Genomic DNA, 922,746 nt, shown 5'->3' with positions numbered 1-922,746 from the left:
GAGCATATTTTTGACGGAAAAACACTTTTATTTATAGATGGAATGGCAAATGGTTATGTTTTGAATCTGGAAAAGGAGAAAATTCGTACACTGAGTGAACCTTCGACAGAGAGGGTTGTCCGTGGACCGAAGCTTGGGTTTATCGAAAGTCTCCAGGAAAATATCGGATTAATTAGACAATATTCAAACCATCCCAACCTAATCGTCAAACAACAGAAGTTAGGGACGCTTGAAAAACGGGAAGTTGCATTAATCTATTATGAAGGAAAAGCAAGCGATTCTTTGTTAAAAGAAGTGAATAATCGGATAAATGGAGTAAAAGCTACCGATCTCCAAGACTCGGGGATGCTTGAAGAATTAATTGAAGATACTTCGTTTAGCCCTTTCCCACAGATCCAGAATACCGAGCGTCCGGATAAAGTATTGGCGGCACTGCAGGAGGGAAGGGTGGTCATCATGGTTGACGGCTCTCCATTTGCGTTGATGGCACCTACGACGATCACGATGCTGCTGCAGTCACCTGATGATTATTATGAAAGGTGGGTCGCGGGTTCTTTTCTACGTGTCCTTCGTTACTTTTCTTTATTTATTACCGTTTTTCTTTCAGGAATTTATATCTCCTTGGTTTCGTTCAACCCTGGATTGCTGCCGACGGAACTAGCGATGACCATCGCTGGTACAAGGGAGAACGTACCATTTCCGCCTTTTGTTGAAGCGATCATCATGGAATTGACGATTGAACTGCTTCGTGAAGCAGGAATTCGGCTCCCAGCGCCCATTGGGCAAACGGTTGGATTGGTTGGTGGTGTCATTATTGGACAAGCAGCCGTTCAAGCGAATATTGTGAGTTCCCTCATGGTCATAATCGTAGCGATTACGACGATTACCTCTTTTACGGTACCACAATATAGCTTTGGACTGGCATTCAGGGCATTAAGGTTCGGGGCGATGATTTTTTCCGCCGTTCTAGGTCTATATGGAACCACTTTATTCTTTATCATCGTTATCAGCCATTTGTCGAAATTGACTAGCTTTCAAGAACCTTATTTTCAACCAACGGATTTTATCGGTAAAAAGACTTGGAAGGACGCGTTTCTCCGGTTACCGAAGCGGAAAAAAGGGGGGGAACTTTCTTGAGCCAAGCAGACGGCAAAATTCTTAGCGGGGAATTGGCCTCGATCATTTCATGCGCCATGTTAGGAGTTGGGATGCTTACGCTTCCAAGGACGATAACGGAAAAAGTTAATTCATCCGATGGATGGATCGTCTTGATTCTAAATGGGTTCATTATTGCCCTTTTAATATGCCTATTGGTTGTAATGTTAAAAAAACATAAAGTTATAAGCTATTTCACATACATGGAGGAGGCATATGGAAAGTGGCTCTCCAAAATTATTGGATTGATCGTGGTGTTTTACTTTATAGGAGTGGCCAGCTTTGAAGTGCTTGCCATGAGTGAAATGGTCCGATTTTATTTGTTGGAGGATACGCCGGTTGAAATATTGTTGCTCACATTGATTTTAGCGAGTGTCCATCTATTGACAGGCAAAATTAAAGCCATTGCAAAGGTGTGCGTCTTCTTTCTTCCTCTGACAATTGTCATCGTTTTGTTCATTTATATGTTCAGTATTAAAGTAGTCGATATAAAAAACCTGCAGCCTGTTCTTGGAAAAGGGTTTCTCCCTGTGATGAAAGGAATGGGCTCCGGGACTTTGTCTTTTTTTGGAATTGAACTTTTCATCTTTTTGTTTGGCGTCGTTAAAAATCAAAACAAGATAAAAAGTGGCGTTTTAATCGGTTTTTTCATACCGATGATATTATATGTGATTACATATGTTCTGGTAGTCGCTACACTGACTGTTCATGAAGTCAAAGCTGTTACATGGCCAACCATTTCTTTTATTCAATCGTATGAAGTAAAAGGGATATTTATAGAGCGTTTAGAGCTGTTTCTCTTAATCACCTGGATTCTTCAGTTCTTTTGTACACATGCAATTTACTATTACTTCGCAGCAGAAGGACTGACGAAAATTTTCAACAATTCATATTCAACGAACCTTATTGTTTTGGTTCCAATCATTTTTTTTCTCGCCAAAATCCCTAAAAATACAATCGAGATTTTTAAAATGAGCGATTTGCTGGGCTATGTATTTCCCTTTATATTGATTGGCTTGCCAATTATTACATTCGCAATCGTTCAAGTGAAAAGGAGTAGAAGAAGCGGATGAAAAGATTATGGTTAATCTTGCTTATTCCTTTGCTTACAGGCTGTTGGGACAGTCGAAATATTGAAGAATTATCCCTTGTGGTCGGAATGGGAATCGATAATAGTAAAAAGAAAGACGAAATTAAGTTAACACAGCAAATTCTGGTACCTCCAGGAAGTAGTATTCAGGAGAATCAAGCTCAATTAAAATATAAGAATGTTACCGTCAGTGCCAAAACGTTACATGAAGCAATAAGGGATTCTTTGCTCATAACCAATACGGTTTTAACCAATCATCAGCGTATCCTGATCATTAATGAAGATGTATTAAAGAAAGTACCTATGGAAGCTATCATTAATCAGTCCATACGAGATAACAATACAAGAAGAAGTTGTCTTGTTTATTTAACAAAGAGACCGACAAAAGAAATTTTGGGACTAGCCGACGATGGGGAGATCCCTTCGAATGTAATTTATGAATTGAAAGATAATGTGGAGCGAACGAATAAAATCCTTCCGCCTTTAACAATGGGCAAAGCTTCCTCAAGTTTGCAATCAGATGGAAGCTTTGCCATTCAGGCCGTTGATATAAGGGGTGGGAAATTAATATTGGAGGGTGCAGGGGTGATCAACAATTCAAAGTTGGTCGGGGTCATGAATGAGGAGGATATAGCTGCTTTAAATTGGTTGAACGGAAAGGTGAAAGGCGGGATAATCGAAGCGGTCCAACACGGCAAGCCTTTAAGTGTTGAAGTGATCAAAAGGACAAGGAGGAAAGTCACGACGGAATTGAACGGGGATCATTTGACGATAAATGTTAAGGTCGGTTACACAGTTAGACTTTCGGAAGATTGGTATGGTAAGGAAAATTCATTTGAAGAAGCCTATTTAAAAGAGATTGAGCGTATTGCCGAGGCTGAAGTTAAAAAGGATGTCAAGAAAATCGTATACAAATTACAGCATGAATATAAAACAGGAGTAGCAGGATTTTATCGTTATGTGGAAAATCAACATCCAAAGTTTTGGGAGAAAAATAAGCAGAAATGGGACGAAGTTTTCAGTAAAGCCGATATTAATTATGATGTGGATTTAAGGGTCATAGACTTCGGTTCAAAAGGAGGGATAAAGTGAATGGGCATAAGAAGAAAGACCTTCCGAATGGGAAGGTTTTTTTGTCAAAGCACTTTAGTTATTGATTACTTATTAGCCAAAGAAAAGGTCCATTCATTTAAAAAGGCTCACTCAATGTTCTAGGCAGATTCGTCACTTCATGTGCAACCCTGATACCGGACTGAATGGCACCTTCAATCCATGCTGGTACGGTTGATGTATGCTCACCAGCGAAGTGGACCCTTCCTTCAGGGGTTGGGATGTATGGAAACAAGTCCGTTTCCTGACCAGGTTTAAACATGGAGAAAGCGCCGAAGGCATACTGATTCAGTGTCCAGCTATAAGAAGCTCCTGATAAAAAATGGTCGTATACTTGTGTTCCATGGACCACTGCCAAGTTTTTCAATGATTGTTGTATACGATCATTTTCAGGGAGAATATCCCATAAAGTGGCGTCATCTTCCCATGTATAACTTGCTAAGATGAGACCGGATTCACTCTGGTTGCTCGTTTGGCTGGGGTAATAAGAAAATCTAATGGGTAAATCGGTCGTCAATTTACCGCCGAAGATTCCTTCCTTTTCCCAAAACCTATGTGTGAACTGAAGTCCAATTTTTGTGGACGCAGCATAATGGAGTTCCCTTATTGCCTTCCACTTATTATGGGAAAAGGAATTCCGGGGTTCAATATCTATAAATTGCAGCAATTGAAGAGGGATAGTCACGATGGCAAGGTCACCGGTGACCGTTAAGGGTCTTTTGCTTTGAGTATGTTTGGAATGGATGGTTACTTGATTATCATGTTGAACGATCTTTGTCACTTCATATCTGAAGTTTAGATTATCCTTCAATTCCGGTAGAAAAGCATAAGGAAGCCGGTCGTTTCCTCCTTCGATTGCAAAAAACTTTATGTCCGGATTAAAGAGCGGCATAAGCTCCCGAAGAATGGCCGGAAAAGAAAGTTCAGGGAATCCTTCTAAACCCATTAGGACTTTGATGCTTTCAATCGCCCCGGTGGATAGACTCACCCCTACAGGATTGTACTGCAAAAAGAAGCTCATGGAGTATTTATCAAATTCTTTAATGACTATTTCCCAATTTCTACGTGGGTTTTGAATGATGAAGTCAGTCACAGGCTTAATCGCCATGTTGAGTAATTCTTCAGCTGTTTTGCCTCTTTCATGGGGAGCAACAGGGTACCTCAGTATATCCGGGTTCCGTTGATATATAGCAGCGGTCGTCTTGATTCCATTGGCATAAATGGGATCATTAGGAGTCGCATTCACAAAAGTGTTGACTCGTAAACCATACTTCTTGATGTATTCAGCAACTAAGTAATGATAATTCGGGATGCGCATGGCACCGGCTTCAAGGTAGGAACCATTTGAAAATGGCTCCCGAATGGTAAAAACACGCCCACCGACCCTCCCGGATGCTTCCAATATCGTTACATCGTGTCCCGCTTGTTTTAAAAGGGATGCTGCAACCAACCCAGACATGCCGGCACCAATGATAATGATTTTTTTGGGGATTTGGGAAGTTCCAAGGCCATTTCTGATCACAGCGAGCATTTGATCGGGTGATAGCGGATCTTTGATAAAGGACAAAGTGTTTTTCTCCTCTCTTGTTACACTTTTTATATTGTGATTTACGCTATCTTATTCCAATTGGGTCACCATTTATGAAGGATCTTCAATTATTTGTCATGATTGATTATTGCTATCATATTCCACTAGGTTTATCCTTTATGTGGAATACTCAATTTTTAGATAATTTAATAGTGCAGGAGATGAAAAAGCTGCTGATTTGTGGTTAAAAGATGATGCTTTTTTTGGCAGTTAGCTATCTTAAGACTACTATTTATGATGGAGTCGAAATTAATTTAGAAAGTTAGAGAAGAAGTGTTCAGTCTTTTTGAACGATGGGATAAATATAGAGGCGATAGAGGCAACGGAATATAACGTAAGAACGTTAGAAGCTATGGGGAGTGTAGGAGTAAATAGTAATTTATCTGTAAAAATGACCCAACTTGGTTTGGACATTGATCGGAATTTTTGTGTTCAAAATATGTGTCGAATTCTTGAGACAACAAAAAAATACAACAATTTTGCCAGAATCGATATGGAAGATCATGCACATTGCCAAATCACTTTAGATATCTTGAGAGAATTACGCAAACATTTGATAATGTAGGATATAAGAAGCAAGATTTACGTTGTTGATAAATAAGTCGCTTTCATTGTTAATGGTGCAGTTTCAACGGAACTGGAAATCAAAGAAAGCGCTCGGTGAAGAGTATGATCTGAACCCGTCCTCCCTTGAACGGTGGATTCACCAATATGAAAAGTCTGGTTCCTTCCAAGAGAAAGACAACAGTTCACTCGAACAGGAGGAGCATTTAAAGCTACACAAAGAACTTGAGCAACAGCAGATGGTGAATGATATTTTAAATCAAGCTGCGCATTCTCGAACACTAGGCCGTGTAGGCCGATAGTGTTAAAAGGATAAAAAGCTCAAATTTGTATCATAATATTACCATATACTAAAATTTTACATAGGTGATTTCAGGTCCCATGTTTTAGGAGGACGGGTTTATGGAAGCAAAATATTGCAAAGAATCAAGGGTGATAAGAACGAGTCGTATATTTCCAAATGATGTGAACAATCATAATACATTATTTGGCGGCCGATTAATGAGTGACGTCGATCAAGTGGCATCGATTTCTGCAGCACGTCATAGTCGAAGTGAATGTGTAACTGCTTCTACAGATTCAGTTGACTTTTTACATCCCATTCGTACAACGGATTCAGTTTGTTTTATATCTTATGTGGCATGGACAGGCACATCTTCAATGGAGGTATTTGTAAAAATTATTGCTGAAGATTTAAAAAGCAGTGTACGTAGAATTGCAGCGACTGCGCTCTTAACATTTGTTGCACTTGATGAACATAAACGTCCAACACGTGTTCCAAATGTTATTCCGGAGACAGAAGAAGAAAAAAAATTACATGAAACGGCATTAGATAGAGCAAGGATGCGGAAACAGAGAAAACAAAAAAGTAAAGATGTGGCTATGTTTTTAAATGTAGATTATCCTTAACTTTCATATAGAAGATAAAACCTATAACCTACGAGGTGCAAAAAGGTAAGAGGCAATCCTTATCAAAATCGATCAAGCTGAAAAGCCGGACAATAAGCAAAGTGAAGTATTAGATTTACTAAGGTCAACCCTGTCTATTATAAAAAAGTAATTCAAAAGTTAGGATTATTACATCGAAATGTACGAGTTACTGAAAGAACCTCTTCGAATCCTTCCTGTACGAATGTTTGAATGGGTGATGGTTCAGTAAAAGTTTTCACAGGCTATCGTTCTCAACATAATGATGCAGTTGGACGTACAAAAGGGTGGAGTTCGTTTACATCTAGAAGGAACTGCTTTATTCATGTGGATGAGTTTAATGTGGGGTTTTTAATCCTTTGGGTGGAGGAAAATGCGGTGTTGTTTTTGATCCCCCCGAACATGTGGTGGAATCACGGTTCATACTTTTAATGGGTGTAAAACAATCAGGCTATTATTGGACAGAAGAAATGGCACAAAAATTACGAAATAATAGTCAATTCTTTTCAAAAGTTTTCTTCAAAAGCACAAAAAAGTACTATTTATTGAACATATGTTTAAAAAGGCTTACGACCTGGTAGAGTTTTTTTATTATAGAAGTCTATCATTATGGGGCAATATCTACTCGCTAGAAACATTGAGCGACTTTTGCAAAAAAACTGATTTTTTTGTATTGTATTGTTCTTTTTATGTCGAAGATTTTTCTATGGATTGAAAATAAATATATATAGGCTAGTACCCGTGCTTTTAATCTGATATATAGGAAAATCATTCCTGAAATTGGGCAAAAGTCAATGCCGGCCGCAATACACACATAGACTACTATATTGTAGGGTATGTGTGTATTTTTTATGTGCAGAAAATTATAAAAATAAATGTTATTTAGAGGGTTGTGAATAATTCGTGGCAATCTTTGATTCCACTCTTAGTGTTGTCAATGGTGATGGTTTATTCACAGATGGATATTTCGGAATTAGAGAAAAAGATTAATAAATTGTTGAAGACGGAAAGAAAGCCATTGCAGTTGTGGTAACGGTTGGAACAACTTTAACGGGTAGTATTGACCCAATCTTATCCATTGTAGAACAGCAAAGAATTATGGTGGTTGCATGTAGATGCTGCTAATGGAGGGTATTTCAGAGAAGTATCGTCAACTACTTTCTGGTATTGAAAGGCCGGATTCTATAACTTTTAACCCTCAAAAATGCATGGATGTTGCAAAATTATTTAGGCCCAGTACCAACAAACCACAGTGGAACAAGATTCAAGAACTCATCAACAAAGGTATTGAGGAAGATGTGAAAGTTATCGCTGGTGGTTCTGGCAAGCCAGAAGGTTTGGACGGGGGCTACTATGTGAAATCTACTCTCTTTGTTGTGATGTGACGAACGAAAGGGCGATTATTTGCACAGTTTTAATAAAATTGAGGTCCGTACATGCAATCTAAGCGAAGTTAAGAAGCGATCAACCGATATAAATATATCCCAAAAATAACCTCGATAGAATATTCGATAAACAATCAACCAAAAGCATCATTAAGTTAAAATACTGTCATTCAATACCACCTATGAAAACTTAGTTTGTGGAATATTATTAAATATTTTCCTTTACAGAGGAGATACTACCAAGAGACAAAGGTTAGAAAGGAAGACAGTATGGATCATATACAAATGGCCCGCGCGATGTTTGGGACGAATATGGCTGTACATATCATATTTGCAACGATTGGGGTCGGGTTGCCGATGATGATGTTGGCCGCGGAATTGATGTATCAAAGGACAAAGGATTTACAGTATGTTGTCATGGCTAAACGCTGGACCAAAACATTAGGGGTTTTACTTGGGGTCGGGATTCCGACTGGTACGATTGCCGGTGTGCAGCTGTCACTATTATGGCCTGGTTTCATGGAAGTGATTGGACGTGTCATGGCGCTTCCATTCCAGATAGAGATTTATGCATTCATGGTTGAAGCGCTGTTCATGTCAATCTATGTGTATGCTGCTGAAAAAATCAAGCCATGGGCCCGAATCGTGAGTTTATTCTTTGTTGCATTCGGAGCAATGGCTTCTGCTGTTTTGATTTCGAATGTCCATGCTTTTGAGGGGACACCGGCTGGGTTCCGGTTTGAAAATGGGGAAATCGTCGATGTCGATCCTTGGGCGGCATTTTTCAACCCAAGTTTCTTGGTGACGGCAGGACATACGGCCCTGACTGCTTATACTACAGGCGCTTTTGTCGTAGCGGCCGTTGCTGCCTATAAGATGCTGAAAAATAAATATGGCACAGCTGAATTTAATTTTCACCAAAAAGCACTGAGGCTCAGTATTGTATTGGGATTGGTTTTTTCTTTTTTGACGGCATTGAACGGTCATGCGACTACACAGCATTTATATAAGGAACAGCCGGAAAAATTGGCGGCGGCAGAAGGGTTGTTTGAAACAAAGGACCATGCCGGACTCACCTTGTTCGGTTATACCGATAGGGAAGCCCAGGAAGTGAAATATGGAATTGAATTCCCATGGTTATTAAGCTTTCTATCTGGAAATAGCTTCGATACGGTCGTGACCGGTTTAAACGATTTTCCGGAAGAGTATTGGCCGCCGCTTTATGTCCATATCCTATTCAACGCCATGGTCGTCATTGGTTCAGGGTTAATCGCGTTAGCACTGTTTGCATTGGTATGGAATAAATGGCTGAAAAAGGAGACTTATCCAAAATGGATTCTCTGGCTGTTTGTTGCTGCTGGACCGCTTTCGGTGATTTCGATTGAATGCGGCTGGATTTTTGCCTGTACAGGCAGACAGCCATGGACGATATACAGGATGCTGACTACGGAGGATTCAGTAACTTCTTACGAAAACCTTGGATTTTTATTCACGATGTTCATTATTGTTTATATCATTTTATGCGTTTCAGTCGTGTTTACACTTCTGTATTATTTCAAACGTCATTCCGTGATGGATGATATTTATAAGGCCGAACAGAAAGATGTAAGGCTTTTCGATTCGAATTCATAAAAGGGGGGAAGGCGTATGAGTGATGCTCTTCTTGCAATAACACTGGTCTGGGGTTTTATTTTTCTTTATGCCATCATGGCCTCTATGGATTTTGGCGCTGGCTTCTGGGCAATGACTTACATTAAAAAGGAAGAAACGAATGCTACGAAGATAGCAAATAGCTATTTATCACCAACTTGGGAAGTGACTAATACTTTTGTGGTTGGTCTTGTTATTGCGATTTACAGTTTATTTCCAGGTGCAGTTTTCCCAATTGGGGTAGCCTTGATCGTTCCCGCGAGTCTGATATTGGTCCTATTATGTATTAGGAGTGCTTTCTTGGTGTTCTCGCATAGCGTAGACAAATATGAGAATGCATTAACGTATATCTCAGGATTGACGGGATTGATCATACCCGGGCTATTAATCAGTGTATTGCCAATCACCCACCTTGGATTTGTCGAAGGCGTGAGAGGAAATGAAGAATTGAATCTATCTAAACTTTTCACGAGTCCGAATGAGTATGCATTTGTGGGGTTTGGAATTATGAGCACGCTTTTTTTATCATCTTTGCTCCTGTCTGATTACTCAAAACAGGCTGATGAAATGAAAGCATACAAAATATATCGCAGGGATGCGATGATAACGGGACCGCTTATGTTAGTCATGGCCCTGTTGGTTATGCTCACGTTAAAAAACGAAGCGAATTGGATCTACGAAGGAATGATGAAAAACTCTGCATTGTTATTCGTCTCGCTCGTTTTTTTCATCATTAGCGGGATAGCACTGTACTTACCCTATTTTTCTAAGCAGGAGGTTAAAGGGATGCCTCGCCTCGCTGTAATAGCGATTATCATACAGTATTTAATCGGCAGTTATGTTTATGGTATCGCACATTTACCTTATATCATATATCCAAATGTCACGATTCTTTCAGGATTTACCGACCCGACCTCATTCCGGGCCGTATTTGCCACATATATCGTGGGTTTTGCGATATTAGTGCCAGGGTTCTATTATTTCTGGTCCATCTTCATGAAAGATCAGCGTCGAAAGTTCAAACGGCGACAAATGTCAAATTAGTTCATCTTGGAAAAGAGAGGTTATCACTATGAAAAAGTTAGATCTGCTAAAATATGCGGTTTTAGTCATCTCACTATTTTTGAGCTACCAAGCGGTTGAAGCGCATGATAAAAATTTTCAGGTAGATGGCACATATATATCAACAAAAAGAGATGTAACGGGTGACCAGAAAATAGACATCATCCAGGTTCAGGGACTGCCATATGAGGAAGGAAGCAAGTTTCTGAAGAAAATTGAGTTGAATGTGGAAAGCAATCGCCGTACAATCAGCGTCCCGCTCGGAGCTGGGTATACTCCAGATCTCAAGGTTGCCGATTTGAATAATGATGGAGTCCAGGATGTATTGGTCACGGTTTTGATGGAAGGTAGAGAGCGGTTGATAACCAGTTACGCCTATACGTTCAAGGATGGAAAAGTGAAGGAACTGGAAGTCCCTCCATCCGTTCCAGTAATGGCGCAATTTCTTGACGGATACAAAGCGGAAATCATTATTGAAGGTCAAAAGCCTGTGGTGATAGATGTCAGTTCCAGAAAACAAGCATATGATGAATTGGGCATTTATCGAAATGGAAAACTAAATGAACCGACAGAGCTTTTGGTTGATCCATACTCTTCACTGGACCTCAAAACCGTTTTTGGTAAAGGAAAAGCGCTTATGGGAGTCCAAAATGTAAAAGGGCCCGATGAACGTGATTCGATATTGGAGATCAAATCAGTATGGAAGTATAACAATGGATGGCAGCTTGTAAAAGCCCAGGTTAAACCGGCCAAGGGAAGAAATAAATAGTGATGACAATATGGTACAGCATCGAATATATCATAGTTCAGGCATAACTTAGTTAAATAAACTAGGTTGACAGCTCTTGGTTTTGAGGGCTGTTTTTTTGTTTATAATTAAAAATTGACAATTTTTAAATATTTGGTAAAATTTAAATAAATCCAGTTAACTACATAACCACACTCTTTATGTTGTTAAATGTAAGCGGATACAAAGGGGGGTGCAGTCTTACGGAGTTAAAAGAAAAAATAATTGAAACATCGTTGACGCTCTTCGATCAGCATGGTTTTCATGGTGTCTCCGTTAACGAAATCGTTAAGGCATGCGGAACTAGTAAGGGTGGTTTTTATCACCATTTCTCTTCCAAAGATGAACTCTTATTTGTCATCCATGATTACTTTATTTCATATGTATTAATAAAAGCACAGGAAGCCATTTCAGAAAGTACCCATCCAACAGAAAAAATGCAAAAGATCATTCAATCATTCGTTAAAGTTTTTGACCTCTATAAACCACACATCTCAGTTTTCTATCAAGAAAGCATTTACTTAAAACCACCTTATGTTGAAGCAATCAAAAAAAAGCGTCAAATGTATAAAGAAATCATTTTTTCCGTCATCAAAGAAGGCGTTGACAAGGGAGTATTCCGCAGCGAATTGCCGGTGGAAATTACCGGAATGTCAATTCTGGGGATGGTGAACTGGTCCTATAAATGGTACAAAAGGGACGGTGGAAAAACAATCGATGAAATCGGCGATATTTACGTGGATTTAATTCTGAATGCCCTATTGACAGATAGACAAAAAGAAGCGGAAATCACCCAGCCATTTTTACTGAAGAACCAATTTCTTGTGGATTAAACAATAAACTTGATTTGCACAGACCAACTAGTCGGTCTCAATAGAAAGGGGAATGAACATATGGATTTTTCACTTACAAAAGAGCAGCAGATGATTAAGGAAATGGTTAGGGAATTTGCCGAAAAGGAAATTAAACCCATTGCAATAGAGTTGGATGCAAAGTCCATGTTTGCGGAGGATGTATTCAAAAAAATGGGGAAACTCGGGTTACTTGGAATTCCGTTTCCTGAAGAATATGGCGGTTCAGGCGGAGATACGATTTCGTATGCCATTGCAGTTGAAGAGGTTGGCAAGGCGTGCGGGGGAACCGGCTTAAGTTATGCAGCTGCCGTTTCGCTCGGAGCAAGTCCAATTTACTATTTTGGAACCGAAGAACAGAAGCAAAAATATCTGGTCCCTATCACGACCGGTGAAACTCTGGCAGCTTTCGGGTTAACAGAGCCTAATGCGGGTTCCGATGCTGGCGGTACGAGAACCACTGCCGTGTTGGAAGGTGATGAATATGTGATTAATGGCGAGAAAACATGGATAACAAATGCCAGCTATTCAAGAACCGTTACCGTCACTGCTGTATCGGGCAAAGATTCCAAGGGCAAGAATATCATCTCGGCATTCATCATGCCAACCGATACCCAAGGGCTTACGATCAATAGCAATTATGAAAAAATGGGAGTTCGGGCTTCCAATACTTGTGAAATCATTCTGGATAATGTTCGGGTACCAAAGAAAAATTTATTGGGAGATCCAGACAAAGGCTTCAAACAATTCTTATTCACGCTGGATGGAGGAAGGATTTCAATTGCAGCTTTGGCTGTAGGTATCGCTCAGGCTGCCTTTGATAGAGCTTTAGCTTTTTCAAAAGAGCGCATTCAATTCGGTAAATCCATATCAAATTTCCAGGCAATTCAATTCAAGCTTGCAGACATGGCGATGGAAATTGAATTGGCGAGGAATATGGTATATAAGGCTGCATGGTTAAAGGACAATAAAAAACCTTTTGCAAAAGAAGCGGCATACGCCAAGCTTTTTGCAAGTGAGACCGCGTTCCGGGCCAGCAATCAAGCGATTCAAATACACGGCGGATCTGGTTACATGCGTGAATATGAAGTGGAACGCTATTTAAGAGATGCTAAGTTATTGGAGATTGGTGAAGGCACATCCGAAATTCAAAGAATCGTTATTGCCAGACAATTAGGCTGTTAATCTTTCTGAACGTAAAATGAACAATGATGCTTGGGTTCATTTTGGTGAAAAGCAGATGTTATCTATACAGCAAAAAGCGTTCATTCTTACTTTTATTTGATAGGAGGAGTTTGATGTCTGATTTGCTAGATGTTACTATCGGAAAACTGCTTGAAAGGACAGCTGAACAATATGGTGATAATGAAGCGGTGGTGTACCATGAACTGGGCCTGCGCCATTCCTACCGCGAATTTGAAAAGATTTGCCGAAAGGCGGCCAGGGGGTTCATGTTACTAGATATTAAAAAAGGGGAGCATATCGCCATTTGGGCGTCCAATAAACCGGAATGGCTTATATCCCAATTTTCCACCGCGAAAATGGGCGGGGTGCTAGTTACGGTCAATACTAATTACCGCACAAGTGAACTGGAATACCTCCTCAAGCAATCGGATTCGACGACGATCATCCTGATGGAACAATATAAGGATCATTCATATATAGATACGCTGTACGAAATCGTACCTGAATTGAAAAATTCAGAACCAGGAAAATTACAATCTGAGAAACTGCCAAAATTGAAAAATATCATCGTTTTAGGTGAAGCGCGTTATCCCGGAACGTTTTCGTGGGATGATGTCATTAGCGGAAGCGAATCCATTTCGGAGGAGTCACTGGACATGAGGATGGAGGAATTGGCTCCCGATGATGTGATTAATATGCAATATACATCAGGGACGACAGGATTTCCAAAAGGAGTGATGTTGACGCATTCAAACTTGGTCAACAACGGATTGAATGTCGCGGAATGCATGATGCTTACCGAAGTTGACCGGCTTTGCATCCCGGTTCCGTTTTTTCATTGTTTCGGCTGTTCACTTGGGACGATGGCCTCTGTTTCTGTAGGGGCAACAATGGTGCCCATCGTGGAATTTAATCCACGCGTTGTCCTTCAGACCGTTGAAGCCGAAAAATGTACGGGACTTCATGGGGTACCGACGATGTTCATAGCTGAACTTAATCTCGATGACTTTGACCAGTATGATTTACGTTCGTTGCGGACTGGTATCATGGCAGGCTCCACATGTCCGATTGAAGTCATGAAAAGCGTGGTGAATAAGATGGGAATCTCGGAAATTACGATTACTTATGGTCAAACGGAATCTTCTCCAGGAATTACAATGACAAAAACGGACGATCCGATCGAACTTCGTGTTTCTTCAGTGGGAAGGGCTTTGCCGAAAGTGGAAGTGAAAATTGTCGATCCAGCTACCGGAGAAGAAGTCCAGCGGGGCAAACAAGGGGAACTCTGTTCAAGGGGATACCATGTAATGAAGGGATATTATAATAACCCGGAAGCCACTGAGCAGGCGATTGACCGGGAAGGCTGGCTTCATACGGGCGATTTGGCGGTCATGGATGAAAGGGGTTATTGCAAGATTACAGGCCGGCTGAAAGATATGATCATCCGCGGAGGGGAAAATATTTATCCCCGTGAGATTGAAGAATTCCTCTATCAACATCCTGCAATTGTCGATGTCCAGGTACTCGGCGTTCCAGATCAGAAGTACGGGGAAGAAGTCGTGGCATGGATCATTTTGAAAGCAGGTGAAAACCTTACGGAGAAAGAATTGATAGAGTATTGCAAAGGGGAAATATCTTTTCATAAAATTCCCCGTTACATTCAATTTACCGATGCTTATCCAATGACAGCATCCGGAAAAATCCAAAAGTATAAGCTTCGGCAACAAACTCTTGACCTACTATCGGAACGCACTAAATAAGGAGGATATCGAATGATTCGAAAAATTCTTATCGCAAACAGGGGAGAAATAGCATCACGCATTATTCGTACATGCAGGAAGTTGGGAATACTTACTGTCGCCGTCCATTCGGAAGCAGATTCGGATTCGCCATTTGTGGGGTTGGCGGATGAGGCATATTTATTGGGTGGCCCGAGAGTACAGGAAAGCTATTTAAACGTCAATAAGATTTTGGAAATAGCTAAGAAAACCGGAGTGGAGGCCATTCATCCTGGATACGGATTTCTTAGTGAAAATGCAGATTTCGCACGTTCATGCGAAGAAGCCGGCTTGATATTCATTGGTCCGAAACCAGATATCATCCAGCAGATGGGCAATAAAGTCGAGGCACGGAAAAAAATGGAGCAAGCGGGACTTCCATTGGTGCCTGGATTTTCACGTCCGTTAATTGATAGTGCAGAAGCGGCAGCGGTTGCCGAGAAGATTGGCTATCCAGTCATGTTAAAAGCAGCAGCAGGCGGCGGGGGAATAGGCATGCAGGCCGTTGCTAATGAAGATGAACTTACCAAGGCCTTCGAAGGGAATCAAAAACGTGCCCAATTGTTCTTTGGCAATGGAGATATGTTCATAGAAAAATTGATTGAAAAGCCTCGTCATATCGAAATTCAGGTATTGGCGGATTCTTTTGGGAATGCTGTTTACTTATGGGAAAGGGAATGCTCCGTTCAAAGGCGCCACCAGAAGGTCGTGGAAGAGGCTCCCTCTTCTTTCCTTGACGAAGAAACAAGAAACAGGATGGGAATGGCTGCAGTGAAAGCGGTAAAATCCATCGGTTATAGCAATGCGGGCACACTCGAATTTTTAGTTGATGCGGATAAAAACTTTTATTTCCTGGAAATGAATACACGCCTTCAGGTAGAGCACCCTGTCACCGAAGAAATTACGGGACTGGATTTAGTCGAACAGCAAATTAATATTGCATCGGGCAACAAATTGGAATTCACTCAAAGTGAGATTAAACAGGATGGACACTCCATTGAAGTGCGCATATATGCTGAAGATCCGAAAACCTTTTATCCAGCACCGGGGAGAATCACCAGCATGGAACTTCCGGAAGGTGAGGGGATCCGTCATGAATTGGCGGTTCATGGAACTTCCGTCGTATCCCACTTTTATGATCCGATGATCGCAAAATTGGTAGTGAGCGGCGATTCGAGGGATAAAGCGATCGAGAGATTAAGAGAAGCGCTGGCAAGCTATAAAATAGAAGGAATTAAAACAAACCTTCCTTTGCTGATGGAAATAATTTCTCATGAAGCTTTTTCCCAAGGAGATACGACTACGGATTTCATTGCGAAATATATTAAAAAATTGACTGTATAACGTGTATTTTAAAACATAATGATCAGGAGGAATATAAGATGGCAGAATTAAAGGCAAGCATGGCAGGAAGCGTTTGGAAAATCGTAGCGAACGAGGGGCAAAGTGTAATCGACGGACAGGATATCATTATCTTGGAATCGATGAAAATGGAAATCCCCATTGCAGCAGAGGAGGCTGGCACAATTAAAGAACTTAAAGTGAATGAGGGGGATTTCGTAAATGAGGGTGACGTTTTGGCCGTCATTGAATAAAGGGACGGAGGGGTAAGATGAATTGGCCTGAAAAAGTGACAATTAAGGAAGTGGGTCCGCGCGACGGGCTGCAAAATGAAAAGGTCATGATACCTGCACAAAGCAAAATGGATTGGATCGATCAGCTCTCTGATACAGGATTATCATATATAGAGGTGACTTCTTTCGTACATCCAAAGTGGATTCCCCAATTGAGTGATGCCGCCCTTGTGGCTAAGGGAATAAAGCGTAATCCTGGGATCACTTATGCGGCCCTTGTACCCAATCAAAGGGGACTGGAATCAGCCCTTGAAGCCAATATCGATGAAATTTCCGTGTTCATGTCATCCAGTGAAACGCATAATCTTAAAAATATCAATAAATCAATTTCCGATACCTTTCCAATAATGAAGGATGTCATCGAGACAGCAGCAAAAAGCGGGAAAACGGTTAGAGGCTATATTTCTACCGTTTTCGGCTGCCCTTATGAAGGGGAGGTTTCGTCCGAACAGGTTTTCCGTGTTTGTGATCAACTTTTTGAATATGGAATCGATGAGGTCTCATTGGGTGATACCATTGGGGTCGCATCTCCAAGACAGGTTGCCTTGTTCCTTGAACAGGCTGTAAAAAGATATGATATAAGCCGCGTTGCCCTCCATTTTCATGATACAAGGGGAATGGCGCTCGCAAATGTTCTTGAATCACTGAATTATGGTGTGGACACTTTCGACTCTTCGCTCGGAGGTTTAGGAGGATGCCCATATGCACCAGGTGCGAGCGGAAATGTGGCTACGGATGACCTGATTCATATGCTACATAAAATGGGAATTCACACGGGAATCAATCCAGAAAAACTAATGAAGGCTGCGGCCTTGATGCAAAGCTTTTTGGAAAAACCATTGCCTAGCCATCAGATGGCTGTTTATAACGCACAATAAGTGAAATCGAGGTGAATTTATGACATCATTAGTTGAAATAAGTACTGAGGAAAAGGGAATTGCCCTCGTGACTTTGAATCGGCCGGATGCTGCTAATGCTTTATCCACAGAATTGCTTCATTGTTTAGCCGAAGGGCTGGATGAATTGAAAAGAGATTCCAATTTACGAACAGTCATTATTACGGGAGCAGGTGAAAAGGCGTTTTGTGCAGGTGCGGATCTTAAGGAACGAGCAGGTATGAATGATGATAAAGTCAAGGAGACAGTCAAGTTGATTGGAGACACGATTACGGCTGTAGAAAACCTTCCAGTTCCAGTCATCGCCGCGATTAACGGTTCGGCTTTTGGCGGAGGGCTGGAGTTGGCACTCGCTTGTGACATACGAATCGCATCGGAAACGGCGAAGGTGGGACTGACAGAAACTTCATTAGGCATCATCCCAGGCGCCGGCGGTACTCAGCGCCTGCCGCGAATAGTCGGGATGCCCACAGCGAAAGAACTGATTTATACGGCAAGGAGATTGGATGCAAAAACAGCACATGCTTTGAAAATCATCAGTCATGTATATTCACCTCAACATTTACTTGAGGAAGCGAAAAAATTGGCTGGGGAAATTGCGGTCAATGCCCCATTGGCACTCAGGGCTGCAAAAGCGGCGATCAATCATGGGGCTGAGACTAACTTGAAAACAGGGTTGAAAATTGAAAAAGACTGCTATCAGACAACTTTAAAAACCCTTGACCGACTAGAGGGTCTGTCAGCATTCAAGGAAAAACGCAAACCGGTATTTAAGGGCCAATGATTTCAATTGAAGGAGGAACAGGGATGGTAACGACGGATAAACTAACCGAAACGGTTGAGACGATTAAAAAAGGCGGTTTAGAAAAATATCATCAAAAAAACGCTGAAAAAGGAAAGCTTTTCGTACGTGAACGGCTCGAACTGCTTTTCGATGAAGGGGTTGAAATAGAGGACGCTTTCTTTGCTAATTGTGCCAGTGATGGTCTACCCGCTGATGGTGTGGTTACAGGCATCGGGAAAATCAATGGTCAAAGGGTCTGTGTCATGGCCAATGATTCGACTGTAAAAGCTGGTTCCTGGGGAGCAAGAACCGTCGAAAAAATCATTCGCATTCAGGAAACAGCTGAGAAGTTACAGCTGCCCCTTCTTTATTTAGTCGATTCTGCCGGGGCACGAATTACAGATCAAGTTGAAATGTTTCCAGGACGCCGCGGAGCAGGACGCATCTTTTACAACCAAGTAAAGTTATCAGGAAAAGTCCCGCAAATTTGTCTATTGTTCGGTCCGTCTGCCGCCGGCGGGGCATATATCCCAGCTTTTTGTGATATCGTCGTAATGGTTGATGGCAATGCATCCATGTATTTAGGTTCACCGAGAATGGCAGAAATGGTCATTGGCGAAAAGGTGAGTGAAGAGGAAATGGGCGGGGCGAAAATGCATTGTTCCGTTTCAGGATGCGGGGATGTGCTTGTCAAGTCAGAAGAAGAATCGATCGCGTTCGCGCGCAGGTACTTAAGCTATTTTCCAGGAAATTATCAAGAAAGGCCTAAAAGCGTAAAACCTGAACTGCCTGCGGATTTTGAAAAAACGTTGGAAGAACTGATTCCTAAAAATCAGAATGCAGCCTTCAATATGTATGACCTGATCGATAGGATTATAGACAGGCAATCGTTTTGTGAAATCAAGAAGCTATTTGCCCCTGAATTAATCACTGGGCTTGCAAGGCTAAATGGACAAACGATAGGGATCATAGCCAATCAGCCGCGTGTCAAGGGCGGCGTCCTGTTCCATGATTCAGCTGATAAGGCAGCCAAGTTCATCAATTTATGTGATGCTTTCCATATACCGTTGTTGTTCCTTGTGGATATTCCAGGATTCATGATTGGGACGAAGGTCGAACGGGCAGGGATCATTCGCCATGGTGCGAAAATGATTTCAGCCATGAGTGAAGCCACGGTTCCCAAGATTTCTGTCATTGTCCGTAAGGCTTATGGTGCTGGACTATACGCGATGGCTGGTCCAGCTTTTGAACCGGACTGCGTTCTAGCTTTACCGACGGCATTGATAGCGGTCATGGGGGCAGAAGCTGCGGTCAATGCAGTCTATGCCAATAAAATCAATGCAATGGAACCGGAAGAGCGCCCTGCATTCATCGAACAGAAGCGCAATGAGTACAATGAAGACATCGATATCTACCGCTTAGCCTCCGAGATGATTGTTGATGGCATCATCCAGCCAAATGACCTGCGTGATGAATTGAGTGCCCGGTTTGAAGCATATAGCAGTAAGAAATTGACATTTACCGATCGTAAACATGGGGTCTATCCCGTTTAATGAATTCAATAAACAAGCCCGGTCATCATGACCGGGCTATTTATCATGTATTAAAATAAATGATTTTTAAATAATTAGAAAATTTTTCTGATTTAGAGTTGCTAAATCACACAAGGAAGAGTACTATAATTAGTAATTAATGATTTACTAATTACTTAATTCCATACTTAGTGAAAGAAAGTGAGAGTTGCCATGGCTCAGCAGGAAAAAAAGAAATATATTACTCCAGATGGATACACAGCAGATATTGCTATTTTTACTATTACTACAAAGAAAACGGCAGAGAAAGCCCCGCCTGAAATGTTTTTGAAGCTATTATTAATCAAACGTGCCACAAAAGATAAGGAAGGAAGCCCGAATGTTGAAGGAGATAAATGGGCTTTACCTGGAGGATTCGTCAATGCTGGCGAGACTGCTTATGAAGCTGCCAAAAGAGAATTGAAAGAAGAAACGGGCGTAGCTGGATTCCATGTCAAGCATTTCGGGGTTTATGACCGGCCAGGGCGCGATCCCAGGGGATGGATCATATCCAATGCTTTTTATGCAATTGTTCAGGAAGAGTTTCTTCATCAAAGAAAAGCGAATGACGATGCAGCCGAGGTTGAATTGTTCACGATCCAGGAAGCCTTACAATTAGATCTTGCATTTGATCATTATACTATTATTTCCGATGCGATGAATTTAATGAAAAAAGAAATGGTGCAAACGACGATAGCCCAAAAATTCCTGCCGGATGAATTTACACTTTCTGAATTGCAACGGGTTTTGCTGACAGCCAGAGATGATGCAAAAATCAGCGCAGACTCACTTTTTTATGCAAAAGCCCCGAAACTCCCTTTTTTGGAGAAAGTCTTGGATGAAAAGGGTATGCAGAAGAAAACGAAACGTAATTCGTATCGGCCTTCTCAGCTTTACCGATTTAATGCAGAGGTGGTCATGGACTCTATTTACTATTGAGGGGGAATTGGTGATATGGGGAAAAAGGCATTGATCAATATAGATTATACGTATGACTTTGTGGCAGACGGGGGTTCATTGACCTGCGGGAAGCCAGGTCAGGATATCGAGAAGGAATTAGTCAATATAACCAGGGATTTTATCAAACACGGCGAATATACGGTATTCGCGATTGATTTACATGAAGAAGGAGACCGCTTACATCCTGAATCGAATTTGTTTCCACCGCATAATATTAGCGGTACAATGGGTAGAGACCTATACGGGGCGTTAAAAGAGGAATATGAAACTAATAAAAATCAAAAGAATGTTCATTATATAGATAAAACACGTTATTCGGCCTTTGCAGGAACGGACCTTGATATACGTCTAAGGGAACGTCACATTACCGATATATATTTAGTCGGGGTTTGTACAGATATCTGTATTTTGCATACGGCAATCGACGCTTATAATCTAGGCTATAAAATCTTTGTATATGAAAATGCAGTGGCCTCGTTCAATGATGCCGGTCACCATTGGGCGCTTGGACATTTTAAAGGATCTCTTGGAGCAACCATTCTATAATATCCATTTAAGCAACAGAATAGAAGGGAAGCGAATGCTTCTCTTTTGGGAGGAACTATCCATGGAAAAAAAGTACAACGACGACAGTTACGCATTACACACTGATCTTTACCAAATCAATATGGCCCAAACTTATTGGCAGGACAAAACACATAACCGAAAGGCAGTTTTTGAGATATTTTTTAGAAAACTTCCATTTAACAGCGGATATGCGATTTTTGCGGGACTTGAAAAAATTGTCCATTACCTTCAAAACTTTTCATTCTCGGAAAGTGATATCGACTATTTAAAAAATGATCTGCACTATGATGAAGAATTTTTGAAATATTTGCAGAACATCCGTTTTACGGGAGCGATCCGCTGCATGAAAGAGGGGGAGCTCGTCTTCGGCAATGAACCGATATTACGCGTGGAGGCACCGCTTGGTGAGGCTCAACTCATAGAAACTGCTTTGCTTAACATTGTGAACTATCACACACTCGTAGCAACAAAAGCTTCGCGCATCAAACAGGTCATCGGTGAAGAATCTGCCCTTGAATTCGGTTCAAGAAGGGCGCAAGAAATGGATGCTGCAATTTGGGGAGCGAGAGCGGCCTATATTGCTGGGTTTGATTCCACTAGTAATGTACGTGCTGGAAAGCTGTTCGGCATTCCGGTTTCAGGGACGCATGCACATTCCATGATCCAAGCTTATAAAGATGAATATACGGCTTTTCATAAATACGCTGTTTCCCATAAAGACTGTGTATTCTTGGTTGATACTTATGATACATTGCGTTCTGGCATCCCGAATGCAATCCGTGTTGCCAAGGAACTGGGCGATAAAATCAATTTCATTGGCGTCCGTCTTGACAGCGGTGATTTAGCTTACTTATCAAAAGAAGCACGGCGTATGCTTGATGCTGCAGGGTTCCATGATGCGAAGATTGTCGCTTCCAATGACTTGGATGAATATACGATCATCAACCTGAAACAACAAGGAGCAAGAATTGACATTTGGGGCATCGGAACCAAATTAATTACGGCTTATGACCAGCCAGCGCTCGGTGCCGTTTATAAAATGGTTTCAATAGAGGGCGAAGATGGGAATATGAGAGATACCATCAAAATTTCTTCTAACCCTGAAAAGGTTACGACACCTGGCTTAAAACGAGTATATCGAATCATCAATAAAGTGAACCATCATGCTGAAGGTGATTATTTGGCGATGGAATATGAGAAGCCGCAGGAACAGGAAAAATTAAAAATGTTTCATCCTGTCCATACCTTCCTAAGTAAATTCGTCACGGATTTCGATGCGGTTGATCTGCATGTGGATATTTTCAAGGATGGAAGTTTGATTTATGAATTGCCGACCATAGATGAAATCAAGGCCTTCACGCAAAAAAATCTCCAAGTATTATGGCCGGAGTACCTTCGTGCACTCAATCCTGAAGAATACCCGGTAGATCTAAGCCAAGATTGTTGGGATAATAAAATGAGGAATATAGATGAAGTTAAAGCCAATGTAGAAAGAATGCTAACGAAATGACCAATCTATTTTATTAGAAAGCGGGGCTATGCCAATGCGTCCATTACAAAAAGAAATCGTAAAAAAATTACTTGTCCAACCAACGATCAATCCTGAAGCCGAATTCAGGAAAAGTGTTGATCTTTTAAAAGGGTATATGAAGAAAAATACGTTTCTGAAAAGTTTTGTACTTGGGATATCCGGAGGTCAAGATTCAACACTGGCGGGGTATATTGCTCAAACCGCTGTTAATGAATTGAATGAAGAAAAAAATGGCAGCGACTATAAGTTTGTTGCTGTAAGCTTGCCATATGGAGTACAGGCTGATGAAGATGACAGGCAGCTGGCTTTAAAATTCATCAAGCCAAGCCAAACGGTTACTGTTAACATCAAGGAAGCGGTGGATGCTTCAGTAAAAGCTGTGGAAGTAGCGGTTTCTGAAAAGCTATCGAATTTCTTAAGGGGAAATGTCAAAGCACGTGAGCGAATGAAGGTACAATATGATTTAGCCGGACTGTATAAAGGCGTTGTGCTTGGTACGGACCATGCAGCTGAAGCGATCACAGGTTTCTTTACGAAACATGGTGATGGTGCAGCGGATATCCTTCCTTTATATCGCTTAAATAAAAGGCAAGGAAAAGAAATCCTGAAATTCGTCGGTGCTCCTGAGCGTCTTTATACGAAAATACCAACTGCCGATTTAGAAGATGACAAACCGTTACTTCCTGATGAAGTGGCTTTAGGCGTTAGCTACGATGAAATCGATGATTATCTTGAAGGCAAGGAAATCAGAACGGAAGCTGCCGAAATCATCGAAGGATGGTATACTAAAACCGAACATAAACGCAATGAAGCCATTAATGTTTATGATACTTGGTGGAAATAAAAGAACGAGTGAAATCTGAAATAAGTTATCCCGCATCACATAAGATGCGGGTTTTTTGGCAAGACCTAATGAGCACCTTGGCCAACACATCGGTTATGAAAATTTTACCGGCAAGGGGGAAAACGAAATGTCGACTCTACATATGGATATATCCAGGATTATTGAGGAAACATGCAAAGAAATTGAATTCTCGGGTGTTATAGGTGTGAAAGCGGGAGATGACCTGATCCATAGCTCAGCACATGGCTATTCCAATCGAGCGGATGAAATCATGAATACGACCGAAACAAGGTTCGGAATTGCTTCCGGTTGTAAACTGTTTACGGCGATAGCCATTTGCCAGTTAATACAAAAAGGAAAAATTAGGCTTGATTCTAAGCTTAAAGACTGTCTTCCTATCGTGTTTCCTGATTTCCATCAAAATGTAACCATTCATCACCTCTTAACACACACTTCGGGCATTCCTGATTACTTTGATGAGAAAGTGATGGATGATTTTGAAGAGCTATGGCAGAAAAATCCGATGTACCATATCAAAAGATTAAAAGATTTCCTCCCAATGTTTCAAGATGATGTGATGATGTTTGAACCCGGGGAAAGATTTCATTACAATAATGCAGGCTATATTTTATTAGGATTGATTGTTGAGGAACTAACCGGACTCCAATTTTCTGAATATATCGACAAGAACATTTTTCTTCCTTGTGAAATGATAAATTCCGGTTATTTTTCCCTGGATCAGCTTCCTAAAAATACTGCAATAGGGTACATTGACGAAGAAAATGGAGCATGGAGAACCAACGTTTATTCCCTTCCCATCAAAGGCGGTGCGGATGGAGGGGCGTATATTACCGCATCAGATATGTTCAGGTTTTGGAATGGGTTATTTTCCAATCAGTTACTGAATCAAGAATATACCAATCTCTTATTGGAAGCCCATATTGCTACTGGAGATGAAGGGGAATACTATGGCTATGGTATATGGATCCGTAAAAAAAATGACGTGATTTTCAAATATCATCTTATGGGGTATGATCCGGGTGTAAGTTTCAATTCTGTGGTATATCCGGCAAATCGATTGAGAACCGTGATTACTTCAAATAAAAGCATGGGTCCATACCATATTACTTGCGCGATCGAGAAAGAATTATAAACAAATGGAACCTTTCCGATAGTGAAGGGTTCCAATTTTGATTGTTTCCAGGACTTCTTGATTTTAAAAGGGAAGAAACATCACCTTTACCTTCATTCAAGAACGCAGCTTTAATGACACGGCGGATCACTTTTCCATTTCTTGTCTTGGGAATCTAGTTAAGGAGGTAGATTTCTTTAGGTTTCAAGGCTTTTCCAAACAAAGAATTTGTATATTTAGATATCTTGAAGTAGAGTATATTTAATATACATTATTTTAACCGGTATTTTCCGATGGAGGTTCTTTTTACTTTATGAAGGCAAGATATGAACTCGCGAACATGAACTTAACAATAAACAATGTGACTTTACGTAATGCTGCGGATAGTTATGTCCTCTTAAAAGCTGCGGATGATCAAAATAATGAAATCACGATAAAGCTTTCCCACGAACAAGCGGAATTTCTGGAAGCGGAATTAAGGGAAGTAAATCGCCGTCGCAGGGAAAATAGTCCTGTTATACCCGGAAATGACCAGGAACGTATTAATGACGACGATTCTTTTAATCTGTTTAGCATTGATTTATTCAATGAAAGTGAACCAAAGTAATTGATAGGATATGCTTATTTACCCCGAATCAAATTTGCTTCTCTGTAACCTTCCTTCCGATTTAAGATGATGCTACAGAGAGTTTATCATTCCCGCCAATACAAAACCCGAATTTCAAGATATTGAAAGGCCATTAGGAATGTTTTAAGCAAGGTGACCTATCGTTACCTTTATTTTGATTGCTTGAAAAAATTCTTCACCAAAAGGAATATGGATGACAGTGCAGCAAAAACCATGAAAAATACGATGAACCCCCAAAGGCCTACCGCCGCATCTTGAAACTCCATATTCCCCCTGCTGGTAAGGGCTTGCTGTATTTCAATAGCAAATACTAAAACAACCATGACTGTAAAGGTATAAAGGAAAGATAGTATCGTTATTCCAAAACGCATCCGGGAAATTAAATTAGATAAAAATAACACGATCAAAAATATGATAATACCGATGATTCCCATTATCCAAAAATGCAGATCTTTGTCCGTTGCATTTGAATTTAATGTGTCACTTACAAAGAATAAGATGAAATCGTGAAGATTATTGACGATTTCAGCTAATATCTGGATGATTTCTTTCATTTCTCACACCTCCAATCCTTAGATTATAGCAGGTTATAAATCTATATAGAAGAGGGAAGGTCCTAGATGTTGCCAACAGACTACCTTCGGTGGAAGTAATGTGAAATCATAAACATGCTGGGAAACGAAAAAAAAACATAAGTCATTGAAGAAGTGAGTACATGCAACGTCAGCTAAATAAGGGTAGATTGAACAAAATAAATAAAGTATAAACATCTTAGCGATCTTAGCCATTATTGTTTTAATCGGTTCCTTTATTATATGCTAGTATAAAATATCTTTACTTAATGATTTCATGGTTGGAGGGAAAAAGAATGAATGATATACATAATCATGTGTTAACAGTAATTGATTTTATGAAAACCGGACACAAAACTTGCTTTGTGAAGGTCATCGGTTTTGATGATGAATCCGGACAGGATTTTGAAGGTGAAGTTAAATTTGTCGGTGATTTGCCTTTTGGCGATTTGATACATCCCGAGCGGTCACATTTATCTTCCTCTTGCAGGGAATTTGTTCGGGATGACTTACTGCGCAGATACAGTCAAGGGCAGTTTGAATGAAGTGTCGGAAATTTTTATAGAGAATCTAATAAGATGACATTCTGCTAACTTGTTTAAAATTGGTAAAATGCCGGGTATAAAGAATATGGTATGTAGGAACTTTTTTATGCCAATCTTCTCTTTTAACTGACAAAATAGCATATTTCTCCCTATTTAACTCTCGGACTATAATCCTTATAATATTAAATAGGAAAATATGACATTTAGTGTAGGATTATACTGTTTCTGAGGTGAGTTTCATGGTATATGCAGACATTTTGAGTAATATACACTCTGCTATCTCCAGTAAAAAAGCTGATTTAAATGTGAAAATTGATCGATTAGAAAATGCGAAAAACGATATTATAAAAGAGCAGAGCATGTGTCTTAACGAGATTAGGAAAATAAAAGACCCTGAGCTTGGTGGCAGCTGGACAGGGAACCGTTCGGATCACTTTCAGGATGCCCGTCATGATGCCTATAATGTGATGTTCAGTATCATTCATGACGATTATGATGATTACCAATGGAAAATCGAGGCGATGATTACAAAGCTGAATGCCGAGAATACACTTCTGAGCATAGCGGGGAATATAGCCCAAGAAGCCGACTCCCTTTTGAACAAAGGCGAAGAGGCATTTGAGCAGCTGGAAAGTAAAATATCCGATTTAAAAAGGCGGTTGTTTTAATGACGACAATCAAACTGAATCATCCTGCCGTAATGAAGCAAGTCGATCAGGTGAAGACGGCACTTGGTACAGTCACGCTTGGAAATTTGCCGGCAGGCGAGCTTGGCAACAATAAATTGGAATTCACTTCGAAATGGATCGACCGGGAAACGAACCTGGAGAAGGTCTTTGAACAATATATCAAAATCGTCCAGAAAAATGTGGAAGATACCCGTGCCAACATTGACTTATTAAAAGAACAGGATGAAGCCATCGCCCATACGTCTTCACATGGGTATCCTACGCGATGAAAATATATGAAGCCGAGACATTGACGGCCGCAACCAAGTCGCGCGCCAAGCAATATGAAGAACTAAAAAAGGAAGTCGCAGCCCTGAAAAAGGAATTTCAGGGCATCGTCGGCTTGGATAACGAGTTTCAGGGAGCCGGTGCTACCGCCATCAAAAGCTTCTATGAAGCGCAAATCGAGGTGGCGGACGCCTGGATGGAACTATTCACGACCCAAATAAGTTTTTTGGAAGGCATTCCAGCCAGTCTTGAAGAGGCTGACCTCTCCGGAAATACGGTTGTCGAGGTTCCCTTTTTAGATGGCGAAGTGTCGAACGGCATCAACCAAGCGCAGTCGCTTGTCGATCAACAAGCGAACGATCTTCAAAGGATCCTGAACAGCATTGACGATATCCTGCCTCTTGATATATTCGACCAAAAGGACTTTAATGAAAAAATCACGCTGGCCGGGCACAGGCTGGATGACACCGTGACAAAGGTCGAGAATGTCGACCGGCAATTGATCGAGGAATATGATGTGTCCGTCGGGCAGGAAAACGTGGCCGTTGGCCTCTTTCGTGCCTTGCTTGATGCCACCAAACAGGACGGCAACGTTTCGCCGATGACATTCAATCAATCGGCATTCAAGAGCAGTGATGTCTATCAAGTGAAGGATGAAGTCGCCGGTCAGATGAAAGACTATCAAACCTTCAAAAAGCAGCAAGCAGAAGCCCGGAAAATCGAACAGGAAATGGAAGAACTCGAAAACCGGCCATGGTACGAAAAAGCCTGGGATACGACAAAAACCTTTACAGGGGAATTCACGGGATATTATGATTCAATCAGGGCCTCAACCGGAGTAGATCCAGTAACGGGCCGCAAGCTGTCCGATGCCGAAAGAATCGCCGCAGGCGCCATGGCAGCCGCTGGGTTCATCCCCGTCGTCGGCTGGGCCGGACGGGCCATCAAAGGTGGCAGCGCCCTATACAAAACGGCCAAAGGACTCAACGCAGCGGACCACGCGCTCGATGCCTATAAAACGACAAAAGGCTTTAGCCTCCTCCAGAAAACCGAATACGGAATATACGGACTCCTCGCAGCCAACGGCCTCGGTGAAGCAGTCAGCGGCAAAGACATGTTCGGCAACCAGTTGACCGAGGAACAGCGCCAGAATGGGCTGTTGATGGCGCTAGGGATCGGCGGTGTGGCTGGTGCGGCCAAAGTCGCTGATAAAGTGGCAAGTGGTACAAAGTTCGTCCCTTACAGCAAGGAATTTGCGCAAAAACAGGTTCAGAAGGTTCAAGCTACAATAACAGATATAGCGAGATCCGGAAAAACCACATTAAAAAATATAGGTGAAGAACTAGGTAAAAAAGAAATTCCTAAACGTATAAGTGTGGAACAAGTTTCCCTCGCAGGAGGGCCAAACCTTCCCCACGTTGTAATGGAAAAGCAGACAATTAAGGAAGCCTATCAGAAATTCACGGTGAAGGATAGCAAAGTAGAGGCTGCTTCAGGGGAGAGTATTCCTAAGGGTACGGGTGAAACAAAGAACCTTAGTAGTACTGGAAATAAGATAGAGGTTGGCAAAGTTGATTTGGATGAATTAAGGAAAAATTGGAATGTTCCTGAGACTAATACAATAGCTGTGGGTAGAACAGATATCAAAGGACTTGAAGATTTAACTTTTAAAGGAGGATCTCCAGAAGTAAGAAAAGAAGCAGGGTTACCTTCATTAGACGAAATCTTACCTAATAGGGATATTAGGGCCCCGTATGATCATTTAAAAAACCCTAAATTAGCACAGTTCACAAGGCATGCTGAAGAAGGAGTTTTAAATGAATTTGATTCTGTAGTCAAAAAAGCAGGAATCGAACCAAGCGATATTACAGGAACTTTAAGAATTCACCAATCTAATCCGAGAGGTGTTTGTAATAAGTGCAGTAAAGGATTGCTGAAACCCTATCCAATTGAAAAAAGTGGTATATTTTATCAAGCTAGCAAGAAGTATCCCAACCTAACAATAGTCGTAACATCGGAGATTAATGACAGTGTTAAAACCAATGGTTTGCTCTCTTTTGTTTTAAAAGATGGGAAAATCGAATAAATATAAGGAGGAACTTATGGAAAATAAATTATTTGATAATATACAAAGTGAAGTAAAAGTGGGCTTTGTTTTAACTGTGGCTGAAAGAGTATTTTCTGTTATCAGTAAAGACGATGAAAGATATCCAGAAGGGAGAGAAGCATTGGATAAATGTTGGTTATGGGTAGAATCCCATGCTGTAACTGGGGATGAACTGTATGAGCTTATTGATAATGCAGACTATACAGGAATCTCAGAATTTGCTGAGGAAGAAGAAGAAATGAATATTGCTAGACTATGGTCACTACTAGTTGATGCTGTTGCTTATACATCTTGGGAAGCTTTTAATTTAGAAAAAGTAAAATATTTACCACAATCACTGGAAGGTATTCATGCAGATAGTATCACAATCTTTTTAAATAGTGCAGTTGAAACCAGTTTTCTCACAGTAGATGAAATTGAGAGAATGGAATCAGTTCTTCATGATTATCTGTGTACAGATAATAAAATCCTAATAAATAGAGAAGAATTTATAAAATTATTTTAAACATGCAATAAACCTATGGATTTGTCTGTGTTACGTACTTCAAGATTTACAATAGAACTTTTAGCATATTAATAATTTCGTTTGTTTATGAAGGTGATAACTGGTAAAACCAGTTATCACCTTCTTTATTCCTACGTATACAGATTATAACTTTTGGTACGGGCTGTTGTTAAAAACTACTAAGAACATTTGAAAATAGAGCAGGGGGATAAAAAATTGAATGAATCAAAACTAAATGATTATTATCAGAATATAGCTCAAACTGTAAATGAGATGATTCCAGAAGAATGGAGTAAAGTAATTTTGTATGGAGAAATTACTGAGGGGACAGGGACTGCGTTCTTTTTCTATCGCTCTAATATTAATGATACACTCATATATAGCCATGATATCCCTGAATTACATAGTATTAGTAGAAGGGAGTATAGAGATACATGGCGGAGGTTAATAAAGGTTTTAAAAGATTTATCAGATGAATTTAAAAATAATAATCAAGAACAATGGACTAATTTAACTTTTACTTTAGAAAGTACAGGGAAATTTAAGGTTGACTATGATTATGATGATCTATCGGATGCAGATGATCACGAAAGAAGGGTTATTTGGGAATATACTCGTTTGGGTATTTTACCTGAATCTGAATATGATAAGAGCATTTTAGAAGAATACCTCAAGAAAGAATAATGGAGGATAAGAAAAGCTGTTTTTTGTATGACCTTAACGGTAAAGTTAAGGTCTTTTCATTGTAGAAATAGAATATGTATCGTTTTAAGTTATATCGGGCTCCTCAGATAAAAGGCCGTTAGGTCTAAAAAAATATATAGATAAGAATATGGATTTACTGACCTCAGACAGGATCGTGATCAAATACAAGTGGTACAAAGTTCGTCCCTTACAGCAAGGAATTTGCGCAAAAGCAGGTTCAGAAGGTTCAAGCTACAATAACAGACATCCCGAGATCAGGAAAAACCACTTTAAAAAATATAGGTGACGAACTAGGTAAAAAAGAAATACCTAAACGAATAAGTGTGGAACTAGTTTCCCGCGCAGGAGGACCAAACCTTCCAAATTGTAATGGAAAAACAGACAATTAAGGAAGCCTATCACAAATTCACGGTGAAGGATAGCAAAGTAGAGGCTGCTTCAGGGAAGAGTATTTCTAAGGGTACGGGTAAAGTATATCCAACAAGACAAATAGATCCGGTAGCAGAAGCACATATAATTGATAGAGTGAAAGAGATAAGAGGTAATTTAACAAGTAAATATAAGAAATCTGGTAATTTTGCAATTGCAGAAGTGAAAATTGCTGAACTTAGTAAAAAAGAATTCTATGCACAAAGTAAAATTGACTCATTAAGTGGAAATTTAGTAGATAAAGTTCCATAAATTTCCTTGCAACCTGATACGCCTATTTTTAAAGCATCTGAAGCTGCTGGTCAAGATGGTAAGGCTTATATGAGAGATTCTGATACAGAATATAAAATTCTAAACGATATTGCTTTTAGATTAGGTGATAATACTCAGGTTTCTGGGGATATAAAATTATTTACTAAATTAGATACTTGTGCTAGTTGCAATAGAGTTATTGCGGAATTTTCAGCTAAATACCCTAATATAAGTTTAAAAGTTATACACAACAATGGGGAAAGAATTAAACCATAAAAATCAATTTTTATAGGAGGGATTTCAGTGGAAGATTGGGAGTACAATGAAATATTCGAGGTAATTAATGAGGACTATAATGACTTTTTATCCCTAAATAGAGGACATGAATATGCAATTGCAAGGACGAAAAATGAGTATGTAAACCTTGGGAAAACAGAAGATTTTATCGTTGATACTGCTGTAGGTGAAATATTGCTATCACAAAACAAGGTTTATATTGGATATATTGAAGGTATTACTAAAAGATTAAGTATGTTTAACCCACAAGAAGCAAAAGCTGACTTAACATTAGAAGAGATACAAGACTTATCGAAACGAATTAATAAAGTAATAGAGGGACTAAGAAATGCAGAGGTTGATTATAATTCCTCAGCAGAATAGCATTTGTGAAAGAAAAATAAATATTAAATAATGTAGTGTTAACATTGAGTTGCTAAAACCATTCAAGGTTTTTTAATAAAATCGTCTATGAACATTTATTTCACCTATTAGCTCAATTTTAATAATGTTAGCTTGAACTCCGGAACCTTATTAAACCTCCAATAGAAAAAAGAAGCTTAGCTTTCTGTCTACAGAACTATAATTCTGAAATCTCCTTATATCGAATAAAATGTTTGTTTTTAAGGATGTAATTATGTTAGATGGATAATTTTGGGGTGCAATTAAATTTCAAAATAGTGTTTCTCGTATTATCTTACGCCATATCTGGCTCCTCAGATAAAAGGCCGTGAGGACTGTCATATAGATTTACTTAAGGCACAGTGACTTAGAAAAAAGTAGCGAGTGGTACAAAGTTCGTCCCTTACAGCAAGGAATTTGCGCAAAAGCAGGTTCAGAAGGTTCAAGCTACAATAACAGACATAGCGAGATCTGGAAAAACCACGTTAAAAATATAGGTGAAGAAATCGGTAATAAAGAAATCCCTAAACGGATAAGTATGGAACAAGTATCCCTCGCAGGAGGACCAACCCTTCCCCAAGTTATGATGGAAAAGGAAGCCTATCAGAAATTCACGGTGAAGGATAGCAAAGAAGAGGGTGTTTCACGGGGAGAGTGTTCCTAAGGGTACGGGTAAAGGTAGGGCTGAAGTAAGTGAAGTTAAAACATTAGTGGACAACAGACTACAGTTTACAAACGGAAGAAAAAATAGGTTAAAGCCTGATATTAGATATAAAACAGGAGAGTATGATTACTTTTATGAAACAGATAATGTAGGTAGGATTGTAAAATTTGAAACAGAAAATTTACAATTAACAACGAGAACAGATAGATTGTCACAAAGCAAAAACACACCTGGTAAAATAAAAGGTCAAGACCATGCAGGGCATTTGGCAGGTGATAGGTTTGGAGGCTCACCTAAAATTGATAATTTGGTTTCGCAATTATCTGATGTTAATTTGAAGCAATATAAGAAACTTGAAGAACTATGGGCTTCAGCTCTAAAAGAAACACCTCCCAAAAAAGTAACAGTTGATGTTGAAATAATTTATTCTGAAAATGATATGCGCCCAAAGGAATTTATAGTTAATTACTCAATTGATGGTAAGTCAGGTTTTAGAATTATTGAAAATTAATCTAAGGAGTGAAAAAGTAGTATGAAAGAATTTGAAGATAGATTTAGTGAATTGCAAGCAGATATGGTCTCTATATGTGTGGAATATGTTGAGGATAGAGCGGATAAAGTGTATGTTTATGCTTCATGTGAAGAAGGAATTATTTCGAGCGGTTTCTTTTATTTGATTAATAATAAGTATGTAGAATGTCATAAGGTGAACGATGCATTGGAGAATGGGGACGAAAGATATGATGTGTCTACAAAACGACAGTCTATGGTATTGCGCATAATATGTGAAGATATCCAAAAAGTAAAATTATTGTGCAAAGAATATGATAGAGACATGCCCACTGAGATGAAATTAATATATGATGTTAAGAGTGGTAACTTCAAAGCGGAATACAAGTATGATTTAGTATATACGAATGATGATATTAAAACGGCGGACCATATTGCTGATGAGTGGTTTGAGGAGGTAAAAAATAATAATCTTTAAATTGTTTACAGTTAAAGATATGCTGGAATTTGAATTAATGGCGCATGAAGGTTATTCCTTCAAGGAGTGTCAATGTTATTTTAATATTTAGGCAATAAGAAAGAGAATAGGGCGAAATGACATTTTTCTAGATAGGACCACTCCAAGATGTCATTGGAACCAAACAAGCGAGAGTGCACAAGCTCATAGGTTTAAGCGTGACACTTGTCAAGATACAAAAAAGATGTCATACAGTCAACATAAAAATATGAAACTTACAAACTTATGAAAACTCAAAGAAATTACTAAACTTAGAACATGTATGAACTTAAAGCACTTGATTGTCTACTATAGGCAACGAGTGCTTTTTAGCGTAAAAATTTAATAGAGCACTATAATTTTATAAGTACTCTAAGTGTTAAATTCTTATTGTCGTGATTATAGACTGTAATGACTGTGAACAGTGTATTACGAGAGTAGAGGAAAAAAGAAACTATCTTTAAAAATGTTTTTAGGGTAAAGTGAAATGGAAGATTAATCCAATAATTGATCTACCATAAGACCAAGTGCGATCTGTACGGCTTAAACGCAACGGTCTAGGCGAAGCAGTTACAGGCAAGGACATAGCTAATTGAGAACAGCGCCAGAACGGACTGTTGATGGCACTCGGAATCGGCGGAGTGGCAGGTGCGGCGAAGGTCGCAGATAAAGTAGCAAGTAGTACAAAGTTCATCCCATACAGCAAGGAATTTGCGCAAAAGCAGGTTCAAAAGGTTCAAAGCCTTCGGCAGGGAAATCGGTAAAGTGAAAGTGCCTCTCCGTATAAGGGTCGAAGAATTAGCGACGGCCTATGGAAATAACTACAAGCATGTTACTTTTGATAATACGACGGTTAAGGATATTGTACAGAAGTTTGCGGTGAAGAGTGATGGTGGTAAGGGTGTAAATGGAACTGGAAGTAAATCGGGTATTAACATTGGAAAAGAGGATTTGGAAACTCTTAGAAAAAAACTAGGTGTTCCTAAAACTCAAACAATTGCTATTGGAAAAACAGATGTAAAAGGTTTAGAAGGTAAAATATTTGAGGGTGGCTCACCTAAAGTTAGAAAAGAAGCAGGTTTACCAAGTTTGGATGAACTTTATCCTGGTCGTGAAATTAAAGCTCCTTATAATAGAGCAATAAGAGGCCATGCACAGTTCATGGATCATGCAGAAGAAGGTATAATAGCTGAATTTGAGGATGCTGTTAAAAAAGCACGTCTTAAACCAGAAGAAATGAAGGGAACACTATATATTCATCAGTCTAATCCAAACGGAATTTGTAATAAATGTACAAAAGGTTTGTTTGATCCTGTTCCAGATGATGAAAGAGGAATATTTAAGCAAATGACTGATATGTATCCTAATTTAAAAATTAAGGTATCGACTGAAATAAATCCTAATTTACCAAATCCAAGAGATACATTGTCCTTTGAGGTAATAAATGGTTTGCCAGAAAATGTGGTTAAAATAAGAAAATAAGTAGGGAATGATAGTTATGGATTTTATCGATAATCTAAACGCAGTGGCTAAGGTTGCAATAGGATTGGTAATAGCTGAAAATATGTATAACATAATTAGTACGGATGAACCCGGATATAAAACTGGTAGAGAAGCTCTAGATTCTTGTTGGAAATGGCTTGAAGGTGAAAAAATCGATGCGGATGATTTGTGTAACTACATAGATAGCGAAGATTATGTAGATGTAGCTGAGTTTGCAAATAAAGAAAAGGATGTACAAAAACAATATGCATGGTATTCAGTTTTAGATGCTGTTTCTTATACAACTTATCAAGCATATAAAAAGGAAAAAAGAGAATTTGTTCCTCAAGTGGTTGAAGTGATTGATGACGAAACGTTAAGAATATTAGGTGAAAATGCGATTGAATCTGGTTATTTTAAGATTGAAAGTCTAATTAATGTAAAAAAATACTTATTGGAAAACTATTCATTAAACGATAATATTGAAACCTATAATTATATAAAAAGGGATAGTTTACCACTGGCCTAAAAACAAAAAAATAGACCTTCTTCCTAAAGGGAGAAGGTTTTTTTATCTGAAAAATTTTATTAGTCTACTAATCACAAAGTAATCTTACTGAGGTTAATCAAAATCAATAACTCATGAAGGTTGTACCATCAAGCGGTTGTATAATGATACTTGGTTTATGAAAATAATAACGATAACTAGGCGAGGTGACACTTTAAACTTCCAAATATGGGTTACAGGGAACAAGCCAAAAACTAAGCTTTTTAGTTTAAAGATAATATTTGTAATAAGTTACTTTATATAGCTAATAATAAATCACCAGTTTGCCTTATAGGCAACAGGTGCTTTTTGTTTTTCTGAGAAGAAATTCAATTATAAAACATATTAAAGAAGGAATTCTTATTTAAAGAATTCCTTCTTTGTATACTATTTGTTAAGAAATGATTTTTCGAAAAATTCCAGTAGATGCTCTAGAGTGATAGGATCACTATAGGTGGATGCTTTACTATTTATTTCAAATATACGATCGTTTTTAACTGCAGGTATATTTTTCCACGTTTCGGTCTCCAAAAATGAATTAACAACATCTGGGTTTTTACTAAAGATAATATAATCTCCAGTATACTCAGGCAGCACTTCAGATGAGAGTACATAAATGCCGGATTTAAGTGCCTTTTCTTTTACTTTTTCAGGCATTTTCAAATCCATTGCTTGATACAATATTTCAGTTCCGCGTGCATAGTTATTTCCAAATACATAAAACTCCTTAGCATCATTTTCAATCACAGAAACGGTTGCATCTTCACCAATTTTTGCACGTATCGCTTTTCCAGCGGATTCTGCACGCGTTTCGAAATCTTTAACCCATTCTTTTGCTTCCTTTTCTTTGTTTAAGAGTTTTCCGATTTCTATTTGCTGTGATAAATAATCTAATTTTCCCCAAGTGAATACTACAGTTGGAGCAATTTCATTTAGTTTATCAATATTTTTCATCTCGGATCCAGCTATAATTAGGTCCGGCTCCAGTTCAATGATTTTCTCCAGGTTATCTTCTGATACGACTTCCACTCCCTTTAGTCTTTCTTTAAAAAGGGGATTCATATTAGTCCATTGATCTATCCCAACGACATTACCTTCTAAAGCCAATACATTAGGTCCATTAGAGAGAGCAATTATTCTTTTAGGGTTTTTAGGAATCTCAATAGGGCCAGTTTCTGATTGATACGTAACAGTTTCTTTTTTAGTCTTGGATGCATTATTTTCGTTCGCTGTCTCTTTGTTCCCACAAGCACTAAGAATAAGTACAAACAAGAGTAGGAATGGTATGAATAGCTTTTTCATTCGGATTTTCTCCTTATTAATTATAGAGTAGGTTAAAAACATATCAAAAAAGTGTCTAATTAATAATGATATTCATTTTCAATAACTACATCAATATTTTAATAGGAATGATAATCATTGTCAATAACATTCGCCAGATTGCTAAACTCCTTGAACTAAACTGTCGGCCCCTGCTTGTAGAAACATGTTTGAGGCTGGTTGGAGCGAAGCTATGACACAACATGGAGGACTAGGGGTACTGGTAAATAAGTAAAGAAGGAAAAAAACGATGAATCGGTAGTTGGTCTAAATGTGGCGAAGGAGGAGAGCCAAGGTAAAGTCAGAGATTTTTAGATAGATCAGAACCATGTTCAATAAAGCATACTAGAGAGGAATTAGGATCAATTTATAGGATTTTGAAAAAGAAGTCGTTGAGAGTTTTAAGTGTTCAGCCTTGAACTACCCGCCACTTATCGACCTTACGGTCTGATTGAAGTGGGGGATTCCTAAGAACATTAGCCTATCGGCCAATTTTTAATTAGGCTACTCCCGTCGTTCCTACGGTTAGAAGCCTTATGGCTTCATTCATTAGATTGATTCCTGCGTTAATATCTCGATCGTGGTGAGAAGAACAAGAAGGACAATCACATACACGAAGATTCAGATGTTTAACGTCTTTATTTTGGTACCCGCAGCCAGAACACAATTGGCTAGAAGCAAACGTTTTAGATACGGTCACGATTTGTTTACCATACCATTTTGCTTTGTATTCCAACATTTTTTTGAATTGGGACCAAGATACTTCACTAATCGCTTTAGCTAGTTTGTGATCTTTCATCATATTGGACACTTGCAAGTCTTCCATTCCAATAACATCGTGGTTTTTGATGATTTCGGTAGAGACTTTATGTAAGTAATCCATTCGGGCATTTGAAATTTTCTCGTGTAGGATGGCCACTTTTCGTTTTTGTTTTTGATAGTTTTTGGCTTCAGCCAATGGGTTATTTCGATTCAAGGCTATTTCTTGTCGCCTTGAAAGAATCCGTTGTGCTTTGGCCAATTTTTTTTCGACCGTCCGGAAGAATTTTGGGTTTTGATAGACCGTACCATCTGAAAGAATCGCAAAGTTCTTCAAACCAACATCTACCCCGCACGAACGATTCGTTTTAGGATGTACTTGTACATGGGTTTCGGCTAAAACCGAAATGAAATATTTACCCGAAGGGTTCCGCCTGATTGTGGCATTGATGATTCGCCCTTCGACTTCGCGGCTTTTAGCAAAACGTACTAGACCGAGTTTGGGCAATTTGATTTGGTTTCCTATTATTCCGATATTTCCATTCGTATGTTTAGTCGTGTAGGACTGGACCGGATTCTTTTTCGATTTGAAGCGTGGTGACTTGTTTTGCTTTTTATAATATCGACTATAGGCATCTGCTAGATTTTCCACCGATTTCTGTAAGGCTATACTGTCTACTTCTTTCAGGAAATAATACTCTTTCTTTAAAGCTGGAAGTTCTTTGATTGTTGCGTATTTATTCAGAAAAGAACCTTTCCATTCATTAGAGGGTAATTGGCCGTTTTGCTTCATTTCTTCACAGATATACCAGTAGGCATCTTTCTCCTTCTGTTTGCCTAAAAAGAAGTTATAGACAAAACGGGAGCAGCCGATCGTTTTATTGATGAGAACTAGTTGTTCCTTCGTTGGATAGATTCGAAATTTATAAGTTTTGTTTACAACCATTGGTTTCACCCCCTTATAGTTATTATCAACTAGGGAACGTATGTTTGTCAAAAGATTACTTTGGCTTATGCCAACCGCCATTCATCTCCCCCTTACCTTTGGGCTCTCGCCCTTCACACGCTTGAAGAGGGAGTCATTTGGCAGGAAATGATAAAAAATGTCTTTAAAGTATAAAAATCAGTCCTCATAAAACAAATACGGTTTCTAAATATTGTCTTATAATTACAAATGTAGGTAAGTAACTATTAGTTAAATTTCCGGCTAATATAAAGCGTTTTCATGTTGTGAGATTCAATCATTAAGTGACAACTTTTATAGTAGTGAAGTTACCGAGTAATTTGAAAACATAATTTTAATGTATTAAAAAGAGTTTTCTAAAAAAACATTGATTAAAATGTATGTCTTGTAATTAAAAATGTAAAAAAGTATTTTCAAAGGAATTTTTAACTAGAAACACAATTTAGTATAATCCAATGCTATTGCTTTATCTCACCCTGGAAGGGGGTTGGTTTCCACCACTTAATGTAAGAAGTGATTTGCTATTCCAAAAAATAAAAAATGATTTGAATTGTATAAAAGTACATTAATTAAATCCTTAGGAGGATACTAGAATGAGATTATCTTATGTAACAGATAGTTTGGGACACTTACCATTTGAGGAAATGCTTGATGTTATTAGTGAAATGGGGGTCGATACGGTTGAAATGACAACTGGTGGATGGTCTCCGGCACCTCATTTGAGATTAGATGAACTATTAGAAAGTCAAAATAAAAGAAATGAATTTTTAACCGCATTAGAAAAACGCAATATTAAACTGTGTGCTTTAAATTGTTCTGGAAATCCCTTAGATCCGGGTGAACTTGGCAAAGAACATCGGGAAGTTACAAATAAAACATTTCAATTAGCGAAATTATTAGGCATAAACAAGATAATTATGATGAGTGGACTGCCGGCTGGAAGCCCAGAAGATAAAATTCCTAACTGGATTACTTACACTGTAAGTTGGCCCCCGGTTCTAAAAGATATTTTAGATTATCAATGGAATGAGGTAGGGATTCCATATTGGAAAGAACTAGTTGTTAAAGCTGAAGAATGTGGTATTGAAAAGATTGCACTTGAAAACTTTAGTTCCCAATTGGTATATAACCCTGAAACATTATTTAGATTACGTGATGCAGTTGGCCCCATTGTAGGCTTAAATTTAGATCCAAGTCATCTAATATGGATGGGAGCGGATCCCATTTTGGCAGCTAGAGAATTAGGAGAAGCTATTCATCATGTTCATGGTAAAGATGTTCGCCTTGAGAGACATTTATCAGGTATTAACGGTGTGCTGGAAACAAAAGAAGTTACGGATGTAGCGAATAGAGCCTGGAATTATGTAGCGGTAGGTTGTGGACAAGATTTGCAATGGTGGAAAGAGTTTTTCTCCGTGGTTAAGATGATGGGATATGATGGGGAAGTTTCTTTGGAAATGGAAGATCTGACTATGTCAGTAGAAGCAGGGGTAAGAACGTCAATTGATGCTTTAAAACAAACACTTAGCTTTTAGTTTAAATAAATGGTTTCAGATTCTATAGTTATAATTTTCGGAATATTGAGAGAAAAATATTTACTTCCGGCTATTTAAAAGCATGAACATTCAAAATAAAAATATTTGAAAGTGAGGAATTTTACTATGTTAAATGGAGAGAAGAAAATTGCAAGACCGTTGCGCTGGGGTATGGTTGGCGGAGGACGACTTGGACAGGTTGGTTATAAACATCGAATCGGTGCACTTAGGGATAACACAGCTTTTCAATTGGTAGCTGGGGCATTTGATATAGATCCTGCTAGAGGAAAAGACTTTGGTGTGAACATTGGTGTTGCTGAAGAACGCTGCTATCCAGATTATAAAACGATGTTTGCAGAGGAAGCAAAGCGTGAAGATTATCTTGAGGTTGTTTCAATTGCAACTCCTAATGGTACACATTACGAAATTTGTAAGGCTGCATTACTAGCTGGTTTACATGTCATTTGTGAAAAACCATTGTTTTTTACCACTGAAGAGGTTCTGGAAATTAAGGCACTAGCTGAGGAAAAAGGCAAAATCGTAGGTGTAACATATGGATTCTCAGGTAACCAGCTGTTACTTCAAATGCGGGCTATGGTTGAAAAGGGAGAAATCGGTGATGTTCGATTAGTCGATTTACAGTATACGCATGGGTTTAATGCCACTGATGATGGAGACAAAATGAATGCTGCACAAAAGTGGCGCGTGGATCCTAAAGTTGCAGGACCAAGCTATGTGTTAGGTGATTTATCTACACACACATACTATATGTCACAGTTAATTCTGCCGAATATGAAAATTAAAAAGTTATTATGTGATCGCCAGAGCTTTATCAGCAGTCGTGCACCGTTAGAGGACAATGCTTACGTATTAATGCACTTTGAAAATGGCGCTGTAGGAAGACTTTGGACATCTTCTGTCGATGCAGGTTGCATGGATGGACATCGCATTCGCATCGTTGGTTCAAAAGCAAGCTTAGAATGGTGGGACAGCAAGCCAAATGAATTACGATATGAAGTGCAAGGGCAACCGATCCAAACGTTGATTCGAGCGATGCCTTACTTAGATGAAAGTTGTAACGAGGATGAGCGTTTAGGTGCTTTACACCAGGAAGGGCTTTCAGAGTCATGGGCAAATATTTATCTGAAATTTGCGATTGCGATTGATGCGAAAATACGTGGGGATCAAGAAACTTTAGATACTCTTGTTTATCCAGATATTAATGCGGGACTTGAAGGCGTTCGCTGGATTGAAAATTGTGTCCGTTCTGCAGATCAGGGAGCAGTTTGGGTTGATTTTGAGAGTAACAAAGAAACTTTGTTAGTGGGAAAAAGTATTTAAAATTAGGCAGCATCAAAATAGATTGAAAAGTATCAGAGTCCTTACCAAACTCGTGGAATTGGCTGTGGAAGTCAATTCCATGGAATCTGAAAAAATATATAAAACTCGTTCGTTGTAAGTAGTAACTCTTTATCAGAATAACAAACATGGTTAAGCTTTATAAGCACCGCTTATGATTTCATGGATCTTTGGATGAATTATTAGAGAGTGTCATTCAAAGAGAAAATAATGTAAGCGCTTCAAAAAACAGAATTTGAAATAGCGGCATTGAATTTACAAAAAGCTTATGGGTGATGTGAGAATTTATTCTATTTATCTTTGTTAATAGGTGATGTTTCCTTTACCAAGGAACTAAACGGTTAAGCACTTTTTTTTAATGCATTCAATTAGCAAAGGGGGAAATTAACGTGGAAAACATCAAGTTGTCTGATGATCATTCAGTTAACACGGAACCTGACCAGAAGAAGGACCCGAAAAAGTTTTTAAAATTAGTCACCATAGTATCAACTTTTGGGGGGCTATTATTCGGATATGATACAGGGGTTATTAATGGTGCACTTCCATTTATGGCTAGATCGGACCAATTAAACTTAAATCCTTTCACTGAAGGGTTAGTAGCAAGTTCTTTAATATTAGGTGCGGCTTTTGGTTCAATATTTAGTGGACGCTTATCGGATAATAAAGGGCGTAGGAAGGTTATTTTGTATCTTGCAATGTTATTTTTCTTTTCTACAGTTGGTTGTGTTGTAGCACCAACTACAACTATGATGATTGTTTTCCGTTTTCTATTGGGGCTTGCTGTCGGAGGTGCTTCTGTAGTAATCCCATCATACCTTGCTGAAATAGCTCCTTCGGACAGGCGTGGAGTTTTGGTTACCCAAAATGAATTGATGATTGTTACTGGACAATTTTTGGCTTATATATGTAATGCAGTAATTGGAAATGTTTTTGGGGATGCAGGACATGCATGGCGTTATATGTTGGTGATTGCTACATTACCAGCTATAGCACTTTGGATTGGAGTACTTATTTTACCTGAAAGTCCTCGATGGTTAGCGTCAAAAGGAAAAATGGCTGAAGCATTTAAAATACTTAAACAGATTCGTAGAGAAAGTATCGCTCAACAAGAGTTGAAGGAAATTAAATCCTATATTTCAAAAGAGAAAAAAATAGAATTAATGAGCTTCAAAGATTTAAGGACACCTTGGATTCGACGTATTGTGATTCTTGGTATTTTTATTGGATCTATATCACAATTAGTAGGTATAAACTCTATTATGTACTATGGAACACAAATTCTTGAAAACTCTGGTTTTGGAACAAAAACAGCTTTAATTGCAAACGTAGCAAATGGATTAATTGCAGTAGTTGCAGTTATTGTTGGTATGTCTCTGCTGAATAAAGTGAACAGAAGGCCAATGATACTAACAGGCTTAACAGGGGTGACGGTTGCACTTATTACGATTGGTATTTCTACTCTAATGCTTAATGGATCTCCAACGTTGCCATATGTGGTATTATCCATGACGGTAGTATATTTAGCCTTTTTCCAAGGAGCTATCGGCCCAATGGTATGGTTAATACTTGCTGAAATATTCCCTGTTCGATTACGTGGTATTGGTATGGGAATGGCTGTGTTTTTTTTATGGATTTCCAATTTTATAGTAGGAGTATTCTTCCCTGTTCTTATGAACGGCATCGGACTTTCAGGAACATTTTTCCTATTCGCAATGTTTGGTGTTGTGGGAATAATATTTGTAGCGAAATTCTTGCCAGAGACTAGAGGACTATCATTAGAACAAATAGAGGCTAACTTTAAAAGAGCAAGCTGATGGATCAGAATTAACTGTTGTTATGATTAATCCGAAATTCAATAATTTGTTTTAATAACTATAGAAAATTCGGAATAAATATGCTTATTTTAACTTATTCCATAGTCTTATCCGTAATGATAAGACTATTTCTTTATGTTCCTTTCTTGAAAGTTTCGAGGGTATATTTGAAAAAATGTCTTTAAAGTATAAAAATAAGTCTTCATAAAACAAATACGCGTACTATATCTTGGCTTACAATTATAAGTGTAAGCAAATAATTATTGGTTAAGTTTCTAACTAATATAAAGCGTTTACATTTAGATTTCATTAATAAGCAACGCCTTTAATAGTAACTAATGGTGAAGATGCTGAGTGAATACATATATTTTAAAAATATAAAAAGGTGACTTGTAAAATAACATTGGTTAAAATCTATTGTCCTGTAATTGTAAATGAGTATTTTCAATAATAACTTTATATAAGAAATAAGAAAACTGTACATGATCCATATATGACTCGCCAGCTGCAAATTCCCTAAAATGGGGAATTTGTTGCAGAACTAGGCTGACAAAATGTATCGAATTAACACCGCGAGAAGACTTCCTCCCGTTTTAATCTTAGAGGAATATTATATTTGGAGTAGAGGACTTTTAAAAGTTCTTTATCTGAATTATTATAAGGGTATTAGCTATTTTTAAAAGCCCAGATTTTCTCATATGAGAATAGAAAGTAAGTTTAGCATATCCTATCACTTATAAAGTGAACTAATGTAAACCAATTGTATATCTTTTGATTTCTGAATTTTAAAACAATTAAAATAATCAGCTTTGCCATTACGAATATAAAGAAAAAATGAAGTAAACGGATGAAAGAAGCCATTTTAGATAGTTATCAATCAATCCAGTAGAAATCTTTTAATTGTAGCCTGGTATATGGTATTCAGAGGAATCCCTACATGTATTACGTTAGTTAGGCAAGGGAAAGAATCTATTAAGGTATTAATCAGGCAGCAAACAATCTTATACATAATAAATCCTTTTTCAACTTAAAACAGGGGGACTTTTTTTGAATCTAAATGAATATACAGCGGGAAAAATGGCTTTGAATCAAATTGTTCATCGTTTAGCGCACAATGGAGCTTCTTTTTATGTTCACTATTGGGGGGTCATGCCAACTCATTATGATAACCTTCTTCATAAACATTCCTTTTTTGAAGTGTGTTTTGTAGTGGATGGAGAAGGGGAGTATATAGATGATGATTGTACCTATCCGTTACAAAAAAACACCATTTTTTTTTCAAAACCAGATGTATTGCACCAAATAAAAAGTGAAAGCGGACTATCGCTCCTCTATGTTGCGTTTGAATTGATCGAATCGGAATCAAGTGACGAATGGATAAAAATCATGGAGGAGACTAAGCAATGTCCTGAAGTGATTATGAATTTAAAAGAAGATAAGGATATGATGGCTGCATTAATTTGGAAATCCCTGCTTATCCAAGCGACAAAAACCGAACAAGCTTTTTTCGAAGAAATGCTAAAAAATTTGGCTTATTCCCTCATTCTTTCGTTAGTGCAAACTTTTGTTTCTCATTCACATAATGATAATCAACATACCTTTCCTAAAACGGCTTCTTCACTCTTTAATATAGCGAAATTGTATATTAAGGATAATCTGGCACAGCCTTTAAAACTTACTGATGCAGCAAGTCATTTGCATATATCCGGTCGACACTTGTCTCGAATATTTGTCTTGGAATCAGGTGTAAGTTACTCGGAGTTTGTTCAAAATGAGAGAATACAGAGAGCTGCGACCTTACTCAAAACAACAGATTTATCCATTAAAGATATTTCGGAAGAAACCGGCTTTAAAAATATTCACTATTTTACTCGTGTTTTTACTTCTGCAATGGGTTCTTCTCCTGGGCGTTTTCGCTCTCTCTATATAGACTTAAAGGCAACTACCTATACAGAAGGGCAGGTGCAAAAGCAATTACTATAATATAGAACCATAATTCTAAAAAAGGAAAATGAACAGGAATGTTTCACCTTGTTAATGGCCAAGAGACAACAGATGATGAAATTGTCTGTGCAATGGGGCCAAAAGATGTAATAAGAGGGTTCCTTTTAAAGGATATACGGGGTCAACACATTAAATAGTAATGCGAAATCCAGTATAGTTCGATTTATCGAGTGGAAATCTAGTTGTGAAAAATTCCTGACTTGGGATTAAAAAGTAACGTATAGAGTAGATGAAAGGTTCTAACTCTAAAGTAATTCTATTTATGCTAGCACCAGCGTAACGTAATCAAATATTAACTTTGGGGGGGATTTATAATGCCATTAATCAGATTTGATTTAATCGAAGGGCGAGATAAGAATTCTTTAAGAAATCTATTGGATGCTGCTCACCGGGCAGTTGTTAAAGCTTTCGATGTACCCGAAAAAGATCGATATCAAATAGTTCATCAGCATCCTGCTCATGAATTAATAATAGAAGATACCGGGTTAGGTTTTGAGAGAAGTAAGAACTTAGTAGTAATAAGTGTAACTAGTAAGCAAAGAAGGGAAGATCAGAAGCAATATTTTTATAAACTTTTGGTTCAAGAGTTGGGAGAAAATTGTGGAATAGAACCAAATGATATTATGGTTTCAATTGTTACCAATGGGGATGCTGATTGGAGCTTTGGACTAGGGGAAGCCCAATTTTTAAATGGTGAATTATAAATGAAATTCTCTTAAATCCTTTGCCTCGGACGAAGAGCATTTAAATATTCCCTAATGAACGGTACAAATAACTGAAGAGAAAGGCACCTTTCAATGTGATAGGTGCCTTCACCATTTTGTACAAGCTGATCTTCGCACTGGAACAAAAGAATTCCGGGGTCATTGATGAAGCTAACATGGAAGCTTGGCCAAATACGATGAAGAATTTAATGTATGTTTATAAAGATGCGAAATCGTTATTCCTGGCCATAAAACTTGGGGAGATTTCAGTTTGCTTCCACATACATTGTAAATTCTAAACTTTTTGCAACTTGTCCACACCATCCATAAGTCCATGCATATACAATAGTAAGGAGGGTGTTAGGATGGAGCAAAATTGTTGTTATGAAGAAAAATGTTTTGAGAACAATGACCCTAGTACAGTATGGTTTCCTGGAAAGCGTTGTAAATGTAAATGCAAATGCAAAAAAAACAAGCGCCGTTTTTGTTAATCACAAAAGAATGAAGCAACTGTAAAAAAGTTGTTCAAAAAAGGCAGTCCTAGTGGCTGCCTTTTTTATTTGGACATTCAGTTGTAGATTAGAGTGGGATATATTAGTGGAAAGTGCGCTGTAAATATATAAAGATGAAAAAACACTCAACCGTGATGGCTGAGTGTTTTTAAGCTAGTCTTTCTTAAGGATCAGCCTGCTTTGCTGAATGATTTCATTATTTTTATTAATCGCTTCGACATTGTTTAACTTAACATTGGCATTGATCAATTCATTGTCTTCCATATACTCAAGTAGCAATTCGATAGATTTATCGAACAATCTTTCCAGTGGGATATCCCTTTCTTCTGCCAAACGAGTAAGCCGCATGTTTAAATGAGAAGCGAGTGAAGAAACGAATGGATCTCTACCTTCGTTCATTTGCATCCCCCTTCCTTTTTAATAATTTTATAATAATATGGAAATGATTGGAAGGTGAATGGAGCAAAGCGAATGAAAATTAATCGAAAGCTGGTTATGGATTGGCGAAGTTTGCTGGGAGCTGGATGATTTTTGGATCGGACGCTGTCAATTTATTATTTATATTACATAATTTTTAATAATTATTTTGCGTAAAAAATTGAAGCTTCCAATAATAAGATAGCTCCTCATTTGTTTTATTTTATTCCAATTACTAAACTGTCTAGTGCTGGAATCCATTAAGGCCCTCTAAAGAGATTTAAAATTTATGATGTAAAGCAAGGGATATAGAATATTAAAATTTTATTGAACTAAAGTTAATCCCTAAATAAAGGGGCTATCTAACATAGTATCTGCTACACGAACTCCCAAGAAATTGAACAGCAACCTGTATCAGTTTATGTAACGGATAGCACAACCCCAAAGTCTTATTTTAGTTTAACTAAAATAAGACTTTGATCATCTTTACGTTGGTCAGTGTCCTCTTCATTTCTAAGCGATTGTATAATTTCCTCTTTAAGTGTAGATAAAGGGGCAGCCGAATAGGTCTTTAACAATGAGCATAAACGGTCTGAACCTAGTGGTTCTTCAACTCCATCCGTATAAAGGCACAGCTTACTGTCCTTATTGTATGTAAGGGTATTTGTTTTAAAGATAATTTCTTCAAACATCCCGAGTGGAGGCCGATTAGAACGCAAGTGATATTGTTTTCCGTTTATATCCTGTAAAAGAACAGAAGGATGGCCTGCATTGATATAATTAATTTCTCTCTTATCAGTATCGATTAAAAGGTAGACGGCTGTGCAGTAATGCGAAGTTTCACTTGTGTTTTTGAATAAAGAATGAAGATGATCATCTAATTCCTTCATCACAGTGTTCACTTCAGAACCTTTTAAAATTAATCTCTGAAATATGGAATGAAGTGACATGGTTATTAGAGCTGAAGAAAGCCCGTGCCCCATCACATCTAGTAGGATAAGGCCATACCGTTGGGCGTCAATTTGGTAAAATCCATATAGATCACCTGATAATTGATTGGAGCCTTTATAATATGCTTGAATTTCAAGATGTTCATTAATAATAGGAACAGTTAAAAGTGTCTCTTGGATTTTTTTAGCAAGATCCATTTCTCTTTCTGTATCTACTTTGTATTTTACGTTTTTTTCGTTTAATTCAATAAGTTTATCCTTTTGCATTTTCATCGTTTCATGAGCATTCTCTAAATCAGAATAAGCCTTATTCCTAGCATTTAGAGCTGTCACAGCCTCATTTTTCGCTATAAGAAGCTCATTTTCTAATTCGTTTCTTTTTCGCATTAGAATTACCACACACTCAATAATAGTTCTTCCATCTCGCACTCTTCGAACAGCGTTTAGTAACACAGGTATTTCTTCATCATCTTCAGACTTTAAGGATATATATATTTCCTCAACGTGATTTTCTAACTTGATCAGAGGAACCAGATAAAGCTGATGAAAGAGTATAGCAGAAGCCGAAAGGATAAAATTAATATGCTGCCCTTTCAATTCATCGAGATTATACCCCAATATTTTAAGTAAGGTTTGGTTAACGGATAAAATAGTATCTTCTTCTGATAAAGTCAAATATCCGCAGGGTGCCTCATTTAATTGTTCATTCACAAAAATTCACACCCATCTCTTTCTGTAAATCGTTTGTCGGAAATTCATCCAAATACTGACGAATTAGGTATATCGTCTCTTCAGGATGACTAATATGTGGACAGTGTCCTGTTGCTTTCATCAATTTCAATGTACTATCAGGAAGATGCTTATGAATATAATCACCTACTGCTGACGGAGCAATAACATCTTTAGAACATTGCAAAATGAGTGATGGTACTTTTACTTTTGGTAAGTCTTTACGGTTGTCTGCAAAAAAGGTAGCCTCCGCAAATTGTCGAGCGATAATAGGATCAGTAGAACAAAAACGATTCTCTAGCTCCCGTTTAAGATCTGGTCGATCTGGATTATTCATTACCGTTCCAGCAAAGGCGGTTGCCCAGCCTATATAATTTTTGTCCATCATATCAATCAATCCTAAAAGTTGTTCTTTCTCGAATCCTCCGTAATAATCATTAGGGAGATTCAGGTAGCAAGGGGAAGGACCAACCAGAACAAGTTTAGAAAAATATTCAGGATGTTTAATTGATGCCAGCATGCCAATCACACATCCAACAGAGTGTCCAACAAATATAGCATCTTTTAGGTCTAATGCGGAACAAACATCAAGTACGTCTTGTGCATACCCTTCAAGAGTACTGTATCTTTCCACGTTATATGCCTGTATATCTGAATTACCTGACCCAACATAGTCAAATAGGATAATTTGGTATTCATCTTCGAAGTCTTTTGCAACTGATTGCCAGACATTTTGATCACAACCAAAACCTGGGGCAAATATCATTGGTCGTGTACCACTTCCTTTAAACTTTACATTATTACGTAATAAAATATTGGGATTCATAATTAGCTCCTTCATTAGAAGATATACTTACTATATGTTAACACTAACCTTATTCGAATTAAAGAATTCCAATTTAGTACTAAATCGGAGGAACTATCTTTAACTTCACATTATACTCGCTTTTAAATGGATTGGATTATACTAAGAATCATTGAATTTTGAAAAGAATCTATTATGGTTAACTTGTGTTGAATTAAGGGTTTATTTTTCAACATTTTGGGTATAAAATCGAATCGAAGGGATGTTTCCTTCGAATAATCAAAGTGAAATTTCACGTGTGATGGAAGCCATGAAGGGATCCAGTGACCGTCGGACGTTTGAACGTTATCAAACTAATTACCTTTATATAAAGAGCTACAAGCAAAAAGAAATCAGTGACATCACCCTGCGCAGTCTTAAAACCATCTCCTCTTACATCAATGCTTATAAAAAAGGCGGAATTGATGGTTTGAAAATGGGACACTCTCCTGGTTCACCACACAAGCTAACAGACAAACAGAAGCAAGAACTTGTTCAAGTAGTCACTTATCAAACCCACAATGATCTTGGAATTTCTACAACATACGATTGGACCCTTTCCTTAGTGTCGAAGTATATTGAACTGGAATGGGGGGAGAGTATACACTTCGTGGAGTTTCAAGACTTTTGAAAACTCTTAGTCTTACGTATATACGAACCTCTTATACCCGGAAAAGGTCGACAACGTTCCTTGATAATTAGCCTTTGGAAAGCCTAATTATAAAAAGGGATTATGTAAAGGAGATCTACGAGGGATTTTTTGATAGATCGCTAAGAAATATGGCCCATGCTGTTATTCATTCCACTACTCTAGAGTGTAAATTCTTTTTAGAAAACATATTGTAGAGAGCAGAGATAAGTGGGATTTAGAAGAGTATTGACTGATTATGTGTAGTTCTTTAATTCAATTTATCTATTTTATAATCATGTTAGAAACGCAACAAAAAATATATAACCCCTATTTTATGTCTATATTTGAATAGATAAAGTAGGGGTTTTTATAATGGGTAACTTAAACTTCTCCCTGATTCTGACTCAAATCCTTCAATATTGTTTTACCTTATCTTTAAGAAATTTTCTGATGACTAATTGGATCTATTAAAATGTTACTAGCTTTGGGTTTTTTGCGCAAAATAATTAAATAAATAATAAATTGATATGGGACGCCTTCTTTGTTTTTCCTGTATAATAATACTATATTTTACATTTAGGGGGATTATTTATGGACCAAGCCAGCAGTTTAATAGGGCTTTTTGCAATCATACCGATTTTGTTTTATCTGGGACTTATTGTTTTAAGTGTTTATTTCATAATTAAGATAATAAAATTCATCAATGCAAAGACAAGATTAGATCAAGAAAGAAATGAAAAGCTCGATGAATTGATAAGAGTTATTGGTAAAGATAAAGAAAATCAAAATAAGACTTTATAAAATAACAAAAGCACAATCCTATTAAGGGTTGTGCTTTTGTTATTTTACCAGAATTATATGAATGATGAACCCATACTAGGTCAACTTAAAAGGGCGTTTTCTTTGTAACGTCAAGGTAGGTGTACAAGCATTTCCTAATAAGTACCATAACATATTAGGAGGTGATAAAATTGACAGTTAAATTAAAAACTTTATTGGATCGTTCGGAAAAGAATATGGGCAGCGGAATTCATCCAGTCGTAAAAGAATCAGCATTGGAAATGGTTAAACGGGCATACCAAGAAGGCATTTTTGTCCAAATCAGCGCAGGTTATCGGTCTATGGAAGAGCAAGCAAAGTTATATGGTCAAGGTCGCCTAGGTTATATCTACGATGGTAAAAACTATAGTGATTTATCGAAACCGAGAGTGACCAACGCGATGCCAGGTCAATCTTACCATAACTATGGACTAGCCATTGATTATTTCATAGTCAGCGATGATGGAAAGAATGCCGTATGGACAGTTGATGCAAAATGGAAACGGGTAGCGGCTATTGGTAAATCCTTGGGCTTTGCATGGGGAGGGGATTGGTCAAGCTTAAAAGATTATCCGCACTTGGATATGACGGGCGGACTAACTTATTCTCAGTTAAAAGCGGGAACAAAGCCTAGACTGATATCAAAAGTGAATGGAACCACCCCACCAGCAACACAAGTCGAATCGGATGTGATTATAAAAGATACGCCTGCAAAGGACAGCGGCAATCAGACTATCAAGTCCATTCAAAGGACATTAAATAGCCGGTATAATGCAAAAATAGATGTTGATGGTTATTATATTATGTTCCTAATACAAAAAAAGCTTTGATAAAGGGTTTTCAAACCGAACTGAATAAACAATATGGTGCAAAGAATAATGTTGATGGAATATGGGGAACCAAACAAAAGCGGCTTCACCTAATGTTAGGGAAGGGGCGAAAGTGAATATCACCTATATCCTTCAAGCTGCACTTTATTTGGAAGGGCAAAATCCACATGGCATAGATGGCATCTTTGGAAGCGGAACGGAAATAGCGGTGAAGGCCTTTCAAAGGACCAAGTGAATACCTGCAGATGGTATTGCAGGTGAAAATACTTTTGCAAAATTATTTGGATGATATATATATTGGAATAGAACTATAATGCTTAAATGCAATTAGTTTAGCAAAAAAGCCTTAAAAATGAGGGCTTTTTTTTATGAATAAAAATGTTTTTTAAAATAGCATTTTTTTAAAAGTAAATATCCCAATCGTTTAAGAATCGAAGTATAAGAAAAGTAAGAATACATATCGGGACAAGAAATGTAACCGCATTTACGAAATGTAAGTACTTTAATGCTGAATGTTTTATTCCTTTGACTTTTATCACTAAATAGAGGAATGATAAGATTGCGATCAATGGGCATAGCAAGCCAAGATCAGTTAAAACCCTCGAAATTGGGTAATTCATAATACTAAATCCAATGAGGAATGAAGCAAGGCAGATCACATTGATAACCGACAAAATGGTTGGTATTAACAACAAGTTCTTTTTTACTGTCGCCATAAATTTCAACTCCAAAGTGATAATCCCGCCTGATATCTTATAATATCCACTGATTAAGTAGCAAAGCAAGGTAAGGCTTTGTTAAAAGTAAATGTTGATTTACAAAGTACTAAGAGAAAATATCCAAAAATCAGGCCTTTCACAAATGTGAATTGTAATATTTATCGAGTATTTATGCTCATTTTTGTTCACTTAAAATTGACTGAAATATAATAGTATTTTTAATTTTCCAACACATTGAAACAATAAAGTTAAAGTAGGACATAACTTTATTGGAGGAAAAAAATGAAAAAAATATGGAAAATGCCAATTTTGCCTATCGCCTCTATTAGTCTAGCATCTGTGATGATTGTAAATGCCATTCCAGAAACTCCAGTTCAAGCAGAATTGAATGTTCATTCACAAGTACAGATGAAAAATCATGTGCTTCCGCTGGGAACGCCTAATTTGCATGAGAAAAGAACTTCTATGAATCCAGCACCAGGAGTGACGTATACCAAAATCAATCGTGGTGAAATATCTTCTAAAGACTTTTACACAGTGGATGTGGCATTTGTAGAAACACAGAAGCAGGCAAAGAAATTGTTGGGAAATTTAAAGAAGGATGGTTTCAAAAATGCTCGTATCATAAAAGAACCGGATCGGGCCTTGGATGACAGGCAAAAAAGTCCACTTGGATACATTGTTCGCATCGGCCAATATCAGGTGGAAGCGGATGCAACCGAAATGAGAAACAAGTTATCGGAAAAGGGATATTCGGGTCTGCGAACTGTGTACACGGGTGAAGACGGAGAGAAAACAACAGGACCATGGGTAGTAAACGTCCTTGAAGTGGACCAAGATCGATTTCAAGGGCATGTGGTGCCTGAATTAGCAAATGATGCAGTGACAGGGAAAGAAACGTTGACCCAAATGGCAGACAGAAATGATGCCATTGCTGGAGTTAATGCTGGATACTTTGTTGTAGGAGAGAAGGATGGAACACCAGGCGATCTTGCCGGTATATTCGCCAGCAATGGTCACCTTGTCAGTGAAGCGATTAATAGCCGTTCAGCTCTGATTTTATCTTCTGTTGAAGAGAAGGCAAACATTGCTTCTGTTTCCACTTCAATTCAGGCTACTTCAACTGATGGTGCGGTTAGGGAAGTGGATGGATTAAATCGGAAGCCTGGATTAATCCGCAATTGTGGCGGTGTTGGAGGAGATACGACAACAGAACGGCCGAAACATGATTTTACTTGTAAGGATGAAAGTGAGCTTATCCAATATACGTCCGTATTTGGAGAAGAGACAGAATCGGGCGACGGTGTGGAAGTGGTAGTAAATCATGCCGGAAAAGTGGTGGAAATTCGTAACCATCGTGGAGGAGTCATTCCAAGCAGTGGTTTTGTTCTTGCGGGAACTGGGGAAGCAGCAGAGTGGCTTCGTGACCATGCCCAACAAGGGATGAAGATTCAGGTGAAGAGTGAAATCACTGGGGATGGAAAGCTAATAAAATTAGATCAAACCACCAGCATGATTAATGGTGGTCCACGATTATTGGAAAACGGAGAAATTTCCATTAATGCCGTAGAGGAAGGTTTTCACTGGGAAGAAGATCCTGGGTTCTATTATCGTTTTGGGGAACGTCGTAATCCTAGAACGCTTGCAGGAATCAAGGAGAATGGCAATCTATTATTCGTCACGATCGATGGACGCTCACCCGGATGGAGTGTGGGGGCTAATTTTGAAGAAAGTGCGAAAGTCATGAAGTCATTAGGAGCTGTCGATGCCATCAATCTTGACGGCGGAGGATCGACGACCATGACAGTTGGGGATGATCGAGTCACAAGACCATCTGATGCAGCAGGTGAACGCCCGATTGCCGATGGAATATTGTTAGTAGAATAATAGATGGGCGTTAAGGAGGTTAAGGAGTTAGAGTTTAACTTCTTCAGTTATTTTAGAAAATAACTTTAAGAAGGCTGCCCTAAAATTACTGGTACATGATTTGGGGCAGCCTCTTTATTGATTTTTGAAGAAAATGGTCTTTCCTCCGTGTGAACCTCCAGATTTTCATTTGCCATCCGAATGGAGTGGAGAACATGGATTGATCCACGCATTCATTATTGAATACTTCCAATCAAAAACCGAGAGAGGTCATAACAAAGAAATAAAAAAGGTTTCAACATAATGTGATTACCGGGTTCATGCCCTCAAGGTTGCCATATTAAATAAAGTGTCAAACTTCTTGGGTTCACTTCAATGACGAACTCTTTAACTCCATTTTAGCGTCCGATATTGGAAGGTCCATATAAAAATTTATTCAAGATATGCCCTATTAAAAGGTAGACTAGTTACAAAACTCCCTTATAATCTGGTTCCTTATTGCTTCTACCGAAAACCCCTGTTGATAGGTAGAAATCATTAACATGATACCTTGTAGCACAGACGAAAAATATAACGATCGTTTCCTTGGTTCTTTTTCCCCCATGCTTTCAAACAGTTTACATTGAAACTCAAATTGTCTAGCATTTTCTTCAATTATGAGATGACTGTATTTTATCAACTCGTCATCAGCCTCTGGGTGAGTTTGCAGGTGTAGATAGAACCGATGGACTTCCGGTTTTTTGAGGATATTATCAATGGCACCATTGACTATATGTTCAAGCTGTTCACGAGGTGTATTTAAGGTGAACGCTTCTTCCATGACTTCAACCACTTCCTTGATTCTAGCCTCGACCATTTCAGCAAGCAGCTCTTCTTTTCCTTTGTAATAGTTATAGAGTAACCCTTTCGAAATACCCGCCTTCTTGGCTATATCGCTTATAGAAGTAGCGTAATATCCTTGTTTCATAAATAACTCCATAGCTGCAGCGCGAATTTTTTCTTTGGATGCTTGGCGAATACGGTCATTCTCTTCGGGTGTACGTGGCATTTTATTTTCAATCCTCCATAAAAGCAGTGAATTCTTGATATAAATCTTCAGAATGGGTGAGGGGCAGCATATGATCGGCATTCTCTATTTCGATGAAACTGATGTTTGGAACCTTACGAAAACAATCGGCAACTCGAAAATTATCTGCCAAGTCCTTTTTACCGATAAAAAATAAAGTTTCGGGGTTCAATTCTCCTAATCGTTCGATTGCTGGCGGCTGAGGCCATGTCATGCAGAAATCAGCAGGCCACTTAAGCATGCGCACGAAATGATGCCTGAGCATTTGAACAGTGAGATCTTTGTGCGGACTATTAATAACAACTTGATATGTTGGTGAATGAAGGGCACGCTCTAACATCTTATCTATATTGGGGGCGATTTCCAATATTTTATTATGATATTGTTCAAACTCTTTTGAATAGGGAAAACCAGTCAAAGAAGGAGCAATTAATACAAGTTTCGATACTCTTTCAGGGTAATTAAGAGCGAAATCAGTTGCAATCTGCCCGCCCATGGAATGGCCTATAATCGTTGCCTGATTAAGTTCTAGGTAATCCATTAATGCCAGTACATCGTCAACATAGTTTGCATGTTTTATAGGGGATGGTGATTTACCGGCACCACGGCCATCAAAAGCAATAACTTTGTAATTCTTGGATAAAAGAGATGCTAAAAAAGTCCATTGCCTCAAATCAGCCCCACCACCATGAATAAGAACAACAGGATGACCCGTGCCATTAATCTCGAAATGTAAATCCAATGCAACCCCTCCATTTATTTACTGAATTTTCAGTATTATTTTATTGTTGAATGAATGTTTAGTCAATGGAAAACGCAATTTAATTTTAATTACTTTAGATATTTTTTCTATTACGCATATATTCTATTGGACTAATAAACATAGAGAGTATAATTTAAAGGTGTAGCTGAATAAGGGGAGTGGTGGATTAAATGGTAAAAATTCGAAAGGCTTTATTATATGAAGTAGAAATGATTCGTGAACAGAGAGTGAAGGCCTACGAAGAACATGCTCAAAGCATTCCTGAAGGGCATTGGGATGCTCTGAAGAAAGCTATATCTTCAGATGCCGATGAACAGCGAGATGTTGAACTTCTAGTTGCTGAATTAGATGGAGAAGTGGTAGGTAGTGTTGCTTTGTTTCCTGCGAAATCAGATGCCTACAAAGGGCTGGTTGACATGTTAGATTATCCTGAGATAAGAATGCTTGCAGTCACACCACAGGCACGACACAAAGGTGTTGCTGAGGCATTAATCCAAGAATGTATTCGGCGAACAAAAGTAAACGGTTCACAGTACATCGGCTTACATACCGCAGATTTTATGAAAACTGCTATGCGATTGTATGAACGTATGGGCTTTGTACGATTGCCGCAATTCGACTTCCAACCTGCTGATGATGGTATCATCGTGAAGGCGTATCGACTATCTATCGAATGAATAATATCAAAACGAAAAACAAAATAATGACATGCAAAGAGCTAATCATTTAAGATGTGTTTCATAACTTAATGTTTAGTCATAACCGAAAGACAGTAAGCAAAAAATAATCTCAGGTCTTTTTTCCTTTAATATTTTAAGAGTACTTAATTATAAGTGCATAAAATGATGACAATTTTGATTACCCAAACGATATATCCCTTAAATGGCACTGATTTGATGATCACAACTCTGATCACAAATCATCACCATTCCCTCAAACCTTCCTACTAATCTTCTCCACAATCTCCATCAAATCATCCGGCCTGTGAAATTCAATCGGCGAAACGCCTTTATCGAACTCTATCGTATCCGATTCTATCATCAATACATACTTCCCATTAATCTTTCCTAAATGGATGCTGTCGCCGAAATCGGCTAACAGTCCTTTGATTGATGTACTGCCAAGCTTCATTCGCAGCTCGGCTTCAGGTGTATGCTCGACAATCTGGGCTGTGGCTTCGACGACCTGATGGGTTTCAAGACGTTCTTGGATTTCACGCTTTTCACTCGTTTCCCAGATTTCCAGGTCCTGTTCAAATTTGTGCAGTTCGTCACTGTTTTCTTCGAATTGTGCGGATACATGTTCATGGACCATGTGGATGACCTGGTTTTTCATGATTTCCGGCATTGATTCACCATATTCGACGAATTTCAAGAAGTCCTCGAAGTAGCGGGCATGTGAAGCCTGATGGATTTTCAGTTCGCCTTCTTCGACCATACCTTCTTCGGGCATGTATGGATATTGAATGGATTTCATATTTTTAGTGGTGATTGCCATTTCAACGTGCCTGATCAAGGTCCGTTCATCCGAAATGGAAGCAACTTTCGGCTCGAAATCACATTTTAATAAGAAAACGAATGGTTCATCAAGATATTTCGATAATTTAGCCGATGCGATTATGAAGACACCGCCACGGACGGCACTTGTATCAATATAGGACCGCGTGAATTGTTCATTTTCCTCTTGGAATTCTTCTTTCGTTTTAGCATATCGAACACGGTTAAATACATTGTAATTAGGGTTGGAATCAAGTGCATGTCCTTCTTCGACAATAAAAGAACCGATTTTCGTCGGTATTTGTTCAGTTTTTGGATGACGGTCCACTTTTCGTTTGGAAATCTTCATCAATTCCCCATCCAAAAAGTCCTTTAGAGGACTCTCCTCGTATTCTTGGGTATCGAGAGTTTGGAAATGTTTAAAACGCTTATCAGCCTGATCGCCTTTTCCTTCGACTTGGATTAGATAAAAAGACAGATAGGTAATCGTAAAATCCATGAATGTCACCTTCTTCAATTATTAAGCATAATTCCCGTACTTTTTTTAAGACTTAATAAGTATAGTGATGTACATTGATTCCGTCAAACAATTGGTGCATGAATGATCAGAATAATTTTGGTGTATTATTTCATAATAATACATAGAGAAAAATAATAATGAGTTCCTATAGAATTAAAAATATTAGAACTTTACAAGAACAATTTAACGGAACATCACTTTATAATAATAGAATAATGAATTATTAATCATTCATTGTTAATGATGGAGGATTCTGTTGATTAATAAGACTTTTTTTTAAAGAAGATTCAAAAAACAGAATTTTACAATAATAAATCGTTGACGATGAAAAGGTTAATACATATAATTTAAAAGTCAGATAATTCGGGAATTATAGAAATTTGTCGAAATTTCTCCGATATAAATGGTAAGTGAATTTATTTGTCTATAGTTTTCAGAATAGTTTATAAAATTTATGGAGGAGAGGACATGAGTATTTTTAGAAAGAAGTCCATTGAGGACTTGTTGAAAAACGCAGGTTCCGGCGGTAAGGGATTGAAACGGGAACTAGGTGCTTGGGATTTAACGATGTTAGGAATTGGAGCGATTATTGGGACAGGCATTTTTGTATTAACAGGTACTGGTGCAGTGAATGCTGGTCCTGCACTTTCATTATCGTTCGTCATTGCTGGTCTTGCCTGTTTATTCGCTGCACTTTCTTATGCAGAATTTGCAGCTTCCGTGCCGGTATCCGGTTCGACTTATACGTATGCTTATGCTACTCTAGGTGAATTCGCCGCTTGGATAATCGGTTGGGATCTAATCCTTGAGTACTTATTGGCTGTTAGTGCCGTATCGGCCGGGTGGTCGGGCTATTTCCAATCATTTTTAAGTGGATTCGGGATTAACTTTCCGGAGAAATTAACGGCAGCACCGGGTTCGGTCGAAGGTGTCACGACTTATATGAACTTGCCAGCCTTTTTGATAGTCATGGCGATTACCTTTTTGATTTCCATAGGTACGAAACAAACGACTAGAATCAATAATATAATGGTCGTTATTAAAGTGTTGGTTGTCCTGCTGTTCATTGTTTCTTCTATTTATTATGTAAAACCGGAAAACTGGCAGCCATTCATGCCATTTGGAATCGATGGGGTATTTTCAACTGCCGCATTAATGTTCTTTGCCTTCATCGGCTTTGATGCAGTTGCATCTGCTGCTGAAGAAACAAAAAATCCAGGAAAAAATTTACCACGTGGAATCCTCGGTTCACTGGTCGTTTGTGTTGTGCTTTATATGATCGTAAGTTTAATCATGACAGGTGTGGTACCGTATGCACAATTCAGCAAGGCTCTTGACCACCCGATTTCTTTGGTCTTGCAAAGCGCAGGACAAAATTGGGTTGCAGGGATCATCGATCTAGGTGCCTTCCTTGGGATGACAACGGTAATCTTGGTTATGTTGTATGGACAAACCCGAATCATGTTTGCGATGTCACGTGATGGGCTGATGCCAAAATCCTTATCAAAACTTCATAAAAAATATAAAACACCTTATGCGGCTTCATGGATATTTGGTGTGATAGCGGCTTTATTGGGAGCATTCATACCTCTTGGTGAATTGGCTGAGTTGGTCAACATTGGAACATTGACTGCGTTTACGATGATTTCTGTAGCGGTCATTGTTTTACGGAAAACAAGACCGGATATGAAACGTGCTTTTTATTGTCCGGCTGTACCGCTCGTTCCAGGCCTAGCAATCGTTTTCTGTGTATTCTTGATGATTCAGCTAGGGAGTCATACATGGATAAGGTTTTTGATCTGGATGGCTATCGGAGTCGTCATTTACTTCACTTATTCCCGTAAGCATTCCAATCTTAACCAGCAGGAAAAATAATCATTGAAAAAGACGCTCTATTGAAAGTGTTAGTTTGACGACAAAAAGGAGGTTAGGGATGCTCCCACCCAAAGGCATGATTTTAAAAGAAAACTTGGTTATCCTTCATGTTATAAACTTTTAGTGCTGAAAACCTTGCTAGAAGTGCAACACTACTGCCGAATACCTGGATAGCCGAGACCCCACAGGCGCTTGCGGCGAGGAGGCTTGGCAGACAGTCAGAGGCAAAGGGAGCGGATTTCTGAAATCAACTGGGACTTTTTTGAAGAAAAAATTGTAGGCAAACTGGCTCTTCTCCAAATTGTTTACAGTCTGAGACACTCTTCTGGAGTGTCTTTTTTGTTTGGACATAAATAGTTCATAAGTCTTGTGTGAAAGAAGAAAATTTATCAAAGTGAATTAAGATTAACAGACTTTATGTCGAAATAGTATATATGGGTAGAAAAAATTGGAGGGCAATTCAATCATGAAAAGTATATGGAGAAATAAACAAAAGATAGATTCAATAGACTATATGCAATATAAAGAACAAGTCGGTATCAATATAACGGAATATCCGAGCGTATTGAATCAAGTAGACATGATTCATTTGACGATCGAGGATTTGTGCATAATTCGTTCTTTACAGGAACAAGTGAAAGAACATTTGACCCAAATTGTAGGAAATTTCTATAAAAATCTAGAAAATGAACCCTCTTTAATGAAAATCATTTCGGACAATAGTTCTGTTGATAGGTTGAAAAAGACACTGCATCGTCATATGTTCGAAATGTTTAGCGGAACCATTGATGATGCGTATATTAATCAGCGTTATATTATAGCACAAGTACATGTGCGAATTGGACTGCAGCCAAAATGGTATATGAGTGCTTTTCAGGATTTATTGCAATCATTAATCATTCATGTGATTTCCAATATAAAAAATATTGAGCAATATCAAGAAAACATTCTGGCTGTCACTAAAATTTTTAATTTAGAGCAGCAAATAGTTTTAGAGGCATATGAACTTGAAAATGAGAAGATTCGTCAAAAAAACCTAGATGAAAAAGAAACGATTAAACTACAGGTCAATCATAATGCCGAGGAATTGGCAGCAATCAGTCAAGAAACTAGTTCAGCAACTCAATTAATGGCAAATAAGGTAGGCGAAATTCATGATTTCACTCAAAAGGGGTCAGAGATTGCAATAAATGCAGAGGGAAAATCAAATGAGGGAGTGGAGCTGTTACAGGGATTAGAGAAAAGATTGGTAAAAACGCAGGAGCAAATGACGATCATCTCAAAAGATATGGAACAGCTATCCAATACTTCAAAGGAAATTGAACGAATTGTCACGATAATCACTTCAATTGCAGAGCAAACGAATTTGTTGGCGTTGAACGCAGCGATTGAAGCGGCAAGAACTGGTGAAAATGGTAAAGGATTTGCGGTTGTGGCTGGTGAGGTAAGGAAGCTTTCAGAAAATACCAAGGAATCAGTTTCTGAAGTAGTGAAACTGGTTAATGGAATTGCTCATTTTACCAATGTCATGAACACATCAATTTCCATGGTTAGCGGTGAAATTACTAAAGGCACGAAACAAGGAAAAGAAACTGGCATGTTTTTTACTGATATAGCAAAATCCATGCTTTCTGTTAAAGAGCAGAATATTAAGATCACCAAGGAAATGACAGAGCTGAATGATATATTCGATGAAATTAATGAAGCGTTCAATCAAGTGGCCGTTTCCTCGGATCAATTGACTCAATTGACAATGAACTTGTAATGGACTTAATAGGGATCATTCGTATTTTAATAAGCAACTCGATAGAATATTTCTAAAAAGCCCAAAAGCGGTTTATAGAATAAGAACAAACTATAAAAAATAAGGATTAAAATCAATTCCAAGGAATGTCGTTAACAGGCTGCTCAATAAATCACTTGATATAATATAAGTTTAATGTTATATTAATAAAGCGATGAGCTAATTTGTGTAAGTCGAGGAACATGCTTTTAGCTAAACGTCGGGATGTGGCCTGACGGTTCTGCGCCACAAACGCATCAAAGACGCCTGCTGCGTGCAGGCGTCTTTTTCATTTTATTGATTCTTTTCTTGCAGCTTGTACGTCATCTTTGAATTCCTCTTGTATTTCTTCTGTTATTCCCTTCGTTGCATCCTTAAACTCCCTAAGCGAGGTCCCGACTGCCCGTCCGATTTGAGGTAGCTTGTTCGGTCCAAAAACAATTAAAGCTAAAATAAGGATTAAAATTAAACCTGGAAAACCAATGTTTGAAAGCATAACTAGTCACTCCAATCAAATCTGTTAGTTAATATTATAGACTCCTTCCATGTATTTGCAAATGATATTATATTATAGAGTTCAACATCCGATGATCCATGCAAGACAAACACTTTCTATTCCGTCCCACAAATTTATCTTGCACATTCTATCTAAAAATATTTACTTATCCAAGCATGCTATTCCTTAATAAGATATTAATGAAAGTGGGGGAAGGTAAGAGAAATCAGAGTGTCGTCATTAGTTTTGCCGTTTGGGCATGTAACTAATTTGGCTACACCTGCCTAATTTTTAGCATGAAATTTTTTGTTGCTTGGGAATGATTAAACTTGCAAGATTGAAGATATTTCGGTATTATAACTATACAAGCTGCGTTGTTCGTAATGATAATTAAGTTTTAACCTTTAAGCTGTAATAGGGAGTTTTACATCGAGACAGGAATGTTATGCCTCGTCACTGACTTGGACAACAGGAATGTTTCTGCAAACACCCACTTTGAGGAGTGGTGGTTTAAAACTTTCTTACTTGAATACGGCAATTGCGGCTTACTTCTTTAATAATTAGAAACCAGTTCCGACAGGGACTGGTTTTTTGTTGTTTTTACGCATGTTCGGAACGTTATATATAACGATAGCATCAGAAAACATATTAAGATATTTATGAAAATTATATGAAAGTTTTTATTGAAATATCAGATAATTAGCATTTATAATAATAATTAGATAACTAGGTTCACTATTTGTATAAAATTATGGTGAGTCGATGTTTTTTAAAGAATTTCGTAAGCGCTATCATTTTGATGGAAGTACTGCAGTCACCTAGAGAGGAGAAAATTTTATGGCTAAAATTAATACAACTGAGGTAATTAGCAACAGTAAGTTTAATCGCTTTCATTTTGGATTGCTGGCATGGTGTTTTATCATTATCCTTTTTGATGGATATGACCTCGTCGTTTACGGAACGGTAGTCCCGGTATTGACGGAGGAGTGGAACCTTACTTCCGTGGAAGCGGGGGCTATGGGCAGCTATGGACTATTTGGAATGATGTTCGGGGCCATCTTCTTTGGTACTTTAGCAGATCGGATTGGCAGGAAAAATGTAATTGCGATTTCACTGATTTTATTTAGTTTATTTACGCTATTATGTGGATTTGCGAACACACCTACCATGTTTTCGACTTTCCGATTTCTAGCGGGATTAGGGCTAGGGGGAATCATGCCGAACGTTATTGCCTTATTGACGGATTATGCACCGAAAACGATGCGGAGCATGGTCGTTTCAATCGTTTTGTGCGGTTACTCATTCGGAGGGATGCTTGCCCCGATACTGGGTATCTTGCTTATGCCTTCACTAGGCTGGGAATCAATATTTTGGTTTGCAGGAATACCACTGTTATTTTTACCCTTCATGATGAAGCGTTTACCAGAGGCTTCGACGCATTTGATCAGAATTGGCCGAAAAGAAGAATTGATCAGGATATTATCCAAGGTAAGTCCGGAGAGTAAATTTGACATCAAGGATGAAATTGTTGAATTGAAAAAAACAGATACGAATATGCCGATTCTTGGATTGTTTAAGGATTCCCGTGCTCTAAGCACACTGATGTTCTGGATCGCCTTTTTCATGTGCCTTTTGATGGTATATGGATTGAATACATGGCTACCAAAGTTAATGATCGAGGCAGGTTATGCGCTGAATTCAAGCTTAGGTTTCTTGATCGTTCTTCAAGGGGGCGCTATCGTAGGCACGCTTATAATCGCTAAACTTTGTGATCGTTACGGATCCAAGAAAATGCTTGTGCCTATGTATGCGCTTGGGGCAGTAAGTTTGACCCTATTGGGAATGGGAGGAAGCTCTTTTGTGATATACACATTGGTAGCGATTGCTGGAGCCTGCACCATTGGTGCCCAAAACCTTGTACAAGCCTATGTCTCCCAGTACTACCCACCAAATATGAGATCGACGGCATTAGGGGTCGCATCTGGAATCGGAAGGATAGGAGGTATGCTAGGACCCATACTCGGCGGATTCTTATTATCAATCTCGCTTCCAATCCAAATGAATTTCCTTGCCTTCGCCATTCCGGGTCTCATTGCCGCGGTTGCCTTATCATTCGTTCCAGCGAAAATAGCTTATTATAAACATGATCATTCAGAACCAACTGAAGAAATGGTGGTAGAATCTAATAAATTGAACGTCTTGTGAAACTAAATGCATGAAATGCAATGCTTGGATGCCCTCGCTGCCATTTCATGCATCTTTTTTTATTGGCCTTTTTTTTCGTAATTATGGGTCTATATGAAAACTGCAAATTGACAAGAATTAGCGTAAAGCTTCTCCGGGAATTGCTTGACTTGACCTATTCTTGTGAAAAGTTGCTTAAATGTTCATATTTTCGCAATACGAGTCACTATTAATATAAAGAATAAATGTTAAAATGATGGTACGGATAATTAATTCTCCCTTGAAGTGGAGCGAACTAGAAATTAATCACATCTTTTGTGAGGAGTCATTACTTTGAAAATTTTAAAACATGTAATTTTTTGGTTAAGCATTATAGGGACATTATTCTCTATGATTTATTTCTTTGTAGCGGACATTCCGTTATATGTTAAATTGTTAGGCGGAGCCATCATCCTTTATCTTGGTTATGATCTAATAACAGAATCAAGGAAAAGAAAGCGTAAAGAAGCCTTGGACGCTTAATCCTTATACTTATTTAAAGCCCTCTTTGATAAGAGGGTTTTTTTGTTGATTAATTTGGCTAATCGCCTTTGATTATTGACAATATTCTAAAAATTAGGTTAATATATAGTGAACTTAGTTCTATATATATATAATCTATCTATGTGACTACATTATTAGTTGTCATTTTCTAAATGTTAGTTCGGCCCAAAAAATAGAGATATCCTTAAGGTTACGTCAAAAGGAAAAGCAGAAAGAGGGGAAGGAAATGCACACAATCCAAGTGTCTGAAATGATGGACGAACAAAAATTTAACCGCTTTCATTTGCAGATTTTATTATGTTGTATCTTTATCATCATCTGTGACGGGTATGATATGTTCATGCTTGGGGCAATCCTGCCATCTTTGATGGCGGAGTGGAGGATATCTGCTGTAGAGGCAGGGTTATTCAGCAGCTATGCTTTGTTTGGAATGATGATAGGAGCGTTGGTCTTTGGACCGCTGGCCGATAAATTCGGCAGAAAGAAAGTCATTTTGATTTGTACGGTCATTTTTTCCGTATTTACATTTACATCAGGTTTTGCCGATGATCCAACTACTTTTGGAATACAACGTTTTCTTGCAGGACTAGGCTTGGGAGGAGTCATGCCGAATCTAATTGCAATCATTACTGAATATGCCCCTAAAAAACTTAGAAGTACCCTGGTCGCTATCATGTTCAGCGGGCACGCTCTTGGGGGAGTTGTTGCTTCAATGGGAGCGATGTATCTGATTCCGAACTTTGGTTGGCGGGCAGTGGTTTGGCTTGGTGCACTCCCTTTAATCTTCATGCCCATATTATATAAATTGTTGCCCGAGTCAATAAATTATTTCATGACAAAAAACAAGAAAAGCAAATTGGTGAACGTTCTGAATCAAGTGAATGTAGGCGGGCAATTCACCATGAATGATTCTTATGTCCTTCAGGAGCAACTCAAAAGTGAAATGAAAGGGTTTCCAGTTAAACAGTTATTCAAAAATGGGAGGACTCTAAGCGCCCTTATGTTCTGGATTGCATTTTTCATGTGTTTGTTCGTAATGTATGGCCTGAGTACATGGCTTCCAAAAATCATGGGAGGGGCAGGATATGAATTAGGTTCAAGCCTGACATTCTTAGTCGTATTGAACCTTGGAGCAGTTTTTGGAGCGATCGTTGGAGGGAAGCTTGCAGACAGATATGGTTCCAAGAGGATTCTGGTTACTTTCTTGGTCTTTGGATTCATAACCCTTACAATGCTGAGCTTCAAGCCAAGCATGATCATGCTTTATATACTGATTGCCATAGCAGGGGGTACGACAACAGGTACACAAATCGTAACGAATGCATATGTATCCCAGTATTATCCGAATGAAATCCGTTCTACAGGTGTCGGCTGGGCATTAGGTATCGGCAGAATTGGCGGAATACTCGCTCCTGCTTTCTGTGGGGCCCTGCTTGATATGAAGTTATCATTGCAAGTCAATTTTTTAGCTTTTGCCATACCATGCATCATTGCAGCAGCGGCGATTTGGTTCATTCAGGATAATTTCAGCAATATGACCGCAAACAGACAGGAAAAGAAATTGATATAATGTACACCCTACCTGAATCACTGGATGAAAATGTTCAAATGAAGAACGGCCAAACGACAAGTGGCGATTTTTTTACTGTCTAGGACCCCATATAATGACTGAAACCCCGACCAAACAGATTACAGCTCCTATCCAATCATATAAATCAGGGGCTTTCTTATCGATGCCCCATCCCCATAAAACCGATAAAACAATGAAAACCCCGCCATATGCAGCATATACACGTCCAAAGGTAGGGAACGTTTGGAAAGTTGCAATGATGCCGTATAACACCAGCCCAAAACCTCCGGCTAAACCTAGATAAATGGATTTACCTTCTCTTAACCAAAGCCAAATAAGGTAGCCGCCACCAATTTCCGCTAGGCCAGCCATAAGGAATATTACGGTAGTAATTAACATATATGTATACATCACTTCCTCGTTGAAATTTTATCATATTTGAAACTGTAAATGATCATACTTTACAGAGTTGTTACTAACTAAAGTTAACTACAGCATCACCGTTAAGGCATGAAAATGATCCTTCACTAAAAGGATATTGTTATGAGGTTGTTTGTGCGTGATTGTTGAAAAGTTTAGCTTTTTTAAAAAAATATCCCAACGTTATCTTTTAACTCTAACTTGGATTGCAATACAGATGCAAAGGGTACTATACCTAAATAGGAATATAGTAATCTAGTTGAGGAGTTGCAGCCATGAAAACCCGAACATTTGCATACACGTTAGCCATATTTCATTCAAGTATTGTCGGCCTATCTTTCTTATTTACGAAAATGGCGATTGCAGAATCGAATCCGCTTGATACTTTGGCTTTCCGATTCACGGTCTCCTTCGTCATCATTTTATTCCTGGTCGCCGTTAAAGTCATTAAGGTGAACTATTCCTGGGAGTCGGTTAAAAATCTGGTCCCGCTATCCTTGTTGTTCCCAACTCTTTTCTTTGCCTTTCAAACTTTCGGACTTAAGTACTCGCAATCCACCGATGCTGGAATTCTGACTGCTGTCACCCCAATTCTAACATTGATGATAGCTGAATATTTCCTGAAGGAGAAAACATCTTTATATCAAAAGCTTTCGATTGTTTTGTCGGTAGTTGGAGTCATTTTCATTTTTGTGGTGAAAGGGAGCACAATCAATTTTTCCGACATGCTTGGGATGGTGTTGATCTTGCTATCCTGTATTGCAACTGCCTGTTATACAACGATGACACGTTCACTTGCCAAGGACTATACACCAGGTGAAATGTCTTTTTTCATGATGGGAACAGGCTTTGTCATTTTTAACGTGGCCGCGCTCGTTACCCATTTAAAACAAGGAACGATGACGGAATTCTTTACACCATGGTCGAGTATGGAATTCATCAGTTCCATTTTGTATTTGGGAATATTGGCTTCATTGGTCACTTCGTTATTATCCAATACGATTTTATCAAAAATCAAAGCGTCCCAAATGAGTGTGTTTGCAAATCTTTCCACTGTTGTAACGATTGCAGCAGGAGCTCTCATTCTAAATGAAAAGATTACAATCTACGATATACTGGGGTCGATACTAATCATTTTAGGTGTAATAGGCACGAATTATTTTGGAGTGAAGAAAGAGCATTCAATAAAGGTGAATCTTGAATATAATGAAGGGAAAATGTGAAATAAAAATGGTCCATCCCATTAGGAATGGACCATTTTTATTTCCACCATATTGTTTGAGGGAAATCTGTTGAACCAATCACTACTGGTTCGCCTATTTGAGGTGTGCAGACCTGGACGGCAAGATCATTGGCCGCTTTGGTTACCCGTTCTATAGGATCTGTCCAGTCATGAAAAGACAATGTGAAACCAGCCCAATGAATGGGGATCATCAGTTTACCTTGTACGTCGATGTGTGCTTGAACAGTTTCTTCTGGAATCATATGGATGGTTGACCAGCGCTCATCATATTGGCCGCATTCCATTAAAGTTATATCAAAAGGTCCGTATTTTTCGCCGATTTTTTTAAAATGGCTGCCATAGCCGCTATCGCCGCTGAAAAATACCTTTTCTTGTTTGCCTTTAATTACCCAAGAACACCATAGTGTCTTATTGCCATCACGTAAACTTCTTCCAGAAAAATGCCTTGCAGGCGTACAGACAAATTGGAATTCCTTGAATGAAAATTCATCCCACCAATTATGTTCCTGAATCAGTTCTTGTTTTACACCCCATCTTTCAAGATGTCCACCGACTCCGAGTGGGACTATGAACTGACTGACTTTATCCTTTAATTTCTTTATTGAAAAATAATCCAAATGATCGTAGTGATCATGTGAGAGTAGGACGGCATCGATAGGAGGCAGCATATCCAAATCGATAGGCAACTCCCCGCTGAAGCGCTTGTTCCCAAACCAAGGAAAGGGAGTGGGTGCTTTGCCAAACATGGGATCGACTAAAATGGTTTTCCCGTCTAACTCCAACATGAATGCAGAATGACCAAACCAGGTGATTTTATTGGAATTCACAGATACAGGTTCTTTTGTTCCAATTACGATTGGACGGTCGGGCCTCCGTTTTGGATTAGCTTTTATGTAATCACGTAAAATGGAACCAGTATGTTTAAGGCTCATCGCTTGACTGGCAGGAATCTGATTTTGGAATTTTCCCTTGGCAAAATTCTCTTTAGTAGTGAAACTTCTCAGTTTTTCTTTATTTACCCTTCTACCAAATGGAGGATAGAGGTTTAGGAAAAGTAACAATACTATAAAAGAAGAGATGGTGATCTTAATAATTTTCAGCATGATAGGTTCCTCCCATATTAATCAGACCTTTTCTTAAAACATAGCATATCACAGAATATATAAGGTTATTTACTATAATGCCCCACAAGAAAAATGATAAAGATATACCCTTCTGAGAAAAGGGCAATGAAGGGTGAGACATAAGATTCATTAACTGCAAACTCCCTTTAGGAGGAGTGTTTTTTTCATTTGGTGAAAACTTAGGACAAGTGTTTAAGTTTCACCCATCTTAGGCAGGGAATAGATGTATATATAATGAATAATATAGAGAGCGGAATAAGGAATGTAGCAGCCGAAGGGTAGGGTGATAAATCGATTGTTAATGTTTTTCAGAGTCTTTGTATGGGTAGTATTTATTGCTTTATTAGCTTATGTCATTCTTTCTTGGAAATATAAAGACAAGGTAAGTAAAAGGATTGAAGCTATTCGAAAAACCTGGTATATCATTTTTATACTGGGAGCATTGATTTATTGGAATTTCTATCCGATGAGCATTTTTAATGAGTGGAAGAATTTCTTGATTATGGCTATCGTATTCATCCTGATTGATATGTTTGTGTTCTTGAGCATGTATATATCCAAGATTGGCGATAACGAGCTGTCCTATGCAACAAAAGCCGTTGCAGAAAGTGACAAACTTTTAACCGATAATAGGGAAAAGGTCAAGAATATGTTTCATCTCCTAAAAAAAGAAGGAATACCTGAGTATTATCAAACGAATAAGGAATATTTGGCTTATTTGAGCATTCTCCTACAAGCGTATGCAGCAAAGGAAGGGATGAACGTGGAAATCCTTCCTTTCAAAACGGAACAGGACAAGCAATTGGTGATAAATGGGCATCCGAACTTGAATGGCAGTACCATTCGTGCTACATTGGAAAGAGAAGATACGTATTATAATGATGAAGAAAAAATGGCTTTGCAGCCTGTAAGCATTTTGATGGAACCCTATATCCTTGATGTTAAATCAGAAAGCTTCGTTTCAGAAGTCGATTGTTTATTAATAGCATTATTAATCATGATGTTCGATATGGTCATAAAACAAAAACCAGGTGGTGAAGGATAAATGAGCATTTATGATAAAGCCGGCAATGACGTGTCAGTTGCCGTAATCAAACCACAGGTAAACATACCCGATGTAGGTTTAAGTCCCCACACTAAAAAAGTAATGAAACAGAACGAACGCATTATCCTGAAACAAAAAGAAAAAGCTGCACGCTTCAGCCGGTTAAAAAACGTTTTATAAGGAAGGGCAGAGGTTTTTCCTTTCCTTATGATATTTAATGGAAACCCGCATATACTATTCAAAATCAAAGAATAGGAAGGGTCTTTCAGAATATGAACAAAAAACCCGAGAGAGTTAACATCCCGGTCCCCTCCGCTTCACCATCCGAGAAACGGATACATAAGGGAAACGCTGATTTGCTCAAGCTTTTGCAAAAGCTGAAAGCTAAACGTTGGATTTTTTTTAGGTGAAAGAAAGCCAGTCTCTAAGGAGAACTGGTTTTTTTATTATTCATGATAATCACAGTTTGTGGAAGTATTGAATATTCCTACGTCCAGACTCTTTAGCCTTATACATGGAACGGTCCGCTTTTTTCAAAAGTGACTCCATTTCCGTACCATTATGAGGATAAAAGCTTATTCCTATGCTAGCTGATATAAAATGATCATTTCCATTAATGTGAATGGGCATGGTGGATAAATGGTTCAATAATAATTCAGCGTTTAGCTGAGTGCTTTTCATTAAATCCTCACAATGAGATGGATGTAATAATACAATGAATTCATCACCGCCGATTCTAGCCACATGACTACCTTCGGGGACGGATTGCAAAAAACATTCCGCTGCCTTTTTAATAACATCGTCACCACAATTATGACCAAAGGAATCATTGAAAAATTTAAAATAATCAAGATCGATGTAAAGAAGGGCCATTTCATCGTTCGTTTTATCTTTATGATAATCAAAATAATTATAAATGAAGTGCCGATTATAAAGACCTGACAAAGGATCCCTGATAATCCCCTTTTCAAGAACGATTGTATGACTAATCAAAGCTGCCAAAGACTTAATGAGTATCAGATCATAATCTTTAAAAACATGAGGTTTAATGTCGAATGCACATAATGTCCCAATGATTTCACCCTCATTTATTAGCGGAGCTCCCATAAAACACCCATTCCCTATAAACTTCGTTGCGGGGTGGCCACTAGTCAATTCATGTTCCCTCAAATTCGTGATAACGAGTGGTTCCAAGCCATTCTCAACAACTAATTTGCAATAAACCATATTATAAGGAATGATGTCACTTTCACAAATTAACTTTGCATTTCTATTGAAGGATTTGATCATAAAACTCTGTATGGGATTCACTATAGAAAGGAAGAATGTATTGACCTCAATGGTTTGAGCTAAAAGTGCTAATACTTCTTTAGCGATAGAATCGAAATTTTTATAATAGTTGATATCTTGCTGAATCATTCTCAGGCTCCTCTTTTATCTATAGTCTTTTTAGATTTCCGGATGTTATTTCTCATATTGAACAACAAAGACACAAAAGTGGAATCTGAAAACCGTGACAGTTGTGCGGATTTCCACTAAACTCAATTAAGGGGTTGGATTCGTTTTATCGATGAATAATCGAGTAAGTTGAAAAATTGACCTCTACTTTATTTTCGGCTTTTTTTAATATCATTAAATTTTTATTTGCCTGATTACCAAATAGCTAAATCTGAGTATCCATTTCTCGATTTACGGGATGGGCATCACTTCTTAATCCCATAAAGTCTACGTCAATCAGTATTTAACATGCATTATACTGTAAATGAAATGGTAAGAGTACCCTGGATGTACATAGTTGGTATTTTTTTTCATATTTTCCTTGGAGTGTACATAGGTAAAGCAACTTGGCATTTCTGCACCTTCTCATGATAACGGAGCATATGAATTTAAATAGATTAAACGAATGTATCTGGCTCATTTATAAAAAAAATTTGGGGAGGATAAAAGGAAGTAATAAAGTACATATTGGATAATTCAAAAGGGGATCATTATGGGAAAATTAGAAAGTATATATCCTATTGCTATAGAGAATACAAAGGAAAAAATAATCCAGGATATGGATTTTTATTTAGAGAATCAAGAGACAATGCCTTCTTATTCAGCATATATATCAGACAGGACGTCTTTTATTGAGCAAATTTGGATAAATGTTTGGTTAAATAAAGCATCAAACGATGTGCCCAGAAAGGAAAAAAAGGCGTTTTTAAGCGAAAGGGGATTTGTAACGGAAGGTTCAGATCATAAGCTGATCAATAGCATGTTCCGGAATGAATTAAAGAAGTATCGCCCTTTTGATGGCTTAACGTGGATTAAAAAAACCTTTGCTGATAATCAAGAAGATTGGGAGAAGAGATATAAAAATGCAAGGGAAAAATTCTTTAGGCGACAAGAAGAACAGCGGCTTGCCAAGCAGCGTTGGAAGATACGCGTAAGGCTGCAAGAAGAGGCCAATACATTTTTTGAAAAAAACTCACTTCTTTTATATTTACATGTCAGGTATTATATTGTTGGAATTTTGACAAAAGATCTTAAGAATAAGCCTAAATTCCAATACGCCGATCCATACTTGCTTGAAGAACAATTGGTTGAAGAGGGGGGCTTTCAAGCTGCCGAATACCTAATGGTCACTGATTTTTTTGAAGAGCTGACAGGCGATATTCACTCGTTAATCGGTTGGGGAAGGAACCGTTATGAATATGAAAATTACTTCTATAGGTATGAAAGATTAGTTTCGGATTTCATAAGGAAATTAGCCCCTGACAAATACTTGAACCATTTACCTGCTGCACTCCATCATGATTTTTTGGAGTCATATGGGGAAAGGCTGACGGGTGAGGCCCTTCAAGGTATACTAAGCGATGAATTGGCCGATTTGTCTCAGTCCTGTTTTGATGAACTTCAGGAAGAATACCTTTCTGATTTAGTGAACCTTGAAGGAATTCCTTTTAATGAAACATTGCACGAAGAAATATTTGAAAAAGACGTGGAGAACAGAGAAAGAAGAAAAGCTGAAGTATTGGCAGAGCAAGCGAAGAAGCGGGCAGAAGAGCAAAGGATGATCGATGACATTATCGGTAAGGCCTATACTCCATCATTAGGGAAAAAAGTTAGATATGTTTTGCATATCGGAGAAACCAATACTGGGAAGACGCATAAGGCCCTGGAAAAAATGAAAGAAGCGGAAAGCGGTTTGTATCTAGCTCCCCTTAGACTGCTGGCCCTTGAAGTGTTTGATAAATTAAATGCAGACGGTGTACCTTGTTCATTAAAAACAGGTGAAGAAGAAAAGGCAGTTGAGGGTGCTAAACATGTCTCCAGCACCGTTGAAATGTTTCACGAAAAAGACTACCATGAAGTAATCGTCATTGATGAAGCCCAAATGATTGCCGATAAAGATCGAGGCTTTTCATGGTTTAGGGCAATCACGCAAGCTAATGCGAAAGAAGTACACATAATCGGAAGCAAGAATATCAAAATGATGCTTCTGAATCTTTTGAATGAAGCTGATTTAGAACTCCACGAATACAGACGGGAAATTCCGCTCGAGGTTGAACAAAGGGAGTTTGGACTGAAGTATACAAAAAAAGGGGATGCCCTCATTTGTTTTTCGAGAAGGCAGGTACTGGAAACCGCGTCCCGGCTAAAAGAGAGTGGACATAATGTCAGCATGATATACGGCAGTATGCCTCCTGAAAATAGAAAACGGCAAATAGAGCTATTCAATCGCGGTGAAACATCAGTTGTCGTTGCCACCGATGCGATTGGAATGGGATTGAACTTGCCAATACGGCGCATCGTCTTTCTTGAAAATGAAAAATTCGACGGGACACGAAGAAGAAGATTGACTTCTCAAGAAGTCAAACAAATCGCTGGTCGAGCCGGTAGAAAAGGGATTTACGACACTGGCAAGGTAGCATTTACAGCAGACATCAAAATCATGAATAAGTTGCTGGAACAGGTAGATGAGCCAGTTCAAACCTTCACTATCGCCCCAACCTCTGCTGTATTTGAACGTTTTCAAAAATATTACCGGAACCTAGGGACATTTTTCGAAATGTGGGAGAAGTTTGAGCCTCCTAAAGGAACGAAAAAGGCATCGTTATCGGAAGAAAGGGAGCTTTACGAACTGATACGGGATACCGAAATCGAAGCGCGTTTTTCTTTAATGGATTTATATGGTTTCCTGCATATTCCTTTTTCAGCAAAAGAACCAAGTCTGATCAGACAGTGGCTAGAAACGGTCGAGGCGATTGCCGAGAGCAGTGACCTTCCTGAACCGATCATTAAGACTAGAAATCTGGAAGAATTGGAGCTATCTTATAAAGCGATAGGTCTTCATCTATTATTTTTATATCGGATAGGTAAGCGGACGGAAGCTGTTTATTGGGAGCGTATCCGTGAAGAAATCAGTGATGGCGTTCATGATCAGTTAAAAGACGAAATGTTGAATTATCAAAAAAAATGCAAGCGCTGTGGAAAAAGGCTGCCGGATGACTCACGTTTTCATATATGTGATGCTTGTTATCAGAGGGCTTAGGAAGACGCACAGATTCAATTAAATGCATTCTTTTGATAGTAATAACCCGAATAAAGTGCACCTTGGTGTCGTTATTCGGGTTATGAGCGGTTGTATAAATCACTTAGTCGTTTGTTTCGTTTTAGCAATAAGTGCTGCTTGCTGTTTCATTCGTTTATCAGCTTTCTTATCATGCACCACTAAGATTGCATGAATTAAACCAGGGACATAAAAAAATAGTGTGAGGACCAAATTAAGCAAAGCCTGAATGGGTTTACCGGCTAATAATACGGCTAATGGAGGGATAAGAATCGCAATTAAATAAAGAATGGTGAACACTCTCCAATATTATGATTTTTATCTGACTATTTCGGTTTGATTCTCTCTTTTTGTTAATCTTTTTATTCTAATCCAAATGATTGCTTTACTTGAATTGAGAAGCAATTCGGATACTGAAGTTCCATTTTCCTGATGATACCTCTTGCTATCGCCTTGATAAATATATGCTCAAGAGCCGGATTCATACCAACAGAGCATTCTGGGGCCAGGAAGCAGTTTTTTTAGTGGGCTATGGCTAATAATCGTTTTTGCCGGTTGCGGTCAATGTAACGCCGCTTTTTGTGTTAGAATAATCAGAATACTAACTGATGAAAGCGGGAGATTTATGAAAAAAAAGATAGGCTGTTTGCATGCGCACTATACAAATATAGAATACATAGAAACCGCATTCTCGAAATTCGATATTGAATGGCTTCATTTTGTAGATCCGGGATTGATGCATCGGGTGTCAACAGATGAAAATTTTAAGAATTCGGATGCTCAAAAAAGGGTTAAAGAACAAGTCGAATGGATTGCCGAATGTAAAGTGGATGCCATTCTGATAACCTGTACAAACTACATCGCCTTTTTAAATGAAGAACAACTATCCTTACCCATGCCTATCATTAAAATCGATGAACCATACTTTAAGCAAATTTGCCAATTGCAGCAACCGCAAATGATATTATTCACGAACCCTGCCACCGTTGAAGGAACAGTCAAACGTTTAAATGCCCATGCTGAAAAATATGGGGCTGTGGATTTTGAAGTGATCATCATCGACAATGCCTTTGAATTCATTATGCAGGGATTGGGAGTGAGATATAACCAGGAAATCATGAACTTCCTTTACCAGTTTAAAAACGAAATTAGACCGCTGTCTGTAGCTCAACTATCAATGGTCGAAGCAGCAAAGAGATATGAACTTGAGACAGGAAAGACAGTTATAAACCCATTGGATGCATTAGTTGATTCCATGATCGTTCAACTAGAACTAAGTTCATTGAGTGGTCTTTGAATCAAAGGATTTCTGGTGCCGCATGAACGGAATGATTTTTAAAGTCTTTGTATATAAAAGGAAAGAAAAAATCCCTGCATTCAGGTTAAATCCCAATGCAGGGATTTTTTTATTATTCCTTTGTGCGAATTTGTTCACGAATGTTTTCAAGTTCTTCAAGGGATAGATCAGTCAGGGAATTTTTAATTTCTTCTTCGACCCGTTTTCGATCAAGCTCCCTATATTCGCTCCACCAATCCCGCAGCCCTTCAGTGTTTTCAAGAAGATACTCTATATCAATTTCTTCTTGCTCATCATCTGACAAATAACGCATGACCGCACCTAATAATCGATTGAGTTTGGCTATTTCGCTTTCCTTATCAGGTGAAGCGGAGGTATCTTTCACTTCTAAATCATCTTTTGCCGGAATATTCCGAGGTGTCATAACATCCTCCTGTTTTTAATACTAGTGTGCCTAAAAAGGGCAGTTTTCAATATATGTTAATGGTATTTTTAAAAAATTTCATTATTAAAATATTAAATAATTTCAACATATACCTCGCTAGAATATATCTACTATATCATCATCCTTTAATAGATTTAATAGAAAAATGGGTAGGTAAGGGGGAAGTTTAATCAAAGGAATAGCTTAGTGCTACTCCTTACATCAAGCGGCTAAATTACTGCATACTTCTGCGCATCTCAGGTATGCCTCAGAACATTTTTGACAATGTTCATGATGGTGTTTTTTACATTCGCTTCCTCAGCTTTCATAAATCTTGGCACAAACTTCAGCCAACTTTGAAATAATCGGCGTACCTCTTTCTATCGCCTGTTCTAAATCAGAGCAAATATCCGCACATTTCCGATCCAAGCGAATGCATTCTACCATCATGTTTAAAGGATCTTCTTTTAAGCATGCGTCGTAACAATGATTACACGCGGTCATACAATCATTTAAAGTTTGGATAACAGATGAACAATTCTCCTCCTTAATATGGTCTCTCCCTTCTATTATCCTTTAAACGTCTTTTATGATAAGGTGAATCGTTCTTTAAAAGTGACCGGACAAGGGATGTACTTTAGGGAATGAAGGGAAGGGACAGTGCATAAATTTAAATGAAGGGAGTGGATATATGAAAATGTTTATTAAATTAAGTGTGGCCAGTGTCTCCGGAGCTGTCGTGTATTTGATATATAATGTTAATCAGACGCTGCGTAAAGGAATGGGAACACTTGAAGAAACAAATAAGACACTGGAAGAGGTAAGAAATGCAGTACATGGATTGACGCATGAGTCCAAACAATTGATCCACTCTGCCAATCAAATTACAGCGGATGTGAAAGGGAAGATGGAAAATGTCGATCCTTTGCTAGAATCCGCTCAAGATGTTGGGGAAATGATTCATAATGTAACCAATTCCATGAAAGAAGCCAGTTTGGAAAGCCGCCCTAAAGATTTATCCACTCCGACAGCTCCTTCAACTCGAACTGAAGCTGAGGGGGTTCAAATCAAGTTCAAATAGTATCATTTATCAATAAAAAACAGGCACCCCGGGATCCACTAACATATTTGAAGTAATCGTTTCTACTTTTAAATTTAGAGGGGGAGCTTTATTTTGATTATTGAATATAGTGTGGCTGCAATAGCTTTAGCCTTCATTTGGTTGGTCATATTTTTAATCAGTACACTTCAAAAGGGAATGGCCACGATAGGAGAAGCCAATCAAACATTGGCTGAAGTGAGAAATGCCATCCATGATCTGTCCGGCGAATCGAAACAACTATTGCAAACTGCAAATGAAATCACCGACGATGTAAAATCTAAAATGAAAACGGTTGAACCATTATTGGATTCAGCTCAGGATGTAGGGGAAGCGATACATTCAGTTACAGACTCTGTTAAAAAAGCGACTAACGGCTTCCGGACAGAGTTTTCCCCGAAAAAAATAAATGCTATCAAACCCAAAAGCCAATTTAGATAAAAAGAAAATATTAAAAAAATAAAAGACACTACCGGGATTCGGAGTGTCTTTTTTGATGATATGTAATAAAGCCGTGCTTTTCTTGTTCATATGGATATCGCCCGTGGTTTATTATCTATAAGACCCATTTCTCTCATACAGATCTCTTAACACCCTGTATGAGAATATGGAACAAACATTAATTTTGTAAGGGTTTTAAAACAAGCATTTATTTTTCTGTCTTGTCACCTGCAGCATGACCGGATGTTTTTGAGTCATTGGAATGTTTGACGCCTTTACTTACATATGGTTTGGCGTTTTTTTTCTTATTGGCACTTGTTTTCCAACGATTCCAGCCCTTCTTGCCCGTTCCTGTGCCTGTACCTTTACCCGTTCCGCTCTTAGCCTTAGCTTTACTCATGAAATCACTCCATTACTATTGTATGGTTAGTATAAACCATTTTACTTGATTATTACCCAAGTATGTTGAAATATACAGTAACGAAGGTGATATGTACAGGGAAAGGCTCAATATTTTTAATCTAAATCATTATATACCAATAACAGCAAGGGGTTTTGCTGGATGGAACCTGATTTTTGCCTCACTTTATCGATATCGATCTTGACTTCGTCAGTAAGATGCTTATGCCGATTTTTTTGCAAATGGTCAAGTAGTGCATGAAAGTTAATAATACAGCACCAGTATTCATTCCTAAAATGATTCCTCCCATATTAAGTGAAGCCTGAGACCCTAGGATATACATCATTAAAAAGGCAACAATATGGGACCATACGGTATGGATGAAAGCATCTTTCACTAAACCCAGGCCGATGAGATAGGCTTGCATAGGAATGACAAAAAAATGAAAAAGGAAGTAAGGGCATAATAATTTTAAATAGTATGCGGCAGATGTTGAAGAAAAAAAGAGGGAGGTCAAAGGTTCCGCAAAGAAATAAATGAAAATCACAGCCGGAACTCCATACAATACGGTGAAAGACATCGATTTTTGCAATAATACCCTCAATTTTTCCTTATCCTGCTTTTTGTAAGCATTCGAAACATTCGGAATGAGCATGATCATTAAGGAATGCGCGATAAAGGCTGGAAAGAAGCCGATCGTCATCGCAACTCCAGTAAGCATCCCAAAATGCTCTGTAGCCACTACCGCACCGAATCCTGCCGAGAGAAGGGCAGTATGGATCAAAAAAGGTTGGATGGCATTTGTTATCGCATGAAAGATCCTTAACCCCATGGTAGGCAGCGAAACCGCCAATAACTTTTGCCGTGCATGTTTACCGGTTGTCCGCGAGTTCGTACCGCGCCTCATGATTCGCATTTGAAGAATCAAAAGGTTGATCAAGTATAAAAAAACGAGAAATTCACTGCCAATCAAAACAAAAAAGGCCATCAATAATGACTTTTCCTGGTTAAAATGAAATAAATTAAAGATGAGGAAAAGCAAACCGAATTGAATGATATCTTTTAAAAAGTTGGATAAGGCAATCTTCCCCATTTGCTGGACACCCATGAAATAGCCTCTTGCAATAGATGAAAAGGCAACTATTGGTATCAATGTTATGAGCAGCCATTTAATATAGGGATGATATCTGTCCATTATGGATGAGAAGGAAAGTATGAAAGGCATGACTACACACATAATCAATACGACGACTGCAGCCATTTTAAGTGCATGAATGATAAGATTATAATGCATTGCCTGTTTATTTTCCGCAACGAATTTTGAAATGGAAATATGTAATTCAAGGCTGGCAATCACATATATCAAAAAGAAAATTGGCAATATGGACATATAAAGGCCCATGCCCTCTTCCTGTAATTCCCTGGCTAGGAGCATGTTCACTAAAAATTCGATACATTCACCAAAAAACGCTGCGACAATCAAAATGAGCGTTCCTTTATAAAAAGACTTCATGTTGGCCCACTCCTAACAAGGTGTTTGTATAAAGATATGAGACATGCCATGGAATATTCATGAGGAACTGCATATCCCGGCGATACATAATGCGGTTATGCCTAGGGAAATCCTTATTAATCGTTGTTAAAAGATAAAAAATTAAATCAGGGTAAGGGTGGGAAATTGAATGAAATCGATCGGTTACATTCATTTCTTATGTGGAAATCCATACCCATGCCATCATCATCGAAAGGCTTCAAAGGGTGATATTCCAAACAAGGTAAGTTTTTTTGTCATGTTCCCGTTAGTTGAAAGTGTCAGATGAATCATGAACATAAGAATGGAACTTTAATTTCATTTTGAAATTCATGCTTTATTTTGCTATCCTTTAGGGGAGGGGATGATCAATATGAAATTCACATCTATTAGTCAATCAAATATAGATGAATTGTGCATTGCGTTTGAAAGTTGTCTTACGAAACATGACATTACATTTAAATATGTAGATATGACGGAAGAGAATGGAATTATATCGTTTATTTTTTGTAATGACCCGACAAATGCGAGATCGGTCGACTTGGAAAGTGAACGTTTCATTGGATTAGATACTGATTACATAGCCAAGGAAATTTTAGAGCCAATCCTGCCTAGATTAAAGGAATATGCACAAAATAAAATCATCGATTAAGATGATTTTTTTGTTTTAATACTTGTTTTTATTGCCTAAGTGGAGGGGCTGAAAATTTAACTTCCTATTATATGTTTATTATCATAGACAGGGAGATAATATTTCTTTGATCAGAAAGTGTATAGTTAGGAGATCTAAAAAAGCTGGAAGGGGAAAGGAAGAATTTATAAAGCGGTTTACCATTGGATAGCTATGCAGGAAATGGTGATTAAATAGAAGAAAAACCCTGGGTGTGAAAACATCCAGGGTTTTTCTTCTTTGAAAAGCAATCTTTATGGATTGTAAAGATCGCTTTTCACCACTTACTCTATTCCGCAGCGTTCAGGATCAAATGACCATTTTTTTACCGGCAGTTAATTCAACTTCCTGCATTGGAGATTCCACTTTCTTGTTTTTCTTCACTCTAAAGTGATAAACCGCATAACATCCAAGGAAGAATGTCCCCCCGCAATAAAGGGCCATTCGCTGCTCAGGAACAAACGCTAGACTGATCATGACGATGCAGTTTGCTATCAAGGCAAGAATGGGGATGAATGGATATAGCGGTACTTTGAATTTCAAGTTTTCCACCTGTCCACCTTTGCGGATATATGATCTTCTGAAAGCAAGAAGACAAGCCGCGATGGCAATCCAGCCAATTTGTGCTCCTAATCCTGCAAGGGAGAGAAGAAAGACAAATACTGTTTTGGCGGCTACTACACTTGAAAGTAAAGACAAACCAGCTATTGCAAGGGTGATAAGCAAGGCATTAAGCGGAATTCCTCGCTTATTTACCATACCGAGCTTTGGACTTGCCATGCCTTCCTTAGAAAGCGAGTAGAGCATACGTGTTGCCGCATAAAGGCCGGAGTTTGCAACGGACAAAAGCGCTATAAGAATGATGAAGTTCATAATGTCAGCCGCATAAGGAACTCCGATACTATCCAGTACAACAACGAATGGACTTTCAACGATTCCTGCCTGTTCTCTTGGAATCATCGCTGAAAGAACAGAGACAGAAAGAACGAAGAAGAAAAGGGTACGCCAAACGGTTTGTTTGATCGATTTAGGTATGACCTTTTCTGGATTTTCACTTTCTCCCGCGGCAATTCCGATTAGCTCTGTGCCCTGGAAGGAAAAGTTCACTGTAATCATTGTGATAAGCAGGGCCGATATTCCATTCGGGAAGAGGCCTTCACTGAAAAAGTTGGAGAAAAATGGTGCTTCTTGTCCACCTTTCATATCAATAAGACCAAACATGGCAGCACCGCCAACTCCGATAAACAGGATTATGGCCAATACTTTTATACTTGAAAAAACAAACTCAGATTCGCCAAATGCCTTTGCTGATAATGCGTTCAATAAAAATATGAGTAAAGCAAAGATTGCACACCACATCCAAACGGGAGATTCAGGGAACCATCTTTGCATAAGTTGTCCAGCTGCCAAAAACTCCAAGGCAACCGTAACAGCCCAACCTAACCAGTAAAGCCATCCTATGGCAAAGCCGGTTCCAGGACCGATGAATTTAGTCGCATATGTCTGAAACGAACCGGAAACAGGCATGGCAACCGATAGCTCCCCGAGACAAAGCATCGTTAAATACATGATAAAACCGCCGACTATGTAAGAGAGGATAGCCCCGATGGCCCCAGCTTCATGAATGGTGTAGCCTGAACCAATGAAAAAGCCAGTACCAATACATCCCCCTATTGAAATCATAAATAAATGTCTTGCTTTCATGCTCCGTTTTAATTCATTTGGTTGATTTTCTATTGTCTTCATTGAAAAACTCCTTTACCTGATGGGTGCAAACGGTTTCATTTATGTCTGGACGTTATTAGGGAATTTGTGTATTTTACTCACAAATGTAAAAGATTTGATATGAATCTTAGATGTTGTTGAATTCCCTAGAATAAGAGATTATTTCTGCATTTAGAGATATATAGGTTCCAATGCAGAATTAATTTCAGGTAGCGCCGCTTATAAAGAAAAGGAAGCCAAGCGTCAGGAAACTAGGGATGAATGGATTCATGTGGACCATCCTTCAATGGGTAACAAGCACCCTGTTGAAGTAGGGGCTATTTCCACTGGGCCATCTATTTAACGAAATCTCTCATAATTTCTTACAATACCAGTTACTAAAAAGATGTTCAACTATTTAACATCAACCAGTAAATCAGTAGTATTAAATTGGTCTTCCGTTCCATAAAGTAATTTTTCACCAAGCAATGAGCCCATTAATGCGACAGCAACTTCAGCAGTTTTATTATGCTCGTCCAATATTGGGTTTATCTCTACAAACTCAGCAGATGTAATGATATTAGCTTCGGCTAGCATTTCCATGGCAAGATGGCTTTCACGGTAACTAATACCTCCCATTACAGGTGTTCCAACACCAGGTGCGTCATCTGGATCAAGACCATCAAGATCAAGGGATAAATGTACAAGATCCGTACGTTCTTTCAGATAAGCAATTGATTCTTCCATCACTTTTGTCATACCTAATCTATCAATCTCATGCATTGTAAAAACTTTAATCCCTTTTTCCCTGATTAACTCTTTTTCCCCTTGGTCTAAGGAACGGGCACCAATAATGACAATATTCTCTGGTTTGACTTTTGGAGAATATCCGCCAATGTTAATCAATGCAGGGTGGCCAAGGCCCAAACTAACAGCTAAGGACATACCATGAATATTACCAGATGGAGAAGTCTCTGCTGTGTTCAAATCGCCATGTGCATCATACCAAATTACCCCTAAGTTCTTAGAATGCTTCGCTAAACCGGCCAATGTACCGATAGCGATACTGTGATCTCCGCCCAGTACTAAAGGAAAACGATTTGATTGGATGACTTCATCCACTTTTTGACTCAATTTTTCATTGCCTTCTGCTACATCCTGTAGATTCTTTAAATTTGTGTCTAAATCACTTTGAGCTCTCTCTTGTATTTCTACTTTAATATCACCTTCATCACGAACAGTGTATCCTATGCTTTCAAGTCTTTCACTCAATCCTGCATATCTGATTGCGCTAGGACCCATATCGACTCCTCTTCTAGTTTGACCAAGATCCATTGGAACACCAATGATTGAAATTTCCTTCTTCATGTATAATTCTCCCCTTTCAATTTTTCTTCCCTAGTATAAGGGTAAAAGTATAGATGACTCAACTCGACATTTTTTTGAATATTTATACGATTGAGAAAAGGGTAAAAGTCTTGGGTTAATATTCCTATTTTCAATTTTGTGAAAATGCCGAAAGTTTTACCGGATAGGGTATATTGTATGATTGAAAAGTGCGTTAAATACAATAAAAACCCCACTCCTATTGAATTTTCAAATTCAATAGGAGTGGGGGGGGATTCTTCCATCCAACGTTTATCGTTAACGGTATTAAAGAGTTGGTGAATATATTTTACTAGGTACAATTAATCATAAAATGAGGCTGTAACTCGGATGTAAAGATTAATAATTTTCATAATGAATAATAAGGAAGACTAAAAATAGGTGGTTTTACACTTCATTTCACTTTGTTAGCATAATATATTTTCCCGAAATATATATATTATCTGAAATATAATGTACTTTTTACAAAAAGTAAGGATAAAAACAGTGGGAAAAAGGCCTGGAGTCAAAGGATTGAAAGTATTCAATATTTATAGAATCGCTGGTTTAGAAAAAAATGATAAAAATTTTTGCTGTGTATTTTATTTAAAAAAATCTCAAACGTTTAAAAAGATTTGCTCCATTCCTCATCGTCCAAAGGCACACCATTGGTACTGATATATTCTACAATCATATTTCCATGTTTAAGAACGCCATCTTTTTTTAGGGCATTGATAATTTCTGTAAAGCGGTCTTCATCTGCGTCCTGTTTCTTACGTGAAAGGGTAATCCGAATGGTTGGGGAAACTTCGTAATCTTTATAGCTGGCTGGTTTATTCGGATTAATCTTCAATGCTTTACCGATCCCCTCATCAAAGATCAAGAGTAATTGATTATAATCTCCTATTTCTTCTTGAATCTCATCCCAATCTTCACTCTCTGCAAAATTCCCCATTTTCTTGGAAATCAATACGTCACCCAGTTCTTTTTCAACATAAGGCCTGATTTCTTTTTCTGCATCATCTTGCCATTTATCAGATAGGAATGTATCCTCCATTTCCCCTGTTTCAACATTAAAGAAAACTAGAAATTGTGTACCATATTTTTCATGTTTCACTTTAGCTGCATAATCAAAATAGCCCCAGTTACCCATATTATCGTATAGGACATCATATATTTCGGTTGTTTCATCAAAAGTTTTCTCTAAATATCGTTCAGCTTGATCCCGGACCTTCTTTTCTTCATCAGGATCTGCTTTCATACTCTGTGTGAATGAAAACACAAGTATCACCACTCCGGTGAAGATGATTAAAAAAACACCTAGTAAAGTCAGTAATAACTTTTTTGTTTTGCTCAAGGAACACCCTCCTGTTATCTCTGCTACTTCTCAATAATTCCCATATTATTCTAACATTTTTATAGCTCATTTTACTAAGGAAATTGAGCCGATTTTTTCCTGGTGCGAAATCTAAATGACCTCCCTTCCAAAATATCGGGATACTTTGTTACAATAAATAAATGGTTAGTACCCTAAAGGGAGAGATTGACTTGGAAACCTATCAAAGAAAAATGAATCATAATCGGGATGAATACAGAAAGTTGCGGTGGAAACAGCATCGTATACAAGTTACAAGGTTATTCGAGGCTGTTTTTTCGAAAAATGCATTCGTAGATAAAGTGGCTATCTTTGGTGCAGGCAATTGCGATGATTTGGATATAGAGTATCTGGCAACTAAATGCAACTCCATATATTTATTTGATATTGATATAGAAAGTATGGAAAAGGGTACGGCGAATTTGCCTGAAAGGACCCGGAAGAAAATTCAACTTGTTGAAATCGATGTAACAGGCCTCGATAAAGTGGATTTTGATCATCACCTATCTTCCATGCTGAATAGTGGTGAAACGGCAAAGGGAATTATTCAATATTTAAAAGATACCGAGAGTCGGTTAGGTCAGCTTTCTGAAAGTGTTTTTGCTAATTATTATAATGATTTTGATATCGTTGCAACTTCCGCCATTTATACCCAACTATTTTATAATTGGGCCAAGGAACTGCTTTCTGATCATGCAAACCACTATCAAAAAAATGACGCGGATGAGATGAAGAATGGAATTTTAGATCTAAGGGATGAGATCGTACGTACAGTGAATCACTCTATATCTAAATGTACCAAGCAAAATGGATTTTGTATTACATGGACTGATATCTTAAAAATCGAACCTGAGTATATGGATACCATTAATGAAGGGATGAATGCCATCTTTGCATTGGCCTCGAACGTGGGATATGGAGCAGCATTGATAGGGGTAAGAACCTTTATTGAAAAAGTGGATAAAAGAGAATTAACTCTTCGATACTGGACATGGGATTTTAATGCAAACAAACAGTATTTGACCATTGGCATTATCGGAAGAATGAATGGGTTGTAAAAAAATGAAAAGGCGGGATAGGTAAGCATATCAGCAGCTATACCTATCCTTTTTTTATTGGTTATAGACCCCTTAGAAATATTATTAATCTCTTTTGACGTGATAAAAAGGGAACTGGATCAAAAAATCCTAGGAAATAAGACATAATTATATAAAAGGTATAAAAAAACGATGTAATTTTTGACTATTTGTCTAATGATTTCACAATCTGGTGCGGATATAATGAATCTGTTGAAAACAGAATATTCCGATAAGTGAAGATGAGAGAAAGCAAAAGAAGAGGACGTAGTAATGAGGGTGAAACAATAAGGAAGGGGTGTGTTGTTTGACAGCTGATATCGTATTCATAAACGGCGAGGTCATTACCGTAAATCAAAAAAATGAAGTCGCAGAAGCCCTGGCAATTAAAGGTAATCGTATCTCGGCAGTCGGAACAAATCAGGAAATCAAGGTATTTATCGGAGAAGAAACAAATGTGATTGATTTGCAGGGAAAGTCATTACTTCCTGGGTTTATAGATTCTCATATTCATCTTATATTGTACGGTGTCAATCAATTGGCAGTAAGTTGTAAAGCTGAACATATCAAATCTGTAGAAGATTTGTTAATCGATCTGAAGAAGAAAGCTTTGACGGTCCCTAAAGGTGAGTGGATCCGCGCCTGGGGCTTTAATGAGACCGCTGTTAAAGAAAAACGTTATCCAACAATAGCGGAATTGGATGCCATTTCAACAGATCATCCCATTATCGTGACCCGAACATGCAGCCATATAAGCGTGGTGAATAGCAGGGCGTTAGCGATTGCCCGAATTGATGAAAACTCAGATAATCCAACTGGAGGGATCATTGAAAAGGATAGGGCGGGGAGGATTACAGGCAAACTCATTGAAACAGCAAATATGATAATGGCAGACAGAGCAAGTTATTCAGAAAGTGAACTGTTGAAAGCGGTGAAAATAGCGTCGGAGCATTTCATCGCAGCAGGCATAACAAGCATTCATGAAGCTGGTGCTCATGGTCCTGAAAGTTTCCGTTTAATGCAACAGGCCATAAAAAATAAGGATATTCGTGTCCGTATCTATGCGATGGTCGGTTCATTGAATAATTCTCATGAATTTGTAAATAAAATGGTAGATTCGGGAGTCATAACCGGAACTGGGGATGAAAGATTCAAAATCGGACCAGCTAAATTGTTTACGGATGGCAGCAGTACCGGTCCGACAATTGCTACCCGCGAGCCTTATTCGAGTGATCCTGGGAATTTTGGCATTCTTTATTATAAAGAAGAGGAAATCTATCAAGTATTAGGTCAGGCACATAAAAAAGGCTATCAGATCACAGTCCATGCCCAAGGTGACAAAGCGATAGAGATGTATTTAAATTGCGTGGAAAAGGCTTTGAATGAATCGCCAAGGAAAGATCATAGACATAGAATTGAGCATGCTGGAATATCTTCGCCAGATTTACAAATTAGGATGAAAGAACTTGGAATCATCCCGATCCCCAACCCCCCATTTCCTTTTGAATTCGGTGATATATATATTGAACATTACGGCAATAGGGTCAACCACATGTACGCTGCCCGTGATTTTATTGATAATGACATCTTGGCCGCAGGTGGTTCAGATGCTCCCGTAACTGATCACGACCCTTTATTAGGCATACACGTTGCTGTTAATAGAACAAGCAGGTCTGGTACGAAAATAGGTCCGGTTCAATCTATTAGCGTATTGGAAGCCATAAAACTATACACATGGAATGGCGCATTTGCGAGTTTCGATGAAGATGTCAAAGGCAGCCTGGAGGCAGGCAAGCTGGCCGATCTAGTAGTATTGAATAATAGTATATTGAAAGTGGATTCCCAAAATATCAAGGATTTGAAAGTTGAGTCAACGATTTTGAATGGGGAGATTCTTTATCATCGGGGAACATTAGTAGAAATATAAATCTAGCGTAAAATTCTAAAACAACAATACCTTCACTTTCATTTTTGGCTTAAGCGAACGCAAGTAGAATTTAGCAGGTTATCTAAAAGGGGGATATTCGCTATGAAAAAGCAAAAATTATTAATTAATGGTGAGAGGATGAGTCGTACACTCGAGAAATTTGCTGATTTTGGAAGGACAGAAAACAATGGAGTCACACGGCTTTCCCTTTCCGAAGAAGACCGATTAGTCCGGGATTACTTTTGCGCTTGCTGTAAAGAATTGGGTATGACCATTAAGGTTGATGATATGGGGAATATTTACGCTACATTAGCGGGACTTGAAAACAAACCGCCTATTGTGATGGGATCACATATGGATACCGTAAAAAAGGGAGGGCGATTTGATGGTATCTTGGGTGTAGCTGCAGGCTTGGAAGTCGTGCGGACTCTGGTGGAAAATAATATCCAACCTAAAATTCCGGTAATGATCGTCAATTTTACAAACGAAGAGGGAGCCAGATTCGAACCTTCCATGATGTCTTCGGGAGTTCTTTCAGGTAAATTCGAAAAATCCATCATGCTGCAAAAGACGGATAGTGACGGAACGACTTTCGAAAGTGCTTTGAATGCCATTGGATATGCAGGGGATAAAGAGAATCGTTTAAAAGAAGCGACTGCATTTCTAGAATTGCATATTGAACAAGGGCCCATTCTTGAACGTGAATCACTCACGATCGGTGTCGTTGAATGTGTCCTTGGTATGGTGTGCTATGAGATAGAAGTTACAGGCGAATCCGATCATGCAGGAACCACCCCGATGAATATGAGAAAAGATGCTTTCTTCACTGCGAATAGCTTGATTATGGAGGCTCGTCAGAAGCTAGGCATGCTTGATGACGATTTGGTTTTTACGATGGGAAGGGTAAATGTGTTTCCTAATATCCATACGGTGATCCCTAATAAAGTGGTTTTTTCGCTAGAAGCGAGACATAAGGATTCCAAAGTCATCGAAAAGGTGGAGGAAGTCATTAAAAGCCTTATAACTACAGGTTCAGAAGGCGGCTGTGACATCCAAGCGAAAAAATTATGGGACAGGGATACCGTTTGGTTCGACAAATCCATTTGCAATTTGCTTGAGCAATCAACCAATTATCTAGGCCTACCCTATAAAAGAATGGTAAGCGGTGCAGGGCATGATGCACAGTTTATAGCTAGTTATATACCTACTGCCATGGTTTTCGTCCCAAGTATCAACGGTAAAAGTCATTGTGAAGAGGAACTTACTAGTTGGGAAGATTGTGAAAAAGGCGTCAATGTAATACTGGAAACGGTCCTTGCCATCCAGTCCGCTTAAGACGAATATATGGTTGGTTGAAAGCAGGTAATGACAGTAAACAAAGGGTGCTATCAAACCATCAGTACAGTATGAAAGTCAGCTTGACTGATGGTGATGCATCCGTGTAAGGAACCTAATTAGGGGAGGGTATAATTTGGATGCTATTAAGCTATTGCTTTTTGTTCCATTTATAGGGTTTTTAGGTTTATTGCCCTATGCAAATAAAATAGAACCGTACATATTGGGGATGCCTTTTTTGTTATTTTGGGTTGCATTTTGGATGGTGATGGCATCGATTATCTTAATTATTGTCTATAAGTTCGATCCTGATAATAAAGGGAGTGATTCTGAATGAATATCTCATTACTCATCATTGCCATCTTCTTGGTTCTAGCACTTTATTTAGGGATAAAAGCAAGAAAAGGGAAGGATATGGACATGGAGCAATTTGCCGTAGGGGGCAGGGGCTTCGGTACATTTTTCATTTTTCTGCTGATAGCAGGTGAAATTTATACAACTTTTACTTTTCTGGGCGGAAGTGGGTGGGCTTACTCAAAAGGTGCGGCTGCTTATTATGTTCCCGCCTATATTTTCTTAGCCTATGTCCTATCATATTGGCTCGTTCCTAAAATATGGAGATATTCAAAACGCCATTCTATTATCTCTCAGCCAGAGTATTTTGCATCTAAATATAAAAGCAAGTCAATGGGGATGATCGTTGCTGTTCTGGGAAGCTTAGCCCTCGTGCCTTACATAGTCATACAGCTCAAAGGATTAGGTATCATTGTTTCAGAAGCATCTTACGGAGCAATTTCACCAGTTGCTGCAAGTGTGATCGGTGCTGTGGTCGTAACTACCTATGTAATGATTTCAGGCATTCATGGATCAGCGTGGACAGCCATACTAAAAGATTTCATGATTTTGGTGGTCGTTATCTTTTTAGGGATTTACATTCCATTTCATTACTTCGGAGGCATACAGTCAATGTTTGAGACCGTCCAAGCTGCTAAACCGGAAATGTTGGTTTTGGCAGATCAGGGATTGAGTCAGTCCTGGTTTGTGTCCACCGTTTTGCTAAATGCACTAGGATTTTATTTGCTGCCACAAACATTCATGGTCGTTTTATCGTCGAATGGGGAAAGAACCCTCCGGAAAAATGCGATTGCGTTACCCTTATACACATTGTTACTTCTTTTCGTTTTTTTTATTGGATTTACAGCCATCATGGAAATCCCGGGTTTGCAAGGAGCTGATGGAGATCTCTCGCTTTTAAGGCTGGCGATTCAAACATTCGATCCTTGGGTGATAGGGGTTATCGGAGCTGCAGGTTTATTGACGGCACTAGTACCGGCTTCAGTCATGCTAATGGCTGCATCGGTAGGTCTGACAAATAGCTTTTTCAAAGTTCTGGTCCCGGCTGCGACTGAAACACATCAATTGATTGTCTCTAGGATAATTATTATTGGTATCTCAATCATTGCTTTAATTGTAACGGTAACAGGCGGCGAGGCTTTGGCCATCTTGAATATTATGTCATACAGTTTAATTACGCAACTGGCACCCTCCTTGTTTTGCAGTTTACCAAAAACCAATATAATCAATAAGTATGGTGCAATGGCAGGAATATTGGCAGGCGTCCTAATTGTTTTATATGCGACAATTGGAGATGTGAAGGTTGCTACATTCCTGCCGGATATCCCACATGTAATTAATGATATCAGTACAGGCGTCATAGCTTTGTTAATTAATATACTAGTAACATTCATTGTAAGTGCACTTACTAAACATATCTCTATTCAACAGACCGAAATGAATGATCTGGACAAGATATCCTGATTTCTTTTAATTAAGGCTAATGGAATTACCGACTGGAAGAAGTGATAAAACATGATTTGGGAGGGCTTTTGTGAAAATTAAAATAACGGCTTGTCAATTTCGTGTAGAAAAAGTGTCAACTTTCAATGAATTTCAGGAACAAGTAGAAAACTTGATCACCCAAGTTCCAGAAAACTCGGATTATATCATTTTTCCTGAACTGTTAACTATCGGGTTATCAGCGGCCTTTGGAGAACAGGATGCTTCGTCCGTTATCAGGATTGATGAATATACCAATCAATACAAAGATCTTTTCAGGTCACTTTCAAGAAAAAGAAAACAGGTCATCATTGCGGGCACGCATCTGGAACGCCGCGAAAATGAATACTTCAATATTGCATACATTTTTGATAAAGACGGATCAGTCGTTGAGCATAAAAAAACTCATATCTTTCCTGCTGAAGCGAATTGGCATACTTCTGAAGGTGATGATCTGGAAGTTTATTCCGTGGGTCCGGTTAAGATAGGAATAGCGGTATGTTATGAAGCGGAGATACCTGAAATATCAAGGATATTATCAGTGAAAGGGGCCGACATCATTTTTTGCCCATCATACACATTTACAGAGGCTGGTTTTTGGCGCGTTCGCCATTGCGCACATGCACGTGCAATCGAGAATCAGGTATATTTTGTTCATTGCCCCACTGTTGGTGAACCAGGGGCACCCCTGCAGAACGGATACGGCCGTGCCAGTATACTTAGCCCATGTGACAGCGCTTGGCCAGCAAATGGAATAGTAGCCGAGGCGGTAATGAATGAACATACAATCATTACCGGAACGGTTGATATGGACGAACTTTATGAGAATCGAAAAAATGGTGCGGCAACCACTTTCAAGGATCGTAATCGCCGAAAAGATATGTATGCAAAATATGAGCCATACGAAGGGCTGAAATAATCAGTTGTAAAAGGCACTATTAATACAATAGTGTCTTTTACTCAATAACAATAATTTCGAAAGGGTGATTAATTTGAAAAGGTTAACCGTTTTTGTGCTATCTTTATTTGCTCTCGGTATTTTAGTATTCAGTCCCCATGAAGCTAGTTCAAGAGAGAAGCAGAGAGTTGCCTATGTAGATGTAAACGTGGCAACTCTTTGGACTGAGCCAGGATTATTAAGAGAAATCGATGCTCCTTCAGCATCGAACCCTGTTGATTTGAATGCCTGGATCGGCTCGATGAATTATGAAGACAAACTGTGGCTTGTGGGTAACTTGGAAACACAAGCGTTATATGGTTCAAAAGTGACGATTCTAGAAGATCGGGGTGAATGGGTGAAAGTAGCCGTTGCCAATCAACCGACGCCCCGCAATGATATTGGTTATCCAGGATGGATGCCAAAGGCACAATTAAAAGACGGAAATTCTTTTGAGAAGCATTTTAAACGAGGATTTGCCCTTGTAAATGCCCCAAAGACTTGGCTTTATTCGGATTCGAAACTTCGGTCCAAATTTATGGAGGTCAGCTTCGATACCCGCCTCCCGCTATTGCAGGTGAAAAAAGATAAAGTGAAGGTGATGACACCGAGTAATGGAGCAAAATGGATAGAGAAGCAGGACGTGTCAGTCTATCAAAATGAAAATCAAATACCTGCTCCAACCGGAATGGATATCGTTGAATCAGGAAAAGGATTTTTAGGGCTTCCTTACTTATGGGCTGGGATTTCCGGTTTTGGATTTGACTGTTCTGGATTTACCTATACAATGTACCATGCAAATGGAATAACGATCCCAAGAGACTCTTCCATTCAGGCGCAACATGGAAAAAAGGTGGAACAAGAAAATCTTCAACCAGGTGATTTACTATTTTTTGCCTATGATAAAGGGAAAGGAAAGGTCCATCATGTCGGAATATATATTGGTGACGGCAAAATGATCCATTCGCCTAACAGCTCTACACATGTAAGGATAGATGAAATAAAAACATCGGGATACGGAGAGGAATATGCGGGAGCAAGAAGATATATCGATTGATACTTAGTGATATACAAACTCCAGTAAAAATGGTCTCTGGTAGGTTATGAAAATGATGGGAGAATAAAATCGGAAAATTCACTATTGAAGTCTATGAACAAGTGAATGGTTGGTTTAAACACGATGCATCACTAGTGGTCCAAGTGACGGATTAATGACTAAAGGCTCGTGAGCAGCTCAACTGAGATGCAGTAATAATTAAAAAAATTCTAAAAAAATATGTGAATACCGAGAAAAGTCCGAAGCATGAATACTATTTTTATTCTCCACTTAAAAAGCATGAATGTCGTTAAAACGTCATTCGTGCTTTTTTATGGCGATTTTACCTTTGGTAGGGACATGACCCTGTTTCCTGTTAAATTTTAAATGTAAATTAACCGCTTATTCTATTAGGACTTTTTATTGGTATTATAATCTCTGAAATTTTATTTGAAAACCCAGATTATTCTACTGCTGTTATATGTTTTCTAGCAGGTGGTTTAATTGGAGAATGTATGATGATAAAGAAGTGGTTAAAAGAAAAGTAAACTATAAAAAACATCAGTGGGGGAAAATAATGATTCTCCCCCACTGATGTTTTTAAATATAAAGTTTTTCATTAAAATTATTTTACTATAATATTCGAGTGGGAGAATTGTAACTTTATCGCCTTCCTATTTGATGGTTTCAAAAAGACGTTCCAAATCCTTATCCATAATGAAAACTTCAATTCTTTCACCTGTTTTAGTGCTTATATCACTGTGAGATGAAAGAACCTTACAACCTGTATGATCTTCAACTATTTTTTCATATTCCTTAGTATACATTTCACGTAGTAGTGAGCGCATTTTTTTCACAAGTTTTTTGCCGGAATTGTGACTCACAAGGTGCTTTTCCTCTACAGTAAGGACACCCTTAAAACGGGTTATCAACATATCATTGATTATATAAGTTTTAGTTTCCTGAGGTCCTCTTCCTATCAATTCACGCTGGAATTTAATGAATGCTTCGCTTATTTCAGCCTCGATCCTTTTTTTTGTATTTATCATAATGCCTCCAGTTCATCTGACGAATTTATGGGATTTATCATAATGCGACGTCAAGTTCCTGTCAATGAAAGTTTGTAAAACTTTAGAAAAAAGTGAAAAAGTTAGTAAACTTAAGAAATATAGCATTTTTGCTGATTAATTGGGTAAATATCGTCTTAAATAATCAGATATGGAGGTTTTTAAAGGTTTAGATGAGTTTACAAACCTTTAATTAGGAGCGTACAATAATCCTCATGAAAAACAATTAGATACCGGCCAAATCTCAAGTGATTGAGAACGGAGGACCCACTATTTATGGGGTTAATTCTGCATTTGCAGAAGGGATGAGACACTCTTTCGCCATCCTACCCGTCAGCTAACTTCGTCGGCTAAAGCGAAGGAGGTCATAAGACCACCTTGATTCAGGAGGCTTTTTTGTTATGCTATAGCAAAATTGCAACCTGACATTTCCGTAGGTCTTTTTATTATGCCTATAATTGAAAAGGTTTCTTGGAAGACGGATCGTGGAGTAAGCGCTATCGCTTGCTGGGCGTTAAGTAGACCAATGATTACTTTTTCTCCAACAAAATGTTTGTTTTCTGTATATCTTTCTTTTTCTGCTGCGTCGTGGTTCATGACGCTGTAGGACGGAGATTGTATTTGTGCAGCGCTGCAAACTGGGGGAAAAGTAACATTGGTCTATTTTTTTATGCCTTAACGGACGTCTGTCTGAGCAAAAGAAAAGTATTAACAAACGTATCTTTAAGGAGGTGAAGGAGAATATAGGCATTTATTAATGCGGGAGGAGAGAGAAAAATGGATAGTATAGTAATTTCATTAATGGTTACACCGTTTATCCTCTTTTTAGGATTCATTCATTTTTGTAATAAAGTCATTTCAAAGGGAGAGTAGGGAAATGTTCTTAATGATAATCGTCGGAGCGGTAACGTTGTATTTAATACATGCCCTCATATATCCGGAAAAATACTAGGGGTGACTAACGGAGGAGAAGTAAATGGATCTATTGCAAATCGTTGTGGTATTGGCAATTGCGGTTATATTGGCCATACCAATGGCTAAATATTTAACGGATGTTTATTCCCTTGAATTAACGAAACAAGATCGCGTGTTTGGGAGGATGGAAAATTTTATCTTTAAGCTATCCGGGATTAAAACGGAGGATATGAAATGGCAGCAGTACGCCAAGGCACTGCTGATGAGTAATTTAGTGATGTTCATTGTCTCTTATTTAATCATTCGCTTCCAATGGGAGTTACCTGGCAACCCCAGTAAGATAGACAATATGGAGCCATTGTTGGCATTGAATACCGCTGCAAGCTTTCTTACGAATACCAATTTACAGCATTATAGTGGAGAATCGGGACTTTCTTATTTATCTCAAATGGCAGTAATCATATTCTTGATGTTCACGACCCCAGCTACCGGCATTGCTTTATGTATCGCTTTTTTTAGGGGCTTAACAAGCCAGCGGAGTCTAGGAAACTTCTATGTGGATGTAATCCGAACGATTACTCGAGTTTTGCTTCCATTATCGATATTGATTGGTTTAGTCCTAGTATCCCAAGGCGTACCGCAAACATTTAGCCCAACGGCAGTTGCGACAACATTAGAAGGAGCAACCCAAAATATAGCAAGGGGACCTGTAGCGGCACTGGAATCCATTAAGCACATAGGGACAAACGGAGGAGGGTTCTTTGGGGTCAACTCAGCCCATCCATTTGAAAATCCTAATGGTTTCACGAATGTCCTGGAAATATTATCCATGATTCTTATACCTGCTGCCCTCCCGTTGACGTTTGGATATATGGCGAAGAATAAGAAGCAAGGCTGGATCCTATTTTCAGCGAGGGCATTCATGCTATTTCTCTTCTTAAGCATTACTTATTTTAATGAGAAAAATGGCAATCCAGCACTGGAACAAATAGGCCTTTCACAAAAGGATGGAAGTATGGAGGGGAAAGAGGTTCGTTTCGGGGTGGCTCAGAGTGCTTTATTCACTAGCATAACTACAGCTGCAACTACAGGGTCGGTAAATAATATGCATGATACCCTAACACCGCTAGGAAGTATAGCTCCACTTGCAATGATGATGGTGAATTGTGTATTTGGCGGAGATGGTGTGGGGACGGTCAATATTCTCATGTATTCCATATTGGCTGTATTTCTTGCAGGACTTATGGTAGGACGTACACCTGAGTTTTTGGGTAAGAAAATTGAAGGCCGTGAGATGAAGTTAATAGCTATAGCGATTCTTCTCCACCCATTGATCATCTTAGTTCCATCGTCCATTGCTTTAGCGACACAAATGGGTTCAGCAGCTATATCAAACCCGGGATTTCATGGTATTACTCAAGTAATTTATGAGTTTACCTCTTCTGCAGCCAATAATGGTTCCGGTTTTGAAGGTTTAGGCGACAATACACCTTTTTGGAATGTTTCCACTACTTTAGTCATGTTATTCGGACGTTATTTTTCCATGATCGCCATGATCGCCGTCGCAGGATCATTAATGGTAAAGAAACGTGTTCCAGAGACTATCGGAACCTTCAAAACGGATAATAGTACGTTCCTTGTTATTCTTTTAGCTTCAGTTTTAATTATTGGAGCTTTGACTTTCTTTCCAATAATTGCACTTGGACCGGTTGCGGAGTGGCTTACGATTAGATAAATGTTGAAAAGGGGCATTTCAAATGAGCATAGAGCGAATAGCAAATTTAAATAAGAACATTGTTTATGAGGCAGTTAAAGAAGCACTCAAAAAATTGAATCCAAAAGTTATGGCTCGCAATCCAGTAATGTTTGTAGTTGAAGTGGGGTTTGCCATTACGCTTCTTCTGTCTATATTTCCTGCGCTTTTTGGCGGAGTGGCTGATAGGGGGTATAACATTGCAGTATCCATCATTTTATTCGTAACGATCATTTTTTCTAATTTTGCCGAAGCTCTTGCAGAGGGACGCGGAAAGGCACAAGCCAATAGCCTCAAAAAGACAAAGCAGGATACTAAAGCAAGGTTAATCCAGAAAGATGGGTCCGTAATGATAGTCGATGCCTTGCAATTACTTAAAGGCGATATGGTTCTAGTGAAGGCAAACGAATTAATACCGACGGATGGAGAAATCATTGAAGGAGTGGCCGCTATAGATGAATCGGCGATCACGGGTGAATCAGCTTCCGTTATAAAAGAACCTGGTGGGGATTTCAGTTCTGTAACAGGAGGTACAAAAGTCATCAGTGATTTTATCAAAGTTAAAGTCAGTGCAGACCCTGGTGAATCCTTCCTTGATCGGATGATCAATTTGGTCGAAGGAGCTAAAAGGCAAAAAACACCGAATGAAATCGCACTAGGTACACTCCTAGTTAGCTTGACCATCATCTTTTTACTTGTATGTACCACGCTGGTTCCGATTGCGTCATATATTCATGTTACCCTTCCGATTGCTACCCTGGTAGCTTTGCTGGTTTGCCTGATCCCCACAACAATCGGGGGCTTACTCTCAGCGATAGGAATAGCAGGTATTGATAGGGTAACCCAATTTAATGTAATTGCGAAGTCAGGAAAATCTGTGGAAGCCGCAGGTGATATCAATACGATCATCCTAGATAAAACAGGAACCATAACACATGGTAACCGCATGGCCTTTGCCTTAATACCAGTAAGCGGTATAAGTCAGGAAGAGCTTAACCAATATGCCGTATACGCATCTTTACATGATGAAACCCCTGAGGGCCGATCTGTTTTGGAATTCGTAAAAAAAAATGGATTACCTGAAAAATTGCTGAATAAAAACGGTACGGAAGGAATTGAATTTACCGCAGAAACCAGAATGAGCGGAACGGACTTTCCTGATGGGAAAAGGGTCAGAAAGGGTGCGGTTGATACGATAATGAAATATATAGTGCATCAGGGAGGGAATGTGCCTATCGGTTTAAAAGACACTTGTGATGAAGTGGCCAAAAAAGGCGGTACTCCATTGGTTGTCACAGAGGGAAGCCGTATACTTGGCACTATATATTTGAAAGATACAGTGAAACCAGGCATGAAGGAACGTTTTAATGAATTAAGGAAAATGGGTATTAAAACCATAATGTGCACCGGGGATAATCCCCTAACAGCAGAAACAATCGCGAAAGAAGCAGGGGTCGATGATTTTATCGCCGAGGCTAAGCCAGAAGATAAAATCTCAGTCATCAAGAGGGAACAAGCGGATGGCAAGCTTGTTGCCATGACTGGAGATGGTACAAACGATGCGCCAGCATTGGCACAGGCAGATGTCGGATTGGCGATGAATACAGGGACAAATGCGGCGAAGGAAGCCGCCAATATGGTGGATTTAGATTCAGATCCAACAAAAATCATTGAAGTGGTAGCCATTGGCAAACAGTTGCTCATGACCCGGGGGGCATTGACAACCTTTAGCATCGCTAATGATGTAGCTAAATATTTTGCGATAATCCCAGCCATGTTCATGTTGGCGATACCTCAAATGAAAGCCCTGAACATTATGGGATTAGCGACACCCCAAAGCGCCATATTATCAGCTTTAATATTTAACGCCATCATCATTCCATTGCTTATACCCTTGGCAATGAAAGGGGTTAAATATGTTCCTATGAGCGCTACAAGATTATTGTCCAGGAATTTGTTCTTGTATGGATTAGGAGGAGTGTTAGTTCCCTTCTTGGGAATTAAATTAATTGATTTGCTTCTTGTTGCCTTAAAAGTAGCTTGAAAATATAAAGTAAGGGTGGGGGAATCCATGTTAAAAAATATACGTTTGGTTTTGGTGCTTCTAATCATTTGTGGAATGGCATATCCGTTACTTATGACAGGATTAGCACAGTTGATGATGCCCGAAAAAGCAGGGGGCAGTTTAATTAAGAATGATTCGGGTGAAATTATAGGATCCGAAATGATCGGTCAATCCTTTAAAGAACCAAGGTACTTTCAAGGCCGTGTTTCATCTATTGAATATGATGCAGCTGGTTCAGGTACGCCGAACTTTTCTTCCTCAAATGAGGAGTTCATAAATCGCACAAAAAAAGATATTTCTAAATTTTTAAAAGAAAACCCTACTGTCGATAAGGCAGATATACCATCTGACTTAATGACGAATTCGGGTTCAGGGCTTGATCCCAATATTTCACCTAATGGCGCGAAGGTACAGGTTTCCCGTATTGCTCATGAAAGGGGATTATCTGAAAAAAAGTATATCTTCTTGTGGAAAAACATACGAGCAGCCGATCACTTGGAATTTTTGGTGAACCCCGAATTAATGTTTTGGAGTTGAATATGGCATTGGACGAATTAAAATAATGATGTTGTGGAGATATTAGTCAACTCTCCTTTTGATATAGAACAAAAATTGGAGGTGGTAATATGTCGGAACAATTTCGAAGGAAAACAACAAACGAAATTATAGAGTCGATTTCCAATATCAAAAGGGGAAGGATGAAAATCATACTTGGAGCTGTAAGTGGTTCAGGAAAGACTTACCAATTGCTTCTTGAAGGAAATGAAATGAAGAAACGTGGGATTGATGTAGTTGTCGGGGTAGTCAACAAGTCCTGCAGTCCTGGGACACTTAAGCAATTAGGCAGTCTTGAACTTATCCCGACTATAGAATGGGAGCGAAATGGACACGTAGAACAGGATCTTGATTTAGATAAGATTTACAAACGGAATCCGGAGGTTGTTTTAGTTGATCGATTGGCTCATGAAAATCATATAAATTCAAAAAACGCCACCCGAATGGACGACGTTATGGAATTAATTGAGAATGAAATAAGTGTCATTACGACGGTAAATATTTATGAGTTGAAAGGAGTGAAGAAAGTCGCAGAGCAATTACTGAGTCTGCCACTTCACGTAGACGTTACACTTCCAGAAGATACTTTGACAAAGGCTGATGAAGTACGTTTATTGGACGTCACACCAGAAGCCATTTTAAAACGTCTGCAAAAAGGGGAAATCGATAAAAAAGACCAAGGTCCGTTACAGTTTTACAGCAACGGAAATCTAGCCACCCTTAGGGAATTGTCACTTAGGTTTTTAGCGGAAGAAGTGGAAGAAGATCTGAATGAACACAGGGAACTAGAAGGGTTAATGGGGCCTTCAGGGGCCACGGAACGAATATTGGTCTGTGTACCATATCATTGGAATGGCTCCATATTAATAAGAAGAGGAGATCAAATTGCCAAGCGGTTGGGAGGAGAGATTATAATCGCCAGCTTTATCCCACTATCAAAAAAACTATCAAATGAGGAAGAAATCTTTAAAAGCTCCATCCAAAAACTGATCAATAAATTAAATGGGAGTTTTATTGAAATTACAATGAAGGGAAACGAAATAGCCGAAGAAATAGTTGGATTCTCCATGAGGCATCATATAACTCGAATTATCCTGGGCCAATCCAAAAAGCCAGTGTGGGAAGAAATGGTCAACGGTTCCATAGTCAATAAAATATTGAGAAAATCCAAAGGCATTGATGTATATATTGTGGCAGACCGTGAAAAAGCATTTGGTGAAAGGATCATCCCCGCTAACAAGACGGAAAAAAAGAAGGAAAATCCTTATCGCAGACTCTCGGCTGATGAAATGCACGATAAAGTGGAACGGGTGAAAAAAGGGACATTTAAGATTTATCTCGGAGCTGCTCCTGGGGTTGGTAAAACCTACACAATGCTAAGGGAAGCAAATCAATTGAAGGAAAACGAAATTGATGTAGTGATTGGACTATTAGAGACACACGGGCGAAAAGAGACAATTGACCAAGTGGGAAATTTAGAAATCCTGCCTAAAAAAATAATTCCATATAAAAACGTATTATTGAAGGAAATGGATCTAGATACCATTATCATTCGGAATCCTGAAGTGGTCTTAATAGATGAATTAGCACATACGAACGTTCCAGGTAACAAAAATCAAAAAAGATATCAAGATGTTATGACCATTTTGGACGCTGGAATTTCGGTTATTTCCACGATGAATATTCAACATATAGAAAGCTTGAAAGATAGTGTAAAGCAAATTACAGGTGTTTCCGTAAGAGAAACGGTACCTGACAGCATTCTCCAATTGTCGGATGAGCTTGAGTTGATCGATATCTCACCAATTGCACTCAGAAAAAGGATGGAGGAAGGTAATATATATGCCATGGATAAAGTGGAACAGTCCCTTAGCCATTTCTTCAAGACACAGAACCTTATAGCGTTGAGAGAACTTGCGCTCCGTGAACTGGCGGATAATGTGGATGACAGATTAGAATCAATTAAACGGAAGGAAGGAGTAAGGGGTCCATGGAGAAAAGATGAAGTGATTTTTGTCTGTGTCAATCTTAGAGCCGATTCTGAGCGTTTAATTAGAAGGGGGTTCCGCATAGCCTATCGACTTAAAGCGGTTTGGTATGTTATTTTCGTCAAAAATCAAATTGAAATGCAAACTGATGAAAAGTTGATACTTGATAAACTGGTAAGCCTTACACAACGCTTAGGAGGCATTTTTGAATTATATACAACGAGGGATAGGCGATCTGTGGTCAAGGAGATCAAGAAACAATTACAGTCCAAAAAAGCAACACAAGTCATTTTAGGACAATCAGCAAGAACTAGATGGCAAGAAATTATGGGTGCATCTATTGTAGCTCATCTTCTAAGAGAAGTTAGACATCTTGATGTTTTGATCGTAGCTGATTAATTCTTATATCAGGGCAGTCATTTTTTTAGAAATGGCGATTGTGAATTTCTAGAGTTCATTTTATCTGCAGTTACAAGGAAAAATATGGTATAATTAATTACGGATTTTTCTTTATATTAAAAATGTAAGGGGTTGCCAATGATGATCACTTTTCCAAAACCTGATGTTGAGCAATTTTTACGAACTTTTTCCATTGCTGATTTTGCCGTAAGTCCAGATGAAAAACAACTGGTTTTCAGTACCAATTTGAGCGGCAAGTATAATTTATGGGGAATGGATTTGCCAAACTCCTTTCCTTATCCGCTTACATCCATTGATCAAAGCTGCCAAGAGCTGATATATGATAAGAATAGCCGGTTTATAATTGCTGGTTTCGATCAAGACGGTAATGAAAATACCCAGTTTTACGGGGTTCCCTTGAATGGCGGGACAATGAAGGAAATCGTCCATCATGAACATACACGTAATTTCATGCCAAAATTATCGAATGACAGTAAAAAGCTCTATTACACGTCATCCAGAGGAAATCCTTCCTTTCTAAATTCCTATTGTTTAGATTTAGAATCAGGACAGGAAACGCTGGTACTAGAGGGGAAAGATGCAGCGACCTATTTATTTGGTTTCAGCCCTGATGAAGAAACCTTACTTTACTATAAACACTTTGCCAATACATATACCCTTCTCTATGCAAAAAAAGGTAACGAAGATATCCTGCTCACTCCGCCCTCTGAGAAACAATACACAGTGAATGATGGTGTTTTTGTTTCAGATTCGATGATATATTTATTGACTGATTATGATGCGGACTTTACCTATTTGGCTTCATATAACCTTGAAACAAACAAGTTCTGTAAAGTTAAAGAATTGGAGAATGAGAGTTTTACTGCCATTAAATTTAGTAAAGAAAATCAACTATTATATATAACCAGTCAAAAGGGTGTAGAAGATCAATTATATGAATTCAATCTGCAAAATGAAGATTGGAGAAATATCCCCGTTCCATGCAGCGTCATTAATAAACTTGAAGTAGCTACATCAGGAACACTTTACTTATTTGGCATGAGCGCAACCAAGCCTCATAATATCTATAAAAAGTCAGGTGATGAGTGGGTATCATTAACTAAAAATACTGTTCCTGGCGTCGATTCTAATGATCTGGTTGAACCGGATATCATTACATTTCCTTCCTTTGATGGACAGGAGATCGAATCGTTATTTTTTAGGGCAAAAAAGGAAAATGATAATGGTGAAGTCATTTTTTGGCCTCATGGAGGACCTCAAGCGGCAGAACGGAAGTCCTTTAGAGCTTCATTTCAATTTTTCCTGAATCACGGCTACAGTATTTTTGCGCCAAACTTCCGCGGTTCTACTGGTTATGGTTTGGAATTCATGAAAATGGTAGAGGGAGATTGGGGAAATGGACCACGACTTGATAATGTAGCGGGCCTTGATTGGCTGATTGACCAAGGGCATGCACAAAAAGGTAACATTCTATTGATGGGCGGAAGCTTCGGAGGGTATATGGCACTTCTGCTGCACGGACGACACGCGGATTATTTCAAGGCAGTTGTCGATATTTTCGGCCCATCCAATCTATTCTCATTTATCAATTCCGTTCCAGAAGACTGGAAGCCAGTCATGGATCAGTGGGTAGGAAATCCCGAAAAAGATAAAGAAAAACTAATCGAGTATTCGCCTATCACCTATTTGGAATCCATGATAAAGCCAATGCTTGTCATTCAAGGAGCGAATGATCCCCGTGTAGTCAAAGAGGAATCAGATCAAATCGTTCAAGCGTTGAAGGATAAAGGAAGAGATGTCGATTATATGCTTTTAGATGATGAAGGACATGGATTTTCCAAAAAAGAAAATGAAATTGCCGTTTATCGAAAAATACTCTCATTCTTAAATCGATTCACAGCAGTAACGGAGAAGGTATAACCCGCATCAAAATATTTCATTTATTTACAATTGAATTGGAAAACCTGCCACTCACTTTCAAAGTGATGAGCAGGTTTTTTCATGTTAGAAAGCTGGATGTTATTTTGGTATGGACGGTTTGGGGAGTTAGTAAACATGACTTCCTGATATATCGTTTTTATAAACCCTGACATTTCAAATTCAGAATTCCCAGAATAAACTCTAGTCACCTAGTCATAAAGTGCTATATAATATACGGAAAAAGTATTTTTTTGTTAAACGGAGTTGATTCGCATTGCCACGGGAATTATTGTTATACATACTCGTTGTTATAATGGCAGGTGCTTTAAGCTTGTTCCTGTGTTTATTTGCTCAGTTAAAGTTCAAAGATGCACCTGGAGCAAAACCCTATATACTCGTGACATTATTGTCTTCCATTTTTACTTTTTCCTATGCTTTCGAACTTTCCAGTACATCTTTAGAACAAATCATATTCTGGTTAAGGGTCGAGTACTTGGCCTTACCATTCATCCCAGTATTCCTTTTGTTGATGTGTATTGAATATGTAGGGCATAGAATTAAGAAGGTGTGGAAATATGCACTCTTCATCATACCGTTCATCACCATTTTTATGCATTATACTAATGACCTTCATCACTTTTATTACAAATCAATGGGATTGAGAGGCGAGAGTCCTTTTCCAATTATTAAACTGGTGGGCGGCCCTTGGTTTTACGTTCACTCCCTGTTTCTTTTTTTATGTGTCATGATAAGTATAATAATATTGCTAAAGCAGGTGAAAAAATCTTCATTCAGATTCAGGATGCAAATATCAATGATGGTGGCAGGTCTGCTGATTCCTATAATAGCAAATTATTATTATATAAATGGATTAAGTTCATATGGTATCGATCTTGGGCCTGTATCCATGAGTATCACGTTTATCTTTCATGGTGCGGCACTTTTGACTTTTCAAATGTTCAATGTAGCCCCGATCGCTCGGGAGACCGTCTTTGAAAGTATGAAAGAGGGAGTCATCGTTTTAAATCAACAGGGTTTGATTGTCGACTATAACCATGGAATGCGTAAAGTCATACCCATGTTGGATGAACATTCCATAGGTAAATCGATTACAAGTGTGCTAAATGGGAATCATCATCTTAGGGGAATAATCGACCTTAAGCAAGACAGTGATTTTAATTGCAGCATAAATGGTGATATGGTCCATTACCATATTGGGTTTTCACCCGTGTTCAACAAAAGTAACTTGCCTATCGGACAGATCATTACCTTCGCCGACGTAACTGAAAGAGTGCTCATGCTGGAAAAGCTGAAACAACTTGCCAGCTTGGACGGATTAACCCAAATATTGAATAGAACATTTTTCATCAAAAAATCAGAAATGTTTTTTGATGTTCTAAGCATGGAAGGTGGCAGTGTTTCAGTCATCATGTTTGATATCGATCATTTCAAAAATGTAAATGATACTTTTGGACATGAAGCAGGGGATGCGGTCATAACGCTTGTTGCAAATACTGCAAAGGAACACATTCGGGAAGGAGATCTATTGGGGCGTTATGGCGGTGAAGAATTCATCATATGTTTGCCGGATACACCTTTACCCACTGCCTATGAGTTGGCCGATAATATAAGGAAAGAGGTTTCGGAAAGCATTGCAGTGGTTAATGAAGAGAAGATTTCCGTTACCTGCAGTTTCGGGGTGACTCATGCCTTAATTAAAGCTGGTGACCGAAGCCAATCCATCAAAACATTGATGCCACGGGCCGACCAAGCCTTATATGCCGCAAAGAAGAATGGCCGAAATTGTGTAAAGATCATCGCCTAAGATAATAGAACCATCCCTTTAAACCTTGAACTTGTTCTAGGTTTTTTTTATTGTGTTCATAATTAATTCCAGAAATCTCTATACAATTAAAAACGGAAAATCAACGTGCTTTTTAAAGCTAGAGCCAAAGGTTCCATAAAACATAATAAATGCCCTATTTTTTACTATTAATGCAGGCATGGTGTTGAAAGACCAAGTAGAGGAACCGCTCATTAAGGAATCATACACCGGGCTACTCCGAACCGTGTATACATTCGTCCATTTAATGGTGGCGGAAAACATTATACTCAGATCCGAATTCCAAAAAACATTTTAGGTTGCATCAATAAAAAAGCCGATTTTCCTTCATGGGGTAGCGTCAGGAAAATGTAGATTTACAATGTTAAGAAAATCCAAATAAAAAAAGTCCAATATCTCGATGTTGTAAGCGAGATATTGGACTTTAGTTACATCGTAAAAGCACCCGTTATTGGTTACCATTATTAAAAAGAGTTGCCACCAACATTTTTTGAAGTATTGTACGATAAGTTAATTTTGACATTGCATTTTCATTAGTTATGCTGCCTTTTGTTGAACTGAAGGGAGCCTATACAATAATAAGAAATGTCCAGAAATCAAGAGAGCAATTAAAATGAAATTTAAGCTATAACTGTTAGTTAGTTCCATGATTTTACTTGAAGCCGCTGGACCCAATGCCATACCTACAAAATTTAATAAGTTATATAAGCCGAGACCTACTCCAATCTTAGCTGGATTTAAAGTTTGTGGAACTAGTGTATTTAATGACACTTGGATGGAAGAATAACTCATCAATGTTAAAATTAATGCGATTGACAGAATGATTACATTCGGATTTGGAATTAAAGCCAGCATGAAAAAGCCAATAATCATTACGATAGTCGATATATAAATCATTTTAATATTCCCAATTGTCGGAAGTGTTTTTCCTGTTACAAAACTAGATAAAATGCTAAATAAAGATGCAATAAACACTATGATACCGATTGAAAATGGTGATAATCCATTTCTTTTCGCTAACAACACAGGAAGAAGAAATAAATTTGCCATCAATCCCACATTAATTATAAAACCAATCGTAATAACGCGTATAAATGTTGTATTTTTAAATAGCTCGATATCAATGAGAGGATGTTTTGATTTTGTCATCCGAACCTTAAATAAGATCAAGAGCACGATTGAAAGAATAAACAGCATTTTATTTATATTTACTCCTAATAAAGTAGAAGCGATTAATGCAAATAACAATCCAGCACCAATAAAATCAAAATGAAATGAAGACGGATTAATCTCTTCCTTCGGCATAAACTTTAGAAGCAATCCTATCCCGATAATACTAACCACCATAGTTAAGAATAGAAAAGGCCAGCCGATTAAATTGGTAATCGCTCCGCCTACTAATGGACCAATTCCAACAGCCAACGCGATAGACGCACTAATCATGGCTAAAGCTGTCGGGCGTTTAGTTAATTCTACCATTTTTGCGACTGTAACCATGGAAAGTGCAATAAAAGCAGCCCCACCACTTGCTTGTACTAGCCTTGCAAGAATAATAATTGAATAAGTTTGATTACTAAAACCTATGATTGATCCTAAACTTAATAATAAAATGGCTATTATAAACAGCTTTTTAATACTAACATAATCAGCCAATTTCCCATATACCATGGAGCCAATTGCAACAACCATCGAATATCCCACTACAATCCAGCTGACCTGGGACGTACTTATGGATAAATCCATTGAAATGTTTACTAAGGCTACATTGAATAGAATAGCGTTCATAACACCCAATATAACTAAAAAACATAATGTTAAAACTAACACTTTTGTTTGATTACTTTTCTCTGTATTCAAAATTCACACCTCTTTATTTGATAGTTCTAAAACTTTCAAACAACCAATCGAAAATAATGGTTTTTTAGCCCTCTCTTAAAGAGTTGCCAAAAAACCCGGTAGTAATTCGTGAAAAATATCCTCATTTATTGTAATGAATTTATATTGACCATGTCGTTTTACATCAATTAAGCCAGCTTCCCCCAGTATCTTAAGATGGTATGAACGGTTGGACTTATTCATTCCGAGTGATTCTTCAATATCTCCGCAAGTATGTTTATTTTTATCATGATAAAGATAACGAAGGATTTCAATTCGCTTAACTTCCGCCAAGGCTTTAAAAATTTTTACACGTTGTTCATCTGAATTAAATTGTTTGATAGTCATAGAACTATCATAATGGTGGATTATCATTAAGTCAAGCATCAAAAAATTAAAATAATATATGAAGTATTACAACCACTCTAGATACCAGATGGACTTAAAAAAGATGACACCTGTTCAATGCAGAGATCACCTTCTTAAGTCAGCCTAGCCTCTTTTTATTTTCCATTACAAAGGGTACAGTTGTGGAATGAACCCACTTTTTATTTATCCCATAAACAAAGACATGCAGCTTAGTCTCTGTGTTTTCACTCCGGTTATCCGTTAGTAAAACTGTAAAACCTTAAATTAGGTTGGCTTGATTGCTGAAGTTAAAAAGACCGGGCAAGACGGAATCCTAGGTCGTCTATGCAAAAAGTCGGATGGCTGCGCCGACGACATGAAGCTCCACAACCCCTGGCATCCTCAGCCCAGCTACCTCCTCGAAAAATACGGTAGGAGCCGTACACTTGTTCATCATATAAATCCCAGCACCACTCCCAAACATTTCCTAACATATCATGCAGCCCCCATGGATTCGGTTCCTTCTTTCCTACTTCATGGATTATGCCCCCTGAATTTTCGCTATACCAGGCAATCTTATTCAGCTCTCCGTATCTATAACCAGCAGTCCCGGCTTTACATGCATATTGCCATTCTGCTTCTGAAGGAAGTCGAAAACCGTTTGAATCCCAATCACAAACAATGTTTTCACCATTAATAGAATAAGACTCTCCCAGTCCAGCTTTCTGTGAAAGTAGATTACAAAAAGAAATTGCATCATTCCAAGAAATATTCACAACAGGTTTTAGATCTCGATCAAAAGAATTAGTTGATTTATTTGTAATAGCATAGTAGAAATCCGTAGTAACAGGATAACGGGCAAGAAGGAATGGCTTTATTTCAGCTTTCCATTTGCTTTTAATTCTATCGTCCCTTAATTCTATTTCTCCCCCTGGAATTTTCACCATTGGACAGTCAATGTAACTCAATATGTCCTTTGACAATCTACCCCCTCCAAATGATTGTAATTTTACAAATTTTACCACAATAAAAAGCGTTAAATCAATATAAATATAGATTCAAATAAGTACAAAAAACACCGTTTTTGAAGAAGGTATGCGGAGTAGATGTGATTATGTAATGCAATTAAGATTGGAACACATTAATTTTTCTTGGTGCATGAACTATCGTGCGGGGAAGGGAGTAAGCTTAAGCTTCATGACCCCATTTAATTAATATTAATAAGTTTGCAGGTTTTGGAATACAAATCATAAGTATTTTCGATACTTTAAATCATGGGGGGAGAGCGAATGAACGAGCTTTTGGAAAAAACAGCAAGATACGAGCATCGGTTTTGGCTGCAAATCTTAGGAGACCATGGCAGGTTCATTCATGAGTCTTTAGCTCCGGTTGAAGTGGAAAACATTGAAATTGCCTCAGAATTCATTCAAATTTTTGATACTCTCCTTGGTAAAGCCAATTCGGAAGAGATTTCGCAACTTACTGCCATGGCGGAAGAAGAGGCATTAAGATTTCGAGAGTTTAAGCTAAGCCTAATTAAAGAACATCTCGTTGGTAAAATAAAAATACATCTTTCACCCTCATTCATTAATCATATGGTAAACGAATTAGAAGAATATTTAAGATTATTGAAGTACTTCAATTCAGATCAAATGCCGCCTGTTTTTCATGAACTTCATCATCATTTGATTTGGCTGTTAGATGCAGCCGGGCATGCAGGTACAATATCAGTCAATTTGGATGATATCGAAAAAAGGTTAAAAGAGAGATGTGACCAATATAAAAAACATTTTAATGATTTTTATTTAAAAGCTGTTGAAATGGCTGGATTTTCACGAACCAATCTGTCAACATTCCCAGCATTGGAAAAAATGAATCAGGACGTTACATTGGAAATTAAATTATTTCAGCACATTCTGCTTGAAGTGGAGGAGCTTGACCTCAGTGCACAGGCACTTGGAACGCTTTCGCCATTAATGGCCGATCATATGTGGAGGGAAGAATGTTATTATTTAACGAAACTCGCTGAATCGACAGACTCAGAAAAGCCAAACTGCGATCCAGCGAAACCTAGGCTAGTGGATTAAAAATTACACCATAGAGCCCTTTCTATAAAAGGGGCTCTTTATATGTTGAATTTAACTCCAAAATCAATCAGTAGGATATGTATAACTCCTCGAAGAAGCGTTTGGTCATCAAGCCTTTTTAAGCCTTTTCCATATCGGTTAATACGCTTTTCTTAGTTGGTTAGGAATGTGGGTTGAAATTTTTTAAGGAAGTTAATTCCTATCTGTATGTTATACTATTAGAACTAAAATTAATTATAGAAGTATAGGAGTGCTGAAAGATGTTTGGAAATACTTCCAATTTGACAGATGGCATTTATTTTGGAGAATCGTTACCACAACAAATAGCTAAACACATTTTAAAAAAAATCATTGAAGGGGAAATAGAAGCTGGAGAGAAAATCGTCGAAGAAGACATTTCCAAAGAATTGAATACGAGCCGTGCACCAGTACGAGAAGCCCTTTACCTATTGCAGGTTGACGGTATTGTTGAGAGAATACCTAGGCGGGGAACGATCGTCAAACCATTTTCACAAAAGGAAATCATTGAATATAATGATGTTGCGATCGGGCTGATTCAGATGGGCATTGAATTTTCCCAAGGGAAATGGCACGCAGAAAATAAGCAATCATTACGAAAGCATTTGGAAATTGCAACAGATGAGTGTGAAAAAAGTAATGTAATGGAGTATCAAAAAAAAGCTGAACAGATATTTCGATATATTTTTTCAATCGCTAATAACAAAGCATTATCAAGGTTTTTTGAGGAAGCCAGTCATATCCTCATGGTTTTTGCCCAAAGTCAATGGAATACAGAAACGATGGAAAATTTCCATTTCAGATTAAAAATGTCTGTTGAGGCCATTCTCGAAGACGATTTCGTTAAAGCAAAAAATGAAATTCATGAAGCTTTGAATCGTGGAGTGATGTAGAGTCTTTGACTCTAAAACCAATTGTCGACAATCGACAGTTAGAATGATATAATGTAATCGTATTCAAACAAGAATTTCATCACCAAGATCAAAGGGAGAAAGGGAGAATATAATGCAAGCATTTGATTTTACAGAAAAAGTAGCAATTGTTACCGGTGGCGGCGGGGGGATCGGCCGGGCAGCGTCTATAACACTTTCAGAAAATGGAGCCAAAGTGGTTGTTGTAGACCTTTCCGAAGAGGCTGGCATGTTAACGGTAAATGAAATCAAAGAAAAAGGCGGCGAAGCGAAATTCGTTAAAGCCGATGTTACAAAGGAAGACGACATAAAAACTTATGTTCAAAAAACGATAGATTCTTATGGCAAAATCGATATTTTCTTGAATAATGCAGGGTGGGAAGGCAAAATAATGCCGCTTGTCGATTATCCTACTGAGGTTTTCGATCAATTAATGTCAATAAATGTACGCGGCATTTTCTTGGGTTTGAAACATGTATTGCCCCATATGATTGAACAAAAAAGCGGGGCGGTCGTGAATACTGCTTCTGGAGCTGGTTTACTGGCAACGCCAAATATGGTGGCGTATGGCGCAAGTAAACATGCGGTTCTTGGAATCACGAAAACAGCTGGTGTCGAAGTTGCTCCCCATGGTGTCCGGGTGAATGCCGTCTGCCCAGGTGTTGTCAACACGGCTATGATGCGGTCGATTGAAAGCGGATTTGGTCAAGGTGATGCCGCGGCAGCTGAAACGGCTAGAAAACAGTTGGAAGCAACGACTCCGGATGGCCGGTATGCAGAGCCGCAGGAAATTGCAAATCTAATGATGTACTTAGTATCCGATCTTTCCAGCCATATTACGGGTCAAGAACTTGTAATCGACGGGGGAGCCATTTTAATCTGATTAGTAAAAAAATTAAAGGGGGACGAATACATGAGTTTGAAAGGAAAAGTCATAATAATTACAGGTGCAGGCAGCGGAATTGGAAAGGAAACAGCCTATAAATTAGCTGAACAGGGAGCTATTGTCGTAGCGGCTGATTACAATGATATTGCCGCTAAAGAAACGGCTGATTCTATTCAACAAAAGGGAGGCACGGCTTCTTTTGTGAAAGTGGATGTAGCTAAAGCGGAAGAAGTGAAAGCGATGGTTGAAGCTGCAATTGCCAATCATGGCACGATCAATGGCATTTTCAACAACGCTGGAATTGGACTAGTAAAACCATTTTTAGAGATGGATCCTGAGTCTTACCACAGAGTTGTTGATGTTGACCAACACGGCGTTTATTATGGCATGTATTATGCAGCACGGAAGATGGTGGAGCTTGGTGTAACTGGCGCAACGATCGTTAATACAGCCTCAATATATGGGACGATGGTTTCAATTGGCAGCTTTAATTACCATGCTGCAAAAGCTGCAGTCATAGCCATGACTAAATCTGGAGCAATTGAACTTGCGCAATATGGAATTCGTGTTGTCGGTGTGGCACCAGGTTTTATCGAAACACCGATCATTGGTGATGATCAAGAGTTCCTGGACAGTTTGGCACAACTTCATATGAGGAAAAAATTGATTCAGCCAGAAAAAGTTGCTGAAGTTGTAACGTTCTTGTTCTCTGAAAAAGCGGATGCCATTAATGGACAAGTCATTCCTGTTGATGATGGATTCTTAAGCTTTAAGGGGTAATCACTTTAATCAAATAGATTTTCGAGATAACTTAAAAAGGGAGTTTTGACATATGAGCAAACGATTCGATGGCAAAGTTGTAATCATTACTGGGGCAGGATCAGGTTTAGGACAAGCAGCCGCATTGGAATTGGCTAAAGAAGGAGCTAAACTTTCATTAGTTGATTTAAACGATGAATCTTTGGAAGTGACAAAAAAATTGATCTTAGAGATTGCACCAAAATCGGACGTGCTTCTGATCACTGCAGATGTATCGGATGAAGAAGCAGTAAAGAGCTATGTAGACCAAACAGTCAACAAATATGGTAGAGTCGATGGATTCTATAATAATGCGGGTATCGAAGGTAAACAGGCCCCTATGGCTGAATATGATAGCAAAGTTTTCAACAAAGTAACGGACATCAATATCAATGGTGTTTTCTATGGTATGAAATACATTCTGCCAATCATGAAAGAACAAGGATCAGGGGCAGTGGTGAACGTGGCTTCTGTAGGTGGAATTCGTGCTGTTCTTAACCAAAGTGCGTACGTTGCAAGTAAACATGCTGTAGCAGGTTTAACAAAAACAGCTGCCATAGAATATGGTCAATATGGAATCAGCATAAATGCCATTGCACCAGGAGTAATCTTAACAGCAATGGTAGAAGGATCATTCAGGCAAATAGGCGGAGAGAATTGGGAAGAAGCAATGGCGGATTTCGTCAGTGTGAATCCTAAGAAACGCTTCGGTAAACCTGAAGAAGTCGGCCGTTTAGTCGCCTTCCTATTATCTGGGGAATCAGAGTTCATCAATGGTGTAGTCATTCCGATTGATGGCGGACAATCTTCACAATACTAATTAAGCATAGGGAGTGACAGAATTAGGTCACTCCCTTTTTAATGGTATCCTTATTAGTTAGTGACCAAACGTAATCAAATTTGGAAAAAACGACGACTTTCTGGTTTTCGTTTTTTTTTGTTTCATATTCAAAAACCAGTTCATATGAAACAAAATACGAACCTTTAGAGTAGAATCAATAAGCTCATAACAGATGAACTCATAAAAAAAACGCCATATAAGGCGCTTAACAAATAATAAAGAAACCAATGGTTACTTTTCTTTATCGTGAAGCTTATCTTCATATTCAGTTTCCAACATACCATACAGACCATTCATTTCTTGTTCATCAAGATCTGCCCCAAACTCGTTTGTATATTTTTTCTTTTTATCATCAAGGATTTCTTCTTTATCAATCTTCTTATCCATACATATCACCTCCAACCAATAGGGTGTCTCATTGTCCGAATAAATATACACTGAATGACTCTGGTCCTCTTGAAATTTTTGCGGCTAAGATTAGAGTTGAAGATAAAATACTAATTTCAATTACTGGTAATCTCATTTTCTGAACATTTAATTGGGTATTCTAAATAGTTATTACTCTTACTATTTGTTAAGATATAGATATATAACTTAGAGATAACGGAGAGAGAATGTGAAGAAGAAACGTAAGAAATCAAAGAATGTTTTTGTCATTTTTATCCTGATTTTTGCATTTTTGCTGATAAAGGAGATCATGCGAACCCCCTATTCCGAAAATGTTTCCACATCAGTAAATACGCTTGATTCTTTTGCGAACGTGAAAAAGTATAGTTCACTTCTCCGAGACGAGTTGGCTAAATACGGACTTGAGGAGCATACTTCGACATTGATTGCATTGATGCAGCAGGAAAGCCGAGGACGGGGCGGTGACCCAATGCAGGCATCTGAGTCAGCGGGTCTTGATCCAAATACAATCACAGATCCAACGGAAAGCATTAAGTATGGAGTGAAACATTTTAAGAGGATTAATGAATATGGCAATGAAAAGGGCGTGGATTTTGCCACGATCATTCAAGCATATAACATGGGAATTGGTTATATTGATTTCGTTGCGAATGAAGGGGGCAAGCATAATGAAGAGCTTGCGAAGAAGTTCTCCATGCTTCAGGTCGAAAAAAACCCCACGCTCTATGATTGTGGCGGAGACAAAGATAATTTTCGATACCCATATTGCTACGGTGACTACTCATACAGTGCGAAGGTATCTAAGAACATTGAGGAGCTTGCCATATCGGCTCAAGCTGATGGTGAGTGAAGGAGAACTACTAGCCTACTGAATGAAGTAGGCTTTTTGTCCATGGTAATAGTTTCAAAGAATCAATTGTTGTTCAACCATGGAAGGAGGTCTTTATGTTTATAAAGTTTCTCGGATTCTGAAATGATTTGGGATAGAAGAATATCAAAGGAATCAAGTAAGGAGTTTAGGGCTTGTTTAACAGAACCACTCTCAAATTGCTCTAATGGCACAGGTAACTCTTCCTCGTCTAAAATAAAGTAGTCCCCGTCCGGAAGTAACAAAATATCAATAATCAAATCCTCAAAGGATACCAACGTATCCGCCATATATGTATTTCTTACAATATTAAAATAGGACCCTAAATATTTCCCTTCGTTATCTCTCCAAATGTATAAATTATAAGGACGGTCTTTCCAATAATAAGCAATCGTATAACTGCCTATAGGAATGGTTAATTTTATAGAACCTGCTTTCATCGTGAACGAATCCATGATTTCATGAAAAAGCACGACATTTTGATGTTGTGCTTTTAACAGCAAACAGTTATGTTCTACAACTAAGGAGTCATAGCGGATTTTTCTTTCTATTATTTTATCGCCACGTTGAAGTGCTTGCTTAAATATATTTTCCATCGTTTCTATTTCTCCCTTAAAAACTATATAGATCATTTATGCCATTTTACTTAACAGGAAAATGCGGTTTAACAATTTTAAGGAAATTCAAATATCGAAACCTAATTTCACACCTACAATACCGAGAAACTAGGCTTTAGTTACTTCAAATTACCTTTTTCTTGGATCCTATCCTTTATACGCCTGTTCTAAAGTTTTTATGTCAATTTTTTTCATTTGGAGCAGCGCTTTCATAACTCTTTCCGATTTTTCAGGATTGGAGTCGTTTACCATCTCGGATAGGCTCGCAGGGACAATTTGCCATGACACACCAAATCGATCTTTCAGCCAACCGCACACTTGCGCCTTTTCGTCTCCGCCTTCGGAGAGTTTTTCCCAATAATAGTCCACATCTTCTTGCTCCTCGCAATGGATGATAAATGATATTGCCTCTGTGAATTTGTATTGAGGACCGCCATTTAATGCTACGAATGCTTGTCCTTCCAATTCAAACTCAACGGTCATCACTGATCCCTCTGGCATCCCGTGGATATGATTTCCTTCATTTCCATAGCGAGTAATTCTTCCGATCTTAGAATTTTCAAAGATTGAAGTGTAGAACTTCGCCGCCTCTTCAGCTTGTGTATCAAACCACAAGTTAGTTGTGATTTTTTGAATTTTGTTTTTCATAATTTCTCCTTTTCGGTTTACATATTTAGCAAGTTTTTGATAACAAAATCCTTTTGTTATTGGGGGTATCAGGAAAATGTGGATTTTTCGATAAGATTAAATATCTTGAAGGTACCCTATTACTATACACCATTTATCAGGAACCAAGAAAATTATGTAAGGGTTAGGGTGAAGTCATAAACCGTTTTGTGTATTGATTTTTTACTAACCCATCATTTAACTAATTCCCTTAATTTAAATGGCCTTTATATAGCAGCCCCATCTCTAAGGGTTAACGAAAAATTATTACCTTATGCTAGTTACAGTATCTTTACTCCCTGGTGATGGAAATACAAAAAGGATATAGAAACTTTTCACCAGTGAAAAGTCCTATATCCAAATTGAAGGTGAATCAATAATGGGTCATGTTCATTTCTCAGCTCTCGAAGTTAAATTGCCATTGGATTCCGAATTTATCGGTTAACTGACCGTAAATTTTACTCCAGAATGTTTCTTGGAGCTCTAGACCAACCGTGCCGCCTTCACTTAGTTTGTTAAAGGTCGATTTAATTTCATCCAAATCATTACTGACATATGCCAGGCTGATATTGTTTCCTTCAACAAAAGGCATACCAGGAAAAGTATCTGAAAACATGATATTGCTTCCATTAATATTTAGCCTTGAATGCATGACTAAATTTTTCGCTTCTTCTGGAAGGGTAAATTCCGGATTAGGCGGTGTTTCTCCAAAAGTCATGATATTAGGTTGTTCCGTTCCAAAAACCTCTGCGTAGAACTCTACTGCTTCTCGACAATTCCCATTAAAATTAAGATATGCATCAACTGACATTTATCTCACTCCTATTTTTTTATTTCGTTGCTACAAGTTTAATGGCATAATGTTTCATAATTACCTGACGAAAAATTCCGGTGGTTCAATTCCGAGCGTTCTAAGATAGATATAACCCTGTCCCCTATGATGGATCTCATTTTCCAAGGCATATTGAAGTCTATCAAAGTGGCTTTGTGAGGGACCGAAAAAGGGATCCTTTTCCACCACTCCAAGTGTTTCCTCTTTCATTTCCTCCCACAGTTTCCTAGTATCATCCCTTACTGCTTCGCATGCTGAAACTAGTTCCTCTTTGGTAGAAATTCCAGCAAACGAATCTGGATACTCCCAAACACTAAGTGCAATCCCACGCATATATCCAGTCTCAATGTTCATGATTTCTTTAACCATCTCTGCGAAAGGGCGAAGCTTCCCGGCCGGTGTATAGTGAAATAATTCCTCTTCAGGAAAGGCTTCAACCACCAGTATCGTCAATCTCCTGTTGCCTTCTAATATATTTAATAAACCTTCTTTCGATAGAACCATCATTTCACTCTCCTTTGAGAAATACTCTGTATAGAAGTTCTGGGAAAAATCGAAAAGTCCTGCAAATTTCTGTATATAAAGATTGCACAGCTTTTTTAAATCTAAACACTGCCATTAGATAATTTATATTGGGGAATTGTCATATGTTCGGTCCCTTAAATGGAACAAAATTAATAAAAAATGATTTAAATGGCGGCTTTGCTTACACAATTGCTTAAGAAAAGTAGATAACTTGATTATGCTCCAATTTTCCAATCTGTTACTAATGTATCAAGATGGGTCAAAAGGTTTAAAAACCCTCCCTAAAGCGGAGAAAGGGAACTTTGGTAAATATTGATTAAATCTTGCATTTATTATACGATTCAATTAGTTATATATTTCCAACCAACAATATGCTTATACGTAAAGGATAATCATTAATAACGGAACCAACAGAAAGGGAGAGAAGCAAATGATAAATAAAGTCGGTCAAATTATGTTATATGTAAATAACCAAGACGAGTCATTGAAATTTTGGACGGAAAAATTCGGTTTTAGCGTAATTTCTGAAGAAGATAACGGCCAAGGGCTAAGATGGATTGAAATAGCCCCAACAAAGGAAGCACAAACGAGTATCATCCTGCATAATAAGGAATTCATTGCTAAAATGCAGCCTGAATTAAATCTTAATACACCTTCGTTAATGTTTTACTCTGATAATCTTGATGAATTATATAAAGACTTTTCAGAGAAGAATATCAAAGTAGGAGAACTTGTAAATATGCCATCTGGAAGAGTCTTCAATTTTGCTGATAATGAAGATAATTACTTTGCGGTCATGGAAAAGAAGTAACTCTTTTAGCTAAAGATTAAAACATCAAAACGACTAGAAAAACTATTTTTAGTCGTTTTGATGTTTTTTGTTTAAACTACGACACTTATGAAACTATTTAGTCAGCAGGTCTTGGCCCAGCAGGAATTCCAGAGTTTTCTACAGTCTTGATCGGCCGAATGGTTATGTCTCCATTCACGTAAATTTGACAAGATAAACGCAAATGATCTTCCATTCCTTTTTCCTCATACATCTTTTTTTCTTTATGTGTGACCTCCAAAAAATCACCTGCCAATATTTCGACTCTGCAAGTTGTACATTTAGCCTTCCCGCCGCATCGGTGGAGAATATTTATACCGTTATCTTCCAATGCTAATACTAACTTTTTTCCCATTTCAACTTCAAACGTTCCTTGGTCAAATACTGTTACATAAGGCATCTAATACCACCTCTTATTATAGGATATCTTTCAACAGGTCATTAACATATCTATTCTCTTACCTTGTCCATATGACATAAAAAAATGTGAAGTCATTACTGATTGATAGTAAAGATGAATAATTAATTATCGTGAAGACAAACTTTAAGTACATTCATAATTATAAATTTAACAAGGCTTAAATAGAGCTAGGGACAATAAGCATGGCCAATTAAGATTTATTTTAAAAAAGAGAGTGTAATAATATAAGGGAGGTGCATGCCTGTGAATAATGGCAATTGTGATTTTTCACCAATGAAACAAATGTTAAAAGAGGATATACGCCAAGTAATATCGGCATTACAGGATAACTTAGAAGCAATGGGTGATGAAAATTATTGTCTCCTTGGAAATTTCGAAAAAATAAAGGATAAATTCGTATACATCGATATGAAAGCAGCAACATTTTATTTAAACTGTTATTTGTCACCGTTTACGGACAAATATCCCGAATTATCAATTTGCGTACAAAATTTATCGAATTTGAGACATGGCGGGTTGATTGTGATTCAAAGGGGAGATCCTCTTGATTCATTGATTCAACCCGGTATTTCAATAGGAGCGGAGTTAACTCATTCTTTATTGGAATCAATTTTTTTCCCTGGAAATCCACTACATGATGGCGCCGTTTTGGTTAGTCAAAATCAGATTGTTTCCGCAGCAAATGTCCTTCCGCTTTCAGACAGATCAACAGGGGGAAAAAAACTTGGAACACGCCACCGCTCTGCATTAGGTTTATCTGAACGAAGTGATGCCCTTGTATTGGTAGTATCAGAGGAAACAGGAAGAGTTTCATTTGCATTTAATGGGAATCTGTACCCAATTAATGCTCATGGGCCTATATAGAATTTTTGAGACAATTAAGTCCCATGGTGATTATAATTTTCTAGGTAATTCACAACCGGAAATTCAATTGTGTAAAAAACGAAAACGTTGGCTTCCATTTTTATCACTTTTGTAATTCAAAATCTTTTTTTCTTAGAATTACAGGTACATAAAAGGTCATGAATTACTTAACCCGGTGATTTTTACCGGGTTTTTGGTTGCTTTTTATATAAAAAAAGGCATATGATAAATAAGGAGTCTCAATCAGAAAAGTTATAAAACGAAAGAGGATTTTAAATGATAACCATTAAAAGTGAACGAGAAATAAATTTGATGCATGAAGCGGGCAAACTTCTTGCTGCGACGCATAGAGAAATCGCAAAAATGATAAAACCGGGCATCACGACTTGGGAAATTGAAGAATTTGTCGATAAGTACTTGGCAGAGCATGGTGCTACACCTGAACAAAAGGGCTATAACGGCTATAAATATGCAACGTGTGCATCAGTAAATGATGTTATTTGTCACGGCTTTCCGCAAAAGAAAGCCCTAATAGAGGGTGACATCGTTACGATTGATATGGTGGTGAACCTTAACGGCGGTTTGGCGGATTCAGCTTGGACATATGCAGTCGGTGAAGTTTCCGATGAAGCTCAGCGTTTAATGGATGTAACCAAGAATGCTTTATATAGAGGCATCGAAGTTGCACGGGCAGGAAATCGTCTCGGGGACATCGGGCATGCAATCCAGTCATATGCAGAAGGTGAAAAGTTTTCTGTTGTTCGCGATTTTACAGGACACGGAATCGGTAAAACCATGCACGAGGACCCAACCGTCCTACATTATGGTAAGCCAGGTAAAGGTGCCCGTCTAAAAGAAGGTATGGTCATCACGATCGAGCCAATGTTGAATGCAGGAACATGGCATATGAAAATGGACCAAGACGGCTGGACGGCGAGAACGGCAGATGGAAAGCTTTCCGCCCAATATGAACATACCCTCGTTATTACAAAAGAAGATCCGATCATTTTAACAGAACAGTAAACAAAAAGAAGAAACGGCCTTATCATGGGCTGTTTCTTCTTTTGTTTTAAGCTATTTCACAATAAACCTCGACAGAATATTCTAAATTAATCCATCCCACAATAGATCGAATTCGAAAAATTAGTACTAGGTAGTTAGGCATTAAAAACTTTACTATTATGTGGCAGCACAGGATAATAAGGGGAAGGAAGAAAAATTTAATTATGTGTTTTATAAACAGTATATAAAGGGGGTTTTGACAGTGAAGAAAGGGGAGAAACTGTCTGCAACGGTTGAAACGGTTGGCTTGAGCCAGCGGGAATTTTTAACGATTTTTTTACTTCACTCTTTGAGAATAAAAGCGAATTATCCAAGGGCGATTCATCAAGACCTAAAAAATACGTTCACTGGAAAAGTGCATAGCTATGACTATTTATGTAAAATATCCAATACGCTAGTCGAATCCAACCATCTATCATTATATACGAATAAGGGAAGAAATTATTATCAAATTACTGAAAAAGGCAAAGAGCTTTACATATGGTACCAAGAAAATTTCCTGGAACGGTTTTCCGAAGTGAAAAAGGTCATTGATCGCTTCATGTTCGATTTAAGGGGTTCTGGTGAAAACCCACCGGTTCTTAATGAGCTTCCTGAAGAATACAGGTCGTATTTCTCGAAAATAATATCGGTGAAGGACCTTGTCCGTTATATAACTTTAAAAGCCGCTTTCACTAAGAAGCCCATTTACATGGGGGAAATTGGCGATCTGCTTAAAAATCAGTTCGGTTGGATCGCTTCAAACGGCTATTTATACGATTTATCTCATGAAATGGAAGAGAACGGCCTTCTTGTCGGCAGGTGGGAAAGTGAAAAACGAACTAAACGGTATTTACGTATCACCGATGAAGGAACGCATCATTACAAACAGATTGCGGATTCTGCCGCCTTTCAAGTCCAGGAAATCCAAAAATACATGGCCAGTGTCGTTATGTTCTTAAAAGAAAAGAGTTAAATGAATATAAGAAATGAAGCCCCTTAATTTTGCAAGGAGAATGAAGTTACATGCTTAAATTAAATTGTTCAAGGGTAAATGTTACTTAAAACACTTCTTAACAAGGGGGAATGAGTGATGGTGGAAAAACACGATGAAATGGGAAGTATATTCAGTTTCATTAAAGGCCAGGTAGATAAGCTGCCCATTTCACAAGCGAAAAAGAACAAAATGCTCGACCAGCTCTTAAAGCTTAAAACGATGACAGTTGATGCAAGGGAACCGCGAATTGCTCTTGTCGGAAGGCGAGGGTCCGGAAAATCCTCACTGATCAATGCGATGTTTGGTCAGGAACGGCAATATGTCAGTTCCGTTAAATCTGGCACGGGTAAGGGGAAATGGCTCTGGTACCCGAGTGATGCCGAGCCCAAAATTCGTTTGCTGGATTCACGCGGGCTGGGTGAGAGTGAAGCTCCTACTGAAGAATTCGAAGCAGAAACACCAATGGATGAATTGAAAAAAGCGGTAACCGAAGAACAGCCTGATGTGTTTCTTTTCTTGATTAAAGCAAAAGAAACAGATTCAAGGATTGAAGAAGATTTACAGGAATTGAATAAACTGCGCAAAATCGTTAAAGAGAATCACCATTATGATGTACCCGTTATCTGTGTGGTCACCCAAGTGGATGAATTAGATCCACCACATTATAAACAAGCACCTTTTGATGCCAATCCTAAGAAAAAGCAGAATATTGATGAAGCCATCGCTTTGATGTCAAAACGATTTAAAGAGAGTGAAATACCACTTTTGAACATCATTCCTATTTGTTCGTATATTGATTTTGATGAAAGCGGAAAGATTGAATATGATATGCGTTGGAACATTGATTTGCTTTCTGATTACTTAATCGAGGCCTTACCCAGTGAAGCAAAGCTGAAGACTGCTAAAGCGATCCAGAGCCAATTCGTTAAGAAGAAATTCGCGCGGACGATAGTGGGAACGTTTACGGCAATCGCCGGTTTAATCGGTGCAGAACCAATACCTTTTGCCGATTTTCCCATTTTGACCGGCATTCAAGGTTTGATGATTGTGGTGATTGGTTTTATCGCGGATAAAGAAATAAATACAAAAACGGCAAGTGAATTTATTGCGGCATTAGGGATCAATGTTGGAATCGGTCTCCTTGTCAGGGAAGGTGTCAGGGCTGCAGTCCGTTTCATCCCAGGAGCTGGTCTAGTCGTTTCCGGTGCAGTAGCGGGCGCAGTCACATATGGAATCGGGCAAGCAGCGATAGCTTACTTTCTCGAAAACAAAGATATCGATCAGGCAAAGGAAGCTTACAAGAACGCGAACAAAGAATATAAAAATGAAGACATTGACTCTTAATGGGCAGATTCAAACCATAAACTACACTAAGGTGATATGATAAAGTGGAGTTCGCAGTTCTGTTTCTGCTGCTGGATGGTTCAGCATTTTGTTTACTACAGGAGGGATGATCTTCATGTCGTTTTTTCAATCACAGAAGCAAAAAGAATATATACAAAAATTGGAGGAATCGATTCAGTCCTTTTCCGGCCGATCTGAAGCACTTGATGATTCAAGGGGTTTTCCTTTTGAAAACATTCAGGAGTTAAAGGAATTCGGCTATCCCCAATTAACGTTAGCAAAAGAAGATGGCGGATATGGCGGTTCCTTATATGATTTTCTCCTATGCCAAGAAAAAATAGCTCAATATTGTGGCCCAACAGCCTTAGGGATAGGCTGGCATGTCGGAACGGTCCTATCCTTAACGGAGAAGAGACCATGGGAAAAAGGAGTCATGAATGAATTGTTTGATGAAGTGTCGAAAGGCGCCCTCATCAACACGGCAGCTTCTGAAGCTGGAACAGGTAGCCCGACGCGCGGAGGCCGTCCGGAAACGATCGCTATCAAAAAGGGTCAACAATGGATTTTGAATGGCAGAAAGACTTTTACTACACTCTCTCCCGTCCTTGATATTTTTCTTGTAACGGCATGGGTAACCGAGGATGAGCAGCTAGGCACATTTTTAGTTCATCGTGATGTAATGGGGGTAAGTATAGAAGAAACTTGGGATATGATTTCCATGCAGGGGACAGGAAGTCATGATTTGGTGTTAAATGATGTCATCCTGCCTGAAAAGTATTATGTCATGAAAAGCAATCCTGGTAAAAAAAGAAAACCCGAAGCGTGGCTATTACATATACCTGCTTGCTACTTGGGGATTGCAGTGGCTGCCAGAAATTACGCAGTCGAATTTGCAAAAACCTATTCTCCCAATAGCTTACCAGGACCAATCAGGGACCTTCCGAATGTTCAACGGACAATTGGGGAGATGGAACTGGAATTGGGCGAAGCACACCATTTCCTCTACTCTGTCGCAGAAAAATGGGTGCGGCACCCTGAAGATCATGATGAATTATCGAAGCAATTGGGTGCGGTTAAGTTATCAGTCGTCAACAAATCGATTTCCATCGTCGATAAAGCGATGAGAGTCGTCGGAGCCAAAAGTTTACAACGAAATAATCCCCTGCAACGCTACTATAGGGATGTACGCGCAGGACTTCATAATCCTCCTATGGATGATGCGACAATTACCATGCTCGCAAAGTCAGCTCTTTATTAAGTACGTACTGGGATATTTTTTGATGGCACTGAAATGACTTCGTCATTTCAGTGTTTTTTCCTGTTCTTTTTATAGCCATGAATCTTTTGCTTTATTTGTTGGTCCCTCCATGCTTTAGCTTCCTCTTTTTTTGCCCCGCATATTAATTTTACTAGCTTATCATACTCTATCTTGTTATGATTTATATACCTGTCTAAATCTTCGAAAAATATCGAAAGTTCGGTGTAAAAATGAATCTCATGACCAAAGATTTACTGATTAACTTTTTAATTATCCTTTTTCCGATCTTTTTATTGCAAATGAGCTATCTTGTGAAATACGTATATCGTTTAGATGCATTAAAAGGTTCCTTCCTATCAATTTTCCCTATTCTTTCACTTGTTCTATGCATGCTGTTTCCTGTGGTTATAGAAGAGGATTTTGTTTGGGATCTTAGATGGATCCCTTTTCTTTTAGGCGGTTTATATGGAGGCTACCGGTTAGGAATCATATTAATAGTCATCACTCTTCTAATTCGCTATTTATCAGGGGGGGAAAATGGATTTTACATTTCATGCATCACCTTTCCACTAATTGGAGTTTCCCTGTTTTTTATATCTAAATACTACCTGAAAATGTCTGTCATTAAAAAAATTCTCATCGGTATATCATTAATCTTCATTGTACAAATTCTCACACAGTTTATTTCAATAGAAGTATTTGAACTTACTATCGGAATAAGTCTATGGAAACAATACTTCACGATCCAAGTCATAGGAATTGTTGTTGTAATCTTACTATGGGAGGTCATCCTCACTAATTTTCAGGTTCTCGAAAAATTAGTGAAAGCGGAAAAATTGCAAATCGTTAGTCATCTGGCTGCAAGCATATCCCATGAAGTCAGAAATCCCCTTACTGTTACCAGGGGCTATATTCAAATGTTAAGCGAAGACGTGTCTCCCCATACAAAGGTCGAATATGCAAATATTGCACTGAAGGAATTAGATCGGGCCACGGAAGTCATTAATGATTATTTGACGTTTGCTGCCATAAGCCCTGAAAACACAGAGCGATTAAGGGTATCCGAGGAAATTCAGCATGTCGTGAACAGCATAAAACCCTTGGCAAACAATAATGGAACAGAATTGAAGTTATCCCTATTCGAAGATGGAGCTTATTATATCATGGGGGAAAGGAAGAAATTCCAGCAGTGCTTGTTCAATATCTTAAAGAATGGGATAGAATCGATGCACCATGATGGAGAAATATACATACATTTAATTCGTGCTGCCTCCACCATCCAAATTAAGATCCAAGATCAAGGAATTGGAATGACACAGGAACAAATATACCGTTTAGGTGAGCCTTACTTCACTACAAAAAATAAAGGGACGGGATTAGGCATGATGGTTTCATATAGCGTTATCAAAAGCATGGATGGAACGGTACATGTTTCAAGTGTACAAGGGAAAGGGACATGTTTCTCTATTAACCTGCCCATACATGGAAACGATCATATTTGAGTTTAGTGTAAATTGACGGTTTTAAACTCATAGATTACAATTTAAGTAAACTACCAATTATTATGAAATGATTCAATGACGCACTTGATACCTAAGGGAGATGATTGAATGAAACCGCTTACAGATGGACAAATCATTTGGGAACCGACAAAGGAACAAATCGAGCAAACGGTATTGACTCAATATGTTAAATGGTTAAAAGAAAAGAAAGGTTTAACATTTCATGATTATCATGAATTATGGAAATGGTCGGTAGATGAACTGGAGGAATTTTGGGCTTCAATTTGGGATTATTGTGATGTAAAAGCCGGCAGGAAATATGACAGGGTTTTAGCGGAGCAATCAATGCCAGGTGCGAAATGGTTCGAGGGGGCGAGGCTAAATTATGCTGAAAATGCATTATTGAATGATCAAGAAGAGAAAACGGCGATTTTTTTTCGTTCCGAACATATCAGGCAGCAAGAGGTTAGCTGGAAAGAGCTGAAAGAAAAAGTAGCTTCTGTCGCCCATTCATTAAGGGAACTTGGTGTTAAATCCGGTGACCGTGTTGTTGCCTATATGCCAAATATACCTGAAGCGGTGATAGCTTTCTTGGCAACAGTAAGCATAGGTGCCATCTGGTCCAGTTGTTCACCTGACTTTGGCGCAAGAAGTGTCATAGATCGTTTCAAACAGATTGAACCGGTTGTATTACTAGCGGTTGATGGGTATCAGTACAATGGAAATGTATATGATAAGACACCAGTCGTCTCACAACTTAAACAGGAATTGGTCACTGTCAAGCATACCGTGTTGATTCCTTACATAGAAAAAAAGATTTTGGAAGAGAATCTGGAAGATACGATTCCTTGGGATGACCTTTTAAAAGAAAAGGCAGAATTATCTTTTGAAAGTGTTCCGTTCGATCATCCGCTTTGGATTCTCTATTCATCAGGTACAACCGGGATGCCAAAACCAATTGTACAAGGGCATGGCGGTATATTATTGGAGCATTTTAAATCAACAAGAATCCATCAAGGCATGACTTCCGAGGATACGGTATTCTGGTTTACAACGACAGGCTGGATGATGTGGAATCTCCTTATGGGTGGTTTGCTTAATGAAGGGACCATCATCCTTTATGACGGCAGTCCTTCTTTTCCCAATATGGATGCCCTTTGGGAATTGGCTGAGGATACAGGCATGACTTTCTTTGGAACAAGTGCACCATTCCTTACGAATTCCATGAAGTTAGGAAACAAGCCCATGGGAAAATATGATTTATCGAAATTGAAGGCTCTTTTTTCCACTGGAGCGCCATTGTCTGGCGACGGTTATAAATGGGTGTATGAGAATGTCAAGAAGGATATCTGGCTCAGTTCATCCAGTGGCGGTACCGATGTATGTGCCGGATTTGTAGGTGGAGTTCCAACATTGCCCGTGAGAATCGGAGAGATACAAGGAAGGGCATTGGGTGTTTGTGCGGAAGCCTTTGATGAGCATGGTCAAACATTGATTAATGAAGTCGGTGAATTGGTCATTACCAAACCGATGCCGTCCATGCCGCTATACTTCTGGAATGATCAAGACGGGACAAGATACTACGAGAGTTATTTCGATAAGTATCCGGGCATATGGAAACATGGTGATTGGATAAAGATCGACGACAAGGGCAGCTGTATCATTTATGGACGTTCCGACTCGACCATCAACCGTTCTGGTGTACGGATGGGAACCAGCGATATCTACCGGGTCGTCGAAGCGATAGACGAGGTGATGGAAAGCCTTGTCATTGATAGGGAAGTGCTTGGCCGCGGTTCCTCACTGCTGCTGTTCGTTGTTCTTAAGCCCGGTAAAATACTGGATGAAGCATTGACGGCAAAAATCAAGGAACAAATCAGAGGGCATGTGTCCCCTCGCTTTATCCCTGACCAAATCCATGTCGTTGAACAAATTCCTAAAACGTTGAACGGAAAGAAAATGGAAGTCCCGATACGTAAAGTGTTATTAGGTTTCGAGTTTGATAAAGTAGTGAATGCAGACTCCATGGGAAATCCAGAATCGCTACAGTTTTTTAAAGAATTAGCTCTCGAGTTGAATGAGAAAAAAGTATTCTAGAATTCAGGCGGAGCAAAAAAGCTCCGTCTTTTTTATTATTCTCTTGAATGAACTTGGTAATAATTCTCCAACGAGCAACTTCTCCATTTCTGGATACTGGTCTGGATTTTCGAAGGATGAGACAATTAGTTTCCCGTTATAATTGGCCATCTATGACATGAAAGGGAACTCTTATGTTTGTGTAGGTAACTTTCGTATAAAAGCTAGAAAATTGCTAACTGACAAAGCGATAAATGGTTGCACCTTTTCCCGTTATGTCATCTTAGGGGAATTACTAGTTGTAGACGTTCGGGTAAATCCAACATTATCACTATTTACAGACTTTGAAAACTTCAAGACATTTAAACCAGCTGATTTACACCTTGGTAATATCCATGCAATGTTAGATCAAACGATTGCATGGAGCGATGCATTATAAAAATTACGATAAGTTGGAGTAAGTACTACCTGGGCATTCCACCCTAATTATTTAACAAAAATTCATGTTAGTAAGTACTGACACCTAAAATGGTGCATTAAGAGCTTATTCCTTAAACAGGCTGCTTCCACATTCGAACCATCTTTTCACTTCAGTGATACGTGAATTGGGTAGTATATTTTTAAAAAACGAGACAAAACGAGACAACAATCTCATTTTGTCTCGTTTTGTTTCGACTGAAAATAGATAAAGTCTCAATTTTACCGTCCCACATTTTGGCACGGCAATTGCAATATATTAAATTGACTCATTATTAATGATTGGGGGCTGAAAAATGGAAACGGTTCAATTGAATGAAATAAAGTTATCACAGGACAAGGCTTATTGGATGTACAAAAAAATGCTGGAGATCAGAAAATTCGAAGACCAAGTTCATGAATCTTTTGCTAAGGGGATTTTACCAGGGTTTGTCCATTTGTATGCTGGGGAAGAAGCGGTAGCTGTAGGAGTTTGTGCTCACTTATCCGAAAAGGACAGCATTACAAGCACTCACAGGGGTCATGGCCACTGTATTGCCAAAGAATGCGACCTAAACGGAATGATGGCTGAAATCTATGGGAAAGTGACTGGGCTTTGCAAAGGAAAAGGCGGTTCCATGCATATTGCCGATTTGGATAAAGGGATGTTAGGCGCGAACGGGATAGTCGGTGGTGGCTTTCCGCTCGCATGCGGTGCAGCATTAACTGCCAAATATAAAAAGACCGATCATGTTAGTGTTTGTTTTTTTGGTGATGGTGCCAACAATCATGGAACGTTCCATGAAGGGATAAATCTGGCGGCAATCTGGAAGCTGCCCGTTATATTCATCGCTGAAAATAATGGGTATGGGGAAGCCACGCCTTTCAACTATGCTTCAAGCTGTAAAACGATAGCCGATCGGGCGATAAGCTACAATATCCCGGGTGTCCGGGTGGATGGGAAAGATGTATTGGCTGTGTATAAGGCTGCTGAAGAAGCCGTTCAGAGAGCTCGCAGGGGAGAAGGCCCATCATTGATCGAATGCGTTACTTATCGTAATTATGGACACTTCGAGGGAGATGCACAGAAATATAAAAAAGAACAAGACAAAAAGGAGCATAAACAAGAGAAAGATGCGATTGCCCTATTTAGGAATTACTTACTGAATCAAAATCTGCTGGCGGAAAAAGAACTGATTTCTCTTGAGAGTGCCGTTGAGGAATCTATTAAACAGGCAGTTAAATTCAGTGAAGATAGCCCGTATCCAGAGGCATCCGATTTATTAAACGATGTTTATGTATCCTATTAAACTATAAAAGGAGGAATTGAGATGAGTAGAAAAATCAGTATGTCACAAGCAATAAATGAAGCAATGGCCATGGCAATGAGAAAAGATGAAAATGTCATCCTTATGGGAGAAGATGTAGCCGGAGGTGCAGAAGTCGATCATTTACAGGATGACGAAGCCTGGGGTGGTGTATTAGGTGTCACAAAAGGATTGGTTCAAGAGTTTGGCCGGGATAGAATTCTTGATACACCCATTGCGGAGGCAGGATATATGGGAGCGGCCATGGCAGCCGCTTCGACAGGCTTACGACCGATTGCCGAGCTAATGTTCAACGATTTCATTGGCAGCTGTTTGGATGAAGTATTGAATCAAGGTGCGAAGTTCCGCTATATGTTTGGGGGAAAAGCACAGGTTCCCGTGACGATCCGTACGATGCATGGTGCAGGGTTCAGGGCTGCAGCACAGCATTCACAAAGCCTTTATGCCTTGTTCACTAGCATTCCTGGATTGAAGGTCGTCGTTCCTTCATCCCCCTATGATGCAAAAGGGCTCTTACTTTCAGCCATTGAAGATAATGATCCTGTCATCTTTTTTGAAGATAAAACACTATACAACATGGTAGGAGAGGTTCCGGAAGGCTACTATACAATCCCAATCGGCAAAGCTGAAATTAAAAGGAAAGGCTCGGATTTGACGATCGTTGCCATCGGTAAACAAGTTCACACCGCGATGGAGGCTGCTGAAAAACTTACATCTAAAGGCATTGAAGTTGAGATTGTCGACCCGCGGAGTTTGTCACCACTGGATGAAGAATCGATTCTCTCCTCTGTAGCAAAAACAAATCGTTTAATCGTGATCGATGAAGCGAACCCAAGATGCAGCGTCGCAACGGATATTGCAGCATTGGTGGCGGATAAGGGATTTGACACGCTCGATGCGCCAATTAAGAGGATCACGGCACCACATACACCTGTACCTTTTTCTCCACCGTTAGAAGATATTTATCTTCCAACATCAGAAAAAGTGATACAAGTCGTTTCAGAATTATTAGGGGAGCCTTCCATTCTTGGGGTGTAATTAAATCAATATGATGCATGCTCCAGCTTTTTCGCATAGAACTGCAAAAGTTGGAGCAACAAAACCAATAATGGACACAGAAACCAATCTGAAGGGAGAAAAAAGATATGGCGGTCGAAGTGGTAATGCCGAAATTGGGCATGGCAATGAAAGAAGGCACTGTTTCGTTATGGAGTAAGGCTGTTGGGGATCCAGTCGAAAAAGGTGAAGCAATAGCCAGCATCAATTCAGAGAAAATAGAAATGGATATTGAATCTCCAGCTGAAGGTACCATTCTGAATATAGCTGTTCAAGAAGGACAAGGAGTACCTCCAGGAACCGTTATCTGTCATATCGGAAAGCCGAATGAAAAAATAATGATCAATGATCATGTTGCTGAAAAAACTAAGTCAAAAATTGATGAAAAAGAAAAGCCGAAAACAAAAGAGTCACCCATTTTGCCAATGGGCGATCGATTGATGATCACCCCGGTTGCGCGAAAAATGGCACAGGCAGCGAATCTTGACATTGAGAAAATTCAAGGCACAGGACCAGGCGGAAGAATCACTAAAGAAGATGTACAGAAAGTAATTGAGAAAAGGGATTTCATGTCGGTTAATACAGAAGAAAGAAAAGTGAACCCCCAACCTACTTTAGAGAGTTCGCAGCAGATTCCTGTGACTGGAATGAGGAACATCATTGCTACACGTATGAAAGAAAGCTTGCAAAGCAGTGCCCAATTAACTCTAACGATGAAAGTTGATGTCACTGATCTAGTCATTTTGCAAAAACAGGCTACTGAAACGCTACAAAAACATGAATCAACTAAATTGACTATAACGGACTTTGTTGCCAAAGCTGTCGTGCTTTCACTTAAAGAGCATCCTAAAATGAATAGTGCCTATATTGAAGATAACATCATTTTGTATGATCATATCCACCTTGGATTAGCAGTGGCCTTGGAAAATGGACTCGTTGTTCCCGTCATAAGAAATGCCGAAAGTTGTACCCTAAAGCAGTTATCGAATAAGGGCAAGGAATTGGCCCGGTGTGCACGTGATGGTCAATTGCCTATTGAAGACATGCAAGGGTCCACTTTTACAATCAGTAATCTGGGGGCATATGGCGTTGAGCATTTTACACCGATTCTCAATACACCGGAAACGGGGATACTTGGAGTTGGCTCTGCTTACGATACCCCGCGTTATATTGGCAAAGAACTGGAGAGGAGAACAATCTTGCCACTCAGTTTAACTTTTGATCATCGTGTACTCGACGGGGCACCAGCTGCTGCCTTTTTACAAACACTAAAACGGTATTTAGAAGAGCCGATCACCGTGATCTTATAGAAAAGGAGGGAAAGCCTTGAATCGTATAGCTATTATCGGCGGAGGTCCTGCAGGGTATGTAGCGGCAATCACTGCTGCCCAGCAGGATAAGGAGGTCATATTAGTAGTCGATGGCCCATTGGGTGGCACCTGTTTAAACGAAGGCTGCATGCCAACGAAATCATTATTGAAAAGTGCCGATACGTATGACTTGGTGAAAAATGCCGGGCAAATGGGAATTCGCCTGCCCATCAATTCGATTGAAGTCGATTGGGAAACCGTACAGGAACGAAAGAGAGATGTCATTTCTAAACTAGTGAACGGCATTCGATATTTAATGAGTAAGAATCAAATAAAAGTCATTCAGGGAAGAGCGTCTATCCTGACGAGCAATCGACTGCGGATCGAGAACGGAAATAAAAATGAAGAGATTGAAGCAAGTAAGATCATCATTTCAACGGGGTCCGAACCGATTCCACTACCTTTTGCGCCGTTTGATGGTGAATGGATCATCCACAGTGGCCATGCCATGTCACTTCCTGCCATTCCCGATTCGCTGCTGATTGTCGGAGGCGGCGTCATCGGATGTGAATTTGCCAGTATTTATAGCAGGATGGGCACCAAGGTTACCGTTATCGAAATGGGGGAAAAGCTGCTTCCCGGGGAAGATGATGATATTACGAGCATCTTGCATGGAGAATTGAAAAACCAAGGCGTTACGGTCCATACCTCCACATCTGTCAAAAACATCAATGCAACCAGTAAGACGGTATTTTTGGAGAAAAGCGATGGCGAATTGGAAGAACATTATGCTGATTACGTACTCGTATCAATAGGGAGAAAACCAAGAGTGAATGAAATGGGCTTAGAGGGAAACGATATTGAATTTTCCCGACTTGGCATCTCGGTGGATGATCGAATGCAAACAAGCAATCCATCGATTTATGCCTGTGGTGATGTGATAGGGGGCATACAACTTGCCCATGTTGCTTTTCATGAAGGGCGAGTGGCGGCTCTGAATGCTTGTGGTCAATTTGCACAAGTGAATTACCGGGCAATTCCTCGCTGCATTTATACCTCCCCGGAGATTGCTAGTGTAGGCTTGACTGAAAAAGAAGCGCGAAAAAAATATGGCGAGATTAAAGTTGGTGAATTTGCTTTTTCGGCAAATGGGAAAGCAATCCTTTCCAATAAACCGGTAGGAAAGGTCAAAGTTCTAGTGAACCCACAATATAATGAAATTTTAGGTTTTTCCATTGTTGGTCAACATGCAACAGAATTGATTGGTCAAGGAACGGTCATGCTGCATGCAGAAATAACGGCAGATATGATGGAAGATTTAGTAGCGGCGCATCCAACCTTGTCGGAATCCATACATGAAGCTCTTTTAAACGTTGTAGGCCAAGCAGTGCATTCATAAAAAATTATAAATAAGCAAGGGGGATTTTTGTATGGCTAGCGGTCAACGGACGGCGGTAGTCACTGGTGCAGGACGCGGTATCGGACGTGCAATTGCATTAAGATTAGCACAAGATGGATTGAATGTGGTCATTAACGACGTCGATCTGGATACAGCTGAATCGGTCGTAAATGAGGTTAGGGAGCTTGGACGTGAAAGCTTTGCCGTTATAGCGGATGTAAGCAATAGACGGGAAGTGTTCGAAATGGTGAATGAAGTTGTGGAACGTTTTGGACAACTGGATGTTATGGTTTCAAATGCAGGAATTGCTCAAATAAAGCCTCTTTTGGAAGTAACTCAAGAGGATCTTGAACAGATTTTCAATATAAATGTAAATGGTGTCCTCTTTTGCCTGCAAGCCGCTGCTGAACAAATGAAAAAGCAAGAAGGCGGGAAAATTATAAGTGCTGCCAGCATCGCCAGTTATAAAGGTTTTAGCTTACTAGGTACATACTCGGCCACAAAATTTGCCGTAAGAGGCATTACACAAGCGGCAGCACAGGAATTGGCCCAGTTTGGCATTACGGTGAATGCATACTGTCCAGGAATTGTCGGGACGCAAATGTGGGATTTAATCGATGAAAAAATGGGTCAATATATGAATCTGGCTAAAGGTGAAACATTTAAAAAGTTTACAGATTCCATAACCTTAGGACGCTCCGAAACCCCAGAAGATGTTGCGAAATTCGTATCTTACCTTGCTTCACCGGATTCGGATTATATGACAGGGCAATCCATCATGATTGATGGAGGGGTTATTTTTTCATAAACCAACGGATTATATTGTTCGATGTAGAAGCATCATGTGATAATCACATGATGCTTTTTTTGTAAACTCAATCTATATATTGTAAGCGAATACATAATCTACTATAATTAAATGGACCTCGATTAACATCCTATTTTATACTCCATGGTATTTTCCCTCTAGATTGACTGGTCAAATGAAGGTTTAAACCAAATGATTAGAGGAGGATTATATGCTATCCACTAGTTGTTATCTACGTACATGGGAACGCTTTGTCAGTGAAGGGGTTCTCGATTCAAGTCGTCTGAACAAGCGAATAATGGAATCATGGCATCGCTGCAAAAAAGATCAAGTCAACCCATACCTTAATAAAGGCAAACACATTTTGACGAATGAATTATTGGACATTCAAAGAGAAAAAAACTCCTTCCTATTAGAAGTGGCATCACCTCAATTATCTAGGATGAATCAATCGATAAAAGAATCTGGAATGATGGCTTTATTGGTCGATCCGGATGGATATGTCCTTTCACTTTCCGGAAACGAGAAAATCCTCGATGAGGCAGGCAAAATAAATTTTGTGGAGGGCGTATGCTGGACGGAGGGTGAGGTCGGAACGAACGCAATTGGAACAGCTTTGAAAACGGGTGAAGCCGTAATGATCCAAGGTACCGAGCACTATTCAATTGCCTCACACAAATGGAGTTGCTCTGCCATGCCCATTTTAAATGAAGACGGTAAGATATTGGGAGTTTTGGATATATCATGTCCAGTAGAATATTTCCATCCCTCCATGCTAGGTATGGTAGCCAATTTGGCGTATACGATCGAACAGGAAATGGGAGTGCGTTCCTATAAAAAGGAGCTGGCACTGACCCAACACTCGATAGAACTTGCAGAGACCTATCCAGATCTGCCTTTGATCGTCTGTAATCAAAAAGAAATGATAATCTCCGCCAGTAAACAGGTTCGCAAAAAAATTCCTCAATCCATTGGTATGGCCTTGGCCGATCTATTAAATCATGGATATCAAATCGTTAAGGAAAATCCGCTTATATCCAAAGAAGATAATAGGATTTCCGGCAAGTGTTTATTCTTATCAGAAAATTTTGGTCATGAAACCAATAGGCTTTTTTCTGCTTCAATACCTTCAGAAAGGTTTGCCTTCAAAGGGGAAAGAGGGATTAGTGATTCCTTTCATAACACATTACATAAAGTGAAGCTTGTTGCACCGACAGAAGCAAATGTGTATATATCAGGTGAAACAGGGGTCGGGAAAGAGCTTATTGCCAAGGCTATTCATGAAAATGGCTTTCGTAAAAAAGGACCGTTCGTCACGATAAATTGCGGAGCCATACCTAAGGATTTAATGGAGAGTGAATTATTCGGGTATGTTGATGGCGCTTTTACAGGGGCTAAACGGCAAGGGTACAAAGGGAAGTTCGAGCAGGCAAATGGAGGGACCATTTTTCTCGATGAAATCGGTGAAATCCCTTCAGCGATGCAAGTTGCCTTACTGCGTGTACTTCAGGAAAGAAAAATCGTTCCAATAGGTGGCACAAAAAGCATTTCATTGGATATTCGCATTATCACTGCAACACACCGGAATCTTGAAGAGCTTGTCAACGAAGGATCATTTCGTAAAGATTTATACTATCGGTTGAACGTTTACCCCATTCATGTACCTCCCTTAAGGGAAAGGATTGAAGACATTCCTTATCTAGTCAATTACTTGTGTTCGAATAATAATTGGAATATTCCCTTAACGGAAGAATTATTAAATCGTTTAAAGGATTACAATTGGCCAGGCAATATTAGAGAACTGCAGAATGTACTTCAGCGATTGACCATCTTACTTGCAGAAGGACCTCTGGATTATGTTAAAATATTGAATTCCATGCATTCACAGCCCGTTACCCGGCATGATGATTTCCCTTCATGGGAGGAAGCTGGTAAAAAAGGCATCAAAGGAAATGAACTAACGATCCGTGAAAAAATTCAACGGGATCTAATGATAGAGGCATTACAAAAATCAAGAGGAAACGTCACTGCTGCAGCAAAGTTGATGGATATACCAAGAAGTACATTTTACAAGCGGCTCCATAAGTATGGTATATAGACTTGGCTTGTGTACATTATGTAAGAAAAGTAGATATATAGAAATCCATGAAAATTGAAAGGGGTATGGCAAATGAAAACGAGAATTACTGAATTATTGGGGATTGAATATCCGATTATTTGCGGCGGGATGTTTCAAGTTGGCCGAGCCCCGCTCGCAGCCGCTGTTTCAGAAGCGGGAGGACTTGGCATCATCACTTCGAAAACACAGGTGACACCAGAAGGTCTTCGTGATGAAATACGTAAAGTGAAAACTTTGACCAAGAAGCCCTTTGCTGTCAACCTAAACCTGTTTCCTAGTCAAACGGCAACCCCGAATGATGAGTTCATCGATATTTTAATTGACGAAGATGTGAAAATTGTTGAAACGAGTGGCCGAAGCCCAGAGAGTTTAATGCCCAAACTTAAAGAGCACGGCTTTACCGTGATACATAAGGTAGCGAACGTCAAAAACGCAGTGTCGGCAGAGAAATTAGGAGTCGATGCCATTATCATTGTAGGGAATGAAACAGGCGGACATCCTGGCATGGGGGATGTAGGAACGCTTGTCATGCTGCCTAGAGTCGTTGACTCTGTTACTATACCAGTAATAGCAGGCGGGGGATTTTCGGATGGCAGGGGCCTTATTAGTGCCTTGTCACTCGGTGCTGAAGGTATCGTCATGGGGACTCGCTTTATGGCAACGCAAGAAGCGCCGATTCATGATAACGTGAAGCAGTGGATGGTATCGGCCAATGAAATGGATACGGTTGTCATCCAACGGAATATAGGCAGTCCATCGCGTGTAGCATTAAATGCCGTCAGTAAAGAAGTGGACAAACTTGAAAATGAAGGTGCCACTATAGAGGAATTGATTCCGCTAATTACAGGACAAAGAAGCAAGAAAGTATACTTTGAAGGAAATTTAGACGGAGGCATTTGGTCATGCGGTCAATCCGTAGGACTGATAAAAGAAATATTGAGCGTCAATGAACTAATAAAACAAATCGTCCAAGAAGCAAAAACCTCGTTCGAATTCATCCAAAGCCGTATCGAATCTATTCGAACTTAAATAACCTATCTTACAAAAAGGAACAAGAGATCAAGTGCGATTTCTTGTTCCTTTTTTATCTATTAGACAGAAGGTTCCATAAGTGGTCAAGTATGCTTTTTAAAAATATTTCTCTTAAAAAGGGAGCATTACTGTTATTTATAACAGAAGGTTGAAGGAAAGACTGGTTTACTCACTATAACGCGAAAAGCCAATTCAAGAAAAAAGGCACATTACTCCTCAATTACTTGTTAATCAACTTTCGGCAACTTCTTAATAAAGGACTGTTCCATGCAAATGAAATAAAGAAATAGGTGATCAAAATTTCGCAATTATGTTTACATAACATTATTATTCCGCTTAATCAGACAATACCCCTGAGCTTTAAATAATTCTAATGTCTTATGGCATTTCCCTTTATGCTGCTTTGATTCCTGAAACTTTTTAAATACTTTTTTATAAAATGTTAAAATCGACTTTTACGAATTACATATAAATGAATTGCACTCATGATACCGAAGAACTGATTGCTGAAAGTAGGCAGTATTACTAAACAAATTCGATTTAAAGTTTTATCTTATAACCCTTGGCAGCTTACTAGTGATTCACTGCATGTTGTTGCACTTATGGAAACAGTTCCTTAAAATCGCAACTTTCCCTTAAAAATTTAAAAACAGAGCGGGTTGTTCTTCATAAGGTTTTAATCTTTTATTATAGGTTATTCATGCTATAGGCAGTTAAGTTAAATGAAGAAGGCTTATAGGAGATTATTTGGCTAAATAGGTATCATCATTTTTAGGAAGAAAGCGGAACTTTCAAGATAAAATACCTTTGAATTGTCATTGATATAAATTATATTTATATAATTTTTCAGAAGTGTTAACCCGTGATTTTTCTCATTTTGCCATTTATTTTATATATCAGAATAACAAAAATGATAAATCATGTCAGTTTAAACAGGATTAATTGAGATTACTACAGAATTATTAGATAACGATTCTTTGAATAGGTCTTTAGGAAAGGATAAGCAAAATGAAGAAAAAGAATAGTGGGGCACTAACCATAGCTGCTTTATTAATATAGGAGGGGCAATCATTTATTACTTCATTTCTTCTTCATACACAACTACAGAAGATTTATACGAATTCCCAGTGCCTAGATATGCTGAATTGATTAAGACAAATGAGCAAGGGAAAAGATATGCATGGTCAAGGATTTCTGAAGAAAACGGTATACCATATGGATATGTATTAGCCCTTAAAACGAATGGCTGGAAAAAGGAGGAAAGGGAAGGCACTTCCGTTTTTTACACGAAGGGAAATAATAAAATAGATTTGATTACTACAACAAACCAATTAGAGATTCTTAGAGTGAATGACTAAGTATGATAAATAATAAGTGAACTAAAGTTTAATAATCGATTGAACGCGTTTTATTAATAAAATGGCCCAAAAAATATGTTAACAATTAAGATAAATTAAAATTCAGAATAAAAATCAGGTAATTAAATGACATTTGTCGTAACAGATTATGAAATCAGTTAAATCTAAGCAAAACTTACTGCCAATGTTTAATCCTAAAATAAATTAATGAGATCAATCATTTTTTAAAATAATCGTATCAATATTTACTTAAAGTTTTAAAGTATTAATTAACCAATGAGAAATTAGATAAATATAATTGTAGAGGTTAAATTTTAAAAATCGAATTTCGTCTCACTAAGTTAAGTATTCTTAAGATATGAGACAAAATTAGCTTTAAAAATACAACTTCCTATAATATATATTATGTAAACTAGAATAAAATGTAATCATCCGAGTAACAGCTTCATATTCCCCTAAGCTTCATTATTGTCCCCCTAATTTGGCTCAAGTTGACTATAATATTTATTGCCGTTCCGATAACTCTCAGGGCTCTTCCTATAAGTCGGTTAGTTCTCATAATAAATGGTTTCGAACATAATTCCTTCAGTTGGAACGAATAATTCTAATTATGAATTACGTTCAAGCTTCGGATGATTATCTCATGTACTTAGAAGTTGAGAAAAATTACTCCTTGAACACATTAACTAGTTACGCATTCGATTTATAGCTCTACGGTGAGTTTTTAACTGCTAACAACCGATCATTAAACTTAGATGAACTCACATCGTCCAGTGTCCGTCGTTTTGTGCAAGATCAGGTCATCAATCATGGTATTAAGCCAAGAACGCTACAACGCCGCATTTCGTGTTTAAAATCATTTAGTAAATATTGTTTAAAAGAAAACTATATGAAGTCTGACTTCATAGCAGGTATTCAAGCACCAAAAGCCGATAAGAATTTACCTAAATATATGACCTTACAGGAGCTTCAAAAATTATTTTCCTATTTAGAACATGATCCGCGTCCCCAAAGAATTAGAAATGAACTAATGTTTAAACTACTCGCAACACCAGGAATGAGACGTCAAGAATTAGTGGATTTAACATGGGAGCAAGTTAAATTTAGAAAATCAAACGATTTTAGTTCGAGGAAAAGGGAGAAAAGAACGCCTCCTTCCCCTTCATCCCATTGTCTTTCCGTTATTTCAAGACTATAAAGAAACTCTTTTAGAGCAGCAAAACATTATAGTGAACCAATCTTTTATAATCAAAAAATAAGCCTTTAAATCCTCGTGGATTGCACAAAATATTTAAAGAGATTTTAGAACGAGCTGGTTTACCCGCTCACCGATTCTCTCTGCACCATTTAAGGCATACGTTTGCTACCTTACTATTGCAAGAAAACAAAGATAAAGTGGATTTAAGAACGTTACAGGAATTATTAGGCCATGAAAGTCTTGCTACTACGAGTATGTACACCCATATAGATTTTGAACAGAAGAAAAAAGCCATAAACAGTTTTTTAATTAGTTAATTAAAAGTTACCGCTGAGATTAGTCAAAAAAAACGGCAAAATAGATGCCGTTTTTTTTATTATGTTTGTTAAGTAGTATTGTTTTTTTTAGGTATAAAATATGGGAACGTCCGATTTGGACGTTCCCGTTCTTATTCCATTAAAGCCCCCTATAATGGAATAACTGTAAAGCTAATGAAGCTTTTTAAAAGCTTCGTTTCCCTGGCCAAGCTCCTTGCATTTTACTAAGGAATACAATTTGCCCAATATGATATGCGTCGTGCATTGCTAAACTCTTCAGTTCAAGCACTAATGAATTATCTTCTCCTGGGATCTGTCTATACAAATCTTCATGTTCTGATTTTGCTAGTATTTTTCCAAGTTCACGATGAACATAAAAGTATTCTTGTTTTGTTTCCTTCCAATTTTCTAACGTCTCAATTGGTAATCGAAATGTAGAATCATTATTTTCTGCCTGTGGTTCATTCGCTGTTTCACCAAGAAATCGCATCAGAAATCTCTTTTCATAGAAAAGTAAATGACAAACTAATTCCCAAATGGAATTCATTGCCCCATCAGCTGGTTTCCAAATTGCCTGTTCAAAAGTAATATCCTCTAGCACTTTTTCAAGTGGTGGAAACCAGTCTTCTTCATCTAAGCAGCTTGCCCATTGTTGTAACAAAAGTGTCTTTACATCCATTTTCTATTCCCTCCAATTTAATCCCTTTAATAGATAATCCCTTTGGTCAAAATTCATTTGCGGCGTGTTGTAGATAGCTCACTAATTAAGGTGTCATGCCAATTCCTTGTTCAATTAAACTGACCCTTTAACGGAACAAGGAACGTTCCGTTATTTGGAAAATTCTGATAACCTTAGTTTATCATAAGTTGTGTTAACTGAGAAAGAACAACTGTCTAAAACCATTTTGGTTATCGTAAAGTTATCTTTTATATGTTTGATGGTGTCTAAGAATTGGAACCAGCTCAAATAATGGTCTAGATATTTAGTCGCTACACCATTAAAACGCTCCATCCAGCTCTTTAAACGGCTGTGATAACTATTTACATTCTGGATGTGATAAATCCCTTTAACACGCTCCCTACCATTTGCTTTAAAGCGATAATGCTCAATTCCTATTTCTTTGGCATAAGTCATAAACGCCCGCCAAGCATCCGTACATAGAACATTTTGTATTGATAGCTTGGAACTTAACGCTTCGTCCAAACTCTTTTTTATAATACGCCCTTTTCCTATTGTTTTGGAAAACGTTCTCTTTTGGCGGTCTCTGGCTACAAGAACGCATACTTGGTCCTTACTTATTCCTCTAAACTCCGAACTACCACCGCGTAACCTTGGTTTTCGACCTTGGATATTCCGTTTTCCTTTCTCGGAATAGAGGAAATAGGTTTCATCCATTTCTACTATGCCTTCGAAAAGTTCAAAATCCATCTGTTTCAATGCAGTTAGAATTTTATGCCTCCAATAAAAAAGCGTCACATAATGAGCACCAATGAGTTTAGCTGATTTCCGAAGGGAATACCCTTCAATCATACATTCGATGAACTGAAGCCATTTACTAGGCATATGAGTTCTGTGAAGAGGAGTATTCGTCATATCTGTGAATGTTTTACCGCACTCTTTGCAGCGGTATCTTTGACGTTCAATGGTATTGATTGTAGTTTTTACCTGATATTTACCGAAGCGAATGACATTAGTGGATTGACAATGGGTGCAGGTGTAGCCGTCTTTGTTTTTCTGTTCTGATACATCAGTGAATACAGACTCTGTTTCTCCCGCACTCCCTAATGAGTTTGTGAAGAACTCCTTCAATCGCTGCTGGTCTCTTTGGCTAAGATTTCTGATTTGATTAATTATGTCCGCTAACGCCATTAAAACTCACTCGCTCTCGGTAATTTTAGTTCATTATAGAACAACCGCCGTTCGATCAAATCAAATAACAACATTATTCTTTAACAAAGCCTATTATGTTAACAACTTTAACTTTACATCTTTCCACTTTAACAACTGTTCTATGATTTGTTGTTGAACAAGACTATCCGCGTCCGAGGAAATATAAAATGGACCAGCCTGCTACCAGAGCATATGAAAATGCTTCGGAACTACTTTCACAAGGAATATTACGACGTCCCCGATCCAGTGTTGGATGAACAGCAATTGGAAGAAATAAATAGTTAATTTGAAGAATGCATGGTATATCCTTCCCGCTTTCCTTTACGGTATACAATAATGGCTCGGTGTAAACCATCTTCTGAGTGTCATCGATGATTATAGATGCTTTCAACAAATAAAAAAGTCAAAATGACTTATTAGGAGCATTGACTCTTAATTAGGATTATGTTTTATTTGTTTTTCTTTTTTCAATTTCTTTTTTCACCAAAGGGATTACCTTTTCTTTTACTGTTTTTTGTACTTTTGGATCATTTATTAATTTTTTAAATTTGTTTAACACATTCATACCTCCGATTTATTAAATTTGGGATTTAACTGATATGGAGTTGTGTACTAAAAGGAATAAACGATTCTTCTACTTGTCAAACATTTCACAAATGTTAAAAGTGGCAGGCAATTCTTAAAGTAAATTACCCGCAAGCATATAAAAAATCTAAAGAATTCCACAATGCATAAATATATAATCCTCTTCTATGAGCTGTTTGTAATCGTTGTTTCTACCTTCGTTTAACAACCTTTTTATATACCATATATGCAATTACAATTAGAATTAGAATAAAAATTACTTTCATCGAAACCCACTCCCCATTTACTTTTTCTATCCTCTCTTATATACCCGTAATCTGTATTAAGAAACAATGAGATAAAGGAGAGATTAAAAAACCATAACTGATTTGGTAGAAAATAAAACATTGGTTTCATAATAAATGTCTTGTTTGTAATAACCCAGGTAGAAAATGTATACGACGCTGAAAAGTATTGCGTTTAGCACCTTTCTATACTCTTTGGTCTTCGAGCAGCAATAATGAGATATCAATTTGCAATTTGTAATCAGGTAGTTCCCACATTTCCTATCGTCAATAGGCAAGATTACAGGAATTTCTTCTGTAAGAGCCAATTTAAATCGAACATTGGCATACATATGACTATCCGCAAGGTGATGCACTACTCCCCCTCCCTTAAGTCTCTTACAGTATCTCGTAATTGGATTCAGAAAGAGAAAAATAAATATTGCTTTGGTGTACATAATATAAGGAGTAACCAATGACAGTAAAAGTGTTATGAAAAGGGTGAACAAATGGAAAGAAATAACGCGATTGACTTTATTAAATTTTTTGCAATATTTTCTGTTGTAGTCATTCATGTATTCCCAAGGGATAGCCAGATTGGTCTATTTATTCTCGATAACGTCTCAAGGTTTGCGGTGCCATTCTTCTTTACTGCATCTGGTTATTTGTTCGGTAAAAAGATGATACATACAAGGGATTCCATTGATTATTTTAAAAGGTATATTATAAAAATCTTAAAACTGTATTTATGCTGGCTCTTCTTTTATATGATGTATGATGTTCTTATTCTTTATAAAGTTGCTACCGATGCACCAAAGGAATTTGAGCAATACATTAATCAATTTTCATTTCTTGACCTTATTTATTATGGAACTGGGACTAGCGGATACCAATTGTGGTTTTTAACCGCATTAATTTGGAGTGTTATCATTCTATTCGTTTTTTTAAAGTTAAAAAAAGTGAAGCTCCTTTTAATTATCAGCCTAATTTTAAACTTGTTAGGTCTTTTCGGACAATCGTATTCGATGTTCTATGATTTTCCTCTAAGTACACGGGATGCTTTATTCATTGGTCTTTTTTATACAACTTTGGGCTTCTTCTTTGCGTATAATAAATTCTATGAAAAGTCAAAATCAATAACAAACAAAACCTACCTATTATTAATTTTTATCTTCTTTACTGTCCAAGTGGTAGAAGGATACTTATTAGATAAGGTGTTATCAGGAAGCTATGGAGAATATTTTATTTCTACTATCTTTTTAACTACATTTCTTTTTTTATTTGCATTAAATAATAAAGCATTGGGGAAGGGTTTGTTCATTACTAAAGTAGGAGGAAGAGCCCTAGGTATATACATTGTTCATGTAGTCTTCATCAATATTTTTGATTTGATTTTATCTGCAGTAAAAATGGAGTATATATCTGACAATTTATTCTTAAAACTCTTTGAGACACTCCTTATAATTTCTATCTCGTACATATCTTATGACCTACTTCAATATTTCAAAAGGTGTTTAAGCAAACTGATAAAAACCAGTTAGTGGAAAGTTACAACGATAAAAGAGCATGAGACCTCAAGTCCCCATGCTTCTTCTTAAAATTTACGCTTGAAAACCATAGGTTCCAAGCGTTCATAATTTGAGTATACTACCGCGTTAGCTAAAAAAGTAATCCGTCGAATATATGTAAACTACCGTGTAACAAGCTTCGGCATTACAAACTAAGAAAAGAAAACTTGGGCTTTTTGCTTAAAGTTACAGAATTCCCCCTATCTTCTACTCATTAAATTTTTATTGAATAGGCCACTGAGATCTGATAATTATAAATTACGTTCAAATTAGATGTTCTACACCATAATTCTCAAGGGTAATTAAGAAGAAGTTTCTTAATAGTCCTAGGACTATACGCTAGTTTTAACAAACCGCCACCTTGTTTCATAAGGGGGTGGTCTAGATCAGTTCCTTCATTTTGAAGTAAAGACCCGATTGTTGAGAAGCACAACGAATAGTATAAAAAATATTTATTAATAATGTTGTCATATATTAACCTTTATAGTCGATTATGCGCCCTTCTTACAATATTGTGTTAGACTTGATATATAAAACTATATTATTTTGGGATTATTTGACTTTTCTTGGCCACACTTGTATAAGGGGAGGAGTTGAAAAAATGGATAAAATTAGCCTATTTCTGGATGACTATCGGAAAGCTCCCGATGGCTATGTGTTAGTCGAGACTATTGACGAATGTATAGAGCTATTGCAAAACTTTGATATTGAACATCTTTCTTTAGACCATGATTTATTAAATAAAACCAGGAATGGCTTTATGCTTGTTCAAAAGATGGTCAAAGAAAAACTATTTGCCAATCGCATTACTATTCACTCTGCCAATTCAGTTGGCGGTAAAGTAATGTATAACTGTTTAAAACAAGCACAACTAAATTTAACAATGCCCCCTTCCATTATTGTATCCTTAAGACCACTACCCCTCAAATTCTTCCCTAAAAGGGTTCTGCAGCATTATATAGAAATACGGTAAACTCTTCTCAATTACATTACATCCTTTTAGTTGCCCTTTTTCAGATTCCGTGTCACCACATACACTTTTATCTTTTAATAGTTCAGCATAACCCAACTCCCATAGAAGTTTGTCAAGTAATGTTCGTTCGTGCCTGGCACACAAAAAGTCGAAACTTCAGTATTAATGAAGTCTCGACTTTTTGTATTTTTAGTTTACTTTCGTCCCCTCTTCCCTTTGTAATAATAAATCCCGGTGGTTTCTATATGACATTTCCGACCACCTTGTGATTTCAATTTTCTGTATGGTGTGTCTCAAACGACACAAAACACAGTGTTGTATTCTTCAAGATTGGAGAATGATTTACAGTTAAAGAATGAATGTATCAAATTAATTCAACAAAATATTAAAAAAACAGCCAGTTTAGGATGTTTCCTGATATACTATTGGAAATAAGAAAACGGAGTGATTTACTTGGAATTACAAATTGGATCACATGACATAGACTTCCACCAATTGATAGAATACTCCCTGAGTTCAATTTGGATTGTTGGAGAAGAAGGAAAAATCCTTTACTGTAATAGAGCTTGTTTGGAATTGCTTAAGTTAGCTTCTCCTGAGGACATTTTATATAAAAAATTGTACGCTTTTTTCCCATCAGAAATCCATGCTGGTTGTAAAGAACGGTTAAATAAGGTTCTTAAAAATCAAGATATAGTAGAACTTGAAGAACAAAAAATGATTTGTGGCGATGGAGAGGTCATCGATATTGAAGTAACAGCTGCCCCTTTTTATTTAAAAGACATGGTCTTGGCTCAAGTCATTATTCGAAACATTACAGATCGCAAAAGAGCAGAAAGAGCAGAGATTCTTTTGAAAGAAAGAGTGAAATTAGCATCAATCGGTCAAATAGCTGCTGGGATTGTTCATGAAGTTAAAAACCCACTTACAACAGTAAAGGGATTTTTACAGCTATTAAAAGAATCCCAGCCTCATCCTTATTTTGATACGATAGAAGCTGAATTAGAAAAAGCATTAGAAGCTCTGCAAAATCTATTACACGTTTCTAAACCTGATTTACATGAGGAACCCTTTGTTCCCATTGATTTATGTAAGGAGTTAGCTTCTATTTTGTTTTTATTCCAAGAAAAACTTTATAAGGTGGAAATAGAATGGGCTCTAAGGGATACTGAGAGAAAAGTTGTTGGAAAGAGAAATTTATTTCTAAAAGCCTTTTTTAACCTGTTGAAGAATGCAATTGAGGCAATGGATGAAATTCAAGGCAAGGGGAAAATTAAAATTGAACATTATTATAAAAATGGACAGATTCATATAAAAGTGAGTGATACAGGAGTAGGAATACCTGAAGATAAATTAAAGCTACTAGGAACACCTTTCTTTTCCACTAAAAGTGAAGGAACAGGATTAGGTCTAACTCAAGTATATACAACGATACACAAACATGGAGGAAATATCTCAGTTCAAAGTGTAGTTGGAAAAGGAACTACCTTTCATGTTCAGCTTCCTGTTAAATAAAAAAAGTTTTCTATATCCTTAATGACGTTTGTCAGTAAAAGAAAGAGCTAATAGTTATCCCGCCTATTGGCGGCAGTTTTGGCCTTTTAAAGTTTTTTCTTGGGTCTGTTTTTGTATGCCCTTTTCCACCTTTTATTTTCATGGGAATTCAATTAGGTTTATTCTCCGTTCTAATTCCCCTTTTCATATATCTCAAACTTTTTTTCCTTCCCCAAACTAAACTCCAACATATTGAGCCATTATATAGGTAAATTTTCATAATTATCTTCTACATAATTAATTCCCTTGAGTGTATTCCACTTAAAATTTATTTATCATCACTTGGGCTAACAACATGGAAATATCTAGTTGTTTACTTGTTAATCTCTATGAAAAAGAACTTCCTTATTTGCTAAGCTATCCAGGATTTAAATAATGCACTGATGCTAAGAATATTTGTTATTGATGGAATTAATAAAACGAAAAACCTATTTATTAAAATTTAGGATGTTCTCCTTACTATGATAAATAAATTTGGTTTGTAATTTTCGTATTTGCTAAATTCTTAAATATATATCACTTGACCTAGAGTTGACTCTAAGTTGTAAAGTGATATCAGTAATGACGGAGGTGATCAATCATGTACCGAATTGGAGAGCTCTCTAAGCTATTAGGTGTTAGTGAACATACGCTTCGTTATTATGAAAAGGAAGGTTTAGTAGTACCGTTGCGTAAAGGGAAGAATCGTATTTATTCGGATGAGGATAAAGAATGGCTCGAGTTTATCCTTCATATGAAAAATACAGGAATGGCACTTGTTGATATTAAGGAGTATACCTTAATGCGTAAAGACGAAAATGGTGACAAACATGCACAAGAATTGATGGAGATATTGGTAAAGCATCGAGACGAAGTTGCTGCACAACTAAAGATTTACCAAGAGAATCTTGAACTAATGAATAATAAAATTTCAAAATATCAAAAATTATTAAACGAACATCAGGATAAGGACTTATTTGATACTTTCGTTGATCAAAAGAAAAAAGGAAATTGAAATAGTAAATGAAAAAGAATTAACATCATTTCAAAAATTAATCATGTTGGCGAAAGAGTTGTTTTACAAGACTAGGAGGATGAACTAACAATGACAAAAATAACATCTATTGAAAAAGAAGCAATTTTTCCAATTGGGGAGCCGGTTGGAAATGAATACTTCGTTGGAACAGCATACTTGGAAATGCTTTTAACTGACTCTACTTTGAATGCACCAATTGGAAATGTAACATTTGAACCTGGTGCTCGCAATAACTGGCACACTCATGCAGCAGGGCAAATCCTATTAGTGACAGCCGGTGAAGGTTGGTATCAGGAAGAAGGTAAACCAGGACAACTTCTAAAAGCAGGGGATGTTGTAAATATCCCTGCAGGTGTCAAGCATTGGCATGGTGCTGTGAAAGACAGTTGGTTTGTCCATCTTGCTTTAACACCAGGCGAAACTACTTGGTTAGAACCGGTATCTGAAGAAGATTATCAACAATTATAAAAAATTATTGGGAGGAAGATAAAATGGCAAATGTTGAAGGAAAAGTTGTTGTAATTACTGGTGCATCCAGTGGCATTGGGGAAGCAACAGCAAAATTGTTAGCCGCAAATGGTGCAAAAGTTGTTTTAGGGGCACGTCGTGATAATCGATTAAAAGAACTAAAGGAAAGTATCGGCCAAAATTGTGTTTACGCAGTGACGGATGTTACTTCTTTAGAAAATGTTCAAGACCTCGGAAAACTTGCATTGGATACATTTGGACGTATCGATGCTTGGATGAATAATGCAGGCATAATGCCGCAATCCACCCTGGATAAATTACACACCGACGAATGGAATCAAATGATTGATGTGAATATTAAAGGGGTATTGAATGGAATCGCTACAGCATTACCACAAATGCGTGAACAATGTGCAGGGCACATCATTAACATTTCCTCTATTGCAGCGCATGGCATTAATGTCGGAGGAGCTGTTTATAGCGCAACAAAAGCAGCGGTAAATATGATTAGTGAAACGTTACGTCAAGAGGAAGCAGTTGCTGGAAGTAATGTTCGGGTGTCGATTGTTTCTCCAGGAGCCATTGCAACAGAATTGACGCAAACTATTACTGACACAGACTTGAAAGGCCCGTTCGAAGAATTATACGATGCTTTTGCGATTAGTCCTGAGCGTATTGCGGAAACGATTCTGTTTGCTTTAAATCAGCCTGAAGATGTTACCGTCAATGAGTTTATTGTAAGACCATCCCGACAACAGCCGTAATCTGTAAAAGTTTACTAGAGGTAGAAAAGCATTTCTAAAAAATCAATGTCTTAGAAGGAATGATTCTTCCTAGTCCTCCCTAATAAAATAAGACCTATTAATGGCAGCAACTTTATTTCTGAAGTTGTTGCTGTTCTTTTAGGGGGTTCAAGAGGGAGTTAACTCACTGCTTGCTAATAGAGATACATTGATTCCATTGCCGTTTATGCCCATGTCGCGAACAAGCTTTTTATTTATTTGGAAAAGGGAAAAAGAACGGTTGCTGCTCTATTCGTATTTCCCCTCTCCTCTCTTTATATGATCATCAAGGAATTCGTTATAACCGTTTATTGTTGAACAGTCCCTAAATGTATGCGTAATATTCGTAAAATACATAAAAAAGCAATTCACATGTAGTGTAATTGCTTTTTTTTATTTAGCATTTCGTTAATGTTTGAGCTTCATCCACTTATCGCCTGGTATTAAATAACTTCATCAGAGATTCCATTATTTTGCCTGGTTTACAACTGACATTACTTGTCTTTTACCATTGATAAAATCGTAATGGTGCTTAAAATGCAGAGTGTGCCGAGCCACTCGGCAAAACCGAATGTTACATTCAGCCAGAAAACGGATATTAAGGTTGCGGATAATGGCTCAACCGAAGCAAATAAACTTACCTCTGAAGCAGAGATGAATTTTGTACTTTCCAAATAGAAATAAAAAGCAATGATCGTACCGAAAATGATGATGAACAAAACCGCTGAAAATGAAGTTAACGTCCAATTGCCTTTAAATGCCCATGGAGGATGGATCATGCTAAAGCATATGCCTCCAATCAACATGCCCCATCCCACAACAATCATTGAACCCCACCTTGAAAGGAGTTTATAAGGCTGCAATGTATAGAAAGCCAATGCAAAGGCTGATGTTACTCCCCAAAATACTGCCCACCCTGAAATGGAAAGTGTACGAATGCTTCCTCCCGTCACAAGCAAAAAAGTGCCTAAAATCGCTATGATCACAGCTACACTCACAGTAATGCTTGGAAAACGTTTGGAACGAATGGCTAAATAACAAGTAATCAGGGCCGGTGCCAAGTATTGAAGGACAGTGGCAGTAGCTGCGTTGCCATGTTCAATTGCTGCAAAATATGTGTACTGAACAGCGAGCATTCCCAGAATTGCAAAAAGGATAATTTGAAGCGCATCTTTTTTAGTTTTCCAAATCTCAAAAACTTTCAGTCTTTCATTCTTATAAGAGAGTCCCAATAAGATGATGCCAGATAGCAACAAGCGTACAACAGTGAGCCACTCAGGACTGAAACCTTGCTGCTGAAATAGATATTGAGCTGCCGTCCCTGATACTCCCCATAACGTAGCGCCAGTCAGTACTAGTGCAATCCCTTTATTTCTTGAGGGTGATATAGCAACTAAAGTATCATTACTCATTTTTTTCTTCCCCACTTTTTACACATTCCGTATTGGCTTGAATTCTAAAGTAACTTTCTTTCCAATTCTTTTCTATCACCTTAAGCACCAAAGTGAGATTTCCACTCCTTAATGCCTGTATGATCTGATCATGCTCATCAACGGAAAGATGAACATCACTTACCTGATTGAAATAAAACAGTTCCATTCGTATAAGTTTTTGTTTGAGCCCCGATAGAATCCGCTTCAATTCATCATTTTTAGAAAGATTGATGTAAATGGAATGAAAGTCATTATCTTTCTGGACGGCCACTATTTGATTTCCCTCGTCGATTGCTTTTTTCACTTCATGATTGATGGCTTCCATCTCAATTAAGTGTCTTTCTTCAATGAAATCAAAAGCCTGTTCCATAGCCAACTTTTCCAGTGTCCAAACCATGGAATATATGTTTAATACCCCTTCGAATCGAATAGGGGAAACAATAGTTGAACGGCTAGGCTTGGTCTCTACAAATCCCTCATCCTCTAGCCTTAAAAGTGCTTCTCTAATAGGTGTTCTGCTTACTCCCAATTGTTCGGCTAATTCTTTGTCGCGTAATTGTTGGCCTGGCGTTAGGATTCCCTGGACAATCCAATCCCGCAAAATCATGTATGCTTCTTCACGTACAGAAGTACGTTTAATCTTTTGTGATGAATTTGAATGTACCAATGGCTATACCTCCTTAAAATACCAATATATAATATGCAATATATCACACATTGCAAGCTGTTGGAATAGAGGTTAGAAAATTTAAATCTGCAGTCCTTTGATAAAACATCAAGCACATTTTATATGATAAAAAGAATCCTTCTATTGTAAAAAAAATGGAAGGAATCCTTCTACCATCAGTCCTCAAGCCAAATGATTTACAACGATTCACTGAAAAATTAAGTTCTATTTTTCTAATATCCATAGTATGTTTTTCTGAAATTCTTAGAACACTAGACTGAGTCTTACAGTATTTGTAGTATATAACTCCTGAAACTCCACAAAAGTTGGATCGTTTTCCCGCATCCATTGGATACCTCTCCACTTTACTAAACATATCAAGTGAAGTTTGGTGTTTCTAAAAAAATGTCTTGAAAATGTCTTGGTGCTGACCGCACTCATTACAGGAATATTCTATTTCTAATGCATCTTCAGTTACTGTATGAACTGTCTCTTTTTTACAAGTTTCACAAAATCTCTTTTCTGATATTTCTTTCATTTATCATTCACGCTCCGTTTTCCATCTTTCTTTTGTAGCCTTGTTAATATTATTTTGCGAATATCCTTCAGAAATAATACCTTTTTCCTGAAGGACCTCAAAAAGAAGATAAGGAATTCAGAGAAAAAGGTAATGGAATAGTTAATTTCACATCGGATTCCAAGACATAAAAGCTGCATGAAACGGATATTCGTATTCGAAAACACCTTCTTTTTTCACCACATATTTATTAAGGATGGTTTTTACTTCATCATAGGAAAAATGTTCATCGAGAATTTTTGTTGTATTATCGCGAATCATTTCTTCATAGGTGGAATAGATTTTTTTACTTTTCAATTTAACGATCTTACAGTCCGCCAGTATTCCAAGTTGATACAAAACATTCAAGATGTGTATGTAATCCCTTTTTCTTAAATTGATCGTATATCCTCGTTGCTTCAATTCCATATAATGAGGTTTTTCTGGTCCGGTTGTCATACCTACTATCACTAAACGGGTTGCAGACTCATTCATTTTTAATAAAGTTTGACCGATTTCTGTCATACGGTAATAACAATTAAAACCAAATACTACATCGTATTTGTCTCTTTTCGTATCACTTTCCCACTTATCATGAATAAACTCCATGTTTTCGAAACCTTTTTCGTTCGACTGGGATTCCAAAAAATTGATAATGCTTTTGGAACTATCTATACAAGTTAGCTTCCTGACTTCTTTTGCAATATCAAATGTATAATTGCCCCATCCAGGGCCGATTTCCAATACATGATCATCCTGTTTTAATAATACCAATAATTCCTGCAGGACAAGTTTTGCATAAGGATCCGCTTTATGTTGTTTTTTCCCTGCCACCCTGGAAGACCAAAAAGCTTCTTCAGCAGCATCATCTTTTAGCCTGTTAGGAATTTTTCCTGTATGATCAACCATTGCCTGTTTCCAAAGTTCAATATAATCTGTCATCTTTTCTCCCCTGAATTCGTATGTATTTACCGGTTTTCACCGTGGTTTGGAGTTGCGCCTTATCGTTTGATTCAAATTGAAGCAAACAGCCAAATACTTCCTCTAATAAATATATTAGCATACCAAAGCTAAAACTTTTGTTTTACACATAAGAAAAAGGAGCAAAAACTTTGCTCCTGCATCAAATATTGTTTATTTTACTTTTTTATGGCTGAACTTTTATCTATTCGATAAAGCAGACCATGTATTTTCAAGCCACTTATCAAAGTCTGCTCCTTTTTCACCCTCATAGGTATCATATATATCCATTCTCATCTTCTGGAGTTTCTCTTTGAATTCAGTATATGTGTGATTTTCTGGTAAACTCTTCTTGATCCTGACTAAGATTTTGGTCAATCCTTTAACCAACTCGCCTTCTTTCCTTGCTGGCAATTGAACATCTTCGCCTAAACTTTTCAATTGACGGTAGGCGGCCTCTTGAACTTTATATACAGAATCATTATTCATGATATGTGTGAGAATGTCGATTACTTGTTTACTTTTTGACTGACCCAATTCTTCGATCGCGTCTAAACGTTCTCTCCAATTAGATTTACGATTGGCAGATTTTTTTAATTCCTCATAGTTGGCAGGTAACTCGATACCTTTTGTTTCTTTCTTATTCAAATGAATCATTTCTCCTTCTGTCTTTATGTAATCCGGATATTCAAAATGTTAATCCGATATTACAATATTCCTATTACCATGAATGGTTTATTCCATTCCTTATTATACCCTTTTCCATATTTTAATATAGTTAAATTTCTTAATCATCTGCAGTATCTTCTCAATCAGTCGGGTGCCGGGGGCGCGAAGATTTGCTTCTACAAACTTACTCGCACCTATCTTCAACATTAAAAGGCATAAATCCTGCCTGGATTCATGCCTTTTAATGTTGAAAATGAAGTATGCTTTTCTTATTATGTTGTAAAATCAGGCAATAATAGCGCAAATCTAGTCCACGTAATGTTTTTTATAATCTGGATGAATAGAAAATTTTTTACGTAAGTTGGCGAGGTTTACACCAAAACTCTCCTCTAAAAGTTCTCTATGTTTCTCCATGATTTCCATGAGATACAAATCATGAATCATGACTTCTGTAATGGGCATTACCAAACCTACATGCATGGTCCATGCTGCACGGCTATCTTTACCAAGCGAGACAATACCTGCTACTACTTCTGAATCATCTCCACTAATAACAAGCCATCGTCCACCATACTCTTCTGTAATTTCATAACCCATATAATGGAGGTAAACATTAGCAAAATCACAGACGATTTCCCCATAGGCAATAATTGTTACATTGACCCCTCTATTTGCTGCCTGTCTTAGTTCAGACTCTAATACTTCGAATTCGTCTTCCCAAATCTCTAAGAGTATTCTTTTTTTAGCAGATAATATACCAGCTTTTACCTTATCGAGTATTTCATTGCGTCCCATGATATTCCAGATATTTTCACGATCATTTGCAGAACGTTCAAACTCTGCTAATGATTTTTCTGCCAGTTCAAAATTCTCTTCTGCTTTAATCCGACGGTTTTTTATTAGCTCCTTTGCAGGAACAGGAGTATACTGTGGTGTGTTTCCAGGACTAACCAGAATATCTCCTCTTATTGCGAGACTGTCCAGAATTTCATATATTCTTGAACGTGGTACACCGGAGTTTTTTGCTACTGCATAACCTGTTAATGGCGATTCTTCCAATAAGGTAAGATATGCTTTCGCTTCATATTCGGTAAAATTTAGATTTTTTAATGTTTCTAAAATGTTTTCTTTCATAAACCCTCCAACACAACCTTAGTTGCTACCTTAGTAACTAATATTTTAGCAAAATCTGTTGACGTTTTCCATATTCATCTAATATACTTACACAGTAGTTACTTTAGTAGTCACTAAAAAAGGGGAGGGAGAAATAGTATGGATAGCTTACTTACATACATATCAATAGTTGCAATGATGGTTATTATACCAGGTGCAGATACTATGCTCTTAGTGAAAAACACGCTTAGCTATGGTCCAAAAGCGGGTCGTTATACCGTTCTCGGAATGGCAACGGGACTTTCTTTTTGGACGCTTATTGCTATTCTTGGACTATCTGTTGTCATTGCAAAGTCTGTGATTCTTTTCAGTACAATCAAATATTTGGGAGCCGCCTACTTAATTTATTTAGGGATCAAAAGTTTTTTTGCTAAAAGCGTTTTTTCTTTAAAAGAAATTCAAGCACAAGCAAATACACCTACGAATTATTCAAATCGGCATAATAAAGATTCCTTTATGCAAGCGTTACTTAATAATATTCTTAATCCAAAGACCGTTTTAGTTTATATAACAATCATGCCGCAATTTATCAATTTGAACGGAAATGTAAACCAGCAATTGATTATATTAGCCTTCATCTTAACCTTACTCGCTGTATTGTGGTTTCTATTTCTTGTTTATCTGATTGATTACGCAAAAAAATGGATGAACAACTCCAAATTCCAGAAAGCATTCCAAAAATCAACTGGCTTAATTTTAATAGGTTTTGGCATAAAAACAGGAATTTAAGTTCCTTTACTAACACATCTAATTTGATTCTACCCGTTCAGAAAATTGAACGGTTTTTTTATATGAATCTAACGTACAGCTAACATACTGTTTACTAACCTGCAACGATAGTTACATAAAGAAAAAGCTGCCTTAATCATTTTAGTCAATAATGTTAATCAATCTTTCATCCATACATATGGCACTGCATTATTGAACTACAAAGACTTTTTCCGCCTTCATCATTAATGGAGAAAGATTAAGTTCCCTAACATGGTCATTAATTAAATGAAAAATAAAAACGCCAGCATTTTCCCATAAGAGAAGAAAATACTGACGAGTAATGCCCTATGAAGTTTGGAGTATCCTTTTTTGTCAATCCAAGCCGCAAGCCTTGGCAAGTATTTCAACAAGGTGCATACTTTTCATTTGGTTTGCTGCTCCCTCCCTTTGGATGCCAATGCTCATTTGCATTTGGCATCCAGGGTTAACCGTAACTATGGTTGTTGCTTTCGTTTCTTTTAGGTTCTTCATTTTCTCATCAAGAATTTTCATGGATTCATCAAAGTGGAGAAGATTGTAAATGCCTCCAGATGCACAGCAACGGTCAAACCCTTCCATTTCCACATAGGAAACTCCTGGTATGGATTGCAATAATAAACGAGGTTCCTTTTGGACCTTTTGAACATTGCGTAAATGACATGAATCTTGATAAGAGACGATGCCTTGCCATTCTTCAGTAAAGGGAAGCGGTCCCAATTGATAAAGAATTTGACTGATATCTTTTGATTTTTCCGAGAAATCCTTTGCCGCCCCAGCCCATTCGTGATCATCTGCCAATAGATGCCCATATTCAATAAGGGAAGCGCCACAGCCTCCTGCGTTATTTACAATTACATCAGAATCAGATTGCATGAAGGCTTGGATATTCCTCTTTGCCAATGCTTTCGCTTGTTTTGTTTCGCCTTGATGGGAATGCAGTGCACCGCAGCAATTCTGATTTTCTGGGAGAATGACCTCACATCCCGCTATGTTGAGCAGCTCAATGGTAAGACGGTTTATTCGTGACATCATGGAATCCATGATACACCCAGCAAAAAATGCCACTTTTAATTTCGTTTCCCCTTTTGCCGGCATTATCGTACCTGTCCGGATTCGTTTGGAGGACGACTCGATTGCTGGAAGTGCTTGTTCTAAATGTGCAAGGGCAGGGGAAACCTTTTGCAGTACATTCGATGTCCGGATAAGTTTGGATAATCCTGTTTTTTGATAGAGATGTACCGCACTGCCAATCCTGTTCATTCGTTTTGGATATGGAAAAAGATGAACCAATGCCAGTTTTTTGATCTTGGTCATTTTATTTTTTTGGTTTGCTGAAGGGGAATTTTCAACGGCTTCCTTTGCAGCTTCCAGTATATGTCCATATGGCACACCAACAGGACATGCGGTTTCACAAGCACGACAGCCTAAGCATAGGTCGATCGGTTCAGCTAAATCTTTTTGGAAATCTATTTTCCCTTCGGCTGCCATTTTCACTAGATTGATGCGACCGCGTGGTGATGCGGATTCTACACCCATTGATTCATATGTAGGACATGCTGGTAAACAGTACCCGCATTTTACGCATTGGTTTGTCCAATCATAGGCATCTGAATATAAATTTTGGACCGCTGTATTTGTCTCGTTAGGTTTGACGGGTAGATTCATGTAACCAACACGACCTTTGTCTGGCCCTTATCAGGAAAAATCTTTCCTGGATTCAGGATATTATTGGGATCCCATGCTTCTTTAATTTTTTTCATCATATTCACCCCGGTTATTCCTAATTCCATTTCCATATATGGTGACTTTAAAGTACCGATACCATGTTCCCCGGAAAGTGTTCCGCCTAGTTCGATTGCTGCTTCAAAAATTTCACTGACTGCAAGCTCCACTTTTTTCATTTCCGTAATATTTCGTTTATCGGTAATGATGTTCGGATGTAAATTCCCATCCCCTGCATGGCCGAATACAACCAAGTTCAAACCGTATTTCTCCCGGATATTGTTTAACTTCTCCATCATTGCCGGTATTTGATTGCGTGGAACGGTCGCGTCTTCAGAAATTTTTGTAGGACCCATTTGTGTAATGGCCGGGGAAACCAATTTACGCGCACTCCAAATAGTTTGTCGTTCTTCCTCTGTCTCCGCTATCTTAACGTAGGAAGCACCCTCCGTCCTGCATATATCGGCGCATTTATTGATTTCTTCCTCAATCGCCAATGGGTGACCATCTATTTCTATGATCAGAATGGCTTCTGCCTGAAGAGGCAACCCTGAAGGCCGATAACTTTCAACTGCACGGATGCACGCATTATCCATCAATTCCAGGGCAGATGGTAAAATTCCTGACGATAAAATGCTGGTAATGGCATGGCCAGAGTCTATCAAATGATTGAAGTGGGCGACAAATGTTTGTTTAGATAGAGGTTTTGGTATCAAGCGGATGATTGCTTCTGTAACGATGCCCAAGGTACCTTCCGATCCTACGATCAATCGGGTCAAATCATACCCTGTTACATTTTTTACGGTCTTTCCGCCAGTACGAATGATTTCTCCCGTCGGGGTGACCACCTCCAGGCCTATCACATATTCTTTTGTCGTTCCGTATTTCAATCCCTTTGGCCCGCTGGAGTTTTCTAATAGATTCCCTCCTATAGTGGCAACATTGGAACTGCTTGGATCTGGCGGATAGAACAAGCCGGCTTCTTCAGCCTTTTTATGGATATTCGCCGTAATCACACCTGGAGAGACAATGGCAAGCATATTTTCTCGATCAATGATCAATTTATCTCGTAAAAGGGTCATATCAAGAACCATCCCCCCTTTAACAGGTAAAGGGCCGCCACTTAGCGAAGTTCCAGATCCTCTAGGGTAAACAGGTATTTTGTGAGTATTAGCCAATTTAACCACTTCACTGATTTCCTCCGCGTTTTTTGGCTGTACAACGATTTCAGGTAAATATTCCCCAAAAGAAGCGTCATAGCTATAACAATACCTTTCTGCCAAATCAAGGAACATTCTGTCACCTGGAATTACCTGACTAAGATCGTCCAGGGCTTCTTTCTTCATGTTTCTCACTTCCTTTCTTAAATAGTAAATAGGAAAAGAAATATCTATGTAATATAATGGTATTTTATGATCCTGCTAGATATAATGTTGAAGAAAAAAGGAGGTTTTTTTTTGAAAATCGCACTGATTCACGCTACCACAACTGCACTAAAACCAATTGAAATGGCCTTTCAGACTGTTGCTCCGAAAATTGAACTCCTTCATTTCATGGACACGAGTCTTCTCGCCTTGATGGAAAAAAGCGGAAAGTTAACTCCGGAAATCATTCGCCGCTTTTCTGCATTAGTGAATATAGCCTATGATTCTGACGTTTCATGCATACAACTTACTTGCTCTGCCTTTAATGGCATCACTGCAATTTTACAACCTCTATACCCTGTAAAGTTATTTCGTTCAGATGAGGCCATGCTTGATGAAGCACTTCGCTATAATAGCATCGGCCTGGTTTCTACCGTAAAAGAAACGCCGATTGCCCTTCAAAATTACTTATTAAATAAGAATCCGGACTGTATGATCGAGTCATTGGTGGATCCCGGGATCATCCATTTATTATCACAAGGAAAAAGAAAGGAACATGACGATCGGGTTAAAAAGATGGTGGAACAATTGGATGGAAAGACAGAAGTGATTTTGCTTTCACAATATAGTATGGAACATATTGCAAAGCAGGTTAATCCTTCTGTCCCTGTCCTAACTGCTCCACTATTGGCTGCTAAAAGGTGTTTAGATCATTTGAATGGAACGTTTAGATAAATTTAAAATCCGTGCTTAGCAGCATGATCGATTTTTACATTATTTATATCGTTTTTAACCGTTTGTATGATGGGAACCACCAAAAACTTTGCCGACACCTTGAATTTTTTCAAGTATGACAATTAGAAGGACTGATATGAATATAACCACGCTTGACACGGATGCAACGATTGGATTGTAGGCATCCTGCATTTGCGAGAAAATCTCGATCGGCAGAGTTCTCATTTCCGGTGATACCATAAAGAGAGAGACCGTTACATTATCAAATGAGGTCAAAAATGCGAATAATCCCCCTGAGATGGCCGCTGATCCAATTAGCGGCAGGGTCACTTTCATGAAAACAGTTAGTGGATTCGCTCCAAGTATGGCCGCGGCCCGTTCGAGATTATAATCAAATCCACTTAAACCGGTCAATACGAGCCGCATAACATATGGTATGCAAATGACGATATGGGCAATTAAAAATCCTGTAGACGTACCGGCAAGCATCATTGGTGTAAAGTACATTAAAAGTGCAATCCCTAAGACTAATTGCGGCACACTTAATGGTGAAGTTAAAAGGGCCGTAATATACGATTTCCCCGGTATATCATACTTTGCGATGCCAAGGGCACCCAAAGTTCCGAATATGACGGAGAAAAGGGCAGCTAATGCTGCGAACTTCGCGCTGTTCAAAAATGCTTCCAAAAATTCAGGACGCTCCAAGATCTTGGCATACCATTGCAGTGAGAAGCCTTCAGCCGGAAAACTTGGATAATTGGCACTTGTAAAAGATGCGGGAATAACGACAATTAGCGGTATCAAGATATAGATAATGGCCAACACGGCAACGGCAATCCGAAGGCCGCCAAACGTTTTCATCATCGGAATACCTCCTTGAATTTCCCTTTTTCAAACACTCTTGTAAAAACGGCTACAGATATGACAGTGGTTGCTAATAGAATATAAGAAAGAGCAGATCCGAAAGTCCAGTGCAGCAGGTTATTTATTTGATCATAGATGACAACTGGCATCACTGGTACATTGGCTCCACCCATTAGCGCAGGCGTAACATAAGCACTCATTGACAAACTGAATACTAGTATGCAGCCAGATACGATACCAGGGATGCTTAGCGGCAATGTAATGGAAAAGAACCTTCTGAATGGGCTTGCCCCAAGTATTGCTCCTGCCTTATCCAGAGAAGGATCAATATTATAAAGACTCGCAACGATGGATAAGATCATGAAAGGAAGATATGCATTGGATAGCCCAATTACAACTCCGATTTCCGAAAACAATAGTTTCAATGGTGCATCTATTATGCCGAGTGCCATCAAGGTTTGATTAATCGTTCCGTTAGGCAATAGTAATAGGTACCAGCCAAAATTACGGACAACTATACTTACCAAGAGTGGTGACACGATCAAGAGAGTGATATACCCTCTGATCCGCGCTGAACTTTTGGCCATCGTTAAAGCTACCGGATATCCAAGAAATAAAGCAACCAAGACCGAATATAAACTGATTTTCACTGTCAGCCATAAAGAAGATAAGTAATAGCTATCGGAAAATAATTGTGTATAATTTTTTAGGCTATAAACTGCATCCGCTCCCCCAAGATTATCTGTTGATATGAAGCTTAAATATAAAATGTATAACATCGGTATGACGAAGAAACCAAATATGAAAAGTAGAATCGGCGTTAAAAGGAGTAATCCCGGCACCCAGACTTTCCTTTTCTTGATTTTAGGTTCCTTTTGCGGCTCAATAGGATTCGTTTCCTGTTCTATTTCTTGACTAGCATAACTTCTGATGGGCTCCATCCTATTAACACCTCACTTCCATTTTGCCATGATGAATCAAAAGCGGAGGTCAATACTTGAATACTTTTCCCCTGTAATAGAACATTGATTTCCCATGAGGTACCAAGATAGTTAATTTGGCTAATCTTAGCACGATGGAAGTCCAATGAAGATGAAGATTTTTCATCAGCAGAAACAATTTGCAGTTTTTCTGGTCTAATATAAATCTTCACCTCATCCCCGGATTTCAAATCACTATCATTTCCCATGATGTTACTTGCGTCGACATTAGTGATATCAGAACCGATCTTGACTGAAACTTTCCGCTTATCCACAGCAGACACATTCCCTTCAAAACAATTCGATTTACCGATGAATTGAAAAACGAATTCTGTCTTGGGATGATTGTAAATCTCAGTCGGAGTACTTATTTGTTCAATTTTCCCTGCATTCATGACCACGACTCGATCAGACATGGAAAGAGCTTCTTCTTGATCATGGGTCACAAAAATGGTAGTTACGCCAATTTCCTTTTGTAAACGCTTTATCTCGGCCCTGAGTTCATGGCGCAACTTTGCATCAAGGTTTGAAAGCGGTTCGTCAAGCAAAAGAAGTTCCGGTTCCACCACAAGTGCCCTGGAAATCGCAACACGCTGACGCTGACCTCCTGATAATTCCCTTGGATAACGATTCTCCAATCCTGACATTTTAACTAATTCAAGCGCTTTACTTATCTTCTTTTTTTGCTCAGCTTTACCGACTTTGCGCAGTTTCAAACCAAAACTGAGATTTTCATAGACTGTCATATGAGGAAAAAGAGAATAAGTTTGAAAAACCATTCCTAAATCTCGCTTATAAGGCGGAACCTTCGTAACATTATTGCCTTTAATATGGACCTCGCCCCGATCTGCATCGAGGAACCCTGCAATGAGGTTCAAGGTTGTGGACTTTCCGCACCCGGAAGGCCCAAGAAGAGTGAGTAACTCTCCTTGTTTCACCTCCAGGTCGATACCATTCAGGACAACATTCGAACCAAATTGTTTATACGCGCCTTTTATTTCTACATCATTTTTATTTGACCCAAGCCCCTGAACTGCCTCCAGGTGCTGTTTATTAATTTCCACATCTTTTTTTAATACTTCCATGTGATCAACACGCTCCTTGTTATTTGAGTTTTTTCCCTAATTCAGGAGTAACCTCTTTCGCCCATCTGTCTGACACCTCGGCACGGATCTCGGCAAACTTGACGAAATCAGGTTTGAATGTTTTATCACTTGCTTTAAGTCCGATTGACTCTTCATATTTCTCTGGAATTTTCATGCCTTCTACCGTCGGATAAAATCCTTTTTCGGAAATTAATGCTTGCGCTTCTTCACTGACTACATAGTTAATGAATTCTAGGGCTTCTTTGCTATTAGGTGTATTTTTCACTAGACCAGCACTGAAGGCTTGAAGCGGCACGCCTTCTTTAGGCACAGCCATCTTAATAGGAATACCTGAAACGGCTAGTTCACCTATGGAATAACTTCCCATGACCGTTACGTCAGCAGCTCCTTGTTGGATCGCTGGCATCATTTGCGTTGAGTTTTTATAAAATGTATTGGAATACGCTGCAAGATCTTTTGCCTTTTCAAGACCTGGTTCCATGTCTTCCGTACTGCCGCCGTTTGAAATCGCCAGACCATTAAGGGTATTGAAACCCCAGTCATTCGTAATATCTGAAAATGCCGTTTTACCCTCGTAATCAGGTGAGACAAGATCATTCCATGATTCAATTGATTTTAACCCTTTCTTTTTAAAGGTTTCCGTATTATATGCTGGTGCAATGACTAAGCCGAATGCTGGCGCAGCAGCTTTTTCAACCGGAATGAAACGTGGATCAACCGATTTCATATTGGGAACATTGGACTCATCAATTGGTACGATCAATTCCTTCTCCTTAGCGCGAATTACATCAACCGGTACAAAAAGGGCAACATCTATTTGCGGAGCGTTCTTTTGTAATTCCACTTTGGATAGGATTTCACCTGATAAACCGGAAATATAATTAACAGTGATTCCCGTTTCTTCTTTGAATTTTGGTGCAATCACATCTCGGATGGCACTTTCAATGACTCCTCCATTACCGGCTATCGTTATTTTTTTCTCTCCTTTTTCACCTGCACTCGTTTGTACGGATTCCCCCGGCTTTTGCGGAGTAGGATTACCACACCCCGCAAGTGCGATCAATACTATTATTGATAAAAGACTCATCAGTTTTTTCATAGTCATTACCTCCCGTTTTTCATTGATTTTCAATAATTCCTTGTTCGGTAAAATAATTCATGGCCCCTGGATGAAAATCAAGGGGAACTTGTTTAGTTGCTTCATTAATTGAAATATCAGAAGCAGCCGGATGTGTATGCTGCAGTTCAGGCAGATGTTCATATAATGTTTTCACAAGATTGTAAGCATGAGGGTCAGACATTTCCTTGTAGGTTACCAGGACATTTTTAATTGAAATCGTTTGAACATTTTTTTTCATCCCCCTGTATGTATCTCTGGGAATTTCATTATGAGTATAAACTCCATATTGTTTTTGAAGGCGTTCAATGATGTCTCCCGGTATTGGAATGAAAGTTAGTTCCGTCTGATTGGATATGAAAGCGATTTCATTATTCGGGATTCCCGAAGAAAAGAAAGCTGCATCAATGGTACCATTTCGTAATGCTTCTGCAGATTGAGAAAAAGAAAGATAGGATAAATTCAATTGATCAGTCGGTAAATCAGATTCTAACAGTATTCGCTCTGCAATAAGCCTTGTACCGCTTCCTGCCGTTCCCACACTAATGCGTTTACCAACTAAATCTTCTAAGGAATGAATATCATTTTGTTTAGTAGTAACAATTTGAACATAATTGGAATATAGGGCCGTTAAAGCTCTTAACTTGGATTTATCCGTTTCAGGCAAATCCAGTACATCCACTGTGGTAAAACCAATTTCTGCCCGATGGCGGCTAACCAATTCAGTATTTTCGATGGACGCTTGGGTTACCTGGGTACCTGACACAGCTCCATTATATTTTTCATACATATTTGATAATCTTTGTCCTAATGAAAAATAAACACCTGTCATATCTCCGGTTCCAATGATTAGCATCCTATTATTTAAATCCTGTCCTTCAGAAGTTAGTTGCCTCTGAATCAAGGTGGTAGCAGGTTTAGATATTTCCTGCTGCTCATTCATAAAAGAACATCCTGTCATGAAACAAAATAACAAAGCGACTTTTATAAAGAGTGCTTCATTCTTCATCGTGGCCCTCCTTTCTTAATGAATTTAGATGCAAATACCATGCCAAGTCGATTTTCTGCTATAAAACGCAAATCCTGCCGATTTCTAGGATGTTATACAAGTATAAACCGGCAATTCTTTCCGGTTATCCAGAAAAAATTGCCGGTTAACACGATGAGCCATTATTCTCCTTTTGAAATGAGCTTGATTTTATCACGAAGGCTTCTTTCAGAAATTTTTAGGATTTGAGCTGTTTTTTGCCGATGGTTTTTACAATATTGAAGAGTCGCCGTTATGACTTTTTCTTCTATCTCTTTCATGGAAATGCCAATGGGAATCCTGAAGCTGTTAAAATCGTCGTCATTGCCATCCGGCTGGAGAATGAACTTCTGTTCTTGAACATATTGCGGCAAGTCGTTTTCTTCCATTCTTTTCGAGTTTGATAGGGCAACAGCATATTCTATAATGTTACCAAGCTCTCGGACATTCCCAGGGTAATGATAATCCAGTAATATCCGACGTGCGGTTGCCGAGAACATCTTTTCTTCACGATTCATATCCTTAGCGTGCTTTTTTATAAAATAATCCATAAGGATCGGTAAATCTTCTTTTCTATCTCTTAAAGGCGGCATCGAGATGGGAATTACATTTAGCCTGAAATACAAATCCTCCCTAAATTCCCCTTCCATCACCATTTGTTCCAGGTTTTTATTGGCAGCACTTATAATGCGGACATCCAATGAGATTTTTGTATTGGATCCCAGAGGCGTCACTTCCCGTTCCTGCAATACTCGTAATAATTTGGCTTGAAGAGGAAGGGGCATTTCACTAATCTCATCCAGAAAAAGGATACCTCCATTAGCAGCAACAAATTTCCCATCCTTCCTCTGTGTTGCACCGGAAAATGCTCCCTTCTCATAACCGAACAATTCAGATTCCAGCAGCATCTCAGGAATTGCTGCACAATTGACAATCTGAATTGGATTGTTTTTCCTTCTTCCTAGCGTATGGATGTTTCGGGCTACAAGCTCCTTTCCAGTACCACTTTCACCCGTGATAAGAACACTGGAATCAATATCTTTCACTCTTTCGATCATTGAGAAAATACGCTGCATCGCCTTGCTGTTACCAAGGAAGTTACCAAATCCCTTTTGAATCTCTAATTCTTCATGTAATGTCTCCAATTGATTGGACATCTGTTTGAATTCGGCTGCCCTCATCAAAAGCAAAGAAAGTTCTTCTATATTAATTGGCTTTTCAATATAGTAGTAGGCCCCCTTTTTTATGGCCTCGATGGAAGTTTCAATGGATGAATAGGCAGTCATCATGATGACTGTTATGTTAGGTGCTATTTGTTTGATTTTTTGTAGGACATCAAGTCCACTTTTATTTCCTATTCTCAAATCAAGTAACACAATATCAAAAGGCTGATTGTCGATCTTTCGAAGACCCTCATCCGGGTCAGTAGTTGTCATGACTTGATAAGAATCTTCCAATGCAAAGCTAAGAGCAGTGCAAATAGCAGGTTCATCATCAATCACCAATACATGCATTTTCATAGTACTCCTCCTCTTTCCAGGCTTCTATTCGATATATAAAGGTAGTAAAATGGTGAATTTCGTTCCTGAATTAGGATAACTTTTCACATGGATATCTCCGTTATTTTCTTTAATTAGCCTATACGATAACGTAAGTCCTAAACCGACACCCTTTTCTTTATTTGTGAAAAAAAGCTCGAAAATATGGTTCAATTCCTCCTGTTTCATCCCTTTTCCCGTATCGGATATGGTAATCCGCCCTGTCTTTTCGTTCTCTTTATCAATGGTAATTTTAATGGTCTTTTCCTTTGTTTCTTCAACGGCATGAATCGAATTCAACACCAAGTTAAGCAGTACCTGTTGAATTTGTTGTAAATCTATATAAAAAATAAGGTTTTCCTCAATCGTCTGCTCGAAATTTATTTGGTTTTTTTCCATTGTCACCTTATGAAAAGCAAGTAATGATATAAGTTCATTAGCGTGGCAATTTGTAATATTTGGCGGACGCGGACGTGCATATTCAATTAAATCGGTAACAATCGCATTCAAACGGGTAACTTCAGTAGGCAAGTGTTCCATTAGAACTTGTCGGAATTGAGGATTATCATATTTACTCGGAAGTAAATCAATGAATGCTTTAATCGATGTCAAAGGATTCCTGATTTCATGTGCGACACCTGCAACTAGTTGACCAAGAGCATGCAGTTTTTCTTGTGTGACCAATTTTTTCTCCAATGTTTTCTTTTCCGTCTCATCATTCATTGAAAGTAAGTATCCGGTTTGTATATCTTTAGAATTGAACATCTTATGCATCGAATATGAAATTACCTTTTGTTCATTTTCCTCATTTAAAACCAAGATACGAAAAGAACCCGTACGATTATTCTCATTTTGTTCTTGATGGAAAGCTTCGAAATTCTTCATTAATCTTGAATGATTCATAAGATTCAGAATCATTTCCTTGGAAATGTTGAGAATGTCCGATGCCTTTGCATTGCAGCTGGTAATCATGAAATCGAGATCGAATGTTATGATGCCAGTATTGATATTGTTTAAGATTTGATCTTTGAACGCTTCAGCATTAGCGATGTTTTGCCGTTGTTTCTCTAAATCCTTATTTAATAAATGTAATTTCAACGTCTGGTTATGAACGGATTTTTTTAGCCGTTGATTCCATATGTAAATGATTAGGAGGATAAGGGCCACGGCAGTTAAGGTTATGATCAACCATAATATGAATTGCTCCAGCCTTGCAATTTTTTGATTGGATTGTGGCATGACCCATTTATCGATTATCCCATTGATATTTCGGTTTGCTTTAAGTTCTGTGAGTGTATTGTCCATCATGATAAGAAGTGATTGATTCCCTTTTTTCACTGCAATCGTATAATCCGCAGGTTCAATGACTTCATCGAGAATGATGTAATTCTTTTCTTGGCGGAACTTTTTCAAATAGAAATCTGCAGTCCATTTGTTTCCGATGAATACATCTGCACGGTTGTTCAATAATGTTAATATACCTGAGTATTGATTCGATACGGTAGTTAAATTTGTATTCCTCATATTGAGAAATGTACTGATTACTGGAGTGTTATGGTCAAGGACAACATGTGAATCACGTAGATCCGTTAACGTATGAATATCCTGTTTCCTTTTACTAGGAATGATTATTGATTGAGACATTGTAAAATATGATTGAGTGAAATCAAGTTGGTTATCTTTTTCGGTATTATAGGTACTTCCAACAATTGCATCAATTGTTCCATTACTTAAGGCTTTTTCGGCATCTTCCATCCTCATCGGAATATATTTGAAATCTACGCCATTATATTTTGCTATTTCCTCCATTAAATCAATATTGATCCCTGTCAGCTCACCAGCTTCATTTTTAAATGAAAATGGAGGAAGAGCACTTTCTCCAGCAATAATAAATGTTTTTTTTCAGCAAAAACAGCGGGAGACCAAAACGTTTGAACAAAGATTATAAAGAAAAATATACTTAGTTTAAACAGTTGCTTTTTAATTAAGAGCCCTCCTTCTGTGTCAAAATCCTTGCAGTCAGTAATCATCGGCTAAAAACATCATGTTAATATACTTCTCCAATTAGAACTTGAACCCTTTAAAATGTAAAGAATTCTTGACACAATCAAACAATTATCTACAAAAAGGTATGTGATTCTGTCTAACTGCTGGGTTTTAGGTTAGGAATATACTTCTTATTTTAATTTAGACGAAGTGCTAGTTTACCTAAAACAGATCCAGTTGATTTAAGAAATTCGCTCCCTTTCCACCACCTGTCTGCTGAACCTCCTCGACGCAAGCGTCTGTGGGGTCTCAGCTCACCAGTTATTGAGCATGAGTGTCGCATATTTCTTCAATTTAATGAAGGTTTCATTCTAAAAACACTAAGGATAAACAAGTCTTTCTATAAAATCATGGTTATTTTTTAGACCTTCCGGAACATACAGATACATTGGCCAAATTTATGTATAAGTATTTTCAATTTCAAGGCTTTTTAACATTTTCCGTAACGCTCCAAGATGATGAGTCGAGTGGGCAATGGTCGCATTTACATTTGTCAGCCATTTTCATAAATCGAAATTCCAGAATAAAAAGCCCAATTTCTCTATATTAAAAATTGAGAAATTGGGCTTTTTTGTTAATCCATTAAAGCGACCTATAATGAAATAACACTTTATTTTTATAAAGTGGTTTTGATGAAGTACATTACTTAAACCTAATTCAAGTTTAAGCAGCTGTTAGTTCAAGAAATGCGAACTTTCAGCAAAAAGCCAAAGGGTACACTTTTGGTGTTCCATTTTAGTTGATTTGATTGAGTGGTTACTGCGATCCAAAAAGGAGGTCGAATGTACGCAAAGTGAGGTAATATCTTAAACATGATTAATTTATTTTCTCGTCGATGTACTAATCTTTTAATCCTTTTCCATTGAGAATTTTCTGCATGCATTTTTCAACTCTTGACTCTCGAGTTTTGGATTGTTTGGGTTGAGAAAAATGAAGAATGTATGCTCTTTGCCGTCCCGGGGTCAATGCTTCAAAAGCAGTTTTCAAGGCAGGGATTTCATCGAATTTATTTTGAAGTTCTTCAGGAATTATGAATTCTGTATTATCTTTATAATTCACTTCCAAACCGGCTTTTTCAACTTCTATGGCTTCATGGATATAGGCTTTCAGAATGTTTTCCGTTGCAACTATTTCTTGAACATTGGTGAACCGAATCTGGCGCGCCCCCTGTACATTCTCAGTTTGTTGGATTAGAATCCCATGGGTATCCTGTAACAAGGCACCTTTGTGAAACAGAAGTGCACAATATTCTTTAAATCCATGGATTAAAACTATGTTTTTTTTCTCAAACGTGTAACAGGGATGCATCCACTTAAATTCTTCGGTCAGGTCACAGTCAAGAACGATATTTCTTAACGTCTCATATTCTTCCTTCCACTTTTTAGCCTTACCTAAAAATTCATCAACCTTAGGATTCATTCTACTATTTGTCATCACGGAACACTCCTCTTTCCGAGCAGTTTGCTTTTTCCTATACGTTAAACTAAATACAAAAAATAGGTTCTGAAGTTTTTTCTTATTTTTCCTCTAGCAATTTTTTAAGATCTTCGCCCATTTTCGCCCAACCATATTTAGCACCATTGAACGCTTGATCTTCTTTTTCGAATCCTGTTTGTTCAAGATGTAAGAAGGTTGTTCCATCCTCGTGCTTTAATGTCCATGTGACTGTAGTGTTTATCCCACCACCTATCCAAGTGTAAGATAACTTATAAGGCTCCTCCACTTCAAGAACTTCGGAATCAATAATTAAATTCCACTGTTCATTCCGAAACTGAAATTTATGTCCTACGACAGGTTTAATATCATTAGCCATTACCCATTTCGCGAGAGTATTTGCATCCGTTAAGGCGAGCCATACCTTCTCGATCGGGCTCTTAAAATTAAACTCTTGTGATACTGTTAAACTCATTTTTTGTTCCTCCTCTAATATTTGGTTTAAAAGTAGCATTCTTTCACTCCAGAATCTCCTGTAAAACGATACCCAATCCTCAATTTCCCTCAACGGGGCAGCATTCAGCCGATAACGCGTTTCCCTGCCGACCTTTCTACTGATTACGAGACCAGCCTCTTTAAGGATTGACAAATGCTTTGAAACCGCAGTTCGACCCATTTCAAAATGTACGGTCAACTCATTGAGTGGCAATTCTTCCACGTCCGCCAACAAACGTAGCAATTTACGTCTTGTTGGGTCAGCGATGGCTGCATAAATATCACGCTCTTGATTTTTCTCGTTCAAAATCACCCCCCCCTTTTAATTGGACACCAATTGGTGTCTTTTATTATATGACACTAATTGGTGTCCTGTCAATTTTATTATTGGCATCAAGGTATTTGTTTTATTCTCCTATCATCAAGTATATAGGTTCCTTTTTTATTATTTGTTCAATAGATTAAGCTTCAAACTTATTAAATCCATATCAGGGGATGCTCTTAATCATTCGCGAATGCAATTTATTATCCCTTGATTCACTAGACAGATTGGGTAGAGATTATGAAGGTATCATTCGAGAATGTAAGTATATTACTCGAGATCTGAAGCAGATATTGTGGCACTTGAAAATGAGACACATTTTAATAGTAGGAAATCCAGAGGTATGGGTGATTTTGGAAAATTAATAGAGGACCAATTTTTAACTCTGCTTTCATATGTAGCTGAGCAAGAACGTTAAAAAAATAAGCAACGACAGGCTGAAGGAATTGAAGTGGCAAAAAAATAACGGAGTGAGATTCGGACGACGTAAGTGTGAAATTAATATGGTTTTGGGATTAGACCATTCGGAACCTCCAGACACAGACAAATTAAAAGAAACACCAGTTTGCCTACAGTCTTTTCTAAAAAAGATATTCCAGAAGATTGGAACGGAAGGTACGAGACTCCTGCGGGAAAAGTGCGTCCAAGGGAGAATCCCACAGGCGCAAAAAGCGCCGAAGAGGCGGATCGCCCGCGGAAAGCGAGTTCCCTACGCTCCAATCAACGATCAGATTTTACAAACCCTCAAAAAAAGTAAAAAACATGAATAATAAATATGTCTTCTTTTAACATCATGTTCGGGTGAGAGCATTACTAACCACATATGTCTACTAACTGACATAAATATATGTTAGATTATTTTTCTATTTCAAGCCTTTTTAACATTTGCCGTAAAGATCCAAGATGATAAGCCGAGTGGGCAATGGTCGCATTTACATTTGTCAGCCATTTTCCTAAATCGATTGTATCGATTTCTGCGAAAAGAGTTACATATTCTTTATGTAATCCCTCCCTGATTTCCGCCCATTTTACTTCATCAACATGAGTAATGGTCCAGCTTGCGTCCCAATCTTTTTCGAAGTCTGCACCGCTGATCATTGTTCGGATCACCCATAAATAATACCGTATGTGGTCAGAATGAGCAGCAATGGTTGATCCATTTATGGAACGTGAAGCGTCTTCTGCGGTTAAACCATCAAGTGTCCCAAAAACCCCTGTATTCGGTCTTGAATCAGTATAATAGCTCCCTTCATTTCCCGGTCCTTCAAACGTTTCTTTCAAAAGTGTTTTTATAGAACTTGCCAACGTCTCGCTCATCTCAATTCCCCCCAAATGATTTAATCGACTTCATTACTTTATAATACACTAAGACAAATCAATAATCGTTTATATTTTGTTAAATTAAACCAAAAAATATCACGAGTTTAAAGAATTACTCGATTAACTGGCATAAGGTAAGGTTTTCCTTTATTTTCAAGTACAGTTCAGAACCTTAAATGGTATTTGACGCTGCTCTTAACGAGATGAAAAAAATAAAAATACCTTAAAAAGGCCATTCCTTTAATAGGAACGGCCTTATATTTTTATCTGAAAATATGATTCAGTTTGAAAAGTATACAATGCTAAGCCGTAAATTTTTAATAGCTTTTCAAACGCTCTTCAAGGGAAACAATTCTAAACTTTAACTCTTGATTCGAGTCTAAGCCACCTATTACAATTTGATTATCTTCCGTAATGGTGACATATCTGAAGGTTTCATCTCCGTTGATCTTTATTTTTGTATCCAATGTCGTTTCCATTTTTGCAAAAACTTGATCTGTGAATTTAAGCGGAAGAAGATCATCTAATCCTTCTTCAGGGCTGCCGAGCCACTTAAACATGAAATCTTTCAATGAATATTGTTCAATCATCGATAAATGATTTTTAAAAATTAATTTGTCAATTGTTATCTCTTTCAACTTAACCACTCCTCAATAGTATATAAAGTTTATATCGATAAACTCCTAACATCAAGGGTATTCCAATGACAAACGATTACAATTAGATTACTTGCCAACTAAATAAACCCTTTCTTTCCAGAAAACGGAGTTCAGTTACCCGTAAAAGAAATTGGAGGTTGATTTTTTCTTAAGAATACGGCTTGATTAACATAAAGAGGGATTATTTCTGAACTTTGCACGAATAGATGATATCCTGAATCATGGATGCTCATTTCAGTCAAAAAACAGCCTCCTTTAACAAATGAAGGCTGTTTTTCATACATGGATGTATAAACAAATGGCTGATAAATGATAGCCCTTAAATTAAACGTTATAATCCCTGTTTTCCTTTAACACCATTTATCGAATAGCTGATTTTAATGTTGGCATTTAATGAGTGATATACTGAACAGTACGTATTTTTGGATAATTGTATCGCACGGACCACTTTATCTTCAGGCAGATCACCCTCCAATAAATAGTGGATATGAAAATCGGTAAACCGTTTAGGGTGATTTTCTGATCTTGACCCTTCTATCTCTATTTGAAAGGCCTTTGTTTCAAATCGCATTTTTTTTAAAATCATTACAATATCAATACCTGTGCACCCTGCAAGAGAATGCAAAAGTAACTCAGTGGGTCTTGCTCCACTATTTTTTCCTCCTACTTCTTCGGCAGCATCCATCTTTATTTCATGTCCCGACGGAGTTGTGCCAGAAAAGGCCATTTCCCCTGTCCATGTAATCATTGTCTTCATTCAATTCCTCCCTTTCTTGTTGTTTTGTCCTAAAAATAGTCCACATGTCTATTTAATGTAAGTACAGATCATTTAAGTCTTAAAATAATATATCCCCAATATTGGGGACAGTACGCAAATATACAGTGTACTTGGCTTCAGGATTGTATTATTACCCTATCTGGTGATGCACTTTCAATACCTTATATTATTTCCAAAAGCCCTACTTAGTTAGTCATACTGATTTTATCTCATGGCCTATATATCCTTTTACCATGAAGTTTTATAGTTTCCTTCTCCATTCAAAGGGGTTTTATAACTATTATTTTCCCCTTCTTGCCAAGTGATATTTCCATTTTCATCTTTCATGACGAACTTGAATTCATAGAATCGATCTGCAGTTAAGCGGAATGTTCCACTCCAACTGCCTTCTGTACTTTGACTGAGTTTATATTCGTAATCTTCAGGATTCCATCTGCCGATTTCACCTCTATCCCCAATTAAGTAAACTCCCTGTGTGGCAGGTACATTTTCAACTGTGAATGTAACTGGAATCGACTTGCCTTCCAATTTATCAGCCATCATCCTGAACTCATTTGTTGGATTTCCTTCATCGTCGAATAAATAGGACATCCTTAGCAAGGTAAATCCCTCAAAACCATGGTTAAAAACCATTTCTGCTATATTGTCAAAGCCCCCTTCATTGTTGATCAGCGGGAGTGCATTTTCCCCGTTTAAGGAAATTCCTTTTTCATTAGCTAGAGAGGCAATATGCGTCACCAACGTTTTAGGAGCACTATAGGATGGTGCAGTATGTGCGTCTTGATCTCCCATTTCCAAACAGGTGAACGTGAGGGCCATATTTGATTTCTTGAATTGATTCAATAATTGGGAGTAGTTATAGTACCCGGCACTATACTCTGCTGAATGCGGCAGTACTGGATCATTCATTTTCCAATGGACTCCTGAGATTTTAGCTCCAATTGGCACGCCAAAGACTTTATCAAAATGTTTATGGGCAAATTTAGAGATTTTTGCAAGATGCTTTTCGAGTGCCCCTTGATACCACTGCATGAAGTCGTATCCAAATTGTGTATCGATTGCTCCGCCCTTGGTGAAAAATTCATCCCCGTTTCCTGGCGGCTGTATCTCATTCCAGTTTTTATACGTTTTGCCCCAAGCAGCATTTAATTTTTTTATCGTTGAATATTTTTCTCTCATGGCAAGCCTGAAATCCCGTTTTGCTCCTTCTGTATAAACTTGAAGCTGTCCCCTTTCAGGATAATCCCAGCCATCAGCATTTTGATAAGAGGGGTATCTTAGTTCCCCAGCTGGTCCTGCACTTAGATATATTTTAGCTATTAGATCCTTCTTATCAGCAAAATTCTCTGCAAAGGATTTATACAATTCGTTGTACTGTTCGGCTGTACCTTCCCACCAAGGAGCAAGTACTTCCTTATTCCAGAAACCACTTTCACTCTTGAATGCCATGTTCTCTGCAGTGTCTTTATTCCAGAGCCAACTTGGGATGGGATAGTTACAATCATCCCCCACATTACCTCCGCATTGATGTGTAGACAAAATGGGCACCCATTTTAAACCGGAAGCTCTCACTGTTTCCCCATATTTTTTATAATAGGACCAATCAAACTGATTATCTTTTTTACTCTCGACTAATCCCCACCAGATATCTGTCGTTATTGCATATACTCCATTTTCCTTTAACTGGGTCAGCTCTGCTTCGAATGCCTCCCAATCTGTTATTTCACCCAATGGGGCCATCACATAAAGCTTGTAATCTGGTTTTACTTCTGCTAATCCAGATGAAGTACTTGATAAAGGAACAAAATACAGCATAAAGGTAAAAACGCCAACAGATAATTTGTTCATAAAAACGCCAACCTTTCCCCTATTCATTTATAAAAATTTCTAGTTGAAATCGTTTAATAAAGTCATTCCTTTACTAGAAATTATATTTGTTTTGGTAATATTTATCAATTTAATTCGTCGGGAGAATTTAGTTCATAGCTCTGCAAAGAAAAAAAGGATAGTCCTATAAGAGACTATCCAGAGTAGCGGGTTATCTGCATTTTTATAAAACGATATAAACATTACCATCTTCTATTTCAACATTGAATGTCTTTACGCAACCATTATCAGGTTTTTGGACTTCTCCATTTTTGACACTGATTTTCCAGTCATGCATCGGGCAAAAGACGTGATCACCACTCACAATGCCTTCCACCAGAACTCCACCTTTATGTGGGCAACGATTTTCAATAGCCCGGAATTCACCATTTGCTAAATGAAAAAGAGCAATTTCATAATAGCCTATGGTTACTGTTTTTCCTAGGTTTTTTGGCATCTCATTTACTGTTGAAACCTTTATCTTTTGAAGAGTTTTCCCCATTTAGGCTTACCCCCTATTCATTTATTTGATATAGCTGGAATTTTCACTTTTTGAAATAAACCGGTTTGGATCGCATTACTCTCAATGATTTCTTTCCACGGTTCTTGCAATACCGATAAGGCCTCATCTAAACGTTGATTAAGCTCAATCCTTTTTTGCTTATCACCAATAATCGTCTTTATGGTATCGAATCCTACACGCTCAACCCAGACAGAGGTTCTTTCTAAATAATTGGCCGTTTCTCGATAATGTTGGATGTATGCACCTGTAATTTCAATTACTTCATCACTTGTTTTCACTTTGCATAACAATTCAGCAGCTCTTAAATGGGTTCCGCCGTTGCCGCCGATATAAATTTCCCATGCACCGTCAACACCGACAACACCAAGATCTTTGATACCGGATTCAGCACAATTACGAGGACATGCCGACACGGCCATCTTAACCTTATGCGGTGTGCCTACACGTTCAAATTTCTTCTCCAGGGCAATGCCTAGCCCAATTGAATCTTGAGTGCCAAAGCGGCAAAAGTTTTCACCCACACATGTTTTCACAGTTCGAAGGGTTTTTCCATAAGCATATCCAGAAGGCATATCCAGGTCAGCCCATACTTTTGGAAGGTCTTCTTTATCAACGCCGAACAAATCTATTCTTTGTCCGCCTGTAACCTTAAGTAACTTAACATTATACTTATCGGCCACATTTGCTATTTTCCGTAATTGATCAGGATTAGTGACGCCCCCATACATTCTTGGCACAACAGAAAATGTACCATCCTTTTGAATATTTGCATGTAACCTTTCATTGACATAGCGGGATTCCTTTTCATCTTCATATTCAACAGGATGGATCATGCCTAAGTAATAGTTCAGTGCCGGTTTACACTTCGAACATCCATCACTTGTATTCCAGCCGAGAACATTCATGACTTCCCGAGTATGGGTCAGATTTTTTTCGCGTATTTCAGCAACAACCTCATCTCTGGATAAAGTGGTGCACGCACATATGGATTCCTTTTGATTTAATTCACTGAATTCAGCTCCCAATGTCAGCTCGAGAATATCAGCGACTAACGGCTTACATCCCCCGCATGATCTCGAAGCATTTGTGCAGCCTTTTACTTCCTCAATACTTGTTAAACCATTAGATTCGATAGCCGTCACAATATCGCCCTTCGTTACACCATTACAACCACAGACGATTTCTTCATGTGACATCGACGCGACAAGACTAACACTGGGTTCTCCACTTGTTCCTACTTTTAAATATTCAGAAACGTCGGCATTTTTATTGATCATGCTCAATAGGTTATTGCTTTCCTTTGTATCCCCGAATAATACAGCACCAGAAATTTTCCCATTTCGAATCATTACTTTTTTGTAAGTACCATTCCATTCATTAAATTCCTTGATTGATTTGGCTTTTTCATCCTCGAAAATTTCTCCAGCCGAAAATACATCTACACCAGATACTTTTAACTTAGTAGACAGTACTGAACCCTCATATGCTTTGCCGTCAAGCTCGCAAATTCTTTTGGCTAATACTTTGCCTTGTTCATAAAGGGGAGCGACCAAACCATACACCATCTCACGGTGTTCCGCACATTCACCAACCGCATAAATATTCGGGATCCTTGTCTCCATATAATCGTCCACGATAATTCCTCGATTGACAGGGATGCCGCAATTTTGGGCCATTTGAACATTTGGTTTAATCCCAACTGCCATGACCACTAAATCAGCGCTGATTTCCTCGCCATCACTAAAGCGTAATCCTTTGACACCAATTTCACCTAAAACCTCCTGAGTCTGTTTCCCAAGATGAAAATTCATTCCCTGGCTTTCAAGTTCCCTTTGCAGCATTTTTCCTGCTGTTGGATCTAACTGCCTATCCATCAAATATTCTGAAAGGTGAATAACATCTACCTGCATTCCTAGATTCAAAAGACCCCTGGCTGCTTCAAGACCCAGTAATCCACCACCAATGACTGCAGCCTTTTTATTATTTTTTGAATATTCAATCATTTTTTCGCAATCTTCAATATTTCGAAAGGCTGTCACTCCTTTTTTGTCAGCCCCCTTTATCGGTAGTATGAAAGGGATTGATCCGGTAGCTAAAATTAATTGATCATATTGGACTTCACGATTTGCGTCTGAATATATGATTTGCTTTGTGGTGTCGATGTTTGTGACCGTTTCACCTGAAAAAAGTGTAATATTGTTCTCTTTGTACCAGTTCCAATCATTTATTGTAATATCATCTATCGTCGTAGCCCCTTGCAATACATTCGATAGTTGGATTCGATCATAATTCGGATGTGACTCACTTCCGAAGACAGTCACCTCAAACCTTTCTGGTTGAATTTTCAAAATTTCTTCTATACATCTTACTCCAGCCATACCATTCCCAATTAGTGCCAATTTCTGCTTAGCCATGTTTTGTCCTCCAATAAGATATTTTTTGAAAGGATTATATGTTTGATTATAGGTGACGTCACTATTTATAACAACAAGTGTGTTATAAAATCTTACATGATTTTTGAGAATTAATAATTAATGTTAGTTTTTATTACAAATATTCAGAAAATTAGGATATAATATTCTTATTGATCTAGCATAAATCAAAAATGAGGTGATTTTCATCGTCCAGCAAAAAGAATCTTATATAGACAGAAAGGTAATTTCCATAGGAGTGGTCAGAGAATTAACCGGACTATCCGATAGACAAATTCGTTATTATGAAGAAAGAAAACTCGTTTTCCCCGAAAGGTCTAAGGGAGGTAACCGTAAATACTCTTTTTCCGACGTCAAGGCATTAGTGGAAATCGCCGATAAAATAGAGGATGGAGTACAAACCAATGAAATTAGACAAGAAAAATTAAAAGAGAACAGAAAAATTGAACAGGAAAAAATGCGAAAAAAAATGCTGCAGGGTCAATTAAATGCACATTTTGGCTTACGTAATTGATTTTCGCTTAGCAACCGGAATTATTAGCCGATTCAATGAGTACTATAACTTTCCATATTTCAGACTTCGATTAACCAGGTCACAATTTCACCTTGCATTTATAAAATAGCTATTAACATTGATACACTGGACATGATGACTTTCATGTCCAGTTTTCCATTCTCATTTCCGTAAGGTTTTTCTTCCTCTACGCGAACTCCTTATCTTTTGTCTTCTCTGAAAACCATGATAATTTCTCGGATAACTTCACCACTTCTCCTATTACAATCATGGCGGGATTGGCAACCTGTTCTCTTGTAACGATCGCCACTATTGAATCGATTGTTCCTGTAAAAGTTCGTTGGAAACCTGTCGTTCCTTGTTCAATGACAGCAACTGCAGTTTCAGGCTTCTTTCCGCAGGAGCGTAATTGTTTACAGATATAAGGAAGGTTTTTAATACCCATATAAATAGCAATGGTGTCAACACCATGTGTCAAATGATGCCAGTTGATGTTATCAGGTTTGCCGGTCACGCAGTGTCCTGTGACAATTGCGAAGGAACTCCCCCATTCCCTGTGAGTCACGGGAATTCCTGCATAAGCTGGGGCAGCGATTCCAGATGTGATTCCAGGAACTATTTCAAATTGAATTCCGTGTTTTACTAGCATTTCCGCTTCCTCACCGCCTCGTCCAAAGATGAAAGGATCTCCTCCTTTAAGACGAACGATCGTTTTTCCTTCTATTGATTTACTAATTAACAATCGATGAATGTCCTCTTGAGAGACACAATGTTTACCAGGCGCTTTACCGCAATAAATGTATTCAGCATCAGGTTTACCGTATAAAAGCAATTCACGATTTACCAATCGATCATACAAGATGACATCCGCTTCTGCGATGCATTTGGTTGCCTTGACAGTAATTAAGTCCGGATCACCAGGTCCAGCACCAACAATATAAACCTTACCTTTTTCCATCCTTTTTCCCCTTTTGTTGTTAGTCATGTAAACTTCATTTGATATGGAATGCTGTGTGGTTAGGCTCTACTATTCGATCATGATTGAACCTAAAAAAAATATGATGAAAGGGAGGAAAACCTCCCTTTAATTAGACGTTAACTCAACTATAGGATGTACTTTTACAGCACTGACTTTAAAGCCAGGCATTTTGCATGTCGGGTCTAAATCCTGTGAAACGAGGTGATTGACATTTTGTGAGTCTGCCCAATGAAAAGGAACGAATATAGTATCATGGCGAATGGTTGCTGACCATTTGCTTCTTACAACAATACTTCCCCGCCTTGATTCGATTTTCACCAAAGTATTGTCTGGAATATGATATTTCTTGGCTGTTTCCGGATGGATTTCCATAAATGATTCAAAATTTCTTGCGGCTAATGATGAGCTTTTTCTCGTTTGTACTCCTGTTAAATAATGTGACATGATTCTTCCTGTTGTTAAATAAAGTGGAAAATCCGTACATGGCTGTTCTTTTGGAACAAGAGGCACATTATTAACCACAACCATGGCCGCCTTTCCATCCGGGTGGGCAAAAGACGTTTCGAATAACCTTTTTGTCCCTTTATGGTCAATGGATGGACATGGCCACAAAATGCCTCCTTCTTTTCTTAATCTATCATACGTTATACCATAATAATCAGCGGTTCCCCCGCGGCTCGCCACTCTTAATTCTTCAAAAATCTCTTTTGCTGATTGAAAGGAAAAATGCTCCCCTTTTCCAAGAGCTTTTGCTATATCACAAATGATTTGCCAATCATGCTTCACTTCCCCAGGTAATGAAAAACTTGCTTCCCGCAACGTTACCCGTCCTTCTAAATTTGTCATCGTTCCTTCATCCTCTAAATAAGACGAAGTAGGTAAAATTAAATCAGCCAATCTAGCAGTTTCAGAAACGAACATATCTACTGCGACAAGAAACTTTAATTTTTTCAAAGCCTTTTTGACAAAGTTAGCATTGGGATTTGAAACAATTGGATTGGAACACATTAAAAACATGCCGGTAATTTCACCTTCATTTATCTTCTCTATCATTTCGTATGCCGAGACACCTTTACGTGGCAAATCAGCCTCATCGATTCCCCATATTCTTGCAATATGTAATCTGTGTTCCTCATTTTCAATCATACGATACCCCGGCAGTTGGTCTGCCTTTTGTCCATGCTCTCTTGCTCCCTGCCCATTCCCCTGTCCAGTAATAGCACCATAGCCCGAATTCACTTTTCCGATTTTCCCTGTAACAATAAGAATATTAAGAAAATTACGAACGGCAGCTGAACCATCTGTTTGCTGTTCAACGCCCCTTGCTGTAAAAATCATTCCTGATTCTTCTTTCCCGAACATTGCAGCCGCTTTTTGAATTTGGTCGCTAGGAACCCCTGTCATTTCTGCAATTTCCTCCAACTTTAAAGATGTAACATACTCTTTAACTTCGTTGTAGCCATTTGCACGTTCCCGGATAAATGCTTCATCAGTAAAATCCTCTTCAATGATCACTTTCAATAATCCGTTTGCCAAGGCGGCATCCATCCCTGGTTTTACTTTTAGATGTAAATCGGCCATTTTCGTTGTTGCTGTTTCTCGTGGATCTACAGCAATAATATATGCCCCATTTTGTTTCGCCTTCTCAAAGTACGGCATGATTGTCGGCTGGCATTCCGCAATATTCGTGCCCGCCAAGATAATGCACTTTGTGAACGGAACCTCTGATAAGCTGTTGGTTAGGCCCCTGTCCATACCAAATGTTTGGCTTGCCGCCGAAGCTGCTGCGGACATGCACAAACGGCCATTATAATCTATATACTTTGTTTTTAAAGCTATTCTTGCAAATTTACCAAGCAAATATGCTTCTTCATTTGAAATGGATGCACTCCCATAAACAGATAATGCATTTACACCATCTTCCGCTTGAATCTTAGTGAAATTCTCTTTAATGTGATTTAATGCTTCCTCCCAAGATATGCGAATAAATTCACCATTTTTTTTTAATAATGGGTATTTAATTCGGTCGTTATGCAATGCATGTTGGTGTGCATTCATTCCTTTAATGCATAAGCGACCCTCTGAGGTTGGATTATCTTTTCCGATCGTCAAATACTTTTTTCTTGTCACTATTGTTTGTTCCAACAGTTGCATCTTACATTGCATGCTGCAAAATGGACATTGGGTATCATATCGTTTTTCTGATTGGACCTCTTGTTGCTTTGTGCGGAAATACTTTAATAATAATTCAGTCAAGGCTCCTCACCCTTTACTCATGGATTTCTTTGGATTTTTCATGGTACAAACATTTATCCGTTTATCTAAGTCGTGCATCAAAAGGTATTTACCACTTAGTTCATTCTCTGACCTACGCCATTTCCAACCGTTGAGATAGTTGCTGACTAAGTTCATTATCAAACAATACTTCTCTAACATGAATTAAACCCACTCGTTCAATCCATTGCCAAGTCCGTTCTAAGTAATTGGCTGTTTCTCGATAATATTGAATAAAACCGATGATGATTTCAATTGCTTCTTCATTTGTCCCGGCTACACATAACAGTTCACCGGCACGTACATTACGCCCGCTGCTTCCGCCCACATATATTTCCCAACCCCTGTCAATGCCCATAACACCTATATCTTTCGTTGTTGATCCTGCACCGTTATGCATACAAGCAGATATGCCCATCTTTATACGGTAAGGTGTTGATACATGCTCCAATTTTTTTTCCAACTCAACAGCAAGTAAAAGGGATTGCTGTTTATCACAAGAGCAAACATGTTCACCGATGCATGTTTTGACGTTTTGAACGGTGTTACCATATTTCGAACTTAACGGCATGTCTAAATCAGCCCACACATTTGGGAGATCTTCTTTTTTCACACCCATTAAATGAATCCGTTGTTCACTTGTTACCGCCACCTGAGATATATCATATTTATCTGCAACATTTGCAATTTTTAGCAAGTCTTTCGCATTCGTCATTCCGCCGTACATTTGCGGGATAACAGAGTATCGGTTATCACTTTGAACTGTTGCATTCTTTTTTTCGTTTATGAAAAGAGTTTGCTGTCTGATCTCGTACTCTGGGTGAATCATCCCTAAATAATAGCTAAGGGCTGGCCGGCATGTTGAACAACCTTCGCTATTTCCCCATTCAAGAACATCCATCGCTTCTTGAACAGATGTTAAGTCTTGGAGCTGCATTTTATACACGACTTCATCTTCCGTTAATGTCGTACATGAACACAATGCCTTTTGTTTCTTAACCTGTTCAGAATGATTACTTTGAATATATGCCAAAAGCTCGGTCACTGCCGGCTTACATCCACCGCAAGAACCGGAAGCCTTTGTGCATTGTTTAACTTGTTCCACTGTTGTTAATCCCTTATCCTGAACCGCTTCAATGATTGCCCCTTTTGAAACAGCATTACAATTGCAAATGATTTCATGATTTGCCATAGAAGCGATTAATCCCTCATCCGTACTTGGTGATTGGAACAGTGCTCGCTTTTCCTCTGACGATACTTCTTGCCGCTTTAAAATCATATCGAGTAATCGTGAACTGACCTTTGTATCTCCATACAGAACCGCACCTATGATTTTTCTTCCTTGAAATACCACCTTTTTATAAACACCATCTAATTCATCAAAAGTTGTGATTGATTTCGTTGTTTCATTACCAAGGAAATCTCCAACAGAGAATAACTCAACTCCTGATATTTTCAACTGGGTCGAAAGGACCGAACCTTGGTATCCGTTACATTTCACCTCACAAATATGCTTTGCCAGCACTTCACCTTGTTCATAGAGGGGTTTCACCAGTCCATAAACAATCCCTTGATGTTCAGCACATTCACCAACAGCATAAATATTTGGGATGCTGGTTTCTAAATAGTCGTTTACAATAATGGCACGATTTGTATCAATTCCGCTTTCTTTGGCCAAATGAATATTCGGTCTGACGCCCGCAGCCATAACGACTAAATCTGCTTCCAGCTCCGTTCCATCCTTAAAACGGACGCGCTCTACACGCTCGTTTCCGATTATTTCTTGTGTTTCCTTTTTTAAAAGAAAGTTCATTCCCTGGTTTTCCAACTCTTTTTGCAGCAAAAGTGATGCCGTTGAATCAAGCTGCCTTTCCATTAAATGGTCAGCAATATGAACGACATTCACTTCCATACCAAGGTTTAACAGCCCTCTCGCTGCTTCTAAACCTAATAAACCGCCTCCGATGACGACTGCTTTTTTATGCTTGCGTGAAGTTTCAATCATCTTTTGGCAATCTTCAATCGTTCGAAATGCAATAACTCCTTCTTTATCAACACCGGTAACAGGAAGTATAAATGGGATAGAACCTGTGGCAATTATCAGCTTATCGTAGTAAACTTCCCGTTCTTTGTCTGTTTTTATCTTCTGAGTCTCTTTATCGATTTTTACAACCGTTTCCCCTGTAAACAATTGAATATCATTCTTCGTATACCAGTTTCGATCATTTATCGCAATATCTTCAAACGAAGTGTTGCCTTGAAGCACAGTCGACAATAAGATTCGGTTATAGTTAACGTGTGGTTCACTTCCGAAAATAGTAATCTCAAAGGCAGTCGGATCTTTACTTATAATTGACTCAACACAGCGTAATCCCGCCATTCCGTTCCCTACTAAGACCAGTTTTTGTTTATACATTTTATCCCCCCAAAACAAGTACTGTAACAAGCCAATATTACTAGTAAACAAAGTTTTAGATCTTAACTGAATTCTTTCCGAGTACCCACGTTTTTCTCCATGAAAGATGGGCTAGACCCAGGATAAGCAACGCCATGATTCCAAATGCGGAAAATACTAAAAATCCTGTAGCGTATGTCCCAGTAATCTGTTTCAACGTACCTAGTATGTTTGGAACCAAGAATCCACCAACACCTCCGGCAGCTCCTACAATCCCTGTGATAAAACCAATTTCTTTAGAAAATCGCTGTGGAACTAACTGAAAGACAGCCCCGTTGCCCATACCGAGAAATAACATTCCGATGAACAGTAGGATCGTAACGACAGTAAGAGAATAAAGAAAACTAATCCCAAACATACATAATGTGAGTCCAAAAAATAAAAACATTAGCAGTTTAACTCCACCTATTTTATCGGCAATAAACCCTCCGACGGGACGAAAGAAACTTCCGGCGATGACACATAATGTAACAAATTCCCCTGCCCTTATTCGTGATAACCCATACTCATCAACAAAAAAGATGCTTAAAAAGCTAGTAAACCCGACAAAGCCCCCAAAAGTCACACTGTAAAGAATACAGAAATACCAAGTGTCCTTTATTTTAAATACATTGAAATATTCCTTGAGTGGTTTTGCAGGCGGTTGAGATGGTGCGTCTTTTGCGATTAAAATATAAATGACAAACACGATGGTTAAAGGAATCAAAGCTAATCCCATAACATTATGCCAGCCAAGAGACTCTGCAATACGCGGTCCAAACAATGTCGCAAAAAGAGTTCCGCTGTTACCTGCTCCCGCAATGCCCATCGCAAGACCCTGCAAATGCGGGGGATACCAGCGACTAGCCATAGGAAGTGCTGCAGCAAAACTTGCACCTGCCACTCCAAGCAAAATCCCAATTAAATAAATCTCGGCTAAACTTTCTCCAAATAACCATCCCCAAAAAAGCGGAATCATCGTTACAAGCATTCCGCCAATCGCTGTTTTCCGCGGGCCGATGCGATCCGTCAAAAGACCAAGGACGATTCGAAAAAACGAGCCTCCCAAAATCGGAATAGCTACAATCAAGCCTTTTTCAGCTGGGGAAAGTCCGAAATCCTTTGTAATATAGACACCGAGTGCACCTAATAATACCCAAATCATAAAACTGATATCAAAATAAAGGAATGAAGCTAATAATGACGGAGCATGACCGCTTTTTTTCAATTCAGATATTTTCATTTTTCATCTCTCCTATACTTTATTAATTGAATATTCGTTTATTTTACTCTTATAAATGCAAGATTTCTTTGTTTATGTAAGAAAACATTACACACTTTTTTTAAAAAAAAGCTTTCATTTGAATACTTTAAAGAATTTCTTGGAAAAAAGTCACCTTTTTCTTCTATACATCTAATTCCTAATCATACCATCGGGAAGATGTGATAATTTCTACCAGGATATAATTATATGTTTGTTGAATTTTTTGGTAAAAGCTGAGTTTCTCCTATTCATAACTAACTTTAGCCCCCTATTCGCAAAAATGGCATGAAACCCTTTCACACAAAGAAAGAGACTCTAGTCACTTTTTGATGCCTTAAGATCACTACATCAAGTTTCTTTCAAAACTATATATATAAAGAGTAGTAACCTTTATATAGCTAATTCTTCTTTCTTACCACAAAAAGAGAAGCCTAGGATTATGGCTTCCCTTCCATTCATAGCATTCCCTACCTAATAAGTTCAATTATTTTCCAAATACGAGAAACATTCCTCTGAGTCTTCGTATAATTTGCCTTATCGAGAGAAATAATCCGAATTCTTCCTGTACGTATTGAAATTAGAAGTATGAACAAAAACATCTGAATAATAGAATTCAAGATTTCCAACTTTGTTGAGCTAAAAACACTTCCCATCGCAGTCAAGACCTAAAATGCGTGAATTTTATTATATACCCGACTTTATGCCCATTCAATTTAAATTAAACTAACAAAAAATCTAATTGAGTCATTGTTATTGGAGGGTGATAAGAGCAGATTATGCCACCAACCAAGAGCAGGTTGCTACGATTAAACCTCTTTTTATTCAAAGAGAGGATATGGGTAAATTTTGATTTCGCTACTTAGCTTTATATTTCCCAATTTCACTTTGTTATTTTATCCTAGCCCTTATGGCAAATAGGATACCTATTTGCTTCTTTATTGTCCTTCACTTTCTATAGATCAGACCAATTGGTTATATTTCTATTGGATCAAAAATATATTGTAATATTCTAATGGTCAAATATATTAAAATCATAAATAGATAATCTGTAAAATTCCAATTAACACGATTCTAGATGTAAGCACATAAAAACCCCTTGGTAGCCAAGGGGTTTTGCGTTTTAGCATTAAGAATTATAATGTTTCAGTACAAATATTAGGAATATAATAAACAAGTTTAACCCCTATTAAAGGGGAATTTAACCTTTTCAGTCAATCGTTATTAAAAATTTTTCTTTCCTCATTCTTATTACTTGTCTATTTTATCCAATAATGCAGGTAATTCGTAAACCGCAAATTTGTCAAATGCAGGTGTGTACTGCTTAGGTACCATAACAGTGTCAACAAAGGGTTCGGTCCCCGATGCATTACTTCCACCGTATGGATTGGATCCCCCGTTATAAGTATTATCATTGAAGAATTTAATAGCATTTTTCCCTTTTTTCAAGTCAACATCCATGGTAACCGTGGCAAATTCCTGCCATGAGATAGTATTTTTGAAATACACCGTTTTAGGTTCACTGCCATTAACGGAAACCTGCGCATATCTCTCGACGACATTGTTATTGTAAGAATGCGACCCAGAATACTCTCCGTTTGCATATTGGACCACAAGCTTGTATTTACCTGCTTTCGGTACTACGATATTAGGAACTTCGAGATACCTTTCCTTTCCATCGAAGGATGATATGCCGTTGACATATTTACCGCCTGAAGCATTCTTGGCAAATGCATCATCCCGAATCAATGATGGGTCACCGGCAGCAGGTGTTCCAATGACATTTGCATTCTCAGCTTCTTCCTTAAATAAAGGATTTTTGTTTACAAAAGTTGCATTGACGTAATCCAAACTCAATTTTGCCGTGGATTTGATATCAAGTAAGTTAATACCTGTCCGCAGGAACATTCTAACCTTGGTGCTCTGCCATTTGCCTTTTGTATTTTTTACAGGGATATTTATTACGTTCTGTCGATCATGATCAATGGAAAGTTCACCTGCATTATTGGTGGCATATCGAACGGTTACATCATACATCCCATCTTCTTGAACGCCCATCACAAAACGAGTTTTTGCACCTGAATTTTTATTCTTTGATTTACCATCTTTATTTTTTTTGATGTTCCCTTTATCACCATTGGAATCCTTATACCCGGTTACATACCCCGCTCCTTTGAATCCAGTTATCTTGCTTTCCCTTCTCAGCCCATTTTCATGATCATACTCCGCAAACTCGGCTTGAACTCGGTAATTGGGCTTTGAGCCCATTTTACCATTGTAATTCAATTCAATGAAATCGAGCGTAGCAGCACCTTGACCCATCTCTCCGGTATCCTGATTATATTTACTAATGCTAACTGAATGCTTTCCGGCTTTCAAATTGATATATTTTGTAACCATCCCAAGCTGTTCGTAGCTATAATCCGCTCTCAAATCTACTTTGAAGGAAGGCTTATCATCGATTTTTATAAAGAAATCGGAATTCTGTCTTTGTGCTGACGTTCCACCACCTGACTGAGTAGGAAGATTTGCAGTCGAGCCACTGCCTTCCCCTATGTCCAATTTATAATTCCCATCTTTCGGGACTGTAATATTCGTAAATTTAACAACGCTGTCTTTATAGTCAATGCCGCCAATGTACTGGCCATTGGATGCGGAACGCCCGCTTGAAACCCTTGGATATACACTCTTTGGTTCAAGGACATGATTTCTAACTTCTGCATGTTCTGCTTCGTACCTCTTGAACCAAGTGGAGCTTTGATCCGAATCAACAGCATCGGTTATGACCGCATAATACGATTCCATGTTATCAGTTTGAATAGGTAATGTTACACTACCATTTACGATATCATAGTTTCCATCAGCTACTTGTGATGGTTCCGCCAAGAAACCGGTAAGTCCAGTAAACCCTGCACGCCATACGGTAATATGGACCTTGTCGGATGAAGATAGAAATTTAGGACTATTCTTGTTTCCTGCAATATTTTTAAGCACTACATGGCTTTCACCTGTGGTTCCTCCAAAAACGATACTAGCTTGTTTTTTATCTTCATCAAGGGTCGATAATCCGTATAACCCAGGACCCGCATCATCCCCATCAGCATTAGCCTTCACAACATGGACCTTGGCCATATCGCCTTCCATGTCAGCATACCATTTGTACAGCCACCAAGCTCCGTTTGGCTCATTCTGACCTGCCAGTAGGGATCCATAAGAATTTGCTGTATTCCAGTAAGGAAGGGCCCCTGTAATTTTAAGTTCATCATAACGCGCCATGTACTGGATGAGTGAGCCTCCTACAGCAATTTCAGCAGTTGAAGCGTATTCATTAATATCCACAGGGATCGGAAAGGCGCTTTTTCGTTCAGGGTACTTTCTCTCATAACTCAACACATTTTTTGCTTCAACAGCCCTATAAGCAGCCAAATTGGATTTAGCATTGTTATAAGATTTGTTGGAAAGTAAATGCCAAGATATTGTGTCAGGCAAGCAATCATTTTCGATACAGAACGGGATAAAAGATTCTATAACATTGGGTTTATAATTTAAGAGATTGGGTCCTGAAATTTTGGCGCCCGGGTCGATGCCTTTAATGGCTTTATAGATAGCTAACCAATCGTTATTAAATGTAGCTCTTGATTTAGCACCAACCTCATCCATACTATCTATACTTGGATAACGAGTGGTATTTTGTTCAGGTTCGTTATAAGGAACATAGATGAATTTGTCGTCGGGATTTTCACCAGGGTTCTTTTTTACCCACGCATCCTTGTAGGCTTTAATTTCAGTGGTGATGGGAGTGATGGCCTCTTTGATATACTCCTCAGGTGTTCTTGATGGGTAATACCATCTGCCATAGTAATCTTGCATATAAATTTGAATATTTTTTCCACCAGCTTCAAAGAAGTAGTCGGCAACTCTTAAACCGTCACCAGATGGATGCTGAACCCCATTGGGTGCCTTTTGAAGGATATGTGATGGTTTGATGGGTATTAAGGTATTGATGTCTGGTACGTTTGGTTCACTTAATCCGTATAGTGCCGCACTCGCTCCATGATGTATTTTACCAAGTGATCGGTCTGCTAGATCTACAGAAATTTCAGCCCAGGTAGCCGCTGAAGCCTTTGAAGGAAAAGACGGAGCCATAGATGTAATTAATGATCCCGCAAGGATATAAGGTATTACCTTTTTCATTTTCATACATTTTTTCCCCTTTTCATTTTATTGCACTCTCAACGCAAAAACGCACCCGTGTTAGTTAGTTTGTTGAAATTTATTTATATAAATCGCCACCTCAAGTACTTTAAAATGGGGTAATAAAAACCTGAATCCCTTCCCTTCTTGTATATGATGAAGCTTACTTGTAAACAAGATCATTCCAACGTAATTCATTTTGGAATGCATATGAGTTAGTGTCCTTATTGATAATCACACTTTCAATTCCTGATAAATCTGCCCAATCTTTTAACTGATTGGCCGTCACTTTATACGAAAAACAAGTATGATGGGCCCCTCCGGCTAATATCCAATTTTCCGCTGATTTTTCTAAAGAAGGCTGCGGCTTCCAAAGCACCCTTGCTACCGGGAGATTTGGCATAGGTTGGAATGGCTGAACGGCGTCCACTTCATTTATCAATAAACGGAAGCGATTTCCCATATCAATGATAGATGCATTTAAAGCTGGCCCTCCTTTCCCATCGAAAACAAGTCTCGCAGGATCCTCCTTCCCTCCAATGGATAGGGCATGCACCTCAATTTTAGGCTTAGTAGCGGAAATTGTAGGACACACCTCGAGCATATGTGAACCAAGGACAAGTTCATTACCAGGATGAAAATGGTAGGTGTAATCCTCCATGAATGAAGTGTCTTCCCCATCTGCAAGGATTTTCATTAAACGGACCAACGCCGCTGTTTTCCAATCCCCTTCCCCACCAAAGCCATAACCAGCTGCCATCAATCTTTGAACCGCTAACCCCGGGAGCTGTTTCATGCCATGCAAGTCTTCAAAAGTGGTGGTAAAAGCAGTAAATTGACCATCTTCTAAAAAAGCTTTCAACCCAAGTTCTATTCTTGCCTGTTCCTTAATTGATTCACGGATTGAACCTTCTTTCAATCCTTTTGAAACAATCTCATAAAGCTCTGCATATTCCTCTAACAAATGGTTCACATCAGACTCTGTAACATCACCCATTCGTTGAACCAAGTCACCTATACCATAACCGTTTATGGACCATCCGAATTTTATTTGAGCTTCTATTTTGTCACCTTCCGTAACAGAAACCTCTCTCATATTATCTCCGAATCTAGCAACCTTTAGGTTTTGCCCCTCAACAAAAGCAACCGCCGTTTTCATCCATTCCCCAATTTTTGCACATACCCCAGTATGCCCCCAATGACCCACCACCACTTTTCGATTTATCTTCATTCTGCTCCCAATAAATCCATACTCACGATCTCCATGAGCGGATTGATTTAAATTCATATAGTCCATGTCAATAGTCTCCCAAGGGATATCTTGGTTAAATTGTGTGTGGAGATGCAGCAGGGGCTTTTGTAATGCAGTTAATCCTGCTATCCACATTTTTGCCGGGGAAAAAGTATGCATCCAGGTTAGGATCCCCGCACAATTATCATCCTGATTAGCCTCTAAGAACAGCCGGCGGATAGAATCTGGATTGGTCATGACAGGCTTAAAGATCACTTTATAGGAAATTTTTGAAGAAGAATCCAAACCTCTTGCTATTTTAATAGAGTGGTCCTCAACTTGATTTAAGGTTTCTTCCCCATATAAGTGCTGGCTTCCGGTAACAAACCAGAATTCATATTGTTTAACTGAAATCATTTTACATCCTCCCTTTGATGTGCAGACTCATACGTACAAGTTACCGCATGCCCTTTCAACAACATTTATTTCTGACCATAATAGGCATGGGCTCCATGCTTCCGTGAGTAATGTTTATCTAATAGATATTGATTAATAGCTTCCGTTTTCATGTTCAGTTGATACGTGTGGAACGCCATTTTTGCAACTTCCTCTAGAACTACGGCATTATGCAAGGCATCATTTGCATTCTTTCCCCAACAAAAAGGGGCATGATTGGCAAGTAAAACACCTGGCATCGCTAGAGGTTCTAACCCTCTCTTTCGAAAGGTTTCAATAATTACATTTGCTGTTTCCATTTCATAACCGTTATTGATTTCTATATTTGTTAAAGCCCTTGTACACGGGATTTCCCCATAAAAGTAATCGGCATGGGTAGTACCTAACGTTGGTATGGAACGACCTGCCTGCGCCCAACTTGTTGCCCAAGGTGAATGAGTATGGACGATACCACCAATCTCAGGAAACGCATTATAAAGTGAAACATGGGTGGGTGTATCTGAGGAAGGACGCAAGTTTCCTTCCACGATGTTACCCAAAAGATCCACAACAACAAGATCCTCAAGGCTTAATTGCTCGTAAGGTACACCGCTTGGTTTTATAACGATACAGCCCGAGTCCCGATCGATTCCACTTACATTCCCCCATGTAAAGGTGACTAATTGATGTGCTGGTAATGATAGGTTAGCTGCTAGCACTTCTTGTTTTAAAGTTTCAAGCATAATGCGCCTCCCATGTTTCTTTTTTGATCTTTTTTAATGTTTTCATCACATTATTTTCACCACGGCCAAAGTAATCATATAGCTTCGAATATTCCTGGTATAATAGATCAAAAACTTTAACATTCTCTTCTATAGGTCGATATATATGTTCCTTCACACTGCCCATTTGTTGTGCTGCATCGTTGATATTGTCATAGCCTCCACGATCCTTGCCGGCAGCAACAGCACCAAACATCGCTGAACCAAGGGCGGGAGTTTGGGAGGACGCTGATATCCGAATTTCCATGTTCAAAACATCCGCATATACTTGCATCATAAATGCATTTTTTTCTGCAATCCCTCCACATGCATATATCTCATGAATGGGAACACCTCGTTGTCGGAATTCCTCCACAATTTTTCTGGTTCCGTATGCAGTGGCTTCAATAAGTGCACGGTATATTTCTTCTGGTTTTGTCAACAACGAAGTACCTACTAGAAGGCCCGTTAAATCTGCATCGACTAATGTCGAGCGGTTCCCGTTCCACCAATCCAAAGCTAGTAAACCACTTTCTCCAACTTTTAACTGGTTTGCTTTGTTTGTTAAAAATTGATGTATTTCCATTCCATTGGATTTTGCCTCTTGGTAGTATGTTTCAGGGACACAGTTTTCAATAAACCATTCAAAGTGATCACCTACACATGATTGACCGGCTTCATATCCGAGGAAACCCGGAATGATGCCATCCTCGACGACCCCACACATGCCCGGAACCATCTCCTCTTTTTCCCCAAGCAGGACATGACAGGTTGATGTGCCCATGATCATCAGGAGTTTCCCAGGTTCTGTAATGCCCACTGCAGGCAAGGAAACATGCGCATCAACGTTAGCAATGGCAACGGCTGTTCCCGGATGGAGCCCTGTAAATCGAGCAGCCTTTTCTGTAATTTCCCCCGCTTTCGTTCCTATTGAATAGATCAGTCCATTCAATTTATCCTCTACAAGGTTTTCCAGTTTAGGATCAAGTGCCTTAAAAAACTCCTTTGAAGGGTACCCATCCAGTTTATTCCATATCGCCTTGTAACCTGCAGTGCAGCTATTCCGTTTAATCGAGCCGGTTAACTCTGAAACAACCCAGTCTGTGGCTTCAAGTATTTGATCTGCAGCATCATACACTTCAGGCGCTTCATTTAAAATTTGCCAGACCTTCGGGATGAGCCACTCTGACGATATTTTCCCCCCATATCGGTGTAAAAAAGGTTCTCTTAGTTTTTCAGCTACTTCATTTAGCCGATTCGCTTCTTCTTGAGCAGCATGATGTTTCCACAATTTCACGTATGCATGTGGATGAGCTTCAAATTGTGCCACCATACATAATGGAGTCCCATTTTGATCAATCGGTAAAATGGTACACGCCGTAAAATCTATTCCCATTCCGATCACATCATCCGGCGAAACTTTGGCTTTCTTCAATACTTCTGGAATCGTCATTCCCAACACTTCCAGATAATCTGCAGGATGTTGCAGTGCCCAGTCATCCCCCAGTCTTGTAACACCATCAGGAAGGACTTCATCCATTACACCATGAGTGTATTCTTTTACAGCAGTTGCAACTTCTCTACCTGTACTTACTTCAACGAGAAGGGCTCTACCTGATTGAGTACCAAAGTCAACACCGATAGTATATTTTGTCATTTCATCTCTCTCACTCTCATTAAGTTTTAAGTGTTTCGTTATTGTTTTACCGTGACCTCAAAAATTCTTGCTGCATTTTGTTTTGGTATGCATACAGTCAATGTTCCATTATCCTTATTCCATTTTACTTGGGCATCGCCATTAAGTGGGTAGGACAGTTTAACTTCAGTATCCAGTCCTTCTAATTGGGATAATGGGATCGAAAAACATTCGTTATCTCCCTGCAATCTCCATACTGCTAAAAAGTATTTATTGTCATGTTGTAAACCAAAACACATCCACGGTGACTCTAAATTCGGGATTCCCGTAGGCCATATTGGATTCCCATTCGCAATATACTCACGGATCTCTTTGTAATAGCTAATAGCTTCTTTCACCAAATGCAATCTCTCTGAATTAATTTCAGCCAAATGACCACTTTGATGGATGCGAAGGAGCAAACTATTAACCATGTTAAAAATGACCTCTTCGTTGTCCCCCTCTTTTAATGGGTATGACCAAACCGCACATTGTTCAGGGGTGACGAGTGAAGCAGCAGCGGCAGCTATGGCCCCATTTTTCAGATAATCCGTTTGGTCACTTACTGATTGAATGCTATGGCGGCTTAATAAAGCATAATCCATTCTCATGCCCCCACTGCCACAGTTTTCTATGACCAAATCTGGGTATTTGTCAAAAATCGAGTCAAGCCATGATAAGTATGCCCGATTATGCTCGAGTAACCCATCTCCGAATGAATCGGCTTCCCGTTCCGTCCCGATACCAGCATTAATGTTATAGTCCATCTTGATATAACCGACCCCATATTGATTTACTAGGCGGTTTATTACTCCATTTGCAAATTCTAAGACTTCCGGATTACGAAAATCCAATTGATAGCGGGAATGGTCTATTACCCTCTTTCCATGTCGCAAGAAAAACCATCCATCAGGTACCTTATCTGCTAAGGGTGAGTTAATTCCCATAACTTCGAGTTCTAACCATAAACCTGGTATCATTCCCTTGTTGCCAATATAATCGAGAACCTCTTTGATACCATTGGGAAACCTTTGTTGTGAAGGAAGCCATTCTCCCACTCCATCCCACCAATAGCCGTCAGAATACCACCCACAATCGATACAAAAATATTCGCACCCCACTTCAGAAGCGGCATCAATGATAGGCAACAGCTTTTCTGTAGTTGGATCACCGAATAAACAATTCATATAATCATTAAAAATGACAGGCAACTGCTTGTTATCTTCATTAGGTCGACGCATTCTTCTTCTATACTTTGTCAACTCACCTATTGCCTGTTCGAAACCTCCTGAAACGGCTCCGATTGAAACCGGCACAGAAGTAAATTCCTCTCCTGGTTTAAGCTCTTTCCACCAATGATTTTCCGCCTCTGTAGGCCCACTTAACTGCAAGTAGAGGTATTCGCTTATATCACTGATCTCCCAATGCCATGATCCATTATGTTCAATTTGCCAAACTAACCCACTTCCTGTTCCCAGATTTTCCAGAAATGCCATTGGGGCGTATTGAGAGGATGACCATGTGCCATTACTTGAATAAGACAAACGCTTCATCGAAAATTTATTCACCATGTATAGACCTAAATCCTGTAAAGAATATTTCTTCCATTGGGCTTCCCCGTACCATGAGTTATGGGGAATATGTAACTTTATCTTATCTTCCCTGTTTGTTAGTCCTTCCTTGTCTATACCTGTATAGGCAAAGGAAGATACATACTCCAACCCTACTGATTGATTACCTTTATGGGAGACTTCGGTCCAAGCCTTAATTACTGGAATTCCAGAGTAAAATTGGAAAATAGAAACAACTTCAACACCTGTCTGCTCATCTATCATTTCAAATAGGAGCTTACGACCTTCTGAAGTCCTTTTATCATGAAATTGCTGTAATCTTAGTCTGTTTCCTGGATATGTCCCCGTGTGTTTAGACCCATGATGGTCATTTTGGTTTTCCCCTGAAAAATGGATTTCCACTAACCGAAACTTACTTCTTGTTTTATCGTCCCATTCAGAAATCCAAACGAATGGCAAGGATGAAAAATGAAGAAAACGAACGTCTTTTTCTTCCGTTACCTCAAAAACTAGATATAACCCATTTTCTTGAATTTCAATTAACTGAGAGACACTCTCCTTTAATCTACTCATAAAATCCTCCATTCTATCCTTTTACTGATCCGGACGTCATGCCTTCAATTAGGTACTTTTGTAAATAAACAAACATTAATACAATAGGTAGTACGGCTAATACTGATGCTGACATAATGCTTCCCCAATCCGTGGAATATAACCCCTTAAACAAAGTAATACCTGGGGTTAAGGTTCGGTGTCCTTCGTCATTAATAAAAACATATCCAAACATGAATTCGTTCCATGCGTTAACGAAGGCGAACAATGCCGTAGCCACTAGACTTGGTATGGATACAGGCAAGATAATGCGAAAGATAATGCCGATCCGTGAACATCCGTCCATTTCGGCCGCTTCTTCTATTTCGTATGGAATAGAATCGAAAAATCCTTTCATCATAAAGGTACATAAAGGAACCATGAATGTTGTATAGGCTAAAATCAATGAAGGGTAAGTATTTAACAGGCTCAACTTTTGCATAAGAATATACAAGGGAATGAGGAGAAGGACGCCTGGGATCATTTGTGACAAAAGCATGGCCATACTCACAACTTTGACCCCTCGAAAGTTATGAAACCGGCTGAGGGAATAACCAGCGAATATAGAGACGAGCATGGAAAGTATTGTTGTTGTTAGGGCAACAATTAAACTGTTTACAAAGAATGTGACAAATTTTGTATTGAATAAGACATTTTCAAAATGTGAAAGTGTCGGATTTTCAATCATAAAAGTTGGAGTGCTCGTACGAATTTGATCTGTTGGCTTTAGGGAGGTAACAACCATCCAAAGAAATGGGAATAAGCAGTAAATTGAAAATAAAATTAAGATACTGTAGGTAATAATCTTGCTCCAGAATCTCCCCTTCTTACTTAATAACATGTTAGACACTCCTTATTTTCACTATTAAGCTTGTTTTTTTCTAGCATTATAGTAATAGTTCACAACAAAAATGGTAATCATGAATCCAATCATCATCGAAGCTAGAGATGATGCAGTACCAACATCAAATTCTTTCAATGCATAACGATATATCATAATCGGTAATGTTTCTGTCGAGTTGAGCGGGCCGCCCTCAGTCATCACCCATATAAAGTCAAAATTAATGGAAGTCCAGATCAGATGGATGAAAATCAAGACGAAGGAAACACCCTTTAACTGGGGTAGAACCACTTTAAAGAATCTATTCATGACGCCTGCACCATCAATCGAGGCTGCCTCAAGTAATTCTTTCGGTATAGACTGTAATGCAGCAAGTATGCAAATTGTGTAGTAGGGAAAACTCCTCCAGATATTTACGAAAGTAACTGTCAGCAAGGCTGAGTTCATTTCACCCAGCCAATAATATGGCTTATCTATAATCCCGCCCTTCGTTAATAAATAATTAAGAATCCCATAATCGGGAGTTAGCATCCATGTCCAAGTCATCCCAGCTACAACAATTGGCACGACCCACGGAATAATAATAACCCCCCTGAAAATAGCCCTCCCCTTTATTTGCTGATTTAGTGCAATGGCTGAAATTAATCCTAAAATAAATTCACCAGCCACCGAAAGTACAGTCCATATGACTGTATTGGATAAAGCATTGGAAAAATTTTCGTTCCTTATGACGGTTATATAATTATCAAAACCGGCAAATGCTGATTCTGCACTATTTAGTAAGTTCTTAAAATGAAAACTATCCCATACAACAGTGATTAACGGGTAGGCAATCATAAATAAGAAGAAAAGCATAGCTGGTAAAACAAATAAGTAAGCGTGCATTTTATTCTTTTGCTGCTTGGATAATGGATTCTTTTTCAGTTTCGGACTCATTCGAACTTCCGTTTTTTCAGGTTGTGTGCCTAAATTCAAAATTACCAACCCCAATCTCTACTACTGGACTTATATTTAACTAGATGGAATAGTCAGATCTAGTAGTATATAAGAGCAGGCATTGACATTACTGAACAACACCTGCACCTTTTAATTACTCGCTTAGTTCACCTGATTTTTTTAAACTTTCGTTAATGGCATCAGACAACCACTCAGCCACTTTCTTAGGATCCTCCTTTTTTAATAGAGTTTTACCTAAAGCATCTTCCATCGCCTTTGTAACCCCACCAAGGGAAACCTCTGGAAAAGTTACACCAGTGTCCGTTAAATCAGTGAACCCTTTTCCCCATTGGCTCTTACTTACCACATCGGAGCGTGCAGAGTTAGTTGGACGGATATTACTTTGCCACTCTTTTCCTAAAATATAGCTTGCAAATTCCCATGTTTCTTTAGGGTGCTTAGATCCTTTATATACGTAGATAGGACTTATTTCTAAAAAAGTCGCTGGGGTATCCATGTATGGTGGAGCTGCCACCTTAACATCCTTCATTTGCTCAGGGTTTTCCTTTTCCTTATCCTGGATCCATGATCCATTTACAACCATGGCAAATTGGCCTAGTGAGAAATTATTATCTTCCTCTTCCCAACCCCATGATTTAGCATCTTGAGAGATGACCCCTTTGTCTAATAATTCCTGATAAAGGGCGAAGACCTCTGTAGCACGATCTAACTCATCAGGATTTTCCTTCCATGTGTTCTTAAATTTTCCATCCTTTTGTTTTTCAGCAATTGTCACTTTATTCGTTGCAAGGTAAGCAAGCAATTCCTGTGGTGAGCGTACACCCGCTCCGGCTATACCAAATGCTTCTTTACCGGTTGCTTTCTTAATCTTTGATCCTGTCTCCAATAATTCAGCAAAGGTTTTTGGCGGTGCCTCGAATCCTGCGTCTTTTAACATGTCTTCATGGTATAAAAGAGCCCGAATACCAAGGTACTGTGGAAGTGCTGTAACTTTACCTTTATAAGTCAGTGATTCCATTACATTGGGATAAATTGCATCTTTGCCTTCCCAATTATTAAAATTAGGAGTTAAATCCTCTAGGGCCCCCATTTTGTTAAATTCCCCATACCACTCGCTAAGTCCCCAGCTTAAATCCGGTGCATCATTTGCACTGATAGAAGCAACCAACTTATCATGAAGCATATCAAAGCTAATAACTTGCGTATTAATCTTGATATTTGGATGCTCTTCTTCAAATTTTGAAATTTGGGCCTTTGTTTTACGTTCCTCTTCAGAACCCGGTGTCCAGGAAGCCCAATAATCGATTGTTATTGTATCCCCATCTTCCCCTTTGGAAGAATCACTTGATTTACTGCAACCCGTGAGAAAAGTGGATAGTGCCAACAGAATCATTAAAAACATCGCAAAAAAGTTTTTAGTGCTCAATTCAAACCCTCCTTTTGAATTTATAATATTCAGAAATTAAAGAAGAAAAAAATCAACAACTTGTTTTAAATGAAATAGAAAATACATATTCTCTGTTAGCGCTTTCAATTTACTAAATAGTGGATATATCGACATCTAAGCTATGTATATCCGGAAAGTTTGAATCAAATTTTTGTTTTTTGAAACTCCCCCTTTTATTTCTATATCCACAAAATATATTAAATTCTTGAACTGGATGTACGTACAATTATGATAAAGGTAATGAAAAGGCCTATTTTACCACCATAAATTGTCGATAACTTTGCCCTAAATCGAAACCAATCCTTAAACTTGTACGCATCACCTTAAGAATGATTGTAACACCAATTATTTATTTTTCAATAAAAAATTTTGAAAATTCACTCAATTATTTCTCCCCTTTTCTTTTTCTGCATGTCCTTAGTTGAATTTCTTATGATAAGTTCCGGCTTGTAAATTGTAGAATGTTCTAAATTCTCACTGTTTTTACCCTCAATTTTGGATATAATCCATTTAGCCGAATCTATTCCGAGTTTCATCTTCGGATGTGTTATGGTGGTTAGTTTTACCTCAGAGGCTTCCGCCAGATGAGAATCATCATAACCTACTATAGAGATATCCTCCGGTACACTTAATTGGAGTTCGCGAAAAACATTCAAAACTTTTAAGGCAATTTCATCATTATAACAAACGATTCCTGTAGGCCGGTTAGGAGAATTCAATACTGACTTAAGCTCCTCCAGAATTTTTTGCTCCCGATTTTCCGTAGTGTAAGTAATAACCATATCTGAGAAAAACGCCAGGCCGCTATTCCTAAAAGCATTGATAAACCCTTTCAGACGGCTAACGCCCTGAAGGTCATCACTTTTAAAAATACCTACTATTTTTTCATGTCCATATTCTATTAAATGATCGGTTGCTAGGAATCCTCCCAATTCATCATCAATTATAATATGTGGAGGATTTAACTCAGAATAATATTGGTTAATCATCAAATAAGGAATGCCATTCTGCTCGAGGTTCAGGTAGTAATTGATATTGGGATTGTAATTACTGCTCTTTGTTGGCTCCACGATTAACCCATCAATATCTTTATCCAACATATTTAGCAGACAATGTTTCTCTCGCTCAATATCGTTGTCTGTACTTGCCATAATTAGGGAGTATCCCTGACTGGATAAATATGATTCTATTCCGCGAATAATCGAAGGAAAGATATAATCAGAAATGTACGTAGTGATTACTCCTATGTTCTTTCTCGGTCTTCGCATTGTTGATTGCCCCGCACGATTGGTACAAAAAGTTCCTGACCCCTGTTCACGGTATAGCCACCCCTCATGAACAAGCTCCCCCACTGCCTGCCGTATAGTATGTCTGCTAAAACCAAACATCTTAACCATTTCATTTTCTGAATGTATCTTTTCGCCAGGTTTAATTTTCCCTTCCACTATCCATGCTTTTAATTTGTTCTTTACATCAATGTATTTTGCCTTCTCGCTCATTCTATTCATCCTTTTCAACTTGTCTGCTTTTTCACCAACTTGTACGGATAACTATTCATATATTACTTTAACAGACATTAGGTGTTTTTGGAACTATTACGGTAAATTTCATTCCCTCCTCTCTTGATAAACTCCGATGATAATAATTCCTTTTTAAGTGTAAAAAAGTAATACTAATTCTATGTACACCTTTTATATAGGTTTTAGACTGGTGAATCAAAAGCGTATATACAATGTTAAATAGATTTACATCCTATAAAAAAGTTGATACAAATTTGTCTTCCCTTTAAAGGGTCCTTCCACTGCACGAAAATAATACTTTTTTCATATGATGTGTTATGAGCGGCATGAGATATTTAATAATCTGATTATATCCGGGGAAAGGTTGGGTGCAATAATATGAGGCAATATCCATTTCATAACATTCCATTTCAAAATCTTCAGAAAAAAGACATGTCATTTGAAGAGGTATTCGTTCATATTGTTGAGTTCATGAAATTAAATCCTTCCGGTAACTATCGATTAATGGTCGGTACAGATTCGCAAGTACATAAAAAACATACGGTTTTCATTACAGGCATCGTGATTCGACAGGTCGGAAATGGTGTATGGGGTTGTATAAGAAAAGTGATGGTTCCTAGAAGGATGCTGCATTTACATGAACGAATTTCCCAAGAATTGTCGTTAACAGAGGAGATCGTATCCATGTTTACGGAAGAAAGAAAAAATCAGTTAATCGATATTGTCCTGCCTGCGGTATATCAAGGGGCAACGTTCACAATGGAAGGGCACATTGATATCGGGATTGGAAAGCGGAACAAAACCAGTGAGTTTGTAAAAGAAATGGTGGCCAGGATGGAATCCATGGGCGTGGAACCGAAAATTAAACCCAATGCTTTCGTTGCTTCAAGTTATGCCAACCGGTATACAAAGCAAGAGTAAATGTTCCCAAAACATTTAATTTTTTTAATCTGATGAAAATAAATATTTTAGAACAATATGGATTGGGAATTTTCAGACTACAAAGAGTTACATACAATTCCTATGGTACGGTAATCGAAAAACAGCAAAAAACCGGCCTCAGATCGAGACCGGCTTCAACATTAAAAGATATAAGCCGCCATTGCCGTATTCAGTAAGAAAGTTTTAAACCACCACTCCTCAAAGTGGGTGTTTGCAGAAAAAATCCTGTTGTCCAAGTCAGTGACGAGGCATAACATTCCTGTTTCAATATAAAACTCCCTATTACAGCTTAAAGGTTAAAACTTTATTATCATTACGAACAGTGCAGCTTGTATTGTTATAATACCTGAATTCCTCATATAAAACAATGTTAATAATCACCATATAAATCGCCAATGGCTGTGGAAGGGAATGGACGCCGTCTTAGCCCTTTATAAAAGCATTCGTTAGAATCAAATTATTGATCAAAATAACCGATAAAATCCCCTTGGTCCTTATTTTGCAGATATAATACCGTTTCTTTGTCAGAAATAGTAGGCAGACCGAAATTTTGTCCATACCTCTCAATTCCTTTACCTGTAATGATAATCCAATCCCCTTCCTTTCCTGCTTGTATCGCCTCCTGTATAGCAAGTGTCCTATCTGGAATAACCTTCCCATTTCCAGCAGAGTAATCGCTTTGCAGTTTATTTAGTGACGATTCCATCCCCTCAATTCCCTCCGAATTCAGATCATCCATCGTCAAAATCGAAACATCACTATGTTCCGAAGATACTTTAACCATTTCAGCCCTTTTGGTTGTATCTCGTCCACCTCGGAAACCAAAGATATGATAAATCTTTTTTGCCCCGCATTCTTTGGCAGTTTGAAGCATGTGATGAATGGCATCCGCAGTATGTGCATAATCGATGACTATTGTCGGTCCAAATTCTTTCTTATACATTTCAAACCTTCCTGACACACCGGAAAATTGTTTCAGTGAAGTGAGAATTTCCTCTTTTGAAATTGGAAACATCTTCGCTACGGAATACGCAGCTGTTGCGTTATATAAATTATGAAGTCCAGGTAAAGGTAACTCAATTCTCACAAAGTCATGATTCTCATTCAATAAAATAAAGGGGGATGTTGCAGTATTATAATTGGCGATGGTTAAATCGCAGCGATTGGATTTTCCAAATACAAAGGCACTGACATTCTTCTCCCGTAAGTATTCTTGAAGTTTTTCTCCCCAGAAATCATCCCCATTAATAATCGCAAGACCATTAGGTTTCAATTTTTCAAAAAGCAGTAATTTAGCCAGAAAATAATCCTCCATCGTACCGTGGAAGTCGAGATGGTCATGATACAAATTCGTGAAGACACAGAAATCAAATTCAATTCCTTCTAAACGGTATTGAGCTAATCCATGTGAAGACACTTCCATTATGACAACCATGTCCTCACTGGCTGCCAGCAAGGAATTCAACTCCACGCTACCTGGAGTCGTATTATGGGAATCGACTTTGTTTCCATTGATAATATGCTGTATCGTACCTATGACGGAACAGGTTACCCCATTCTCATCTAAAATTTGCTGAAGCATATAGCTTGTTGTGGTTTTACCATTTGTACCCGTAATTCCTATCATTATTTTTTGATTGCTGGGATCTCCATAAAACCTTTTGGCGATTAGCCCTAATGCTTTACGGCTGTTTTCCACTTGTATATAAGGAACTTCCAATCCCTTAATATCGCGATCGCCAATCACGGCCGCTGCCCCTAAACGAATTGCATCTTTAATGTAATTATGGCCGTCGGACTTATATCCGGTTACGGCAACAAAAAGGTATCCCTTTTTTATATCTTTAGAGTTATCGGTTACACCTGTGATGGCTATATGTTCAACGCCCTTCGGCAAATCCCAGTTTATTGCTTCTTTCATTATGTCTTTAAGGATCATTAACTTTTCTCCTTCTTCATTTAAGCTATTCACCTAACTCTTGAAAATGAAATGCATAAGTATCAACAAGCCATTATTAGTATTTACCAGTACACTAAAAATAATTGTTAATCCAGAATTTGTATAACAGTCAGAGGAAGAAAAAAGAAAAGCAGCCGGAAGTGGCTGCTTTTCTTTAGGTCCTATGGCTATTATTGACACACCGCAAGATACTTACGATTGAATTTCCAGGGGTTTTGTTTCGGCCTTTTGATTGTACAATGGCAAAATGAAAAACATTCCTAGAATAAAGAAGAAAGCGGCGGTTTCAAATATGGCGACGAGTGAAAATTGCTCTTTCAGCACGCCTGCCGCACTCATGGTCAACACCATCGATCCAGTGAATAATGGGCTTAAGATTCCATTGACCCTTCCGATGAACTCGCCTTCGGTCCTCTGCAATATCAATGTATTGATCCCGATTTGAATACAAGGCAGCATTAGCCCATTAAAGAACTCGGCAGTAAGTGTAATCCAAAGATTTGTTGACAGCCCCATTACCGCTAATCCAATGGCATTCACAAGCATTCCGAAAGCTAATAATCTCTGAGGTGCCACCTTTTTGGCAAAAATCATCACCCCAGCTCCACCTAAAATCATACCAAACCCATTCACCATAAATAACCATTGCAGATTTTCCTTAGGCAGTTCCAGTTGTTCTGTAACAAGGAATATAGAGAGCGGTTGAATGAAACCCAGTCCGAGCCCGGCTGCCAGAAAACATAAACCAAGCAAACTTAGTTCTTTTTTTCGCAATACATAGCTAACTCCGCTTTTCATTTCCTGCCATAACGTTGTTTTTGCGGTCTCTTCATTCAGTTTGCGATCTTTTGGAAGAAAGGCGAGTGCGCCAGCTGAAAGTAAAAACGCCAGGCCAGTAATCGCAATCGAGATGTTTATCCCAAATGATTGGAAGGCAAATGTACCAAGAATCGGACCTAAAACCATAAATACTGCAAAGACGGTCTGATAAACAGACATCCCTGTCTGAATTTGACTTTCTGGCAAATGCATCTTAAATAGCTTCATGCCTGATGGCTGAGAAAATTGAGAAAGTATCGCCGAAATCAATGTTGCGAAGAATACCATTTTCCAACTGCCGAAGATAAGCGAGATAAGCACAGCAAATACGGATATTGCACTTAATATATCACACCAAACCATCGTTTTTTTCGGACTCCAGCGGTCAGCAAACGTCCCTCCAATAAATGAAAAAATAAAAATGGGTGCGAACTCCGCTACTGATATCATGGAAATGGCAAAGGCATCCCCGTTTGTCTTTTCCATGACGAATAACAAAACTGCAAAATTCCGTACCCATATCCCTATTTGTAAAAACAAGCCTGAAAAGATAATGGCCCGGAAGACACGATTTTTAAATATGTTAGGTTCTTTATTACTTAATGTTACGGACGTGTTTTTTCCCAATATAAAAACCTCCTGTGAAATATCTGGACAGGAGGCAGTACAATACAAATTTAACAGAGCAAAATATCCCCAATGGACGGAACACAATGATCTTTGTTTGTATTTTTAATGTACAGACTAATCCTATCCAGAAAAAACTTCGTATTTAGCACGCATTTTTTCTTAAAGAATAGGATTAAATGATCATTGTTTAAAGGTCACCCTTCCATTTTATGCTAATTTTATAATAATCTATTTAATCTGATAAATCAAGGTGAAATCCATAAAAATAAAACCATTTTTTGGGGTAGTCTTGTTCGACTTATTGTGTATAAAAAGGAACTTCCTTTAATAGAAACCCTTTTAATATCCTTAAGTTTCCAAGGACTGTCGCTAGTATGTTTCTGCCCTTTGTTACCTTATCCACCATTTTTTTCATGACCTTTCCCGGATTATCTCAAGCAAACGTGTTTCTTCTTATCAGTTCTCCAATAAACGTTCTTGATTAGGATTGCCCTGTACAAGCAAATGGGAAGATGGCATTAGAATTTGATGCTCATGTAAAGCAGTCATCATTTCAAACCTCACGCTTCTCGATGTTTCAAAGTAATGTTCAGGTTTCACAAGTCCCACAATGCATAGTTCATATCCAACATATTTAAGATTCGGATTTAAATCCGTAATGCCAATGTATCTAAAATCCTCTTCAGGTGTACCATCTTCTAGCCTTAGAAGGCTTTCACCATACTTATCATTACAGATGATACATATATCCTCCAATAGCCTTTTTACCCTCTCAGGATTTTCTTGGTAACTTACTGTGATGCGTTCAATGATTCGCATTCTCCCTTTATTAAAATTTTGAATCGTCCTAATTTCACTGTGTGGGATGGTCAGCAATTTTCCTGACCATTCCCTGATCTGCATGAACCGGATACCGATTTCCTCAATCGTCCCAGAACTTGTCCCGTTGAATGTCACGAAATTCCCCACTCGGAATTCATTATCCGAAAGCCTTACAAATCCCAATAAGATATCCTTAAGCATTTGCTGAGCGGCAAATCCGATCACGACCCCTAAAATACCAGCTCCAGCTAAAATTCCTTTTAGGTCTATAAACTGTCCAATCAAATATATAAGGAAAAGCGCGGAAATACTGTACCTAAGAGAAGAACGAGTAACCCCCTGTATTGTTTTTTCGACTTCTTCGTCAAAAAAATTGGATCTTCTAAAGAACCATTCAACCATTTTATTCAAAATATAATAAACCGCCAATAACAGTAAAGCCAATATGAAAAGCCTCAATAATAAAAATTCTTCCCAATAATCCATAGCAAGCTCAGAAAATTTCAAGATATTCATGTTCCCACCTCCATTTTCATTTTTATTCAGAATCGATTAAAATCCAGTCATCATCCTTGCCTATTATCCCTTTATCAAGTATCAGCCTCGTTTTAAGTCGATAGGAAACCCCTCGCTTATAAGGTTCATTCAAAGTAGGCAGACAAAAGTTAAAAGGAATTTCATTACTTTCCCCTGAATTAATCTCTCTTGAAGATAAGATGGTGCTCGTTTTAAGGATCTCTTCCAATCCGGTAGAATGAGTATCCATAATTAAATCACATTCGATCCTCCTTATTCTTTGCGCCAAGGTACCACCTTTAATCAAGAAATACCCATTTATGCATTCACCAGATTTATACGTATTTTTCGGAAGGATTAAATCTATTTGTGCAGAACCTATCCCTAAAAGTAATAAAGATTTTCTAAGTATCAAAGAATACACTCCATTTATATTTATTTGTTTTTCTATTAAACCCACATGTTTATACATTTTCTTAAGGGCTGCAGAATCCGGACTACAAAAAAACCTTTACCATTTTGGTAAAGGTTTACTAAAAGAAAATAGACCTTTACCAATAGGTAAGGTCTGGCTAACAACAATATGCTGCCAACAACACCGAGAGCAAAGAACTCTGTAATGACGACATTGTTGTAAAAGCTACTCCCCTTTGGAGAATGTATTCAAGTATATTATTTATAATACGGTAGAATTGGAAAGTTTGTCAAACCTTTATATTTTATTATTTTCGGGCTTGCCGGAGAAATTCGTGTTCTTTGTACATAAGTTGATATTAATGAAAATATAATGAATTAACTTGTCCCGTTATTGCAAAAGAATTAACTGTTGGGTTTTAAATAGGCCAGTTGGTGGAATATGAAGTATGTAACAGCCAATGTTCTTCTATTTCCAACTCGGTGAACGCTCCTTTCAATAAGAATAAAGTGAACAAACTATGTATATTTAGTGGAAAACAAAAAATATATTTTAAAATTAACAATATTTCTCTTTTAATTACGCAAGCCTTATTGTAATATAAATGTAACAAATGTAATATTAATTAAACTTTCGTTACATAAGTATCCTATTAGGGATTGGGGAGAAAAATTATGAAAAAATTTTTAGGTATGCTATTATCCATTATCATTTTATTTTTCACATTAAGTGGTCAGGTTACCGCAAAAACGACATCACAGAATTTGTCTGACGCAAATGCATTAAAGATAGCCGATAATGCCAGCAAACATTTTTGGAATGCATTACACGGTTACACTACTCGTTCATGTTCACAAAAAACATTCAATTATAAAGGGACAGTGTATTCATACCTTTGCCAAGAGTTTAATACAAAAGATAAATTAACTAACTATTTAGCAGAGACATTTACTAATAATGCAGTTGAAAAAGGGCTGACCAAATATAGTTACATTACCCATAAAGGTAAATTAGCCCGTCCAATCGGAGACGGCGATAGCATGTTAGAGTGGAGAAAAGCAAAAATTAAATTGGTCTATCAAAAACTAAACGTTAGATCCTACAATTTAACTGTACCTACAGTCGACGGTGACACAGTAAAAAGAACGGTTACCTTTTATAAGTCTGGATCCACGTGGAAAGTCAATCAGTTCGATGCAGTTCAATAAAAAATTTGTTTAAATGTAACGCCTCATATGCCGTATAGTTAGTTAAAAACTATATTTCATATGAGGTGTTTTTCTGTTTTGCCTTGTATCTTGAAATAATCTTACAGACTTGTATCAACTCACTTTTCACTTAACGGAACTTTCAAACAAAAAAACACAGCTAGGATGCTGTGCCTTAACGTTTTTTTGCCTTACGGAAGCCTTGATAGGAATCGTAGGCGGCAAAAAAGATGGTGATTAATATGAGACCCCAGTAAATCGAGGTTTTCCATTCATCGATTGTAAACAGTGTATTTTGGTATGCAATGAATTCCGGGTTCAATAAATTAGGATTACTGATGATGATGATGAAAGTCAGAGTGGACAACAGCTGGTATATGGCATGGAATAAAGCTAGTTTCAGGGTCCATTGTCTTAAAAATAATTTATAAATAGCCAAGAGCACCCCGATGATAACGACGCAAGATACCAGCAGCCAATAGGAATTCAATACCTCTTGATTGAAAGAAGGTGTCACGAAAATGAGACTATCATTCCTTTTTTCATAGACCCCTAAGAGGTTTGCTGCATTGAAATAAAGGGCCGTGAATACAGAAAGACCTAACAAACTTGCAAAAATCTCGATCATAGGAATAGCTTTTTTCTTTGAAATGTTCGGAATATCTTTTAGGCTTTCCGGTGTCCATGGTTTCAAGTCTTTTGTTAAAGGCGACTGGTCTTTTGAAGTATCCACGCGTTCTAAAATGGCAAACGAAAGCGTTAACCAGAAAAACACTTGGATACCTGTACTGATGATACTTGCAATCCCTTTCCCTATTATGGTGAAAACCGCGTCCATAACCGTATTATCCCCCATATCCCGAAACGGATTATCCCCTACTAATCCGATCAGTGAAATGACGGCAGCGATGGGTAAAATCATTTTCAACAGACAGATATAAACATCATAATATCGCGGTCCAATCAGATGCATTGGCCGATCACGATAACCACTTGCCAGTGTAACCGGATCTCCTAATTTTAAAAGAACTGCTTTCACGTCTTGCTCCGTATGATCCTCCGGAAGCATATCTTCGATTGTAGATTGAAGCTCAAGCGCAATATCCTCCCGGTTTTTTTCTGGCAGCCTGCGGGTCACTTCCTGAATATAAAGTTCAATCAGCTCCATCTTCTCCCTCTCCTTTTAATAATATATAAAGCTCTTGAGAAGTTTTTTCCCATTCTTCCTTTAACTGAATGAAGATTTCTCCCCCATAATCACTTAAAGAATAGTACTTACGCGGTCTACTTTCAGAAGTATCCCAGCTGCTGGTCACCAATTCTTGTTTTTCCAGGCGGCGAAGCAACGGATATAAAGTACTTTGATCAATGGTAATTCCCGACTTCTCTAAACGCTGGACAAGCGAGTACCCATACTGAGGGGTTTTGAGCTGACTTAGAACAGCTAACGTCAAAGTGCCTCTGCGCAGCTCAGTGGTTAATGAATTCAATAAAGTGCTCATCCAATCACCTCTTCTCTATACTATGTGACGTACACCATACCTTATACTATGCAACATACACTATTTTAGTTCTTATAACACCATAAAAATGAAAATATATTCTATTTAAAGCATAAAAAAAGAGAAGCGTTTCTGGTATTATCCCCTACAGGTAGACAGAGAAAAAAGAGAACATGATAAAATGTTCTTAACTGTCTATCTGGAGGGGATTTTTTGTATGGCAAAAAAGGGGCAAACGTTTCAAACATATACAGAAGAATTAAAGAGAGAAGTGGTTCGTCTGAAGGTGGAGGAAGGCTGGTCATATCGTCAGATTCGTGACCGTTTGGTATTAAAAGTGATGCACAGATAGCGAGTTGGGTAAAGAAAGTGCAGAATAACGAGTCTTTTGAAGATCAACGTGGTGTATGGAACCGTAAGAATTTTTCTAGTGTAGAAGAGGAAAATGCCTATCTTAAAGCGCAGGTGGATTATTTAAAAAAGCGCAATCCAAATCTGCATGGAAAGGAATGGTCCTGAAAGCCGAAAGGTTTCAAATAATCGATGGTTTGAGGAAAACGTACCCACTTGCGTGGCTATTAAAAATCGCTGAAGTTTCAAGGGCTGGATACTACAAATGGAGGAAGACACAGTCTACTCGTTCTCTGCGACTTGAGAAAAATCTATGGATTAAAGAACATATTTTAGCCATCCATAAGCTACACCCCTACTACGGATATAAACGGATGACTCGAGCTTTGTCCAGAGAAGGAATCGTTGTAAACCATAAGCGTGTTCGTCGATTGATGAGAAATCTGGGTGTTCAATCTGTCATTCGGAAGAAACGTCCTTTCTACGGTCGAAGAGGGTCAGTTGTATTTCATAATGTCTTAAATCGTGAATTCCACGCAGAGATGAGGTTTCATAAGTTAGTAACAGATATAACCTATGTACGGATTGGAGACACGTTTGCCTACCTTTCCGCCGTTTTAGATTTGTATAATAATGAAATTGTTGCATGGGATGTTTCTACACGAAATGACCTTGAATTGGTTCATAATACGCTAAACCAGCTAAGGGACAAGCCGTTTAGCAAGGGGGCTCTCCTGCACTCAGATCAAGGATTCCAATATACGACGAAATCATATGAAAATCAGGTGAAGGAACTCGGCATTCGAGGAAGCCACTCTCGTCGTGGCAATTGTCACGACAACGCGTGTATAGAAAGCTTCTTCTCCCATTTAAAAACAGAAAAGTTAAATTTAATATGTCCAAAAACAGCAGAGCAAGCTTATCTAGCTATTCAAGAGTATATAGAGTTTTACAATACGGCACGCTTTCAAGAGAAATTCAACGGCCTTTCCCCAATTGAATATCGAGAAAAGGCCGCAGCTTAAAAAATACTCTTTTTTTATTGTCTACTTGACAGGGTTATGTGCATTCACGCTTCTCCGTTTTTCCATTATTAATATCACACTAGAATGACCCATAATATCATCGTCGTGATAATCGTGACTCCCCCTTGTATTAAGGTTGCCATCGTTTGAGCTTTATAGGCATCCGTTACTTTCATCCCGCTAAATTGGGTGACCACCCAGAAGAAGCTATCATTTACATGGCTTACAGTCATCGCACCTGCTCCAACAGCCATGACTATCAGTGCGAGTGGAACAGCTCCTTCAATCCCCAATGTTGGAAGCATGGGGGCAATCAAAGATGAAGTGATGACCAGGGATGCTGTGGAAGAACCTTGGGCTGTTTTCAATCCAGCAGCAATTAGGAACGGGACCAACAGGAACAAGGAACCGCTAAAGATGCTGCCCATATCCCAACTTTGGATGATATCTGCAATCCCCGTATTTTTAATGACTGTACCAAATGCTCCGCCTGCCCCGGTAATCAATAAAATTGGCGCAGCATCCAATAAGGCTGCTCCTATCCAGTTTGTCAATGTTTCTTCATCGTACTTAGGCAGCAATGTCAAAGCTGAAATTACTCCGACGAGCAATGCGATGACCGGCTGGCCTAAGAATACGAAAAATGAGGCGATACCCCCCTTTGTACCAAAAAGCGTTAATACAGAACTGGCTCCAATCAGGACAATCGGTAAAACTATCGGTAAAAATGATTGAAAGGCAGAAGGCATCTTGCCGTATGAACGGACAATTTCATCATAATCGTAATCCAGGTCACTACTGTCATCTTCAACCTCTATCTTGGTCGCTACTTTCATTGACCATATATAACCAGCAAGTGCAGCTGGAATGGCCGTAATAAGACCAAGTAAAATGACCGTCCCTAAGTATCCATCCGCTCCGATATTCCCGGCTGCTGCTATTGGCCCTGGAGTTGGAGGCACAAGTGTATGTGTCGCATACAAACCAGTTGCAAGCGCAACTGACATGGAAGCAACCGCTACTTTTGCGCGTCTTGCCAATGCTTTTCTTAAGCTCGATAAAATAACGAAACCTGAATCGCAAAAAACGGGTATGGATACGATAAAGCCAATCATACTCATGGCAAGTTGCGGTCTTTTAGGACCGACAATCCTCAATACGACTTCGGCCATTCGTAATGCGGCACCGGCCTTTTCCAGAATGGTTCCGATTATTGTACCGAAAACGATTACAAGGCCAATACTCGTCATCAGTCCGCCAAAACCGCCGTTAATATTCTCAACGATCTGATCCAGAGGCATCCCAGAAGCAAAACCCACAAATAAAGTGCCTAATAGAAGCGATAAGAACGGATGCAGCTTGAATTTAGTTGTCGCAAAAACAATTAAGAAAACACCAATGGCCAAAACAATAAATAACATATGATTACCCCCTATTTTTAATCGCTGCCAAAAAAGTCCGCATTACTTGTTCAGCTGAAACTTCCAACAATTCAGCTCCTCTTTCCATAGCTTCCTTTAAAGGCATAGGAGCGTTCACCAAACTATGAACACTAGTTATTCCATGGTCATATAAAACTTCAATACCTGTTCCGACCGATCCGGCCAAAACAAATACGGGAACACCATGCTTTTTGGCTTCTTGTGCAACTCCCATTGGTGTTTTGCCTGAAGCAGTCTGGTAATCGATTTGGCCCTCACCGGTAAAGACACAATCGGCATCGGACAATTTTTCACCCAGTTTCGTATACTCCATAACAATATCGATGCCCCTTTTTGTTTCTGCACGGAAAAAGGCTTGAAATGCACCTCCAATTCCTCCTGCAGCACCTGCACCTGCTTTATCATGCAAGTGTATGCCTGTTTTGATTTCCACCAAATCAGCCCATGATGATAAAGCTTTATCAAGAATTTCAACCATGGCAGGAGTCGCCCCTTTTTGAGGTCCGAATACACTTGATGCCCCATCTGGACCGACTAATGGATTTTGGACATCCGAGGCAATCAAAAACTCGGAATCTGCTATTCTGGGATCAAAATCCTCCGTATTAATTTCTGATATCCGCAATAATTCGGCACCTCCGAATCCCAGCGGTTTACCCTCTTCATCAAACACCCTCATTCCCAAAGCCTGGAGCATTCCAACACCGCCATCATTGGTAGCGCTTCCGCCAATCGCTAAAATGAACTTTCGACAGCCATCATTCAATGCTTTTTGAATAAGCTCCCCTGTCCCGTATGTAGTGGTGATCAATGGGTTCAACTCATCTGGATCGACTAGGCATAGACCGGATGCACTGGCCATTTCAATCACACATGTTTCCTGATCGCCCAAGATAGCATATGCTGCCTGAACGTTTTGAAGTAAAGGCCCTTTAACAGTCACTTCAACTTTTCGCCCATTTGTAGCTGCAACAAGGCTATCCATCGTACCTTCCCCGCCATCCGCTGCAGGAACCAATACTGTCTTCGCATCCGGCAGTGCCTTCCTGACTCCTCGCTCTATTGCTTTGGAAGCTTCTGATGCTGACAAACTTCCTTTATAGGAATCTGGTGCAATAACGATTTTCATGCTCAGGTCCCCTTTGAATATATTTTTATATTAATTTAATTATAATCTTCGGAAATATTTTAATCATCGTTCATTCTATACGAAAGTTAGTATGACATATTTGATTTTTTTGGCTATACTATATAGAAAAAATGATCTTATAGAAAATTTTCTGTTATTTTCCCAATTTCCTAAAGTATAAGATAGCTAAAGGCTTAAACTATCGACCATCCCCTTTTTCATGATAAATCATAGCTTGTTTGCAGGAATGTGATTACCATTCTGTTATCGCAAACAGGATAACCAAATAAAAAAACTCTAGAAGGATGACTTGTATGCTAACCCAAGAAATTGCAATGGAAATTGTCAAACAAACCACCAATAGACTTAACAGAAATATTAATATTATGGATGATAAAGGAACCATCATCGCTTCCGAATCGTGAACGCATCGACCAATTGCATTTTGGGGCAATGGAAGTACTGAAAACAGGAAAGCCTTTAATTATTCACGAAAAGGATCGTCATCAATGGGCGGGGGTCCTTCCAGGAATTAATTTGCCTATTAATTTTCAAAATGTAATCATTGGCGTTATCGGGATCACCGGTGATCCGACAGAACTCTTGGAATTCGGGGAATTGGTGAAAATGATTACGGAAATGATGCTTCATCAAGCTTTAATGGCGGAACAACTCGAATGGAAACAACACTTGAAATAATTGGTATTTGAAGACTTACTAAAGGAAGAGATCCATCAGTATTCGATTGATCAGAGACTTGAACTGATTGGAATGAAATTAGAACCTCCCTATCAGGTGGGGGTGATGGAAATGAAATTAAATCCTTTAAATAAGAGTGAGCTGATTCAAATGACGGAAACTGTTTTTGGCACACAACACGCCCTTGTTGGGTTCCTGAATGTGAATCGAGTTTTCATTCTCACTACGTCGCTTACTGAAAATAACATCGACCAAAGATTGGATACAGTCATCAAACAATTAAAAGCAAAAGGCTTTGTTATACGAATCGGTCTGGGCTCTCTTGTGGAAAAGGAATCATACATATGCCACTCTTTCCGGGAAGCTGAATCAGCACTTTTACTAGGTGAAGCCAATCAAGCTTTAACGATATATACTGATGTGGAAACAAAGGCACTGTTGGAAAGGATAGATGAGCGAACGAAACAGCAATTTCAGGAAAGAATACTAGGCAGCTTATCTGAAAAGTTGATCGAGACACTGCAACAATTTTTCCTCAGTAACCTAAATATCGGGAAATGTGCAAAAAGAATGTATATCCATCGTAACTCCCTTATATACCGATTAAAAAAAATCAAGGAAATTACCGGATATAATCCACAAGAGCTGCATGATGCCATTACTTTGCAGTTAGCCATTTGGGTAAGCCAATCGAAAAGGAGAAGTTGAAAAGAGCAAGAATGCCTAATTAAATTATTTCGTTCTATCCCTATAAAAGCCTTGCATTGGAATTCTGTATAATTGATCGAGGTACCGAGTAAATTAACAATACATGAATTTTTTGCATACTAGGAGGGATTGAATGAGCGGCATCGCAAACCTTTTAATTATCATTGGATTTACCGTTATCTTCATCATCATCATAGTCTTGGTTTTTCTATTACTTTATATGATTTTCTTTGACCGCACGCAGAAGCATCATGCAATTTTAAGAAACTACCCCGTACTTGGAAGAATACGTTACTTTCTGGAAAAAATCGGGCCTGAAATGAGGCAATATTGGTTTAACAGTGATAACGAAGGAAAACCTTTTTCCCGGGATGACTATGAACATATGGTTAAAAGTTCAAAATATTTACGGGATGTAATAGGTTTTGGTTCAAAACGGGATTTTGATGAAGAAGGCTTCTTTGTTAAGAATAGCATGTTCCCAAAATTGGCTGAAGAAGAAAAATACGATCGAGAAACAAAAGTGACGACTAAAAGATACATTCTATTGAAAGATCCGCTTTTCTCACAGCGAGAAGAAAAATGGGAAGATGAAGAATCCTCTGCATTTTTATTGAATGATGAAGATGCCGTGATCATCGGCCCAAACACTAAGAATCCCTTTCGTTTAAAAGGTCTTATCGGCATGTCCGCCATGAGTTATGGTTCTTTGGGGAAGAACGCAATCACTGCCCTTTCTGAGGGATTGGCTGCAGCAAAAGGAACGTGGATGAATACAGGGGAAGGCGGTCTTTCTCCTTATCATTTAACCGGCGATGTCGATATAATCATGCAAATCGGGCCAGCCATGTTTGGGGTTCGTGATAGTAAAGGCGAGATGGATTGGGATGAGTTAAAAAGAAAAAGTGAAATACCAGAAATCAAAGCATTTGAAATCAAATTGGCTCAAGGTGCCAAAACTCGCGGAGGGCATATTGATGCTGAAAAAGTGAATCCGGAAATCGCTGAAATCCGTAAGGTCGTTCCGTACAAAGCGATCGATAGTCCGAATCGGTTTCATCAATTCAATGACGTAAAATCCATGTGCGATTTTATTGAAAGAATCAGGGAACATACAGGCATCCCGGTCGGTATCAAAATGGTCATCGGCGGCAATGACAGTGTCGAAGAGCTTGCTAGTTATATGAAAGAAACCGGGAAAGGTCCGGATTTCATTTCATTGGATGGCGGTGAAGGCGGCACGGGTGCTTCGTATCAGGAATTGATCGATAGCGTAGGATTACCGCTAAAATCCGCGTTGCCGATTTTAGTATCGACCCTGGAAAAATACGGTGTCCGCAATCGCGTTAAAATCATCGCCTCCGGTAAATTGTTCACGCCTGATAGAATAGCGATAGCTCTAGCCATGGGAGCCGACCTTGTTAACATAGCAAGAGGTTTCATGATTGCCATTGGATGTATACAGACGATGAAATGTCAATCCAATGCTTGTCCAGTCGGGGTAGCAACCACTGATCCGGAATTGCAAAAGGCACTTGTCATCGATGAAAAGAAATATCGTGTGGTCAACTTTCTTGTTACCCTTAGAAAAGGATTATATCGAATCTCAGCCGCTGCTGGTTTGGATTCGCCTATCCATTTTCAACCTAAGCATATTAGCTATAAGGACGATAAAGGAATTGTCACATCCCTTGAAAATATCATGCAAGAAGTTAAGGGACAAATAGGAGCCAGGCAATGAAAAAAAAACCACCGCCCAAGTTTGATGGGCAGTGGTTTTTTTTTATCAATCAATGAAGTCATTATAGTCTACTGTAAAAGTTCCGCATGTGTCAGGCATGTAAACGAATATCCCCTGTCTCCACTTTTCCCTTACCCATCAACTTTCCATAGCGATAATAAACATAAACTGCAGCTATAAAACCAGTTACAGACAGGAGGGCATCAAAAATGAAGATGATTGATATATTTCCGCTTTTCGACATCCAACCCGTTACAAGCGGCATAACTATAGAAGCCAATCCAGCAGCTGTTGCCACGATACCGGTCACTGTTCCTTTTTTCCTCCAGAAAAATTCCGTCATTATCGTAATGGCTAACTGAAAGATCCCGGCAGTGGAAAGTCCGATGAAAAATGCTGTGATGGAAACGACAACCGGCACCTTTACCAAAAGGATCGTAAGGATTGAAATAAAAGTTATGATCGGATAAATCATGATAACCGTTATTGGCCGGACGGTCTTTTTTAATAAAACGGATAAAACCAATACGGAAATAAGTGCCCCTAAACTATAATAACTTAGCAATTTGATGGAACTGGCCATCGGCATGCCCACAGCCTGCTGACCATAAGTCGGAAGCCAAATCTGTGAAACGGTGAATAATCCTGTTGATGTGAAACCTATTATCACGAGAGCAAGTCCCTCTTTACGTAATACCGGTTCTGAAATGAATTTCTTACTCTCAGTACGATCATCTACTTGTTTTTCCTTGTTCATATTCGAACTTGGAAAAGAAACGGTGAATAAAAACAGCAAGTTCAATAGATAAATAACAGCAGGAATAAAAAAGGCATATCCATAAAACATCTCATGATTCGAGAAAAATAATATCATGAATGGGAGAAGAAATGCTCCTGCAGACATGAATGCTTTCACCAGTACACTGGCTGAACCAGCAGCTCTTGGGAAAAGCTCAGTTAAACCAGGATATGAACCTGCATCCATTGACGAATTAGCGACACCTGCAAGGATGGCAAAAACAAAAGCCAAATGATAATTAGGTGATAATGGAATACCGATCAAGAAGATGCCCATTCCCAATGATGAAGCAATAATTAATGGTTTTCTCCCGATTTTATCTGATAAATATCCCGTAAAGGCATATGTAAGTAATTTCCCCACCCCTATAGCAGCGATGATATAGCTTACTCCGGCATTATCTGTATTCCATTGCTCCGTTAAATACGGCATATTCGATGCGAGCATGATATTGACCATACCTAACAGGAAATAATTAATATACACTCCTGATGCGGTTTTCATATATGTGTTCTTCATCTCAAAACTCCCAACCTGTTTTCAGTAAATGTTCTCAATCGATTCAATATTCATAAGAATCTAAAAATAATCATAACATTTTTTCTTTTTAAGTAAACAAAACCGCTTAAACTTATTCATTAACTAGTATATAGAAGACAGTGGGACTTGTGTTTTGAATGCAAAAAAAGCTCATATGACATGAGCTAGATTCAACGTTCAATATATCAAATGGATTGATAATACCATTTGCCTTCACGTTTAAACTTTCTGCATTGGTCATTCAAAAGAAGATATTCAAGGTGAGCCAATGTTTCACCAACAGCAAACCTAGTTTCGTGAATCGGCAGAATTCCAAATAAGATTTGGCAAGCACTTTTTACAGAAATCGGCTCTTTCATGTTTTCATGAATTACATGCAACCGGTCCTGATGGTGATCCAACAATTCAACAATTCTTTTATTGGCATTTTGAAATGGTTTCCCATGTGAAGGTATGACATATTCAACGTCAAGCTTTTGTATTTTTTTCAATGAAGTAAAAAACTCTTCCAATGGGTTACTGAAACCTTTAAACCAATATGAAATATTTGGAGATACCCTGGGCAATATATGATCAGTCGAGAAAAGGACACTTTTTTCCTGATTGTATAAGGAAATCAGACCATCAGAATGCCCCGGCGTGAAAATCACTTCATAATCATATTTGCCAAAATGCAGTTTCATTCCTTCTTCAAGATGATGATTTACAGTAGGATAGGGTTTTACTTGTGGCATGAACCCGCTTTCGTCACTGGATAAGGCGACGGCCACATCGTCTTCCATACCACATGCAATATAATTTTCTTTAAGCAGCTTCAGCGAATCCGCTTCCCAATACGTAGTTCCCGAATGTTCATCCACTTGTGTCATCCAAACATCCGCACCGGTCAGTTGTTGTAATGCCCCTGCATACCCGAAATGATCTGGGTGATAATGGGTGATGATAATATCGGCAATATCATGTTTTTCAATAATTGGGTTCCATAAATCCCTTGTCGCTTTGTTATTTAATCCCGCATCAATGATTGTCCACCCTTTTTCGCCTTCTGCCAGGAAACAATGGACATGGTCCAACCTAAAAGGCATTGGAATGGTAACTTGAGTAACTTTCAATTCATTCAGCAAGTACAACTTCCCCTTCCGATGTAACTTTCATTTCATTTTCATGAACAAAAAATGGCCAAATACAATCAAAATAAACATATAAGTTTGTTAAATAAAGGTATATCATTAATCAATTCGACGAATTCTTTCAAGTTCCTTTAATCAATATCCAGAGGGGGCATCGGTTAACTCGAGAAATAAAAAAACCGCCATTAAAATTAATGACGGCACTTCGTTTTACATATTTTCCTCGATTGTTTGAACAAGGATAAAAAGAAAATGATAGACTAAATTAAAAGCTTCTTCTAATGACATGTCTTCTCGAAATCCTTTTATGTTATCCAAGGCAAAATTCACATCCCATAACCCGTCGCCCTGGTTAAACATTAAACTGAACGATCCAATTCCTTCTTGAAGTTCCTTAGTTAAATACGTTTTTAAAGCTTCTCCCATTTTTTTCTGGAATTTCAATCCAAACATCGCGTTATACGTACCGAAAACATCATCCACTTCTAACGAAAGTGCCTCAACACCGATTAATTCGAACCATTGTGATTCAAAGTAAAGGAATTCATCTTTGTTTTTTTGCAAATACTCGATCGGTTGTGATAAAAATGCAGAATTCTCTTCAGAAATTAATTCTTCGCTCTCTTTATTACTGCGCTCCATATAAGCATCTGTAAAACGGGATTCATTTTCTTTTTCCACTATAATGATATCATCGGCGATTAATTTATGCTTCACTACATAATCCTTTTCTTCTTTAAACAACTCAACCTTTTTTTCGATTACGGATTTTGATATGTAATATTCCATTTGTTTTTTTAACATGATATGTCCTCCTAGTATCTTTTCAAGCTCTCGCAATTTCAATCATAGCATATTCACTATAGATAAAATAACTTTGTGAAAAAAATTACAATATCGGTTGTGGCAATCATTTCGTGTCTTCGATATAGTAGTGGTATGCGTTTATACATACGAGAGAAATGAGATGTTGAATATGCAAAAAATCATTGTAGTTGGTGCAGGAATTTTGGGAGCTTCCACTGCCTACCAGTTGGCTAAAAATGAGGCTGAAGTGATCATTATTGACCGCCAAGATGTCGGGCAGGCAACATCTGCAGCTGCAGGAATCGTTTGCCCGTGGATATCGCAAAGGCGCAACCAAGCTTGGTATCTCCTTGCCAAAAATGGTGCAGCTTTTTATCCCGGTTTAATTAAAGAACTTGAACGGGACGGGGAAACCGAGACTGGTTATGCCCAAGTCGGGGCCATAAGTTTACATACAGATGAAGATAAACTGAATGCCATGAAGAACCGGGCGGCAAAACGGAAGGAAGAAGCACCGGAGATCGGGACGATCACATTACTTTCCGCAGAGGAAACAAGTGCTTTATTCCCCCCTCTTTCCAGTGAATACGCATCCGTTCACGTGAGTGGTGCCGCGCGGGTCGATGGACGCGCACTACGTGATTCCTTATTGCGGGCATCACAAAAAAACGGTGCAAAACTTATGTATGGTGAGGCTATACTTTCATATAACGGTGCACAAGTGACAGGTGTAACACTTGGAGATGAATTCATTCCTGCTGATAAAGTGATTGTTTGTGCTGGCGCTTGGGCACCGGAATTATTGAAACCACTGGGCGTGAATTTTCAAGTCACCTTCCAAAAGGCTCAAATCATCCATCTGGAAACGCCAAATGAAAATACGAATAACTGGCCTGTAGTCATGCCTCCCAGTGATCAATATCTTTTGGCTTTCGATAATAATAAAATCGTTGCTGGGGCGACTCATGAAAATATGGAAGTATTCGATAACCGAATGACCGCAGGAGGGCTGCAGGAGGTTTTCAACAAAGCCTTGCAAACCGCTCCCGGTTTGACAGATAGTACGTTTGTTGAAGCGAGGGTCGGATTTCGTCCATTCACCCCGGGATTCCTTCCGGTCATGGGTCCTTTACCAGACTGGGAAGGCATAATCGTAGCCAATGGTCTTGGAGCTTCAGGTTTAACAATGGGCCCCTATTTAGGCTCCCTTTTGGCAAAACTAGCACTTGATAGAAAAATTGAAATCGATATAGAAAATTATGATGTAAGAGGTGCACTTTTCACATAACATCCAAATCATTACCTAATGGCTGAATGATGAAAGTCGATTGATCTGAAAATTACCATCAGTTTTTTTCAAATGTCCTTTTCATAAAAAATCAAGGACCATTAATGGGTCCTTGATTTTTAAATTCTTTAATTTTTCGAACAGGACATTCTTGTGAAAATTTGATAAATTCACCATTTCAAAACTACCGAAAATATCTATGTACCATTGAACAATATTTACATACGCATCAAATATCGTTGTTACCGTATGTTTTTCTCTAAAGGAAATTGTTGAAGCCACAAATAACCATCATCAACAATACATACATTTTTTGTCTCATACATGACTGTTGATGGTTCAGTTACTATAATCGTATTAAATGGAAAGAAAAAAATAAGACTCTTCTATTTCAAATTTTTTTCATCTATTTATTAATATCAGGTCCACTTACTTCTTCATAAATAACTTTTAACTCTTCAATAGTAAGTGATTTTAAAAATTCCTCTAGTTCATCCATGTTAATGCCTCCTATAATAAAGAACATTTGTTCTTATTATAATCTCCAAAATATCACTAGTAAATAGTTAATTTTACTTTTAACACTAATAATGAATAATAGAATTCTTAATCAAATATTTCCCATCCTTTAATACTTATATAAGTTTCATTGAGCATACATCCCTCCTCTTTAACCCACGGTCATTTACTTTGAAAAATAGTGCTGTAACATCATTTTCATTTGTTCTTTATTTGCTGCAAATTGCTTATGTCGATGACCATTTCCTCCAGATGGATGAGGAAATCCTAGAAGTATGTTGTTAGCATCCAAATAATCTTGACCCGCTAAATAGTTTAAAACCTTGGAAACATTAACGCCTAAAGGAATAATAAGCGGGCGTTCAATGGTACCTATTTCGGTAGCAAAGCCTTCCATTATATTTTTTTTAAGCAACTCGGTGTTTAACATGTTCGGAGTTGTTCCACTGTAGTTTTTCCCGTTATAAAAGACTGGATAGGTTAAAACAGAGGTAGTATGAACGATGTGACTAGCTTCGTTAAAAAGATCCAGTGTGGACGATATGTTTAAGTATGTGTGTAATCCAAGTTCATCTAACATTTGAACCAAATTTTTTCTCATCGTTCCTTCAAAACTGGAATTCTTTTTTACTTCGTGTAGGATCTCTTCATCGCTATGTATGTGCCCTCTTGAATTAATTACGGTAGAATATGATTTTTTCATTTGATGTAAACCAGGAGTGATTCCGACAATCACCACTTTGGCCCGTTCATTTACATATTCGAAAGGTGCGTAATAGATTTCGAGTTTTTTCTTTTCATCTCTTTCAAGCAAAAATTGCTCGCTCTTTAACATTTCATCTGTATAGGCAGCAGGTAAAGCATTAATTAAGTCCTTAAATTGCGTAAACTTACAAAAATTAGCGATCCCCATAAATTACTACCCCCTCTTTTTTTCATCTATTTATTTTGGCCATATCAGTATATCAGAAAAGCAGGGTCGCCACAGAAAATAGGGGCATTATGAACCTTTTTGATTCCGTATGCTCTTTAACGGAAATTAAGAAACCACTAGTTATGGAATTGTATAATTTTGGGATATAAGTTATCCTTGAATTATCTTACAGGCCACAATTAAAGGAGAAAAAATGATTTATCTAGGAAAGTACTTGAAAATGCCACCAACTTTTAAAAAGCTTCAGAAATTAGAGGAGGTTATTGAAAAAGAAGGATACTCATTATGTGATTTAGACCTTTGTTTACAACTAGACTTCCCACATTATGAAATGACTCCCTACGATGTCATTCCGTTTGCAAATATAGGTTGTGACGGCATTCATTATGGCTTCCTAACTGATTTTGGAAGGGTATCTGACTTGGAGAATGCGTTTATTGTATGTATCAGTCCAATGGATGATTTCGATGCACACATAAAAATTGTAGCCAGGAATATAAGGGAGTTTGTTAGTTTAGTTTGTACGATGAAAAGTGCCACTGAAATATCAAACTTTAATTTAAATAAAGAAGAGGAACGGTATATTAGTTTGCTCAAAGAACTAAAAAAAGAAGAAAATATGGAGTATGTAGAGCAAGCAAACTATGTAGTAGAAAAAATAAGATCCACCATTGGATGCGAAATAATAGAGAATGTATATCAGTATGTGGAAAAAGAAGTAATGAAGGCAAGAGAGGAACAAACAATGTTATCGACTCTGGATGGTATAGGCATAGCATCTTTAGACAGTATCAATAGCAAACATTACATATACAAACTTGAAAAAGATATACAGATTAACTTGGACGACGTGAAATCTTTTTTCAATTCAGCAACTACAGAAAGTAAACTGGTTTTCATAAGAGATGCTCAATTTACTTATTTAATTTCAGACGATATAGAATTAAAAGAATTGGTCATTAATGAAATGATTAAATTAGGTTTGAATGATGAAGCAGGAAGATTAGAGAGAATATAGAATAATCTTTACTCTAGGTGCGTTAGTTCAAGATTACAAGTAGAGGCCCTCTTTTTTACTTCCATTAACAATATTAAACTTTACTGAATCTTTCAAAAAAAAAAGATAAATCGCTTTCCAACCCTTAGGTTGAAAACAATTTATCTTATAAATGGTATTTGGGGATGAATAAAACTGTTGGGTTTACAAAATGAAACTATTGATTGAAGCTTCCGCGCTGGCGAAGTAATTCACGGTTCAGGTTTGGATCTTTTTCAAATGCAGCGCGTCCGTGAAGCCAGAATATATTGTTGACGACAACTAAATCTCCAACAGGCAGTTCCAGTTCAAGTACACTATCATCGTTTTCTAAAGAATTGGATAAATCGCGTAAGTATTTAGCTTGTTCGATTGATTCAGGATAAACAAATTGATCGATATAACATACACCAGGTTTGTTATTATGATTGAAGAATGTCAATCTTTGGATTTCCTGATCAATGTTCTTGCTTTTTGGAGCCTTATACGTGAATTTGTGGCTGGATAATGGATGATTTACATACATATCAAGCTCTTTCCAATCGTCTAAGTGCAATAAGCGTGATTCGCCACCGCGGGCATTTTGTTCGACCATCTTCATCATTATTAACCAGTCCGTTGGTTCATCTACAAAGGTTCCGTCTGTATGAAGTGTAAATAAACGATAGGCCTGACGCAAATATGAATCACTGCTATCCGTGTCTTGAACACTAAAGCGGGCATAATATTTTCCTGACATGGCATCATGGTTTGGAGTTCCCAGCAAGTATGAAATGGCCGTCGCAAAAATGACATATTCATCTGTATTTTCCGTGACGCCCTCCAAGCCGAGGGTGAAGCCGCCGGATTCCCGATCGTGAACGATGTTCCGAAGCACTTCACCAAAGTCTTCCCCCACTTGATCCAATAGATATGAGGCAACGATGAGTCGTGCATATGGTGTATATTCCAGATGTTGAACAGACTGATTATCCTTCGATACGGTTTCTAAAAAAGCGGCAATTGCCTCTTTTGAAATTTCAATATGATATAAACGGCTGGTTTGAGGGTGAACTTTCACCTCGTATTTTTCTGTTTTCCTTTCAAACTTAGCTCTCTTTTTTTCTGCAATGCTCATGAATAATTCCTCCTGTTATTTGTAATATAGGTGACAAAGTTAACGGGAAATATAAAAAGCCAGTCGCACATGATCCCTAAATAAAATAGGAATCCAACTGTACAACTGGCTTATATTCACTTCACTGCTCTATGCAAATAGAGTCACAGTGAATATGCAGTTTATGTATGATTTATTTTTCCTGTTTCCAAGCATTAAGATCTTTACACGATTCTGAAAAGGTATTTTCCAAAAGGTGTTAATGTCATAATATTGGCTTAATTACATTAAAACGTTTTTTAGTAAAATTGTCAACACTTTTTACAAATTATTCTGAAAATCATATTCCTAACTTGGTAGTTTCGTTTTTTCTCCTGCTTTAATTTGCTGAAAATGGAGATCCAGGTCCTTCAAGGCAGCAATCAATGCATTAGCTGCTTTCCCCCTATAATAAGATTGAATCGATTCTATCGCATCATCAACACCATCATTTAAACTAATCCCTTTTAATAAATGCCCAATGAATTCCCGGCCATGCTCTGTTGCCAATGTACAAGAAGCTTCCAGGACAACCCCATATTTAGCATCGACTTCTGCAGTGATGGTCAATGTTTCAAAGACACTTTTCGCTGCCATTCCTTGAGGTAAACGTGCATGACCTGCAATGAAAATTGTTTTACCATTGAACATGAGACTTCTTCCTCTCTCTTTAACGAATTTTATTTTGTCAATGCAGCTTCCAATAAGTGTGATTGTTCCGGAATGCGGTTAACAACCTCTTTTCCAATTTCAATTGATGCTGTTGCTGCAGGCGACGGTGCGTTACAAACATGAATGGTCCGTTTTCCCATTATAATATGAAAATCATCCACCATATTACCATCATCCTGTAACGCCTGTGCCCGGACTCCCGCAGGTGCAGGGATTAAATCATCTTCTTGAATTTCCGGAATTAACTCCTGCAGGCTTTTCGTAAATTGCTTTTTACTAAAAGAACGGACATATTCATCCATCCCTTCCTTCATGAATTTACTAGCCAGCTTCCAAAAACCTTTATAGCTTAAAACTTCAGTTAAATCTTTCGCATTGAAATCGGTTTTCTTATAACCTTCCCGTTTGAAACTTAGTACAGCATTTGGACCGGCATCTACTTCCCCGCTAATCATCCGCGTAAAATGAACCCCCAGAAATGGAAATTTCGGGTTAGGTACCGGATAAATTAAATGATTGACTAGGAAGCGCTTTTCAGGCTTCAATTTAAAATACTCACCGCGAAACGGGACAATTTTCATATCAGTTTTATACCCCGCAGCTGCTGCGATACGGTCACTGTGCAATCCTGCGCAATTAATGACCACCCTTGCCTTTATTGTACCGTTGTTCGTGTCGATGATGACTTCATCTAAATCCTCGTTAATCTTCTCCACCTTTGTATTCAGCTTGATTTCACCGCCGTTGCCTCGGATGATATCCGCCATCTTTTCACTTACCTGACGATAATTGACGATGCCGGCTTGCGGGACACGAATCGCACCAAGTCCATTAACATGTGGTTCAATTTCCTTTAATTCATCCACACCGATTCTTTGTATAGCTAGCTCGTTTTGTAAACCGCGTGAATATAAATCATCTAGAAGCGGTAACTCTTCTGGTTTTGTTGCAACAATGACCTTACCGCAGATATCATGTTCAATTCCATGCATCCGGCAGAATTCCGTCATTGATTTGCTTCCTTGACGCGCAAACCGTGCCTTGAAACTGCCTGGTTTATAATAAATTCCTGAATGGATGACGCCGCTGTTGTGCCCCGTTTGATGATCTGCAACAACAGCCTCTTTTTCAATGACTACCACTTTAGCATTAGGAAAACGCTGATAAAGTGCCATTCCCGTCGATAATCCTACTATACCCCCACCAACAATTGCGAAATCATACACAATTAACACTCCTTTTATTGATGATTTTTAGTATTCAGCAACTCCATATACGTAATTAAATTATTCTTCGTCCGTAAAATGTGAAATTCTACTGCTGCCCTTAGTTCTGCAGGATCCCCTCTTAGTGCCGCTTCATATATCATACGGTGTTCCCGTTGCGTTTCTGGGTAATAATCAATCAGCAAATTCGGCGCAATGGGTGAGATCCCCAGCGTTTCTACCATTTTTTGAACCCTTGGCCATGGGCACCCTTTTCGGAGGGTTTCATGAAAAGCCGCATTTAAAAGGATATAATGCTCATTGGTTTCGTCAGATAACTGAATCCCTTCCATTTCAATCAAAATACCCTTTAATTTTTCTTTATCCTCCTTTGTTAAATAAGGCAGTGATTTTTCTACTGCAAGACCTTCAAGCAGAGACCTGGTATGATAAATTTCTTCAATATCATCCCGGGTAATCGGTGTGACGATTGCTCCTTTATGAGGAACCATTTCCACCAACCCCTCCATTTGAAGCTGTGTAAGTGCTTCACGAATGGGCATTCTGCTTACTTCTAGGCGATCGGCCCACTCCTCTTGGATGAGTCGCTCCCCCTTTTTCAACGTCCCATTCAAAATCGCTTTCCTGAGGCTTTTCGTTACATTTTTAACGATTGTTGATTTATCTCTTTTAGAATTTGCATTATCCAATTCAGCGTCCACCTTTCGATATTGGATACAATTTTAACTATATCAACTATATAAAGCGATTACAATACAGAAAATTAAATATATTGTATCCAATTTTAAAAATACTGGATACAATATATTAGGTAAACATCTACTTCACATCTGATCAACTTTTTATTGTTCAATTCACAAATTCCAAAGCAGGAACTATAGACAAAACCAACCTCCAAAATTACCCTTGCACCAAAAGAATCTGGTCATCCTTTTTGAATGTGATATCATTGTTACTATATCCAAATTTATACAAATAAGGAGTTGCTAGTTAATGAGTAAAGAAGTCTACATGATTGGCGAAATAAGGACTAATAATTTCTCGGATAAGGAACTTTTCGAGAAAATCGAATCCCTTTGGAGCAAAACAAATGATCTTAATATTGAAAATGATATGAAATATGGGATATACCATCATTACGAAAGTAACTATCGTGGAGATTATACTTTAACTGTAGCCACCGAAACCCCTGTATCGAATGAAAAATTTGTCATTCCAGATCAAGAATACGCGGTGTTTGAATGTTTACAAGATGAACATTCCATAGGTGAAACTTGGAAAAAGATATGGCAGCTGGAAGAAGAAAAAAAATTGAACAGAAAATATAGTCTGGATTTTGAAAAGTATTATCCTGATGGAAAAGTGGAAATACATATTGTAATTTTATAAAAAGAACCTATTATATGAAGGGAATCTATAAAGGTAGAAACTTTATTTAGCTAGCCTTAATGGCATGGTCCCGTTCATCCACTGGCCTCATGCCTTTTTATTGCCTTGTTCACTAGGAATTTGAAATAATCCTCCTTTTGCAAAATTATCTTGTCTCTGTCGATAAAGAAGTAGTTTCTTTGAGATGAACTTCTCTTTTATTAATCAAGTTTTTTTGTATCAGGTTGTATTAATATCTTATCTAAAAGCTCCAACCGTGATAAAATCAAACAAATATAGTTATGAAAGGTCATATGTAAAATATGAAATTGGCAAAAAGTCATTAGAATGAAGGAGAAAATTTAGATGACAGAAGTAATCGATTGGAAAAATAGTGCTCGCGGGCATAAATTCATCGCTTCTTTTAGCGGGGGAAAGGATAGTGTCTTAGCCTTATATAAAGCAATGAAGATTGGAGATGCGGTAGGACTGATCGTCATGCTGGAAGAAGAAGGAAAACGCTCCAGATCCCATGGACTGCCTCCGGAACTCATACATGCCCAAGCTGAATCTATAGGTTTGCCTGTTTATACTGCAGCTGCCAGTTGGACTGATTATGAAAAAGTATTTATGCGCCTTTTAGAAAATGCTAAAGATCAAGGAGCTGAAGTGTTAGTAACTGGTGACTTGGATATGCCTGCCCATGGCTGTTGGCATGATAAGGTTACGAAGAATGCTGGATTGAAGCTTGGGATGCCTTTATGGGAAATGAACCATCGTGAAGCTGTCGAAGAGTTCATGAATCTAGGATTTGTAACGATCATTGTAACCGTTAATTTATCATTGGGAATGCGAGAGGAAGATTTAGGGCGAACGTTAACCCATGAATACGTGAAGGAACTTGAAGCTCGCGGCATTGACCCCTGCGGAGAAGGTGGAGAGTTTCACACCACAGTAATAGATGGGCCTATTTTTAAACAACCGATTCCCGTTCGTAAATGTGAGATTATCAAGGACGAGGAATATGCTTTTTTACCTTTGGAGCTAGATCAGGTGGAGGATATGGGTTCCTTTTAACTGAAACTAATTATCCATTTTCCTTGCAAGCATTATACTGCACCCCAATTATTACATGTTCTCTAACAATTGGGGTCAGTTCATATGATGAGTCCTTTGACAGTAGGATAAATCTCGAAAACAAGTTAACATAACGTTATTATAGTAACCTTATTTTGAACCCCCATTCTTTCCTGTTAAATTCTGTTTCATTATATGTTAAAAAGTAGAATAACAGACTTTTAGAAGACTAAATGTTTCTAATATACTGTATTGATAAGAAAATTGAATGATTTTTTAAAAGAATAAAGACTGGATGATATTAACAAAAAAAGATTATATTCTTGTTCTTTTTTGAGAAGTCATTCGGTTGAGATAAGGTCCTGTCCTTTTACCCTCTCAAAACTGTTTTAATTTTCAAAACTCTCAGTGAAGTCGAATTTCCTAGTAAAGGCTTATCCCATTCCAACAGTCCTTGAACGGAGATGCTCTTTTTCTTTCACCTCTCCGCACCAAAAATAACAGTTTTCTCTACCCATTCATATATATTAAAATAATGTTTGCTTTGGAATAAATCCCTATTACAGGACTGTGATATCAATATAAAAATACTGAGTAATACAGGGGTTGTACTTCCTCCTGTTCAGTTAATAATAGAAATCCATTAGAGTTTCGTCCATTAAATCCTGTGTGAGTCCTATGTAAATCATCGTATCTTTTGGATTGGAATGATTAAGGATTTGTTGCAGTAAAGCTATATCCTTGAATTTTTGGTAATGCAAATAGCCGAAGGTTTTTCGAAGGGTATGTGTACCGACATCCGGAATGTCTGCCATTTCAGCTGCCTTGTTCAGGACCCGATAGGCCTGTACCCTAGTGATTGGACCATTACCTTTTCGACTTGGAAATAAATACTGTTCATTTTTCAGGTTCGATTTCCGGACATATTTCCTTACTTCCTTACGAAGTTGAGGATTGACAAGGAACCGCTTAATTTTATCTGTTTTTTGCTCCACAATGACTATATGTGTACCCTCAAGAATATCTTTCACTCTTAATTGTAAAAGATCCCCTATACGTAACCCGATGTTTATCCCGATTGAAAACATCATATAATCCCTGTAGCTGCAATATTTTAATAGTGACTTTTTCATCTTTTCTATGTGATCCAACCGGCGTATCGGCTGGACATTCTTTATTCTTTGAGAGGTTGCTTGCATGAATGGCTCATTCCCCTTTCCCCTTCTTTCATTGTACGTGAACAGGTGAAAAAAAGGCAAGTTTTATAAATCTTGATACCCTTATAAACCTTGATTTAACGCGTTTTTGAATGTATCAATACAGGTCCTTTGTTACATTCGGAATATTCTTATAATTTCAGACGATCTACTACAAAAAAATACCAACACCAAATAACACCCCTAAAGGTTTAATAGAGACGTTTTAACGCAATCTAGACCAATGACTCTAGTGATTTAAAACAACCTCATTAAAAACTAAATATGAAGCTCGTTTTTCTTGTCTTTTCTACTTTTTTTTCGAAAACATAGCATATTAAAATTCTCTATATTTTTACTCATTATTTATAATGTCTGGATGCCCCATTTATTTAGGGGGCATACGAAATGCGGAAAACATACACGAAGAGATATTTCGGTTTAAAAAAGCCGATTATCCCTGTATTAAGGAATCATCGGCCTTTAATATTATTAAATGCAGTACTAGTACCTTGATTCCAACCATTTATAATTTGACCAATCCACAAAACATTCCAGAGCCAGATCTATAAGTACGCCCATTAACAGACCATTACCGATAAGGGGACGAATATACATAGGAATCGTAGCGAACACTTCCGCAGGAATGTTCATAATACAGATACCAATAAGTGTCGGAGTAGCAATTCGGTATATCGTTTCAGAATTAAATTGAATATTATGCAGCGGTTCCGAATAATTGTATATAGGCCATAAATAAGACAGCACCCCCTTTCCTAACAGGAATTGTCGAAAATAAGGCTCCTAACGCAGGCACAAATCCAAGTAAAGTGAAAAGCGCTCCTCTGATAATTAAAGCTACTCGATCAAATATTTTTGTACTTACTGAAAAACCAATAGACGAAGTATACGGTCCATATGGGATTAAACCAAGTGCAGCACATATAATTGAAAACAATCCTGTTAAGAGAAACGTACTTTTATACATCTTGGAAGTTGTGTTTGTTTGATAGAGCTACTCTGCTGAGCTAACCGCTGCAATCGTATTGGTCATATTGATCATGCCGTCTTGAAAAGCAATGATGATAATACCTATTTCCAAGTTAGGTGTCCTCCAAGGGAACAATGAAAGAGATATGAATACGCTCTTTTTGCACAGTGAATAGGAAGCTATATGCGATCAGGTACGGGACGTTTAGTTCACGGGATCATGTCCCACGAATCCGTACGACCAATCTTGTCTACTTGACATCACAATCAATTGAGCCGTTTCAGATAGTTGCGCCAGTTATAATAACTGCAATCGCATTAAACACGGCACTTCTGAAGTTATGTAAAATATTAGGATGGAGTAGAAAAATTGCTGTTGATGGTTCGCAAAAATTAAATTATGATGTTCGTTAATTTGCTAAAGAATGAATTGTTCATTCATAAACTTTCAGGGATAGAGGTTTAATAACAATGGAGAGTATAATTTCGAATAAGTGGACAGTGAAAGGCAAGTACGTCGTGATTACCGGTGCAACTAGCGGCATTGGGCTGGCCACAGCCAAAGAACTCGCAATTCGAGGCGCAAACCTGGGACTCGTCGCACGTAATCAGACCAAAGCGACTGAAGTAGTGAATCGAATTAAGACATTAACCGGAAATAGCACCACAGTGGATGTGTTCCTAGCAGACATGGCTTCTCAGCAGTCCATACGTCAGGTTGCTGCTGAAATTCTGGCTAGGTGCCCGAAAGTGGATGTCTTAATCAACAATGCCGGCGCCTTGTTCGAAACTCGACAACTAACTGTCGACGGCTTGGAGATGACCTGGGCGGTTAATCATCTAGCACCCTACCTGCTTACGACACTGCTCCTTGATCGGTTAAAGGAAAGTGAGCAAGCCCGAGTAATCACAACCGCATCCCACGGTCACAAGATGGCCAAGAAAGGGATTGATTTTGACGAACTCAGCGCCGAGCATCTCTATAGCTTCCCCAAAAAATTCATTGGCGGCCCTACATTTCGCTATGCGGAAACAAAGCTCGCCAACATCTTATTCACCGCTGAATTGGCGGGGCGACTGGAGAGAACGGGAGTCACAGCTCATTGCTTCGATCCTGGGCTAGTTTCCACGAACTTTAACCAGAACAACGGACTATTGGCCCGGTTGACCATGTCCGTGATGAAGATATTCTCCCGAAGCCCTGAGAAAGGTGCCGAAACTTTGGTATGGTTGGCGGACTCAGACGAAATTACCAGTCACAATGGCCGCTACTACACCGACATGCAAATTACAATCCCATCTGTACCCGCTCAAAACATGGACGCTGCAAAGCGTTTATGGGAAGTAAGCAAGGAACAGATCCAGTGCTCGGACACGATTGATAAAGAGTAGCCCTAAATTACCTGAAAATTGGAGAGTGAACAAACGTTAACGCAATTAGATGAATCTCAACATAATAACATACATGATGAATGCAGAGAACTGATTAACATTGCAGCCCTTAAAGTTTGAGAACGTCCGTAATTTCACTGGCTCACCAAAAGAACATATAAGAGTATTAGTAAGTGGTGTCCAACAAAGACATATCCATCACCACGATATCTGTAAAGGGAATGAGTTAGATAACATACTTAAATATTTTTCACCCAATAGTTATAGGTACACATTAATTTCCTTGATGAATACAACTTTTAAACCAGTGTCCTCTTCTTTAGTAATTTTTATAAGGCTGATTCCTTCGCGTAGGGAAAATCGGATTCTTAACCCGGTATTTCTTTTTCCGCTTTTTGATGGTAGGACCCCATATAGTCCTTAAATTAACAATAATTATGTTATGTAAACAAATTGCATTTGATAAAGAAAATCTTATGCATACCTTCTTTACCAAATGTTTAATATTTTATCATACGGATTTTTTAATGAATATAAAAACTTGCATTATCAATGATCTCTATCTCTTTGTAACTTTTCAGCTGATCCATCAACTGGAAAAGTGCTCCATCTTTTTGTTTAGCTTCAATCATGCAATCCAATTGTGGTAAGGTCCCTTTTATCCTTTGTAAAAACTCCATGAACATACCAGTATCCACAAAGTCAGCGTGTGCTCGAAATTCTTTATCGGACCTTGGACTTGAGATATGCATTTTAGGAGGTAGTTTGGAATTCCTCCAGGTATTTAATATTCGATCCCAATGGTCTGTCCAATCTTCGCCAGGTAACTGATGTGCGAGGTAATGGTGATAATCAAAAACCATGGGAATCCCCATTTTCTCACATAAATAAAGGGTTTCCGACAAAGTATAGGTAGTATCATCATTTTCAAGAATGACCATTCTTTGAATTGATTCCGGAATCAAACCCCAATTATCAATAAATTGCTCTAATGCCTGTACATGTTCGCCATACCCCCCGCCAACATGCAGTACACAGCGATGCTCGGGATCCAACCCTATTTTTTTCAATAAAGTATAATGCATCCTTAATGTTTTTAATGATGTCTTCAGAATATCGATATTTGTACTATTCAAGATGACAAAATGATCTGGGTGAAAATCTATCCTTATTTTTGGGTGATTTGTAATGAATGTTTTTAATTTAGCTAGTTCTTCTGAAATAGGTTCTATGTAATCCCATTCTGGAATTTCCGGATGATTGGCTAAAGGGATAAGTTTAGAAGAAAGCCTAAAGAACTGAATATTATTAGCTTCGTTATGGATCAGTAAACGCCAACAATTATGAAGATTGGAAATTGAAATGCGTTCAAGCTTCCTTATCGCAGCATCTCTGTCCTTAATTTTCGAAAACTGAGCAAAAGTCATAGTTTGGGATGGTGAACAGTTCGGCACATGATTACTCATGGCTACATAACCAAGGCGGATTAATGTCAAAGTGATAGCTCCTTTATGGTTTAATGTTTATTGGAAGTATTCCCCATTCTAACTAATATTATATATGTGAAAGAATCCTTCACTCCAAGAAATTAAAAAATGGCATTTCCCGAATGAATATCGGGCAAAAGCCATTTTCCTAATTATCATTTTCACGCTAGAATTTCATTTCCTTTTTGCCCTTACACTTCAGGGGTTGGGGTTGGTTTGGCATATCCACTTTTATATTTTTCATCGACTTTATTCCGGATATCTTTGATGCTCATACCATCATTCAAGTCCAGTATGGATTGTGCAGCTATTTCTAAGCAAACTCCACATCTCGTCCCGTGGTCATCCCAAACCACTTCACCATTTTTTTTATTTTCATGGATGAAACAATCGTAATTGTTTTTATGGTTAGCTGACTCCCCGCAACCGCAGTAACAAGGTATTTTTTCTAGTAAATCTTTATTTTGAGCAACAGCTAAATAGATTGTCTTCATATCTTCTGGTTTTTCGGCTAAGAAATCCGGTGCTATTTCCTTACTGCTGGTCTCCTCCTGAAGATCTCCTGATACTGTATGTTCTGAATGTCCTTCATGACTGCTTTCATTATGAACAACACTTTCCTCTTCACTTGAACAACCTGAAAGTACTAATGAAGAACAGATACCCAAGGTGATGGTCATTAATTTGAACTTCATTTATACACTCCTTTATCATTTGTATACTCCCATTTTATGGCATGGGAGGCATTTCTACAAGCATTAGGTTCCATCATAATAAGGATTGAAAATGACAAGTATCAAGTATCCAGACACATAACCTAAATACGAATTCGTGCATATTTTTAGAGTATTAACGACACTTTAAGAAAAAAGAATGAGGTGATTTTATCGTGAGAATGCTACCATCTTTGTTAATTTTGTTAGGCACGTATTTACTTATTATTCTCCTTGATAACCTACAGGGCTTGAATATATTGCACTCTTTCTATAGCATCAAACAATATTTCACAGTAGCTCGTGGAGAAGATTACTTTCTGGTCCTTTTAGCCATAATACTCTTTTTATATTTGATCATATTCTCAGCTCTTAAAAACCGGCAGCCTCCCTCTTCATGAAACTGCTGGTTTCATTTTTTGTTTTATATATGCGGTAACCAATAATAGAATGGGGATTCCAATAAGTAAAGGTAGGTGCAAAAGGTAAGGGACGACTGTTAGCCCTTCATCTATATGAGCCTGATAGCTAGGTGCAATCATAAGCGAAGAGAAGAAAATAACACCGCCAACCAGGTAAATGAATACAGGGGAAGATTTCATTTGAAATAAGTCCGCTGCGCCAATAATGGCACAAAAGAAAAAGATCGAAATCTTAATGAAGCCTAAAATGATCATTAAAACAAGAATGAACGAATCCAGTCTTTCAATAAAATCAGCGATATTTATATAACTGACAGCCGTAAGAGCAGGGAAATTTGACCTTAATACGGCATCTGGACCTAATACGGACAAAAAAATGATCGAATTAAGAGTTAAAGTAACTCCACCTATAATTATCGCCAAGAGGCCAACTTTCACAGCAGAATTCTTTTTATTCAAATACGGAAGAATCATCGTAAACGTAATCAATTCTCCAAAAGGTACGGTGATACCAGTAGGAATCAACTCTTTCCATACCTTTCCCCATCCGTTGCCTAAAACAGGCTGAAGGTTTTCCAATTTTGTATATCCTCCTAGTACAAACATAATGTTCATAATCAAAAGGCCCACGATAATAATGGCGAAGCATATGCATGTAACTCGTGCAAATGCTTCTATACCTAAGTGAACTCCATAAATTAAAACCAGTATCATGCATATCCCCAGCGTTATAATGGAAGTACGTCTATATGTGGAGCTAATTAATAATTCTTCAAAATCCCGTAACACTCTTGCAGCAAGATAAACAAAATAGATGATATAGCAAAAACTGAATAAACCGCCAAAATATTTACCCCAAATTTTCCGGGCATAACCGGTCATCGGTAAGTCAGGGTATTTTTTAAATAATGAAATATACACGAAATACAGTAAACAACCAAAAAGAGTTGATAAGAGATTCACAATCCAGACATCCTGCTTGGCCCCCTTTCCTATATCAAGCAGTAAATTACTGCCAAACATAAAAATGACCATCATACAAAATAACTGAAATCCATCAATTTTTAATTTAGGCAATGTCTCCTCACTTCCTCATTTTTTTATTTCGACTTATAAGGTTCCATTCGCATTCCGGAATTAATAATGTCAACGTTTACCTTCATAGATATTTCCGCATCTGAAAATAGGTTATCCCAATTTTTTTTATGCAGAAGCCAATAATCCGGGTTTGTTCGAGACAAGGCATCACCAAAACCAAAAACGTCCGACTTTTCTTTTTGAGTGATGCTAATCGTCCTTTTTATTTGCTTTTTTAGTTCATTTTCCAATTTTCTTTCAAACTCACTTAACAACTTCGGATCGCTCATATCCAGGTCACATGATGTTTGCATCATTTCTCCCATTACATTCAAATTTGTATGTATGACTGGTTTTTCATGGTGGATTTTGGTTTTCATTTTGCTTTTTACTCTGATTGCCGTGATCGTGACAATTCCCTTCTCACTGCAAGGTATCACAACATCTGTCCTTTTTATATCCGATGTGACAAACTGAACACCTCTGGCCGTTTCTCCATCAAGCCATCTCACCATTTTTCCTTTTCTAAATAGGGCTAATCCTTTTGCCTCTATATAAGCTGGGGCAGTCGTCTCAAAATTACTTATTTGCTTTGCCTCTTTTGAATCATTCCTTATACTGATTCCAGGAAGTGATACATCCTTCCCTTCACTCATAAGTGCTGAAATGGTTTCATATAATAACACTTCATTAGTGGATCCATAGTCGCTTTGCTCACTTTTAGTTGTGCTAATGATATTTTTACCTGGAGTCATTTCAAGTGGTTCAATTACACCAAGCAAATACTCAGCAGACTTTCCGCGAGCAATAAAGATCGGGACACTTACCCTTTGATTTTTGCCTCTATCGACAGCATCAAATAATAAATCAAGACCATTTCGTGCTAACTCTTCCCCGATAATAATGAGCGAAAGGTGTGAAAAATTGTTTTCTCTAGGAATAATGGCTGATGCCTTTGAATAAGCCTCAACTAGTGTTTTTGCCGTTACCGTATAGTTTATGACTGCAAGTCCTTTACCTCCGGAAGTACTGGTTTGGGAAAGCCCGCTTGGATTAATGACTTGATAGGTTACTTTGTATGGGTTGTCTGGATCGTCGTTATGGTCGATTCCCATTCCTATTATGACCCCAAGCTCGTTTAATTCCCGATAATTTGAACACCCTGAAATCAATAAGCAAATGGCTATCCATAAAAATGAAATATTACTTTTCATATTTCGTTCCCCCGTATTTAGCCGAGTTTTATTTTCTTGATGTTTTTTTCAATAGTGATGGTAGTGGGAATCGAAAAAAACCATCTTTTTGCTCCTTGAAACGAAATGGAGCGAATGGTGCAAAATATGGTACACCAAAAGACCTCAGGCTGCTCATATGAAGCCAGATACATAAAGTGAAAAGCAATATGCCATATAAGCCTATGAATGCTGAAATAAAAATCAACATAAATCGAATTCCGCGAGTCACATTAACTAGACTGGTATTCGGCAGTGTAAAACTGCTGATTGCAGAAATGGCTACTATGATAACGACTGACGCTCCCACAAATCCGGCTTCAACAGCTGCCTGCCCTAAAATAAGTGCTCCTACAATTGATACGGCTGGACCGATCGCTCTTGGCATCCGAATTCCTGCCTCCCGTAAAACCTCGAAGGCCATTTCCATTACGAGTATTTCGACAATTGCTGGAAAAGGAACATTTTCCCTTTGAGCCATTAAACTGACGATTAAAGTTGTAGGGATAAGCCCCTGGTGATGAGTAATTAGGGCCAAATAGATAGCGGATGCATACATCGAAAGAAAAAAGGCACCGAATCTTAACAACCTTATAAAGGAACTAGTATATTGATTTTGATAATAGTCTTCCGGAGATTGAAAAAATTGAGAGAAAACTGCTGGGACGATTAAAACAAAAGGTGTTCCTTGTATAATGATGGCGATTCGCCCTTCCAATAAATTACCGACTACCGCATCTGGTCGTTCAGTATTCAAAAGAAGGGGGAAAATGGTCGCTGAATCATCTCGGATTAATTCTTCAATGTAATTCGATTCAAGAACCCCATCAATATCAATGCCCCTTACTCGTTCTTTGACTTCCTTCACAATACTCTCATCCGCGATTCCCTGAATGTACATGATTCCAATATCCGTTTGAGTGACGCTTCCGACTTTCAAACTCTCTAAGCGCACATCAGGGTTTTGAATCCTAGCACGTATTAGTGATGTATTGGTTCTTAAATTCTCAGTAAAACTATCTTTTGGTCCTCTAATGACCGTTTGGCTTGTTGGCTCAGTTATTGCACGGGATGGCTGACATTTCGTACTGGCGATGAATGCTTTTGTACTGCCATTCAACAATACAACCGTATCTCCTGTCAAAACCGCTGATATGAATTCCTGCCAACTTTCTTTAACGGTTAATTGAGATACCGTTAAAATATGGCTAGCTTGTTCTTCTATCTCTGTCAATATTTGATTATTTTCTTTAAACCACTGGATTAATGGGTCCACTATGTTTTCATTAATGATGTTAGCATCAGCCAATCCGTCAAGGTGGATTACAGCTGCTTGTACCGATTTTTGGTGTAGAGATTCAATCATACGAACAGACAAATCTGAACTGTGCCCGAGCTCATTCATTAATCTCACAAGATTTTCGTTCACCACGGCAGATAAGGTATTTACTTGTATATGATTTGTTGTAGATTTTTCTTTAGACCTTTTAAGAGAACGTCCTATTCGCACTTACCCGCCCCCTTTTGTTTGTGTATGATGCTTTCTCTAATTATTGATTTTATTATTTGTATCTAATTTAAATATATGTAATAAAAGGCTAGTGAGAAAAATATTGATAGTAATTTTATTACCTCACCTTCAATCGAAAAAAGCCGATGATCCCCTATTAGGGGGAATCATCGGCTTTAATATATATCATTCATAATTTAACTTCTTGTTTACACGGTTTGCGCTCAATATTCCGAATATGAACGTGCAAGTTACTTTATTTTTTACTTTTCGATAAAGTTAGCGGAATGGTTACAAGCGAAACTCCTGCTGCAATCCAAAACCAGCTTATGTTTCGTTTTTTTTCAATTCCGCTTTTACTGGGGATGCTTGATCCGTATGATTTTCTGGAGGTCGGCCGTTCTATGTCAGCTGTTTCATTCGCTTTATGCAAATACTGATTCTCTGGTAATTGGGTGGTTCTTTCTAAATCGCTTGTATCTTCTCCTATTCCTTTAAGGAAGGTCATCAGGAATGCCATTTTGTAATAGACTAGTAAAATTATATATAGAAATACAAAATATTCTTCTACTCCTGAATATACAACTCTCCTTGTCTCTGACGAAATGCAACTAAATCTTTAATAGTAATTAACTTTAAATTCAATTGTTTAGCAATTGTTATTAGGTCTGGTACAAGTGCCATTGTACCGTCTTCTTTCATGATTTCACAAATTACAGCCACAGGCTTTCCACCTGCCAATTTGGCTAAATCAACAGCTGCTTCTGTATGACCAACACGGCTAAGCACTCCGCCTTCTTTCGAAATTAATGGAAAAACATGCCCTGGACGACGAAAATCGCTCACTTGTAGATTTTAATTTTTTTATAAACCAGTTTACTTCAGGAATACGGAATCATACTGATTTAATCTTGTAAGTGGGCATTTTTCTAGGTTCTATCCCAAAAAGAGTCAGATAGAAAAATCACTATAGAAAATCAGTATCAGTCTCTTTCCTTTTATTTCGATCCAAAATACAATTAACTTTCAGAGTGACGCATCCCAAATATATTATTGCAGTATATCCATAATTATATGAAAAGAAGTTATTCTTTCTTATGTATAAAATATGTATGCATTTTAATTGGCATCTTTCTTAGAAGAAGTAACCAATTAAATTTTTTTCGTAAAGGTACACTATTAAGAAAAAAGGGTTTTTCGTATTTTATTTCCTATATAAATTGAATCAGTATCACCCATATAGAATAAAATCAAAAATATCTAAAACTTCTTTTCCTTTTTTTCTTTTAGAACATATCAGCAACCGAAAAAGAACAAAAAAAAGCTTCATTGCTCGACTTTTCGGAAAGTGAACTCGCCTTTTTTTATGTCGAAATTGGCTTAACGTATGTTTTCGCTTTTTGTTGGTTGGCCCCCTAAAAGCAGGAGTATCCGTATCTTTATCCGCATAGCTGCTGGTCAATTGGTTAATTGTCCCGTCTCCTGTATCGTTCATCGGCAAACAAACTTCTTTACCTTTTAATCAGGCATTGCACTTTTGCATTTCCATATGGTGATGAATGCCGAACGAGCGTACCATCTTCCAGTCCTCTTTCTTTATCCAATTCTCGTGGTACCTCAAGGAATATCTTTGGAGTTTCGGAAGTGATGCCTTCAGATTTATACGTCATGTTCCGTTCATGGAAATGTTCTAATAAACGTCTATTATTCACATGGATATCAAACTCTTCCCCGAAATCAATTGGTTTGGTCCACTCGATGGGGAATAATCTTGCTTTCCATCCGGGAAGGAAAATCTCCCTACATCTTGACAAGCTTCTACACAGCGCCCGCATAGAATGCATTGGTCTGGATCATACTGGTTTTTGATCGAACGGTACACTTTGATAGTTCACTTTCATTTCTTTAACGGTATTATGTATTTCACAACTGCCGTTATTGTAATCGCAAACCGTACAATACAATTCATGGTTGTACAATATCTAGTCCATGGCCATAACCTGTGCTTCTTTCACATCAGGTACAACTGTATCTATTAAGTTCTCCATTTACACTCACCAGACATGTATCACATGTTTCAATAGGACCTAGGCCAGGATGGTAACAAACATTCGGAACTTCAATCGAACATCCGTTAGCATTTAGCATTTGTAATACTGTTTGTTTACCGTCCAGTGTGGCGTCAGCACCATCAATTTTTATATGCACTTTCTGTTGCAAAATAATCGCTTCCCTTTAAAAAACGGTGAATTGCAAGTTCGTTTAATATTTCTACCCCGACATCATTTTGCTTAACGTGTGAAAGTAAATAATGGAAAATGGAAGTTCAAATCAGGTAATGAACAAAATAGAAGTGAGTGAAAGTATTCACTCACTTCTATTTTTAGATCATCCATTAAAAATTTGTTTTAAAACGAATGAACTTAAAGCGGGAACTGTTATATGCCCCCCTTTTATCCTTTCTATTTCTTCCAGACCCGCCTGCTGACCATTCACTAATACAGACCAATTCCCTTCATGTGGGAGAGTTATGCTTATCGCGTCCCGATTTGCATTATGAATCACTGCGATTTTTGAATCATCTGCTAGTAGAGTGAATGCAACGACATTCGATGGAGAATCGATGAATTGTAAATGCCTTTCGATTTCTTCGGGTGTACTTAATCTAAAAACCGAATGATTTTTTCTTAGCGAAATGAGCCCTTTCATATATTCGACTTCGTGATCAAACTCCGCTCTTCTTTTCCAATCCAAACGGTTAACCCAGTCAGATGATTGATAGCTGTTTTCATCCCCATCCTTCGTGCGCATAAATTCTTGTCCAGCATGAATCATCGGTATTCCCTGTGACAGTAAGACAATGGCGGAAGCTAATTTATGCATCTGTTTACGGTCATGTTCTGTAGCTTCCGGATTCGTGATGTTAAGTTTATCCCATAAGGTGAAATTATCATGCGCTTCAACATAATTGATGACTTGATCTGGTTTTTGATAGGATGCAATATGATCATCGTATTTCAATCCGGCAGCGATACTTTTTCTTATAATATCCTCCATACCTGGCTTACCATTAATAAATCCTTTATCATGCGCGTTCATCACGAATCCTTTTAACCCATCCCGGATAGTATCATTAAAATGTGCGATGCCAGGCATTTTACGTGCGTTTTTTTGATTCGCTTTTTGATCTTGGGCCAATGGGGTATTCATATCCCAGCCTTCGCCTAAAACAATGATGGTGGGATCAATTTCCACAAGTGCTTTTTTCACTTCATTCATCGTTTCCACATCATGAATCCCCATTAAATCAAAACGGAAGCCATCGAGGTTGAATTCTTTCGCCCAATAGGTGACGGATTCAACGATAAATTTACGCATCATTTTATGTTCAGAGGCCGTGTCATTTCCAACACCAGTGCCATTCGATAATGTACCGTCGGCGTTATAGCGAAAAAAGTAGGTGGGTACCAGTTTATTGAAGTTTGAATCAGCCACCGAATAAACGTGATTGTATACCACATCCATGATCACACGCAGTCCCTGATCATGTAAGCCTTGGATCATTTCCTTCAACTCCCGGATCCTTACTTTTGGTTGATAGGGATCAGTTGAGTATGAACCCTCTGGAGCGTTATAATTCTGAGGATCATATCCCCAATTATATTGCGGTTCATTTAATTTTTTTTCATTGACGGTAGCAAAATCGAATATGGGGATGAATTGTACATGGGTTACACCTAAATCTTTAATATGATCCAGACCCGTTTTCACCCCATTCGGGCCTTTAGTGCCACTTTCAATTACTCCTAAGAATTTTCCTTTATGTTGAATTCCACTTTCAGGATGAATCGACAAATCTCTGGTATGCAATTCGTAGATGATGATGTCCTCTGCTTTTCCGAGCGGTGGTTTATTCCGGGTCCACTTTTGTGGATTCGTGTCCGCTAAATTTATTACGACTCCCTTATCTCCATTGACAGTGACTGCACGAACATAAGGATCTACAGCTTCACTCCAGATTTCTCCGACTTTCACCTTGTATGTATAAATCAATCCATCCTGATCACCGGTTAATTCAACTGTCCAGGTTCCCTTTTCCGAACGATCCATTTCAATTTCCATTCCATTGGAATCATCCCAATGTTCATAAGTGACAAGCTTAACTTCAGATGCAACGGGGGACCATAACCTGAATGCCGTTTTATCTTTATGATAGGAATTTCCTAAGTCTTTTCCTTCAAAGAAATATAGCTGATCCAATTCTGCCGGGTTTAGTGAATGAATATTGGCAGTGGACAGGGATTCCAACTGATTTTCCGTTTCTTTATCAGTAGGTTTTCGATTATTGGTATTTTCCTCTTCAAAATAAGAAAGTGAATCATTAATAGGTCATTCCTCCATTGAAATTCCCATTCCAAAACAGGAATTTATTTAATATATTTTTTCATATGCCTTGTAAAGAATAGGCTTTATCATACACTATTTAATCCCCTATACCTATGATTCCACCGGAATGACGCTTAAAAACATTCGCACAAAAAATCTATGGAGAAAATTCTGAAATCCGTTTCCGGATTATTAGAATTGTAATGAATCAATTTGTTTCCCTTAAATTTCTAACCTATTATAGGCTCTGAAGAATAAAGATAATCAGGAAAACCTTAAAAAAGATAAAAAAATGCCTCCATAACAGTTTTACGGTCTTGGAGGCATTTCTAGTACTCTTTATGGTGTTTTAATAATTTTCATATGGTTATCTTCAACAATTGCAGTAAAGTTCTTCACTTCAGGCTGCTCAAAGATAAAGTCGGTGATGCCGTCTTCGAGTTGTTCCTGAATGACTCGACGAAGCGGTCTAGCCCCGAATGTTGGATGGTATCCTAATTCAATCAGTTTTTGTTTTGCTTCATCTGTCACGACTAATGTTAATTCTTGTGCAGAAAGTGTTTCGTCAAGTTCAGAAATCATGATATCAACGATTTGCAGAAGATCTTCCTTCTTCAATGCTGAGAATTCAATGATGCTATCAAATCTGTTCAGGAATTCCGGCTTGAAGAAACTGCCCAACGACTGCAGAATGGACGCCTCTTCCACGGCTGTACTTGTACCGAATCCCATTACTTTCTGTTTTTCTCCGACACCAGCATTACTTGTCATGATAATCACAGTGTCTTTAAAAGTAACAGTTCGGCCTTGACTATCCGTCAACCGCCCATCTTCTAGAATTTGCAGGAACATATGCATAACATCTGGATGTGCCTTTTCAATCTCATCCAATAAAATAATACTGTAAGGTTTACGACGAACTTTTTCAGTTAGCTGTCCTGCTTCCTCGTGTCCAACGTATCCAGGAGGTGAACCAATTAACTTGGAAACACTATGTTTCTCCATGAACTCACTCATGTCTAGACGAATCATCGCTTCTTTATCTCCAAACAATTCCTCTGCAAGAGTTTTTGCCAATTCTGTTTTACCTACTCCAGTTGGACCAACGAAAAGGAAAGAACCGGTAGGACGGTTTTTGGATTTTAAACCTGCACGACTTCTGCGGACGGCTTTTGCAACCTTTTTAACGGCCTCTTCCTGACCAATGACTTTTTTCATAAGTTCCGCTTGAAGATGAATCATTCTTTCTTGCTCATCCTCCTGTAACTTACCTACAGGTATACCGGTTTTTTGTTCAATGATGACTTGAATATCCTCGACGGTAACGATTGGTTTGACTGAATTTTCTCCAGATTGCAAGGACTTTTCCAATTTTTCTTCTTCATCACGCAGAACCGCCGCTTTTTCATATGCTTCTTCTTTTAGTGCCAGTTCTTTTTCTTTATAGATTTGGGCAAGACGCTCTTTCATATCTTCTTCCTGACCGTCTTCTATGGTCAAGTTCAATTTAGAACCCGCCTCATCCATCAGGTCAATCGCCTTGTCAGGGAGAAAACGATCTTGAATGTAGCGGTTTGAAAGTTCTACTGCAGCTTTTAGTGCTTCCTCACTATATGTTACACCATGATAAGATTCATAACTATCTTTTAAACCACGTAAGATGACCAATGCCTCAGCCGTTGTCGGCTCATTAACGTGTACAGGCTGGAAGCGTCTTTCAAGGGCACCATCTTTTTCAATTTTCCTATATTCGGATAAAGTGGTTGCTCCGACAAGCTGAAGTTCGCCGCGTGCAAGCGCTGGTTTTAAGATATTTCCAGCATCCATTGATCCTTCTGCTGAACCAGCCCCGACAATTTGGTGAATTTCATCGATGAATAAAATGACATTTTTTCTTTCCTGTAATTCACCGATCAACTGCTTCATCCGTTCTTCGAATTGACCCCGAATTCCAGTGTTCGTAACAAGTGACGCGATATCAAGCATATACACTAATTTATTTCGTAACTTAACAGGTACTGAACCTTCAACGATGGCCAGAGCCAACCCTTCAGCAATGGCTGTTTTACCTACCCCAGGTTCACCAATTAAAACAGGATTATTTTTATTACGTCTATTTAGAACTTCTATGACTCGTTTTATTTCTTCATTCCTGCCGATTACTGGATCAATAAGTCCTGCTTTCGCGGCATCGGTCAGATTGTGTCCATACTCCTCAAGCAATCCTTCGTCTTCGTCTTGAACAGAATCCGGTTGAGGCACTTCATTATAATTAAATGGATTGAATGAATTTGGGGATCCATTATATTGGAATTTCCCAGTATTCATCCCCCCCATTGCTGCTCCAAGTTTGTTTCGCTCTTCTTTATAACAAGTGGAGCACAGTTTCACATCATGCTCCTGACCATTCATATTTAGGTGAACATTAATATTAGCGTGGTTTACATGGCATTTTTCACAAAGCATGTAGTACTCCTCCTTTAAAATTATTACATTCACAATAAAACTTTGACCTTCTTTGACTTTCTGACTTTATTATACATTGACCTTCTTTGACTTTCAATGATTTTGAACTGGAATTTTTTCCATAAAGAAATTATGAATTTTCTAATACCAATAAGGATAGGTAAATTCATAGAAACATCCGGATTGGTTTGCTAAGCATATTAAACTATCCATTTCCAGTCAAATAAAAAGATTCTATGTATGTCCTCTTTTATTGATTACCCCTTTGAGGACGAATCATAACATACACTCCTCTACTTAATTGCATCAAGGTGTCTTAGAGCCAACAAATATGGTTAATGTTGACCGTGTCTCATCGACCCTTATTTTTTTAAAAAAAAAAGAGACTTCATGAAGTCTCATACTCGTTACTATAAAAATGCTTTCCTTCTATTAAATGCGTTTTGCTCCAATAAACTTTGGCTTCCAATAACTATTATTGGTTTTAGCGTATGACACTCCCTTTGATGAGGAAGAGTGAATGAATTGATTGTCACCTATGTATATTGCCACATGTGTGGGTTTTTTAGCTTTATTTGGTGCAAAAAACATTAAGTCACCTTTTTGTAAGGTCTTAACCTTTGTTCCTTTTTTGTATATATCAGCAGCTGTCCTTGGTAGATTCTTGCCAGCTTTTTGATATGAATATTTCACTAAGCCTGAGCAATCAAAACCTGATGAAGAAATGCCACCCATTTTATATTTTGTACCTAATTCACTTTTGGCTACTTTAATCGCTTTTGTATGATATGAAGCTGCTTCCGCTTGGTCCCCTGCAAAAGATACCAAAGCAAGCATGATAGCCAATGACAATCCGACGACAATTTTCTTAAACAAATTTTTTACCCCCTGATGTGATTTGCTAAACCTAATATACTAGAAAAGGTATATCACTCGCATCACAGGATCTTTACAAATATGTTACATTTAGTAGATTTAGGAAGAATGACCATATAAAAACTAAAAAAAAGTCGAATTTTGGCATGAATAATCAACTTTAATTCAATTTACTTTTAAGTATCATTTTCAAAACTAGCAAAGCATCATTACAATAAAAATAACAGTGGTACTGGTACCCACTGTTAAAATTCTTTTGAGAAAAATGGCAAAAATAACTTTACCCCTCGCTTATTAAAAGGTAAAAATTTCATGTCAGCGATTAAATGGCTTATGTATCCTAATAAACAAGTAGTGAAAATCCCGTCAATCCCCATAAAGGCTTCGAATTGAAAGGCAATGATGCCAAAGAAAGCGATACCTGCAATCGAATGGGTATAACTTCTATGTGCTGTAAAGGATGCCAGGATAATATAAACGCCTAACAGCCACAACCAGCTTTCCTGCAAAGATAAACCGCCGCCTAAAACCGCTAATCCAGTCAAGGTCAGCATATGCCTTTGTGTAATGAATGATGAAATAATGATGATACCGATTCCTGCCCCTACACCGATCCACTTTTCCGTACCAGAGCCTTCCAAAAGACTATAAATGATCATTAATATCCCTATAGTTTGTGCTATCGTTCGGATAAACTTATGTGAAAAAGTAATCCTATTACTTAACTTCCCATCAATATCCATATCGGGCATTAGGCCTGAAACTCCCCCAATGCCAACCAAGAATAAAGTGGTGGTTGGATCTGTTTGAAGTGTGTTTGCCGTCAAGAATCCAACTGTTGCCCCTAAAGCCATGTGTGCTGTACCGTTCACTGTCTCTCTCCTGTCCCTCTAAGAAGTAGTCACTGTTCGCAAGAAACGAATGTTTGTTCGAATCCCTACATTAACTATACAATAATTTTGGGGAAATTTCTTTATTTCTTATAAAAAAGCCTAGTAATCAATAATTAGAGTTTATAAATCCCCCGTTCTAAATTAAAATCAATTCTTCTAGAGTGTCTATAATTGCTTTGTTTAGGTAATTTTCATCCCTAAAAACCCGCAAAATATTTTCTATAAATTGAGGTTTTTCATGAAATTTTAGCCAAAATATGAATATACTAATCTATAAGGGGAGTGATTCAGATAGCCTTTTTAAATGCCTTCAATAATTTTAAAAATGGGAAAAAGTCTAAGAAAATAAAGAACATGGATTTTCGGGAACAAAACGTAAAGAAATCGTCTGAGCTCATTGGTAATAATGTAATTGTCCAAAATATAATTAACAATCATCTTTCCAAAAAAAATAACCACTTGTAGGGTGGTTTTTTTATTTACTTTGGGAAATCGCTTCATTCTTCTCCATCTTCTCGCTTACTTCATAAATATAGTTATACTGTAGATAGTAATCGTATATGACATTTTGCAGGATCTTGATTAGTGATTTATCGAACGTATCAAATTCAGTTTGATAGCTATTCAGGACGGTGACAAATTTCCCATCCATGTTTTCAAAATAATGCAGGAGGAAGTTCTTGTAATATTCACTATCACTGTTGCTTTTATTGGTGATGCAAGGATCGCCAGTTTGAATGGACTTATCAAGCATCGCTTTGATGGATTTAGGCAGCTTCGCTTTCTTGAACTGGTTCAGGGTATAGATATCATAGGTAAAGGAAAGTCCTAATTGATTGGAATAAAAGTCCACGGCACAGTCCAATGTATAGATTAAGGGTGTTTTAAAGTCTTTGCTGTTGGCAATTTCCTCTGATATCTCCAATTGATACTCCTCGGATGTCAGATACGCAGCAAATTTCATTTTCGAACTGCTCATGCTGAATACTTCATAAACGGCTGCATCTTGTTTTTCAATTTCAATTTCGATATTAAAAAATTTAAAGTGTTTTAAACGATAAAAAGCAATCGGTGCTAATAGGAAAAGCAGTATCCAAACAAGGTAAAGAAATAACGTGTTAAAGATGATTTGATAAAATTCAGACGTTACGATCGGTTCGATGATTAACGTTATCAATGTATGTTCAAAGCCCTGAGAAATAGGGGTGGCAGGTACAACGGTTTCCTCTGGCTTTTTCAAAGTTTGGATACCTAAATGTGCCATCGCAACTAGCGTATAAAAAAAAATTAAAATTGTCCCAATTACATAAAATTTTGGCATGAATCCTATAATCCTGTCGAAAACAGAAATCCGCTTATCTTTCTGCTCCTCTATAGCCAATGTGGTTGCTCCTTTTAAGATTATTAATATCAGGACAAGTCTACAGGGACTTAGAACTTCCTGGAGACTACCTATTTAATTTATATGTTTACCATTATGTGAAAATACGTAAAATTCATTTAATGATTGACATATTCCAAAATACTTTCGACGTTTTCAGTAAAATTAAAAATATTTCGTCGTTAAAAATGCCCATCCTCCTCATTGAAAATGAAAGGATGAGCAAATGTTTAGGAGTTTTATTTAGGACTGCCCTTTTATCGCAAATTCTTCGACCTTCCTTAAAAACAACTCCATGGCTTTTGATGCTTCGAAGTCTAACTTTTTCACGATTGAAAAAGGTCTTATAATGGGTTCATTTTTCAAATGAAAGGTTTTCAATTCATTGGACTTCAGTTCTTTTTGTACAGTCAATCGTGATAACAGAGCAATGCCAAGCCCAGCCATCACCGCTTCTTTCACTCCTTGGATACTGGTGAAAATAAAGGTTTTCTTTATGTTTAATTCCATACTGCTCAGAAGTTTATCGGAATATGTACGGGTTCCCGATCCTTCCTCCCTAAGTACCCATGTTTGGTTTTGGAGCAAAGTGCCCTCGATGAGATCCATCTGTGAAAGTGGATGAACCGGGGGGACGACGACGATCATCTCGTCATTCATGAATGGTCTGACATCTATATCTTTATAGTCCGTTTCACCTTCAATCAAGCCGATATCAAGCTTATTCGATCGTATCCCTTGAATGACTTCATTAGAATTTGAGATGATGATTTGTATGTCCACCATCGGATATTGAGCCGCAAATTCTGCTAAAACTTTTGGAAGGTAGTATTCCCCTATCGTGAAGCTTGCACCTATTTTCATCGTTCCGCTAACCACGTTATTAAATTCATTTATTTCTCTTATTGCTGTCTCATAATGATTAAGCATTTGCTTTGCATGTCTATACAGAATTTTTCCCGGCTCTGTTATTTGTACTTGTTTTGGAGAACGATAAATTAATTTCGTTCCTAACTCATTTTCCAGATTCCTTATGTGAAGACTGACTCCTGGCTGCGACAAGTTCAGGATATCCCCTGCTCTAGAAAAGTTTTTCTGTTCGATTACGGTGACGAATACTTTTAACGGATCCATGGTTACCTCCCTATTTACCTATGCGTTTCATTTTATCATAAGTAGAAGTAATCATTGAAATAGCAAAAATATATTTCACTTATTTTTAATTAAGCTTTAAAGTTAAGGCATCAACATAGATGGAGTGATCACACTGGAACAAACAAACGTTGAAACAAAAAAACTTGGATTTACTAAAGGAATTGCATTGACTTTGCTAATTGCCATTGCAGCAAAATACTTAGCAGAGCTTCCATTCCTTCATATAATGGGACAGTTAGTCATCGCTATACTGATTGGTGTTGTTTGGAAATCGATAATTGGCGTCCCTGCTTACGCCGTTGCAGGTACAAATTATTCAAGTAAAATCCTTTTGAGAATGGGCATTATCTTATTGGGAATGCGCTTGAACCTAAAGGATATTATTAATGCCGGTCCGAAAACATTTGCAGTTGGTGCCATTAGTCTTGTATTTGCTATATTAGTAGTTTATGGATTGACCCGGATATTTAAAGTTGAGAAAAAGCTAGGAATATTGACAGCTTGCGGAACGGGAATTTGTGGAGCTGCTGCCATCCTGGCAATTTCCTCGCAAATAAAAGCAAAAGAAAAAGATACAGCTATAGCTGTAGCGACGGTTGCTGTTTTAGGTACAACCTTCACTTTCGGATATACGATCCTATATCCATTATTGGAGTTATCCGATAATGGATATGGTATTTTCTCGGGTGCGACACTCCATGAAATTGCTCACGTCATCGCTGCAGCAGCACCAGGGGGAAATGAGGCAGTCGACTTGGCGGTGGTGGTCAAATTGACTAGGGTGGCCCTGCTCATTCCAGTTGCCATTTTAATTGGATTCATCATGAATTGGAAAGAACGATCAACAAATACCGGAAAGAAATTTTCTTGGAAGTCCAATCAGATACCGTGGTTTATTTTTGGATTTTTATTATTGAGTGCCCTTTACTCTACTGGTGCAGTTCCTGAACCAGTAGCCGATAAACTTGTTATGCTTTCCTATATCCTCATGGCTATGTCCATGGCAGGACTAGGATTGAATATTGACCTTGTAACATTTAGAAAATATGGCGGTAAACCTTTTATAGCTGGACTGATCGGCTCTATCTTATTGACTTGTCTTGGGTATGTATTGGTTCAGGTTTTCCATTTAAATTAACTTTTCAATTAAAACAAGCATCCCTTAATCGGCATGCTTGTTTTTTTCTATTGGATGTGGAACATTGGCACCATAAAAAATTTCATCCATCTCCGTTTGAAGTCTTTCTATAATTTCTTGCCTTTCCTCTTTATTCAGCTTTTCCTCTGAATAACCGAATAAGTAATTGTTAATATCGAATCTTTTCAGCTTACATTTTGTATGGAATATATTTTCTTGGTATACATTCACATCAATCATGTCATATAAACCTTTTACTTCATCAGGAATATAGTTTTGGATTGAATTAATATCGTGATCAATGAACAATTTCCGCCCATCTTTATCTCTTGTAAAGCCTCTTACACGGTAATCAATCGTGATAATGTCGGTATCGAAGGAATGAATGAGATAATTAAGGGCTTTAAGAGGAGATATTTCTCCACAAGTAGAGACATCGATATCGGCCCTGAATGTGCTAATGCCTTCATTTGGATGGTATTCAGGGTATGTATGTACGGTAATATGGCTTTTATCCAGTTGCATGACCACATTATCAGGTAAAGGCCCAGGTGATTCCTCATAAGTTCCCGTAGGTACTTCGACGACAGGTCCTTCTGAAACAAGAATGGTTACACTGGCGCCTTGAGGGACATAATCCTGTTTCGCCGTATTTAAAACATGCGCCCCTATTAAATCAGAAACATTGTGCAAGATATTCGAAAGCCTATCTGCATTATATTGTTCATCGATATAATCCAGGTATGCCTCTCTCTCTTCCCTGGTTTTTGTGTAACAAATATCATACATATTAAAGCTTAAAGATTTCGTAAGATTATTAAAGCCATGAAGTTCAATACGTTGCTCTGGTGTAAGTTTCATGATTGATTCCCCTTATATTTTTTTACGACTATCCTTATAGTTACCCTTTTTCTGAAATAAAAAACTATGTCTGCCAGTCTCAGCTTCTGACTTCTAATCGGTAATCGTTATTTTCTGCACAAGAAAGAGCCATTACATTAACAATGCAATGGCTCTTTTATTATCCTGATTTGTTTTAGGCAGTATGAATTTTTTTCTTTTTTATCGGTGAAAGGATTCGTTCCAGCCATCCGAGTAAAAGATCTGAGAGAATGGCCATCAATGCCGTCGGGATTGCTCCTGCAAGTATGATTGCCGTTCCATTTGAAGCATTCGTTCCCCTGACAATGATATCCCCCAGTCCGCCAGCCCCTACGAATGTACCGACAGCAGTTACTCCAATTGCAACGACAAGCGCTGTACGTAAGCCAGCCATGATAACAGACAGAGATAATGGCAGTTCGACCATTCTTAGTAACTGCAGCTTTGTCATCCCCATTGCCTTGCCAGATTCTAAATAAGCATGATCTATACTTGTAATTCCTACATAAGTGTTCCTCAGGATTGGCAGTAAGGAATATAAAAATAATGATAAGATTACCGTATTTGTTCCTAACCCCATTACTAGCATAAGGAGAGCTAGCATAGCCAATGCTGGTGTGGTTTGTATAACATTCGTTATCGAAAATACCCAATTACTCAATTTCTTATGTTTCGCAATGAAAATGCCTATCGGGATGGCTACAATTGCTGCAAATAAAACCCCGTAAGCGGACATTAAAAAGTGACGATAAAATTCAGTAAGTACATACATCCAATTTTGTGAATAATAAGTTCCCAGTTGTTGCAAGGTTTCCATTAGTTTGCACCTCCCATTTATTCAAAATAATTATGTGCTTTAAGGAATTCCGATGCTACGACCGATGGCTCCTTCAAGTTCCCATCAACTTCATAGTTCAGTTCCTGCATGGTTTCTGTAGTGATTTCGCCAAGTAACTTGTTAAGTTCATCTTCAATTTCAGGATATCGTTCCAATAATTCTTCGGTAACGACCGGTGAACAGTCATATGGTGGGAAATATTGTTTATCATCTTCTAAAAGCTTCAAATCATTAACCTTAATCCGTCCATCTGAGGAATATGCAAGGACAATATCCATCTGTCCATTTTTAACTGCATCGTATACCAAGCCAATCTGCATCGGATAAGTTTCCCCAAACTCCAATCCATATGTATCGACAAACCCTTTATAACCATCCCCTTTTCTTTTCAGCCAAGCACTATCTACACCTAACCTTAAATCATCTGCATCCTTTTCCAGATCAGATATTTTCTGATACCCTTTTTCCTCTGCCAATTTGTTTGAAATCGTAAATGCATAAGTATTATCGAATCCATAAGAATCAAAAAATTTGAACCCATATTGTTCTTTGAATTCCCTTTGAACAATTTCCATCGCCTTTACTGGATCCTTTTCGATTTCCTGTCCCAGGACACTCGTTAAATCAGTCCCTGTATATCGAGTTGCGGCTATATCTATATCACCGGTCTCCATCGCTTTTTGCTGAACGAAATTCGAACCTAGATTTTTGATGATTTTCGTATCAAGTTCCGTATTCCTTTCAAGGAGTTGAGCGATCATGTTCGCCAGGATTTCGGATTCGGTCATGCTTTGGGCACCGATCTTAACAGTAGTTTCAGAAGATGACCCTAAACCAGGCAAGGAACAGCCGGTGATCATTAATGAACAAACTAAAAGGGCCATTAAAATTGTACTTCTTATTTTTTTATACATGATAATCCTCCTCAAGCAACTTCCTTCATACCTTTCAATCCTTTTGGTACGACTTTTCGTTCTATGATCGAGAATACATAATCCACCAGGATAGCCATGATGATTACCGGAACTGCACCTGCGATGATATATTCTGTTTGGTATAAATTCAAACCGATAAAAATGTAATCTCCAAGTCCCCCGCCTCCAATAAAGGAAGCTAAGGTGGCCCATCCAATTAAATAGACGGAAGCCGTACGGATACCAGCCATAATGACGGAAAGTGCAAGCGGGAATTCAACCAGTCGAATTCTCTCCCAGCTTGTCATCCCGATGCCGCGGCCGGATTCCAGCAGATTTTCATTTACGCCTTTGATGCCTGTGTATGTATTCCTGAGTATGGGTAAAACGGAATAGAAAAATAACGCAATAATTGCGGGTGTTTTACCAACGCCAAGGAAAGGAATGAAAAAGGCTAGGACTGCAAGGCTCGGCAAAGTCTGCATAATGTTTGCGATTCCGATTATTAGCGAAGCGCTCCTTTTCATTCGCGTCAACATAATCCCTAGTGGTACAGCGACTATTATTCCAAGGAAAACAGCGATCATGGATATATATAAGTGCTCCCATGCTTTATAAATCAATTCTTGCCAGTTCGTTTGTAAAAAATCGAGCATTGTTTCCATCTCATACACCTCCTAAATCATTTCTGCCATTTCTGCCACTTGATTTTCTTCCTCTCCCCATATGCTGTCATATACGATGTCGACCAATGTAGCCCTAGTTACAATTCCTACCAAATGTTTATTCTGGTCAACTACTGGCACGTATTTGAAACCTCGTTTTAGAATCTTTTGAACAGAATCGCGGATTAAAGTGTCCTGTTTCACAGAATAGACTTCAGTAATGATGACTTCACTGATAAATTTAGCTTTTTTTCGATATTCACTGATCGTTTCAACATCTACGAACCCTTTCAAAACATTTTGCTCATCCACCACAAGTAAAGAATCGACCCTTTTCTTGCGCATGATCGTAATAGCATCGGTAAGGGATTTTTCCTCTGTAATGGATATTGGATTTCGACTCATGATTTGTTCAACCAACTCAACATTGGGTCTTGTTTGAAGCAAACGATCTTTACCGATGAATTCTTCCACAAACTCATTGGCTGGGTTTCTGAGGATTTCATCCGGTGTTCCCACTTGGACGATTTCACCAGCCTTTAAGATGACGATCCTGTCGGCTAGCTTAATGGCTTCATCCATATCATGGGTAACAAAAACGATTGTTTTATCAAGTGTGCGCTGCAGATTTTTAAATTCCTCCTGAAGGGCATCGCGGGTGATTGGATCTAGTGCGCCAAAAGGTTCATCCATTAAAATGAGTGGAGGATTGGAAGCAAGTGCTCTGAGAACGCCTATCCTTTGTTGTTGCCCGCCGCTCAATTCGTAGGGATACCTTTCCAAGTATTCGGGTCCCATATCGACAAGCTGAAGCAATTCCAGTGCGCGTTCCTTTTTCTTCTGTTCATTCCATTTAAGAAGTTTTGGAACGAGGGTGATATTCTCAAGAATCGTCATGTGAGGGAAAAGTCCGATTTGCTGGATAACGTACCCGATCTGTCTTCTTAGCTCGACTGGATCTTTATCCATAATATTTTCACCATCAATAAGTATCTTGCCTTCAGATGGTTCGATAAGCCGGTTAATCATTTTCATTGTCGTTGTCTTACCACATCCACTCGGACCAATGAAGCAAATGAACTCTCCTTTTTTAATATCCAATGATATATTCTTTACAGCTTTCTTTCCTCCCTTATAGATTTTCGATACATTTTCGATTTTTAACATAACAAGCACCTCCATCATTCGCATACAATTACAAATTTTACAAATATATTAATTTTTTATATGCACAGTCTCTTATACCCATAAGGTGAACTGTATAAACCTTTTTATTTAAAAAACTAGTTCTTTGTAATTATATTGAAAAAATGGTATAAAAAAACCACCTCATTTTAATTGAGGTAGTTGATAGATTTATAAGGTGAATTAAAACCCGATATTTTTAGCAATCAGGTGTTTTACGGTTTCATCTGTCCCTGTAAAGAATGTTGTCAAAGGAATGTTCCGGTGACGCCGTGCAATTTTATCGTCACCCATATTTCCATAACCATCATGTAATTGCATGCACTTATCAGATATTCGCTTAGACATCTCCGTTATCCAATATTTAGCCATAGATACTTCAGTTAAGATATTCTCCCCATTCATATGTTTACAGATTAAACCATCAACAAACGTTCTTCCCAGATGAATATCTGTCGCTATTTCAGCAATGGTAAACTGTGCATTTTTTAATTTACTTATTTTCTTATCAAATGCTTTTCGTTCTTTTATAAAATTCATCGTTAAGTGAAGCATATCTTTCGTTGCCATTAAAGACCTAATCGCACACATTAGTCTTTCCTGCTGCAGTTTTTGCGGGATATATGAAAGACCCTTCCCTTCCTCCCCAAGGAGGTTGCCAACAGGAACTGAAGCATCATCGAAAAATAGTTCGGCTGTGTCTGAGCTTCCAAGTCCTGCTTTACCAAGCTTTCTTCCTCGTGAAAACCCTGGGGTATCTTTATCAATGAGCAGCAAACTGATTCCGTCCTGGGAAGGAACAGCATTAAGATCAGTTTTGCATGCTACTATCATGAAGTCAGCTTTAAAGCCATTTGTGACAAACGTTTTGGCTCCATTCACAATATAATGCCCATCTTTCTTGATGGCTGTGGTTTGTATATCCGCTAATTCCGAACCCATTCCGGGCTCTGTCAATGCAAAGGCAGAAATCATTTCTCCTGTAATGAACTTTGGTAAATATCTTTGTTTTTGATCGATTGTTCCGAATGAGGCAATATAAGGGGCTACAACATCAGAATGAATTGATATTCCTCCTAACATTGATCCAACTATTTCCAATTCTTCTGCCAGCACAACTGAATATCCAAAATCTGCTCCTATCCCACCGAATTCCACATCAAGCCAAGGACATAAAAATCCATGATCTCCAATCTTTTCCCAAAACGAGCAAGGTATCCCCCCCTCTTTTTCCCATTGATCATAAAAAGGGACAGCCTCCTTGGCGAGAAATTCACGAATTGATTGTTTAAATAATAAGTGTTCTTCCGTTAGGAAAGAACGGGAATCATCCTTATTGATTGCCATCGTGCTAACCATGGGTTAACCTCCATTCTCTAATGATTTTGTACTTATAATCACTACCATGATCAAGTTAAATATGTTAGATGTCTTGATGTAAACGATTACAATGTTAAACAGGTAAAATGTTCCACAATATTCATGTTCAACAAAAGTATTGAATTCCCTTTTATAAATCTATTTTTTACCATTTTAAATGATTTGATTATTACTTAACTGCCTTGAATTTGGTTTTCAACTTATATTCTATCGAGGTTATTCTTGGAATATAAATTGTAATAATTAGACAAGACTTCTTTTCACACTCAAATCTCATTGTTTTTTTGCTTAATACAATGGTTATTTAACAGCCTCCGTTAGAGAAATATACCAGCTAATAGCATGTCAATATCTTTCTTTAAAAGGTTCATTTCCCTTATGGTCTACTATTTTAGGCCATGCCCAATAACCCTCCAAAACCTTTTTGGAAGGATTTTTCTCTGATTCAGTTAATTAGGCAAAATCCAAGAACGTTTCTTTTCTCTTTAATAAACGGTAATTCCTAATAATACAGGCAATGATTCCAGGTTTTTTAAACACGATTATTGACTATTAAATCTTTCTTGGTTTATATTAATTCCTTCATCACATCTTTTTTGGTAAGAACAGCTTTTGCAAACTGTTAAGGGATCCGTTTTCAAATACTTTTTGGGTTCTTGTAAAAGATTCTTGATCATGTTGAGGTATTCCAACCCACCAGAAACATCCTTCTTGGTTGGTATAAAAGTTTCTATTTTACCTTCCATAAGCGAGTATATCTCTATTCTTTCCGGTAATTGACCAAATGCCTTTTCACAAAATACCGAAATCATATTATTAAATAAAAGATTCATTTCTTCATGCGTATCAACTAAATACTTCTTTATGATGAGTGAGTTGCCTGACCATTCTGCCACTTCAAAAGTTAAGGAAAGTTCGGTCCCTAACTCATCAATATGCATGTTAAATTTTTCATATAAAAGCAAAGGTGGATATTCAATTTTTTTAGTAGTTAAAAATTGGAGTAAATGGTCTGTAATATTAGCAAGAGCCTTATAATAATGAATCTTTGACTCGAAATGACGTACATCAATGGCACTCCAATGATCATCTATGAACTCCAAAACCTTCTTAGTCGTCTGACTTATTGGAGGAAGTTTATAATATCGACTTACAACTTGATTAACCACAAATTGAACCATCTTCCTCCAATCCGATTGAGTGGTGATTTTTCCTTCTATATGAAAATAGTAAAATTGATAAGGACATCTTATAAAATCTTGTAAATGATAATCAGTTAAAGTAGCGATGGAAATCCGATGTTCCCTGCCGATCATTCCCTTCACCTCTCTCCTCATAAAATTTATATTCTATATTGAAGTGACAAAACTATTCTTTATAAATTCCCTCCCGAAATTTTGGCAGTTTTTAACATCCTCATCATCTGGGGTTAATTCTACTTTTAACCCTTCCAGGACGATAACAGCACCCTGTTCCCTTAATTTTTCTGTCAAAATATCTACGGCTGCACCATATTGTGGGTAAGATGAATCGCAGGAACCAAACACCGCAGCTTTCTTTCCTGTTAGATCAATATGTTCCATTTCCTCATAAAAATCTAAAAAATCATCGGGTAACTCTCCGTCTCCCCACGTATATGCCCCTAATATGATCCCATCGTAATCTTCAAGTATGGAAGCTTCAGGACCATCCATTATATCTATCTTTTCGATACTCACATCACTGATTTCTGTGAGTCCTTCTGCAATGGTATTCGCCATTTCTTCTGTATTTCCACTCATACTGGCAAAAATTATAATGATTTTAGACATGATAAGTTCCCCTTCCAACATCTCGAACGATTTATTGTTTTTATGTTATATGTACATGAAATTGGTTTTCTTAAAAAGCATGTACATCTCCAGAGTTCATTTTATTCTTAATTTTTTGTACGTTGCTCAGTTCATCGGAAAATGAAAGAAATGACTCCCTATCATGTGCATCGAGTGCTTCGTTTACTTTAAAACTCAAATGATTAATTTTTAGGTTCAAATCCAAAATGGAGCAAATGCTGCCCTTGGAATACAGTTCCTCGATATCTTCCACGTGCAAAAAAAACTGAAACTCGTTGTTGACAACGATTAATGTGTGCCATCCTAGGCAATCAATGTACTTCCGTTCGTTTGTAATTGTCCAAACATCTCCTTGGAGAAACTCAATTATATGGTGGTGCGTTTGACCCGGACAGCAGCAGCTTACTTCATGCTGAAATAGTTCTAATATTATAAAATTTTTATCCATAGGTGCTCCTCCTTCACTCACATTCAGTTTTTTGAATTCTTCTTCAATCTTGGCACTTTGTCAATCAGTTCGTTTTTGACAGAGGTACCGTCTATTCGGAATTCATTTTATTAACATGCAGAGAAATAATCGAAATTGATAATCATTTTCAATTAGTATTTTATGTGATAATGATTATCATTGTCAATCTGTTTTAGCTAAATTTTCATATTTTTGTTTTGTTGCCTCGGAAAAATAGGTGCCTAGCTACCGCTGCCAAGTACAAAAAAATACTCTGGAGAATAACTCATCCCAGAGTATTTTTTTACGCTATACAACTATTTTATCGCCTTTATTCCTTACCAGGTTTAAAAGCAGGAAACTGTCCAGCCGCTATATTCCTTAGCATTCTAAAAAGTGCATTCTTTATTCCTTCACTAATTTTCATCCTTGTATTTTCCCATTAATGACAACACACTTCCCATTTGTTTGCTTCTTTATCATCCTTCCATCCTTGATGTATACAGTGTAAGTATTATTGACTTTAGCATCTAATTTTGCTAGGTCTCCCGTTATTGCTATGATATTTTTGACAGCTTCCCTCTTCAGATTATCGATAAGTTTCTTTTTCTATTGTTCCCGTTTTTTTCATCAACCATCAGGATCCCATCCTTCTTGTTTGATTTATGTCTTCTCCCTGATATAGAGTAAATTTTTATTATCTTGTTACCCTTATGCTTTTCCTTATTAATCCGTTTCGAATTCTTTTTTTGTTTTCTAACATAACAGGTTACGGTAAAATTAGTGAATGATTCAGGTACAAGTTTTTTTAGCAGGAAATAATCAACGATAACTATGCAAGGGTTTTCCTCATAAAAATGTTTTATGGTATGATAGTTAGATTGTTTTTCCACCCTGTGACACTTTTACATTCATCTAGGAAAGAGGTATTTATGCACACCACAGAATTAACCAAGCGGCATTGGCTGCTCATCTTAACACTTACTTTATTAACATTTGTTCTCGGGACAAGCGAATTTGTTATCGTCGGGATCTTAACCGATATTTCCTCGAGTCTCCATATTACAAATGCAAAAGCAGGCACACTCGTTTCTGCGTTTGCCATTACGTTTGCCATTGCCACACCACTCGTGATGTCGGCAACAAGCCATTTTCCAAAACGGAAATGGATGTTGTTTTTGATAGGTTCGTTCATCATCCTGAATGCTTTGTGCGTGATTTCGACGACCTATGTCATGCTCCTTGCACTTCGGATGATGACTGCGATTGTAACAGGAGTTTTAATTTCTCTTGCCATGATTGTTGCCAGTGAAAACATGCCAATCGCAAAACGTGGACTTGCTATATCATTCGTTTTCGGTGGTTTTACACTTGCAAACGTGATCGGAGTGCCAATAGGCACTGTCATCGCTGAAAGGTACGACTGGAATGCAACCTTCCTGTTAACGACTTTTCTCGGTGGAATTGCGTTTTTGGCATCTTTCTTCATTTTGCCTACTATGCACAGTCCATTCCGCAGTTCAATGCGTGATCAATTTTCTTTGTTAACACACCCACGAATCTTAATGGCTTTTTTCATTCCATCGCTTGGATTTGGAGCGACGTATGCCGTTTATACGTATCTTGTACCGATCCTGAAAGGAATGGAAGCACCAAGCGGTTCAATCAGTTGGATCTTGTTTGGCTACGGATTTATTTCCATTTTCAGCAACATACTCGCTGGTAAGATTGCCAGCTACAATGCCATCGGACGCCTCCGGTTTGTTTTTCTCGTGCAAGCAGTTGTTCTGATCAGTTTATATTGGACGACAGATAATTTTATCTTTGGGTTGGTTAACATTAGCTTGATGTCATTAATGGCCATCCTTTTAACAACATCTACCCAGCTATATTTGATAGACCTTGCCGGTATTTATCAACCAAAAGCTACAGGACTGGCTGCTTCACTGATGCCAGTGGCAAGCAATGTCGGTATCGCCTTTGGTTCCGCATTAGGCGGAATTGTTTACCATCAGGGAAATTTGATGAGTGTGACATTGGTAGGCGGGCTGATTGCTATCTTGGCAAGTTCTTTAACTTTTCTGAGTCATCGCTTAGACCAGAAACAAAAAAAGGCAGCATAAAAGAAAAGCTACGAACGCCAATGAAAGATGCTTTCTTGCTGCATGGCTTCCCATGGGTTGAAAAAGATCCTAATAAACAGGAATATAGCCTAGGTAAATTAGAGGATGGACGACGCAGTTCATGTCTAAATTCGATATTCTATCCAAGACGAATGACATTCGGGATAAAGATATTAAAAAAACAAGCATTATGTAAAGATTTGAAAAAACCAGGAGTATTTCTCAAAGTCCAAGGAGAAGATCAGTATGTCCATTCCGTTAAACAATATAGCATAACAAATGGAAAAAAACGTGCCGTTTCATTAGATTTAGCAAGAGGTGCCATGTTACTGCTCATTGCCCTCGCACATGCCCCGCTATATTTGTACAACTCTGAACCTGGGATCATGCAAAGGGCGGAAAGTATAAATTTTTTTGATCAAGTCGTGAATCTTTTTGGCATGTTCTTTATTGATAACCGGGCAAGAGCGATGTTTGCCGTAATATTTGGGTATGGTTTAGTACTCTCATTCGAAAGTCAAATCTCTAAAGGTAAAAGGAAAAAAGTTGCCTTAAAAACGATACAACGGCGTTCCTGGTATTTGATTTTATTTGGGATCATGTTAGCGGTGTTCATCGGTGGTCAAGACATTTTAATGGCATACGGTTTAGCAGGGCTGCTCGTTAGTTGGCTATTAACACGTGAGATCAAAGCACTAATACGAACGTTAACTATTATTACATTATTATATTGTCTTTTTACCCCTATAATATGGGGCTTCAACATGCAAGAAATCGGAAGTTATGGTTTTGCTCCAGAGGTTTCAGCCACAGACACATACCTAAGCATAACCATGATATCCATGCTTTCTTTCCCTATCATTCCTATCATGATTCATTTAATGTTCCCGATTCTTCCTTCCGTTTTGGCTGGAATGTGGATTGCTAGATATCAGGTATTAACAAAACCTGAACAGCATGTAAGAACACTTTATTTCATAACTATTATTGGGTTGACTGTCTCATTCCTAGGAGCGTTACCTCTATCCTTTATAGGGAGCGTGTGGCACCCTGGGTTCTTTATTGCAGGTTTAATATCCGGACTGCACATGTTAACAGGGATCCCAGGAGGACTAGCCTATGCGGCGATTTTTGGATGGATTGGGGCAAGGTTAAAAAATCCTGGGTACATGAGCCATTCTTTAATGGCTTTAGGGAAACGTTCATTAACTTTCTATGTTTGGAATGAGGCAATGCTTGTGTTATTTCTATCACCAGTAGCACTTGATTTAGGTGGGCGTGTGAGTAACGGTATAGCTGCTATGATGGCTGTAGGAATTTGGTCCCTTTCTGTCGTTTTGGCCACTTTATTAGAAAAAAATAATCTGAATGGTCCATTGGAAATTTTATTGAGGCAATTAGTATATAAACATCAATAATCAAAAAGAAAACCGGGCGTTTGAGTACGGTTTTCTTTTATTTTTAAGAAGGCCTTTTTGAATTCTTCTACTTCTTTATATTGAAATATTAAAATTGCAGTACCTCATTTAGATGATATTTTCATATATCGCAATAGATTTTTTGGAGAAATTTCTCCACTACTCCGATTAAATTTAATAATCATCCTGTCAAAACTTCTTTTGAAATCAGAACTGAGGAAATGCATATGGCTTGGCATAATTTAAAAACCTCATGAATTATGGTACGGTTCCACCACTAAAAGGCATAGGTATAGCCTTTGTTAGGAACGGAGAAATAAAAGTTAATATAACAAATATCCACAAAACAAATTGCTTTATATAAACACCTCTTACAATTATTTTGGTTATTTTACCCTCCTTGTGATCTAATATGAATCGATCACCCTTCAATAAACCTGCCTCTCTAGTTGCATAAAAAAAGAGCTGCTGAACAGCTCCCGGTAATGAAGTAAAACATCTTTTTCAGTTTAAGTAAAACTCTTCACAATCTTCCTAGCATCATTAACATACATACCCTTTTTAAAAATTCACCTCCAAGAACTAGAGATGCGGATATGAATTCAATTAAACTTTATATAGTCCCCTTCTTTGATTTGATTCTTTTCAAACCATCCAAGATTCACTTCAATTGCATAATAATAAAAAATTCCTGGATCATACGTAGGGAATAATCCTCTATACAAGGCTCCATATCAAGTATTTTTAGAATTACCCCATATGAATCAAGAAAAGCGATAGATAAAGGAATAAATGTGTTTTTCATCCAAAATCAACCATATATTTCTTCTAAAAACACAAATAACATCCCCTCATTTTCGGGTAATTTCCCAACAAACATCAAGCCCTTTTCTCTTTTTCTTTGAGTATCTGCAAGTTGAACAGTTAATCTAGTTACCTTGTTTCCACTGATTATTTTTATCACTTTTGTTTTCATTCTTTCATGTTCACTCACCTTCGCAGGGAATAGACGTTTTTTCGAAAAAAAGAAAATTTCAATCTCATGAACTTCTTTTTAAAAGACATCAACTTTCTTTCCCTGCTTATAAAGAATAAAAAGGAAGAAAGTTGGTGGTGAAACGAATACAGATGAAAAAAATAACTAAGCAAGCTCCATTTAGCTTCTAATACTTTATTCCATGGCTTTTAAATTTAATACTCTGTTTTCAATAATCACAGCAACTGTATATAAAAGCACAGGTGTTTTTTGGAGCCTTTCATGAACTAAATGAAGAAATGGAATTTTTGGTTATTAACGCAAAACATATTGCCTCTGGAAGTATTAGTTGCCATCGGTGTTGAAGCAAAGCTTTCTCGCTGATTGAAATCAGCGAGAATTGCGTGAGCCTGTTCCATATTGCAGAAGTATTATTGAAGTACGAGCTAGAGAGCATAATCAAATTAAAAATGTACTTAAAGGTACAAAAATCAAATTAGGCAATTTCGTATATGAGATTAATGGCGTTTCATTAAAGGACATGCCTCATGTGACCACAGCACCTTGTTATACCGCATTCCTATTACGCATATAAACAAAGTCCTCTTTTCCACTGATGCAGGGTTCACTTAATTTCCAGCCGAGGTAATTATTCCAACCATATAGGACGCTAACGTTATCCATTTAATGGGCCTATGAGGTTTGAGAAATGGTTATAAAGGAATAAAGTACTACTTTTAGTTGTTTCCCCCTCTTCTTCTGTAATGAATTAAGCAAAACCTGCTTTCCGAATAGCACCTCGAAGGGTTGAGTAACGGATACTCCAGCTCTTTAAATAATTTCGGCAAGTCCCCTGGAAAGTGTTAGAGACACCGTAAGGAACCAATTCGAGGTTCCACGCTATATAAAATATATCTTTATAACATTACTATGCCATAGTTAACATAGGCTGTTTTTTTGTTTGAATGTTCGATTATGTATGATGTTAAATGTACGTGTTTTTACATTTTAAGATTTCATCTTTTAAGTCACTTTTCAAGGCTTGTCTCATTGGGAAATGCCTCAACATGAACGCCGATGAGAATCCTTAAAAAAATCCTCCCTATTTAGCACCTTTCATAAGGTCCATCCTAGGGCCTGTACAACTGTACTACGTAACCTCATACGGTATCAGCAAGGCTACTATCATAGGGGGATTTTGTGGATTGGAATAGTATATTATATGCTCTATATTCCAATTAGTGTCGAATAGTCATACATATCCGCATAAGCCCCCTATCCCCTACCCATGTTTGGATATACTCTATTCAGCCACTAAGGGCTAAAGACGACCTACTTGAAATCTTGATTTCTAAGAAGGGTATTTATGACTCCGGAAGGCTGGATGCTAGATTTAGAATTGACAGACAAAAAAAGGTCAGCATTTCTTTACATAATGAATGCTGACCCTAGTTTTTTACGAAGATCCTCAGAATGAGAGTCATTCTTTAAAGCATATTATTGATTCTTCTCATAAAGTCTTTCATAACGGCGGATAATTTCCCTTTAGCTTCCTTCATCGAGCTTCCTTGAACACCGAAATAAAATTTAATTTTAGGTTCTGTTCCCGAAGGTCGTAAACATACCCATGTCCCATCTTCAAGAAAGTATTTTAATACGTTCGACTTTGGGAGCTTGATGTCTTCTTCCCTATTTGTCCCAAACATGTATTTTTTACTGCTTAGATAATCCTCTTGAACCACTACTTGATGACCAGAGATTTGATCTGGTGGATTTTCCCGGAATTCATTGAGAATCGCTTGAATTTGCTTCGCACCTTCCATTCCTTTTAAAGTCAACGATCGTAAATCTTCCAAGTAATATCCATATTTATCGAATACATCCAGTAAACCTTCGTACATCGTTTTACCTTGCTTTTTGTAATAGGCACAGACTTCCACTGCCAGAATAGTAGCCTGTATGGCATCCTTATCACGAGCAAAATCTTTGATTAGATATCCATAGCTTTCTTCATAGCCAAACAGGAAAGAATGTTCTCCACTTGTGTGGTATTCATTGATTTTTTCAGCAATGAATTTAAATCCAGTTAAAACATCTACGGCTTTTAAACCATTTTGCTCAGAAATCGCCCGTCCTATTTCTGAAGTTACGATGGTCTTTAATACGACTCCGTTTTCAGGAAGGGTCCCTTTCTTTTGTTTTTGTGAAATTAAATAATCTAAAAAGAGAGCTCCTGTTTGGTTGCCTGTTAATACGACATAATCTCCAGCATTATTCTTCACGCTAATTCCGAGCCTATCCGCATCCGGATCGGTGGCAATCAATAAATCAGCATCGACACGGTTTCCTAGCGCGATGGCCAATTCAAAAGCAGCATGTTCCTCTGGATTAGGCACTTTAACAGTAGGAAAGTTAGCATCGGGCATTTCCTGTTCTTTAACAATATGGACATTTCGATATCCTAGATCATGCAAAGCACGTTTTACTGATTTATTAGCTGTACCATGGAGCGGTGTAAACACAAGCTTTACATCGATTTCATCTGCTAACTTTGGATCTTCCGGAATAGTGAGCAAATGCTCATTATAAGCAGTATCCAGCTCCTCCCCAATGATTTGAATGAGCCCTCTGTCCTTTAGGATTTCTTCTTCCTCCACTACAATCGAAAGCTCACTTTCAATCGCGTTCACGTAATTAATGACTTGATCCGCCGCTTCGGGAGGTAGCTGTGCCCCGTCTGATCCGTACACTTTATACCCATTATATTCAGGCGGATTATGGCTTGCTGTAATGACGATACCGGCAAAGGCACTTAGCTTACGTACGGAAAAAGAGAGCTGTGGGGTAGGCCGTAATTCATCAAATAAATAAGCTTTAATTCCCTTTGTTGCCAAAGCCTTGGCTGCTTCCAATGCAAATTCGGGAGACTTATGTCTTGAATCGTAAGCAATTACGACTCCTCTGGATTTTGCCTCGTTTCCAAACGATTGAATATACTCAGCAAGTCCTACAGTCGCTTTTCGCACGGTATAAATGTTCATCCTATTCGTACCTGGACCAATTTCCCCTCGCATACCACCCGTCCCGAATTCCAAATTTTTATAAAAGGCGTCTTCCAAAACTATCTCATCATCCTTCATTTCTTCAAGCATTAAACGCATTTCATTATCTAAATTTCTGTAACTTGTCCAAATAGTATATACAGACTTCCAGTCCAAGAAAAAACAGCTCCTTTCAGCCTCTAGTTTTGCTTCGTTTGGCACGTCTTAGCTCTTTACCCTTAGTAAACATTGTAGGCAATCAATTGAGTATGGGGTCGATCTAAAAGCCATCGTTCCTAAAGTATCCAATACGAAATCATTTTTAGTTTCCTGTGTAGTACTCCATCATGCAACGGAGTTGTAGAATCGCCTAATATCCTCCCTCCCAAAGTAGGTTGGTTCATTCATATTCCCAACCATTACTTTGGTAAGAGCGTCATTTATTCTTTGGAAGAAGATCGAAAATACGGCTGGTTTCGAAAAATTCAATTGCGAAATCTTGAATAATTATATCGGGATCCATATCTTCTGGCAGCTGATTGATTGGAAAGAATTGTACGGCACTTCCTTCTTTAACATCAGGTTTCAAGGTCCCTTCGATAATTATTCTCCTAACTCCATAAGTTCCCCTGTTAAAATGACTGGCCTTTTTCCCACAAGCTTGCGTAAATCTTCAATATAGCCCATGTCACTCCCCTTTCTGCTTAAATGATAACTATTGGGTATCCAGCTTGTTTTTTCGTAATGATAAATTTTGTTTTTTAATTTCCCTTACTTGATTTATTTTTTCTATTTCTTTTTTTCTTTTTCGTTTCCTCCGTTTCCGTTTCCGTTTCCGTTTCCGTTTCCGTTTCCTCCGTTTTCGTTTCCGTTTTCGTTTCCGTTTCCGTTTCCGTTTTCATTGTATTAACGAGAGAATATAAACTTTGTTGCTCAATAATTTGTTTATTGACATCAAATTTTTCTTCAATGACTTTCCGTGCTCTTTCCGTATAGTCGATCCAAATCTCTGGATGTTCTAAAAAGAATTGTATGCCTTTCGCTAACTCAATATCATTTTTTTCTGGAGCTAGGTATCCTGTTCTCTGGTGTTCAATTAATTCAGGGATTCCCGCATGTTGAGTGGAAACGACAGGTAAACCGCTAGCCATTGCTTCTTTTAAGGCATTAGGAATGCCTTCGATATCACCATTTTTAGCAGTCTGACTTGCAAGACAAAAGATATGAGCTTTTTTCAATTCGCTCGAAACTTGTTTTGAATCCATAGCTCCTCTAAGAATTACAACATCTTTAAGGTGAAATTCTGTAATGACCGATTTAATTTTTTTCTCATCTTCACCTGCTCCAATAATATGCAGTCTAGCATTTGGATATTGTGTATAAATCCGATTAAATGCTTTTATAAGAGTAACAAATCCTTTTTTGTCTACAAGTCTACCTACAGATAAAACTCTTATTTCGCCTTCTTTAGGAAGAATTGGGGTAGAATAGGCGAAAAGATCTAATTCGATACCACCATATAACACATTAATTTTTTCATCTGGAATTCCTAAATTTCTTAATCCTTCTGCAAGATATTGGCAAACAGAAAAAAAGTGTGCACCATGTTTAATTAATGATGAATATCGCTCAGCATTTTTTTTGAAAATTTCTGGTCTGTCAGAACCATCACGTCCTCTAATGCTAACAATCAAAGGGATATTATATTTTTCACAAACAGGTAAAATTTCTTGTCCGTGTTTTCCGTGATGAGCATGAATGGCTATGATATCTTGTTCTTTGAAGAAATTTTCTAGATCTTTAATCTTGTTTATATTATAGTAGTTTTCAAAGGGAAATTCTGTATGGTTGGTATTGTCGAATGGGCCGATTACGATTGAGCGATAGTTACTTATTTTTACGATTTGATTATATATAAAACGTTGGTGTGTTTTAATGTTTTCACTTACAAAATAAGCAATGGTTCTCATCCCACCTCAGTCCCTTTAACAAGAAATTCATATTTGCTCTTCTCGCGTTCCGCTAAAACTAATAGTTCTTGATAATTGCCTAATTTTTTTATTTTTCCTTGTTCTACAATTTGTTTCACTTGTTTGTGAAATTCATGAGGGAACATAGAATCAGCTTTATAAATGTCTTTGTATGGTAGGTTTTCAGAACAAACATTAAAGTAGTTTTCAAACAGAGGATTTAATTTGAATAGAGGATCTTTTGTAGAATTACATGTAAGGGACGTCATAAGAAAATCTGACAAATTATACTCCTTAAGAACTTCCAATGGAATTTTCATATTTTCAGGGTTCAAATTACTTTCTCCTTTCATTAACTAACAAATTTTTAATTAATCTTCTTTACTTGCATATAACCCATTTACCATCTCTTTTTTTTTGATTTTGGGTTTTTACTCATTAAATTTTTAATTATATGGAACTGTTCAGCCATGTACACTTCAAATCTACTAATATCGGTTCTGTCTCCATAAATCGTTTTCCGATAGACATTTTCTGATTTTCAGCATTTCATTAATGGCATCTGTTATTTGACCTTTCATCACCAACTCCGGGATTTATTTTTTCTAAATAAGAAAAAATAAATGATGTCAATGACAGCAAAATTTGAAGGTGGTTCGATCGATGGTTTTCAGCGTTATATGACTAATATCCCACTTAGTAAAATTCACTACTTCTTTTTCCTTATTTATTGTACTTATTGTACCAATTCACAAAATGAGTTAAACCTTCTTCTATTGTTGTTGAAGGATAGAACCCCACATCAGCATTCAAATCGGCAATATCTGCATATGTCTCCTTAACATCTCCCGGTTGCATTGGTAAGAATTCTATTTTTGCCTTTTTGCCAATTAGTTTCTCTAATGTGTTAATGAAATCCATTAATTTTATGGGCTTATTGTTACCGATATTATAAATTTTGTATGGGGCATAACTTGAACTTGAATCAGGATTAGCTCTATCCCATCCAATATTACAAACCGGTGGTTTATCAAGTAATCGGATTATTCCTTCAACAATATCATCAATATAAGTAAAGTCTCTTCTCATATCTCCATTATTAAAAACCTTTATTGTATTCTCTTCAATAATATTTTTAGTAAAAGAGTAATAAGCCATATCAGGTCTCCCCCATGGACCATACACCGTAAAGAAACGGAGTCCTGTGGTTGGAATATTATATAAATGACTATAAGTATGAGCCATTAATTCATTAGACTTTTTAGTGGCAGCATATAAACTTACTGGATGATCCACTGGGTCTTTGGTTGAGAAGGGGATATTAGTATTTGCTCCATATACAGAACTTGAGGATGCATAAATTAAGTGCTTTACATTATTATGTCGACAGACCTCTAAGATATTTACAAACCCAACTAGGTTGGAATTAACATAAGAATCCGGGTTGTCTATGCTATAACGCACTCCAGCCTGAGCTGCTAAGTTGATGACTATATCAATGGTTCTGTCTTTAAATAATTGATTTAATTTTTCTTTATTCAACAAATCCATTTTATGGAATTCGAAATCAGGGTTTTCTTCTAATATCTTGAGTCGATTGTTCTTTAAAAAAACATCATAATAATCATTAATATTGTCTACTCCTATAACATTGATATCTTGGGCTAACAAACGTTTTGTTAAATGGAAACCAATGAAACCTGCAGCCCCTGTTACTATAATGTTCATATTATTGATTTCAATCCTTTCTATACAATAGGATTTTGACACCTTTCTGGAACACTGAGTAAGCATTAGTATTTATATATATTGATACTTTCGATCAATAACAGAACAGTGTTCATTATGACGGATATAAAGAGGAAGCAAACTCAAAATCTTCATGGGGGAGAGACTTACGTTTTATTCGTAATCCACCAATAATGACATGATATCCTTTTTCGCTTTAAGCCTTATGAGTTTTCCACTCTTATACCCGCTGTGAAATAGCACCTACGAATGAAGTTTAAGCGAAAAAACGATCTTGGAAACCGTTGAATGCAAAATCACCATAGGTTTTGATATGCTCATTTTTTGTGATAACTAAAACTTCAACAATTAGGAGTAATACCTTTTTAAATTTTTTCGTTAGGATTCCAGTTACATAACTATGACTATACAAGTGTATTATCATTTTCAGTTAATGGAATTGGTGTTTTAGTCCATTCAGCATACGTACCGGGATCTAACGCCTTCACTTGTTCTAGAAAAGAATCTAAAAAATTTCTTTCTCGCAGGTCTTTAAATAACTCGAGAGGTCTTTTTTGTTCACGTGAAAACGAGTACACATGGTCGACTAATTTAAAACCATTCCTGGTTATAATAATATGCCGTAATGGGGCATCAATTTGTTTGAAACCTGATTTTTCCATTGTTTTTAATATATAGAGTAAGCGTTTTGTTATGTCCTCAGATAGTGCAGATTGTTTTTTTAGAAACGTATTTAAATCTGGTCCTAATAGATATTCCATTAAAATATAATTTGGTCCTGTTTCAAAGACTTTCGGGATAAAAGGCAAGTCTTGACTTGATAAAAGAACCATTTTTTCCTGATTTGCATGTTCAGTTTTTCCGTAAAGTTTGACGCATGTGTCTTCAGACACTCGATAAACAGCACCTTGATGCCCTTTTCCAATGAGTGTTTGTGTTATAGCGCTATCCACTTTCACTCCATTCCCTGACCCTCCTGAGAGAACGGGAATGTTTCTATAGTCCAAACTATTTTGATTGAAATAATCCTCCCACTCATTGAAGGTGTCCGGTTCGAGCTTTTTCACTTGGGTTAAGAACGAGTCCTTTAAAAGGATTATTTTTAAATCCCTTAATAATTTTAATGGTACAGGATGCATTCTTTTAAAGGAATTTACATGGTCAATCACCTTAAGTTCCTCATTACCAACGACAAAAATATGGCGTAGGGGGGCATCTATCATGGTGAATTTTGCTTGTTTTAATTCCCTTAATATATAGAGAAGTTTCTTAACTATAGATTCAGGGATATACGTACAATTTCTCAGGTATTCTTTTAAGGTTGGAGCATTAAAATATTCCATGACGATATAGTTTGGTCCTGTTTCATATACCAAAGGCATAAAGGGTAGATCTTTTCCTGCTTTAAGAGCTTCTTCCTCCATTTTTGCTTGTACTGGGTCTGAATAGATTTTTACACATTTATCTTCTGAAAGTTTAAATACTGCACCTTGAGCACCCATTCCAATCAGTGAAAAGGTAGTGGGATTGTGAATTTCCAAAGATTTTTCACCTTTGGTTACAGTAATGGTTTTAAAATTCTCCATGATCTCCTCCTAACTGCTCATCTATGGCCGTCTGTTGAAATTGTTGAAACTGTTGAATTTTATTAAGGGCTTTTTTTACTTTTTCGGCTTTTTGACTTTTTTTTTCTTTTTTACGAGTTGCCATTGTTTCATCATTACCTTTAGCCTTCTGTTGAATTTTAGCTTTTTTGTCTTTTTTATTAGATGCTACAAGTTCTTCTTTGACCTTATCTTTAGTCTGCTGTTGAAGCTGTTGAAGCTGTTGAAGCTGTTGGAGCTGTTGGAGCTGTTGAAGCTGTTGGAGCTGCTGAAGCTGTGGAAGCTGTGGAAGCTCTTGGAGCTGTTGAAGCTGTTGGAGCTGTTGGAGCTGTTGGAGCTGTTGGAGCTGTTGAAGCTGTTGAAGCTGTTGGAGCTGCTGAAGCTGTTGGAGCTGCTGGAGCTGCTGAAGCTTCTGAAGCTGTGGAAGCTCTTGAAGCTGCTGGAGCTGCTGAAGCTGTGGAAGCTCTTGAAGCTGCTGGAGCTGCTGAAGCTGTGGAAGCTCTTGAAGCTGCTGGAGTTGCTGAAGCTGTGGAAGCTCTTGAAGCTGCTGGAGCTGCTGAAGCTGTGGAAGCTCTTCAAGCTCTTCAAGCTCTTCAAACTCTTCAAGCTCTTCAAGCTCTTGAAGCTGCTGAAGCTGTTGAAGCTGTTGCATATAAAAAAGGGCTTTTCTGGCTAAATCGGATTTTTTTCTAGTCGCTAATGTTTCGCCATCATACTTACCTTGCTGTTGAGGCTGTATAGTCTCCTTAAGGGTTTCTATATCTATTTGGCGAGGTGTTACTGAAATTTGTTTACCTACTTTATAAGGGGCTACAAGTTCATCATAAAATTCAGCTTGTTGTTGAAGCTGATTGACGAGGTTAAAGTTTTGTTCTATTTTTTGACGAGCCGCCACTGTATATGTTTCCCATCTCTCTCTGTTAGTTAGCATAAATTCAAGGGCCTCTGCCAATTCATCTACATTGTTTTCTTGTACTAAAAACCCCTCTTTGTTATTTGTTATTAATTCAGGGATGCCGGCATGATTGGTCGAAATCACTGGTACCCCAATCGCCATAGCTTCTTTTAATGTATTAGGTATTCCTTCTACATCTCCATCGGCAGCTTCTAAGCTCGCGGCACAAAATATATCTGCATTGGTCATTTGTTCTCGTACTTGAGCTTTAGGGAGATGATTTAATAAACGAAAAGAGTCCCCTAAATTAAGTTGATTTGCCAAAGAAATGAGATATTCTTCAAGCTCCCCTCTTCCGATGATCGTCAGGGTTGCATTTGGAAATTCACCTCTGATTTTTTGAAAAGCTTGCATTAAGATGTGATGTCCTTTTTTTTCCACCAACCTACCTATGGATAAAATGTTTTGAGAGCCCCCTTTATGTGGAGTCCGGTATTGGAATTCGTTAAGGTCAACACCCCCATATAACACTCTAATTTTTTCTGAAGGACAACCCCAATCAATTAACCTATCAGCTAAATAATGACAAACTGGAAAAAAACGCTCACCTCGATCAAATAGCATTTTCATGTTTTCTAGATAGCCAATGGGCTGTTTAGCTAGGGTTGCATCCCTGCCTCTAATACTTGTTACCAACGGAAGGTTTGTTTCCTCTTTAAAAGGAAGTAATAACATCCCTAATTGACCATGGTGAGCATGTAATAGGGAGATATTATTTCTTTTCACATATTCTTTTGGTGAGAAAATTTCATTGAGATAATGAACCTTCTCATTTAAAAGGGTAAGATCAGTCATATACTTAGGTTGTCGTACCATATGAATATAATCATAATCAGGAACTTCTCGAATCTGTGAGATATATTGGGTCGGGTCAACTCTTAAATTCAAATGCATAACTGTTTGCAATTAAATGTTCTCCTTTCAAGCAAAGTAAGCAAACTTCCTGGACCTTTTCAAGTATATTATGCAGGACCCCATAGGTACGCATGGACTAATAACATACAGTAAAGCTAAATGGCAGTGAGTATGCGTTTGCCTAATATAAAGGGGATGGAAGAAGGTGCTATGACACAAGATTATTTGCAAACAATTTTAATAATAATACATGTTAATAGTTGACGTTTATCTATGGTTCTAATGGTCGATGAAGTCTATTCAAAGAAATATAAAAAAGCACCCAAGAACTATCAAAGGTGCTGCATTGCCAATTTGTCCGCCTATAGAATAACAACTCCCACTTTGAATGGTTAAGTTAACCTAATATATGTCTTTAAAAATCATGTTCGAGTTAATGATGTGTTAGAAAATGTTTTCGCTTTATGTCATACCAATAACAATTGCTGGTCTCCCTATTGGATAATATTCAATTTTCTTACACGCCCTGATTCGATCTTCTTCAAGACAATTTCTACCATCAAAAACGATCGGTTGTCTCATTGTGTTCATCAATGTCTCCAGATTTAAATTTCTAAATTCATTCCATTCGGTAACAATAAATACAGCATCCGCATCCACTGTCGCTTCGCTGATTGAGCTTGCAAATCTAATTGTATCCCCTAATATGTTCTTCGCATTATCTATTGCAACCGGATCATAAGCTACCACTTCTGCTCCAAGTTTGTTTAATGAACGCGCAATTTTGATTGATGGCGCTTCCCTCATATCGTCTGTCTCTGGTTTGAAAGCAAGACCAAGCATTGCGACCTTTTTCCCTTTTAAATCCCCAAAGCGATTTATTGCTTTCGTTACAAGGAGTTCCTGCTGAAAATCATTAATCGCTACTGTTTCTTTTAACATGGAAAAATGTACTCCATTTAACTTGGCAGTATGAAGCAACGCTTTAACATCCTTTGGAAAACAAGATCCTCCATAACCAATACCGGGCTGTAAAAAAGCTTCTCCAATCCTTTTATCTTTTCCCATTCCCTTTGCTACATCTTTAACATCTGCACCTACTACTCCGCATAAATTGGCAACTTCATTGATAAAGCTAATCTTAGTCGCCAAAAAGGCATTAGAAGCATACTTAATCATTTCCGCACTTCTAATACTTGTTAGTATAAATGGTACATTTAACGGACGATACATTTCTTGTACTTTCTTAGCCGCCTCATCATTTTCAGAACCGATGATGATTCGATCTGCTTGCATCGTATCCATAACGGCTGACCCTTGTCTTAAAAATTCAGGATTTGAAACCATATTAAAGGTGACCCTTTCGTTACAAAGTTCTTCCATAATTTTTTTAATAAAATCATTCGTACCAACTGGCACAGTACTTTTTATAACGACTACTGAACTCTGTATTAAGTTCGCAGCAATATCCTTCGCGGCTTGCACAATATACGATAAATCTGCTCCCCCATCCTCCATTTGCGGTGTTCCTACGGCAATGATGATAATCTCGGCACCATTTAGTGCTTCTCGATGAGATGTTGTAAAAAGCAGTCTACCCGCTGCAGCATTTTGAGCAAGCAAATTCTCCAGACCCGGTTCATATATTGGAGAAATCCCTTGACGTAGACTTTTAATTTTCTGTTCATCAGTATCGATACAAATGACACTATGCCCTATTTCTGACAAACAAACACCAGTGGACAGCCCGACATAACCTGTACCCAAAACAGCTATTTTCATATTATTCAAGCTCTCTCTTTATAATCTGAAGGTTTTCTTTCTTATTTACATCCCTTAAATAGGAAAGTACCTCGTCTCTTATATCATCCCTGCGCAAAGCAAAGTCTATTGTTGCCTTAATAAATCCAACTTTATCACCAATATCATATCGGTTTCCTTCAAAGTTATATGCTAATACGGCCTGCTGCTTATTTAGCTCATTTATGGCATCAGTAAGTTGTAATTCATTACCATGTCCAACCGGAAGCTTTGATAGTGATTCAAAAATCTCAGGTCTAAAAACATAACGCCCCATTATCGCATATCTTGAAGGAGCCTCTTCCCTTTTCGGTTTTTCCACCAAAGATTCGATATGAAAAAGGTTAGGCTCAATCATTGTCCCTTTTGGCTTAATAATTCCATATTTACTGACATCCTTTTCCGGTACATTCTGAACAGCTACGACAGAACTGTTGCAATACTCAAAAACACTGATTATTTGTTTCAGACAGGGTGTATTAGACATAACGATGTCATCCCCTAACAAAACAGCAAAAGGTTCATTTCCAATGAAGCTTTTAGCACAGAGAATTGCATGTCCTAGCCCCATCGGTTCCTTTTGGCGGACATAATAGATATTTGCCAAGCTAGATATTTTCTGAACTTCCTCTAAAATATCGAGCTGATTTTTTCTTAAAAGTGCATCTTCCAACTCATAGGATTTATCAAAATGATCCTCTATTGATCTTTTTCCCCTACCGATTATGATAATAATTTCCTCTATACCCGAAGCTACTGCTTCTTCAACAATATACTGAATCGTTGGTTTATCAACAATCGGCAGCATTTCCTTAGCCTGAGCTTTAGTTGCAGGCAAAAATCGGGTCCCGAGGCCTGCGGCCGGAATAATGGCCTTTCGGATTTTCATAAGCTGCCTCCCTTTTGTAATTCATTAATCCTTTATATGCAATAGGACCACTTCCGGTCTAGTTAGTGGCCCAATTAGTCCATTTATATTTAACAGGGACTAGTAAGGCATACATGTAACAATCCCAATCTGGCTTTGGCAGAGCGTCGCAACCTGTCGGTTAGTGCCAAATTAAATACTCCATTACACTTTTTATGCAATGGAGTTACCATGGTTTTGGTATAGATATACGTTTTGGATAAACTACTGTATGAGCTTTTTTTGCTGTTCAGTAGTCTAAACGATTTCCTGGTCAAGGAAGGCAAAACAAAAAAAACGTGATATGTATATCACAAAATGCTTTCAGGAGGTTATTGCTATGCCAAAAACGTCCAGAGTCCCTAATTATTTCCGTCCAGTACACCGCATTCCCCTAACTCAGGCCAACAGGCAGTTTAGGCCGCAGAGTTTGCAGGCGTGGAGTGTGTCAGAAATCATACCTTATAAAATACATTTGGCTATTGATTTTACAAAGCCAAGAAGGAAGGATATTATCATGCTGCAACAGATCCTGCATCATTCCCGTCCTTCTGTCACCCTACGATACATAGGTATTACCGAGTAAAGAAACTGCACCTTTTTACAGTAGTATTGGTGGCGAATATACTAGTTTTCAAATAAAGAAGAAGGGGCTTTCTCAGCCTCTTCTTCTTTATTTAGTTTCATCTTCATTTTTATTACTACTATTGCTATTTGCTATAAACATTGCAATCTGCGCCTTTTTTTCTACATCTAAATCAAGTGTATCGATTATGCTAAAAGGCGATTTTAATAGGAGGGGTTGTGGTTGTGAAATCTTCGTTATTTCGTCTAAGATTTTATTTGAAGTTTGATCTTGTTGTTTAATTAACTGATTCTGAAGTTGAATCTGAAGTTCCTTCTGTTGTTGTTCTTGGAGTTGGAGTTGGACTTGAATATTTTCTAGTGGTTGTAAACGCTTCGTTATTTCCTGTAAGACTTTATTTGAATTCTCATCTTGTAGTTTAGATAACTTATCCTGAAGTTGAACCTGAAGTTCCTTCTGTTGTTGTTCTTGGAGTTGGAGTTGGACTTGAATATTTTCCAGTGGTTGTGAAACCTTCGTTATTTCGTGTAAGATTTTATTTAAAGTCTCATTTTGTTGTTTAATTAACTGATTCTGATGTTGAACCTGAAGTTCCTTCTGTTGTTGTTCTTGGAGTTGGAGTTGGATTTGAATATTTTCTAATATATGGTTAAAGTCAGCATACTTTTTATCATCTTTCTGACCCTTATTATATTTCTTCTTTTTGTCTTCCTTGTATTTATCTGTTTGATCATTTTTACCCATAAGGTTCCCACCCTTTTACATTTATTGGTTATGGATACACACTTGAATTTCATATTGTGTAGTAGGAAAAATCGTCATCTCAATTGACATAGTATTCACCGTTTCCTAGTGTTGTTATCGACATGAATATGTTGCGGTTTCCGATTATAATTACAGCAATGTTCTTGTTATTTATTGTATCGTCCACATTGATGGTGTACGCAGGAGTAGCACCTAACATACCAGAGGTGTCGGCAGTCTTTGACTCGTTATTTTCACAGTGCTACTCGGACAACTAGGAACGGTTAAGGTAGTTGCCTTAAAAAGTTAATGCAGGGACAACAATTGATCCACCATAATCAATGAAGTTATTAGTTTGTGTGTCCTTAAAACAAATGAAGCTTTTCTCACTCAGAATTGATGCTGGGAGCGAGGTCTAATTCATCAAGAGTAATGAAAGCCAAAAGAACGGTACATTCTAAGCAGTCTTAATCGAAATGGTTGGTGTAATATTATGTATGTTTGGAAAAGACAAAATGATTCACCTATTTTTTAGTTTAGGAAACTATACATAAGTGTATGGGTTTCCCATTTTGTTATTTCCATGGACAGAGATCTTTAATGGATAAACAACTATCACCATTCTTTCTATAGTTATTCAACATGCCTTTGAATGACTGAGCGTTGGTCACGTGTAAACGTTAAACTTATATTACCTTGCAAAAAAATTCAAAAAAACCACTTTATAAAGGAAAAATCGTCATCCGTATGTAAAAATATAATTTTATAAATATTGTAATTTGTCCTTAAAACTGCCGTTTTTTACGTTCGTTAAAGTATATGAGACTAGGCTCGGATTGGGGACTTTCTTCGATTGACCACACAATAGATCCCTGACCTCAAAGGAAAAAAAATAAAATCTCCGAGACAAAGAAGGCAAAACGCAAAAAATTCGCGACATGTATATCGCGAATTGCTTCCAGGAGGTCTATGATTATACGAAAAACGTCTAGAGTCCTTACTTAGGAAGAGGCAGCCCCCCTATTACTCCTACTCAGGCCTACCGGCAGTTAAATAAGGCCGTCGAGTTCGTTGACGCGGAACATGTCGGCAACATACCTTTAAAAACGTTTGGCTATTGGTTTTACATAGACACGAAGGATATTGCCATACTGCAACAGATTCTGCATCATTCCCATCCATCTGTCACTCTACGCTACATAGGTATTACCGAAGAAGAAACAAAAAATGCACTAAAACATTTAGCGTTTTCATTTTAAAAAATAAAAATGCCGCATTCAAAACGTTCGTACAATGTAAACTATTTCGTACTTTTACGAACGTTAAAAATGGTTCATGAGAAAAAGCCTCCGTTCCCAAACGTGCACATTTACGAACGGGAGTAACAATGCTATACTGCCCATTACGCAAATTTTATGTCTAAGAGAATTCCAACCTAAAAAGTCGAACTCCTTTACGTTAAGGAGTTCGACTTTTTTAGATTTTCATGCTTGTTTAACATAATTGGTTTTGTGAGGAATTCATCATAAATTTCTTTGATGTATGCCATACTTGCACCGGTTAGAGCCTTTGCTGAAGCCACTTCCCCATTTTGTCATCCTATCGGATAGGTTTCCTATATCGCATTGAAATCGATATTTTTCTGCCAGTCTTCATATGATTCAGGATCGATTTTCTTTGCTTGTTCCAGGAATGTATCCAATAACCCCAATTTCTTTAAATCACGAAACATCTTCGGATTATATGGATCATTCATTGTGAGGCCATCTGAATGATCGATCGCTTTCAGCACATTTCCCTTTGTTACGACAAAATGTCCGATTGAGGTCTTGATTCTAATAAATCCAACTCTCTTTAGTTCCTTTCGAATCATTATGATTTGTTCTGTAACCGATTCGGGAATATCTTGCTTTCCTTTCAAATAATCTTTTAGATTGGGCCCTTTTAAATACTCCATAATTACGTAGTTTGGTCCGACTTCATATAACCTCGGAACAATATGAGTTTCCTTCGCTGCTTCAAGTGCTTTCCCCTCTTTAGTTGCTGCATTTGGATTGACATAAATTTTTACGCAAATATCTTCATCAAGCTGAAAAACTGCACCTTGACTTCCTTCCCCAATCAGTTTTAATGTGGTTGGATTATGAATAATAAGTTCCTTTTTACCGTTCTTTTCTATTCTCTCAACCTTTATTAATTTAAAATCATCCATCTAATCTTTCACCTCTTTCCTTCTTTTTAATAACGATAATCTATAATATGAAATCCTCGATTAGTTGCTTTAGGTTAATAACACTTTTTCACAAAATTAAGTCATACCCTCTTTTACTGGGTTCTAAGGACGAGAAGAAACCTATTAGCAATTGGTGCATAATTCTCTTAAGGAAAGCTTTTCCTAGCATTTCTTCAGTGTCTTATGCTCATACACATACATTTAAGAACTTTACAAAAAAAATACAAATATATGTACTTGTCCGTTTCGAATCTTTTCTATTTTGCATTTACTATAAAAGAGGAATAACCAGAAAGGAAATGATTAGAAAGGAGACTTGTGATGGGCTACATTGAAGATTTACGTGCTCTCGTTGGGACTAGAGCTTTGATACTTACTGGTGTCACCGTTTTGGTTATCGATCAGAACAGCCGTTTTCTAATGGTACAATCCGATAAATTGTGGAAATTGCCAGGCGGCTTTATTGAATTAGGAGAATCTGCGGAAGAGGCTTGCAGACGTGAAATTTTGGAGGAAACAGGGATTAACATTGGCAACCTTCAATTAATTGGCGTTTTTTCAGGGAAGGACTATTTTACGAAGCTGCCTAATGGTGATGAATACTTTCCAGTCAATATTGCTTACGTGACCGAAGAAATACTCAGCGGAGATTTAAAACCTGATGATATAGAAATACAAAAGGTACAATTTTTTAAATGGTCCTCTTTTCCGAAAGATTTAACTGAACGAGATCGACAAATATTTCAAAGTTTTATCGAAAATTTGATTTTAGAGGGAAGGAAGGGATTGAAATAGTGAAGACAATCGCTTTTTACATTAGAGAACCTATTAAAATAAATCAAGGATTTATGTACAATCAGATCATTATGTTGGATCAATATCGGCCTATTGTAATAGGCCCTTACCCAAATAGCGACAATGTTCAATATCAGTTTGAACATTATTATAATTTGAACGAAATTCAAGACCTTGGAGCCTTCTTTAAGGAGCAAAATGTAGTTGCGATTCACGCTCATCAAGGGAAACATTCCATCGATTTTTTACCAACAGCTATAGAGTATGATATTCCTTTGATTGTGCATTTTCGAGGACGTGATTCATCCACTCAAACATATAAGAGATTTCGCAAAAATGTCCTCCGATATCAAAATTTAGTAAAACATGGAGCTGGTTGTTTTGCAGTTTGCCATTTTCTTGCAGATGAATTAATGAAATTAGGATTTAAAGAAGATAAAATACATGTATTATATGGTGGTCTAGATTTAGATTTATACCCATTTTTCCAACGTTCCTTACCTAAGGAAGGAGAAATCCGAATCTTGTCTGTAGCCAGACTTGTCGAGAAAAAAGGATTCCTTACGCTTTTGAAGGCTTTTCAACGGATTCATCAGGAATTCCCAAGAACGACACTGCACATTATTGGGACAGGAGAAGATGAAGAGAAGATAAGAGTTTTCATTGATGAAAACCAATTAACCGAACACGTTTTTCTTAGAGGACCAATGGATTCCAACCAAATTTCTAAGGAATTAAGAGATTCCCATCTCTTTTGCCTAGCCAGTGAAACGGGCGAAGATGGCGATGTAGAAGGGATCCCAAATGTATTAAAAGAAGCAATGGCAAGCGGTTTACCTGTCATCTCCACCTTTCATGGAGGGATTCCGGAATTGATTGAGCATAAAAAAACAGGATACCTTGTTCCTGAGAAAGATGATTTAAAATTGGCTCAAGGTATAAAATATTTCCTGAGTCATCCAAGAGTATGGAAGAGATATACCAGAAGTGCAAGACAGGTTATTGATGAAAATTTTGATTTGAATAAACAAATCATCGAACAACAAAGGCTATACAGCTTATTAGAAAAAAATAACGGAGTTAATTGAAATGGAAACCATGGGTCAGTCCAAATATCCAGTTGAGCTCGTACAAACATTAATTGGTGGGACGGTACATGTCATTCTTTTTAGCGACGGTAAAAAGTATGTAGTGAAATGAATGGTACTAATAATAGAGTCAAGTAAGTAGTAAATGAGTAAGTGGTCGGTAAATTAGCAATGTTCCTTCCCTTTCTTTTATCCCCTTCGGGCTTGTATATACCCCAGTCGAAGTCATAAAAAATACTCCTAAATTACATTCCAGAAAATACAAATTTAGTTCAGGATGCCAATATACTTGTTTATTTATCGAAAACAGTTTTGTACGAGATGAAGTATTTAAAGCTTTTCCATCCAAGATGTAAGAGAAAAATCACGATATGCTTGCCGGAATGGTGGTATTCGACCTTAGGGTGAATAACATCGATTGGCCCTAAGCATTTTCCTTCTAGTACAGCTTAGTGAAGGTAGCTATTTTGTCCATATGATTGATCATGGAACATGTTTTTCGGATGGATATCAGTAGTCTGAAAAACGCTTTCTCAGAAACTGAATCCCTTACCAAGAAACTTACCGACGCGCCTTCTATATGCTAAATGAAGAAGATTTCACATCATTTGTATAAAAAATTTTATCCCTTCTAAACGAATTAACTATGAAGTTACCATATCCATCCCTGTAGATTGGGGAGTCTCGATGGAGGAAAGTGAAGCGCTGTACAAATTTCTTGTAGAACAGAAAAGTCATTTACCGAATCTTATAACCAATTTCATCGATCAATACAAGAGTAATATGGTTAATAAAAAAGAAAAGGTAAAAAAGAAATAGAGCTAGACAAATTTTTTAAAAGGAGACAAAGTGATATGACAAAATATCCAGTTCAATATGTACAAACATTAAGGGGCGGAACCGCACATGTCATTCTTTTCAGCGATGGTAAAGAATATGTCGTGAAGTGGTTCGATACTAAGAAAGGAAGAGAAAAAGAAGTGGTCAATGAATACATGATCGGCAAATTGGCAGAGCTCCTTTCACTTCCCGTTATCCCATTTGATCTTGTATATATACCGGAAGAATTTATCAAGAAAACCCCTGAATTAAAATCCAGTAAACACAACTATAGTTCTGGATACCAATATGGCTGTGTTTTTATTAAAAACAGTACAGTTTTCGAGAATGTTAGAGAAAATCCTCCTACTAAGACGGATGTTAAAAACCGAGATATGCTTGCCGGTATAACGGTATTCGACCAATGGGTTAATAACTCTGACCGAGGTACGATGAATGTCATTTTGGAAAATCTCAGTGATGGCGGCTATTATGTCCATATGATTGATCATGGCAGAGTTTTTCCAGGACGTTATCAATGGTCTGCTCAAACGCTAAGTGAAACACCGGTATATAACTACCATTGGCCTTTTTATAAATGGGCCTTCTCTCTTCTCGATGATCAAAAAGAGCTTACATCGTTTATAGAAAAAATAGTGAACTTGCCGAACAAATCGATCTATCAAGTGATCGAATCCATCCCTAAAGAGTGGAATGTGAGTACGAAGGATAGAGATGCTCTCTACCAGTTTCTTTTAGAACAGAAAATTAAATTGCCAGATATCGTTGATCGTATCATCCAGCATCATAGCAATCCAAAATAACGCTGGTTTTTCCACAGAAAAAAGTAACTCCTTTTTAGCTTTAAAGGAGTTACTTTTTTTATTTATAAATCTTTCCATTCCATATAGGATTCGGGATCCATTTCTTTTAACTCTTTCAAGAACAGAGGTAATAGACCCAACTTTTTTAAACCTTCGAATATCAACTCTGGCCTGTTTCGAATCCTTGTATAGGAGCTATAATGATCTATTACTTTTAATTCCTCTTCCTTAGTTACAATAATGTGGCGCAAATCGGCATCCAATCTGGAAAACTTTAAACGCTTCATTTCTTTTAGCACAAAAAGAATTTGCCTCATCAATTTTTTGGATAGGACCCCTCCAGATTCTAAATACTGGAATAAAGTTGGACCCTCAAGATATTCCATAATAATATAGTTTTGCCCCACCTCATAAAGTCGTGGAATAGCGGGAGACTCCTGTGCAATTTTCAATACATTTCCCTCTTTAACGGCATATTCTGGTATTGCACAAAATTTCACACATTTGTCCAATGAAAGTTTTAAAAACCCCCTTACTCCCCCTTACCAATCAGTGGAAACCACGTTGGAGGAAATAAATTCACGTAGATTTTGGTGAAAATACACACATGAAAGAGACTTGTGCAAATTGTGAGCTTACTATATTTTATGTAAAAGATTAGAGTTTGCTATAGTCAACCGCCAGGTCAACAAGTATGTTTAATTGTTGACCTCATAATACGAAGCACTGTTTGCTGAAATAAGAAACAGTTATATAACAACGTTCATGGTATAATTAATATAGAAAAACGCTTACAGAAATAATATAAACTAACTGTTCGGAAAATTCATTCTTTTGGGAGTCGATGAAAGTTGACAGTGGATAATAAAATAAGTAAAGAACAAACTATTTTTAATCATATTGGAAATAAAATCAAAACGGAAGACAGAGAAATTAATGTGATTGCTAAATTAGAAGAACCTCTAATTGTAGTTTTAGGAAATGTTTTGAGTGACGAAGAATGTGACGGTCTTATTGAATTGTCAAAAGACAAATTGCATCGTTCCAAAATTGGAGTTACGCACGAATTAAATGAGATAAGAACAAGCAGTAGTATGTTTTTCCAAGAAAATGAATATGACATCATTACCAAAATTGAAAAAAGGATATCAACAATCATGAATATCCCTATTGATCATGGAGATGGTATTCAAATTCTTAAATATACTCCTGGTCAAGAGTATAAAGCTCATTTTGATTTTTTTACATCTTCAAGTATAGCAGCAAAAAACAATAGAATTAGCACAATCATTATGTACTTAAATGATGTGGAGCATGGAGGGGAAACTTTTTTTCCTAAACTGAATTTTTCAGTGTCCCCGCGAAAGGGGATGGCTGTGTATTTCGAATATTTCTATAACGATAAAAACATAAACGAACTAACTTTACATGGTGGAGCGCCCGTTATCACTGGGGAAAAATGGGTTGCAACACAATGGATGAGGAGACAAAAATAGTCTGCAGCTTGATAATGTGTAAACGATAGACTTTAAACGTCTCAAATTTAGGTGCCAAATGAACAAAGGCACCTTTTCGTTCATTTGGATCTGTTTATTTAAAATGAACAAACGATGGAATCAAAAAAAGAATGATCAATAGTCTAAATTAACAATGGTTCGGCCCTATTAACTCCAAAATTCCCGAGCGCTTTTGATCCTAACAATCGATTCGCCTAAAACACGGTATTACCCTAGGATTTTCGTTAAGTTTGATTTGGAAATAATCTTCATATATTTAAACACTTTTCATTTACCTTTGTTGCTCTTTCTAAAATTATCGTAATCAGTCTTAATGTAATGAAATACCTTCGCGTTGCCATTATGGTCTGGATGAGTTATTTTTAATAACCCTTTATATTCTGCTAATACTTCTTTACTGCTCGCCATTTTAGAGAGCCCTAATTTTTTACTATAATCATTTGATTGAGTAGTGGAGTCAATATTGTAATTGTTTCTGATGTTTTCTTTTAATTTTATCAATTCATTACGTAATTCAATATTTTCTTTTAATAAATCCTTTGTTTCAATTTGTAATTCACTTTTTTCATTCTTTAGAATGGCAACTTCCTTTTTGAACATATCCCTTTGCTGAATCAATATTCTTTTTGCAGTCTCATGAAGTTCTTCGATTCCTTCTATATGCTTATCTTGAGCTTGTATTTTTAATTTTAATCGGTGTATGATTTCGTCCTTATTTTGATCTATAATATCATTTATAGCCATCTTTGAAGCTGTGTCATCGCTTATGTATCCAGTGCTCCTCTTTCCGTTTCCCGCGTATTTAATCTTACCTTCACGAAGCCAGCGCCTAACAGTTTGTACACTATTACTTTCTGTTACTCCTGCATCTTTTAACATTTCAAATGCTTGATCTGTGTCCTCCATTATGTATCCAGTTTTTCTATTTCCGTTTCCTCCCTCATATTTAATCTTACCTTCACGAAGCCAGCGTCTAACAGTTTGTATACTACTGCTTTCTGTTACTCCTGCATCCTTTAACAGGTTGAAAGCTTGATCTGTGTTCACGTTGTTCCCCCCTTTTCCCTTATTACGCAATGTAAAGTTACTCCGAATGATATTAGCCTATTAAAAGAAGGAATATATTTTACAAAGAATGCGGCTAATTTGTATGTCAATGTTTTAAATAATAGCATAGCCATTTTCTAAACAAAGAACAAATAGATGAAGAATATATGACGAATATCACAGAGAGATAACGATAAGGTTTCAAAGTTAAAAGTGTGGAACCAGAAAAAAATTATCGGTAACCACGTAAATCATGATACCAATAGTGGAGTTCGGTTATTAAGAGCAATATATATACATTCGGATTGAATCCAGGATCTAGGGACAGTGAGAATGAACGCCTACATTATTTATAAAAGTGATGTTATCTTACATGCTATCCTACCGTGCGGGATGATCTTTGGTTGCATATGAAAAGAGATAAGAATCATACCTATAATTCCATAAGAAGGACCGCAAGCAAAACGTGGATGCACAACGTTAAGGATATTCCAATATTAAAAATCCCAATCTCTCAGTGATATAAATGAGAAATTGGGATTTATTTATTCAACAAATAACAGTTGCAACTAATAGTCACCGAAACAGCTGCTATTTTTTTAACTTGAGAAAATTATTGTTGACCCTCTGTATAAATTTGAAAGGTTACACCGAATTTGTCTGATACAATCCCATAAGCAGGGCTGAAAAAAGCTTCCTGCAGCGGCATTTTCACTTCTCCACCTTGCGACAAAGTTTCAAAGATTCGTTTTGATTTTTCAATATCGTTGATTGAAATACAGATCGTGACTTGATCTCCAGATTGACTGGTTTGACCTGGAAAAGTATCGGAAAACATGAGGTCCGTTTCCCCAACCTTTAACATTGCGTGTGCCACAAGATCCTTTGCTTCTTCTGGCAGAGGAAATTCCGGGTTTTCTGGCATTTCTCCAAAGGATTGATTAAAAAGGACTTTTGCATCCAATGCTTTTTCATAAAATTGGATCGCTTCCTTCGCATTTCCGTTCATCATTAAATATGGAGATAATCGCATGGTCATAATTAAATAGCTCCTTTTGCTTTAATTTTTTTTACAAAGCTTGAAAGATTTCCAAGCTTCCTTTTGGACTGGTCAGTGGCAATAACCACTATACCATTATTACCCATGATTGTATTTTATAACAAGGAACATGTGTTCGTCAATGAAAAATTAATGAAAACTATCAATTTTTTTGTTTGTTAACGATTGAATTGAAAATTTCAAGGTTATTGGTTCAAGTATTGTCATTTCGCAAAGTATGTCACGTTACTGCAGTCATGGAAAACTTCTTTTGATAACCAAAATCTGCTTTGATTTATTTTCGGTTTTTCAAATCATGAAGCCACTTCAAATAAGAACAAGGTGAAATGAAAAAGGCATGACCCCAGTGATTGCCGGTTTCATGCCTCAAGATTGTCAAAAAAAGTGTTTAATTTTTTGTGCTATCGTTTATTAATATTAACTTGCTATCATTTCTGAATCTTGTCTTTTTTTAAGGTTAGGTAACTTAGAGTCTATAGATAGGAATCGGCTTCCATTCAATACTAGGTGAAGTGCAATAATCATAAGAACGAGATCCAGTTCGTACCCTGTACCTTCTCCATTCCCCATAAAACCTGCTGGGAATTTCACATAAACAATTGCACCAGCCATGATGAATACAAGGAGAGCAGAAATTATTCTTGTCCCAAGACCTATAATTAAAGCAATTCCTCCAACCAATTCAATAATACCGACTACATAGGCCATAAATCCCGGAATGCCTATACTTTGAAACCATCCTGAAGTGTTATCCAATCCACCCTTGAATTTTGACAAACCATGCAAGAAAAATGAAATTCCCAACATAACTCTTAATAAAAAGGTACCAATCTCTTGTTTATTCATGACATATCTCCTTTTGTTTTATTTTACACTACAAAGTGTAGTGTAAAGTGGTAAAAAAATCAAGTGAAAGTCATCAGACAATCACTATAGTCATTCCCAAAAGTATAACCAAAACATAAATAGAAACAAAAATCGTGGTTGTTTCAGCTCTCAAAGGAATTGTTTTATGGGGATGAATTAATTGCTGAAGTCTATAGTTAACCGATTCATTGGAGAAATGGACAAGAACAGGAGATGATTTATCAGTGCAACCATGTTTAATTAACTTCAACAAAGCGGTACTTATGCCTAATTCAGTCCCCATTTTATTAATTGCATTTTCGTCGGCTGATAATTCACTTATTATTTTGTAATTTTTATGACACCATTTTGTCAGTGGGACAAACCATAACGCATCTGAGATCAACTGTAAAATAAAAATTACCAGTGGATCATATTTTTTTTGGTGAAAGGCTTCATGCTCTACTACCGCTTCTAGCTCATCAATATCCAATAATTGAATTAAACCTGTACTTAACACAATGAAAGGCCGCCTGAAACCAAGCGTAAACGCAAGAGGTTGTTCAGTGTTCACAACTAAGATATCATTGTTGATCCGATTGAATGTTTCATTTATAGACCTTGTCATATCAATGTTTTTGGAAAGAAAAAGCTTTTGTTTAAACCTTCTGGATAAGAAATATTGCTCTGCAATTTTGAATAAGGCGCTCAATATACTATAGGATATTATTATACTGAGCAGGGTGACGACCACAAAGTAGTATACTGAATCTTCCTTAAATAAACTAAAACAAAATTTAAAAAAATTGGCTTTAATATTCACACCAAAAAAGATGTGTACCAAAAAAGCTCCCATTTGGCACCATACTACACAGGCAATTAAAAGACTCAGGCTTATCACAAAATAAGACTTTCTCTTCCAAATCATAATTTATCCTTTTTTAACGATTGAATTTTTTGTTCCAATTTTTCAATTAAACCTTGGTCAGCGTCTTTCATGGCATCCAGCATATGGCTTATGACCGCTCCACCAAATTCATCCAGCAAATTCTCAGTCAGTTTCTTTGACTGCTCTTCTAAAAACTCTGCTTTGGACTGAACCGGGCGAAATAATGAAAGCCTTCCTTCAGACCTCTTTTCAAGAATGCCTTTTTCTACTAAACGATTCATGACGGTCATTACTGTGTTGAAATTGATAGGTTTGTCAAGTTCCAATGATTGCTGAACCGATTTAATGCTCTGTTCATCTTTATCCCATAAATATTCCATTATATTAGCTTCCAATGGACCAAAGAAACGATTGAGTCCAACTTCATCATATTTAAAATTTTTAATATTCATCCTTTACCACCTCCCACTACAAATTGTAGTGGAAATCCTTGTTACAATCAAGTTTCATCCAGAAGATTAGTATCATGGATTTCTCTAGATTGACTTTAAATGCTTTTCAAGACCCTATTGACCTTGCTTTACCAAGTTCTTCTGGTTCTCCACCTCTATTACACCCCACTACCTTTTTTCAGAAGCAAATGTTCATCCGTTCCTTTTTCCTTTTAAGCTGGGATCAAACCTTGCTTTCAAATTAAAAAACGAGCCTATTGGAGGCTCGTTTCACTAATTAATAGTAACTCTTTGTGCAAGTTTCTCTATTTCATCAGAATTATAAAAATGATATCCTTTTGCCGTCGTTTGGGCCGCAGCGTACATTGCAGCAGCTACTTTTTTTGCTTCTATTGCACGATATGGGCGTAAAGGGCCCACAAAGACAAATTTTGCAAAAGTACTTAGCAGCCCAGAAATCTTTTCACCTGCCCTGAATTCCTTGCGTTCTCCAAGAAGTAAGGAAGGGCGGAATATATGTACAGTATTCAATTCCAGGTGTTGAAGTGTTCCTTCCACATCGCCCTTAACACGACTGTAGAAGAACTTTGATTTGGAATTGGCTCCCATGGCCGTTATGACGAGTAATTTTTCAACATTGGATGTCTTCACCATTTTAGCGGCTTCGATTAGATAGTCATAATCAACTTTACGAAATGCTTCCTTCGTTTTAGCCTTTTTGATCGTTGTACCCAAACAAATGAAAACATCTGAGACGTTGAACAAATCGGCATACTTGGATAAATTTTCGAAATTCACAACATGTACTGTGCACTTGTGCTCCGTGAATTTCATTTCCCTTCTTGTCAGCAAATGGATTTCTCTATAAATTTTGCTGTTGCTTATTTCTTTAACCAAATGGGTGCCGACCACACCTGTAGCCCCTAAAATCAATGCCGTCTTATTAGTCATGATTTCCTTCTTTCTATAATTAGCTCCTCAATATCAACCATATTTATTTTAACTCTAATCAAGTTAATAGGACTAAGATAAATGATTCACTTGATTGAAATCATCAATTATCCAAGAATCGACTTCAAATCTAATCGTACTCAAACATGCATTGAACAAGCGCATTTCGTTGGATACGATTGACTCGTTTGACATCAAGCGCAAAATAAAATGAATGACGGCTCCATGAGCAACAAGTATTACTTTCTTCTCAGGATACTCCTTCTGGATTTTCTGGAGCCCATTCATCAGCCTGTTTCGTAAAGATTCCTGATTTTCCTGACCAGGATATTCTTTATCCACAAATGCTGACTCCCTTTCAGCTGCTGTCATTCCTTCAGCGACGCCAAAATTCTTTTCAATGAATTCCATTTTTTCAATAACCGGGACTTCAATATTTTGCGAAATGATATCTGCCGTCTCCCTTGCCCTTTTTAGAGGGCTCGAAATAACCACATCCCAAGAAGCCTCTTTTGACAAAAATTCACCACATTGCCGTGCCTGTATCTTTCCTAGTTCATTTAAAGGAATATCAGTTTGCCCCTGCAGTTTCCCTAATGCATTCCAATCTGTTTGACCATGCCGCACTAAACAGATAGTAGTAATTGTCCTCAAACCCTTCTATTTAGATTGTTATTTTTTCACTTCTTCAATGATGGAGTGCCCTTCACTCTGTTCAAGGTCTGACCATTTCCATTTTTCGTGCAAGCGTATCCTTCCATCTGGCAACATTTCAGGGGTGGAAAGACAGCTGCCTCCTCTAATTTCTCCTTTTTCATTGATATGATTATACCTGAATTCTAGGGACCCATCCATATTGACAAGTCCTATTAAAGTCCCTTTAACAATGTCTCCACCATGATAACTTGCTGAAAGAATTGAGCCTTCTTGTGAATAGTGGAAAGAAGTATGTCCTGATACTTCTCCATTTTCAGAATTGACTTTAGCTTTGAATATCCGACCATCATAATTAAACATCATCATTCCCCCATATGGATTAATAAGGATAATGATACCAAATTAATTAAAAAAAGAATATTGAAAAATCTTATAGAATCTTAATTCAGTGTCAATTTAAATGCCACAAAAAATACATAATATTCCCCATTGAATTCCCCTATTATGTTGTGGTTAGATTATGGAAGATGTTACTTATGGAATGAACAGTCTCCAAGTAGAAACGTCTAATCAAACTGGAAGATGTTGGTGAGGTGCTCAATTGAAAGAAATACTTCTGATTCTACTATTACAACTTATTTATGTTCCGATTTACACGTTGCGAACCATTTTCTTAGTAAAAAATATTACCATACTTGCCTCGATACTGGGTATCGCAGAAATGTTAATATACGTTTTTGGATTATCCCTAGTATTTGGCGGTGACCAAAGCATACTCGCCATGGTTGTATATGCAGTCGGTTTTGGAATCGGAATAATTTTTGGTACGAAAATTGAGCAAAAACTTGCCATCGGTTTTATTAATGTGACCGTTAATACTCAAACCAAAAATGAACAGTTGGTAGATACATTGAGGAACAACGGATTTGGTGTAACTCTTTATACGGGCGAGGGCAGGGATAGCAACCGTTATCGGATGGAAATCTTGACAAAACGCAATCGGGAACAAGAATTGATAGCAACTGTTGAAAAGTTTGAACCTAAGGCTTTCATCATTTCATATGAACCACGTTATTTTAAAGGTGGATTTTTATTGGATCGATTGAAAAATAAAGCAAGTTGAATGAAATACAAAAGCCCATCTTTTTAAGATGGGCTTTTGCATTATTTCGTTTTTGACTTTCTAATCTTTACTACCCTCGTTACTGGTTGTTTTTTAATCCACTTTAAATATTTTTTTAATGCTTCATCATCTTTTAGCAAAAGCACGGTATATAGTCGATGGCAATCTCTCGGTTTGAATATAGTGCGTGAATCTGTTTATGACATGGTTTACAGAGATAGGCTATTGGTAAAAGGCTACCGCCTAATTCTCTAGGTGTTAAATGATGGATTGTAAGTTCTATCTCGCCCCTGTCACAAAGCTCACAAGTACCTTTCATCTCGTTACTAGTCGGTCAAGGCTTAACTGATTTTCCTTCTTCAACAATATGAAACATCAAATGGGCAAGATGGTGGATCGGTCCATACTCTTCATTGTCATCATCTTCTTCATCTTCCACTTCCACTTCATCCATGCCTTGTAAATAAAGTGCCATGAACTCATAAAAATCATTTTTAGTAAAGGAGTAACAATCACTTGGATCCTGATTATCTTCTTCATACTGTAAAACTAGATGGGATAAATCACCCTCATCATTTTCAGCATCAAAAAAAACGAAATACCCGATATTTGTATCCAGTTCAAATAATCTGCGGAAACCGCGAGATGTTGATTTTTCAAACTCAGCCGACGTCAATTTTTGCACTTGCATGCTGTCTACATTATCTTCTTGATGAAAGCCCACGATAAATGTATTCATAATCTAACCTCCTGTTGAATATGGATAACCATTAGTATCCCCATTTTACCGAATTTATTCGATTTAGAGGTTTGTTTCCAAGACAACAGGGCAATGGTCACTGCCCATGACATCGCAGTGAATGTTAGCCTCTATTAAAGAATCCGCCATACGTTTAGAAACAATGAAATAATCGATTCTCCACCCGATATTCCGCTCTCTTACTTTTGCCATATATGACCACCAAGTATAGGCACCTTCCTGGTCCGGATAAAAATGACGAAATGTATCGATAAACCCTGCATCAAGTAATTCAGTCATCTTACCGCGTTCTTCATTAGTGAAACCGGAATTACCAATATTGGGTTTCGGGTTTTTCAAGTCGATTTCCTGATGTGCGACATTGAGGTCCCCACAAAAGATAACTGGCTTCACCAAGTCCAGTTCTCTAAGATAATCTATCATCCCATCTTCCCATTCGAGACGATAATCAAGCCTTGATAAATCCCTTTTTGCATTTGGTGTATAAACATTCACCATATAGAAATTCTCGAATTCCAGTGTTATGATCCTACCTTCCGGCTCCTCGTCTAGCTCCCCTACGCCATATTTCACTGTAAGCGGTTTTTCCTTTGTGAAAATGGCCGTACCTGAATATCCTTTTTTCAATGCATAATTCCAATATTGATGGTACCCTTCCAACTCAAGTGAAATCTGCCCTTCTTGAAGCTTAGTTTCTTGAAGGCAAAAAATATCTGCATCCACATCTTTAAAGTAATCTAAAAATCCTTTTTTAACACAAGCTCTAATTCCATTCACATTCCAGGAAACCAATTTCATAATCTCTTTAATTCTCCTTATGGCCAATTAATTTATTTACATTTCAACTATACTATTTATCTGCTTTTTTTCCCATTAGAGTACATTCGAAAACAATCTGGCAAATGATTCTTTTGAACGTTCCAGTAAACCACGATTGTTATACCCGATAGGATCTAGTTTGTCACTATCAATCATATCCTCTTTGTAATGAGTGACAAGATCATCAATTGTACGGCTGCCCATAAGAAAGACATTCACTTCGAAATTCAGATGAAAACTCCTCATATCCATGTTTGCCGTTCCTATGGAAGCCATATCACCATCAACGATAATAAGTTTCTGATGTAGAAAACCTTTTTTATATGAGTATACCTCTACACCGAATTGAAGTAGCTCCCCGAAATAGGAACGACTGCCATATTGCGTTAAAAATCCATCATTTATTGCCGGAACCATAAGCCTAACTTGTATCCCCTTAATTGCGGCATGTTTAATTGCTGCTTTAATCGCTTGATTGGGTACGAAGTATGGACTTGCAATCCAGATTGATTCAGTCGCGCTAGTGATAAGTGAATAGTAAAAATCACTCATGATTCCCTGTTGTGTATCAGGACCGCTAGCCACCACCTGGACAGCTCCATCCCCTTGTTCCACTGTATTCTTGAATTCTGGACGTTCTTGCAATACATCTTCCCCACTGACATATTCCCAATCCAAAAGGAAAACAGTATGAAGCATAAATACCGCTTCACCTTTAAGGACCATGTGTGTATCTCTCCAAAATCCGATGTTTTTATTTCGTCCTAAATATTCCTCTCCTACGTTTAAACCTCCCACAAAGCCAACTTCTCCATCAATGATGATAATTTTACGGTGATTCCTAAAATTAAACTTTTGATTGAAAAAACCTTGTTTCAATGGGGAAAATGGATAAGCTTTTATCCCTGCATTTCTCATTCGTTTAACTTCATTATTTGAAAGGCTTAAACTACCGGCCGCATCAAAAATAAATAAAACTTCCACTCCATTTTTTGCTTTTTCAATAAGGATATCTATAATTTCAGTGCCAAGCCTATCGGAACGAAAAATATAATATTCAATATGGATGAATTTTTCAGCTTTTTTTAACTGTTTAATGATTTCTGTAAACGTTTCTTTACCATTTTTCAATACTTCTGTTTGCGATGATGTACTAATGGTGGTTTCAGATGCATTTTTGGCAAAAGCTGCGAATGATTGCTGATGATTATTCAAGAACGATAAATCTGGCGATGATACCTGTGTGACAAGACTCTTCCATTCTTCGCGATCTTTTTTCCTTTTACTTCGAAATAAATACCCTTTTAGATAGAGCTGACCTGAGAATAGATAAAATACATATCCAAATACCGGGAAAAACAAAAGCACATACATCCATAAAAGGGTCTCGTGGGCAAATCTATTTTCCAGCATGAGTGAAATCATGGTAATAAACATGACAAAAATATATAATCCAATAAAAAATAGCTTCACGTCGAAGCTAACATGAGTGAACAGGATCATATAAACTGCAGTAATTAAAATAAATAAAAATACAAATTCCATTCTTCTTCTTTTCATCTTTTCATTCTCCTACACAGCAATATTATATATATATCTAAACATATACCCATATTTGATGGTAAAAGAAACAAAACACTCACGAAAACAGTATTCGCAAGTGTTTTGTGTATTACCTATCCAATTATCACTTCATGACAGGAATCAAACTTTCATATAGCTCAATATACTTTAAGGAAGATGATGTCCAACTGAAGTCTAACTTCATTGCACTTTCGGCCATATTCCTCCATCTTTTCGGCTGGAATTTGTACAGACCAACAGATTGCTCAATTGTATGAAGCATATCGTGTGCATTATAATTGGTAAAACTGAAGCCATTACCTTTACCAGTAAATTGATTATAAGGTATGACCGTATCACGAAGTCCGCCAGTTTCCCTCACTAAAGGCAGAGTGCCATAACGGAGCGCTAAGAGCTGGCCGATACCACATGGTTCGAATTGTGACGGCATCAGGAATAAATCTGAACCGGCATATATCCGTCTTGCTAAACCTTCATCAAAATATGTATTGACTGATACCTGATTTGGATATTGGTCAGCTAAATGGCGAAATGCCGATTCATATTGCTCATCACCTGTACCTAATAGAATGAATTGAACACCTTGGTTCATCATTTCATGAAAAACATGGAGAATAAGATCGATTCCTTTTTGATCAACAAGCCTGGTCACCATTGATATAACTGGAACCCCATCATTGACAGGAAGATCCAGCGATTCCTGTAGCTGACGTTTATTCTCCATCTTACCCTCATAGCAATCGAATGGAACAGCAAGATGTTCATCTGTCGCAGGATTATATTCCTCATAATCGATTCCGTTGATTATCCCTTTAAGGTCACCATTTCTTTTGCGTAAAAACCCATCCAAATTTTCCCCAAAATAGGGACTCTGAATTTCTTCCGCATAGCTTGGGCTTACAGTTGTGACTTTGTTAGAGAAAGCTAAGCCGGCTTTCAAATAACTGACATTTCCATGGAATTCAAGACCATCGATATTAAAATATAACTCACTCAAATCCAGTAATTCTGCTAAAACAACTTTAGGATAAACTCCTTGATAGCGTAAATTATGTATGGTAAATATCGTTTTAATATCCTGATAGAAAGGATGGTTATGATAATGAGCTTTCAGCAAAACGCTGACAAGGCCCGTTTGCCAATCATGACAGTGTATGACATCCGGCTTTTCTTCTAAATAGGGTAAAGCCTCTAAAATTGCACGGGAAAAGAAGGCGAACCTTTCGCCATCATCAAAGAAACCATAACTCCCATGCCTTTTGAAGTAATATTCATTATCCAGGAAATAATATGTAATCCCATTAGCAACAAGTTTTTCAATGCCACAAAATTGCTGGCGCCAACCAACAGGAACTTCGATGCTCGTCAAATGTTTCAGTTCCTGTTTGTATTGGTTAGGTAGATCCCCGTATTTAGGAAGGATGACACTTACATGGACTCCCTGTTTTTTCAGCGCTTTCGGGAGCGCGCCTATAACGTCTCCGAGCCCTCCCGTTTTTATAAAAGGGGCGCATTCTGAAGCAGCAAATACAACATTCATTGCCGCACCTCCTCTATTAAATTACTTCCGCTTTTTTTATTACAGTAGGCTGTTTTAAACCAATAACTGATTTTTCACTAGTAATTCTCACTTCTTTATCAGTTATGGTATTTTCAACGATAGCTCCTTCTTCAATCACGCCTTTTTGCATGATGATGCTATTCTTTATAATCGCACCCTTTTTCACCTTTACCCCACGGAAAAGTATACTGTTTTCGACAGTTCCTTCAATATCACACCCATTGGCTATCAATGAATTGGTAACCTTCGAAGAACTTGAATATTTGGTCGGTGCCTCATGTTTGATTTTTGTATAAACATCCCAAGTATCCCCGAAGAAAGAACGGATTACCGAAGGGTTCAAGAAATTCATATTACTGGAATGAAAGCTTTCAATGGAATGGATGAATGGCATATCTCCAGTAAAATTGTAGCCTTTGACTGTAAAACGATGAAGATTGGCTTTCACAGCGTCTTTCAAAAAGTCATATTCCCCACTGGCAACACAGCTTTTGATCAAGTTCACCAATAGCGTTTTACTTATGATGAAGGTTTCTAGACAAACATGGTCACCAGGTCTAGGGATGGTATAAAAGCTAATGTCAGTAATGTCTTCATCCGAATCAACCGAGCATGTGTGATAGATAGGTTTCTCAATCAATTCGCCTACATAATCCTTATATACGACCGTGATATCCGCTTTATGTTTTTTGTGATAATCAAGCACTTCATTAAAATCCAATTTGCATACATGGCTTCCTGGGGAAATGATTACAGTATCTGCCTGTGCACGTTCGAAAAAGCTGAGATGATCATAGAATTGCTTCATATCGCCCGTTACCGTTTCATCCGGATGGATAGGGGGCAAGATATATAAGCCTCCTGAACGCCGATCCAAGTTCCATTCTTTACCCGAGCCAAGATGATCCATAACTGAAAGATACTTTTCTTTTGGAAAAACGGCTACTTTTGATACATCTGCATTAATGAGATTCGACATCGTAAAGTCAATCAAACGGTAGCGCCCGCCAAATGGCACAGATGCCACATTACGGTGAGCAGTCAGATCTTTTAAATGTTGTCTTTCATTGATTAAGTTAATAATACCCAACACATTTTCCATAGCAGCTTCCCCTTTTTCTAGTTAAGAGTGATCTTTTTTTTGTTTGGATTGATAATGGTCTGATTTTCACCAATTAAGGTAATATCGGATGTAACTGCTGAATTGCCTACTACTGCACCATCTTCTATAACACAATTGCTGGCTATGATGCTTCTTTCTATATGAACGTTTTCACCAATCGTAACATTAGGCATGATGACTGAATCTTTTATGGTTGACCCATAGCCCACCTGTACATTATAGGATAAAACTGAATGTTCAATGTTCCCGTGTATCATGCACCCTTCATTGATAAGCGACTGACTGACCTCGGCATCCGGTGATATATATTGCGGCGGATGATTTGCATTGCGGGCAAAAATTTTCCATTGCTGGTCATCCAACTGGAAATTTGGCGTATCCTCCAATAAGTCCATATGGGCCTGCCAAAGGCTTTCGACCGTTCCTACATCTTTCCAATAATCATTAAAACGATAGGCATATAGCTTTTTTCGGTCTTCAAGCATCTTTGGAATGATGTTGCTGCCGAAATCATTGGAAGAATTTTCATCTTTTTCATCGTTTATTAAATACCGTCTTAGGGTCTTCCAATTGAATAGGTAAACTCCCATGGAAGCGAGATTACTCTTTGGATACTTTGGTTTTTCATCAAATTGAGTGATTTTATCATCATCATTGGTATTCATGATTCCGAAACGACTTGCTTCCTGCCACGGCACTTGAATGACAGCTATGGTTGCCTCGGCATTTTTTTCAATGTGATAATCCAGCATTTTACTGTAATCCATCTTATAAATATGGTCACCAGAGAGAATCAGTACATGCTCCGGATCATAGTTATCAATGTATTGGATATTTTGATAAACAGCGTTTGCTGTTCCTTTATACCACTCACCGCCTTCTTTCCCTTGATAAGGGGGAAGAACGGAAACTCCGCCAACATCCAGATCAAGATCCCAAGCTTTGCCATTACCAACGTAATCATTTAGAATCAATGGCTGGTATTGGGTCAGTACCCCAACCGTATCAATACCAGAATGTGTGCAGTTACTTAATGGAAAATCGATGATTCTATATTTACCGCCAAAGGGAACAGCTGGTTTTGCCAAACCGATTGTCAATTCACCTAACCTTGAACCCTGGCCTCCTGCCAATAACATTGCTATCCATTTTTTCGCTCCCATTATTCGTTCACTCTCCCCCGTCTTTTTTTTGTTTGCTTCATAAAAATAGAAATGCCTAATGGAGGTACAGTTATTTCCATGCTGAATGGTTGATTATGGTATGGATCCTTTTTGACATTAATGGGTTCTTCATTGATCTGACCCGATCCTCCGAAAGCTGCTGAATCACTGCTGAAGACCTCTATATATTTACCTTGGGATGGTACACCTATTTGATATTGAGCATGAGCCTGCGCAGAAAAATTACAGACAACAATGCAATAATCGCCTTTGCGTTTACCTTTTCTCATAAAGGTAATGATACTCTGTTTACTATTGTTCGGATCTATCCATTCAAATCCCTCCTGGACATGATCCAGTCTCCAAAGGGAGGAAGTTTGCCTATAAAAATCCTGGAGGGTACGGAAGTAATATGCCTGCTTTTCGTGGGATTCATATTCCAAAAGCAGCCAATCCAATTGTTCCTCATCTTTCCATTCTATGAACTGGCCAAATTCACAGCCCATAAATAGAAGCTTCTTTCCAGGATGAGTCATGTAATACCCAAGGAGTAATCGTAAATTTGCGAATTTCTGCCAATAGTCACCAGGCATCTTATTCAATAATGACTTCTTGCCATGAACCACTTCATCATGTGAAAAGGGCAAGACAAAATTTTCTGAAAAAGCATAGAAAAATGAAAAGGTTAAGAGGCTATGATGATATGGCCTTTCATCCGTTTCAAGTTTCATATAACGAAGAATATCGTTAGTCCATCCCATATTCCATTTGTAATTAAAGCCTAGGCCTCCTACATCGGTAGGAGAAGTTATAAGTGGCCGATCTGTTGCTTCTTCAGCCATCATTAATGCATTGGGATATTTCTTGAAAACCACTTCGTTAAGCTTTTGCAAAAATTGTATGGCTTCCAGGTTTTCCTCACCGCCAAACTGGTTTTTCAGCTTGACTGGCAATGGATTATCATGATTTAAATAAACCATTGACGAAACAGCATCGACACGGACCCCATCAATATGGTATACATCCATCCAAAACATTACATTTGATATAAGGAAACTGACTACTTCCGGTTTGGTAAAATCAAAATTGTATGTCCCCCATAACGGGCGATCTGCTCTAGTATGATCAATTGGTTCATAGAGAGGCGTGCCATCGAAACGGGAAAGTCCATGCGCATCTTTACAAAAATGGGCGGGAACCCAGTCAAGGATTACTCCTATGCCCTTTTGGTGGCAAAGGTTAATTAGATATTTAAAATCTTCCGGTGAACCGTAACGGCTGGTTACGGAATAATAGCCCGTGACCTGGTATCCCCACGATTTATCAAATGGATGTTCCATTATGGCCATGATTTCAATATGTGTAAAACTATTATCAATCACATAATCAACTAATCTATCAGCCAATTCACGGTACGAATAAAATTCGCCATCTTCTTTCTGTTTCCATGTTCCTGGGTGCACTTCATAAATGGACATGGGCTTATGATAAATATTTTCCTTTTTCCTATCGGCTATCCACTTCGAATCTTGCCATTCAAAATTATCCAGCCTTTTAATGACCGAGGCTGTATTTGGTCTGACTTCCGAATAAAAGGCATATGGATCGGCTTTTAGGATACGTTTATTTCCAGGTGTATGTATTTCGTATTTATAGAGTTCCCCTTCTTGTAGTCCTGGTACGAACAACACCCAGATACCTGAACGCTCGATCCGTTTCATCGCATGATCTTTTCCGTCCCAATTATTAAAATTACCGACAACTGAAACTTGCTTGGCATGGGGGGCCCAAACGGTGAAGCGTACTCCTTCAATACCTAATGATGTTACAATGTGTGCCCCAAGCATTTTATAGCTTTCATAAAGGGTGCCTTCATGAAACAAATACAAATCGAAATCGCTTGGATAATTCTCTTGCAGCTGGTCAATAATTGTACTCAATAAAACCCCTCCATCAGTATTAACTCGATAGTATTTTACCCATCCTTCCCCAGTTATTATATATATTCGGTAAAAATGACATTAATCCTTCAAATGGAGGTGAATATATTGTAATAAATGCCCGTTTTTTTGAAAATTAAAACATTTTTTTGCGGAAAATAGCCATTAATTGTAAAAATATTATTATTCCAATAAAAGCTCTCCCCATTTTTTGGGAAGAGCTTTATGTTATCATGTATGAATTCTTCATGTTATTTGTTCAGTTCGAATCATCTGAGTCTTCGTCAAGAATAAATACGATAATGAGACTGACCATGCCAAAGGAGTATTCCTGTTTGGAACATTACTGCCTCCTATATATAATTCAGGAACTTCCCAATTTTCCGGAATGATCATTTTCGTTTTATCTATATATTCCTTCACTTTGTTCATCATGCCAAGTTCAAGGTAGCATAAGCCCAACCACGGAAGCCCGAAACACCATTCCGCTTCTTGACCGTCATTATAATAAAGGTCCTTTTCATATCTAATACAACCTTTTGTTCTTTCTAGGCGCTCTGTGACATACTTCAATATTTTAAGTGCTATTTCACGGTCTACCAGCCTATAAGGATAAATTAAGGATAAAAGGGCTAAATCCGTCTCTTTTGAATAACTTTCCCTTGGAAGCAGGAAACGAAGTGTTTCTTCTCCCTTTTTAATCAGTTCCTCCTTGACGTGGACCAGCATTTTGACTGAATTCAAACCAGCAACACATGCACCTATGCTTGAAGCGTGGATTTCTATATTTTCTTCCCACATCCCGTTATCTTCCGACTGCCAATATTGCAAGCATTCCAAGTAATTGACCAACTTTTGAACGATTTGTAAATCACGTTGATTTCTTATCACCTTTTTACCATGCCTATACCCTTCACCGACACCCCATAAAAAGGCACCTATCGCATCATTTTGGGCATGCCCCCACTCATCGGGCAGTTCTTTAAGTTCAGTGGAATACCGTGCATGGATATGTTCAAATAGAAACTGGGGTTTCTGTTCCGTATGAATATCTATCTTCCACTCATAGGATTGAAATAAGTCGAATAAAGCATGATATGCTTTCTCGTAACGATTGGATGAATCATTTATAAAAGGCATTACTGTATAAACGACATCCCTTATCCAAACATAATTATAATCATCGGAAACGCTTGCAGTATACGCGCCATTAGGAAGCCGCATGCGATCAAGAACCTCTAGGGCACCATTTATCTTCATTAATTAAACACCTCCATAGTAATTTGCTTATTCCCATTGTTGACAGACTCCCATTTTCTAAACGTTGGTTGTTTCATTTTCAATTAAAAGCGCTTTCAATTCAGCTAACCAAAATGACTTTTCAGAAGTACATTCACCCTAGTTTATGTAATCACTGCCCTTTTTGATAATCAAGCTTCTAATGTTCATTAAAAAGCGTCATTTGCCTAATCGAAATGAACGATCTCAAAAAGTTACCGGTTATGAAATATGTTCTTGGGAAAATAAAAACCCAGTAATGGCAATCCATTACTGGTTATATCGGCCTATCATTTAAATGTTTAGTACTTATTAAAAGAAAAATCGTAATATCATCAAGGAAAGCACGCCAATCATAACCGTCGCCAACAGACTCCTCGTAAAAATGGCAACCAGGAAAGCTGGTAAAGCTGCTGCCAAATTCAAAGCATTATCCTTAATTGAAAAGACCTGTTCCGATAATAGAAGTTCTTGAGCCAACAACGCCGCCATTACGGCCACTGGCACATGCTTTAGCCAATCTATGCCCCATTCAGGAATCTGCATTTTACTAAGCAGCATCAAAGGGAAGACTCTAGGTATGAAAGTTACAATCGAAGTCCCTAGGATGACAGCAAGGATATATCCGCTTATTTCCATCTGCCAATCACCATTCCTATCGTTGAAGCTACAACCGTTGCAACTATGACCCCAGTACTGCCTGGAAAGAAGAAACTTACTGCTACAACGATTAATATGCTGCTAAAAGCGACTGCAAGATCTATGAAAAAGTCCTTTTTACTTAATATTTGCAAAACTAAAAGTCCGATAAACATGGCTGGCAGGGCGAAGTCCATCCCATATTTTTCGGGATTTGGAATCCATTGGCCAAAGAAACCGCCGGCCATATTTGCAATGAACCAATTTAAATAGGCTGCAAGATTCAGACCAAGCATCCATTTAAAATCAAGTTGTTTTCTAGTCTGTGCAGTTGTGACGGCCACTCCAAACGTTTCATCAGTTAATAAGGCTCCAGTTATCAGGTTTTGTTTCAAACTTTGCTGCCTGAAATACGGTGCCAATGCAGCACTAAGTAATAGATGACGACTATTAACAAAAAAAATCGTAAAAATTATGGCCGATACTGGATGACTTGCAGCTATCATCCCTGCCGCTATGAATTGTCCAGACCCTGCATAGAGTAAAAGCGACATAAGTGCCACTTCAATCATACTTAATCCTGACGTTTTTTCTACGACCCCTGCAGCAAAACCGATACTTAGGTACCCCAATAAAGTGGGTATACAATCCTTTACTCCTTGCCAAAAGCCTTCCCCATCATTGACCTCGGAAAGGCCATTGCTTTTCCATTCAGCACTACCCTGACTCATATAATTCCACCCTTGTTTTAATAAGTTCCTTCATTTGTTTTCCAGCTTGCCAAGCAGAATTGGCAACTCACTATATATTTCGATGATCTCTTCTATCGGCATTCTAACTAAACCGCTGGAAGAAGGGGCAACGAATTCCAGGGTCTTATTCGATGAAGGATCTTTTTGCAACCCCCAAGAGATTTTTCGTAATTGACGATATTCCTGATAAACTCCCTTGCCTACAAAACAAACAAGTTTAGGTTTATACTTTTCAATTTTCCTTTTTAATTGCTTCCTTCCTTTTATGTACTCTTCTTTTGTGATTTCGTCCGCACCTTTTGTAGGCCTGGAGACGATATTGGTAAAACCATAACCTAAATCCAGTAATGATGAGTCTTCAGTTGGGTCATATTTCCTTGGTGTCAGTCCGGACTTGAAAAGGATTTTCCAAAAGCGATTGTTTGGATTGGCATAATGATGGCCAGTCTCGCCTGAACGAATGCTTGGATTGAAACCTACGAACAAAATATCCAAATTTCCCTTTAAATGATCAGAGATGCCTTCCATTTTAAAACTCCTTTTCATATTTGCTATTTAATCATTGTACAAAACTGAAAAATATTTAACTACCTTTCCCGCCATTTTCACAAACTTATATTCAAAAACTAAAAAACGCTTTAATTAGAATTAAGGATAATAGCTTCATAATATAGTGATAACCTGACTAATGGAATAATTGACGACCTATTACTCCTAAAACATTCCGTTCGTCTTCACTCTTCTACTTCCATAAATCGGATATAAAAGTTTGTTATAGTTTACAGATGCCGTGGTTGCAGATAGTGAACACGTAAAAAAACATATTCAGCCATTTAAGAATATTTCAATAAATACAAATGAAATTGATACAATTGATTTTTCCCCTTTATTGGAAAAAAGAAAAAAATGAATATTTCTCTGAATGCTAAAGATAATTCTTAACTGCAGCAGGATAAACCGGCATAAAGCAAAAATCTGCATGCTTTTAATCTAAGCTTGCTGGGATTTAAAATCAAAGGATATCCCCAATTCATGTAATTATCGTCGGAAACGGCAGTCAGCTAAAGGACATTTATAATGTGGATGCGAGCATCCAATTTTCATGTAAGGAAGAGTTCATTCATTTCACTGAAAAAAAAGGATGTGCAAGTGCGCTTGGAAACCATGTTGTTGGTACGAGCAGGGTTGCTTTGGAAGCAATAGCGTGCGAAAGACCCGTTATTTCTTGTGGAAATCTCGTATATTTGACGGTGAATAAGTCTCCATCAATCAAATGCCGGTGTTCAAACAGGCAGGGATTTAAATTCGATAGTAAAAAATATATATTACAAGCTTATTGAATTATATGAAAGTACAATTCAATCATTTGAACAGCAGCAGGCCATATATTAATGGTTCTGCTGCTGTTCTAATATTATTCAAATCTCTCACGATGGTTGACTTTATTATAGGGGCTACTATTGATTCTTTGTTAGGAGAATAAACTACATAGATATTGGAGGCATAAGTCTCTCGATTATTAAGAGTGCTAAAAAACGGGTCAAAAAATAAATGAATCTATTAAATAGGGTCAAGAACCTTTATTACAACCGAAACAACTTTAAAGGCGGAATCCCATTTGGCAAATGAGTTTACTCGTAGGTATTTATGTACCTACGAGTTTTTATGTTACGTATCAGAATATGCTTTTGTATAAATTCGCTTCTTTCAAACTCGCGAATCAGGAAACATTCTGCCGTTGTTCGATATGATCATGTTTTCTTGCATTGGACATCTTATTGATGGTAAGAAGAATTCCAGAAAGCCATATAATCACGATGCCTGTATAGATATATATATGGGCTTCAATTGGAATCCATGTAACTAATAATGTTCTTACATTGATTAAGATAATGAAACCACCCACTAAAACACCCATTAATTGAGCAGGAAGCATCCTGACAAGCCAGGCTGCAATTGGCGCGGCAACCACTCCACCAATTATCAACGCTACGACCCATAGCCAATTAACAGCTTCCCATCCAAGTGAAATGATAAAGCCTAGACTACCGAAGAAAGCAATGGCAAATTCACTCGTATCTACAGTCCCTACGGCTTTTCTCGCCGTCATTCCTTTTTTTGACAATAAAATAGGCGTAGCAATCGGTCCCCAACCGCCTCCGCCTGTTGCATCACAAAATCCTGCAAAAAGACCTAACGGAATGGATTGTTTTGCGGTCAATGGCTTTACGGTTTCATTTTCCTTTGACGGTTTAAAAATAAATAAAAAACGGAATAAAACGTATACACCAAGGCCAAATAAAAATATGGCAATATACGGTTTAGCTAATTCTGCTGGCAGGTTACTCAGGAAACATGCACCTACAAATGCACCAACTGAACCTGGAATGATCAAGCGATAGACCATATTTTTATCCACGTTCCCAAACTTTATATGTGAAGCTCCGGATACTGCTGTGGTCACTACTTCAGATAAATGAACGGATGCTGATGCTACTGCAGGGGCAATCCCGAATGTCAACAATAAGGACGTGGAACTCACTCCATACCCCATTCCAAGCGAACCATCGATTAATTGGGCTAAAAACCCGATAAAGGCCAAAACGATTAACTTTTTCATGACATTCCCCTTTTTTCACTAAAATAGAACCTATATAACATCGACCCTATGGTACCGTTTGCCTGTATAAATCATTTAGATTTCCATAAGACACAAAGAGGCACCTAACCAAAATGAAATGACATGTTGGTTAGGTGCCTTCAGTTTTTCTGATCAGCCCAATGATATATTTTCTTCGGCTTCTACTGGTAAAAGCCTAGCTAAAAAACGATATCTTTCTTTTAAGGAATATTTATAAATATCCTCTATTGAATCTTTCAGTAACTTAGATTTTTCCTCTTTTGAAAATGAACCATTTTTTATTATCATCCTTGCTTCAAAAAGGAATTCAAGATATTCTTCATATGATTCATCATATACTTTACCTAGGTCATTCCGAATTTTTTTTGCGAGTGTTGGGCTTGCTCCATTGGTAGAAACACTTATGGAAAGCATGCCTCTATTCAATGTGGCCGGAATATGAAAATTACCCAACTCATGATTACTAATAACGTTCACCAACTGACTTTTGGATGCATTCTCGTACACTCGTTCATTAACTTCAGTCGAATTTGTTGCAACGATGATTAAAAACGCATCTTTATAGTCAGTTTCTTCCACTTCTTTAAGTAAAACTCGAATCTTACCTTCTTTCTCCAACAGTTGAAAACCTGTGCAAATCTCGGGGCTTACGACGGTCACTTCGGCACCAGCTTCCAATAAGGGGCCAGCTTTAAAGTAACCTATTTTACCACCGCCGATAATTATACACTTTCTGTTCTCAATATTAAGCGTAATTGGATACATAAGCTCCCTCCCCACTCACTTCATGAATTCGTTCCGATATTGCTTGTTCAATCTTTGGGTGATAACCTAGATATCGGCAAAGTATGAATTTCTGCTTACCCTTTTTTTGAATCTTTTTTATACCATTTTCGATGGACTGCATTAAGAGACCGGTAAACAATAGGTAAGGAATAATAAATACTTGGTTTGGTCGAGATTCCTCTGCGAATTCCAATGCTTCTCCAAAGCTTGGTGTGGCAGCTGTCAAATAACACTCTTGCACACGGATTTTTGGAAACCTGTTCCTTAGCAAATCGGCCAGTCGAGACAAATCCCTTTTCACGTCGGGATCACTGCTGCCCCTTCCAACCAATAAAACCAAGGAATCTTCCGTAACCCTTACATTTGTTTCCTCCAACCGTTCCACTAAAATGTCAACCATTTTATCACTGACACCAATCGGCCTTCCGTATTTCAAGTCAACGGCAGGGTACCGTTCTTTCATTTTGTTCAATATGACTGGAATATCATGTTTTGCATGTACAGCTGTTAGCAAAAGAACTGGAATGGCAATGATTCTCGTCGCACCTTTTTGTACGCATCGTTCGTAGGCCTCTTCTATCGTAGGAGTTTCCAATTCTAAGAAGCAATACTCCTGAATGGAATTTTGCTGTGCTTGCATACAAACTTTAATAAAATCAATGGCTTGGGCTGAAGCTTCTTTAACACGGCTGCCATGGCAAATATATAAAATGGCTTCCATTAAAAGGCCTCATTAGCCAACAAATTTTCGGTTTGTTTTCCTTCAAACCATTTGATTTTTTCTCGTAAATTAACGACATCGCCCACGACTATCATGCAAGGATTCGAAATCTGTTCGTTATTGGCGGTTTCCACTACATTAGCCAAAGTACTGACAGCTGTTTTTTGCGTTTTTAATGTCCCCCAATGAATAAGGGCTACAGGAGTCTCTGGACTTTTTCCATGCTCCAAAAGTTTTCCTTGAATATATGGCAGATTTTTAACACCCATGTAAATGGCTAATGTATCGATTCCTTTTGCAAGGGATTCCCACTTGATATTATCCTCTTCATCCTTTTTCCGATGACCGGTAACAATTGCAAAAGAAGAAGCGTGGTCCCTATGTGTAACTGGAATTCCCGCATAAGCTGTAGCGGCGATTCCAGCCGTAATTCCTGGAACGATTTCAAAGCTCACACCACTTTTGGCAAGGGCTTCCGCTTCCTCCCCGCCTCGCCCAAAGACGAATGGATCGCCGCCTTTCAAACGGGTGACTATTTTTCCCTTTTTTGCATATTTGACCAGGAACCGATTGATGGTATCCTGCTGCAATAAATGATAATCCGGCAGTTTACCGCAATTAATCAGCTCTACACCGTCTTTTGCATGATTCAAAAGTTCTTTATTGACAAGTCGATCATATAAAATGACATCAGCTTCTTGAATGCATTTTAATCCTTTTAATGTAATTAAATCTGGATCTCCGGGACCGGCTCCTACTAGATATACTTTCCCCATTTATGCAACCTGCCTTCCCTTAGAGAATCGTTTCGAATTCCGATAAAACGAAACCTGCTCCATTTTTAATTTTCCTTTTTTCATATAATGAGATGTCATCCACTTCAGGCATTTTCAAAAAATGTTTTTCCAGCTCGATATCAACAAGTTCAAACGCCTTTTCATCCGAATCGGCAACAATGATGACATGGATTGGTTTTTCCTTGATAGTGACTTCGAAACGGTATAGATTCATGGATTGCTTACCTTCCCCTATTAAACGGCCACTTCCGTTAATATATCATCAAGCTTACTTTGTAACTGCGATATCCCTACTCTTTCCACAAAATCAAGAAAGGTTTCGGATAGAAGTTTTGTTTCTTTGAAAAATAGGATCAGTTCTTTCAGAACATGATAGAGCTGTTCAGCTTCCACTTTTCCTTTAAGTTTTTCATTGAACTTACCGCCTTCATTCAGCGTTCCTCCGACGTATATCTCAAAAGCTTCGACCATCTTTTTGTCCTGGTTTTTCATTTTTATGCCTTGAAGCCCAATTTCGGCGATGGCTCTTTGACCGCAATTATTCGGACAACCCACCATATGCATCCTTACAGGAACATCGAGATCTATTTCCTTGTCCAATGATTCAGAAATGGTCCTCATTCGTTTTTTTGTTTCAACGAGTGCCAGGTTACAATACTCGATGCCTGTACAAGAAACGGAATAACCAATGAATTTTTTTGGTTGATATGGAAATCTTTCAAAGATGGATTCCTGTTTTAATTCCTCAAGTTTTGCATCCGGCACATTTGGAATGATAAGATTTTGAGAATTACAGTTTCGGATTTCACCATTTCCATATTTCTTCGCAAGTTCGGCAAACTCGATCACTTCGTCTGGATTTAGACGACCAACTGGTATATTGACTCCAACATAGTTCAGACCATCTTGTTTTTGTTTATGGATGCCGTAGAAATAACCTGCATTCCATTCCTTTACCGCACTTTCACCCTTTTCAGGAAGTGGACCGGTGTACTCCAGCAATTTTTCCTTGAATTGTTCAGGACCCCAATCAGCTACAAGGAATTTCAATCGCGAGCGATGACGTTTTTCACGGTACCCAAAGTCACGGAATATCGTCGTGATGGCGGCCGCTACTTCGACTGTTTTTTCAGGTAAAATGAATACGTCAAGTTCTTCTGCCAGCATCGGAACGGAGGATAGCCCACCGCCTACTTTTACATGAAAACCAACTTCCGTTACTCCATCAATTACTTTAGTAGCTGGATTGAATGAAACACAGTTGATTTCAGCATTTGAAGCATTATGGATATTAGCACTTATGGCCATTTTATATTTCCTAGGAAGGTTCGAATAGTCTTCGTTAAGGCGGAAATACTCAAATACATCATAAAGTACCTCGCGTGTATCAAAAAGTTCGTCAGGATCGATGCCTGCCAATGCATTACCGATGATATTACGTGTGATATCACCACATGCACCGGCCGTAGTCAGTCCAACCTTTTCCAAACGGTTTAAGATATCGGGGACTTGTTCGATGGTCAACCAGTGGAATTGAATGGCTTGACGGGTAGTAATGTCATATACATCCCTCCCATAATCTTTAGCGATGTTAGCTAGAGTTATCTGTTGATCATAAGTCAGGATACCTCCGGGAATAACGACACGCATCATCCAGTAACCTGCTTCTTTTGGCCGTTGCAGGTATAGACCTGCCCACTTGAACATATCCCAATTCTCTTTAGGGATGGAATCAAAACCATTTGCAGCGTAATGTGGAATATCATCGAATATCTTCAATCCGTCTTTTTCCAATTTCCAGATTTCCGTTTTATTTTTAGCGATTAGTGGATTTTCCGACCAAAATTTCTCGTAAACCATTACATTTCCTCCTTGATTAGATCGCTTTCTTTGCTGTCAAATAGCCGATTACCTGTTCAACGCACTCTTCAATGCTGTATTGGTCGGATTCTAAAATGATTTCCGGTTGTTCAGGTTCTTCGTATGGAGAGTCGATTCCAGTAAAATCTTTAATGATTCCTTTACGCGCCTTGTCATAAAGACCTTTTGGATCACGCACTTCGCACTCTTCGATCGGACACTTTATGTATACTTCAATAAACTCCCCTTCATCGAGTAAATCACGTACAATCTGCCGATCTGCCCTGAAAGGTGATATGAAGGCGGTCAATACGAACTGCCCACTATCCACGAATAACTTCGATACCTCACCGATTCGCCTAATATTCTCGGTTCGATCCTCTTCAGAAAAACCTAAATCTTTATTTAATCCGTGGCGGATATTATCACCATCTAAAACATAACTTCGAATATTCCGATTATATAACTCTTTAGCGACCGCGTTCGCAATCGTTGATTTTCCGGAACCCGAGAGTCCTGTAAACCATAGAACTGTGCTTTCATGCCCGTTCTGCTTCCGACGGAGCTCCTTGTTCAATGACGTTTCATGCCAAGTGACATTCGTACTTTTACTCATATAATAATCCCCCTCTTCTTCATGTGACACTTCAATTTATATCCAATCAGTTATAAACTTCATTCTTTTTTAGACCTTCGATCAACACCTCAATGACTTCTTTACGGCTAAAGGTAGCTGGAGGAATTTCTCCATTACGAAGCATTTCCCTTACCTTCGTTCCAGAAAGGATGACATGGTCTTCCTTGCCATGCGGACAAGTTTTAGCGGAAGCCATATTGCCACATGCTTTACAGTAAAAACTATGTTCAAAGAATAATAGAGTGATTCCTAACTCATCTGCGTTAAAATTCCCAAAGATTTTTTGAGCATCATATGTGCCATAATAATCGCCCACACCCGCATGATCACGTCCGACGATAAAATGGGTGCAACCATAATTTTTACGGACCATCGCATGGAAAATGGCTTCTCTTGGTCCTGCATAACGCATGGCAGCAGGGAAAACTGCAAGGGAGACGCGATCCTTAGGATAATATTTTTCAAGCAGCACTTTATAGCTTTCCATTCTTACATCTGCCGGAATGTCATCGGATTTAGTGGCACCTACGAGAGGATTTAAGAATAAGCCGTCGACAATCTCCAATGCTGTCTTTTGAATGTATTCATGAGCACGGTGAACAGGGTTCCTCGTTTGGAATCCGACAACTGTTTCCCAGCCTTTTTCCGCAAAAGCTTTCCTTGTGTCGACCGGGTCCAAATAATGAGCTTGAAATAGCGGACGCTCTATTCTCTTGATCAACTTTATTTCCCCGCCGACATATACATCCCCACGGTTATATAAATTTTTCACTCCAGGATGCTTCTCATCATCCGTTTGATATACTAATGTCGCTTCCAATTGCTTATCTGGAGTGTAAATATCGGAAACGGATAGAACTCCGTATGTTTCACCTTCATGAGTCAACGTCACTTCTTCACCTAAAGTAAGGGTTTCTGCAGTTTCTTCGGTCAAAGGCAGCGTAATCGGGATGCTCCATACATGCCCACTGCTAAGCCTCATTTCCTTGACCACTGTCTCATAGTCACTTTTTGTAAAGAATCCTTTAATCGGACTGTAGGCACCAGTGCCTATCAATTCAAGATCACTTAATGCAATTTCATCTATTTCGATTGACTTTGTTATTTTACTAAAATCATATTTTGGTTCCCAAAGATCGATTAATGTTCCTCCGTGCGGTAAACTGATTGTCATGCTAATTTCCCCCTATGGTTTCTATTTATTTAAGATAAATGCAATCCGCATTCCGTTTTTTGAGCCCCTTGCCAACGGCCAGAGCGTAAATCATCTGCATTGAAGGCCGGTGCTGTACACGTTTTACATCCAATGCTCGGATATCCATTATCATGCAGGATATTATATGGAAGTCCGTTTTTATGGGCGTAGCGCCAAACATCTTTCCACGTCCAATGTATGAGTGGACATATTTTAACTGACTTGAACTTATTATCCTTATTGATATACTCGGTCAGAGCCCTTGTTTCGGATTGCTCCCTCCGCAATCCCGAAAGCCAGGCTGTTGCCATTGAAAGCACATCGGTAAGCGGAATGATTTTACGAATGTTACAGCACTTATTGGAATCTCTAAGCCATAATTCATCCCCATATTCCGCTGCTTGTTCCTCAAGCGTCAAGGCAGGTTTCTTCATTTCGATCGAAAGCTTTGGATATCGCTTTTTCACTTGCTCGATCAATTGGTAAGTTTCCTCAAAATGAACATCTGTATCAAGGAAAACTATTTTCGCCGAAGGATTAACCTTCGCCAATAAATCCGTAAGCACGATGCCTTCAATACCAAAACTACAAGCATAAATCAGTTTGTTTCCATAATGGTCATTCGCCCATTGCAGAACTTCCAAAGCTCCTTTTGTCTCACTGTCTTCAGGAAATACAGGTAAATCCCCTGTGTTGAAATTGTCATAGTTTATTAATGCAGCCAACTTTGTAGCCCCCTCTAAAAACTTGCTGTATCAGGTTAGAGTAACTGTTGATCAATACCCGTTGTAATCTTCTCCGGTTTATTTGATTCTAGGAAAAAGAGACGAATCTAACCAATACTCTCTTTATATCAGTTAAACCCGCCTCTAGTTTTTCTAGTCAGCAGATACCTTATTTAATTCTTAATTTTTCATTTCTTTCCATTTGAATGATTTTACCATCCTGGACAATAAGTGTAATGGATCCATATTTCATTGAATTAAGCATTTCTTGAAGTCGTTCAAATATTTCTTCAAGCTGATTCTCTTTATCCAAACCAGTTCCTCCTTTAAGAAAATCCGCGAATATTTTATTTTCAACGCTGATTAAATGAATTTCTTAGATTTATATAATTCCATACAACCTTACATTGTTATGGTTTGCCTACAATTTTTCAAAAAAAACAAAAATCTTTCCATGATGGAAAGATCCCAAGGTAAATATCTTTACCTTATCTTCCAAAATGATCAACATTTTGTTGGAGGTAGCACCTTGCATCCATCATGCAGGTTGCTGGACTTCAAAGGGCCAATTCCCTCCGTCGCTCTGGATAAGTTTTATTATTTTAAATATTAACATATATTTAATCCTTGTCAATGGAGTTTTCTTATAAAATAACTTGGTTTAATATTATGGATTAACTGTTATTTTTATACACACTATTCAATTTATGATTTTATGTTCATATAAATACGAAAATAGACTCGTCTTTTTAGATAAGGTCTCCAAAAAAATAAGTCTATTTTCATAAAAAGCCTATTATTGACGCATGTCCTTTCTTGAAAAAATAATTTCTCGAATTCCATTCCTTTTGTAGAAGGGATTACTTGAAGTCATTAATTTCTTAACTGTATCGCTTCTACAAATTCTTGAACTTGACTCTGGACGCGATCAATTAAATCCAAATCATTAATCGGTTTTTCTGAATTCTGTTTATCTATTTCCTTATCAACAAAATAAATGCCCTGCAGCGGCTCGCCTTTTAATATTGAAATTAATGGTTTAAGCGCATAGTCAATCGCCAATAGATGCCTGTTACTTCCTCCAATCATGATTGGCAGCACTGGCTTACCCTTAAAAGCACCTTCTGGCAGCAAATCAATCAAGGCTTTCAATACCCCTGTATAAGAAGCCTTATAAACAGGTGAACCAATAATGATACCTCTAGCTGCTTGAATTCTCTCTGAAAGCTTTAAGATATCTTCGCTATTATATTTCCCTTGAAATAAATCATCTGCTGAGAAATCCGTAATTGAGAAATAAGCTGTGGTAAATCCTTCGTGTTCGACTAATGATTGAATATGTTTTAGTGAAATGTCCGTTCTTGATGGTATAGCAGGACTTCCTGATAAAATTACGATATCGCTCATTTAATACCCCTCCAATGTTACATGATTTCCAGATAAAATCTTCGTAAAGCATTTCATGCAGTATGCATTTATCGTAATAGTCTGAAAAATATAAGTCAAATCTTACACTCGGGTTTCATAAATTCACCAGTTGACTTCATCGACTCTGAATGAAAATAAAACGGTCATATTTGCGGCTTGATGCTCATGCCACAAATATGACCGTTTCATTATGTATGATTTTGTTTACCATGAATACCATATACCAAAAGTTGAGCAATGCTCTTAATTCGTTCAGAAGTAAAATATGGCTCCTTTTTTTGTTGATGGATCTCATAATGTGTAGATAATGCCAATGTAAAAGAAATGATCCCTACATTAAATAGGATAATATCAGAGATATATTGTATCTCTCCGCTATCTATTCTCTTCTGTATTTCAATATGCTTGGCATTTGGCTTGAAAATCTGATCTACATATTGCTTTGAAATATCTTGATCGAATTGTGTTTCCCTAAATAATATCGAAAACTGTTCTTTATTTTCAAGAATTTTTTTTATCATGGTGCAAACATGATTCTCCACTAGATCATCCGTTGAAAGATGACTAGTCCCATCTTCAGATTCCTCTTTTTCATTAGGGGTAATTGTAGCCAAAAGCAAATCTTTTTTGCTATCAAAGTATTTGTAAATAGTAGCTTCGGAAACATTGCATGCAGAGGCAATTTCATTCGTTCTTGTCATGTCAAAACCTTTAGTGGCAAAAAGAGTCCGGGCTACATTTATGATTCGTTCTTTGGTTTGCTGCCCTTTTTTCAAAAATATCAACCTTCTTTTATAAAGATAAGACCGGTTTCACCAATTATTTTCCATGATATCTTGATGGTATCAATCGGTCAACATATTACCTTTGATCTATTAGAATTCAATATTCCCATATATCATAAATAGAAAACATCGTCTGGTTGGGACGATGTTTTCTTTTCAGAAAATCACTTAAAAGATGCATAGCCATCATCGACCATGACTACACTTCCATTAATCGCATCCGCTTCCTCTAACGATAATAGATAGACGGTATTTGCAATGGTTTCTGGCTTAATTAATTTACCGCGCATTTGACTTGCATTCAATTTTTCGATGATTCCCATATCTTTATAGCCTTGTATGATAGGAGTGTCAACCCCGCCTGGTGCAATGCCCACTACGCGAATGCCATAAAGCACCCAATTCCAAAGCTGCTGTCTGTGTCATCATTCTTACAGCGCCTTTAGTCGCCTGATAGGCAAAAGTCCCATGGGAAGCTAAGTAGCCAAACACAGAAGCGGTATTTATAATGACACCCTTGTTACCTAGCTCCTTCATTTTCCGTCCTGCTCGCATGATTCCAAAGGCAACTCCGTGCTGGTTCACTCCAATCATTTTGAAGTAACCCTCCATATCTTGATCGAGGATCATACCGCCTGCACCAATGCCGGCATTATTAAACATGATATCGATCCTTCCGTATGTTTCCACTGCCTCATTTATTAACGATTCAACATCTTCCTGCTTAGAAACATCCGTTTTAACAAAAATGGCCTCTCCACCATTCGCTGTTATCTGTTCAACAGTTTCCTATCCCATTTCTACAATCCGCAACAACGACCTTGTCCCCCTTTGCTGCGAATTTCAAGCATGTTGCTCGGCCAATTCCGCTTGCTCCTCCTGTAATAACTGCAACTCTTGCTGTCATATACATTCCCCTTTCAACACTAAAAAATAAGTAAGTAATTACTTAGTTTTCAAGTATAAAAGTAAAGAATATTAAATTCAAGCTATATGTATTTATTTTTATAGCGTTTTGAGCATCCAAAAGTGAAGCTGTCCTATTAATAGGACAGCTTCATTTGTTTAGCAGGTTTTCAATTCGACCTTACTTACGGAGGTCTTCACCATTTCAATGAAAAGTTGCAGAAAACGATCATCACCTGTTAATTCTGGATGAAACGCACTAACGAGGACATGGTCTTGTCTCGCAGCCACTACATTCTCTTCATAAACAGCCAATACTTCTACACCTTCTCCAATTCCATCAGCAAATGGCGCCCGGATGAAAACTGCCTTATAAGGGTCTTCCATTCCTTTGATTGTTAGTTCAGCCTCGAAACTATCCCGTTGACGTCCAAATCCGTTCCTTTTCACGGAAATGTCCATTAGCCCAAGATAGGCCTTCTCATCGCCGGTCAATTCATTGGCCGCCAATACCATCCCTGCACATGTACCGAAAATAGGTTTTTTACCTTCGAAGAAAGTTTTGATCGGTTCCATAAATCCATAACGATCCATTAGCTTTCTCATCGTAGTGCTTTCTCCGCCTGGAATGATCAAGCCATCGATATCCAGCAACTGTTCCGGTTTTTTCACTATAATTGCTTGTTCGCCGGAAGATTTGATTTGGTTCAAGTGTTCCTCAACTGCACCCTGTAATCCCAAAACACCGATAGTTATCATATTACCAGCCACGTTCCTGCATCCGTTCTGATGGAGCAAGCTTAGAAATATCAATACCTTTCATTGCACTGCCCAACTCTTTGGACAGCCGGCCAATCAATTCATAATCAGTATAATATGTAGTCGCTTGAACGATTGCAGTTGCAAATTTTTCAGGATTCTCTGATTTAAAAATACCTGAACCCACAAATACGCCATCTGCACCCAGTTCCATCATTAGTGCTGCATCTGCTGGAGTAGCAATTCCACCTGCTGCAAAGTTAACTACAGGCAATTTACCTGTCCGCTTAATTTCTCTTAGAATCTCATAAGGAGCACCTAAGATTTTTGCTTCTGTCATTAATTCATCGTCACTCATTACGCTCACTTTACGAATTTGGGACAAAACCTTTCTCATATGTCGAACAGCTTCCACAATATTTCCTGTTCCAGGTTCTCCTTTTGTACGAAGCATCGATGCTCCTTCGCCAATCCGGCGTGCAGCTTCACCTAAGTCACGGCATCCACATACAAAAGGTACTGTGAAATCGCTTTTTAACAAATGATATTCTTCATCAGCAGGCGTCAGCACTTCGCTTTCGTCAATATAATCAACACCCATTGATTCAAGAATCCTTGCTTCAACAATGTGACCAATCCTTGCTTTAGCCATGACCGGAATAGAAACAGCATTCAATACTTCCTCAACGATTCGAGGATCTGCCATTCTTGCTACACCACCAGCTGCACGAATATCAGAAGGTACCCTTTCTAAAGCCATGACAGCAACAGCACCCGCTGCTTCAGCGATTTTTGCTTGTTCTGCATTAATGACGTCCATGATTACGCCACCCTTTTGCATTTGTGCCATTCCTCTTTTTACTGTTTCAGTTCCTAATAATTTTTCCATTTCTCTTCCCCCTAATATTTGCATTTTTTTGATTTGTTAGATTTAGTATAAAAAAAAGTTGACCGCATTGAAAGTGTCAGTTTTAATATAATTAATGGGGTCAGTATTATATTTTTTTCTAAAAGGTGGAAACAACAAAATGAATATGCTTTCTTGTGATTTAAATCGATTTAGTGAAGTACCTTTGTACGAACAATTATATTCACATATTAAAAAAGAAATCATTGATGGCCGTCTTCTTTACGGCACAAAGCTGCCATCCAAACGTAAATTGGCAGAGTTCCTTCAGATTAGTCAAAATACTGTCGAGACTGCATATGAACAATTGACTGCTGAAGGATACGTTGAAGTCATACCAAGAAAAGGGTACTATATTCAAACATTCGAAGATTTAGAGTATACACAAACTAACCAAGTTTCCTTGAAACAAATTAATCATAAAGAAGGGGAATTGCTTTATCATTTTCATCCCAGCCAAATTGACACGGAACACTTCCCATTTGAAAAATGGAGAAAATACACGAAAAATAAAATCGATGAATCACATCAAGAGCTTCTTTTACTGGGGGATTCTCAAGGGGAATATGAATTACGATGTGAAATTGCCCATTATTTGTATCATGCACGCGGGGTACAATGTGTTCCTGAACAAATCATCATTGGTGCAGGAATGGAAATTTTATTGCAGCAGCTTGTTCTTCTTTTCGATAAAAATGCCATTTATGGTGTTGAAGATCCTGGGTACCACTTGATACACCGGATTTTACGCAGCTACCCAAATGAAGTTCATCCACTAAAAATTGATGAGGAAGGCGTAAAGGTGAACCAAATTGAAGATTCAAAGATCGACGTCGTATATGTCACTCCCTCTCATCACTTCCCCAATGGGACGATCCTATCCGTAAACAGACGGACGCGATTGTTGAACTGGGCTCAAGGGGCAGCAAACCGCTATATTATCGAAGACGATTATGATAGTGAATTTCGTTATAGTGGAAAAACAATTCCTTCCTTACAAAGTATGGATGCTGGTGATAAGGTGATTTATTTAGGGTCATTCTCCAAATCATTGATGCCATCAATTAGGATCAGTTATATGGTTCTTCCCGCTCCATTGTTACAAATGCATCAACAGGAATTATCTTTTTACCATTCAACCGTTTCACGGATCGATCAGCATGTATTGACACAGTTCATGAAGGAAGGGGATTTCGAAAAACATTTGAATCGGATGAGGAAAGTTTACCGGCGCAAGTTGGATAAAGTGATTGATCTGTTTAAACCACATCAACAAATAAAGATAATTGGTGAGCGATCAGGATTGCATGTCGTCCTGATCGTTAAGAACGGTATGGATGAACATACACTTATTCAAAAGGCAAACGAAGACCATATTAAAATATATGGATTATCGACATATTCGATCGAAAAAATGGACGAACAACCTCCAAAAATCATATTGGGCTTTGCAGGGATCCCTGAATCTGAATTGGATAAAGCCATTCACCTTTTATTAAACTCATGGGGTTTATAAAGAAAAAAATAAGTTCATTATCGTGAAAGTTCTTTAAGTTTGTCGACAAAATGGGTTTCGGAATGGTCTAATCCCGAAACCCTTTCACAATTTTTATCGAGGAAGTGATTACCCTTATTTAGAACGAAACCTCACTTGATTGAAGAAATTTGCGGCACTCTAGCCGAATAACTGGCTAGCCAAGACCCCGCTATATGCTTGCGGCGAGAAGACTTGGCGGAAAGGGAGCGGATTCTTCTATATGTGGGCCGCAAAAAGAATGCTCCGGAGTCCGAATAATGCTGTGACGGTCGAAAAACAGTGTGGGCGACGAAAAAAGTGCTCCGGCTGAAATCAACTGGAACGTTTTATTAATAAAAAAACTGCAGGCAAACTCGATTTTCTTCGAATTTGTCTACAGTCTGAAAAAAGTTCACTTTCGTGAACTTTTTTAACTTTTAGATAAATATTGTTCCATCATATCTTTTGGTACCATACTCCCGCCAGTCGCCCAGATGATATGTGTGGACTGGTTCATTTTATCCAGGAGATTTCGGTCCATAAGATATTTCCTTCCTTCTGGACCTGACAAAAGTTGTATGGGACCAAATCCACAGCAGTTCCTCCCAGAATATATTGTATTCATGATCTACGATAACCCAACAAACTGCAATAAAGATTACAATTTTCACTTTTTTACGAATAATCAGCTTAGAAAGTTAAATTCACTTTTAATTTCCCTCGCACACTATTAATAAACCAAATTTCCTCAGCGTTATTAAGGTCAGCCTTTGAAATGGGTTTTTCCTTGATTTCCTTCTTCCTGATCAAGTCTTGACGAAATGTTCCAGCAAGGAGACCTGATTCCACCGGAGGGGTATAGAGGTCACCATTTATCTTAACCATTACATTTCCGTTCGTGAATTCCGTGATGAATCCTTCTTCATTCCAAAGCAGAACATCATGGAAGTCGGGATTATTCAGTTGAAAGCCTTCATATACATCACGATTGGTGGTCTTATGAAATAGAAATGGATTTGCACTTGATATTGGAGTTTCAGCCAAGATGGCCGTAAATTCTGAATCAAGGGGCTTGATTGCTTGTCCGGAGACTTCAATTTCACCATTTTCATTAAGTAGTACCCTTACCTTTTGCAACGTCCCATGGTTTAATTCCGCAAACTTTTGGAGTCGATCTCTAAGATACAATTCAGAGAACCGATAATTGAAGTAATCAGCGGATTGTTTCATCCGGTCGATATGATCATGCAACAAATAATATTCGCCATCGCTGAGCTTAATCGATTCCAATAGTTTGTAAGCAGGACTTTCCACCGTCAATAACTTGGCTTTTAAAAATGCTTCCTCATATTCTTCCGATAACTCGGAATCCCAAGTGATTCCCCCGCCTACTCCATACTCGGCTTTCCCAGTTTCCTTATCGATCACTACCGTACGAATCGGCACATTAAAAACGGCTTCGGATTCAGGGGAGATAAACCCGATTGCACCGCAATAAACTTCACGTGGTGAATTCTCGATATCAGCGATGATCTCCATCGTTTTAATTTTAGGTGCCCCTGTTATCGATCCACATGGAAAAAGGGCCTTGAATATATCAATGATTGTTGTCCCTGGATTCGTATCGGCTGTAATCGTGGATGTCATTTGCCAAACGGTCGGATATTTTTCAATTGCCTTAAGCTGTGGAACCTTGACGCTTCCTGGTTCTGCAATCATTCCCAAATCATTTCTGAGCAGGTCCACAATCATGTAGTTTTCAGCTTGATTCTTTTCCGAGGCTGCTAACCAGTCTGCATTGATCTGATCCATTTTCAGTGTCGTTCCCCGCTTTACCGTTCCTTTCATTGGTCGAGTAATCAGCTGACCATCTTCCCAACGGAAAAACAACTCTGGTGAAGCCGATAGGATTCGATGTGTCCCCACATTCAAATATGCACTATAGTTCGACCGTTGAGCTCTCTTCAAGCGATCAAAGAAAGCGGAGTCATCTCCTTCGAACTGGGATTGCAAACGCATCGTATAATTCACTTGATACGTATTGCCTTTCTCGATTTCGGATTTTATCCTTTGAAACCCGGAATGATAGGTTTTTGAATCCGTTTCTGATTGCCATTCAGCTAAATTAAAAGCCCCGGTCATTTTTTCAGGTATTTCTTCTTCCGGTTTATCAAAAATCCCGAACCATAATAATGGCATTTTGGCTCCATCTTTTACTTTAAAAGATTTTTCAAAAGCAGGTGCCGCTTCATAGGAAACATATCCGGCTGCATAATGCCCCTGTTCGATCGCTTCCTGGACTTTTTGGAATTGTGGAATGACATCCTCAATTGAATGGGCGGTGAACACTTTTTTCGGGTTTGTAAAATATAGAGGCCGGCTGTCACCTTGTTTATCTGTGAAGTGAAATATTAAGGATAAAGGATCTTCTCGTTTCATTACTCTCTCCTAACTTTATTTATGAAGTCAATCGGTATGTATTTTATAAAAAAGCTTGCAGACACGTAATCTGCAAGCTCATTCTTTGACACTTATTTCATTCCAGTAACTTCTGCAATGATTTCATAAGAACGAAGGCGTGCATCCTGATCATAAATGGCAGAGTTTATAATCATTTCATCCGCCTGTGTTTCATTTAAAAATGCCTGCAACTGCACTTTAACCTCTTTTGGATTTCCTATAATGGAAGCGTTCAGCTGTTTCATGACAATGGCCTTTTCATATTCTGTCCAAAGTCCTTCCATCGTATCAACTGGAGGAGCAAGTTGACCAGGCGTGTTCCGTATCAAATTCAAGAACTGCTGTTGATAAGATGTAGCAATCCTTTGCGCCTCTTCCGTAGTATCAGCTGCAAATACATTGATACCAACCATGACATAAGGTTTATCGAGAACGTCGGATGGTTGGAAATTATTGCGGTAACGAGCTAAAGCTGGTTGAGTATTTTCAGGGGAAAAATGGCTTGCAAATGAAAATGGCAATCCCAGCTGTGCTGATAATGCTGCACTGAAGCCGCTTGAACCTAGCAGCCAAATCGGGATATCCTGTCCTTCGCCAGGGATGGCGCGAACACGATTATGTTTAGAATCCGCATCTAAATAGCTACGGAGCTGTGCCAATTGTTCAGGAAAATCCTGACCGTTATTACGTACATCACCCCGGAGTGCCATGGCTGTAAATTGGTCGCTTCCCGGAGCACGCCCCAGTCCTAAATCTATTCTACCAGGATACATTGCTTCCAATGTTCCAAATTGTTCTGCGATAACCAGCGGTGCATGATTCGGTAGCATTATGCCTCCAGAACCCACACGAATTCTTTCCGTCCTACCTGCAACATAGCCTATAAGCACTGACGTTGCAGAGCTTGCAACCCCAGGCATGCTATGATGTTCCGCAACCCAGAAACGGTTGTAATTCCATTGCTCCGCATGTTTAGCTAATTCTACTGTATTTTTAAAGGCTCCCGAAACTGTGCCACCCTCAACGATAGAAGCCAGGTCCAGAACGGAAAAAGAAATGTCGCTAAGTTTTTTTGCATGTTGATCAGCACTCATATCTTCATCTTCTTTCTTTCAATAATGATAAATTGGACGCAAAGTCATCATATAGAAAATGCACACAAAATGCACACAAAATGCTCGAAGGGATTAACTGTTAAGAATTTCCCTGGCAATCAAACGAAACGAATTAAGCCTATCCTCCAACTTATGAGTGATGGTTATCAGCATGATTTCATCTGCTTGATATTTTTCCTGGATCTCCAATAGGCGATACTTCACTTGTGAAGGGGTACCAAAAATCAGTTTTTTATGCATGGTTTCCATCAGTGCTTTTTCTTTTTCAGTCCAATCATGATTCCTTACCTCTTCTTTACTTGGAACCTGCTTTCTTTCCCCATATCCACTTTGTATTTTCCATAGGGTGTTGCTCAGGGCGATTTCTTTAGCATGTTCCTCCGTTTCTGCGCATATGGCCGAAACCGTAACAATCGTTTTAGGTTCTTTAAGAAAACCTTTTATTTGAAAGTGCTCACGGTACTGCTGAAAGCTCTGCACTCCATCATTTTCACTCATGAATTCACCAAACGCGTATGCAGCACCATTCTCAGCGGCAAGTTTTGCACTTTTCCCGCTTGTTCCCAATATCCATGGTTCAGGCGGTACCATTGGGACAGGAGCAGCAGAGACATTTGAAAACGGATGTTCTTTCGGAAATTCACCTCTTAGGAAATTCAACAGTTCTTGAACAAGTTCAGGCATTTTGTAAACATTCTGAAGAAAATTATCGGATAATGCCATCGTTGCTTCGGCAGATCCACCAGGAGCACGCCCCAGTCCCATATCAATCCGGCCTGGAAAAAGGGTGGCAAGCATATTGTAAGTCTCTGCTATCCGGTATGGCTTATAATGCGGAAGCAGCACTGCCCCTGATCCAATCCGGATATTTTTTGTTTGTGCACCAATATAGCTTATCAAAACTTCTGGAACGGAACAGGCCAATCCCGGCAGATCATGATGTTCAGTTAACCAGATTCTGCTATAACCCAGTCTATCTCCTTCTTGTGCTAGTTGGAGTGAAGCCTGCAAAGCTTCTTGTGCTGATTGTCCAGATGCAATTGGGGATTGATCCAATATGCTCAGTTTCATTTTGTTACCTCCTTTCTCTTGTCTTTCGTAACTTAATAGTAAATCATAACTAGTGGAAAGTCGCCTGAAACGCTTGCTTTGTTATTTTAGTTTGCAGCCTTTAGCAGAAAATATAAGGAGTTGAATCTAAATTGGGGAGTATGAGGCTATCATATATTCTAGCGAGGTGTTTTTTTAAATATATTAATCACGCAGGTGGTTCAAGATGACATCACTTATTCTATCGAGGTCTTTTTAGGGATATATGTAAATGAAGAAAAGCCCTTTTTAAGGGCCTTTCCTAAGCTATTCACTTTTTTTGAATTGAGATAGTAATTCATCTGCCATTATTTGCGAATCCAAACGAGCCGCTATAAATGGAGGCTGAACCCGATTATTGGACTCTACGGGCAAACCTAGCCAGATAACTCTTTTATCAAATATGATAAAGGAAAATGAAACAGGTGAACAAATAAAATGATCAGAGTTGATATCAGGGTTTCTTTTTGCAGAAATGATCGTCAATTTCACTGCAGGGTTTCGTTTCAATAAATATTGCTGCCATTCTTCTGACAAACTGTTCAAATCCGGTACAGCGATAACCATCTCTTGTTTTGTTGATTCAATATCTTCCTGAAAGTCCCCCAATTTACGGGCATGCATCCATTGTAATTTCGGGTGCTGGTGTTTAACCCATTTTCCAATGTCTTTCTTTGGTACAATTTGATCATTTTGAATTTGATGATCGACAAGCTGACGAAGTGTTTTGCTGCGATATACATGTTTGTTAACAAATGAAGTGTCACATACATGTACGAACTTACCCTTAGTCCTTGTTATGGCCACGTTAATGAGCCTTTCACTTTCTCTCCCTGTCAATAACATTCCAGCCCTGTTTTGCGGATAACTATCAACTGTGTCAAATATCATCATCTCACGTTCACTTCCCTGGAAACGATGTACAGTTGCAGCGATGATATCCGCCGTTTGCCGTTCTTTGTCATATAAGTCATCCAATAGTTTTTCCATCAAGTCTGCCTGAGCACGATATGGGGCGACATAACCAATTGACCTTGATCCGCCCACATAAGCTTCATGAATCAGTTGAAAAGATAAAAGTAATTGCCATAAATTCATTCTCGAGTGGGATGTCCGTTCAGTGATGCAATATTCCCCAGATAAGCTGGTATCGAGAAGAGCTGCTGCCTTATTGGCAAAAGGTTCACCCTGCATTATGCCCTCCCTGCTAGTGGCAACACTTATATGATCGCCAACAAAATTGTTATAGACGACACGATTAGTGAATGCTGAAATATCCGGATGCATGCGGCGCTGTTCCTTTAATAGGAATAAATGACGATGAAGTTCTCCTTCTTCAACAGACTGGGCAACACCGGCCCGATGAAAAATGTCTTCCTTTAGCCAAAGTTTCACGAGGGAATCACGAGCCGAAGCAATAGGTGGCAATTGTTTGAAATCACCACAAACGATAATATGCTTTGATAACGCTGCAGCAAAAGCCACCTGAGGTACGTAAGCCATACTCGCTTCGTCCAAAATAACCAGATCATACTCCTTTTGATAAACCGTTTCATCATTTGCGGCTTTAGCCAAGGTCGTCCCGATGACCTTTGCCTCTTTTACGAATTGAATCTCTTTTTGGCGGATTTTCTCCAAGACTTTGGCCAGTTTTTTCTCTATCTCGATTAATTGATCTGTATCCCTTTTACTGAAGGACCCTGCCAAGTCATGTTTTAATAGCCGTTTCTCTTCGCCAAGCTCTTCTTTTTCTTTAAATAATGTCGGTTCATGTTTACCTAGTAATTGCCCCGTAACAATATCATCGTGGATGGCTAGTGATTCACCGATTTGAGATCCATAGCGAAGCACATCGCCTTCTTTGAAACGATCTTTCTTTTTAATGAATGCCGAAATTTCAGCCATCAAAACATCAACAGCCTGATTGCTATGGGACAAAACCAGAACTTTTTTATCTTGTAAATAATGATTGGCTACTGTACGTGCCAATGTATAGGTTTTTCCTGTTCCCGGGGGTCCCCAAACAAAAGTGACAGGATTGAACTTCGAGCGGGCATATAATTCTTTTACACTGCTTTGTTTTTCATTTAAAGGATGTTTTTGAGGCATGGACGGATCCATCAGGCGCTTGATCCGAAGCCTTTTCCTTTTACTTCTTTTGATTTCATCCAAGCGGATAATCAATTGTTCAAGCAATTCCCAGGGGTCATGGTATAAAAAGGCTTCACCGATCATATCGCCTAACGAGCGATCAAATACAATGATTATACTTTTCCCTTCCGATGAGAGAATCCTTCCATCCTGTTTAATCCCTCCCCATTCCAGTCGAACGAGGGAACCGACAGGGATTTTTATCGATGAACCTGTTTCAAAATAATAGTTGAAAGAACCGTCATCTGTAAGCAGATGGCCGTTCGAAACCAGGTATTTTGTGCTGCCATATTTTTTCAAATGCAGGATTTCAAGTTGAAGTGCCTGCTGCCATTCTTTTATATAATTAACTGTCGAATTCATTTTTCACTTTCCTCACAAAATATGCCATTGAAGTACAAAGAAACTGGCCCACTGGCTAGGCTCCGATGTTGAAATAACGCTGTCACCATGACTTTTTTCGCGCATTACCTGTTTCTTCAGCATATAAAATAAGGCCCAATCTATAGATTGGGCCTCTCCTACGCCAATGTTTTAACTATAGCATTTTTTATAACAACATACCATGGGCTCTTTTGGAAGAAATGGTTTAGGTTAGCCTTCTGTCAACTCAGTGAATTGATCGACCAGATCACTGAAAATCTTCATTGCATTTTCAATCGGATCAGGTTTAGTTAAATCTACGCCTGTTTTCTTAAGCAGCTCCAATGGGAAATCCGAACTCCCGCTTTTCAAGAAAGTCAAATAACTTTCAAGTGTTTTTTTGTCCCCAGAAAGGATCTTATCAGCGATCGTAATGGCTGAAACGTAACCAGTAGCATATTTATAGACATAAAACGGACGATAAAAGTGGGGGATACGTGACCAGCCATACTTCACTTCTTCATCGAAAATAATTTCATCTCCATTATATGCACGAAATATCGATTCATAGGCTGTATTAAAAACCTCGGCATTTAGAGGTTCATCATTTTCAGCTTTTTCATGTACGGTCTTTTCAAACTCCGCAAACATCACCTGTGTGAAGAATGTCCCTTTAAAACTATCTATGAAATGGTTAAGTAAGTGTTTTTTCTTCTGCACGTCTTGTGTTGTCTTAATTAAATGGCGGATCAACAGGATTTCATTCACAGTGGAAGCAACTTCAGCGACAAAGATGGAATAACCTGCACTTATTTGCGGTTGGTATTTTGAGCTATAGTATGAATGCATGCCATGTCCAGATTCATGTGCAAGTGTAAAAACACTGTCTAAATCATCACGGTGGTTTAATAAGATGAAAGGGTGAACACCATAAAGCCCTAAATTGTAAGCACCTGAACGTTTTCCAGGTGTTTCCCTGACGTCGATATATCTTTTTTCCTTAAAGGTTTTCAGGATTGTGATATACTCTTCGCCAAGAGGTTTAAGAGCCTCCACCATCAAAGAAAAACCATCATCGTAAGAAATCTCCTCTTTAGCTCCTTCGACTAATGGTACACTTAAATCATAGGCACGCAATTCTTCTACACCCAGCAATTTTTTTCTTAAATGAATGTATTTATGCATGGGTCCGATATTTTGCTTAGTTGACATAATCAAATTATCATATACCTCTTTTGGAACTTGATCTCCAAATAAGGATTTTTCCAAGGCAGATGGATAATTTCTTAGTTTTGAAAGATTCACATTATTCTTGATTGCTGTGGAAAGTGTGGAAGCGATTGTATTCTTCAATTGTACATATGGCTGATAATAGGCGAAATAGGCCTCTTTTCTTTTATCGCGATCATCGTCTTCAATCAATTTGGAATACATTCCTCGCGTTAGCTCTACCCTCTCTCCGTCTTCATTCGTAACTTCCCCAAATTTTATATCAGTATTGTTGATCATCCCGAACGTTTTTTGAGGTGCTGAAAAGGCTTCGCCTATTTGGGAAAGCACCTCTTCTTGTTCTTTCGTTAACACATGGGCTTTATAACGGAAGGAATCCAGTAGATCCTCTTCAAAATATTTCAAACCCTCGATTTCTTTTATGTACCCTTTTAAAGTGTGTTCTTCCAGGCTCAAAAGAAACGGCATGAAAAATGCAGAAGCACTACTGATTTTCTGCCCTAACTTACCAGCTCGATCCAGTAATGCTTGTGATGAGGTTACTCTAGTATCCAAATCCGCTTGCAGCATGGCAAATACATATAGTTTGTTATAAATGTACCCAATTTCCTCACTTAATCGTAAATACTCGAACAAATCTTGAGCTGACTTAATATACCCATCATAAGTTTTTAATTTTTCTGTCATCTTCAGAACTTCTTGATAATCTTTTTCCCAGTTGGCCTGATCATCGTAAATATCCTTTAAGTTCCATGTTTCTTCTATTTTTATTTCGTCACGTGATTTAAACGTTTGCATATTTCCTGCACTTCCTTTCATGCTTATAGGCTTACCCTTTATTATAATCGACTTTCAGAAAAATCTGCATAGAAAAACCAGTATGCTAAAAATACATACTGGTTTTCACTTTTAATAATTAGAATTTTGCTGCAGTTTCAGCAACTTTCGCCAATCCTTCTGCAACGATATCCTGTGAGCGATCTGGATATTGATTATGTCCTTCGATTACGACTGTTTCTGGGTTTGTTATGCCCCATAAGTTTAAATTCATCGTTACGTATTTTTCTGCCATTTCGCCAGCATCCATTCCAGGCAAAGCATAATCCGATCCGCGTGCATTAAGTAAAGCCACTTTTTTACCTCCAGCTAAGCCGACTGGGCCTTCAGCTGTATATTTGAATGTTGTTCCCGCTTGAGCAAGATAAGAAATATAAGTTACCAATGGTGCCGGAACCGTTGCGTTCCATAGCGGGAAGGCAAATACTACTTTATCGGCAGCAAGGAATTGATTCAAGTATTGTTGCACGATATCGGCAATCTCCACTTCTTCTTCAGTCAATTCCATACCTTGGCTGCGTTTATATAGGGCAGTAATTGCTGTATTTCCGTAGTAAGGTAAGTTCAGTTTAAATAAATCCAATTCAGTTATTTCATCGTTACTATTTGCTTCCTTATATGTGTTCAAAAACGTTTCATACATTTTGACACTAATAGCTTGATCCGCTGGGCGGTCATTTGATTTAACAAATAATACTTTAGACATTTTTGTTCCCCCAATTGTTAATTTTGTATGTTTTATAAAATAGCATTTAATCCATATATCTCGAATTAACTGCAATTGCTACTTTCACATTATAAAACTGAAAATCCAATAAGGCAAGAGATATGTTTTTTATTTTCAAATGAACATTTCAGGAATTTGCGCGAATGGATTTTTTTATCCCCGGCGCCTTCCAGTAGGGAGCGAAAAAAACCGAGAGCAATTCGCCCTCGGTTAAGTTAACTCTTTATGATGGAAGGGACACTTACCTTTTATCGGTTCTATATCATCCCCAATGAAAAATTGTTTCCATTCATTATGATTTACATCTCCAAAGTGACTGATATCAGGATGTTTAGGAAGGTTATCCCATTTCTCAACTCGTTCACGAACCTTTTCACGCGACATGACTCCGCCTTTTTCCGTTCCTTCCAAGCCTTCAAAAATCATCCGGGGTTGGAATCCAAGTACAAGGCTATTTCCTAAATCGCGGGTTTTACGCTGTTTATAAGCAGGTGCATTACCAAAGACAAAGATTGGTTCCCCTGCAAAATGATAGTCCCATAAATAATGCTCGGGATCTTTCGGCTTTTCAATTGGCCAAGGTTTTTCATCCGCTTTATGCAGGTATTGCAGGATATCCCAAAATCTTTTACGGTAAAATTCTATATCACCCTCTATCGATTCAGGCTCCATAAAGACGAAAAGGCCATGCCTGATATATGGTGGTTCCTGAAATAAATCAAGAAAGCTTTCCACTGCTTTTGGGAGATTGGACCAATCTTCCTGTGTGATATAAGCATAACGAAGTTCACCTTTATTTTCAGCTTTCATACCAAAATAACAAGGAAAGGTTTTATCGGTCACTGTATCATGGAATGTTTGATATTCCTTAATTAGCCATTGCGGCACTCGATCGGGATTTGTCATATCTTCTTTTGTTAACAAACTTGAATTAGCAGTCAGCATCATTTTTCTCCTTAAATCTTTTTATTATATGTTACCCGCTTTAAATAAACTAAAACTTTTTCGAACCGCAAATCAACTCAATCATTTGGATCCTATATAATTACTTCTTTATATAAGAGTTTATGACTGCCTCCGGGTTCATCGGGATTCCAATTAAAAAACATTCGATCTGCATGTTAATCATTTTCTTTACATTAGGATAACCTAAGCAAATATAGGAGTGATGCTTAATGGCAAGGAGAAGAAAAATTCTAGTATCTGAAGCACGAGAAGGACTCGATGATTTAAAAGCCAAAGTTGCTGGTACAAAGAATCCCGAAGAGGCAAAGTTTGAAGTAGCAAAAGAAATTGGAGTACCGCTAAAAAAAGACTATAACGGTGAGCTGACATCCAAGCAGAATGGAAAAATAGGCGGAAAGTTAGGCGGGGGTATGGTCAAGGAACTTATAAAGATGGCACAGGAAAACTTAGGAAAAAAACATTAACCAGAGCCCTCTGGGTAATTATTACAAGGCCAAAAAAGCCAACCTTTATGGGCTGGCTTTTTTTTTAGTATTAATTAATTCTCACGGGTGAAACTCTTGAAACTACTGACATTATTAATTCCTCTGACATCGGGTAATTAGTGGCAGCTGGATCCGTCATTACTGCTTTAAGAATCCTTTCCATATCTGACTGGTTAGTTCCATAGGCACTGAAGTCGGTGGGCAGCCCGAGATCAGAAAGGAAAACACGGAGCTTTTCTACCACTTTCGCTAAGATCCCTTTTGAATCTTCATCATGTATTTTCACACTAAAGGCTTCGGCAATCAAATGGACCTTTGGAAGATATAAATCCGGAGTTGATTCCATGACGACCGGTAATAATACCGCATTGGCCAATCCATGCGGAATACGGAATAACGCCCCATATGCATGGGCAAAGTTATGAACCGGAATCGCATTCAATGCACTGCAAAATGCAGTGATTCCCATCATGCTTCCATGCAGCATTTCCATTCTGGCCTCAATATTCGTTCCGTCCTTTACGGCCCTCGGTAAATTTCTTTCAATAACTCGAATGGCCTGAAATGCATATGCATCGGTTATTGATGTCGCTGCAGGTGAAACGATCGCTTCAATTGCATGTGTCAATGCATCTGCACCAGTAAACGCCGTAATATCATTTGGCAGTCCGACTGTTAACTCGGGATCTAGAATGGCGACATCAGAACTTAAAAAAACATTGTATATATTCATTTTGACTTTTTTATGTTCATTATATATGACTGCGATCGGGGATACTTCAGAACCTGTTCCTGCTGTTGTGGCTACGGAAATATGCGGGATATTCATAGATTGGGCTTTTGGAAAACCCTCATACAGATAACCGCTTGGTATCGAATCATTAATATCCTCAATTCCTTTATATAATCCGAATTTCAATGCTTTTGCGGTATCAATGACACTCCCTCCACCAATGGCAAGTATGGCATCGGCATTCACTTCGCGTGCATATTTCAATGCTTCGTTTATACATTCACTCGCTGCGTCTTGTGTAACACCCAGAAACTGTCCAACTATTTCAGCTTTGGCACCTAATTTGGGCTGCTCAAAAGTTTCGGCAACTTTTTTAACAATACCTGCATTTTCCAAGCCCGCATCACTTACTAGTAGAACCCTTTTGGCCCCGAGACCATTGAATAGGTCCGGAATGAGTGAACGGGTGTTAGTGCCACTGTAAACGGAAGACCTTAACCAAAAATTCGAATGAACGTTTACCTTCATAAAATTTCACCTCAGATATATTAGTCTATATTCGTAATTAAGGATTGGTCATACCCTGCTACCAAGTTCCTGATGGCCATTCATTAACAAATCTAAACTGGATAGTAAGCTTGTCTCTTGTATCGGTTTTACAAAACCCCATATTCCATTTCGTTACTATGATAGATCTCTTCAATCCCCTTTCCTTTTGCCCTGGCTAAAATCTCCATCCGCACTGATAATTGTTTCATGGTAAAATTCAATATTGCTTGTTGGTCATTACCAAATGGATTTCCTAACCGATCATATCCCTCCGTATTTAACGCGATCGCTAGTGGTGAAAGTTCCTCCATTCTCTTTTCAACCTGTTTAAATATATGTGGATGTTCACTGATGATTCTCTGCAGCAGGAAGGTCCCATAAGCAATATGGCGTGATTCATCCTTCTTCAAAAGACCCACGCCTTTTAATAGACCAGGCATCATTTTATTAGCTTCGAGAGTCTGATAAAACCCGAAATATCCAGTTTCTGCAAGAACGCCCTCGGTAAACATATTATAAACAGTGGCTGCTTCTGCCAATGCTTCAGGGGATTGATCGGATAAAAGTTTCTCCATCGCTTCAGGCAATATTTCATAAAAAATCGATTTATAAGTGTCTGAGTGATAAACTGTCAAATCACCCGTTTCACCAATTTGATCTAAAGTATAACGAAAGAACTCCATATGCTTCGCTTCCTCGAACAGAAATGTCGTTAAGTACATTTCTTCTTCGATCCTGCCTTCTTTGGCTATCGTCATAATGAGGGGAAGCAAATCCAAAGTCACCGCTTCTTCTCCGCCCTGAAAAAGGGAAATGATCCGTAATAACACTTCCCTTTCAATATCAGTAAATGACTTCCAATCTTCTTTATCCTGGCTGAAATCAATGTCACGAGGATTCCATATACCGAATTTCTTTGCCTTTTGATAAAGTTTAAAAGGTAGGGTTTCTTCTCTAAAACTCCGGCTGGTGGTCGTTAAATTCTTTCTTTTCATGGTAATGCCTCCTTGAAATTATGAACTTTAAACTTTTGAATCTTTAAGGAATTTTTTAATTTGTAAGAGTTTTCATTATATTGTAAGATATTAGTAGTATTTATCCTAGCACTGAAAATGTAGGGAGGAATAAAGTCGAATGCTTGAGGAATCTCTGATGAATCATGTAAAAAAGATTTCCCATCAAAAAGATATGGCGAATAAATCACAAATGATCGTAAAGGGCTGTGTGGATTTTTTTTCATTTCAACGAGCATCTTTATTCAGTTACTCATGTTTAACAGGAATGGGTGAAGGAATATGTGCATGTACAAGTGAAGATACCTTTTCATTACATAATGTTAAAGAAAATATTCATGATATATACCCAATCCACCAAGCAGTCATCCATAACAAACCCATATACTTAACCATCCAACATGCGAAATCCTCCATCCCCGCAAAATACGTTAAAAGATTTTCCATTTCTTCATTGGCAATCATTCCGATAATTGTGAATGACATGGCCATCGGTTTAGTGTTGGTTGACCCCATTCACGCCAACGAGCCTGTTACCAAGAATGATTTAATGAAGCTTTCCCATTATTTGAATTTGGCTGTCGGTTCGACATTGGATTCTGCCCCTCCCACTTACCTTCTAAGCAAACGTGAAGTGGAGGTCCTTCAATATTTAGCCAATGGATTAGGATTAAAGCAAATGGCACCAAAAATGAGCGTTAGTGAATTTACCGTCAGAGATCATATTTCTTCCGCTATCAGGAAATTGGGTGTGAATCACCGGACCGAGGCCGTCGCGGTTGCCATAAGACACAAAATGATTATGTGAAAACAAAAAAAACCTTCAAAGAAGGTTTTTCAGTTTGTAGACAAAAGGGGTTCGGAATTAAAAATTCCGAACCCCTTTTGAAATTCCCTTTGAAATTTTGACCAAAGGTTAAGAGATTTGGGCTCTTCGAGCCACTATGTTAAGCCATTTTAGGACCTTGCCATGTCCAAGTGGCCATCTTCTTTAAATTAATGGCAGCGAAAGTAAGCATCGCTTGCATCGACAATTTTTTAAGTCCCCTTAAAGTAGTCCAACGCATACCATGCTTTTCTTTTGCATCTGCGAATACACGCTCAATCGTTTCTTTGCGTTTCGCATATATAGGTTTTACCTCTTGATGATGACGCAGATGATCTGCTTCTTCCACATATGCTTGCCAAATATGCCGTGTCACTACTTTTTGATGGTCTTTGCTTTCTGTACACCGTGATAAAAATGAGCATGTTGCACAAATTTGTTTTGGCGATTTGTACTCGCGATAGCCCTCTTTATTTGTTGTTGTGTACTTTAAAGTTTCGCCCGAAGGGCAAAGGTAACAATCAAAGTGTTCATCGTAAACATAGTCATGTTTGCGAAAGAACCCTTCTTTTGTACGAGGACGTGTATAAGGTAAAGCAGGTGTGATTTCTTTGTTAAATAGGTAGCTTGTAATCGCTGGTGTTTTATAAGCTGCATCTGCTGCAACTGCTTCTGGTTTTCCAACTTTCTCAATCACTTGCTCAATAAGTGGCTCCAAAATATGACTGTCATGTGTATTACCAGGTGTTACAATCGTTCCCAATACAAAACCGTTGCGGTCTGCGGCCGCGTGGAATGAATAGGCAAACTGTTTTGTTCGTTCATCTTTCACATAGTAGCCACTCTCAGGATCCGTAGTACTTTCTTTAATTGCTTTGGTTTCTTCCTTATCAAATTTATCTGGTGGAAAAGGCTTCTTACCATGGTTTTCACGATCTTGATTTATTTCATCTTGAAGACGCCCTTGATATGCTCGTGTTTCTTTGCGTACGATTTTCTTTTCAAATTTGCGCTTATTCGCATTGGCTTTCACATGTGTGGAATCGACGAATACGTGTTCAGCACTTATTAACTTTCTATCAGCAGCTGTCATTAAGATGCGATAGAAAATCTGTTCAAACAGGTCTGTATCTTTAAAGCGTCGCTCATAATTTTTCCCGAACGTTGAGAAATGAGGTACTTTATCATGGAAACCATAGCCTAAGAACCAACGGTAAGCCATATTTGTTTCAGCTTCTTCAATCGTTTTACGCATGGAACGAATACCGAAGGTATATTGAATGAATGTCAGTTTAACTAAAATAACTGGATCAATACTTGGGCGTCCTACCTCTGAATACATATCTTTCACCAAGTCATAAATGAAAGTGAAGTCAATAGAAGCCTCAATTTTACGAACCAAATGATTCGCCGGCACCAGTTGATCTAAAGTAATCATTTCAAGTTGGTCTCGCTGAATAGAATTATGTTTCGAAAGCATCCTCATCACCTCAAGTTTTAATAGTTCTATTTTAAAACAAAAAAGACTATAGACAAAAGGAGTTCCATCTAAAATTTAAAACATAGTTGATTGGAACGGAAGGTGCGAGACTCCTGCGGGAATAGCGAGTCCAAGGGAGACCCCACAGGCGCAAGTGCGCCGAGGAGGCTCCCGGACCGCCCGCGGAAAGCGAGTGCCTGAAGTGGAAATCAACGTCCAAATTTGTACAAGCCAAAAAAAAACTGTAGACAAACTCGATTTTCATCGAGTTTGTCTACAGTCTGAAAAACCTTCAAAGAAGGTTTTTTTGTTTAAGTATCATTGAGTCACTTTTTCTTCAACTTTCGTAGTCCAGTTCAACTCGTCTGCGACTTTACCTGTTTGGACACCTGTCAGTGTATCATAGAGCTTTTTAGAAAGTTCGCCAGTTTCCCCGCTTTGAACAATCATTTCTTCACCATTCCACAAAAATTCACCAATTGGTGATATGACCGCGGCTGTACCCGTTCCAAAGGCCTCTTCCAAGTGACCTAATTTATAGGCTTCATGGACTTCCTCCATCGAAATGCGTCTTTCCGACACGGGAAGACCCCAATGTTTCAGCAATTCAATAATGGAATCACGAGTAATACCCGGAAGGATACTTCCATTTAAAGCAGGAGTGATAATTTCTCCATTAATTTTGAAGAAAACATTCATGCTTCCAACTTCTTCGATATACTTTTTCTCTACTCCGTCTAACCACAGAACTTGGGCATAACCCATCTTTTCGGATACTTCCTGGGCTTTTAGGCTCGATGCATAATTACCGCCCGTTTTGGCTTCACCTGTTCCTCCATTAACTGCACGTGTGAAAGCTGACTCCACTGCAATTTTAACTGGATGAATGCCTTCTTTATAATACGATCCTACTGGTGACATGATGATGATGAACTGATATTTATCCGATGGAGAAACTCCAAGATAAGGCTCAGTAGCTATAATGAATGGCCTGATATATAATGATGTCCCTTCTGCCTGGGGAATCCAATCCTTATCAACGCTAATTAAAGTCTTTAAGGCCTTCAACGCAAAATCAACGTCGACATCCGGTATGCATAATCGGCTATTTGAACTATTTAAGCGTTGGAAATTCTTTTCCGGACGGAATAAGATAATTTCTTCCTCTGGTGTTGCATATGCCTTCAATCCTTCAAAAACGGATTGACCATAGTGAAAAATCATAGCTGACGGCTCTAATGAGAGCGGTTGATAAGGAACAATTCTTGGATCATGCCACCCTTGCCCTTGTGTGTAATCCATAATAAACATATGATCGGTAAACTGTTTACCGAACTCAAGCTGGTCCGCCTGTGGTTTTTCTTTCTTTGTTGTACTAAGCGTGATTTGCATGTCATGTTCCTTCATTACCAAAACCCCTTGTTGATTAAATTTACAAGATTTCACTTCCATAAAATCTATCTTTAATTAGTTTACTCCTATCAGGAATCATAGTTCAACCCTTTAAGACGAAATTTTCGGAATTTTTTTAAAATAAATGGAATTTTTTTGATTTCCAGACTATGATTCCTGAAAAAAGAATTAATTATTCCTGAAACCTCTCAAAAAATATCAATTCCGATTGTTCGCTAAGCTGTCTTGAAATGGTGAATATTAGATTAATTTTAACAAAATAATTACAATAAAGCCAATGAGAATAATTCTAGTTATTCCATCATGGCACCTTAAGTAAATTCAATCGTTTCCCTTTTTGTATACAGGAAAATTGATAAATAAAAAGATGTGCAGCAAGTTCGTGATTACAGGTGCTCTAAAAACACTTAGAACTGATACCTACAACTCTTATGTATATTAAAAAACCTAAGAAAATATAACATTTTTTATTCTGATTCATAAAGTTGGTTTTTTCGTGCCATTCCCACTTTTAATCCAATGGAATATAGAGGAAAATTTTTCATGAAAATCATTTTAGTAGTTTACTACTAAATAATAATCTTATATACTTATCCCACAAGATAGATAAAACGCATGCAAAACGATATATTATAGATAAAACGCATGCAACTTTCTTATTTTTGACGAAAAGGGGTAACAACATGACAAAAAACAGATGGTTAATCGCTTTATCCGCTATCGCCATTCACCTTTCCATTGGTGGTGCATACGCATATAGCGTTTACAAAAAACCATTAGTTGAGACTATGGGGTGGACAGAAACTGAAGTAACGTTAGCATTCACAATAATGATGGCGCTTGCAGGAACTTCTGCTGCCTTCTTTGGTAAATTCGTAGAAAAAAATGGCCCAAGAAAGTCAGCTTTGGTCGCGGCTGTTTTATTCGGTTTAGGACAAGCTGGTTCCGGTTTGGCAGTAATGGTCGATTCACTTCCGCTTTACCTATTGACATATGGGGTTTTAAGTGGACTTGGTATGGGGATTGGGTACATTTCACCAGTATCCACTTTAGTCAAATGGTTCCCAGATCGCAGAGGATTGGCAACAGGAATGGCAGTATTAGGTTTCGGTGCCGGAGCTCTCATTACAGCCCCAGTAGCTGCAAGCCTTATGGAATCCGTTGGCATTTATACTACATATTATATTTTAGGCGCAGGCTATTTCATACTGATGTTCTTAGGTGCATCCTATATTGCACCTCCAAAGGCCAACTGGCTACCTGAAGGAATGAAGAAAGATATTGAGTCCGGTAAGAAAGAACTGAAGAAAGACCTAAGGCAATTAACTGCAAAAGAAGCGGTTAAAACTAAACACTTCTGGATGTTATGGTCCATGAAATTGATAAATACAAGTGCAGGAATCATGATGATTTCGGTAGCTTCACCTATGGCTCAAGACGTTGTTGGTCTGTCTGTAGCAGGTGCAGCAACATTAGTCGGTATCATGGGAATCTTTAATGGCGGAGGAAGACTTGGCTGGGCAGCAGCATCCGATTATATTGGCCGTCCAAATGTTTTCGTCATTTTCTTCATCATTCAAATCGGAGCGTTCCTTTTACTTCCAACGACTACAAATACACTATTGTTCCAAGGACTCATCTTGCTGGTCGTTAGTTGTTATGGAGGTGGATTTTCAAATCTCCCTGCATTTGCCGGGGATTTATTTGGAACTAAGGAAATTGGCGCCATCCACGGTTATCTTTTAACTACATGGTCACTAGGCGGTGTTTGTGGACCAATGTTGGTTACTGCAATTAGGGAAAGTACGAACAGTTACATCCCGGTATTCTACGTTTTCGCAGCATTAATTGCCATAGCATTCGCCATCTCCATCTGGTTGCGTCTGGACATAAAAAAAATGCAAAGAGAACAGAACCCAGGAGTAACGAACACAATAAGTAAAATATCCTAATTTAAAACCTTTCAAAAAGGCATTATCAAGTAAACTTCCATAACCGGAATTTGCATTGATGATGCCTTTTTTAGTTTGTTTATGGCCGTTAACGGTGTATCTTTTGGAACAGTAGCACATTCGAATATTTTATGGATTATGTCATCCCACCCGGATTATTTGCTGATGCAGTTGTGAGCATTTCTAAAACTTAATCGCAGTAGTCTTTGGAAGTGCAGTTAGCGGTGCAATCCTTGCAGGCGGGCTTTATTAGTGACTTATGCAGATAGGTAAACGTCAAAGTGACCGATATATTTTTTAAGATGACCTTCATTGTACAATGAAAGTCTTGTTTTCGTTTCCAATGATAACAACTTCAATAAACAGGTTGTATTCCCATTTCCTTGTAGCTTGTCAGCTAGCATTCCTTTTATGTCAAAATTGAAACAGCACAATCGAAATAAAGTTGAAAGATAAACGTTCACTATAACATGTTTTGCACCAAACATTTTGAACAAGTTATATAGTTTAACATTAAGCTAAATCAGGGAATCAAGTAAGAGATGGAATTGGGGGGATTGTCTTGTGGATCAATAAACCGTTTTTCAAATATGCATCCGCGATCATTTTGATCATTTTAATTATTTTTTTACTAGGTAAGATTGAATATGTTCTGCAGCCGGTACAAAAAATCATTGCTGCCATGTTTTTCCCTATTATTGTGGCTGGACTTTTATACTATATATTACGGCCGGTCGTTAACTTTTTAACTAAATTTATCCCGAGGTCAGTTAGCATTTTCACCGTGTTTTTAATTATATTTAGTATGATTGGGATGGTAAGTTACTTTGGATGTCCTGTAATCGTGGACCAATTTCAAAAATTATCTGAAAACCTCCCCAGCAAAGTCAAGGAATTCTCTAAAGAATCTGAAGTCATGATTGAAAAAAATGATTTTGGAATGGTTAATATGGAAGATCTGAAAGAAAAAGCGGTCACGCATTTGAAAGATTACTCGGAAAAACTCATTGTGAATGTCAATACCATTTTTTCCACGATCACAAGTGTATTAACAGTATTGGTCATTACACCATTCATTTTATTCTATTTCTTGAAGGATGGAGATAAATTAAGACCATTTCTATTAAAATATATACCGACCGATGTAGAATCAGAGGGGAACACAATTTTAAAAGACGTCGATAAAGCCCTTTCAACTTATATTATCGGTCAATTCATCATATCAATCGTCATTGGGACTTTGATGTATATTGGCTACCTGATTATCGGTCTCGATTATGCACTCGTATTAGCCTTATTCGCCATGATTTTTACCGTTGTACCATTCCTTGGTCCATTAATAAGCATCATCCCTGCCCTTTTCATTGCCTTACAGCAAGACCTTGGGTTGGCAGTGAAAGTACTCATTGTCCTTACCCTTGTTCAACAGGTCGAAGGGCACTTGGTTACACCGAATATTATGGGAAAACGGCTTAACATTCACCCACTTACCATTATCTTATTGCTGCTTGCTGCAGGATCAATATATGGTTTCATTGGCATTTTAATCGCTATCCCCACTTATTCCGTAGTAAAAACGATTATAGGTAATTTCAGGAAGTTTTATAGATTACGGAAAAGAATTACATAAACAGGTATGGTTGTCTACACACTTAATTAAAGGAGCTGTATCATTAGGAATCCTATTATGAGGTCTTTTCTATCAACGTTTCAGACTGTAAACAAATTCAAGGAAAAGCGAGTTTGCCTGCAGTTTTTCTTTAAAAAAGTTCCAGTTAATTTCAGAAATCCGCTCCCTTTCCGCCGACTGTCTGCCAAGCGTCTGTTTAGGTCTTGGCTAGCCAGTTATTCGGCTGATTGTCGCCAATTTCTTCAATCTAGTAAGGGTTCATAAAGCCGTAAAAAACCATTAAGGATAACCTAGTCTTAAAATCATGGTTCGGGATAAGACCATTCCGAACCCCCTTTTGTAGACAAACTAAAAACGTTGATAATTTTATCAACGTTTTTTTAATAATTTTTTAACCCACCGTTTGATAATTGCCTTGTAGCTTTTCTTTTTAATAACTTGAATGGTATGATTTTGCTTCTCGATATAAATTTCTTCTTTGTTTATGGCATTATTTTCTGCTAATACCATACCCAAATCGGAGTTATGCTCTTTGTTTAGGACAATTTTGTAAGGAATATTATGACTTATTGCCAATTTAATATATTTCCCTAGATATTGATAGTCCATCTGACCATTTAAAAACAAATTTGAACGGGGATACTGCTTCATCATTTGCTCTATCTCCGGATATACATTGGTTTCAAAGACTTGGCTTTTTTTTAGGACGATGACGACGCGCTCCCGTAATGTGCCCAGAAATTCTCTTCGTTCACCAGGCTTGATTTCTTTTGGACCATAGATGCCTTGTTCTAGATAGTCCTCCACCTTTAGGCGTGACAATTCTTTCCCACCTCCGCTTTCACTTCAATAATGTATGTAATATGGCCAAAAATAGTGCCCATCATTCTCTAAGTATGCATAAAAGAAGAATATGGTCTAGTTTTGAAATCCCCATAGTTAATTAGTCTACCCTTATCTTAAAAAATTGTCACTTTATCCTCACTTCATGCATAGGATAGTATATGTGTAAATGTAGGTTGCTTAAATGAGGGACGGGGAAAAACATGAAAAAATTAATCGTATTTGTATTGATATTCGCCTTTAGTTTTTTGGGATTCAGTAATACTTCAGATGCGGCAGCAAGACAACTGATCATCATCAATAAATCCAATAATCAGCTTGCCTATTACGAAAATGATAAATTGGTGAGGGTATTCATCGTGGCGACAGGAAAGAAAGTCTCCTACACTCCTGAAGGAAAGTTCAAGGTAGTGACAAAAATTGTGAATCGTCCCTATTATAAAGGCAACATTAGAGGCGGAGACCCAAAAAACCCTCTAGGTAAAAGGTGGCTGGGGATCAACGCAAGGAATACACCAGGAAATACGTACGCGATACACGGCAATAATGATCCAACAACCATTGGGAAATATATAAGTGCCGGTTGTATTCGTATGTATAACGATGATGTTCAATGGCTGTACGATAGGGTAAAAATGAACACCGTAGTTTTGATTGCCAATTCGAATAAATCATTTGCCAACATAGCTTCCACGAATGGATATAAAGTGAGCGGATCTGTGAGCCTACCTGTAAATACAAACGCTACCCTGAAGAAAGGAAGCAGTGGCCCCCAAGTAATTGAACTGCAAAAAAGATTAACTAAACTTGGATACAGCACTAAAGGAGTAGATGGGTCATTTGGAAAAAACACCGAAACAGCTGTGAAGAAATTCCAAAAGTCCAAAAAACTTACTTCTGATGGGATCGTCGGACCAAAAACGAAAAAAGCGCTTGGACTTAAATAATTTTCCTCACGATATCCACTTTTAGAGGATATCTTTTTTTATGTTTTAACTGTACAACCTATACATTATTACCCATATCGTCTTTAATTTTCCACCATCAGTTATTGACTTTATGTTATAATTTATACATTAACAGCTAATCATAATTGCACTGTCATTACATACAAGGAGGTAATACGAATGTACGATGAAATTCTCGTAACATCCATTAAAGCTATTTTTGTAATTGGAACCATCGCTATGTTTGTTATTTTAGGATTCGTAAAAGGACGCCGGTTTTAACTTTATCTTAAATATCCTCACTTGCCTGATTACATGTATAATTTCATATGGGTAATCAGGTTATTTTCACTCAGAAAAAAAGCATATCCTCTCTGGGCATGCTTTTCCTTACCAATTCCAATAATCCGTTTTATCTAAAAGTTGATCGATGTCAAATGTATCAAGATGGAATGAAACTGACTCTTCTGCAATCGCTTCAGTGGCTAACAATAATTGGTCGATATCAATAATGGCCAAAACAGTCCTCTCCCTTTTTTTAATGGTGTTTCCCCTCATTTTCAATACATTAAACACTTCGTTCAAAAGAAATTTTATTAGAGGGTATCCATTAAATTTTACATTTGACATTTAATTAAGATGCAGTGAATCTTTTTCAGATCCTTCCGGTGAAAGCGTATGTATCAATTTAACTAGTTTATAAAAAGTCCCGCTGCAGATTGTTACCTCTGGCAGATTATGAAATATTGATTTTTTATTAATATGATAATTGTCTTTCTCAGGTGAATACACTATAATTTTCTTATTTAAAGATAATGCATATCCAAGCTCATATAGATTACCTTTGCCTGCAGTTAGGAAGATCAGCATGAAGTCGGCTTCCTCAATCCCTTTTTTTTCATATTCTCCAATGCCGTCCGTTATTTGGTTGTTCTCATCACTCGTAATTAAATTGAAGTCATTCACACAAGTAAATCCTTTTGAAGTCAATTTCTTGATCAATGATTTTACCTGTTTCAAATTTTTTTCGTCTGATGCTATATAATATTTCACACATACACCTCCAAAATATATAACTATTGATACTTTTTACCTATGTTACCTATACTATACATATTCGTTATAAAGAACGCAATATCCTTTCCCCAAAAATAAAAAATAATTAAAGTGAATTTTAAGCGAAACAAAAAACCATCATTCCTTTTACAGGTAATGATGGTTTGTTAAAAAATTTAAAGCCCGGGTATTTTAAGTAGTGATATCATTATCACCGTCGTTTTCACCTCACTACAAAAAATAATATACTATGTACTAATTATGGTCTGACATTCCCGGTTACAAAATGTTCATTGCATTTCAAGAAGTACAAAATAAAAACCTTGTCCTCTTACCGGCAAGGTTTTTTTATTTTTCATATGTGATATTTTCTATTTCAATCCTGAAGGGTGCAGCCTCACATATATTAATTCCCCTATCAAGATTCACCTTTTCCATTTCACTTGCATCCGGGATTGTTTTTTTATCGTGAATAAAATGTTCGACCATGGATTCCAACAGCTCTTGAGCACAAGCTAAGGCATCTACCCGATTCCTACCGCTAACGGAAGAAATGATTCCTTCTCGCCTAAAATCCGGGAAACAAACTTGAACGGAAAAAGAGTCGATAATCAACGGGTGCTTTTCATAATAGAATACGGCTGGATACTCAAAGATTTGAATGGTCAAAATATCATCCCTTCATACAATATTTAGGTTTTTATATTAATAATAACATGAATTTCCATTTTATACAGGTTTAATTTACTTTTCTATGTTTGTCAAGTTAATACTTACATTTAATAGGTTGTTATGCCCGTATCAACTACGAAATAAAAAAACACCAGGAAAATCAGAATCATAAGAACATTCAAGATTATTCCAATAATGCTGCACACTTTTCCAGCTGTAACTAACCCCTTTCCAGATTCACCAGTAAGCTTAATTTCTTGTTTACTCTTCGATGCAAATATTAAACCTAGAATACCTAATATGATGCCTATGAATGGAATAAACAGGGATAATACCCCCATGATCAATGATACAATCGCTTTGCTATTGCTTGGTTTAATTTCCGACATATATTCCACCTTCTTTCTTCCTTTATATATACGGTTATTAAAAGCAAAAGATTCATTTTTTTGTACTCATTCATCACTAATATTCCGATCTACCCTGCCGGTTAATTCATCATACACTTGGTCGGATCCCTACATGTAAAAAACCACTCATATATTGAGTCGTTTCAGACTATAGACAAATTCGAAAAATGCCAGTTTGCCTAAAGTTTTTCTGAAAAATATTCCAGTTGATTTCAGAAATCCGCTCCCTTTCCGCCGACTGTTTGCCAAGCCTCCTCGACGAATGCGTCTGTGGAGTCTCGGCTAGCCAGTTATTCGGCAGGAGTGTCGCGAATTTCTTCAACTAGTGAGGTTTCATTCGTTTAATCAAGAAAAAAACATGAAGGATAATAAAATTTTCTTTTAATCATGGTTCGGGGTGAGATCACTCCGAACCTCCTTTTGTAGACAAGTAGAAAACGACTCATTTCTGAGTCGTTTTTTTAGGTTCGTTTCAATTCAAGTCTCTGGGCTACCAAAGAAAGACTATAGTTCACAATGAAGTACATGAGAGCCACTAGGATCAAAATCGGTATTAAATACTTTTGACTTTGTCCATATATGATTTGACCATGATGAGTCAGCTCCGGCAAAGAGATGACAACAGCTAAAGAGGTATCCTTTAATAAAGAAATGAATTGGCTGACAATAGGAGGAACCATGCGGCGCAGCGCTTGGGGCAGAATAATATGTATCAATGCCTGTGTATAGCTCAAGCCTGATGAACGGGCAGCTTCCATTTGCCCTTTATCAATGGATTTAAGTCCACTACGAATGACTTCAGAAAGCATGGCTGACTCGAAAATTGTCAAGGCAACAATGGCTGCTGGAATGATTTCCAGTTTAATCCGTACCTCCGGCAAAGCAAAATACGTAAAAAATATTATTAATAACAGCGGTAAATTACGTACCGTTTCCACAATCAAAGCTAATATTTGTGATAACACCGGCACTTTTGCGTAACGGATTATACCTACAAGCCCGCCAATAATGAAACTTAGAATAATGGATATAAAAGCTACCTGGAGCGTTACCCAAAATCCTTCTAATAAAAACTTAAGATTATCTGGTGTATAGGCACCTGCAAAATCCATATCATATACCTCCCTCAATTACTCTTAGCCAGACGTTTTTCCAAATAACCAACGCCAAAACTTAAAGGAATGGTAAGTATTAAGTAAAACGCTGCAACGAAAATGTACACATCAAACACGACAAATGTCCTTGAAGAAATCAAATCCCCATGGTACATAAGATCGAGGCCTGCAACGACGGCTAAAATGGAAGAATTCTTAACTAGATTGATAAATTGGTTCCCTAAAGGAGGAATGACTATTTTAACGGCCTGTGGCAATATGACGAGCCTCATTGCCTGCCCATATGTCAGTCCTGAAGAACGGGCAGCTTCCATTTGACCCTTTGGCACGGAAAGTATGCCGGCTCTAATTGCTTCAGCTATGAAAGATGAAGTGTAAATGGTCAAGGCTAATGTCCCTGCGTATAGACCGCTGAGTTTAAGACCGAGAAAGAAGAAAAAGGTAATGATCAATAACGGTATATTCCGAATGAACTCGACATAGGCGGTCCCCAGCCAGTTTAGTGGCTTTATCGGCGCAATCCGCATGATAGCAATAAGAACACCAAGAATCAAACTCGCTACCAACGCGATCAAACTCGACATGATCGTATTTTTAAAGCCTATTAAATACATATCCAGATTCTCTGTTAAAATGGAGAAATCAAGCACGGCATACACTCCTTTAACTAGTAAGGATGAGCAAAACGCTCATCCTCACAGACAAATGTTCAAATGTTATATAAGGTCAGCTTCCCTTATACATTTGCTAAAATGTTTAATGTTTAATCCATTTATCATGGATTTCATCGTACTTGCCTGAATCTTTCAGTGATTTAAGGGCTTTATTCAACTCGTCAACAAAGTCTGCATTTCCTTTTTTCACAGCAATTCCGTAAGGCTCTTCCGTAAATGTACCGCCAACAAGCTCATAACTTGGATCTTCATCTGCCATTCCATAAAGGATGGAATCATCCGTGGTCAATGCATCCCCTTGTCCGGATTTAAGTGCAGCGAACGCTTCGGAATAGTTTTCAAATTCAAGCACTTGTGCTTCAGGAGCTTTTTCACGAATATTTATGGAAGAAGTAGAGCCCTTGACGGCCAATACCTTTTTCCCTTTTAAGCTATCAATACCCTTGATATCGCTGCCCTTTTTGACTAACAAAGATTGTCCGGCATCAAAGTAAACATCAGTGAAGTCAACTTCTTTTTTACGATCTTCCGTGATTGTCATGGTTGCTACTATCGCATCGATATCACCATTATTCAATAATGCCATCCTTGTCTTAGAAGTCACTTCTTTAAATTCAACTTTATTCTCATCACCAAGGATTTCTGCTGCAAGAGCTTTGGCTATATCAATATCAAAGCCTTCTACATCTCCAGTACTTGGATTTTTCAATCCGAATAGCCTTGTATCATTTTTCACACCAAAAACGATCTTATCCTTTTCCTTCACTTGTGCGAGAACATCTTTTTCTTTGTCTTTACCTCCACCCTCTTCAGCTTTGTCTGAATCATTTCCCCCGCCGCATCCAGCTAATAAAATGACAGCCAGTAATGATAGCAAAGATAATTTTAACCATTTCTTTTTCTTCAACATGAAATTCACCCCTGTTTTTTATTTAATGATTTAATATACGGCTAAGGAATAAACGAGCCCTCTCTTCACGAGGATTTGCGTAGAACTCAGCCGGTGATGCCTCTTCTAAAACCCTGCCTTCGTCCATGAATACGATTCGATCCGCTACTTCACGGGCAAATCCCATTTCGTGCGTAACCACCACCATCGTCATTCCTTCATGGGCAAGTGCTTTCATTACATCCAGTACCTCGCCAATCATTTCTGGATCCAAGGCTGAGGTAGGTTCATCAAATAACATGATTTCAGGGCCCATTGCCAAACCTCTGGCAATCGCTACCCGTTGCTGCTGTCCACCTGAAAGCTGAGAAGGAAATGAATTCGCTTTATCACCAATCCCTACTTTCTCCAGATACTTTAGTGCGATTTTTTTCGCTTCCTCTTCGGATTGTCCTAAAACCTTCCTGGGAGCAAGCATGATATTCTCAAGCACGGTTTTATGAGGATACAAGTGAAAATGCTGGAAAACCATACCGATATTCCGACGGAGTTTGTTTATATCCGTTTTTTTATCCGCTACATTTAAACCATTAATGGACAGGGAACCTTCCGAAATGGTCTCAAGACGATTAATGCATCGAAGCAATGTACTTTTCCCTGATCCGGACGGTCCGATGACCACTACCACTTCCCCCTTCTTAATTGTAAGATTAATTTCTTTCAATACATGAAAATCGCCAAAATACTTATTTACGCGGTCAAAAACTATCATAATTAGCCTCCCTGCCATAATCAATCTTTCAAATCCGAAAATTTAAAATAATCAGAATTACAAAATCCTAGCATTCTCTTAACTCGACCCAGTTCTTATGTATAATCCTCTCTTCATTTATTATTTCCCAATGTAACATTAGTGGTAGTGAAAAGACTTTTTTTATTGTTATTTTAAACTAGTAATTTAAATAATATATTAAATATTCACATTATTCATTATATATAATATTACTTAAAATTACCATATAATCTTTAAATTGTTAAAAACGATACCGTATTTTATGATATTATTGCTATATTTCATAAAACATTTATATTTAAACAGATGTCTCCCAAACCTCCCCCCTTTTTTTGTAAAAATTCCTTTATTTCCCGTATGCATAATGCCGGATATAAATTAGCTTTAAAAGTACGCACGAAAAAAGACAGCAATTGCTGTCTTTTCCATCATTCCTTTAATGCATCTTCAAATGGTGATGAATATAAACCTCTTGGCGCCAGCATATCCGTATCCGATTCGCGGTTTTCCCCACTGAGAGTATATGGACCTGCTGGAAAAAAATCAAACATTTCACTTTCCTTATGTATGATCAAGAAATAATCGTATAAATCATCCATAAGTTCCTGATGTTCATCTATTTTCATGATTTGGCCAAATTCATCAATTTCAAAGTTTTCATTAATCGCATCTTGAAGTTCCTCATTATTTGAATACGCGATATAAAAATCGACATCTCCGCACTCCATGCATAGCAAGAGTTTTTCTTCTAGTGCTTCTTCATAGGTTTTCAGAACGATGTCCTTTAAAATGGCATCAATCTTTCCAGTATTGTTCAGTTTAACTTTAGTCTGTAACACAAAACCCCTCCAATCAAATACAGGCATTAAAAAAAGTAAACGCACCCTTTAATATTAAATGAAATTGTTGAAAATCATTTTCCAATTAACACCTAAATCCAAGTCCCTAAGTTCGTTCACTAACCGCGATGGGAAACTAGCCCAAGACTTGGTCATCAAGGGCAATACATAAGATCTGTCCGGATCCCTTATTTTAATTAGATAGCCCGCTTCGTGTATATAATAAGTTTGCCCACATAATTAGAATGATAATCTCCTATAATACAAAGAAAAAGATGATTGGAAGCGTAATCAGACTCAATGATGTACTAATGAACGTAGCACTTGATACGAATTCAGGCTCCGTATTGAATTGGAGCGCATACATCGTAGTGTTGGCCGCCGTTGGCATGGCAGCTACGATGATCATGATATGCCTGACCATTTCACCCACTGGTAAGGCAAGTGATAACAGGAAGGCAATGGCTGGTGAAACGGCAAGTTTAAGAAGCAGCGAAACTGATAGCTTTCGATAGGCAATTTTTTTCAGGGAAATGTTGGCCAGCTGCATTCCCAGTGTAATCATGATTGTTGGGATCGCTGCATTTGCAACAAGGTTAATAGCTTCCATAACCGAATTGCTTAAAGGTATGTTCACGAACTGAAATACTGTACCTGCAATAGCTCCATAAACAATTGGCATCCGACATACAGCTTTAATCGCTGTTTGAACTCCGTTACCTTCCGGGCTGCCCTTTGCTGCAAAATAAATGCCTATCGTGCACATCACTAACTGCTGTCCCACCATAAGGATGATTGCATAATCGAGTCCTGCAGCTCCGAATAACAGGAAAATGACGGGTGTTCCGTAATTCCCGTTATTCATGAAGGCCGACGCCAATATCATGCCGCTTGTCTCAGTGACTGTATATTTTTTAAAAAAAGATATGATGTAGACTACCAGTATAAGAGAAAGACAAAGCACTATCGTGAATAAGAACAGGTAAAAATAATTAATCGTAAATTCTGCGGAATAAAAAGTTCGGAATACAAGAAAAGGTGACATTAAATATAATGCCATCGTGGAAATCGATTTTGTATCAAGTTTAAACTTTTTCTGACCGATGAAACCTAAAACAAATATACCGAATATCGGTAAAAGAACTCCCAAAAACCCCATGCATATCACCTTCATAATTCTAATGATTTTCTTCTAACAATATCAGTTTTATAATTATTTGTAAAAATTCTTTTAAACCACTTTTGATTGCCGTCATATATTCTAACACAAAATGATTTTTCTTTATTTTCAGAAAATAATATTCTATTTCCGCGCGTCCATATGGTATATTGTTTATTATATTTACGTTAAAAAACGTAACATTAACACTTTTTGGTTATTAATCTATGAAGGGGTGTTTTTTAGTGGATGTAAAATTCATGGAGATGGCTGTTCAGCTTGCATATGAAAATGTTTTGGCAAAGAACGGAGGACCTTTTGGTGCTATAATCGTAAAAGATGGCAAAGTCGTAGGAAGAGGATGTAACAATGTGACAACAGCCAACGATCCTACAGCTCACGCCGAAGTACAGGCGATTCGTGATGCATGCAGGAATCTCGACAGCTTCCAGCTTACAGATTGTGAAATATACACTAGCTGCGAACCTTGCCCCATGTGCATCGGTGCTATTTATTGGGCACGTCCAAAAGCCATTTATTACGCATGTACTAAAGAAGACGCTGCACTTATTGGCTTTGATGATCACTTTATATACCAAGAACTTGCCCTGCCAATGGAAAATCGCACGATTAAAATGGAAAAAATGTCATTTAATGACCACGATTTACCATTCCGAACATGGGAAACCATTACTGAAAAAGTGAAATATTAACCGGTTATTTTTTTGCCAAAGGGGTTACGAATATGAAAAAAAACTTGTTTAAAAGGAGAATAGACGTTGCGGCGGGCAGAACACCTGCAGATTGCGTCATTAAAAACGGGCAAATCATAGATGTTTTCAATGGTGATACCTATACAGGCGACATTGCTATCGTCGATGGTTTTTTTGCTGGAATTGGGCGTTATGAGGGTATCTCAGAAATCGATGCAGCAGGAAAATTCGTATGCCCTACATTCATTGATGGCCATGTCCATATTGAATCTTCAATGGTCAGGCCTTCTGAACTCGCAAAAATCCTCCTTTTACATGGTGTGACCAGCATCGTTGCAGATCCTCATGAAATTGCCAATGTTTCTGGCAAAAAGGGCATGGAATATATGATTGAACAATCCGATCAACTTCCTTTTGACTTTTACTTCATGATGCCATCTTGTGTACCTGCTACGGAGTTTGAACATTCTGGTGCCGTCTTAAGAAGTGAAGATTTAATTTCATTTTATCAAAACCCGAGAGTGCTCGGTTTAGCCGAAGTCATGAATTTCCCGGCCGTTTCAGATACGGATGAGGATATGCTGCAAAAATTATACGATGCAAATAGACTAGGCAAAAGCATTGATGGCCATGCAGCAGGATTATCCGAACAACAGCTCGATGTTTATATGAGTGCAGGCATTAAAACGGATCATGAATGCACTACAGCGGAAGAGGCAAAAGAAAGACTGCGTAAAGGAATGTATCTTATGATCAGGGAAGGCACCGTTGCCAAAGATTTAATAAACCTGATTCCAGTTATTAATGAGAAGAACTCCCGCCGTTGTTTATTCGTCACCGATGACCGGCACCTAGATGATATTGTATCTGAGGGGAGTATCGATCACAACGTTCGACTTTCCATAGAAACAGGTGTCTCGCCAATTACCGCCATTCAAATGGCGACCATTAATGCAGCTGAATGTTTTGGTTTAAAGGAACATGGTGCAATTGCACCTGGATACAAGGCAGACTTTCTTCTATTGGATGATCTTGATTCTATCATCATCCACTCGGTCTATAAAGAGGGAAGGCTTATGGTGCAAAATAATCGTTTACTTAACTTTCCAGATGTAAAGGAACAGGTTATTGACGACGGATTGAAACACTCTGTTCAATTTCATGAAATAACGGAGAATGATTTGGCGATACCTTTTAAAAATGAGTTCGCTAATATTATTGAGATAACTCCAAACAGCTTGATTACAAAGCATTCGATTGAACCGGTCACACTTAACCATGATGGTCTATTCCAGTTCTCCGAACATGTTGATCATATAAAACTTGCTGTTATTGAACGGCATCATATGACGAAACAATTAGGTCTTGGAATCGTCAAAGGGCTCGGTTTGAAATCAGGTGCAATTGCCACGACAGTAGCCCATGATTCACATAATTTGATCATTGCCGGGACGAATAACCAGGATATGCTAATGGCAGCTAAGGAAATCAAAAAAATGCAGGGTGGATTGACCGTAATCCAAAATGGGGAAATACTCGCTTCCCTTCCCCTTCCAATAGCTGGATTGATGAGTGAATGCAATTATATGGATGTGGTTCACTCATTGAAAAAAATCGATGGAGCCCTATTGAAACTCGGTGCAAACAGGCATTTCAACCCTTTTCTTACACTTGCATTCTTGGCTTTACCTGTCATCCCTGAAATTAAACTGACGGATCAGGGTTTATTTTCCGTTTCTGAGTTTAGGCATATTCCTATCGAAGCCTCAAAGCCAGTCGATAAAATTTGACCCCCTAGTCGGGGTTTTTTTCTTCTCACCCAAAAATTTTTAAATAAAAAAGGTTCCAACTCAACTTAAACCGGGAAAAGGATATAATGGGTATCATCTATGTTAAAATAAAAATAAACACAAATCTTTCTTGGAGGAGATAAATATGGAAAAACATGATCAACAGAACATCATTGGATACATAGGTACTTACACAAAAGGAAACAGCGAAGGTATTTACCGCTTTACTTTAGATACAGAAGAAGGAAAACTCAGTACACCGGTTCTTGCAGCAGAATTAACCGATCCGACTTATGTCGCCATCAGCCAGGACAAGAAGAATCTCTACGCCATTTTAAAAGAAGCGGGCAGCGGTGGAGTTTCAGCCTATTCGATCAATGAAGAATCAGGTGAGCTTACCTTCTTGGGCAAACAACTGACACCAAATGGCTCTTCCTGCCATATAAGTGTCGACAGCAAGAAACAGGTCTTGGTCACTTCCAGTTATGGAGAAGGCGTGATTGAATCATATCCGCTTCAGGACGATGCGACCCCTATGCCCGTATCATCCACTGTTCAACATGAGGGTCAAGGACCGAATGAAGAACGTCAGGAAAAAGCGCACACTCACTTCGCCGGGTTCACACCGGATGAAAGGTTCGTTGCTGTAGTCGACCTCGGAATAGATAAAGTAATAACCTATAAAATAGATAATGGGGTTTTGGAAGAAGTAAACAGCTTATCTGTTGCTCCCGGCAGCGGACCACGGCATTTGACCTTCCACCCAAACGGAAAATTTGCGTATGTTATGGCAGAACTTGTACCAGAAGTCATTGTTTTGAGCTTCGATAGTCAAACCGGAAGCTTTTCTGAAGTACAAACGGTTCGGTCCGTTCCGGAAGATTTCAAGGAAAATAACCAAGGAAGCGCCATTCATATTTCTGATGACGGGCAATTCATATATGCCGCAAACCGCGGACATGATAGTATTGCCGTTTACCAAATCAATCAAGAAACTGGCAAACTTGCATTCGTGCAACTGGTTTCTACAGAAGGACATTGGCCACGTGATTTTTCATTGGACCCTAGCGGAAAATTCCTGATCGCTTCTAATGAACAATCCGGAAACCTGACGCTATATTCCCGGAATGAACAGGACGGAAAGTTAACATTATTGCAAAAAGATGTTCAAGTTCCCTTCCCTGTTTGCGTAAAATTCTTATAATCGATAATAAAAAAGGATTGAAGCTTGTACCCAAGCTTCAATCCTTTTTTATTATCCTTCTTTAATTCCATTTCTCCGCCATTTCGGGAAAATCTATATATGGGTTACGATTACCCTGCATTTCATGTATAGCCTGGTTTCTATGTTTTTCATAAGTGCTGACCGGAAAAAGCCGATGCCATTCCCTAAGCAGCTCCAAGTCAATATTGCCGCTATCTATTATGCCCTCATATCTGAGTAAAAAGTATAAAGTAGCCCTCGCCACGATGCCTTTTCCGTATTCAGGCTCGAATTTACCCTCCTCTGATTTCCCGCAACCCGCTTTTATACCGGCAGCCGATTTCTCAGGGATATAATCCTTAAAATCATGGTATGGATAGTTACTCCGGCTACTGTTACAAGTTGGTTCACAGGCGAATAGATGATGCAAATCCCCCCTCATCGGTTCTTTTTTATCGAACCATGATTGAGGTACGACATGTTCACAATTAACGAGAATGTTCTCCGTATTTGTTGATTCAATGCCACTTGACACCAATTCTAGTATACGGATATCTTCCTCAATTACTCGTACAGGGTCCATCCCTTTACCGGAATACAGACTTTTCAACTGGCCATTTTCCTGTAAGTCCACCCAAGGGTAAACATGACGATGTGGTGAGTAGTTCAGCTGGTTTTTATGGGTTGCCACAAGTAAGTCCTTCAGTCCTTCCCGGTCTAAGGAACCATCTTTATAGTATGCTAGCTTAAGTTCCTGATCTTTGGTTTCATCATAGTATTCTCGGTTTTCATTGAAGTTCACAAGTGCAGCCATTGCCATTTCCCGTTCTTTTTCAAGTACTTCAAAACTATACTTCATCCACTCATCCCCCCGCTTCTATTAAATCCTAACTTTTACCATAATTTCAGTTTAATAGAAATCCATCGAAAAAAAAAGGTCCTTTAGAAGGGTCTAACGAAGAATTTCAATAAAATGGGTAAGGATTTTCGCCGTCATTCCCCAGATTACCCGATCATTAAATAAGTAAAAATATTCTTCCATCTGTTTTGGCTGCCATTTATAATTCTCCCCGCCAACGACTAAATCATGGGGGAAGTTGTCATGCGGTTCCACTTTATATTTCACATGATAAATTTCTGGCGGTTTTTCCATGAAGAAGGATAGCGGGACCGTAAAAATGGTTTCTACCTCAGCTGGATTAGGTATTATCCGTTGATGGTTACGAACAAATCCTGCATATGGATAGACAATCATCCCAAATGGAGATACCAAATAATCGATTGGAAAAACATTATCGATATCTTCTTTTCTCAAATTAAGTTCCTCATATGTTTCCCTTAGCGCAGCCGCCTGTTCATCATGGTCCAGTTTGTCTATTTTCCCGCCCGGAAAACATATATCCCCCGGCTGCCTTCTCAGTTTGTGTGAACGCTCTTCGAAAAGAACATGAATTCCATCTTCTTTCTCTATAAGCGGTACCAATACAGCATACTTTGAAAAATTCCCACTCCCTAAAATTTCAGGGATATGTAATGTTAGTTTTTTTGTTATATCTTCATTATTCATGCCCCTCACCTCTTCTACCGGATAATATTGATTTTCTACCACACCTTATCATTCCATTTTCGAACATCCGCTATAACTAAGCAAGGAAAACGATTCCAAAATATCCCCTTTAATTCATAATAGATTTCTTTTCCTCTTATTCTTCCTTTATCATAGACAAAAGCACCGTTCAAAGTTCTGAACGGTGCAAAACTAAACATAGCAGTCTCATTTAAAAAGAAAAAAATGGATGTAATCTTTCTTAAATAAATAGTGTGTATCAAGACGTACATACAGAAACTTAACTGAATGCTGAATTTTCAGTTTTTTCCATCACCTTATTTTCATAGTTCAGCTAGAGCTCGCTTTACCGTCGTTGTGATGAATGAAAAATCCTCTTCAGTTATACTAAGTGGGGGAGCAAGAGTCAGGACGTTATTGAAACCTGCTACTGTATCACCATTTTTACCTATGATCAGCCCCTTTTCTTTGCATGATGCAATCACTTTATTGATTTTGGAAAGTTCGATCGGTTGTTTTGTCAGTTTATCTTCCACTAGTTCAATGCCTACCAACAAACCTTTCCCACGTACATCCCCAACATTGGGATGAGATTTGATTTCTTCAAACTCTTGCAGAAAGCGTAGCCCTAACTCCTTAGACCGTTCTATAAGTTTTTCATTTTCATATATTTCAATATTCTTCAAAGCAAGGGCACAGGCAGCCGGATTGCCGCCAAATGTATTTACATGTCGAAAGCGGTCATATACGTCTGAGCCAATATACGCTTCATAAATTTCACGTTTGACGGCTGTAGCGGATAATGGCAGATAAGCGCTCGTGATTCCTTTAGCCATTGTTACGATGTCTGGTTTTACATCATAGTTCATAAATCCGAATTTCTTACCAGTACGGCCAAACCCGCAAATGACCTCATCCGAAATGAGAAGGACTCCATTTTTCTCACAAATTTCTTTTACACGTTTCATATAACCATCAGGAGGCATCAAAATTCCGCCCCCAGTGATGATTGGTTCCATGATGACCGCAGCCACCGTTTCGCTCAACTCCCATGTAATGGTACGTTCAATTTCCGCTGCACTTTTTTCACCGCTTTCATCCTCTGGATTTCGGTAAGAATCTGGCGGTGATACATGAAGAAATCCTGGAGCGAGTGGTTCATATTTATATTTTCGCTGCGCCTGCCCGGTAGCTGACAGGGCTCCCATTGAATTGCCATGATAGCCGCGATAACGGGAAATGAATTTATAACGTCCATGTTCACCTTTTTGCTGATGATACTGCCGCGCAATTTTAAAAGCAGTCTCATTTGCTTCTGAACCGCTATTAGAGAAGAAAATCACATAATCCCCACCAAGCCATTCATTTAATTTCTCTGCTAGCTTAATAGCCGGAATGTGGCTATTCGTTAAAGGGGCATAAGGAAGTTCCTTCAGCTGCTCGTAAGCTGCTTCAGCTAGTTCCGTGCGGCCATAACCAACGTTGACACACCATAAACCTGACATCCCATCCAGGAAGCGATTCCCATCAACATCCGTAATCCATGCTCCTTGCCCGTTTTTAATCACCATTGCCCCAGGGATGGGTTCAGCCCCTTTCATATGATGCCACACATATTTACCATCCAAAGCTTTAAGATCCTGACCCTGTTTTTCAACCTGCATAAGCTACACTCCTCCTAAAATAATGTATAAAGGAAGGCCGACCACAATTCGCGTCGACCCCCACTTTCCTATCAGTATCTTGCCGTTAACATTTTCTTTCTAGTGTAAAATTCTACGCCGTCTTTCCCATTGGCATGAAGGTCTCCATAAAATGAACTTTTATAGCCGGAAAATGGAAAGAATGCCATTGGCGCGGGTACCCCAAGGTTAATACCAAGCATCCCTGCATCAATTTCTTCGCGAAATTCCCGGATGGCTTTTGCGCTATCCGTATAGAGGCAGGCACCATTGGCAAATTCGGATTGATTGGTCAATTCGATTGCCTCTTCCAGGGTATTAACCCGTACTATGGATAAGACAGGAGCAAAAATTTCATCCTTCCATATTTTCATGTTTGTTTTTACATGATCAAATAATGTCGGTCCAACGTAATAGCCATTTTCCTGATCGCCTTCATTCCTGCCATCACGAAGGAGGACAGCTCCTTCTTTTTCCCCGATTTCAATATATTGTTCTGTTCTCTTTTTATGAGTATCACGAATCACAGGTCCCAGGAAAACGTCCTTATCCATTCCATTCCCAATCTTGATATCATCCGCTGCAGCCTTTAATCTCTCAACAAGCGAATCTCCCACTTCCCCCACCGCAACAACCACTGACGCAGCCATGCAGCGCTCGCCTGCAGATCCGAAAGCGGCATTCGTTATGTTCGTTACCGCATTATTCAAATCCGCATCAGGCATGACGATTGAATGATTTTTCGCTCCTGATAAAGCCTGGACACGTTTTTTATTGGCAGCTGCCGTTTTGTATACATACTCTGCGACAGGTTGGGATCCAACAAATGATACCGCTTTAATGTCTTCATGTTCCAAAATCCCATTCACGACATCATGGGCACCATGGACAATATTGACAACCCCATCCGGAACTCCTGCTTCTGTCAATAATTCCACAAGACGGTTGGCTAAGAGCGGTGTCCGTTCTGAAGGTTTTAAGATAAACGTATTTCCACAAGCTATCGCCAGCGGGAACATCCAACATGGCACCATCATCGGGAAATTAAACGGCGTAATCCCGGCAACGACACCCATTGGATAACGATACATGCCAGATTCAATACCTGGAGAAATATCAGGAAGCTGACTGCCCATCATCAAGGTAGGCGCACCTGCTGCAAACTCCACGCACTCAATCCCACGCTGAACCTCACCATATGCTTCTGTATAGCTTTTTCCATTTTCGATCGTGACCAGCTTTGCAAGCTCATCCCAGTGTTCTATCAATAATTGCTGGTAACGGAATAAGAAGCGAGCTCTTTTTGGAACGGCCACCTTTTTCCATTCTTTATACGCCTTTTTAGCAACCTGCACCGCTTGGTTTACATCTTCCTTTGTTGAAAGGGGTACGATTGCCAAAGCTTCTCCTGTTGCCGGATTAGGCACTTGTTCATGTTTCGAAGTTGTGGAATCCACCCATTTGCCACCGATATAATTTTTCAACGTTTCTACATCATTGATAACTGCCATTAAAGAAACCCTCCATTTCAACACGATTTCATAGTTTCATTATATTTTTCAAACGGACTTTTTTCATTAGACGTTATGTATAGTTTTTGATTTAATATTTGAACACATTGTTTGTTTTTGATTTTCCCATATTCATTATAATCATGAACGGAAATTCACGCTTCCAAAACCGATGTATATTTCCTTATTGCTTTCTCTTTAATCAGCAGAGTTCACAGCCATCATTTAATAATGGAGTATAGCTTTAAGTCTTGATGCTTTCCCTTAACAAACATTCCTTTTCTTATGATTCCCTCAAAAGACATACCAGTCTTTTGCATGACTCGCTCTGAACCCAAATTTTCAACGAAGCAGCGTGCTTGTATTCGAACTAGGTTCATATTTTCGAAGCCAAAGGCGATTATCTTTTGCGCTGCCTCCGTCATCAAGCCACTCCCCCAATATTCGGGTGCAAGCACATATCCGATTTCTGCACTATGATGATCAACCTGCCATGAAACAAAATCAATAGTACCAATCAACTTACCACTTTCCTTGTGTTCTATGCCCCACGGAGCGATTTTCTTATCCTCATAATTTTGTAGGATAAATCGGATAAAATCCCTTGTATCACTTAGAGAACGATGTGCTTCCCATGTGACGTAACGGGAAACTTCACCGTTGGATGCATAAGCGAACATGTCCTCGGCATCATTCATGGTGACTTTCCTCATAACCAAACGTTTTGATTCTATAGTAGGCAGCTGCCCATATATGTCTTTCACGTTCATGTATACACCCCATTCCATTGATTATTAGTATTATAGCAAGATTGTTAAGCAATCGCTTTCCCAATTGAAATATTATGGAAATTTACGTATAATTCAGAAAAAATGATACAGGAGGATAATTATGCCAAAAAGGAAACTAATAATAAGCCAAAATTTGAATGAGTTCTTATTACAGAAGATCAAAGAATTGGTTCCAGAGTGGACTGTTATCACTGGAAGATCTCCGGAACTATGGAAGGATCATATAGCCGATGCTGAAGTGATCGCAGGATGGAAAGCGGAAATGTCTGAATCGATTATCTCAAGCGAAGTAAAATGGATTCAGACATGGAGTGCAGGAGTGAATGCTTTACCCCTGAAAAATTTAGAACAAAAGGATGTACAAATTACAACTGCAAATGGCGTCCATGCGTATCCCATTTCAGAAACGATTTTTGCGTTAATGCTTGCCTTAACAAGAAAAGTAGATACATATATTAAGCAACAGCAGGCAAAGACTTGGCATCACGCACATATGAAGCAGGAAATTCATGAAAAGACCATAGGGATCATCGGTGTCGGAAAAATCGGAAAGGAAACCGCTAAAATTGCCAAGGCTTTTGGCATGACCGTATTAGGAATGCGCCATTCAGGTAAATCAGAAGAATTTGTCGATAAGATGTTCACACAAAAACAATTGAATGATCTTCTTCCTAGGTGCGATTATATTGTCGTGACATTACCATTGACCCCAGAAACACTGAATATGTTCGGAAAAAAAGAATTCGAGTTAATGAAACCCTCCGCTTTTTTCATTAATATAGGAAGGGGAAATATCGTCATTCAGAACGAATTGGTTCAAGCGCTTAAAGACAAAGATATTGCGGGTGCTGGACTTGATGTGTTTGAAACGGAGCCACTTCCTGAGAATAGCCCATTATGGGAGTTGAACAATGTAATCATCACACCGCATACATCCGGAAATACGGAATTTTACGACCAAAGGCTTATTCAGGAAATTTTCATTCCGAATTTAAAGAACTATCTAAATGGTAAAACACCTTCAACAAATTTACTTGATTACAAAAAAGGGTATTAATAATTGTTCATTGTCTGTGTACATAAATAATCTTCCCTTGTTAGCTTGCAGATTCCGACATTATCTGTTATATTTAAAAAGAATTATTTTTGTTCGGGAAGATTGATAAGTGAAAAACTTTTCGTCTAATGATTGAGCAAGGGTAGTAACACAATGTGTGGATTCACACTAGGAGGCAACAACAATGGAACAAGGTAAAGTAAAATGGTTTAACGCAGAAAAAGGATTTGGCTTCATCGAACGCGAAAACGGAGACGATGTATTCGTACATTTCTCAGCTATCCAAAGCGAAGGATTCAAATCATTAGACGAAGGTCAAGAAGTTACTTTTGAAGTTGAGCAAGGTCAACGTGGACCCCAAGCTACTAACGTTCAAAAAGCGTAATTTTAAATACAATATATAACAGACCCTACTTGTAGGGTCTGTTTTTTTTGATTGAAAAAGCAAACATAAAAAAAACCCTATTCACAGGGAATAGGGAACATGAAACAAGTTTAGTAAATGGTAAACCCAGTATAACACACTAAGAAAAGAAACCCTAATTTATCCGAAAAGTAAAAATTATCACAAACTTCCGAAGCCCTGGATTCCCTTACCTTACCTTCATTTCTTATCCACTTCATACGTTCGATCCGTTCCCCATGGATAAAACGGAGGCATATCAGTGCTGCTTTTCATTTTGAAATCGGCTTTCCTTTTTTCGAGGAAAGCTTCGATACCTTCTAGTGCATCCGCTTGTTTTCCGGTCCAATGAATCATTTTCGATTCTATTTTGTGTGATTCAACAGGATGGTTTGCACCGAGCATGGTCCACATTAATTGTCGGGATAGCGTCACAGAGACGGAAGATGTATTTTCCGCAATGTCTGTTGCAATTTCCATTGCAGCAGACATCAATTCGTTTGGCTCTACGATCTTGTTTACCAACCTTCCCTCATATGCTTCACTTGCCGAAATCATCCTTCCGGTAAAAATCCATTCGGAAGCTTTACCCATTCCGACAAGCCTTGGTAAGAACCAGCCGCTGCATGCCTCCATAGTTATCCCCCGCCTCGCAAATACAAAACCCATTTTTGCATCTGTTGAAGCAATTCTAATGTCCATGGGCAAAGTCATTGTTATCCCAATCCCGACTGCCGCACCATTTATGGCTGCTATCATAGGTTTCTTCATCTCAAAAATCCGTAATGACAACATCCCGCCTGCATCGCGATATTCAACCAAAGGAGTGTGATCCATAAAGGTTTCTGCACCTTTTTCCAAATCCATTCCAGCACAGTAAGCATCCCCAGCGCCAGTTAAAATGACGGCTCGTACGTCATCATTTTCATCCGCTTCATCAAAAGCGTGAATCATCTCCTCACACATCTTTTCATTGAAAGCATTCATTCTCTCAGGACGATTAAGAGTAACAATCATGACACGATCGACGATTTCACTAGTTATCGTGGAATACAATAACAGTCCCTCCTTCTCTCACAAATTGAAACATTCAACAGTATTTAATTTTACATATAATTACATATTATATGTTTTATTTTCAGATTCCTAGTTATTTATTTTGATATACTGATAAAAAAATTTAAGTCGGCAGGATAATCGCTTCTATTCTAAAAATATTTTACATAAATGTGTAAAAAAAGACCAGTCGCAAATGCGACTGGTTTTTTTGTTTACCAATATAAATGACAAGCAACGAAATGCCCCGGTTTTTGTTCTTTCCATTCAGGTACAGCACTCGAGCATATCTCCATCGCTTTAGGGCAGCGAGTCCGGAATACACATCCGCTCGGCGGATTGATTGGACTTGGTACATCGCCCTTAAGTACGATTCTTTCCCGTTTAATAGTGGGGTCTGGAATTGGCACTGCAGAAAGCAAGGCCTGTGTGTAAGGGTGAAGCGGATCTTTCGTTAACGAATCACTATCCGAAAGTTCCATCATTCTTCCAAGATACATGACTAAAATGCGATCTGAAATATACTTGACCATCGATAAATCATGCGCGATGAATAAATAAGTCAATCCCATTTCTTTTTGAAGCTCTTTTAATAAGTTGACCACTTGTGCCTGTATCGAAACATCCAAGGCAGAAATAGGTTCATCACAAACGATGAATTTAGGGTTTAAAGCCAAAGCCCTTGCAATTCCAATACGCTGGCGTTGTCCACCACTGAATTCATGCGGAAAACGAGTGATATGTTCCGGACTTAAACCAACCAGCTTTAACAGGTCTTCCACCCGTTTTCTTCGCTCTTTACCTTTTGATATCCCATGAATGGCAAGTGGTTCCCCAATCAATTCCTCCACCTTCATCCTTGGGTTCAAGGATGCGTAGGGATCTTGGAAAATCATTTGTATTTCACGGCGGATATGTGACATTTCTCCGGGTTTGTAATCGAAAATATTTTTCCCTTGAAAAAGAACTTCTCCATCTGTCGGTTCATAAAGTCGAGTGATTGTACGACCTGCAGTCGACTTACCGCAACCGCTTTCCCCAACAAGACCAACAGTTTCCCCTGGATAGATTTTGAGATCCAAACCATCTACCGCTTTCAGCGATTGAGAACCAATAGGAAAATACTTCTTCAGATTCTTTATTTCAACAAGAGGAGAATTTTCGTTGTCTGTCTTTTCTTTTACGGCCTTATTTTTCAGTGAAACCATTGTTTCTCCTCCTTTATACATTAGTCGATGCTTGTACCTGTGCTGCCTTTGCCATTGGGTGGTGCAGCCAGCATGCGGCTGTCTGACCTTCTTCCACTACTTCAAGCTCCGGATCATGGTCTTTGCACACTTTCATTGCTGATTCACACCTTGGATAAAATGGGCATCCTTTTGGCGGATCCAATAAATCCGGTGGTGAACCGATTATGGGAACCAACGGAGCCGTTTTTTCCATATCCAGCCTTGGCACCGTTTTAAGCAGTCCTCTTGTATATGGATGCTGCGGGTTTGAAAATATAGCTTCTACTGTACCCGTCTCAACAACCTTGCCTGCATACATGACGACTACCCGTTCACAAGTTTCCGCAACCACACCTAAATCATGAGTGATTAAAATGATGGAAGTATCCATTCTACGTTGGATATCTTTCATCAGTTCCAAAATTTGCGCTTGTATCGTTACATCCAAAGCAGTTGTAGGTTCATCGGCAATCAGCAATTTCGGTTCACATGCAAGGGCCATCGCTATCATCGCCCTTTGGCGCATACCACCTGAAAACTCATGCGGATATTGCTGCATCCTTTTTTCCGGCTGAGGAATACCTACCAGTTTAAGCGTTTCCAACGCCCGTTCGTATGCATCATTTCGGGACATGTTTTTATTATGCTTTAAAATGCCTTCCATGATCTGGCTGCCGATTTTTGTCGTTGGATTGAGCGAAGTCATCGGATCCTGGAAAATCATACTGATTTCATTTCCACGAATCTTCTGCATTTCCTTCTCACTCATTTTAAGAAGGTCTTTACCGCCAAAGTTTATCGACCCTTTTCCATACTCTGCTGGAGGAGTTTCCAGTAATCTCATGATAGATTTCGCTGTAACACTTTTGCCGCATCCGGACTCCCCAACAATGGCAACGGCTTCCCCTTTTTTCACTTCAAAGTTCACGCCGCGAACCGCTTGCACTTTTCCTGCATAAGTATGGAAGGTGATTTGTAAATCGTTGACTTCTAATAGGTTCTCCATCATCGTCCCTCCTATTCTAGTAATATCAAATCTTTATGTTAGGACTCATTTATTTCCGTAGTTTTGGATCTAGGGCATCCTGCAATCCGTCACCAGCCACATTGAACGCGAACATGGTTAAGGAAATCAATATTGCAGGGATTAAAAGTTGATAGAAATTCCCTACCAGAATGCTTCCCAGGGCATCACTTGTCAATGTTCCCCAGCTTGCCTGAGGAGCCGGCACTCCCAGTCCCAAAAAGCTAAGTGTAGCTTCGGCAAAAATAGCAGTAGGTACAGTCAACGTTAAATTGACAAGGATCGGTCCCATTGTATTTGGAATCATGTGCTTTCTTAATGTCCAGCTCGTATTGGCACCAGAGATGGTTGCAGCATGGATATATTCATTCTCTTTTAGTTGTAAAACCTGTCCCCGTACCAGTCGCGCCATCGGAATCCACCCTGTAATCGACATCGCAATTATGATCGGCAGAATACCAGGTTTTAATACGACCATCATTAAGATAACCATCAATAGGTATGGGATCGCATAGATTACCTCAGCAAACCGCATCATGATATTATCTGTGCGTCCACCGCGAATGGCTGAAATCCCGCCATAAAGGACACCAATTAAAAAGTCGATCAGCGCTGCCATCAATCCAATGAACAAGGATATCCTCGCACCATACCAAGCTCTCGTAAATAGATCCCTTCCTGATGAATCCGTTCCAAACCAATGTTCGCTATTTGGGCTAAGATTCTTTTTCTCGAAATCTTGTCCATAATAAGTATATCCGTTAATATATGGACCAAAAATCGCCATCAAGACCAAGAGGATTATAAGAACAAATCCCGTCATCGCCAGTTTATTTTCTTTAAACCGACGCCAGACGTCAGACCAATATGAAACTGTAGGTCTGGCTATTTTTTCAGCTTCCTTAAAGTTGTCTTCTGCGGGTTGGAACATATCTTCGGTTAAATGCACTTTATCTGCCATTATTTCTTCTCCCCCGTCACTTTAATTCTAGGATCAATCAACGTATAGGCTATATCAACAATGAATATCAATAGGATAAGCACCGCACTATACACAATTGTGGAACCAAGAATGACCGGGTAGTCTCTGTTTGATATTCCCTTTACGAACATATCTCCCATGCCTGGAATACCAAAAATACGTTCAATGATAAAGCTTCCTGTAACGATATTAGCCGTAAGGATGCCCAGAATCGTGATAATCGGCAATAACGCATTCCGAATCGCATGTTTGATTATGACACCGCTCCGTTTCAATCCTTTGGCCTTTGCTGTCAAAATGTAATCCTGCCCCATTACTTCAAGCATGCTTGTCCGCATCAATCTCGCGATGAAAGCAAGCGGCATCATCGAAAGGGCAATGGATGGTAAAATGGTATGCTGCCATGTCGCCCACGTAGCGACAGGGAATATATTCCATTTTATCGCAAAATAATTGATTAAAATAGTCGCCAAGATAAAGTTAGGAACGGAAATCCCTACGATGGCAATAATCATTGATAAATAGTCGGGCCATTTATTTCTTTTCAGTGAAGCCACTACACCCAAAATTAGCCCAAAGAAGATGGCAATCACCAATGCTTGTGCCCCTAAGTGCAAGGACACTGGAAATCCCTTCAAAATGTAATCATTCACAGAAATGGATGAGGATTTCAATGAAGGACCAAAATCAAATTGAACGACTTCCAATAAATAATTCCCATATTGGGTCAACAACGGCTTGTCCAATCCATAGTGGACTTGAAGGTTTTCATAAACAGCAGGAGGCATAGCTCCTTCTTTCGCAAATGGATTTCCCGGAATCGTATGCATTATGATGAACGTTAATGTAATAACAGCCCATAAAGTAATAATCGCCCATTTAAAACGGTTTAATGTATATCTCAACATGGTAATCACCCCAATCATCGATTTTCTAAGGAGTTGAAAACGGAAATGAATTCATGAAATATTCAAATTCGCAATTGAAAAATGGGGTATGTCCTTAATCGGACATACCTCCCATTTCACTTTTATCCTTCTCTTACTTTTTATCCGCGTAAATAAAGTTCGGATAAGCGTTAATCGGAGCATAGACTCCAGTAACATTCGATTTAACCATATATGGTTTTGTGTAGAAGTAAACCGGAAGGATCGGCATTTCTTCAATCATAACTTCCTCTGCTTTATGTAAAGCAGTCATGCGTTCTTTTGGTTCCATTGTAGATTTTGCCTCTTTTAATAAACTATCATATTCTTTGTTGGACCAACCTGCATCATTATAAGCCCCGTCAGTTTCCCAAAGCATGAAGGTCATCGGGTCAACATAGTCACCAACCCATCCTGCACGGGAAATTTCGAAGTCGCCAGCTTTTTCACGATCAAGCTTAACTTGGAATTCTGCATTTTCAAGTGTCACTTCAACACCTAGGTTATCACGCCACATCCCTTGAACGGCTTCAGCAATTTTCTTATGGGAATCTAAAGTGTTATACAAAATTGAAAACTCAGGTAATTCTTTCATGCCTTCTTCAGCAAGACCTTCTTTTAACAATTTCTTAGCTTCAGCTGCGTTTTCCTCAAACAGGTCACCTGTATTTTCTTGGAAATCACCTGTTGCATCAGGAATTCCCGGAGGGACTACACCAAATGCAGGCTTTTGACCGCCTTGAGCAACATTTTCGGTAATTTCTTTACGATTGATAGCCATTGAAAGCGCTTTCCTAACCTTTGCATTGTTGAAAGGTTTTACTTCCGTATTAAAGTTGTAATAGTAAACAGCAAGTTCTGCGCCGTTTTTAAATTCTTTGTCTCCAGAATTAACCAATTGGCCTTGCACGTCCACTGGCAGTGGATAAGCGATATCCAATTCGCCACTCTGATACATTTGCCATGCTGTATTTTCATCTTCAATTAGAGCAAAGTTAACCGCATCCAATTTGATTTTATCTTTATCGTAGTAATTTTCATTCTTTTCGATTTTCAGGCTTTCTTTATGTTTCCACTCCGTTAATTTGAACGGACCGTTTGAAACGTGAGTTTTTGCATCCAAAGCCCATTTTGGATTTTCTTCCTGTACCTTTTTATTGATTGGATAGAAAGTATAGAAAGAAGTCAAGTCAAGGAAATATGGTGTAGGCTGTTCCAAAGTAACGACTAATGTATGTTCGTCTGTCGCTTTAACGCCTACGTCCTCTTCCTTCCCTTTCTTACTGTTGTAAGCTTCCCCGCCTTTAAGATAATAAAGTTGATAAGCATAATCAGCAGCTGTTTCCGGTTTCAAAGCATATTTCCAAGCATATTCGAAGTCATTGGCTGTAAGCGGATCTCCATTTGACCATTTCAAACCATCTTTCAATTTGAATGTCCAAGTTAATCCATCTTCACTGATTTCCCATGATTCTGCAGAACCAGGTACGATTTTGCCTTCTTCTGTTTTCTTTGTTAGTCCCTCAAACGTGTGTTCAAGGATCCATGATTCATGAGTACCTTGCGCATTGGCAGGGTGAAGCGAACCAGGTTCACTTGAGTTGTTTACGTTTAATACTTTTGAGCCGGATGAGTCACCCGAGCCGCCTTCTTTTTCATTCGAAGTTTCCTTCGAACCGCCGTTGCATGCCGCAAGCATAAGCATGATGGCCATAAGAAGAGCAAGCACTGAAAATTTAGACTTTTTCAAAAAATATTCCCCCTCATCTTTAATCTTTCTTAGAATAATCCCATTTAAGAGATTATCCTTCTAACACCTATTAATCTTTCGTATAGTACAAATAATGTCAGCGAGGAAAGTTAGAAGCATCCATTGCAGGAATTCACCAAAAAACAACTAGCGAACCGTTTGCATAAATCTGTATTTCTACCTATAAAAGCAATTAATGCAGTTTACTAGTTAAAAATCACCCTCTTTTCAACCTCGCTTAGGATACTATACCTCGAATTAAAGATGTTGAATTTTAAGTATATTACGAATAAATCAAAAAATCAATAAACCAGTGAGTACTTTTTCACAATATAGTAATTAATTGCTAATCAATTCGATCTAGATACTAGGTAAATAGAAATGATCACCTAAAAGGACTTCCGGCTTCCAGGTATTTTTCCAAACACCTCTAAATCAGTATTCATATAGGTTCTCTTGTCTATTTATTTCTAAATATTCTAATAATTTATGTTAGGTTGGTTACTAAGACCACTTTCCTAGCAAACCATCCCCTCTCAAATAATATATTTTAGTAGGATAATGCATTACTTCATTAAAATATTGAGTTCTTTTTAATTAATATCCAAATAATAGGTAATAACTATAGGAGAATAGAAATATCCCCTCATTCTCCCCTATATGTACCCGTCGTTTCAATGAAAAATGACCCTTCTTCATTTATGATTAAATAAATATAATGACACGAAAAGTAAACATATGCCTGCCACCTTTTTCGCATCCAATGGGATGCGTACGCCTCCAAATAAACCGAAATGGTCAATGATTGCCCCAATCAATATCTGGCCTGCGATAACCCCGACTAATGCAGGTGCCACCCCAATCTGAGGGACAACCAATATTATAACAATGACATAAATAGCCCCTAATAGTCCACCTATCAATTGCCATTTTGGTACAGACGCGACCGCCGAAATATTTCCATTTCCTGCAAACAAAACAATAAATAATAAAGCGAGTGTCCCGATTCCAAACGAAATGAAAGAAGCTTCAATGACCCCCACTTTTTTCCCTAATCCACCATTGATTTGTCCTTGTATGGCAATCGTGATGCCGCCTAGGACCGCAAGCAACGGAAATAGTATCTTCACAATGATTTTGCTCCTTTTTATGTCCATCCGGACTGATTAATGAATCCGCATTCCATTTTAACATGAAAAATATGTATATTGTCCTTTACTGATATAAAATCATCTGCAAATAAAAAAAACTGGCACATGGGCCAGCTGTAATATTCTTTTTCTAAACTAAAATCTATTTGATCCCTAAACACTTTGTTGCCGTAACTGGCAATACTCTGTACATAACAAGGAAAATACCAGGGCATCATGAGATTGTTCACGAAGGAATAGATAACTTCGGAGGCTGCCTTCCTCTTTAAATCCAAATTTCTTCAATAGGTTTCTGGATGCAATATTATCCTTGAAAGTTAAAGCGGCGATTCTGTTTAGTCTTAATTCTTCAAAGCAATAGCGTAATACTTCGTTGACAGCTTCAGACGTAAAGTGTTTTCTCCAATATTCAGGATGGATTTCATACCCTATTTCGGCGCGTTTGTTGGCAAGACTCAATTGATTCAGGCCAACGGTACCGATGAATTTGCCTGAATCCTTTAAAATGACTCCCCACCGCATCCCACGTTTGTTTATATAAGCACTTTTAAACGAGTCGATTAAGCGGCGAGCATCTTCAACTCGAGTTAAACTTTCTATCCCATCATATTTGGTCACTTCATCTTTAGAGAGAATTTCAAACAGACTCTCAGCATGATGGTGACCTATTTCGATTAAACGCAGTCTTTCTGTTTCCAATTCCTTAAACCACATCGAAGAATCCCTCCGTATATTCAGCTGTCTACTTTATTCTATTCACGAAGAAGAGATACCTGTCTTAATGGATAATACTTTTTGAAAAATTCCTTTCCTTAACATACAATGCCGAGTCCTCATGTCCTCCCTTTGTAATCAAATCCCTGATGATTTGGGAAAGGATAACACTGTAAACCGTCCCATTCCCGCCATAACCTAATAAGAAATAGCAATTTGGATGGTTAGGATACATTCCTATTGTTGGTAAACCATCATGGGTCTCACCAAAAAAAGCTCCCCAATAATAATCAGCCGTAATCCGATTCTCTAATTCTGGAAACAAATTGATAAGCTGCTTTAATAATTTATCTCTTTTGTTCAAAATCATTGAATCCCTCTTCTCCAGGTAACCGGTCGATTCATCAAGACCACCAATGATAATTCGGTTGTCAGGAGTTTTTCATGCATATAAATAAGGCCGTGCCGTTTCCCAGATCATCATATTATCATGCCATTTAGCTTGATCGGCTATTTGATTCGTTGCGATGGCATACGAACTGAGAATCACTGCATTTTTGTCCTTCACCTCTTCTTGGGCTTCATACCCAGTTGCGAAGATGACCGTCTGTGCATGTATCGTATGTCCGGTTTCGGTAAATAACTGGGTTTGATTCTCTTTTAATATCTTCCCATTGATTTTTGTTTTTGAATAGACACGTACGCCTTTCGAAACTGCTTTTTCAATCAATAAATGTGCATGTTTATAGGGGTTGATTTCAGCATCATTATCTGTAACCAGCGCTCCTTCTTTTGGAAACGAAAATTTTCGGTTAATCTCTTTTTTAGTATAATATTCAACAGGGAAATTGCTGGATTTAAGATTACTATATTCTTCTTTAAGCTTAGAAACATCCTTTGGATTGGATGCATAGTACAAGCTTTTTCTAATTTTAAAATCCGGATTTTCCTTTAAACTTGGAACAACCTCTGTCTCAAGTGTCCGAATGGCGTCCAAACAAAGCTGAACATGCCTCGTCCCAGCTTCTTCTCCAAAACTATGGATGAGGGAAGTTAATGTTTTATCATTTGAATACTGTAAAAGTCCAGTATTCGCAACCGTACTACCTTCACTTATATCCCGTTTATCTATCAGGACGACATTCAGGCCCGTCTCTGCTAAAAAATAGGCACAGTGTGCCCCAGATGAACCACTCCCTATTATACAAACATCACATGAAAGATCCTCATCCAACATTGGATATTTTCTAGCTTCAAATGTATCTTTCCAAAACACTTTCCCGGCCTTTAAATCCATACAAGCTCCACCCTTAGGATAATTTATTAGTTCCATATAACTATATCGTTTTGATGTTCTTATTATTTACCCTGACAATCATGGCCTGCAAACGTAAAATGATTCTTTTTCTACATGAAATTAATCTTCCAATCTATCAAAAAGCCCTATGATTTTGGTTTACCCTTAACACTTCCAGGTTATATGGACCCTTAACATTCATCTTCCCGTTCGATACCTTTTTCCCATACCAACAAAGAATGTGAATTAGCTAATTTTACACAAAACTATTTTTATAGCATACTATACTTCCAATCCAGATAATCTACTAGGAGGAATCAAAATGAAGAAAATCATCCTATTATCAGCACTGTCGCTTACCCTATTATCTCCAAAAGTTGCAATGGGAGCCAATACATACGAGGTGGCAAAAGGAGATACCTTAACGAAAATTGCTTCTGAATATGATGTCAGCATTGACGAATTACTCAAAACGAACTCTGCTATAAAGGATGCAAATCAAATTCGAATCGGACAAATCATAAATCTTCCGGCATCCAACACCACAGTAAATCAAAAAGAAAGTCAATCAGTTGAACAGCGGGTTCTTAGTTTGGTTAACGAAGAACGTTCAAAATCTGGCCTCCCTCCCCTTGAAATGGATACAGCCGTTTCCAACGTAGCAATTCTGAAATCTGAGGATATGCGTGATAATAATTATTTCAATCATACAAGCCCGAGTTATGGATCGCCTTTCGAAATGATGAAATCCTTTGGGATCAGTTACGAGTACGCAGGGGAAAATATCGCAGCAGGTCAACCTAGTGCGGATGCTGTCATGAAATCATGGATGAATAGCCCCGGACATAAGGCCAATATCCTGAACAAGAACTATACACATATTGGAATTGGGCATGTGACAGGAGGGAAATACGCCCACTATTGGACCCAGCAATTCATTGGAAATTAAAAACGTTAGAGGCGGCAGATTGCCGCCTCCTTTTTTTATCCTTAAATTCCTAATCTAAAGCTTGCTATTATCCGTTGACTATAGACTCCAAGTAAAAATATGCAGGGACCTTTCTCACTTTATTTATAGAAAAGAGGGCTTGCATTTGATCGCTTCAATATTTTTTTTGTTGGATGGATACGCAAGGAAAACACGTAATGTAGTTATAACATACTATCTTTCAATTATCTTACTGATAAAAATTAAATTATGTTAAAATAGAATTCTATACATAGGTACAAAGGAGCAATTGTAATGAAAATAGAGGTTGGCTCTGTTATCAACGAATTACGAATAAAACAAAATCTTACAAAAGAAGAACTGGCTAAGGATATATGTGAACCTAATGTCCTGTCAGATTATGAAAGAAGCATCACTTCCCCATCCATTGATGAATTGGCACTTTTTGCGGATAAACTTAAAGTTGACCTGCCGTGTTTCTTCACTACCAAAAATGAACCGATTTATAATTACATAGAAACCATTAAACTTTTGATTAACAAATACAAACGCACACGTAATTATGAAGTAATTTATGAAATCGTCCAAAAAGAAATGGCAACGGCACCGGAAAAATCTATATCATTTTATCAATTCTTGAAATGGCATGAAGGTATCTCTTTTTTTATTTGTACAATGACAAACAAAAGGCTATAGAATTATTGAATGAGGCCATTCAGATTACCTTGGGTAAACGAGTCATTCTTCATCAACAGGAGATAGAAGTTTTAAATAGTATCGGAATCCTCCATTTTAAAACGAAGAATTATGCAGAGGCTATCACCATCTTCAATGAAGCACTGGAATTTATCGAGAATACTCCCCATGTGAATCAAGAAGGTATCATTATCGTGAAGATCATTCATGGATTATCACAAGCATTGACTGAACTTCATTATTATCAGGAATCATTAAATTATACCCTTAAAGGTATCAACATTTGTAATTCGATAGAATCATTATATTTATATGCGGAACTCCATCTTTTAACTGGTAAGAATCTGGTTCATCTTCAACAACCTGAAGAAGGACTGCAATATATAAAGCAGTCCAAGAACATTTTCAGTCTTCAAAAAAACGAAGAATTCATACAAATTGCCGAACATGAATTGGAAAGCATTTTGCAATGCATATGAACTTCAATGGATAAAAGAAGATAGAGATTGCTTTGAAAAAAGCAATACTCTATCTTTTTTTTAGCATCGTTAGTTCACCCTTGCTCTTACCAATCATTTTTCAGGAATGCCTAATCTTTTTCACTTTAAAAATGATACTTTAAAACAAACATTACACTTTCAATAGCTATCCTATGTCAGCTATAATAGAAGAATGTAACCCAACTGGAGGAAAAAAAATGTCTAATAGATTAGGTTTAGTGCTAGACGTAGAAACAACTGGTTTACGTCCCTCTTCCGATGAAATTATCGAGCTTGCTCTAATACTCTTTACATATAGCAGTGAAACAGGCGAAATTATTAATCTTATTGATCAGGAATCATTTTTAAGGGAGCCTCTCTCCTATGGAGCAAGAAGGAATTATGATCAAGCATACAGAATTCATGGAATTCCATACAGCTCCGTCGAAGGAAAAAGTTTTCACGATGAAAAAATTAAATCCTTCTTTGCCAGGACCGATTCGATTTTTGCACATAATGCTTCTTTCGATAGAAGTTTTCTCTACCAAATGTATCCGGAAATCAATGATCAAAAGTGGTTCTGTACGATGCGGAATGTACCTTGGAAGCAATACGGGTTTGAGAATAGTAAACTCTTAACATTGCTGCAGGCACATAATATCACTAATTTCCAGACACACAGGGCTCTGGACGATATTTCTTACCTAATGGAACTTATGAGAAAACAAGGTCCTTCTGGTCATCCTTATTTAAAGGATGTCATTGCTAAAAATCCGATGAAGAAATATGCACCTGCTTCTCAAAAGACAAGGGTATAGATGATTCAATAATTTTACTTCCGCGTACAGGCTGCACCAAAGTTTGTCACAAACAAACCGTTTTATAGCAAATTGCTATTCCATGAGAACAGGAATACATATCTTTACGCTGGGTGTTATTTAAGGTGCATTTTTATTTTCCTGCGTTTCACTAATTACCTGATATTGATTAAAAAAACAGCGACCCATGACGGGTCGCTGTTTTTTTTAATCAATGTACAGTTGCATCTCCCTGTTTTTCATTTAATGCGCCGTTCAATTTCTTATACCGATAAATAAAGTAAAGAAGTGATAATATTAATGCCGCAACGAGGAATATGGCCAATATGCCAAGATTATGCCACATGAAGCTATAATCTCCAGTTGAGATGACTGCACGAAAAGCATTAATAGAATAAGTCATCGGTAAGAACGGTGTGAATCCTTGCAGGAATCCAGGAACCAATTCATTTGGGAATGTTCCGCCACTACTGGTCAGTTGAAGAATTAAAATCAATAATGCTATGAACCGGCCAGGATTGTCAAAGGCTGAACCCAGGAACTGAATGATTGCCATGAATGTGCAGCTAGCAAGAATGCTTACTGCAAAAAATAGCGGCAGGCTCGTAACGTTGATTCCAAGACCTAAAATTAAAATCGAGTCCACCAATATGGCTTGACAGATTCCTATGATTGCCATGACGCTGTATTTACTTATAAACCAGCTAAATCCATTTGCAGGTTTAACAGCAGGATCTCTTAACGGGAATATGATCGTCAGAACGATAGCCCCGATAAATAAACTTAATGAAATTAAATATGGTGCAAAACTAGTGCCATAGTTCGGTACATTATTAATTGGTAATTTATCCACTTTAACTGGGCTTGCAAACATATCATATACTTCTTCATTGGATTTTATCTTGCCTGCTTCGTTTGCCCCATCATTCAATTCGTCATGTAATTCTGCAGATCCATCTGAAAGTTTGGCGATTCCATCTTGTAACTTAATGGCTCCATTCGCCAGTTCTCCCATACCATTAGTAAGACTGGATGAACCTTCCTTCAACTTATCCGTTCCTGTAACCAGTCCTTTCGAACCTTCGGAAAGCTGTGAGGTTCCACTTGATAATTGCTTGGAGCCATCTTCAAGCTGATCAAGCCCGCTTACCAAGTTATTGCTGCCTTCGGTTAACTGTCCAAGCCCACTCTGGGCTGAATCTATACTATCACCAAATGTTGTCAAACCTGACACCAATTGACCTTGACCATTTTTCAGTTCTTTCGCCCCATTGGCAAGTTTATCCTGAGCTTGCTTCAATTGAGTGAAACCACCGCTTAATGCACTTGTACCTTCACCTAACTGATTAGCTCCATCACTAAGATTATTTGAGCCTTTAGCAATTTCACTTGCACTGGCTGATAGTTTCCCTACTCCTTCAGAAACTCCTTTACTTCCTTCACTGATGCGGGTTAGAGAAGAAATCACTCCCTCCAAACGCGCTTTCTCGGCAGGATCACCCGTAGCTTCAGATTGTTGTTTCAATCCTGAAATAACCTCATCCAAACCTGCCGAAACTTCAGATGCCCCCGCTTTTGCTTCGTTCGATGCTGCGCTCCATTCAGACAATGAACCTGAAAGCTGAGCAGCGCCAGCAGCCACACCATTTGCACCCTCTGTCAAAGCGGGCAGCTTTTCTTCAATTTGATTGAAGCCCTCTATTGACTGTTGCAGTCCGGAGGCCAATTCACCAGTTCCAGCTTCAGATTTCTTGGCTCCTTGCAAAAGCTCTGATTGCCCATCCTTCATTTGACCAACACCAGAGCTAAACTGTTGTAACCCTTGATTAAGTTCTTTTGATCCCGCAGCTGCCGAACCGACCCCATTCGAAAAGGTCAATGATTTTTCAGCTAACTTTTCCAGATTTTCATGGATTTCAACAGAACCTGAATGAAGGGAATCAATTCCTTCATCCACTTTTTTGGAACCTTCTTTAGCTGAGTTAATCCCTTCACCAAGTTCACTTGATCCGTTCTTCACTGTATCTGTTCCATCTTTCAATTCACCAGCTCCATCACTGGCACTTTTGAGTCCGTCAGCCACTTCGTTCAAATTATCGAACATTGACTCCGCATAGGTTTTTGTAACGGCTGACGAAACTTCCCCTTTAATTCTCTCCGAAGCTGCGTCACCTATTTTTGTGGATATATAGTTGAACCCTTCATTGGACGTATAAATTAAATCAAGTTTTTCCGGATTGTCATCCTGTAAGGTCGTTGCATTTTTCGAAAAGTTTTTCGGGATTTCTATTTTCATGTAATAATCTTGATTTTCCAGGCCTTCATTGGCTTCTTTTTGACTGACGAAATGCCAATCGAAATCCTTCTTCTCCTTTAACTCCTTGACTAAATCTTTTCCTATTGTAAGTTCCGATTCATTGAACTCCGCACCCTCATCCATATTGACAATGGCAACAGGCAATTGGTCCACCTTACCATATGGGTCCCAAAATGCCCACAGGAACGTGCCGCTGTATAATAAGGGAATCAGTATGATCCCTATTATGGAAATGAGTATCATAGGATGTTTTATTATGGCTAAAAATTCACCCTTTAAAGATTTTAACACGCCTACCAAGCCCTCCTATACGACGAATATGCCGTTTATTTAATCTATCTCGGTGAAAAACGGATTGAAGAATACATATTTAAGTCATTTGCTTCTGCAATATATATTTAAATTTTTTTATCTTAATCCTTTAATATATATTACTTTTTAAACAAACAATAACTAATGACTATATTGTTCATTCGGTCATTATCACGAAAATAATATAACATTTATCCATCTTTTTATCAATATTTTTTCTCTGTCTTACATCCTATATTTACAATTTTTCTCTTTATAACCTAATTGGATTGCCTTTTTAGCTGAATATATTGCATGGAAAAAAAGGGTATCCATAATGGATACCCTTTTTAATTAGCTATATTCCCATAATTAAATGAAGCGCTTTCATATCATTTTGATATAATGCCTTTTAATTTTTCCGCCTGCCCGGTCAATTTCTTTAAGGACTCCTGATACTCTTTTTCTAACTGTTTAATGATTCCGGCAGCGGTATCTATTTTTTTAATCGACCCTACACCATGACCCGCTGACCAAATATCACGCCACGCTTTAGAATCAGTTGATTTGGACATGCTGTCAAAATCGACTTTTTCTTTTTTAGCTAATTGTTCTGGGTCCATGCCTTCCTTTCTGATGCTCGGTTTAAGCATATTACAATTAACGCCTGAAAATGCATCAGTCAAGATGATGTCATCATGATTTGAATCGACAAGCATTTCACGATATTCATCATTTGCCCTGCTCTCTTTTGCCACGATAAAACGAGTACCCATATATGCAAGATCAGCTCCTGCAGCCTGAGCGGCCAAGATACTGTGACCAGTACTGATGGATCCGGCAAGCAAAATGATTCCGTCCCAGAATGTCCTTACGCTGTCCACGAAAGCAAAGCTATTTATCTCACCCGCATGACCACCGGCTCCCGCAGCAACCAAGATCAATCCGTCCACACCTGACTCCGCAGCTTTTTTTGCAAAATCCACAGAGCTGACATCAGAAAAGACCAAGCCGCCATAGCTATGTACGACATCCACCACATGTTTTGGTGAACCTAAAGATGTAATGACGATGGGAGGCTGATGCTTTTTGACCAATTCCAACTCTTCTTCAAGACGGCTATATGTACGGTGGACAACCATATTCATTGCCCATGGAGCAATCTTTGAGCTTGGTTCTTTAGCCTTTGCTGCAATCAATGTGTCGTTTATGTCACTCATCCATTCATCCAATACCTCTATCGGCCGCGCATTCGGCGCTGGAAAAGAACCGATCACCCCATTCAAACAGCATTCTTTCACTAACTCAGGACCGGATATTAAAAACATAGGTGCTGAGATAACTGGTAAAGATAATTGATTCCACCACTGTTCAGGCAAACTTCTTGTCATCTTGAAACCTCCCATTTTTAATATATTACCAAAATATAACACTACTAGATTATCATACTTCTAAAATACACAATTTTCAAGAAATTAATTCAACAGCAGAATCTCTTTGTCATGCAGCGCCATTTCAATGAAAAAACTGTATATGGAATACGTCCCATATACAGTGTCGATTCAATTTGAAAGCGCCCATTTACGAATGGCCTTAGCCACACCATCTTCTTCGTTTGTTGCTGTAACCCAATCTGCTTTTTCTTTCACAATTTCTTGGGCGTTTCCCATTGCCACACCCACTTTTGCATCAGAAATCATTGCAAGGTCGTTAAGGCTGTCACCTACTGCCATAACATTATCCATAGTAATATCGAGCAATGAACATACAAGCTTTATCGCTTTCGCTTTATTGACGCCCATGGCATTCACTTCAATATTAGTTGGGCTTGAATTGCTTATTTCAAACTTTCCTTTTGATACCAGTTCATCCATGAGGATTTGGCGGACGTCATCATCATTTGTATCAAATCCAAATTTAAGCCATTGCGAATCATGGATTTTTTCAGGCATTTCAGCCCTGTAAATATTATCGCAACTAATTGCCCAAAAATGTGTACCATGTTTTTGGCTTAATTCCCACATCCATTGTATCGACTCACTATCGACGATTTTCCTTTCCACCAGTTTTCCTTGATTATCGTATATTTCGCTTCCGTTTACCGTAATGAGGTATGATTGGAGTTCCATTGACTTTGCAAAATCACTGCATGTCGCAAAGGATCTTCCTGTGCTCAATACAACAAAAATCCCTTGATCTTCGGCTTCTTTTATCGTTCTCCGATTTTCTTCAGATATCTCTCCAGCCTTATTGAGCAGAGTGCCATCCATATCAAGTGCAACTAGCTTAATATCTTGTTTCTCCATTCTTATTCACCCTTCCATAATCCTTCTTTATGTAACTAAGTCCATGATAGCTTATAATGCATACGGAAGGAAAGTACGTGAAGAATTGAACAGGCATTTTCATTAGTTTCATGCTTTTTATAATCAACCAGATATCCTTATCCGGACACTTTGTATTCCGCCATTCTAAACATCTTCTACTCCCTGTCTTTTTTCATTTCATTCAATTCTTTTTTTATCTGACCTTCCCATTTTGGAACACCATCATTTTCATCAAATTCAATAATGACATCCGTTACTCCTCTTTCCTTGAATATCTCATTAAACAGCCGATCTTTAATGTCATCCGCCTGGGCGATTGAAATATGGGGATCAAGTTCAACTTCAAGTTCAACATGAAAGTCTTCCCCTTCTTTTATAACGGCCAGTTTCTGTATATCCCTAACGTCTGGATCATCCATGACCATAGTTCCAATTTTTTGTCGCATTTCAATATCGGCTTCCCCAAGAGCACCTGCAGCATTATCAAGAAAAACCCTTCCAACCACATAGAACATACCGAGACCGATCATGACGGAAGCGACTCCTTCCGCTTGGATGAAGGGCGTGAAGTTTGCTAATAAAATGGCAATTATCGCAAGTACCCCACCACCGGTTGCTACCATATCTTCCATGAATACTAATTTCGTCGCTGGTTTTGCTCTTTTTAAACCAGAGAAGCTCTTAAATATGACGGCTGCTCCTTTAGCTTCGATTCCAGTCTCATGCACCACTTCTTTCATCGCTTTAAATAATACATATGATTCCAACACAACCGCTAACGAAAGGACGGACAAGTTAATAAGGATGCCAGTTGATTCTGCAGGGTGCAAAATATGATGGAACCCTTCTTTAATCGTTTCATAAGACATGATTCCGACAACCAATACTGCCCCTAATAATACGAGGTTAACCAAACGTCCAAAACCATCAGGGAATCGATCAGTTGGTGACTTTTTACTTAGTGCGGAACCAATGAAGACGAAAAACTGATTCGCAGCATCGCCCAAAGTATGTAAAGTTTCAGCAAACATAGCGACATTCCCTGTCATGAAATAAGCAATCCCCTTTAGCACAGCGATGATACTATTCACACAGGCAGCAATGAACGCCGATTTATTACCTTGTTTTAATAACCGAAATAATTCTTTCATATAAAAACCCCCCCTAATCTTTTTATAAATCCATTATCATAATGTATTATCCCCAACACTGGAATATATGAAACCACAAAAGCGAAACCCTTAACTATACGATTGGAGAATGGTTATATGTTGTATCTCCCACAAACGAATATATTTCAGGAATGGACTCATCTATTCTAATAAGTTCACAATGGGCATTCATTTCTTTAGAAAACTGATTAATGCAACAAAAAAAGGGAGTAAGCGGTGGCTTACTCCCTTTCATTCAAGAACTTTGCTTTTAAGCTTCCATCCCCTTTTTCACTAACTTAGATGGATTATTTACTTTATACCGTATTTCTTTATTGTATTTTTTGTCGACCACTTTTCCATCAAATTCGATTGCGTCCCCTTCTTCAAGCTCAGCTTTTTTTAATGTCTTGCTATAACCACACCAAGCATCGCCGATTGTCAATTCAGGTTCCGTTGTCACTTTGACATTCTCCAAGAGTATGACTTCATCTTCTTCACCAGTGAAATGGTTCATTTTCGCCGTGAATTCCTTGACGGTTGCAGTGAAATGCACTTTTTCCCCTGGTAAGTCTAACTTAGGTTTTGCTGTCGTCTTTTTAGTTTTGGTTTTTGCTTTTTTTGGTTCTTCACTTATCTGATCAGAGTTTTCCGTAATTGGTGCTTCCATTACCTGTTCAGTTTCACTTGGATCTGCAGATGTTTCGGAAACCGGTCCACTCAACAATTCTTTTCCGAAACTGGAGCTTTGCATTTCCTTTAAATAGGAAGGGTGAATGCAACTAAGCTTACCATTTTCAAATTCAACGACTACAGTGTCTAGACCATTTCCATACTGTTCGTAGCCTGCTAATTTGACTTTTGCTTGAAAACTGCCGCTTTTATATAATAGTTCTCTTTTTACCGAACGGGCAGTGAATAATTTCCATTCCAATCCTTTAGCGATATAGTCCGTATCATCTAAAAAAGAGATATACTCTCCTTTTGGTGCAATATAATGAATCAAATCTTCAGCTGGAGTTTCAGCCACAGTCACCACTCCTAATCTTTTCTATAGATTATATTCTAGCAAAGGATTTCAAAGTTGCAAATGAATGAGCATCATAATGGGGTTGATAGCAGTCACAATTACGAACACGCTTAATTCCCCCCCATTAAATGTATTTGATCATTTATGGAACCAGAAAAAAAGCTGCCCATTAAGAGCAGCTCAGACTGTAGACAAACTAGATAAAAATTAAGTTCGTCTATGTTTTTTTGAGGGTTTGTAAAAACTTGAACGTTGATTGGAACGTAGGGTACTCGCATTCCGCGGGCGTTCCGCCCTCGGCGCTCTTTGCGCCTGTGGGGTCTCCCTTGGACGCGCTTTTCCCGCAGGAGTCTCCCCATCTTCAAAAAAGGACTTTTGGAATTCATATGCTGGCTGGATTTTGCGTTAAAGAAGGTTTGATCGATCTCTTCATTTTCTCTTCTGGTCAATACAGCCGTAGCCCTTGTTCTGTTTACCATAATATCCTTTTGCTAGAAAACGGTTGTTTGAAGAGTAGCATTTTATTAGAATAGTCAATCTTTTCTTTCTATAATTACACAAAATCGACTACATCCGTTACCCTTCCTTAACGTGAATATTTTTTAGTGTTGCTTCTTGTTCAGGAGTTATTACCTTTTTCTTATGATAAAACAGAAAGTATGACCCAATTACTAGAATCGTGAGAAGGGTTGTAAGAAAGAATTGCAATCTCATGGAATCAATAAACGCCTGAGCAACGAATATAATAAATAATACGGCAATAGTCGCGTAGGTTAAATAAGGGAATAGCCACATTTTCACTTTGAGTGTCCCGGGATTTTCTTTTTCCGTCTTTTTCCGTAAATATAGATGGGAAAAGGCGATAAAGATATACATGATCATAGTGACTCCTCCAGAGCTGTTTGCGAGAAAAGCAAACAATTTATCAGGAGAAACAAATTTAAATGTCGTGCACACATAAGAAAAGAAAACACTTGCCGTTAACGCCCAAATCGGGATTCCCCTCTTATTCACACGAGAAAGGATTTTCGGTGCATCACCTTTTTTTGATAAAGAATATAACATACGGGAGCTTGTATATAGCCCTGAATTCAAAACAGAAAGCAATGAAGTGAAGATTACGATATTCATGATTTGACCCGCTGCCGGTAGGCCTGCCATATCAAATACGCTGGCATAGGGGGTTTTTAGTAAATCTTCAGCCCCCTGGGGGATTACGAGAACCAACACGGTCACTGAACCAACAAAGAAAAGAAGGAGACGCCATACAACACTGTTTATGGCTCTAATAATATTTTTTTCAGGGTTTTCAGACTCTCCTGCAGCAATTGCAGCTACCTCACTTCCCGATAAAGAGAAAGTAATGAATATCACACTAAGAAGGACAGGCAGAAAACCTTTTGGTAAAAATCCTCCATCCCCAGTAATGTTTGAAAGGCCTGGTGAATCAAAACCCGGAACAAATCCAAAAATCATGGCGGCACCCAGGAAGAGGAATATTACAATGGCAGCCACTTTCATGAAAGCTAGCCAGTATTCAAATTCCCCATAAGCTTTGACTGAATAGATATTAGTAATCGTCATTAATATAGGGAAAGATAGACTAGCAGCCCACATAGGTATACCAGGAAACCAATCATGAATCATAGTACCCAATAATGTAGTTTCAATAGCAATGATGATAACCCAGTTGAACCAGTATAACCAGCCGATCGTGTATCCGGCCCAGGGACCAAATGCTTGATGTGCATATGTTGAAAAGGATCCGCTATCAGGATTTACTACAGCCATTTCACCCAGCATGCGCATTATAAGCACGATCATCAATCCTGCGATTATATACGATAAAATAGCACCAGGTCCTGCTGAATTTATTATTGTTCCGCTTCCGATAAATAGTCCTGCCCCAATTACCCCGCCAATAGAAATCATTGTGACATGCCTGGTCTTGAGACCATGTTTCAATTCATTTGTTTGAAGTGCCACTATTGTCACCATCCTTTAAAACTGTCTATTTACCGTTTGTAAGCAGTAAACCACTGCTCATGGGTACCCTAGTAGAAATCTTTCATTCAAAAAAATGTTACAGTCTTATCCCGTTTCATCATTAGTTTTAATGATGCCAAATTCACAATCGATATATGTATATTGCACAGCATATACTCTATTAACTGTATCCGCTTTCTTTTTATAATCCTTCTTTACTACCATCAGCCCCTCAACGAAATACACGGAAAGTACAATGTTCTGGTTGATTTTGCACTTTTTGCTTTTTGTTGAGTGAAGTCCTTTTATGTAAAAATATAGTTACCCAGCTCTATTATTCCTTCCTCACTCTTCTTTTTTTATAAAAGCACCCTCTCTCACTAAAAATTTTATACATATATTATAAAAAGCAATATCCATGCCAAAAAAAGGATAGTTATTTTAGTAGTGTTTAACGCTTTTATGAATTTAAAACGATTCGATATTGAATCAAAAATTCAATTTTCGATTCAAATATTAATTATCCACCCTTTTCGATTCACAATCGAATCAAAAATGACAATTTAATTGTTTTCTTTTAAAATTTCGACAAACATATATACTGAAAAATAACAGGGATAAAAAAGAAGATGCTAAAATCCAAATTGATTTCTTGGCATCTTCCAAATAGATATATTTTCACTGAGAATGATTTTATGTAAATTACCGGCAGACCCGGAATGCCCTTCTGCTATTAATCAAAGAACTATGTACAAGCGTCGAAAAATATCGATATGTATGATATGTATTAACCCATTATAAATTCAGTTCTGAACTTTTGGGAAATGGATGCTGAATGTAGTTAAATTTTCATTGGAGACACAATTCATATATCCATCATTACTTTCAATAATCTTTTTACATACGTATAATCCAATTCCCGTTCCTAGCTCCTTCGTTGTGACAAAAGGCTCAAAAATAGATTCTATCAATTCACTGGCAATGGCCGGTCCATTATTTGAAATTCGGATTATTCTTTCATTCGCCTCAATTATAGAGTTTATCCTCAAAATTCTAGGATGTTCCTTATCCTTTAAGGCATCAATGGAATTTATAAAAAGATTCAAGAACACCTGTTTTAACCCATCCTTGCTCGCTGTCATGACAAAGTTTGGATAAATATTTATTTCCACATTAACGCTGGCATCCACTATATTTGCATATGTCAGTTCTTGTATTTCTTCAATTAACTTTAACACGGAAATTTCCTCTCTTTGTTCCTCATTAAAATCAGATTTAGAGGTATGGAGGAATTGGGTTATCCTGAAATTCAGCTGATTTAACTCATAATCAATGATATCCAAATATTTCAAGCTCGGGTTCTCCCTCTTCAGTAATTTATTGAACCCCATGATAGCTGTAAGAGGGTTTCGGAACTCATGTACAAAACTTGATGATATCTGACCTAGTACCGCTAATTTATCTTTGTGGTTTTCACTAATATAAGACTTTTTTTCCTCAATCACTTCATTTGTAAGATTCGTATATCTTGTTACTGCATGGTAGCTGAACGTATCAAAGTGCAAGTTGATGTCATTAATGAATTTCTTCATATAATTAATTGGGATATTGGCCCCAAAAACATTTCTGATTATGATATTTCTCCCCAAATTGATATTATATAGAAAATCCCCAATGTTGATATTTGCTTCAAGACGTTCTTTTGCAACCTGGTAAGCCAATTTTATCAGCACATCATCAGACAATATTTCCTTGAACGTTTGGATGACCAGTGAGTACATCCCATAACCATTTTCTTTAATCTTTTCTTTGTAGGGGTCTATTTCATTGATCTTAATAGTCTCATTCCATTCATTTAAAAACGCAGATTCATTTTCTTCCAAATATTGAATCAATACATGTTTATACTTCGTATGTTCAGATGACAACTTCATACTATTGACCACACATCCCTTGCGGAATTTTAGATACTATATCAATAACATCATTCTATATGAGATTTTGATTTCCTGCACTTCATTATTTATTGTTTTTCAAGGTGAAATGTAGCTTATAAAGAGATAAGGTATGCTGGTCCGCATATAGTTACTTGCGATAACAAAGATTCGACCAAATCAGGCCGAAAATTCGATATTGTCATAAAAAGGAAACGCATCATTCGTGTTTTTTTATATACGATGAAACTCTTACTTTTGATAGTTGATTCCATATTTTTTCATTTTTCTATAAAGCGTATTTCGGCCGATGTCGAGTTGTTTCGCGGCGTTACTGATATTTCCATTTGTTCGTTCCAATGCATTTCTGATAAGTTGGGTTTCTTGTTCTTGAAAGTTTCTTGGTTCTCGATCGGCATTTGCCTCTTCCTCATGTGTAACGGAAGAAACAGGACAAAGTGCCACAAGCAAGTCCCTTCTAATCGGGCCATTATCAGCTAGGAATGCAGCCTGACCGAGCACGTTTTGTAATTCGCGGAAATTTCCTGGCCACGAATATTCCAAAATGAATGTTTTAGCTTCGTCAGTTAGTTCGGTATGTTCACTCTTATAAGGTAAATCCGCTAAAATGCATTCTGCTAACAGCAATAAATCTTTACGACTCCTTAGATTTGGAAGTTTTAAAGATAATCCACAAAGACGGAAAAATAGATCTGCACGGAATTCTCCAGCTTCAATTTCTTTTTGTAAGTCTTTGTTGGTGGCGGCAATGACCCTTACATCGATGGGAATGGAAGCATGTCCGCCGACACGCGTCACACATCGTTCCTGAAGCACACGGAGCAGTGTCGCTTGAGCTTGAAGCGGCATATCCCCGATTTCATCCAAAAACAGGGTTCCGCCATCTGCCGCTTCGAACTTCCCCTTATGCCCGCCGCTTTTTGCGCCAGTAAAGGCACCCTTTTCATACCCAAATAACTCACTTTCCAATAAGTTTTCGGGAATTGCGCTGCAATTGATGGCGATGAATGGCTTATCACTTCTTAAGCTAACCCCATGAATGGATTGAGCGAACAGTTCTTTTCCCGTTCCGCTTTCTCCAGTGATTAGCAGGCTGATATCAAGTGCTGCAGCTCTTTTAGCAATGGATATGGTTTGATTCATTTGCGGATCATTACTTATTATATCAGTAAATTGATAACGATTAGTTGTTAAACCATCAATCAATTTTTGTTTTTTTAACCGCACGATCACGGAGGATTGATGTTCTATATTATTGCCGAGGGTTTGAACCAAGAACTCCTGGTCTTTAATTGAAACCTTCTGTTCTAAAACAAGTGGTTCTGTTCCTGATATTATATTCGATACCGGTTTTCTCAATGTGCCTATAACATGCGACGCCGCTAAATTGAGATCTGTAACTTTCCCCTCTTTATCAAGGGTAATTAACGGATCAGGGTATGAATCATAAATAAAATAAAGGTTTTTCTCCCTTTTTTGAGTATGGGACAATAATAGTGCTTGTTTGATGCTATCAGCCACCCTCTGAACTAAACTAATGGAAAAAGGATGATAATTCTGTTGATGACTGCTTAAGTTCAAAACACCAAGCAGCTGCCCATCGGGGTGATAAATGGGCGATGCGGCACAAGTAAGGAAATGGTTATCCTGATGAAAGTGTTGACTGCCATGAATCAATACTGGGTTTTTTTCTACTATGGCAGTTCCTATTGCATTTGTTCCTTTTGATTCCTCTAGCCAATTTGCCCCTTTTCTCAGGGAAACATTATCTGCATGGCGAATGAAAGCTGGATCTCCAACTGTTTCGATGATATATCCTTCAGGAGCAGCAAGTAATAATATGGACTCCAAACCATTAATCGAGCGATAAACTTCTTCTAAAATGGGGGAAGAATGGTACAGGAGTTCTGCATATCGTTCGTGGTATTCGGCCAACTCAAATGCACCAAGCATATCTTCCTTATCCATCCTGCTTGGCTGAAGCCCCTTCGAAATGCACCGCTGCCATGATTCTTGAATAAATGCCGGTATGGTTCCTTTATCCGCGCTAATATTAACAGACATTGAATAATCCTCCCGTATGTATAATCCAGTAAAATGGCCACTGTTTTTTATTCAATTTCATTAATGAAATTCTATGCATTTTAATATTTCAGAGTATTTAGGATTCGTTCATTCAATTTAATTATAACAGAAAATTCAGATATTCACCAAAGTGAAGACAGCCATCTGCGAACTACTTCACTTTTTTGTTCCATATTGGAACACCTGCTTGTTCCAATATGGAACACCTGCTTGTTCCAATATGGAACAGAACGGCACCTTCCCATATCCCTCTACCATCTTCTTTAACTGGTTTCATTGGTTTTTTGTTATTGGCATAAGTCTTGCATAATTACATGTCGAGAAATTGATTCCTTTTTGATAAGGGGGGAACGAAATCAAGTAATCCAGTTTTTAAAGATATTGAAACATGCTGCAAGCAGCTAAAGAGAAATGTATCGAAAACATAAGCTTATACCTGATCCTTTTACTTAGAGGAACGCCATTGCACAGATTTTATGATCGAACTTAAAATCCAAATGAAAAGGGGTATTATACATGGAACAAACTATTAAACTTAATTCACGAGTGCAAGAATTCTTGAAGGGCACTAAAAAGCTTTTGATTAATGGGGAATTGGTGGAAGCTGCTTCAGGAAAAACCTTTGAGACTCTTGATCCTTCAAACGGCAAGGTTTTAGCGGTTGTGTGTGAAGCAGGTCCGGAAGATGTAGATAAAGCAGTCAAAGCAGCCCGTAAGGCTTTCGACAACGGTCCTTGGAAAAAAATGAGTGCATCGGAACGCAGTCGCCTCATTTATAAATTAGCGGACCTCATGGAGGAACATAAAGAGGCTTTAGCACAATTGGATACCCTGGATAATGGCAAGCCAATTGGCGAAACGACTAATGCCGATGTCCCCCTTGCAATCGATCACTTCCGTTATTATGCTGGTTGGACTACTAAGATAGTAGGACAAACAATACCTGTTGCTGGGAATTACTTCAACTATACCCGTCATGAAGCAGTTGGAGTGGTTGGGCAAATCATCCCTTGGAATTTCCCTCTACTTATGGCCGCATGGAAATTAGGCGCAGCCCTGGCAACCGGATGTACGATTGTTTTAAAACCAGCGGAGCAAACGCCGCTTTCAGCATTATATTTAGGTCAATTGGCGCTTGAAGCTGGTTTTCCTCCTGGCGTTCTTAATGTCATACCTGGATTTGGGGAAACAGCAGGGTCACCGCTTGTAGACCATCCAGATGTCGATAAAATTGCCTTTACCGGTTCAACCTCAGTAGGTAAAATGATCATGCGCCAAGCCTCGGGAACTGTGAAAAAAATCTCGTTGGAATTAGGCGGAAAATCACCTAATATCATTTTACCGGATGCAGATATGAGTAAAGCCATTCCTGGTGCTTTAATGGGCATCATGTTTAATCAAGGACAAGTTTGCTGTGCCGGTTCCCGCCTGTACATTCAAAAGAAATCCTATGACAACGTGGTAGCTGACTTAGTGTCCCATGCAAAAAACATTAAACAAGGGGCCGGTCTTGATCCATCTACCCAGATAGGGCCGTTGGTATCCAGTGAACAATTGGAAAGAGTGGGCAGTTATATTGAAAAAGGAAAGTCTGAAGGAGCCGAAGTGGTTACCGGGGGCAATTACGGACAAGGAGAGGGTTATTTTGTAACACCTACAATATTTGCAGGCGTTGAAGATGAAATGACAATCGCTAAAGAAGAAATCTTCGGTCCAGTTGTAGCCGCCATGCCATTTGACGATTTGGATGATGTGATAAACCGTGCAAATAACTCTGAATATGGATTGGCTGCTGGTTTATGGACACAGGATGTAAAAAAAGCCCATTATGTGGCTAATGAATTAAAGGCAGGTACAGTTTGGGTAAACTGTTATAACGCCTTCGATGCCGCTTCACCATTTGGCGGTTATAAACAAAGTGGAATCGGACGGGAAATGGGCAGTTATGCTTTGGATAATTATACGGAAGTCAAAAGTGTATGGATTAACTTAAACTAACGATAGGAGTGATCGCTCCATATAATCATTTTGGCTAAGATATCTTGATTAAAATGCATGTTATTGATTCCTTAAATATTTTGAAAAGGGTGTACCAAAGTCCGATCTTTGGACACCCTTTTCTGGTTTTGCAACTTATATCATTCGGGCTTAGACAAAAAAAGAGACCTTTCATTTTCGAAAGGTCTCTTTTTTTCCATTAGCCATTACGTTCGATTTGCATTTTCTCTCTGTTTGCTTTTGCTTTTTCTATATTTTTCTGTCTTGAAGTCCCGGCAACCAGGATTCCAATCACCACTATCGCTTCAAATCCATATTTAATGAAGGGATTTGCAAAATAGTCGTGCATGAAGGGTTCAGCTACAATCATTTTAGCAGCTGTCCAACCTAGTATTCCCGCACCAATTATTATGATGACTGGGAAACGTTCAATCAGTTTCAGGATCAAAGTACTTCCATACATCACTACTGGGATAGATACAAGTAAACCGATCACCACTAAAGTGAAGTTACCATGAGATGCACCTGCAACCGCTAGGACGTTATCCAATCCCATCAAAGCATCCGCAATAATGATAGTTTTTATGGCAGCCCACATAGAGTCTGCAGGCTTCAAATCATGTTCCTCTTCTTCGATAAGGAGCTTATAAGCAATCCATACAAGAAGTAATCCCCCGATTAAATGCAGTCCAGGCACCTCTAAGAGCCAAACAACCAGCAGCGTGGCAATGATCCTTATCACTATTGCCCCGACCGCTCCCCAGATTATCACCTTTTTTTGCTGATCTTTTGGAAGCTTTCTTGCAGCCAATCCAATAAGGATCGCATTATCACCGGCTAGAACCAAATCTATCATAATGATCGCTAAAAGTCCTGAAATGAATTCACCTGTTAAAAAATCCAACATATTTTCCTCCTTTATACAAAAATAAAGAGACCTCTGCCATATATGGCAAAGGTCTCGCTAAGCACTAAATGAATTAGGCCAATAAAGCCGGTGGAATTCCCACGTAATGACGACTTTATTTCAGGTTATCCCTGACGCTACTCCCCTTCACGGGAATAAAGAATATGTAATTCCTTTGATATCTTTCCATTAGGAAACTACCAAGTAATTATATCACTTATCCAGTATACCAAAAATACAAATAAAATAAAGAAAAAAATAAGAGATAGGAAGGATATTCATGAACTTAACTTTGCCCGAATCCTTTCAACGGATAATTTCCATCAATCATTCCTTCTAGATATTGGCATAATTCGTTTCCTAGGTTCGGGATACCGCTCAAATCCTTCCCCCATAGATATTGATTACTTATGGTAGCTTCTATCAATTGTCTAAGCGGGATTTCTCCCCTCTCATAACCAAGCCATTGTTCCTTGAAAAATTCAATAGTCTTTATATCATCTTTAACAACATAGACTTTACCCGCGAAGCTTTTACCAATATAACTCCCTTTTAGTTCATGAACCTTATAAAATCGGATCAGGCCCGAAAAACCTCGGACGATACAGTCGGGCAGCCTACCTTTCGCCATATGATATTCCTCTAATGTAGGCAGGAGACGAACCTTAAACTTCGAAATACTATTCAGCGAAATATCGGCCAGGAGGTGATGTACAAAAGGATTCTTAAATCGCTCAAGAACACTTTCCCCATATAGCATCATCTCATTTTGATCAAAAGGTAATGAAGGAATTATTTCCTTTTCGATGGCATTGCTCAGGAATCGGTTGAAATCAGGATGATCGATTACCTGTTTTACTTCTTCCAATCCAGATAAAATGCCTAAAGGAGCCATCAAGGTATGTGAACCATTAAGAATCCGTACCTTCCTCATTTGATAAGGCACTAAATCTTTAACCCAACGCACATTTAATCCGGATTGTTGTAAGGGAAGACGTTCATCAATAGAAGGGTCACCTTCAATAGCCCATAAATGATAGGGTTCTGCCGTATTTAGCAGAGTATCCGTATATCCCCATGATGCAAATAGTTTTTCCGCCTCATTAGCTGGGAATCCTGTAACGATACGGTCTACAAGCGAGTTTAAGAATAGATTGTCCCGGTCCACCCACTCCATGAAGGGCTTTGGTAAATCCCAATCCCTGCTATGCTTAAGAACACATTGCTTCAATGAATCACCATTTCTCTCTAAAAGCTCACATGGAAGCATGGTGAGTCCTTTTTCCGCATCTCCGTTGAAATGCAGATAACGATGATATAAAAAAGCAGTCAGTTTTCCTGGAAAAGATTCAATCGGGATTCCTTCTTCCAAAGGAATCGGCTGGTATTTGAGTCCTGCTTCAGTCGTGTTAGAAACTACAAATTCCAATGCAGGGTTTTCTGATAGTGCTAAAAATTCCATCCATTCTCCATATGGATCAATTACCTTCGAAAAAACGGAAATGATCTCTGTATGTTCCACTTTCTCCCCTTGGTGAAAACCACGTAACATTAATGTATACAATCCATCTTGCCGCTTTACTTCCTCTATTTTGCCTTTTCCGGAGGGGCGTGGCTGGGTAACTGCAATACTTCCCAGGAAATGGCCTTGTTTATTACATTCATAAATCATCCAATCAAAGAAGCCCCGAAGAAAATTCCCTTCCCCAATCTGCAATACTTTTATGGGAAAATCCATCATATGTGAATATTGGACAGCTTTTGTATCTTTACTCAGACCCTTCAGTTGGCTTTTATTAAAGTTCATGACCAAAGAACTCCTTTCTAACAGAAATATCCAATTTGAGTGTGATTTCAAGAGGTTACCCTTACGACAGCAAACCTAATGCTTATGCTTATATTTCGACAATGGCCTTGATCACTTTAGCTTCAGGAGTTAACCACCCTTCAAACTGATTGATCATTTCATCCAAATGTGTGCGGTGTGTAATATACTGACTCATATCCAACTTATCATTTTTCAGCGTATTCACGACATAATCAAAGTCTTCCCTTGTTGCATTACGGCTTCCCATTAATGTAAGCTCTTTACTGTGGAATTCAGGATCATTAAAGGAAATATCCGCTTTAACTAAACCTACATATATCAATCTTCCGCCGTGAGCAGGATATTTAAATGAATCCATCATTGATTTAGCATTACCTGTCGCATCAAATACCACGCTTGGCATATCTCCATTTGTCAATTCAGCTAATTTCGCCATTGGATTCTCCAAAACGTTCAAAGTATAATCGACATTTGCCCATTTGCCAGCAAACGCAAGGCGTTCATCATTTACATCCATTGCGATCACCTTCGCACCCTGTTCTTTAGCGAATGCCATGACTCCCAAGCCAATTGGACCAGCACCAATCACAAGTGCAAATTCCCCTTTTTGAATAGCAGCGCGCCTAACTGCGTGAGCCCCTATACTTAAAGGCTCTATCATTGCGGATTGGTCAAGTGTAAGACCCTCGGTTCTCACCAAATGATTATAAGGAACCGTCATCCACTCACTCATGCCGCCTTCAGCATGTACACCCAACACTTTCATATCCGTACAGCAGTTCGTTTTTCCACTTCTGCAAGCCAGGCATTTTCCACATTCCATATAGGGGATGATCGAGACTTGATCCCCGACATTCAGCCCCGATTCATTCTCCGGTATGGACTCAATATAACCGGAAAGTTCATGGCCAAGTATTCGAGGATAGCTAAAAAAGGGTTGATTACCACCATAAGCATGAATATCCGTTCCGCATATTCCTATGCGCCGCACACGAATCAAAGCTTCCCCTGAATTTGGAACTGGTTTTTCCGACTCGATCATCTTAAATTCAAAAGGTTGTTCACAAACAATACTTTTCACTGAATAACACTCCTTTTTAATAACTTAACAGATATGTACACCTGTTAGAGAATGACGCCTTCTTTAAAGATGCTTATCTCCCTATATCCGAATTTTTCATTATTCGTTTTCTTTTTACCTGATGAAAGTTCAAGAATGTATTGGAATAAATCGTCCTTTAATTCATCGATCTTTTGACCTTCAATCAACCGCCCGGCATTATAATCAATCCAGTGTTTTTTACGATTGGCTAAATCTGAATTCGTTGCTATTTTCACAGTTGGCACCGGTCCGCCAAAAGGTGTCCCCCTTCCCGTAGTGAATAGAACAATATGTGCTCCCGCTGCTGCCAAAGCCGTCACCGATATCAGGTCATTGCCGGGGGAATTGATCAAATTCAAACCATGCTTCACTACTCGTTCTCCATATGGGCTTACATCCACCACCGTGGCATGGCCGCCTTTTTGCGTGCATCCAAGTGATTTTTCCTCCAGCGTACTTATGCCGCCTTCCTTGTTTCCAGGTGAAGGGTTTTCATAAATTTCCTGATCATGGCGAATGAAATACTGTTTAAAATCATTAATTAGGCCAACGATTTTATTAAAGGTTTCTTCATCTCTTGCCCTGTTCATCAATATCGTTTCCGCTCCAAACATCTCAGGAACCTCTGTCAAAATCGTTGTCCCGCCATTTTCTACAATAAGGTCGGAAACAGCACCAACCAATGGATTAGCGGTAATGCCTGAAAAACCATCTGAACCCCCGCACTTCAAGCCTATTTTCAACTTTGAAACCGGTACAGGCATTCGTACGAATCCTTCCGCATATTCCACTAATTCTCCCATTAAACGTAAGCCGATCTCCAATTCATCATGAACCTCCTGGGCTTTTAAAAATTTAATCCGATTTGGAGGAAATTCGCCTATGACTTCTTTAAATGCTTCGATTTGATTGTTCTCACATCCTAATCCTACAACCAAAACCCCTGCTGCATTTGGATGTTGAACCAAGGCCGCCAATAGTTTCTGTGTATGGGTCAAATCATCACCCAATTGAGAGCAACCGTAGGGGTGGGAAAAGTGATGAACCCCATCAATTTTTCGACCTTTAAACTGCTCATTTCCCATTTTAGCGAGAACTTCACATGTTTTATTGATACAACCAACCGTGTTGATGATCCAGATTTCATTCCGGATACCCACTTCCCCATTTTCACGGATATACCCTTGGAAGGTATGATTTTGACTTTGCACTTTTGTATATTGACTGCTAGGTTGATAGGAATAATCCAATATACCATGCAAACCGGATGCTAGATTATGGGTGTGAACCCAATCGCCAATGGAGATATCTTCTTTAGCTTTTCCGATCGAGTAGCCAAATTTAATTACGTCCCTCCCTCGTTTTACCGGTTTCACTGACATCTTATGCCCTTTAGGAATGTCATCACTTGCCTTTATATGGATCATTCCCCTGTCTTCTGTTTGAATCTGGAGGCTCTGTCCTTTATGAATGCCCTCCAAGGAAATAACAACATCATCATTTGAATGCAATTGAACAAATCTATTCACTTTGTCCCCTCCTTATCATGAGTGAAGACGTTCAAAACCAAACGTCAATCCATTCAGAAAGCCCTTTCATTTTCCGCTTGAATTTTTTTAATTTTTATATCTATAATAATTTTAACATCAATTTTTGAAATATTAATTGCGTATTTTGCTATAAATATACTCATTCTTGTTGTAATATACATTCAGGAGCTGAACGAAATGAAAAAAATCCATAATGCATTAAATCATGATTTACTCTTCCCATTTTCTTTTGTCTATCAAGATACGAAAAGTCCTCAGAATGAATTGTCCGATCATATGCATGACTATTATGAAATTGTTTATGTTTATAACGGTAAAGGAACGTTTTTTATCGGAGATGTGTTTTATGATATGCAGCAAGGGGATGTATTCCTGATTCCGAATAATACCATTCATAGGGCATTACCCAATAAGGACGACCCTGTTACCTCCACCATTATTTTTTTCAGTCCCACATTGATATATAAAGATATGGTTGATGATTCTTTTTCTTATTTACATTTGTTTGACCTGACAAAAAAGAGTAAGAATTACAAAATATCATTGCCGCAAAAGGAACAGGTAAAGATGGAGGAACAGCTACAACTCATCCTGCAAGAAACAACTAGCCAATCAATGGGCTCAAGGCATGCTTGTTTGCTGATCGTTCATCAAATCATACTTGATTTATACCGTACCCGGAGAAATGGCAAAGAATATTTACCCGAGGGAAATAGCTATAGTTCAGAATGGATCAAAGATATTTTAATCTATATTAATGATCATATCGATGAAGCATTGAATTTGACGATACTTGCACAAAAAGCTTTGGTTAGTCCCGCTCATTTCAGCAGGGTTTTTAAGGAAACGACTGGAATTGGGTTAATCGTGTATCTAAACACGAAAAGGATCATCAAGGCAAAGGAACTTTTACTGGAAACGAATCACACCATTGCCAATATTGCCGAAATGTGTGGTTTTGAAAGCATGCCCCAATTTTATCGTACCTTTAAGAAATACAATGAAAAGACACCAGCTACATTTCGTAATGAAAATCGGATCCGCTAGGCATGCCTAATAAACATGAAAAGTTTTAATTCACAAAAAATGGAAGTGCCTCCCCTTGATATTTCCTTTGGGAGACACTTCCATTCTAACAATCTATTACGCAGGCTTTACTATCGGTCGTACAAAACGGATGACTGCAAGCGATGCAACGATGGCCAATCCACCTGCAAGCAAGAATGCAACTGTGTATGTGCCTGAGGTATCAACAATGTATCCTGTTAACGTCGGTCCGATGATTCCTGCGGTATTTGCCAAGAAATGCATAAAACCTCCAACAGATCCAACATTACCAGGGTCGACAACATCGTTGACGATTGCCCAGTAAATGGCACCAGTCAAATATAGGAAGAAGACGGAAAGTGCGACAAGTGTTACCGCACTGACCGTTGTGGATACAAGTCCGGCAAAACCGATACATACCGCCGATAAGAACAAACATGTTACTAGCACGAGCTTACGTGAGAATAAAACCCCTTTTTGAGCGAATTTTTTAAAGAAGAAATCCGACACGAATCCACCCAAAGCAAGTCCGATGAATCCAAAAATCCAAGGAATCACTGTAATGATACTCATATTTTCTACACTTAGGCCGCGTGCATCCACCAAATAGCTTGGGAACCAAGTTAAGAAAAAGAAGAGAATATAATTGTAAGAAAAAAAGGCTAGAGCTGTAAATAAAACCGTTTTTTGTTTTAAATAAAAGGTGAATTTCACCTTTCCTTCTGATGTTGCCGCTACATAAGATTTTCCCGTATGTTTCTGTTCTTTTGACTCTTCTGGTTTTTCTTTAACGAACTTCCACCAGCAAATCGCCCATATTAGACCAATTACCATTATGGCAATGAAAGAAACTCTCCATCCATATGAGATGGCAATAAATCCAACTATTGGACCTGCAATCGCGCCACCAAGCGGCGTCCCGCTATTCGTCAAACCAACGACAGATGCCCGCTGATTCGCTGGGAACCAGTTATTCACCATTTTATTGATGGTTGAAGAAAGAGGGCCTTCGCCCATCCCAAACAGTATGCGGATGACTATCATACTCGCAAAACCGACAGCCAGTACAAGTGCACCGCTGAATAAAGACCAAACGATCATCGCCACGAAAAGCGTAATCTTTGCACCCCATCTATCGGACGCCATTCCTCCAAGGAAGTTAAATATGGCATAACCAACTGAAAAGCTACTAAAAATAATTCCCATCTGTGTTGCTGTTAAAGATAAATCATCTTGGATGAACGGAGCTGCAATAGACAGTGCAGATCGGTCCAGATAATTTATTACCCCAGCCAAGAACAAGAAAACGATGACCATTCCTCTACCATTTGAAAACATAAAGTACCCCCCTATACGCTTCAATAAATGCAGCTGCATTTTTGGAAACGTTTCCATTTAATAACCAAGAGTAAAGCCTATATGACCTATTACTAAATCGGTTTAGAATTCCCGCAAAAAAGCGCTTTCTTTTTCACAGAAATTCTTACATCCGGTTCTAGCAAGAATTCCTTGAAAGCAAAGTCGGTTTCAAGCGATGCACGCTTGTATCCTCTTTACCTGTTTTATTGATTTGACTAAGCAGTAACTCTGCTGCCAAGTTGGCCATTTCAATGGCTGGCTGATTAACCGTTGTGATGGTCGGTGTATAGAAACTGGCATACGGTACATCATCGATTCCTATAACCGCTATGTCATCAGGTATGTTGATTTCGTGCTGTTTCATATAACGCAGTACTTCATTAAGTACGATATCATTTCCTGCCAATATGGCCTGAGGCGGCTTTTCCAATTCGAAAAATTCTGAAAGTGCAACAGGAATTTCATCTGCGTTCACTGTTTTAATATATTCAGAATTTAATGGTATCCCATGTGACGCCAGTGAATCCTTGTAACCTTGGATCCGTTCGATTCGTGGACTGATATCGCGTATTATTGAAGTGGTCATGATTGCAATGTTTTCAAAACCCTTTTCAATAAATCGGTCGATCGCTAACTTGGAAGCAAGGTGATTATCGAGCATGACTGTTGCAATATCCAATTCTTCGATCGTCCTATCCATGAAAACAATCGGGAATTGATCACTCTTCATTCGTTGATATAAATCAAGATTGTCACCTGTGGGGAAAATGATGATCCCATCCACTTGTTTAGCTCTCAGCATTTCAATATAATTCTTTTCCTTTTCAGGGTTGTCATCTGCATTACATACGATAATATGAAACCCTTGTTCATAAAAGTAGTTTTCTATCGCTCTAATAACTTGCGTTGAAAACGTGTGAAGGATGTTGGCAACCACCACCCCAACGGTAAATGTGGATTTTTGTTTTAAACTGCGCGCTATTATATTAGGCTGATAGTTTAATTCTTCTATAGTTTCTTCAATTTTTTTCCTGGTTTTTTCACTCATATACTCGTATCGCTTGTTCAGGTATTGGGAAACTGTGCTTTTTGATACTTTCGCGTGATTGGCGACATCAGTAATTGTAATGGTTTTCATTTCATTCATTCCTGTCGTGTGATTTCATTTCTCTGGCTAATTCCATAAAATAAAATGGCTTAGTATATAAGGAATATTCTATTATAATAAGTAAAGCTTTACAATCACCTTCTGATGCAGTAAAAAAGTCAATTTCCCATACCGTGTAACAAATTCAATCAACTAATATACAATAGGTCACTTGATTGCCTTTTTATTAGATCTGAATTCAGACGCCTGAGTATGCCATGAAACCCCCATCGACTGGTACCGTAATTCCTGTAACAAAACCCGAATAGGATTCATCAACGAGCCAAAGCAAGGTACCAAGTAAATCTTCAGGTTGCCCAAAACGCTTCATGGGTGTTGAAGTTATGATTTTATTTGACCTTGCCGTCAGGCTGCCGTCTTCATTAAGCAGAAGATCCCGATTTTGCTTCGTCAAAAAGAATCCTGGAGCAATGGCATTCACCCGTAAACCTTCTTCGGCAAAATGAACTGCCATCCACATGGTAAAATTATTTATCGAAGCTTTGGCAGCACTATATGCTGGTACTTTAGTCATTGGAGCGTATGCGCTCATGGAAGATATGTTTAGGATAACTGGTGCTTCCACTTGCAATAACTCTTTCCCAAAAACCTGGCTGGCCAAAAATGTACCGGTGAAATTACTGGCAAAAACCTGGGAGAAACCATTTTCATCTAAATCAAAAAAGGATTTTCCTTCTGCTTCTTCCCCATATTTCTCTGGAGCTGTAATGGCATCAGGATGATTGCCTCCAGCTCCATTTATTAATAGATCCACTCTTCCGAATGTTTCTATTATTTTTCCTCTTGCATTCTCCAATGAGGTTCTATCCAAAACGTCTGCCGCAATGGATATCGCAGTGCCCCCTGTTTGTTCAATGAGTTCGACCACTTCTTGCCCTTTTTCGGCCGTTCTGTTCAAAATAGCTATCTTGACACCATGACGGGCCAATTCCACAGCCATTTTGGAACATAAAACACCGCTTCCTCCAGTGATCACTGCCACCCTGTTTGATAAGTTTTCATGGATGGGAATCATGATTCAACACCTGATTTACCAGCTTCATATGCATCCCATAATCCGAGCAAATACATGATTCCCAGTGCTCTGTCATATAAACCATAACCTGGGCGGCAAACTTCACCCCATATATGGCGGCCATGATCCGGTCTGACATAACCAGTATAATTTTGCTTATTCAATTCTTCCACGACGCCCTGTATATTGATAGATCCATCCTGGGTATGATGGGATGTTTCCACAAAGTCACCATTTTCATAAATCTTCACATTCCTTATATGGGAGAAAGGCGAACGGTTTGCATACTTTTTAGCCACCTGGACCATATCATTTTCAGGGTTTGCCCCCATCGAGCCTGTACACATGGTGAACGCATTCGATGGTGAATCCGAAATCGAGATCAGTTTTTCATAGCTCGACTCTCCGGTGATGATTCTTGGCAAGCCAAAAATGGACCATGGCGGATCATCCGGGTGTATTGCCATTTTTATACCGCAAGCCTCGGCAACAGGTAATATTTCTTTTAGGAATATTTCCAGATTCGCCCATAGCTGCTCTTCGTCCACAGTTTTGTAAGCTTCAAATAATTCAGAGATTTGATCCATTTTTTCTGGTTCCCAACCTGGCAAAGTTAAATCAGAAGCTTCCGTTACAGTACGAATTAAATCTTGCGGATCTAACGTATCCACTTTCGCCTTTTCATAAAACAGGGCAGTTGAGCCATCTTCCAAAGGATGGAACATTTCCGTCCGAGTCCAATCAAAGATCGGCATGAAGTTATAACAAATGACTTTCACTCCAGCTTCCGAAAGATTCCTGATCGTCTCTTTGTATTTCTCTATATAGATCATGCGTTCTTCGTTACCCAATTTAATCGATTCATGGACATTTACACTTTCTACGACATCCGTGTGAAAACCAAATGATTGGATATACTCGATTTCTTCTTTAATTTCTTCCTTTTCCCATACCTCACCAACAGGTTTTTGGTGTAGTGCCCAGACAATCCCTTTCACTCCGGGAATCTGTTTAATGTGCTCCAATGTAACAGTATCATTGTCTTTCCCGTACCATCTAAATGTAATGTTCATCATGCACCTCCATCATTCCGCAATTTTCTGCATGTATTTTCTGCTTAACTCCACTGCGGCCTCATAGCCGCCATTCTGATAGGCTTTGTTCAAGTCACTGCCGATCCCGATTGCTACCGCGCCTCCATTAAGCCAGTCCTTCATGTTATCCAAATTAATTCCGCCGGTTGGCATGATCCTTACATTGGGCAGTGGACCATTAACTGACTTGATGAAAGAAGGTTCGAAATGGTTTGCCGGAAATAACTTTAAAACATCACAGCCCGCTTCCAATGCCGTAGCCATTTCTCTAATTGTCATGCATCCAGGCATATAGGGAATGCCGTATCGATTACAGAGTTCTGCTACGTCATTGACAAAATAGGGACTGACGATGAAATTGGCGCCAGCTAAAATCGCATGTCGTGCCGTTTCAGAATCAAGTACCGATCCTGCTCCTAAAAGTGCATCCGTATTTTGCAGTTCTTTGAAAGCTTCTTCAATTCCCGGTGTTGTATACGTCAATTCGATTGCCCGAACACCACCTTCCACAGCTGCTTTAGACAGTTGTGCCGCCTCCTTTGCATCCTGTCCCCGGATAACTGCAACAACTTTCGTTTCCGTTATTTGATGTATGATTGAATGTTTATCCATGTTTCCTACCCCCTTAATTAAAAACGATGATCGCTTTTCGAACTTGTTCGGGATGATTTTCAACAAAATTAAATGCTTCCTGGATATCATCGAGCGAAAATGTATGGGTAACTAAACCTTCATGTCTGAGTTTGCCTTCATTCAAAAGTTTAACCACTTTTGGAAACTGGTCGGTTTGCAATCTAGATCCTTTCACAGATACTTCCTTTTTAGTGATTGGTAGCTGGGAAACCGATGAAGGACGTTCATCAAAACCGAGTACCACAATCCGCCCCGCCGTTGACACAACATCAAAGGACAATTCAAATGTCGTCGGCAAGCATACTGCATCAATGACGACGTTGGCACCTTCGCCATTCGTCCATTCTTCTACTCGTTTTTGAACATCTTCTTTTCCCGCATGGACGATGATATCGGCGCCGCTTTCTTTAGCGAATTCCAAACGCTCATAACTTAAATCCGTGATCATCACTGATGCTCCTTGAAGCTTTGCCATCTTTAATATGCAAATTCCAATAGGCCCAGCTCCCTGGATAAGAACGGTTTCCCCTTCCTCCACTTCGCCTCTCCAAACGGCCTGTGCGCCAATTGTGTATGGCTCAGCCAATACTATTTCTTCCCAGGCTAAAGCGGAATCCACAACATGTAATTGTTTCTCGGGAAGGACGAACCATTCCCTCATCCCACCATCTTCATGCACGCCAAAAACGGAAAGTTTTTCACAAACATTTTGGCGACCTTTACGGCAAGCGTAACACTCTCCGCAATAACTGATAGGCTCAACAACAACGTGGTCCCCCACTTTTATGTTGGCAACACCTTGACCTATCTCCACAACTTCTCCTGCTACTTCATGCCCAACGACCCGCGGCAGCGTTGCAAGAGGATTAGTACCATGGTAAATATGCATATCCGATCCACAAATTCCGACTCTTTTTACTTTTACAAGGACATCCGTCGAATTCGAAATCCGGGGTTTTTCCACTTCTTGAATGATAAGTTCATGAGCTTTCCGTACTTGAACCGCTTTCATTTTTCCACCTACTTTGTAAGAAATTCATAAACACTTGATGCTATCGTAATACCTTGTTTCAGGTTTTTTTCTTCATTGATTTGTTCAATCTCACCTGGTACATATACCCGATCGAACCCTGGAGCAGGTTCAACCTGTTGCAGCTCTTCGATCATTTGATCCATTTGCTCTAAAAATATATCAGTATCCGTAAAGAACGAAGGATTAATTACACAAAAATAATGTCCCAGCTTCCGTTTCTTATCAAGATCGTCATACATTTTCCCAATGTGCGGGCCAAATGCCGCACCGGCCAATAATCCAGAAAACACATCTACAATTACAGATAGACCATAGCCTTTCGGGCCTCCGAAAGTGGAAAGAGAGACGACTTTATTCGGGTCTGTGACCGGAGCTCCATTTTCATCCACTCCCCATCCTTCAGGGATTTCCTTTCCTTCTTCGCGTGCCTGGAGGATTTTCCCCAGCGCAACATTGGATGTTGCCATATCAAGAATAAAGGGTTTCTTCGTTTTGGCAGGAACTCCGTAAGCGATTGGGTTTGTACCAAGAAATGATGTTTTTCCTCCGAACGGGACCACAATTTTATCGGTATGTGACATCGCGATGCCAATCAACTTTGCATCAGCAGCTTTTTGAACGAAATAGCTTAGTGCTCCGCAATGGCTGCTATTAACAGCAGTCACCATGCCCACGCCATTATTTCGGGCCATTTCGATTGCATGGTCCATGGCCACGTCGCCAATCACATGCCCAAAACCATCATCTCCATCAACTACACCGGTAACAGGCCCTGTCTTTTGAAAGGAAATCTGTGCATCGGGATTTATGCCTCCTGCCTGTAAACGGTTCACATAATGCTCTGTTCGCAAAACACCATGGGAATTGACATTTCTGAGATCGGCATGAACCAATACTTCCGCGATTTTTCCTGCATTTTCTTCATTTAAACCCACTTTGGTCAGCTGTTGTATGACTAATCGTTTTGCTTCCTCGGCTTGTATCGTTACTGTTGCCATTTTCTCCCCTCATTTCTTTCAGTCATCTATCTTTCTATAACAGCCTCATTCTGTATGAAAGGCTTTACTTCATCCAAATATGGTAATCCTTCATTGTCCCCTGCAACAGTGGTGACAAGAGCTCCTACACCATTTGCGAATGTCAATCTTTCATCAATTGATAAGCCATGAAGATATCCGTAAATATAACCGGCATCATAACCATCTCCCGCACCAACAGTATCTACAGGTATAACAGGGAAGGCTTCTTTTTCATGCCATTCATTTTTGGTATATAGTTTTGAACCATGTTTCCCGTCCTTGATGACAAGCTGTTCAATATCATTCACCTTTGCGAATTCCGCCAATAATTCTTTAGAGTCAGTTCCGATGATCAATCTTATTTCATCTAAACCTGTAAGCAAAATATCAACATATGGAAAAATATTATAATAAACTGATCTAGCTTCCTCGATGGACCATAGCTTTAAGCGGATATTCGGATCAAAAGAAACAGGTATATTTTTTTGTTTTGCAATCTCCATTACCCTCTTGGCAATATCCACATTTTTGGGATCTATAGCCAAAAATACTCCAGTAAGGTGGACTATATCAATCTCTTCAAACATCTTCTCTGTTATATCTCCCGGCAATAAAGTTAAAATAGGAGATTGGTAGCGGTAATAAAATGTCTTTCCGGAACCATCTTCCCGAATTTCTTTAAAGTTAAGAGATGTTGGATATCCATTTACATAGGCAACATCACTCATGTCCACGCCTTCCCCACGAGCGAAATTATATATAACTTTACCGAACTCGTCCTTGCCTAAACGGCTTATCCATTTTGCCCGCATGCCAAGCCTTGCACAGCCAATCGCAAAATTCAGTTCAGCGCCTCCTACCTTTCGCTCAAAACGGGTAACGAATCTTAAAGGTCCTGTCTCTTCGGGATTTAGCGTAATCATGGCGTCGCCCAGCGTTAAAACACCATATTTTGATGACAATACAGTACCTCCTTCTTTCGAACAATCACAAATAAAAACAAAAACATTTGATCATATCACTTTCATTGCTTCATTGCTAAATCGATTTAGTTAGTTACTAAACCGGTTTGGTAAATCATAAGGAAATTGTAAATGAAAACCCTACCAAAAACAATAGAAAAGTTTGATAATTTGTAATTTTATTTTTATTTAATGTTTTTCATATTATATTTCAGCTAAATTTATGATAAAAAAACCATATTAAGGTAAGTGGAAGGGGTTATTTCTTCCCTTTTTATTAATGATTAATAATTTCTGATTTTTCATCCTATGGATTTCAATCAAATTTTACTCTTTGCTATTAATTTGGAGAAAGTTGTATAATATATCAATTGTTAAATAAGTTTGAAAGGTTGTTTGGAATGAGTTTTTTGAGAATATACATCTTACTTACCGGAATAATGATCACATGGGGGTTAAATGTCTCAGTTATTAAAATTTTAGTTGCGAATACGCAGCCCGTAACAATAACTTCTTTGAGAATTTTTACTGCATCCCTTATAGTCATTATTATCCTTTTCTTCTTTGGATTAATACGTCTTCCTAAAAAAAGTGAACTTTTTTACGTTTTTGGAGGAGCATTTTTGAGTGTCGTTTTTCATCATTATTTTTTAGCTGAGGGATTGACGAAGACTTCCGCCTCGAATGCTGGACTGATTTTGGGCATGGGGCCAATATTGACGGTCATCTTGACCATGATATTCTTTCGTAAAAAACCCACTTTAATCCGGCTTCTTGGCTTTATATGCGGTGCTTTAGGTGTGAGTTTTACCGTTATGGCAGGAAGTGGAGGACTTCATTCTATTAATCTGGGAGATGTGGATATTTTACTTTCCATTCTTTCACAGGCATTGAGCTTCATACTCATTAATAAAGCCTCAAAAACAATGGATCCACGATTACTAACCGGCTACATGATGCTTATCGGGTCTTTTATTCTTTTTGCCATCAGCTTATGGAAGGAACCAGAGGGCTTATCTTCGCTGGCAACAGCACCGCCATCCATCTGGGGAGCTTTCTTATTCTCCGCTATTTTTGCCACTGCCCTGGGGCACATGAGCTATAATTATGCCATTGGTAAGGTAGGCGCAGCTGAATCATCCATATTTCTTAACTTAAACACCTTATTCTCTTTGTTAGGGGCAGCATTTTTCCTTAATGAAGCCATCGTGCCTGCACATTTCATTGGACTTATCTTCATTGTTTCAGGAGTATTGCTTGGCTCGGGTGCAATTGAAATATGGATTCTCCAAAGGAGAAATAAACGTATATCTGCCTAGCGGCTACAGCAAAACCTCGTTTTCGTGACTTTTTTTTAAAAAAAGGCTCCTATGACACTACCATTCCTAAAAAAATGGCTTAGCAGTGTCATAGGGTCTTATTATATATGTCTATCCTATCCTATCCTATCCTCCATCTACAGATAATAATAAACCTTGAAACATTATTGCAGAATAATAATTAGAGATTCATATCAGTTACAATATACCCCGAAATTTACATGGACATGTCCATTGAAGAATGCCCATTAAGACAAGCCTTTTGTCAGTTGTGGCCCTTTTTTTCTGAGAATTGATGAATTAATAAATATAAAAGAGACTGTCTATGGGTTACAGACAGCCTGAGATTACAGTCATGCTTATAAAGTAAATCAATTAGCCCAGAGCGCAAACAAGCCTTCTGCTACACCCAATTTGTATATATAATAAAGTCCGAATGCAAAACTTATAGCTCCTGCCAGTTTGATGAATATTCGGTTTAAAACGATGTCTTTTCCATTCAAAGCAAACGGTATGCCTAGTAAAGTTGTAAAGCACAACATGCCAATAATAGTCCCTGCGCCAAATATAATAATATAAATGGATCCTTCGCCTATACCGGTTACGGTCGACATCGTTAGGATGACCATTGCGGCACTGCCCGCGAGACCATGGACGAACCCAATTAAAGCAGACACCACAAAAGGACGAAATCGAACTTTATCGTTCGTGATATTATGGCGATTTTTAAACAAATTTTTCGCCCCTAGCATAACAAGCATAATACCAACGCCAAATTCCAGCGTCATGCTTAACGACTCCGGAATTTCCCCTTTCATCCAAATGAACAGCATCCCTATAAGAAACAGCGTACATGTATGGCCTATTCCCCAATACACCCCCGTCAGAGTGGAACGCGATAATTTTTTCGTATTTCCTGCCGTGGTTGCTACTGCAATAACGTGATCCGGCTCTAACGAATGCTTTATCCCCAATAGGAAGCCTAATGAGAGAATTGACACCAAACTCATTTCTCTACCACCTCCCCGAGACACTTCCATACTTCTTCATACACCTGTTTAAGCGGTATATTGTTCTGTACGGCAATTTTACGGCAATCTTCATATTCAGGTGCCTGCTGCATGGGCAAACCCCCATGGAACCCTCTCTTTATCGTCACTTCTCCCCATTGTGTATGTACAGTGAAAAAAGATCGTTCGAGCCTGTGCACGGTAAGAGGATGGTAGCGTATACCGAGCGTCGTCGTTTCGGCAAATAATATCTTTTTCATTTTCAAAATCATCTGCTGTGAACAGAGAAGTTGCAATAACACCCCCGGTCGATTTTTTTTCATAAAGATTGGCGTATAATATACATCATTTGCTCCTGATTCAAACAGCAAATCCATTACATGTCCAAGCCATTCACCGGAAATATCATCAAGATTCACTTCCATTTTTACCATTTGTTCATCAAGATGCTCATGATCAGGTGGTCGGTTCATTGAATTTCCCCAATGATAATGCGAAGGACGTTCGGATGATTTTCAAATGTTTTTGTTCCCGCACCATAGCCAATCGATTCGACAGTCATGGCTGGAAGCGAGCCAAATGTTTCAGCTAAAACTGCCGCGATGGCAGCACCGGTCGGCGTTGTCAATTCAAATCGAATATCGTTTGATGCAATCGGTACCCCCTTTAATATTTCAAGAGTGGCAGGTGCAGGAACAGGATATATGCCGTGATCAATATGTATATGTCCAGATCCAGTTGGAATGGCTGATGACTGAACTGATTCAATACCTAGCTGATCGATTAAAATTGCAGCTCCGATTATATCTATTATTGAATCTACTGCTCCTACCTCGTGAAAGTGAACTTTTTCAAGAGGAAGCCCGTGTATGTGCCCTTCCGCTTCACCAATCTTCTTAAAAATGGCTAGTGACCTGTTCGTTACCGATTCATTAAAGTTTGCCTCATTGATAGCCTCCACAATTTGTTTGTAGGTACGACTGCCATGATGATGGTGAAGCACATGGCTATGGTTGTGTTCGTGTTCATGACTGTGTTCGTGTCCATGACTGTGGCTGTGTTCATGTGTTTGCTCTGATTTACTGGTAAGAATGACATCAAATTTAGTACTCGTAATGCCATTTTTGACGACCTTCCCCCATGACAGATTATATTCTTCATCTATGTTCAGCTTTTTTAACTCTTCTTCCATTTGTACAGGGTCTGCACCTGCATCAATCAATGCACCAATAACCATATCTCCGCTTATGCCGGAAAAGCAGTCAAAATATAAAGTCCTCATCACAATTGACCTCCCTCTTATGTACAAGTTTGTATATAATCGCTGCATTGTAGGCTGCACCAAATCCATTATCGATGTTCACCACACTTACACCCGATGCGCATGAATTGAGCATCGATAACAGTGCCGATAAACCGTGAAAATTAGCACCGTAACCAATACTTGTCGGCACAGCAATAATTGGATTCGTGACAAGGCCACCTAAAACACTTGGAAGTGCCCCTTCCATCCCCGCGACACAAACTGATACCGTAGCCCCTCGTATCTCGTCAATATTATCAAGGAGGCGGTGCAGTCCAGCAACACCAACATCGTATATACGCCTGACTGGAATACCTAGTGTTTCGGCCGTCACGGCTGCTTCTTCAGCAACGGACAAATCTGATGTCCCGGCGCACACAATTGCAATATATGAACCAACAGATTTAGGTTTTTCTTTAACCCATGCAAGTGTTCGTGCCATATCGTTATACTCAAAATCACTACATTCTTTTTGTACAAATACTGCTTTTTCCGGAGAAATACGAGTCACAAGTACAGAATCATTCCTTGCCCGCAGTGATTGTACAATCGTTAAAATTTGTTCAGCTGTTTTCCCTTCTCCAAACACAATTTCGGGAAAGCCTTGTCTTCTCTTACGATGATGATCGATTTTTACAAACCCTAAATTTTCATAGGATGCAAGTTTTTCCTTTGCTTCCGCGACTGTCAATGAACCCTTTTGAACCAGCTCCAAAATATCGTCAATCATAGCATTTCTTCCTTTTTAAGCGCTATATTCATACTTCCGCTTGTATAGCCCGTGAGATCCATTGATACATACTTATAACCAAATTGCTTCAGCCGTTTCGTGATCGCCACATGGTATTGAAGCACTCGCGGCATATCATCGGGTTCAACTTCAATTCGGGCAGTATCCTCATGCGTCCTGACTCTTACCTGATGAATATCCAATGATTTTAAGTAAGCCTCTGATTTATCCACTTTGGTTAATTTTTCCTTCGTAATGATATCGCCATATGCTATTCGTGAGGATAGGCAAGCAAATGACGGTTTATCCCAGGTTGGCAAACCGGCTTCCTTGGACAATGCTCTTATTTCTTTTTTGAATAAATTGGCTTCTAGAAGAGGTCCCCTGATTCCTTTTTCTTTAGCTGCTTTCATGCCTGGACGAAATTCGTTTGCATCATCAGCAATAACTCCATAAATAATATTATTAAAGTCATATTCTTCAAGTATAGGAAGCAGGTGGTCAAATAAACTACTTTTACAAAAGTAACAGCGATTTTGATTATTTGATGTATATCCAGGAATGGCCAATTCCGAAGTTTGAATGACACGATGGTTGGCACCAATCCATTTTGATAGCATAAGGGCTTCTTTCAACTCACTCGAAGGATAGGTTTCCGAATCTGCTGTAATGGCTAACACATTATCATAACCCAAAGTATCAATCGCGACTTTTAGCAAAAACGTGCTGTCCACCCCTCCTGAAAAAGCGACCACAACCGACTCCATTTTTTGGAGAATACCCTGCAGATTTCTGTACTTTTCTATTAACATAGCACTTTTCCCCTTTCTGGTTTGTCTGAATTTATCTACTGTCCACCAGCAATAACATCCTTGATGGACTACTAAAAGAATGAACGAGATACATCAAATTGGTCGGAAAGGAGGAAATAACACACCATCCATACTTTCAGCCAGCGCCTATGAACTGACATTCATTTAAGCGACGGACTGCTTTAACTTTTTTGTACGATAGCCGAGAATTTTTTTGCCGTTTCTGCCAGCCTGTTGTAATCTTCATCTGTAATCAATTTCGCAGGATTGATCAATGAACCGCAAGTCCCGCCGCGATGGCCCCTGCCTAAAAAAAGAAGCGAGGTTTTCAAGGTTGACACCGCCAGTTGGCATAAGAGGGATGTGAGGAATCGGCCCTTCTTCATTCGGTGTAAACACTGTCATTGTTTCTCCGATAGTTACAACATCCATGTCATCATCTTCTTTCTCTCTTGTCAGGCTTTTACGTAGTTAGAAAGCGTGCCGATTCTCTCAATACTGACGTTCATCCGGTCACCGTTTTTCAACCAGATTTTCGGATTACGTCCCATTCCAACGCCAGGTGGTGTACCTGTTGCAATCAAATCACCTGGCTTTAGTGTCATGGACTGTGATAAAAATGATATGATTTTCGGAACCGTAAAAATTAGGTTGCTTGTATTTGAATCCTGCATAATTTCACCGTTTAGTTCAAGCGAAATCGCTAGATTGTGAGGATCACCCACTTCTTCATGTGTAACGACAACAGGTCCAAATGGAGCAAATGTGTCCGCCGTTTTGCCTCTTGACCACTGGCCGTCCTGAAATTGCAAATCTCGGGCGCTAATATCATTCATAATCGTATAGCCAAAGACGTAGTCATACGCTTCTTCTTCTGACACATGTTTCGCTTCTCTTCCAATGACAAACGCAAGCTCTGCCTCAAAGTCGACCTCGGTTGAATTAATTGGGATTTCAATCGCATCATTATGTCCGGCAATCGCATTCGCATATTTTGAAAAAATGACCGGCGAATCTGGCGGCTCCATCCCGGTTTCCTTGCAATGATCAAAATAGTTAAGTCCTACGCAAATGATTTTATCCGGCTTTGCGATTGGCGGCAGGATCTTTACTTCTGACAGTTTGAATATTGCATCGTCATTTACCCGTTGCTCGATTAACTGTTCAGCACGTGAACGCAATTCGCTGCCTCGTTCTATAAATTTTTTCATACAAGAAGGAAATTCTTCTGGACCGAGAACCGTTAAGCTAATAATTTGATCATCTTGAACAATGCCGATGTGCTGTTCGGTTTGCACGGAAAAAGTCGCTATTTTCATATTTTTCCCCTTTCTTAGGTTAATGCGTATGGTGTTTTTTCTCCTTTTAAGACCTGAACGATATTTCTTGCTGCTTTTTGACGAAGTTCAACCATCGCTTCCTCAGAATACCAGGCGCTGTGCGGTGTAATGATGACATTGTCCATTGTGAGTAGCGGGCTATCGATGCGGACTGGCTCATTTTCTGTCACATCAAGTGCTGCACCTGCAATTATCCCTTTTTCAAGTGCATAGGAAAGTGCTTTTTCATCGATTATCGGTCCACGTGCCGTGTTAATGATGACCGCATTACTTTTCATTCGTTTAAGGCGCTCCTCATTGATCAGGTGGTATGTATCATCAATTAAGGGCACATGGATCGACAAATAATCGGCTTCGCCTATAATTTCGTCAAGATCCATTTTTTGAACCCCGACAGCAGCCATGTCTGCCGCCGATACGAAAGGGTCGTAAGCAGCAGTTTTAAAACCGAGCGGTTTCACCTTTTCAATCAAACGGCGCGGAATCCGGCCAAAGCCTAGAACCCCAACAGTTTGCTCGTTAAAACGATGAATCGGTACACACACTTTAAAGTCCCAGTTACCTTTTTTCACTTCCTTGTTTAACAGTGTCACTTTCCGCGCCGACGAAAGTAAAAGTGCCAATGCATGATTCGATACTTCTTCCATGCCATAATCCGGTACATTGGCGACAGTAATCCCCTTTTCCTTAGCCGCATTGAGATCAATTGTATTGACGCCAACACCATAGCGGGAAATGATTTTGGTGTTCTCAAGCGACTCAATGACTCGGCGTGAGATAGGAGCATATTGATTTAAGATTGCATCCGCTTCTTTTGCCTTCTCCATTACTTCTTCTTCCGTTTTGCATTGCGCTTTGATGAAATCGATATCCAGTCCGCTTTCTTGAAAAACCTCTTCTTCATATTGCAAATGCTCAAATTCGTAATCCGTTAACAATATTTTGAAGGTCATTTGGGCTCCACTCCTTAATAGTAATAAACACCGGAATATCAGAGGGGATCACTCTCATTAAAATCATCTATTTTGCTGCTGCCTTTTCGATTTTCGCAATTCCGAGTCCTTCTGCACCGAGTTTCGATGTTTTTGCTTCTGGAAAGTATCGTTCGATCATTTGAATACCAATTGCGGCACGGCGTACACGTTCTTGAGCGAGTGAGATGTTCGTACTTTCCCATTGTTTCCCTGATGGGTATACATCAGGGTGATTACGTAGACCAAATTTGATGTATACAGGCGCCAATACACGGATAATTTCTGGTATTTCATAATAGCGAAGAAAGCCGCCGAAGGTATCCGGCACTTCAACGTATAAATCAATTGGAATGTTTATTGATTGTCGGATCGCTGCAAGTTTAGACAGCGTTAATGCAGGTGGCACGTTGTAGGTATCCGCTCCGATGTCTTCCATTAATTTAACGGATACTGGATTGGCTGAACCCATTTGAACCGATACTTTAACAACAAAGTCTTCCGGAAGCTGTCCGTATTTTTTCATTTCTTTCGTTAAAAGAAGGAGTCCTTCATCCGCAACTAACGCACCGCGAAGACCAAGTGCAGCTCCTCTTTTCAAGTCTTCCATGGCATAAACAAGCTGGTCCGATCCTTCATGGCGGATTCCCTGAGATTTACCTCCTGGCGTAAGCGGTCCCGCACTGACATCCCATGAACCCCTGGGACCGACAAACAAACTCAGCTCCATTCCGCGCTCTGCTGTCATTTCACACATTTCTTTAATTTCTTCATCCGTTTGAAGCATGATGCCGCTTCCCTGAGATATTCGGTGAACAGTCAAACCGAGGCGGTCAATTTCTTTCAATGTTTCTTTTAGGGCAGCTGGACCTTCAACACTTGGTAGTTCAATGCGGTATTGAGCGCCATCTGGAAATGTTTTCTTTGATGTAGGCAGTTCTTTAAGATCAGTAGATGGGTAGCCTAATTGTTCGAGCAAGTCGCGTGATTCTTTCATTTTTGGACGCCTTCTTTCATATCTATATTTTTTAAGAGAGCAGCTACTTTGTCACTCAAATCAGCAGGGTATACATCGCATGGTGGACGGTGTCCTGCCGCAATGTCAAACCAGCGCTGATGAACGGCTTCTTTCATGGCTGTAAAAAATGTCGGACCGTAATTGTACACATCCATCAGTTTTGAAATCACTTGATGATTTTTCTGTGCTTCTGCAAGATCACCTTTATGATACGATTCATATAAATGAACGGATATTTCCGGGGCAAATACAGCGCTTCCATTAATGCTCCCAGCTGCACCAATCATTTGAGCCGGAAGCAAATGCTCGTCAAACGCAGAGAAGACTCGAAAATCACTGCGAACTTTCTTAACTTCCGCCAGCACTTGACGAAGGTGGCCAAAATCACTGACCGTCTCTTTAATACCTGCAATGTTAGAATGATCTACGGCTAATTTTTTAATCAATTCGATTGATAAATTTTGTCCCGTCAAGAGCGGGATGTTATAAATGAAAACTTGCAAATTAGTATGATTCGCTACGCTGGAAAAATGCCGGTATAATTGCTCGTCAGACAGCTTCCAGTAATATGGGTTGACTACGAGAACGCCGTTCGCTCCATGCTCTTCTGCATAAGAAGTCAGTTCATGCACCTCTTTTAATGCGGTATGACCGACTCCGGCCATAACTGGCACTCGTCCGTTAATGTGCTTTATCATTTCGCGTACGTATAATTTTCTTTCTTCTGTTGTAAGTGATGAGAACTCACCTGAACTACCCATTAACAAAATACCGTCAATATTCCGTGAGATTAATAGGTCGATATACCTTCTGTTCAGCGCCATATCTAAGTTCCCCGTTTCATCAAATAAGGTCACTACCGGTGGAATGATGCCATGAAAGTCCATTATTTTTCCTCCTTTTATTACCATTCAGCGATAATTCCGTCTTCTTTACGCCAAATTGGGTTTTTCCAATCATGTCCGGTTTCTGCTGCCTGCTTCACTTTTTTCTCAGCAATATCCACCCCAAGACCCGGTTTATCCGGAATGTTCACATAACCATTTTCATAATCGAATAATTCTGGATTTTTCATATAATCGAGAATGTCCTTGCCTTCGTAGTAATGAATACCAAGGCTTTGCTCCTGAATAATGAAATTTTTGGAAGGAAGAGAGATTTTCAAACATGGAAACCTCCCTTGCACTTGTTAAGAACCTTTAATAAAAACTGTTTTTATGGCAGTATAAAATTCTTTCGCAGCTTCACCTTGCTCTCGCGAACCCGTGCTCGATGCTTTCATGCCTCCGAATGGAGCTTGCAACTCTACGCCCGCGCTTTCTGCGTTAATGCGGACAAGCCCTGCTTCAATTTCATCAATGAATTCCAGAATTGAGCTAATATTTGATGTAAAGATTGATGCACTCAATCCGTATTTCGTATTATTTGCCAAGTCAATCGCTTCGACAAGATCGGTTGCTTTTATAAGCGCGATAACTGGCCCAAAAATTTCTGCCTGTGCAATCTCCATTTCGGACGTCACGTCTTCAAAAATCGCTGGTGTAATGAAAAAGCCTCTATCATAGTCTCCGCCAGTTAATATCTCCCCGCCATGTATGAGTTTTGCGCCCTCCTGCTTGCCTTTTTCAATGTACTCTGTCACCGTATTGAACTGGCTTTCGCTTGCACATGGGCCCATCCAAATACCTTCTTGAAGACCGTTGCCGACTGTAATTGCCGCTGCTGCTTTTACCAGTTTTTGTTTGAATTCATCATAGACCAATGATTCAACAACAACACGACTTGAAGCTGTGCATTTCTGGCCGGAGGAACGAAATCCACCGCTGATGACCGCCTCGACAGCTTGGTCGATGTTCGCATCTTTCGTTACGATGACTGGATTCTTGCCACCCATTTCAAGCTGGTATTTTATCCCGCGGGCGGAAGCTGATTTTGCGACGCTCTGACCGACACTTTCAGAACCGGTAAATGTGATCGCATTTAAATGCGGATGATCTATGAGTCCTTGACCGATGATCGACCCCTTACCGGTAATGAAGTTCACTACGCCCTCAGGGAAGCCTGCTTTGGTGAAGCATTCCATCACTTTCGCTGCTGTAACGGCACCCTCCGTAGCGGGTTTCCATACGATTGAGTTGCCATATACAAGAGCAGGAGCCATTTTCCAAATGGGAATTGCAACCGGGAAGTTCCATGGCGTGATTATCCCGACAACACCAAGTGGGGTGCGTTTCGTAAACATTAGGGCATCTTTATCGGATGATGGGATAACATCTCCGTCTTTCCGCATCCCTTCCCCAGCATAGTAACGCAGGATTGCAACACCTCGTGCCGTTTCACCTTTTGCTTCCGGTAACGTTTTACCCATTTCGCGAGTCATGGTTTCGGCAATTTCATCTAGATTTTCTTCCAATATATTGGCCGCTTTGAAAAGGATTTGTCCACGGGCAGACTGCCCGAGCCTGCGCCAATCACTCTTTGCTTTATGCGCAGAAGCTACAGCTTTGTTCAAGTCATCTTCCGTTGAGCTTTGAACGTAGCCAACCGGTTCTTTGTCCGCAGGATTAATGCTTTCGATTGTATTTCCAGAAGATGCACTCACCCACTCATTATTAATGAAATTTTTATATGTTTTCGTTGCAAATGTAGTTGATATCATAATCTTTAGCTCCTTTTTCGTTTTAGAATGTCGGTCCAATTCTCCATATACCAAAGTCATGCTGCTTTAAAATCTCCGCTTTTGTTAGTTTTCCGTTTGAAACATGTTGAATTTCTTCCATAATTCGCCTGCCCACTTCATCAACAGTTTCTAAACCATCGACAATCGTACCAGCATTTAAATCCATATTTTCATTCATCCTGTCAAACATTGGTGTATTAGTTGAGATTTTTATGACGGGTGATATAGGAGAACCCGTTGGCGTGCCTCTTCCGCTTGTAAAGAGAACGATTTGGGCACCGCCTGCGACCATTCCCGTCAATTGCTCAATGTCGTGGCCAGGCGTATCCATCCATACGAGCCCTTTTTTTGTGGGCACCTGGGCATAATCAATGACTTCTTCAAGTCTGGTTGTGCCTGATTTTGTCGCTGCCCCCAGTGATTTTTCTTCAAGTGAGCTGAGACCTCCCTCAATGTTTCCCGGACTCGGATTTCCGGTGCGGATGTCTACGCCCATTTGTATCGAGCGGTCTTCCATCATTTTAATAACTGCATAAGCTTTTTTGGCTACCTGGTCGTTTACCGCCCGGTTAGCGATCAAATGCTCTGCACCGATGAGTTCAGTCGTTTCCGCTAATATTGCGGTTCCCCCCTGCTGAACAACCAAATCGCTTGTACGTCCGACTGCGGGGTTAGCCGATAAGCCGGAGCATGCATCCGACCCACCGCATTCTGTGCCGACAATCAGCTCGCTAAAATCACATAATTCCCGTTGCACCATCGAGGCATCCTGGACCATTTTGACCGCAATTTTAGCTACTTCGGCAATGGTTTGAAGAGTGCCGCCATGATCCTGGATCGATACAGTTTCCACTGGTTTACCGCATTTGGCAATTTCATCTCCAATGCGGTGCGCCTGATGTGTTTCACAGCCAAGTCCGAGTACTATGACACCGTATACATTTGGGTTCATGCCCATTCCGGCATAGGTTCTGGCCGTTTGATCATAATCAGTGCCCACTTGAGCACAGCCATGCTGATGAATGAATGTGACAGTTCCGCTCACCAATTCTGTGACGCGCTGAGCTGTTTGAGTTGCACATGTTATCGTTGGCAAAATCAGTACATGATTCCGGACACCGACGCGTCCATCCGGACGGCGGTAGCCCCAAAACTGCATTTTTTCATTCAGCAATTTTGTCACCCCTTCCTCTTTTACCTTCTAAATTGTGTACATGAACATGTGCACCAGCGGGAATAAAAGCTGAGGCTGCACCTATGACTTCCCCATATTTAATTATGTCTGCTCCTTGTTCGATGGATTTGACTGCGAACTTATGTCCAAAACGAATCGGTTCAAGAATGGATACAACAAGTTCTTCAAGCCCAGTCTTCACAACTACTGATGTGTTTTCAGGGATTTCGGATAAAGCGACAGCTACACTATCTTTAGTACTTAAGTAAAGTGTTTTATATTCGCTCATTTTGTCACCCCTTAAATTGTTTGGACTGCTTTACTTTGGATGACCGGGTTGTTTAATACTCCAATCCCTGGTATTTCAATTTCGATTCGGTCATCGCCTTTCAATGTAAATTCATTTGGCGGAACCACGCATGTACCTGTAAGTAAAACTGATCCGTCAAAAACAGTGTTATCTAAAACTAAATAGTCGACAAGCTCTTCCAATTTTCGTTTCAGTTGGTTTACTTTCGCTTCACCTTCAAATACTTTTTCTTCATTTCGATAAATACGGCACATGATTTTAAGTTCATATGGATCCGGAACAGCCTCTTTTAACAAGATGGCCGGTCCAATGGAGCAAGAATTTTTCCATACCTTTGCTTGTGGAAGATAAAGCGGATTTTCACCTTCAATATCTCGGCAGCTCATGTCATTACCTGCGATATATCCGAGTACCGTTCCCTCTTTATCGATGACAAGACCAAGCTCCGGCTCCGGAATTTGCCATTTTGAATCTGAACGCAAGTATACCGGATCATTCGGGCCCACGGTTCTTGCTGCAGTCGATTTAAAGAAAATCTCTGGACGCACTGCATCATAAACTTTGTCATAGAATGTTTGGCGGTCCAGCTTTCCTTGCGTCGCTTCGTAGTTACGTGCTTCCTTGCTTTTTTTATAGGTAACGCCAGATGCCCATACTTCCGGTGCGTCGATAGGTGTTGTTAATTGAAGACCTTCCAATGGCCGCTTTTCCCCTTCGTCGGCAATTTGTTTTACAATGTCAAACGCTGTTCTGTTATCAAGACGTGCCGTTGAAATCAACGACATAAAATCCGTAAATGGAAGGTCCACCACATTGTTTTCGTTTGTCACGGCAGCAAGTTGTTTCTTATTTTCTTTTACATAGCGAATAATTCTCATTTTATAGTTCCTCCTATATAGCAGGCCTCATTTATATTTTTTGATATTCATAACCGAGCTCCTGCGAAATTTTACTGCTGCATTCCTTTAAGAGACGTACATAATACTCATGTGTTTCTTCGTTTACTTTCGATGCTGGCATCGATACACTCATTGCTGCGATTACCTTTCCTGAATAATCTTTTATCGGTACAGCCAGACAGAAAATGCCCGGTTCGTTTTCTTCATTATCCATTGAATAGCCATCAATGCGTGCTTTTTCGATTTCCGCTAAAAACTGCTCCTTGGATCTAATCGATCTTTCGGTCGGTCCCGTATAATCATAGCCGTCCAAGAGCAAATCCAGTTCACTGTCCGTTTTGGTTGCAACAAGAGATTTGCCAACAGCACTCGTATGAATCGGAACACGCCGGCCAATACGGGAATAAAGGACCGTTACCCCCGTACCCTCCACTTTATCGACATAGACACCTTCCTGACCGTCTAATATGACAAGGTGCAGCGTTAAATTCGTTGTTGCTGAAAGCCATTCAAGATGTTTTCTTGCTACGTTGCGCAAATCGAGATGGGTCACAACAACGCTTCCCCTCTCCAATAGCTTTAAACCTAGCGAGTATTTTCCATTTTCTTCGCCTTGTGAAATATAGTGATGCTCCTGTAAGGTTTTTAATAGTGAATGAACCGTACTTTTATGTAAATTCATTCGTTTACTTATCTCTGTGATAGTTAATGCGCGCTCACGCTCATCAAATAAATCCAATATTTTCAAGGCACGCTCCACCGATTGGATGATAGGCATCGTTCCTCACTCCTTTTATTCTGTCTACCTTTATCTTATCGGATTTATGACGAGCATTCCTCATTTTATTTCTACTTTTTTTCCTTGGAGTAAAATATCCTTTTCATAACCAAGTACCGCATCCTCAATGACAGCAATTGGGACAACACCATTTGCTGCATCTGTATGTCCAAACATCCTGTTGCTGGCCGCAACCATTTTTTGTCTCACTTTCATACGCAGCTTGCGTTCAGTCGCCAATGATTTTCTTTCTTCTTTAAAATGATCCGCAAAATCATGAACAACCTTACCTGAATGAAGTTGAGTGGAATCGACAAAATCAATCCGTCGATCACGAAGCTGAAGGTGAATTACATCCCCTGATTGAAGTAAGCCAATGCCGCCACCTTCATACGATTCCGGTGTCATATGTCCTATAGCAGCACCATATGTGACCCCTGAATAGCGGCCGTCGCTAATGATTGTAGCGATTTTTTTCATAACACGATTTGCATTGATGTGTTGCATTGGTGTAAACATTTCCGGCATTCCGAATGCCACTGGCCCCTGCCCTGAGATAATAACCGCAATTTTCAATGTGCCTTCTTCAACCATCCTGTCAAATAACTCCCCATAGGTAGCGGCTTTTATAAGAGACCATTCCAGCTTATTGTTGTATTTAAGAGATTCGAGCAATAGATTATGTTCGAAAAGTTTTTGCTCTTTTATTTTTGAAAGCAGATTTGAATCGAGCAGGCTTTTATTTGCATCATCTTCATTTTCGTAATAAAGGACAAATGCCAGCTTATCATCGAATTGGTCAAGCTGTGGTGTCGGCATTCCGCTGATTTTTACAACGGCGCTTTCAAAGAAGTTTCCTTTTAATACATCAACACCGCTGAATCCACGGCGTGGATTGGATAAAATGACCTGATTTTTCTTTACATTCAACGCTTTTAGGCTACTTGTAATCGAAAGACGTTCTTTCCAAGTTTTTGCTGCGACAGTCGGCGCATCCTGATCCATTGGTACACCATTCTCAATAAGTTCATAAAAAAGTGTTTCCATTCCTCTGCTTGTCCCGCTGCAACACTGCATCGCAAGTGAATAAATGTCCCTTCCTTCTGTCAAACTGTAATCAAATAAGTCAGGAATGGGATGTGAATGATGAATGCGGTCAAGGTCCCATAAGCTGAATTTGAATCCTGCATAAAGCATGCCTGCGACAATATGCATCATTAAGTTAGTAGAACCACCCGAAGCGCTATGAATACGGATTGCATTTTTTATATTCGCAGCGACAATGTTGGCCACGCCGTAGCGCTCTTCGTTTATCATGCCGGCAAAGCTATCAAGCACCGAGTTAATCTGGCGTTGTGTTGGTGGATCGGTTAACAGCTCCACGGCTGGATGAACGAGACCCATGCCTGCCACTAAATGACGTGAACTATTCCCCGTACCATTGAAGGCACATACACCTCCCTGCCCGTCACATGTTGCGACAGCAAGTCTCATTTCAAAATATTTATGCTGTTCCTTCGTCAATATTCCTCGTTCGTAGGCCCGTTCAAACACGCCCTGAAATGCAGTATTCGATGAACATTGCAATATATATGCCATCGTATCTCGTAAATCAACGGCTACATCAGTAGCTCCTTTACTTTCCGCTTTTTTCGCAAGAGTTTCCAATTCTTCAATTACGTCAGCTGGAATCGAACCGCCTTCTAATACATGAGCAGGTGCGAATGTTGCGAAAAAAGGTGCTTCACCACGGTTTCGGCGAACACGATCAACATGTGCGAGTGCACTTACAACACCAAGAGGCTGCTTATCACACCCCTGAATGACAAATGCACCATGATAACTGTGAGCTTCTAGCTGGTTGACAACCATTTGTGCAACCGCGTTTCGGCTCTGGAGAGAGTAACTCATTCCTTGATTGTTTTGCGCAGTGCCATCACACATTACCGGTGTCGAGAAATGAAACGGCACGCCGCCGTTTTGCCAGATGCGGATTGCTGCCCGTGCCGACGTTTGGTAATCCATTATATGGGCCGGATGATCGGACGAACCACCGATAATTGCGATACGCGGGGCATTCCTCTCTAGCCGCATATAAATTTCTTCAAGCGTCCAATCAGGCTTGCCCCCTTCATATGTGGAGCCAAGCGTCAGCTTCGAACGGTCCAATAGACCCGCAACCGTAATGGGTTCATTTGCTTTTCCCTGTACATTATCGCGGTAAGGGTTTATTTCGTTATCAATTAGTGGATATAGGTGTGTCATTTCAGCACTCCTTTTCTGATTTCAAATGAATTCTTCCATTCTCTAAAAATATTAAAGAAGGTTTTTAGTCTAGTGCCAATTCTTCTGGTTCAGAAAGGATCTCTATATTATTTTTGTTTTTTAAAGCTTCTTCCATCATGCTTTCAGAAATCCAAATTTCACCGATTTCAAGCGTGTTTTTTATTCTTACTACTCTCACTTTATTCAAATCGAAGGCATTGCACGTTTTGATAGCAGCTTTAACAGCCAATTCCTGCGTATCTAAAAACATCGGGAGCTTTACTACATCTGTCACTGTGCTTGTGAGTGCATTGGCATAGCCTTTTTCCCATTCGATTTCATTCATGACGGCCTTCGTCGTCATATCAGCCATGCCGATGCCGTTTGCATTACCGTGAGTTTTTTCAGTAAGTCCTAGTACAACGGTCCGTTTAACGTCTGGCCCCCCGGTAGCATATGGAGTGGCGAAGTTACCCGTAATATTCGGATCCATTCCATCACCCGAAATGTCCTTTCCGAGTTCATTTACAATAAGTACGTCCATCGAATCGAAATGTATTTTTGGCATCAATGATTTTGCTTCAAGCAATAGGCCCGGCTCCACTTCCTCCAGTTCCTCTGCTGGGACTGCGACGATTTTCGCTGGTTTATCATAGGCATTTTCAATAGTCGCAAGACCAAATATGATAGGAGCTTTCGCTAAGGAAATTTTCGCCATTTCAGGGACATGTTCCGCCATATACTTAAAGCTGTATGCATGTGCAGCTTCGGCTCCCTTTTGCTTACCTAAACCGATTGTAATCATTTTCATAAGTCCGCTTTCAACCGGTCCACGAAATGCCGTATGTGGTTTTATCCGATTAATGACTATGATTTTATCCGATTCATATGCAAGCTTATCAATATAGACAGGGAGCCCATTTGGCAATTCATCCAGTTTAATAACTTCCATCGATGACATGATTGGCGCTCCAACCGCTTCTTCTGAAATACCCAGCTGAAGCAACACATCGATTTGTCCTTCCGCTGTAGCACCCCCATGGCTTCCCATTGCAGGGACTATAAAAGGATTGCCACCAGCCTCCATAACGGCCGATACCGTTTCTCTTACTAATATAGGAAGGTCCGCTACCCCTCTGCTTCCTACTGCAATTGCCACCCTGTCATCTTCATTTATTCTTGATAAGACACCTGCTTCTTTTATCGCCTTCTTCACCTCACGAGCTACATCAGCGATTTGAGGTGTGCGAAATTTCTGTCTCACTTTGACCATTTTCGGTAATTGGATTTCACGTAAAAGTTCAGAGATAATATCCATTTTCTATCCTCCAAACAGTCTGGATTATTTACCGCGTACTTTTTCAACTTCGCTCATCATTTCTTCTACTAGATCCTGACCAAATTTCTGAGCATATTCGTCCGTCACTGGTTGGATGACTTTCTTCATTTTTTCAATTTCTTCAGGCTCTACTTCATTGATTTTCATACCTTCTTCTTTTAGATACTTAAGTGCTTTTTCATTTTCTTTTTGGTTAACTTCCCGTTGATACTTTCCAGCCTCTTGTGCGGCCTCACTCATGATTTTTTGCTCTTGTTCTGATAGGTCATCCCAGAACTTTTTACTTACAAGGAATACAAATGGTGTATAAACATGATTTGTAAGACTTAAGTAGTCTTGCACTTCATTATATTTTTGCGTTTGAATTGTTGCGAGTGGGTTCTCCTGCCCATCAACAGTGCCAGTTTCCAACGCAGTAAATACTTCAGAGAAGGCCATCGGCGATGGATTCGCCCCTAACTTTGAAAATGCATCTAAATGCACTTCATTTTGCATGGTACGAAGTTTAAGACCTTTGAAATCATCAGCCGTTTTAACCGGATGTTTACTATTGGTTATGTTTCGGAAGCCGTTTTCCCAGTATCCCAAACCTACTAAATCATGTTCCGGTAATTTATCCAAAAGTTTTTTGCCTACTGCACCATCAAGTACTGTATAAGCCTCCTCTTCATTATTAAAGACAAATGGGAAGTCATAAATTCCAAATTCCTTAATCATACCAACAAGTGGAGAAGTTGAAGGCACAGTTACTTCCTGTAAACCGCCTTGAAGTGCTTCTGTCATTTTCTGATCATCTCCAAGAGTGGCATCAAAGAAGTTTTTGACTTTCATTTTCCCGCCGCTTTTTTCTTCAAGCAGTTCTTTAAATTTTTCCATACCCTGCCCTTGTGGGTGCATTTTACTATTTCCGATTCCTGCTTTGATTGTTCTTTCCTGTATACCGTCAGCTGTAGCGCTTTCATTTTGTCCGCTTCCGCAAGCACTTAATAGTAGTATTGAAGGCAGTAAAACTCCAACCGCCAAACGTTTGAACAAATTATTCATTTTCATTTTCCTCCTATAAAATAAGATGAATATCAGCATACAGACCTAATTACTTGTTTAATTCCGTTAGGAGGTAAACCAATCTAGAGGAACCATTACTAAGGAAGGAAACAATATCAACAAGATCAATACAATTACTTCCACGAGCAAGAAAGGCCAAATCCCCTTCATGATTTCTTCCATACTGATCTTACTTATGCCGCACATGACATTTAAAACGGTTCCGACCGGAGGTGTAAGTAAACCGATGGCATTATTCAGGATAAACAGGACACCAAAGTAAACTGGATCAATACCTGCAGCGACCACCAATGGCATCAAGACAGGTGTTAGAATAAGGATCGTCGGCGTCATATCCATAGCAGTTCCAACTACGATAACCAATAAGTTTATCATTATTAATAGAAGGAATGGATGATCCATAAATGGCTCCAGCAATCCAATTACCTGACCAGGTAAATCGGCTACAGTTATCAGCCAGGATGACACGAGTGCTGCAGCGACCAGAAACATGACAACACTCGTCATTTTTCCTGCATGAACAAAGACCTCATACAAATCTTTCACTTTCATTTCGCGATAGATTACAAGTCCGACAAATATTGCGTAGACTGCAGCCACCACTGCCGCTTCAGTCGGTGTGAATAAACCGAATTTCAATCCACCAATGATAATGACGGGCAGGAATAGTGCCCAAATGCCTTGACGAAGAGAAGTAAGTATTTCTTTTGCTGAAGCTCGAGGGTTTACGGCGACTTTATCTTTTCGTGCAACAATGGCCCAGGTAACCGTAAGTCCAACCGCTAGTAAAATACCTGGAACGATTCCTGCCATAAACAGCTTTGTAATGGACACACCACTCGCGACACCGAAAATGATAAAGCCAATACTTGGCGGAATAATCGGGGCAATGATACCACCAGATGCAATCAACCCACTTGACCGGTTCACATCATAACCAGACTTCACCATCATTGGAATTAATATAGCCCCAAGCGCTGCTGTATCGGCAACGGCAGATCCTGATAAACTCGCAAACAACACACTCGCAATGATTGCAACATAGCCAAGGCCTCCCTTGATATGACCAACCAAATTCATTGCCATCTCAACGATACGCCGTGATAAACCGCCCCGATTCATCGCCTCTCCTGCCAGCATAAAGAACGGTATAGCCATTAGAGGAAAATTATCCGCGCCACTGATTAGATTTTGTGCGATAATTTGACTATCAAAAATACCAAGGAAATACATTAAAACTACGCTACTCACAAGTAAGGCAAAGGCAATAGGTATTCCAAGTCCCATGGCTCCCAGTAAAGATCCGACAAATACACCTATCATCCCTGTTTCTCCTCCTTGCCGATCCTAATATCTGAAGCAAATTCATCAGTATGGAGAGAAATTAGCTCTTCTGACTCACTTATCATCACCAATTCTTCGTCTTTAATTTTATTGAAGAAAATCCGATACAAATTGTAAATGATCATGCTGCCCATTGAAACACTCACAAGAATACCTGTCCCATATACAAATGCCAGTGGCATGCCGGTGGCTGGTGCAGTACTATCAATGTTTATCAATGTCATTTTCCAGCTACCATCCAGAATCAGGAGAAGAACGAATAACATCATCAAATCACTAATAACAAGAACCACTTTTTTCATCTTATTCGGGAGCCGTTTGATGACCATGTCGACACCTAAGTGTTCTTTGTTTTTGAAAGCTCCGATTGCGCCGAGGAACGTCAACCAAATAAATAGATACCTAGACATTTCTTCTGACCAGGTAATCCCTGAATTAAAGAAATAACGAAGAACTACATTACCAAACACAAGAACAACCATAATTGCTAACGCAGCTGCCATAATAATGTTCAACGAATTTTCTAAGGTTCTGGAAATTTTATTCACCTATACATCTCCCCCTTCCTATCTAGAACGCCTGCTTCATTCTGCTTTTATTTTTCCGACCAGCTCCTCCGCCCAGTCATTTTCTTCAAAGACTTCATCATAAACAGGTTGAGATGCTTTTAACATTTTTTGTGAAAATCCTTCGTCAGGCTTAGTAAATTTGATTCCATTATCCTTAAGATATGCTTTGTCATCTTCATAACTTTTTTCCATCAAATCAAACTCATATGCTGCCGACTCTTTTGCTGCTTTTTGAATGATCCTTTGTTGCTCCTTTGTTAGACCTTTATAGAATTTGCTATTGATAATGTAAATATTGGGGCTGAACATATGCTTGGATTCTAGTACATCACTTTGAACTTCATTCCACCCCGAGGATCTCAGCGTGGCAATGGGATTATCTTGAGCATCAACTACCTTTTGTTCAAGTGCGGTAAAAACTTCTGAAATAGGTAATGGACTAACGTTTGCCCCCAATGATTCACCTAATTTTATGTAATTCGGGATGTTCGGCATTCTGAGTCGAAGTCCATCAAAATCTTTCATACTCTTAATTGTACGATTACTCGAAAACATCCTAAATCCATTTGCACTCCATGCGAGCGGTGTCACTCCATGTTTTGGATCAAGCTCTTCTGTCAATTCATCTCCGATAGGTCCATTCAATACCTTCTTTACATGATCGTAATCCCTAAATAGGAAAGGCCATTCCGGAACACCCATTTTCGGAATGTCCGCCTGCATAATTAGTCCTGGAACACCCATTTCAATCGTTCCGTTTCTGACGCCGTCATAAAATTCTTTTTCTGCACCTAATGTACTGTTCGCATAAATCCGAACCTCTAGTTCACCGTTACTCTCCTTTTCTACTATTTTTTTGAATTTTTCTCTCAAGGCAATGTTTTGAGGGTGATTTTCAGCAAAATAATTTGCCACTTTAATTGTTTTCTTTTCAACTCCAGATCCACTGGTCTTTTCTCCCTCACCTCCACCACATCCTGATAAAAGTAATGCCATTGCAAGAGTTAAGCTTGTGGAGAATACAAAAAGCTTTCTTTTTTTCAATAAAAACCCTCCCAATAGTTTTTTGTAAGCGTTATCATTTATGACTGATTTTAAGAACTTCTCCTCACCCTTGTATAGCCAAAGTTAAATTGTTTTATATTATAAAACTCCGTTTTTGTTTTATTCGGAGTAAGGAAAACACTTCACTTCTAATTGCGTTTCACAAGTTAATTCATGACTTTTTAAACAATTACTTTTAATAGAATGAAGGGTTAACTTGTTCTATAATATAAAACTCTGTTTTTGAATTTGAAATCTTACGTTGATTATAAGCTTCCATTTTTACTAATGTCAAACCATTTTTTGAATTTTATAACAATTTAACAAATGCTCTATTTTTCACTTTAGAAGATCAACATTTATTAATCTTATCCTTTCGAGTCAAGATTTATAGAATCAGAACGGGAAAGATGATTTTTTTCTATACTAAGATATTTATAGGATAGAAAATCAAACATAACAATAAGATTTCCTTAAAATACATTCCTCTCAATTTAGCTTTTAGTCGGGAATTTTTGTTTTTCCTGCTGAAAAATCTGTCTTTAGGAATTACTTTACTTTCTTTGGTAGGGCGACATAATTCGAATACAATTCCATTATCTCGTTTATAGTTTATTTCATTATCAACCCTACTCTACGAGAAAAAGAATGGCCCTTTTAATCAAAATAAAGTAAAGATATAAATACATTTTTAAAGATTTATACTTTTATCACTTTTGAAAAACTACAAACCATTAATTATATTGAGATCATTTCATACTGAAACTCTTTTACAAAAGGTTAATGGAATAAAGACTCCACCCGAAGGTTTTAAAATGGTCTCATTAAATATATTTAATTATTACCGATATATAAAACATGGTTAATATATAACATGGGGAAGGAATAAACAAAGATGAATAGACTCAGTTCGAAAATAGGTTTTGTTCTTTTAACAGGCATAATAATTACATTAATTGGAAGTTTGCTATTAATGTATAAAAGTACAAATGATACGGTTGAGAAAACAATCGCTATGAGCAGCTTAGACATAGCAAGCAACATCTCTCAAGGAATAAATCCAACATCTTATGCAGATTTTATAAGTAATCAATCCGAAACCTCTACATATTGGGAGATACGCGAACAGTTAGACGATTATAGACAAAAAACTGGAGCATTATATGTATATACATTAGGGATTAATGAAAGTAGCGAAAAAGTCCATATTCTTATAGATGGAATGGGTAAGGGGGATAAAAAAGCATCTCCCATTTTAACCCCCACAACCGCAACTTCATATCAGGATGTAGAAAACGTCATGAAGGGAAAGGTTTCTACCACTTCCATCGTTCATGATCCTGAATATGGTGACTATTTATCCGTTTTTGTTCCCATAAAGAAAGGTGACGAGGTCATTGGAATACTAGGGGTGGATATTGATGCCAGCAAAGTCAATGCTACGGCCAGCAAGGTACTGGGTGGCATCCTTCCCCTGACTATAATAATCAATGTAATCTTAATGGCGATCGTAGTGGGTGCCTTAATATGGTTTTTGACTAGAAAGTTAAGCCCCCTTCGCGAGGTCAGCTTGGCTGCAAAGGAAATTTCAAATGGAAATTTATTAACAGCCAATAAACTGATTAGCAAAATCAAAGTAAATGGAAACGACGAAATCAAGGTTTTAGTGAAATCCTTTGAAGAAATGATTACCAATACAATTATGATCGTCAACTCCATGAAAAGCTCATCATTCCAGCTTTTGGAGTCATCAAGTGATATCGAACACAAAATCAAAGAAATGGATACTTCCACACAATATATCGTTAAAGGCATTCAGCAAGTTGCCGGAGCTGCGGAAGTACAATTGCATAGAAGTGAAGAATCATCGAGGGTCATCGAGGAGATGACCCTAGGGATACAAAGAATTGCCGAAGCTTCTTCAGAGGTAAGCGAACAGACAAATCATGTTTCAACTAGGATGTCCATTGGAAATAAAGATATAAATGAACTCTCAAATCAAATTCTGCAAGTAAAAGATGTGATGCTTCAAACAAGTTCAGAAATAAAGAAATTGGACGAACAAGCAAATGAGATTGTGAATATTGTACATTTAATTACTGGAATTGCCGAGCAAACAAATCTGCTATCACTAAATGCGGCAATTGAAGCTGCTAGAGCAGGTGAACAGGGTAAAGGATTTGCGGTGGTTTCGAACGAGGTACGGAAATTGGCAGTAGGCACGAAGGAATCAGCAATCAATATACAAAAGTCCCTACTTCATTTTAAATCCATCATAAATGAGTCAGTTAAAATGATGGAAACTGGAACTAAAGAGGTAGAGGAAGGGACAAAATTTGTCCTGAATACAAGAGAAACTTTTAAACAGACCATAAAATCTTTTGAGCATGTTAGTGATCAGATTCAAGAAATATCCGCCATTACAGAGCAAATGGCAGCAAGTTCTCAGGAAATCAATGCTTCGATAGAAGATTTTGCAGGGTTAACAAGGGAAACTGCAGTGGCTTCAAAGCAAGTGGCACAATCAACCGATCAACAGGCGAAATCCATGGAGGACATCTCCTTCTCAACCTCCTCGATGGTAAAGCTCGCTAATGACCTGGAAACATCCGTTGAGCAGTTTAACGCGTAATATCTTGAATCACTATTCTATTACTATATTAAGAAAGGGATTTTGCATTTTTGCAAAATCCCTTTTTATTTACTTAGTTGGTTTTAGTTTCAAATCACCTTCATAAGGTATATGTTCAACTGTTATCGTTATTTCTTTTCCATCTTTATCTTTACCGATTCGTTTATAAGTGAATTTATTTTCATTAAGCTCTGTAAGTTCAAGAACTGCGCCATACTTATTTTCCCCTTGTGAAACAAGGGCTCTTATCTTATTTCCATGAACAACATCGTAATAACCGTAATCACCACGGCTTTCACCGGTTTTAGCATCAAAAAATTCATACTTATTTGTTTTATCATCATATTTTGCAAGTCCTAAATAATTCGAGTTATAGTTTGATACATCATTTCCCTTTTCATCCAATGCCACTGTTCCTTGCCATGTGGTGCTGGATAAAATTTTGTCTCCATCAACGTCCGTATCTACTTCCCCTGTGTAAGTTTCCAAAGTTTTGTCTGGATCAGTAAAGGAAAGTTCTGTTTCAGTATAAGGAATATGATCAACAAATACCTCTACGTCATTACCATTAGCATCTTTACCCATTCTTTTATAGGTAAACATATCCTTATTCAGTTCTGTTATTTCAACAACGGCTTGGTAACCCATTGATTCTGAAATTAGCACTCGCATCTTCCCGTTGGTGATAAAGAAAGTTCCTTTATCACCACGACTTTTTTTTGTATTTTTATCAAAAAATTCATATCTCGATGCTTCAGCATCATATTTTGCTAGACCAATAAAGTTTGCATTCTCCTTTGTTAAGTCATTATTATTCTTATCATAAACTTTAGTTCCTTGCCAATTCGTGCTACTAAGAATTTTAGTCAATTCCTGTCCTTTGGTTAACTTATTTTCTTGTTTACTCTCTTTAGCTGTTTGTTCATGCTTCTGTGCACTATGATTTTCTTGTGCGTTTGTGTTACATCCTGTTATGACCAATGTTAACCCAAGTAGTATAGATGATGAAATTTTTACTTTTTTGTTCATTTTTTCGTCTCCTCATTATTTTGTGGTTTTAATTTAGTAGTGCAATGGACATTACAAATTAGAAGTATCAGCGATCTGGTTATTTTGCTCCTGCTGATAGTAAAATTTGTTCAATCTCTTTAAATCCTTTCTCACGGGCATGTTGTAAAGGGGGCACATTATTATTATCTGGAATGTTGACATCTGCCCCATGATCTACTAGCAATTGCACTGTTTGCTGTTGTTTTCCATCACCATTATTCAATATGATAGCTTCTAACAAAGCTGTCCAACCGAGATCATTTACATGGTTCACATCAATATCAGTATTAGTAAGCAGTTCTTTAATAACCTCAACGTATCCATGTTCCGAAGCAGGGATTAAAGCCGTTCCTCCATAACGGTTTGTTATAGACGGGTCGGCACCTGCTTCAATCGCAAGTTTAAGTATATCTACATAACCTTCAGCACCGGCATACAAGAAGGGGCTATTTTTCATGTCATCCTGAATGTTGACGTCTGCGCCCGCTTCAATAAGGATTTTTGCAGTCTCTTCATCATTGTTATAAGTCGCAATCATGGTTGCGGTTCGCCCTTGCGGGTCCTGTGTATTAATATCTGATCCTTGCTCAATCAAACTTCTTATTCTTTCCGTTTCTTTTCGTTCTACAGCTTGAATCAGTTGTTCATTCATTCCCTTTCCTGTCTCCTTTTCTTGTTTATTTAGCTCTACTTCGTTATCTAAGACACAGCCCTGAAGGATGATAAGGCATCCGATGACAACCGTTAGCCGTCTCCACATGAAACACACCATCCTTTCTCACGTTTGTACATCTTCTGCCCCAAAAGGATTTTCCGTCATTTTGATGTACCAAAATGGCTTGTTCCAAAAAGATTTTTGAGGTTGCATGAGGATTTTTTCTCCCTTTTATTTTTAATTGCTTACTTATTCCGTCTTCATTATATTAGTGCTTAATCCTAAACTCCCTCTAAACAATTTCTTAAAAAATGATTAACTTATTAATAAAATTTCTTAATGTTTATAAAAAAATCCCGTCACCTTCGTGATGGGTCATAAAACATACCATTTAAACATTAAAGCGATACCCTGCTCCCCAAACGGTTTCCAATAATTGAGGATGTGCAGGATTTCTTTCAATTTTTTCACGTAGTTTCCTGATATGGACGGTGACAGTCGAAACATCTGCAGCCGATTCCAATCCCCAAATATTTTCATAAAGCTGTTCTTTGCTTAATACTTGATTCGGATGCATGACAAAAAACACTAACGTATCGAATTCCTTTGTTGTAAACGGGACCACCTCTCCGTTTATGTGAACTCGGCGTGCTGATTTATCTATTGAAATACCATGAACATAAATTGAATTAGATTTGGGGTGACTTCCTGATAAACGTTCATAACGCGCTAAATGCGCTTTCACTCTTGCAACTAGTTCACTTGGACTAAAGGGCTTTGTAATATAATCATCTGCCCCTAAACCAAGCCCCCGAATTTTATCAATATCTTCCTTTTTGGCGGATACAAGCAATATTGGGATATTTTTGACAGCACGTATTTGTTTGCATATTTCAAAGCCATTCAACCCTGGAAGCATGATGTCCAAAATGATTAAATGATAATTTCCTTGAAGGGCCTGTTGGAGACCTGCATCACCAGTATGTTGAATATCGACACTAAAATCATTAATTTCCAAATAGTCCCTTTCCAATTCAGCAATACTGACTTCGTCTTCAATAAGTAATATTTTTTTCAAATTTCCTCACCTTTCTTTATGGAAAAGAAGACACTTGTACCTTTTCTTATCTCGCTAGTAGCCCAAATATCTCCTCCATGCTCGCCGATAATTTTTTTTGCGATCGCAAGTCCTAAACCACTTCCACCTGTCAGAGAATTTCTAGATTGCTCAGCACGATAAAAGCGGTTAAAAATATAAGGCAAAGCAGAAGATTCTATTCCATAGCCATTATCTGTTACTTGTACTACTACATCATATAGTCCTTCATGCAGAGAAATGGAAATGTGTTTTTCCTCTTTATTCATATACTTTACACAATTGCTGATTAGGTTGGCCAATACGCGTTTTAGTTTCTCTCTATCCGCTGTCACGTATATCGGTTTATTAAGCTGTTGAAGTTCAATCTGGATTCCTTGTTGAAGTAAATCCAGTTGAAGTTCTTCTACGTAGTCTTTCAAATATTTATCGAGTCTGACCGTTTCAAAAGTGAATGGTTCTTTTTTTAAATCCAGCTTGGAAAATAAAAACAATTCATCTATCAATGAATCCATATCTCTTGCTTTTAGGTAGACAGTCGATAAATACTTGTCCATTTTCTGTGGGGTGTTTGCTACCCCGTCTTTTATCCCCTCAACATATCCCATAATCGAAGTGATCGGTGTCTTCAAATCATGAGAAATATTGGAAAGAAGTTCTTTGCGATTTTCCTCATACTGAAGCTGAAGGTTTACGGAATCTTTTAACTTTTTTCTCATTTCCTCAAACTCGCTATTCAATTGTCCGATTTCATCATTCGAAGTGGCTTTGATTTCAAAGTTTAAATCTCCTGATTTTATCCGCTCTGCGCCTTCTTTAAGAATAGAGATGGGTTTGATGATACTTCGTGAAACTAAATAATTTAAAAGTCCAATAATCATTACAAACAGTAATAACAATAGAGCGAATAAAATGGGAAACAGCTCTCGAGTCAGCTCGGCATAGGAACTTGCTTTTCTCAATACAAAAATACTTCCTTCACTTTTATCCGAAAAATAAAAATCAAACTTCACATATGTGAAAAAAGTGTCTTTCATTTTGATTGTGTCTCGCGTATTGATGTTTGTTTCTTCGAAATTGGGAAGGGATGGAACCAATCCTGGCTTATCTAGTGTTGGGGAAGCATACTCAATGTTATTATCTTTTCTAACGACAATCTTAATATCTCTATGTTCAATCTTCTTCAGCTGTTCTTCGTTTAGAAGCTGCTCAGGGTTATTTTTTGCCAATAGCTTTAAATCGAGAAACACACTTTCTTCTACTGCAGTCAAAGGTTTTTGAAGATAAGATTTTTTGTATAAATGCTCTATCGATTTTACATCACCTGTTATTGCAAAAATAAGTAAAAATCCAGCTGCTAAAAATAAAGTGATGGAAATAAGAATTACGCCAACGTAGGACAACAGAAACCTCATTTTAATTGACAAATATTTTCACCCCGTATCGATCCCTAGTTTACTCTTTTATAGAAAAGTACACCTTTTATCTGCTGATCTTGCATGAAAATGTTTCCCGCGATAATTTTTCTTAAAACTAAAAAAACCATATCACACAAATCTTAAAATTTTCTAAAATACATGAAAAAAATCCTATTCTCTTGTCAGTCTACAGTTTTTTATTTAAAAACGTTCCAGCTTGATTTCAGAAATCCGCTCCCTTTCCGCCGAATATCTGCTAAGCTTCCTCGACGCAAGCGTCTGTTGGGTCTCGGCTAGCTTGTTTTTTGTTAAAATATTTTTTATCCTACCTTTTATAATAATGATATTATTTATAAATTATCCAAGAATTAAATAAACTTGCACTTCAGTATTTTATAATTAATAACTATCCCTTCAATTTGATGTACTATCTTCACAAAGATACGAAATTAATTAGGCGAGAAACCTTTATCAGCACACGAAAAAGACCATAAGGCTTTTTAGTAGTTTACTATTTTGTCCAGAGTTTGTAAGACATAGAGAAAAAGCGAACTTTCCCCTTAAGGAAAGTCCGCTTTTTACTTATACAAATTTTTTTAAGAAAGTTCACCTGTTCTTCTCATTAATTTGGTGAAACGATCATTTGGTCATCCAATCTAATATCGTCTATCGACCAAAACCAATTATTTTTCGCATTATGCATTCTCCATTGTAATTTCATAGAAGAAGCATCTTCAGGAACCTTAATCGATTTAACTTCATATTTATTCAAAACATGTCCATTATTATTATCCGAATCAGCTTTATTGTCATAAACGAGAACTTGTTGTTTTTCCCCATTATCAAAGACAGCAGTTACTTCAGCTGTTTGCGTTCCTTCTTGTTTATAGTGAGATGCAAATCCAAAGTATAGATCTTTTGCACCATCAACTTTTACAGAAGGTGAAGTTAATGTACTATCAAAAAAGCCTTTTGATGCTGGTGAACCGTTATCATCCCATTCATCGGGATCCGCTACAGCTATAACACCTTGACCAAGCTCAAATTTGTTACGATCTTGGTCTTCTGCATTTGTCCAAAAGTCCTTTGTTGTGAAACTCCAACCTTGCCACTCTTCTGTACCAGCTGGCATATTCGAGCTATTTGTAACCGACCAGCCTTTAGGAGCTGTATGGCTCCAACCGAGAATAGAACTTGGGATGTTTTCATTCACTGCTGGCTTTAATGCAGACTCTAATTGGTCAAAACTTTCTCCAAGGATCATGTTTACGAATACATTTATATTCTTGGAACCTATTATTTGGTCGCCCTCGGAAGCAGTAATCGTGAATTGTGATAAACCGGAACTTTCCTTACTAGGTGTAGCTTTTATTGGCAACATTTTTTCTTCAGTTCCTGATAGCTCATACTCAAGTTCCTTGTACTCCAAAATCCAACCTTCAGGTGCATCAACTTTAATTTTCCCTTTCACACTACCATTTCCATGATTTTTCATCTTCACTTGGAGTGTAGTTGATTCACCTTCCGTTACTAAAGAAGGAGAAGCCTGTGCTGAGACCATTTCCAGGGCTTTTGTCTGGCCATCAGCCAGTAACACCTTTTTACTGCTATTGTTAAATGAATCTAGTGCTTGTACCTTAATTTCATAATCAGTACCTGGCTTAAGTCCAGCAACAGGGAACTCTAAATTCTTTGGAACAGGATCATAATAGAATTCAGAAAATGCGGTGAAGTCTGCGTCCAACTCCCCTGTTTTCTTGTTTTTGGCTGTAATGTGATAAGAATGTACGAGTTCGTTATCTTTTGCCTGTGGAAATGTTACATTTAAACTTTTTAGTGTCGATTTTTCTTTTACAATCAAAGCCTTGTCTTTAACTGCAAAAACCGGTGGTAACTGATCTCGATCATCTGTATATTTAAATTTATTTTTTTTAGAAGAATTTTTTATTACCCATGGTTTTCCTGTCCAATCGTCTTTATGAAAGTCACGTTTTTTAATGACAACTTCATTATTATAAACTTCTACAATCATTCCTTGACTAATATCCCGATATCCTTCTGGATGAAACCCTTGAAGTTTGCCTGGCTCTAATTCCAAATAACTTACAGAAGAAGTGCCAATAGACGTAAAGTCTTTTTGATGAATCGTTCTAGGGTCTTCAAGTGGATAATGAGAATGGCCTGAAAATGTAATAACTTGTGGATGTTTCTTTAATGTATCATATAAAAGTTCTTTATTTTCCTGAGTTCCCCACAAGTCACTTCCATACACAGTGTCTTTTATGTGTTGATGAAGAAAAACAAAGATTGGTTGGTCCGGATTCTCTTTTTCTGCTGCAGCTAACTTTTCACCTAGCCAATTAATTTGTTTAACAGAATATAAACCATGCGTATTACCATTTTCCGGACTTAACGTAATAAAATCATATCCATTTACTTTTTTATGATAGTAAAGAGACTCCATTCCTGTTTTCTCGAGAAAACGATCTTGTGCTTTTTCAACGGAAAGTCCATTCCAATAATCATGATTTCCCATTGTAAACATGGATTGGACATCGCCTTGTTTCTTCTCATTATAAATGGAGAAGAACTTATCATATTCAGTAGCGTATCCATAGTCCGTTAAATCCCCAACGACAACAAAAGCATCCTGTTTAGGCGCAGCTTTGTTTAATTGATCCATGGCTGTTCTAAACTTGTTCATATCAGCAGTTGATCCATCGTCAATATGTACATCGCTGATTACAGGAAAAACGAGCTCCGGTTTCCGTTTATTATCTGAATTTGAAGATTCCGAGAATGCTTGTACACTTGATAAAGAAGTTGTTAATCCTACCGTTACAACTGTCAACATTGCAGCAAATTTATTTTTCGCTTTCAAAATCAATTCCTCCTACTTATCGTTTAGCCACTTAAATTATGTAATTATTTTGAAAATAGACAAATATCCTCCTTATTTTAAAATTTTTATGGTATTTACCAATTAAAATAGTAACTTTACATTATTAATAAAATATAGGCACAGTGTAATTTATATATTAATAAATCAAAAAAAAGCCTATGGCCAGTATTCATTCCATTCACTTTATTCTCGTTTTTGGTATTGATTTGCCTTTGCTTAATGGGAATGGGGTACAATTCCTTAACTACGTAGTTACCCATAAAATGGTAAAATTTATGCAGGTGGTAAATGATTCCAAAGTACATGGAAACACCAATTTTTGTATGTTAAAGTCTAGAAGAAGGAAAGGGGAGAGTATATTATAAAAAAATTATTAAATATTGGGTTGGCAGTAACTCTTGTTTTTGGACTGTTTTTTGCGATTGCACCCACGAATAAAACTTATGCCCTGTCCTATGATAATACAAATCCATATTCGACAGGCTGTGTGAATAAAAGTCCAATCACCTATGAAACAGAATATATTTATAAAAACGGTGTGAAAATTGGATATGTGCAGCTAAAAGGAAGTGCGTATTGTCATACGGCTTGGGGATACTTAAAGTTTTATTCTGCTGCTCCGTACGATTATTATGCAAATGTTTGGGTGGATAGTTTTAATGGCACGACTAAGAGGGCATTTACAAGTTGTGCTAGTTCCGGTGGTAACGGTTGGATTATGAAAGGTCAGACTTCCTGTTATACTGCACAGTTATGGAATTTAGATCCGTATAATGCTTTGGCCAAAGCAGGTATTTATTCTTCAAGTGGGGCTCTCATTATTTCAGCGAACACCGGTCGTTATTAATAGGTTATACAAGGGGTCCTGACAGCAAAAAACGCAAAATTATACGCTGAAAAATCACCGCCTATTACAGTCGATTCCCTATTGCTACAGTTTATTGATAAAAAGCATTCGGAACGAATTTATTCCGAATGCCTTTTATGGATTTAAACGCATACCATGCTTTTTTGCATCAGCGAAAATACGATCACGTGCTTAATGGATAATTGTTTAGTAACTACTTAGTGTGAACCAAGACAATTTCATCAATAATCGGAATCTCTCTTTTTAATAAAGATAAGAGAGTGTCTTCGATTGTATTGTCGATTTCACAAATCGTTATTGCAGCACCATTGATTTTGGAACGTTCATTGGCCATACGGGCTATATTGAACCCTTTTTGATAAAGAATATCCGATAATTCGGCAATAACCCCTTTTTGGTCGGAATGGCGAATCACAAGTGTTGGCCGTTCCCCTGAAAATTTAAATGGATACTCATCGAATTCCTGAACCTCCACTTTACCACCGCCTAAAGAGCTGGCCAAAACCTTTACAGTACGTGTGACCCCTGTCAATTCTACGAGAACGGTATTCGGATGATAGCTTCCAAGCACCCTTTTCGTGAATTCATATTGTAATCCTTTTTCTTCAGCAATTTTTTTTGCATTTGGAATGCCATCATCCATGGTAGATAATCCAAGAACACCGGCTAATAAAGCCAGGTCTGTTCCATGGCCTTGATAGGTTTCGGCGAAAGAGCCCATTAGCGAGAACTTTGCATATAATGGATTTTCGTTTAATAGCTGGCGGGCAATATTCCCGATTCGGACAGCACCAGCTGTATGAGAACTCGAAGGGCCAACCATTACGGGACCGATGATTTCATACGCACTTTGGTATTTTGCCGGCCAACAGCCACTAGTTTTTCCGCTTAGAATCTGCTTCTTTAATTTTTGCCCGGTCGGAGTTCCGGCAAGACCGCCTATCCCGGTTTCTCTCAACGATTCGGGCATTTGCTGTCCGACTTCATGCATCACATGAATCACTTCATCCGGTGGAATGACGCTGGCTATCCCAGCTAAAGCCATATCTGCAGCAGTTTGGGCGGTAATTGCATGTAAACCGTTGCGGATGATGCACGGGATTTCCACCAGTCCAGCAACTGGGTCACAAACCAACCCCAGTGAATTTTTCAAAGCAATTCCGACAGCATTTCCAACCTGCATTGGTGTTCCACCGGCAAGCTCTACTAGGGTGCCAGCTGCCATTGCGGTTGCTGAACCGATTTCAGCTTGGCACCCGCCGGCTGCCCCTGATATCGAAGCTTTATTTGCAACAACTAAGCCGAGGGCAGAGGCAGTGAATATTGACTGTACAATCTGCTTTCGGGTGAATTTCCCGCTGTCAAGGGCGTTAACAAGGACAGCGGGCAAGATTCCCGCTGACCCAGCTGTTGGCGTCGCCACAATCCGCCCCATTGCAGCATTTACTTCCGATACCGCAAGCGCATTTGCTGCAGCATTCAATGTTCTAGGATTGACAAAGGAATTCCCGTTTTGGGCATACTGATAAAGACGGTTTCCATCCCCTCCCGTTAAACCAGTACGTGACATGACTGGACTCATTGTTCCTCTGCGGACAGCCTCTTCCATTACAGTAAATTGTTCCGACATTTTTTCGATAATCGTCTCCCTAGGATAACCTTTCTGGTGTACCTCTGTTTTGATCATCAATTCCGAAATAGTTGTTTTCTCTTGCTCTGCTAGTTCAATTAACTCTTTTAAATTAGTAAAAGACATGTGATCACTCCTGTACAAGAAGAAGGTCCCCACGCCGCAAGCATAAGAACCATCCCCGTTTTTCCTTTTGTTTATTTCTGTCCAAAATATTCTGCAACAACAGCTGCCATTGCTTTTGCCGCGATGATCAGGCTGTCTTCATTAATGACAAATTTAGGATGATGGTGAGGATAAACGGGACCATCCTCCGGCTTTGCTCCAACATAAAACATACTGCCGGGAATCTTTTGCAAATAGTAAGCAAAATCCTCTGACCCAGACATTGGCGTCGTTTCCACTAACGCTTTGATTTCAGGAATTTCGGCCTTTTTAATCCCATTTACAACCAGTTCTGTCATGGCTTTATCATTAACTAAAACAGGGTAATCATGTGAGTATATCAAGTCATAGGTAATGTCAAATTCTTGAGCAAGCCCCGCTAAAATTCGCTTGAATTCCGTTTCCACTTTAGCACGAACTTCACTGGACATGGTTCTAACATCTCCTTCAAGTTCAACGCTGTCCTTTATTACATTAAATGATCCCTTTCCATCAAACGAGCCAATCGTTACTGTCGCCATATCAAAAGGATTGATTCGGCGACTGACAATCGTCTGGGCTGCTACAACAAAGTGGCTTGCTGCGACAATGCTGTCATTGCTTGTATGCGGCATCGAACCATGTCCGCCTTTTCCTTGGATTTTCACTTTGAAATACGAGCGTCCCGCCTGCATTTCTCCAGCACGATAAGAGACTTCCCCGGTCACCGATGGGGACATAAGGTGAATACCGAAAATACTATCCACACCTTCTAAACATCCATCTTCAATCATGGCAATTGCTCCACCAGGAGGCGTTTCTTCCGCAGGCTGATGCAAGATAACAACGTTCCCTCTTAATTGGTCTTTTATTTCAATTAATGCTTCGGCTAAAATCATTAAATAGGCAGTGTGTCCATCATGACCGCATGCATGCATAACACCTGGATTACTCGATTTAAATGGTACATCTGCCTCTTCCGTGATTGGCAGACCATCAAAATCAGCACGCAGCGCAACTGTTTTACCTGCGAGTCCGCCTTCGATTTTCACAACCACTCCATATCCGCCAACATTTGTCCGTATTATTACATTTTTATCTTTATAAAAATCAGCAATGTATTGAGCAGTTTTTTCTTCTTTAAAAGATAATTCAGGATGTTGATGGAGATATCTGCGTATTTCAATCATTCTTTCTTTTTTCTCTTCAAGTTTTTGCAATAGTCGATCTAACATCATTTTCCCTCCTATTATTTTTCTGTTTTAACGGTAAGTATAACTAGACCGCATATTACAACGGCTATTGCCAAGGTGATAAATACGATAGAAAACGATCCACCGGCCATAGAAATTAAAGCACCGAAAGCCATTGGAGCAATAAAGCCCCCAAGCGTTCCACCCGTATTGACGATTCCAATGGATGACCCAATTACTTTCTCAGGTAAAATCTTGTGCGGCCAAGAGAAAATCCCCACAAAGATCGTGGTTAATAAAAATGTAAGCACATATAAGAAAGCAATGGAAAGGGACAATGAATTTGAAAATACTAAACCAAGAAACAACAAGGATGAAATGACTGAACAGCACATTAGCAGTAACTTTTCCTTGCCAGCAAAATACTTTGTTAATAATACACCTGCAAATATGGATGCTAGCGTTCCTCCAATAGCGTTTACTGCCAGGATTATCCCAACCGTACTAATGGATAGTGAAAATTTTGTCTTTAAGAAAGTTGGCAGCCATGACATATTCCCATAAAAAGCTACATTCGCAAGCAGCATTGCAACGAATAAAATAATTACATTTCGATTGGAAATCACTGATTTAAAGCTAACTTGTTTCTTTTCAATTTTCGTTTTGGCAGTTGGGTGGCTATTAGGTATCAAAAAGGCAACCAAAAGTAACGAGATGGCAAACATTGTCCCCAGTGCATAGTAGGCATAATGCCAATTTAAGTCAATCAGCCGTGCTCCAATCACAAAAGCCAAAATTCCGCCAATTCCACTCGTTGACAAAATGAGCGATTGAACAAAAGTCCGTCTTTTTTTCGGGAAATTTTCGGCGATTCCTTTTGAACAACTTGGAGGATAGCCTGCATGGCCAATACCAGCCAAGAAACGAATTAATATAAACATCAATAAGCTTCCAACAAGGCCAAATGCGAATGAAAATATTGTAATAAGCGAAAGCGAAAGCATTAGTACCTTTTTATATCCAATCTTATCTGCGAGCCATCCCCCAGGTATCTGCATTAACGAATAACCCAGGAAAAATAAACTCATTATCAAACCGGTTTGACTTGTTGTTAGTTGGAATTGTTCTGCAATTGGGATAATTGCAGTAGAAATCATGTTTTTGTCCATGTAAATCATGGAATAACCAGCCATTAAAGCTGTAGTCAACAAAACTCCACGAGGATTTTTTTCCTTTGATACCGAAAGTTTTGCTTCGCTTTGCTTCTTAATCGCTCCTTGAGAAACAGACATAAAAGGCTACCTCCGAAATATTATTTATGTAATCGCTTTCTTGTCTTCATTATAAGTTTTTTAAGTATTGAAAACATTCCAATCATTGTCGAAAACACACCCCTTCATTTGCCCTTTTTCATTACTTAGCTTAACCTAACAACAAAAAAAGACCATTAAGTTTTAACCTAATGGCCTAATTTCGATGAGATGAATGGCATTTAACGTCAAAGTGGATTGTAATAATAGCTCCGAGTCAATGTTTTCCTCATAGATTTGCAAATCTGGATAGGCTCGCTGCTTGAGATACGTAATGATCTCTTGATCATAGATATACTGTTGATTGAGATTGAGCCAATTAAAGTAAAATGCACCGTTATTTCTATCGAGAATGTATTTACGAATTTGATAAGTGCCAGAAGGCAACCCTGAAATCATGATTTTCTTTTCCTTTGTTAATGAGCTCAAAAAGAAACTTTCGACAGAATAAGTGGGATTAACATAGGAATTGTTATAAATAGCTAATTGGTACCCTTGTTTCCCCTTCGTCAGTACAAAGTCCTCACCTTCAGCTAAAATCTCTAGTCCTATTTTTGCAATTAATTGCATGTTAAAAAACGCCGGACGCTTTATTTGATAATAATAGAGTAGGGCAATTCCATTCATTGCAATATTTTCATTATCCATATTACATTTTTCTAATGAATGGGTATCAATCCAAAATCCCAAACCGGAAATCTCTTTTATAACATCAAGCATGTCTTTAAAAATGAGAGCTGATCGAAAAAAAGTTCCACTTAAATTTACTGTATTACCGTAAAGTGTATTCCAGTTTGTCAGGTAAATTGGTGTGCCAGCCAAGCCAGCTGACGAAAGGTTCGCTTTTAATTCAATACACGATTTCTTTATATAATCTTTTACTCCCTTAAAGGAACTGTTATCCATATCGGTAAAGTCAACTTGTTCATTTGGATTGCAGCTAAAGCAAACCAGGTCAAATTGATCCATTTGCTTTAAAAATTCAGTAACTGGGACTGATAATCCTTTTTCTAAGGAAAATGGCACATGAACTCCGACTTTTGCGGTGGAAGCCCTCTTTTTCACAGTTTGAAAGTATTGTTGATAAAAAGTCCGGGCTGTTTGATCCCACTCTGAGAAAACCAATTCAAATTGCCATTTCCCGACAAAGGCATCGCCAAAATAACTGACAGCATGCTGTAAAAATTCATCTAACATCTTTATATAATCCGGGCAGCTTACGACTTCCTTTTCAATCTCTACACTAATGAATGGAATTAAACCCAGCTTTTGAAACTCGTTAAACAACGCATCAATCTTATAATATGGCCCTCCTATTTGCAAAAGCGGGTCGATTGTCGTAAATGTGGGGGAAAATAGGTTCGTGAAATAGGCATATTCAAAATGGAGCTGCTCCTGAATAAGCTTTAATTCTGCTTGGACCTCTTCATTTAATGCATATTCCAGCTGTCCAATCACCAGTAATCGCTGGGCTTTATCCCGAACAAGAACAGGCTCTTGCGGCAGGTTGATATGTACCGCTGAAACTCCCGATTCTTTCACCGAAACATTTTGGTCCTTTTGCGAAATATACTTGCTCAATTCAATTAAAAAGTGCGGCGAATTCACTAAGGTATATTGTTCGCTTATATTATTTACTTCCTGGAAAGGTTCTTTTTTATGAAGACCTCGATATTCGGCAGGTGTTTGATTGTACATTTCCTTAAAAGCCTTGTTAAAAGCTTTCACATTTGGAAAACCATTATTTAACGAGACTTTCATAATGTTATGATCGGTATATAACAGCTCATGAACAGCTGATTTCAAACGAATTTGTTTTACATATTGTGAAAAACTAACACCAACAGCCTGCTTGAAATAACGGGACAAATAATATAGGGATAGATATTGCCGTTTGGCAATCTCTTCAAAAGACATCTGTTTGCGATAATTTTTTTCAATAAAAGTAAGGATGTCCCTAATTCTTTCATCTTTCATTTCAATAAATCGGTTTTGCCCGAGATGTGTGGTTTTGAAATTCCGGATAAGGAGTGTAACTAACTTGTAAATCAGGCTATTGATTTCAAGTTCACTTCCATCCTGCTCTTGATAATGTGCGATCAAAATTTCAGCCAAGAGTTGACGGATTTGATCAAAAAGAAGATATAACCCATTATCCTCCTTGGATGAATGGCAGTCGAAATAACACACATGAATATCCTGATAAAGCTGCTCGATGGAACCAAGGGGAATTTGCAGCAATAGAACTACATTGTCTTCATGCCCCTTTACAGTATGAACATCATTAGCATTAATAAGCAGAAGATCATTTTCCGCCAAACGCCAGGAATCTTGATTAACCAAAACCTCAACTTCTCCCCGGATTACGAAAAGAATTTCAATTCCTAAATGGATATGCTGTGAGTGATGGCGAATATTTTGCAAACTGATTTGGTAAGAATCTTCTATTACTGGTTCAGACATGAACATTCACCTTTTTTACTGGGATTTTACCACTGCCCATCAAGCTTTAGCAAATCATTATCATACGTTATTTTTTTTATATGATGGTAAGGATGGTTTTCTAATAGTTAGTAAGAAAAATCAGCAGTCTCCGCTTATTGAAGTTAAGCAGTCAGCACAATAAGGGAGGAGCCATAAAACAGTCACCAAATAAAAAGCTCCCGTTTAGTTAAAATGAGTTTTGAATTTTTCATAACCAATGTTTTGGATATTGTCTTGTTTGAAATAAATTATTATAAATCATCGATATAAAAACTAATAATAAGGTACCTAATACAATCGAAGTCAGGAATCCCCAACCAGCTTGAGAATTGATTGAAACAAGGGCACTAGCTGCTGCGGGAGGGTGAACGGTTTTTGTAAAAGTCATTATAATTAATACAATAGCTAATACAAGACCGATAATGAATAGGCTTTTACCAAAGATGCTCCAAATGATAAGAGCTGTTGTTGTAGAGATTATATGTCCACCAATAACATTACGGGGTTGTGACAAGAGACTTTTATGCGCACCAAAAACAATAACACAGCTCGCTCCAAGAGGTGCTAATGCCATAGGATATCCTAAATAGACAGCTATAAAACTAATAATGATAATAGCAATGAGCCCACCTATAGCTGAAACAAAGGAATCCAAATAATCAATTCTGTCTTTTTCTCTAGCTTCGCCCTTCATTTTCTTTAAATATGCTGTTAAACCTATGCTTTGTTGATTACTCCATCTTTTTTCAAGACTTTTTTCGAATTCCATAATTTATGTTTTCCTCACGTTTTCTAAGTAAGTCGACAAGTCGACAGGGTTTTTATATATTGTTATCTTACAGGAAAACAATGAATTTTTAAATATATATCTGAATTTTCATTTGTTTCCATAAAACAGTTAACACTCCCCGCTTATGTCTGTGAACCTAACATTTTCCTTGGCGAATCATTAAGGCTTTACCGTTAAAAGAGAGTATAGATTAGTATCAAATGAAACATCATTTTGGTACATATAATTTCTCAATATCCCTTCTTTTTTGAAACCTAAATTTGTCAACAACTTATTGGATGCTTTATTTTCAATAAAAACAATTGCTCCAATACGCGTTAAGTCAAGCTCTTTAAAACCATAAGAAATCACCTTACTGACAGCTTCTGTTGCATAACCGTTACCCCAATAATTTGGGAAAAGTGCATAGCTCAGTTCTGCTCTCTTATGTTCATGAGACCATTCTTGAAATCCAATTGTTCCGATAATGCCATCCTTCCCTTTTAATGCTATTCCCCATTTAATTCCATGTTTTTCATCGAAATTCTTTGAAAAATTCCTAATGATCTGCTTCACCTGATCTGTATTTGTTAACGGAGTTTGCCCATAATATCGTAATACCTCTGGATTGGAAAAACATTTTAATATATCTAAAGCATCACCTTCAACCAATTCTCTCAATACCAACCGTTTAGTTTCAATTATAGGAAACATTTTTCCACTCCCTTTGCTAAAGATAGATTAATTTCGATCAGAGTCGCTCCCGAATAACATTCGTACGTACTATCCTGACTACTTATATATCAAACTCCATTTTAAAAAAAGGTCAACCAGTATAAACCGGCTAACCTTATAATCAGAACACACCCTTTGGCTTAATAAGAGCTTGATTATTATCTTGTTTCATTTATTAGGATTTGCTATTATGTTCCATAATTATTACGACATTTCCCTTCTTGTGTCCTTTCTCTACATATCTATGGGCTTGAACTATTTCTTCAAACGCATAATATTTGTCAATGACCACTTTTAACTTCCCCGCCTCAACAAGTTCTTTGAGGAAGTTTAGAGCTTCGGGGGTTTCAGGTGAATTTTGACTCAATATCAGCTTCTTGCTGGTTGTCAATTTAGTCCATAGCATTCGAACACCGGGTACCGGTACGGTGACATTTAGATAGGTTCCGTCCTTCTTCAGCGATTTCATACAAGCTGAAAACGGACTCTTGTTTACCGCTTCAAAGATAACATCATAGGTCTCACCATCTCTGGAAAAATCCTCTGAACTGTAATCTATGACCTTATCGGCTCCAAGAGATTTTACCAATTCTACATTCGCGGTACTGCAAACCCCTGTAACTTTTGCCCCAAAATACTTGGCAATCTGTACTGCATAACTTCCTACACTACCTGATGCACCATAGACAAGAACCTTTTGACCACTCTGTATGTTAGCTTTTCTAAGATAAAACAATGCTGTACGCGCCCCAATTGGAATGGCTGCGGCTTCCTCAAAAGATAAATTATTGGGTTTAAATGATACTGGTCCTTCTTCAGGCAGACACTTATACTCAGCATAAGCACCATAGCCCACTTGGGAAGCAGCAAAAACCTGGTCACCTGCTTTAAACAGCTTGACATCTTTACCTACTGACTCAACTTCCCCAGATAACTCCAAGCCCAATATGGATTTTTTGGGACGTCTAAAACCCATGATTATCCGAGCAGGCAGCCAAACAGAAAGAGGAACCGTAAAGCTCCTTGACCGAATATCCCCCATTGTTACCGTTGTCGCCTTTACTTTTACCAGTATTTCATTTTCCTTAGGAGTAGGTTTTTCTACCTCTTTCAGTTGAAGCACGTCAGGGGAACCGTACTTTGTGTACACAATGGCTTTCATTAATCCACATCCAATTCGTTATCTTCACTTAATATCTACGAATCTTCAATAACTGTTCTTAAACTATACTGCTCTGTTCGATTAATAAAGAATAAACTAAACACTGAATTCTGGAAATATTAATTAAGAAACAAGTTAACAGGAATTATTGAATGTTGTGCTTTTCACATTCATTGTATTATTTCGGATCCTATCCAAGAAGCGCTTCTCTTTAAACGGGTTTACAATAGCTTACTCGCCTTCATTTGTCTTCATGCCTCTAATAAGAACCTCAGCCAACTTCAAGACGTGTAAACTCTAGTGGCGGGATATGTCCCTTCCGGAGCATTTCCCTGACTTTGGTTCCGCTTAATTTAAATCTTCCTCATCTTTATTGGGATATGTTTCCCAGTGCTCCAAGCTGTCTAAACTTTAACCTAAGAATATATATGCCTCTCTGTCTATGAAGCATTTTTATGACGATCAGCATATAATTTTAGTCTGAATAACTATATCCGCTTATCAAATTACAATAAAGTTCATTATGCTTTTCTTTGTGTACCCCTACATGTTTAGGGAAAATGTACTTTCATACTTTAGATTCAATAAAAGCAGCAGCCCCCGCAACAGCTAAGACCAATAAGATTGGAAAAGCAGCAGGAAAATTATAATAAGTAAGTACAGTAATGAGGGAACACCAGAACCCTACACACCAATAACAACTTAAAAGCGAACCTATGAAATAACGAAGTCCTGATCCTTTTATTTCAATGATTTCCTCCAGTTGTCCAGAGGCATTTTCTTGGACGGTGCCAGTCAAGAAAGGTTTTCTGATGAATGAAGTGATTTCGTCAAATACAATTAAATGAGTTAACCGGAAAGTAGCCAATATTAAAATAATAAAATCAAGCCATTCTATAGCCAACACCTATTCACCTCCTAATCTTTCTTTTAATATTTTATGATTTGAATTTTGATTATATAAATATACATTTATAAATTCATAATATTTTATTAGCCCATTTTCTAAGAAAAATGTACCCATAAAAAGATATCCCCATAGTATGTTAATGTGTTCAAAACCTGATACTGAAGGGAAAGATGTTTGATGAAAAAAAGGAACGTCAAATCTATTCAGGGCCGACAAGTGGTACCGAACCCCATCGGACCTGAATGTATTCGTGTTACAAAAGTATATGACTGGGTTGTTCTAACAAATCGTGACCGCAATAAAGTTCAAATACCTGAGGAATGCTTTGCAGCAATTGAAGATGCACGTCATGATGGTAACACCATAACAGCTACTTGTTCGGAAGTAGTTGGTACACGAAGCTGTGATTTTATCGGAGCCATTCCAGCTAACATTCCTAATGTTCCAGGGGCCCAAATTGTTTCTCTTGCCTTCCATGTCCATATCCGCGTTCAATTCTTTTGCAATGGAGAACCACTCCCAGGGTGTAATTTCGTAGTCCCTGTTAGTTTCATGGATGAAGTAATCCTATGTTTCCCAGAGGGAACAGAAATCAACTGTAATATTTTTGATGTTCAATGCACAGTTGTTTTAAATCAAATGCTTGGTGATATGGTTGTACTTGATGTGACCATGTGTAAAGATGTTCAAGTCGAGGCTGAGGTTAAGCTAGAGGTCGAGGCTAAGTTCTGTGGACCACGTCCTGTCATTCCAATTGAAGAAGATGGGTTCGTGTGCCCAACACCACGATTCCCGCAACAATGCCCAACCTTCTTCCCGACATTGAACTGCGACTGCCAAGGTGCAGCAGAATTCACTGGCGAAGCATCCATCATTGTATTTGAAGACGGTCTAGGCGGTCCTACAACAGGAAACTTAGATTTGACTGCCCTAGTTTGTGACCAATGTACTCTTTCTGGTAGCAGGATTCAAGTTACCTACATCGATACATTAGGACCTACTCCAATTGGAACGCCAGATTCTGATCTTGACCAAAGCTTCACGTTTACAGCCACTGACTTTCTCCAGCCTACATGTGCTACAGATGCTGCTGGATTAGTAACTGGGCTTACTGCAACTGGAACAGGTGTTATAACTCCAGCCGGAGGTGTACCAGAAAACGCGACATTCACACTTATTCTAAATGATGCTGATCCTCTTGGGGATACTGCTTCACTGACAATATCGAGTCCATCTTTAACCGTCACTATTGCTCTGACAGAAGTAACTAACCCTGGATTAGAGGTTGAAGTAGGAGATTGCGATCGTTTCCCTGTATAATACTAAAAACCCGAGGGATGTTAATCTCTCGGTTTTTTTTTGTAAAGAAACTTGGAAAGTCTAATACCATTATTTACTTCAACACTTAGTAAATGTATCACGGATTTTAGGCGACCCATTTATTAATTATTAGGTTACATAAAGATTCATGATTTCATATTTATAGAGCATACCTATAAAAGGAGAGAAAAAAATGGCATCTGATAAGCTAAGACGTAAAGTAAGAAGAAAATTAGGAATGTCCAACCTGCAGCCCGCTCAACGACAACAAAGCACTCCCTCTACCCTCCAGGTTCGGCCAGTACGAGCAAAAGGTTGCTGTGGAAAAAACAAATGATCTAAGTTTAAAATCCGGTACTTTTTACATCACTAATCATGTTAGGCAAAAAATGATTTCTCATTGCAAAAGCGAACTTCCTTATGAAGCCTGTGGACTGCTTTCAGGGGAAAATGGGGTTGCAGAAACAATTTGGCCAATGGAAAATGTCAATAGGAGCTCCTTTTCCTATTCGATGGATTTAGATCAAATTCGTCATGTATTTGAACTTATCGATAGGAGGAATGAAGATTTGATTGGCATTTACCATTCCCATCCAACAGATAGTGCTTATCCGTCAGAAGGAGATATTACCTTAAATAACTACCCAGAGGTAGGCCACCTTATTATTTCGTTTGCAAACTCGACCCCTGAATTAAAATGTTTCCAACTAACAAGAAAAAAAGTCTTTCCGATAGAATTAAAATTCGTAAACTGAATTTAGTGCAAATAATATACTCGCACCTCTTCCTTATGAATTCAAGGTTGAATCTGCGAGTATTATTTTATATTCTTTATTTCTACAATGATTATATTTAATTTTTGTTTTCCTTTTTAGGAAAACTGATCATTCCATTTTTTCACTAGTTCAGAATGTTTGTATTCTTTTCCATCAAGAATCATATCAAGGGCATGACCGAAATCAATGGCAACCTTCTGGGTCAATTTTGCAATTTTTGGAGCTAAAATGGTTGCCGGAATCCCGGCAGAAATCAACGCTATTTCCCATTCCTGATTAGACTGTAGCTCATTTTGTACTCCACTTAATTCTGCATATCCATTTAAATTCATACTGCCAGTAATTTGTACGCCTTGTTCTTTAAAAACGATTTCTGCTTCTTTTGAACGGCGTCCAACAAGAAATACCTTCTTATTACTCAGCCATGGCCATAATGTCCCCTCGTCTAAGAGGCTATGCATGATCCAAGCACAACAAGCTTTCGAAGGTATGAACTTCAGTTTTTTAAGTACATTTCGAGTTTGTTTTGCCCAAGGTTCGAGTCTCCATGGAGCTATCAAACCAGCAATGTCTGTATCCCGCAATGACCTGACCAATTCCCTCCTAATTATCTCTGGTGAATTGGATACTCCCGCATAAGATTCATACCGTTTAAACTCCTGCACTAATAATCCATTGGCTGGCCAGCTTAAATAGCTTATTTCACCTATTCCAAAACGGGCAAGAGAAAAGCCTTTATTCTGTTTTATCGCTTGGTCCAATAATTTTATAACTTTCATATTATCTAATAAGGATTTCTCAAAGTGATAATTCCCTACAACCACCCTACTTCCACCCCCAACATGCTCTGCCATTAAACCTATTACCTTATTGTTTCTTCGATAATAATAAGGAAATTTGATTGCTCGAACTGATTTCCAGATCTTGTTCTTTAAAAAACACAAAAGCTTCTACACGAATATTGCTGTTTTCTTCAGGTTGAAGAACGCTTATTTGTAAGTTAGTTAAAGATTCTGTTTGCCTAGGGTTTATATTTTTAGATTGAATTGGACATATCCAGGTTTCTCCCTTCTCCATTTCTTCAAACCATTCATCATTCATATATTTCCACCCTTTTGTTTCTTCATTTTTCATTACCCCCAACGTTTCGGCAACATTCGGCGGCAATATTTGCCCAGATATTTTTATGCTTTCTGAAGGGGTGGAACGCAGACAGATAACTGGATTCCGCAAAACTTCCGTACCTATATTTTTAATATGAAGATTTCCAATAAGCTTGATTTTGTTACGATCTTCATGTTCTTCAATAAAAATATGATAATCTAAAAACACTTCTGCTTCTTTTCTTTTAGGAAAAGTTGGTTTCTTTACTAAAAATTTTTTCTTTTCTGGTAACCTTTTTTCTTTTTGCATGGTAGGCTCTAAATTTACCCCAGTATTTTCAGAATGAACAAACATGTTTGAGAAAATTTCAATTGGAACTAATGACAAAACAGATAAAGGCGAACTTTCGTGAAATCTAGCTAATATTCCTATTGTTATGGACATCGCATATTTTTCACCAAGTTTTTCCCAAAAATCTTCATCCGTAATAACAGGATACATAATCTGTATGTTAATAAAAGGTTTTTTTGCGCCACTAACTACCTCATTAGATTTAAATTTTGTTCCAGTTCTTGTACATTCATAATGAAAAATATCCAATAACTTTTTATTAGTTGATTTTGAATTATGAATTAATTCAAGAATGGGCTCTTTTATTACTGGAATTTCAAAGAGTGAAAAGTATACATGAAAATCAGCATTTTCTGATTCCTTCTTTCCATCTTTTAGGATCACCTTTGCCCCACATGCAGAAAGGAATGTTTTGATATACTCCAGAACCTTCTTTTCTAAATGGCCCTTTCTATATGTGTTAAATTTAACATCATAATCTGAAGAAATTACAATTTTTTTACCATGCAATGCAGAACATAATTGTACTTTCTGATTTTCAGTATCTGGCAGCACATCAAAACCCAATTCCCTAAAAAGGTAAGTAAATGCCGGGAGAGACTCATAAGGTATGGTTCCTGCCTCCTTCTCTCCAACTTCTACTCTAAAATCCATTTATGTATCCCCCTTTATGTTAATCCTGTACAGATTTGATTTTCAAAAGGATAAAATAATACCGTGCGGCTTGTTTCATCACAAACCTAATATCACTCAATATTAATGATATGTAAGAGTAATGAAGAAATGATAAAGAATAAACATAGCAGTCTCTAAATGTTTGTGAAATTAGTTGGTTTATACAATGTAAAAAAGTAACATCTCTTTTCTAATAAATGTAGGACTTCCATCCATGTAGATTCTTAAGGATGAGGGAATTAAAAAGATAAAAAATATAATCACCGATTTGAATACGGTACATATAACTATTATGGAATCATTTATAAAGGGATCAGTGTTTGTTTGAAACCCGACACTGAATATTTAAAAATCGAAATTAAAGATTTTCGGTCAAGATGATAATTTTATGAGGAGGAATTTACTTTTGTCTACCATGCGCCTGCATGATTTGGATATCGCTGTGTTCCTTATTACAAAGAAACACCAACACTCTCGCGAACGTACTCCATCTTAAGTTACCACACCCATAAAAATCTTGATAAACATCTCCGCATAGGAACTTCTTGGTCATTTACAGTAGCTGAATCTCAACATCCTGTCTAATTGATTCCTAATTGGTAATGGCGGGAGATTACAGCCTGTTCACATGTGATCAAAAATAAGGAGTGGTTATTTTTGTATACAGATGATGAAAAAGCCAATGAAATACAAAAAAGTAAATTGAATAAAATAACTCCATTACAACTTCAGCAAATGATCATTCACCTTAGATCTGAACTTTCCCTATACAAATCAAAAGTTAAAGAATACGAAGTGGATTATAGTAAAAAGAAAATAAGAAAATTAATAAAACACAATGAAGAAATGATAATAGAACAAAGAACATATCAAGAACTAATCAATCGGAAGGAACATGAAAGGAAGAGTGCAGAAACCAAGGCTCAGAAATTCGAAGAAGAAATAAAGAAATATAAGACCGAACTCCAGTACGTTAAAGAAACCAAAACAAACGACGAAAAGAAAAAAAATGACATAAAAACTCTTGGAGATAAGAATAAAATATTACAAAGGGAAATTGCCTCTCTTCAAAAGAAAGTTCAAGATTATGAGTCTGCTCAAAAACAAAATGTAAAAGATGACGAATTTAAAAAGTTTGGCCATGAAGGTTTTAAAAAAATGGCAGATGGGCTTTCAGAGGTGAAATCACTTCTTGCTCCTGTAAATAAAAAAATAACTAATTTAGATGTACAAAGCATTAATTTAGAGATTGAGAAATTAGTTGAAAAAGTTATGTTTTATTTTCAAGAGCAAAATATTTTCAAAAAAGAAATTCAAGAGTTAAAAGAAACCATTAATTCCCTCAACGAAAAAGAAATGAATTATAAAAACGAAATGAATCATCTTACTAAAACCATTGATCTTTTATACGATCAAGAAAAGCAATATAAAGTGGAGATTAATAATTTAGAAAAAACTCTTTCAGATAAGGAAGAGCATCATAAACAAGATATTAAAAAATTTAAACATGAAATTGAAAATTACATTTCAAAGATCGGCCACCTATCGGAACAGGAAAGTCAATATAAAGCGGAGATTGAGAATTTGGAACAGATGATTACCGATCTAAAGGAAAAAGAAAACTTCCATCATCAAGAAATCGATCAGTTAAATCAAACGATTAGCGCTGTATCTGAACAAGAAAACAAATATAAAGTGGAGATTGAAAGTTTAGAAAAGGCCATGATCGAACTTTCCGAAAAGGAAGAGCAACAGAAACAAGTTATCGAAAACTTTAAACATGAAATTGAAAAATATACTCAAATGATCGACCACCTATCCGAACAGGACAGTCAATATAAAGTGAACATTGAGAATTTGGAACAGATAATTACTGATCTAAAGGAAAAAGAGAACTACCATCTGCAAGAAATCGATCAGTTAAATCAATCGATTAGCGCTGTTTCTGAACAAGAAAATAAATATAAAGTGGAGATTAATAATTTAGAAAAAACTCTTTCAGATAAGGAAGAGCATCATAAACAAGATATTAAAAAATTTAAACATGAAATTGAAAATTACATTTCAGAGATCGGCCACCTATCCGAACAGGAAAGTCAATATAAAGTGGAGATTGAAAGTTTAGAAAAGGCCATGATCGAACTTTCCGAAAAGGAAGAGCAGCAGAAACAAGTTATCGAAAACTTTAAACATGAAATTGAAAATTACATTTCAGAGATCGGCCACCTATCCGAACAGGAAAGTCAATATAAAGTGGAGATTGAGAATTTGGAACAGATAATTACCGATCTAATGGAAAAAGAGAACTACCATCATCAAGAAATCGATCAGTTAAATCAAACGATTAGCGCTGTTTCTGAACAAGAAAACAAATATAAAGTGGAGATTGAAAGTTTAGAAAAGGCCATGATCGAACTTTCCGAAAAGGAAGAGCAGCAGAACCAAGTTATCGAAAACTTTAAACATGAATTTGAAAATTATACTCAAATGATCGGCACCCTATCGGAACAGGAAAGTCAATATAAGGTGGACATTGCAAATTTAGAACAGATGATTATCGATCTAAAGGAAAAAGAGAACTACCATCATCAAGAAATCGATCAGTTAAATCAATCGATTAGCGCTGTTTCTGAACAAGAAAATAAATATAAAGTGGAGATTGTAAGTTTAGAAAAAGCCATGGTCGAACTTTCCGAAAAGGAAGAGCAGCAGAACCAAGTTATCGAAAGCTTTAAACATAAAATTGAAAATTATAATCAAATAATCGGCCACCTATCGGAACAGGAAAGTCAATATAAGGTGGACATTGCAAATTTAGAACAGATGATTATGGATTTAAAGGAAAAAGAAAACTTCCATCTGCAAGAAATCGATCAGTTAAAACAAACGATTAGCGCAGTTTCTGAACAAGAAAATAAATATAAAACCGAGATTGAAAGTTTAGAAAAAGCCATGATTGAACTTTCCGAAAAGGAAAATCATCATAAACAAGTTATCGAAAGCTTTAAACATGAAATTGAAAATTATACTCAAATGATCGACCACCTATCGGAACAGGAAAGTCAATATAAAGTGAACATTGAGAATTTGGAGAAGATGATTACCGATCTAAAGGAAAAAGAGAACTTCCATCTGCAAGAAATCGATCAGTTAAATCAATCGATTAGCGTTGTATCTGAACAAGACAGTAAATATAAAGCCGAGATTGAAAGTTTAGAAAAAGCCATGATTGAACTTTCCGAAAAGGAAAATCATCATAAACAAGTTATCGAAAGCTTTAAACATGAAATTGAAAATTATACTCAAATGATCGGCCACCTATCGGAACAGGAAAGTCAATATAAGGTGGACATTGCAAATTTTGAACAGATGATTATGGATTTAAAGGAAAAAGAGAACTTCCATCTGCAAGAAATCGATCAGTTAAATCAAACGAATAGCGTTGTATTATCTGAACAAGAAAATAAATATAAAGCCGAGATTGAAAGTTTAGAAAAAGTCATGATTGAACTTTCCGAAAAGGAAAATCATCATAAACAAGTTATCGAAAGCTTTAAACATGAAATTGAAAATTATACTCAAATGATCGACCACCTATCGGAACAGGAAAGTCAATATAAGGTGGACATTGCAAATTTTGAACAGATGATTATGGATTTAAAGGAAAAAGAGAACTTCCATCAGCAAGAAATCGATCAGTTAAATCAAACGATTAGCGTTGTATTATCTGAACAAGAAAATAAATATAAAGCCGAGATTGAAAGTTTAGAAAAAGTCATGATTGAACTTTCCGAAAAGGAAAATCATCATATACAAGTTATCGAAAGATTTAAACATGAAATCGAAAATTATACTCAAATGATCGGCACCCTATCGGAACAGGAAAGTCAATATAAGGTGGACATTGCAAATTTAGAACAGATGATTAAGGATTTAAAGGAAAAAGAGAACTTCCATCTGCAAGAAATCGATCAGTTAAATCAAACGAATAGCGTTGTATTATCTGAACAAGAAAATAAATATAAAGCCGAGATTGAAAGCTTAGAAAAAGTCATGATTGAACTTTCCGAAAAGGAAAATCATCATAAACAAGTTATCGAAAGCTTTAAACATGAAATTGAAAATTATAATCAAACGATCGACCACCTATCCGAACTGGAAAGTCAATATAAAGTGAACATTGAGAATTTGGAACAGATGATTACCGATCTAAAGGAAAAAGAGAACTACCATCTGCAAGAAATCGATCAGTTAAATCAAACGAATAGCGTTATATCTGAACAAGAAAATAAATATAAAGCCGAGATTGAAAGCTTAGAAAAAGCCATGATTGAACTTTCCGAAAAGGAAAATCATCATAAACAAGTTATAGAAAGCTTTAAACATGAAATTGAAAATTATAATCAAACGATCGACCATCTATCGGAACTGGAAAGTCAATATAAGGTGGACATTGCAAATTTTGAACAGATGATTATGGATTTAAAGGAAAAAGAGAACTTCCATCAGCAAGAAATCGATCAGTTAAATCAATCGATTAGCGTTGTATCTGAACAAGAAAATAAATATAAAGCCGAGATTGAAAGTTTAGAAATGGCCATGATCGAACTTTCCGAAAAGGAAAGTCATCATAATCAAGTTATCGAGGACTTTAAACATGAAATTGAAAATTATGTTCAGACCATCGACCACCTATCGGAACAGGAAAGTCAATATAAGGTGGACATTGGTAACTTAGAAAAAGCTATTAACCAACTTACCGAAAAAGAAAACCACTACAAGCAAGAAATTGATAATTTACATCAATCCATCGGTCTTGTTTCGGAGCAAGAAAATAAATATAAAGCCGAGATTGAAAATCTAGAGCAAATGATTTTTAATTTTAAGGAAAATGAAGATAACCATCAACAAGAAATCGATCAGTTAAATCACACGATTGCTCTTGTTTCGGAGCAAGAAAATATATATAAAGCCGAGATTGATAACTTAGAGCAAATGATTATTAATTTTAAGGAAAATGAAAATCAACATCAACAAGAAATCGATCAGTTAAATCACACCATTGCTCTTGTTTCAGAGCAAGAAAATAAATATAAAGTGGAGATTGATAATTTAGAACAGACGATTATCAATTTAAAGGAAAATGAAAATCACCGTCAACAAGAAATCGATCAGTTAAATCACACCATTGCTCTTGTTTCGGAGCAAGAAAATAAATATAAAGTGGAGATTGATAATTTAGAACAAACGATTAACAATCTAAAGGAAAATGAAAATCAACATCAACAAGAAATCGATCAGTTAAATCACACGATTGCTCTTGTTTCAGAGCAAGAAAATCACTATAAAGTGGAGATTGATAATTTCGAAAAGGCGATTATCAATTTAAAGGAAAATGAAAATCAACATCAACAGGAAATCGATCAGTTAAAGCAGACGATCGCTCTTGTTTCAGAGCAAGAAAATCACTATAAAGTGAAGATTGATAATTTAGAACAGACGATTAACAATCTAAAGGAAAATGAAAATCAACATCAACAGGAAATTAAGAACTTAACCGAATCCATAACAGATTTTACAGAAAAGGAAATTAATTATATTCAAAAAATAGAAACCATAAATAAAACGGTAAAGGATCAACAAGAAAAAGAAATACATTATAAAGATGAACTAGCAAAATATATTCAAGAACGAGAAAAAAATCATTTGCAACCAACAGGAAAAATGGAAAAACCTTTTAATAATAATGGAATACAACAACAAGTTGGAAATACTCGTGTAAATATGGGAAATTTCAATTCGCCAAATAACGTAAAAAAAGAAGTAATTAAACAACCAAATGCATTTCGATTCTCGAATGAAACAATCCAACAACAAACTACAACCCAAAATTTCAATATGCAAACATCACATTGTCAAACACTCTTTCCCTCAAATAAACCGAGTTACACAAAAATTGATAGAACCCAACAAAATTATAATTCCGGGATAATGTCATCGTATCAGAAAAAAGATTACTCAGATACTAAATTTAAAAACACTCATACAGATTCATTAGATATTTTTTATAAAAAGCACCCTTTATATAATTTACTTTCAGGAGCGCAAAAAACAGCAATAGATCCCTTTAAGAATTTTAGAAAGCATTAATAATAATCTTTATTTATAGTAAATGTACTCTCACTTTAACTCAACAACAAACAGAAACTTAACTTCTTTTTTCAACCGAATATCAAGGATTGTGATAATCCCCCTTGCTAACAGCAATTTCACAGTCCTTGATTATTTCTTAATAATGAAAAATTCGTTACAAAAGGAGAGATAAATCAAGTGAAAACTCATCCTTTAATTTCAATAATTTTCCCAGCCAAAAATGAAGGGGAAAATGTGAAAAACACTCTTGATTCATTATTTTCAGTTGAAACACATTATTCCTTCGAAGTGATTATTATAAACGATGGATCATCAGATAATTGCTGCGATTTTCTTAATACTTATAAACACGCAAACCAGGTTAAACTTTTTCAAACAGAAGGAATTGGAGCTGCTAACGCACGAAATTTAGGAGCAACAAAAGCTTCTGGAGAATTCCTGATTTTTTGCGATGCTCATTTACAATTTGAAGATTTGTGGATTGATCATATTGTAGATCCCTTACTTACAGGAAAATCAGATGCAGTAACTCCAGCAATCGCTTCGTTTGGCAACTCCGATTTCATTGGCTATGGTATGACCTTAAAATCAAACCTTAGAATTAGATGGAATTCTAAACAAAATGGTCTCTTTGAAACTGCCGTATTACCCGGAGGATGTTTTATTATCTCAAAAAAAGTGTTTGAAGATGTTGGCGGATTTGAAACGGGATTTAAAACTTGGGGACATGAAGATGTAGAGCTTTCTATTAAGCTATGGCTGTTTGGATTTCGCTGCCACGTTCTGCCTGATGTAAAAATAATACATTTATTTAGAAAAGCTCACCCCTATGAAGTTAGCTATGATGAAGTTTATTATAATTTATTAAGAATGGCCTTCTCTCATTTTAATACTCATCGCATACAAAAATGTAAAAAACTCATGATCCATATAAAGGCAAACCCTATTGAATCCCAAGTGATTCTTGATGGGGTTAAAAAGCAGCGACGGGCCTACTTTCAAAAACGAAAATATGATGATGATTGGTACTTTGCCAAATTTAATATAGATTTCTAGATTTTACAGACCGCCCTATCTCCCTAAGAGAGTCATGTTGTTTTTATAATTCCTTTCTAAATAAATCAAAATGATGAAAGGTGAGAATGTAAATGAAAGAGATATTTACAAATATTTATAAGAAAAACATGTGGGGAAACTCTGAGTCTGTATCTGGCACGGGTTCATCACTTACTCAAACCAAAACACTCATTCAGGAATTACCAGGCTTAATAAAACAATTACAGATAAAAAAAATGATAGATGCACCATGTGGTGATTTTAATTGGATGAAGGAAATATACAAAAATACTGAATTATATATTGGAATTGATATCGTCGATGAGATAATAAAAAGAAATAAAAAAAAATATCCATTAAACAATGTGCAGTTTTTTCATATGGACATTACAAAAGATCGTATACCTACAGGGGATTTAATCCTCTGTCGCGATTGTCTTGTACATTTTAGCTTTACTGATATTCATTTAGCTTTAAACAATTTTAAAGCAAGCCAGTCGAGATATTTATTAACCACTACATTTACAAACCATACATGTAATCATGAAATAAGGACAGGAAGCTGGCGCCCTCTTAATCTAGAGATCGAGCCCTTCAACTTTCCCAAACCTATCTTGGTTATTAATGAAAATTGCACAGAAGGAAAAATGAAATATACGGATAAATCACTAGCTTTATGGGATTTAAATCTAATCAATTTATAAAATAGAATGAATAAGACAAATAAATGATTTTCCTATGGAGGCTCGCATTTCAGAGCTATGGTTAACTTAAGCTTATTCCTACGTTTATTGGGTATCATGAAGCATCATGATTATGATTAAAAAGAATATAATGTTATTATCAATAAAGTTTTTCTATTCGTCATACAGTTAACAATTCTTCGCTGAATTAGCCGGATCTATATTCCCATAAACATATTGAAGTTAAAAAAATCGGTAGTATAAATGGTAAATTTAACAAGAATAATTGACCATGTCCAAAATTATTGCTCTAATTACTCTTTCCTCATAAATTTCAGACCTTGGTATAGTTCTTTCGACCATTTGGGATCCAACAAATAACGCTGGTTTGTAGTTTTGATCATCTTAATTACATCTAGCCCTTTGTTAACACTATGTAGGGCTGCTAGGTAGGAGGAAAAAAATTGAAGCGTAATAAATATCCACCTGATACATCACCACTAACCTCCATTATCATTCTTACACGAAATGGTCTTGCTTTTACAAAGGAATGCATATCGAGCATATTTCGACACACCAAGGAAAACTTTGAATTGATCTTAGTTGACAATGGGTCTACGGATGGGACCGTTGAATTTCTTAAAACGCTTCCTAACTCCAAGGTAATTGCAAATAAAAAAAATAAAGGATTTTCCGGCGGATGCAATCAGGGCATTACTATTGCAAGAGGAGAAAATATTGTCCTTCTAAACAATGATACTGTTGTTACAAACGAATGGTTATGCCGGCTACTATGCCAACTCAATAAAAATCCTTCCATTGGCATTGTCGGTCCGAGATCAAATAATATCGTCTCACATCAAGCAATTATTCCAGCTCCCTACAAGACAATGGACCAAATGCAAAAATTCGCTAGTGAATGGACACAAATGCATGATCAGCAAGGTTATGAAGTGGACTACTTAAGCGGCCTTTGCATGATCTTTAAAAGAAGTTTGATTGATATGATTGGAGGTCTTGATGAACGCTTTTCCCCAGGGTATTTTGAAGATGCAGATTTCAGTATTAGAGCTCAAATTTCTAATAGGGAACTATGGGTAGCAAATGATGTTTTTATTCATCATTATGGCAGTAGTAGTTTTAGGTTAAATAGAGCATTGCAGAATAAAATAATCCTAGACAGCCAAAAAAAGTTCCTTCTTAAATGGAAGATGAGTGATCTTAAAGAGATTAAAGAAACTGTGGAACGCGAAAAGCCTTTCAATCGGGAACATCATTATATTCCCGTTTGAAGGGCTTTTATATTTTCAAAAAAGAATCTCCCACTCAAAAGGCTCTCCTGTTTTAAATTTAGATAACAAAGAATGGTCCATTTTAACTGGATTCGTAACCGGAAGCTTCAGCTTCATCGCTACCTGTTTTTCAATCGGATGTAAACAATTCTTCAGGCTAATGTAATAGTTTTCATGCTTAAATAGGGTGCCATCTGGCAAAATAGGGGTGCTTTCGGATAATTCCTCAATAGGCAAACCATCTGGTAATTGGGCTAATAAATGTTCATCAGTGGATATTATCTTATCCCACCTAAGATTAAAATCACTGAATGTTTTTTCATTTTTAATGAGGTGCTTATGATTATTTTGTAGATAAAATACAGCTGGATGATTTTGCGCCTTTACGAGTCTTTGATTAGGAAAAAGCAAAAAATTTATAAATACCTGACTGTCGATTGGTGTTCCCTCTTTATATTTGAAAAGAAATGGATCCGGAATCTTCACAACCATACTAGGATCATATTTTAATTTTGTAAACACTTCTTGGAAAATCTTTCTCCGTACTTGATTTTCAATAATATAAGTCTCAGTGGAAGGCCCTCTCACAAGAGTTCCGTTTGGTATGCTCTTTGGCAAATGAGTATACAGCCTCTGGAATGATTTATCATCTTTAATCGCGATATCTAAAATTTCCGGAATAGGATGAAATGGCTTATATTTAGTTAAACGACTCCAAAAAGCTGCATCCCCATTATACCAGTATGCTTGATCATCATTCCAGTAGCTTCCAAATTCTTCGAATATTCTTTCTGCAAGGTTACGAGTATGCATGATTGAACAATGATCAACCCACCCCACAGGGTTCTTTAATACTCCATATGTTTTTCGAACTTTTTCCTGTTCAATTATTCCATATTCGTTTATGGTTTTCACCAATTGCTGTGAATATACGATTTCTATAGAAGAATTTTGATTCAGTTCTTTTACCATCGTTTCGAAGCGTGAAGGTAAAAATGAATTGTCATCCGTTAGATAAGTAAGATACTTTCCTCTTGTCTTAGGAATCGCTTCATTAATTAATGTTGCATACCTTGTTGTTTTGTATCTATCACCATCTTGAATGTTACTGTTAAAATAATGTATTCTTGGCTTATTTATATATTTCCGTATGTTTTGTACTGTTTCTTCATTGGAATTATCGTCCATGATAAAAAGTTCCCAGTTGTTTAATGTCTGTAAAAGTACGCTTTCAATGGCTTTACCAATAGTATGTGGTTTATTGTAACTTGTTAAAATAACCGATACAATCGGAGTCATTCTCTATTCACCTCTTATAGTTTTTAATTTTGAATATAACTTGGTTTATATTCATTGCTTCGAACTGTGGGAAAGATCTGAATGTCATAAAGTTCTCATTTTATTATATGAAAGCGCTCGAGCCATAAGCTTGGGCGTCCGTGCTAGGTCCTTTGCTGCTACAACTATTGATTTCAAAAATAAAGAGATCAATAAACTCGTATGTAATGCATTGATTTTGGTTTGGCCTATGTTAATTAGATGGTAACCACTTTTCTCTTGAGCAAAGAAAGTAATCAGTAACAGTGGGTGAAATTTTCACCAAATATACTTCAAAGGATTATTGAAATTTACGAAACCTAATTAGGAATATTATTAAAGCAGATGTACCATGTATGGCCACATCTGCTCAATTTATTGATCCCATTCAATTTCACTTTGAATATCACCCACCTCAACTAAGCTGTAAACCACTTCTTTATTTCATAAAGTTCAATAATAGTAGAATGATTCAATTTTGAAAAAATTTCGCACTCCTCACACTTACACTACGTATATATTTAGTTCAATATTCGTATTATCAATTCTTATCAATTTTGTGGTTTTAAGTAAAAAAGAGAACTTTAGACCTGACAATAATAGTTATTACGTGTTTTCCGTATTATTAAAGACCCTTTAAGAGTCGTTTACTTTTTTCACTATTATAATCTCTCTTTAATTTGATTTGAAATACTCTGAAATGAGAATTTATTTTTCATGTCTTGTTTTGCCTTTGTAGAAACTTCTTCTCTTTTTATATGGTTTTCAAAAGCTTCACGCATAACTTTCTTTACATTTTGTTTCAAAACTTTCGCCCATTTATGTCCTAAATAAAATTCAGGTCTTGTCTTTTGGAGTTCATTATGAACAGGTTCTAATTCCGGCTCTGGTTGAATAAGAAAAGAATTACTATTATTCATGAATTCTGTAACTCCACCCCAATTTATAGAAATAACTGGTTTTCCCATAGCCATCATTTCCATCTGTGGCATTCCCCAACCGCAAGCCCTCTCAGTAGAAACATAACAACTACAGCTTGAATATAAGGATAAAAGTGTTTCCTGAGGCATTTTTTCAATAATGAAATGGATATGGGGATTATTTTCTTTAACGGGAATATATGAAGATATTACTTTTAAATACTCATTTTCTTGATTCCAACTAGGGACGTAAATCTTTAAAATAAGACTAACATCTTCCTCATTTGAAAATTCTTCACAAAAACTTGGGATAAGCAAATCTAGACCTTTACGAAAATCAAAGGCTATAGTGTATAAAAATCTAAAGGATTTTACTTGTGGTGGAAAAGGATATGGGGGAAATATTTGATCGTATTTTGTATAATCAATTGGATAGTGGATAACTTTTATTTTCGATGGATCAACACCAGATTCTGTAAACGTCCGGTAATTAAATTGAGTAGGTACCCAAATTTCATCCATTGTATTACATAAATTAACCCAATTCATTGGGATACGATCCGTTTCAAAAATGGTTATTCCAATCCTTTTTTTAAAACCAAATTTGTTACCATTAACAAAATTCTCTGGTGTTCCATGAATAAATAGTATTGAAGACTGGCCTAAGTTATTATCTGGCCTCCGGATATATCGGTAATTGGACAGCAATTCCTTATCATCATTTCCAAGTTCTTTTTCAATTGAGCCATTTAAGTTAATTAGTACTGGAAGACCTATATATTTCAATGCTCTTAAATAATTTCTAGAAACATTTCCGTATCCACCGATATCACCTATTGGTCCTACCCAAGTAATTCCTGATGGTTCTATCATTTTATATTTCTCCTTATTTAAGCTTATTTAAATACAACTCGGATCAAATTATATTACATTTATCACACGCATCTAAATTCCCCTACATCTTGGCTAAGTAGTTAATATCACACCTTACAGAATAAACTTTTTATTGATTTCAAAATTATCAAATTTTACTTAAATATTGACTCCACTGATTTTTAATATTATCTTTCCCAAACAAATTTATCGCTTTTATTCTGGCACGATCACTAATTTCTTTAGCAAGTTTGTGGTTATTCAATAGTTCCCCTATATACATTTTTAACTCTGAAATATTATCTGATACATATCCTTCCTTACCATTTTCAATAATATCTTGAATTTCAAAGGTTTGTTGTTTATAAAATTGATGGTTACCCTGTTTTTCTCCAATTGAAACTATTGGAATTCCCGTCATGAACGCTTCAATAAAGCCAAGAGTATAACTCGTTACTTGCGTTCCTGTATAGAAAAAAATACGGTTTTCCTTCATCTCCTGCTTTAGTTGTTCATATGTTATCATCCCAGCACTTTCTGGTAATCCCTCATTTCCTCCACCAAATAATTTTACCGGAAATCCTTTACATGTTTCATGAAAAAAATCGTAATTACAATCAACTGCTCTGTGTTTCATTGACTGATTCAGAGCCATTATTTGATTATTTTTACCATTCCATCCATTATACTCCAATTGATCTTTGTAAAAGCGTATTATTGCGTCTTCACCAAGGTATCCGGGAATCATTTTTTCTCTTGGTGAATAGCGGACAATCTCTAAACCTTGCTCCCGATAAGGCTTCAGTACCTGTTCAACTGAAGATACAGACTGCCCTATTGATCTCCAGATAACCCGTTTATGCTTAATCTTTTCCCAATTATTAACCACAATTGAAGGTGAATGCATAATGATAATAATATCCTTATCTTCAATAATTTTCGGATCAAGATTATCTTTGTTAGGGGAAAGATCAACCAAATCTGCGAAGTTGGAATCATAATTCATCTCAGGGATAGGTGGGCGAAGTGAACTTCCTATATGAGGTCGACTATAAGCGCCATGAGAGAAACATTCGTAACCCAATTCATTAAATATTTTTAACTCATCATACTCTAATACCTCATGAACAGAAATATATAAAATGCGCATATTCTACCCTTCTTTCCTTAACTTTGATACTTTTCGGAATATATTTTTAATGTTTTATATACCTAAAAATTCAAAACATTCAAGTGTTTTCAAATTAATTACTCAAAAGTCCGTATATATCAATCTATTCAATCCTATTTAAAAGTATGTTTTTTCAAATACACTTAGGAACCTTTGTTTTTGTTATTGGATGTTATGTTTGCTTTAGATTCCGCATACACTAATACAAGTTTGCTAACACATATTGAAATAGATGAATTAAAGGGTACCTAAGAAATAAACATCTTATATTAGTTGAAATGACATCACATTCGGTAAATGGACTGGAGGTAGATTATGAGTATTATAGATAGAAGTACTTTTTTTGACATTTTTGGTAGTGGTACATTCGATGGAGAGCCACCTATTTTTATGGGGGCGGATGTTGAACCAATACTTGCATTCTCGAGAACATTTCGTTTGAAAACAGTAATAGAAATCGGTATTCAACGAGGAGAAACAGCGAAAATTATATTAGAAAATAGTCCCTGGATAGAAAAATATATTGGTATTGACCTTACACCTGATTCTCAGACTACACTATCTCTACAACAAGGAGAAGTCCCTCAAATGGCTGGGGAGTTAGTTAAAGATGATCCTCGAGTAGAACTAATTTTAAAACCCAATGGGACGAGAGATTTAACAGCCGACGATTTACCTACTGCAGATTTGATACTAATTGACGGTGATCATTCAAAAGAAGGGGTTTTTTTAGATACCTTTTTAGCTCGGCAATCAATACGTCAAGGTGGAATTATTTGTTGGCACGACTACGGGAATTCACTTGTACCCGATGTGACAGCAGTAATTGATGAACTAAATCTGACAGAAGATAACCTAATTTGTCTTATCCAAAATGGCTTTTTATGTTTTCAGATATGTAGGGATGGACGATAAGCACTACTAAATATTATAATTTTATGTGTTATTCCATCTATAGAGGTTTTACATCATTAATGGGGGATAATATACAATAGGGTCCCAAAACCTTTTGGGACCTACCTTCTTTCCTCCAACCTTACAGTCCATTTATAACCACTCTCCTCCTCCGAGACGAATAACTTTAGCCTCTCCTATTAAGTTGGAGGTCATATTTCTAGTATCATAAATGAGTTTAGAAAATTTAAGTATATTATCTATTGGCAATGAGGAATGATCAGTGAGAATTATTACACAATCAGCTTTATTTAATATTTTCTTTGTAATAGGAGTGGAAATCAAATGAATTTTATTACTTAAAATTAATTCATTAATAAATGGATCATAAAAGGATACTGTGGCACCTCTCCTTAATAAAGATTCAATAATTTGAATGGCAGGGGAATTTCTTATATCTTTTGAATCTTTTTTATAAGTTACACCACATATCAATATTTCTTTATTCACTAAAGTATTATCATTTATTTTTTCTATTTGAGAAACAATGTGATTTTGAATTTTTTCATTTCCCATTTCTGCTAAACCAATAAACTCTGACTTCATACCTGTCTCTTCTAGCTTCCACTGTAAAAACAATGGGTCAACAGGAATACAATGCCCCCCTATACCTGGTCCTGGATTGAATGGTGAAAAACCAAAAGGTTTTGTACTTGCGCTTTCAATTACTTCCCAAATATCTATTTTAAGATAGTCACATAGTATTGCCATTTCATCAATAAAAGAGATATTAATAAAACGATAGCTGTTTTCTAAAATTTTTGCCATTTCAGCTATTTCTGGTGATGAAACCTTTATTACATGATCAAAGACTTTAGAGTATATTTGCTCTGCCTTATTTAGACATTCATTGCTCATTCCACTAATGATTTTTGGAATTTCTTCAATTTTATATTGAAGATTACCAGGATCAATTCTTTCAGGTGAATAAGATACAAATATATCTTTTCCCACCATTAACCCGCTTTTTTCTAAGATGGGTGTTAACACATCTCTTGTAGTGCCAGGATACGATGAACTTTCCAGAATGATTAATTGCCCTTTTTGTAATCGTTTCTGAAGCTTATTTCCAACATCTATAATATAGCTCAAGTTTGGTTTCCCATTTTCGTTTAGGGGTGTTGGGACACAAATCACAACAATGTCAACATCTCTTACTGCATCATAGTTAGAAGTTGCTATGAACTTTTTAGCAATCAATGCATCTTTAACTTTCTTTTTTTGAAACTCAGTTAAACCTTCTAATTTATTTATTTTTTCTATATCCAGATCTATTCCTACAACTTGAAAATTTTTGCTCAGAAATAATAAACTTAAAGGCAGTCCCACATATCCCAGTCCAATGATAGCAACTGTTTTACTATTGGTTTTTAACATTTGCATTCCTTCCTTTTGAATAGGATGCTAAAATTGCCGAACATCCATACAGAATATATTTCTATAAATTAAAATTTTAGTAAATAATTATTGTTTTTTTTCTTAGAAATTATTATTGATTATCAATTTATTAAGAAAGAGTGATAAGTCATGAAAAAAATAATAAATGGAGATTCACATTGTGGATTTTATGTGAACCCCAATGATGCAAGAGGGAATTTTTTACTACAATCAGGGACTTTACACAAAGATTTATTAGCTTTATGGTGTAAAGCTGTGACGGTTCTTAAACCACAAATAGTAATAGATGTTGGTGTGAATTTTGGTGAAATATTATTTTCAATGAAATATCCAGAACATTCAAGAATTATTGGTTTCGAAGCTAATAAGGAACTATTCCCATATTTAGAAAAATCAAGAATAGAGCATCCGAATGTAAAGCAAATAGAATTAATTCATAAATTAGCATCTGATAAGGAAGATAAGGAAATCGACTTTTATATTCATAAAAGTTGGTCTGGAAATTCTTCGGCGGTACCTATTTTCCCGGATCATTTATTAAAAAAAGACAAAATAAAAGCTATTACAATCGATTCATTATTTAATAACACGGTCCTAAATAATAAATCGATGCTTTTCAAAATAGATGTCGAAGGATATGAAGAAAAAGTACTAACAGGGATGAAGAACATTATTAACTCATGTGGTTCATGTATTGGATTTACTGAAATAAATACTTCTTTTTTAGAGACGGCAGGGACAGATGTAAATGCTTTTTTATCCCAATTAAATAATCAATTTAAAGTCTTATATTTAAAATCTTCCCAAAATTTAATTCAATTTAATAGATTAGACATGCAAACACTAAAGTCCCATTTTAATCAAGATGAAGTTCATATCGATTTAATCTTATTTTCAGATAATAATCTTATTAATAAATTCAATTTCAATATTGAAATAATTTAATAGCATAGACGACCATTAAAACGTTAAACACTGAGAATACGAAATCTTTCCTATAACAAAGTTAATCTTGGAAATAATATGTTTTTTGATGTCCTTTAATTTTAAAGTATTTATTATTTTCAATACTTTCATTAATGACCGTATACTGAATTTTATTTTTCCAAGCTGCATAATTAAAACTTAACTGGTCTCTTATACTAAATTGGACTATCTCTTTCCACCAATCCTCAGAGAGTTTTATTATTTTTGGATCATTGTGTTGTCTTAGAATTCCCCCTGAGGATATTAATCCATTCTTTTCAGGATATTTTAATGATTGATACTTTGACATCTGTTTTTCTATAATACTTTTTTTGTCTCTTTTTAGATCTTTACAGGCTTCCGCTTCCTCGTAAATACAATTTCTATAAGGATGTTGAAAACATGCAATTTGCTCTTTGTTCAAATAGGTATTAAACAGTTCATTTAAATCATGAGTAATAAGAAAATTAGCATCTACCCAAAAGCTAAAATCATACTCTGATAAAAACAAATGCGGCAATACTTTTACTTTTTTTGCAAGTCGAACGGGATCGAGATTTTGATCCTCAATCTTGATAATCTTCCATTTGTCTGATTTTAAATGGTCGTTATCAGTAAAGCATATAAAATCAATGTCTTTTGATTCTGTTATAGGAAGCCTTAAGCTATCATAATTATTTGAAATTGCAGTATAAACTACAATTTTTTGTTTATTATCTTTTAATATCTCACTCATATTAGTTATTATTTCTCCTTTCCATTCAAGAACGATTAGGATTATCTATTTGCAATCGGACTTTCTGAAACAATCCAAATCCATAATGTTTTGTATTCAGTAAAATTCATTCCAGATTTAACTCCAAAAGAGTTGCATATTTCACACTGAACACTTTTCTTATAAATTTACTCCACCATAGAATTTACGTCACGATACACAAAAATAGAAACTCAAATCTTTTTAGAGTATGCCTGTAATTCTTTGTCATATTAGGTATGAAAATTAGTCGTTCTTGAGAAAATATAGTTGTCCATTTTGCAAAATAACTGGTCATACTACTATAAAATGCTATAACAACATGCGAAATTCGGTACTTTCAACCAGATGTCGCATGTTGTTTTTGTTCCTTTCAGACTTTAATGACTGTGATTAAATAGTTTGTTACTATTAAAAGGTAATATATTCATCCATTGAAATATCGGATGGTACAAGTATACCAAGACCATTTGAACCACTAACTTGATAAAAGCTAATGGGCAACTCTGTTTCTTTTAGAAAATCCTCAACTGCAGTCAACACTCCATTACGCTCTCCGCCTTCATAAAGCGCATTATTTAAAACGAAATTCACTCCATCATTTTCTATAAGTTCTGATAAACCTGGTAACATTCCTTTTTTGGCGTACGGCTTTCTAAATGGCTCAGGAATAGATTCCGGTGAATAATACAAATCACGTCTTGCATATGGCCATTCGATATCATGTACAAATACTAGTGGAAATTTCCCTCGATTGATTGCGTTCTGTTCAATCATCTTTAATTCATGGTAAACAGTGTACCAATTATGATCACCATCCAGAAGCACTGCATCATAATCTGTTAAAAATGGAAGGACATTCAGACTAAGGTTTTTTATCAAATATAATTCGCTTCCATATTGACTAGTCAATGTATTGGCATCAAATAAAGGTTTAGGATCGATCACGAAAAGTTTTCCATTAGTTTCTCTACAATATTCCAGAAGTTTTACCGTATTTGCTCCTGAATGAGCACCTATTTCCACCAATTTTTTAATATTCATACCAGTCAATATTGGCCTTATATTGGTCTCCCAAAAACGATGCATTAATATCACCTCTATATTTTTTTTATTTCTCTGTTACAGGCAAAAATCTTTTCCAGCAAGTATTTTCGTGTTATTGATAATTCAAGGTCATTAGATTTAAAAGCTTTTCTATTTTATCTTCTTTAGAAAGCCGCGAGGATGAAACGAAAAAAGAAATTTATAGCGGTAGTTTTGCAATCGGTGTATCTAGCCATTTAGTATCATGTGCCCATACCAAACTGTTATAATAATATTTATCAAATTCTTCAATAATATTTGTCACACTTGAAAACCTCCATTCCATTAAAATTACTATTTTTAATAAATAGTAATCTCTGTTGTTACAAAAAATGGAACAACATTATTTACAAATGATTTGATGTATCATTAACGGTTAAAAGGCGTTTTATATTTTTCAAGCGTGTGTGGTCCCCCCCACTTAAGTTCATAGTAAGCTTGAGCCTGTGGATAAGTAATGGTATTGATGAAGGCTCTCCTAATGTCAGAGTTGATTGTAGCACTTTGGAAGTGAGACATTTTCTCAGATAAAGGAGTAAAAACCCGTTCGTAACCAGCAAGTTCCATTCGATAGTAGTAGTCAGTATCAGCAAAGTAATCCCTAATAATCGTGTCATAATATCCTATTTCCTTTTGAGCATCCATATTGTAGGCTGCTAAAGTATCTCCTAAGGTTAAAGCTACTGCCCATTTCCTGTCTTCTCTCAACAGTGATTCAACAATTGAAAGAAAGGCTTCAGGAGTCCCTTCATGAGCTTCTGCGTCACTATGCATGTACATCCAAATGTCGCATCCCTTTTCTTCGGCTAAGCGAATTATATAATTCATCGACTGAGTGAATGTAAGTGGCACAGGTGGTTCATAGATTCGAACCTTTGAAGACAGTTCATGCCCCCTCAAATCCCTGTCGTCAGAATTATCAATGATCAGGGTATGGTCCCAATAGGGTTTAATGCTTTCTATTGCTTTCTGCAGTAAATCTAGACGGTTAACATAAGGAATGCCAACAATATATTTCATTCAACTACTCCTTTCTAAACGATTTGTTGAATACTGATCAATAGGTCTTTTCCATCCAAAGATAATGGTATAGATAACCGTAAATAGGAAAGATTAAATTTACCAAAGTGTAATATACCTAGATTGGTATTTTTTTCGGCTATTTCGTTCATCTTCAGCCGTCTAATGTACTAAATTTGAGACTAAAATCCTTTTTTATCACATTTTTGGGTTCAGATTAAACCATTTATAAAGCTTTGCATTGCGTTCTCCTCTTTATCGAAATCGACCTTTTCCTTAAAAATTTTGTACACATTTTTGCATAGCGTTGCATATCGTTTTTCGTCTGAATAGTAAAGGATTTTATTGACCACCTCTTGAGGGCTCAATCCGTCTATGGCAAGGCAAGTTTCACCGTCTATCATGAGCTCTCTTCCTAATTTGTCTTGATAGTATTCCATCTTAACAATCATTGGCCTTGCTACGGCTGCTGAGTTATAAACAACATGGCCGTATCCATCCCCTCCATATTTTGTATGCCAAATAAAACGGCTCTCTCTCATTCGCTTAGCAACTTTACCAAACCCATCCACCCGGTTGTCTCGACACAGACCACCATAGCTCTTAAAATTCCAATCTGGCATTAGCTTTTCCACCGACTCGAATAACTGCCAGTCGGGGTCATAAGCTTCTATTGCGTTAAAACAATTAACAAATGAATAAATATTTTGACCAGGGTAGGAAAAGTCAGGATAGAAAATGGAAATGTCAAATTCCTGGTGGTATGAAATAAAGTGGATGTGGTTTGGTAAGTCATTAATTAACGCACTTGCCATAACGTTCGGCGCAAGTCCAGCTTCAATCGGCCACGCGTTGCCAATTTGGTAGATTAACTTTGGTTTATTGGGGTGGATTTTGCAAAGGTGTGTAAACGGTTCAATATGCGCAGGTAAAGAAGCAATGACAATATCAACAGGTATTTGAAAAAAAGTATCTAAGGTAATAGCTTTGTTGATAAAACCACTATCATCTTGGCATAAATAAGCAGGCAAACTAGAAGTCCCCGGATTGTTTACATTGAAGTAACGAACAACCTGGTTATGCATTGGCGTACCGATCTCTAGGTAGATTTTAACTGGATCCGGACATACAAGTGCTTTCCAAAAGCCCTTAGAATTCCATTCAGTCCCAATTGGGCGAAATACAGTCCCACCCAGTCGTTTTTCAAACAATAAAATGAGACTATTTAGAAGAGCAGGGTGATGAAAATCTGTAAAAACAATGGGTTTTAAAGTCGATATAATCCTCTCCTTTAGTCTTAAATTGTGTTTTTTACCAACTTTACTATTCAGAATGTAAGAAATACTTCCATTTAAACGATTAGATTATCTCAAGCTATCAATAAATTTCCGCAGAACTCTTTCCTCACGATCAAAATCGACCTTTGTTTTAAAGTTCTTATATACATTTTTACATAAATCGGAATAACGTTTTTCATCTGAATAGTAAAGTATTTTATTGACCACCTCTTGAGGACTCAATCCGTCTATGGCAATACAAGTTTTACCGTCTATCATTAGCTCTTTTCCTAGTTTGTCTCTATAATATTCCATCTTAACAATCATTGGTCTTGCAACTGCAGCAGAGTTATAAATGATATGACCGTACCCGTCACCACCAAATTTAGTATGCCAAATAAATCGGGACTCTCTCATTCGGTTCGCAACTTCATCGGGACCAGTGGCATAGCCGTCACGACATACACTGCCATAGCTTTTAAAAGTCCAATCTGACATCAGCTTTTCCACCGTCTCGAATAACGCCCAATCGGAGGAATAAAAAGTCCAATCTGAGGCAAATCCTTCCGAAGTAGTAAAACAATTTACAAAAGAAGAAATATTTTTATTCGGATAAGAAAAATCAGGATAATAAACCGATAGATCAAATTCCTGATGATATGAAATAAAGTTTAAGTTTTTTGGTACGCCTTTTATTTCGCTACTCGCCATAATATTTGTTGCAAGTCCTGCTTCAACATTCCAAGCGTTTCCTATTTGGTAGATTAACTTCGGTTTATTAGGATGGCTTTTACAAAGACGTTTAAAGGGTGTAATATGGGCAGGTATAGAAGCAATTACGATATCAACTGGCATTTGATAGAAACCCTCTAAAGTTATAGCTTTATTGGTGAACCCTGCATCGGGGTATACATATATCGAATTATTCGTCTCCAAAGGAACTGCGGTACTTACATTCAGGAATTGATTTACCGTACCTGGAAGGTCTAATACTTTCCAAAAACCTTGATTATACCAATCGGTGCCAAAAGGTGTAAAAACACTACCACCGAGCCGTCTTTCGAACAACAGTATTAAACTCAATAATAAAGATCCGTGGTGATAGTCAGTGAAAACTATCGGTTTAGAATACATATTCCCCCTACTTTCATCTTTAGGTATAAGAAATCTACAGTGAAAAGATATTCAATATATAAGTGTAAGCCGTTTTTTTCTGTTTATTATTTAAGAGTAAAAATCTTGGCTTATTATATATATATATGAACCATTTAACTGTTTGCTTGGATACTTTAGCTACAATCTCAAAACTTTTAATATAGTTTCAATATTAGCTGAGGGGGAATTGTCATTCAAAGAAGATACATATCGGGCAAGGCTTTAAATTAAATACATATTGTATAACTGTCTCCTATAGTTTTTCGTCAAATATGTTTACTTGGGAGGGCGGTCAAAATAAAATTATTGATAAGGTTGGGAGGGCTAATTGTTATATTATTATGAAACCACCAATATCTAAATAATCCCTCTTCTTCCCCGGTCAATATCTCATGCATTCCTTCTTTAATTTCCTTTTCAGTTCTAGAATAGTCCCAAAGTTTTATATCCTTAATGTATCCAATATAAAAACCATATGGATCATAGCCGCCAATATGACCGGAAGCATAAACATTATTTTTACTACTGCTTAAGCCCTTGCTCTTAAACTCACCATTGATAAACAAGGATGGTGTTTTATCTTCATAAACAATTGCAACATGTGTCCAATCTGTTATCTGTATTTCATCTACCAATAAGGCTGGGAGATGTGAAGAGGTATGTTCAAATACCGTTACACCATTGGTACCGATGGATACCCCTACCCCTGCGCTCTCCCAGGTTAAAGCATGCGCTGGCCCAATTAAGTATCTTTGACCGGATAGTCCACTAATTCCATTTATAGTTTCATCGACTATTTTATGAGACTCGTTTGGTTTAATCCAAAACTCATACGTGAAGGAGTTGCGAATGTTCTCAAATATTGGTTGAACTACTACATGATCTTTTCCTTTAAAATACATAGGCTGTTCCCCCAACCTTTTTCCTATTGCGCAATCGATTTTTTTAACGACAAACAAGGTATGTCATTCCAGGAATCCCATTACCTTTATATAAAAAGACGAAATGTAGGACAAAAAACTAAGTTAAATCTAATGAATATCTGTATTATTTTCATAATGTGCCGGAAACAGTTAAAAATGGAGAAATGATTTTTAATGATAATTTTCGAGGTCCTGATCTACCATCATCTTTACCAGTTGTTCAAAGTTTATTTGAGGCTCCCATTTTAATTTTTGTTTTGCTTTTGAAGGATCTCCTAACAATATATCAACCTCTGCAGGTCTCATGAACTGTGGGTCTTGAACAACATGTTCTTGCCAGTTTAAACCAACATGTTCAAAAGCTATTTCTACGAATTCTTTAACAGTATGGGTTTCTCCAGTTGCAATAACATAATCATCTGGTTCATCTTGCTGCAGCATAAGCCACATAGCTTTAACATAATCTCCTGCAAAACCCCAATCGCGTTTTGAATCTATATTTCCTAGATGCAATTTATCTTGAATTCCAAGCTTTATTTTGGCAACGGCATCAGTAACTTTCCTGGTAACAAAATCTATTCCTCGGCGAGGTGATTCATGATTAAACAAAATTCCAGAGCAAGCATACATATCGTAACTTTCTCGATAGTTCACAGTAATCCAGTGACCATAAACCTTTGCCACACCATAAGGGCTTCTAGGGTAGAATGGCGTTGTTTCTTTTTGTGGCGTTTCAAGTACTTTCCCAAACATTTCACTACTCGATGCCTGATAAAAACGTGCATCTGGTTTTGCTTGACGGATTGCCTCAAGCATGTTCGTTACTCCGAGTCCCGTCACCTCTCCCGTATAGATTGGCTGACGCCATGAATCTCCGACAAAGGATTGTGCTGCTAAGTTATAAATTTCGTCGGGTTTTGCTAATTGCACTGCTTCAGTCAAAGATGTAATATCGCGAAGATCACCTGATATAAAATCAATTTCATTTATTAAAGATTTGATATTTTCAAGATTCGGGGTAGCTGTTCTTCTTTTTAATCCATAAACTTTATAACCTTGTTCTAATAACAGTTCTGCCAAATATGAGCCGTCCTGGCCTGTAATTCCTGTTATTAATGCTGTTTTCATAAGTTAGCCCTCCGTTATTATCATCGTAAATCAATTATTATTGATGTTTCCTATTCATCTTTGGATGATTTATCCGGGAAGTATTCGTTATTTAATAGCTTTTTTATAGTTTGTTCCTCTGATTTGTGGCAAACCAATATTCCCTCTTCTGTTGAAACTACAATTAAGTCCTCTACTCCAATTAAGAGCGTCTTACGATCAGTGTAGACAATACAATTTTCAGTAGAAGACGTAGTAACATCACCTTTTTGATAATTATTATTTTTGTCAGCTGTTTCAACACGTTCCAAAGAGGTCCATACACCTAAGTCATCCCAGACAAAGTTTACTGGTATGGTATAAAGATTATCTGCTTTTTCTATGATTGCATAATCGACAGACACTTTTGGAATCATTAAATAAGCTGTTTTTAAGTCTACTTCTTTATTGTTTATAAGTTCCCACATCTCTGGTTGCAGTTTTTTATAATATGATGAAATTGTTGAAGGTTTCCAAATAAAAATGCCTGTGTTCCAATATACATTTTCTTCAAGCAACAACTTTTCTGCCGTTCTAATGTCTGGCTTTTCAATAAATGCTTCTACCTGATAAACGGATGAATAAAATTGAGCGTTGGGTTTTGTGCGAATATACCCATATCCAGTTTCAGGGTTTATAGGGTTAACACCAAGTGTAATGATTGCATTTTCACGGTCAGCTATAGTTTCTGCTAAATTAATTGCATTCTGAAGGGGTTTACTGCCTTGAATATACTGATCAGAAGGGGATATAACCAATACCTCGTCATCATTTTTTTCTAAAAAATGTAGAGCGGTCAGTGCAATGCATGGAGCTGTATCTCTTTGATCTGGTTCCAATATAATCATTTCCCTATGAATCTCTGGTAATTGTTCTTTTACAAGTTTCAAATATTTCTCAGTTGTTACTACAAACACCTTTTCAGCTGGAAGCCATTCTCGAAATCTTTGATAAGTCTGTTGAAGCATTGTTTCGTTTGAAATTATTTTTTGAAACTGTTTAGGCTTATCTTTTGTACTTAAAGGCCAAAACCGTGTTCCCTGTCCTCCCGCTAAAATGATTGCTTTCATACTTTACTACACACCCTTGTGATAAAATTTAAGTACACGCAGAATAAATACAAAATCTGTCATTTACATAGTATGTGTGATAAAGAACAATAGGAACACACAAAGTTACCCTTATTAGCATAATAAAAGTTGCCTCTACAGTTTTCTTTTTCACAAAGCATTTAACCGTTAGGATTTTAGCCGTTCTTATACTTGCGCAAATTTTAGTTTGTTACATTTAATACTCATAATAAGTCGATTTGATTTAGACGTATTTTATATAAGCGTCCAATATTTCGGGGTGAGTATTTAATAAATATTGTTTTTTTAGCCCTTAAACCAATTCGATTAGCATAATCTATATCATCCACCATTTGTTTCATTAAAAATGCAGCATGATCAATTTCAGGTTCTGCCCATTGTTGATCTGTTATATAAGGTCCGTAATTTCCCTCAATATTTTTCAATGTAAAATCAACTAAACTTGAATTGTTTTCATTCATAAAATCAACGTTTCCCGACCAGTTTGTAGCAATCACTGGTTTCCCCAAATACATCGCTTCAGCTAGCGGTAAACCAAATCCTTCTGAACGGTGAAGGGAAACTAAACTGTCTGTGACATTCATTAACCCATTAACCTCTTTGCGGCTTAACACTTTATCAATTAGAAATATATTGTTAAACCCCATAATGTTTTGTTTTAATAGATTAATTTCGTTTGGAAAATGAGATGCATTATTGATCTTAAGAACTAAACCAACTGTATGATCATTTTGCGGAAAAGCTTTTTTAAATGCCTCTATGACTGCTAAGGGATTTTTTCTGGCTGATGTGCTGTGAAGATCGAACATCGTTAAAAATAGAAAACGATTATTTGGTAAACTAAAATGAGTCCGATTTATTTCAGGTACTTCAACGGAAATTGCATGAGGAATAAAATGAACAGGTTTTGATGTCTTCGAAGAAATTGAATTTAATGTAAAAAGTGAAGGAACCCAAATTTCATTTATTAAATCAAAGCTCTTTACCCAAGCATCTGGAAATTCAGGCAATTCCCAATGCCAATATCCTATATTATATCGATTGTTAAACCATTCTCTTTTTATATTGGTTAATCTAAAGTGATAATACAGTTGGTCTGCATTTATAAAAAAAATATTAGTTTTATAAATAGGTTGTTTTACTTCCTTGTGTTTCCAACTAAGATCATTTTGTCTTGAAGGACATCTAGGAAAATTAATGATGCAAAACGGAACACCGACAGATTGCAGAGCTTTAGCAGCTGAACGACATGCTTCACCCAAACCTGATTCAGCTCTAGCATATCCGATAAGATTTACTCCATTTTTCATCATTACCACCTCAATTGCTATTTGTCTAGGATTATTCCCATTGAAAGCCAATGAACTGCGCTAACCAATTAAATCTATTTGTTTCCCATTCGTTAAAAACTTAAAGGATATCTTTAGTTGATTCGGATTTACATATTAATTTTTTATAAAATCCTAATTATGGTCACTTATTTGGACACATTCTAAACTCGTCCAAACCCCTAAATCATCCCAATTAAAATTGACTGGAATAGTGTAAACGGTTCTGTCTTTTCTAATATGGCATAATCTATCGACACTTTAGGCACTAAAGAATAAACGGCCTTCAAGTCGTTTTTGTTTTCACTTAATAGCTTCCACATGTCAGCTTGCAACGTGTTAAAATTGGCGGAAATTTTATATAGTTTGTATATAAAATTCCACTGTTCCAAAAATACCTTTTTTCCTTTATTAATTTTTCAGCGGTCTTTATATCTGGATTTTCAATTACAGTCTCTACTTGAAAGACTGAAGAACCTTACTTTGCATCTTTCTTTGTTTGTATATAACCATATCCAGTTTCGATGCCCAGTGTACTAATAGCAACATCCTCTGCTAAAGATGATGCATTCCGAAGAGAATTACCATCATTGATATACTGATCTGAAGGTGCCAAAAACCAATACCTCATCGTCCATTTTAATTTAAAAATATAGAGCTGTTATTGCAATATACGGAGCATTATTTGATACAGCTATCTTAGAGATAACTACTCTTTATTTTTATGTCACTGACAAAGAAAAAGACCAGATTCCACTAAATAGCTACAATAGAACCTGCCCCAAATATATTTTAATTTCTTTCTGAAAAGACCTCATTATTTGTTTTCTGTCTCCCATGAAAAACCTATTTCCGAATCATCCCAATTAATCCGTTTCTCATCAGGATTTATCGGATTATATGACTCAGTTGTGAAGTAAAGTATCGTAGCAGGTTTTTGCCCGAGAACACGATACCCATGTGCAACGCCTTTTGGTATCAGTAGCATAATTGGATTTTCTTCACCCATATAATACACATCAGTTTCTCCCTTTGTTGAAGAACCTTCCCTCAAATCAAAAAGAACGACTTGGGCATTTCCTGAAGGAAAAAACCATAGATCATCCTGTTTCTCATGATAATGAAAAGCTTTAATGACTCCTGGATAACTCATCGAACAAGAAGCCTGACCGAACCTCGACAACAATTCAGGTTCATCATCACGGACAAGTTCTGTAAAAAAGCCACGGTCATCACAATGTTTTACAAGTTTCTTAACCTTTACACCTTCAATCATGACAGACCTCTTTTCGAATAAATTCCTTTAATGCTTCATTCCATGGACGGGGGATTTGAACCCTTTCTCGAAGCAATGCTTTATTTTCTAAGACGGAAAAATGAGGTCTCGGGGCTAAAGCACCAAATTCTTCAGTAGTTATGATTTTCACCAAATTTGGATCGAAACCAGCTTCCTCAAAAATCGCTTTTGCAAGTATATACCAAGAGCATGAACCAGCATTACTTACATGATAAATGCCGTTTTTCTTATCGAATAAATGACTAATTGTTTCAGCAAGATCATTAACATAAGTAGGGGAACCCACCTGATCATTAACAACTCTTATTTCCTTATTTTTTTTCGCCAGTTCTAACATAGTCTTCACAAAATTCTTTCCGTCATGACCGTATAACCAGGAAGTGCGAATCACTGTCCCATTATTTATTGAAAGTACGAATTGTTCCCCAATCCATTTGCTTATACCGTAAATAGATTGTGGGTTTGGAACATCTTCCTCCAAATAAGGAAATTGCTTATTTCCATCAAACACATAATCAGAACTAATGTAAAACACCCGAGCACCAACCATATTTGCTGCTATCGAAACATAGCCCGTACCAAGGCTATTTACTTCAAAAGCTTTACTACGGTCCGTTTCACATTGATCCACGGCAGTAAATGCGGCAGCATGAATAATGATATGCGGCTCAAGTTGGGTAATTTTTTTATATACTTCCTCTTTTTCTGAGATGTCTAAATCTTTTTTACTTAAACTTACCACAGTATGAAATTGACCTAACCGTCTTTCTAGTTCTTTTCCTAACTGGCCATTGGCACCTGTAATGACAATATCCAAATTCTCACCCATTCTTTTGTTCGTTTTGGCGATACCATTGTATCGTCCTTTGAATCCCTTCATGAAAAGAAATAGTTGGCCTCCAACCTAGTTCCCTCGAGATTTTCGAGGAATCCATGGAGTATCGACGATCATGCCCTTTTCGGTCCGCTACATGCTTGATTAGTTTTTCGTCTTTTCTTAACTTCTCTAAAATATAGTCGATTATTTCTCGATTTGTTTTTTCTTCAGAACCTCCAATATTATAGACCTCTCCGGCCAATCCCTTTTCCAGAACAGCATGGATGGCCCGGCAATGATCCTCAACATATATCCAGTCACGAATGTTTAATCCGTCGCCATATAAAGGGATTTCTATATTATTTAAGGCTCTCGTAATGACTTTAGGAATGAATTTTTCTGTATGTTGCATGGGACCATAGTTATTGCTGCACCGTGTAACCGTTAACGGCAGTTGATAGGTTTGGAAGTAGGATCTTACTAATAAATCCGCACTAGCTTTACTTGCTGAATATGGATTGTTCGGAGCAAGAGAGGTTGTTTCAGTAAATGGAGAATCATTCGGCTCTAAAGAACCATATACTTCATCTGTCGAAATTTGAATCATTTTATTAGCTTTTCCAGTTATAACCGCTTGTAATAGGTTATATGTCCCAATAATATTTGTGTGAATAAATGGAAATGCATCCTCGATACTTCGGTCTACATGGGATTCGGCAGCGAAATTAATGATGGCAAAATAATCTTGATCAAATACCTTGGATAATTCTGTTTTTTCACCAATATCCGCTTGAATACTACGACAGCGATTCGATTTCACAAATGATTGGATATTCTCAAGATTACCGGCATAGGTTAAAGAGTCCACATTGGTTATATAGTAATTAGAATTCTCAAGTAAATAGGATATAAAATTGGATCCAATAAAACCCGCTCCACCTGTTATGAGGAGGTGTCGTTTCACTTCGTATCCTCCTTCTTTATTTTTTCGTGTACATATTTATTCGCTTGATAAAGCGAATCATGTGTACCTGCATCAACCCACCATCCTTGCAAAATATCATATTGCAGTAGATCATCTTGAATATATAGATTATTCACATCGGTTATTTCCAACTCATTTCGATGTGAAGGATGAATCGTTTCTATATATTTAAAAACCTTTTGATCAAACAAATAGATTCCAGTCACACAATATGAAGACTGAGGATTGCTCGGTTTTTCAATGATGGACTTAATTTTTTGATTGGTTTTGTCTAAATGAGGTACACCGTATCGAGTAAGATCTTCCACTTCTTTTAGAAGTAACATCGCACCCTTTTTCTGTTTTTGAAATGACTGCACAAATGGAGATAATGAATCTTCAAAAATATTATCTCCTAGTAATACGACAAATTTTTCATTATTTATAAAATTTTTAGCTGATATTAGTGCATCTGCTATTCCTCCACCTTCGTTACCCTGTATTTTAAATTGAATGTTTACATGGAGATCTTCCCCAAGTCCCAATAACTCGATAAAGGAACTAAGATGGTTTTTATTTGTTACAATTAAAATTTCATTTATTCCTGCTTCTTTCAACTTTAAAATTGACCAATAAATCATCGGATAAGGACCTACTGGCAAAAGATGCTTATTCAGAAATTTAGTCAATGGCTCTAGACGAGACCCTGTACCACCAGCAAGTATTACTCCTTTCATTTTTTACCACCTTTTTATTGTATTAGCATCTGATTTTTTACACGAATCAAAGAGTTTCTTTCCAATCATGTAGATATTACATATTACTATATGACTGACATACTCACTTGACATAAATTTTGAATAAAAATGGTTTACTTTATAAGTTATTATTAATATTTAGGTATTATTATTATATTTTGCTTTTCACACCATTCACTACCATTCCCCCCCTACATTCTTATGGGTGTGAAACGATTAGCTCTAAATTACCCTTAATTTCAAAATCCCCTAAATCGAACGGCAGAATAAAGTGGTCTCCTTTTTTGATTAAAGATGTTCCTTCTGCTGTTTTAATTTGACCATTTCCTTCGATTACACTTGCTAATTGAAACCTTTCGTTTTGTGTATAAGAAAAAAAACCATTCACTTCCCATTTATATACAGAGAAATACTCTGAATCTACAAATTTTGTAATAGTTGCCTCATCTTTTTTTATCACCATACAGCCTGATTCTTTTAGTTCATGAGGAATTATCGTTACATCAATAGCTTTATCCAAATGTAATTCTCTAAGGTTACCATTACTGTCGACACGGTCATAATCATAAACACGGTAAGTGGAGTCAGAGCTTTGTTGTGTTTCCAAAACAAGGATTCCTTTTCCAAGAGAATGTATCGTACCAGCTGGAACATAGAAAAAGTCACCCGGTTTAATTTTTACTCTTTTAAGCAAACGGTCCCATTGCTTATTTTCAATCATATTTATTAATTCTTCCTTTGTATTTGCATAATGCCCAAGTACAATCTCTGAATCTTCTTCGCAGTGGATTATATACCAGCATTCTGTTTTACCCTGCGTACCGTTTTCCTGGTTATTAGCATTTTCATCGTTAGGGTGGACTTGTATAGATAAATCATTATTCGCATCTAAAATTTTTGTTAAAAGTGGAAAATCCCCCTGTTTCATTCCACCAAAAATCCCAGGGTATTTTTCCCAAAGCTCTCCTAGGGAAAGGCCTTTAAACTCACCTGCACTTACAACACTTTGCCCATTTGGATGGGCAGAAATGGCCCAGCATTCACCAGTATTTTGTGAAGGAATGTTATAATGGAATTTGTTTCGTAACGCAGTGCCTCCCCATATTTTTTCTTTGAAAACCGGTTGTAAAAATATTGGGTGCTTCAACCTTCTTCAAACCCTCTCCATATTTTTTGAAAAATATTACAAACAACTAAAACATCTTTTATTATTTTATGGATAACTTGAAGAATCGGTTCCGATGCATATTCGGATTAGTAGCATGAGTTTATTTAATCCTCAATGAAGAATCTGCTATTTCAAATAAAGTTAATAAACGAATCTATAAGAAGTCATATCCGTCTTCACTTAATTACATCCAAATTCAAAAAAGACCTGGATCATCTCCAAGTCCTTTCTGCTAAACATCTGTTTAATATTATATTTTCTCTAACCTAGATTACCCGTGATTCGGTTTGTTAGTACACTAGATGCCTACTTCCACTGACATTCAGTTCGGTATGGTCCAATCAATAAGCGGTTCAATCCAGTTGACAAGCCTGCTAGACCAACTGGCAGGTTAAGTGCTGACTGTCCCGACTCGCCAATATAGGGCTTGCCAGGTGCCGAAGCTACTTAAGAACCCGCTTTGGCTTGATCCGTTAGCTGACCTTGATGCACCCCTTTTATTCCTCGTAGAACTTACTAAAGAAGCAGGAGTGACTTCATTAATATAAACCCCAATATGGAATCGTAGTTCAATTGTATAAAATGCAATGGTATGACAGTAAAGACGAATGTAATTGAAGCATTGGTAAAGTATTAAGTTATAAGTCACCGCCCTATTAATAAAAGCTACATATCCTCAATGAAAGGACATGTAGCTTTTGATCAACATCATTTTTGGAATTGTAATTGATGCAGATTGGCAAAAATGCCCCCCTGCTTAAGTAAGTCATCGTGACCTCCCTCTTCAGCAATTCCTTCTTCCGTAACAACTACGATCTTGTCAGCGTTTCGAATGGTTGCCAATCGGTGTGCGATGATTAACGTAGTTCTATTTTCAGCTAATTCAGTGAGAGCCTGCTGAATTATTCTTTCCGTCTCGGTATCGAGTGCAGAGGTTGCCTCATCGAGAATTAATATTGGCGGATTTTTCAAAAACATCCTTGCTATTGCAATTCTTTGTTTTTGTCCTCCGGATAATTTCAAGCCACGTTCACCTATTTGAGTCTCATAGCCTTCTGGAAGTCCTTCAATGAAAGTCTCTAAATGAGCTTTCCTTGCGGCTTCCAGAATTTGTTCATCCGATGCGTCAAGCATTCCGTACGCAATGTTCTCTTTTACTGTTCCTGTAAAAAGAAACACGTCTTGCTGGACAATGCCAATTTGTGAACGCAATGACTTTTTCGTCATCTCACGAATATCTATTCCATCAATGGAAATGGAACCGGCATTAACATCATAAAAACGTGGGATCAATGAACATATGGTCGTTTTCCCTGCTCCTGAAGGCCCGACAAAAGCGATGGTTTCACCCGCATTAATAGTAAGATCAATACCTCTTAAAACGGACTTTTTGTCTTCATAGTTAAAAGATACGTCTTTAAAGGAAATATCACCTAAAAGGGTGCTTACCGCTATTGCATCCTTTTTATCCACGACATCAGGCTCAACATCCAGAAGTTCCGTAAAACGCTTAAAGCCGGCCATCCCTTTTGGATAGAGTTCCATCAACGCACTGATTTTGTCGATTGGCTTAAATAATACGTTAACGTATAAGACGAATGCAACCAGTTCACCATAAGAGAGCTGCCCATGAAAAGTTAGCCAAGCTCCCATCACCAACACGGCAAGGGTCATAAACCTCGTCATCATGTAAATGCCTGATAAGCTAAAGGACATTACCTTATATCCAAGAAGTTTCGCTTTACGGAATCTGCGATTATTAATAGAAAATCTTTTCATTTCATATGTTTCATTAGTAAAGGATTGGACAACCCTCACTCCTGAGACGCTATCTTCCACACGGGCATTTACATCCGCAACTTCCGTATACATTTTCTTCCAAGCTTTATTCATCTTTAAATTACTTATGACAATTAATAAAACGAGGAACGGTAAAATGCAAACCGATATGAGTGCCAGTTTCACATTGATTGTCAACATAATCCAAAATGCACCTATAAAAGTCATGAAGGCAATGAATAAATCTTCGGGACCATGGTGAGCAAGTTCACCAATATCGAACAGATCATTGGTTATGCGGCTCATGATATGGCCAGTTTTCGTGTTATCAAAAAAACGAAAAGATTGTTTTTGCACATGCTCAAATAATTCCTCACGCATATCAGTCTCGATATTAATACCCAATTTGTGACCCCAATACCCTACGATGAATTGTAAAAAGGTACTAATGATATAAAGGAGGAGCAAACCGACACTTACCGAAACAATTGCAGACCAATCGTCGCCAGGCAGCAGTGTATCTATAAACCACTGAACAGCTAGCGGAAATGCAAGTTCAAGTACAGCCACGACCACTGCACTGAAGAAATCAATAATGAATAACCGCTTATGCGGCAGGTAATATGAAGCAAAACGTCGAATCATCAAATTTTTCTCCTTTTTTACATATATTAAGGAGTATAATTCCATATTCAATATTCAGCAAGCATTTCAGAACCCCCTTGATCATATTATGGTAAAATCATCTATTTGAACTACCCACCACTTATCGACTTTACAGTCTGATTGAAGTGGGGGATTCCTAAGAACATTAGCCTATCGGCCAATTTTTAATTAGGCTATCCCCGTAGTTCCTACGGTTAGAAGCCTTATGGCTTCGTTCATTAGATTGAGTCCTGCGTTAATATCTCGATCGTGGTGTGAAGAACAAGAAGGACAATCCCATTCACGAAGATTCAGATGTTTAACGTCTTTATTTTGATACCCACAGCCAGAACACAATTGGCTAGAAGCAAACGTTTTAGATACGGTCACGATTTGTTTACCATACCATTTTGCTTTGTATTCCAACATTGTTTTGAATTGGTACCAAGATACTTCACTAATCGCTTTAGCTAGTTTGTGATCTTTCATCATATTGGACACTTGCAAGTCTTCCATTCCAATAACATCGTGGTTTTTGATGATTTCGGTTGAGACTTTATGTAAGTAATCCATTCGGGAATTTGAAATTTTTTCGTGTAGAAGGGCCACTTTTCGTTTTTGTTTTTGATAGTTTTTGGCTTCAGCCAATGGTTTATTTTGATTCAAGGCTATTTCTTGTCGCCTTGAAAGAATCCGTTGTGCTTTGGCCAATTTTTTTTCGACCGTCCGGAAGAATTTTGGGTTTTGATAGACCGTACCATCTGAAAGAATCGCAAAGTTCTTCAAACCAAGATCTACACCGCACGAACGATTCGTTGAAGGAAGTACTGGTACATTGGTTTCCGCTAAAACGGAAATGAAATATTTACCCGAAGGGTTCCGCCTGATTGTGGCATTGATGATTCGCCCTTCGACTTCGCGGCTTTTAGCAAAACGAACTAAACCGAGTTTGGGCAATTTTATTCGATTTCCAATTATTCCTATATTTCCATTCGTATGTTTAGTCGTGTAGGACTGGACCGGATTCTTTTTTGATTTGAAGCGTGGAGACTTGTTTTGCTTTTTATAATATCGACTATAGGAATCTGCTAAATTTTCCACCGATTTCTGTAAGGCAATACTGTCTACTTCTTTCAGGAAAGAATATTCTTTCTTTAAAGCTGGAATTTCTTTGATTGTTGCGTATTTATTCAGAAACGAACCTTTCCATTCATTAGAGGGTAATTGGCTGTTCTGCTTCATTTCTTCACAGATATTCCAGTAGGCATCTTTCTCATTTTGTTTGCCTAAAAAGAAGTTATAGACAAAACGAGAGCAGCCGATCGTTTTGTTGATGAGAACGAGTTGTTCTTTAGTTGGGTAGATTCGAAATTTATAAGCCTTGTTTACAACCATTGGTCTCCCCCCTTATAGGTAGTATCAACCAAGGAACGTATGTTTGTCAAAAGATTACTTTGGCTTAGGCCAACCGCCATTCATCTCCCCTTACCATTGAGGTCTCCCCCTTCACACGTTGAAAAGGCTGCCTTCTGGCAGGAAATGATAAAACAGCCCAACCCGGCTCATGCTATCTATTAAATTAAGGAGTGAATCCAGTGTAAAAAAATAACCATTCTAAATATTCATTAACTTTATTTTTTCTAAAAGGATGGTATTCATGAAAAACACATCGTTTCGATGCCTTTGGATCGGTCAGGCGTTTGCAAATCTAGGGGATATATTTTATGTAGTCGGGTTGATTTCACTATTATATACATTGACGGGATCTGCCTTTTATTTGAGCTTACTTCCGTTCACTACAACGATTTTTCGGTTTATCAGCAGTTTACTTGCCCCCCTTGTCATCGACAGGTTTCCGTTAAAAAGAATCCTAGTGCAATCTCAATGGTGGAAAACTATCTTACTCGTTTGCCTAGGAATCTATATAACAAGTTTCAATCATGGTTTTTCTGTTGCTGTCATTTTCTTCATAGCCTTGATTTCATTATTGGATGGAGTCGCTGCACCGGTCAGCGCAGCTTTGGTTCCTCAATTAGTTCCAATAGAAGAACGGATGAAAGCGAATGGTTTCTTGAATGTGATCACCCAGACCATCTTTGTAGCAGGATGGCCACTAGGTTCCGTCTTATTGATAAGTACCAACAGCAGTTTCATTATTTGGCTTACGGTCATGCTTTTTGCCGTTTCAACGATCTATACAGTGAGAATCCAAGTCTCAGAACAAACGACGGGCTCTGTTGCTCCGTCAAACTGGGGTTCGATTAAATCCGGATGGGTTACTATTCGCCAAATCCCAACTATCCGTACCCTCATTTCCATTGATTTTATAACTACTTTAGCTTCAAGCGTGTGGGTGGCTGCCGTTATCTATATATACGTAGAACAGAACCTGCAACTGGGTGAAGAGTGGTGGGGATATATTAACACAAGCTACTTTGTCGGCATGATTTTCAGTGGTTTGTTCGTCATCCGTTTTGCCAAGTTACTAGAAAAATATATTGGATTCTTCATCACTTTCGGGCTATTTCTCAGTTCACTGCTGATCCTGCTCTTTGGAACTACCAATATTCCAGCTTTGGCTTTGCTGCTGGCATGCCTGTACGGCCTCCCAGAACAAATCCGGGAAGTGATCTACACCAAGCTATTCCAAGACCATGCTTCGGAAAAGACTCTTGCAAAAATTTATGCCGTTTGGGGAGCGGTCATCAATCTTACATTTGCCGGCTCTGTCTTACTATTAGGCTATATAACGGAAACATACAATGTCAAAACAACGTTCCAATTTTCTTCCACCCTGATATTCCTTGCCTTTCTTTATGCAACTTTTAAAAGGAAGGACTTACAAGGGAAAAAATGTGATCACTCACTGTCAAGTCAGTCATCTAATATTCCTAGATGATGCATCCCATTCGATTCACCATAAAAAAGGAGCCTTGGTTTTCCATGGCTCCTCTTTTATGGTTTCAAGGCCCGTCGAACAATATTGTCTCTCTTTAAAATCTTGCTCGGTATGATTGGCTTGCCCCTGATAAAAGTTGCACAACCAAACGAGGAAAAAAATATATAACACTTCTTTTCACCGCCTGCACCCATTCATTCTATTTGATAACCCAAATATTCTTATCTATAAACCCCCAATTCTGCGGGAATTCCAAACCAATCTGCCAATAAGTTGCACCTATCAGTTCATATGCATCAATCATTTCATATTTTGCGCTTATCGATCGAATATCTTCAAACCAAACGACATGGTTCGAATTCTCTATTCGATAAGAATAGGTAGGTGAAGCCGCTGAGGTGTCAAAAGTTATTTCAGCGCCAGTTGCAATGGCAAGATTTTGGGCATTTTGAGCTGATAAAGCTTTAGTTTCGTGGCTTGGTACTATCCAATCGTATCCATACAAAGGAAATGCCGACTGCAGTTTATTCACAGGTATATTCGACAAAGCATAACGAAGAACTTCGCCCATCCACCAAAGTGGGGAAATGGGTTCAGGCGGTCCAGTTGGATACCCATAATCAATGGTCATCACGGCAACAAGGTCGGCTGCCTCTCCGATCCCCCGATAATCATGGCCGCCTACAATTCGATTATCAGGATTATCCGCTGTTTTTGCATGTACGTTCACATGCAGGATCAGTTCGTTCAACCCCTCCTTTAATTCTTTTAAAAAAAGCACATAATCGGAACGCCTGGCAGGTGGGATGAATTCGATGTCCATACTGACGCCCCCATAGCCTTTCTCCTTAACGAAATTCAGCATACTATTGATTAAATTCGCTCTGTATACTGAACTAGCAAGGACATCACCCGCCAAATCAGCATCAAAATCACCATCTTGAAAGTTCCGGATCATCAGTAGCGGCTTCACCCCGGTCTGCTCGCATTTCGCGATAAGTGGGAGATCATCACCATCAACGTATGCATTTCCTTCCCTTGTAAACGAATAAGCTACGATGGCTAAATAGGATAATTTATCACCATTCTCCTCAAGTGTTTCAAATACTACTCCACCTGAAGTCGGGAAGGCAAACCCCAGCGTAATCAATTGATTTTTGTAAGAAGACGGAATCAAAAGTTCCGTACCTACTATTAGCGAGTTTGCAACGATTCCTGGATTTGCCTCCATGATTGCCGCTGCACTCGTTCCAAAACGACTGCCAATTCTAGTGAGGGTATCCTGACTTTTAATTAGGTACCTTCGATTCACCGCTTTTTCATCAGGTATATACAATGCCAGGCCAGGAACCAAAGCTGTTGATTCCAATCCGTTGACTTCAATTATCTTCGATGGGTCAACTTTATTTTTCGTGGCAATTTCCCAAAGACTGTCACCTTTTTTCACAATAATGATCGTCATTCAAAACCCTCCAAACTCCCTCCAAAAAAGTTTATGTTATTTAGGTAATTGGATAGAACGAATTATCACATTTCCTAATGATGATATCCTGGTTTTTTAGAAGTTATTTTAAATGGTATAAAGGATAACTAAAAAAAGAGGCTGTCCAAAGAGACAACCCCACGCTATAAGCCATCAGTTGATTTTTCGTTTCACATACTCCTATACATCAAAGTAAATTCTTAATATCGTAGAACTTCCCATTCTCCAAATCTTCCGCTTCAAGAAGCTGCAAAAGTTTATCTGCCACAAATTCGGGGCTTCTTAACATGCCCTTCTCTTTATATTCATGAAATTTTTCTCGATCGGAAAAGTCCCGTTCGTCTGCTGACCGGATTGTCCCTTGCATCTCCGTATCCATTACACCTGGTGAAAAAGATATGAGGGACGTAGGGAAAGATGTTTTATCCTGTTCCAAGCCTGCAACCCGTGTGAACATTTCTAGCCCCGCCTTAGTACTGCAATAGGCTGCCCAACCATGATAAGGGTTTTTTGCTGCACCTGAAGATATGTTGACCATTACCTTCTTTCTGTTCCAGTCCTTTGTCTGTTTAACGAATTCATCAGCCAATACAATGGGTGCCATGAAATTCACCCGCATGCTTGTTTCCAAATTTACCATACCAAGGTTTCCTACCGGCTTTATCGGTTCGATGACACCTGCATTATTAATGAAGTAAATGTCACTTGTTTCATCGACAGCAGCAAGAATCTCATTGACTAAGGAAGGTAACTTTTCAGTTTCATTCAAGTCCATCGAAATAAATGTAAGTTTCGTCCCGGATCGGTCAGCCATCCTCTGCATTTCAGGATGGGCTGTACGGGAAACTAAAATGCAATGATCACTCGTCTGTAAACATCCTTTGGCGATGGCAGCACCTAAACCTTTTGAAGCTCCTGTGATTATAAACGTTTTCACGGCATTTCCCCCTTTTATGTATATAAACTATTGTACCAAAACGGAGTCGCAATGGCCTCACCCCGAACTATGATTATTAAACAAGACTAGGTTTTACTTTATGATTTTTAATTTTTTATGAAACCCACATTGGATTGAAGAAATTTGTGACACTCCTGCCGAATAACTGGCTAGCCGAGACTCCGGAGACGCTAACGGCAAGGAGTTTGGCAGACAGTCGGCGGAAAGGGAGCGGATTTCTGAAATCAACTGGAACCTTTTTCAAATAAAAAAACTGCAGTCAAACTCGCTTTCTTCGAATTTGTCTACAGTCTGTTCGACCCATATAGTATTGGTCCGCTTATTTTTAAAATTATAATATGGGTGATACCAGCCTTGCAATGGACTCTTTAAAACGAATCCATTTTGAACGCTTTTCAAAATCTTCAATTGTAAGTTGTCTGCAAACTTCGACATCCTTATAAAAAATCCTTGTCAGTGTTTCGGCCATTCCTTCATCATAAATGAAGGCATTGACTTCAAAGTTCAATTTAAAACTTCGGACATCAATGTTAGCTGTTCCCACCGAGGAGACCTCTTCATCCACCACGATCATCTTCGCATGAATAAAGCCGTTATCATAGATGTATATCTTAGCTCCAGCTCTTAATAACTGCCCTGCATTGAAAGTTGTTGCCCAATAAACGAAAAGGTGATCAGGTTTATTGGGAATCATGATTTTCACATCTAATCCTGATAAACTGGCAATTCGGAGTGCATCCAATAAACTTGCATCCGGTATAAAGTAAGGTGTTTGAATGAGAATCGATTTCTTTGCTGAAGAAATTAATTTAATATAGCCATTTTTAATTTGTTCCCATTCAGAATCCGGCCCACTTGTCACTATTTGCATATCTATATTACCTTGAGGTTTTACAATAGGGAAATAATGAGGCTGATAAGTTATATCATGGTGCTTTGATGCCTGATTCCAATCCAGGATAAAACGGGTTTGAATGGCTTTGACAGCCGACCCCTTTATTCGAAGGTGTGTATCACGCCAAAAACCGAATTTTGGATTAAGCCCTAAATACTCATCTCCAACATTAAAGCCTCCAACATACCCTATTTTCCCATCTATGATGACGAGCTTTCGATGGTTACGGAAATTCAGCCGTAAGTTTATAAATTTTAATTTGGATGGAAAGAATGCCTCCACTCTTCCTCCAGCCTGCCTAAATTCCCTGAAGAAACGTTTAGTCATCCCTCTAGAACCCAGCTCGTCATAAAGCAGCCGAACTTTGACGCCTTCATTCGCTTTTTTAGTCAAAGCTTCAATGAATCGTTTACCCAGTCCGTCCCTTTGAATGATGTAGTATTGTATATGTATATGGTTTTCGGCCGCTTCAATATCATTAAAAAGCTGGTCAAACTTATTTTTTCCTTCAGTAAAAATATCGACTTGATTATCTTCAGTAAGCACGGCATCATTGTTCCGGAGATGCATATAAATCAAATCACGGTAATTACTTGAAGAAGCATTTCGAAAAGGAAAATGATCCATTGAAAGCTCTTCCATCTGTTTATCAAGTATTTCTTCAATCCCGATTTTCTTCTTGTCCTCCCATTGGAATAAGTGGGCGTGTCTTAAACTCGTACCAAAAAGGAGATATAAAATAAAACCGACTACAGGCAGAAAATATAACACCAATAACCAAGCCCAGGTCGTGCTCGCTTCCCTTCTTTCAAAAAATATGACAATCGTGGCAAATAAAATATTTAGAATGATGACGAGGCCGAGCAAAACCGATGTAACATGCGTAAATTCCATAGTATACCCTCACTCAATTTTTATCCCTTTAAGGATACCATGCAAATTCTTTATATCAAAGGATTTGCTTATCAGAAATGAAAACAGAGAATTCACAAAAATGGACCTCTTCCTGTAGAGGTCCATTTTAAAAAAATCCATCTCCCCTGAACACTAAAAATTCTCAGATTGGTCAGGGTGTCTTATAATCATTGTCTTAAAAATTTCAATTCAACAATAACAATAAAATATAATTGCTTACCGGCTTTTTACTAATAAATTCACAGCTTCTTTCACTAGCTCTTCGGGATTCTTTTCTCCGGATTCATTAGCCTCCCTGACGCATTCTACAAGATTGGAACTTACTATTACTCCAATTGTCCTATCGATTGCAGATCTAGTCGCAGATAACTGCGTTACTACATCTCTGCAATCTTTGTTTTCCTCCATCATTTTCAATATCCCACGAAGCTGTCCTTCAATTCGCTTCACTCTATTTTTAACTTGCTTATCATATTCCATGTGAGGCCTCCTACCCTGCCTATTACTTATGAATCCTATCCAGACATCCATCATAAAACCCATTCGTTTGAAATGAAGGCTTGATAAAAATCTTACAATTTATAATACATACCACTAAGGTATAATTGTCAAGTGCCAATATCCAATAATGATATCTCCATTATGTAATTTCTATTTTTGTACAAGGAGACTTTGTGCAACTGCCTCAGAAAACTCGATCGTCATTTGGGGAACGTAGGTTTTTAACAAAGCATTGACGATAGGGGCTTTGGCTCCTTTTGCCGTAATCGCCAGACAGCCAGTCATTTTAGTCTGCCCAATTCCGCACTGTTCTGCTAAAAAATAGCCATGTCCATCAAATTTTTCATTTATTCCCTTTAGTTTAAATGTTACCTTATCGGGTTCCATCCATTCCAATATATTCACTTCAAGTTTAATTTTCTTCTTCATTAATCCCAATTCGCTTTTAAACTCCCAAATAAGTATCCCCTCATTTATCATCTCATGATTGATATATCCTGGGACAAGAGGTGCCCAACGATCTATGACACTGACAAATCCCCATACTGTTTTTATTGAAACAGGTAAAATGATACTATGCACGCCTTCTGACAAAGCAGTTCCCCCTTAATCATTCTACTTACATCTTTTTAATGTATGGCTGAACAATATAGATTAGAACGGTAAGATCAGATCCTTAATTAAATTCTCCCGGTGGTGCTGTTTTATATTCAATAAACCATGAAAATATAATAACAGCTCAGGACTTTATATAGTTATGGTTAATGCAAGATCTCCAACCATCAAAGAATCGCCCCTCGCAATAAAGGGACGATCCTTTTTTGTCGTGTTACTTATTAATCTGACGCAAATTCAACAGTATACATATTCAATCTTGGATCTGGGTTAATCCAGGCGCTTTCAAACACGAAGACTACTTTATAATTTTCGTAATCGGTATAGGTGACATAGTACATTCCTTCTTGCTCCACTTCACTAACAGGTTCACCAATCAATTCCTTCAACATGGATAATTGAATGGTTTGCAATTGCGGATCAAAATCATCAATGGCGGTAATCGTCTTTCTACCTGTTGATCCGTCATAGAGGAATCGGACATTATGGGACCAATAATTGGCCGCAACAGTACTTAAATCTTCCGGTGCACCCCAGGCTTTTTCCACTTTCTTCAATGAATCACCTACAGAGAATGGGCCACTGTTAATGGTTTGCTGGGATTCATAAGCTAAACCCATGATCTGCCGAATCAAAAGATCTGGCGTGGATTGTGATGTTAATGAATCTGATGAAGCAAAAGCAGCTTGCCCACTAAACATGAGAAATGCGAGCATTAAAAATGTAACGCTTTGGATAAAACGATTCACTTGTTTCAAAGTTTACCTCCCTTTCCACCTGGAAATGACTAATTACATTATTTTAAATATCTTAAAAAAGATGAAAAATTGCGTATGTCACTCCATTTAGTTTTTACCTTTACTATTAATATTCATTGGAACTCTGGACACAACCATTCATTCAGAAAAAAACCTTTAAATAAATATTAAATCCGATTAAACCATTTCAAAAGAGCCACATTTAATTAAATATTTATCCTGATTAAAACTGGTCCTAAAAAGAATTGGTTAGTTAACTTGATGGCAATGCTGCCTTCTTTGTATGGGCACAAAAAAATCTTGACAGCGTTTTCTTATGAAGATAGTTTAATTATTACAAGTTAACGATGGTGGAGATTTGGAGACTCATGCTTTAAGGGCTAATGCAGGCATATTATTGAGCTCAAGCTTTACCATTCACCCTAGATATATTCTAAGGGGGATGGGGTTTCTATAATAGTTAAACCCCTCCATGATTAGTTCGACGATTTAAAAACAGAATATTCAGTTTTTTAATCCCACAAGCAGTTAAAGGATGTTTGAGGAAAATTTCATATTAGAATGTATATAAATAATGACTATGCCTTTATACCAACGGTCCTAAAGGCATAGTCATTACATCAAAAATCATATAGATTAATGCTTTCTACTAATATACTAGTTATTGTCGATCAAAAAGAGAAGCTCCCGCTATACCGGGCTTTGTCATCTCATAAGGATTTAGAATCAGATCCAATTCTTCTTCTGTCAACACATCATATTGTAAACAAAGTTCGCGAACTGATTTGCCTTTTAATATCGCTTCACGCGCAATACGTGAAACCACTTCGTACCCAAGGTGCGGATTGACTGCTGTAATCACTCCAACACTTTGTTCGACATAATCTTTTAAATGCTGCTCATTAGCTTCAATGCCTTCTAAACAATAATCTGTAAAGACATTGAAAGCATTGTTCATAATGCTGATTGATTGCAATAAATTGAATACAAGCACTGGCTCCATTACGTTCAACTCTAGTTGTCCTGCTTCTGATGCTAAGCAAATCGTATTATCGTTCCCTATCACTTGGAAAGCGACTTGATTAATTAATTCTGGCATTACTGGATTTACTTTTCCTGGCATGATCGATGAACCTGGTTGACGAGCTGGAAGTGTGATTTCTCCTAATCCCGCTCTTGGTCCTGAAGCCATCAAACGTAAATCATTAGCAATTTTAGACATATTCATCATACATACTTTCAATGAAGCTGACACTTCAGTATATGCATCCGTATTTTGGGTTGCATCTACTAAATGTTCTGCTCCTACAAGCGGCAAGTTACTGATTTCAGCTAAATATTTAACAACATTTTCAATGTAACGCGGATCTGCGTTCAATCCCGTTCCCACTGCTGTTGCTCCCATATTCACTTCATATAAATGTTGACGTGATTGACTGATTCGTTTTATATCCCGATCCAACACGCGACTGTATGCCTCGAATTCTTGACCGAGGCGAATTGGCACTGCGTCCTGAAGATGTGTCCGTCCCATTTTGATAACATGATCAAATTGTTTGGCTTTATTCTTTAAAACTGTACTCATCTTGGTCATTGTTTGTAACAATTGCTCCAAAAGTCGTAGTGTTGATAAATGAATGGCAGTTGGAAATACGTCATTCGTTGATTGCGACATGTTAACATGGCTATTTGGACTAACATGTACATAATCACCTTTTTTGTGTCCCATAAGTTCTAACGCTCGGTTGGCAACGATTTCATTAATGTTCATATTCATCGATGTACCCGCGCCGCCTTGAATTGGGTCAACGATGAAATATTCATGCCACTTTCCATCGATCACTTCATCAGAAGCTTTGACGATAGCGCTTCCAATACCATCATATAACCGTTTGGTATCCATATTTGCTAAAGCGGCTGCTTTTTTAATCATGGCTAGTGCACGAATCATTTCTTCATTGACTTTGTAACCGGTAATTGGAAAATTTTCTACAGCGCGTAGAGTTTGTATTCCGTAATAAACATCTGCCGGAATTTCCTTTTCCCCAAGAAAGTCTTTCTCGATTCGGTATGTTCTCTCTTCTATCAACATTTCCTCTTGCCCCTTTGTTTGTTCTAGAATGTAATGTCCTCTGCTATCGGTGTTTCCATCATTTCCTTCACTTTTTTTGGATCCCGTGTCTTGGCTAATATCCACATCAACTTAGGAACGATGGCTTCTGTATTCATATTTCTGGAACGAATGATGACATTCTTGTTTACTTTTCGTCCCACTTCGTAAATATCCATATCTTCCCCTTCTTCTAAACATTGGGTAGTAATGACTACGGATATTCCACATTCGACCAACTCATTCAATTTCTCTAAAATATTTCTTCCTTGAAATGGAATACCGCCGCTTCCATAACTTTCAATTACGATTCCCCGACATTGATTTTTCAGAAAATCAAAGAATTCAGGCTTAATACCGGGATGCAGCTTAACCAAAGCAACATCAGTACATAGGGAAGCATCTAACTTAGCTTCCTTTTTCTTTGGTGAATGAACTGGCTTTAGATACTCAATTTTATCTTTGAATATGGAAGCAATATAAGGATAGTTAATACTTTCAAACGAATCATAGCTTTTCGTTCTCAATTTAATGGCCCTAGTACCCTGGATGACTCTACCATCAAAAACAACATATACTCCTCCAATATCTTCACAAGCAAACCGAATCGCATCAGAGATATTTCTTTTGGCATCTGTCTTTTTGAAGGCAATTGGGATTTGAGAACCTGTAATGACAATTGGTTTCCCTAAATCTTGTAACATATATGAGAGCGCAGCTGAAGTGTAAGCCATTGTATCTGTTCCATGGGTAATCACAAAGCCATCGTAATCATGATAGTGCTCATGGATGGATTGTGCCATTTCTGTCCAATCTTCCGGCTGCATATTTGTACTATCAATATTCATCAAAGGCTTACTATCAATCTGACATAGTAAATCCAATCCCGGTAGGTGACCTAAAATTTCGTCAGCTTTCATCTCTGGAACCAGTCCATTTTCTCCTTCTAACGATGCAATTGTACCACCTGTTGTAAACAACATCAACTTCTTCATTTTTGACTTCAAGTTCTCCAATATACTACCCCCTATAAAGCCTCCTGTTTCACAATCATTCTAATCATCTCAGAAAAGGATATTTTAGTTGAAAATGTACATGTTACGCGTACACCACATGTTATTATAGTCATGTTTCAGAGTGAAATCAAGCTAAAGTTATTCATTACGCGTACACTTATTTCAATATGATGTTATAATGGATTTATATAAAAGGAGAGTAATAATAATGATATTAAATAGATTGACTACATTAAGGAAGGCCAAAAGGTGGTCTTTGCAATATACCGCTGACAGACTCGGAATCGCCAAGAGTACCTATGCAGGTTACGAATCGGGCCATCGCCGCCCTTCATTAGAGACGATTAAATTATTAGCAGGCTTATATGATACATCCACCGATTACATTCTAGGTCGAGTGGATTATCCAGCTTTTCTGCCTAAAGATATTTCCACAGAGTCACCTCAAGTCATGGAATTAACGGATTTACCAAATATGGAGCTAGCTGTCGATGGAATCTCTCTTTCTGAAGAAGAAACGATTCAATTTATCGCTTTTATTAGAGCTAAACGAGAAGTGGAAATAAATCGCGATAAACAAAACGAAACATAGCAGACATTGCGCTATTTCATCAGCAGCCTCATTTTCACGTTTTACCTGGCATGATTTATATCTAAAAAGCTAACTTACCTGGAAATTTTCAGTGTTTTTAAACAGTTAGGATAAGTCGGCCTGGTATTGAATAATCGTTAAGTTCGCCCTTTTTGACGATACCCATAATTATTTCTGGATGACAAGAGAATATGTAGTTATATTTACTTACTGGTCTTAGTAGCCTTGGGAATTCTAATTCTGTCCCAAGACTAGAAATTTCAGTTTTATTAATTATTATAGAAGAAAGTCGGCTTATTAAATGTCATCCATCATCATTATTCTGTTTTCCACTATTGCTTACTTCTATTTCCATCAAGGGAAGATTGATTTAAGTTTAATCTCCGATGATTTTCCCTCTTAATTTATTTGCAACGAAAGAAAAAACCATAGCAAAACTCATGGTTTCCCCCGGATATAAATGAAAATTAAGCCAAAAACAAGAAGCAACATGAAGAGGAAGTTATGTCTTTAATTCATGCGCTTCTTATATTGGAATGCGGAAATTTAATAATCCTTAAAGGAATGGAAAATTGCTCAATATAATGTCTCCACAGATATACTGCATCTCAATATATTAAGGCATCTCATCTTCTTTTTCCCGATTTTTGAAAGCTTCATGTGTGACAATATCCTCAATCTGTTCATACTGGCGACTGTGTTCCTTCTCTTCGCTAATTCTATTATTGGGTAAATTTCCTGGATGTCCTTTTTCTTTGTGATTAAAATTTTTACCACGACTCATAACTCATTCTCTCCTTTCTATTCATTGTTTGTATAGTTTTCCCAAGCACGAAAAAAATATGATTTAATTTCTCTTTTTACTTTTTTTTCAGCAGGATTCTTTTTTAGTCTGCTTTGTGACAAAAAAATAAAAGATATGAATCAACATAAAACGATCCTTCACTCCCGTTCTCGAGCGACTTATTTCTGGAGCGCCAAGAATTAATAAGCAATTCGACCCTTTCAAATAACTCAAAACTGAATAAAGAGCTCAAAAAGAACAGGAACCGCCTGATTATGACGCTTCCTGTTCTTTTTATTTAAGGGTTTCCCAACTACTTACATAACTTATAACAGAGTGATAACAGAAATAAGGCTAGGAGGATACTCCCACGGAAGGTCGCCACTTTCTTGAAATGTCTGCAATATGATGAGGTGCCGTTCTGCAACATCCTCCAATTAAACGTGCCCCTGCATGGTGCCATTCTTCAGATTTCAAGTCGAGCCTGTTACATGATTCTTGACCATGCCATGTTTTAGTTTCTGGATTGTATGATTCACCAGAATTTGGATAAACAATTATTGGTTTATGTGTGTTTGCACGCAACACCTGTATGGCTTCCGTGATACCTGATACAGGCGCACAGTTGATGCCAATTGCTGCAATTTGCTCACAGTCCCCTAACAATCTCGCACACTCCTCCAGCAAGGTACCGTCACTTATCGCTTTTTCATTTTTCAACGAAAAGGATAGCCAAGCATAGACTTCTGGATAATCTTTCAATAATGAATGTAATACTTTTGCTTCTTGCAGGGAAGGAATCGTTTCAAATGCTAAAATGTCAGCTCCTGCTTCAATCAAAGCTGATATTCGTGAGCGATGAAATGCCGCTAAAGTTTCATCTGAAACACCATAGTTTCCTACATACTCTGAACCATCTGCAAGATAAGCCCCATAAGGTCCAACTGATGCAGCAACCAATGGTTTAGGTCTAATCGTTTGATATTCTTCCTTCCAAAATTCATCTCTTGCTTTTCTTGCTAGTAAAACCGTTTTCCGGATTAGCTCCAAAGCCTCTTTTTCTTGTATTCCTCTGAGGGCGAAACCTTCAACTGTTGCTTGGTAGCTTGCCGTTATCGCACAGTCAGCACCAGCACGAAAGTAGTCAGAGTGAACCTGATAAATCACTTCTGGATTTTCAAGCAATACACGTGCAGACCACAGGGGATCGTCCAAATCACACCCATGCCCTTCAAGCTCTGTAGCTAAAGCTCCATCCAAAATCATAACTGAATGATCTCGTAAAATTGCGTCAATTGGGTTCATTTTATTCTTCATGATCTACTCCTCTTTTCTTTATAGTTTGTGTCAGATAATAACTTCCATAGCAAAACAAAATAAAAGGTATGCCACAATATAGTGCAATTCGTTGTGTAGGATCAAATGCAATTCCTATGCAAGAAGCAAGACATAGCATAAAAGAAACGATTGGTACGAGTGGATATAATGGTGTATGATAAGTCAAATCATTTACTGAATTTCCATCTTTTATAAATCGTCTGCGAAATAGAAACTGTGACGCGCTAATACTCATCCAAACTACAACCACGGCTAGTCCAGAAATGGATACAAGCACTATGTATACAGTATCCGGTGCAATAATACTCGAGAAAAGGGCTAAACCACCGCCCAACATACTGAAAATGACTGCATTTACCGGAACACCCCGTTTTGTCAATTTTGCAAATATTGGTGATATAGTTTTCTTATCTGCAAGTGACCAAAGCATTCTGGATGAGGCATATAGTCCTGAGTTTGCAGCAGACAAAATGGCTGTTAATATAACAAAGTTCATAATATCCGCTGCATATGGCACTCCGATCCGTTCCAGAACTGTAACAAAGGGGCTCTCTAATACACTTGCATCCGAAAAAGGCAATAATGCGGATAATACAACGATGGTTCCTACAAAAAAGATAATCAATCTCCATAATGTCATACGGATTGCCTTTGGTATCGTTTTTTCTGGATTCACAGTTTCTCCAGCTGCAATTCCGATTAATTCAGTTCCAGAAAATGCGAAATTCACTGCGAGCATCGTCATTAGAATGGCAAAAGCACCATTCGGAAATAAACCTGCACTTGTAAAATTGGAAAATAACGGAGCTGATTGTGAATTAATTAATGGAACAAATCCTACCATTGCCGCAGCTCCCAGAATAATAAATATCACAATAGCAAATACCTTTATAGACGCAAACCAGAATTCGGATTCAGCGAAAAACTTAACGGTCCACACATTTAATGCCAAGACCAAAATGGCAAATAGAGCACTCCATATCCAGACACTTATTGATGGAAACCATCTCTGCATCAACAATCCTGCAGCCGTGAATTCCGAACCTAGTGCAACAGTCCAAGTTAGCCAGTACAACCAGGCTACTGTATACCCTGTCCCTGGTCCGATGTATTTGGCTGCGTAGCTATGAAACGCACCTGTCTCGGGCATATGTACTGCCAGTTCACCTAGACATAGCATGACTAGATAAACCACTAATGCTCCAATCAGATACGAAAGGATGGTGCCAAACGGGCCAGCCTGGTGAATCGTATAACCCGAACTTAAGAATAAACCAGTTCCAATCACCCCGCCAAGCGATAGCATTATTATATGCCGTGCTTGCATTTGCCTTTGAAAATCATGCTTCCTTTTATTCTCCATTCTTACTCTCCTTAATCTTGCATCCAGAAAAAACGAAAACGCACTCTAAAAAAAGAGTGCGTTACTGACAAATAAACACGTACGGTCTTATCTATCAAGGTTTCACCCCCTGGAATTAGCACAGTGTCTTTTTAGACCTGTTGCTGAGGTTTCATAGGGCCAGTCCCTCCACCTCTCTGGATAAGAAATTATTTTTTTATAACTTTATCAATCTATGAAAAATTTGTCAAGTTTTGTTTCGTTTGTAAAGACTTTCTTTAAAATACTAATAATCATGGCACTTCCGTCATTCAAATGAGATGATTTCTATTTTTTGGAACTGTCGCTCACCGTATTAAAATTGAAGATAAAGCTAACCGGGATAATTTTGGTTTAAAAAAATGACGACATCTTAAAAGATGACGCCATTTTTTCTTTCTTTCCCTTAAGGACGTTCTAGTTCAAATAATTCCCCTAGTTTTGTATAAGTATGACCTGCTAATCTTGCTACAGGTTTTAGCCCATTCTGGTCAATTCGGCCATTATGGTAAATATCCTGCTCTATATGATAGCAGACTATTTTCCCTATTAATAAATCACAACCAGGTTTATTCTTGGAACCTGCCAATGGTATCGCATGCTCTAATGTACATTCAAAGCGTACTTTCGCTTCTTGCAATCCAGGTACGGATACCTTATCACTAACAGCCGGCGTGAAATTGGTAAGACCCAATTCACTTTCGTCAGATGGGAGTTCCTTGGCCGTTCGATTTGCATCAGCAACATTATTTTCATCAGTGATATGAACAACGAACTCACCTGTTTGAATTGCATTTCGGGCAGTGTCCTTTGAAACTCCTTCTTTCCGTTGAACAGAAATGGAAATCATCGGAGGATTGGAACTGACTATGTTGAAAAAGCTGAACGGCGCTATATTGATCGTACCGGTTTCGGATTGTGTAATAACCAGGGCTATAGGTCTCGGTATAATGCTTCCAGTCAAAAACTTATAATTTTCCCGTTCAGTCAGACTTTCAGGATTAACTGAAATCATCTTCATTCCCTCTTTCATTCTTATATAAATTTCTTATAAAACCATGAACCTGCTGCCTCGACCTCTGAACGTGTTAACTGATGACCGTAATTTTCCCAGTGAACATCCACCCTAGCACCAGCTTGCAGTAAAAGTTGATTAAGTTCATCAGTTTCTTCTGCGGGGCAAATCGGATCGTTTTTACCTGCAGCAATAAATACAGGTATATCCGAAAGGGTCGGCAAAGCAATCCCACGTCTCGGCACCATTGGATGATGAAGTATCGCTCCCTTTAGTGCCCCTTCGAAATGGAACATCAAACTTGCGGCTATATTTGCACCATTAGAATAACCTAATGCTACCACTCTGTCACGATCGAAGTCATATTGGCCGGACGCTAATTCCAAGAAGTCATAAAGCTCCTTCGTACGGAAGATCAAATCTTCTTCATCAAAAACCCCTTCAGCTAAACGGCGGAAATAACGAGGCATTCCGTTTTCAAGTACATTTCCCCGTACGCTCAATACGGATGAACCCGGTGAAACCATTTCCGCTAACGGCAAGAGATCTGTTTCCGTTCCTCCAGTGCCATGTAAAAGCAAAAGTAAGGGTGCTTCCGGATTACTTCCTTGTTGAAAAATATGCTTCATCATTTATCCTCCTCTAGTACTCTCGGCACTGCCGGCAGTAACGTTTTCTCCATGATCTCCCTTTTTTCTTCCAGCCATGGCGGCAGCATTAATTTACGACCCATCGTTTCCTTCGTTTCATCATGAGCAAAGCCAGGTGGATCTGTGGCAACTTCAAAGAGTATGCCACCATCTTCCCGAAAATAAATGGCATCGAAGTATTGACGGTCTTTAAAGGGTGTCACGCCATAGCCATGGCTTGCGATATGCTCCCTCCATTCTTTATGATCTTCATTATCGCTTGCACGCCATGCAATGTGATGGACAGTTCCCACTCCGATTTTCCCACTTGGCAAAACCGTTTTTTTAACATCTATCAAATTTCCGATATCCGATGTGGATTTGAAGCGGATGAAATCGCCCTCTTCCCCAATCTTTTGCAGGCCCATCACTTCCTCTAATAGTTCCATCGTTTTGATCGGTTTTGAGGTCAATAATACAGCACCACCGAATCCCTTGACCGCCTTATCAGCTGGTACACCGCCGAATGACCACTCGCTATTTTTACCTTCTTTACGCTCAACCAGTTCAAGTTTCAAACCATGCGGGTCTTGAAATTCCAGATATTCCTCACCGAAACGTGAAACCTTTTCAAAGTCTATGTTAAATTTACCCAAACGCATTTCCCAGAAGCCCATTGACCCTTCCGGAACGGCATATGTTGTAATCCCCACTTGTCCAGAGCCAATTGTCCCTCGGTATGCTTCAGGCCAAGGAAAGAAAGTGATGATAGAGCCCGGTGAACCTGATTCATCTCCGAAATATAAATGATAGGTGCCTGGATCATCAAAATTAACGGTTTTCTTCACCATACGCATTCCCAATACTCCAGCATAAAAATCCACATTCTCTTGAGGATTGCCTACAATTGCGGTTATATGATGTATTCCAGCATTTTGCTTTTGCATGCCGATTACTTCCTTTCCCGTTGATTAATTTGTTGATTTTGTATTCAATGGTTTTAAATTCGATTCAATATCCTTTCTTTTCGATTCTAAAAAAGGTGGCAGGGCAAGGTTCTCACCTAGGTGCTGCTCTGCTTCATCCACTGCAAAACCAGGTCCATCAGTAGCTAGTTCAAATAATATGCCATTCGGCTCCCTAAAATAGAGTGAACGAAAATAAAAGCGATCCACATATCCCGAGTTCACGAATTTCGATTCACTAATTTTCTCTATCCATTTTCTCAATTCTTCTTCATTATCCACCCGGAAGGCAACATGGTGTACTCCACCCCTCCCCAACCTTTCCCGAGGTATGTCATTCCTTTCTTCAATATGAAGTTCCGCTCCTGTTCCTCCCTCACCTGTCTCGTAAACGACAATCGGGTTTTGCCCCCTAATTGAGGATGGGTATGTGCCTAATTTCCTGAATCCCAACACCTCGGTAAGAACACTTTCTGTTTGTTCAATATTGGGTACAGTAAGTTTTACTGGTCCTAATCCAAGGATGGAAAACTCTTGCGGTACCGGGCTTCCATCCCAAGGTAATCCTCCTTGAACGCCGTTATTATCCTGATCAGAAACCAGAAGAAGCCTCTGCCCTTCAGGATCTTTAAAAGAAAGCACCTTCCTTTCAAAACGGCTCGATATTTCATCATGTTCAACATTGAATTCCACAAACCGTTTTTTCCAATATCCTAGCGCTTCATCATCCCTCACCCTTAAAGAAATTTCTGAAATGCTATTGTTTCCCTCATGAGTGCGGGCAGCATTGGGAATTTCAAAAAACGTCAATTCCGTACCCGGTGAACCAATTTGATCTCCATAAAATAAGTGATACACACGAACATCATCTTGATTCACCGTTTTTTTGATTAATCGCATCCCTAAGACTTTTGTGTAGAATTCAAAGTTATTTCCCGCTTTAGCTGTTATCGCCGAGACATGATGTAATCCTTTTAATTCCATCCGTACCACTCCTATCTTTATAAATCTCCCCTTACGGTGATTAATTAATCCGTAAATAATATCTCGAATTCAAAGTATTTAACCTGCGCAATACTTTTAATGCAAATATCTTGATTTAAAGATAAACGACAGTGATAAATTTGTCAACCATTTTCATTCAAATAATTTCACCCGTATTCACTTATTATAAAATATTAAAATCAGGTCAAAATAAATCGGTATAAAGAATGGAGGTGTGATATATGGTTAAAGATTTTTTTAGCGCAATTGAAGATAGACGCTCTTATTATTCCCTTAGCAAGGAACGTGTTGTTCCTAATAAAAGGATTAAAGAAGTTATCGATCATGCCGTTCAATATTCCCCTTCCGCTTTCAACTCCCAAAGTGCAAGAGTGATTGTTTTAACTGGTCAAAGCCACGACCAATTATGGGATATAACGAAAAAAACATTAAGAAAAGCAGTCGGTGACAAAGATTTTGAAAAAACTGAAGAAAAAATGAAGTCATTTATAAATGGTTATGGTACGGTTTTATTCTTTGAGGACCAGGCCATTATAGATAGGCTTCAAGAACAATTCAAAACGTATGCCGAAAACTTTCCGATTTGGTCGAACCAATCGTCTGCCATTTTACAATTTGTCGTATGGACTTCCTTGGAAATTGAAGGGTTTGGGGCAAGTCTTCAGCATTATAATCCTTTAATCGATGACGAAGTGAGAAAGACATGGGATATATCACGTGATTGGAAACTCATCGCACAAATGCCCTTTGGAAAACCCACTGCAGAGCCTGGCGATAAAGACTTCTCACCACTTGAAGAACGTGTGAAATATTATCAATGATACAATAGGGCTGGTTCTAAATAACGAGCCAGCCCTTTCATTTATTTCTCTTTAGTAATCCGGAAATGTTGCAAAGAATTTTGAAAATATCAATTATGCAAAACCTATATACTCTACAACCGGCATGATTTTGATATCCTCACTGGCGTTCAACATGTACATTTCACATCCCCCTAGTAACCTATTGAATTGGTGAAGAACGTCCTGGTAGCCATTCTTTCAAATAATATGGGAGTACACCGGAATATTGTTTAGCAGCATGTCCACTTTTTATTAGGCTATATGTCTTATCCTTACATGTTAAATGCTTCATTACCGGATAAATCATTTCCTGCGGGACCAATCGATCATACTTACTCGCTATTACCAAGACACTAGCATCAATTTTCGAAAGCTTAGCTTTTTTTCCCCTTACCTTAAATCCTCCATTAACCAAGCTATTTTTTATCAAAAGGTCTTTGGTTATTTGTTTTGCGGCTGCTCCGGATAATGGTACATGCCCATTGGCCCAAGCATTGAAGCGGCGCCAATTTTGAACGTACTCATCATCATCCGCTTGATTCAATAAAGATAAATAGGGTGATATATAGATAGGAGATGTAATTAACCGGATTCCATATTTAACTGCACTGGCTGGGATCGTTTGATAAATATCAATCGTATCGTTAAAATCCGCGGTACCTTCCTTTAACGCTTCCTGCCATTGATCAAAAAATTCTGAGGCACTGAAATCTACCGGTGTAACGGAGAGGATCAAATTCTTGATTGGCTCGTCTGCAATGGCAGCATATATTGCGGCTATTGTACCGCCGAGGCAAAACCCCATGACTGTAATTTCTGATGCTCCAGAGTGGCGTAATGCACGCTGTACTCCTTTTTGAATATAATCGACGATATAATCTTCGATCGATATTTCACCATCTTCAAAGCCCGGACTTCCAAAATCAAGCAAATACACATCAAAACCTTCATTTACAAAAGATTCTATTAAACTATTCCCGGGGGACAAATCAAGAATCAAAGGAGTATTGATTAGTGAATATATAAGAAAAACCGGCACATCATATTTTTTTTGTGCTGATGGATAATACCAAAGCGTTGATTTGTTTTTTTTCCACACCGCTATTTTCGGCGTCAGTCCCATTTCAGGCATTGGCTGATTGGGAATATCCATAAAATGTTTCCATTTATTTATGGATTCGGATTGATTTTTCGGCACTTTCCGCTTAGACATTTGAATTCCCCTGTCCAAGTGAATCGAACTCAGGTAACTGTGAGCTTGACAATAAGGAGTTATTTATAAAATCCGATATCCTTTTTTTACGCCCATCCATTTCATTGGATTCCCAACTTGACTTCTTTTTCTTACTGCCCGATGAAAAAGCATTGCGTTTATTACGAACTGAAGAATTACCTCTGACGTTCCCTCCCCTATCCTCAACAAGTATAGAGACCAGCTCTTCTAACCTATCAATTTTTTCTTCGAGCTGGATGACTAATTTCGCTACACTCACCACATCTTTTTTTGTTGGGGAATTCATGATGATGGACATTCTTTCTGAGGCTTCCTGCATTCTATTTATTCTTGGAATCTGCATTTGGGCATTGTCGCTTATTGCTTCTATTAACTCACGATTATTTAGCAAATTCTGAATTTTACCATTAAGCTGTTGCTCTTTTTGTGCGCCTAGTAATTTAAGCCCTTTATAAAAATTTGATTTTCCCGCCATATATTTCTTCCTTCCTTTCTCTTCCGTTTACACTAATGCCGATATTCCACCGTCAATGATCAAAACATGGCCAACCATATAGTCAGAAGCCTTTGAGGCTAAAAATACGGCGGCACCCTTTAAATCATCTTCATCGCCAAATCTGCCAGCCGGAGTCTTACCTAATATGTCATAGTTAGACTTTCCAAGAATTTCCTTTGTGATTTTAGTCGGGAAAAATCCAGGTGCAATTGCATTGACTTGGATGCCGTATCTAGCAAGTTTAACTCCTAAATCCTTGGTCATTGTAATGACGGCACCCTTACTGGTGTTATAAGCGATCGTATCCAATAACTCAGGAAATGTCCCGCCAAGACCAGTTACCGATGCAATATTTATTATTTTTCCGGAATTTTGCTGCTTCATGACCCTCGCTACAGCCTGTGAAAACAGGAATGTACCTGTAACATTAACATTCAATACTTTTTCCCACTTATCCTTGGGAAGATCCAAAAGCGGACCTGACCAGGACGTACCGCTATTATTGACAAGAATATCAATCGTGCCGAATTGAGCAACCGTTTCCTGGACGACATGGTCAATGGCACTCTCATCCGTGATATCACATTCAAAGGCAACGGCATTAACACCCATCGCTTGCAAGTCTTCACAAACCTCCTTACATACAGGAAGATTTCGTGAAGCAATGACTATATTTGCACCAGCCTCCCCCAACGCCATGGCGATCTGTTTGCCCAGTCCTCTGCCGCCGCCGGTAATGATAGCCGTTTTATTAGTCAAATCGAACATATTACTCAATGTAGTCAACTTTTCAGCCCTTCCTTAATGAAGTATTATTTATATAAAACCGTCTATATCATTATAGAAAAGCCTATCCAATATTGTGCTTAAAATAGCCTAATGCCTCTGCCTTTTGTTTCAACAACATGTATCCTTTATATCAATAATACCTTTCCGTTCGAATGCTTCGGTCGGCTGGTGGAAATTTTGCCCTAACGGGAACTAATTCTGCCTAGCGGTAGATTATTTGTTCGATTAGCTACTTTTTCACGCCGTTTGGCGGATTATTCGACCGGTTCCACACTTTTTTCGGCCTTCTGGCGAATTATTCGGCCGTTTCAAAACTTAATTCGTACGATTGCTGGATTATTCGACTGAGTGAGCAAAATCGGATACTTAACCTGTTTAATCGTTTACACTATAGAATAGTAAGGAGGTTGAAAAAATGACGATACATCACTTTCATTTAACCGCGGAATGGCCCGGCGGCAGAAATGATATCGGCACGATTCATTCAGGGAATCTTCAAACACAGATAAGTATTCCTACTGATATGGAGGGACCAGGGATCGGCACTAATCCCGATGAAATGCTGCTTGGGGCGGCATCGACCTGCTATATCATTACCTTTGCTGCCATGTTAGAGCGAGCCCATATAGAAAAGGTGAGCTTGACCATGCAATCGGAAGCGTTAGTGGATGTTACAAATGGTGTATTCACCTACAAGAAAATCATCCATCGCCCTGCACTCATATTAGTATCGGGTACTTCTGAAAAAGTGGTTGAAAAAGCGAGGAAACTTGCTGAAAAAGCTGAAACTTCATGTATGATTTCTAAAGCGATCAAAGGTAATGTAGCGGTGGAATTGATTGCGACAATTTCCATAGCATAGTAACCCCGAACAGAAAAAGTGCCTAACCCTATATCGGTTTAGGCACTTTTTGAACTATTGAATGGCGTTCACTTTATTTTCAACCTCGCGGCACACTTCATCAGCCGTTAAACCATTTGCCTCAATGATAGACGCTTTTAATGAAGTATCGCTTATACCCATAATATTACTTTCCAAACCTGTTACCACACAACAATCCACGTTTTTTGCGTCAGCTTCTTGTTTAATCTCCACAACATCAAAACCTTTTTCACGAAGTACTTCCTGAATATTCGTTAATGATTCTTCAACACCGATTCTTGACATCAACACACACCTCCTCTACCTTCTAACCTGTCCTTTTCACCTTCAATATATGTATAGGATGCAAAGGAAATAGGGAAAGTAATATCGAGGTGATAAACATGAATGGAAAAAACAAGAAAGATGCTTCACAAACTCGTTTAGGTTCTTCTCAGGTAGAGGGGCAAGGTACCACTACGAAAGAAACCGGGTCCTTTACTCAACCCTCTTCTCATAAAAAGCAAAAGCGTACATGATAAAAGAGAATCCTAAACCACTATGGAATACGCAAAAAAAAACGCTTGGTTAACCGCCAAGCGTTTTCCTCTGCATGATCCTGTGCTGTTTTACTTTGACGATCAGGGACTTCTCTTATATATTTTGCTTTCTGATTTCCCTTTGGATCTTTAGATCATTCAATTGATCTCCATCAATTGTTTTTGAATCCATTTTTGCTTTATCGGCTCCATCTGGGTTTAAATCACTTGCCCTTAAATTATTATTGAGAGCTGCTTGCTCGTTCCATTTGGTCATCATGATCTCCTCCTCAGTCCTTTATACTTCCCAAACCTAAGAATATTCATGAATACACCCCATCATTTATTGTAAAGATACTAATGGAGGTGGTTTTATTGGAACCAAACAGACCCGGCAATAAGAATGTACCGGATTTTAAAGAGTTGAACGACCGTATCATCAGAGAAGCATCACAGAGTCCCCGTTTAGTGATTAAAACAAATTTGGATGCAAAGAATGTAAAGGATGAGAACCCTTATAACGATCGGATTAACAGTGAAGGATTTGCTGATTTTTTTGAAGAATAAAACAAAACCGGCTTAATAAGCCGGTTTATCTTAAAAATATTTTTTCTTCCAAAAAATGAATGCCGTCGTGCCCGCCAATGTGATGGCAATTAATAATGTAAATATGAAAGCAAACCGATTATGTTCAAATGGCAGTTCCACATTCATTCCGTAAAAACTTGCTACCATCGTCGGCAGCGTTAAAATAATGGTCACTGAGGTTAGAAACTTCATGGCATTATTGACATTATTGGAAATGATCGAAGCGAATGCATCCATCATACCGCTAAGAATGGATAGATACACTTCTGCCATTTCGATTGCCTGAGCATTTTCGATGATTACATCCTCAAGTAATTCTTTATCTTCTTCATACATTTTCAAATAATTAAAACGGAGGATCTTATCAAGCACTACGCGATTGGATTTCAATGATGTTGTAAAATAAACCAGGCTTTTTTCCAAAGCAAGGAAAGTGTATAATTCTTTATTTTTCATGGACTGATGCAATTCACGTTCTGCTTCATTAGTCATCTTGTTAATCTGTTTCAGGTAACGTAAATAATAGGATGAAATCTCAAATAATAATTGTAAGGCAAACCTTGTTTTCTTATTGGTGAAAAATCCTTTGATCTTATTGTTTTTGAAATTCGCCAATATCGGTGTTTCTTTCAAAGATACCGTAATGAAACAGTCTTTGGTAAAGATCATACCTATGGGAATCGTTTCAAAGATCGGTAAGTCGGCTTCGTCCCTGGTCAAATATGGGAAGTCGACAATAATTAAAACATTATCATCCTCTTTTTCGATTCGAGGCCTTTCCTCATCATCCAGCGGATCTTTCATGAAATTAATCGGTAAATTCAAAGTCGTGCATATATAATCTATTTCAGCTTCTGTGGGCGCAACAATGTTCACCCAGGAACCTCTTGTCATGTCCTCGATATTGTTTAGGTGACGGTTTTCATCCGTCTTGTAGATTTCAATCATTTCTTGACCTCCTCTTCTATAGAGAAAGCCTTATTTACCTTCTTCGAGCAGATACTCAGGGAGAATAACAGTCTCGACTTCTAGCATCATATTGGCTTCCTCTTTCTTTCTGGGTTCAGGATCATAAGAACTGCTGCTCACTCGTATCCACTTCCTTTCGATTCTTTAATCTTAATCCTTATTCATTTAAAGCACAATAAAGAATTTAATACCATGAATCCCTATTCCGAATTCGCAATTATCTGATTTTTTCATTTGAAAATTATATAAAAAAAAAAACGCTTGGGTATCCCCAAGCGAGTCTGATTACTTTATCCATGCTTAACATTATTATAATAGTGAACACCATACATGGCGCCTTCATCTACCATTTTATTATCGTCATGATCATATGGATCAGGGTGACCTGCCTTTTCAATTACAGGATCCAGCTCTGAAGCCGTCCTATTCCAAAAGCCTACTGTTTTTGCTTTAGCATTGGACCATATGTCCTTCACTTTACCTCTGTTCGTTTTATTCGATAAAAATGAGACTCCGGCAACTCCGACTCCTAGTAATACCACGTTTCTTCCTAATGCCATCATTACCTTCCCCCTTATTTATTGGCTTGCTATATATATACCCTACGCCAGTTATTATAAACCTTTATTTATATGGAGGAATTTGATATAAGAAATTAGGTTTCATTATTTCATTGTTATATGGCTTATGAAAAACGTGTGTTGTGGCTGGAGACACCGGTGGAATTAACCAGGTCCAGTCCCCCGTTACTTTCCGGTCACAAGAGAGTTCTTTTTCTTCGAATTTCTTGAATTGTTTAGCTGCTGTATGGTGATCAACAATGCTGACTCCGTGTTTTTTATACGAATGAAGGACTGCTTCATTCAGTTCGATAAGGGCTCGATCTTTCCATAAACTCGAATCACGTTTAATATCCAAGCCCATCCTCTCCCCGATTGCCGGTAACATATTGTAGCGTTCTTCATCAGCAAGGTTCCTGGCACCGATTTCCGTTCCCATGTACCACCCATTAAATGGTGCAGCTGAATAAGTAATACCGCCAATTTCCAGCCTCATACCAGATATGATTGGAACTGCATACCATTTGATTTGAAGATCTTTGAACCATGTCAGTTCAGGGTGGGTGATTTGAACTTCTTTAACGAGGCATTCAGGTATATCATGAAAACTAGGGGTTTTTCCGTCCAATTGGACTACAATGGGTAAAATATCGAAAGGTCCGAATTTCCCTTCCCATCCTAATGCCATACATTGCTTGGTGAACTCTATTGAACTTGAATCGCCGATTACGCCATGTTCCGTCTCATATCCTGCATACCGAATAAGCTGATGATTCCAAATCTCCACTTTTCGATTACGATCTTTCTGTTTGAAAATTGTAATCACAGGTCTGATGCTCCCATTATTCGTAGCATATTCGATATGATCAAAGAGAGCCGATACAATTTCTTCTTCGCTTTGAATCATCCTTTTATCAATCACCCTCAGCGACTCCCAAAAAAAGCGCCCAATGCATCGATTGCTATTACGCCAAGCTAATTTAGCACCATAAACCAATTCTTCATTTGTATGTTCATATATGCCTGTTTCATTTATTTCCTTTTTAATTTGTTCGATCCTGCCATTTATGTCCTCTTCAGTTTTCAATAATTCCGGGTAACTTGTCCTGATAAAGGATACGGCCTCTTGCAGTAAATCACTCATCTTTCCCACGGATCCTTCCATTGCAAAACTTTAACTTCAATATTAAAATAACATATTTTTCATGTTATCTCTAAAGAACACAATTTTTTTAAGCGCATTTTTAAAAAAATGTGGCAATTCCGAGGCGGATACTTTTCATGATACTAAAAGTAAGCTCATAAATTTCTTATACTATAACATCTCTAGTAACTAAATAATTATCGGTAAAGTTGTTACATATGAGGTAAATGCATTATAATATATTAATAATGAGGTGATATGATGAATAATACGACACTTTGTCCACGATTTGAAAAAGGAATGCAAATCTTGAGTAAACGCTGGACTGGATTGATTGTCAATCAATTACTTAATGGCCCTCAACGGTTTTGTAATATTGAATCTGCATTCCCGATAAGCGGCAGGATTCTTTCTGAACGTTTAAAAGACTTGGAAATTGAAGGTATTGTTAAAAGGGACGTATATCCTGAGACACCGGTCAGGATTGAATATTCTTTAACTGAAAAAGGCAAGGCTCTTGCACCGGTAATGAAGGAAATTCAAAATTGGGCACAAGAATGGCTCGAGCCAATACAGAATCAATGATATAAGCATTAAAGAAAGGGAGGAAGGTCTGCCAGCAGCGGACTTCCTCCTTTTTTGTTTAAGCGCCAGCGACTAGTGGTATATTTTTTACAGATAGAATAACACTAGGTTTATTCCAAATTTATGGGCGGTGAATTCATGAAACAAGCAGATTGCATTATTATTGGTGGAGGTATAGCCGGTATTCAGGCAGCCATCCAGCTCGGAAGATATAAACATGATATTATCGTCATTGATTCTGCTCAAGGTCGCTCTTCCATTGCCAAGGCTTACCATAACATTCTTGGATGGCCGGATGGGGTAAGCGGCAAACAATTAAGGACGCTTGGCAGACAGCACGCTGAAAAATTCGGTGTCGAATTCTTGGATGATACAGTGACATCTCTTGAAAAAAAGCAGGACAAGTTCTTTATCCAAACAAAAAATGACAGGGAATATCAAGCAAAAATGATTTTTCTTGGTACAGGCATTACCGATAATATTCCTCCAATCAAAAACATCTATCCAACCCTTGGGACATCCACATATATATGCCCTGACTGTGATGGGTATGAGATTATGGATAAGCAAACTGTTGTCCTTGGAGGCGGAAATGCGGGTGCAGGCATGGCGCTTACTCTATTATATTGGTCAAAAGATATCATTTACGTAAATCATTTGAAATCAAAAATTGATGATGTGTATAGGGAAAAGTTAAAGGAAAATCAGATTCCCGTAATCGAAGAGGAAGTTTGTGAGGTTCATGTTGATGCCAAACAGCAGTTAAAGGCCATACAATTAGTATCTGGTAAAATTATCGAAGCTGAAAAGGCATTCACGGCGTTTAAAGGGAACAAACTTAATAATGACCTAGCCTTACAATTAGGTGTGCAAGTCAATGAAAACAATCATGTCGTGATTCATCCCCGGACTAAAGAAACGAATATTAAAGGAGTCTGGGCAGGCGGCGACCTCGTTGCCCATTCCGAACAAGTCACAATTTCGATGGGGGATGGGACCCAAGCAGCGATTTGGATTCATAAGAGGCTGTTGGGACAGCCACTGCCATATGATTGACAGACTAATTGAAAATTAAAAGGCGACCTGTTCACCAGGCCGCCCTTACATTGGTATTTATAAACTTTTCCACGTTAGCCTTCGATTCATATCTACATTCGATTCCTTCCCTTAAAAACTTTAACCAAAATGAGAATGACCGCGATGATAAGCAAGATATGTATAAAGCCTGCAGCCACTTTAAAGACTAAACCAAGAACCCATAATAATATTATTAAACCAATAATTGTCCATATCATGATAATCCCCCTTTCTTCCCTTCTTTAAAAGATTTTTATTAATAAGAAGTTACATCAAATTTTTCTGCTTACATTTAAATTACCCATATCTTTCTGTAACAAAACCTTACCAAATTTTTTACATAAAACTGTAAATGCTGTAAATGATAATAAGGAAATGAGGAATCTTCCATATTGAAAACTTTCACCATTAGGAAGAATCTTTCAGGTTTTAAAGATTCTACAGTTCTTCATAAGGCAGAAAAAAACAAAAGAAGGAGTCGTTCATTCATGAAAAAGTTTTTAGTCATCTGTTTGACAGCCTGTTCCCTATTCTTAGTCAACCTGAATCACCCGGCTGCAGAGGAAAACAAAGCAAAAACGGAAAGTGTACAATTCACCGAAGCTCAAAAATCTGAAATCGCCAAGATCCAAAAGCAGATACTCGCTGACAAAAAGATATTGATCGAAAAATATGTCGAATATGGTGCGCTTTCGAAAGAAGAAGCCGATAAAATGGTTTCACATTTTGAAAAACATTATAAAATGATGGAAGAACATAATTTCCAAATACCGCCGCACCGCCCACATACACGACACATGCATAAGTAATTGTAAGTTTTTTTCTATATCCTGATAATCCGACCTGATGAATAGGCCGGATTTTTTTCATTTCTTTCGTCCTTGATAAATAAACATTACGCGTTTACCATTTACTAAAGGATTTATATTTCTCTTTAGCGAAATACATAACTATGAGAAATGAAAGGGTGAAAAGGATGTACAAAATAGGTATAACAGCAAGAGACTTATTTCACTTGAAATCAGTGACCGATCCAAAGCTATCACCGGATGGCAGCATGGCGGTTTATGTCCAAACTAGAATTGATGAAAAATCGGAAAAATACATTTCCAATCTGTTTATGTTCAGCCTGATTACGAATGAAACAAAGCAATGGACGTTTGGGGATAATCGTGATACATCACCAGCCTGGTCCCCCGACGGCAAGCATATCGCCTTTATATCAGATAGATCAGGTAAAAAACAAGTCCACATTATTGGGAGCATTGGTGGGGAAGCACAACAGCTCACCCATTTCGTTAACGGTGTATCAAAGCCTATTTGGTCTCCTTGCTCCACCAAGTTGCTGCTTTCTACCGGGTTAAAGGAGGGCGAAAACCTTAATACGGTTAAGGAAAATGATCTATCCAAAGAAGTTAATAGGTATGACCGGATTAAGTATAAATGGGATGGGAGAGGCTATTTTGATCAGTTATATCAGCAGCTGGTTGTAGTGGAAATTTTTAAGGGAGAATCCACTGTGCTAACGGAAAACAATATTGATCATCATCCGAATGCATGGTCCCCAGACGGTCAGCATATTGCATACATAAGCGGGGATGCAGAAAGAAGTGATGATGAACTTTTTTCCGATATTTTCATCATGGACCTTGAAACGAAATCTTTAGAGAAGATAACGGATGGTACAGGTTTCTTTAGAGATCCGAAATGGTCTCCAAATGGCGAATATCTATCTTTCATTGGCCATAATAAAGAATTCGCCGGTGCCACCTTTTCAAATATCTGGTTATATTCCATTTTCGATCAAACGACTCAGTGTTTGACCGATGGATGGGACGTCCAAATTGGAGATTCCGCAATTGGGGATTTCCAAATCGGAGCCGTCGACCCAGGTATTTTATGGACAAACGATAGCCAAGGATTTTACTTTTTAATAAGCGATTACGGAAATACCGGAGTATATTATGGTTCGATTGAAGGAGCTATGTATCCATCAATCCTTGACCCGCAGCATATATACGGCCTGACTATAGATCCCGAAAGCCACCGTGCTGTCGTGGCCATCAGTACACCTGTTCATCCCGGCGATCTCTTTGCTTATAACCTTACCAATGGCGATAAGGAACAAATCAGTTTTGTTAATGAGGATTTTTTGAAGGATAAACATTTGTCCATGGCTGAACCCATTACTTTTCCATCTGTTGATGGACTTACCATCCACGGCTGGATCATGAGACCGACCGATTTTAATGGTAATCAAAAATACCCACTCATTTTAGAAATCCACGGCGGTCCGCATATGATGTATGCCAATACCTACGTACATGAATTCCAGACCTTGGCTAATGAAGGGTATACTGTATTGTTCACTAACCCTCGCGGGAGTGTAGGATATGGTCAAGACTTCGTAAATGCCTGCAGAGGCGATTATGGAGGCATGGATTATAAGGACTTAATGGCTGGAGTTGATCACGTTTTAGCTACGTATGATTTTATAGAGCATGAAGATTTAGGGGTATCCGGAGGAAGTTATGGAGGGTTCATGACAAATTGGATCATCGGACACACTAACCGCTTCAAGGCCGCTGTGACTCAGCGTTGCATTAGTAACTGGCTAAGTTTTTATGGGGTCAGCGACATTGGGTATTATTTTACAGAGTGGGAAGTAGGCGGCGATATCGTTAACTCTGCTGAAAAATTATGGAAGCACTCTCCTTTAAAATATGTTTCCAATGTGAATACCCCTTTACTTTTACTTCACGGTGAAAAGGATTTCCGCTGTCCCATTGAACAGAGCGAGCAATTTTTTGTCGCTTTAAAACGGCAAAATAAAGAAGCGGTACTAGTTTCCTTCCCAGATGAAACTCATGAGGTATCCCGAAGCGGATCTCCAAAAATGCGCCTGCAACATGTTGAGGAAATCAAAGGATGGTTCAATAAGCATCTTTAATAACAAAAACTCTGTTAGCAAAAGCTAACAGAGTTTTTGTTATTAGTGTTGAATTTGATCTCTGTCCTCGGAAATTGAACTTAAAGCATTTCCCGCCATTGAATTTGTCTGATGGTGTACAGCAAGATCACCTAATGCCACGACTCCGACCAGCTTGTCATTCTCAAGGATAGGAAGCCTTCTGATTTGTTCGTTAGCCATTAACTCCTCAGCTTCATCCACTGACATATCAGGTGTGCCTGTTACAAGGTTGGTGGAAATGACATCGGTAATTCTAGTCGAATTCGGCTTTTTCTCGGCAACACAGCGAATGACGATATCCCTGTCTGTAATGACACCAATTAAATGGTTATTCTCTAAAACAGGAATGACACCAACATCATCATTCTTCATTTTGACTGCTGCTTCATATATATTATCTTCCGCAGTGCAACAGTCCACGTCTGTTGTCATGATATCTCTTATTTTAGCCACGAATATCCCTCCATTTTTCATAAGTTGCTTGTTTATTTTTGACTTCTGAAGAGAAATTATTCATGAAACACGTTCACGCTTCATTCCACATATTTCCCATGATCCGGTTTAGCTAATGAATCGAATTCCTTTGCAAGCTTTGATAAACCCATTTCCAGTTCTTTCCCTTCAACAGGATACCCGTGACCCGTTATGGCAACAGCCGGCTTCAGACTTTCTAATGACTTTACCGATTCTTTGGCAGCCTCCCAATCGGTTGTCAAATACCGCGGCGGGCCTGCTATTTCTTTCTCCTGAGTGATAACCTTGTATAGGGAATCTTGCCTGACATTCACAAAAGCATCTCCAGCAATCAAACTTCGGTCACTTTCGCGAAAAAGTGAAATATGTCCTTTTGAATGGCCAGGGGTGTGAACCCATTTCCAATCGCGTAGCCCGGGGCATCAGGCAATGGCTGAACGCGGCATCCCAGCATCTATCAATACCCATTTTTCATCTTTGGGTGACCCTACAAAAATCACATTAGCGATTTGGACGGACAGACAATATATATCCTCATTTATTATCTGTACATCTCCACTGGAAACTGAAGTCATCGGCATCAATTTTTCATTCAAATGATTATCATCCATTTATAACCCTCCTAATTTTGAACATACTGTTTTAAAATGGATACCCTGTACAAGAAAATAAAAAACAACCTATAATTTATATAGGCTGTTTCGGACTGTAGACAGACAAATTCGAAGTTTTTTTATTCCTAAAAAAGTTGCAGATGATTTCAGTAATCCGCTCCCTTTCCGCCGACTGTCTGCCAAGCCTCCTCGCCGCAAGCGTCTAGCAGGGTCTCGGCTTGCGAGTATAACGAATCTTCTGTTAAATTCATTGTTCGGGGTGCAACACTTCTGAACCCCCTTTTGTCAACAAACTAAAACAACCTATAATTTATATAAGCTGTTTCTCAGTATACATCCCTCCGGATAAACACTGTAAAAGATACAATTAAAGCAAGAGCCCACCAAACGAGCAAGGTAATGACAGAGGATAATAAAGTCATCCCTTCTATCGGTGGAGCTGTCCCGCTAATATAAGCAGTCAACTTCAAATTCACCATAAAGAAATATTTCGCTGATTCCCATGAAGACACCATATTGTTCAATATAGCCCCGGAAATCAATGCAGCCAGCATGATTCCCATGCCTGCAGGGGTGCTTCTCACTAAAACCGAAAGCATGAAAGAAAGGGTCCCTACAACAACCGCGACCAGCCAGACAAGTCCCAAATCCATCAATAGGAATTTCCATTGTTCAACTAACCTTACTTGACTGACATCCACATCAGCCCCCTTCAATTCGAATCCGGTTATTACGGGGGCCCCCCATCCTTGATATCCGAAAACGATTCCTGATAAAAGGTAAGACAAGAAGGCAGTCATCGCCACGATAATCGAAACCGATAATATTAATGTTACATATTTGCTCAATAAGATTTTCCAGCGCTCCACTGGCCTTGTCAGCAGAAGCTTGATCGTGCCTTGACTATTTTCGGAAGAAACCATATCACTAGCCACAATCATGATCAACAACGGAATGAACAAATCAATTGCATTTTCCAAAAACATGCGTGTAAAAGTGGCTGCGCCTGGTTCTGAGGGGTTGATATCATGATCAAGATAATATTGCTGCTGCTTCAGACTTACTTGCAGCTGTTCACGCCACTCATCCAGCATCCTATTCGAGCCCAAACGATTTTGAGTATCAATGATTTGCTGCTGAAGCGCTGCACGCCAATCATCAGTTCCCAACTTCTCCCGCTGCTCTTCCACTTGTTTGTATTGGGCATATGTAAACATCAGCACTAAAATTCCTACGATGATACCGATTATGATTAGCCGTTTCTTTGCCAACAACTTCATCATTTCATTTTGAACCAAGTTATTCAATGCCTGCACCTCCGACACCGGTAACTTGCAAAAACAACTCTTCCAATCCAGGGAGCTTTCGATTCATTTCATGCACCCTCACCCCCGCTTGGTTAAGTGCAGCATTCCATTCGGGTGTTTTGAGTTCATCATAAGCGGTAATGATATATTTTTGATCTAGGGTAATATCGGTGAAACTGCCAAGAATTTCCACTCCCTTTTGAATAGGTTCCACCCGCCAAATTATTCGCTCCTGCGTGGATAATAAGCTTTCCACTGTATCCGTCTTGATAATTTCCCCACCTTTAATAATTGCGACCCGGTCACAAAGTTGCTGTATTTCACCTAATAAGTGTGAAGAAACCAGAACACTCATACCTTCTTCTTCAGCCAACTTTCTAATGAATTGTCGCATTTCACGGATTCCGGCAGGATCTAGACCGTTAGTCGGTTCATCCAAAATTAATAACTTAGGGCTGTTCAGCATTGCCTGTGCGATTCCTAAACGCTGCCTCATACCTAACGAATAGGTCTTCACTTTATCGTGAATTCTCGCTTGCAGACCGACGAGTTCGACAACCTCGATCATTCTTGTTTCATCAACTTCAGGTAACATTCTTGCAAAGTGGAGCAAATTATCCCACCCGCTCAAAAATGGATATAACTCTGGGTTTTCAACGATGCAACCCATTTGCTTCATAGCCTTCGTAAATTCCTGACGAACATCATACCCACATATATGGATGGAACCCGAGGTTGGCTTAATCAAACCGACCAGCATACGTATCGTCGTCGTCTTACCTGCTCCATTCGGTCCTAAAAAGCCGAAAACCTCACCTTCATTCAGTTCAAAATCTATTCCCTTAATAACTTCCCTTTTGCCAATCTTTTTTTTCAAGTCCCTGACAGACAATGTCACCTGTTTCATCGTTCCACATCCTCCCATTTTATTAGAGGAGCAACTCTATCAGCAATTAAACGATACCCCTTTTTATTAGGATGAAATTTATCTGAATACAAATACTCATTTACCGACAATTGGAATAAATCAAATGTTGGAACGAAAATTGCATTTTCATAAAGAGCAACGACTTCTGCTGTTTCATTATTCCAGTCTCGTACGATGCGGTTCGTATCAAAGTCTTCATCCAAATCTATAAATGGATTATATAGGCCAAGCAACAAAATGGTAGCTGTATCATTGACTTTACTGATATCTTTAAAAATTTCATGTAAATTTCCCAAGAAATTCTTTTGCGAAACAGATGTAGCTTCACGATCATATTCAATCAGGGTCTGCCCTTTTTGAAATAAATCGTTACCCCCGATTGTAACTAAAATAACATCAGCTGCTTGGATTTGGCGCTTCACTTCCGGTTGTTTCACTTGCTGCACCAATTCTTTAGACACTTGTCCATTAATTCCGAGGTTATGAATGATTGGTTTTCTATTATATTCACTCTTCAAATCTTCAACAACAAGTCCAACGTAGCCTTTGCCTGATTCATCACCTGTGCCACGTGTCAATGAATCGCCTATCGCCACTACGGTAAAATCATCAGGAAGATCATTTTTAATGGTGGTTTCTTCAATTGCTTCCATATCGGAAGTTCCTTTTCCATAATGGTCAATAATCGCCCATCCAAGGCAAAATAAAAAAAACAGTCCGATAAGAGCTGATACGATGGTAGCAGCCAACACTTTTGGTTTGCTCAAAAACACTCATCCTTCCATTCATTCTCTATCTTCCATTAAATCATATTTTTTCCAAAAACAAAAAAACTGATTGATTTGGTTAAAAATTCCAGATACCATTTATCCCAATCGTTAACAGCATTTCTTTTATAAACTGCGCTCTTACCCTTTTATCAATAAAAAAAGGCAGAGTGGGACTCATTTAATCCCTTTCTGCCTTTTTTGAATTACTGTTTATTCGATTCCTTACCCGTCACGGAATTCCCTTTGATTTTGACTGCTCTTTTTGACCAGTGGGTTGCAAGCAAAGGCCCGGAAATATTATGCCAAACACTGAAAATGGCGCTCGGGACGGCCGCAAGTGATAACAATTGACTTCTGGTAATTAACCTGTCATTTAAGCATGTTTAATCTATTTATCATTAACGGAGCCTTTCCTACAAATATGTACTAGTAAAAAAGAGACCTTTTCACCATGGAAGGTGAAGAGGTCCCTCGCTTTGAATAAGAAAAAATTTCCAAAAGATATTTTCCATCATTTTTCTTATATTCCTATGGGTTTTCCTATTACTTTTAATTTTTTATCTAACCTCATGAGCCATATTGTAAGCAGCATCCCAATCAGCGTGAGGAAACCATAGAATAAATAGACCGCATATATACCTGATTTATCCAAGATTATCCCGCCGCTGAAGGTACTGAACCAGTTCCCCAATCCATTGCCTATGGCGGAATAAAGCGTTATAGCTGTTACTGTTATACGTGCAGGGACAACTTCCCTGATATATTGTAAAGCTGCTGGAATGAATAAGCCAAGTGAAAACCCTTGAATGATCGAAGTCACATATACGGTAGCCAAACTTGGTTCGGTGAAGTACAAAACCCAGCGGACCAATGAAGCCGTTCCAGCCAATAAGGTAATTGGCAGCAGGCCTATCTTATGAATCCAGGTACCTGCCATTCTCATAAAGGGGATTTCCGATAATACAGCTAATAGGAACGCAATGCCAATTCCTGTATATGTTCCGCCTCTTGCCTCGACAAACAAACCATAGTATACATTATTTGCAAGATTAGGACCAAAAAGCAAGAACGTTATAGCAAGAAAGATAAGAAAACGTTTCATAGTAATCAATTCTTTCATTCCACCGAAAAGTTTCACCTTCCCCCCAGGTGGATCTTCGGGCAAGCGAAGAGCCAGACTAGCCGCGATCAGCAGGCCGAAGAAAAAGGCATAAAATATAACGGAAGGACCCATGAAGGATTCAGATAACTTTCCCATTACAAAAACGGCCACACCGTAACCAAGAGATCCGAATAAACGGATTTTCCCATAATTCGATTTGATTTTTGTTGTATATTGAAGAGTGATGCTATCTGAAACTGGTATTATAGCACTTTGAAAGATAGCTAAAGCGATTGCGACGGATACTATAAGTAAATAGTGCTCGAACAGCAAGTATCCTAAACCAAATACACCAGCAAGCAACGATGTTATTGCAAGTATTTTGGCTGGTTTCCCGCTCCAATCACAGACAATTCCCCAAAAAGGTTGAAAAACGATCATCACTATCGGTCCAACAGACATGATCGTACCTATTTCAATACCAGACAAACCTGCCTCATTGGCCAAATAAACGCTTAGTAGAGGTGTTAAACTTCCCACTGCAAAAAAAGAAAAAAGGTAAAATACCTTCAAGCTAATAATATTGACCTGCTTTTGTTTTTCCAATTCCAGTTCCCCCATGCAGACACCTTATACAAAGTGTTGATTTTTTTCATTGCTTCCTATTAGGTATTTTAAACAGGGAGCACGATATTAAAGATTGTACCTTTATTGACCTCACTATCGACAAAGACATTTCCCAAATGGCTTTCTATAATTTTAAAGCTGATCATGAGACCTAACCCATTACCAGATTTTTTCGTAGTGAAAAATGGTTCTCCCAGTCTCTTAAGCTGTTCTGGCGGCATCCCAATTCCTGTGTCGATAATGGATATATGCACTTTATTCTCTTTAAGTTCAGTAATGACTTTTATGAACCCACCATCAGGCATAGCTTCCATACCATTTTTTATGAAGTTCAATATGACTTGTTTTAATCGATTCTCATCACAACGAACGAGGATCTCTTCTTGATTACAATCTGAAATCAGCGTGATGTTCTTCTTCCTGGCTTCAAACTCCGTCAAAGATACAACGTTTCGAACGATCGGCACAAGATTCTTCGTTTCCAATATCAAGGCCTGTGGTTTGGCCAATTGTAAGAACTCTTCAACTATCTCATTCACACGATTGATTTCATCCATGATTATTTCCAGAAATTCTTGTTTATTTTCGTCCGTTTCGTCCAATTGCAAAAATTCCGTATACCCTTTCATGGAGGTCAGCGGATTTCGAATTTCATGTGCCACTCCAGCAGCAAGCTGACCGACAGCGGCTAATTTATCCTGCCGTTGGAGCATCTCTTCCGATTGTTTACGCTCAGTTATGTCATATCTAAGTGCCAAAAACTGAAATGGCTTTCCTTCTTTGCTGAAAAATGGAACAATTGTTGTATCGACCCAATAAAAACCACCGTCTTTCGCCTTGTTTCTAATTTCCCCTTTCCAAACTTTCCGTTCATGGACGGTCTTCCACATTTGTTCAAAGAATTCCTTTGAGTGGTATCCAGAATTAACTATCTTATGGGTATGGCCTATCAATTCACCTCTTCCATAACCGGAAACCTCCGAGAACTTTTCATTCACTTCGATTATGACTCCTTTATCATCGGTAATCGCCACAATCAGGGATTGGTTGATTGCATAATGCATATCTTCCAGTTCCTTGATTGACCCCTTTAAAGCATTTTCTGCTTTTTTACGACTGGAAATATCCGAACGGATGGAAATATATTGATATGGTTTACCCTTTTTCATAAAAGGAACGATAGTTGTATCCACCCAATAAACATTACCATCTTTAGCTCGATTGCATATTTCACCATTCCATGTTTTCCCTTGGCTGATCGTCAGCCATAAATCAGTGAAAAATTCTTTTCCATGATAACCAGAATTGATGATAGAATGATTTTCCCCTATTAGTTCATGTTTTTCATATTGTGATATTTCCAGGAATTTTTCGTTAACGTATGTAATGATTCCTTTTGCATCCGTGATGGCGACGATCGCCGATTGATCTAAAGCATAACGGATATCGCTCACAGTATTATCACTTTTTGCCAACCGTCGGCCTACGATCGTACTTGAAGCTATCAAGCTGGCAAGGATGAATAATGAAACAAAGCATGTAAGATAAAGCATAAATGGAGTGAGTGGAACAAATTCACCCATTTCATTTTTCGCGTTCATGGGTAATACTCTCAAAAAAAGATAATAGCCTTCAATGATTGACCCACTCATCATGAGTGTACTGACTGGTTTTAGCGAAGATTGACTTAATTTATTAAAATAAAATAATATTGCAAGCGCTGCTACGAATAAAATAAAGCTACTGAAAAGCGTACTGAAGACCGACAATGGGCTAAAGTGCAAAGAGTGGTTTAATGAAGATGTTCCCATTATATAATTAGATAATATGGCCATCGTAAACATAAAGCCGCAAAAAACGATTTGCAGCACTTGTGTTTTATACGATATGGCTAATAACCCAACCCCTGCGAGAGCAATCGCCAATGCTAACGAAAAAATTATTGTAGAAAAGTTGTATGCTGCCATTCCTGAATTATCGAGGGTGAATATGATTACAAAATTAAGCGTCCAAATAGCCACTCCCATAGAGCAGCTGCTCCCTATATACACCAGACGTTTATATTTCTTTATCGTCAATAATGTTGTCAGTAAATCCAACGCCGTATAACACGCCATTATTATCAAAAGTACTGCAATCATAAAGAGGACAGGATTTGATGCCACAATTGAATGTTCCATTTTTTTACTCTATCACCTCAACCGTTCTATTCTCCTATATTGTAATGGAAATTCATAGTACCTCAAAGGTTTTTATTTCCTAATTCCTATATAATTACACACTTATTATTTTTGGTGCAGCCCTATCTCAAGAAAATGCATATTTCTTTCATAAAATCAATAAAATGAGAAATACTATTGTTTTGTATGGAGTAGAATAGGAATACATGTAATGACAGGCTTTCACAAAACCCTGCTTCATCATTGCGGGACATTATCAATAAAAATAATTATTCAGGAATATATTAATCAAAAATGTTAATTACTTTATTTAATTATACCTATAGGTTTATAATTAAATAGAACTTATATAGAGAGAAGGAGTGGGGGGCATGATTATGTCAGACCTAGCGGGTGCAAGTACAACAGAAATTATGCAAAAGAAGACCCAGCATAAAAAATTAACACTGAGACAAATATTACAGAGAGGTCTATTAATTACAATTGGTGCGGTTTTGATGGCTGTCGGCCTGGAGATTTTTTTAGTGCCGAATAACGTAATCGACGGGGGCATAACGGGTATATCGATTATGTTATCTTACATCACTGGATGGAAGCTCGGTATCTTTCTTTTCATTTTGAATCTTCCTTTCTTTTTTATCGGTTATAAACAGATTGGAAAAACCTTCGCATTATCTACTCTTTATGGAATTTTAGTCCTTTCCATTACCACTACATTGCTTCATCATGTACCAGCTTTCACTCAAGATATCCTCCTAGCGTCCGCTTTCGGCGGAATGATTCTTGGCATTGGTGTTGGAATGGTCATTCGATATGGCGGCTCATTGGATGGTACAGAAATACTTGCCATACTAGCCAGCAAGAAGATTCCTTTTTCCGTTGGGGAGATCGTGATGTTTTTTAATTTATTCATCCTTGGCAGTGCGGGCTTCGTTTTCTCGTGGGATCGTGCCATGTATTCGATCATAGCTTACTTCGTGGCATATAAAACGATGGATATCGTTATCGCAGGTTTGGACGAATCCAAATTTGTTTGGATAATCAGTGATGAATTTGATGATATCGGCGAAGCCATCATGAATCGCCTTGGACGGGGCGTAACCTTTTTAGCTGGTGAAGGTGCTTATTCTGGTGATGATAAAAAAGTCATCTTTTGTGTAATAAACAGGCTTGAGGAAGCTAAACTTAAAGAGATAGTCAAAAGCTTCGATCCATCTGCATTTCTTGCCGTAGGGGATATCGCGGAAGTTCGAGGCGGTCGATTCAAGAAAAAAGATATCCACTAATCATTCACTTGCTTTTTGCCGTATCCGATTGGCAAAAAGATAAAAAAAGCTGAAGGGGAATCCCCTTCAGCTTTTTTTATACAGCCTTAATAGTTTCTTGGATTGTTGATTGCTTGAAGCATTCTGGTGCCAGGTTTCATCTCGCTGCTACATAACGGACAAACGTGTTCATCATTACTTGTAAAGTTATCGCGAATCCAACCTTTGCAATCTTCTGATGTACATTCCCACACCTTTGTTTCTTCAGGAATGATTTCTTCCGTATTATTTCTTCTATACATGTATCTCACTCCTTAGAATTGAATTGACTCCGTCCTGAATAACAGATCACAAGCCATAAAGATAAAAGAAGAATAGATGGCGTTTAATCTAAATTGTGAGTAAATACCCATTCGCAAATCTAAGTTTTGATAATTGTCCTTTCATCCAAACTTTTTGAATGGGAAGAACTTGAGATTACGACATGAATTTTTAATATCTCTTTATCCATTATATCATATATATGCTTTATATATTTGAGTAAAGATTCTAAATTAAGAAATGATTCCTTTAATGTCTGTTCAATCCAGATTAAAAATGAAACACAGTCCCTGACTTACCCTTCAAGATAATAGAGACTGCGCTGTTTAAGAATCCATTCCATATGGTTCTTCCTGCTCATTCGGTGAACATTTCAAAGCGAATTGAGCATGAGAGTAATTTTTAGTGCCAAAACCTAAAACAATGAAAGCCCTGCCTCTCTCCCATCCATACGGTTCCTAGACCGCGCCTGCGAGAATCAGATAAAAGCTTGTAAGTACATGTTTATTAATTAAAACCGTCCGTAATTCCAATTGGGTAGATTAAATTCCAAAAGATAAATGGTACATAGAAGTAAGTTAATGAAGAACAGAAATGGATCGAGGAAAATACTTGGTGATTACATGTATTTCTTTTTTCTAGATGTGTTTAACTTGTTTCTACTTCATCATGAAAATGATGAAAAATTATTTTATTAATAAAAATGTTACTTTAAATTACCCTCCAGTGCATTCTTTTCATAACACTGAAATTTAATAATACCATACATATTTTTATATGTAAAGCATTAAGCGAGAACGAAACCACTCCGGTATACTTATTTCTTAAAATAAAAAATAAAGAGGCTATGATTCACCTCTTTTATTTAAACGCATTATACTCATTTTCAATTTTTGGAAGTTCCCTGACTTCCTCAACTAATTGACTTCCACACATTGGGCAATCATAGTTTTCCGAGGCAAAATCTTTTCTCATCCAACCATTGCAATCTGCTGATCCGCACGCATATACTATCGTATCTTCCATAACGATTTCTGGTTCCTCTGAATTCTTTTTACCAAAATACATGAGCAACCTCCTCTTTTTATACATAGACTCTGATTAAAGGCGCGAAATTTCACCTTTTTATCATTCCTAGTATACGCATTAAACCAAATTCTTATTTATTCAATGAAGAAATTAACCAAAAAACCTTAACACCTTTCGTTTTCCAACCCTGCTTTAACCAAGATCGCTTTAATCATGAAGTAGGAAATATGCTCAGGCAGTACTTCTTTTAGTGGTTTCAATTTTTCAGAATCCAATTGTTTCGCAGTTTCCAAAACAAGATCATACTCTTTATCCAAGAAAATCTCTTCCCATTTGATATCCAAGTGTTCTTCTGCACACTTTAATAAATGATTTTCAATTGAAATGGAAGACAGCCCTCTCAATGTCCCAATTTCCTTGATTGATTTGCCTTCCTGATATAAGCGATAGCTTTCTAAGTGAGATGATTTATTAGCTCGCTTTACCGTTTCCTTTGTAACCATAGTATTCGTTTCTAATTCAGGATGTGCCTGTACATACTGGGAAATCCCCTGTAAGAACATAGATCCGAAGCGTTCGAATTTCTGCATGCCTACACCTTTAACTTCCAGGAATTCCTCTTCCGTCCTCGGCAGTTTGAGGGCCATATCTTTCAAAGATGCATCGGAAAAAATAATGAATGGAGGTACATTTTCCTTACTTGCCAATTCTTTTCTTAACTGTCTCAACTCTTCGAACAACCCATGATCCGCACTGATGCTGCTTACTTTTTTTATTTCCTTACGCAGAACTTTTTTCTGTCCCAAAAGCACTTCCCTGCCAGCATTGGTAACCTTAAGGACCGGAAACTGGCCGCCCGTCATTTCGATGTACTGTTTCGCTGTCAGGAAATCAATGAAATCACCTACATCTTTCGCAGATTGATCATTGATGATTCCATAGGTTGAAAGCTTCTGGAATCCGAACTCTTCAATTTTCTTATTGCGTGATCCCGTAAGCACTTGGGATATCATCGTTTTACCGAATCGCTCACCCATCCGTAACATGCATGACAGGACCATCTGTGCCTGTGTGGTCACTTCAACAGAGTCACGTTTATCTGTACAATTTTCGCAATGACCGCAATTTTCAGGGTTTTCTTCTCCAAAGTATCGAAGAATGAAGGCTTGCAAGCACCCCTCGGTAAAACAATAATCCTTCATTCTGTTCAATTTTTTCAATTCCTGGGATTGCCACTCCTGCGAGGGATTTGATTGATCAATCAAGAAACGCTGTATCTGCATATCCTGAGGGGAATATAAGAGGATACATTCACTATCCAAACCATCCCTCCCTGCACGGCCCGCTTCCTGATAATAACTCTCCATGTTCTTTGGGGTTTGGTAATGGATGACGTATCTAACATTCGACTTATCGATTCCCATCCCAAAGGCAGATGTCGCTACCATCAAGGGAACGTCATCACGAATGAATTGGTCTTGCTGTTTCGAACGGTCTTGTTCATTCATGCCAGCATGGTATCGACCTGTTTTGAATCCGGCTTTAACAAGCTTTTCATACAAGGAATCGACTTCTTTCCTAGTGGCTGCATATATGATACCCGATTCATTTTTGTTTTTCTCTAAATAGCGCATTAAAAACCGTCCGCGATTTTCTTCTTTCACAACGGAAAAGAACAGATTATCTCTGGAAAATCCCGTTGATATTGTATGCTGCTTTGATATTCCGAGCGACTGACATATATCATCGGTCACATGAGGTGTGGCTGTTGCCGTTAATGCCAGTACAGCCGGAGCTGATGGCATGTTTTTCAATAAGGTTTTGATTTTCAAGTAGCTTGGTCTGAAGTCATGTCCCCATTGAGATATACAGTGGGCCTCATCAATGGCAACCAATGAAATTTCCACATTAAATAGATCCTGTTGAAATGCAGGATTTTCCAAACGTTCAGGTGCCACATAAACCAACTTATATCTACCGTGCTTAATATCGTTCATTCTATTGGATGATTCTAACCCAGAAATGGAGCTATTAAGAAATGTGGCATCAATCCCATTTTGTTCGAGGGCATCTACTTGGTCCTTCATCAAGGAAATAAGTGGGGATATCACGAGTGTTACACCTGGTAACAGAAGGGCTGGAATTTGGTAACATATTGATTTACCACCGCCAGTAGGCATTATTCCCGCTGTGTTTATTCCTCCCAATACCTGTTCGATAATCTGTTCCTGACCTTTTCGGAATGACTCATAACCAAAATATTCTTGTAAATACTCACGTGCTTTTTCCATCAATTCACTACTCCTCCTATTTACCTTGTAAGGATTTATAAGGATCTATTACTTTCATTGTACCTGCTTTTCCCGTGAACCAAAAGGACAAAAAAGTAGACACATTAAATCTCTGTGTCTACTTTTTTCAATATATAAACATGTTTTGCATGGTTAAATTAATTCAGGATTTGCACTTTAACGTTTTTAACGCCCCAATTCACGGCATCCTGTTCGTTTGGAACAAATATGTCCACTCTATTTCCTTTGATGGCACTGCCTGTATCGGCTGCCGTTGCGTAGCCATAACCTTCAACATAAACTTTTGATCCTAGTGGAATGACTGAAGGGTCCACGGCAATCACTTTTGCATCAGGATTAGCTTTCAAGTCCACTCCTGTGGCTGTTGTTCCGCTGCAGCCTTGACAATCAGCCGTATAGGCGGTTGCACTAACAGTAATCTCTTTTCCAGATTCTGCTTGATCTTGGGATTCATTGTTTGTGTCTGCTGGTTCCGATTGTTCAACTGGTTTTGATTGTTCAACTGGTTTTGATTGTTCAACTGGTGCAGCTTGTTCAGATTTCTTCGCAGGCCCTACACTCGCCGCTTCGACTTTGTTAGCAGCTGGTTTAATGATTAGTTCCTGTTTCGGATGGATAGTATCTGAATTTAAACCGTTCCAAGATTTAATTTCATTTACAGCTACATCATATTTGTCTGCAATGTCCGATAATGTGTCCCCTGACTTGACTTTATAATGCTTTTCTTGAGAAATATGTATAGTTTCCCCGACATAAATCGCGTCTGAAGACAATTCATTCCAAGACTTAATATCTTCTATTGATACTTTATATGTTTGAGATATCCCCCATAATGTGTCTCCATCTTTCACTTTGACATCTTCTGCTTGTACCGGGATTGTGAATGCACCGGATATTGCAGCCGCTGCCGCTAACGATAAGATTGATTTTTTCATATGTTGTTACCTCCTTGTGAGCTGCTTTATAAGCTACGAGTTAAATCTTAACATAGTTTTTTTCTATACAAAGAACAAACAGATAAAGAATAGATGACAAACATCACAGTAAGATAACGGGACTATAACAAGATTTTATAATATTCTGAAAAAACATCATTTTCCAGATAATTTCCTTTCCAGACCAAGGAAGTCATATTATGCATTACCCAGGCATAAAAATTAAAGGCTATATCTTTACAAAGGAGGCATTTTTGTGACTCGCGAAAAGACTTTTACCTTAGTTAAGTCATATAAACCTTTTCATAGTAAATTCGATCCGTGCCCGCCGATTGGGAGAAAGTACTACAGGACACCTCCTAATCTATATATTAATTTTCAACCGCCGAATTTGGAGCAGTTCACACCGGAGGAAGCTTTGAAATACGGTACACTTTGGAAATTCTTTTATGATTTTTATGATAATCCATATCGGGAAAGGGAGACATAAATGAATAAGAAACTGGATGATGAATATTATCAGTTGCTTGAACAAATACAGGCTGCGGATTTCGTACTTGTCGAGTTGACTCTTTATTTGGATACACATCCTAATGATCAGCAAGCATTACAGCAATTCAATCAATTTCATGAATACTCCAAACAATTGAAATCGGTTTTTGAGCCTAAATATGGTCCATTATTGGGTTTTGGAAACAGTCCGGGCGGTGAAAATAAATGGGAATGGGGCCAAGGCCCTTGGCCATGGCAGGTATAAGGAGAGATATCTATGTGGGTTTATGAAAAGAAGCTGCAATACCCAGTTAAAGTAAGAGACTGTAATCCTCGATTGGCAAAATATTTAATAGAACAATACGGGGGTGCTGATGGCGAGTTGGCTGCAGCACTCCGATACTTAAATCAACGATATACAATTCCTGATAAAGTGATTGGCCTGCTTACGGATATCGGAACGGAAGAATTTGCCCATCTGGAAATGATCGCCACGATGATTTATAAGCTTACAAAAGACGCCACCCCTCAGCAGATGGCTGCAGCTGGCCTAGGTGACCATTATGCCAATCATGATAGTGCCCTTTTTTATCATGACGCAGCAGGAAATCCATTTACTGCCACATATATCCAAGCCAAAGGCGATCCCATTGCAGATTTATATGAAGACATAGCCGCTGAAGAGAAGGCCAGAGCAACCTATCAGTGGTTGATCGACATCTCGGATGATCCTGATATCAATGATTCACTCAGGTTTTTGCGTGAGAGGGAAATTATCCATTCGATGCGGTTCAGAGAAGCTGTGGAGATTTTAAAAGAAGAAAAAGGTAAAAAGAAGTTTTTTTAATGAAATTCACATAAAAAAAGCAGCGGAGAAAATCCGCTGCCTTTTTCATTTACGGTCTGAAGAATATGTCCATCCATCTTCCTGGTAAATCTTTTCTTCCTTCATCAGTTTACCGAGAGCACGCTTGAACGCTCCCTTGCTTAAACCGAAGTGAAACTTGATATCATCAGGTGGCGTTTTGTCGCCATAAGGCATTGCACCGCCGCGATTCATTAAATAAGTGAAAATGACATCAGCATCTTCCCCCATTAAATCTTGTTTAAAGGGGATTAAAGAAACGTTAAGAGTTCCATCTTCTTTACTATCAATGACGCGCCCTTCAACTAATTCACCAAGACGGGGCTCTTCCTTGCGTTCACTTTCGTGAATGAAACAGCGGTATCCTTCTTGTGAAATAAAGAAAGACCCAACCATAAGCAAACGATAGACATTTCCCTTAATACTGGTGTTTCGTACTCCTTTTAAAGGAGCTGGCACTGCAATCTCCTGAATTACATCTTCCGTTGCAAGTTTACCAAACAGGCGGTCATTACGATCTGTCTTAAGAGATACAAATAGACGATCACCAACCTCAGGCCATAAACGATCAATATTCGGAAGGTCGTCCAGGGATACAAGAATATCTTTGGAAAGACCGATGTCCACAAAAACACCCAGTTTTCTTTTCACATTGACAACTTCCGCCCAGCCATACTGATCAATCTGAATTTCGGGTATCTTCATTGTCGCTGTTAGCCTTGCTTGTTTGTCATGGTAAATGAACACAGTTACTTCATCGCCAAGCTCAAGTTCCGTTCCTTCACTCATTTCATTATGATGAAGTAAGACATCTTCTGAACCATCCGTTAAAAACCATCCGAAATCAGCCTTACGTTCCACTTCTAACTCTACAGCCATGCCGGCCTGAATTTTTTGCATGTATAAAAATCCTCCTGTAACTTACCTTTACCTACAATTGTACCCAATTATTTATTTTTCCAACATATTTGAATTTATCATTTTTTTGTTGTTCTGTATACCTATTACGGTTTTTTATTTTTAATCCTTGTTTTCTTCATGGAATGCCTGCGGCACCAGAAACTGCACTTGTTTACCATTACTTAACAAGGTATGCATGATCACTTTGGATAATTGGCTCGGTTTATACGGTTTAACTAAATAATCCTTTGCTCCCAAGGAAATTCCCTTCTCCCTTTTGTCAAGTGCGGTCGATACAAAAACGGGAATCTCATTCAAGTCAGTGGATCCTTTTAATTCCCTCAGGATCGTCCAGTTCTAGCCAATCAGAAATTTTGTATTTTTCCATATTTACAAGATTCACTTCTTATCACTTAACCCTTTCTTCCCTAAATGATACTACGGTTATCCTATTCCTATCGATTTTACCAATGACATCATAAGGGTAAGTCTATAAATAGAATAGTGTCATCTTGCACAATTTATTTAAAAATTTTCATAAAGTTTACTTATTTACCTGACTATTCATCTAAACCCTCAATTTCAAACTCAGGTATTTCGGTGATATAATTTAATGATCAACTGAAAGGAAATAGAAATCATCCATGACTAAAAAATTGTATTACACGTCCACCAGGACTTCCCAATGGGATACCAAAATTCGGGAGACCTTTGAGGAAAATGGCTTTTACTACATCACTCTTGAAGAAACCGCTTTTTATCCCGAAGGGGGCGGCCAGCCTGCAGATACTGGTAAAATAGAAGGAATCACCGTTCTTGACGTTATAAAAGGCAATGATGGAAAGATTCTTCATAAGACAGAGAGACGGCCAGATTCAGAGATCGTTCACTGTGAACTTGATTGGTCCCGCCGCTTCGATCATATGCAACAGCATAGCGGCCAGCATTTACTCTCTGCTGTTTGCAGGGAACTGTTCGACTCTAATACCGTCAGCTTTCACCTTGGAAAGGAATATTTAACGATCGATATAATGTCAGGATTTCAATGGACTGAAGTACATACGGATGCTGTTGAAAAGCTAGTTAATCAATATATCATTGAGAATCGCGAAATACTTATCTATTACGTGACAAACGAGCAATTACAGACACTTCCTGTCGTCAAAATGCCTAAAGTTTCAGAGAATATCCGTATTGTTGAGATAGAAGGGATTGAATATAACCCTTGCGGTGGAACCCATGTAGGGCGTACCGGTGAGATTGGCTTAATAAAAATTTTCAAAGCGGAGAAGCAGAAAGAACATACCCGTCTCTATTTTAAGTGCGGCTTCAGGGCATTGAACGATTATTCCGAAAGTCTAGGAATTCTTTCAGCATTATCGAATATGTTCAATACCGGACGTACAGAGATACTGAATAGGGTGGAGAAACTGGAAAATGACTATAAGCAGCTGCTATCGGCAAACGAAAACTTAAAACTTGAAAATGCAAATTTTCTTGCTGACTCCCTGCTTGCAGAAAATGGAGGGGGATTCATCTCTCATATTTTCGAAGATAGTTCAATGAAAGAACTGCTTTACCTTGCAGGTACGATTGTAAAAAAGGAAAAGGTTACAGTTCTATTAGCATCACGTAAGGAGCAAAAGGTCATCCTTTCACACAGTGGGGCCATCCCCTTTCATTGCGGACAATATTTTAAAGCGGAACTAAGTTCGTATAATGGGAAAGGCGGAGGGAAAGAACAGACTGCACAAGCAGGTTTTCCGTCACAAAATGACTTAATTGCATTTTTCCAATACACAGTTGAAAAATTAGGCCATAATCCTGGTGAATAAAACTTCTGCGAAATAGGCTATGCCCACTCGTAATGAACTTGGAATTTTCATTTTACAGAAATAAGAAGAGAGAGGACAAGTTTATGCCCTCTCCAGACTGTAGCAAATTCGAAGAAAAGCGATTTTGCCTGCAGTTTTATTTAATAAACGTTCCAGTTGATTTCAGAAATCCGCTCCCTTTCCGCCGACTGTCTGCCAAGCCTGCTCGCCGCAAGCGTCTGTGGGGTCTCGGCTAACCAGTAATTCGGCAGGAGTGTCGCAAATTTCTTTGATCTAGTGAGGTTTCATCCCATATAAACCAGGAAAAATCATGGAGTATAACCAAGTCTTGTTTTAATATTATGATAATCATTCCCTCGAAAAAATAGTAAAACGGATTGAGACCATTGTGAACATTTTGTCGAGAAACTGGAGATAGGACAGATTAGTCCTATCTCTTTTTATTCTTCTATTTTCAATTTCACTAATCCGTGTTCTTCAATATGAAGATGATATTTTTCTTCGAGCTCCATGATACGTTTGAACGCTTCCTCCTGATTGTATTCATGGTTTACCGACTCCTCGGCAAACTCTTTTCTAGCCATATGATAGGCAAGCTTATCCCTGAACACTCCTTCTTCATACTCATCTATGACTTCATGAAGTTGATCCTCCAACTCCCTGCTCAAATCATAAATTTCATATTCCTTCACAAACTGTACTCCCTCCATGCCGAAATCTTTGGCAAAGGAATTGAGATACTGTTCCATCTCACTGAATTCTTTATTATCTTCAGTATCAGAAGCAACCCAATATCCGTACTGAACCATTTTAAATAATGTTTCATACTGTTTCTTGGTAAAATTGATTTTCATTGTCGATACTCCTTTTCCGGTTTCTTTACAACAAAAAGAATAAACCGCAATGGAGTAAAAGTCCAATGCGGTTTATTCTCAATCCAATATTTCCGTTACAGAAAAATACGCTGCTTTTTCCGTATCTACGACATAGTGGCAATCGCCTTTAACTAAATTATAATAACGGTGCTTTTGAATATTTGAAATCATTTGAGTTGAGTCATCGCCTTCTACCTCATGCTCTATTTCTTTGCCGCCCGGAAAATAAAAACCAACTTTCAATTTCATCTTTCTCATCCTTCCCTTCATCTGGTTGAATCACTCTTTTAATTCTTATCCTTTCTCATGCAGTTATAAACATAAATTAAATGCTTATTCACTTTTTCCATGATATTCTAAGGAAAAATACGAAAACCAGAAGGTGTTTTTATGAAGATAAGGAAAGCTATGGAGGAAGATGTAAATGGAATTGCAAATGTACATATAAACAGCTGGAAAACGACTTATAAAGGAATCCTCCCGGATCAATATTTGTTTTCCTTGAATCCGGAAGCCAAAAAGAAAAACTGGCTAAGGAATTTAAAGATGCTGCATAATGCCACCTATGTAGCGGAAAACGACAATGGGGAGATCATCGGTTTCGCTGCCGGCGGACCTGAACAAACGAATGATTCGCATATTCAAGGTGAAGTATACGCCATTTATTTTTTAAAAGAATATCAAAGACAGGGATTCGGCCGAAAAATGATAAAAGCGGTCATACATGAGCTTATGAAAATGGAACATAAGAATTTAATAATCTGGGCATTAAAGGATAATCCTTCATGCGGTTTTTACAGAGCCCTTGGCGGTCAAGTGATAGCTGAAAAAACCGTTAAAATGGCAGGCATCGAGCTCATCGAAGTCGGTTTCGGGTGGGAAGATATCCAGGATGTTCTTTTGTATTTATGAGTGTATCCCGGAGGGTGGTTACATTCCACCCATCCCCCCTCATGCATCAATAAGGAAAGCATTTTTCTCATTACCTAAAAAATAAAGCCGGTGCAATGGCCTTGTCATTGTTACGTACAGCAGTTTGATATCAAGCTCATTTCCATGGCAATATGCTTCTTCAAGGGATATTGCAAATACGACATCGAATTCGAGACCTTTGGCTTGATAAGAAGGAACAATCAACGTTTTATCTTTAGGAATGTTTCCCGCTTCATCTATTAAATGAAAGCCTTTATGAAGTCCACTTAGTTTCTCGTTTGCCAGTTTGCAATCTTTCATCGTTTTGGCAATAACGGCAAACGTTTTAAAACCTTCTCCTTTAAGGCTTGCGATAAGTTCGATCAGCCCTTCTTCCCAACCTTCCTTTTCAATGGAAATGAATTCTGGATCCTTGCCATGACGGACTACAGGTTCAACTTCCGGGAAATCGTATGTTAACAACTGAAGTATCTCATTAGCTCTTTTCATTATTTCAACAGTTGTTCTGTAGCTTTTTTGTAATTCAGTATACGTCGCCCGAGGGAAAATACGACTGTGAACCTCTTCCCATGTTTGAAGTCCGCGGTATGAATGGATGCCTTGTGCAAGATCGCCTACAAGTGTGAACATATCAGTATCAACTGCCGTCTTGAGTGCCTGTAACTGCATGAAGCTATAATCCTGTGCCTCATCAATGACGACATTTTTTGCTTTGTTTTCTTTATCGACACCAAAAAGCCGCTCCTGAAGATATAATAATGCTCCTAAGTCCTCCATCTCATAACTTTTAGCCGTAAATAATTTATGGTTATACTCACATAAAACTCTGGCATCTTCGACATTTAGTTTACCGTTGCTGTAAGAGGCGAGACGTTCTGAATCTTGGTATAATTCCTGATAGTAATCCAGGAGATCTTTACTTTTGAATTGCTTAAAATAGCCTTTTACAGAAGAACGGATTGCCTTTTTGATCTGTCCTATCCTTTCCTCTTTTTTATCGAGGCATTTTGTAACAAATTCCTTACGTATGTCTGGATCGATATTTTTATAGAGAGCCTTCTCAATTTTGGCCTCATAAAAATCAACAACGCGTTCAAGCATTGTTTTCTTTTTCAATTTCACTTCATTTTGTAAAATAGCCTTCAGTTTGTCCAGCCTGCTGTATAACGGTAAATACCAATAATCCTCTTCCAGTAACCTAATGAACTTCTTAGCGGAATAGAGGCGATATTTATCACAATAAAAATCAGCATCCGGATGAAAACCCCTGAAAATATCCTTTACATATTCGTCCAATATACACTTAAATGCAGGGGACCCCTTCAGACCTGATATCCAGACGGCTGAATTAATTTCTTCATCATCATTTTCCAGCAATCGAGTTAATTTATCATCCGCTACAAGCTTCACTTGCTTTCCTATCGCTGCCTGAACATATTCGGAAAATGTGAATTGTTTTACTTTTTCAACACCCAATTCAGGTAAAGCTTCAGATATGTAATCAATGAAAACCCGGCTAGGAGCAAGAATCATTAATTGTCGGGGATCGAACAAGTCTTTATAGTGATAAATGAAATAAGAGATCCTATGTAAAGCAATTGTAGTTTTACCACTGCCCGCTGCGCCCTGGACAATGATCGGTTTATTCAAATCTGCACGAATGATTTTATTTTGTTCTTCCTGGATCGTGGTAATGATATCCGTCAATCGATTGCTGGAACTTTTAGATAGGGATTCCTGCAACAATTCATCCGTTGTTGTCAAATCAATGTCCCTTATCTCCTCCAAGACACCTTCTTCTATCATAAGCTGTCTTTTTAAAGTGATGTTCCCGCTGAATTTTTCCCCTTCCGCTTCATATTCAATTTCACCAATCCGTCCCTCATAATAAAGGTTAGCAATCGGTGATCGCCAATCGACGATGATCTGTTCCTGGCTTTCCCTCTGATAAAGCGATGTTTTTCCGAAATAAAGGACTTCGCCACTATCACTGTCATTCCTTTCAAAGTCCACTCTTGCAAAGTAGGGCTTTTTACTTGCTTTGCTTAAACTTTCAAGTTCGGTTTTGGACATCTCAAAAAAGTTGGCTGTCGTCAGCAACTGAGAATATAAGCCTGATTCAGACCAATCGGCATCGCCAAAAGCTTCTTGCATATTCCGCTGAAATTGATCTTTGCTTGTTTCTGATGTTTTGATGACTACATCCATATAACGTTTCGTAAAATCCAGCCGCTGTCGTTCCTGTTCAAAATCAGGGTGAATTCCCAATAAAACCACTTCCCCTTCCTTGTCTTTTATCATATTTAATAAAATGCCGACGCTTAGACGAAATGGACATTTATACTATCAGAAAAGCCAATGCTTGACAAATCTGGAGACGTAGAATTATATAGTTGAAATTTACCTTTCCTGTTATTTCATATAATTTGAAGAATAAACCATATATTACAGATTGGATTTGGCTAAAATATGTTGGCTTATGAAAGGGCATCCAAAATGCTTTCAAGAGGAAAATTTTTGAATACTTTTCAGAAATTCCAAAGAGGAATATATAATAATTACATCTTGGAAAATGTCATTACCCTCCTGGGTGTAGGAAGTATATTTCTATTTCATCAGTGGACATCACTTTTACCGATGGCATGATGTTAATGGCAATTATACTATTCTCTTTATTCATAATGATATGCAGTGAGCTTATTGTATATCAAAAAGATGTCAAACCCATCAAGCAGGCGAACCCTGATTGTGCATTACTTAGGGGCAGCCAAACCTAACGTCTTACTTCTTATTTTATTTATATATTGGGAAAAGCTGAATTCAGGCACTTTGTTGCTATTAGATTGATCGTTGGTGTATTTATGTCTGTGATGCACGCTTTAATTGACTTTTTCTTATCCGTATAAGCCGTCCTCCGCCCTATAATGATCGAACTATCCAAGCGGGCAGAAACCTTGTACGGGGAAAATGGAAAGCTACAAAGTAATGTTTTTATAGGCATCTAAACTACTGGCAAGTTCTATATTTCTGACTTTTTTCCCTATCCTATTATTAAGTTTGCTTTTAACAGTGATTCTAGATGAAAGAGCCTCACCTTTTGGGCGGAATTTCCGTAACATCGGGTGCCTTTTCCATAGACATCCCCTTACGGTAGGCTCAAGCGGAGGTCATTGCATCAAAGCCGTTTGCAACGGCAATGATCCGACCGAATAAAGGTATGTCATCCATCTTCTTACCAATCATATCCTAGCACCTATCCCTACGCAAAAAAAGGCATATCAACTTTTCAAAATGGAAAATTTTCAACCTCTCGATCATTCATCTTGATCTTTTATTTGGAAAAGTTGGGATACCGGGTGCATCTTTATTTATCGTATTCCTTTTCAGTGAGCGGCCCTGTTTTTAAAGGTACCTTTCTTCTACAATTGACATCAATTCTTAACATAAATAACGCTAATTTAATGTTTTATTGGAACCTCACATTATATACTTAAATTACAATTAAATAATTTTTTATGAAAGTGGGTACTGTCATGGAAATAAATGAAAGACAACCAATGCTATCCCCTAAATTAATCCATGAACTTGAAATTTTATCATCCAAAACAAATATGCCTATCTCTGAATTATTGGAAATATCTGTAGTATCACTGCTGGAAAAAGTGAATAATACCAAAGAACTAAATGTTGGACTTAATAATAAGGAAATGATTTTAAGAAATAAAATCATCATTAATCAAAATAAAGAGGTTTTGAATAACCAAAGCACTTGACCATATAGGTTAAGTGCTTTTTGGTTCCTAGCTGCCACTTTTTTAATGGATAAATATTCTAACGTGGTTTCCAATGTAATATAAATTCCTTAATATGCCCGCGAAGAAAGTAATCATCAAAATTCTTTTCTACTTTAAAAAATCATATCGGTTTGAATGTGTATTTTCGCATAAAAAAAAAGCAGCTATTAAACTGCTTATCAATTAATCATGGTTTATTCGATGTCACGTATGTACCTGCAATGAAATCATGTATCGCTCTATGATCTTTCCTTATGCCGACCATGAATGCACTAACAATAAACCCTATCCCTAATGTAATGGCATAAACCAAAGCAGCAACTAGATACCTCAATAGCATCGTGCCTATGCCTAATTTTTTGCCGTCCATCCTTACTATGCGTATTCCCATAATCCTTTTACCCACTGTATAGCCATACCATAATATCGGGACAATCAGCATGTAAAGAAAATCGAAAAACGTTGAAAAGTTTTCATTTTCCCAATCACCGGTAATTAACCCGAAAATTATCGCTAATGGTAAAGATACTATTATGCCATCCAAAAATCCTGCAAAAAAACGTTTCCAAAAGCCTACTGAATCGCTCATATATGATCCTCCCGTTGCGTTAGTTACAGTTACCTATATTACCAATTATAAGGTTGGTGCGTAATGAGTCTTTATGCCTATATTTTTCTTCAACAAGAAAAACAACTTACATTATCGGTGACAATTTATAAACAAAATTAAATCCTTGTGTAATTTTTGCTTATAAACGTTTGTTTTTGCTAATCTGCCTTTAATTTTCCTAAGAAATAAGATACAATTTAACGAACGGCATTTAAAAAATTATTGGACATAAACTGCTGTTTGTGTGAATCAGCGTAAAACTAATGAAACAAAGTGTTGTACACGTTGAAACAAAAGTATTTTGGAGGAATGTAAATAAATGATTACAGTAAATAATGTTGGTTTACGTTATGGAGATCGTAAACTGTTTGAAGATGTTAATATAAAATTCACGCCTGGTAACTGCTATGGCCTGATTGGTGCGAATGGTGCAGGTAAATCCACTTTCTTAAAAATCCTTTCAGGTGAAATTGAAGCTCAATCCGGTGATGTCCATATGGGGCCTGGCGAACGCCTTGCCGTTCTAAAACAAGATCACTTCGCTTTTGAAGAGGAAGAAGTCCTTAAAGTTGTCATTATGGGACATGAAAGATTATATGAAGTCATGCAAGAAAAAGATGCTATCTATATGAAGGAAAACTTCACGGACGAAGACGGAATGAAAGCTGCCGAACTTGAAGGTGAATTTGCCGAATTAAACGGCTGGGAAGCTGAACCTGAAGCTTCAATCCTCTTAAAAGGCCTAGGCATTGCAGAAGACCTGCATACAAAGAAAATGGCTGAATTGAACGGTGGCGACAAAGTTAAAGTATTACTTGCCCAGGCACTATTCGGTAAACCGGATGTTCTTTTACTGGATGAGCCTACCAACCACTTGGACTTAAAAGCGATCAAATGGCTGGAAGAATTCTTGATCAACTTTGAAAACACTGTTATCGTAGTTTCCCATGACCGTTACTTCCTTAACAAAGTTTGTACACATATTGCGGATCTTGATTTCGGTAAAATCAAAGTTTATATCGGGAACTATGACTTCTGGTATGAATCAAGCCAACTTGCCCTTAAACTTACTCAAGATGCCAATAAGAAAAAAGAAGAAAAAATCAAAGAGCTTCAAAATTTCATCGCTCGATTCAGTGCTAATGCATCCAAATCTAGCCAAGCAACATCCCGTAAGAAATTATTGGACAAAATCAGCTTGGATGACATACAGCCTTCTTCGCGCCGCTATCCATATGTCGGCTTTACACCTGAGCGTGAAATCGGGAACGATCTGCTTCGTGTCGATGGAATCTCGAAAACGATCGATGGCATAAAAATATTGGATAACGTTAGCTTCACGATGAATAAAGGCGACAAGATTGCATTTGTCGGTAAAGATGAGATTGCTAAAACAACAATGTTCAAAATCTTGGCAGGTGAAATTGAACCGGATAGCGGTTCATTCAAATGGGGCGTTACGACCTCTCAGGCATACTTCCCTAAAGATAATGCTGAATTCTTTGAAGGCGTCGATTTAACTCTTGTTGATTGGCTCCGTCAATATTCTCCTAATGACCAGAGCGAAAGCTTCCTGCGCGGTTTCTTGGGCAGAATGTTATTCTCTGGCGATGAAGTAACGAAAAAGGCAAGTGTACTTTCAGGGGGCGAAAAAGTCCGCTGTATGCTTTCTAAAATGATGTTAAGTGGTTCTAATGTCCTAATGCTTGATGAACCTACTAACCATCTGGACTTAGAGTCGATTACGGCATTAAACAACGGTTTGATCAGCTTTAAAGGATCTATGGTCTTCTCTTCTCATGATCATCAGTTCATCCAAACTGTAGCGAACCGAATCATTGAACTTACACCAAAAGGTACAGTCGATAAGCAAATGAGTTATGATGAGTACCTTGAAAATAGCCAATTGCAAAAACAAGTGGCTGAAATGTACAAATAATACTTTTATGAAAGCACATCCTTAGTGGATGTGCTTTTTTCGTTCCCGATTCTTGTTACCAGCATTTGTTTCAAACTTTAATGCATTGAAGGTATAAAAAACGCATTGCAATAAATATAATAATATTCCCTGAAAGATGAGCACTGAATAATTTCATGAATAAAAAGGTATATTGGTAAGGAAGGAGTGAGTTAGAATTGGATGGTCATACAGTTAAAAATATTTTTGATGATACAGGATACCTTTTTTTATATGATAAATTCAGTTATCAATTTTATGTATCTGGATTGTTCGACCTAGTTGATCAAGAAAAAATAATCTCGGATTTTTTAAATTCATATGACTTCGATGATAAAAATCCACTCTTTTTTGATGACTTTTCCTTTTACTTTAATTGTTTTCATTATTCCCACCAAAAACAAAAAATGTTAAATTTCTTGAAAACCGAGTATGATGAGCATATATGTTAAGTACAAATGACCAGATAAAATGATCCTGTCTTTTAAAACGAGCACTATTCAAAAAAAGGTAAGAGCAAATAAGTGCTCTTACCTTTTTTCATTTTATTCTTCACCGTTACTCTTCCTTGCTTGCTGCCATATTCATGTTCTCTTCGACATTCTCCTGGTTGATGGTGGAAAATGGTAAATTTTGCTTCCCTGAGAAATTCTCAAGCAAGTCTTTGACATCAATTCCCGAAGATGCCTTATTGGTCGTTCGCGAATGGTACACCTTATTTATCTTGATGGGGTAGTAAATAAAGATAGCTTGCAGGAAAACGTAATTAGACCCCTATTAGATTCAACGAAGGAGACCGTAAATATAAACTCTCTCATAGAGGATGTTTCAGAGAATATTATTAAAACAGCAGAAGTATTCGTTGTGAAAGAGTATAAGGAATTAACCGATGCCATAGTAAACGGTGGAACCGTTATACTATTTGAAGGCATTGAATTAGGAATTATAGCTGGGACTACACAGTTTAAAGAAAGAAACATTGAGCAAGCAATCAGTGAACGAACTCCAAAAGGGGCACGTGTTGGACTCACCGAAAACCTTAATACTAACATTAGCTTATTGCGTGGAATGGTTAAGACACCCAGTCTTTGCGTTGAGTCTATGAAAGTAGGAAAATTAACTGATACAGAAATTTCCATCCTCTACATAAAAAAAGTAGTCGACCAGAATGTATTAGCGGAAGTAAGAAAACGTATTGATATAATTTCCGTTAACTATGTTCTGGAAGCTATGACAATTAAAGAAGCTATTGAAGTTGGGTCAGTTGCACTTTTCGCAATGTATGAGGACTCAGAACCCCCCGATGCTGTAGTCTATTCATTATATGAGGGAAAAGTTGTGGTACTTGTAGATGGGAATCCATACGCCATTATTTTACCAGGTCTATTTATGTCGATATTTCAAGCACCTGATGAATACAATCAGAAATATGGCAGGCTAATGAATCGGTTATTAAGGTTTGTAGGTTTTTTACTAACCATTTACTTACCGAGCATTTATGTGGTACTTGTAAACTTTTATGCAGACGGATATCCGATAAAGTAACAAAATCCCTACTAAAAAACGATGAACTGCTTCCTGCATTTTGGACGATGTTAATACTTATTGGCTTGATAACTATCTTAATTGACGTTACTTTTAGGATTCCTCAAAGTGCCATCATACTTATCTCATTGTTTGCTACAATTGCAATCGGAGAAACAGCAGTCACAGCTAAGATTATCCATCCATTTAGTCTAATTACCATAGCAATAACTTTTTTATCGGGTTTCCCGATTATTTCCAAACAATTGGGGGCAGCGATAGCAACACTTCGTATGTTATTTTTAATTGTTGGATATTACTTTGGAAGTACAGGAATGATTATAGTTACAACGCTATTAATTATCTATATGGTCAAACTACGTTCTGTTGGAGTCCCATACCTGGCGCCACTCCTACCGTTTAAACTTGAAGAAATAAAAGATACGTTGTAAAGAGGAAGATTAGAGAAATTAAACAACAGTAAACATAGCTTTCCAAACGATAACGATAGCTGATAAAAAAGAAAAAACCATCAAAGAGAGATTACGTTTAATTAAATCGTAATTTCATCTTAGTTGAACTAATCTGCCCCGTTAGTTGCATAATAAAGGAGCTATTGATCAGCTCCTGTTAATGAAGTAAAGCACCCGTTAGAGTGGAAAAAAAAGCCCATATGTCAGGGAATAGTGAATCAATATTTCCTTATTGAACGTTTTAAGATAGATTAAATTTGGGCTGAGCACAAGGGTAAAGCAACCAGAATCATACCTAAAGGCAATGTTAAAAAACGATATTCTTTTAGTTTCAGCGTTTGTGCAGGACTTAATGCTGTTTCATATAAAAAAGAGTTAATTTGAAAAAGATGGTCAAAAACCAAATGATAGCCATCCTAGCTATGTATTAGCCAAAAAAATCAACGTGGGTAACTTTTTAACGAGGATTGAAGTGATGCGAAATGATGGTTAACATAATCCCTCCCATAAGAGTTCCTATCCAAAGGGCTTTTCCCACATTTTGTATCCGATTATTATATGGAACAAACATTAAAAAAACAACAAGTTCTAAAAAGGTAGAACCAATATATGGAACAGCAGCAAATGCACTTTCTCCATGATATTGGTACAGTCGAATCCAAGTGATTAATACTCCAGAGGTAACACCAATAGATTTAGCTATGCTTTCCTGTCCCTCTGTACCTTCAAGATATCTCTGTACGGCTTGTATTTTCTGTTGTGCTGTAAATTTGGCCATAAAGAAACTGCACCCCAATTGTTAGATGTGTCTAACAATTAGGGTGCAGTTCATATTCGCTAATGTTTTTTATTTTTTTTCCGGAATGCGTTGACTGCTAATAAGAGTAATGGAAGAACAAGTCCGTACGTTGAAACGTATAGAGGCCAAACTTCTTTGTCAAATGTGGTTGAATGGGCGACATTGGGATGTATAATTAAGGAAAGCGAAACCACGATCATCACTAAAGGTAGCGTGAGTGGACGATAATTGTTCATTTTCAACGTTTGTGCAAGACCGATAACGGACGCGTACAAATATAACGCCATTTTAAAATAAATAGTGAAAAGCCATATGATGGCCATTATGGCTTCTATCCGTTGCAAAAAATTACCTACGTTTAACTTCCTAGCCAAAGCATAACTTGGATACATCTGTCTGGCACTATTTTCAGCACCTAAAATTAAAATAGTTAAAGCGATAAGGATGATTAAACTGATTCCGGCGATTAGAATTCCGATGAAAAAGTTTTTTTCAGCTACTTTTGGTTGATTCACTGAAACAGGAAAAATCATTAATAAAATAATCAAAGGCAAAGAAAAAACACTTGTAAAAAGAAAAACAGCCCGTATCATCGGTTTTAATTCTGTTTCAAATACGGGTTGTATGTTTTCAAACTTCAATTGATCTGAAGATAATAATACTGATACCACTAGAATTACGAATAAAAAAACAATGAAAGGAAATAAAATTTCTCCAGTACGAGCCAACGTTTCAAGACCAAGGCGAATTCCCATAATTAATATGCATGCGAAAAGAATATGGATCGCTTCAATTGGGGTGTCCGGCATGATCTGTGTCGTCAAGAAATTACCAACATAAAACAATAGTTCTGTAGAGGCGTAAAGTGAAAAGAAAACAAACGTAAGAGAAACTGCCTTACCTAACCATTTTCCAAAAATTGTTTCATTGATTTCAACAAGTGTCATAGTGGGGAACATCCTGCCTAGAGAGATACATAAAGCCACCAGCAATAATCCTATGCCTACACCGATTACAGCTGCAATCCAAGCATCTTGTTTTACCTCTTGAGCCAGACTTCCAGGAACCACCAAGATGGTCGTGCCTATAGAAAATAAAATAACTAATATTGTAAATTGCCGAGCACTAATTTTAATATCTTTCACCATAATTCAACATCCTATCAATGGTTATTCCCCTATTGTTGACCTTGTTTTGTTAGAATAAACTCTAGCCCTAGGACTGCTGCTACATTTGGCGTCGGTCAATGGTAGCGGAGCGACGGGAGCATTAAGGAGTTGACGGACTCATCTAACCAAAGACCCTCTTGGCATGGAACTAACCAAACTTTGTTCCTGGCCTACCAGCTAGGGAGCATTCCAAGATTCGAAGGTTGACTTTTTATAGTTCAATCCGTGCTACGTTGGCTGGATGGTGGGGAGTAGCCTACAATCTTAACGGGGGAGCGAAGCGTATTTGGGTAGCAAATACACAAGGATTTTAGACTGGCTGCTCCCAAGATTGATTGGAGTGGGCATTCTAAGTTGTCCTATTGTAACCCCATTCCTTGTATAAAACCAACCAATTATTTAATTTTTTCCAGGAATGAATTACCAACTGTACCGACTCGTCTGATTTCTCCTTGTACCTTTATATTTACAGGTAAGTTCTCAAAATTTTTACCCCAATCTTTTTTGAGATTTTTCCAGGCTTTAGGATCAGCTCGATGAATCGCCTCACCAAATCCAAAAATGTCTACTTTATAATTTACTTGTACCTGTTCTATTGCCTTTTTGAACATTTCCTTCGTTTCTTTTTCATAAATTTTCTCTAATTTTTCAATCGTTTCTGGTTTTGTCAAATCGATACGGCATTCTACTTCACCTACATTGCCTTCCACAGTAACATTTAGATCTATTTCAGGTTTTCCATTCTTTATCTTACCTTTCAAATCCGTGTTCGACTTTTTCACTTCATACACAGCTTTTCCGCCTTTAGGGCACGCTATATTCACAACTGTACTTTTCTCCTTGTTTGTAATGACGTTATACGTTTTGCTTTGTTTTTCATCTAACCAACCGACTAATTTATCCTTTTTGAATACAGCTAAGTTTCCATACTTTATTCGAGCAGGGGGATCAATCATTTCTACATTCTGTTTGCTCAAAGAAGTTTCTTTATCACCTTTGATATCTGCTTGGATTCCTGTTAACACAGGTTTTTTTCCGTCACTTATCATACCCGCGATCAATTCATCTAATGTAACGGCACTTGTACCTGCCCATTCTTTTTCTGAGACTACAAGGGTACTAAACAATTTATTGGCAGGTATTTTTTCTATAGTAGTTGGTACCTTCAGGATATCTTCTGCGTTCATTCCCTTAGCTACGACAGTAAAAAAATCTGATCGCACTTGCCAGTGTCTTGAGAGAAGATCTAACGGTTTTCCAATTCCTTCTCTTGCTAATGACTCACCTATCACGAGTATTCGGAGATGTGAAGGATAAATTTTCCTCGGGGATTCCTTTGTCATTTTTCGGAAAGCTTCAAATACGGTTTTCCCTTTGGCCTGATAGATGATGACGGGTGAATTCCCGGTACCTCCACTGCCCTTCCCAGCTACTTCAGCTGGATTTACTACTTGGGCGGTTACAAGATATTGTCCATTCTTTGTAATATCCAACCCTATGGCCAGCGTAATAGCAAGTTCATTTAATTCACGGCGATTCCAGCAACCCGTAGTGAATAATAGAAATACAATCAGCATGATAAGCATTGTAAAGTTGCGTTTCATAGGTTAAACTCCTTTCGCTCGATTTGTTCTATTATTTAGTTTATTACGGATTATTTTAAAGTGACGATCATTTTATGCTCCATCTTCGCTCTTGATCAAACGTTGAAATTAAAGAACTACCGTATGTTGACTTTTCTTCTAGGGATGAGCATTATCAGCTTATCTATTGTCTATTTTCCAAATATAGACTATTTACAAGCGTCTATTAAGACTATATTGATTCCTTATTCTCCATCTTGTTGGCTTTTTTCTCTCAAATATTATTAGGTCTAGCGATAGTTCGAAGAAAAATAAATTCACACATAAGAGATTAGAATACTTGTTGCGGTAAATGCTTCTAAAAAAATAAAAACCTTCAGGGGTTTAAAAGTCGTTGGTCCGAAGGAGGAACAGGAACGAACCGCCAGCCTTAGATTCGATGATTTATAATGTTAATGATAAACATTTCCATGCCCATTTTTGCCGTTCAAAGCTTCTTTTGCCTATTCCATTTTCATTTTAATAATTTCTCAATTATGTCGGAAAGCGGTTTATAAATAGCTGTAATCCAATCTAATGGATTGGGAATCTTGATATTCAGCGCTTGGGCAATGCTTAACGCGGTTCCGAATAGTAGAAGAATGTAAAATATCCATAGTTCCTTTTTTAATTTTTTCCTCATCAGAGGAGGAACATCAATCGCGATGATCACAGCGACGATGACAAGGATTCCTGCAACAGCCACCACTTTCGAATACTCCTTTCTCTATTTGCTTTATGAATGGGATACGGTACCGTCAAATCATTGTATCTACCTATACATTCACAGACAAGTTAAAATACCAATCCTTCTTATACCTTTTAGGTAGCTTATAACCGCCATGATAAATGACTTCATCCAATCTAAATAGAAGCATTTTGTGTATTTATGACGCCATTTAGATAACTTTAGTTTCAATCTTACATTTTATTCCGCGGCGATTTCGATACTGAATTTTGTTCACGTTTATTGTTTTTCTGGCTGATTAAACGAGGGCGAGAAAACATCCCCAATCTAGGTACCCGAATAAACGTATCCTTCATGTCATCACGAATAAAAGGACCAAAAGGACTCATATATGGAACCCCAAAGGAACGCAAGCTGCATAAGTGAAGAACAAGTGCAATGAACCCAACGACTAACCCGAATATGCCAAAAGAAGCCGCAAGCGCCATCATCGGAAATCGAAGCATTCGAATCGACATGGACAAGGAAAACGCAGGAAGCACAAAGCTTGAAATAGCCGTGATTGCAACAACGATTACCATGGCAGCCGATACGATTCCAGCCTCTACTGCCGCTGTTCCAATCACCAATGTTCCTACAATAGATATAGCTTGTCCTATGGCTTTTGGCATTCGTAAACCAGCTTCTCGCAAGATTTCAAACGCCCCTTCCATCATGAGAGCTTCAATGAAAGCGGGAAAGGGAACCCCTTCTCGTTGAGAGGCTAGATTAATCAGCAGTGGAGTTGGTAACATTTCCTGATGGTACGTGGTGATAGCGATATATAAGGATGGTCCTAGTAGAGCAATAAAAATAGCAATAAAACGAAGCATTCGAATAAGGGTGCTAATGTCTGCACGCTGATAATAATCTTCCGCAGACTGAATAAAGGAGATGAACAGTGCAGGAACGACTAGAACAATCGGCGTTCCGTCCACTAGTATGGCAACTTTCCCTTCCAAAAGCTCCGCGGCAATCACATCAGGGCGTTCCGAATAATATATAGTCGGAAAGGGACTGTACGTTTCATCTTGAATCAATTCCTCAATATAACCACTTTCTAGGATTCCATCGATATCGATTCGATCCAGACGCTTGTGCACTTCTTCGACGACTTTGTCATTCACAATTCCATCGATATACATGATCGCTACATCGGTTTTGGTCAATTTTCCAATTTTTTTCGATTCCAACCAAAGTCGGGGAGTTTTTATTTTTCGGCGAATTAACGCTGTATTGGTACGCAAGTTCTCCGTAAAACCTTCCTTTGGCCCCCGAACCACGGTTTCCGTGGTGGATTCCATTACACCACGGTCTTTTCCACCACGCATGCCGATTGTAAAACCTTGTGTATATCCATCCAATAAGAGAATAACATCCCCTGATAACAGGGAAGTAAGTAAAGAACTGAATCCCGTAACATCCTGTATGTCTCCAACTGCAAGGATGCGATCTTTCAATACTTGTAAAACGTTCTGTTGAGACGATATCAAATGCTTCTGATCGGGATGGATATCTAACATGAGTGATTCCATGATAAAGTTCTGAATGGAATTAGTGTCCACCAAACCATCCGTATAAAAAATACATGCTTTAACGATTCCCTCTTTGCCAATTTGTATTTCTCTAATCACGATGTCGCCGCTATTTCCAAGCTGTTGCTTTACATGTTGAATGTTTCCTTGGAGGCTTGTTTTTAACAAGTCTTTGTTCTCTTCCTTATTTTGATCGTCTTGTTCGAATGAGGAGAAGTTAACGCTGTTTTTTCTTTGTTTCTTAAAAAAACTCATACATTTTATCCCCCTCTCAGTTTTGTTGTGGGGTTTGTTCCGTATGTACATAATTGACCCGGTGACTGAGAATCCCCGCTTTCAATGTTGTTAATGTCACCCAGAAGTCTTTCTATGATAAAACTGCCAATGAGCTCTTTATCAGTTAATCCATTTATATAAATAATCTTGACTTTAAGCCATGAAGAATCACAGACGAGCATGTCACTGCTGTTCTCTCTAAAGATTCTTTTTTATTTTTAAGGTTTTCATCTAAATGTTCACTAAGTTCCTGTTTGTTTGAAGTAAATTCTGTTTTTTCATAATACAAGGTTTGCTCTCTTTTTTATTATCCGCTTTCATGCATTGTCCATTTTCTTTTAACACTCCAAGTTTATAGTGTTACCGAATGAAGTGGTCAATGTCTTCACTATTATCATGCCTAATTTCCAATTTTTAATACATAAGGAAATGAATAGATATACACTTAAAAACGTGTTTGTAGCTTCCTCTAACGTATGTATCTAGGGAAAGCTCGTCAACACCTAAAGCTTCAGGAGCTTCATAGCCTTCTGGATGAGCAACGATACGCTCCCCATAATGGTAAAACCAATGAGAAACGGTAGAAGCAGGTACCTCCCTTTCACAAATTGCGACTTCAAACGATTGCCCGATATATTAATGAGCGATCATCGTTTTAAGGTGCCCAGGGTGGACCTACCCTCAAACAGGAATATCTGGCCACCGTCCCTCACACAGTTGAAGGTAAACAGATACGAATATAGAGGGTTTCTCCAGTCGAAACCCCGGCTTGGTGGAGCATTCGATTGTCCGATCTGGCGTGATTCTTACTCGGTTTAAAACAAACTTTCCAGGGTAAGCATTTTCTATTCCCTCTATAAACCCCTTCCATTCATGAACATTAGAAGTAGGTCGTAAACGGTGACTCCAAGGGGTTTCGACTTTGACTTTTCGAGTAATTTCTTTTATAGGAATTCATAATCTTCAAAAAGGTAATGTTAGGAAGGCTAAATATTTCTTTCCCTGATCTCCTACAAAAAAGGGTTTTGGAAATCGTGCTTTTCTTCCATCCAATACATCCAGATAAAATTAGATTACTTCTTCTTTTTCTACCATAGGAAATCGCTCCTCTCTCTATTGCGAATTATATCCAAAAATTTGCCCAATCTTAGCTATACTCGGTATAGGACTAGGTTTATTACTGGTGGCGTTAATCACATCCCTTTTCCGAATCATACGTTTTAATAGTTGATATTGTTCTCGGTCAAAAATTTTTCCCACTTTGTTTATCCATAAAGATATCTCGTTCATCAAGACCCTTTTCTTTCAACGCTTGAAGTTTTCGTCCTTCATTTTTGATCTTTGCTGCTGACTCGTATGTACCCAAATTTATGAATATCCATTTTTACACCACATACTATTTTTCTATTTCTTATTCTGCCAAAAGTGTTCGTAAATGTGGTTGTAAAAAATGAACGTTCGAAAAGTTTTTTTCGAAACTTCTGTAAGGTGACTTATTGTAAACGTCTCATATTTTAGGTAAAGCCCATGGAATTTGAATAATTTCATGGGCTTTACAGGTTCGTACTTTTTCTTCAGAAAGAAGGGGTTAAATTAAACCAAGATTTTAAGAACATCCTTTAGTCGGCAACAAAATTAATATATGATGAAAAAAAAGGCGAAGATAGTTAAAATGTGGTGGAAGTCTTGTCCGGAGGTGAACGAATTATTGAAGACCAAAATATCAGTACAACAATTTATGATAATAGTGATCTTATTTACAGTTGGAACTTCCATATTAATTTACCCGGCAAGTGTAGCAGCTGAAGCAAAGCAAGATGCATGGATTACGGCAATACTCACTACAGGCATTGGTTTATTATTCATATGGTTATTTAGTGCTTTGGGTAGTATTGTCCCTCATTTGACTTTAATCGAAATGTGCATGAAACTTCTTGGTAAATGGTTAGGTACCATAGCTGCTATCATCTTTATTTCCTTTTTCTATTATAGTACTGCTGCATTGCTATTCTATATAGGCAATTTCTTGACAACACAAATGATGCCTGATACCCCGATGATAACCCCAATTATTCTTTATTTAAGTATTTTAGCTCTGGGAGTTTACCTTGGAATCGAAACCTTCGCTCGTTTTGCAGAGGTAGTTTTCCCTATTGTAATATTACTTTTATTGATTTTATTCCTCTCCAGTAGCCCACAGTTTGAATTTCAGAACTTTCTGCCTGTATTTGAGGTAGGGATTAAGCCTATCATACGGGGTGGAATTCTTATTTTTATTAACTCTTTTCTGATGCCTATTACTTTATTAACGATTTTTCCCTCTCACCTAAATCAAACCAAACAAGGTAGAAAAGCGTTTATAATGGGGGTTTTTATCGGAGGGATTATACTTGACATCATAATTGTGATAAGTATTTTGGTTTTGGGGGATTACATCACTTCGATTGAAATGTATCCAAGCTACGTTTTAGCACAAAAAATTAATATCGGAAATTTTTTTCAACGGATAGAAGCTACCATGGCCATAATATGGTTTATCACGATCTATATCAAGATGTTTATATATTTTTATGGAACAGTCGTAGGCCTTGCAAATATGTTGAAGTTACGTGACTACAAACCAATTGTCCTTCCAGTAGGGTTGACATTAGTACCTTTTTCCTTATTAATGTATCCAGATGTAACTTATATGCAAAAATGGGAATCGACAAGTTGGGTACCATATGCCTTAACGATTGGTATATTTCTCCCATTATTATTACTAGGAGCAGCTGTATTTAGAAAATACATTCTTAAAGAAAACCTACAAAATTAAAAATAATTTAAATCGATGCATAAATATGTTCAATTTTTGGTTCTGGAGCACCTATCAATAATAGACATCAAGATAAAAGAAATCCTAAATAGTGGCATAACTAATCCTAAAATCATCATAAAGATAATAAAGCCAAACTTTTGGTGAAGCTGAGAATTTACCCTCGTTTTTACGAGATAGTCACGTTTTAATTCCCCAAAAAATGACGAATAGGAGGGAAAGGCAAACAGATAAGTTAATCAATTTATTTGGCTAGCCAAATAAATGCCTTTGTTATGGAATACCCCAAGTAAACCATTTTGCCAATATACCATATTTAGAGGGAACAGGACCATCCGAATCGAAAACCGTCAGCAAATATGGTCGTCAATTTAGTGAACGTTCGTAAATTCAAACCGTACTTTTTCGGACATCCAAAACATTTATTTTACGTACATAGGCCGACTGGATACTATGGGTATCCGGTGTTTTTGTTATCGTTCAGTCATAAGTCTTAAAGGGAAGGGAGTAGTCCTAGTATCAAATGAAAATAACTTGATAAAAAAAGAAGAATAGATCAGGTGAATGGTCTATCCTTCTTTTTGCCAATAAAACTGATGATTAAATTGAGTTTTCGATACTTGTTAAACGAAGTGATCGGTCATCTGCAGAAGTATTTCGAACCTATGTAATAGAAATGTTTTAGTTTTTTCAATTTATTAAGCTTTTCTTCTCCAGTATAAAGTTGTGTAACTTACATACTGTACATCCTTCCTATTCCATTCAAGTGGCAGGGTTATTCCTGTGGCACAAAGAGAATCCTTAACAAAAGGGTGCTCTTTGTGTTTACATTTTGATTTCTTTCGTATGTGGAGAGGCTACTTGTTTTTTCGTATCTTGTTCCTGTACCGTATTTGTGGTGATCTTTATATAAGTGAGAGGATTAGGAGCCTTGGATAAGAAGCAAATCAATGTATACGTTTCTTTTTCTTTTGCTTGTAAGCGTATGTTTTTAGGATCTGCGTTCATTTTATATACATCCACGCTCTCTCCGTTACTAAGAAGCAGCTTCTGAATAGGTCCCTTTCCCAAATCAAGTGGTTGATCTGACACGTTTTCAATAGTAGTTGTAAACTGAATGGCATTCATTTCATTCGTAGGTAGACTACGCTGTTGTAAATTATACTTGCCCACTTCACTTACTTCTTTACTTTGTACGACTTTTATCTTTTTTACATCAATATGAAGAGGACCAACTTGAACGCCTACCTTCGGTTCACTTATTTGGTTTAGCGTAAATACTCCAAGTGGATGAGGGGCAGTCTGTCCTTCATAACTCAATGGCTCTTTGTAATGTTTTACTTCTACATTAGTTTGCGTTTCTGTATTCTCGCTCTCTTTCATTGTTTTTTCTGAACTTTGATGATTTGAACAAGCAGATACAATAAAACAGGTACAGATAGCCATACATAAAATTACCTTTTTCATTTGTATTCTCCCTTACAGATAGAATTTTTTTTCATCATTAAAACAACTTTTACTATTTATATTCACTGTATAAGTTACAAGATTTCCTAGAAAAACGCAATTATTTTCAGAAAAGTCAATCAACTTTGGTGTATAATCGCCCATACTGTTTCTTATCCAGCTTTATTTTATAGAGCTCATCATAAAAGATAAATTTTAAAGTAACTTCATTTCATTAAATGAAGTTACTTCCTACAAAAAAGAACCTTTACTAAAAAGTAAAGGCTCTTTCTATATCAATAAATGGAATTTACTACGGATTTAGAAAGCACAGTATCCAACAACTGGTTTAGATGAACCCGTTTTAATAAAATAATCTGGAACGTATCCCTGATCAAGGTCACCGCCGTAGCCATTATCATCGGCAAAATCCCAAATTTTACTTCCTTTATAGGATTCACCATTTACATAACAATACAACCAAAGTTTTTTTCCATCAGGAATATTGGTTTCAACTCTTTTACCATTAATCGTTGGCGTGGTTCGAATATCCAGACCTGCCCCACCCGTTTTTTGAACTGGATAAAACGCAGCATGTGTAATTGTTAGATTGGTAAGCAAGACAAAACCAACTATTACAACTGCAACCAGGGAGAATGTAACTTTTTTAAGCATGTGTTACCTCCTATATAAGAGTTATAGTAGGATTCCTCTTACTAGTTATTCTTCTAGAACAAAAAATGACTTGGTCTGATTCAGTTGGTACATATGAGGAATACCATAATAAAGATACAATACATTTCATTAGAAAACAACAAATAGATTGAATTTTTTGATTTTTATACCAAAAGTACCAAAAGCTACAGAACTAGCTGCTTCACTGATGCCAGTAGCAAGCAATGTCGGTATCGGCTTTGGTTCCGCATTAGGCGGAATTGTTTACCATCAGGGAAATTTAATGAGTGTGACATTGGTAGGTGAACAAAATCCCAATAAGTAGCCCCTTTAATACCTAACTTTTATCTGGTCAAATACTGGATTAATTCCTGCTCTCCATAAGCATACTGATGACAAGCGTATAAAAGGGGATCAATCTCATCTTTTTTACCTGGGAAAGGATTATCACCTGCAATACCAAAGTAGTCGCAAAAAAAGACAACAGGGTATCCATCTCTTCGAAGTAAAATGAGGGCATATGCAATTTGTTTGAACCAATCGTCTATCCAATAATCAAGTCCCTCATTAGGCTGTGTATCGTGATTATCTACAAATGTTACTGCATCAAGAGGGTGGGATTGAACAAGGGTTTTATCAAAAATGGTAGCAAGGTAAAAATGACTACCTGCATTTTACATCTGAATTCCAAAACTCTCCTATGTAAAAAAATTCTTTTCCTCTATTACAAAGTCACCAAGAAAATCATGATTAATATGTTTAATGGCATCTAACCGAAACCCATTACATTGCAAATATCTATGATCCATTTTCCCGCGTTAATAACCTCTTCTATTACTAAGGATGGTTATAGTCGATATTTCCACGCACCCTTATGTCCTACCCTGGCTACTGATATAAAAGATTCTATTAAAAAAAGGTCAACCAGTAAAAACTGGCTAACCTTATAATACGGACGCACCCGTTAGTTTTAGTACAATCCTTCACAAACTAAATTTGGAATAAGAAAATGAGGTGCCATAGCTACCTCCGTTGTTCCACTCAAGCTCCCTATAGTTAAATAAGGTCAATGAGTTTTGTCCAAAAAATGGTATCGACAATCTTATTAATGTAAATTTCTGCTGTATTTAATGGATGGATATTTAAATCCTCATTTTTGATTAACATCGGGAGTTCTGTGCAACCCAATATAACCCCTTGTATACCGTCTCTATTTATCATTTGATTTATGATATTTAGAAAACCTTTTTTTGTTTCGTTGTTCACGATGCCATTTTCTAATTCTTTAACAATTTTTCTATGTATGTATTCCTGTTCCGATTGATTCGGTACTACAATTTCTATGTTATGAGAAATAAATGTTTTTTTGAAAAACTCATTTTCCATCGTAAACTTAGTTCCTATAAGACCAATCTTTTCTAAGCTTACAACTACCTCCACGGGTGTGCTGAGCACTTTCAAAGGAGACAAAGTATGTAAAATTACAGATTTCCTCAGCTATCACCCGATCAAATATATCTATCGCCTTGCAACAAGCAACCAGCCACTCTACTAATCGCCAAAAAAAATTCCGAATACCTAATCCAAATTATGAAAAGTTGACAGCATGTTTTTCCTCTTTCATAACACTCATATAGAAGCACAAGAATCCAAAGAAAATAATCGTTAGTACGATATGCTTAAGGAATTTCATTCTGTTTGGTTCCTTTCCTTTTTTCGAAAAGCACTTATTCCTAACAATAGTAGAGGAAGAAATAATCCATAGGTTGAAGCATGTACCATAAAAATGCCTTTATTGTATTGAATATAATCGAGTATATCAGGATGTAAGGTCACCGACATGACAACCATAATCATCCCGAATGGTAACGTAAGTGGTCGATAGTCTTTTACTTTTAATGTTTGGGCAAGACCCGTTATTGCTGCGTAAAAATAAAATACCAATTTAAAATACATTGAAATAAACCACATGATCGCCATTATTACTTCAATCCGTTGGAAAAAACCCCCTACATTGATTCTTCTGGCTATCGCATAACTTGGATAAATTTGTCTCGAAGCTCCATCAACACCTAAAACTAAGATGCCCAAAACGATAATGATGGTTAGAAGGAGTCCCCCAATGATTATTCCTGAAAAAAATGTTTGTTTGGCTTGTTTTGGCTGAATTACAGACACGGGAAAGACCATTAATAATACAACAGAGGGCAGACAAAAAATGCTGAAAAAAATTAAGCTTGACCAAATAATGGATTTCACTCTTACTTCGAATACAGGTTGTATGTTCTGAAAATCGATTTGAGGAGCAACAGAAACGACCAAAATGATAAATAGGATAATGAAAAAAGCAAATAAAATCTCGGCCGAACGAGCCAAGGTTTCAAGCCCAAGGCGAATTCCCATGATCACAACGCACGCAAAAAGAATAATGATCATTTCGATGGGTGTATCAGGCATCATTTGTGTCGTTAAAAAAGTCCCAACCTGGAATAATAGTCCTGCTGCAGAGATAAACGAAAAGAAAACAAATCCAAGAGAAACGGTCTTGCCTAACCATCTTCCGAGAAGTTTTTCATTGATTTCGACTAATGTCAAATTCGGATAACGGCTTGCTAAGGAAGTGATTAACGTCACCAGTAATAAACCTATTCCTATACCGAGTATAGCTGATATCCAGGCATCTTGTTGTGCCGTTCCAGCGATAGCTGCTGGAATAACTAAGATGGTCGTTCCTATAGAAAATAAAATCACTAAAATTCTAAATTGACGTGTACTGATTTTTTCACTTTTTACCAAATTTCACACTTCCTCACAAATGATCGGCTGAGGAGTCACCAGTCACTACCACTCCCCTTAAAGACTTCATTAAACAAACTCAAAATTAATATGTTGCGTTCCGGATCCAAACTAGCTGTAACAATCAGGAATAGTAATTGTTGGAAACATCTAAAACTTTGACATAAAGATCCCTTGTTTACCCAAACGAAACGTAAAATAAAGTCCAACTACCCAGATGAGTTTCATTACAGCTCTTAACATTTCTTTTTTCTCCTTTTAGGTAATTATCACCATCTATTTAATATTCCAAACAAAAACAGGCGGCAAACTACGCCACCTAACATCCTATTGCATTTGTTGTTTTTAAAAAAAGTTCGATCAGAATCAGCTCCTATCATTGAGAAATCAATAATGGATAAGAGAGGGGATCTTTTTGATCAAACTTTATTCCAAACAGTGCATCTTACAAACGGTTCAATTTTATTTTACAGTCACACTTATACCAATAACGCCAATCTTTTCCATATTGTTTGTGCTAAGTATTTTAAAATTTTTGCGTTGGTTTTACGTCAAAATGTAGGCGATACCCCTTATATAAGTTAGTTATTTTCTTGATCTTGTTCATTGAAAAAATGCAATATAAAATACTGTAATATTAACCCCTGACTAAAATAAAAAATGATATTCTTCCAATCTTCCACAACAGAAATTCCCCCTAAATTTGGATAGAAAACAAGGTGAGAACTATATAAAAATCCCATTAACCATGCCAATATCATATCAACTTCCATAATCCCTTTTAAAATGCGACGTGCCATTCTCTTCCTCCTTTTTACGCATAACTAGTCTGTTCACCTTTGTCATAAAAATTAGGGAGCAAATCAATTCTATTTAAAGTCCTACCACATCGCCATCAAGCTAAATCAGATCAGTACCCCCATAACGGCATAACGTTATTTTTTAATGACGAGACCTTATACACCATATTAAGGTTGACCGTCTCGTTCTTTGGTTAATCTCCTTTTTATCCATAAACCACAATGATAACGGAAGTAAACAAACTGCCCCAAAAATAAATATTAGGCCAGCCTTGTTACTAAGGTTTTACAGATTATTTACCTAACCCTGTTAAAAATTCAACCGTTTCTGGATCGTAATGTGAGAAGAATAAACTTTGTTCTTGATCTAGTTTTTCAATTTTTTCCATATCCTCGTTTGTTAAAGCAAAATCAAAGACATCAAAATTTTGAATCATTCGTTCTTTCGTTACAGTTTTAGGAATGACAACAACATTACTTTGAATTAGATAACGCAAAGCAACTTGGGCAACAGATTTACCATATTGCTCACCAATATCTTTTAGGGTTTCATTCGTAAAGAAATCATTCTTCCCTTCTGCAAAAGGTCCCCAAGACATCAAAAAGGAGATAGAGCAACATTTTGGTCTAGATCATATTTAAGCAAAAGTTGCAGTACTAAAATACTTGCTTTATTATTTATGGTATAGTATATTAATTGACACATCAACTATTGAGCTATCAATTATTTTGTCTAACGTATGAAAAGAGGGTGTTTCTTGACGAATTCATGTTCTAATGAATCTTTTATTTTATATATAATGAACTGCCTTAACAAACAGATAAGTTCAAAATTTGAAAGTTGTACGGGCATTAGTCAATCAAGACATGATATCTTATATCAGCTTTATCAAGTTGATGAAATTAGTCAAACAGCACTTCAAAAAGAGGTTAACATTGACGGTGCAGCGATTACCCGGCATTTAAAACAACTTGAAGCGACTGGGATGATTTTAAGACGCAAAGATCCGGAGGATAATCGATTTACTCTTGTCTGTCTTTCAGATCATGGTCGCAAACAAATTATTCTCTACCAAGCTGAAAAGGCTCGTTTTGTCACTTTGATGCTTAAAGATTTTAAAGAAGAAGAACGTCAAGAGTTAACAGATATGCTGACACGCATTCAAAAAAATATAAGCCAAGTCTAACACTTGATTCGTTACAATTTGAAATGAGAATAACTATAAATTAAACTACTAAAGTTAAAAAGAGGAGACTATCAACTATGACTACTACAGCACAATTAACAAATGATTTCAAAGAAATTATCACAGGACGCCGCTCCATAAAAAATTACGACAAATCCGTAAAAATCAGTAGGGAAGAAATGGAGGAAATACTTACCTTAGCGACTCTTGCTCCTTCTTCAGTTAATATGCAACCATGGCGCTTCCTTGTAATTGATAGTCCTGAGGGAAAAGCAACACTTGCACCTCTTGCTCGCTTTAACCAAAATCAAGTCGAAACATCTTCCGCAGTAATTGCCGTATTTGGTGATATGAACAATTTTGATAACGGCGAAGAAATCTACGGTAAAGCTGTAGATTTAGGGCTTATGCCTTTAGAAGTAAAAGAAAACATATTAGCCTCATTTGCTGGATATTTCGAAAAAATCACTAGTGAAGAAATGAAAGAGGTCGTTCTAGTTGATGGTGGTCTTGTATCCATGCAACTAATGCTTGCGGCTCGTGCTTATGGCTATGATACAAATCCCATCGGTGGCTATGAAAAAGACCAAATCGCAGAAGCTTTTGGATTAGATAAAGATCGATACGTACCAGTTATGCTAATTTCAATCGGTAAAGCAGCAGATAATGGCCATCAATCAGTTCGTCTTCCAATTGATAAAGTCGCACAATGGAAGTAATGTAATAAAGAATCCATTCATTAAATTTCAACCGAGTATGTTATTTTTACTTTAATTATATATTAAGTTTATTATGCTTAACAAAAGAGAGGATGACGTTTAATGATTATCATTCATGCCGTATTCAATATTAATCCAGCAAAACAAGATGCATTTCTAGAGGAGATTCAACCGCTAATCGTAGCTTCAAGAGCGGAAAGTGGAAATGTTTCTTACACTCTTCACAAAGCTACAGAAAAAGACAATGAATTTACAATGGTTGAAGTTTGGCAAGATCATCTAGCGGTTGCAAGCCATAATTCAAGTGAGCACTTCACCTCGTTTGTTGGTAAAGCTAAAGAATTCCTCTCTTCACCTTTAAATGTTAACGCATTTGAAGGACAACCATTAAAATAATGAGTTAAAATGTATGGGATTTCCTATATCCCATCTTATAAAACAAAGAGTTGCTGCTTCGGTAAAACAAGCTGCAACTCTTGTTTATTTCTATTCCATTTTCTCGAACATCACGCGCTTATTTGGCGTACATAATCTGTGTGACAATTTCCATGGAAAGAGGAATGCAAATAGTTCCATTTATTTATCGAATTCAGTTTTTCCAAAGCATCCGCCAATGTTGTATTAATCGGCTCTTCTTTATTTTGCTTCTTCATGAAATTGGAGATTTCGTTAATTGTACTCACGTAGCGATGGAAAGCACCAGTGTTTATTGGAAACCCATTGTTAACTTGTTAGAGTCCGAAGGAATTGAGTTTTTAGTTGTAAATGCTCAACACATGAAGGCTCTTCCGGGACGTAAAACGGATGTTAAAGATGCCGAATGGATAGCCCAACTTCTTCGTCATGGATTACTAAAAGCAAGTTTTATTCCAGATCGGAATCAACGAGAACTGCGGGAACTTGTACGCTATCGCCGAAGTATTATAGAAGAAAGAGCCAGACAACATAATCGGATTCAAAAGGTTTTAGAAGGAGCCAATATCAAACTTGGCTCTGTTGTTTCTGATATTATGGGCGTTTCATCGAAGGATATGCTCCGAGCGATTGCGAATGGTGAAGACACTAGCAAACCTCGCTCGTCGTACAATGAAGCGGAAAAAAGAAGAACTAGAATTAGCTCTTAAAGGATATGTAAATCCACACCAACGATTAATGTTGAAAACCATTTTGACTCACATTGATTTTTTAAGTGAACAAATTGAAATGTTGGATCAAGAGATAGCTCGAAGAGTAAGCTCTTATCAGGACGATATAGAACGACTTGATTCAATACCTGGTATCGCTACAAGAATGGCTGAGCAAATCTTAGCTGAAATTGGTACGGACGTTGGAAACCAATTCCCGACTGCCGCACATTTATGTTCATGGGCAGCCTTGGTCCCTGGCCACAATGAGAGCGCAGGTAAAAGGAAATCTAGTAGATCTAAAAAGGGAAATAAGTATTTAAAATCCGCATTAACAGAAGCAGCTCAATCAGTAAGAGGGTCAAAAAACTATCTCGGTGCACTGTATAGACGCACAGCCGGACGAAAAGGAAAGAAAAAGGCAGCAATTGTAGTTGCCCATGCGATGTTGCGAATCGCATATTACCTTCTAACCCGAAAAGAAATGTATGTCGACTTAGGCGAAGATTACTTTGATAAACAAAGACAAGTATCGATTGTACGCTATTCGGTTCGAAGACTAGAAAACTTAGGTTATAATGTGACAATTACCGAGGCATCCTAATCCAATTTTCGTATCCATAAACACATTAATCAGGCGCTCTCCTCTTTTTTAAAAAATGAATGAGCTGCGTCTACTTAATTATTGCCATTTTTCGGATCTCACAGAAGTTAATTTTCATGGTAGTTCATTAAGAATGTTTTTAAACGTTAACCTTTTAAACCCACTTTCACTGCCCAATAATGATGTTCGTGAACAAGAAGTTCTCTCACACTGTCAATATTTATCCACTTTATAAAGTGGTCATCTTCAATTGGTTCCTGCATTTTATCCAACAATTCTGCCAAGTAGAAATATCCGTCATTAAGTAGGGGTTCATTTTTAGAGGATTGAAATTATCTCTTCGCATTGCCAATAAAAGAACCTAAAAATACTTTATAACCTGTTTCTTCTAACATTTCTCTTTCAAGGCATTCTTGATAACTTTCTTCATTTTCAATTCCACCACCAGGTAAAAAATAATGTCCTCTGGAATTCTGGACAGCTAACACTTTATCCTTTGCAGAATTGAAAATTATTGCATAAACACCTTTTCTTATTTGATAATCTAGACCACCTATTTTTTCTCCAAAAACCTTATCCAATTTTTCACCTTCATGCCCACTTAATCTTACCAATTCAAAATCAACTAACCTGCCCCTTTAGTTTCATAAGAAAAATCTGCCTTAGAGACAGCTCAGATCTTCAGCTAACGCACTTAGTAAAGTTCTATTCAAATAATGTAACTTTTGGGTCTATCCCATAACAATGAACAAGCATAGAGTGTAATTGCCCTCTTTGATGATAAACGTGAGCTACGATCTCTAACAACCATTCATATCGTGAGTATGTAACACCCCAGTAAGAAGTAATTTCCTCTTGAAGTTCGACTTCTGTAAAATTCATAAATTTATCTTCTAAAAATTGATGATTTTTTATCAATGCTTCTTTCATCTCACTTAGACTCTTAAATGAAACATTTGAATAAAATTTATTCATCGTGTCTTGAGATAACCACTTTTATAATTTGTCTTTCTAGATATAAAGTACGGCGGATCCGTACATATTAAGCGAAACTAAAAACCAATAAAGCCTTTTATTAAAAAGCAAAAAATAAACAACCAATCATCCTTGGTTGTTTATTTTTATTTAAAGCTAACAAAGAATCCCGTGTTTGAAACACTAACATTCTCTATTAAACTCTCTAGCACTAATCTATTCTCTAATAAAACATCAATTAAAGTGCCGTATTGTTATACCAAATTTATTAAATAACTCACTTCGAAGCTTTTGTTCTATTTCAACTTTTTCATTCAGTAATATATCAATTTTATTGGTCAATTGATATATATCTTGTTGAAAATGGCTCTCTGTTATTTTATTCTCTATAAGTAAGTTCAATAACCTATCTGTATTGGTAATACATCAGCTTTAATTTTATGTGATGAACAGTATAATTTACCATTTATTTCCTTAACCGTTACTCTTCCTTGCTTGCTGCCATATTCATGTTCGCTTCGACATTCTCCTGGTTGATGGTGGAAAATGGTAAATTCCGCTTCCCTGAGAAATTCTCAAGCAAGTCTTTGACATCAATTCCCGAAGATGCCTTTAATGACTCCTGCAATGTTGCCATTAAATCCGTTGCATACCCGGTCACTTTATTAGCCCCGCCATTTGCACCGCTTCCACCTGTATCCACTACAGTAATCTTGTCGATATTACTAAGTGGGCTTGCCACTTGTTTTGCATACTCCGGCAGCATTTTCAAAATCATGTCCATTACAGCGGCTTGACCAAACTGTTCAAAAGCTTCCGCGATCTTCTGCTTGGCTTCTGCCTCTGCTACCCCTTTTAACCGGATAATTTCCGCTTCTGTCGTACCTTGTGCCCTTTGTGCGTCCGCTTTTGCAAGACCGTCCATACGAACACGTTCCGCTTCCGCTTTCGCCATGGCTTCAATTTTATACTTATCGGCATCCGCTTCTGTAATCTGTTTCATCTTGTTAGCGGAGGCTGCCTGCTCTACCGCATAACGGTCGGCATCAGCCTTTTTCTTCACTTCTGAATCATATTGCTTTTCACGACGAAGGATTTCTTTTTCCTCCAGCTCAATTTGCTTCTGCCGTTCGATGATCCTGATTTGCATTTCCTGTTCCGTTACATCCTGCTTGGATCTGGCAGTTTCAAGATCATATGCTTGGTCAGCCCGTGCTTTGGCAATATCCTGCTCACGCCGGAATTCCGCAACCTTTAGCTTATTGATTTTTTCGGCTTCTGCTATTTCAGTTGCCCTTTCAAGTTCGGCACGCTGGGCTTCCTTCGAAGCTTCAGCTCGCTTGATTCGCGTTTCTTTCTCTGCATCGGCGGTAGCTATATCGGCATCCCTTTTCACCTGCGCAATCCTTGGCTTTCCGAGCGATTCAAGATATCCATTTTTATCCCGAACATCTTTAATGGTGAACGATACGATAATGAGTCCCATTTTAGCTAAATCCTGCGAGGCTACCCGCTGTACTTCCTGGGAAAACTTTTCACGGTTTTTATAAATTTCCTCGACAGTCATCGAGCCAAGGATGGAACGAAGATGTCCCTCCAAAACCTCCCGTGCTTCCTGTTCTCGATCATCTTTGGATTTACCAAGGAATTGCTCTGCCGCTGTGGCGATATCGGTGATTGAACCGCCAATCTTGATTATCGATACACCATCAGCCATGACAGGAACACCCTGTTCCGTATATACCTCAGGAGTTGAGACCTCAAGCTTGCTTGACAACAAGCTCAGTGGTTCCGCTTGCTGGAACACTGGGAGTACAAAAGCACCCCCGCCACGGACAATTTTAATTCTATTTCCTGATTCGTCGATGTGAACGTTTTTGCTTCCCAAGTAGCTCCCGGTCACGATCAATGCTTCATCAGGACCAGCCGTACGGTATTTCGTAACAAAGACAGCAATAAGTGCGATAAGTAAAAATGCAACAATGGCGACAACAATCCAAATCAAATTAAACATAAACTACCTCCAACCCTTTTTTTAATCCTGGTGGGGCATAACATAGACAACCCCATTTTTAACTTCGATGATCAAGACCTTTGTATCCGAAACAATTCCTTCATTCTTATAACTGGCCGCAGTTTTCGCGATGCTTCCACTGATGCTTTCAATCAGGACTTCCCCAAACCCGTCAACCGGGATTGATGTCAGTACCCTGCCGACCCTCCCTCTCAGGTCATTATCATGAAATGTCAAACTTTCTTCCGCTGATGAGATGGGAATCAAAACAAATACATTCAGTAAAGTGACGATGGTAAATGAAATGAGCAGGGAAATGCCGGCACTCAATCCAGCATTAAGTCCTGAAAGCGATTCAAGCAAAAACCCACTCGCAAAAAACACGGTCAAAAAGCTAAAAAAGAGAGTTGGATTAAATATATCCGGTAATTCAAGGCCGGAAAATATATCATTAAACAAGATAAATAAGAATGTTAGACCCCCGAATATAATTAATCCATATAAATAGACTGTTTCTAATGGAACCCCCAATAACTCCATCTCTTTCATCCCTTTAACTTCGATTTTTCAAAGCCGCTTACTACTTTAAGGACCTAGGATAAGCTTTTTACCAAAATTGATATTCTGTGGTTATAATCCCCTCCATTTACTTTACTTACCATTCATACGAATGACGCATTCAAAAAGTTTCATTTATTTTCCAAGTTTTTTAAGCTTCCTTCTTTTTTCTCTTTGCTTTTTTGCAAACTATGTCATCAAAAAACCATTATTGAAATAAAATTCATAATAACATTGACAGTGTTTACTTAACATATTAAAATTCTTTATATGTTAACTCATTATATAAATAGGTTTACATTAGGAGGAACCACGATGAAGGAAAGTCATGAGAAGTTAAGAATGATGATGGTTACAGCTTTATTTGCAGCACTTATAGGAATACTTGCCCAAATTACAATTCCACTGCCCTTAGTACCGATTACAGGACAGACTCTAGCTGTTGGACTGGCAGCAACGATACTAGGTTCACGCTATGGAACCTCTTCCGTTTTATTATACTTGTTCATAGGAGCAGCGGGAGTACCAGTATTCGCTGAAATGTCTGGAGGGCTAGCTAAGATATTCGGTCCGACTGGCGGTTATTTATTATCCTATATCCCGACAGTATATATAACAGGTCTGATATTGGAAAAAACGCGTTTCTCAGTTGCAATGGCTTTCCTTGCAAATACAATCGGGATGATACTTACTTTGGTCATCGGTACGGTTTGGTTAAAATATATGAGTTCATTATCATGGCCAGTGGCATTTGCCAGCGGTTTTGCACCATTTATAATCGTAGGCGTTTTAAAGGCTTTCCTTGCATCTTGGCTTGGCATTACAATCCGTTCAAGATTAGCGTCGGCAAATATGCTGCCAAAGAAAAACGCACCACTTTCCCAATAATGGGTAAATGAAGAAGAGGGTACCGCTTGTGGTACCCTCTCTTTCATCTATTCACTTTTTCCTTAAAAATTACAAATTCTCGAACACCTACACAAAAAAAAGACTCTTAAAAAAGAATCTTTTTTGCAAGTATTTATTGCGGTCCTATCCCCATAAGTCCGAATATGAATAGCAAATGTATATTATCCCCTTTGCTAACCGTAATCATTTTACTATAGGAACAGTAATTTGACAACTATTGAGGACACACATAAACATGCTACCATTTTATTACTTAAGGAAGAATATAGTAACGGATTTAGTTACTTATTATTCACTTTATATTCTTTTTTCGTACCATCATCGAAAACGACCTCTAAATCAAATTCTTGATAGTCATCCTTCAAATCAAAAGCTTTTGTCACTTCTTGAATGACTTCCTCCTCTGTTGAATCTTTGGTGAAAGTCAATTTTTCTAGGATCGGGGTCAATTCTTTCATTGCTTCATCCCCGTGAACTTCATGTTTGTTAATTTTGTCCTCGATCGAAGCTTCTGTTTGAGCTCCCATGGTATCATATTCAGCTTCGTATTCATTATCATTGCCTGTATAATCCACTTCTAATTGAAAATCCTTATAAGTGAAAGGCAGTTTTTCATTATTATCCGTTTCTGTTTCAGGATTTTTTTCCGCTTGATTTTCATTTTCCTGAACCGGCGGGTTTTTCACTTCATCGTTTTCTTCGGCGCATCCAGCCAAAACAAGCATAGCGGCAAAAGGCACTGATAATATTTTGATTGATCTTCTCATTAGTTTTTTCCTCCTTTAGTCTGTATACCATATTAATTTCCTAATAGGGGTCATTTAAAACCAAAAGAATCTCTCAGATACATCAAATCGACCAAGTGATCATTGTGGAAGGATATAAAACAATACCGCAAAAAAGTGTGTGACAGATCCCCCAAGCACGAATACATGCCAAACCGCGTGATGGAACGGAAAACCTCGCCAAACATAAAAGATGGCTCCAAATGTATAAAGCAATCCCCCTGCAATCAGTAACTGGATGCCAGCTGAAGGCATCGTTGCTGTAAGTGGTCCCCAAACGATAACGATCATCCACCCCATTGCAATATAGAGAATCGTCGAAAGGAAGAGGAATTTTTTCACATAGAAAGCTTTGAAGACGACGCCAATGATAGCAACTCCCCAAATTATACCTAGCAGTGTCCAGCCTAGTGACCCTTGGATCACAAGAAGCATGATGGGCGTGTATGTTCCTGCAATGAATATATATATGGCTGAATGATCAAAGATTTCAAATATATCCTTTGTTTTTCCCTCTGGAAAACTATGCACTAAAGTGGAAGAGACGTATAAAAGAAGCATGGAAACACCATAAATGACTGAAATGACTATATGCCAAGGCGATCCTGTTTGGGCTGAGAATATGATTAAAAACACAAGTGCGGCAATACTCAACAAAACGCCTACACCGTGGGTTATCGCATTGACCACTTCTTCTTTTTTTGTATAAACATGTGTATTAGCCATGTTACAGCTCCTTAATTCCGGATTAATTTTTTAGTATTCAACTAAAGTATACCTCAGATCTTCCAAGCAATATAGAAAAGTGAATATTAACTTGATTATCACCCTCTAATTAGATTATCATCTAATTAGATAATAATCTAATCAAGGGGGATAAAAATGCAATTAGAAAAATTGGTCGCTTTCCACAAAACGATTGGTGATGTGACTAGGATTAGGATTATATCCATTCTGGCAAACGGTCCAAAACACGGGCAGGCACTTGCGGGAATATTAAAATTGACAGCCCCGACAATTTCACACCATTTAACGAAATTGAAGGACATTAATTTAGTGAAGGATCGGAGGGAAAAAAATACGGTATATTATTTTTTGAATGAAGATGTCCTGAAGCATTATTCTTCAGCATTACCTAAAATAGTTTCAACTAAGGGGGACTTCGATAAAATGGATAATCAAAAGCTGATTTTAGAGCATAAAAAGATTCTTGAAAACTTCTTTACACCAGATGGTCGACTAAAAACCATACCAGCACAGAGAAAAAAGAAAATGATTGTTCTTCATCATATTGCCAGCCTTTTGGAAAAAGGACGTAAATATCCAGAAAAAGAACTGAATGAATTCATCAAGTCATTCCATGATGATTATGCAACGATAAGGCGTGAACTCATTATCGGAAGCATCATGTACCGCGAAAACAGCATTTATGAACTGAATCCTCGCGAGATGTGGGCTGATATCGTTTAACGTTAGGTTTCATAAATAAAAAAACCGGCCTCCCATTTGGTAAGCCGGTTCTTGAAATGTAGTTTATATGGCAAAATGGTGCCCACCGATAATTTTGATTACCTCCAAATGTTTCATCCATTCACTGTCCGAAATACTCGGGTTCCAGAAATACAAAGCATCATTTGTGTAACCATGAATTGCTAACGCTTCATTGACAGCCTTCTTGGCATCAGCTCCGGCAGGTTTGTTTATACTGCCATCACCAACAGGTGAGAATTGATTTTTTTGATAGATCACTTCCCGTACCGTATCAGGGAATTCTTTGCTATCAAGGCGATTCAAAACTACTCCTGCTACCTCTACCTTTCCTCTGTAAGGCTCCCCTTTTGCTTCTGCATGCACAAGTCTTGCCAATAATTCTTTATCTTTTTCATTCATTACATGTGGAATAATCAATGTTTTACCAGGCTCGGCAACATTATTTATATTATTATTGACTTCTTTTAACTTTTTGATCGGGACACCGTACTGCTTCGCAATATCCCATATCGATTCACCTTGTTTAATGACATGTTTGGTTGCTCCATCAGAAGCTATACTGGTCGTTCCCTTAGGAAAAGCTATCCCAAGTACGATGACACTTAGAGTCATTATCACGGTTATTAATACTGATAATTTCATCTTGTAACCTCCTCGTTAAGCATCTTCCTAGGATAACAGACCATATAGGAGAAAACAGTGCTAAATTTTTTCCAAGGAAATAAAGGAAAAATTTTCACTTGGCAATTAACTACGAAATTTTAATGTTTCCCATTCTTCCCGTAGCATTCCCATTCTGATTGAATCATAATAATAACCATCATAATAACGGCATTTTCTCATTCTTCCCTCTACTTGCATGCCTAGCTTTTCCCCAACAGCCATCATACGTTCATTACCTGACCATGTCGTCAGCCCAACCCGCTCAATCTCCATTTTTTCGAATAAATAGCCTATGAACAACATTAACGCTTCTGTTCCATAACCGCCATTCCAATACTTGGGCTCAAAAATCGTAATTCCGATTTCAAGCCAACGTGAAAATTCATGTTCCCAGTAATATACAACAGAGCCTATTATTTGATCGTTTTTTTCCATTAATAGCTCAGAGTAAACACCCATTTTCTCATCATAGGTTCTATGCTTCATTTCTTTATCGATATACGTATGGAAATCAATGAGTTCAAGAGGATGATAAGGTGCATCCCACTTTTTCCATTCTGGATCGGCTTCTCCATATTTCAGGCTCCATAAACGTTTTAAATCGGCTTGTTTAACATTCCTCAATATTACTTTGCTTCCTTCAATCCGAACATCGTCCAATCCGCTTCCTCCCAATTCTTCCTGGATGTACCTTCCACTTTACCGGTCGACACATAATTTAATAAAATATTGCCTATCTCTGGGACCATCGAATTCACAAAAATATACCCCCTTCCAAGTACCAAGGATTAAGCTCCCTTTATGGATGATCACCTGTTGTGAAGAACCAACCGTACCTGATTTCAAATGGGCAGCCGTGTTTCCTTCCATATGTAAATCCAATGTATGATTCCATGGGTATTGCTCATCCAGTCTTCTTAGCATATCCTTTTTGACATCCGGATCTGCATTTTCGTTAATCGTGATTCCAGCAGTTGTATGTGGGCAATAAATAAGAGCTATACCCTCTTGAACCCCGTTTTCCGAGATGAATGCCTGTACTTCTGGCCTAACATCAATCATATCATCCCTTTTCGTCGTTTTTAAGGTGTTTTTCTTCAGCATGTACCTTCACTCCTTTTGTTCGTTTTTATATGCCTTTACCCATAAACATAAAAATTCATGCTTTAATAAACCAGTAGATATTAAGAACTTATCGACCGTAATCAATAGATTAAGCCACCCTTATTAATCTTTTGTTTTAATATTGGATCTACAAGGAATGGGGGTATTTTAAATCAACATTTCCAATTAGCCTCTCCTAAATATAACGGAAATTCTATTGTTAAAATAGAAACCTGCTGCCTTAAAATGCTATGTGGGAGTATGATTTGAATCCGGATCGATCAATTGAGGAAACATTCATCCCTGCGCGATAAAGCCTATCCAGTGCTTGAAGTTGAAAATCTTTTAGGCTTCAAACCACATTTAATAAATAATCATTTATCTTTTAGATAGACGCAAGGTTTCCTGAATCGAACCGCTTTTATGTATCCACCCTTTCTGCAACCGGATTGAAGTTTTGGATTGGATATAAGAAAAGCGGACCCGATGTAATTGGACGCTTTCAGACTGTAGGCAAACTCGATTTTCATCGAGTTTGTCTACAGTCTTTTTTGTTTTAGACTATGTTAATTTTCATTGTTAATTTACGATAAAAAAAACAGTTAATCGAATAAAATGAATTTTATCCTCTTTTGTAAGTTGCCGATATTTCATTAGTTCTCACCCAATTCTAACTCCTTTATGGTCGTGCCATCCGTGGTTAATCGGAACAGACCGAACATAACTGGATTAGCTTGCACCAATCCTTCACACATTAAATCTTTAAGAGTCTGATTTACACAGGATAGATTTCCCCATTCTTTCGGAAGACGGCCAGCAATTTGAATCGGTGTCTGCCAATCAGTGGCTAATGATAGCAACAAGGTTCGTTGTTTTGGTGTCAAGTCCATACTTTCTTCCTCCCTGTTTTTAGGTCATTATTACAATATTGTACGTTCTTAATGACTGATAAGTTTCGATAATCGGTAACAAACAGCTATCTACAATGATTTTACTTATAATTATATTATCACTACGATGTTTCACTATATCTATAAATTGAAACCAACTCAAATAATTGTCGGGGTATTTTGTAGCTACACCATTGAATCGTTGCATCCAGCCTTTTAAACGGCTGTTATAGTTATTCACATTCTGGATGTGGTACAGTCTTTTAACACGTTCTGTACCATCTGATATAAAGCGGTAATGTTCCAATCTTTCGCTTTTTGCATACGAAGAAAAATCCCTCCAGGCATCTGTGCAGAGCCTATTGTCTGATATCATTTTAGAGTCGATAGCTTTGTCTAATTGAGTATTCACAATACGCCCTCTACCAAGAACACCTGAATAAGTAGATATTTGACGGTGTCTGGCAATTTAAACACAAACTTGTTCGTGACTAATATCACGAAATTTTAAAGAACCGCCACGTTTTTTCGGGAAAAATTATAAGCGACGCTTTAAAGATACAGACCTGTTTGAACAGATTTTCTATCGCATCTTAATGAAAGCTTCCGAAAGAAAACTGAAAAGTGCAGAGCATGTATTTGTATTTGTTGATTCCACACATGTGAAAGCCAGTGCGAATAAGCGAAATTCGAAAAGAAAATCGTTCGTAAAGTTAACACGGGCCTATCCAGGACGCCTTCAAGAAGTAATAAATCAAGATCGTGAAAACGTGAAAATAAGCCTTTTCCACCAGATAAATTTATCAAGGAAGAAACCAAGGAGATTAAAGAAATTCCATTGATCCTGAGAGTGGCTACTATGTGAAAGATGAACGAACAAAACAGTTTGCCCATTTGTTTCATACGGCAGCAGCATACCGCAATGGATTTGAATTGGGAACGATAGTAACATCGTAACATCCGGAAATACGCATGATAGTCATATCTTAGAGCCTCTATTTATAACTGCTTCAAATAAAATAAAAAAATCAAAAAGGTTTCGGAATGAGACCATTCCGAAACCTTTTTGTCTACAAACAGAATGCGGATCCAATGGAATGGGAACCGTATTCTGTTTTTTTATATCTGTTTCTTTTTCCAGAACCCCAATATTATAGCGGTAATGAGGGATCCTATTAATATGGCCAGCAAATAGAGGAAAGGATGGTTGACAAGGGGGATGACAAATATTCCCCCATGTGGCGCTGGCAAAGTTACACCAAAAGCCATAGACAGGGCTCCTGCTGTCGCTGCTCCAACAACACTGCTGACGATAACGCGCAATGGATCCGCCGCCGCAAAAGGAATGGCACCCTCTGTGATGAATGAAGCACCCATGAAGTAATTAGTGAATCCGGATTTCCTTTCCATTTCACTGAATTTACTTTTAAAGAATGTAGTTGCAAATGCGATTCCTAAAGGAGGAACCATTCCACCAGCCATTACTGCAGCATGAGGTCCAAAACTTGATGCCTCAATGGCTGCAAGCCCAAAAGTGAATGCTGCTTTATTTAATGGGCCGCCCATATCCACAGCCATCATACCCCCAAGAATCAAGCCAAGGAATATTGCGTTCGTGCCGGATAATCCCTGCAGCCAATTGGTCAGGCCCATGTTAATTGCGGTTACTGGTTCATTTACGAGAAATATCATGATAAACCCTGTAATTAACATCCCGAATACAGGATAGAGTAAAACCGGTTTAATGCCATCGAGTGTTTGCGGTAACCTGGAAAACAATTTTCTTAAAAGTAAGACGACATAACCTGCAAGGAAACCGGCGATCAGTCCGCCAAGAAAACCGGCATTAGCTTGTGCTGCCAATAGTCCCCCTACCATACCAGGGGCAAAACCTGGACGGTCGGCTATACTTGAAGCAATGAATCCTGCTAGTACAGGGACAAGCAAGAAGAAGGCACCATTTCCCCCGCCAATATCACTTAATGCTTTGGCAATGGGATTATAATCAGGATTTGCCGGATCGGCAGCTTCGATTCCAAAAAAGAAAGAAAGCGCAATCAAGATACCGCCCCCGACGACAAATGGAAGCATATTACTTACGCCATTCATTAAGTGCTTGTAAATCCCCAATCCTCCTTTTGCTGAATCACCTTCGTCACTTTTATCATTTCCTGTTCCTTTGTAAACAGGGGCATCCTGATTCAAGGCTCTTGTTAACAGCTCCTCGGTCTTCCGGATCCCATGGGCAACAGGGACAATAATGACATGTTTTCCATTAAAACGATCCATTTCCACCTGCTTATCAGCTGCAACGATAATCGCATCCGCCTCATCAATTTCTGCGGCGGTTAAACCATTTTTGATTCCTGTGGAACCATTTGTTTCCACTTTGAAATCGATACCCATTTCCTTCGCTTTGGCCTTTAACGCATCAGCAGCCATATAAGTATGGGCGATTCCTGTCGGACAAGCTGTAACGGCAAGGATTTTACCTTTACTGTTACCACTGGCACTGACAGTATTACTTGTTTGCTCCTCTTCTCTTACTTCTTCATCGGCTTCCATTTCTTTTTGATTGATTATCTCTAACACTTCCTCACCAGAAGAAGCAGAAATCAATCGGGCTCTGAATTTATCATCCATCAGTAATGAAGAAAGCCGGGAAAGGGTCTCCAAGTGATCTGCATTCGCTCCTTCACTTGCTGCAATCATAAAGAACAAATGAGCTGGCTGCCCGTCAAGCGATTCATAATCCACACCACTGACCGATTTGCCGAAACAGATGGCAGGAATCCTTACTGCATTTGTTTTTGCGTGTGGAATGGCTATTCCTTCACCAATCCCTGTTGTGCTTTGCTCTTCACGTTTTAAGATGGCAGCTTTGAAACCCTCCAAATCGTTTAACCTGTCAGCCTCGGCTAACTTCCCTGATAGTTCATCAATGACTGCTTGCTTTGTAGCACTTTGCAGATTAATTATGATTGTATCCAATTTTAACAAGTCTGTAATTTTCATAGAGTCAGCCTCCTGTTAGTTGATTGATAGCAATTTGCGGTAATAACTCTTCAATTTTATCCAATGTACCGAGATCGGATGAAAAGGCTGTAGCACTTCCTGCTGCAAGACTGAAGCGAAAAGCGGTTAGAATATCCCCTGTCTTTTCATATGTCCCGATGAAACCTGCGACCATGGAATCACCGGCACCCACTGAGTTGATGACGTTCCCTTTTGGTACATTTGCGGAATATGACTCTCCGCCGGAGCAAAGCACCGCCCCCTGTCCCGCCATTGAAACAATAACGTTTTGTGCACCTGCTTCAACCAATTTAGCGCCATATTCTCTAGCATCATCAACCGTTCTGATTTCGGTAGAAAAAAGCTCACCCAGTTCATGGTGATTAGGCTTTATTAAAAATGGCTGGTGTGGAAGGACATTCATTAATCCCTTGCCACTCGTATCCACCACCACTTTAATGCCGTTATGGGAACAAGACCTTGCCATTGTCTCGTATACATCCGAAGGAACGCTTGAAGGGATGCTTCCTGACAAAATGAGGATATCATTATTATTCAACTGTTCAATCTGACTAAATAATTGTTGATAATTCCCTTTGGAAATGACTGGCCCTTGGCTATTTATTTCGGTCTCCATCCCTGTTTTCAATTTAATGTTTATTCTTGTATCTCCAGCTATCTCTGTAAAGTCCGTAAAAATCTCTTCCTGTCTTAAAAACCTTTTTACAAATTCACCAGTTTGTCCACCGATGAATCCTAAAGCTGTCGTACTATTTCCAAGCCTTTTAAGCACTCGGGAAACATTGATCCCTTTCCCTCCAGGGAATTTTGCATCATAACTGGTTCTATTCACCTTGCCCATTTGAAAACTCTCCACCTCGACCAGATAATCGATAGATGGATTGAGTGTCACTGTATAAATCATTAAATGGTCACGACCTTTACCTTTGGATTTTTATGGAGTTGAGCAACAGCCTCTTCATCATTGCTGTCAGTAAGAATTATGGCATCGCTTACATCTGCCACCTTAGCGAAAGTAGCTTCATTTAGTTTTGAACTATCAGCAAGCACGTAGGTTTCGTTAGAGAGGCGTAATGCCATCTTCTTCAGTAGAGCTTCTTCCGGGTCGGGAGTTGTGAAACCCAGATCTTGATGAATGCCGTTCATTCCCAAGAAACATTTATCAAAACGGTATTCATTCAAAAACTGTACAGCATTACTTCCTATAACCGCATTTGTCGAGAATTTTATCGTTCCGCCCACTAACACTGTTTTGATCTCCAATTCGATGAGTTTCGGAATATGCATAAGACCATTTGTCAGCACCGTTATATTTTTATCCTTTAAATAAGGAATCATTTCCGCAGTTGTCGTACCTGCATCAAGATATATACAATCATTTTTCTCTATGAAAGAAGCCGCAAGCTTTGCTATAAGTTGTTTTTCAGCTCTTGCTTTCTTTTGCTTTTCCATAGTTGTCGGTTCAAGGCCTTTTCTTTGAAGTAAAGAGGCCCCGCCATGCACGCGTTTCAAGAGCTTCATTTCTTCGAGTTGCACTAGATCTCTCCGAATGGTCGACTCCGAGGCTTGTAACTGATCTACAAGCTCCTGCAGCTTTACCGTTCCTTGTTCTTTAAGGATCGATAGGATGAACTGGTGCCTTTCAGTTGTCAACAATTCGTCCACCTCACTTTAATATCATCATCATATATGAAAACGAAGGAATAATCAATCATAAACATTTAAAAATACTCAAATTCATTCAAAAATACCTTCAAAAACATTCAATTTGATTAGAAATAACCTTTATTGAATCCCATTATCTTTTTTTCTATGAAAATATCCTTTCAGTTCTCCACACAAAAAACCCCCATGTCATGAAGACAGGGGGGTTTCGTATTACTTTATTAGCCTTGAAGTAAAAGTTGTTCTGGATCTTCCAGCATATCTTTGATAGCCACTAAGAAACCAACAGCTTCTTTTCCGTCTACGATACGGTGATCATAAGATAATGCAAGGTACATCATTGGTCTGTTTTCGATTTGATCTCCAACAGCGATTGGACGAGTCTTGATTGTATGCATGCCCAAGATCCCAACTTGAGGGGCATTCAAGATTGGTGTAGATAATAGGGAACCGAAAGTCCCTCCATTTGTGATGGTAAAAGTACCACCTGATAAATCTGAAAGTCCCAGTTTGTTGTTACGCGCTTTAACAGCTAAATCCGAAATGTTCTTCTCGATTTCAGCAAAGCTTTTGCGGTCAGCATCCCTTACTACCGGAACTACAAGACCTTCATCAGTGGATACTGCTACACCGATATCATAAAAGTTCTTTTTCAGGATATGGTCGCCTTGGATTTCAGCATTCAATAACGGATATTTTTTCAATGCGCCAATGACCGCTTTAGTGAAGAATGACATGAAACCAAGTTTAACATCATTTGTTTTCACGAAAGAATCCTTATGGCGATTACGCAATTCCATGACTGCAGAAAGATCGACTTCGTTAAAAGTAGTAAGCATGGCTGCTTCGGATTGTACTTGAACTAGACGCTTGGCAATGGTTTGACGACGGCGTGTCATTTTAACCACTTCAATGCGGTCATCATTCACTTCAACAGGAGCGGCTGCTTTTTTAGCTGCAGGAGCTTGTTTTGGAGCCGCCGCAGGTGCTGCAGGTGCATTACTTGCTGCTTCTACGTCTTGTACACGTACACGACCTAGTGGATCGGCTACAGGCACTTGAGTCAAGTCAATTCCTTTTTCACGAGCCAATTTCCTTGCAGCTGGTGAAGCAATAACTTGTTGAGTGGATGATGCTTCTTTCGCTTCTGCTTTAGGAGCCTCTTTAGCAGGAGCCGCTGGTTCAGCCTTAGCTGGTTCTGCTTTAGCTTCTTCAACCTTAGGAGCTTCCGCTTTTGGAGCTGCTGCAGCTGATCCATTTTCATCAACGATAGCGATAGCCTGTCCAACTTGGACAGTATCGCCTTCTTCCGCTAAATGTTCCGAAAGTGTACCCGTATAATCTGAAATGATTTCTACGTTCACTTTATCCGTTTCAAGTTCAAGGACATATTCTCCTTTTTCAACGTGATCACCGGGTTGTTTTAACCATTGCGCAATAGATCCTTCAGAAATTGATTCTGCTAATTCAGGTACTTTTACTTCAGCCATTTTATTTCTCCCCCTCATTATTGCGTGTAATTGCTTGAGTCATAATCCGTTGTTGTTCATTTTTATGGACAAGTGGATCACCCTCAGCCGGGCTTGATCTGCGCTTCCTTCCTATATATGTTACTGAAAGTTTGCCAGGAGCCGCTGCATTTAGGCGAGGTTCAACAAATGTCCAAGCACCCATGTTTTTAGGTTCTTCTTGAGCCCAGAAGATTTCTTTAAGATTTGTATATTTTTTCAGAGCTTCTTGAACTCCAGTGAATGGGAATGGATAAATTTCTTCGATACTGATGATTTGCAACCAATCCGTATTTTTTTCAGTTGCCGCTTTTTCACGAAGTTCAACCGCCAATTTACCTGAAGCAAAAACAATGCGTTCAACCGATTTAGGTTTTTTGCCCAAAGCTTTGGTTTCTACGAATGATTCAAAAGAGCCTTCACTGAATTCTTCTGCTGTAGAAGCCATCACTTGATTACGAAGCATACTCTTCGGTGTCATGATGACAAGCGGACGTACTTGTTCTTGATCCAAAATCTTAGCTTGTCTTCTAAGGATATGGAAGTATTGAGCTGCCGAACTTAAGTTGGCAACTGTCCAGTTGTTTTCAGCCGCTAATTGAAGGAAACGTTCAAGGCGTGCACTTGAGTGCTCTGGTCCTTGTCCTTCATAACCGTGTGGAAGCAGCATGACAAGACCTGATTTTTGACCCCATTTTGCACGACCTGCCGCGATGAATTGGTCAAAGATCACTTGTGCTGTATTAGCGAAGTCACCGAATTGGCCTTCCCATAATACAAGTGTCTCAGGTGCAAATACATTATAACCATATTCATAAGCCAGAACTGCCGTTTCAGTAAGCGGGCTGTTATGAACAGCGAATGATGCTTTGGCAGTTTCAAGTGTGTGAAGTGGTGAATATGTTTTTCCATTAACACTGTCATGTAACATGATATTACGTTGTGCGAATGTTCCACGCTCTGAATCTTGTCCTGTCAAACGGATTGGAGTGCCGTCACTCAATATGGATGCATATGCCAATGTCTCGGCATGAGCCCAATCAATTTTTCCGTCAGCACCAAAGGAATCCAAGCGACGTGATAAAATCTTTCCTAATTTTTTATTAGGAGTGAATCCTTCCGGCCATTTAACAAGTTCTTCGTTAATTGTAACAAGTTCTTGTTTCGGAACTGCCGTTTCAATGGCTGGAAGTCCTTTTTCAATAATCCCAGGAGGATTACACTCTTTAGAAGCTTCCGGTTTATTTCCGGAAATTTTCGCATATGCATCTGCAAGCCTTGTATCCACTTGCTCAGCAATCGCTTTAACTTCAGCTTCAGTGAACTCGCCAGATTGAATGAGTTTTTTTCCATAAAGCTCTTTAACGGTTGGGTGCTTATGAATTAATGCATACATTTCAGGTTGAGTCACCAATGGCTCATCCATTTCGTTATGGCCGAAACGTCTGTAACCGATCAAGTCGATCAAGAAATCCTTGTTGTATTTTTCACGATATAGATTAGCAAGGTTCACAGCAGCCATACATGCTTCAGGATCATCTGCATTCACATGCACGATCGGAACTTCAAAGCCTTTTGCCAAATCACTAGCATATAAGGTTGAACGTGAATCTTCACTTTCCGTTGTAAAACCGATCATGTTATTGGCGATGATATGGATAGCTCCGCCAACTTGATATCCGCGTAAACGGCTTAAGTTAAACGTTTCAGGTACAATTCCTTCACCTGGGAATGCTGCATCACCATGAATCAGGATTGCAAGAGATTTTGATATATCTTGAACCGGGAATCCTTTTTCTGAACGGTCTTCTTGAGCCGCACGGGAATACCCTTCCACGATTGGACCGACTACTTCCAAGTGACTTGGGTTATTGGCAAGTGTAATCCTTGCTTTTTGTATGTTAGCTTTAGTGATCTGTTTATCCAGACCTAAATGGTATTTAACATCACCGGTCCATCCATTGTTAATGCCTGTTGAACCTTCGGAAGGAACCAGATCTTTATTCGGTGAATGTTGGAATTCAGAGAAAATGACCTCATAAGGCTTTCCTAATACATGTGCAAGCACATTCAAACGTCCACGGTGAGCCATTGCGATATTCACATTACCCGTTCCGTTTTGGACAGTTTGTGAAATCATTTCATCTAAAATCGGAACCAAAGCATCCAGTCCTTCAATAGAGAAACGTTTTTGCCCTACATATGTGCGGTGAAGGAATTTCTCGAAACCTTCTACTTCATTCAATCGTTTAAGTAATAGTTCTCTTTTCTCTTTTCCCACTTCCGGGAACATGTTTCCGGATTCGACCATATCAGTAAGCCATTGCTTTTCATCCAAGTCATTAACATGATGAAATTCAAAGGCTATCGTTTTTGTATAGAGTTGTTTTAGGTATTGTACGGCTTCGTATCCGTCTTTCACGTCTTCAGGTGATTCCGGACAAATAAAGTCAGCCGGTATTTTCCTTAAATCATCTGCAGTCAAGCCATATTTTTCAAAGTGAATTTGTTCAGTGTCCAGAGCTTCTTCTTTTAAAGGATAAATATTTGCAGCAAGATGCCCGTATGCACGGATATTTTCAGCTAACTTCACTGCAGACATAATTTTCTTCATTGGAAGAACTTCTCCAGTTTGTACAGTTGATGCGCTTACAGTCGTTGTTTCTGCCGATACATCGAATGAAGGAGGACCTGCTACTTCAAAAAAGTTTTTCAGTTCCGGATCCACTTCTTCCGGGTTGGCTAGAAATAAATCGTATTGCTCCATGACATACCCAAGGTTTGGACCCGAAAAAGCTTTCCAGTGGTCTAATACCTTAGAATCATTGATGGTCATTTTGTAAACCCCCAAATTTTTCTCATAATTTTTTTCATTACGTTTTATCCATCCCCAAATTTCTTTCTTCTAAATTTTCCCCAAATATATGATATATATAAGATATATAATAAATAACTTTGGTTATTGAATAATAAAATTTTAAAGGATAAAACGTTTTCAGATGTTATATTAACATGTTTTTGTCGAAATATCCAAAGGTTAAACCACTTTATACAACCTTTTTTCAACTATATTTCTGCTTAATTCGTCAAAAATCGCTTTTAACTGTCTTTTTTGCTCATTTAAGTCTTTTTTTCGCTAAAAAAAGATTTTTGTATTTTTGTATAATGATTATTTTTCAGGTAAATTTAACTAGTTTGAAAACCCTTTCAGCTCAATCAAACTTCCAAGCTGTTAAACTCAGATTGCCATATTGAAAGCTCCTGTGCAGTAGAGCTGCTTTTTTTTTGTCATCCCCCAACCCCATTGCGATGACCAATGGAATGAAATGCTCTTTTGAAGGCACAGCCTCTGTACTATAAGGGGCGATTTTTTCATAATTAAACAAGGATTGCAAATCCCATTTCATGATTTTCTCTTCGACCCAGTTCTCAAACTCGATTGCCCATCCTTCTGCAACATGCATATCCTCCTGAATTTGGGTGAAATTATGGACAATTCCACCGCTCCCAATGATCAGGACATTACTTTCCTTTAATTCCCTTAATGTTTTCCCGATTTCATACTGCTTGTCCAATGGCAGCGCAGGACTAATGGACATAGAAACGGTCGGGATGTCAGCTTCGGGATACATGATATGCAAAAGCCCCCATGATCCATGATCCAGGGGGCGCCTTTCATCAAGTTCCCCCAATACACCTATCTTGGACAATAAGGTTAAAATTCGATCGGACAGCTCAAGGCATCCCGCAGCAGGATAAGTTATTTGAAATATTTCTTCAGGGTACCCTGCAAAATCATAAATGACTTCATGCTTCCCTACTGCTGAAATCAATTGGTCTTCACTTTCCCAATGTGCTGACAAAATAACGATCGCAGCAGGTTTCTTCATAGTTTGCATATAATCCTTCAAAAAAGAAGTGTAGTTATTCTTTTCCAAAGCTAATAGCGGTGTTCCATGTGATAAAAACAATGATGGCATCATAGAAACGATAAATCCTTTCGCATTGTAATCTCTTATCCCTATACCTTAATTTACTATAGATAAACAATGTGTTCATCAATTAAATTGTATTTTTGGGGTTGTCTCATCAATAGTATCAAAGGTAAACCCTTCTTTTTTTAGGAATTCAATTATATCAGGCAAAGCTTTCACTGTATTTTTCATACTATTGATATCATGCAATAAGATATTAACATGCTTTTGATTTTTCGTCCCTTTTTGTACAGCAGTAATGATTTTTTGTTCACTTATTGACGGACTGAAGCCATCTGTAGAGTCAATAGACCAATCAGTGTAAATATACCCTTTTTCCTTTAGTTGTTGAAGGATACCATTGATGATGGGTCTCGTTGCAGCCTGATGCCGCAGTAGATTATTCGAGCCGCCAGGAAGGCGCACAATACGGCTTTTTATCCCATACTCCTTTTGCAGCATGGTTTCAAGCCTATTCAAATCTTGAAAGAAACTCTCAGTCGATCGATAAACGATGGAATAATCATGTGTATAAGAATGAAGGGCAATCGCATGACCGCGGGAAATCATTTCCTGATAACATTCCTTTGCGTATGGTTCTTCGTTGCCTTTAACGAAAAATGTGGCCTTAACATGATAGCGTTCCAAAATATCCAATATCTTCATGGTATTCAAAGATGGTCCGTCATCGAAAGTCAAATAAGCGATTTTCTGATTTTCCCTACTTTTTAGGAGCGGTGTCATCTCTTCAGGAACCGTTGCATGTACTTGAATGTTCTGCACATCCACTCCAAACAAAATAATAATGAAAGAACCCGCCATGGAAAGAAATAATTTCAGCATATTCTTCATAGGTGTTGTATCCCCTTCCTTTTGACCATTAAGATGTACCAATTAAGGGGTTTCATGCGCAATAAGGCAGCGGTAAAAAATACCGCTGCCTTTATTAAATGAGTTATCGATCGACATTAAAGTAACGAGCTTCAGGATGTGCAAAAACAATGGCTGAAACGGAAGCCTCTGGTTCCATCATGCATCCTTCAGTCAATTCCACGCCAATATCTTGAGGTTGTAACAGGCGGAATAGCTTCTCCTGGTCTTCCAGATTAGGACAAGCAGGATAACCAAATGAAAACCTTTGCCCGGTGTACTTAGCGGCAAATCGCTCTTTCATGGACATTTCAATCGGATCGCTTATACCTAAATCATCCCTCATTAATTGATGAATTCTTTCCGCGAACCCTTCAGCTGTTTCGAGAGCAAGTGATTGAAGGGCGTGATTTTTCAAGAAATCACCTTCAAGCTTTAGTTTTTCTGCCCATTTTCTGATCCCTTTTCCGGCAGTGACCAGGAAGAACCCAACATAATCCATTTGCCCGGAGGAGATCGGTTTCGCGAAGTCCGCTAAACAAAGATGCGGATTCGTATCTTGCCGGGGGAAGTCAAAAGTTTCCAAAACCTGATGATGATTGTCCGGGTTGTATACCAATAGCTTATCTCCTTCGCTTTGAGCAGGGAAAAATTGATAAACGGCATGCAAGCCATAATCCGGTTCCGTCTTTAGGAATTCAATCAATTCATCAACGAGATCATTAAGCTGCACTGCTTTTTCATTCCCTTGCTTAAGCAATTCGGAAACTTTACCTTTTAACCCCAAATGATGACCAATCAGCATTTGCCTATTTATATAAGGCTGGATGACATCCAATGGATAGTTTTTCAGGACGTGACGCTTGATGTCACGCGGTTTTTGAACAGGAACATCGCTTAAAGGGGCAGCTGTGGACTGCTTACGAACAGGTTTTTCCATCGTGGCAGCAATGGCGGCATTGGCTTTCGATCTTTCTCGTTTCTCGACTAACTCTGCCAAGTACACCACTTTTTTGTCAGAGTCATGTAAAATATTCGTTACAGCCAAACCATCCATCGCATCTTTGGAATATAAAACCGGTCCTTCATATTCAGGTGATATCTTAAAATCAGTGAATTTACGGGATAATGCTGCCCCTCCCACTAAAATTGGGGTATCTATTCCGGCTTGCCTTAAATCCTGTGCGGTTAAAACCATTTGCTGTGCAGATTTGACAAGTAACCCAGAGAGGCCAATGATGGTAGGCTCATGTTTTCGAACCTCTTCAATGATTTGTTGCGGTGCGACCTTTATTCCCAAATCAATGACTTCATAGCCATTATTGGATAGGATGATATCCACTAGGTTTTTCCCGATATCATGCACATCTCCCTTGACAGTCGCCAACAGGATTTTCCCTTTCTTAGCGCTATCTTCAGAGTTTTCCATTAGTGGTTCAAGGTGAGATACAGCCGCCTTCATCGCTTCAGCACTCTGAAGCACCTCTGCGACAATAAGTTGGTTGTCATTAAATAACCGACCCACCTCACTCATGCCATCCATCAATGGTCCATTGATGATTTCCAATGGGCTATCACCGCGCTCAATCGCTTTATTTAAATCATCAATCAATCCTTCTTTCGTTCCTTCGATAATATAGTTACCTAAACGTTCGTCCAATGGCAGGACCACACCATTATCCTTCTTCTCCGCTTTTTTTCCACGATAAAATTCAGTAAAGATCGCTAAAGTTTCTGTAGATGTCTCAAACAGGAGTGCCTCAGCCAATTTCACTTCCTCTTCTGGTATCAGAGCGAAACGTTCAAGTTTTTCTGTATTCACGATAGCATAATCGAGACCCGCTTTTGTACAATGGTAAAGGAAAACTGCATTTAATATTTCCCTTCCCCTCGCTGGTAGACCGAAAGAAACGTTCGAAATGCCAAGTATCGTTAGGCATTCCGGAAACTTTTCTTTAATCGCCTTTATTCCATTCACCGTTTCCAATGCAGATCCGATATATTGTTCATCCCCTGTGCCTACAGGAAATACCAGTGGATCAAAAATGATGTCACTTTTATTTAGCCCATACTTATTAACTAGCAAATCCACAGACCGTGTAGCCACTTCCAATTTCCGTTCAGCATCGACGGCCATCCCAATTTCATCAATGGTTCCTACGACAACGGCAGCACCATATTGATGGACGAAGGGTACTATTTTTTCAAATCGCTCCTCACCATCTTCAAGGTTTATGGAATTAATGATCGATTTTCCTTGTGAATGTTTTAATGCTTGTTCAAGTACGGCTTCATCCGTAGTGTCGATGACCAATGGGACTTTCACTTTTTTGACGACCTCTTCTACGAATTCCTTCATATCGCCAAGCTCATCCCCATCAGGATCAGCAAGACAGATATCAATGACATGGGCGCCTTTTTTTACCTGGGAACGTGCAATTTCGGCAGCTGGCTCGTAATGCTTTCCACGAATCAGCTCCTTGAATTTTCGGGAACCGATAACATTCGTTCTTTCACCTACGAATAAAGGACGCATTGAATCATCATAAATGAGCGGCTCTATTCCTGATACGGCATGTCCATGGGCTGTTTCCGTAATTGTACGGGGCTTCATGCCTTCGAGAACCCTGGTAAGTTCTTTAATATGCTCTGGTGTCGTACCACAACATCCGCCAATGATATTGACCCATCCCTTTTCGGCAAATTGCTTCATTTTCTCTGCCAGGGAAGTAGGTGATTCATGATAGTGACCTTCTTCATCAGGGAGCCCGGCATTTGGATAACAACTGATCGCGCTATTTGATATATCTGCAAGTGTCCTGATATGGTCTATCATAAATTCCGGCCCTGTTGCACAATTAAGGCCGACAGCAACGGGCTTCATATGTTCAACCGATAAATAAAAAGCTTCTATGGACTGTCCAGCAAGTGTCGTGCCCATCGGTTCGATTGTTCCTGATATGATGACTGGCACATCTTTTCCTGATTTAGCGAATGCTGCTTTGATTCCAGAAAAGGCAGCCTTGACATTAAGCATATCCTGACAGGTTTCCACCAATAGCAAGTCTACCCCGCCATCCAAGAGACCCAGTGCCTGTTCTTCATAAGAATCGGTTAAAATATCAAAAGTCGTTCCTCCTGTTACGGAAAGCGTTTTTGTAGTGGGACCCATCGAGCCAGCTACATACCTTGGCCATTCATCATTGGAATACTTTTCACATGCTTTAACGGCAAGCTCAGCTGAAATTTTATTAAGCTTGTAGGCGATCGTGCTTATTTGGTATTCCTCAAGAACGATGCTGGTCGCTCCGAAGGTATTTGTTTCAATGATATCTGCACCCGCTGCTAAATATTTTTCATGGATGGATTGGATGATTTCCGGTTGCGTCAGTGATAAATATTCATTGCAGCCCTCGAATTGTTCCCCTCCAAAATCCTCTGCTGTCAAATCCTCAGCTTGGAGCATGGTTCCCATCGCCCCGTCAAGAAGGAGAATCTTAGAATTTAACTGATCTTGAATCGCTTTTTTATTCATGAACTGCCACCTCTGATGTATGTTTACTATCGACTTTTCTAATATATTTCGTAAGTTCCGCCGTCATTTCATAGCGAAGGAACGGAGTGATTAAATATATGCCCTTGAATTTTTCCCTTGCAGCGTCCACAAGCTCTCGTGCGATATTTACCCCTTCAATCCTTGACTTTACAGGGTCATCCCCCGCTAAAGCCATTGCCCTTCTAACATTATCAGGCAATTTGATTCCTGGGATCTCATTATGGATGAATTCGGCATTCCTTGTGCTTGTCAAAGGCATGATACCGATGAAAATCGGGGTATCTAAATGTTTTGTAGCCTCATATACTTCCTCGATCTGCTCCACCGAATAAATTGGCTGCGTCAAAAAGGATTGAGCACCGCAGGCAATCTTCTTTTCCATTCTCAGTACGGCTTTATCCAAATATTTCACATTGGGATTAAAAGCTGCTGCAATTTTAAAATTGGCCCGTTGGCCCAAACTTTGACCAGAATAGGAAAGACCTTCATTAAATTGTTTGACCATGCTTATTAGGTCAAAGGAAGATAAATCATAAACCGAAGTGGCACCCGGGAAGTCCCCAATTTTTGAAGGGTCACCGGTGATGATCAATATTTCGTTCAGCCCCACCGTCTGCAGACCCATTAAATGTGACTGCAGGCCAATCAAATTTCGATCACGGCATGTTATATGCACCATCGGCTTTATATTCAATTGGTTCTTCAGTAAATTAGCAAGTGCATCATTCGATATCCTTGGTGAGGCAAGTGAATTATCCGCTAATGTAATGGAATCGACCCCTGCTTTTTTCAAAACCTCAGCACCAGTCATGAAGCTCTCTATTCCCAGCTTTTTCGGTGGATCAAGTTCAACAAGAATCGTCCTTTCTGTTTTGGCCTTTTCGTAAAGGGGAAGTTCCAATTCTCTGTCGTTCACTTCAATTATTTCTATTTCGCGGGATTTCGTAAATTTCTCTTTCACGGGAGCCAAACTTCCAATCGCATTCTTTACAGCTTGGATATGCAGTGGAGTCGTTCCACAGCACCCTCCTATGATCGTGGCACCTTGCTCACGAAGTTCCAGGGCACTTGAACCGAAATATTCCGGCACAGCTTTATAGACGAGCCTTCCATCCACATAATCCGGGAGGCTGGCATTAGGATAAATGGCAATCGATGCTTGCTTTGGCAAACTCACTTCTTCCAATGCGCGAATCATATGATGTGGACCGAGACGGCAATTCACCCCGACAACATCGGCACCCAATTGCTCGAGTTTTTGAAAGGCTTCATTTAAATGGATTCCATTTTGAAGATTGCCAAGTTCATGCATTGAAACATTTGCGATGATCGGCAGTCCGGTTTCATTTTTAACGATTTGCAGGACGGTTTCCAGTTCCTCCAAGTCATAAAATGTTTCCAAGAGAATCCCATCAGGGTTTTCCATCAGCAGACTGTATAGCTGTTCACGAAAACCCCGTTTTATCTCTTCCAAGCTTAAATCCGATTTCCTGATACTCCGCTGTGCCCCTATGGTACCGAAGACATATGCCTTTCCTTTTGCCGCTTTTTTAGCAAGAATGACTCCCTGACGATTGATTCTGCTCACTTCATCTTCAAGTCCATGCCGTTTCAATTTGTTGAAATTGGCTCCGTATGTATTCGATTGAAGGATATCTGCACCAGCTTCCAGATAAGCACGATGGATGGACTCTATTTGATCTGGGTTCGTGCAGTTTAATTCCTCATAACATTGATCGATGCCATTAGAGTACAGTAAGGTCCCCATTGCCCCTTCCCCAACCAGCATTCTTTCTTTAACTTCTTTACGAAAATTCATCATTACACCCTCTCTCAAAAACAATCCTGTTTTTGTCGTATTCTAAGAGTATGAGAGAAAAGGAAAAAAAACCTTCTCAAAGAAGAAGGTTTATTGAAACATTCTCCTCATCTATCAAGCTCTGCTTGCTGGATTTAGCACCTTTGCCTAAGCTGGTTGCTGAGGTTTCTTCGGGCCAGTCCCTCCACCTCTCTCGATAAGATCCATTTATATAATTTTCACAAGATTTCAAAATTTGATTATACTTAATTTACATTAATAATCTGTCAATTTCAATACCTGATCGACATTTTTTTCACTTTTGCAAAAATGATTCAATCTTTTGCAGCTTGAACCCTCTTCAAGATCCTTTGTTTCCAGTCTTCCGCTAACGAGTCTAGTGTAAGTAAAGCATTTGCTCCTTCAAGTCCATCTCGTTTATGAAGGATTACCTCTGCTGCATAATGAACTGAAATTTTTTCTTGCAAACGATCTATTAGCACAATCTCGTTTTGTTTATTTATCGTTCCTTCTTGAAGTACTCTTGCAAAATAACCAGTGAAACTCGTTTTCAGCACGAGTTCCAAAAACTTAGGTTCTTGATTGAAGTGGGAAATGGTCGAACAAGGTATCCTCCCCTGGTTAATTTGAACAATCACATTGCCTATTTGATATATATCGCCGATATACGTTGTTTCTTCCCTCATCCCCGCTATGGTTAAATTTTCACCGAATGCAGGGATATCCAGCTTTTTAGAGAATTTTTCATTCCATAATGAATAATGCTCAAAGGGGTAAAAGCACAAAGCCCGATCAGGACCTCCATGGAACTTTACATTACCTACCCCATCACCAATTATGCCTGATTTAGTCACAGTCACATTATCCTTTGCTTGTTTATCCATGGCTGAAAAGATATCGATATTCGAAAAAATATCATGTTTCGGCTTCCCGGCATGAAGTGATTTGATTATTCCATTTTCCATTTTGCATCTTCCATTCATATTTAATTTATATCATCCAATATGTATAAATTATACTAAAAATCCATTTTATCCTGTAGTTTTTTTTAAGAATATAGCAAATCTGAATATGCAAAAACCACATGAGCTGTTAAATGGGCGAAATATCATTGATTTCCAGAAAAATTCATATGTTAGTTTCAGTAATTTTGTTGCTATTTCAGAATTAAATATGGTAGAATATGAACACAATATATAGTCGAAAACTACAACCGTTCGCCTATATGTTGATTTTCACGATTGAATTCCTCATTGTCGCTCTTTAGGGAGCGAATTTTTTTGCCTTCATTTCCATCCATCATTTTCTTTTAATTCCATTCAGTTCCTTAAATCGTGATCCACCTACCTATTTGTACTTTCCTTCCCTATGTAATTCTCTCCCTGTAAAGTCACTTTCATTACCTTATTAGAAGGCAAGACCCCGGGCTATAACAAGCAGAAAGCCGAGCGACATCATACGTCTTCCGCTCAGCTTCCTGTTTAAGCTTGTTTCTTTTTTTTCGGTGCCGCTTTCTTTCGGGTCGTCTTTTTCTTTTCCGGTTCATCATGTTTCGTACGGTCAATGGATGCCTGTAATGCCTCCATTAAATCGGTTACATTGTTGGAAACTGGTTCTTTTGTTTTGGCAGTAATCGTCGTCTGTCCCGTTTTCTTTGATTCAATCAATTCAAGTAACGCGGTTCGATAGTCATCGGTGTATTTTGTCGGATCGAAAGTAGTCGTTAATTGATCTATCAATAGAACGGCGGTATCGATTTCTTTTTTTACAATGGTATCATTGGCAGGGATATTCGGAACATCCGCTGTGGAGCGAACTTCATCCGGATAATGAATCGTTTCCATCACCAAGGTATTATCAACGACTCGTATTACCGCCATTTGTTCTTTAGAGCGAATGATGATTTTCGCTAACCCTACCTTATTCGATTCCTTGAGGGCCTGCCTCAAAAGGGAATAAGCTTTTATCCCTCCGTCGTTAGGGGACATGTAATAACTCCGATTAAAATAAATGGGATCTATTTCTTCAATTTTAACGAAATCCACGATTTCCACGGCTTTTTCTTCGTTTTGTTTTTTCAGTTGTTCTAGTTCATTGTCTTCCAATACAACAAATTTTCCCTTTGTATACTCAAAAGCGCGGACTATATCATCCTTCCCCACTTCCTTCTGGCATACCGGACAAACCTTTTCGTATTTAATCGGTGAATGACATTCCTTATGCAACGTCCTTAAAGAAATATCCTTGTCCTCCGTTGCAGCATGAAGTTTGATCGGAATGTTCACCAAACCGAATGATATGCTCCCCTTCCACATCGTATGCATATTCGTCACCTCATAACTTATTTTTAAAGAGAAGAACAATTTTATTATTCCACTTTGTTCAAAAAAAAACGAAAAAACAATTGCCAACTCTAACACTTCGTTTTTTTGGCAAAATAATGTTAATCAATTATTTGCGGAGGTAAATACAAAAATGAAACCGATGCTGCCAACCTATTACCCCGAAGCCCCCAACTCAAAGGATTGGCGTTATGAAGTCAAATATGACGGCTTTAGGGCTATTTTAACGATAGACTCCGATACCATAAACATTTCGAGTCGGAACGAGAAGGAATTATCACCACAATTCCCAGAAATCATTGCTTACATTAAAGATCTGGACCTGGAAGATTATCTCCCACTTCAGTTAGATGGAGAATTGGTCTGGCTTACCAATCAGGCGAAAGCGGACTTTTTTCAAATACAGTGGCGAGGACGCCTTGGGAAACAATTCTTAATTTCAGAAAAAGCCCGCTTTTCCCCATGCCGGTTTATAGCGTTTGACCTGCTTCGAATCAGCGGAAAAGACGTAGCAGCTAAACCTATGGAAGAACGAAGGAAATTGATGTTGAAAATGGGGGCAAAACTTGGCTTTCCTATGCCGCCTGATCCCAACGATAAGGCTTTGATACAATTAATAGAGAGTTTTGACGTTTTGGATAATGCCTTGAATAAGGTCACCCTATTAGATGGCGAAGGGGTTGTCGCCAAGGAAATTCGGGGTACTTGGCAAGAAGGAAAACGGACTACATCTTGGATTAAGGTCAAAAATTGGAAGACCGTTTCTTGTTTCATTACAGCATTGCACAAAGAAAATGGTTACGTTTCCCTCGCAGTTTTCAAAGAAGGTGCCGTAACGAAAATCGGAAGTGTTAAAAACGGACTGAGTGCTCAAGATAAAAGAATATTGCATGAACTGATCAAGCAAAATGCATCAGACGAAGACGCGCAATTTTTTTATATCCATCCATCCATTTGCATCGAAGTTCAATTCTTACACGTATATGAGGAAAATGAATTGCGTGAACCTCAGTTTTCGCAATGGCTTTTACAAACGTCTCCTGACGAATGTACCTGGGAGAAATTCGTGCTAGGCCAATACACATTTCCAGATACTGTACAAATAACTTCCAGGGATAAACCGCTTTGGATAACAGGAGATAAACAGGTGGTAAAAGTTGAATACCTGCATTATTTACGGGAGGTTTCAGCTTTCTTCTTACCCTTCTTGAAGGATAAGCTGCTTACAACGATCCGCTATCCTCATGGCACTTTGGATAAAGAAAGATTTTTCCAGAAAAATAAACCTGATTATGCGCCAGCCTTTATTAAAACGTTCATGGATGAGGATATCGAATATATGCTGTGTAACGATATTGAAACGCTTCTTTGGTTCGGTAATCAACTTGCATTGGAATTCCATGCCCCATTTCAGAAAGCGGGTAAAACACGACCCGACGAAATCGTCCTGGACTTAGATCCTCCTTCCATCGAATTTTTCTCGTTAGCGATAAAGGCCGCACAGGAAATAAAAAAAGTGATGGAATCATTAAGGATAAAAGCTTTTGTAAAAACTTCAGGTAACAAAGGACTGCAAATTCACATCCCTCTGCCTGAAAACAGATTTACTTATCAGGAGACACGCATTTTCACCGACTTTCTCGGTGACTACTTAACAAGTTCCAACCAAAATGATTTTACAATGGAAAGAATGAAAATAAATCGGCATAATCGACTTTACTTGGACTTTGTACAGCATAGTGAAGGAAAAACCATCATACTGCCTTATTCCCCACGGGGAAATTCTTTCGCTGGTGTGGCTACACCTTTGTTTTGGGAGGAAGTGGACGAAAGTCTCCAGTTAAAGGAATATACGATTGAAACCATACCAAACAGAATAAAAAGGGAAGGGTGTGCATTTATGGATTACAGACTCGTCGATAATGGACCAGCCTTTTTGGATGTATTGTCGTTCTTAAAACAAAAAAAGACCAACAACTAGTTGTGATACTCTTGCCGAATAACAGGCTAGCCGAGACTCCACAGACGCTTGCGGCGAAGAGGCTTGGCAGACAATCGGCGGAAAGAGAGCGGATTTCTGAAATCAACTGCAACTTTTTTTAAATAAGAAAACTGCAGGCAAACTCGCTTTTCTTCGAGTTTGCCTGCAGTCTGAAAATTTCTTTATAATTTTGTTTTCAAATAACTTTGCACTTCATCCTGCAGCTTGGCATATAAGCTTGTTTCCAATTCAAAATCCTCTTTTTCAAGCATTTCAAATTTTTCAGGCTGATCTAAGTCTATTTCAATCGATACCTTGAATTCATAGGTTGCGTTCCCGATTAAATCAATTGAATACTTTTGGCTTTCTTCATCATGGTGGACCACGCATTTAACTTTTCCGCCGTTATTGTAGACAGATATTTCACTTTCCAATGCGTTTAAACCAACAGAGCATGTTACTAGGCTTGAAGCCGACATAGCCGTTCCACATGCATTCGTGAAGCCTACTCCCCGTTCGAATGTCCGCACATAAATGCTCCCTGGTTCCAGCTCTTTCACAAAGCTGACATTGACACCATCAGGGAAAAGCTCATTCGGTTGATTGACCTTTGTTGAAAGTTCTTCCTGTAAATCACTTTGTAAAACATCACTATCGACGAGCGTGATCAAATGTGGATTAGGAACCGCCAATGCCGAAAATAATAGGGTATCATGAAGTTCCGGCAATGATTCGTTTTGCAACTGTTCTTTAGCCAATACAAGAGGAAGATCCTTCACATTAAAACTTACCGGGGAAATTTCCACCTTGAAAGTCGGAATGCCCTCATAAATATCTTCCGTTTTTTCCACGAGTAGATTTGCCTTCATTGTTTCCACGATCATTTTATCGAGCCCAAGAACGTCATTCGCGTAACGTGCAACACAGCGAAGTCCATTGCCGCACATCGAGGCTTCCGATCCATCCGCATTAAAGACACGCATCCGGCAATCAGCATGTTCACTTTTCATTACGAACAAAATACCATCCGCTCCAAGCCTCTCCCTATTGCATAGTGCCTTCGCGAAATTTTTCCGCTCTTCTTCAGTAAACGCCAGGGTCGTAGTCAATTCATCAATGATTAAGAAATCATTTCCTGAACCATGGCTTTTTAAACCTTCAATAATCATCCTGTCACATCCTCTAATATGCTGCTTATCATTTATCATTTTTTAATATTCTATATCATAGCATTTTCAAGATGGATGTGTCATCGCGTAAATCACAATAAATCCATTTTTTTCGACGAAAAAACCCCAAAAAAAAGAGCGGTTGGAATAAGAATTAACTCATTCCAACCGCTCTTTTGAATTATTAACCGATCATACCAATGATGAAATAGACGATAAACATTCCGGCACTCACATACATTGGGGCTGACACTTCTCTCGCTTTTCCGGTTACAAGCTTCAAGAACGGGTACAGGATGAAACCGAATGCCATTCCATCGGCAATACTGTAAGTGAAAGGAATGATCGTGATGATCATGATTGCAGGTATACTCTCGGTTAAATCGCTGAAATCCAGCTTTTTTATATTTCCGAGCATCAAAATGCCAATGATAATTAAGATGGGGGCAATGGCGCTATCAGGGATTACTTTAATCACCGGTATAAATAGCAGTGATAGAATGAATAGCACGCCCGTCACCACTGAAGTAAAACCAGTTCTGCCTCCTGATGCGATTCCAGCTGCCGTTTCAACTGTAGCAACGGTAGGGCTCGAACCGAATATGCCTGAAAGCAGAACGGACACACTTGTAGCCTGCAGAGACTTTTTATAGGCATCCTGGCGGTTTATACTGTCTACATGCCCGTGTACAAGACCAATATTTTCAAAAACAAGAACCATCGTCATCGCAAATACACTTATCCAGAATTCAATCCGGTTCGCTTCCAAGAACGATAATGAAAAGAAGAGATCGCCGTAGGAAGCTGTGTCTATGCCTGAAAAATGGATTTCCGATAGTTGAACCGTCCCGAACCAATAGGCAATGAGGCTGCCTGCCAGGATGGTAATCATGAAATTACCGGGGACATTCTTGATGAACAGCGTGATTGCCAGTAAAAAGGTCAACACCGTTGCACACACCGCTGGATCGCTTAAATCTCCCAGTGCGACGATTGATGATGAACCTCCCGTGATTATCCCGCCCTTTTCAAGACCGATTAGCATCAAGAATAAGCCAAGACCGACAGATATGGCTTCTTTTATCGAACTTGGAATCGAATCACTGATTAACTTAGAGTATTTTGTAAAAGCAATGACTACAAAAATAACCCCTGAGATAAAAACAGCACCAAGAGCAGATTGCCAAGATAGACCCATTCCTTGAACCATGGTATAAGCAAATAGGGCATTTACGCCCATTCCTGGAACGAGGAGGATTGGGACATTCGCCCAAAGTCCTATCATGACACAGCTTAAAGCAGATAAAAGAATCGTCGCAATCACTGCACCATTAATCGGAATGCCCGCTTCCGATAAAATCAGGGAATTCACGATGAGAATATAGACTATTGTAAAATAGCCGACCACTCCAGCAAGGATTTCACGTTTTCCATTCGTTCCATAGTCGGAAAAATGAAAAAACGTTTCCAAGTTTAATTTCTTCATGTTGTATCCTTATTAAATTTGTCCCTCGCCCACCCGTTTGTATTAGTGACAAACTACACTTGGCGATTTTAACAAAAAAAAGGATAAAAATAAATAGTAATGATAAAAATTTGAAAAAAACTGTCGGAAATAATCCCGACAGCCTCGATGAATTTATTATTTTTGTTGTTCCGCATACCCGTCGACTACCAATTCCAGCTTCCCTGTATCGGGCGAAATGATAAGACCATGTACAGGAATATTTTTAGGGATTAAAGGGTGTCCTTTAATCACTTCCACACTGTTCTTACAACTTTCATAAACATCATCAAATCCGCGAAGCCAACTGCGGATATCGATTCCTGCAGCTCCCAGTGTATCGATGGTGCTCTTTGGTATATCACGCCCGATCATCTTCTCTACTACAGAATCGGCATCGACTGATGCCATCCCACAGTCATGGTGAGGTATGACCAGTACTTCATCTGCCTTTAGCTCATAAATAGCGACAAGGATACTCCGCATGACACTTCCGAATGGGTGGGAGACGATTGCCCCGGCAGTCTTCAAGATTTTGACATCGCCATTTTTGACATTCAAGGATTTTGGCAATAGTTCAACGAGCCGAGTGTCCATACAGCTTATGATGACCATACGTTTCTCAGGAAACTTATCCGTCCTATACTTAACATATTCACCTTTTTCTACAAACTGTTCATTATAATCCAGAATCTCATTAAGTAAACTCATATTTACCACCTTTTTATTATGTATTTAATCTAAGTATTCCACTATGATTATATCAAATATTTAAAAGATTTGCTAAAGGATAACCCTAGTCAATTTGAACGATGATTTAAAGTGGCTGCACAGAACCCAAAGACAATGATTTTAGGAATTTCATCAACATTTGATGAAAAAGAAAGTATGGGTGTATTTGTCTTGAATCGTTTCCCCCACTCCAAAGGCATCCAGCCTTCTTGGTATGAAACGATCTTTTCCCCTTCTTTTGTGGCAATCTCAAAAGAATTCACACTTCCCGGTGTTTCAATGGGCATCCATTCCGTACCATCTTCATTATATATCATTCCATTAATCTTCACGAATGACCGATTTTCTTGATACGATCCAATAATGCCGCCCTGATCATCCATGATCGTCATTTTATTGAAAAGTCCCCTTTTGATATGGTACTTAGCCAGCAAATGCCCCTCATGGTCAACCAGTTCATATCGCTTGGCCAGGAGCATCGACAAGAAATTAGGAATCATCCACATGAACCACTTCATATTCAAATCCCGTACTTCGCCCATTAGAGACCCATCCGGCGCAAAGAGAAGCAGGCGCAATGTCGGTGCTGGCATAAAAGTCAATAAAACATGTTCATTTTTAAATAACCCGGCATTCGTCCCGATGTGTTCATCAGGCAATTCCTTCATTCTATTTTCATATATACGATGACTGACAAATTGGGCAATGCTAAAGAAAATAAAAGGAGACGTTATCAATAATATATTGCCCGGTATCATCGCAAAAATATGGCAAATGAAAAATACAATGGCCAAAAGAAGAGAAAACCAAGATGCATGAAAATTTGAATTGCTCGTTTTCTGATAATATTCACGTATATTCATACCCTGCTCTGCTCCTCACTCCTTACAAGAAAAATTGCCGCCTTAATGGCGACCATTGATTAGCAGTACCACAGGCCGCCCGGCATCCACTTCCTAAAATGTGCATTGAAGTAAATATCATAATACTTTATTCGCTTTAAACTGATTTATTCCCTTTTTTAATGAGGTAATTCCCGACATGGTTCATATAAAAAAGGACTCCGAAATGAACGGAATCCTTTTACATCATTCTATAATATCCTGAAAATCAACGGGAACCGATAATCCGTTCCTTCATAAGCCCTAACAGCAGCAATGATGGTGAATACAACTAAAGCTATCCCGATAACCGGCAATAGCAAGAATCCAACTAATATTATAGTGAGTATCCCTGCAACTATCGAATATACGGTATAGGAAATGAAAAAATTCAGGTATTCCCTTCCGTGATAATCCACAAATTGTGACGAGTCCTTCTTCAATAACCAAATCACCAAAGGACCGATAAATGCTGTAAAAAAGCTGATCACATAAATAAGGGCAGCAAACACTCTTTCATCTTTAGTAGGCATAGTGTCTTCTCCTCCTTTCTCATATGAATAATTACGAATCAAATGAAAAATAGTTTCATTTTTCCTCTCATTATATTCGAAAAAGGTAAAATTGGACTGCCTTTTCTTCATAAAACCCAATTGGCAATACATATGACAAAAAATCCGAATATGTTCATCCGACTTGTGCATACAGTTTAAATAATGGATTGTCCTATACGTTATAGAAAGGAGTGATGTTTTTTTGCTGAACGAATTTCAAGCCTTCATCCTTGGGATCATTCAAGGCTTGACTGAGTTTTTACCTATTTCAAGCACTGGACATTTATATTTAGGACGGCATATTTTCCACCTTGACGAGGCCGGCATCTTTCTGGATACCATGCTCCATATCGGAACCTTGCTGGCGTTATTGGTCGTCTATAAGAATGACATTATTGCCATTTTGAAAAACCCTTTCTCCAAAATGACTCTGCTTCTCATTGCTGGGACAATCCCTGCAGTGATTGCCGGCATTTTACTCGGGGATTGGTTTGATGGCCTTTCAAAAACAGGCGTGACCATAGGCTGGGAATTTTTAGCGACCGGACTGATTTTATGGATAGCGGACGGAGTAAGAAAAGGCGGCAAATCCCTTAATGAAATTTCGATTAAAGATGCCGTGATCATCGGTACCTTCCAAGCTGCAGCCATCATGCCTGCTCTTTCGCGTTCCGGCCTAACGATAGCCGCTGGCCTATTCTGCAGGCTGGATAGGGCCACTGCAGCCTATTTTTCCTTTTTGCTTTCAATTCCTGCCATTACCGGGGGCATTGTATTTCAGATGAAACCGATTTTTACAGGAGAGGTTGAACGGCTTCCACTCACTGCACTTTTCGTCGGAACCCTGGCAGCAGCAATCTTTGGTTATATAGCCGTAGTATGGATGATCGATTTCTTAAAAAAGCGTTCACTGAAAATATTCTCCATTTATGTATGGGCCCTCGGCGCAATCATTTTATTCATGCAATTCACAGGTGAATTTTAAAGAAAAATCGGGCGAAAAAATCATTTTTCCATGGAAAAATGCAGGCGTTTGCCTTCCAATTTCACCCTTCATGAAAAAGTTGAAATTTGACGAAAAAAAAAGGCAAAAAACCTATTCCCAAACCGTTTTTTTTTTAGTATTATACCTTCGTAAGGTTCTTTAGATTTGCATAATTTCTGACAATAAAAATAGGGAAGGCAAATGGTGCGCCACCGGTTTTCCGGTTCTAGTGGGTTCGATTCCCACCCCGAAATTTTTTGATGAACGACTTAAAAAATTTCGAGGGTGGGCAGCGACTACGCATAAGAACTGCCCTCAAACGGAGGGACGGAAATGTTAAAAAAGAGAGATTTCACAGATTGTTTTTCTCTTTATGAACAAATGACGCATCCAGATGTCTTCCCTTTCGTGCGCCATAAAGTAGATTCATATGAAGAATATGTTTTCATTACTAAGCAAACGATCGAAGCCGAAGATGCTGGGCAACTCATTTCACGAACAATCTTGGATGAATGGGAAAATCCCATCGGTTGTATTTCTTTATACGATATTGAAAATGGTGCAGGTTTCTTAGGAACATGGCTTGGCAAGCCTTATCATGGAAAAGGGTATAATGCCATTGCGAAAGACGCTTTCTTTAAAGAGCTTTTTTTCGAGCTCGGTTTGGAAACGGTCTTCATGCGTATTCGCAAAAAAAATATCCGCTCTATAAAAGCCGCAGAAAAGCTTCCCTATGCCGTCAATGCCAACGAAACAAGAAAATCCCTTTATGATCAGATCAATCATGAAGAAGATATCTACGATTTGTATGAAATCCCTAAAGATTTATACACCTTTCATATCCTTAGACAGCCTGATGATGACGAACAGCAGTTACTTGAAGCATAGAGCGAAGAACATTTCAACATGGCTTTGTTTATCTTTTCATATAATGGCCGGAGCTTCCAAACCTGGAAAGCTCTTTTTTCCATTTTCACAGGATGTTTAAGATAGATTGCTGCAAATCCCTATTCTTTTTAGGGATATTTTTTTATAATGAATACAATTGACCAATTCAACAATATATTCAAAGCGTCATTGAAAGGACTTAATCATGAAAAAAATATTTACTTTTATCGTGCAGCTTATCTTCCTGCTCATCATTTGCAAGCTCGGCTATTATTTAGCCCATTTACTTCATTTACCTATACCAGGCAACGTCATAGGCATGATTCTTTTATTCGGTTTATTACAGACGAAGGTTATAAAAGTCGAATGGATTGAACTTACTTCAGGGTTTTTGGTAAAGCACCTAGCCTTTTTCTTCATTCCCATTTCAATCAGTTTAATGACCATGGGATGGCTTTTCATTGAATTCGGTTTGCCATTGGCACTTACATTAGGAGTCAGCCTGATATTTGGATTCATCGTTTCAGCTTGGACCGTTCAGAAGCTATCCCATAGAGGAGAGGTTAAGCAGCATGACAGCGTTCATCACAACTTATAGCATATTGATAACCATTCTTGCCTATTTCATTGGAAGGAAAATATATGCTAAACATCCATCACCTTTTACGACGCCCGTATTTTTCAGTACGGTTACAATTATTCTCGTACTGCTGATCAGCGGTTTGGACTTCGAAGATTATTCACCAGGAAAAGACATCATCACCTATTTCCTGGGACCAGCTACCGTTGCTTTGGCAGTACCACTTTATAAAAACAGAAAAATAATCGTTAAATATGCAATGCCGGCAATTAGCGGCATGATTTTTGGTCTTCTGGTCACATTGATCATTGCCTTCGCCATCGCTAAAGCATTTTCACTTCCGCAATTCATACTCCAAGGATTGGCGGTTAAATCCATTACAGTTCCCATCGCTGTTGAAATCACGGAACTTTATGGCGGAAATTCCAATATATCAGCAGCCTTCGTCATTTTGACTGGGGTGCTGGGTACGATGATCGCTCCAAAAATGATGGATAAACTAAACATTACGATGCCCTTCGCACGTGGTATCGCTTATGGTACGATCGCTCATGGTCTCGGAACGGCTCAAGCTGCCCAGGAAAGTGAGTTTACCGGGGCTGTCGCAGGTGCGGCAATGGCTATCGCAGGTATCCTTATTTCCTGTTTCTTTCCTTTTATAAGTAATTTCCTATAAAAAGAACCGCAACGCCAACGACGTTGCGGTTCTTTTTTATGATTTATCTCTTTTTTGCAGATCGTCGTATAAACGCCTTAGAATATAAGTTTTATACAGCTCCAGCTTTCTTTTCTCAATTGGATGATAGCTAATCCCTGCGGCTTTTAGCTGCTGAATGAACCATCCTTTGGAATATTCATAAGCCATTCTACCCCCTCCTCTGTTCGAAAAAGATATGCTACATAGAGGGGAATGATACTTATTTTTTTGCGGCCATTACTTTTAGTAATAATTCATACATTTCAGCCGCCGTTTTGAATGGGCGTTTTTGACGCATTTTCTCCTTATATTCATCCGATTGTTTCAATAAATCCGCTAATGTAGCATTAAAAATCCGGTCATTTAGCTCTTCTTCTTGAATGACTTTACAAAAACCCTGTTTTTCAAAGCTTGACGCATTCAGGATTTGATCTCCACGGGATGCATTGGCACTAAGAGGGATAAGCAACATTGGCTTTTGCAAACCAAGGAATTCAAAGATTGAATTTGAACCTGCCCTTGACACAACGACATCAGCAGCCGCCAAAAGATCGAATAATTCTTCGTGTACGAATTCAAAAGGAGCATATCCCCTTTGTTTCAATTCCGTTTTCACATTTCCCTTGCCGCAAATGTGAATAATCTGATAATCCTTTAATAAGGCATCAAGGTTATCTGTAATTAAATTATTGATTTTAACGGCCCCAAGGCTTCCGCCCATAACGAGTAACACCGGTTTGTTATTCGTGAATCCACAAAATGCCTTTCCAGCAGAAGCGTTTCCCGTGAAAATCCCATCGCGCAATACAGCGCCAAGATACATGGCCTTCTCTTTCGGAAGATCTTTTTCCGTTTCCTGGAAGGTTGTAAAAATTTTCGATGCAAGTGGCATGGCAATCTTATTAGCCAGACCAGGCGTATAATCCGATTCATGTATCGCAATCGGTATTCTTAGCATCTTGCCGGCCAAGACGACTGGAACCGAAACGAATCCACCTTTAGAAAAAATGAAATCCGGCTTAGTCTTTTTTAATATTTTTCGTGCATCAAAAATCCCTTTTATGACCCGGAAAGGGTCTTTCATATTTTCAACAGATAGATAACGTCGGAATTTCCCAACGGAAATCGTTTCATAACGAACCTCGGGAAATTCCGTTTCGATGATATTTTTTTCAATGCCTTTTTTTGAACCAATATAAGTAACATCCCAATCATGCTTTAAAAATTCCGGGATGATTGCTGCATTAACAGATACATGACCGGCAGAACCGCCTCCGGTAAATACTATTTTCTTAGTCAATATTTCCACCTTCCAAACTTAAAAAATCACTTTGCATCCATATTACCATATATCCTTGCCATTAATAACTTGAAAAAGTATTCAGTGAACCGTAAAATCCCAATGATGAATGTAATCATCGATTATTTTTCCTTTTTCAGCATGAATATATTATAATCTTAGTATTCTACAATACTACAAGATACATTGGAGGAGTAATACATTGCAAGAAGTTTCTGATTCTCTCCATCAATTTGATGGAATCGAAGCCTGGACCAAATTAGGAATTTCCATAGGAATTTTACTAATCTTCCTTTTGCTTCGGAAAGTATTTACTACATATATATTCAAATTCTTTCTTCGAATTGCAGAAAAACGTAAAATTGAATTTGCCGCCAACTTAATGCTCGCTATAGAACAGCCGGTAAGATGGCTTATCGTTTTGATTGGTGTTATCATTTCACTGCACTATTTTCCGATTGACTCACCTTCGGTTGAATTAAGATCAAAAATATACAGATCATTTTTTGTCTTCTTAATAATTTGGACGATATTCAATATCAGTTCAATCTTAACTATTTTATTTCCGAAATTAGTAAGTAAATTCGGGCTTGAAGTCGATCAAATCGTCATGCCGTTCTTTACGAAAATCATTAAACTAATCATCATTGCTTTTGGTGCCTCCATCATTGCAGAGGAATGGGGATTTAATGTCGATGGATTTGTTGCAGGGCTTGGATTGGGTGGATTGGCTTTCGCCCTTGCTGCTAAAGATACCGTCAGCAATTTCTTTGGGGGTATCGTCATCGTTACCGAAAAACCTTTTACCATAGGAGATTGGGTCAAAACTCCAAGTGTGGAGGGAACCATTGAAGACATCACATTCCGAAGCACCAAAGTTCGGACTTTTGCCCAAGCTTTAGTTACCGTCCCAAATGCGACCCTTTCGAATGAACCGATCATCAACTGGTCCAAAATGGGCAAAAGACAGATTGCCTTCCATTTGGGTGTGAATGTCACGACACCAAAAGAAAAATTGGAAAATGTCATTAAAGATATTGAAAAAATGCTGATTGATCATCCAGAGGTACATCCGGAAACGATTTTGGTTAAATTTGATGAGTTCAGTCATTCCGGTTTCAACCTTTACCTTTATTTCTTCACAAAAGCGACGGACTTTGGAGGATATTTATCAATCAAGGAAGATGTGAATTTTAAAATAATGGAGATATTGGAACAGGAAGATGTACAAATTGCCATCCCTTCCCAGGCTTTCATTCTTCAAAAAGAATCAAATATGGAAGCCATGAATGATTTTGAATCCATGCGCGACTGACAAAAAGACTTGCCCAAAACGGCAAGTCTTTTTTAGCTTCAAATAAAAACTCTTAAAACATCACATGCTTATGTGATATAATTCTTTCATTGTGTTGAAAATTCCAAATATTGATATTGAGGTACTTTAATGAATCAGACTTATACTAAAACACAAAAGATCCGCCTGTTATTTTATATATTGATACCTATCCTGATCACTCAAATCAGCATGTATGCCATGACTTTTTTTGATGTGATGATGTCGGGACAATACAGCACTCAGGACGTTGCTGGCGTCTCGATCGGCAGTTCGCTATGGACACCCGTGTACACGGGGCTGAGCGGGATATTGATTGCCTTAACGCCGGTGGTATCACAGCTGGTAGGTTCCAGGCAGTCTAAATCCGTTTCCTATTCCGTGATGCAGGCCATTTATTTAGCTATAGCTTTAGCCATGTTCATTTTAATCATTGGGGTGTTTTCTTTGAACCCCGTATTGAATGCCATGGACCTTGAAGATAATGTCCACATGGTGGCTCATGATTATTTGATAGCCCTTTCACTCGGTATCATTCCGTTATTCGTTTATAATGCGCTGAGGGCCTTCATTGATGCTCTGGGGCAGACTAGGATATCCATGATCATCACCTTGTGTGCACTCCCGGTGAACGTCCTATTTAATTACCTGTTAATATACGGGAAGTTTGGATTCCCCGAACTTGGCGGTGTCGGTTCCGGTTACGCCACTGCTATTACTTATTGGTTAATTGCCCTGGTTGCCATCCTTGTTGTGGTAAAAATCAATCCATTTTCGACATATAAGGTTTTCAGTGAATTTTTCCGGGTTTCCTGGAAAGAATGGAGGGCATTATTATTGATTGGGGTGCCCATCGGGCTGGCTATCTTTTTTGAAACAAGCATTTTTTCGGCCGTCACCCTTTTGATGAGTAAGTATGATACCGTAACAATTGCATCGCATCAGATTGCCATGAATTTTGCGTCACTGCTTTATATGATACCGCTAAGTATATCCATGGCATTAACGATCGTCATTGGATTTGAAATTGGGGCGGCCCGTTATAAAGATGCCAAAGAGTACAGCTGGATTGGCATTTCGATGGCCTTGACGATGTCACTCGTATTGTCAACCATCCTTTTCCTCTTCCGCGAACCTGTCGCCTCTTTATACACTAAAGATCATGAGGTGATGATGCTGACATCACATTTTTTAATATATGCGATATTCTTTCAGATATCGGATGCCCTCCAGGCACCTATTCAGGGTATATTGCGTGGATATAAAGATGTAAATGTCACATTTGCGATGTCACTGGTCTCCTACTGGATTCTCGGGCTTCCCATTGGCTATTTCTTTGCAAAGTATACGGATATGGGAGCCTTTGGGTATTGGATCGGCTTAATTTCCGGCTTGGCTCTCGGAGCTATAGGCTTAGCGGCTCGCTTACGGTTCGTACAGCAAGTGAAATATAATAAATTGGCGTAAAAAAGAGTGGGGCTGGCTTACACCGGCCTCACTCTTTTTCATTCTGAATTCAAACCCTAAACCACTAGGCTTTATATATTTTCCCAAGAACATCCTTACCGCCTGTTACCGGTATGATGCTGCCGGTAATGAAATCTGATTTTTCATTACAAAGGAACGTGATGACCCTCGCTATATCTTCCCCCGTACCCGGTCTGCCGACTGGAACCGTACCATCCTTTTCTGCTCTCGCAACCCTAATTTCCTCCTCTTTCCAATCACCTACGATATCACCAGGACAGACCATATTCACGGTGATTCCATATGTAGCTTCTTCGGCAGCTAAAGTTCTTGTCAAGGAGGTCAAGCCGCTCTTTGCAGCAGCAAATGCAGAACGATAGATCCAACCTGGTGCAGTTTCACACCGTTCAAACCCTAATGTAATGACTCTACCCCAGTTTCTACTGCGCATTTGTGGAATAAGTTCCTTCGCAAAATAGAAAAAACCATTTAAATTTCCGTCCATGATGTACTTCCATTCATCACTTCCATATTCAGTCATGGGTTTACGATCATGCATATATGGCCCTGCATTATGAATGAAGATATCAACATGGCCAAATGCCTCCGAAATCTTTTGCAAAATATTCCGGCAATCTTTCTCACTTGACGAGTCACCTTGAATCGCAAGTGCCTTAACATGGTACTTTTCCTGTAATTCATCCACTAATGCAAAAGCTGCCTTTTTACTTTTTCGATAAGTAATGATAATGGACATTCCATTATCAGCGAGTGAAAACGCCATCCTTTTGCCGATTCCCGTTGCTCCACCAGTAATAAAAGCTACTTTTTCATCCACAGGCTTTCCCTCTTTATCTAATGGATTTTACTTAATTATACATAAGTTTATTCCATTTTCTATAATTTAGTAATTATAGAAAAGAACCTATGGGCTTTAGCTGCATAAAATATAACAAATAAACCTGTCAGACCATAAGCAGGAGAGAGGAATTCAAAATGTTTCCCTGGAATTCACTTTTTTCTTTTAAGAATAACCCGAACCAAAAGGACTTCATGAAAAATATGCAGCAAAGTGATGTACAATCATTCATTGAAAAAGTATTTTCACAAGTCATCCCTGACAATATGCAGGGTATGATGAACCAAAATGATGGCGGCTTTCAAAAAGAAAATGCCAGATCTGAACATCCTTTACATGCCGAAGTATTTGAAACCCACTTATTTGTCTTTGTAAGAATTCCCATAGAAGATGAATCTTGGCTAAAGAAAATGAAACTTTACCATACTTCTAACCAATCCATCATCGAGGGGATTCCTGAAGAGTCAGATCGGCATGTCATAACACTCCCCGCACTTGTTAAGAAAAAAGGGGCATCAGCCCAATATAAAGAATCAACATTGGAAATACGTCTTCAGAAAAGTTTCAATACACAGTATTCAGAAATCGATGTATCCGAGATTTAAGTTGCTTATCTGGGACCTCACTGATGATAAGGAGTGGTTCCAGTTATTTCTTGGTCCACTCTTTTTTAGATTTGGGTACAATATAAAAAACCAACCGATGTCACAATTGATTTTATTCCATGGAATGGAATGATCCATTCTCGCAAAAAAAGCGCACCCCATGTTAATGGGATGCACTTTTCTATTAATCTATTATTTTCCGATGAATTGTTGAGTCCAGTAGTTACCAGATTCTACGTAACCTACTCCAATATGAGTAAAGCTAGAGTTCATGATGTTTTCACGGTGTCCTTGGCTATTCATCCAAGCTTGTACCACTTCTTCAGGTGTTTGTTGACCTTGTGCAATGTTTTCGCCAGCTGTTTTATAGCTGATTCCGAATTGTTTCATCATATCGAACGGGGAGCCGTAAGTTGGGCTATTGTGATCAAAGTAGTTTTTATCTTTCATGTCTTGAGACTTGATACGTGCAACTTTGCTCAACTCAGTGTCGATTTTAAGAGCTGCCAAACCTTGTTTTTCACGTTCTGCATTAGTTAATTTAACAACTTCTTGTTCAAAAGCACTTAATTCAGAGCTTGTCTCTGGTTTTTTATCAGTTGATTTATCAGGTGTTACTTCTGGTGCAGCAGGCTTAGCTGCAGGTTTTGCAGCAGGCTTTGCTTGATTAGTTGTTCCAGTTTCTTGCTGAACTGGTTGCTGAACTGGTTTTTGAACCGGTTTTTGAACTGGTTTTTGTTGTGCCTGCGCTGCAGGTAAAGTGATATTGTATTTAGCTAGATATTGGTTAAGGACTTTTTGCATATCCTCTTTATTCGTAGATTTATAAGTTACTTGTTTCACTGTATCACAGTTGGCTGCTTCAGCTTGGTTAGCTCCTACTCCTGTGAATATAATAGCTGCAGCCGCTGCTGCTGACATAATCATTTTCTTTTTCATTCGTATTTCCTCCTGTGATGTTCATTATTTGTTGTGCTTTGCTTCTGGAATTATCATAACATGCATTTTTCGTAATAAAGGCTCCATCAATTTCCATCAAATTCACAGGATGCGAATGAAAAATCAAAGTTTCAGAGAAAGCGAGCAAAAATGCTTTAACTATCTATGTTTCTGCCAGTAGTATAAATACTTATATTTCCCCAGATATTCCTTGTCAATGGTAGTTACATAGAACTATTTCCATGGAATACTAATAATTTTTAATTGACATATCGTTTTTTACCAACTTATTATGACTTTCTTTACTTTTATGTTACAAATTTTTCGATTTAACTTCGACATTTCGTCATTTTTCCTGATTATTCCTCACCTATTGTCTTGAATATTTCTCCAAATAAAAAACAATCCGGATTCACTCCCGGATTGTTTTGGTTTTGATAAGCATCATCATTTCATTTCTTCATCATTCTTCTCGTCCATTTCCGTTTTTCCACCATTTTGTTCAGGAGTGCTTGGTTTGCCTATGACGAATTCTTTCTTTGGCATATTGTGCATATCCCTTGCCGTTACATGGGCATATACATAATAGGTTCCTTCTTCATCAAAACTCTTTTCCAATTCGTAAATGCCGTTCCCTTTATGTTTTACGGCGATCTTGTCATGGTCATCGCTATTCGCAAGCCAAATTTCAAAACTGACATCATCCGCATCTGTCACTTCTTCTTCCCCATAGGTCACTTTTGCCTGAAATTTCACAGGCTCATTCACTTTACCTTGAGTTGGATCGACAGCTAAATCGACATTCAACATTTTCGGAATTTCATCTTCTTTGCCGCATCCAGCCAAAAAAATTAACGCCATGCAAAATAACATGATTTTTTTCATTTTTGAACGTATCCCCTTTTTATGAATTCCATTCTTCTTTTATTAACGGTAGGATGACCCTGACTTTTGTTCCCCTTTTTTCCTTGCTTTCTATTTCGATTTTACCATTTAGTAATTCCACCAATTTTTTGACAATGGACAGTCCTAGCCCTGACCCGCCATCAAAACGGCTGCGTGCTTTGTTCACTCGGTAAAAACGATTCATGATATATGGCAAATCTACTTCCGGGATCCCGTTACCCGTGTCAGTAACCAGCAGTTCGCAATCTTCTTTATGCTGAATTAGGGCAATATAGATTGATCCTCCAGAATCCGTATACTGAATGGCATTATCAAAAATGTTATGTAGGATCTGTTCCATCCTTCCTTCATCCCCAAATATAATCGGGTCTGGATCCAGCTCTAGCTGCAAGTCCAATTGCTTTTCTTTTATTATCGGCTCATATTTCACAAGTACGTCTTCAATGAATTGCGCATAGGCAATCGGGATTTTATTTAACAAGAGTGGATCACTATCCATTTTTGATAAGTCCATCAGATCTCCCACAAGCCGCTGCAGCCTAAGAGCCTCCCTTGAAATGAGTTGAAGGTATTTCCGTTGCTCTTCATCATTTTTCACGACACCATCCAATATGGCCTGCGTGTAGCCCTTTACGTAACTAAGCGGGGTTCTGAGCTCATGTGCAACATTTTCTAGAAATTCTTTTTTTCTTTCTTCTTCCAAATGGATGGAATTGGCCATATCATTAAAGGCAATTGCCAGTTTACCTATTTCATCATGACTCCTTACCTCGACCTGTATATCATAATTCCCCTCTGAGACACGATGGGCTGCAGTCTCGATTTCCTTAATCGGACTGACTAGCTTTTTCAACCATTTCGTAGTAAACAAAATCGCGACAATCAAGAATAATAGAACCGCCGCCATCCATTTTGCAGCAAATTCCTTAAGTAAGACCGTAATGGAATCTACAGGAATATATGTATAGATGATACCTTCGAGGCGATCTTCGTCAATCAGGGGTATGATCGCCGCTACGATGTTCTTTTCAAACCTTTTCTCATATCCCTCTTTTTCAACGGCTTTCCCATCTAATAGCATTTGCCGTTCTTCTTCAGAAATAAGGGTGTCATAATTGATTTCAAAAGGCAGACAGGCACTCAATTCCCTGGGATTATTGACGACAAAGACCTCGCTGTCATTCTTACTGTTAAACCATTCAACTTTTCCCTTGAAGTCTTCGCTGATTTCACCGCCGGAATAATCCGCCCCTAGCAATGACGCTTCATTGACTAAATCTGTTTTAAGCTTTTCCACATATAGATTTTTATAATAATATTGAGAAAGGGAGTAAGCGAACAGCACGGATAGGATGATGGCGGTGATGATGGTGAGCCATAATTTAAAAGAGAGGGTTCGCCATTTATTGATCATTTCTTTTCCTCTATCTTATAACCGATTCCCCAGACGGTTTGAATGTAATCGGCCGCTCTTAATTTCATTCGTAACGTTTTGATATGGGTATCCACGGTACGTAAAGATCCTCCATACTCCCCATTCCATACATTTTCAAGTAGTTGTTCACGGCTGAGTGCCTGGCTTTTATGACGCATGAGGAATAAAAGCAATTCGAATTCTTTCAAGGTTAAATTGATTGGCTTCCCTTCCACCAAAACCGTTCTGGATTGTAAGTTCAAGCTAATTTTACCGAATCGGACATGGTTTTGATTCTCTTCATTCAATGATAATTTCCCTGTCCTTCGCAATACCGCTTCGACCCTTGCGACCAATTCTCCTGGATTGAACGGCTTGACGATATAATCGTCGCCGCCAAGCTTCAGCCCTTTCACCTTATCCCATTCTTCACCTTTCGCACTGACAAATATCACAGGAATCTCCCAATTTTCACGAATTTCTTCACAAACGGAGAAACCGTCCATACCTGGCATCATGATATCCAATAGGATTAAATCCACTTCCTCTGTTTCAACCATACTAATAGCTTCTTTTCCATTCGCAGCTTGAAGGCATCGATAACCTGAGTTCAGCAAATACATTTCAACTAGATTTCGCATATCTTCTTCATCATCCACGACTAAAATGGTGTAAACATGCATGTCATCTACTCCCTCAACATCAATTGGAACGGACCTTCGCCGACTTTGATCGTTTTTTTAACATCGACTGTTTCAGCATCCATTACATACACTTCATCACTATCATATCCCGCCACGACCACATCTTCGTTAAAGTTCGCCATTTCAAAGGGGTTGACGCCGACCACTTTGCTTTTCACTTCCTCATATTGATCATTCAATTTATATAAGGAGCTTGTACCGTGACTAAGGACAAATATGCCTTCAGCATTCTCCAGGAACTTTATCGGCATGGTGGGGGCCTTCAGCTTTTTCTTCAACTCTCCCGTTTTTGCCGAATAAATATATAGATCTTCTTCGACTTGGTCCCCATCCCCGTGTCCTCCGATCCATATTTCATCCTTTTCTTCCCTTAATAATGAGCCTGTGCTCGAACTATGTACGGGAAATTCGAAATCGACCTTTTTCGTTTCAAGATTTATCACTGAACATTTGATATCACCAAAATTAATAACATACAAACGATTGGCTTGCTCTCCTTGAAGGACGGTCAAGGGGCTTTTACCAACCTTGACAATATCTTGTTCCTCCCCATCAGCATTTAAAAAATGAATGGAGTGATTCGATTGGTTCACTGCCACGATGCTTTTTCCATCTCGTAACAACTGCATATTGACAATCCCTTTCCCAATTTCCCAACTGTTTATCAGTTTTCCTGCTGATAAAGAGTACACTTGGACTTTCTCCATCTCTTTTCCATAAAGCAGGATAGTATCTTTGTCTGCCATGAGCAGGGCTCCGGTAAATGGTTCTGAAATATCCCATTTGGCAAACGGATGATAGTTTTCATCTATGAAAGTCAGAGAGGTATCCTTGATATTTACAGTCGCCAGGAAAGGTTCACTTTTATTGATTTTAGTAAATGAATTACCGCTATTACACCCAGTAAGCAGTAAGATGGCAAGAAAAAGCCCAATGCCCCACTTCATATTTTAAGCTCCTTATTCATTAAATATCTATTTTTTAAAAATTTTAACAATGATTTGTGAAAAAAGTATGAAGCAGAAAAGAATATTTGCTAACAAGCATCCGTATCACAACCGGAAATCATAATCTTTCCAATTCAGTGATATAGGCCATGACGATCGCATTTTTCATTTCTTCCGATAGCGAAGATTCCAACACGCGTTTAATACAGAGGTAAAATTTCTCCAATACTGGTTTTCGGGCACGGGGATGGGCATTTTCATCCAAAAGCTCACGGTGGATGAGTTCCGATAACACTTCCCTTCCACCTCCATCGGTCACCTTACGATTGTTCCATATACTTAAATAAGCATCCAGTAATTCTTCTTGCCTGACATTTTCTTTCATATTATCCCTTCCATCCATTACTAATTTATACATATTAATGATCAAGTTTGTAAAGACTATCTTAATAATACGATCACGCTTTTTAAAATTCAAAAAAGGAGTGAGTACAATATCTCAAGTATACCGCTGTCCGAATTGCCGGACAAATAAATCTCGCTTCAATCTCATTCAGCAAGTAGCAACCCCCATTAAAAAGGATCCGCAATCCGGTGAGATTGTCGAACAATATTCGAACGATTCCCTTCAGCCATTCCATCTAGCATATAATGGTCCTGAAGTTCGGGTGCAATGTGCCGCTTGCGGATTAATAGAAGACGAAAAGACATTTGCCGCTTTTGGAATGCAACAATAAAAATGGTCAGACCCATAAATGGGTCTGACCATTTTTCAATCTTTTCCCACCGACATCTTAGCCCGGTCTATGGCAATTGGAATGGCTTTTCCATCCTCATATCCTTCATCCAATAATGCATTCGCGATCTCTATAGCCTTTTCCCTGACATCTTTATCTAGATTCTTCATCGAAATTGGGTAATCGTTCTTATTCCATGGCACTAATACCGCCTCCTTGATAAGAAAGTCTTCTTATCATTTTCCCTTCTTTAATGGGCGGTAAACGTTTATCGGGCTGCTTTCGCTTCCAAAGCTTTCAACTGACCGATCAACATTTCCTTATCCAACTTTTCCCCGATCATGACGATATTCAAAGGCATTTTCATCATTTCATTCATATACATCGGCATTCCGTAGGAGTATTGGAATAAATGGGGGTATTGTGAATGTGTAAAGGAAATGTATCCTTTCATTCGATAGACTGTTTCCGGTAAGGCCCTAAGCCACTCTTCAAAGTCGGTTTGTGCCACGGCACCTTCAAATGTATAAACAACTGCAGTTAATTGCAAATGGTCATGTACATCAAGCTTTTGATGGCCATTATGCCGTTTTCTTTGCATCTGCTGCAATGATATCAAGGAAACGGCTGCATACTCCGTCAATAAACATACAGCATCCGTATTCAGCGCCTGTATCGTATATGTCAGCTGTGCGGTCTCCATCTCACTTACTAAATCCGCTTTATTCAATAATATGAAATCGGCATGGTGGATTTGCTCGGCAAGCAATTGTCGAAGCTGCGGAGACAGTTCCTCCCGATCGCGCCACCTTAATAAATCGACAACCGTGATAATCCCTTTATACTCCAGCCTTTTGGCGAAAAGCGGCGACATGATGCCATCCAATACTTCAACTGGATGAGCTGCGCCCGTCGTTTCAATATAAACTGCATCCAGTTCATTTTCGGTTAGCAATTCATGAAGCTGAACCTCCAGTTTATCTTGAATTGTGCAGCAGATGCACCCGCCAAACAACTCCTTCAGAGGCACTCCATCACCAATGAGTCCGCTGTCAACCGATACACTGCCGAGCTCATTTAAAAGTACGGCCACTTTTCTACCCGCTTCACTTTCCTGTTTTAAAATATTTCGAAGAAGCGTCGTTTTCCCGCTGCCGAGAAAGCCGCCCAATATGTACACTTCGGTTGTTTTCATTCTTATCTGCTCCTATGATCCGGTTAAATTCGATTCCGTTAAATTTTATCATACTTATCTTACTAAAGCACTTGCCGGATCCACATAAAAAAAACCAGCTCGTAAGCTGGTTTTTCAACAATGATTCATGCTTGAACTTCGTCTTTTTCGTAAATCGGAACCCATCCTGCCGCTGTAACAAAGATACGGACAGCAACAGTTTTCCTATCTTCTGCCAGCGTGAAATAATGTCTTGTTGACTCTGGTACGCTAATAAGATCTCCTGGATTAAGACGTACATCAAACCACTGTTTATCATTGCCTTCAATGGCAAAGATACTCGTTCCGCCTGCTATGAAACGCACTTCATCATCTTCATGGTGGTGTTCCTGCTTAAAGTTTTCAAGCATTTGATCCAAGTTCGGATTAGCATCGGATAATGTGATGATATCATGCGCTTTATAGCCTCTTCTTTCGGAGATTTCCGCTATCTCCGTTTGGAATGTGACAAGGATTTCCTCCTTGTCAGCATCTGTTAGATCGTATTTTTCCACAAGATGGGCCGGTAATTTAGAAATGTCCCATTGCTCATAAATAACCCCTTGTGTTTCTAAAAATCCTTTTACCTGTTCACCGTTTTCAATAACCTCGTTTGTTTCATGGAATCTGATCGTCGCCATCATTCATTCCTCCTCTATGAGTGTTTATCTTAAAGAACCTGCAACGCCTTATGTTGATTAAGCAACAGTTGATATTGAAATAAAAATTCGCAAGCTTCAAGTATTCTTTTAGCTTCGAGTCCGCTTTTGCCCCAAACCGTAATACCATGATTGCGGATCAGCACGGCGCCAGAGTCTTCTTCGACATGTGGCATGAACTTATCGGATAACAGCGGAATATCAGCGTGATTATATATGATTGGAATCCGAAGCTCCGAATCCTCTTCCCACCGACCGGTCGCTTTAATGATTTCATGATTACGAAAGGAAACTTGGCCTTCATCTCCGTACAATTCTGATATCACATTATTTTCAACTGTATGGACATGGAGTACACAGTTCGCATTAGTTTTCCGATAAATGACTGTATGAAGTAAAGTTTCGGCCGATGGTCTTAGGTTCGTTTCTTCAACTGGTTTTCCTTTTAAGTCCACCAGTAAAAAGTCCGAATCCGATTGCTTCCTTTTATCCTTACCGCTTGCCGTAATATAAAAGAAAGGGCTTTTGGGCTCGCGGATGGACAAGTTCCCGCTAGTTCCCATAAACCAATCCCTTTCGGCCAATTCAGCTTTAATATCTGCCAACTCCCGCCATTCTTTAGAATGAGTGTTCACGCTTTAACCACCTCCTGCTGCTTTAAAATGTCAATTACATCAAAAAATGTTTCAAATCCTTGATGTGGAATTCCTTCCCTATCGCATTTTTCAAGCAAAATGTCACGGGCTATGACAAAATCGGCCTGTTTTGCCGCTTCAAAATCCGTTACTGAATCTCCAATAACGAGTTTAAAATCTTCCGCACCCGCAATTTCCCTCATAATGGATGGCTTGCAGCAACCGCAATCATTATTACATTGATCATCACAAGCATGTGGCCACTCAATATAAATCTTTTCCTTATCAAAAAATGCATGGTTACAATAAACGGACTCTGTTGGCAAGATATCATTTAAAAGGGGTGCGATAAAAAAATCCATGCCCCCGCTTACAATATATAAAGGGATGTTGGCTTGTTTCGTATACTCAACGAATTCATAAAACCCAGGACGAATGCCGGCCGTCTTTCTTACATATTGGATGATGTCATCCTTCAAGCCACTATCAAGCAGGGAAAACATATCCCCAACACCTGAAGATATACTGATTTTTTGCTGAAGGACACCGTCTTTCAACGCTTCCCATTCCGGAGGCGCAAACTCTTTCATGATAGAAATGATATTATCTGTGTTGGTGATCGTTCCGTCAAAATCACAAAAGATGATCGGTTTCATTATTTCTTATAGGCCTCCCCATAATATAAGAGCTTTTTTTAGTGTTTCTTCCTCAGCAGCCGCTTCAGACAGGTCCTTTCCTGCTAGAACGGCTTCCACAGCAGATCGGAAAGCCTTGGCCCCGCCCTCTGCTCCGTCAGGGTGTCCGTGAATTCCACCTCCAGCATTAATCACACTATCGAGCCCAAAATCCTTGATTAGGTCCGGAACCATGCCCGGATGAATGCCTGCAGAAGGGACTGGGAAGGCTTTTTTCCAGGAAAGTTCATCTTTTGTCAGAGCTTCAGCAATTGCCAATGTCTCCTTTTTTTCCAATGCGACATTTCCATAAGGGGATGGGAACAAGGATAAATCTGCACCTGATAACCTTACTAATTTACCAAGCAATAATGGATAGCCGATCCCATAAAATGATGAAGATGCCAATGCCCCGCTATATGCGGGGTGCGCCATGATTGGCAGATTGATACGATCATGTTCACTCAAGGCCTGCAATACATCCAAACCATATGTATGAACGTTGAACAATAAAGCATCTGCCCCTGCTTCAGCCGCTTGCTCTGCCTTATCCAATAATTCAAATGTTTTCCCTGATAGATTGACAGCATATAAAGTTCTGTGGCCAGTGGTTTCATAGACTTCATTCAATATTCTTTTTCCCGTTTTTATTCTATCGAAAAATGGAGTCAGTTCCTGATCGAAGAGGATCTCATCATCTTTAACTAGGTCGACACCTCCTAATGCTTGTTGCCTCAGTTGCTCATTATGGAATGTTAGGTCCCTTCCTAATACACCTTTAAAGATGCTCATCACCAGGGGCCGGTTAAATACGCCAACCTTTTCCCTTATGCCTCCAATGCCAAATTGCGGCCCGGGAAAAGCTTTTTGAATATCACCGACAAAATCCAAGTCGATAAGTTTTATTTCTCCATCCAATGAAAGTTTGCCGAAGACCGTCGTAAGGATTGCAGGTAAATCATTGGAGAAATTCCCTGCCGGATAGGCAATTTTAATAAGCGAACGGTATACTTTACGATTAAAGTAGCTGTTTGCCCTCTCTTCTTCAGAAAGTGGTGTCACCGATACGACGCGTCCCTTATGTTTTTCCAGTTGTTTCTGGACCAAATGGGGCAGGTCCGTCCATGTCCCGACAGTCAAACCTAAGGCAATGCTCTCTGCTTTTTTCTCATGTTTTCCATTGAAGTCATGAATTAAATAAGTAGCGACTATCTCGCTCATCTGATCACTCCTATAACACGTTAGTAAACTCTCGATGTCATTAACCTGAAAATGGTCTCAAAATGGCAAAAGCCTCTTCATAAAGAAGAGGCTTTAAAAAGCCATCTTCTTATCTCCCAGCCATTGGCTGCAAGAATTAGCACCGTGCCTTGTGGATTTCAAGAAAATCCGGCGAAGAATTCCGCCCCATTTTACAATGGAATTACGGTCGGTTGCTGGGCTTCATAGGGCTAGTCCCTCCACCTGCTCAAAATAAGAAAACGCTGATATATAAATTGCATTCAAGTATCGAAAGATTAAGAATTTATTTTGTATTCTGACAGGTAATCCCTACTTTGTCAATAAGTTTTAACTATTTAAGGGTGAATAAATCGGATAACCCATTGCATCGTTAAAATAAGTTTAATTTACGTATCCGTTCCACAGCCTCTTTCAGCCGTTCTTCCGAAGTAAGTAGCCCTACCCTGACGTAACCTTCGCCAAATTCACCGAATCCATTCCCTGCGGCAACAGCTACGTGGGCATGCGTTAATAAATAGTCTGCAAAACTCTCGGACGTAAAACCTTTAGGAACTTTGAGCCAGGCAAAAAACGATGCCGCAGGAGCTTTGACATCCCAGCCAATTGCCCTCAATCCCTCAATGAAAACATTCCTTCGCCCCTCGTACATCTGCACTAACTGCTTTACACAGCTCTGCGAGTCAAGCAAAGCGCTTGCCGCAGCTTCTTGTATCGCCGGGAAGAGACTCACATAAAGATGGTCTTGTAATAGTTCAAGAGCTTCTATTACACTCTTATTCCCTACTGCGAAGCCAACTCTCCACCCTGCCATATTGTATGTTTTCGATAATGTGTATATTTCTATTCCTACATCCTTCGCTCCCTCCGCCTGGAGAAAGCTTATCGGTTTTTTTCCGTCGAATCCTATCGCCCCATAGGCGAAATCGTGGACCACGCAAATTGAATGGTCTTTAGCAAAGGAGACGGTTTCATCAAAGAAACTTTCAGTTGCAGAAGCACCTGTGGGATTATTGGGATAGTTCAAAAACATCATTTTGGCTTTATCAAGAACTTCTTTATGTATGTCATTGTATTTCGGAAGAAAATCATTTTCTTCTGTCAAGGGCATCAGTTCGGTCTTTGCCTGGGCTAAAACAACACCGGAAAGATAATCCGGATAGCCGGGATCTGGAACTAGGATCGTATCGCCTGGATTCAATAAACACTGCGGCAGTTCGACAAGGCCTGCCTTTCCCCCGAAGAGAATCGCCACTTCAGTATTCGGATCCAGCTTGACACCGTATTCACGTTCATAAAAGACGGCAGCAGCATCTTTTAAATATTGATGTCCCCGGAATGGCGAATATTTATGATTAATCGTTTTTTCAGCGGCAGACTGCAAACTTTTCACGATATGTTCTGGCGTCGGCTGATCAGGGTTTCCCTGGCCTAAATTAATGACATCATGTCCTTGCGCCGTGATCGCATTGACTTTTGCGACTAGTGAAGCAAAAAACTGCTTGGGCAGGTCCTGAAGCTGTCTGGATTTTTCAAATTGCACCATTTATACACCTTCTCTGAAATTTCTTGAAATTCTAGTCACAAATGATATATGTTTATCATAGTCTTGTAAAGCATTTTTTACATGTGGGGGTTTTAAACGATGAAGTGGAAAATAGCTTGTATTCAAATGGATATAGCCTTCGGGCAACCAGATATCAATTTTCAGGTTGCAGAACAATGGATGGAAAAAGCAGCACGGTCAGAACCCGATATCGTCATTTTACCAGAGCTTTGGACAACCGGATACGACTTGACCAGGTTAAATGAGATTGCTGATCAAGAGGCAGAAAAAACGATTGAATTTTTTAAAACACAAGCAAAGAAACACCAGTTTCACATCATCGGCGGTTCCATTGCGAAAAAGACAAGCAAAGGGATCTATAACACCATGATCATCATCGATAAACATGGAAATCTTATTAAAGAATATGATAAGCTTCACTTATTCCAGTTAATGGATGAACATCATTTCCTGCAGCCAGGAGAAAAAGATGGTTTATTTACTCTTGATGAAAAAATATGTGCTGGATTCGTTTGTTATGACATCCGTTTCCCTGAATGGCAGCGAGCCCATACCGTTCAAGGCGCGGAAGTTCTATTCGTTACGGCTGAATGGCCAAAGCCGAGACTCGATCACTGGAGAGCCTTATTGATTAGCCGTGCCATCGAGAACCAAGCCTATGTTGTAGCCGTAAATCGTTCAGGTTCGGATGTCAATAATATATTTGCGGGTCATTCCTTGATTATTGATCCATGGGGGAATATCATAAGTGAAGCCGGAGAAGGAAACGAACTCTTGACAGGCACCTTGGACTTCAATAAAGTTACGGAAGCCCGTAACAAAATACCTGTATTCGAAGATCGCCGACCTGATTTTTATTAATTTACCCATTGACAAACTATTTAAAATGTTGATATTATTTTCCCGAAGATTAAAATTTCAGAAAACATTTACTCTTATCAAGAGCAGGCTGAGGGATAAAGGCCCTATGAAGCCCAGCAACCGACTGTAATACCATTGTGAAATGGGGCGGATTCACCGCCGGATTATAAAATCCACAGAGCACGGTGCTAATTCCACCAGAATTCATTTTCTGGAAGATAAGAGGTCCGAAGCCAAAACTTCTGCCTCTTTCTATATGAAAGAGGCTTTTTTATTCTTATTTTGAATCTGGAGGGGAAAAGAATGACTCAAAACCATTCAAATTTTAAGAGATTAACAAACGAAACAGCTATAACCCTTGCAAAAAAACTTGGGTTGGTCAATGCGGATGCAAGTTTAAAGTGTAACGAAATCGGCGATGGAAACTTGAATTATGTTTTTCATATTACAGACACAGTCACAAACAAAGGAATAATAATCAAACAAGCGGTCCCTTATGCCAAGGTACTTGGTGAAAGCTGGCCGCTAACATTGAAAAGGGCATCCATTGAAGCGAATGCACTGATTCATTTCAGAAGCTATTGCCCCGAATTCGTACCGCAGGTCTATTATTCGGATGAACAGCTTGCCATCACAGTCATGGAGGATTTATCGCACTTGAAAATCGTAAGAACAGGATTGATCGATGGCGATTCATATCCTTTGCTTTCACAGCATATTGGTGAATATGTTGCGAAGACGGCATTTTATACATCCGATTATCATTTAGAACCATCCGCGAAAAAGGAAGTGGCCCGACATTTCACGAATCCGGAACTCTGCAAAATCACTGAGGTCTTTATTTTCACGGATCCATTTTTTGAGGAACTCCCGGGAGATTTCGAGGTGGAATTGACTGATGCCGCCAAAAATATATGGAATGATCAAGAAGTGATACTTGAGGTCGCTAAGCTGAAACAAAGCTTTGAAACCGAGCAGGAAGCCTTGCTTCATGGAGATTTACATACTGGAAGTATATTTGCAAGTGAAACTGAAACAAAGGTTATTGATCCTGAATTCGCTTTTTATGGGCCCGTTGGTTTTGATCTTGGTCAATACACCGCCAACCTTCTTTTTCAGGCAATTACACGAAATGGCGCTGGTAAGGAAGAGATTTTCTCACACCTTCATGAATTTTGGAATGCCTTTGAAGAAACTTATACCGAATTATGGGAAGCCCAAAATAAAAGCCCATTCCGCCATGTGAAAGGGTATCTGCCTTATTTGCTGACAAAATTCAAAAAAGATGCATTCGGTTTTGCAGGCTGTGAACTGATTCGGCGAACCATTGGCCTTTCCCATGTTGCAGATTTAAACGTCATTGAAGATAAAGAATCAAGGATCGCTGCCAAAACGGCAACATTGGAAATTGGTGCTTTTTTAATTAAAAAACGGGAAGAATTAGATGTTCCAGCTGTCATTGAAGCGTTGAAGCAACGTACACTGCCATCTTATTCAACCATTTAAAAGGAGACTTGCACATGACTACACTAGCACCCTTACCATATTCGGTACAATGGGATGATACCCATATTACATTATTAAATCAACAAGCCCTTCCTTCCATAACTGAATTTATAGAACTTCATTCTGTTGATGATGTATATGACAGCATTTTGACTTTAAAAGTTCGCGGTGCCCCTGCAATTGGACTGACGGCAGCATTTGGTGTTGCACTTGGTGCCAAACAGGAAACAACCGCTGAAATAGGGGAATTCAAGAAAAATGTAACGAGGCATATTGAAAAACTCGCCTCTTCACGGCCAACTGCAGTAAACCTTTTTTGGGCTTTAAAGAGGATGGAGAACACCTTGCAAGCTGCGCAAAGCATTTCAACTGCCAAGGAAGCACTTGTATCGGAGGCTAAAGCCATCTTTGCTGAAGATGAAGAAATGTGCAGGAAAATCGGGGAACATGGTTTATCCTTATTCACTAGAGGAGATTCCATTCTAACGCATTGCAACGCTGGGGGAATTGCCACAGCTCGGTATGGCACAGCCTTGGCTCCCTTCCACCTGGCTAAAGAAAGGGATTTTCCGTTAAAAGTGTACGCATGTGAAACCAGGCCTGTCCTGCAAGGGGCGCGTTTGACTGCTTGGGAATTGATGCAAGCGGGGGTTGATGTCACCTTAATTTCTGATAATATGGCTGCCCATACGATTCATCAGAAACGAATAAATGGAATTATCGTCGGGGCCGACAGGATTGCGGCTAATGGAGATACAGCCAATAAAATCGGGACATTGGGATTGGCCATATTAGCCAAGCACTTTGGTATCCCCTTTTATGTGGCCGCACCATCAAGCACATTCGACCTATCTATCGAATCCGGCACATCCATCCCGATCGAAGAACGGAATGAAGCGGAAATCACCTTCATTCAAGGTGTAAGGATCGCTCCGGAAAACGTGAAGACTTTCAATCCAGCCTTTGACGTTACACCGAATCATCTAATTACAAGCATTATTACCGAAAACGGCATCATAACACCGGATTTCATCAAAAACATTCCGCATTTTGTTAATTGATCCAGGCTCCTTTGTTGGTGATAAAAAACGAGAAGGATTTCATATCCCTCTCGTTTTTTAAAGATGATCGTTTATGATTATTCTTGCGAGGTCTATAATACAATAATTTAAGTGAATTCGAACATATTCACTTAATATAAGGATGTTTTCGATAACAAAAGAGAATTGGAAATTCTTATTATTTTGAAAAGAACTCCTGAAGTGCCTTCTTATTTTTAGTGTAGTCCATTTCCAAAACAGCTCCGGTCTGGGGATATATTTCATCTTTAAAGCTTCCTTCCACTGGAACCCTTAAGGTTTCGACGGTGTCCGGTGTATGGAAGACGGCTTTTGGACCCATTTCCATTATTGTTTTCAGTCCAATATCTGTATCCAAGTACGAGAGCCCTTGTTCGATGATACTAGGAAGGGCTGCCATCCCTTCGAAGGATGAGATTTGATTTATAAACGCTGTTTTTAATTGAACCATTACTTCTTGTTGACGCTCTACCCTTCCAAAATCACTTTCATCGTCATGTCTAAAACGGACATATTTCAATATTTCCTCACCATGTAAAACATTTTTACCGACGCTTGCTTGAATGCTCATATCATCAATGATTTCCTGATCCACATTCACCGCTACCCCCTCAGGTGCAAGTAAATCGACCATCTTCACAAATCCCTGGAAGTCAATTACCGCTACATGATCGACCTTGACATCGAAATTTTCCTGTATGGTTTTCTTGAGCATTTCCCTTCCACCATAATAATAAGCTGCATTTATTTTGTTGTATCCTGATTTATTCCCGGGGATTTTCACATAACTATCACGCATAATGGAAGCCAGCTTCAGTTTCTCCTGCTCAGGAAAGTATTTTGCAAGGATAATCGCATCTGATCGAGATTTTTGCTCTCCCCTTGTATCAACACCAATTAACAGAAATGTTTTCACGCTTTCCTCGTTCTCTTCTTTGGTTAGTTTTTTTTCCGTACCTTCATTTCCATTTTGTTTGGGTAAAGGGGCATAGGTGCAGCCTGCCAGAATCAAGATCAATAGATATATGAACAATACCTTTTCTTTCATTACCTCACCTCATTGGAAAATTACCCCTATTTTCTACCTAATGTTGGAATCCTATGCATTAAACGTAAAAAAAGCCGACCAACGATAATCGTTGGCCGGCTTTTCGGGCAAAATCATTTATTTGATTTCTTTCTTTAATACTTCTACCGCTTTTTTCACTTGTGTGTCGTTCTTAAGGATTTTCTCACGGATGACCTGCATCAATTTCACGGTAGTATCATCTTTAATCGTGCCAGTTTCTTTAATTTTTTGTTCCCTTTGGAATGCTATGACCGCATTCGTGGTTGCTTCATCAAAGAATCCATCTATCTTACCTGGATCATGGCCTGCTTCCTTCAGCATCTCTTCAGCTGCTTTCACTTCACTCGAAGAATCGGATGCTTTCAATTCCTTATCAGGCGAAATGTACGGAAGGCTGGCATAATCAGGAAGCTTCACATTAATATCCGGTTTGATCCCTTTTTTATGAATCCAATTGCCTTCAGGAGTCAACCATTTAGCTGCCGTATATTTGAAGTTAGATCCATCTTCAAAGTCTTCGGCAGTCTGCACTGTCCCTTTCCCAAATGACTTGACACCAATCAATGGAATGTCCGCAGATTCACTGACAGCCGCTGCAACGATTTCAGAAGCACTGGCACTTCCGTCATCAATCAACACGACTACCGGGATTTTCAGTTCTCCATCATTCTCCGATTTATAGACTTCTTTTTTCCCGCTGCGCCCCTCAACTTGAAGGACCACTTCCCCATTAGGTATGAACAGGCTTGCCATTTCTATTGCTTGGTCAAGCAGTCCCCCCGGGTTTCCCCGCAAATCCAATACGAGACCCTTCATATCCTTCTTGGACATTTCTTCAAGCGCCGTTTTCAGCTCTTGGACTGTATGTTCGGAAAAACTGGTCACTTGAATTTTTGCAACTCCATCATCAAGCATTTCCGCATAAACCGTCTCAATCGGAATTGTGTCCCGTTTAATGGTGAGCTCAATCGGTTCCGACTCACCAGCTCTTGAGATGGATAGATCCACTTTCGTACCCTTCTCGCCCCTGATTTTCAGGACAGCTTCAGAAGAGCTTAGCCCTTCAACACTTTTACCATCCACACTTAAAATGATATCATTCGGCTTTACCCCTGCTTTTTCTGCTGGGGACCCTTTTATCGGTGAAACGACCATGATTTGTCCATCCTGCTCCTGAATCTCAGCACCGATTCCTTCAAAAGATGAAGAGATGCTCTCATGGAAACTCGATGCTTCCTTTTTATCCATATAAGCAGAGTAGGGATCATCCAATGATTTGATCATTCCATTAATTGCGCCGTCAACCAGCTTTTCTTCATCAACCTCTTCATAATAGTTATCTTTTATTTTATCGTATGTAGAATACAGCTTTTCAAATTCCGCATGCTTATCCGGTGCTAATGACTCTACTTTTTCATCTCCAAAGGTCAAGGCTATTGTAGTAATCCCTGCAGTTAGAAATATGACTAAGAAAATCCCCATAATGAACGTAAACTTCTTTATTTTAATGAATTTCCCTGCCTCTTTTGGCTGTTTTTGATTTTCTTCTTCCACTGAAGCCTCACCACTTTCATTCTTCATGACGATATAAACGATTTCTTTCTATTTTATCAGCTTTCATCCCATTCGAAAAATAATAGTTATCAAAAATAACAACTTATGTCCATATGTATTATTTTTACCCCTTTGCAAACGTTAAATTTAGAGAATGCTCAAAGGGCAACAGGCATCTCCTGACATTACAAAAATGCGGATACCAAGGAATAAATGAGCCTGTATCCAAACTGTCATTATACAGCATCACTTATTCCTGGTCACCCGCCTGTAATTTACATCAAATTATCAGTCCTGGATAGCTGCTTCCAATGCCACTTCAACCATTTCGTTAAAAGTTGACTGGCGCTCATCCGACGTCGTTTCCTCACCGGTTAAAATGTGATCGGAAATGGTTAATACAGATAAAGCTTGGCGGCCAAATTTAGCAGCAAGCGTGTATAGGGCTACTGATTCCATTTCTATCGCAAGTATTTGGTATTTTGCCCATTTTTCCAATTCACTATTATCGTTATAAAACTGATCGGCCGTAAATACATTACCGACCTTCAATTGCAAGCCCCTAGCCGTGCCGGCGTCATAAGCTTTTCTTAGTAATTCGAAATCCGCAGTTGGGGCAAAGTCCACCCCGCCGAAAGTCATGCGGTTCATTTGGGAATCGGTGGAAGCACTCATGGCAAGAATCACATCCCTGACTTTTACATCTTTTTGAATCGCTCCTGCAGTTCCCACACGAATCAGCTTCTGGACATTATAGCTATTCATCAATTCATTCACATAAATCGAAATGGATGGGACACCCATGCCTGTACCTTGTACAGAAATTCGTTTCCCTTTATATGTCCCTGTATATCCAAACATGTTACGAACTTCATTATAAAGTTTTGCATCCTCTAAAAATGTTTCAGCAATATATTTTGCACGCAACGGGTCCCCAGGAAGTAAGACCGTTTCCGCAATTTCATTTTCTTTTGCACCAATATGCACGCTCATACGACTATGTCCTCCTTAACTTGTGGTTGAAATGATATTCAAAAACTACTATACCATATCAACCACAAGTTAGGAAAATTGAACCTTATCCTAGAACTTGAAAAACTGGAAATCACGAAAAGCCTTTTGGCACCCTTCCTCTAAACCTCAAACAAAACGGCGGAGGTCCGCCGTCTTTTTTTTAATGGTTAATAAAATTAAGGGAAAGGAAGCTGCTAACCGTCTTATGACAGGTTACTCATCGACTTCTTCATCAATTATGCATTTTTCAAGAAGATATTCGAATGTGATGTCAGCAAGATCTTCAACTTCAGCTTCTGTTGGAAGATAGCCCCGTCTTATCAATTCTTGAAAAAAGAATTCCGCTATCTCTTCTGTATCAATAAAAACCTCAATTTCTCGCAAATCATCGCCCCCTTATTTAAAGGTCTATGAATGTGTAGAGACAAATATACCAGTAAGGCATCCCATAATGGAAAATCATATGAAGGGCCTATAGTTATCATGGTCCATTCGTGTTCAATTTGAATGGAAGCTTCTATAGGAACTTGGGAAATTGCCCTTTAAAAAGTTTGGGATACCTTTCACTTCGTTTGCTTCTTTTTATGATCTGGATAAATTTCCTCTGCCGCTTTTTCAATTTTAGCAAGGGCAATCTTCATGATATGACGATATTCATCATCGCCAAAATGTTCGTAGAGCTTACAATAATCATTATATAAATCCAACAGTCCATCAATCATTTCCTTTTTTTCATTTTTTGTCATTGTCATATCTCGCTCACCTTTACCAGGGTTGTTTTGTTTAGCAATGATAGCAAGCTCATTTTTCTTTTTAGGAAGGAGAAGACCCAACTTTTTAATGATTCCATCTGCACGTTTAGCATCGGCTATCAAAGTCAGTTCTTCTTCATGAGCTTCAAGCCATTCACCATCCGAGATTCTTGATAACTCATAGATTACATCCTCCCAGGCATTTTCCTTATAGCGCCAAATTTCCGTTCGATAGCCGATAATCTTGAAATAATCCTGTTCATATCCATCCACCTGGACCAAGTCACCTAATAAATATTTATATTCAATATCGATTTGCTCTTTTTGATAAAGGATTTCACCTTCATATTCATTTATCGATTGCAATGATTTTTCGATATAAAGACCTTCACTATAGTTCACTTCATACACATAAGCACCATCGAGAAATTTCACATCGGTTATATTCCCGACTGTCCCATACATTGTTATTACGACTGTATCGCCTAATTTAAATTTCGGCTGTTTTTTTTTGCCCATAAGAGACATCCCCCAATATGGTCCTTATCGTTTGATTATTAAATTATATGCACAAACAAACATGGAGGTTAATGGAAATGAGAGGGCATTTTGCTCATTTAGATAAGTAACCTGCCCATTTATTAAAGGGCACTAAAACCAAAAACCGTCTCATTTAATGAGACGGTTCGTAGTGGGGATGATGAGCGTCACTTTCGTTCCTTCGTCGCGGACGCTTTCAATTTGGAATTTCCCTTTTAATTCCTCCATTATCTGAATGCACGTCGCCACACCTAATCCGTTTCCATCCGGTTTGGTGGTATAAAAGGGCATACCGATATTTTTTAAATTCTCGGGACTGATGCCTTTTCCATCATCGCTGATCACTAATTTTACATATTGGGACACCGAAGTCTGTTGCACTTCAATCTGCCCCCTTGCTTCGATGGCTTCACAAGAATTATTCAAGACATTCAAGAGAACCTGCCTTAACCGGTTCCTGTCTGAATAAACAATGACGGATTGTGTCACCCTATCAATTATTCTTACATGATAACTCGGGATTGAGGCAGTATATGTATCTATAAGTTCATCAAGGAAATCCTTTAAATCGATTTTTTCCCATTCCAGTTGATGTGGTTTTGCCAAATCAAGAAGTTGTGTCACGAATACATTCACCCGATCCACTTCATGAAGCATGACATCACTATATTTTTCTATTAATGTTTTATCATGATCCTGGCTCTTCAAAAGTTGGAAAAAGCCCTTTATTGTCGTCAGCGGGTTCCTGATCTCATGGGCGACACCGGCAGCAAGCTGGCCAACATATTTCAATTTTTCCGTACGGACGATTTCCTTCTCACGATCTTCTATCGTTTCCATCATTCTTAGAAAGGCAAGGTTCAATTTTTCCATTTCCTCGAAGCTTCTTTTGTCGGAAATGATGAATTCCTTTCCTCCAATGAAATCCTCTGTCGCTTCGACAAGCTCCTGAACTGGCCGCACGAGGGTCTTTGTTAGTAAATAGACAGCCAGAATGATAGATACAAAAACGATGCTGTAGATGGTCAGGTACCGTGTTAATAGGTCATTCAAAGGTTGAAACACCTGTTTCTTATCAGCACCCACTACAACAAACCATTTATTCTCCGTTTCTGCTATCGTATGAACAGGCTGGATGGAATATATTTTTTCCCCATTCTCTGCACTGTACAATTCATCCGATAACGAAGCTTCCATCAGCTTATCTTTCGTTAATCCCATTTCTTTCAAGGCAGAATCCTGCATGACGCCCTGCGGGTCTTTTTTCGAAATCATGATACCTTCTTGATTGATCATGAAAAAGTTCACTGGGTATTTATCGCTAATTTCATTAGCCTTTTTCTCTATCATCTCCCAAAGGCCTTCCAATCGGAAAGCTGGAGATACGACACCGATCATTTTCCCTGCATTATCATATACCGGCGCACTCAGAGCTATTATGGGTTCTGAGAAAGTCCGGGTTTTATAAACGTCAGAAAGGAATTCATGACCCTCTATGGCCTCTTTGAACCATATTTTATTCGCTAGGTTGTCCCCGATCATTTTATTGGATGTATCTGCAATGACATTTCCTTTCATATCCAAATGCAAGACACCGTAATAATTTCCTTTTGCATCGATAAACTTTTTTAGTTCATCTGACTTCTCTTCTTTTGAATAGCCAGGATTGATGATTACCGAATTTGCACTCATTAACTTCACATCACTGATCCGTTCGTTCAAATAGCTATATGTTTCATTTACTATATTCAGTGAACCTGCATTCAGGGCATTTTTTGCTTCCTTTTCCAGCAGGGATCTTTGTGATCCATAGGATATGATCCCCAATATCAGAAGCGGAACACTTGCTATAAGTAAAGAATAAAGCAAAATTCGGGTTTGAAGGCTTTTAAGCATCCTTCCGATCCTCCCTATTCCTGATCTCCCAATATTAGTCCTTCTTCTATTTGGACATACTGTTCCCACGCTTGATCGAATACTGACATACTTTCGAGATAGTCTGCATTCAATTCCAAATAACTGCTCAGTTCATTATAATCAGTCGATTGTTTTGGGAAGCCATGATCCTCATAGGCATGATTGGCAAATATAGTGATTGCATCAATTTCCTTTGGTTGTCGAAATTTCATTAAATATAAATAAAATGGTCTCATGATGTCGAGCCCCCCCTAAAATAACTATGATTTCTGCTTTAATATATCGGAAACTTTCGCTTCCGTCCACTTTTTTAAAAATCAATTTGGTTTTTTCTTCCTCATTTTATGAAATACACGATTTTTCAACATAAAATGCATTCGTCATATTACGGAATTACACTTAAATATCGTACTCATTCCATATTGATTACATCCTTACGATAAAGGAAACGAAGTCCTTCAATCTTGTTTAACCTACTTCTTCAATCAAATGCCCAAGTCCCATAAAAACACGCGGAGCATGTTCTGTCATGCAGCTTGAAGGATGGCGGAATTTCTTCAGAACCTTATGATCCAATTTACCCTCAGGCTTTCATTTTGTGAAAGGGAAAATCCCCTTCATATAAGATAGAAATAGTGGTTTACACTGTTCTGTCTAAAATGAGGGGATTTATTCATATATGGAAAAGTAATAAACCCTGCCACTAAAAGTCAAAGTAATTACGTTTCAACAGCCTTTTCATGTTCATTAACTCACTGTACTTCGTTTGTTTTTCAAGCTGTTTCGAATCAATTAAAAATAGTTGATTTTCAATTTCCTTTACTATTTCATCACTTTGAAAAAGAGCATCGCAACTCTCACAATGAGATGAAGGGGTTTCCGTAATTTCAACCGCCCTCGTACCATCCGGCAGTTCCCAATACACAGTCCCCTTTACTGTTGCAAGCTTCCCTTTCTCACACCATGGACACGTCTCCATGCTATTCATCCCCCTTTGGAGTGCTCTTTTTTTGCTGTGCCTGGAATTTCTTTTCTTTTAACAGATCTCGCTTTTCACGTTGGTTTTTCAATGATGCATGCTCTGGGTTGGTCACGTAATTTTCCCGTCGATTCATTCGCTTCAGCCCTTCAGGCACTAAATTGAATTGCTTGTCGTTCATTAAACCCGATACACCTATATCTGACTGTTTTTCTTCCATATCAGGATATACCCCTTTGAAATAATCATCTGCAAGTCCTGGTGTATATTGCTCAGGTTCTGGATATGTGGTTATCACACCTTCAAAATTACGCAGCACCGTTTTTGTAGGAGATTGTGAAAGGATATAATTCGGCTGCAGTGTGATTTTCCCTCCCCCTCCTGGAGCATCGACGACGAAGGTAGGTACAGCATACCCTGATGTGTGGCCTCGGAGCCCCTCGATGATTTCAATCCCTTTTGAAATGGGAGCCCTGAAATGACCGATGCCTTCCGATAGATCGCACTGATAAATATAGTAAGGGCGGACACGGATCTTAACAAGATCATGCATCAGCTTTTTCATGATTGCGACACTGTCATTTATCCCCGCTAAAATAACTGCCTGGTTGCCCACTGGTACACCTGCATCGGCAAGCATCTCACATGCTTTCTTTGACTCCTCAGTAATTTCTATCGAGGTATTGAAATGAGTATTCAGCCAAACCGGATGATATTTTTTTAAAATGGCACATAAATTTTCAGTGATTCTTTGAGGAAAAACAACCGGAGCCCGTGTACCTATCCTGATTATTTCAACATGAGGAATTTCCCTTAAGTTTTTGAGGATATATTCAAGGATCGTGTCATTGATCAATAATCCGTCCCCGCCGGAAATAAGGACATCCCGAACTGCCGGTGTGTCACGTATATAACCGATTGCAGCGTCCAATTGTTTTTTTGGCACGCCCATGCCGATTTGGCCTGAAAAGCGTCTTCGCGTACAATAACGGCAGTACATGGAGCACTGATTCGTCACCAAAAAAAGTACGCGATCAGGATATCTATGGGTCAGTCCCGGTACAGGGGAGTCCTCATCCTCATGAAGGGGGTCTTCCATGTCATATTTGGTTTTATGCATTTCTTCCGAGATTGGGACCGATTGCATTCTGATTGGACACCTTGGGTCATCTTTATTCATTAACGAAGCATAGTATGGGGTGATATTCAATGGAATGGTTTTTGTGGAAATCCTCACACCTTCCTCTTCATCCGGAGTCAGGTTTATCACTTTTTTCAAATCATCAACAGTTCGGATCGTATTCGTAAGCTGCCACAGCCAGTTGTTCCATTGTTCTTCGGTAACATCTTTCCATAGCTCTATATCTTTCCAATTGCGATCTGGCTTATATAAGTCAAATAACATGGTTATACCTCCTGAGTTATGATAGTAGTATTAAATGCAAGAAGGGTGCCAAAATGACCCAAAAATTCGAAGGCCCATAAAAAAAACCGGACTGCTGGCTGCATCCGGACTTTTTCCATTCAAATATGTTTTTTTATTTTATATTGCAAGGTCTGTCTTGGAATTTGCAATAGCTTCGATGCCTGGAAAACGTTACCGTTCGTTTGAAGAAGGGCCTCGGTAATCAATTTCGTTTCCATCTCAATCATGGCCTCACGAAGCGGAAGTATTTTTTCTGATGAGGAAGTGATGCGCTTTTTTAAAAACTGGGGCAATTCTTCAAGGTTCAAAACATCATTCTCCGTATGGTTCATCATGAATTCTATCGTATGTTTAAGCTCCCTTACGTTTCCAGGCCAATGATATTTCCGAAAAAAAACCTTTGTCTCCTCATCCATGCCTTTTATGGACAGTCCTAATTTACTGTTAAATATTGATATGAAATGTTCAGTAAGAAGCTCTATATCATCAATCCGCTCCCTTAGCGGAGGCAGCTCGTAGCTCAATACGTTCAATCGGTAAAATAAATCCGGCCTTAGCCTGTTTTCCGATACTGCCTTTTTAGGATCTATATTCATCGCTGCCATGATCCTGACATCCACCTGTACACTCTTTGGACCGCCTATCCTCCTGATGAACCCATCTTCAAGCACACGCAGAAGCTTTGCCTGCAAGTCAATCGGCATCGATTGCAATTCATCCAAAAACAAGGTTCCGCCGTTGGCTAATTCAAACAATCCCTGGCGTTCCATAGCACCTGTGTAGCTTCCTTTAGCGGTACCGAATAGAAGCGATTCCAATAAATTTTCTGGTAATGCCGCACAATTTTGCGCGATGAATGGTTCTTTACTGCGGCTCGAATCCTGGTGGATGCTTTGAACAAAAAGCTCTTTCCCTACACCGCTTTCCCCATAAACCAATACTGATGATGAGGAGCGGGCTGCCTTTTTCCCTTGTGATATCAAATCTTTAAACCCAGTATCACTTGTCATGATTTCAGTGAAAGAATACAATCCGCCGTTCCCAGGTGTTTTCCTTTCAGGACTTTTGATCGTCTTGAGCGAGCTTTCCAGGTCAGCTAACCTTTCAGATAATTGCTTCAAGCTTGAATAATCCTTGGCAATTTCTATTGCACCTATCATAAACCCATCAACATATATGGGGAGCGTCGTATTTAACGTCTCAATGATTCGCCCATGTGCATTTACATACGATTGACTATAGTTGTAGATTGGTTTTTCAGATTTAATGACCCGGAGTAAGGTCGATGATTTATGATTCAAAGAAGGGAAGGCTTCAAGCAACGGTTTCCCTAGCACCTCACTTCTTTTCATCCCATCATGATTGGCCGCCACTCCGTTATAAAAGATGGTCTGTCCTTTTGGATCTATCACATGAATGCCTTCATCAATGGTTTCTAATATCGCTTCCAACACTTCACTTGTATTAAAAAATTCACTTGGCAAGATATCCCTCCTTAAGACCTTCTTGCTAGATGTATATGAGGAAATGCCAAAAACTTGTCATGAACCGCCTAAAAATGAGCATTCAAGTAAAATTTTTCACCCAAAGGTTCATGTCTTCCATTTTATCGAAAATATAACAATTATTGGCCAAACGTCCGCGGTACGAGTATCCATGCTGATGCAATGCAGCATTCATGCCGAATGAGAGCGACCGGGCAATCGAATAGATACAATAAATTCCATGTGAAATAAGATAGTCTTCAAGCGCGAAAATCAAGTGTTTCATCAAGCCGTATTGCCGATGTTCCGGCAATGTCGCACAGTCAGTGATTTCTGCATTATGGTAAAAGGAATCAATTTCTGCGGAAGCAGCACTGACGATCCTCTCTTCATGGACATAAATATAAAAAACCGTTCCCATTTCCATGCACTTTTTCACATATACCGGATCATTCATCGGTGTGGGATACACTTCGAAAACCTTCCCATACAATTGGGCCAGCTGAAGTGCATCTGTAACTTCTGCTTTACGGCCTTGATAGGCTGACGGCGGATCATCTATTCCTGATTTTATCGGCAGACTCTGAACATCGGAAAGGATTTGATCTTCCTTTTCCCATTCTGCACTGTTGCGCCTTTCATTCCGGTTATACTTAACGAGGAAGAAACAATCGCTTCCCAAAAAGAATTTATCGATGCTTCCTTCATATAAAAAGCCCTGAGCAAGCAATGCCATAACGTTTTCCTTGCGTGACTTGAAGATGATTTTTTCTGCTGATATGCTTTTAGCAACCTTCAAAGATTCCTCCACGCATTCTTGAAAATGACCTAGATAATCGTCAACCCTTATTCGCTTATTAAAATGGTCGATCGTAATATGTATGGTGCACCTTGGCTTTTGAATTCTTTTTTCAATGATTCCAGCCTCCATTTGTCCCGCTCCTTTCACATCTTCGAAAATTGTTGCGAAAGGCCTGACCCTTCCTGGAATCAGACCTTGGGAAAAATGATTATTCCTGGTCCACCCCACACCATTCAATAATGGTCAATGCGATGATTTCCGCAACCTCCATCATTTTATCCACCTCTATATATTCGTTCGAATCATGGGCCATCTTCGTTTCCCCTGGTCCAAACACAACTACGGGGGTAGAGCCAACCGATGAAAGATACCCTCCATCCGTCGCCCAAGGGGACGCTTCGACAAGCGGTTCTTCCCCTACCACTTTTTCATAGTATGTGCCAATTGTCTTCATGAGCGGGTGATTTATTTCGAGATTGCCAGGCAGCCATCTGGCCCCAAACCATTCTAATTCAATAGGTTTTTCTTTGAACCATGCATCACTCTGGTTTAAAGCGTCTATTCGCTCCTTCAGCGATTTTTGTGCCTCATCCATGGTTTCTGTCGGGGCGATGCCGAATCTACCTTCCAGAACGGCTGTATCCGGCACGGAGGAAGGCCAATTCCCGCTTTGAATGCTTCCTATGTTGATTGGAATGGGGATAGGGACATTTTTATAGAGTGAATGACGGAGTGACTCATTCCGTTCTTGTTCAAGCATCTTGATTTCTTTCATTACACCAACCGCTTTATCTATTGCACTGACTCCTTCATACCTCGTGCCTCCATGTGCAGACTTGCCTTTTATTCTTAGTCGAAACCACATCGAACCTTGCTGTAAAGGGAATAGTTTCATATTTGTAGGCTCCGGAATGATTGCACCATCAGCTTTGTACCCCCGTAAGACTGCCGCAAGTGTGCCGGCACCACCGCTTTCCTCTTCAATCACACTCTGGAATATCACATCTCCCTTCAATTGGATTCCAGATTCGACGATCGCTTCAATGGCCAGCAATAAAGATACATTGCCGCCTTTCATATCCGTAGTTCCCCGCCCGAAAACTTTCCCGTCTATTAACTTGCCGCTATAGGGTTCATCGTGCCATGCTGCATGATCTCCTTCAGGAACTACATCAATATGTCCGTTTAAAATAAGGGATTTCCCCTTGCCTGTTCCTCTTTTAATAGCCACAAGGTTCGGATTTCCTTTAAAATCCCTGCGGTCGCAATAAAAATGGGGATGTTTTCTTAATTGTTCATCCCCGATTTCCCAAAGATCTATTTCTAGACCAAGTTGTCTGCACTTCTCGACCACAATGGCTTGTGCACTTCCTTCTTGCCCCCTTTTGCTCGGTTCCTGAACCAGTTTTTGCAAAAGCTGAACCCCATTCATCCGATGTTCATTCAACCATGTTCTTATTTTTTCCTCATACATATGCATTCTCCTCTCTCATTCTTTTAAAATATGGATGTTTTCAGAGACGGTAAACGAGGCTTCGGTCCGATGCCTGATTTCCTGAATGCTGGACGTATCAAATACATCAGTTAATAGGAGGCCCTCCGAAGTTACGGAAAACACGCCTAATTCGGTGATGATCATATGTACGCATTTCTTGGCAGTTAACGGCAACGTACATTTTTTTACTAATTTTGACATGCCCGTTTTATCGTTATGTTCCATCAAGACAATGACCTTTTTTGCCTTTGCAGCCAATTCCATGGCACCGCCCATGCCTGGCACCCGCTTTCCCGGTACAATCCAATTAGCGAGATCCCCCGCTTGACTTACTTGAAGTGCTCCTAGAATCGTGATATCCACCCTGCCGCGCCGTATCATCCCAAATGCAACAGTACTGTCGCAGTAAGAAGCACCGGCTCTAATGGTGATCGGCAGTCCCCCAGCATTGCAAAGATGTGCATCTTCCTTCCCCGTTTCAGGAGTACTGCCAATACCCACAAGGCCATTTTCAGCATGAAACATCACTTTATGGTCATTAAAAAGATGATTCGGTACAAGTGATGGAATGCCAATTCCCAAATTGACCAGCATCCCATCGCTTATTTCTGCTGCTGCCCGTTTCGCTATTCTATTTCTATCTTCGGTTCCCAAACCCATTTCCAATCGACTCCTTTTGATGGAATGATATAATCCACAAAGGCACCCGGAACAATGATGTCCTCTGGATCCAAAGAGCCAAGCGGAACGATTTGCATGACTTCGACTATAGTGATTTGTCCGGCCGCAGCCACGATTGGATTCGTGTTCCTGGCACTTTTATCAAATATTAGATTTCCATAAGGATCTGCCATTTCTGCGTAAACAATGGCGATATCTGCAGTTAATGCCGGTTCCACCAGATAATTTTTCTTACCTAGCTTTACGGTTTGCTTGCCATCCCGGACGATATCGGCATCAATTCCAATATCAGTCAATATCCCACCTAGTCCCATCCCTCCGGCCCGGATTCGTTCGACAAGAGTCCCTTGCGGAGAGAACTCCACTTCGAGTTCTCCATTGTTCATTAATAGTCCTGCATTTGGATTGGAACCGATATGGGAAACGATGATTTTTTTTGCACGGCGTTGGGTGACCAGTTTTCCGATTCCGATATCAGGGAAACCTGTATCGTTCCCAATCAAGGTTAAATCCTTTATACCTGATTCCAAAATCAGATTGATCAATCCCGGAGGCGTCCCTATGCCACCGAACCCCCCAAACAGGATGGACTGATCATCTTTAAAGTGATGGCGGACATCCTCCAAACGACAAATCTTCTGGAATGTATTTTCCACCACTATGACTCACTTCCTTGTTGTGATGGCCGTTTACCTATCGATTCATTAAATTGCCCAAAAGTTATATCGGCTCTCATTAACAATTCAGCACACTCCTCTTCCGTTATCGTTAACGGAGGGGAGATGATGATGGCTGCCCCGGTTACACCGTCAAGTCCCGCTGCTGCGGGATAAAGAAGTATTCCATTCCTCATTCCCAATTCAATGATTTCACTGGTCACGTCGGCTTCCTTCGGAAATGGGACCTTCGTTTCTTTTTCCTGGACAAATTCGATGCCAATCAATAAACCTCTCCCGCGTATATCACCGATAAAGGAATACTTCCCTGCCAACTTTTTCAGGCCCCTAATCAGGTAATTCCCTCTGTCGGCTGATTTCTCGACAAGTTCATTTCTTTCGACATATTCTAAAACGGCCAAAGATACCGCACACGATAACGGATTTGCACTAAGCGTATGACCTCCTATAATTGACTTCGAGCCTTTCATTATTGGCTCCATCACGTTTTTGGTCATTACTGCGGCCGCTATCGGGGTATACCCCCCACTCATACCTTTACCAAATGTTACGATATCAGGTTCCACATCCCAATATTCGGAAGCAAGCATCCTACCGGTACGTCCAAATCCGGTCATTACTTCATCGGCAATGAATAAAATATCATTGTCTTCGCAGATTTTCTTGAGTTTTCGAAAATAACCATCAGGAGGAACTATGGCCCCTCCGGCTGCGCCGATAACAGGTTCTGCAATGAACGCCGCTATATTTTCACTGCCAATACGCCGGATTGATGCTTCCAATTCCGAAGCACAAGCCATTCCGCACGTATGTGGATCAAGTTGAAGTGGACACCGGTAACAATATGGAGGCGATACAGAAGGATATGATTCAAGCAACGGAGTAAATCGTTCCCGGCGAATCGGATGGCCAGACATGGAAAGAGCTCCCATCGTGATGCCATGGTAGCTCATCCACCTCGATATAATTTTCTGTTTCTTGGGCTTCCCTTTTTCCTGCCAATGCTGAATGGCAATTTTCAATGCCGTTTCAGTCGCTTCGGAGCCGCTGTTTACAAAAAAGCTGTATGTCAGTTCCCCTTTGGTCAATTCTGCAATTTTTCCTGCAAGTTTCTCTGCAGCATCGCTGGTGAATTGGGAACGATACACAAATGAAACCTGTTTAGCCTGTTTTACCATCGCCTCTATGATTTCCTGGACTCCATGGCCAATATTGGCTGTAACAGCACCGGAAGAAGCATCTAGGTAATCCTTTCCTTCTTTATCGTATAAAAACACTCCCTGACCATGACTGATAGTCGGATAGGCTCCTCCCAGGACCGGTTTGATTAATGAAGACTGCTCCATAAGCCCACACACTCCTTCTCATAAAAAACAAATGCAATATAGTAAAGTGTATGTCCAGATTAGTCAATCTTGCTAAGGAAATTGACCAAAGCATGTAAATGTATAAATTTCTTGGTTTCATGGGAGATGTCCAAAAAATGGCGACAAAAAAAGTGTATCCGCGAGATTTTATTAAAAGTCAAGAGATTGGTTAGAAACCCTTTATAACATTATATATTTATTTAATGTCACACATTAAAAGGGTATAAAAAAGAAGAATAGGTGAGCAGATAAAATATATGCTCTGTCTATCCTTTTTTGTGCTACAAATGACCACATTTACAACAACAACGAAATTTTATGTTGTTGTACTAAAGCACCTTTTAGTATGTAATTCTTTACACGTGTATTCTTCTTAGAAGATAAAAATCAATTAAACAGATGAAGATGCAACTATTTTCCGTAAAGAAGAAAAAGGGGACCACTATAAGCAAATGAAGATTTCGGTGGTGGATTTACTGGTAAAACAAAGGAAGAGATGGACTGTATTGTAAATGATTTATTAAGGAATTATTCTGGAGCAAGACTGATATCAGTTTAATTTAGAGTTAAAAAAATGTTTGCATTATTTGATTCTCAATGTAATTTTTAAATTTAATCGAAGCTAAACGGTTTATTAGTCTAGCTTCTTCTTTAATTTTGCTTTTTTGTTCCGCTGGCAAACAGTCCTGATCTACTCTTTAAGAATCGGCCTATCTGTATTAGGCTAATATTAATATAAAGATCAGCTTTGGATTGTGGATTTCTTGGGATATATCCAATTCGATGGACGCATAGAAAGTTCTAATATTACATCTCTTTCACTATTATTTAAAGAAAAATACCTTTCATTACCCTCAGTAGGATTATAAGTATATAACATTCGCTCCCCAGCGAGTGTTAAATACTTAATTTCAACTGTTTTAACAATTACCTCTGATAAACCCTTAGTATATAGAGGAATAAATACCTCCTCATTTTTTTCTAAAACCGAAATATATTCGTTTATGTAATAAGTATGGGTTTCACTTATATCAGTAAGCTCGATATTAATACTCCCATCTAATATGCTCTCAGGAACACCCAATAAACTTATTTTATAGAAGGTTGTTCTTAAATGCTTTTTTAAGGCAATTTCCTCAAAATCTTTGGTTAATATAACTCTACTATTAGGATGGATATTTACCTCTTTAAACCCTACCAGTGAGTTGAATTCCTGTAATAATATATATGATCTATTCGCTTTTAAATATTGCTTGTTATCTTTTTCTATCTGATGCTGATACTGTGACTTTTGCTCCAGAAGCTGTTCAGTATGAAATTGACCTTGTTTTTGAAGTTGCTCGTTATGTATTTCACTTTGTTTTCGTATTTGTTCATTATGTAACTCCACTTGTTTACCAATTTGCATTTTTGCAACCTGGACAGCAACAATAGCACCTATTAATCCACCAATAATACTTCCTACGTAATTTCCTAAGAACCCAATCCAATCATTATTTGCTTCAACAGGAATCCTGGTTTCACCATTGATAACTGCATTGATTAAGATCGGAATTAAAACGACAAATAAACAAAGCAAGATAATTAAATAAAGGTATTTTTTAAAAAACTCTTTCGACGTCACCCAATCCACTCCTATTCCCTATGTTAGTTTAGACACTCAAAGGTATAAACCCAAGCATCAATACCATTGTACAGGTTAGTGGAAATAAATTACACATTTTATTTTAAAAACATAACTGCTCTTTTAGTTGCATAAAGGGAAAACTACATTAAAGATGGTTCCAATCTTAAGCTAGCCAATCTGTTAGTTTTGACAATGAGAAATCCTTTATTTAAATACGTCTATTGCATTTCGTTTGCTTTAACAATATTCTGGTATAAAATGGTTGGTGACGGCATAAATGATGCACCAGCCCTTGCAACAGCGGATTTGGGGATTGCAATGGGTGGAGCTGGAACAGATACAGCAATGGAAACAGCTGATATTGTTTTAATGGCTGATAACCTTGAAAAGCTGCCTCACACAATCAAACTCAGTAGAAAAGCTTTACAAATTATTAAACAAAACATTTGGTTTTCTTTAATTATAAAGTTTATTGCACTAGCTTTGATCTTCCCAGGATGGTTAACTTTATGGATTGCTGTTCTAAGTGATACAGGTGCGGCCATAATTGTAACTTTAATTGCCCTTCGCCTATTGAAAGTTAAAGGTTAACATCATTAAACAACCAAGATACTTTTTTAATAAGTTCGCATTTCAAATAGAAAACTAGAATATTTAATAAAAAAACTCGTCTAAATTTGACGAGTTTTTTTTATTATTCATTACTTCTTATCCAACGAACATCATCTATATCAAAGCCACGAGAACTTAAAATAGAAAAGAAAAATTCTTCATCTAGGTATTTCCCCTCCTTGTTATAATACTCTTCTACAAAAGCACTAGAACCGTGGAACCTCTAAAGAGATCCCTAAATTATATTTTTAGTTGATTTTTTTAAAAAGGTAAATCATCTATTATTATAGAGCGTACCTTTCTTACTAAATCCGTAATGTCATTTTCTCCGTTATAAACAATACTAAGAATTTGAAAGTCATCTGGATAGCGAACTGATTTTTTTATCATTTGTATCCACTCATAAGCTGTTATAGCAGCAGTCCATTCCGGTTCTTTTCTAAAGTCAGTTATTTTTACTGAACAACTACCAGACTGTAAGAACTTAGCACTGTTCGCAAACAATTGAACCTCAATTTGAATCTCCATTTGTATACTCCTGAATCTCTGTGCCTTTTTTGTTTATTCTTCAAACATTACAAAGCCCTCCTAAATTTTAAGGTGGGCTTTTTTTAATCCTCTACAATCACATCAATAATCTCTTTAAATTGAATATACTCAAAGGAACTATCTTTCTTCTGAATACGTAACTCTTTCGTGACAGGATGTATGTACACACAATACCCGTGCAAATCATATGGACTTTCCTCGTTATGCAATGTAAAACTTAGCCGTAAATGATATTCCATCGCATAATGAATGTTGTTTTCAAACTCTTCAACTTGGTATTCATCAAGGGCAGGCTTTTTATTAAGGAAGTAATCAACCTCTAACATTTTTTTATTTAAAGCTTTATGTTCTGGCATAATCAACGCTGCTTGCCATTTAACGAGCCCTCTATCACGAATTGTACTCATCAGAAAGATTCCTCCTTTACAACCATTATATACGAACTAACGCTCTTATAAAAGACAAAAAAATGCCTTCCCCAAATCAGGCTTGAGAAATGTTGGTTTTTGAACAAATAAAAGAGACCACTTATATTGTGGTCTTCCTTTATGCCCTATGGAACTACGTACCCGTTAGTCGAATAAGAAAAAGGCTGCAACAAGTAGTCAAAAGGAAAGCCCCTGTCAGTTTTGAAATCATAATAAATGATATTCTAATACTCTTTAAATAAAATCAGTAAAAAAATCCACTTATTAAATTGGATTTTTCGCCTTAAATGAATTGTATTCGCTTAATTCGTTTAAAAAAATTATCGGACTAGCACCCATAATATCCTTATATATATAATCACGATTTTGGTCCATTGGTGTATGAATAGTATGGACCGCAAACTGATTTTTTTGTTTAGGGGTAAAAATTCTAGTGGAAACGAAACTATTATCAGCTACCCTTTCTCTAGTGCTAAGTCTTAAGCCGAAGCCATTGCAGTCAAGGTCAAGAATTTGTTGATATTCCTTATTTGGATATGGAAATAGCTTGTTATCTTTATTAAATTCACTATTAAATTCAGGTCGAAAGTAGCCTATTAAAAGTGCTTCAACAGCAGTTAATAAATGTTTGGGAGTAATATTAAAATTAATCATATTTTCCTTATGCTTTTGGTTTAAATCATCATTAACAACTTGATATATCACTGATTCAAGACTGTGGATCTCAATTTCTTCATCAATACTAAATAACATTAGCCACACATCTTCGCCAGGTGAATTGAATAATTTTGTTAAAATCTTTTGGAGTGGTTTATGTTCTTCAAGTCTTTCATATCCATCAGTTGTTGCTACATCGCCACTTCCATAGCTTTGACCTATGTATAATACTTCTAATCCAATCAATCTGCATAAAGCCTCAACCGTCTTAGCCTCTTCAATTTCACCATTTTCAAAGTGTAAATGTCTGAGTTGGTCAAATGCTTCTTGAAGAACGATGGCTGCATTAGCCTCATAAACTAACTTGCCTTCACAATCATAAACCTCAATTTCTTTTTTATTGCTAACTAATTTATGTGAGAATGGACTTTTATTACTATCGAATGTTAATTGTAAGACTACTGGGAATGGATGTCTCTTTTCGTCTTCTTCATCCACAGTGAGAAGGATTTGGGTCTTAAGTTTCTTTTCATCAGTTATGGTTAGGAAATCTTTATCAAACCTCAAGATTTTCCTTTTACAAATTGCATACAAGTGATACTTGTCCTCTTCAATTAGTGGCTTTATTTCTGTCTTACGCGTTAATGGGACAATAAGTGTGGATTTAATTTCTATATGAATTCCAAATTCTTCACGGTATTTATACAAATGGATACCTCCTAGTGGTAAAAAATTGTTACTAATAAGAGAATAGTTTCGACTCCTATTGATTGAATTCCTTCTTCAACAAAACTGCCCCGTTAGTTCCATAAGAAAAGGCTGCCTTGAAAGCTTTAATCTTCATTAAAGCTCTGTTAATTGAACAAGGAAATATTACTTTTCATTCTCATTCCCCAGCCAATTTTGCGTTAATAATATGTTCTAAATAACGATTTTATAGCCACACTGCTTGTCTTCTTAATCTTCCTTCTACGCCTATTGAATATTGAAAGTTAAAGGTTAAACACAAAACTGATATCCGCTTTCAGGGTTGATTTAGATTCGGAATTTATGGTAAGTTTGGCCTTGTGCACATAAAATCCAATCCTTCTGAAACAGGTTTTTATCTAATTATTTTTCTCGGCCTATGTAGGAGGTAGTGTAATTGACAGATTTTCAACTTTCCATATATATATATTCTTTCATCAAAACATCTTCGTGTATAAATTAAACAAAAAAACAGTTAAATTACTCAACTGTTTTTTTTTGTTTAATTTATATTTTCTTAACCTTGGAAAAAAGGTTCAGTATGTGTGTAATTGACAATGAATAACGGATCCAACTGATAATGGAATGAAACAGCCAAACGATTTGTTGCTGTAAGTTGAGTTATTTGTTCCTGTATTTCTAGTCCATTTTCGTCTAAACCTTTTGTTTCAACATCGTTAACTGTTACGCCTTTAGGTGTGATCACTGTTAATTGAACAGAACTTCCGTTAAGCATACGAGTTCCATCGAAAGGTAAACGAATTTCAAATTGATAGCTTCCATTTGCTTGAGGGAAAATCTTATAATCGTAACGAAGTTCATATACATAACTACTACCAGCTTGAGTAACTTGGGTAAGTTGCCCTTTTAATAATGATGAGCGTAGTAGTAATTTTGCTACATCTTTTTCTGTCTCGACTATATTGCCTGATATAGCATCAGCTAAAACATCTTCAGTACCTGTTAAAAGATCTGTTTCTCGATAAGGTCTGAATTCTAAACCGTGTTTTTTTATTAGAGCGATAGCTTCATTGGATAAAGAGGAACCCGATGGTACATAGTATTCGTCGGTTAAAGGAGCATCTGTGATAATCGTAGTATGCACCATTACTGTGTCGTAAGAGTTGTTAAAACGTGAACCGCCGTGAACCACTACTGTTGCTTCTTGCATTTTAATATTAGGCATAAATTGTTTTCCTTCTTTCCTTTTAGTTTAGTAGAATAAGTAGCAAATCAAATTCATCACTTATAGTTCACTCGGTACAAAATGTTTATTTATTTGCCATTATTTACATAACAATTATATCCTAATTTATATAAAATTGGGTATAATTATGTAATATTTTATCAAAAATTAACATTTTTGCGTGTTGTTTTACCGATATAATTTATAATTATAGGACGTTTCATCTACACGTACTAAAGGAAATTAAATTCAGCTTCGGTTTTTCACCAGATACCTCCCCTTATAAAAGCAAACTAATTCCACAATAAGGGTAATAAATCTTCTTAAGCAATCCTGCCCCGTTAGTTTATTAAGGAACTTTATTTCATTTCAGGCTTAATTCTTTGTTAAAATTCCACTTTGGTAATGCCCCAAACCTCATATTCTTCCCCGAATTTTTCTCTAACGTCCATAGCCATTAAATCGGAAATTACGTTGTAATCATCATTTATATCTTCGCTGAGAACTCCTTTTACTGTGTTCCACTTAATAAAATTATCATCATCATCATAAGGGCTAATAATGTAAAAATACCGGGTTTCAAACTTTGTTATCATTGTTTCCTCCAGGATGAATTTTGGTTTCAAATCCGAGATTAAACGACAGTAGATTCGCAGGTTAAATAGTTGCCATAACAAAAAGAAATGTAAATGTGTAAATTGGGACTATCCAAATTTAGCGATAAAATAACCCTTTAACATAGCCAGTATTAAAATAAAATTGACTGCCTGGATGCTAGCTCCATTCTTTTATTCTTGTACCAGTTAGCTTGTAATACCTGATTTTCTTTCAACTATCATTGCCCCCCCACCTTCTTGCTTCAATATATTTGTCAGCTTGGATTTCGTCATCAAATGGTCCAAGGACATCATATTTTTGGCGGTTACCGTGGAAATTGGTTGAGTGTGTTAATCTTGCTGCGGCTCTTGCATTTTCTAAAGATCTTCTTGTTATAATGCCTAATACCTCAAAGAATCCGTTGTCAGTTGTGTATATAACAAATACTTTCATTTTATTAAGACCGTTTTGATACTGTTTAATTAAATCCTGTGGAATTACATCTAGAGTTTTTTTTACACCTATGTTGAAGATAATTAATTTCAAAGCATTAAGTAGTTTTTCATCATCATAAAGAAGTGTACCTTGCCTCGGCATTTCCCATTTTTCGGGTAAGTAATATTCTACAAGTTCACTTTTTATTTCTTGTCCTTCTAGTCTCAACTCTAGTGCAGGTAAATTCTTTTTGTATTCGTACTCTTTTTGATAAATTTCCCTGAGCTGATCGGTTGAGTAAGGTAATTGCTCAATTATATCTTTATCCTCTTCTAATTTCTTTTTCAAATATTCCTCAAAATCGGACATAATCAATCTCCTTTCGAAGTAACCCATCTTTTTCAAGGGTAACATTTCAACACCAATAAATGCTAAGGTTGGAGGAATTTTTTAAGATTATCTTGTATGTCCGAATCCGAAATAAATAAATTTATAACTTTTTCAATTGTTTCACTAATTGCTACCTTTCCCGATTAACGCCTCTAAAAAACACCTCCTACGGTTCAGGAGGTGTCTTTTTAAATTCGTTATACTGTGGTTTCTTTTTTCCCACTCATAATCGGGATTAAATTCTTGCGGCTCCATTTCTGCTTCTTTATATGTAACGGGTTCATTTGACAACGTGACAGTTATTTCAGTTTTTTCTTTATTTAATTTTAGCTTTAGAAATGAAGTCTTGTTTGTTTTTTGCTAGATTTTATACCGGTTGTTTTGATCTAGAAGATTCTAACCCCCTCTTACTCCAAAACAAGATTATTGAAATTCCATATCTTCTTAGCTATACCCGCAAGGTAAACACTCCTAATATTTATTTCTTCAAAGGTCCACTTGTCTTCTTGGCAGATTTCTTTGGTTAACATAATTATTGATTGCTCATATTTTTTTTTCTTTTCAAGAAAGGGATAATTAGAAGCAGTAATATTTAATTCACTTCCAAGCAGCGTAAGGTTCCCAATTCTATTAACAAACATCGAATATTCAGAAGCTCTTGACCCGAGTTCTTTTTGCCACGTATTTTCAATGACTTTATTACTTTTCCTTACTAATTCTCTTGGCATAATATGTTCGATATGAACGTCACTCCGACCACTTATCGTTTTTTCTCTTGTGTTGTTTGTTAGAGCATTTTCTATCATTTCTAAGATATATTTCGTTTGTGCTGACCTTGTAAAATCTCGGTTCTGGAAGTTTAAATAGAATTCAGTATCAGATGGGGTTCTCCTCTTAAGATAATCAACAATATAAGAAACTGGCCTTTCTTTATTGAACGATTCTAAAGCCAAATGATTGTATATTCTATCTATGTCTCGCGTTGAAATATTACATATACTTCTTCGCAACGTAAAAACTTCGATAGCCTCCAAAATCGATATCAATTGTTCCTTATTAAGGTTCTCTGATAGGCACTTAATTAGAAGGGGATAGCTCGTAGTTGCTTCTATACGAACTATCGTGTTTAGCAGATCATCCACCTCCTTTATGCCTAATATTCCATTATACAGCTTTAAATACATTTCAGATTTTAACCATATATCTTCAACTAAAATCAATATATTATCAGTTGAATCAATCAACTTTTGATATTTCGAATAGAGTTTAGGTATTGGGACTACACCATATTCAATAGAGAACAAATAATGTCTAAAGAAACGAACCTTATCGTGTCGGACCGACTCAATATCCTCGATATTTTCAATAATACTATCCCATATTTCATTGCATTCTTCCAACATTGATTCGTTGGCTGAAAATTTACTTAGTAAATAATTCTTAATCAAATCAACTGATGAAAGGGATAACCCACGGTTATTTAGGGTTTCAAAAAGCCTAAACGCGTCATAATATGAATCAGTAACCATTAATACAAGATCCAGTGACCCCAATAACTTTGTATAAATGTGCTGCCATTGCAGTTTACTGTCTTGCAACTTTTCTAAATAGAAATTATAAGCTTGAATGATTTTTTCAGTTTTCATTTCTTCCCTATTAATACTTTTTTCAACTAATTTTTTGAATAGTTTGTTATCCTTCCTTCCTAATATTAGCTTGGCTTCAATTTCATCTATTGTAGAACTTTTTAAAAAGTAATTATTTATGTAGGCAGCACGATCCTTATCAATTTTTTCTGCTAAATCACGAATTGCAGTTAAAAGTATTAGAATGGTTGTAATTCTTTGTTGTCCATCTACAACCTCAAAATACCCAAAACCTTTTTGCCGCTCTTGGCTTATGGTAATTATAAAGCCTAGAAAATGTGTTTGATCACCTTCTAACCTGATTAAATCATCCCATAAATCATTCCATTGATCTTTACCCCAATTGTATGGCCTTTGATACAGAGGTATTCTAAAGACTTCATTAACACTACCTAATAACTTTCCAATACTAAGTCTTTTTGTATCTATTGACATTCTCTCACCTCTACGATCAACTTCTAATGACCATTATATTCAAATTAGAATATTTCTAAACATATATTATTCTATTTCGAATAAATCGCTTATTTTCATCACTTTTTTGCTATGATATCTCCACTAAAAACAAATTAATAAAGAATATAAAAAGAAAAATGAGGTTTGATAATGATGAATTTGGGTGAAAAATTACGTGCATTGAGATTAGAAAATGGTATATCTACCACCCAACTTGAACTTCTATCAGGAATAAGTCAGTCAAACATTAGTAAAATTGAACGAAATGTTCAGTCTCCATCAGTTGATACTCTTCTGAAAATTACTGAAGCACTAGGAACTTCTCTTATTGATTTATTTGATATTAGTGATGATTTTCCTACCGATTTAGTGAACTTGGTTAATACAGCAAAAAAATTGACTCCTCAGCAAAGAAAAAAGGTTACTGAAATGATTCAATCATTTTTAAATTAGTATTATCGTGGGACTTATTTTGTTTAAACCAACAAAAGAGACTAGTCGTTAGTCTCTTTTTCTTGGTGATTATATGTATTTTAGCTGTGTTAATACTATCTAAATGCAAAGTTTTATTTTAACCTAGCCTGATTTATAGAGTTCATCATTTATTTTATTTGTGATAACGTTTATCCTTTTTTTCCTTTTGTCTATACCGGTTCATCAAATCACCTGAAACAGGCTACTAAAAAGGAACTAAACCGCTTATAACAAATATATAGGCGGTTTTTCACGTGCAAATATCAACCCCTCGGTAAACGTTGCTTGTAACATAGATTATTTTAATGCTCTTCGTAAATGTTCTTTTAGCGATTTATCATCTAAATCCCTATACATATTCGCCGCAACAATGTGTAAAGAAATATTCGGTTTAATTCCCAAATTAAAAACCTTGTCTTCAACCATTGTTTTAATTCTGCTATTCGGAGACGACGTAAAGATAATAAATACAATTTTAATATTTGTCTTAATATGGCTTATAGATTTTAGCAGTCTTTCTAAAGCTACAATAAAGTGGATTGGAAATTCACCAACCTTAATTTCAATAAATACTTCTTTATACATTGATTTACTGTCATTATCACCCACAAGTATGTCTGTTAAAAATCTACTTTCACCCTTCTTAGATTTATACTCTCTGCCAAGTTCTATCGTAAATCTCTCTGGATCAAAATACTCTTTAACAACATAACAGGTATACAGCTCCATTATGTATACTCTTTGATAATTAAGTTGATGCGTAAGATCAGAAATTTCCTCAATTCTATAATTTTTTTTATTTTTAAATGAAGAGAATTCTGTTCTTAACTCCATAATATGTTCAATTGTAAACATTGTACTCGGATAAATAATTTTTAAAACTTGAAGATCTTTAACAATATTAAAAAAAGCACTTTCTTCATAATAGTATATTTCTTTGTGAATCCCTCTAATTAATTTCTCAAACTTTGTAACATCTTTTAAAAATTGTTTTTTTGTGAGGTCAAAGGTATCATCTTCTCTATAGATTTCAGAAAAAGCGTATGAAGTAGAGGTCACATCATACGTAAGAATACGACTTTTTTTCATTTTTTCTGCTAAAAGTTGTATGCATTCGCCTAATTTATCAATATAATACTTTGGGAACTTTGTTTTTAAATCCTCATCTATTTGTATATCTTCCAATTGAAAAGAAGCTGCACCCATTAATTTTACCTTTTCCGTATATATACAAAGTTGACTCATTAAAAAATCCAAAAGAGAAGTATTTTTTTTATCTACGTTCACTTTGATTACACTATTAATACAATCAAGGAATTTGGTATCAATTTTATATAATGGAATTTTTTCTCGGGATATTTTTATGTAGGGTTTTGGGGTATTAAGTGAACTGTCCCATTCAGCTTCTTTACGTAAAATATTTATAAATTTTCTTGGTATACGTTTTGATTTTAGAATTAAAGAGTTTAAATAATCTTTATAAACACTTTCATCTAATGTTTCATTCTGTGCAATTTTTAAAAATAAGGCTTCTAACTCTTCATCTTTCGGTAAGCTTATACGATATGTATCTTGCACGATACTTGGGAGAATTGCATCATCTACCATTGATGTTTTTTCTAAACGATTAGAGAAATTTTGCCCAGTAATCAATAGAAATGTTGCTTTACCATTTATTAAAATAGGCTTCAGTTCTCCAAGAAAGGTATCCAATTCATCTTCTTTTTCAAATTTATCTAGCTCATCCAAAATAAATACTATTTTAACACCCATTTTTGTTATCTTTTCTATATACTCGTTTAGTCTTACTTCGGCAATCTCTTCATCATACAGCGTTTTTATTTCAGTTTGACCAATTGTGTTCTTTGTAAAAGACTTACCAATCTTAAATGTAAGAAAAGAAAAAAACAGGGATATCAACGATACTAGGACAGTTGCATATGGTACATTTTTGGGATCTGCTCTTATAGTACTAAGAAATGAAATTAACATTCCCCTTAGGAAATCAAAACCATAAAATATCGGAACTAATAAGAATATGAATAATAGAATTACAAAATTTATAGAACTAGTCCAAGTAAAAGTATTTGTAGTTGTCTTTATTTGATTGTCTTCTACGGAATAAAAGGTTTTTTTGTATAAACTAGAAAGCTCATCATCAAGCTTTGTATTATTTTTCAACTTAACCTCTAAATTTTCACTACTACTAGAAACTAATTGTCTAATTAATTTGCGGAGAATATTTTCCTTTTTATCACCATTAACGAAATTACAGCTAACAAATAGTATTTCCTTGTCGTCTTTAAGTTTATCTTTTTTATTATATTCCTCTTCAATTTCTCTCTTTAAATTTTGAACGAGACTAGTCTTACCTACCCCTCTATAACCTGAAATAATAAAACAGGATGGAGCACCGTGTATAATTTCCTCTTTTAAGCCTAGATGATCAAATCTGGAACTAATTTCTATATTTTTTTCATTGGGAGCACCACTCAAATATTCCGCATCCAGATATATAACGTAATCCTGTTTGTCGGTAGATCCATTAGTTTTTTCCATCTTCTCCTCCATTTTATATAACGACCTAAATAAAAAAAGGAAAATAAATTCCCCTAAATTATACCTTGAAATTATTGAATATTGTACATACCTTTTATCTTTGTTTATATGAGTACATAAATAAGCGTTTAAGGTTTAAGGACTCACTTAGAGCCTCTGGGTCATCAGCAGTGTGTAACACATACCATATCTTATATTTTAAAGAACTTATCTGTTTTAGATAACTCGATAATTTTTGATTGTTCAATTACCACAGCATCAATTTCATTAATTCGCTCTCTTAAAATAGGTAATATAAGTTGCCCCTCAATTTCTTTTGATAATTGTATTATTGTCTTCAATTGATTGATATGAGTGTTCTCCAATTGATCGTAAATCAAGAATTTAGGTGCTGCTATCTCTTTTTTATTAGCATATGTCAAATATGCTAAATCAAAAGCAATTATAAGTGCCCTTTGCTTACCAGTCCCCATACTCCCTAGTAAATTTCCAATACTAAACGGTTTTCCTCCCTTTTTCTCCCTCCACTCGCTATCATAATAAAGGAGGTATTTTTCATTGTATAATTTTTCCGAATAGGTTTTAAAAACACTATTAAATTCATTTATTGGTACCAGATGGTCATTATCTTTTGTCTGAGAATTAACACTTTCTAAGTCCTGATTTACTTGTTCTAACTCTTTTTTTATACCTTCTTGTATTTCTTTAACCTTTAAGAATTCTCCCTTTTTAATATTTAATTTTTCAATTTCATTGTTAATATCATTTAGATCTGCTAACAAACCATCATCTAAGAGATCAATACTCTGATTCTTTTTTAAATCAATTAACTCTTCTTGTTTTTGCTTCAACAACTTTAATTCCGTATCAACTTTTATAAGCTGTTTTCCAACAAATCTACTGCGGTTTTCCACCATTTGATTATGGAAATTTAATACATCATTGAATTTTTTGTTTAGTTTGTAACTGAAAACTTTTGCATCTTCATAAATTTCCCCGATTATTTTTATATCAATATTTGACTTACTTTCCTCAATCATAACTAAACTTCGATGAATAGAATTTTTTTCAAACTCAAGTAAATCGATTTCGGTATTTAATAAATCTAATTTATTATTTATATCGCTATTTTTCTCTAATTCATATTTATATATTTCTATATAGTCCACATTTCTTCTTTTTTCTAGTAATTCATTTATTTCTGATTCAATAAATAATAGTCCTTGCTCAATTTGATCCAATGAAGGAATATTAGAATCATTTTGATATATAGAAAACTTATTTTGCAATTTAGATAACTTTTCTTCCAATTTTTGTCTCTCACTAACTACATTTTCACCATTAATTTTTAATAAAAAGAAATAGATTGCTTCGTAAACAGCATAACTAGTAGAAACTAAATAATAGATTACATTATTTAGCTGTATATCATCATTCCGAACAAACTTAGATATGAGTTGCCTAAATGTAGGTTTATCTTGTTTAGAATTAAAAATCGTTTCTTTTAAGTAGTTTTCATATTCTTTTGCATTTACCTTTTCATTATTAAAATACCGTGGACCTTTACTATAAAGGCTCCTAGTAAAACTATAAATTTTACCGTTATTAATAAGTTTCAAAGTTGCCTGTACTTTATTTTCAACCAAAAGTTTTTTTAAATGAACGTTTTCTCCTTGAGCATCTCTACTTTTATAAAGTTTTGTTAAACTACTAGAATTTAAACAAATATCAATAATATGAATCACTGTAGATTTCCCCACACTATTACCCGAATCCTCTTTAATATCTGTTGTGTTATCTACAATTAAATTCAAGCCATTTTTTTTAAATTCTATATCTCTAATTATTTCTTTATTAGGAAAAGTTTTATAAACTTCTAAATTATATAATCGCATTTTATAATTACCCCTTCATCTATTAAATCTATTAAATCCAATATATAAAGCCAATCTAGTGTATATAAAATCTGATTTATAGAAATCGAAGGGTAATCAGTATTGATTTTTTTAAAGAAATCTTCTATATTAATTTTCTGATGTTGTTGCAAGTATTTCAAAAAAACTGCTCCCAAATAATAAATGTTGCTTTCCGGTTTAACATCGTTCCTAATTATCAACACTTTTTTTTGGCCTTTCTAATATTTTACATTCAGCTAATGCATAACAGACAAATATATTTAAACATAAATTAAGTTCTTGTTCATTAAACTGTTCTCCATCATATGAGGTTATGATTCGATTCCTGATTTCTGTTTTGACACTTTTAATTATTTCATCCGAAGATGTTTTAATCTTCTTTTTAAATTCTTCGATTGGTTCTTCAGATGTACACTGTTTAAAGATTTCTATTCTAATATCCCTATAAATATCATTTATATCAGTAAGTATATTTTTTTTGGAGTTTTCATCAATATGACGTAAAGATTCAAAGGACCTTTCACAAATATAATAGTAAATGTAATATTCTTCGATTAGTTCTTTATGAAGAAATATTTTATTATACTCAATTTTTTCCTCAATTTCATAAGGTTGATTATTATCAATATCCTGCTTTGGAGAATCAGATGTATATTGTTTTGCTAATACTTCAATAAATTTTGGTAATAATGAAGGAATACGTTTCTTAATATCAGCGTTTATATACACGGCATCAACATTATTAGCTATAACACCCTTGTTAACACCAGAATTATTTACCAATACGTACTCCTCCCTTTACTTCATTAGACATCACACCTGTATTTTGTCCTGTATTATTTATTGTTGCTGATTCTTCCGACTTTTTAACCAAGTTATAGGTTTCTGCTTTGATATTATATATTTCATTTTTAATTGCATCACACTTTCTAACCTGTAACACAGCAATGACAGTAGAGACAACGGTTGCAACCATAGCAATAAGACTAATAAATACATTTAAATCCATAAAAATTCCCCCTTTTCTGAAAAATATACCATATTTCCTTTATAATACCAAGGTACCATAAATTTTAGAATAGTTTTATATATGCGGTCTCTTGCTATGTCAATAATGTCTTACAAAATGCAACCCCCTCATCATATTCTTCCCGTACATTTTGAAAGATGATGATGATGTACACTCCTTCATTGGAAGCTACATTCCACTATTAGAAGAAGGCTGTTTTCGTAAATATTGTTGCTATTCTTTAATTCTCTTTCTTCGGTGGATAAAACAAAAATAACAGACCCTTTTGAAAAAGGGTCTGTTATTTACTTATTTCATCGGATTAATAATGCCATAAAAAACAAGATCTTCAAAAGAGTCATTTTTATAAAAATGATCTTTTAGAGTACCTTCGTATACCATTCCACACTTTTTCATTATCTTTCCAGATGAGGGATTCGATTTAAAATAACGTGCATAAACTCTATGAAAATTCTTCTCTTTAAAAATAAAGTCTATCATTGCTTTTGCTGCTTCGGTTCCATAGCCATTTCCCCAGTATTCTTCTCCTACCCAGTAACCTATTTCACCATTTTTATGTTGTTTATGATTTGAAATAGCGATAGCTCCATATAACTTTCCGCTATTCTTGTCTGTTATAGCGAATTCATACATTCGATCTAATTCAAAGTTTTGCTCGTGAGTTGCAATCCACGAAAGAGCACATTCTAAAGTATAGGGATATGGTAAATTCAATGTGCTTTTGTAAATATTATAATTATTACACATTCTGCTAACATTTTTTGCATCAGATTCTTTAAAAATACGCAGAAGTAATCGTTCTGTTTCAATTGTTTTTTCTGCTTCATTATAAATCATTATTTTCCCCCTATCCAAAATAGAAGTTTAATACATATACAATAATTTTAACATAAATTTCCATATATATATTAGATAGTTCGATTTTATTTCGGGCTTTATTTATCTAAATGAGCACACCAAAGTAACCATTCATTAATGGTTTTTTTTAAGCTAACCTAAACATTTCAACTGTTGAATGGTTTGATTTCCGACAAGATCCTAACAATAACTGTTTCACCCGTTCAGTCTTCGCTACGGTTTTCGTTTGGTCAATGTATTTGAACCAGAAAAGGTAGTTATCCAAATACTTACTTGCGACACCTTCAAACCTCAGAATAAATTTCTTTAGGCGGTTGTGGTAAGCATTAACGTGTTGAATATGGTAAATCGACTTTTTAACGTAAATTCCCTTTCGGATATTTACTATTTCGTGCTTTAGACCTTTATCTGCTGCGAATTTTATATAATTGGTTGCGTTATCCGAGCATAACAAAGCGTTATTGTCTATATATTGACCCAATACACGGTCAATTTCCGTACTTTTAATTCTTCCTGTCCCGGCCATCTCTGAATTTTCGTGCCTCCCGATGGGATATTTTCTTTTTGCCTTTGTGACTCTCCAAAAAGAATGTTTCATCATTCTCGACAATTCCTTTTAATGGACTGTGGCCCAAAATGATCTAATGGCCTTAAGGATTTTATGCCTCCAGTAGAAAGCGGTAGAAATATGAACTTCCAATACATCAGCGATTTTAGGTAATGTGTAACCGTCAATCATCATCTTAAAGTATTCTAGCACATTTACTTGGATATCGAGTTCCTGAGAGAGGTGTATTCGTATTATCATTGAACGTTTTGCCGCAATCTTTACAAAGATAACGTTGCCTTCCTAGATATTTACCGTTCTTTTTAACTGTGGTGCTGTCACAATGTAGGCAACCCAGCCCTTCAGAAAAGCGACTCTCACGGATATCATCAATTAGCATTACGATGTCTCGTTGTTCTTCTCGGAACAATAAAATTTTTATTTCCTTAAATAACTCTAATTGTTCAGCTTTTGATAATTCCGAGAACCCTTGATATAAGTTTTGCCACATTTTTACCGCCCCTAGACCGCAATTATAGCAAGGTCCTAGTGTATCGGTAAAAAACAACAATCTAAACGAAAACAGCCTTTTTCTTTTATTTAACTAACGCACCCGTTGGCATATAAGTAAAAGAAGTTTACTCCATTTACAAAATTCGCCTTGTATTGAAATAAACTCGTAGCTGACAAATCTGATAAAATGAAGGTGTAGATAATATATGGAAATAGGGGGTTGAAATGGAAAATACAGTTCAGGAACTAGCAGAAATGATTTATCATCATAAGACCAAAAAATACTTTGATGAGGTACTGAACTCATTTGAGAATGAAAATTACAGGTCTTCTGTTGTAATGCTCTATACGGTAGTCATATGTGATTTAGTTTTTTAAATTGACGGACCTCGAGGAAATTCACGGAGATGTTAAAGCAGAAAAAATATTAAAAGATTTAGAAGTTGATAAAGAAGAAAATCCTGTTTCACCTGGTTGGGAAGCAGAATTAATCGAAAAATCCTTTAAGGAAGCAAAATTACTGGAGAACGATGTTTATACTCATATTGAAACGCTTAAGAAATATAGAAATTTAGCAGCACACCCTGTATTAAATTCAATGGATATCTTGTACAGGCCAAATAAAGAACTGACAGAATCGCTGATTAAGAATATGCTTGAAGGATTACTGATCAAGCATCCCCTATTCACAAAGAATGTGTTTTCTCCATTTATGGATGAAGTGGAGAGGATAAAAAATGATTTTCCTACACAAGAACGATTGAAAACTTATTTGGAGTCAAAATTCTTTGCCCATTTTAATAAAGAGCTAACCGAGTATATGTTTAAAAACCTCTGGAAAATAGTTTTCAAGAATGATGGGGAACAAGAAAAGAGGAATCGAAAGATAAATCACGATGTTTTACTTATCATATATAATAAATATCAAAACATTTTATTTGAATATATTAAAAAGGAACCAGCATTTTTCAGTGATTTTTTAGATAAAGAAAGTATCTTAACGTATTTAATAGATTTTCTTTCACTATATCCTGAGGTTTATTTTCTGTTACAAGAGCATACGCAAGAATTATTGAAAAACCGTGTAGAAAAAAATACAAGTTGGCTAGTAAGAAGTATTTTCATCTCCAACTCGTTAAAAGAACACTTTAAATATATTGATTCTAAAATTCATTCCACTGGTTCCTACTATAATCAGCCCTATATTCAAACCCATTGGTTAACAAAAGATGACGTAGCTTTTTTTAATGAATTAGCAAAAGAAAAAGGAATAGTGAACGAATTTTATGATTTGATGATTAGCCATTATTACCATACCGGTTCATATGATGGAGCAGATATATCCTTCGAAAGATGCATCAGGCCTTTTTATGAAGAATTTAATAAAGAACAATATGAAACCTTATTAAGTGAAACAAACTATAACCCACAATGTTATGATGGAAAATATGGAAGTAGGAATAAGATCTTATTAGAAGTCGCTAAGAAAGTAATGCCTGACATAGATTTAGAAGGAACCTATACAAACATATTTTAAATAGTTGGCCTTGTATTAATTATTACTGTTGATTTTTAATCATAAAAAAAAGACCGAAAATAAATTGGTCTTTTTATTTTTCTTAAAAGAACCTAATAGTTAAATAACATAACAGCAGATATTTTTGTATGTATTTTATTTTCCATATATCACCTACTTAAAGTTGTCAAAATGATTCGCAACCCATTTAGTACTACTTTTAGCAATATATTCTTCTGATTGAATTAGTCTTTGAACCAGTTCTTTTTTAGATAATTTCATATAGTTCCTTTGTAAAATTTTCCGATTACGGTTTGGCTTTATTTTATGAAATTCCATATTCTTAACAGCGACAGACCGGTTGGATATATTACTTTTGCTATTGTTTTTTTGTTTATAAGTCTTGCTATGTTGCTTGTAATATTCATATAACTCTTCATTTGTACGGATAGTGTTATGATGAATCCCTTTACCTTCTTTATCTATTTCTTTTGATTGTTCTACTATTGTTGTAAACGTAATAGGGCTGCCTTTCTTAATCAATAAATCAATTGCTTGTTTCCCTATCTCTACCGAACGATTACGACGCTTCTGATGACTTTCTTTTAGCCCGGTACTTTCATTTATTGAAGTGAATGCTTGGCTCATAATTTTGTTCCTCTCTATAATTCTCAATGAGTTCTATTTCTTTTAATTCATTGCGTGCGTGTTTACGCATCACTTTTGCTTTTTTAACATCAATTGTTAAACCCAATGCACTATATCGCTTCTCCATATCTCTCGATAACTCAATGACTTCTAATAATTCGTGTTTCTTTTCAGGGTCTGGAATCTTAGCTTGGCAACCTAAACACGCCATTTTAATTGGACAAACGTGATTTGTAACACACGTTCCACCTATAACATTATTGAAAACACCAACTTTTTCTTTATATTCTTCTAATTCTTTTTCAAGTTCTTCGGGAGCTCGCAATACAGCTTCATCGAGATCTATATAATCCGATATAATATCGTGTAAATCACTCATTGATTGAGAAATCTGGCTTGGTGTAGGCTCTGAATAATAGCCGGTTATTTTTAAATCGCGTTGGTGTAAGAACTTTGCTACAATGTCTACCGGTATCTTTTGTCGTTGAACAGCTTCGGTAGCAAAAGCGTGACGTAATAAGTGTGTCTTTACTACAACAGGTTTACCTTCTTGTGTATCAAATCGTAGTCCGTGTAATAAAAAACGAAGACTTGTCGCAATCGCAAAGTTTTCAAGTGCTTTACTGTGATACTGAAAAAAATAGGGTTTAGGTTTAGGGAATAGTTGTTTTCGATTGCCACGATATAAAACACTTGGTATTTTTTCAGTAGCATAATGAGTTCTTAACATCAGCCCAACCCGTTGAATTAGTTTCATTGTTTGTTCGCTGATATAAAAAGCCTCAACCTCGTCACGACCTTTTGGAATAACATTAAAAGAAAAACGTAATTTGTTATCAACTTTAACTGTACGGATACATTCATTCGAGTTATTAATTTGTAATAATTCATTTAGTCTCGCACCTGTGGTCGTGCAAATATCTAGTATTAATAAACCGAATGTTCCCGCTACATATAAAGGTTCTACATCGAGCAATACTCCGTCGACTTTGTCTTTATGAATAGAAACAAAAGTGCTGGGTGTGAGTATTCCTTTATGTGTAGAGAAAAAAGGTTTAGTATTTCTATTTGAATTTTCTTCACCATAGCCCCACGAATTAAGCAGTTCTCGTTTTTGTTTTATTTCATCATCACTGGCGTTTTGAGTCCATTGTCCAACAACACCATTTTCAAAAAGTTCAATGAACCATAGCCCCTCTGCTTCCTCATCTTCATCCAATTTTTCAGCTTTAATAAACTCTACGAAGTAATGATTGTTTTCGTCTGAATAAACTCCAGTACGATTGATTGCTGCTTTTATAGAAGTCTTAAATTGGTCTTGGTGATTTAATACAAATGAAGGCTTGTCCCACAGACGAAAATAATAGCGTTCACCGACACGTTCGGGTTCATCGTAAGTGAAATCTAATGGTAGCACTACGTTTTGTAATTTTACTCGTTCACACGCTTTTAAATAGGCATTCCGTAGTCGTTCTAATTTCTCCAAACGAAAGTTCCCTTCACTTCGAATTTCAGAGAGTAAAGGTACGATAACATCTGTTTCACTCTTTCGAGTTCTTTGAGCTTGTTCTTTAGCTGATTTAGTAAAAGAAAAATCGCTTGCATTGTAAGAAGGCATTGGAAAAATAAATTGCTGAAAGTATTCTTGTTGTTCTTTAAGTATTTTTGTTGCAACCCATTTCCTTGTTGTATAAGAACAGGTTGTATATTCCTTTAAAAATAGCGATCTCATACTATCTGAATCTTCTTTAAAAATAGATCCTTTAAAGTACTGGTACAAATGCGTTTCCGTATCGAATTCTTCCATTTCTGTTAAATGATAGTATTCAAACAAATGGCTCAATCGTCGGTTAATAGTAGCGACGATGCGATAAATATACCTAACATTTGAATTTTTTTCTCTATAAAACAACATTAGAAGAAATAAATGATCTTTCCAAGGTTTGTCTACAACATTATTAATAAAGTATTTCAGATACATTTCATTCATTTTATCCAAAATAAAAGAATCTCTTGTATCACGAAAATGCAGAAGTTGTTTATCAACATTACCCAATAATTTCTCATAAAAAGGTGATTGTGGTTTAGGGGATGATACGGTCAGTGATCTCACTCCAATCCATCTAATAACGCTTGTATTTCAGGGTCCATTTCAATATCCTCGATATTTTTCAAAACTGTTAAATTTTTTAATCGTTTATTTTTCTTTTGCTCTACATATGCATTTTCTGACTTTTTCATATTTTCCAACATTTCATCGTGTGCTTTACGATGCTTTTCTTCATCAAAAAAATGTTCGTAAACCTTTATCGTATCTGCATTTTTCCACTTGATATACTTAATAAGTTCATTAATCTTTTGTTTAGTGCCAGCCTCTGTCTTGGAGGTATTATAGATTTCTCGTAACCTTGTGGTAACAAACCAGTGTCTTGTTTTATGCGGATTCAACTTCATTTCACATTCTTTAATAGCCTTGTCCCAGTGGTAATACCAAGCTTCATAGGAGAAAGGTGTTCCAAGTTCCGTTAAGAATATTGGAGCTTTATCCGGTAACCCATCAAAAGTACGTTGTAACTCGTCATACTGCACTCGTTCTTTATTGATATATTGCATCAGTAATTTAACAGTATCTTTTCCAAATCGTAGAAATTTCACTCTTTTGCCGTGACTTCCTTTATTGAATGTGCTCACCTCTTGAAAATCTTTTCGTGAGCGATAATCACCAATGGTTAACTCAATAACTTCTGAAGCTCTCGATCCTGTTTCAAAGAGCATACGAGCTATAATAACTTCCCTTAACGACCAGTTAACCTTTTTACCTGCTTGATACACCTGAGAAGGGAGGTAAGGATCATCAATAATTTCAGGCTGCCATTCTTCATTTATTAGCTTAAAATATGAATCAGTCAACCTTCTATGTGGTATTGCATCTTCTGTTCCTGCTTCAGCCGGCATACGGGGTTTATCCTTTCTTACACCTACGGTTTGACTTTTAAAATCATCTAAAATTGCATAAGAATCTAATAAGGGGTTCGTATAATTGTACTGTTTTAGCCGAATAAGTGATTTATAGAATGATTTTATGGCTGATAGAAAAAGGTTAACGGTATTAGGACTTTTGCTAGTACGATTTACAAACCGAAAGTTGTCCTTTTCACGAACTTTACATCCCATCTCAACCATAAGATAATCTTCTACAGCTACTCGTATGACTTCGGGCGGTTCGTTACACTGAACCCGGTTTCCCTGATATGTACTAAAATGGTCTAACCAACTAAAGAAAGAAAGAAGGTGATTCAAATAGGAAAGAGCCGAACTTTTATCAATTCTTCCTATACAATCGTGGTAATGATCTGTTAAAGGTAGAAAGGGCTCATCTTCACAATTAAAAACTAATAATTCATAACGGCTTTCAGTCCCTTCAGGACAGTAGTAATAATAATATTTCGTGACCAAAACATCACCAACCTATACTTCATTTCATCGTTTACTTATTCTTCAAGCCAATTGTAAAAAGGAACCGTTGCTGATTGTTGTTTATTTAATTGATTGTTATTATTATCAAACTCTTGTTGAGATAAATCATACAAACGTTTACCGGAATTATTTGGTAAATTAGTAGGTATAGTAGAGGGACTCCAATTTTCTCGAATTGCTTTTCGGATAAACCCGTCAGGGTTTTTAACTTTTGAAACGGACTGCTGCATAATAAGAAGTATTTCTAAGGTGCGTTTAATTCCCACAACTGATAAAATTGATAACATTTCATCAGTAGGAGAAGTAAGCGTAACAGCTTGATAAGCTAATTTAACTAACTCTATTTCATCAACATCTGATTTAATATCATCATCTTTTTGCTCGTTTTTGTTAATGGGGACAATATTATTTAGTTTTAATAAATCTGATTCAATAATTTTCCATCCTTCTTTATCACTATTTCTGTATGAGTTGGGGAATTTCCCTGACCGAATCCATCGCTTAATTGTTTCTTCGTGTTTTCCTAATAGATAAGATACCTCTTTTACTGTGTATTCTTTCAAAAAAATAACCTCCAAACAGAATGTGCGTTTCGAGAATATACGTTCTTATATATCTTACCACGACTTTTTATTCGTGTAAAATAATAACAAATATGGTTTGTTGTAGTAGTAAAAGAGGTCATTTAGAGGTCTTAAAAACTAAAAAAAGCACACCACTATATATAAGTGATGTACTTAATTTTGTTTTAATGTGTGACATTAAAGACAAGCCTTTCTCTTACAAGAAAAACATACAATCACTTGTCTTTAATTTTACAGAACAGATACACTTTTTTCTTACAATGCGCTATTTAGTTTTTCTTCACGAAATGACGACAAAAAACTTTCATCCTTTAAAACAGCCAGCACATTTTTATAAAAAGCAGTTTTATCGATAACTGAAGTATGTACATATTCATACTCTTTTAAAGACGGATGACGCAAAACATTTTTCATGCAGGAATGACAAACTTTTTTAGTTCCTAACTTATAGTAGTTTAAGTTACTTGCATCCCCATTAGAAGTGTCTTCGTTACAAACGAAGCATGTATGGCTCACACGGCCTTTTTTATTATACTCGGCCAAAGCCCCTTCTAAACGAATGGATGCGGGAATTGTTAATAACACATAATCACCTTTTCTATTTTAAATCTCTTAGTATTATATCAGAAAAATATAGAATTTGAACTATTAGACTCATATTCCCTAATAATGCTTGTAAAATAGGACAATTTCCAGGGCTGACAAGAGGAAAGACTCCTAAAATACACCAAAATGCAAAATATATTCATACAAATCCCCAACAGATTAAAACACCGTCCACTTTTTGAACGGCGTCTTCAAACTGTTTGTCATGAATGGATCTGGATCGTCGCTTTTCCGTTCTTCACTTTCATTACCGCTTTTGAACCAACCGGCACAGTTACGAATGGATGAACATGTCCAAAGTTGGCATTAGCGATCACGGGTATGCCATTTATCTCCCTTTTGGCAGCGATGATTTCCTGCAAAGCATATTCAGTCATTCCTGAATCCTTTTGGAAACGGCCGATGACGATTCCTTTAATCCCACTTGCGCCTGGCTGATGGAGCAAGGATTGTAAATCCCGATCAAAACTGAAAGGATGGCTTTCTTCATCGTCTTCTATGAAAAGGATGCTGTCCTCTAATGAAGGCATGTACTCTGTACCTTGTAATAGATTGAGTGTACAAAGATTCCCCCCAATGATTGTCCCAGCCGCTTCACCTTCCTGAATGACCATATATCCAGCATTCGGGTGGAAAGTTCGGTCATCCTGTTCTAAATGCCAAGAATCATCACTCCACGTTTCGCTTGGATCAAGATAAAAGCCTTCACTTTCAATTACAGCCTTTTTAAAATATTCCATCGTAAATTCCAGACCAGCCTTCATCCCGAACGTCGAGAAATGAGGACCTGAATATGTAGTTAAGCCTGTTTTATTATAAATGGCCAATAAGATTGCGGTTATATCACTATACCCAATCAACACTTTTGGATTTTCCTTAATCAAATCATAGTCGATATACCGTAACAATTGGTTAGCGTTATACCCCCCGATGGCTGTAAAAATCCCCTTCACATTCGGATCCCTGAACGCCTCATGCAAATCCTCGATCCGGTCTTCAATCGAATTCGAGAAAAAGTCATCATGGAACAAAGTCGTTTTACCAAATGTCACTTTAAAACCAAGCTCAGTCAATCTTTCTTCTGCCAATCTGCGTTGTTCCCCTTTGACAATCGCCAAGCTTCTTGAAGGAGCAATTACGCGAATTTCATCCCCTGCTTGTAAACGGGAAGGTTTCATATCTTTATCCCCCTAAATTAATTACATTCTGTCGTTATTTTAGCAGAAATGGTGAACAAAGAAAAACCAAGACCCTTTTGGTATGTCATTCACACAACTTATTTTCCTTGCAGAACCTTTAGGCCTGGTTTTCCAAATCAATGGCATTTTTTCATCATTCCAGTTGTGCCGGTTTCTGGATTGGAAAAAGTAATGGTTATGTATCGCCTTTCCCATGATTTCCTGGAATTATCCATGCCTTTTCAGTCAACTGCCATGGAATCAGAAAGGTCCACCGTCAAACCTCCATTTTCCTTACAAAAAGAAAAGACCAGCTTTATCAACTGGTCTTTGGGTTATTCAATTAGCAGCAGAATGAAGCACCGATGATAATCAATAGAATGAACAAGACAACGATTAATGCGAAGCCTGATCCAAATCCGCAGCAACCACCGCCGTATCCACCTCCACCTCCACCATAACCGTACCCTGGTCCTGCAACATTTCCACCATATCCGTACATTAAGTTTCACTCCTTTTAGAATTCTGATTTCTCTTTACACCTTACCATATGTCAATACGCCCGCCTTGGTCTGTGTATTTGCCTATTTTTCTGGATTTAAGAAAAAACTTCAATCAACACCTTAATCACCGTTCATCATTCAATGGCTGATATACCAAGAGTAACCATGAAAAATGTCAAAAAAACGTTTCATTTTTATTGTGTTACTTTAAAATTGGGATATAATAAGGAAAAAACAATTCTTAGCCTCTTTAAGCTATCTCATACCCAATTAGATACATAAAAGGTTAATACGGGGGAACATAATTGAAAACGAACGCAAAATCCTTCATCCCTTTCGCTGCAATCGCCACGATCCTTCTAATCAGCTATATCCTTCAAAAAGTTCCTAAAACATATGGATCAGATGATTCGATAAATGTTTATCAAAAATTCCAATCAGGCCAGCCCATTCAGTATCTCGTTATTGGTGACAGTATCGGAAGAGGATCAGGGGCAGAAAGGCCTTATCTCACATGGTTCAAACAGTTAGAAAATAAGATGAATGAAACCAATGATATTCCTTTACACGGAGACTACGTGGTCCAAAGCGGAGCCACTGCTTTTGAAGGTCTATTCAAGCTTTCCCAAAGAAGGGAGCATGATCATAAAGATCTGATTTTCTTCGTTTTTGGTGAAAATGATCGCAAATATATGAATGTCGATGATTTTACTATGACATATGAAGCTTTAATGAGAAAGGCAAAACGTCTCCACCCTAATGCTGAATTATTCACAATAACAGAGAGTTCCTTGAAATATGAGGAATTTGCGTCTGCAATTGGAACTTTATCCAAACATTACGGTGCAACTAATGTGGATATGCGACCAATATTCAAAGATTCAGGATATACGGAAAAACAGCTGACCAGAGATTTGATTCATCCAAATGGGCTTGGTTATAAATTATATGCTGATGCAATTTATGAACGGTTCCTGGATAACATCAAACGGGATAAGGCCGTAGCAGGTCTTCCATCTAAGCTTCATGCCCGTTCTGGATTTGAATTATCGGAAATTGACCACTATGAAAAAATGAGCGGTTTCCGTCCAATGGGCGGCTATTTCACTAGTAGTGAAAAGGGCAGTGTGATTGAATATAATTTCAAGGGAAGTATGCTTGGTGTGAAACTCCTTAGAAGTCCTGATGGCGGGGAAGTGAATGTACGGATCGACGGAAATGAAATCACGACTTTGAATACGTGGTGGCCATTTGCACGTGAAAGATATTTATTTGTCACAAATGGGCTCCGTCCCGGTTCACATACTGTCCGTTTTGAGGTGACTGGCAGGACTAAAGCAATGGAGCTTACCACCATTCCATATGTCCGGATCGCTTCAATCATCACAGATTGAATATTACCCAATAAATACCCCCCTATCATCTGATAGGGGGTTTTCCAATCAATCAAAAAGCTTTTTGTATTCTCCGTACCCTTCTTTTTCAAGATCTTGGAGCGGGATGAACCTTAATGATGCAGAATTGATGCAATAGCGTAATCCCGACGGTCCCGGCCCATCATTGAAAACATGACCCAGATGAGAATCGGCAGTTTTTGAGCGAACCTCGATCCTTCTCATTCCATAACTCGTATCGAGGTTTTCCACCACTTCTTCTTCTTTAAGCGGTTTAGTGAAGCTTGGCCAACCGCAGCCTGAATCGAACTTTTCCTTTGAAGTGAAAAGAGGATCACCTGAGACGATATCGACATATAATCCTTCCTCCTTCAAGTTCCAATATTCATTGTTAAAGGCTGGTTCCGTTCCATTATTTTGCGTGACTTCATATTGAATCGGAGTGAGTTTCTGTTTTAATTCTTCTTTACTTTTCATTTTTTTCCCCCCAGTGATGCTGTATAAATGCTTTGCGTCCTGAACCAATCGAATATCTTTCATAATGCTCAGGTTGCTTTTTATAATAATGCTGGTGGTATGTCTCGGCTGGATAAAACGTTTTGGCTAGCATAATCGGAGTTACGATCGGTCCGGAAAATTTCCCGCTCGCCTGCAGCTTAGCTTTGGATGCTTCTGCAATTTCACGTTGGTTTTCGTCATGATAAAAAATGGCCGTTTGATACGAACTTCCCCTGTCATAAAATTGCCCGCCAGCATCTGTCGGGTCAATTTGCTGCCAAAATAACTCGATTATCTTCTCATATGGATATACGTTTGGATCAAAGGTGATCTGAACAGCTTCATAATGTCCCGTGGTTTCAGAACAAACTTCTTTGTACGTGGGATTTTCCGTAGTCCCACCTGTATAGCCAGAGATAACGGATTCGATGCCAGGCTGTTCATCGAACGGCTTCACCATGCACCAGAAACAACCACCTGCGAATGTTGCTTTCTCTAATTGCTTTGTCAAATGAAAATCCTCCTTTTTTACAAACAATCCATTGAATGCATTTTAACGCTTTTATATTACCCTGTAAAATAATATGCTGATCGACCCATTTTACCAAAGTGATCCCTTCTCTTTTTAAATGGGAGACACGCGCCCAAGCATAAAAACATATGATAAGAACATACTGGAAAAATGAGAGGTGTTGGAAATGAGCGATAAACAATCATATTCACAAAAATCGGTAACATATGATTTACTATCGACTTATTATCAAAACAGCGATCCGCAATTGCATGATTATTATTACCATAAGCATTTGAAAAGTCTCGAAAAATCAACACAACAATTAAGATATGAACAAATGAATGTCCTACTGCCTGCACAAGTTCGCTTTTTACATGCTGTCCCAACAGCTCCCTCATTTGATGTTTATGTAAATGAAATGAGTATCCTCAAAAATTTCTCATATAAAGAGAACAATGGTTATTTACCACTGCCCCCTGGAAAGTACCAATTTGATATATACCGCAGCGGGCAAACCACCTCACCTCTTTTAAGCTGTGAAGTGGCTCTCGAAAGCAGGACTTCCTATACCATTGCTCTAGCACCTACCCTGGCTACTGAATCGTTGAAAATGTTACCCTTCGAAGATAATCCAACTGTTCCTCCAAATGAAGCAAAGGTTCGATTCATCCAGCTTTCACATGATTTACTCTCGGTGGATATTGCCGTCAAAGATGGAGATGTCGTTTTTGATCGACTCCATTTCAGGAAAGCAAGCGAATATCTTAATATTCATCCCATGATAGTAGACTTCGAAGTGAGGATAGCTGGGACAAAAGAGATTGTATTCCCTTTGCCAAACAAGGCTTTCCAAGAAAATACTCCCACAACCATTTATATTATCGGATCGAATCGGGAATCATCCTCACTAGAAACCCTAACGCTCTCTCCATAAATGGAAAAAAACCAGGATGCATCGATCCTGGTTTCTTATCCATTTATTCACTATCACTGTAATGATGATGGGACGGTCAATAAAAACGAAATATCATCATTTTCTAGATCGAATTCTTTCGCCTTCACCCTAACATCGCTTTTCAGTTCCATATCCTGTAATGATACATAAATACTTTCGTCATTGGGACTGATGCTAACCCAATCCGGCATGTTATAACGCTCATTTATTAAATTCATTACATATGAAACAGGAAGGTTCATTTGCCCGACTGCAATTGATTTTTGCTTTAGGATCAAATCCCCATTCTTTTGGGCAATTGGTTCAAAAGTCAATTTCATTTCCACTTCACGGTTGAAAAATGGCATTGTTCCATATAACTCGACTTCATCCGTTAAATACACTTCATAGTGAATGGATCCCGTCAATCCCTCTTTATCCAGATACTGGTTGATTAATCTTGTCAAATCTTCTCGATTCGTGTGAATTTGAAATTGGATATCTTCTTCGTGGCTTACTTCGGGTATCAGCTCTTTATCTTTAGTCGGCAGATTAACTAAAATCGTTACAAACAGGATGACCAGGATGTTTAGGGCTAATAGGGAAATAAACAAAGTCTTCCATTTGACATTTGTCATTCTTGGTCATCATCTCCTTTGGCACTCGCTTCCAATGTATCCTTTCCGATAGTGGTAATATCCATATCATTATAGATTCTTGTCGCGATTAATTCATATCCGCGGTCATTTGGGTGAAAATAATCCTCGGCATACAGCAAATCTTCTTCGGATTTCTCGAAAATGTCTGCTATTTCAATAAAATAGGCTGAATCATATTCTTCGATAATCTCTTTCCCGCTTTCATTCCAATCATTCATGATCATATCAAGTTCATAAAAATCTGCGAACCATTTGGAAAATGGATTATAGACGCCCACAAGGTAAATTTGCGCATGATCATTTTCGGAACGAACCTTATCAAGTATTTGCCTTAATCTTTTTTCATACCCTATTTTTGCCGAATCAAACTGATTCAGTTCTAAGTTCGAGAAATTCTGCTTAAAGACCTTCATGATATCATTTCCACCGATTGTGACGACAATCGAGTCAGCTTGCTTTATGTCTTCTTTAATCCTAGCTTTATCCAGTCTTTTCAATAGTTGGTCGGTCCTATTTCCACGTATGCCATGATTAATCATCTCAACGGAAGTAATCGATGGTTCTTTTTCCAGCTTATTTTGTAGATAAGGCAAATACCCGCCATTATCTTTACTATCTCCGACACCTTGAGTCAAGGAATCGCCAATCGATACGATTTTCACAGGGTCCGGAAAAAAGCTGGCAGGAATGGTTTCCTTTTTACTCAGCTCAACTATGCTTTTCTGCTGAACAGATGGCTGATTTGAGGCTGTTTCGCTTTGACCGCAGCCTGAGATCCAAACTAGGCATATGAAAAGACAGGTGATTCTGTACCTCATGACCCTCACCTTCCTACCCATATATTATATCATGCAGAAAACGAAAGATTGCAAACAATATACCTTCATTGTACTTCTAGCTTGAGCATTCCTTACTATACGATATGAAAAATGCAGTGAATTAAAGCTAGTCCTATAAAAATTAGCATGTACTGAGCATGCAAAATCATTCTTCGCTGCTGCTGTTTCTTCAAAAACAAATTGCCTCATTTTCACCATCGCTAAAGCTTTAATGAAATCATATTAAAGGCTGGATGAAAACAGAAAGAACAGGTCATTTAACCTGTTCAATAATTCTGTAAAATTTTTATATGCTTAATGATTTCATCAAAGGGAATATCCTGCAGACCTGTATAATCCATGATGATCTTTCCTTCTTGATCGATTAGAAAAAAGCTGGTCCCATGAATCACCTGATCTTCTGCTTCTGGTTTTTTGACGATCGTTTTAAAGTTATCCAATGCAAACTGCTCGATTTCTTCCTGACCATAACCGGTCAGAAAGTGCCAATTGCCGTAATCCACATTAAATTGGTCACCAAACCTTTTTAAAACATCAGGTTTGTCAATTTCCGGGTCCACGGAAAATGAAACGAACTCTACATCCGTAATACCTTCATCCTTCAATTGCTGCTGCAGCTTCGACATATTCGAAGTCATGGGTAGACAGACCGTCTCGCAGCTTGTGAATATAAAATCCGCTACCCAAACCTTTCCTTTAAGGTCACTTTTTGAGAAAGGTTTACCCTCCTGATCAGTGTAACTGAAATCTTCAAGGTCCCAATTTTTAGCATCAGGTACACCATTGGAACCGCATGCTGTCAACAGCAAAAAAATTGATGCCCCCATAGCTGCCATAAGCAAATGCAGCTTTCTCATCCCTACCCCGTCCTTTATGTATAAAATATTCTGTTACTTCATTTATTCTAACAGACCAATTGGAATGAGAACAGCAACTATTTCTACGAATTAAAGACAATTGTAAAAATGACAAAACCTCCGCGATTCGCAGTTTATAATGGTTTATCCATATCAGTCCCAATAATACATGATTGCCATGGCGCCTTCACCTGTATGAGTACTGACAACGGCAGTTGTTGCTTCTATCTTTATATCTTGATATCCCGATAAGTCTGCAATGGCCTGGCGGACCTTATCCGCTATTTCAAGACCATTCGCATGTACAAATCCAATGCCTCTAATTTTTTTGCCTTGAGTATCTTCTTTGAATTTCTTGATGATGAACTTCACGACCTGTGACTGGCTCCTAGCTTTGGATACAGGATTCAGTACACCATCGTCCAGAATTGCAATCGGCTTTATGTGAAGCAATGATCCGATAAAAGCAGAAACTTTGCCAATCCTTCCACCCTTAACGAGGTTATCAAGTGTTTCTATGACAATGATTAAACTTGACTGCTTTTTAATATGTTCCAGTCGATCAATTATCTCCGCCACGGATTTCCCTTCCTTCGCCATCTTCGCTGCCTCGATCACCTGAAATGACATCGCTTTTGAAATGAATTTCGAGTCAAAAACGGTAACCTTCGCTTCAGACATGCTAGCTGCGCTTTCCGCTGAGCGAACTGTACCGCTCATGCCACCTGTCATATGTATGGAAATAATCTCGCTGCCATCCTTTCCGAGTTCATCATATACCTCCACAAAGGTACCTACGGCTGGCTGTGAGCTTTTTGGCAATTCTTTTGACTGGTTCATCCTTTTCAGGAATTCTTCTTGTTCGATTTCAACCTTATCCAAAAAAGTCTCTCCATCTATAAAGATCGATAAAGGGACCATTGTTATATCATATAATTCCAGTTCCTCTGGTGTCATATCTACTGTCGAGTCTGTTACTATCTTTATTTTATTCATCACTACACATCCCTAAATTAACATATCTATTGTATTATACCTGTTCAAGGTAGGCATTCAAACCAAAGGTCTTCTTTTTTTCAAGTGAAGTGATACTTATCTTTTGAAATGATTACACAAAAAAAGACCGTTCCATGGAGCTAACCTGAACACATGCCGATTTATTCGTAACTTCATGGCATTCGTGTCATCTCCTTTAACGGAGAAGTTAGCTATGGAACAGTCCGCATTAAGCATTATTGAGTAAACTTCCAAAAAAAAGCTTGTTATAAACGGGCCATTTGAGTACAGATGCTAAATAATGCTTAAATGAGTAATTTTCTTTATGATCTTTATTGGCAAAAACCTTCTTAACAAATATTTCCAAACGCGCGGCCAACATAAAAAAATTCGGATCACTAGGCAGTAAGACAGGTATTTCTGAAATTGTGACCTTATGTCCAAAACAATCTTTGAATTCCAAGCATTTGAACATCAAAATATCAATCCTCATTTTTTACCGATTGCTTATATTATACACAATAAATCCAAAAGTATAAATATTCAAATGTGTAAAAAAACAGATAAATCAGATTGACTTTCTTAAAAAAAAAGACCCATAAGGGCAAAATGCCATTATGGGCTTCTCTTTATAAACCTTCCTCGTAGGTGCCTTCCCGCAAGCTTTCACGTTTCACCCTTCGTTTATAGACGACTTTAGATAAAGAAATACTGATTTCGTATAATAACAGCAGTGGAACCATCACCATAAAGTCTGACATAAAGTCAGGCGGCGTAATCGATATCGCTATGACAACCAGTACAAAGTATGCATATTTCCTTAACTTTTGTAGCACATAAGGATTAATTATGCCAAGTGAGGTCAAGAACATGGTAACGACTGGAAGCTCGAATAAAACAGCAAAAGGTATCGTCATATTAAATACGAATGAAAAGTACTTATCCGCTGTAAAACTGGTTATGAACATCCCATCGCCCAATTCAATCAAAAATTGAAGAATGGTCGGGAAGATGACAAAATAACCGAAAGCAAGCCCTCCGATAAAAAGCAGGAAAAGTGCTGGAATATAGGCAAGGGTCGCCCTTACTTCATTTGGCATCAAAGCGGGTTTAACGAATAACCAGATTTGCAGAGCAATTACCGGTATCGTTGCCGCAATGGCTACGACACCTGAAAGCATAAAGTAAATCCAGATAATATCACTCGGTCCCAATACCATCAGGTCAAAATCGAGATCTTTCACGAACCAATTATAAATCTCCTCAACATAAATAAAACTGGCGATAAAAAAGATGACAAAAGCAACAGCCGTTATGATGAGCCGTTTTCTCAATTCATCGAGATGATCGATGATATTTAATTCTTTATCTTCCAAAGTTGATCACGCCTTCATCTGAAAATCCGTATCTTTGTTCCAGCAAAAAGGCGCAAGACGATTCCATCTTACGCCCAGCATTCAATCATTCATGATTTTTTTGTTGTAGCTTCTTATCCTCTTCATAATCACCTTTTGTTAAATCACTCGTGGACTTTTTAAACTCACGAAGCGTTTGTCCAAAAGCACGGCCAATTTCTGGAAGTTTCTTCGGACCAAAGATAATTAAAGCCAATATTAAGATGAGAATTAGACCAGGTACTCCAATGTTCGACATGGATACATCCCCTTTGGTGTTGTAATTAGACCTACTCCGATTATAATACCATTTCCAACCAATTGAAAGGGAACTGGCAATTCGTCATAGAATGGTAACAATTATCGACAGTATGCCCATATACGACTGGGCCGGCAGAATAAAATGTAAATACATAGGTATTATTCTATCCTAATTTAACATTTTGTCCATGATTAAATCAATAAGTGAAATAAATTACTGTCTTTATTGACCTCTACGAAAGAGAATCCTTTCTTGTTCATCCTTTGAATGAGCCCTTCATAATCATTTTTATATTTTAGCTCTATACCAACCAGGGCCGGCCCACTTTCTTTATTATTTTTCTTCGTATATTCAAAACGGCTTATATCGTCATTCGGTCCTAACACCTCATCAAGGAATTCCCTTAAAGCTCCAGCACGTTGTGGAAAATTCACGATAAAATAATAAAGCAGCCCTTCATATAATAAGGATTTCTCCTTAATTTCCTGCATACGCCCAATGTCGTTATTCCCTCCGCTGACCATGCAAACAACCGTTTTGCCTTTGATTTGTTCTTTGTATAAATCCAACGCGGCTACAGATATAGCCCCTGCCGGTTCAGCGACAATCGCATGCTGATTATATAAATCGAGAATCGTCGTACAGATTTGGCCTGAAGGTACGACAACGATATCTTCCAGGTTTTCCTTACAAAGCTGATATGTCAACTGTCCCACACACTTGACAGCTGCTCCGTCAACGAATGTATCTATGTTTTCAAGTTCTGAAACTTTTCCTTCCTTGAAGGAGTATTCCATCGAAGCAGCACCTTGCGGCTCCACTCCAATGCATTTCGTTTTTGGGGAAACCGATTTGAAATAACTCGATACTCCGGCCATTAAACCGCCACCGCCCATAGCGGCAAATACATAGTCGATTCCATCTTCACAATCATTCAGGATTTCTACAGCCGTTGTACCCTGCCCGGCGATTACCTTTTCATCGTCAAATGGATGGATAAAGGAACGCTCTTCTTTTTCACAGCATTCCATCGCCATGGCAAATGCATCATCGAATGTATCTCCGATAAGAATGATTTCCACATTATCCCTTCCGAATAACTGAACTTGATCGACTTTTTGCCTTGGAGTTGTAGCAGGCATATAAATCTTCCCGTGAATACCCAATTGGCTGCAGGAAAAAGCAACTCCCTGTGCATGGTTTCCTGCACTGGCACAAACGACTCCATTCTTCGTTTCTTCCTTGGTCAGGCTTTTCATTTTATAGTAAGCCCCTCTTAATTTAAAGGAACGTACGTGTTGTAGATCCTCGCGTTTTAAATAAACATTACAATCATATTTTTCAGAGAGCCTCTGATTTTTTTGTAAAGGAGTATGTAAAACGATTTCTTTCAGTTCTCTATAGGCAATTAGAATATCTTCCAATTGAATCCCCCTATTCTTAGATGCAGTCTGATTCATAACAATCCCTCTTTTCCTTCCTAATGAATTCAATCATTATAGCACTTTAATGTTATTAATGTAATTGATTTTTCTAAAAATTCTTTCTTTTGTTTGTTCCATACCAAAAAAATCCGATTATGGTCATTTCACCATAATCGGATTAGCACTTTATTTTTTTTGTAGAATAATAAAATCATGTGCATATCGATTTTTTTCATCGATGCTGCCTGGGTTTGAGGAGATATTATCCCATTCATTTTCATCAATCACGGGAAAGAAAGTATCACCTTCAAAGGTTTCATGAATTTCCGTTATATACAGACGGTCGGTAAAAGGAAGGATTTCCTTGAAGATTTCGGCTCCGCCAATCACGAAGACTTCCTCATCATGGTTATCTGCAAACGTTTTGATTTGGGCAATATCATGTAAAACTACGCAGCCTTCCGCTTTAAAATCCTGATTGCGGGTAACGATGACATTTTCCCGGCCAGGCAGGACCCTGCCGATCGATTCAAATGTTTTTCGGCCCATGACGATCGGATGGCCCATCGTCACTTGTTTAAAATACTGCAAATCTGCCGGTAAATGCCATGGCAGTTTATTGTTTTTACCTATCACACGATTTTGATCCATAGCCACTATCAACGATATCATATGCTCACCTCACCTTTTATATGGGGATGGGCTTCGTAATTTTCCAGAACGAAGTCCTCGAAGCTAAAATCAAAGATATTTTTCACATCTGGATTGATTTTCATGATTGGCAATGGTTTGGGATCACGAGTCAACTGAAGTTCCACTTGTTCAAGGTGGTTAGAGTAGATGTGGACATCCCCAAAAGTATGTACAAATTCGCCAACTTCCAAATCACACACCTGTGCGATCATCATCGTTAAGAGCGCATACGAAGCTATATTAAAAGGAACACCTAAAAAGACGTCCGCTGAACGTTGGTATAGCTGGCATGAAAGCTTGCCATCAGCGACATAGAATTGAAAGAAAGCATGGCAAGGCGGCAAGGCCATTTCGTCCAGTTCCCCAACATTCCAAGCACTGACTATCAATCTTCGTGAATTTGGATTCGTTTTGATTTGGTCGATCAATTCACTGATTTGGTCGATTTGCCTTCCATCGGCCGTTCCCCAAGAACGCCATTGATGACCATAAATCGGACCTAATTCCCCCTTTTCATCAGCCCATTCATTCCAAATGCGCACGCTGTTTTCCTGAAGGTAGCCAACGTTTGTATCACCCTTCAAAAACCATAATAGTTCATGGATAATCGCTTTTAAACTAACCTTTTTCGTTGTAAGTACTGGGAATCCATCTTTTAAATTGAATCTCATTTGATATCCGAAGGTACTGATCGTTCCTGTTCCCGTACGGTCACCTTTTTGCGATCCATTTTCGAGTACATGCTTACATAAATCTAAATATTGCTTCATGATAAACCACCTTTTCTACTTTCATTCTCCTTTATTTTAACGTATTATTGCCCAATGTTTAATCTAATTGTTTAATTAAATTATAAGTCTTGGGTGCTTTTTGTCTAAGCAATTGATTTTGTTCATTGTTCACATAAAACATGGCAAACGTTTCTGCAAAGTATTCCTCAGGGTAATTGGAAAAATACGTCTGTCCAGGAAACAGCCCATCCACTTCCTTCCCCCAAATCTTCAAATAATCCATGTCTTCACGGATTCCATCAAACACTATATTATCAATTGAATGCCCCAGCTCATGCAGTTCCAAATTAACGGAGCCATGCCCGTTGCCCTTGTCACTTGCTCCGATTTTAACCAATACCGTATGTGAACCGCCCATACCAGGCACATCATCCCAAGTTGTTTCTTTATTCAAATAACCACGCGGAGTTTTCCCCTTTAATTTGGCCGCGGATTGATTTTCTGTTAAATCACCATCGAATAGTTTGATTCTCACACCACTTTCAGCAGTTTTCACCAAAAGGGAATGAGGCAGTTTATTAATGGTTCCAGCAATTTTAAGTGCTTCCCTTTCATCGTACTCATCTTCTGGAAATAAAAATATTCTTTGCAATTCTTTATTTCCCTTAAAAAGTTCAGCTTGTCTTAAAAGATTATCTTTGGGTAGATTCCGCCATTTTACCCCTTCACCCTTCGCTAATGAATAGGAGAGCATTGAGAGTAAAAAGACAAATAATGCAAGTATGGATAACCATTTCTTCCTTTTCACACTTTTCTCCCCTTTCATTGTTCCTCATTATTGTTAAGAAAATATATGTAATTTAAAATCTCTAAACCTTTCATACTATTATATTAGTATAACATATTGAACTAATGTAAAAACTGTATGTTTTTTTGGTAATTTCGGTTGCACATTCATTAGGAGAAGAACCATTAATCCGCTCTTTTCATATATCAACAGTATATAATCGTAAAAGGTTTAAGGTGATCGCATGGAAACCAACAATAAAAAAGCCATATTGAATGAGTCCCGTGAACTTGCTGAAGAAGTCCTTGATATTTACAGTTTAAAAGTGTTTATCATTCTCGACCTTTTTCTGTTCTCCATTTTCTTTGGCATACTGCTGCACCCGCTACTGCATTCTCTCTGGCTTAACTTTTTATTGCCTTTGCTTTTCTTCACTACATTTACAGCCCTTCTTCAAATATTTGATATTTTCCAAGAAAAAAGCTGACATCATATTTGATGTCAGCACTGACTGTAGGCAAACTCGATGAAAATCGAGTTTGCCTACAGTTTTTTTATGGGTGTACAATTTTTGATTTCCGCTCCAGGCACTCGCTTTCCGCGGGCGGTCCGGGAGCCTCCTCGGCGCCTTTGCGCCTGCGGGGTCTTCCCTGGACGCGCTTTTCCCGCAGGAGTCTCGCACCTTCCGCTCCAATCAACTTTGTTTTAACTTTTAGATTGAACCCTTTTGCCTAAAGTCTTTATTTTTTTGAAATAGAATTATTAAAACTTGAGGTGATGAGGATGCTTTCTAAACATGATTCTATTCAGCGAGATCAACTTGAAATGATTTTCAAAAGGGGTTCGGAATTTTTTAATTCCGAACCCCTTTTGTCTACTAACTGAAGCACAGTTCTTTAAACTGGCTCTACTTCATATTTATCTTTATTAACTTATTGTACTAAAGCTCACCGTTAGTTATATAAACATCTATTAATTTTTCGAACGGTTTTCAGTAAAAAATATAGTTAAAAAGAAAAAAATCTTCCCCTACTAAAAAAAGGAACGATGATGAAAATTATTTTTTTATATAATGAAGCATAGCAAGTTGACCTAATTTCCCAACTTTGGTTAATGTGTATTTTAGAGTAATATCATCTCCGATATAAAGGGAGATTCCTTTCCCTAAAATAATTGGTGCAATGGCTAGTTGGAATTCATCAATTAAATTTTCTTTAAAAAATTCACGAGCTAAGACTCCTCCACCAATTAACCATATATCTTTACCAGGCTTTTGTTTTATATTATTAATGAAAGTTTTGACATCTTCATCAATAAATGAAGCATATTCATCTGATCCACTAACAGATTTAGAAAATACATAATTTTTATAATCACTATAAGGATAATTCATATCAAATCCACGAATGACATCATAAGTTCCTTTTCCCATAACAACAGTGTCAATTCTTTCTAGGAGTGAATTGTAGCCAGAATCTCCTTCTACTTCTGTTGATTCTAACCACTCTAATGTACCATCATCATTTGCAATATAGCCATCAATTGAAGTACCAATGTATAAAATAATGTTACGCTGTTTTTTCATCAACCAACTGATCCCCCTCGGAACATAAACTTGATATTTCTTCATAAAAACCATCTTTTAATTCCATTGATACTTCCTCCAGGTAAGATACCAATCTTAACAAGATTAATTCTTCACTAAATTTAATTCTCCTTCTTTCACTAACCTGCGTCGTTAGTTCATGATAAAGCCGCACTTTTATTCGCTAATGCAAAAGAAAAAAATGGCATGCGGTTGGACGACTTTTAAAAGACTTTAAAAATTGGACATGCAGGCGATGCTGATTTTGCTGCCATGAAATTAAAGAAAATACTAACTGGACATGGAGAGATTGAGAAATGGTAAAAATCAAAATTGGAGAGGTCTAATTAAGAGAAATAACAAAAAAATCGTGAAAGTGGATCGGGATGAGACCATTCCGAACCCTTTAGTTAACAAAAAGCTGACATCATTTTTGATGACAGCTTTTTAAATAGTGCTCAACCATGTTCCTTGAGCTTTTTCCTTTTGTTCAAATGAAATACGATCGTGGTGCCGAAAATCAGCAAAATAAAGGCAAAAAAGATTGCAGGCGGGATTTCGATTCCAGCAACGGCCATTAACATTTTTATTGCAATGAATCCGATAAGGACATATGCGGCAGTTTCCAATTCAGGAACCTTATCTATCAATTTTAGAAATAACCCCGCCACTCCCCGCATCATCAAGACACCAATCATTCCGCCTGTCAAAAGGACCCAGACTTTTTCACTCACCCCGAATGCGGCCAAGACACTATCGACGGAAAATGCTATATCCATCAATTCCACTGCTGCAACCGTTCCCCAAAATGCACCAAACATACGGATCAGTAAGCTGTTTTTACTCATTCCCTGGATATCTTCATCAGCTTGTTTATTTCTTTTATCCCTAAAGTATTTAAATGAGAGCCAACCAAGATAGGCAGCTCCAATCACTTTCACCCACCAAAGTTTAATGAGGAAAACACCGATTCCAATCGCTATAAATCTAAAAGCGTAAGCACCTAATAAACCGTAAAAAAGTGCTTTTTTCCGTTGTTTTTCCGGAAGGTGCCTGACCATTACAGCTAATACCAAAGCGTTATCCGCCGATAGCAATCCTTCCATTAATACGAGCGTTCCAATCAATCCCCAGCTCACCGGGTCGGATAAAACCTCCACCCACATATGCCAGTCAAAAAATTGAGCATACGTTTGTATGATGTTATCTAACAACTCTGACATGATAAAGACTCCTCTGCTACTATAACAGCAAAATTAGAAAACCTTTTAAAATAACATTGTTCCCCGTTATGATAAAAAGTCTACTTTTATTTTAAACACAAAATAAATACGTTGCATGACAACGTATCATTCGATGCTTATTAAAAATTCATTTTCATTTCATCATACTCTTACACTTAAATGAAATCAACGAAACCAACCACTATGAGAGCCTTTGTTTACTCGTCCACTCTGGCGGCGTATTTTTATCCCAATATATTTTCCCTATATTATAATGGGTGGCAAATGAATCATGATAGGTATGATAGTGAAAATCGAACCAATATCCTTCAAGTGGAGGATTTTCCTGCCTGACATGGAATCTGATGATATCCTTGCCGCTGTTGGAATCATAAATATGAAATATTTTCTCGGCCCTTCCCGCACTCGGCTGCTCAGTGATGGTTAATTGCTGTAATTTTTCATCTGGAAATTGAGCAGCCATTTCTGTAATGGCTTCTTCCATTTTTGGTAATATGGCCATTTTGAACTCATCGCCAATTTTAGGATTAATCTTATCGCCAAATTTCATAAATGCGTTTTCCTCTGCCTTATTCAGAATGCCCGATAAAAATTCTTCCCGGTTGAATTCTTCTGCCAGTTCAGTTGAATTCTGCGAAGGAAGATAGGCTAATCCCTCTTCTTCCACTAACCCTTTTTTAGTATCCTTTAACGAATCGGCTTCCGCAAGCCACGCCAGATCTGAAGGAGTGACAAGACCAAACGTCAAAACGGATACTAAAATGACAAGACTTTTCCTAAACCAAACTGCTGCTTTCAACTCACACTCCCCCTCCTTTTTTTGTATTGTCTTTATATTTAGTATACTTTTATTTTTTGGTAATTACGAATATATAGTTACCCATGTTTTAAAAATCAAAAAAAAGGATAAATACCTATATAAACCTTATGAACCCGAACTTTTTCATTAAATATCAGCAATTTTACATTATTATGAAGGATTTTGACGATTTTTGGAGAACTTAATTAGATTCAAGTCTTTTTAAGGAGGGGTCTTATATGGCTTCGACTGCCATGGTGGCTTTATGTCTTGTAACATTAGCATTTTTCGTATATTTATCATTTGCTGATTAAGAATAAATGAATACCTACGAAAAATCACCTTGTCATTTTTCTACAATGACAAGGTTTTCTTTTCACTCAAACATAAGCCTTTCCTTTTGGCAAATAAAAGGACTGAATAATGGAGGAATCATTTTGGAAAACAACAATGAAAACATTAAAGATAAAGATTACAAAAGGGAAACAGCGACAGGAAACGCCGGAATGGTCGTTACAGCTCATCCCGTAGCCACTTCCATAGGGGAAAAAATATTACGTGAAGGTGGAAATGCTGTCGATGCGGCGGTCGCCATCCAATTTGCCCTAAATATTGTGGAACCCATGATGACTGGTATCGGCGGAAGTGGTTTCCTTATGGTATATAACGCTAAAGATAAGGAAACGAAAATATACGATGGCCATGTAAGGGCACCTAAAGCCGCTCATCGAGACATGTTTCTTGATGAAAACGGTGAAGTCATCCCATTTAAAGAAAGATCAATCAAAGCTACAGCTGTTGGCATTCCCGGAATACTGAAAGCTATGGATGAAGCACTCGCCGAAAATGGAAGCAAGCCATTAGCAGACCTTATCGAGCCATCCATTGAATTTGCAGAAAAAGGAGTTCCCGTCAATTGGGTTCTTTGCGATGCTCTTAAAAATTTTGAATATCGATTGGGCGATGAAGCGCGTAAGTTCTTCATGCCAAACGGAAAACCCTATCAGGACGGTGATTTGCTGATAAAAGAAAAACTGGCGAATACCTATCGGATTTTACAACGTGAAGGAATTTCCGCTTTTTATGAAGGTGAAATCGGAGAGGGCATCATTTCATGTATACAGGAACTTGGAGGGTTCATGGAGCTTTCTGATTTAAAAGACTATAAAGCCACAATCGATGTACCAATATATGGGACTTATAAGGATTATCGAATTGCATCATCAAATGCCCCAAGTGCTGGCGGATTCACGGTCATCCAAATCCTGAAAATATTGGAGAGCTTCCATTTAGAACAATATGACGTCCGTTCTTGGGAAAAATATTATTTAATAGCAGAAGCGATGCGTCTGGCATTTACAGACAAAAAGGCATTTCTCGCTGATCCTGAATTTGCCGAATTGCCATTGGCAGGTCTCATGCATGATGAGTATATTTCTAAACGCCGCTCATTCATTAATTTCAAAGCAAGGAATAATGCCATTGACTTCGGAAACCCTTGGATTTATGATTCCGTGCAACAAAGGGAAGTCATTCCGCAGCCTAATGAAGAAGATATCAGTGAAACAACACACTTCACTGTCCGTGACAGATGGGGCAATATCGCAGCATGCACTTCTACAGTGGAACATCCATTCGGATCAGGCATCATGGTTTCCGACTATGGTTTCATGCTGAATAACGAACTGACTGATTTTGATTCCATTCCAGGCGGCATGAATGAAGTGCAGCCCAATAAACGCCCCGTCAGCTGTAAAAGCCCGACCATCATCTTTAAAGACGGCGAGCCGATCTTGACGTTAGGTTCACCTGGAGGACCAACCATCATCAGTTCAGTCGTACAAACGATCATCAATGTCCTCGATTTAAAAATGGATTTGAAAGCAGCCATCGAAGAACCTAGAATTTTCACTCCAATGGGCCCTCACATTGAATGGGAGCCTGGAATGGATATGACTAGCAAAGGCCATTTGGAAGCAATGGGCTTCGCTTTTAATGAAGTTCCCCACTCTATAGGGAATGTCCAAGCGATACAAATCAACCCTGATGGCTCGAACTATGGTGCTGCCGATTCTAGCCGAGAAGGCTGTGCCATGGGTCTGGACGAAACAGATTATAAATCATGATCACTGGATGGAAATGAAGCCAAAATGGAATCTGGATGTTTTTCTCTTTATTACCTCAAATCCAAATTCCTCAAAGCGGGAGCTGCGAAAATGGTCTTTCAACACGACTCTCTTGCGCGCAACCCGCTTGGCTTCTTTCATTATTTCCACAGATAAATCCTTACCTTCCGCAAAATGAGTCAGTCCTCTGATTCCATTCGATTCCTGAATCGTTTCTTCAAACATGGGGTCGAAATATACGACATCAAAATGATTATCCGGCAATGTTTTCAAAATTTCGTAATGATCACCTTGCATGACCTCTATTCTTCTCATCGCAGAAATCATTTTTTCTTCTGCATCCTCCCATGTCTTCATCCCATGGTTCACGAGCAAGGCCAAATATTGATTTCCTTCCAATGCGACAACCTGTCCATGTTCACCCACTGCGAAACTTGCGACAATTGCATCAGAGCCCAAGCCCAAGGTACAATCAAGCACAGAATTCCCTTCATTTATATCTCCGGCAATGAGAAATGGATCACTTTCGCCGCGAACTATTCTTTTTAGACGGATCATCGCCAGGTTCGGGTGAAAAAAGAATGGTTCTTTTTCCTGGTATCGATATAACTCCATCCTCTTTTTACCAAAAACAAGGCAATCATCTTCATTCTGTTCCGATTGGATATCTCTCACCGACCGTTTTCTTCGGGCTATAAAGGGGATATGTAATTCTTCAGCTAACCTTTTGGCTAATATCATCGTTTCTTTATCGGCTCTTCCTACTGTTGTGACAAACATGAATCCTACCCCTTCATACTCTCTTTAATTTGAAAAGAATGCCCTGTTTCCAGGACATTCCGCTTCATCACTTATTTACTTGACTGAACGCTGCCAATAAATTTTCCATAATAGCTTCCATTGGCTGTCCTTCTATATCATGGCGTGGAATGAAATGTACGACCTCTTTGCCCTTTAAAAGAGCCATGGATGGTGAAGAAGGCTCTATTCCATCGAAGTATTCCCGCATTTTAGCTGTTGCTTCCTTATCTTGGCCAGCAAATACAGTTACCAAATGATCTGGCTGTTTGTCTGCTTGGAGTACGGCTTGAGTAGCAGCTGGACGGGCTAACCCGGCAGCACAGCCGCAAACTGAATTCACGACCACAAGTGTTATACCTTCTACCGATTCCATAAAGTTTTCAACGGCTTCAGCGGATTCCAACTCATCAAAACCTGCTTGCACCAGTTCCGCACGCATTGGTTTCACCATTTGTTTCATATATTCATCATATGCCATCGACATAAAAAAACCTCCTTGGTTACAATTCTTCAATTAGTATAATCATACTATATTCTTGAGAGCATATGCAAAAATGACGCTTAAAGCTTTGTAAAATTTCATTGTTCTTCACAAAGAAACATGGCGACAGAATCCTCTTTCATTCTGCCACCATGTTTTAGTCATCCTTTTAACTTAAACTTTCATTACTCCGCCTGAGCTGGCATTCGTCACAAGTTTGGAATAACGCGCTAAATAGCCTGTCCTGACTTTTGACTCGAAGCCTTTCCAATTGGCTTTGCGTTTTTCGAATTCTTCATCGGAAATTTCCAATTGGATTTTACGATTATTCAAATCCAATTCGATGATATCTCCATCTTCAACAAAGGCGATCGGGCCTCCCTCAGCTGCTTCGGGGGATATATGACCAATGCTGATGCCTCGGGATGCGCCTGAAAAACGGCCATCAGTGATCAGACCGACTTTCGCTCCAAGTCCCCTCCCGACGATTTGGGAAGTGGGTGCCAACATTTCCGGCATACCCGGCCCACCTTTAGGTCCTTCGTAACGAATGACCACTACATCCCCTTCTTTAACTTTTCCAGTAATGATCCCGGAAAGTGCATCTTCCTGGGAATCGAAACAAATGGCAGGACCCCTGTGGTAGCCACCAACTGATTCGTCAACCGCCCCCACTTTTACGATGGAGCCTTGAGGAGCAAGGTTACCAAACAATACCGCAAGCCCGCCACGCTCAGAATGCGGATTATCCAACGGATGGATAACATCCTTGTCCAATATTTCACAACCGGCAACATTTTCGCGGAGCGTTTTACCCGAGACAGAAAGGCAGTCTCCATTAAAGGCACCTGGTTTTTTGAGTAACTCATTAATGACGGCACTTACACCACCGGCATTATGTACATCTTCAATATGATAATCGGATGCCGGTGCGATCTTCGCTAAATGCGGTACGCGGTTAGCTATTTCATTAATGCGTTCCATTGGATATTCAAAACCTGCTTCATGTGCCAATGCAAGTGTATGCAAAACGGTGTTGGTAGAACCGCCCATCGCCATATCCAATGCAAATGCGTTGTCAATTGCATCAATCGTTACGATATCACGAGGCTTGATATCCTGTTTGATTATCTCCATCAACTGTTTAGCGGATTTCTTAACGAATTCCTTACGTTCTTCGGCTACCGCCAAAATCGTTCCATTTCCCGGAAGCGCAAGTCCCAATCCTTCAGCCAGGCAGTTCATGGAGTTTGCAGTGAACATTCCTGAACAAGAACCGCAAGTAGGGCATGCAACTTGCTCGATTTCCTGCAAATCTTCTTCATTGATATTACCTGCTTGATAAGCACCCACCCCTTCAAAAACGGATGTTAATGAAAGAGATTTACCGTTTTTATCTTTACCTGCTTTCATGGGGCCGCCGCTTACGAATATTGTAGGAATATTGACACGAAGTGCTCCCATCATCATTCCCGGCGTTATCTTGTCACAGTTTGGAATGCAAACCATACCGTCAAACCAATGTGCTGATACAACAGTTTCCACGGAATCTGCGATGATCTCACGGCTTGGCAAAGAATACCGCATACCAATATGACCCATCGCAATTCCATCGTCTACCCCAATCGTATTAAATTCGAAAGGAACACCGCCTGCTTCGCGAATCGCTTCCTTCACTATTTTTCCGAATTCCTGAAGGTGGACATGACCTGGAACGATATCGATATATGAATTACAAACCGCGATGAACGGTTTACCGAAATCTTCTTCTTTAACCCCTGCTGCCCGCAACAGACTTCTATGTGGAGCTCGATCGACCCCTTTTGTAATCATGTCACTTCTCATATTTGATGTAGACATTTGTTGTACCCCCAATTTCCACTAAATGTTTATTGATTCAATATAATATAATTTTTAGTATACTCTAAAAATTCTAACATATTTACATACAAATGCAACCATTCAACACTAAATATCTACAAAAATCATTTTACTAAAATAATAGAGATCCAATTTATATCTAAAAACTTCTGTCTATCGAAAAATTGGCCATTTTGAATGTTTTTGAATTCCATCTGAGGGGAACTAATCTCAAACGACTTGAAGATCCGCTTCAAAAATAAAAAGGCATGCGGATGAAATCATCCGCATGCTTTTTCCTGTACCATTTTAGATCCCATTAAGTCACCATTAAATCTCACTTGTCATTCGCTTGTCTTGATTCTGTCATTTGCTTCCAAACCGAACCTTTTGCTTCTTCCCCATTTTCTATACGGTCAATGGCCATCTTGACCTGCAGGGCCACTTCGAATTCAGGGTCCTGTTCCGCTTGTTTAAGATAAGGGAGGGTCGTTTCATTCCCCGCTTCGTATAAAAACATCGCAGCCCTCCATCTAACCAATTTATTTTTATCCGAAAGTGATTGAGACATTTCCCCCATCGCTTCTTCAAAGCCAAGATCGGATAAACAATCACCAGCCGTACGTCTTACCGCTGCACTTTTATCTTTCAATGCTTTATACAAACTCGGAAGCACTTTTCTATCCTCGATCATACCCAAGTATACAACCGCAAGCCTTCGAATGGAGACCTTACTGTCGGAGAGTGCCATATCCAATACTGGAATATCATCAACTGTTGGATCTTCCATTTGTTCCAAAGCCTGATAACGCTTTTCCCAGCTTTCGTCATTCAGCATTTCTGCAGTCAGTTTAATTTTCGGTCGTTTCAAAAATGCCTCCTTCGTATCCACGATTTCTTTTGCAGCGGTTACTAGCCGATTAATTCGTTCTTCCGGATAAGCTGCAATTAACTCATCCGATACTTCCTTCACGATATCTTCCATATCACCATATCTTACGCCATAATCCTTCCATTTTCGAAGCAGGACTACATTATCATCTTCTTTTTGGGCAGCGGCAATGCCCTTTATGAAATAATCCGGTAAGGCAAAACGTTTTTCATGTTGGCTATCACTTGCTTTAATTTGCATCGGAATACCCTTGAATTGTTGAATGGCAACACTTACTTCACCGTAATGTTCATTTAATGCCGTTTGTTGATTTTGTTCTTCGGTTTTTTCCCCGAAAACCTGACGGATTTGGACCAAGATATCTTTCCAATCATATTTCGCATTTCGCTCAACGGCTAAGAAGTCGGCAACATGATATACCCCTTTCACTCCCTCGATCGTAAATAAATCTTTGATCAGCTGGGGTGCTTGGTCAGCTTGATCTTTCTTATAATTATTGCTTTTACCAGCTAATAGCTCTTCAGTTAAATTGATTTTCATTGTATTCGGACTTGGTGTAGGTTCTATCGACTTAATTTTCAATGCATTTCTCTCCTTTTACAAGACGTTTCCATGTACTAGATATTATCACATCGGCAACAGATTCTCATGCAATTGAGATTGGCTAAAAAAAGACCGATCCAAGTTTGCTCACTTGGACCGGTCACCACGCTCATTCCTCTTCCAATTTTTCCGCTAAATACGTCCATCTTTCCATCAAATGGTCTAATTTATCCGTTAGTTCCTTTTCTTCTTCAAGCAGCAGGCGGACTTTTTCAAAATCGCTTCCCGCTGCTGCCATTTCTGATGTTATGTCTTTCAGGCGTAGCTCAGCCCGTTCCATGTTACCTTCTATCTCTTCCCATTCCTTGCTTTCCGCATAAGTTAGTTTTTTCTTTTTCTTTTCGGTCCGGTTCAGCTGAGGTTCCGGTACTTTTACCGGCACGGCCTCTTCCGTCTTTTCTTCCAAGAACTCTGAATAATTGCCGTAATAGAAATCAATTTCACCTTTATTCTTGAAAACAAGAAGCTGATGGCACGTTTTATCCAAGAAATACCTATCATGTGATACAGTAATGACTACACCTGAAAACGTTTCTAAATAATCCTCCAGAACGGTCAAGGTTTGCGTGTCCAAATCATTCGTCGGTTCATCCAAAAGCAGGACATTAGGCGCGGACATCAATATGTTAAGGAGATATAAACGCCTTTTCTCCCCCCCGGACAGCTTGCGAATTGGCGTCCCATGCGATCCCATTGGAAACAAGAATCTTTCAAGCATCTGCGCAGCCGATATGAAACTACCATCTTTAAGTGCGATTGAATCCGCCGTTTCACGTATATACTCTATCATGCGCAAATTCTCATCCATATCGACACTTTCTTGCGTATAGTAGCCTATTTTCACGGTTTGCCCTTTTTCCAGGTTGCCTTCATCTATAGATTCCCGTCCTGCCAGGATATTTAACAAGGTTGACTTACCACTGCCATTATTACCGACGATCCCAATCCGATCACCTGGTTTGAAGAGGAAAGAAAAATGGTTGATGATGGTACGATCACCGAAGGATTTAGAGACATCCCTCATCTCAAGTACCTTTTTCCCAAGACGGGCACCGCTTAATTCCATTTCCAGGTTGTCGGATTTCTGCTTATCCTTTACACCTGATTCCAATGTTTCGAAGCGTTGGATCCTGGCCTTTTGTTTCGTTGTACGGGCTTTGGCACCTTTACGGATCCAGGCCAGTTCTTTTTTGAATAGACTTTCCTTTTTCGTTCTTTCAGCCGATTCATTCTCTTCACGAATGGCCTTTGATTCTAAATAATCCGCATAGTTTCCTTTGTATTCGAAGAGCTGGGTTTGGGCAATTTCCCAAATCTTATTGGACACACGATCAAGGAAATATCGATCATGGGTTACAAATAAAACGGACTTTTGGTATTTCCCCAAATATTCTTCAAGCCAAGTGATGCTTTCGAAATCGAGATGGTTCGTAGGCTCATCCAAAATCAGTAAATCAGGGGTCTCAATCAAGGTTTTTGCCAGGGCCGCACGTTTTTTTTGGCCACCTGACAGTTCCCCCAATTTCCTTGAATGATCAGGAAGACCAAGCTTGGTCAGAATCGTTCTGGCATTGGCACTAGTATCCCAGGCGCCAAGCGTGTCCATATCCTGTTGCTGTTTTAACAAACGGTCCTGTATTGCGCTATTCTGCGGGTCTATCTGGAGTTGAACGAGCGTCTTTTCATACTCTTTAATCAATGAAAATACAGGAGTTGAACTTTCATACATATATTCCATGATCGTCAATTTCTCATCAAAATGCGGATCTTGGGACAGATAGGAAATCGTATAATCATTCGGATGATCCTTCGTTCCTAAATCACTGTCTTCCAACCCTGCGATGATATTCAATAATGTCGATTTACCGGTGCCGTTTATACCAACGATCCCGATTTTTTCCCCTTCGGTAATGGAAAAAGAGACATCTTTAAAAAGCAGCTTTTCCCCTTGAGTTTTCATTACATGTTCCATGCTAAAAACTTTCATAATCGTACATCCCATTCCTTATTAAATTCCTTTAAAAATCCAACCATATATTCATGCCTTTCACTTGCAATCTTCTTGGCTGTACAAGTATTGAGCATATCTTGCAAACGCAATAATTTTTCATGAAAGTGATGAATGGAAGAACTTTTGCCATTCCTGTATTCCTTCTTGGTCATGTTTTCCCTTATGGGCAATGAAGGATCATACATAAGTTGTCCCTTTTTCCCGCCAAATGCAAATGTCCTGGCTATGCCAATGGCACCAATTGCATCCAAGCGGTCCGCATCCTGAACAATTTCAGCCTCGATCGAAGGAAGCTTCAACTGCCCTGCACTATATGAAATTGTATGGATGATCTGTTTGATGGCATCCACACTATCAATATCCAAATTTATTTCATCAAACCAAACGTCAAGCTTTTTCCAGCCTCCATCGGCATCCTGGTTTAGTTTATCATCCGGGATATCATGAAGCAGAGCCGCCAATTCAATAATGAACTCATTTCCTTTTCGTTCTTCTTTTGCAATATGTAAAGCCAGCTTACGAACACGATCGATATGGAACCAATCATGGCCGCTGGCATCAGAATTCAATTGGTCATATACATACTTCTCCGTTAATTCAATCATCTTTTGTTTCATTTCACCACTCCATGTCCTTTCTATTTTACCATGGTTCTCAATAATGGTGTGCTTTAATCTTCATTGAACCAACTGATCCCAATCGTCTGTTCACCAGTATGCACCCCGATGGCACTGCCCAGTGGGGATACATGGGTCAACACTTGAGGAAATTCGTCGGAAATCATCTTTTTCCATCTTTGTGCCTGCTCCGATACTGCACCATATAATATGGTGCATTCTTTTACTTTTCCCGCTTCGACTGATCTGCGAAAATCAGTGAAGATCTGTTTTTCCGCTTTTTTAAGGTTCCGAGGTTTGGATTTAGTATGAAGCAGACCGTTTTCGATTGAAATGATGGGTTTAAAGCTCAATAGGCTTCCTAGTATATACTGTGCGTTTGTTAACCTGCCGCTGCGATGCAGCTGATCTAAAGAACCTATTAATACATAGGTTTCATGGTTATCCGCATACATCCTCGTTTTGACGAATGCCTCATTGATGGAATCACCATTATCAATATAATGCATGAGCTTTTTCAAGATTAATAGCATTGGAAAGGGAATAAGTAAAGTATCAAAAACGTCAACGGGGATCGTAACCATTTGTGCAGCTTGCCTGCTCGCGGAAACGGTCCCGCTCAATTCACTTGAAAGGTGTACGGCTATGATTCGATCATAGCGTTTTTCAAGCTCCTTATATAACTCTTGGAATCTGCCGACCGAGGGCTGTGACGTAGTGGCGGTGATTTTTTCCTCACTCATCCGCCGGTATAATTCCTCAGGTAATAGGTCGACGCCATCTTCATATTCCTTCCCATCGATGATGACGACCATCGGAACGACATATACATGTTCATTCAACGATAACTCTTCGTCTAAAGTTCCCGTACTATCTGTTACCCATGCAATTCGTTCCATGGTTTCCCCCCTCATTTGTGTCTTCTATTATATTCAACATCCCAACCATCTGTCCCCTTAAAAAAACGGATGCATTCATTAAATTTCTCACCTCAAAAAAAGAGTCCAACTGAAGCTTCCGTTGGACTCGATATCTTTCTTCATAATATTTTTTTTAAATCCTCTTCCATTTCCAAAGGTTTTGTTTTAGGAGCATACCGACTGACGATATTTCCATCACGATCAATCAAAAACTTTGTAAAATTCCATTTTATCGATTTGGATCCCATCACTCCAGGAGCATTTTCAGTCAAATAGCTGAATAAGGGATGGGCTTCCTTTCCATTGACATTCACTTTTGCAAACATCGGGAATGTTACACCATGATTCAATTTGCAGTATGAATCGATTTCCAGGTCATCACCAGGCTCCTGATTCAAAAACTGATTACAAGGAAAACCAAGCACGACAACCCCATCCTCTTTATATTGCACATACAGGCTTTGCAAATCATCATACTGTGGCGAAAAACCGCATTTGCTTGCGGTATTCACTATAATCATCACTTTCCCTCTATATTCCTCAAGCGAGATGGTTTCGCCATTGATTTTATTGACTTCAAATTCGTAAATGGACATGTATGATCTCTCCCTTTAGTATGATGATTCATTTTACCGTATTTAAAGGTAGGTTTACCAACTTTTATCCTTTTCCTATCATCCCGAAATCTTCACTGCTTGTATGGATTGAATCAAATACTCTACCATGTCTTCCAAATCATCCATTTGCTCTTCTTTTACAAGCCTTCCAAATGAAACTTTATATATAGAAGAAGTAACGGGTAGCATTTTTTTACTGACCGTATCGCTAGTCGTCACTGTAATGATTCTCTGATCTCCCCAAATTTTTTCCAGGTCGTTCAACAATTGTTCCGCATTCACTTCATCAAGCTTTTTGGGAAAAGAAATGAAAATATTAACCGTGCAGCCCGAATGCATATCATCATTATCGGCATCGAGTAACTCCGAACTTAGGTTCTTGAGTGAAGCGTGTAACTCAATGGCACCGCTAATCGAAATAGGCACGATTGGTTTTTTCAATTCCATCTCAATCTTATATGATCTGGACATGGTTGAGAGATTCACTATCTCATCACGGTTAATGACCAATATATCTCCAATGAAGTCACGATCGTAAACCGCTCCTTCCAATACCACTTTCATGTTCTCAAATGCTGTAGGATCAAACAATCTCAAAACACCTCTCCAACTTCATAGTTTATGTATTCATGATCTTCCCATTTTACCATTCGCAGGCCTTTTCCTTGGGGATTTATAAGAAATTATTAAAATAGCTTTTCTATTCAATAATTTTCTATATAATTAAAATATTATGATTTTTGAAGAAGGAGGCTAATCATGCCAATCAGAATTCCGGAACAACTGCCAGCAAGGGAAATTTTAGAACAGGAAAATATCTTCGTAATGGATGAGGAAAGAGCTACCAATCAGGAAATCCGTCCATTGAATATATTAATTTTAAACCTAATGCCAGAGAAAGAAAAAACGGAGGCCCAGTTACTGCGCTTTCTTGGCAATACTCCCATTCAAGTAAATATATCATTCCTGCGCTTGAGCACACATGAATCAAAAAACACAAGTAAATTTCATTTAGATCAATTTTACAAATCATTTAATGATATTCGCACGAAGAAATATGACGGCTTGATCATTACAGGCGCTCCAGTAGAAAAGCTGGACTTTTCAGACGTTAATTATTGGGAAGAACTGCAGAATATCATGAACTGGTCAAGCGAAAATGTCACATCCACCCTACATATCTGTTGGGGGGCACAAGCTGCCCTGTACCATCATTATGGAATAGGCAAATACGAACTTCCAGAGAAATGCTTCGGCGTATACACCCATGAGGTCCTTGAACCGAATGAAAATCTAGTCCGCGGTTTCGATGATTATTTTATGGCCCCTCATTCACGCCATACGGATATTGACTATCAAAAATTAGTTAACCATCCTGAATTGAAGGTTCTCGCACAGTCCGATCAAGCTGGTGTATTGATGGCTGCTTCGGTTGATGGAAAAAGAATTATGGTTACCGGCCATTTCGAGTATGATGCCGATACCCTTGGTGAAGAATACAAGCGCGATAGGGAGCGTGGGATCAATACGCTACTCCCTGAAAATTACTTTCCTGATAACGATCCGACCAAGGTACCTCTTCACCGCTGGAAGAGCCATTGCAGCCTGATGTTCTCGAATTGGCTGAACTATTATGTCTACCAATCAACCCCTTATGAGTGGGATTGAAAGGGTAAGAAAAAAGAAGCTTTCACTTTTAAGTGAATCGTTTTTTGGGGCAGCCACTTCCGATTATCATGGGGAAACAACCTGAGTTTCTGACTCAGGTTGTTTGTTTCATGATTCCTTATTACCGAAGTATACCTCTTCAAAAGGTTGGACGACCACAAATCCTTGACCTTCGAATTTCATTTGAACGGATTCGCCGCTTCCCCTTCCAAAAAACGACTTCAATGAAACATCCGTTACGAATTCAGGCTGCAATTCCCCTGACCAAGCTACTGTGGCATTCGGGTCCGTATAGACCGGATTCCCAGGTTCCACCATTAAAGTAAGCGGCTCATAATGGGAAGTGAATGCGACCATGCCTCTCCCCTCGAGCCTTACGTTGAACAATCCCCCCGCCAATAACCCGGCAATGCGCCGCATCATTTTTATATCCCATTGAATCCCCGGTTCAAATGCAAGTAAATCATTTCCGTTAACACAGATCGATTCACCATTTAACTGTAAAATAGAAATCTTCTTCCCTTGATCCGCGACGTATAGCTTGCCGCTTCCGGTCGCTTTCATCAAGGATGCACCCTCACCAGTCAAAGCTTTTTTAAAGAGTTTACCAAGACCATGCTCCAAGATGCCTTCCCGCTCGAATTTAATATGGCCGCGATAAGAAACCATCGTCCCCATTTTTGCCCAGATCTGCTTTTCCAAATTAATCTCCAGAATTCGTTCCGTTTCAAGTTCGAATAAGCCTTGCCCTTTATCCTGCTGTTTCGTCTTTTCAACGAATTGATCGATTTGATACTTCTCCATCACTGCCCCACCTCTTTTTGAAGGAGAAACAGCCACATGAACGATACAGCTTGCTTTAATTCCTTTGAAAAATGTCCCAGTTTTGTATAGTCCACCCCTCTCTTTGCAACGCCGGTATCAGCCACTGCCTTCCATCCCGTTTCTAAAGCCATTTTTTCAAATTCCCATGGCTGCATTGTATTCATGATGACTTTATCTCCTAATAACCGTTGAAAACTGAATTTTTTTCGTGGTTCGGCTGTTGGACCAAGTATCCCAAAACAGACATAGCCGCCAGGCTTTATTACCCGTTGGATTTCCTTCATCACCGTTAATGGTTCACCCGTATATTCCAAAGAATTAATGACCATTGCCGCATCCATTTCTTCATCTTTGAATGGTAGATTATAAAAATCTCCTTGCAGAAAAGAAAGTTCTGGTTGTTGAGCGGTTTTTCCCTTTGCAAATTCAATCATCACATTGGATAAATCAACTCCGGTTACTTTAAATCCCGCTTCGGCCAATTTCAAGGAACCAACTCCATCTCCACAGCCTATGTCAGCTACCTTCACTCCCGAAGGTACATATTCAGAAAAGAAAGGAATAATGTTTTTCCGGCTCCCCGTTTCCCACATTTCTTGCGAATTCTTCACCCACATAGGTGCAAAAACATCCCATTCCTTTTCCGACTCTTTATGCCATGTATGTAAATTCATCAGAAATTCACCCTCCCATTTAACCCCTAATTAAATAAGTTCCTGAAAAATATTTTCCCGAATCAAAATACCGGGGCTTCTTTATAGCTATTCTGCTCATAATTAAAAAATCCTCTTTTAAAAAGCCGCTGCCTTGTACACCTTATTTTTAAAATGAACAATGCCCGATTCAAGAAAACAGATGATTTTCAAATACATAAAAAAAAACTGCCCGCGGCAGCTTATTTAGAATTTTCTTCATTTCTTTTTTGTATCTTTCTTAAATCCTCGACACGGTCAGGAGATTCTTCAAAGAATTCAACCAGGTCTCCAATCCTATCGATGGCATTCCAACTAAGGTGGTGTTCAATACCTTCTACATCATGATAAATATTTTCTTCCTTGACCCCTATCAACCTTAGCATCTGTTCTAAAAGTTCATGACGGTATACGAGCCTTTTACCAACTTTTTTCCCATTTGCAGTTAAAACGAGGCCCCGGTACTTTTCATATATCAAATATTTTTCCTGATCAAGTTTTTGAACCATTTTTGTAACAGAAGAAGGGTGGACGGAAAGATTTTCGGCAATATCGGAAACTCTTGCATATCCTTTTTCTTCAATAAGTAAATAAATTTGTTCTATGTAATCCTCCATGCTCGGTGTAGGCATTCGGAATCCTCCCATTCAAACGCATATCTAAAAATTTTACTATATAAACGACCCCGAAACAAGAAGATATAAGTCTCAGGGCGCCTTTAATGAAGTTTCTTCTCAAGTTTGCTTGACGTTTTGTTCTGTTGGAAATGTAAAACTGATCTTCTTTTCAGAATCGGACCATGATAAAATGGCATCAAAGGTCTTTTCCCCTTTTATAAAACCGCTTATCATATCCGTTTCACCGCTCGCCAACAGCTTTTTTATATTTGCTTGACTGATTTTCTTATTGAGGATTTTTTTGGAGATAGTGAAGTTACACTTTGTTTTTTGATAACTTACACATCCATAGAATTCCCCTTTATCGACAATCTTAGAACCGCATAGTTTACAGCTGCCCATAGATGCCGAGCTTCTCTTTTTAGGGCCACTCCGTTGAATCGACTCGGTGTCCAGACCCTGAAAATCCCAGCTTTCCGATGATTCCACGGCATCACTGATAATTTTTGCTGACATCTTTTTAACAGCTTCCATAAAGCCGCCAGCTGAAGCCTTTCCTTCACCAATTTCCCTTAAACGCTGTTCCCATTTGGCTGTCATCTCGGGTGAAGCCAGGATTTTCTCCCCGATGGCAGTAATCAGCACTTTCCCTTTATCTGTCGCAAACACCTGGTTTTTTTTGACATTGATATATTTACGGTCTTTAAGCATGGTAATGATGCCAGCCCGAGTTGCTTCGGTTCCAAGACCCTCGGTTTTCATCAGCACCTTTTCTAACTCTTCATTATCCAGATGCTTTCCGGCAGTTTTCATCAAAGTGATCAGCTGACCTTCTGTATAGCGCTTAGGAGGCTGGGTTTTTCCTTCTTTCACCTTTATATTGGAGACCTTTCCAGAATCCCCTTTTGAAACGGACGGCAGAATGATATCATCATCATCCTTGTCATTTTGGAAAATCACTTTGCGCCATCCCTCTTGAATCTGCTGCTTGCCTTTAGAAATGAATTCGGCACGCTTATCGACAAGCGTTTTAATGGTGGTGTAATCGAAAATGGCTTTCTCATAATGGGCTGCAATCAACCGGCGTACCACCAAGTCATATATATTCCGTTCTTCAGCGGAAAGCCGCTTTGGGTCAGTTACTTGCTCCGTCGGAATAATTGCATAGTGATCAGTCACTTTCTTTTCATTTACAAACCGTTTATTATTCATGATGTTCGGTTGTGGCAAAGGAAACAAAGATTCATATTCTGAAAATCCACTTAGTTTTTGCAAAATATCGGGAAATGTTTCGGCTTCCCCCTCCGTCACATAATTGGAATCTGAACGTGGATAAGAAACAATCCCTTTTTGATATAAACTTTGTACAATATCAAGCGTCTGTTTCGGTGAATATTTATAAATCTTGTTTACTGTCGCTTGCAGTGACGATAGATTAAATAACAAAGGCGGCTGAAATTCTTTCCTTTCTGTATCCATTTCAGCTATTTCAGCTTCCTTACCCTTGCAAAAGGCGGCAATTTTTTCAGCCATTTCTTTTGTCTTGATTCTCGGATCATTGTTCTGCTGCCATTTTCCCTGATACTTCTTTCCATCCATCTTGAAGTCAGCGAACACTTCCCAGAACGGCTCAGACTTGAATTGCTCAATTTCCAATTCCCGCTTCACAATCAAAGCGAGAGTCGGTGTCTGGACCCTTCCAGCTGAAAACACATCCGAAACGCCCCTTTGTTGCAATAAAATACTATACGCTCTCGACGCATTCATTCCCACAACCCAATCCGCACAAGCTCTCGTATACGCTTCATAATAGAGCGGCCTGGTTTTTTCTTCGTTCTTCAGATTTTGGAATCCCTCATAAATCGCTTTTGGGGTCAAAGAGGAAATCCATAAACGTTTCATCGGTTTATTTACATTGCATAGATTAACGATATTGCGTACAATCAATTCTCCTTCACGACCGGCATCACCTGCATGAATGATTTCATCGACATCCGGTTTCCTAAGCAAAGTCTTCACGACATTGAATTGCTTTGCCTTCTGTCGGGTCACTTCATATTGAAATTTCTCAGGAATCATTGGCAACGTTTCCATCGACCATTTTTTCCATTTTGAATGATAGGTTTCCGGCGAAACGAGTTGACATAAATGCCCGACGGCCCAAGTTACATAAGCTCCATCGGGAAAAAGTTCATTCGGCATGATTTCTATATAGCCTTGCTGTTTCTTCGTTTTAAATTGAGCCGCTAGCGTTGAACCTTGATCTGGTTTCTCCGCAATGATTAGCTTCATGATCATCTTCACCTAATCCGTTACAAAATATCTTTCCCCTATCATTATACCTTAAATATCACAATCGGCTAGATATGACTTCGTTTTTACTGAACTGATATGAGAAAGCATAAAATGATTGTTTCTTCGGTGAAGAGTGGGAATTTCATGCTTATGATAAAATCCGTCCAAATATAGGCAGATTAATATGCAATAAAAAGCTTCACTATTGGATGGTTAGCATAGATTAGGTGGAATGGGAGTATATACAAAAGAAACAAGCGCGATGTTAAAAGTCGCCCCTAGCTTTTCACTGTTTAGTTATTTAAAGATATTATTAATTCAAAAGCTAAAGGTATAGGTACTTCGTTAAGTAGATTTTTAAAAAGAGAAAGTGATAATCTTAGTTGGATTGCAACACAGCTAATTATTGATCCTAACAGCCCCTTGTATAATAAAGGAACGTTAATTGGCAAAAGAACTAAAGAAAAGCATATTACTTTACAAAATGTATATAACTTTCTTTTGTTATTAATTAAAAATACAAAGCTAGCCGAATTACCTAAGGAAAAAATACTTAATATAACTCTTACTTATTTTAATTGTATAAAAGAGTTGTTACCTGTTGAATGGAGTGATTATAAGCAATATAGACTAACTCATATAGTCTGTTTAAATGCTTTTGCTATAGCCGGCAATAAAATTATTCCTTCAAATTATAATTTTGTTTCTAACCAGTTAAACATTAAAGAAGTAAATAAAAGAATGAGCAGTATAAAGATATTTGATTGGTCTAGTGAAGGAACATTGAAATATCTAAAAGGTGCTAGTGGTTCTAAACTCTTAGCTGAAGACATCATTGCATCTGTAGAAAAATAATTCTTGAATTCCCCATTTTCAAATATTAAAATGGCCGAAAAATCAAATTGATTTTCGGCCATTCTTATTCCTTATTCTTTGGAGGGAACTTTCCAGCTCAGTTCATGTATGTATTGTGCTAAAGCATCTGTTTAAAAAAAGAATCCACTGTAGCTTTGAAATAAAGATTGATCAAAAGGTCCTCCTGAACCCTCCTATTAGCGTAAATAAATACAATCCATTTTGAAAAGAGATTGATCAAAAAGGGTTCTTTTCTAGTGATTTAGTATCAATTTTTATAAAAGAGTTTGATTATTTTTTTAATGATCATTATAGAACTAAACCAGCTAATAGGATGTCAATATCTTTCTCTAAAATTTTCATTTCCCTTATGATATACTATTTTTGTTCATGACAAATAACCCTCCAAAACCCTTTTGGAAGGATTTTTCTCTGTTTCACAAAACCGTTAATCAGGCTAAATCTAGGAATGCTTCTTTTCTCTTTAATAAAGCGTAAATCCAATGAAGAAGTTTATTCATACAGGCAACGATCGCCACTTTGGATGGCTTTCCTTCTGATTTTTTCTTATCAATGAAAGCTTTAAGCTTTTTGTTTCTTGAACTCCTTATGCCGCATAGCACGGCAAGATACAGGGAATGACGTAGTCTGCTCGAACAGCCTCTACATTACATGGACTGGTGGATCAATATTCATACGATAAAAGGAAGAAGGTTTTAAATATCTATAGGTAAATGTGTTTATTTGCAGTGTTCATATAACATTTAACCTTGTTTATATGTACAGAAAGTAGAATGATTCTAATCCCATTTTTTAAAATGGGATTGTAGCTCAGGGGAGAGCATTTGCCTGGCAGGCAAAGGGTCGTGGGTTCAATTCCCATCAACTCTATACAAAAAAGAAAACACTTCCTATTTAATAAATGAGGTGTTTTCTTTTTATTTGGATCTGTTAAATTTCATTATTGATTAAAAAGACTGCCTTAAATTGCAGTCTTCAATTGTTCTTTATCAACTAACGCCTCCGTTAGTTACACAAGCGTGCATAGAATATATCACGCACTTTTATTCATTTTGTCAACTGCAATCACCATTTGAATTTGTCATACAGAGCTTGTAATATTTATAACCTTTTGAAAGAAGGTAATTATAATTAGCAGAAAGGAGAGGAAATATGATTCTCTCTAAATTTGTAGATGAACTCCCTATTCCCCCTATTTTAAAACCTCGATGGAAAGATCAGTTCTATACTTATTATGAAGTGAATATGACGGAATTTAAGCAATCACTCCATCGTGAGTTAAATGATACAACTGTTTGGGGATACGAAGGTAGCTATCCAGGACCTACCATTGAAGTAGAAAGAGGAGAAATCGTGTTTATCAAATGGATCAACAATCTTCCAGATAAGCATCTGTTTCCAGTAGACTATACGGTGCATGGAGCCCATATGGATGTACCTGAAGTACGAACGGTGGTTCATGTACACGGTGCATGTGTTGAATCGGAAAGTGATGGCTACCCAGAGGCTTGGTTTACAAAAGAATTCAAACAAGTCGGTCGATATTTTAGAAAGCAAGTATATCGATATGATAATTGCGGTCATGATTCCACCCTCTGGTATCATGACCATGCCCTTGGTATCACTAGGCTTAATGTTTATGCAGGGTTGGCTGGATTTTATCTAATCAGAGATCAACACGAACGTTTATTGAATTTACCAAGTGAGCAATATGAGATCCCTCTTATGATACAAGATAAGACTTTCAATAAGGATGGTTCACTATATTACCCTAAACAGCCAGATCAACCAATCCCGAAATTAGAAACGTCGATCATTCCTGAATTTGTTGGAGATACGATTATCGTGAATGGCAAAGTACATCCATATTTAAAAGTGGAACCTCGTAAATATCGATTTAGACTACTAAACGCATCCAATACCCGTTTTTTTAGAATGAAGCTTGATTCGGAACAACCTATGTATCAAATTGCGACGGATGGAGGATTAATGCAGCACCCAATAGGTGTAAAAGAAATCATGTTAGCGCCTGCAGAACGTGCAGAAGTAATCATTGATTTTACTAATCTTGAGGGTAAGTATATTATCATGACAAACGATGCTCCAGCTCCATTTCCAACCGGAAATGGAAATCAGATAAATGAAAATACAGGCACAGTGATGCAATTTAGAGTGATTCTTCCATTATCAAGTGTCGATACGAGTGTTATTCCGGCTTATATGATGCCTGTTCCCAAAATAAGAGAACAATTAGCTTCGAAGGTGAGATATCTAACATTAAATGACAATATGGATAAGTACGGTCGTGAATTTATGTTATTGGATAATAAACAATGGGATGCCCCAATAACTGAAAATCCAAAATTAGGATCAACCGAAATATGGTGTCTTATTAACTTAACTACGGATACACACCCTATCCATCTCCACTTAATTGATTTTCAAATCTTAGATCGAAGAGATTTCGATGTACAAAGGTATAAAAAGGAGAAAATTATCCATTATACAGGTCCTGCGATTTCTCCAGAACCTTATGAACGAGGATGGAAGGATACCGTTCAATCTAACCCTAATCAAGTAACTCGAATTATCATGAAGTTTGGTCCTTATACAGGTTTGTATGTTTGGCACTGTCATATATTAGAACACGAGGATTACGAAATGATGAGACCATATATAGTTATCCGATAATTAGATTTTTCCGAATAACAAAATTAATCTATAAAGAACATTGGGATTTAACACCCAATGTTTTTTACATATAAAGCTAACCTGCTCCGTTAGTTGAAGAAGGAATTTTTCTATTCGTCATCATCGCTTCTTTTTAAAAATCGTATAATAAGTAATAAATAAACCACTGCAACTGTTATTCCAACAACAATATCCCTTAGTAACTCTATTTGAATTCCTTGGGAAACGGTTCTTCCGAGGAGGAACGTTATAACAATTGCAATACAGATTTTAATAATCTCAGACTTAAACGTCATACACATCCCCATATACCTGTCTATTTTTATAATTCCCATTATATTAATGCTCAACCTCTCTCAGTGTATCCTCTTTCTGACTTTTTTTATTGATTTAAACAGCTTAGTTACTTCAATAAAAAAGGCTTAACTCTTTAATCAAGTGAAGCTTAACGAAACTGTATAAGTATAGGCACCCAATAAAAATTCATTCTATTTCATTAATGTACTCAGCTTCAATTTCTTCAAAGGGGAAACCTGTTGTTGAATCGTGTCCTAAGAAGGTTAAAATTTTTTTCCGTGAACCTAAAAAAAATCATTGAAGATACGAATCAAGATAGAAATTTACCATATTAAATCTTTTATGGGCATCCAGTAATGGGTGATTTTTGTTTTGTTGAAATTAAGAACATTATCCATAGAAACTGTAGTACGGATAGTAATAACCATATCCACTATAGTATGGATAATAAACGAAACCATTCAAATGATAGTGTGGGATTTGTGTCGCACCAAGTTCACTTAAGAATCCAATAATAGCATGACGTTGAGGTCTTCTTACATTTATATTATACATTTGAGTAACTCCTTTTTATTTAGATTGTTCTGTTTATGATATGCCCTTTTCAAAAAAAATGTATAGACACCCCTAAACTTAGATAAGTTTTGTTGAAATAATGTAACATTTTGGTATAATTTCAAACTTTCCAGTAATTTATGATTAGTCTGTAGTTAATTTGGGAGGTGTGGAAAATGGATGGCACAGTAACGTATAGGGTCTATTTGAAGGCATTCAAAAAGGTGAGCTTAAAGGGATGAACTTTTTAGGGGCGATTTGAAAAAGTCGTTCTTCTTATGCCACTAACCTGCCCCTTTAGTTCCATAAAGAAAAAACTGCCTTAAAGGACAGTTTTTATCTTAAGCTAACGCACCTGTTTTTTCAGAAAATTGTCCTTATAAACGTCGCGACTTTATTTTAAACATCCCATCTTTTTTACAAACATCGTGACTTTATTTCAAAGCCACAGTATGATGGTTCCAGTAGCAACCAAGAACCCTCCAACATAAGCTGATTTTCCTTTTATTATTCCAAAATGGATGCAAACAATTTACAAAGAAATGGGGTTTAGTGGTAAGTCCTCTTTTATAGAGAGGTTTTATTTATTAAATTGGTATAAAATGTATTTGGTTGGAAGACAATAATATTACCCAGCTACTCCACTATTCCAACTTAAAAGGCCCTTCTCATAATCGAGAGGGGCTTTTTTGTTTTATAAAGGTAAATCAAAATTTAGGTCTAACCTTCTTAACTAATGTAGATTTGAAACAAAGTTTGATCAAATTAATCCAAGAAACCTTGATAAATGAATAAATAGAAAGAGCATGTTTTAAAGGCAACTTTTGCTTCCAATCGGCCGCCAGGGGGCTGACCGTTGGGTGTCGTGGGTTGAGGGCGGGCGTACCAGGCGCGGGCTCGGTGTCAGTCTTCGATTGCCTGGTAGACCATGGTCCAGAAGTCGTGGATAAGCCGCGCTGAATCCGGGGTGGACATCCCGACCTGGGTGAGCAGGATTCCGGTGAGCTGTTTGTCCGGGTCGGCGTATGTCGTGGTGCCGGTTCCACCGTCCCAGCCGAACTGGCCGATGGACGCGTAGTCACCACGGTAGGTGCGCACCGCCATCCCGAAGCCCCAGCCGCCGTGCTGCCCTTGGCCGTGCGACAAATGGACGTTGTTTTTGGCCAGGGCGTCTCGGGCGGCTTGTTGCTCGGGCGTGAGGCGGTTGGTGGTCATCAGCTGGACGGCGGGCCGGGACAGGATCCGTTCGGTCCCGTGCATCCCTTGGTTCAGCAGCATCCGTAAATACGCGTGATAGTCGTCGACGGTTGAGAGCAGCCCACCGCCGCCTGCTTGGAACGCTGGAGGTCGGCTGTAGCGTCCGCCTGCGGCCTCGTCCCACACGATGAACTCTCCGGTCTGTGGATCGGGGTTGAAGGCGGGCGGCAGCCGGTCAATCTTGTTGGCGGGCACGTAGAAACCAGTGTCCTTCATCCCCAGCGGATCGAGGATGCGTTCGCGCAGGAACGTCTCGAACGTCTGACCCGTGACTCTGGCGACGAGCACGCCGAGCACTTCGTTGCTGACGTGGTATTGCCACCGCTCTCCGGGCTGGTAGCTCAGCGGGAGTGTGCCCAGGCGGCGCATCCACTCATCCGGATCGGGCAACTCCGCCCCTGGCGTGTCGTATATCCCACTCTCGAAGATCGCGTTCTGGATCGGGGAGCCCATCAACGTAATATCCACTCCGAGCCCGAACGTGGAGGTCAACAAGTCCCGTATGGTGATCGGCCGCCGTGCCGGCACGGTGTCGTCCAGCGGGCCGTCGGCCCGTTTCAGCACCTGCCGGTCGGCGAGTTCGGGCAGCCACGTATCTACTGGGTCGTCCAGATGCAGCTTGCACTCGTCGAGCAGGATCATCACCGACGCGACCGCGAGCGGCTTGGAAGTGGACGCCAACCGGAAGATCGTGTCCCGGCGCATCGGCGCGCCACCGTCATGGCGCATCGTGCCGATCGCTTCTACGTGCGTCTCACCGTACCGGCTGACCAGGGCGACGAGCCCAGGAATCTTCCCGGACTCGACATGCCGTGCCAGAACGTCGCGCATTCTGCGTAGCCCTGTTTCGGATAAGCCAGTGTTGCTTTGTCCCGTTGTAATCTTTTTCATTTGGTTTCCCTCTCTTTACTTTTTTATCAGCCCTATTGTTCTACAAATTCTCTTTTGTTATCAATGCTTGAAAGCGTGTTCGATGCATCAAAGAGACTGAATATTGGCAATCAAAAGATGACTCACATCCTGTTCTGGGTAATCAGAATCGAGAAATGTCCTGCACTTAGCATAGAGCCATATGTTCATCGGACGTTTATTCTCGGTTTCATCAAATTCAAAGTCACCATTATTCCGTAAGTAATCCTCTTGGCAACCGTTGTCTTGCCCGCCCCATTGGAGCCGAGCAGGGCGAAAATACTGCCCTTATCCATTTAAGCTCCCACCTTCACATTCCCTAATTATGTATATTCTAGAAGTAAATACAAATTCCTTCTTCAACTATCCTGCCCCGATAGTTCCATAACAAAAAGAGCTGCTAAAGCAACTCTCTTTCTGAAGTAAAGCGCCAGTTAGTTCATTAAGAATTACTTCCGACACAATTAGTTAAAATAAACTTTTTACTAAACGAACTATCATTCTTGGAATAAGAGTTAAGAGGTTAAAAACGAATTCATATAAGATTGAATCACGAATTTCAATCATTATCCCTTTGAAAAACCTTCTTTTTTGCCTTTCCTTTTTCATCTTTTTCATCCTCTTTATCTTTCATAATTACATATGGTTGCTTCTATCTAGAAGAAATCCCATAGTTGCAACCAAAATCACTAGAAAGGTACCTATACACGCAGAAACTATACCTTCTGTTTTGTCTTTTGCATAAAAACAAATTTATGTATTAAAAGAGACAAAAATTAAAAAAATTAATAACTTTGTAACTAAGTTAATTTTATTTATTGCTCTCACAGTAAATCACAATGGTGAATTAACGATATCAAATTAAAATAATTTGAACCTTTAAGAAAATAATAACAATAAAGAGTAATTATTCATAAGTGTAAAATAATCCATTTCCTTATGGAACTAACCTGCCCCTTTAGTTCCAAAAGAAAAGGAGCTGCTGATCAGCTCCTGGTAATGAAGTAAAGCACCCATTAATTTAATAAAATAAACTTACGAACTAATTTGTAATAAACATAAAAAATTGAATAAGCAAATAAATAACTAACACCAGTCCAAATGATATTCCATTCATTCCTGTATACTATTTTCTCTAGACACACTAGTATGTACTCTCCAAAGGTTGTAACTAAAGTAAAAACTAAAAATGTAATAAGAATAGGCATTTTTTTATAGTGAATAACGCAAATAAATAAACAACCAAGTATAGGATAAAGACCTAAATCATACGGAATTCCAGTTAAAGATGATTCTTGAAATACTATATCCATCCTCCAAAAGTAGTTAAATCCAATTTCATTTATTAAAAAGCTAGTAGCTGTACCAATCGGATAAAAAATAATGAACAATTTCTTCTGATTTCTAAATAAATATACCCCTACAATCCAAGGGAGGATAAATCCAATAATAATATGAAAAAGCATATTTAACCTTCCTTTTTTTAGGATCGCATATTTAGCTATTCTGCCCCGTTAGTTCCATAAAGATCTGCCAAAGCAACTCCCTTATTGAAGTAAAGCACCCGTTACTTGAATTAGAAATTTAATTAGCTTTTCTTGGTCCTCTTAAAAAATAAATAACCTAATACACCTAAAATTAATGATATACCTCCGAAAACAATAACTTGATATATAATATCCCCTAACATTACCTGATCCTCCTATTCAAAAAACATTTCCCTAATCTATATACTAGATTTTTCCTAAAAAGGTTTCAACTGATAGTTTGATTCTAAAAGTCTTATTAAACTAAACTGCCCCGTTAGTTCATTAAGAAAAGCGATTCTGAATACATTTCATGCAAAATGAGTAACTTGATTTTTACTTTACATAAAGATTTTGCATTTGGGCAAAATTATAGAAACAAATTCAATTGGAGAACAACATTTATGATTTTCCTTGCCCTTTTATTAATGTTAGGCGGGTTATTAATTATTAATGCTATTTACGCTTATCACACCAAGCACATTGACTCAAATTTTTTATCCACTTTATGGTACTACATTAAACTTTTACCTTTGTTTCTGCCTGCGAGTATTATGATTGGATACGGAGTGAAGTTTTTAACAAAAATTGTAGATAACTTAACCTTCTCACTTATTGTCTCTAAAGGAATGGAGATACTAGTTAGTGTAGCAATTGGATACATATTTCTAAAAGAAATTCCCAATTGGCGAACAGGGGTCGGTATCACAATTATATTAATTGGTTTTTGGTTATTAAAAGGAAAATAAGAAAGAGCTTACCTTGATAGGCTCTTTCTTATGACAAACCATAAATATAAGAATTACTTATAATTATTCTAACGCCCTTTCATAAATATACTTTCGTTAGTTATTCAATAATATGGCCAATTGTTGAATAAAGATCAAACAGTATTCTTGAACTAACCTGCCCCGTTAGTTCATTAAGAAAAGCGAATCTTATTCAAGAATCGCGCCCGTTAATTAAACAAGTTACACACGTGTAAACCTTTATTACTCTTACTCAATACATAATTCTGAGATATCCTTCCAGCCATAAGCAATATCCTCTACTATGGTTCCCCCAAACGTACTGGTCCTATGAATGTATTCTTTTCCTCCCATACGTTCATAAAATCCAAGTCCAGAATTATTCTGTTTCATTACCCAAACCATCATAGAATAAAAACCTTTTTCTTTAAAATGTTTAGCAATAGCTGAAATAAGCTGCCTACCAACACCAAATCCTCTACATTCCTGTAAGAGATAAAGCGAATATAGTTCTCCATCGTAATTCTTCTCATCTATACTTTTACCGGATGCAAAACCTATAATTTTCCCTGTTTCATTAATTGCAACATATATAAAAGGTTCATTTTCGTTATATAAAAAATCATTCCATCTTTTTTCTGCATCTTCATACGATAATTCGTCCAGATAATCGTCAGGTACTAGATCACGATAAGTAGTCCTCCAACTATCAACATAAACTCTTGATATGCCCTTAATATCTTCTTTCCTTGCTTTTCTAATTTCCAAGTTAAGTACCTCCAATGCAAAACAGTAAAATAATAAAATTTATTATAACATTCTTTCTTTCAACCCTCAGTTAGCTCAATAAGTGTTATTCCATAAAATGGACCAATTGTTGAACAAATCAATATGCACTCTTGAACTAACCTGCCCCGATAGTTGCATAAAGAAAAGTTGCCTTAAAGACAGCTCCGATCTTCAGCTAACGCACCCGTTAGTTCCATAAGAAAAAGCTGCCTTAAAGACAGCTCCGATATTCAGCCAACGCACCTTTTAGTTCAACAAGTTTATGGAATGGGAGAACACTACTCATACTCATAATCACCAGTTACCAGCTCTACCTTTTCTGGTATTATTTTTTGAAGAGAGTCTATTGTTGAAAAGTGTTCATCATTTGAGAACGCGGTAATATAATCACCATCATACCCTACCCAAAACATAGTGGAACTTGCAACTAAAGTTGCTATCGGGGTATTGGCTATCCACTTTAATTTAACTAGTCTGGTTCGGTTATTTTTAGTCTTTTTTACAGGATAAGGTGACTCATATTCCCTTTCCTCTAGTCTGAATACATCCTGTTTTAAGGACCATAATGGTAAGTTCAACATGCTTCCATTCCCGTACAAATAAGAATAATATTCTTTAAATTGCTGCGGGCTGCGTATAATTGCCTTTACAAAGAACGTATCTTTACGACTCCCCTTCATATAATTAAACTCTATGTTTTGCATCTTAAACAGCTCTTCGTACTCTGCTTGTTGAAAATCATAGATTTCCGCAAGTGAATAAATAGGGTAATAATCTGGGCTATCCATCCAATTACAAAAGAATTCTTCATGGGTATCTGTATAAAACTCTACGATATATTGGAACTCACCGTTAATCTCAAAAGGATAAGTGGCTTCTTCCTCCGGCACAGTTATTATTTTTTCGGGAGGGAAGTAGCTTATTTCTACCTTCATTTTAATCGCCTCTCTTAAAGGTTCGAATAGTTTATTTTTTTATAATACCACGTGAAACCGTTGTTTTCGCTGGCTTATTAAACTAACCTTCCCCTTTAGTTCCATAAGAAAAAGGCAGCCTCAGCGACCTGCCTTATTGTATAGTTGACACAAACTGTGCAATAGGAGGAGAAAGCCAATCACTGCCTTAATTTATTTTAAATTCTATGTATATAAGTCTTAACAATATCAAAACCTATGACTAGCAACACATTACATTCATAGGAGCTGACAACATGGCTAGAAATAACAACAATAATCAATTAGTAGTTAATGGTGCAGAGCAAGCTCTAGAACAAATGAAATACGAAATCTCTAGTGAATTCGGTGTTACACTTGGCGCTGATACAACATCCCGTGCAAACGGATCTGTTGGTGGAGAAATTACAAAACGTTTAGTGCAAATGGCTGAACAACAATTAGGCGGAAGAACTCGTTAATAGAAATCATATGTAATGTTAGGGATAGTGATTCGACTATCCCTATTTATAATTCTACAAATTTCAAAAAAAACAGAAACAACAGTAGCTGTTATTTTGCTATGTCGCAGTACGAATACTTACGCTTATTCAACTAACCTGCCCCTTTAGTTGCTTAAAGAAAAAGCTGCCTTAAAGACAGCTCTGACCTTCAGCTAACGCACCGGTTAGTTCATTAAGAAGGTTATTTATAAGTATAGTGATAATTTTTATGAGCTCATATAAGAAAATTACATAATAATAAAAAAGACTGTATTTATGCTCATTTGATTTTAAAAATCCTCATTTGTGGTTCTTCTTAACTTTATTAGTTTCTCAAGAAGAAGATAAATAAAACCAACCGAAAAACCAACAATGAAACCACCTGCGACTACAACAACACTCCATTCAACAATACCTCTTATAACAATATCTTCCCAAAATACATTTTTCCAATTTCCCCAGAAAAACGGGTCCTTGTGATTAGATATATGTAGTTCTGGTCTAGTTGAACGCCCTATAATACCAAGCTGAATAGCATTGTATAAATAATAAAAAATAATGGAAACGAGCCACGTTGAGCTACTCGCCAAAGCAGCCCTCACTCTTGATTTGGAAATTCGTACTTCATATAGAGCAATGGGGACAATCGGTACTAACCAAACACCATAAGTCAATACTGTCCAAAAAGTCTCTCCTTGAACAAGCACATTAGAAATAAAACTATGGAAGTAAAAATCAAACACCCCAAATACAATTCCTATTACTAAATAGATGAACCAACGTATTTTCACTAAAACAATACCTCTTTTCGGATTTATTTATCTTAAAATAGGTAGTTATTAAGAGCATAAGAATATATTATTATTTATTTCCTGCTTATTCCACTAACCTGCCCCGATAGTTCCATAAGAACTCCTATGACGGCGCTCCTCGCCGCCACCATCTACTACGAAAATCTAAACTCAAAATAGAGTCTAACCCTTTAACTCCTTGACGATAATGGATGATAACAATACAACCAGGCTGAACTTTTTTTGGTGGATCTTAAGGAAGATACCCTGTATAAGAAACTGGTTGTGACAGTATTGAAGAACCATTTAGTGTACTGCTAGTACGTATACAAAAATTTTTGTAACAAATCTCCTGTCATATGTATTGTTAATTTTTTTTGAGGTGATTCTCCTATGGAAGCAATGATTGAACGGTGTGCTGGCCTAGATGTACACCAAGAAACAGTAGTAGCCTGTGTATTATTTGGTCCATTAGATAAAAAGCCAAAAACCTCTATTGAAACGTTTTCAACTACAACAACGGGACTCTTGGCTTTAAGTGATTGGCTAGCTACCCTTCAGGTATCCGATATTGTGATGGAAAGTACCGGAGTCTATTGGAAACCAATATGGAATATACTTGAGGGTTCTTTTCACCTTGTTCTTGCCAATGCCAGACATGTCAAAAATGTTCCAGGTCGTAAAACTGATGTGAAAGATGCCGAATGGCTTGCCAAGCTTCTAAGATGTGGACTTATTGAAAGTAATTTTGTTCCACCGGAGGATATTCGTGATTTACGAGATCTTACTCGTTATCGAAAAAAATTGATTCATCATCTCACTTCAGAGCAGAATCGCATTCACAAAATTCTTCAAGTTGCTAATATCAAGCTAACATCCGTATTATCAGACATTTTTGGTGTATCGGGACGCCGTATCCTTGAAGCGATTCTAAACGGTGAAAAAATAGAGACCGATGGTCTTCGAAAAATGGTGGATTGGCGAACAAAAGCAAGTATTACTGACATTGCAAATGCAATTAATGGTCGTATTCGCCGTCATCAACGTGATATGTTGCGTTACCATTGGGAGCATATGAGTTATTTAGAAAAAGCCATAGAAGAATTGGAAAAACAAATCGATCAACTCCTGTCCCCATATCGTAAGGAAGTAGAATTATTGGATGGTATACCTGGTGTTAACAAAGCTGCCGCAGCTACTTTTATTGCAGAGATGGGCGTTGATATGTCCGTATTTAAGTCGGCTAAACATCTTGCCTCTTGGGCTGGTGTGAGTCCCGGAAATTACGAAAGTGCTGGTAAAAAAAACGAGTAAAACCACACAAGGTAACAAAGCTTTGAAAACGATGGCTGTAGAGTGTGTACTAGCGACATCAAGGCAAAATAATCGAATTGCTTCACATCGAAAAAGGATTACCAAACGCCAGGGAAAAATGAAGGGACGAATCGCTTCTGCTCATTTACTATTAACGATCGCTTACAACATCTTAAAAACAGGAGAACCCTATCATGAACTAGGTTCAAATTACCTTGAAGAAAAACAAAATAACAAAGAATTAAAAATGATCGAATACCTAAAAAAGAAAGGCTATACAATCGCTCCATCTGAACAACAAACTGCATAACCAGTTAATATAACGATATGGCACATTTACGTCCTTCAAAAAATTAGAATATGGTGGGCTTATTTTGTATGGCCTTTTACGAATATATTTTCATACAAAAAAGAGCTGCCAAGGCAACTCTCTTATTGATGTAAAGCACCTGTTAGTTCATTAAGAAAAGCGATTCTTATTAAAGAATCGCGCCCTTTAATTGAATAACTTAGATTTATCCTCGAACCTAAAAAACACTTATTTCTAGTTCAACTAAAGCCCCCTTTACTTTAAGTATATTTATTCACAAGCTTTATTGTTGAAGCCAGACCAAATAAAAAAGCAGCCCGATTTATTTTTAAATCGACTGCCTTTTTTAACTTATACGTAACAAATTAGGATATCCTCCTTCTCCATAGTGCCAATCCGATCAAGGCAATAAAAATTAATGCTATTATCAGTATAATCATCCAAGAGAAGGGATCCTGATCACCAATAGGTAAAGTAACATTCATACCAAAAAAACTAAATACAAGTGTAGGAAGTGTTAAAAAGACTGTAAATAACGTAAGAGTTTTCATTGTATTATTCAATTCATTCGATATTAGCGAAGAATATGACCCAGTTATACTGTTCAAAATTCTTGTATATAATTCTGTGGTCTCAATTCCTTGATTATTTTCAATTTTTACATCTTCTAGAAGATCTTTGTCATCTTCGTATAACTTTACGGAATTCGCACGAAATAATTTGGTTATGATATCCCCATTACCCTTCAATGATGTGAGAAAATAAACCAAACTTTTTTCAATCTCCATTAGGTCATAGAGTTGCTTGTTCGTCAATGAATCACGCAAATTATTCTCTATTTTAAGACGTTGTTTGTTGAGCTGTTTTAATTTTTCTATATACTGAGTTGAAATTGAAAATAATATCTCTAATGCAAAACGACTCTTCATTGAAGTGTTAACATTTTTCTTGATTACATTTTCTAAAGAGTTAGTCGATTGGTTGCAAACCGTAACAATGTAATCTGTTCCTAAGATGATTCCAATAGGAATGGTAATATAGGAATCAAATTGACCGTGATTCATATCAATAGTTGGAAAATCATTAATAATTAACGTACAATTCGTCTCTTGATCATATTGAATCCGAGCGCTTTCTTCTAAATCTAACGGATCTCTTAAGAATTCAATTGGGATATTACAAAGTTGAGATACCTCTGTCAATTCTTCTTTTGACGGTGCGGTCATATTGATCCAGCAATCCTTCTCGAATTTTTCTATTATTTCTAGAATTCCTTCACGAGAGGATTTATAGGTAATAAACACGATATATCACCCTTTCTATCTTTAATCTAATAATCTAAAGTCTTACATACGTAAAGATTTAAGAGAGCCCAATGCCCTATCAAGAATTAATGATTCATACAAAATCAACCATTCAACTCATAGAAGCCAGGTCTTTATCGCCTTTTTCTGCGAGACATTCCTTCACCTTTTTTAAAGGGATACCGTCAACATGTTAACGAAAAAATACGCTAAGCCTTCGGATATGACCTGCTTAGCGTATTTTTAACTTACCTGCAGGGAAGGTTTCACTGAATCCCTCCAGCGGAATTTACAAAAATTGATGGGACTCAGCCTTTCACTATTCTTTCTTAGGAATCACAGGTACCAGAAGGAATGAATCATACTTTCCACCGGTATAAATCGAATGAGTTCCTTTGTTCACTGTTTCCTTGTGCCCATAACGCCTTGTATCACCTGATGGGTTTTCTTCGATGATTATCTCGCTTCCTTTTATAACCAGCACCAGACTTTCTCCATCTCTTAGGAGAATGCTTGAAGGTAATATTTCAATTTCTACTGGCACAATCTCGCCTTTATTAAGCTTCAATAATCTCTTGTGCTTAAGTACAGGCTGATAAGGAGTAGATCTTTCAGGATCCAACTCTCTATGGGAAACTCTCAACCATCCATTGGCCACCTGCCCGTTTTCAATATGGTTAAAATCTGGAAGGAACACTTCATTGCCTCGTCTGTCATACTTCTTAATGCCAACAAAAATATCCATATCATCCGTGTCTTCGGCAGAGACCCAGAGCTTGAGTTTCATATTTCCTGTGAGCTCAATGTCCTCGTCAGCGGGAAATTTAAATCTTAAATCACTGTTTTCTGTCTGACCAGGCTCGGCATTATAGGTGAGTCTGGTTTCGTTCTGAACAGGGGTTTGCTGCAGGGACATTTCTTCGCCATTCAGATATTGTTTGGAATATTTTGTTTGGGCTATCGGCCACTCATTCGCGGTGCGAATGTGTCCCTTATAGAATTTCTCTCTGACCTCGTAGCGTACCCGAGGCGTATCCATCCAATCATTCTCAATGCCTTTCAGGAAATAATCGAAGAACTCCTTCTGCTGTTCCAGCGATTCACGCAAATAGTAGGTTTCCCATTCCTTGCGGCCATGAACCAGCAGCCACTTGTCTTTGGATGAAGCCTGTTTAAAGCCTTCAAAGGTACCGCGGTTATGCAACCCTTGGGTGGACCAGCTGGCGCAAACAAACATGGGTACCTTGATATCGGACAATGTAACCTGTCTTTCCTCCCAGTGCTCATCGAGTAACGGATGTTCTTTTTGCGCCGCTACCATTTCTTCTATGTTGTTATTTGGCCACCGGGTATGTTGCAACTTCTCGAAATCAGCTGAGAAAACCGTTTCCGGTATTCCGCCGTGAAAGTACCATTCCCGGTACAGATCAGAAGTCCCTTCCCACGGGATGATCGCCTTCAGATGAGGCGGATTCATAGCGGCCACCCGCCATTGGGTCATGGCCAGATATGACACACCGTTTAGTCCCACATTGCCATCGCTCCACTCCTGAACGCCGGCCCATTCGATGACTTCATAATAATCTTGAGTTTCCGTTTTCGTCCAAGGATAGAGGTCACCTTCCGAATTTGAACTACCCCGCGTTGCGATTTTAATCAATATATAATCGTTTGGCACCCAAAAACCGGGATCAGGTGACTCAAATGGCGCAAAAAGAGATGTAACGATAGTACCTACCGTCGGCCAGACTTGACGAAAAGTATCATAGGGGGGGAAGCCATCTTTATTATATGGATCCATGCTCATTACCACCGGAAACTTCCCAGGCTTATTCGGACGGAAAACATTGACGTATATTGTGACCCCATCCTGCATTTTTATGGGAACATCCTTCTCCATTATCATCTCTTGATTTCCATAATGCGCCGTAGTCATGACTATTTTGTTCAAACCTGGTTTAGTGTCATTGGGATGTGTCGTTTTCTGATCAGGACGACCCAAGAATTTGTTCATTTTACATCTACTTCCTTTCATTAAAAATTCATCGCTGTAACCTATAAGTTCCTTAAAAGTAGCCTCCCAACTTTGAATGAAAAAATACAGATTAGATGATGTTGAATTTTGCTTAGCGTATATGTTGGCTGTATCCCTCCTAGATGTTAAGTTATAATAAAGAACAACCTGTTGTGTATTACTTTTCAAATTATAAAATTGAATTAGGTTCTGTTCAATAATTAAAAATGGCAAATGTGTTGGTTACGGAACACCTTTAATAATTGTGTTGGGTAAAAGGAAGGAGGAATTTGCTTGCGTAATAGTAATACTGATTTACGTGTCATTCGGACAAAAGAATCAATTCGACACGCATTAGTAGAATTAATAAATGAAAAAGGGTTCGAAGCAATTACGGTTAAAGACATAACAATTAGGGCGAAAATAAATAGAGGTACATTTTATGCACACTATCAAGACAAATTTGATTTAATGACTAAATGCGAGGAGGAAATTATGCTTGATATGTCCAGAATTACAAAGCAAAACTTCCCAAGTGTTATTGCCGCGCTTGAAACTGACTCTCAGACTTTGACACCATTTTCCTTAACAGTTTCATTATTTGAGTATTTAAATATAAATAGTGGATTTATGAAAGCTGTGTTAGGTCCAAAAGGGGATTTATCGTTTCAAACAAGACTGAAAGAATTTATGTGGGAAACACTCTATGGAAATAATCCAAACGCATTTATAAAGGAAGAAAATTTCCTTGTACCAGGACAATATTTAGCTTCTTATATGGGAACTGCAATAATAGGGGTAATTCAACAATGGTTGGAAAGTGGCAGGAAAGAATCCCCTCAAGAAATGGCTCGTATCCTAACGACCATTACGGCTAATGGTCCCTACTTTGCGGCTGGGTTGAAAAAGTAATGATAGGAAAATGGACAGTATCCAAGTTTTTCATGTACTGTCCTTTTTTATATTCTTCTTGAACCTTCCAATTTAAATACATTCCTTCACAATCTCATCTGCACTTTAAAATAAGTTATTCCATTAAATGGCCCTTTAATGGAATAACATGACTGACGTTTTTAAACGACTTTAATGTCACTTAACAGTATTCCTTAATGAACTCCCTCAGTTTAATACGATTTTCTCACAAATACTCGCTTATTCGCAGGATTTCATCACCATTGAATTTAAGTTCACGGTTAAATGGAGTGATTTCAGGACATGAAGATTTCGTGAAGGCATAGTGAAATAAAGGAGTTGTACAACACTCCACATTTTACCATATAATGTACATTCTCCACGCCGCCCCTGGAGGCTCTCCCTCCCATGTCTCAACGGGTCAATTGCCCTATCATTCCTTCGTCATGCCTATCCAAGGGGTGGAGGCCAGTTATGCTATCCTGATGGGTCGGTGCCCTTTTGTTCAAGAAATCTGGTACTCCGTACATATTTGAAATCCTACGAATAAGCCAACATTCGTAAAAAGAAAAAGTCTATGAAAATTAGTTTTTGAAGGTTCCCTTCGAGAACCCTATAAAAAAATCCCCCTTTAAAACTACGCAACCAGTTCAGTTATAGGTTGAACTTTATCTGCACAATAAGACTCGTTTCTGCGCGCTATTCCAACAAATATCCTGGCTAGCTTACCTACCAATTTCATAATCGATTTCATTTTCTTCATTTTTTTCACCTTAACATTATGGGTGTGAATGGCTCGAAATTCCGTGTTATTCATCACAAGGCTCATGGTGGCTAAGTAAAGGAAACGCCTTAGCCTGGATCGACCTCGCTTAGAAATGACAATTTGGCCTTTCCACTTTCCAGAGCTTGCTTCAGCCAGATGCAACCCAGCGTGCCGAAGTAAAGAATTACCGTGTGAAAAACCACTTAGATCTCCTGCTTCACCTAATATTCCGGCTAAAGAAATTTCACTAATTCCCTTAATGGCAAGAAGCTTCTTGGCAAAAGGTATTTGTTTTAAAACATCCTTAACCTCTTGTTCCACTCTTTCGAGTTGTAAGACTGCGAGGTCATACTCCTCTAATAATTGTTCCAAATGGAATTTATACGCTTCAAGTGCTTGTCTTGTGCCGACAGATTTCCTAGCTAACTGAAGAAGTAATTGAGCTTTCTTTAATCCAGGCTGCCTCTTCATTATTGATTTCCATCCTGAAACAACATCATGAGGTTTCAGGGAACGCAGTTCCATTGGAGATGGAAATAAACGAAGTGTGGCGATAGCCCCTTTACCAGTAATGTCTTTAAATACTTGCCTGAGTTCGGGAAAGACAATATCCACCCAACGGTTTAATTGATTAATCGTGCTAACGAGTCGTTTAACTACCACATCACGGTTAGACATAAGGACCCTAAGTATTTCAAATGATTCTGAGGTGTTCCTGACAAAGGCGTAGTAACCGTTCTTCACCATATCAGCGATGACCAGGGCATCTTTCTTATCACTTTTGGACTGAGTATTATCACGGTTTTCTTTATTCCTTTTTACTAAGTGAGGGTTTACTTTTACTACCTCAATTCCTTGTTTAAATAGCCACTTTGAAAGATTAATCCAGTAATGGCCTGTAGGTTCCATTCCCACGATGGCTGCATCCAGTTTATTTAATCTTTGAAGCTTATCCATCCATTTTAATAAACTAGCAAATCCATCTTCATTATTTTCAAATGCAAGTGGATCTCCGACTACAATTCCACGGAAATTCACTGCTCTAGCCACATGTAATTGTTGGGCAATATCCACTCCAACAACAAGGTGTTTATCGGAAATTCTTTCTATTAGTTGATTTTGTTTATCTTGCATTTTAAACTTCATATTAGGGTTCCTCCTAAAGTTTTGAGTTAGAGTGGTGTCTTACTCATATCTTACTGAGGAGCCCTATTTTTTTCAAAGCTGAAAAATAACGAACTACAGGAATGCTATCCTGCCCCGTTAGTTGCACAAAGAAAAAGCTGCCCTAAGGCAGCTCCGATTTTCAGCTAACGCACCCGATAGTTCCATAAGGAAGTATGAATAAGGTTAGTATTTTACTTGGAGTAATAGGGGTAGTACCAACAAAACGCAGATATATAACGTTAAGGAGTATCTTGTTGGCACTCCCCCTTTTAAACTATTCGTATACATCTTTTTTACCTTCTTTAGCCCTTTGCTGTCGTTTATATACGAATTTAGATAAGCTAATACTGCTTTCATATAAGAGTAATAGAGGAATAATCACAAGGATATCTGATAGAAAATCTGGCGGTGTAATCAAAATTGAAACGACGATTAAAATGAAGTATGCATATTTCCTCATTTTTTGTAGACGGTATGGATTTATAATTCCTAAACTTGTTAAGAACATTATGACAACGGGCATCTCAAACAGAAATCCAAACGGCAAAGTCATATGAAGCAAAAATCGGAAATATTTCTCCGTTGTAAAGAAAGTAGTAAACATGTCGTTTGATAGTGACATTAAAAATTTTAGTACAAGAGGAAATAAAATATAGTAACCAAAGCTAATTCCTAATACGAATAGAATAAATAGTGCTGGAATATAAGCGATTGTAACTTTGCGTTCGTTTTGTGTTAATGCTGGACGCACAAACAGCCAAACTTGGTGCGCAGCAACTGGAATAGTAACTGTAATTGCAACGACGCTGGCAATCATTAAATAAACGAATAAGATATCACTCGGTCCTAACACAGCAAGTTTAAATGGTAAATCTTCGACTATCACATGATAAATATCTTGGACATATATAAATGCCAGAGCTAAAAACAGTAGAAAGGCAACTAAAGTAATGATAATTCGTTTGCGTAACTCCTCAATGTGCTGAACTACGTTCATGTTTTGACCTTCCAACATAATCACTCCATGAAAAGGAAGATGTAAGACAGAAATTACATCTCCTCTTAATTTACTTATCTAGTTATTCTTCTTATTAGATGTTTCTATATTCGTGTCATCTGTTACAAGCTCTCTAGTAGACTTTTTAAATTCTCTTAATGTTGATCCAAATGCTCTTCCGATTTCCGGTAACTTAGAAGGGCCGAAAATAATAAGGGCGATGATTAAAACTAGTATCAATCCTGGTATACCTATATTTTGAAGCATAATATTTCCCCCAAGTAATTAAATTTTGTAATTCCTTTTAGACTTATGATCATTTTTTGAATAACTTCAGTAAAAAAAATCGTTTAAATCCATATTCTTACCAAGTTTTTTTAGTCCCTGATTAATTTTAATTACAGTTGAAAATCTCGGTCGATAGTCCGGATCACTACATAATTTTGAGATCGTCATTCTACTTAAATTTGATGCTCTTTCTAACTCTAATTTATTTATGTCTTTTTGTTTATCCACCCATCTACCAAAATTACTTCTTTTTTTACCAAGTTTCATCACCAATGACGCTCCCTTTTAATTAGTTTTAGCAGCGTTGGTTAAAAATAAAATGTTTTATGGGTTTACAGAATCTTTCTCTTATTACTTTTCTTTATCTTTCTTTTCCACTTCAATAAGACCTTGGGTGGAGTTTTTAATTCAATGTTGAACCCTCACCTCTACCAAGTTCGGGAATTTTTATGGGTCCAAACAAGATTAAGGCTTAAATCTAATAAGGAATGCACTTCCAGATCCTAACCTCGAAATCCCTCCTTAATATTTAACAAAAAATGCCGTGAAGTACATAATTAATAATCCAATGGTAAAGCCAGTTAAATTTAACCATGAGACCGATGGTTCAGCATGTTTTTTATGATCGTCTATCAGCATTTTCGTTATTACATAAATTACTTGAAGAATTGCCCCTGCTCCTATACCTAGAAATACAGCACCCCAAATTGGCGAGAAGATAAATCCGCCAACCCAAGTACCTACAATGGCGGGTGCACCTGCGATAACTCCCAGTAATAGAAAGTCTCTAAATCGAGGTTTGGTCTTTAATAAAGGAGCAGCTATTCCAATCCCTTCCGTAATATTGTGAAGGGTAAAGCCGATGATTAAAAAGGTTCCTAAAGCAGCTTCACCTAGGGCAAAGGAAGATCCAATTGCCAAACCTTCCCCAAAGTTATGAAGTCCTATTCCGGTAGCCATCAACAAAGCTAGACCAAAAGGAGAATATCCTTTCTTTTCTTGTTTTCTTTGTTGATACTGATCAAAACCGATCAATAATAAGAAGGTTAAGGATGCCCCAATAATGACAACCATATTCCCCTGAAAGACAGATGGTGCTTCTGCACCAATTTCAAATCCATCAGCCAAAGTCCCAACAAATAAGAATAAAAGGAGCCCAACGGTAAGAGCAAGAATCCCATTAATAGATTTTCGTGAGAAACGTTTCATAAATGGATACCACAACAACCCCAATGTGATCGGGACAATCCCAACGTAAAAGCCGATTAAGCCGTAATTCAAAAAGTTGCTCCAGTTGGTTTCTGGAGTGAGCGTGGCAGCTGCAACTTCACCTTCCGTGATAATCCCATTCTCTGTGATTAATTTAATGGTATGTGGATCACCTTCCACCCATGGGTAAGTGATGGTCACCTTTCCTTCTTCAAATCGTTCAAGTTTTGCTTGAGGAGAGACACTGTAATTCCACACCGAATCATTGACCATAACTTGAGAAATCGTTAAGGGTTTGGGTCCCGTATTACTAACAGATAATTCGAAACCGATTTTAGTTACCTTGATGCGTTCAATGTTCAAGACTTCTATCGGTGCTGCAGGATCTTTTTCTATACCCGCTCCATTCTTTAGCACCCATCCCAACACTCCTATAAGTAATACTAACGGTATTAAACCAGTAATTAGCCATTTGCCCTTCATATTATCCCTCCTTTTTTACTCGACCTCAAAGAATCCCATCCAGCCTAACTCAGCGAATTCACTTACATGGGCATGAAACATATATGATCCCTTGTATGGAAACCGAACTTCAATAATTCCACGTTCTCCCTGACATTGCATGATGGTATCTGTAAATTGAGAGGGGTTATCGTTTCTGCCGGTTGGATAGTACGTAAAGTAATTCGCATGCAAGTGAAACGAATTTAATAAGTCGAATTCTGTTAAATTACTTAGATAGATCCGAACGAGTTGATCCTTTTTGATTTTAATAGGGTGATTCATAAATGCGTTGGCATAGCCATTCACCGTGTAAAACTCGTTTTCGCCGTCTAAATCCAAGTCAAATCCATTCATAACCATGTTTAACTCTAATGCCGGCTCTCTTGGCTTCTTTGGATCAATAATAAAATTACCGTATAAGCCTTTATGGATATGGCGAGCTAGGGGTAGTACATGGCAATGGTAAATTTGTAATCCGTATGGATTCGCTTCAAATTCGTACGTGAATTTTTGTCCAGGATAAATGGAAGTTAAACCGTCCATCTCTGGAGGATGGATTCCGTGAAAATGAATAGAGTGGGGGTGGCTGCCTTTATTAATAAAGTGAAACCGCAAAAGGTCCCCTTCCGTACAACGAAATGTTGGTCCTGGAATAGTCCCGTTATAAGTCCAGCCTGGAAATTTAATTCCTTTGGCAATTTCGATTTCTTTATCAATTGCCACGACTTTATATTCCCGGAGTATTTGCCCGTTTGGCAACTTGGTAACTTCTCCATAATCAAAGTCAGTAAGGAGCCGTTCTGCCATTTTATAACCTGTGGTTTTTGTTTTATCACTCATATTTGCATGATTAGAATGATTGGAATGATTGCTAGTTTTGTGAGACGAATCACTGGATGCTTGAGCCACATTTGGAAATTGCGCCATTTTATTTAAGTAATAAGATCCAGCTATCCCAAAAGCTCCAGCAGTCCCCATCTTTAAAATATCTCTACGGGAAACCTTTTTCTCATCAGACATTACTTGACCCCCTCCCAAAAAGTTTCCTCAAGGAAACTTTTTGTTGTATTAGCTATACTTTAAGTCAGGCGCAAGTTTTATGTCAACTCTTTTTTTGCAAAATGCTTCGTATGCGATGACACGCACTTACGGATTTGCGAGAAGCGCATGAGTAATTCATGGACCAACTCTATTTATAAGTTGTTCATTTAGAGTACACCCTGACTAACAGATTTGTTTCGATAATAAGCCGTTCTAAAACAAAAAGCACAGCCAAATGACTGTGCTTTTTTGTATATTATTCCAACGGATGATTAACAATCTATTAAAACCCAGTGAATCCACCAAAGAGATAGTTAGTGAGGAATGATATAATTTTGGTCATCCAATTAAAATACAGGAAAACCCCCATTACAATCATTATGTAACCACCTATTTTCATTATTCGCTCACTATATTTGTTAATCCATTTAATTTTTCCGATAAAAAAGGTTAAGAGTAAGAAAGGAATTGAAAATCCAATAATGTACCAGAGCATATAAAATAGCCCAGCACTCGGCTTTGTCATTCCCATAGCTATAACAGATGCTAAAATTGGCCCTGTACAATGTGTCCAGCCAGCTGCGAATCCCATTCCAATTAAAATTGTGCCAAGAAAACCAGATGGCCTTCTTTTGAATTGGATTCTTTTATCTTTCATTAGAAAGTTTATATTTATTAAACCTGTAATGACTAAACCAAAGAAAACAATTAAGCTAGCTCCTATTTGTCTTAGCAATTCTTTGTATTCAATGAAAAGAGAGCCTAAGAATGTACCGGATACTCCTAATACTATAAATATAATCGAAAAGCCTATTAAAAAGAAAATAGAGTGTAAGAGTGCTAATTTTTGCATACCTTTCTTATTCGCCAAATCTTCCACTGACATACCGTTATATAAGATAAAAATGCCTGATATATTGGCAAAGTACAAGGTAATTCCCATACGGTTTAGATTGATCTAAAAATGCCTGTACTTGACTCTCTCCTTTTGCCACATCCAGACCAACAACTGGATTCATTGTTTTTCCCTCCTCTACTTACTAACCAGTACCCCTAGTCCTCTATGTAGTGTCATAGCTTCGCTTGTTATTCGAGATCTACGTCCCAACCAGCCTCAAACATGTTTCTACAAGTAGGGGGCGGACAGTTTAGTTCACGGGATCAAGTCCCACGCACCCGTACGTCCTACCCTGGCTACTGATATAATAGATTCTATTAAAAAAAGGTCAACCAGTAAAAACTGGCTAACCTTATAATACGAACGCACCCGTTAGTTGATTAAGGGGATAGTCTTATTCTTTTGTTCTTAGTTGTCTCATAAGTACTTTAAATGGGGTAGCATAAGAGTCTTCATATTTCTTAATATGTTCTGTTAAAACAGTCCAATTACTTTCGTGGTGTGGATGTATTTGGGTTGTATCAGCAATACTATAGAGTTCACTTAAAAAATAAAGGGTTTCCCATACCAGAAAATCATTGTCCAATGTAAGTAACAGCTCAATGACATTTGGAATATAATTAAACGCTTTTTCAGGAGACATTCCGTTAGTAATTGATTCGAACGAATTACTAAAATACCATTCGTCATTATCTAGTCTATCTTCCCATCCCACATATATTTCTAATAGCCTACTATCCGTTTCAACCACGCTCCAAATCACAATCTATATTCATATTTTATCATTTCTTTTTAAACTAAACTCCCTCAATAAACTAAACACAATCTCACGATTGCTCTAGAATTCTTAGGATTTCATAGTCATATCATTAACCGTTATCTATGTAAGCTCGGCATTACTCCTCAAGGATAGGGATTTATCGAAAAAAGTGTATGCTAAACTAGCCAATTATAGGAAAAAATTGGTTTAAGCAATGTTATGATCGCACTTTTGGATATCCACATGTCTCATGGAGGTCAACCCTCCCATGTCTCACAGAGTCGATGCTCCTACATTCCTTCGTTCAACCTTTCCATGAGGTGGATGTCGGTCATGCTGCCCCACAGGATCTAAGTCCTCACGTTAGTTGCTTTGCCGACTAATCCGTGCTTCACTTTTAAATGAGTGTTAATTAAATGACCGTGTAACCTTAAAATTCAATGAACTATGCGACTGTTTGATGTACTACAAATGTTGCCATATGAGGGATATCCTTTAACATCTTGTCTTCTTGAAACGTAAATTGTTTTTTACCGATTGAAAACAGAATTCGAATAAGCTTGTTACACAAGGCTATCAGAGATTGCATTTTCTTTAAGGGATTGTGAGAACGTGTTGTGTAATATATATGAAGAGCTTTAAAAGCCTTGTTCTTTGCCACCAGTATCATGGCTGCCCGGAATAAGAGAGCCCTCAATTTCTTTCGTCCCCGTTTGGTAATCTTGGTCTGTCCTTTGTGCTTTCCGGATGTGTTTTCTTTTAAACTTAAACCTGCTAATTTTACGATTTGGCGAGGATGTTGATAGTCTCTGAGGTCGCCGACCTCTGCGAAAAACCCTGCTACTGTATCTCGACCGATTCCTGACACCTCTAACATCTGTGTGACACCTGGGATATGTTCTAATAACTGATCTAATTGATGATCTAATTCTTCGAATTTCACTTGAATAAAATCATACTTCTCTAGTAAAGCTCTCAACTCTAATTTTGCCATAGCTGCCCCTTGACGAATACCAATCGAACGATTGGCTGCTTCTTTGAGTGCTCGTATCTTCTTTAAGCCTATACTGCGTTTTACCACTTGTCTTAAGGAAAGTAAGAGCTCTTCATCCGTATAATTTACAAGTTGATGTGGCAAGGCTTCTAGCTTTAGAAAATGAATAGCTGCCTTGCCTTCCCAACTTTTGAACACTGTCAAAAATTCGGGAAAGTAACGATCAAGCCAGTTATGAACTTGTCCCTGAACGACCTGTAAGTCAACGTTGAGAAGATCGCGAAGTTTTTTGGCCACTCGGAGTTCTGCATAAATTCCTTGTGGAATTGTTGGTTCGGCATATCTTCCGTCTTTGACTAATTGTGCGATGACTTTTGCATCTTTCACGTCATTCTTTGTAGGTGAATTATCGTCTAATTCTTTACTTCGTTTAACATGTAGTGGATTGACAGATACGAACTTAATATTATTCTCTTTTAGAAGATGAGCTAGATTTAACCAGTAGTGACCGGTTGGCTCCATGCCTACAATCACTTGATTTAACTTACACTCTTTAACAAGTTGGTTAATCCAATCTAGAAACGAATGAAATCCTGCTTTCGTATTTTCAAAGAAACACGTTTTACCCAGTTCCAATCCTCTAAAATCCTGTGCTCTCGCGACATGATTGTGCTTGGCTATATCTACTCCGACAATTAAGGTTTCAGAAGTAATTTGAGTGATTTTATGATTTTGGTTATAATTCATTGTGAGACCTCCAAATAGATGTTTTTGTCCTTTTTTAGCTGGCCAGCTTAGGACACATTCATCTTATCAAGAGGTCTTTTTTCGTTCAAACCTCATTTTCAGTTATTACAGGAATGCTGCCCCGTTAGTTCCGTAAGAAAAAGCTGCCTTAAAGACAGCTTCGATCTTCAGCTAACGCACCCTTTAGTTCATTAAGACTTTTTGTAGAGTTGACACAAACTGTCAGTTAAGCAAAATTGAATAAATCAATAGGAGGACTCTAAACGGATTCCTCTTTTTTTATTAATATTATAATGAGTAGGGGGGTATTCTTCCAGATCTTAGTTTGTTAAAATTGAGTTGTTTTTATTTCAGGTTATTAGGGGAAGCTGATTTAGTTGTGAATTTATTAAAAGTGATATTAGCAGCAGTGATTTTATCTTTCATTATCTCTATTATTGGATCAATAATGGCCTATAATCCATATTTAGATAGAGATCCAGATGTATATTATCCTTCAATAGGTGAAAGTTTTATTTACGGTGTGATTTATTTAACTCCTGTGTTGATTATACTCAGTGTAGGTTCTTTTGTAGTCTATTCATCGTTACGTAAGAATAGGCGTTTATCAAAATGGGTTAAGGTGATAGTTAGTTTAGGGGTTGCAATTGGATTAGGAATAATCATTTCTTTAGCGATAAGTGAAGAAAGAAAGACAAATGATATATATCTAATACCTGAAGGATATGAAGGTGATGTTTTTGTATTTTACAATGTTAAAGGAGCTCCTGAAATCGAGAAAGAAGATGGCTATGAGGTGCATAAGATCAATGAAAAGGGCTATTATGCGACCAGGACTAAGGACTTGGACTACGGTACAATAACAGACAAATACTTCTATGTTGATGATAAACGACATAGAACACCTATAGAAAATAAGTGTGTAAGTACATTTGGAACAGGTGGAACTACTCTGGAGGATAATATAGATATTATTTATACAGGATTTAAGCTAAAAAAGGATAACTGCAGTGAGGAATTTTCGATGGAAGCTCAGAATGAAGATGGAAACGTACAGATGATTAATGATATTTTAAAGAAGTATTATAATATGGAACCACAATTATTTTAAAATTGTAGACTTCACAATTGGGAACAAACTATGCTTGATGAACTAACCTGCCCCGTTAGTTCCATAAAAAAATGTTCCGAACCCCCATATAAATGCTATATTAAAAATACTACGAACCACATAAACGCAATACCAAAATTTAATAGCATCTGCCTCTTATTTCCCTTTTTTAAAAAACTTTCAAATCCATCTATTATTGAACCAATTCCTAATAAAAGATATATATATTTTATTAAATTAAAATCATTAATTATACATAATATTAAAATTAAGCCCATTGCTATTATCATTAAATATCTAATCAGTATAAATGGTTTAGTACTTTCTCTTTTTTCAAAAAACAATCCAATTACATATTTCAACTTATTTGACACTAAATTTCCCCCATAAACTACAAACTGAATTTAATAAACTATACCATAAAGCAAACGGGGCTTCTTCAACTAACCTGCCCCGATAGTTGCATAAAGAAAAAGCTGCCTTAAAGACAGCTCTGACCTAAAGCAAAGGCACCCGTTTGTTGAATAATGAAATTTGAAATTTCACTCCGTCCAATCATAATAATTATCTACCAATATTGTACTTGTGTTTTCCGCCTCATCTTCATAAAAATCTCTATCCTCAATCCATTGTTGATAATGAATAATTTCGTGAGCCATACTATTAAAATAGCAAAAACAGCATCCTCTTCTCCTCGTTCAGATACTAATTCTTCATAATCCCCTGTTGCAACTCTAATGTAAGGCTCCACATCCTTATCGTAAGGAGCAAAAAACGTCGCACTTACCATCTCTTTAGTATCTAAAGTTTTAATTTGATAATCTTTCTTAATGTACACAACACACCTTATTGGAAATTTCTTATTTATTCGTAACCAAATAGCAAAATTTAAACAGGCTTGTCTTACTCTTGAATTAACACCTTGTTCGTACCTTACTCTTAACCCTGAACGTAGGTACTGTATATTAGACATCATATCTTTCCCCTTCTTCAACTAACCTACCCCGTCACTTCAATAAGAAAAGAGCCAGTAATGGCAGCCCTTATCTTTGCCTACTTATAGATCTTGTTGATTAACATTTAGTTCAATCAAATTACCATCAGGGTCGGCACAGAAAATTTGTGCGAATCCACTTTTCCCGTATGGTTTTTCAAGGATTTCAACTGCATTCTGTTTTAACCATTTAAGAGTGTCATAGTAGTTCTCGACTCTAAGGGCAAAATGACCTTCTCTGCTGGATAATCTTTTATCCTTACGAATCGTCTGTGAAGAGGGATCGACTATCAAGTGAAGTTGATGTCCCTCTATTTCATACCAGGCACCTGGAAAATCAAAATTAGGACGCTGTATTTCTTTTAAACATAAAGTTTTTCCATAGAATTCTTTTGCTCTTTCCAAATCTGTCACTGTAAGACTTACATGATGGAGGCATTTATATTTAATCAAAACCTTCACTTCTTTCATTTCAACTAATTTATTTTTTACCTTAGTCGTTTTGTGGCTAAGATGACCCCTCGCACCGCATCTGAAGCTTAATCGGTTAATTTATACAATTCGGCAACTAGAATCAATAATCCTTCTTCAACTAAACTGCGCTCGATAGATGTATAAAGAAAAAGCTAATTTAAAGTCAGCTTAGATCTTCGCACCCGATAGTTAAATAGACTATATAACAATCCTACTTCTGGTGATATTATTCTTGTATCTCTTTAATACTTCTTCTTCCACCGAAATAGGCGTGTCCCATTTTTTAGTTTTTCTACAGTTGTAAATAAGTATTTTTGATGCATTTTTTCTATTCTGTCATTAAAAGGACTTCGATTTTCACATAATTAATCACTTGGATTAATAAAAATTTATTTAAAAAATTCTTAATTTAATATACAATAACACTTAGTCTATATTTTTGCAGAATAGTTTTAATAATAAGAAAGGGGATAAATATGGTTCTAATTGGTGTTCTTTTAATCATGATTGGATTCGTACTTAGATTCAATTCAGCAGTTGTGGTAACGGTTTCAGCACTCGTAACGGGGATGATTGCCGGTATTCCCATTACCAGTATTATTACCCAATTTGGCGAAGCATTTACAACTAACAGGTACATGTCTATTCTAATAGTCACGCTTCCCGTTATTGGGCTGCTTGAAAAAAATGGTCTCCAGCAACAAGCTTCAAAGGTGGTATCAAAAATTAAAGCCATCACTGTTGGCCGGGTATTGACTATGTATTTATTGATTAGGGAAGTCGGAGCTGCTCTTGGTTTAAACAGCCTTGGTGGTCATCCGCAGACTGTACGCCCGCTGATTGCCCCAATGGCAGAAGGGGCTGCTCTATCAAAATATGGTAAGCTGCCTGAGAAAGAGCAGCAGGAAATCCGTGCACATGCTGCCGCTACAGATAATATCGGCTTGTTTTTCGGAGAAGATATTTTCGTGGCGGTTGGTGCAATTCTATTGATGAACGGATTTTTTGAACAAAACAATATCCCTGCTGACCCAATATCAATGGCGCTATGGGGAATTCCTACTGCCATCTTTGCTTTTATCGTACACGCCATTCGCCTCCGTATGTTTGATAAAAAGCTGGATAAACGTTTGGGCAATCGTGGAAAAAAATAAAAAACACTCCAAAGAGAAAGTGAGCATCTATTATGATATTCTCAGTTGAAATGATTTACGTATTGATGGGCATCATTGTTCTAGGCTGCTCCCTATATATTTTCACCGATCGGACGAACAGCCGCCGATTGACTACGGGAAGCTTTTACTTGATTTATTCAATTACATTAATGTTCGGCCAAATTATTCCGCCATTTTACATTGGGCTTATGGTTATTATTATGGTTTTAATCATTGCAGGTGGCGGGTTAAAGAAAAGCGAACATGTTGAAGAAAGCATTACTGTAAAGGAAGAGAGAAGGAAAAAGCTTGGCGGTCGTCTTTTCCTACCCGCCATCTTGATTCCTATTCTAACCTTAGCTGGTTCTAAACTGCTAGACGGTGTTAAAATTGGCGGAAAGGCTTTGCTGGATCCATCTAATGTAACGATGGTTGCTTTAGGTCTGGCGTGTTTGGCTGCCATTATTTTTGCGATGGTGATGACACGCGGAACACCTGCAGGAGCTGTGAAAGAATCACGTCGCCTGCTAGAATCTATTGGTTGGGCTGTATTGCTGCCACAGCTACTTGCAACATTGGGAACCATTTACACAAATGCAGGGGTTGGTACAGTCGTTTCCAAAGCTGTGACAGCAATCATTCCCGAAGGTTCTCTATTTTGGATTGTGGTCATTTTCTGTCTCGGCATGGCTATATTCACTATGATCATGGGGAACGCCTTTGCTGCCTTCCCAGTTATGGCTGCAGGTATCGCCATTCCTTTTCTGATTAACCAATTTGACGCTAATCCAAATCATATAGCTGCCCTATCTATGTTTGCGGGTTATTGTGGAACATTAATGACACCAATGGCTGCCAACTTTAATATTGTGCCGGCAGCCTTGCTGGACTTGAAAGATAAAAACCATGTCATAAAAGTTCAAGTTCCAACAGCTTTGGCAATATTAGCTTTCAATATCGTACTTATGTACGTACTTGTTTCATTAGGCGTATAGGAGGGATCTTCATGAAGCAAAAAGTGTTATTAACCGGGTTTGAGCCCTTTGGCGGAGAAAGAGTAAACCCTTCCTGGGAAGCAGTAAAACAGTTACATGGAGAAGTTATTGATGATGTGACTCTAGTTGCTGAACAAATCCCAACGGTATTCGGGAAATCAATTGCAGTAATGGAGCACCTTATCCAGCAGCATAATCCTGACATCGTTATCTGTGTAGGACAAGCCGGGGGACGGCTTCACATCACACCTGAACGGGTGGCAATCAATATCGATGATGCTAGAATCCCAGACAATCAAGGAAACCAGCCTATTGATGAGCCGATTGCAGACAAAGGACCAGTAGCCTATTGGTCTACGATCCCTATCAAAAGAATTGTCGAAAACATGAAGGAAAGCAACATTCCTGCATCGGTATCCCATACCGCCGGAACATTTGTATGCAACCATATCTTCTATGGATTAATGGACTATATCACCCGAACCTCATCAAGCATCCGGGGTGGATTTATCCATATTCCCTTCATTCCGGAGCAAACCATTAATAAAGAAGCGCCTAGCTTAAGCCTTGAGACAATTGTTAAGGGCATAAAAATAGCTGCTGTCACAACTGCTAAATATGAATCGGATATTCATACAGTCGGCGGGACGACCCATTAATTGTACCGTTTTTTACTTGTTTTAATTATAATTCATGATAGGCCTCCTGTTTATGATGTATTTGTCCTTTTCGCTTACGAGCTTGGGACACTTTCATCATATCAAGAGGTCTTTTTGTGCTCAAATCTCATTTTCGTTAATTACAATAATTCCCATAAAAAAGAAGCTTCTGATAATGAAGTAAAGCACCTGTTAGTTCATTACCGTTTTTTCCATAACCCACCTGAACAGGAAGTAAAGCCACAAGTTTCATAAAAGTTTTTATGTTTGGGATCATACGTTAAGGTAACAATTTCTAAACCATACCGTTCAGATTCGCTTAATAATTCTCTTACTAACTCCACAAAAATTCCCATTTTTTGATAATCAGGATGAACAATTATGTCTTCCATATAACCATGTTCTAATCCCATGCCAGCAACATAACCAAATGCTATAAGATTATTATTTTTTTCGTTTCTTACTCCAGCCCAAAAGTTACATCGTTTGAATAAGGTTGGGAAGTCTTTGTCTCGTCTTCCCCAACCAATCAGTTCCCTTAATTCTGGTACTTCATGATTAGATATTGGCATGTTTATTATGACCTTATAGTACATTTAATTCCCCTTTCATCATCTACAATAGAATTCAATATTATGAAGTCCTATTGCTTGTACAACTAATCTGCCCCTTTAGTTCCATAAGAAAAGAGCTGCCTTAAAGACAGCTCCGATCTTCAGCTAACGCACCCGTTAGTTCATTAAAAATTCATTAATTTTATTAATGCCTAACTCCTCCTGAAACAGGTGTAAAGCCACTTATTTTATAAAAGTTTATATTTAACTTTCTCATATGCCACAGTTTTTGAATAAAATAAGAAAGAATAATGTCCGGGTTTGGTGAGCATCAATAAGGAGCATCAATAAGATCGTAATATTTTGTAAAAGACTTAATTCCTATGTGACTAGTAATATTACCCTTTTCATTTTCAAACAAAAAGCCATCTTCAAATTCTCCAATATAATTCTCACCTTCATCTTCCATATATTTAATAAATGGCTCGTAGTTGCCTTGTTTTACTATGTATTGATCAGGGTTTTGCCAAACACGTACCATTTCAACATCTTGAAATGTTAATTTTGTAAATGCAATTGCTAACGGAATAGGATTTCCCTCTTGAAAAATAACATCCCTTTTTAAAAATACTAGTACAAAAATTAAAGCAAGTATAATAACAAAAACTCTAAAAAACTTTGACTTAAACATTGATTTCAACCTTTTTATCCCTCCCCTCAATTATTTATTTTAATAAATATAATATTAACATATAATACTTTATTCTAAATGAGCTAACCTGCCCCTTTAGTTCCATAAGAAAAAGCTGCCTTAGAGACAGCTCCGATCTTTAGCTAACGCACCTATGCCTATCCAAGGGGTGGAGGCCAGTTATGCTATCCTGATGGGTCGATGTCCTTTTGTTCAAGAAATCTGGTACTCCGTACATATTTGAAATCCTACGAATAAGCCAACATTCGTAAAAAGAAAAAGTCTATGAAAATTAGTTTTTGAAGGTTCCCTTCGAGAACCCTATTAAAAAATCCCCCTTTAAAACTAGGCAACCAGTTCAGTTATAGGTTGAACTTTATCTGCACAATAAGACTCGTTTCTGCGTGCTATTCCAACAAATATCCTGGCTAGCTTACCTACCAATTTAATAATCGATTTCATTTTCTTCATTTTTTTCACCTTAACATTATGGGTGTGAATGGCTCGAAATTCCGTGTTATTCATCACAAGGCTCATGGTGGCTAAGTAAAGGAAACGCCTTAGCCTGGATCGCCCTCGCTTAGAAATGACAATTTGGCCTTTCCACTTTCCAGAGCTTGCTTCAGCCAGATGCAACCCAGCGTGCCGAAGTAAAGAATTACCGTGTGAAAAACCACTTAGATCTCCTGCTTCACCTAATATTCCGGCTAAAGAAATTTCACTAATTCCCTTAATGGCAAGAAGCTTCTTGGCAAAAGGTATTTGTTTTAAAACATCCTTAACCTCTTGTTCCACTCTTTCGAGCTGCGAGGTCATACTCCTCTATTAATTGTTCCAAATGGAATTTATACGCTTCAAGTGCTTGTCTTGTGCCGACAGATTTCCTAGCTAACTGAAGAAGTAATTGAGCTTTCTTTAATCCAGGCTGCCTCTTCATTATTGATTTCCATCCTGAAACAACATCATGAGGTTTCAGGGAACGCAGTTCCATTGGAGATGGAAATAAACGAAGTGTGGCGATAGCCCCTTTACCAGTAATGTCTTTAAATACTTGCCTGAGTTCGGGAAAGACAATATCCACCCAACGGTTTAATTGATTAATCGTGCTAACGAGTCGTTTAACTACCACATCACGGTTAGACATAAGGACCCTAAGTATTTCAAATGATTCTGAGGTGTTCCTGACAAAGGCGTAGTAACCGTTCTTCACCATATCAGCGATGACCAGGGCATCTTTCTTATCACTTTTGGACTGAGTATTATCACGGTTTTCTTTATTCCTTTTTACTAAGTGAGGGTTTACTGTTACTACCTCAATTCCATAGCCACTTTGAAAGATTAATCCAGTAATGGCCTGTAGGTTCCATTCCCACGATGGCTGCATCCAGTTTATTTAATCTTTGAAGCTTATCCATCCATTTTAATAAACTAGCAAATCCATCTTCATTATTTTCAAATGCAAGTGGATCTCCGACTACAATTCCACGGAAATTCACTGCTCTAGCCACATGTAATTGTTGGGCAATATCCACTCCAACAACAAGGTGTTTATCGGAAATTCTTTCTATTAGTTGATTTTGTTTATCTTGCATTTTAAACTTCATATTAGGGTTCCTCCTAAAGTTTTGAGTTAGAGTGGTGTCTTACTCATATCTTACTGAGGAGCCCTATTTTTTTCAAAGCTGAAAAATAACGAACTACAGGAATGCTATCCTGGCCCGTTAGTGACATAAGGATTTTTAAACAACATTATTATTTTTTAATGACTTTATTGTAAATTAAACAACTTTATTATCTCTGTACAGTAGCGTCAGGAAAATGCGGATTTACAACGTTAAGGAAGTTTCAATATTAAAAAACCTAATTTCTCAGCATTAAATGAGAAATTAGGTTTTTTCATTAATAGAAAAAGACTTATAAGTATTTATCACTAATCACTTTCATATGGTGTAACTCGTGCCCGACAATGCCATATGCAAAGGTACCTATCGAAACTGGGCTGTCCATTACAGTTCCATTACGATCCCACGCTGCATCATCAATGGTTGAAATAAGACTTAACGTGTTGGAGCGTACCGTGTCTAAACCAGCTAGTAGCTGCTCCCAGGATAATTTGTTGAAGTTTGCCGCAGAAACGTATTGATCCTGATCCATTGCTGGGAGTGGTGCACTTTCATTTCGTGCAATGGCAAGCATTCGATACGACATCACACGTTCCACGTCGGCCATATGCCCAATCACTTCTTTTAAAGTCCATTTCCCTGGTGCGTACGCCTTCCTTGCTGACTCCTCTGATATGCTGCTCAAGAGGGTAATGGTCTTAGTTCGTTGCTTACTAAGTATTTCTTCAATATCTCCATCCGGCACAAGACTAACATACCTATCATACTCTGGATTTTCAATAGATAATGGTCGTGGACGCACAAGAATCCTCCTCATCGGAATAGTTAATTATGGTTCTAGGCTAATATTCGACTTTCAAGAAGATATTTCCTTTATTTGATATTTAATTTCATTACCGCAAAATAATTGCAAATTAAACAACTTTATTATCTCTGTACAACTGATTTATGCAGTTAACATAATACAGATAATAATGGATTAATTCACTTTTTATTCCACTAACCTGCCCCGATAGTTCCATAAGAAAAAGCGATCCTTCACTGCCCCTATAGTTGCATAAGAAAAGGAGCTGCTGATCAGCTCCTGGTAATGAAGTAAAGCACCCGTTAGTTCATAAAGAATTACAGTTCTTTATAAACAAATTCTCTGTACTTTATAAAATTTTGCTTTTTATAGAAGTCCTTTGCAACACTGTTCTCAAACCAATAATCTAATTCTATTAAATCTATTCCTCGATCTTTTGCAATTTCATATATACATTCCATAAGACTTGAACCATAACCCTTATTCCTCTTTGTTTCTACAATGCTAATCTGGTGTACATAAACAGACTTATATCCTTTTTTTAACGCATTTTCCGGATATTCTCTTATCTCTATCCAAGCATAGCCAAGTGCTTCTTCGTTATCTTCTAACAAAAGGAAAATGAAACTTTCGTTATGAACCAGACTTTTGAAAACTCCCTTCACATTTTCATAGTTATATTCCTTAAAGTATTTAGGATATAAATTTGAATGTAAATCGTGCACATATTTATTTAATTTAGCGACCAGATTGAAATTCCTAGTTTGACTAATTTTCATAACAAATCCCTCATCTATCTTTCACTTTTTTAAATAATTGTACCTTTTTATGTAATTTCGGGAAATTTTTAATATTTTGCTTAGTGAACTATCCTGCCCCGTTAGTTGTATAAACAAAAGAAGCTCCCAGATGGCATCCGAATCTTCAATTAAGCACCCGTTAGTAAATAAGTACCCTTTTGATTGCAATGTACCTATTTGTAAAAAAATATATATGTTTTCAATTTAACTCCACCAAAAACAGCAAGTTCCATCCACTTAAAATAGCAATCTGTATGGTTAAAACCCATTTCACTTAACCAATTCACCTGAATATTTACTCTTTCAAATATATTATCTTTTTTATCGTGGTGACTATAATATTCCTTTGAAACTTCTTCTCGGTCTTTAATGAAAACAACCCTTAAGGAAAAATTAAGCTTCTTTCGGGATACTGGTTTCAATGAAGCAGAAAGGAGCAAAGTGATTATGTAAATATAGAGGTAATTTGGAGGGAAATTGTCTTCCGTATTAAAAGAAACAGTTTAGTTGTTAAGCCGACAGATTTAAAAACGAGAACAATAAATAGATAACTTAATTAAAAACAAACTTTTTAGGAGGAATTTATTATGAAGAAAAAATTATTTGGTTATGTGATGGCAGGAGCATTAGGAGTTAATATTCTAGGGGCAGCTTCTACGACGTTTGCTGCAAGCAATGATATCCATAATACAGCTTCGAAGACGCAAGTGGAAACATCCGTTTCACACCAAGTATCTTCTAAACAAAATTCAGAACTCAAAAAACTTCAGAGCCAAGCAAAAGGATTTAGCATTAAAATAGAAGGGAAAACTGTAGATCAGTTAAAGAAAGAAATTAATGATTGCAAAGACCTTCAAAGCCAGGCTAAAAAACTTGGTATTAAACCAGATGGTAAAAATCCGGATCAATTAAAGAAAGAAATTAACAAGGGCAAAGATCTACAAAGCCAAGCTAAAAAACTTGGTATTAAACCAGATGGTAAAAATCCGGATCAATTAAAGAAAGAAATTAATAAGGGCAAAGATCTTCAAAGCCAAGCTAAAAAACTTGGTATTAAACCAGATGGTAAAAATCCGGATCAATTAAAGAAAGAAATTAATAAGGGCAAAGATCTTCAAAGCCAAGCTAAAAAACTTTGTATTAAACCAGATGGTAAAAATCCGAATCAATTAAAGAAAGAAATTAATGATTGCAAAGACCTTCAAAGCCAAGCTAAAAAACTTGGTATTAAACTAGATGGTAAAAATCCAGATCAATTAAAGAAAGAAATTAATGATCATAAGCAACCTCAAAACCAAGTTAAAAAATAATACAGAGAGAAAGTAATTAGTTTTGCTCTTTGATTTAATGGCTCATCTTTATATAGATGGGCTTTTTATGATTTTACATAACACGTACAAGGGCCTGTGACGGCATCGCATGTCTAGATTCGAATTGGATATCTTCTATACTGATTCTTAACTATAATCTTGATATGGTTCATCTTATATATCACGGAATTATCCAGATCTATTGTCACAACCTATAAGAATTTCGTTTGGGTGTGGTGGGTTTACAGTTTCGTTCATATCAGTTGAATAAAGAAAAAGCTGCCTTAAAGACAGCTCCGATCTTCAGCTAAACCAGCTAATAGGATGTCAATATCTTTCTCTAAAATTTTCATTTCCCTTATGATATACTATTTTTGTTCATGACAAATAACCCTCCAAAACCCTTTTGGAAGGATTTTTCTCTGTTTCATAAAACCGTTAATTAGGCTAAATCTAGGAACGTTTCTTTTCTCTTTAATAAAGCATAAATCCAATGAAGCAACTTATTCATACAAGCAACGATTGACACTTTGGCAGGTTTTCCTTCTGATTTTTTCTTATCATAGAATGCTTTAAGCTTTTTGTTCCTTGAACTTCTTATGCCGCATAGTACGGCAAGATACAGAGAATGAAGTAGTCTGCTCGAACCTCTTTTTGTCATACGATTAATGGTTGCCGTAAACTTACCCGATGAGTGAACACTTGGATCTACTCCAGCGAAGGCAACCAGTTTTTTCGGATGATTAAACCGATCGATTTCACCGATTTCAGAGATAATCGTGGCTGCGATTTTTTCTCCGATACCCGGAATCGATTGGATGATCTTATATTCTTCCAGTTCATTTGCCAGGGCCACTATACGATCTTCCAAATCGGAAAGGTGTCCCTGGTAATGAAAAAGCAACTCAATATACATACGAAGATTGATTACGTGACTTTCATACACGCTTTTTTGAAATGGATTTCTAGATGCGGAATCCATTATTTTTTTTGCTTTTTCCCATGCCCATTCACTCGATCGGCTAGAACAGAACTCTATAACACTCTCTGCTAGTCTACTTTCTCCGGCTGTTAATACCGCCTCTGAAGTAGGATATTCCTTTAACATCAATAAAGAAACCTTCGAATATAGATCCCCAAAAACCTTCCGGTATTCAGGAAACACTTGATCTAAAATGGTGTGAAACTGAAGTTTAGCTTCCACATACATATTCGTTACGATTTCCTGTTGTCTGGACAAATTCCGAAGGTCTAATAGCTGAATTCCTCTAATTTTATGAGGTTCTAAATCCTCTTTGTAATACAGCACACACAACTGGTACGCATCGATAGCGTCTGTTTTCACCTTCCGTAAACTGGACTTCTTTGCCTGATAAGAAATAATCGGATTTAGTAAGATATATAGAATCCCTTGTTCCTCCAGGTATTGAATAACGGGAGAATGGTAATGCCCTGTAGATTCTAAAATGACCATAGGCATCTGCCCTGTCACCTCTTCAATTTCTTTTAGAAATTCTAAAAAATGCTCTAACTCCTCTTTGATATGCTTCATTGAAAAGCTCTTCCCATACGGTTTAGATTGATCTAAGAATGCCTGAACTTGACTCTCTCCTTTTGCCACATCCAGACCAACAACTGGATTCATCGTTTTTTCCTCCTCTACTTACTAACCAGTACCCCTAGTCCTCCATGTAGTGTCATAGCTTCGCTTGTTATACGAGATCTACGTCCCAACCAGCCTCAAACATGTTTCTACAAGTAGGGGGCGAACAGTTTAGTTCACGGGATCAAGTCCCACGCACCCGTACGTTCTACCCTGGCTACTGATATAATAGATTCTATTAAAAAAAGGTCAACCAGTAAAAACTGGCTAACCTTATAATACGAACGCACCCGTTAGCATTCCTGTAGATCGTTAAATATCAGGTTTGAAAAAAATAGAGCCCCTCAGTAAGATACGAGTATAGAGACCAATCTAACTCAAAGTCTTAAGGAGGAAGCCCTACTATGAATTTTAAAATGCAAAACAAACAAAATCAACTAATTGAGAGAATTACGGATCAACATCTAGTTGTTGGTGTGGATATTGCCCAACACTTACACGTGGCCCGTGCTGTAAACTTTCGGGGCATTGTGGTCGGGAAACCCTTGTCTTTTGAAAATAACGAAGAGGGTTTTACTCGATTACTAAACTGGATCCAGGAACTAAAACAAATGAAAAACCTAGACACAACGATAGTCGGAATGGAACCTACCGGACATTATTGGATAAACCTTTCAAAGTGGCTAGTCAAACAAAACATGGATGTCGTCACCGTCAATCCTCACCATGTCAAAAGAAACAAAGAAAATCGTGATAATACGCAATCCAAAAGTGATAAAAAAGATGCCCTTGTCATCGCTGATATGGTGAAGAATGGCTACTATGCCTTCGTTCGTTCCACTTCAGAATCATTTGAAAAACTTCGTGTCCTTATGGCTAACCGAGATGTGATCGTTAAGCGTCATGTTAGCTCCATCAACCAAATTAATCGATGGGTGGATGTGGTCTTTCCCGAGCTCCGGCAAGTGTTTAAAGACGTATCATGTAAAGGGGCAATCGCAACCCTACGCCTCTTTCCTACCCCAGCTGAATTATGTTCCTTACAGCCTCAAGATATCGTAACCGGTTGGAAATCATGTATGAAGCGACATTCCGGGCATAAAAAAGCCCGTTCCCTGCTTGTATTGGCCAAGCGTTCAATTGGTACGAAACAAGCCCTTGATGCGTATAAACTTCACTTGGGACAATTATTAGAGGAATATGATCTCGCTTCATCCCAACTCGAAAGAGTGACGCAAGAAGTCACAAACGTCTTGGAACAGATTCCATTCGTTAAGCAAATACTTGCCATTAAAGGAATCAGCGAGATTTCACTAGCGGGAATCTTAGGAGAAGCTGGAGATCTGAGTGGGTTCGCTCACGGGAATGCGCTCCTTCGTCATGCAGGATTGCATCTCGCTGAAGCAAGCTCTGGGAAGTGGAAAGGCCAAATTGTTCTTTCCAAACGTGGAAGATCACGCCTGCGGCGTTACCTCTTCCTTGCGACCATGAGTCTAGTGATGAATAACCCTGAGTTTAAAGCCCTACACTCGAATAATGTTAAAGTGAAGAAGATTAAGAAAATGAAATCCATCATGAAACTTTGTGGAAAACTCGCCCGTGTCCTAGTAGGTATAGCTCGTAATGGCTCTGCCTATAAACCGGAAATGATCTTCCCATTTGAACAACTAGCAGCGTAAATTTACATTCACATTGTTATTTAACGAAAGTTGGCTTATTCGTAGGATTTCAAAGAAAGCACGAAGTACTGGATGTAATGAACAAAAGGGCAATGACCCGTTCCGTTAGCAAAACCGGCCTTCACCCCTTGGATAGGCATGACGAAGGAATGAAAGGGCATAGGATTATGACCCGTTGAGACATGGGAGGGAAAGCCTCCAGGGGCAGCGTGGAGAATGCGTGCAGTATATGTAATAATATGGGATTTTCAACAGATCCCCTATTTCAATCTGCCCTCATCTTATCAAAACGGTCCTATCTCTTGCGTTCATCTATAGCAACCTATACCATGTGGTTTGAAATCCTGCGAATAAGCGAGTATTCGTGAGCATTATCTATTAAACTGAGGGAGTTCATTAAGAAATTCAACAACACCTTTACGAACTTCAACAAAAAAATAGCCCCTACTCAAATCGAGTAAGGGCTTTTCAATGTATCGCATTCAAAAACAAGGTGTAAACTTATGGTATACATAATATTCTTTTGTATTCATCCTGCACAACAAAAAAACCATCTGAAGAAGAATATACACAATGATAATTTACTTTGTTCTCATCCCTCTTTTTGTTAATACATTTGTTAATTTGTCAATTTGCTGTTGCATTTTTTCAAGCTTCTCATCTAATTCTTTTTGATCTTGTTTTTCTTTTTCTGTTTCAATGATTACCTCATCCATAGCAGTTAAAACTGCTATGGCTGCAATACCGTCTGCAATAGTGGTAAGAATAGCAGCTGTTAGCCCAAGTCTGAGACTAGGACTTATTGGCGATTGTTCATTTTGTTCTGACTTTGAATAGGTATTATTCATACAATTGCCCCCCTCATTCGACAATGTTAGAAAAGTTCAATTTAAAACTTATGTTCAAGGGTTTGTGGTAATACATTTTCTTGCAATATTGCTTACCTTGAATAGGTATAGTCATTTTTAATAAAAAACCCCGGCCAAAAATCCCCGCAATCGCCAATAAAAGGAGACATACAATTACTCCTAATAAGTTTTAAGGGGTTACTTACATTTAAGTTATGTTCCACATAGGTAAATGACACAGTTTTTTTAAGAGTAGCTTTGCACTACTCTAACGTATGCCTTATGCAACTAACCTGCCCCGATAGTTTATTAATAACAAAATAAAAAGGACCCTCGGCCCCTTAAAAATACTTTCTATACAAGTCTCTCCGCATTGCACCACTTAGATATGCATACATTTTTGTGGTTTCACTTTTTTCATGACCCATTAAATTTTGAATCACTTCTAGAGGCGCTCCATTATTCAATAATTTTGTAGCGTAACTATGTCTAAGCTGGTGGGGATGAATGCTCTTTTTAATGTCCGTTCTCTTTGCTATCAGTTTTATAACGTTTCTCGCTTGAGAAATACTCATTCGATGGGGTGCGCGTGTTGTCACAAAAAGTGCTTCCTCATGATCTTTTCGCTCACTTAAATAACGCTTCAACCATATTTCACAACGAGTATTGAAATATACTTCTCGTTCTTTATTTCCTTTACCTAATACGATTGCTGATTGATTAGAAAAATTGATTGAAGTCCTCTTTAGTGTTATTGCTTCACCAATTCTGCATCTTGTTGAGTACATAAACTCAAATAAAGCATTTTCGAATGTTGTATGACAAGCTTCCCGCAAATGTTCAATTTCCTCTTCAGACAGGTATTTTGGAACCCTTATTTCGGGTTTTGGTTCCTTGATTTTTGAAGCAGGATTTCCATTAATTATATTTTCATCTTGTGCCCATCTAAATAAAGATTTAATAAAACGAATTCTGTGACCAAGACTGGATGGCTTAAGCTTTTCAGCTGCTTTTCCCAGGTAAACTTTAAGAGAATTAGTTGAAAATTCTCGAATGGATATATTTCCAAAACTCTTCACCAACAAGTTAAATTGAACGTAATATGACTTTAATGTTTGTGGAGAATAACCTTGGATTTGCTTATCTGCTTTATATAAACTCCATACTTCAGTTAAGTTCATACCTGTTTCTCTCCCATCTATACCATAATCTTATTAGACAGTATAGACAAATAAAGAACAATTATACTAGATTAGTAGATTTTTAAAGGCCCCCTTAGTTGAAGCAAGTACGTTTATTAGTATTCATCTATATTTAGCCATTGACCTTCTGGACCTATGGTTATATGTGGAATTTCATTCGATTCAAAGAACTTGCAAATATCAATGTTTTTCTTTTTTGTTTTATACCAATGTTTGGTAACATCTACGTTAGAAAAAAACTAATATTTCATTTATGGTAGACCTTAAATAAAATTCATATATAAATTGTTTTTGACTGTCTCTTACAAAACCCAAATACCCTTTCGTTTCCTTGACTATTGAAAGTTAAAAGTCAATCATCAATATCATAATAATAACCTTATTTATCAAGGATTAAGTAGGTTACCTACATGTTTTTTTCTTTTCTAGACTCTAATTATCCACATATAATGATTAGCTTCATGATCATCTTCACCTAATCCGTTACAAAATATCTTTCCCCTATCATTATACCTTAAATATCACAATCGGCTAGATATGACTTCGTTTTTACTGAACTGATATTAGAAAGCATAAAATGATTGCTTTACTACGGTGAAGAGTGGGATTTTCAGTCTGATGATAAAATCCGTCCAAATATAGGGAGATTAATATGCAATAAAAAGCCCGTAGTCATTGTACTTGAAGTACCAGCCCCTGCAATTGTTCCACCAGTTGCAATAATTTTTATCGTTGACTTGTTTCTCATGTTATCTCTCCTACATCTTTTTTCACCTAGCTGGCCTTCTGGGTTTATTTTGATTTAATACCTGCACCACAAAGAGGTATGATTATTTTTTCTTCGGGTGCCTTTTTATACTTGATGTATCCAGCATAGTTTACTGCTGATGTCACTTCCACATAAAATCCTTTCTCACTAAGCTTAGCGCGTGCACTCAGAATCTCATCTTCTTCAATATCAATAAACGTACCATTGGTATTACGTACAGCTTCTAAAATTTGTTTGGAACGCGCTGGTGCAGCAATAGCTATCCCTTCCGCTAAAGTACCTCTATTCGTAACAGGTTGTGCTGATTCCTCCCCTGTTTGGTAAGCTTTCACAAGAGGCGCACAGTTCTCCGCTTGAATGGCAACGATTTTCGGTATTTTATCAATTAATCCATTTTCCAATAACTCTTTAAAGCCATAGTACGCACCTAGGAGAAGCGTACCGTTTCCAACCGGAATAAATAAAGCATCAGGCACACCATTTAATTGTTCATAAATTTCATAGGCATATGTTTTCGTTCCTTCATAAAAATAAGGATTATACACATGACTTGCGTAAAAAACTTTTTCTTCGTCTACTGCTTTTTGTGCCGCAGCTGCAATGTCCTCTCGTGTACCACGAATCTCTTTAATCGTTGCTCCATGGGCTTTTATTTGAGCGATCTTTTTCGGTGAAGTTTCATCACTTAGATATATATCACAGGCAATATTACAACGTGCTGCATAAGCTGCAATCGCCGTTCCTGCATTACCACTACTATCAGCAATTACTTTTGATACCCCTAATTCTTTTGCCTTTGTCATCAAAACAACGGCTCCTCGATCTTTAAAGGATAATGTAGGCATCATATAATCAACTTTTACATACGTATTTGGCTCCATAGGATCTAGAACGATTAAAGGTGATTGACCTTCACCCATTGTCACGGATTCCCATGTCTTAGAATCTTTTGCGAATGGCATGGTTTCAAAATAACGCCATAATGAGTTTGGATAGTTATTCCAAGCTGCAATATCAACTTTTGGGGTATCTTTTACTATGTTTAATACTCCGCCACATTCACATTTCCATAGAGTTGGTGTAATATCATGCTTTTTGCCACAACTGTTACAAATAAATTGTTTCATCATTTATCAATCCTTTCGAATAATTTTTTATATAAATTAGACTTTTTTATATAAAACAGATAAAAAAATATAACTAAATATATGCAATGGCATCAATTTCAATTTTGAATCCAAAATGTAATTCATTAGTTGGTACAACGGTACGAGCTGGTTTATGTTCACCGAAAAATTCCTTATAAACAGCATCTACTTTATCCCATAATTTCACATCCGGAATATATAATGTCATACGCAAAATCTGCTCTTTTTTACTTCCAGCTGCTTCTACAATCATTTCCACATTCTTAAGTGCTTGTAATGTTTCTTCTTCGATGGTGCCAAATTTCTTTTCACAGGTTTCTGGATTAATGGCAAATTGCCCTGATACATAGACAGTGTTCTGATGAACTGTTGCTAATGCATAGTGTCCATTTGATTTTAAATTTCCTACTTCAAAGATGCTTTTCATTTGATTCTCCTTAACTTGATTTATTTTTGATTTCATCCAAATAACTATAAACTGTTACTTTGGAAATGCCTAACAAAGATGCGACCTTCTCAACAGATCCTTTCATTAAAAAAATGCCTTTTTCGTCCATAAATCTTATTAATTCAATCTTCTCATGGCGTTTCATGACTGGATGAACACTGTTTTGAATGATTTGTTGAATCAATTGATCCACTATTCCTTCAACATTTTCAATATCATCATCTGATTTTGTTTCATTCTCTTGAACTTCAACTTGTGTAGCAAGAAAAGTATTCATAAATTGTTGCATTTGATTCAGTGCTTCAACATCAAAATTTATGCAGAAAGCACCAATCACTTTTTGCTTAGAATCACGTATTAATGAAGTCGAAGAACGAATAGTACGCTTATCTTCTGTTACAAATGTATAACCTGCAAGATAATCATCTTTAAAATCTTCTGATTGTAATACAGTCTTCACTAGGTGATCAAATGATTGACCGATTTCTCTTCCTGTAACATGGTTATTTACTGTAAACATTACAGATGCTTGAGGGTTCGTCAAATCATGAATAACGACTTCACAGTTTGGTCCAAACATTTTTGCAGTAGATTTTGCTATAGGGATATAACTCTCTAATACTTTCTTAATTTCTTCCATGTCTAATTACCTCATTTATTAAATTCCATTCAATTATATATTTTTTTATATAAAAAAAGCAATATGTAGATTTTTTTATAAAATTTTAATAAATTCATCTTAAGGATTAGCAAATCACCTAAATATGAATGATTAGATAGGCTTTCTTTAACTAAACTGCTTCGTTTAAGTACGTTTCTTCACAACCTTCATTTTTCTTACTAAACAATATGGCCCAATTGTTGAACAAAGATCAAACCGCACTCTTGGACTATCCTGCCCCGATAGCTCCATAAAATAAATTCGTTGTCGCTTTCATAAAGAACCTTTATATCTATATTTCCAAATTCAATGGCACTTGGTTTAGTTGGGATTACAAAAAGCGATCCTTCTTACATTTAAGAAACGCCACCCGTTTTTTGAAGATGTTTTACTGTTATTTAGAAAAGGATTCCATTAACCAAACAATATTAGAATCTTTCCAGATTTTGTGGAGAGTATAAAAATATACAATAACAATAATATATTCAGGAGCTATTTAATTGTTATTTTAAATGCATTAAGATTGTTAAAATTTATAGAATAGATGTTAATGAGATGGTTCTACAGTAGAACCATCTCATTTTTTTACAAAAAAATTTATTAGTAGCTTTGAAATAAAGATTGATCAAAAGGTCTCCTGAATCAGAGGGCTTCTTAGTATAACCTATTGGTAGAACTATAAAAGCCAGTCTCTAAAAAAAGAACTGGCAACTTTCTCGATTACATTCTTTTTGCTCCTATATATCTTTTCTTCCAATAACTATTATCCATGGAGGAAATGCTTACACCATTTGATGAGGAGCTGTGTATGAATTGATTACCACCGATATAAATACCAGCATGCGAGGCACCAGGTTTATAGGTTTCATAAAAGACCAAATCTCCAACTTGTGGTTTGGACACCTTTGTCCCCTTTTTATAAATTTCCGATACCGTTCTTGGTAAAGTAACATCTGCACCTTTTTCGAAAACGTATTTTAGGAATCCGCTGCAATCAAAACCTTTTCGTGTAGTTCCACCCCATACATACCGTACATTCAAATGTTTTTTTGCTTCAGTCACTATCGCAGAAGGTTTATTGCTTGTTTTATTTATATTAGCTACGTTGGATGTCTGCTTTTTTACACCCAATGCTTTATATGTATTCGAACCTACAATACCGTCAGCTTTTAAGCCTTTACTTTTTTGGAACTTTACGACTGCACTTTTAGTAACGGTCCCAAAATATGTAGTTGTATTATTACTCTTAAAATATTCTTTTTTCTTTAATACCTCTTGTAATTGTTTTACTTCTGTATGAGTCATTCCACTTTTTAATGTACGATCGCCCAATGCAGCATTACTAACCAACGGATTTGATAGTAACAATCCAGAAACTACAAAAGATGCTATAATTTTTTTCATTTTCTCCCCCGATAAAATCTCTTTTTTTATAATTTTATCATCTTTAAGTGACACACATATTTACCTAATTTTACAATATGATTACAAATTTATGCATAAAGTGTGCAGAAAATACAAAATAACCAAAATAACCCTAACATTCCCGAAGGGTGTTAAGACTATGGTTTATTCTAAAATAATTTGCTTAGACTTTTCTCTTTTAAAAGTCAATCTTTTATATTGTCTCCAATTCCTTACTATATAAGGAATTCAAGCTCTTTTTTTAAAGTTAAGATTTTGTTTGAACATTATTATCCACATAAAATGATTAGCTTCATGATTAGCTTCATGATTAGCTTCACCTAATCCGTTACAAAATATCTTTCCCCTATCATTAGACCTTAAATATCACAATTGGCTAGATATGACTTCGTTTTTACTGAACTGTTCTATAGGAAACATGAAATGATTGCTTAACTTCGGTGAAGAGTTTGAGCCGCTGTCCAGTTACTTGAATAAAAAAAAGCTCTGTAAAGTTTCCTCTTAACAGAGCTTACCAACATATTAAAGTATTTTCACCAAGTCTTAACTCTCACTAATTATATTGGGCTAACACAGGACAATCTAATGGCTTAATTAGGATTCCCCATCCCCATTATCAAAAAATGAATCAAAACCTCCATCAAGATCTTCTGTTGCTTCTTCAAACATTTCCTCAACATCAAATCCATCCATCATCTCAGTAAATAACATTGACCCTAAAACACCCACTGCTAATCCACCAACCATTCCAGGTATAGCGTTTCCTAATTGGGAAGCGCGACCATGATGATGGTTGGTGGAATAAGAGAACGGCTGTGTAAAAGCATAAGGCTGATCAATAGCTTCCGATATATATTTTACAAGTAGTTTTTCAAGTCCGGCTTCATGCTCAAGAACACTTTGATTTAAATGAAACTCACGTTTTGCTTCAATTTCCTTGTAGCCGCTTTTACAGTCAACTTCCATCCAGACCCGGATCCCTGATTCTTCATTGGCAAACCGCATTTCAACTTCATTTACCTGTCCCATGAATTGTTGAGTGGGGAAAAAAGCAAATTCCTGTCCATATTGGTCGAGTTTACCCGAGTCGGCTGTCTCGCGAAAACCTAATTGATCCATTGCATTAAAAATGGATTGGATAGATTTCTGAGATTGGATGACTAGCCGGTCTACATCTTTGCGGTCAACCCCTCCCTCAATATCAAGATGTGTATCCAGATAGTATGAGACAGTTCCCCTTGAAATAGGTATATTCATAGGTAGGACATAATGAAAAGGAATGACCTTACGTTCTTTGGGGTGAATACAATCTCGATTAACTAATGGTATTTGGGCAACTTCCTTAGAAACGCTTCCTTGTTTTAATACCACATTCATCATAAACCGGACAGTCAATTGATTAATTTTCTGTTTCACCTCACCACCTTGAATGACAACCTCCCCTTGTATGCTTTCTCCCGCTTGATAATTACGATTACCACATTGTAAATCTACAGTTGCGGCTCCTTTTCCTAAACTTGCTAAAATTTTTTTGAACATGCTTCCTCTTCCTTTCGAGATTATCTCAAACCGTCTTAAGAATATGTAGGTTATATGGGCCTAATAAGAAATGACAAGAAATCTATGCGTATTTCATGAGATTTCTAAATGATCCCTGATAGTAATACGTCAAAAAATGAAAATAGTTTCAAATAATTTTACCGCAGTAGGTGATCTTCATATGATAATGTAGTACGACATCTTTTTTCTGATGCTAGGTTCACCTTCTCTAAACGCCGAGATAGCTGCTTCAATTGCATAACGAGTAACGTACTGTTTTTTACGATGTTTTCGCAATACCATAAAAGATACTTCCACTTGAAAATACTATCACTGATAAAATATCGCTACTTTCCTTCAGTGGATCGGTGGAATCAAACCTACGCGTTCGTAATATCTGAGTGTTGCTGGTGTTAGGGTAAATTGCCTTGCTTCTGGTGCAATATTCATTTTTTTCACCTCACTCGCTAATAAGTACCGAACTTATCATTTAAAACTAACATTACGTCAAGCTGCAATTTCTTAGGATGTATAAAAAAACTAATTATTTTTGTTGACTTAAAGTTTACTTTAAGCCCTATACTACACCATGTAATGAATAAAAAATGAATGAATGGAGTGATTAAACATGGCAGAAAAACAAACAGCTGGACGAGACTTGTTGGGAGAATTCGCTCCCAAATTTGCTGAACTTAACGATGACGTTTTATTCGGTGAAGTTTGGTCACGCGAGAAAGAACTATCTCCACGCGACCGCAGTATGATTACGGTTTCTGCATTAATTGCTGGAGGAAACTTTGAACAATTGACGCCACACCTTCAAAAAGCGAAAGCAAACGGAGTGACGAGAGAAGAAATTGCGGAAGTCATCACTCATCTTTCGTTCTATGCAGGATGGCCTAAAGCTTGGTCAGCATTTAACATTGCAAAAGAAATTTATAACGATTAAAAGAAAGTAGGGATTAAATATGGAACACGAAGAATTAAGTAATAGCACAATCTTTCCATTGGGCGAAAAAGTTGAAGCAAACTTTATAGGAGACGCTTACTTACAAATGGTATTTACCGATGAGAAGCCACTCAATGCATCAATCGGGAATGTAACCTTTTCACCAGGAGCTCGCAATAACTGGCACTCTCATAAAGTTGGACAAGTTTTGTTAGTGACAGGTGGTGAGGGTTGGTTTCAAGAAGAAGACAAACCAGCTCAATTACTCAAAAAAGGCGATGTAGTAAACATTCCGCCGCATGTAAAACACTGGCACGGTGCGACAAAAGACAGCTGGTTTGTACACTTAGCAATGACGCCGGGAGAAACAGAATGGTTGGAACCTGTCGATGATGAATGGTTTAATAAATTATAAAAATAAAGCATCGAATCTATAGACTCGATGCTTTATTCAATTTATGTGGCAGTGGGAATACAAAAACTTCATACTTCATTCGTACGATCATTCTCCAGTGCAGAAATAATAGCTGATGCAACGTCTTCAGGAGAAATTTGCCCGTAAGCAAGGTCAACTGCCACTTTTACCTTCCCAGTTCCAGGATCATTGGTCAATCCCCCTGGACTAATATTCGTGTAATTAAGACCACTCTTCTCGAGCCAAATATTCGCGTAATGCTTGGCCGCGCCATGGGTATGCGGTCAATATAATCGACCACTTCCAATTGAAGAGCTTTTTCTCCCGCAATTTCTCCAAACGTCGGTGGAACATAAACATCTTCTCTCTGCACTCTTGGAGTTCTTTACGGCACCATAAAATAGAACTGCTGCATTTGGCTTAATATCTTCAGGTGAAACACCTAATTTTTCAGTTTTCTCTTGATTGTTCCATTGTTGAATAATTGTATTCATAATTAATTCATCACATCTTTTGAAATAACCTTACAATTTAAAGTCGACTTTAAGTCAACTAAAAAGAGGCTGATAAAAACCAAATAGAATTCTATATCATGATTATAGGCTTTAAAGTTTGCATTAAAGCAGCCGGTAAAATTAAGTGAATTTTTCATCTTCACTAGATCAAATCGTTGATAATTTAGATTTGTATTATTTAGTAAAAATATGTTAAGAAAAAAGACAAAAAAATTTTAAGAAAATCCCTTGCTTTAAAGTACACTTTAAGGATTAAGCTAGTCTTGTCACTGATTAAATACATTAAGAATTATGAGTTTACTCAGTGAACTTAATATTTTTATTAGGAAAGGATTGTGTTTTATTTTATGTGTAATAATCATAACAACATGAATTCGACACGTGTTCTAAGTGCTCCACGTGCAAAGGCGAAATTTGAACATACTACTATTGAGCGTAGAGAATTACGAACAGATGACGTCTTAATCGATATTAAATTTAGTGGTATCTGCCACTCTGACATTCACAGTGCATTTGATGAATGGGGCGGTGGGATCTTCCCAATGGTTCCTGGTCACGAAATTGCAGGAGTCGTAGCAGCAGTAGGTTCAGCCGTTACAAAATTTGCGGTTGGTGATCGCGTTGGCGTTGGTTGTTTTGTTAACTCCTGTGGAGAGTGCGAATACTGCCTAAGTGGTGAGGAGCAATTTTGTACAAAAGGCGTTATCAACACATATAACTCATTAGACTATGATGGAAATCCAACATACGGTGGATATAGCCAAAAAATCGTCGTAAAGGAAGGATTCGTTGTTCGTATCCCAGACGGTCTGGAAATGGATGTGGCAAGCCCACTCTTATGTGCAGGTATCACCACATTCTCTCCTTTGAAACACTGGAACGCTGGTCCAGGTAAGAAGGTTGCCATTGTGGGAATGGGAGGTCTTGGACACGTGGCGATCCAATTTGCACATGCTATGGGTGCTGAAGTAACGGTCTTGAGTCGTTCTATAAATAAAAAAGAGGAAGCTCTAGGTTTTGGCGCAGACCATTACTATGCAACGAGTGATTCTGCTGCATTCACTGAATTAGCAGGTCGTTTTGACCTCATCTTAAATACTGTGTCGGCAAATCTGAATGTTGATCAATATTTATCCTTGCTTCGTGTAGATGGAACACTTGTCAATGTTGGTGCACCAGCCGATCCAGATCAATACAGTGTGTTTTCTCTAATCATGGGTCGTCGTAGCATTGCTGGTTCACTCGTTGGTGGCATTCGTGAAACACAAGAAATGCTTGATTTTGCTGTTCAACATGGCATTGCTCCTATGATTGAATTAATCCGTGCTGATCAAGTAGATGAAGCGTATGAGCGCATTCTCCGTAGTGATGTGCGTTATCGATTCGTTATTGACATTTCTACCTTGTAATTCGGAAAGATGTCTTCTGGCATCTTAAACAGGGCCTGATGAAAGTTGGGGTAGCCAATTGAATTGGCTACCCCAACTTTGTTTCCTGAAATCGTGTTCTGAGGGTTTTCTTATTATATAAATAAAAATCTGGGCACACTTACCATGTTATATATATAGGGTCTCATTAAAATGAAAATGGGAGAGGAATTATGATAGCTAAACGAAATAATTTACTTATATTTATATTGGCCATAGGAGCTTTCGGCATCATAAATACTGAAATGGGGGTTATAGGGATATTACCCTACATTGCTGACCACTTTCGAATCAGTGTATCTAAGGCTGGGTTGTTGGTGAGTCTCTTTGCACTTACTGTTTCAATATGTGGTCCTACTATGCCGCTATTATTTTCTGGGCTAAATCGCAAGAGGGCAATGTTACTTGTACTTGGTATTTTCGTTCTGGGTAACATTGTCTCCATATTCACATCTAACTTTACCATCGCTATAATTGCTCGTGTTATTCCGGCCATTTTTCATCCAATTTATTTTTCAGCGGCTTTTACAATGGCTGCTAACTCGGTTCACAAGGAAGAATCTCCAAAAGCCGTTGCTAAGGTACTTATAGGGGTATCTGCAGGTATGGTACTTGGTGTACCAGTCGCAAGTTTTCTTGCTAGTGCAGTTTCGTTTCAAATGGCGATGTTATTCTTTGCTATTGTGACTGCTATAGCATTCATTGCTACATTTGTATTTTTCCCTTCAATGCCTGTTAAGGAAAGACTTTCTTACGGATCTCAATTAAGCGTATTAAAAAAGCCGATTACTTGGTTAGCTATTATTGCTGTCATTTTCCTAAATTCAGCAGTATTTGGGGTTTATAGTTATCTTGCTGAGTATCTTAAAACCGTTACGAATATCTCTGGGAAATCAATTAGTTTTATGTTAGTCATATTTGGTGGGGCAAGTATTATTGGAAACATTATAGCGGGGAAGTTACTTACTAAAGATGCCATCAAATCTGTTGTTTCTTATCCACTCGCATTAGGAATAGTTTACATCATATTATTCTTAATGGGACAGTTTACTGTACCTATGGCTATCATTACTTTAGTATGGGGAATATTAGCTGGTATAGGAACTAATATTAATCAATATTGGATTATGTCTTCAGCTCCCGAAGCTCCAGATTTCGCTAATGGCTTATTTTTAACATCAGTTAACCTTGGAACAACATTTGGCACTGCTGTAGGTGGATTATTTATTTCAGGAATGGGTACACAATACGTCGTATTAGTGGGATTATTATCATTAATATTGAGTGTAGTATTTATTTTACTAAGAAATTACATGTATAGTCCCACAAAACAACTATCTAAATAAACAATAAATAAAACAGTGTATGCTCATTAAGAAATGAGCATACACTGTTTTGCCATTGGAAAGCTTCTAATTTCACATTATTGTTTTTACAGATCCATACCATTCTTAGTATTTGAACAACCATACTATAAATGAAATGATCTTACAATTCCCCCCAAAAAAGCATTTTTACTGTTTTATACATATTAATATACCCATTACACTCTAAAGTACGCCATAAAATTTAGTGCAATTTGTCCATTGGCTAAAAGAAACGACCTGGTGATTTCTTAATTAAGCTTTAGGCGACACACTTTCTTTTTCTTCTTGATACTTCTTTTCTAATTTATCGTAGTACTCTATTTTCGTTTCAATTTTTTTAAAAGCTATATCCAATTCTCTTTGTTTCTCCATCATTTTCTCTTTATGTTTTTCAAATATCTGTTTGCGTAGAGCGAATGTACACTCACCTTCTTGTGTTAACTCAACTATCTTACGTAATTCCGAAAGAGCGATATCAGTTTTCCGTAAACATACAATAAACTCTAACCACGTTAAATCGGCCTCTTCAAAAATACGATTTCCATTGTCATCTCTTTTTACAAAGGGTAGAAGACCCTCTTGTTCATAATATCGAAGTGTATGTGTAGGTAAACCTACCCTTGCAGCAGCCTCTTTTATATGAAATTCCATTCCATTACAACCTCCATCGTTATTATTAGTTCAGTTCAATCTCAAAAGCATCATTTTTAAGATTAGAATTAAAGTTGATTATCTCCTCTTCTATATCCCTTCCTTTCCTCACTTTGATCAGATAGATATTGTTCACTTCAACATTAATATAAGCCTTAAAGTAAACTTTAACACAACTCATAATATTAAAAGAAAAATGAAAAAAACTCCTTGCTTTAAAGACGACTTTAACGATTAACCTATTCTTATCAATATTAAATATTGAATACTTATGTGGTTCTACCTATTTATTAGGAATGAAGGAGAATCTTTATGTATAACATAAACCGTAAATTGGAGAAGTGACTGCTAGAGAACATACATCTAAAGGCGTAAAATTTGTTTTAGCAGCTCGTCGTGAATCCCGTTTACAAGAGATCTAAGAAGAGATTCATCAAGCATTTTATATAGTAAACGTTGTATCCTCACATGAACAAATGGAATAGGTAGCTGAATATGCTCTTAAAAAGGATAGAAAATCAACGTATTAGCCAATCATGCTGAACTACTACTGGCAAAAAGAGAAAATTTCCATTCATTCGACATAAAATAATTTTACAGGAGAAAAACAAGATGAAAAAAGTATCTCTGGTCCTCATTTTGACGATGACCTTTGCTCTCGCTGCTTGCGGCAGTAATGACAATAATGGATCTAATACTAATGGCGGTGATACTGTGAGTAATACTTCAAGCAATGAGAATAGTCAAGATTCTACAATTGATAATGATAATTTAAAAGATGTTAGGATAAAATTGACTTTTAATAACGAGGAAGTAATTGTGAACATGTATGATAATCCAACGAGTAGGGATTTTTTAACATTACTGCCATTAACATTAACATTAGAAGATCATGCAGTAACCGAAAAAATTAGTCTTCTACCAAAAAGATTATCTACAGAAGATGCACCATCAGGGAGTGAGCCTTCAGTTGGAGATTTCACTTATTTTTCCCCTTGGGGAAATTTGGCCATATTTTATAAAGATTTTGGCTATTCAAATAGACTTATTAAATTAGGTAAAATTGTATCTGGAACAGAAAAGCTTGCAGGTATCAATGATGATTTTCCAGTTAAAATTGAAAAGATTAATTAAGTTTCAGATCTATATCTATAAAAGAAAAGATTAAACTTATGACAGAATAATTTACCTATCTTAATAAATTAAAGGCGAAAAGGGAATGTTTGCGATGGAAAGTAAAATAGGCATGATAAGTTTTTTCGATTATGAAAAAGGCGCCTCAGGATTGAAACTTTATGGAGCTTTTTGCATTCAGATAAAGTAAATAATTTTCTCATTTGGTGACTATTGGCCCTCTTTGGTCCATTTCATCAAGAGTTTTTATAATCCAAATTCAACATATTTGAATATAAATTTCCCTTATACTCTCACAGAAAAGCACTTGATTCCAACTCCTATTTTAAAATAAATCGTCTGTTACAGATAAATATGGTCTATATTTAAATGCTCTAACTCCTGAATTACTCTGCTCGAAATTTCCGTTACATTAATATATAGCTTCTTCTTCGCCCTACTTAACACCACATAATAAACCCGATGATCTTCCTTACTCATTTAGGTGCAAGTAAAAATTCCAAACTCTTATTATCATTAATTGTTGGGATCACAACAAGAACATTATCAAATTCATCGCCTTTTGATTTATGAATGGTCTTAAAGAAACTTGTATCATCGGCAATTTCAACCTCTGTTGCTGGCCTTTTATAAAGTAGTCCAGTTACTTGAATAAAAAAAAGCTCTGTAAAGTTTCCTCTTAACAGAGCTTACCAACATATTAAAGTATTTTCACCAAGTCTTTTCTAGCACTCAAGCAAATACTCTCACCAAGATGATCCATTTGCTCCTCATCAGATAGGTTTACAACAATCTCCTGAGAGCCTGATACACACTCTACCACTCTTTTTGAACCTACAAAATGGACCTTTTTTAATTTAGCCTCAAACGTAATTCTATTAGGCTGAAAGCGACTTTGGGTAATGTTTAAGTGTTCAGGTCTTATTACAAGCTTTTTACCTGAATTCCTAACTTGTGAAAACTCATTTAATAGATTTTCTCTATTCTGGCTTTCTAATAAATCCACATCTATTACATTGGTTTCCCCAATAAAGTCGGCAACAAAAAGAGTCTTTGGATTGTTATAGATTTGCTGAGGCGTGTCAATTTGTTCGATTCTACCTTGGTTCATAACAGCAATTCGATCGGACATGATTAATGCTTCTTCTTGATCATGAGTGACATATATGAACGTGATTTCGAATTGTTCATGAAGTTTTTTTAATTCAAACTGCATCTTTTTTCTTAGCTTTAAATCTAGTGCTCCCAGTGGTTCATCTAGAAGGAGCACTCTTGGCTTGTTGACCAGAGCTCTTGCGAGAGCAACCCTTTGCTGTTGACCACCTGAAAGTTGCCTTGGATATTTATCCTTGTGCTGCTGCAACCCCATAATTTCGACAATTTCGGTTGTATCCCTTGCAATTTGCACCTTTGATATTTTTTTTTGCTTTAATCCAAAAGCAATATTATTGTAAATGCTCAAATGTGGAAACAAAGCATAGTTTTGAAAAACCGTATTAACCGGACGTAGGTTGGGTGGCAAATTACCGGCTTCTTTTCCATCGATCTTTATACTGCCTTGATTTGGAAGCTCAAAACCGCCAATCATTCTAAGGGTAGTGGTTTTCCCACATCCGCTTGGACCAAGAAGCGAGAGGAACTCACCCTCCTTTATATTAATGGAAATGTTGTCTACGGCAGTTGCTTGACTATATTTTTTCGTGATGCTATTTAACTCAATAATGTTGTCCTTTTCTTTGGCTACATGTGCTATATTGTTTTCTACAATCGGAACCACTGACATGATTGAAACCTCCTTAATTTCCGATTTCTCTGTTCCATAACTCGTTCCACTCATCTCGATGCTGGTTTATAAGATTATAATCAGGCATGTTCAAATCCTGTAAGGTGCCGTTTTTACCATATGGCATTCTTTCAAGGGTTTTTTCATCTAATTCAACACCCTTATGAACGGGTGCCAAATATAAATCACTCGCAATTCCTTCCTGTGCAATCTTAGTAGTAGCATAATTTAAGAAGGAATAAACCTGCTCAGACTTTTTCGAGCCTTTCACAACATGCCAAAAGCTACCTGCACCTAAAACGCCTTCTTTCGGTACTACAAATTCAATCGGTTGACCTTGGTCTTGCATAACATATGTAGGGCCTCCGTAGTGAGCTCCAACTGATGCTTCCCCGCTTTGATATAGATTTGTAGCCGTTCCAGAACCATCGAAGTATGCTACTACTTCTAATTCCTTCATTTTCCCAAGTCCTTTTTCTACTTTTCCTTTTGCTTCTTTTTCAAGCTCAGAAACTTGTACCAATAAAGGAAGTCCTCCGGTAGTAGCAGGTGTAGGAACCGTTATTTTCCCTTTGTACTCTTCCTTCCAAAGGTCTTTCCACGACTTTGGTGGGTTTTTAATTACGTCCTTGTTATAAACAATCCCTAGCCCCCAATACCCTAGAGCAACTCCAAATACTTCTTCACCATTACCTTGATATGCTTCTGGCAGAAGGGCGGCGTTTTCTTTGAGTTTACTTTTTTCAATATTTTCAACAATTCCTTTTTCGTGGGCTAGTTCAGATATTCCGGAATCCATTAAGGCTAAATCAATGGTAGGCGCCTCTTTTTCCTGTAATAGACGGGAAAAAGTTGCCGTTGAATTGCCTTCAATGATTTTCACCTTGATACCAGTCTCTTTTTCAAAAGGTTGAATGATATGCTTCTTGATAGTTTCGCCCCAGTCACCACCGAAAATGGCAATGGATATTTCTTGTTCTTGTACATCTGAATTGGCTTCTGTCGCCCCACTTTTGGGTTGAACAGGCTTTCCGCAACCGGTAGCTACTACTAAAATTATTGCCAACAAAATAGTGTAAACACTTAACTTCTTCATGGCACATCCCCTTGTCTCATGTTTTATTTTGAAGCAACATTCTCAATACCTACTAACATATCAATGACAAGAATTAAGAAAAATGCAATATAAATCGTTACGGCTGAAACAGCAGCTATCATTGGATCGATGTTGTATTGAACATAATTGAACATTTTTACCGGAAGTGCCATCTGATCGGCAGAGGTCAAGAAGATCGTAACTTCAACATTTACCCATGAAACGGCAAAGGAAAACAGCGTTCCTGCGATAATGCTAGATTTCATCTGTGGCAATGTAATGATGAAAAAGGTTTTCAATGCACCTGCACCTAAATCCCTTCCTGCTTCTTCAATATATGGGCTTATCCCCAGGAAGCTATTCACACACGTCCGAACCACATAAGGCAATGTAATAATGATATGACCTAACACTAGGGTAAAGAAATTCTGTGGGCTATTAGTAAAGTAGTAAAAAAACTGAAGCAGTGCCAAGCCTAAGAAGATTTGAGGGAGCAAGAGAGGGGATGAGATAAGACTCATCACAATCCCCTTGCCTTTAAAATTATTCCTTGCCAAACCATATGAGGCTGGAATACCAATTAATATCGCACCTAGAGTAGCAACTCCCGATAGTTTAAAACTATATATGAAGGATTCTACGTACGATATATCCTCAAAAAGCTTTTGATACCATTTCAATGTAAATCCTTGTCCAGGAAAACTTAAATAATTTAGTTCGGTAAACGAAACATTAATCAAAACCAATAATGGAAAGGCCAGAAATAAAAGCAGGAAGCCACCTATTGTCCACATAACTACTTTTGAGATCAACGTCTTCCCTCCTCTATCCAGTCAGACCTTAATAAATAATGGTTCAATCCAATAATCAAAAAGCTAAAGATTAACACAACAAAAGCAATCGCAGAACCGAACTGATAGTTGAATACTTGCATCATCTGTTCATAGATAACGGTCGCTATTAATTGGATCCTTCCACCGGAAAGCATAGCAGGTGTTACATACGCACTAATAGCCAGAGAAAAAACCATCACACTGCCAGCCAATATTCCTGGGACTGTCAATGGAAGCGTTACCTTTAGAAAGGTTTGTAAACGATCTAAACCTAAATCCAACGCAGCCTCTTCCAGCCTGCTGTCTATATTCTCCAAAACTGTCGTAATGGATAAAATCATAAAAGGAGCCAATATATACACCAAACCTATTATTATACCAGTCTCGTTATACAGAAGTCTTAGAGGCTGGGAGATGATACCCAGCCCTAATAGAGTCTTGTTGATAAATCCGTTATTCCCTAAAATGACCATCCATCCAAATGACCTTACGACAGCGCTCGTAAATAATGGTGATATGATCACGATATAGGCAATACGCTTAATTTTCTTACTCTTGATATATTTGGTAATGAAGTAGGCGATAAAATAACCGACCAACAAAGTGATAAACGTAGCTATTAAGGAGATTTTTATTGATCGTATGGTAATAGATAAATAGTGTTGATCCTTAAAATATAAAAGATAATGCTGAAAAGTTATTCTTCCGCTTTCATCCAAGATGGAATTATTAAGCACAACAATTAAAGGAATAACAAAAAGTCCTAATAAGATCAATACGGATGGGGCCAATAGGAAAAGAACAGTTTTTTTGGACATGGGAATTCTCCTTTACTCTATTCGATTGAGTAAGTTGAAAACAGTCTCGATAATAAGCTCCACTTTGTCATATTCGATTTTTTCCATAGTATCTGTCGGACGGTGATAGTCCGGTAATCTCCAAAACATAAGGAGCGCCGTTGGAATCCCTTCTAAATGGAACATCCATTCATCGGCTCCCGCTTTAGGAGTATCAACATCAACTTCGAAGTCATCTCTATCATAAGCTCCAGCTTCTCTGAAACTATCTTTTACCTTTTGACGGAAATCCTCCGGCCCTACCCAAGACCATATCTTATCTCCAGCACTAATTTGGTCAAGATTGATAACTGCCGCTACTTCATTAAGTGTTCCTTTTTCTTTTAAATCGTTAACATAATAATCGGCTCCTATGAATCCAACTTCTTCATTGGAAAATGCTATGACATCAACATCAAAAGGAAAATTATGATTTTCGGTTTTCAGTCTTCTGGCAACTTCAACGATTCCTGCTATACCTGAACCATTATCATAGGCTCCAGGAGTATTTAACGTAGTATCAGAGTGACCACAAACAATTACTTTTTTCTTTTTAGCTGTATTTTTCGATTTATATGGATGACTAATGATGTTTGCCGATTTACATTCCTTAATTTTCCCCTCTACCTTAACAAATACCTCAATGTCATGATTTTCATTTAATAACTCCTGTACACGAAGATGATCTTCATAACTCATCACTACAGCAGGAATTGGGAATTTTGCTCTTGGATTCAATAATGCAATCGGGTCGCCACCGCTATTTACAACAACCTGTGCCAGTATTTCTCCTTCAGCGCCTAAGACATTGTAACAAGGCATATCATAAACGCCCGGAATCAATCCTTTTATTCCATGATATGTAAGCTTCCCATTAATTCCTGAACTTGGAGTAGATCCAGAGAACAGTAGATAAGCAGTTTTTAACACTTTAGAAATTGGAGACAAGATTTCAAGCTCCGGTGTACCTTCAGGCTCCCACCCCACAAAAGGATACACTTGCTTTACAGTTTCTACTCCTAATTCGCTAAGTCTTTGGTGGATATAATCTGTACCCTTCCACTCACCTTCTGTTCCTGCGAATCGTTGCCCTACTTCTTCACTTAAAACTCGAATCGTTTCTTTGATTTCCTCACGGATACTTGTCGTCTTATTACTCATTATTATCCCCCTGTTCTAAATACATCATTTTTCCAAACCGATTTGTTCCGAAAGCATATTATCTTCCAAAACCACTTTTTCATAATCTGTAATTCCGCTCAGATGTTTGATAAATACTTTTTCTACTCTGTCTTCGTCACGACTACATAAAGCTTCATAGATTTCAGAATGCTCTTTGATGGATCTTTCTACAAGGTGGGGTCTGCTTAAAAAGGAATATCTAAAATGAACAATATAATCATGTAGGTTTTCTAGCATATTGATCAGTCTGTTTAACCCAGAAGTTTTAATGATTTCCGCATGAAATAAATCATGGACCTTCATAAGGTCTTCAATTCTACCTTGTTGAAAATACATTTCAGACTGTTCTAGATAACTCTTTAATTTCAATAGCTGTTCATCGGTGATTTTGGACGCTGCGACTCTAGCAGCAGTAGGCTCTAATAACGAACGAATGAGGACAATTTCATTGATGGCTTCAAAGGTTATGCCTTTCACAACGCAGTGTTTTCTGGGGAGTATTTCAACTAAACCTTCTTGTTCTAATCGTTGTACCGCTTCTCTAACAGGAGTTCTGCTTACTCCCATTTCCTTGGCTAGATTCATTTCAACCAATCGCTCTCCATTTTTCAACTCACCATTGATTATTTTTAATCTAAGTTGATCAAAAACTTCTGAAGCAATTGAAACAGATTTAATTTTATTTAACTTCATTGCATCCATTTGCCCTCCTTTTGTATATTAAACTCATTATATGCCATATTGTATACAATGCACAATATATTTATTTTAAAATTCTGAATATTTTATAAAATTATTTTAGTTTCCCAGAATACCCGTGTCACTAAATGGCCCGGTACAATACCGGGACCACCTATTAGCGGCATAGGCAATTTTTTATACTGTCCGAAAAATGGGGCATAGTTCAATGAATTTATTAGAAAAGCAAAGGTTTTTTGGCAAGTTTCTTCTATATATAAGGATCTTTTAAAGCTTTTTTTGATATTCCTTATTAAAAGAATAGTTTCAGCCTGACTGTTGTTCAAATTCCCTCTTTGCTCTTCATTTTCCATTTTAATGCTTGTTAGGTTCCATGATTTTAGGCTATTAATTTATTCTGGAGTTTAACAAATGTTGCATCTTTACAGAATCAATTAAGTTTTCAGGATTGAGTAACAAAGCCGCTTCAGCTTCGCTTAAAAGTCCTTTGTCGACTGCTGCTTCTCTTACTGTTAGTTTTTTTTCGTATGCTTCTAAAGCTACCTCGTTTGCTGCTTGATACCCGAATAGAGAAGAAGTGACCACGGACAAAGATAAAGAATTTTCCGCATTATTCAAACAAACCGTTTTATTCGCTTCAATACCATTTAGGCACTTTTCAGTAAACATGGTAATACATTTGGTCAAAATAGAAAAAGAGTCAAATATATTTTTCAAAATAGTCGGTTCCCAGATGTTCAAATCCAGTTCGCCACGATCTACAGCGAATGTAATTGCTTGATCATTTCCATATACATCAAAACAAACTTGCATCATCATTTCAGGTATACATGGATTGATTTCCCCAGGCATAATGGAAGAACCTGGCTGTACCGCTGGCAATTTGATTTCAGCAAATCCCTCCCTTGACCCTGATGAAAGTAACCTTAAATCACTAGCCATTTTCGATAATCCACTCGATAATCCTTTTAAACAAGAAGATATTTTTAAGTATGTGTCTGCATTTTGCAGTCCATCGAAAAAATTACCCATTTTGATAACAGCTAAATGTGATACCTCAGGCAAATATTCATACATCTTTTCTGTATAGCCAGGCGCCACTCCGATACCAGTTCCCACTGCAGTTGGCATACTAGCAGTAGACTCCGCACCAGATGCTTGGCGATGGATGCTTGCTTCGTCTGCGATTCCAGCTGTCATCATTTTGTTTTTGCGAATGGGTACACCTGAATCACCAAGATGGCTGATTAGTAAAGGACGGATTGAAGAAGCCCGAGAAATTGTCAAGAAACATGTCGGCCCCAATATTGTACTTGATGATGAAAGACCAGTACAAACGAATAGCAGTTTTGCAACTTTATTTCGTAAAGATATAAGAAAACGCACTGCTTTCAATTGTATATTTTTCGTTTGTCTCGTCATCCCTTACTTCGCTATTTACACATTTTTACCAAGTATTCTCGATGCAATCGGACTGAGTGAAGGCTATGGCACAGATTTCCTATTAAATGGTCTACTTATAGCAGGTGCCGTTTTAGGTATTTGGTTTACGGTTAAATTTTCTCGTAGAGGATTCTTAATCTCCTCTTTTATTGTATTAATCGTTACTCTCTCTCTTCTAAGTGTTCTACCTAGCAGTGCAACAGTACTTATGATACTTTCTTTTGCCATCTTTACCTTGATTATGTCTGCTGTCAGCAACTTGGTTGGCGTATTTCCAGCCTAGAGCTTTCCAACAGAAATTCGATCTACTGGCGTTGGACTTGCAACATCAATAAGTAGATTAGGATCAGCAATAGGGACATTCCTACTACCAATGGGGATAGCAAATTTTGGAATCCAATTCACAATGTTTTGTCTCACAGCTGTACTTATTATTGGAGCAGTTGTATCAATAGCTTGGGCTCCCGAAACTAAATCACTTACACTTAGTGATGCAAGTAACAGCGGAAAGAAAGTTTAAAGGAATGATGCATTTTTAAAACAATCCTTTTCATCAGCAAGCGCCAGCTAAAGGAACAGATAGTGACTGTTTCTTATCTGGCGCATTATGCTGCAGTACCTATATAATCCAGCTTTCGTGGACAAATTGAATACACTCTTAACTAATAAATACATCTACTGTTAATTTAAATGCATGCGCACGCATTTAACTAGTCATTAATTGGCTAAAAGGTCTGTTGATAATAAAAATCAAAAGTCGAATAAAATACAAACAACACTCAGATTTAAATAAATTCAGTTCATTTATACCATACTGGGCTAAAGGTATATTCCTATCTAATATATATAGAAATAACCGACTTCACTTATTACTAAAAATAAGTACCATATTATAATTTCTGGATTAAGGATTGTAATTCTTCTTGAAGGTTTCCTTTTGAAAAAGCAGAGTGCAGAATTTCATGAAAAGTATTTAAGGAAATTTGTAGTTTCTCTTCACCTAATGTAGTTAAACGTGTATAGATACCTCTTCGATCATCTTCACATATATGCCTTTGTAATGCACCGCAGCTTTTTGCTTCTAGCCTACCTACCAGCCTAGATATAGCACTTTGGCTTAATCCTACCATCTCTTGTAATTGTTGTAGCCTCAATTGTTTATCGCTTGTTTTGGATAAAAAATAAAGAACGTAAAACTCTTTTAACGAAAGGTTATGATTTTTTTGCAAAGCACTTTCCAACTCATTCGTAATGCTCATTTGAATATTAGTAAGAGATAGCCAATTATCTAAATACTTCTTTTCTTGATTGTTTTTCATGCACATTCCACCCTGTTCTATCCTTTATAATTAAAATATGGTACTTTAATCGATTATCATATCTAAAATACTCCATAAAAAATAATTTTACCAAAGCCAGAATTTAATGGTCAAACTTTTTTAAAAAGTGTGTGCCATATTGGCAGTTTCCATGTATGGTATTGTTCTTTTCATTTTAGACGAGTTTCTTCTTTTTGTCTAAAATTGAGTTATTCCATAAAAAAAACAGTCAAAATGACTGCTCTTTTTTTCATGAATTCAGTGTGACTGAACATGATCCTATTTCATTTGCACCCCAGTTTAATGAAAGCTTGTCTTGATCTGAAAGAGGACCGACGCCACTTGGAGTACCGGTAAAAATAATATCTCCTTGCTCAAGCCCAAAATGCTCTGCTGTAAATTCTATAATGGTTTGCAAATCAAAAAGTAAGTCTTTAATATTTCCGACTTGTACACGCTCACCATTTTTTAAAAGTGAAAAATCTAATTGTTCACATGCTTCGACACCTGGAAACGGAATAAAATCACTAAGAACAGCTGAATTTTTGAATCCTTTAGCCAAAAGCCAAGGATGCTGTTTTTGTTTTAACTGTGATTGAACATCTCTAAGTGTTAAATCCAACCCAATGGCCATGGCATCTACTATTTCATCTACTTTCATTCCTGATTCGTACTGCTTTGCGATATGTATGACAAGTTCAGTTTCAAAGTGAACGGAACCCTGATTACTCGGCAACGTAATGGACTTACCATTTGCTTCCACAAGCGAATGAGTTGGTTTTGAAAATAAAAAAGGAGAAGTTGGTACTTCATTATTTAATTCTTTTGCATGCAAAGCATAATTTCGACCTACACAATAGATATTTTTAATGTCTTTCATCATTAAACTCACTCTTTTCTTTTAAGAAATGTAATTTCAAAATAAAAATTTAATAATTAATAAAGATTGTAGTTACAATAGTAAGCCAAATTTGTTCCCAGTAAAATAATCACAGAAAAAACCGATTTGAATATATTTTATATTTTTCTGACTTTTTATACAATGATTAATATTATTCCTTGTTCGAACGATGTTAGGTTGGTCTGGATTTTATCAGAATGATGGCTACCGTTATTTTTTTCCTTTACTTATGGTCAAATGATTATAACGGATTAGAAGAATATTTATAATGAAAATTTTTCACGTTCTTTGGTGGAACATATACCAGATGTGGTGCTTTCCCTTTTTTCTCCTTTATAAAGTATTTAAACTTTTTTTCATAAAACACATATAGCGCCGTCCTATTTTTCGGACGGTGTTTAAAATAGTTGTTTCAGATTCTTTATCCTACCTTATTATCTCAAATCATTCTTATAGTTTTATTGATTGATGCCCTATTTATTGATAACAATCGATAATTTGTAGTGCATGCCTATTTAAGTCTCCCAAAAACTCATCTAATACTTCATTAGATGGAAAATTGCATTCGAGAAGATAACAACCATCTCCACTGATTTTATAGTTATGTATTATGTATTGTTCCTGTGTTTTTATGAACGTCAGATATGGTTGATGATAAGTGCTTTTTATAATGATAGTAATATAAGCATGTATAAAACACCCTAATTTGACTTGATTTACTTGAATGCTATACCCCTCAATCACTACATTATCCTCTAATTTAGCAACTCTAGATGCAGCTGCTTGACCAGCCAAATGGACTTGCTCTCCCAATTCTTCATTGTGATTCGACTGTTATTGGATAGTTCATGCAAGATACCCTATTTCTTTTAAAAGGGAATTCCAAAGGGGAACTTCAAAGGAAACATTTTGGCACTATAATTATTACAAAGGCACCCCCTATAACCACTAGCAGACTAAATAAAAAAGCATACTCCTTTATTTAGAGAAATGCGCCTGATTGGTGAAATAAGAATCATTCCACTTATTACCAGTTCATTATGACAAAAAAAGAGCCAACAAGTTGTTGACTCTTTGATTTAAAAAGTAGAGGCTAAATCTTTTGATCGTGCAATAGCATTTTCTTTTATTTCTTGTGCTTTATCAGGCATTGCTGCATGTCCTTCAACGAATACACCTTCAAAGGAAGGCACTCCGAAGAATTGCATAATGATATTTAGATATCGGTGACCCATTTCCATTTCAGCTGCTGGTCCTTCTGAATAAATACCACCACGAGCTTGAATATGCAAGGCTTTCTTATCAGTCAAAAGACCAACTGGGCCTTGTTCGGTGTATTTAAATGATTTACCTGCAACAGCAACGGAATCAATATATGCTTTCATTACTGGTGGGAATGAAAAATTCCATAAAGGTGTTACAAATATATATTTATCGGCAGCTATAAATTGCTCACATAACTCTGAGAGTCGACTAACTTTTGCTTTCTCTTCGGACGAAAGGTCTTCAAAGCCCTTTCCAGATTGAAGTTTCCCCCAACCACTGAAAACATCTACATCAATTTGAGGAATATTTTCTTTATAAAGGTCAATATTCACTATTTCATGACTAGGATTTACTTCTTTATAAGTGTCAATAAAAGCTTTTCCAACGGCCATACTGTAAGATTGTTTGTCATCATGAGGATGAGCTGTGATGTACAATACCTTTGTCATTCTGTATCTTTCCTTTCCTTTTACATATTTGAACATTCTAGTTTGTCTAGGAAATTCAACATTTATACAATTACTCGTACTAAAATATATTTAATTGATATGCATTAAATTAAATCCGTAAAATAGAAATTTGTTTTCGAGGGGCAGCACCAAGCTTTTTTCATGTTTCCCAGGCAGATTTAAGGAAGGTATAAATCTTCTTTCAATTTGTGAGAAAGAGTGGAATTTTGGATATGATAAAACAAGACATTCTGGTTCATTTTAGGAGGGCTTAAGGAAATGACGAATTCAATAAAATTTGATCTGCACACTCACCACCAGCGCTGTGGACATGCTATCGGCACAATTGAGGATTATGTAAAGCAAGCCATTGAATACGGCTTGCAATATATTGGGATTTCTGATCATTCTCCATATTTTTATAGTGAGGACGACCATCTCTACCCAACGATTGCAATGGCAAAAAGTGAACTTGTCCCTTATATTGAGGAAGTACTTCGCTTAAAAAAGAAATATGAAGGTAAAATTCACGTGTTATTAGGAATGGAAAGTGATTTCTTCCCTGAACACATTGAAGTCTACCGTCATCAATTTCTTTTACATCCTTTTGACTACATAATTGGATCTGTTCATTATGTTCAAGACATTAGCATTTTTAAAAAAGAGCGTTGGAATGGTTTAACCACTAAAGAACAGTCAAGAATAAAGGATGAATACTATGAATTAATACAGAAATCTGCAAAAAGCGGAATGTTTCAAATCTTAGGACATATTGATGCAATGAAAGGGTTTTATCCAGCCTTTTCATCCATTGAAACAGACAGTATTGAAAAAACGTTAAAAATCATTAGTCAGGAAGATATCGCCATTGAGATTAATACCTCTGGTAAAACAAAAGATTGTGGTGGGTGGTATCCAGCAGATGACATTTTAGAACGAGCTCTTTTCTATAATGTGAAGGTAACATTTGGATCAGATTCGCATACACCTGAACGTATTGGAGATGAATTTGAACTAGTTAAAAAAAGACTAAAGAAGATCGGCTTTTCTGAGTGGGCTTACTTTGTTAACAAGCAAAGGATTCTCACTCCACTTTGATCTTCTTAGTCAAAAGGAATAGAACTTGTCCAATCGCTTGAGCGTCCTGTAACAATTTGTATCGGACGAATGGAATGATGTTTTTCAATCCTTTTGCTACTACGAAGGCCGAAGCACAAAAAATAATTCGTGGACAGGAATCGATAATGAATCGTGCTTGGAATTTCATTACACCCCTTATCTGATCAAAGAATCGGTACCAATCTTTTTTATGAACATAAAATAATCATTATGCATTCTGTAATAAAAATTTTAGCACGATTGCTTACAAGTTCTTACCCGTTCATTTCAACGAATCCCAGTCATCGCCATATTTTTTAGCACAAAATCAAAATATTCAGGGAATTTATAACTTTCCATTCGTTAATCTTATTAAAAGGAGTTGATTTGGGTATGATTGATAACCCATTGCATAAAGAGAATGACGAAAACTCTGTAGAGTCAGTTGAAGGTAAGGCTGTTTTCAACTCTTCAATAGGGCGATCCGAAGCCCCTCCAATAACTCCGTCAAAAGATCCTGAATTCGATCTTTTTGGCACAGGATTAAATGGGTATCCGTTTTAATTCAACTTCCTTAATCAAGATACCTTCAAAACAAAGTGAATGGTATTAGAGCATTAGATTTCAAGACCTACATTATAAATTCCTATAAAATAAAGAAGAGCACATATTAGTCACGTATAATATGTGCTTTCCTTTTATTAAATTCAAGCGCCCTTTTCTGGATTTAAGCTAGGCTACCTAAATAATAATTAACTTTATATTATTAATTAGTATATAAAAATGCACTTTAATTACATTATTTACTTCTATATTTGGATTTCCTTAACGTTGTAAATCCGCATTTTCCTGACTCTACCCCTTTAAGGAAATGAACACTATAATATCATAAGTGACATGAGTTTTACCCTTTAAAAAAGGAAAATATAGTTAGTGTATTTGTCATTGCATACTAATAAAAAAAATAGCCACTCCCTTAATACTTAGAGAAGTGGCTGGTACACATTATTATTTATTTTAAATCTTTCATTTTAGGTGCCACTCTTTGCTTATTGCCTCGGTCTCTTTTATTTTGAATTCTAATACCATTATTACAGGTAAGTACTATTTTAGCTGTTAATTGAACTTCAGCAACAGATAGATAATAGGACCTGTATGTGATTCCTCAAAGGTAGTGAAATTCCATCTTCAGATGTTATGCTCCATTTCAATTCGTCCAATGAACCCTCACGTAGATCTCCATCTATATGTTTGTCAAAAGCGGCAGCTACACCTTGCATTTTTTCTAATTCGTACAGTAAGATCTATCCATTTTTCGTTAATAATAATGCCTTTTGCTCTTCAGGTTAGTCTATCTCACCTGGTTCTTCACCTGGAATTAATACTTCTCCAATTTTATCTATTGAGTCAAAAGCTGTATTAACCAGTAAGGACCTTGTTATTGGCATATCAAAATCAATATCTTTTTTAGCCTTTAGCCTTATGGTGGCTAATGCATTTTTACCCTCTAATGTTTGTTGAGATCCTTTATTGGAAAATGCCGCCATAATCCGTTGTTCTGTATTTCCTATACCTCCAAGTATAGAGTAATTTAACATACCCTTAGTTACATTGGTTGGTTGAACAATACTTGAATCACATGTACCATCTGCTTGACATTCTTTAACCAATTCATATTTATTCGGATCTAACTTCAACTCTAAATTAAAGGCATTGATATCCTTTAATCCTATTCCAATTATTTCTAATAAAAATTCTTCTCCTGCCTTTAACTGTTGTTTACTAGGTCTAATATCTATTAAACCATCAATTGGCCTACCTGTTGCTATAAGTGGTGTTTTTCCCAGTTTTCCTGCTACATACATTAAATCATAAGCATCAATTACCCCATTGTAATTAATATCAACCTTTGATACCTGATCCCATGCTGTATCTGTTTTATCAACACCCATGTAGCTAGCAAAAAATAGTAGATCTTCATCATCAATTGCACCATTTGGTATATTTTCACCCACAACCGTTCCTACTGTTTTATCTTTTTTATATGGTCTAAATTCTTGAGCAGAACCAAATCTTCCTACAGCATCAGTAATTGTCAACTTAATATATCTAGCTGTCACGTTATCGTTAAAGGAAATGGTTTTAACATCTTTATTTCTTTCGAATGTTCCATTAGTGATAATATTTTTGTAAGTTTTACCATCTAAACTGACATCTAAATTATATTTTAAGATGGTTCCATTTCCAGCATCAGGTCTTGGAAGATACTCTAGCTTATCTAATTGGTAAGCTAACTTCATATCAATTTCATAGGTATGAGGTAATACATTTCCATCAGACCATTCAGTATGCCATAAAGTATTATCGTCACCATCTACAGCTTTAGATCCTTCGCTGCCCGGTTGTTCACTACTTGCTTTTGCTGTCATATTCTTAGGTACGTTTCGATACCGATCAAGCTTTGTTCTAGCCTTAACTTCATCACTCCAATTTGATACTCCCTTTGAGTTTGCTGCTCTGACTCTGTATGAATATTCTGTATCAGCTGTTAATCCTGAATGAATATAGAAAGGTACTTGTTCACTATCGGTTGCCTTAAACACATTTGTATAGATTACGCCATTAATCAATAAATCATAAGTATTCTTACCATCAACTTCATCCCAATTTAATTTGATACTTTTATCCGTAATATTTTCATCTTTTGCTCCCAGGCCTGTAGGAACATTTGGTACTTCTTCATCCACTACATCCTTAACTTGGGTATTATTGAAACCGTCTACCATTAATTTAATGGTATTAGCTGAAACATTGGTTTTCCCAACCTTAACATAGAGTTTAGGTGATGTAGTTATCTTCGTTTTTTCAAATTCTGAACCCTTTGTGGAATATTTATTAAAGGATGGATTTTCATTAAAGAAATACACATTATCAGAACTTTTGTATTCTTCTTCCGTTGTGACTTTTCTTAATACAACATCTTTACCTCCAACTTTAACAGATACTTTCTTTGGATTTTTACGTGTATTTACAATGAATTCTGTACCTCTATTCCTAACTATGCCAGTATATCCTTTTCCTTTTGCCTTCCCAACAGTTATAACAACCCTTTCACCTTTAACATCTGAGGTGATATTGGTTCTAGTGTTTTTATCCTTTTTATATTCATTGGTTTTCCCATCATCTTCATATAATGTAAATTTTGATTTACCAGATGGGTATACGTCAAATATTCTATTATCAGAGCCATCCAATTGATTAATGGAATTGTTTTCAGGTGACATTGGAATAATGGCACCAGCCTTAACAAATACAGGGGTCTTCCATAATGGAGCACTAAAATTATTGATGACTGAACCACCTTTATACTGATCGCCTGTAAAATAATCGATCCAAATTTGATTCTCATCAGGAAGGTAAATTCCGTTCCTAACACCGGCTGTATGATCATTTTCATTATATACTGGTGCCACTAATAAATTAGGTCCCCACATATATTGATATTGTGTTTCTGTACCATACGTATAAGGATCATTCGGGTATTCTAACATCATCCCTCTTATCATAGGCATTGATTTTGATGTTGATTCTTCTGCGATCGTATAAATGTATGGCATCATTTGAGCCTTCAATTTTAGATACATTCTATTAATGGATGCATATGGTTCTCCATAATTCCAAGGATTTTTCGACTTACTATAATCGTCACCTGAAGATGCCCATCCATCCATATCTATTTGAATAGGAGTGAATGCCTTCCATTGGTAATCTCGTGTCTGGATGACCTTATCTCCTCCAAATATACCATCCATATCTGAACCTACATTTGGATTTCCTGATAAGCCAGCTCCAATGTATGTTGGGATATGCATTCTTATATATTCCCAATCTCCGCCATATTGGTCACCAGACCATAATGATGCGTAACGTTGCGTACCTGCCCATCCATCAAGAGAAATGACGAAAGGACGTGCCCCTTGGGAGTTTTCTGCTTTTTGTATTCCTTCTGCTGCTTGACGAGTTGCATTTAAAGCCATTGAATAACCTTGTCCAACCCATGCAACATCAGTCTTAATTGCTCTTACACCAGCTTGAACTTCACCGTCAAGATCTCTGCGTAAAGGGCTATCCTCTGGCAAACCAGGATCAGGATATAGATTACTTTGTGTCCATAAGCCTACCTCAACATCTTTCGCATTAGCTTCTTCAACAAAACTCTTTAAATTGTCTAATCCGCCATAACCACAACCATACCCATCATTTGGTAGGAACCAACCTAGAGGCATATCATTACTGCCATATTCATTTAAATTATTTAGTCCATTTTTTAATAGTGTTCTTTGGTCCTTATGACCATTATGAGTTCCATTAAAGCAATCCGCCTTTCCTAAATAAAACCCATATTTCGGCATAAGAGCAGCTTTACCGGTTAGCTCCGTATATTCACCAATGATCTCTGGAATTGAATCTTCTACAAAATAATAAGCATCAAATCTTTTTTCATCATGAGAAAAGGTGGCTGTCTTTGAAAAATTATAAACTCCTGGCTTAAACGTATTACGCATTACACCATATCCTTCAGTACTTAAATAAAATGGAACTGGACTGGAAGCAGCACCTGCATCCCAACCACCACCAATCGCAATATTTATTGAAGTGTCTTTATGCGAATAGTATCCATTTTGTTGTCCGCCACCATAAAAATATTCATTAGCTTTTGTATCAAGAGTTTGCAATGTTCTTTCATTATTATATTTAAGCGGCTCTTTTTCACTCCAAAGAACTTTGGATTTAGTTTTATCATATAAGCTCATCTTTGAAGTAGCTATTTCAATTCTTAACTCTATAGATTTTGTAGAAATCTTATAAAAATTAGCATCGCTTTTATTAACCTTTACATTTATTTTTCCGTATTTTTTATTGTAATCGCTCACATTTTTGTCAATTATCCTTGTGACGTGATCTGGTTTATTCGGAGTCGGATATTCCGGAAAATCTCCTGCTGGATCCAAGTGTAATCTAAATAGGTTATCCTTAAGGAAACTAATTTTTATTTTTTCACCTGTTGAAAAATCAAGATATACATCATTTCCGTCTCTTATGATTTTCGTTACTAGACCAATTTTCTTAAACGTTTCATTAGAAACAGTCGAATTATTTACACTATGATCGTCCAAGGCTTTGCCAGTTAAAGGAGCCATAGTTAACCATAGGATGACTAATAAAAACAAGCTTGCAATTTTTTTAAGATTATTAGCAATCTTCATTTTATAAACCTCCCCTACAAATATTAATTATTCAAAGAAAAAAGGTGTGCTGATGGTTAAGCCGTAGCGTATTTTTTAATAGCATCTTCTTCATTTCAACCTCTTCTATACCTGACTACACCATCAACAGCTGTGGCTTGAACATCTAACTTCTTATTCAGGATCACGTAATCAGCTATTTTCCCACTTGATAGGCTACCGAATTTCTTATCTTTTCCTATGCTTGCTGCTGGTGATAATGAAGCACTGTGCCATATTTTATACAGTGGTTCACTACTCCAACTTTTTAAATTTTTGACTCCATCAATTAATTTCAAAGTGCTACCAGCTAAAGATCCTGTTTCTGTTCGAGCCATACCATCTTTCATTACAACAGTGAATTCACCTAGTTGATACTCTCCATCAGGCATTAACCCTGCGCGCATACAGTCCGTAATTAGGACAAGCTTGTCCCCTTTAACATGTAATGCCAATGTTGCAATGTCTGGATGTACATGAAAACCATCACAAATTAATTCAGCAAATGTGTTAGAATCCGTTAATGCCGCACCTACCACACCTGGGTTACGATGATGTAATCCTGACATGCCGTTAAATAAATGGACAAAGTTTTGGGCACCCGCATTAATAGCCTTCTTACAGCAATCATGACTTGCGTTCGTATGTGCTATGCAGACAAATACACCTTCTTTACTTACATTTTTAATAAAATCTAACGTGTTTTCCCGTTCAGGAGCTAGGGCAATTTTTACAATAGTTCCTTCTGAAAGTCTCTTTAATTCTTGAAATTCCTTAAAATCCGGATCTCGAAAATAAATAGAATTTTGTGCTCCTTTATGTTGTTCGGAAAAGTAGGGGCCTTCCAAAAAAATACCTTCTGATTGTGCGCCAGGCAGTCCTTGTCTGACCGCTTCTGTTATCGCGAAAATGGCTTGATTCAAATCTGTTTTAGACGATGTCAATGTTGTTGGTAAAAAACGCGTAACACCAAGTTGTAAAATTGCTTTCGAGATTTCCTGAACTGCTTCGATAGTTCCGTCCATTATGTCATAACCTTTGATTCCATGAATATGAGTGTCAAATAAACCCGGGGCAATTGTATGTCCACTCCAATCGAACACATCGGAATCTGTGGAAACCGTCTCTGAAAATTCACCAAATAATCCATTATTCACTTGCAAATATCCACCTGTTTTTTCTTCATTCTCCATTAAATATCGTTCTGCTTTGATATAATATTTCACCTTATATACGCTTCCTTTTTATGCTTATATTCCAGCTACATCTTCTTCTGTTTGTTGCTGTATTTTTTTAAATTCCTTTATATTCTCTTTACCATCTTTTAAGATTTTATCGATAAATGCATCGAGACTGAGTTCTCGGTGAAAAAATCCGCTCAACAACATAGGTAAGTTTGTTCCAGCTACTACCCGAATATTATCTTTATCTGAAGCAATCCTAGAACACACATTAAATGGAGTTCCACCCGCTAAGTCTGTAAAACATACCACTCCTGATCCTGTTTCCACATTGTCAATAGCTTTAAATACAACTTGCTCTAAAATTGTTACATCTTCTTCAAATGGAATAACCTCTACTTGCTTTATTTCTCCAGCAATTAACTGGACCGACTCAAGCATTCCAGTTGGAAAAGAACCATGTCCTGTTAGCACAATTCCAATCATTCATTTCATCCTCTCTTATCAGTATTTTTTGTGTAAAATATTAAAATTATAAGATATTAAAGTAAGATCCTATTAAACCGACTACAACAGTTAGGCCAATCAGCATTAAAGGAGAACGCCCCTTTTTAAGTAACCAGTACATTAGTAACGTATATAATAACGGCAGCATCGCTGGCATGATCATATCTAATACATCTGATTGGATATTTAATTTTGAGTCTCCGGATTTCCAAACATATTTAACGTTAAATGCAACATAAGTCGCAATTAATCCGCCAACTACTGTCAAACCTACAATTGATGCAGCGCGGGAAACGAATTTTGTACCATCTTTTAATTTCACAATAGCTTTAACACCTGTTTTATATCCATAGTTCATTAATCCGAACCGGACACCAAAGTGAATAATATTAAATGAGATTAAAAATACAATCGGTCCAAGGGGGTTCCCTTCTACCGCTAATGAAGCACCAATTCCCGCTGTTATCGGTAGTAAAGTAAGGTAAAACAATGCATCCCCTATACCGCCAAGCGGACCCATCATAGCAACACGAATGCCACGAATAGCCTCTCTATCTTCTTTCTTTTGTTCCATGGCTAAAATCACGCCCATAATAAATGTTACTAAAAAAGGATGCGTATTAAAGAATTCCATATGGTCTTTCATTGATTTACTTAAATCTTTTTTATTTTTATGGATATGCCTTAGCCCTGGTAAAATGGAGTAAAGCCATCCGGCCGACTGCATACGTTCGTAGTTAAAAGATGCTTGTAATAGTAAAGAGCGCCATACTAAGTTTCGCAATTGCTTCTGTTGTAAATCCGGAGCTTCAGTTACATCTTCATATTTATTAGATGCCATCGGTGATTTCCTCCTCACTAGGCTGATATTTATCTGGACCTTGTTTTTCTTTGTTTTGGTAATAATCATACAATGCGATTGCCAAACCAATTAACGCAATTGCCAAAATTGGCATTTTTAAATAGGCTGCTGCGACAAATCCTATAATAAAGAACATGATATATTCGACTTTCATCATAATTTTCAATAACATCGCAAATCCAATTGCTGGCATAATCCCTCCAGCAATGGACAATCCGCCAATAATCCATTGTGGTACTGTTTCAACAAATCCTGATGCTTTTTCTGCTCCAAAGAAAATAGGTAAAAACGCTATTACTGCATAGAATGTAAACAGAATTAACAAGCCTAAATAATTTATTCGTTCAATACCTTTATAGTTTGCTTCTAGTGCATATTGATCGGCTTTGTGCATCATTGGTGCAAATACTGTGAAAAATAAGGTAATTAATCCTTGTACAGCTACAGCAAACGGAATGGCCACCCCAACTGCAACTTTTGGGTCCTGACCAGCAATAATACCAAATGCTGTTCCAATTACTCCTCCAATAACAACGTTCGGTGGTTGTGCACCAGCAAGTGGCACCATTCCCATCCAAATTAACTCCAAAGTTCCTCCAACTATTAAACCAGTCTGAACGTCCCCTAAAATAAGACCAACTACAAGTCCCGTAACGACCGGACGGTGAATATGGGTTAATCCATTAAATAGATCGACACCGATAATCCCAGCCCATAAAGCAATCAATAATGCTTCGACCAACATAGATTATCCCCCCAATATATCCATTATTTTTTTAAAATAAATCTAATATATTTTGTCCCTTTTCGCTTGGTACTCTTCTTAAATCCAACTTTACTCCAAGTTCGCCTAGACGTTTAAATGCAGCGATATCTTTTTCATCAACAGATACAGTGGATGAAATCTGTTTTTTCCCTTCTTCATAATGCATGTTTCCAATATTCAACAGATCAATTGGCACTCCGCCTTCCTTTAGCGCCCATGCATCATGCACATCTATTACAACTAAGAATATTTTTTGACGAGGAGACGCTTTATGAATGACGTCAATCGTTTTTTGTAATGAAAAATAGCGTGATTGAATAACATCAGGCAATACCATATCCATTAAATTTTGTTGGACTTCATCTGTGGATACCTTGTCGTTCGCAACGACAATTAAGTTTGCCCCCAAATGGTTGACCCATGTAACCCCCACTTGTCCATGTATTAAACGATTATCAATTCTGGTTAGTAAAATATTTGGAGCTGACATAAAATTCTTCCTTTCATAAAAAAAATTTTTTCCCGACATTTTATTTATTAATTTTAACTTGGCTTGAGAGTACTTATATCCATTATTTAAAGTTATGAATTGTTACACTTAACAACATGATTTATCCAACCATTTGGACTTGGATTATCTGGAGTAAGACCGAGTTGAATTAACTTTTTCATAGCCAGCGCTTAAGCGAAAATAATATTAACAGCACAATGTGAAAATCACTTGAAAATATATCTGTTCAAAAGTTTACTGAAACCTGATTGTTCTGCAGCTAATTCTCTTAACCTAGCAATCCTGTGACATAAATAATTCATTTACAATTGATATCGGACCATTACGAAAACCTAGTGATGAATCATGAATCGTGACAACGTGACCTGCAAATAGTTCAAGTATCTTCAATGCTGCTTCGTATGAAAACTGCCCTAGCATTCCCGAAAGACAAAGTCTAGAATTGCCTCAATACTCCCTGTTATAGAATCGACTAAACACTCAGCATTACAAATCATACCCCTCACAATTGAAAGCGCTTCCACCCCGAATAAAGAGAAAGCAGCCAATGAACTAATAGATATACTAGGTTGCAGACGCCGTTTTTCATAAAAAAACTCATTAACTGATGAAGGAATAGCGGCCAAACAGTTCAAAATTTTGCTTGAATAAATTTCTTTTTCATCAAAATTATCTTCTATAATCCCTGAGCACTCGCATGTTCAAGCATTTCCTCCAGTAACTCAGGGATTTCACGGTAAGCACTCCCTCCCCCGGCAGCTTCCACTTCGTAAAACTACATGCAGGATGTTAGGATTTGATTGAGAGCATGGAATCTTACCTTTCACTTAACTGAGTGACAACCGCTTGATTCATTAATTGTTGAACCAGTTAATGAATTACTTTTTTTTACCCCTAAATCCTGTTCTCATTAAAAGTCACAGCGCTTAAATTGAATTATTATTTTACTTTCTCGAACCAGGAACTGGCTGTCTCCTTCAATACTACATTCAGTTCTTCAATATTTCTTTTACCTGTATCTTGTAACCAGGCACGTCCTGCTTGTTCACCATTTATAGCAAATGATGCCACACCATCTTTCCAGGTTGCCCGGCCACATAACACACCGTTAAAGGTAGAACCGGATTCTTTGGCAAATTTCAATGTTTCTTGGAATAGCTTTGCACTTACCCCTGCACTTAAGAAGATAAAGGGCAGTTCTGTTGCTTCACTCTGTTCTTTGAAAAGAAATGCAGCTTCTTCTTTACTGTAAACAATTTCGCCTACTGCATATCCTTCCACAAAGTTCATATCTACCGGAACTTCAACTTTCAACACATCAACTTGATATTGAGGTTTGGAGAACTCCTTCATGGCCCTGATCACTTTATTCGGTTTCACTTTTGCGTACTCTTTACTTTTCACATCATTATTTCCAGCATCATAAGAGACTATTTCCAAGAAAAATGGAATATCTTCAGCCGCACACTCGGATCCAACCCGTTCCATATAGACATGCTTATAGTTATTGATTTTCTCTTCTTCATCTACATCATAATAAAGTAAGAATTTGATAGCATCAGCGCCGGCTTCCTTCAAACGTTTTACTGAACATTCCGGTAATAAGTCAGGCAACCGGCCCACTTCTGACGCATCATAACCGGTTTTTTCATAGGCCACTAATAAACCTGCATTCTTGTTGCGGACCTTTGCTGCCGGCAAACCATATTCTGGGTCCAATAGAATAGCGGTTGCAAGCGGTGTTAATTCCTCAGAAACCAATTCTTTGAACCGGATGATACCTTCATCTCCCACTTGACTTGCATCGCCAGCCGCAATCATTTTTTTCAAAGAGCCACGTTGATCAATGGCTAATGCTCCAATCACGCCATTTTCATCCGATAAACGTTTAAGAGCTTCTAATTTATTTTTGGTGAGATCTAACATTTGCATTCTCCTATCAATCTATTTTTTCAACTTTTACGAAATCAAAGTACTGTTTAAATTTGTTTATATTAATAAAACCGGTTACGGCTTCCATGGTATTCAACATTCCTGTGGTCATAGCCGTTTTCAGGACAGACTCCACCGTTTGATTTCGGTTCAGTGCCACAGCTAACCCAGCAACGGTCGCATCTCCGGACCCTACAGGATTGACCACATCTATTTTTGGAATCGTAACCTGATAATAATCGTCCTCATGCCTGACAAAGGCACCTTTATCACCCATGGACACGATAATCCACTCAATACCCTTAAAAATCTCATGGTTTAACATTTGTTTCAAATCGATGATTCCAGCCTCAGCTTCGAAGCCCAACAGCTGAGTCAATTCTGCAATATTCGGCTTGATGGCAAATGGTTTTTTCTCGTGTATCAAAACTTGTTTTAACGATTCCCCTGACGTATCAACAATCACGGGCTTTCCCTTATTACAACTGATTTCAATCATTTTACGGTAAAAGTGAGTTGGTAACCCTTTCGGTAAACTTCCTGAAATCGTAACAAGTGAAGCGGTTGTAAGCAGGCATTCGAATTTTTCTAAAAAAGCTGTCCCTTCTTCCATGGATAACGTCGGTCCAGACTCTAAAATCTCTGTTTGCATTCCCTCATGAAGAATGGCAATACAATTTCTTGATTCATTTTCGATTCTCAAAAAGTCATTGGGAATATTACTTTTATTTAATTCCTGAACAATGTAATCACCAATCGTTCCGCCTAACACACCTGTCGACAAAACCTCTTCTTCCATTTGTGCGATAATTCGGGCAACATTCAAGCCTTTTCCACCAGCCGTTTTTCGTACCGTTTTTACCCGGTTGACATCGTCAAATTTGAATCGATCAACCGGATAAGAAATATCGACCGATGGGTTCATTGTTACAGCTAAAATCATCGTAATCACTCTTTCCGGCTTTTGTTTAAGTTTGATAACGACAAACCCAATCATGTAAGTCGCGATTAAATCAAGCTCAGGATTATACACAATAAAGTCAGCAATTTTCCACATTCTTTATCGAACTGAACATTCTTAGCAAATGCAGTACATACCATATAAATGGTTTTGCGGCAGTGGCAATAACTCATGGCAGATCCATCGTGTCTATTTTCTTAATAAATATCGAATTCTCCATCTTTAATTTCCAGAAAACCAGGACCTACCACCTTTTCTTCAGGAAAAAACTTATCTGCAATAATAAATGTTGACATGCTTCTTTCCCCTTATTCTATAAAACTACTTAAGCGTTCAAGTACATTCTATTTACTCATATTCGTATACGGTTACGCCTTTTACTACACGGTTTACCGTACCTGTCGGTGAAGGTGTATCCGGTGTATTACCGACTTTTACGGAAGCTAGTAGTGAGACAGTTTGCCCAATCATGACAAAAGGTAATGCCAGGTAAACATCCGGTACGGATTGAGCATCTCTGCCGAATAAAAACGTGTTCCCAACAAACCTGGTTTGGCCATCGACTTCAATGGCACAAATGTAGTTAGCAATGTTATCTCGCTGCAATTCATTTAACATATCCAAATCATATTGACGTGTATAAGGGTGATTGGAAACAAAAACAAAAACCAACGTTTTTTCATTGACAAAAGATTTAGGCCCATGACGGAATCCCAATGGCGAATCAAATGCTGTTACAATTTTACCCGCTGTTAGCTCTAATACTTTTAACTGCGATTCTCTCGCTAACCCTTCTAAACTTCCTGAGCCCAAATATATGATCCGGTCAAAATTACGGTCGACTATTTTTTGGATATCCCCTTCTCTACGAATAACACTTTCACCCATTTGGCGAATCGTTTGGACAATTGATCCTTTTTCCTCCAATGGCAGCTGATCAAAAACGAGTAATGTTGTTAATGTCATGCATGAGTAGCTTCCGGTCATGGCAAATCCTTGATCATTGGCTCTTTCGGGCATCAATAATAAAAAATTGTGTTCATCATCTTTTGCCCTTTTCGCTAACTCGCCATCATTTGCACAAGTAATCGTTAACTGGTAGAAGTTCGTTACGATTTGTTCAGCTAATTCTATGGCAGCCACACTTTCGGGGCTATTGCCGCTTCGAGCAAATGAAACCAGCAAGGTTGGGAAATTTGCATTTAAAAATTCATAGGGGTTTGACACCAAATTGGTAGTCGGAACACTCAGCAATTCCCACTTTTTTTCATCCACTTTTCCTTTTAAATAAGGTGTGACAGTATCTCCAACATAGGCAGAAGTTCCAGCACCTGTAAAAATGACACGAATTCGTTCATGTTGCTCAGCCAGTTTTTGCAAAAATGCTTGAGTCTCTGCGTGTTTCTTTGTATACAATAGATAGGTTTCATCCCATAAAACAGGTTGCTGCTTGATTTCCTCTGTTGTAATCGATGCACCTAACGATTCTAATTTTTCATTATCAAGTGTAAACATCTCCAACACTTCTCCTTTTTTATAACCTCTCGAATACTCTCAATCCTGCACCAACGACGCCATTATCTTGCTGTAAAGTGCTGATTCTCATTTGGCCTAAAATATGTTGTTGTTCAGGTAATTGGTAGCTTTTTAGTTTTTCTTTCATTAACTTAAGCAGAAAAGGATTGTTTACGATGACACTGCCTCCGAAAACCATTTTATGTGGATCCAATAAACAGGAAATCGAATAAAGTCCTTGAGCTAAGTTGTCAGTCACTTCTTCAATGATGGGTAGATATTCACAAGTCCCATTTGCATAGCCTGCAAAGACTTCTTTAGTGGAAATTGTTTCAACTTTCAATTCCTTTTCCGCCAACTTTTCGATGGCAGGTCCAGCAGCCACTTTTTCCAATCGCTTAATTCCTTTATTGTCTGCCTTCGAAAGTACCGGTATCAACCCAAGTTCCCCAGCGAATCCGGCCCCCCTGAAAAATGAACCATTTTGAATGATAGAACAAGAGATTCCGGTACTAATAGTCACATAGACAAATGTCTCGTTCCGCTTTACCTGAGCTGCCTTCCACTCGGCAAATGCCGCCATATAGACATCATTGTCAATACTTATCTGTTCAAGTCCGAAATGCTCCCGTAAACGGGCAGTGATGGGAAACTGTTTCCAAGGTAAATTATTTTGAAAAATAGCTATGCCATTTTCACAATCAACTTTACCTGGTACACCCACACCGATGCCCTCTATGTCAGCTAAGGAAAAAGGTGATTTTTCAAGAACTTGTTCCACTGCTTCTAATACTCTGACAAACATATTTTCCCGATCTGAAGGATCACTTTTTACATCCACGCGCTTTAGCAATTCTCCCGATTCCGTAATGATACCCGCTGCAATTTTTGTCCCTCCAATGTCAATGCCGATTGCCTTTTTCATTTTCCTGCACCTCTTATTCCTATCCATCGTCTACTTTTTGAACAAGCGATTCCAAACACTTCATAAACTTTTCCCCGCTTCCAAAAACAGTAAACTCCTCCAGACCTTTTATACTACCCTTACGCAGTTGGGTTGTTGGTACAAGTTTACTTTTAATAAAAACCCATAGCCAAAATACTATGAGTTTTTTAAAACGTAAGTTCAGTATAACAGTGTCTAAAATAAGCCTGCCTTCTTAAAAACCATACTTACAATCTATACTTATTTATTTTACATCATCATCACTTGTTGGGTCAACCCAACGAGTTATGATGTCCTAGAATTAATTTTAGATTTAAATACACTATTGAATCGTGTACATTTTTCTTTTTATTTTCCGCCTGTAACTGCAATTCCTTCAATAAATTGTTTTTGCAAGAAGATAAATAAAATCAGCATTGGCAGTATCGCTAAAAAGGAGCCTGCCATAAGTATAGGATAATTTGTTAAATATTGACCTTGGAGCGATGACAATCCGACAGAAAGTGTCATTGCTTCGGGAGAACTATTTACAATCATTGGCCACATCAATTCATTCCAGCTCCAAAGAGTAGTGAAAATACCCAAAGCAATCAAGCCCGGCTTGGCGAGGGGAAGCATTACTTTCCAGTAAATTTGGAAATGGTTACAGCCATCAAGTCTGGCGGCCTCTTCTAGTTCTTTTGGAAGACCCATAAAGAATTGCCTTAGCAGGAACGTACCGAATGCACTAAACAGACCTGGGACTATTACCGCCTGTAATGTGTTTAGCCAGCCAAGTTCCACCATAATCATATATTGCGGGAGTAAAAACACTTGTCCTGGTACCATTAATACCGATAAAGCTAACATAAACAGAATATTCCTGCCTGGAAATTCAATCCGAGCGAATGCATAGGCGGCTAACGAACACAAAAATAGCTGCCCTGCTGTCCGGACGACCGTAATTATAAAGGTATTAAACATAAATTTGAAAAAAGGCAAAAGTCCAAAAACCTCTATATAGTTCCCCCATTGGAAATCCTTAGGAATTATAACTGGCGGAACATGAATAGACTCAGCATAAGTTTTTAATGAGGTTAAGATCATCCATAAAAAAGGCATGACCATTGCCACAGCTCCCACAATAAGGACGAAATGGATTAGGAATGTCTTACTTGTTACAAACTGTCTCGTTCTTTCCAATGGTTCTCCCTCCTTTAGTCATAATGAACCCATTTTTTCTGTAAGACCATTTGGATTGCAGTGATAATTAGGATAACTATTAATAGTAGAACAGCGATTGCTGCTGCATATCCCTTATCGTTTAAAACGAAAGCGTGCTGATAGAATAAATAAACAACCGATTGAGTGCTTTCCAAGGCTGTACTACTTTTTCCAATCATCATGAAAATTAAATCAAACACCTGAAAAGCACCAATTAGAGAAGTGATGCTTACAAAGAAAATAACAGGAGAGAGCAGTGGCAGTGTAATTTTAAAGAACACACTGATCGGCCCTGCTCCATCCATTTCCGCCGCTTCATAATAGGACTTTGGAATTCCTTGAAGTCCGGAAAGGAAAATGACCATATTATAACCAATTCCACTCCAGATTGCTACCACAATAATCGAATATAAGGCAATTTTCGGATCACTTACCCACTGTGGACCCTTGATCCCAAATAAAGACAAAAGATAGTTTAGCAGTCCGTAATCAGAATTATAAAGCCATTTCCAAACCATTGCGATGGCTGCAGGCATTGTAATTACGGGTAAGAAATATAATGTGCGATAAACGGATTTCCCTTTAATTTTCTGGTTTAGGAGTACCGCTATTATAATAGAGAAGAAAATCCCGATTGGGACAGTGATAATAATATAAATCCCAGTATTCTTAAATGATTTCAAAAGGTTAGTATCCTCAAGCATCCGCTTATAGTTATCTAACCCCGTCCACTCATATTGACCAAATGCTCCCCATTCGGTGAAACTAAAATATAAGGTCTGAAAGATAGGCCACAGGTAAAAAATGAACAAACCGAGCATGGTAGGGGCAATCATGAGATAAGCCCAAAAGAAGTCTGAACTTTTCCTTGTCTTCGTTAAGTTGGAAACCTTAAGTTTTGCATTCGTATTCACTTCAACCTGTAGAGGATGTTCCTTCACTGCATTCACTCCTTTTAAGGAACGAAGAGAAGAATCATCTTCTCTTCTTCATTTTTTTTACTTCTTGGATAGCGCCTCATTTGCCTTTTCTGTTAACTCTCTTACAGCGTCGTCCACACTTTCTTCTTCACTCCAAGCCTTTTTAAGAACGTCCGTTTCATACTGCCAAATTTCTCCTGTCCTTATAACACTAGGCAGTGGAACAGAATAATCGACACCATCAATAAAGGCCTGAAGATTTATATTTGGAACGGCTTGTATCCAAGCATCCTGTGTATCATTATAAGCTGGAATAACCGTCCCTGTTTTCGCAAATATATCTGCGGCTTCTTTAGAGCCTAGGAACTGGACAAACTTCCATGAAGCGTCTTTATGCTTTGTGTTAGCCGCAATAACATTGGCTAGCCCATGAATGGCAACCGCGCGCTGTTTTCCTTTTGGTACTACAGCAACATTTATATCAGGATTATTCTTATACTCTTGTACCATCCAAGGACCATCAAACATCATCGCTACTTTTCCTGAAGAGAATAATTCAGAAGCGGCTGTTTCTGTCATTTGAGCCTGTGTTGGAGATAATCCCTCCTTAATGAAACTAATATTATAATTAAGCGCATCAATGGACTCCGGCTGATCAAAACCTACAGACTTACCATCGTCAGAAATAATATAACCGCCATTTTGCCAGATAAAATCATAATAGCCACCTTGGTTGCCCATTAATGCAGCATAGCCCCAAATACCTTTGTCTTTATCTGTCAGTTTTTTAGCGACTTCCTTTAACTTACTCCAATCCCAAGTGTCATCTGGATATGGTACACCTGCTTCATCAAAGATTTTTTTGTTATACCATAAGCCCGTTGTATCAAAGTCTTTTGGAATACCGAATATTTCTCCTTTTACGGTATAAAGGTCAATTAAAGATTTCGGATAATTATCTAAGCCATAGTTTTCTTTTTTTGCAAGGTCAGTAAGTGGGAGGATTACCTTTCCTTCTGCATATTTCTCAACATGGGCACCATTCATCCACATAACATCTGGCAACGCCGCCCCAGTTGCAGCAGTTTCAAGTTTTTGAAAATACTGGCCATAAGGAGTCATCTCCGTTTTCACTTTAATGTCCGGATATTTTTCGTTAAATAATTTGATGACTTCATCTATGGCAGTGACTTGCTTCTTATCCCAAAATCCATAAGTAATTTCAACCTTTCCGTCCCCTGATGCAGTGTCATCATTACTACATCCAGCTAATCCTATTAATCCTAAAATTGTGGTTAAAAGCATTATTAGCCATTTTTTCATCATGTTACCTTCTTTCAAATAAAGTTTTGTAGATTTCTAACAAAATACTTCTTGAACACGAATGGTTTTGTGACAATTTTCACCATGATAACCCTTACATTTATTTATTCCATTAAAACTTTTACTACAGCATAAATTAGAAATACGTACGAAGGCGATTTGTATAGGGCTTACCACCTCCACTAAATAAAAAGGGCTCGGAAAATAAAACCAGGATGTGAACAAATCTTCTTTGTTGAATTTACACTCCAAAGAAAATGGTAGATGGTACCTTTCTCTTAATATAGGGAAATTACTTACCTCTTGGTTTTTCTTTTAAACTATTATAATAATCGTCAATATTAATGGATTGACCCTGTTTTAGCCTTGACTCTTCAGCAGCAAATGCCATTAGGTGACTTCTTACTGAAGCAAGTGCGGAAGAAACGCTATCTTGTTTATTTCCATATTGAATTTCTCTCAAGAAAGTCCTAATGATGCTGTTATCTCCACCACCATGTCCACCAATGGGATTGTCAAATCTTATTATCGTTTCATGCTTGGTGAGAAAATTAAAAATCGAAATACTATTTTCCTCCATATTCCCACGTATTTCTCCTTTTGTTCCCATTATTTGAACAATACGTGTTTGCTCCCTTGTGAACCCGCACATACTAAACGTCGCTGTTGCTCCACCCTCGAATTCCATATTTACAACTTGATGATCCACCACATTATTATCTGAGCGATATACGCATTTTCCAAATGGAGTTTCATTTAATGCTTTTATTATTCCTTCATTTGTATAGTCCTCTGTAAATTTCCTTGCCCATCCTTTTCCTTCACCTAGATAATACCTTCCAGCATGAAATGGGCATTCATGTTCAACAGGACAGCCATCTAAACATCTTTTCGGTGCTCCAATTGGTGCATTTTCTTCCTTAAAATGCATAAGCGAACCATATGAACTAATGCGTTTACACTCCTTGTCTATCACGAAAGAAATAATATCCATATCATGACATGATTTTTGCAGAATCATCGGACTTGTTCGTTCTTTATTATTCCAATTGCCACGGACAAAGCTATGCGACATATGCATCACTTCTACATTTTCATTTAATTGAAGCGAAACTACCTCACCAATTTCTCCTGATGAAATAATCTTTTTAATTGTTGCCCAAAATTCTGTATACCTCAATACATGGCATATTGTAAGATGTCGATTATACTTTTGGGCTGCTTGTTCCATCGCTATGCATTCCATTGGGTCTGGGGACATAGGCTTTTCCAACAAAACATGATAACCCAGTTCCAATGCTTTCATGGTCGGTTTAAAGTGGTTGCGATCAAGTGTACAAATAATAGCTACATCAGCAATTTTTCTTCCTGGATTGAATGCATCTTCCCAAGACTCAAAACTATTTTCGTTGGAAATATTATGTTCTTGTTGAAATTTAGTTCTTCTTTCTTTATTCGGCTCAGCCACACCTGTGATCTTTAATTCATTAGGGTATTCTAAGGCATAAGGTGCATAAGCTCTTACCCCTCTGTCACCTGCCCCGATTATTATTGCTGTCATTTGTTTCATGGTTTACTCTCCTATCTTCCATTTTTCCGATAGTTTTCCTGATTTACTCCAAACGTTTTCCAACAAATTTCAAAAAAAGAACCGCTTAGGTTCGTTTTATGTTAGATGATTCCCGAAGGACTAATTCAAATGGCAATATGATTTTTATCGGAAGTTTAATCTTCCCTTCTACCATTTCCATAATAGTTTTAGCTGCAATTCTTCCCATTTCATATTTAGGGATGTCTACCGTCGAAAGCTGTGGAGACGAATATTTCCCCATTTCAATATTATCAACCCCAAAGAAAGCGATATCCTCTGGAATTCTAAGTTTATTTTCTCTGACAGCTCTCATGGCAGGGATGGCCATCAAGTCACTCGCACAAACCATTGCTGTTGGCATATGCAATGGATCTCTTTTAATTAAAGTTTTCATTTTCTCATAGCTGTTTTCCATTTTCCACTGTGTATTCATTACCCATTCAGATTGGATGACTAGCCCGGCTTCTTCCATGGCATGTTGAAAACCTTTAAAACGATGTTCAGCATACAAATTTTCAAAAGTTTCATTAACACCTCCACCAATAAAACCTATGTCCCGGTGCCCTTGCTTAACTAAATACTGAACCACCATTTTAATAGATTCCTCGCGATCGTAGTCTACGATTGCTATATTTTTATCTGTATAAAAAAAGTCCAATCCTACTAGAGGTATATTTTGTTGAATATATTCAATAATGCTGTCATTAATCTTATCGATAAGAAGCAGTCCTTCAATCCCCGAATCATGTATAGTCTTAAGTAGTAGCGTCTCGTTTTCAAGTTCATCCCTGGTAATACTAATCAAGTTGTAATCATGATCTGTTAATACATCACGAATACCTGTATAAATATTTGCAAAGTAAGGGTTAATTTCCGCTTGTTTTGGATTGGCTACCCATCCAATTTTCATTGTTCTTATGTTATTCTTCCCTTGCTTGTTAGCAACTAAATTTCGAGCATGCTGATTTGGTATATACCCTAACTCCTTAACAGCCTCCCAAATTTTCGCTTTTGTTTCCTGGTTAACATTTCGTGTCTGATCATTTTGAATTACTCTCGAAACAGTAGAAATAGAAACACCTACATGTTCAGCAATATCCTTTAATCTTATCACTAATAAAACACCTCTTAATTATGTACTTAAGCGCTTTCTTATAAAGGATAACAAAAATTTTTATCCTTTATAAGGAAAACTTTTAGAATGTTTGTAATGTTTTTAAGAGTAGTTTTATTTCGTATCATAGCATACTCATTTTTTCGCTTAATGGTTAATGGGTTGTAGGTACAAGATGGATTAAAAAAAAGGTTCCAACAAACTGTTTTGTCTACATCAGCTTATAGTTCACAGAAAATTATGACTAATATAAATATATACTTCATCCGTTAACCTGTCAAACCAACAACTTAAATAAATAAAAAAATTCGATTCCTTTATATTCTAATGTACTATTGTCTATTATCTTTCATGTTAGCGGGTTTTTGGTATTGAACTAAAAAAACTCATAGACACAATGCTATGAGTGATTCAACCTTTATGTTAGTTCCGTGTAAAAGCGGCAGCGATCGCCTCGAACAATGGATATACAAAATTCAACAGGCATTCCATTGATATCATAGGCTGTCCGTTCAAGCAACAGTGCCGGACGGCCTTCTTCCGTTTGAAGGTACTCACTTTCTTCAGCACGAATGAGGACGGGTTCAAATGCCTCTTTTGCTCTGGTTACTACAATATTAAATTGTTGTAAAAATAAATCATATAATGAAATTTCGCCAACTTTTTTAAGTTGCTCCGTATCTGAAACCACGTTTTTCGGAATGAAAGATGATTCCAAAATATACGGCTCATCGTTGGCACAACGAAGGCGTTTCATTTCAATGACATTCTCATCTTCTCCAAGCAGAAGCGCTTCCCTGATTTTTGCCGTTGATTTAACTTCCTCTATTTTTAGAATGATATCTTTAGGGTTCATTCCTTTTTCTTTTAATACTTTGCTAAAGCTGTAAAACCCCATCAATGACTGTTGCAATTTTGGTTTTGCCACGAAGGTACCTTTTCCTTGAATTCGGTAAAGGATGCCTTCCTGTACTAGCTCCTCAATTGCTTTTTTTGCTGTGTTCCGGCTTACACCGAATTGGTCCATTAATTGATTTTCAGATGGGATTTTGTCACCATGCGTCCAATTCCCCTTTTCAATAGAACCCTTCAGCCTCTCCATTAATTGGTGATAAAGTGGAATTACACTTTCGTGCTGCAGTGGTTTCATTATAATAAGCCTACCTTCCATCCATACTAACATTCCTATAACAAATTATATCATCGACACTTATAGTGTCAACCCAACAAGTACAGTTGGCCATCCGTTCTATCAGACATTTTGGTGTATCGGGACGCCGTATCCTTGAAGCGATTCTAAATGGTGAAAAAATAGAGACCGATGGTCTTCGAAAAATGGTGGATTGGCGAACAAAAGCAAGTATTACTGACATTGCCAATGCAATTAATGGTCGTATTCGCCGTCATCATCGTGATATGTTGCGTTACCATTGGGAGCATATGGGTTATTTAGAAGAAACCATAGAAGAATTAGAAAAACAAATTGAACAACTCCTGTCCCCTTATCGTAAGGAAGTAGAATTATTGGATGGTATAACTGGTGTGAACAAAGCTGCGGCAGCTACTTTTATTGCGGAGATGGGTGTTGATATGTCCGTATTTAAGTCAGCTAAACATCTTGCATCTTGGGCTGGTGTAAGTCCTGGAAATTACGAAAGTGCTGGAAAAAAAAACGAGTAAAACCACACAAGGAAATAAAGCTTTAAAAACGATGGCCGTAGAATGTGAATTAGCGACATCAAGGCAAAATAATCGAATTGCTTCACATCGAAAAAGGATTACCAAACGACAAGGAAAAATGAAGGGACGAATCGCTTCTGCCCATTTACTATTAACGATTACTTACAACATCTTAAAAACAGGAGAACCTTATCATGAACTAGGCTCAAATTACCTTGAAGAAAAACAAAATAACAAAGAATTAAAAATGATTGAATACCTAAAAAAGAAAGGCTATACAATCGCTCCATCTGAACAACAAGCTGCATAACCAGTTAAATAACGACATAGTACATTTACGCCCATCAAAAAAATGAGAATATGGAGGGTTTATTTTAGCATGGCTTTTTTACTATTGTGTTTTCATACAAAAAAAGGTTGCATCAGCAACCTCCCTTTGAAGTAAGCCCTCTCTTTCATTAAAAAGCTGAAGCTGGTCTTTTATTTCCCCCATAGTTCGCCTCGTTTCCCGGCTGTTGTACTTGTACCTTTTCCCCTATTTCAATGGACAACAAATCCTCACCTACTATAACTGTTCCTTTATATGTTTTTTTTGTTCTTTCGATCAAATTAGCTTTTTCTTCTGTTAATCCTCCCAATAATACAATATGTGAGTACACGGCAAGTTTTGGTTGTATTTCGCTAAAGACTTTACCTGCTTCCTCAGGTGTAGTGTGAAGATCAAGTATATTTGCTATTGATTCTGATTCGTTATCAGGTTTTGCAGCTGCAACCTCATGAATAACTACGTCAGCACCTTTAGCAAATTTAATTAGATTTTCATTATAACGGGTGTCACCTGAGATAACTACTGAATGCCCTTTGTAATTAACCCGATAACCGAAAGCAGGCTCAATTGATTTATGGTCAACCTTGAAGGCTATTACTTCAATTCCCTTTTTGTTATAGACAATACCCTCCTTGATGTCATTTGCCGTAATATTTGCTCCTTCAACGTTTCCATTTCCAGAATCATTTCTTGCATCCAAATCGGCTTTAAATGCTTTATTCATATGTAACATCATTTTCTCGGTTCCCTTAGGTCCCCAAATCTTAAATGCTTGCTCTCTTTTCCCCCCTGTTGGTAAAGAACCTGTAAGCCATACGTCTGGTATGCCGATTGTATGATCCGAATGCAAATGAGTAAGGAATAACTTGTCAACACTGCCTGGTAACATATTCGCTTTATATAATTGTAAAGCAGTTCCACGTCCAGCATCAAAGAGGAGTTTTTCATCACCAACTTCAACAAGTGTGGCTGGACCGGAGCGAGATGTACTTAAAAGAGGAGAACCTGTTCCTAATAGAGTTACTTTAAAGTCCGCTTGCTGTACAGCTGTTTGGCCAAAAGAAGGAAGAAATAATGATAATGATAGAATTATTGAAACTACCAACAAAAAGCAAATAGAAGTATTCCTTATTCTTTTCTTCATAACAAAAACCTCCTGTAAGATTATTCAAGGAAAATCGAACTGCTTGTTTTTAATATAAAACCTTGTTTCACAAATACATTCACAAACTAAATATTACAATATTTATAATATTCAGTCAATAACACCCAAAATAAAATCATTTATACTTTTTCAACCTTCCATCAAGACAACAGAGCTCAATTCTGGAAAGAAGCTGAAATAAACTTAAAAAATATTGGATTTTATATTGGATCAATTGTTCATACTAAATTAAAAATATCTGTTAAATAAGGAGTTTATATGCCAAACAAAAATAATAATAACCATAATCCAGTTCAACTTAAAAGTCATGTTAGTAAATTAAATAACAACGAAATGGAAGTGGATACAGATGTCAATGAAGATCCTAATCGAGAAAAATTATTAGATGAATCAGTTGATTCTTTTCTAAAATCGAAAGAGGGACAGGAATATTAGAGGAGGTATTGTAGTCGCTATTGACTCGTTTTAAAACGTTTTTATATTTTTTCTAATTCAAATGGACCACTCATGAAGCGTTTGAGCGGCCCATTTTGTTTCTTTATCATCGAACGTTTTTCTTCTTGGGGTATCGCCAAAGGGTCCCGCCAACATTTTAACGAAAATATATCCTAAGCCTTCGGATGTGACCGGCCCCGGCCGTCTCTCTTCTATAAAGGCTGTTTTTATGAAGTAAATCTTTTTGTTTTTGATAACAAAATGGAAATATTTTTTTTCGTGTGAATAAGTCGAAAATATATAAAGGTGAACAAAACCTTGTATATTTTCGACTTGTTGCTAAAGTACCAGTGTATCATTCACATCTGTACTTGAACTGAGGCTCTGTCTGTATATAAAAAGCATTTCTTACTTGTGCACTCCAATTTGCAAAGGCTGATCTCCATTCAGGAGTGTTAAAGAATTGTTCTACAGTTTGAGTTTCAGAATGCCAAACTATAAATAGGTTGAGTGGGGCAATTCCTCCTGCCCAAATTCCATTATTTGCGTCAGTATCTTCTTCCCTTACTAATAATAAGGGTAGACCAAATTGAAAAGCCATTGAAGGTTCTACTTGTGAATAAACTGATCCTATCCAGAATGGAGTGGATGGTGGAAGGGGTCCTGCATTGACATCAACTGTTTGAATTTTAAAACGACGAAGGTTTACTGCCAACATTCCATAGCTTGATGAAACTAACCGACGAATATCAGTTAAAATGGATTCGGGATAACTTTCGCTTAATGGTAATGTACGCGGAAAAAGCAAAGCATTCTCAATCTCTAAAATTAGACGGTTTAGAAACCGTTGTTGGTTGTCATTTAAATGAGTTGTAGTACTTAAAAATATAGGAATACGATAAGCACGGTCAATACACTCTTGGTGTGCCGATTCTATTTTCGCTTTATCTTTACGTAAAGAGCTATGCTCATTATTACTCACATTCTCTTCATCCTTGAGTGAAGAGCTATTCTTATTATTACTCACTTTCTCTTCATCCTTGCGTGAAGAGCTACTCTTATTTTTACTCACTTTCTCACCTCCTTTTTTTATTAGTATATGGAAAAGGAATAAGTGAGTTTGGACATAACAGAATTTTCATAATAGAGAGGCTTTATAAAACAAAAATTAGTAATTTTGTCTAAATTAAAAAATTTATTTAATTTAACTGAAGCAGGAAATAAGTAATCTATCATTAGCTATCCAAAATAAGCTTTTTGAATGAAGTCAATGTTGAGGAAAAAATATAACCCACAACAAGATTGTGGGAAAATGCTATATAGATATGAATAACTTTGTGTTCAAAATTAACCATGTTATTATGTTTTATTCGGGGAACCGTATCATAAATAGTGGTAAAGCGGAGAATCGAGCTGATTATATGCTCAAAGGATGCAAACATGTCGAGCTGCGAGAACGTGCGTTACAAGATCAACTCCAACGGGCAAGTGCATTAAACATTATCATCAATGCGATTAGTGTTTGGAACACGGTGAGAAAGCAACAAAACACCGCAAAAAGCAAGGTAAACTTCAGGAAGAACTACTAAACCATATTGGATGGGAACATATCAATTTCTTGGGCGAATACAAATTCAATTTCAGGCAAAATTCGTCTCTCGATTCATTACGACCGCTGAAACAACAAGAGGTTGAGTGACTGGTGTTCGGGTTATACCGCCCGGACTAATGGGCTTAGAGTAAGAAAAAACGCTAAGCCGGTCACATCCGAAGGCTTAGCGTATATTTTCTTTAAAATGTGGCGGGACCCCATCGCCATCAAGCTAACAATAACGAGTTACCCCAAAACGATAATAACGAGTAAGATGCACAAAATTTTCGTTCTGGGGGTATTATGGTATCTTACCTTGATGGGCATGGGGTACCGCCAGCAAACGCTGAATTATGATGTCGTATTGCACTAATGCTCCCATTAGTTGAAAATAACGATATAATGTTAGTGGATGATTGTATTCGCAAAAGGAGGTTCGTTTCTATGAATATTTTAATTTTGGGTGCAACTGGACGAGTTGGGGGTCAATTAGTTACTTATGGTCTGCAAGACAGACATCATGTTACAGTTTTAGCTCGCACTCCAGAGAAGATTCAAATAAACAATGCCAATTTAACCATCATTCAAGGTAATGTTTTAAATAAAGATGATATCGTACGTTCCATGTATGGGATTGTTGTAGTTATTAGTGCACTGAATACTGATGGGACAACCACTTTATCAGCAAGTATGCCACTAATTATCGAAGCAATGGAATACGAAGGAATACAACGAATTATAACCATTGGAACAGCAGGTATTCTGCAAAGTAGAACCACCCCAAATTCTCTGCGTTATCAGTCAAGTGAATCAAAGCAGAAGTCTACCCGTGCAGCGAAAGAACATCATAAAGTTTACGAGATGCTTAAACAATCAACACTTCTATGGACTATTGTCTGTCCTACGTATTTGCCGGATGGAGAAAGTGTTGGTACATATCGTGTAGAAGGTGACTTTTTGCCGGAGAATGGAGTTGAAATATCCGTTCCTGATACAGCAGAATTTGCATTTAGCCAAATAAAAAGTAGCGATTATTTAAAATCACGTGTAGGTATTGCCTACTAAAAATTCCAATTAACATTACTCCCCTTCGAAAAAGTTTGTTTAATCGTATAGAAAGCAAAAAAACCATCACATTGCGTTGATAGAAAGCCGGTTCAATTATCTTCGTAAATGCATTGGAATTTCGTTCTGCACAGTCCCTGAACCATTGCCAAGAATATTTTCCAGCTTATTTTGGGCGAAGATTTCACTCGTACCCTGTTCATGAACCTTCTTTTCCAATGTGCTATATTCCTCTTCCAAAAATAGCCACATTCTGCCGGTCAGGAACAAACGCTTGCCCGTTCCATTTCAATACGGTCTGTACATATCCTAGTGAGTCGGCATTATACCTCCCTGCGATCCTCTGATACGCTTCGAGCTCATATATGCCATCCCTATTGTAATCAACCGGATATAAACCAGATAAAGGATTGACCCATCCTTCTATCGGCGCCTTCAATACACCTTCCTCGTTATAAATTTCAGATAAATATTCCTTATCCTTATAAGTAAGGTCAAGAATGTATCTTTCTTTTAGGTAATAACTGTTCACCTTTACTTTGTATTGGTTTTCATAATTAACATCGTATTTAAAGGTTTCATTGAATGTATCTGAATTAAAAATGGTCAAGAGTCGACCGTTAAGATATGAAAAAACATAAGCATAAATGGAACCACCGCTTCCTCCTGTATCAATGACCACTAAAATGCCCTCCCCCTTATTACCTGTAAAATCACCAAGAAAAAGGGTCGGATTATATCCTGCGTTATTTTTCATTTGAACTTGTTCATATTGATTAGTCCTCCCATTTTGAATAACCAAAGTTATATTCCTCCAAAAGGGGCTATCAGGGGTTTTGTTTGCGGTAAGAAAAACATTGTCCTTTGTCCCGTCCCCATTAATATCGCCTTGCTTTGAGGTCACTATGACCGTTCTGTTCAAGTTCATTTCTCTTGAAAGAACAGTTTGGAGGTTCAATTGCATATCTAGCAGTTCCAGTTTTGAAGGATAAGGATTTGGAAACGACAAGGCGTTATCAATCGTTTGCAGTGCTTCATTTGTTAATCCGGCCCTACTTTGAGTCTCAGCCAAACAGTACCAATAATAAGGATGATTCGTTTCTTGTATTTTTGCATAATAGTAATGAATCACTTTTCTGATGTCATATGTATCCAACTTCATCCCACCTGTCTCATTATTATCCATATAGAATTATATGCGGGAATTTAGTGAATAGCCTTGATTGCATATCTTATGATTTCTGTTGCAAAATACCATTGTATAAACTTATTCGCTTGCATATATTTATTTAATTTGCTATTATAACTGACGAACGTTCGTAAAAATATGAGGTGATATTATTGAAAAGTAATGAAATTAAAGAAGCTGCTCTAAAATATTTCACGATTCATGGTTATGAAGGAGCGTCTCTTTCTCAAATAGCTGAAGAAGTCGGCATGAAAAAGCAATCCATTTACGCCCATTTTAAAGGCAAGGATGATCTTTTTCTTCAAGTTTTACGTGATGCGAAAGAGACTGAGCTATCTTCGAAACTCCAATATTTCAGTAAAGTTGATTCAAAAAATCCTGAAAAAGATTTATACGGATTCTTACAATTGGTCATCGATCTTTTCCAAAAAAATGAGCATATAAAGTTTTGGCTGCGTATGTCCTTTTTTCCACCAGCGCATCTTGAAAAAGAAATCGGGCAGGAAGTCATAGATATCGAGGAAAAGGTGCAGGCGATACTGGAATGTAAATTCCAGGATTGGATCAATGCCAAATTAATCGTCGAAGATGCAGCCATAACGCCGACTTATGCTTTCTTGGGAGTAGTGGATTCCATTTTGCTTGAACTTGTATATGGCAATGATGAGAAACGGCTGAAGGATAAATTAGCTGCCTCTTGGAAAGTGTTTTGGAGAGGAATTTCACAAAAATGATTCACAAAGAAAGTGGTGTTACTACATGATTAAACCAATTAAAGAACAAAAGGCGGTATTGATTATTCTACTAAGCAATATATTCATTGCTTTTCTGGGAATTGGACTCATCATCCCCGTTATGCCGTCATTTATGAATATCATGCATTTATCAGGAAGTACGATGGGCTATCTAGTTGCCGTATTTGCGGTTTCACAGCTTGTTATGTCACCATTCGCAGGTCGTTGGGTTGACCGTTACGGCAGAAAGAAAATCATCATCATCGGCTTATTCCTTTTTGGTGTTTCAGAACTTATCTTCGGTGTAGGGACAAACGTATCGGTGTTTTATTTATCAAGGATCCTAGGGGGAATCAGTGCCGCCTTTATTATGCCAGGTGTTACTGCATATGTTGCGGATATTACATCCGTTCAGGAAAGGCCAAAAGCAATGGGCTATATTTCAGCGGCCATTAGCTTGGGCTTTATAATAGGACCCGGGATTGGTGGCTTTATTGCAGAATATGGTATACGCTTGCCCTTCTTCCTTGCAGCGGCCATTGCTTTTTTAGCATGCCTTACATCAATATTCATTTTAAAAGAGCCGCTGACAAAGGAACAGCTTGCAAAAGTTTCTGCTAATACAAAGCAAACAAACTTTATAGGCGATTTAAAAAGATCACTTAATCCGCTTTACTTTATTGCGTTCATCATTGTATTTGTACTCGCTTTTGGTTTATCAGCCTATGAAACTGTTTTTAGCCTATTTTCTGATCATAAATTCGGCTTCACGCCTAAGGATATTGCAATTATCATTACAATAAGCTCTATTTTCGGTGTTGTTGTGCAAGTATTTATGTTCGGAAAACTGGTAGATATTCTCGGCGAAAAGAAGCTTATCCAATTATGTTTAATTGTCGGTGCAATTTTTGCGGTAGCGTCCACTATGATTTCTAGCTTTTTGGCAGTTCTTGTTGTAACCTGCTTCATCTTCCTTGCATTTGACTTGCTGCGTCCGGCATTGACGACATTTTTATCAAAAGCTGCCGGGAAAGAACAAGGATTCGTTGCTGGAATGAACTCCACCTATACGAGCCTAGGGAATATCGCCGGGCCATCTATAGGAGGATTACTATTTGACGTAAACATCAACTATCCTTATCTTTTCGCTGCTGTGATTATCGTCATTGGACTGGGCATTACAGTCATTTGGAAAGAAAACCGATTGGTAGAAAGCTTAGTGAAATAATTAAATTCCCGTTTTATTATTCCACACTTTTCCAAATCACCTTCGAGCTGGAAAACTCTCAAACTTGAAAAATGATATTCTACTAAAAAACCCCTAGTCCATATTGGGCAAGGGGTTTAACTTATCTGGATAAGTTATTTTTGCTATTATTATTTAAGAGTGGGATTCTGTTTTTTTATTACTGATGATAAACGCTCCAAATCAATTCTGAATTTATATCGATCTGCACGGTAAACAGATCTGACAACCCCTAGTGGTCGATTGGTATCCAGGGTAATTCTTCGTTCGATCAGCAATATAGGCGAACCTACGATTACCTCGAGCATTTCCGCCTCTTTTTTTTGAGCAATGGAGGCTTCAATTACCTGTCTGCCATGCTGGATTTTTAAGCCAAACGTTTTTTCTACATAGGCATGAATGGAAGTTACGGCTATTTCTTCCGATAGATCTAGGGCAAGATCTTTAGAGATGTATAGCCTTTCATATGCCATCGGCAGTTGATCAGCAAGCCTTACACGTTCCAGTTCAAAAATAGAAGTTCCTTCTTTAACCTCAAGCTTTGCAGCAAGCTCATGATCAGCATTGACCTCCGTAAAACTGATAACTCGTGTACTTGGTTCAAATCCTCTAGAAATCATATCATCTGAAAAGCTTGTTAATCCTTGCAACGGCGGCTCCAATTTTTGTTGGGCAACGAATGTTCCTTTTCCGCGCTCCCTGTATAAATAACCGCCATTCACAAGGTTAGAAATGGCCTGTCTCACCGTCATCCTGCTTATTCCATACTTTTCAGTGTATTCTTTTTCTGAAGGAATCATCTCTCCTGGTATCAATTCAAGACTTTGAATCGCTCCTTTAATCTCCTCCTCAAGTTGATGATAAATGGGACTCGGAGAATTCTTTTGGATCATTCAGCGTACATCTTCCTTTCATCGTGATGTAAATTTTACAAGGCATCCTGATTGGAAACATCTCAAGCTAAATTACCGTCCATTGATCTTATCAATGCTTATAAACACGCAAAGATAAGACTCACCTTTCTAAGTATCCAAATTCCTTTTTGTGAATTTCAATACCGATTCCCTTGAACGTTCGATTTCATTTTTATTTTCATTATAGAATTTTGAAACATACGCATAGAAAATAATGCTGACCGTTAGAAATTGTGCAAAAAGCGAACTTGTTGCAGCACTTCGGAATTTAGCCTCCGGTGCACGTACATGATTTAGGGACATATCAACTTTTTTAGTTAGTCCATTGTTCCCCAACCGCGATAAACCAATTGTTTTAATTCCATATGCTTTAGCAATATCAACGAGTTCCAGAACTTCTTCAGTTTCACCACTATTGGAAATACAGAAAAAAACGGTATTCTTTGATGATGCAGCAAGTGCAGTAGCCGTAATATGCGGGTCTTGATTGGCACTTACAATCTTTCCTAACCGTAACCATTTCTGTGTAATATCTTCAGCAACGAGCCATGATGCCCCTAAACCATAGACATAAATTACATCTGCACTCCTCATGGTTTCAATGATATTGTCAAGTACGGCCTCATCCAGATAATGTGCAGTTTCTTGTATAGCTTGGACAGAGTTGGACACTATTTTATTTTTAATGGACGCTATTGTTTCATTAGGCTCAATGTCATGGAAACCTTTTTTCTCCGGTTGGGAAATCAAGGATGATAGAGATACCTTCAGTTCTGAAAAACTGTTAACTTTTATTGAATGACAGAATCTCGTTACTGCCGAACTGCTGGCATTGGCATGATCAGCTAATTCATGTATCGTCATTCTTATAATATTGTTTGGATTTTCTAAAATATATTGTGCAATTTTCCTTTCTGATTTGGGCAACTGGTTCAATAAACTTTCAATTCTCAATATAATATTTTCGACGTGCATATGATTTACTCTCCTTGATCTTTATTACTTTAAATGCTTCATTGCTATGTAGTAACAACCCAAGGTAGCTGATACGTCTTCTAAAACAAATTCCACATTCGGGTTTTCAAGTTTAATATGATTGATGAAAGAGGTTTGCACCAATGGTATATTTGTCAATATGCTACCTTTTATTGCAATTGTAACATTCTCACTTAACTTTAACTTCTTGATAACCTCAAGCGTTTGTTTTGAAAGGTGGTACCCGGCCTGATTCAGAATATTTTGCGAGAAGCCATCGCCCTTCTCCGCAAGATGGACAATTAGGGGAACAAACGCGGCAATCTCGGATTTCGTGGCGGAATAAATGAATTTCTTCAGTTCCATAACACTATGATAGCCAAGTTTTTTAAGTATCGTCTCGGTTAACTGGCTATAGACATATTCCTCATCCTCTTCTTTCGTCATTTTTATAAAAGCCTGCATGGCGATCCAATAGCCACTTCCTTCATCCCCAAGAATGTGTCCCCAGCCACCAGCCGATTTCTCAATACCATTATGGATGCCGATACTTACAGATCCAGTTCCGGATATGGTCAAAATACCATCATTTCCTTTTAGTAAAGCAGCATGAGCGATAATTCCATCATTTACTATCGTGAACGGGGCATTAAATGCCATGCTTAATGCACTTTCTATGCCCTGCGGATTTTCAACTCCTCCATACCCGGCTAATCCTAAGCAAATGTATTGGCAGCTACCATTATCAATAGGAGTCATGCTTTGTTCAATTGCCTGTATAATGTTAGCGATGGCTTGTTTTTTATTTATAAGCAGGTTTCCAAATCCCGCTTTGCCTTCACTTATTATATTACCATCTAAATCATAAGCCACTGCTTCAGTTTTAGTGCCTCCGCCGTCAACACCGATAATATAATTCATATCATTCTCCTATTCAGTAAAAAAGGAAGGAATATCAACGTTCCTTCCCTGATCAATTAACATTGAACTGGAATTTCCCCCATGGTTCCAAATGATCGAGGAGAAAAATTTCCTCTTCTGCTATTCGGCCAACTACATTTGTTTTTCCCGAATTCTTCATTTCCTTCAATGCAATCTGCAATTCCCCTTTATATTGTCCATAGAGCTCATTTTCAATTAAAATATCACCGCGTCTAATATCAGGCGTATATGTTGGTTTAAATTCTTCGCTCTTATATTTCACGCGTGATTGAGTCGAGCGAATAAGATAATCGGAAACATCTCCACGGTAAAAATGGAATTCTTCCAATACTATTTTTTTCTCTAAAACTGTTATGGTTTCGTGAAGGTTAACATTAAATGTTAATAGACCGCTATTTAACAGACTAAGCTGTTTCAATTCATCTTCAGATGCGTAGGCATTTGCAATAATTACATCATCAATCAACCCTGTCGCATACAAGTGTTTCGCTTGTGTTGTAATGGGTAATTCCCGGTGCATTTCTAATGTACATAATCCTTCCATTATAGGCCAAGGTCCGTACGTTGCTGCATGTGAGCTTATGAAAGCTGCCGTGCGGATATTATGTTTTTTGAATGACTCACAGCATTTTATAAAATGAGGATAGCTCAATCCTGCATAGCGATGAGGATAGAAGTTATGCGATCCAACTAAATTCTCTTTATTTGGTTTGTAATCCATAATATTTTCTAAATATTTTGTTGCATTGCTCATGTTTATTTCAATTTTTAGATCATATGGATTATGTGTCATAATCGACTCTTCGTTACCTGTAAAACCCATGTCTAGCCTGATTCCATACGCACCTAATTCTGCAAAAAACGATAAGTCATTATAAGAAATGCCTAGCGAACCGAATACTCGGGGAGCAATATCGACCATCACTTCCATATTCAATTGATTGGCATAACGAATCGTTTCTTTAAATTCTTTTAAAATCTTCTCTTTGTCACCTTCGACAGAAAGCAGGCAAGTAAAGATCTTTTTGAATCCATATTTGTGTGCAAGTGCAATGTATTCCATGTCTTTTTCAACGGTTGAATGCTCTGGATAGATAGATATACCGAGTTTACCCATTATTTAATCACCTCTTTATTGTTGTGGGGCTAGCTTTTTTACAATGCGAATCATATGTTCAATTAGTTTTTGTTCACTCATTGCCGTCATCAAGTGATCCTGGGCATGAATCATTAATAAAGTTTTCTCACTTGGAACTCCATTCAATTCTGCTTGAATTAGCTTGGTTTGTGTCTTATGGGCCAAGTTCAATTCTTCCTGACCCTGTTTAATTAGTTCCTCTGCCTTTTCAAAATTAAATTCTTCCGCTTCTTTCAGTGCTTCGAACGCTAATCCTCTTGCATTTCCACTATGTGATATAATTTCAAAAATTTCCATTTCATTATTGTTCAATTCAGTTGACATATCAATACACTCCTATTTTATGTTAGATTATGATGTTTCATTGGATTACTGTCCATTCACTTGATGTTCGGTACAGCACTTTCACTGAAGAATCGTGGTAAGTATTCTTCATGCACTTTTAACAGTTTTTGTAAAACTATTTCCGCCAGGTCATCACTTGGAATAAGCGGGTTAATCGTTAAAGCTAATAACGCTTTATCATAAGAACCTGTAACGGCTGCCTCTGCACCAATTCTTTCAAATGATTTGATTTGTTGAATTAAGCCATGCACTTGTACGGGTAATTTACCCATAGCCAAAGGAATTGGTCCATTTTTGGTGACAATACAGCTTACTTCGACTGCTGAATCATAATCAATATCAGTTAGCGATCCTTTGTTTTGTACATTTAGCACTTGAATGTCTTTTTTATCATTATAAATAGAAGAAATGACGTTACACGCTGCATCGCTATAGTAAGCTCCACCGCGTTGCTCTAATTGTGGAGGCTTGATGTCAAGGGTTTCATCCTTGTATAAGTCAAACAAACCTTCTTCTAATTTTTTCACAATTTCAGCTCGAGTTTCCCCTGATTTGAATGCTTTCAACTCTTCTTCTAAAATCGTTTTTGTTTTGTAATAATAACGATGGTACGGGCAAGGCACCACTCCTAAAGATTTCAAAAATCTTCTGTTCCAAGCCAATGGGGCAATATTCTTCATCGTCAGTTGAATTTCAGGATTGCCAAGCATTTCAAGTACTTTATCTGTTACTTCTTGATCATCAACGAACACATGCATCCCGAATACCATATGGTTTAACCCGGCGAAATCTATGTGCACTCTCTTCATATCTACACCAAGCATGCTAGAAATAGAGATATGCATATTAAAAGGAACATTGCATACACCAATGACTTTTTTATGTTTGCTGTAGCGGAGAAGGGCTTCCGTTACCATCCCCGCTGGGTTTGTGAAGTTAATTAACCATGCATCAGGGCAGAGCTCTTGCATTTCTTCTGCAATTTCCAGAAGAATGGGGATAGTTCGTAATGCTTTGGATAATCCTCCTGCACCATTTGTTTCTTGACCAATTAAGCCTAATTCCAATGGGATCCGCTCGTCCTTGATTCGTGCATCAAGTAAACCCACTCTCATTTGCGTTGTGACAAAATCAGCATTTTGCAAGGCTTGACGGCGGTCTAACGTTAGATGTATTTCCATTGGAAGTCCTGCTTTTTCAACCATACGTTTTGCTAATGTTCCTACAATCTCCAGTTTTTCTTTTCCTTCCTCAATATCCACTAACCACAGTTCTCTAATAGGCAACTCATCATATCGTTTAATAAAACCTTCTATTAATTCTGGTGTATAACTGGAGCCTCCACCAATTGTGGCAATCTTCAACCCTTTTTTCATTTCCATTCCCCTAACACCTCATAGTAAGCTAATCTGAATTTTTTATTTATTTATAGATTATTGCATAACAAACCAGTGCGCTTACCGCTAATAAAGACAAGAATAATAGTGATGCTTGTTTCTTGTTTTTAAACTTACCTTCAACAAAACAAACAACCATCGTCAATCCTGCGCTTATGGCAAAGGTATTTCCAAAGTAAAGTGATAATTGTTTATTTATCTCAAAGGCATCCATTAATATGTTAAAGATAAAATTAAAAACAAGAATGAAACTAAAAAATAGAAAGGCACTTTTGTAACTAAAAAAGTGAATTTTGGATGTTGAATTCATGTCCTTCCCCCTCCCAATTTATAAAAGGAGTTTGGAGCATTTAGTCCCAAACTCCCTTTTAGGTATTCCTTATAAAGCGATATTTTTATTATCCGTTGTTTCTACCATGTTTTCCTGCGCCAATAGCTTTTTATCGTACATTTTAAAGAATGGCAGATAAATAATAACGGAAATTGTTAAATTCACCATCACGAGAACAATGGCTCTCCAATCACCGCCTGTTGAAAGGTAGGCACCTATTGGAGCGGGCAATGTCCAGGGAACCATTACATATGTCGGGTTCACCAGACCGATGGACGTTGCTATATATGCAAGTGTCGCACCAATTAGCGGTGTAATGATAAATGGAATGATCAGTACCGGGTTTAGGACAATTGGCATCCCAAAGATAACAGGTTCATTGATGTTAAAAATACTTGGCACAATTGTTGCTTTCCCCATTGCTTTACTATAGGTGGACTTTGCCGTTAAGAGCATAGCTATTACTAAACCCAATGTTGCACCAGACCCGCCAATCCAAATAAACCATTGGAAGAATGTTTCAGGAGCTATGTGGGGAATTGCCTTTCCAGCTGCAACTGCTGCCGAGTTATTTCCCAAGTAAACTTCCCATACCGGACGAGCAACGGCACCTACTACTGATACGCCATGAATACCAAATGACCAGAAGAATGTAATCAAAAATACTGGAATTAATACACCTGGCAATGTATCGCCTGCACTGATAAGTGGTGCAACCGCTTTATCAACAAGCGAATGTAAATCAACAGCAAAAACGACTGTAATTAAAGTCATTACAAGCAGTACAATTGTAACTGGTATTAATGCTTCAAATGAACGAGCTACTGAAGTTGGAACAGAATCCGGCATTTTAATTGTGATATTTTTTGTCTTACAAAGACGTAAAATTTCGACAGCAAAAATGGATACAAGCATTCCTACAAAAAGGCCATGGCCTCCTAGATTTGTCATTGGCAAAACAAACCCCACATCATCCATCATCTTTACACCTATTGTAAACAAGAAGGCTGCTAATGATAGTAAACCTCCAGATAGCGGATCAAGTTTATAGCTTTGAGATAAACTGTAGCCTATACCAAAAGTAATATATAGCGTCATGATAAACATCGTTAATCGATAGGGAATTAAAATTTCAGCTATATGTTTTGCAGACCATTCACCTAATGCAGTATCTGCTGCAACGGGCGGAAATGCAATGATCAAGAATAAACTGCCAAAGATGATGAATGGTAACGCAGAAACCACACCATCCCGAATTGCGCGTAAATGTTTTTGCTCAGACAATTTAGCCATAGGTGTTGAAAGATTATTTTCTAAAAAAGCTACAAACTTGTCCATTCGTGTTTTCCCCTTTTAAGTTTAGTGAAAAGAAATAGTAGTTAGTTTATTATTTTGCTAGTTCGGTTACAAGTTTTAATAGCTTAGGTCCGCCAAGAGGGCTGTAAGCTTGAGCTGGAATGGCTTCACATGGGACGCCCGCTTCGTCTGCAGATGCCTTAAAGCCATCGAAACGATGTTTAACTTGCGGAGCTACCATTGCAACATCCCAGCCATTTCGTACTTCTGCATCAAATTCTTGGGTGCCGACTGCCAATACTTCTAAGGTTACACCCTGTTTTTCCCCTTCCTTTTTTAAAGCGCTTACAACGATTGCACTAGACATTCCACCTGAACATACGAATAATACCTTCATTATTTGTTCCTCCAATTTTTTTATTTTTTTTATAAAAAGCGTTAAATCGTTTTTCTTATGAATCCTTGTGCCTTCACTAAACGATTTGAAGCTTCTTCATACGATACATTCGTTAAAATCATGACAATTGCAATTTTAGGCTGGGCATGTGCCTTTTCTAAAAATTCATCTGCAATTTCATAGCTACAGTCAGTAGCGTCCATAATAATACGTTTTGCACGTTCAACTAGCTTTTCATTAGTCAGCTGTAAATCTACCATTAAATTACCATAAACTTTTCCAACTCCGACCATTGAGGCGGTGGAAAGCATGTTGCATACTAACTTTTGCGATGTTCCAGCTTTTAAACGTGTAGAACCCGTCAGGACTTCAGGCCCGTTTACAACTTCAATTGCAACTTTTGCAATCCTACCTATCTCAGAACCTTTGTTACAGCTTATAGAAACAGTCCCTGCACCAACTTGATTGGCATATTCCAATCCAGCAATAACATATGGAGTGCGTCCACTAGCCGCAATGCCCACTACAACATCCCTGTTTGTTAATTCGATTTTCTTTAAATCTTCAGGACCTAATTCAAAACTGTCTTCAGCACCTTCAACCGCCTTAATGAAAGCCTTTTCCCCACCAGCTATAAGACCCACAACTTCACTCGGATCGGTATTGAATGTTGGGGGACATTCTACTGCATCCAATAAACCGATGCGCCCACTTGTTCCTGCACCCATGTAAATTAATCTGCCGTTTTTATTCATAGCTTCAACGATCATCTCCACCGCTTTAGAAATTTGCGGAAGTTCTTTTTTTACACAATGGGCAACTTTAATGTCTTCTTCATTCATTACCTCTAAAAATTCAAGTGTTCCCATCTCATCTAAACTCATGGTCTTTTCATTACGACGCTCTGTCGTTAAATGCTCTAGCATACATATCATCCTTTTTTATTTCAGTGGTGAAAGTGGTGAAACTTTTTTAGCTATACAGAATATATCACTATTAAAAATTAATTTCAATATTGTGTATACATTTTTAAAAATTAATTTTAAAATAAATGTAAGGTACCTAAATGATTGTTATCTTTCTACTAAAAATTAAAAATGTAAACCGACTAGCCATTTTATGAACCAAACCTACGATTCTTTTTATTGTTAGATCTTGTCTCACTATTCATAGATGACAAATTCATATATTCATTATTTGTTAACGCTTACAAATAATTAAATATAAATATTAGTAATGAAATGAGGTTGTACTATTGATGAATGAAAGAATTACAAAGAAAAAATTTGGTTCATTGGCGCTAGCCGCTTTGGTGGGAGGATCACTTCTCTTTCCAGCTGATTTGATTGCAAATGCAGAATCTGGGACTATCCCTCAGCAAACGACTTATGTAAAACAGGAACTGCGCGCAACTTGGATTGCAAGTGTGTTAAATATTGACTGGCCTTCCAAACCTGGTTTATCCATATCAGCACAGAAAGAAGAATTCATAAAATATTTGGATGAACAAAAAGCAATGGGGATGAATGCTGTCGTTATGCAAATTAAACCCACTGCTGATGCTTTTTATCCTTCTGAATACGGTCTTTGGTCAAAATATTTAACAGGAGTCCAAGGAAAAGATCCTGGGTATGACCCTCTTGCATTCATGGTAGAAGCAGCACATGAGCGTAATATGGAATTTCATGCGTGGTTTAATCCATACCGCATTACTATGCCTTTAGGTAAAACAGCTGAAATATCGGATATTGATAATCTTCCAGAATCTCATCCTGCTAGAAAGCACCCGGATTGGGTCATACCATATGGACAACAATTGTACTTTGACCCAGGCATTCCTGGCGTACAACGGTTTGTGATCGATGGAATAATGGAAGTTGTTAAGAATTATGATATCGATGCAGTCCATATGGACGATTATTTCTATCCTTACAAGATTGCAGGAGTTCCTTTCCCAGATGAACATTCCTATCAAAAATATGGAGAAGATAGATTTACAAATGTAGAAGATTGGCGCAGGGATAATGTAAATAACCTTGTTAAGCATATAAATGAAGAAATCAAGGCAGAAAAATCATATGTGAAGTTTGGTATAAGTCCATTTGGAGTTTGGCGCAACAAAGCAGTTGATCCCACAGGATCTGACACTGCCGCTGGACAAACGAATTATGATGATTTATATGCGGATACCAGAACGTGGATCAATAATGGATACATTGATTATATTGCCCCTCAATTATATTGGAATATAGGACTGCCGGTAGCTGACTATGCCAAACTTCTTGATTGGTGGACAAAAGAAGTCGAAGGTAAAAATGTTCAACTCTATATTGGACAAGGAGACTATAAAATTAATACAGAGTCCAATGGTGTACAAAACTGGTTTAATCCTGAAGAAATGCCAAACCAGTTAAAACTGAACCGAACATATAAGGAATTTGATGGAAGCATGCATTTCAGTGCCAAAGATTTACGGAAAAACCCCCTTGGGATAGCGGATCGCTTAAGCGAGGATATTTATAAGCATCCCGCATTGGTTCCAGCCATGCCTTGGATTGATGATCATGCCCCAAAGGCTCCAAAGGTGAGCAAGGCCACACAAGCAGGAGATGGAATACAATTTGAAATTCAAGATCACAAGCAATCAGATGCATCCTATTATGCCATTTATCGTTTTGAAGGGAAGAAAAAAGGAAACATAGAAGACTCAACGAATTTACTTGCCACAGTGCATAAAGAAAATAAACGTCAATTGTTTAATGACGGCAGTGTAGAAAAAGGAAAGACTTACACATATGTTGTGACTGCCTTAGACCGTACCCACAATGAAAGCAAACAAACCAAACAGATTAATATAAAAGTAAAATAATCTTCAAGAAATAGCTTTACAGTTCAAGAGACGCATGTCGTGAACAATGAACGTAAGGTATCCATTAAACAAAATGTTAGAAATGGTCTTATCTTAGTATCATACACTGTTGCATATGATGCTAAATCATGATTATAAAAGAATTGAAGTAGGTGACATGACGATGTACATAGTTGGATTAATGTCCGGAACATCTCTGGATGGAATTGATGCGGCACTTGTTCGGGTGAATAATAGTGGACTCGAGACTGAAATGGAAATGATTGAGTTCATGACATGCCCTTTTCCAAAAGATATTGAAAAAGAAATTATGCAGTCTTTATCTGCAGACACATCCAATGTGCAGTTAATATGCAGTTTGAATTTTAAATTAGGAAAATTATTTGCCAATGCGGTAAAGGAAGTTTGTCATAAAGCAAGATTTCCCATTAATAAACTGGATCTAATAGGATCCCATGGACAAACCATTTACCATCAGCCTTTAAAGGAACAAAATTATATACCCTCCACTTTGCAAATCGGGGAAGCGGCAGTAATTGCTCACGATACAAACACACTTGTAATCTCTAATTTTCGTACGATGGACATGGCTGCTGGTGGACAAGGAGCTCCTCTTGTTCCCTTTACCGAATACATTCTTTATAGAAGTGAAGCGAAGGGAAGATTACTTCAAAACATAGGTGGCATTGGAAATGTAACCGTCTTACCCAAGCAAGCATCTCTGAATGACATGTATGCTTTTGATACAGGGCCTGGGAATATGATCATTGATGAAGTATGCCGCCAATTGTTCAATATAAGCTATGATGAAGGTGGTAACATAGCTAAACAAGGACAAATTAATGACGAACTTTTATCTTATTGTATCAGTCATCCTTATATTATGAGCCCTCCACCAAAATCGACTGGTAGAGAATTGTTTGGCAAGCAATATGTAGTAAAACTATTAAAGATGTTTGAATCACTTCCAAGTCAAGATATTTTAGCAACAGTAACGATGTTTACAGCAAAGTCCATTGTGGAGAACTATCGAAATTTCATCTTTCCAAAAACCAATATTGAAGAAGTGATTATTGGCGGCGGTGGCAGCTACAACAAAACGTTATTAAATATGATTCAATCACTGCTTGGAAATTCTATTCAAGTCTTGACTCAAGAAGAGTTGGGATACTCTTCTGAAGCGAAAGAAGCGGTGGCCTTTGCATTACTTGCAAATGAGACTTTCCATGGTAATGCAAGTAACGTTCCCAAGGCTACGGGTGCTGACTTCGATGTCATCCTTGGAAACATGACCTTCCCTCCTTCACATCTGAAGGAACGTAAAAATGCTTTTTAACTATTGTAAAAGAGTAGAAGGCACATCGATAGTTGATGTGCCTTCTACTCTTTTTTTTTGCCAGCAGAATCATGGCGGACTCTTCTATTTATACTGGCCTAGCAGCATGGATACATACTTCACTTCTAAATATTCATCCATGCCGTAGTGTCCCCCTTCTCTGCCTAAACCACTTTCCTTCATGCCTCCAAATGGTGCTTGAGCAGTGGATGGGGCACTGTCATTAATACCGACAATCCCATATTCTAGTCCATCCGAATAGGCAACTGCCTTATTTAGTGACTCGGTATACACATAAGCTGCCAAGCCAAAATTCGTGTTATTGGCCCGATCTATCGCTTCTTGATCGGTTTTGAATGTACTGACTGGCGCAATTGGCCCAAACGTTTCTTCCTGCATGCACAGCATATCATCCGTTACATTGGAAAGTATGGCTGGTGCGATAAAATAACCGTGTTTTTCATCGACTTTTGAGGTTTTATGGATGATAGCCCCTTTACTTGCAGCATCCTCTAATTGAAGCTGAACTTTTTTTACTGCGTCTCCATCTATCAATGGACCAAGATCATTTCCGTCCATTCCATTTCCAACCTTCAAAGTTAAAACGGCTTCTTCAAAAGCTTGTAAAAATGGCTGTTCAATTTTCTCATGGACGAATATTCTGTTAGCGCAAATACATGTTTGTCCAGCATTCCTGAATTTCGATTGAATCAAACCTTTTACTGCTTCTTCGATATTCGCATCCTCAGCAATGATGAAGGGAGCCAGTCCACCGAGTTCAAGCGACACCTTTTTTACTGTTTCTGCCGCCTTTTTCATTAGATGTTTCCCTACAGGAGTGGAGCCAGTAAAAGTGATCTTTTTAACACGTGAATCATTCATCCACACGTCTGACACATCTCCCGGTTTTTGTGTGGTTACAATATTTATCACACCGGCCGGAATGCCTGCTTCATGGGCACATCCTACTAATAGCAAAGCGGTCAAAGGCGTTTGTTCCGCGGGTTTGATGACCACGGTACATCCCGCAGCAAGTGCTGGTGCCACTTTCCTCGTGATCATGGCAGCAGGAAAATTCCACGGGGTAATGGCGGCAACGACACCGACTGCCTGCTTTTGCACTAAAATACGCTTTGAAGCAACGGAGGCTGGTATAATTTCCCCATAGTTACGCTTTGCTTCTTCAGCAAACCATTTCACGAAACTTGAAGCATATTTCATTTCACCTTTCGCCTCGGCCAATGGCTTACCTTGTTCCAATGTCATGATCGTTGCGATTTCATCCAGCCTGTTCTCAATGATCGTGTACCACTTCTCAAGTAATTCCGCCCTATGATATGCACTTGTTTTCGACCAAGTCAGAAAGGCAGCTTGAGCTGCATCCACAGCAGCCTTTGCCTCTTTTTCGTTAGCGTCCGGAACATAGCCCACAGGCTCCAATGTTGCTGGATTTTCAACTACAAAATGATGCTCTGTATGAATGGGTTCGCCGTTTATATAAATTGGCCATTTCTCCACTACTTTTTTCATCCTGCTTTAATCTCCTCTTCTTCTTCTTCATGATCTGTAAAAGTATTATCATTTTCACCTTTGAAAAAGTCCTTTCCATATATTAGGGCACATAATAGGATTCCTGCTGCAAAAGCCATTCCAGCACCTTTTATAACAAGGATGGCAGCAACGACCCCTGCAATTCCCAAGTCGCGTTGGCTCTTCGCCTGCATAACACCGACGCGTACGCTAACATATCCTTGAACCAAAAGCGTCAAGGCCAAGGCCACACCGAGAATTGGTTCAACCAAGCTGACGACCGGCAATAAGAATAATCCTGTATTCGTACCCCAACGGAATGAGCCAGCACCACCGAAGAAAGAATTCATGGCTTTCTTGCCATTCTTGAACCGTTCCACTACCACGACCTGCATGGCTGCCCACAACGGACCGCACATTGTAATATCAGGTCCGATAAAACTCATGATTACATTTCGGCCACCAAAAATTAAATGAGCTCTGTTTGGATTATAGTCCACTTTTTCATCCTCCCTGACCTCATCGGATTCAGAAAGCAACGCTTTTGTTTTCAGCACATCCCCGAATACGACTAAATAAGTAGCAAAAACAGCTGGAATCGCACTTAAAAAGAAGGTCATGGCAGGAAAACCTAATCCGAAAACAGTATAGTCCGACCAAAGCGTAGCAAAATCCGGACTGCTGAATCCCCATTGAATATCAGGCCATTTTGCTTCTCCAAAAATTGGGGCTACAAAGACCGCAAGCAAGATAGCTGGCAATATCCCTAAATTGCCTATGAATACCCAAACTTTATTTCGTATTTTTAATTTTCCAAAACTTTTCGAGAAAAGTAGATAAAAGGCAAAGCCGATACAAATGCTTATTGTATAAGGAAATAAATCAAACTTTCCACCCACTTCGAAAATGGAAACGACAGCACCAATTCCCGCTCCTAAAATAATGCCTGATTTAATTGCATTCGGCACTAATCGAACGACCTTACTGGCAAGTCCGGTCATTCCAAGCAATATCGATAAAATACCTAATGTTAATTGAAACGCAACGAGTGCATAGACCCGATCAGGCCCTTCCGGAAATTGCCCGACGAACAATACAAGCATGGAACCGCAGGTGTAATCCAACCTGGTATAACTGGGTCCCCGAGTAAATGATGTGCCAAATATAATAATCCATTCAAGACAACAACGGCTAGAGCTACATCAAAAGGCATACCCAGATGGTCTGCAAGCAGTGTAATCGCTCCAAGGTCAACTGCACACATCAATAAGCCTTGAACATAGTCAGGCCACTCAAAACGATAATGGACAAATGGAAGTCTAATTTTAAAAGGTCCCGCAGGTATATACGATGTCTCTTCTCCGTAGCGACGGTTTTTCCATTTCATATTGTTTCCTCCACTTAAAAGCCATAGGCTGAACGGTATATTTTTTCGATATCCCGAACGTTTAATGCACGGGGATTATTGCGAAGTAAACGAACTTGTTTGATGGCTTCGGCAGCCATTTCACTTAAAGCAGATTCAGGAATGTCAAATTCACTTAGTGACTCAGGTATATCCACGTAACGACATATTCTGGTCATCGCTTCTATAGCTTTATCAGCTGCCTCATCATCATTTAAATGATTGACTTTCTCTCCAAGTGCTTCAGCAATGTCACGGAATCTTTCCAAACATGCAATTTTATTCCACTTCATCACAAATGGCAGTAATAATGAATTGCTGACTCCATGTGATAAATGGAAGCGGCCTCCAAGCGGATAAGCTAAGGCATGGACAGCTCCAACACCGGCATTTCCAAAAGCTAACCCTGCCATTAGGCTTCCAGTGATCATGGCTTCCCGTGCTTCCAAATTAGCTGGCGCAGCATAAGCCTTTGGTAAATTTACAGCGATTAATTTCATTGCCCCCATTGCCAAGGCATCCGTAACGGGCGAAGCAAATTTGGAAATATAAGCTTCGACCGCATGAACAAGTGCATCCACTCCACTCGCAGCCGTCACACTTGGCGGGCAAGTCAGCGTCATGACGGGTGATACAATCGCAACATCCGGTAAAAGATACGAACTTACAATTCCCTTCTTAACCTGTTCTTTCTTGTCCGATAAAATTGAAATATTCGTCACTTCAGAGCCGGTTCCGGCCGTTGTCGGTATGGCAATTAAAGGTAGTCCTGGAACTTCAATCAAGTTCGTACCGAAATAAGTCTCGATGCTACCCGAATTCGTAGCCATGACGGAAGAGGCTTTCGCAATATCCATCGCACTCCCACCGCCTACCGCAATCAGTCCATCATGTTTTCCATCCCTGATTGACTGTACACATTGCTCAACGATTTCAATTTCCGGTTCAGGATTCACATCCGAAAAAATACCGTATGCTGAAGAAAGTAAATCCTCAACCTTTTGCACAACCCCAGCACCCACTAAAATTTTATCTGTAACTATCAACGGATTCTTCATCCCTAATCGCGTAACCTCATCAGTCAGCTGTTGTAAAGAATCTGCTCCTGTCACCAATTTGTTAGCCATTGAAAAAATAGAAATATTCATGGTTATCTCCCCTTTCATGTTTTTACTAATGCAGGAATCATGCCAAAGTGAAAACGCTTAATTTACAAGGGGACAACCTTTTTTTCATGGGTAACAGTAGAAATAACGAGTAGAAATCAAATCAAAAAAACTAATTCGATTCGTTTTCTAATCGAATGTGAAATTTTTTCATTTTTTGCACCAAAGAGCTTTGACTTATATCCAAAGAGATGGCAGCCGCCCTTGTAGTCCCATATTTTTTCATCGCATTCAGGATCAGGGAACGCTCCAGCTCGGAAACGGCTTCCTTCAAAGAATGTGTTGTAGGTTTTTTTGATAAGACCGGCTGGATGAACGAAGGTAAATTAGGCAAATCAATCGTATCATCATAAGTCGTGACGACCAGTCGCTCTGCAAGACTCGCAAGCTCACGTATATTACCAGGCCACGAATAGTTCGTCAGCCATTCATAGCATTCCGGTGTCATCTTTTTCTTTTCATTATATTTTTCATTGAATTTTTTCAAATACATTTCTAAAAGTGGGATCGTTTCTTCCTTTCGCTGGCGTAAGGGTGGCACTTCAAAGGATACGATATTAAGCCTGTAATATAGATCTTCGCGGAAAGATCCCTCTTGAACGAGGGAGGCCAAATCGCGATGAGTGGCAGTAATTAATCTGACATCCACTTCTTTCATTTCGGTAGAACCCACTCTCATAAACTTGTTTTCTTCTACCACTTTCAAAAGTTTTACCTGTAACTCTAAAGGTAAATCCCCAATTTCGTCCAAAAATAACGTGCCACCATTCACTTTCTCGAAAATCCCCATTTTCCCATTCTTAAGGGATCCGGTAAATGCCCCTGGCTCATATCCAAAAAGTTCAGATTCCACCAAGTTTGCCGGGATGGCTCCGCAATTTAATTCAAGGAAAATTTTTTCCTTCCGGGAGCTTTTGGCATGTATGTACTTGGCGATTAAACTCTTACCTACTCCCGTTTCTCCCTGTAACAAGATCTTCGCTTCCGTTTTAGCTACTTTATCAGCCAGCTTGAATAAAGGAGTTGTAGAAGGCCCAATGATTATTTCCTGCAAATTCACCTGTTCCGAGCCAGGCAATAATTGAGAAATAGGTTGGAAAGATAACTTTTGGCTGTCGATCGTATATTTCATCCGGATTAATTCAGTTATATCCCTAACACTATTTATGACAAATATGACTTCATTCTGTGGCGATAGAATTGGTGTGGCCGAAACGATAATCTTTCTTCCATTTCGAATTCTTTGTGTTAAAGTAACTTGATTCTTCGTTCGAATAGAGTCCAATGAAGCAGAAACGGATATCATACCCTGCTCAATTAAATAACTCATCGGTTTTCCGATAATTTCCTCTTCTCTTATTCCGGTAATACGCTGATAAGCTTGATTGATATATAATGTCGTTCCTTCCCCATCCGTGATATACACGCCATCATACAGGGCATTAAATACAACCCTGCATAGATCACTCTCGAAGAATGCTTGAAATTGTTCATATGGTATTGAGTAATTTCGTAAATTTTGTAGCGGTGCATTCACAGTAATGAAATGGGAAATAGGCTTCGTCAAATCACTCTGCTGTACTGCCGCAGATAACGCTTCTATTGTCAGAAAGCCGATGAAATCTTCCGAATCGTCCAACACTTCCACTTCATTACTTCCGATGGGAAAACTTGAAATCGCTTCCTCCACTGTCATATCCGAATAAAACTTTTTCATCAATATCCACTCCTACCGTGATCCCTGACTGGTCTTTAACATTTGATAGAACGCTTCCTCCTTGATTGGAGTACTCTTTGATAGTCTAGTCTACTTCCTCTCCTTTTCATATTAAAGAAAGGCAATGAGCATTATTCTTATTAACTTATTTTGTGAGCATTATGTAATGTCTCTTCCTTTTTAATGATACTATGTACGGCAAACAACGACACCAAGAATAAATGCTACACCGGTAAAGACGATTCAATCTCATATGCTATTTCTGATTAAAAGCGATAAATAGCATGGGTATGTTACTTTTATCATATCAATGGTGTTTTTTATGCTCAAATCCATTTTCACTCATCACAGGAAAACTTGTCCTCATAAGAAGTTTGAAAAAACCTAATCCGTATTTGGATTAGGTTTCAGACTATAGTCAAACTCGATGAAAATCGAGTTTGACTATAGTTTTTTTATGACTTGTAAAATCTGATCGTTGATTGGAACGTAGGCCACTCGCTTTCCGCGGGCAGTCTTTGCGCCTGCGGGGTCTCCTTTGCCACGCTTTTCCCACAGGAGTCTCGTACCTTCCACTCCAATCAACTTTGTTCTAACAGTTAGATAGAACCCTTTCTCCTACAGTCTTTTTAAAATAGAAGGTTAAAACTTGGGGTGATGAGGATGCTTTTTAAACATGATTCTACTCAGCAAGAACAACTAGAAATGATTACTTTAGACCAACTGGTTTAAGAGAACCATTTGGTTCGTAAAATTGAGGCTGTCATTGATTAACCTTGGACAAAATTTCAAATTGGGTGCGGAATTTTTTACTTCCGCACCCCTTTGGTTTGATTATGGTAAGTTGTTTGTTTCCTCTATAATCTAATGCTTAATTTGGAAACCAGCCGACCGGTTTTACATCGAGATTAATGTTGATTTGTTTAATTTCCTGGTATTCATCCAAGCCGTATTTTCCTAAACTGCGTCCAATCCCGCTCTGTTTGTAACCGCCCCATGGCGCCTCGACATATGTTGGATGATAATCATTTACCCATGTGATGCCTGCCCGTACTTTCTTGATCACGCGCAATCCTTTTGCCCCATCGTTAGTGAAGACGCCGCCTGCAAGTCCGTAGTCTGTATCATTTGCAAGTTTAATAGCTTCTGCTTCATCTTTAAACTTTTGGATGACAACGACTGGACCGAAGATTTCCTCTTGTACGATGCGCATGTCAGGTGTTACATCGGTGAAGACAGTCGGTGCAATGAAGTATCCTTTGTCAAGGCCGTCATCAACAAGACGGTAACCGCCTGCTGCAAGTGTCGCACCTTCCTGTTTCCCGATTTCAATATAGTTCAAAATGCTATTCATTTGCGCTTCGCTGACAATTGCCCCCATGTTGCTGTCTTCCGCAAGGCCAGGTCCTACTTTGATTTTATTTGCGCGTTCCACATAGCGTTTTACATATTCATCATAAATACTTTCTTCAACTAGAATTCGGCTACCTGATGAACATACTTGGCCAGCACCGAAGAAGATCCCAAATAATCCGTAATCTACGGCTGTCTCTAAATCTGCATCTGCAAAAACGATGTTAGGCGATTTACCGCCAAGCTCAAGGGAAATTTTCTTTAAGTTGCCCGCAGCCGCTTTCATGATAGAGCGGCCAACATCCGTACTTCCTGTAAATGAAACAATGTCAACATCCTTGCTTTCTGCAATGGTTTGACCGACAACAGTGCCGCGGCCCATCACCATATTAGCCACACCTTTAGGGATGCCTACTTCCTCTAGTATTTCAAATAATTTCATTGCAGTTACAGGTGTCAATTCAGCCGGTTTATATACAATGGTGTTACCTGCCGCAAGGGCCGGTGCGATTTTCCAGACACTCATTAAAAGAGGGAAATTCCAAGGTACAATCAAACCGGCTACACCTACTGGCTCACGAACAACCATCGCTTGCACGGGAGCGGGAACTTGGTAAGTTTCACCTTCTGGATGAAGGATCAAGCCAGCGTAGTAACGGAAACACGCGGCGGCATCGGCAATATCGAAACCCGCCTCTGCTTTAAGTTTCCCGTTGTCCATTGTTTCAAGAATCGTTAACTCTTCCGCACGTTCATCAATTTTATCCGCAATTTTATATAGGTAGGAAGCACGCTCCTGTGCTGTTAGGCCTGACCAGATTCCACTTTCAAAAGCTGCTTTCGCTACTGAGATTGCATTTTCTGTATCTTCCTTGGTAGCACGCGGAGCCCTTGCAATGACTTCCTGTGTCGCAGGATTAATTACCGGGATTACTTCATTTGAAGATGAGTTCTGCCACTTACCGTCGATGTAATTTTTAAGCTCTAAAACTGCCGTTTCTAAAATTGTCATGTTTTATGCCTCCGGTTTTCATTATTATTTTTTTGATTTTACCTGTACGGAATCGTTAAAGTTTTAAGACAAGTCTGTCGTCCTTCGCACGTGAGCAGCAAGTCAGGATTGACTTGCGTGTTTGACGGTTTTCATCGCTAAGGAAGTTATCCCGGTGATCCACTTCACCTTCTGCAACATCTATCTCACAACTTCCGCACCCGCCCACTTTACAAGAATAAGGTGCATCAATTCCTTCCCTTAAAAGCGCATCAAGCAGTGTTTCACCCTCATGAACGTGGATGGATCTATCGCTATCTGTAAGGTCGACAATGAAAGGATCTTGCGGCCCGTCATTTTTTGTCGCAAATAATTCGAAGTGGATCGCGTGTTCCGGATAACCATATGAACTGGCAGCTTTTCGATACTCTTGTACCATCTCGAGTGGTCCGCAAAAATATACATGTGTGCCAATGCGATGATCCATCATCGTCTCTGGCAACATTCTGCGTTTGTCTTCTGCCTGCGAAAAATAAAAGGTGCATTGATCAGGATATTTGGCCTTCAAAAAATCGTAAAAAGCACATAATTCCGGTGTGCGTGCAGCATAATGGAGTTCGAAGGTTTGCCCTTCGGCAGCCATGTCTTCCATCATTGCCAGAAATGGGGTGATGCCAATTCCAGCTGCATAAAAAGCATGATGCTTAGCTCGAAAGCTGAGAGGGAAGTTGTTTTTAGGGAAACTGACTTCCAACCTGGAATCCACCTTTACATGTTCATGCCAGAAAGCGGAACCTCCGCGTGACGTCTCATCACGCCGAATGGAAATTGAATATTTTTTACGGTCCCTTGGGTTGCTGATAAGGGAATATTCTCTCTCGAATATCGTATCCCCGGCCGGCATGAAAGTGGTCAAATGCGAACCGCCTGTAAATGCAGGCAACGGTTTTCCATCAACTGGAATTAACTCGAACTGTTTCACGAATGGAGTTTCTTGAATGATCTTATTTACTTTCATTTGAATATTTCCTACTACCCGCATGATGTTCAGCTCCCTACTTCTTCTTCTTTTCCGATTGGGATGAATGGGTAACCAATATAGCCTTCCCGAACGATTGAATAAAAAGGACCTATTTCAAGACTGGCTCTGCAATGGTCACACTCTGCAATCTCTGCATCTTCTTCGACTTCCGACACTTCGAAACATTTCATGCAATATACGTAACGTCGTTTAGGCCCGATAATCACCGTCTGAATCTCAGCTTCAGATAGACCAGCTTCCACCCCGAGCGAGAAGACCATTACGGCATTGTTCCATGCAGCCGCAATATAAAATTGGGTGCCCATTTTTTGTGACAAGATGACTCTCTTAATCTCCTCTTTATTTTCCATTCCGTTAATGGAAAGACATTCAAAAGGGACTGTACCTGTGATTTCAGAAATGAAACTTTTCGCCTTTTCATATCCGGCTTGATCAGAAATGACGACAAACTTTCTTCGTTCATTCCGAGGAGTAAATTGATTTACGATCGTAATGGATTTATCAAACAATACTGGACTATTGTACAAGGCCCTATCCTCCTACTTTTATTTATCTTCGCTTTTTTGTTTTTCATCAACACGCCTCAAATATTCGACCGATTGCGGAAGAAACGGGGCAATTCCTTTGTATTCAGCCATAGGTTCCGGAATATCCTGCAGTACGCTATATGTCAGATCAAACCACTCCTTGCGCATTGTTAAATCCTCCAGTGGCAGGAACTGCGTATTCAATACGAATAAAATGGCGTTGCTTCGTGGCATGCGATAAAATTTTTGTTCTTCAACACGCAAACGAACAAGTTCACCTGCATTTTTCGGTGTTATCCCTGAGCGCTGCGGTCCCCATACATCCATCGTTTCATAGTTGACATCCCAACGGTTCGCCATCAGGTTCCAGTTAATGCGTGTCCATGGCTTTCCTGGCTCGATGGATAATAAAAACTTACGAACGCGATCTGCCAGTTCATCACCTTTCCGCGATACAAATGGAACAGGTGCATGGATTTCATCAAAGGACATGCCTTTATTCCAGTTAGCAGAGAAGAGTGCGGCGTATGAAACTTGCCCCACTTCCAAATAGAAATTACTATCGCGATGAACCATTAAAACAAAATCATTGTGGAAATGGCGGCCTATATAATCAAGCGGCTCATTTGGAAGCGTGCTGGCATCGCCATACACGAATGAATCGGATTCCCCGAAAATGTGGTTCTTGAAAGTCCAATTGTCTCCATCTTTAATGACCTCGAAATGCTCCGGATAGCGATCGGTTGCCATTTCGATAAGCATTTCCAATACTTCCCATTGAATTTCTAATGTGTGTGAAAAAGATTGAAACCTTATATGCGGCTGTTCTTGAAGGAGACGACGCTTCGTTTCCACTTGGAGTCTGTATTCTGGTGTAACTTCAATACAGTTAATGTTTGAGAGTCTTTTCAAGTCGTTTGAATAACGATAGTTACCTGAAGTGAATGGAAATGGGAATGTATCTAAATCAGTTGTTTTGAAATCTAAACTTTGTGTAAACATTGAAAAATCTCCTCTCGTTCCCTAGATTCTTTAAAGTGCGTTTTTTTCTATTTAGCTTCCTTTAATTCAACGGATGGACGCTCCATGTCAACTTCAAAACGGAAAATGTATTTAGATGAAACATAATAGGTGACTAAAGCGACAAAGTATGTTGGAATTCCGGCAGCCGTATAAAGGAAAAAGTCACTTGCTTCAAAAGTCAATGGATTATAGAGTGCCCAGTAAACGATCGTCCCTATGACCACCGTGAGAACGGCAGACGGGTTAATGCCTTTCCAATAGGTATAAGAGCCTTGTGTGTCATACAAATCCCTAATCGAAATGCGTTGGCGCTTTACAAAAAAGTAATCTGCAACGACAATGCCGCCAAGAACAGCCATAATAAAAGAAATGACAGCAATGAATGAACCAAATGCATCGTAGAACGTTGAGCTTAGAAGTAAGAATATAGTCGGTACGGTTGTACCCATCGCAATCATCCATGACTTTTTCGGGAATACAGTTTTAAAGCTGACAGCTTGTGAGTACATAAGGAAAATGGCTGCACCGACATTCCCTACTGAAAGTAAAATCAATCCAATGAATCCGCCCCAACTTCCTGCGATTGAAAACATCCAGTCAGAAGGATTAAGTGATCCAGTGACTAATGCAGCAAGTGCCCCAACTAAAGCAGCGATACAGACGATGATTCCATAGCTGTAGAATCCTGCTTTGAATGCGCCTCCTTCTGTTTTAGATAAACGGCTGTATTGGCCAAGGTACGGAAGCCATGAAAAGCCTAGACCGATATTTAATTCCAGGGCTGTCGCGAATGATCGAGAAGTCGTTTCAAACGGTTCAGAAGGAAGTATATTGGCAACTTTCGTGAATCCCTGTCCAAACAAGACTATTGCGAGAAGGCCAAACATGAGAACCATAAAAACCGGAACGGCTACTGCGGTATATTTTTGAATCGCTACCGGTCCCCTCACCGTTACAAGAAATGCACAGATAAAGAGTAAAATCGAGAAAAACGGCGCTCCCGTTGCTTGGCTTGAGAAAATGGCGGGCATCCCCATCCAATTAGCAGCCTCTGCTAACGCCTGTCCAGACATAAAAAGCGCAATGGAAATGTAGCCGAGAGTTAAAATAAGAAAAACAAAGAAAAAGATATTGGATCCTAGATACCCTAGTGAACTTCGAAACCCTACAAAAGTGTCTATGCCATAACGCGCAAAATAAAGGGTAATGGGAACAATCAACAGCATAGGGAAGGCGTTACCGAATAAAATCGCTGCAAGTGACTGCTTCGCATCAAGCATTGTACCTGTGTATCCACCAGTTAACAGCCCAAAAGATGAGAGGCCAATAACAACCTGAACTAAAATTAAATCCCGAAGATTAAAAATCCGGTCATTTTTACTTGCCGGTAAAAAGCCAAAGGCCACATCCTTTGAAATGGAGGAATTCTCTTTACTCACACGCTTCTCTCCCAACTATAAAATAATGATTGTATTGCTTGTAAATAAGGCTGTTATTGTTTTGGGTGATCTAAACAACACTACTTTTAAACAAGTGAATAGACGAGGTAAACGATGATTAAAATCATGAAAAAAATAGAACCTGTCGCATCCTTCCATTTCATTTTGTCGATTTTCACGGCTTCTTCCTGCTCATACGCATTGATCCGCTCATTCAAATCTGAATATAGATTTTTAATAAAGGGATCTTCTGAATTGATATTCTGTTGAAACTGATTCTCTTTATTCAAAATCGCTTCTCCCTCCTTTGCAATCATGCTTTCTAGTCCCTTCTCTTTACTTTATTGCAATAACCATGCCAATTAGAAACACTATGCTAACAGGGTTTTCAATAGGAAGAATATTCATTTTTGAAACTATTGAACAATTGTGAAATTTCTGTAATATAAAAACTAGGAAGTTAAATGAAAGGCAGGTAGACATAAATGGATCACTTCACCTCTGCACTCTTGTCTATTTACGATCACCTTATTGTGACAGATAATAATGGCACCATACTGAAATCGATTGGAACAGGGAACTCATTATTCCATACAGTCAAATCCGCTAATGTCGGTGGTTCCATCAAGGATGTTGAACAAGATTTATTTTCTACAAGCTTAGCAGAAGAGGTAATGGGCAAAAATGAAAAAAGATCTTTCATGCAGCCCTCATGGCAGGGTCCAGAAATGCTGATGACGGCCTACCCGATTGAATCTGGGGCATGGGTCTGGGCCTACAAGGAAATTAAAGACTCTTATCCAGATACATCAATGGGGCATTCGGGGCCTTTGTTGGAATCAAAGAAGCCATCTTTTCCATTTGTAATCCGCAGTAAACCCATGCTTGATGTTCTTCATAAAATGCAAATGGTTTGTGATGTCAGCGCAACAGTCCTTTTATTGGGGGAATCCGGTGTAGGAAAGGAAATAGCCGCCAGGGCCATACATAATATGGGTAACAGAAGCGACGGTCCATTTATACCTGTCAATTGCGGCGCCATCCCGGAAAACTTGATTGAAAGCGAACTGTTTGGCTACGTAGAAGGGGCTTTTACCAGCGCACGGAAAGACGGCGCCAAAGGGAAATTCACACTGGCCCATAAGGGTATCTTATTCTTGGATGAAGTGGGCGAGTTACCGCTTAACGTACAGGTAAAACTGCTTCGCGTCCTTCAGGAACGCGTGGTCACACCAATAGGAAGTACGACCTCACACCCTGTTGATATTCAAGTGATTGCCGCAACAAATAAATCGCTCGAAAAAATGGTGAAAAAAGGTGAATTTCGAGAAGACTTATATTATCGTCTTCATGTCGTACCTATCCATCTTCCGCCGCTTAGGAATCGTGTAGATGAAATCCCTCACCTGGTTCAATTTTTTTTACAAAAGTACAATACACTATACAATCGAAATGTAGCCTTCACCCCGGATGCAATCGACTTGCTATGTATCTATCAATGGCCCGGTAACGTGCGCGAACTTGAAAATACAGTTGAGAGGCTTGTGATTACAAGCGGAATACCGGAAGTGGATGTTGCTTTGGTTAAAGAGGTCCTCCCATTTAAAGGGCCCAAACCCACTTCACTACCTGTTATCGATTTTCTAATGCCTTTGCAAGAAGCAGTCGAACTTGTGGAGGAACAACTGATCAACATGGCAATGGAACAATACAAATCATTAAAACTAGCGGCAAAGGTATTGGAAGTTAGCCAGCCGACGATGAGTAGGAAATATAAAAAATTACGTAATAAAATTGAAGAGGCACGCTTTTCACCAGTGAATAAACGGGCCATTTTAGAAGAACAAATAAATCAACGGCTTCGTTCCGTTGCCGCTGTAACCGCAGCCATCATTCCAGCTGAAGAGGTTATCAGTCTCCAAAAAAATATGAACCGACAAACTTCCTATTCCCAGAAATTAAAACAAAAGCTTACCATGATTCAAGAAAAGGAAGGCGTAATTGAATGGGTCTTTATATTTATCATGACTGAGGATGGACGTCTGATTCACCTCGTTGCAGACAAAGGCTTTGTAATTGAACCGGGGGAAGAATATATTGGTCCCCCGGAAATGGTTAATGTCGCTTACCAGGCGTTTAATGGTAAAGCGGGTGTTACTCCCATATACGAAGACAGGTACGGTGAGTGGAAAACAAGCTTTGCGCCAATTATTGATGATGACGGCAATATCGTTGCTATTGTAGGATGTGATTACAGCAAAGCCTATTTCAATTCGGAAATGCAACGTCTCCGTAAGCAACTCAATATACATGTTTGATTTCAGGATGCAGTCATGCAGGATCAAACCGTTTGGGGACTAAAGCAAAAAAAAGAAAAGCTGATAACAGGAGCCTTCTTGAACAGGCTTTTGCAGTCAGCTTTTTCGTTATTTTCTTCCATATACGTCATGAACGTTTTGAAGGAATTAAGATAGCATTAACGCCAGCCATTTCCGGATCCAACTGATTTTTCTTTATATTATATCTGTTCTTCTACTATCCTACCTTATAGTGGTTTTACGATCTTTCTCCAAGTAGCTCGTTAACACAGTACTTCAACGTTAAATCCTCCAGGCGCTTCTACATAGAACGTATATCTGTGTAAGTGTTTTGGAGGTTTCACCATGAATCCATCATCCTTCAACCGTTGATTGATCCTGTTAACTTGCTCTTCATTTTCTTGTATGAATCCAACATGAAAAGTCTTGGGGTATTGTACATCGCTTCCTTTCATTAGTGTCAATATGGATCCATCATCATCTTTCATTGCGGCGAACCCATCGCCTCGGCTTCCTGCACATGACAATCCAAAGTATCTTTCTAAAAACTCCCTTGATGCTGTAACATCATTAACTGTTAAATTTATATGATTGATCTTCATTACTTCCCCCAATTTTAATATTATTGTTTTATTTCCGTCTCTCGGTAAAAAAGTTAATTTTCCATAGGCTCGTTGTGATGCTGTTAGTCACTTTGTAATCAGACATGTTAATTCTCCCTTCCTATTTTGTAAGGTATTCCTTCTTTTTCGTAAAAATGTCAATATTATCCTTTCGATTCAGTAAATAATCATCCAAGTTACCGCAATTACAAGATTTAAAAAGGCCAACCAGTGAAAACTGGCTAGCCTTTGGTGTAACTCTATTACAATATTTTTTCATTTTCAAAGTTAGTGTTTGACTCTACTTTCTTAGCCAATTTAAATTTATAGAATAATATACAGGCTATCAAAAATCCTATCCCATAAAACAGTCCGACTCGTTGAGTAGGATCAAAGGCAAGGAATACTAGAATCAGCAAACAAAAGCCTAAACAAAACAACGGGACAAATGGGTAAAAGGGTACTATGTATTGTAAATCTTCCGTTTTACCACCCGCTTTTATAAATTTCCTTCTAAACATATATTGCGATAAAGCAATTCCCATCCATGAGATCGTGACGGAAATACCCGCTATGGACATAAGTATCACGAACACTGTATCGGCCGCAATGAAGCTAGTCAATAACGATAGGAGCGAAAAACAGATCGTAAAAAGAAGGGCATTCAATGGCACTTTCCTCTTGGATAATAGACCAAACACCTTGGGTGCCATTCCGTCATGAGCCATCGACCAAAGTAACCTTGTGGATGCATAAAGACATGAATTCCCCACAGAAAGAATGGCTGTCAAAATAATAAAATTCATGATACCTGCTGCATAAGGAATCCCGGCTATCTTCATCAAAGTTACAAAAGGACTTTCCAATAAGCCTAATTCCGAAGAAGGGAATATGGCGGAAAGGATGATAATGGACGAAATGTAGAAAATAATGATTCTAAATAGTACGTTTCGAATGGCTTTAGGGATATTCTCTTCAGGTTTTTCACTTTCCCCTGCCGCTATTCCTATTAGTTCTGAGCCTTGATAAGAAAATATTACATTCATCATTGTCACAAAGATGATTGTAATCCCCCCTGCTGGAAATAGACCAGAAGGAGCCAAATTCTCAAAGAATGGGGTTGGACGATCAGATAAAGAGACAAAACCAAAGATGCCCGCGATTCCAATCAAGATAAACAAAATCACTGCAACGATTTTTATTCCAGCGAACCAATATTCCGCCTCTGCAAAACCTCTTGTCGTTAATGCATTCAAAGTAAATAAAAGCACTATGAACACAGCACACCAAATCCAGGTAGGACTATTGGGGAACCATTGTTTCATCAAAATTCCTGCAGCCGTGAACTCAACTCCTGCTGTTGCGGCTGAACCTACGAAATACATCCATCCTAGAGAGAAACCAGCGGAAGGCCCTATATATTCGGCAGCATATTTCTGGAAAGAACCTGTAACCGGCATATGAACGGCTAGCTCGCCAAGGCAGACCATTACCATATACAAAATAAGACCGCCGGCTAGATAACCGACCAGGGCCCCTCCTGCCCCCGCTTGGTTAATTGTATAGCCTGCATTTAAAAAAAGGCCTGTACCAATTACGCCGCCGAGTGACAGCATAAATAAATGGCGTCTTTTCATTGTGCGCTGCAGCTGATCATTATTCTCCAGTCCATACCCCATGTAATCACTTCCTTATCTTATCTATTATCCTATGCCTTGCCTTCTCCTAAACTATCTTAGAACCTCAAAGAGAGACAACTAAGTCCGCCATCTTGTTTTTGAAATTCAGTCATCTCCACTTCAATCACTGTGTATCCCAAATCTTCAATTTTTTTCTTTGTACCATCAAACCCTTTAGGGACAATAACGCAGTCGTTCATTCTGACGCAGTTACCCGAATATTCTTCTTCCTGTTTTACGATTATTTGATTGAATCCAGAAAAAGCCTCGTGATCAATGAATTCCCCGGCCACTAATAAATTATTGTCTCCCAGGTAATTGACACCCGTTTTTAAATGAAAGAACTTCTTAAGGGGAATGATGGTCGTATCATAACCATACTTAGTCATAATATCCTTGAACTGAAGAGCACCTGCTTCATTTGTTCTCGTTGAAAGGCCAACATAGAAGTGATCTTCAACTTGCATTACATCTCCGCCATCTAACATACCTGGAGATTGAATATATTCGATTGTGTCATAAAAGTCCTTTAAAACTTCTTTCATTTCATTAATCTCACCATTCCGGCTTTCTGCACCAGGATTGGTTACAAGGGCACATTTTGGCGTCAACACGGCTGTATCTTCCACAAACGTAGAATCAGGGTGTCTCTCATCCGATTCGAGAACGGTCACTTTCACACCGCAGCGCTTTAATGCTTCTACATAAGCCTCGTGTTGTACAAGAGCTTTTTCATAATCCGGGTTTCCTAAATCCGATGTTGTTAAGCCATTTACAAAACTTGTTCCAATCTTCCTTACAATCGCGTGTTTAAACATATATATTCCTCCTAAATAGGTAGCTTATTTTTTGAAAATGTAGGATATTAACCCTTTTGAACCAGCCGTTCTTTAAATGAATTTCTTTTCATCACTTTGCTGCACTTAACTATTCCAGAAGCGGAAACCATGGAAAAATAGTCATGATAGGGAGAAAAGACAACCGAAAGCTTCTCTTAAACTATAACGGATGTCTCTTCCAGCCAAATGCTTTAACAATTATTTTGGTGACCGCATAATTTATCCACTATTCCTACAAAATATCTTACTCCATACCCTAAAGCCTTCTCATCGATTTTAAATTTAGGATGGTGTAAAGGGTAAGCTTTTCCAAACTCATCATTATGAACGCCTAAAAATTGCATGGAAGAGGGTACGATTTCGGAAAAAGCCGAAAAATCTTCTGTCCCGAACATAGGGTCATCAACCTGGATGATATTATCACCTTCAAAAATACCTTCCATGACCGTTCTTGATATATCGACAGCTGCTTTATCATTTACCACGGCTGGATACCCTAAATACCAAGTAATATCACATTTTGCCCCATGCGTTTCTGAAATCCCCTTAACGATTTGCTCTAGATACTCCCTTGCTTTCAATCGGCTATCAGAGTCTAAGGAACGAATGGTACCACCGATTTCCGCATATTCAGGTATGACATTGAGCGCACTACCTGAATGGAACTGAGTGACTGAAATGACGGGTGTCCTAAGAGCTGAAATTTTTCTGGAAACGATATGTTGAAGATTCGTAGTAATTTCTGCACCAATGAGTAGCGGATCTACCGTTAATTCCGGAGTCGAGGCATGACCGCCCTGACCAATAATTTTAATTTCAAAATCATCGGCTGCTGCACAGAATACCCCTTCCCTTAAACATATTGTTCCTGTTCGTTCATAAGGAGTAACATGCAGTGCAAATGCATAATCCACTCCTTCCATGACCCCTTTTTTCACCAATTCCTGAGCTCCCCCTGGCAGAACTTCTTCGGCGTGTTGGAAAATAAACCTGATTTCTCCATCAATCGCATCTTTTTTCCCAGAGAGGACTTTAGCAGCACCTAATAACATCGCAGCATGTGCATCATGTCCGCATGCATGCATAACCCCAGGATTTTTTGATTTATATTCAATTTCAGCTTCTTCCTGAATCGGAAGTGCATCAATATCTGCACGAAAGGCGATGGTATTCGATTTTTGGGCAGATTTTTTAGCTCCTTTAAGAACCGCTAAAACGCTCGTTTCGGTAGGTCTCGTCACTTCTAATCCTGTAAAGGTTTTTAATTTCCTATAAATGAATTCAGAAGTCTGGTGCTCCTGATAAGAGAGCTCCGGATTTTCGTGAAAATGACGTCTCCATGAAATCACTTCATCGACAACTGTCTCCTGTATTGTCTTCATCAAAAATGCCTCCTTCAACACTTAGTGCTAATATTTAGACTTTTCAGATCTTTAAAAAGGGCCATACTGTATGCTTTGTGCAATGATCAAAAAGATAATCGCTACCGCAACCTGAATCAAAAGATACGGAAACACCCATTTTACCCATTTCGTAAATGATATGCCTGCCACTGCCAGTCCAGCCAATAGCACTCCAGAAGTCGGAAATATCATATTCGAGATCCCATCCCCTAATTGGAAAGCTAACACTGCCGTTTGTCTTGTCACACCCATTAAATCCGCCAATGGAGCCATAATCGGCATCGTCAATGCTGCTTGTCCACTTCCGGATGGAACAATGAAGTTAAGAAATAATTGGACAATGAACATGCCGATTGCATTTATGGCGGGAGGAAGCTGCTCAACCAATCCTGCAGCATAATATAAAATGGTATCCAGCAATCCGCCACTTGTAATGATGACCAAGATTGTCTGTGCAACACCTATTATCAATGCCCCGGAAACCATATCGCCCGCTCCTGAAATAAAACCATTAGCCATCCTTGATGGAGTCAAGCCACCAATTAGGCCCATTATGATCCCGCTTAATAAAAACAAACCGCCAATTTCACTTATATACCATCCTAATTTAATAACTCCATATACTAATAGGATGAAATTCACCAATAAAATAATTAAAGCAACGCTATGTCTTTTACTCATCCTAAAGTTTTTATCAAGATGTGCATGTTCTTCACGCTTGAATTTACCATACTCCCCCAGTTCAGGGTTTCTTTTAACCTTCATTGCATGGAAATAGATGTACAATACTGTAACGACATAAAACACTGCAAGAAGAGCGATCCGCAATCCCATTCCCGAATACATGGGCAGTTCTGCAATGCTTTGGGCAACTCCTACATTAAAAGGGTTCGTAATGCCAGAAATGAATCCAGTCGCCAATGTTCCAAGGATGACGATCGCAAAACCTGTAAGTGCATCAAAGCCTAATGCAATCGTCATCGGAACTATGATTGCGATATAAACTAATGCATCTTCAGCAGAGCCGATCAGTGTCCCTAATGATGCGAAGATTAATACCATCAACGGAATAAGCAATTTCTCTTTTGTTCCGAATCGGACGGCCACAAACTTAATGAAAGAATCCAGTGCTCCCGTTGCCTGCATGATTCCCAGTGCTCCGCCAAACAAAAAGACGAACAAGATAATTGACGCTCCTTCAATCATCCCTGCGTGAATACTGCTGAACATTTCCAATAATCCCACTGGTGTTGATTCAATGAATTCAAAAGAAGTGGGATCGACTACACTTCGGCCATCCTTTTCAATTCTTTCATATTGGCCAGCGGGTAAGATATAGGTTAAAACCGTCACTATTACAATTACGATAAACATTAATACAAAAGGGTTTATCCCTTTTTCAGGTAACTCCGTCAGTTGGTTAAGTGGCTTATTATTCTGATTAAGCGGCTCGGAAGTGATTTGACCATTAGGCAGGTCATTCATATAAATACCCCCAGTTAAAGTTTTATACTTTTAATCCAGTTCTCCTGTCGGACCATCACTTCTCAACCAAACACTTAAACATACTCTTTATTAACTTCTCCAGCATGACGGGCGTATGGACGAAGGCGCTATCGATGTGAAGGCGCTCAGTACGCTGGTGGGCATCCTTGCCGAACGGACCCACATTAAGTACGGGTGCCTGAAGTTTTTGCATATCAGCAAAAGGAATGCTGTAAGTATCGCCCCAGACTGGTGTATTTTTTTCAAAAGCCGTCCAGCCATCAGACTCATCACTATATTGAACATAGCTTAAATCGCAAAGTCCATTAAAATAATGAATTTGGCTGACTTCTTCACCAAGCATGCTGGCAGTTTCCTTCATTAATTTCACAGATTCTATGATAAGCGGATCATCGGACGTATTGACGGCTGGATAATATGGCGGTGCGAACAGCAATACAATGGCGGGTGAAAGCTCCTGACATTGTATCATCAATTTTTCAGCGATCCGCACTGATTTTTCCCGCTCATCCAAATCCATGTTTCCTTTAACTTCACTCTTTATTTTCTCAACAAAACTCCCGCCAAATTTGCCTTCGGCATATGAAAGTAACTTTTCATAGCGCAATACTTGTACTTCACCTACACCTTCAATTTGTTCACGCATACATAGCTCTTTATAAGATTCATTGCATTTCATCGCTGCTTCGTTTGCAACCTGCTCGAATAGGTCCATTATTTCTGCAGCTGTTCTTTTCATAATGAACACATTATAAAGCGCGGCTGCCCGATAAGGTGTCTGTGTTGAATATTGTAGTTTTAGATCTTTTTGCTGAAGCGATACCGGTAATGGTGTTTCCTCACCAAGATCACTTTCAAGAAAAAGAGTGTTCCACTCCATGAGCTGCGTGAGGAACGAGGCTATATAGTTAGCCGTCATGCCCTTTAATGGCTCACCTACATGAGTTTCTTTCCCATAAAAAAGGGCAGCGGGCATGATTTTCCCCAAAGTTCCGGAATAAATATAATGTCTATTATCGCCCGGTTTCTGTGAAAAGGACGGTTCACTATTAAAAAACATTTTATAGGAAAGGTCATATTTATCACGTAAAGCCACAAGTTCTTTAACTGCAGCCCTCATTCCCGCAGAATTCACTTCCTCATCAGGAACCGTTAACAGCAGGAGATTGATCGGCCATTGTTCGATGCTTGCCTTTTCGATGATAGCCATATGAAGGGCAAGCCCCATTTTCATATCCATCGTTCCTCTACCAAACAAGTACTTTCCTGATTCAAGATCAATGCGCGCTTCTTCCGGTAGTTCATCTTTCCTGTCATGAAGTTTTTTCGTGAGCTCCTCTGGTTGAAATGCAAGAGTCTCAAGGTCACCGTATTCTTCAGTATGAACCGTATCAAAATGGCTAATTAATACAACGGTCTCCTTTGCATCAGGATGTTTATAGAAAGCATTGACAAAATTCCTCCCTAAATCAGCCTCGTGAAGCGATAAGTGTGCCGGATTCCTTTTAAAATAATCAAGCTCCCTCAATTTATCTTGCACCTTATACGGAAACATCCGTTCCCCTAATGTAAGAGTACGGCTTTCCCAGCTAACAAGTTCACATAACAAGGTACGGAGCGTTTCTGGAGTACCCCATAGTAATTGGCTCATTCCAATCCCCCTTCATTAATATTTGTACGGACCACCGGGCAGGTTAAACAAGTTGGACCGCCAGTGCCTTTGAAACTGATCTCAGTTCCTTTGTACTCATAAACCGTTGCTCCCGCATCAATAAGCTTTTGCTTCGTGTAAGCGTTACCAGAAGATAACAGGCAAACCCGCGGAGCAATGGCAAGAACATTACAGCCCAAGGTCAAGTACTCATCAACCGGCACTTCGATAAGCTGGATGCCTCGTTCAATCAGCAGTTTTCTGAAAAAGACAGGCATAAGGCGGGAGTGAACCACTGCTAAATCCTTGTCGACCATACTGATGAAAGACATAAGATGGAGACACTCTCCCTCTCCTTGATCATGCGGAAGCTGAACTACGATGAATTCATCCACAAGATGAGCGGTCATTTCTTTTAATTGCCGAATGGCTTCAGCATTTGTACGATAACCATGTCCGACAACTAGGGTCTTATCATCAAGCCAAACGATATCACCGCCATCCGCGACCGCATCACCCGTTAAATACCCAATAATCGGGATGTTCTTTTCCTTACAAAATTCCTTGTATACATTAGCTTCAGGCTGCCTCAATTCTTTCCCGGACTTTAAAATAATGGCTCCTTGGCTAGTGAATTTGACAGGGTCATGCGCATATATGGAGTCAATGCCGACTACCGAAGATGCTGGCAAATAATCGATGTTTGGAACATATTTCTCCAAAATGGAAATAAAGTCACCATACTCTTTTAGTGCTTCGTTGAAATCTGGCTCTTCCGCAAAGTTGAAGTTCCGCCATGCTTGGCTTAAATGCTCTTGACTAATAAACGCTTCTTTCGGATGTTTTACAATGACACGTTCCAATGGTTTGTACATGGACGAACAATATGTCACTGCCTCCCCCTCCTTTTCCGCATACCGGAAAACGTTTCCGCTAATAGGAATTTTTCTTTTATTATAAAATTAACTTTGGTATAATGTCAATATGTTTTAAATATTCAAATAAATCAAAGTTTTATTCAACTTGTAATGAAAGATAGGTGGTTTGTTTATGCAATCGATCGACCGTGCCATGAACGTTATAAAGGTGCTGGTTTCCAATTCAACGGAAAACTGGCTGTCAATTACGGAACTTTCCCAAGAATGTGATCTTCCTGTCAGCTCCATGCATCGTTTGTTAAAAGCGATGTCCTTGCATGGATTAATCCAACAGGACGGGCAATCCAAACAATATGGTTTGGGGAATATTTGGCTCGAATATGGTTTACGTATGTATGACAAAATGGATTACATCAGCCAAATAAGGCCTGAACTGGAAAGGCTGATGAACAAAGTGGAGGAAAGCGTCTATCTTAGCCAGCCAATAGGAATGGAATCACTCGTAATCGAACGAATCGACAGTGAAAAAAGCCAAATCCGGGTTTATGACCAGCTTGGCTCACGAGTACCTTTGCATATTGGGGCTGCCAATAAAGCGATGCTCGCCTATATGCCATATAATCAAGCCAAAAAAATCGTGGATGCTCTTCTGCCAATTCAAGAAAGAGCAGCTTTTTGGGATATATTGCAAGAGACTAAAATGAAGGGACATGGAATCAGCCACAGTGAAAGAACAGAGGGAACATGTTCTGTTGCCGTGCCGATACAAAACCATTTTGGGGAAGTTCACGGTGCGGTGAGCATTGGTTTTGTCAGCTTTAACCTGACAGAAGAAAGACTTGATTTCCTCATTAAGAATGTTATGGAAACTGGCAATCGGGTTTCTGCAAAATTGGGGTATAGGGGAACATGAATAAGAGAGCAGTGGAGGATTATCGGATAAGCCGAAAAAGAAGATGAATCATTTCATCTTCTTTTTCGTTTTTATATTAATCGCTGCCGGTCACAAATAAATCTTCTTTAAAATAGGCGAGGACCTCGCCGGCCACCACTGGTTCACCCTCCAATACCTCCAATGATTCTATCTTCCCGCTGACACCAATATCAATGATTTTCACACGTCCATCTGCCTTCTTTATCTGAAATAATTGTTCCCATTCGTAAAATCTGGAATTTTTGGATATTGAAATTTTTTCAATCCTGCCTTCACATGGGCTAAGAATCACATCAACGAACATTTACATCATTCCTTCCTTCAGTATTCTTCTAAATGAAATGGAGTTTGTAAGACCAACTTGAGAAAGTTTTGGAACTCATGTATATCTTCATGTTCAATCCCAAGGGTCGGAGCCCAGTACTGTTCTAAATTAATATCATTGGCACAAAGCAGGATCATTCTTCCGCTTTGCATGGAAGTCACCATTGCTTTACCGAAAAACTGGGCCGAATATACAATGGTCACATCATATCTATAATCTTGTGACAATAAGCAATAATGATGAATAGCCTGGTTTTCTTTATTTTCGGAAAGAATATCAAAATTCAACGGATTGCCTCCTTTCTTGTACGCCCTAATTCGTTCAGAACCTGACCCAACCTCGAAGCTGGGATGCTTCTGCTATTTTGCGAATCCCTTCAATATAAGCAGCCACTTTCATGTTCACGGAGTATTTTTGTGAAGTATGGTAGACATTCAAAAAGCTGGCCGTTATCTTTTCCTTTAATCGTTCATCCACAAGCTCTTCCGTCCAGTAATAACCTTGGTTGTTCTGGCACCATTCAAAATACGAGACTATCACCCCTCCTGAATTCGCCAAAATATCCGGGACTAGCACTATACCTTTATCATCGAGAATCTTGATCGCTTCCTTTGTTGTCGGCCCATTTGCTGCTTCGATCAGGATTTCACATTTTAATCGGTTTGCATTATCTTTATTCACCACACCGCTTATAGCTGCGGGAATCAGCACATCACACTCTTTTTCCAACAATTCTTGATTGGATAATGAATCTTTGAATAAGTTCGAAACAACCCCAAAAGAGTCCCTATTCTCCAAAAGGTAAGGAATATCCAAGCCATCCGGATCATATAAGCCTCCAAGCTCATCCGCAATTCCGACAACCTTAGCCCCCATTTCATGTAAATATAACGCTAAATGACTGCCAACATTCCCGAATCCCTGAATGATTACCCGCATGCCTTCAATAGGAATCCCCTTTAAATCACATATCATTTGAAGTGTATATAATACTCCCTTGGAAGTGGCCTTTTCCCTGCCCTTCGATCCTCCTAATCTCAGAGGCTTTCCTGTAATGAATCCGGGTGAATCGAATTCCCTGATGTGATCGTATTCATCCAGCATCCAGGCCATGATTTGTGAATTCGTATACATATCAGGTGCCGGAATATCTTTTGTAGGGCCAACTATTTGACTTACTGCCCTGACATACCCTCTGCTTAATCGTTCTAGCTCAGATGAACTCATCTGTCTGGGATCACACACAATGCCACCTTTTGCCCCTCCATATGGAAGATCGGTTATTCCGCATTTCAAGCTCATCCATCCGGCCAATGCCTTAACTACTTCAGGAGTGACATCCGGATGAAACCGAATTCCCCCTTTCGTTGGGCCGGCTGCATCATTATGTTGAGCCCGATACCCTTGAAACATCCTTGTCTCCCCATTATCCATTTGAATAGGAATACTGACTTCCAGAAAACGCATTGGCACTTTCAAAAAATCAAAAACCTGATCTGGATAGTTCAAAACATGAATCGCTTCTTTTAAGATATCCTGGAATTCTTGCAGTGGATTATCTAATTGACGTTTTTCAATTACCTTAATTTTCTCTGTCATTTTTGCACCTCACTTTTATTCTTATAAAATTATTAAGCAACTTTCATGCCAACTTTGGGTATATAGTGTGAATAGCTATATACCGCCATTTGCAATCATCAACATCACACATACAATCATCAGGACATATGTATTAATTCATAAGCAATTCAGGTTTGCATATGTAAACAGTGATGATTAAATACAAAAAAAACGCATCCTTATTAGGATGCGTTTTTTCCTTGCAAAGTCTCATAGCTGAATTTCTTCAACTTGGTATTGGGGCGGAGCCTTCCGGAATGCCTTTGTGATATATAATAGATAACAAAAACCAATAATGAACCAACTTGTCCCCATTATTAGGGAACTTGTCTCAAGGTTGATCCAAAGAATGCCAATTGCTATAGCTCCAATTAAAGGCATGATTAAGTATTGAATACACCCTTTTATCGTTCGATGTTTCTTTTCCCGAATGATAAAATGGCTGATCACTGACAGATTTACAAAGGTAAATGCCATTAATGCACCGAAGTTGATCAGTGACGTTGCTGTCACTAAATCAAAGAATAAAGCCGACAATGAAATGACTCCAACTATGAGTACATTAATGGCTGGCGTCTTCCACTTAGGGTGAATAAACCCAATCCATTTTTCTGGAAACACTTTATCACGTCCCATAACATACAAAAGACGGGAAACGCTGGCATGCGATGCTAGTCCCGAGGCTAGCGTATTGACGAAAGTCGTACAAAGAAAAATGGATTGAAATAGCTTCCCACCTACATAAAGGGCGATTTCCGGTAATGCAGCATCCGGTTCCTTAAAACGGGATATATCCGGAAAAAAGAGCTGAATAAAGAAAGATGCGGTAATGAAGATGATTCCACCCCAAAGTGCAGTTAAAAATATCGCTTTTGGAATCGTTTTTTTCGGATCCGGCGTTTCCTCAGATAGTGTCGTTACCGCATCGAATCCCAAAAAGGAAAAACAAAGGATCGTGGCCCCGGTTATTATTGCCGAAAAGTCCATTCCTTCATTTACGAAAGGCTTTACCGTAAACACTTCTCCTGTACCTTCTCCATCATTTAAACCTTTGACGACAAGAATGATGAACACTGCCATGATGGCAATCTGAATTAAAACAAAAAGAGCATTAAAGTTTGCAAGTACATTGACACTCCGTAGATTGAGAATGGTGACGATTGCTACGAACAATACGACCCAAATCCACGTGGGAACTCCTGGAAATAATGCTGTAAGATAAATTTTGGTCAACAATGCATTTACCATAGGTAAAAACAAATAGTCTAACAACGAAGACCATCCTACAAGGAATCCTAAATGTGGGTTTATTGCCTTTTGCGTATAAGTGTAGGCAGAACCTGCAGCAGGAAAAACCTTTACAAGTTTTCCATAGCTCGCCGCTGTAAAAAGCATCCCCACCAATGCAAATATATAGGCAGTCGGCACATGCCCGCCCGTAATCCCAGATACAATGCCAAATGTATCAAATACGACCATGGGGGTCATATAAGCTAACCCCATCATAACGATTTGCCATAATTTCAGTGATCTTTTCAATGTAACCTCATTTTCCACCTATCATTCCTCCTTGAAACCGCTTTCAAACAAATGGGTTCAATTTCTTAACTAGATAAATCTCCATGCCTCCCTCTTTTTTAAAAGTTTTACCTGTATACCTTAATGCAATTTCTGTGCCATATGATTACGGTTTACTTCGATAAACGAACTAAGCCAAAAGTGCTTTTAATTCCTGTATTCTTAACGGCAAATGATTGATTCATAGAAATGAAGTCTTTCAGCGGCGATTCAATTTCCCATAAATTATTCGCCTTTGCATACCCCAAGCCAATGTTATCTGGTTAAAACCCTCATTAAATCACTTACTGTGACTTGGCATGATATTTGCATAATTAATCTTCCATAGGAATTCATTTATATGAGTTTCAAAACTATTATCGTTATAAGAAAATGGAGGAATAGAAAAATGAAATATCCTTTATCCCCTGATGTTAAACCAGAGTTTTGTACCACCGGATCATTTATGCGCTTACCTTCTTCAAGGGAAAATGCCAAATTGGCAGTGATAGGTATGCCTTTTGATACAGCTGCATCATTCAGGGTAGGAGCCCGGTTTGCTCCACAGGCTGTCCGCCAGGCATCCATGACGTTATTTCCTTACCATCCCATTCACAAGGTATTTCCGTTTGACGAATGTAATGCAATTGATGTTGGGGACGTTTCGGTGATTCCCCATAATATACATCGAAGCTATGAGTTAATTGAAAAGGCTATGGCTGACTTGATGAAAAACGGTATCATTCCAATAGGCATCGGGGGAGATCATTCCGTAACATTGGCTAATCTAAGAGCTGCCGCAAAAATACACGGTCCTGTTGCACTTCTTCATTTTGATTCACATACAGATACCTGGGATACTTATTATGATGAAAAATATTGGCATGGTTCTCCGTTTATCCGTGCATATGAGGAAGGCTTGCTCCAAACGGATAAAGTTTTCCAGATTGGCATCAGAGGTACGCTCAATCATCCAGGAGATATAGATTCAAGTACAGATCTAGGTTACAATGTGATAACAACTCCCGAGCTGAAGAAAAGAGGAATCGAAGATGTCGTGAAGGAAGTCAAGAAAACCATTGGGGATACACCTTGTTTCTTGACCTTTGATATTGATTTTGTAGATCCATCATGTGCTCCTGGAACTGGCACCTTGGAGGTCGGCGGTCTAAATAGCCTTGAAACCCTAGAGATGATACGTTCTCTGCAAGGATTCAACTTTATTGGGTTCGACCTGGTAGAAGTCCTCCCGCCGTACGATCCAACACAAATTACATCACTATTGGCAGCCACCATCATTCATGACTTTGCTAGTTTAGTAGCCTTACAGCTAAAAGAAGAACAAAAAAAGGAGAATTCATCCGAAAAAAGTTTATAGAAGCAAGCGGTAATTATTAAAGAAGGATATTTCAGGTCGATACGTTATCGTTCAAAAGGCATCTGCTTGTAGTGAAAGCAGATGCCTTTTTTCTATATCATCTTTAATCTTGTCCTGCATTTCCTCTATAAATCATTTCTTATAAACTGATGAACAAGTTCGAGCTATCTGTGTGGGAAAATTAAAAAAACACATCCCATCTGAAAGAATGGGATGTGTCATCATTTTATTCGTCTGATTCTGCCCCAGGACGATTGTATTGTGTTGGCAGGGTATCCCAAAAGCTTGCATCAACAGTTTCTATTGAATCATCGGCAATAGCTCTGACAGCTGCATCCAAAGTGGTTACTGTTTGCTTTATTAGATAGCCATTACTTTTTTGTCCAAGCGCAACTGACTCGATATTGTGGTCCGACATACCTCGCATCTCAAAGAGTAGTGTGGCAATATCATAACGAACAGCTGCACCATTACGGCCTATATTTTCTCCAGAACCGCCATCATACTTACCAATATGCCCCCAACCAGTTGGTTCAATGGAGTTATATACAACAGCACCCAGTTTTTTTGACGCTTCTAACACTTCAGGCTTTACGTTAGCGTTTGTAGGATAAAGAATTGAACCTGAAACAAGTTCACCATTTGTTTCGCTTAGCGTCCCTTGATGATGTAAATCTATCATGTAATCTATATCATATTTCGCAAATACATTTTCGTGTAAAGCTTTTACCTCTACTTGCATGGAATCAGTTTTTTTATCATGCTCACGGTTTAAGTCGATCCCATTTGCATTTGCCCGTGTTAGATGTCGATCACCTTTTGCTAAATAGTCATCAAGAGGGAAATTAACATCTCCCATTGCCCCATCTGCATTTAACATGGGAATGATCAGTATATTAACATTTTCCAATAAACCTTTAGTCTTATTCGTGCCTAGATGTTTAATGAATTCGAGTGCACCTTCAGTAGTCAGTTGTTCATTTCCGTGCTGTTGAGTTAAAAATAGTATAGTAGGGTTCTTAGGATTTGAAATGTACTTCGCTAGGTAAATATCCCTCCCTTTTACCGTTTCCCCGATTACTTCCAGTGCCAGCCTTTCTTGTTTAGCATCCTGCGTTTCAAGATAGCTTACCAGGCTTTCATATGTATGAAGATTTGAAGTTGTCACTTGACCGTTTCCAGCACTGGGGCCATTTCCAACCGCTCCGACTGGTAGCGCAACAGCGGTTACTGCGCTTAACGTCATTAAACTAGATAATGAAACTGATAGAACTTTCTTTTTAAGATTCAATAAAAACCCTCCTTATCAAATTAAATAACCAGAAATATATATATTACTAATATTCTGACATTTTTAACACTTTGTGTTAATAGTGAAAAATAACTATGTTTCCAAATAGTTTTGTTCTACACAATATAACTTGAAAGGAATTACTGCTACAAAGGCGATATTCAAAAAAACATTTTCTGTTTGCCGAAACCGATCATGAAGAAAAACCAGGCGGGTATCCGTCTGGTTACTAAGTTGATAAAACTATCAATTTTTATTATTGCCTGCCCTCCGTCAGTGGAATTGACTCGTATTGTTCCGGATTGATTTTATATACTGAGCCATCAGTAACTCCATCAATTATTCCATATAACCCTCTTTCCACTGCTTTAATAAGCATGCCTTTTTTCTTTTGGCCAAAAGACTGTGTTTGGCCTCTGACTTCAAAGAGTACTGTCCCACTTCCGTTTAAAGCAAAGGCTCCTAAAGCCGTTCCAGGAAGGTTTTGGTTTTGCGGATATAAGGATATATTTCCATATGGAGAATTACCTTGTTCTTTCATCGCATTATATACCGCTACATTCAATTGTCTGGAAAAATCATAATTATAGTTTTTTGCATATTTGGCATACTCTTGTCCTGAAGGCGAGCTTGGATCAGGAACAAATTGAGCGGAAAGCGAGTATGTGACTAAATCATCCGTTCCATCAACTTCATAATAGGGAGCTTGGTGGTGCAAGTCTACAAAAATCTCCACCTTTCCGTATTGCTTCAGTAGAGACTTGTAAACATCACGTGTTGTTTGTGATTCAGGTGTTATGAACCAACCAGGGGTGGATGATTTTCCAGGGAAGTCTTTAGCTTGAGGAGTATAATTTAAATCAGGATTAAAGTCACGATTGACATCGAAACCAGGTTTGGACTCATAATCGAATGATTCATTTTTGTATGTATAATAGTTCCAAGATGGATTCGCTCCTGCTAACTGTGGAAACTGTTCCACGACCTCTGCCCAGGTCATATCATTTCCCCGACGGTTCAATTCAGCAGCATCCGGATTCATTTTAGGCAAAGCGACCAGGGTAATTTCTTTACGAATTTTCTCGGCTTCAGGAGAATTTGTCCCCAAAAACTTCAAGATATTCAAGATGGCATCCGTACCAGTTTTCTCATTTCCATGGATCTCACTTTGAATTAAAACGACTTTTTCGCCTGTTCCCACGGTTGCTTTATAGATTTCTCTATTTCTATTGGAATATCCAGCTACATCCACTTTTACTTTACCTTGGCTATTACTCGCAATTTGTTCTAGCTTTTTCCCTAGTTCAGCATGATCTGTAAAACCTGAAACCGAATAAGTTTGTTGAATGGGTGTTCCCGGGGATGTTTCATTAGCTGCAAATGTTGGTGCCGCAATACTCGCCGATAAAACGGCGACTCCTAGAGTTGAAACAAGTTTCCTGTTTTTCATATTACAACAATCACTCCCTTAAAATATTTTTCTATCTCATTATACAAAATGGCAAAGTAGAAATATGCTGGAATATGATGTCGTATTATGGCTTTTTATGATTCGGGCATCTGCTTTAACTATAAGATGGGTGCTACACACTCCCTTATTTAGTTCGTAATTTTATGCTTTTTGAAAAGTGCCGATTTTTCCATGCAAAAAGATCCGCGACATGTGTATCACGGATAGTTCCCGGAAGTCCTTTAACATGTAAAAAGATAGGCTGTGATTTCGCCATGTGGTAGCGAATCCTTTCCCATTTGGGATTAAATCTGTAAGCCGCATCCAGATGCAACATCCGCTTGAAAATATCTAATGTGATGCAAGCTGCCCCTACCTTCCCCTAATTTTCCCAACCACTAATAATAACAATGGCAGAAAAAAACAAATCGTTAAGGAAAAAGGTGTCCAAGCTGTAGCTATAAAGTTTTGATAATGTACTATATCGGGATGAGAAAAGATGGTAAAAGTGAGAATTAGAAAAGCTAATGGGAATAGAAGAATTTTGTAATTTTGCATACCTAGCAATTGAGCTAGTCCTAAGGCGAGTCCATAAAAGCAAATGGTCAACTTAAAATACTCTGTAAAAACCCAAATGAATGCCACAATGACCTCGACCCTTTCAAAAAAATTACCAATGCTTATCCTCATCCCCAGTTTATAAGAAGGATAGGTTAATCTTGCTGTATTAGCAGCATCCAATACGAGGATACTGAAAATGATCACTAAGAAAAGAACACCGCCACCTATTAAAGTCCCTAAATAAAAATTTTTCTTCATTTCAGCCTTTTCGTTTACATATGGAGTGATCATTAAAAAGAAAACAAGCTGAACATAAGGAAGCGCTAAAGAGTGATATGATCCCTTCATTATCGGTTTCATGCCTTCTTCAAATATAGGTTGCATATTTTCGATTTTGATATCCGGGATAAGAAATACGAATAATATGAAAAGCAGCAGTACAAGCCAAGGAAAAAAGATTAATGCTGTTCGGCAGATGACCTCCAATCCTAGCCGTGCACCAAATAAGCTTGCTAATATAAACAAGATCATAATCATTTCCATAGGTGTCTCAACCAGAACCTGTGACGAAAAGAAATTCCCAATTTCACTTAGTAACGCAGAAGAAAGGTAATAAATATAAAACAGGAATAGCAGGGCAGAGATTTTCCCGATCCATTTGCCAAATATTTTTTCATTAACTTCTATATAAGTCATGGATGGGTAAAGTGAGGCGAGTCGGGTAAATAAGAGAACGAAACATAAACCGATGAGAGTAGCTATTATATAGGCAATCCAGCCATCCTGTTTTGCTAATGAGACAAGTCCGGAAGGTAAAGTAAGTATCGCTCCTCCTATGTTGAATATGATGACTAAAATAAGAAATTCACCAGAGCTGATTTTTCCTTTTTCAAGCATATTCGATACCTCCCTAGGATAGGATACGATCCATGAAATGAGCGAGTGGACTATATATTTTTGTTATCCAATCTATAGGAGTGGGAATGGTAATATCCTTGATTATTAAAATGCTCAACGTCATGCCAATTAAAAGCAATAAAATAAAAATGACAATTTCCTTCCAACATTTCTTTTTAATAAGAGGAGGTATTTCAAAAAATGAAAAAAAGCTCCAGTACACACCGTTCCAATAATTGCCCACATTGATCTTTACTCCTCGATTTCTTTTTGAAAGGATTCTGATATCGTTCCTAAATTACGAATCTTTGCTTTAACGGTTACATTCACGTCCAAATTTGCGAATTCCTGTTCCCAATTTCCTTCTAAACGTTTCCATGCTCTAGGATTAGTTCTATGGATTTCATCACCAAAACCGAAAATGTCACTTTGATACTTCTCTTGAAGCGTTTTTATCGATCCTTCTATTTTACCTTTAATATCTTTTGCGTATCTTTCATTCAATTCTTTGATTTTTTCTGGTTTAGTTAAATCAATTGTGCATTCTACTTCACCTATACTCCCTTCTGACGTGACATTTATATCAATTTTGGGATTTCCTTTTTCCATTTTCCCCTTGATTTTCGTTTTTGAACTAGTCGTGTTGACCGTAATTTGATCACCTTCACATGGAATATTTACCGGAGTAGACTTAACATGATCTGTAATGTAACTAACACCTTTACTGTCGTTCCTGTTTAACCAGCCGACAAGTTTATCCTTCTTGAATACTCCAAGATAATCCAAACGCAAACCGGATTTCGGGGAGATATTTTGTGCATTAGTAACATTGCTTCCTGATTCGGGATCACCATAAACGTAAATCCCCGTTAGCATGGCCTGTCTGCCTTTACTGACGATACTGCTGACCAGCTCATCCAAAGTGACCGTCCTTGTCGGTGCCCATCTTCTCTCTGAATTTTCCAAGGAGTCAAAGACTTTATTTGCCGGTATTTTTTCAAGAGCCGTTTGCACATTAAGCGTATCATAAGCAGTTGAACCCTTAGCAACAGTCATATAGAAATCGGAACGCAACTCTTTTTGCCGGGAAAGAAAATCCAGAGGTTTTGCTATTCCTTCCCTGGCCATTTCCTCACCAAAGACAACTTCACGAAGATGTGCTACATATAACCTCCTTGGTACATCAGTTGATAGGCTTCTAAGGGCTTCAAAAATGGTTTTACCACTTTTCCTGAAGGTTACAACTTCCGTACGACCAGACCTGGCATCACCTGCCAGCTCACTCGAATTTAGAACTTGGACTGTTACCAGATACCCATCTTCTGTTTTATCAATTCCCATGGCGGTAACGATGGCAAGTTCATTCAATTCAATGCTGCTCCAACAGCCGGATAAACAAATTATAGGTAACATTAAAAATACCTTTAGCATTTTTTTCATCGTGAACCCTCATAATCTCATCATTTTATCTTGGTGGTTTCGGAGAACTTACATCTCCTCTGTCTGTATCATTTTTACTGATCAAACGAGGCCGCTTTAATAATGACCAATGTGGCAATCGGATGATATTGTCTTTTTGATCTTGTAAAATGAATGGTGCATTTGGAGCTAAATATGGTAAACCAAAAGATCGCAAGCTATTTAAATGTAGGACCATCACGATCAACCCCAAAATGATCCCGTATAATCCAAATGTAGCGGCAAGGATCATAAACAAGAATCGAAGCATCCTAAAAGCCATGGCCATACTATTGGCTGGGAAAACAAAGCTGCAGATGGCTGTTAACGACACGATGATAACCATTGTTGCTGAAACGAACCCTGCTTCGACAGCAGCCTGCCCAATAACTAATGCACCTACGATGGAGATGGATGAACCGATTGCCCTAGGCATCCTCACACCTGCCTCACGCAAGATTTCAAACACTACCTCCATTATCATCGCCTCTACAAAAGCTGGAAAAGGAACACCCTCTCGTTGTGAGGCTAGACTTATGAGTAAAGGTGTAGGAAGCATTTCTTGATGAAAGGTTGAGACTGCTACATAAAGGGACGGTGTAAGCAAAGCAAGGAAAAAGGATAAATACCGTAATACCCGAATTAATGTTGCAATGTCTGCCCTTTGATAATAGTCTTCACTGGACTGGAAAAAATGTACCATAAGTGCTGGAACGATAAGGACAAACGGCGTTCCGTCAACTAGGATTGCAATCCTTCCTTCTAAAATGGCAGCGGCTACCGCATCAGGACGTTCCGTATTATAAACAGTTGGAAATGGAGTGTATACTTCATCCTGAATAAGCTCTTCAATGTAACCACTCTCAAGAATCGCATCTATATTGATTCGATTTAACCGGCTTTGCAATTCTGAAACCGTTTTATCATTGGCAACACCTTTTAGATACATAATCGCAACGTCTGTTTGCGTTCTTTCACCAATCTGTTTTGTTTCTAGCCATAGGTTAGGATCTTTTATTCTCCGTCGTATTAAAGCAGTATTTGTTCGCAGCGTTTCAGTGAACCCATCCTTTGGTCCTCTTACTACTGTCTGGGAGGAAGGTTCCTGAACTCCGCGATCGACCCAATCTCTTGAGCCGAGTGCTATTCCTTTTGGGGAGCCGTCCATCAATAACATCGTATCTCCCGATAAAACATGGTTAAAAAGCTTTTGATAATCAGTTATTTCCTCTATTCCACCTATAGGAAGAGTATGTGATTTTATCATTTCAAAACAGTCAGAGGGATTAAGGACGGCTACGTCCAAGTCCGAGTTCCGAATTTCAACCATCAAAGTGTCGAGGATCAAATCTTGGATGGAAATTGAATCCGTTAATCCATCGGTGTAAACGATGCCTAATTTAATTTGCCCATTTTTACCTGCTTGAAAATCCCTTGTTACTATGTCTGAACTATTTCCTAACGTTTTCTTAATATGGTCTAAATTAAATTGAAGATCAGAAGATATAAGTTTTGTTTGATGTTTCTTTGAGTCTTTACTTTGGTTTTGGGCTTGAACTGGATTTTGGTTTTGATTCTTAGATTTGCTGGAGTTTGGATTTCCGCTTTGATTTAGGTATTCTTGTTGTTTTTTATTTTTCACTGATTGTTTATCTTCAATTAACTTCCTCAATGGGATAGGAACTCGAGATTTCAATGCTAACCCCCTCATAACCAAAAGCCTGTTAAAATTATGTTTTCACCTTGGCTGCAATTATATCCATTTAAGTAAAATAAATTGCAATTCATTGTAGACATGATAATCTTTATCAAAATTCTACTTTTTTGTTCAACAAACACACTCTTTTCTTGAAGTTCGATAATTTAATTAAAGGATGCTGAAGGTGGCTCGGATATTAACCCTTCTGAACCTAGACTTTCTTCTACAAAATCAATCACGATAGTTATAAACCACTTCCCGACATCTCTTTAAACTCGGAAGCAATTTGTCTTTTGGAATCAGATCAGTAGGTACAATTCGACATAAAAAAGGATTTTCTTTTACTCTCTGCCTTTTAGGCTTTTTTTCCCTTTTTATTGTGGTGTAAGTAAAATTCAAAAAATTAATCCCAAGGGCGAGTAAAACAGTATATATAAGGTATTTTGATGAATAGCCTGATTTTCTATATTTTCGGAAAGAATATCAATCCTTCAATAGATTGCCTCCTATCATGAGCTATGGCAAGAATAATCCACCTCAAGACTTTCCTTTTCACTTAAGGTAATTTGGTCTGGTAATTGTCTTTTATTAATCTCCAATTTTCTTCCTTTGGCGACAATTGCCTCATCTAATCGTTTATAGGAATCTTGAAGCACAATCTCAAGCAAATTTAAATTATGTTTCAAAATATCCTATGAGTAAATGCATAGATTGCCAATATTCGCATAATCTATTATCATTTTTGAGAGCAACGACTTCCATTTTTTCTTGTTGGACTAAAGTAGTAGAAAGTTGGATGGTTTAGGGGCACAAAAAAAAGATAAATGAAGAAAAACTCTGCAGAGATTACTCTCCGCAGAGTTTCTATGTGCTTTCAACTAATTTTTGGATGACAGGGCACCTTCCCTTTGAATTTATGGATAGAATTTACTTCCTTAAACTTGTTCAGATGTTTGTTCCATCCCAAGTATATTTTTTCCCACACTCTAGAAGTCGTAAAATTTCATTGCTGGTACATATGTACGAAAAAAGAGCTGCACCCAATAGGTACCTAAAAAAATTGTACATTTATGGTGTCAAGGCGCCTAATTCAAGATTCCAATGTAATATATTCAGCTCCATGTTCTTTTGCCCAATTATTTATATAACTGAGCAGACTATATCCAAGACCACTAGGACGATGATTTACATCAGTAACCAAATCTTGTACATAAACATAGCGTTCATTATATGAATCTTCACGCCAGCTAATACCTGCTAATGCTACGATGCTTGTATCGTGATATAAAGCAAATAACTGTTTACCCTCCTTCCGCATATCATTTAATAATTCTAGATACTCCATTAAAGTCAAATCAGAACGTAACTGACTCAATATAGGATAAGCCTGTAAGAATTGATGTTCTACAGTTAACTCTACTATATTTTCCACTGGTATTTTCATACTAATATTCTCCTAACCTTTATAAGTTTAATTGCTTCGCCTTCCCTTTATGAATCCTTATTCATTTTCTGACATATAAACCTATCCAATATGCTTGATAACCAAGTGCTTAAATGTTTTTCAATAATTGTGTGTCATACAGTTTCCTATTCTCTTCCTTTCTCCATATATATTAGATATACCAACAAATTATATGCAAGAATCGTGCCGAATTGAGAACTCCGCCAAACACACTTAAGATTTCTCCAATAATATTTATTAGAAGCTATAGAACAGTGTATAAGGGTAAGATTTAGCTACTTTAAGGAAGTTTTCTATCATGACAACAAACAATCCACAGCAAAAAATGATGTGTCATAAAAAAAGCAAGCGTACATAATACATATCGGAGTGCTACACTTCTTTCAAATACAGGTTGTTTATTTCGATTTTGATTCTGGAATAAGAAATAAGAATAATATGAAAAGCAGCACTAATTACCAATGGAATCGGTTCTAATGAATATCTTAGAATTTTCAGGAAGTGGCCAGAAAATTGGGATCGAATGAAACGGGGATTAATTTCTGTCTGAATAACTTTTACATGAATAGCCAAAATAAGGAGTATTAAGAAGGAAGGTACAAACAAAAGGGGAATAATAATGCCTGGTAGTTTCAAAATTTCATCACATCAATTGATGATTTTAATCCTTTTGTATTCGGTAGGCACGGTTATTTTACATACTCCTTCTCCTTTAGTTAGTTTTGCAAAGCAGGATGCATGGCTTGCTGCATTACTTGGGACAGGCATCGCATTAATTTTTGTATGGTTTTACATCAGGGTTGGAAATTTATATCCTGATCTAGCTTTAGATCAAATAAATGAAAAGGTTTTCGGTAATTTAATCGGAAAGATGATAAATCTCACATTTTTTTCTGGTCATTTTCCACTGCTGCCGAGACAACTTATTATGTGGGGAATTTCATTGAAACTTTTTGGATGCCGGATACTCCACTTGTAGCATTAAATATATTGTTAGCTGCAGTAGTGACCTTTACAGTTCGCCTTGGTATTGAAACTTTTACACGCACGTTGGAAATATTCTTCATACCCGTATTAATATTACTGACCATTTTTTTGGTTTCCATCATTCCTCAAGCAAATATCCAAAACATTCAGCCAGTATTCGAAAATGGAGCAAAACCTATCATAAGGGCGACACTTTTTTACGTCAGCGTGTTCACGCTGTCTCCTGTTATGTTTTTAATGATTTTCCTTTCAAAAGTCAATGAAAGTAAAAAAGGGGGAAAAGCTTTTTATATTGGTACATTGATCGGAGGAATCATTTTAATTCTTTTTATCATGCTGGATATCTTGGTTCTTGGACCCGATACCACCTCAAGAAATATCGCTCCAAGTTATACGATGGCAAAAAAAATAAATGTAGGGAATTTTCTAATGCGGATTGAAGCTATAATTGCTACGATTTGGATCTTTACAACCTATACCAGGACGGTGATGTATTTTTATGTATCAGTTGTTGTATTTTCAAACATATTCAATATAAAAGATTATCGTCCATTTACTACAGCTTTAGGGATGATAATGGTTTTTTATTCATTGATTGTTTTTCCGACGGTCCCATCATCCGGGGAATTCAATAAAAATATATGGTTATTCTATGCAGCGACTTATGGTCTGATCATGCCTTTATTATTGTTTATCACGGCTAAATTTAAAAACATCATTAAAAAGAACCATGGTAGCCAACAATGATAATACTAAAGTGAGTTGGAGAATTAAAAAAAGAACATCATAAAAACACCCCCAAAATTCAATTTTTCCGGCATCTGGCAGAATTGGATTTGATCGTAATGAATATTTACGAACGAGGTGAGTATATTGAAACATAAAATAATCATTATTTTTTAGTCTGGTTTTTATAGCATTCATGACTGGTTTACTCATCTTTTACCTCATAAAAGGTGATTCTTCCCGATGGATGGTAGCTCTTGGGGGAATATTGGTAAGTGCCTTGCCCCTTTCATTACTGTTTGTAAAAATTAATCCCTTTAACATTCCAATCATAATCGGTTATTATGTTTTTGTTTTCTGTACGACATTTTTAGGGTCTATCGCAAATTTTTATGGTGATTTTAAATGGTGGGACTCTAGCCTTCACTTCTACAAAGGTATTTTCGTGGGTTTTGTTGGGATTGCACTTTATAAACTATACATCCCTCAAAAAGCGAGAAAAGATGTTTCACGGTGGGTCATCTTTCTTTTTGTTCTCTCACTTTCAGTCATTGCCACTGTTCTTTGGGAAATTTATGAGTTCGCAGGAGATCTCACCTTTACTCATACCATGCAGCGAGGCGGTAATAAAGATACCATGTACGATATAATTTTCGGTCTTACCGGCGGCATGATTATCTCCCTTTATTCTAGTGTACAAAAATTAAAATTATGATGATTTGTTGAGGTAATCATATGAATCGTAAGCTAGTTATTTCATTAAGTTTAGTGTATGTACTTTTCATGGCAGCTTTATCTATTTTTTACTATACAGCCGATGAAACTTTCAAATCACTGGTTTCGATAGGCGGTGTGGTATGTGGGGCAGTTCCACTTTTATTGGCCCTTTTTACCAAGCTTCAATTCAATCTGCCAATTATCATTTCCTATTTAATCTTCTTATTCGGTTCACAATTTTTAGGATCTATTTTAGGTTGGTATGGACTGGGATGGTGGGACACATTCTTACATTTACTAAGCGGTTCCCTTCTTGCTTTTACGGGAATTGCTTTATATGAACGATTGGTATACAGAAATGCAGGCAAAGAGATATCCCCTTGGTTTGTCTTTTTGTTTACCCTCTCTTTCTCAGCACTTGGTGGTGTCATATGGGAGATCTACGAATTTAGTTCTGATCAATTATTCGGAATGACACTACAAGGCGGGGGAAATAAAGATACAATGATAGATTTAATCGCGGATACTGTTGGAGGACTTATCATTGCAGTGTGGGCCGGAGTGCGGACAAAGATTAAGGTCCAGAAAACATGAAAAAACTCTTGGTTTAATTACAGCATTTCTTAGAAGGATATAAAAAACGACCATCATATCTAATGAATGGTCGTTTTTATGTTCATTTAAATATGATGGAAATGATTTTTTCCGTCGTCATCGCACTATCTACCACATATGTTCCAGGACGCAATCCGTTGGCCTTGCCTTTCTTTTCAACCGCGTCAGAAAACTCATTGGCATTTTTAATGACTTTTGCCTTTTGTAGGTTTTTACCCACATCGATGCTTGTCGAGCCTTTAGACACAGTAAGAACAGTACGGTATATGATTTTTTCTGTTGGTTCTTTTACCGTTTCTTTTTCCGCTTCCGCTTTATCTTTAACCGACTGTGCTTCAGCAATCTGATCTTCCCATTCTTTTTCGGAATGTATGACATACCCTTCTGAAGCCAGAGACTCTTTCATTTCATCTTCTGATAGCTTCTCCGATGTGCCGGTCGCTTCACCTGGACCAAAGAAGTACGCTGCACCGCATATGCCTGCTGCAACAACAAGGCCTCCGGCAAAGCTGCGCATTGATTTAGATGTCATTGGCCACATTTCTCCTTTCATTCTTCGTTTTTATGTAAGGAGTAAGCATGCTTTCAATTTCATCTTCCGGCTGTTTTGTCTTCAGTGCGATGCTTTCAAATGAATAGCCTCGCTTATGTAGGTCGAGTACTTCACGCAACAAGTTCCGCTTTTCGGAAGACATTGCAAGAATGCCTGCCTCTTGCACCGTAATTTCAGCATCTATCTCGATGTTCCTGATTTTTTCCTGTAATACATTCATTTCATCCCCAAATGTGATAGCAACCTGTTCCAATTGACTGTCCACTTTTGCAGAATCCTTTTTAATAAACGATAAAATGAACAGTAATACTGCTACAGCAAACAAAATGATCAGAGCCCATTCCATCATTCTATGTCCCTCCTTAATCTTCGAATCTAATATCTCGCTTTCTAATTATATATTGATTTGCACCAAAACTCGATTTAAAAGAACTAAATATTACAATAGTCATGTATTTATGACAAAAAAAGGCGAGAAATGGCTATCTTTCAATAATTATAATGATAAAACACATAATACATCTTCCATTTAAATACTATTTTACCATTATTAAATAGCAAATCAAACCTTTGTTAATATATTTTGGTCCAATGTATGAACCCTACATATTATTTTCCACAACATGAGAGAATAGAGGTTTCTCATTAGTTATCAGCTTTCACCTTGCTTTTTTCATCGTTTGTTCGTTTCTTCACGTTCATTTTCACTTTTCCTCTTAGCTGAATCCCCACCTGAAGTATATTAAATGACAAATGCCCTTCAAAACGATAAGATATATACTATTAGGTTCCTTTCCTGTTTCATTAAATAGGTGTGATTTATCGTGTACCATACTTATTGAATGCATGCAAGATAATAAGGAGGAAACAATGAATATAAAAATAAATAGGATACCGCGTTTCATGCAAGCAGAAATGGCACAACTTCAATCAACATTATCTCCCTTGTTGAAAAAAAATATGAAATACAGACTTTTATCAACTGTGATGATAGGTTTTTCCATCATTAATCTTTTTTTCCTTTTATTTAAGGGCGAATCATTACCCATCTCGAAAATTGCTCTTGGAATCTATGCATTGGTAGGAGCTGTTGGATTTGCTCTCTTAAAAGAAAATAAACACAATCAAAAAGAAATAGTGAAAATGAGCCAAAAATATATGTTGGAGAGAATGAAAAAAAGTAACTATTTAACAGATGCCAGGAAAAGTAATTACTATAAAAGGGTAAATGATCAGCCGCTTTTTGCCATGAATGTTTTTTTTGAGTTTCTCTCTGAAGAACAACAAAGGATGAACAGATCCTCACACGAGGAATAAATACAAAAGGAAGTTCGCAAATTTCTATTCCCGTTGGAATAAGTCAACGATTTGCGCTTTTAAAAAATAAAAGATAAAAAACACCTCAACCCGTTTGAATCGGTAACCTGCCGATTCAAACGGGTTGGTTGCTGAGCCTTTGAAACTGTCTACTTAACGAGGTAAGACTACTTTACGATAGATCCTTTCAAAAAAAGTAATTAGTCCTGGAGGTTCTTATCAATAAGTTCATGAAAATAGACTGCAGCATGTTCAGTCGGAGAAAAGATACCATTTGTAAATGCCTGGGAACTCAATCCTTTTTGCAATTTTTCCACTAGGTCAAAATCTTCCTGCCTTACTTGATCAACAAATTTAAAATATTCTTCTTTTTCTTTTGTTGTTATTTCATTGAGGGAGTAGTCACGATAAATACCCAGTGATATCTCTGCATCAACAGGAACTACTTGAATGGTATTAACATTCCCGTCTCCTGGATAAACGTTAATCATCATATTTGGCCAAATCCAATAAAAGCGCGCTTGGTCACCTTCAGCATTCTTGCTCGCTGCCATATATTGATAGGTAAATTTGTCGTGTGTCGTTGTGCAAAAGTTCGATATATCAAAAGATTTTGCAAAGCCAGGATGGGCAATGGAACAATGATCACATTCAAGGTAGTTGTCAACAACAGCTTTCCAATTAGCTTTAACTTCACGCCGAGTTTCCCTAACTAGTTTTAGAGAATCAAAGAAGGGATACTCTTTCATTTTCTCTAAAAATTCCTGATATACTTCTGACAGAGAAGCGGCATTTTTGTCTAGATTGACAAAAATCATAGCATTCTGAACTTCTAAGCGAATGGATTTCATACAGCTGTGTTCTCCCAGTTCATTCGTTTTAAAATTAGGAGCCCTATTTACATTTCCATCTAATTTGAACGTCCATCCATGGTATCCGCATTGTAATACTTTTTTATTTCCTTGATCGGAGTTTTCTACTTTCATTCCGCGATGAGGACAAATATTGTAGAAAGCACGCAGTTCACCATCTGTACCGTGAGAAACGATAATAGGCTCTCCGGCGATATCTAATGTGATGAAATCGCCTATTTTTTCAACTTGGCTTGCATGTCCAACTAATATCCAATTTTTCCTGAAAATCTTTTTGCTTTCTTCATTAAATACCTCTGGATCGACATAACGTGAATAAGGTAGTGTAGGGCTGAACTGTACATTTTCTTTAATAGACATATTGAAAATCCCTCCTGATAATTATCTGATTTTTCCCCTAAACCGCTTCGTACAATTTTTTTCTAGTTATACCCGATCCATATAGACTGTTTTGACTTCTGTATAGAATTCAACTGCACTCTTCCCTTGTTCACGGCTGCCTGCACTTGAATTTTTACATCCGCCAAATGGCATTTGCGGTTCAGTTCCTGCTGTTTCCGAATTGACATGGACAAGACCCACTTCTACATCTTCAATAAACCTTTGAGCCGCCGTTAAATTATTCGTGCAAATTGCTGCGCTCAATCCATATTCGGTATCATTCGCCATCTTAACTGCTTCCTCATAATTTCCTGCCTTAAACAGTGCGATGACTGGTCCAAAGATTTCTTCACGTGCAATGCGGGCATGCTGAGCAACATTTTCAAAGATAGCCGGTCGTACATAAAAACCGTTCGCCAATTCCTCTTTAGTCGGAATCTCTCCTCCACACAATAGCGTTGCTTCTGATTTCCCAGAATCAATCATTTCAAGCACGCTATCGCGTTGTGATCTAGATACAGCGGGACCAATATATGTTTCTTCGTTGAGAGGGTCGCCCACTTTTAATTCTTTCGTACGGGCGACAAGACGGTCACGGAACGCTTCATATATTCCTTCTTCGACAATCACCCTGCTAGTGGCTGTGCATTTTTGCCCAGTGGACTTAAAAGCTCCGCCTACAGCAATTTCCACTGCTTTTTCTAGATCAGCATCAGCTAGTACGACGAGCGGGTTTTTCCCTCCCATTTCCACTTGCACTTTCTTCCCATGTTCAATGGCTTGTTTTTGAATTTGCTGACCTACTTGATTCGAGCCAGTAAAAGATATAGCCTTCACATCCGGATGTTCCACTAATTCTGCACCAATGACGGAACCCCTTCCGAATACACAATTAATGACTCCAGCCGGTAGACCCGCTCCATCCAATGCTTTTATCACATGATAGACTGACTTAGGTGTAAGATCAGCCGGTTTAATTACGACTGTATTTCCATAAATAAGGGCCGGTGCCAGTTTCCACACAGGGATCGCAATTGGAAAGTTCCATGGTGTAATCAAACCCACCGGACCGAGCGGAGTACGAGTTGTGTACAAAAATGTATTGGCATTCGCTGAAGGAATTACTTCTCCAAGTGGCTGCCGGGCTTCAGCAGCATAATATTCAAGAATGCTAACAGCTCGATTGGCTTCCCCCATCCCTTCCAAAAATGTTTTTCCTTCTTCCTTTATCAAATCCCTACCTACTTCCTGCATATTCTTTTTCAAAATATCAGCCGCTTTCTGCAAGTATGAAGCCCTTTGCTGAAACGATAGTTTTTTCCAAGCAGGAAATGAATTTTTTGCGGCAGCCACTGCATCATGTAAATCTGCGGCCGCACTAGATGGAAATTCCCCTAAATTTTCTCCATTATGTGGACTAAGGTTTTCCTTATACTCCCCAGTAGTTGGTTCTTTCCATTTTCCATTAATATAATTTAAGTAACGCATACAATTTCCTCCCACATTCTATTGATGGTAGATTTTCTTTATAACTGGAAAACTCTTAATGGATTCTCACCATACGTGTAAACTCATATGGTTTCACTTTGTCGACATATGAACAATAATTTCTATTGAACGAAATCATTGGGCGTTTCGTTTGATAAGGCCGGAACCTCTATTTTCCTTCTCGTATATCTAAAATAGTAAAATATATAGCAAGCAATGACGAAACCTAATCCCCAATACAACGAATTACGCTGTGTCGGGTCATAAGCGGTGAAAACGAATATACCTAGACACATAAGAATGCAGAGAATCGGGGCTATCGGGAAGAAAGGGACTCTATACTTCAGATCTTCAACCTTTCCGCCTTCTCTGATATATTGCTTACGGAATCTGTACTGTGCCAACGCAATTGCTATCCAAGTAAGTAATCCTCCAACCCCGCTTACAGAAAGTAATACAACAAATAACGTTTCTTCTGCTACTACACTAGTAAGTAACGACAGCAAGGCAAAGACCATGCTGACAAGTAAGGCGTTAATGGGTATACCACGCCGATTGAGCTTTCCAAATGAAGAATGCGCCATACCGTTTTGAGAAAGGGAGAAAAGGATCCTCGTACAAGCAAACAGACCCGTGTTCCCTACAGAAAGGACTGCCGTCAAAATTACGAAATTCATAATGTCGGCAGCATAAGGAATACCTACCATTTCAAACACGGTAACAAATGGGCTTTCCACCACCCCAACTTCTTGCCACGGAACGATAGCCGACAAGACAAAGATTGCTAGTACATAAAATAGCAACACACGTATTACGATATTTCGAATCGCTCTCGGAATGCTCTGTTGCGGGTTTTCCGTCTCTCCTGCTGCAACCCCCATGATTTCCGATCCCTGGAAAGCGTAAACGACCGTCATCATCGATACAAACACACCTGTAAATCCTGTAGGGAATAGTCCATCACCTATAAAATTAGAAAAAAACGGAGCAGGCTGTGCATCCATATGAATCAATCCAAACATTGCTGCCGCACCGATAATGATGAACAAAATAACGGCAAGTACTTTAATCCCTGAGAACCAGTACTCTGTTTCCGCGAAACTTCTTGTTGTTAACGCATTAATAGTGAATAAAAGTACGGTAAATATCGTGCACCAAACACATACTGGTATATCAGGAAACCATCTAGTCATGAGCAAACCAGCCGCTACAAATTCCAGGCCTACGTATAGAGCCCAGCTCAGCCAGTAAATCCATCCAATGACAAATCCAGTGGCGGGTCCAATAAATTTCGTTGCATGGACCTGAAAGGAACCGGACACCGGCATCACTACCGATAATTCACCGAGACATATCATCGCCAAGTACATTAATAAACCACCGACCAAATAGGCAACAATCGCTCCTGCGGGTCCGGCTTCCCCGATCGCATAACCTGATCCCAGGAAAAGACCTGTTCCAATTACCCCACCTAAGGAGAGCATGAATAAATGTCTGCTCTTCATTGATCGCTGTAATTCTTTTGGCTGATTTTCAGGTTCTGTTTGCAATGAATACCCCCCGTTTCTAATCGAATAACTGGCCTATACACCTTTAATTAACACAAGATTACGGGAGTTCTCATTATTCTGAAATTAAAACACATCATTGTGCAGATAACGCTTCGGAAGGCTCCCCATATTCTAGCAAGTCGCTTGTTGTCGGTTTAAATATTTCATAAGCTACTTCTCTTTGATATTTATTTTGTTTTTTTGCCTCTGTAAACAACTGATACGTATTTTTTCTACATAGTTTTTCAATATCATCTACTACAGCTTGTGGGTTTGGTTTTACTAGTCCGAAAATAATCACATCATAAAATCTTATCGCCCCCAGGTTGGCTACGAAATCATTGACAAGATCAATTCCTCTTTGTTTTATGATTTCGTCCCCCTCAGTAGAAAGGGGAATGTTTGCCGCTTCCACAATTAAGCTTGCTTTTACGCTATTAGCATTGGAACTGTGGATGACATCCTCGAGTGCGGACGGAATTAAGATGTCGCAATCTATATCGAGCCATTCCGTGTTCGACCTTACATCATAATGCGGTTCAAAAAAGGTTTTATCCATTTCTCCGTACAAATTCTTATGATCAATAAGCTTTTGGACATCTAATCCTTCTTCACACGTTACTAAAAGGGCTGCATCAGAAATTCCAACCACTTTATAACCTAACTGTGACATTTTCAATGCGCAGCTTGCTCCTACGCATCCGAATCCTTGAATGACAACTCTCGCTCCATCTTTTCCGCTTTTAAATTTCCAAGCTTCATCTGCGGAAAATGCTACACCGTAGCCCGTAACGACATCGTTTAAAAACAACCCGTCAATTTTTGTCGTCAACAGTTCATCGAAGTCTTTTATCCCTTGCAGAACATTCGGGTTTTGCTTCATTGATTTCGTAAGAGGGATATCAATACCAAATTCTTTAAATATTTTGAGCACATCGTCATATTTGGTACCTAAATCACTGCCTAAAGATACCCCGATGTCTATATAAGGCATCATCGCAATTAGAAATCTTCTTAATACTGCATACGCGTCTGGCGCTTTATAATCATAGGCAATTCCCGCTTTACAACCGCCAGTCGTCTCAGACTCACACGCTACATACTTATAAGCCATCGCCTCAGCTAACCTTTCTACCTCTTCTCTTGTAACCGTTGGATGCATTCTCGTACCGCCGCCTGCGTAGCCCTTCACAAAATTATGAACGACCAGCCAGCCTTTTGCATCTGTTTCCGTATCATTCCATTCGACAACTAAATATGGTTTTAACATCTTTGAAACCTCCCCAAAACCTTCCTTTTATTCGTTCCTACTACCTTCTAAAGCAAACAATACCTAAGCATTAATGCCGGCAACTATTTGTTGGACACGAGCTTTTCGTGTACTTCTTTCTTGTCTTGGCCTACAGAAAGGATCTTTGGATTGACTGTAACCTCGATAACAGCCGGAAGCCCTGAAGCAATTGCCCTTTGCAGCGCTGGTGCAAATTCACTATTTTTTTCAACCTTTTCACCATGCGCTCCAAATAAGCGGGCCAATTCGGCAAAATTAGGATTGGACAAGTCAGTTCCAACGACCCGATTTGGAAAATGCCTTTCTTGATGTGCGCGAATAGTTCCGTAAATATTGTTGTTCACAACAATGGATATGGTCGGAATTTTATATCGAACAGCCGTTTCAATCTCTTGGAGAGTCATCATAAAGCCGCCATCTCCTGAAAAAGAAACCACATGTTTGTGAGGCTGCGCCAGTTTTGCCCCTATTGCCGCAGGCAGTCCATATCCCATGGCCCCCGATGTTGGCCCCACATAAGTGTTTTCATGTTCAAAGCGATAATATCTCGATAGCCATCCAAAAAAGTTGCCTGCATCATTTGTAATAATGGTATCCTTTGGAAGACTGGCAGCAATGTCATGCATGAATCCGTCCATGTCCACGAAATCTTCTGTGTAGTCGGGCTTTGGTTCAGAAAATTCCATATATTTATCGTGCAATTCTTTCACATTATCTTCATTTGAAATAGAAGTATCTGAACCTTGCGCTTGCAGCGCTTGTTCTAAGAAACTCTTGGCATCGGCTTCAATGGCAAGAGAAGGGGCATACACTTTACCAAAAATATCGGGACAAATATCCACATGGATCAGTTTTGTATTTTTAGAAAGCAAGGTGTAATCTTGTGTTCCTACTTGAGAGAATCTTGTCCCTAACGCCAAAACAACATCTGCATCTCGGATTTCATCAAGTAAATATTGAGGTGTCCCAAACCCAAGCCATCCTGCATAGCAAGGGTGTGAATTCGGAAACGCGTCGAATCGGCGGAAAGCGGTAACAACAGGCAGTTTCATGGCCTCGGCAAACTGTACAAGCTGCCTGTTAGACCTAGCATGAATCACACCGCCACCAGCAATCAATACGGGGCGCTTCGCGTTTCGTAACGTCTCTATTGCCTGCTTCACATCTTCCATATGTGGTTGAGGAGGAAGTGAGCGATAAGAAGGCTTGATGCTCAACTCTGCCTCATCTTCTAACATGTCATGCGGCAAAGACACTAATACAGGGCCCGGACGTCCCGACCGTGCCATATGAAACGCCCGTTGCAATAATTCCGGGATCCTTTCGACGCGATCGATTTCTACCGTCCATTTACATAAATGACTGAAAAAGCCCGTCAAATTTACTTCCTGAAATGCTTCCTTTTCTTTAAAAGGGCGTTCAACCTGCCCAATAAGCGCAACCAAAGGGGTTGAATCTTGAGCAGCAGTATGGATACCGATAGCTAAGTTTGTCGCACCCACTCCACGTGTTGCCATGCAAACTCCTACCTCACCAGAAGCCTTCGCATACCCTTCCGCCATAAAAGAGGCACCTCCTTCATGCCTGGCGGAAATAAGTTCTATTTCAGGATGTTGATATAGTGCATCCATTACACTAAGATAACTTTCACCTGGTACACAAAAAGCTTTTTTTACACCTTCTTTAGCCATTACTTCTACGACTGCTTTTCCTCCACTGACTTTCATAATCAAGCCTCCCGCTTTCAAGTATGTGTTTTTGTTCTAGTAATTTATGATTATATTAATATTGATCATTTAACCAGTTTTTCCATTCCTGAAGCTTGTTTATTATCTTCTTCCATCCCAATTGAAGTTTTTCTTGTAACGGCACTCACTCCCAAAGTTACTGCAATGTTGATGAATAATACAGCTAACCCTACATCAAGATCTTGTATTACTTGCGGTAGTGATGGAAATAATGTAGCAAGTGTCGTACCTGAAGTAGTCGAGTATATGACAATCAGAATTCCAACTATCATTCCGGCAAAAGCTCCTTGAACGGTGACAGGATTCTTTTTCCACAGACTGAAAAATAGTGCTGGAAACAACTGTGCCATGAAGCTATATGCCATGAGATACAACGTAAAAATCGACTCCCCGCCATTGAACGTAAAATATAGAGTCACGATAGAAATGACCGGTACTAACATCCTGCTCAATCTCCGAAGTTGATCATCTGATGTATTCGGTTTCCACACCTTATATACATTTTTTGAAAGTATCGTGGCCGTAGCCGTCAACACGAGTGAACTAGGTATTAGGGCGGCCATCGCCCCAGATGCTCCAATCACTCCAACAAACCAGGGATCGAATGACATCTTCGCCATTTTAAATAAAGCTAAGTCTGCTTCTGCTCCCTGTAAATTCGGAACTTGAAGTATCGCAGAAAAACCAATAAAAAGCGAAAAAATGATGATTACTTGATAAATTGGCATAATTCCAGCATTCCAACGAAGTGATTTTGGACTTTTTGCAGAGAACACTCCCGCTAACATATGAGGAAACATATAGAAAGCAAGTGCCGTCATAATCGTAGCGGAAATAAACCAAGAGATACTCATTCCTTGTTCAGGGAATATCAATAATCCTTGTTTTGCTGTATCGATTGCTTCAAACATCGGCTGCAAACCACCGTAATAATGAAGTGGAAAATAAATCCCCATAAAGACGACAACTGCCAAAATCATGATATCTTTAATGACGGCCGTCCATGCAACACCATGCATTCCTGAAGCCGTTACATAAATTGTGATGGCAATTACACTTACTACTATAGCCACATTAGGAGAGATGGACCCATAGGAGGCTTCCGATACGATTATTCCTAGCCCTTTTAACTGCATGATCAGATAAGGAATAATTGAAATAACGCTAATTACCGCCACAAGAACACCTAAAGCCGGACTATTGTACTTTTTGTCATAAAAATCAGATTGAGATATGACATTGTTTTTTTTGGCATACCTCCAAATTGGCGGCAACAGCCAATAGGCGATTACAAAATAGAAGCAATTGAAAGCGTATAAGGCAGGAGGCATACCGGATCTATAAGCTCCGCCGCTGGCCCCCAGAAACGTATATGTCGTAAACATTTCACCTGCTATCAAAAAGAAGAGTAAAAAGCTGCCGAAACCTCTTCCACCTATAGCCCATTGTTCCAAACTCATATTTTTACCTTTTCGTGCTTGAAGTCCTAACCAAATACACAAAACGAGAAAGAAAGAGATAACAAGCAGGGCTGCATTCATCAGTCTTCTTCCTCCTTGGTTGCAGGATCAAGTTTATTAGCAATCATCAAAAACACAGATGTAAGACATACCCATAATATGGCCCAAAAAAGAACAAATGGCATTCCTAAAACATAAGGTTCAATTCGATTGATAACAACAAGCGATCCGAGTGCTGGTATCACACTTATCACATAGATCATTTTCTTCATTTGTTCACCATCCTTATCAACAAATGCCAAACTTGAACCATTCAAACCTTATTTTTTCTGAAAAAACAGATAATTATTTCTGTATTATTACATTGACAGCCCTTTAGTTAAGGGCTCATTTACAGCCCAATTCGGTTTCACGCCAGTAAGAACTTGTTCCACTTGCATTGCTGCATGTACAGCCATGCGTATCGAGCCTTCCTTAGTCAATGCCGCATTATGAGGACTGACAATCACATTATCCAATTTAAAAAGGGGATTCCAATTATCGGGAGGCTCAACTTCAAATACGTCTATTCCAGCGCCGGCAATCTCGCCCGCTTGCAAAGCATTTACTAAATCACTTTCCTTCACCACACCGCCCCTGGAAGCGTTTACAAAATAAGAGGAAGGTTTCATCCAGGAAAACTCACGGCTACCTATTATACCTCTTGTTGTTTTCGTTAACGGCAGATGTAGACTAATAACATCAGAGTTTCTGAATACCCTTTCTAAATCTGTTGCTATCTCCAACTCCGAATTCGTTCTGGCTGTAACATAGGGGTCGTAGCCAATTACTTTCATATCGAAGCCTTTCGAAGCCTTTGTGGCCAGTATTCTACCGATTCTCCCTAGTCCAATAATCCCTAAAGTCTTGCCTTCCAAGTCCATGCCAAAAAGTTGATTACGGATAGCAAAATTCCCACGGCGCAGTTCTTTATCAGCCAAGCTTAAGTTTTTGGACAATGATAAAATTAATGCCATTACATGTTCAGCTACAGAATTCGCATTTGCCTCTGGAGTATTTGTTACGTAAATGCCACGCTCTGTAGCAGCTTCGATATCAATATTGTCCAAGCCCACACCATACTTAGCAATTACTTTGAGGTTTTCAGCTGCTTGAATTACTTCTTTATTTATTACAGCCGTTGATCTCGTTAGTACTGCATCACAACCCTTGATTTCTTCCATAAGAATTTCTTGCGTCAGATCAGACCCTACTTTAATCTTATAGCCTTTTTCTACTAAATAACTTTTTCCCTCTTTCTCAATATCTTGAGGAATATACACTAAATGACTCACATTCCCACCAACCTTTCATGTTAACCTTGAAGGAAAAATCTTTCCTACTCCATTGTATATATACAATTATTGTGCCAACATAAAAAACATCAGTATTATCCATGAAACAAGCCTTTTCGTTCTTAATCAAGACATAAATGAAGTTAACACATTGTTTCAAAACGAATTAATTTGTTTCATTATGTTTCAATTTGTTTCAATATGTAAATTTTTCATCTTTCTCCATAAAGTCGTGCGACTCATCCCTAACTCAGAGGCAGCTTTTCCCTTATTATAATTAACCCTTATTAACGTTTGAACAATTCTTTCACGCTCGGATAAATGTATCCCAGGCGATATCCCGCTTTCTTCCTCTTGTTTCAACACTATTTTCTTTTTACTCTTATTCGGAAAAAACATTTCGATATCGTACACATCAATTAATTTGTCTTTATATAGAACGCTTAATCGCTCACAAAAATTTTGCAATTGGCGAATATTCCCTTCCCAATTCTCTTCACTCAGCTTTTTCTTGGCAGCATCCGTAATCTTAATTTGTTTTTGATCCGAGTGAACTTTCTGAATAAAAGCATTCACCAATAACGGAATATCCTCCCTGCGTTCCCGAAGTGGAGGCAATACAAGGTCCAGTACACTCAAGCGATAATACAGATCCTCGCGAAAGTCATTACTTTTGACCATTTGCATGAGGTCTTTGTTCGTTGCCGACACAATTCTCACATCAACCGGAATTACCTTATCATCGCCAATGCGCATAATTTCCCGCTCTTGGAGGACACGAAGCAGGCGGCTTTGCATTTTTGGGGAAATTTCTCCTATTTCATCCAAAAAGATGGTACCTCTATGAGCAAGTTCAAAAAATCCTTGCTTTCCGCCTTTCATAGCCCCCGTGAAAGCTCCTTCTGCATATCCGAAGAGCTCACTTTCCAATAAATTTTCGGGAAGCGCCGCGCAATTAATGGCCACAAACGGTTTATTTTTCCGGCTGCTATGATTATGTATGCTTTGGGCAAATATTTCCTTGCCCGTTCCCGTTTCTCCAATTATAAGAATGTTTGAATCTACTTCACTATAATGTTGAGCTGTTTCAATCGTCCGCTTAATTTCGGGACCCCGATACAATATATCATCAAATGTGTACTTAGCCACATGTCCGCGTAAATGTAACTTCCGATAGAATTTCCCTTCCATCTCCTGAATGCGTGTAACATCTTGAAAGGCAACCATATCCCCCACTTTTTTACCTTTTAAAAATATTCCAACTTTTTTTACCGATAATTGAATAGATTGGTAAGCAACAATATCTTTTTCGTATTCATCGTCACTTAACAGCATATCACGAAATTTTCCATGCTTTATTATTTCGTATATAGAATTTCCAATTAAGCTCCCCTTGGAAATGGATAATATCTCCTGTGCCGCCGTATTAAATACAGATATTTGCCCTTTTAAATCTATAGCAATAACTCCTTCATAGGCATAATTAAGAATCGTTTGATAGCGCTTGGTCTTCTCCTGTTCCCTTCTACTGACAAGAGCTACTCTTTTCGCCTCGATCAACGCCTGCCGAAATGATTCCTTTCCAGTATTAACGAGAATGGCTCCCAATCCTATCTCTTCAGCATATTTACATGTACTTAAACCACTTAGCACCACCTCACAGCCATCACTGACCGCTAAATCTACTAAACTGGCGGAGGACTCGATATCATTTAATATATAGGACTGAATTGGCAAATCAACGATATCAGAAAGGTTTTCCACGCCATAAATCATATTTAACGCTCCAATAACGGCCACTTTTTTACTGCCAAAACGTGCCTTGCAATCATACAGACAACGAATGAGATCTATACCTTGTACAGGTATATCAACGATAGGAATTAATTCATTGCATTCTTTTAAAAGCTTCGTGATTAATCCCCGTGAGATGACTACATCAGCATCAAGCTTCAGCTTCACAATCTGATCAGCATCCACAACTACCTCCTCTAACACAAACTTCACTGAACCATCATCATTATTTTCCGCTTCTTCCAATTGGTTGAATTCCTCAAATCTTTCAAAAGCATCCGTTATATACCCTTTTCGAGGAACAACGAGTTTTATTTTTATCAATACATCCACCTCCAACGTAAAATCATTTTGTTTTATTGGACATAAACTCAAGCAACCTGTTATTCTAGCCCTAGTCATTTAGATAATACATATTTCACTTTATAAAATGACTTTGAAAAATAAAAAACCCTGTTATCGTGGGTTTTTTCATCAATAAACAGCCTTTTCACTTTTCATTTAAAACCCAACGATTTCGGTTGGTACCTACATATCACAATAAAGAATAGTCATTCAACTCATTAAAACTTGCTTTTCCTCACTAGAATACGCTTTATAACATTAACATCAGTATAATGATTCTTAAGGTAAAAATCATCATGAATAAAATCCTCTTTAATTTCTTAAAGTGGCATCATCATTTATTTTATTTTCCATAATTCCCCTTCCTTTCTCGCTAATAGGACTATATTCCATTTATTCTTCATACAAATGTGGAATTCCTTTTGATTTTATAGTTACTGACAATAAAATTAGTCTACAAACATATTAACCCCGTTCAAGAAATCCTGAACGGGGTTTTTCAAAAAATATTAATTTTGAGTTTTTGTGGGCATTGAGCTCAGTTGTCAAACTTCGTAAATCTGTTCATTCAAGGTGGTTTTACTTACGAACTTATAGAGGATCGGCGATGACAAGGATTTTCCCTTCTTTAATATCCTCCACATATTGATCGACTTCGGCTTCCTCCACTCCAATACCCAATAATGGCTTTCTCAATCCGCCTGCTTCCGATGCTACCCCGGCTGCGGCTCCGCCAAAAGTGGCGAAAATTGGTCCTGCTGCCAATATCGGACCAATTCCTGGTATGGCTAATGCACTCATACCAATAAGCAGGCCCGTCAATCCGACAGCTCCACCCGCTGCTGCCCCAGCTACTAATCCATCAGTCTTTGCCGGGCTGACTTCCTCGGCTTCATTGGGTAATTTATCAATGTTTTTCGCCACTATTGATATTTGATCGGATGTATATCCTTGTTCCTTTAAATTTTTGACTGCTGAAGTCGCTTCATTTTCATTTTCATATATTGCTATAAACCTCTTGTCCATGGTATCTGCTCCTTTAAAAGTAATGTAATATACAATACCCTTAAATGAGTTTTAATAACCTTCCATGAAAGAAATGAATTTCACTCCCGGATTTGCCCCTGGCCATAAATGAAGTACTTGCTTGATGTTAAGGCCGGTAAACCCATTGGTCCACGTGCATGCAGCTTTTGTGTGGAAATGCCGATTTCTGCTCCATAACCGAATTCAAAGCCGTCGGTAAAACGGGTGGAAGCATTGTGATAAACTGCTGCGGCATCTACTTTATTCAAAAATGCGGAAGCGTTTTGTTCATCCCTCGTTAGGATTGCTTCAGAATGCTTGGTACCGTATCGGTTAATGTGTTCAATCGCATCGAATACACCTTTTACAGTTTTCACGCTGATTTTTAAAGCCAGATACTCAGTTGACCAATCTTCCTCCGTAGCCGTTTTCGCTCTCGGAAAGGCGCTGCAAACCGCTTCATCTCCATATACTTCAATACCCTTTTCGTCCAGGAGTTCCAAAATTCTCACTCCATTTTCTTCAAACCATTTTTCATGAATTAGAAGCCCCTCGATAGCATTGCATACGGATGGACGCTGAGTTTTACCGTTTAAGACAATTTTCTCGACCATCGTGATATCTGCGGTCTGATCGATGAAGATATGGCAATTGCCTGCTCCTGTTTCAAGGACGGGAACAGTTGACTCCTTAATAACAGTTTCAATTAAATTCTTTCCACCGCGAGGAATCAACACATCTAAATACTCATTAAGGTGAAAAAGTTCCTTAGCGGTTTCACGACTCGTATCCTCGATCAACTGAACTGCTTCTACAGGAATCTCCGTATTCTCCAATGCTTTATGAATGGAGGAGACTAGTGCCATATTGGAGTATTTGGCTGACGAGCTGCCTCTTAATAGGACGGCATTCCCCGTTTTCAAGGACAATGTAGCTGCATCAATGGTCACGTTCGGCCTGGCTTCATAAATCATCCCTATTACCCCGATCGGCACCCGTAACTTTTTAATCAATAAACCATTCTCTTTTTCGATCGTCTCCAATTGTTCCCCAATCGGATCATTTAAATCGATCAAAAGCATAATTGCCGCTGCCATGTCATCAATACGGTTAACATTTAACATAATCCGATCTAATGTAGACTCACTGTAGCCTTTTATCCTGCCTTCTTCCAGATCCTTTTGGTTTTCTTTTATCAAAAAATCTTTATCGATAATAAGTTGCTTAGCAATTTTTCCAAGTGCCTCATTCTTCTTTTCCGTCGTCAATCCGATTAGCTGATAACTGGCTTTTTTGGCTGCCTTTCCTTTCGCCGTCACTTCACTCATTTCCAAATGCCCCCTTTTCTTTCTCTAATATTGATTATCTATGCTTTCACCCATTTATCGCGATGGATCACTTCTATGGAAGTGATCACAAGCTCGGATGTCCTCTTTCCCATCGCCTGTTTTAATTCTTCGTCGGAATAAAGGACCTCACCCCGCCCCAATAATCCATTTGCACCAAAGACTTCGACAACATCCCCCTTATTGAAGACTCCTTTAATTTCATAAATTCCAGCTGGCAGCAGACTGCTGCCATTAGAAACTAAAGCCCTTTCGGCACCTTCATCAACGAAAATTTTCCCAGATACTTGTGAGTGAAGGGATATCCATTGTTTGTTTTTCGTTACTGTCGTCATGACATCATTCCCAATATACGTGCCATCACCATTGCCTTCAAGGATTGTTAGAAGTTTATCGCTCCCAAAACCTGATCCGATGAATACTTTCACCCCAAGAGACAATGCAGTTTGCGCTGCAATCAGCTTCGATTTCATACCCCCGGTTCCGACATTAGATCCTGCGCCTTCTGCCATTTGCAATAAATCCGCCGTTACTTCGGATAACTTTTCAAATCGTTTCGCCCCTGGATTTGTCTGTGGATTGGAATCATAGAGCCCATTAATGTCCGTTAATATGATCAAGTTGGTGGCGTGGACTAAACCGCTTACTAAGGCGGATAGCATATCATTATCACCAAAAGTCAACTCCTCGACCGATACTGTATCATTTTCATTTATAATCGGAAGGATGCCGCGTTCAAGCAATTCCATCAATGTCGCATATGCATTTTTATATCTATCTTTTTTCGAGAAATCTTTCCTTGTTAATAAAATCTGCGCCGGAACGATTCCAAAGTGCCCTAATTGTTCCATATATGATTGAATCAATAGACTTTGCCCTACAGCTGCAGCAGCTTGTTTTCCTTTGAGTGTGACAGGTCTCGTAGGGTAGCCGAGCTTGCGAAAACCTGTCGCTACAGCACCTGATGAAACAAGGACAACTTCATGTCCCGCTTTCCTTAATGCTGCCACTGCCTGGATATGATCGGAAAATTTACTTTGGTCGATTTCACCTTGTGTGTTGGTCAAAGAACTACTTCCTATCTTTACAACGATACGTTTCTTTTCCATCGATTACTTCCTCCAATAAATATCTAAGACATGAAAAAAAGCCCTTTTCATCCTCGAAATAAGGACGAAAAGGGCTGCTCTCCGTGGTACCACCTTCATTGAATGCAAGTTCATGCATTCCACTTTGCCTGATAACGCCAGGATTTGCGCCTATGTTTTGCATAGGACTCAAGAAGCAGGTTCTGCGCTTTCCTGTCGCGGGCCTTCCAGCAATTGACGCCGCTCTCTGTCACAGTGATTCTCGCATACTAATCTTCTCTCAACGTTCATTGTTTTAATATAGTATGCAAAATTATCTGCTTGATGTCAATAACATTCCTACGATGAATGAACCTTATAATGCCATGGCTGGGCCGAAGAACTCATAGTGAATTTTATCCGTATCTATCCCCAATTCTTTCAGGTAAGTAATAATGGCCTTCATGAAAGGAACAGGGCCACACACATAATAATCAGCTTCAGGTTTAACAAAACTGCTCAATAATTCTTTATCGATATACCCTTCCTTTTCAAAATTCGGCAGGTTCTTATCATCCTCACTCGGATTTTTAAAGACAAAAGATAAATGATAGCTGGCAAGCTTGTGCGTTAGTTCTGTCAGTTCCATTCTGAACGGCTGTAAATTGCCATTATCGGACGCATGAACGAATTGGACATCACGCTCGGGTGTTTGTTCAGCTACCGCATGAACCATACTCATGAAAGGCGTTATGCCAACGCCTCCGCTCAAGAATACCGCCGGTGTCCGTTTTTCCAAATCGATGGTGAAATCACCTGCAGGAGCCGTTACGTCTATACTGTCACCCATCTGAATGGATTCATGCAAGTAGTTAGAAACCCTTCCATCAGGAGAGGTTCCCGGCGTTTCTTTTTTAACGGAAATCCGGAAGTAATCTTTTCCCGGAACATCAGACAAACTATACTGACGGTTGAATAAATAGCGTTCACCCGGTATCTCGATACGAACTGTAATATATTGTCCTGGAAGAAATGATGGAACCTTATCTCCATTTGATGGCTTTAAATAAAAGGAAGTGATTACGTCACTTTCCCGTACCTTTTCCACGACTGTGAATCGTTTGAAATCAGACCATCCGCCGACCTGATTGGAAGCTTGGTCGTACATTTCCTTTTCGATGCTAATGAAAGCATCGGCTATGACTCCATAGGCCTCACCCCAAGCCTGGAGGATTTCTTCTGTAGCTGCATCTTGTAACACTTCCTTGATTGCACCTAATAAATATTCTCCAACAATGGGATAATGTTCGGCTTTAACTCCAAGACTTCTGTGTTTTTGTGCTATTTGCTTTACGGCAGGTATTATCGTTTCAAGTTGATCTATATATTTAGCTGCAGCCAAAACCGTGTTGGCAAGTGCATTTTGCTGGCGCCCCTTTTTTTGATTGGCATGATTAAAAATATTTAATAATTCAGGATGTGCTTCGAAAAGATTTTTATAGAATACAGTTGTGATAGTTGTACCATGCACTTCTAATACAGGTACGGTTGATTTGATAACATCGATAGTTTTTTGGGATAGCATAGTTAAACCTCTCTTCATAAACAAGTATTTTAAATACATGTTTATATTAGAACTTAAATGCATTAAAAGCAATATTTTTCATACATCTTTTCAAATAATAAGTTTTCATGTTTATAAAATGTTCACATTTATGATATAGTCAAATGGGGATAGAATGTGAGGCGATAAACATGAGGTTGACGAGTTATTCCGATTACTCACTTAGAGTGTTGATTTACCTGGCTTCCCACGACCAAAGCAAATTATCAAATATTAAAGAGATTTCTGAAGTATATCAACTGTCTAAAAATCATTTGATGAAGATTGTTCATAATCTAGGTAAATTAGGCTATATTGAGACGATACGCGGAAGAAATGGCGGTTTCCGGCTTGCAAAATCACCCGCTGAAATAAATGTAGGGGAACTGGTGCGGAGAACCGAAGAAGATTTTTATCTAGTGGAATGTTTTAAAGATCACGATAACTGTGTGATTTCTCCCGTTTGTTCATTGAAATTTGTCCTTAATAATGCCTTGGATGCTTTTCTACAGGTCCTTGATCAATATACGATTGCAGACTTTAGCGAAAATAAAGTAATGCTCAAAGCCTATTTTGATTCGGTAAAGCAGAATGACGAAGAGCCCGATTTTTTATAATCGGGCTCTTTTTCATTCACCGATGATTCTTTCGATTTGCCGTTTTCAATAAAACTTTAAGGTGATCGTATGGATTGATCATGATGATCGTGCCAATTGTCCATTGGTAAGCATGACTTCTTTTCCGACCAAAGTGGACATTAATCGGCTTACAAACTCCAGCAGGATTTCTGGATTGAATTTACTGAACATATCGCTGTTCATTTGCTCAATCACCTTATAAAACGGCATGGCCTGATGATATACACGACTTGAAGACATCGCATGGAATACGTCGGCTATAGCGACGATTTTCGAATGATGATGGATATCATTCCCCTTCAGTCCAAGTGGATAGCCTTGCCCATCTTCCCGTTCATGGTGCTGAAGGGCTGTTAATGCAAGCGATGGTGAGATTCCAGGGATATTTTTAAGTAATTCATACCCATAAATGGTATGGCGCTTCATTTCTTCATATTCTGCCGCAGTCAGTTTACCCGGTTTTTCCAATATACTATCTGAAATCCTTGTTTTACCCACGTCATGCAGCGTGGCTGCCAATGTCAGGGCTGAAAGGTTTTCTTTCGATAAACCATGCTTCATCCCTAGATAAGTGGCAATGATTCCGACACCGATATTATGCCTATACGTGTACTCGTTATTTGCTTGCATCTCTTCGAAAAGGTAATAAATATCAGGATTCCTTGCAGCTTCTGCAATGACAGGTGCTACTTCCGCTTTAATCAATTCAATCTTTTCAAGCTGTATTTTTCCTTCTTTACATATATCTTGAAAGATGTTTTTGATTTGAAGAGAAGCTTCGTTGATTCTTTCATGAATCTTTACGTTTGGTTGTACAGGATCTTGTTCAGTTAAAGGAAATTCACCTTTTTTCAATTCTTCCATTATGAAATCAATTTTAGGTATGGTAAGAGGCGGATTCGCTTTATTATTCAGCTTCCCTCTTCTATTTTTCATTGCTCTCACAATTCCCTCTATTTTTTACCTATAATACCATATCCTGCATTCCCCCCCTATGTCTTAATGATTTTTGGGGACTTAAGATCGGTCACTAAGTTCATTGCCCAGCAGTTTTAATTTTTCACCAACCGTACATTCTGAAATACAGAACTGATGGGCATACGTACGCCCCTTTTCTTTTCGAAAATGCTTTCGTAAAAAACAATCTTGGCAAAATGAAGCGAGGACATCTTCCACTTCTTCATATATTTTTTTCCTGTTCATTGTTGTTATGGCTCCTTTGACCCATCAATTTCTATTTTGCTGAAAATGGCTTTTCCCTGCAGTGCAAGAGTTGCGAGGCGATCGGCTTCCTGGTTTTCCTTTCGAGAAATTGGCTTGCAGACCGGAATGATCTTTAATTTATCCAGTTTCGCTTCAATGCGGTCCAGCCATTTATTTAAGTTTTCTTCCATACAGGGCCATTCACCGGAAAGTTGATTTAAGACAACTAAAGAATCCCCTTTAAAGACACAGCTTTGATGGTGGATTCCAAGTTCGTCCATCTGCCTGACCGCTTCATGAAAGGCCGCATATTCCGCTTCATTATTCGATTCAAATTGCTCCAATTTCATATTGGTGCGTAGCCGCCAGAACTTCTTACCTTGACGAAAATAAATGGCAACACCGATTCCTGCCACCTTTTCATCTTTTTGAAAACCTCCATCAAAAAAAACCGTCACATCCTGCGGCTCTTCCTCAACTTCCGTCAGGAGTTTCTTTAGCTCCTTCTTGGTCCATGTTGTATCGAATTCATCCTTGAATTCCACTTCCTTCAGCCTTCCTGCCTTTTCAAGATCTTCCGTAATGACCAGTGCAGTCCCGGCATCAAGCCAATCCGAAACGAAATCGGCAGATGGTTTTTTTGAAGCATGATATGTCCATTGCATAATTACCTTCAAAGATTTCCAGCTCCTTATTTATTCACCATTCATGCAGAACAGCTTACAATTTTCATACCTTTTTTCCGTCATACCCTTTATAATATATTGTAAGCATTTGAATCACTCTTTTTAATTATAGTTCCCATATCAGCCTGAAATTCTCATGTTTCAATCTTAATTTTATATGAAACATTTTTTTATCAAAGCATATTAACAGTTAACTCGAGGAGGAGCACATCTTGATCGAAGTGTATATTGATGGTGCCAGTGCAGGCAATCCAGGGCCGAGCGGCGCAGGTGTTTTCATAAATAATAACGGTGTGGTCGAAAGGCATTCCTTTCCGCTTGGAAATATGGAAAACCATGAAGCCGAGTACCATGCTTTAATCAAAGCATTGGAAATTTGTGTAGCCAATAAATATCAAATCGTTTCTTTTCGGACTGACTCCCAAGCCATCAACCAGGCCATTGAAAAAAGATTTGCAAAAAATAAGTATGCCATTTTGCTGGAACGTGCGTTAAAGCTTTCCGACGAGCTTGAATTATTTTTCATGAAATGGATTCCAAATCTTGAAAACAAGTCCGCGGATGAGTTGGCGAGACGGGCCATTCGATTGAATAAGGGTGAGGAAATTCATGAACAAGACAGCTGATTTTTCATTATTATTCGTTGTATTCATCTGGGGCGTCACTTTTGTTATGGTCCAAAATGCACTATCTTTTCTTGACCCCTTCACGTTTAATGCCGTCCGTTTCTTCATGGCCTTCGTTTTCTTGCTCATCCCTTATTTATCGACTTTACACAAAAAGGGGAGAACTTGGAATAAGGGCCTTTTTATAGCTGGGTTTCATATTGGAGTTTGGCTTTTTCTGGGATATGGGCTTCAAACGATCGGATTGAATTATACAACTCCTGCTAAGACAGGCTTCATAACAGGATTAAGTGTCGTCATGGTCCCTGTTTTTTCCCTGCTGCTTTTAAAACATAGGCTTTCCCGCAATACAATAATAGGTGTCGCAGCCGCAACCATCGGGCTTTATTTAATGACTTTCGCTGACCGCTCAAATTTGAATATCGGTGATTTACTGGTATTTTTATGCGCAATCAGTTTTGCCATGCAGATCATTACTACCGCTAGATATGCCAGGACCCTTCCTGCTTTACCGTTGACGCTGATTCAGGTTTCCACCGTATCTTTATTATCATTTGTTTCAGCCTTCATTTTCAAAGAGAACCATTCCGTCATCTTCAGCTCAGAGGTCATGTTACAGAAGGATGTATGGACTGCTTTATTGGTTACGGCAGCCCTGGCCACGGCGTTCGCCTTTTTCGCACAAACCTTCTTCCAAGCCTATACGACACCTACAAGAGTGGCGCTGATCTTTTCAATGGAACCGGTTTTTGCTGCGTTATCCTCATACATATTGATAGGGGAAAAATTGACTTCCGCTTCCATCATCGGCTGCGCATTCATTTTCTTGGGAATGATATTTGCTGAACTGCCTGTTAAGAAAAAGAAATCGGTGACACAGGAGTTTTCTTGAAAAGCCCAATTAAATAAATCGGACTTCCAGTTACGAAGTCCGATTTATTTAAGCAGCCCCTGTTCTTTTGCAAACGATACCGCTGCACTACGCGTTTCAATGCCATTTTGTTTTAAATTTTCCAAAAAGGAGATATAAAAGCTACCATCAAAATTCTTTTGTACCTTCAATGTCAATTCTATTGCTGCATTGACTAAAATATCACTTGCATCCGTGTAGCGCTTACCAAAATAAATAAAACCAATAGCGTCATTACCAAAAGTGAATCCCTTACCCTCTAAAAAACTAACATACTCTTCAGTTGACTTCGCCAATTCTGCATCCACTCCATACTTCATACCTTATTTTCATCTTACCGTATATCAAAGATTTTGACTATCCATTTTTCGACAAAAAAATCACCCTACAAAATAACGGAGCTCCCATTGGGAAGCTCCGCTTGTTTGATTAAATCATTCGCAGTAAAGCCCTGAATTCATGATCATTAGCCAGATTTTTTACCTTCTCGCGATCATACTGATAGACCGCATCGTCCAAAGAACATGAAATTGGTACATCACATTTTATTTCTGCTAGTTTTCTGGATAAATGAAGCATATCGACGGCGGATTCAATTTTAGTCCGCTGCCCATTCGTCAATGAAGCAACATTTTCAAGTATCCCTTCGATACTTTGATACTGGATCAATAATTTCAACGCTGTCTTCTCCCCAATTCCTTTAACTCCGGGATAATTATCAGCTGTATCACCCATTAAAGCTTTTAAATCGATCATTTGTCTTGGTGTGATCCCTTTCCATTCAAAAAAGCTATCTGGATTATGCACTTCATAGTTACCATACCCTTTTTTTAACAATAGTACGGAAATGTTTTCATCTATTAACTGAAGCATATCTTGATCGCCAGTCAATATACCCACCCGGCTATGTTGGGCAGATGCCTTGGCAATTGTCCCGATACAGTCATCCGCCTCATATCCAGAGAGCCCTATGTTAGGGATATCAAATGCTTCAACCGCTTTTTTCGCTAGGTCGAATTGAGGGATCATTTCGACTGGAGCTTCTGATCGATTAGCCTTGTATCCATCAAATAATTCATTTCTGAAAGTCTTGCTGCCCATATCCCAACATACCGCTACATGACTAGGTGAAAAGTGATTCACCGCCGTCAGCATATGCTTCAAAAAACCTTGAACGGCATTTGTCGGGATGCCTTTTGAGTTAATCATGAACTGACCAGTAACGGCCGTTGCATAAAAAGCTCTAAATAAAAGCGCCATCCCATCGACAAGCATAAAGGAAGGATGCTGCTCATTTTCTTTCATTAACACATTATCACCTCTATCATGATGTACTTCCATTTTAACATATCTGTCCCCTTTTTTAAGGATCGTTTAATTGGAAAAAATATTATTCAATTGGATTATCCTCATACGAGATCCAGTCACTGAAACTGCCAATATAAATCTTCACATCTATAAAGCCCGCTTCTTTCAGGGCGATATAATTGGGTGATGCCGTTACACCTGAACCGCAGTACACAATGATTTCCTTATCTTTTCCGATGCCTGTGAAATTCGACTGAAGATCTTCCTTCTTTTTAAAATAGCCATTTTCCAGAACGTTCGTCCACACCTTATTTACTGCACCAGGTATATGACCGGCTTTTTTATCAATTGGCTCCTCGATGCCCTCGTAGCGCTTAGATTCCCTTGAATCCATTAATACGATATCGTCAGGCCTATTCATTGTATAATCCTTCACTGTTTGAAAAGAAGCAAAAACGGACTCATTTAAATCGATATGATATTCTGTAGGCACATATTTCGTTAGATTCGAGTCAATTGGATAGCCCGCATCCCTCCAGGCGCGAAAGCCCCCGTTAAGAACAAAGACTTTCTGATGCCCAAGATAGCTCAGCAGCCAGACAAACCTGGAAGCAAAAGAACCTTCCCCGCCATCATAAGCAATAAGTACCGTATCATTGGTGATTCCATTTGATTCAAGTTTAACTTTTAAGGTTTCCAGGTCAGGAAGAGGATGTCTTCCGCCATGTTCTTGAACCTGCCCCGATAAGTCCTTTTCAAGATCGAAATAAACAGCGCCGGAAATATGGTCTTTTTTGTATTCATTATACCCTGCATCAGGAGAGCCTAGCTGAAAGCGGCAGTCACAAATTCTGATATCACTGGAATTCAACAACGGCAACAGCTCTTCTTTTTCGATTATAAAACTCATCTGAAAAACCCCCTATTTCAAAATGGTCCAAATTAATTCATTAAGCTCCGTTTCCATGTTCTTCCCTTTATGTAGCATAGTTATCTCATTCTTTATGGAAAGCGATTTCCCTTCTATTAGCGAAAGATTCTTTTCACTTTCATCGTTGCTTATACATTCTTCCATTTGTTTTGCCTTAAATATCCGGGTCATCCTAGTTTTCAGTTCTTGATCAATTGGAACCAAATCAAGTAATTCCCATACCGATAAAGGTGGCAGCGAACCCCGTTGGATGATATATTCAAGGATTAAATACGAACGGTATACTTGTACCCATATTTTTAGTTCTTTTCTTTCGGAATCCCTTGGTTTTGACAATTGTTTAAGATTATCACTCATCATCCGATAATAATGGTGTCCCAGTGCCTTTTTGGAATAGCAATCCGCTATCAAACCATTCATCTTCCTATAATAATCCGGATGGGTTATCAACTTGATTGGCGATTGATATAATTCAAAAAGAGCAGGATTACTCTTTAAGGTAAGACGGGATGATTTAAAGAGATCCCAGCCTTCCATGTCAAATAGGCCTTCTTTCAAATGGATGACTTCAACTGGCTGACTCAAGCTGAGGTATGATCGCTTATCATTATGAACATATATAAACCGAACATCGTAATCCGATTGTACCGATGATAAACCAAAAGAATGGCTGCCAGTAACAGCAGCCATCAAAATGGTCATATCCTCTTTCTTTTCCAGGTATCTCAATCGTGAAATAAGGTTTTCTTTCATGAATGAACCTCGTTTCTATTTCGAATGCATTTTAGCCAATTCCGCTACGGCATTTTCATAATACGGTAAATCGACCGTTTCCTCCAATGCTGCACGTAGACCTGCAAAGATATCCGATATTTCCGTCTTAAACTCTTTTTGAATCGCGAGTAACTCTTGTTCGAGGACTTCAATATACATTTCGAAAATCCGCTCACCCTGTTCTTTTACATATATAAGGGCAGGTTCATCTAAACGCTTCTGAAGCCCTTCGCTCATTTTCGCTTTTTCATTTTTTTCAAAGAAAGATTTTGGATTTTTAAATAAAGCCAATTCCTTTTTGAATTCCCCCGTATCTAATTTGGCAAAAGCTCCTGTAAATTCAAGGGACTCCCTCTCATTAGGTTCATATGGCTGTAATGAAAGGGTTCTTCTTATTTTTTGCATTTGCTGAAGCAAACTGTTTTGTTTCTCATTCAGTAATTTATTTACGAACATTTCCGTCCTTAAAGCCGTTGCCCGCATTTCCTGGGCAAGGTCAAAGCCTAACGCATCCAATAAGTTCTTCATCGATTGCTTGAGGACAATTTTCAAATCGCCTCCATCATCTTTTAAAACAGCCGGATTGAACGATTCTTTGAAGAAATCATTAAACCGGAAGAAGACCCGTTGTTTACTATAGAAAGTCAATTCGTCGATCTCTTTTTTCAAACGTTGCTTTTCTGCATCCCCTTTAATGACTGAGAGGAGTTCCGAAATGGACTGTGCCTCATGAGAAAGGGTCTCCAAGGCATTTCGTTTCGCTTTCTCATCCTGCCTGGAAGCTGTAATTACATCTCGTAGCAGTTCTTCCGTTCTTTTTACAGCCGCTTGAGCCGATTCAATTGCAAGTCCAGTTAAATCGTTTTCTATGAAAGAATCGAATTGGCCTTGGAATTCCGAGATTCCGCTATTAGGAAGGAACGAATGCTTAAACGAACCAGGCGTTTGCTTTTCCATCAACGCTCCCTTACTCGTAAGCGGGAACAGTTTAGGAAAACGGATTCCGAATCCATTCAATTGATCTGTGACATAATCCATCACTTCGTCCAATTCGTCAGTGGTTTGGGCCAGATCGACGGCATTGACGATGAAAAACATCTTATCCATAGCGAAAGAATCTTTCACACGTCCAAGTTGTATCAAGAACTCCCTGTCTGCCCGTGAAAACGGGTGATTATAATAGGTCACAAAAAGGATGGCGTCCGAATTCTTAATATACTCGAAAGCTGCTCCTGTATGTCGTGCATTTATCGAATCCGCCCCAGGTGTGTCAACAAGGACCATCCCCTGTTTTGTCATTTCACAGTCATATCGCAATTCAATTAGATCAACAAGACACGACTTGGACTCTTCTGCAGCAAAACGTTTAAATCCTTCAAGATCTACCGTTACCACATTTCCTAAATCATTTTGGTACTCGGGCAGCCCTTGATGAAACGCCCTAAGAAAGGATAAATGCGTTTTCCCCTTATCAACTTCCCCCGCCTTCGAAATGATTTGCCCTGCTAGTTGAAGTGCTTCATCTAGATTCTTTGCCGATTTATCAAAAGCTGCCAAGGCCAGGCTAACATCTTCCAACAGCATCGCTTCAGTTTTTAATTTGACGGTTGCCGTTCCATGTGGATGCTCAGCGTCTGAAGACATGATTTTGTTGATTGCGGCAGTTGTCGGATTTGGTGAAACAGGAAGGACGCTTTCTCCCATCAACGCATTGGCGAAGGAAGATTTACCCGCACTGAATGCACCGAAGAGGGCAACCGTGAACGTTTGCTGTTCCAAGCGATTTGCCTTCTCTTTCAATTCTTTATAAAGTGATTGAAACCCTCTCAAAGGTTGGATCAGCTTGGCCGCCTGTTGTAAACCCGCTGCAGTCTCCATCAGCTTTTCTTTTCCGCGTAAATCAGTAGCATCAGATGTAGAAACAGTCACAGAAGGTACAACTTCTTTGCTTTCTTTATCATGTTGCGTTTCAGGTTCGTTGACGGACCTTGAATTACTTACTTTATCCGTTTTCATGATTTTAACTGTAATATTTTTTTCTTCTTCATTCCATTGAGTTAATAGCATATCGATATCGCGCTCATCGACTAATGATTCAGTTTGTTGAGCAATGTCTGCTAAACGTTCCGTTTGGTACTCAATTTCCGCATTCATCGCAGCAGTAACTTTAAGGGCTTCCGCAAATTCAGAAAAACCTTCAAGCTCCTTATCGATGGATTTAGACTGCTGTTCCACTATTCCTTCCATAACGGTAACCATATTATTCAAAAATCCTTCTGATACATCACGAGCTTTCTTTTTGATGGCTGATGCTAAATCATTCGTATAGTTTAAAACGTATTCACCCGTAATATCAACTTGAGGCTTCAAAGAGTTTTTTATGTAAGATTCCGTTACCTCAATCTGAAGTGCCTGAGCCGTACTTTCAAGTGTTGAATCATGGATCTCCGCTTGATTAAGCGTTTTAACTGCTAATTCTTTAAGATGCCATTCAAGCTGGGTTTTCACCTTTTCTTGTAAATCGGTCAAGAACGCCTTGATACGTGCCTCACGTTCGGCATCCGTTTTTTTCTTAGCAAATAATAGACCCATTTTAAAGTCCGGCTGAGCAGATTCCAAGAAAGATTTACCTAGGTCCCGTGTAGCGGCGGGCATGATGTACGCACCTTTTAGTATGGTTTCTAATGCATCAGCATATTGGACCTTGATTTCCTCTATACGTCCAGTTAATGATTTTTTTTCTTTCAATAGGCTGTCCACTTGATTCGTCAGGTGTATTCGCTCTTCATGAGGAAGTTCTGATAAAACTTCAAAATCATCGGCATGTTCCTCTTCATACTGCTCCTTCAGCCAATTAAGATGCCTTTCGACAAGGGCATTTGCCGATTGCATGATGGCATCTTTCCCATCATTTAGACCTTTGCCCGCCATTTCATATATGAATTGCTTGACCACTTCTATTTCATTTTCGCTATTGTTCAAGTCTCTTACGGATGTATAAAAAATACCATCAGGATATACATTCCAGTTCGCAAATGCTTCAGAAACGGAAAGCTTGAAGTCTTGAAAGCTAAGCTCGTTCTCATCATGCTTATCAATCATATTGATAATTAAGTATGTCGGTTTTTCAGCCTCTAACAATTCTTTCGTGAATAGGAAGTTCACTTCTGATTGGACATGATTGTAGTCCATGACATAGAAGACGACATCAGCTAGATGCAAGGCAGATTCCGTAGAAACTCTATGTGCATCATCTGTCGAATCAATTCCTGGCGTATCCATGATCGCACATGAATCCGGCAGTGAAAAATCATTGGAACTTATCGTTATCGCCGATACTGAATCTCCATCCTTGGCAAATTTCTTGACCTCTTTAAAATCATAAGGTGCAGGAAATAAGACTGGTGGCTGATGATGGTAAAAGACTTTGGCATAGTCTTCCCCTTTTTGGACTTTTACCGTATTTGCACTTGTTGGAATCGGACTTGAAGGCAATACTTGATCACCAAGGAGAAAGTTGATCATACTAGATTTCCCCGCTGAAAAATGCCCGCAAAAAGCAATGATGAACTCCTCGTTATTGACTTTCATGATTAACTGTTTCAGTTTATCGGCATTGCCTGTATCACCTGCCGATTGAAATTTCTCATACATGGCAGTCAAAATCCCCAATTTGGACTGTTGCTTTAATGTTTCTTGAATCATGAATCCATACCCCTTAATCTATCGTCATTTTGATATTCTTATTGTAAACGATTTCGTTTGTTATTCATACCATCAGCTTTATTTTTACTATATGATTCATTACAGGCCATGTTCAAAAAAAAACCACCAATTGGTGGATTCATACAGTTTGTTTCATATATTGACTTTGAAATGCAAAAAAAAACCAGGATTTTTACCTGGTTGTAGGGGTGGGGTTAAATGCAGTTCGGTTTTCCATTGGTGACTCGGTATAAGGTTTTACTGCCTTTGCCGGTTTTTGAATATTATTCAATACATGTTTCATCACAAAACCATATGTAGCGACTGTCAATAAAATGAATACCCAAACCATTACCAACACCATCCTCTTATATATTGATTAGCTTTTAGTTATTAGTTATTAGAATAAATTTATTGAAATCCGAATGAGAATAATTTTCATCTTCATTTAGAATCTTATCACGAACGATAATCATTTTCAATAAGAAATTAAAATTTTTTATTATTTTCCCTTAAAAACCGCAGAATATTCCGTATGTTCCTTTAATGCCTTCTCTTCTAGTGGGATTCTTACCGTCATCATCCAAACATTCAATAAACTAAAGATGATAGCAGTATAATATGCATTGAATAGCAAGGAAATAACTATAATCTCAGTTGCCACTATGATATAGTTCGGATGTTTGAAATATTTATAAGGACCTTTAATGACTACATCGGCATCAGGAACCACTATGATTTTGGTGTTCCAATGTTTTCCCAATGACCGGATTACCCAAATCCTTCCTGTCTGCGCAATTATAAAAAGGGTCAGCCAAATTGGCCAAAGTCCAGCCACATCTCTTTCAAGCACGACCACTTCAATAATGAGAACAATAAAAAAACTAAGGTGCATTAAAACCATCCATCTGTAATGGGACTCACCGTATTCTACTGCTCCTGCAACTTTCAGCTGTTTTTCATTTTGTTTGGCGATATTTAATTCAACCAGGCGTTGAATAGCGATCAAGATAATGAAAATGGCGAAGATCATCACTTCCACCTCATTAACACAAGTTCTGATGAAAAACCAGGCCCCAATGCAGCAGCCAAGCCAACCTCATCTTTATTCCCGCCACGCTGCATGAACCTCTCCAGGACATACAAAATGGTTGCTGAGGACATATTGCCAAATTCCCGCAATACATTCATTGACTCTGCCGTCATGCTTTCATCGAACCCGAGGGCTTCGTGATATGCATCAATTACTTTTTTGCCACCGGGGTGAGCAATGAAATCTTTTATATCCCTGAGATCGAAACCATTCTCCAATAAGAACTCTTGAACATTAGGTTTAAGCCAATCTTTGATGATTGTAGGGATATCTTTCGAAAAGATCACGTATAACCCCTGATCTTTAACATCCCATCCCATTACATCCAATGAATCCGGCATAAGCGTAGATTGCGAAGCCAAAAATTGCAAATGTCTTACTTTTTTTGAAAACTGTTCATCCGGCACTTCATCACCGCAAACCAAAACACAGCTTACTCCATCAGAAAATAAGGAAGTTCCAATTAAATTGCTTTTGGAAATATCATTCTTTTGAAATGTCAGACTGCATAACTCCACACTTAAAACAATAACCTTCGCCGTCGGGTATGCTTGGCAATATTCAAAAGCACGCGATAGGCCACTTGCTCCCCCCGCACAGCCAAGTCCCCAAATTGGAATCCTTTTAACATGAGGGTTAAATGGAAGTTCATTCATTATCCTGGCATCAATGGTCGGGGTTGCAATCCCAGTGCTTGAGATAAAGAAGAAAGCATCTAGCTCGTTTGCCTGCAGTTCTTCTTTTAAAAACTCTGTGTTGGCTAAGCATTTTTCTATAGCTTCTTTCCCAAACTTGACTGCCTGCTGAATATATAAATCATTCCGATCGGCAAAAGCATGATCCTCTTTAAACCAATCAAGATCATTTGAAAAATATCGATTTTCCACTTGTCCATTCTTAAAGGCTTTTAATAACCGTTCTATATTCTTATATGAGGCTCCAAATATTTCTCTCGAAAATTCCATGATTTTTTCCTGAGAAAGTAAATGTGGCAGCTTTATATGAGATGCAGATAATAAATACGGCATGACTCCACCCCTTATTATTCATGATATGGTTAATATACCCACAAGGATATCATTTATGCTTTATCGCTAAATGGTCATATTTATTAGCGGTTCAGAATATTTTTTCTTTTTTTCTAAAAAAACTAGGTAAAAAAGACTATTAATTTGATAAAATAGTGAACATAACCGTACAAGCAGAGGAACTAAAATGGAAATCAACACTATAATCACAAAAGTGTTAAATGGGACCATCCTGGCAGTTAAGTCCGTTACTCCTTTCCCTTGGACGTTCAAACGCCGTCCCTCATTAGACAGCCTTTCGAAAAGGAATCCATTAGCATCCTTATTGGCTTGACAGGGGATATCCGCGGAAGAATAATTATTGAGGGAACAAACGGATGCATGATCAAAATAGGTGAAAGCATGTTTGGCATGCCCTTAGAAGGTGAAATGCTTGAATCTTTTGCAGCAGAACTCGGCAACATGCTTGCCGGTAATATCGCCACCTCTTTAGCAGGAGAGAATACATTAATTGATATTACCCCTCCAACCGTCATTGTGGGCAATACCAAAATGTTTGGATTTCATGAAGCAATCAATTTACCCATTTCATTAAAAGGCGTAGGTACTCTTCATATCATCTTAATGATCGAAATGTAATCATGAAACATAAAACCCCCTTACCTATAATCGGAAAGGGGGCGCTTTCATTCTTCTTTCTTTACTGAAGATTGATTTTGCACTTGAATAATTATATTTTGAAACTCCTCTTTTCCACAAACACTGCACCTATACTCCTGGCTTAGAATGGTTCGACAATGAATACAATATTTTTTCTCCATCCCTATCACTACTTTCCTGTACATATACTATCAATATATTCAAAAAGTGAATAGAGTTTCCTTTTATCTGACAAAACTCCAAAATTCTATATCAATGATATGCCTTCGGCAACAATGAAAAAATGCCCACAATCCTCATCGCCTGAGGATTGTGGGCATTTAAAAGGGCGAATCTATCAAGTTTACCGAATCTATTTTTAATCAGGCTACATTTTGCCCTTCAATACGCGCTTCCTTCACCTTCCCTTTTGTAGGAACGATGTTAAAGACGATATTCAAGAAAATGGCTGTCAAACTTCCTGCTACAATACCGTTTTCCGTTAAGATTTGAAAGCTTTCCGGAATTTGCGCAAATAGCTCAGGAACGACCGTCACCCCAAGGCCCATACCTACGGAACAAGCGATGATCAATAAATTTTCTTGAGAAGCAAAATCCACTTTGCTCAGCATCTTAATTCCAGCGGCAATTACCATCCCGAACATCGCAACCATTGCACCGCCAAGCACGGATGAAGGGATAATGGTCGTGAATGCACCAATTTTCGGAACAAAACCAATGAAAATGAGAATGCCCGCTGTAGTGTATATGACATTTCTTGTTTTAATGCCTGACAATTGAATCAATCCGACATTTTGTGAAAAAGCCGTATATGGAAACGCATTGAACAAACCGCCAATCATGATGGCAAGCCCTTCAGAACGATATCCCCGAGCTAGATCGTCTTCTGAAATCTCTTTGTCCGTTATCTCACCAAGAGCATAATAAACACCAGTCGATTCCACCAAGCTGACAATCGCCACCAAAGTCATTGTAATGATCGCCGTGACGTTAAATGTTGGAGCTCCAAAGTAGAAAAAATGAGGCATATGCAGCCAAGTGGCACTGACCACTGAGCTAAAATCCACTTTTCCAAGTAAGAAAGCTGCAAATGTTCCGACTAACAGCCCCAATAAAATAGAAATGGAGCGTACGAATCCCGACGAGAATTTATACATGAATATGATGAATAACAAAGTTCCAAAACCAAGAGCTACATTATTCAAGTCTCCAAAATCAGCAGCCCCTTGGCCTCCACCAAGATTGTTGATGGCAACAGGAATGAGCGTAATGCCAATAATCAAAACGACCGATCCAGTGACAATGGGTGGGAAGAACCTTGCCAGTTTTCCGAAGAACTTACTAATGATAACGACGATCAATCCCGACACCAATATAGATCCATAAATGGAGTTGATTCCATATTGTGTACCAATTGCAATCATCGGGCTAACTGCTGTGAATGTGCAGCCTAGGACGACCGGAAGCCCAATCCCAAAGAATTTATTTTTCCACACTTGCAATAAAGTTGCTATCCCGCACATCAAAATGTCTATCGAAACTAAATAAGTTAACTGCGCTGCAGTCAAACCCAGCGCCCCACCGACAATCAATGGAATGACAACTGCACCGGCATACATGGCAAGAACATGTTGTAATCCTAAGGAAGCAACTTTTAATGGTGATTGATTAGACATTGACGGTTGCTCCTTCCTTTTCGTCAGCGAACGTTATCTCACCGAATTTCAACTCAGCAATTCGCGCAAGTGATTCCACTTGAAAACCTTGTTCCCTAAGATCCTTACCACCACTTTGGAATGCTTTTTCAATCACGATGCCAATTCCGGCCACTTCTGCTCCAACCTGCTTACAGATTTCCACCAAGCCCCGGGCTGCCTGTCCGACCGCAAGGAAGTCATCGATGATCAAAACCTTATCTCCAGCTTCAATATATTTATTGGAAACCGTAATGGTATTGGTTTCTTTTTTTGTAAAGGAATGAACGGACGCCGTCACTAAATCATTTGTTAAAGTAAGTGATTTACGTTTACGGGCAAAAATTAGCGGAACTTCCAATTCCAACGCAGCCATCAAACCAGGTCCAATGCCTGAAGATTCAATCGTCAGCACTTTCGTTATTTCCTTTTGTTCGAAACGTTTTACGAATTCTTTACCAATTTCTTTCATTAAGATAGGATCCATTTGATGGTTTAAGAATGAATCTACTTTTAAAATATCTTCTGATAAAGCTTGACCCTCGGACAAGATTTTTTCCTTTAAAAGTTGCATGAAGGTTCCTCCCAATCTTGGATGTTTATTGACCCATAAACACGCAATTGTTTCCCGGCATATAAAAAAGCCCAAGAAACATTGCGACACTTTTTTGGAGTGAAGCAATACTTCTTGGGCATGAATGAAAAATGAATCAGCAAAAGCCTTCATTTACGCAACAAGATCTATTACTCACCCATAGTCGAATTATTTACGGTAATCCGGTAGAAACTTGCAGGCCATATCCCTGCTATTATACGAGTGGAACTTTATATTTTATTAATATATGAATTATAACAACGCTGGCTCTATTTGAAAAGTAATTTTTGATAAAAAACCGAACTTTCAATTAAAAAAATAAATCATCATTCGTATTATTAGAAAATTGTGAAATCACGAAACCTAAATAACATGGACTTTCCTATCAAGAAAAACATCACCCCGTCTTCATATTCCTTTTAATAGCATCACAGAACCAAAAAATGGAAGAAGTCCTTGGCATTTAATCCAAGTCCTTCTTCCTTTAATTCATTTGATTTTATAAACTTCTTTATATTTACTTTCAAGATACTGTATTAAATACTGAACATTCAGGCCTTCCCCTGTCGTTTCTTTCAAAATCTCAAGAGGCTTTTTGGTTTTTCCGTATTTATGTATCTTTTCATTAAGCCATTTCCTGATTGGCGCAATATTACCCGCTTCCAACAGTCCATCAAAATCAGGCAAATCTTTAAGCATCGATTGCTTGATTTGGGCTGCATACATATAACCCAATGCATAAGAAGGGAAATAACCAAAGCTGCCATCTGCCCAATGTACATCTTGCAACACACCCATGGCATCATTTTCAGGCACAATTCCCAAATAATCCTTGTATTTTTCATTCCATACTTCCGGTAAATCCTTCACTTCAAGTTCCCCATTAAAGAGAGCCTTTTCCAGTTCATACCGAATCATAATATGTAGAGGATACGTCAGTTCATCTGCTTCAATACGGATGAACGATGGTTTTGATTCGTTAATGCCCCGGTAAAATTCATCCAGCGTCACATCAGTGAATTGTTCGGGAGCATACTCTTTTAATAAGGAGAATTTATTTTTCCAGAAACTGTGGTTCCGTCCAATGAAGTTTTCGAAAAACAAAGATTGTGATTCATGGATCCCCATTGATGTCCCGCTATCGAGAAGTGTTCCGGTTAACTCTTCGGCAATATTCTGCTCATAAATGGCATGTCCACACTCATGAATGGTACCAAAGATTGCCCCCCTAAAATCATTTTCATCGTATCGGGTCGTCACCCGGACATCGCCCCTATTAATTCCAGTCGCGAAAGGGTGAACTGTTTCATCCAGCCTGCCAGCCTGAAAATCGTATCCTAGCTGTTTTAAAACTTCCAAGTTGAGTTGATGCTGTTTTTCTTTTGGAAATTCTTTATAAAGGAACGCTGTTTCAGGTCTATGTTCGCTTTCAGCAATCTGTTTTACCAAAGGAACGATCCTCGAACGAAGCTCACTGAATACGCTGTCAAGTATATCTACAGTCATGCCTGGTTCATACATATCTAAAAGGGTATTATATTTGGTCCCTTCATATCCCCAGTACTCTACGAACCTACGGGTATAAGCAACAATTTGCTCCAGATAAGGTTGAAATAAAGAAAAATCCGCTTTTTCCCTTGCCTCTTCCCATGCACTTTCAGAACGCGATTGTAAAATGACGAATTCCTTATATTCGTTTGCAGGAATTTTCTTATTCCTTTCAAACTCTCTTCTACACTCTAGTACCATTTTATTCGTCGTTTCACTAAGAGTGGCTTTCTCCATCGAAAGTTCTGAAATGAAGGATTCCATTTCTTTACTTGTGCTCATATTAAACACCTCGGAGGAAAGCATGCCGATAACTTCGGAACGCTGCTCAACTCCCTTTTTCGGTGAACCTGTACGCAAATCCCAAAAAATTAACTCGAGAGCTTCATTATAGGCCGAGATTTTCTTTACATATTCTTTAAAATCTTTTTCTATCAGATCGATACCCTTTTTTTTCATATTCACTGCTCCTTCCAACTACACTTTACCATATTATACAAAAATCTTTCATATCAGAACCACTCCGATTAATAAATTAAAATAAAATAAGAGCCAAGGGGCACCTTGGCTCTTATTTTGGATTGGATTGAGTTAAAGCGTTACAGGAAGGACGGATACAATCTTCTCTTTCACCTGTTCCGAAAGATCCTTTTCAATCAAAATCTGGACTGTTCCCGAATCGTTGCTCGTCCTGATCAATCGCCCTATTCCCTGGCGCAATCGAAGGAGCATGTATGGAAGATCCACTTCTTCGAATGCGTCGGTAACCGAGTTGCGTTTGGCCTCGAAAACTGGATCGCGTGGCGGGAATGGAAGAGAGTGTATCACTACATTTTGTAATGAAGGCCCTGGAACATCAAGCCCTTCCCATAAATGATAGGAGAAAAGGACAGATTGCTCATCCTCTTGGAACTTCTTAACAAGCTCGCTGATTTCCGCTTCCCCTTCAAAATAAAATGGATAAGAAGATGTTGGGCAGTTTTCCTTGAACCAATGCAATTCTTCTTTTGAATGGAATAACACTAGTGTTCGACCTTCATTTTCCTCAATTGTCCTCATCGTATATTGAAGTTTTGCCAATTGATCTCCCTTTTCGAAGACCGGCATGTTCATTTTCATGACTTCATCGTAATCAAATGGCGATTCAACGGAGAAGCTGTCATACTTTTCTATCCCTAAACTATCTGCAATATATTGGAAGGATTTATTATCCGATAATGTTGCCGATGAAAAAATGTAAGGAATTTTTTTAGAGAATACCTGTTCAGACAAAATATCCTGTACAAGCCTTGGCATGATGACCAATGTTTTGGTCATTTCATTTTCTTCAAACCAGGAAACGGCCTGTTCATCCTTCACAAATAGAGAAAGGGAGTAGCCCAGCTGCTCTAAATATTCTTCCGTCACTTTTAAATCATAATCATTGATCGTGTACATTTCCGCTTCAAAAACAAGGTTCTCCTCTAACTCTTCAACCTTTTTGTGAAGCTTTTGGGCAAAGCTTGTTATTTCTTTGGACATCGGGATTTCATAACGATTAGATCCGCTGACATGTATCGCTTTTTCATCTAACAAATCAAAAAATTCTTCATTGATATCAATTAAATCCTCAATGATGTATAAGGTTTCTTCACGAACCTGATTGGCTGTAAGTAATTCCAAAACGGAAGCAAGGGTTTGTTCCCCAACTTTATAAGTTAAAGCCTTTTGAGCAGCAAATTCCAATAAGTGACCTTCATCAAAGACAACGCAGCTATGATCAGGCAGCAATGGTAACTGTCCTTCACGCTTACGCTTTTCCTTAGTCCATACATGCTCCATGAAGAAGTCATGTGAACAAATGATCAAATCACTTGATTTTCGGTAATGGTCCCGTGATAGGGTTTGCCCACAACGATGGCGTTTATCACAAGTAAAACAGTTTTGGAGCTGATCCCAGCCAACTTTAGACCAGTCTTCATCATTTAAATATGGATACTGTTTACGGTCCCCATATGCTGTATAGGCGTTCATGGATGAGTTATCATGAACAAACTTGGGAAGCTCATCATATAGCTGATCTATTCCCTCTGAATCTTCATGATTCACTGCGTAATCCAATTTCTTAAGACATACATATTGATCGTGATATTTGGCAAGCCGAACATCCACTTCAATACCTAAGGCATTCTTGATTTTTTGGATGTCGCCTTCCTCTTTGACAAGCTGTTCAATCAACGTTTCATCAGCACACGAAATAATTGCCGGTTTATTCGTATATCTCGCATAACAAATCGCATATAGTAAATAGACCAATGTCTTACCGGTCCCTACCCCTGCTTCAGCAAAACTTACATTCTTTTCTTTAAAGGCTTTTTCTAACTGAAAAGCCATGAAGATTTGTTCGTCACGCAGCTCAAATCCTTTTTCGGGAAGAATATCGTAAAAAACATCACCGATCCATTCTGAAAGCTTATCGTAAAAAGAATCTTCCTTTGTTACCGAAAAAGGCAGTGTTTTAAGCATCATGGTCTCCCCTTTTATCTTTCATCAGTATATAGAATCCGAATCATTATAATCTTAAGCAAAAGTATATTATCCTTTATTTCACATTAATAGTCAAGATATTTACCAACTATCAGAAATGAAACGTATTATGTATGTTTTTCTATGTATGTTGCTTCGTTGCCCGATTCGTAAAATAAAAGACAGGCCCCAAAAGAGAGCCTGTCTGTAAATAATATAGGGTTGAATTAAGCTTTGTTTACGTTTGATGCTTGTGGTCCACGTTGACCTTGTTCTACATCAAATGTAACGTCTTGGCCTTCTTCAAGTGTTTTGAAACCTTCGCCTTGGATAGCTGAGAAATGTACGAATACATCGTCTCCACCTTCACGTTCGATGAATCCAAAACCTTTTTCTGCGTTAAACCATTTTACTTTACCTTGTTCCATTTTTGTTGCCTCCTAGTGTGTTCTCCACACATTATATTACTATCCTTGCTCATTGAATATTAAGGTATTCCTTAAATCTGAACAAAAATAATTCATTATTAGAATAACAGAAAAGGAAATGATAAGCAAGACTGGAACCTATTATGAATAAATCGTCCTGACTATCAAAATCCTCCGTTATTTTCTACCTACTTATTCACCTTGAGGCTGCCTTGGCGGCCTTTTCCCCCAATATTGATAAAGGTCAGCGCGGATGAAACCATTGAACAATTTCCTTTTTTTCGTTGCAGGCTTACCGTAATGCTGTTCGAAGTCAGGATTGGAGGTAATCATGTATACTGACCATGTATCAAGCTTCTTGAAGGCTTGACCCATTTCTCTATACATCTGCTCAACCGCTTTTTTCTCACCAAGACGTTCTCCATATGGCGGGTTCCCGACAATGACACCATACTCTTTCCTGGTCGAGATATCCCTCACCTGCATTTGTTTGAATTCAATAAGATCACCAAGACCGGCTTCAAAACTATTCTCTTTAGCTATATCGACCATTCGATGGTCAATATCACAACCGGTTATGTCCAAGTACTGATCATAATCGGCTAAATCTTCAGCCTCAATCCGTGCTTCATCCCAAACCTTGCTGTCCATCCATGACCAGGTTTCAGAAACGAATTCCCTGTTAAACCCTGGTGCTATGTTCTGCCCGATTAAGGCCGCCTCGATGGGAATCGTTCCAGATCCACAAAATGGATCTATGAAAGGTTTATCCGGTTTCCAATTGGTCAGCATGATTAACGCTGCCGCCAACGTTTCTTTAAGGGGTGCCTCCCCCTGCCCTGTCCGATATCCCCGTTTATGCAAACCCGCACCTGAGGTGTCTATGGTAAGTGTCACGACATCTTTTAAAATAGACACTTCAATTTTAAACAAAGGGCCAGTCTCTGCAAACCAAGATACTTGCTTATATTTGCTTTTCAATCTATCAACAATCGCCTTTTTGACAATAGCCTGACAATCAGGGACACTGTAAAGCTTTGACTTAACTGATTTTCCACTCACGGGGAACTCGACATCGGCTGATAAGTAATCTTCCCAATTCAATGCCTTTGTTTTTTCAAACAACTCATCAAATGAATATGCTTTAAATTCTGCAACTTTAATTTTCACCCTATCGGCACTGCGCAGCCATAAATTAGAGCGGGCAATGGCAGATTGGTCCCCTTTATACGTGATTTTACCATTTTCGACTTGACAATCGTAACCAAGATCCCGAACCTCCTTGGCAACAATTGATTCCAATCCCATTGCTGATGTTGCGATAATATCGAATTGTTTCATTAATCCTGCACCTTCTTTCCATTAATCCAAATCAATGGCACCTTTTCCCGTGTTTCTTCATTTATGTAATTAAGAAACAGGCATTGACTTTTTACATGCAAACCTTACTTAAAAGGTCCACCGCTTTTTTTATATTTTAGTTAGAATTCTTCATTGTTTGAGCTTATATAATGATCATGTATCGAGAACATTTATTAATTACATTGAAATAAGGCTTTTTACTCAATTATCCATGTAACTTAAGATACAAGCTGCAATTATATGAAATCATCCAAACCATTTATGTATGCTTCCCATCCATTATCATGAAATTTGAAGTTCTGTCTTGATACCTTCATTTTAGGGCTTAAAGAAGAGTTAAGGAACCTGTATAAATAGGATACCCAGAATCAAGGAAATGCTTAACATTCCAACACTAATTTTAAAAACACTACCGACAGACTTCATTTAAGCCATTTTCTTTCCGCTTGCCACTTTTCGAATGGAATGGAAAACTTGCCAAGTTCTAAGTTTAACACAGCGGTGTTTCAGAAAACGAAAAATAAATGGAAATGCCCAATCTTTTTATAATCGGGCAATCTCCATAAACAAAAACTCCCCTTTTAAAAGGAGAGTTGTGCTTTTGGTGTAATATGATAACGTTCTGTAAGCCATGTTTTGTTCCTCAGTACTGCAAGCGACTCGCGTCTCGTACTTCGGCGGTAATCATCTATCTACAGAAGCATGTGCTTCTGTCCTTCTCCTCGTTCAATTCCAAGGAAGAAAGCGCCCCTACCATTAATTTGGGTTTCTCGCTCGTGGGGTTTACCTCGTTCCACCCTTTACATTTCTGTAAAGGCTCCGTCACTGTGGCACTTTTATAGGTATTCATGCCATATCCAAAAGGACTTAGGCATTTTCCCAGCCGTCAGCAATCCAAGATTGCTGCCCAAGCTTATTTTTTCGCCAGGCACGAACACTACGGACATCGCAGTCCGTGCGAGCATGGACTTTCCTCTACTGCATAAATGCAGCAGCAATTACCCAAACGTTAACATAACATAATTGATTATACTCCATTATTCATGAAAACACAATACCAAAATCATTTTCACTTTTACAATGCAAAATCTCAGTCAAAAAGCTTGTTACCAAAAACGTGTTTTTCCAAGTTGGATAACCGTTTAAGGATGTCAAAGTTAGTGGTTCCCGGAGTGGCACTTGGAGCAGGTTGATTTGGACGTTTTGTACTCTCTTCGGCTTGTTTTTTCAATTTAAGATTTTCTTGTTTAAGATCTTCAATTTCCTGATGGAACACTTCATAATCTTTAATGATCAGATCCAGGAATTGATCCACATCTTCAGGTTTATAACCGCGCATGGCTGTTTTAAAATCTTTTTCAAGAATATCTTTAGCCGTTAATTTTATCTTATCGGATAGCATAAGACTTCACCTCAATACTTTCGCCAATACAATCGACTTTTTATTATTTTTTCAAATCTGCTTGGGTTTGTCAACGAAACACCTTTTTAGTATGCTTACTGTTTCAGTGAACGATATGTATTCCCATTAAAATCTGTATCTAAATTTCATCATAATATGATTATGCTTTAGAAACAACTTTTAATCCATAATTATTTTCACTCCATCATTCTTCGGACCAGCTGGCTTCTTCCGCAGCCAGTTGCAGATCATCAAAGTTAATCTGAAAGATGGGGTATGGCTGTGTTTCCGCTTTTTTCATCGCCTCGAAATAAGGATATCGGGCTGATCCCTCTTTTTCGGCTTCGAAAATGATGAGCATGGCATCGCTTTTATGGACCATATACCTATTTTTGATTTTCAGCTGTTGTGGCCCTTCATATGGTTTGTTGAAAATGGACTCAACAAAATCGGCACGGGCCAATATGGATCGGTAATAGTCTTGATTCGTCTCATTCCATGTCTCTTCCTGTTTCAGGAAAGGAGTAAGCACCCCCAATTTAAGCTGATGATATTCTTCCTGTAATTCGAAAACCACTTCTGCACCCCATAGTTCCGTACCCAACTGACCTGAGATGATCACCCATTCCAGCCCATCTTCCGCCAATGGAAGGAGACGCTGCTTCATCGCTTTCTTTATATATTTTACGGCTTCATGGTCATTTTTGAATATCCCGAATTCAAAAGCCTTATAGCCCGTCATATACAAAACCTTCATCGCTTGGCTAATCTCCTTTAACATGATTATGTAAGAAAACAAGGGCTTAATAAGCCCTTATTTTTTAATATCCGAAATGTCTAGGCGGACAGCATGGGTTATGCGGCGGCCTTCCACAAATCAAGTGTTGATTATAGCACTCGTTCACCACGGATTGAGTATGTGGGAAATAATGCTTAAACGTGTTCACATGTTTATTGACATTTGTAGTATGTGATGGGTGAACGACAGGAATCACTGTGTTCGATACATTCGTATTGACATATTGCTGTGTTGGAGAGACTTGCGCTGGGGCAACTTGAGATGGAGATGTTTGTGTTGGACCATATTGCCCTGGAGACACAGCCGATGGACCATATTGTGCTGGAGACACAGCCGATGGACTATAGGCTCCCATTACGTTGGAGTTTTTACCGGTTGACGCTCCCATTACGTTGTTGGGGTGTTTACCGGTTGACGCTCCCATTACGTTGTTGGGGTGTTTACCGGTTGATGCGCCCATTACTCCAGGTGCGTTCCCGTATGCTCCCATTACATTGTCGGATGCTCCCATTACATTATTGGATGCTCCCATAACATGGGGTTTATTTCCTCCACAATTACGAAAATACATTTATAATTCGTCCCCTTTCATCATGATAAGTTTAGTCTTACCATTACAGACTATGAAAAAAAGGGGATACGTGTACTGATGAAATGACCTATTTATACAGAATAAGTATAAAACGATGTATAGCTGTCGATAAGTACACTATTATATTAATGCTATCCCTTCAAATGCACTGAGGATAATTTTCTACAAAAAGGAATAGAGACTGTCTTTTAATGAAGTAAATAAAACAATCGTTAAACAAAGGACAACAAAAAATAGAAATAAAGTCGTTTTATACATTTCTTCGCTCCGCTTTCACCTTGAATTTATGATGTAAAGGAATGAAATGAACGCTTTGGAATTTCACCCTCAACTCTTTCCATTTTACACATAATAGTTGAAGGCTACAATAATTGTATACATATTTTTTATTTTCAGCCTTTAGCACTAAAAGACCATTTCGATTCCCATATTTTATACAGAAATACCCTTAGAGTGCTCTTTCTTTTCGAGCCGATGGATCCTCTTTTCCAATTCCAACTGTTTTTTCCCCGGAGTGATCCCTTCCCTCACCATCTCTTGAAGTGCGATTATTGAACACTTTAGAGCAAGGCCGACGTCCTTAAATTGATGTTCATATAATTTTGCACATTCAATCTGTGCCTGTATCCTAATTTGCACATTCCCTTTTAAGGCGACTTCCTTCCAAATTCCCAACGCTTCATTGAATTGTTTTTGCTTCTTTTTCTGGAAGGCTAAGGCATGGCCAGCTATTATCCGATCTTCCTCATTTCCCGCTTCCAATATTTTTTGATATGTCTCAACTGACTCTTCTTTTTTTCCCAAATAAGCGAGCCATCGAGCAATTTCCATGGACTCTTCCGTATATCCATCGATTTGGAGGATTTTTCGGGACAAATGAATATACAATGTGATCAGTGATAAGATATCCAGTTCATTATGCTTCATGATCCCAAACAGAATTTCCGGATTCTTCCTCTCAACAAAATCAAAATAAATCATCGGTGCCAAATATCCTGGAATATCATCTTCCCTATGTACACCTAGAATATCTGTTTCGACTGCTGATAATTTCACTCGTTCCAATTTGTTTCTCCAAAGGCGTCTTGAAGCATGATATAAATCGAAATGTCCGAATTCCGGTAGTTTTGGTACATGTTCTTTTATCAAGGTATGTCTGGTTTTTAGCTGGGGCCAATCAAAGGATTTACCATTATATGTGACAAGCGTTTCGTAATTGATGTTTTCCAGAAAGCTTTGGTAAAGCGGAATTTCACTTCCAGGCTGCGGAAGGATATGTTGCTTCACGACTACTTCTTCACCTTCTATATAAGCATAGCCAAGTAAAAAAATGGTATTGCCGGCTCCACCTCCAAGCCCTGTCGTTTCCGTATCGAAGAAAAACAGATCTTCACTTTTAACGCCCCTAGCGGATAGTGGATGCTCCAATGAAGTTTGATTCCACTCTTTTACGATCGTTTCCAGCTCGGAAAATGCATATAACCCGTGTTTGTGATTTATAGGGTAGCGGACTTCCCTAATGAAACAATAGTCACCATCAAAATGGAAGGAAACGGTATCGTTCTCCAGCCACTTTTCAATGTAAGGAATTTGTTCATTCACTGTCTGGTCATTTTCTTCTACAGGAGAAGGATGTTTCACGGGCTCTAGGTTCATATGCGTTTTCATACGGTTCAATTTATTTTTTAAAGACATAAAATTACACCTCTTTTCACTTATCACTGCAATCTATTAATGTTTTTGCTTACAAAATTGACCCAATAATTGTTTGGCATCACTCTTGGCTGTTTTCGTTGCGGATTCCGTCCCGATACAGGAAGGACAGCCGCTTTCACAAGTGCAATTTTCGATCATTGATATTGTTTCCAGCAGAATGACTTCAGAGTTTTCATATACTTTATCACTTAACCCGATGCCTCCCGGATAACTATCATAGATAAAAATGGTCGGTTTTTCATTATGCGCTGCCTTAACCTGCGGATAAACATGAATATCATGTGGATCGCACATAACATATAGCGGAATCATGTAATTAAGAGCATGGGAGGCACCTATCATTCCTTGTTCAATTCGATTTTCGTCCCACTTAAATATATCGGAATCCATGGAAAGCATGGCCGAACTCGTGTGCAGTTCCATCTCCGGGAGACTGATTGGTCCTGAACCAATATTTTCATGAGTTTCGAATTTGATTTTTTTGAAGATCGTAGGCATCGCCCGTATTGCGACATCACCAAAAGCAGCTGCTGTGGAAGCGAAAGTTCGCTGTTTATCGACTTCCAATACAGACAACTGAACAGCAAGGTTAGCATCCGTATAATAGTCTACATTGACTTCACGTACATACGCTTTCTTTTCATCCCAATCAAGTTCTTCCACCTGAAATTGGATTCCCTGGTGCAAATAAATGGCTTCATCGTGGAGAAGGGTCATTGCACTGAACGTATCCATTTCCCCTATGACCCGATTAACCGGTGCATTCGTTTGGTCGATGATCACGACATTTTCCTGTGCCGCTGAACGCAGGCTGATATTGCTTGCGGGAAAAGCATCATTCATCCAATGCCATTTGTCCCCATTCAGGTGTAAGACCCTTTCTTCCGTAAGGAATTCAAGAACGTCCATAATCTCTGTTTTCCCAAAGGTATCGCCTTTTTTAAATGGCAGCTCATATGCTGCACATTTTACATGATCAACCAAGATCAAAAGATTATCCGGATTTATTCTTGCAGTTTCTGGATTTCTGGTAAAGAAATAATCGGGATGCTGTACGATATATTGATCGAGGGCACTAGAACTGCCGACCATGATGATCAATGCTTCACCATGCCTTCTTCCTGCTCGTCCCGCCTGTTGCCAGGCACTCGATATGGATCCTGGGTAACCAGTCATTATGCAAACCTGAAGCTGGCCGATATCGACACCCAACTCAAGTGCATTTGTGGAAACCACTCCATAAATGGAACCATCCCTAAGGCCTTGTTCAATTTCTCTACGCTGTGTTGGCAGATATCCACCGCGATAGCCCCTGATCGATTTTGGCCCCAATTGCTTTGACACAAGTTCCTGTAAATATGTCAATAGAATTTCCACACGAACCCTGCTTCGCGCAAAAACGATGGTTTGAATTTTATTTATCAAAAATTCATTTGCCAGCTTCCTGACTTCTAAAACCGCACTCCTTCGTATGTTCAGCGGTTTATTGACTATTGGGGGATTGTAAAACACAAAATGCTTTTTCCCACTTGGGGCTCCGTTATTATCGATAAGGACCATTTGTTTTTCCGTAAGCTCTTCTGCCAACTCTTTTGGGTTATTGATCGTAGCGGAAGTACAGATGAATACAGGGTTGCTTCCATAAAACTTGCAGATCCTTTTTAATCTTCTTATGACGTTGGCTGTATGACTTCCGAAAACGCCGCGGTAAATATGAAGTTCATCGATGACCACATACTTCAAGTTTTCAAACAAAGAGACCCATTTAGTATGATGGGGCAGGATTCCTGAATGGAGCATATCAGGATTGGTGATCACGATATGTCCGGCTTGGCGGATTTTTTGCCTGATATTTGAAGGTGTGTCCCCGTCGTATGTATAACTATTTATCTCAGCATCCATTTCATGAATCATTTCATTCAATTCGCTTTTTTGGTCATAACTCAGTGCTTTTGTCGGAAAAATATAAAGCGCCCTAGTTTTTTCATCTTCCAGTATTTTTTGAAGTACCGGCAAATTATAGCATAATGTTTTACCTGAAGCTGTTGGTGTGACCGCTACAAGGCTATTGCCACTGACAGCAGTATCAAATGCAGTTGCCTGATGGGTATACAACCCATTTATCCCCCGTATTTCAAGAGCATGCTTGATCTTATCATTCATTGCATCGGGAAAAGGAACATGTTTTGCCTCTTTCGCTTCAATTACTTGCCAATGTACTATATTATCTTTAAATTCTTCATTCGTTTTTAAATCCTTGATAACTTCTTGTAAATTTTTTCGCAGTTTCATATAACCACCTCATACTCCTATTCTACCGAATGAACGTTCTATGCAAAAGGGAAACTATTTCCTATTCAATAAAAAAAGCTGGAAACGTCAACAACTCGTTTCCAGCTCGGTCTTTTATCACTTAATTCTTCTCGACAAAGCGAATGATTTCTTCGATTAGTGTGCTTGGAGCTTCCAACATTCCCATATGGCCGCTGCCCTTAAGTATAACTTCATTGATATGGCTCCCTTTTACAGAAAAGGTTTTTTCAACGGGAATCACCTTATCCTGTTCACCTGCAACCAATAGGATAGGTAACTGCGTATCTTTTAGTACATGATTTCTGTCTATTCTGTTCCTCATGGCATGTAAAGACCCTATCGCACCAATTTCACTTGTTATATAACCGATTTCCTTTGTATGGTCAATATTGGGATCATCGGAATTAGCGAAAAGCTTTGGTATAAGTCCGTCAATGAAAGCAGGGATTCCCTCACTTTCGATTTTCTCGACAGATTTTAAGCGCCCCGCCTTTCCAGTCTCATCGTCTGGGAAAGCTGTAGAATGTACCAATGAAAAACCAGACAATTTCCCAGGAAACCTTTCCGCGAATGCCAAGGTGATATATCCCCCAAGCGAATGACCAAACATATATACCTGTCCGATTTCCAGTTCATCCAAAAATGACGCAATATCAGCAGCCATATCTTCAATCGAGAATGATCCCTCTATTTCCTCACTTGCACCATGCCCCCGTAAATCAACGGCAATAACCCGGTATTCATCCTTTAATTCAGCAATGATGTCACTCCAATATTCATGGCTTCCGCAAAATCCATGGATAAACAACAAAGTTTGATTTCCTTTCCCGGTATCTATGTAGGAAAGCTTGCTATTATCTGTCATATTAATCCCTCTTTTCCTTTACTAATCATTCAGTAACGTTATTCCCTATAGACATGTATCTGAAACCCAACAGTGCATTCACATTTCTTCATTCCTCACATAGCCTATAGGCAAAGGAATTTTTTAGAAAGGAGTACCATGATGACCTCTTCTGAAAAAAATAATAATCGGAATCGAATAGAACCCTTTACCCATTTCATTAATAAAATGGATCGGCTGTTTTCTGAAAGGCCACCTAAAGGCATGCTGCAATCTCTTGACGAATTCTTTGGTTCGGCGAAAGAACGCAGCTTTCCGGTTGATGTTCACGAAACGCATTCAGAATATACACTTACCGCCACTTTGCCCGGAATTGCACGCAGCCAAATATCAATTGATGTACTTGACCATTCCGTAACCATATCTGCAAAGCATGTAGATAGAAAGCATAAAAATCAAGGATTGTTCCAAAAGGAAGTTTCAGAAGGTACTTTTTCAAGAACCATTTCCTTTCCGAAACCGATTGATGAAGCAAAAGTGACCGCTCGACATCGCGATGGCATCCTCACGCTTCACCTACCCAAAATCAGAGGGAATCGGGTTGAAATTCATTAGGCATGAATAAAAGCAGACTTAAAAAAGTGGCTGGTCACTTATAAGTCTGCTTTTCCTTTATTCACCATCTAAGCTTTGAAGAAGCCCCCTACTCCTTTGACCATTGAAGATACTTGAGAAACTGTATTCATCATTTGTCCAGCTGTATTCATCATCTTCGTTATATCCATGGAACCATCTTGTGTTTTGAATTGATTCATGACCGATTTGAAACCCGATGGCTGAGGTTTTTGCATGAACTGCTGCTTAGGATATGGATTATGAGCCTGCTGCTGACTTTGCGGAGGTCTTTTAGCTGGCTGTAACGGATTGGCGAACGGACTAAAAGCTTGCGGCTGCTGATTGGACTGGATTGGGTGCATTTGTGCCATTGGCGGCATTTGTACCATTGGCTGCATTTGTGCCATTGGCTGCATTACACTGCTGCCCGGATAAGCTCCCACAGGCATCGCCTGCTGCTGGACTGGTTGGAATGGGTGATAGCCCGCCTGCGGATAATGATCATGATATGGCGTCATATAGCCCCCTGTATCCTGGAAATGATAAGGATACATAAATGGTTGTTCAAGATTATGATTATTTGGCGGAGGATACGGCATTGGCTGTTGGTATCCTCCCCAATTTTCCGGCATTGATTGAGGAAACTGTCCTTGATTTGGGGAGATTTGGTTATAACCGGATCTCATCATGTCAATGAGCCCTCCTCTTTTTTCATTACATGGTTCTGATAATATATGAAAAAAGAGGTAATAAGTGTAGGTGTTTTTATGATAAAATCCGATCGATTTCCGTTTTTACATTATTAAGGATGAATTCGACCGATTGGACATGGCTTTTAAATCGCTTATAACTTGTTTTGGAAAAAAATGCCTGAACGGCCACATCAGAAAGGTTATGGGCGGTTTGTTCGATTTGCTCGGGGAAAAGATGCCTAAATTCGGTTTCTTTCATCCACTCCTTCATTCCGGTTTCCCATTCGATGCATACGGTCCTGACCTGGTCTGCAAACGGCTTGACTTCCGAAAAGAAATCCTTTTCCTTTCCTTCCTTGCGTACACCCTCATAAATATCATCCGCTTGGTCCGTATATTTTATTAATTGTTCAGTTAATAGCTGCAGTTTTTCTTTTTGCACAATATATTCCTCCGCACATTTGTTTCCCTTAGTATAATCCAGTTCTTTATAAAATGATATTCCTCCGGTTTATACGTGCAATTCAGTGAATACCTTGTGTTTTATTATTGTTTTTTTCGGGACAATTGAAAAGGAGTGGTTCACACCTTCAGCATTTACCCAATAATCTTCGGCTTTCTCAATGGCTTCCTGGGCTTCATTAACTAATGTATATTGCTCTGCCCATAGTTTGCACCGCACTGTATTTACAGTTTCCCCATATGAAATTTCCAAACGATCCAGGCTGGTACTGATCTCAGCTATCATCCTTAATATCTCTTCTGTTGCGACACTTTTATTGACCATGCTGATCCCTCCCATTCTTTACCTGTACTATTCTTTTTTTTATCTGAAAGCCCTTCATGACTGACAAAACTAGAAGGGAATCGGCAAAGAAAGTGCAATTCACTTAATTTATTATGACCTTCGACAACAATGGCAGAATGAAGAATGAAGTTTTAAACAAGAATACAGACAGGAGGTGATTTTATGCAGTCGAATGAAAGCAGACAGCAAAAAAACGAAAAACGACAAAAGCCGCCCACTGCAAAGGCAGGAACGGGAAACCCGAAACTTAGTGGAGAAAACCGCCCCTCTACGTAAGACATAAATACTGAACGAGAAACAGGGAAGGCTTAATCGACGCCTTCCCTGTTACCTATTATAAAATCCAATTTTTGATTATTGCTGCCGTGTGCAGTTGCTTTTGTTTATGGTCATACCAATCGGTCAAATGCGGGTCTTCTTCCCATTCGGGTTCAATGAACCATTTTTTTTTAATCCTTTTTTTCACATCCCATTGCTCTGTCTCCCCTGCCTGATGATGAATCGATGGATATACTCCCCTCAGCATCGGGGTTTCATGGTACCTAGGCTTTTTCCGATATTGTTCATAATCATATCTGGCACCCGTTGGTTCAGTCCGGCAGGAAAATTCATAAAATAGCGGAAACAAATCTTCAGAAAATAAAAGGCCAGCTAACCTTTTCCCCAGTTCAATCCTATTATCGATATTTCTAAAATGCGAAACGGACGAGCCATACAGTTCTCCATTGCAGGTAGGAAATAAAACAGTGCTAAAATGCATCCAGTCCTGCAGGAAAAATAACAGAGAATGAAAAACGGGAGATTGCTTTTTAATAACCGGTTCTTCAATGATGTTTTGTTCATTTATGATAAGCGCAGTGACTAAATTTTCTTGATTTCCATGTTTCCAAAAGGAATACCATTCGTTCGTCATGAATTTGGTAATAAAAAAATAATGACATAAGTGAAACAAAGGGCGTCCATACTTCGTCGAATAATGATAGAGAAGTAATTGCGGATAAGCATCTTGGAATATTCTCCAATTTGCTTCCTCATAAGTTAGGAATAAGTGATCCCTGTATTTAAGGCCAAGCAAATGGGAAAACCAAATCCCTTCAAGATCACACATATTCCAGCCTGCATTTCTAGAAACCATCCCAGCTAAAAATGACCATTGGATTTCTGGATGCATTCTGAAAAATTGTTCATATGCCTTTGTTCTTGATATATTATCCCTATTCCCTTTAGCGGTTTGGGCTTTTATGGAATGGAGCAATTGCTTTTCCGTCTTTAACATTCGCATCTATGTGTCCAGCCTTTCTATAACGATGAATTGTGACATATAGTTGTACATAAATCCTATCGTTCTAAGAAACAATTCTTTTTATTCACATATTGGATTCTTTTTTTGCTAATATAGATAAGTGAAAAAAAGGAGGGGTAAAAGTGGCATTTCATTATCCCAACGGACGTAGATTTGTACCGCAGGCTATGGAAGAAAAGAAAAGCCCACTAAAAAAAATCAGTTACAGCAACCGGGGAAAAACATTGGAAGACGATTTGAACGAAACCAATCAGTATTATTTAGCACACGGCATTGCCGTCATCCATAAAAAACCGACACCCATTCAAATTGTCGATGTCCATTACCCGAAAAGAAGTGCTGCAGTCATTAAAGAAGCCTATTTCAAACAAGCATCGACCACCGATTACAATGGTGTTTATAAAGGAAAGTACATTGATTTTGAGGCAAAGGAAACAAAAAACAGCAGTTCTTTCCCTCTGAAGAATTTTCATGACCATCAAATCGAACATATGAAACATATCGTTCAGCATGACGGAATTGCATTTGTCATCATCCGGTTTTCCGCCATGGATGATATATATCTAATGAGTTCTGAACAACTGAGTTTTTATTGGAAGAGAATGAAAGACGGCGGACGCAAATCTATAACTCTTCAAGAGGTTGAAAGCAGTTCACGAAAGATTACTCTTGGCTTTCAACCGAGAATTGACTATATTAAAGTAGTAGATTCGCTCATCTCAGAAAATTTTTAGTTTTTTTAGAAAGGCAGGTTAGCTGTAATGGCTGAAAAATATAATACTAGAGAAGAACGCCGAAAGCAGGGGCAGACACAAAAAAAGGGACCGGAGAAAGGTTCTAACAAGCCAACCAATATGCTTAAGCGCATTTTCCTTATACTTGTTACAATCGGAATAATAGGCTTGGTTGCCGGAGGAGCTGCAATGGCTTACTTTATAAGTGACGCTCCAAAACTTGACGAAAAGCTTTTGAAAGATCCGGTCACATCCAAGATTCTCGATGAAAATGGTAAATTGCTAGCTGAAATCGGAAAGGAAAACCGGGATTATGTTAATTATGAAGACATCCCCGATCTTGTCGAAGAAGCTTTCCTGGCAACGGAAGATTCCCGTTTTTATGAACACCACGGGGTCGATTTCTTACGTCTGGGCAGTGCCGTCATAGCCAACGTCAAAAACGGATTCGGCTCAGAGGGTGCAAGTACATTGACCCAGCAGGTTATCAAGCGTTCTTATTTAACACCTGATAAGACCATTAAAAGGAAAGTCCAGGAAATGTGGCTATCCATACAGCTTGAAAGAAAATATACAAAAGAAGAAATTTTCGAAATGTATGTGAATAAGATTTTCTTTGCAAACCGTGCCAACGGGATCTTAACTGCATCGCAAACTTATTATGGAAAAGATCTTAGCGAATTGAAATTGAACGAAGCGGCCATGCTTGTAGGATTACCGCAAAGCCCAAGCAGATATGACCCGTATAAATACCCTGAACGTGCGAAAGAACGTCGTGATATAGTCCTGCACTTAATGAATAAACATGGTTATATCACCGAAACGGAAATGAAAAATGCACAAAGCATCGAAATAACACAAGGACTTCAAGAAATCGATAAGAGCCAAATTGATACGACCGCATATGATGCATTCATCGATTTGGTAATTGAGGAAGTCGGGGATATGGGTGACTATAACGTCTTTACCGATGGTTTGGAAATCCAAACGACCATTGATAAAGATGCCCAGGAATATGTCTATAACATGTTGAACAGTGATGAAATCATCAATTATCCAAGTAAAGATCTCCAAGCAGGAGTCACATTACTCGATACAGAAACTGGTGAAATTAAAGCAGTGGGCGGCGGCAGGAACACGACGGTTAAACGCGGCTGGAATTATGCAACGGATGCCAAGCGATCACCTGGTTCGACCATTAAGCCGATTCTGGATTATGGTCCTGCCGTAGAATATTTAAATTGGTCCACCTACCATCAAATCAAGGATGAGGAATATTCTTACAGTGATGGAACATCGCTTAAAAATGCTTCAGGACGACATTATGGTACTGTAACGACTCGTGAAGCACTAGCACGGTCATTAAATATTCCTGCCTTAAAAACGCTTCAAGCAGTCGGCTTGGACCGGGCACGTGATTTTGCCACCGATCTTGGCATTCCTTTTGACAAGGAAATTACCGAATCGGCAGCATTGGGCGGCGGTAAGGATGTTTCAACACTTGAACTTGCCGGTGCATACAGTTCATTCGGAAACAACGGTATCTATAATGAACCGCATAGTGTGAAAAAGATTGTTTTACGTGATAAAACAACCATCAAAAACAAGACGGAATCAAAACCGGTCATGAAAGATTCCACAGCTTTCATCGTTACGGACATGTTGAAAAGCGTCATGAAAGAACCTTATGGAACAGGAAGGTTAGCCAATATACCTAGTCTTCCGGTAGCCGGTAAAACGGGGTCAACCAATTTCACGCCTGAGCAGCGTGCAGCGAACAACATCCCATCTTCCGGTGTAAAAGATAGCTGGATGGCAGGTTATACAACCAATTATACAGTCGCGGTTTGGGCTGGTTATGATAATGCATCTGGTGAGCAAATGGAATATCTGGGTGAATCATCTCAAAGAATCCCTAAATCCATCTTTAAGAATTTAATGGAACATATGGCTCAATCAAAAGAAACGAAAGACTTTGATCAACCTGACAGTGTTGTGAAGGTTGGAGTCATCAAAGGTTCGAATCCAGCTGTTAAAGCCAATGAATATACACCAAGCAGTAAAATCACTTATGAATATTATGTTAAAGGTCACGAGCCAACACAGGTGACGACAGAATATGAAAAAATCGACTCACCTGGCATTAACGCTTCTTACAACCAGGAAAGCAATGAAATCAATCTATCATGGTCATATCCTAAAGGTAATGGCAATACTCAATTCGAGGTTAAGATGTCCGTTGATGGCGGAGCACAGAGCGTATTAAAAAAATCGAAGGATACTAGTTTAACGATCCCTAATCCAACCCCTGGAAGTAAATATACTTTCTCAGTGGTAGCTCTAGTGGATAACCAACAAAGTGATCCTGCGAGTACATCTGTCAAAATACCTGCTGAAGCGGTAGTCCCTGAGGATACTGAGGACGAGGAGATTGAAGATCCGGCCGAAGGTGAGGATACGGAACAAGAAACTCCTGCTGAAGGCGAAGAAGATAAACAAGACGAAGACAAAAATAACAATGGCAATAGCGGCAATAGCGACAATAACGACAATAATGGCAATAACGGAAATGGCAACAATGATAACAATGGTAATGGTAATGGTAACGGAAATGGCAACAACACTGATGACGGAAATGGGAATAAGGGTGATGAGGACGTCGAAGGCGGAGATGATGCCACTGACCCTGGAACGGTAGAAGAGGAAAAACCAGTCGAAACCCCTGCCCCGGACCCTAACCCGGACCCAGATCCAGACAAAGATACGGAATAAATAAAGATTGACCAAAAAAACGTCTAAGCTTTTAGCTTAGACGTTTTTTTGGCTGTTCTTATTTTTGATCATGAACTTCACATATTGTTTTTCGAATTCTCGGAACAACTCACTAAGCTGTCTATAAGAATGAAAAAAAGCGGGTCTTGCCAGGATGAAAGAAAGCCTTTCATCCATGTTCACTGGAATATTGTTAAAGGATTCTATTTGGACCCGGAAATCATTCAATACCACTGGCTTCCCATGCATCCAGAAGACTACGGTTAAAAATAAACCGATACCCTGCTTCATGAGTCCCAAAGTCTGTCCCACTTTTCGCTCAGAAAATAGCAAACTGCATTCTGAATCAATTCCCTTCCATATTTCCAGCAGTTCCTTTACATGCATTGCCCCCTTAGTCCAAGGAGCATACGCCTCTACATTATTATAATAAAGTAACTCATATGGGAAAGCCTCGAATGGGATCGATTCACTCCAACCTGCATATCGCTCTTTTTCCAAGATGGTTTCCTTTTCAGAAAAAAATAAAGGATGGTCCAGTTCTTCAGGGACTTTTAATGATACGGACTGCGTCAATTGGCTTCTTTCCTTTTCATTCTTTTTTTTCCTTCACGGCATAATTCGAGAAGCGGGCAGGTTTCACATTTTGGTGACTGGGCCTTGCAATGATAGCGTCCAAAGAATATCAGGCGGTGATGCGTAACGGACCATTCATCCTTTGGTATCTTAGCCATCAACGTTTTCTCAACATCGAGGACACTATCCTTCCAACGGCATAATCCTAGGCGCTTGGAAACACGCTCTACATGGGTATCCACAGCAATCGCTGGCACATCAAAAGCAACAGAAACGACTACATTCGCCGTCTTTCTGCCAACGCCAGGCAATTTAACAAGCTCATCACGATCTCTGGGAACTTCCTTACCGTATTCTTCGATCAGCATGCGCGATAACTTTTGTATGTTCTTAGCCTTGTTACGAAACAAACCGATTGAGCGAATGTCATTTTCCAACTCTTCTATCGGAACGCTTATGTAATCCTCAGGCGTTTTATATTTCTGAAATAAATCCTTCGTGACTTTATTGACTAATACATCCGTACACTGAGCTGACAGGGCAACAGCAACCACCAATTCAAATGGATTGGAGTGATTCAGCTCACAATGGGCATCCGGAAACATTTCACCCATCGTATCCAGACAATATCGAATTTGAGCTTTATTCAACATATTGGTTCTCCTTCAATTTACATTACTGCTCGAGCCAGTTATAGAAAGGCACATCTTTCAATGGTTGTGCAGTTTCCGACTTTCGGTCCCTCTTTTGGTGAACTCTAAATTTTTGTCCTTGCTCCCTTGCCTGTTCCAAGGTTTTAATTCCATTCTTTTTCCACTCAAATAAAATTCGATCAATGTATCGGAAATTCAATTTTCCGGAAATGACAGACTCCCTTAGAGCTGACTTAATGATCTCAGGTTGATGGTCGTCCTCCATCCACATTGCCAATGTCTCACATTCAAATGGAGATAAAGGGCGGCCAAACTCCTGTTCAAAAATCGTATAAAGGCTCTCCCCCGCTTTTTGGATTTCAGCAGACTCAGACTGTTTCAAAGTTTTCAAGAAACAGTCCATCATTTTTTCATAAAGTGGAGACAAAGAATATTTTTCCTGTCCGATTTCTTGGTTCCCTTCAACCACCATTTCAACAAATCCCCTTTGGACCAAACGCTGGATCAAGAATAGACATTCCGTTTCCTGCAATGTCATTCGGTCAGAAAGTTGGGATGGTGCAGGGAAATGGTTACCTTTATCGATGAAGCTTTGCAATTGTAATAAAAGGACCATTTCTTGTTCATTCAGTCCCATCGTACTATAGTTAGTCAACAAAAAGGATGGAATCGTTATCGTTCCTTCCTTAAACCAAGCATATAAATGTTCTTTATTCATGTTTTTGGACACCTCTGGTTAAGTATAACATGAATAAGGCTCCCCGAATAAGTTTATAATTTTAACAAAAAACGGTTATCTGCCCAATATGGCAAGATAACCGCTTCATTACAGATCAAGGATATAATCGATTTAATAGACGTGGGAACGGGATGGTTTCTCGGACATGCTCGACTCCACTGATCCATGCAACGGTGCGTTCTAACCCCAAACCGAAGCCTGAATGCGGTACAGAACCATATTTTCTTAATTCCATATACCATTTGTAAGCATCTTCGCTCAAGCCATGTTCATTGATTCTCTGTTCAAGCAATTCCTGATCATGAATCCGCTCTGAACCGCCAATTATTTCCCCATATCCTTCCGGAGCGATCAAATCGGCACAAAGAACGACTTCTTCCCTGTCAGGGGCTGGCTGCATATAAAAAGGTTTGATTTTGGTTGGGTAATGAGTTATGAAAACGGGCTTATCATAACTTTCCGCTATCGCAGTTTCATGCGGAGCTCCAAAATCATCACCCCATTGGATATCGTCAAATCCTTGTTCATGAAGGAACTTAATGGCTTCATCATATGTAATACGCGGGAAAGGAGCTTGAATTTGTTCAAGCTTCGCTGTATCACGGCCAAGTGTATTCAACTCAAGCTGACAGTTTTTCAATACGGATTGGATGATGGAAGAAACGAATTGCTCCTGAACCTCCAGGTTTTCTTTAAATTCGATAAAAGCCATTTCTGGTTCAATCATCCAGAACTCGATTAAATGTCGTCTTGTTTTGGATTTTTCTGCCCTAAAGGTAGGACCAAAGGAAAATACCTTCCCAAGTGCCATGGCAGCCGCTTCCATATAGAGTTGACCACTTTGTGAAAGGTAAGCATCCTCATCAAAGTATTTAGTCGCGAACAATTCACTCGTTCCCTCTGGTGCGCTTCCAGTTAAAATTGGGGGATCCACTTTAACGAAACCTTCTTCATTAAAGAATTCATATGTAGCACGGATTATTTCATTCCGGATTTTCATGACTGCATGCTGCCGTTTTGAACGCAGCCACAAATGGCGGTTATCCATTAAGAATTCAGGACCATGGGCTTTAGGTGTAATGGGATAATCCAATGATTCATGAATGATTTCAATATCTTTCACCTGTAACTCAAAACCGAAAGGCGATCGTTCATCCTTTTGAATGACACCTGTTACATACAAGGATGACTCTTGAGAAACCGATTTCGCACGAGCGAAAATTTCTTCACCCACTTCAGCTTTCACGACCACACCTTGAATGAAACCAGAGCCATCACGGATTTGAAGAAAAGCAATTTTCCCACTGGAACGTTTGCTGGCAAGCCAGCCTCCAATTGTAACTTCTTGATCGACGAATTTACTAGCATTTTTTATTGTAATTTTCACGGAATTTACCTCCAAAAATAGCTTAACTTACTAATGAATTTACTCTACTTATTATACCCATAGCCCTGCTTACAAGCAAATAAATCAATTGAAGTGGAAGTTCCATGCCTTTTATATCACTCTTATTATGTTCGTATTCTCCAGATTGCATGGTAGATTACTTTTCACTAAAGCCCAAGCTCTTATTGTAGTAAAATCATCTCGGTATATGTATCGATCGACCATTTCTATTTTTAAACAAAGTGTTGAATCCAATCAATCAATGGTAATCATTTTCGCCTTTAACAGGGTTTCAAATGATGCATATAATTGAAAAGCACTTTTAGGATTTCTTATTTGGCAGGAAAGCAACTCTTCAAGTCTTTTAATCCGATAGCGTAAACCACTCATTGAAATGTTCAATTCTTTCATACTGCATTCAAGATTTCCACCGCATTGCAGAAATACATAAAGCGTTTTCAATAATTCATTCATTTTTGGATCTTCTTTCATCAATAAAGGACCCAGCATTTTCTCAGCTTTTTGCAGGACCGCTGGAGTACTCCCAGTATGCATTAAAATGGATAGTAGATCGACTTCTTCAAATTTGATGATATCCCGAGTTCCCTCATTCATATTCAAAGCGGTTAAAGCTTCTTGAAAAACATCGTGAGCCCGTTCCAATTCATCACTTATTGTGCTAAGTCCCATTTTAAAGTTATATCCGCTGAAAACAGTATATAAATGATTGATGCATTCCTTGGTTCGAAATTGAAATTCATTTCCAGGACTCAGCGGTATAAGCAATACGATATGACCATCTCTTAAGGCTGTTAAGACGACTTGATTCCGCTTCTTAAAGAAACTATAAATCTCTTCGATGATTTTCTGCTGAATGAAATAATCATTCTCTGCCCCCCGATCGGAGGAAAAACGATAGCCCAGCACCGCAATGGTGAAAGGATGATCCAATGAAGCGTCTAAATACATGCTTTTTTTGATTATTTCTTCTCTAGTAACAAACTCTCCATTTAATATTTGTTCAAGAAATAAACCTTTTACCCTTTCTAGGGCTTCAAAACTGCTTTTCTCATTTAAGAGGAATAAGGAACCAGTCATGGACACCCTCTCAAGAATCATCCGATTGATTTCCAGGTTCGTTTTTCCTTCGACTCGATCCGTTTGCGCAAAGGCACAATAGCCGTAAGTTTTATTTTGTAACGTAATGGGGGTATAAAGCAGCTCCATCCCATCTTTTACGATTCTTCCGGTCTCCAAAGTGACAGGACCATTTTCCCTCATCAGTTTGAGCTGATTCCTGACTTCCCTTACCTTCCCTATGTGAAACCCAGCATGATAAACCTGATTGCTATTGAAATTCTCCATCAACAAAGGTATTTTTGTTTTCTGATAAACCATCCTCACTATGGATTGAAGGCTTCTTCCGTTAATTAACTCCTCTGTCAGCAAATTATGAATATCCATCACTTTTGACAAACTATTGCGTTCCTCCAGCAGCTTTTCATATGTTACGGCAAGCTCTTGTACAATCGGTTTGGTTTTATAATATTTCAACTCATCCTGAATCTCCATGCCCCATAAATGTATCGATTTACCTTCGTATCTACACTCTGATTGCCCTGCTCCCTTACAGGCACTTTCCTTGAAAATCACTTCATGACCACAGACCGTAGAGTAAAATCCACTTGCATATCCCGTCAATGTATAACAGACTGGCTTTTCCGCGATGCCTGTTTGGGTGACATGTTCCTCTGCTTCATAAGAATTCACCCAAACCCCTTCCACCTTTACAGAGTGTACATCCGCTTGACTATCCATCGATAATTCCAGTTTCGTAGTATTAACCTTTGTATAACCCTGCAGCATATGTAAAATGGGGCCTTGCCTCAGTATCTCCTGAACCGTTGACAGATTCCCTTTTAGTGCCTTTTTAGCATCATTAACTCCGATATTCCAGCCATAACGTATTAAAAAAGACTTCATTCTTTCAAATCCAATATTCTCGATCAAGTCCTTTCTTAGGGTACCGAAAATTGAAGAGGAAGTCAGGATCATCCTCTCATCATTTAAATGAATTTCACCATCATCATTCTTAAGATTCAAAAGATTCGTCATGATTCCCCCCGGCTTTCCTTTTACATAATATTATACTTTTTCCACACCTTACCTATCAAGATAAATGTAAACGCATTCATATCATGCAGTGGTGGAAAAACCGGTGGGATTCAGATACAAACCATTCTTTTTCACGTTTTCTTAATCAGATTAATTCATTCGGAGCTGGATCAAATCAGCATTAATGCCTTCATCTGCATTTATCCACTTTTCATTTGTCCAGCCATGAAGGTCATAATCGTCCATTGCCAAGTCCACAAAAGCTTTGAATTTATCCGACTGTCCATTTAAATCTGCCATTTTCATGGTTTCAAACCTAATATTTTCATGGTTACCCGCATAATTGATTTCATATAACTCATTCCTGCCACCAAATTCCGTTCCGATAGAATCCCATATAAGTTTCATCAGTTTTACCCTTTCCACTGCCGAACCCCACCTGAACCCTTATAATATTTATCGAGATACGGGCGGACCTCAGGGTTTAAAAAATCCTTGGAGCTTGATGGGAGTTGAATGAGATTACCTGCTACAACCTGTTCAAATATCTGTTTCACCTTTGGCCAAACCATAGGTGCGAACACCCTATATGCAGTTGCATATGTGCTATTGGGGAGAACAGTGCCATTCGGTCCTTCCATCGGATCTGTAGCCATCGCTGTCGAGATTGCCCAAAACATATTCCTGTAAGCAAGCACTTCCCCGATATTGGCTTGAACCCCCCTAAATTGATTCGTTCCTGCCATTTCCGTAGCCTTCATCAGAAGCCCAGCCATAAAGTCCAATTTCACCGCATAGCGAGTGCAGCCGTGAAATGTATATCGATTCATCCACCCAGTCTTGGATCTAAAACCATTTGCAATTTTCACATTATTATAGGCGAATACATTCTCCCATGGTATGAATACATGATCAAGGACGATGACTGCGTCATTCTCGTCGAACCGACTAGAAAGCGGGTAATCGAAAGGAGTGCCTGTCCTCGCAGCCGTTTCTTCAAAAGACTGTCTGCTGATCATTTTTAATCCCGGCGCATTCATCGGCACAAAGAAAATCAATGCATGGCTTCTATCCCCTTCCCCAAGATCGACAGGAGAATAATTCGCGACAAAATTATAATTCGTAAGTGCTGCTGAAGTTCCAACCATTTTAGCTCCACTTACGATTATTCCATCATCCCGCTCTTCCACCGTACGTACAAATACCTCTTTATTTTCATGTAGCGGTTTATTCCTGTCCATTGCCGGATTTATAATTGTGTGGTTACAGAAGGGAACGTCCCTTGTGGTTTTTTCATACCATCTTTTCGCATTATCTTCAAAACCCTTATAAAAATCGCTATACGGTCCCAATGATCCTGTAAAAGCAGCTTTGTAATCAGGGGTACGACCCATGAAACCATAGCTCAATTTTGACCATTCTGCTATGGCATCCCTTGCTTCAAGCAGCTCTGTTGCGTTCTTTGAAGCCTTGAAGAACTTATGGGTAGTATGGCCTTCATCTGTCTTAGTCGTTAAAATCCGTGCAGTAACCGGATCATGGAGAGCATCATATAGTTGGGCAATTGACCTGGCAGAATTGCGATATGCTGGGTGTGTCGTCACATCATCTACCTTATCGCCGTTCAAGAATACCGTTCTTCCGTCTCGTAAACTTTCTAAATACTCTTTGCCATTCATCATCGAAACATCCCCCATTCACAATCTTTCAATTTGGATTTCTAGCTTTATACTAACTAAATGTTCAAGGCATTTTTCTGTTGAAACCCATCTTTTTTCTAACATTTTTTGTCTAATTTTACTGAATAATCTAAATATGTTGAACTTAAACAAATAATCATATACGATATCATATATGATTATTAATAAAATCAAGGGGTGAGTGTCCATGGCAAAAGCAAGAGTGAAACTCAAAAAGTCAGATTATTCGGAAGAAATGGAAATACTGTCGAACCGCTATATATTAATGAACGGTGATAAGTATGAGGTATCACAAATCAATTTGGATAACCCTATTTCAGGAACGGTATATGGAACATTATTAAACTATAAAGGATCATTGGAAGCATTGAAGGGAAAGATCGACCATCCTCCTTATAATGAACCTCCTAAAGGGCCGATCCTATATATTAAACCTAGAAACACGTTTTCTTCTTTTTCAAATCCAGTTCCCCTTCCAAACGGCATACCTGAATTGGAAATCGGGGCCGCACTTGCAATAGTAATCAGTAAAACGGCCACAAGAGTCAAGAAAGAACATGCATTGGATTATATAGAAGGTTTTACGATCGCCAATGATATTAGCGTTCCACATGAAAGCGTTTTCCGTCCTGCTATCCGCCATAAAGCCCGTGATGGATTTTGCCCGATCGGTCCATGGGTCGTATCCAAGGAATCCATCTCCAACCCCGATTCTTTAGGAATCCGTGTATATATAAATGGAGAGCTAAAGCAAGAAAATTCAACTTCAAATCTAATTCGCTCCATATCCCGACTTATTGAGGATGTAACAGACTTCATGACTTTGAGTACGGGTGACGTCCTTCTAGTTGGAGTTCCAGAGAATGCACCGCTGGCAAAAGCCAATGATCATGTCAGAATAGAAATAGACGAAATCGGGCATTTGGAAAATACTATCATTTCCGAGGAAAAACTATCACTGGAGGGGATTTTATGAAGAGAGCACGTGTAGCCTATGCAGGTGCCGTACATCCAGCAAGTGAATATTATGGCCAGCTCAAATTGGCGGATGGCCGGATTGTCAATGAGCTGGATGTTGTCTGGCTTCCCCCGGTGGAACCACGAACTGTCTTCGCGCTTGGCCTGAATTATGCAGACCATGCGAAGGAGCTTGCTTTTAAAGCCCCGGAAGAACCCCTTGCGTTCTTAAAAGGTCCCAATACCTTTATCGGCCACCGGGGGCAGACAAGGCGGCCTGCTGATGCAGCTTATATGCATTATGAATGTGAACTGGCAGTCGTCATAGGTAAAAAGGCGAAAAACATAAAAAAGGAAGAAGCCTATAAGTATGTAAGTGGATATACGATTGCAAATGATTATGCAATACGGGATTATCTGGAGAATTACTACCGACCAAACTTAAAGGTCAAAAATCGCGATACCTGCACCCCCATTGGTCCTTGGTTAGTCGATGCCGAAGATATTCCAGATCCTTCGAATCTTGCCATTAAAACTTACGTCAACGGAAAATTGACTCAGCAAGGTAACACGAAAGACATGATTTTCGGCATTGCAGATTTAATTGAATATTTCAGCAGCTTCATGACATTGAGGCCAGGCGATATCATATTGACAGGCACACCTGAGGGATTGGCGGATACTGCTGAAGGCGATGAAATCATCACTGAAATTGAAGGTATCGGGAAACTTGTTAGCACAATAGTCGGTGACGATATATTTACTGAAGGCGGGGATCGGCCGCACCTAAAAATCCATAATTAACGGAAGGGACTAATCACATGCCTCATATTATTATTGAATATACGGATAATATCAAAGATGAAATCCAGATTGACGGCTTATTAAGGAAGGTGAATGATGTACTGATATCCTATCCTTCCATCTTTCCAATTGGCGGAATTCGATCCCGGGCCATTGAATTGAAGCATTATCGTGTTGCCGATGGTACAGGGGATGATGCCTTTGTTCATGCCGTACTAAAAATTGGCGCTGGACGCCAGGACAGTGATAAAACCAAAGTATGTGACCAACTTTTCGAAACGATGGAATCCCATTTGGCATCCCTCTTTTCAAAAAGATATCTTGCCCTCTCCATGGAACTTACGGAATTCAGTGATTTTGGCACATATAAAAAGAATAATATCCATGATCGATATAATAAATGAACAATATTTCATATTTAAAGGCCTTCCTCATTATCGGGAAGGCCTTTAAATTAAAATGTTTTGCCTACCGAGCTCAGTTGATTTCTGCAAGGTTTTCAGTACGGTTCAAGAACTCCTTGACACGGTCCACATATTCCTGTTTATCATAGCCGTTATATAAAGCGCTTGCCATACGGACCGGATCCCCAAAAAAGAATCTTTCGTACAGCGTTTGCCTGGATCCAAATGAACTCATGCATACATCCCATGCGAGACGATACAATTTAACCCTGTCATAGGCTCCACCATTCGCGGCTTGAAGATATTTATCCAAATCCGGTCGAAGCTCCGAATTGAAATCGGCTTCATTTGGTATCGCCATTAAGCCACTAGCTCCAAGCTGCTGCATTATTTCACTGAATCTAGGGTAAATCTTCGGATAATAATTACGGGCAATGTTTAACGGTGTGAAATCAGGTGTCATCATTCCCCACTTATCCACTTTCGCGTTTGCCTCCGAAGCTATAATGAAAGCCTTTACCGTTTCAAGCGCTATGATGACTTCCGAGATTTTCTCCTGAACATGCTGGTATTGCCCAATATTGATGGTTTCCACCATTAGTTGCAAAATCCCCAGAATGAACTCGGTTTTTGCGATATTCTTCGATACCACCTGATGGGTCATATGAACAACTGCATTGCTTTCATTATAAGCCTGGTTGCAAATGCCGACATCCCCATATGCAAATACCCGATTCCAAGGAACGACTACATCATCAAAAACGATAATCGTATCCATTTCCTCAAATCGTGAACCAAGTGGATGGTCAAAATGTGATTTGCCATAGTCGAATGATTCACGACAGATGAATTTCAACCCCGGTGTATTATTTGGTATGGAGAATGCGAATGCATAAGGGTTTTCTTCTTCTGATTGTTTAAGCAATGTTGAAGGGAAAACCATGATTTCATCCGTTATTCCTCCTTGCGTAGCTAATAATCTGGCTCCCTTTATAATAAGCCCTTCTGAATTCTTGCCAGCAATCCGTGCAGCGATGTAAGGGTCAGGAAGCTTTGCGGCACTGACTCCCCTATTAACCTGGGGCTGAATCAGGGTATGTGTCAGCGACAAATCCTTTTCCCGGCAGAGCTCATAATAATCTTTCATATTTTTAGCAAATGCGGAATCCTGAGTGCCAAACATATCAGCTGCAGTACCGTACGCCATCATCCCACTGTTGATATAGTCAGGGGAACGTCCCATCATTCCATTATTATGTCTTGCCCATTCTTGAATCATTTTCCTCCTTTTTTCAAGGTCTTCCTTAGTCCGCGGCTGCATGAATGAGGTCCCTACTCTTTCGTTTGAAGTTGGTGAAATATAAGTCATGATTTCATTTTTCGCGGAATCATGCTGTAGATCATATAATTCGGCCTGTGTTTTCATGACCCCTTTAAAAGCTGGGTGTTGACTGATCCTATCTTTTACTTGCTCCCCATTGATCCATACATTCGCCTTTGCTTTGTCTACCCTATCGATATATTCTTTACCTGTTTTTGCCGGCATGACTGCATCCCCCTTTGGTATCAATATAAATGAAGCGCTTACAAATAAAATTCAAAATATTGAATTAATTCATATAACAAAATATACCATGTGTTATGATATATATAAAATACTTAATAAATTCAATATGTATATGTAAATCATATGTATGAGGTGTATAAAATGGACATACGGCAGTTAAAATATTTTGTGACAATCGTTCAGGAAGAACAAGTTACCAAAGCCGCAAAAAAATTACATATGGCTCAACCGCCTCTTAGCCAGCAACTTAAATTAATGGAAATGGAAATCGGTGAAAAACTTTTCGATCGGAATGGAAAGAGACTTGAACTCACTGAAACGGGCAAGGTCCTATATAAAAAAGCTGAAGCCCTATTGAATCAGTTTGAAGAAACACTTCTGGAAGTGAAGGAAGTCAGTAAAGGGGTAAAGGGCACTCTTTCCATTGGGTCAGTAAAAACTTGCTTTTCTTACATTCCGCAAAGGATGAGAACCTTTAGAGTAAAATACCCTGAAATACGCTTCAAGTTAATGGAAGGTGATACATTCCGTTTGACGGAAGGCTTAATAAACAGGGAAATCGAGTTGGCCATTGTACGGCTTCCAATTAACGGTAAGCAGTTCTCATCGCTTAACCTTCCGCCGGAAGATTTTGTGCTTGTCACCCCAAAAGATTGGGATATCCCAGACTCCATCGAATTTAAACAAATTAAGGAATTTCCCCTCTTATTGCTGCATAGGGTAAGCGGTCAAGGTACTTATGAACTTATAGTAGATGAATGCTTCAGACATGGATTTGAACCTACGATTGTATGTGAATGTCCTGATGCTGCAATGATATTATCTTTAGTGAAGGAAGGAATAGGCGCTACCATCATGCCACGTACCACATCCAAATCGTTTTCAACCCAGGGTATAAAAATAGTCGAATTGATAGATTGTGAAGTACAATCGGAAGCCGCCCTTATTTGGCTCGAAGAACGCTATCTTTCCAAAGGCGCCGTCAAATTTCTAGAAACATTTTCAGAATGAATGGCCAGTTATACTTGAATATTATTGCATCTGTACCTCTTTCTAATAATTTCTGGTGTTTGTTTGAATTTCTTAATCCCAATGAAAAGAAAAAAGCAACCTATCAGTAGATGGCTGCTTTTTCGATCAATTCTCATTTACCCGATGACCTGCGCATTATTTACTGGCATGCCTTTACACCATTCAATGTCGCAAAACACCCTTAACATCATGACCGGTATTGGACTTTACGAGGATTTCATTATAATTGTCTTTTGTAACCGTTTTCAAACCTGTCCTGCGGTTACCGAACATGGCACCTAAATAGCATGCGAGGAACCCAAGCGGGATGGATACTATTCCTGGTGAATTTAAAGGGAAAATCGGGTCACCTGTCATAATGGTTGCTCCGGGGACCGGGTTCCAGACATTCGGACTTAGTGCTACTAGCAAAAGTGTACCAAAAAGACCTGTCATCATACCGACTATTGCACCGGTTTTATTGAATTTTTTCCAATAGATTGTAAGAAGGATGACTGGCAAATTCGAACTAGCGGCCAATGTAAAGGCAATCGATGCCAGAAACGCTACATTGAATTCCTGCAGGCCTAATGATAAAACGATCGCAAGTGCAGTCACACCAATGGAGGCCCATCTAGCCATCGTCATTTGCTGTTTTTCCGTCGCTTTTCCATCTTTTAATATTTCATTATAAAAATCATGTGAAAATGCCGTAGCACCTGTTAAAACGATTCCCGCAACAACTGCGAGTATCGTTGCAAAGGAAACCGCCGCAATAAAGGCGAATAAGATGTCCCCGCCCACAAGTTGGGCCAATAAAGGTGCAGCCATGTTACCTGCTGGATTAGCAGCCATGATATTCGATGTTCCAACCAACTTCGCAGCACCGAATCCAAGAAAAATGACCATGATATGAAAAGCACCCATAATCCACATCACCCAAACAACCGACTTTCTTGCCACTCTTGCATTCGGGACAGTCAAAAAACGTATTAAAATGTGCGGTAGACCTGCCGTTCCCAGTATTAGGCCGAGTGACAAGGACGCTGCATCCCACCCACTGGCATATTTAATACCTGCCTTCAGGTAATCTGCACCCATGGGTGTCGCTGTTTTCATATCCGTGAAAATTCCAATGAAACTAAAATTCAACTTCCACATGACGATCATGAATAATATAAACACTCCGCCAATCAGCAAGATGGCTTTAATGATCTGCACCCAGCTCGTCGCAGTCATCCCCCCAAATAGAACAAATACCAACATTGCAATACCTACGATGATGACAGAGGTATTATATGGGATGTCTAAAAGCAATTTAAATAAAGCACCTGCTGCAACAAGTTGACCCAGCATGTACATGACTGATATCACCAGGGTATTAAAAGCGGTCACTCCCCGGACCTGTTTATATTTAAACCTTGTAGTCACCATATCAGCCAATGTGTATTTCCCTAAGTTCCTTAAAGGTTCTGCTACTAAGAATAACACGACAAGAAATGAAACAAGTGCTCCATACATCAGAAAAAATCCATCATACCCCGTTAAGGAAAATGCTCCAATCAACCCTAAAAACGTGGAAGCCGACATAAAATCCCCGGCCAATGCAAGTCCATTTTGCCTAGCGGTCAACCCGCCTCCAGCCGTATAAAAAGAGCCTGCCGTTTTAGTTTTTTTGGAAGCGAAATACGTGATGAAAAGGGTACCTATCGACATTAGCGCAAAGAGAATAATAACTGTCCAATTCATGTTTCAAAGCCCTTCTTTCTCGATGATTTCTTTTATTTGTTCATCGATTCTTTCTGATTTCCTTACATATATGCTGCAAACCCATACAGACATAACCGTAATGGAAACACCGTACACCCACGCCCATGTTATGTCACCAATGAATGGGTGTTCCAGGATATCTGTGTAAAAAACTAAGAAGGGCAAAAGCAGGGAATATCCCATAAAGAAAATCGTAAAAGGGATGACGAATTTCTTTTTATCGGAAAGCATATTCTGAAACTCTTTGGAGGCAACAATCTTTTCATAATCCACTAGATTAGTTTGTTCCGATTCTTCAAGGTTTTTGTCCAACTGAACCATCACTTCACACCTCTTCTGGTATTTATTTTTCCAAGGACGGTACTTTATTCAATGGCACATATCCCCCTCCATCCCAAAATCCAAACAAACTCATCTGCACAAAGAGGATCTAAAGCCCATTCCCTAAGCTTTCCGTAATCCTTTTGTCTAACCGATGACGCTTAAAGATAGGGCAGCAGTAGGTCCCCACTGCTGCCCTGTCCCAAACCATATCTTTTAGTAGGCGTGCACTTTCGAAATAGACCTGGCTCGCTTATCCGTCAACTGGTTCAAATTCATTTTACTTTCACTTTTCCATTTGATATGAATCTTCTTTCCTTCCAAGGGAAAAGAATCATTGAACTGTAAGTGCCAATTCTCTTGAATGGATTCGTCCATTGTTTGATAGGCAATTCCCTCATAAGGATTTCCTTCGTTTTGAATTTCGATTAAATAAACGCCTGGCGGGGGTGACGGGAATGTTTCCGATAATGTAACTAGAACGTGTTGATTATCCTTGAAATTGATTGTCCCTTGACTTTCAAAATATGTGCCAAGGTATGACGGGATATCTGCGAACCGACCATCCGCAATCAAGTTTCTAAGCATAGTGGAACTTACTTTTTCATGATCAATTTCAAATTTATTCATTTCCGCCACTTCAAAAAATCGCTTACCTTCGATTTTCAGCGTTTCCATATTTCCTTCCCCTTTATGCCCATAACGGAAATCGAATCCAGCCACGGCATGTTTGCAATTAAATCCACATAGATAATCCTCGATAAAACCAGAAGGTGAAAGATGGGCAAATGCGGAATCGAAGTTCACGACTATCAAGGTTTCTACACCTAAATCCTGCATTATTTTTGCTTTTTGCTCTAAAGGAGTAATGTATGTGTGGGGCGTTTGATCGTTTCCTATGATTTGCTTTGGATGTGGAAAAAATGTCATGGCTGCCAATTTCAAATCTTGCTGTATAGCAATCCTTTTGGCTAGATTTATCAATTCTTGATGCCCTAGATGAACTCCGTCGAAAAATCCAAGAGCCAGCACACACGGTTCTGCTTCTGCTGTATATATACTGGTAAGTGGGTGCTGAACATGAATGATATCCAAATCCATCTTCCTTCCTTTGCTTCTTGAAAGGTACCATTATAAACTCAGTAAACTGACCTTCCCTGATCCAGCAGTTTTCCCTAAACTATTCACCAATTCTGTTCCCTTAAACAGCGGCAATAGGTCTTGGAACAGGTATATATCCACTATCGCCCTATCCAAATGACCATGAGAGTCAATGTAGGTTTTGCGAAACGCTCGATCATTCATCCTAAATTTCGCTTCTTTTTTAGATGATGAATTCAGGCTTGCTTTTTGCCAGAATCGGTTCTTCGAAAGTAACTTCTTCACCTGATATTATATCAAGAACGGCAGAAGCCTCATCAAACCATGAATCCGGAGCTTTGGCTCCCCAGAATGTCTGACGCCTTGGATCATTTAAATCCCAATGAATCGGTTCGGTATCCGGGTCAGATGTTAAGTAATCCCCATTGTATAATTCGATCCTGTGACCGTCCGGGTCTCTTAAATATAGGAAGAATGCATTGGATAGGCCATGCCTTCCTGGTCCGCGTTCGATGGACTGTGCATATCCAAGTGATGCCAGTACATCACAGGCATGGATAATTGCAAGGGGGTCAGGCAGAAAGAAGCCTACATGATGAAGTCTTGGACCGATTCCGTTCATGAATGCCTGGTCATGGACCGTTTGCTTTCTATGTAGCCACGTTGCCCATAATTGGCCCGACTCATCCACTGTATCTTCCGAGCAGGCAAAACCTAATTCTTTCACATAAAAATCATAGGCTTTTTGCACATTTGTTACACAACAATTCACATGATCGATCCTTTGGACCCTTGAACCCCTATGCAAATCGAATCGTTGCAGCAATCTCTCGGCTTTATCCATTTTGCTGAAAAATTCCACTGGCAATCCTGAAATATCCTGAACTCGTAGCGACTTACCTAGTGCATGCTGTGTTCCTTCCTGCATCCACTTCATTTTCATTCCCTTGGACAGGAAGAAAGATTCCAATGCTTCAAGGTCTTCCTCTTTTTCAACCTTGTATCCTATTGCTTCAACGCTTGGCTTTTCTGCCTTTTGCAAGATAAGCGAGTGATGATGCGCTTCCTCTAAACCACGTAAATATATGTGATCATTCGTTCTCTCCGTTTCAATAAAACCTAAAGCATCCACATAAAAGGCTCTTGATTTATCTAAATCTGTTACATTAAGTATCGTTCTCGCAACACGAATAATAGAAAAATTCATAGTATTCTCCCCTTCTTTAATGAAACCCGGATTATTTTTCAGCAGAAGAAACGGCATTTTGTTTTACGTCTCCAAATTTTGGAATGTGATGTTCTCCAATTGCGACGTGGATAACTTGTGTTTCCGTATAGAATTCAAAGCTATAATGGCCACCTTCACGTCCTACGCCACTATATTTGGATCCTCCAAATGGTATCCGCAAATCCCTAACGTTTTGGGAATTTACCCAGACCATCCCACTATCGACAGCTTGAGCAAACCTATGTCCACGTTTCATATCATTGGTCCATACATAAGCAGCTAGCCCATATTTTACATCATTAGCCATTCTCAGTACTTCCTCTTCAGTCTTGAAAGGAATGACTGCCATGACTGGTCCAAAAATCTCTTCCTGTGCTACCGTCATATCATTTGTACAGTTCAAGAGAAGCGTCGGGGCAATATAATTCCCTTCCTTGAACGCACTTGGTATGGCACCGCTTACAATTTCCGCCCCTTCATTTTTTGCTATATCCAGATAACGTGAGACATTATTAAAATGGTTACGATGGATCAGCGGTCCGATTTCCGTTTCTGGATCCATTGGGTTTCCAATTTTGATATTATGAACACGTTCCTTCAACTCTGCAACGAACTGGTCTATTATCGATTCATGGACAAATAATCTGGAATTGGCTGTGCAGCGCTCCCCATTGAATGAATAGATTCCCCATACCACTGAATCCAGGGCCTTTTCCAGATCGGCATCTTCAAAAATGACCGCTGGTGATTTACCTCCGAGTTCCATGGAAAAACGTTTCATTGTATCCGCACCATTTTTAATGATTTCAGCGCCAGTCGTCGTTTCTCCGGTAAAGGATATCAATTGTACATCAGGATGGGCAACCAAGGACGCCCCTGCTGTCTCCCCAAAACCGTGAACGATATTGAATACGCCTTTTGGCAGACCGGATTGGTCAACGATTTGTGCCAATTTATTGGCTGTCAACGGAGACCATTCCGCCGGTTTAAGGACACATGTATTACCTGTAGCCAGGGCCGGGGCGATCTTCCAGGTCTCTAACATGAAAGGCGCATTCCAAGGAGTGATTAATCCTGCCACTCCTATCGGTTTATGAATCGTATAATTGATGAAAGTGTCATCCACTTGATACGACTCTCCTATTAGCCTGCTTTTCACCATTTCAGAATAAAAACGGAAATTCTCCGCTCCCCTTGCCGCCTGTTTTTTTGTCTGGCTAATCGGCAACCCTGTATCAAGGGATTCCAAAAAGGAAATTTCTTCGGCATTCTCTTCAATTAATTCAGCAATCCTATTAATGTACTTCAATCTTTCTTCCACTTTCATCGTTCTCCATGGACCATTATCGAATGCAGCTCTTGCGGCAGCTACCGCTTGATCAATATCCTCTTTAAACCCTTCTGCCACATTATTGATTGCTTGATTATTAAAAGGGCTTAGATTTTCAAATGTTTTTCCTGAGGTACCATCAACAAATTGACCATTGATGTAATGCTTGACATCTCGCACGGGAAAAGTTTGCATGATAAATCCTCCTTTAAAAATTAATTCGGGAAGATGACAATAATCGTTAAGATTTGTGCAATCTTCCCAATCTAGCAATTATGACTGGATTATTTGGTCAATCAATCCGTATGATTGAAGGGTTTCACGCAGTTCTTTTTCCAATGGTTCCGAAGGCGGCCCCATAGGCGGCCTTAATGCAGGATTGATTTTCCCCATCATCCCCA

The 922,746-nt window shown here is 38.2% G+C and carries 827 protein-coding genes, 1 tRNA gene, 3 other RNA genes, 43 pseudogenes and 7 riboswitches (2 of these 881 only partly in view); of the genes and pseudogenes, 264 read left to right on the top strand and 610 right to left on the bottom strand.

Annotation, left to right across the window (positions count from 1 at the left end):
* The 3 genes in view from BS1321_RS27070 to BS1321_RS27060 are tightly spaced (each overlapping or abutting the next) and all read left to right on the top strand, a layout consistent with a single transcriptional unit that may run on beyond the window.
* Positions 1-1,137: the 3' portion of a spore germination protein gene (locus tag BS1321_RS27070; RefSeq protein ID WP_063236015.1), read on the top strand. Its footprint begins 294 nt before the window's first position; the window shows 1,137 of its 1,431 coding nt (coding positions 295-1,431); the start codon falls outside the window, past its left edge; the stop codon is at positions 1,135-1,137.
* A complete protein-coding gene (locus BS1321_RS27065; RefSeq protein WP_063236014.1) occupies positions 1,134-2,228 on the top strand; it encodes a GerAB/ArcD/ProY family transporter in 1,095 nt (364 codons plus the stop codon). The genes BS1321_RS27070 and BS1321_RS27065 overlap by 4 nt, the downstream gene beginning before the upstream one ends.
* Positions 2,225-3,337 carry a Ger(x)C family spore germination protein gene (locus BS1321_RS27060; RefSeq protein ID WP_063236013.1) on the top strand — a complete coding sequence of 371 codons (1,113 nt, stop codon included), beginning with the start codon at positions 2,225-2,227 and terminating at the stop codon, positions 3,335-3,337. The genes BS1321_RS27065 and BS1321_RS27060 overlap by 4 nt, the downstream gene beginning before the upstream one ends.
* A 97-nt stretch (positions 3,338-3,434) precedes the next feature.
* Here BS1321_RS27060 and BS1321_RS27055 read toward each other — a convergent pair whose 3' ends face one another.
* A complete protein-coding gene (locus tag BS1321_RS27055) occupies positions 3,435-4,886 on the bottom strand; it encodes a flavin monoamine oxidase family protein (RefSeq protein ID WP_063236030.1) in 1,452 nt (483 codons plus the stop codon).
* A 364-nt stretch (positions 4,887-5,250) separates the two neighbouring features.
* Here BS1321_RS27055 and BS1321_RS27050 point away from each other — a divergent pair.
* The 22 genes and pseudogenes from BS1321_RS27050 to BS1321_RS26945 form a co-directional block, all read left to right on the top strand.
* Positions 5,251-5,510, top strand: a pseudogene (locus tag BS1321_RS27050) (proline dehydrogenase); the annotation flags it as partial.
* A gap of 20 nt (positions 5,511-5,530) precedes the next feature.
* Positions 5,531-5,809 carry a hypothetical protein gene (locus BS1321_RS27045; protein WP_081113086.1) on the top strand — a complete coding sequence of 93 codons (279 nt, stop codon included), beginning with the start codon at positions 5,531-5,533 and terminating at the stop codon, positions 5,807-5,809.
* 100 nt (positions 5,810-5,909) lie between these two features.
* Positions 5,910-6,416 carry an acyl-CoA thioesterase gene (locus tag BS1321_RS27040; protein ID WP_063236011.1) on the top strand — a complete coding sequence of 169 codons (507 nt, stop codon included), beginning with the start codon at positions 5,910-5,912 and terminating at the stop codon, positions 6,414-6,416.
* Between the two features lie 130 nt (positions 6,417-6,546).
* Positions 6,547-6,829: pseudogene (locus BS1321_RS28400) on the top strand (Glu/Leu/Phe/Val dehydrogenase dimerization domain-containing protein); the annotation flags it as partial.
* 720 nt (positions 6,830-7,549) lie between these two features.
* Positions 7,550-7,819 carry an aldehyde dehydrogenase family protein gene (locus BS1321_RS27030; RefSeq protein WP_063236009.1) on the top strand — a complete coding sequence of 90 codons (270 nt, stop codon included), beginning with the start codon at positions 7,550-7,552 and terminating at the stop codon, positions 7,817-7,819.
* Positions 7,820-8,089: 270 nt separating this feature from the next.
* Positions 8,090-9,451 (top strand): cytochrome ubiquinol oxidase subunit I, encoded by a 1,362-nt coding sequence (locus BS1321_RS27025; protein ID WP_063236008.1) that lies wholly within the window; start codon positions 8,090-8,092, stop codon positions 9,449-9,451.
* Positions 9,452-9,466: 15 nt separating this feature from the next.
* Positions 9,467-10,513, top strand: a complete 1,047-nt coding sequence (locus BS1321_RS27020; protein WP_063236007.1) for a cytochrome d ubiquinol oxidase subunit II — start codon at positions 9,467-9,469, stop codon at positions 10,511-10,513.
* Between the two features lie 28 nt (positions 10,514-10,541).
* Positions 10,542-11,300 carry a hypothetical protein gene (locus tag BS1321_RS27015; RefSeq protein ID WP_063236006.1) on the top strand — a complete coding sequence of 253 codons (759 nt, stop codon included), beginning with the start codon at positions 10,542-10,544 and terminating at the stop codon, positions 11,298-11,300.
* Positions 11,301-11,479: 179 nt separating this feature from the next.
* Entirely contained in the window at positions 11,480-12,151 is a 672-nt protein-coding gene (locus BS1321_RS27010) for a TetR/AcrR family transcriptional regulator (protein WP_063236005.1), read from the top strand.
* Between the two features lie 60 nt (positions 12,152-12,211).
* The gene (locus BS1321_RS27005) at positions 12,212-13,354 is read left to right on the top strand and encodes an acyl-CoA dehydrogenase family protein (RefSeq protein WP_063236004.1); all 1,143 of its coding nucleotides are present in this window, start codon (positions 12,212-12,214) and stop codon (positions 13,352-13,354) included.
* 122 nt (positions 13,355-13,476) lie between these two features.
* On the top strand, positions 13,477-15,114 hold the full coding sequence (locus BS1321_RS27000) for an AMP-binding protein (RefSeq protein WP_063236028.1): 1,638 nt from the start codon (positions 13,477-13,479) through the stop codon (positions 15,112-15,114).
* 12 nt (positions 15,115-15,126) lie between these two features.
* On the top strand, positions 15,127-16,476 hold the full coding sequence (locus BS1321_RS26995) for an acetyl-CoA carboxylase biotin carboxylase subunit (RefSeq protein ID WP_063236003.1): 1,350 nt from the start codon (positions 15,127-15,129) through the stop codon (positions 16,474-16,476).
* 38 nt (positions 16,477-16,514) lie between these two features.
* Positions 16,515-16,727 carry an acetyl-CoA carboxylase biotin carboxyl carrier protein subunit gene (locus tag BS1321_RS26990; RefSeq protein ID WP_063236002.1) on the top strand — a complete coding sequence of 71 codons (213 nt, stop codon included), beginning with the start codon at positions 16,515-16,517 and terminating at the stop codon, positions 16,725-16,727.
* 17 nt (positions 16,728-16,744) lie between these two features.
* The gene (locus BS1321_RS26985; protein WP_063236001.1) at positions 16,745-17,644 is read left to right on the top strand and encodes a hydroxymethylglutaryl-CoA lyase; all 900 of its coding nucleotides are present in this window, start codon (positions 16,745-16,747) and stop codon (positions 17,642-17,644) included.
* A 19-nt stretch (positions 17,645-17,663) separates the two neighbouring features.
* Positions 17,664-18,446 (top strand): enoyl-CoA hydratase, encoded by a 783-nt coding sequence (locus BS1321_RS26980; RefSeq protein WP_063236000.1) that lies wholly within the window; start codon positions 17,664-17,666, stop codon positions 18,444-18,446.
* 23 nt (positions 18,447-18,469) lie between these two features.
* Entirely contained in the window at positions 18,470-19,999 is a 1,530-nt protein-coding gene (locus BS1321_RS26975) for an acyl-CoA carboxylase subunit beta (protein WP_162268754.1), read from the top strand.
* A gap of 192 nt (positions 20,000-20,191) precedes the next feature.
* Positions 20,192-20,956 carry an NUDIX domain-containing protein gene (locus BS1321_RS26970; RefSeq protein WP_063235998.1) on the top strand — a complete coding sequence of 255 codons (765 nt, stop codon included), beginning with the start codon at positions 20,192-20,194 and terminating at the stop codon, positions 20,954-20,956.
* Positions 20,957-20,971: 15 nt separating this feature from the next.
* Positions 20,972-21,523, top strand: a complete 552-nt coding sequence (locus BS1321_RS26965) for a cysteine hydrolase family protein (RefSeq protein WP_063235997.1) — start codon at positions 20,972-20,974, stop codon at positions 21,521-21,523.
* Between the two features lie 61 nt (positions 21,524-21,584).
* Positions 21,585-23,054, top strand: a complete 1,470-nt coding sequence (locus BS1321_RS26960; protein ID WP_063235996.1) for a nicotinate phosphoribosyltransferase — start codon at positions 21,585-21,587, stop codon at positions 23,052-23,054.
* A gap of 34 nt (positions 23,055-23,088) precedes the next feature.
* On the top strand, positions 23,089-23,919 hold the full coding sequence (gene nadE, locus BS1321_RS26955) for an ammonia-dependent NAD(+) synthetase (RefSeq protein ID WP_063235995.1): 831 nt from the start codon (positions 23,089-23,091) through the stop codon (positions 23,917-23,919).
* Between the two features lie 127 nt (positions 23,920-24,046).
* On the top strand, positions 24,047-25,072 hold the full coding sequence (locus BS1321_RS26950) for a serine hydrolase domain-containing protein (RefSeq protein WP_063235994.1): 1,026 nt from the start codon (positions 24,047-24,049) through the stop codon (positions 25,070-25,072).
* Between the two features lie 292 nt (positions 25,073-25,364).
* Positions 25,365-25,658 carry a hypothetical protein gene (locus BS1321_RS26945; RefSeq protein ID WP_063235993.1) on the top strand — a complete coding sequence of 98 codons (294 nt, stop codon included), beginning with the start codon at positions 25,365-25,367 and terminating at the stop codon, positions 25,656-25,658.
* 170 nt (positions 25,659-25,828) lie between these two features.
* Here the strand turns inward: BS1321_RS26945 and BS1321_RS26940 are convergent, their stop codons facing one another.
* Positions 25,829-26,233 (bottom strand): hypothetical protein, encoded by a 405-nt coding sequence (locus BS1321_RS26940; protein ID WP_063235992.1) that lies wholly within the window; start codon positions 26,231-26,233, stop codon positions 25,829-25,831.
* Between the two features lie 314 nt (positions 26,234-26,547).
* On the opposite strand from BS1321_RS26940, the gene BS1321_RS26935 reads away from it, so the two are divergent.
* The 13 genes and pseudogenes from BS1321_RS26935 to BS1321_RS26880 all read left to right on the top strand — a co-directional run bounded on the left by BS1321_RS26935 (position 26,548) and on the right by BS1321_RS26880 (position 36,109).
* A complete protein-coding gene (locus BS1321_RS26935; protein ID WP_063235991.1) occupies positions 26,548-26,796 on the top strand; it encodes a hypothetical protein in 249 nt (82 codons plus the stop codon).
* A gap of 239 nt (positions 26,797-27,035) precedes the next feature.
* Positions 27,036-27,464: a YwqH-like family protein gene (locus BS1321_RS26930; protein ID WP_048680710.1), complete on the top strand. Its 429-nt coding sequence runs from the start codon at positions 27,036-27,038 to the stop codon at positions 27,462-27,464.
* Positions 27,464-27,754 carry a YwqI/YxiC family protein gene (locus tag BS1321_RS26925; protein ID WP_063593419.1) on the top strand — a complete coding sequence of 97 codons (291 nt, stop codon included), beginning with the start codon at positions 27,464-27,466 and terminating at the stop codon, positions 27,752-27,754. Before BS1321_RS26930 ends, BS1321_RS26925 begins: the two co-directional genes overlap by 1 nt.
* Complete coding sequence (locus BS1321_RS26920; protein WP_063235990.1) at positions 27,751-29,838, top strand: ribonuclease YeeF family protein; 2,088 nt, start codon at positions 27,751-27,753, stop codon at positions 29,836-29,838. The genes BS1321_RS26925 and BS1321_RS26920 overlap by 4 nt, the downstream gene beginning before the upstream one ends.
* Before the next feature lie 16 nt (positions 29,839-29,854).
* Positions 29,855-30,364: an Imm6 family immunity protein gene (locus BS1321_RS26915; RefSeq protein WP_063235989.1), complete on the top strand. Its 510-nt coding sequence runs from the start codon at positions 29,855-29,857 to the stop codon at positions 30,362-30,364.
* Between the two features lie 216 nt (positions 30,365-30,580).
* Entirely contained in the window at positions 30,581-31,048 is a 468-nt protein-coding gene (locus BS1321_RS26910) for an immunity protein YezG family protein (RefSeq protein WP_063235988.1), read from the top strand.
* A 390-nt stretch (positions 31,049-31,438) separates the two neighbouring features.
* A pseudogene (locus tag BS1321_RS26905) lies at positions 31,439-32,026 on the top strand (deaminase domain-containing protein).
* A 27-nt stretch (positions 32,027-32,053) separates the two neighbouring features.
* On the top strand, positions 32,054-32,410 hold the full coding sequence (locus BS1321_RS26900; RefSeq protein WP_063235987.1) for an Imm3 family immunity protein: 357 nt from the start codon (positions 32,054-32,056) through the stop codon (positions 32,408-32,410).
* A gap of 656 nt (positions 32,411-33,066) precedes the next feature.
* On the top strand, positions 33,067-33,603 hold the full coding sequence (locus tag BS1321_RS26895) for a DNA/RNA non-specific endonuclease (RefSeq protein ID WP_232522744.1): 537 nt from the start codon (positions 33,067-33,069) through the stop codon (positions 33,601-33,603).
* A 21-nt stretch (positions 33,604-33,624) separates the two neighbouring features.
* Positions 33,625-34,080 (top strand): immunity protein YezG family protein, encoded by a 456-nt coding sequence (locus BS1321_RS26890; protein WP_063235985.1) that lies wholly within the window; start codon positions 33,625-33,627, stop codon positions 34,078-34,080.
* Between the two features lie 638 nt (positions 34,081-34,718).
* The gene (locus tag BS1321_RS27740; protein WP_155726532.1) at positions 34,719-34,862 is read left to right on the top strand and encodes a hypothetical protein; all 144 of its coding nucleotides are present in this window, start codon (positions 34,719-34,721) and stop codon (positions 34,860-34,862) included.
* A gap of 1 nt (position 34,863) precedes the next feature.
* The gene (locus BS1321_RS27935) at positions 34,864-35,580 is read left to right on the top strand and encodes a hypothetical protein (RefSeq protein ID WP_063235984.1); all 717 of its coding nucleotides are present in this window, start codon (positions 34,864-34,866) and stop codon (positions 35,578-35,580) included.
* A gap of 16 nt (positions 35,581-35,596) precedes the next feature.
* The gene (locus BS1321_RS26880; RefSeq protein ID WP_063235983.1) at positions 35,597-36,109 is read left to right on the top strand and encodes an Imm6 family immunity protein; all 513 of its coding nucleotides are present in this window, start codon (positions 35,597-35,599) and stop codon (positions 36,107-36,109) included.
* 405 nt (positions 36,110-36,514) lie between these two features.
* On the opposite strand, the gene BS1321_RS26875 is transcribed toward BS1321_RS26880, so the two are convergent.
* Together BS1321_RS26875 and tnpB (BS1321_RS26870) are read right to left on the bottom strand one after the other, a co-directional pair.
* A complete protein-coding gene (locus BS1321_RS26875) occupies positions 36,515-37,429 on the bottom strand; it encodes an iron-hydroxamate ABC transporter substrate-binding protein (RefSeq protein ID WP_063235982.1) in 915 nt (304 codons plus the stop codon).
* A gap of 517 nt (positions 37,430-37,946) precedes the next feature.
* Positions 37,947-39,152, bottom strand: coding sequence for an IS200/IS605 family element RNA-guided endonuclease TnpB (tnpB, locus tag BS1321_RS26870; RefSeq protein ID WP_094246736.1), 1,206 nt, complete (start codon positions 39,150-39,152; stop codon positions 37,947-37,949).
* Between the two features lie 611 nt (positions 39,153-39,763).
* On the opposite strand from tnpB (BS1321_RS26870), the gene BS1321_RS26865 reads away from it, so the two are divergent.
* The 5 genes from BS1321_RS26865 (at position 39,764) to BS1321_RS26845 (ending at position 46,586) form a co-directional block, all read left to right on the top strand.
* Complete coding sequence (locus tag BS1321_RS26865) at positions 39,764-40,705, top strand: sugar phosphate isomerase/epimerase family protein (protein WP_063233896.1); 942 nt, start codon at positions 39,764-39,766, stop codon at positions 40,703-40,705.
* Between the two features lie 126 nt (positions 40,706-40,831).
* Positions 40,832-42,046: a Gfo/Idh/MocA family protein gene (locus BS1321_RS26860; protein WP_063233895.1), complete on the top strand. Its 1,215-nt coding sequence runs from the start codon at positions 40,832-40,834 to the stop codon at positions 42,044-42,046.
* Between the two features lie 422 nt (positions 42,047-42,468).
* Positions 42,469-43,878: a sugar porter family MFS transporter gene (locus BS1321_RS26855; RefSeq protein WP_063233912.1), complete on the top strand. Its 1,410-nt coding sequence runs from the start codon at positions 42,469-42,471 to the stop codon at positions 43,876-43,878.
* 1,047 nt (positions 43,879-44,925) lie between these two features.
* Entirely contained in the window at positions 44,926-45,861 is a 936-nt protein-coding gene (locus BS1321_RS26850; RefSeq protein ID WP_411836529.1) for an AraC family transcriptional regulator, read from the top strand.
* Between the two features lie 335 nt (positions 45,862-46,196).
* Positions 46,197-46,586 carry a tautomerase family protein gene (locus BS1321_RS26845; RefSeq protein WP_063233894.1) on the top strand — a complete coding sequence of 130 codons (390 nt, stop codon included), beginning with the start codon at positions 46,197-46,199 and terminating at the stop codon, positions 46,584-46,586.
* Positions 46,587-47,251: 665 nt separating this feature from the next.
* Here the strand turns inward: BS1321_RS26845 and BS1321_RS26835 are convergent.
* The 3 genes from BS1321_RS26835 to BS1321_RS26825 form a co-directional block, all read right to left on the bottom strand.
* Positions 47,252-47,497 (bottom strand): hypothetical protein, encoded by a 246-nt coding sequence (locus BS1321_RS26835; protein WP_063233892.1) that lies wholly within the window; start codon positions 47,495-47,497, stop codon positions 47,252-47,254.
* 467 nt (positions 47,498-47,964) lie between these two features.
* Positions 47,965-49,176: a SpoIIE family protein phosphatase gene (locus BS1321_RS26830; RefSeq protein ID WP_063233891.1), complete on the bottom strand. Its 1,212-nt coding sequence runs from the start codon at positions 49,174-49,176 to the stop codon at positions 47,965-47,967.
* Positions 49,169-50,020, bottom strand: a complete 852-nt coding sequence (locus BS1321_RS26825) for an alpha/beta fold hydrolase (RefSeq protein WP_063233890.1) — start codon at positions 50,018-50,020, stop codon at positions 49,169-49,171. Before BS1321_RS26825 ends, BS1321_RS26830 begins: the two co-directional genes overlap by 8 nt.
* A 280-nt stretch (positions 50,021-50,300) precedes the next feature.
* Here BS1321_RS26825 and BS1321_RS26820 point away from each other — a divergent pair, with 280 nt between their 5' ends.
* The 5 genes from BS1321_RS26820 (at position 50,301) to BS1321_RS26795 (ending at position 54,924) form a co-directional block, all read left to right on the top strand.
* Positions 50,301-50,669 carry a helix-turn-helix domain-containing protein gene (locus BS1321_RS26820; protein WP_232522836.1) on the top strand — a complete coding sequence of 123 codons (369 nt, stop codon included), beginning with the start codon at positions 50,301-50,303 and terminating at the stop codon, positions 50,667-50,669.
* Between the two features lie 591 nt (positions 50,670-51,260).
* On the top strand, positions 51,261-51,470 hold the full coding sequence (locus BS1321_RS26815) for a hypothetical protein (RefSeq protein WP_063233888.1): 210 nt from the start codon (positions 51,261-51,263) through the stop codon (positions 51,468-51,470).
* A gap of 170 nt (positions 51,471-51,640) precedes the next feature.
* Positions 51,641-52,318, top strand: a complete 678-nt coding sequence (locus BS1321_RS26810) for a M15 family metallopeptidase (RefSeq protein WP_063233887.1) — start codon at positions 51,641-51,643, stop codon at positions 52,316-52,318.
* Between the two features lie 61 nt (positions 52,319-52,379).
* Positions 52,380-52,553, top strand: coding sequence for a peptidoglycan-binding domain-containing protein (locus tag BS1321_RS26805; protein ID WP_081112949.1), 174 nt, complete (start codon positions 52,380-52,382; stop codon positions 52,551-52,553).
* 766 nt (positions 52,554-53,319) lie between these two features.
* A complete protein-coding gene (locus BS1321_RS26795) occupies positions 53,320-54,924 on the top strand; it encodes a phosphodiester glycosidase family protein (RefSeq protein ID WP_063233885.1) in 1,605 nt (534 codons plus the stop codon).
* Between the two features lie 442 nt (positions 54,925-55,366).
* Here the strand turns inward: BS1321_RS26795 and BS1321_RS26790 are convergent, their stop codons facing one another.
* Positions 55,367-55,951, bottom strand: a complete 585-nt coding sequence (locus tag BS1321_RS26790; RefSeq protein WP_063233884.1) for a TetR/AcrR family transcriptional regulator — start codon at positions 55,949-55,951, stop codon at positions 55,367-55,369.
* 7 nt (positions 55,952-55,958) lie between these two features.
* A complete protein-coding gene (locus BS1321_RS26785) occupies positions 55,959-56,711 on the bottom strand; it encodes an alpha/beta fold hydrolase (protein ID WP_063233883.1) in 753 nt (250 codons plus the stop codon).
* 191 nt (positions 56,712-56,902) lie between these two features.
* Here BS1321_RS26785 and BS1321_RS26780 point away from each other — a divergent pair, with 191 nt between their 5' ends.
* Positions 56,903-57,409, top strand: a complete 507-nt coding sequence (locus BS1321_RS26780) for a GNAT family N-acetyltransferase (protein ID WP_063233882.1) — start codon at positions 56,903-56,905, stop codon at positions 57,407-57,409.
* 256 nt (positions 57,410-57,665) lie between these two features.
* Here BS1321_RS26780 and BS1321_RS26775 read toward each other — a convergent pair whose 3' ends face one another.
* Entirely contained in the window at positions 57,666-58,727 is a 1,062-nt protein-coding gene (locus tag BS1321_RS26775) for a DUF3900 domain-containing protein (RefSeq protein ID WP_063233881.1), read from the bottom strand.
* Between the two features lie 489 nt (positions 58,728-59,216).
* On the opposite strand from BS1321_RS26775, the gene BS1321_RS26770 reads away from it, so the two are divergent.
* The 3 genes and pseudogenes from BS1321_RS26770 to BS1321_RS28845 form a co-directional block, all read left to right on the top strand.
* Positions 59,217-60,623: a branched-chain amino acid transporter BcaP gene (locus BS1321_RS26770; RefSeq protein ID WP_063233880.1), complete on the top strand. Its 1,407-nt coding sequence runs from the start codon at positions 59,217-59,219 to the stop codon at positions 60,621-60,623.
* A gap of 466 nt (positions 60,624-61,089) precedes the next feature.
* Positions 61,090-61,581: pseudogene (locus BS1321_RS28850) on the top strand (protoglobin domain-containing protein); the annotation flags it as partial.
* Between the two features lie 336 nt (positions 61,582-61,917).
* Positions 61,918-62,388, top strand: a pseudogene (locus tag BS1321_RS28845) (methyl-accepting chemotaxis protein); the annotation flags it as partial.
* Between the two features lie 307 nt (positions 62,389-62,695).
* Here the strand turns inward: BS1321_RS28845 and tatA (BS1321_RS26760) are convergent.
* Positions 62,696-62,902: a twin-arginine translocase TatA/TatE family subunit gene (gene tatA, locus BS1321_RS26760; RefSeq protein WP_063233878.1), complete on the bottom strand. Its 207-nt coding sequence runs from the start codon at positions 62,900-62,902 to the stop codon at positions 62,696-62,698.
* A 363-nt stretch (positions 62,903-63,265) separates the two neighbouring features.
* Here tatA (BS1321_RS26760) and ssrS (BS1321_RS26755) point away from each other — a divergent pair.
* The 4 genes from ssrS (BS1321_RS26755) (at position 63,266) to BS1321_RS26740 (ending at position 67,199) form a co-directional block, all read left to right on the top strand.
* Positions 63,266-63,453: non-coding RNA, 6S RNA (ssrS, locus tag BS1321_RS26755), on the top strand.
* A 286-nt stretch (positions 63,454-63,739) separates the two neighbouring features.
* Entirely contained in the window at positions 63,740-65,107 is a 1,368-nt protein-coding gene (locus tag BS1321_RS26750) for an MFS transporter (RefSeq protein WP_063233877.1), read from the top strand.
* A gap of 312 nt (positions 65,108-65,419) precedes the next feature.
* Complete coding sequence (locus BS1321_RS26745) at positions 65,420-65,608, top strand: hypothetical protein (RefSeq protein WP_063233876.1); 189 nt, start codon at positions 65,420-65,422, stop codon at positions 65,606-65,608.
* A gap of 247 nt (positions 65,609-65,855) precedes the next feature.
* Positions 65,856-67,199 carry an MFS transporter gene (locus BS1321_RS26740; RefSeq protein ID WP_063233875.1) on the top strand — a complete coding sequence of 448 codons (1,344 nt, stop codon included), beginning with the start codon at positions 65,856-65,858 and terminating at the stop codon, positions 67,197-67,199.
* A 72-nt stretch (positions 67,200-67,271) separates the two neighbouring features.
* Here the strand turns inward: BS1321_RS26740 and BS1321_RS26735 are convergent, their stop codons facing one another.
* The gene (locus BS1321_RS26735) at positions 67,272-67,610 is read right to left on the bottom strand and encodes a YnfA family protein (RefSeq protein WP_411836530.1); all 339 of its coding nucleotides are present in this window, start codon (positions 67,608-67,610) and stop codon (positions 67,272-67,274) included.
* Between the two features lie 284 nt (positions 67,611-67,894).
* On the opposite strand from BS1321_RS26735, the gene BS1321_RS26730 reads away from it, so the two are divergent.
* A complete protein-coding gene (locus BS1321_RS26730) occupies positions 67,895-68,842 on the top strand; it encodes a DMT family transporter (protein ID WP_063233873.1) in 948 nt (315 codons plus the stop codon).
* 37 nt (positions 68,843-68,879) lie between these two features.
* Here BS1321_RS26730 and BS1321_RS26725 read toward each other — a convergent pair whose 3' ends face one another.
* Entirely contained in the window at positions 68,880-69,965 is a 1,086-nt protein-coding gene (locus BS1321_RS26725; protein ID WP_063233872.1) for an MBL fold metallo-hydrolase, read from the bottom strand.
* 322 nt (positions 69,966-70,287) lie between these two features.
* Here BS1321_RS26725 and BS1321_RS26720 point away from each other — a divergent pair, with 322 nt between their 5' ends.
* Both BS1321_RS26720 and BS1321_RS26715 read left to right on the top strand, forming a co-directional pair.
* Positions 70,288-71,031, top strand: coding sequence for a type II toxin-antitoxin system SpoIISA family toxin (locus BS1321_RS26720; RefSeq protein ID WP_232522835.1), 744 nt, complete (start codon positions 70,288-70,290; stop codon positions 71,029-71,031).
* Entirely contained in the window at positions 71,032-71,211 is a 180-nt protein-coding gene (locus BS1321_RS26715; protein ID WP_063233870.1) for a hypothetical protein, read from the top strand. It begins immediately after the preceding gene.
* 279 nt (positions 71,212-71,490) lie between these two features.
* On the opposite strand, the gene BS1321_RS26710 is transcribed toward BS1321_RS26715, so the two are convergent.
* The gene (locus tag BS1321_RS26710) at positions 71,491-72,450 is read right to left on the bottom strand and encodes a sensor domain-containing diguanylate cyclase (RefSeq protein ID WP_063233869.1); all 960 of its coding nucleotides are present in this window, start codon (positions 72,448-72,450) and stop codon (positions 71,491-71,493) included.
* Positions 72,451-73,021: 571 nt separating this feature from the next.
* Between BS1321_RS26710 and BS1321_RS26705 the strand changes: the two genes are divergently transcribed.
* The gene (locus BS1321_RS26705; RefSeq protein ID WP_063233868.1) at positions 73,022-75,568 is read left to right on the top strand and encodes a helicase-related protein; all 2,547 of its coding nucleotides are present in this window, start codon (positions 73,022-73,024) and stop codon (positions 75,566-75,568) included.
* 99 nt (positions 75,569-75,667) lie between these two features.
* Here BS1321_RS26705 and BS1321_RS26700 read toward each other — a convergent pair whose 3' ends face one another.
* Positions 75,668-75,877 carry a YqaE/Pmp3 family membrane protein gene (locus tag BS1321_RS26700; protein WP_063233910.1) on the bottom strand — a complete coding sequence of 70 codons (210 nt, stop codon included), beginning with the start codon at positions 75,875-75,877 and terminating at the stop codon, positions 75,668-75,670.
* A gap of 334 nt (positions 75,878-76,211) precedes the next feature.
* Here BS1321_RS26700 and BS1321_RS26695 point away from each other — a divergent pair, with 334 nt between their 5' ends.
* A complete protein-coding gene (locus BS1321_RS26695) occupies positions 76,212-76,883 on the top strand; it encodes a hypothetical protein (RefSeq protein WP_063233867.1) in 672 nt (223 codons plus the stop codon).
* A 112-nt stretch (positions 76,884-76,995) separates the two neighbouring features.
* On the opposite strand, the gene BS1321_RS26690 is transcribed toward BS1321_RS26695, so the two are convergent.
* Entirely contained in the window at positions 76,996-77,307 is a 312-nt protein-coding gene (locus BS1321_RS26690; RefSeq protein WP_063233866.1) for a hypothetical protein, read from the bottom strand.
* A 222-nt stretch (positions 77,308-77,529) separates the two neighbouring features.
* Positions 77,530-77,811, bottom strand: a pseudogene (locus BS1321_RS26685) (four-helix bundle copper-binding protein).
* A gap of 187 nt (positions 77,812-77,998) precedes the next feature.
* On the opposite strand from BS1321_RS26685, the gene BS1321_RS26680 reads away from it, so the two are divergent.
* Complete coding sequence (locus BS1321_RS26680) at positions 77,999-78,388, top strand: DUF948 domain-containing protein (RefSeq protein WP_063233865.1); 390 nt, start codon at positions 77,999-78,001, stop codon at positions 78,386-78,388.
* A 93-nt stretch (positions 78,389-78,481) separates the two neighbouring features.
* Positions 78,482-78,847, top strand: a complete 366-nt coding sequence (locus BS1321_RS26675; protein ID WP_063233864.1) for a DUF948 domain-containing protein — start codon at positions 78,482-78,484, stop codon at positions 78,845-78,847.
* Between the two features lie 208 nt (positions 78,848-79,055).
* Here the strand turns inward: BS1321_RS26675 and BS1321_RS26670 are convergent, their stop codons facing one another.
* Both BS1321_RS26670 and BS1321_RS26665 read right to left on the bottom strand, forming a co-directional pair.
* On the bottom strand, positions 79,056-79,247 hold the full coding sequence (locus tag BS1321_RS26670) for a DUF3934 family protein (RefSeq protein ID WP_063233863.1): 192 nt from the start codon (positions 79,245-79,247) through the stop codon (positions 79,056-79,058).
* A gap of 181 nt (positions 79,248-79,428) precedes the next feature.
* Complete coding sequence (locus tag BS1321_RS26665; protein WP_063233862.1) at positions 79,429-80,760, bottom strand: oligosaccharide flippase family protein; 1,332 nt, start codon at positions 80,758-80,760, stop codon at positions 79,429-79,431.
* Between the two features lie 391 nt (positions 80,761-81,151).
* Here BS1321_RS26665 and BS1321_RS26660 point away from each other — a divergent pair, with 391 nt between their 5' ends.
* Positions 81,152-81,430 (top strand): hypothetical protein, encoded by a 279-nt coding sequence (locus BS1321_RS26660; protein ID WP_063233861.1) that lies wholly within the window; start codon positions 81,152-81,154, stop codon positions 81,428-81,430.
* A 327-nt stretch (positions 81,431-81,757) separates the two neighbouring features.
* Here the strand turns inward: BS1321_RS26660 and BS1321_RS26655 are convergent, their stop codons facing one another.
* From BS1321_RS26655 to BS1321_RS26640, 3 genes are all read right to left on the bottom strand, one after another.
* Positions 81,758-83,194, bottom strand: coding sequence for an amino acid permease (locus BS1321_RS26655; RefSeq protein ID WP_063233860.1), 1,437 nt, complete (start codon positions 83,192-83,194; stop codon positions 81,758-81,760).
* A 372-nt stretch (positions 83,195-83,566) separates the two neighbouring features.
* Entirely contained in the window at positions 83,567-84,520 is a 954-nt protein-coding gene (gene rocF, locus BS1321_RS26650; RefSeq protein ID WP_063233859.1) for an arginase, read from the bottom strand.
* Between the two features lie 622 nt (positions 84,521-85,142).
* Positions 85,143-85,874, bottom strand: a complete 732-nt coding sequence (locus tag BS1321_RS26640; protein ID WP_063233857.1) for a hypothetical protein — start codon at positions 85,872-85,874, stop codon at positions 85,143-85,145.
* A gap of 191 nt (positions 85,875-86,065) precedes the next feature.
* Between BS1321_RS26640 and BS1321_RS26635 the strand changes: the two genes are divergently transcribed.
* The 7 genes from BS1321_RS26635 to BS1321_RS26605 all read left to right on the top strand — a co-directional run bounded on the left by BS1321_RS26635 (position 86,066) and on the right by BS1321_RS26605 (position 94,060).
* Positions 86,066-86,950, top strand: coding sequence for a hypothetical protein (locus tag BS1321_RS26635; RefSeq protein ID WP_063233856.1), 885 nt, complete (start codon positions 86,066-86,068; stop codon positions 86,948-86,950).
* Between the two features lie 325 nt (positions 86,951-87,275).
* A complete protein-coding gene (locus tag BS1321_RS26630) occupies positions 87,276-88,895 on the top strand; it encodes an amidohydrolase (RefSeq protein WP_063233855.1) in 1,620 nt (539 codons plus the stop codon).
* Between the two features lie 102 nt (positions 88,896-88,997).
* Positions 88,998-90,230, top strand: coding sequence for a Zn-dependent hydrolase (locus BS1321_RS26625; protein ID WP_063233854.1), 1,233 nt, complete (start codon positions 88,998-89,000; stop codon positions 90,228-90,230).
* A gap of 136 nt (positions 90,231-90,366) precedes the next feature.
* Positions 90,367-90,567, top strand: a complete 201-nt coding sequence (locus BS1321_RS26620; RefSeq protein WP_063233853.1) for a DUF3311 domain-containing protein — start codon at positions 90,367-90,369, stop codon at positions 90,565-90,567.
* The gene (locus BS1321_RS26615) at positions 90,564-92,048 is read left to right on the top strand and encodes a sodium:solute symporter family protein (protein ID WP_063233852.1); all 1,485 of its coding nucleotides are present in this window, start codon (positions 90,564-90,566) and stop codon (positions 92,046-92,048) included. Before BS1321_RS26620 ends, BS1321_RS26615 begins: the two co-directional genes overlap by 4 nt.
* 70 nt (positions 92,049-92,118) lie before the next feature.
* Positions 92,119-92,985: a carbon-nitrogen hydrolase family protein gene (locus BS1321_RS26610; protein ID WP_063233851.1), complete on the top strand. Its 867-nt coding sequence runs from the start codon at positions 92,119-92,121 to the stop codon at positions 92,983-92,985.
* A gap of 67 nt (positions 92,986-93,052) precedes the next feature.
* Positions 93,053-94,060: a C40 family peptidase gene (locus tag BS1321_RS26605; protein ID WP_063233909.1), complete on the top strand. Its 1,008-nt coding sequence runs from the start codon at positions 93,053-93,055 to the stop codon at positions 94,058-94,060.
* Positions 94,061-94,713: 653 nt separating this feature from the next.
* On the opposite strand, the gene BS1321_RS26600 is transcribed toward BS1321_RS26605, so the two are convergent.
* Positions 94,714-95,091 carry a Na-translocating system protein MpsC family protein gene (locus BS1321_RS26600; protein WP_063233850.1) on the bottom strand — a complete coding sequence of 126 codons (378 nt, stop codon included), beginning with the start codon at positions 95,089-95,091 and terminating at the stop codon, positions 94,714-94,716.
* 240 nt (positions 95,092-95,331) lie between these two features.
* Positions 95,332-95,473, top strand: a riboswitch (cyclic di-AMP (ydaO/yuaA leader).
* A gap of 609 nt (positions 95,474-96,082) precedes the next feature.
* Here BS1321_RS26600 and kdpA point away from each other — a divergent pair.
* The 6 genes and pseudogenes from kdpA (at position 96,083) to BS1321_RS26570 (ending at position 106,547) form a co-directional block, all read left to right on the top strand.
* Positions 96,083-97,756: a potassium-transporting ATPase subunit KdpA gene (gene kdpA / locus BS1321_RS26595; protein WP_063233849.1), complete on the top strand. Its 1,674-nt coding sequence runs from the start codon at positions 96,083-96,085 to the stop codon at positions 97,754-97,756.
* 22 nt (positions 97,757-97,778) lie between these two features.
* Positions 97,779-99,818, top strand: a complete 2,040-nt coding sequence (gene kdpB, locus BS1321_RS26590) for a potassium-transporting ATPase subunit KdpB (RefSeq protein ID WP_063233848.1) — start codon at positions 97,779-97,781, stop codon at positions 99,816-99,818.
* 27 nt (positions 99,819-99,845) lie between these two features.
* Positions 99,846-100,402, top strand: a pseudogene (gene kdpC, locus BS1321_RS26585) (potassium-transporting ATPase subunit KdpC).
* Between the two features lie 63 nt (positions 100,403-100,465).
* Positions 100,466-102,781, top strand: coding sequence for a histidine kinase (locus tag BS1321_RS26580; protein WP_063233847.1), 2,316 nt, complete (start codon positions 100,466-100,468; stop codon positions 102,779-102,781).
* 141 nt (positions 102,782-102,922) lie between these two features.
* Positions 102,923-104,722, top strand: a complete 1,800-nt coding sequence (locus BS1321_RS26575; RefSeq protein WP_063233846.1) for a S9 family peptidase — start codon at positions 102,923-102,925, stop codon at positions 104,720-104,722.
* Positions 104,723-105,035: 313 nt separating this feature from the next.
* Positions 105,036-106,547: a histidine kinase N-terminal 7TM domain-containing diguanylate cyclase gene (locus BS1321_RS26570; RefSeq protein WP_232522834.1), complete on the top strand. Its 1,512-nt coding sequence runs from the start codon at positions 105,036-105,038 to the stop codon at positions 106,545-106,547.
* A 555-nt stretch (positions 106,548-107,102) separates the two neighbouring features.
* Here BS1321_RS26570 and BS1321_RS26565 read toward each other — a convergent pair.
* Both BS1321_RS26565 and BS1321_RS26560 read right to left on the bottom strand, forming a co-directional pair.
* Positions 107,103-108,422, bottom strand: coding sequence for an MFS transporter (locus BS1321_RS26565; RefSeq protein WP_063233844.1), 1,320 nt, complete (start codon positions 108,420-108,422; stop codon positions 107,103-107,105).
* A gap of 75 nt (positions 108,423-108,497) precedes the next feature.
* On the bottom strand, positions 108,498-108,788 hold the full coding sequence (locus tag BS1321_RS26560) for an ArsR/SmtB family transcription factor (protein ID WP_063233908.1): 291 nt from the start codon (positions 108,786-108,788) through the stop codon (positions 108,498-108,500).
* Positions 108,789-108,843: 55 nt separating this feature from the next.
* Here BS1321_RS26560 and BS1321_RS28840 point away from each other — a divergent pair.
* Positions 108,844-108,936 (top strand): annotated as a pseudogene (locus tag BS1321_RS28840) (IS3 family transposase); the annotation flags it as partial.
* Between the two features lie 160 nt (positions 108,937-109,096).
* Here the strand turns inward: BS1321_RS28840 and BS1321_RS26555 are convergent.
* Positions 109,097-109,735 carry a formylglycine-generating enzyme family protein gene (locus BS1321_RS26555; protein ID WP_174524172.1) on the bottom strand — a complete coding sequence of 213 codons (639 nt, stop codon included), beginning with the start codon at positions 109,733-109,735 and terminating at the stop codon, positions 109,097-109,099.
* A gap of 342 nt (positions 109,736-110,077) precedes the next feature.
* Here BS1321_RS26555 and BS1321_RS26550 point away from each other — a divergent pair, with 342 nt between their 5' ends.
* The 5 genes from BS1321_RS26550 (at position 110,078) to BS1321_RS26530 (ending at position 114,308) form a co-directional block, all read left to right on the top strand.
* Positions 110,078-110,875: a DUF2935 domain-containing protein gene (locus tag BS1321_RS26550; RefSeq protein WP_063233842.1), complete on the top strand. Its 798-nt coding sequence runs from the start codon at positions 110,078-110,080 to the stop codon at positions 110,873-110,875.
* A gap of 260 nt (positions 110,876-111,135) precedes the next feature.
* Positions 111,136-111,786 carry a GntR family transcriptional regulator gene (locus BS1321_RS26545; protein ID WP_063233841.1) on the top strand — a complete coding sequence of 217 codons (651 nt, stop codon included), beginning with the start codon at positions 111,136-111,138 and terminating at the stop codon, positions 111,784-111,786.
* Positions 111,787-111,898: 112 nt separating this feature from the next.
* On the top strand, positions 111,899-112,687 hold the full coding sequence (locus BS1321_RS26540) for an SDR family NAD(P)-dependent oxidoreductase (protein WP_063233840.1): 789 nt from the start codon (positions 111,899-111,901) through the stop codon (positions 112,685-112,687).
* A 30-nt stretch (positions 112,688-112,717) separates the two neighbouring features.
* Complete coding sequence (locus tag BS1321_RS26535) at positions 112,718-113,470, top strand: SDR family NAD(P)-dependent oxidoreductase (RefSeq protein ID WP_063233839.1); 753 nt, start codon at positions 112,718-112,720, stop codon at positions 113,468-113,470.
* A 52-nt stretch (positions 113,471-113,522) separates the two neighbouring features.
* Positions 113,523-114,308 carry a glucose 1-dehydrogenase gene (locus BS1321_RS26530; protein ID WP_063233838.1) on the top strand — a complete coding sequence of 262 codons (786 nt, stop codon included), beginning with the start codon at positions 113,523-113,525 and terminating at the stop codon, positions 114,306-114,308.
* Between the two features lie 252 nt (positions 114,309-114,560).
* Here BS1321_RS26530 and BS1321_RS26525 read toward each other — a convergent pair whose 3' ends face one another.
* The gene (locus tag BS1321_RS26525; protein ID WP_081112947.1) at positions 114,561-114,716 is read right to left on the bottom strand and encodes a DUF4021 domain-containing protein; all 156 of its coding nucleotides are present in this window, start codon (positions 114,714-114,716) and stop codon (positions 114,561-114,563) included.
* Between the two features lie 229 nt (positions 114,717-114,945).
* On the opposite strand from BS1321_RS26525, the gene BS1321_RS26520 reads away from it, so the two are divergent.
* Complete coding sequence (locus tag BS1321_RS26520) at positions 114,946-115,587, top strand: lysozyme family protein (protein WP_063233837.1); 642 nt, start codon at positions 114,946-114,948, stop codon at positions 115,585-115,587.
* A gap of 62 nt (positions 115,588-115,649) precedes the next feature.
* Here BS1321_RS26520 and BS1321_RS26515 read toward each other — a convergent pair whose 3' ends face one another.
* The 4 genes from BS1321_RS26515 to BS1321_RS26500 all read right to left on the bottom strand — a co-directional run bounded on the left by BS1321_RS26515 (position 115,650) and on the right by BS1321_RS26500 (position 118,227).
* Entirely contained in the window at positions 115,650-116,201 is a 552-nt protein-coding gene (locus tag BS1321_RS26515; protein WP_063233836.1) for a ribonuclease FAU-1 family protein, read from the bottom strand.
* 168 nt (positions 116,202-116,369) lie between these two features.
* Positions 116,370-116,870, bottom strand: a complete 501-nt coding sequence (locus BS1321_RS26510; RefSeq protein ID WP_063233835.1) for a VOC family protein — start codon at positions 116,868-116,870, stop codon at positions 116,370-116,372.
* 415 nt (positions 116,871-117,285) lie between these two features.
* Entirely contained in the window at positions 117,286-117,699 is a 414-nt protein-coding gene (locus BS1321_RS26505; protein ID WP_063233833.1) for a VOC family protein, read from the bottom strand.
* A gap of 60 nt (positions 117,700-117,759) precedes the next feature.
* Positions 117,760-118,227 (bottom strand): DinB family protein, encoded by a 468-nt coding sequence (locus BS1321_RS26500; RefSeq protein WP_232522743.1) that lies wholly within the window; start codon positions 118,225-118,227, stop codon positions 117,760-117,762.
* A gap of 448 nt (positions 118,228-118,675) precedes the next feature.
* Between BS1321_RS26500 and BS1321_RS26495 the strand changes: the two genes are divergently transcribed.
* Positions 118,676-119,056, top strand: coding sequence for a VOC family protein (locus BS1321_RS26495; RefSeq protein ID WP_063233829.1), 381 nt, complete (start codon positions 118,676-118,678; stop codon positions 119,054-119,056).
* Positions 119,057-119,153: 97 nt separating this feature from the next.
* On the opposite strand, the gene BS1321_RS26490 is transcribed toward BS1321_RS26495, so the two are convergent.
* Positions 119,154-119,474 (bottom strand): 2Fe-2S iron-sulfur cluster-binding protein, encoded by a 321-nt coding sequence (locus tag BS1321_RS26490; RefSeq protein WP_063233828.1) that lies wholly within the window; start codon positions 119,472-119,474, stop codon positions 119,154-119,156.
* Positions 119,475-119,732: 258 nt separating this feature from the next.
* Between BS1321_RS26490 and cdaS the strand changes: the two genes are divergently transcribed.
* The 18 genes and pseudogenes from cdaS (at position 119,733) to BS1321_RS28455 (ending at position 140,958) form a co-directional block, all read left to right on the top strand.
* The gene (gene cdaS, locus BS1321_RS26485) at positions 119,733-120,359 is read left to right on the top strand and encodes a sporulation-specific diadenylate cyclase CdaS (protein WP_063233826.1); all 627 of its coding nucleotides are present in this window, start codon (positions 119,733-119,735) and stop codon (positions 120,357-120,359) included.
* A 276-nt stretch (positions 120,360-120,635) separates the two neighbouring features.
* The gene (map, locus tag BS1321_RS26480; RefSeq protein WP_063233824.1) at positions 120,636-121,382 is read left to right on the top strand and encodes a type I methionyl aminopeptidase; all 747 of its coding nucleotides are present in this window, start codon (positions 120,636-120,638) and stop codon (positions 121,380-121,382) included.
* Positions 121,383-121,623: 241 nt separating this feature from the next.
* On the top strand, positions 121,624-122,376 hold the full coding sequence (locus BS1321_RS26475; protein WP_063233822.1) for a PadR family transcriptional regulator: 753 nt from the start codon (positions 121,624-121,626) through the stop codon (positions 122,374-122,376).
* A gap of 117 nt (positions 122,377-122,493) precedes the next feature.
* Positions 122,494-123,741, top strand: coding sequence for a GTPase family protein (locus BS1321_RS26470; protein ID WP_063233821.1), 1,248 nt, complete (start codon positions 122,494-122,496; stop codon positions 123,739-123,741).
* Between the two features lie 115 nt (positions 123,742-123,856).
* Positions 123,857-124,999, top strand: a complete 1,143-nt coding sequence (locus BS1321_RS26465; RefSeq protein WP_063233819.1) for an acyl-CoA dehydrogenase family protein — start codon at positions 123,857-123,859, stop codon at positions 124,997-124,999.
* 311 nt (positions 125,000-125,310) lie between these two features.
* Positions 125,311-126,501: a sensor histidine kinase gene (locus BS1321_RS26460; protein ID WP_232522742.1), complete on the top strand. Its 1,191-nt coding sequence runs from the start codon at positions 125,311-125,313 to the stop codon at positions 126,499-126,501.
* A 108-nt stretch (positions 126,502-126,609) separates the two neighbouring features.
* Entirely contained in the window at positions 126,610-128,598 is a 1,989-nt protein-coding gene (locus BS1321_RS26455) for an acetoacetate--CoA ligase (protein WP_063233815.1), read from the top strand.
* 259 nt (positions 128,599-128,857) lie between these two features.
* Positions 128,858-129,016: pseudogene (locus tag BS1321_RS26450) on the top strand (NADPH-dependent oxidoreductase); the annotation flags it as partial.
* A gap of 334 nt (positions 129,017-129,350) precedes the next feature.
* A complete protein-coding gene (locus BS1321_RS26445) occupies positions 129,351-130,343 on the top strand; it encodes a thiamine pyrophosphate-dependent dehydrogenase E1 component subunit alpha (protein WP_063233813.1) in 993 nt (330 codons plus the stop codon).
* Positions 130,344-130,364: 21 nt separating this feature from the next.
* On the top strand, positions 130,365-131,399 hold the full coding sequence (locus tag BS1321_RS26440; protein WP_063233811.1) for an alpha-ketoacid dehydrogenase subunit beta: 1,035 nt from the start codon (positions 130,365-130,367) through the stop codon (positions 131,397-131,399).
* Between the two features lie 107 nt (positions 131,400-131,506).
* Positions 131,507-132,727, top strand: coding sequence for a dihydrolipoamide acetyltransferase family protein (locus BS1321_RS26435; RefSeq protein WP_063233808.1), 1,221 nt, complete (start codon positions 131,507-131,509; stop codon positions 132,725-132,727).
* A 16-nt stretch (positions 132,728-132,743) separates the two neighbouring features.
* Positions 132,744-134,126, top strand: coding sequence for a dihydrolipoyl dehydrogenase (gene lpdA, locus BS1321_RS26430; protein WP_063233807.1), 1,383 nt, complete (start codon positions 132,744-132,746; stop codon positions 134,124-134,126).
* 31 nt (positions 134,127-134,157) lie between these two features.
* A complete protein-coding gene (locus tag BS1321_RS26425) occupies positions 134,158-134,934 on the top strand; it encodes an acetoin reductase (protein ID WP_063233806.1) in 777 nt (258 codons plus the stop codon).
* 211 nt (positions 134,935-135,145) lie between these two features.
* Positions 135,146-137,032 carry a sigma-54-dependent Fis family transcriptional regulator gene (locus BS1321_RS26420; RefSeq protein WP_063233805.1) on the top strand — a complete coding sequence of 629 codons (1,887 nt, stop codon included), beginning with the start codon at positions 135,146-135,148 and terminating at the stop codon, positions 137,030-137,032.
* A gap of 72 nt (positions 137,033-137,104) precedes the next feature.
* Complete coding sequence (locus BS1321_RS26415) at positions 137,105-138,082, top strand: NAD(P)H-dependent flavin oxidoreductase (protein WP_063233804.1); 978 nt, start codon at positions 137,105-137,107, stop codon at positions 138,080-138,082.
* 1,148 nt (positions 138,083-139,230) lie between these two features.
* Positions 139,231-139,443, top strand: a complete 213-nt coding sequence (locus tag BS1321_RS26410; protein WP_155726476.1) for a hypothetical protein — start codon at positions 139,231-139,233, stop codon at positions 139,441-139,443.
* A 787-nt stretch (positions 139,444-140,230) separates the two neighbouring features.
* Positions 140,231-140,641 carry a tyrosine-type recombinase/integrase gene (locus BS1321_RS28460; RefSeq protein ID WP_250645049.1) on the top strand — a complete coding sequence of 137 codons (411 nt, stop codon included), beginning with the start codon at positions 140,231-140,233 and terminating at the stop codon, positions 140,639-140,641.
* 80 nt (positions 140,642-140,721) lie between these two features.
* Complete coding sequence (locus tag BS1321_RS28455) at positions 140,722-140,958, top strand: tyrosine-type recombinase/integrase (protein ID WP_250645048.1); 237 nt, start codon at positions 140,722-140,724, stop codon at positions 140,956-140,958.
* 184 nt (positions 140,959-141,142) lie between these two features.
* On the opposite strand, the gene BS1321_RS26400 is transcribed toward BS1321_RS28455, so the two are convergent.
* Entirely contained in the window at positions 141,143-141,637 is a 495-nt protein-coding gene (locus BS1321_RS26400) for a DinB family protein (RefSeq protein ID WP_063233802.1), read from the bottom strand.
* A gap of 150 nt (positions 141,638-141,787) precedes the next feature.
* On the bottom strand, positions 141,788-142,828 hold the full coding sequence (locus tag BS1321_RS26395; protein WP_063233801.1) for an IS1595 family transposase: 1,041 nt from the start codon (positions 142,826-142,828) through the stop codon (positions 141,788-141,790).
* Between the two features lie 213 nt (positions 142,829-143,041).
* Here BS1321_RS26395 and BS1321_RS28375 point away from each other — a divergent pair, with 213 nt between their 5' ends.
* On the top strand, positions 143,042-143,134 hold the full coding sequence (locus BS1321_RS28375; RefSeq protein ID WP_081112946.1) for a hypothetical protein: 93 nt from the start codon (positions 143,042-143,044) through the stop codon (positions 143,132-143,134).
* A gap of 785 nt (positions 143,135-143,919) precedes the next feature.
* On the opposite strand, the pseudogene BS1321_RS28580 reads toward BS1321_RS28375, so the two are convergent.
* Positions 143,920-144,077 (bottom strand): annotated as a pseudogene (locus BS1321_RS28580) (metal-dependent hydrolase); the annotation flags it as partial.
* Between the two features lie 129 nt (positions 144,078-144,206).
* Between BS1321_RS28580 and BS1321_RS26380 the strand changes: the two are divergent.
* The 6 genes from BS1321_RS26380 to BS1321_RS26355 all read left to right on the top strand — a co-directional run bounded on the left by BS1321_RS26380 (position 144,207) and on the right by BS1321_RS26355 (position 150,039).
* Entirely contained in the window at positions 144,207-145,238 is a 1,032-nt protein-coding gene (locus BS1321_RS26380; protein WP_063233798.1) for an acyltransferase family protein, read from the top strand.
* Positions 145,239-145,866: 628 nt separating this feature from the next.
* Positions 145,867-146,238 carry a cyclic-phosphate processing receiver domain-containing protein gene (locus tag BS1321_RS26375; protein WP_063233797.1) on the top strand — a complete coding sequence of 124 codons (372 nt, stop codon included), beginning with the start codon at positions 145,867-145,869 and terminating at the stop codon, positions 146,236-146,238.
* A gap of 453 nt (positions 146,239-146,691) precedes the next feature.
* Positions 146,692-147,753: a two-component system sensor histidine kinase NtrB gene (locus BS1321_RS26370; protein ID WP_063233796.1), complete on the top strand. Its 1,062-nt coding sequence runs from the start codon at positions 146,692-146,694 to the stop codon at positions 147,751-147,753.
* 619 nt (positions 147,754-148,372) lie between these two features.
* Entirely contained in the window at positions 148,373-148,786 is a 414-nt protein-coding gene (locus BS1321_RS26365; RefSeq protein ID WP_063233795.1) for a MerR family transcriptional regulator, read from the top strand.
* A 99-nt stretch (positions 148,787-148,885) separates the two neighbouring features.
* Positions 148,886-149,275, top strand: coding sequence for a cupin domain-containing protein (locus tag BS1321_RS26360; protein ID WP_063233907.1), 390 nt, complete (start codon positions 148,886-148,888; stop codon positions 149,273-149,275).
* A gap of 23 nt (positions 149,276-149,298) precedes the next feature.
* Positions 149,299-150,039 (top strand): SDR family oxidoreductase, encoded by a 741-nt coding sequence (locus tag BS1321_RS26355; RefSeq protein ID WP_063233794.1) that lies wholly within the window; start codon positions 149,299-149,301, stop codon positions 150,037-150,039.
* Between the two features lie 512 nt (positions 150,040-150,551).
* Here BS1321_RS26355 and BS1321_RS26350 read toward each other — a convergent pair.
* From BS1321_RS26350 to BS1321_RS26330, 5 genes are all read right to left on the bottom strand, one after another.
* Positions 150,552-151,469: a DMT family transporter gene (locus BS1321_RS26350; RefSeq protein WP_063233793.1), complete on the bottom strand. Its 918-nt coding sequence runs from the start codon at positions 151,467-151,469 to the stop codon at positions 150,552-150,554.
* A complete protein-coding gene (locus BS1321_RS26345; RefSeq protein ID WP_063233792.1) occupies positions 151,462-152,157 on the bottom strand; it encodes a GntR family transcriptional regulator in 696 nt (231 codons plus the stop codon). The genes BS1321_RS26350 and BS1321_RS26345 overlap by 8 nt, the downstream gene beginning before the upstream one ends.
* Positions 152,158-152,842: 685 nt before the next feature.
* Positions 152,843-153,655: a methyltransferase domain-containing protein gene (locus tag BS1321_RS26340; RefSeq protein ID WP_063233791.1), complete on the bottom strand. Its 813-nt coding sequence runs from the start codon at positions 153,653-153,655 to the stop codon at positions 152,843-152,845.
* A gap of 219 nt (positions 153,656-153,874) precedes the next feature.
* Positions 153,875-154,330 carry a HEAT repeat domain-containing protein gene (locus BS1321_RS26335; protein ID WP_063233790.1) on the bottom strand — a complete coding sequence of 152 codons (456 nt, stop codon included), beginning with the start codon at positions 154,328-154,330 and terminating at the stop codon, positions 153,875-153,877.
* 318 nt (positions 154,331-154,648) lie between these two features.
* A complete protein-coding gene (locus tag BS1321_RS26330) occupies positions 154,649-155,476 on the bottom strand; it encodes a TrmB family transcriptional regulator (protein WP_063233789.1) in 828 nt (275 codons plus the stop codon).
* A 138-nt stretch (positions 155,477-155,614) separates the two neighbouring features.
* Between BS1321_RS26330 and BS1321_RS26325 the strand changes: the two genes are divergently transcribed.
* Complete coding sequence (locus tag BS1321_RS26325; RefSeq protein WP_063233788.1) at positions 155,615-156,244, top strand: homoserine/threonine efflux transporter; 630 nt, start codon at positions 155,615-155,617, stop codon at positions 156,242-156,244.
* Between the two features lie 354 nt (positions 156,245-156,598).
* On the opposite strand, the gene BS1321_RS26320 is transcribed toward BS1321_RS26325, so the two are convergent.
* Both BS1321_RS26320 and BS1321_RS26315 read right to left on the bottom strand, forming a co-directional pair.
* Entirely contained in the window at positions 156,599-157,930 is a 1,332-nt protein-coding gene (locus tag BS1321_RS26320) for a (Fe-S)-binding protein (protein ID WP_063233787.1), read from the bottom strand.
* Entirely contained in the window at positions 157,927-159,333 is a 1,407-nt protein-coding gene (locus tag BS1321_RS26315; protein ID WP_063233786.1) for an FAD-binding oxidoreductase, read from the bottom strand. Before BS1321_RS26315 ends, BS1321_RS26320 begins: the two co-directional genes overlap by 4 nt.
* 111 nt (positions 159,334-159,444) lie before the next feature.
* On the opposite strand from BS1321_RS26315, the gene BS1321_RS26310 reads away from it, so the two are divergent.
* Positions 159,445-160,086, top strand: coding sequence for a hypothetical protein (locus BS1321_RS26310; RefSeq protein WP_063233785.1), 642 nt, complete (start codon positions 159,445-159,447; stop codon positions 160,084-160,086).
* A gap of 54 nt (positions 160,087-160,140) precedes the next feature.
* Here the strand turns inward: BS1321_RS26310 and BS1321_RS26305 are convergent, their stop codons facing one another.
* The 10 genes and pseudogenes from BS1321_RS26305 to BS1321_RS28360 all read right to left on the bottom strand — a co-directional run.
* Positions 160,141-160,947, bottom strand: a complete 807-nt coding sequence (locus BS1321_RS26305) for an ABC transporter permease (RefSeq protein WP_094246734.1) — start codon at positions 160,945-160,947, stop codon at positions 160,141-160,143.
* On the bottom strand, positions 160,947-161,891 hold the full coding sequence (locus BS1321_RS26300; protein WP_063233784.1) for an ABC transporter permease: 945 nt from the start codon (positions 161,889-161,891) through the stop codon (positions 160,947-160,949). The genes BS1321_RS26305 and BS1321_RS26300 overlap by 1 nt, the downstream gene beginning before the upstream one ends.
* On the bottom strand, positions 161,855-163,015 hold the full coding sequence (locus BS1321_RS26295; protein WP_081112945.1) for an ABC transporter ATP-binding protein: 1,161 nt from the start codon (positions 163,013-163,015) through the stop codon (positions 161,855-161,857). Before BS1321_RS26295 ends, BS1321_RS26300 begins: the two co-directional genes overlap by 37 nt.
* A gap of 19 nt (positions 163,016-163,034) precedes the next feature.
* Entirely contained in the window at positions 163,035-164,135 is a 1,101-nt protein-coding gene (locus BS1321_RS26290) for an ABC transporter substrate-binding protein (RefSeq protein ID WP_063233783.1), read from the bottom strand.
* A 19-nt stretch (positions 164,136-164,154) separates the two neighbouring features.
* Positions 164,155-165,162, bottom strand: a complete 1,008-nt coding sequence (locus BS1321_RS26285) for a TAXI family TRAP transporter solute-binding subunit (protein WP_063233782.1) — start codon at positions 165,160-165,162, stop codon at positions 164,155-164,157.
* 161 nt (positions 165,163-165,323) lie between these two features.
* Positions 165,324-166,700 carry a sigma-54-dependent transcriptional regulator gene (locus BS1321_RS26280; RefSeq protein ID WP_174524171.1) on the bottom strand — a complete coding sequence of 459 codons (1,377 nt, stop codon included), beginning with the start codon at positions 166,698-166,700 and terminating at the stop codon, positions 165,324-165,326.
* 24 nt (positions 166,701-166,724) lie between these two features.
* Entirely contained in the window at positions 166,725-168,551 is a 1,827-nt protein-coding gene (locus BS1321_RS26275) for an ATP-binding protein (RefSeq protein ID WP_232522833.1), read from the bottom strand.
* Positions 168,552-169,604: 1,053 nt separating this feature from the next.
* Positions 169,605-170,198, bottom strand: coding sequence for a YdeI/OmpD-associated family protein (locus tag BS1321_RS26265; RefSeq protein WP_063233779.1), 594 nt, complete (start codon positions 170,196-170,198; stop codon positions 169,605-169,607).
* A gap of 82 nt (positions 170,199-170,280) precedes the next feature.
* A complete protein-coding gene (locus BS1321_RS28365) occupies positions 170,281-170,673 on the bottom strand; it encodes an SRPBCC family protein (RefSeq protein WP_230162064.1) in 393 nt (130 codons plus the stop codon).
* Between the two features lie 141 nt (positions 170,674-170,814).
* Positions 170,815-170,916 (bottom strand): annotated as a pseudogene (locus BS1321_RS28360) (ArsR family transcriptional regulator); the annotation flags it as partial.
* 311 nt (positions 170,917-171,227) lie between these two features.
* On the opposite strand from BS1321_RS28360, the pseudogene BS1321_RS28355 reads away from it, so the two are divergent.
* Positions 171,228-171,430, top strand: a pseudogene (locus tag BS1321_RS28355) (recombinase family protein); the annotation flags it as partial.
* Between the two features lie 440 nt (positions 171,431-171,870).
* Here BS1321_RS28355 and BS1321_RS26245 read toward each other — a convergent pair.
* The 6 genes from BS1321_RS26245 to nirB (BS1321_RS26220) all read right to left on the bottom strand — a co-directional run bounded on the left by BS1321_RS26245 (position 171,871) and on the right by nirB (BS1321_RS26220) (position 178,575).
* Positions 171,871-172,332, bottom strand: coding sequence for a hypothetical protein (locus BS1321_RS26245; protein ID WP_063233776.1), 462 nt, complete (start codon positions 172,330-172,332; stop codon positions 171,871-171,873).
* A gap of 320 nt (positions 172,333-172,652) precedes the next feature.
* Positions 172,653-172,973, bottom strand: coding sequence for a hypothetical protein (locus BS1321_RS26240; protein ID WP_063233775.1), 321 nt, complete (start codon positions 172,971-172,973; stop codon positions 172,653-172,655).
* Positions 172,974-173,325: 352 nt separating this feature from the next.
* Positions 173,326-173,751 carry an OsmC family protein gene (locus tag BS1321_RS26235; protein ID WP_063233774.1) on the bottom strand — a complete coding sequence of 142 codons (426 nt, stop codon included), beginning with the start codon at positions 173,749-173,751 and terminating at the stop codon, positions 173,326-173,328.
* A gap of 249 nt (positions 173,752-174,000) precedes the next feature.
* Positions 174,001-175,620, bottom strand: coding sequence for a family 14 glycosylhydrolase (locus BS1321_RS26230; protein WP_144476426.1), 1,620 nt, complete (start codon positions 175,618-175,620; stop codon positions 174,001-174,003).
* A 202-nt stretch (positions 175,621-175,822) separates the two neighbouring features.
* Positions 175,823-176,140 carry a nitrite reductase small subunit NirD gene (nirD, locus tag BS1321_RS26225; RefSeq protein WP_063233772.1) on the bottom strand — a complete coding sequence of 106 codons (318 nt, stop codon included), beginning with the start codon at positions 176,138-176,140 and terminating at the stop codon, positions 175,823-175,825.
* Between the two features lie 17 nt (positions 176,141-176,157).
* A complete protein-coding gene (gene nirB / locus BS1321_RS26220) occupies positions 176,158-178,575 on the bottom strand; it encodes a nitrite reductase large subunit NirB (RefSeq protein WP_063233771.1) in 2,418 nt (805 codons plus the stop codon).
* Between the two features lie 256 nt (positions 178,576-178,831).
* Between nirB (BS1321_RS26220) and BS1321_RS26215 the strand changes: the two genes are divergently transcribed.
* A complete protein-coding gene (locus tag BS1321_RS26215; RefSeq protein WP_269467089.1) occupies positions 178,832-179,107 on the top strand; it encodes a MerR family transcriptional regulator in 276 nt (91 codons plus the stop codon).
* 187 nt (positions 179,108-179,294) lie between these two features.
* Here the strand turns inward: BS1321_RS26215 and cobA (BS1321_RS26210) are convergent, their stop codons facing one another.
* From cobA (BS1321_RS26210) to BS1321_RS26150, 13 genes are all read right to left on the bottom strand, one after another.
* Positions 179,295-180,065 carry a uroporphyrinogen-III C-methyltransferase gene (gene cobA / locus BS1321_RS26210; protein ID WP_063233770.1) on the bottom strand — a complete coding sequence of 257 codons (771 nt, stop codon included), beginning with the start codon at positions 180,063-180,065 and terminating at the stop codon, positions 179,295-179,297.
* Between the two features lie 126 nt (positions 180,066-180,191).
* Entirely contained in the window at positions 180,192-182,342 is a 2,151-nt protein-coding gene (nasC, locus tag BS1321_RS26205; protein WP_063233769.1) for an assimilatory nitrate reductase catalytic subunit NasC, read from the bottom strand.
* 112 nt (positions 182,343-182,454) lie between these two features.
* Positions 182,455-184,776 (bottom strand): nitrite reductase large subunit NirB, encoded by a 2,322-nt coding sequence (nirB, locus tag BS1321_RS26200; protein ID WP_063233768.1) that lies wholly within the window; start codon positions 184,774-184,776, stop codon positions 182,455-182,457.
* A gap of 55 nt (positions 184,777-184,831) precedes the next feature.
* On the bottom strand, positions 184,832-186,037 hold the full coding sequence (locus BS1321_RS26195) for a nitrate/nitrite transporter (protein ID WP_063233767.1): 1,206 nt from the start codon (positions 186,035-186,037) through the stop codon (positions 184,832-184,834).
* A gap of 1,269 nt (positions 186,038-187,306) precedes the next feature.
* Positions 187,307-190,255, bottom strand: a complete 2,949-nt coding sequence (locus BS1321_RS26190) for a carbohydrate-binding protein (RefSeq protein WP_063233766.1) — start codon at positions 190,253-190,255, stop codon at positions 187,307-187,309.
* A gap of 157 nt (positions 190,256-190,412) precedes the next feature.
* On the bottom strand, positions 190,413-191,897 hold the full coding sequence (araA, locus tag BS1321_RS26185; RefSeq protein ID WP_063233765.1) for an L-arabinose isomerase: 1,485 nt from the start codon (positions 191,895-191,897) through the stop codon (positions 190,413-190,415).
* 65 nt (positions 191,898-191,962) lie between these two features.
* Positions 191,963-192,658: an L-ribulose-5-phosphate 4-epimerase gene (araD, locus tag BS1321_RS26180; protein ID WP_063233764.1), complete on the bottom strand. Its 696-nt coding sequence runs from the start codon at positions 192,656-192,658 to the stop codon at positions 191,963-191,965.
* The gene (gene araB, locus BS1321_RS26175) at positions 192,651-194,333 is read right to left on the bottom strand and encodes a ribulokinase (protein ID WP_063233763.1); all 1,683 of its coding nucleotides are present in this window, start codon (positions 194,331-194,333) and stop codon (positions 192,651-192,653) included. Before araB ends, araD begins: the two co-directional genes overlap by 8 nt.
* Before the next feature lie 38 nt (positions 194,334-194,371).
* Positions 194,372-196,495 carry a glycoside hydrolase family 36 protein gene (locus tag BS1321_RS26170; protein WP_063233762.1) on the bottom strand — a complete coding sequence of 708 codons (2,124 nt, stop codon included), beginning with the start codon at positions 196,493-196,495 and terminating at the stop codon, positions 194,372-194,374.
* Positions 196,496-196,508: 13 nt separating this feature from the next.
* Positions 196,509-197,024, bottom strand: coding sequence for a carbohydrate ABC transporter permease (locus tag BS1321_RS28350; protein ID WP_232522740.1), 516 nt, complete (start codon positions 197,022-197,024; stop codon positions 196,509-196,511).
* Between the two features lie 354 nt (positions 197,025-197,378).
* Positions 197,379-198,329: a carbohydrate ABC transporter permease gene (locus BS1321_RS26160; protein WP_232522739.1), complete on the bottom strand. Its 951-nt coding sequence runs from the start codon at positions 198,327-198,329 to the stop codon at positions 197,379-197,381.
* A gap of 115 nt (positions 198,330-198,444) precedes the next feature.
* A complete protein-coding gene (locus BS1321_RS26155; protein ID WP_063233760.1) occupies positions 198,445-199,737 on the bottom strand; it encodes an ABC transporter substrate-binding protein in 1,293 nt (430 codons plus the stop codon).
* Positions 199,738-200,135: 398 nt separating this feature from the next.
* Positions 200,136-201,257, bottom strand: a complete 1,122-nt coding sequence (locus tag BS1321_RS26150) for a GntR family transcriptional regulator (protein WP_063233759.1) — start codon at positions 201,255-201,257, stop codon at positions 200,136-200,138.
* A gap of 399 nt (positions 201,258-201,656) precedes the next feature.
* On the opposite strand from BS1321_RS26150, the gene BS1321_RS26145 reads away from it, so the two are divergent.
* A complete protein-coding gene (locus BS1321_RS26145) occupies positions 201,657-202,199 on the top strand; it encodes a ribonuclease H-like YkuK family protein (RefSeq protein WP_063233758.1) in 543 nt (180 codons plus the stop codon).
* Between the two features lie 168 nt (positions 202,200-202,367).
* On the opposite strand, the gene ssrS (BS1321_RS26140) is transcribed toward BS1321_RS26145, so the two are convergent.
* From ssrS (BS1321_RS26140) to BS1321_RS26120, 5 genes are all read right to left on the bottom strand, one after another.
* A non-coding RNA gene (ssrS, locus tag BS1321_RS26140) (6S RNA) lies at positions 202,368-202,554 on the bottom strand.
* A 123-nt stretch (positions 202,555-202,677) separates the two neighbouring features.
* Entirely contained in the window at positions 202,678-204,159 is a 1,482-nt protein-coding gene (locus BS1321_RS26135; protein ID WP_063233757.1) for a UDP-N-acetylmuramoyl-L-alanyl-D-glutamate--2,6-diaminopimelate ligase, read from the bottom strand.
* Between the two features lie 213 nt (positions 204,160-204,372).
* On the bottom strand, positions 204,373-205,581 hold the full coding sequence (locus BS1321_RS26130; RefSeq protein ID WP_419555894.1) for an MFS transporter: 1,209 nt from the start codon (positions 205,579-205,581) through the stop codon (positions 204,373-204,375).
* A 504-nt stretch (positions 205,582-206,085) separates the two neighbouring features.
* Positions 206,086-206,967, bottom strand: coding sequence for a mechanosensitive ion channel family protein (locus tag BS1321_RS26125; protein WP_063233755.1), 882 nt, complete (start codon positions 206,965-206,967; stop codon positions 206,086-206,088).
* Positions 206,968-206,989: 22 nt separating this feature from the next.
* On the bottom strand, positions 206,990-207,382 hold the full coding sequence (locus BS1321_RS26120) for a sporulation protein (RefSeq protein ID WP_063233754.1): 393 nt from the start codon (positions 207,380-207,382) through the stop codon (positions 206,990-206,992).
* 674 nt (positions 207,383-208,056) lie between these two features.
* Here BS1321_RS26120 and BS1321_RS26115 point away from each other — a divergent pair.
* A complete protein-coding gene (locus tag BS1321_RS26115; protein WP_063233753.1) occupies positions 208,057-208,590 on the top strand; it encodes an IseA DL-endopeptidase inhibitor family protein in 534 nt (177 codons plus the stop codon).
* 175 nt (positions 208,591-208,765) lie between these two features.
* Here the strand turns inward: BS1321_RS26115 and BS1321_RS26110 are convergent, their stop codons facing one another.
* Positions 208,766-209,758 carry an HAAS signaling domain-containing protein gene (locus tag BS1321_RS26110; RefSeq protein WP_063233752.1) on the bottom strand — a complete coding sequence of 331 codons (993 nt, stop codon included), beginning with the start codon at positions 209,756-209,758 and terminating at the stop codon, positions 208,766-208,768.
* Entirely contained in the window at positions 209,745-210,092 is a 348-nt protein-coding gene (locus BS1321_RS26105; RefSeq protein WP_061463248.1) for a PadR family transcriptional regulator, read from the bottom strand. Before BS1321_RS26105 ends, BS1321_RS26110 begins: the two co-directional genes overlap by 14 nt.
* A 217-nt stretch (positions 210,093-210,309) precedes the next feature.
* Here BS1321_RS26105 and BS1321_RS26100 point away from each other — a divergent pair.
* Positions 210,310-211,468 (top strand): annotated as a pseudogene (locus BS1321_RS26100) (IS3 family transposase).
* Between the two features lie 74 nt (positions 211,469-211,542).
* Here BS1321_RS26100 and BS1321_RS26095 read toward each other — a convergent pair.
* On the bottom strand, positions 211,543-212,889 hold the full coding sequence (locus BS1321_RS26095) for a GntP family permease (RefSeq protein ID WP_063233750.1): 1,347 nt from the start codon (positions 212,887-212,889) through the stop codon (positions 211,543-211,545).
* A 4-nt stretch (positions 212,890-212,893) separates the two neighbouring features.
* A complete protein-coding gene (locus tag BS1321_RS26090; protein WP_063233749.1) occupies positions 212,894-214,039 on the bottom strand; it encodes a glycerate kinase in 1,146 nt (381 codons plus the stop codon).
* A gap of 305 nt (positions 214,040-214,344) precedes the next feature.
* Here BS1321_RS26090 and BS1321_RS26080 point away from each other — a divergent pair.
* From BS1321_RS26080 to BS1321_RS26070, 3 genes and pseudogenes are all read left to right on the top strand, one after another.
* Positions 214,345-214,738 (top strand): annotated as a pseudogene (locus tag BS1321_RS26080) (sugar diacid recognition domain-containing protein).
* Between the two features lie 72 nt (positions 214,739-214,810).
* Positions 214,811-215,446, top strand: coding sequence for a PucR family transcriptional regulator (locus BS1321_RS26075; RefSeq protein ID WP_162268742.1), 636 nt, complete (start codon positions 214,811-214,813; stop codon positions 215,444-215,446).
* A 133-nt stretch (positions 215,447-215,579) separates the two neighbouring features.
* Positions 215,580-217,187 (top strand): FMN-binding glutamate synthase family protein, encoded by a 1,608-nt coding sequence (locus tag BS1321_RS26070; RefSeq protein WP_063233746.1) that lies wholly within the window; start codon positions 215,580-215,582, stop codon positions 217,185-217,187.
* Positions 217,188-217,278: 91 nt separating this feature from the next.
* Here the strand turns inward: BS1321_RS26070 and BS1321_RS26065 are convergent, their stop codons facing one another.
* The 3 genes from BS1321_RS26065 to BS1321_RS26055 form a co-directional block, all read right to left on the bottom strand.
* A complete protein-coding gene (locus BS1321_RS26065) occupies positions 217,279-218,505 on the bottom strand; it encodes an MFS transporter (RefSeq protein ID WP_063233745.1) in 1,227 nt (408 codons plus the stop codon).
* Positions 218,506-218,711: 206 nt separating this feature from the next.
* Complete coding sequence (locus tag BS1321_RS26060; RefSeq protein ID WP_063233744.1) at positions 218,712-219,650, bottom strand: MBL fold metallo-hydrolase; 939 nt, start codon at positions 219,648-219,650, stop codon at positions 218,712-218,714.
* A 216-nt stretch (positions 219,651-219,866) separates the two neighbouring features.
* The gene (locus tag BS1321_RS26055) at positions 219,867-220,460 is read right to left on the bottom strand and encodes a hypothetical protein (protein WP_063233743.1); all 594 of its coding nucleotides are present in this window, start codon (positions 220,458-220,460) and stop codon (positions 219,867-219,869) included.
* A 172-nt stretch (positions 220,461-220,632) separates the two neighbouring features.
* Here BS1321_RS26055 and BS1321_RS26050 point away from each other — a divergent pair, with 172 nt between their 5' ends.
* A complete protein-coding gene (locus BS1321_RS26050; RefSeq protein WP_063233902.1) occupies positions 220,633-221,751 on the top strand; it encodes an NAD(P)/FAD-dependent oxidoreductase in 1,119 nt (372 codons plus the stop codon).
* 685 nt (positions 221,752-222,436) lie between these two features.
* Here BS1321_RS26050 and BS1321_RS26040 read toward each other — a convergent pair.
* Positions 222,437-223,183, bottom strand: coding sequence for a uracil-DNA glycosylase family protein (locus tag BS1321_RS26040; protein WP_063233741.1), 747 nt, complete (start codon positions 223,181-223,183; stop codon positions 222,437-222,439).
* Positions 223,184-223,397: 214 nt separating this feature from the next.
* Between BS1321_RS26040 and BS1321_RS26035 the strand changes: the two genes are divergently transcribed.
* The gene (locus tag BS1321_RS26035; RefSeq protein WP_063233740.1) at positions 223,398-224,222 is read left to right on the top strand and encodes a hypothetical protein; all 825 of its coding nucleotides are present in this window, start codon (positions 223,398-223,400) and stop codon (positions 224,220-224,222) included.
* Between the two features lie 196 nt (positions 224,223-224,418).
* On the opposite strand, the gene glaH is transcribed toward BS1321_RS26035, so the two are convergent.
* From glaH to BS1321_RS26015, 4 genes are all read right to left on the bottom strand, one after another.
* Positions 224,419-225,357, bottom strand: a complete 939-nt coding sequence (glaH, locus tag BS1321_RS26030; RefSeq protein ID WP_063233739.1) for a glutarate dioxygenase GlaH — start codon at positions 225,355-225,357, stop codon at positions 224,419-224,421.
* A 327-nt stretch (positions 225,358-225,684) separates the two neighbouring features.
* Entirely contained in the window at positions 225,685-226,026 is a 342-nt protein-coding gene (locus tag BS1321_RS26025; protein ID WP_063233738.1) for a DUF3870 domain-containing protein, read from the bottom strand.
* A gap of 29 nt (positions 226,027-226,055) precedes the next feature.
* On the bottom strand, positions 226,056-227,273 hold the full coding sequence (gene lhgO / locus BS1321_RS26020; protein ID WP_063233737.1) for an L-2-hydroxyglutarate oxidase: 1,218 nt from the start codon (positions 227,271-227,273) through the stop codon (positions 226,056-226,058).
* 14 nt (positions 227,274-227,287) lie between these two features.
* The gene (locus tag BS1321_RS26015) at positions 227,288-227,962 is read right to left on the bottom strand and encodes a GntR family transcriptional regulator (RefSeq protein ID WP_063233736.1); all 675 of its coding nucleotides are present in this window, start codon (positions 227,960-227,962) and stop codon (positions 227,288-227,290) included.
* Positions 227,963-228,266: 304 nt separating this feature from the next.
* Here BS1321_RS26015 and BS1321_RS26010 point away from each other — a divergent pair, with 304 nt between their 5' ends.
* A complete protein-coding gene (locus BS1321_RS26010) occupies positions 228,267-228,662 on the top strand; it encodes a GyrI-like domain-containing protein (RefSeq protein WP_063233735.1) in 396 nt (131 codons plus the stop codon).
* A gap of 345 nt (positions 228,663-229,007) precedes the next feature.
* A complete protein-coding gene (locus tag BS1321_RS26005) occupies positions 229,008-229,718 on the top strand; it encodes a Dph6-related ATP pyrophosphatase (RefSeq protein WP_063233734.1) in 711 nt (236 codons plus the stop codon).
* A gap of 626 nt (positions 229,719-230,344) precedes the next feature.
* On the opposite strand, the gene BS1321_RS26000 is transcribed toward BS1321_RS26005, so the two are convergent.
* Both BS1321_RS26000 and BS1321_RS28835 read right to left on the bottom strand, forming a co-directional pair.
* On the bottom strand, positions 230,345-230,917 hold the full coding sequence (locus BS1321_RS26000) for a site-specific integrase (RefSeq protein ID WP_194719377.1): 573 nt from the start codon (positions 230,915-230,917) through the stop codon (positions 230,345-230,347).
* 715 nt (positions 230,918-231,632) lie between these two features.
* Positions 231,633-231,902 (bottom strand): solute carrier family 23 protein, encoded by a 270-nt coding sequence (locus BS1321_RS28835; RefSeq protein ID WP_081112941.1) that lies wholly within the window; start codon positions 231,900-231,902, stop codon positions 231,633-231,635.
* A 473-nt stretch (positions 231,903-232,375) separates the two neighbouring features.
* Here BS1321_RS28835 and BS1321_RS25990 point away from each other — a divergent pair, with 473 nt between their 5' ends.
* Entirely contained in the window at positions 232,376-233,296 is a 921-nt protein-coding gene (locus BS1321_RS25990) for an SDR family oxidoreductase (RefSeq protein ID WP_063233733.1), read from the top strand.
* Between the two features lie 524 nt (positions 233,297-233,820).
* On the opposite strand, the gene uvsE is transcribed toward BS1321_RS25990, so the two are convergent.
* Both uvsE and BS1321_RS25980 read right to left on the bottom strand, forming a co-directional pair.
* Positions 233,821-234,792, bottom strand: a complete 972-nt coding sequence (uvsE, locus tag BS1321_RS25985; RefSeq protein ID WP_063233732.1) for a UV DNA damage repair endonuclease UvsE — start codon at positions 234,790-234,792, stop codon at positions 233,821-233,823.
* A 182-nt stretch (positions 234,793-234,974) separates the two neighbouring features.
* Positions 234,975-235,478 (bottom strand): PCYCGC motif-containing (lipo)protein, encoded by a 504-nt coding sequence (locus BS1321_RS25980; RefSeq protein ID WP_063233731.1) that lies wholly within the window; start codon positions 235,476-235,478, stop codon positions 234,975-234,977.
* A 200-nt stretch (positions 235,479-235,678) separates the two neighbouring features.
* Between BS1321_RS25980 and BS1321_RS28925 the strand changes: the two genes are divergently transcribed.
* The gene (locus BS1321_RS28925; RefSeq protein WP_473743246.1) at positions 235,679-235,897 is read left to right on the top strand and encodes a YczF family membrane protein; all 219 of its coding nucleotides are present in this window, start codon (positions 235,679-235,681) and stop codon (positions 235,895-235,897) included.
* On the opposite strand, the gene BS1321_RS25975 is transcribed toward BS1321_RS28925, so the two are convergent.
* From BS1321_RS25975 to BS1321_RS25905, 14 genes and pseudogenes are all read right to left on the bottom strand, one after another.
* Positions 235,892-236,995 carry a GerAB/ArcD/ProY family transporter gene (locus BS1321_RS25975; protein ID WP_063233730.1) on the bottom strand — a complete coding sequence of 368 codons (1,104 nt, stop codon included), beginning with the start codon at positions 236,993-236,995 and terminating at the stop codon, positions 235,892-235,894. The genes BS1321_RS28925 and BS1321_RS25975 overlap by 6 nt on opposite strands.
* A 23-nt stretch (positions 236,996-237,018) precedes the next feature.
* Complete coding sequence (locus BS1321_RS25970; RefSeq protein WP_063233729.1) at positions 237,019-238,209, bottom strand: Ger(x)C family spore germination protein; 1,191 nt, start codon at positions 238,207-238,209, stop codon at positions 237,019-237,021.
* 28 nt (positions 238,210-238,237) lie between these two features.
* A complete protein-coding gene (locus BS1321_RS25965; RefSeq protein ID WP_232522738.1) occupies positions 238,238-239,737 on the bottom strand; it encodes a spore germination protein in 1,500 nt (499 codons plus the stop codon).
* 256 nt (positions 239,738-239,993) lie between these two features.
* Positions 239,994-240,245: a hypothetical protein gene (locus tag BS1321_RS28345; protein ID WP_063233728.1), complete on the bottom strand. Its 252-nt coding sequence runs from the start codon at positions 240,243-240,245 to the stop codon at positions 239,994-239,996.
* A gap of 62 nt (positions 240,246-240,307) precedes the next feature.
* Positions 240,308-240,592, bottom strand: a pseudogene (locus BS1321_RS25955) (3,4-dihydroxy-2-butanone-4-phosphate synthase); the annotation flags it as partial.
* Between the two features lie 544 nt (positions 240,593-241,136).
* Positions 241,137-241,535: pseudogene (locus tag BS1321_RS28830) on the bottom strand (molybdopterin dinucleotide binding domain-containing protein); the annotation flags it as partial.
* Between the two features lie 55 nt (positions 241,536-241,590).
* A complete protein-coding gene (locus BS1321_RS28825; RefSeq protein WP_419555893.1) occupies positions 241,591-241,701 on the bottom strand; it encodes a hypothetical protein in 111 nt (36 codons plus the stop codon).
* 52 nt (positions 241,702-241,753) lie between these two features.
* Complete coding sequence (locus BS1321_RS28820; protein ID WP_375781847.1) at positions 241,754-241,945, bottom strand: 2Fe-2S iron-sulfur cluster-binding protein; 192 nt, start codon at positions 241,943-241,945, stop codon at positions 241,754-241,756.
* A 180-nt stretch (positions 241,946-242,125) separates the two neighbouring features.
* Positions 242,126-244,048 (bottom strand): annotated as a pseudogene (gene pulA / locus BS1321_RS25935) (type I pullulanase); the annotation flags it as partial.
* A 414-nt stretch (positions 244,049-244,462) separates the two neighbouring features.
* Positions 244,463-246,589 carry an ATP-dependent Clp protease ATP-binding subunit gene (locus BS1321_RS25930; protein WP_063233722.1) on the bottom strand — a complete coding sequence of 709 codons (2,127 nt, stop codon included), beginning with the start codon at positions 246,587-246,589 and terminating at the stop codon, positions 244,463-244,465.
* Between the two features lie 432 nt (positions 246,590-247,021).
* Positions 247,022-247,465, bottom strand: a complete 444-nt coding sequence (locus tag BS1321_RS25925) for a C40 family peptidase (RefSeq protein ID WP_232522737.1) — start codon at positions 247,463-247,465, stop codon at positions 247,022-247,024.
* Positions 247,466-247,710: 245 nt separating this feature from the next.
* Entirely contained in the window at positions 247,711-248,337 is a 627-nt protein-coding gene (locus BS1321_RS25920) for a metal-dependent hydrolase (protein ID WP_063233721.1), read from the bottom strand.
* A 496-nt stretch (positions 248,338-248,833) separates the two neighbouring features.
* Positions 248,834-249,739, bottom strand: a complete 906-nt coding sequence (locus BS1321_RS25910; protein ID WP_063233719.1) for a hypothetical protein — start codon at positions 249,737-249,739, stop codon at positions 248,834-248,836.
* A gap of 243 nt (positions 249,740-249,982) precedes the next feature.
* A complete protein-coding gene (locus BS1321_RS25905; protein WP_063233718.1) occupies positions 249,983-250,873 on the bottom strand; it encodes a selenium metabolism-associated LysR family transcriptional regulator in 891 nt (296 codons plus the stop codon).
* 133 nt (positions 250,874-251,006) lie between these two features.
* Between BS1321_RS25905 and BS1321_RS25900 the strand changes: the two genes are divergently transcribed.
* Entirely contained in the window at positions 251,007-252,032 is a 1,026-nt protein-coding gene (locus BS1321_RS25900; RefSeq protein ID WP_063233899.1) for a YeiH family protein, read from the top strand.
* 24 nt (positions 252,033-252,056) lie between these two features.
* Here the strand turns inward: BS1321_RS25900 and speD are convergent, their stop codons facing one another.
* The 9 genes from speD to BS1321_RS25855 all read right to left on the bottom strand — a co-directional run bounded on the left by speD (position 252,057) and on the right by BS1321_RS25855 (position 260,176).
* On the bottom strand, positions 252,057-252,893 hold the full coding sequence (speD, locus tag BS1321_RS25895) for an adenosylmethionine decarboxylase (RefSeq protein WP_063233717.1): 837 nt from the start codon (positions 252,891-252,893) through the stop codon (positions 252,057-252,059).
* Between the two features lie 175 nt (positions 252,894-253,068).
* Positions 253,069-253,731: an ABC transporter permease gene (locus tag BS1321_RS25890; protein WP_063233716.1), complete on the bottom strand. Its 663-nt coding sequence runs from the start codon at positions 253,729-253,731 to the stop codon at positions 253,069-253,071.
* Between the two features lie 17 nt (positions 253,732-253,748).
* Positions 253,749-254,666: an osmoprotectant ABC transporter substrate-binding protein gene (locus BS1321_RS25885; protein ID WP_063233715.1), complete on the bottom strand. Its 918-nt coding sequence runs from the start codon at positions 254,664-254,666 to the stop codon at positions 253,749-253,751.
* Between the two features lie 11 nt (positions 254,667-254,677).
* Positions 254,678-255,331: an ABC transporter permease gene (locus BS1321_RS25880; protein WP_063233714.1), complete on the bottom strand. Its 654-nt coding sequence runs from the start codon at positions 255,329-255,331 to the stop codon at positions 254,678-254,680.
* A 12-nt stretch (positions 255,332-255,343) separates the two neighbouring features.
* The gene (locus tag BS1321_RS25875) at positions 255,344-256,498 is read right to left on the bottom strand and encodes a betaine/proline/choline family ABC transporter ATP-binding protein (protein WP_063233713.1); all 1,155 of its coding nucleotides are present in this window, start codon (positions 256,496-256,498) and stop codon (positions 255,344-255,346) included.
* A 201-nt stretch (positions 256,499-256,699) separates the two neighbouring features.
* Complete coding sequence (locus BS1321_RS25870; RefSeq protein WP_063233712.1) at positions 256,700-257,875, bottom strand: acyl-CoA dehydrogenase family protein; 1,176 nt, start codon at positions 257,873-257,875, stop codon at positions 256,700-256,702.
* 563 nt (positions 257,876-258,438) lie between these two features.
* Complete coding sequence (locus BS1321_RS25865; RefSeq protein ID WP_155726475.1) at positions 258,439-259,221, bottom strand: hypothetical protein; 783 nt, start codon at positions 259,219-259,221, stop codon at positions 258,439-258,441.
* A 24-nt stretch (positions 259,222-259,245) separates the two neighbouring features.
* Complete coding sequence (locus BS1321_RS25860; protein ID WP_063233710.1) at positions 259,246-259,707, bottom strand: flavodoxin; 462 nt, start codon at positions 259,705-259,707, stop codon at positions 259,246-259,248.
* Positions 259,708-259,777: 70 nt separating this feature from the next.
* Positions 259,778-260,176, bottom strand: coding sequence for a hypothetical protein (locus BS1321_RS25855; protein WP_063233709.1), 399 nt, complete (start codon positions 260,174-260,176; stop codon positions 259,778-259,780).
* Positions 260,177-261,108: 932 nt separating this feature from the next.
* Here BS1321_RS25855 and BS1321_RS25845 point away from each other — a divergent pair.
* Together BS1321_RS25845 and BS1321_RS25840 are read left to right on the top strand one after the other, a co-directional pair.
* Complete coding sequence (locus BS1321_RS25845; RefSeq protein WP_063233707.1) at positions 261,109-262,299, top strand: MFS transporter; 1,191 nt, start codon at positions 261,109-261,111, stop codon at positions 262,297-262,299.
* Between the two features lie 20 nt (positions 262,300-262,319).
* Entirely contained in the window at positions 262,320-263,717 is a 1,398-nt protein-coding gene (locus BS1321_RS25840; protein WP_326151872.1) for a DUF418 domain-containing protein, read from the top strand.
* A gap of 661 nt (positions 263,718-264,378) precedes the next feature.
* On the opposite strand, the pseudogene BS1321_RS25835 reads toward BS1321_RS25840, so the two are convergent.
* The 12 genes and pseudogenes from BS1321_RS25835 to BS1321_RS25765 all read right to left on the bottom strand — a co-directional run bounded on the left by BS1321_RS25835 (position 264,379) and on the right by BS1321_RS25765 (position 281,116).
* Positions 264,379-264,693: pseudogene (locus tag BS1321_RS25835) on the bottom strand (DUF192 domain-containing protein).
* Between the two features lie 1,487 nt (positions 264,694-266,180).
* Positions 266,181-267,911, bottom strand: a complete 1,731-nt coding sequence (locus tag BS1321_RS25825) for a phospho-sugar mutase (protein ID WP_375781405.1) — start codon at positions 267,909-267,911, stop codon at positions 266,181-266,183.
* 259 nt (positions 267,912-268,170) lie between these two features.
* On the bottom strand, positions 268,171-268,323 hold the full coding sequence (locus BS1321_RS27720; RefSeq protein ID WP_155726474.1) for a hypothetical protein: 153 nt from the start codon (positions 268,321-268,323) through the stop codon (positions 268,171-268,173).
* 172 nt (positions 268,324-268,495) lie between these two features.
* Positions 268,496-269,704, bottom strand: coding sequence for a glycosyltransferase (locus BS1321_RS25820; RefSeq protein ID WP_069981715.1), 1,209 nt, complete (start codon positions 269,702-269,704; stop codon positions 268,496-268,498).
* Positions 269,701-270,039 carry a hypothetical protein gene (locus tag BS1321_RS25815; protein WP_063233706.1) on the bottom strand — a complete coding sequence of 113 codons (339 nt, stop codon included), beginning with the start codon at positions 270,037-270,039 and terminating at the stop codon, positions 269,701-269,703. Before BS1321_RS25815 ends, BS1321_RS25820 begins: the two co-directional genes overlap by 4 nt.
* 388 nt (positions 270,040-270,427) lie before the next feature.
* Entirely contained in the window at positions 270,428-271,432 is a 1,005-nt protein-coding gene (locus tag BS1321_RS25810) for an NAD-dependent epimerase (RefSeq protein ID WP_063233705.1), read from the bottom strand.
* Positions 271,433-271,857: 425 nt separating this feature from the next.
* Positions 271,858-273,039 carry a hypothetical protein gene (locus BS1321_RS25805; protein ID WP_063233704.1) on the bottom strand — a complete coding sequence of 394 codons (1,182 nt, stop codon included), beginning with the start codon at positions 273,037-273,039 and terminating at the stop codon, positions 271,858-271,860.
* Positions 273,026-274,918: a glycosyltransferase gene (locus BS1321_RS28340; RefSeq protein WP_232522736.1), complete on the bottom strand. Its 1,893-nt coding sequence runs from the start codon at positions 274,916-274,918 to the stop codon at positions 273,026-273,028. Before BS1321_RS28340 ends, BS1321_RS25805 begins: the two co-directional genes overlap by 14 nt.
* Before the next feature lie 411 nt (positions 274,919-275,329).
* Positions 275,330-276,649, bottom strand: a complete 1,320-nt coding sequence (locus BS1321_RS25790) for a UDP-glucose dehydrogenase family protein (RefSeq protein ID WP_063233703.1) — start codon at positions 276,647-276,649, stop codon at positions 275,330-275,332.
* Position 276,650: 1 nt separating this feature from the next.
* Positions 276,651-277,556, bottom strand: a complete 906-nt coding sequence (gene galU / locus BS1321_RS25785) for a UTP--glucose-1-phosphate uridylyltransferase GalU (protein WP_063233701.1) — start codon at positions 277,554-277,556, stop codon at positions 276,651-276,653.
* Positions 277,557-278,247: 691 nt separating this feature from the next.
* On the bottom strand, positions 278,248-278,904 hold the full coding sequence (locus tag BS1321_RS25775) for a hypothetical protein (protein ID WP_094246668.1): 657 nt from the start codon (positions 278,902-278,904) through the stop codon (positions 278,248-278,250).
* Positions 278,905-280,519: 1,615 nt separating this feature from the next.
* Positions 280,520-281,116 carry a hypothetical protein gene (locus tag BS1321_RS25765; RefSeq protein ID WP_063233695.1) on the bottom strand — a complete coding sequence of 199 codons (597 nt, stop codon included), beginning with the start codon at positions 281,114-281,116 and terminating at the stop codon, positions 280,520-280,522.
* Between the two features lie 342 nt (positions 281,117-281,458).
* Here BS1321_RS25765 and BS1321_RS25760 point away from each other — a divergent pair, with 342 nt between their 5' ends.
* From BS1321_RS25760 to BS1321_RS25750, 3 genes are all read left to right on the top strand, one after another.
* Complete coding sequence (locus BS1321_RS25760; RefSeq protein WP_063233694.1) at positions 281,459-281,932, top strand: NUDIX hydrolase; 474 nt, start codon at positions 281,459-281,461, stop codon at positions 281,930-281,932.
* Positions 281,932-283,020: a glycosyltransferase gene (locus BS1321_RS25755; RefSeq protein ID WP_232522735.1), complete on the top strand. Its 1,089-nt coding sequence runs from the start codon at positions 281,932-281,934 to the stop codon at positions 283,018-283,020. The genes BS1321_RS25760 and BS1321_RS25755 overlap by 1 nt, the downstream gene beginning before the upstream one ends.
* 854 nt (positions 283,021-283,874) lie before the next feature.
* Positions 283,875-284,663, top strand: a complete 789-nt coding sequence (locus tag BS1321_RS25750; protein WP_063233692.1) for a HipA family kinase — start codon at positions 283,875-283,877, stop codon at positions 284,661-284,663.
* A 62-nt stretch (positions 284,664-284,725) separates the two neighbouring features.
* On the opposite strand, the gene BS1321_RS25745 is transcribed toward BS1321_RS25750, so the two are convergent.
* On the bottom strand, positions 284,726-285,115 hold the full coding sequence (locus BS1321_RS25745) for a hypothetical protein (RefSeq protein ID WP_155726473.1): 390 nt from the start codon (positions 285,113-285,115) through the stop codon (positions 284,726-284,728).
* 399 nt (positions 285,116-285,514) lie between these two features.
* Between BS1321_RS25745 and BS1321_RS25740 the strand changes: the two genes are divergently transcribed.
* Positions 285,515-286,159, top strand: a complete 645-nt coding sequence (locus tag BS1321_RS25740) for a 2OG-Fe(II) oxygenase (RefSeq protein WP_063233690.1) — start codon at positions 285,515-285,517, stop codon at positions 286,157-286,159.
* A gap of 288 nt (positions 286,160-286,447) precedes the next feature.
* Here BS1321_RS25740 and BS1321_RS25735 read toward each other — a convergent pair whose 3' ends face one another.
* The 8 genes from BS1321_RS25735 to BS1321_RS25700 form a co-directional block, all read right to left on the bottom strand.
* Positions 286,448-287,227 carry a hypothetical protein gene (locus BS1321_RS25735; protein ID WP_063233689.1) on the bottom strand — a complete coding sequence of 260 codons (780 nt, stop codon included), beginning with the start codon at positions 287,225-287,227 and terminating at the stop codon, positions 286,448-286,450.
* A gap of 613 nt (positions 287,228-287,840) precedes the next feature.
* Positions 287,841-288,266, bottom strand: a complete 426-nt coding sequence (locus tag BS1321_RS25730) for a VOC family protein (protein WP_063233688.1) — start codon at positions 288,264-288,266, stop codon at positions 287,841-287,843.
* 438 nt (positions 288,267-288,704) lie between these two features.
* Positions 288,705-289,133 carry a DoxX family protein gene (locus BS1321_RS25725; protein ID WP_063233687.1) on the bottom strand — a complete coding sequence of 143 codons (429 nt, stop codon included), beginning with the start codon at positions 289,131-289,133 and terminating at the stop codon, positions 288,705-288,707.
* A 73-nt stretch (positions 289,134-289,206) separates the two neighbouring features.
* Positions 289,207-290,061, bottom strand: coding sequence for a M56 family metallopeptidase (locus tag BS1321_RS25720; protein ID WP_063233686.1), 855 nt, complete (start codon positions 290,059-290,061; stop codon positions 289,207-289,209).
* Positions 290,058-290,474, bottom strand: a complete 417-nt coding sequence (locus BS1321_RS25715; RefSeq protein ID WP_063233685.1) for a BlaI/MecI/CopY family transcriptional regulator — start codon at positions 290,472-290,474, stop codon at positions 290,058-290,060. The genes BS1321_RS25720 and BS1321_RS25715 overlap by 4 nt, the downstream gene beginning before the upstream one ends.
* A 273-nt stretch (positions 290,475-290,747) precedes the next feature.
* On the bottom strand, positions 290,748-291,425 hold the full coding sequence (locus tag BS1321_RS25710; protein WP_069981714.1) for an NAD(P)H-binding protein: 678 nt from the start codon (positions 291,423-291,425) through the stop codon (positions 290,748-290,750).
* 72 nt (positions 291,426-291,497) lie between these two features.
* Positions 291,498-292,070: a histidine phosphatase family protein gene (locus BS1321_RS25705; protein ID WP_063233699.1), complete on the bottom strand. Its 573-nt coding sequence runs from the start codon at positions 292,068-292,070 to the stop codon at positions 291,498-291,500.
* Positions 292,071-292,097: 27 nt separating this feature from the next.
* The gene (locus BS1321_RS25700) at positions 292,098-292,442 is read right to left on the bottom strand and encodes an avidin-fold protein (protein WP_063233683.1); all 345 of its coding nucleotides are present in this window, start codon (positions 292,440-292,442) and stop codon (positions 292,098-292,100) included.
* Positions 292,443-292,683: 241 nt separating this feature from the next.
* Here BS1321_RS25700 and BS1321_RS25695 point away from each other — a divergent pair, with 241 nt between their 5' ends.
* Positions 292,684-293,205, top strand: coding sequence for a DUF2179 domain-containing protein (locus BS1321_RS25695; RefSeq protein WP_063233682.1), 522 nt, complete (start codon positions 292,684-292,686; stop codon positions 293,203-293,205).
* A 41-nt stretch (positions 293,206-293,246) separates the two neighbouring features.
* On the opposite strand, the pseudogene BS1321_RS25690 reads toward BS1321_RS25695, so the two are convergent.
* From BS1321_RS25690 to pdxS, 27 genes and pseudogenes are all read right to left on the bottom strand, one after another.
* Positions 293,247-293,524: pseudogene (locus BS1321_RS25690) on the bottom strand (HNH endonuclease).
* 15 nt (positions 293,525-293,539) lie between these two features.
* A complete protein-coding gene (locus tag BS1321_RS25685; RefSeq protein WP_063233681.1) occupies positions 293,540-293,944 on the bottom strand; it encodes a hypothetical protein in 405 nt (134 codons plus the stop codon).
* A gap of 63 nt (positions 293,945-294,007) precedes the next feature.
* Positions 294,008-294,763, bottom strand: coding sequence for an exodeoxyribonuclease III (locus BS1321_RS25680; protein ID WP_063233680.1), 756 nt, complete (start codon positions 294,761-294,763; stop codon positions 294,008-294,010).
* 75 nt (positions 294,764-294,838) lie between these two features.
* Complete coding sequence (gene cls / locus BS1321_RS25675; protein ID WP_063233679.1) at positions 294,839-296,344, bottom strand: cardiolipin synthase; 1,506 nt, start codon at positions 296,342-296,344, stop codon at positions 294,839-294,841.
* Between the two features lie 127 nt (positions 296,345-296,471).
* Positions 296,472-297,908 (bottom strand): glycogen synthase GlgA, encoded by a 1,437-nt coding sequence (gene glgA, locus BS1321_RS25670; RefSeq protein WP_063233678.1) that lies wholly within the window; start codon positions 297,906-297,908, stop codon positions 296,472-296,474.
* 16 nt (positions 297,909-297,924) lie between these two features.
* Entirely contained in the window at positions 297,925-299,031 is a 1,107-nt protein-coding gene (glgD, locus tag BS1321_RS25665) for a glucose-1-phosphate adenylyltransferase subunit GlgD (protein WP_063233677.1), read from the bottom strand.
* 17 nt (positions 299,032-299,048) lie between these two features.
* Positions 299,049-300,215, bottom strand: a complete 1,167-nt coding sequence (locus tag BS1321_RS25660; RefSeq protein WP_063233676.1) for a glucose-1-phosphate adenylyltransferase — start codon at positions 300,213-300,215, stop codon at positions 299,049-299,051.
* Positions 300,215-302,155, bottom strand: coding sequence for a 1,4-alpha-glucan branching protein GlgB (gene glgB / locus BS1321_RS25655; RefSeq protein ID WP_063233675.1), 1,941 nt, complete (start codon positions 302,153-302,155; stop codon positions 300,215-300,217). The genes BS1321_RS25660 and glgB overlap by 1 nt, the downstream gene beginning before the upstream one ends.
* A gap of 246 nt (positions 302,156-302,401) precedes the next feature.
* Positions 302,402-303,415 carry a glycoside hydrolase family 15 protein gene (locus BS1321_RS25650; RefSeq protein WP_063233674.1) on the bottom strand — a complete coding sequence of 338 codons (1,014 nt, stop codon included), beginning with the start codon at positions 303,413-303,415 and terminating at the stop codon, positions 302,402-302,404.
* Between the two features lie 330 nt (positions 303,416-303,745).
* On the bottom strand, positions 303,746-304,072 hold the full coding sequence (locus tag BS1321_RS25645; RefSeq protein ID WP_063233673.1) for an AzlD domain-containing protein: 327 nt from the start codon (positions 304,070-304,072) through the stop codon (positions 303,746-303,748).
* A complete protein-coding gene (locus BS1321_RS25640) occupies positions 304,063-304,803 on the bottom strand; it encodes an AzlC family ABC transporter permease (RefSeq protein WP_063233672.1) in 741 nt (246 codons plus the stop codon). The genes BS1321_RS25645 and BS1321_RS25640 overlap by 10 nt, the downstream gene beginning before the upstream one ends.
* 30 nt (positions 304,804-304,833) lie before the next feature.
* Positions 304,834-305,352, bottom strand: a complete 519-nt coding sequence (locus BS1321_RS25635) for a mismatch-specific DNA-glycosylase (protein ID WP_063233671.1) — start codon at positions 305,350-305,352, stop codon at positions 304,834-304,836.
* A gap of 1,192 nt (positions 305,353-306,544) precedes the next feature.
* Positions 306,545-307,444, bottom strand: coding sequence for a sulfite exporter TauE/SafE family protein (locus BS1321_RS25630; RefSeq protein WP_063233670.1), 900 nt, complete (start codon positions 307,442-307,444; stop codon positions 306,545-306,547).
* A gap of 153 nt (positions 307,445-307,597) precedes the next feature.
* The gene (locus BS1321_RS25625) at positions 307,598-308,230 is read right to left on the bottom strand and encodes an NAD(P)-binding protein (protein ID WP_063233669.1); all 633 of its coding nucleotides are present in this window, start codon (positions 308,228-308,230) and stop codon (positions 307,598-307,600) included.
* Complete coding sequence (locus BS1321_RS25620; RefSeq protein ID WP_063233668.1) at positions 308,211-308,972, bottom strand: sirohydrochlorin chelatase; 762 nt, start codon at positions 308,970-308,972, stop codon at positions 308,211-308,213. Before BS1321_RS25620 ends, BS1321_RS25625 begins: the two co-directional genes overlap by 20 nt.
* On the bottom strand, positions 308,972-309,748 hold the full coding sequence (gene cobA / locus BS1321_RS25615) for a uroporphyrinogen-III C-methyltransferase (protein ID WP_063233667.1): 777 nt from the start codon (positions 309,746-309,748) through the stop codon (positions 308,972-308,974). Before cobA (BS1321_RS25615) ends, BS1321_RS25620 begins: the two co-directional genes overlap by 1 nt.
* Positions 309,749-309,767: 19 nt before the next feature.
* Positions 309,768-309,983, bottom strand: a complete 216-nt coding sequence (locus BS1321_RS25610) for a DUF3906 family protein (protein ID WP_063233666.1) — start codon at positions 309,981-309,983, stop codon at positions 309,768-309,770.
* 20 nt (positions 309,984-310,003) lie between these two features.
* Complete coding sequence (locus BS1321_RS25605; RefSeq protein ID WP_063233665.1) at positions 310,004-311,629, bottom strand: nitrite/sulfite reductase; 1,626 nt, start codon at positions 311,627-311,629, stop codon at positions 310,004-310,006.
* A 16-nt stretch (positions 311,630-311,645) separates the two neighbouring features.
* Positions 311,646-312,245, bottom strand: a complete 600-nt coding sequence (gene cysC, locus BS1321_RS25600; protein ID WP_063233664.1) for an adenylyl-sulfate kinase — start codon at positions 312,243-312,245, stop codon at positions 311,646-311,648.
* A gap of 46 nt (positions 312,246-312,291) precedes the next feature.
* The gene (sat, locus tag BS1321_RS25595) at positions 312,292-313,440 is read right to left on the bottom strand and encodes a sulfate adenylyltransferase (protein WP_063233663.1); all 1,149 of its coding nucleotides are present in this window, start codon (positions 313,438-313,440) and stop codon (positions 312,292-312,294) included.
* Positions 313,441-313,469: 29 nt separating this feature from the next.
* A complete protein-coding gene (locus tag BS1321_RS25590) occupies positions 313,470-314,174 on the bottom strand; it encodes a phosphoadenylyl-sulfate reductase (protein WP_375781409.1) in 705 nt (234 codons plus the stop codon).
* A gap of 181 nt (positions 314,175-314,355) precedes the next feature.
* Complete coding sequence (locus tag BS1321_RS25585) at positions 314,356-314,499, bottom strand: YezD family protein (RefSeq protein WP_072273036.1); 144 nt, start codon at positions 314,497-314,499, stop codon at positions 314,356-314,358.
* Between the two features lie 172 nt (positions 314,500-314,671).
* A riboswitch (SAM riboswitch) is annotated at positions 314,672-314,780 on the bottom strand.
* Between the two features lie 279 nt (positions 314,781-315,059).
* Positions 315,060-315,593: an NADPH-dependent FMN reductase gene (gene ssuE, locus BS1321_RS25580; protein WP_063233661.1), complete on the bottom strand. Its 534-nt coding sequence runs from the start codon at positions 315,591-315,593 to the stop codon at positions 315,060-315,062.
* Between the two features lie 209 nt (positions 315,594-315,802).
* A complete protein-coding gene (locus tag BS1321_RS25575; RefSeq protein ID WP_063233660.1) occupies positions 315,803-316,390 on the bottom strand; it encodes a TetR/AcrR family transcriptional regulator in 588 nt (195 codons plus the stop codon).
* A 173-nt stretch (positions 316,391-316,563) separates the two neighbouring features.
* Positions 316,564-317,306: pseudogene (locus tag BS1321_RS25570) on the bottom strand (SDR family NAD(P)-dependent oxidoreductase).
* Between the two features lie 158 nt (positions 317,307-317,464).
* Positions 317,465-318,061, bottom strand: a complete 597-nt coding sequence (gene pdxT / locus BS1321_RS25565; RefSeq protein WP_063233698.1) for a pyridoxal 5'-phosphate synthase glutaminase subunit PdxT — start codon at positions 318,059-318,061, stop codon at positions 317,465-317,467.
* 4 nt (positions 318,062-318,065) lie between these two features.
* Positions 318,066-318,953 (bottom strand): pyridoxal 5'-phosphate synthase lyase subunit PdxS, encoded by an 888-nt coding sequence (gene pdxS / locus BS1321_RS25560; protein WP_063233659.1) that lies wholly within the window; start codon positions 318,951-318,953, stop codon positions 318,066-318,068.
* 139 nt (positions 318,954-319,092) lie between these two features.
* Between pdxS and pdxR the strand changes: the two genes are divergently transcribed.
* Positions 319,093-320,487: a MocR-like pyridoxine biosynthesis transcription factor PdxR gene (gene pdxR / locus BS1321_RS25555; RefSeq protein WP_063233658.1), complete on the top strand. Its 1,395-nt coding sequence runs from the start codon at positions 319,093-319,095 to the stop codon at positions 320,485-320,487.
* Positions 320,488-321,177: 690 nt separating this feature from the next.
* Here the strand turns inward: pdxR and pabB are convergent.
* The 7 genes from pabB to BS1321_RS25515 all read right to left on the bottom strand — a co-directional run bounded on the left by pabB (position 321,178) and on the right by BS1321_RS25515 (position 331,404).
* Entirely contained in the window at positions 321,178-322,926 is a 1,749-nt protein-coding gene (gene pabB, locus BS1321_RS25545) for an aminodeoxychorismate synthase component I (protein ID WP_063233657.1), read from the bottom strand.
* A 92-nt stretch (positions 322,927-323,018) separates the two neighbouring features.
* On the bottom strand, positions 323,019-324,041 hold the full coding sequence (locus tag BS1321_RS25540; protein ID WP_063233656.1) for an LLM class flavin-dependent oxidoreductase: 1,023 nt from the start codon (positions 324,039-324,041) through the stop codon (positions 323,019-323,021).
* 93 nt (positions 324,042-324,134) lie between these two features.
* On the bottom strand, positions 324,135-325,133 hold the full coding sequence (locus BS1321_RS25535) for an LLM class flavin-dependent oxidoreductase (RefSeq protein ID WP_063233655.1): 999 nt from the start codon (positions 325,131-325,133) through the stop codon (positions 324,135-324,137).
* 285 nt (positions 325,134-325,418) lie between these two features.
* Positions 325,419-327,665: an AAA domain-containing protein gene (locus tag BS1321_RS25530; RefSeq protein ID WP_063233654.1), complete on the bottom strand. Its 2,247-nt coding sequence runs from the start codon at positions 327,663-327,665 to the stop codon at positions 325,419-325,421.
* Positions 327,666-327,896: 231 nt separating this feature from the next.
* A complete protein-coding gene (gene pepF / locus BS1321_RS25525; protein ID WP_063233697.1) occupies positions 327,897-329,693 on the bottom strand; it encodes an oligoendopeptidase F in 1,797 nt (598 codons plus the stop codon).
* A gap of 118 nt (positions 329,694-329,811) precedes the next feature.
* Entirely contained in the window at positions 329,812-330,438 is a 627-nt protein-coding gene (locus tag BS1321_RS25520) for an FMN-dependent NADH-azoreductase (protein WP_081112934.1), read from the bottom strand.
* Between the two features lie 231 nt (positions 330,439-330,669).
* Positions 330,670-331,404, bottom strand: coding sequence for a YqcI/YcgG family protein (locus tag BS1321_RS25515; protein ID WP_063233653.1), 735 nt, complete (start codon positions 331,402-331,404; stop codon positions 330,670-330,672).
* A 230-nt stretch (positions 331,405-331,634) separates the two neighbouring features.
* Between BS1321_RS25515 and BS1321_RS25510 the strand changes: the two genes are divergently transcribed.
* Complete coding sequence (locus BS1321_RS25510; RefSeq protein ID WP_063233652.1) at positions 331,635-331,889, top strand: alpha/beta-type small acid-soluble spore protein; 255 nt, start codon at positions 331,635-331,637, stop codon at positions 331,887-331,889.
* Between the two features lie 70 nt (positions 331,890-331,959).
* Here the strand turns inward: BS1321_RS25510 and BS1321_RS25505 are convergent, their stop codons facing one another.
* Complete coding sequence (locus tag BS1321_RS25505) at positions 331,960-333,171, bottom strand: iron-containing alcohol dehydrogenase (protein ID WP_063233651.1); 1,212 nt, start codon at positions 333,169-333,171, stop codon at positions 331,960-331,962.
* Positions 333,172-333,299: 128 nt separating this feature from the next.
* Entirely contained in the window at positions 333,300-334,187 is an 888-nt protein-coding gene (locus BS1321_RS25500) for a R2-like ligand-binding oxidase (protein ID WP_063233650.1), read from the bottom strand.
* 139 nt (positions 334,188-334,326) lie between these two features.
* Here BS1321_RS25500 and BS1321_RS25495 point away from each other — a divergent pair, with 139 nt between their 5' ends.
* Positions 334,327-335,013: a response regulator transcription factor gene (locus tag BS1321_RS25495; protein ID WP_063233649.1), complete on the top strand. Its 687-nt coding sequence runs from the start codon at positions 334,327-334,329 to the stop codon at positions 335,011-335,013.
* A gap of 139 nt (positions 335,014-335,152) precedes the next feature.
* Here BS1321_RS25495 and BS1321_RS25490 read toward each other — a convergent pair whose 3' ends face one another.
* On the bottom strand, positions 335,153-336,511 hold the full coding sequence (locus tag BS1321_RS25490; protein WP_063236579.1) for an IS1182 family transposase: 1,359 nt from the start codon (positions 336,509-336,511) through the stop codon (positions 335,153-335,155).
* Positions 336,512-336,829: 318 nt separating this feature from the next.
* The gene (locus tag BS1321_RS25485) at positions 336,830-337,918 is read right to left on the bottom strand and encodes a branched-chain amino acid aminotransferase (protein WP_063234982.1); all 1,089 of its coding nucleotides are present in this window, start codon (positions 337,916-337,918) and stop codon (positions 336,830-336,832) included.
* Positions 337,919-338,607: 689 nt separating this feature from the next.
* Here BS1321_RS25485 and BS1321_RS25480 point away from each other — a divergent pair.
* Both BS1321_RS25480 and BS1321_RS25475 read left to right on the top strand, forming a co-directional pair.
* Positions 338,608-339,876, top strand: a complete 1,269-nt coding sequence (locus BS1321_RS25480) for an L-lactate MFS transporter (protein WP_063234983.1) — start codon at positions 338,608-338,610, stop codon at positions 339,874-339,876.
* A gap of 562 nt (positions 339,877-340,438) precedes the next feature.
* Positions 340,439-341,506, top strand: coding sequence for an AI-2E family transporter (locus BS1321_RS25475; protein ID WP_063234984.1), 1,068 nt, complete (start codon positions 340,439-340,441; stop codon positions 341,504-341,506).
* A gap of 369 nt (positions 341,507-341,875) precedes the next feature.
* On the opposite strand, the gene BS1321_RS25470 is transcribed toward BS1321_RS25475, so the two are convergent.
* Positions 341,876-342,328 (bottom strand): YueI family protein, encoded by a 453-nt coding sequence (locus BS1321_RS25470; RefSeq protein WP_069981756.1) that lies wholly within the window; start codon positions 342,326-342,328, stop codon positions 341,876-341,878.
* Between the two features lie 224 nt (positions 342,329-342,552).
* Here BS1321_RS25470 and BS1321_RS25465 point away from each other — a divergent pair, with 224 nt between their 5' ends.
* Positions 342,553-343,296 (top strand): L,D-transpeptidase family protein, encoded by a 744-nt coding sequence (locus BS1321_RS25465; protein WP_063234985.1) that lies wholly within the window; start codon positions 342,553-342,555, stop codon positions 343,294-343,296.
* 390 nt (positions 343,297-343,686) lie between these two features.
* Here the strand turns inward: BS1321_RS25465 and BS1321_RS28540 are convergent, their stop codons facing one another.
* The 10 genes from BS1321_RS28540 to BS1321_RS25415 form a co-directional block, all read right to left on the bottom strand.
* Positions 343,687-343,815, bottom strand: a complete 129-nt coding sequence (locus BS1321_RS28540; RefSeq protein WP_257790328.1) for a hypothetical protein — start codon at positions 343,813-343,815, stop codon at positions 343,687-343,689.
* Positions 343,816-343,926: 111 nt separating this feature from the next.
* A complete protein-coding gene (locus BS1321_RS25455) occupies positions 343,927-344,349 on the bottom strand; it encodes a nucleoside 2-deoxyribosyltransferase (protein ID WP_063234987.1) in 423 nt (140 codons plus the stop codon).
* A gap of 351 nt (positions 344,350-344,700) precedes the next feature.
* Positions 344,701-345,021 (bottom strand): type II toxin-antitoxin system HicB family antitoxin, encoded by a 321-nt coding sequence (locus BS1321_RS25450; protein WP_048686335.1) that lies wholly within the window; start codon positions 345,019-345,021, stop codon positions 344,701-344,703.
* Between the two features lie 110 nt (positions 345,022-345,131).
* Positions 345,132-345,413, bottom strand: a complete 282-nt coding sequence (locus BS1321_RS25445) for a DUF4190 domain-containing protein (protein ID WP_063234988.1) — start codon at positions 345,411-345,413, stop codon at positions 345,132-345,134.
* A 482-nt stretch (positions 345,414-345,895) separates the two neighbouring features.
* Complete coding sequence (locus BS1321_RS25440) at positions 345,896-346,546, bottom strand: amino acid ABC transporter permease (RefSeq protein ID WP_063234989.1); 651 nt, start codon at positions 346,544-346,546, stop codon at positions 345,896-345,898.
* A gap of 14 nt (positions 346,547-346,560) precedes the next feature.
* The gene (locus tag BS1321_RS25435) at positions 346,561-347,199 is read right to left on the bottom strand and encodes an amino acid ABC transporter permease (RefSeq protein WP_063234990.1); all 639 of its coding nucleotides are present in this window, start codon (positions 347,197-347,199) and stop codon (positions 346,561-346,563) included.
* Positions 347,200-347,305: 106 nt separating this feature from the next.
* The gene (locus tag BS1321_RS25430; RefSeq protein WP_063234991.1) at positions 347,306-348,133 is read right to left on the bottom strand and encodes a transporter substrate-binding domain-containing protein; all 828 of its coding nucleotides are present in this window, start codon (positions 348,131-348,133) and stop codon (positions 347,306-347,308) included.
* A 22-nt stretch (positions 348,134-348,155) separates the two neighbouring features.
* Positions 348,156-348,884: an amino acid ABC transporter ATP-binding protein gene (locus BS1321_RS25425; protein ID WP_063234992.1), complete on the bottom strand. Its 729-nt coding sequence runs from the start codon at positions 348,882-348,884 to the stop codon at positions 348,156-348,158.
* Positions 348,885-349,333: 449 nt separating this feature from the next.
* Positions 349,334-349,744: a hypothetical protein gene (locus BS1321_RS25420; RefSeq protein ID WP_063234993.1), complete on the bottom strand. Its 411-nt coding sequence runs from the start codon at positions 349,742-349,744 to the stop codon at positions 349,334-349,336.
* 256 nt (positions 349,745-350,000) lie between these two features.
* Entirely contained in the window at positions 350,001-350,903 is a 903-nt protein-coding gene (locus tag BS1321_RS25415; RefSeq protein WP_063234994.1) for an AEC family transporter, read from the bottom strand.
* Positions 350,904-351,130: 227 nt separating this feature from the next.
* Between BS1321_RS25415 and BS1321_RS25410 the strand changes: the two genes are divergently transcribed.
* From BS1321_RS25410 to BS1321_RS25400, 3 genes are all read left to right on the top strand, one after another.
* Positions 351,131-351,616 (top strand): nucleoside deaminase, encoded by a 486-nt coding sequence (locus tag BS1321_RS25410; protein ID WP_063234995.1) that lies wholly within the window; start codon positions 351,131-351,133, stop codon positions 351,614-351,616.
* 32 nt (positions 351,617-351,648) lie between these two features.
* Positions 351,649-353,406, top strand: a complete 1,758-nt coding sequence (gene ade / locus BS1321_RS25405) for an adenine deaminase (RefSeq protein WP_063234996.1) — start codon at positions 351,649-351,651, stop codon at positions 353,404-353,406.
* 145 nt (positions 353,407-353,551) lie between these two features.
* A complete protein-coding gene (locus tag BS1321_RS25400; protein ID WP_063234997.1) occupies positions 353,552-354,610 on the top strand; it encodes a lactonase family protein in 1,059 nt (352 codons plus the stop codon).
* 61 nt (positions 354,611-354,671) lie between these two features.
* On the opposite strand, the gene BS1321_RS25395 is transcribed toward BS1321_RS25400, so the two are convergent.
* The 5 genes from BS1321_RS25395 to BS1321_RS25375 form a co-directional block, all read right to left on the bottom strand.
* The gene (locus BS1321_RS25395) at positions 354,672-355,469 is read right to left on the bottom strand and encodes an endonuclease I family protein (RefSeq protein ID WP_063234998.1); all 798 of its coding nucleotides are present in this window, start codon (positions 355,467-355,469) and stop codon (positions 354,672-354,674) included.
* 93 nt (positions 355,470-355,562) lie between these two features.
* Positions 355,563-356,177, bottom strand: coding sequence for an NUDIX hydrolase (locus BS1321_RS25390; protein WP_063234999.1), 615 nt, complete (start codon positions 356,175-356,177; stop codon positions 355,563-355,565).
* Positions 356,178-356,500: 323 nt separating this feature from the next.
* Positions 356,501-357,841 (bottom strand): aspartate aminotransferase family protein, encoded by a 1,341-nt coding sequence (locus BS1321_RS25385; RefSeq protein WP_063235000.1) that lies wholly within the window; start codon positions 357,839-357,841, stop codon positions 356,501-356,503.
* 71 nt (positions 357,842-357,912) lie between these two features.
* Positions 357,913-359,370: a CoA-acylating methylmalonate-semialdehyde dehydrogenase gene (locus BS1321_RS25380; RefSeq protein WP_063235001.1), complete on the bottom strand. Its 1,458-nt coding sequence runs from the start codon at positions 359,368-359,370 to the stop codon at positions 357,913-357,915.
* A gap of 221 nt (positions 359,371-359,591) precedes the next feature.
* On the bottom strand, positions 359,592-360,140 hold the full coding sequence (locus BS1321_RS25375; protein WP_063235002.1) for a GNAT family N-acetyltransferase: 549 nt from the start codon (positions 360,138-360,140) through the stop codon (positions 359,592-359,594).
* A 121-nt stretch (positions 360,141-360,261) separates the two neighbouring features.
* Here BS1321_RS25375 and BS1321_RS25370 point away from each other — a divergent pair, with 121 nt between their 5' ends.
* Together BS1321_RS25370 and BS1321_RS25365 are read left to right on the top strand one after the other, a co-directional pair.
* On the top strand, positions 360,262-361,218 hold the full coding sequence (locus BS1321_RS25370) for a D-2-hydroxyacid dehydrogenase (RefSeq protein WP_063235003.1): 957 nt from the start codon (positions 360,262-360,264) through the stop codon (positions 361,216-361,218).
* A 184-nt stretch (positions 361,219-361,402) separates the two neighbouring features.
* Positions 361,403-361,603, top strand: a complete 201-nt coding sequence (locus BS1321_RS25365) for a cold-shock protein (RefSeq protein WP_029714163.1) — start codon at positions 361,403-361,405, stop codon at positions 361,601-361,603.
* A gap of 219 nt (positions 361,604-361,822) precedes the next feature.
* Here BS1321_RS25365 and BS1321_RS25360 read toward each other — a convergent pair whose 3' ends face one another.
* From BS1321_RS25360 to BS1321_RS28335, 9 genes and pseudogenes are all read right to left on the bottom strand, one after another.
* The gene (locus BS1321_RS25360; protein ID WP_198319682.1) at positions 361,823-362,677 is read right to left on the bottom strand and encodes a crotonase/enoyl-CoA hydratase family protein; all 855 of its coding nucleotides are present in this window, start codon (positions 362,675-362,677) and stop codon (positions 361,823-361,825) included.
* Positions 362,678-362,892: 215 nt separating this feature from the next.
* Positions 362,893-363,885: an ABC transporter ATP-binding protein gene (locus tag BS1321_RS25355; RefSeq protein ID WP_063235004.1), complete on the bottom strand. Its 993-nt coding sequence runs from the start codon at positions 363,883-363,885 to the stop codon at positions 362,893-362,895.
* 13 nt (positions 363,886-363,898) lie between these two features.
* A complete protein-coding gene (locus tag BS1321_RS25350; RefSeq protein ID WP_063235005.1) occupies positions 363,899-364,912 on the bottom strand; it encodes an ABC transporter ATP-binding protein in 1,014 nt (337 codons plus the stop codon).
* 49 nt (positions 364,913-364,961) lie between these two features.
* Positions 364,962-365,891, bottom strand: coding sequence for an ABC transporter permease (locus tag BS1321_RS25345; RefSeq protein ID WP_063235006.1), 930 nt, complete (start codon positions 365,889-365,891; stop codon positions 364,962-364,964).
* Positions 365,891-366,820 (bottom strand): ABC transporter permease, encoded by a 930-nt coding sequence (locus BS1321_RS25340; protein WP_063235007.1) that lies wholly within the window; start codon positions 366,818-366,820, stop codon positions 365,891-365,893. The genes BS1321_RS25345 and BS1321_RS25340 overlap by 1 nt, the downstream gene beginning before the upstream one ends.
* Before the next feature lie 133 nt (positions 366,821-366,953).
* A complete protein-coding gene (locus BS1321_RS25335) occupies positions 366,954-368,588 on the bottom strand; it encodes a peptide ABC transporter substrate-binding protein (protein ID WP_230163142.1) in 1,635 nt (544 codons plus the stop codon).
* Positions 368,589-369,283: 695 nt separating this feature from the next.
* Complete coding sequence (locus BS1321_RS25330; RefSeq protein ID WP_063235008.1) at positions 369,284-369,718, bottom strand: DMT family transporter; 435 nt, start codon at positions 369,716-369,718, stop codon at positions 369,284-369,286.
* Between the two features lie 174 nt (positions 369,719-369,892).
* Positions 369,893-370,453 (bottom strand): GNAT family N-acetyltransferase, encoded by a 561-nt coding sequence (locus tag BS1321_RS25325; protein WP_063235009.1) that lies wholly within the window; start codon positions 370,451-370,453, stop codon positions 369,893-369,895.
* Between the two features lie 64 nt (positions 370,454-370,517).
* Positions 370,518-371,690, bottom strand: a pseudogene (locus tag BS1321_RS28335) (NAD(P)/FAD-dependent oxidoreductase).
* 382 nt (positions 371,691-372,072) lie between these two features.
* Between BS1321_RS28335 and BS1321_RS25310 the strand changes: the two are divergent.
* From BS1321_RS25310 to BS1321_RS25295, 4 genes are all read left to right on the top strand, one after another.
* Positions 372,073-372,699, top strand: a complete 627-nt coding sequence (locus BS1321_RS25310; RefSeq protein ID WP_081113030.1) for a CAP domain-containing protein — start codon at positions 372,073-372,075, stop codon at positions 372,697-372,699.
* 294 nt (positions 372,700-372,993) lie between these two features.
* The gene (locus BS1321_RS25305; RefSeq protein ID WP_063235013.1) at positions 372,994-373,395 is read left to right on the top strand and encodes a helix-turn-helix domain-containing protein; all 402 of its coding nucleotides are present in this window, start codon (positions 372,994-372,996) and stop codon (positions 373,393-373,395) included.
* Positions 373,396-373,400: 5 nt separating this feature from the next.
* The gene (locus BS1321_RS25300) at positions 373,401-373,874 is read left to right on the top strand and encodes a tetratricopeptide repeat protein (protein WP_063235014.1); all 474 of its coding nucleotides are present in this window, start codon (positions 373,401-373,403) and stop codon (positions 373,872-373,874) included.
* Positions 373,875-374,092: 218 nt separating this feature from the next.
* Complete coding sequence (locus tag BS1321_RS25295; protein WP_063235015.1) at positions 374,093-374,692, top strand: exonuclease domain-containing protein; 600 nt, start codon at positions 374,093-374,095, stop codon at positions 374,690-374,692.
* Positions 374,693-374,903: 211 nt separating this feature from the next.
* Here the strand turns inward: BS1321_RS25295 and BS1321_RS25290 are convergent, their stop codons facing one another.
* The 9 genes from BS1321_RS25290 to BS1321_RS25250 form a co-directional block, all read right to left on the bottom strand.
* Positions 374,904-377,300 (bottom strand): YhgE/Pip domain-containing protein, encoded by a 2,397-nt coding sequence (locus BS1321_RS25290; protein ID WP_063235016.1) that lies wholly within the window; start codon positions 377,298-377,300, stop codon positions 374,904-374,906.
* Positions 377,301-377,692: 392 nt separating this feature from the next.
* Positions 377,693-378,691 (bottom strand): NAD(P)H-dependent flavin oxidoreductase, encoded by a 999-nt coding sequence (locus tag BS1321_RS25285; RefSeq protein ID WP_063235017.1) that lies wholly within the window; start codon positions 378,689-378,691, stop codon positions 377,693-377,695.
* Positions 378,692-378,862: 171 nt separating this feature from the next.
* A complete protein-coding gene (locus tag BS1321_RS25280) occupies positions 378,863-379,606 on the bottom strand; it encodes a Cof-type HAD-IIB family hydrolase (RefSeq protein ID WP_063235018.1) in 744 nt (247 codons plus the stop codon).
* Between the two features lie 176 nt (positions 379,607-379,782).
* Positions 379,783-380,778: a cation diffusion facilitator family transporter gene (locus BS1321_RS25275; protein WP_063235019.1), complete on the bottom strand. Its 996-nt coding sequence runs from the start codon at positions 380,776-380,778 to the stop codon at positions 379,783-379,785.
* A gap of 271 nt (positions 380,779-381,049) precedes the next feature.
* The gene (locus BS1321_RS25270; RefSeq protein ID WP_063235020.1) at positions 381,050-381,808 is read right to left on the bottom strand and encodes a hypothetical protein; all 759 of its coding nucleotides are present in this window, start codon (positions 381,806-381,808) and stop codon (positions 381,050-381,052) included.
* A gap of 429 nt (positions 381,809-382,237) precedes the next feature.
* The gene (locus tag BS1321_RS28640) at positions 382,238-382,345 is read right to left on the bottom strand and encodes a hypothetical protein (RefSeq protein ID WP_419555872.1); all 108 of its coding nucleotides are present in this window, start codon (positions 382,343-382,345) and stop codon (positions 382,238-382,240) included.
* 39 nt (positions 382,346-382,384) lie between these two features.
* A complete protein-coding gene (locus BS1321_RS25260; RefSeq protein ID WP_144477085.1) occupies positions 382,385-383,803 on the bottom strand; it encodes an amino acid permease in 1,419 nt (472 codons plus the stop codon).
* 794 nt (positions 383,804-384,597) lie between these two features.
* Positions 384,598-385,728, bottom strand: a complete 1,131-nt coding sequence (locus tag BS1321_RS25255; RefSeq protein WP_063235023.1) for a histidine kinase N-terminal domain-containing protein — start codon at positions 385,726-385,728, stop codon at positions 384,598-384,600.
* Between the two features lie 252 nt (positions 385,729-385,980).
* Positions 385,981-387,813, bottom strand: a complete 1,833-nt coding sequence (locus BS1321_RS25250) for a sigma-54-dependent Fis family transcriptional regulator (protein WP_063235024.1) — start codon at positions 387,811-387,813, stop codon at positions 385,981-385,983.
* 537 nt (positions 387,814-388,350) lie between these two features.
* Here BS1321_RS25250 and BS1321_RS25245 point away from each other — a divergent pair.
* On the top strand, positions 388,351-389,832 hold the full coding sequence (locus tag BS1321_RS25245) for an aldehyde dehydrogenase family protein (protein WP_063235025.1): 1,482 nt from the start codon (positions 388,351-388,353) through the stop codon (positions 389,830-389,832).
* Positions 389,833-390,031: 199 nt separating this feature from the next.
* On the opposite strand, the gene BS1321_RS25240 is transcribed toward BS1321_RS25245, so the two are convergent.
* From BS1321_RS25240 to BS1321_RS25225, 4 genes are all read right to left on the bottom strand, one after another.
* Positions 390,032-390,736, bottom strand: coding sequence for a TerC family protein (locus tag BS1321_RS25240; protein ID WP_063235078.1), 705 nt, complete (start codon positions 390,734-390,736; stop codon positions 390,032-390,034).
* Between the two features lie 289 nt (positions 390,737-391,025).
* Positions 391,026-392,546, bottom strand: a complete 1,521-nt coding sequence (locus BS1321_RS25235) for a tagaturonate reductase (RefSeq protein WP_063235026.1) — start codon at positions 392,544-392,546, stop codon at positions 391,026-391,028.
* Between the two features lie 88 nt (positions 392,547-392,634).
* On the bottom strand, positions 392,635-393,648 hold the full coding sequence (locus BS1321_RS25230) for a zinc-binding alcohol dehydrogenase family protein (protein ID WP_063235027.1): 1,014 nt from the start codon (positions 393,646-393,648) through the stop codon (positions 392,635-392,637).
* Positions 393,649-393,692: 44 nt separating this feature from the next.
* A complete protein-coding gene (locus BS1321_RS25225; protein ID WP_063235028.1) occupies positions 393,693-395,198 on the bottom strand; it encodes a UxaA family hydrolase in 1,506 nt (501 codons plus the stop codon).
* A gap of 198 nt (positions 395,199-395,396) precedes the next feature.
* Here BS1321_RS25225 and BS1321_RS25220 point away from each other — a divergent pair, with 198 nt between their 5' ends.
* Positions 395,397-396,266, top strand: a complete 870-nt coding sequence (locus BS1321_RS25220) for an AraC family transcriptional regulator (protein ID WP_063235029.1) — start codon at positions 395,397-395,399, stop codon at positions 396,264-396,266.
* A 96-nt stretch (positions 396,267-396,362) separates the two neighbouring features.
* Here BS1321_RS25220 and BS1321_RS25215 read toward each other — a convergent pair whose 3' ends face one another.
* The 8 genes from BS1321_RS25215 to BS1321_RS25180 all read right to left on the bottom strand — a co-directional run bounded on the left by BS1321_RS25215 (position 396,363) and on the right by BS1321_RS25180 (position 404,549).
* Positions 396,363-397,604 carry an MFS transporter gene (locus tag BS1321_RS25215; protein ID WP_063235030.1) on the bottom strand — a complete coding sequence of 414 codons (1,242 nt, stop codon included), beginning with the start codon at positions 397,602-397,604 and terminating at the stop codon, positions 396,363-396,365.
* 157 nt (positions 397,605-397,761) lie between these two features.
* Complete coding sequence (locus BS1321_RS25210) at positions 397,762-398,763, bottom strand: LacI family DNA-binding transcriptional regulator (RefSeq protein ID WP_063235031.1); 1,002 nt, start codon at positions 398,761-398,763, stop codon at positions 397,762-397,764.
* A gap of 208 nt (positions 398,764-398,971) precedes the next feature.
* Positions 398,972-399,808 (bottom strand): SDR family oxidoreductase, encoded by an 837-nt coding sequence (locus tag BS1321_RS25205; protein WP_063235032.1) that lies wholly within the window; start codon positions 399,806-399,808, stop codon positions 398,972-398,974.
* The gene (gene uxuA / locus BS1321_RS25200) at positions 399,805-400,881 is read right to left on the bottom strand and encodes a mannonate dehydratase (protein WP_063235033.1); all 1,077 of its coding nucleotides are present in this window, start codon (positions 400,879-400,881) and stop codon (positions 399,805-399,807) included. Before uxuA ends, BS1321_RS25205 begins: the two co-directional genes overlap by 4 nt.
* A 12-nt stretch (positions 400,882-400,893) precedes the next feature.
* A complete protein-coding gene (locus BS1321_RS25195) occupies positions 400,894-401,514 on the bottom strand; it encodes a bifunctional 2-keto-4-hydroxyglutarate aldolase/2-keto-3-deoxy-6-phosphogluconate aldolase (RefSeq protein ID WP_063235034.1) in 621 nt (206 codons plus the stop codon).
* A 13-nt stretch (positions 401,515-401,527) separates the two neighbouring features.
* Positions 401,528-402,547: a zinc-binding alcohol dehydrogenase family protein gene (locus BS1321_RS25190; RefSeq protein WP_063235035.1), complete on the bottom strand. Its 1,020-nt coding sequence runs from the start codon at positions 402,545-402,547 to the stop codon at positions 401,528-401,530.
* 8 nt (positions 402,548-402,555) lie between these two features.
* Complete coding sequence (gene allD, locus BS1321_RS25185; RefSeq protein WP_063235036.1) at positions 402,556-403,566, bottom strand: ureidoglycolate dehydrogenase; 1,011 nt, start codon at positions 403,564-403,566, stop codon at positions 402,556-402,558.
* Positions 403,567-403,592: 26 nt separating this feature from the next.
* Entirely contained in the window at positions 403,593-404,549 is a 957-nt protein-coding gene (locus BS1321_RS25180; protein ID WP_063235037.1) for a sugar kinase, read from the bottom strand.
* Between the two features lie 401 nt (positions 404,550-404,950).
* On the opposite strand from BS1321_RS25180, the gene BS1321_RS25175 reads away from it, so the two are divergent.
* Positions 404,951-405,868, top strand: coding sequence for a DMT family transporter (locus tag BS1321_RS25175; RefSeq protein ID WP_063235038.1), 918 nt, complete (start codon positions 404,951-404,953; stop codon positions 405,866-405,868).
* A gap of 371 nt (positions 405,869-406,239) precedes the next feature.
* Here BS1321_RS25175 and BS1321_RS25170 read toward each other — a convergent pair whose 3' ends face one another.
* From BS1321_RS25170 to BS1321_RS25070, 22 genes are all read right to left on the bottom strand, one after another.
* Positions 406,240-406,878, bottom strand: a complete 639-nt coding sequence (locus tag BS1321_RS25170; RefSeq protein WP_094246665.1) for an urease accessory protein UreH — start codon at positions 406,876-406,878, stop codon at positions 406,240-406,242.
* Complete coding sequence (larC2, locus tag BS1321_RS28450) at positions 406,875-407,351, bottom strand: nickel pincer cofactor biosynthesis protein LarC2 (protein WP_063235040.1); 477 nt, start codon at positions 407,349-407,351, stop codon at positions 406,875-406,877. Before larC2 ends, BS1321_RS25170 begins: the two co-directional genes overlap by 4 nt.
* A complete protein-coding gene (gene larC, locus BS1321_RS28445; RefSeq protein WP_063235041.1) occupies positions 407,348-408,160 on the bottom strand; it encodes a nickel pincer cofactor biosynthesis protein LarC in 813 nt (270 codons plus the stop codon). Before larC ends, larC2 begins: the two co-directional genes overlap by 4 nt.
* Entirely contained in the window at positions 408,141-408,911 is a 771-nt protein-coding gene (gene larB, locus BS1321_RS25155) for a nickel pincer cofactor biosynthesis protein LarB (RefSeq protein ID WP_063235042.1), read from the bottom strand. Before larB ends, larC begins: the two co-directional genes overlap by 20 nt.
* Entirely contained in the window at positions 408,908-409,723 is an 816-nt protein-coding gene (gene larE, locus BS1321_RS25150) for an ATP-dependent sacrificial sulfur transferase LarE (RefSeq protein ID WP_063235043.1), read from the bottom strand. Before larE ends, larB begins: the two co-directional genes overlap by 4 nt.
* A gap of 182 nt (positions 409,724-409,905) precedes the next feature.
* Positions 409,906-410,055 (bottom strand): hypothetical protein, encoded by a 150-nt coding sequence (locus BS1321_RS27715; protein WP_155726501.1) that lies wholly within the window; start codon positions 410,053-410,055, stop codon positions 409,906-409,908.
* Positions 410,056-410,178: 123 nt separating this feature from the next.
* Complete coding sequence (locus BS1321_RS25145) at positions 410,179-411,042, bottom strand: fumarylacetoacetate hydrolase family protein (protein ID WP_063235045.1); 864 nt, start codon at positions 411,040-411,042, stop codon at positions 410,179-410,181.
* A 14-nt stretch (positions 411,043-411,056) separates the two neighbouring features.
* The gene (locus BS1321_RS25140) at positions 411,057-412,016 is read right to left on the bottom strand and encodes a C-terminal binding protein (protein ID WP_063235046.1); all 960 of its coding nucleotides are present in this window, start codon (positions 412,014-412,016) and stop codon (positions 411,057-411,059) included.
* A gap of 67 nt (positions 412,017-412,083) precedes the next feature.
* A complete protein-coding gene (locus tag BS1321_RS25135) occupies positions 412,084-413,031 on the bottom strand; it encodes a U32 family peptidase (RefSeq protein WP_063235047.1) in 948 nt (315 codons plus the stop codon).
* A complete protein-coding gene (locus tag BS1321_RS25130) occupies positions 413,028-413,939 on the bottom strand; it encodes a dihydrodipicolinate synthase family protein (protein ID WP_063235048.1) in 912 nt (303 codons plus the stop codon). Before BS1321_RS25130 ends, BS1321_RS25135 begins: the two co-directional genes overlap by 4 nt.
* A 17-nt stretch (positions 413,940-413,956) precedes the next feature.
* Positions 413,957-414,217 (bottom strand): enolase C-terminal domain-like protein, encoded by a 261-nt coding sequence (locus BS1321_RS25125; RefSeq protein WP_063235049.1) that lies wholly within the window; start codon positions 414,215-414,217, stop codon positions 413,957-413,959.
* 24 nt (positions 414,218-414,241) lie between these two features.
* On the bottom strand, positions 414,242-415,711 hold the full coding sequence (gene gucD / locus BS1321_RS25120) for an alpha-ketoglutaric semialdehyde dehydrogenase GucD (RefSeq protein ID WP_063235079.1): 1,470 nt from the start codon (positions 415,709-415,711) through the stop codon (positions 414,242-414,244).
* Positions 415,712-415,733: 22 nt separating this feature from the next.
* On the bottom strand, positions 415,734-416,891 hold the full coding sequence (locus BS1321_RS25115; protein WP_063235080.1) for a UxaA family hydrolase: 1,158 nt from the start codon (positions 416,889-416,891) through the stop codon (positions 415,734-415,736).
* A gap of 4 nt (positions 416,892-416,895) precedes the next feature.
* The gene (locus tag BS1321_RS25110) at positions 416,896-417,195 is read right to left on the bottom strand and encodes a UxaA family hydrolase (protein ID WP_063235050.1); all 300 of its coding nucleotides are present in this window, start codon (positions 417,193-417,195) and stop codon (positions 416,896-416,898) included.
* Positions 417,196-417,206: 11 nt separating this feature from the next.
* Positions 417,207-418,094, bottom strand: coding sequence for a fumarylacetoacetate hydrolase family protein (locus BS1321_RS25105; protein ID WP_063235051.1), 888 nt, complete (start codon positions 418,092-418,094; stop codon positions 417,207-417,209).
* A gap of 31 nt (positions 418,095-418,125) precedes the next feature.
* On the bottom strand, positions 418,126-418,893 hold the full coding sequence (locus BS1321_RS25100) for an IclR family transcriptional regulator (RefSeq protein WP_063235052.1): 768 nt from the start codon (positions 418,891-418,893) through the stop codon (positions 418,126-418,128).
* A gap of 60 nt (positions 418,894-418,953) precedes the next feature.
* Positions 418,954-421,158 (bottom strand): dihydroxy-acid dehydratase domain-containing protein, encoded by a 2,205-nt coding sequence (locus BS1321_RS25095; protein WP_063235053.1) that lies wholly within the window; start codon positions 421,156-421,158, stop codon positions 418,954-418,956.
* Positions 421,159-421,222: 64 nt separating this feature from the next.
* Positions 421,223-422,476 carry a nickel pincer cofactor-dependent isomerase, group 22 gene (locus BS1321_RS25090; protein WP_063235054.1) on the bottom strand — a complete coding sequence of 418 codons (1,254 nt, stop codon included), beginning with the start codon at positions 422,474-422,476 and terminating at the stop codon, positions 421,223-421,225.
* A gap of 24 nt (positions 422,477-422,500) precedes the next feature.
* Positions 422,501-423,547: a TRAP transporter substrate-binding protein gene (locus BS1321_RS25085; RefSeq protein ID WP_063235055.1), complete on the bottom strand. Its 1,047-nt coding sequence runs from the start codon at positions 423,545-423,547 to the stop codon at positions 422,501-422,503.
* Positions 423,548-423,607: 60 nt separating this feature from the next.
* Positions 423,608-424,885, bottom strand: coding sequence for a TRAP transporter large permease (locus BS1321_RS25080; RefSeq protein ID WP_063235056.1), 1,278 nt, complete (start codon positions 424,883-424,885; stop codon positions 423,608-423,610).
* On the bottom strand, positions 424,882-425,454 hold the full coding sequence (locus BS1321_RS25075) for a TRAP transporter small permease (RefSeq protein ID WP_063235057.1): 573 nt from the start codon (positions 425,452-425,454) through the stop codon (positions 424,882-424,884). The genes BS1321_RS25080 and BS1321_RS25075 overlap by 4 nt, the downstream gene beginning before the upstream one ends.
* Before the next feature lie 36 nt (positions 425,455-425,490).
* Entirely contained in the window at positions 425,491-426,519 is a 1,029-nt protein-coding gene (locus BS1321_RS25070) for a TRAP transporter substrate-binding protein (protein WP_230162922.1), read from the bottom strand.
* Between the two features lie 973 nt (positions 426,520-427,492).
* On the opposite strand from BS1321_RS25070, the gene BS1321_RS25065 reads away from it, so the two are divergent.
* Complete coding sequence (locus BS1321_RS25065) at positions 427,493-429,151, top strand: methyl-accepting chemotaxis protein (protein ID WP_162268746.1); 1,659 nt, start codon at positions 427,493-427,495, stop codon at positions 429,149-429,151.
* 69 nt (positions 429,152-429,220) lie between these two features.
* Here BS1321_RS25065 and BS1321_RS25060 read toward each other — a convergent pair whose 3' ends face one another.
* The 5 genes from BS1321_RS25060 to BS1321_RS25040 form a co-directional block, all read right to left on the bottom strand.
* On the bottom strand, positions 429,221-430,180 hold the full coding sequence (locus BS1321_RS25060) for a DUF4822 domain-containing protein (RefSeq protein WP_063235059.1): 960 nt from the start codon (positions 430,178-430,180) through the stop codon (positions 429,221-429,223).
* 79 nt (positions 430,181-430,259) lie between these two features.
* Positions 430,260-430,961, bottom strand: a complete 702-nt coding sequence (locus tag BS1321_RS25055; protein WP_063235060.1) for an ankyrin repeat domain-containing protein — start codon at positions 430,959-430,961, stop codon at positions 430,260-430,262.
* A gap of 286 nt (positions 430,962-431,247) precedes the next feature.
* Positions 431,248-431,934, bottom strand: coding sequence for a response regulator transcription factor (locus tag BS1321_RS25050; protein WP_063235061.1), 687 nt, complete (start codon positions 431,932-431,934; stop codon positions 431,248-431,250).
* Entirely contained in the window at positions 431,931-433,379 is a 1,449-nt protein-coding gene (locus BS1321_RS25045) for a sensor histidine kinase (RefSeq protein ID WP_063235062.1), read from the bottom strand. The genes BS1321_RS25050 and BS1321_RS25045 overlap by 4 nt, the downstream gene beginning before the upstream one ends.
* Positions 433,380-433,992: 613 nt before the next feature.
* Positions 433,993-436,251 carry a metallophosphoesterase gene (locus BS1321_RS25040; RefSeq protein ID WP_063235063.1) on the bottom strand — a complete coding sequence of 753 codons (2,259 nt, stop codon included), beginning with the start codon at positions 436,249-436,251 and terminating at the stop codon, positions 433,993-433,995.
* Positions 436,252-436,657: 406 nt separating this feature from the next.
* Between BS1321_RS25040 and BS1321_RS25035 the strand changes: the two genes are divergently transcribed.
* Positions 436,658-437,119 (top strand): DUF2690 domain-containing protein, encoded by a 462-nt coding sequence (locus tag BS1321_RS25035; RefSeq protein WP_053535206.1) that lies wholly within the window; start codon positions 436,658-436,660, stop codon positions 437,117-437,119.
* A gap of 214 nt (positions 437,120-437,333) precedes the next feature.
* Here the strand turns inward: BS1321_RS25035 and sdaAA are convergent, their stop codons facing one another.
* From sdaAA to BS1321_RS24995, 9 genes and pseudogenes are all read right to left on the bottom strand, one after another.
* Complete coding sequence (gene sdaAA, locus BS1321_RS28635; protein ID WP_063235064.1) at positions 437,334-438,896, bottom strand: L-serine ammonia-lyase, iron-sulfur-dependent, subunit alpha; 1,563 nt, start codon at positions 438,894-438,896, stop codon at positions 437,334-437,336.
* A gap of 71 nt (positions 438,897-438,967) precedes the next feature.
* Entirely contained in the window at positions 438,968-440,149 is a 1,182-nt protein-coding gene (locus BS1321_RS25025) for an amidohydrolase (RefSeq protein ID WP_063235065.1), read from the bottom strand.
* Between the two features lie 14 nt (positions 440,150-440,163).
* Complete coding sequence (locus BS1321_RS25020; RefSeq protein ID WP_081113033.1) at positions 440,164-441,399, bottom strand: MFS transporter; 1,236 nt, start codon at positions 441,397-441,399, stop codon at positions 440,164-440,166.
* Positions 441,400-441,561: 162 nt separating this feature from the next.
* Positions 441,562-443,880 carry a helix-turn-helix domain-containing protein gene (locus tag BS1321_RS25015; protein WP_063235066.1) on the bottom strand — a complete coding sequence of 773 codons (2,319 nt, stop codon included), beginning with the start codon at positions 443,878-443,880 and terminating at the stop codon, positions 441,562-441,564.
* 229 nt (positions 443,881-444,109) lie between these two features.
* Positions 444,110-444,670 carry an HPP family protein gene (locus BS1321_RS25010; protein ID WP_063235067.1) on the bottom strand — a complete coding sequence of 187 codons (561 nt, stop codon included), beginning with the start codon at positions 444,668-444,670 and terminating at the stop codon, positions 444,110-444,112.
* Positions 444,671-444,850: 180 nt separating this feature from the next.
* A complete protein-coding gene (locus BS1321_RS25005; protein ID WP_063235068.1) occupies positions 444,851-445,384 on the bottom strand; it encodes a GNAT family N-acetyltransferase in 534 nt (177 codons plus the stop codon).
* Between the two features lie 196 nt (positions 445,385-445,580).
* The gene (locus tag BS1321_RS25000) at positions 445,581-446,567 is read right to left on the bottom strand and encodes an NAD(P)-dependent alcohol dehydrogenase (protein WP_063235069.1); all 987 of its coding nucleotides are present in this window, start codon (positions 446,565-446,567) and stop codon (positions 445,581-445,583) included.
* A 231-nt stretch (positions 446,568-446,798) separates the two neighbouring features.
* Positions 446,799-446,928 (bottom strand): annotated as a pseudogene (gene sat, locus BS1321_RS28815) (sulfate adenylyltransferase); the annotation flags it as partial.
* A 207-nt stretch (positions 446,929-447,135) separates the two neighbouring features.
* Complete coding sequence (locus BS1321_RS24995) at positions 447,136-447,474, bottom strand: DUF1360 domain-containing protein (RefSeq protein ID WP_063235070.1); 339 nt, start codon at positions 447,472-447,474, stop codon at positions 447,136-447,138.
* A gap of 180 nt (positions 447,475-447,654) precedes the next feature.
* On the opposite strand from BS1321_RS24995, the gene BS1321_RS24990 reads away from it, so the two are divergent.
* Together BS1321_RS24990 and BS1321_RS24985 are read left to right on the top strand one after the other, a co-directional pair.
* Entirely contained in the window at positions 447,655-448,797 is a 1,143-nt protein-coding gene (locus BS1321_RS24990) for a BMQ_0737 family morphogenetic spore coat protein (protein ID WP_063235071.1), read from the top strand.
* A 320-nt stretch (positions 448,798-449,117) separates the two neighbouring features.
* Entirely contained in the window at positions 449,118-449,552 is a 435-nt protein-coding gene (locus tag BS1321_RS24985; protein ID WP_063235072.1) for a M67 family metallopeptidase, read from the top strand.
* A gap of 116 nt (positions 449,553-449,668) precedes the next feature.
* Here BS1321_RS24985 and BS1321_RS24980 read toward each other — a convergent pair whose 3' ends face one another.
* Both BS1321_RS24980 and BS1321_RS24975 read right to left on the bottom strand, forming a co-directional pair.
* Positions 449,669-450,397 (bottom strand): GT-D fold domain-containing protein, encoded by a 729-nt coding sequence (locus BS1321_RS24980; RefSeq protein WP_144476732.1) that lies wholly within the window; start codon positions 450,395-450,397, stop codon positions 449,669-449,671.
* A 43-nt stretch (positions 450,398-450,440) separates the two neighbouring features.
* A complete protein-coding gene (locus BS1321_RS24975) occupies positions 450,441-451,682 on the bottom strand; it encodes a hypothetical protein (protein WP_063235074.1) in 1,242 nt (413 codons plus the stop codon).
* Between the two features lie 678 nt (positions 451,683-452,360).
* Here BS1321_RS24975 and BS1321_RS24970 point away from each other — a divergent pair.
* The 4 genes from BS1321_RS24970 (at position 452,361) to BS1321_RS24955 (ending at position 460,887) form a co-directional block, all read left to right on the top strand.
* Positions 452,361-457,853, top strand: coding sequence for a coiled-coil domain-containing protein (locus BS1321_RS24970; protein WP_094246664.1), 5,493 nt, complete (start codon positions 452,361-452,363; stop codon positions 457,851-457,853).
* A 180-nt stretch (positions 457,854-458,033) separates the two neighbouring features.
* Positions 458,034-458,912 (top strand): glycosyltransferase family 2 protein, encoded by an 879-nt coding sequence (locus tag BS1321_RS24965; protein ID WP_063236274.1) that lies wholly within the window; start codon positions 458,034-458,036, stop codon positions 458,910-458,912.
* Between the two features lie 92 nt (positions 458,913-459,004).
* A complete protein-coding gene (locus BS1321_RS24960) occupies positions 459,005-459,616 on the top strand; it encodes a class I SAM-dependent methyltransferase (RefSeq protein ID WP_063236273.1) in 612 nt (203 codons plus the stop codon).
* 443 nt (positions 459,617-460,059) lie between these two features.
* A complete protein-coding gene (locus tag BS1321_RS24955) occupies positions 460,060-460,887 on the top strand; it encodes a glycosyltransferase family 2 protein (RefSeq protein ID WP_063236272.1) in 828 nt (275 codons plus the stop codon).
* A gap of 15 nt (positions 460,888-460,902) precedes the next feature.
* Here the strand turns inward: BS1321_RS24955 and BS1321_RS24950 are convergent, their stop codons facing one another.
* The 3 genes from BS1321_RS24950 to BS1321_RS24940 all read right to left on the bottom strand — a co-directional run bounded on the left by BS1321_RS24950 (position 460,903) and on the right by BS1321_RS24940 (position 465,147).
* Positions 460,903-462,186, bottom strand: a complete 1,284-nt coding sequence (locus BS1321_RS24950; protein WP_063236271.1) for a glycosyltransferase family 2 protein — start codon at positions 462,184-462,186, stop codon at positions 460,903-460,905.
* Between the two features lie 680 nt (positions 462,187-462,866).
* A complete protein-coding gene (locus BS1321_RS24945; protein WP_063236270.1) occupies positions 462,867-463,997 on the bottom strand; it encodes a glycosyltransferase in 1,131 nt (376 codons plus the stop codon).
* Positions 463,998-464,145: 148 nt separating this feature from the next.
* Positions 464,146-465,147, bottom strand: coding sequence for a glycosyltransferase (locus tag BS1321_RS24940; RefSeq protein ID WP_063236269.1), 1,002 nt, complete (start codon positions 465,145-465,147; stop codon positions 464,146-464,148).
* Between the two features lie 336 nt (positions 465,148-465,483).
* Here BS1321_RS24940 and BS1321_RS24935 point away from each other — a divergent pair, with 336 nt between their 5' ends.
* Entirely contained in the window at positions 465,484-466,083 is a 600-nt protein-coding gene (locus BS1321_RS24935) for a class I SAM-dependent methyltransferase (RefSeq protein WP_063236268.1), read from the top strand.
* Between the two features lie 132 nt (positions 466,084-466,215).
* Here BS1321_RS24935 and BS1321_RS24930 read toward each other — a convergent pair whose 3' ends face one another.
* Complete coding sequence (locus tag BS1321_RS24930; RefSeq protein ID WP_063236267.1) at positions 466,216-467,499, bottom strand: nucleotide sugar dehydrogenase; 1,284 nt, start codon at positions 467,497-467,499, stop codon at positions 466,216-466,218.
* Between the two features lie 150 nt (positions 467,500-467,649).
* Here BS1321_RS24930 and BS1321_RS24925 point away from each other — a divergent pair, with 150 nt between their 5' ends.
* Entirely contained in the window at positions 467,650-468,465 is an 816-nt protein-coding gene (locus BS1321_RS24925) for an FkbM family methyltransferase (RefSeq protein WP_063236266.1), read from the top strand.
* A 61-nt stretch (positions 468,466-468,526) separates the two neighbouring features.
* Here BS1321_RS24925 and BS1321_RS24920 read toward each other — a convergent pair whose 3' ends face one another.
* The 17 genes from BS1321_RS24920 to tnpB (BS1321_RS24835) form a co-directional block, all read right to left on the bottom strand.
* Positions 468,527-469,222, bottom strand: coding sequence for a glycosyltransferase domain-containing protein (locus BS1321_RS24920; RefSeq protein WP_063236265.1), 696 nt, complete (start codon positions 469,220-469,222; stop codon positions 468,527-468,529).
* A 429-nt stretch (positions 469,223-469,651) separates the two neighbouring features.
* On the bottom strand, positions 469,652-470,329 hold the full coding sequence (locus BS1321_RS24915; protein WP_063236264.1) for a class I SAM-dependent methyltransferase: 678 nt from the start codon (positions 470,327-470,329) through the stop codon (positions 469,652-469,654).
* A 366-nt stretch (positions 470,330-470,695) separates the two neighbouring features.
* Positions 470,696-471,346, bottom strand: a complete 651-nt coding sequence (locus BS1321_RS24910) for a glycosyltransferase family 2 protein (RefSeq protein WP_063236263.1) — start codon at positions 471,344-471,346, stop codon at positions 470,696-470,698.
* A gap of 212 nt (positions 471,347-471,558) precedes the next feature.
* Positions 471,559-472,557 (bottom strand): hypothetical protein, encoded by a 999-nt coding sequence (locus BS1321_RS24905; protein WP_155726544.1) that lies wholly within the window; start codon positions 472,555-472,557, stop codon positions 471,559-471,561.
* A 153-nt stretch (positions 472,558-472,710) separates the two neighbouring features.
* Positions 472,711-473,757, bottom strand: coding sequence for a hypothetical protein (locus BS1321_RS24900; RefSeq protein WP_063236261.1), 1,047 nt, complete (start codon positions 473,755-473,757; stop codon positions 472,711-472,713).
* Between the two features lie 287 nt (positions 473,758-474,044).
* The gene (locus BS1321_RS24895; protein WP_063236260.1) at positions 474,045-474,680 is read right to left on the bottom strand and encodes a LamG-like jellyroll fold domain-containing protein; all 636 of its coding nucleotides are present in this window, start codon (positions 474,678-474,680) and stop codon (positions 474,045-474,047) included.
* Positions 474,681-474,872: 192 nt separating this feature from the next.
* Complete coding sequence (gene gmd / locus BS1321_RS24885; RefSeq protein WP_063236258.1) at positions 474,873-475,829, bottom strand: GDP-mannose 4,6-dehydratase; 957 nt, start codon at positions 475,827-475,829, stop codon at positions 474,873-474,875.
* A 50-nt stretch (positions 475,830-475,879) separates the two neighbouring features.
* The gene (locus tag BS1321_RS24880; protein ID WP_063236257.1) at positions 475,880-476,917 is read right to left on the bottom strand and encodes a mannose-1-phosphate guanylyltransferase; all 1,038 of its coding nucleotides are present in this window, start codon (positions 476,915-476,917) and stop codon (positions 475,880-475,882) included.
* A 224-nt stretch (positions 476,918-477,141) separates the two neighbouring features.
* Positions 477,142-478,248, bottom strand: a complete 1,107-nt coding sequence (locus tag BS1321_RS24875) for a glycosyltransferase (protein WP_063236256.1) — start codon at positions 478,246-478,248, stop codon at positions 477,142-477,144.
* 496 nt (positions 478,249-478,744) lie between these two features.
* On the bottom strand, positions 478,745-478,882 hold the full coding sequence (locus BS1321_RS27710) for a hypothetical protein (RefSeq protein WP_155726543.1): 138 nt from the start codon (positions 478,880-478,882) through the stop codon (positions 478,745-478,747).
* Positions 478,883-479,083: 201 nt separating this feature from the next.
* Positions 479,084-479,542, bottom strand: a complete 459-nt coding sequence (locus tag BS1321_RS24865) for a dTDP-4-dehydrorhamnose 3,5-epimerase family protein (RefSeq protein ID WP_063236254.1) — start codon at positions 479,540-479,542, stop codon at positions 479,084-479,086.
* Positions 479,535-480,380 carry a dTDP-4-dehydrorhamnose reductase gene (gene rfbD, locus BS1321_RS24860; RefSeq protein WP_063236277.1) on the bottom strand — a complete coding sequence of 282 codons (846 nt, stop codon included), beginning with the start codon at positions 480,378-480,380 and terminating at the stop codon, positions 479,535-479,537. The genes BS1321_RS24865 and rfbD overlap by 8 nt, the downstream gene beginning before the upstream one ends.
* A gap of 4 nt (positions 480,381-480,384) precedes the next feature.
* The gene (rfbB, locus tag BS1321_RS24855; RefSeq protein WP_063236253.1) at positions 480,385-481,344 is read right to left on the bottom strand and encodes a dTDP-glucose 4,6-dehydratase; all 960 of its coding nucleotides are present in this window, start codon (positions 481,342-481,344) and stop codon (positions 480,385-480,387) included.
* Positions 481,341-482,081 (bottom strand): sugar phosphate nucleotidyltransferase, encoded by a 741-nt coding sequence (locus tag BS1321_RS24850; protein WP_063236252.1) that lies wholly within the window; start codon positions 482,079-482,081, stop codon positions 481,341-481,343. The genes rfbB and BS1321_RS24850 overlap by 4 nt, the downstream gene beginning before the upstream one ends.
* A gap of 220 nt (positions 482,082-482,301) precedes the next feature.
* Positions 482,302-483,249: a mannose-6-phosphate isomerase, class I gene (manA, locus tag BS1321_RS24845; RefSeq protein WP_063236251.1), complete on the bottom strand. Its 948-nt coding sequence runs from the start codon at positions 483,247-483,249 to the stop codon at positions 482,302-482,304.
* 729 nt (positions 483,250-483,978) lie between these two features.
* Positions 483,979-485,694: an ABC transporter ATP-binding protein gene (locus tag BS1321_RS24840; protein ID WP_063236276.1), complete on the bottom strand. Its 1,716-nt coding sequence runs from the start codon at positions 485,692-485,694 to the stop codon at positions 483,979-483,981.
* 189 nt (positions 485,695-485,883) lie between these two features.
* Positions 485,884-487,089 carry an IS200/IS605 family element RNA-guided endonuclease TnpB gene (gene tnpB, locus BS1321_RS24835; RefSeq protein ID WP_094246663.1) on the bottom strand — a complete coding sequence of 402 codons (1,206 nt, stop codon included), beginning with the start codon at positions 487,087-487,089 and terminating at the stop codon, positions 485,884-485,886.
* A gap of 262 nt (positions 487,090-487,351) precedes the next feature.
* Between tnpB (BS1321_RS24835) and BS1321_RS24830 the strand changes: the two genes are divergently transcribed.
* Entirely contained in the window at positions 487,352-488,593 is a 1,242-nt protein-coding gene (locus BS1321_RS24830; protein WP_063234509.1) for an MFS transporter, read from the top strand.
* A 199-nt stretch (positions 488,594-488,792) separates the two neighbouring features.
* Here the strand turns inward: BS1321_RS24830 and BS1321_RS24825 are convergent, their stop codons facing one another.
* The 8 genes from BS1321_RS24825 to BS1321_RS24790 all read right to left on the bottom strand — a co-directional run bounded on the left by BS1321_RS24825 (position 488,793) and on the right by BS1321_RS24790 (position 497,823).
* Positions 488,793-490,055 (bottom strand): LysM peptidoglycan-binding domain-containing protein, encoded by a 1,263-nt coding sequence (locus tag BS1321_RS24825; RefSeq protein ID WP_063234508.1) that lies wholly within the window; start codon positions 490,053-490,055, stop codon positions 488,793-488,795.
* 208 nt (positions 490,056-490,263) lie between these two features.
* Entirely contained in the window at positions 490,264-491,013 is a 750-nt protein-coding gene (locus BS1321_RS24820) for a (S)-benzoin forming benzil reductase (protein WP_063234507.1), read from the bottom strand.
* Positions 491,014-491,365: 352 nt separating this feature from the next.
* A complete protein-coding gene (gene cls, locus BS1321_RS24815) occupies positions 491,366-492,823 on the bottom strand; it encodes a cardiolipin synthase (protein ID WP_063234506.1) in 1,458 nt (485 codons plus the stop codon).
* Positions 492,824-493,060: 237 nt separating this feature from the next.
* On the bottom strand, positions 493,061-493,324 hold the full coding sequence (locus tag BS1321_RS24810; RefSeq protein WP_054395644.1) for a metal-sensitive transcriptional regulator: 264 nt from the start codon (positions 493,322-493,324) through the stop codon (positions 493,061-493,063).
* Between the two features lie 171 nt (positions 493,325-493,495).
* Entirely contained in the window at positions 493,496-493,939 is a 444-nt protein-coding gene (locus tag BS1321_RS24805; RefSeq protein ID WP_063234505.1) for an SRPBCC family protein, read from the bottom strand.
* A 242-nt stretch (positions 493,940-494,181) separates the two neighbouring features.
* Positions 494,182-494,709: a DUF4309 domain-containing protein gene (locus BS1321_RS24800; RefSeq protein WP_230162379.1), complete on the bottom strand. Its 528-nt coding sequence runs from the start codon at positions 494,707-494,709 to the stop codon at positions 494,182-494,184.
* Between the two features lie 670 nt (positions 494,710-495,379).
* Positions 495,380-496,810 (bottom strand): aspartate ammonia-lyase, encoded by a 1,431-nt coding sequence (aspA, locus tag BS1321_RS24795; protein WP_063234503.1) that lies wholly within the window; start codon positions 496,808-496,810, stop codon positions 495,380-495,382.
* A gap of 23 nt (positions 496,811-496,833) precedes the next feature.
* Positions 496,834-497,823 carry an asparaginase gene (locus BS1321_RS24790; protein WP_063234526.1) on the bottom strand — a complete coding sequence of 330 codons (990 nt, stop codon included), beginning with the start codon at positions 497,821-497,823 and terminating at the stop codon, positions 496,834-496,836.
* Positions 497,824-498,052: 229 nt separating this feature from the next.
* On the opposite strand from BS1321_RS24790, the gene BS1321_RS24785 reads away from it, so the two are divergent.
* A complete protein-coding gene (locus BS1321_RS24785) occupies positions 498,053-498,436 on the top strand; it encodes a helix-turn-helix domain-containing protein (protein ID WP_063234502.1) in 384 nt (127 codons plus the stop codon).
* A gap of 616 nt (positions 498,437-499,052) precedes the next feature.
* Here BS1321_RS24785 and BS1321_RS27930 read toward each other — a convergent pair.
* The 7 genes from BS1321_RS27930 to BS1321_RS24755 form a co-directional block, all read right to left on the bottom strand.
* Positions 499,053-499,220 carry a hypothetical protein gene (locus BS1321_RS27930; RefSeq protein ID WP_162878727.1) on the bottom strand — a complete coding sequence of 56 codons (168 nt, stop codon included), beginning with the start codon at positions 499,218-499,220 and terminating at the stop codon, positions 499,053-499,055.
* A gap of 354 nt (positions 499,221-499,574) precedes the next feature.
* Entirely contained in the window at positions 499,575-500,537 is a 963-nt protein-coding gene (gene mmuM, locus BS1321_RS24780; protein ID WP_063234501.1) for a homocysteine S-methyltransferase, read from the bottom strand.
* Entirely contained in the window at positions 500,527-501,921 is a 1,395-nt protein-coding gene (mmuP, locus tag BS1321_RS24775) for an S-methylmethionine permease (RefSeq protein ID WP_063234500.1), read from the bottom strand. Before mmuP ends, mmuM begins: the two co-directional genes overlap by 11 nt.
* An 84-nt stretch (positions 501,922-502,005) precedes the next feature.
* Positions 502,006-502,108, bottom strand: a riboswitch (SAM riboswitch).
* A gap of 237 nt (positions 502,109-502,345) precedes the next feature.
* Positions 502,346-502,954 (bottom strand): flavin reductase family protein, encoded by a 609-nt coding sequence (locus BS1321_RS24770; RefSeq protein WP_063234499.1) that lies wholly within the window; start codon positions 502,952-502,954, stop codon positions 502,346-502,348.
* 20 nt (positions 502,955-502,974) lie between these two features.
* On the bottom strand, positions 502,975-503,583 hold the full coding sequence (locus BS1321_RS24765) for an alpha/beta hydrolase (RefSeq protein ID WP_063234498.1): 609 nt from the start codon (positions 503,581-503,583) through the stop codon (positions 502,975-502,977).
* On the bottom strand, positions 503,583-504,530 hold the full coding sequence (locus BS1321_RS24760) for a ring-cleaving dioxygenase (RefSeq protein ID WP_063234497.1): 948 nt from the start codon (positions 504,528-504,530) through the stop codon (positions 503,583-503,585). Before BS1321_RS24760 ends, BS1321_RS24765 begins: the two co-directional genes overlap by 1 nt.
* A gap of 24 nt (positions 504,531-504,554) precedes the next feature.
* The gene (locus BS1321_RS24755; protein ID WP_063234496.1) at positions 504,555-505,532 is read right to left on the bottom strand and encodes a ring-cleaving dioxygenase; all 978 of its coding nucleotides are present in this window, start codon (positions 505,530-505,532) and stop codon (positions 504,555-504,557) included.
* Between the two features lie 242 nt (positions 505,533-505,774).
* Between BS1321_RS24755 and BS1321_RS24750 the strand changes: the two genes are divergently transcribed.
* Entirely contained in the window at positions 505,775-506,374 is a 600-nt protein-coding gene (locus BS1321_RS24750) for a nitroreductase family protein (protein WP_063234495.1), read from the top strand.
* A 181-nt stretch (positions 506,375-506,555) separates the two neighbouring features.
* On the opposite strand, the gene BS1321_RS24745 is transcribed toward BS1321_RS24750, so the two are convergent.
* The 3 genes from BS1321_RS24745 to BS1321_RS24735 are packed head-to-tail and all read right to left on the bottom strand — an operon-like array spanning position 506,556 to position 508,893.
* Positions 506,556-507,608 (bottom strand): alpha/beta fold hydrolase, encoded by a 1,053-nt coding sequence (locus BS1321_RS24745; RefSeq protein WP_232522734.1) that lies wholly within the window; start codon positions 507,606-507,608, stop codon positions 506,556-506,558.
* Positions 507,601-508,104: a hypothetical protein gene (locus BS1321_RS24740; RefSeq protein ID WP_063234494.1), complete on the bottom strand. Its 504-nt coding sequence runs from the start codon at positions 508,102-508,104 to the stop codon at positions 507,601-507,603. The genes BS1321_RS24745 and BS1321_RS24740 overlap by 8 nt, the downstream gene beginning before the upstream one ends.
* A gap of 27 nt (positions 508,105-508,131) precedes the next feature.
* The gene (locus tag BS1321_RS24735) at positions 508,132-508,893 is read right to left on the bottom strand and encodes an SDR family oxidoreductase (RefSeq protein WP_063234493.1); all 762 of its coding nucleotides are present in this window, start codon (positions 508,891-508,893) and stop codon (positions 508,132-508,134) included.
* Positions 508,894-509,329: 436 nt separating this feature from the next.
* Here BS1321_RS24735 and BS1321_RS24730 point away from each other — a divergent pair, with 436 nt between their 5' ends.
* Positions 509,330-509,776, top strand: coding sequence for an OsmC family protein (locus BS1321_RS24730; RefSeq protein ID WP_063234492.1), 447 nt, complete (start codon positions 509,330-509,332; stop codon positions 509,774-509,776).
* Positions 509,777-509,830: 54 nt separating this feature from the next.
* On the opposite strand, the gene BS1321_RS24725 is transcribed toward BS1321_RS24730, so the two are convergent.
* Positions 509,831-510,082 (bottom strand): YkuS family protein, encoded by a 252-nt coding sequence (locus BS1321_RS24725; RefSeq protein ID WP_063234491.1) that lies wholly within the window; start codon positions 510,080-510,082, stop codon positions 509,831-509,833.
* 98 nt (positions 510,083-510,180) lie between these two features.
* On the opposite strand from BS1321_RS24725, the gene BS1321_RS24720 reads away from it, so the two are divergent.
* On the top strand, positions 510,181-510,315 hold the full coding sequence (locus BS1321_RS24720) for a YuzL family protein (protein ID WP_094246662.1): 135 nt from the start codon (positions 510,181-510,183) through the stop codon (positions 510,313-510,315).
* Between the two features lie 115 nt (positions 510,316-510,430).
* On the opposite strand, the gene BS1321_RS27705 is transcribed toward BS1321_RS24720, so the two are convergent.
* Positions 510,431-510,595 carry a hypothetical protein gene (locus tag BS1321_RS27705; RefSeq protein WP_155726494.1) on the bottom strand — a complete coding sequence of 55 codons (165 nt, stop codon included), beginning with the start codon at positions 510,593-510,595 and terminating at the stop codon, positions 510,431-510,433.
* Between the two features lie 86 nt (positions 510,596-510,681).
* Here BS1321_RS27705 and BS1321_RS24715 point away from each other — a divergent pair, with 86 nt between their 5' ends.
* Positions 510,682-510,882, top strand: coding sequence for a hypothetical protein (locus tag BS1321_RS24715; protein WP_373459029.1), 201 nt, complete (start codon positions 510,682-510,684; stop codon positions 510,880-510,882).
* Positions 510,883-510,912: 30 nt separating this feature from the next.
* On the opposite strand, the gene BS1321_RS24710 is transcribed toward BS1321_RS24715, so the two are convergent.
* From BS1321_RS24710 to BS1321_RS24700, 3 genes are all read right to left on the bottom strand, one after another.
* The gene (locus BS1321_RS24710; RefSeq protein WP_063234489.1) at positions 510,913-511,851 is read right to left on the bottom strand and encodes a magnesium transporter CorA family protein; all 939 of its coding nucleotides are present in this window, start codon (positions 511,849-511,851) and stop codon (positions 510,913-510,915) included.
* 311 nt (positions 511,852-512,162) lie between these two features.
* Positions 512,163-512,435 (bottom strand): hypothetical protein, encoded by a 273-nt coding sequence (locus tag BS1321_RS24705; RefSeq protein WP_063234488.1) that lies wholly within the window; start codon positions 512,433-512,435, stop codon positions 512,163-512,165.
* A gap of 61 nt (positions 512,436-512,496) precedes the next feature.
* A complete protein-coding gene (locus tag BS1321_RS24700) occupies positions 512,497-513,576 on the bottom strand; it encodes a nitric oxide synthase oxygenase (protein ID WP_063234524.1) in 1,080 nt (359 codons plus the stop codon).
* Positions 513,577-513,837: 261 nt separating this feature from the next.
* On the opposite strand from BS1321_RS24700, the gene BS1321_RS24695 reads away from it, so the two are divergent.
* Together BS1321_RS24695 and BS1321_RS24690 are read left to right on the top strand one after the other, a co-directional pair.
* Complete coding sequence (locus BS1321_RS24695) at positions 513,838-514,161, top strand: catDE operon transcriptional regulator CatR (RefSeq protein WP_061463475.1); 324 nt, start codon at positions 513,838-513,840, stop codon at positions 514,159-514,161.
* 138 nt (positions 514,162-514,299) lie between these two features.
* A complete protein-coding gene (locus BS1321_RS24690; RefSeq protein WP_063234523.1) occupies positions 514,300-515,217 on the top strand; it encodes an NAD(P)/FAD-dependent oxidoreductase in 918 nt (305 codons plus the stop codon).
* Positions 515,218-515,309: 92 nt separating this feature from the next.
* Here BS1321_RS24690 and BS1321_RS27700 read toward each other — a convergent pair whose 3' ends face one another.
* A complete protein-coding gene (locus BS1321_RS27700; protein ID WP_144476786.1) occupies positions 515,310-515,456 on the bottom strand; it encodes a lmo0937 family membrane protein in 147 nt (48 codons plus the stop codon).
* A 270-nt stretch (positions 515,457-515,726) separates the two neighbouring features.
* Between BS1321_RS27700 and BS1321_RS24685 the strand changes: the two genes are divergently transcribed.
* Positions 515,727-516,047, top strand: coding sequence for a YckD family protein (locus BS1321_RS24685; RefSeq protein ID WP_144476789.1), 321 nt, complete (start codon positions 515,727-515,729; stop codon positions 516,045-516,047).
* A 167-nt stretch (positions 516,048-516,214) separates the two neighbouring features.
* Positions 516,215-518,188 (top strand): S9 family peptidase, encoded by a 1,974-nt coding sequence (locus tag BS1321_RS24680; protein ID WP_063234486.1) that lies wholly within the window; start codon positions 516,215-516,217, stop codon positions 518,186-518,188.
* Positions 518,189-518,230: 42 nt separating this feature from the next.
* Here the strand turns inward: BS1321_RS24680 and BS1321_RS24675 are convergent, their stop codons facing one another.
* From BS1321_RS24675 to BS1321_RS24645, 8 genes and pseudogenes are all read right to left on the bottom strand, one after another.
* The gene (locus tag BS1321_RS24675) at positions 518,231-518,662 is read right to left on the bottom strand and encodes a CBS domain-containing protein (protein WP_063234485.1); all 432 of its coding nucleotides are present in this window, start codon (positions 518,660-518,662) and stop codon (positions 518,231-518,233) included.
* 80 nt (positions 518,663-518,742) lie between these two features.
* A pseudogene (locus BS1321_RS24670) lies at positions 518,743-519,294 on the bottom strand (MBL fold metallo-hydrolase).
* Between the two features lie 329 nt (positions 519,295-519,623).
* Entirely contained in the window at positions 519,624-520,604 is a 981-nt protein-coding gene (locus BS1321_RS24665) for an ABC transporter permease (protein WP_063234482.1), read from the bottom strand.
* The gene (locus BS1321_RS24660; protein ID WP_063234481.1) at positions 520,597-521,511 is read right to left on the bottom strand and encodes an ABC transporter ATP-binding protein; all 915 of its coding nucleotides are present in this window, start codon (positions 521,509-521,511) and stop codon (positions 520,597-520,599) included. The genes BS1321_RS24665 and BS1321_RS24660 overlap by 8 nt, the downstream gene beginning before the upstream one ends.
* Positions 521,508-522,299, bottom strand: a complete 792-nt coding sequence (locus BS1321_RS24655; RefSeq protein ID WP_069981736.1) for an SGNH/GDSL hydrolase family protein — start codon at positions 522,297-522,299, stop codon at positions 521,508-521,510. The genes BS1321_RS24660 and BS1321_RS24655 overlap by 4 nt, the downstream gene beginning before the upstream one ends.
* Before the next feature lie 206 nt (positions 522,300-522,505).
* A pseudogene (locus tag BS1321_RS28315) lies at positions 522,506-522,640 on the bottom strand (hypothetical protein); the annotation flags it as partial.
* A gap of 182 nt (positions 522,641-522,822) precedes the next feature.
* The gene (locus BS1321_RS24650; protein ID WP_411836490.1) at positions 522,823-524,010 is read right to left on the bottom strand and encodes an MFS transporter; all 1,188 of its coding nucleotides are present in this window, start codon (positions 524,008-524,010) and stop codon (positions 522,823-522,825) included.
* A 68-nt stretch (positions 524,011-524,078) separates the two neighbouring features.
* Entirely contained in the window at positions 524,079-526,211 is a 2,133-nt protein-coding gene (locus tag BS1321_RS24645; protein WP_063234479.1) for a PAS domain S-box protein, read from the bottom strand.
* Positions 526,212-526,588: 377 nt separating this feature from the next.
* Here BS1321_RS24645 and BS1321_RS24640 point away from each other — a divergent pair, with 377 nt between their 5' ends.
* Complete coding sequence (locus BS1321_RS24640) at positions 526,589-527,497, top strand: YitT family protein (protein WP_063234478.1); 909 nt, start codon at positions 526,589-526,591, stop codon at positions 527,495-527,497.
* 86 nt (positions 527,498-527,583) lie between these two features.
* Here BS1321_RS24640 and BS1321_RS24635 read toward each other — a convergent pair whose 3' ends face one another.
* The 4 genes from BS1321_RS24635 to BS1321_RS24620 form a co-directional block, all read right to left on the bottom strand.
* Positions 527,584-527,778, bottom strand: a complete 195-nt coding sequence (locus BS1321_RS24635) for a cold-shock protein (RefSeq protein ID WP_034307294.1) — start codon at positions 527,776-527,778, stop codon at positions 527,584-527,586.
* Between the two features lie 880 nt (positions 527,779-528,658).
* A complete protein-coding gene (locus tag BS1321_RS24630) occupies positions 528,659-528,865 on the bottom strand; it encodes a cold-inducible protein YdjO-related protein (protein WP_061463486.1) in 207 nt (68 codons plus the stop codon).
* Between the two features lie 125 nt (positions 528,866-528,990).
* Positions 528,991-531,120, bottom strand: a complete 2,130-nt coding sequence (gene recQ, locus BS1321_RS24625) for a DNA helicase RecQ (protein ID WP_094246661.1) — start codon at positions 531,118-531,120, stop codon at positions 528,991-528,993.
* Positions 531,121-531,275: 155 nt separating this feature from the next.
* Positions 531,276-532,073 carry a 3D domain-containing protein gene (locus BS1321_RS24620; protein WP_063234476.1) on the bottom strand — a complete coding sequence of 266 codons (798 nt, stop codon included), beginning with the start codon at positions 532,071-532,073 and terminating at the stop codon, positions 531,276-531,278.
* A gap of 256 nt (positions 532,074-532,329) precedes the next feature.
* Between BS1321_RS24620 and BS1321_RS24615 the strand changes: the two genes are divergently transcribed.
* The 3 genes from BS1321_RS24615 to cotJC are packed head-to-tail and all read left to right on the top strand — an operon-like array spanning position 532,330 to position 533,412.
* Entirely contained in the window at positions 532,330-532,563 is a 234-nt protein-coding gene (locus BS1321_RS24615) for a spore coat associated protein CotJA (RefSeq protein WP_063234475.1), read from the top strand.
* The gene (locus BS1321_RS24610; RefSeq protein ID WP_063234474.1) at positions 532,564-532,830 is read left to right on the top strand and encodes a spore coat protein CotJB; all 267 of its coding nucleotides are present in this window, start codon (positions 532,564-532,566) and stop codon (positions 532,828-532,830) included. It begins immediately after the preceding gene.
* 12 nt (positions 532,831-532,842) lie between these two features.
* Positions 532,843-533,412 carry a spore coat protein CotJC gene (gene cotJC, locus BS1321_RS24605; protein WP_034307306.1) on the top strand — a complete coding sequence of 190 codons (570 nt, stop codon included), beginning with the start codon at positions 532,843-532,845 and terminating at the stop codon, positions 533,410-533,412.
* A 45-nt stretch (positions 533,413-533,457) separates the two neighbouring features.
* Here the strand turns inward: cotJC and BS1321_RS24600 are convergent, their stop codons facing one another.
* Positions 533,458-534,330: a CvfB family protein gene (locus tag BS1321_RS24600; RefSeq protein ID WP_063234473.1), complete on the bottom strand. Its 873-nt coding sequence runs from the start codon at positions 534,328-534,330 to the stop codon at positions 533,458-533,460.
* Positions 534,331-534,450: 120 nt separating this feature from the next.
* Positions 534,451-534,648, bottom strand: coding sequence for a hypothetical protein (locus BS1321_RS24595; protein ID WP_063234472.1), 198 nt, complete (start codon positions 534,646-534,648; stop codon positions 534,451-534,453).
* A 326-nt stretch (positions 534,649-534,974) separates the two neighbouring features.
* On the opposite strand from BS1321_RS24595, the gene BS1321_RS24590 reads away from it, so the two are divergent.
* Positions 534,975-536,165 carry an alanyl-tRNA editing protein gene (locus tag BS1321_RS24590; protein ID WP_063234471.1) on the top strand — a complete coding sequence of 397 codons (1,191 nt, stop codon included), beginning with the start codon at positions 534,975-534,977 and terminating at the stop codon, positions 536,163-536,165.
* A 440-nt stretch (positions 536,166-536,605) separates the two neighbouring features.
* On the opposite strand, the gene BS1321_RS24585 is transcribed toward BS1321_RS24590, so the two are convergent.
* Positions 536,606-537,019 carry a hypothetical protein gene (locus tag BS1321_RS24585; protein ID WP_063234470.1) on the bottom strand — a complete coding sequence of 138 codons (414 nt, stop codon included), beginning with the start codon at positions 537,017-537,019 and terminating at the stop codon, positions 536,606-536,608.
* Between the two features lie 78 nt (positions 537,020-537,097).
* The gene (locus BS1321_RS24580; protein ID WP_063234469.1) at positions 537,098-537,289 is read right to left on the bottom strand and encodes a hypothetical protein; all 192 of its coding nucleotides are present in this window, start codon (positions 537,287-537,289) and stop codon (positions 537,098-537,100) included.
* A gap of 141 nt (positions 537,290-537,430) precedes the next feature.
* Between BS1321_RS24580 and BS1321_RS24575 the strand changes: the two genes are divergently transcribed.
* A complete protein-coding gene (locus tag BS1321_RS24575) occupies positions 537,431-537,952 on the top strand; it encodes a GNAT family N-acetyltransferase (protein WP_063234468.1) in 522 nt (173 codons plus the stop codon).
* A 39-nt stretch (positions 537,953-537,991) separates the two neighbouring features.
* On the opposite strand, the gene BS1321_RS24570 is transcribed toward BS1321_RS24575, so the two are convergent.
* Positions 537,992-540,250 carry a HelD family protein gene (locus tag BS1321_RS24570; protein ID WP_232522733.1) on the bottom strand — a complete coding sequence of 753 codons (2,259 nt, stop codon included), beginning with the start codon at positions 540,248-540,250 and terminating at the stop codon, positions 537,992-537,994.
* A 1,256-nt stretch (positions 540,251-541,506) separates the two neighbouring features.
* On the opposite strand from BS1321_RS24570, the gene BS1321_RS24565 reads away from it, so the two are divergent.
* The gene (locus BS1321_RS24565) at positions 541,507-541,746 is read left to right on the top strand and encodes a hypothetical protein (RefSeq protein ID WP_063234466.1); all 240 of its coding nucleotides are present in this window, start codon (positions 541,507-541,509) and stop codon (positions 541,744-541,746) included.
* A 208-nt stretch (positions 541,747-541,954) separates the two neighbouring features.
* On the opposite strand, the gene BS1321_RS24560 is transcribed toward BS1321_RS24565, so the two are convergent.
* On the bottom strand, positions 541,955-542,356 hold the full coding sequence (locus BS1321_RS24560) for an RDD family protein (protein ID WP_063234465.1): 402 nt from the start codon (positions 542,354-542,356) through the stop codon (positions 541,955-541,957).
* Positions 542,357-542,696: 340 nt separating this feature from the next.
* Here BS1321_RS24560 and BS1321_RS24555 point away from each other — a divergent pair, with 340 nt between their 5' ends.
* The gene (locus BS1321_RS24555) at positions 542,697-544,316 is read left to right on the top strand and encodes an ABC-F family ATP-binding cassette domain-containing protein (protein WP_063234464.1); all 1,620 of its coding nucleotides are present in this window, start codon (positions 542,697-542,699) and stop codon (positions 544,314-544,316) included.
* 576 nt (positions 544,317-544,892) lie between these two features.
* Here BS1321_RS24555 and BS1321_RS27690 read toward each other — a convergent pair.
* Positions 544,893-545,048, bottom strand: a complete 156-nt coding sequence (locus tag BS1321_RS27690) for a hypothetical protein (protein WP_155726492.1) — start codon at positions 545,046-545,048, stop codon at positions 544,893-544,895.
* On the opposite strand from BS1321_RS27690, the gene BS1321_RS24545 reads away from it, so the two are divergent.
* Together BS1321_RS24545 and BS1321_RS28630 are read left to right on the top strand one after the other, a co-directional pair.
* The gene (locus BS1321_RS24545; protein WP_063234462.1) at positions 545,040-545,879 is read left to right on the top strand and encodes a spore germination protein; all 840 of its coding nucleotides are present in this window, start codon (positions 545,040-545,042) and stop codon (positions 545,877-545,879) included. The two genes, BS1321_RS27690 and BS1321_RS24545, sit on opposite strands and share 9 nt — an antisense overlap.
* Before the next feature lie 47 nt (positions 545,880-545,926).
* Complete coding sequence (locus BS1321_RS28630; protein ID WP_063234461.1) at positions 545,927-546,310, top strand: spore germination protein; 384 nt, start codon at positions 545,927-545,929, stop codon at positions 546,308-546,310.
* A gap of 643 nt (positions 546,311-546,953) precedes the next feature.
* Here the strand turns inward: BS1321_RS28630 and BS1321_RS28310 are convergent.
* The 6 genes and pseudogenes from BS1321_RS28310 to BS1321_RS28305 form a co-directional block, all read right to left on the bottom strand.
* Positions 546,954-547,109 (bottom strand): annotated as a pseudogene (locus BS1321_RS28310) (transposase); the annotation flags it as partial.
* A gap of 59 nt (positions 547,110-547,168) precedes the next feature.
* Positions 547,169-548,278 carry a GerAB/ArcD/ProY family transporter gene (locus BS1321_RS24530; protein ID WP_063234460.1) on the bottom strand — a complete coding sequence of 370 codons (1,110 nt, stop codon included), beginning with the start codon at positions 548,276-548,278 and terminating at the stop codon, positions 547,169-547,171.
* Positions 548,279-548,694: 416 nt separating this feature from the next.
* Positions 548,695-549,903: a Ger(x)C family spore germination protein gene (locus tag BS1321_RS24525; RefSeq protein ID WP_063234459.1), complete on the bottom strand. Its 1,209-nt coding sequence runs from the start codon at positions 549,901-549,903 to the stop codon at positions 548,695-548,697.
* Positions 549,904-550,396: 493 nt separating this feature from the next.
* The gene (locus BS1321_RS24520) at positions 550,397-550,630 is read right to left on the bottom strand and encodes a hypothetical protein (RefSeq protein WP_063234458.1); all 234 of its coding nucleotides are present in this window, start codon (positions 550,628-550,630) and stop codon (positions 550,397-550,399) included.
* Between the two features lie 212 nt (positions 550,631-550,842).
* Complete coding sequence (locus BS1321_RS24515) at positions 550,843-552,438, bottom strand: spore germination protein (RefSeq protein WP_063234457.1); 1,596 nt, start codon at positions 552,436-552,438, stop codon at positions 550,843-550,845.
* Between the two features lie 1,212 nt (positions 552,439-553,650).
* Positions 553,651-553,841 (bottom strand): annotated as a pseudogene (locus BS1321_RS28305) (recombinase family protein); the annotation flags it as partial.
* 326 nt (positions 553,842-554,167) lie between these two features.
* Here BS1321_RS28305 and BS1321_RS24505 point away from each other — a divergent pair.
* Positions 554,168-555,274: a GerAB/ArcD/ProY family transporter gene (locus BS1321_RS24505; RefSeq protein ID WP_063234456.1), complete on the top strand. Its 1,107-nt coding sequence runs from the start codon at positions 554,168-554,170 to the stop codon at positions 555,272-555,274.
* Positions 555,275-556,099: 825 nt separating this feature from the next.
* On the opposite strand, the gene BS1321_RS24500 is transcribed toward BS1321_RS24505, so the two are convergent.
* Both BS1321_RS24500 and BS1321_RS24495 read right to left on the bottom strand, forming a co-directional pair.
* Entirely contained in the window at positions 556,100-556,741 is a 642-nt protein-coding gene (locus tag BS1321_RS24500) for a hypothetical protein (RefSeq protein ID WP_063234455.1), read from the bottom strand.
* A gap of 300 nt (positions 556,742-557,041) precedes the next feature.
* Entirely contained in the window at positions 557,042-557,395 is a 354-nt protein-coding gene (locus BS1321_RS24495) for a hypothetical protein (RefSeq protein WP_063234454.1), read from the bottom strand.
* 178 nt (positions 557,396-557,573) lie between these two features.
* Here BS1321_RS24495 and BS1321_RS27685 point away from each other — a divergent pair.
* Positions 557,574-557,699: pseudogene (locus BS1321_RS27685) on the top strand (MFS transporter); the annotation flags it as partial.
* A gap of 64 nt (positions 557,700-557,763) precedes the next feature.
* Here the strand turns inward: BS1321_RS27685 and BS1321_RS28300 are convergent.
* The 5 genes and pseudogenes from BS1321_RS28300 to BS1321_RS24475 form a co-directional block, all read right to left on the bottom strand.
* A pseudogene (locus BS1321_RS28300) lies at positions 557,764-558,274 on the bottom strand (alpha-amylase family protein); the annotation flags it as partial.
* Between the two features lie 177 nt (positions 558,275-558,451).
* On the bottom strand, positions 558,452-558,835 hold the full coding sequence (locus BS1321_RS24490) for an aspartate/glutamate racemase family protein (protein WP_232522732.1): 384 nt from the start codon (positions 558,833-558,835) through the stop codon (positions 558,452-558,454).
* Between the two features lie 249 nt (positions 558,836-559,084).
* On the bottom strand, positions 559,085-560,191 hold the full coding sequence (locus BS1321_RS24485; RefSeq protein ID WP_063234452.1) for a GerAB/ArcD/ProY family transporter: 1,107 nt from the start codon (positions 560,189-560,191) through the stop codon (positions 559,085-559,087).
* 581 nt (positions 560,192-560,772) lie between these two features.
* Entirely contained in the window at positions 560,773-560,991 is a 219-nt protein-coding gene (locus BS1321_RS24480; protein ID WP_063234451.1) for a hypothetical protein, read from the bottom strand.
* Between the two features lie 293 nt (positions 560,992-561,284).
* Positions 561,285-561,590: an aldo/keto reductase gene (locus BS1321_RS24475; RefSeq protein WP_081112990.1), complete on the bottom strand. Its 306-nt coding sequence runs from the start codon at positions 561,588-561,590 to the stop codon at positions 561,285-561,287.
* A 159-nt stretch (positions 561,591-561,749) separates the two neighbouring features.
* On the opposite strand from BS1321_RS24475, the gene BS1321_RS24470 reads away from it, so the two are divergent.
* The 4 genes and pseudogenes from BS1321_RS24470 to BS1321_RS28920 all read left to right on the top strand — a co-directional run bounded on the left by BS1321_RS24470 (position 561,750) and on the right by BS1321_RS28920 (position 564,625).
* A complete protein-coding gene (locus tag BS1321_RS24470; protein ID WP_056529680.1) occupies positions 561,750-562,178 on the top strand; it encodes a MarR family winged helix-turn-helix transcriptional regulator in 429 nt (142 codons plus the stop codon).
* 77 nt (positions 562,179-562,255) lie between these two features.
* Positions 562,256-562,897 (top strand): nitroreductase family protein, encoded by a 642-nt coding sequence (locus BS1321_RS24465; protein ID WP_063234450.1) that lies wholly within the window; start codon positions 562,256-562,258, stop codon positions 562,895-562,897.
* A gap of 102 nt (positions 562,898-562,999) precedes the next feature.
* Positions 563,000-563,293: a putative quinol monooxygenase gene (locus tag BS1321_RS24460; RefSeq protein ID WP_056529674.1), complete on the top strand. Its 294-nt coding sequence runs from the start codon at positions 563,000-563,002 to the stop codon at positions 563,291-563,293.
* Between the two features lie 164 nt (positions 563,294-563,457).
* A pseudogene (locus tag BS1321_RS28920) lies at positions 563,458-564,625 on the top strand (IS110 family RNA-guided transposase).
* A 332-nt stretch (positions 564,626-564,957) separates the two neighbouring features.
* Here the strand turns inward: BS1321_RS28920 and BS1321_RS28285 are convergent.
* The 4 genes from BS1321_RS28285 to BS1321_RS24435 all read right to left on the bottom strand — a co-directional run bounded on the left by BS1321_RS28285 (position 564,958) and on the right by BS1321_RS24435 (position 568,154).
* Positions 564,958-565,206, bottom strand: coding sequence for an NUDIX domain-containing protein (locus BS1321_RS28285; protein WP_232522729.1), 249 nt, complete (start codon positions 565,204-565,206; stop codon positions 564,958-564,960).
* A gap of 124 nt (positions 565,207-565,330) precedes the next feature.
* Positions 565,331-565,555 carry a hypothetical protein gene (locus BS1321_RS24445; protein WP_063234449.1) on the bottom strand — a complete coding sequence of 75 codons (225 nt, stop codon included), beginning with the start codon at positions 565,553-565,555 and terminating at the stop codon, positions 565,331-565,333.
* A gap of 526 nt (positions 565,556-566,081) precedes the next feature.
* Positions 566,082-567,614, bottom strand: coding sequence for a flotillin lipid rafts scaffold protein FloT (locus BS1321_RS24440; protein ID WP_063234448.1), 1,533 nt, complete (start codon positions 567,612-567,614; stop codon positions 566,082-566,084).
* 21 nt (positions 567,615-567,635) lie between these two features.
* Positions 567,636-568,154 (bottom strand): NfeD family protein, encoded by a 519-nt coding sequence (locus BS1321_RS24435; protein ID WP_063234447.1) that lies wholly within the window; start codon positions 568,152-568,154, stop codon positions 567,636-567,638.
* Between the two features lie 333 nt (positions 568,155-568,487).
* Between BS1321_RS24435 and BS1321_RS24430 the strand changes: the two genes are divergently transcribed.
* Positions 568,488-569,060 carry a biotin transporter BioY gene (locus BS1321_RS24430; protein WP_063234446.1) on the top strand — a complete coding sequence of 191 codons (573 nt, stop codon included), beginning with the start codon at positions 568,488-568,490 and terminating at the stop codon, positions 569,058-569,060.
* A 302-nt stretch (positions 569,061-569,362) separates the two neighbouring features.
* On the opposite strand, the gene BS1321_RS24425 is transcribed toward BS1321_RS24430, so the two are convergent.
* Positions 569,363-569,848, bottom strand: coding sequence for a YusW family protein (locus tag BS1321_RS24425; protein ID WP_063234445.1), 486 nt, complete (start codon positions 569,846-569,848; stop codon positions 569,363-569,365).
* Between the two features lie 99 nt (positions 569,849-569,947).
* On the bottom strand, positions 569,948-570,592 hold the full coding sequence (gene trhA / locus BS1321_RS24420) for a PAQR family membrane homeostasis protein TrhA (protein WP_063234444.1): 645 nt from the start codon (positions 570,590-570,592) through the stop codon (positions 569,948-569,950).
* A 156-nt stretch (positions 570,593-570,748) separates the two neighbouring features.
* Here trhA and BS1321_RS24415 point away from each other — a divergent pair, with 156 nt between their 5' ends.
* Entirely contained in the window at positions 570,749-571,336 is a 588-nt protein-coding gene (locus BS1321_RS24415) for a DUF2087 domain-containing protein (protein ID WP_063234443.1), read from the top strand.
* Positions 571,337-571,399: 63 nt separating this feature from the next.
* Here BS1321_RS24415 and BS1321_RS24410 read toward each other — a convergent pair whose 3' ends face one another.
* The 5 genes and pseudogenes from BS1321_RS24410 to BS1321_RS24390 all read right to left on the bottom strand — a co-directional run.
* Positions 571,400-571,999 (bottom strand): cell wall hydrolase, encoded by a 600-nt coding sequence (locus BS1321_RS24410; protein ID WP_230163376.1) that lies wholly within the window; start codon positions 571,997-571,999, stop codon positions 571,400-571,402.
* A gap of 105 nt (positions 572,000-572,104) precedes the next feature.
* Positions 572,105-572,680 carry a GNAT family N-acetyltransferase gene (locus tag BS1321_RS24405; RefSeq protein WP_063234442.1) on the bottom strand — a complete coding sequence of 192 codons (576 nt, stop codon included), beginning with the start codon at positions 572,678-572,680 and terminating at the stop codon, positions 572,105-572,107.
* A 39-nt stretch (positions 572,681-572,719) separates the two neighbouring features.
* Complete coding sequence (locus BS1321_RS24400) at positions 572,720-573,124, bottom strand: secondary thiamine-phosphate synthase enzyme YjbQ (protein WP_063234441.1); 405 nt, start codon at positions 573,122-573,124, stop codon at positions 572,720-572,722.
* Between the two features lie 653 nt (positions 573,125-573,777).
* Positions 573,778-574,014 (bottom strand): hypothetical protein, encoded by a 237-nt coding sequence (locus tag BS1321_RS24395; protein WP_063234440.1) that lies wholly within the window; start codon positions 574,012-574,014, stop codon positions 573,778-573,780.
* Positions 574,015-574,033: 19 nt separating this feature from the next.
* A pseudogene (locus BS1321_RS24390) lies at positions 574,034-574,546 on the bottom strand (IS1595 family transposase); the annotation flags it as partial.
* Here BS1321_RS24390 and BS1321_RS24385 point away from each other — a divergent pair.
* Positions 574,527-575,042, top strand: a pseudogene (locus BS1321_RS24385) (IS5/IS1182 family transposase); the annotation flags it as partial. The pseudogenes BS1321_RS24390 and BS1321_RS24385 sit on opposite strands and share 20 nt — an antisense overlap.
* A 91-nt stretch (positions 575,043-575,133) precedes the next feature.
* Here the strand turns inward: BS1321_RS24385 and BS1321_RS24380 are convergent.
* The 11 genes from BS1321_RS24380 to ku all read right to left on the bottom strand — a co-directional run bounded on the left by BS1321_RS24380 (position 575,134) and on the right by ku (position 592,766).
* Positions 575,134-577,029, bottom strand: a complete 1,896-nt coding sequence (locus BS1321_RS24380; RefSeq protein WP_063234439.1) for a PTS fructose transporter subunit IIABC — start codon at positions 577,027-577,029, stop codon at positions 575,134-575,136.
* 4 nt (positions 577,030-577,033) lie between these two features.
* On the bottom strand, positions 577,034-577,954 hold the full coding sequence (pfkB, locus tag BS1321_RS24375; RefSeq protein ID WP_063234438.1) for a 1-phosphofructokinase: 921 nt from the start codon (positions 577,952-577,954) through the stop codon (positions 577,034-577,036).
* Entirely contained in the window at positions 577,954-578,706 is a 753-nt protein-coding gene (locus tag BS1321_RS24370) for a DeoR/GlpR family DNA-binding transcription regulator (RefSeq protein WP_063234437.1), read from the bottom strand. Before BS1321_RS24370 ends, pfkB begins: the two co-directional genes overlap by 1 nt.
* Positions 578,707-578,936: 230 nt before the next feature.
* The gene (gene odhB, locus BS1321_RS24365; protein WP_063234436.1) at positions 578,937-580,205 is read right to left on the bottom strand and encodes a 2-oxoglutarate dehydrogenase complex dihydrolipoyllysine-residue succinyltransferase; all 1,269 of its coding nucleotides are present in this window, start codon (positions 580,203-580,205) and stop codon (positions 578,937-578,939) included.
* Position 580,206: 1 nt separating this feature from the next.
* Entirely contained in the window at positions 580,207-583,059 is a 2,853-nt protein-coding gene (locus BS1321_RS24360; RefSeq protein WP_063234435.1) for a 2-oxoglutarate dehydrogenase E1 component, read from the bottom strand.
* 376 nt (positions 583,060-583,435) lie between these two features.
* Complete coding sequence (locus BS1321_RS24355) at positions 583,436-584,206, bottom strand: dioxygenase family protein (RefSeq protein ID WP_063234434.1); 771 nt, start codon at positions 584,204-584,206, stop codon at positions 583,436-583,438.
* A 75-nt stretch (positions 584,207-584,281) separates the two neighbouring features.
* On the bottom strand, positions 584,282-585,049 hold the full coding sequence (locus tag BS1321_RS24350; protein ID WP_063234433.1) for a polysaccharide deacetylase family protein: 768 nt from the start codon (positions 585,047-585,049) through the stop codon (positions 584,282-584,284).
* A 103-nt stretch (positions 585,050-585,152) separates the two neighbouring features.
* The gene (gene metH / locus BS1321_RS24345) at positions 585,153-588,602 is read right to left on the bottom strand and encodes a methionine synthase (protein WP_063234432.1); all 3,450 of its coding nucleotides are present in this window, start codon (positions 588,600-588,602) and stop codon (positions 585,153-585,155) included.
* Complete coding sequence (locus BS1321_RS24340) at positions 588,595-590,442, bottom strand: bifunctional homocysteine S-methyltransferase/methylenetetrahydrofolate reductase (RefSeq protein WP_063234431.1); 1,848 nt, start codon at positions 590,440-590,442, stop codon at positions 588,595-588,597. Before BS1321_RS24340 ends, metH begins: the two co-directional genes overlap by 8 nt.
* A gap of 104 nt (positions 590,443-590,546) precedes the next feature.
* Positions 590,547-590,645, bottom strand: a riboswitch (SAM riboswitch).
* Positions 590,646-590,756: 111 nt separating this feature from the next.
* Positions 590,757-591,407, bottom strand: a complete 651-nt coding sequence (locus tag BS1321_RS24335; protein ID WP_063234430.1) for an MOSC domain-containing protein — start codon at positions 591,405-591,407, stop codon at positions 590,757-590,759.
* A 516-nt stretch (positions 591,408-591,923) separates the two neighbouring features.
* Positions 591,924-592,766 (bottom strand): non-homologous end joining protein Ku, encoded by an 843-nt coding sequence (ku, locus tag BS1321_RS24330; protein WP_063234429.1) that lies wholly within the window; start codon positions 592,764-592,766, stop codon positions 591,924-591,926.
* 151 nt (positions 592,767-592,917) lie between these two features.
* Between ku and ligD the strand changes: the two genes are divergently transcribed.
* Positions 592,918-594,765 carry a DNA ligase D gene (gene ligD, locus BS1321_RS24325; protein ID WP_063234428.1) on the top strand — a complete coding sequence of 616 codons (1,848 nt, stop codon included), beginning with the start codon at positions 592,918-592,920 and terminating at the stop codon, positions 594,763-594,765.
* Positions 594,766-594,947: 182 nt separating this feature from the next.
* Here the strand turns inward: ligD and dapF are convergent, their stop codons facing one another.
* From dapF to BS1321_RS24300, 5 genes are all read right to left on the bottom strand, one after another.
* The gene (gene dapF / locus BS1321_RS24320) at positions 594,948-595,934 is read right to left on the bottom strand and encodes a diaminopimelate epimerase (RefSeq protein ID WP_063234427.1); all 987 of its coding nucleotides are present in this window, start codon (positions 595,932-595,934) and stop codon (positions 594,948-594,950) included.
* 184 nt (positions 595,935-596,118) lie between these two features.
* Entirely contained in the window at positions 596,119-597,420 is a 1,302-nt protein-coding gene (locus BS1321_RS24315) for an NCS2 family permease (RefSeq protein ID WP_063234426.1), read from the bottom strand.
* A 156-nt stretch (positions 597,421-597,576) separates the two neighbouring features.
* Positions 597,577-598,149, bottom strand: a complete 573-nt coding sequence (locus BS1321_RS24310) for a beta-class carbonic anhydrase (RefSeq protein ID WP_063234425.1) — start codon at positions 598,147-598,149, stop codon at positions 597,577-597,579.
* An 89-nt stretch (positions 598,150-598,238) separates the two neighbouring features.
* Entirely contained in the window at positions 598,239-599,033 is a 795-nt protein-coding gene (locus tag BS1321_RS24305; protein ID WP_094246660.1) for a hypothetical protein, read from the bottom strand.
* Positions 599,034-599,263: 230 nt separating this feature from the next.
* On the bottom strand, positions 599,264-599,584 hold the full coding sequence (locus BS1321_RS24300; RefSeq protein WP_063234423.1) for a DUF4870 domain-containing protein: 321 nt from the start codon (positions 599,582-599,584) through the stop codon (positions 599,264-599,266).
* Positions 599,585-599,810: 226 nt separating this feature from the next.
* Between BS1321_RS24300 and BS1321_RS24295 the strand changes: the two genes are divergently transcribed.
* The 4 genes from BS1321_RS24295 to BS1321_RS24280 all read left to right on the top strand — a co-directional run bounded on the left by BS1321_RS24295 (position 599,811) and on the right by BS1321_RS24280 (position 602,734).
* Positions 599,811-600,590, top strand: a complete 780-nt coding sequence (locus BS1321_RS24295) for an undecaprenyl-diphosphate phosphatase (protein ID WP_063234520.1) — start codon at positions 599,811-599,813, stop codon at positions 600,588-600,590.
* 333 nt (positions 600,591-600,923) lie between these two features.
* A complete protein-coding gene (locus BS1321_RS24290; RefSeq protein WP_063234422.1) occupies positions 600,924-601,478 on the top strand; it encodes a GNAT family N-acetyltransferase in 555 nt (184 codons plus the stop codon).
* Positions 601,479-601,683: 205 nt separating this feature from the next.
* Positions 601,684-602,076: a CidA/LrgA family protein gene (locus BS1321_RS24285; protein WP_063234421.1), complete on the top strand. Its 393-nt coding sequence runs from the start codon at positions 601,684-601,686 to the stop codon at positions 602,074-602,076.
* Positions 602,051-602,734 (top strand): LrgB family protein, encoded by a 684-nt coding sequence (locus tag BS1321_RS24280; protein ID WP_069981733.1) that lies wholly within the window; start codon positions 602,051-602,053, stop codon positions 602,732-602,734. Before BS1321_RS24285 ends, BS1321_RS24280 begins: the two co-directional genes overlap by 26 nt.
* Positions 602,735-602,770: 36 nt before the next feature.
* On the opposite strand, the gene BS1321_RS24275 is transcribed toward BS1321_RS24280, so the two are convergent.
* On the bottom strand, positions 602,771-602,923 hold the full coding sequence (locus tag BS1321_RS24275) for a YflJ family protein (RefSeq protein ID WP_081112987.1): 153 nt from the start codon (positions 602,921-602,923) through the stop codon (positions 602,771-602,773).
* Positions 602,924-602,975: 52 nt separating this feature from the next.
* Positions 602,976-604,064 (bottom strand): undecaprenyldiphospho-muramoylpentapeptide beta-N-acetylglucosaminyltransferase, encoded by a 1,089-nt coding sequence (locus BS1321_RS24270; RefSeq protein ID WP_232522728.1) that lies wholly within the window; start codon positions 604,062-604,064, stop codon positions 602,976-602,978.
* Positions 604,065-604,257: 193 nt separating this feature from the next.
* On the opposite strand from BS1321_RS24270, the gene BS1321_RS24265 reads away from it, so the two are divergent.
* Positions 604,258-605,370, top strand: a complete 1,113-nt coding sequence (locus BS1321_RS24265; protein ID WP_232522727.1) for a mechanosensitive ion channel family protein — start codon at positions 604,258-604,260, stop codon at positions 605,368-605,370.
* 129 nt (positions 605,371-605,499) lie between these two features.
* Positions 605,500-606,855 (top strand): MATE family efflux transporter, encoded by a 1,356-nt coding sequence (locus BS1321_RS24260; RefSeq protein ID WP_063234420.1) that lies wholly within the window; start codon positions 605,500-605,502, stop codon positions 606,853-606,855.
* A 64-nt stretch (positions 606,856-606,919) separates the two neighbouring features.
* Here BS1321_RS24260 and BS1321_RS24255 read toward each other — a convergent pair whose 3' ends face one another.
* Entirely contained in the window at positions 606,920-607,693 is a 774-nt protein-coding gene (locus BS1321_RS24255; RefSeq protein WP_081112985.1) for an SDR family oxidoreductase, read from the bottom strand.
* Between the two features lie 158 nt (positions 607,694-607,851).
* On the opposite strand from BS1321_RS24255, the gene BS1321_RS24250 reads away from it, so the two are divergent.
* The gene (locus BS1321_RS24250; RefSeq protein WP_063234419.1) at positions 607,852-608,319 is read left to right on the top strand and encodes a hypothetical protein; all 468 of its coding nucleotides are present in this window, start codon (positions 607,852-607,854) and stop codon (positions 608,317-608,319) included.
* A gap of 192 nt (positions 608,320-608,511) precedes the next feature.
* Here the strand turns inward: BS1321_RS24250 and BS1321_RS24245 are convergent, their stop codons facing one another.
* From BS1321_RS24245 to BS1321_RS24220, 6 genes are all read right to left on the bottom strand, one after another.
* Positions 608,512-609,258 (bottom strand): CAP domain-containing protein, encoded by a 747-nt coding sequence (locus BS1321_RS24245; protein ID WP_063234418.1) that lies wholly within the window; start codon positions 609,256-609,258, stop codon positions 608,512-608,514.
* A gap of 447 nt (positions 609,259-609,705) precedes the next feature.
* Positions 609,706-610,143: a FixH family protein gene (locus BS1321_RS24240; protein ID WP_063234417.1), complete on the bottom strand. Its 438-nt coding sequence runs from the start codon at positions 610,141-610,143 to the stop codon at positions 609,706-609,708.
* Between the two features lie 19 nt (positions 610,144-610,162).
* The gene (locus tag BS1321_RS24235; RefSeq protein ID WP_063234416.1) at positions 610,163-611,578 is read right to left on the bottom strand and encodes a sensor histidine kinase; all 1,416 of its coding nucleotides are present in this window, start codon (positions 611,576-611,578) and stop codon (positions 610,163-610,165) included.
* Positions 611,575-612,261, bottom strand: a complete 687-nt coding sequence (locus BS1321_RS24230; protein WP_063234415.1) for a response regulator transcription factor — start codon at positions 612,259-612,261, stop codon at positions 611,575-611,577. The genes BS1321_RS24235 and BS1321_RS24230 overlap by 4 nt, the downstream gene beginning before the upstream one ends.
* A gap of 5 nt (positions 612,262-612,266) precedes the next feature.
* Positions 612,267-613,229 carry a YncE family protein gene (locus BS1321_RS24225; RefSeq protein WP_063234414.1) on the bottom strand — a complete coding sequence of 321 codons (963 nt, stop codon included), beginning with the start codon at positions 613,227-613,229 and terminating at the stop codon, positions 612,267-612,269.
* 118 nt (positions 613,230-613,347) lie between these two features.
* Positions 613,348-613,614, bottom strand: a complete 267-nt coding sequence (locus BS1321_RS24220; protein ID WP_063234413.1) for a hypothetical protein — start codon at positions 613,612-613,614, stop codon at positions 613,348-613,350.
* 109 nt (positions 613,615-613,723) lie between these two features.
* On the opposite strand from BS1321_RS24220, the gene BS1321_RS24215 reads away from it, so the two are divergent.
* Positions 613,724-613,966, top strand: coding sequence for a hypothetical protein (locus tag BS1321_RS24215; protein WP_048688669.1), 243 nt, complete (start codon positions 613,724-613,726; stop codon positions 613,964-613,966).
* Between the two features lie 56 nt (positions 613,967-614,022).
* On the opposite strand, the pseudogene BS1321_RS24210 reads toward BS1321_RS24215, so the two are convergent.
* The 7 genes and pseudogenes from BS1321_RS24210 to BS1321_RS24180 all read right to left on the bottom strand — a co-directional run.
* Positions 614,023-614,169: pseudogene (locus tag BS1321_RS24210) on the bottom strand (DUF2188 domain-containing protein); the annotation flags it as partial.
* A 65-nt stretch (positions 614,170-614,234) separates the two neighbouring features.
* Entirely contained in the window at positions 614,235-615,161 is a 927-nt protein-coding gene (locus BS1321_RS24205; protein ID WP_063234412.1) for a CobW family GTP-binding protein, read from the bottom strand.
* 125 nt (positions 615,162-615,286) lie between these two features.
* Entirely contained in the window at positions 615,287-615,820 is a 534-nt protein-coding gene (locus BS1321_RS24200) for a cupin domain-containing protein (RefSeq protein ID WP_063234411.1), read from the bottom strand.
* 29 nt (positions 615,821-615,849) lie between these two features.
* Positions 615,850-616,473 carry a methylthioribulose 1-phosphate dehydratase gene (locus BS1321_RS24195; RefSeq protein ID WP_063234410.1) on the bottom strand — a complete coding sequence of 208 codons (624 nt, stop codon included), beginning with the start codon at positions 616,471-616,473 and terminating at the stop codon, positions 615,850-615,852.
* On the bottom strand, positions 616,470-617,129 hold the full coding sequence (locus tag BS1321_RS24190) for a 2-hydroxy-3-keto-5-methylthiopentenyl-1-phosphate phosphatase (protein ID WP_063234409.1): 660 nt from the start codon (positions 617,127-617,129) through the stop codon (positions 616,470-616,472). The genes BS1321_RS24195 and BS1321_RS24190 overlap by 4 nt, the downstream gene beginning before the upstream one ends.
* Before the next feature lie 6 nt (positions 617,130-617,135).
* A complete protein-coding gene (gene mtnW, locus BS1321_RS24185; protein ID WP_063234408.1) occupies positions 617,136-618,368 on the bottom strand; it encodes a 2,3-diketo-5-methylthiopentyl-1-phosphate enolase in 1,233 nt (410 codons plus the stop codon).
* 106 nt (positions 618,369-618,474) lie between these two features.
* Positions 618,475-618,627, bottom strand: a riboswitch (SAM riboswitch).
* 132 nt (positions 618,628-618,759) lie between these two features.
* Positions 618,760-619,932: a pyridoxal phosphate-dependent aminotransferase gene (locus BS1321_RS24180; RefSeq protein WP_063234407.1), complete on the bottom strand. Its 1,173-nt coding sequence runs from the start codon at positions 619,930-619,932 to the stop codon at positions 618,760-618,762.
* A 99-nt stretch (positions 619,933-620,031) separates the two neighbouring features.
* On the opposite strand from BS1321_RS24180, the gene BS1321_RS24175 reads away from it, so the two are divergent.
* The 3 genes from BS1321_RS24175 (at position 620,032) to mtnA (ending at position 623,381) form a co-directional block, all read left to right on the top strand.
* Complete coding sequence (locus tag BS1321_RS24175) at positions 620,032-620,814, top strand: carbon-nitrogen family hydrolase (RefSeq protein WP_063234406.1); 783 nt, start codon at positions 620,032-620,034, stop codon at positions 620,812-620,814.
* Positions 620,815-620,885: 71 nt separating this feature from the next.
* Positions 620,886-621,039, top strand: a riboswitch (SAM riboswitch).
* A 78-nt stretch (positions 621,040-621,117) separates the two neighbouring features.
* Positions 621,118-622,320 carry an S-methyl-5-thioribose kinase gene (mtnK, locus tag BS1321_RS24170; RefSeq protein WP_063234405.1) on the top strand — a complete coding sequence of 401 codons (1,203 nt, stop codon included), beginning with the start codon at positions 621,118-621,120 and terminating at the stop codon, positions 622,318-622,320.
* Between the two features lie 14 nt (positions 622,321-622,334).
* The gene (gene mtnA / locus BS1321_RS24165) at positions 622,335-623,381 is read left to right on the top strand and encodes an S-methyl-5-thioribose-1-phosphate isomerase (RefSeq protein ID WP_063234404.1); all 1,047 of its coding nucleotides are present in this window, start codon (positions 622,335-622,337) and stop codon (positions 623,379-623,381) included.
* 178 nt (positions 623,382-623,559) lie between these two features.
* Here mtnA and BS1321_RS24160 read toward each other — a convergent pair whose 3' ends face one another.
* From BS1321_RS24160 to BS1321_RS24085, 16 genes are all read right to left on the bottom strand, one after another.
* The gene (locus BS1321_RS24160; RefSeq protein WP_063234403.1) at positions 623,560-624,447 is read right to left on the bottom strand and encodes an LCP family protein; all 888 of its coding nucleotides are present in this window, start codon (positions 624,445-624,447) and stop codon (positions 623,560-623,562) included.
* 117 nt (positions 624,448-624,564) lie between these two features.
* Positions 624,565-626,022 carry a lmo1851 family serine protease gene (locus BS1321_RS24155; RefSeq protein WP_260399471.1) on the bottom strand — a complete coding sequence of 486 codons (1,458 nt, stop codon included), beginning with the start codon at positions 626,020-626,022 and terminating at the stop codon, positions 624,565-624,567.
* A 288-nt stretch (positions 626,023-626,310) separates the two neighbouring features.
* Positions 626,311-627,015, bottom strand: coding sequence for a purine-nucleoside phosphorylase (deoD, locus tag BS1321_RS24150; protein ID WP_063234401.1), 705 nt, complete (start codon positions 627,013-627,015; stop codon positions 626,311-626,313).
* 234 nt (positions 627,016-627,249) lie between these two features.
* Positions 627,250-627,420 carry a YozD family protein gene (locus tag BS1321_RS24145; RefSeq protein WP_064505166.1) on the bottom strand — a complete coding sequence of 57 codons (171 nt, stop codon included), beginning with the start codon at positions 627,418-627,420 and terminating at the stop codon, positions 627,250-627,252.
* 179 nt (positions 627,421-627,599) lie between these two features.
* On the bottom strand, positions 627,600-628,307 hold the full coding sequence (locus BS1321_RS24140) for a hypothetical protein (RefSeq protein ID WP_063234400.1): 708 nt from the start codon (positions 628,305-628,307) through the stop codon (positions 627,600-627,602).
* 150 nt (positions 628,308-628,457) lie between these two features.
* Positions 628,458-630,224: an ATP-binding protein gene (locus tag BS1321_RS24135; protein WP_063234399.1), complete on the bottom strand. Its 1,767-nt coding sequence runs from the start codon at positions 630,222-630,224 to the stop codon at positions 628,458-628,460.
* 14 nt (positions 630,225-630,238) lie between these two features.
* Complete coding sequence (locus BS1321_RS24130; RefSeq protein ID WP_063234398.1) at positions 630,239-630,481, bottom strand: YozE family protein; 243 nt, start codon at positions 630,479-630,481, stop codon at positions 630,239-630,241.
* Positions 630,482-630,948: 467 nt separating this feature from the next.
* Positions 630,949-631,224: a YokU family protein gene (locus BS1321_RS24125; protein WP_063234397.1), complete on the bottom strand. Its 276-nt coding sequence runs from the start codon at positions 631,222-631,224 to the stop codon at positions 630,949-630,951.
* A 1-nt stretch (position 631,225) separates the two neighbouring features.
* Positions 631,226-632,629 carry a lysine 2,3-aminomutase gene (gene kamA / locus BS1321_RS24120; RefSeq protein WP_063234396.1) on the bottom strand — a complete coding sequence of 468 codons (1,404 nt, stop codon included), beginning with the start codon at positions 632,627-632,629 and terminating at the stop codon, positions 631,226-631,228.
* Between the two features lie 119 nt (positions 632,630-632,748).
* Complete coding sequence (locus BS1321_RS24115; protein WP_063234395.1) at positions 632,749-634,134, bottom strand: sigma-54 interaction domain-containing protein; 1,386 nt, start codon at positions 634,132-634,134, stop codon at positions 632,749-632,751.
* Between the two features lie 82 nt (positions 634,135-634,216).
* A complete protein-coding gene (ablB, locus tag BS1321_RS24110; RefSeq protein WP_063234515.1) occupies positions 634,217-635,065 on the bottom strand; it encodes a putative beta-lysine N-acetyltransferase in 849 nt (282 codons plus the stop codon).
* 79 nt (positions 635,066-635,144) lie between these two features.
* Positions 635,145-636,416, bottom strand: coding sequence for a peptidase (locus tag BS1321_RS24105; protein WP_063234394.1), 1,272 nt, complete (start codon positions 636,414-636,416; stop codon positions 635,145-635,147).
* 9 nt (positions 636,417-636,425) lie between these two features.
* Positions 636,426-637,091 (bottom strand): 3-oxoacid CoA-transferase subunit B, encoded by a 666-nt coding sequence (locus tag BS1321_RS24100; protein ID WP_063234513.1) that lies wholly within the window; start codon positions 637,089-637,091, stop codon positions 636,426-636,428.
* Complete coding sequence (locus tag BS1321_RS24095; RefSeq protein WP_063234514.1) at positions 637,058-637,768, bottom strand: CoA transferase subunit A; 711 nt, start codon at positions 637,766-637,768, stop codon at positions 637,058-637,060. The genes BS1321_RS24100 and BS1321_RS24095 overlap by 34 nt, the downstream gene beginning before the upstream one ends.
* A gap of 2 nt (positions 637,769-637,770) precedes the next feature.
* Positions 637,771-639,135, bottom strand: a complete 1,365-nt coding sequence (locus BS1321_RS24090; RefSeq protein ID WP_063234393.1) for an aspartate aminotransferase family protein — start codon at positions 639,133-639,135, stop codon at positions 637,771-637,773.
* Positions 639,136-639,898: 763 nt separating this feature from the next.
* The gene (locus BS1321_RS24085) at positions 639,899-640,780 is read right to left on the bottom strand and encodes a hypothetical protein (RefSeq protein ID WP_063234392.1); all 882 of its coding nucleotides are present in this window, start codon (positions 640,778-640,780) and stop codon (positions 639,899-639,901) included.
* 261 nt (positions 640,781-641,041) lie between these two features.
* Between BS1321_RS24085 and BS1321_RS24080 the strand changes: the two are divergent.
* Positions 641,042-641,374: pseudogene (locus tag BS1321_RS24080) on the top strand (HAD-IC family P-type ATPase); the annotation flags it as partial.
* A gap of 282 nt (positions 641,375-641,656) precedes the next feature.
* Here the strand turns inward: BS1321_RS24080 and BS1321_RS24075 are convergent.
* The 7 genes from BS1321_RS24075 to BS1321_RS24045 form a co-directional block, all read right to left on the bottom strand.
* Positions 641,657-641,923: a hypothetical protein gene (locus BS1321_RS24075; protein ID WP_063234390.1), complete on the bottom strand. Its 267-nt coding sequence runs from the start codon at positions 641,921-641,923 to the stop codon at positions 641,657-641,659.
* Positions 641,924-642,006: 83 nt separating this feature from the next.
* Positions 642,007-642,351, bottom strand: coding sequence for a YolD-like family protein (locus BS1321_RS24070; RefSeq protein ID WP_063234389.1), 345 nt, complete (start codon positions 642,349-642,351; stop codon positions 642,007-642,009).
* Positions 642,352-642,636: 285 nt separating this feature from the next.
* Positions 642,637-643,737 carry a hypothetical protein gene (locus BS1321_RS24065; RefSeq protein ID WP_063234388.1) on the bottom strand — a complete coding sequence of 367 codons (1,101 nt, stop codon included), beginning with the start codon at positions 643,735-643,737 and terminating at the stop codon, positions 642,637-642,639.
* Between the two features lie 556 nt (positions 643,738-644,293).
* Positions 644,294-644,962: a hypothetical protein gene (locus BS1321_RS24060; RefSeq protein WP_063234387.1), complete on the bottom strand. Its 669-nt coding sequence runs from the start codon at positions 644,960-644,962 to the stop codon at positions 644,294-644,296.
* A 386-nt stretch (positions 644,963-645,348) separates the two neighbouring features.
* On the bottom strand, positions 645,349-645,558 hold the full coding sequence (locus BS1321_RS24055; protein ID WP_063234386.1) for a hypothetical protein: 210 nt from the start codon (positions 645,556-645,558) through the stop codon (positions 645,349-645,351).
* Between the two features lie 232 nt (positions 645,559-645,790).
* The gene (locus BS1321_RS24050; RefSeq protein WP_063234385.1) at positions 645,791-646,363 is read right to left on the bottom strand and encodes a hypothetical protein; all 573 of its coding nucleotides are present in this window, start codon (positions 646,361-646,363) and stop codon (positions 645,791-645,793) included.
* Between the two features lie 428 nt (positions 646,364-646,791).
* A complete protein-coding gene (locus tag BS1321_RS24045; RefSeq protein WP_063234384.1) occupies positions 646,792-648,465 on the bottom strand; it encodes a DUF262 domain-containing protein in 1,674 nt (557 codons plus the stop codon).
* A gap of 171 nt (positions 648,466-648,636) precedes the next feature.
* Between BS1321_RS24045 and BS1321_RS24040 the strand changes: the two genes are divergently transcribed.
* Entirely contained in the window at positions 648,637-648,939 is a 303-nt protein-coding gene (locus BS1321_RS24040) for a helix-turn-helix domain-containing protein (protein WP_063234383.1), read from the top strand.
* 318 nt (positions 648,940-649,257) lie between these two features.
* On the opposite strand, the gene BS1321_RS24035 is transcribed toward BS1321_RS24040, so the two are convergent.
* The 7 genes and pseudogenes from BS1321_RS24035 to BS1321_RS24005 all read right to left on the bottom strand — a co-directional run bounded on the left by BS1321_RS24035 (position 649,258) and on the right by BS1321_RS24005 (position 656,381).
* The gene (locus BS1321_RS24035; protein ID WP_063234382.1) at positions 649,258-651,519 is read right to left on the bottom strand and encodes an ATP-binding protein; all 2,262 of its coding nucleotides are present in this window, start codon (positions 651,517-651,519) and stop codon (positions 649,258-649,260) included.
* 191 nt (positions 651,520-651,710) lie between these two features.
* A complete protein-coding gene (locus tag BS1321_RS24030; RefSeq protein ID WP_063234381.1) occupies positions 651,711-653,414 on the bottom strand; it encodes a DUF2326 domain-containing protein in 1,704 nt (567 codons plus the stop codon).
* Positions 653,396-653,638 (bottom strand): ABC-three component system middle component 6, encoded by a 243-nt coding sequence (locus BS1321_RS28625; protein WP_063234380.1) that lies wholly within the window; start codon positions 653,636-653,638, stop codon positions 653,396-653,398. Before BS1321_RS28625 ends, BS1321_RS24030 begins: the two co-directional genes overlap by 19 nt.
* Entirely contained in the window at positions 653,625-654,218 is a 594-nt protein-coding gene (locus tag BS1321_RS24020; RefSeq protein ID WP_063234379.1) for an ABC-three component system protein, read from the bottom strand. The genes BS1321_RS28625 and BS1321_RS24020 overlap by 14 nt, the downstream gene beginning before the upstream one ends.
* Positions 654,208-654,444 (bottom strand): hypothetical protein, encoded by a 237-nt coding sequence (locus BS1321_RS24015; RefSeq protein ID WP_063234378.1) that lies wholly within the window; start codon positions 654,442-654,444, stop codon positions 654,208-654,210. The genes BS1321_RS24020 and BS1321_RS24015 overlap by 11 nt, the downstream gene beginning before the upstream one ends.
* A gap of 309 nt (positions 654,445-654,753) precedes the next feature.
* Entirely contained in the window at positions 654,754-655,302 is a 549-nt protein-coding gene (locus BS1321_RS24010; RefSeq protein WP_063234377.1) for a GNAT family N-acetyltransferase, read from the bottom strand.
* A 148-nt stretch (positions 655,303-655,450) separates the two neighbouring features.
* Positions 655,451-656,381 (bottom strand): annotated as a pseudogene (locus BS1321_RS24005) (IS1595 family transposase).
* A gap of 227 nt (positions 656,382-656,608) precedes the next feature.
* Between BS1321_RS24005 and BS1321_RS28280 the strand changes: the two are divergent.
* Positions 656,609-656,761 (top strand): hypothetical protein, encoded by a 153-nt coding sequence (locus BS1321_RS28280; protein ID WP_232522726.1) that lies wholly within the window; start codon positions 656,609-656,611, stop codon positions 656,759-656,761.
* Position 656,762: 1 nt separating this feature from the next.
* Positions 656,763-657,920 carry a hypothetical protein gene (locus BS1321_RS24000; RefSeq protein ID WP_063234376.1) on the top strand — a complete coding sequence of 386 codons (1,158 nt, stop codon included), beginning with the start codon at positions 656,763-656,765 and terminating at the stop codon, positions 657,918-657,920.
* A gap of 153 nt (positions 657,921-658,073) precedes the next feature.
* Here BS1321_RS24000 and BS1321_RS23995 read toward each other — a convergent pair whose 3' ends face one another.
* From BS1321_RS23995 to BS1321_RS23965, 7 genes are all read right to left on the bottom strand, one after another.
* On the bottom strand, positions 658,074-658,547 hold the full coding sequence (locus BS1321_RS23995) for a hypothetical protein (RefSeq protein WP_063234375.1): 474 nt from the start codon (positions 658,545-658,547) through the stop codon (positions 658,074-658,076).
* Positions 658,519-660,651, bottom strand: a complete 2,133-nt coding sequence (locus tag BS1321_RS23990) for a site-specific integrase (RefSeq protein WP_063234512.1) — start codon at positions 660,649-660,651, stop codon at positions 658,519-658,521. Before BS1321_RS23990 ends, BS1321_RS23995 begins: the two co-directional genes overlap by 29 nt.
* A gap of 5 nt (positions 660,652-660,656) precedes the next feature.
* Positions 660,657-662,003, bottom strand: coding sequence for a tyrosine-type recombinase/integrase (locus BS1321_RS23985; RefSeq protein WP_063234374.1), 1,347 nt, complete (start codon positions 662,001-662,003; stop codon positions 660,657-660,659).
* Between the two features lie 35 nt (positions 662,004-662,038).
* The gene (locus BS1321_RS23980) at positions 662,039-662,587 is read right to left on the bottom strand and encodes a helix-turn-helix domain-containing protein (protein ID WP_063234373.1); all 549 of its coding nucleotides are present in this window, start codon (positions 662,585-662,587) and stop codon (positions 662,039-662,041) included.
* A gap of 276 nt (positions 662,588-662,863) precedes the next feature.
* Positions 662,864-663,193: a hypothetical protein gene (locus tag BS1321_RS23975; protein WP_063234372.1), complete on the bottom strand. Its 330-nt coding sequence runs from the start codon at positions 663,191-663,193 to the stop codon at positions 662,864-662,866.
* 224 nt (positions 663,194-663,417) lie between these two features.
* On the bottom strand, positions 663,418-664,392 hold the full coding sequence (locus tag BS1321_RS23970) for a S66 peptidase family protein (protein ID WP_063234371.1): 975 nt from the start codon (positions 664,390-664,392) through the stop codon (positions 663,418-663,420).
* 343 nt (positions 664,393-664,735) lie between these two features.
* The gene (locus BS1321_RS23965) at positions 664,736-664,894 is read right to left on the bottom strand and encodes a YjcZ family sporulation protein (protein WP_081112983.1); all 159 of its coding nucleotides are present in this window, start codon (positions 664,892-664,894) and stop codon (positions 664,736-664,738) included.
* A 306-nt stretch (positions 664,895-665,200) separates the two neighbouring features.
* Between BS1321_RS23965 and BS1321_RS23960 the strand changes: the two genes are divergently transcribed.
* The gene (locus tag BS1321_RS23960) at positions 665,201-666,289 is read left to right on the top strand and encodes an SGNH/GDSL hydrolase family protein (RefSeq protein ID WP_063234370.1); all 1,089 of its coding nucleotides are present in this window, start codon (positions 665,201-665,203) and stop codon (positions 666,287-666,289) included.
* A gap of 48 nt (positions 666,290-666,337) precedes the next feature.
* Here the strand turns inward: BS1321_RS23960 and msrB are convergent, their stop codons facing one another.
* A complete protein-coding gene (gene msrB, locus BS1321_RS23955; protein WP_063234369.1) occupies positions 666,338-666,766 on the bottom strand; it encodes a peptide-methionine (R)-S-oxide reductase MsrB in 429 nt (142 codons plus the stop codon).
* On the bottom strand, positions 666,756-667,247 hold the full coding sequence (msrA, locus tag BS1321_RS23950) for a peptide-methionine (S)-S-oxide reductase MsrA (protein WP_411836493.1): 492 nt from the start codon (positions 667,245-667,247) through the stop codon (positions 666,756-666,758). The genes msrB and msrA overlap by 11 nt, the downstream gene beginning before the upstream one ends.
* Positions 667,248-667,485: 238 nt before the next feature.
* On the opposite strand from msrA, the gene BS1321_RS23945 reads away from it, so the two are divergent.
* Positions 667,486-668,235, top strand: coding sequence for a DUF4397 domain-containing protein (locus BS1321_RS23945; protein ID WP_063234367.1), 750 nt, complete (start codon positions 667,486-667,488; stop codon positions 668,233-668,235).
* 53 nt (positions 668,236-668,288) lie between these two features.
* On the opposite strand, the gene BS1321_RS23940 is transcribed toward BS1321_RS23945, so the two are convergent.
* From BS1321_RS23940 to BS1321_RS23890, 11 genes are all read right to left on the bottom strand, one after another.
* Positions 668,289-668,873, bottom strand: a complete 585-nt coding sequence (locus BS1321_RS23940) for a YpmS family protein (RefSeq protein WP_063234366.1) — start codon at positions 668,871-668,873, stop codon at positions 668,289-668,291.
* Positions 668,870-669,712 carry an SGNH/GDSL hydrolase family protein gene (locus tag BS1321_RS23935; RefSeq protein ID WP_069981732.1) on the bottom strand — a complete coding sequence of 281 codons (843 nt, stop codon included), beginning with the start codon at positions 669,710-669,712 and terminating at the stop codon, positions 668,870-668,872. Before BS1321_RS23935 ends, BS1321_RS23940 begins: the two co-directional genes overlap by 4 nt.
* A gap of 287 nt (positions 669,713-669,999) precedes the next feature.
* Positions 670,000-670,590: an SCO family protein gene (locus BS1321_RS23930; protein WP_063234365.1), complete on the bottom strand. Its 591-nt coding sequence runs from the start codon at positions 670,588-670,590 to the stop codon at positions 670,000-670,002.
* 153 nt (positions 670,591-670,743) lie between these two features.
* Entirely contained in the window at positions 670,744-671,586 is an 843-nt protein-coding gene (locus BS1321_RS23925; RefSeq protein WP_063234364.1) for a DegV family protein, read from the bottom strand.
* A 229-nt stretch (positions 671,587-671,815) separates the two neighbouring features.
* Positions 671,816-672,061: a DUF2535 family protein gene (locus tag BS1321_RS23920; RefSeq protein ID WP_232522725.1), complete on the bottom strand. Its 246-nt coding sequence runs from the start codon at positions 672,059-672,061 to the stop codon at positions 671,816-671,818.
* 154 nt (positions 672,062-672,215) lie between these two features.
* Complete coding sequence (tatC, locus tag BS1321_RS23915) at positions 672,216-672,962, bottom strand: twin-arginine translocase subunit TatC (protein ID WP_063234362.1); 747 nt, start codon at positions 672,960-672,962, stop codon at positions 672,216-672,218.
* 85 nt (positions 672,963-673,047) lie between these two features.
* Entirely contained in the window at positions 673,048-673,239 is a 192-nt protein-coding gene (gene tatA / locus BS1321_RS23910; protein ID WP_034307557.1) for a twin-arginine translocase TatA/TatE family subunit, read from the bottom strand.
* A 194-nt stretch (positions 673,240-673,433) separates the two neighbouring features.
* Complete coding sequence (gene ilvA / locus BS1321_RS23905) at positions 673,434-674,702, bottom strand: threonine ammonia-lyase IlvA (RefSeq protein ID WP_063234361.1); 1,269 nt, start codon at positions 674,700-674,702, stop codon at positions 673,434-673,436.
* A gap of 150 nt (positions 674,703-674,852) precedes the next feature.
* Positions 674,853-675,338 carry a dihydrofolate reductase gene (locus tag BS1321_RS23900; RefSeq protein ID WP_063234360.1) on the bottom strand — a complete coding sequence of 162 codons (486 nt, stop codon included), beginning with the start codon at positions 675,336-675,338 and terminating at the stop codon, positions 674,853-674,855.
* The gene (locus BS1321_RS23895) at positions 675,335-676,129 is read right to left on the bottom strand and encodes a thymidylate synthase (RefSeq protein WP_063234359.1); all 795 of its coding nucleotides are present in this window, start codon (positions 676,127-676,129) and stop codon (positions 675,335-675,337) included. The genes BS1321_RS23900 and BS1321_RS23895 overlap by 4 nt, the downstream gene beginning before the upstream one ends.
* A 58-nt stretch (positions 676,130-676,187) precedes the next feature.
* On the bottom strand, positions 676,188-676,898 hold the full coding sequence (locus tag BS1321_RS23890) for an anthrax toxin lethal factor-related metalloendopeptidase (protein ID WP_155726488.1): 711 nt from the start codon (positions 676,896-676,898) through the stop codon (positions 676,188-676,190).
* A 223-nt stretch (positions 676,899-677,121) separates the two neighbouring features.
* Between BS1321_RS23890 and BS1321_RS23885 the strand changes: the two genes are divergently transcribed.
* Positions 677,122-677,364, top strand: a complete 243-nt coding sequence (locus BS1321_RS23885) for a hypothetical protein (protein ID WP_063234357.1) — start codon at positions 677,122-677,124, stop codon at positions 677,362-677,364.
* 570 nt (positions 677,365-677,934) lie between these two features.
* Here BS1321_RS23885 and BS1321_RS23880 read toward each other — a convergent pair.
* The 3 genes from BS1321_RS23880 to BS1321_RS23870 form a co-directional block, all read right to left on the bottom strand.
* Positions 677,935-678,462 (bottom strand): dihydrofolate reductase family protein, encoded by a 528-nt coding sequence (locus BS1321_RS23880; protein WP_063234356.1) that lies wholly within the window; start codon positions 678,460-678,462, stop codon positions 677,935-677,937.
* A 458-nt stretch (positions 678,463-678,920) separates the two neighbouring features.
* Positions 678,921-679,685, bottom strand: coding sequence for a TerC family protein (locus tag BS1321_RS23875; RefSeq protein ID WP_063234355.1), 765 nt, complete (start codon positions 679,683-679,685; stop codon positions 678,921-678,923).
* Positions 679,686-679,887: 202 nt separating this feature from the next.
* A complete protein-coding gene (locus BS1321_RS23870) occupies positions 679,888-680,505 on the bottom strand; it encodes a YpjP family protein (RefSeq protein WP_063234354.1) in 618 nt (205 codons plus the stop codon).
* Positions 680,506-680,942: 437 nt separating this feature from the next.
* On the opposite strand from BS1321_RS23870, the gene ggt reads away from it, so the two are divergent.
* A complete protein-coding gene (ggt, locus tag BS1321_RS23865) occupies positions 680,943-682,631 on the top strand; it encodes a gamma-glutamyltransferase (RefSeq protein WP_232522724.1) in 1,689 nt (562 codons plus the stop codon).
* Here ggt and BS1321_RS23860 read toward each other — a convergent pair whose 3' ends face one another.
* The 9 genes from BS1321_RS23860 to BS1321_RS23820 all read right to left on the bottom strand — a co-directional run bounded on the left by BS1321_RS23860 (position 682,632) and on the right by BS1321_RS23820 (position 692,024).
* On the bottom strand, positions 682,632-683,411 hold the full coding sequence (locus BS1321_RS23860) for a class I SAM-dependent methyltransferase (protein WP_063234353.1): 780 nt from the start codon (positions 683,409-683,411) through the stop codon (positions 682,632-682,634). It lies immediately after the preceding gene.
* A 67-nt stretch (positions 683,412-683,478) separates the two neighbouring features.
* Positions 683,479-683,916, bottom strand: a complete 438-nt coding sequence (locus tag BS1321_RS23855; protein WP_063234352.1) for a BrxA/BrxB family bacilliredoxin — start codon at positions 683,914-683,916, stop codon at positions 683,479-683,481.
* Between the two features lie 171 nt (positions 683,917-684,087).
* Positions 684,088-685,758, bottom strand: coding sequence for a dihydroxy-acid dehydratase (gene ilvD / locus BS1321_RS23850; RefSeq protein ID WP_063234510.1), 1,671 nt, complete (start codon positions 685,756-685,758; stop codon positions 684,088-684,090).
* Positions 685,759-686,110: 352 nt separating this feature from the next.
* Positions 686,111-687,247, bottom strand: coding sequence for a conserved virulence factor C family protein (locus BS1321_RS23845; RefSeq protein WP_063234351.1), 1,137 nt, complete (start codon positions 687,245-687,247; stop codon positions 686,111-686,113).
* Between the two features lie 130 nt (positions 687,248-687,377).
* Entirely contained in the window at positions 687,378-689,255 is a 1,878-nt protein-coding gene (locus tag BS1321_RS23840) for an ABC-F family ATP-binding cassette domain-containing protein (RefSeq protein WP_063234350.1), read from the bottom strand.
* Positions 689,252-689,896: an HD domain-containing protein gene (locus tag BS1321_RS23835; RefSeq protein ID WP_063234349.1), complete on the bottom strand. Its 645-nt coding sequence runs from the start codon at positions 689,894-689,896 to the stop codon at positions 689,252-689,254. The genes BS1321_RS23840 and BS1321_RS23835 overlap by 4 nt, the downstream gene beginning before the upstream one ends.
* 53 nt (positions 689,897-689,949) lie before the next feature.
* Positions 689,950-690,795: a DegV family protein gene (locus BS1321_RS23830; RefSeq protein WP_063234348.1), complete on the bottom strand. Its 846-nt coding sequence runs from the start codon at positions 690,793-690,795 to the stop codon at positions 689,950-689,952.
* Positions 690,796-690,935: 140 nt separating this feature from the next.
* On the bottom strand, positions 690,936-691,412 hold the full coding sequence (locus BS1321_RS23825) for a glutathione peroxidase (RefSeq protein ID WP_063234347.1): 477 nt from the start codon (positions 691,410-691,412) through the stop codon (positions 690,936-690,938).
* 78 nt (positions 691,413-691,490) lie between these two features.
* Positions 691,491-692,024, bottom strand: a complete 534-nt coding sequence (locus tag BS1321_RS23820) for a hypothetical protein (RefSeq protein WP_063234346.1) — start codon at positions 692,022-692,024, stop codon at positions 691,491-691,493.
* Positions 692,025-692,192: 168 nt separating this feature from the next.
* Here BS1321_RS23820 and metA point away from each other — a divergent pair, with 168 nt between their 5' ends.
* A complete protein-coding gene (gene metA / locus BS1321_RS23815; RefSeq protein WP_063234345.1) occupies positions 692,193-693,101 on the top strand; it encodes a homoserine O-acetyltransferase MetA in 909 nt (302 codons plus the stop codon).
* 108 nt (positions 693,102-693,209) lie between these two features.
* On the opposite strand, the gene BS1321_RS23810 is transcribed toward metA, so the two are convergent.
* The 4 genes from BS1321_RS23810 to BS1321_RS23795 form a co-directional block, all read right to left on the bottom strand.
* A complete protein-coding gene (locus tag BS1321_RS23810; protein ID WP_063234344.1) occupies positions 693,210-693,905 on the bottom strand; it encodes an AIM24 family protein in 696 nt (231 codons plus the stop codon).
* Complete coding sequence (locus BS1321_RS23805; protein ID WP_063234343.1) at positions 693,905-694,600, bottom strand: class I SAM-dependent methyltransferase; 696 nt, start codon at positions 694,598-694,600, stop codon at positions 693,905-693,907. The genes BS1321_RS23810 and BS1321_RS23805 overlap by 1 nt, the downstream gene beginning before the upstream one ends.
* Before the next feature lie 221 nt (positions 694,601-694,821).
* Positions 694,822-695,250, bottom strand: a complete 429-nt coding sequence (gene mntR, locus BS1321_RS23800; RefSeq protein ID WP_063234342.1) for a transcriptional regulator MntR — start codon at positions 695,248-695,250, stop codon at positions 694,822-694,824.
* A gap of 102 nt (positions 695,251-695,352) precedes the next feature.
* Positions 695,353-697,527: a DNA topoisomerase III gene (locus BS1321_RS23795; RefSeq protein ID WP_063234341.1), complete on the bottom strand. Its 2,175-nt coding sequence runs from the start codon at positions 697,525-697,527 to the stop codon at positions 695,353-695,355.
* 426 nt (positions 697,528-697,953) lie between these two features.
* Between BS1321_RS23795 and BS1321_RS23790 the strand changes: the two genes are divergently transcribed.
* A complete protein-coding gene (locus BS1321_RS23790) occupies positions 697,954-698,385 on the top strand; it encodes a ParB N-terminal domain-containing protein (protein WP_063234340.1) in 432 nt (143 codons plus the stop codon).
* A 452-nt stretch (positions 698,386-698,837) separates the two neighbouring features.
* Here the strand turns inward: BS1321_RS23790 and BS1321_RS28275 are convergent.
* Positions 698,838-699,041 (bottom strand): annotated as a pseudogene (locus tag BS1321_RS28275) (IS110 family transposase); the annotation flags it as partial.
* Positions 699,042-699,205: 164 nt separating this feature from the next.
* Between BS1321_RS28275 and BS1321_RS23785 the strand changes: the two are divergent.
* Together BS1321_RS23785 and BS1321_RS23780 are read left to right on the top strand one after the other, a co-directional pair.
* A tRNA-Ala gene (locus BS1321_RS23785) sits at positions 699,206-699,276 on the top strand.
* Between the two features lie 282 nt (positions 699,277-699,558).
* Positions 699,559-701,097 (top strand): multicopper oxidase family protein, encoded by a 1,539-nt coding sequence (locus BS1321_RS23780; RefSeq protein WP_063234339.1) that lies wholly within the window; start codon positions 699,559-699,561, stop codon positions 701,095-701,097.
* 110 nt (positions 701,098-701,207) lie between these two features.
* Here BS1321_RS23780 and BS1321_RS23775 read toward each other — a convergent pair whose 3' ends face one another.
* From BS1321_RS23775 to BS1321_RS28810, 5 genes are all read right to left on the bottom strand, one after another.
* The gene (locus tag BS1321_RS23775; RefSeq protein ID WP_144479075.1) at positions 701,208-701,393 is read right to left on the bottom strand and encodes a hypothetical protein; all 186 of its coding nucleotides are present in this window, start codon (positions 701,391-701,393) and stop codon (positions 701,208-701,210) included.
* A gap of 1,459 nt (positions 701,394-702,852) precedes the next feature.
* Positions 702,853-704,097, bottom strand: a complete 1,245-nt coding sequence (locus BS1321_RS23770; RefSeq protein ID WP_063234337.1) for a serine hydrolase domain-containing protein — start codon at positions 704,095-704,097, stop codon at positions 702,853-702,855.
* Between the two features lie 185 nt (positions 704,098-704,282).
* Positions 704,283-704,411, bottom strand: a complete 129-nt coding sequence (locus BS1321_RS28535) for an ATP-binding cassette domain-containing protein (protein WP_257790327.1) — start codon at positions 704,409-704,411, stop codon at positions 704,283-704,285.
* 720 nt (positions 704,412-705,131) lie between these two features.
* Positions 705,132-705,581, bottom strand: a complete 450-nt coding sequence (locus tag BS1321_RS23765; RefSeq protein ID WP_094246659.1) for a CBO0543 family protein — start codon at positions 705,579-705,581, stop codon at positions 705,132-705,134.
* 122 nt (positions 705,582-705,703) lie between these two features.
* Positions 705,704-705,805 carry an LPXTG cell wall anchor domain-containing protein gene (locus tag BS1321_RS28810; RefSeq protein WP_081113119.1) on the bottom strand — a complete coding sequence of 34 codons (102 nt, stop codon included), beginning with the start codon at positions 705,803-705,805 and terminating at the stop codon, positions 705,704-705,706.
* 240 nt (positions 705,806-706,045) lie between these two features.
* Here BS1321_RS28810 and BS1321_RS23755 point away from each other — a divergent pair, with 240 nt between their 5' ends.
* Complete coding sequence (locus BS1321_RS23755) at positions 706,046-706,390, top strand: hypothetical protein (RefSeq protein ID WP_063236554.1); 345 nt, start codon at positions 706,046-706,048, stop codon at positions 706,388-706,390.
* A 249-nt stretch (positions 706,391-706,639) separates the two neighbouring features.
* Here the strand turns inward: BS1321_RS23755 and BS1321_RS23750 are convergent, their stop codons facing one another.
* On the bottom strand, positions 706,640-707,158 hold the full coding sequence (locus tag BS1321_RS23750; protein ID WP_063236555.1) for a GNAT family N-acetyltransferase: 519 nt from the start codon (positions 707,156-707,158) through the stop codon (positions 706,640-706,642).
* A 299-nt stretch (positions 707,159-707,457) separates the two neighbouring features.
* Positions 707,458-708,114: a hypothetical protein gene (locus BS1321_RS23745; protein WP_063236556.1), complete on the bottom strand. Its 657-nt coding sequence runs from the start codon at positions 708,112-708,114 to the stop codon at positions 707,458-707,460.
* Positions 708,115-708,389: 275 nt separating this feature from the next.
* On the opposite strand from BS1321_RS23745, the gene BS1321_RS23740 reads away from it, so the two are divergent.
* The gene (locus tag BS1321_RS23740) at positions 708,390-708,593 is read left to right on the top strand and encodes an alpha/beta-type small acid-soluble spore protein (protein ID WP_063236557.1); all 204 of its coding nucleotides are present in this window, start codon (positions 708,390-708,392) and stop codon (positions 708,591-708,593) included.
* A 311-nt stretch (positions 708,594-708,904) separates the two neighbouring features.
* Here the strand turns inward: BS1321_RS23740 and BS1321_RS23735 are convergent, their stop codons facing one another.
* A complete protein-coding gene (locus BS1321_RS23735; RefSeq protein WP_063236558.1) occupies positions 708,905-709,405 on the bottom strand; it encodes a hypothetical protein in 501 nt (166 codons plus the stop codon).
* A gap of 393 nt (positions 709,406-709,798) precedes the next feature.
* On the opposite strand from BS1321_RS23735, the gene BS1321_RS23730 reads away from it, so the two are divergent.
* Both BS1321_RS23730 and BS1321_RS28270 read left to right on the top strand, forming a co-directional pair.
* Positions 709,799-710,719 carry an IS110 family RNA-guided transposase gene (locus BS1321_RS23730; protein ID WP_232522723.1) on the top strand — a complete coding sequence of 307 codons (921 nt, stop codon included), beginning with the start codon at positions 709,799-709,801 and terminating at the stop codon, positions 710,717-710,719.
* Positions 710,697-711,029: a hypothetical protein gene (locus BS1321_RS28270; RefSeq protein ID WP_232522722.1), complete on the top strand. Its 333-nt coding sequence runs from the start codon at positions 710,697-710,699 to the stop codon at positions 711,027-711,029. The genes BS1321_RS23730 and BS1321_RS28270 overlap by 23 nt, the downstream gene beginning before the upstream one ends.
* A gap of 365 nt (positions 711,030-711,394) precedes the next feature.
* Here BS1321_RS28270 and BS1321_RS23725 read toward each other — a convergent pair whose 3' ends face one another.
* Positions 711,395-712,333: a magnesium transporter CorA family protein gene (locus BS1321_RS23725; protein WP_063236534.1), complete on the bottom strand. Its 939-nt coding sequence runs from the start codon at positions 712,331-712,333 to the stop codon at positions 711,395-711,397.
* A gap of 319 nt (positions 712,334-712,652) precedes the next feature.
* Complete coding sequence (locus BS1321_RS23720) at positions 712,653-714,347, bottom strand: CocE/NonD family hydrolase (RefSeq protein ID WP_063236535.1); 1,695 nt, start codon at positions 714,345-714,347, stop codon at positions 712,653-712,655.
* Positions 714,348-714,641: 294 nt separating this feature from the next.
* On the opposite strand from BS1321_RS23720, the gene BS1321_RS23715 reads away from it, so the two are divergent.
* Positions 714,642-715,259, top strand: a complete 618-nt coding sequence (locus tag BS1321_RS23715) for a TetR/AcrR family transcriptional regulator (protein WP_056527673.1) — start codon at positions 714,642-714,644, stop codon at positions 715,257-715,259.
* 637 nt (positions 715,260-715,896) lie between these two features.
* Here the strand turns inward: BS1321_RS23715 and BS1321_RS23710 are convergent.
* The 10 genes and pseudogenes from BS1321_RS23710 to BS1321_RS23665 all read right to left on the bottom strand — a co-directional run bounded on the left by BS1321_RS23710 (position 715,897) and on the right by BS1321_RS23665 (position 724,630).
* On the bottom strand, positions 715,897-717,171 hold the full coding sequence (locus BS1321_RS23710; protein WP_094246658.1) for an IS110 family RNA-guided transposase: 1,275 nt from the start codon (positions 717,169-717,171) through the stop codon (positions 715,897-715,899).
* 295 nt (positions 717,172-717,466) lie between these two features.
* Positions 717,467-718,189 carry a twin-arginine translocase subunit TatC gene (gene tatC / locus BS1321_RS23705; protein WP_232522721.1) on the bottom strand — a complete coding sequence of 241 codons (723 nt, stop codon included), beginning with the start codon at positions 718,187-718,189 and terminating at the stop codon, positions 717,467-717,469.
* Positions 718,190-718,267: 78 nt separating this feature from the next.
* Positions 718,268-718,456, bottom strand: coding sequence for a twin-arginine translocase TatA/TatE family subunit (locus tag BS1321_RS23700; RefSeq protein WP_063236300.1), 189 nt, complete (start codon positions 718,454-718,456; stop codon positions 718,268-718,270).
* 66 nt (positions 718,457-718,522) lie between these two features.
* Positions 718,523-718,744 carry a helix-turn-helix domain-containing protein gene (locus tag BS1321_RS23695; RefSeq protein ID WP_063236305.1) on the bottom strand — a complete coding sequence of 74 codons (222 nt, stop codon included), beginning with the start codon at positions 718,742-718,744 and terminating at the stop codon, positions 718,523-718,525.
* Between the two features lie 136 nt (positions 718,745-718,880).
* The gene (locus tag BS1321_RS28265; RefSeq protein WP_232522831.1) at positions 718,881-718,940 is read right to left on the bottom strand and encodes a twin-arginine translocase TatA/TatE family subunit; all 60 of its coding nucleotides are present in this window, start codon (positions 718,938-718,940) and stop codon (positions 718,881-718,883) included.
* Positions 718,941-718,999: 59 nt separating this feature from the next.
* Positions 719,000-720,169 (bottom strand): ZIP family metal transporter, encoded by a 1,170-nt coding sequence (locus BS1321_RS23685; protein ID WP_063236301.1) that lies wholly within the window; start codon positions 720,167-720,169, stop codon positions 719,000-719,002.
* A 15-nt stretch (positions 720,170-720,184) separates the two neighbouring features.
* The gene (locus tag BS1321_RS23680; protein WP_063236302.1) at positions 720,185-721,210 is read right to left on the bottom strand and encodes a multicopper oxidase domain-containing protein; all 1,026 of its coding nucleotides are present in this window, start codon (positions 721,208-721,210) and stop codon (positions 720,185-720,187) included.
* 304 nt (positions 721,211-721,514) lie between these two features.
* Positions 721,515-722,164, bottom strand: a pseudogene (locus BS1321_RS23675) (cytochrome c biogenesis CcdA family protein); the annotation flags it as partial.
* Positions 722,165-722,523: 359 nt separating this feature from the next.
* Positions 722,524-722,880, bottom strand: a complete 357-nt coding sequence (locus BS1321_RS23670) for an ABC transporter (RefSeq protein WP_094246731.1) — start codon at positions 722,878-722,880, stop codon at positions 722,524-722,526.
* A gap of 454 nt (positions 722,881-723,334) precedes the next feature.
* A complete protein-coding gene (locus BS1321_RS23665; protein WP_094246622.1) occupies positions 723,335-724,630 on the bottom strand; it encodes an IS110 family RNA-guided transposase in 1,296 nt (431 codons plus the stop codon).
* A 379-nt stretch (positions 724,631-725,009) separates the two neighbouring features.
* Here BS1321_RS23665 and BS1321_RS23660 point away from each other — a divergent pair, with 379 nt between their 5' ends.
* The gene (locus tag BS1321_RS23660) at positions 725,010-725,741 is read left to right on the top strand and encodes a DUF6843 domain-containing protein (protein WP_144481123.1); all 732 of its coding nucleotides are present in this window, start codon (positions 725,010-725,012) and stop codon (positions 725,739-725,741) included.
* A 95-nt stretch (positions 725,742-725,836) separates the two neighbouring features.
* Here the strand turns inward: BS1321_RS23660 and BS1321_RS23655 are convergent, their stop codons facing one another.
* The 3 genes from BS1321_RS23655 to BS1321_RS23645 form a co-directional block, all read right to left on the bottom strand.
* Entirely contained in the window at positions 725,837-726,115 is a 279-nt protein-coding gene (locus BS1321_RS23655) for a hypothetical protein (RefSeq protein ID WP_063236528.1), read from the bottom strand.
* 194 nt (positions 726,116-726,309) lie between these two features.
* Positions 726,310-726,714 (bottom strand): hypothetical protein, encoded by a 405-nt coding sequence (locus tag BS1321_RS23650; RefSeq protein ID WP_081113116.1) that lies wholly within the window; start codon positions 726,712-726,714, stop codon positions 726,310-726,312.
* 84 nt (positions 726,715-726,798) lie between these two features.
* Entirely contained in the window at positions 726,799-727,188 is a 390-nt protein-coding gene (locus BS1321_RS23645) for a VOC family protein (protein ID WP_063236527.1), read from the bottom strand.
* A gap of 497 nt (positions 727,189-727,685) precedes the next feature.
* Between BS1321_RS23645 and BS1321_RS23640 the strand changes: the two genes are divergently transcribed.
* From BS1321_RS23640 to pcp, 3 genes are read left to right on the top strand one after another with little or no spacing between them, the layout of a single operon-like run.
* The gene (locus tag BS1321_RS23640) at positions 727,686-728,363 is read left to right on the top strand and encodes a DUF969 domain-containing protein (RefSeq protein WP_063236526.1); all 678 of its coding nucleotides are present in this window, start codon (positions 727,686-727,688) and stop codon (positions 728,361-728,363) included.
* Positions 728,364-728,395: 32 nt separating this feature from the next.
* On the top strand, positions 728,396-729,358 hold the full coding sequence (locus BS1321_RS23635; RefSeq protein ID WP_063236525.1) for a DUF979 domain-containing protein: 963 nt from the start codon (positions 728,396-728,398) through the stop codon (positions 729,356-729,358).
* Positions 729,359-729,369: 11 nt separating this feature from the next.
* On the top strand, positions 729,370-730,017 hold the full coding sequence (gene pcp, locus BS1321_RS23630) for a pyroglutamyl-peptidase I (protein WP_063236524.1): 648 nt from the start codon (positions 729,370-729,372) through the stop codon (positions 730,015-730,017).
* Positions 730,018-730,217: 200 nt separating this feature from the next.
* Here pcp and BS1321_RS23625 read toward each other — a convergent pair whose 3' ends face one another.
* From BS1321_RS23625 to BS1321_RS23605, 5 genes and pseudogenes are all read right to left on the bottom strand, one after another.
* Positions 730,218-730,613: a GNAT family N-acetyltransferase gene (locus tag BS1321_RS23625; RefSeq protein ID WP_063236523.1), complete on the bottom strand. Its 396-nt coding sequence runs from the start codon at positions 730,611-730,613 to the stop codon at positions 730,218-730,220.
* 289 nt (positions 730,614-730,902) lie between these two features.
* Positions 730,903-731,271: a hypothetical protein gene (locus BS1321_RS23620; protein WP_063236522.1), complete on the bottom strand. Its 369-nt coding sequence runs from the start codon at positions 731,269-731,271 to the stop codon at positions 730,903-730,905.
* Between the two features lie 336 nt (positions 731,272-731,607).
* Positions 731,608-732,866, bottom strand: a pseudogene (locus BS1321_RS23615) (IS110 family RNA-guided transposase).
* Positions 732,867-733,176: 310 nt separating this feature from the next.
* Positions 733,177-733,686, bottom strand: coding sequence for a DinB family protein (locus tag BS1321_RS23610; protein ID WP_063236571.1), 510 nt, complete (start codon positions 733,684-733,686; stop codon positions 733,177-733,179).
* A 320-nt stretch (positions 733,687-734,006) separates the two neighbouring features.
* Positions 734,007-734,468 carry a GNAT family N-acetyltransferase gene (locus tag BS1321_RS23605; RefSeq protein WP_063236572.1) on the bottom strand — a complete coding sequence of 154 codons (462 nt, stop codon included), beginning with the start codon at positions 734,466-734,468 and terminating at the stop codon, positions 734,007-734,009.
* Positions 734,469-735,076: 608 nt separating this feature from the next.
* Between BS1321_RS23605 and BS1321_RS23595 the strand changes: the two genes are divergently transcribed.
* Positions 735,077-735,799, top strand: a complete 723-nt coding sequence (locus BS1321_RS23595; RefSeq protein WP_094246655.1) for a hypothetical protein — start codon at positions 735,077-735,079, stop codon at positions 735,797-735,799.
* A gap of 442 nt (positions 735,800-736,241) precedes the next feature.
* Here BS1321_RS23595 and BS1321_RS23590 read toward each other — a convergent pair whose 3' ends face one another.
* A complete protein-coding gene (locus BS1321_RS23590; protein WP_094246654.1) occupies positions 736,242-737,444 on the bottom strand; it encodes an IS110 family RNA-guided transposase in 1,203 nt (400 codons plus the stop codon).
* A gap of 362 nt (positions 737,445-737,806) precedes the next feature.
* Between BS1321_RS23590 and BS1321_RS23585 the strand changes: the two genes are divergently transcribed.
* A complete protein-coding gene (locus tag BS1321_RS23585; protein ID WP_063236581.1) occupies positions 737,807-739,081 on the top strand; it encodes an IS110 family RNA-guided transposase in 1,275 nt (424 codons plus the stop codon).
* Positions 739,082-739,662: 581 nt separating this feature from the next.
* Here the strand turns inward: BS1321_RS23585 and BS1321_RS23580 are convergent.
* From BS1321_RS23580 to BS1321_RS23545, 9 genes and pseudogenes are all read right to left on the bottom strand, one after another.
* Positions 739,663-739,929 carry a hypothetical protein gene (locus BS1321_RS23580; RefSeq protein WP_063236109.1) on the bottom strand — a complete coding sequence of 89 codons (267 nt, stop codon included), beginning with the start codon at positions 739,927-739,929 and terminating at the stop codon, positions 739,663-739,665.
* 341 nt (positions 739,930-740,270) lie between these two features.
* Positions 740,271-741,110 carry a tyrosine-type recombinase/integrase gene (locus BS1321_RS23575; RefSeq protein ID WP_063236108.1) on the bottom strand — a complete coding sequence of 280 codons (840 nt, stop codon included), beginning with the start codon at positions 741,108-741,110 and terminating at the stop codon, positions 740,271-740,273.
* 631 nt (positions 741,111-741,741) lie between these two features.
* On the bottom strand, positions 741,742-741,879 hold the full coding sequence (locus BS1321_RS27665) for a hypothetical protein (RefSeq protein WP_155726537.1): 138 nt from the start codon (positions 741,877-741,879) through the stop codon (positions 741,742-741,744).
* 44 nt (positions 741,880-741,923) lie between these two features.
* On the bottom strand, positions 741,924-743,027 hold the full coding sequence (locus BS1321_RS23570; protein WP_063236107.1) for a threonine synthase: 1,104 nt from the start codon (positions 743,025-743,027) through the stop codon (positions 741,924-741,926).
* 73 nt (positions 743,028-743,100) lie between these two features.
* The gene (locus BS1321_RS23565; protein ID WP_063236106.1) at positions 743,101-743,475 is read right to left on the bottom strand and encodes a RidA family protein; all 375 of its coding nucleotides are present in this window, start codon (positions 743,473-743,475) and stop codon (positions 743,101-743,103) included.
* A 10-nt stretch (positions 743,476-743,485) separates the two neighbouring features.
* Positions 743,486-744,136, bottom strand: a complete 651-nt coding sequence (locus tag BS1321_RS23560) for a helix-turn-helix transcriptional regulator (RefSeq protein WP_063236105.1) — start codon at positions 744,134-744,136, stop codon at positions 743,486-743,488.
* A 741-nt stretch (positions 744,137-744,877) separates the two neighbouring features.
* A complete protein-coding gene (locus BS1321_RS23555) occupies positions 744,878-745,561 on the bottom strand; it encodes a C40 family peptidase (protein WP_063236117.1) in 684 nt (227 codons plus the stop codon).
* Positions 745,562-746,176: 615 nt separating this feature from the next.
* Positions 746,177-747,121 carry a sporulation protein gene (locus BS1321_RS23550; RefSeq protein WP_063236104.1) on the bottom strand — a complete coding sequence of 315 codons (945 nt, stop codon included), beginning with the start codon at positions 747,119-747,121 and terminating at the stop codon, positions 746,177-746,179.
* 363 nt (positions 747,122-747,484) lie between these two features.
* Positions 747,485-747,571, bottom strand: a pseudogene (locus BS1321_RS23545) (MerR family DNA-binding transcriptional regulator); the annotation flags it as partial.
* A 178-nt stretch (positions 747,572-747,749) separates the two neighbouring features.
* On the opposite strand from BS1321_RS23545, the gene BS1321_RS23540 reads away from it, so the two are divergent.
* Positions 747,750-748,070, top strand: coding sequence for a carboxymuconolactone decarboxylase family protein (locus BS1321_RS23540; RefSeq protein ID WP_063236103.1), 321 nt, complete (start codon positions 747,750-747,752; stop codon positions 748,068-748,070).
* A gap of 19 nt (positions 748,071-748,089) precedes the next feature.
* Positions 748,090-748,485, top strand: coding sequence for a cupin domain-containing protein (locus tag BS1321_RS23535; RefSeq protein ID WP_063236102.1), 396 nt, complete (start codon positions 748,090-748,092; stop codon positions 748,483-748,485).
* Between the two features lie 68 nt (positions 748,486-748,553).
* On the opposite strand, the gene BS1321_RS23530 is transcribed toward BS1321_RS23535, so the two are convergent.
* Entirely contained in the window at positions 748,554-748,697 is a 144-nt protein-coding gene (locus BS1321_RS23530) for an SDR family oxidoreductase (protein ID WP_230163542.1), read from the bottom strand.
* Between the two features lie 650 nt (positions 748,698-749,347).
* Between BS1321_RS23530 and BS1321_RS23525 the strand changes: the two genes are divergently transcribed.
* Together BS1321_RS23525 and BS1321_RS23520 are read left to right on the top strand one after the other, a co-directional pair.
* A complete protein-coding gene (locus tag BS1321_RS23525; RefSeq protein ID WP_063236101.1) occupies positions 749,348-750,409 on the top strand; it encodes an NAD(P)-dependent alcohol dehydrogenase in 1,062 nt (353 codons plus the stop codon).
* Between the two features lie 194 nt (positions 750,410-750,603).
* Entirely contained in the window at positions 750,604-751,773 is a 1,170-nt protein-coding gene (locus tag BS1321_RS23520; RefSeq protein ID WP_063236116.1) for an MFS transporter, read from the top strand.
* Between the two features lie 273 nt (positions 751,774-752,046).
* Here BS1321_RS23520 and BS1321_RS23515 read toward each other — a convergent pair whose 3' ends face one another.
* On the bottom strand, positions 752,047-752,445 hold the full coding sequence (locus BS1321_RS23515) for a MerR family transcriptional regulator (RefSeq protein ID WP_063236100.1): 399 nt from the start codon (positions 752,443-752,445) through the stop codon (positions 752,047-752,049).
* A 612-nt stretch (positions 752,446-753,057) separates the two neighbouring features.
* Between BS1321_RS23515 and BS1321_RS27660 the strand changes: the two genes are divergently transcribed.
* Positions 753,058-753,579: a cyclophilin-like fold protein gene (locus BS1321_RS27660; RefSeq protein WP_069981786.1), complete on the top strand. Its 522-nt coding sequence runs from the start codon at positions 753,058-753,060 to the stop codon at positions 753,577-753,579.
* Positions 753,580-754,279: 700 nt separating this feature from the next.
* On the opposite strand, the gene BS1321_RS23505 is transcribed toward BS1321_RS27660, so the two are convergent.
* The 8 genes from BS1321_RS23505 to BS1321_RS23470 all read right to left on the bottom strand — a co-directional run bounded on the left by BS1321_RS23505 (position 754,280) and on the right by BS1321_RS23470 (position 761,208).
* Positions 754,280-755,362, bottom strand: coding sequence for an ABC transporter ATP-binding protein (locus BS1321_RS23505; RefSeq protein ID WP_063236099.1), 1,083 nt, complete (start codon positions 755,360-755,362; stop codon positions 754,280-754,282).
* A 13-nt stretch (positions 755,363-755,375) separates the two neighbouring features.
* The gene (locus tag BS1321_RS23500; RefSeq protein ID WP_063236098.1) at positions 755,376-756,458 is read right to left on the bottom strand and encodes an ABC transporter substrate-binding protein; all 1,083 of its coding nucleotides are present in this window, start codon (positions 756,456-756,458) and stop codon (positions 755,376-755,378) included.
* 23 nt (positions 756,459-756,481) lie between these two features.
* A complete protein-coding gene (locus BS1321_RS23495; protein ID WP_063236097.1) occupies positions 756,482-757,270 on the bottom strand; it encodes an ABC transporter permease in 789 nt (262 codons plus the stop codon).
* Positions 757,267-758,109, bottom strand: coding sequence for an ABC transporter permease (locus BS1321_RS23490; RefSeq protein ID WP_063236096.1), 843 nt, complete (start codon positions 758,107-758,109; stop codon positions 757,267-757,269). The genes BS1321_RS23495 and BS1321_RS23490 overlap by 4 nt, the downstream gene beginning before the upstream one ends.
* Before the next feature lie 12 nt (positions 758,110-758,121).
* The gene (locus BS1321_RS23485) at positions 758,122-759,288 is read right to left on the bottom strand and encodes a M20/M25/M40 family metallo-hydrolase (protein WP_063236095.1); all 1,167 of its coding nucleotides are present in this window, start codon (positions 759,286-759,288) and stop codon (positions 758,122-758,124) included.
* Positions 759,289-759,312: 24 nt separating this feature from the next.
* Positions 759,313-760,011 (bottom strand): GntR family transcriptional regulator, encoded by a 699-nt coding sequence (locus BS1321_RS23480; RefSeq protein ID WP_063236094.1) that lies wholly within the window; start codon positions 760,009-760,011, stop codon positions 759,313-759,315.
* A gap of 83 nt (positions 760,012-760,094) precedes the next feature.
* A complete protein-coding gene (locus BS1321_RS23475; protein ID WP_144478306.1) occupies positions 760,095-760,361 on the bottom strand; it encodes a hypothetical protein in 267 nt (88 codons plus the stop codon).
* 34 nt (positions 760,362-760,395) lie between these two features.
* Entirely contained in the window at positions 760,396-761,208 is an 813-nt protein-coding gene (locus tag BS1321_RS23470) for a lyase family protein (protein WP_232522720.1), read from the bottom strand.
* On the opposite strand from BS1321_RS23470, the pseudogene BS1321_RS23465 reads away from it, so the two are divergent.
* A pseudogene (locus BS1321_RS23465) lies at positions 761,177-761,971 on the top strand (MFS transporter). The gene BS1321_RS23470 and the pseudogene BS1321_RS23465 overlap by 32 nt on opposite strands.
* Positions 761,972-762,341: 370 nt before the next feature.
* Here BS1321_RS23465 and BS1321_RS23460 read toward each other — a convergent pair.
* The 4 genes and pseudogenes from BS1321_RS23460 to BS1321_RS23445 form a co-directional block, all read right to left on the bottom strand.
* Complete coding sequence (locus BS1321_RS23460) at positions 762,342-762,770, bottom strand: MarR family winged helix-turn-helix transcriptional regulator (RefSeq protein WP_063236092.1); 429 nt, start codon at positions 762,768-762,770, stop codon at positions 762,342-762,344.
* Between the two features lie 250 nt (positions 762,771-763,020).
* A complete protein-coding gene (locus tag BS1321_RS23455) occupies positions 763,021-763,650 on the bottom strand; it encodes a fumarylacetoacetate hydrolase family protein (RefSeq protein ID WP_063236114.1) in 630 nt (209 codons plus the stop codon).
* Positions 763,651-764,144: 494 nt separating this feature from the next.
* Positions 764,145-764,492: pseudogene (locus BS1321_RS23450) on the bottom strand (Lrp/AsnC family transcriptional regulator).
* A 258-nt stretch (positions 764,493-764,750) separates the two neighbouring features.
* The gene (locus BS1321_RS23445; protein WP_063236091.1) at positions 764,751-765,386 is read right to left on the bottom strand and encodes an FMN-dependent NADH-azoreductase; all 636 of its coding nucleotides are present in this window, start codon (positions 765,384-765,386) and stop codon (positions 764,751-764,753) included.
* Between the two features lie 279 nt (positions 765,387-765,665).
* On the opposite strand from BS1321_RS23445, the gene BS1321_RS23440 reads away from it, so the two are divergent.
* Positions 765,666-766,484, top strand: coding sequence for a histidinol-phosphatase (locus tag BS1321_RS23440; RefSeq protein ID WP_174524200.1), 819 nt, complete (start codon positions 765,666-765,668; stop codon positions 766,482-766,484).
* On the opposite strand, the gene BS1321_RS23435 is transcribed toward BS1321_RS23440, so the two are convergent.
* On the bottom strand, positions 766,471-766,653 hold the full coding sequence (locus tag BS1321_RS23435) for a hypothetical protein (protein WP_063236090.1): 183 nt from the start codon (positions 766,651-766,653) through the stop codon (positions 766,471-766,473). The genes BS1321_RS23440 and BS1321_RS23435 overlap by 14 nt on opposite strands.
* A 224-nt stretch (positions 766,654-766,877) precedes the next feature.
* On the opposite strand from BS1321_RS23435, the gene BS1321_RS27655 reads away from it, so the two are divergent.
* Positions 766,878-767,048 (top strand): hypothetical protein, encoded by a 171-nt coding sequence (locus BS1321_RS27655; RefSeq protein ID WP_155726535.1) that lies wholly within the window; start codon positions 766,878-766,880, stop codon positions 767,046-767,048.
* Positions 767,049-767,830: 782 nt separating this feature from the next.
* Here BS1321_RS27655 and BS1321_RS23430 read toward each other — a convergent pair.
* The 16 genes from BS1321_RS23430 to BS1321_RS28575 all read right to left on the bottom strand — a co-directional run bounded on the left by BS1321_RS23430 (position 767,831) and on the right by BS1321_RS28575 (position 788,251).
* Complete coding sequence (locus BS1321_RS23430) at positions 767,831-771,751, bottom strand: TIM-barrel domain-containing protein (protein WP_232522719.1); 3,921 nt, start codon at positions 771,749-771,751, stop codon at positions 767,831-767,833.
* A 95-nt stretch (positions 771,752-771,846) separates the two neighbouring features.
* On the bottom strand, positions 771,847-772,995 hold the full coding sequence (nagA, locus tag BS1321_RS23425) for an N-acetylglucosamine-6-phosphate deacetylase (RefSeq protein ID WP_069981785.1): 1,149 nt from the start codon (positions 772,993-772,995) through the stop codon (positions 771,847-771,849).
* A gap of 24 nt (positions 772,996-773,019) precedes the next feature.
* Complete coding sequence (locus BS1321_RS23420) at positions 773,020-773,436, bottom strand: PTS sugar transporter subunit IIA (protein WP_063236089.1); 417 nt, start codon at positions 773,434-773,436, stop codon at positions 773,020-773,022.
* Positions 773,437-773,482: 46 nt separating this feature from the next.
* The gene (locus tag BS1321_RS23415; protein WP_063236088.1) at positions 773,483-774,298 is read right to left on the bottom strand and encodes a PTS system mannose/fructose/sorbose family transporter subunit IID; all 816 of its coding nucleotides are present in this window, start codon (positions 774,296-774,298) and stop codon (positions 773,483-773,485) included.
* Positions 774,288-775,064 (bottom strand): PTS N-acetylgalactosamine transporter subunit IIC, encoded by a 777-nt coding sequence (agaW, locus tag BS1321_RS23410; RefSeq protein WP_063236087.1) that lies wholly within the window; start codon positions 775,062-775,064, stop codon positions 774,288-774,290. The genes BS1321_RS23415 and agaW overlap by 11 nt, the downstream gene beginning before the upstream one ends.
* Before the next feature lie 31 nt (positions 775,065-775,095).
* A complete protein-coding gene (agaV, locus tag BS1321_RS23405) occupies positions 775,096-775,575 on the bottom strand; it encodes a PTS N-acetylgalactosamine transporter subunit IIB (RefSeq protein WP_063236086.1) in 480 nt (159 codons plus the stop codon).
* 960 nt (positions 775,576-776,535) lie between these two features.
* On the bottom strand, positions 776,536-777,522 hold the full coding sequence (lacD, locus tag BS1321_RS23400; protein ID WP_063236085.1) for a tagatose-bisphosphate aldolase: 987 nt from the start codon (positions 777,520-777,522) through the stop codon (positions 776,536-776,538).
* A gap of 13 nt (positions 777,523-777,535) precedes the next feature.
* Positions 777,536-778,471 carry a tagatose-6-phosphate kinase gene (lacC, locus tag BS1321_RS23395; protein WP_063236111.1) on the bottom strand — a complete coding sequence of 312 codons (936 nt, stop codon included), beginning with the start codon at positions 778,469-778,471 and terminating at the stop codon, positions 777,536-777,538.
* Between the two features lie 366 nt (positions 778,472-778,837).
* Complete coding sequence (locus BS1321_RS23390) at positions 778,838-780,004, bottom strand: SIS domain-containing protein (RefSeq protein WP_063236084.1); 1,167 nt, start codon at positions 780,002-780,004, stop codon at positions 778,838-778,840.
* A 19-nt stretch (positions 780,005-780,023) separates the two neighbouring features.
* The gene (locus BS1321_RS23385) at positions 780,024-780,929 is read right to left on the bottom strand and encodes an ROK family protein (RefSeq protein ID WP_063236083.1); all 906 of its coding nucleotides are present in this window, start codon (positions 780,927-780,929) and stop codon (positions 780,024-780,026) included.
* 369 nt (positions 780,930-781,298) lie between these two features.
* Positions 781,299-782,057: a carbohydrate ABC transporter permease gene (locus BS1321_RS23380; RefSeq protein WP_232522830.1), complete on the bottom strand. Its 759-nt coding sequence runs from the start codon at positions 782,055-782,057 to the stop codon at positions 781,299-781,301.
* An 89-nt stretch (positions 782,058-782,146) separates the two neighbouring features.
* Complete coding sequence (locus BS1321_RS23375; RefSeq protein ID WP_232522829.1) at positions 782,147-783,067, bottom strand: carbohydrate ABC transporter permease; 921 nt, start codon at positions 783,065-783,067, stop codon at positions 782,147-782,149.
* Between the two features lie 84 nt (positions 783,068-783,151).
* Positions 783,152-784,396, bottom strand: a complete 1,245-nt coding sequence (locus tag BS1321_RS23370) for an ABC transporter substrate-binding protein (RefSeq protein WP_063236080.1) — start codon at positions 784,394-784,396, stop codon at positions 783,152-783,154.
* A gap of 292 nt (positions 784,397-784,688) precedes the next feature.
* The gene (locus BS1321_RS23365) at positions 784,689-785,966 is read right to left on the bottom strand and encodes a Gfo/Idh/MocA family protein (protein ID WP_063236079.1); all 1,278 of its coding nucleotides are present in this window, start codon (positions 785,964-785,966) and stop codon (positions 784,689-784,691) included.
* A gap of 85 nt (positions 785,967-786,051) precedes the next feature.
* The gene (locus BS1321_RS23360; RefSeq protein WP_063236078.1) at positions 786,052-787,101 is read right to left on the bottom strand and encodes a LacI family DNA-binding transcriptional regulator; all 1,050 of its coding nucleotides are present in this window, start codon (positions 787,099-787,101) and stop codon (positions 786,052-786,054) included.
* 418 nt (positions 787,102-787,519) lie between these two features.
* Positions 787,520-788,251 (bottom strand): GntR family transcriptional regulator, encoded by a 732-nt coding sequence (locus tag BS1321_RS28575; RefSeq protein ID WP_063236110.1) that lies wholly within the window; start codon positions 788,249-788,251, stop codon positions 787,520-787,522.
* 86 nt (positions 788,252-788,337) lie between these two features.
* Here BS1321_RS28575 and BS1321_RS23350 point away from each other — a divergent pair, with 86 nt between their 5' ends.
* Together BS1321_RS23350 and BS1321_RS23345 are read left to right on the top strand one after the other, a co-directional pair.
* Complete coding sequence (locus tag BS1321_RS23350) at positions 788,338-788,781, top strand: transposase (RefSeq protein WP_094246653.1); 444 nt, start codon at positions 788,338-788,340, stop codon at positions 788,779-788,781.
* Positions 788,759-789,091, top strand: a complete 333-nt coding sequence (locus BS1321_RS23345; protein ID WP_063233341.1) for a hypothetical protein — start codon at positions 788,759-788,761, stop codon at positions 789,089-789,091. Before BS1321_RS23350 ends, BS1321_RS23345 begins: the two co-directional genes overlap by 23 nt.
* Positions 789,092-789,239: 148 nt before the next feature.
* On the opposite strand, the gene BS1321_RS23340 is transcribed toward BS1321_RS23345, so the two are convergent.
* Entirely contained in the window at positions 789,240-790,253 is a 1,014-nt protein-coding gene (locus tag BS1321_RS23340) for an MBL fold metallo-hydrolase (RefSeq protein ID WP_069981706.1), read from the bottom strand.
* 279 nt (positions 790,254-790,532) lie between these two features.
* On the opposite strand from BS1321_RS23340, the gene BS1321_RS27650 reads away from it, so the two are divergent.
* A complete protein-coding gene (locus BS1321_RS27650) occupies positions 790,533-790,709 on the top strand; it encodes a hypothetical protein (protein WP_155726468.1) in 177 nt (58 codons plus the stop codon).
* Positions 790,710-791,064: 355 nt separating this feature from the next.
* Here BS1321_RS27650 and BS1321_RS23335 read toward each other — a convergent pair whose 3' ends face one another.
* Complete coding sequence (locus BS1321_RS23335) at positions 791,065-791,691, bottom strand: hypothetical protein (RefSeq protein WP_063233357.1); 627 nt, start codon at positions 791,689-791,691, stop codon at positions 791,065-791,067.
* A 397-nt stretch (positions 791,692-792,088) separates the two neighbouring features.
* On the opposite strand from BS1321_RS23335, the pseudogene BS1321_RS23330 reads away from it, so the two are divergent.
* Positions 792,089-792,408, top strand: a pseudogene (locus BS1321_RS23330) (Tn3 family transposase); the annotation flags it as partial.
* A gap of 336 nt (positions 792,409-792,744) precedes the next feature.
* A complete protein-coding gene (locus BS1321_RS23325) occupies positions 792,745-793,365 on the top strand; it encodes an NAD(P)-dependent oxidoreductase (RefSeq protein ID WP_063233339.1) in 621 nt (206 codons plus the stop codon).
* 223 nt (positions 793,366-793,588) lie between these two features.
* On the opposite strand, the gene BS1321_RS23320 is transcribed toward BS1321_RS23325, so the two are convergent.
* On the bottom strand, positions 793,589-794,329 hold the full coding sequence (locus BS1321_RS23320) for a VCBS repeat-containing protein (RefSeq protein ID WP_232522827.1): 741 nt from the start codon (positions 794,327-794,329) through the stop codon (positions 793,589-793,591).
* Between the two features lie 377 nt (positions 794,330-794,706).
* Between BS1321_RS23320 and BS1321_RS23315 the strand changes: the two genes are divergently transcribed.
* Together BS1321_RS23315 and BS1321_RS23310 are read left to right on the top strand one after the other, a co-directional pair.
* Complete coding sequence (locus BS1321_RS23315) at positions 794,707-795,288, top strand: TetR/AcrR family transcriptional regulator (protein WP_063233337.1); 582 nt, start codon at positions 794,707-794,709, stop codon at positions 795,286-795,288.
* Positions 795,289-795,313: 25 nt separating this feature from the next.
* Entirely contained in the window at positions 795,314-796,516 is a 1,203-nt protein-coding gene (locus BS1321_RS23310) for an MFS transporter (protein ID WP_063233336.1), read from the top strand.
* 149 nt (positions 796,517-796,665) lie between these two features.
* Here the strand turns inward: BS1321_RS23310 and BS1321_RS23305 are convergent, their stop codons facing one another.
* From BS1321_RS23305 to murQ, 10 genes are all read right to left on the bottom strand, one after another.
* Positions 796,666-797,427: a GntR family transcriptional regulator gene (locus tag BS1321_RS23305; RefSeq protein WP_063233335.1), complete on the bottom strand. Its 762-nt coding sequence runs from the start codon at positions 797,425-797,427 to the stop codon at positions 796,666-796,668.
* 129 nt (positions 797,428-797,556) lie between these two features.
* Positions 797,557-798,423, bottom strand: coding sequence for a MurR/RpiR family transcriptional regulator (locus BS1321_RS23300; protein ID WP_063233334.1), 867 nt, complete (start codon positions 798,421-798,423; stop codon positions 797,557-797,559).
* A gap of 24 nt (positions 798,424-798,447) precedes the next feature.
* Complete coding sequence (locus tag BS1321_RS23295) at positions 798,448-799,344, bottom strand: N-acetylglucosamine kinase (protein WP_063233333.1); 897 nt, start codon at positions 799,342-799,344, stop codon at positions 798,448-798,450.
* A 52-nt stretch (positions 799,345-799,396) separates the two neighbouring features.
* Complete coding sequence (locus BS1321_RS23290; protein WP_063233332.1) at positions 799,397-800,482, bottom strand: DUF871 domain-containing protein; 1,086 nt, start codon at positions 800,480-800,482, stop codon at positions 799,397-799,399.
* Between the two features lie 15 nt (positions 800,483-800,497).
* Positions 800,498-800,827, bottom strand: a complete 330-nt coding sequence (locus BS1321_RS23285; protein WP_063233331.1) for a PTS lactose/cellobiose transporter subunit IIA — start codon at positions 800,825-800,827, stop codon at positions 800,498-800,500.
* A 56-nt stretch (positions 800,828-800,883) separates the two neighbouring features.
* On the bottom strand, positions 800,884-802,230 hold the full coding sequence (locus BS1321_RS23280; protein WP_081112915.1) for a 6-phospho-beta-glucosidase: 1,347 nt from the start codon (positions 802,228-802,230) through the stop codon (positions 800,884-800,886).
* A gap of 40 nt (positions 802,231-802,270) precedes the next feature.
* Positions 802,271-802,555: a hypothetical protein gene (locus BS1321_RS23275; protein ID WP_063233330.1), complete on the bottom strand. Its 285-nt coding sequence runs from the start codon at positions 802,553-802,555 to the stop codon at positions 802,271-802,273.
* 69 nt (positions 802,556-802,624) lie between these two features.
* Positions 802,625-803,914, bottom strand: coding sequence for a PTS sugar transporter subunit IIC (locus tag BS1321_RS23270; protein ID WP_063233329.1), 1,290 nt, complete (start codon positions 803,912-803,914; stop codon positions 802,625-802,627).
* 49 nt (positions 803,915-803,963) lie between these two features.
* Entirely contained in the window at positions 803,964-804,269 is a 306-nt protein-coding gene (locus tag BS1321_RS23265; protein WP_063233328.1) for a PTS sugar transporter subunit IIB, read from the bottom strand.
* 41 nt (positions 804,270-804,310) lie between these two features.
* Positions 804,311-805,195 carry an N-acetylmuramic acid 6-phosphate etherase gene (murQ, locus tag BS1321_RS23260; RefSeq protein WP_063233327.1) on the bottom strand — a complete coding sequence of 295 codons (885 nt, stop codon included), beginning with the start codon at positions 805,193-805,195 and terminating at the stop codon, positions 804,311-804,313.
* A gap of 332 nt (positions 805,196-805,527) precedes the next feature.
* Between murQ and BS1321_RS23255 the strand changes: the two genes are divergently transcribed.
* On the top strand, positions 805,528-807,138 hold the full coding sequence (locus BS1321_RS23255) for a glycoside hydrolase family 10-like protein (protein ID WP_081112919.1): 1,611 nt from the start codon (positions 805,528-805,530) through the stop codon (positions 807,136-807,138).
* Positions 807,139-807,301: 163 nt separating this feature from the next.
* Positions 807,302-808,474 carry an anhydro-N-acetylmuramic acid kinase AnmK gene (anmK, locus tag BS1321_RS23250; protein WP_063233326.1) on the top strand — a complete coding sequence of 391 codons (1,173 nt, stop codon included), beginning with the start codon at positions 807,302-807,304 and terminating at the stop codon, positions 808,472-808,474.
* An 84-nt stretch (positions 808,475-808,558) separates the two neighbouring features.
* On the opposite strand, the gene BS1321_RS23245 is transcribed toward anmK, so the two are convergent.
* From BS1321_RS23245 to BS1321_RS23200, 10 genes and pseudogenes are all read right to left on the bottom strand, one after another.
* A complete protein-coding gene (locus BS1321_RS23245; RefSeq protein ID WP_063233325.1) occupies positions 808,559-810,004 on the bottom strand; it encodes an NAD-dependent succinate-semialdehyde dehydrogenase in 1,446 nt (481 codons plus the stop codon).
* A pseudogene (locus BS1321_RS23240) lies at positions 810,001-811,391 on the bottom strand (hypothetical protein). The gene BS1321_RS23245 and the pseudogene BS1321_RS23240 overlap by 4 nt, the downstream one beginning before the upstream one ends.
* A 14-nt stretch (positions 811,392-811,405) precedes the next feature.
* On the bottom strand, positions 811,406-812,557 hold the full coding sequence (locus tag BS1321_RS23235) for an iron-containing alcohol dehydrogenase (protein ID WP_063233324.1): 1,152 nt from the start codon (positions 812,555-812,557) through the stop codon (positions 811,406-811,408).
* A 130-nt stretch (positions 812,558-812,687) separates the two neighbouring features.
* Positions 812,688-814,292 (bottom strand): sigma-54 interaction domain-containing protein, encoded by a 1,605-nt coding sequence (locus tag BS1321_RS23230; RefSeq protein WP_063233323.1) that lies wholly within the window; start codon positions 814,290-814,292, stop codon positions 812,688-812,690.
* An 871-nt stretch (positions 814,293-815,163) separates the two neighbouring features.
* Positions 815,164-816,657 (bottom strand): aldehyde dehydrogenase family protein, encoded by a 1,494-nt coding sequence (locus BS1321_RS23225; protein WP_063233322.1) that lies wholly within the window; start codon positions 816,655-816,657, stop codon positions 815,164-815,166.
* A gap of 55 nt (positions 816,658-816,712) precedes the next feature.
* Positions 816,713-817,654, bottom strand: coding sequence for a PDR/VanB family oxidoreductase (locus tag BS1321_RS23220; RefSeq protein ID WP_063233354.1), 942 nt, complete (start codon positions 817,652-817,654; stop codon positions 816,713-816,715).
* Positions 817,655-817,683: 29 nt separating this feature from the next.
* Positions 817,684-818,205, bottom strand: a complete 522-nt coding sequence (locus BS1321_RS23215; protein ID WP_063233321.1) for a hypothetical protein — start codon at positions 818,203-818,205, stop codon at positions 817,684-817,686.
* Between the two features lie 18 nt (positions 818,206-818,223).
* Positions 818,224-819,207: a heme-dependent oxidative N-demethylase family protein gene (locus BS1321_RS23210; protein ID WP_063233320.1), complete on the bottom strand. Its 984-nt coding sequence runs from the start codon at positions 819,205-819,207 to the stop codon at positions 818,224-818,226.
* A 47-nt stretch (positions 819,208-819,254) separates the two neighbouring features.
* On the bottom strand, positions 819,255-820,667 hold the full coding sequence (locus BS1321_RS23205) for a purine-cytosine permease family protein (protein ID WP_063233319.1): 1,413 nt from the start codon (positions 820,665-820,667) through the stop codon (positions 819,255-819,257).
* Positions 820,668-820,753: 86 nt separating this feature from the next.
* Positions 820,754-820,984: a hypothetical protein gene (locus BS1321_RS23200; protein WP_063233318.1), complete on the bottom strand. Its 231-nt coding sequence runs from the start codon at positions 820,982-820,984 to the stop codon at positions 820,754-820,756.
* Positions 820,985-821,152: 168 nt separating this feature from the next.
* On the opposite strand from BS1321_RS23200, the gene BS1321_RS23195 reads away from it, so the two are divergent.
* The gene (locus BS1321_RS23195) at positions 821,153-822,985 is read left to right on the top strand and encodes a sigma 54-interacting transcriptional regulator (protein WP_063233317.1); all 1,833 of its coding nucleotides are present in this window, start codon (positions 821,153-821,155) and stop codon (positions 822,983-822,985) included.
* Between the two features lie 32 nt (positions 822,986-823,017).
* Complete coding sequence (locus BS1321_RS27645; protein WP_155726467.1) at positions 823,018-823,173, top strand: hypothetical protein; 156 nt, start codon at positions 823,018-823,020, stop codon at positions 823,171-823,173.
* 75 nt (positions 823,174-823,248) lie between these two features.
* On the opposite strand, the gene BS1321_RS23190 is transcribed toward BS1321_RS27645, so the two are convergent.
* From BS1321_RS23190 to BS1321_RS23160, 7 genes are all read right to left on the bottom strand, one after another.
* Entirely contained in the window at positions 823,249-823,587 is a 339-nt protein-coding gene (locus tag BS1321_RS23190) for a VOC family protein (protein WP_063233316.1), read from the bottom strand.
* A gap of 263 nt (positions 823,588-823,850) precedes the next feature.
* Positions 823,851-825,266: an amino acid permease gene (locus BS1321_RS23185; RefSeq protein ID WP_063233315.1), complete on the bottom strand. Its 1,416-nt coding sequence runs from the start codon at positions 825,264-825,266 to the stop codon at positions 823,851-823,853.
* A 56-nt stretch (positions 825,267-825,322) separates the two neighbouring features.
* A complete protein-coding gene (locus tag BS1321_RS23180) occupies positions 825,323-826,084 on the bottom strand; it encodes a dimethylarginine dimethylaminohydrolase family protein (protein WP_063233314.1) in 762 nt (253 codons plus the stop codon).
* A gap of 212 nt (positions 826,085-826,296) precedes the next feature.
* Positions 826,297-827,487, bottom strand: coding sequence for an amidohydrolase (locus BS1321_RS23175; RefSeq protein WP_063233313.1), 1,191 nt, complete (start codon positions 827,485-827,487; stop codon positions 826,297-826,299).
* Between the two features lie 51 nt (positions 827,488-827,538).
* Positions 827,539-828,882, bottom strand: coding sequence for a YfcC family protein (locus BS1321_RS23170; RefSeq protein WP_375781424.1), 1,344 nt, complete (start codon positions 828,880-828,882; stop codon positions 827,539-827,541).
* Between the two features lie 166 nt (positions 828,883-829,048).
* Positions 829,049-830,665: a M20/M25/M40 family metallo-hydrolase gene (locus BS1321_RS23165; RefSeq protein WP_063233311.1), complete on the bottom strand. Its 1,617-nt coding sequence runs from the start codon at positions 830,663-830,665 to the stop codon at positions 829,049-829,051.
* Positions 830,662-831,540, bottom strand: a complete 879-nt coding sequence (locus BS1321_RS23160) for a dimethylarginine dimethylaminohydrolase family protein (protein ID WP_063233310.1) — start codon at positions 831,538-831,540, stop codon at positions 830,662-830,664. The genes BS1321_RS23165 and BS1321_RS23160 overlap by 4 nt, the downstream gene beginning before the upstream one ends.
* Positions 831,541-831,715: 175 nt before the next feature.
* Between BS1321_RS23160 and BS1321_RS23155 the strand changes: the two genes are divergently transcribed.
* On the top strand, positions 831,716-832,456 hold the full coding sequence (locus BS1321_RS23155) for an IclR family transcriptional regulator (RefSeq protein WP_063233309.1): 741 nt from the start codon (positions 831,716-831,718) through the stop codon (positions 832,454-832,456).
* Positions 832,457-832,532: 76 nt separating this feature from the next.
* Here BS1321_RS23155 and BS1321_RS23150 read toward each other — a convergent pair whose 3' ends face one another.
* From BS1321_RS23150 to BS1321_RS23135, 4 genes are all read right to left on the bottom strand, one after another.
* On the bottom strand, positions 832,533-832,781 hold the full coding sequence (locus BS1321_RS23150) for a biotin/lipoyl attachment domain-containing protein (protein WP_063233308.1): 249 nt from the start codon (positions 832,779-832,781) through the stop codon (positions 832,533-832,535).
* A gap of 17 nt (positions 832,782-832,798) precedes the next feature.
* Entirely contained in the window at positions 832,799-833,089 is a 291-nt protein-coding gene (locus BS1321_RS23145; protein ID WP_063233307.1) for an SAV0927 family protein, read from the bottom strand.
* Between the two features lie 34 nt (positions 833,090-833,123).
* Positions 833,124-834,401, bottom strand: a complete 1,278-nt coding sequence (locus BS1321_RS23140; protein WP_063233306.1) for a Glu/Leu/Phe/Val family dehydrogenase — start codon at positions 834,399-834,401, stop codon at positions 833,124-833,126.
* A gap of 231 nt (positions 834,402-834,632) precedes the next feature.
* Positions 834,633-835,979, bottom strand: coding sequence for an APC family permease (locus tag BS1321_RS23135; RefSeq protein WP_063233305.1), 1,347 nt, complete (start codon positions 835,977-835,979; stop codon positions 834,633-834,635).
* A gap of 409 nt (positions 835,980-836,388) precedes the next feature.
* On the opposite strand from BS1321_RS23135, the gene speB reads away from it, so the two are divergent.
* The gene (gene speB / locus BS1321_RS23130) at positions 836,389-837,357 is read left to right on the top strand and encodes an agmatinase (RefSeq protein WP_063233304.1); all 969 of its coding nucleotides are present in this window, start codon (positions 836,389-836,391) and stop codon (positions 837,355-837,357) included.
* A gap of 226 nt (positions 837,358-837,583) precedes the next feature.
* Here speB and BS1321_RS23125 read toward each other — a convergent pair whose 3' ends face one another.
* The 6 genes from BS1321_RS23125 to BS1321_RS23090 form a co-directional block, all read right to left on the bottom strand.
* Positions 837,584-838,648: a M14 family zinc carboxypeptidase gene (locus BS1321_RS23125; protein WP_063233303.1), complete on the bottom strand. Its 1,065-nt coding sequence runs from the start codon at positions 838,646-838,648 to the stop codon at positions 837,584-837,586.
* Between the two features lie 256 nt (positions 838,649-838,904).
* Positions 838,905-840,098 carry a M14 family zinc carboxypeptidase gene (locus tag BS1321_RS23120; RefSeq protein WP_063233302.1) on the bottom strand — a complete coding sequence of 398 codons (1,194 nt, stop codon included), beginning with the start codon at positions 840,096-840,098 and terminating at the stop codon, positions 838,905-838,907.
* A gap of 372 nt (positions 840,099-840,470) precedes the next feature.
* A complete protein-coding gene (locus tag BS1321_RS23110; RefSeq protein ID WP_063233300.1) occupies positions 840,471-841,556 on the bottom strand; it encodes a GerAB/ArcD/ProY family transporter in 1,086 nt (361 codons plus the stop codon).
* A gap of 252 nt (positions 841,557-841,808) precedes the next feature.
* Entirely contained in the window at positions 841,809-842,996 is a 1,188-nt protein-coding gene (locus BS1321_RS23100; protein WP_063233298.1) for a Ger(x)C family spore germination protein, read from the bottom strand.
* 25 nt (positions 842,997-843,021) lie between these two features.
* The gene (locus BS1321_RS23095; protein WP_411836511.1) at positions 843,022-844,656 is read right to left on the bottom strand and encodes a spore germination protein; all 1,635 of its coding nucleotides are present in this window, start codon (positions 844,654-844,656) and stop codon (positions 843,022-843,024) included.
* A gap of 1,147 nt (positions 844,657-845,803) precedes the next feature.
* The gene (locus BS1321_RS23090; protein ID WP_069981704.1) at positions 845,804-846,157 is read right to left on the bottom strand and encodes a GNAT family N-acetyltransferase; all 354 of its coding nucleotides are present in this window, start codon (positions 846,155-846,157) and stop codon (positions 845,804-845,806) included.
* Between the two features lie 640 nt (positions 846,158-846,797).
* Between BS1321_RS23090 and BS1321_RS28440 the strand changes: the two genes are divergently transcribed.
* The 4 genes from BS1321_RS28440 to BS1321_RS23070 all read left to right on the top strand — a co-directional run bounded on the left by BS1321_RS28440 (position 846,798) and on the right by BS1321_RS23070 (position 849,202).
* Complete coding sequence (locus tag BS1321_RS28440; RefSeq protein ID WP_063233297.1) at positions 846,798-847,157, top strand: GerAB/ArcD/ProY family transporter; 360 nt, start codon at positions 846,798-846,800, stop codon at positions 847,155-847,157.
* Entirely contained in the window at positions 847,136-847,912 is a 777-nt protein-coding gene (locus BS1321_RS23080; protein ID WP_063233296.1) for a GerAB/ArcD/ProY family transporter, read from the top strand. Before BS1321_RS28440 ends, BS1321_RS23080 begins: the two co-directional genes overlap by 22 nt.
* A 175-nt stretch (positions 847,913-848,087) precedes the next feature.
* Positions 848,088-848,606 (top strand): DUF2238 domain-containing protein, encoded by a 519-nt coding sequence (locus tag BS1321_RS23075; protein ID WP_081112912.1) that lies wholly within the window; start codon positions 848,088-848,090, stop codon positions 848,604-848,606.
* Between the two features lie 20 nt (positions 848,607-848,626).
* Positions 848,627-849,202: a DUF2238 domain-containing protein gene (locus tag BS1321_RS23070; RefSeq protein WP_063233295.1), complete on the top strand. Its 576-nt coding sequence runs from the start codon at positions 848,627-848,629 to the stop codon at positions 849,200-849,202.
* Between the two features lie 82 nt (positions 849,203-849,284).
* Here the strand turns inward: BS1321_RS23070 and BS1321_RS23065 are convergent, their stop codons facing one another.
* Both BS1321_RS23065 and BS1321_RS23060 read right to left on the bottom strand, forming a co-directional pair.
* Positions 849,285-849,755: an endolytic transglycosylase MltG gene (locus BS1321_RS23065; protein ID WP_063233294.1), complete on the bottom strand. Its 471-nt coding sequence runs from the start codon at positions 849,753-849,755 to the stop codon at positions 849,285-849,287.
* On the bottom strand, positions 849,745-850,125 hold the full coding sequence (locus BS1321_RS23060; RefSeq protein WP_230162144.1) for a hypothetical protein: 381 nt from the start codon (positions 850,123-850,125) through the stop codon (positions 849,745-849,747). Before BS1321_RS23060 ends, BS1321_RS23065 begins: the two co-directional genes overlap by 11 nt.
* 521 nt (positions 850,126-850,646) lie before the next feature.
* Here BS1321_RS23060 and BS1321_RS23055 point away from each other — a divergent pair.
* Positions 850,647-851,093, top strand: coding sequence for a DUF5392 family protein (locus tag BS1321_RS23055; protein ID WP_063233293.1), 447 nt, complete (start codon positions 850,647-850,649; stop codon positions 851,091-851,093).
* Positions 851,094-851,293: 200 nt separating this feature from the next.
* On the opposite strand, the gene BS1321_RS23050 is transcribed toward BS1321_RS23055, so the two are convergent.
* From BS1321_RS23050 to hmpA, 13 genes are all read right to left on the bottom strand, one after another.
* Positions 851,294-852,325, bottom strand: coding sequence for an aromatic ring-hydroxylating oxygenase subunit alpha (locus BS1321_RS23050; protein WP_063233292.1), 1,032 nt, complete (start codon positions 852,323-852,325; stop codon positions 851,294-851,296).
* A 66-nt stretch (positions 852,326-852,391) separates the two neighbouring features.
* Positions 852,392-853,834 (bottom strand): aldehyde dehydrogenase family protein, encoded by a 1,443-nt coding sequence (locus BS1321_RS23045; RefSeq protein ID WP_063233291.1) that lies wholly within the window; start codon positions 853,832-853,834, stop codon positions 852,392-852,394.
* A 122-nt stretch (positions 853,835-853,956) separates the two neighbouring features.
* The gene (locus BS1321_RS23040) at positions 853,957-855,339 is read right to left on the bottom strand and encodes an amino acid permease (protein ID WP_063233351.1); all 1,383 of its coding nucleotides are present in this window, start codon (positions 855,337-855,339) and stop codon (positions 853,957-853,959) included.
* 139 nt (positions 855,340-855,478) lie between these two features.
* Complete coding sequence (locus BS1321_RS23035; RefSeq protein ID WP_063233290.1) at positions 855,479-856,654, bottom strand: Glu/Leu/Phe/Val family dehydrogenase; 1,176 nt, start codon at positions 856,652-856,654, stop codon at positions 855,479-855,481.
* Positions 856,655-856,737: 83 nt separating this feature from the next.
* Complete coding sequence (locus BS1321_RS23030; protein WP_063233289.1) at positions 856,738-858,402, bottom strand: thiamine pyrophosphate-dependent enzyme; 1,665 nt, start codon at positions 858,400-858,402, stop codon at positions 856,738-856,740.
* 65 nt (positions 858,403-858,467) lie between these two features.
* The gene (locus BS1321_RS23025) at positions 858,468-859,964 is read right to left on the bottom strand and encodes a sodium:solute symporter family protein (RefSeq protein WP_063233288.1); all 1,497 of its coding nucleotides are present in this window, start codon (positions 859,962-859,964) and stop codon (positions 858,468-858,470) included.
* On the bottom strand, positions 859,964-860,146 hold the full coding sequence (locus tag BS1321_RS23020; RefSeq protein ID WP_375781426.1) for a DUF3311 domain-containing protein: 183 nt from the start codon (positions 860,144-860,146) through the stop codon (positions 859,964-859,966). The genes BS1321_RS23025 and BS1321_RS23020 overlap by 1 nt, the downstream gene beginning before the upstream one ends.
* 96 nt (positions 860,147-860,242) lie before the next feature.
* Entirely contained in the window at positions 860,243-861,217 is a 975-nt protein-coding gene (locus tag BS1321_RS23015; RefSeq protein ID WP_063233286.1) for a hydroxyacid dehydrogenase, read from the bottom strand.
* A gap of 186 nt (positions 861,218-861,403) precedes the next feature.
* Positions 861,404-863,335 (bottom strand): sigma 54-interacting transcriptional regulator, encoded by a 1,932-nt coding sequence (locus tag BS1321_RS23010; protein WP_063233285.1) that lies wholly within the window; start codon positions 863,333-863,335, stop codon positions 861,404-861,406.
* 612 nt (positions 863,336-863,947) lie between these two features.
* Positions 863,948-864,382 (bottom strand): general stress protein, encoded by a 435-nt coding sequence (locus BS1321_RS23005; RefSeq protein ID WP_063233284.1) that lies wholly within the window; start codon positions 864,380-864,382, stop codon positions 863,948-863,950.
* 80 nt (positions 864,383-864,462) lie between these two features.
* Entirely contained in the window at positions 864,463-865,710 is a 1,248-nt protein-coding gene (locus BS1321_RS23000) for a glutamate-5-semialdehyde dehydrogenase (protein WP_063233283.1), read from the bottom strand.
* Positions 865,711-865,748: 38 nt separating this feature from the next.
* Positions 865,749-866,837 (bottom strand): glutamate 5-kinase, encoded by a 1,089-nt coding sequence (gene proB / locus BS1321_RS22995; RefSeq protein WP_063233282.1) that lies wholly within the window; start codon positions 866,835-866,837, stop codon positions 865,749-865,751.
* Between the two features lie 334 nt (positions 866,838-867,171).
* Positions 867,172-868,380, bottom strand: a complete 1,209-nt coding sequence (gene hmpA, locus BS1321_RS22985; protein ID WP_063233280.1) for an NO-inducible flavohemoprotein — start codon at positions 868,378-868,380, stop codon at positions 867,172-867,174.
* A 170-nt stretch (positions 868,381-868,550) separates the two neighbouring features.
* On the opposite strand from hmpA, the gene BS1321_RS22980 reads away from it, so the two are divergent.
* A complete protein-coding gene (locus BS1321_RS22980) occupies positions 868,551-869,015 on the top strand; it encodes an RrF2 family transcriptional regulator (RefSeq protein ID WP_063233279.1) in 465 nt (154 codons plus the stop codon).
* A 78-nt stretch (positions 869,016-869,093) separates the two neighbouring features.
* On the opposite strand, the gene BS1321_RS22975 is transcribed toward BS1321_RS22980, so the two are convergent.
* From BS1321_RS22975 to BS1321_RS22965, 3 genes are all read right to left on the bottom strand, one after another.
* Positions 869,094-869,972, bottom strand: a complete 879-nt coding sequence (locus BS1321_RS22975; protein WP_063233278.1) for an HD-GYP domain-containing protein — start codon at positions 869,970-869,972, stop codon at positions 869,094-869,096.
* Between the two features lie 81 nt (positions 869,973-870,053).
* On the bottom strand, positions 870,054-870,239 hold the full coding sequence (locus BS1321_RS22970) for a zinc-finger domain-containing protein (RefSeq protein WP_063233277.1): 186 nt from the start codon (positions 870,237-870,239) through the stop codon (positions 870,054-870,056).
* 5 nt (positions 870,240-870,244) lie between these two features.
* On the bottom strand, positions 870,245-870,916 hold the full coding sequence (locus BS1321_RS22965; protein WP_230162699.1) for a reverse transcriptase-like protein: 672 nt from the start codon (positions 870,914-870,916) through the stop codon (positions 870,245-870,247).
* A gap of 221 nt (positions 870,917-871,137) precedes the next feature.
* Here BS1321_RS22965 and BS1321_RS22960 point away from each other — a divergent pair, with 221 nt between their 5' ends.
* Positions 871,138-871,551, top strand: coding sequence for a reverse transcriptase-like protein (locus BS1321_RS22960; protein WP_063233276.1), 414 nt, complete (start codon positions 871,138-871,140; stop codon positions 871,549-871,551).
* Positions 871,535-872,443 (top strand): DMT family transporter, encoded by a 909-nt coding sequence (locus tag BS1321_RS22955; RefSeq protein WP_063233275.1) that lies wholly within the window; start codon positions 871,535-871,537, stop codon positions 872,441-872,443. The genes BS1321_RS22960 and BS1321_RS22955 overlap by 17 nt, the downstream gene beginning before the upstream one ends.
* A gap of 44 nt (positions 872,444-872,487) precedes the next feature.
* On the opposite strand, the gene BS1321_RS22950 is transcribed toward BS1321_RS22955, so the two are convergent.
* From BS1321_RS22950 to BS1321_RS22920, 8 genes are all read right to left on the bottom strand, one after another.
* Entirely contained in the window at positions 872,488-872,781 is a 294-nt protein-coding gene (locus BS1321_RS22950) for a DUF6123 family protein (RefSeq protein WP_063233274.1), read from the bottom strand.
* 109 nt (positions 872,782-872,890) lie between these two features.
* Complete coding sequence (locus tag BS1321_RS22945) at positions 872,891-873,766, bottom strand: 5'-3' exonuclease (protein WP_063233349.1); 876 nt, start codon at positions 873,764-873,766, stop codon at positions 872,891-872,893.
* Positions 873,767-873,851: 85 nt separating this feature from the next.
* Positions 873,852-874,679 (bottom strand): sulfurtransferase, encoded by an 828-nt coding sequence (locus BS1321_RS22940; RefSeq protein ID WP_063233273.1) that lies wholly within the window; start codon positions 874,677-874,679, stop codon positions 873,852-873,854.
* Between the two features lie 12 nt (positions 874,680-874,691).
* A complete protein-coding gene (locus BS1321_RS22935) occupies positions 874,692-875,453 on the bottom strand; it encodes a DNA polymerase beta superfamily protein (protein WP_063233272.1) in 762 nt (253 codons plus the stop codon).
* Between the two features lie 15 nt (positions 875,454-875,468).
* Positions 875,469-879,179, bottom strand: a complete 3,711-nt coding sequence (locus BS1321_RS22930; protein ID WP_063233271.1) for a dynamin family protein — start codon at positions 879,177-879,179, stop codon at positions 875,469-875,471.
* 193 nt (positions 879,180-879,372) lie between these two features.
* On the bottom strand, positions 879,373-879,537 hold the full coding sequence (locus BS1321_RS27640) for a hypothetical protein (RefSeq protein WP_155726466.1): 165 nt from the start codon (positions 879,535-879,537) through the stop codon (positions 879,373-879,375).
* A 144-nt stretch (positions 879,538-879,681) separates the two neighbouring features.
* A complete protein-coding gene (locus BS1321_RS22925) occupies positions 879,682-880,212 on the bottom strand; it encodes an isoprenylcysteine carboxyl methyltransferase family protein (RefSeq protein WP_063233270.1) in 531 nt (176 codons plus the stop codon).
* Positions 880,212-881,300 (bottom strand): type III polyketide synthase, encoded by a 1,089-nt coding sequence (locus tag BS1321_RS22920; RefSeq protein WP_063233269.1) that lies wholly within the window; start codon positions 881,298-881,300, stop codon positions 880,212-880,214. The genes BS1321_RS22925 and BS1321_RS22920 overlap by 1 nt, the downstream gene beginning before the upstream one ends.
* A gap of 187 nt (positions 881,301-881,487) precedes the next feature.
* Between BS1321_RS22920 and BS1321_RS28620 the strand changes: the two genes are divergently transcribed.
* Together BS1321_RS28620 and BS1321_RS22915 are read left to right on the top strand one after the other, a co-directional pair.
* Entirely contained in the window at positions 881,488-881,634 is a 147-nt protein-coding gene (locus BS1321_RS28620) for a hypothetical protein (protein WP_311620586.1), read from the top strand.
* Positions 881,631-881,939 carry a chemotaxis protein CheX gene (locus BS1321_RS22915; RefSeq protein WP_311620579.1) on the top strand — a complete coding sequence of 103 codons (309 nt, stop codon included), beginning with the start codon at positions 881,631-881,633 and terminating at the stop codon, positions 881,937-881,939. The genes BS1321_RS28620 and BS1321_RS22915 overlap by 4 nt, the downstream gene beginning before the upstream one ends.
* Positions 881,940-882,322: 383 nt before the next feature.
* On the opposite strand, the gene BS1321_RS22910 is transcribed toward BS1321_RS22915, so the two are convergent.
* From BS1321_RS22910 to BS1321_RS22850, 13 genes are all read right to left on the bottom strand, one after another.
* Complete coding sequence (locus BS1321_RS22910) at positions 882,323-883,636, bottom strand: nucleobase:cation symporter-2 family protein (RefSeq protein WP_063233268.1); 1,314 nt, start codon at positions 883,634-883,636, stop codon at positions 882,323-882,325.
* A complete protein-coding gene (locus BS1321_RS22905) occupies positions 883,629-884,228 on the bottom strand; it encodes a xanthine phosphoribosyltransferase (RefSeq protein ID WP_063233348.1) in 600 nt (199 codons plus the stop codon). Before BS1321_RS22905 ends, BS1321_RS22910 begins: the two co-directional genes overlap by 8 nt.
* A gap of 161 nt (positions 884,229-884,389) precedes the next feature.
* A riboswitch (purine riboswitch) is annotated at positions 884,390-884,491 on the bottom strand.
* A 247-nt stretch (positions 884,492-884,738) separates the two neighbouring features.
* Entirely contained in the window at positions 884,739-886,256 is a 1,518-nt protein-coding gene (locus tag BS1321_RS22900) for a carboxypeptidase M32 (protein WP_063233267.1), read from the bottom strand.
* A 132-nt stretch (positions 886,257-886,388) separates the two neighbouring features.
* Positions 886,389-888,305, bottom strand: a complete 1,917-nt coding sequence (locus BS1321_RS22895) for an ATP-dependent DNA helicase (protein WP_063233266.1) — start codon at positions 888,303-888,305, stop codon at positions 886,389-886,391.
* A 224-nt stretch (positions 888,306-888,529) separates the two neighbouring features.
* Positions 888,530-888,730: a cold-shock protein gene (locus BS1321_RS22890; protein ID WP_034307871.1), complete on the bottom strand. Its 201-nt coding sequence runs from the start codon at positions 888,728-888,730 to the stop codon at positions 888,530-888,532.
* A 192-nt stretch (positions 888,731-888,922) separates the two neighbouring features.
* Positions 888,923-890,071, bottom strand: coding sequence for a THUMP domain-containing class I SAM-dependent RNA methyltransferase (locus tag BS1321_RS22885; protein ID WP_063233265.1), 1,149 nt, complete (start codon positions 890,069-890,071; stop codon positions 888,923-888,925).
* A gap of 641 nt (positions 890,072-890,712) precedes the next feature.
* Positions 890,713-891,102, bottom strand: an RNA gene (rnpB, locus tag BS1321_RS22880) — RNase P RNA component class B.
* An 80-nt stretch (positions 891,103-891,182) separates the two neighbouring features.
* Entirely contained in the window at positions 891,183-891,494 is a 312-nt protein-coding gene (gene gpsB / locus BS1321_RS22875) for a cell division regulator GpsB (protein WP_061463822.1), read from the bottom strand.
* A gap of 205 nt (positions 891,495-891,699) precedes the next feature.
* Complete coding sequence (locus BS1321_RS22870) at positions 891,700-892,251, bottom strand: SLOG family protein (protein WP_063233264.1); 552 nt, start codon at positions 892,249-892,251, stop codon at positions 891,700-891,702.
* Between the two features lie 64 nt (positions 892,252-892,315).
* Positions 892,316-892,864, bottom strand: coding sequence for a CotD family spore coat protein (locus BS1321_RS28245; protein ID WP_232522715.1), 549 nt, complete (start codon positions 892,862-892,864; stop codon positions 892,316-892,318).
* Positions 892,865-893,317: 453 nt separating this feature from the next.
* A complete protein-coding gene (locus tag BS1321_RS22860; RefSeq protein ID WP_063233263.1) occupies positions 893,318-894,580 on the bottom strand; it encodes a ribonuclease H-like domain-containing protein in 1,263 nt (420 codons plus the stop codon).
* Positions 894,581-894,616: 36 nt separating this feature from the next.
* Positions 894,617-896,893 (bottom strand): DEAD/DEAH box helicase, encoded by a 2,277-nt coding sequence (locus tag BS1321_RS22855; protein ID WP_063233262.1) that lies wholly within the window; start codon positions 896,891-896,893, stop codon positions 894,617-894,619.
* 121 nt (positions 896,894-897,014) lie between these two features.
* Positions 897,015-897,779 (bottom strand): alpha/beta fold hydrolase, encoded by a 765-nt coding sequence (locus BS1321_RS22850; protein ID WP_063233261.1) that lies wholly within the window; start codon positions 897,777-897,779, stop codon positions 897,015-897,017.
* A gap of 141 nt (positions 897,780-897,920) precedes the next feature.
* On the opposite strand from BS1321_RS22850, the gene BS1321_RS22845 reads away from it, so the two are divergent.
* The gene (locus tag BS1321_RS22845; RefSeq protein ID WP_063233260.1) at positions 897,921-898,373 is read left to right on the top strand and encodes an Hsp20/alpha crystallin family protein; all 453 of its coding nucleotides are present in this window, start codon (positions 897,921-897,923) and stop codon (positions 898,371-898,373) included.
* 68 nt (positions 898,374-898,441) lie between these two features.
* Here the strand turns inward: BS1321_RS22845 and BS1321_RS22840 are convergent, their stop codons facing one another.
* From BS1321_RS22840 to BS1321_RS22825, 4 genes are all read right to left on the bottom strand, one after another.
* Positions 898,442-899,062, bottom strand: a complete 621-nt coding sequence (locus BS1321_RS22840; RefSeq protein WP_063233259.1) for a YppG family protein — start codon at positions 899,060-899,062, stop codon at positions 898,442-898,444.
* 76 nt (positions 899,063-899,138) lie between these two features.
* Positions 899,139-899,507, bottom strand: a complete 369-nt coding sequence (locus BS1321_RS22835; protein WP_063233258.1) for a YppE family protein — start codon at positions 899,505-899,507, stop codon at positions 899,139-899,141.
* Positions 899,508-899,576: 69 nt separating this feature from the next.
* On the bottom strand, positions 899,577-899,852 hold the full coding sequence (locus BS1321_RS22830; RefSeq protein ID WP_063233257.1) for a hypothetical protein: 276 nt from the start codon (positions 899,850-899,852) through the stop codon (positions 899,577-899,579).
* 355 nt (positions 899,853-900,207) lie between these two features.
* Positions 900,208-901,155, bottom strand: coding sequence for a DUF2515 family protein (locus tag BS1321_RS22825; protein WP_063233256.1), 948 nt, complete (start codon positions 901,153-901,155; stop codon positions 900,208-900,210).
* Between the two features lie 143 nt (positions 901,156-901,298).
* Here BS1321_RS22825 and recU point away from each other — a divergent pair, with 143 nt between their 5' ends.
* Both recU and BS1321_RS22815 read left to right on the top strand, forming a co-directional pair.
* A complete protein-coding gene (recU, locus tag BS1321_RS22820; RefSeq protein ID WP_081112908.1) occupies positions 901,299-901,910 on the top strand; it encodes a Holliday junction resolvase RecU in 612 nt (203 codons plus the stop codon).
* Positions 901,911-901,937: 27 nt separating this feature from the next.
* Complete coding sequence (locus BS1321_RS22815) at positions 901,938-904,682, top strand: PBP1A family penicillin-binding protein (RefSeq protein WP_069981703.1); 2,745 nt, start codon at positions 901,938-901,940, stop codon at positions 904,680-904,682.
* 36 nt (positions 904,683-904,718) lie between these two features.
* On the opposite strand, the gene BS1321_RS22810 is transcribed toward BS1321_RS22815, so the two are convergent.
* The 6 genes and pseudogenes from BS1321_RS22810 to BS1321_RS22785 all read right to left on the bottom strand — a co-directional run bounded on the left by BS1321_RS22810 (position 904,719) and on the right by BS1321_RS22785 (position 911,831).
* Positions 904,719-905,258, bottom strand: coding sequence for a YpoC family protein (locus tag BS1321_RS22810; protein WP_063233255.1), 540 nt, complete (start codon positions 905,256-905,258; stop codon positions 904,719-904,721).
* Positions 905,255-905,911 carry an endonuclease III gene (gene nth / locus BS1321_RS22805; protein ID WP_063233254.1) on the bottom strand — a complete coding sequence of 219 codons (657 nt, stop codon included), beginning with the start codon at positions 905,909-905,911 and terminating at the stop codon, positions 905,255-905,257. Before nth ends, BS1321_RS22810 begins: the two co-directional genes overlap by 4 nt.
* Before the next feature lie 22 nt (positions 905,912-905,933).
* Positions 905,934-906,629, bottom strand: a complete 696-nt coding sequence (locus BS1321_RS22800; protein ID WP_063233253.1) for a DnaD domain-containing protein — start codon at positions 906,627-906,629, stop codon at positions 905,934-905,936.
* A 115-nt stretch (positions 906,630-906,744) separates the two neighbouring features.
* On the bottom strand, positions 906,745-908,037 hold the full coding sequence (gene asnS, locus BS1321_RS22795) for an asparagine--tRNA ligase (protein ID WP_063233252.1): 1,293 nt from the start codon (positions 908,035-908,037) through the stop codon (positions 906,745-906,747).
* Positions 908,038-908,292: 255 nt separating this feature from the next.
* Complete coding sequence (locus tag BS1321_RS22790; RefSeq protein WP_063233251.1) at positions 908,293-910,152, bottom strand: XylR N-terminal domain-containing protein; 1,860 nt, start codon at positions 910,150-910,152, stop codon at positions 908,293-908,295.
* 150 nt (positions 910,153-910,302) lie between these two features.
* Positions 910,303-911,831 (bottom strand): annotated as a pseudogene (locus BS1321_RS22785) (4-hydroxyphenylacetate 3-hydroxylase family protein).
* Positions 911,832-912,039: 208 nt separating this feature from the next.
* On the opposite strand from BS1321_RS22785, the gene BS1321_RS22780 reads away from it, so the two are divergent.
* The 3 genes from BS1321_RS22780 to BS1321_RS22770 are packed head-to-tail and all read left to right on the top strand — an operon-like array spanning position 912,040 to position 914,017.
* A complete protein-coding gene (locus tag BS1321_RS22780) occupies positions 912,040-912,828 on the top strand; it encodes a fumarylacetoacetate hydrolase family protein (protein ID WP_063233250.1) in 789 nt (262 codons plus the stop codon).
* A complete protein-coding gene (locus tag BS1321_RS22775) occupies positions 912,825-913,613 on the top strand; it encodes a fumarylacetoacetate hydrolase family protein (protein ID WP_063233249.1) in 789 nt (262 codons plus the stop codon). The genes BS1321_RS22780 and BS1321_RS22775 overlap by 4 nt, the downstream gene beginning before the upstream one ends.
* A 17-nt stretch (positions 913,614-913,630) precedes the next feature.
* Positions 913,631-914,017, top strand: coding sequence for a 5-carboxymethyl-2-hydroxymuconate Delta-isomerase (locus BS1321_RS22770; protein WP_063233248.1), 387 nt, complete (start codon positions 913,631-913,633; stop codon positions 914,015-914,017).
* A 73-nt stretch (positions 914,018-914,090) separates the two neighbouring features.
* Here the strand turns inward: BS1321_RS22770 and hpaB are convergent, their stop codons facing one another.
* The gene (hpaB, locus tag BS1321_RS22765) at positions 914,091-915,563 is read right to left on the bottom strand and encodes a 4-hydroxyphenylacetate 3-monooxygenase, oxygenase component (protein ID WP_063233247.1); all 1,473 of its coding nucleotides are present in this window, start codon (positions 915,561-915,563) and stop codon (positions 914,091-914,093) included.
* A 162-nt stretch (positions 915,564-915,725) separates the two neighbouring features.
* Here hpaB and BS1321_RS22760 point away from each other — a divergent pair, with 162 nt between their 5' ends.
* Positions 915,726-916,595, top strand: coding sequence for a LysR family transcriptional regulator (locus tag BS1321_RS22760; RefSeq protein ID WP_063233246.1), 870 nt, complete (start codon positions 915,726-915,728; stop codon positions 916,593-916,595).
* A 183-nt stretch (positions 916,596-916,778) separates the two neighbouring features.
* Here the strand turns inward: BS1321_RS22760 and BS1321_RS22755 are convergent, their stop codons facing one another.
* The 6 genes from BS1321_RS22755 to hpaI all read right to left on the bottom strand — a co-directional run.
* Positions 916,779-918,344, bottom strand: a complete 1,566-nt coding sequence (locus BS1321_RS22755; protein ID WP_063233245.1) for a solute symporter family protein — start codon at positions 918,342-918,344, stop codon at positions 916,779-916,781.
* 3 nt (positions 918,345-918,347) lie between these two features.
* On the bottom strand, positions 918,348-918,686 hold the full coding sequence (locus tag BS1321_RS22750) for a DUF485 domain-containing protein (RefSeq protein WP_063233244.1): 339 nt from the start codon (positions 918,684-918,686) through the stop codon (positions 918,348-918,350).
* Between the two features lie 216 nt (positions 918,687-918,902).
* Positions 918,903-919,781: an FAD synthetase family protein gene (locus BS1321_RS22745; RefSeq protein WP_157732823.1), complete on the bottom strand. Its 879-nt coding sequence runs from the start codon at positions 919,779-919,781 to the stop codon at positions 918,903-918,905.
* Positions 919,782-920,010: 229 nt separating this feature from the next.
* Positions 920,011-920,994, bottom strand: coding sequence for a 3,4-dihydroxyphenylacetate 2,3-dioxygenase (hpaD, locus tag BS1321_RS22740; protein ID WP_063233345.1), 984 nt, complete (start codon positions 920,992-920,994; stop codon positions 920,011-920,013).
* Between the two features lie 31 nt (positions 920,995-921,025).
* Complete coding sequence (gene hpaE, locus BS1321_RS22735; protein ID WP_063233242.1) at positions 921,026-922,540, bottom strand: 5-carboxymethyl-2-hydroxymuconate semialdehyde dehydrogenase; 1,515 nt, start codon at positions 922,538-922,540, stop codon at positions 921,026-921,028.
* Positions 922,541-922,618: 78 nt separating this feature from the next.
* Positions 922,619-922,746: the 3' end of a 2,4-dihydroxyhept-2-ene-1,7-dioic acid aldolase gene (gene hpaI / locus BS1321_RS22730; protein WP_063233344.1), read on the bottom strand. It continues 793 nt past the right edge of the window; the window shows 128 of its 921 coding nt (coding positions 794-921); its start codon lies off the right edge, out of view; it ends in the stop codon at positions 922,619-922,621.

The organism is Peribacillus simplex NBRC 15720 = DSM 1321 (assembly GCF_002243645.1).
In the GTDB taxonomy this organism is placed as follows: Bacteria; Bacillota; Bacilli; order Bacillales; family DSM-1321; genus Peribacillus; species Peribacillus simplex.
This window is presented reverse-complemented; position numbering and strand designations above follow the sequence as displayed.

Excerpts from the sequence above, each read along its gene's own strand:
- BS1321_RS24225 (WP_063234414.1), bottom strand. The coding sequence starts at position 613,229 with ATGAAGTGGGGCATTGGGCTTTTTCTTGCCATCTTACTGCTTACTGGG.
- speB (WP_063233304.1), top strand. The coding sequence starts at position 836,389 with ATGAAATATCCTTTATCCCCTGATGTTAAACCAGAGTTTTGTACCACC.
- BS1321_RS23965 (WP_081112983.1), bottom strand. The coding sequence starts at position 664,894 with ATGTACGGATATGGTGGAAATGTTGCAGGACCAGGGTACGGTTATGGT.
- BS1321_RS26495 (WP_063233829.1), top strand. The coding sequence starts at position 118,676 with ATGATAAATAAAGTCGGTCAAATTATGTTATATGTAAATAACCAAGAC.
- BS1321_RS24090 (WP_063234393.1), bottom strand. The coding sequence starts at position 639,135 with ATGGAGCAGTCTTCATTAATCAAACCGGTCCTGGGAGGAGCCTATCCG.
- BS1321_RS23665 (WP_094246622.1), bottom strand. The coding sequence starts at position 724,630 with ATGAATTATAACCAAAATCATAAAATCACTCAAATTACTTCTGAAACC.
- odhB (WP_063234436.1), bottom strand. The coding sequence starts at position 580,205 with ATGGCTGAAGTAAAAGTACCTGAATTAGCAGAATCAATTTCTGAAGGA.
- BS1321_RS24830 (WP_063234509.1), top strand. The coding sequence starts at position 487,352 with ATGAAAAACACATCGTTTCGATGCCTTTGGATCGGTCAGGCGTTTGCA.
- BS1321_RS24910 (WP_063236263.1), bottom strand. The coding sequence starts at position 471,346 with ATGAAATATATTGTTGGCATTCCTTATGTTAACCGTCTAGATTTACTG.
- BS1321_RS27015 (WP_063236006.1), top strand. The coding sequence starts at position 10,542 with ATGAAAAAGTTAGATCTGCTAAAATATGCGGTTTTAGTCATCTCACTA.
- msrA (WP_411836493.1), bottom strand. The coding sequence starts at position 667,247 with ATGGTGAAGCCGTTCGATGAACAGCCTGGCATCGAATCCGTTATCTCT.
- BS1321_RS22750 (WP_063233244.1), bottom strand. The coding sequence starts at position 918,686 with ATGGTTCAGTTGGACAAAAACCTTGAAGAATCGGAACAAACTAATCTA.
- BS1321_RS23575 (WP_063236108.1), bottom strand. The coding sequence starts at position 741,110 with ATGAACTTAACTGAAGTATGGAGTTTATATAAAGCAGATAAGCAAATC.
- BS1321_RS25095 (WP_063235053.1), bottom strand. The coding sequence starts at position 421,158 with ATGACACACCTATATCCACTAATTGATAACGAAATAAACCCTTACCGC.
- BS1321_RS23880 (WP_063234356.1), bottom strand. The coding sequence starts at position 678,462 with ATGAAAAAACAGCGTAACATTATTTTATACATTGGTACTTCAATTGAT.
- BS1321_RS23270 (WP_063233329.1), bottom strand. The coding sequence starts at position 803,914 with ATGGACAAGTTTGTAGCTTTTTTAGAAAATAATCTTTCAACACCTATG.
- BS1321_RS27740 (WP_155726532.1), top strand. The coding sequence starts at position 34,719 with ATGGCACTCGGAATCGGCGGAGTGGCAGGTGCGGCGAAGGTCGCAGAT.
- BS1321_RS23585 (WP_063236581.1), top strand. The coding sequence starts at position 737,807 with ATGAATTTTAAAATGCAAAACAAACAAAATCAACTAATTGAGAGAATT.
- BS1321_RS26735 (WP_411836530.1), bottom strand. The coding sequence starts at position 67,610 with ATGTATACATATATGTTAATTACTACCGTAATATTCCTTATGGCTGGC.
- BS1321_RS24740 (WP_063234494.1), bottom strand. The coding sequence starts at position 508,104 with ATGGCGGGAAAATCAAATTTTTATAAAGGGCTTAAATTACTAGGCGCA.
- gucD (WP_063235079.1), bottom strand. The coding sequence starts at position 415,711 with ATGATATCAACTACATTTGCAACGAAAACATATAAAAATTTCATTAAT.
- BS1321_RS26825 (WP_063233890.1), bottom strand. The coding sequence starts at position 50,020 with ATGAATCCCAATATTTTATTACGTAATAATGTAAAGTTTAAAGGAAGT.
- BS1321_RS25060 (WP_063235059.1), bottom strand. The coding sequence starts at position 430,180 with ATGAACAAAAAAGTAAAAATTTCATCATCTATACTACTTGGGTTAACA.
- BS1321_RS24680 (WP_063234486.1), top strand. The coding sequence starts at position 516,215 with ATGTACAAAATAGGTATAACAGCAAGAGACTTATTTCACTTGAAATCA.
- BS1321_RS23305 (WP_063233335.1), bottom strand. The coding sequence starts at position 797,427 with ATGATCCAAAAGAATTCTCCGAGTCCCATTTATCATCAACTTGAGGAG.
- BS1321_RS23540 (WP_063236103.1), top strand. The coding sequence starts at position 747,750 with ATGGCAGAAAAACAAACAGCTGGACGAGACTTGTTGGGAGAATTCGCT.
- allD (WP_063235036.1), bottom strand. The coding sequence starts at position 403,566 with ATGGCAACAGTAACGATACAAGCCGAGGAAGCAAAACGATTAGTCATA.
- BS1321_RS26580 (WP_063233847.1), top strand. The coding sequence starts at position 100,466 with ATGTCGGAACAATTTCGAAGGAAAACAACAAACGAAATTATAGAGTCG.
- BS1321_RS25845 (WP_063233707.1), top strand. The coding sequence starts at position 261,109 with ATGCACACCACAGAATTAACCAAGCGGCATTGGCTGCTCATCTTAACA.
- BS1321_RS25775 (WP_094246668.1), bottom strand. The coding sequence starts at position 278,904 with ATGGGTAAAAATGATCAAACAGATAAATACAAGGAAGACAAAAAGAAG.
- BS1321_RS26555 (WP_174524172.1), bottom strand. The coding sequence starts at position 109,735 with ATGGTGAAAATTCCAGGGGGAGAAATAGAATTAAGGGACGATAGAATT.
- BS1321_RS23685 (WP_063236301.1), bottom strand. The coding sequence starts at position 720,169 with ATGAAGGGCAAATGGCTAATTACTGGTTTAATACCGTTAGTATTACTT.
- BS1321_RS24975 (WP_063235074.1), bottom strand. The coding sequence starts at position 451,682 with ATGGATTTTAGAGTAGAAGTTGGAGAGAAGGAGGCAGGAACCATACCT.
- larB (WP_063235042.1), bottom strand. The coding sequence starts at position 408,911 with ATGATTGACGATATTTTGGAGCTGGTTCAAAAGGGTTCATTGACAGTC.
- BS1321_RS27010 (WP_063236005.1), top strand. The coding sequence starts at position 11,480 with ATGTTGTTAAATGTAAGCGGATACAAAGGGGGGTGCAGTCTTACGGAG.
- BS1321_RS22930 (WP_063233271.1), bottom strand. The coding sequence starts at position 879,179 with ATGATTCAAGAAACATTAAAGCAACAGTCCAAATTGGGGATTTTGACT.
- BS1321_RS23920 (WP_232522725.1), bottom strand. The coding sequence starts at position 672,061 with ATGTTCAAATGCTTGGAATTCAAAGATTGTTTTGGACATAAGGTCACA.
- BS1321_RS24600 (WP_063234473.1), bottom strand. The coding sequence starts at position 534,330 with ATGCAAAAAATTCAGGCCGGCATGGCTGTAGAGTTAGAAGTGGAACGT.
- BS1321_RS22900 (WP_063233267.1), bottom strand. The coding sequence starts at position 886,256 with ATGAAAAAAAAGGGTATCGATCTGATAGAAAAAGATTTTAAAGAATAT.
- BS1321_RS25790 (WP_063233703.1), bottom strand. The coding sequence starts at position 276,649 with ATGAAAATAGCTGTTTTGGGTACAGGTTATGTCGGGCTGTCCACTGGT.
- BS1321_RS24070 (WP_063234389.1), bottom strand. The coding sequence starts at position 642,351 with ATGAGTACAATTCGTGATAGAGGGCTCGTTAAATGGCAAGCAGCGTTG.
- BS1321_RS24585 (WP_063234470.1), bottom strand. The coding sequence starts at position 537,019 with ATGAAAATCAATTTTACCAAGAAACAGTATGAAACATTATTTAAAATG.
- pcp (WP_063236524.1), top strand. The coding sequence starts at position 729,370 with ATGAAGCAAAAAGTGTTATTAACCGGGTTTGAGCCCTTTGGCGGAGAA.
- BS1321_RS23310 (WP_063233336.1), top strand. The coding sequence starts at position 795,314 with ATGATTAAACCAATTAAAGAACAAAAGGCGGTATTGATTATTCTACTA.
- BS1321_RS26875 (WP_063235982.1), bottom strand. The coding sequence starts at position 37,429 with ATGAAAAAGCTATTCATACCATTCCTACTCTTGTTTGTACTTATTCTT.
- BS1321_RS26010 (WP_063233735.1), top strand. The coding sequence starts at position 228,267 with ATGAGTAAAGAAGTCTACATGATTGGCGAAATAAGGACTAATAATTTC.
- BS1321_RS23100 (WP_063233298.1), bottom strand. The coding sequence starts at position 842,996 with ATGAAAAAAATGCTAAAGGTATTTTTAATGTTACCTATAATTTGTTTA.
- BS1321_RS26280 (WP_174524171.1), bottom strand. The coding sequence starts at position 166,700 with ATGAAAATGCATGTATTGGTGATTGATGATGAACCTGCTATTTGCACT.
- larE (WP_063235043.1), bottom strand. The coding sequence starts at position 409,723 with ATGTTAATAGAAAAGTACAGAAATCTGCAGGGTATTCTCCAAAAAATG.
- BS1321_RS24635 (WP_034307294.1), bottom strand. The coding sequence starts at position 527,778 with ATGTATAGAAGAAATAATACGGAAGAAATCATTCCTGAAGAAACAAAG.
- BS1321_RS24790 (WP_063234526.1), bottom strand. The coding sequence starts at position 497,823 with ATGAAGAAGTTGATGTTGTTTACAACAGGTGGTACAATTGCATCGTTA.
- BS1321_RS26925 (WP_063593419.1), top strand. The coding sequence starts at position 27,464 with ATGACGACAATCAAACTGAATCATCCTGCCGTAATGAAGCAAGTCGAT.
- ku (WP_063234429.1), bottom strand. The coding sequence starts at position 592,766 with ATGCATACGATGTGGAAGGGGAGCATATCATTCGGTTTGGTGAACATT.
- BS1321_RS26655 (WP_063233860.1), bottom strand. The coding sequence starts at position 83,194 with ATGAAGACAATAGAAAATCAACCAAATGAATTAAAACGGAGCATGAAA.
- BS1321_RS26680 (WP_063233865.1), top strand. The coding sequence starts at position 77,999 with ATGAAAATGTTTATTAAATTAAGTGTGGCCAGTGTCTCCGGAGCTGTC.
- pdxR (WP_063233658.1), top strand. The coding sequence starts at position 319,093 with ATGAATATGCTTTCTTGTGATTTAAATCGATTTAGTGAAGTACCTTTG.
- BS1321_RS23180 (WP_063233314.1), bottom strand. The coding sequence starts at position 826,084 with ATGTTTAAACACGCGATTGTAAGGAAGATTGGAACAAGTTTTGTAAAT.
- BS1321_RS25215 (WP_063235030.1), bottom strand. The coding sequence starts at position 397,604 with ATGTTTTCAAATGGTAGAGGAATGGTCATCGTTTTCTTGTTCTTGGCT.
- BS1321_RS23550 (WP_063236104.1), bottom strand. The coding sequence starts at position 747,121 with ATGTTCAAAAAAATTTTAGCAAGTTTAGGAAAAGGAGCCGCAACTGTA.
- BS1321_RS24300 (WP_063234423.1), bottom strand. The coding sequence starts at position 599,584 with ATGCCTACTAAAGATGAAAGAGTGTTTGCTGCCCTTATTTATGTGATC.
- cobA (WP_063233667.1), bottom strand. The coding sequence starts at position 309,748 with ATGGGGAAAGTATATCTAGTAGGAGCCGGTCCCGGAGATCCAGATTTA.
- BS1321_RS25530 (WP_063233654.1), bottom strand. The coding sequence starts at position 327,665 with ATGAATTCGACAGTTAATTATATAAAAGAATGGCAGCAGGCACTTCAA.
- BS1321_RS26805 (WP_081112949.1), top strand. The coding sequence starts at position 52,380 with ATGGGGAACCAAACAAAAGCGGCTTCACCTAATGTTAGGGAAGGGGCG.
- BS1321_RS23060 (WP_230162144.1), bottom strand. The coding sequence starts at position 850,125 with ATGATGGAATGGGCTCTGATCATTTTGTTTGCTGTAGCAGTATTACTG.
- ssuE (WP_063233661.1), bottom strand. The coding sequence starts at position 315,593 with ATGAGCGATATCGTAATTTTATCAGGAAGTCCTGCTATACCATCAAGA.
- BS1321_RS25685 (WP_063233681.1), bottom strand. The coding sequence starts at position 293,944 with ATGAATACATTTATCGTGGGCTTTCATCAAGAAGATAATGTAGACAGC.
- BS1321_RS25625 (WP_063233669.1), bottom strand. The coding sequence starts at position 308,230 with ATGTATCCAATTACGCTTAATATTGAGAACAGAAAGTGTATAATTATC.
- BS1321_RS23155 (WP_063233309.1), top strand. The coding sequence starts at position 831,716 with ATGCAATCGATCGACCGTGCCATGAACGTTATAAAGGTGCTGGTTTCC.
- mtnW (WP_063234408.1), bottom strand. The coding sequence starts at position 618,368 with ATGAGCGAGATAGTCGCTACTTATTTAATTCATGACTTCAATGGAAAA.
- tnpB (WP_094246663.1), bottom strand. The coding sequence starts at position 487,089 with ATGGTTGTAAACAAGGCTTATAAATTTCGAATCTACCCAACTAAAGAA.
- BS1321_RS22940 (WP_063233273.1), bottom strand. The coding sequence starts at position 874,679 with ATGAGTTTTATAATCGAAAAAGAAGAGCTGTTGCCGTTGTTGAATTCC.
- BS1321_RS24710 (WP_063234489.1), bottom strand. The coding sequence starts at position 511,851 with ATGATTGAAATCTACAAGACGGATGAAAACCGTCACCTAAACAATATC.
- BS1321_RS24340 (WP_063234431.1), bottom strand. The coding sequence starts at position 590,442 with ATGAATTTTCGTAAAGAAGTTAAAGAAAGAATGCTGGTTGGGGAAGGG.
- trhA (WP_063234444.1), bottom strand. The coding sequence starts at position 570,592 with ATGGCTAATACACATGTTTATACAAAAAAAGAAGAAGTGGTCAATGCG.
- BS1321_RS26970 (WP_063235998.1), top strand. The coding sequence starts at position 20,192 with ATGGCTCAGCAGGAAAAAAAGAAATATATTACTCCAGATGGATACACA.
- metH (WP_063234432.1), bottom strand. The coding sequence starts at position 588,602 with ATGAATAAAAAAGCGATTCAAGATCAGTTAAATTCTAAGATTCTCCTT.
- BS1321_RS26340 (WP_063233791.1), bottom strand. The coding sequence starts at position 153,655 with ATGACAGATTATATTGAACTTTGGAAACAGGCAATGGTTGATCATACA.
- BS1321_RS28925 (WP_473743246.1), top strand. The coding sequence starts at position 235,679 with ATGCTACCATCTTTGTTAATTTTGTTAGGCACGTATTTACTTATTATT.
- BS1321_RS28440 (WP_063233297.1), top strand. The coding sequence starts at position 846,798 with ATGCCTGGTAGTTTCAAAATTTCATCACATCAATTGATGATTTTAATC.
- BS1321_RS23325 (WP_063233339.1), top strand. The coding sequence starts at position 792,745 with ATGAATATTTTAATTTTGGGTGCAACTGGACGAGTTGGGGGTCAATTA.
- BS1321_RS23045 (WP_063233291.1), bottom strand. The coding sequence starts at position 853,834 with ATGCGTTACTTAAATTATATTAATGGAAAATGGAAAGAACCAACTACT.
- BS1321_RS26770 (WP_063233880.1), top strand. The coding sequence starts at position 59,217 with ATGAGTATTTTTAGAAAGAAGTCCATTGAGGACTTGTTGAAAAACGCA.
- kdpB (WP_063233848.1), top strand. The coding sequence starts at position 97,779 with ATGAGCATAGAGCGAATAGCAAATTTAAATAAGAACATTGTTTATGAG.
- BS1321_RS23075 (WP_081112912.1), top strand. The coding sequence starts at position 848,088 with ATGACTGGTTTACTCATCTTTTACCTCATAAAAGGTGATTCTTCCCGA.
- BS1321_RS24825 (WP_063234508.1), bottom strand. The coding sequence starts at position 490,055 with ATGACGATCATTATTGTGAAAAAAGGTGACAGTCTTTGGGAAATTGCC.
- BS1321_RS24125 (WP_063234397.1), bottom strand. The coding sequence starts at position 631,224 with ATGGAGACGTGTCCATGGTGTGAGAAAGGGAAGCTTGCAACAGTAAAG.
- BS1321_RS23970 (WP_063234371.1), bottom strand. The coding sequence starts at position 664,392 with ATGAAACCTTCCCGTTTACAAGCAGGGGATGAAATTCGCGTAATTGCT.
- BS1321_RS24050 (WP_063234385.1), bottom strand. The coding sequence starts at position 646,363 with ATGTCCGATTTTGAGGAATATTTGAAAAAGAAATTAGAAGAGGATAAA.
- BS1321_RS26570 (WP_232522834.1), top strand. The coding sequence starts at position 105,036 with ATGGCAGGTGCTTTAAGCTTGTTCCTGTGTTTATTTGCTCAGTTAAAG.
- BS1321_RS26750 (WP_063233877.1), top strand. The coding sequence starts at position 63,740 with ATGGCTAAAATTAATACAACTGAGGTAATTAGCAACAGTAAGTTTAAT.
- BS1321_RS23635 (WP_063236525.1), top strand. The coding sequence starts at position 728,396 with ATGATATTCTCAGTTGAAATGATTTACGTATTGATGGGCATCATTGTT.
- BS1321_RS24305 (WP_094246660.1), bottom strand. The coding sequence starts at position 599,033 with ATGAATATACGTGAATATTATCAGAAAACGAGCAATTCAAATTTTCAT.
- BS1321_RS26975 (WP_162268754.1), top strand. The coding sequence starts at position 18,470 with ATGGTAACGACGGATAAACTAACCGAAACGGTTGAGACGATTAAAAAA.
- BS1321_RS24075 (WP_063234390.1), bottom strand. The coding sequence starts at position 641,923 with ATGGAGATTCAAATTGAGGTTCAATTGTTTGCGAACAGTGCTAAGTTC.
- BS1321_RS23650 (WP_081113116.1), bottom strand. The coding sequence starts at position 726,714 with ATGTCTAATATACAGTACCTACGTTCAGGGTTAAGAGTAAGGTACGAA.
- BS1321_RS26730 (WP_063233873.1), top strand. The coding sequence starts at position 67,895 with ATGAAAACCCGAACATTTGCATACACGTTAGCCATATTTCATTCAAGT.
- BS1321_RS26425 (WP_063233806.1), top strand. The coding sequence starts at position 134,158 with ATGGCTAGCGGTCAACGGACGGCGGTAGTCACTGGTGCAGGACGCGGT.
- glgD (WP_063233677.1), bottom strand. The coding sequence starts at position 299,031 with ATGGAAAATGTGTTGGGTATTATTAACTTAATCAATGAAAGACAACAT.
- BS1321_RS25370 (WP_063235003.1), top strand. The coding sequence starts at position 360,262 with ATGCCAAAAAGGAAACTAATAATAAGCCAAAATTTGAATGAGTTCTTA.
- BS1321_RS24360 (WP_063234435.1), bottom strand. The coding sequence starts at position 583,059 with ATGACCATCAATGATTCTAAGGTATTAGACCACTGGAAAGCTTTTTCG.
- galU (WP_063233701.1), bottom strand. The coding sequence starts at position 277,556 with ATGAAAATCCGAAAGGCCATTATTCCGGCCGCAGGCCTCGGGACCCGA.
- BS1321_RS23535 (WP_063236102.1), top strand. The coding sequence starts at position 748,090 with ATGGAACACGAAGAATTAAGTAATAGCACAATCTTTCCATTGGGCGAA.
- BS1321_RS23940 (WP_063234366.1), bottom strand. The coding sequence starts at position 668,873 with ATGACAAATGTCAAATGGAAGACTTTGTTTATTTCCCTATTAGCCCTA.
- BS1321_RS28835 (WP_081112941.1), bottom strand. The coding sequence starts at position 231,902 with ATGTATAAAAGTACGTTTCTCTTAACAGGATTGTTTTCAATTATATGT.
- BS1321_RS25275 (WP_063235019.1), bottom strand. The coding sequence starts at position 380,778 with ATGAAAGAATTATTTCGGTTATTAAAACAAGGTAATAAATCGGCGTTC.
- hpaE (WP_063233242.1), bottom strand. The coding sequence starts at position 922,540 with ATGCAAACTTTTCCCGTGCGAGATGTCAAGCATTACATCAATGGTCAA.
- BS1321_RS26920 (WP_063235990.1), top strand. The coding sequence starts at position 27,751 with ATGAAAATATATGAAGCCGAGACATTGACGGCCGCAACCAAGTCGCGC.
- BS1321_RS23755 (WP_063236554.1), top strand. The coding sequence starts at position 706,046 with ATGATTTTCCTTGCCCTTTTATTAATGTTAGGCGGGTTATTAATTATT.
- cdaS (WP_063233826.1), top strand. The coding sequence starts at position 119,733 with ATGCCTGTGAATAATGGCAATTGTGATTTTTCACCAATGAAACAAATG.
- BS1321_RS26380 (WP_063233798.1), top strand. The coding sequence starts at position 144,207 with ATGGAAAGAAATAACGCGATTGACTTTATTAAATTTTTTGCAATATTT.
- BS1321_RS28280 (WP_232522726.1), top strand. The coding sequence starts at position 656,609 with ATGGAAAATACAGTTCAGGAACTAGCAGAAATGATTTATCATCATAAG.
- BS1321_RS27665 (WP_155726537.1), bottom strand. The coding sequence starts at position 741,879 with ATGAGAAACAAGTCAACGATAAAAATTATTGCAACTGGTGGAACAATT.
- BS1321_RS23860 (WP_063234353.1), bottom strand. The coding sequence starts at position 683,411 with ATGTTTGTCACAACAGTAGGAAGAGCCGATAAAGAAACGATGATATTA.
- BS1321_RS24245 (WP_063234418.1), bottom strand. The coding sequence starts at position 609,258 with ATGAAAAAGAAAATGATTATGTCAGCAGCAGCGGCTGCAGCTATTATA.
- BS1321_RS25445 (WP_063234988.1), bottom strand. The coding sequence starts at position 345,413 with ATGTCGGAAATTAAACCAAGCAATAGCAAAGCGATTGTATCATTGATC.
- BS1321_RS22945 (WP_063233349.1), bottom strand. The coding sequence starts at position 873,766 with ATGAAAGAAAATGAGCAGCATCCTTCCTTTATGCTTGTCGATGGGATG.
- BS1321_RS25325 (WP_063235009.1), bottom strand. The coding sequence starts at position 370,453 with ATGTGGTTTAAGGAATTGGAAACAGAAAGACTGCGTTTAATCGAAATA.
- BS1321_RS23930 (WP_063234365.1), bottom strand. The coding sequence starts at position 670,590 with ATGAGAAAGCTGCATTTGCTTATGGCAGCTATGGGGGCATCAATTTTT.
- BS1321_RS23515 (WP_063236100.1), bottom strand. The coding sequence starts at position 752,445 with ATGGAATTTCATATAAAAGAGGCTGCTGCAAGGGTAGGTTTACCTACA.
- speD (WP_063233717.1), bottom strand. The coding sequence starts at position 252,893 with ATGAAACTTACACCAGAGCAACGTATTGAACTTCATGGCTTTAATAAT.
- BS1321_RS24100 (WP_063234513.1), bottom strand. The coding sequence starts at position 637,091 with ATGGGTTTGGGAACCGAAGATAGAAATAGAATAGCGAAACGGGCAGCA.
- BS1321_RS26305 (WP_094246734.1), bottom strand. The coding sequence starts at position 160,947 with ATGAAAACGTTTGGCGGCCTTCGGATTGCCGTTGCCGTGTTGGCCATT.
- BS1321_RS24525 (WP_063234459.1), bottom strand. The coding sequence starts at position 549,903 with ATGAAACGCAACTTTACAATGCTTATCATGCTGATTGTATTTCTATTA.
- BS1321_RS24730 (WP_063234492.1), top strand. The coding sequence starts at position 509,330 with ATGACGATACATCACTTTCATTTAACCGCGGAATGGCCCGGCGGCAGA.
- BS1321_RS26915 (WP_063235989.1), top strand. The coding sequence starts at position 29,855 with ATGGAAAATAAATTATTTGATAATATACAAAGTGAAGTAAAAGTGGGC.
- BS1321_RS26715 (WP_063233870.1), top strand. The coding sequence starts at position 71,032 with ATGAGCATTTATGATAAAGCCGGCAATGACGTGTCAGTTGCCGTAATC.
- BS1321_RS26265 (WP_063233779.1), bottom strand. The coding sequence starts at position 170,198 with ATGACAAATAGTAGAATGAATCCTAAGGTTGATGAATTTTTAGGTAAG.
- BS1321_RS26375 (WP_063233797.1), top strand. The coding sequence starts at position 145,867 with ATGGATAAAATTAGCCTATTTCTGGATGACTATCGGAAAGCTCCCGAT.
- BS1321_RS25385 (WP_063235000.1), bottom strand. The coding sequence starts at position 357,841 with ATGCAGGTTGAAAAACAGGGTCAGGATCTTAAAGCTTTGGATGGTAAA.
- BS1321_RS26000 (WP_194719377.1), bottom strand. The coding sequence starts at position 230,917 with ATGCAAGCAACCTCTCAAAGAATAAAGAATGTCCAGCCGATACGCCGG.
- BS1321_RS24515 (WP_063234457.1), bottom strand. The coding sequence starts at position 552,438 with ATGAGTTTTTTTAAGAAACAAAGAAAAAACAGCGTTAACTTCTCCTCA.
- BS1321_RS23320 (WP_232522827.1), bottom strand. The coding sequence starts at position 794,329 with ATGCAATTGAACCTCCAAACTGTTCTTTCAAGAGAAATGAACTTGAAC.
- BS1321_RS24900 (WP_063236261.1), bottom strand. The coding sequence starts at position 473,757 with ATGTATTCTAAACCGATAGTTTTCACTGACTATCACCACGGATCTTTA.
- BS1321_RS24725 (WP_063234491.1), bottom strand. The coding sequence starts at position 510,082 with ATGTCAAGAATCGGTGTTGAAGAATCATTAACGAATATTCAGGAAGTA.
- BS1321_RS23625 (WP_063236523.1), bottom strand. The coding sequence starts at position 730,613 with ATGTACTATAAGGTCATAATAAACATGCCAATATCTAATCATGAAGTA.
- BS1321_RS26055 (WP_063233743.1), bottom strand. The coding sequence starts at position 220,460 with ATGTTAAAAAAACAAATGGAATATTACATATCAAAATCCGTAATCGAA.
- BS1321_RS23230 (WP_063233323.1), bottom strand. The coding sequence starts at position 814,292 with ATGAAAAAGTTTTATTCGGATATGACAGTGGAGGAAGCGATTTCAAGT.
- BS1321_RS26395 (WP_063233801.1), bottom strand. The coding sequence starts at position 142,828 with ATGGCGTTAGCGGACATAATTAATCAAATCAGAAATCTTAGCCAAAGA.
- BS1321_RS25090 (WP_063235054.1), bottom strand. The coding sequence starts at position 422,476 with ATGGATATTATCTCTGAACTTTTACGTGAAATCCAATTACCGAAAATG.
- BS1321_RS26465 (WP_063233819.1), top strand. The coding sequence starts at position 123,857 with ATGTCGTTTTTTCAATCACAGAAGCAAAAAGAATATATACAAAAATTG.
- BS1321_RS25020 (WP_081113033.1), bottom strand. The coding sequence starts at position 441,399 with ATGTCTGTTTCTCAAGGAGCGATTAAGAAGCAAAGCGAAGCAAAACTT.
- BS1321_RS25115 (WP_063235080.1), bottom strand. The coding sequence starts at position 416,891 with ATGCAGTTTTGGGGCTACCGCCGTCCGGATGGACGCGTCGGTGTCCGG.
- BS1321_RS24400 (WP_063234441.1), bottom strand. The coding sequence starts at position 573,124 with ATGCTGAAGAAAAACACCTTAAAAACGACGAAAAGGGATGATATGATT.
- BS1321_RS25305 (WP_063235013.1), top strand. The coding sequence starts at position 372,994 with ATGAAAATAGAGGTTGGCTCTGTTATCAACGAATTACGAATAAAACAA.
- BS1321_RS24925 (WP_063236266.1), top strand. The coding sequence starts at position 467,650 with ATGAAAAAAATAATAAATGGAGATTCACATTGTGGATTTTATGTGAAC.
- BS1321_RS23455 (WP_063236114.1), bottom strand. The coding sequence starts at position 763,650 with ATGAAAGACATTAAAAATATCTATTGTGTAGGTCGAAATTATGCTTTG.
- BS1321_RS25480 (WP_063234983.1), top strand. The coding sequence starts at position 338,608 with ATGACAAAAAACAGATGGTTAATCGCTTTATCCGCTATCGCCATTCAC.
- cls (WP_063233679.1), bottom strand. The coding sequence starts at position 296,344 with ATGAAAAGAAGAAGAATGGAATTTGTATTTTTATTTATTTTAATTACT.
- BS1321_RS26525 (WP_081112947.1), bottom strand. The coding sequence starts at position 114,716 with ATGGATAAGAAGATTGATAAAGAAGAAATCCTTGATGATAAAAAGAAA.
- BS1321_RS25295 (WP_063235015.1), top strand. The coding sequence starts at position 374,093 with ATGTCTAATAGATTAGGTTTAGTGCTAGACGTAGAAACAACTGGTTTA.
- araB (WP_063233763.1), bottom strand. The coding sequence starts at position 194,333 with ATGACAAAATATACTATCGGTGTTGACTTTGGTACTCAATCAGGTAGA.
- BS1321_RS23195 (WP_063233317.1), top strand. The coding sequence starts at position 821,153 with ATGGATCACTTCACCTCTGCACTCTTGTCTATTTACGATCACCTTATT.
- BS1321_RS26880 (WP_063235983.1), top strand. The coding sequence starts at position 35,597 with ATGGATTTTATCGATAATCTAAACGCAGTGGCTAAGGTTGCAATAGGA.
- BS1321_RS26315 (WP_063233786.1), bottom strand. The coding sequence starts at position 159,333 with ATGAAGAAAGAAGCCCTGGACGATCTTAGTCAGGTAATTCCAGGTGAC.
- BS1321_RS26400 (WP_063233802.1), bottom strand. The coding sequence starts at position 141,637 with ATGGATGTAAAGACACTTTTGTTACAACAATGGGCAAGCTGCTTAGAT.
- ablB (WP_063234515.1), bottom strand. The coding sequence starts at position 635,065 with ATGGAGGCTGGAATCATTGAAAAAAGAATTCAAAAGCCAAGGTGCACC.
- BS1321_RS24720 (WP_094246662.1), top strand. The coding sequence starts at position 510,181 with ATGAATGGAAAAAACAAGAAAGATGCTTCACAAACTCGTTTAGGTTCT.
- BS1321_RS26455 (WP_063233815.1), top strand. The coding sequence starts at position 126,610 with ATGAAACCGCTTACAGATGGACAAATCATTTGGGAACCGACAAAGGAA.
- BS1321_RS23995 (WP_063234375.1), bottom strand. The coding sequence starts at position 658,547 with ATGAGCCAAGCATTCACTTCAATAAATGAAAGTACCGGGCTAAAAGAA.
- BS1321_RS24850 (WP_063236252.1), bottom strand. The coding sequence starts at position 482,081 with ATGAAAGGAGTAATACTTGCTGGTGGTACAGGGTCTCGTCTAGAGCCA.
- BS1321_RS25220 (WP_063235029.1), top strand. The coding sequence starts at position 395,397 with ATGAAAAAAATCCATAATGCATTAAATCATGATTTACTCTTCCCATTT.
- BS1321_RS24495 (WP_063234454.1), bottom strand. The coding sequence starts at position 557,395 with ATGCTTAAAAAAGTTACATTCTCCCTGGTTGCAGTTGTAATAGTTGGT.
- BS1321_RS26050 (WP_063233902.1), top strand. The coding sequence starts at position 220,633 with ATGCAAAAAATCATTGTAGTTGGTGCAGGAATTTTGGGAGCTTCCACT.
- pfkB (WP_063234438.1), bottom strand. The coding sequence starts at position 577,954 with ATGATTTATACAGTGACACTCAATCCATCTATCGATTATCTGGTCGAG.
- cobA (WP_063233770.1), bottom strand. The coding sequence starts at position 180,065 with ATGGAAAAAGGTAAGGTTTATATTGTTGGTGCTGGACCTGGTGATCCG.
- BS1321_RS23005 (WP_063233284.1), bottom strand. The coding sequence starts at position 864,382 with ATGGACAAGAGGTTTATAGCAATATATGAAAATGAAAATGAAGCGACT.
- BS1321_RS26500 (WP_232522743.1), bottom strand. The coding sequence starts at position 118,227 with ATGATGGTTCTATCGAAAGAAGGTTTATTAAATATATTAGAAGGCAAC.
- BS1321_RS26195 (WP_063233767.1), bottom strand. The coding sequence starts at position 186,037 with ATGAAAATATCTGAATTGAAAAAAAGCGGTCATGCTCCGTCATTATTA.
- BS1321_RS23340 (WP_069981706.1), bottom strand. The coding sequence starts at position 790,253 with ATGAAGAAAAGAATAAGGAATACTTCTATTTGCTTTTTGTTGGTAGTT.
- BS1321_RS23225 (WP_063233322.1), bottom strand. The coding sequence starts at position 816,657 with ATGACAATTTTAGAAACGGCAGTTTTAGAGCTTAAAAATTACATCGAC.
- BS1321_RS23935 (WP_069981732.1), bottom strand. The coding sequence starts at position 669,712 with ATGAGGTACAGAATCACCTGTCTTTTCATATGCCTAGTTTGGATCTCA.
- BS1321_RS22855 (WP_063233262.1), bottom strand. The coding sequence starts at position 896,893 with ATGAAACTGCGAAAAAATTTACAAGAAGTTATCAAGGATTTAAAAACG.
- BS1321_RS24990 (WP_063235071.1), top strand. The coding sequence starts at position 447,655 with ATGAAAAAAAGGAACGTCAAATCTATTCAGGGCCGACAAGTGGTACCG.
- larC2 (WP_063235040.1), bottom strand. The coding sequence starts at position 407,351 with ATGAACCGACCACCTGATCATGAGCATCTTGATGAACAAATGGTAAAA.
- BS1321_RS23555 (WP_063236117.1), bottom strand. The coding sequence starts at position 745,561 with ATGAAAAAAATTATAGCATCTTTTGTAGTTTCTGGATTGTTACTATCA.
- BS1321_RS22950 (WP_063233274.1), bottom strand. The coding sequence starts at position 872,781 with ATGAAGTATGGAGTGGATGCAGAATTGGCGAAGTCAACTGAAGAGTAT.
- BS1321_RS26980 (WP_063236000.1), top strand. The coding sequence starts at position 17,664 with ATGACATCATTAGTTGAAATAAGTACTGAGGAAAAGGGAATTGCCCTC.
- BS1321_RS26230 (WP_144476426.1), bottom strand. The coding sequence starts at position 175,620 with ATGAACAAATTATCTGTTGGCGTTTTTACCTTTATGCTGTATTTTGTT.
- BS1321_RS25820 (WP_069981715.1), bottom strand. The coding sequence starts at position 269,704 with ATGAGAACCATTGCTTATTTTGTAAGTGAAAACATTAAAACACACCAA.
- larC (WP_063235041.1), bottom strand. The coding sequence starts at position 408,160 with ATGAGGACTTTATATTTTGACTGCTTTTCCGGCATAAGCGGAGATATG.
- BS1321_RS23500 (WP_063236098.1), bottom strand. The coding sequence starts at position 756,458 with ATGAAGAAGTTAAGTGTTTACACTATTTTGTTGGCAATAATTTTAGTA.
- BS1321_RS25510 (WP_063233652.1), top strand. The coding sequence starts at position 331,635 with ATGGCAAGGAGAAGAAAAATTCTAGTATCTGAAGCACGAGAAGGACTC.
- BS1321_RS23295 (WP_063233333.1), bottom strand. The coding sequence starts at position 799,344 with ATGAATTATATTATCGGTGTTGACGGCGGAGGCACTAAAACTGAAGCA.
- BS1321_RS23170 (WP_375781424.1), bottom strand. The coding sequence starts at position 828,882 with ATGTTTATCGTAATTGTAATAGTGACGGTTTTAACCTATATCTTACCC.
- BS1321_RS27660 (WP_069981786.1), top strand. The coding sequence starts at position 753,058 with ATGAAAAAAGTATCTCTGGTCCTCATTTTGACGATGACCTTTGCTCTC.
- BS1321_RS25170 (WP_094246665.1), bottom strand. The coding sequence starts at position 406,878 with ATGAGTTTGGTGTCAATTCTCTCATTAGGCTTCCTATTGGGGATAAAG.
- BS1321_RS25365 (WP_029714163.1), top strand. The coding sequence starts at position 361,403 with ATGGAACAAGGTAAAGTAAAATGGTTTAACGCAGAAAAAGGATTTGGC.
- BS1321_RS25285 (WP_063235017.1), bottom strand. The coding sequence starts at position 378,691 with ATGACAAGAAGTTTGCCTGAACAGTGGTGGAATCAATTATCTTTACCA.
- BS1321_RS26005 (WP_063233734.1), top strand. The coding sequence starts at position 229,008 with ATGACAGAAGTAATCGATTGGAAAAATAGTGCTCGCGGGCATAAATTC.
- BS1321_RS26420 (WP_063233805.1), top strand. The coding sequence starts at position 135,146 with ATGCTATCCACTAGTTGTTATCTACGTACATGGGAACGCTTTGTCAGT.
- BS1321_RS24935 (WP_063236268.1), top strand. The coding sequence starts at position 465,484 with ATGAGTATTATAGATAGAAGTACTTTTTTTGACATTTTTGGTAGTGGT.
- BS1321_RS24695 (WP_061463475.1), top strand. The coding sequence starts at position 513,838 with ATGAATAATACGACACTTTGTCCACGATTTGAAAAAGGAATGCAAATC.
- BS1321_RS26775 (WP_063233881.1), bottom strand. The coding sequence starts at position 58,727 with ATGGATTTTACGATTACCTATCTGTCTTTTTATCTAATCCAAGTCGAA.
- BS1321_RS22780 (WP_063233250.1), top strand. The coding sequence starts at position 912,040 with ATGGCAAAAGCAAGAGTGAAACTCAAAAAGTCAGATTATTCGGAAGAA.
- BS1321_RS24250 (WP_063234419.1), top strand. The coding sequence starts at position 607,852 with ATGTTTCCCTGGAATTCACTTTTTTCTTTTAAGAATAACCCGAACCAA.
- BS1321_RS23165 (WP_063233311.1), bottom strand. The coding sequence starts at position 830,665 with ATGAGCCAATTACTATGGGGTACTCCAGAAACGCTCCGTACCTTGTTA.
- BS1321_RS25715 (WP_063233685.1), bottom strand. The coding sequence starts at position 290,474 with ATGAATATTAAAAATTTTAAATATGATGAAGTTGGACTCAATCGTTTC.
- BS1321_RS24355 (WP_063234434.1), bottom strand. The coding sequence starts at position 584,206 with ATGATGCCATCATTGTTTTTATCACATGGAACACCGCTATTAGCTTTG.
- BS1321_RS26125 (WP_063233755.1), bottom strand. The coding sequence starts at position 206,967 with ATGAATATCTTGAAATTTTCTGAGCTTGCTATGGATTATTGGGAAGAA.
- BS1321_RS25805 (WP_063233704.1), bottom strand. The coding sequence starts at position 273,039 with ATGGAGAATTTTAAAACCATTACTGTAACCAAAGGTGAAAAATCTTTG.
- pepF (WP_063233697.1), bottom strand. The coding sequence starts at position 329,693 with ATGCAAACGTTTAAATCACGTGACGAAATAAAAATAGAAGAAACATGG.
- BS1321_RS26790 (WP_063233884.1), bottom strand. The coding sequence starts at position 55,951 with ATGCCACGTACACCCGAAGAGAATGACCGTATTCGCCAAGCATCCAAA.
- BS1321_RS25345 (WP_063235006.1), bottom strand. The coding sequence starts at position 365,891 with ATGGCAGATAAAGTGCATTTAACCGAAGATATGTTCCAACCCGCAGAA.
- BS1321_RS25980 (WP_063233731.1), bottom strand. The coding sequence starts at position 235,478 with ATGAAGTTCAAATTAATGACCATCACCTTGGGTATCTGTTCTTCATTA.
- BS1321_RS25410 (WP_063234995.1), top strand. The coding sequence starts at position 351,131 with ATGAAGGGGTGTTTTTTAGTGGATGTAAAATTCATGGAGATGGCTGTT.
- BS1321_RS23605 (WP_063236572.1), bottom strand. The coding sequence starts at position 734,468 with ATGAAAATTAGTCAAACTAGGAATTTCAATCTGGTCGCTAAATTAAAT.
- BS1321_RS26440 (WP_063233811.1), top strand. The coding sequence starts at position 130,365 with ATGAGTAGAAAAATCAGTATGTCACAAGCAATAAATGAAGCAATGGCC.
- BS1321_RS24135 (WP_063234399.1), bottom strand. The coding sequence starts at position 630,224 with ATGCTTAAAAGCCTTCAAACCCGAATTTTGCTTTATTCTTTACTTATA.
- BS1321_RS23900 (WP_063234360.1), bottom strand. The coding sequence starts at position 675,338 with ATGATATCGTTGATAGTGGCTATGGATCAAAATCGTGTGATAGGTAAA.
- BS1321_RS25255 (WP_063235023.1), bottom strand. The coding sequence starts at position 385,728 with ATGAAGTTGTCATCTGAACATACGAAGTATAAACATGTATTGATTCAA.
- BS1321_RS25855 (WP_063233709.1), bottom strand. The coding sequence starts at position 260,176 with ATGGATAAAAATTTTATAATATTAGAACTATTTCAGCATGAAGTAAGC.
- kamA (WP_063234396.1), bottom strand. The coding sequence starts at position 632,629 with ATGTTATTTGACTTATATAAGCCAGATCGCAATTGGAAAGATATAGAG.
- BS1321_RS26190 (WP_063233766.1), bottom strand. The coding sequence starts at position 190,255 with ATGAAAATGAAAAAGGTAATACCTTATATCCTTGCGGGATCATTAATT.
- rocF (WP_063233859.1), bottom strand. The coding sequence starts at position 84,520 with ATGAAGAAGGAAATTTCAATCATTGGTGTTCCAATGGATCTTGGTCAA.
- BS1321_RS23285 (WP_063233331.1), bottom strand. The coding sequence starts at position 800,827 with ATGTCAACTGAATTGAACAATAATGAAATGGAAATTTTTGAAATTATA.
- BS1321_RS23235 (WP_063233324.1), bottom strand. The coding sequence starts at position 812,557 with ATGAATATTTCTATTTTTTCAATGGCTAACAAATTGGTGACAGGAGCA.
- BS1321_RS24275 (WP_081112987.1), bottom strand. The coding sequence starts at position 602,923 with ATGGCTTATGAATATTCCAAAGGATGGTTCATTCAGCAGCTAAAAGCC.
- BS1321_RS25440 (WP_063234989.1), bottom strand. The coding sequence starts at position 346,546 with ATGGATTTTGCAGGTGCCTATACACCAGATAATCTTAAGTTTTTATTA.
- BS1321_RS24235 (WP_063234416.1), bottom strand. The coding sequence starts at position 611,578 with ATGATCAATAAATGGCGAACCCTCTCTTTTAAATTATGGCTCACCATC.
- BS1321_RS23560 (WP_063236105.1), bottom strand. The coding sequence starts at position 744,136 with ATGGAAGAAATTAAGAAAGTATTAGAGAGTTATATCCCTATAGCAAAA.
- BS1321_RS23680 (WP_063236302.1), bottom strand. The coding sequence starts at position 721,210 with ATGTCTGATGAGAAAAAGGTTTCCCGTAGAGATATTTTAAAGATGGGG.
- BS1321_RS25535 (WP_063233655.1), bottom strand. The coding sequence starts at position 325,133 with ATGAAACTGAGCATATTGGATCAATCCCCAATTGCATCTGGACAATCA.
- BS1321_RS26515 (WP_063233836.1), bottom strand. The coding sequence starts at position 116,201 with ATGGAAAATATATTTAAGCAAGCACTTCAACGTGGCGATAAAATAATA.
- BS1321_RS25375 (WP_063235002.1), bottom strand. The coding sequence starts at position 360,140 with ATGAACGTGAAAGACATATATGGGCAGCTGCCTACTATAGAATCAAAA.
- BS1321_RS24010 (WP_063234377.1), bottom strand. The coding sequence starts at position 655,302 with ATGATTTATAATGAAGCAGAAAAAACAATTGAAACAGAACGATTACTT.
- BS1321_RS23110 (WP_063233300.1), bottom strand. The coding sequence starts at position 841,556 with ATGCTTGAAAAAGGAAAAATCAGCTCTGGTGAATTTCTTATTTTAGTC.
- BS1321_RS25930 (WP_063233722.1), bottom strand. The coding sequence starts at position 246,589 with ATGCTTTGTGAAAAATGCCATGTAAACCACGCTAATATTAATGTTCAC.
- BS1321_RS26505 (WP_063233833.1), bottom strand. The coding sequence starts at position 117,699 with ATGTCAGTTGATGCATATCTTAATTTTAATGGGAATTGTCGAGAAGCA.
- BS1321_RS24435 (WP_063234447.1), bottom strand. The coding sequence starts at position 568,154 with ATGGAGTTATTGGGGGTTCCATTAGAAACAGTCTATTTATATGGATTA.
- BS1321_RS23435 (WP_063236090.1), bottom strand. The coding sequence starts at position 766,653 with ATGAAATTCCAAGCACGATTCATTATCGATTCCTGTCCACGAATTATT.
- BS1321_RS24565 (WP_063234466.1), top strand. The coding sequence starts at position 541,507 with ATGGAAATAAATGAAAGACAACCAATGCTATCCCCTAAATTAATCCAT.
- BS1321_RS26835 (WP_063233892.1), bottom strand. The coding sequence starts at position 47,497 with ATGAACGAAGGTAGAGATCCATTCGTTTCTTCACTCGCTTCTCATTTA.
- BS1321_RS25710 (WP_069981714.1), bottom strand. The coding sequence starts at position 291,425 with ATGACTAATAAGACGGCATTGATTTTAGGGGCTACAGGTGTGGTCGGC.
- BS1321_RS23460 (WP_063236092.1), bottom strand. The coding sequence starts at position 762,770 with ATGAAAAACAATCAAGAAAAGAAGTATTTAGATAATTGGCTATCTCTT.
- BS1321_RS25080 (WP_063235056.1), bottom strand. The coding sequence starts at position 424,885 with ATGATAGGTGTATTTGTCGGATCTTTACTGGGAGCCATGGGACTTGGA.
- BS1321_RS26435 (WP_063233808.1), top strand. The coding sequence starts at position 131,507 with ATGGCGGTCGAAGTGGTAATGCCGAAATTGGGCATGGCAATGAAAGAA.
- hpaB (WP_063233247.1), bottom strand. The coding sequence starts at position 915,563 with ATGCCGGCAAAAACAGGTAAAGAATATATCGATAGGGTAGACAAAGCA.
- BS1321_RS26660 (WP_063233861.1), top strand. The coding sequence starts at position 81,152 with ATGAAATTCACATCTATTAGTCAATCAAATATAGATGAATTGTGCATT.
- BS1321_RS24205 (WP_063234412.1), bottom strand. The coding sequence starts at position 615,161 with ATGAAAACAACCGAAGTGTACATATTGGGCGGCTTTCTCGGCAGCGGG.
- BS1321_RS26040 (WP_063233741.1), bottom strand. The coding sequence starts at position 223,183 with ATGGGGATCGCTAATTTTTGTAAGTTTACGCAATTTAAGGACTTAATT.
- BS1321_RS23730 (WP_232522723.1), top strand. The coding sequence starts at position 709,799 with ATGGAAGCAATGATTGAACGGTGTGCTGGCCTAGATGTACACCAAGAA.
- BS1321_RS25135 (WP_063235047.1), bottom strand. The coding sequence starts at position 413,031 with ATGAAAGAATCACGCGACTTGCTCGAACAATTAGGCTACCCATCTACT.
- BS1321_RS24940 (WP_063236269.1), bottom strand. The coding sequence starts at position 465,147 with ATGCGCATTTTATATATTTCTGTTCATGAGGTATTAGAGTATGATGAG.
- BS1321_RS23380 (WP_232522830.1), bottom strand. The coding sequence starts at position 782,057 with ATGGTCATGCCTTTTTTATGGATGATCTTAACCTCATTAAAAACTTAT.
- BS1321_RS22755 (WP_063233245.1), bottom strand. The coding sequence starts at position 918,344 with ATGAATTGGACAGTTATTATTCTCTTTGCGCTAATGTCGATAGGTACC.
- BS1321_RS25390 (WP_063234999.1), bottom strand. The coding sequence starts at position 356,177 with ATGAATAATGAAGATATAACAAAAAAACTAACATTACATATCCCTGAA.
- BS1321_RS24130 (WP_063234398.1), bottom strand. The coding sequence starts at position 630,481 with ATGAGACCATTTTATTTATATTTAATGAAATTTCGACAACCAAAGGAA.
- BS1321_RS23445 (WP_063236091.1), bottom strand. The coding sequence starts at position 765,386 with ATGACAAAGGTATTGTACATCACAGCTCATCCTCATGATGACAAACAA.
- BS1321_RS26290 (WP_063233783.1), bottom strand. The coding sequence starts at position 164,135 with ATGAAAAAACTGATGAGTCTTTTATCAATAATAGTATTGATCGCACTT.
- BS1321_RS25885 (WP_063233715.1), bottom strand. The coding sequence starts at position 254,666 with ATGTATAAAAAAATAAGAAGTACAATTTTAATGGCCCTTTTAGTTTGT.
- BS1321_RS24810 (WP_054395644.1), bottom strand. The coding sequence starts at position 493,324 with ATGGAATATGATAAGCAAGTTAAAAATAGAGTGAAGCGAATTGAAGGA.
- BS1321_RS24760 (WP_063234497.1), bottom strand. The coding sequence starts at position 504,530 with ATGCAAAAGCAAAATGCTGGAATACATCATATAACCGCAATTGTAGGC.
- BS1321_RS24190 (WP_063234409.1), bottom strand. The coding sequence starts at position 617,129 with ATGAAACCGATCATCTTTTGTGATTTTGACGGAACGATCACCAACACA.
- proB (WP_063233282.1), bottom strand. The coding sequence starts at position 866,837 with ATGGAAAAGAAACGTATCGTTGTAAAGATAGGAAGTAGTTCTTTGACC.
- BS1321_RS24240 (WP_063234417.1), bottom strand. The coding sequence starts at position 610,143 with ATGAAAAAAATCATGTTATTTTGCATGGCGTTAATTTTTTTGGCTGGA.
- BS1321_RS22775 (WP_063233249.1), top strand. The coding sequence starts at position 912,825 with ATGAAGAGAGCACGTGTAGCCTATGCAGGTGCCGTACATCCAGCAAGT.
- hmpA (WP_063233280.1), bottom strand. The coding sequence starts at position 868,380 with ATGCTATCCCAAAAAACTATCGATGTTATCAAATCAACCGTACCTGTA.
- BS1321_RS25500 (WP_063233650.1), bottom strand. The coding sequence starts at position 334,187 with ATGAAAAGAAAGAATTTAACGACCACCAGCCGGAGTTTTAGAGAAGAA.
- BS1321_RS25245 (WP_063235025.1), top strand. The coding sequence starts at position 388,351 with ATGGAACAAACTATTAAACTTAATTCACGAGTGCAAGAATTCTTGAAG.
- BS1321_RS25635 (WP_063233671.1), bottom strand. The coding sequence starts at position 305,352 with ATGGAAGGCATCTCTGATCATTTAAAGGGAAATTTGGATATTTTGTTC.
- pdxS (WP_063233659.1), bottom strand. The coding sequence starts at position 318,953 with ATGGAAAAATTATTAGGAACTGAAACAGTAAAAAGAGGAATGGCACAA.
- BS1321_RS23700 (WP_063236300.1), bottom strand. The coding sequence starts at position 718,456 with ATGCTTCAAAATATAGGTATACCAGGATTGATACTAGTTTTAATCATC.
- BS1321_RS22885 (WP_063233265.1), bottom strand. The coding sequence starts at position 890,071 with ATGAAACAATTCGATATTATCGCAACATCAGCAATGGGATTGGAATCA.
- BS1321_RS25860 (WP_063233710.1), bottom strand. The coding sequence starts at position 259,707 with ATGTCTAAAATCATTATAATTTTTGCCAGTATGAGTGGAAATACAGAA.
- BS1321_RS26695 (WP_063233867.1), top strand. The coding sequence starts at position 76,212 with ATGAAAAAAAAGATAGGCTGTTTGCATGCGCACTATACAAATATAGAA.
- BS1321_RS25680 (WP_063233680.1), bottom strand. The coding sequence starts at position 294,763 with ATGAAATTGGTTTCCTGGAATGTGAATGGAATTAGAGCTTGTGTTAAA.
- BS1321_RS26960 (WP_063235996.1), top strand. The coding sequence starts at position 21,585 with ATGGAAAAAAAGTACAACGACGACAGTTACGCATTACACACTGATCTT.
- BS1321_RS23245 (WP_063233325.1), bottom strand. The coding sequence starts at position 810,004 with ATGAAAAAAGTAGTGGAGAAATGGCCAATTTATATAAACGGCGAACCC.
- BS1321_RS26075 (WP_162268742.1), top strand. The coding sequence starts at position 214,811 with ATGAAATTAGAACCTCCCTATCAGGTGGGGGTGATGGAAATGAAATTA.
- cls (WP_063234506.1), bottom strand. The coding sequence starts at position 492,823 with ATGGAATTTACGCATGTTACATCGGTTTTGCTCGGCCTCGTCATCATT.
- BS1321_RS23370 (WP_063236080.1), bottom strand. The coding sequence starts at position 784,396 with ATGAAAAAATGGCTAATAATGCTTTTAACCACAATTTTAGGATTAATA.
- BS1321_RS25205 (WP_063235032.1), bottom strand. The coding sequence starts at position 399,808 with ATGATTCCCATCCATGAAAACTTATCAAACAGGGTGGCAGTGATCACT.
- BS1321_RS24590 (WP_063234471.1), top strand. The coding sequence starts at position 534,975 with ATGACTAAAAAATTGTATTACACGTCCACCAGGACTTCCCAATGGGAT.
- BS1321_RS25130 (WP_063235048.1), bottom strand. The coding sequence starts at position 413,939 with ATGGACTTTCATGGCATCATTCCACCGGTAGTGACCTTATTTGATGAA.
- BS1321_RS23025 (WP_063233288.1), bottom strand. The coding sequence starts at position 859,964 with ATGAATGCAGCCCTGCTTGTTATCTCTTTCTTTCTCGTTTTGTGTATT.
- BS1321_RS24745 (WP_232522734.1), bottom strand. The coding sequence starts at position 507,608 with ATGTCTAAGCGGAAAGTGCCGAAAAATCAATCCGAATCCATAAATAAA.
- BS1321_RS26110 (WP_063233752.1), bottom strand. The coding sequence starts at position 209,758 with ATGGAGCTGATTGAACTTTATATTCAGGAAGTGACCCGCAGGCTGCCA.
- BS1321_RS24735 (WP_063234493.1), bottom strand. The coding sequence starts at position 508,893 with ATGTTCGATTTGACTAATAAAACGGCTATCATTACCGGCGGCGGCAGA.
- mmuP (WP_063234500.1), bottom strand. The coding sequence starts at position 501,921 with ATGGAGAATAAAAGGAAGCATGATTTTCAAAGGCAAATGCAAGCACGG.
- BS1321_RS25340 (WP_063235007.1), bottom strand. The coding sequence starts at position 366,820 with ATGTTGAGATATACATTAAACCGTTTTAAATGGGCGATTATTACTTTA.
- BS1321_RS22925 (WP_063233270.1), bottom strand. The coding sequence starts at position 880,212 with ATGATCTTCGCCATTTTCATTATCTTGATCGCTATTCAACGCCTGGTT.
- cysC (WP_063233664.1), bottom strand. The coding sequence starts at position 312,245 with ATGAGTAAAAGTACGAATGTCACTTGGCATGAAACGTCATTGAACAAG.
- BS1321_RS23640 (WP_063236526.1), top strand. The coding sequence starts at position 727,686 with ATGGTTCTAATTGGTGTTCTTTTAATCATGATTGGATTCGTACTTAGA.
- BS1321_RS24380 (WP_063234439.1), bottom strand. The coding sequence starts at position 577,029 with ATGAAAATTACAGACTTGTTAAAATTGGATACAATCATAATTAATCTG.
- BS1321_RS24685 (WP_144476789.1), top strand. The coding sequence starts at position 515,727 with ATGAAAAAGTTTTTAGTCATCTGTTTGACAGCCTGTTCCCTATTCTTA.
- BS1321_RS25190 (WP_063235035.1), bottom strand. The coding sequence starts at position 402,547 with ATGAAAGCGGTTCAAGTACGGAAAGCTCATGAACTTATCATTCAAGAA.
- BS1321_RS26965 (WP_063235997.1), top strand. The coding sequence starts at position 20,972 with ATGGGGAAAAAGGCATTGATCAATATAGATTATACGTATGACTTTGTG.
- BS1321_RS25110 (WP_063235050.1), bottom strand. The coding sequence starts at position 417,195 with ATGAGCGAATATAAAACACTTTACTTAAGTACTAAAGATAGTGTAGCT.
- BS1321_RS25210 (WP_063235031.1), bottom strand. The coding sequence starts at position 398,763 with ATGAAAACCATTACAATTACTGATGTCGCCAATCACGCGAAAGTATCA.
- BS1321_RS23470 (WP_232522720.1), bottom strand. The coding sequence starts at position 761,208 with ATGACAGCTGGAATCGCAGACGAAGCAAGCATCCATCGCCAAGCATCT.
- BS1321_RS24880 (WP_063236257.1), bottom strand. The coding sequence starts at position 476,917 with ATGAAAGCAATCATTTTAGCGGGAGGACAGGGAACACGGTTTTGGCCT.
- BS1321_RS23805 (WP_063234343.1), bottom strand. The coding sequence starts at position 694,600 with ATGAATTTACATACATGGCATAAAGAGTCGGAAAAGGAATGGGATGTT.
- BS1321_RS26950 (WP_063235994.1), top strand. The coding sequence starts at position 24,047 with ATGTCGACTCTACATATGGATATATCCAGGATTATTGAGGAAACATGC.
- BS1321_RS26285 (WP_063233782.1), bottom strand. The coding sequence starts at position 165,162 with ATGAAGAATGAAGCACTCTTTATAAAAGTCGCTTTGTTATTTTGTTTC.
- BS1321_RS24700 (WP_063234524.1), bottom strand. The coding sequence starts at position 513,576 with ATGAGTGATTTACTGCAAGAGGCCGTATCCTTTATCAGGACAAGTTAC.
- BS1321_RS25720 (WP_063233686.1), bottom strand. The coding sequence starts at position 290,061 with ATGATTTGGAAGAGAAAGTCTTATTTTGTGATAAGCCTGAGTCTTTTA.
- tatC (WP_232522721.1), bottom strand. The coding sequence starts at position 718,189 with ATGAACGTAGTTCAGCACATTGAGGAGTTACGCAAACGAATTATCATT.
- BS1321_RS23120 (WP_063233302.1), bottom strand. The coding sequence starts at position 840,098 with ATGAAAAACAGGAAACTTGTTTCAACTCTAGGAGTCGCCGTTTTATCG.
- BS1321_RS24160 (WP_063234403.1), bottom strand. The coding sequence starts at position 624,447 with ATGAAAGAAAAGGTATTGTTCATATATCTATTGATCTTGATTCTGGCA.
- BS1321_RS26145 (WP_063233758.1), top strand. The coding sequence starts at position 201,657 with ATGAGGCAATATCCATTTCATAACATTCCATTTCAAAATCTTCAGAAA.
- BS1321_RS25355 (WP_063235004.1), bottom strand. The coding sequence starts at position 363,885 with ATGGTTTCACTGAAAAATAAGGCCGTAAAAGAAAAGACAGACAACGAA.
- BS1321_RS22935 (WP_063233272.1), bottom strand. The coding sequence starts at position 875,453 with ATGAAAGAAAACCTTATTTCACGATTGAGATACCTGGAAAAGAAAGAG.
- BS1321_RS25840 (WP_326151872.1), top strand. The coding sequence starts at position 262,320 with ATGAAAGATGCTTTCTTGCTGCATGGCTTCCCATGGGTTGAAAAAGAT.
- BS1321_RS24545 (WP_063234462.1), top strand. The coding sequence starts at position 545,040 with ATGGTACACCTTATTTATCTTGATGGGGTAGTAAATAAAGATAGCTTG.
- BS1321_RS25430 (WP_063234991.1), bottom strand. The coding sequence starts at position 348,133 with ATGTTGAAGAAAAAGAAATGGTTAAAATTATCTTTGCTATCATTACTG.
- BS1321_RS23570 (WP_063236107.1), bottom strand. The coding sequence starts at position 743,027 with ATGAAACAATTTATTTGTAACAGTTGTGGCAAAAAGCATGATATTACA.
- BS1321_RS23160 (WP_063233310.1), bottom strand. The coding sequence starts at position 831,540 with ATGTACAAACCATTGGAACGTGTCATTGTAAAACATCCGAAAGAAGCG.
- BS1321_RS26115 (WP_063233753.1), top strand. The coding sequence starts at position 208,057 with ATGAAAAAATTTTTAGGTATGCTATTATCCATTATCATTTTATTTTTC.
- BS1321_RS24030 (WP_063234381.1), bottom strand. The coding sequence starts at position 653,414 with ATGCGATTATATAATTTAGAAGTTTATAAAACTTTTCCTAATAAAGAA.
- BS1321_RS25485 (WP_063234982.1), bottom strand. The coding sequence starts at position 337,918 with ATGAAGGAACATGACATGCAAATCACGCTTAGTACAACAAAGAAAGAA.
- agaV (WP_063236086.1), bottom strand. The coding sequence starts at position 775,575 with ATGTCAGCTCCAAATATTTTACTAACCAGAATTGATAATCGTTTAATA.
- nirD (WP_063233772.1), bottom strand. The coding sequence starts at position 176,140 with ATGGGGAAAACTCTTCAAAAGATAAAGGTTTCAACAGTAAATGAGATG.
- sat (WP_063233663.1), bottom strand. The coding sequence starts at position 313,440 with ATGACAATCAGTTTACCGCACGGAGGAACATTAATCGATCTTTGGGAA.
- BS1321_RS24335 (WP_063234430.1), bottom strand. The coding sequence starts at position 591,407 with ATGGAAAATGGAATAATCAAATCACTTCATGCCGGGAAGCCGAAACAT.
- mmuM (WP_063234501.1), bottom strand. The coding sequence starts at position 500,537 with ATGAAGAATAAAATGAACCCAATTGACGCAATTTTACGAGATCATTCA.
- BS1321_RS23875 (WP_063234355.1), bottom strand. The coding sequence starts at position 679,685 with ATGTCAGAGTTGTTAGATAACATCATACAAACGTATGCTCAATTTTTT.
- BS1321_RS26335 (WP_063233790.1), bottom strand. The coding sequence starts at position 154,330 with ATGATTCATTTGAATAAGAAAGAAACAAAAGGTATCGAGTTACCTGCC.
- BS1321_RS26575 (WP_063233846.1), top strand. The coding sequence starts at position 102,923 with ATGATCACTTTTCCAAAACCTGATGTTGAGCAATTTTTACGAACTTTT.
- BS1321_RS25610 (WP_063233666.1), bottom strand. The coding sequence starts at position 309,983 with ATGAATCTATACCGTTTCGAAGTCACTATCAAGGAAAAACCAATCCAT.
- BS1321_RS24705 (WP_063234488.1), bottom strand. The coding sequence starts at position 512,435 with ATGATGGCATTAGGAAGAAACGTGGTATTACTAGGAGTCGGAGTTGCC.
- BS1321_RS23030 (WP_063233289.1), bottom strand. The coding sequence starts at position 858,402 with ATGAAAGTCAGTGGAGGAAAAGCAGTCGTAGAAGTAATGGCTAAAGAA.
- BS1321_RS25810 (WP_063233705.1), bottom strand. The coding sequence starts at position 271,432 with ATGAACATTATAGTAACAGGGGCTGCAGGTTTCATTGGTTTCCATTTA.
- mtnA (WP_063234404.1), top strand. The coding sequence starts at position 622,335 with ATGACTACACTAGCACCCTTACCATATTCGGTACAATGGGATGATACC.
- BS1321_RS26070 (WP_063233746.1), top strand. The coding sequence starts at position 215,580 with ATGAGCGGCATCGCAAACCTTTTAATTATCATTGGATTTACCGTTATC.
- BS1321_RS24045 (WP_063234384.1), bottom strand. The coding sequence starts at position 648,465 with ATGTCAATAGATACAAAAAGACTTAGTATTGGAAAGTTATTAGGTAGT.
- tnpB (WP_094246736.1), bottom strand. The coding sequence starts at position 39,152 with ATGGTTGTAAACAAAACTTATAAATTTCGAATCTATCCAACGAAGGAA.
- BS1321_RS24475 (WP_081112990.1), bottom strand. The coding sequence starts at position 561,590 with ATGTCTTGGGGACCTTTTGCAGAAGGGAAGAATGATTTCTTTACGAAT.
- BS1321_RS26890 (WP_063235985.1), top strand. The coding sequence starts at position 33,625 with ATGAAAGAATTTGAAGATAGATTTAGTGAATTGCAAGCAGATATGGTC.
- BS1321_RS27055 (WP_063236030.1), bottom strand. The coding sequence starts at position 4,886 with ATGCTCGCTGTGATCAGAAATGGCCTTGGAACTTCCCAAATCCCCAAA.
- BS1321_RS25395 (WP_063234998.1), bottom strand. The coding sequence starts at position 355,469 with ATGAAGTATAGTTTTGAAGTACTTGAAAAAGAACGGGAAATGGCAATG.
- BS1321_RS23220 (WP_063233354.1), bottom strand. The coding sequence starts at position 817,654 with ATGAAAGTAAATAAGATCATTCAAGAAACTCCATTCGTGAAACAGTTC.
- BS1321_RS25055 (WP_063235060.1), bottom strand. The coding sequence starts at position 430,961 with ATGTGGAGACGGCTAACGGTTGTCATCGGATGCCTTATCATCCTTCAG.
- BS1321_RS23595 (WP_094246655.1), top strand. The coding sequence starts at position 735,077 with ATGAAGAAAAAATTATTTGGTTATGTGATGGCAGGAGCATTAGGAGTT.
- BS1321_RS23840 (WP_063234350.1), bottom strand. The coding sequence starts at position 689,255 with ATGAAAGTTTTTAGCATGGAACATGTAATGAAAACTCAAGGGGAAAAG.
- BS1321_RS22800 (WP_063233253.1), bottom strand. The coding sequence starts at position 906,629 with ATGAATAAAGAACATTTATATGCTTGGTTTAAGGAAGGAACGATAACG.
- BS1321_RS22920 (WP_063233269.1), bottom strand. The coding sequence starts at position 881,300 with ATGCCGTATTTATTATCTGCATCTCATATAAAGCTGCCACATTTACTT.
- BS1321_RS25650 (WP_063233674.1), bottom strand. The coding sequence starts at position 303,415 with ATGAAGATAAATGGTGCCCTAGAGGTTCTTGATCGCATGCGGCTTCCT.
- BS1321_RS24285 (WP_063234421.1), top strand. The coding sequence starts at position 601,684 with ATGAAAAAAATATTTACTTTTATCGTGCAGCTTATCTTCCTGCTCATC.
- BS1321_RS25630 (WP_063233670.1), bottom strand. The coding sequence starts at position 307,444 with ATGAAAAAGTTAATCGTTTTGGCCTTTATCGGGTTTTTAGCCCAATTA.
- BS1321_RS24640 (WP_063234478.1), top strand. The coding sequence starts at position 526,589 with ATGTCAGACCTAGCGGGTGCAAGTACAACAGAAATTATGCAAAAGAAG.
- BS1321_RS24440 (WP_063234448.1), bottom strand. The coding sequence starts at position 567,614 with ATGTTTAATTTGATTTGGATTGTTGTCGCCATTGTTGCATTTTTACTT.
- BS1321_RS23485 (WP_063236095.1), bottom strand. The coding sequence starts at position 759,288 with ATGAGTAATAAGACGACAAGTATCCGTGAGGAAATCAAAGAAACGATT.
- BS1321_RS23480 (WP_063236094.1), bottom strand. The coding sequence starts at position 760,011 with ATGGATGCAATGAAGTTAAATAAAATTAAATCTGTTTCAATTGCTTCA.
- BS1321_RS23175 (WP_063233313.1), bottom strand. The coding sequence starts at position 827,487 with ATGAAGACAATACAGGAGACAGTTGTCGATGAAGTGATTTCATGGAGA.
- BS1321_RS25350 (WP_063235005.1), bottom strand. The coding sequence starts at position 364,912 with ATGGAGAACCTATTAGAAGTCAACGATTTACAAATCACCTTCCATACT.
- BS1321_RS25880 (WP_063233714.1), bottom strand. The coding sequence starts at position 255,331 with ATGGAAACAATGCTCGATTTTTTACAAACGAACTGGCAAGAATTGATT.
- BS1321_RS23300 (WP_063233334.1), bottom strand. The coding sequence starts at position 798,423 with ATGCACGTCGAAAATATTATATTGAGAATTGAAAGTTTATTGAACCAG.
- anmK (WP_063233326.1), top strand. The coding sequence starts at position 807,302 with ATGTACATAGTTGGATTAATGTCCGGAACATCTCTGGATGGAATTGAT.
- BS1321_RS28245 (WP_232522715.1), bottom strand. The coding sequence starts at position 892,864 with ATGTATTTTCGTAATTGTGGAGGAAATAAACCCCATGTTATGGGAGCA.
- BS1321_RS22825 (WP_063233256.1), bottom strand. The coding sequence starts at position 901,155 with ATGCGAATGTTAAAGACGGAAAAGCAATTGCTCCATTCCATAAAAGCC.
- BS1321_RS26105 (WP_061463248.1), bottom strand. The coding sequence starts at position 210,092 with ATGAGCACTTTATTGAATTCATTAACCACTGAGCTGCGCAGAGGCACT.
- BS1321_RS26470 (WP_063233821.1), top strand. The coding sequence starts at position 122,494 with ATGGTGGAAAAACACGATGAAATGGGAAGTATATTCAGTTTCATTAAA.
- BS1321_RS28620 (WP_311620586.1), top strand. The coding sequence starts at position 881,488 with ATGGAAATCAACACTATAATCACAAAAGTGTTAAATGGGACCATCCTG.
- aspA (WP_063234503.1), bottom strand. The coding sequence starts at position 496,810 with ATGTTGATAGAAGAGAGAACATACCGAATCGAGAAAGACTTTCTTGGG.
- BS1321_RS24415 (WP_063234443.1), top strand. The coding sequence starts at position 570,749 with ATGCAATTAGAAAAATTGGTCGCTTTCCACAAAACGATTGGTGATGTG.
- msrB (WP_063234369.1), bottom strand. The coding sequence starts at position 666,766 with ATGAAAAGTAAAGAAGAATTAAAACAGAAACTCACTCCGATTCAATAT.
- BS1321_RS28810 (WP_081113119.1), bottom strand. The coding sequence starts at position 705,805 with ATGTTAGGGGATATTATATATCAAGTTATTGTTTTCGGAGGTATATCA.
- BS1321_RS22860 (WP_063233263.1), bottom strand. The coding sequence starts at position 894,580 with ATGTCTTTAAAAAATAAATTGAACCGTATGAAAACGCATATGAACCTA.
- BS1321_RS23190 (WP_063233316.1), bottom strand. The coding sequence starts at position 823,587 with ATGAAGATCAATCATATAAATTTAACAGTTAATGATGTTACAGCATCA.
- BS1321_RS24105 (WP_063234394.1), bottom strand. The coding sequence starts at position 636,416 with ATGCATATGTATGAGGAAAAAATAAGAACATGGTTGAATGAACATCGG.
- BS1321_RS25725 (WP_063233687.1), bottom strand. The coding sequence starts at position 289,133 with ATGAATAAACAAGAGATTGGTACCTTTTTATTAAGAGTTATGTTGGGA.
- BS1321_RS24690 (WP_063234523.1), top strand. The coding sequence starts at position 514,300 with ATGAAACAAGCAGATTGCATTATTATTGGTGGAGGTATAGCCGGTATT.
- BS1321_RS26330 (WP_063233789.1), bottom strand. The coding sequence starts at position 155,476 with ATGAAAGAAAACATTTTAGAAACATTAAAAAATCTAAATTTTACCGAA.
- BS1321_RS23720 (WP_063236535.1), bottom strand. The coding sequence starts at position 714,347 with ATGAACAAATTCTTGGGTCGTCCTGATCAGAAAACGACACATCCCAAT.
- BS1321_RS26540 (WP_063233840.1), top strand. The coding sequence starts at position 111,899 with ATGCAAGCATTTGATTTTACAGAAAAAGTAGCAATTGTTACCGGTGGC.
- BS1321_RS23565 (WP_063236106.1), bottom strand. The coding sequence starts at position 743,475 with ATGAAAAGCATCTTTGAAGTAGGAAATTTAAAATCAAATGGACACTAT.
- BS1321_RS25970 (WP_063233729.1), bottom strand. The coding sequence starts at position 238,209 with ATGAAAAGTAATATTTCATTTTTATGGATAGCCATTTGCTTATTGATT.
- BS1321_RS23080 (WP_063233296.1), top strand. The coding sequence starts at position 847,136 with ATGCCGGATACTCCACTTGTAGCATTAAATATATTGTTAGCTGCAGTA.
- BS1321_RS25520 (WP_081112934.1), bottom strand. The coding sequence starts at position 330,438 with ATGTCTAAAGTATTATTTGTTAAATCAAATGACCGCCCAGCGGATCAA.
- BS1321_RS23050 (WP_063233292.1), bottom strand. The coding sequence starts at position 852,325 with ATGTCTATTAAAGAAAATGTACAGTTCAGCCCTACACTACCTTATTCA.
- BS1321_RS25890 (WP_063233716.1), bottom strand. The coding sequence starts at position 253,731 with ATGGAAACCTTGCAACAACTGGGAACTTATTATTCACAAAATTGGATG.
- BS1321_RS24660 (WP_063234481.1), bottom strand. The coding sequence starts at position 521,511 with ATGAAACAGGTGACATTGTCTGTCAGGGACTTGAAAAAAAAGATTGGC.
- BS1321_RS22760 (WP_063233246.1), top strand. The coding sequence starts at position 915,726 with ATGGACATACGGCAGTTAAAATATTTTGTGACAATCGTTCAGGAAGAA.
- BS1321_RS23830 (WP_063234348.1), bottom strand. The coding sequence starts at position 690,795 with ATGGAACGAATTGCATGGGTAACAGATAGTACGGGAACTTTAGACGAA.
- BS1321_RS26300 (WP_063233784.1), bottom strand. The coding sequence starts at position 161,891 with ATGGAGCCCATCAGAAGTTATGCTAGTCAAGAAATAGAACAGGAAACG.
- BS1321_RS23255 (WP_081112919.1), top strand. The coding sequence starts at position 805,528 with ATGAATGAAAGAATTACAAAGAAAAAATTTGGTTCATTGGCGCTAGCC.
- tatA (WP_063233878.1), bottom strand. The coding sequence starts at position 62,902 with ATGCTTTCAAACATTGGTTTTCCAGGTTTAATTTTAATCCTTATTTTA.
- BS1321_RS26990 (WP_063236002.1), top strand. The coding sequence starts at position 16,515 with ATGGCAGAATTAAAGGCAAGCATGGCAGGAAGCGTTTGGAAAATCGTA.
- BS1321_RS27040 (WP_063236011.1), top strand. The coding sequence starts at position 5,910 with ATGGAAGCAAAATATTGCAAAGAATCAAGGGTGATAAGAACGAGTCGT.
- BS1321_RS24425 (WP_063234445.1), bottom strand. The coding sequence starts at position 569,848 with ATGAGAAGATCAATCAAAATATTATCAGTGCCTTTTGCCGCTATGCTT.
- BS1321_RS22955 (WP_063233275.1), top strand. The coding sequence starts at position 871,535 with ATGAACAAGACAGCTGATTTTTCATTATTATTCGTTGTATTCATCTGG.
- BS1321_RS24865 (WP_063236254.1), bottom strand. The coding sequence starts at position 479,542 with ATGATTGAAGGTGTAAAGGTTAAGAAACTTGTAAAACATTGTGATGAC.
- BS1321_RS23695 (WP_063236305.1), bottom strand. The coding sequence starts at position 718,744 with ATGAAACTTGGTAAAAAAAGAAGTAATTTTGGTAGATGGGTGGATAAA.
- nirB (WP_063233768.1), bottom strand. The coding sequence starts at position 184,776 with ATGTATAAACAAAAACTGGTCTTAGTAGGGAACGGAATGGCGGGATTA.
- BS1321_RS28345 (WP_063233728.1), bottom strand. The coding sequence starts at position 240,245 with ATGACCTTCCTTAAAGGAATAGGAGAAGATACAAGCGATTTAGAAAGA.
- BS1321_RS23775 (WP_144479075.1), bottom strand. The coding sequence starts at position 701,393 with ATGACGTTTAAGTCTGAGATTATTAAAATCTGTATTGCAATTGTTATA.
- BS1321_RS23855 (WP_063234352.1), bottom strand. The coding sequence starts at position 683,916 with ATGTCGATGGCATATGATGAATATATGAAACAAATGGTGAAACCAATG.
- BS1321_RS28365 (WP_230162064.1), bottom strand. The coding sequence starts at position 170,673 with ATGAGTTTAACAGTATCACAAGAGTTTAATTTTAAGAGCCCGATCGAG.
- BS1321_RS28535 (WP_257790327.1), bottom strand. The coding sequence starts at position 704,411 with ATGGATAAGGGCAGTATTTTCGCCCTGCTCGGCTCCAATGGGGCGGGC.
- BS1321_RS26170 (WP_063233762.1), bottom strand. The coding sequence starts at position 196,495 with ATGAGTAGATTAAAGGAGAGTGTCTCTCAGTTAATTGAAATTCAAGAA.
- BS1321_RS26705 (WP_063233868.1), top strand. The coding sequence starts at position 73,022 with ATGGGAAAATTAGAAAGTATATATCCTATTGCTATAGAGAATACAAAG.
- BS1321_RS24460 (WP_056529674.1), top strand. The coding sequence starts at position 563,000 with ATGATTATCATTCATGCCGTATTCAATATTAATCCAGCAAAACAAGAT.
- BS1321_RS24480 (WP_063234451.1), bottom strand. The coding sequence starts at position 560,991 with ATGGCACGTCGCATTTTAAAAGGGATTATGGAAGTTGATATGATATTG.
- BS1321_RS22815 (WP_069981703.1), top strand. The coding sequence starts at position 901,938 with ATGGCTGAAAAATATAATACTAGAGAAGAACGCCGAAAGCAGGGGCAG.
- BS1321_RS24620 (WP_063234476.1), bottom strand. The coding sequence starts at position 532,073 with ATGAAAAAATCAATCTTATCGTTAGCGGCAGCGGCTGCAATATCCGGT.
- BS1321_RS27655 (WP_155726535.1), top strand. The coding sequence starts at position 766,878 with ATGATTGATAACCCATTGCATAAAGAGAATGACGAAAACTCTGTAGAG.
- BS1321_RS24945 (WP_063236270.1), bottom strand. The coding sequence starts at position 463,997 with ATGATAGAACCATCAGGAATTACTTGGGTAGGACCAATAGGTGATATC.
- BS1321_RS25085 (WP_063235055.1), bottom strand. The coding sequence starts at position 423,547 with ATGAAAATGAATAATTTGTTCAAACGTTTGGCGGTTGGAGTTTTACTG.
- cotJC (WP_034307306.1), top strand. The coding sequence starts at position 532,843 with ATGTGGGTTTATGAAAAGAAGCTGCAATACCCAGTTAAAGTAAGAGAC.
- BS1321_RS26245 (WP_063233776.1), bottom strand. The coding sequence starts at position 172,332 with ATGAGCGAGACGTTGGCAAGTTCTATAAAAACACTTTTGAAAGAAACG.
- BS1321_RS25990 (WP_063233733.1), top strand. The coding sequence starts at position 232,376 with ATGGAGAGTATAATTTCGAATAAGTGGACAGTGAAAGGCAAGTACGTC.
- BS1321_RS25645 (WP_063233673.1), bottom strand. The coding sequence starts at position 304,072 with ATGGAAATAAGCGGATATATCCTTGCTGTCATCCTAGGGACTTCGATT.
- nadE (WP_063235995.1), top strand. The coding sequence starts at position 23,089 with ATGCGTCCATTACAAAAAGAAATCGTAAAAAAATTACTTGTCCAACCA.
- BS1321_RS23765 (WP_094246659.1), bottom strand. The coding sequence starts at position 705,581 with ATGCTTTTTCATATTATTATTGGATTTATCCTCCCTTGGATTGTAGGG.
- BS1321_RS24960 (WP_063236273.1), top strand. The coding sequence starts at position 459,005 with ATGAAAGAGATATTTACAAATATTTATAAGAAAAACATGTGGGGAAAC.
- BS1321_RS26510 (WP_063233835.1), bottom strand. The coding sequence starts at position 116,870 with ATGAAAAACAAAATTCAAAAAATCACAACTAACTTGTGGTTTGATACA.
- BS1321_RS25000 (WP_063235069.1), bottom strand. The coding sequence starts at position 446,567 with ATGAAAGCCATTGTGTACACAAAGTACGGTTCCCCTGACGTGCTTCAA.
- BS1321_RS23490 (WP_063236096.1), bottom strand. The coding sequence starts at position 758,109 with ATGTCCAAAAAAACTGTTCTTTTCCTATTGGCCCCATCCGTATTGATC.
- BS1321_RS23475 (WP_144478306.1), bottom strand. The coding sequence starts at position 760,361 with ATGGAAAATGAAGAGCAAAGAGGGAATTTGAACAACAGTCAGGCTGAA.
- BS1321_RS24630 (WP_061463486.1), bottom strand. The coding sequence starts at position 528,865 with ATGTATTTTGGTAAAAAGAATTCAGAGGAACCAGAAATCGTTATGGAA.
- BS1321_RS26490 (WP_063233828.1), bottom strand. The coding sequence starts at position 119,474 with ATGCCTTATGTAACAGTATTTGACCAAGGAACGTTTGAAGTTGAAATG.
- BS1321_RS25495 (WP_063233649.1), top strand. The coding sequence starts at position 334,327 with ATGCTTGAGGAATCTCTGATGAATCATGTAAAAAAGATTTCCCATCAA.
- BS1321_RS26325 (WP_063233788.1), top strand. The coding sequence starts at position 155,615 with ATGGATAGCTTACTTACATACATATCAATAGTTGCAATGATGGTTATT.
- BS1321_RS23945 (WP_063234367.1), top strand. The coding sequence starts at position 667,486 with ATGAGCGATAAACAATCATATTCACAAAAATCGGTAACATATGATTTA.
- BS1321_RS26985 (WP_063236001.1), top strand. The coding sequence starts at position 16,745 with ATGAATTGGCCTGAAAAAGTGACAATTAAGGAAGTGGGTCCGCGCGAC.
- BS1321_RS26690 (WP_063233866.1), bottom strand. The coding sequence starts at position 77,307 with ATGACACCTCGGAATATTCCGGCAAAAGATGATTTAGAAGTGAAAGAT.
- BS1321_RS23185 (WP_063233315.1), bottom strand. The coding sequence starts at position 825,266 with ATGGGGTATGGACTGGAGAATAATGATCAGCTGCAGCGCACAATGAAA.
- glaH (WP_063233739.1), bottom strand. The coding sequence starts at position 225,357 with ATGAGCATTGCAGAAAAAAAGAGAGCTAAGTTTGAAAGGAAAACAGAA.
- BS1321_RS26720 (WP_232522835.1), top strand. The coding sequence starts at position 70,288 with ATGTTTTTCAGAGTCTTTGTATGGGTAGTATTTATTGCTTTATTAGCT.
- BS1321_RS23020 (WP_375781426.1), bottom strand. The coding sequence starts at position 860,146 with ATGATCTATGTGATAAGTGTGATACCAGCACTCGGATCGCTTGTTGTT.
- BS1321_RS25425 (WP_063234992.1), bottom strand. The coding sequence starts at position 348,884 with ATGATAGTTTTTGACCGCGTAAATAAGTATTTTGGCGATTTTCATGTA.
- BS1321_RS23000 (WP_063233283.1), bottom strand. The coding sequence starts at position 865,710 with ATGAGTGAAGTGACGGCGAAAGGAAAGGCAGCCAAAAAAGCCAGTTAT.
- BS1321_RS26550 (WP_063233842.1), top strand. The coding sequence starts at position 110,078 with ATGAACGAGCTTTTGGAAAAAACAGCAAGATACGAGCATCGGTTTTGG.
- agaW (WP_063236087.1), bottom strand. The coding sequence starts at position 775,064 with ATGTTGGTCGAAGCATTATTGATTGCTTTATGGGCTGGGATTATCGGT.
- pabB (WP_063233657.1), bottom strand. The coding sequence starts at position 322,926 with ATGAAACGAGAAGATCCTTTATCCTTAATATTTCACTTCACAGATAAA.
- BS1321_RS23745 (WP_063236556.1), bottom strand. The coding sequence starts at position 708,114 with ATGAAGGTAGAAATAAGCTACTTCCCTCCCGAAAAAATAATAACTGTG.
- BS1321_RS27020 (WP_063236007.1), top strand. The coding sequence starts at position 9,467 with ATGAGTGATGCTCTTCTTGCAATAACACTGGTCTGGGGTTTTATTTTT.
- BS1321_RS25005 (WP_063235068.1), bottom strand. The coding sequence starts at position 445,384 with ATGTTTCCTATAATTGAAACTAAACGGTTGGTATTGAGAGAATTGGTT.
- BS1321_RS26135 (WP_063233757.1), bottom strand. The coding sequence starts at position 204,159 with ATGATCCTTAAAGACATAATGAAAGAAGCAATAAACTGGGATTTGCCG.
- BS1321_RS24755 (WP_063234496.1), bottom strand. The coding sequence starts at position 505,532 with ATGGAATTAAAAGGATTACATCATGTCTCGGCGATAACAGCTAAAGCG.
- BS1321_RS24785 (WP_063234502.1), top strand. The coding sequence starts at position 498,053 with ATGATATTAAATAGATTGACTACATTAAGGAAGGCCAAAAGGTGGTCT.
- dapF (WP_063234427.1), bottom strand. The coding sequence starts at position 595,934 with ATGATTATTGAAGGTTTAAAAAGCCATGGTTCAGGAAATGATTTCTTA.
- BS1321_RS25765 (WP_063233695.1), bottom strand. The coding sequence starts at position 281,116 with ATGGATGATTTTAAATTAATAAAGGTTGAGAGAATAGAAAAGAACGGT.
- BS1321_RS22895 (WP_063233266.1), bottom strand. The coding sequence starts at position 888,305 with ATGATGCTTAAAACACTGCCTTTTTCGGTAACAAAGGAAGATTCTTTT.
- BS1321_RS27030 (WP_063236009.1), top strand. The coding sequence starts at position 7,550 with ATGCTGCTAATGGAGGGTATTTCAGAGAAGTATCGTCAACTACTTTCT.
- map (WP_063233824.1), top strand. The coding sequence starts at position 120,636 with ATGATAACCATTAAAAGTGAACGAGAAATAAATTTGATGCATGAAGCG.
- BS1321_RS25490 (WP_063236579.1), bottom strand. The coding sequence starts at position 336,511 with ATGCTTTCGAAACATAATTCTATTCAGCGAGACCAACTTGAAATGATT.
- BS1321_RS26530 (WP_063233838.1), top strand. The coding sequence starts at position 113,523 with ATGAGCAAACGATTCGATGGCAAAGTTGTAATCATTACTGGGGCAGGA.
- BS1321_RS25175 (WP_063235038.1), top strand. The coding sequence starts at position 404,951 with ATGAGTTTTTTGAGAATATACATCTTACTTACCGGAATAATGATCACA.
- ilvD (WP_063234510.1), bottom strand. The coding sequence starts at position 685,758 with ATGAGAAGTGACATGATTACAAAAGGGGTCGATCGAGCTCCACATAGA.
- BS1321_RS23150 (WP_063233308.1), bottom strand. The coding sequence starts at position 832,781 with ATGTTCGTTGATGTGATTCTTAGCCCATGTGAAGGCAGGATTGAAAAA.
- BS1321_RS24920 (WP_063236265.1), bottom strand. The coding sequence starts at position 469,222 with ATGAGTGAGATATTAAAAGATAATAAACAAAAAATTGTAGTTTATACT.
- BS1321_RS26025 (WP_063233738.1), bottom strand. The coding sequence starts at position 226,026 with ATGTTCAATGGTAAAACAATTTTCATTGCAGGTCATGCACGTTTACCT.
- BS1321_RS22870 (WP_063233264.1), bottom strand. The coding sequence starts at position 892,251 with ATGAAGGTTTTGTATATGACGGGCTATAAGGCTTTTGAATTCGGGATA.
- BS1321_RS23505 (WP_063236099.1), bottom strand. The coding sequence starts at position 755,362 with ATGTCAGTGGTTCCGATTGTAGAAAACAATATAGCACATGTAGCCAAA.
- BS1321_RS24610 (WP_063234474.1), top strand. The coding sequence starts at position 532,564 with ATGAATAAGAAACTGGATGATGAATATTATCAGTTGCTTGAACAAATA.
- BS1321_RS25750 (WP_063233692.1), top strand. The coding sequence starts at position 283,875 with ATGACAAAATATCCAGTTCAATATGTACAAACATTAAGGGGCGGAACC.
- BS1321_RS25465 (WP_063234985.1), top strand. The coding sequence starts at position 342,553 with ATGAAAAAATTAATCGTATTTGTATTGATATTCGCCTTTAGTTTTTTG.
- BS1321_RS24950 (WP_063236271.1), bottom strand. The coding sequence starts at position 462,186 with ATGACTCCGATTGTATCGGTTATTTTAACAAGTTACAATAAACCACAT.
- BS1321_RS23710 (WP_094246658.1), bottom strand. The coding sequence starts at position 717,171 with ATGAAGTTTAAAATGCAAGATAAACAAAATCAACTAATAGAAAGAATT.
- BS1321_RS24765 (WP_063234498.1), bottom strand. The coding sequence starts at position 503,583 with ATGAAGCATATTTTTCAACAAGGAAGTAATCCGGAAGCACCCTTACTT.
- BS1321_RS25640 (WP_063233672.1), bottom strand. The coding sequence starts at position 304,803 with ATGAGTCAGGGTAGTGCTGAATGGAAAAGCAATGGCCTTTCCGAGGTC.
- BS1321_RS26865 (WP_063233896.1), top strand. The coding sequence starts at position 39,764 with ATGAGATTATCTTATGTAACAGATAGTTTGGGACACTTACCATTTGAG.
- BS1321_RS22830 (WP_063233257.1), bottom strand. The coding sequence starts at position 899,852 with ATGGTCAATAAAAGTGTCGCAACAGAAGAGATATTAAGGATGATAGCT.
- BS1321_RS24750 (WP_063234495.1), top strand. The coding sequence starts at position 505,775 with ATGGTTAAAGATTTTTTTAGCGCAATTGAAGATAGACGCTCTTATTAT.
- lacC (WP_063236111.1), bottom strand. The coding sequence starts at position 778,471 with ATGATTTTAGCTGTAACAATGAACCCATCGGTCGATATTTCTTATCCG.
- mntR (WP_063234342.1), bottom strand. The coding sequence starts at position 695,250 with ATGCCTACACCGAGCATGGAGGATTACATAGAACAAATTTATTTACTT.
- BS1321_RS23385 (WP_063236083.1), bottom strand. The coding sequence starts at position 780,929 with ATGAAAAAGGCAATCGGCATTGACATTGGAGGGACAAAAATTGCAGCG.
- BS1321_RS23810 (WP_063234344.1), bottom strand. The coding sequence starts at position 693,905 with ATGGAGAAGTATCAAATCGATCAATTCGTTGAAAAGACGAAACAGCAG.
- BS1321_RS24580 (WP_063234469.1), bottom strand. The coding sequence starts at position 537,289 with ATGAAATTGAAAGTTGGTTTTTATTTTCCGGGCGGCAAAGAAATAGAG.
- BS1321_RS26065 (WP_063233745.1), bottom strand. The coding sequence starts at position 218,505 with ATGAAGAACACATATATGAAAACCGCATCAGGAGTGTATATTAATTAT.
- BS1321_RS22770 (WP_063233248.1), top strand. The coding sequence starts at position 913,631 with ATGCCTCATATTATTATTGAATATACGGATAATATCAAAGATGAAATC.
- BS1321_RS23420 (WP_063236089.1), bottom strand. The coding sequence starts at position 773,436 with ATGATTGGAATTGTGCTAACAGGACATGGTTCTTTTCCAACTGGAATG.
- araD (WP_063233764.1), bottom strand. The coding sequence starts at position 192,658 with ATGCTTGAAACTTTAAAACAAGAAGTGCTAGCAGCTAACCTATCATTA.
- BS1321_RS24465 (WP_063234450.1), top strand. The coding sequence starts at position 562,256 with ATGACTACTACAGCACAATTAACAAATGATTTCAAAGAAATTATCACA.
- BS1321_RS23055 (WP_063233293.1), top strand. The coding sequence starts at position 850,647 with ATGAATATAAAAATAAATAGGATACCGCGTTTCATGCAAGCAGAAATG.
- BS1321_RS23035 (WP_063233290.1), bottom strand. The coding sequence starts at position 856,654 with ATGTTAAAACCATATTTAGTTGTCGAATGGAATGATACGGAAACAGAT.
- BS1321_RS27930 (WP_162878727.1), bottom strand. The coding sequence starts at position 499,220 with ATGAGTCGTGGTAAAAATTTTAATCACAAAGAAAAAGGACATCCAGGA.
- BS1321_RS27700 (WP_144476786.1), bottom strand. The coding sequence starts at position 515,456 with ATGATATGGACAATTATTGGTTTAATAATATTATTATGGGTTCTTGGT.
- BS1321_RS23040 (WP_063233351.1), bottom strand. The coding sequence starts at position 855,339 with ATGAAGAGCAGACATTTATTCATGCTCTCCTTAGGTGGGGTAATTGGA.
- BS1321_RS26740 (WP_063233875.1), top strand. The coding sequence starts at position 65,856 with ATGCACACAATCCAAGTGTCTGAAATGATGGACGAACAAAAATTTAAC.
- ade (WP_063234996.1), top strand. The coding sequence starts at position 351,649 with ATGAAAAAAAACTTGTTTAAAAGGAGAATAGACGTTGCGGCGGGCAGA.
- BS1321_RS23415 (WP_063236088.1), bottom strand. The coding sequence starts at position 774,298 with ATGGCATCTAATAAATATGAAGATGTAACTGAAGCTCCGGATTTACAA.
- BS1321_RS25015 (WP_063235066.1), bottom strand. The coding sequence starts at position 443,880 with ATGTCTGAACCAGTAATAGAAGATTCTTACCAAATCAGTTTGCAAAAT.
- BS1321_RS24575 (WP_063234468.1), top strand. The coding sequence starts at position 537,431 with ATGAAGATAAGGAAAGCTATGGAGGAAGATGTAAATGGAATTGCAAAT.
- BS1321_RS23525 (WP_063236101.1), top strand. The coding sequence starts at position 749,348 with ATGTGTAATAATCATAACAACATGAATTCGACACGTGTTCTAAGTGCT.
- BS1321_RS25760 (WP_063233694.1), top strand. The coding sequence starts at position 281,459 with ATGGGCTACATTGAAGATTTACGTGCTCTCGTTGGGACTAGAGCTTTG.
- BS1321_RS23740 (WP_063236557.1), top strand. The coding sequence starts at position 708,390 with ATGGCTAGAAATAACAACAATAATCAATTAGTAGTTAATGGTGCAGAG.
- BS1321_RS27005 (WP_063236004.1), top strand. The coding sequence starts at position 12,212 with ATGGATTTTTCACTTACAAAAGAGCAGCAGATGATTAAGGAAATGGTT.
- BS1321_RS23275 (WP_063233330.1), bottom strand. The coding sequence starts at position 802,555 with ATGAATTCAACATCCAAAATTCACTTTTTTAGTTACAAAAGTGCCTTT.
- ligD (WP_063234428.1), top strand. The coding sequence starts at position 592,918 with ATGAAACCGATGCTGCCAACCTATTACCCCGAAGCCCCCAACTCAAAG.
- BS1321_RS23280 (WP_081112915.1), bottom strand. The coding sequence starts at position 802,230 with ATGGAAATGAAAAAAGGGTTGAAGATTGCCACAATTGGTGGAGGCTCC.
- ilvA (WP_063234361.1), bottom strand. The coding sequence starts at position 674,702 with ATGAATCAGACTGCATCTAAGAATAGGGGGATTCAATTGGAAGATATT.
- BS1321_RS23265 (WP_063233328.1), bottom strand. The coding sequence starts at position 804,269 with ATGAAGGTATTATTCGTATGTTCAGGTGGAATGTCTAGTGCAATCGTT.
- BS1321_RS25620 (WP_063233668.1), bottom strand. The coding sequence starts at position 308,972 with ATGGAAGCCATTTTATATATTTGCCATGGCAGCCGTGTTAAAGAAGCT.
- BS1321_RS24200 (WP_063234411.1), bottom strand. The coding sequence starts at position 615,820 with ATGGCGACGATCAGATTCCATGAAACAAACGAGGTTATTGAAAACGGT.
- nirB (WP_063233771.1), bottom strand. The coding sequence starts at position 178,575 with ATGGCTAAGCAGAAATTGGCACTAATTGGGAATGGTATGGCTGGAGTA.
- BS1321_RS25380 (WP_063235001.1), bottom strand. The coding sequence starts at position 359,370 with ATGGCAGTTATCAATGATGTAGAAACGTTGAAAAATTATATCGGTGGC.
- BS1321_RS24530 (WP_063234460.1), bottom strand. The coding sequence starts at position 548,278 with ATGGTGAAAGATATTAAAATTAGTGCTCGGCAATTTACAATATTAGTT.
- BS1321_RS26320 (WP_063233787.1), bottom strand. The coding sequence starts at position 157,930 with ATGAATCTACCCGTCAAACCTAACGAGACAAATACAGCGGTCCAAAAT.
- BS1321_RS24230 (WP_063234415.1), bottom strand. The coding sequence starts at position 612,261 with ATGCATGTTTACACCATTTTAGTCGTGGATGATGAAGAAGATATGCGA.
- BS1321_RS25280 (WP_063235018.1), bottom strand. The coding sequence starts at position 379,606 with ATGGAGAAACAAGATATTAAGCTAGTTGCACTTGATATGGATGGCACT.
- BS1321_RS25870 (WP_063233712.1), bottom strand. The coding sequence starts at position 257,875 with ATGGTTAGCACGATGGCAATCAATAAGGATGATTCCCGTTCTTTCCTA.
- BS1321_RS26815 (WP_063233888.1), top strand. The coding sequence starts at position 51,261 with ATGGACCAAGCCAGCAGTTTAATAGGGCTTTTTGCAATCATACCGATT.
- BS1321_RS27025 (WP_063236008.1), top strand. The coding sequence starts at position 8,090 with ATGGATCATATACAAATGGCCCGCGCGATGTTTGGGACGAATATGGCT.
- BS1321_RS26860 (WP_063233895.1), top strand. The coding sequence starts at position 40,832 with ATGTTAAATGGAGAGAAGAAAATTGCAAGACCGTTGCGCTGGGGTATG.
- BS1321_RS25145 (WP_063235045.1), bottom strand. The coding sequence starts at position 411,042 with ATGAAAATAGCGACTTTTTCCGTGCAAACCGAACAGCACATCGGCATT.
- gmd (WP_063236258.1), bottom strand. The coding sequence starts at position 475,829 with ATGAAAACAGCATTAATAACAGGAATTACAGGCCAGGACGGCTCATAT.
- BS1321_RS24410 (WP_230163376.1), bottom strand. The coding sequence starts at position 571,999 with ATGAAATTATCAGTATTAATAACCGTGATAATGACTCTAAGTGTCATC.
- BS1321_RS25105 (WP_063235051.1), bottom strand. The coding sequence starts at position 418,094 with ATGAGAATTATTCGCTATGTAAAAGAAAATAAGAAACAACTTGCTGCC.
- gpsB (WP_061463822.1), bottom strand. The coding sequence starts at position 891,494 with ATGCTATCCGATAAGATAAAATTAACGGCTAAAGATATTCTTGAAAAA.
- BS1321_RS23210 (WP_063233320.1), bottom strand. The coding sequence starts at position 819,207 with ATGTTTACACAAAGTTTAGATTTCAAAACAACTGATTTAGATACATTC.
- BS1321_RS23770 (WP_063234337.1), bottom strand. The coding sequence starts at position 704,097 with ATGAAAAAGATTACAACGGGACAAAGCAACACTGGCTTATCCGAAACA.
- BS1321_RS26295 (WP_081112945.1), bottom strand. The coding sequence starts at position 163,015 with ATGGAAGTATTAAAAAAAGATGTGGAAATTAATAAACAGCACCTGGAG.
- BS1321_RS25100 (WP_063235052.1), bottom strand. The coding sequence starts at position 418,893 with ATGCCTATCATCCAATCGGTGGAGCGTGCCTTGAAAATATTGGATTTA.
- BS1321_RS23065 (WP_063233294.1), bottom strand. The coding sequence starts at position 849,755 with ATGACATCTAAATCAATGCGCAGCTTTGCCGGAGGCCTTGTTGTTGCA.
- BS1321_RS24040 (WP_063234383.1), top strand. The coding sequence starts at position 648,637 with ATGATGAATTTGGGTGAAAAATTACGTGCATTGAGATTAGAAAATGGT.
- BS1321_RS24060 (WP_063234387.1), bottom strand. The coding sequence starts at position 644,962 with ATGCCTAATATTAAAATGCAAGAAGCAACAGTAGTGGTTCACGGCGGT.
- BS1321_RS24930 (WP_063236267.1), bottom strand. The coding sequence starts at position 467,499 with ATGTTAAAAACCAATAGTAAAACAGTTGCTATCATTGGACTGGGATAT.
- uxuA (WP_063235033.1), bottom strand. The coding sequence starts at position 400,881 with ATGAACATTACATTTAGATGGTACGGGAAAGACAATGATACTGTTACA.
- araA (WP_063233765.1), bottom strand. The coding sequence starts at position 191,897 with ATGATTTCAGTTAAACAATATGAATTCTGGTTTGTTACCGGAAGCCAG.
- BS1321_RS22975 (WP_063233278.1), bottom strand. The coding sequence starts at position 869,972 with ATGAAAAATAGAAGAGGGAAGCTGAATAATAAAGCGAATCCGCCTCTT.
- BS1321_RS26665 (WP_063233862.1), bottom strand. The coding sequence starts at position 80,760 with ATGAAGTCTTTTTATAAAGGAACGCTCATTTTGATTGTCGCAGCGTTT.
- BS1321_RS26350 (WP_063233793.1), bottom strand. The coding sequence starts at position 151,469 with ATGAGTAATGATACTTTAGTTGCTATATCACCCTCAAGAAATAAAGGG.
- BS1321_RS26670 (WP_063233863.1), bottom strand. The coding sequence starts at position 79,247 with ATGAGTAAAGCTAAGGCTAAGAGCGGAACGGGTAAAGGTACAGGCACA.
- BS1321_RS23780 (WP_063234339.1), top strand. The coding sequence starts at position 699,559 with ATGATTCTCTCTAAATTTGTAGATGAACTCCCTATTCCCCCTATTTTA.
- BS1321_RS25905 (WP_063233718.1), bottom strand. The coding sequence starts at position 250,873 with ATGGATCCGTTAAAAGTATTCGTCACCGTAATCGAACAGAAAAACTTT.
- BS1321_RS25025 (WP_063235065.1), bottom strand. The coding sequence starts at position 440,149 with ATGTTAGATCGACTATTGCAAAAACTTGAAGAGAAAAAAGAAAGAATG.
- BS1321_RS23430 (WP_232522719.1), bottom strand. The coding sequence starts at position 771,751 with ATGAAGATTGCTAATAATCTTAAAAAAATTGCAAGCTTGTTTTTATTA.
- BS1321_RS25195 (WP_063235034.1), bottom strand. The coding sequence starts at position 401,514 with ATGGATAAACATTCAATCATACATCAAATAACGGAAACGAAAGTTGTT.
- BS1321_RS24140 (WP_063234400.1), bottom strand. The coding sequence starts at position 628,307 with ATGGGCAAAAAAAAACAGCCGAAATTTAAATTAGGCGATACAGTCGTA.
- BS1321_RS24350 (WP_063234433.1), bottom strand. The coding sequence starts at position 585,049 with ATGAAGAATATGCTGAAATTATTTCTTTCCATGGCGGGTTCTTTCATT.
- BS1321_RS24500 (WP_063234455.1), bottom strand. The coding sequence starts at position 556,741 with ATGAAAAAGGTAATTTTATGTATGGCTATCTGTACCTGTTTTATTGTA.
- BS1321_RS22845 (WP_063233260.1), top strand. The coding sequence starts at position 897,921 with ATGACCTCTTCTGAAAAAAATAATAATCGGAATCGAATAGAACCCTTT.
- BS1321_RS24055 (WP_063234386.1), bottom strand. The coding sequence starts at position 645,558 with ATGATAACAAAGTTTGAAACCCGGTATTTTTACATTATTAGCCCTTAT.
- BS1321_RS27650 (WP_155726468.1), top strand. The coding sequence starts at position 790,533 with ATGCCAAACAAAAATAATAATAACCATAATCCAGTTCAACTTAAAAGT.
- BS1321_RS22890 (WP_034307871.1), bottom strand. The coding sequence starts at position 888,730 with ATGGAACAAGGTAAAGTAAAATGGTTTAACGCAGAAAAAGGTTTTGGA.
- BS1321_RS26625 (WP_063233854.1), top strand. The coding sequence starts at position 88,998 with ATGAAAAAGCAAAAATTATTAATTAATGGTGAGAGGATGAGTCGTACA.
- BS1321_RS24445 (WP_063234449.1), bottom strand. The coding sequence starts at position 565,555 with ATGAAAGAAGCATTGATAAAAAATCATCAATTTTTAGAAGATAAATTT.
- BS1321_RS26545 (WP_063233841.1), top strand. The coding sequence starts at position 111,136 with ATGTTTGGAAATACTTCCAATTTGACAGATGGCATTTATTTTGGAGAA.
- BS1321_RS25010 (WP_063235067.1), bottom strand. The coding sequence starts at position 444,670 with ATGGAATTCGAAAAAAGTCTTGAAAAAAGATGGAGTAATCAACAAAGC.
- BS1321_RS24290 (WP_063234422.1), top strand. The coding sequence starts at position 600,924 with ATGTTAAAAAAGAGAGATTTCACAGATTGTTTTTCTCTTTATGAACAA.
- BS1321_RS23200 (WP_063233318.1), bottom strand. The coding sequence starts at position 820,984 with ATGATTGCAAAGGAGGGAGAAGCGATTTTGAATAAAGAGAATCAGTTT.
- sdaAA (WP_063235064.1), bottom strand. The coding sequence starts at position 438,896 with ATGTCTTTTACTAATTTAAAAGAGTTAATTGAACTAGCAGAGCAAGAG.
- BS1321_RS27705 (WP_155726494.1), bottom strand. The coding sequence starts at position 510,595 with ATGATGACCAAATGGAACGAGCAAGCAGCTCTCAATAATAATTTAAGG.
- BS1321_RS24430 (WP_063234446.1), top strand. The coding sequence starts at position 568,488 with ATGAAGGAAAGTCATGAGAAGTTAAGAATGATGATGGTTACAGCTTTA.
- BS1321_RS26930 (WP_048680710.1), top strand. The coding sequence starts at position 27,036 with ATGGTATATGCAGACATTTTGAGTAATATACACTCTGCTATCTCCAGT.
- BS1321_RS23090 (WP_069981704.1), bottom strand. The coding sequence starts at position 846,157 with ATGAAAATACCAGTGGAAAATATAGTAGAGTTAACTGTAGAACATCAA.
- tatA (WP_034307557.1), bottom strand. The coding sequence starts at position 673,239 with ATGTCGAACATTGGAGTACCTGGTCTAATTCTCATCTTAATATTGGCT.
- BS1321_RS24915 (WP_063236264.1), bottom strand. The coding sequence starts at position 470,329 with ATGCATCGTTTTTGGGAGACCAATATAAGGCCAATATTGACTGGTATG.
- BS1321_RS26445 (WP_063233813.1), top strand. The coding sequence starts at position 129,351 with ATGGAAACGGTTCAATTGAATGAAATAAAGTTATCACAGGACAAGGCT.
- BS1321_RS23580 (WP_063236109.1), bottom strand. The coding sequence starts at position 739,929 with ATGAATAATACCTATTCAAAGTCAGAACAAAATGAACAATCGCCAATA.
- BS1321_RS24175 (WP_063234406.1), top strand. The coding sequence starts at position 620,032 with ATGAAGTGGAAAATAGCTTGTATTCAAATGGATATAGCCTTCGGGCAA.
- BS1321_RS23440 (WP_174524200.1), top strand. The coding sequence starts at position 765,666 with ATGACGAATTCAATAAAATTTGATCTGCACACTCACCACCAGCGCTGT.
- BS1321_RS26935 (WP_063235991.1), top strand. The coding sequence starts at position 26,548 with ATGAATGATATACATAATCATGTGTTAACAGTAATTGATTTTATGAAA.
- BS1321_RS24220 (WP_063234413.1), bottom strand. The coding sequence starts at position 613,614 with ATGAAAGAAAATGTCAGGCAAGAAGAATTACTGGATGCTTATTTAAGT.
- BS1321_RS26535 (WP_063233839.1), top strand. The coding sequence starts at position 112,718 with ATGAGTTTGAAAGGAAAAGTCATAATAATTACAGGTGCAGGCAGCGGA.
- BS1321_RS22790 (WP_063233251.1), bottom strand. The coding sequence starts at position 910,152 with ATGACGAATCTTTTGAATCTTAAGAATGATGATGGTGAAATTCATTTA.
- BS1321_RS26945 (WP_063235993.1), top strand. The coding sequence starts at position 25,365 with ATGAAGGCAAGATATGAACTCGCGAACATGAACTTAACAATAAACAAT.
- BS1321_RS24645 (WP_063234479.1), bottom strand. The coding sequence starts at position 526,211 with ATGGAACATTCAATTGTGGCATCAAATCCTGTCCTCTTTATGATTGCA.
- BS1321_RS25875 (WP_063233713.1), bottom strand. The coding sequence starts at position 256,498 with ATGTTAAAAATCGAAAATGTATCGAAAATCTATAAGGGAGGAAAGAAA.
- BS1321_RS26365 (WP_063233795.1), top strand. The coding sequence starts at position 148,373 with ATGTACCGAATTGGAGAGCTCTCTAAGCTATTAGGTGTTAGTGAACAT.
- BS1321_RS24875 (WP_063236256.1), bottom strand. The coding sequence starts at position 478,248 with ATGAAAAATGGAGTAAATCTTATCGGATATGCTAGAGCTGAATCAGGT.
- BS1321_RS23885 (WP_063234357.1), top strand. The coding sequence starts at position 677,122 with ATGGAAACCAACAATAAAAAAGCCATATTGAATGAGTCCCGTGAACTT.
- BS1321_RS26415 (WP_063233804.1), top strand. The coding sequence starts at position 137,105 with ATGAAAACGAGAATTACTGAATTATTGGGGATTGAATATCCGATTATT.
- BS1321_RS25415 (WP_063234994.1), bottom strand. The coding sequence starts at position 350,903 with ATGGGGTTTTTGGGAGTTCTTTTACCGATATTCGGTATATTTGTTTTA.
- mtnK (WP_063234405.1), top strand. The coding sequence starts at position 621,118 with ATGACTCAAAACCATTCAAATTTTAAGAGATTAACAAACGAAACAGCT.
- kdpA (WP_063233849.1), top strand. The coding sequence starts at position 96,083 with ATGGATCTATTGCAAATCGTTGTGGTATTGGCAATTGCGGTTATATTG.
- BS1321_RS23925 (WP_063234364.1), bottom strand. The coding sequence starts at position 671,586 with ATGAATAAAATAAAGATAGTAACAGACTCGACAGTAGATATGACACCA.
- nth (WP_063233254.1), bottom strand. The coding sequence starts at position 905,911 with ATGTTGAATAAAGCTCAAATTCGATATTGTCTGGATACGATGGGTGAA.
- BS1321_RS26235 (WP_063233774.1), bottom strand. The coding sequence starts at position 173,751 with ATGAAGACAATGATTACATGGACAGGGGAAATGGCCTTTTCTGGCACA.
- murQ (WP_063233327.1), bottom strand. The coding sequence starts at position 805,195 with ATGCTAGAGCATTTAACGACAGAGCGTCGTAATGAAAAGACCATGAGT.
- glgA (WP_063233678.1), bottom strand. The coding sequence starts at position 297,908 with ATGAATGTTGTATTTGCTGCTTCAGAATGCGCCCCTTTTATAAAAACG.
- BS1321_RS25400 (WP_063234997.1), top strand. The coding sequence starts at position 353,552 with ATGGAAAAACATGATCAACAGAACATCATTGGATACATAGGTACTTAC.
- BS1321_RS25505 (WP_063233651.1), bottom strand. The coding sequence starts at position 333,171 with ATGAAGGTAAACGTTCATTCGAATTTTTGGTTAAGGTCTTCCGTTTAC.
- BS1321_RS25605 (WP_063233665.1), bottom strand. The coding sequence starts at position 311,629 with ATGGTTTACGAGAAATTTTGGTCGGAAAATCCACTAATCGCTAAAAAT.
- BS1321_RS26355 (WP_063233794.1), top strand. The coding sequence starts at position 149,299 with ATGGCAAATGTTGAAGGAAAAGTTGTTGTAATTACTGGTGCATCCAGT.
- BS1321_RS26095 (WP_063233750.1), bottom strand. The coding sequence starts at position 212,889 with ATGTTATTTATTGTTTTGGCCATTGGTGTTTTCTTAATTGTTTTTGCG.
- BS1321_RS22980 (WP_063233279.1), top strand. The coding sequence starts at position 868,551 with ATGAGGTTGACGAGTTATTCCGATTACTCACTTAGAGTGTTGATTTAC.
- BS1321_RS25730 (WP_063233688.1), bottom strand. The coding sequence starts at position 288,266 with ATGACCATGCGATTATCTCCATATTTAATGATGAACGGAAATGCGAAG.
- BS1321_RS26560 (WP_063233908.1), bottom strand. The coding sequence starts at position 108,788 with ATGACTATCAAACAATTTAATTCAGATGAACAACGTGTAAAAATTTTT.
- BS1321_RS24280 (WP_069981733.1), top strand. The coding sequence starts at position 602,051 with ATGACAGCGTTCATCACAACTTATAGCATATTGATAACCATTCTTGCC.
- hpaD (WP_063233345.1), bottom strand. The coding sequence starts at position 920,994 with ATGAATTTTTCTATTATTCGTGTTGCGAGAACGATACTTAATGTAACA.
- BS1321_RS26710 (WP_063233869.1), bottom strand. The coding sequence starts at position 72,450 with ATGATTCAGCAAGATATCAACTATTATAAAAATTTCGATTCTATCGCT.
- BS1321_RS28575 (WP_063236110.1), bottom strand. The coding sequence starts at position 788,251 with ATGAAACCACTGCAGCACGAAAGTGTAATTCCACTTTATCACCAATTA.
- BS1321_RS23390 (WP_063236084.1), bottom strand. The coding sequence starts at position 780,004 with ATGTTTACACTTGATAATGAAAAATTAGAATCGTTAGGTGCATCGATT.
- BS1321_RS23795 (WP_063234341.1), bottom strand. The coding sequence starts at position 697,527 with ATGAAGCTAATCATTGCGGAGAAACCAGATCAAGGTTCAACGCTAGCG.
- BS1321_RS22970 (WP_063233277.1), bottom strand. The coding sequence starts at position 870,239 with ATGAACAGGAAAAAAATATATGAAGAAGTGGAAGATGTCCTCGCTTCA.
- BS1321_RS23070 (WP_063233295.1), top strand. The coding sequence starts at position 848,627 with ATGAATCGTAAGCTAGTTATTTCATTAAGTTTAGTGTATGTACTTTTC.
- BS1321_RS24035 (WP_063234382.1), bottom strand. The coding sequence starts at position 651,519 with ATGGAAAAAACTAATGGATCTACCGACAAACAGGATTACGTTATATAT.
- BS1321_RS23835 (WP_063234349.1), bottom strand. The coding sequence starts at position 689,896 with ATGAAACAAAAGATGATTGAATTAACGGAGAAGTATGTATATGACCAA.
- BS1321_RS24315 (WP_063234426.1), bottom strand. The coding sequence starts at position 597,420 with ATGAAGAAATTAAACTTGGAAACGTTTTTTCATTTTTCCGACTATGGA.
- BS1321_RS23825 (WP_063234347.1), bottom strand. The coding sequence starts at position 691,412 with ATGTCCATTTACGAATTTGAAGTCAATAAAATCAATGGCGAAACCATC.
- BS1321_RS22850 (WP_063233261.1), bottom strand. The coding sequence starts at position 897,779 with ATGACAGATAATAGCAAGCTTTCCTACATAGATACCGGGAAAGGAAAT.
- BS1321_RS22910 (WP_063233268.1), bottom strand. The coding sequence starts at position 883,636 with ATGTCTAATCAATCACCATTAAAAGTTGCTTCCTTAGGATTACAACAT.
- BS1321_RS24840 (WP_063236276.1), bottom strand. The coding sequence starts at position 485,694 with ATGATTCGACGTTTTGCTTCATATTACCTGCCGCATAAGCGGTTATTC.
- BS1321_RS25140 (WP_063235046.1), bottom strand. The coding sequence starts at position 412,016 with ATGACCTTCAAAATATTGTTAACGGATTACGAATTTGAGCATTTGCAA.
- BS1321_RS26035 (WP_063233740.1), top strand. The coding sequence starts at position 223,398 with ATGATTTATCTAGGAAAGTACTTGAAAATGCCACCAACTTTTAAAAAG.
- lacD (WP_063236085.1), bottom strand. The coding sequence starts at position 777,522 with ATGTTAGATCTCACCAAAAATAAATTAGAAGCTCTTAAACGTTTATCG.
- BS1321_RS24770 (WP_063234499.1), bottom strand. The coding sequence starts at position 502,954 with ATGATTTCAGTTAATCCTGAAAGTCTGACTGAACGGGAAAATTATAAG.
- BS1321_RS26150 (WP_063233759.1), bottom strand. The coding sequence starts at position 201,257 with ATGAGCGAGAAGGCAAAATACATTGATGTAAAGAACAAATTAAAAGCA.
- BS1321_RS26845 (WP_063233894.1), top strand. The coding sequence starts at position 46,197 with ATGCCATTAATCAGATTTGATTTAATCGAAGGGCGAGATAAGAATTCT.
- BS1321_RS24895 (WP_063236260.1), bottom strand. The coding sequence starts at position 474,680 with ATGTATTTTAAAGGAAAAGATCATGTAGTAGTTCAACCAATATTTGAG.
- BS1321_RS26995 (WP_063236003.1), top strand. The coding sequence starts at position 15,127 with ATGATTCGAAAAATTCTTATCGCAAACAGGGGAGAAATAGCATCACGC.
- metA (WP_063234345.1), top strand. The coding sequence starts at position 692,193 with ATGCCAATCAGAATTCCGGAACAACTGCCAGCAAGGGAAATTTTAGAA.
- BS1321_RS26940 (WP_063235992.1), bottom strand. The coding sequence starts at position 26,233 with ATGAAAGAAATCATCCAGATATTAGCTGAAATCGTCAATAATCTTCAC.
- BS1321_RS24310 (WP_063234425.1), bottom strand. The coding sequence starts at position 598,149 with ATGAGTTTACTTAATGAGATTCTGGATTATAATGAACAGTTTGTAGAA.
- BS1321_RS27060 (WP_063236013.1), top strand. The coding sequence starts at position 2,225 with ATGAAAAGATTATGGTTAATCTTGCTTATTCCTTTGCTTACAGGCTGT.
- BS1321_RS26795 (WP_063233885.1), top strand. The coding sequence starts at position 53,320 with ATGAAAAAAATATGGAAAATGCCAATTTTGCCTATCGCCTCTATTAGT.
- BS1321_RS26725 (WP_063233872.1), bottom strand. The coding sequence starts at position 69,965 with ATGCTGAAAATTATTAAGATCACCATCTCTTCTTTTATAGTATTGTTA.
- BS1321_RS24560 (WP_063234465.1), bottom strand. The coding sequence starts at position 542,356 with ATGAGCGATTCAGTAGGCTTTTGGAAACGTTTTTTTGCAGGATTTTTG.
- BS1321_RS24260 (WP_063234420.1), top strand. The coding sequence starts at position 605,500 with ATGAATCAGACTTATACTAAAACACAAAAGATCCGCCTGTTATTTTAT.
- BS1321_RS22840 (WP_063233259.1), bottom strand. The coding sequence starts at position 899,062 with ATGATGAGATCCGGTTATAACCAAATCTCCCCAAATCAAGGACAGTTT.
- deoD (WP_063234401.1), bottom strand. The coding sequence starts at position 627,015 with ATGAGCGTGCATATTGGTGCAAAAGAAAATGAAATTGCGGAAACGGTC.
- BS1321_RS25310 (WP_081113030.1), top strand. The coding sequence starts at position 372,073 with ATGAAGAAAATCATCCTATTATCAGCACTGTCGCTTACCCTATTATCT.
- BS1321_RS28630 (WP_063234461.1), top strand. The coding sequence starts at position 545,927 with ATGTTAATACTTATTGGCTTGATAACTATCTTAATTGACGTTACTTTT.
- BS1321_RS25235 (WP_063235026.1), bottom strand. The coding sequence starts at position 392,546 with ATGAACTTTAATAAAAGCCAACTGAAGGGTCTGAGTAAAGATACAAAA.
- BS1321_RS28375 (WP_081112946.1), top strand. The coding sequence starts at position 143,042 with ATGAAAATGCTTCGGAACTACTTTCACAAGGAATATTACGACGTCCCC.
- BS1321_RS26820 (WP_232522836.1), top strand. The coding sequence starts at position 50,301 with ATGGAAGCCATGAAGGGATCCAGTGACCGTCGGACGTTTGAACGTTAT.
- BS1321_RS24015 (WP_063234378.1), bottom strand. The coding sequence starts at position 654,444 with ATGGATTTAAATGTATTTATTAGTCTTATTGCTATGGTTGCAACCGTT.
- BS1321_RS24395 (WP_063234440.1), bottom strand. The coding sequence starts at position 574,014 with ATGGACTTGACACCAAAACAACGAACCTTGTTGCTATCATTAGCCACT.
- BS1321_RS23140 (WP_063233306.1), bottom strand. The coding sequence starts at position 834,401 with ATGACAGAGAAAATTAAGGTAATTGAAAAACGTCAATTAGATAATCCA.
- BS1321_RS23590 (WP_094246654.1), bottom strand. The coding sequence starts at position 737,444 with ATGAATCCAGTTGTTGGTCTGGATGTGGCAAAAGGAGAGAGTCAAGTT.
- BS1321_RS24555 (WP_063234464.1), top strand. The coding sequence starts at position 542,697 with ATGATTACAGTAAATAATGTTGGTTTACGTTATGGAGATCGTAAACTG.
- BS1321_RS26615 (WP_063233852.1), top strand. The coding sequence starts at position 90,564 with ATGAATATCTCATTACTCATCATTGCCATCTTCTTGGTTCTAGCACTT.
- BS1321_RS25515 (WP_063233653.1), bottom strand. The coding sequence starts at position 331,404 with ATGCTGACTGCTAATTCAAGTTTGTTAACAAAAGAAGATATGACAAAT.
- BS1321_RS23895 (WP_063234359.1), bottom strand. The coding sequence starts at position 676,129 with ATGAAGCAATATTTAGATTTATGTAAGCATGTACTCGAAAATGGATCG.
- BS1321_RS25250 (WP_063235024.1), bottom strand. The coding sequence starts at position 387,813 with ATGTCTGTTAATATTAGCGCGGATAAAGGAACCATACCGGCATTTATT.
- BS1321_RS25065 (WP_162268746.1), top strand. The coding sequence starts at position 427,493 with ATGTATAAAAGTACAAATGATACGGTTGAGAAAACAATCGCTATGAGC.
- BS1321_RS25540 (WP_063233656.1), bottom strand. The coding sequence starts at position 324,041 with ATGAGTGCTGATCAACATGCAAAAAAACTTAGCGACATTTCTTTTTCC.
- BS1321_RS23365 (WP_063236079.1), bottom strand. The coding sequence starts at position 785,966 with ATGAAACAAATGACAGCAATAATAATCGGGGCAGGTGACAGAGGGGTA.
- BS1321_RS26780 (WP_063233882.1), top strand. The coding sequence starts at position 56,903 with ATGGTAAAAATTCGAAAGGCTTTATTATATGAAGTAGAAATGATTCGT.
- BS1321_RS22905 (WP_063233348.1), bottom strand. The coding sequence starts at position 884,228 with ATGCAACTTTTAAAGGAAAAAATCTTGTCCGAGGGTCAAGCTTTATCA.
- BS1321_RS26090 (WP_063233749.1), bottom strand. The coding sequence starts at position 214,039 with ATGAAAATCGTTATTGCACCAGATTCCTATAAAGGAAGTTTGTCAGCA.
- BS1321_RS24180 (WP_063234407.1), bottom strand. The coding sequence starts at position 619,932 with ATGGTGCAATTTGAAAAATCCAGACAGCTTCAGGACCTGCCCAAGCAG.
- BS1321_RS23290 (WP_063233332.1), bottom strand. The coding sequence starts at position 800,482 with ATGGGTAAACTCGGTATATCTATCTATCCAGAGCATTCAACCGTTGAA.
- BS1321_RS25700 (WP_063233683.1), bottom strand. The coding sequence starts at position 292,442 with ATGTTTAATTATGATGGTCGGATATTCAAAGCTAAAGTCAATTCTGAA.
- BS1321_RS25660 (WP_063233676.1), bottom strand. The coding sequence starts at position 300,215 with ATGGGAGCGAAAAAATGGATAGCAATGTTATTGGCAGGAGGCCAGGGT.